Source organism: Pedobacter sp. TM02, assembly GCF_059705275.1.
This window is the reverse complement of record NZ_AP046530.1, coordinates 3169137-4091882: the sequence shown is the minus strand read 5'-3', so window position 1 is coordinate 4091882 and position 922746 is coordinate 3169137. Positions and strand designations below refer to the sequence as shown.

Genomic DNA, 922746 nt, shown 5'->3' with positions numbered 1-922746 from the left:
TGATCAAGGCAATGGAAGCTTTTAGGCAAACCCCAAGCCATAGCGCACAGTTGCTTAAAGAGGCGGCTGCGGTTTATACGGTCGAGCAACAGCTGCCCAAATTCGAACAGCTTTTGGCCAATATTTAAGCCAACAACTGTTTGAGTTTATAGCCCCAGGCATATTTGAGCAAGAAATTAAACTTGCTCAGCTTCGATTTCTTTTGGATAAACAGGAGCTTGTCTTGATGCCTGTACATGAAAAAGAATAATGCAAAGGAAAAATAGGCATTCATTCGCCGTTCGGTTAGCTTGAGCAGCCTGCTTTTAAATGATTGGAAATTATTGTGCGCATAGGCTTCAAAAACCTGTATGCGCTTATATTCTTTCTCGATCTGCAACAAGGCGTTCCGCTTTTTAGCCTGTCCCCTGTCTAGCCTTAATATATTGGTGTTGGCTTGGGTGTGTTGGCGGTATTTGACCAAGCAATCGTTTACAAAGCCAACGTTGCCGTTGCAGGCCGCCATATAAACAATCCACCAGTCGTGGAAGCTGTTGGTATCGAAAGCGCTGAAAAAGGCGACTAGTTCTTTCTTAAACAACATGGCGTGTCCCGAAACGCAATTTTCCATCAAGAATACCCGCGAATCGTTGCCGGCATAAAAATTCCTGATATCGCTCATTTTGCGACCCATGCTTTCGCCAGCTTCGGTAATAAATTCGGAGTTGTGGTATAGCAGCAAATTGTCTTTGATTTCGGCGGCCATGAGGCTGATTTTGTGCAGCTCCCAAATATCGTCTTGGTCGGCCAGGGCAATCAATTCTCCTTGGCAAAGCGAAATAGCCTTTTCAAAATTCCTGATGTAGCCTAGGTTTTGTTCGTTTTGGTAAACCTTAAAAAATGGATAGCGAGCCTCGTAAGCCCTTAAAATATCCATGGTGTTGTCTTTAGAGCCATCATCAAGCACCACAACCTCCAGGTTTGGATAGTCTTGTCCAACCAGCGTGTCGAGCTGTTCGGCCAGGTATTTTTCGCCGTTATAGGTGCACAAGGCAATAGAGACCAGCTGCATCGGCCGTTAATCGTTAAAGGTTTGCATATCGATCAATCGCTTGTACAAGCCGTTGTGGGCCATCAGTTCCTGGTGGGTGCCGCTTTCGGCAATCTGCCCCTTGTCTATCACCACAATTTTATCTGCCTGTTGGATGGTGCTTAAACGGTGCGCAATAACAATCGAGGTTCTATTCTGCATCAGGTTGTTCAAGGCCTCCTGAACCAGCTTTTCCGATTCGGTATCCAGTGCAGAGGTAGCTTCATCTAACAACATGATCGGCGGATTGGCCAATACAGCCCTGGCAATGCAAATACGCTGACGTTGTCCGCCCGAAAGCCTGTTGCCCCTGTCGCCCACGGTCGACTGATAACCTTGTTCTGTTTGGAGGATAAACTCATGTGCGTTGGCAATCTTGGCGGCCGCCATCACTTCCTCTTCGGTAGCGTTGGGTTTGCCAAAGGCGATGTTGTTGAATATGGTGTCGTTAAACAAAAACGATTCTTGGTTAACCGTACCCATTTGCGCCCTGATGCTTTCTACGGTCAGGTCTTGGTAGGGGTGGCCGTCTATTTTGATTACCCCCGATTTAGGATCGTGAAAACGAGGGATCAAATCCATCAGCGTGCTTTTCCCCCCACCCGAAGGACCCACCAAGGCCAAGGTTTTTCCTTTGTCGATGCTCAGGTTGATGTGGTTGAGCACCTGTTTTTCGCCGTAGCTGAACGATACGTTTTCCAGCACAATGGCATCGCTAAATTGCCCCAGGGTTTTGGCATCGGGCTTATTGGTAAGCTCGGGTTTGGTATCGATGAGGTCGAGTACCCTCTCGCCGGCAGATATACCCGAATGAATGCCGCTGAACGAATCGGTCAATGCCTTAATCGGTTGCATAATCTGTGAAAAAGTGGCAATGTAAACCACAAACTTATCCGGGCTCAATTCGCCTTGTCCGCTCAATATCATGGTGCCGCCATACAACAAAATGAACACGACTACCAAAACGCCCAAGGTTTGCGAAACCGGTGAAGCCAATTGCTGCCTGCGCACCATTTTACGGTTCAGGAAAGAATAGAACTTGTTTTCTTCGTTAAACTTGTCTTTTGTTCTTTCGGTAGCATTAAAGGCCTTGATAATTTTGATGCCGCTCAAAGCCTCGTCTAAAAAGCCGATCATTTTGGCGAAAGATTCGTGCGCCTGTGTAGCCTGCTGCTTTAGGCGTTTTACAATTTTGCTGATGATAAAACCCGAAACCGGAATTACCAACAAAGAAAAAAGCGTGAGCTTAACCGAGATAGAAAGCAATACCCCCACCCAAAATATCAATTGCAAGGGCTCCTTAAAAACAACCTGTAGCGTGTTGGTTACCGTAAATTGCACCACTTGCACATCTGAAGCTACCTTAGAAATCACATCGCCTTTGCGTTCGTTGTTAAAATAGCCGACATGCAGGTTCATCACGTTGTCAAAAACCGCTTTTCTGAAGTTTAATAAAGTGTGTACCCTCAGGTCTTCCATATAACGCTGCGAAAAATAGCGGAAGAAGTTGGACAGGAACACCGTAACCGCAATAGCCAGGCTGATCAGTTTCAAGGCGTACACACCATCGTGCTGTGTAATTATTTGGTGGATATAGTCGCTGAACTTTCCTACAATGTCGATTGCCGACCTGTCGCTTACCACTTTGATGAGGCCGCTTTTGCCTTTTGGCAAGAATAAGGCGGTCATCAATGGACCCAGCAAAGTAAACAACAAGGTATTGAAAATAGTGGCAAACAAGGTTGCGATGATATAGGGAATCGCAAATTTTTCGATTGGCTTTGCGAAGGATAATAATCTGAAATAGGTTTTCATCTAAATATATAAAGGATACAAAGTTACATTTTTTGTTCTTTGTTTAAGATGGCTGGTTTTTTAAGCCCGTAATATTACATGGTACAAACGGAAGGCATCAACCTAAAGTATAGCGAGGCAGAATTGATAAAAATATGTTTCTTTGTAAAGAATAGTTAGCCCATGAATTCGTATTTGAAGCTTAAGGAAGGTATAGAAAAAGGAGATTTCAGGATATTGGCCAGGGCCTTAACCCTGGTAGAGAACAATATTGAGCCATCTTTAGCCTTGCTCAAGGCCATTCGGGTTAAAAACGAAGTTCCGGTTTTGGGCATTACCGGCCCTCCGGGCGCGGGCAAGAGCACATTGGTTAATGCCATAACGGCACATTTTGCAGGTCAAGGCAAAAAGGTAGCCATTTTGGCCGTAGATCCTACCTCGCCATTTAATTTTGGCTCGTTGCTGGGCGATCGGATCAGGATGGTGCAGCAGTTCAATAACCCCAATGTGTTTATCCGCTCTATCGCCACCCGTGGCGCCTTGGGTGGCATCTCTGTCAAAACGCTGGAGATGGTAGATGTGATGCGGTCGGCTAACTTCGACCTGATTTTGGTGGAAACCGTAGGCGTTGGCCAATCGGAAGTGGAAATTGCTGGCCTTGCCGATAAAACGCTGGTGGTGCTCGTACCCGAATCGGGCGACGAAATACAACACATCAAATCTGGATTGATGGAAATTGCGCAGGGCTTTGTGGTTAATAAGGCCGATAGAGAGGGAGCCGATATGTTTGCCAACAAATTGAAGAAGCTCGTAAGCCAGCAGCACCAGGATATTCCGGTTTTTAAAACGGTGGCCGACAAAAACGAAGGCCTGGCCAGTTTGTGCAAGTGGATTGCCAAAACGGACAAAATCAATAATGAGCGCCGTAATTTTCTAATGGCCGAAAAAGCTTTTCAGCTGATCCAACATCGCCGGATGCTGGATATCGATAAAACAAAGCTCCGTCAGGCAGTTGACGAAGCTTTGCTAAGATCAGATTTTAATATTTACCAATTTGCCGAAGCTTGGCCTAAGCATTCATAAGCGCCTCGATTTCTTCGACCGCAATCGGAATATTGGCCATCAGGTCGATGTTGCCGCCTTCGGTAATCAGGATATCGTTTTCTAGCCTTACGCCAAAACCTTCTTCCGGAATGTAGATGCCCGGTTCGCAAGTGAGGATATTGCCCACGGCAAAGGGCGTATACCTGCCCGCAAAGTCGTGCACATCAATGCCCAGGTGATGGGAAGTGCCGTGCATGAAATATTTTTTGTAGGCCGGATAAGCCGGGTTTTGGTTTTTAACCTCTGCGGCAGTAATGAGTTTGAGTTTCAGCAGCTGTTCGGTCATGATTTCGCCAACCTGTTCGTGATAGGTATTCCATACTGCGCCGGCAATCATCAGTTTTTTGGCTTCGTGCATCACATGCAATACGGCATTATATACCTCTTTCTGGCGGGTGGTGAAACGGCCGTTTACCGGAATGGTACGGGTAAGGTCGGCATTGTAGTTGCCGTATTCGGCGCCAAAATCCATTAAAATCAGTTCGCCGTCTTTACAGGTTTGGTTATTGTCGGTATAATGCAGGATGTTGGCGTTTTGTCCGGCTGCAATGATGGGCGAATAGGCATGTCCAGTGGCGCGTTGCCTGATAAACTCATGGATAATTTCGGCTTCAATTTCATATTCCGTTACGCCTGGCTTTACAAATTGGAGCACCCTTAAAAAGGCATCGCGGGTAATATCGCAGGCTTTTTGGGTCAACTCTACTTCTATGGGCGATTTGATGGCCCGAAGTTGGCGCAACAAAGGCGCGGCGCGTTCAAACTGATGCAGCGGGTAGTTTTGGCGAAGCTGTTCGATAAACCTGATGTCGCGGTAGCTCACGGTGTGCAGGTAACGGTCGTTTTCGTTAAGGTTCAGGTAAACATGGTCTGCATAGTTGATAATGCTGTGCAGGATGTTTTCGAAATCGGCCAACCAGTAAATGGCGGTGATGCCAGAAGTCTGACTTGCTTGGTCTTTGGTATATTTATGGCCTTCCCAAACCTTAATGTGGTCATTTGTCTGTCTTAAAAACAGGACTTCTCTGTATTGAGGATTAGGACAGTCGGGATAAATCAATAAAATGGATTGTTCCTGATCAATGCCAGAAAGGTAAAAAAGATCGGCGTTTTGCTTAAATTGAAAATTTTGGTCGCCGCTTCTGGGAAATTCGTCATTCGACTGAAATATAGCTATTGAATTGTTTTTCAGTAGTTTACAGAAATTTTTTCTGTTTTCGACGAACAATGAGTTGTTTATTTGGTGATACTTCATACAATTGCTGATTTGAATTGGGGTACTTCGTCCAAATGTAATAAAATACAAACATTTTAAGAAGTTTGGAACGGAGTTTGCGTGGTGTTTTGAGATTATAAAAATTTGTTTAATTTTGTATTGCAAAAAATTATACAATTAATATTTGTTTAACCTTAAAAAAGAAAAATTATGAATTATTCTACTTTAAAGAAAGGTGTTGCGGCCTCTTTAGTAGCATTATTGGGAGTAACAACTCTTGCTAGTGCTCAGGATGCTCCTGCATCATCTTCTGCCAAAGTGTTTGGTGGAAGAGGACAGTACAGAACGTGGTCTTTCGGTATCAACGGTGGTGTTTTGGCACCAGTTGCTGTTATCGGTGGTACTAACGACTTTACTAACTGGGATGTGAACTTGGGTTACGGAATCTCATTGCGTAAACAACTAGGTCATGCTTTTGGCTTAGAAGGTAACATCTTCCGTGGCAAACTATCAGGCACTAACAAAGATGCTGTAGGTGGTATTAAAAACGGAACTAAAGAATTCGAAACTGACATTCAGTATGCTGCTGACTTGAGAGGTGTTGTGAATGTTGCTACTGTAGATTTCCTACGTCGCGAAAATTCAGTTAACTTCTTCGTTACTGCTGGTTACGGTTTAATGGCTTACAATCCAAAAGTAACCTTAGCTAACGGTACAGTTGTTAACAACAAAGGTAAATTTGGCGAAAATGGCGATAAAGACTTCATCAAAGAAGCTTATATCCCTGTAGGTGCTGGTATCAAATTCAAAGTATCAGACCGCGTATCTTTCAACTTGGCTTATACCATGAACTTTGTTGATGGCGATAACGTTGATGGAGTTTATGCTGGTGGTACTTCAAAAGATAAATTCTCTTACGGTTCTGCTGGTTTAGAATTCTCTCTAGGTTCTAAAGCTAAACCTAACTTGGATTGGGTTAACCCAGTAGCTATGATGTATGATGAATTGAAAGATCCTTCATTACGTCAAGAAGTTGAAGCATTGAAAAACCGTGTTTCTAACGTTGAGAAATCAGTTGAAGATTTGAAAAAAGACTCTGATGGCGACGGCGTAGCTGATCAATTCGATAAATGTGCTGGTACTCCAGCTGGAACTAAAGTTGACGGTTCAGGATGTCCACTTCCTGCTCCAACTGTAATCAATAACACTCCAGTTGCTCCAGTTGACAACAGAACTGGTTTTGAGCCAATCCAATTCGAATTCAACTCTTCAGTTTTGAAAACCGAATCTTATCCAATCTTAGATAAATTATCTTCAGTATTGCGTGAAAACGGTGGTAAAGTAACTTCTAAAGGTTATGCTTCTAGCGAAGGTACTGCTGCATACAATTTGAAATTATCTAAAGACAGAGCTAACTCTGTTAAAACTTACTTAGTAAATTCTGGCGTTAACGCTAGTCAAGTAACTGTTAAAGGTTACGGCGAAGCTAACCCAGTTGCTTCTAACGACACTGAAGAAGGTCGTATCCAAAACCGTCGCGTTGAGACTTCAAGAAACTAATCTTGCTTAACTCGATAAGAAAAGAGCCCCGAAATTTCGGGGCTCTTTTTTTTTATCCTTACATTTGTATCATGTACTTCTTCAGAAAGAATAACCCAGACCGGCCAAAAAATACCAATATCAAGATTATGCATGCCATTAATGCCATAGCCATTACCTTGTTTTTGGGTGGTATTATCTGGAAACTCGTACAGTGGTTTATCCTCAAAAAATAAGCAGCCGACTAGACACCCGATCCATAAAAAACAATAGATGAAAACAATAATCAATACCAGTAATGCTCCGGCCCCAATTGGCCCTTACAGCCAGGCCGTAATTGCCAATGGATTTCTGTTTGCTTCGGGCCAAGTGGCCATCAATCCCGAAAACGGAGCACTTAACCAAACTTCTATTGCCGAAGAAACACACCAAGTGATGCGCAATATCAAGGCCGTGTTGTTAGAGGCCGAGTATGATTTTGAACACGTGATCAAAACCACCATCTTTCTGTCGGATATGAGCCTGTTTGCCGAGGTAAACGAAGTGTACGGTTCTTACTTCCAGGCTGAGTACCCTGCCCGCGAAACCGTTGCCGTAAAAGGCTTGCCTAAAGGCGTAAACGTAGAAATCTCGGTAACCGCCTATAAGGCTTAAGCATTGCAACGGGCTAAAACCAAATATCTGCTGGCCGGATTTCTTTCCGTAGCCATTTGGGGCTTCTTTGCCATTCCGCTAAGGAATATCAAGGCATTCCCTTCGCAGGAAATCCTTTATTACCGCATATTTACTTCTTTGGCGGTGATATGGATGGTTATTCTCTTGTTCAGAAGGAAATCGCTGGCGCAGGATATTCAATATTTCAAGTTGGCTTTGCCCAAAGAAAAACGGATCATCGTATATCAAATCTTAGGGGCCACGGTGTTGCTTACGCTCAATTGGTATACCTATATCTATGCAGTCAATAATGTGAGCCTCAAATCGGCGGCATTTGCTTATATGGTATGCCCGCTGATTACCGCTTTCGGAGGCTTCCTGATTTTGAAGGAAGAACTTTCGAGGCTTAAGCTGATTGCTTTGGGCGTTGCCTTGCTCAGCATTGTAATGTTGGCCACTGGCTCGTTGATAGAAGTAACTTGGTCTGTAATTATTGCAGCGCTGTATGCGTTTTACCTGATTATCCAGCGCAAAATGCAACACCTGGATAAGCTCAATGTATTGGCTGTACAGATTGCCATTGCCGTACTGCTGATGCTGCCATTTTATTTGAGCAGCCATCAAGACTTTCCTGCCAGCGTTTGGTTTTGGGGAAACATCGTGGTCATTGCCGTGCTGTTTACCATCATTCCGTTGTTTCTGAGCCTTTATGCCTTAATCGGCATTCCTTCTTCTACTTTAGGTATTATCATTTATATCAATCCCATTATTGCCTTTACAGTGGCCATTGTTTATTTTGGAGAGCAGATAGACCTGCACCAGCTGTTGGCCTATCTCTTGCTGCTGTTTGCCGTTTTGCTATTTAATTGGAACTTGATGAAAGATATTTTTACTTTTAAGAGAAAATAAATTCGTTTTGCAGGCTTCAAATTTAGATACACCTCTTGTTTACCTTAAGGGCGTAGGCCCTAAGCGTGCAGAGCTTTTGCAAAAGGAATTGGACATGTCCAGTTATAAAGACCTGCTTTACCATTACCCATTCAGGTATATTGACCGCACCCGTTTTTACCAGATCGGAGAGCTCGATCCCGAAATGCCCTTGGTGCAGGTGGTTGGTAAAGTACTGAGCAAGGAAGTAATCGGAGAAAAGCACAAAAAACGCTTGGTAGCCAAATTTGCCGACGAAACGGGCGCCATCATGGAACTGGTCTGGTTTCAGGGTATTAAATGGGTAGAAGACCATGTAATGCGTGGCAGTACCTACATCGCCTTTGGCAAGCCTACTTTTTTTAATGGCCGCTTTAGTATTTCGCATCCCGAGCTTGAAAACTATCCCCGTCAGCCAGGCTTAACGGGTAACCTTACCCTACAGCCGATCTATAACTCTACCGAAAAACTTAAAAAGAACTTTTTAGATAGCAAAGGCCTGCAGAAACTGATCCAACAGGTGATTGAACTGCATATTAATGAGGTTCGGGAGACGATGCCGGCCTATGTGCTCGAAAAATATAAGCTCATCAGTCGGAAAGAGGCTTTGGTACATATCCATTTTCCTGCCAGCCAAGCCAAGCTGCAACAAGCCGAACGGCGACTGAAATTTGAGGAACTGTTTTTTATCCAGTTGCAGCTGCTGTACAATAAGCAGGTGCGCAGCCTTAAGTTTAAGGGGCTCTTATTTGATATGGTTGGCGAGCGCGTAAATACTTTTTATAAGGAAATGCTGCCTTTTGACCTGACCAATGCCCAAAAGCGGGTAATTAAGGAAATCAGGATCGATACCCAAAAGGGCAGCCAGATGAACCGCTTGGTACAGGGCGATGTGGGCAGTGGCAAAACCGTAGTGGCCCTGATCAGCATGTTGTTGGCCAATGATAATGGCTATCAGGCCTGTATGATGGCCCCTACCGAGATTTTGGCCCGGCAACATTACGAATCGCTGGTTTCGCTGTTAAGAGGCGAACTGGTTAATGTTTCTATCCTAACGGGGACTACCACCAAGAAGCAACGCACGGTTTTGCACCAACAATTAGAAAATGGCGAAATCGATATCTTGGTGGGCACTCACGCACTGATTGAAGACAAGGTTAAATTCAAAAACCTAGGCTTGGTGGTTATTGATGAGCAGCATCGATTTGGTGTAGAGCAAAGGGCCAAGCTGTGGAGGAAGAACACTATTCCGCCTCATATTTTGGTCATGACGGCTACGCCCATTCCGCGCACTTTGGCCATGACCCTGTATGGCGATTTAGACGTTTCGGTAATAGACGAACTTCCGGCAGGTAGAAAACCCATAGAAACGAAACATTTGTACGAAGGGCAGCGTTTGAGGATGTTTGGCTTTATGAAGCAGGAAATTGCCAAAGGCCGACAGGTGTATGTGGTTTATCCGCTGATTAAGGAAAGCGAAAAACTTGATTTGATGCACTTAGAGGCGGGAATAGAACAGCTGCGATTTGAATTTCCATTGCCCAATTACCAAATTAGTATTGTACACGGGCAGATGCCCAATGCCGACAAGGAATTTGAGATGCGCCAGTTTATTGAAGGCAAGACACAGGTCATGGTGGCCACAACCGTAATCGAGGTGGGGGTTAACGTACCCAATGCCTCGGTGATGATTATCGAAAATGCCGAGCGATTTGGACTTTCGCAGCTGCATCAGCTGCGTGGGCGTGTAGGCCGTGGGGCCGAGCAATCTTATTGTATCTTGATGTCGAGCAGTAAGCTGAGCCAAAACTCAAAACTGCGACTACAAACCATGGTGAAAACCAATAATGGATTTGAGATTTCGGAGATAGACCTGCAGCTGAGAGGGCCTGGCGATATTACCGGGACCCAGCAAAGTGGCGTGCTCGAACTGAAGGTAGCCAACTTGGCTAAAGACCAAATCATTCTGCAGGAAGCCCGAAATACGGTAATCGAAATATTTGAGCGCGACCCGATGGTGAGCCTGCCAGAAAATAGCCTGCTCAAAACCTATCTCGACAGAAAAAACCAAGGAATTGCTTTTGACAAGATTTCTTAGGGAATAGGCCATTAACCATGGGCTATCAACCACCGACTTCCGGGCGCTAGTCTTCGTCGCTTCCTGGCAACGAACCAGCGCCGGTATAGGCTCCTTTGCGAATAATCGGCATCTTCAGGTATTTATACAAATCGTCGAGGTGCATCAAGCTGCCATTGGTTAGGTTGCCCAAAAATATGACCACGATATCCTTGTCCAAATCGCGTACATAGATGTGGCGGAAACCATGCCACCAGCCGGTGTGGTAAACCACTTTGTCCATGCCTTTGCCATCGAACATGCGCCAGCCGTAGCCGTAGTTAAAGTGGCCGTTTACAGGTTTGTTACGACCAACATAAGCCGAATCAAGGCTCTTTTGGCTTAACAGCCGGCCGTTTTTAAGGTATTTGTCGTACAGTACCAAATCGTGCAAAGTGCTGTAGATGCCTTTGTCGCCCACAGGACCGTCCAAAAAATTCTGAACCACTGAATAGCGCCAGGTACGGTCGTGACCGACTACATCAACCGGAATTTTCTCATATTCAGTGGTCGAATAAACATGGGTATGCTTCATGCCTGCTGGCTTGAAGATATGCTCCATCATGTATTGCGAATACCTTTGCTTGGTCACTTTTTCTATAATGGCGCCCAACACCATAAAGTTGGAGTTGTTGTAATGGAAAACCTTGTTGGGTTTGGTGTACGGATTAGGTTTTTTATCGGCTATGATGTCCATTACCTCTTGGTTGGTAACGCCTTTTTTCATGTTGAGTTTTTCCTTGCGGTAAATATCGTCAATGAAATAAACGTAGTTCATCATGCCGCTGCGGTGCGATAATAAAAGTTCTATCGTAATTCCGTCGTAAGGAAAATTAGGAAAGAACTTTTTCACGTCGTCGGTTAGTTTGAGCTTGCCCGCCTCAACCAGTTGCATAATGGCCACGCCGGTAAAGGTTTTGGTAATGGAGGCCAACTCAAATTCCGAATTGATCTTTAGGCTGTCGCGATGCAGGTAATCGGCCCAGCCAATGGCTTTTTCGTAAAGGATTTTTCCTTTGCGGGCCACAAGCATGTTGCCGTTAAATCCGTATTTTTTGTGCAGGTTTTGTACAAAGTCAGCAATCCAGGGATCGCCTTTTTTAGGGTCGTAGGCAATGAGCAGGCTGTCGGCCTTATCGTCCTCCTTGGTTCTTATTTTCTGCTGCGCAGCCGCTTTTTTGGCTTTTTCTTCTTTGTTGGTACAGGCCGAAACCGTAATTAGGGAGAGCGCAACGGCGGTTAGGAATAGACGAAACTTCATGTAATAAAATATACGGGTTTAAAAGCCAGCAAAATAACGATAATTGGGTTTTTAAACCTAAAAGAGTTTTAAACATTAGCTTAATCTAATCAAGCCGATGCTTTTAGCCTTCCTTTTTGAGCAGCACGATACCGTTCGAATTGTTGTCGACATCGCCTCTAACCATGGCTTTGATCGTAAACGCGGCGCCGGTTTCGTATTCCTTGATATTGAACTTGTAAACATGGTCTTTTTGCGTCGAACCCGTACTTCCTTCATGAAGGTCTTCGGCTATTTTTAAGCCGTTTTTCCATACGGTAATTGATTGGATTTCTAGTTTGGTGCGGCCTCCGGTATACATAAAGGCAAGGGCATAGTTGCCGTTTGCATTGATTTTTCCAGTTGCATTGATTTCAAAAGGGCTGTATGCTTTTCCTGTGATCTTGCTGGGATTCCACTCGGCCACTACTTCGCCATATTTTTTAAACTGTTCATATTTTTCTGGAAAATAAAGCGGCAGCGAAAACTGTTCCCTGTTCAGTACGGTTATAGCCATCAGGTCTTTGAGTTCGCCAACGGTTACACTTTGACTATACACCGGAGCGTAGGGATTGGGATAAGTTCCGTCGGTAGTATAACGGATTTGGGCACCATCAACCACGTTTTTGAGCTTAACCACATAGCCTTTATCGGTTTTTTCGGCACTGATCAATTGGGGTTGAGGCAAACGGAAGCCATAGCCTGCCTGTTGGTAGCGCAGGTAATGGCTAGCCAGTCTTTTTTCAAAACTCTCCCAGTTTTGTTGGGCCAGTGGCGTCCAAACCACCTCGGCCAATGCCGATAGGCGTGGAAAAGTAAGGTAATCGAAATATTTTTCGGAACGGTTTTCATTCAGTGGGCCTATTTCCTGCAAAAGCGTGCCATGTATAAACTGATCGGCCCAAAGGGTAGCCGAAGCCCCCAATACCTGTTGGCGGTATTTTTCGTCAAGACCCGGAACCAGCGGATTGAGCTGGTAAACTTTTTCCAAGGGAACAAGGCCAACCCAGGTAGCCGCTTTTACCTCGCCCGGAATATTGCTTTCGGCCATGTCAAAATAGCAAAATTTGGTTAGCGACATCACCACATCGTGGCCGTTTTCTACGGCCTTGAATGTTTTTTTAGGGTCGTGCCAAACCATGCCTACCACTTTTTCTTTCAAGCCATCCTCAATAATTTCGTCCCAGCCTACCATGGTTTTTCCATAAGGCTTCACCATGTTTTGTACGCGCTGGTTAAAATAAACCTGTAAAGCGGCTTCGGTTTTCAGTCCCAAGTCGGCTTTGCGCTTTTGGCAATCAGGACAGGCCGCCCATCTGGTATAAACAGCTTCATCGCCGCCAATGTGTACGTATTTAGAGGGAAACAAGTCGAATACTTCCTTAAAAACGTCGGCCAAAAAATCAAAGGTGCTTTCCTTGCCCACGCAATACAATTCCTTGCTGATGGAGTGTTGGGTAGGCATTTCGAACTGCTGGCCCGTACAGCCCAGGTAAGGATAGGCCACCACTGCTGCCAAAGTATGGGCCGGAAGCTCTATTTCTGGTATAATTTCTACGTTTCGTGCCGTAGCGTAGGCTATCATTTCCTTAATGTCTTCTTGGGTATAGTAGCCGCCGGTACGTTCGGCGCCTTGGCCTCGCCACGCGCCAATCGAAGTTAGTTTGGGGTATTTCTTGATTTCCAGTCGCCAGCCCGCATCATCGATCAGGTGGAAGTGCAGCTTATTCATTTTGTACATGGCCATCATGTCGATAAACCTCAATACATAAGCCTTGCTAAAAAAATACCTCGATACGTCGAGCATCATGCCTCGCCATGGATAAAGCGGCGCATCTTCAATATCGGCTCCCTTAACCGTCCAGGTTTTGCCTTTTTGGCGTTGCTGGTTATAGATTTCGGCAGGTAACAATTGCAGCAGCGTTTGTATGCCGTAAAACACGCCTTTGCTGGTATTGCCCACAATGTTAACCTGCTTAGTCCCAACGGTTAGGCGGTAGGCTTCTGGGTTTGCCACAGCTGTTTTGCCCAAAGTCAGACAGATACCGTCCTTGGCCGATTGGGCTTCCCGCAGCTTAAAATCAAAACCGGTGGCCGGCGATAAAGCCGAGGCCAGTAATTCGGCCTGCGTTTTAAGTCCTTTCTGGTAGTAGATGTTGGTTTGGGGCCTAATGCTAAAAACAGTTCCGTTTGCTTTGACCTTTTGTGGCAAAGGAATGATGTTGAGTTGCGAAAATGAATGAAACGCCCCGGCAAACAGGCATAAAAATAAAAGACAGGCGGCTTTGGTACGCATAAAAATAGTTTTGGTTGGCTACAGTTTCCGATTTTACCCTTAAAGTAAGGATAGAAGACCGGCTTTTAAGGCCTTAACAGTGCGCAAACGTTTGTTCATGTGGCAGTAATGTTGCAAATTATCTAGGCTAAAAGAGGGCTCGTTTAATCAAAAAACTTAAATTTGCCAAAAAAACAGCAAACATCATGAGTTTCAGAATAGAACACGATACCATGGGCGAGGTACAAGTGCCCGCCGATAAATATTGGGGCGCTCAAACCGAACGTTCGCGTAATAATTTTAAGATCGGACCGGAGGCTTCGATGCCAAAGGAAATTATACATGCTTTCGGCTATTTGAAAAAGGCTGCCGCTTTGGCCAATACCGAGCTGGGTGTTTTGCCACAGGATAAAGCCACTTTAATTGCCAAGGCCTGCGACGAGGTGATTGCCGGCAAGTTGGATGCCGAGTTTCCTTTGGTGATTTGGCAAACCGGATCGGGTACCCAAAGCAACATGAACGCCAACGAGGTAATTGCCAACCGTGGCCATGTGCTTAACGGCGGCCATTTGGGCGACGACAAAAAGGTGCTGCACCCGAACGATGATGTCAATAAATCGCAATCTTCTAACGATACTTATCCAACCGCAATGCACATTGCGGCCTACCAACAAGCGGTAACCGTAACCATCCCGGGATTGGAGAAGTTGAGAAATACCCTGGCACAAAAAGCCGTTTCGTGGACCGACATTGTAAAAACCGGCCGTACGCACTTTATGGATGCCACACCGTTAACCTTGGGCCAAGAATTTTCTGGCTATGTACAACAGATAGACAACGGCATCAGGGCGATTAAAAATGCGTTGGAAATGATCAAGGAGTTGGCTTTGGGTGGTACTGCAGTAGGCACCGGCCTAAATACGCCAAAAGGCTATGATGTGTTGGTAGCCCAAAAAATTGCCGAACTAACCGGCCTGCCTTTTGTAACGGCTCCAAACAAATTCGAAGCTTTGGCCGCACACGATGCGATGGTTGAACTGTCGGGCGCCTACAAGCGTGTTGCCGTTTCATTGATGAAGGTGGCTAACGATATCAGGATGCTGAGCTCGGGCCCGCGTTGTGGCATCGGCGAAATCATTATCCCTGATAACGAACCTGGATCATCGATTATGCCAGGCAAGGTAAATCCAACCCAGCCAGAGGCCTTAACCATGGTTTGCGCACAGGTAATGGGCAACGATGTGGCGGTAAGCGTTGGCGCCAGCAACGGCCATTTCGAACTGAATGTATTTAAACCGGTTATTGCGGCCAATGTATTGCAGTCGGGCCGTTTAATTGGCGATGCCTGCGTTTCGTTTAACGACAAATGTGCCGAGGGCATCGAGCCAAACAGACCAGTCATTAAACAGCACATGGAAAATTCGTTGATGCTGGTTACGGCTTTAAATCCGCATATCGGTTACGAAAATGCCGCTAAGATTGCCAAAAAGGCACATAAAGAAAATAAAACCCTGCGCGAAGCTGCTGTTGAACTGGGCTTGCTCACCAGCGAGCAGTTTGACGAGTGGGTTCGTCCGGAAGATATGGTAGGCAGCTTGAAATAAGTTTGAGCATGAAAGTAAAAAGTTTAAATAGCATATTTTAATTAGATGAATACTAGCCATAAGATTCTCGGTAGAAAATCCTATTTTTTACTTTTTACTTTTCACTTGCTGCTTTGTTTAATTGCCTGTACCCGTTTGCCTAACGTACAGGGCAGAGGCGAAACCATGCTGCAAGGTGTATGGAACCAAGACAGCGTAGCCAATGCCAAAGACCTGCTTTCGTATACGCAGCACCATTTCAAAATTAGCTGCGATTCGTTTTATGTAGACCTGACTACGCATTCGAAAGTAAACTACTATTCCGATTCCTGCTTTAACAACGGCGTTTGGAAAGAATATGCAAAAGGTACCTATGCCGTTAAAGGCGATACCTTGATTTTGAATGGAACTTTTACCAAAGCCAATTACAAGCAAAAGGTTTCGGGCTGTTACCGCAGCGGGCGCTACCTGAACAATTTTAAAATCAAATCATCCAGTGGAAGCAGGTTGGTGCTTGAAAACCTGGCCGACCAACGCGAGTGCGTATTGGTCCTAAAGGAGCCAATTATCTGCGTCCCTAAAGAATTGTAATCCTAAACAGATGAAAAAATTAAACCTGTTAAAAAAATTAGCCATTGCTTTTGTCTTGGCTTATATTCCTTTCACCGCTGGTGCATGGGGCGTTTTGGGTCACCGTATTGTTGGCGAAGTGGCCGACTATTACCTCAGCCCGAAGGCCCGCAAAGCCGTACAGCAGATTTTGGGTGCCGAAAGCATGGCCATCACCGCCAACTGGGCCGATTTTATTAAATCAGACACGGCCTATAACTACCTGAGCAATTGGCATTATGTGAACCTGCCCGAAGGATTGTCGCAAAACGATGTATTCAGTTTCTTAGACCATCAGCCTGGGCCAAACATCTATAACAAAACCAATGAGATGATTGCCGTGCTCAAGAACCCGAAAAGCACAGCCGAACAAAAGAAACTGGCTTTAAGAATGGTGATCCACCTGATAGGCGATATGCACCAGCCGATGCACACCGCCAGAAAAGACGATTTGGGCGGCAACAAGATTTTGCTGACCTGGTTTGGCGAAAAGTCTAACCTGCATCGTGTATGGGACGAAGGATTGGTTGATTTTCAGCAACTGAGCTATACCGAATACACCAAAGCCATTAATCACCCAACAGCCTTGCAATTGGGCGCCTGGCAAAAAGCCAGTTTAAAAGACTGCGTTTATGAGTCGTACCAAATCTGCAACAAGATTTATGCTACAGGCGTTAAAAACGATGATAAATTAAGTTATAAATACAATTTTGATTGGATCGACACCGTAAACGAACAATTGCTGAAAGGCGGTATTCGTTTAGCCAAGGTGCTGAATGATATTTATAAATAGTTCGAAAAGCTAATCGCAAATACGTGAGAATTTTAATGGTTTGCCTGGGCAACATTTGCCGTTCGCCTTTGGCCGAGGGCATTATGCGCCATTTGGTAAACGAGCAGCACCTGGACTGGCAAATTGCCTCGGCAGGCACAGGCAGTTGGCATGTGGGACAAGCGCCCGATAGCAGGAGCATAGCCATTGCCCAAAACTTTGGCTATGATATTTCGGCTCAACGTGCCCGTCATTTTACCAAAGCGATGTTCGAGCAATTTGACTATATTTTGGTGATGGACAGGAATAACCTGAAAGACGTACTTGCCTTGGCCAGTACGCCGGCACAACGCCAAAAGTTGAAGCTGTTCCTAGACGATGAGGAAGTAGCCGATCCTTATTACGACAATGCCCTTTTCGAGCCGGTTTGCGCACAGGTCGAAAAACGTTGCAAAGAACTGATCGAAGAGTTTAGGGGTAGCTTTTAGTCGGAAGCCGGAAGGCTCATTAGCCACTAGTCAACGGCTAAATCGGATGACATGCTGCCAACTGAAAACTTCCATTTGACCTCTTCGCTTTAGCCTTTCAGCTTTAGTTTTTCGCCTTCCACCTCTCTAGCGTTGGTCAAGTAAATATAGTTGAACATGCAGAATGAGGCCATGGCGCCAAAGGTGTGCCACAGAAAATGCGTGCCTGTGCTTAGCCATTCCCATTGATCGGCAATGCGAAAAGTAAGCGCAATGATAAAAGCGAACAAAGCCATGCCCACCCATTTGCCGTTTTTCCATCGGGTGCTGATCAGGTAGCCCAATACCGGTAGGAGCACCAAGGCCGCCATCATGGCGTAGTTGATGTTGATGAACAATTGCATGTTGTTGTGGGTAACCATGCTCCTGAAAAAGAACTGCAAAGCCACATAAGCCAATACCAGCAGTACCGCATAATACCATTTGAAAAGCTGCGCCAAAAAATAAACCCCAGCCGATATACACAGCAGCATAATCGGCATCCAGTCCATCATGATAAACATTCGCCACTGCCTAAAAGCATGATAGGTAGTACCCCCAATGCCTCCGATATAAAGCAGCACCAAACAGTAGGTTAAAAACACATGCGATTTATAGTCTTTCCATAGCCTTATGGTCCAGTAAAAGGCAATAGCCAGAAAAAAGCAGGAAGTAATGGCATTGAGCGGCTCCGGAAAAAAGTGCTGCAGATTGGTTTCCGTGTAAAGCGTTCCACCGTCTGGCGGGCGTTGAAGTGCTAGCATAACAATGATGGATTTCTTTTAGAAACGCAGCGCGATTCCAAATGTTTTGATTTATTTTGATGAACCCGTACAATTGACGAAATTGTGCCTTTAAAATACTCAATAGCTCAAGCAAATGCAAAATCCACAGTTGTTTATGGTTCTTTTGGGTTGTCGGCCAGCCAGGAGGCATACCGAACAGCACGATGTTTTTTTCGGCATTGCCAACTCCCTAAAAGAGCTGGTTCCGGAAATGGTAGAATTTTGGCCCGAAGCCAAAGGCAAGATCCATATCGATGCCTGGCGCGTAGTGAGTAAGGTAGGTAACTATAGGATAGAAGTGGTTGAAAAAGGCCATTCCAAAACTGACCCGAACAGCTTGTTCTTTCTCAACCTGGGGGGCTATCGCAAAAACGAATTCGACGAACTGCACTACAAAATGTTGGTGGTAGCCGACCAAAAGGCGGTAGCCATTGCAGCCGCCAAAGAAACGGCTTTTTATAAACACACCTGGTTTGACGGGGCCTCCTCGCACATCGACGACAAGTATGGCGTAGACGTAGACGATATTTTCGAAATAGAAGACATCCTAAGTTCGGCTACCAAAAAAAAGTATGCCTTGAAATTTACGCCAGGCAATATCGAGGCCGAAGACGAGATTACCCTGGGCTATTTTCCTTTGGCCAAAATTGTAAAGGGAGAACTCTAGCATAAACACTTGCGAAGCCTTCAAGCTTCGCAAGTGTTATTGATGCATTTATTGTGCAGGCTGCAAATGGGTACTGATGGCAATTCTGTTCCAGGCATTGATGGTTACAGCAACCATCATCAGTTGGGCAATGTAATTATCATCGAACAGTGCTTTTGCTTTTTGATAGGTTTCTTCCGAAAGCCCGCCATTGGCAATCAGTGCCATTTCTTCGGCCAAAGCCAAAACAACTCTTTCTTCCTCATTAAACAGGTTGGTTTCGCGCCAGGCGTTTAACAGGTAGATGCGCTGCTCGGTTTCGCCATATTTGCGGGCGTCTTTGGTATGCATATCAATACAAAAGGCACAGCCGTTGATTTGCGAAGTCCTGATCTTGATCAGTTCCTTGTGCATTTTGTCTAATTTGGTGGTAGCCAGGTAATTTTCTAGGCCCAGCATGGCTTTATAGCCAGCCGGCTCTAGTTCGGCGATATTAAATCTTGGGTTCATAACTTTATTTTAAATGATGAACCAAAATTAGGCTACATGCACCGGTAAAAACTTAAACCAGTTTAAGAAATAAAAACAGAGTGGCCAATAGCCTATTTTTTGCGCAGCTCGCTCAGGTATTCGGGTGTGATGCCCAGATAGGAAGCCAGCATATACAGCGGAATGCGCTGTACAAAATCGGGGAATAGCGTAACAAAATGCTGGTAGCTTTCTTCCTTGGTAAAATCGTGGAAGTACTTGACCCGCATTTGCGCTGCCGCATAAGCCCTTTGCATCATGATCCTGAAATAGCGCTCCAGCTGTGGCAGTTGCCTAAAAAGCTCGTCTTGCCGACTGCTGGCAATGCCAACAATCTGGGAGGCTTCTACCGCCTGGATGGAAAAGTTGGATGGATGCTGTGTGCTGAAACTCATGTAGTCGGCTATCCACCAGTTTTCGAGTGCGAATTGTACAATCTGCTCGGTGCCTTTGTCGTTCACAAAAAACATGCGCAGGCAACCCTGTTCTACAAAATAATGATACCTGCAAATCTGGCCTTCCTGTAACAGCAATTCCTTCTTTTTGGGGGTTAAAGGTTTGATTTGCTGCAGCAATAAGGAAGTTTCATCGTCGGTTAACGATACGTAACGTTTAATATGCTGGATAAAATTAGGATACATGGCCTAAATATATCAAAGCTTTTGCAATTTGAACACATTCCCAAATGCGCTAAGCTTCTTTAAACTTTTGGCTCAAGGTCTCTGTTGTTTAACTACACTAAAAGCAGTAGAATTATGGAAACGAAAACAATAAGCGCAGAGGTACTGAACGACCTTATCCAAATTAACAACGACAGAGTGGCGGGCTATGAACGGGCTATAAAAGAGTTAAAAGAGGGCGATGCCGATTTAAAGGCTTTGTTTGTAAAGATGATTGGCGAGAGCCATCAACATAAGATGGCTTTGGCTACCGAAGTACAGGCATTGGGCGAAGAGGCCGAAGAAGGAACCACCACATCGGGCAAAATATACAGGGCCTGGATGGATGTAAAAGCCGTGTTTACGGGCAACGACAGAAAAACAGTGCTCAATAACTGCGAATTTGGCGAAGATGCAGCTCAAAAAGCCTACAAAATGGCTTTGGAAGAAGAGCTGCCGGCCAACATCAGGAGCCTGATCACTGATCAAAAAGCAGCTTTGAGGCAATCGCACGACGAAATTAAAAGACTGAGAGACTCCCAAGCGTAGTTTTGAAAACTCCCTAGAATCACAAAGTCCCGATGTTGCATCGGGACTTTGTTTTTTTTATTTCTGTTCCAGTTCCTGGTCTAGGTAATGGGTTACTTTTTTAATCGCGTTATCTATGGTATCGCTTAAAATGGTAATGAAAGAGCCCGGCTTGGCTGTATGGATCAGGTTTTTCAGGCAGTCGTCGCCATGGTTGTTAATGTCGATCTGGATGTCTGGTTTTACCTCTTTTAAGCCGGTAAGCAATAAATCGATCAGCTCCTGCTGTTTGCGTCCGCGCAGGTATTTCTCTTGGCAAATGATTACCCGATCAAACATTTGCGCGGCAATGCGGGCGGTTTCGATAATGTCTTCGTCCCTTCTGTCGCCGGTACCCGAAATTACGCCCACATGCTCGCTGGCCTCAACGGTTTGCAGGTAGGTTTTTACGCCGTTAAAACCATCGGGATTATGCGCAAAATCGACCAACACCTTAAAGTCCTTGAACTTGAAGATGTTCATCCTGCCCGGCGTAAGCGCGGCCGACGGAATGAAGGTTTCTAATGAAGTGCGGATATCTTCGGTTTTATAGCCCCACAAAAAAGTGGTGAGCGTAGCGGCCAATACATTTTGGATCATGAAATCGACTGTACCGTTAAACGTAAGTGGAATATGCGTGGCTTTTTCCACGCGGATTTTCCAATCGCCTTTTTTAATGGTCACGAAACCGTTTTCGTAAATGGCGGCAATGCCTCCTTTTTTGCAATGCTCCTTAATGACCGGATTTTTCTCGTCCATGCTAAAATAGGCCACATTGCAATCGGCGCTGGCCGCAATCTTCAGGCAGTAGGCATTGTCGGCATTGAGCACGGCCCAGCCGTTTCTTTTGACGGCACCAATAATTACGGCTTTCACGCGGGTCAGATCGTCGAGGTTATGGATGTCTGAAATGCCCAAGTGGTCTTCCTGGATATTGGTAACCACACCAATATCACATTTGTTAAAGCCCAGCCCTGAACGCAAAATGCCACCACGGGCAGTTTCAAGTACGGCTACTTCAACTGTTGGATCCTTTAAAATAAACTCGGCGCTGAAAGGGCCGGTGGTATCGCCCTTCATCAACATGGTATTCTGCACGTAGATGCCATCGGAGGTGGTAAAGCCTACGCGGCTGCCATTGTTTTTTACAATGTGCGCAATGAGGCGGGTGGTGGTGGTTTTACCGTTGGTGCCGGTTACCGCAATAATCGGAATGCGGGCATCTTTGCCTGGCGGATAAAGCATGTCTATTACCGGAGCGGCCACATTGCGGGGCAGGCCTTCGCTTGGCGCGAGGTGCATCCTAAAGCCTGGCGCGGCATTTACTTCTAAAATCACGCCTCCGTTTTCGGTGAGGGGCTCGGTAAGGTTCTGCGCCATAATGTCGATGCCACAAATATCCAGGCCTATAATTCTCGAAATGCGTTCGCAGTTGAATACGTTTTGCGGATGTACCTGATCGGTCACGTCGATAGAAGTACCGCCGGTGCTCAGGTTGGCCGTCGATTTGAGATAAACCACTTCGCCTTTCGGAGGCACGGTTTCCAGCGTGTAGCCTTTCTTTTCGAGCAGGTCTAGCGTATCGCGGTCTACATTGATCTCGGTGAGCACGTTTTCATGGCCATAGCCACGGCGCGGATCGGCGTTTTCTTCATCAATAAGCGCCTGGATGGTCTGTTTGCCATCGCCTTTTACATGGGCGGGCACACGCAGCGCGGCGGCTACCATTTTATGGTCGATCACCAATACCCTAAAGTCGTGGCCGGTAATGAAACGTTCTACAATAATCCTTCTGGAATGTTCTTTGGCATAGTGGAAAGCGGCAATCGCTGCTTCTTCGGTTTTGACGTTAATGGTAGCGCCACGGCCATGGTTGCCATCCAGGGGTTTAAACACCAAGGGGAAGCCTACTTTTTTAATGGCTTCGTGCACGTCATCGAGGGTGGTTACCGTTACGCCTTTGGCTACCGGAATGGCGGCATCTTCCAGCAAACGCTTGGTTTCGTCCTTATTGCCGGCAATATCAACTGCAATGCTGCTGGTACGCTCGGTCATGGTAGCGCGAAAACGCACCTGGTTTTTGCCATAACCTAATTGTACCAAAGAACCTTTGTTAAGCCTGATCCATGGAATATCGCGCGCAATCGCCTCATCCACAATAGAGCCGGTACTTGGGCCCAAGCGTTCCGATTCGCGCAGTTCGCGCATGCGGTGAATGTCGTGTTCCAAATCGTATTCTTTGTTGTCGATCAATGCTTCGGCGATGCGCACCGAGGCTTCGGCGGCATAAACCCCAGCCTTTTCTTCCAGGTAGCTGAACACCACGTTGTAAATGCCTTCGGTTTTGGTTTGTCTGGTACGGCCAAAGCCCGTATCCATGCCCGCCAAGGTCTGTATCTCGAGCGCAATATGCTCAATCACATGACCCATCCAGGTTCCCTCTTCTACCCGCGCTAAAAAACCACCTGGGGCACCCTTAGAGCACCTGTGGCTGTGCAGGGTGGGAATCAGCTTTTCTATACGTTCCCTAAATCCTTCGATGAGGTTGGTGGGCTTTTGCTCCATATCTTCGAGGTCCAGGCGCATCTGGATTAATTTTTTTCTATTCACCGACCAAATATTTGGTCCCCGTAAAACCTGTATGCCTAATATCTTCATTTATGGTATAAAATTGTTTTTTTTGAATGCGTTGTTGGGGTGGGGAGATTATCGGTTTCGGGCGAGCCCGACAAACCTCAGCTTAAAGTATAAAAAAAATTTCAAATTAACTGTGGCCCCCTGCAATTAAACTTGTTCATCGGGCTTCCAAATTCTGCTTTGATTGTTAATTAAAAGTGTAATATTGATAAAAATACTGTTAAATATTAGGCTAATGCGCATATATTTGGCATTTTAGCAACATTTACACAGGTACGATGGCTCCAAAAGGAAAATTAATCATCATAGGCGGCGCAATAGATACGGGAAGCTTTGCCGAAACGCAATTCGGATTGCCACAGAACATGAACTTTTTTGAGCGTGGAATCTTAAAGCGGATTACCACCGAATCAATTAAAGGCCACGATTCGCGTTTCGAAATCATGACCACCGCATCGCTTATTCCTGAAAAAGTTGGCGAAGAATACATCAAGGCATTTGCGCAGCTCGATGTGCATAATATCGGAGTGCTGAATATTGGTAGCCGCGAGGAGGCCAACAATCCCGAAAATGCTGCGCGCATTAAACAGGCCGACGTCATTATTTTTACCGGTGGCGACCAATTGCGCCTATCGTCTATTTTTGGAGGCACCGAGATCCACCGTATTTTGTTAGACAAATACGAAAACACTGATTTTGTCATTGCCGGAACTTCGGCAGGTGCAGCCGCCAGTTCTAAGAACATGATTTACCAGGGCAGCAGCAAAGATGCTTTGCTAAAGGGCGAAGTAAAAATTACTGGTGGCCTCGGCTTTATAGATGATGTGATTGTAGATACCCATTTTGTACAGCGTGGCCGTATTGGCCGTTTGTTGTACGCTACAGCCAGTAATCCAGGTATTTTGGGCATTGGCTTGGGCGAAGATACCGGGCTGTACATCCACAACAATACCATGGAAGCCATTGGCTCGGGTATGGTCATTTTGGTAGATGGCCGTTTTATGGCCGATACCAACCTAACCGATGTAGAAATGGGACAGCCGGTTTCGATCAAGAACATGGTGGTACATGTGATGTGCGACGGCGATATTTACGACTTGGTTAGCCATCAATTGGTTATCCATCATCCAAAAGTTATACCTACAGCCTAGCCATAAGCGTTAAGCATGTGGCGGGAAGCTGTCAGCGTATAGCATTATGCGTTTTGAACGCCAAGCCTAAGACCCGCAAACCCCTAACGCAATACCCAATACTCACTACGCAATACGCAGATGAAACTAATCATACACGGCGGCTTTTTCAGCGAATCAGCCACCAACCAGGAAACCAAAAAAGCCAAGCAAGATGCCTTGGCCCAGATTGTAACCCAAGCGCACCAGTTTCTGACCAAGCATACGGCTTTAGAAACCGTAGTATATGCCGTTGGCCTGTTAGAAGACAATGAGCTGTTTAATGCGGGCATTGGTTCACAGATCCAAAGCGACGGCAAAGTGAGGCTCAGTGCGGCTTTGATGGATGGCCAGACCCAAAAATTTAGTGGCGTTATCAATTTAGAAGATGTAAAAAACCCGATTGAGGTAGCCGAAAAGCTATTGGCCTATGATGATCGGGTACTGAGTGGCGAGGGCGCACAAGCCTTTGCAAGAGCCAACAACTTCGACTATTTTAATCCAATTACCCCGCAACGTCAGGCCGAATATGAGGCTAAATTAAACCAGCAAGACCGGAAAGGAACGGTAGGCTGCGTAGCCTTGGATGCCAACGGAAACCTGGCGGCGGCAACTTCAACAGGAGGCAAAGGCTTCGAAATTCCTTGTCGGGTAAGCGACTCGGCCACGGTAGCGGGTAATTTTGCTAACAATTTTGCCGGAATTTCGTGTACCGGCGTGGGCGAAGACATTGTAAGCGGCGCCTTGGCTGCCAAAATCGTGACCCGCGTTACCGACGGCTTTAGCCTGAAAGAAGCCTGCGACAAATCTTTTGCCGAATTGCGGGCATTCGACGGCTTTGCCGGCGCGATCGGAATCTCGGCTAAGGGCGAAATTTACCATTGCGACTCTCATCCGTATATGGTTTGGGCAGCTTTTGATGGTAGTTTACAGGTGTTTAACTAAAAATAGCTATCTTTATCAGATGAACAAGATTCACCTGGCTCTCGCATCCCTATTTTTTGCTTCTGCTGCCTTTGCCCAAAATGTAAATTCTGGGCCTCAGGAAACACAAAATGCGGTAGGGAATGCTATTAATATCGCGGTTTCGCTTAAAGACGAAACAAATGGAGATGAATTTTTTGCCGATGCCGAACGCAACGAAAGGCAAGGCGACCTGAACGAAGCGCTTACGCTGTTTGGCAAAGCGGCCTTCGAATACAACAACGACCGTAAATTTAGCCGTTATGGCGCGGCGCTGCTGCGCATGAGCAACATCCACCTCTTGCTTTCGCATTATACCGAAGCCGAACAGGTGGTGCTCAATGCCGCCCTTAAAACCTACGCCAAAATAGGCAGCAAGGCAGGCCAGATGGCAGCTTATAATCAGCTGGGCAAGATTTATTATGCGGCCAATAAGTTAACCCAATCACTCTGGTTCTATACCCAGCAGGGGATTCTGGCACAACAGCTTCGCAACAATACTTCCTATATCGATTCGGTATTGGGCATTGCCCAGGTCAAGATCAAAAAGAAAGAATACGGATTGGCTACCAAAGATGTGAACCGTGCCGAACTGCTAGCCAAAAATGCTAAAATTACGCAGTTCAGTCAGCAGATAAAAAACAGCAGGCTGCTGATTACCGAAAAAACAGGGCTAAAAAAATAAACAAGCTAACTAGCTGAATAATAAAGTTTACAAAAAAGATACAGATAATTGCTGTATCTTTTTTGTTTATTTAAGAAATTGGTATCATATTGGATGATGATTTTATAAGAATGGATTTTAAAACTGTTAAAGAGATGTTGAGAAGAGTATTGATGATTACGTTTACAGCCGCGGCCTTGGCCTGTAGCGCGTCGCCAAAACCGCAGAAAATGGTTGATGGCGTACAAAATATTAAGCCAGATGAGCAGCAAAGCCTGGTGCTAAGGCAAGTGGTTAACCTGATCGAAAGCTATAACTATAAGAAATTGGAAATCAACGATTCGATTTCTTCTATCATTTTAGACAGGTATATCAAGGCATTAGACCCTTCTAAATATTATTTCCTGGCCAGCGATATCAAAGACTTTGATAAATTCAGGACCGAGCTCGACGATGATTTCAGGATCGGCGACCTGAGTGCCCCTTTCTACATCTTTAACGTTTACCTGAAAAGATACAACGAACGTATCAATTATTCGATAGCACAGATTAAGGGCAAATACGATTTTAACCAAAACGATACCTACGTATACGATCGCGAAAAAATGCCGTGGATTACCACAACTGCTGGTTTGGACGATGTGTGGAAGAAAAGGGTAAAATACGAATTGGTAAACCTTAAAATTGCAGGTACGCCTGATGCCAAGAACGTAGAAACGCTGACCAAAAGATACGAAAACCTAAAATCGCAGGCAGCCAAGTTCAACAACCAGGATGTTTTTCAGCTCATCATGGATGCCTTTACCGAAGCCATCGACCCGCATACCAATTATTTTAACCCTAGAAATGCCGAGGTGTTTAACCAAGAAATGTCTCGCTCTATCGAAGGCATCGGTGCTACCCTGCAGCTAGAAAACGAAGTGACCAAAATCGTTTCCATCGTACCTGGAGGTCCGGCTTTTAAAAGCAAACAGTTGAATGCCGGCGATAGGATTGTGGCAGTAGCCCAAGGTGCCAACGGCGAATTTGAAGATGTAATTGGCTGGAGGATAGATAATACCGTGTCGAGAATCAAAGGCCCTAAAGGCACTACCGTCAAATTGAAAGTAATTCCGGTTGGACAAGAACTTTCTTCTAAACCGGTAATCATTACCCTGGTGCGCGAAAAAGTGATCTTGGCCGACCAATCAGCCAAAAAATCGGTAAAAACGATCCAATCTGATGGTAAACCTTATAAGATCGGTATTATCCAAGTGCCAGCTTTCTATGCCGACTTCAAAGCAGCCAATGCTGGCGATCCAAATTATAAAAGTACCACCCGCGACGTGCGTTTGTTGATCGACACCCTTAAAAATACCGACAAGGTTGATGCCATCATCATGGATTTGAGATCTAACGGAGGCGGTTCGTTGGTAGAAGCCATCGACCTCACCGGTTTGTTTATAGACAAAGGGCCAGTTGTGCAGGTCAAAGACTTGAGAGGCAGCGTTGAAGTTGACGAAGACAAAAATGCGGGCGCCGCTTGGACCGGCCCAATGGGCGTAATGGTTGACCGTTTGAGCGCATCGGCTTCGGAGATTTTTGCTGGTGCCATACAAGACTACGGCAGGGGCATTATCATGGGTACCCAAACCTATGGCAAAGGAACCGTGCAGTCGTCAATCGATCTTAACCGCTTGGTTAATCCGTCTATCCTGCAAAAAATGGCATCCCTCTTTAAAAGAGACAGCAAAGGCGTGATCGTATCGCCACAAGGCAGCAATGCGGTGCTCGATAAGGATGGTATTCCGCAGTTAGGCCAAATCAACCTGACCATGGCTAAATTCTATCGTGTAAATGGCAATAGCACCCAGCATAAAGGCGTAATTCCTGATATCAATTTTCCATCGGTTTATCCACTGGATAAGATTGGCGAAGATACAGAGCCATCTGCCTTGCCATTTGATATGATTAAGCCATCTAACTATAAAGCAGTGGCCGACTTAACAGACATCAAAGCCAACTTGCTGAGGCTGCACGAACAAAGGATGAAGAGCTCTTTAGACTATAAAGTGCTGAACGAAGATATTGCCGATTCGAAAAAACGCGATGGCGAAACTTCGATTACCCTCAACGAAAGCAAGCTCAAAGCGGAAAGAGATGCCTTGGAAGCCAAAAATCTAACCCGCTTAAACGAATTGAGAGCATCGAGAGGTTTGGCGCCAGTTAAAAAAGGCGATAAAATTGCGAAAGACGAAAACTACGATCTGGTGGAAGACGAAAGCATCAAGGTAATGATCGATTTGATGAAGATGACCGAGGGCAATAGACTCACCAATGTGCCAAAGACATTCGAAAAATAACTTTATCAAAAAGCCCCGAAAGTTCGGGGCTTTTTTGCAACAGATCCAATGACAAAAGCGCAAATATTTGAAGAGATGGTTTCTGTTTTTCAGCTCAGCCCTGATCAGATAGACAGTTACCTTTCCGAGTCGTTTGATGAAGTAAATTTGGAAGAGAACGAACAAATCATTGATGGGAAGTGCTTAAAATCAAGTACGTATTTTGTCAATAGTAAAAGCTGGCAGGAAAAAGGTACGTTAATCCTATCTGTATTTAACGGCGAGTTGTTCAGTTGCCAGTTTAGTACAACGGCCGATTTTGACTTTAACGAAATATTGGACTATGCCATTTCAAACCATGGCTTTGTTTTTCAAAAAGAAGAGATTTTACCCCTATGGAGTATGACAATCTTTAGAAAGGAAGGTTATTTGCTGAGCTGTTCTACCGGGGCCTTAAATAAGCTGCAACTTTCCAAAGTTGAACTATTCGGTGAGAAAATTGTAGAAATGACTATAATGCCACCATCCCCTAGCTAATCATCAAAACAAAAAAAGCCTTCCAGAATTAATTGGAAGGCTTTTTTGATTGGTGTGGTCATCGCGAAGAAACTGACGATTTTCCATATTGATTTTCGCCAACGGCTTACTTTTTGCCTTTGTTCGGGTCTATTTGCATGGCCATCATTTCTTTCATGGTTTTGTTCATGCCTTCGGTACTGCCATCCAAGAAAATGACGTTGCCTTCGCTGTACTCGGCAAATTGTTTAATGGCTTCGGTCCACATGGTAAACAAAATAACCGAAGTATCCAGGTTGGCCTGCTGCATTTCGTGGGCGGCATTGGTCATACCTTTGGCCACCTCTTCCCTAAATAGGGCAATACCTTGTCCACGCAATTGGGCCGCTTCGCGCTCGGCGGTGGCGGCAATTTTAATGGCATTGCCATCCGCTTCTGCGGCCTTGGTTTTGGTAATCAATAAAGCCTGGCCTTCGTTTTCGGCGGCGGCTTTCAGGTTGTTCGAAGCCACTACACGGCTCATGGAACGCATAATCTCTTCGTCGAAGGTAATATCGTTTAGCTGTAAATCCTGCAGGTGGTAGCCCCAGCTTTCCAATACCTGGTCTATCTGGTGTTTTACATGCTCTACAATTTCGTTTCTTTGCGCCAATACATTGGCTTGTTTTTGAGTGGCCACATAAGCCCTGATCGAACCTTCGATGGTACGGATCAAGGCCTGCATCAGGTTGCTGGCGTCAACAAACTTAAAGGCTACGTTTTTGATGGTCTCTTCGTCGTGGTTCAGTACCGAATAAAGCAGCATGGCCTTGAAATATACATTGGCCTGATCCTGGGTAACCGCCTGGAAAGAAAGTTCTACCGAGCGGTTCTGTATCGAAATCCTGGAATGGATCTGTTCAATCAACGGGATTTTTAAGCTCAAGCCTGGGCGCAGCTGCCTGCGGTATTTTCCAAAAACGGTAATCACGGCAATGGTGCCTTGCCTTACGGTAACAAAAGAGCTTAAAAGGATAATTAATCCGAAAAAAAGCAGTCCATAAAAAAAATAGTCCATAGAATTTGATTTAAATTATAGCCAATATTACTAATAAATTGATTTTCTGTGTAGCTTTATTTTAGATATTTTATAATCAATCATTTATGAAACTGAAATTAGGTTTACCATTAATTGGTTTGGCGCTTCTGGCGGCCTGCCAAAGTAAAAATACCGAAACCGACACCCGGACGGTATTTTTAGACAAAGCCGGAATGGATACAACGGTTAATCCGGGAGACAATTTTTTCGAATATGCCAACGGTAAATGGATGAAGGCTACAGTTATTCCAGACGATCAGAGCGGCTGGGGCAGCTTTTATACTTTGTACGAAGATAACCTCAAAAAACTAAAAGGGATTGTAGAAGATGCCGAAAAGGCAAATGCACCGAAAGGAAGCATCAAGCAAAAGGTTGGCGATTACTATGCCAGTGGCATGGACACGGTAACCATCGAAAAATTGGGAGCCGAACCTTTGAAGCCGGTACTGGCCAAAATTGACGGTACCAAAAGCTATAAAGAATTGGTGAGCTTATTGGCCGAACTGGCAAAGACCAACGAAGCCGGCCTATTGGGCATGGGCGTAGGTGCCGATGAAAAAAACAGCGTAAAAAACATCGTTTCTTTTTATCAATCGGGATTGTCGCTGCCAGAAAAAGACTATTATTTTAAAACAGACAGTACCTCTAAAGTAGCCCGCGAAGGCTTTGTTGCCTACGCCACCAAACTATTTAGCCTAACCGGCTCCGATGCCGCTACGGCAGCTAAAAACGCGAACGCCATTTTGGCTTTGGAAACAGAAATTGCCAAATCTCATCGCAGCCCTGAAGAGCTGAGAGATCCGCAAAAGAACTACAACAAAATGAGCGTAGCCCAGCTGTCGCAGTTGGCCCCAAATTTAGACGTGCCTTCGCTTTTTGCGGCCATGCAGATTAAAACCGATAGCGTTAACGTTGGTCAGCCGGCTTATTTTAAAGCATTGAGCACTTTGCTGGCCAGCCAACCTATTGAAGTTTGGAAAACGAAGTTCAAATACGATTACATGGCCAGAAATGCAGGCTTGCTGAGCAAGGCTTTTGTTGATGCCTCGTTTAACTACAATAAAATCTTCAATGGCCAAAAGAAACAATCAGAAAGGTGGAAAAAACTGGTTAATGGAATCGACGCCAACATGGGCGACCTGTTAGGCCAGCTTTATGTAGAGAAATACTTTACGCAAGAAGCCAAGCAAAGGATGGACGAGCTGGTGAACAACTTGCAAAAAGTATTCGCCACCAGGATTTCGAAACTGGATTGGATGAGTGCCGAAACCAAAGCAAAAGCGACCGAGAAACTGAATGTCTTTTTAAAGAAAATCGGCTACACTACCAAATGGAAAAACTTTGACGACGTGACCATCAGCAAAGGCGATTACCTGGGCAATGCGCGCAGCGCCAGGATGCATGCCTACAACGAAGAAATCAGTAAAATAGGCAAACCGGTTGATAAAACAGAATGGGGCATGACACCGCCAACAGTAAACGCTTATTACAACCCGACATTTAACGAGATTGTGTTCCCGGCTGGTATTTTACAATTTCCATTTTTCGATGCCAAAGCCGACGATGCCATCAACTATGGCGCCATTGGTGCGGTAATTGGCCACGAAATGACCCATGGTTTCGACGATCAGGGCCGTCAGTACGATGCGGCAGGCAATATGAAAGATTGGTGGACCAAGGCTGATGCCGACCAGTTTAAAACCAGGGCCGATAAGGTAGCTAAATTGTACAGTGGCTTTACCTTGTTGGGTAACGAGCATGTAAACGGCAACTTAACGCTGGGCGAAAACCTGGCCGATATTGGGGGCTTGGCTATTGCCTACGATGCTTTTAAACTTACCAAGCAAGGCCAGGACAACAGCCAAAAAATTGATGGCTTTACGCCAGATCAGCGTTTCTTTTTGAGCTTTGCGCAGGTGTGGCGTATCAAAGACAGGGATGAGAACATGCGTGTTCGTATCAAAACAGATCCGCACTCTCCAGAAATGTTCAGGGTAAATGGCCCGGTTTATAACATGGAAGCTTTTTACAAGGCTTTTAATATTCCAAAAACCGCCAAAATGTACGTAGCCCCAGAAAACAGACTGGGTGTTTGGTAGGCATTATTGCAATTGACCTCGCTAAAGGCGGCATCATTAAATTGGTGCCGCTTTTTTTTGAAACAAAATGGCCGTTGCCCTGTTTTTATGCTACAACATTGCTTTATGAACGTAAAAAGGATTTTTGGTACCCTGTTAACCCTTTTGGGGGTTGTTGGTCTGGTTTATGCGGGAATAGGTTTTGTAAACCATAGCCAGAACTCGCGCGGGCTAATTGTTTATGGAATTATCGGATTGGTTTTCTTTGTTTCGGGCATCGGACTGATCAAAAACACCAAAGACGAATCGTAACGAGGCTATTTGAGCTTGCGTTTATGTTTGATAATCATAAATTGGCTAATGCCTACAAAAGCTCCGGCAAAAACGACAATCAGTTTAGAATTCAGGTTTTCGTCGGGATCTGTGGTGATCATATAGGCCGCAACAGCGCTCAGCGCAAGTCCGGCAATAAATAAAATATAATGAACCGTTAAGCCTTTCTTCATTGGATTAGTTTTTTAACCTGATTTGATTGTTTTCAAAGATAAGGTGATGTCCGGCAAAATCGATGTCGGTCAAAGTCTTCATTTTGTCAAATGCCGTATGGTTTTCGTCTAAAGTTAGGCGATTAATCTTATCTTGTTTAACTGAAACGACATCGGCGTACAGAAAATCACCTCTGCGGTTAATTTTGAGTTGCAGCAACGGCGCAAAGCCATTCGGGCCCTTCAGGCTAAACATGCCATAGGTACAGAAATTGCCCAGGCTATACGCGATAAACTTATTGCGGTACACTTCAACCGCACGGGTTACATGTGGTCCGTGCCCCAATACCACATCGGCACCGGCATCTATTACCGCATGGGCAAAAGCATAAACATTGCCCCTGTTTTCCTTAAAAAAGATCTCGGTTTTGCGTGTTACATGCTCAAATCGTGCCCCTTCGCCGCCGCCATGAAAAGATACGATCACAATGTCGGCCTGTTTTTTAAGTTCGGCCACCAGGGCCTTGGCGCTGTCGATGTTTTTAATGGACACCGTATTCTCGTTGGGCGCAAAGGCACAAAAAGCATATTTCACACTGTCTATTTCAAACAGGTCGAAAGGTTTGTTCAATTGTCCGGCATAATGTATTTGAAGCGAATCTAGCAATCTGGCCGTGTTTTTTCGGCCCTTGGCATCAAAATCGCCTACGTGGTTGTTGGCAATGCTCAGCACGTTAAAACCCGCCTTTTTGTAAATGTTGGCATAACGATCGGGCATTCTGAAGGCGTAGCAGTTATTAGGGTTAATGCCTTTGCACTTATTGGAGTTGCCCGAATTGAGAAAGCAGCCTTCTAGGTTGCCGAATACAATATCGCCCTTTAAAAAGGTATCAACAGCCACAAAACTGTTTACCGCATCATCGGGAGGCAGGTTGAGCTTGCTCGGAAAGGCGGAGCCCAGCATCATATCGCCCACGGCTACCAGGCTTAAGGTATCTTTTAACCGCTTAACCTTTGGCGTATCGGTTTGTGCCTGTTTTACCTCTGCCTGGGTTTTGCTTTGGCAGCTCATCAGGGTATAAGCAACCAAGCCAGTTAAAAAAGCAATGCCGAGGAGTTTCTTCATGGGTAGTTACAAAAAATCCCTCCCGGTTTTATGGGGAAGGATTGGAATATTTTTAATGGGATGCCAAAGGCTATTCTTCGATAAATTCTTTGTTTGCCGGATCTAAAATCCGTCCGCCCTTATAAAAATAGCGGCTGTAGTAAGGTTCGTTCAGGTTACTGATGCGTACGCCTTTTACCGAGGCATGTGCAAAGCGGTTATCGCCCAAGTATACGCCAACGTGCGAAATGCTGCGGCTTTTGATTTTGAAGAAAACCAAATCGCCTTCTTTCAGCTCGTCTCTCGATAAAGGATCAACCATGCTGAAGATATCGCGCGAGTTGCGCAAAATGTTGGTGTTAAAAACCTTGTCGTAAATGGCTTTGGTAAAGGCCGAACAGTCAATCCCTTTCTTGGTGTTGCCACCGTAACGATAGGGAGTTCCGATCCACTCGTAAATAAACTTGTATAGTTTCAGGTTCGATGTCGCATCAACGGCTACACCCATTACCTGCGAGAAATATTGCGACGCTAAGTTGTCAGGATCTTCTAGTTTGGCTTCTTTGGTCTTATTGCTTTGTGCGAATGTAGCTGTGTAGCTACTGAGAACGATAAGAATAGAAAACAAAATCTTTTTAATCATGTTATGCTTTTAAGTTTGGGTAAACGGGCACTTACACTTAAACGTACACCACGGGGGCTTATTGTTAGGGTAGCAAAAATATGTCTTTTGCAAATGTTATCCAAATGAATCTCAGTTAAATGTAAAAGTTATTAACATTTTGCGCGTTCTAAGGCGCTGGAGCCACTTTCGTGAAGCCACATTTGTTGATAAATCATTTAAACCGATGTGATTATTGAACATGGACGCAGTTTTGATTGGAAGTGTGGATAAAAGCTCTGGCGGAATAAAGCGTGCGATCATAAGATTGCCTTATGTGCATCAGCTGGGACGGGGCACTGTAAAAAATGCAAAGCAGAAATTTAGGCCACAGCAACACCGCGTATCCAGCTTGCGCTATGGCAAAGTCGGTACAGCTAGCGCAGCGAAGATGCAACGGCCTTGAATTTTTGGTCACTTTTGTCTTCATTTACTTTTTGCACGGTAGATGTTGCTGTAGGTGTAAAATCTAGCTCCGCTGGCTGTTGCCCAAAGAAACGAAGCAAGGAAAGAGACGACAAATGTTGATGGCTTCTTTCTGCCAATCGGTCTGTTGCAGGCAGGCTTCCGGTGAAGTAGCAGGGTTTTGTAAAAATCTTTTAAAAAACTTTTTTTCAAAATCCTTTAAGCCTTTGTTGCCAACAAAATAAAATTTTTTTGTTTTTGCCAATCGAGCATCAAAAAATGGGGCTAAGTTCCCGGCAGAAAAATATTAATGCCCGCTTAGACCAGCTTACAGTCTATGTGAGTGTAATTCAGACACTAAAATGGTGCTAAATCCCTTGTGTTTAGTGCTCGGCACGGATAATTTTACATACGATGATGTGAGAAAATATAATAAAAAAATTAAATTTGTTCCCGTAAATAAAAATCAATACCCAAACATGAGTGCAGTAGAAATAAATAAGGATACCTATTTGAAGTGGTTTGAGTCGATGTTGCTGATGCGCAAGTTCGAAGAGAAGACCGGACAACTTTACGGACAGCAAAAGATACGCGGATTTTGTCACCTTTATATTGGTCAGGAAGCAGTAGTTGCCGGTGCCATTTCAGCAATGGAAAAAGGCGACTCGATGGTTACCGCTTATCGCGACCACGCCCATGCCTTGGCTTTAGGCGTTAGTGCCGACAGTATTATGGCCGAAATGTACGGCAAAGCTACAGGCTGTTCAAAAGGTAAAGGCGGTTCTATGCACATGTTCAGTAAAGAACATCATTTTTATGGCGGCCACGGTATCGTAGGCGGTCAGATTCCGTTGGGTGCTGGTATCGCTTTTGCCGAAAAATACAAAGGCACCAAGCATGTAAATATTTGCTACATGGGTGATGGAGCCGTTCGTCAAGGCGCTTTGAACGAAGCTTTCAACATGGCTATGCTTTGGAAGCTGCCGGTAATTTTTGTTTGTGAGAACAATGGTTATGCCATGGGTACTTCAGTAGAACGTACCACCAACATGACCGATATCTATAAAATTGGTTTAGGTTTCGATATGCCATGTGCACCGGTTGATGGAATGGATCCGGTTGCGGTTCATAATGCCATGGACGAAGCCATCCAGCGTGCGCGCGCTGGCGAAGGCCCGACTTTCTTGGAAATGAGAACTTACCGCTACCGCGGACACTCCATGTCTGACCCGGCAAAATACCGTACCAAAGACGAGTTGGAAGAATACAAAGCTAAAGATCCGATCGAAAGCGTAAGAGAAACCATTTTGAAAGAGAAATATGCTGATGAAAACTGGATTGCCGAAATTGAAGAGAAAGTGAAAGGCATTGTAGAAGATTCGGTGAAATTTGCAGAAGAGTCGCCATGGCCAGACGCATCCGAACTTTACACAGACGTGTACGTGCAAACCGACTATCCTTACGTAAAAGATTAATTTTTAGAACGCATTTCATTAGATTTATATAGATGGCTGATATAGTAAGAATGCCTAAGATGAGCGACACCATGACCGAAGGGGTAATGGCGAAGTGGCATAAAAAAGTAGGCGATAAAGTAAAAAGCGGCGATGTTTTGGCCGAAGTGGAAACCGACAAGGCAACCATGGACCTAGAATCCTATTGGGATGGAACATTATTGTACATCGGTGTGGAAGAAGGCAAAGCCGTTCCAATCGATGCGTTAATTGCCGTTATTGGCAAAGAAGGCGAAGATTACAAAGCTGCGCTGGAAGCCGAAGGAGGCAATGCCGCTGCAGAGGCGCCTAAAGCCGAGGCACCAAAAGAAGCAACCCAAGCCGAAGCTCCAGCCCAAGGCGGTGGCTTGAGCGAAGAAGAATTGAGCAAAAAAGGTGTTACGGTAATCCGCATGCCTTTGCTGAGCGATACCATGACCGAAGGCGTAATTGCCGAATGGCATAAAAAAGTAGGCGATAAAGTAAAAGACGACGATATCCTTGCCGACGTAGAAACCGATAAGGCTACGATGGAGGTAATGGGCTACGCCACGGGTACTTTGTTGCATATTGGTGTAAATAAAGGCGAAGCGGCCAAGGTAAATGGCATTATTGCCATTGTTGGTCCAGAGGGAACAGATATTTCTGGAATTTTGGCCCAAGGTGATGCCCCTGCAAAAGCAGCCAGCGCTCCAGCCGATGCGCCGAAAGCCCCAGAGGCACCAAAAGAAGAAGAAAAAGTACAAACCATTTCAAACGCCAACGGTGGCCGTATCATTGCCTCGCCTTTGGCTAAGAAAATTGCAAAAGATAAAGGTATCGACCTCAGCCAGGTAGCAGGTAGCGCAGAAGGCGGTCGTATCATTAAAAAAGACGTAGAGAACTTTAAGCCTTCGGCAGCACCGGCAGCTACAGCACCGGCAGAGGGCGCCAAAGCCGAAACGAAAGCCGCTCCGGCAATCCCTACCTTTGTGGGCGAAGAGAAATTTAGCGAAAGACCAGTTACACAAATGCGCAAGGCCATCAGCAGACGTTTGTCTGAAAGCTTGTTTACCGCGCCGCATTTCTATGTAACCATGAGCATCGACATGGATCAGGCTATTGCAGCCCGAGCCAAAATGAACGATTTTGCTCCGGTTAAGATTTCTTTCAACGATTTAGTGGTCAAAGCAGTGGCAATTGCTTTGAAACAGCACCCGGCCATCAACTCGTCGTTCCAGGGCGATACCATCCGTACCAACGAACATGTACACATTGGCGTAGCCGTTGCAGTTGACGAAGGTTTGTTGGTTCCGGTAATCCGCTTCGCCGATGGCAAATCGTTGAGCCATATCTCTGCCGAAGTAAAAGACTTTGCCGGAAAAGCCAAAGCCAAAAAACTGCAGCCTGCAGAAATGGAAGGCTCTACCTTTACCATCTCTAACTTGGGTATGTTTGGCGTTGACGAGTTTACGGCCATCATCAATACACCAAATGCTTGTATCCTGGCCGTAAGTGGCATTTCGCAAGTGCCGGTTGTTAAAAACGGCGCAGTGGTTCCAGGCAACATCATGAAGGTAACCCTAAGCTGCGATCACCGCGTGGTTGATGGCGCTACTGGTGCCGCTTTCTTGCAAACCCTAAAATCGTTGCTGGAAGAACCCGTAAGATTGCTGGTTTAAAAATAACAGTAGAGTGCCCCGAGCCAAATTTGGGGTACTAACCAAATAATAAAGGGCTACCTGAAAAGGTGGCCTTTTTTGTTGGCCTGATTGGTTATAAGCTCAAGCATAAATTTATATCTTTAACGGCACTCCCTACAGATTAAATGGAGAGTGGCCCCTTGAAAACATGATCCTGGCGTTCGATACTTATTATTTTGGCAACAAGGGCAAAACCGTGTGCTTGGCTTTTGATGATTGGGCTACCAGCGAAAAATTCGAGGTGTATGCAGAAACGCTCGAAGGGGTGGAAGAATATGAATCGGGGGCGTTTTACAAAAGAGAATTACCTTGTATTTTAAGCCTGCTCCAAAAAATAGATTGTCAACTGGTTGAAGCTATTATTGTTGATGGCTTTGTCTATCTCGACGATGAAAACAAGTTTGGCCTGGGTGCCTATTTGTTTGAAAGCCTCCACAAAAGCATTCCCGTTATCGGCGTGGCCAAATCTAATTTCGCAACCCTCCAAAAAAACAAGCGAGCCTTGTTAAGAGGCGAAAGCCAAAAGCCGATTTTTGTAACGGCTGTCGGGATGGAGCTGGATAAAGCGGCCGATCATATTGGGCAGCTTTCGGGCCCCTATAGAATGCCAACTGTTTTAAAGGCACTCGATCGGTTGACTAAAGAGAAATAGAAAGGGCTAAACAATTGCCTGCAAAAACATTATCTTTAGATAAGCCAATCTACTGATATGAAAGACTTTTCTAGCCAACCCCTCCAGCTTAACCAGCGCACTGTCATTGTTGATATCTTAAGAGGCTGGGCGCTCTTGGGCGTAGTGCTCATGAACTACTACGACTTTTTCACTATTGGCAGAAACTGGGAAACCTTCAAGCCCGACCTGCTAACCAATATCCTCATGTACACGACAAGTTTTGTATTCGCCGCCAAATCGTGGACCCTGCTCAGTATGCTTTTTGGCTATGGCTTTGCCGTGCTCATGAACAACATAAGTAACAAGGGACACAATCCTTATGGCTTTTTTGCAGGGCGCATGTTTTGGTTGCTGGTATTGGCCCTGATCAATAGTGCCGTCTTTTTTGGCGATATTTTAAAGGATTATGCGCTCTTGGGTTTGTTGCTTTTGCTGTTTTACCGGAGTTCGGCCAAAACCAGTTTCACCGTAAGCATCATTTTATTGTTGCTTATTCCCGCCTTAAGTTCCTTTATCCATTCGCTGGGCGATAGTGGCTGGAAGCAGATGACGGCCATACTTCCGCTCTACCAAAGCCATAACCTGTTCGACGTGCTTTATTTTGGACTAAAGGGCACTTATCTGGCGCAGATGATCAGCAAACCCTACCTGTACACGGTACACGTGGTGATGTTTTGCTGTTTCCTATGGGGCTTTAGCCTCTACCGCATCAATTTTTTCGACCAGTTGCCCAGCAAGATAAAATATATCAAAAGAGCTTTTTGGATTTCGTTGGGGACAGCTTTATTGCTCACAGCTTTTTTTATTGTTGACGAGCACTTGAAATGGAATGCCATTGGCAAACATTATAACTTGGCCTACTGGGTAATTCTCAGTACCATGCTGTTTATTGCCTCGGCTATTTGCTGGCTGTATGTGGCAGGCAAGTGCAAGCGCTTTTTCGCCAGCCTGGCCATCATGGGCAAAATGACCTTGACCAATTACATGGTGCAGAACCTCATTGGAATGCTTGTTTTTTCTGGTTTCGGCCTGGGCATATTTAACTCAAAGCCTATTTGGTTTTACCTGTTGCTGGCCATTGTTGTGTATACGGCGCAGGTATATCTGAGCCACTGGTGGCTGTCTCGTTACAACTATGGCCCTATTGAATGGGTCTGGCGCCAGCTCAGCTACCGAAAACGGTTGCCGTTGAGCAAGTAAAGCCATATCGGCGAAAAACACCTACAACAACGTTACTTGGATAATGTAAACCGAAAACGGTAAATTAGTTTTAAATAATCAATCCTACACCAAATGAAAAGATTAGCTATGGCCCTTGTGGCTATTGTGGCGCTCCACGCTTGTAAGCCATCGGGCCAAACGTCAGGCAACGCCGAAAACAAAAACTTTGCTGCGCTTTGCGAACAGTATTACCAAGAGGGCCTCAAACTGTCGCCTTTGGATGCCACCTTTGCCGGCGACGACCGTTACAACGACTTGTTGCCAAACACCGGTTCGCAGGCTTTTATTGCCGAATCGAAAAAGTTCAACGAACGGTTTTTGGATAGCCTTGGCCACTACGACCGCGAAAAACTGAATGATAACGACAAGCTGTCTTACGATTTTTTGAAAGACCAGCTCCACATGAATATAGAAGGCTTTAAATACCATCAAGAGTATTTGCCTTTTAATCAGATGTTTGCCTTGCCGTTAACCATCGGCCAGTTTGGTTCGGGTACGGGTGCACAGCCATTTAAAACGGTAAAGGATTATGCCGATTGGCTCAAAAGGGTTTCGGCCTTTTCGGTATGGGCCGATACGGCCATTGGCAACTTCAAAAAAGGCATGCAGGCCGGTATCGTGTTGCCTAAAGCCTTGGTGGTTAAAATGATTCCACAGATGCAAAGCATGGTTGTAGCCAATCCCGAGCAGAGCTTGTTTTACGGGCCTGTAAAACTGATGCCAAAAGATTTTAGCGAAGCCGACAAAAAGAAAATTACCGAAGAATACAAGCAGGCCATTGCCCATGTCATTGTGCCTACCTATAAAAAACTGGGTGATTTCCTGCAAAACGAATACCTGCCAAAGGCAAGAACCACTTCTGGACTTTCGGCCTTGCCGGGAGGAAAAGCCTGGTACGAATACTTGGTTAAACAGCAAACCACTACCAATAAAACGCCCGAAGAGATTTATCAGACTGGTTTAAAAGAAGTAGCCAGGATCAAAGGCCAAATGGACAGCATCAAGAATTTGGTAGGCTTTAAAGGCGATTTGAAGGCCTTTTTCGAATACATGAAAACCGACCCCAAATTTATGCCTTACAAAACGCCAAAAGAAGTATTGGATGCTTTCGAGAACATTCACGAGCGCATGAAGCCGAATCTAAAAAAAATGTTCGACCATGAGCCCAAAACCCCATTCGAAATCAGGCAGACCGAAGCTTTTAGGGCGGCTTCGGCCAGTGCCGAATACAATCAAGGTTCGGCCGACGGCAAACGTCCGGGTATATTTTATGTGCCTATTTTGGATGCCAAGAAATTCAATACCACTTCGGGCATGGAATCATTGTTTTTGCACGAAGCCATTCCGGGCCATCATTATCAGATTTCGCTTACCCAAGAAAATACGTCTTTGCCAAAATTCCGCAGATTCGGTTTCCATAATGCCTATGTAGAAGGCTGGGCGCTGTACTGCGAATCGCTAGGTAAGGAATTGGGGCTCTACCAAGACCCTTATCAGCACATGGGCGCCTTAGGCGACGAAATACACCGTGCCATCCGTTTGGTGGTTGACGTGGCCATCCATACCAAAAACATGACCCGTGAGCAGGCCATTCAATACATGATGGACAACGAAGCCATCAGCGAGGAAGGGGCCACTGCCGAAATAGAACGCTACATGGGCATCCCGGCACAAGCCTTGGGCTATAAAATCGGGGCGATGAAAATCAGGGAACTGAGAAACAAATATGAAAAGGAATTGGGCGCGAAATTCAAGCTATCGGCTTTCCATACCGAAGTGCTTAAAGACGGTTCGTTGCCGTTGAGCGTTTTCGAGGCTAAGATGGATGCCTGGGCTGCAAAGCAGTAGTTTAGTTGGCAGTTTTCGGAAACACTTGCGAAGTCTTTAAGACTCCGCAAGTGTTCATTGATTGAGCCGTAATTGCCAACGAACTGTCAACTGAAAACCGGTTTTGGGTTTTAGTCTTTAAGCTTAATGGCTATGGACTATTGACTCCGTTTTCGTACTTTTGCGCCATGTCTATTACCAAGCCAAGCCTACCCAAAGGAACCAGGGATTTTTCGCCACAAGAAATGGTGAAACGCAACTATATTTTCGATACCATTAAAACCGTATTCAAAAAATATGGCTATGCCGAAATACAGACCCCGAGCATGGAAAACCTGGCTACCCTTACCGGTAAGTATGGCGACGAAGGTGATAAGCTCATTTTTAAAATCTTAAACAGTGGCGATTTTTTGGGCAAGGTAGACGAACAGTTACTAGCCACCAAAAACTCGCAGCTGGCCACTTCAAAAATTTCTGAAAAAGCCCTCCGCTATGATTTGACCGTGCCCTTTGCCCGTTATGTGGTAATGCACCAAAACGATATTGCCTTTCCTTTCAAGCGTTTTCAGGTACAGCCGGTTTGGCGTGCCGACAGGCCCCAAAAAGGGCGTTACCGCGAATTTTACCAATGCGATGCCGATGTAGTAGGCTCGCCGTCGCTGTTGAACGAGGCCGAGTTTGTGCTCATCTACCATGAAGCGTTAAGCAACTTGGGACTGAAAGACTTTAGCATCAAAATCAACAACCGCAAGATCCTGTCGGGTATTGCCGAAATGATTGGCAAGCCTGAACTGATCGTCGATATGACCGTAGCGATTGACAAGCTCGATAAAATTGGGTTGGATGGCGTGAGCAAAGAATTGTTGGAGCGTGGCTTTACCGAATCCGATATCGAGCAATTGAAGCCGGTGATTTTATTAGATGGTTCGAACGTGGAGAAGATAGAGAGCCTGAAAAAGGTATTGGCCAATTCGGCTATCGGCTTAAAAGGCATTGAAGAAATCGAAACCGTTTTCAACTATGTGAGCAAGCTCGCAACCCACAACCCGCAACCCACAACCCAACTCGAACTCGATATCACGCTCGCACGTGGTCTTAATTACTATACCGGCTGTATCTTCGAAGTTAAAACCAATGAAGTAGCTATGGGTAGCATTGGTGGTGGTGGCCGTTACGACGATTTAACAGGCATGTTTGGCTTAAAAGACCTCACAGGTGTAGGGATTTCGTTTGGTGCCGACCGTATTTACGATGTGCTCGAAGAACTGAATCTTTTCCCCGAAACCGCAGCGCAAGGCACTCAAGTGTTGATCAGCAATTTTGATGAGGCTGCCGAGTTATATGCCTTGCCGGTTTTGCAGCAATTGAGAACCGCCGGCATTGCCACCGAGCTTTATCCATCTGCCACCAAGCTCAAAAAACAATTGGGTTACGCCGATTCGAAAAATATTCCTTTTGTGGTTTTAATTGGTGCCGACGAAATGCAAAATGGCTTGCTTACGCTCAAAGACATGAAAAGTGGCGAGCAGCAACAATTGGATGTGGCATCGATTATTGAGAAACTGACCTAAGAATGCGTCATGCTGGATATCGATCCCGGCATCTATCCCGAACACTTTGCTTCCGCCTCCTAGCCGGCGGGGCCAGTCCTTTTGTCTTGAAACAAAAGTGAGCAAAAATTCAAGGCTTCAAACCTTTGTCGCAAATCCTAAACCTCCGCTTTGATGGTGCAAGGTCAAGTCGTGTGAAAGTCATTGGTTAGCTTGTGTTACTACAGCACTTCTGCGTCCTTGCTTATTTTTAGCAAAGTGTGAGGTAGTGCAATGCTTCGGTTTGCCTTTTCTTCCAAAGCTTTGCATGCCACATAGCGAAGTGACAATGATTGTGCGATAACATAAAAGCCCGTTCATAGTAGCATAGATAGCCCTCTTCCAAACCCGATTGACAGCGGTAGTTTTGAGCGAAGCGAAAAAACTTTAGCAAAAAGCAGGACTTTCGATCAAATGAAATGCTTCCTTTGCTTTTCCATAACAGTTCAACTCATATGGACGGGATCTAAAATTACCACCTTAGACGTTTAAGAATAGTTAAGGACTAAGGTGTCTTAGGTGGTGAAAAACGTCTATGCCTTATTTATTCGCCATAAACCTGTTCAGGTTGTCCATGGCCTGCTCCCTTACTTTTTGGTGCAAATAACCCGTCCAGCCCAACAGCCAGCCACTAAAGCCCAGTGCCTGTCGGGCCCAGACATAAAAGTTGAATTTATCAGTATGCTTAACGATTTTGCCATCGGCTAATTCAAAACTGGCCTCAATGCGGTTTACCACGTGGCGTCCAGTGGAAGAAAAAACGTAGTATGCATCCCAATGGGCCTTTCCATGGCCATCATCGGCACTTACCTCGCTAAATTCGATGTTAAAATCCTTCGCTCTCGACAGCAGCATTTCCCACATGGCCCTTACCTGTTCGGCATTGAGGTTTTGAAATACGGGATCGCTAAAAACAGCATTGTCGGCATAGCAAGCTTGCATGCCTTTGTAATCCTTGTGCTTAAAACAAGTATAAAAATGCTCAATCAGTTGTTGGTTGGGATGATTCATTGACCTAAGTTACGGAAAATGAGCCGGCGAAAAAACTAATAGGTTTTACCCGCCAATATGCCTTCTATCCTGTCGAGGAGTTCGTCGATATCAAAAGGCTTGGCCAGAAATCCATTGGGTTTATAAGCGCCGTGCTGAATGGTTTTGTCGGTATATTTAGCCGAAATCATCAACACCGGAATGTGTGCCGTTGCTTCGTTGGTGCGCAACTGTTCCAAGAGCTCGCGGCCATCGGCATCGGGCAGCATGATATCCAAGATCATCATATCGGGCTGAAAAGCATTAATGTGCTCCATCATGTTGACACCTTTGCTCAAACCCGACACTTTATAGGCCTCGCTTTGCAAAATTAGGGTAATTACATCTAAAATGGCGTGGTTATCCTCTATAACCAGTACTTTTTTGTATCGCTTATTACTTGTTGTCAATGTTTGATCAGAAATATGGATGATTAAACAAAGATATTAATGTACTGCATATTTCCAGCATAAATAGTTGCAGAAAATATGGTAAATTTATTGTCAGATCAGTGACAGGAGCAAACATTTGAGCGCGAAATCATCTTTATTTAAAAAAACAATCAATATGAAAAGAAATGCAACAGCCGTTTGGAATGGCACCGGAAAAGACGGAAAAGGTACCTTGACCACACAAAGTGGTACCTTGAACCAAACCCAATACTCTTTTAAAAGCCGCTTTGAAGAAGGGATAGGAACCAACCCCGAAGAATTGGTTGCGGCCGCGCATTCAGGCTGCTTTACCATGAAGCTGAGCTTCAACATCTCGGCCGAAAACATTACGCCCGACGAAATTACGACCAAAGCTACGGTTGACCTTAACCCGGAAAAAGGCGAGATCGTGAACATCCATTTAGAGGTAAAGGTAAAAGCCGATGGCCTGTCGCAAGAGAAATTCGACGAACTGGTTGCCGATGCCAAGGCCAACTGCCCGATTTCTAAATTGCTGAACGCCAACATCACCATCGAAGCCACCTTGCTTTAATATAAGTGGCTAAAAACCTAAAGGCCATTTCTCTAATTGGGAAGTGGCTTTTTTGTTAAAGAATGTTAAATTCTGTCAGGCACAACTCCATACATGGTTGCCCGGATTAGGATGCGAAGCAAATATTGCTAACTTTGGTTCTATACCAAATCATTATGAAGAAAATCTTTACCCTCTCGCTGTTTTTATTGTTCAGTACAGTTGCCTTTTCGCAAAATGTAATCAGCCTTTTTGGCAAGGCCGGTCAGTTTTTCGAATTGCTCGAGACAGCGAAATATACTGAAGCGCACCAGTTTTTTTCTGAAACAGAGCAGGCCAAAATTACAGCCGATAACCTGAAGGAGCTTTGGGCAAATATTAAGGTTAAATTGGGTGCCGTAAAATCAATTGATCCGATACGCAGCAAGGTGCAGGGCGATTATTATACCGTAACCTGCGATGGCCAGTTTGAAAAAGACGAACAAGAGTTTTTGTTGGTGTTTGATAAAGCCGAGAAGCTGGTAGGTATTTTCATGCCGCCAAAAGCAGCGGCTTACGCTTTGCCAACTTACGCCAGCGATACCACTTTATACCACGAAAAACAAGTTTATCTTACTTCTGGCAAACACCAATTGGCGGCCGTGATTACCGTGCCTAAAAAAGCCGTTAATTTTCCAGTTGTGGTATTGGTACATGGTTCTGGCCCAAGCGATATGGACGAAACCGTTGGCCCAAACAAGCCATTGAAAGATATTGCACTTGGTTTGGCCGCCAAAGGTATTGCTTCGGTGCGCTACGTAAAGCGTACTTTGGTTTATCCGGGCGAGTTTAATGGTGCTTTTACGGTAAAAGAAGAAGTAACCGACGATGCCTTGGCTGCCGTTGCATTGGCCAAAACAGTTAAGGGTGCCGACCTGAAGAACATCTACCTGCTGGGCCATAGCCTTGGTGGCATGTTGGCCCCACGTTTAGGTGCCCAGTTGCCAGAGCTGAAAGGCCTGATCATGCTATCGGCACCATCGAGAAAGCTAACCGATGTTATTGTAGAACAAAACAACTACATGTTTTCGCTAGCCAAAGATACCACGGCCGCCAGCAAGAAAAGCCTTGACGAAGTGCTTAAAGCAGTAGGTCAGACCAGGATAACCAAGCTGGATAAAATGAAGCCTGATTCGCTTATTTTGGGCTTGCCGGCATCTTATTGGATAGACCTGAATAACTACAACCAGGTGGAAACCGCCAAGAAAATAACCAAGCGTATGTTTATAGCGCAGGGTGGAAACGATTTTCAGATTACCCAAAACGACTACAACTTGTGGAATACCGCTTTGAATAAAAAGCCGAACGTACGCTTAAAGCTTTATCCCGAATTGAACCACTTGCTAAGCTCGCAAACGGCCAAGGGAGATATGTCGCAGTACCAGGTTCCAGTTAATGTATCCGAACAGCTGGTTACCGATCTCGCCACATGGATTAAAGGGGAGTAGTGTTAGGTAAGGGTTGGATGGAAGCGTATTAAATCTCACATCTCACATCTCGTGTCTTAAATCTTATTCTGTACGCAAGGCTAATCGGTCATTTTTGCGACCCATTGCCCCCAATTGGCAACCTTAAAAACGTAGTTTAATTGAGTGGGCAGGTTCATGCTTATGATTTCTTTCCAGGCCGTTTTTTCTGGCAGAAATTCGGGGCTTTCCAGGCCATTAACCAAACAGGCTTTGGTATAAAATTCGGCCCTACTTGGATGGAAGGGCGACACCCCATGGTAAATATGCCCAAATGCTTTTTGTTTGAGCAGTTCGAGGCTGATTTGAATGCAATCGTCCAGGTGGATAAGGTTGATGGGCGCCAGGCCATTGGCGATAGCCTGACGGCCTGCAAAATGCTTCGCCAGGTTTCTGTTTGGGCCAAATAACCCGCCAAAGCGGATAATGGTCGTGGTAAAGACCGGGCTGTTTTTTAAAAGTTTTTCCGCGCCCAGCAAGGCATTTCCCGCAGGGCTATCAGGCTGCGGATTAACGGTTTCGTCTACCACAAAATTACCATCCTCGAATATCCCTGTCGAGCTAATGAAAACCACCTGTTGCACCTGCGATTTTTCAACGGCCAGTTTAATGGCTTTCATCTTGCGAAGGTAATCTTCGGGTTGGGGCAAATTGCGTTTTGGCGGAATACTGATGAACAAAATATCGCTCGCAAAGAAAACCTGGTTGTGGGGCAAGGCCGTCTCCCCAAAATTAACCAGATAGGGCTCAATGCCCGCTTCTTCCAAAAGCTTCAGCTTGTTTTCGCTGGTGGTAGATCCTTTTACACGGTAGCCTTCGGCAAGCAGGGCTTTGCCCAAAGCCAAGCCATACCAGCCACAGCCCAAAATGCTGATGGTTTCTTGCCGGCTATCCAATGGTTTTAGTTTGGTCATGATAACCAAAGGTAAGGCATTCGCCTTGCGGTGCCATAGCCGCTGGTGTTGAATTGATTTTTGGCTGACAAAGATTCGGGTGGCAGGCATCGCTTTGTGTAGGGATATGTTTAATTTTATCCAGAAAACTTAAAACAAAAAAGAGATGAAATTTACAATCAAATCGGCATTGCTGCTTGTGTTGGCCATTGGGCTGTATGTGCAGGCCAACGCGCAAGGCATTAAATTGCCTCAGGCCAGTAGCGGTCAAACCATTGTGCAAGACTTTGGCTTGGGCAAGATTACCTTAACCTATTCGCGGCCAAATACCAAAGGACGCAAGATTTTTGGTGCATTAGAACCTTACAACGTGGTTTGGCGTACCGGTGCAAACAGCGCCACCACCATTAAATTTACCGACGCGGTAAAAATTGAAGGCCAGGATGTTCCGGCGGGAGAGTATGGTTTGTTTACCATCCCAGGTAAAAAGGAGTGGACATTTATCCTAAACAAAACGGCCAAACAATGGGGTGCCTACGATTACAAACAATCTGACGACGTTTTGCGCGTAAAAGTTAAACCAATGGCCACCAAAGGCAAGGTAGAAACCTTTACCATGCAATTTGCCGATGTAACCCCTACGGCGGCTCAATTGCACATCATGTGGGAAAATACGGCAATAGCCATTAACATCACCACGGCAATCGACGCCCAGGTAATGGCCAATATTGCCGAAGCGATGAAAGGCGACAAAAAACCTTATATGGCTGCTGCCCAATATTACTATGAAAATGGCAAAGACCTGGCCACCGCATTGAGCTGGATGAACGAAGCCGAAAAAGCCGATCCGAAAGCGCCTTGGGTTAAACTATGGAAAGGTCGCGTGCAATTGAAAATGGGCGATAAGGCCGGAGCGCAGGCTACTGCCAAAGCAGGAATTGCCATTGCCACCGAAATCAAAAACGACGAGTATGTTCGTTTAAACACAGAACTTTTGGCGCAAGCCTCGAAATAATGCTTTAGTCAACACTTGCGGAGCTTCAAAACTTCGCAGGTGTTTAACCGATTGTGCTTTTCTCCTTCATCGCAATTTGGATCAGGTAAGCCATTACCACGACCAGCAGGCAGCCAATTACATTCAGCCATAAATAGGCTACCACCTCATTAAAGCCTAAAATACAAACCATCGCTTCGGCTAAAATCGCCGCGATAAAGACAGCCCTTCCGCCTACTTTTTTCAGGTAAAAAGCCACCAAAAAAACACCGAGAATGGTGCCGTAAATGTACGAGCCCAAAATATTTACCGCTTCAATCAGGTTGCCGATCTTGCTCGTATACAAAGCCATCAGGATGCAGACGCTGCCCCAGCCAATGGTGGCCCAGCGCGAAGCCTTTACATATTGTTGGTCGTTGGCATTTTTGTTGAGGAGCCTTTTGTAAATGTCGACCACGCTGGTTGAGGCCAAAGAATTCAAGGCACTGGCTGTAGAACCCATCGAAGCCAGGAAAATGATGGCAATGAGCAAGCCAATCAATCCCTTGGGCAGGTATTGGGTTACAAAACTCAAAAAGATATAATTGTTGTCGTTTGTGCTGGCTTTTTTATCGTTCTTCAGCATTAGCTCCTTTAAATCCTCACGGATTTTCTTACTCTCGTTGTCTGCTTTTGTTACGGCTATGCGTTGCTGATCGATTGTCGGCTGGTCGTGGTTGGCCAATGCACGGTCCAATTTCTCTACCTCTAATTTCTTGCTTTCGAAACTTTGGTCGTAAGCCGATTGGATTTGTTGCAGTTCGGCTTTATAAGGGCTTTCCTGCAGTTTGTTCAGTTCGTAGCTGTTGAAAAATAAGGGTGCTTTATGGTATTGGTAAAAGGTGAAAACCAATATGCCAATCAATAAAATCAAAAACTGCATCGGGATTTTAACCAGGCCATTCATCAGCAAGCCTAAGCGGCTTTGTCCTACCGACGCGCCCGTAAGGTAACGCCCCACCTGGCTTTGATCGGTGCCGAAATAAGAGAGCTGCAAAAAGAAGCCTCCAATCAGGCCGCTCCATACGTTGTATTGGTTGTTCCAGTCGAAATGGAAATCAATGGCATTGGTACGGCCCATTTTGCCTGCTATGGCAATCGCCTTGCCGAAGCCAACACCGTTGGGCAACAGGTGCACCACCATAATGCCTGCGGCAAACAAGCCACAAAAAATAATGCTCATTTGTAGCAACTGGGTATAAGAAACGGCTTTGGTACCCCCGTAAACGGTATAAAAAATCACCAAGCCACCAATAAACAATGTGGTATAAGTGGTGTCGATGTTCAAGATGGTTGATAAGATGATGGAAGGCGCATAAATGGTAATCCCGGTGGACAGACCCCGTTGTACCAAAAACAGAAAGGCAGTGAGTGCCCTTGTTTTGAGATCGAAACGTTGTTCCAGATATTCGTAGGCCGTGTATACTTTAAGCCGGTGAAAAATAGGCACGAAAGTAATACAGAGCACAATCATGGCCAGGGGCAAGCCAAAATAAAACTGTACAAAGCTCATGCCCGATGAGTAGGCCAGCCCTGGTGCCGAAAGAAAAGTAATGGCACTAGCCTGTGTAGCCATTACCGAAAGGCAAACCGTATACCAAGGCAGGCTTTGGTTGCCCAACAGGTAAGCCTGCATACTCTGTGCGCCACGGCTTTTGTAAACGCCGTAACCCACAATTAGCAACAAAGTGCCCAGCAATACCATCCAATCTATCGCGCTCATTTAAAATGCAGGGTAAAAGCGTAAAACAAAGCAATAAGCACCACCAGCCAAACCGCCAGCAACACATAAAACTGTTTCCAGGTTTTTACAAAAGGAGGCAGGTCGTTTTGTTTTTCTTTCATGCTAAGGCTGTTTGGGGGCTAATAAATTGGCAAACAGGCGATAGGCACCCGGCACACCCGCCGGCAGTTCTCTAAAGAAAACCAGCGAAGTGTAAACGAATTTGCCTTTGCCATAATCGGCCACCAGCAAAGCGCCGTCGCTGGCGCTTTCGCCGGGATCGTTCATGCTTAAAATGGTGGCATATTGAGGGTCTATATCGGTAGCGAAGTAAATGCCTCTTTCCTGTACCCAGCCTTCAAAATCCTTTCCGGTAATTTTATTGGGATAGTTGAGTGCCTGATGGTTTGGCGCAATAAACTTAACCACAGCATTTTCGTCGGTTACGCGCTTGTTGGCCAGCTTAAACGGATATGGTCCTAAATTGTTGAGCTTTAAATTGGTATTTACATTGTATTGGGCCACCAAAGTGCCACCATTTTGTACGTAGGCCATTAATTTAGGCTGCAAGGTTTTAACCTCGTCGTTGATATTGTAAAGACGGACACCGGTTACAATGGCATCGAAGCCCGAAAGGTCGCTGTTCAAAACCTGTGTAGTGCTGAGGTGGGTTACCTCGTAGCCAATCTGTTTCAGGGCATCAGCCACCAAATCGCCGGCACCATCAATATAGGCAATGCGTTTGCCTACCATTTTAAGGTCTACTTTTTCTACGCGTGCGCTGGCTTCGGGAAAAAGGGTAATGCTTGGAATGTGTTCGTAGCTGATGGTTTTAAGCCCTTGGGCCTTCTTGTTGTTTACCTCCATTACGATTTGGCCGCTAGTGGTGGCGCCGGCTGGCGTAATTGTAAAACTGATCAGCTGTTCGTCGCCCTTTTTGTCGAGCTTAAAGTTAATCGCTGCCGGACTGCTTTTCCAGCCAGCCGGCAGTTGGGGCTTAATGCTGCCCGTACTATTGCTGCGGAAGCTTTTGAGTTGCACCGTAATGGTTTTGGGCGTATTGCCATTAAAAATGTAGGCTTTTTCGCCCAGCGTAGCCGTCATAGCCGGAGCAATCACCAGATTTTGGTACACCTCTCCACGTATAGGGTCGGTCGATTTATAAGTTACCGGCGTATTGAGACTGAATTTTTCGCCACCTAGTTCAATTACCGTATTTATCGAAAGTTTTTTAGGATTCTCGGGATAACCCACCTCCTCCTGCGAAGCAATGTGGTATTGTCCTATCGGATGATTTTCGGCCAGCCAATAAGGTTGCGTAAGGTCGTTGTTTGTTGTGGCTAGTTTGAAGACGAGATTGGTGGCTTTGTTCGGCTCAAGCTGACGCGATTGGCCGCCCACCGTAACCTTAATGGGTATGGCGGCATTGGCGCGATAAATGACCGTATAATTTACGGCAACGCTGTCGCCGGCAGCATAAACGTTCTCGGCCGCATTGGCATCAACCCACAATCCGGCGCAAGCAAAAATCAATTCGTCGAGCAACTGGTGGTTAAAAGATTTATCCTGGGTTAGTTTTTTAAGCTTCAGCAATTCGGGCAGCGACTTAAAAGGCGCATCCACCTGATAGTTTTTCTGGATTTGCGCAAGCAGTGCTAAAATGGCCTGGTCTAGCACTTGAATGTCAATGCCGTCAAACAGGCCTGCTTTGGCAGGTTCGCCGGCGGTTGGACTAAAATATTCAAGGGCCTCGCCACGTTGCAACGTAGAGCCGAAGCCCTGGCTTTTGTGGTTGGTGCGACTAATGGCCGCAATTTCGCCATAGCTTTTGCCCAACAGCGGGTTAAAAAGGCCTACATCTATTTTAAGCTGGTCGGGGGCAGTGGTATTGGTGCTTCCAAAGTTAAAGGTATTCCAAAGAATACGCTTGGCTTGCCATACTTTGACGTATTTAAGCTGCTCTGGAAAGCGATTCGGATCAGCAGCGGCACTAAAAGCCTCGCGCGCCAAAATAGCCGAACCCGAGTGGTGCCCATGCCCGGCCCTCGAATCTTCGGGAAAACGGGTAATGATGACGTCGGGCCTGAATTTTCTGATGGTCCAAACCACATCGGCCAGGATTTGTTCCTTGCCCCAGATCTGGAAGCTTTCTTCGGGCGTTTTAGAAAAGCCAAAGTCGTTGGCGCGGGTAAAAAACTGTTCGGCGCCATCAATCCGACGAGCAGCCAACAGCTCCTGGGTTCTAATGAGGCCCAACAATTCGGCCTGTTCATTGCCAATCAGGTTTTGTCCGCCGTCGCCCCGGGTTAGCGACAAATAGCCGGTTCGTACTTTTACTTCCTTGGCCAGGTAAGCCAACAGGCGGGTGTTTTCATCATCGGGATGCGCCGCAATGTACAATACGCTTCCTTTTACATTCAATTTGCCCATGCCAAGGGCAATTTCGGCTGCATTGGGCTGGTGCATTTGTGCTAGGCCCATAAAAGGCCATGCCAAGAGTAAAAATAGAGATGCTCTTAGGTTCATAAGGGTTTGGTTGTCGGTCTAAATTAGTGAAATTTTCTAGATGTGGGGCGCAAGTGTCGAGATGTGAGATTGAGCTGATGGTTTTTATGGCCGGATGTTTACAAATTGATGCCAAGCCCGCATACATTGACTCAAGTTTATACCTTTGGCATCAAATATGCGTTAAATCAATCATGAATAAAATAAGTTTCTTCTTGCTTTTGCTGCTGGGCCTTTCTTCTTGCAGCATCAATAAACAGGCGCAGCAAATCAAGGCGCTCGAAAAATGCGACTACCGCTTGGTCAATGCTACGCAGGTGAGTTTGGCGGGTACCGATATCAGGAAGCTCATGAACGAGCAATCGATAAACTTGGTTAACCTGCCGGGCCTGGCTTTAGGCTACCTCAGAAAAGATATTCCGTTGAGGGCCACCCTCAACCTCGAAATCAGCAATCCATCGTCTACCCTGGCGGCCATTAACAACTTCGAGTACAAAATACTGGTCAATCAGCAAGAGGTGGCCACCGGAACAGTCGATCAACGGGTAAGCATCGATGCCGGACAGCGTATCCAAGTACCGGTACAGGTCAATGCCAATGTGTATCAATTTGTTTCGAACAGCAAGGTACTGAGCGATATTGGCGATTTTTTGTCGAGTGCTCGGAAAGGCGAAGAGAAGAAAGGCATGGTTACCCTAAAAATCAAGCCTTCTATCCTGGTAGGAGGCAATTTGGTTAAATATCCGGGTTTCATTACCATCGACAAGGAAGTGAGCAGCAAAATTTTGTTGTAACAAAAAAATCTTGACTTTGGGAGCAGCAGCTTAACCGTTGGTTAAACTATGGGAATTGATTATCTTTAATTCACTAAAAACTAGTTGTATGAAAATAGTCAAAACCATTATCTGCGTGCTTTTTGGACTGATGTTCATTAACGCAGGACTTAACAAGTTCTTCAATTACATGCCTACGCCTAAACTTAGCCAGGAACAGCTGGATGTTTTTGGCGCCTTTATGAAAATCACTTGGTTGATGCCTTTGGTGGGTATCGTGGAGGTGTTGGGCGGTTTATTGTTCGCCATACCGAAAACCCGTGCCTTGGGTGCCATTGTCATTTTGCCGGTAATGGTTGGCATTTTGGTTCACAGCATGACGATGGACCACTCGGCTTTGGCCATGGTGTCTGTTTTGGCACTTATCAACCTCTGGATGATTGCCGATAATTGGAGCAAATATAAGCCGATGGTGGCTTAGCGCACTGCGGCCTCCGTTTTTAATGCTCCTGCTGCGGTTAAAGTTTTTTTGGGCCCTGCATTGTTGTAGGGTCTAAAACTGTTTTGCCAAAATTTTTTATCTTGTGGACAAATCTGATCCCGATGAAAACAATCCAAAAATTGATGTTAGGTGTGGCATTGTGCCTTTTGGTAACCAAGTTACAGGCACAAACCAATACTTGGGTTACGCTAAAAGGCCAGCTGAAGGGCTTTAACAACCAGGTAGAAGTTCAAGACATGTCCGAATTCCAGTACCTGTTGCCGCCCAGTACCACGCGCATGATCTTGGCCGATTCTACAGGCCATTTCAGCATCAGGTTCAAAGTGGCAAGCCCTAATTATTTCCGCTTGGGCCGTAACCAGCTCTACCTTTCGCCGGGCGACGACCTCGAAGTTTTCATCGATTACAGCGATCCCAAAAAAGCAAGTTTCAAAGGCAAAGGGGCCGAAGCCAATACGTATCTGAAGGCAACTCCCTTTCCAAAAGGCGGTTCGTTTATAGAAGCCGGCAGTCAGGTAAAACCTGTGATGGAAGAAACATTTGCCACCATTGAAGCCATGGCCGCACAACGCGAACAAGAATTGGCTAAGCTAAGCAAGGCTTCGCCTGAATTTTTTCGTTTGGAAAAGGCACGGATCAAAGCCGACCTCATCAACAGCTACCAAAGCGGCAAGTTTTACAGTACCTATAAGCTTAAACTGAAAGACGAGCAGGCCAAAGCGTTTGAAGCGCAATATGCAAAAGCCATTGAGCCCAAAGTAAAAGCGCTCAGCCAAAATTTTACCGATGCCTCATTGATGAAGCTGGTAGTTTACCGCGATGTGGCCGAAGAGGTGGTGAAAGAAGGAGGCAGTCCAGCCGATATCCAAACCATAACCGACTGGTACAAGGCGAGCGATTTGGTGAACGCCATGCAAAAGGTAAAAGACAAACAACAGCTCGCAGTGTACAAAACCCAGATAGCAGCCCTGAAAACACCGGCTTTTAAAGTAGCGGCCCTTGCCTCGCTTAAACAACTGATGGCTTTTGGCAAAGGCGATTTGGCCGTAGATTTTATAGCTACCGACATCAATGGCAAACCTGTAAGCTTAAGCAGCCTGAAAGGCAAAGTCATTTATGTTGACCTTTGGGCAACCTGGTGCGGACCCTGCATGCAGGAAATGCCTCATTTCGAAAAACTCAAGGCGCTGTATAAAGATAATCCCCATGTAGTGTTGCTTTCCCTGTCTATTGATGATGATGCGGCTTTATGGAAAAACAGTATTACCGGGCGCAAAGCCGATGGCTACCAATGGATGATTAACCGGGCCAAGTTGCAAGCCTATAACATTGTGGGCATTCCGAGAAGCCTTTTAATCGACAAGAACTTTAAAATGGTAGAAATGTCGGCACCCCTGCCATCTGAAGCCTATGCGGCCAAAGCGATCAACGCATTGCTCGAGTAACGCAGATTTCTAAAACCAACTGTCTATATCGTATCCGTCACATTTAAACGGGTGTTCGTCACATTTTCAAAAATCCTGTTTCACGATTGATCATTTTTGGATAAATGTTAAAAAATTTGGAAGTATCAGTATTTACGAATACTTTCGTAATACGAATTGTTTCGTAGAATAAATCAACAATTTTGCTACACTCCTATTTTTTTAGTTTTTATTGCAACTTTTAACCAAACAGCTTGTCTTATCCGTACTTAGAACTTTTATGAAGAAAACCCTACTTATTGCCGTTTTTACCTGTCTTGCTACACTTGCTTTTGCCCAAAAGGGGAGCATAAGTGGTATATTGGTTGACAGTGTGAACCAAAAAACAACCTTAAACTACGCCACGGTATCGGTGTATAAGGCCAATGATACCGTATTGCACACCTACCGCTTGTCTGATGATAAAGGGATATTCAAAATCCCTGGCCTCGAAACGGGTATCAAATACCGTTTGGTGGTGAATGCCTGGATGTACAATATCTTGCGCAAGGAAGTGATGCTTACTGCCGAAACACCCAATTTAAACCTGGGCAGCCTCCTGCTGAGCGAAAAGCGCAACAATTTGAACGAGGTAGTAATTCTGTCGGAACGCCCGCCCATTATGGTGCGCAAAGACACCATCGAGTTCAATGCCGAATCGTTTAAAACCCTGCCTACGGCCGTGGTTGAAGATTTGCTGAAGAAACTGCCTGGGGTTTCCATTGCATCTGATGGCTCCATACAGGTGAATGGCAAAACCGTAAGCAAGATTTTGGTGGATGGCAAAGAGTTTTTTGGCGGCGACCAGCAAATAGCCACCAAGAACCTGCCAGCCAATATTATTGATAAGATCCAGGTAAACGACGATCCCGAAGCCAAACGCCGCGATCCGGATTTGCTGGCATCCAATACGCCCCAGATCATCAACCTCAAACTGAAAAGAGCCATTAAAAAAGGAGCCTTTGGCAAGCTCTATGCTGGCGGAGGCCCCAAAGAAATGTACGAAGCTGGGGGCATTATGAATTTTTTTAGGGATACCACGCAGGTAAGCGTTTTGGCCTATGGCAACAACATCAACAAACCCGGCTTCAGCATTGGCGATGTATCGAGGATTGGTGGCTTTTCGAGGTCGGGCATTAATTCGGTGATGATCAATACCGATGGGGGTTTTGCATTGAACAACATCTCTTTCGGGGGTACTTCTAATGGCGTACAGACTTCGGCAGGTGCCGGTGCCAACTTCAATACGCTGACCAAAAACGGCATAAAAATAAACGGAAAGTATTTCTTTGGCCAAAGCAATACCTTAACAGAACAGCTGGTTAACGTAGACCAGAATCTGGGCAACAACAAACTGTTTACCAACAATAACCTGAACCAGCGCAACAAAGCCTATAACCACAACATCGGCGCCAGGCTCGAATGGAAGATAGACACGTTAACCACGCTGACCATCGAACCTACGGTTACGCTTAACCTGTTGCGCAACAGGGGGCTGCAATTGACCCAAAGCAGAGATGCCAATGGAAACCTGCTTAACGATGGGGTAAACAACACACGCTTAAAAGGCGACAACACAGAGTATAACTTGAACTCGTATTTGTGGAAGGATTTTAAAAAACGCGGCCGTTCGCTCAATACCAGCATCAATTTGACCAAGCGCCAAAACCTGAACGATAATTTCAATACCACGGTCAATAATTTTTATTCGCCTTCGGCCAGTACCACTAACCTCGACCAATTGCGCGATAACAACATCAAGAACCTTAATTTGTACGCCAGTTCCAATTATAACGAACCGATCAGCAAAAAGCTCAACCTTAATGTCAGCGTAAACGCCAATTATCTCGATAATGAAAATGCCTTGGTTACCTTTTATAAAAATCCTTTAAACCAGGCCTACGATGTTGAAGATGCAACCTTGTCTGAAACGGTTAACCAAAGTGGCTTTAAAACCAATACGCGTGCCAGCCTACGCTGGAAAATTAGCGACAGTTGGGGCATACAGCCGGGGCTTGTGTTTAACACCATCGATTTAAAAAACAACTTCCGCAACTATCCTTCGTTTGAACAGCATTACCAGTTTATCGCACCTTCATTAATGGTTAAGTACAAAGACCTGACCATTACCTACAGCCCGTCGTTTAGGGAGCCTGACGTGAAATACATCCAACCGGTTGCCAACAATACCGATCCTTTGTTTGTGCAAAAGGGCAATGCCAACCTGTTGCCGGCCAAATCGTACCAGGTAAATGCCAATTTGTATAAATATGATACCAAACGATCGCTGAATTACAACTTTAACGCCAGTGGCAGTGTGCAAGACAATGCGGTGATCATGTCGCGTACCATTTCTGCCAGCGGCGTGCAAACCAATACGCCGATCAATGCCAACGGGATTTGGCAGTTTTATGCCGGAGCCAACATCAACAAGGATTTCAAGAATGGCAAGAACCAGTATTCGGTTGGCGTAGGCTTCTGGTCTAACTATACCCGTAGCTTGGTGATGGTGGATAACATCAAGAGCGATTACAACAATATTTCCATCTCGCCATCATTGAGGGGCAGGATTAACCTGAACGACAAATTCGAACTGGGGCAAACCTATTACCTGTCTATCAACAAAAGCACCTATCAAAATAATTTCTACAATAACCTGAATACGCTAACACACAATAGCGAAACCGAACTGATTTTACGCTTGCCGAAGAAAATGGTTTGGGAAAGCACCTATCGCATTCAGCACAACAACCAAACGGTAGGTGGCTACAGCAACAACATCCAGATTTGGAATGCAGCGCTTACCTTCCTTTTCATGAAAAACGACAGAGCGCAGCTGAAATTTGCGGTGAACGATATTTTGAACACCAATACCAGAAGATACATCAGCATTAGCGAGAACTTTATCCGCGATACGCAAACCAATAACTTGGGTCGCCATGGCCTGGTTACCTTGACCTACAATATCCAAAATTTTGGGGGCAAAGTAGGAGGCAAAGATACTTTCTTTAGGTTTTAGGAGATGCACTTGCGAAGTTAAAACCTCGCAAGCGTTTGTTGGAAGCATACTTCACAAGTATATATCCCTAAACCAAGAAGCCTGATGAATTTCATCAGGCTTCTTGGTTATTCTATTTTTTCTCCCTTTTGCAGCTTTTCCCTGCGATGCTCCTGCCATAAATAATGGAGCAAGGTATTAAGCACTACGGCATTCCAGTTATCGTGCAGGCTTAGGGTGGCAATTTTGTTGTAAGAGCCAATGCCTTCTATATGCAGGTTGCCTTTTTTCTGGAAGTACCTCACGTCGGACCAAGGAATGACGGCGGTTTTGGTTTTGCCAAAGAACCAGGCCTTGTAGTTAACGGTAAAACCTTCGAAGTTGAATTTGGCTGTGCCCAATTCTATGGTCTGGTGCTCGTTCAGCGCATCGATGTAATCGTTTACCAAACGTTTTTTCACATATTGCCATAAACCCGACATGATGTAATAATACGTATGGTCTTCGGCCAACAACTCGCCAACCTGGTTACTGTTAAACTGGATGCTCAGTGTGCGTCCGTCTTTGGCTTTGACATCGATGGTGTATTTTTTGTATTTCGGATTCTTCACCGAACCAATCAACGAAACGCCGTATTTAATGGCAACTACATCTACACATGCAATTTTGGTTTGGTTTACTTCAATAAAATCTGCATTAATCTTCACCTTTTGGCCAGAAGAAGGCACGGTAATATCTACGTCGAAATTATGGTTTTGCATGGAGCCGAATATATGACTTTTAATTAAAAACTAACAAGCTGTACAAGACAGAATCTTAAAATAATAGCAAGGTTTGCTTAGCCACTTGCTTTTAGCTTGATGTGGGGCTTAAACGTATCGGTCCTTACGGTGGCATTGAGCTCGTGCAGGATGTTATAAAGCCCAAAATTGGTCCGGTTGATATAGATGAAATGCTTCACGCCCCTTGCTTGCTTAAATTCTGGCATTTTAGCAATTTTTTCTCCATATTGATAAAGGGCTGTGAAAAATTCTGCCCTGCTAAAATCAAATGTTGGCGTGGTGTAAGGCTTGGCAAATAAACCGATCATCTCTTTGTAGGCTTTGTAATAAAATTCAACCTGTGCCGGGCTATCATTAGGCAAGATCATCTCCAGTTGGCGGAAAGCCTGTATAGTGGCTTCTTTATCTTCGAGCAGGTCGGTAGAAGTTAAAGAGAAAAAAGGTTCGTAAAAATCGTCGGGCATTTCTTTGATGCAACCAAAGTCTATTACACCCAGCTTCTCGTTTGGGGTAATCAAAAAGTTGCCGGGATGTGGATCGGCGTGGACGGCCCGCAGTTCGTGTTGCTGAAAATTATAGAAATCCCAAAGTGCCTGGCCAATTTTATTTTTGAGTTCTTGCGAAGGCTTGGTTTGGAGAAACTCTTTCAGGTGCATGCCTTCGATCCAGTCCATCGTAATGATGCGGCTACCCGATAGTTCGGGGTAATAGGTTGGAAAAACCACGTTGCTCAGCTGGCTGCAAGCTTTAGCGAATTGAATGGAACGGCGCACTTCCAATTCGTAATCGGTTTCTTCGAGCAAACGTTCTTCAACTTCTTTGATATAGATGTTCAGCTCTTTTTCGCTCATGCCCAACAAACGAAAGGCAAAGGGCTTCACCAGTTTCAGGTCTGAGGATATGCTGTCGCCTACACCCGGATACTGGATTTTAACGGCTAGCTTTTTGCCATTGAGCATGGCTTCGTGCACTTGCCCTATAGAAGCGGCGTGGGTAGACTTGATGTTGAATTTGTCGTAAATGCGCTCAGGTGTTTTGCCAAAGTTTTTGGTAAATGTTCTGACAATGAGCGGACCAGATAGCGGAGGGGCATTGTACTGCGATTGCGTGAATTTATCGACATAGGCCTTTGGCAGGATATTTTTGTCCATGCTGAGCATTTGGGCAATTTTTAAGGCAGAGCCTTTCAGCTCGCTCAACGAATTATAAATATCCGAGGCATTGTCTGCATTAAGTTCTTCGCGGCTCAATGCCGGATTAAAAAGCTTTTTGGAATAGTGCTTAAGGTAGTTGCCACCAATCTGAAATCCGGTTTTAACAAATTTTGCCGAACGCTCTACCTTGGTGGTCGGCATGCTTTCTTGTGCTTTCATCGGTATTAAAACCTCATCCTTTCTTTAAACTTACTGTTTTGGGAAAGGAACTTTCCATATTCAAACAAATTGTCTATTGGCGAGCGTTGAAACAAGTCGAACGTAACCTGAATGCCCTTTTCAATGGCTTCGTCTGTTTTTTCAAAATCATGGCTGTCATCGTCAATCCAAAAGTTAACGATAAAGGCAAATTGTATCCATAGGGCATCTTTGTATCTTTTGCTCAAGAATTTGCGCTCCGCCAATTCGCCACTTTCCAATCCCTCATTAATCGTTTCTTCGGCAAAGTTCTCGAAAATTGCCTTGGCACCGAGCAGAGCCTCTGGTGTTCCCAACCGGTGGCCGTGTTTTTTGAGGCTGTAAATTACAAAGCTGCGCTGGCTTTTAAGCAACTCTACATAGCTGTAAAAGAAAGACAGTACTTTTTCTCTGGCGGTATATTGCGCCCAATGCTCCTGTTGTGCTATTTCATGGATAGCTTCCGAGGTCAGTTCAAACCAGATGTTTTTTTCGATGCTGTTAAATGAAGCATAAAAAGAATAGAAATCGGCCTCGGTTATTTTAAGTTTTTTAGCAAAACTGTAAACCGATTTGGGTTGCTCGTTATGCGTTAATACATAGTCGATATAACCTTTTTGAATTTGCGCTGCAGTTGCCATGGTTTTTAGTTAAATAAACGTAAAATATAGCCCTATGGTTTAAGCTACCTTCAAATTTAAGGCTTTATTTATCATGTATTTGCAATAAAAACAAGTGATAAGCAAATAGCCGCTTAGGCATTGCGGGCGGCTTGCTGCTGCCACCACCAGCTATTCCAAACCAAGCCGATGCGCTCTCAAGGTATCTTTGGCAATATCGTAACCCGCATCGGCATGCCTGATTACGCCCATGGCAGGGTCGTTGTGCAATACCCTTTTGATGCGTTTGGCGGCGTCGTCGGTTCCGTCGGCCACAATGACCATTCCAGCGTGGATAGAATAGCCTATGCCTACGCCTCCACCGTGATGCAGCGATACCCAGCTGGCGCCGCCTGCGGTATTGATGAGGGCATTGAGGATCGGCCAATCGGCTACGGCATCAGAGCCATCGAGCATGGCTTCGGTTTCGCGGTTAGGCGAAGCCACAGAGCCTGTGTCGAGGTGATCGCGACCAATTACAATCGGTGCTTTTACTTTTCCTTCGGCCACCAACTGGTTAAAAGCCAAACCGGCTTTTTCTCTTTCGCCTTGGCCCAGCCAGCAGATGCGGGCAGGTAATCCCTGAAAAGCAATACGTTCTTGCGCCATGGTAATCCACTGGCGGAGGCTTTCGTTTGCTGGAAAAAGCGAAAGGATCAGTTTGTCGGTTTCATAGATGTCCTGCGGATCGCCACTTAAGGCGGCCCAACGGAAAGGTCCTTTGCCTTCGCAAAATAGCGGACGGATATAAGCTGGAACAAAGCCCGGAAAATCGAAAGCATTTTGTACGCCAACTTCTAGGGCACGGCCCCTGAGGTTGTTGCCATAATCGAAAGTAATGGCGCCACGTTTTTGCAGTTCGAGCATTTGTTTTACATGCTTGGCCATGGTGGCGTATGAACGTTTTACATACTCGTCGGGATTGTTGGTGCGCAGGTCGGCCGCCTCGGCCACACTCAGCCCTTCGGGAAAATAGCCGATTAAAGGGTCGTGCGCCGACGTTTGGTCGGTTAGCGTATCTGGGGTAATGTTGCGGTCTATCAATCTTTGCAGCAATTCAACGGCATTACAAACTACGCCGATGGATAAAGCCTTGTTCTCTTTTTGGTATTGCAATGCGCGGTCTATTGCCTCGTCTATGTCATAGGCAATCTCGTCGATATAACGTGTTTCCAAACGCTTCTGGATGCGCCACTCTTCAACATCGGCCGCCAGGCAAACGCCCTGGTTCATGGTAATGGCCAAAGGCTGTGCGCCTCCCATGCCACCTAAACCTGCAGTAACATTCAGTTTGCCTTTCAAGTTGCCGTTAAAATGCTTTTTGGCTAAGGCCGCATAAGTTTCGTAGGTGCCCTGCACAATGCCCTGCGAACCGATATAAATCCAGGAACCGGCGGTCATCTGGCCATACATCATCAGGCCTTTGTCTTCCAGCTCGTCAAAATGCTGTTGGGTTGCCCATTTCGGTACCAGCTGCGAATTGGAAATCAGCACACGAGGCGCATCTTTATGGGTTGGCAATACGCCTACTGGCTTGCCCGATTGGATGAGCAGGGTTTCGTCTTCTTCTAAATGCTGGAGCGCCTTCACAATGAGAGCAAGGGCTTCCTTGTTACGTGCGGCTTTGCCACGGCCGCCATAAACGATAAGGTCTTCGGGGCGTTCGGCAACTGCGGGGTCAAGGTTGTTCAACAACATGCGCAAGGCGGCTTCCTGCACCCAGCCTTTGCAGTTCAGTTGGCTTCCGGTTGGTGTTTGGCTTACTTTAAGGTTTAAACCTTCTATTTGGTTTGTGGTCATATCAAGGCAATGTTACAATTTCAAATGTAGGAATTTTATGTTATTTGCTTAGGTTTGTCACGAAATTGAAAAAGAGGCGTCAACATATCCATCAAATTCTGTCCTTGGCAATGCTTTGGGTATTCTCCCTGGCTATTACACCTTGGAGCGCCTTGCATCACCATGAACAAGCACCCGAAGTTGCCGTTGAAAAACACTGTACGCACAAGGTCCATGTTAAAACACAGCAGGAAACCTGTTTGATCTGTGCGGCCCATTTCGAAAAAAACTACACCACTACAGAAAATGCTTACATCACTTACCTGAGCAGTAAGCTGATGAGCAAAAATATTTCTTCAGTCAGCAGTTCTTATGCCGAACTGATTGCCACATCGCTTCGCGGGCCCCCGGCTTTTTCATAAACATCTACCTGTTGCATCAGCTCCAACTGATGCCGTTTACATTCAATTTAATGATTCATCAATGGCTGATTGGCTTTGCCTATTGCCGTTTGTAAAAAAGAGATATTATGAAAAAGATACACCTTTTACTGGTTGTACTATTAGCTTGTTTTACGGCTCCTGCCTTGGCCGCAAATTGGGTAGATTTTAAGGGAAAGGTGCTTGATGCCAGCACCAAAGAACCGCTTTCTGGCGCCACGGTCTATATTTCCGACCTCAAAGCCACTACAACCACCAACGCCAATGGCGAATTCAGTTTTAGCAATATCCCATCGCGGGGCAAGTTTTTGGTAGAAGTACGTTATGTGGGCTATAAAACCGCATCGCAGCAAGTAGACCTGGCCGCTGGAGCGCAAATTGTTTTCGCTTTAGAAGCCTCGGTTATCGAAAGTGCCGAGGTGGTGATTACCGGTACGCCTTATAGTGCCAACAACAAAACCAATAGTTTGGCGGTGGTTTCCATTAGTCGCGAAAAACTGGCGCAGGCAGCAGGTACCAACATTGTTGATGCGATTGCCAAAGTTCCTGGGGTTTCGCAGGTAACTACTGGTGGTGCCATTTCAAAGCCTTCTATCCGTGGTTTGGGCTATAACCGGGTATTGACCATTGTTGATGGTGCAAGAGAAGAAGCACAGCAATGGGGAGATGAACACGGCGTGGAAGTAGACCAGTTTTCTGCCGCCCGTATCGAGGTGCTGAAAGGCCCGGCCAGTTTGCTTTATGGTTCTGACGCTTTAGGCGGTGTAATCAACATTATAGACGACCTGGTGCCTGCTGCTGGCGATTTTAACGGTAACTTTACGACCAACTACAATACCAACAATGGCTTGACAGCTTCTTCGTTGATGTTGCAGGGCAATAGCGATGGCTTGGTTTACCGAGGCCGTGTTTCCTATAAAAATGCCTATGGCTTTGGCTATAAAGATCATACCGTGCCTAATTCGGGCTTTAATGAAACCAATGTAAGCGGAATGATCGGCCTGAACAAAACCTGGGGCTATGCACACCTCAATTTGTCTAGATTTAATACCAATATTGGTTTGGTGGAAGAAGGACCAAACGACAATGGTGATTACCTGGATGAAGAGGGCAACGTGATTTCGAACAGCGAAGCCCAAAAGCGGAAACTGAACCTTCCGTTTCAGAATATCAACCATTATCGTGCGGCGCTAAACAGCAATATTCTTTTGGGCGGTGGCCAGTTGAAAACCACCCTGGCTTTTCAGCGTAACGTACGTAAAGAGTTTGAAGAAAGTGCCACCGAACCAGGTTTGTACCTCAACCTTAATTCTTACACCTACGATGTAAAATATTCTTTTGCCAACAATGGCGTTTGGGAGCCAACCATAGGCCTACAGGGCATGCACCAAACCAATGCCAACAATGGCGATGAGTTTTTAATTCCGGATTACACCAGTGATAACATCGGTGCTTTTGCCTACCTGAAACGCAACTTTGCCAAAGGCGCCATTAACGCAGGTATCCGCTACGATCATAAAAACATAGATGGCCGCGATTTGATTGATGCCGACGGTAATCAGGTGTTTACGGCTTTCAACAATAAGTTTTCTAATGTTTCTGGATCGGTCGGCTTTGCCTTCGAAATCGCCAAAAACTTGAATCTGAAAGGAAATGCAGGCTCTGGCTTCAGGGCGCCCAACATTGCCGAGCTGGGAGCCAACGGCCGTCACGAAGGTACATTCAGGTACGAAAAGGGTAACAGTAACCTGAAACAGGAAACCAGTTTGCAGTTTGATTTGGGCTTAGAATATAATGCCGAAAAGGTAACATTGGGCCTAAACGCCTACAGTAACAAGATCTATAATTATATCTACCCCGGCAATTTCAATAACGAAACCATCAATTTTCAGGAAGAGGATGGAAGCACTACCGTATTGCCATTGTACCGTTATGTACAAACCAATGCAACCTTGATGGGTGGAGAGGCTTCGGTAGATTTCCACTTGATTAAGGCTTTGCACTTCGAAAATACCTTTGCCTATGTAAAAGGAACGAATAATGCCACTAAAGCGCCACTTCCGTTTATTCCGGCAGCCAGCCTGAACAACGAGCTTCGCTTTGAGCCCCAAATTAAGGGCCTAAGCGATAGCTATATCAAAATAGGCTTAACAAATGTATTTAAACAAGACCGTTTCGACAGTTTCGAAACCGAAACCAACGGTTATACATTAATAGATGCAGGCATTGGTACCGCTGTAAAAGTGAAGAAAGGAAAGATCAATTTATGGGTTACCGGACAGAACCTGACCGACAAGTTGTATTTCAATCATTTAAGCAGATACAAGCCGGCAGGTATTTACAATCCGGGACGCAATTTGAGTTTTGGAATCAGCGTACCGCTATTATAGAGGAATAGGTTTAGGTTAATCACCCACCCCAGTTGAGCGAAAGCAGGCTGGGGTTTTTTATTGCCGGCTACAATGCTCAGTTGCCCATTACAGTTTTCAATACTTGTTGACTGATGTTTTTTCGCCATTTAAGGCCCGTAGGTTCATCTAAGTTGTTTGCCACCTTGATTGGTTTAGTGCCTACGATTGTTAGCCGCAATAGGCCTAGGTGCTCTTAGCTGTGTAAGGTGGTTAACACGTTTTTACTGATCACACTAATGCTTAACAATTCGGCAATAAAAATCGCTTCCACCCAAAACCGCCTTCACAGGTACTAAATCCACTTTTTGAAAAATAATTGAAAATAAATTTGGAGTCGATTATCCGTATTAATAATTTAGTGTATTATTTAACTAATACAGTAGAGTATGATAAAGATAAACAACCTGAATTTTGGCTATAGCAAGAACCGACCATTGTTCAGCGATATGAGCATGCAACTCAGCTTTGGCCACATCTATGGCCTCTTGGGCAAGAATGGTGCAGGCAAATCGAGCTTGCTAAAAAATTTGGCCGGATTGGTCTATGCGCAAAGCGGACAGCTGGATGTACTGGGCTTTGATCCTGCCAAAAGACAACCTGCCCTGTTGCAACAAATCTGCTTCATCCCGGAAGAGTTTTACCTGCCGGCGGTAAAAGTAGATGCTTATGTAAAGGCAAATGCCGCTTTCTATCCAAACTTCGACCACAACTATTTCGCCTCACTATTGGCCGAGTTTGATATCCCGGTTGGACAGAAGCTCATCAACATGTCTTACGGACAAAAGAAAAAAGTAATCATTTCTTTCGGTTTGGCAACCCAGGCCAAATTGGTGATCATGGACGAACCCACCAACGGCTTAGACATCCCATCGAAAGCGCAGTTCCGTAAAATTATGGCATCGGTACTTACCGACGAACGTTGCATCATCATCTCTACCCACCAGGTGAGGGATTTGGACAACCTCATCGATACGGTAATCATGCTCGACGAGAACAAAGTGGCCTTAAAGGCATCGGTTGACGAGATTACCGAGAAACTTTGCTTTAAGCGCGTAAAAGAGATTGACGAAACAGTAATCTACGCAGAGCCTTCATTGGCGGGCTACAATGCGGTAGTGCCAAACTATCACCAAGAAGACAGCAGGCTTGATATCGAGCTATTGTTTAACGCGGTGTTGGCAGAGAAAAATAAATTGAAACCCATTTTTAACTAAAAGCTAAGCAACATGAACAATACTTTTAACTTACAGCGTTTTGGGCTATTGCTTAAGAGACAATGGCTAGAGTTTGGCAAGATCTTTCTGATTACGCTTTTGGTGGTGCTGGGTGTTTTTATTGCCTTTTACGGCTACAACTTGTTGCCACTGGGCAATAACCTAGGCTACAACGTGCTCAATTTCAGGGAGCCGCTATTCATGGTATTTGGCTTCTTGTTTATCAGCATTATTGCCAGTACCTATTTTGCGCACCTGGGTCAAAAATCGAGAGCGGTAATCGACTTGATGATTCCTGCTTCCATTTTCGAGAAGTTTCTGGCAGGAGTGTGCTTTACCGGAATCTTAGCGTCAGCCAGCTTCATCATCCTGTTTTATTTAACAGATTTGGCCTTTGTGTCGTATGTAAAAGGCCATCTCCACGACGTGGGCGCCGCAACCGATAGTGCAACCTACTTTTTTGCCAAAAATAACCCTAATCAGTTTAAGCCGCTTTACCTTGCACCGCTTTTTATCACCAGTGTGTTCTTATTGGGTTCTGTTTATTTTAACCGGTTCCATTATATCAAAACGGCTATTTCGGTTATGGTTTTCTCGGGCATCTGGACCTACATTATCGTTAAGGCTACTAAAGCGCTGCTATCGGGCAAGGTGCCTATCCACGAAAACGCAAACAATGGCAAAGAAACGGCAGAGCTCTGGGTATTTATAGGGCTGTCGGTACTTACGCTCATTATCTGGAGCATCACCTATGTGCGCCTGAAAGAAAAAGAGGTTTAATTTTAATCGGTATAGACATGGAATTTAGAGACAACAAGGCAATATACCTTCAGATTGCAGAATACGTTTGCGAACATATCCTGTTGGGCAAATGGCAAGCCGATCAAAAAATACCTTCGGTAAGGGAAATGGCCGTAGCGCTCGAGGTAAATCCTAATACGGTAATGCGTACTTACGAGCTGCTGCAAAACAAAAATATAATCAACAACAAAAGAGGCATTGGTTTTTTTATAGCCGATGATGCCATAGCCAATGTAAAAGCCTACAGAAAAGGCCAGTTTATGGACGATGAACTGCCATCGGTTTTCAGGAACATTTATTTGCTGGGCATAGGCTTCGACGAATTGCAAACCCGCTACAACACTTTTGTTAAAGAAACTTTTAATGCTTAAAACAGATGAAAACAAGTAATAAATTATTAATCGCATTTGCGGCCTCGCTCATCCTTTTGCCAATTTTAGGCATGGTGTACAGCTCCCGGGTATTGTATACCGATGTTCAAAACCGCAAGGTAGAAGACAGAAAAGACGACAGCTTTAGCCAGGTTTCGGCCAATATGGAGAGCAAGGCAACGCCGGCCTTCCAATCGGTAAATATTGCCAATGGAAAAGGCATGTATTTCAATATCCGTTTGATTAAGGATGACAAATACGGGGTAAAAGTTCCGGATAATTATAAAGACATGATAAAGCTGGAGGTTGATGCACAAGGCAGGCTGCAGCTAACGTTTGAAGATAAAGGCCACGACAACAAGTACATTACCTTGCTTATTTATGCACCCGATACGAAAAGCATCAGTTTGGCAGAAGCCGATGGTGTAGACCTTAACGCCAAAGCCGATTCGCTGGCAGTTAGCCTTAAAAAAGTAAACCGATTGGTTTTCGACGGCGAAACGGCCATCAACAAATTGAGCGTGGCTACCGAAGACGTTAGCGAAGTGAACATCGAAAAAGAAATCGCCAAATCTTTGTACCTCAATCTTAAAAATACGGCGTTTACCAGCGAGTGGGCTTCTTATCAAGACCTGGACATTACAACCTCCGGAAATTCGACCATTACCGTAAAAGGCGACGATCGCGAGGCAAAGGGATACCGCATCCAAAACCTGACCTTAAATACATCAGAAACGGCTCATATAAGCCTAGAAAATATGACCATTGGCAATTGCAAAGGCTCGCTTTCCGACCAAACCTTGGTAAGTATGCCTGCCGTAAACCTTAAGCAGTTGTTTAACAAGTAATAAGCACCAAATAAACTAATCATAAAGCCAGGCCTGCCTGTGGCAGCCTGGCTTTATTTAAAACTAAACCAAATGATTTTGTTGCTACTCATCATTATTATCATCTGCCAGTTTTGGTAACTACAAGGCTGTTTGGCGCATGAAAAGGATAGAGGCCTGGATGTCTTTGGCCAACAACCTGTCGGCATCGTTAAAGGCAACGGTATGTCGATAGGCACTTACCAGTTGTTCCACTTTAGGCGATGACTGTTCAGGGCGCCTCAAATCGAGCGCTTGACTTGCGGTAAGCAGTTCTATTGCTAAAATTCTTTCCAGATTATCGCAAACGCGCAAGCACTTGGTAGCCGCATTGGCACCCATGCTCACATGGTCTTCCTGTCCATTGCTGCTGACAATGCTGTCAACAGAAGCTGGCGTACACAGCTGTTTGTTTTCGCTGGCAATAGAAGCCGCAGTATATTGCGTAATCATCAATCCCGAATTTAATCCGGCATTTTTAACCAGAAAAGGAGGCAAGCCTCGCGTACCCGAAATCAGCTGGAAGGTTCTTCTTTCCGATATCGAGCCTATCTCGGCCAGGGCAATGCACAGAAAATCGAGAGCCAAGGCCAAAGGCTGTCCGTGAAAGTTTCCGGCAGAAATGATCATGTCCTCGTCTGGAAAAACATTGGGATTATCGGTAACCGAATTAATCTCGGTTTCGAAAACGGCGCTCACATAATTGATGCTGTCTTTGCTGGCGCCATGTACTTGGGGTACACAACGGAAAGAGTAAGGATCTTGGGTTTGTTTGCCTTCTCTAGCCATCAACTGACTTCCTGCCAGCCAATTTTGAATGTTTTTGGCGGTGTCTAGCTGACCCTGGTGTGGCCTGATCTGATGGCTCAGGTTTAAGAAAGGGTCAAGCCGACAATCGAAGGCATCTAAGGCAATAGCCGTAATGGCATCGGCCCAGGCCGTCATTTTTTGAGCTTTCAACAGGCAATAGCAACCATAGGCGCTCATAAACTGTGTACCATTAATCAGGGCCAAGCCCTCTTTGCTCTGCAAGGTAAGGCTGGTCCAGCCCAATTCCCGATAAAGTGCCGTCGTGCTTATTTTCTGGTTCTGGTACCAAACTTCTCCCTCGCCAATTAAAGGCAGGGCCAGATGGGCCAAAGGCGCCAAATCGCCAGAAGCGCCCAAAGAACCCTGGGTGTAAATAACCGGCAGTATATCGTGGTTGTAAAAATCGACTAAACGCTGCACGGTTGGCAAGGCTACTGCCGAATGGCCATAGCTGAGCGATTGGATTTTGAGCAGCAACATCAGTTTAACGATCGGCTGCGGTACTTCGGCGCCGGTTCCGCAGGCATGCGAAAGCAACAGGTTATGTTGCAGCTGGGTTAAATGCGCTGAATCTACCTTTACGTTTTGCAGGTAGCCAAATCCGGTATTGATTCCATAAATCGGGTCTTCGTTATCATTCAGTTTATCATCCAGGTATTTGCGGCATTTTTCAATGCGTTCAATCGCCAATTGGGATAAACTGATTTTTTTTTGCTCGTTAACCAGTTGTTGGATAACGGCCAATGATAGCGGTTGTACACCGATTTCGTAATTTGCCATGGGTCTTATATTTGGTGCCCAAAAGTATAAATAATGCTTAATTTAACCCAATCCGAGCTTATGATTTGTTTGTGAATTGGTTAGGATTCTAAAATCTCCAGTTGGGTAATAATGTCGCTTTCGGTTATTGGGTAAGGCACATTGTTTACGATGTTCTGGTAAACCGCCTCAAACAAGCCCGTGTAATCTCCTTTTTGCGAAGGGATTAAGGAAGTTTCACGGCCTCCATCGGCGGTAACTACCGTTAGTTTGCCCTCGTTGTTCGGATATTCCCAGCCATATTGCGTTTCGGTAGGCTTCATGCCTTTTAAAAGCTGTTCTTCCTGTACGTCGGCATGGTTCTTTAAAAACGAGCCTTGTACGCCGTTGAGTACAAATGCCGGTTGGATATCGGCTACCAACATGCTGGCCGTTAAAAAAACATTGAGCTCATTGGGATAGCTGAGCTGGATGGCAAAATAATCGTCAACCTTGGTGTTTTCCCGATTGTGGCTCAAAACTTTGTGAAAACTTTTAGGTTGGCCAAACAAACTGATGGCTTGGTCAAGTAGGTGTGGCCCCAGGTCATATTGCAAGCCGCTGGCGGCTATGGGTTCTTCCTTAAAGGTTTTGGGACCAATTTCGTTGCGGTAACGGTCAAAACGGAAATGTACTTCGACCAACTTGCCCAGCACACCACTTGCTATGATTCTTTTTACCGAATTGAAGCCACTGTCGTACCTTCTGTTTTGGTAAACCAAAGCTTTTTTGCCCTGGTTTTTGGCCAGTTCGAACAGCTCTTTGGCCTGGGCACTGGTTGCGGTAAAGGGCTTCTCTACCAAAATATGCTTGCCGGCCAATAAAGCCTGCTTGGCATAGTCGTAATGCGTGTAGTTGGGCGTATTGATGATAACCAGTTCAATCGAATCGTCGGCAATGAGCTCGGCAACGCTATCATAGCTTTTTACGGCCGGATAATCGAGTATCGCCTGCTTTTTGTTTCGTTCGGTAACGGCCGATAGCTGAAAGCCGGGGTGCGTACTTACAAAAGGGGCATGAAAAACCTTGCCCGACATGCCATAGGCCAAAAGGCCGGTGTTGATTTTACGGTTCATAACACAAAGCTAAAAAATTGACGTAGATGTGCGTTAACGATGGCGAGGTAAACGCCTATAAATGTATATTTGTGACATGAAACCAGCAGAAACACATGCCAAATGGAAAGTTTTGCAGGAGAGGATCGCTAAAGAGTTTGATTCTGAATTGCCAGATCTGAAAGTCGTACTCTTTTTAATCGGTGTTCAGGAGCTGGGACAGGGGCCAAGGAAATACAGCAAGAGGCAAAAAGAAGAGCTGATGCATATTGCCACCTGTAGGCTGCTGAGCGAGATGGGCTTTTACGAGCTCGAGGGCCTTGATCAGGACGGTTGGCCACATTGGAAACTAATAAAGCCGGTTCCGTCTTATGCCATGATGGAACAGGAACTCTTGCTCAAATCGTTGGCGATCGGCTATTTTGCAGACATCTATGAGTAAAACTCAAGAAGGCAACAAATAAAAAGTCCCGATTTAATCGGGACTTTAATGTTATATAGGTAAATAGAACTAGCTATGATTAACCTGCTTTTTGGGCCTCTTTTTTCAATTGGTCGTTAGCTACGATAACAATCTCTACCCTACGGTTGGCTGCTCTACCGGCATCGGTTGCGTTATCGGCAATCGGCTCAGAGAAACCTTTACCTACCGTAATTAAACGAGCAGGAGGAACACCTTGCGAAACGGCATAGGCTTTAACGGCCGCGGCTCTTTTTTCTGAAAGGTTCATGTTATATTGCTCGGTACCACGGCTATCGGTATGGCCGATGACCTTGATGTCGGTACCTGGATATTGATTGATAGAAGAAGCCAAGCTTTGGATGTTTTGTTTAGCGGCATCTTTAAGGTCAAATTTGTCGAAGTCGAAAAGAATACCGCTGTCAAATTTCACAATAATACCTTCGCCTTCACGGATTACTTCTGCATTTGGAATAGCATTTTGGATTTCGGCCGCTTGTTTATCCATACGCTTGCCAATAAAACCACCGGCAGTACCGCCAACAGCTGCACCAATAATGGCACCTACCGCAGTATTACCTGCTTTTTTACCAATAATACCACCAATTACACCACCTGCTGCTGCACCAATACCTGCACCTTTTTGCGTATTGGTTAAACTGTCGCAACCTTGAAAAGTCATTGCGCCTATAGCAAAGGCCACACTTAATGTTGCTATTTTGAATCTTGAAGTCATCATTTTATTACAATTTTGATTTAATGTTTGTGAATTATTCAAAGGTAATGCCAATTCTGCAATCTTGCTTAAAATAAAAGCCAATTTGTGGCTTATCGACTGTAATTCCGTATTTTACAGGTATTGCGGGCGTATAGCCTTAAAGAAAACAGGGGCAATCCATACCCTGCACAAGGTACAGATTGACCATATTTGTATACAAGTTTGTTACATGCCACCGATTTATTCTGAGAAGTAAGCTTCCAGTTCTTTCAGCGTATTTTCGTCGGTTTTAAAGTCTTTGATTACCACCCCTTTTTCCAGCAGGATAATCCTGTCGCATACATCGGTTACGTGGTTCAGGTCGTGGCTGGAGATTAAAGTAGTAAGACGATGCGTAGCCTTTAACGATTTGATCAATGTTTTGAGCCTGATCTGGGTTGTAGGATCGAGGTTGGCAAAAGGCTCGTCGAGCACCAACAGCTCGGGTTTTTGCATCAAAGCGGCGGCAATACCTACCTTGTTCTGATTTCCTTTCGAAAAATCGCGGATATATTTGCCGCGGTTCAGGATTTCGCCGTTAAAAAACTCTTCGTATTGCTTAAGGTAATCGGCTACATGCGCAGCACTCAAGTTGTGCAGGCTGCCAATAAACATAAAATACTCTTCAGGTGTCAGGTAGTCGATCAAAAAGCCTTCGTCCAGGTAAGAAGCGGTATAGTCTTTCCATTGGTCTGTAGCAGCTACGTTTTCGTTTTTGGAAAGCACTTCGCCACCATCGGGTCTGATGAGATCGAGCAGCATCCTGAAAAGCGTGGTTTTACCCGCGCCATTATTGCCTACCAGGCCAATGGTTTCACCATCGCGAATGGTCAGGTTCGGAATATTAACTACGGTGCGGCCACCATAATGTTTCTGTAAATTTCTAATTTCTAGCATATGTCTTATTCTCTAAAGCCTTCGGCTATTTTGTAACGTTGTTTTTCAAATCTTTTAACAATATAATTAACCCAAAATCCACGCATCAGCAACATGATGAGGCTGAACAAAGAAACGACGATCAATCCCAGGTAGGGCTTATTCATGATGCCGAATGGAAGGTAAAGTAAAGTTGGGGTCAACACATAAGGGAACATCAGCAGCCATTGGGTAGCGCCTGTGCCCTGATAATTGAAGCTGGCGGCCTTGGTAATGTCCAGTCGCTTATAATTTAAGGTGGCCAGGTAAAGCACGATTACCGTGCCGAAACCAATATTGTACAAATAGGCCGTCAGGTGCAGCAACAACAGCTTTGGGCTGATAAAACCATAAAAACTGGCCAGTAAGGTAATAATGGTGCAAGAAATGGTAAAAAGCAGGAATTTGGCTTTGATGAAATCCTTGAAGTTGATTTTGTTGCTCAAAATGCCATCAAAATGGGCACTTTGCCAGGCAAACATGAACTGTCCATAAATAATGATAGAAATACCGGTCATGAAAATGGCGGCAAACATCATTTGTCCGAACGCATTTTTGGCGATTACGGATTCTTTGTAAAAGATGAAGCCGTAGCACAAAAACAAAAAGCTCATGAAAACCGCCGAACGCGGGCGTTTATGGCGTAAAATCAGTTTCAGCTCCAAAGCTGCCAATTCGCCAACACGGCCAAAACGATTCAAGAAAGCATAATCAGTGCTTACCTTTTTCTCTTGTCCGGCGCTCAGCTCCTCGGCATACAGGTTGTTGCGCAGGTAGGTAGAGTTGATTTTGAAGATGATCAAAGCCAGAAGCGTAAAAACAAAACCGATGTACGGATACTGAGCCAATTTGGAGAAAACAAAGTTGCTGGCAGCCATTACCGAAATCACCTTGTAGTATTCCAAAGCTGCAAATCCGGCAAAAATGGCTAGGCCTATTACCGTAAACGAGATATTGGCAATCGATTTTCTTTTAATATACAGCACCAGGTAGTTATTGAATACCGCCAGCGATAGCACCGAAACAATATACATCAGCAAGGTAAGCACACCGTAGGCCGGTGCGATCTTGATGAAAAAGAACGGAAAAAAGATAAAGAACGGCCAAAGGTTAAAGGCCGAAAAGAGCGCCTTGATGTTGAGGAACTGGATGATTTTGCGCTTCGGAATCTTGAGATGCAGATAGGGAATAATACTTAGCGTAGGCAATTCTTGCAACTGCAGGCGCATGATGAAATCGAAGGCAAAATAATAAAGGATCAGCCCGTTAAAACTTACAATGGCATCCTGACCGGGAAAGAATTTGGGCAGAAACTTGGTCATGCCAAAGCCAACGCCAATGGCCACAGCCAAAAAGTAAAGCATAAAAAAGACCAGTACAATTTGTGCCGCAATGCTGCCAGCCTTGTTTCGGCTGCGCCAGAAGGCCTTCCTTTGATGGTCTAAAAAAGTAGTTAGCATAGATTAGTAGTTATATTTGTTTTTCCAATTTTGTTTTAGTTTCTCGCGCAGCTTTTCTTCTGCCGGATTTTTGCCCGGATCGTAAAGCTTGGTGCCACTCAGTTCTTCGGGCAAATATTCCTGTTCGGAGAAATTGCCTTCGTAGCTGTGCGAATATTGGTAATCCTTACCATAACCGATGTTTTTCATGAGCTTGGTTGGCGCATTGCGGATATGCAGGGGTACGGGCAGGTTGCCGGTTTGTTTAACCAAGGCCTGCGCTTTGTTGATGGCTTCGTAAGATGCATTGCTTTTGGCAGAAGAAGCCAAATACGTTACGCATTGCGCTAAAATGATCCTGGCTTCGGGATAGCCAATCACATTGACCGCGGCAAAGCAGTTGTTGGCCAATAGCAAGGCATTGGGGTTGGCGTTGCCAATATCTTCTGAGGAAAGAATAACAAGCCTGCGGGCGATAAACAGCGGATCTTCGCCACCCTCTATCATCCTGGCCAGCCAATAAACCGCGGCATTGGGATCGCTGCCCCTGATGGACTTGATAAAGGCCGAAATAATATCGTAATGCTGTTCACCGGCCTTGTCGTACAGGGCCAGGTTCTGTTGGGCATGCGCCAGTACGTTTTCGTTGGTGAGCGTAATTTGATCGCCGCCAATGCCATTGATGGCTATTTCGAGTACGTTGAGTAGCTTGCGTGCATCGCCGCCCGATAGGCGGATAAGGGCCTCGTGCTCCTTGATTTTAATCTGCTTTTTTTGAAGGATTTCGTCCTTTTTGATGGCGGTTTGCAACAAGGAAACCAATTCCTCTTCGGTTAGTGCCTTTAAAATATAAACCTGGCATCGCGAAAGCAAAGCCGAGATGACTTCGAAAGAGGGGTTTTCGGTAGTGGCGCCAATCAGCGTAACCAAGCCCCGCTCAACCGCACCCAGCAAGCTGTCTTGTTGCGATTTGCTGAAACGGTGGATCTCGTCTATAAACAAGATGGGCAGGCCCATGAAACTGTCTTTCAGTGCGGCGGCACGGTCAATGACATCTCGGATGTCTTTAACCCCCGAATTGATGGCGCTGAGGTTAAAAAATGGGCGGTCTAGATTTTGTGAAATGATGGAGGCCAAAGTGGTTTTGCCTACGCCCGGAGGCCCCCAAAAAATCATGGAAGGCAATTGCCCGCTTTCAATGGCTTTGCGCAAAACCGCATCTGGACCAACCAAATGCTTTTGTCCCACATACTCATCCAAATTTTGTGGACGCATCCGTTCTGCTAAAGGTGGGAGGTTCTGCATAGCCTAAAGGTATAGAATTTGAACCAAAAATTAGAAAGCAATTGGCATATTGCAAGTGTTTTTCTGATTTTTTAGCCGGCAGCTGGCTTCGGCTTTTTCTTGAAGAACTTCTTTTTCTTTTTATAGGGTTTTTGCTCGGCCATGGCTTCTTCCTTTGGTGCTTCGCCCAGGTGCTCGGGTAAGGGCATGCGGTCTATCTGGCGTTCAATCAGTTTTTCGATGTTGGCCAGTTTACGTTTGTCTTTGCCGTTAACCAGGGTAATGGCTGTGCCGGTGGTGGCTGCCCTTGCAGTTCGGCCAATCCTGTGAATGTAGTCTTCGGCATCGTGGGGGGCATCGTAATTGATCACCAGGTCTATGCCCGTTACGTCAATGCCGCGGCTCAGTACATCGGTGCCGATCAGTACGTTCAGTTTGCTGTTCTTGAAATCGAGCATAATGGCTTCGCGCTCTTTCTGCTCCAAATCGCTATGGAACGAGGCCGCTTTGAGGCCCAGTCGCTTAAATACCTTGCCCAGCTCCTTTACTTTTTCCTTGCGGCCCGCAAAAACAATAATGCGGTTGTAGGTGGCCGATTTCAATATTTCGGTCAGCAAAGGCACTTTTTGTTCGTCGTGCATAAGGTAAACCTGCTGGTTAATGCCTTCGGCTGGTTTAGATATCGAGATGTTGATCTGCTCAGGTTCTGTTAATAAATTGCTGGCCAATTTCCTGATTTTAGGGGGCATGGTGGCCGAAAACATGACGGTTTGACGAGCTTTGGGCAGATAGCCTACAATTTTCATGATGTCTTCGTAAAAGCCCATGTCGAGCATCCTGTCGGCTTCGTCGAGTACCAGGTACTGTAACTGGTCCATTTTGAGCAAGCCTGAAGAAAGGTGCGCAATTAAGCGGCCGGGGGTGGCAATAATAATGTCTACGCCTTCGCGCATCGATCGTTTTTGCTGTTCGTAGGCGATGCCATCGCCGCCGCCATAAACGGTTAGCGAACTGATATTGGTAAAATAAGAAAGCGCTTCTACCTGAAGGTCTATCTGCTGCGCCAATTCGCGGGTTGGGGCCAATATCAAAGTGGTATTGTGCCGCTCGTGCTTTTCGGTCAGCATGTGCATAATCGGCAAAAGATAGGCGCCGGTTTTTCCGGTGCCGGTTTGGGCACAGGCAATCAGGTCTTTTTTTGCTAAAATTAGTGGAATGGCCTGTTGCTGTATGGGCGTTGCACTGCGGAAGCCCATGGCCAATAAACCCTCTAAAAGCTCGGGGTTGAAGTTAAAATCCTTAAAATCCAAATGTTTATCTGTAAAATACTCGATAAAAGTACCTCAAATAAAAGCCAAAAACAAATTAAACGCCTGTTCAAATTGTTGTTTTTATGTTAATAATGCCTTTATATGGTTTCGGTTCTTTTGTAAAAACAAACATATTTTTATGAAAAAACAAGCATTGAGCTTCCTTTCGGCCGGCCTGATCTTATTCGCAGCCTGCAAAAAACATTCATCCTCTCCAGAAACCCCAGCTTTTGTATACCCTGATATGGCCGAAGTAAGCGAGCCTGCAATTCTTTTCACCACGGCCGATGGCGTAAAGGTTTATAATGGCGGCTTTGGCTCGGCGGTAGCAGCCGATCCCAAATCGCCAGATGTATTTTACATGCTAACTGATCGGGGCTCTAACGTAGCCGGACAGGTCGCCAATTCGATCATCATCGGCAAGCCTGATTTTGCACCCCAAATTGGCAAATTCAGACTAAAGGATGGGAAGCTGGTGCTAGAGCAGGTGATCGAACTTAAAAATGCCCAAAATGGCAAACTGAACGGATTGCCCAATCCAGTGGGCATGGGGGCTTCGGGCGAGACGGCTTACGACTTGAACGGACAAGTGTTAACGCCAAGTGCAGATGGAATCGATTCGGAAGGATTGGTTTTGGCAGCCGATGGTACTTTCTGGATCAGCGATGAATACGGCCCACATATCTTACACGTAGATGCGAATGGAAAAACCTTAGAACGTATCAATCCTTTTGGTAGTGGCACCAGAGGCCGTAAATTGCCGGCAGTGTTTGCAACCCGCAGGGCCAACCGGGGCATGGAGGGGCTGACGATAACCCCTGATGGCAAGACCTTGGTGGGCATGATGCAATCGCCGATGTACAACCCCTCTAAAACAGCTGTAGCCAATTCTACGGTTTTACGTATCCTTACTTTCGATATTGCTACCGGGGCTACCAAACAATATGCCTATCTGATGGATAATACCAGCCTCACTGGTGTAAGCGATATCGTAGCGGTAAGTAGCACAACTTTTCTTACCATAGAGCGCGATGGCAACTTTGGTGGCGCAGCAACCAATCCGGCTGCATTTAAGCGTGTATTCAAGATCGATATCAGCAATGCTACTGATATTTCTGATGCCAATAATGGTGCTAATGGGAAGCTGTACGGTGGCAAAACGGTAGAAGAACTGAACAATTTGGCGGGCCTGCAAGGGGCTGGCATCGCTCCGGTTAGCAAAACCTTGGTGCTCGACCTATTGAAAGACCTGCCCATGGTTTATCCGCATGATAAAGCCGAAGGCCTGACTTTGTTGCCGGGCAATATATTGGCCATTGCTAACGATGATGATTTTGGAGTAGTGGACAACGGTGCCAGTGGCTTTGCCGCTAAGATACTGCCATTGACAAATAAGGTTGACCGTAACCGACTTTACTTTGTTAAGCTGAAATAGTAAGGGTAACAGATTAATAGATCGAAGCCGTGCCGAAAGGCATGGCTTTTTTGTTGGATGGAGGTTCTTCCTTTTACCAAAAAAGCGTCCCGGTTTTGTCGAGACGCTTTTCTTTAACTGCTGGTTAGCTATGCTTTGCCTGCCCTACACGGATCGCCCGTTCACAGGACTTTTTTTCGCTGGTTGTTTTTGTTTTGCCATAGATGGCTTCTTCTTTTTTTGGATAGAACAAGCTAGCAAGAATTTGGTTTTAATTGGTGAAATTTTTATTAACAAATCAACAATTTATGCGTAGCGGAAAGCATAGGCCCATCAGTTGCACTTTATTTCTTTTTGTTGTCGGCATAGCCGAATACTTTTTGCAGCAAAGTGGTAGAGCGGGCATTGATGTTGTCCCTGATTTTAAGCTCTTCCTGTGCCACTTGGATAAACATGCCGTCGATGGCTTTTTGTGCCACATAGCTCGATAAATCGGTGTTTACTGGCTTTACCAAAGGCAGCTTGTTGTAGGCCGTAGCGGCATCGCCCCAATATTTGGTAGCACCTACCTTGCCCAGGCTGTTGGTAATTACCGGCTTGAATTTTTCCATCAGCTGTGCAGTGGTTACGCGTTTAAAATACTGTGTAGCCGCATCCTTGTCGCCCAGCAGGATGTTGGTGGCATCGGCAATGGTCATTTGCTTGATAGCCGAAAGGAAAATAGGCTTGGCTTCCTTGGCGGCATCTTCGGCGGCGCGGTTAATGCTCAGGATTACATTGTCGGCCAAAGCATTTAAGCCCACGCTTCTCAGTGTTTTTTCAACCTTTTGTGCTTCTGGCGGAAAAAGGATCTTTACAGCCAGGTTGCCAAAAAAGCCGTCTTTTGCCGAAAGTTTGTCGGCCCCCTCCGAAGTTCCGATTTCGAGGGCCTGTTTAATGCCCTGTCCAATTTCTAAGGTGGTAGGGTTGCCGCTGGTCGGAATTTGCTTTAAAATGTTGCCGATTTTCGATTGGCTCTGCACATCGCAGCTGCTGAGGCATAATAGAGCGCCAGCGGTAAAAAATAAACCTAGTTTTTTTATCATCATCTTTTCAATTGTTAAAAGAGCGGAAAAGATGGTGGCTAGCGTTTATTGCGCTCCTCCCCATCACCGTTTCTATCGGCAATATTAAGCAAATCTTTTGCCATTAATTTGGCCGACTGCACTAATTTTAGAAACGCTGTGCGATAGCCTTCTTTGTCTTTGCCTTTTGCCCCATTGGCAAGGTCTATGACTTGTTCGAAGCTGCTGGTTTGCTTAAACTCGGACTGGCGCAATAACATGCCAAATTCGGCCACAGCCGCCGCAAACCTGAAATTGTCGCTAGTGTTGGTAGACATCGCTTCGTATCGAACTATTTTTTGCAAGCGCTTACTTTTGTTGGCGCTAGGTTCTTTGTAGCGGAGCTTAATGGTCAGCATTTCATCGTTATGGCTGGCCAAGGCTTTTGTCTTTTGGTATTTAAGCTCGTCAACGTTAGCAATGAACTCGCTTTTTTCGCCAATAGGTATGATTTCGTAAAGTGCAGTAACCGTATGTCCCGATCCCATATCGCCAGCGTCTTTCTGGTCGTCGTTAAAATCCTCGTCGTTAAGCAGGCGGTTTTCATAACCGATTAACCGATAAGCCTGAACCTTGGATGGATTGAATTCCAACTGAAGTTTCACGTCTTTGGCTACCGTAAACAAGGTGCCTCCAAATTCGTTCACCAACACTTTTTTCGCCTCCATAATATTGTCGATATAGGCATAGTTGCCATTACCTTTATCGGCTAAGGTTTCCATTTTGCTATCTTTATAATTGCCCATTCCGTAGCCCAGTACCGTCAGGAATACGCCGCTTTTGCGTTTCTCCTCAATAAGGCGTTCCATAGCGGCATCGCTGCTGGCGCCCACGTTAAAATCGCCGTCTGTGGCCAAAATAATGCGGTTGTTTCCCTCCTTAATAAAGTTTTCGGTTGCCACTCTATAGGCCAATGCCAATCCGGCGCCACCAGCTGTAGAACCACCTGCGCTCAGTCTGCTCAAAGCGTCTTTGATGGTCGTTTTGTTGGCCCCAGAAGTAGAAGGCAATACCAAGCCAGAACTGCCGGCATATACTACGATAGCAACCTTATCTTGTTCCCTCAGCTGATCGGTAAGGAGCTTTAACGAGGAAACCAGTAACGGCAGTTTGTTTTCATCGTTCATTGATCCAGAAACATCGATCAAGAATACTAAATTCGATGCTGGCAGGTGCGGGGTAGCGATTTTTTTGGCCTTCAAGCCAATATGTAACAACAGATGTTTGCTGTTCCAAGGGGCTGGTGCTAGCTCTGTTACAATATTTACCGGATCATTTCCGGTTGGGTCCGCATAGTCGTAATCAAAATAATTGATCATTTCTTCGATACGTACGGCGTCTTTTGGAGGCAAACTGCCATTGTTGATAAAACGGCGCATGTTGCTATACGAAGCCGCATCTACATCAATAGAAAAGGTAGATAAAGGATTTTTGTTGGCCTTCAAAAAACCGTTTTCCTTAATGGCACTATAGCTTTCGGTATCATGAACGGGTTTGTCTTTTTGAAAGGAATTATGGCCTCGAATTACAACTCCTGCCGCCTTGCCTTGTTGACTTCGCATTTCCTTCGCGCTAATTAGGGAACTGGAGGATGATGCGACCTCTCTTCTTTTCAATTGTGCCGTATAACCAACCACAACCACTTCGTTTAGCGAATGAGAATCTTCTTCGAGCCGGATCTCGTAATGGTTTGCCTTGGTAATCGTAATGGTTTGTGTTTTATAGCCGAGATAGGAAACTTCAAAGGTTTTGTCGTTTTTGTTGATCTCTAGCTTGAACTGGCCATTATTGTCGGTGGTTACTTTGTTCTTGCTGGGCATTGCTCTGACGCTTGCCAATTGGATTCCTTTCCCATCTGTTTTATCAACGATTGTTCCAGTAATGGTCCTGGTGGTTATGCCCTTAAATCCAAACAAAATGAACAAGGCCAAAAAAGGTAGTATTAATCTTTTCATGAGCTGTAGGTTTTGTTTGATGATGGCAGCTTTCTCAGATTTCCATAGCCACAACGGAAAATATTTTTTATACTTGGATAAGATTTAGCAGCGGCCCACATTGAAGTTTATCAAAAATACCACCAAGATTAACCAGCACGACGATTCTGAACTGATTGCAACCTATCAGAAAAGCGGTGATTTGGAGGCATTGGGTACGCTCTACAACAAATACATGCACCTGGTTTTTGGGGTCTGCTTCAATTATTTTAAAGACGAAGAGCAGAGCAAGGATGCCGTGATGCAGATTTTTGAAGAACTGGTGTTGAAACTGAAGCTGCACCAGGTACAGAACTTCAAAAGCTGGCTCCATGTACTTACCCGGAACCACTGTTTAATGGCCTTGCGCAAGTCTACAAAAAATCCTACCGTAACTTTGGAAGATAATTTTGTGGAAAACGAGGACTTTGTGCATCTGGATATTGACGATGCAAAAGAAACGCAGCTTACCTTGATGGAAAAGTGCATGGAAACCCTGTCTGAAGAGCAAAGAAAGAGTGTGGAACTCTTCTACTTGCAGGAGAAATGCTATAAGGAAGTTGCCGATATAACCGGCTACGATATGCTCAAAGTGAAGAGCTATATCCAAAATGGGAAGAGAAATTTGAAAATTTGCATAGAAAAGAACAGTGAGCTATAACGAGTGGATAGATATTGAAGTATTGGAAGATTACCTTGATGGTAAGCTCGATGCCCAAACGATGCATCAGGTGGAAAAACTTTCGCTTGAGGATCCCTTCGTGGCCGAAGCCCTAGCTGGCTTGAGCCAATCGCCCAAGCGTGCCCAGTCTTTATCCCTGCTTCAAAAACAATTGCAGGAACGCATTGCCCAAAAGCCGATTGAACAAAAAAGATGGCGCCTAACTTCGCAACGCCTAAGCATTGCGGCCGCCGCCGCCGTACTTTTTGTGGTGGCCAGCCTCTTGTTTTGGATGAGGGAAAGCAACAACCGCGAACAATTGGCCAAGCAGCAGCCTAAGCAGGTAGAAGTAAATACGGCACCTCAAGTTGCCACTAAAAAAACCGAAGCGCCTGTTGCCGATGCCACCGTAGCCAGTGAAGTTGATAAAGCCCTGGCCAGTGCCAAAACCAGCAGCCTCGCCAAACTCAACCCTAAAGGGAAGGCTGTTGCCAAAACTGCTCCAGAAGATATATTGGCCAACAAAACGGTCGCAGAAGTAAGCGACAAGAACGAAGTGAGCGTAGCCGCCGCCCCACCAGCGCCAATGGCAATGCAGGCCCGCGCGCTTAAAGTAGATAGCCTGAGCAACGTAGCCGTGGCCAAAAGAGAAGCCAGGCCTTTAAATCAAACCCTTAGTGGCCGGGCACCAGGCGTTACCTTTTCTCCCGATATTTTTAGTGGCAAAGTCATTTCCAAAATAGATGGTTTGCCTATTCCGGGTGCCGATGTGAAGGTGCTGAACACCAACATCAGAACCATGACCAACAGCAAAGGCGAATTTAGCCTGCGCCTTGACAGCAGCAACAGCCAAAGCCTAACCGTTAATTATTTGGGCTTTAATGCCAAAGAGGTAAGTACTAAAGCCAATAAAGCCATCATCGAATTGGAACCTGCCGATCAAACCCTGAAAGAGGTAACGGTAAATGTAAGCAAGGCTAAAATAGCCCCCCCAACGCCAGCCGAAAGCTGGGCCAAGTACAGGGAATACCTAAACAGCAACAATAAGCTTTACAAAGGCGCTGTGGCCAACAGAACGGTGTTGCTTAGCTTTGAGGTTGATGCCAAAGGCAGGCCAAGCCATATCAAGGTGGTAAAGAGCTTAACCAAGGCCGAAGACGATGAAGCCATCCGCTTGGTTAAGGAAGGGCCAAATTGGGTCCGGCACCATCCTTCAGATTCTAAAGTAGAATTGAGCATCGAGTTTTAGTTGCTGCAGTTCCCGGTCTGTTTGTTGGTCCTAATTCCCCTTTAAAATGTACAAAAATTCTAAGTTTGAAGAAAAAGATGCCCAAAAAGTATGGGCTTTTATGCAGGCACATCCTTTTATCACCTTAATTGGTTTTGATGGAATGTACCCGGTAGCTACCCAAGTGCCTGTTCAGGTTTATCAAAACGAACAGGGCTTGCGTATTGTTGGTCATGTGATGAAAAAAACCGATCATCACGAAGCTTATGCTCGAAACGAAAACGTGCTGGCCTTATTTACGGGTGCCCATGCCTATGTCAGCGCTTCGGTTTACGAAAATCCGGCAGGAGCCTCTACCTGGAACTATAGCTCGGTGCAGGCCAAAGGTAAAATCAGGCTGATGGATGAAGCTGGAACCCGAGAGGTAATCAAACAGTTAACCAACAGCTACGAAGATCCGGCAACGAGCCAGGCGGCGTTTCATCGCATGACTGACGATTACATCGAGAAGAACCTCAAAGCCATCAGTGGTTTCGAAATCAGGGTAGAGGGCTTGGCCAATGTTTTCAAGCTGAGCCAAAACCATACAGAAGCCAACCGCAAGCAAATCATCGAAAACCTGGAACAGCATGGCGATGCCGATGCGCAGCAGGTAGCCCGTGACATGAAAAAAAGGCTTTAAGTTAAATCTTAAAGCCTTTTTTTATTAATGGATAAATAAGCTTAACAGGTAATAGACCAGCGCAGCCAGTACCGCCGAAACAGGTATGGTGAGTATCCAGGCCCAAATCAGTTTTACGGTTACGCCCCATTTTACCGCCGATACGCCTTTGGTTAAGCCAGAGCCGATAATAGAACCGGTAATGGTGTGCGTAGTACTTACCGGAATTTTAAGATGCTCGGTAAAATATAAGGTTAAGGCACCTGCAGTTTCAGAAGTTACACCTTCGAACGGGGTTACCTTGGTAATTTTAGAGCCCATGGTTTTTACAATTTTCCAGCCGCCGCTTAAGGTACCCGCTGCAATGGCGCTGTAACAGGCCAACGGAATCCAATCAGGCATTTGTCCGGCAATTTCTTCGCCGTTGGCTCCTTTTGAGGGGAGGATTACGTGTAGCCAAGAGGGCAGGCTATCCATAGACACACCGCTGGTATGGATGTAAACTACTACTGCAGCTGCGATAATACCCATTACTTTTTGCGAGTCGTTGCCACCATGGCCCAAGCTAAACGAGGCCGACGACAAGAGTTGCATCTTGCGCAACCAGGCGGTAGACTGGGTTTGGTTCAAACTGCTAAAAATAAGGCAGAAAAAGCTGACCGACATGACGATGAAGGCCACGAGCAGCCATTTGATGTTATGGGCTTCAAGTACTACGCTCCAAAAATGCGATTCGAAGCGTGGGTGTTTGATTTCGTGGTAAAATTTAATCTGGGTATAAATGTAGATGCCAACCACCAGCATTAAGGTTAGGGTAAATATTTTTGGCCAGATGCTCTTTTTGGAAGAGTGCAGAAACCAGATGGAAATAAAGTAGGAAATAACCGCCCCGATAACCGGAGCCAGTACAATAAAGCCCAAAATTACCAATACACCGGTAGGCATTTCGCCCGCCTTGCCTTCTTTATACCAAAGTACTACGTTAAAGCCTGCATGGGCAATGGCGGCGCCTGCAAAACCTCCAATCAAGGTATGCGACGAACTGGAAGGAATGCCCAGCCACCAGGTTAACAGGTTCCAGATAATGGCCGCTATAACGCCGGCCAAAATCACCACCAGGTTAATTTCCATGGTGTTGGCGGTCTTGGCTACCGTATCGGCAACGCCAAAACCAAATACCCAATAAGCCAAAAAATTAAAAAAAGCTGCCCAAAGCACAGCCTGAAAAGGCGTTAACACCTTGGTGGCAACAATGGTAGCTATGGCATTGGCGGCATCATGAAAGCCATTGATGTAGTCGAAAATCAGGGCTAATACAATGATGACGAAAAGTAGGGTTAAACTCATATTTTTGTTAGGCGTTTTTAACCAAAATAGATTCAAGCACGTTCGCGGCATCTTCGCATTTGTCGGTTGCGATTTCCAGCGTTTGCAAAATCTCCTTCTGTTTAATCAATTCTATCGCGTTGGTTTCAAACTCAAATAAACGGGCAATGGCCAAATTGCAGGCGTAATCGGCCTGGTTTTCGGCACTGTTGATCCTTACGCAGGCATCGGCAATTACCCTGATGTTTTTAAAGCTTCTCAATTCCTTGATGGCTTTTTCCAAGTCGGCACACATTTCTACCAAGAGTTCGGCCAGTTTGACCATGGCATCACCAATGTTTACCATGTTGTACAGCTCGATGTTTCCGGCCGAAGCGTGGATGTAATCGGCGATATCGTCGATGGCGCTGGCCAAAGAGTGGATGTCTTCGCGGTCGAAAGGCGTAATGAAGTTCTTGCTCAGTTCGATAAAGATGGTGTGGGTAATATCGTCGCCCACGTGCTCAAGGCGTTCTACTTCCTTGATGGCTTCTTTTCTTTTATCTAAGTCGGTGGTGGTTACCACGACCAATAATGCTTCTGCAATCTTTAAAACGTTGCTGCCGGCTTGTTCAAATAGAGGTTGGAATTTTTTATCCTTAGGGGTAAAGAAGCTAAAAATGCTATTCATACTCATTAAATATGATACAAAACTAAGCTTGCTATGTTAAGTTAATGTTAACTCCAACAACTATTTTAATAAATCGTTCTGATTGGCCTTTTCCAAGGTAAATGCAAAAGTAGTTCCGATGTTGGGCGTGCTGCGTACAGAAATGGTCTGTTGGTGCGCTTCCAAAATATGCTTAACAATAGCCAAGCCCAAGCCGGTGCCGCCTTCTTTGCGCGAGCGGTGCGAATCGATGCGGTAGAAACGTTCAAACAGCCTGTTCAGGTGCTTCTCTTCAATGCCAATGCCATTGTCGGTTACCTCGATCAGAAACTGGTCGTGCAGTTCGAATATCTTGATGGCTGTAGCGCCGTTTTCATTGCCGTATTTGATGGAATTCTGGATCAGGTTGATCATTACTTGCCTTATTTTTTCCTTGTCGGCAAACACTATGGTGGGACCAGTGTATTTGTCCTTGAACGATAGTTTGATTTTGTTGGCCATGGCCCTGTCTTCCAGGCTGTCCATTACTTCTTTGGCCAATACCACAAAATCGAATTTCTGGAAATTGATGGGTATTTCGCCGGTTTCGAGCTTGGAAATCGAATCGAGGTCGTTGATGAGATAGCTTAAGCGTTCTACATTGTTTTCGGCCTTTTTCAGAAACTTGATAGCCGTTTCCGGGTCGTCGGCAATACAATCCTGCAAGGTTTCTATATAGCCCTGTATGGCAAACAAAGGCGTTTTAAATTCGTGCGATACGTTAGAAAGAAATTCGCGCCTAAACTGTTCCTGTTTTTTAAGGAGTTCGATTTCGCGTTTTTTGGCGCCGGCCCATTCTTTTACCTCTTGCTCTACATCGTTAATCGGGTCTGAACTTACATATTCGCCCAAGGCCTCCTTCAAGTCTTTGCCTAGTTTCAGGTTGTGGATGAGTTTATAAATCAGCTTGATCTTGCCATAAATATATTTCTCTAACAGGTAGTAAAAAACCAGAAAACTGGTTACAAACGAAATCCCAAAAGAAATCAGTAAATAATACCAGCTGCCCTGAAAATGGAAGTTGACCAAGCCAATGGAAAGGCCAACTGCGAGTGCCGTGATGAGTACAAGTACGCTTAACTTCATAAGGCTAATTTACAACTAATAAGTTAAGTCTATGTTAAGTAAAGTGTTAAAAGCAACCGTAGCTTTATTCTGGTTGCTTTTCGGTAAGGTATTTCCAATAGCGCTTGGGTACATGCCTCACGTGCAGCTTGGTGTTCTTGCGGGATTGGATATTGGTGCTTTTAAAGTAGTCTTTCCAGAGGTTGGCATAGAGCTTCTCCTTTTCGTCTTGTTGGACTTTTTCCTTTTGTTGAAGCAGTTGCAGGCCGTTTTCGAGAAAGATTTCTGTGGTTTGCCGCAGGTCGTAATAAATACCGTAGTTCCTTTTGATGTCGTAGATCACCCAACGCTGGTCTGCATAACGCTGGGTAAAGTGCCCTGCAATTAAGGGAATAACATTGAAATCGGGATCGATGCCACAATAAAACAGGCCGTCTTCTGCCTTTTCGAACCTGATGAAGGCTTCCATACGGTGCTTTTCACGTTCTACGCTCCGGGCCAGCTTTGCCACGGTTAAAACAAAGGGGTCGCCATAGTTTTGCTCTGCGCCTTGCTGCTTGAATAAGATGCAACAACAGTTAAAAAAAGCCACAAAAGCTTCTTCTTGTTCGGAAAGAAAGCAACAATAAAGCTTGCGCAGCCATTCTTTGGATAGGCGTTGCTGCAGGCCTTTCCACACGCGGCCTGCCTTTTCGCTATCGGTGTGGATGAACAGGGTTTCACTAAAGGCGTCAGGCTGGTAGTGTAAAGTGCTGCAAAGCTTTACTGCGCCGGGCTTGCGCTCAAACCATTCGAAAATGGCCGTCAAAAGGCCTTCAAGGCTTTGGTCAAAAACATAAATCATATCAGAAAAGCGCAAGTTGCTGCCGGTCGGTTTTGAGGTATTTGCTTTGGCTTTCGGCCAAGATAAAGGCTTTGAGTTGCGTAGCTTGGTAATCCCGAAGTTGAAAAGGCGTATCGGCACAAGTAATAAAATATTTGGCGCGACTATAGGCCACGCCAATTTTTTGCAACTGATAAATATGCAGCCTGCCAAACTGCCTGGCCTTGACGATTTTTTGGGCCGATGCAATGCCTATTCCAGGTATGCGCATAATCATTTGGTAGGTAGCTGTATTGATATCGACAGGAAAATACTGGAGGTTGCGCAAAGCCCAGCTCAATTTAGGGTCAATGTCGGTATCGAGGTGTGGGTGGCTATCGTTCAATATTTCTCTAACGTTGAACCCATAAAAACGCATCAGCCAATCGGTTTGGTAAAGCCGGTTTTCCCTAAGCAAAGGGGGCTGGCTGCCGATAAGTGGCATACGGCTGTCGTTGCTAATGGGAATGTAGCCAGAATAATAGACCCTTTTGAGCGAGAAGTTTCGATAAAAGGCCTCAGCGGTATACATAATGTCCTTATCTGTTTCGGGGGTGGCACCAATTACCATTTGGGTGCTTTGGCCTGCCGGCACGAATTGGGGTACGTGCTTGATCAATTTTTTTTCTTCGGTAAACTGCACGATTTGTTGTTGTACAAATCCCAGGGGTTTCATCACATCCTGGTGGCTTTTTTCTGGAGCGAGTAATTTCAATCCGCTTTCGGTAGGCATTTCCAGGTTGATGCTCATGCGGTCGGCATAAAGGCCTGCCTCTTTGATCAGCTCGTCGCTAGCTCCTGGAATGGTTTTGAGGTGGATATAGCCGTTGTATTTTTCTTCAAGCCTCAGTTTCTTGACCACGCGCAATAGCCTTTCCATGGTAAAGTCGGCATTTTTAAAGATCCCGGAGCTAAGAAATAGGCCTTCTATGTAGTTGCGCCGATAAAAGTTCATGGTTAGTTCTACTACCTCTTCTACCGTAAAGGCTGCGCGTTCAATGTCGTTGCTTTTTCTGCTTACGCAATACGCACAATCAAAGATGCAGTGGTTGGTAAGCAGGATTTTGAGCAATGATACGCAGCGCCCGTCCTCGGTATAGGTATGGCAAATGCCCGATATGTGGCCGTTGCCAACTCCCTTGTTGTGGTTTTTCCGATTGCTGCCACTTGATGAGCAGGAAACGTCATATTTGGCGGCATCGGCAAGGATGTTCAGTTTTTCTCTTAGGCGCTCAGACATTTTAACATGATTTGGAATTCAAAAATAACAAATCATGCTAAAAAAATTAGTAAAAATACCAGCGCTTTTTGGGGTAAGGTTCGGTTAATCACTAATTAACTAAACTGTCAGCTCCCCAACTTATCCTTATGCACGGCCTTCCCATTCGGCATCAAACTGCTCCAGATAGTCGAGCATAAACTGATGGCGTTTTTCGGCCATGGCTTTGCCGGTTTGGGTTTTCATCAGGTCTTTAAGTCGCAGCAGCTTTTCGTAAAAGTGGTTAATGGTAGGTGCCGTGGTGTTCTTATATTCTTCCTTGCTCATATTCAGCTTAGGTGCAATGGCCGGATCGTACAATATGCGGTTTTTGTAGCCACCGTAGGTAAACGCCCGGGCAATCCCAATGGCGCCAATGGCATCCAGGCGGTCGGCATCCTGTACAATGTCCAACTCTTTCGACGCAAAGGTAAGCGTGCCCAAACTGGCTTTAAAAGAAAGGTTTTTGATGATCTGCTGTACCTGTACGATAATAGGTTCGGCTACATCGATGCTTTTCAGGAAGTCACCTGCTTTTTGAGGGCCGATTTCTTCGTCGCCATCGTTAAACTTGCTGTCGGCAATATCGTGCAGCAAAGCCGCCAAGGCCACAAGCAGCTCATCGCCTTTTTCGATGGCATTAATGGTTTGGGCGGTTTTGTAAACGCGTTCAATATGAAACCAATCATGGCCCGCTTCGGCGCCTGCCAAGGTTGCCTTCACAAATTCGATGGTTTTTGAAATGATAGCCTGCATGGGTATAGATATGAGGCCGCAAGTTATCGCGAATTTTGTTGACAAGCGTCTTTTGTTGAAAAATGTTTAGGCGAAGGGCCCTAGGTTGCCTGTCTTTTCGGGGTAGAGCAATTGCATGACCTCAACTTCTAAAATCACGGCAATCTGGAAAAGCCTGTCGAGGGTAATTTTGCTGTAGCCCAGCTCTATTTTGCTGTATGCATTTTGCGAGATATCGAGCTTGGCGGCCAGGTAATCTTGGGTGTAGTTTTTCTGTTCCCTTATTTTCCTGATTGTGGAAGCTACTTCCTGCATCTGCTGTTTTGCCTTATCTTTCATGTGGTTGTATAGGGTTGATCTGAAAGCATAAACAAAAAAAAAGCACCCGTGGTTTTGAAATAACTTCGGATATTGAAATTTTCTGTGGTGGCGACCTGCCAAATCCGGAGGTGTATGTTGTTAGGCTCTCTTTGGTCTTTCCTCGTCGGGCCTTCTCGAGCCGTCGTAGAGTTCGTATTCGAGAAGACGGCAATCTAGCTTACCATTGTAAAATTCGATCTTTTTGTCGGCCTTTAAGCCAATTTTCTTGGCCAGATCGGGGTTTCCGGTAAAGATGTAGCCAAAATAGCCCTTGCACTGTTTTTTCATGAAATCCCCCATTCTTTTGTAGGTGAGCTCCAGCTGGCTGTGTACGCCCAGGCGTTCGCCGTATTCAGGATTGAACACCACTACGCCTTTGCCAGTTTGGGGCACTTGGGTGCGTTCGAAATCGCAAACTTCGAAGGTAATGAGGGTATCAACGCCAGCGGTTTTGGCATTTCTGCGGCTCACTTCAACGGCATCTTCAGAAAGATCGGAAGCCACGATTTGCAGGTCGATGTTTTTGATCACCTGTTCTTTCAGTATTCTTCTTTCGGCAAAAAACACCTCCTCGTCGTAGCCCAAAATGTGCATAAAGCCATAATTCATGCGGTACAGGCCTGGCCTGCGGTTGGTCGCCAGCAAGGCAGCTTCTATGGCCAGGGTTCCCGAACCGCACATGGGATTGACAAAAGGTGATTTTTGATCCCATTGGGTAGCCAAAATTACACTGGTAGCCAAGGCTTCGAGCATAGGGGCCTTGCCTGGAATTTTGCGGTAGCTATGCTTGGCCAGGGTTTCGCCGCTGGTGTCTAAAAAAACGTCAGCTTCGTTGTCTTTCCAATAAAGGTGAACCACGGTTTTATTGGCATCGGAGCCAGAATTTGGCCTAATGCCTTTTTTATCCTTGATTCGGTCTACAATGGCATCTTTTACTTTGAGGTTGGCAAAAAGTGGCGTGGTAATGGTGGGGTTGTCTACGTTTGAAGTTACCGAAAAATAGCCCGAAAAATCGATCAGTTCTTCCCATTCCATGGCTGCCAGTTCTTTATAGAGCTCATCGGGGTTGCTGGCTTTAAAGCTATTGATGCAATAGAGGATCTGGCTGGCGCACCTCAGGTTAAGGTTAAGCTTGATACATTCGGTTAGGGTAATGTTGAGCTCAACGCCGGTAGCAAATGCACGTACAATGGTATAGCCCAGCGCTGCAACTTCTTCTTGCAGGTAGGGCGAAAGTCTTTTGTTGCAGGTTACAATAACCTTGCTCTTGTTGTGGAAAACTTGCATCATATAGATTGCGAAGTTATCAATAAAAATATAGAGATTTGGTTTGCGAGGATAATAATATAGAATTGAAATGGAAATTAAAGGAAAAGTGCACGAAATCGGTGCGTTACAACAAGTGAGCGAAACGTTTAAAAAACGTGATTTGATTATAGAATATGCAGAAAATCCTACTTACCCTGAATACATCAGGTTTGAGGCTTTACAAGATAAGACAGCTTTGTTCGATAGTTTGAAACCGGGCGACGAAGTAGAAGTTTCGTTCAATTTGCGTGGCCGTCCTTGGACCAACAAAGAGGGCGTAACCTCTTATTTTAACAGTTTAGTGGTTTGGCGCCTAACCGCCCTCACCAATACGGCAGGAGCCGCTCCGGCAGCGCCACAATATGCCGCCCCTGCCGACCTTAACGCATCGGCGGGTGAGGAAGACGATCTTCCTTTCTAAAAGATCTTTTTTTAAGCAAACAAATTTAAATGCCGGGCCGTCTTGATTTTCGAGACGGCTTTTTTGTTTAACCAATTGGCAATCACACTTGTTAAAAAGTGTTAAAACCTAGGCTTATGGGCTAATACTTCGCTATTTTTGAATAACTAAAGATGAAAAAAAGAAGTCTCTGGATAATTACGGCGCTCATGACCCTGGCCCTGCTGGGTGTTTTTGTGATGCAGGTGTATTACATCAGGGAATCGTACAAGCTGAACTCGAGGCTTTTCGAAGAGAATGTAAACCAAGCACTCAATGCGGTGGTCAACAAAATTCAGAAGAAGAACGTCGTAACCAGCATCAATAGAAAAGACGACGAAGCCAGAAGGCAGCGCGAAGAAGACCTGAAAAGCAAAACGGATACCATCGTGGCCTTCAAGGTTCGCTTTAAGGACAGCGAGAGCCAAAGAAAATACCGGCAACAGCAGCAAATGCTCGATTATATCCTTTTTCAGGACAGTTCAATCAAGGCCAGCTTTTTGTCGCCTTTCATGATTACCGAAGAAGAATATCAAATCTATTCTAATCCAAACTCGAGCGCAAACAATAAACTGGGCTTGGATATTGAGGATATCAAAGATGTAAACGGCAACCTCATCAGCAGAAGGGTGAGGCCTAGGTTTTTGCACCTGAGAACCAACCTGCAGCAGGGAAAGCTGCCCGACACCATCAGGTATATTGCCTTTAGTCCGCAGAACTGGTTGCCCCATGTGGTTTCTTTTCCAAGCAAAGATCCCGATATGATGGCCAAGTTCAAGGTAGAAGATGCAAAGGCCAGCAAAAAGTACCAAATGGAGCTGGATAGGCTGTATGCCGATACGGCAAACCTGTTTAGCAACAACAGCTTTAACCTGGTACAGGATGTGGCCAAAGAGCTCGATAACAAAAATGTACCTTTAGAGAACCGTATTCCGTCAAAAAAAATACTCGATACGCTGCTTCGGCGGGAATTGCTGAGCAAAAACATCAAGCTCGCCTACAATTACTGGCTTACCCCCGCCAAAGACAAGAATCGCATCATCTACCAGAATGTATCACATAACCTTACTGAGCCTCTGCCTAAAAACACGTTCGAACATGTGGTTTTCAGCAATGATGTGGTGATCAACGACCCAGGAATGCTTTACGTAAGCTTTCCCAATGTAAGTTCGTTGATATTCAGCAACATGTTTGCTACGTTAGCCTCCTCGGTAGCCCTGCTTTTGGTATTGATCTTTATCTTTACCTATACCATTTTGGCCATCATCAGACAAAAGAAGCTATCGGAAATGAAAACGGATTTCATCAACAACATGACGCACGAATTTAAAACGCCGGTAGCCACCATTATGATTGCCAGCGAAGCGTTGAAGGATCCGGAAGTGGTTGAAGACAAGACGCGCATCAGCCGCTTGGCCAACATCATTTATGATGAAAATGTTCGCCTGGGCAACCACATCGAGCGCGTGCTGAGCGTAGCGCGACTTGAAAAGAAGGAAATCAAGCTGGAATATGCACCAGTCAATGTAAACGACCTGATTATGGCTGTAGTAGACAGCATGGGCCTGCAGCTGCAAAAGCGCAATGCCCAGGTTACGCTCAATCTCAATTCGGCCGACGACTTGGTTATGGGCGACGAACTGCACCTTTCTAATGTAATTTACAACTTGATAGACAACGCCAACAAGTACAGCTTAAACGAGCCGAAAATTACCATCAGTACGCGAAGCAGTCTCAAAAACTTGTATATACAGGTTTCCGACGAGGGTATTGGCATGACCAAAGACCAAACCAAGCGCATATTTGACCAGTTTTACAGGGTGCATACCGGAAACCTGCACGATGTAAAAGGCTTTGGCTTGGGGCTGAACTATGTACAAGATATCCTCATGCAAATGGGCGGCAGCATCAAGGTGCAGAGCGAAAAAGACAGAGGTACCACTTTCGAAGTTATTATACCATTTAAACATAGCAATTAATCATGATGAAGAAGATCCTATTGGTAGAAGATGACCCTAACTTGGGCCTGTTGCTGCAAGACTATTTGCAGCTGAAAGGCAAATTCGATGTGGTGCTGTGTACTGATGGTGAAGAAGGTCTGAAGGCTTTTTCTAAGCAGCAGTTCGACCTTTGTATCTTAGACGTGATGATGCCTAAAAAAGATGGCTTTACCTTGGGCAAGGAAATCAGGAAAACCAATCAGCAGGTGCCCATTATCTTTGCTACCGCCAAAGCCATGATGGAAGACAAGGCTTCGGCCTACGATCTGGGGGGCGACGATTACATCACCAAGCCTTTTCGAATCGAAGAATTGCTGCTGCGCATCAACGCCCTGCTTAAACGTGTGGCGGCCAAAGAAGGCGTGAGCAACGAACCGGTACAAACCCAATTCCTGATTGGCAAATATACCTTCGATTATACCACGCAACTGATCCACTTTAACGGCCAGCAGCAAAAGCTATCGACCAAGGAAGCCGAACTCTTGCAACTGCTCTGCCTCAAGAAAAATACTGTTTTAACCCGGGAAGAAGCCCTGTTAAGCATTTGGCACGACGATAATTATTTTAATGGCCGCAGCATGGACGTTTTTTTGAGCAAGCTGCGCAAGTACCTGAAGGAAGATCCCAAGGTAGAAATCCTGAACGTTCATGGCAAGGGCTACAAGCTATTGGTGAACTAGTCGCGTGCCAAGAAATAGCAGGTTTTTCATATCTTCCGCCCTTTAACCTAATCACATGACTTTAGAGGAGGCCAAGCGCATTGGCTACAAGCAGGCTCTACAAAAAACGGCAATACTCGTTGTACTTTGTCTGCTGTTTTTTATGTATCAGGAAACACGTGGCGATTTTGCCAACGGTTTTATTTTCTTTATGGATGCCGTTTTAAGCGTTCGGGTAATCGGAATTTTGATCGTGCTTTTTGGGCTTACCTATATTTATGGCAAGCGCGCGGGCCGTTCTGTTATTTTGGAACGAAAGCATTTTGTGTGGGTTGCCCTTAAATACACCGTTGTCATTGTATTGTTCGTCACCATACCGGCCTTTGCCGTAACTATTTTAAGTGGCTTGGCCACCCAAAACCTACAGGAATTTGTACTTGCATTTGTGCTGGGCTCTTTGTTTTGGATGTTGCCTATGTTGTTGGTATGGTTATGGGCCTGCTACCGTATGCACGTGGTTGCCAAACAAAATCATTCCGCTCAGTCGGCAGGCTCGGCAACAGTTCAGCCGTAAAAGATTTAAATACTAACAGCCCTTAAGATATCGAGCGCATAATCGCCCCAATCTTTTAAGGCGTCTTTTAAAATAATCGAAAGTTTTTTGTTGTCGGTAGGCTTGCCCTTTGTAGGTTCCTTTAGCTGGGCTTCGGTAACGGGCTGATCGCTTACCGAGGTAGCAAACCAGGTAATGTGCTCTTTAGGCAGGGCGAGGCCTAAAATCATGCCAGGCAATCCGGTAAAAGATTCTGGTCCGCCCGAAACCGGGATTTCGTCGGTATAGAATGCCACCACATAAATCGAATCCATAATCACGGCATTGGCCCTTCTGCAGTCGTAGCCTGCAATGTTCCTGATTTCGTCGGTTAGCTTCCAGTTGATTTTGCGGGTGCTGTCTTTTACCAGATAGGTTTCTTCGAATATTTTCTTCTGTACGGTGCTGGTGCCATTTAGCGTGTTGGTGTAGAGTACGTTGTTTTGCTTGGCCTGTTCAAAATCGAACCAGCTGTTTTCCATGACCTCTTCGGCTACTGGCGTAAACAAAGTTTTGCCGTTTGAGAAAGTCAGGCTGCTTTTTAGGATCTTGAATTGCGGCTTGTTCTTTTTATAGTCTTCCAGTATTTTTTGACCCCACGTGTCGTCTTTGCTCTTTTTGATGCGCTCTGTAATGAGGGCCAGCATGTTTACCTTTTTTTCGTATTCAATTACCCCTTGTGTAACGAAACGGGCGTTTTGGGCATATAAAGTACGGCTCGTTAAAGCCAAAATAACAATCGTTAGAATATGTTTGATTTTCATGGTCTTAATTTTTTTGAGGTGCGCCACCCATTTTGCTGAAATCCCAAACCAGCGAGAACATAAAATACCTGCTGATGTTGTTGTAACTGGTTTGAACAATAGAGTTGGCCGATGCATTGCGGCTAAAGCCCCTGTTCTGGTTGAGTAAGTCGTTGCCTCTTAACATCAGTTTCAGGTCTTCTTTCTTGAAGAAGCTTTTTGAAATCGAAGCGTTAATGATGGTTTGTTCAAAGCTGCTGTTAAATGATTTAGAGCTCGGCGTATAGGTATAATCGGCATCAGCCTGCAAAGCGATCTTTTTAGGCAAAATAACCTTTACGTAGGCATTGCCTGCCGTGCCCCAGCCTTTGTTGCTGCGTTCTGGCTGTAACGATGCCTCTTGGGCATTGTAGCTGGGACCAAAGCCTAAGCTGATTTCAAATTTGTCGTTATACCTGCTCAGGCTTGCCCTTGGGCCAAACCTTTTGCTGGTGGTTTCGTTAAACTGGCCATTGATATAGCTGTATCCGGTATTGCCGCCAGCATTGATGTTTAGGCCGGCATCCATGCCAATGAACTTTAGCTTTCTGCTAAAGCCAGCATAAAAATTATAAGATACCGGCGTCTTTCCGTTGAGGTTAACCGATTGGTAGACCGATTTTCCATCCCCATCGGTAGTCGTGTTGTTTACAATAGCGTTGTTGGTGAAAGAAAAATAGCCGTTTAAGTAAAAAGACTGGTTGCTGATAACCTTGTAAGAACTATAGTTGAGGGAGAAACTGCTGCTGAAAGACGGCTTAAGGTCGGGATTGCCCAATTGCTGGTTTAAGGGATCGGTATTTACCTTAACTGGCTGCAACTGGTCAACCATAGGCTGCTGCATATAACCATTGTAGCCAAACCTGATCGCTCTTTGCGACGAAAACTTGTATTGATAATTTAACTGTGGCAGCCAATTGAAGAAGCTTCTTTTGTACCTTGTATTGGAAAGCGCTTCGTACTGGTCAAAGTTAACCGCGTTTACCTTGGTTCCAAATCCAAGTACGGTTTTGCCTTTCTTGTAGTTGAAAATAGCACCACCCTGATTAGTGTATTGGGTAGCCTCAAAGTCGTTGCTAAACTCCGGGTCTAGCAAGTTGTAGTTGCCGGGGGCCGATTGGTTAAATGATTTCCGGTCTGAAGTACTGTTGTTAACACTAAAGCCATAATTTAATACCAGCGAGAAGAACTTGCTGATGGGTTCGTTGTAGGTAAAGTTTGAGGTAAACGCAGCTATATTGGTCTTATTGGTTTTAAACTGATCTACAAGCTCGCTGCTTTTGGGCAGGCCATTCTCATCAAAGAACTCATTATCTGATTTGATATAACCTTCGTTGTCTTTTTTGTTGATCCTTTGGCTTAAGCTGATAGAAAAGTTACGGCCAAGTTTTTTGAGCTTTTTGTTGTAGAAGGCAGAGATGTTGAAGAGTTGTTCATTGCCATCAACATCATTGCTTCTCTCACTGGTATTCAGTTTCGAACCGTTTTCTCTCGTGGTGATGCTCGAAAAATCACTCTCGTTGCTGCTCTTTTTCAGCGTTCCGTCTATCGATACTTTCAGGTTAGAGGTAGTATCCAGTTTGATGGTATAGGTTGCGTCAAGCTTTTGGCGAAAAATGCTCTTGTCCGAAGCCTCGTCGCTGTTGCTAAAGTTAATGTCGGTAGGCAAGTTTCTTTGGTTTAAGGTGTTCTTTTTGAGTTTCACATCCATCTCCCCAATTTTGTAATTGGTGTTGAGGCTTTCTTTGTCGCCACGCCATTTGGTATCGTAGTGCACCCCGCCATTATTGGCTCTTGGGATACCTTCGCCATAGTATTGGCCTTCCCAGCCATCAATTTCGTCGTCGTCGCCACTAAAGAAAATCATATCGCCAGATATTTCCATGTTGTTGCTGCCGCCACCATATTTATTGGAATCGTCCCAGCCGAGACCGGTTTTGCCATTGTTGCCCGAAGTGCCATACACAGCCAATTTCTGCTTGGCTTTAAACAGGTTAAACATGGCTTGGGCTTCGTAAAAATCCTTGGTGCCATAGCCTGCATCAATTTTGCCAAAATAACCCTTTTTCATGTCCTCCTTCAGCTTGATGTTGATGGTCGTGGTTTTCTGCCCATCGTCAACACCGGTAAAAGCGGCCTGGTCGCTTGATTTTTCATAAAGCTGCACCTTGTCTACCATATCTGCTCTTAGGTTTTTAGTGACCAGGGTAGGATCGTCGCCAAAAAACTCCTCGCCATCAACCAATACCTTGGGTACGGCTTTGCCCTGGGCAGTGATCTTGCCGTCTTTGTCAATCTGTATGCCCGGCATTTTTTTGAGCAGGTCTTCTACCTTGTCGTTGGGCTGTATCGAATAGCTGGCCGCATTAAACTCGGTGGTATCGCCTTTGATTTTAATGGCTGCGGCTTGGCCTCTGATGATAACCTCGTTCAGCAATTTGGCCTTCGATTTCATGTTGATGCTTTTGAAATCGATGCTTGTTTTGGCCGAATCCAAGGTGAACGGATTTACATAATCCGCATATTCGGGATAGGTGAGCAAGAGAATGAAATTTCCCTTTTTCATGTTTTCGATAGCAAAAGAGCCCGTAGTGGTTGCCCGGGTAAATTTATAGAGCGTTGAGTCTTTTGCATGGAGAATGCTGATGGTTGCATAGTGGAGTTTGCTGTTGCCGGCACTGTCGATTACGGTTCCCTTAATAGCAAATGGATTTTGCGCGTGCGCAACACTGGTGTAGCACATTGTTAATAAAATGGCTAGACGGATAAATTTCATCGGGGTTTGTTTTGTTTGGCTGATGCTAAAATATAACTAAAAAATTAATACTAAAAATTTAGTTATGGTTTTTTAACATTTGATAACATTTTTTAACATTTGTTACGGGGCCGAAAACATGATGAATATTTAATTACATTTATCGTTATGAAACTACCTTCGATACAAACGCTCTGGCGAGGGGCTGCTGGCGTATTTGTGCGCTTCCCTTTGCAATTTCTGCTTGCAGTTTCATCAACCATCATTTGGTGCTGGCTTAGCGAACTCAATTACAGCGAAAATACCCCTTTGGCCAATATTTTGATTAAGCTGCTTTTGCTGGCTAACTTGGCGCTTACGCTTTTGCTGTCTGCCGATCTTTTTGCCGAATCGCATGGTTATGCAAAGGGCAGGAAATGGGGGCTGAGGCTTTTGGCCTTGGCAATTTGTGTGGCTTTGTACTTTTTGCTCCATCCCTGGAAAAATGCCAATGATATTTACCGTATCCTGCAGCTAGCTTTTGCCTTTCATTTGCTGGTCGCTTTTGCGCCTTTTATTGGCCGCGCAAACCTGAATGGCTTCTGGCAGTACAACAAGACCCTCCTTTTGCGCTTCTTAACTTCGGCTTTTTATGCCGGAGTGCTCTATGCAGGCCTGGCCATTGCCTTGTTTGCCATCAATGGGCTGTTTAATGTCGACATCAATTACAAATGGTACATGAAGCTACTGGCCTTTGTGAGCGCCGGCTTTACTACCGTTTTCTTTTTGGCAGGCGTGCCTTCTGATTTCGATAGCCTCGAAAAAGAGCAAGATTATCCAAAGGCGCTCAAGATATTTACGCAATATGTGCTCATCCCCTTGGTAACGATTTACCTGGCTATTTTATTGGTTTACGAAATCAAAATTGCCATTGCCTGGCAACTGCCCAAAGGCCTTGTTTCTACCCTGGTATTGGGCTATTCGGTTTTTGGCATTTTGTCGCTGCTGCTGGTTTACCCGATCAGGGAACGTGAAGGCAATGGCTGGATTAGGCTGTTTTCGCGTTTCTTTTACCTCATGATTATCCCTTTGTTGGTACTGCTCGTGCTGGCCATTGTAAAAAGGGTAGGCAATTATGGCATCACCGAGTCGCGTTACGTTCTGATTGTACTGGCACTTTGGCTAACTGCAATTACGGCTTATTTTCTGCTCAGCAAAAAGCAGAACATCAAGGTTATTCCCATCAGTCTTTGTGTATTGGCCTTGCTAACGGTTTACGGACCGCAGAGTGCTTTTTCGGTAGCCAGGTATTCGCAGTTGGCCAGGCTTAAGCGACTGATGCACCAGCAAAGCAAGCAGGCGATGAAAGAACGGCCGAAAGTGGTTCGCTACCTGATAGAACAGCATGGATTAACTTCGTTGCAAAGCTTTACCAAGGCCGATTTAAAGCAAATTGAACAGAAGATAGACAAGAAGCTTGCCAATGGTACGGTCATATACAAGTACGAAATCAAACAAGAAAAAACCGATACCGCTTTAGCCTTGCTCAAAATCAAGGATATTAATTTCGACGATGAAAGTGTACAATTTAACTTTGACAGCGAAAGCAACGTCGGGATTGTGGTGAAAGACTACGATATTTACTTCCCTTCGGCATTTTATAGCGATGACCAACAGCGCAGTTTTGCAGGTGCCAAGTTCAAGTTCGAGTACCTGTCTCGAAATAATACCGGCAAGGCAAGAGGTGAGTACCAGTTGAAACTTACCATCAACGAGCAGGAACCCTTGGTGTTTGACCTGCGTGCCCTGGCCCAAAAGCTCTACTTCAAATACAAGAACGATTACACTGCCGATATGAATAAAAAAGACATTCCGTGGCAAGAAATGCAATTGACGCAGCAAACGAGGGATTTTACGGTTACTTTGGTACTCGGCAACGTGAATGGCACCTTCAAAAAATCAGACAAAGATTTCTCCTGGATGGAATTTCAGGGTGGCGTACTCGTTAAAAAGCGTTAGGTTTGCAACAAAAAAGGGTAAAAGATAAGTGATGATGATACAGGTACCGGAAGCGCTCCAGCCGGCAGAGTTGGCCGCCAAATTTATCAATTTAACGTCGAGGCATATTTTCCTTACCGGCAAGGCTGGTACCGGAAAAACCACCTTTCTGCGTAATTTGGTATCGCTAACCCACAAAAAAACAGTTATTGTAGCGCCAACGGGCATTGCGGCCATTAATGCGGCCGGGGTAACCATCCATTCCCTGTTCCAGCTGCCTTTCGGAACTTTTCTGCCTAAAGTAGTGCCCGATCAGCAGTTGGGCGCCTATCAGCATTACCATACCCCCAAATCAATTATCAAGCACCTGCACATGAACGCCACCAAACGACGCATCTTGTTGGATTTGGAGCTTTTGATTATCGATGAAGTGAGCATGCTGCGGGCCGACCTGCTCGACGCCATCGATATGGTGCTGCGCTATGTGCGCAAAAACAATTCGGGCTTTGGCGGGGTCCAGGTATTGTTTATTGGCGATCTGCACCAGTTGCCACCGGTAGTAAAAAATACCGAATGGGAGCTTTTGGCCCAATTTTACAAAAGCGCTTTCTTTTTTGATGCCTTGGTGCTCGAGCAATCGCCACCTATTTACATCGAGCTTGAAAAAATCTACCGGCAGGCCGACGAGGTTTTCATCCAATTGCTCAATAACCTGCGCAACAACCAGGTCACTGCCGCCGATGTAGCCCTGCTTAAATCGTATTACCGGCAAAACTACCAGCCCGACCTCAAAGACAACTACATTACCCTAACCACCCACAACAACAAGGCCGATGCGCTGAACAAAAACAGCCTGGCCGAATTGGAAGGGAAATCGTCTTTTTATAAGGCAACGATTACCGACGAATTTAGCGAAAGTTCGTATCCGGCCGAACGGATATTGGAGCTGAAGGTTGGCGCACAGGTGATGTTTATCAAAAATGATCCAACCGGCGAACAGCGCTTCTTTAATGGCAAGATAGCCGTGATAACCAAACTGGAAAGCGATTTGGTAGAAGTCAAGTTCGAAGATTCGAGACAACGGCTGAGTGTGGAAAGGTATACCTGGAAAAATGTACGTTATACGGTAAATAAAACCACCAATGAGATTGAAGAAGAAATTGCAGGTACTTTTACCCAGTTTCCGCTCAAGCTGGCCTGGGCCATTACCGTACACAAGAGTCAGGGGCTTACTTTTGATAAAGCCATTATCGATATTGGCGATGCCTTTGCCCCCGGGCAGATTTATGTAGCGCTGTCGAGGCTCCGCTCGCTGGACGGGCTGGTGCTCACGTCGCTCATTTCCGACCGTGGCATCCGTCAAGATCAAAATGTAACTTATTTTGCCAAGACCAAGCAGCAACAGGAAGACCTGGCCGTACAGATCAAAAGAGAAAGCTTTGCGTTTATGCGCCATTCGCTGTTGCAGGCTTTCAACTTTGCCACGTTGGATAATTATGTGTTTGAGCATGTGTTTAGCTATACCAAAGACGAAAAGCGATCGGCCAAACAAACCCATTTGAGCTGGGCCGTGAAGCTGCAACAAACGCTCATTGCGCTAAGGGCTCATGCCGATAAGTTTTTAAAGCAGCTAGAGCGTTTATGCGCCGGCGCCGGTACGGCCGAAGGTTTTGGGCTTTTGCTCGAACGTACTGAAGCCGCAACGCAATATTTTACGCCACAATTGATGGCGATGAGCGATTCGATTTTTGAACTGATCGAAAAAGTAAAAACCGAAAAACAAACCAAGGAATATCTGGCCGAATTGCTCGAAATGGAACTGATGTTTGACGAGCAATCTAAAAAAATCAACAAAGCAAAGGCTATGTTGGTGGCTGCAGGCGAAAACAGGGAGCTGACCAAAGAAGACATTGTAGCCTTGCACCGCAACCCTAAACGCAACGAACAAATCAGACAAGCCTATTCGGGTGGCAAAGAAGATTTTAACAGCGACGATGGCTACACCAAGCTCAAAAGCAAAAAGAAAAGTAAAGCGCCGGCCTTGCCTAAGCCCGATACCAAAGAACTGACCTTGGGTTTGTTTAAGGAAGGCAAAACTGCCGAAGAAATTGCCAAAGAGCGAAAAATGAGCTTAGGAACTATTGAAGGCCATCTGGCTCATTTTGTAGCCAAGCACGAAATCAAGGGGAGCGATTTGGTGCCTCAAAAAAGGCTCGACCGGATGTTGGAGGCCATCACCACGCTCAAAACCATCAGACTCAACGATCTGCGCGAGCATTTGGGCAAATCCTACAGTTTCAGTGAAATCAAGATTGCGGTAGCCGTGTACCTGGCCGACAGCTAAAGAAGGTAGTTTGTTTGGTATGACAACATATTTTATATTTTGCGCCGTACCCAAGAGGCGGTAAAATTAGCTATTAATCCTGTGTCAATACGCTATACGCCCTTCGCTATATATCCAGTTCTCCGTCAAAAACCTTTTCGGCAGGGCCACATAAAAATACATCGGTAAATTTTTGGCCATCGTAATTGAAGTTAACCTGCAGTTTGCCACCCAAAACCTCAATAGGTGTTTCTACTTTGCCAATTTGTTGCTGGTGCTTGGCCATGGCCATGGCAACTGCCGTTACGCCGGTGCCACAGGCATAGGTTTCGTCTTCAACGCCACGCTCAAAAGTACGGACAAACAAACGGTCGGGTTTAGGTTCTACAAAGTTTACGTTGATGCCATTGGCTTGGTAGGTTTCGTTGTTGCGGATGGCTTTGCCTTGGTTAAAAACATCTAAGGAAGCCAGGTTTTTTACCTGCGCTACATAATGTGGCGAACCGGTATTCAGTACAAAGGCATCTCCGTCTTTTTCTACCTGTTCAACATCAATCATCTGCAGCTCTACCCAATCGCCTTCGGCTGTAATTTTGGCATAATGTGGGCCGTCTACTGCCAAAAAATTGGTTTCGCTGTCAAAAATGCCCAAGTGTTTGGCAAAAGCCACGATGCAACGACCGCCATTGCCGCACATGCTGCCAGGTTTGCCATCGGCGTTATAGTACACCATTTCAAAATCGTAATCCTCATGGTCCAGCAAAAACATCAAGCCATCGGCACCAATGCCAAATCTGCGGTGGCAAAGCTGGGCTACGAGCTCGTTATCAATGTTTTCGAGCGGGCTCATGCGGTGGTCGATCAGGATAAAATCGTTGCCGGCGCCTTGGTATTTGGAGAATTTGATGTTCATGCTTTCTTCATTTAAAAATAAAATATTTGTTAGTGGAAAACGGAAAATCCAAATCTAAATTTGATTTAACATTTTTTAACAAAAATTAGGATGTTCGAATGATACAAATATCGTTTATATGGTATTAATTTTGAGTAACACATCAGTAAAAAAGTAAATAATACATTTTCGGCAAAAGCAAGCTGAGCCAACCGCCCGGGTGAGAGGCCAAGAAAGCTGTTGCCGGCTTGTTAAAATAAAAGTAAATAATTAGCAAATGAAAAAAATAGGATTAATAGTGTTGGCTGCTTTCTTAGGTGGGGCAGTTGCAATAGGCGCTTATAAACTATTGGAGCGCAAAAACGATAGCTACTCATTAGCAGAGAAACAAAACATGATGTTTGCCAACAACCCGATCAAGGTGGCTTCATCAGGTTCGGTTGATTTTGTACAAGCGGCAGCAGCAGTATCTCCGGCGGTAGTACATATCAGGACTACTTACAGCAATAACAACAGCGATGCCGAGCAAGGCGGTGGCAGCATGGACGATATGTTTGAACAGTTTTTTGGTGGCGGCGGCCGAAGAATGCAACGCGTGCCAAGAGCCGCATCGGGTTCGGGTGTAATCTTAACCCCTGATGGCTATATCGTAACCAATAACCACGTGGTTGACAATGCCGATAAAATCGAAGTGGTTTTGTCGAACAGGAAAAAAGTAATGGCCAAAGTAATTGGCAAGGATGCCAATACAGATTTGGCATTGATTAAGGTGGATGCAAAAGATCTTCCTTTTGTAAAAATGGGCAACTCTGATAATGTGCAGGTGGGCGAATGGGTGCTTGCTGTTGGTTTTCCATTGGATTTGCAGACCACAGTTACTGCGGGTATCGTGAGCGCAAAAGCACGAAACATCGGTATCTTGAATAGAGAACAGCGACAACCAACCCGCGAACAATACGAAGAGTATCAAAGAACCGGCAAGATGCCAGACCTTCCGGCTAATAATGCCATCGAATCGTATATCCAAACCGATGCGGCCATCAACCCAGGCAACAGTGGCGGCGCTTTGGTGAATGCCAACGGCGAGCTGATCGGTATCAATGCCGCTATCGCTTCAGAAACCGGCAGAAGCGAAGGATATGGTTTCGCTATTCCAATCAACCTGGCCAAAAAAATCTTAGAAGACTTTAAAGAATTCGGTACTGTAAAACGTGGCTATATCGGTGTAACCTTCCAAGCTTTGGATGCCGACGTTGCCGAACGTTTAAAAGTGAAAGATATTAATGGCCTTTATGTTAGTGGCGTTGTGCCTAATGGTGGCGCAGCTGCCGCAGGCATTAAAGAAGGCGATATCATTAAAAAAGTAAACGGAACCGAAATTTACGACTCGCCAGATCTGCAAGAAAAAGTGGGCCGTATGCGTCCAGGCGATAAAGTAGCTTTATCTGTTTTGAAAGCCGATGGCTCAATGAAAAACGTAACCGTAACCTTAAAGCCTGAAAGTAATGTAAGCCTGGCTTCTACCAAAGCACCGGCCGAAAAACCAACAGGTGCCACCGTAAGCAAATTGGGTGCATCTTTTGCGCCTGCATCAGCAGCGGCCAAAGCCAAATTTAACCTTAAAAACGGCGTGGTGGTTACCGATGTAAAAGCCGGTCAGCTTTTTGATTACTACGACGTGCCAAAAGGCGCCATCATTACCAAGGTAAACGGCGTGTCTGTAAATAGCGTAGCCGATATCGAAAAAGCCCTGCCAACTTCTCGCGATGGTCAAATTACCATTTCGGGCGTTAGCGATAACCGCATGTTTACCATTTCGTTTGGGAACTAAGTTTCCAAATTCATAGTTGAGAAAAAGGACAGCCCAAAAGCTGTCCTTTTTTTATGGGCTTTAGTGGGCTAACTGCTTCAGCGAATGTCAATTTCTGCCAAAATCAATTTCTTTTTTTAGAATGTTTCTAAATTGTTTATTTGTCACGATTTTATCATCTGCAATCTTATTTTAAATCATATTTTAAATACTTTTGCAGTCTAGAATATAAATTAAAAGCTAATGGGTAGTATCGCAAATGCTTTTTCCTCTTCTATAGGAAAAAAACTAATAATGGGCATCACAGGCCTGTTTTTAATCTCTTTTTTAGTGGTTCACTGTTTCTTAAACGCTTTTGTGTTTTTTGACAATACCGGTGTACTGTTTAACGAAGGCGCACATTTTATGGCCACTAACTGGATCATCAGGGCTATGGAAGTTGTTTTGATGGCAGGCTTGCTTTTGCATATTGTACAGGGCGCCAGATTAACCTTTCAAAACCAGGCCGCCCGTCCTGAAAAATATGCCTACAACAATGGCAATGCCAACAGCAAATGGTATTCGCGGTCCATGGGTTTGTTGGGCACCTTGTTGCTCATGTTCCTGATTGTGCACTTGTCTGATTTCTGGGTGGTTTCGCGCTTTACCGGTATCGAGCAATTTAATGGCGGTACGCCACTAGATGCCGCTGGCCACGAAGATTTATATGCGGTGATGCATGCCAAATTTAGTCAGCCATGGCGCGTGGTGCTTTACGTATTGGCCATGATCTCATTGGCTTATCACCTGTTGCATGGTTTTGCTTCGGCCTTTCAAACCTTGGGCTGGAACCATAAAAAATATACGCCGATCATCAAAACCCTTGGTGTTTGGTTCTCGATCATCGTTCCGTTGCTTTTTGCACTGATGCCAATTGCAATCTACTTTGGATGGAGTTTTTAAAATAATTTTGGACGAATAAAGCTAAATATAATGTCAGCATTAAATTCAAATATACCTGAGGGAGAATTGACCAGCAAATGGACGAAATACAAATCGTCTGTAGCCTTGGTTAACCCTTCTAACAAAAGAAGCTTAGAAGTAATTGTAGTAGGTTCGGGCTTGGCAGGTGCTTCGGCCGCCGCCACTTTGGCCGAAATGGGCTACAAAGTAAAATGCTTCTGTTTTCAGGACTCGCCTCGTAGGGCGCACTCTATTGCGGCTCAAGGTGGTATCAACGCCGCCAAGAACTATCAGAACGACGGCGATAGCACTTACCGCTTGTTTTATGACACCATTAAAGGTGGCGATTACCGTGCCCGCGAAGCCAACGTGCACCGTTTGGCAGAGGTAAGTGCCAACATTATCGACCAATGCGTGGCTCAAGGCGTGCCTTTGGCCAGAGAATATGGTGGCTTGTTAGATAACCGTTCTTTTGGCGGTACACAGGTACAAAGAACTTTTTATGCCGCTGGCCAAACTGGACAGCAATTGCTTTTGGGCGCCTACAGTGCTTTAGAGCGCCAAATTGGGATGGGTAAAGTAGAAATGTTTACCCGCCACGAAATGTTGGAAGTGGTTAAGATTGACGGCAAGGCACGTGGAATTATCGCTCGTAACCTGATTACCGGCGAATTGGAGCGCCACTTCGGCCATGCGGTTGTTTTAGGAACTGGAGGTTACGGAAACGTGTTCTTCCTTTCTACCAACGCCATGGGCAGCAATGTAACCGCGGCCTGGAAAGCCAACAAACAAGGTGCTTTCTTTGCCAATCCATGCTACACGCAAATTCACCCAACCTGTATCCCGGTTTCTGGCGATCACCAGTCGAAACTGACTTTGATGTCCGAATCGTTGCGTAACGACGGCAGGATCTGGGTGCCTAAAAAGAAAGACGATACCCGTAAAGCTTCTGAAATTCCTGAAGACGAAAGAGATTATTACCTGGAGCGTCGTTACCCTGCTTTTGGTAACTTGGTGCCACGCGATGTGGCTTCGAGAGCTGCCAAAGAGCGTTGCGATGCCGGTTATGGCGTAGGGGCTTCTAAACTGGCGGTTTACCTCGATTTCAAAGCCAATACAGAACGCTATGGCCGTATTGAAGCCGCTAAAGCTGGTAACCATAATCCTGATCAGGAAACCTGCATGCGTTTAGGTACAGAAGTAATCAAAGAGAAATATGGTAACCTGTTCGATATGTACAAGCAGATTACTGGCGAAGATCCATATGAAACGCCGATGCGTATCTATCCGGCCGTTCACTATACCATGGGTGGCCTTTGGGTTGATTATAACCTGATGACTACCGTTCCGGGTTTGTACTGTACCGGAGAGGCCAACTTCTCAGACCACGGCGCCAACCGTTTGGGTGCCTCGGCATTGATGCAAGGTTTGGCAGACGGCTATTTCGTGCTTCCTTACACCATTGGCGCTTACCTGTCGAAAGAGATTTCTGTAAAAGCAATTCCAACAGATCATCCTGCATTTGTAGAGGCTGAGCAAAGCGTAAGAGATACGCTCAACAAGCTGATCAACATCAAAGGAACCAAATCGGTAGACCATTTCCACAAGAAACTAGGCCTGATTATGTGGGAAAAATGTGGCATGGCCCGTAATGCAACAGGATTAAAATCGGCGATTGCAGAAATCCAACAATTGAAAAAAGACTTCTGGGCCGATGTACGCGTACCAGGAGACGTAAACGAATATAACCCAGAGCTGGAAAAAGCCGGTCGTGTGGCCGATTTTATTGAACTAGGTGAGTTGATGTGTATCGATGCCCTTAACCGTAACGAAAGTTGTGGCGGACACTTCAGAGAGGAGTACCAAACCGAAGACGGAGAAGCCCTGCGCGACGACGAGAACTACGCTTATGTAGCTGCCTGGGAAAATAAAGGCGACGGAACCTTCGAATTGCACAAAGAAGAACTGAAATTCGAAAATATTAAAATAGCACAAAGAAGTTATAAATAGATGTGAGTAAAGAGACGTGAGATATGAGAACGGATAATCCAGTCTCACATCTCATATCTCAAATCTCCACTCTCAAATCTCAAGAAAATGAGTACAGGAAATATGAACTTAACGCTAAAGGTTTGGCGTCAGAAAAACAACAAAACCAAAGGACAATTGGTCGATTATAAAGTGGCCGATATCTCTCCAGACATGTCGTTTTTGGAGATGTTCGATGTTTTGAACGAGAATCTGATCAATAAGGGCGAAGAGCCTATCGTGTTTGATCACGACTGTCGCGAAGGTATTTGTGGTATGTGTTCGATGTTTATCAACGGCAGGCCGCACGGACCAAAAGAGGGCATTACCACTTGCCAGCTCCACATGCGTTCTTTTAAAGATGGCGACACCATTGTGGTAGAACCATGGAGAGCGAAGGCGTTTCCGGTGATCAAGGATTTAACCGTAGACAGATCCGCTTTCGACCGCGTTATTGCCGCTGGAGGCTTTATTTCGGTCAATACAGGCAATGCACAAGATGCCAATAACCTGCCTATTCCGAAAGCGCAGGCTGATGCCGCTTTCGAAGCGGCGGCCTGTATCGGCTGCGGGGCCTGTGTAGCGACCTGTAAAAATGCATCGGCTATGCTTTTTGTGTCGGCTAAGATTTCGCAGTTGGCTTTATTGCCGCAAGGCCAGCCAGAGCGTTACAAACGCGTACAAGGCATGGTGGCGCAAATGGATGCCGAAGGCTTTGGCAACTGTACCAATACCGGTGCCTGCGAGGCTGAATGCCCTAAAGGAATTTCTTTAGAGAACATTGCGCGCATGAACAGAGATTTTTACGCCGCTAAGTTCATTAGCGAGGAAGAAGGATAGTTCGGCGGCCAGTTTGCAGTCGAAAGCCGACGGCTTATCGGTTTACAGAGAACTGGAAACTGATTTGCTTTTTTGCAAAAAAATGATTAGATTTAGTTATCCGAGACAAAGGAGAACAAATATGAAACGAGAAACCCCAACCATTAGGCCGGGGTTTTTTGTTTGGTTTATGATAGCCGGGTAATTGACATGGCTTTAGCTCTTGCCTCAGTCTTGATTTATTTGGCGGCTAAAGTAAACTTAATCGGCAGGCTATAAGCAGATCTTACAGGCTCTCCATCTTTCTCGGCGGGGTTCCATTTCTTCATCAGCTTTACTACCCTAACGGCTTCCTCGTCGGCGCCACCACCAATTCCTTTCATCACCTTAATATCTTTAATGCTGCCATCGGCTTCTACCATAAATGATACAAATACATTGCCCTGTATATTCTTGGCAACTGCTTCTTTAGGATATTTGATGTTTTGGCCCAAAAACTTATAAAGTGCTTGTATACCATCGGGATAGCTTGGCAGGTTTTTCGTTTTTGGCTCGTTACCCGCTACCTTGTCTTGGTTATTGCCTAGCGCTGGTTTGCCATTTGTGCCTTTATCCAAAGTAAATTTAACCGGCATTTTATAGGCTACTTTTACGGCTTTTCCGTTTTCGGTGCCCGGGGTCCATTTCTTCATCATTTTTAATACCCTGACGGCCTCTTCGTCTGCGCCACCGCCAATTTTCCTGTCCACCTTGATGTCTGAAACCGAGCCATCCTTATTAACCATAAAAGACACCAATACATTGCCTTGTATGTTTTTGGCAGCTGCTTCTTTAGGGTATTGGATGTTTTGGCCTAAGAATTTGTAGAGCGCGGCTATGCCTCCCGGATAGGTTGGCGGATGCTGCATGCTGACAAAGTTGTATATCTTTTCGTCTTGCGCTTTCGTTTCGTTGAGGCATAAGATGAGCAGCAACACCGCAAATAGCGATGAGAAAATCGGTTTTTTCATATGTTTTTGGGTTTAGTTTGCTGTTTTTTTGGTCTTTTCTGAAGCGTATTTTTTGGTGGTAATCACAATGACGCCATTCTCGGCAGCTTTGCCATATAAGGCTACGGCAGACAAGCTTTTGAGGATCTGTACGCTGTCTATGCTTTCTGGAGAAAGCGTTGCCATTTCAAAATCTTCGACTGTCTTGCCATCAATTACATACAAAGGTTGGCCGGCACTTTGGCCATTCGAGTTTCTCAAAACAATGCGGGTGCCATTTTCGCCTCTAAATTCGATGTTTTTGCCGTTTTTTGGCGCATTGGCGATTGTGGGAGCCATGGCACTGATATTGATGGTGCTGAGCGCCTTAAAGCCGGTAGGCATTTGGGCATCCTGGTTAATGATTGTGCTGTTGGAGCCTTGCAACCTAAACGAAGTACGAATGGCATAGCTTCCGTTTTGAGACGGTTTAAATGCCGGGTAGGCCAAGATGAGGTTCACCACTTCCAAGTCTGTTTTGGTACTCAACTGGTTCTGTACATTTATTTTTTTTACTATTCCCTTGTCCAGGTTAAAGGTAATGATGTTGTCGCCCTGTAGCAGCTCGGTTCTGGCTTCGGCAGGGTAGCTTATTTTGGTGGACAGATAGCGGTAAAAGGCATCCCAATTGGTCACGCTTTGTGCCCAGTTTTGAAAAGAACAGATCATGAGCATCGCAAATAGCGATGAGGCCACAAGTTTTTTCATATCCTAGTTTTAATTTCTGTTAATCAGGGTAGCAGTTACTTTTGGTATTTTTTGTTGTTTCGAAGTAATCAGGAGCGCGCCGTTTTCAGCCACTTTTCCGTACAGGGCCACGCCACTTGCCGAATTGAGTACATCTACGCTTTTGATGGTGCTGGCGTCGATGTCTTTCAATGCAGCATATTCTTTGATTTCGCCATCAAGTACAACCAATGGCGCATCTTTTTCGGGAAGCCCCTTTAAGCGGATGGCCATGCTTTTCGGCGAAATTTTTTCTCTTTTGCCGGCATCCAAGGCAAATTTGATCGGAATGTTGTACTTAACCCTTACCGCTTTGCCGTTCTGCGTGCCAGGGTTCCAATTTTTGCTGAGCTTGAGTACGCGGATGGCTTCTTCGTCGGTACCAAAGCCCAGTCGGCGGTCTAATCTAATATCACTTAAAGAACCGTCTTTTTCTACCGTAAAGGAAACAAATACATTGCCTTGGATATCGTTTTCGATGGCCTGGGTTGGATATTTGATGTTTTTGGCCAAGAACTCATAAAATTTGTTCACGCCACCCGGATAGCTTGGCGGGTTCTCCAAGGTCACGAAATTGTAGATGGTCTTGTCTTCGGGCTTAGCTTCTTCAGGTTCTTTTTCTTTAGGAGCGGCAGCTTGGATAAACAAATTGATTGGCGTATAGTCTGCTGGATTGTTGGCTTCTTCGTTAAGCATTTTGCTGGTCGCACCATCAAGTTTAAAGGTTACTTTGAGGCTGTATTTTCCATCTTTTTGCAGCAAATCGTCGTAGTTTAACAAAGTTTGCATCACCTCTTCTTCGCAGCCTTCGCCGATTTCGTTCTGTACCAAAACATTTTGCAGCTTACCATTGATTACACTAAAATTAACCACCACATTACCTTGGATCTTTTTTTGGACGGCGGTGGCCGGATATTTTACCCGTTCTGACAAATACCTGAAAAACGAGTTTAGCGAGGCGCCGCTATTATCGGTATTTTCGACTGGCGCAGTAGCCGGCTCCATAAACTGGTTTACAATTACGGCTGTTGTTTTAACGGTAGAATCTGGCGGGGGTGGCGGGGCAAGGTTGACAACGCTTAAGGGAGCTTGGATCAGCTGGCCAACCACAGCCTTGGCATCGTTCAGCGGAATTTGCTGGGCCACGGCTAAAATCTTGTTGTTTTTACGGATGGTAGCCGAAGACAAGACCAAAGTGAGCGAAAAAAGTGGCACAAACAGGCCATATTTAAGAATGGCTGTTTTTTTAGACCGCTCCTTGTGCAACATAAAGATGCGTTTTTTGATCAGCGATTTGGTTAAAAAGCCATTGGTAAGCGTATTGGGCCTTACGCCGAAGGCCTGGCTCAGCAAAAGCAACGAATAGGTTTCCTTGTCGCCCTGAAATTTGGCTGCGGCTTCGTCGGCCAAAAATTCATGTATGTTTTTTACCGTGTATTTGTAAGCATAAATAATGGGGTTGAACCAAGTAAAAATGCCTAACAGCTCAAAGAAAAGCACATCAACGGTATGGAGTTGCTTAATGTGGATGTCTTCGTGCAGGCTTACCGTGGCTATTTCGGGTAGGTCGGTCGAAACCACTTTTTTTCTGAAGAAAGAAAAAGCGGTGCCCTTGCTGATGCTGCTAAAGAGCTTGCGGACGGCCAATAGCTGAAATACAAATCGGCCTAGAAAGAACAAAATCCCCAACAAATAAACAGATACGATAAAAGTACCCCAGTTAAATTTTGCAGCCTGGTCATCCAGTATGGTTACCTGGGCTACCAAGCTGTTCAGCTGGTCTACACCCACGTAAATATGACGGCTTACTTCTTGTTGGCTGAACCATTCGAAGCGCATAAACGGAATGCCCAGCGAAAGCAGGCCAGAACCGATCAGGTAGATGCGGTTCAATACAAAATAAGTTTCCTTATCGAGCAACAGCCTGTAGAAGCAGTAAAAAATAACCAGGTAAATGTTTACCTGCAAGAGATAATGCGCCCAACTCATTTTGGCCTATTTTTAAATTTGTTGATCATTTTTAGGATCTCGTCAACATCGCTCAGGTCGAGTTTTTCTTCTTTGACGAAGAAAGAGAACATACTTTCTACCGAGTTCTCGAAATAGTTGCCCAGTAGTTTTTCGGTGGCGTGGCGCTTGTATTCCTCCCTGCTGATTAAAGGGTAGTATTTGTGCGCCTTGCCAAAGGCTTCGTGGCCAATAAAGCCCTTTACCTCAAGAATACGAATAATGGTAGAGACCGTGTTGTAGGCCGGTTTCGGCTCTGGCAAATAATCCATCACCTCTTTTACAAATGCCTTGTCTAATTGCCATACAATTTGCATGATCTGTTCCTCTGCCTTCGTTAAATCTTTTATTTCCATGATAATTGTTGTGTTTTGTTGTTTGTTTACAATAGGAGCTAAGTCATTTTAAACAACATCTATACTAATTTTAACTAAACTTAAAACTAATATATTAGTTTACAAAACTTTTCGTCTATTATTTTCTAATATTGGAAAAATAATTTACAATTTTTATGAAAATAGCTTTTCATGGCGCGGCCCGTAACGTAACCGGCAGCAAACACCTGGTTACCCTTAACAATGGGATAAAGATATTGTTAGATTGTGGCATGTTTCAGGGCATGGGGCAGGAGACGGAAGAACTGAACGAAAATTTTGGCTTTGACGCCGCTTCGGTCGATTTCCTGGTCCTTTCTCATGCGCATATCGATCATAGCGGACTTATCCCGCGCTTGATTGCCCAAGGTTTTAAGGGCGTGATTTTTGGTACGCAAGCCACCAAAGAGCTGAGCAAGATCTTGTTGCTCGATTCGGCCAAGATACAAGCCGGCGATTTGAAGTATAAGAACAAAAAACTGCAACAAAGGGGCTTGCCTTTAGAACAGCCGCTTTATGAAGAAGAAGACGTGCTTAAAGCCATGGATTATTTTGTGGCGGTTGATTACCACACCGAAACCCGCCTTACCGACGACGTAAGCGTGCAGTTTATTGACGCAGGCCATATCATAGGCAGTGCTTCGGTGCACCTCACCATCCGGGAAAACGGAAAAACAACCAAGCTCAGCTTTAGTGGCGATGTGGGCCAGTATGGCGACTTGTTGCTGAGGGCACCACAGGAATTTCCACAGGCCGATTACATCTTGCTGGAATCTACCTATGGCGACCGTTTGCATAAAGACGCACAGCCCACCAAAGAGGCCCTGCTTAAGGTGATACTCGAAACCTGTGTGCAGAAAAGAGGAAAGGTAATCATTCCGGCATTTAGCGTGGGCCGTACGCAAGAATTGCTTTATATTTTAAACAACCTCGATCTGGAAGGCAAATTGCCGGATGTAAAGGTTTATGTAGATAGCCCGTTGTCGGCTAAGGCTACTCAAATTGTAGAAGAACACGCCGAAGGCTATAATCAGGAGGTGCTCAATGTGCTGAAAGTAGACGACGAACCCTTCGATTTTAAAAACCTGCATTATGTAGAAGATGTAGAAGAATCGAAGGCACTTAATAGCAATCCGGATCCTTGCATCATTATTTCGGCATCAGGCATGGCCGAGGCGGGGAGGGTAAAGCACCATATCAAAAACAATATCGGCAACCAGAAAAATACCATTTTGATGGTGGGATATTGCGAGCCTAATTCGTTGGGCGGACGCCTAAAGAGTGGGGCTAAAGAGGTCAGTATTTTTGGCGAGCGGTTTAAGGTAGTAGCTGATGTAAGCAGCATCCAGTCGATGAGCGCGCACGGCGATTACGAAGACCTGTTGCGCTTTATAGCCAAGCAAGACCCGCAAAAAGTGAAAAAAATATTCCTGGTGCACGGCGATTATGATGTACAACAGATCTTTAGGGAGAAGATATTGGCCAAAGGTTACCAAAGCGTAGAAATTCCAGACAGGCACCAGGAATTTGATTTGGGGTAGTAAAGGCGCCGGAAGGCAGAAGAGCGGAGGAGGCAAGGAGGCTTGCGAAGTTTAAAAAAGGCCCTCAACCTTGACACCGATTCAGGTTCTATTTCGAGCGGGATTCCTGCCTGTTGCAGACAAACCAGCTTGCGTTGGAGATCACGATTTCCTGTAAATTAAATCGTGATCAGCCCATGCTTGATGCCATAAACCACCAGGCCCGTCCTCGATTTGATGTTGAGCTTGGCGAAAAGAGCTTCGCGGTAATTGTCGACGGTGCGCGGACTTACATTCATTAAACTTGCAATTTCCTTATAGGTAAGTTCTGTGCTGCAAAATTGCAGAAAGCTGAGCTCGCGATCGGTAAAAGCAGGTTTGGGTACATCTTGCTTTAGCGAAACCAACAGCCGGCCAGAAACCAGGTCGTTGATAAAGAAGCCTTTTTCGATCATGGTTTTAATGGCCAGCAGCAAATCGCTGGGCTTCGATTCCTTCACCATATAGCCCCCAGCACCCGCTTTAAGCATGCCAATGATTTCTTTTTCCTCGTCGAACATGCTCAGTGCCAGCACGTGGATGCCGGGAAAGTTTTGTTTGAGCCATTTGGTGCTTGCATAGCCATCCATGTGGGGCATGTTAATATCCATCAATACCAGTTGAACCTCGGAATGGCTTTTGATTTTCTCCTGTAGCTCGAGGCCATTGTTGGCTTCAAAAACAACTTCGATTTCGTCGAACTCGGCCAATAGACTGGCTAGTCCTGAGCGGAAGAGCGTGTGGTCGTCAACAATGGCAATACGTGTTTGCATAAATTAGGGATAAGGGATTTCGATGGTAATGGAAGTGCCCATTTTGGGTCCCGAATAGATGTTTATGGTACCGTTGATGAGGGCTATCCTTTTTTGTAGTGAGGCTAATCCCATACCTGGACTGGCTTTTTTCATGCTTTCGTAGTCGAAGCCAATGCCGTCTTCTTTTACGCTAAGCTGCAGCATTCCGTTGTTTAGATTGGCTTCAACGTCAATATGTTTGGCCTGGGCGTGTTTGATGATGTTGTTGAAGATTTCCTGCAAAAGACGCAGTACGATGAGGTCTTTATTTGGCGAATTGAGGTTAAGGCCCGTCAGCTGGTTGTTGAAGTGGAGTTGGTAAGTCCTTGTTCTTTGCAGCCAATCGCATTCCTGCTGCAGGGCATGGCCCAGGCCTAAGGCAACAATTTGCTCGCCATGTAATAGCTTGGCCAGCTCGCGCAGTTCCTGAATGGATTTGTTGACCAATGCAAGCGAATCGTTGACTTTTTTCTCCGCTTTTTGTTGGTTTGCCAGGTTGATAGAGCTGAGCGTAAGCGTGGTGAGGCTTAGCAATTGGCCGATATTGTCGTGCAGGTCGGCGGCAATGGTTTGCATGGTTTGTTCCTGTACCTCGATTTGGGTTTTGAGGAGCTCGGATTCGAATTTTTGGTTCATCGAAAGCTTTTCCTTTGCATGGAGCTTTTTTCGCTGGTTATGGATGATAACCAAGAAAATCAGTCCAACCGCAACAAGAAAGAAAACAAGGGATATTAATATAATTGCCTTGAAAAAGCCCGATCCCTGTAGAGGCATAGAAATGATTTGATCCAACATCCGTACATAATAATATTCAAAAAATTCATGATAACGTACCTTAAAGGAAAATTATTTTTCTTGCTATAGGCAACTATTTCATCGAAAAACGCACTTACGCATGTGCTAGTGGCATAAAAAACAAGACAGCCGGTAACAAACCAAAAAGCAGGTTCTTTTAGAATATCTCGTGGTTCTTCTTCTTGAAATAAACTATAAAAATACAAGATCGACAATACGATCATCACTCCGTTAAATAAGGTGTTTGCTGTAGAAAAAGAAACATTAAAGCCCTTGCTGTTCCAATCCCAAATATAACAGCCGATTAAAAGTAGTAAACATACCCTGCCTACATTTTTAATAAAAGGCAGAGCTATTATTTGATAGAAAATATAAATATGGAATACCATATAGATCAAAAAAAACAGGTTGTACAACCATTGGGTATACAGTCCGAAGTGCAAAACCCTGTTTACAAAGAAACTAAAACTCTCAATGGCTACGGTTATTGCGAGATAAGGGATAAACCACTTCCAAAATTTGGGAGATGCCTGTCTAATCAACAAAATGGATGCGATGAAACACATCCATTCTGCGATTATAGAAAAGGGTATTTTAGCTAGCCACATCTTATGGTTTAGGCTTGTTGTCTATATCATAAATCTCTTCATCTGCGGCATTAAAAGGAGGTGCAATTTCAGCTTGGTCTAGTCCATCTCCGGGGTCTGTTGTTGTAGCTCTTTCGGCACCTACCAATAAAAATTTGCTATCTTTTAGCATATCTTTGAAACCCTTAAACGGTCCAGATAAAACGGTGCTTTCTTTGAGGTCGGTGTTGCAGAGTATGGTCGTAACTTTGTTTAAATAATCTTCTGGTTTTGCTTGTCCGTCAGTTGGGCATGTTCTTTGTATTTTATGTTTGCCCAGATAAATTTTTAGCCCATATTTCTTAATGTGAGATTTGACTTCAGCATCATTATTGATGAGGTCAATGATTTTTTTGGGCAAGACTTCATTCTTTACAAATAATTCGAGCACATCTTCTAATCTAAAATGAGCGTATTTCATTTTTTTCTTTAAGACATTGGCGCCTCTATAGTGCCTCACCATTTGTTTGATGTCATCTTTTTTGATTCCGCCATGAATCGGGTTTTCGAATACTTGTACTAACATAGTTTTAAGGGTTAAATAGCTGGTTTGAGTTTTTTCTAAAATTCATTAATTATCAGCGGATTAGCAACCGTAAAATGTTCTTTCTTTTTACCGTAAAAATACCCTGTTGATTAGGGTGTTTGCGTCTAGCTATGGGTTTGCTGTTCAAGCTAGCTTTGGGTAAACCATAACGTCTTAATCATGGAGCATAGCCTGTTAAGTCGAATTTAATCAAACAGCGATGAACAATATTCAACACACCTTTAACCAATTGGCCGAAGCTAGCCCAATTGCCGAAAATCTATTCATTCCAGAAGGACAAGTGCCCATTTCAATTTCTCAGCCCATCGATGTTGGCGCCGACAGGCTGCTGAGAGACTATCGGAATGCCTGGTTAACTTATCCGCCCTTGGAGCTTGAATACCTCATCCAAACCTTGAACGAACACTTGAACAATTGCGTAGAAATAAGATTAAAAGCCCAAGAACTTGAAATAAAAGCATTTGCCGATGCAAGTGACCAGCTGTTGCAACGAAAGCTCTTAGAAACGCTGCAAAACCAGATTCAGCTTTTTGCCGAAAACGAGCCTAAGTTGCTGGGCAATACCATTAATACAAGATATCTGGCCACACCAACCTCAGGCAGTGTTACCGGCGACCAAACCTCAACCTATTGGAAAGATGTGCTTAAGGAACAGGAATCACAGCTGAAATACAAATTTGAGGATGCCAATAGCAGACTTGCGAGGATGAACGAACAAGGTAGCGGCAACAATTACATTGCTCGGTTCGAATTTTTAAAAAAACTCTTCGAAGTGGATCTGATCGAGGCCTACTGCAGGGCAAGAGCGGCAGCCTTGGGCCTTAAAGCTATTTATCAGGTTGATGTTCCGGTGCCGGATATTACAGACATTGGTTATTTAGATCAGCTGATACTTTGGGCAAGAAAAGCAACCTACGAACTGGAAAAGAAAATGTTTTTTGTGAGGGAAGCTACGGTTTTCTTCGCTTTAAACGATGGTTCTACGGGTGCTCCCGCTGGTGCGCCACCGGTTTACGATAGTCCGCGTATCATGACTTTAGATGCCTTTAGGGTAGCCAGAAGCGGTGGTACCTTTACTTTTAACTTGTCAGATGATTTCTTTAAACGCCTTAACCTCAAATTAAACAATCCACGTCTAAAAGGCATAGATGTAAGCGTGGTGCCAAATGATACCAAGCAACCGTTGCAGTTTTGGCGTGTCTTTGTTAAGCCCCCAGTTAAAAAAATAATAGTTGCCACAGGGGTGCAGCCCTATGCCTATGAGGCCAATGTATTTGTGCCGGCAGCTACCTATATCGCCCACGCAGCCGAACTGGGTGTAGTGCCTAACCAACGCGAGGTAAATAATGTGAGTCCTATTGGCGAGTGGACAATCAGAATAGAACCTAAGAGCATATTCGGCAATATTGACACCAACAACGACTATGTAGATAATTTATTGGTGCGCATGCGTATCGCTTACGATAAAGAATAAAGAGATGAAAACAACAGACGAATATAGTGGACAATTTGCCATTAGAGCCAGTGACAATACCGTACTGGCTTTGGTAAGTGCGAGCCCTGAACCACTGATCTCTTCGGAAACCTGGCATGCCTGGGGCGAAAAATTCGAAGCCGGAGAAAAAGCGTTTACCGTGGTGGCGGGCCTCGCCGCTGTAACCGGGGCCGAACCTATGGCGCTTGCTGCCGGTGCAACTGCTGCGGTGGCCACCGTTGCTGCCGAAATAGCCAAACAACAAGAAGCGGCGGCAAAAGCCCAAGAGAAAGCAAACGCTGATAAGAAGGCGTTCGAGAAGCAGCTGCGCGATAGCATGGATAGAGCAATGAGAGATCATAGCGACAGAATGAGCAGAGGAGATTATAGAGATCCGCCAAGTAGGGAGCGAATGGCAGAAATAGGCAGAATGGCATAAACTTTTAAAACTAATTTATATTACAAATGGCAACAACTGGAATAGTACCTCATACAAAGCCTCAAATGTCTAAAGAAGAGCTATTGAGTTTTATTCGCGAAAGCGGCTCTTCTATTGATACTCAAACACACCCTTTATGGATTATCGGAATAAGAGGCTATTACTTGAATACCATGGGCGAAGCAGGTAAAGATGATCGAGGAATTTATGATGATGCCCTATTTATTTATTCCGAACCCGTATTTCGATCATTCAACGCAAATACTAACCCTGCTAACTATGCAAACGCTTCTTTTAGGAGAGAGGGCTCAGGTTTTGGTGGCAATAAAGGTTTCGCTACATTAAACACTGGCTTGTGGATCGTATATAAATTCGATAACCATGTGCCACAGAGTGGCGGAGAACCTTATTTGGCCCTTTGCCAAAGAGGCAGGCCCGTTAAGGTTACTAGAGATGGATACAATGGAAACGATTATCCAGACGAAGGACAATTTGGTATTAACATTCACAGAGGGGGCTATACCAAAGTTTCGAGTGTCGGCTGCCAAACCATCCACCCCGATCAGTGGGATGGAAGCAGCGGTTTCATCACTGTAGCCAAAACCTTAGCCGTTGATTTTTTTGAAGATCAGTGGAGGCACACTTATATCCCTTATTTATTGATAGACATGCCAAATACCAATCGTTAAACCTTCGAGTGAACGGGTTGGTAAACAAGAATATTAATCATTAAACACCAAACAATCATGAACAGCTATTTGGAAACGGGCATCGCTATTATCTTAATCTTTTTTATTTTTAGTGTTGTAACCTACGTTATTCAAGAATTAATTGCGGTTAATTTAAAATATCGCTCAAAAATGCTCCAGTATGCACTTGAGCAATTAATGGATGGTGATACAAATAGGAGCTTAGCGGCTAGTTTATTCGATCATCCGCAGCTCAAGAGACTAAAAGAAAATTCCCAAAAATTACCTTCCTATATTCCAGCTACAAATTTCGCACTGGCAATTATTGATATTGTTGCAGAAAAGGGGGGCAAAAGAACTACAGATGCGTTGGCAGATTTTAAGAACGGTCTCCTCATCCTGCAGAGTTCGAATAACGATTTGTGTAAGTTGTTAAGCAGTTTATCAGGAACTTCAAAAGATATCCAACAACTACAAGCTGCTGTTGAAAAATGGTTTAATGAATACATGGAAAGAGTAAGTGGCTGGTATAAGAATAAATATAGGTGGATTACAAGAATAATAGCCATTTGTATAACCCTGATATTTAATTTGAACATGGTGAAGATTGCCCAAACCATACATAATGATCCGATATTGAAGGAAACTTTAGTCTCAACTGCCGAAAAAATGATAGACCAACCAGCAGTAGTTAAAAATTATTATGCAAGTAAAGTAGACTCTGCTTTTAAAGGTATCGATCAAAAATACAATACGATCTTAAAAGATACAGCCACAAAAAAGATGAATGTCGATTCTCTAAAAAAAGCAATGGATTCCGAAAAATATATCGCGTTTAAAAAATACAACACAGAACAATATCGATTTGCGAGTTCGTTGATTAAGAATATATCAAGTGATAAGTTGATCTTCGGCTGGGAAGGAAACCCTTTGAAGATAGTAGATGAAAAAAGTAACAAATGGAGATTTGTTACTTTTTTAGAGGGTTCGGTCATGATTTTAGGCTTGTTTATTGGAGCCGTTGGGATTTCGATGGGGGGTCCGTTTTGGTTCGAAATCATGACAAAGTTGGTTAATGTGAGAAGAGCTGGTCCAAAACCCAAAGAAAATAGCTAATCTGTTATGACCATTAACTTTTCATCTCGAGCCCAGCAAGGAATCAGCCAGCGTGAACTCGAAATCCTGCATTTGCTCTGCATGGGCTATAACAGCAGGCAGATTGGCGACAGGCTTTTTATCAGCGAGTTTACGGTGCAAACCCACCGGCGCAACATGGTCAAGAAGCTAGGCCTGAAAAACTCGCACCAAATGATTGTGTGGGCATTTAAAGAAAGGATATTCTCCGTATAACAAAAAAGCTCCGAATTAACTTCGGAGCTTTTTTGTTATAATTATTGACGCGGAGGCTGTGGTTTAGGCATTTCCTTGCGTGGCAATTTCTCGGCACGCTCAGAAGTATGGTAAACGAACGAAGCCACAATGGTAGCCGATTTTTTCAAATCATCTTCTACCAAACGGTCAAAAACATCTTGATTAGAGTGGTGGGTACGGGTGTTGTAGTCCATCGGGTCTTGAATAAACTGGAAGCCCGGTAAACCTACGCCATCAAAGGCCTGGTGGTCGGTACCGCCAGTATTGTTAATGGTAATGGTTTTGGCGCCTAAATCTTCGAAAGGTGTTAGCCAGCTTTGGAAAATGTCTTTCACGGCTGCATTGCCTTGCAAATAAACGCCGCGGATGGTTCCGGTACCATTGTCTAAGTTGTAGTAGGCACTTAGTTTGGCATGTTCAGGTTTTGGAGCCATGTCGGTAGGATCGGCAAAATGCTCTTTTACATAGCCTCTTGAACCAAATAAGCCCTGCTCTTCAGAGCTCCACAAAGCAATACGGATGGTACGTTTAGGTTTAAAATCGATGGCTTTCAAGATACGCATGGCTTCGATCATCACGGTAGAACCGGCGGCGTTGTCTGTAGCGCCAGTGCCCGAGTGCCATGAATCATAATGGCCGCCAATCATCACCACTTCGTCTTTCAATTTAGGGTCTGTACCCGGAATTTCGCCAATTACGTTGTAGCCTTTAGGATCTTTGTCGTAGAACGAAGTTTTTACTTCTGCTTCTATCTCAACCTTTTCGCCGCCACGCAACAAACGCAAAATGTGCAGGTAGTCTTCGCTGCTTACTTCTAGTTCAGGCGATACCGGTTTCGCATCCAGTTTGTAAGAAGCGCCGTTGCTGGTAAAGAAGGTTCCATAGCTGCCACGGGCATAAGTTAATTTTAGCCCGATTTTTTCGGCCAAAAGCATGCTGTCAATCGCTGCTCTGGTAGCTGCCATTTTCATCATCATGGCCCTTTGGTTATTGCCTCCAGCTTGGCCAGGGCGGCCACCTTGACGGGCGCCACCGTCTTGTGGAGTAGCTGCAGCCATTTTATTTAACACTTCGTCGGTAAAACGAACCACGTCTAGCGTGTAAGAGTTTTTCAACGGTTGTACCAAGGCAGATTCAACCATCACGATTTTGCCTTTCAGTTTGCCTTTGTATTTGGCTAGATCGGTAACGGTATCGGCCTTGATCAAAATTACTTCAGATTTGATCGGGCCATTGGTTCCCGGGGTCCATGCTTTTGGCGAAGCAATAATCGGACGGTAAAAAGGCAAGGTTGTAGCGGCATAGTATTTGTCTACCTGCCAGCCTTTGCCAAATTCGCCCCAAGCTTCCAGGTGCACGTTTTTAAGGCCAATTTCATTGAAATATTTAACCGCCCAATCTTGTGCTCTTTTCAGGCCCGGAGAATTTGACAAACGAGGTCCAGCTACATCGGTAATATGGTAGGCAATATCCATAGCCTTAGATTTATCTAAGCCTTCGGCTCTGATTTTTTGCACGGCAGCCGAGTTTACAGGCTCTTGCGCAAAAGCAGAAAAGCAAAGGCCTAGGGCCAATGCGCTCATCGTAAAATTTTTCATCATAATGTTAGTTTAAGTTAACAAAGGTGAATTTACAGTTAAAGCGAAATACATGGGGCTACCTATTCAGATTTTTACATGAGGTGACGCTTGCATAGTTTTTAGAGCTTTGCAGGTTTAGTCGTTAACATATCAACTGATAGATTGCTTCAAACTAAGTATCATTATTATTGATAGAGGATAACAAAATCGGAAATAATTGTAACTTCCAGTTAAGATATTAATTACGCTTATCATGATTAAAAAATATTGTAGCTCCTTGCTCTTTATCGCTTTGCTTTTCTCAGGCAAGTTGCAGGCACAAAAAACAGAAAATCGCGACCCAAACATCAGCGCTATGCTAACCGAGGTTTCTGCGGCTAACCTAGAGCAGCTGGTCAAAAAACTGGTGTCCTTTCAAACCAGACACACCCTAAGCGATACCACGAGCAAAACCACAGGTATCGGGGCGGCAAGGGCTTGGATCAAAAGCGAATTCGAAAAATATGGCGTTGCCAGTGGCGGAAGATTACAAGTCTCGTATGATAGTTTTGTGCAAGCCGCCGATGGCCGAAGGATTAAAGAGCCTACCGTACTTAAAAATGTAGTGGCTATTTTGCCGGGAACAGACCTGAACGATAAACGTATGCTTATGGTTTCAGGGCATTACGATTCGCGGGTAACTGATGTGATGAACATCAAGGATTTTGCCCCTGGCGCCAACGACGATGCTTCGGGTACGGCCGCGGTAATGGAAATGTGCCGGGTAATGAGTAAGCAAAAATTTAGTGCCACTTTGGTTTTTGTAGCCATGGTGGGCGAAGAACAAGGCTTGTATGGCGCCACCAATCTGGCCAAAAGGGCAAAGGAAGAGGGCTGGAATGTACACCTGTTGATGAACAACGATATCGTAGGCAATTCTTATGGCATGGAAACCGATATTAAAGACAACACAAGCGTAAGGGTATTTAGCGAAGGTGTTTCTCCGATAGAAACCAAGGAGCAAGCTGCTGCGCGCCAATCGGCAGGCACAGAAAACGATGGGAAGGCCCGCCAGGCCGCCAGGTACATTAAAGAAGTAGCCGAAAGGTATGTAGACCAGCTAAACGTGAAACTGATTTACCGCAGAGATCGGTTTTTACGTGGTGGCGATCATACGCCTTTCTCGCAACAGGGTTTTACGGCTGTGCGCATTACAGAAATGAACGAAGATTTTAACCGCCAGCACCAGGACGTAAGAACCGAAAACGGTTTTAAATATGGCGATCTGCCCGAATATGTAGATTATAACTATCTGCAAAAAGTAACTCGGATGAACCTGTCGGTAATGGCCAATTTGGCTTTGGCTACACAAGATCCAGAAAACGTGGTGGTTCTAACTTCCGGCCTAACCAATAAAACAGCCCTGAAATGGGAGGCGCCTAAGGGCAAGGCTCCTGCAGGTTATTATGTGCTGATGCGCGAAACCACCAGTCCGTTTTGGGAGCGCAAGTTTTTTGTAAAGGAAACTTCGGCCACTTTACCTTATTCTAAAGACAACTACTTTTTTGGCGTACAATCGGTAGACGAAGCGGGGCACGAGAGCTTGGTGGTTACGCCGAGGCCAGGCAGATAAAATATGCTCTAGTTGGTGTCTGCGCCAACATAAGAATATAGGTTTGGCCACAGATTAATAGATTTTTGATTCATCAATCAGTTGAGCTGTGGCTTTAATTATTGCTGGTATTCTTCAGCAATAATACCAATTGCTATAAACAGTTGATGAAGAACACCAGCTGTAGCGATGGTTTACCAGCCTTTTTCCAAAAGAGAAACTGCTTTTTCCAGCAGCTCGTCCCTACCTTCGGTTATGCCTTTTACCGTTGGCTTAATCGGGTAATCTATTTTAACGCCCACTCTTTGTGTAGGTTTGCCATCTGGATAGAAAACGCCTATTCCAGAAATCCACGAAGAAATTCCGCCAGGCAAAATAATGGTAGAAACATTACCGTCTGCCCCAGCAGTTTGGCTGCCAACTACCTTAACATTGGGCGAACTTTGAAAAGCCATGGTCGTATATTCGGCTTGGCTTTGGCTTTCTGCATTTACAATTACAATGATTTTGCCTTTGTAGGCATCTTTATTTCCGCCGTTCATCAGGTTTTCGCCCATAACAAAAGTGCCCGGATGAGCAACACTTCCAGTAGTAAACTTTACAAAAGGTGTTTTGTCTTGCTTGATATATTCGCCAAAGGTGAAAGGCATAAATTCTGATGGGTAGCAGCGCATATCAACAACTATTCCCTTCGTGTTTTCGAAAAGCTTTTTGATGGCCGGCAAATCGGCATTTTTATATTTCCCAGGATAAACGTAGCCAATTTTATCATTTAACAAATGATAGCCCGTTGCTTTGGTATAATCTATGTTTTTATAAGAAAAACGAACACTTATCATGGGTACATCGAAATTAAAGGTGCCTTTTTCATTTTTGAATCCCAGGGTCATAGACGCACTATTTGTTCGCAGCAAGAAAGTATTTGGCAAATCCCTCAATTGGGTATCGTAATTAGAAGCAGCAGTAATTGGCAAAAACTGTTTAACAAGATCTTCCACTTTTTTGCCATTGATGGTCAAAATTTCATCTCCAACCTTTACCTTGTTTTTAACATCCAAAGTATCCACATAAAAGCCACTCACAATTAATTTGTTTTCTATAAATTTGGCTTTAAAAGGAGCGGTATTCATGCCTTTATATTTATCCAAAACTCCATTGCTGTTCCACAGATTGGCGTGTGTGTCACTTATTTTTGCAATTAATTTTAATGCAGCCAGGTTGTAGGCCAGTTCATTTTCTGCTGCGATAAACTGGGGAACAAAATCATAGAGTACTTTATTCCAATCTTCATCAATCTGGTTTTTATAAGGGAAAAAATAATTGATCATGTTCCAGTACCTGTATAAACTTAAAATGCGGTAGCCGGCATCAGGATATTTCATGGAGGCATAAGCCATTTCGTTCTGGAACTTTGGATGGCCAACGCCTTCGTTCATGGCAATGTAATAGCTCTCCTTGATATTGGCATTTTTTAGGATAAAACCGATCTTCTTGGTTAGCGATGGGCTCAATATCTTGCCGGTTAACAGCTCGCCATAATTTGGTTTGGAAGTGCTTGCCTGATTATTGTTGTTGCAAGATGTACAAGCCTCAACTTGAGGTAATTTGTCCAGTTGCTTTTCTAGCGCAGTGCTCAGCGCCGCATTGTTATTGGCTGCAATCACCGAGGGCAGAAACCTGAACAGTTCGGCATCCCAATTGTAATCGCCCTTGGCTATAGCAGGATGATGGTATTTTAGAAAACCCCAAAACTGTGCGGCAACTGCAATATTTGAGACTTGTTGTTTGGTTGGAACAAATGGCTGGATGGCTGAACCTTTGCTAAATTCATTGTCTTTTTCTGCAAGGGTAAGGGTTTTGGGCGATAAGGTTTCAATCTTTTTTTCGTCAATATATACCTGCAGGTCATCAAACCAGACCTTGCCATCTCCAGCCAATAGGCCACCGATTGCAATGCTTTTCACTTCGTCGCCATACGCCAGCCTGATATGGTATTGCTTCCAGTCGTTGGTTCCCCTTATGCCCTGCTTCTCCATGTTGTCTATTTTGATGATCGACCCGTCTTCGCCATCTAATCTCATCCATAAGCCTGCATAGCCATTGGCCACGTTTTCGGTTTTCATGGAACCGACCAGGTCAATTGTACTGCCCTTGAATTTTTTGGCAATCGTATAGCCAATTACGCCATATTCAGAGCCAGCTTCCTTTTTTTCGAGCAAAACACTATATTTTCCTTTCTTTTTAATAACGCTGTCCAACTTGGGAGGGTAGGCCTTCTCCATTGCCTGACTGAACCCAAAAGTCCATCCAACAGGCCTATTTGTTTTTAGATCGATTTTCTCAAAACCTCCATTAAACTCAGTCTGCGCATTACAGCTATAAATCAACGTTAAAAGGAATCCTGTTAAAAGTAGGAATTGTCTGTGCATCTATAGTTAGGTTTGTTGCTACGAAACTAATTGTTTTCTTTAAAAGAAGTTGTTAAATATTGTTAACCAGGATTTTGGACTGCTTGGCTGGGTAGATTCCAAAAAAGCAAGAAGGCAACATCCATTGCCTTCTTGCTAAACTAAAAACTAAACTAAACTAAAGTCTTGATGTGGCCGATGCACGCATCAGCCTATCTTATTTGATGGTTTTTCGGGCCACCATGAAATATCCTATAATAAATACCGCTACCCCGCAAATCAAACTGTTGTAAATAGCCTGGTCAAAAATGGCGATCTTATCTATCCCGCCTTTGGATTGCATGATGTTCTGCACGGTTAGATTTGGGTAGGCATAAGGAAAGAAATTCACGTAATCCCATTTCAGTTGAGAAGTAATGATCCCTAAAATGGTGAGTACAAAGCCGATGCCAAAAGGCTTCAGGAAGTCGTTCCACATCAGGTTCATTAAAAACTGGATAGAAATGATGCCGATGGAAGACAAGAACAGTTTGGTGAAAAACTTAAAGATAAGCTCGTTCGGATTGTAGGCGCTAAATTTTAACTGGGGTTTCAAGAACTCGATGCCGTGTCCGGTTGCTATGATGAGCAAGCTGAACAGTGCCATGGTCAAGAAAGTAAGAAAAACAATATAAAGGTACTTGCTGGCATAAATCGATAGCTTCGGTAATGGCAAAGAAAAGAGGCTTTTCCAAGTATCGCCTTTATATTCCATGTTGGTAATGGAATAGGTATTGTAAATAACCAATACCGGCAAAAGCAATACGCCCATTACGCCAATGATGGCCGATATATACCTGAACCAAAGCAAAGGAGCGGGGTCGTTAACCAATTTGTCGGCCTTGGCAACAAAACCCCAGCTGATCAGTACGCAGATGAGCACAGGCAATAAAACCGCACTCCAAAAAGCCAATGTCTTTCTCGACTTATAAAATTCTGAGGATAAGGATACAAAAAATGAGCGCATGATATTAATTTTTTGAAGTGATGTCTAAGAATAAATGTTCGAGGTCTTTACGCTCTTTGGCCAAGCTGTAAACGGTTAAGCCATGCTGTACCAGCAAAGTGTTGATGTGGCCCATGTCTTCCCTGTTTTTAAAAGCTATGGCAATGCTGTGTTCGTCGTGCTGTACAATTTCAACTCCGGTGCTGGCTAACAGTTGAACAGCTTTGGCCTGGTCGTTGGTTTCGATCTTAACAGATACCTTGCTCAGGTCTTGAAGTTCGCTGATGGTACCCTGAAAAAGGAGCTCACCCTTATTGATAATGCCCACGTGAGTGGCAGTTCTTTCTATCTCGGCCAATAAATGGCTCGATACCAAGATGGTTTTGTTGTGCTTGGCGGTTAATTCGATCATCAGGTTTCTGATTTCGATAATGCCGTTCGGGTCTAAACCGTTAGTAGGCTCGTCGAGCAACAAAAGCTCAGGGTCTGAAACCAAGGCCAAGGCAATACCCAAGCGCTGTTTCATGCCTAACGAATATTTGCCCGCTTTTTTGTTGGCCGCATCTTTAAGTCCAACCAATTCCAACATTTCGTCGCATTTGCTTTTCCTGATACCCAGCAACAGGCAACGGTTAACCAGGTTTTCTTTGCCGGTTAAGTGGCCGTAAATGGCAGGCTGTTCTACCAGGGCACCCATGCGCTTAAGGCTGGCTATGCGGTTGCTGTTGATTTCCTTGCCAAAAATAAATACCTGATCGGCAGGAGATTTGAGCAGGTTGAGCAGGATTTTTATGGTTGTGGTCTTTCCTGCGCCATTTGGGCCCAAGAAACCATAAATGCTTCCTTTCGGAACTTGTAGCGACAAATCCTTAACCACGGTTTGTGCACCGAAGTTATAGGTAAGGCCAACTGTTTCTATAGCGTAGCTGTTCTCCATCTTATTTTACGATTGCAGTTGCCGCTTTGATGAGGTTACCTGTAGTGCCTGTAGTTTTAGCCGCAAGCTCTTCGTCTTGGCTGTTGCCCATGTTGTTGGTTGCAAAAGCCAATACCATCATCAAGAAAACTGGTACTAATAAAAGTAAGAATGGCGATACGTTTGATAACTTTTTCATGTTCGTTTTGTTTTGTTGAAACAAATAGAATAATTAAAAAAATGCTGCTAAAATGTTTTAGACCAAGCGCAAAATATTCTCGATAAACGCCTAAAAAGGATAGTTTTGCCGGTAATTGATTATTTTAGCCTATTGGTAGAAAAAAAATGCCAGTTCGTCGAAAGTAAGGGCCCAAAACAAATGAAATAGTTACTTTGGATAGATATAAAAGCATCAAATGGCATGAAAAATAAAAGTGCAATTATTATTAATTCCATATTCTGGTCTGGTATCATAGGCCTTACTGTGCTTGGATTATACGGAAATAGGGATAAGCTTACACTTCATGAATTTCTGGTCAACCATCTGGCCTTCCTGATCATCAACATCTCGCTCTATTTTATCAACTACCTGATTTTGATACCCAGCTTTACCAAACGCAAACAAAGGGCATGGCTTTATGTATTTGCGGTTTTAGGACTTTTGCTGGTTACGGTAGCCATCAAATTTGGCCTTGCCGTTATGTATAGGGAAGAGGTGCTGAGGTTTGCCGAACGGGGTGCCAAAGAGATGGAATACCAGTCTTACGACCATTTTATTGTTCAGGCCCTATTCACCAGCGGCTTTTATTTGGTAATGAGTTCGCTGCTTAAATTTGCTGCCGACTGGTTTTCGAGCCAGCGCATCCAGTCGAACTTGGAGAGCGAAAAGAAAAACATGGAATTGCAGTTTCTCAAATCGCAGCTTAACCCGCACTTCTTGTTCAATTCATTAAATAATATCTATTCGCTGGCCTACCAGAAATCAGACAAAACCGCCGATGCCATTTTAAAGCTCTCGGAAATCATGCGTTATATGATTTACGAAAGCAACGACAGCTGGGTGAGTCTCAACAAGGAGGTCGAATACGTACAGAGCTTTGTTGAATTGCAGAAACTGCGCTTTAAAGATGGCGCGGCTGTAGAAATCAGCATTAACGGAGAGATTGATGGACAAAAAATAGTGCCACTGATTTTGATTTCCTTTGTCGAAAATGCCTTTAAACACGGCGTGGCCAACGATCCCGAAGATCCAATCAAGATCAATATCATCGCCAACCAAAAAATACTGCACTTTAGCGTAACCAACAAAAAGAGCAAAACCAATAAAGATGCCATGGGTGGCGTAGGCCTGAACAACGTAGAGCGAAGATTGCAACTGCTCTATCCCGAAAGGTATAAATTAAATATTGTAAATTCGGCTACCCATTACACAACCGAACTGATGCTAGACTTATGATTTTAAAATGTATTGCTGTTGACGATGAGCCTTTAGCGCTCGATATTATTGAAGATTACGTTTCGAAGGTGCCCTTTTTGCAACTGGTTAAACGTACCGAAAATGCCATCGAAGCTTTGCAACTGGTACAGGCTGGAGGCATTGATTTGGTGTTTTTGGATATCCAGATGCCTGATTTAACGGGTATTCAGTTTTTGAAGATAGCGGGCGAGAAATCTAATTTTATCCTCACCACGGCTTATTCGCAATATGCTCTGGAAAGCTACGACCTTAACGTGTCTGATTACCTGCTTAAGCCTATTGCTTTCGACCGTTTTTACAAAGCGGTAGAAAAAGTACACAAAAGTCTGCAACGGTCTGAAACAGTACCTGCTCCAGTGCCCGAACCCGTACCCGCGCCAAGCGCCGCCAGCAACGGTAATGGGCCTGTACAAGATTTTATCTTTGTGAAAACAGAACATAAAATCCAAAAAATCCAACTCGACGATATCCTGTACATTGAAGGGCTAAAAGACTACATTTCTATTTTTACCAGAACCGAACGTGTGATTACCTTGCAGAACATGAAAAAAATGGAAGAAACCCTGCCCAAGGGCGAATTTATCCGTGTGCATAAATCATATATCATTTCGCTCGACAAGATCGAAAGCATTGAACGAAGCCGGATTTCGATCGCTTCTAAAATCATCCCGATTGGCGATACCTACCGCGACGAATTTTTTAAATTGATTGACGGCAGGAATATCTAACTAGCGCAGAGTTGGGTTTAAAGCTGATTGCCTCGATTCAGAAAACCGCCAGCCGGTTACTCAGTGGTAGCCAGGGGCGTAACCGTGTAGCCCAGCGCTTTCAAGCCTTGGATTAAGCCATCTTTGCCAATCAGATGCCCGGCACCAACGGCAATAAACAGGCTTTGGCCTTGCATGAGCGCCGGAAGCTGCGTTAGCCACTTTTGGTTTCTATTTTTAAGAAGCTTGTCCATTTCCTCCGAGGTATAATCTTCGTTTTGGCTAAATAGCTTTTCAAATTTTCCGAGGTCTTGCGTAATGTAATAATCGTAGATTTTTTGGGTTTCGGCTTTTGTTTTTTCTGCTTTGCTAATGCTTTTGAGCAACAATTCTTTTTGGCGTTCCAAAGTTCCTCCCAATAGCACATCGGCTTGGTCTTCTACGGTTTCGAGGCCATATACTTTTTTGTTCCTGCTTTTGGCGTCATCCTGAAAATATTGGTCGATGGCAGGGTTGTCTTTGCTGAAAGTAACGGGTGAGGTAAAGGCCAGCAACATGACCTGAATGGCAGCGGGTTTCATCGAATTGAACATTTTAAGGTCGTAACCCGATACTTTTTTCAAGTAATCGGCCACCATTTGATACTCGTCGGGTTTCAGGAGCTTGTCTAAAAAATTATTCTTCATTAGCATATAGGGAGCCAGTTTGATGGCCATGTTATTGTCCATCACCAGCTCGCCAACTACCGCATCGGCGTTGTTCAGCTTTTGGTTCAATATTTTCATGGTATCGATAAAGCTTTTGCCGGCAAAATGGTAGGTTCCAAATAAATAAGAAGGCTTTTCTAGGCCTTTGCCCGAAATTTCCCACAACAAGGTGTTTGTTGTTTTTTTGTTTTGGGCGTTTGCGCTTAAACTGATGCTTAAGAAGCAAAGGAGAAAATATTTTAGGATCTTCATGAAGCTCATTGATGGAGTTTGGCTTTAATGGCTACTTCGGCGGCCAAGGTAATATCCTCTGCCGGTTTTTCTGCCGGTTCGATAGGTGCCAACACGGTCCACCTGATGGCTTCGGCTACGCTTAATGGAAATAGGCCGTAACGCACAATTTTCCACGAATTCTCTATGGCTACCGGTACCAGCAAGGCATTGGGTGCTCTTTTAAGGAGGGTTGCAATGCCTCCTACGTGAAAAGTCTTCACTTTGCCGTCTTTGGCACGGGTGCCTTCGGCAAAAATTACGGCCGACCAATTGTTTTCTTTCATCCGCTTGCCCAGCTTCCCGATTTCGAGTACCGATTGCTTGCCGTCTTTACGGTCGATATTGGCGCCGCCACCGTATTTGAGGTTGTAGGAAATAGACGGAATGCCCCTAGTCAGTTCTATTTTTGAGATGAATTTGGGATGGTACTTGCGCAAGAACCAGATCAATCCCGGAATATCGTACATGCTCTGGTGGTTGGCCACAAAAATAATGGGTCTGTCGGTTGGCAGGTTTTGCTGGTTCACGAAAGTAACCGAGTTGAGCAGAAACCAGTTGCAATAAGTCAGGAAAAAATTCAGGCAGTCGACTGATCTTTTGTGGGCTTTGTAGCCAAATAGTTTATAGCATATCCATTGGATGGGGTGGAAAATGCCAAGCATCAGTCCGAAAAAGATGTAGAATATTGGCGATAGGATATAGCCGAACAGTTTTCTCATAAAAATTAAATTTTACCCTCCTGTATCAATAGCTTGGTTTTTAAAATGCCTGCCACGCTCATGCTGTCGGTAATGGTTCCGTCTAAAACCAGCTGAAAAGCTTCTTCGAACGGCAGTTTGCGGATAACCAGTTCCTCGGTTTCTTCGGGCGATGCCATGCCCATTTGGAGGTCTTGGGCTACATAAATGATTGCCAATTCGTCGCTTACAGAATTGGAAAGGTGCATCCGTTGGATTTCTGTCAAACGGCCGGCACTTAATCCGGTTTCTTCAGCCAGCTCCCGCCGGGCGCCTTCTTCGGGATGGATGCCCAATAAACCTCCACCTTCTGGAATCTCCCAGCTGTAGGCCTTGATCGGAAATCGGTATTGCCCAACGAGCCAGGTGTTGTAATCGGTATCCAAAGGAATGATGCCAATGGCCGTATTTTTAAAGTGCACCTCGCCATAAATACCTTTACCGCCAGCAGGGTTAATTACCTGATGTTCGGTAAGCGAAATCCAATTGTTATCGTAGATTTTTTGACTTTCCAGTATTTTCCAGGGATTATCCTTGTCCATGGCTGCAAGATACGATTTTAGTCGGTTAGTCGATAGTCGGGAAGTCCATAGTCTTTAGTTAGGGCGCAGAGGTAAGCTGGAACACGGAAGATGGAAAATGTAATTTGAGGTTGGGCACTGAGTTTACAATTGTCAGTTAGCAATAAACCTATGACTAATGAACCCGTGAACTTCTTCTACTGCTTTACGGGTACAGGTGGAGGTGGGATGGTTACCTTGTTTACTTTCACTTTGGTAAAGCGATAGTTTAAGCTGAAGCTCACATTGCTCGAGTTGTTAGTAGAATAGCTCTGCGAGGTGAAATTGGTGCCTTGGTTAAACGAATTGTTGTTGCGGCGGCCAAAAGGGTCGCTTGTGCTGATGCGTGCACTCAGGGTGTTTTTAAAAAAGGTTTTCCTGGCGCCGAAGCTGCTGTTGATCGATCCTTTGTTACGGCCTTGCGCATTGATGTTGTTGGCGTAGTTTACGTACGACTCGAAAGCGGTTTTGAACGGCAATTGCATCGAAAAGCCCAAGGAAGCCCTTAAGCTCAATCCGTCGCGGTTTAACGAAGAATTTAATTTAGAGTTGTACCGGCTCTGGATTATACTGAAATTGCCATTGGTAGAAATTTTGCTGGTAGGCCTAAAGTTACCGATCAGCATCAAGGCAATAGCATGGTTGGTTCCTACATTGTCGAAAGTGCTTTCTGACACGCCGTTTGGTTTAACCATACGGTACCGTTCGATTACGCCCCTGGCGGTTGAGTAGGAAATACGTGGCGTAAACGACCATTTTTGTCCGAAGGCACCAAAACTGAAATCCATTTGGTGTGTGTAGGCCGGCGAAAGATCGGGATTGCCGTAAGAAATATTCAGCGTATCGGCATTGTTAACCTGTGGGTTCAACGTGTTTTCTCGGGGTCTGTTGATGCGTACGCTGTAGGTCGCTCCGAAATTATAGCGTTTTTTGAAGTAATGGTTGATTGATACGTTGGGGAACAAGCTCAGGTAAGGATCTACATGGTAATTGGCGCCTGTAGAAAGGTCGAAGTTTACATCGGTGTATTCAGCTCTCAATCCACCTTTAAAACCCCAGCCATTGAGCCTCAAATTATAGGAAGCATAACCCGACAGGATGTGTTCATTATAAAAAAACTTATTGGTGAGGGCTTTATTGGTGAGGTACTGTTCGGTTTGGTAATTGAAGTTCTGCACCAGCAGGTCGTTGTCGTTTTTGCGGTAGTTAAAGGCCATGCCCAGTTCCAACTGGTCGCGCTTTTTAAAAACCGGCTTGTCATAATCGAGGTTAAAGTTCAGTCCCTGGTTACTGATTTCGTTGTCGTTCTGCTGCAGGCTTGGGTTTAAGTTGGCCGGAAAGGCATAGGTGCGGTTGTAAGAACGCAGGTCGTTGTTGGCATTGGTATTGGCGGTAATGCCCATGGTCAGCTTGCCTCCAACGGTATCGGTTTGCAGGTTGTAATCGGCATTAAAAACAAAGTTATGGCTGTTGCCGTCGCCCAGGTTCTGCTGGTTGCGCAGGCGGGTGGCTATCTGGTCTTCATTGAGGTAATAAAAATCGTTGCCCGAACGGCTATTGCTGTTGTTGATGTTGTAGTTGGTAGAGATGCGGAGGCTTTGCTTGGGCGTAATGTCCCAATCGAACCCCAACCTAAAATTACCCCCGTCGCTTTTGTTGCGGTTGTTGTTAAACTGGTTGTAATAGAAAGTAGTATCGGGAAAGAAATTGGTGCGGTAGCTTTCGCTATTGCCTTTGCCGATGTTCTGCCGATAGGCCGCGCTGCCATTCAGGTTATAGTTTTTGCCCCTGTAGGAGGCATTGGCATTGGTGTTGGTATTGCCCTGCAGGCCGGCGGTTATGCCTATATTGCCGTTAAAACCGACTTTGAAGCCCTTTTTCATTACGATGTTGAGGATGCCCTCGCCATCGCCCGAGTATTTGGAAGGCGGATTGGTCATGACCTCTATTTTTTCGATGGCATCAGAAGGCAATACGTTGAGCAGGTCTGTAATGTTGGAGGTCATGTAATCGGAAGGCTTGCCGTCAATAAAAACACGGGTACTCCTTTTGCCTGCAATGGTTGCGTTGCCGTCGATGTCGACCTGCACCATTGGTACGTTTTTGAGGATGTCTGTTGCGGTGCTCCCCTCGGCCAGTATCGACGAGCCTACGTTATAGGTAATCACATCGGCGCCAAATTCTACCAGCGGTTTGGGGGCGGTAATTACCACTTCGTTCAGGTTGCTCTGTTCGTTGCTGAGCTTCAGGTTGCCCAGGTTTTTGTCGAAATCTTTTTCGGTAATGATGATGTCGTTGACCACCAAACTGGCAAAGCCCACGTAGCTTACCCTTAGCCTGTAAGTGGCGGGTTTGAGGTTCACGAATTTAAATATACCGTTTTCATCGCTTTGGATGGTAGACAAGGGCTGTTCTGCGGTGCCCTCAAAAACAGCTACTACAGCAAAGGGAATAGGCAAAGCGCCTACCTCCTCAATTACCTTACCCCGAATAATGCCCTTTTCTGCCGCTTTGGCGCCAAAAGCAGCCATGCAACAAGCAACAAGCAACAAAAAGGATGTCAGGATTTTCAAGGTAGGTGCTAAGCTAATCAATTAAAAGGTTTCTTCGTTTGGTCTGCCACCCTCATCATCGCTTTTTTTCGTTTTCTTAAAGCCAAAACTGGTTTTTCCAAAACGGTAAGAAAAAGTGAGGTTGCCCATGGTGCCTTGCATGTAGCGGCTAAAATCAATCAATGAAGTATTGCCGTTTTGGGTCATCTGCCATTTTCTGGTCGAAAATACGTCCCTGATGTTTAGGCTCAAACTGGCTTTCTTGTTTTTGAAGTCGTATTTGGCGCCTGCATCCATGCCGTACATCGCTTTTCTGATGCCTTGGGCCATCACCTCGCGCGAGCGGTAGTCGCCTTTGATTTGCAGGGTGATGCTGTATGGCAATACAAAGTTGTTGGTTAAGTTGGCGTTGTAGCTAAATCCCGAGTTTTCTACGATGCCAAATGCCGGAACGCCCACGATCTTGCTCTGGTAAAGGTTAACGTTGGCGGTAAAGTTCCAAGCTTTGAGCAGGTCGAATTTACCAATCAGCTCTATGCCGCTGGCGATGCTGCGGGTTAAGTTTTGTGGGGTGCTGATGGTAATTCCGTTGGCATCAGGTTCAGTTCTGATCCTTTGGATCACATCGTTGGTTTGGCGCATGTAGGCCGACGAAACCAAAGAGAATTTTTTCCAGAATTTGCTATAGCTCAACTCAAAAGCATGTACGTCTTCAGGTTTAAGGTTTACATTGCCTTGGCGGTAGTTTAAAGGGTCTGAAACATCAAGAAAAGGGTTGGTGTCCCAGCCACGTGGCCTGTTTACCCTGCGGCTATAGCTCAACTGTACCTGTTGGTCGCCCTTAAACTTTTGGGTAAGGAAAACACTTGGGTATAAACGGGTATAAGCTACTTTGCCTGGAGTATAAGCCAAGTTAGAGTTGATGTCGTAAGCGCCTAAATGGGTATCTAAACGCGCATCTTCGCCCCTTAAACCAAATTGATAGCCAAAATTGTTGATTTGGTTTTGGTAGTTTACATAAATGGCATGTACCTGGTCTTTGCTATTGAACTCGTTGCTTAACGAATAGTTAAAATTGTAATTGCCATCAACAGGGCTTAATACATCGGCATAGGTAGAGCTTTCGGCAATACGGATTTGGCTGCGGTAGCCGGCTTCAACTTTGCCAGACTTGCCAACAGGCAAGGTATAGTCTACCTGCGCGTTGTAGTTGCGGTTCAGTCCGTCCCTGTCGTTGCGCTGGATGTCGGGCGTGCCGCTAACCGGGTTGCCGTTAATGTTGTAAATGTTGGTGTTGTAGGTCTGGAAATTATCGTTCGTGCCTTCCGAAAAACTGATGTTGGCCGTAAGCTCTTCGCGAGGCTTTTTAAATTTCTGAGAAAAATCCAAGTTCAAATCGTAGCTGTTGCCTTTGCCATTGTTATCGTTAGAGCGGTGGCTGAGTGCCAATGGATTAAGGTTAGCGCCTAACTGGTCTATAGACAAAAACTCGTTTTGGTTGTTGTTTCTGATGTTGAGCCCTGTAGAGAAACTCAATACGCTTTTTTCGGCCAGGTAATAATCCAGTCCGGCCTTCAGGTTATGTCCTTTTTCCAAACCTTTCGAATCGGTATTCTGGTTGGCATAGCCGGTTGGACCGGTGCCATTAAAATAAGCGATGTTGTTGTAGCCACCACCCACACGGTTGCCATAGCGGTAGCTGTAATTGCCGTAAAGGTTTATTTGTTTGTTTTGAAAACTCATGCTGGTGTTGGCGTTGTAATTATCGCGGTTTCCGGCAGTTAAAGCCAAAGAACCATTAAAACCCAGCTTCTTGTTTCTTTTCAATACAATGTTGATGATACCCGATTGTCCTTCGGCATCGTACTTGGCCGATGGATTGGTAATCAACTCCACGCTTTCGATTGAACTGGCGGGGATGGATTTGAGGATCTGGGCCACGTCGCCGCCGGCAATTAACGAAGGCTTGCCATCAATCAGCACTTTTACGCCCGACGAACCGCGCAGGCTTACATTGCCGTCGATATCGGTTTGCACCGAAGGTACGTTTTGCAAAAGATCGGATGCAGAACCACCCTCGCTTACCAAACTTTGGTCAACAGAGAATACCTTTTTGTCGATGCCCAATTGCATGGTTGTTTTGGGTGCGGTAACGGTTACCTCGTTCAAAACATTGCTTTTGGCGGTTTTCATCCTGATGCTGCCCAGGCTGATTTCCTTAACCGCATCTGAAATGGTAACCGAATCGCGTACCATGGTTTGGTAGCCCACATAACTGGCCTTGAAAGTAAAGGTGCCTTTGGGGATATTGGTAATGGCAAAAAGACCATCAACATCGGTTTGCACCAGCTTGATGGTGTTTTTCGTTTTTTTATCGATCAGCATGGCCGAAGCAAACGGAATGGTTTCGTTGGTTTGTGCATCAATGATTTTTCCGGTTATTTTGCCGATATTATTGGTTTGTGCAGAAAGTTTTACAGTTACAATACAAATAGCTAAAGTCAATAACAGAACTTTGCGGATACTATTTTTCATCTAAATCTTGCTCTTTTTTAGTTTTTCCTAAATTGGAAGACAAAGGTCGGATGAGAAAGTTTAAAAAAACGAGGCGTAACTATTTTATTACAGCTAAAACATGATAAATTACGGTAATATTTTTGATAACGAAGGTTTAAGTTATACTGCTTATCGCGAATTGGTAAACCAACTCCTGGCCGAAGGCAAAACTACGGGCCCCGATCATTCGGAAGCCATGTTGCATTATACCAAGATGAACGTGCAACGCATGAACCGGGTCGACAAAACCACGGTGCTGGGTAACGATCTTCTGGAGGCCATGGGCAAAGTAAAAGGCAAGTACCACTTTTTGGTAATCAGCGAAGGCTGGTGTGGCGATGCCGCTCAAATTGTACCTGTAATTAACAAATTGGTTGAACATGCGCCCGATCAATTCGACCTTAAGCTGGTCCTGCGCGATCAACATCTCGAACTGATTGATGCCCACCTCACCAATAACGGCAGGGCTATTCCGGTACTTTTGGTACTTAACGAACAAAAAGAACTCGTTTTGCCCAAATGGGGACCAAGGCCTCAAGTGCTTCAGGATTTATTGATGCAGTGGAAGAAAGAAAACTCCGATATGATGCTGGTTGCCGAACAACTACATGGTTGGTATGCTAAGGATAAAACCCAAAGTACGCAAGCAGAGCTGGCCAAATTGTTGGCTAATTTGAAATAGACGAATGTGTTAGCCACTTTGTTTGGGCGTGTTTTTAACCAATAAGAACATTTCAATCTTTTTTCTAAAGATTTTGTAATGAATTTCTTAGATGCCTAGGGCGGTTAGATGCCTAGGGCGGTTAGAGGTTAGGCTAACCATTAAGGCATTAAGGTTATTCGGGCTTTTCTTTTGTCGCATGCTTTGGGGTTTAGCCTGAGGCGTCTAAGGTGGTTAAAAATTAGGCCAACCATTAAGGCTTTTCTTATTTGTGTGCTTCGCCGTTAGTTGTAAAGGAATAACGTTAATCGACAGTAACCGTTAAGCCTTCTTGTTGCAGAATTTTGCGGTAAACTTCCATTTCGGTAAACGAACCTTCTAAAATGGCGCATTTTCCTTTGTTGTGTACTTCCCAGGCAATTTTTTCGCCCTGTGCCTCCGTGTAGTCAAGGTATTTCATCATACACCAGATTACATGCTCAAAAGTATTCACATCATCGTTCCAGAGAATAAGGCGATGAATGGTTTTCAGCGAAGTGAGAATTTCGTCTAGCGTAAATGTTTCTTCCTTGGTTTCTGTTGCCATGCTACAAAAATAATAAATAGTATCTAGATATAGATATAGATGTAAGTTGTATGATATGAAATTAATGACCGATGCCGGAGCATTAGGCAGGAAGCTATACGTCTCAAAAAATAACTACATTTGTTTGTCAAACCACTCAGCATGCAACACTCAAAAATTGCCGGAATAGGCTATTACGTGCCTAAAAATGTTTATACCAATACCGATTTATCGCGCTTTATGGAAACCAGCGACGAATGGATCCAGGAACGTACCGGCATCAAGGAACGCCGTTTTGCCGACAGACTGGGAGAAACCACCACCACCATGGGTATCGAAGCGGCCAAAGTGGCCATTGCCAGAGCCGGAATTACTGCCCAGGATGTCGATTTTATCATTTTTGCGACCTTGAGCCCTGATTATTATTTCCCGGGGTGTGGCGTGTTGCTGCAACGCGAAATGAAAATGAAGGAAATTGGTGCCCTCGATATCCGCAACCAATGCTCGGGCTTTGTGTATGCGCTTTCGGTAGCCGATCAGTTCATTAAAACCGGCATGTATAAGAATATTCTAGTGGTAGGGAGCGAAAAACATTCTTTTGCCATGGATTTCGAGACCCGTAGCCGCAATGTATCCGTTATTTTTGGCGATGGTGCCGGCGCAGTGGTATTGCAGCCCACACAAAAAGAGGGACAAGGCATTTTGAGTACACATTTGCATAGCGATGGCGCCGATGCCGAGATTTTGGCCATGTTTTATCCCGGGTCGCATGCCAATAAATGGATGCCCGAAAAGCCGGGTTATCCAGCTCAGGAGCTGGGCGGTTTGTTCATGACGACCGAGCAGCTGGAAAGTGGCGCCGCCCTGCCTTATATGGATGGACCAGCCGTATTCAAGAAAGCAGTAGTCAAATTTCCAGAGGTGATTAAAGAGGCTTTGGCCAAAAATAACCTCGAAGCTAAGGATATTGACCTGTTGGTGCCTCATCAGGCCAATTTGCGTATCAGCCAATATGTACAGCAACTGTTGGGCTTGCGCGACGATCAGGTGTTCAACAATATTCAGAAATACGGCAACACCACGGCCGCCTCGGTGCCCATTGCACTTTGCGAAGCCTGGGAAGCCGGTAAAATTAAGGAAGGCGATTTGGTTTGCCTAGCCGCCTTTGGCTCGGGCTTTACCTGGGCCAGTGCCTTGTTGAGGTGGTAGTTTGATGCAACCTGAAGTAATTGGCCTGAAGCCAAATGAACCCATTTACAATTGAACTAAAACAATGAGCTTTAAATTAGGAGATTTCGTCCGTTTTGTAGACGAAAAGCGTGAGGGCTATATTACTCGGGTGATTGATGCACAAACTTTTGGCGTAACCGATACCGATGGTTTCGAAATTCCGGTTGTTGGCGCTAACCTTACGCATGTGCACGGCCATGGAGCCACACAGGCGAATGAGCCTCAGCAAACTGCGCAAGCAGCAGCCGATTTTAAGGAAGATGGCGTTTTTCTGGCAGTGGCCGAAGATTCTAAAGCCAGTTCAGTGGCTCATTTTACCTTGGTTAACCGCAGTTCCTATCAATTGCTGCTTGCCCTAAAAACAGATATGAAGGGCCAGTATAGGGGAGAGTTTGCAGGCGTAGTGCCACCTCAGGCACAAACGCAGCTCTTTAGTGCCAATTTGGGCGATTTAGACAATTGGCCCCAATATATTTTCCAGGTCTTGTATTTTACAACAGGCAACCTTAAACCCAAAGCGCCACTGAGCCTGACCAAAAAATTCAGGAGCAAAGACTTCAATTCGGCCAAGCAACAAATCGCCGAAATCAATAAATATGGCTGGTTGGTACAACTGGATGAGCCTGCTCCCCTCATCGATCCACAAAAACTAAAAGAGAGCTTTTTTAGGGGCGAAACGCCAAAACCCATTGTGCCCGTCCCGCCACAAGAGGTAGATCTGCATATCGAAAAGCTGCGCGACGACCATCAGTTTCTCTCCCAATCGGAAATCATCGATATCCAGTTGGCACATTTCCGCCAATTGCTCGATGCGGCCATTGTGCACCAGCTGCCTTCCATCGTTTTTATACACGGCGTGGGCAATGGCACTTTAAGGCACCACATTCATCAAGCCATTAGCAAGCACCCACAGGTAAGAACTTTTATGGATGCCCGCAAGGAAAAGTTTGGTTATGGCGCTACTGAAGTGTTTTTTAAGGTATAGCTTTTACTTTGATTCGGTTGGCTTCACAATGTTGATCCGACTTTGTTTAAACCCAAACCTGCCCAATAAATCGGTGCCTTCTGCTTTAATGGTATAGCTGGTTGGCTTATCGGCCGCATAAAATGAAACGCTGGCCTTGCCATTTTCGTCGGTTATTACGTTGGCGTTCCAATAAATGGTAGAACGAAGGTCGGGTAGGGCATTGGTTTGGTCGGCAGTATATTTTGGACTGTAAAATTCTTTGCCCAAACTTAATGGCAATGGCCTGTATACGTAAACGCCTGGTGCCGTAGCTACCCACGGACCGTTGCCGCTGCGCGTGGTAATTTCGAGGTAATAAAAGACACAACCCTTATACAGCTGGATGTTTTTAATGTCGGCGGCATTGAGGTAATTGAAGATTTGTTTGTTGGCTTCAAACCACTCTCTAGGGCCGGCGCCTTGTACAACTTTATAGGTGCTTATTTTGTCTATCCTGATGGATAAAATAAGGTTTGCTCCGATCACATATTCGTCAAAACTATAATGGCCCATTCTTGAATAACAAGATGGATACCAGGAGTTGCCTGCTTTAAAGCCCTTGAACCTTTCTGTTAAAAGGTCGAGCAGAGTTTTGCGTGGAACCTTTTTCAGCTCCTCTTCTGTAATGAACTGATTGATCCTAGCGTCCCAGGCAACTTCGTAGGTGATATTTGGGTTAGCGCCTTTAATTTCGACTTCCTTCAAAGTGGTGCCGGTTAAGGGTGCCATTAGGCGTTCATTTTGCTTTACTTTCTCTTTGGCATTGAACAGGGATTTGAGTGCCGTACTGTCGCTGTTTATGTACCAAGGATTTACTTTCGGGGCAAGCCCAAAGGGCAGAGCCGGAACAAATTCGTTTACGGTAATGTTTGCGGAAGATACTTTGCCCTTTGCATTTTTGATTTTAATGGTGTAGGCCGCACTGTCAAGCAAAGGCAGGTTGTCGAAAGTGAAATCGCCATTCTTATTGCTAACGGTATCGGTAAGCAGTACGTCCTTGCCTAAAGAGAGCAGGGTAAGTCTGATATCGGGCACGGGCTTATTGAAAAGGCCCGTTAGCCTGCCGGTAATCTTGTTGCCATTTTCGGCGATGAATTTAGGGCTTTCCTGTTTTTTTAAAATCTCATTCCAATCATAGCCTACCCAGCCTTGGGTAAGCATCAACTGGTCTAATGCGGCTTGGCTGTGTGCGTCAAAGGTCTTAAAATACCAGCTGGCATCTTCTACCAAGCCTTTAAGGTTGCTCTGCAAAAGGTAGTAAGAATTGATGTTGCCCGCTTTGGCCGGTTGTCGCACTTGCGCATCGTCGGTTACGGCCAATGCAAAAGTGCCCTTTACCGGCTTTCCGTTTTCGTCGGTTGCGGTTATATCGATGGCAATGCTGTCTTTGGTTTTATAGCTTGTCCTGGTTTCGAAGTCCAGCTTTATATGCTGCTTGAAATTGATAAAGGCATTGCGTTCGTTTAAGGGTTGCTTTTCTGGAGAGAAAAGGGTAAAATGTACGATGCCATCAGGAAAAATATCCTTTGGCAGTTTGAGGTTGCTGAAACCGCTTTGGAGATTGAGCTTGGTAGCCAAAATAATGCTGTCGCCTACCTGTGCCAGCAGTTCGTAAGCTTGGTCTGTTCTTTTGGCTGGGCTGGCTTTTACAAATACATACAAAGAATCGGGCTTATTCAAATGGTCTATCCTTAAGGTGGTGCCTTCTGGCTTTGCCAAAGGCAACGGCACTTGCTTTTCTTTTCCGTTGAGGTTAAAAACGGCAAAATAAGTCTCGTCTTTTTTGGGCAGCAAGAAAAAATTGCCCATGCCGAGGTGTGTACTTGCAAAGGTGCCCAATTGTTCTTTTCTGTTGTTCACAATTTTACCACTGATTTCCTGGCCCAAGCCATCGGTACCAATGGCCTTAAACGCAATTTTGTTATAGATGTCGTTAACCAGATAGCCGCCTTCGGGCATAAATTGAAGGTCGAGGTTGTCGGGGTCTTTTAAAACCAAAGGTAAAATTGCTTTTTTCAATTTGTCTTTTTTATCGAGGATAAGCAGGCTATAGCCAGGGTTTAGGTTGCCGGCAGGCAGTTTTATATCGAAAAAGCCATCTTGGGTGGTTTGCAGTTCGGTGCGCATCAGCCGCTTTTGGCCGTTCATCAAATAAAGTTCCAAATCGCGGTAGCCCGCCGCTTCGTTTTTCACGTTGCTTAGCCGGGCTTTAATGTCGAGGCTGCGTTTGCCGTCTTGGCCAACAAGTTGCTGGTTGGAAGTTAAAAGCCAGGTTTTGTCGGTTGCGTTGCCAATGTAAAAGCTTTTCGAGAAATAAAAATCGGCGCCAAGGTTCTGTTGCCAGTTGGTGTAGGCCCTAATGCTGTAGCTCCCATCGGCAAGCTTCGGATCGAGTGCAAACTGTCCAAAACCGAGCCCGTTGTTTAAGGGAAGCACCAGCCGTTCAACCAGCTGGCTGCTGTCGTTAAAAAGCTCAACGTACAGCCTATCGCTTCGGGTATTGATGTTGTGGTCTGCATTGAGCAGCAAAGATTTAAACCAAAGCGTATCGCCGGCGCTGTAGTAGGGTTTGTCAAAAGTGAGGTAGGCTTTTTCTGTCGGAAACAGGCTGTAATGCGCTTGCACCAAGTTGCTTACGGAAGCCCTTGTTTCTTGTGCCCACATTTTTGTTGCGGCACAGCAACCCAGTAGGGCAAACAGGATGAAAGATTTAAGTTTCATAAGCGGTGTTTTAGCTTTCTTTGATTACTCTATTCATTTGTTCTAAAAGACCCTATACTCGGTAGGGGTATTTTCTACTTCACTTGCCTAAACCTTTGCAAAATCTCTATTTTGATTTTGGTTTGTCTGCCACTTGGATGATGGTCTTCTGATAGCCAAACCTGCCCATTAAATCCGTTCCTTCTGCTTTTACGGTGTAAGTGCTAGGCTTATCGGCCGCATAGAACGAAACGCTGGCCTTTCCGTTTTCATCGGTTATGACATGGGCATTCCAATAAATGGTCGACCGCAAATCGGGCAGGTCGTTTTTACTTTCAGTGGTATATTTTGGACTGTAAAACTCTTTTGCCGGACTTAAGGGCAAAGGCCTGTACACATAGTTGCCTTGGCTTGTGGCCACCCAAGGTCCATTTCCGCTCCGCGTAGTAATTTCAAGATAATAAAATGCACAGCCCTTATAAAGTTGGATACTTTTGATATCTTCTGCACTCAAATCATTGAAAAGCTGTTTGTTAACTTCGAACCAAGCTTGTGGGCCTGCTATTGACGATACTTTAGTTGTACTGATTTTGTCTATCCGAATAGAATTAATAATATTCAAGCCGATTACATATTCCTCAAATAAGAAGCGTTCTACACCAGTGCTGCAGTTGGGATACCAGCGGTCGCTTATCTTAAACCCGCTAAATCTTTCGGTCAAAAGATTGAGTAGTGTTTTGCGTGGCGTTTTTTTCAACTCCTCTTCTGTAATGGACTTGTAAATATTGGCATCCCAGGCTACTTCGTAGGCTATATTTGGATTAACGCCTTTAATTTCTACTTCTTTTAAGGTGGTTCCGCTTAGGGGGAACATTATTGTTTCGTTCTGTTTCACCTTTTCTTTTCCGTTAAGAAAATGCTTCAGCGCAGTACTGTCGCTGTTAACGTACCAAGGATTTGTTTTTTCGGCGAGACCAATTGGAAGCGGGGGAACAAATTCATTTACACTTATCTTGGCCGCAGAGGCTTTTCCTGCTGCATTTTTAATTTTGATGGCATAGGAGGCGCTATCTAAGCGTGGCAGGTTGCTAAAGGTAAAACCGCCATCCAAGTTGCTGATGGTATCTGTAACGAGTATATCCTTACCCAAAGAAAGCAGCGTAAGCCTCATCGCGGCCACTGGTTTGTTGAGCAGGTTGGTTAACCTTCCTGTAATCTTGTTGCCATTTTCTGCGATAAATTTGGGGCTTGCTTGTTTCTTGAGAACCTCATTCCAATTGTACCCGATCCATCCTTGGGTAAGCAATAGATTATCCAAAGCAACCCGAGCGTCGCCACCCTGGTTTCTAAAATACCAGTCGGCATCTTCGATGTTTCCTTTCAAATTGCTTTGCAATAAGAAATAAGTGACAATATTATCGCCATTAACAGGCAGTTTTACCTGCGCATTGTCGGTTATGGCTATAGAAAATGTACCTTTGATTGGGTTGTTGTTCTCGTCTGTAGCATGAATGGATAGCGAAATACTGTCTTTTGGTTTGGAGGAAATACCTTGGGTTATCGATAACTTGATTTGCTGTTTGAAGTTGATGAATGTATTTCGTTCGTTAAGCGGTTGCTGATCGGGAGAGAAGAGCGTAAAATGAACAATGCCATCAGGAAAGCCATTTTTTGCTAGTTTTAGATTGCTGAAGCCATTTTTGAGATTAATTTTGCCCGCGAAAATGAGGCTGTCAGCTGCTTGTGCCACAAGCTCGTATTCCTGGTCAATTCTTTTCCCTTCGCTTGCCCTGATAAACACATATAAAGAATCTGATTTAGAGGTGTGGTCTATCCGCAAAGTAGTACCTTCTGCTTGAGCCGATGGCAACGGTACTTTTTGTTCCTTGCCATTTACATTAAACACAGCCGTATAGGTTTCGCCTTTTTGCGGCAATAAAAAAAAGTTGCCCATTCCTTGATGTTGGCTGGCAAACGTAGTTAACTGCTCATTTTTGGCATTAATGATCTTGCCGCTTATGTTTCGGCTCAACCCATCTGCACCAATGGCCTTAAAAGCCACTTTGTTATAAATGCCCGCTACCAAGTAACCCCCTTCGGGCATAAACTGCAGATCTATTTCGGCAAGGTCATTTAGGGTTAAAGGCAAAATTGCCCTTCTCAGCTTGTCTTTTTTATCGGTTATCAAAAAGCTGTAATTGCTGTTCAGGTTGTTGGTTGGTAAGGGTAATTTTGCATCAAAAAAACCTCCCTGATCTGTTTGCAACTCGGTGCGCATCACTTTTTTGTTGCCATTCATTAGGTAGATTTCCAAATCTAAATAGCCGGAAGGCTCATTGCGCAGATTGGTAAGGCTCGCCTTGATGTCGAGGCTTCTTTTGCCGTTTTCGGTCGTAATCTTCTGGTTTGAAGTGATGAGCCAGGTTTTGTTGCTGGCATTGCCAATGTAAAAGTTCTTTAGAAAATAAGCATCCACACCAAAATTCTGTTGCCAATTGGTGTAGGCCCGTATGCTGTAGCTTCCATCGGTTAGCTTTTGGCTTAAGGGAAACTGGCCAAATCCAAGCCCATTGTCCAGTGCCACCACTCTTCTTTCAACCAGCTGGCTGCTGTCGTTAAAAAGTTCTACATAGAGCTTGTCGCTTCTGGTATTCACACTGTGGTCTGAATTGAGCAAAATCGATTTGAACCACAGCGTATCTCCAATCGTATAATAGGGCTTGTCAAATGATAAGTAGATTTTCTCTGAAGGAAAAAGCGCATAGTATTTTTCGATCTTGTTGGTTATTGACGTGGGTGGCTTCGTATCTTGGGCAAGTGAGCCCATCGAAATCAAGAGCAGATAGGGGATGAGAAGATATAGGCGTACATTTTTCATGGATTGAAGATTTTAAGAAGGCTAACTCCCCTTTGCCGATCGGGTCATTTGTTCTAGCATATCCCACATTTCGGTCGGAATGGCTTCGAGCCCGTTCATCTGTCCTGCGCCTTGCAGCCATTCGCCACCATCAATTGAAATGACCTCGCCATTGATGTAGCCCGAAAAATCGCTCATTAAAAAGGCAGCCAAATTGGCCAATTCCTGATTTTCGCCCACGCGTTTAAGGGGTACACGGTTTTTGAAATCGAATTTTTTGGCCAAATCGCCAGGCAATAGCCTGTCCCAGGCACCTTTGGTAGGAAATGGACCAGGCGCAATGGCGTTGGTGCGGATGCCATATTTGCCCCATTCTACGGCCAGCGAGCGGGTAAGGGCCAGTACGCCACCTTTGGCACAAGCCGAAGGCACCACATAGGCCGAGCCTGTAAAGGCGTAAGTGGTTACGATGTTGAGAACCGTAGCGGGTTGTTTTTGCGCAATCCAATGCTTGCCAAAAGCCAAGGTACAATTTACGGTACCTTTAAGCACAATGTCGATAATGCTCGAAAAAGCGTTGGCCGATAGCCGCTCGGTTGGCGAAATGAAATTGCCGGCCGCATTGTTCAACAAGCCTTCTACGCTGCCAAATTTCTGCAGGGTTTGTGCCAACACTTCTTCTACCTGGGCATAGTCGCGCACATCGCATTGTACGGCTAACACTTTGCCCCCGGTTTCAGCTTCCATTTCATTGGCTGTTTTTTGGAGCACTTCTAGTTTGCGGCTAGTAATAACCAAATTGGCACCCAGCTTTAAGAAATAGGTGCCCATGGCACGACCCAAGCCGGTGCCTCCGCCGGTTACTACAATGGTTTTTCCTTTGAGGGCATCATCTTTTAACATCGGTTCGTTGTACATGGCTTTATGACTGAATTAGTGGATTGCTTTAATTGTTCAATTGTTAAGTTGCCGTATTGTTGGCCCACGGGGCCTTACAAAGGCTATGCTTTCTTTTGCAGGCCGTCTATAATGGTTTTGAGAATGCTTCTGGTTGTCGGTGCCCACCATTGTTTCAGCATTACTTCAAGGTCGGCACTTTGGTCGGCACTGGTGCTGGCAATCAATTCCTTGCGGATGTTGGTTTTGCTCTGTTGCCAGGTATTGCGTTCAAAAGCCATGTATTTTCTCGCTTTGCGTTCGGCTGCGGTTAAAATGCTTTCGGGTTTGACCAATTCGTCTACCAAACCCACATTTAGGGCTTCATCCGGACTAAACAGCTTTCCTTCTAAAAGATGCCTTGTTGCCGAGGCTTTGCCCAGCCAAAAGGCGTACAGATTAAAAATACTGTTGGGTACGATGATGCCTACCGGAACTTCATTTAATCCAATAATGTATTTGCCTTCGGCCATTACTCGCGCATCGCAAGCCAAGGCTATAACGCAGCCGCCCGCAGGGCTATGGCCATTTATGGCCGCTACCAAAGGTTTTTTAAAAGCCGTGATCTTGGCTACAAAATCCAGGAATAAATGCCAAAAGCTTTTGGCTTCTTCCTCGTTGTAATTATAAAGCTCGATTAAATCTAATCCGGCCGAGAAAAAATGCTCCTTTCCTGTAATCACGACGCCGCCGATATGGCTGTCGTTTTCGATATGGTGCAGCATGTCGGTCAGTTCGGTTACCATTTCGCGGTTCATGGAGTTTGATTTGCCCCTGTTCAGGGTAATGATGGCCAAACCGTCTTTTATGCTTGTTTCAATTGTGTTCATGAGTTCTTATTTTACTTCATAAGTATATACTTTTCTGCCCAAATTACCAAAAGCATCCATGCCTTCTACGATAACCCTGTAAGTACCAGGGCTTCCGGCATTAAAATAGCTGAGCTTGGCTTTGCCCTTGATGTCGCTGTTGAGGTTTGGCTGCCAAAAAACAGTAGTTCTCAGGTCTTCCATTTCCTTATTGACTTTTGGGTCGTCGTAGTTGGGCATGTAAAATTCCTTTACGGTAGCAAAGCCCCTGTTAGATAGCCTGATTTTATTGAAAGTAGTTACGGTTTCTAATTCGTCCAGCTGTTTGGTGGTAATCAAAACTACGCCCCAATAGCCGTCTTGGCCGTAAAGAACGGTATTGTAGTTCGAGCTGAGCACCTCTATGCCTTCTACCGTGCCTGGCGGGATATCCTTGATCTTATCCTGGCTAATCCGAACGCCATCCAACAAGACCATTACTGGTTTTGGAAGGGCCGAGGTAATAGAAACCGTGCGGAAGCTGGAGCGTACATAGTTGCCTCCATAAAGCATGATGCCCGGAATACTCAAAAAAGCCTGTTCCAAGCTAGTTTGGTACTTTAGTTTTTCTTTGGTAATGACATAGTCTGCCTGGCCTGCCAAATTTTTGGAACCTCTGATGGGGTTGACCGGGATAGGCGATTTCTTGGCCTTGATATTTACCTCGTTAAGCTGTATGGCGCCATCGAGCAGATTGTATTTTTTGAGGTCGGCATAGCGTTTTCTGGTTTCCTCGAGGTATTGTGTCAGGTTAAATGATTGGCCATCAAAACTGCTTGAAACGTTAGGCGAGCCATTAAGCCTAATCAATACATTATCGCTTTCGTTTTTGCTTTTGGCCTGCATAATAAAGGTTACGCTGTCTGGAAGGTCGAGCCTGTCGAAAATAAACCTGCCATTGGCATCGGCCACGGTATCTAAAATCATGGTGAAGTTTTTGGTGGTCGAGAGGAGAGTTACCTTGGCGTTAGGCACTGGCTTTTTGTTTGCATCGTAAACAATGGTGCCTCCAATTTCGAGGCTTTTTTCTATCCGATAGTTAAGCACAGGCATTTTGTCTTCCTGAATATCTTTCCAAACAAACCTTCGCCAGCCTTGGGTAAGCATGAGGTTGTCTAGTTGCCTCGCTTTCTCGTCGGTTACGTTATTGAAGTAGTAGTTGGGTTTTTCTACGTAACCTTTCAGGTCGGAGGTCAGCAAGAGGTTAGACAGGATCGTAGTTTCCTGATCCTCGTCGAAAGGCACTTTGCCCATATCGGTTATGGCTACCGAAAAATTACCGTCTGTCGGATTTTCGTTGGCATCGCTCACCGTGAAATCGAGTTCTGTTTTAGATTTGGTATGGGCAGATTTGATGTCGTTGATGTTTATTTTCAGGGCATCTTGATGGTTAACAAAAACCAGGCGTTCGGCTATGGGTTTACTATCCGAATCGAAAAGCGTAAACTGGACAATACCTGTAGGAAACGTGCTTTTGCGCGTGGTAACCGATACATTCGCGCTTTCTGCCTTGATGGGAAAAGAGGCATAAACCACTCCATTTGCTTGGGCAATTACATATAAATCTTTTCCGGTAGCCAAATCTGGTGTACTGGCCACGCGTATGCTGATGTTGTCGCCGGTCATGTTAATGGCCAGTGCATGGCCACTATTGTAGGCTTGTGGCAACTCGAATGTTTTGGTTTGTCCGGTGCTGTTCACCACCACTGCGGTATATTGCTCTCCGGCTTGTGGCATCAGGGCAAATATGCCCATTCCAGCATGCTCGGTAGCAAACTGAGCCACTTTTTCCTTTTTGGAGTTTTCAATATAACCCGATAGGTTAAGGCCAAAGCCATTGGCCGCTACTGCTTTAACACCAACTTTTGTCCTTACGTTATTGAGCATCGTACCTCCTTCAGGGAAAAACTGCAGGTCGAATGCCTGTGCCTTTTCATTGGTTTTGGCGGTGCCGGTTTCGTTTACGTTACCGATGTTGAACGATTTCTGAAAAAAGAAATGGTCATCGTAATTGCGCATGTAATTGGTGTAGGCACGTATCCTGTAGGTGCCCGAGGCCAGCGAGTCGGCTAGGTTCAAGTTTCCGAAGGCCGTGCCGTTGTCAACAGGCAAGGTGATCTTTTTCTTGATGTTGTTTTTGGCATCGATCAGTTCTACATACAGCACAGCGCTTAAAAAAGAGGGTTCGTTCTTTTCGGCAGTAACCAAATAGGCCTTCATAAAAATGGTTTCGCCAGCTGCATAGTAAGGTTTGTCTGTTTGCAGGTGTATTTTTTCTTGCGGGTAAGTGGCTGTTAGCTTGGCCAACTGTTTGAGTATTTTTTCTAGGGGATCGTCGGGATAATTAAAGCTCAGGCAGGCAATGGCCAAAACGCTAAGCAGTGAAAGCTTTAACTTGAGATTGGATAACATGTTAGATTTAGGTTAGTTAACGGTATAGGTGTATACTTTTCGCGCAAGATTTCCGAGGTTGTCGATCCCTTCTATCACAATTCTGAAAGTTCCCGACTGGTCGGTATTGAAATAGTTGATGTTGGCCTTTCCGGTGGCATCTGAAACTACCTGCGGGTTCCAATAAACCGTTGTTCGCAAATCGGGCTTGCTGTCTTGGGTGGCATTGTATTTAGGCGAATAGAACGTTCTTACGGTATAAAATCCTTTTGGCGCATAGGTTACAATGCCTGGCGCATACCTGTTGTAGCTGCTGCTAGCGCCTCCGCGTTTTGAGGTGATCACCAATACGCCGCTACCTCCGTTCATGCCGTAAATAGCGGTATTGGCAATGCTTTTCAATACTTCTACACTTTCTACATCTTGCACCACAATATTGTCGAGGTCAAAATCATCGCCCATGTTCATGCCGTCTAAAACAATAGCCATTGGCGTGCGGCCATTAAGCCCGCCCGAACGCATCATGTAGGCCTTGCCGTTGCTCACGGTTACGCCAGCAATGCGACCCGAAAGAAATTGCGATAGCGAAAATGCGGTTTCTAGGTCTTTTTCGGTAAACACCTGGTCGGCATGGCCGGCGCCGTTAAGGTTTGACGAGTTGGGTGCCGGATTTTTCTTCTCTACAATTTTAACCTCGTCGAGCATAATGGTACGGTCTAAAAGCCCTCTTTTGCTCTGCTCGTCAAAATAACGGCCGCTTTCGGCCAAATAAGGCATCAGGCTTTCGTTAACGTTTACCTCAATGTCGCCGGTGTTTTTGTTGGGGGTCACGATTTGTTCGGGAACAATGTCTAGGTCGATCTGTACGTTTTTGTTGTTCTTGTCTGTACGTGCCTGGACCACAAATTTGGTGCTGTCGCCAAAAGAGATCTGATCAAAATTGAACCTGCCTTTGGCATCGCTTAGGGTATCAATGGCAAACAAGCCTCCCGACGAAGAAAATAGCGATACCTTGCCATTTGGTACAGGCTTGCCGCCTTTGGTAATGATGCCGCTAATTTTCATGTTTTTTTCGGGCTGGTAGGTAATCGTCGGCTCTTGGTTGTTCGCCAGGCTTTTCCAGCTTATTTTTCTCCAGCCTTGGGTAAGCAACAGGTTGTCTAATTCGGTGCGGGTTTTGGTGTCGTTGCTGAGGAAATAATGGTTTGGTTTTTCTACATAACCGATAAGGTCGGCCGTAAGGAGCAAGCGGGTCAGGATATTGCTTTCGTTGTCTAAATCGGGTGTTACGGCAGAAGCATTGGTTACCGAAACCGAAAAGCTGCCTTGTACGGGCTTAGCCTCGTGAGTAACGTTAAAGTTGAAGTCGACATTACCCCGCTTGTCATAGCTTGGTTTCAGGTTTTGTGCGTTTACTTCAATTTTGTCGCTCGGGTTGTTTACAAAAGCCAAGCGTTCGCAAACAGGCTGGTTATCGGGAGTAAAAAGGGTCAATTGCACAATGCCCGATGGAAATTCGGCCTTTGGAGCGCTAACGGAAACCAATTGCCTAGCGGTTGGTAGCTTGGTGGTAAAATATACATTGCCGTTGTGCTGGGCTACCAATTTGAGCTCGCCTTTGTTGACCAAGTCTTCTGTCATCATAACTTTAATGGCCATTTTGCCGGTGTCAATATTGTTGACAGCCATGACATAACCACTGCTGGCCGCTTTAGGGAGCACCGTGCTTTTTTCTGTTCCATCGGCCAGTTTGATTTTGGCGGTGTAGGTTTTGCCGGCAATCGGACTTAAGATGAAAGAACCCATACCCAGGTAGGTGGTTTCAAACTTGAGCAGCTCTGTGCCATCATTATCTACTACAGAGCCCTGAACGTTTTCGCCAAGGCCATTTGAGCTGACCGCCTTGATGGCTACTTTGCTAGGCAAACCTTCTACCAAGCCACCGCCTTCTGGAAAAAACTGTACATCTGTGCCTTTAGCCGTGGTTTTGATGGGGATGTTTTTAACTATTTTTTGTTTGTTGGGCAGGGTAATGGTGGCTGTAATCCTACCCGATTTGTAAAGACTGGGCTGCGTGTTGGTGTAGCCAATTACAATTTCGCCATTGCCATTGGTGGTGGCTTTGCCTTTTGCAATGCTTCTTGCGCTTAGCTGGACTTCGTAGGCCACCTCGCAGGTGGCGTAAGGCTTATTGTCTTTGTCGGTAAACTGAATGGTGCTGCTTACTTTCTCGGCACTGTTTTCGGTGCTCAGTACGTCTTTGGTTTTGGTAAATACCTTGTTGGCCCAAGAGTTCCCGATTTTGATGGTTTTGTCGAAAAAGAAATCGGGGCCGGCGTTGCGCATCCATTGGGTGTAGGCCCTGATGCGGTAATTGCCTTCGCTCAGCGAATCGGTCAGCTTGAAGTCGCCCCAGGTAATGCCGCTCTGCATGGGTAATTTGAGCTGCTTTTTGATGGAGTCGCGCTCGTTGATCAACTCTACATATAAAATGTTGCTGATGGTAGAGGGTTCCGATGTTTTGGTATCTACTACATAGGCCTTAAACCAGATATTGTCGCCAATGGCATAATAAGGTTTGTCCAAATGCAGGTATATTTTTTCTTGCGGATATTTTTTAGTGTACTCTTCGAGCTTCTTGAGCAGTGCGGCAAACGGATCGTCGTCTGTAGTGAAAGCAGAAAGGCCAAACAAGGCCAGCAAGGCAATGGATAAGATAAGCAGATTCCTTTTCATCGAAAATAAAGTAATAAAGCCTTAAGTTACAAAAACCTAAGGCTTTATTAAAATATAAAGAATTAAAAAGTTAGTTGATTGCTAAAAAGTGTTCTTCCACATCATGCTTTCTACGGGCTTGGTGGTTTTGTTGTTGTATTTGGCGTTGTTTTTGGTGTTGTATAGGTTGCCGATGCGGCCTTCTACCACAAAGTAAATCAATTGGCCAATAGGCATGCCGGCATAAACCCTAACGGGTTGTGCACAAGAAATTTCCAAAGTCCAGGTATTGCAAAAGCCTACATCGCCCTTGCCGGCGGTGGCATGAATGTCGATGCCCAAACGGCCGGTGCTGCTTTTGCCCTCTAAAAAAGGGACGTGAGCATGGGTTTCGGTGTATTCGAGGGTTACGCCCAGGTAAAGCGTACCGGGTTGCAGTACAAATCCCTCTTTCGGGATTTCGAAATGGTCTATCTGGTTGTGGGCCTTGGCATCGAGTACGCGGTCTTTGTAGGTGGCCAAATATTTGCCCAAATGTACGTCGTAGGAGTTGGTGCCCAAACAATCGATATGGAATGGCTCTATAATAATGGTGCCCTTATCTATTTCCTCAAGTATCAGTTTGTCTGAGAGTATCATTTTATGAAGTTTTGGACTAAATTATGATTAATTTAAGATACTTTTGTATTGATTTTCTAAATAAGAGATGCCAATAGTTTTTAATAGAAAAATTGATGACCAAACCATACTGGCTGTATGGAAAATCGAAGAAACCGAAGAAGAGCTTCTGGCCAGCCTGCAGCTTAAGCAGCACGAACTGGATGTAATCGCTTCGCTAAGCAACGGAAAAAGAGCCCTGCATTGGCTGGGTACGAGGGTATTGTTGCGCACCATGCTCAACACGGCCGACTATATCGACTGCCGCATGGACGAACATGGCAAACCTTACCTGGTTAATTCGGACACTCATATTTCGCTGAGCCATTCTTACGACTACGCTGCCGTAATTGTGGGCAAAGACAGGAAGGTAGGGGTTGATATCGAGCTCATCAAGCATAAGATCAAAAGCATCAAGCATAAGTTTCTTTCGGATGTAGAGCTGGCCCAAAAGCAGATTGGCGATAATACCGATGGCCTTTATGTAAGTTGGTGTGCCAAAGAAGCCATTTACAAGTGGCACGGCAAAAAAGGCCTGGAATTTAAGCAACATATCCATATCAAGCCGTTCAAACTAAAAAAAGAAGGTTCGCTACAAGCTTTGGTCGATTTGCCCGAAGGTACCCAAGAGCTGACCGTGAGCTATTTTAAAACCAAAGATGGCTATATGTTGGGCTATGTGGTGGCCTGAGGAACAAGTTTATGGAAAACAAAAGCACGGCACATGAGCTGGCCAACAAGGTAAGGGTTAAGTTTTTGGATTGGGGCCTGATCGATTATCAGGAGGCTTGGGACAAACAGGAAGAGCTTTTTGGCCAAACCGTTGCCCTTAAAACCCAAAACAGAACCGAAGCTACGGCTATTCCAACCCCCGATTATCTGGTGTTTTGCGAACACAAGCATGTTTATACCCTAGGCAAAAGTGGGCATCCCGAAAACCTGTTGCTCGACGAGGAAGGCCTCCGGGCCAAAGAAGCGGCCTATTACAAGATTAACCGGGGCGGCGATATTACCTACCATGGCCCTGGCCAGCTTGTGGGTTACCCGATACTCGATCTCGACCATTTTTTTACCGATATCCACCTGTACCTGAGAACACTCGAAGAAGCAGTAATCCTCACTTTGGCCGATTATGGCATTAAAGCTGGGCGCTACCCGGGCTATACCGGGGTTTGGCTGGATGCCGACAACGAAAAAGCCCGTAAAATATGTGCCCTGGGCGTTCGGTGCAGCCGTTGGGTAACCATGCATGGCTTTGCCTTCAACGTGAATGCCAACCTCGATTACTTTAAAAATATTGTGCCTTGTGGCATCGACGATAAGGATGTAACCTCGCTGCAACGCGAATTGGGCAGGGAAGTGGACATCGCCGAAGTAAAGGAAAAATTAAAGGGCCATATTGCCACCTTGTTTAAAATGGAATTGGTTTGATATGAAAAAGTGGTGGCTTGGTTGCCTATTTTTGTTGGCAGGTTTAACTGCCCGGGCCCAAAACCTGGACGAATTGGTTAGCTTCATCCAGCAGAATCCACAAAAGGCATCGATTTATTTGATAGAAGGTGGCCAAACTACCGTTAGCTGGAACAGCAATCAGGTAATGCCCTTGGCCAGCGCTGCCAAAACCATTATTGCCATTACCTTTGCCAAACAGGTAGCCACAAAAAAAATATCGCCAGCAACAAAAGTTGCCGTGCAAGACTTGGCAAAATACTATATTCCCAACACCGATGGGCAGGCACATCCCAGTTGGCTCAAATCGATAGGCAAATCGGTGGGCGATAGCGTAACTTTGCTTCAGGTGGCCCAAGGAATGATCAAATTCAGTTCTAATGCCAATACCGAATACCTGCAGGATTTGTTAGGCCTGGCCCTTATCAATAAAAACTTGGCAGCATTGCAGCTGAAATCGCACCAGCCTTTGTATTATTTTACGGCCGGCGCTACTATGGCCACGCTTCGGCCCGAAGGCAAAAGCAATGAAGCATGGATCACGGAATTGAGCACTATGCCTTTGGCAGCCTATGCCAAAAAATGCGAGGAAGCCCACCGCAAACTTAAGGCAGATCCCAACTATGTGAAACAGTTTAGCTTTGCGCGCCTTCCTTTATCGGTGCAAAAGGTTTGGTCGGACAGGCTAGTAGGCGCTACTACTTACGATTATGCCCAGCTGATGCAAAAAATCCTGAATGGCAAGTTTTTTGAACCAAAAGTGCAAAGCGTGCTCGAAAGCATCATGGAATGGCCCATGGCTTATCCGGGCAACCAGGCCATGTTTAACCACTTGGGCCAAAAAGGCGGCTCAACGGCTTTTGTGCTTACCGATGCCTTTTACGCCAGTGCCAAAAACGGGGCCAAAATAGCTTGTGCCTTTTTCTTCAATAACCTCGATGCGAAAGAAAATGCCATGGTCAATAAACATTTTGCCGACTTTGAAGCCAGTATACTTACCGATGCCAATTTCAGGAAAAAACTGGCCGTAGCTTTGCATTAAGACCGTTTTTTGATTGAGGGGTTGGTGTAATTTGCTTATAGTCAGTGGTTAGTGTTAAGAAAAATAACCTTGATTAATTTTGTTGTTTGAATAGAACCCCTAATTTTAAGTTAAACTAAAAACTAAAAAACTATGGATTATTCATCAGATTACTCAGGCGCAGGTGCGAGCATATTTGCGGGCATTTTTTTAACATTTTGGCTAATTTCCCTTGCCTTGGGCATTATTTCGATTGCCGGCATGTGGAAAACCTTTGAAAAAGCCGGTAAACCAGGCTGGGCAGCCCTCATTCCCATTTACAATATTTATGTAATGATTGAAATTGTAGGCAAACCTTCTATTTGGTTGTTGTGGTGCATAATACCTTGTGTAAACTTTGTGTTTTGTATCTGGGTGCTTAATTTAATGAGCAAAAGCTATGGCAAAAGCGAAGGCTTTACTGTTGGCCTGTTCTTTTTGGGTTTTATTTTCTGGCCTATCCTGGGTTTCGGCGATGCCAAATATTTGGGCCCTTCGGCAGCAGAGGCACAAAATCCTTTCGGAAACAATCCGTTCAACAATCCTAACGGACCATTTAACCAGCCACCTTCGCCACCAAGCCAGCCACAAGCCTAGTGCAATTGAAGTTATTGGTAAGATATGACCCATCTGTCTTGTTAGTTATTTTTAGCAAGGCCGATGGTTTTTTGTTGCCCTGCCCGTTTAAGCGGCTTACCGGCCTCGACTGTCCGGGTTGTGGCTTTCAGCGTTCGCTGTTGGCCCTTGTGCGCGGCGATTGGCAGGCCAGTTTACATTTTTATCCGCCTACGCTGTTGTTTTTGGTCAGCGCTTTGGCCGCCTTGCTGAGTTATAGCCTTAAATGGGATACCAATGCCAAATGGCTCAAGGCGTTGTATCTGGCAACGGGTTTGGCCGTGCTGGTCAGCTATGGCTATAAGATAGTTACGCATCAATTGCACTAGGTAAAACCGGTTGGTGCAAAATTTCGTAAATGAAGTTGATGAAATTTAGCGGTATTTTTCTGTCATTTTGTTTATTATTGAGCTGCGATAAAAACACGGCTTCTGATATGAATACTGCTTCAACGGTACCTTCGGGTACCCCTTTAACCTACCTGGCCTTAGGCGATTCGTACACGATTGGCGAGGCGGTTAGCGCCAGCGAATCATTCCCTTATCAATTGGCAGCACGGCTCAAAACGGCGAACCTGAATGTGCAGACTCCAAAAATCATTGCCAAAACCGGCTGGACAACCGACGAGCTGCAGGCCGCCATTAACGAGGCCCAAATCAAGACTTCTTTTGATCTGGTTACCTTGCTTATTGGGGTCAACAACCAGTATCGAGGCTATTCGCCAGATACCTATCGCAAGGAATTCAAAGCCCTGCTACAAACCGCTATAAGCTTTGCAGGAAATCGGAAAAAACATGTTTTTGTTGTATCTATTCCCGATTGGGGCGTAACGCCTTTTGGCAAGAACAGTGGCCGAGATGTACAGGCCATTGCGCAGGAAATAGATGCTTTTAATGCCATTAACAAAGCAGAAACCCTGGCTTTGGGCATAAGCTATACAGATATTACCCCAGGCTCTAGAAATGCGCTTACCGATGCTGGGCTGGTTGCGGCCGACGGTTTGCATCCTTCGGCTAAAATGTATGGCGAATGGGCACTAAAAGTGGCTAGTGCAGTCGAGGCTAACTTTAAATGATCAGACTGCCCTTGAGGTAACCTGGTTGTAATCCATGACAATGGTTTTCAGAAAATCGAGCTCGTTCATGCCTTCGGGTATAGCTGTGCCTAAATGCGACGATATTTTGCCGGCCATTTGGTAAACAAGGTTTGGATTAAAGGTTTTGTAATAGGTATTCAGCACTTCGTGCACCAGTTCTACATCCCGGTCGGTGAGCAGGTGAACACTATCGAAAACAGGCGTATAGCTTTCGGCTGCAGGATGAAAGGCAATGTGGTGCAGCTTGGTGCGCGGTACGGTTTTGATGACAGTTGTTCCGGCCACAATATCGCCAATGCGTTGCTTGTTGTCTGAAAGCACCACGCAGAGAAAGCCCCCAGCCCAGGCGGTTAATGGAAAATCTACGATCCTGAAAACCCAGCGGATAAAGTACTGGCCCAAGCTCGGCTGGCCGCCGTCGAGGCTAACCACCTTGGTTTTAAGGATGTGCTTGCCCAAGGTTTGCCCATTCATAAAAACTTCGCAAAGCAGGTCGTAGAACAAAAAGAGAAAGGCATAGATTACGAGCATCACCTTTCCAAAAATGGCTGATTTTAGCAGGTCGGTGGCGCTGAAAACAAACAGAAAGATCAGAAAGGTGAGGCCAAGGGCCGCGATGTCGATAAGCCATGATGCCATGCGCTCGCCCACACCCGCAACCGGATAATCGATGTCTACGTGCTGACTGGTATTTACCCTAACTGTTTCCATAGCTCCAAATATAATATCGTTTTTTAATTTTTGTTGACTAATAAAATTTTTGTTTTATTTTAACGGAAAAATTCTAGAACCGGGAAATCTATCTATGAGAGAAGCGCTGTTTGTAAAGCAGAATGCCGAAAAGTGGAAGAACTATGAACAGCTACAGACCAATAATCCAGACGAGTTGGCCGAGCGGTTTATAGAAATCACCAACGATTTGGCCTACGCCAAAACTTTTTATCCCAAATCTAAAACTACGAGCTACCTCAATGGCATTGCTTCTCTGTTGCACCAGGCCATTTACAAAAACAAAAAGGAAGATGCAAATCGCTTTACCCGTTTTTGGAAGCTCGATTTGCCTTTGCTGTTCTTTAAATATCGCCGGCAGCTGCTGTATTCTTTGATCTTTTTTACGCTGTCAATGGCCATCGGTATCCTTTCGGCCAAATACGATGATACTTTCCTACGCCTCATTTTGGGCGATAGCTATGTAAACATGACCAACGAAAATATTGCCAAGGGCGATCCCTTTGGCGTATATAAAGAATACAACGAGTTTGGCATGTTCCTCATGATTGCCAGCAACAATATTTGGGTTACACTGGTTACCATTGTCAGTGGCATATTCTTGTCAATAGGCCCCGTTTTCGCCATGATGAGGAACGGTATTATGCTGGGTGCCTTCGAATATTATTTTTTTAGCAAAGGTTTGGGCGCCCAATCGATTTTGGTGATTTGGATACACGGAACGCTCGAAATCCTTTCCATTATTGTAGCTGGTGGCGCCGGACTGGTTTTGGGCCACGGCCTGCTTTTCCCTAAAACCTATACCCGGATGGCAGCCTTTAGGCACGGCGCCAAGGATGCGGCAAAAATAGCGCTGGGCATTAGCCCGATTATCTTGCTGGCCGCCTTTTTTGAAAGTTTTATTACCCGACATACCGAAATGCCTGTTTGGCTGAGCATTAGCATATTGGCCAGCTCGCTCGGTTTTATGGTTTGGTACGTGATTATCTATCCTATGCAATTAGCAAAACGCACTCAGTACAATTAAACATGAAAGAACCTGTTGAATTTAGAAAAGTTAGGGAGTTTGGTGACATCATCAGCGATACCGTTCTTTTTATCAAGCAAAATATCAAGCCCCTTTTAAAAGCCTACCTGTTTTTGTGCGGCTTTTTTGTTTTGGCCAGCATGATCAACTCCGTGTTGATGCAGGTGCAAGTGGGCAACCTGGTCAAAAGCGCCAATGCAGTTGATTACAGCAGGGGCACAAGATCGCTTTACATGTTCTCTAACTTTACGCTGAACTATGTATTGATGTTTGTTTTTATCATCCTCAACTATACTGCCATTTACCTAACAGTGTTGTCGTACATATCGCTTTACGTGAGAAAGGGAAATATTGCGCCTACGGTGGCCGAGGTTTGGTCGTACTTTAAATATTATTTTTGGCGCATGCTGGGCAGCGGCATCTTGATGTCTATGTTTTTGGGCCTGTCCTTTGTGCTCTGTCTCGTACCGGGCATCTATGTTTTTCCGGCCGCTACCATATTTTATCCCATCCTGATTCTGGAAAATGCCGGCTTCTCTTTCTCTTTTAACCGTGCGTTTAAACTGTTGAAAGGCGAATGGTGGGTTACTTTTGCCACGCTGCTGGTCATTTTCTTTATTTACTATGCTTGTGCGATGGTGATCCAAGTGCCTGCTGTGGCTATTTCTATGGCTGGGGCCTTTATGCGCGACAACAGTGCATTTTTTGGTACCTATGGCGTAATTATGGCCATTGCCCAGCAGTTTTCGCAGGTATTTATGGTTATTCCAATTGTGGGTGCCGCAGTGATTTATTTTAACCTGGTTGAGCGCAAGGAAAGTACCGGCCTTATGGAAAGAATTGACAGCCTGGGCCAGAATAATGCCAAAGACGACCATCCTTTTGTTCAAGAAGAATATTAACATGCGCTTAAGGCTGGTTTTTGTACTGTTGTTGGGGGTGCTGTTAAGCGCCTATGGCCACGCCTTGCAAACACCGGCCAAACCAGCGCCTGACAAAGTAGCAAAAACCATTAAGATAGACAGCAGCCGGGTAGAGCAACGCCAAATAGACCGGCAAGCCGTGGATGCCTATAGCAAGCAAAAGGAGTTTGTTTACGAAGAAACGGCGCCGCAAAATGCAAGCTGGTGGCAAAGGCTCATCGCCTGGCTTTGGGATCTGATCGGCAGGATTTTTAGGGGTGGCAATGCCGGCGATGGCGCCTTGCTCAAGTATTTTTTCGTCTTTCTTAAGTACTTCCTGATCGCGGTTTTGGTAGTAGGCGTAGCCTATGGCGTCTTAAAGCTGCTGGGGCTCGATTTGCGCGTATTGGCCAAAAAACCGAAAAGCATCGAAGTTCCCTACGAAGAAAGCCTGGAAAATATCCACGAAATCGATTTTGATGAACAGCTGGATAAAGCCGTGCAAGACGGCAACTACCGTTTGGCGGTGCGTTTGCTGTACCTCAAAACCCTTAAGCGCCTTAGCGATAGGGATATGATCAACTGGCAGCCCGATAAAACCAACCAGACCTATGTGCTCGAACTGCAGAACGAAAACTACCGCAAAGAATTTGCCGAATTAACCTACCGCTTCGAATATGTATGGTATGGCGAATTTTTTATCGACAAGCAGCATTTCGAACCGATCGCTCAATCCTTTCAACAATTTAACCAGCAGAACAGATGAACGGATTGAGAAAATACATGGTGATTGCCGGCTTGTTGCTCGCCGTTTACTTGGGCATGCAGTATTTCAAGCCAAAACCGATCGATTGGAGACCTACTTATTTAAAGGAAGATAAAATCCCCTATGGCACCTATATCTTGTATCAGCGCATACACGATCTTTTTCCAAATGCCAAAGTGGAGGTGCAAAAAAAAGCAGTTTACAATACGCTCAAAGAAAATGCCGGGGCCCTAGGTTCAAGCTATCTGATGATTGCACCAGAGATTAGCATCGATAAGCTCGACTACGAACAGCTGGTGAAGTATATGCAAAAAGGCAATCAGGTTTTTATTGCGGCATCCCGTATTAAAGGCGTATTGCTCGATACCTTGCGGACCTCGCTTTCTAACAGTGTGTATTTCAGGAATGGCAAAAAATACGCCGTCAATTTTTTAAACCCGGTCTTGAAACGCGATATCGACTATTATTTCGATAAAGGTATTTGCGAGCAGTATTTTAACAAGATAGACACGGCCAGGGCAACGGTGCTGAGTACCAGACAGGGCAAAGAAGCCAATTTTATCCGCTATGATTTTGGCAAGGGCGCGCTGTACCTGCTGCCTAACCCAGAGCTGTTTTCGAACTATAACCTGTTGCGCGAAGATGGCTCAGAATATGCTTCCAAAGCACTGTCTTATTTGCCTAAAACAAATCGCGTGATTTGGGACGAATATTTTACGCGCCCTGATGCGGCGGCCAAATCGCCCTTGCGCGTACTGTTTAAATACGACCAGTTGCGCTGGGCCTATTACATTGCCCTTTTTAGCCTGATTGCTTTTGTACTTTTCGAGATCAAAAGGCGCCAGCGTATCATTCCGGTTATTTCGCAACCTAAAAATACATCGGTCGAGTTTGCTGAAACCATAGGGCGCGTTTACTACCAGCAACGCAACAACAAGGATATAGCCGAGAAAAAAATCAATTATTGGCTCGAATACCTGCGCAGCAAATACCGTTTGCGTACGGTAAATATTAACGAAGAATTTAAAGAAACACTGGTCAGTCGTACAGGTGCCACCGCCGAAACCATCGAAGCACTTTTTGTAGAGCTACAATACCTTAACGGCGGTTATTTGATCAGCGACCAGGATCTGATTAGATTAAATAAACTGATAGAACAATTTTATAAACAAGACCAATAGCTATGGAACAGGAAATGTTTGACCAAAGAACGGATTTGAGCCAATTGAGCGCTGCCGTAGCCCAAATCAGAGAAACGTTGGGCAATATCATTGTGGGTCAAAAAGATACCATAGACCTGCTGATTGCAGGTTTGCTGGCCGATGGGCACATCTTGCTCGAAGGCGTACCCGGCGTGGCCAAAACCCTCAGCGCAAAACTGATGGCCAAATGTATTTCGGCTTCTTTTTCGAGGATACAGTTTACGCCCGACCTCATGCCTTCGGATGTGCTGGGTACGGCGGTCTTCAGTCCGAAAACAGCCGAGTTCCAATTCAGGCAGGGGCCTATTTTTGGCAATATCGTGCTGGTAGACGAGATTAACCGCGCACCAGCCAAAACACAATCGGCCCTTTTCGAAGCCATGGAAGAACGCCAGATTACCGTTGATGGACATACTTACAAGCTGGAAGAACCTTTTATGGTATTGGCTACGCAAAACCCGATTGAGCAGGAAGGTACTTATCGCTTGCCAGAGGCCCAACTAGACCGCTTTTTGTTCAAGATAGAAGTTAAATACCCTTCGCTCGAAGAGGAAATCGAAATTCTCTCTAAACAACACCAGCACAAGCCCGAAGAGCAACTGCAGGAAATCAATGCTGTTTTATCGGTAGCACAGATCAAAGCCCTGCGTGCTACCATCAAAGCCTTGGTGGTTGAGCCGAAATTACTGGCTTTCGTAGCGCAAATTACGCACGAAACGCGCCACAACAAGTCGCTGTACCTGGGTGCTTCGCCAAGGGCCTCGTTGGCCATGGTAAACGGCGCCAAGGCATTGGCGGCCATGGGCGGTCGCGATTTTGTAACACCCGACGATATTGTGAGGGTGGCTGTTCCGGTTTTGGCACATCGTGTGATGCTGAGCCCAGAAAAAGAAATGGAAGGGCTAACCCCAGCCGATATCATCACCCAAATTATCAAGAAAATAGAAGTGCCAAGATAGAATCATCGCTGCTACCCAAGGTTGTTTCTTGATCGTGGCGAAAGCTAAGGAAATGAAAAAGTTTTTCAGAAAATATTATACAGACCTCTTTTTGGGCAAGCGCCTGTTCATTGCGCTGGGCGTATGCGTGGCCCTGTTTCTGTTTTCCTTTTTCCTTCCTGTATTGGGCGATTTGCCCTACCTCTTTTTTGGCGTATTGCTGTTGTTGGTGCTGTTGGATATGGTCTTGCTCTATCGCACCAAAAAGGGCGTATTCCTACGTAGGGAAGTGCCCGAGCGCCTCAGCAATGGCGACGATAACGAACTGAAGATCTACCTCGAAAATTTTTATAGCTTTCCGGTAAGCTTAGGCATCATCGACGAAATTCCGTTCCAGTTCCAAAAGCGCGATATCTGGTTCAAAGCCCATTTGGCACCGCGCGAGCAAAAGCTCATTACCTACCTGTTGCGTCCTACCAAAAGAGGAGAATACGATTTTGGTCTTACCAGGCTGTATGTACAATCGCCACTGGCGTTGCTGAGTCGCCGGTTTAACATCGGTAGCCCCAAAACGGTTCCGGTTTATCCATCGTTTTTAAAGCTCAGGCAATATGAATTGATGGCGGTTTCTAACCGCTTAACCGATATTGGCATCAAAAAAATCAGGCGGTTGGGCCATAGCATGGAATTTGACCAGGTGAAAAGCTATGTGGCTGGCGACGATTACCGTACCGTAAACTGGAAAGCCACCGCCCGCAAAGGCGATTTGATGGTGAATTCGTACACCGACGAGAAAGCACAGCATGTGTATTGCGTAATCGATAAATCGAGGGCCATGCGCATGCCTTTTGAAGGCTTGACCCTGCTCGATTATGCCATTAATGCCAGCCTGATTTTGAGCAGCGTTGCCTTGGTCAAAGAAGACAAGGCCGGATTGATTACCATTGCCGAAAAAACCAAGAATGTGGTGCCTGCCGACCGCAGGCCCGTACAGTTGAACAAGATCATGGAGGTGCTTTACAAGGAGAAAACCCGCTACCTCGAAACCGATATGGAAGCGTTGTATAGCACGGTGAGGGCCACTTTAAAGCAGCGAAGCCTCGTCGTATTCTTCACCAATTTCGAGAGCATGTCGGCCCTGGAAAGACAGTTGCCGTTTTTGAAAAGAATAGCCAAGTTCCATTTGTTGCTGATTGTCTTTTTTGAAAATACCAGCCTGAAGGCATTGAGTGAAGAACCGGCTAAGGATGTGCAGGGCATTTACATTAAAACCATTGCCGAGAAATTTGCCTACGAAAAGAAACTGATGGTGAAAGAACTGGCCAAACACGGTATCCTAAGTCTGCTTACCCCGCCTCAAAACCTGACGGTAAACGTTGTGAACCGCTATTTGGCAATCAAGGCCAATCAACAGATTTAAGGATTGTGTGGTTATTGCCTTCAACCTTTCAACCTAACATTAAGGCATTAAGTTGAATTAAGGGTTAGATGGTTCTTTTGCTATTCGCTGTACTCTTTTGTTTTTCAGTTTTTTAGCACTCCGGTAAACTCAACGGAATATTGGTAGCCAAGCCGCCATCAGAAGTTTCCTTGTATTTCGAGTTCATGTCCAGAGCCGTTTCCCACATGGTATTGACCACGGCATCCAAACTTACTTTGGCCTTATCGGGATTGGTTTGCAGGGCCAGCTGGCTAGCGGTAATGGCTTTGATGGCACCCATGGTATTGCGTTCGATGCAAGGGATTTGTACCAGTCCGCCAATAGGGTCGCAGGTAAGGCCGAGGTGGTGTTCCATGGCAATTTCGGCGGCCATTAAAACCTGGCGTTGCGAACCGCCCAGGCATTCGGTTAAGGCGGCGGCAGCCATAGCCGACGATACGCCGATTTCTGCCTGGCAACCACCCATTGCGGCCGATATGGTCGCCCCCTTTTTGAAGATGCTGCCTATTTCTGAAGCACAGCAGATAAACTGGATGATTTTGTCTTCCGTATAGCCATCGCAAAAAGCAATGAAATATTGTAAAACAGCTGGAATAACACCAGCGGCGCCGTTGGTTGGTGCGGTAACCACACGGCCAAATGCTGCGTTTTCTTCATTTACAGCCAAAGCAAAGCAGCTTACCCAATCTAAAGTATAGTTGAAGCCATTGCCGCCTTTCCTAATTACCTGTACCCAGCTGTCGTAATCGGTGTAGGCTTCGCCAGCCGTAAGCTTGCTGTTCACTTTCGAAGCCCGGCGTGCTACGTCTAATCCGCCAGGCAAAAAGCCACTGGTATGGCAACCCCGATAAATACAATCTCTAATTACGTTGAAATGCTGCATTACGCCCTTGCGGGTTTCGGCCTCCGGACGCCAGGCCGCTTCGTTCTCCATGACTACTTCGCTTACTTTTAATCCGGTTGATAGGCACCAGTGGAGCAATTCGCTGGCTTTTTCTACCGGAAACGGCAAGTCTACCTGTTCTTTTTCAGAACCGTTTTCGCCCTCTTTTACCACAAAGCCGCCACCAATAGAATAATAGGTTTCGGAAAAGGCCTTGCCATTGTTCAGGAAAGCCTGAAAAGTAACTGCGTTGGGGTGAAAAGGCAAGCTCTCTGCAAAAAGGAAAATCAGGTCTTCGGTGTAGGAGAAAGGAATTTCATATTCGCCTCCTAAATTTAAGCGCTGTTCTTGTTTAATGGCTTCGATGGTACTGTCGATGGCATTGACATCAAAGGTAACCGGGTCGCCACCAGCCAGGCCCAATAATACGGCAATATCAGTGCCGTGCCCCTTGCCCGTTTTGGCCAATGAGCCGTACAGCAGGATTTTCACCTGAACCACGTCGGCCAAATCAGCCTGTTTTTTTAAGGAGGCAGTAAATTGCTGCGCAGCACGCCAAGGCCCCAGCGTATGTGAGCTCGATGGGCCAATGCCAATCTTAAATATATCGAAAACTGAAATCTGTTCTTTTTGCATGGATAACAAAGCTATATACTTTTACTGATATTTACGTAAATTGGGCTAACCAATTCGGGCCAACCTATGAAAAAAATCTATCTAACCATCCTTGTTTTTTGCCTGTTTTTTGCGACCCACGCCCAACAAGCACATTACCAGTCGCAACATTACCAAGCACCCAGCGATACCAAAGTACAGGCCAAGCTGAGCCAATGGGGCGATAAAAAGTTTGGCTTGTTTATGCATTGGGGTATTTACAGTATTCCGGGCATTGTTGAATCGTGGAGCATCTGCTCCGAAGATGCCTCTTGGATACCGCGCGACAGCACCAAAAACTACGAAGATTACAAGCGTTGGTATTTTAACCTGAGCAAGCAGTTTAATCCGGTAAACTTCAATCCGTCTATTTGGGCCGAATACGCCAAGAAAGCAGGCATGCAATATGTGGTTTTCACCACTAAGCACCACGATGGTTTTGCCCTGTTCGATACCAAGCAGTCGAACTATAAGGTAACGGCCAGCGATGTGCCTTTTGCCACCAATCCGAAAGCCAATATTGCCAAAGAGGTTTTTGAGGCTTTCAGGAAGGAAGGATTTATGATTGGCGCCTATTTTTCAAAGCCCGATTGGCACAGCGAATATTACTGGTGGCCACGCTATGCCACGCCCGACCGCAACAACAACTACGATATCCGCCTGCATCCGCAACGCTGGCAACAGTTTAAGCAATACACCTATAATCAAATCCAAGAGCTGATGAGCGATTATGGCAGCATCGATATTTTATGGCTCGATGGGGGCTGGGTGAGGCCAAAATCGACCATTAACGAAGAGGTGCTTTCGTGGGGTGCGCCAATTCCGGCTTGGGATCAGGATATCAACATGCCTGCCATTGCCCAGATGGCCAGGGCGAAACAACCGGGATTGATTATGGTTGACCGTACCGTGCACGGCGAATACGAGAACTACCAAACGCCCGAACAAAAAATACCCGAAAAGCCGTTGGATTATCCTTGGGAAACCTGCATGACCATGGGCGATGCCTGGGGCTATGTACCCCATGATCGATACAAAAGCACGAATACATTGGTGCACCTGCTGGTCGATATTGTGGCCAAAGGAGGCAATTTCTTGCTCGATGTAGGTCCAAAGCCCGATGGTACTTTTCCGGAGCCTGCCCTGCAACGCCTTACCGAAATGGGGCAATGGATGGACGTGAACAAAGAAGCTATTTATGCCAGTAAGCCCATTGCGCCGTATAAAACCAATAATGTTTGTTTTACGCAAGGCAAAAACGGCAGTGTGTATGCTTTATATCTTTTAGACGAAGGCAAGGCTGCCGATGCCACGATAAGCATTCAGTCGCCACCCAAAATGCCTAAAAAGCTAACTTTGCTGGGGATGAAGCAGGCATTGAAGTGGAAGCAGCGAGGCGATGTTTTGGAAATAACCTTGCCCGGTGGTGCGAAAGTGATGAAGCATGCGCTGGTGTTGAGGATGGATTAGCTATTGCCACCTAAGAGTGGCTAAGGTAAAAGAACCAGGTTGCTTTAAAATTTGCCGTATCGAAATCAACGTTTCTTTTTCAGCGATAAAGCTTCGATGGTTTGCTCTTGGGCTTTGATCGTCTGTTCTTGGATGGTAATGATTTTGACCAGGATTTCGATGTCTTTTTGGTAGTCGCCTTCGCCGATGCGGGCGTTTACGTATTTCTCGGCAATATCGTTTACTACCGAAAAATTGCCGTCGGGCTGTTCCTTATATTTTCTAATAGGTAACCCAATGCCTTTGAGCAACCAATCAGCATTCAGTTCTTCACATTTGGTGAGTATAAGGTCGAGGTTTACCGTATTTCTTTTATGCCAATTGGCTAGCGTATTGGAGGCTATTCCAAGAAATCTTGCCAGTTCAGCGTCTGATTTAAAGCCATAATGAGATTTTATTCGGCTTATAATCAGTTCTTTATCTATTTTTATTCCCATTTCGTGAGTTTTTCTTGATTAGGCTATTGATTTACTCACATCGAGTGAGTAAATTGGTGATGTAATCATAAATGTAATAAAAATGCCGAAACACTAGTAAAAATAGGCATTTGAAAAATACGCTTATTGATACATACCTCTCATCTAAACCTTTTGAAAACATGAAAGACTTGATCGAAATCTCGCCAATGGCTGAACCTTTTTCTGCTGAAGAAAACAATTTTGCCACCACAGCACCCATTGCCGCACCTATTTTAGAAAGCCTGCAAACTTTTTTGGAAACCGTACCGGCCTATCGGCTTAACAAAGGATTGCGAAAAATGCTGATTGATTACCTTTTCTACAACATCGAAGCTTTACCTGTAGATTTTGAAGAGCTTTTGGGCGATTTTTACTGGCTGACCAACTTTCTCGATAAGATACACGAAGAAGGATTGAATAAGGCCGACTAAAAATCGAAGGCTATGATCTTGGTGTCTTGCAGCATCTTGTCTACAAATTTTTTGTGGTTTTTTGGGCTGCCCACGGCTATCCACGTACCGCTAATGATGCCGTTGGAGAGTTCCTGTTTGCCACGGTGCATCTTGAGCTTAGAGCTGCGCAGGTATTCTTCGTAGGCTTCTAAGCTCTCGTTTTCGTATTTTTTAACAATGCGGTACACCCTTTTGGTAAAGCGCCTATCCACAAAATTCTCCAAAAACGGGAAAACAAGTAAAGCGGCCAGCACAATCAACGTAACCCCAATGGCCTGTTCATAATAGCCGCTACCAACGGCCATGCCTATGGCGGCAACGATCCAGATGACGCAGGCCGTGGTCAGGCCTTTCACTTGGTTGTCTTCCTTAAAAATAACACCGGCACCCAAAAAACCGATGCCCGTTACAATATTAGAGGCAATGCGGTCGGCGCTGTTGAGGCCAATCTTTACCGAAAGAATGGTAAACAGGGTTGAGCCCAAGCCAATCATGATCATGGTTTTAAGGCCTGCCTGCTTGCTTCTAAATTCGCGTTCTATGCCAATAAGGCCGCAGAGCAAAATGGCCAATAAGAATTTGTTGACCTCGCTTTGGGTAATAAAATGCTGATTGTTAAACAATTCCTGGAACATAAAGCTTCGATTGAATAAGCCGTAATTTCGAAATTATTATTCAAATAACGCCAGCTAGCCGCAAAAGTTTTATGGATTCGAACCTTAAAAGAAGCTAGAACAGCGCAAACCGTTGTATTTTTTGATGCGCGTACTGTTGGGCCAGTATTTTTCGTAGCCCAAACTGGCCTCGGTAGTGCCACTGGTATTGGTATAGTTGAGCCTGGAGGTCGTGGCATCGTGGCTAATGCCAATACGCATTTTCTCGCTGTCGTTACGCTTCAAAAAGATGTCGAAGATGAGCGAAACCACAATGGCATCGGAGCCGTTCAGGGCATTGGTGCGGTACCAAATTCCAGAGTTGAAGCTTCGGTACTTGAACTGTGCGCCGGCGCTGAGCGAAGAGGTGTTGCCTTGTTTGTAATAAACTACAGAAGGAATTAAAAAAGCGCCTTCGTCTTCCAGGTAATCATAGCGATAGCTCAAAGGCATCTTAAAGCTGGCGTTGAGGGTCCAGCGCATGGGCAGGCGCGCCTGCGCCGAGCTGAACGATTCGTCGGGTTTGTTGATGTGGTACAGGCCTGCACCCAGCATAAAGTTGCGGTAAACAAAATTGGCGCCGGCTGCGGGGTCGAAAAAGAACTTATTGGACATGTCTGGCAACTGTGCCGATGATACGCTGCCCGGTATGTAACCAATGCGGCGATCAATCTGGTCTAAAAACACCAGCTTGCTCCAGTCGATGCTGCGGTTGGTAAATCCTGCCTGCAAGCCAAAAGAGGCCAAAAAATCATCGTCGCCCACACTATACGAATAGGTGAGGGCCACATTGTTCTTCACCAGGTAGGCGGTTCCTTCGCTGCTGCGGTTAAACGACAAGCCAACGCCTCCCGAAAGCTTGGGTACATTAACATCAATAGAGGCGTTGATATAGGAGAGGTCGCCGCTTAACGAAGACCACTGGTTACGGTAAATCATGTTGAGCCTCAGATCGCCGTCAAACTGTCCCGTTAACGAAGGATTGAGGTAAATAGGGGCGTTAAAAAACTGGGAAAACAGGTGGTCCTGCGCCTTGATGTTCAAAGCCATCAGGCAAAAACACAGTCCTAAAAATCCAACAATCCTGCTTTTCATCATCATCGTATTAAATATATTTCGCCCGTTCGTTTCGGTGCCGATTTATCGTAGGTTACGCCTTTCCATTCGGTACCATTGATGAGCTGTACCTCTATTTTCCAGAAGTAGATTCCCTGTGGCTGGGCCACGTTGTTGTAGGTGCCATCCCATCCTTCAACAGGCTTGCCATCTTCGAGTTTGGTGGTTTCCCAAAGTACCTGTCCCCATTTATTGAAGACCGACATTTTCCAAGATTTGATGCCTGCGCCCACAGCTATGAATTTTTGCAGCGGAACATTGGTGCCACCCGGCATAAACGAGTTTGGTACATATACATAGCCGGGTATGCCCATAATGTGCACGTATTTTTGGATGCTGTCTACACAACCCTGTTCGTTGTAGGTTCTTAGGGTAACCAAGAAACGGCCCGTATCCAAGTAGGTATGTGCTGGATCTTTGAGGGTAGAGGCATCGCCATCGCCAAAAGTCCATTTATAGGTTTGGGCGCCATTGCTGCTTTCGTTGGTAAATTTGAATGTGTAGTTCGGTATACTGATTACCGCGGCCGGAGAGATCGAGAAATCTGCCTTTGGCGGACCAACGATACGGATGTAATCAACTTTTTCTTCGGTAGTTGGACAACCCAGGCTATTGATGGCGGTAAGCTTAACCGTGTAGTTTCGGGCGCTGCCCTTGTACACGTGAGTAGGGGCTACTTCGGTAGAAGTTGGCGACCCGTCGCCGAAATCCCATACATAACCGATGGCATCCTTGCTGGTATTGGTAAACTTAACGGCCAAGCCGTCGCAACCAATGGTTAGGTTGGCGCTGAACGCCGCTACGGGCTGCGGATCGACGGTAATAGTAACGGTTTGTACCGGTGCAGTAGAACAATCGTTGGTGGCCAGCATCGTTACCACATAGGTTCCTGGTTTGTCAAATCGATGATGCTTAATTTCTGGACGGTTATTGACAGAAATCTCAGCCGATTGGCCAGGTTCAAAATTGTACACATACTGACTGGCACCTACCGTACTGTTGGTGAAGTCGACGTCGAAAGGTGCGCATCCCCTGAGCTTGTTGCCATCAACGGTAAAACCTGGTTTGATGGTATTTGGCGAAACCACGATTACATATTCCCTCGTATCGGTACCACATGCGTTGGTGGCTGTTACTTTTACTTTGTATGTTCTAACTACATCGGTGGTGAAGGTATAAGGGAAATCGGTCTTGCTGGTACTTGGGCCGTTGACAATCACCCCGTCAATTTCGTAGGTATAGGTGTTGGTAGAGCCTGGCGACGTATTTCTGAAATTAACGGTAAACGGCGAGCATCCACGCGTTTTGTCTGGTGTGCCGGTGGCAATTGGCGTACCATAAACGGTTATTTTTTGTGGCGCCGAAAGCGATTTGCCACAAGGGCCAATGATGGTAAGGGTTACGGTATATTCCTTGTCTTCGCCAAAAGGATCCGCATCAAACCGATAGCGGAAATCGGCCGATGTACCGGCAATTACATTGTTAACCCGCCATTCGAAGGTTACGCCGGTTAAAGCGTTGGAAGTATTGGTAAAATCGACATCCAACGGCCCACAACCATTTACCGCCGATGGCGTGAACGTGGCCAGGATATTTGGTCGGGTGCGGAAAGTGTGGCTCATTTCGTCCTGGCTGCAGCCCAAACTGCTGGTGGCTACCAATTTAATCACAACTGCCGTATTTTCGGTAGCAATGGTGTAGCCCGGGAAGTTGATCCCAGTACCAATAACTACATTGTCGGCATACCAGGTATAGGTGGCATTGCGGTCGGGGTAGGCTGTTGCTTTTACGTTGCTGGCATTGATTGCAAAAGGAAAGCAGTCCAAATCGCGGGTAAAGCTAAACTCGGCCTTGGCATTTGGATTAACGGTAACCTTAACCACATTGCTGATATGCTGTAAAGCACCTGCGCAAGCGCTGCTGCTTACCAATCGGCGATAAGAAGTAGTTTGGGTAATCGCTCCTGGTGCGTAGTCTTTGGCGTTGGCGCCGATAATGGCTGTCCAGGTAGCCCCATTGTCTGTGCTTTGTTCCCAGCCATAGGTATAGTTGTTGCCGTCACCGCCTGTTGGCTGCGAACCGCTTATTGGCGTAGCGTTGGTACCCACACAAATGGCATGATCAGCCGAAATGCTATTGTTGGCAATGGCCGGCAGTGCAGTAAGCTGCAATACATTGCTGATGGCGCTGCAATTGCCACTGTTTACGGTTCGGCGATACGATAAGCTGGCATTTACCGTAATGGTTAAACTTGGACTGGTTTGACCATTGATTGTAGTCCATGTGGCTCCGCCATCGTTGCTGCTTTCCCAAACATAGGTATAAGTGCCATTGCCTCCGCTTGGCACGTTACCGGCCAAGGTAATTACTTGGCCGTTGCAGGCTGTAGAAAAAGGTGTTGTGATATTGGTATTGGTGAGCGGTGCCAAATTGGTGATGACTACTTCGTCGTTAGTAGGCGGACATGGTGCCGAGCCAGAAATGGTCCATCGGAAAGTATAGGTTTGGCCACCTACCAGGCCGTTTACCTGCGTATTGTATTGCGAAGCATCGGCAAAAGTAACGCCAGCCTGTCCTGAGGTAAGCGTCCATTGGCCGGTATTGGTTAATGGCGAATTGCCTTGCAATGTAATAGACGAGCTATTGCACAAGGTTTGATCTGGGCCTGCATTGGCCTGTGCCACCGCCTGGTTTACTGTAATGGTGGCCACCGTTGAGTAAGCCGGTGCACAATTGCCATTTTTAACGATGGCGCGGTATTGTGTGGTGACGGTCAGGTTGCTGTAGGCCACGCTGCCGGTTGTGTTAGTGATTGGGGCCCAAGTGGTGCCGCCGTCGGTCGACTGCTCCCAGCCCTGGATCGTTCCCACCTGCCCGCTCAAGGTTATGCTGCCGTTGCCATTCCCTGAGCAAACGGCGGTGCTTCCCGCCGTAACGCCACCATCGGAAGGCAGGTTGACTTTAATGGTTACGCTTGCCGAACTTGGCGGACAAGGCGCCAGGCCAGAAATGGTCCACGTAAAGGTATAGGTGTTGCCAGGAATAAGGCCTGATACCTGCGTATTGTACAGGTTAGCATCGGCAAAGGAAGCGCCTGCAGGTCCGCCAGTTTGTGTCCACAAGCCACTTTGAGTTTGTGGCGAGTTGCCTGCCAAGGTGGTCGAGGTTTGGTTACAAAGTTCTTGGTTTGGACCGGCATTGGCCGAAATAGAACCTGGATTTACTGTAATGATAGCTACAGTTGAATAAGCCGGGGCGCAATTGCCATTTTTAACGATGGCGCGGTATTGCGTGGTGATGGTCAGGTTGCTGTAGGCCACGCTGCCGGTGGTGTTATTGATTGGGGCCCACGTGGTGCCACCGTCGGTCGACTGCTCCCAGCCCTGGATCGTTCCCACCTGTCCGCTCAAGGTTATGCTGCCGTTGCCACTCCCCGAGCAAACGGCGGTGCTTCCTGCAGTAGCGCCGCCATCGGAAGGCAGGTTGACTTTAACCTGCATATCGTCCATGCTAGGTGGACAAGGAGCCAAACCGTTTATGGTCCATCTGAATACATAGGTTTGGCCAGGAATAAGGCCTGATACCTGGGTGTTGTAAAGCGAAGCATCGGCAAAGGTTACCGCCGAACCAGAAACCTGGGTCCACAATCCGGTTTGAGTTTGTGGCGAGTTACCTGCCAAGGTAGTCGAGGTCTGGTTGCAAAGCTCTTGGTCTGGACCGGCATTAGCCGAAATAGAACCCGGATTTACGGTGATGGTACTGATGGTTGAATTGGCCGTTGCGCAATTGCCGTTGCGCACCACGGCGCGGTATTGGGTTGTAGCGGTGAGGTTGCTATAGTTGATGCTGGTTGCAGTGCTATTGATAATTTGCCAAGTGGCACCGCCATCGGTTGAGCTTTCCCATCTGACCACGCTGCCTACTTGTCCGCTCACCGTAATTTGTCCAGAACCGCTACCCGAGCAAACCGATGTGCTTCCGGTGGTAACGCCGCCATCGGAAGGCAGGTTAACTTGTACTTGTACATCGCTCGAACTTGGCGGACATGGTGCCTGGCCCGAAATGGTCCAGGTGAAAACGTAGGTTTGTCCGGGGATCAATCCGATTACTTGGGTGTTAGGCAAGGTAGCATCTGCAAAAACAGCGCCTGCCGGCCCTGATTTCTGTGTCCACAAACCTGTATTTGGCAAAGGCGAGTTACCTGCCAAGGTGGTCGTGGTTTGGTTGCAAAGTTCTTGCGAAGTGCCTGCGTTGGCTGTCGCTACAGCTGGATTTACCGTGATGGTACTTATGGCCGAATTGGCTTCGGCGCAGGTTCCGTTTTTCACCACAGCGCGGTATTGGGTCGTAGTGGTAAGGTTGCTATAATTGATGGCAGTGGTGGTATTGTTAACGGTTTGCCAAGTAGTACCTCCGTTGGTAGAAATTTCCCATCTCACTACATTGCCAAGCTGTCCGCTTAAAGTAATTTGGCCTGAGCTGCTACCCGAGCAAACTGAAGCGCTTCCGGCAGTAGTGCCCCCATCAGAAGGGAGGTTGATTTTGATTTGTACCTCGTCGGTACTTGGCGGACAAGGGGCCTGGCCCGAAATGGTCCAGGTAAAGACGTAAATCTGCCCCGGAATAAGTCCGTTTACTTGAGTGGTTGCCGAGGTAGCGTCAACAAAAGTTGCGCCTGCAGGGCCTCCAGCCTGTGTCCATAAACCGGTGTTTGGCAAAGGAGAATTAGCCGTTAGCGTAGCTGAGGTTTGGTTACAAAGCTCCTGGTCTGCACCCGCATTAGCGGCCACAACAGCCGGACTTACTGTAATGGTGGCAGCAACTGCTGGGTCTGGTGCACAAACGCCACTTTGAACAATTGCCCGATACTGTGTTGTTGTATTTAAATTGGTATAATTGAGTGTGGTGGTGGTATTGGCAATGGCTACCCAGGTGGTGCCTCCATTGATAGAGCTTTCCCACCTGATGACATTGCCTGTTTGACCGCTTAAGGTAAGCGTACCGCCGTTGGTTCCCGAACATACCGCGGTGCTACCAGCAACGGTGCCACCCACAGAGGCCGGGTTTACCGTAATGGAAACATCGTCTGATTTTGGAGCACAGCTTGCCGCGCTGCTAATGGTCCACCTGAATACATAAACCTGTCCGGCTGCCAAGCCATTTACAGGGGTGTTGTATTGGGTATCGTCAACAAAGCTTACGCCGCTTTGGCCCGAAACCAAGGTCCATTTTCCGTTTCCTACGGCTGGCTGATTTCCCTGTAATACAAAAGATCCCGTGTTACAAATGCTTGCATCTGCTCCGGCATTTGGTGTGCTAGGCTGCGGTTCGACCGTAATGGTTACGGTAACAGGTGTTCCTGGACAGTTATTTGCAGAAATAGGGGTGATGATATAATCAACTGTTTTTGGAACAAGCGTGCTGTTTACCAAGGTATTGGTAATGCTGGTGGCAGTGCTTGGCGTGGCATTGTTGGTATTGCCCGTAACACCTGCTTGGGCGGTGCTTGTCCAGGTATATTTGGTGTTGGCCAGGTTAGCACTGAGGTTGATTACTGCGTTTTGCTGGCTACAGATATTCGCATTAACGGGTGTAGCCGTAAGTACGGGATTAGGGGTAACCGTAACCGTAAAAGTAAAAGGATCGCCGGCACAACCATTCGCATTTGGCGTAATGGTATAGGTAACCGTGGCGTTGGTGGTAGGATTGCTGTTGGTTAATACATCGTTAATAGTGGCGCCATTACCCGATGCGCTAAAACCACCTGCGCCAGGTCCTCCGGTGGCTGTCCAACTGAAAGTGGCGCCAGCAATATTGCTGCTTGGCGAATAAGCCACCGCCGTGCCGGTACATATGGTTTTGCTTGGCAAGCTATTGACAAAAGTCCTTGGCTTTATCGTTAATACCACCTGATCAGATACCAAGTTACATGGAGCTGGCAAGGTAGTGGTAGCCGTTAAGGTTAATGTTACGGTTCCGGCATTCTTATCGGCAACACTTGGCGTGTAGGTCGCGTTTAAAGCATTGGCATTGGGCGAAAAAGTGCCCGTACCCGTAGTTGTCCAGGTTTGGCTCGAAGTGGTTCCAGTAACTGATCCTGCCAAGATAAAGCTCGCATCGTTATAGCAAATGGCCTGATCCGGACCCGCATTGACAACCGGTGCGGTATTAAAAGTGAGTTTTTGGCTGGCGCTTACTGTGCCGCAATTGTTGGTATGGGTAACCGTAACCGTATAAGTATCGAAATTGTCGAACCTGATTTGTGGGTATTTTGTATTGGCATTGGTGCCATTAACGAAAGCCCAGGTTCCACTGTTGCCCGAGGTAACCGTCCAGGTATAAGTGCCAATTGGCTCTGGAGTCATGGTGCCTGTAAGAATGGTTCTGGTGGTACTGCCAACGGTATTGTCGAAGGTAAATGTCTTTAAGCCACAAAGCTGGGCATCAGCCGATAAGACAGCCGTAGGCGCCTCGTTTACAGTAACGGTTTGCACAGCCGAAGTAACGGCTGTACAGGTTGCCGTGTTGATGCGGAGGGTAATGGTGTAGGTACCCGGATTGGCAAAGTTGATTTCAGGGTTTTTGCTGCTGCTCGAGGTACTATTGACATAGGTTACGCCAGTAGCCGGAGAAACGGTCCAACTGTAAACGGTATTGTTGTTGCAACTTTCGTCAACCACCGAAGTATTAACAGGCTTTAAGGTTGTACCGACACAAATGGTGGTTGGGGTAAGCGTAAACGATGGTTGTGGCGGATTTTGTATACAAATGGTACGGCTGGCAATAGGTGCTGTACAGTTGCCATTGCTAATCGATTCGAGGGTAACCACATGCTGGCCATTGGTGGTAAAAATGTAGTTGAGGTTAGTCGATTTGGGTACGCTGGCCTCTACCAAAATACCATCTACGTACCAGTTGAACAAACTGTTGTAATCGGCACAGCCAGGCGAATTGGTGTTGGGGTCTTGTCCTAAAATAGAGGTGTTGCTAAAAGTAACGTTGTTGTTGGTACAGCCTAATATTGGTCCACTGATAAAATTCTGGGTAATGGTAATCACCTTGGCGGTAGTGGATATCGGGGTTCCGATATTGCCACAGTTGGCAAATGGACTAACAACCTGAATGTTGATGCCAAAAGCATTGTAAATAGTGGTACTGCCCGAATTGAAGCTCTGTCCGCAAGAAGATTGCGAATAGTAGTGCTGTACCGTACCGCCTTTTAAATCGCAATAAGTGTAAACCGATTCTGTACCATCGCCCCAATTGATGCGGTAAGTGTTGCCCGGAAAGTTACGGCCAATACCGTTAACCGACGACGCGTTGATCAGGTAGGTGAGGGCGCCTCCCGGCAAGCAAACCGTATTGTTTCCGGTAGTAGAAAAAGCCGTAATTACTTCGTTGTTAATGATGAAATAGGCGCGGGTAGCCACATTGCCATCGGCGGTTATTACCCTTGTAACAGCCGTATAATGGGTTCGGTCTGCATTAAAAGTAGTTTGGGTGGTAACAGGAATAGTGGTGGTGGTATGGTTGAGTTCGTGCGTGAGGCTGATGGTGGTTGTTCCGGCGGTTGATTGGTTGCTCAGGAGCACATCGGCGGCCGAACCGCTTTGGGCCGAGCAAAAACCGAAAGCATCTTTGGAGCTATCGAGTATTTTATTGGAAATGAGCTTGGCCGCAACCGGTGTGCCGGCCCTCACTTCAAAAGGAGCCGAGGGAGCCGAAACAAGTGCAGCGTTTGAACTGGCCTTTATTCTTACCCGGTAGCCTGTTCCAGCTGCCAAGGGGCTGGGCAAAACGCCATTGACAAAGGTGCTGTAAAAGCTGCTGTAGGTTCCGATGAGAGTCTCTGCCGTAAAATCGCCAGAAGCATCCGATAGGTAGAGCTGAAAAACATTCGTCTGCGCAATACAAGCTGTGCTGGGGTCGATGGTAAATGTAGCAGCTAGGGTACTGCCCGGTGTGTATGGGCCAGGGTCTACGGCGTTAATGGTCAGCTGCGCAAAGGCAGAGCTGGCTACCACGCACAAGAGGCCAATGAGCAGTAAACGTATTCTCTTCACAGTAAATAACAACAATAGGTATGGTAAATATAAAGAGAAAAAGAGATTACTCGCTTTATTTTATTGCTGAATCTATTGCAAAAAAAATCCCTCACAACCATTGGTTGTGAGGGATTCTAAGCTATTGAGCTATGTGTTTATGGCGCAGTTGATTACATCATGCCGCCCATGCCGCCACCGCCCATTGGAGGCATACCTGCACCAGCAGGAGCTTCTTCCGGATCGTCGGCTAAAACAACCTCTGTTGTCAACAACATGGCTGCGATAGAAGCGGCGTTTTCTAAAGCCACACGACTTACCTTAGTTGGGTCGATTACACCGGCACCAATCAGGTTTTCGTAAACATCGGTACGGGCATTGTAACCGAAGTCGTCTTTGCCCTCTTTTACTTTTTGTACCACGATAGAACCTTCGATACCTGCATTTTCGCAGATTTGACGCAATGGCTCTTCGATGGCACGCTTCACGATGGCAATACCGGTGGTTTCGTCTTCGTTGGCACCTTTTAGGTCAGTTAACGAAGCTACCGCACGGATGAAGGCTACGCCACCACCTGCAACAATACCTTCTTCAACTGCGGCGCGTGTGGCGTGCAAAGCATCGTCAACACGGTCTTTTTTCTCTTTCATTTCTACTTCAGAAGCCGCGCCTACATACAATACGGCAACACCGCCCGAAAGCTTAGCTAAACGTTCTTGCAGTTTTTCTTTGTCGTAATCAGAAGTAGTAGTCTCGATTTGAGCTTTGATCTGGCCTACACGGGCTTTGATATCTTCTGACTGTCCAGCACCGTTGATGATGGTGGTGTTGTCTTTGTCAACAACTACTTTCTCGGCCGAACCCAAGTAGGTCAAGTCTGCATTTTCCAATTTGTAGCCTCTTTCTTCCGAGATTACGATACCGCCGGTTAAGATAGCGATGTCTTCCAACATAGCTTTTCTTCTGTCGCCGAAACCAGGTGCTTTAACTGCAACCACTTTCAACGAACCACGGATTTTGTTAACAACCAAGGTAGCCAAAGCTTCGCCATCCAAGTCTTCAGAAATGATCACTAATGGTTTGCCGGTTTGTACGGTTTTTTCCAACACAGGCAACAATTCTTTCATGTTGCTGATTTTTTTGTCGTAGATCAAAATGAAAGGATTATCCAATTCGGCTTCCATTTTGTCGGCATTGGTTACGAAATATGGAGAAAGGTAGCCTCTGTCAAACTGCATACCTTCTACGGTTTTCACTTCGGTTTCGGTACCTTTTGCTTCTTCAACAGTGATAACACCATCCTTGCCTACTTTTTTCATCGCTTCTGCAATCAGTGCACCGATTACTTCGTCGTTGTTGGCAGAGATAGAGCCTACTTGTTTGATTTTGTTGTTGTCGTCGCCAACCGATTGAGATTGTTTTTTCAAGTTCTCTACTACAGCCGCAACAGCTTTGTCGATACCGCGTTTCAAATCCATTGGATTAGCGCCGGCCGCTACGTTTTTAATACCTGCAGTTACGATAGCCTGCGCCAAAACGGTAGCGGTAGTGGTTCCGTCACCGGCAATATCAGCGGTTTTAGAAGCTACTTCTTTGACCATTTGCGCACCCATGTTTTCGATGGGATCTTTCAATTCGATTTCCTTGGCTACGGTTACACCGTCTTTAGTGATTGCCGGAGAACCGAATTTTTTGTCGATGATTACGTTACGGCCTTTAGGACCTAAGGTTACTTTTACTGCGTTTGCCAAAATATCGACGCCTCTTTTCAGCGAGTCGCGTGCTTCAACGTTATATTTTACTTGTTTTGCCATTATTACTAGATTTGAGATAGGAGTATGGAGATTTGAGACGGGATGTCTCACTCAAAACATACTTAATTAATGATTTGGTTTTTTGATTTAATACTTAGCCTTCTATTGCGTAAATGTCGCTTTCACGCATAATTAGATAATCTTTTCCGTTATAAGGAAACTCAGTACCACCATATTTACCATAGATAACTACATCTCCGGCTTTTACAGTAGGTTTTTTGCCTTCCGAATCTTCTTCAGAAACTGAAATCACAGTACCTTTTGATGGTTTTTCTTTTGCCGTATCCGGAATATAGATTCCCGATGCTGTTTTTTCTTCGGCTGCAGCAGGTTCAACAATCACTCTGTTTGCTGTGCCGGCAACTGGTTTAAGATTTAATGACATAAATACGCTTTATTTTTAGTTTTGATAATTAATTTAACTCGTATGCAATAATACGATAAAATAAAACGAACAGTTTTTGTGCCAAGCTGTTTGCGCTTGACAAATTTGCACGCACTGGCAGAGAATGGTTTGCCGGAGCGATTTAAGGGGTGTCAGACTGGCAGAAAAACCGAGGTAGGAAGTGTCAAGCTTGAATCAATGCCCGCTAGTGGTGGTCGGCTTTCAGTTCCTGCCCTTGGCTTTTGGGATTCTGTTTTTTCTCCTGAGATACCTCACGAGAAAAACGATAGGCAATACTAAAACCGCTGCCATAAATAGCTGATAGACGGTTAGTCCGATTTCGGGTGAAAAAAGATCCATAGTTGATGTGGTTTGTTGGGGTTGCCCACAAAAGTGCCGAATAAATTTTGAATAGTGTAGGCTATAGACAAAAAAACTCCTGAGGTTTGCTCAGGAGTTTTTTTATTTCAATGGAGTGAAATTATTTCTTGGTACTGTCGCCAGCTTTAGGCGTAGTCGCTGGAGTAGTTGAAGATTTTGCAGGTGCATTGCCACCAATAATTGGAGGAGTTGCGGCTTTGTTGATCTGCTCATCGATTTTAGAGCCAGTGCCTGCAACGCCGCTTCCAGACTTACTGATACTGGTAATGGCCAATGAAGCTACTACGATCAGGGTCAACAAAATCCAGGTGCCTTTTTCTAAAACGTCGCCCGTACGTTGTACGCCAAACATGTTGCTGCCTGCGCCTCCGGTAGCCAAACCACCGCCTTTTGGATTTTGGATCAATACAAAAAGTCCTAAAGCAACACAAAAAATAACTAATAAAATGATTAAAAAGGTTACCATATATAAATAAGTTGTTAAATTTTCTTTTCTAAAGATTGGATAAGGTCGGCAAAGTAACGGCTTTTTTCTGGAAACTTCAAACTTAATTTTTCATAAGTGTCTATCGCCTTGTGATAAAGCATTTGTTCGATGTAAATAGAGGCCAGGGTTTCCGAAACCAGATCATAGTTGTCTTCGGCGCTTTTCTTGGCCTTGTTCTCGTTGTTGATCTGTTCTGGCTTTGGCGGACCGATCTGAGGTTCGCTTTTGATGAATGCCTCGATAATTTCGTCACCCTTGTTGGCGGGTCTTTCTGCCATTTCGCCGTCGCCGGCCTCATTGGCATTGAACGGTGTTTGGATATGGAAAATGTGCTCTACATACTGGTGCTGCAAATCGCCGGTAAGTGGTGCCGGATCAGTTTTTTTAGGCGTTACATAAGGCTGAAAAATCTGTTCGTGTTCTTTGCGCGTTTTGGCCAGCCACCATAAAAAGGTGTAAGGCAACTTGTCGTCGTTATACTTGCTTACCGTTTGCGCTTCGGCTTCTTGGTCGTATTCTTCGGGTTGTACAATCGGGGTGGCTGTTGTTGCGGTGTCGCCCTGCTCGGTTTTAAAGTTTTTTTCAAAGGCGAAAAAATCTGTAGCCACAATGCTGCCAATGGCCATGTCGTTGGCAATAGGGGCTGTTTGGGATGCAGTAGCTAGGTTGTTAGCTACGGCTTCGGCTTCGGTTTCTTCCTGCTCTGGTGCAAACTCCCTGGCATCAAGTTCGGCTATTTCGTCGAAAGTTTCCTGTTCGTCGGCAGGTTGCCCCGCCAAGTTTTCGGTACTTTCCTCTTCGCTTGGGGTTGCCTGCGCCGGTAAAGTCTCCAGCTCTGCAATTTCGTTGAAGGTTTCTTGTTCGTCGCTTGGCATTTCGGCTGGTGCCATTGCTACTTCGGCTATTTCATCAAAGGTTTCCTGTTCATCGGTTAAGCTGGCTGGCTGTTCTTCTTTCAGGGGGTGAACCACCTCAATGGCCGTAGTGGTTAGGCTATCGGGTCTGTAAATAATTTGATGCAATAAGCTGCCGTTGTTGTAAAGCGCCGCGGTAGCCAAATGGTGCTCATGCCTCGTGCTGCCCAAACTGGCTTTAGCCAAGAGCAGGTGAAGGGGCTGATAATAGGGATAGGCCTTGGTTAAATCGGCCAACATAGCGACATGTGCCTGCGTTACCAAAGTTGGTTTTGCAAGTAATTCGGCTAATTGTTGTTTAATTTCTAAGTCCAACTCCATGCAGCTAAGTTAACAATTGAAAGTTCAATTCCTTTACCATTGTGCAAAAGCACGGTTAAAAATGTTCTCGGTAAGCTTTACATTTACCTCTTTAATCAGCTTTTGCTGTTGCGAAGCAAGGGTTTGTCCCGACAAAGAAAAATCGGTAAAAGCAGTGAAAACCTCATCAAAACTTTGTTTTCTTTTGCCGGTATCTACGTTGTTGATATATTTCATGCTCACCGTAATGGTTAAACGGTTGGCACCTGCCACGGGACGGGTATTGTCTTGTATGGCAATAGGCTTGATTTCGTAACCTGTAATACGGCCTTCAAATACCGCGTCGGCATCGGTGTTTTGGGTTATAACCAGCCTGCTTTGGTTACGGATGCGCTCTTTGAGGTCTTCGGTAAGGGTTTGGCTGAGCGTAGGCTCTACCAAAGGCGCATTGTTTTCGATATATTTCACATATACCGTTTTTAATCCCTCGGTTGATGCGCCGTTAAACTTGTAGCCACAGCCTGCCACCAGCAGTACCACCAAAAAGAAAATGAGTTTTTTCATAGCCTAGAGATTTAATTCTTTGATTTTTCTGTATAAAGTACGCTCCGAAATGCCCAGTTCCTGTGCCGCAAACTTGCGTTTGCCCTTGTGTTTCTTTAGCGCTTTTTTGATCAGGTCTGATTCCTTGTCAACCAGCGATAGCGACTCTTCCACTTCCTCCGCATCGTGCGCGTAGTTGAAATCGGAAGGAATACTATTAGTTGGATGTTTAATGGTTAGGGTAGGTTCGCTGCTCAGCGGTTGCAGGTCTACATCCTGGTACAATTGGTTGATGTACTGTGGGTTATCGGCTACGATGTGTGCCGTGTTGCCACCATTCTGGATGATTTCGGCAACCAGTTTTTTCAGCTCAACCATGTCTTTCTTCATGTCGAACAGCACTTTGTATAAGATATCCCTTTCCGAAAAATCTTCTTTGCTGCTGCCATTAATGGCCATAGGCAGGTTGTTGGCCTGTTCGTTGGGTATGTATTTGAGCAATGCCTGGGCGGTTACGTTTCTGTCTTTCTCTAAAACGCAGATCTGCTCCGCAATATTTTTCAGCTGCCTCACATTTCCCGGCCAGCTGTAGTTGCTCAGCATTTGGACGGCATCTGGTTCCAGCTGTATGCCCGGACTGCGGTATTTGTCGCTAAAATCGGCTGCAAACTTGCGGAAAAGCAGGTAAACATCCTCTTTGCGTTCGTGGAGCGCCGGAATGCGTAAAGGCACGGTGTTTAAGCGGTAATACAAATCTTCGCGAAACTTGCCCGATTTTACCTGATTGTACACGTCGACGTTGGTGGCCGCGATAATGCGCACATCGGTTTTTTGCACCTTAGAGGAGCCTACGCGCAGGTACTCGCCGCTTTCGAGCACGCGTAGCAAACGCGCCTGGGTGCCCAAGGGCAATTCGGCTACTTCATCTAAAAAAATGGTACCGCCGTTGGCTACTTCAAAATAGCCTTTGCGGGCTTCATGTGCGCCGGTAAAAGAGCCTTTTTCATGGCCAAATAATTCAGAGTCAATGGTTCCTTCGGGTATGGCACCGCAGTTTACCGCAATAAAAGCACCATGTTTGCGGGTGCTCATCTGGTGAATAATGTGCGAGAAAACTTCCTTGCCGCTGCCGCTTTCGCCGGTAATCAATACCGACATGTCGGTTGGGGCAACTTGCCTGGCAATATCTATGGCCCGGTTAAGCAAAGGCGAATTGCCGATGATACCGAACCTGTTTTTAATGTCTTGTATATCCATTCTTTAGTATTGAGATGTGAGATATGAGATTTGAGACCTGTCTTTTGTCCATCGCTCTACCTTTAATCTAATTTTTTACAGCCTCATACTGCCAACTGTATCTAAGCAATTCGACCTATTAAAGTGGCCGAGGTACAGCTTTCGATGTAAACGTTGGCGTATTCGCCTGGTTTTACCGAATCGCTAACCGGGAAAACGACCATGGCGTTCTCGTCGTTGCGGCCGCGATATTCCTTATCCGATTTTTTAGAGAAGCCTTCAATCAGCACCTTAACGGTTTTGCCAACAAATTCCTCTAAACAAGCCAATGAATCTTCCTGCTGTTTTTTGAAGATCTCGGCCAGGCGACGGGCTTTCACGTCTTCAGGTACATCGTCGGTGTATTTACGTGCCGCCAAGGTTCCCGGGCGCTCCGAATAGGAGAAGGTATAGGCAAAATTATATCGGGCATAATGCATGATGCTCAAAGTATCCTGATGCTCTTCTTCGGTTTCGGTGCAGAAGCCCGCAATGATATCTGAGGAGATGGCGCAACCCGGAATAATCCTGCGGATGGCATCGATACGTTCCATGTACCATTCGCGGGTATAGGTGCGGTTCATCAGCGCCAAAATCCTCGAATTGCCCGATTGTACCGGCAAATGGATGTAGTTGCAGATGTTATCGTGCTTGGCAATGGTATAGAGAACCTCGTCGGTAATGTCTTTAGGATGCGACGTAGAGAAGCGAACCCTTAAATCGGGGCTGATGGCGGCCACCATGGTCAGCAGCTGCGCAAAGTTAACGGCATCTACCTCATCGCCACTGGCTTTGGCCATGGTTGCCGGTAAATCTGTTTTGTTGATCAAGGCCTCCAACAAAGCGTCGCCGGTTAGGGTGTTCATTTCGTCGGCTAGGTCGGTAGCGGTGGCTTTGGCCGGTTGGGCCTTGCTCCAGCGGTACGAATCGACGTTTTGGCCCAAAAGGGTTACTTCGCGATAGCCTCTGTCAAACAAATCTTGGGCTTCGGCTACAATAGAAAAAGGATCGCGGCTCCGTTCGCGGCCACGGGTAAAAGGTACTACGCAGAACGAACACATGTTGTCGCAACCCCGCATAATCGAAATAAAGGCCGTAATGCCATTGCCGGTTAAACGAACCGGACTAATATCAGCATAGGTTTCTTCGCGGGAGAGGATGACGTTTACCGCTTTGCGGCCATCTTCTACCTGATTGATCAATTGTGGCAAGTCGCGGTAGGCATCGGGGCCTACTACCACGTCAACCAGCTTTTCTTCTTCCAGAAACTTGGCTTTCAACCGTTCGGCCATGCAGCCTAAAACGCCCACAATCAGCTTGGGGTTTCTTCTTTTTTCGACACCAAACTGCGACAGGCGGTTGCGTACGCGCTGTTCGGCATTTTCGCGGATGGAGCAGGTATTGATAAAAATCACATCCGCCTGATGGTAGTCGCCGGTGGTTTCGAAGCCGGTATCGGCCAAAATCGAAGCCACAATTTCGCTGTCGGCAAAATTCATCTGGCAGCCGTAGCTTTCAATATACAGTTTCCTGCCGTCGCCCTTTTGCTGGCTTTCCAGTAGCAAGGCTTCTCCCTGGCGTTCTTCGTCGTGTTTCTTGTCGCTAAGCTGTAAATCTATCATCAGTAATTATTAAAATTAAGGGCATCAAAAATACAAAATATAATTTATAAATGACAAATTGTCAGCCTAAAAATCGGCTCTCCTTACAATTGGCAAACAATATGGTGCTGTTTGTTGTATTAGAAAGGATAAAAACAGATTATGCCGACTAAAAAACGCAACTTCAAAAAAATAGCCTGGTGGGCGGGCGGCGTATTGCTTGTGCTCATTGTATTGTTGGGCGGCGCCGCCATTTACCTCGGACAAAAATGGAAGCCCCTGCTCAGCACCAAGCTCAAAGCAGGCGTGGCCGAAGCCTCCAATCAATTATACCACATCGATTTTAAGGATGTCCACCTCAACCTGATCAGTGGCAATGCGGTGCTCGACAGCATTACGCTCAGCCCCGATACCAATGTATACAACCAGCTCAAACTGCAAAAGAAGGCGCCTACGCATTTGTTCAGGATCAAGCTGGCGCACCTGAAACTGAGCAGGGTAGGTATTTTGGGTGCCTATTTTAACAAAAAAATCAAAATGAATGCGATTGTGCTCGATCATCCTTCTATCGACATGATTTACCATAAAGTGGCCAAGCGTGAAGCGAAAAAGGACGACCGGACTCTTTATCAGCAGCTTTCGAAAAGCATCAGGTCTATCAGGATTGGCAGCATTAGGATTGTTGATGCCGATTTCGATTATTACAACGGCACCAAAAAGCTTAATGCCATTGAGCACCTGACCGTTCATGTGCGCGATGTACTGATTGATTCGCTGGCCGACCAAGATAGCACCCGCGTTTTTTATGCCAAGGATATGGGTTTTGCGCTGAATGGCTATCAATCTGTTACCAAAGACAAAATGTATACGCTCAAACTCGATACTTTGGAAGGTTCCATCAGCAAAAAGACTTTAAAGATAAGAGGCCTCAAAGTAATACCCAGGTACCCCGATTTGGCCTTTAGCCGGATGTACAAGGAACAGAAAGACCGCTACGATTTAAATTTTAAAGCAATAAACCTAAGCGGAATCGATTTTGTTGGGCTGAATAACGATGGCGAACTGCATGTTAAAAAACTGGAGCTTGGTCCGGCAAAAGTGGGCGTGTTTATGAACCGCGAACTGCCTCCACCTAATTTTGACAAGGGCCGCAACTATCCGCATGTGGCCATCAAGCGCTTACCCATCCAAACTTTGGTCGATACCCTGCAAATAAACCAAGTTGATGTTGCTTATACCGAATACAATCCGCAGGCCCAAGAACGGGGTACGGTAAGGCTCGAAAACCTCGGGGGACGTATCCTAAACGTCACCAACGACTCGACCAGGTTGCTTACCCATGGCCATGCGCTGGCCAATTTAACCACTTATGTGATGGGCAAGGGCAAAATGAACGTGAAGATAGATTTCGACCTGAATGCTGCCGATGCTGCTTTTGACTATACCGGAACTGTGGGGCCATTCAACCTGCAAGTGCTTAACCCGCTGTCTAAATCACTAGGGTTGATCGAAATTGAAAGCGGTCAGGTGCAAAAGGTGGATTTCGCTGTCCATGCCAATGTGAGGCGATCGAGCGGCAACATGCACTTTTATTATACCGATTTGAAGGTCAAACTTTTGAAAAAGGATGATGAAGGGCAGAAAAAAGAAAAGGGCTTGCTTTCTTTTCTGGCCAATACCTTGCTCATTAAGAACGACAATCCGAGTAAAGGCGAAGCAGGAAGAACGGCAAAAATTGCTTATGAAAGGGTACCCCAGGCATCTTTTTTTAACCTGATGTGGAAAAGCATTTTTACGGGTATGCGCGAAACCGCGGGCATTGGAATTGTGCCAATGAAGAAAATGGCAAACCCTAAATCGGGACCACCCAAAGCGCAAGGCAAAAAAGAACGCGAAACACCCAAGAAAAAGGCCAAATCTTAGTTTTTGTGGCTACCGGTGGTTTTTTTGCCCTTGTTGGTGTTCTTCGCCAACAAACGATACCATAGCGTTGCCTAATTCAAATCGATCACGAAGCATGCCATTGATAGCATAAAATCAATCGGTTTCTTGTATATTGGGATGCACAAAAATGGAAACCAATAACATGGCCGAAAGACCAAAGCGTAAATTCAGGTTCTTCAAATGGATAGTGGCGATACTGCTTTTTGTAGTGTTGGGGCTGGCCGGTGCATCATGGTATCTTAGCATAAAGCTGAAGCCCATCATTGGCAAAGAGCTTAGAGCGTTGGTTCGCACCTCTACCCATGGGCTATACAGCCTTGATTTTGCCAACATTCATACCAATTTTATAACTGGCACGGCTACCATTGGCGAGGTCAGGATTACGCCCGATACCACTGTTTTTAAACAATTGATTGCCGCGCAAAAAGCGCCTAACAACCTTTACTATATCCGACTGAAAAAGTTGTCGGTCAAAAGATTTAAGCCGTGGTCTATTTATTTCGACAAGGTGGTAGACGTAAAATTGTTGCTGTTCGATAAGCCGGAAGTGACCATGGTAAACAGGCATTTCGATTTTAACGATAACCTGCCGCCAAGGCCGCGCAAATCGCCATACGAATACATTGCCAAGCTCTTTAAGTCGTTGAGGGTAGAAGTAGTCGATTTTAAGAACATGAAGCTGAAATATGTGGACAATAATGGGCCGGTACCCGAAATCGATTCGTTAGCCAACATGAATGTGACCCTCAAAGATTGGCTCATCGATCCAACATCGGCACAAGACACCAGCCGTTTGTACCTGCTCAAAGATATCGACATCAACATCAGCGATTATACCTATGCCACGCCCGACAGCATGTACCACCTCAACGTGCACCAGCTCGATTTCAATGCCAAGAGTGGCAAGCTCAGCCTCAAGCATTTTGGGGCAGTGCCCAGGTATAGCGAAGGAGCCTTTGCCCGCGTGGCGGGCTATGCCAAATCGCGTTACCATATCCAACTGGATAATCTGGTTTTAAATGGCATCGATTTGCCTGCCTTTATCCAAAAAAAAGCGCTTTATGCCAATGACATGCATATTGCCGAAGGCAACGTTTCGGTGTTCAGGAACAGCACTTTTCCCAAATTGGAAAAAGTAAGAACCGGGCGATTTCCGCAACAGTTGCTGCAAAAACTCGATCTGCCGATCAGCATTAAAAAAGTAAGCCTGGGCAATATCAACATCAGCTATGCCGAGTTTAGCAGAAGAAGCCTGCAAAAGGGCAAGATTACTTTCGAGAAGACTTCGGGAACCCTTAGCAATGTGACCAATATGCCTAAAGTAAAAGAGGTGCTGCCCATCATGCAGGCCGATTTGCAGAGCTACATCATGGGGCAAGGCAAATTGGAGATCAGCTTTAAATTCGATTTGAACTCGCCCATTGGTGCTTTTAGCTACAAAGGCAACATTAGCGATATGGATGGCCGTAAGCTCAATCAGGTTTCCAAAGCATTGGGTTTGATGCAGATCAACAAGGGAACAATCAAGCAATTTGCCTTTGATATAGCTGCCAACGAGCAAGAAGCCAAAGGCCAGGTTAAGTTCAGATTCAGTGATTTGTCACTTACCCTGCTTAAAAAAGAAGAAGGCGAGGAATGGCTGAAACGCAAGGCGCTGCTTTCTATTTTGGCCAATGCCTTGGTTATCCGCTCAGATAATCCCGATTCGACTGGAAAATTCATCATTGCACCCGTTCAGTTTGAGCGCAAACCCACCAGTTCTTTCTTTAATTTTATATGGAAAACCCTTTTTCAGGGTGTCAAATACAGTATCGGCGTTACGCCACAAAAAGAAGCCGAAATCAGGGCTAAGATTGCATCTTTCGAACAAATGAAAGGCGATAGGGAAGAGCGCCGCAAGCGCAGGCAGGAACGTCGCGAACAACGTGAAAGGGAAGAAGCCAATCGGTAATAGAAGCGCTATACCTCATGGATTTAACCGATGAGGTATAGCGAATATCATTAAACTACCCAGTTCCAGCCAAATTGGTCTGGTACCAGGCCGTAGCGAATATCGTTTAGTTTTTTGGCAATGGCAGGCGAAATGGTGCGTGTACTTACATCAGCTAAGGTGTAAAGCTCGCCATCGTAGCCGATGCTGCCAATTTGGGTAACCGTTGCGGCAGTACCTACGGCAAAGGCCTCGGTTAAGCTGCCGTTTTTGGCGCCTTCCAAAATCTCGGCAATCGACACTTTTCTTTGTTCTACTTCAATACCCATTTCTTTGGCCAGTACAATAATCGTATCGCGGGTTACGCCATTTAAAATGGTTTCGCCAACGGCAGGCGTTACCAGTTTGTTGTTCAAAATGAACATCACATTGGCCGCGCCTGATTCTTCTACGTATTGGTGCGTTGCCGAATCTGTCCAGATCAGCTGGTCGAAGCCTTCTTTTTGGGCTTCGGCAAAAGGATGCAACGAACGCGCATAGTTGCCGGCGGTTTTGGCATAGCCTACGCCACCTTCGTTGGCACGTGTATAGTGGGTTTCGATTTTTACTTTCAGGGCCTTGTTGTAGTAAGGGCCGCTTGGGTTGGCTAATACCACAAATTTATAGGTGGCGCTTGCCCTTACGCCCAATTCGGCATCGGTGGCAAACATAACCGGCCTCAGGTACAAAGAGTAGTTTTCTTCGCTGGGTACCCAAGCCTTGTCGATATTGATGAGGCTGGCAATACCTTGCATAAACACTTCTTCAGGGATGGTAGGCATAGCCATGCGCGCGGCCGAAATGTTGAAACGCTCAAAATTTTTGTCGGCCCTAAATACGCTTACCTCGCCGTTTGGCAACCGGTAGGCCTTCATTCCCTCAAAAATGGCTTGTCCATAATGCAAAGCAGAAATGGCCGGGCTCATGGCAATTGGGCCATAAGGCAGGATTTCAAAATTCTTCCATTCGCCATCTTCAAAATCTGCAACAAACATGTGGTCGGTGAAGACCTTTCCGAAAGGCAGCACATTGAAGTCTGTTTCCCCCAGCCTCGAGTGGCTGGTTTGTGTAGTCTTGATTTGTAAGGTATCTATCACGGTTTTAAAGATTTATTGTTGCAAAAGTAGGGAAAAAACGTGTTTTAACGTAATTTATTTGTCATTTCGAAGTGTTTTGAGCACACTAAGCACCCACGATTTTCCCCATTCCTCTATTTGTTCTTCGGTCCACAAAAAAGGATAAAAAATGCGTTTTTGGAAACGTGGCGGCAGGTATTTTTGCCAATTGGTACCGCCGGTAGCCGCAATGTCGACCGGATCCTTCTCCAGGTAGCGTACGGCCGACTTGTAGTGCGACAACGGCCATTCTACGTTTACATACAAATCCAGTTTGCGCAACTCCTCGGCCAGTTCGCTAACGTCGGCGCCTTGGCTTTCCAGCCGCTGGTACAGCGCGGCAAAATTGCTGTGCTCGCGCGCTTTGGCCAGCTGCAGAAACTGGGTGGCATATTTTTGGATAAACTGTTTAAGGGTAAGTGTTTGTTTGCCGGTGGCCAGTTCGGTAGCGCCAAATTTCCAATAAATATACTCGAACTGCTCGTCGATGCTGGCGTTTTTCAAGGCCTCGCGCTGGCTCTTGTCAACCAGCTGGGTAAAGTTGGTGGCGCTGATTTCTATCATGCGGTACTGGGCCGACTGGAAACCGCTGGCTGGCAACAACGACATACGGAATTTGAGGAACTGCTCTTTTTCCATGCCGTTTACCATCACTTCGAAAGACGTAGTGAGTGCATTGAAATAGGCGTTAATGCGCTTGATCCGCTCGGTAAAAAACTGTGCCGTAAGTTGCGGATGCTCTGCAATTTGCCTGCACTCATGTAACGAAAGCTTGAAATAGAGCTCCGTAATCTGGTGATACATGATGAAAATCTCCTCGTCGGGGAAAGGTGTTTTGGGGCTTTGCAGGCTCAGGAGCGTGTCCAGGTGGATGTAGTCCCAATAGGTGAGGAAATCGGCATACAAAAGGCCGTCGAGGTAAGAGGCCATGTCCTGGCCCATAGCCTCGTATTTTTCTTGAAGCTTGTCTAGCTTGTGCTTGATTTCTGGCGTAAAATCCATGGTGATATATTGAAGAAGGCCATTTGCCGTGCAGCAGGGCCAATAAGGTCATTAAATCTATTGTTGGGGTGGGCACAATGCCCTAAATTTAAGAAATAATCGGCTTAGCTTGGCCGAGCAATAACCAAACTGATCAGGCGCACCCATTTCCAGGCCTTAAAGGCTTCTGAAAAGCTCAAAACGGTAAGCGATGCGTTGATCATGGTTGCAATTTAGGGAAAATTTAATGGGCAGGCAATTGGCCAAGCGCTGAAAGGCATTAATACAATACCCTAAACTTAATGGTATGGTCTATTTTTTTAAGCGATTTAAACAACTGCTTGTCGTACTCGGCATTAATATCGGTAATGGCATAGCCCAAGGTCGCATTGGTCATTAAAAACTGCCCTACAATATTGATGTTGTGTTTGGCAAAGATGGTGTTGATCTGCGCCATAATGCCTGGTACATTTTTATGGATGTGGATCAAACGGTGCGACTTGTCGATAGCCGGCAACTGCAGGTTCGGGAAATTGCAGCTCAGGTACGTGGTGCCCTTGTTCATGAAATCGATCATCCTTTTAGGCAGAAAGGAAACATTGCGCGGATTGGCTTTAGGATCGTCGAATACCACAATGCCCATTTCGTTGCAGGTTTGCAGCGAGAACTTGTTTTTAACGTTGCCCAAATAGCCAATGGTTTTGAGCTTAACGGCGCGTTTGAGCTTGTCGTCCTCAATTTTTTCGCCATCGGCCAAAAGCATCATGCCTACATCGCCCACATATTTCTCTTCAAAAGAAGTTTTATGCCTGATTGAAAGCCCATCTTTTTTGAGCACGGCGATACTCTCGGCAGGTACATCGCCAATCACGAGGCATAAAATCCTGTTTTTTGGATAGGAAATCGCCCTGGGCAAATTGTTTACATACAAAAACTCGTCGAAACTCGGCGTAACGTGGTCTGCTTTCGAAACAATGCTTTCGCGGGCAATATTTTCGGTAAAGGCAAAGAACTTTTTAATCAGGCCGCTTTCGCGCAGCTGAAAATCAGAATAGCCATCGCCTATGCCGTATAGGTCGCCCTGCAAGTCTAGCTGGCGCATCAGCTTCACCTTGCCGCCTTCTTCGCTTAACGGGTTGGCATGATCGTAGTCTATAATCTGGCCATCGCCGGTGGTCACGAAGGTATTGGCATAAATGTTTTCCTTTTTGATGTGGTATTGGCTCACTACCGGCGTAATAAATTCCTTAAATCCGCCAGAAACGATCAGCACCTCATCGGCGTGTTTCTTAAAAAAGGCTTTGTTGCGCGAGAAGGAGCTCGATACCTTTTTCTTTAAACGGGTAACCAGTTGTTTCAGGTGGGCTTCATTGGCCTCGAGCAGCTTTACGCGTTGGGCCAGGCTTTCCGAAAAAGAAAGCTTGCCTTCCATGGCCAGGTTGGTATAATCTTCTATTTGCTGAAAAATAGCCTCTTTGTTAGGGTGCTTGTTCAGAGAGATACGGGCTAGCTCATCCAAGGCCTCAACCTGGGTAAATGTGCTATCAAAATCGATAATGTAAAAGGCTTTCTTCAACATTGTTGCGGAATAAATAAAGGTTTGCTCAATCAAAAACAAATAGGCCTGCTTCTGTTAGGCGCAAAGATAGCAATACTTGTTGTTCTTGACTAAAAGCCCGTTACTTATTTCAGGGCCTGGCAAACTTCCATGATGCTGGTTTGAAGCGGCTTGAATTGGATGGGAACGGCTTTGCTGATTTTGGCATTGCTGTAGTAGCTGTGGTTAAAGCTGCTGCGGGCCGCATCTTTGGTTAGTGCCGGCGCTTTCCGGGTAAACCAAGAGGCCAGCTTGGCTGCGCGCCAGGCTATGCCCAACATCCAGGGCTTGGCTTCGGTTGATGGTGCTTTGATGCCAAAGCCTTTGGCAATGGAGGCGAAAAAATCCTTGTAATTGAGGTTGTCGGCCGAAAGGGTGTAGCGTTCGGCGGTAATTGGGCTGTCCATCAGTAAAATCATGCATTTGGCTACGTCTTCTACATCCACAATACCTGTGGCACCGTCGGTATAAAACTTCAGGCCATCTTTTACCAGTTTAAAAATAGCGCCGCTGCCTGTAAAACCTGCATTTTTGCCAATAATAACGGCCGGATTGACGATAATGGCATCCAGGCCTTCGGCTATGCCGCGCCATACCTCCATTTCGCCCTCGTATTTAGAAATGGCGTAAGAATGCACATGCGGATCGTACTCCCAAAAATCCTTTTCGGTAATCTGTTCGCCTTTTTTAGCGTTGCCCAAGGCTGCCACCGAACTTACGTGCACCAATCTTGCCCCATGTTCTAGGCACAGGTTAACCACGTTGGCTGTGCCTTCAATGTTAACCTTAAGCAGCTTGGCCTTGTCTTTAGGGTCGAAAGAAATGAAAGCTGCACAATGATAAACCTGGGTAACACCTTCAAAAGCATCGGCCAAGGTTTCAGGCTCGTTAATGTCGGCTATGCGCCATTCGACCAAGGAATTGTCTTTAATCAAATCGGGAACATTGGCCGTACTTCTTTTGATGGCCCTTACCTTTAATTGCTGTGCCGTAAGCTGCCTGATCAGTTCTGCTCCTAAAAAGCCCGTTGCGCCGGTTACCAGTATCATATCATTTTTTTTAGGGAGTTCATTAAAATATGCGCCCAAAAATAGATATTTGATGCCAACATTCATACCGCCTTATGTCCTTATCAGATTTTTTTTCGCCCATCAATCCCGAAAAATTTAGTCCCAAACAAGGGTTTATTACCAGTCAGCTAGGGTTGAAGGCCGGGTTTTATACCGATCAGTTCCCTGATTTGGAAGAGAAACCATATGATATAGCCATTTTTGGAGTAAACGACGACCGTGGCGCCGTGAACAACAACGGCTGTGCCTTGGCTGCCGATTATTTTAGGGAGCAGTTTTATGCGCTTAACGAAGGGGCTTTTACTTCTAGGATCATCGATTTAGGCAATATCATAGCTGGAAAGGAAGTATCTGATACTTATTTTGCCGTGAAAACCGCCGTGGCCGAATTGGTGAAAATGAATATCCTGCCTGTTATTATTGGTGGCGGACAAGACATTACCTATGCCCAGTACATGGCTTATGAGAGCCTGGAGCAAAAAGTAGACCTGGTGGTGGTCGATTCGAAGTTCGATTTGAACGAAGATGAGCACGAAGGGGTAGAAACCACTTCTGTTTCTTACCTGAGCAAGATTTTTCTGCATCAGCCCAATTACCTGTTCAATTTCAGCAATATCGGCTACCAGACTTATTTTGTAAACCAGGATAGCCTGAAGGTAATGGACAAGCTCTATTTTGACGTGCACCGGCTGGGTGAGTTCTTGCCCGACATGACTTTGACCGAACCCATTTTGCGCAATGCGAACATGATCAGCTTCGATTTGGGGGCCATCCGCTCGTCTGATGCCTGCGCCAATAGCAATGCCGGGCCCAATGGCTTTTATGGCGAAGATGCCTGCCGCATTGCCCGTTATGCCGGGATGAACGACAAATTGACCTCCATCGGCTTTTACGAGTTTAATCCGGCCTACGACAGAAACGGCCAAACAGCCCTATTGCTGGCGCAGATGGTGTGGTATTTTTTAGAGGGTTTTTACAACCGCAAGCAGGATTTTCCGCTGACGCCAAAATCGCAGTACATCATTTACCGAACCAGTTTAAAAGACGGGTCGGGCGAAATGAATTTTGTAAAGAGCAAGCGTTCAGACCGTTGGTGGATGCAGGTACCCTATCCGTCGGGCATCTCCAAAAACGAGCGTTACCACCTGGTTCCGTGCAGGTACGAAGACTACAACACGGCCGTAAACGGAGAGATGCCCAACCTGTGGTGGCGTACCTACCAGAAGCTCAGCTAATTTTACAAAAGAATTAGTCGCAAAATTTTGTACGTTTTACTATATTTGATAGCTAAAGCACCTAAACCTTATATTTATAAAACAATGAAAAAATTAATCTTATCTGCCGTTTGCCTTTTACCTATGGGCGTAATGGCACAACAAGCCTATACTATTAAGGGCAAAGTTGGAAACCTTAACGAGCCCGCTATGGCCTATTTAACGTATCGTGTGGGCGCTACCAGTGTTATCGATTCGGCTACGCTTAAAAATGGCAAGTTCGAATTCAAGGGCAATGTTGACGGACCACTCAGTGCCACAATAAAAGTAAAACATGATGCAGTGCCTGTTGATCCTAAAAAGAAAGTGCCATTAGATCAGTTGAACATTTACCTTGAGGCAGCTACAATTAATATTGCCTCAGCAGATTCTGTTAAAAAAGCAAAAGTTACCGGCTCAAAAATCAATGAAGATAATGCGAGATTTAAAGCATTGTTTAAAGAAATGGATGACAAGGTGGCGGCATTGATGGTAGAATATAATGGCTACTCCAAAGAGCAAAAGAAAGATACTACTTTTATGAAGCCCTTTATGGCTAGGTATGAAGAGGCAAATAAAAACAGGGAGCCATTAACCAAAAAATTTGCCCAAGAGAACTATGATTCCTATATCGGTTTGATCGCTTATAGAAGTTCGATGGGTTATGATATTGATCCAAAAGTAGCCGAACCAGAATTTATGAAATATACCGCTGCGGTAAGGGCGACTAAATTGGGCAAAGATATACAGACAGTTATAGACGGTGCCAAGAAAACCCAAATTGGGTTAACTACAGATTTTACCCAAAATGATCCCAATGGCAAGCCTGTAAAACTATCTGATTTCAAAGGCAAATATGTACTGGTTGATTTTTGGGCTTCATGGTGCGGACCTTGCAGAGGAGAAAATCCTAATGTTGTAATGGCTTACAACAAATATAAGGATAAGAATTTTACGGTATTGGGCGTTTCTTTAGATGGGATGACTGATAAAACTAGAACGACTAAGGAAGATTGGTTGAAAGCTATTGAAGATGATAAATTGACTTGGACCCACGTTTCGGATTTAAAAGGTTGGGGAAATGAAGTTTCTAAAATGTATGGCGTACAAGGTATTCCATTTAACTTTTTGGTTGATCCTACTGGCAAAATTATTGCTAAAAACCTGAGAGAAGAAGGGTTGCAGAAAAAATTGGCTGAACTCTTAGATGGAAAAGCCAAGTAGCCAGATAAAAATAGTCAAATAAAAAAGGGCCGTATCCGATTAAGATACGGCCCTTTTTGTTATGTTAAAAGGCTTACGCCGCGCCACATGCTGCGCCGTCTGTATTGCCAAAAGGACAAGCGCTTTGAGCTTCATCGCAAGTCATCGTGCCCAAGTGTATGGATTGGTCATGGTTATTGCATGTCCAGTCACACACGATAAATCCCATTCCATTACACCAATCAACACTGTCAACGCCGCCTAATACTTTTTTCATTTCTGCTTTGCTAAGTGCATTCATTTTTTTCATAACTTTTTTGATTTAAGTAAGGTTTAAAAATTGAGATAACTAAGTAGTATAAAACTATGTAATTTTATCAACCTTTTAGGTACAAGTTAAAATATTGAACATTTCAAGAAATAAAAAGCCCCGAGAGATTTCCCAGGGCTTTCGGTTTTATAAACTTTGAAAGTATTCTTCTTTTACATCAAATCAAACCCAATGTCTTCCCTAAAGTATTTGCCGTCAAAATAAATACGGGCTGCATCGGCGGTGGCACATTGCAGGGCATTAAATTGGCTGTTTTGCACGCTGGTAATGGCCAATACCCGGCCACCATTGGTTTTGACCTGGCCGCCTTCTAACAAGGTTCCGGCATGGAAAGCAAACGAATCGCGCAGGTTTTCTAAGCCGGCAATTACCTTTCCTTTCTCATAAGGACCGGGATAGCCACCGGCTACAATCATAACGGTAGCTGCGTTTTTATCGCTAATGGCTAACTGATAGTTGCCTAACTGCTTATTGGCGGCAGCCATGAATAGTTCTACCAAGTCGTTTTCAATGCGCGGGATCACACTTTCGGTCTCCGGATCGCCCATGCGGCAATTGTATTCGATTACATAAGGCTTGTCGCCTACTTTGATCAGACCGAAAAAGATAAAACCGGTATAATCGATTTGGTCTTTGAGCAGTCCGTCGATAGTGGGCTGGATAATGCTGTTCTTGATCTCGGCCAAAAAAGCCTCGTTGGCAAAAGGAACCGGCGAAACCGAGCCCATGCCGCCTGTATTGAGGCCGGTATCGCCTTGTCCAATGCGTTTGTAGTCTTTCGCCTCTGGCAGCACCACGTAATTTTTGCCATCGGTTAATACAAATACAGAAAGCTCAATTCCCGTTAAAAATTCTTCAACTACAACGGTAGTTCCGGCAGTGCCGAATTTACCACCCAGCATCAATTTAAGTTCTTCTTGAGCTTCGGCTACATTATCAATAATCAACACGCCTTTTCCGGCGGCTAAGCCATCGGCTTTTAAAACGATAGGCAAGGCATGGTTTTGCAGGTAGGCCAGGCCTTCGGCAAGGTTTTCGTTGGTAAACGACCTTGATTTGGCCGTAGGAATGCCATGGCGTTCCATAAACTGTTTCGAAAAATCCTTGCTCCCCTCTAAAATGGCGCCTTCTTTTTTAGGGCCGATTACCGGAATGTGCGCCAAGGCTTCGTCGTTGCTAAAAAAATCGTGTACTCCGTTTACCAGTGGCTCTTCTGGACCAACCACCAGCAAGCCGATGTTTTCTTTTAGGGCAAAGGCCTTCAGGGCTTCGAAATCGTTGGGGTTAAGGTTTACGTTTTTGCCATAGGCGCTGGTTCCGGCATTGCCAGGTGCTATAAACAAGGTGTCGCATTGGGCCGATTGGCTGATTTTCCAGGCAAAAGCACATTCTCTTCCGCCCGAACCAAGGAGTAAAATATTCATCAATAGTGGTTTTTCTATGCGAACAAAGATATTGCTTTCTGTGCAGAAGCGCGGATAAAATCTAAATAAACGTATTCAGCCGCCGATTTGGCAGTAAATGAAAAGTGGAATTGTATTTGCTGTAAATCAGATTTCTGTATGTAAAAGATTAAAATTAGATTTGCCGCTAGAATGAGACACCTCGTTACCATATCTCTTGTATTTTTTAGCCTTACGCACTTGGCCAAAGCCGAGCGTGTAGAGGATTTGAGGTATTTGAGCGATAGGTACTGCAACAAGCAGCAGATCGGCACGGAAATCGTTTCGTTGGGCACGGCCCAGCAAGACCACGACCGCAACCCTTTCTTTTTGTCGTACAACGATTTAAGCAGCATCGGCACGCTTCCCGAAACAGAAGCGGCCAAATACCGTGCACCCAACCATTTCAGGGCCAGCCCGGCCACCAGGGAGCAGCCCCGAAACAACAGTCCCTAAATCCTGTTCCATCTCGCATTTAGCCTCATTAAAAGGCAACTGGAGCCTCAAGCTCCCCTGCAACTGCCAAGTTGACCTGTTAAGGCCAATGGTTTGGTTGTTGTTAATTGAACATTTTTGAATATACACAAAACACCACCATACACATGTTAGGATTTTTAGCCAAGATATTTGGAAGCAAATCAGAAAGAGATATCAAGGCATTGCAGCCCTTGGTGCAGCAGATTAACGAAGCTTACGCCAAGCTCTCGTCGTTGAGTAATGACGAACTGAGACACAAAACGATAGAATTTAAGGCAACCATTGCCGAAGCCTTAAGCAAAATAGATGCACAGATTGCCGATGTAAAGCAGCAGGCTGAACAGCAGGATTTGCCTTTGCACGAAAAAACAGCTCTTTACGACCAGGTTGATGCCTTGGGCAAGGAGCGCGATACCGAATTGGAGAAAGTGTTATTGCAGATTATGCCCGATGCTTTTGCCGTAGTAAAGGAAACTTCTCGCCGCTTAAGCGAAAATGAACAACTGGAAGTTACCGCTACCCAATTTGACAGAGATTATGCCGCCCGCAAAAGCAATGTGAAAATTGTTGGCGATAAAGCCTATTGGGCAAACCGTTGGGACGCCTCTGGTACCGAAGTGGTATGGAACATGGTTCACTACGATGTACAGTTGATTGGCGGTATGGTATTAAACAGTGGCAAAATTGCCGAGATGGCTACGGGTGAGGGTAAAACCTTGGTAAGTACTTTGCCTGCCTACTTAAATGCCTTGGCCGGCCAAGGTGTACACATTGTAACGGTGAACGACTATCTGGCCCGACGCGACTCGGAATGGAACGGGCCATTGTTCGAGTTCCACGGCATTAGTGTTGATTGTATCGACAAGCACGAACCAAACTCGCAAGAGCGCAGAAACGCCTACCTGGCTGATATCACTTACGGTACCAACAACGAATTTGGTTTCGACTACCTGCGCGACAACATGTCGCAAACGCCAGACCAATTGGTACAGCGCAAGCTGCACTTTGCCATGGTAGATGAGGTCGATTCAGTATTGATTGATGATGCCCGTACGCCCTTGATTATTTCTGGTCCGGTACCATTTGGCGACCAGCACGAGTTTTATGAATTGAAGCCACGCATCGAGCGTTTGGTAAATGCCCAAAAAGCTTACGTTACCCAAGCCTTAAACCAGGCTAAAAGCTTAATCAACAGTGGCAATACCGGCACCGAAGAAGGCGAAGGCGGTTTGGCCCTATTGCGTGCGCACCGTGGTTTGCCAAAAAACAAAGCCCTGATCAAGTTTTTGAGCGAAGGTAGCGTAAGGCAAACCTTGCTTAAAACAGAAAACCATTACATGGCCGATCAGTCTAAGAATATGCCTAAGGTAGATTCTGAACTGTTCTTCTATATCGACGAGAAAAACAACCAGGTAGAATTGACCGAAAAGGGAATCGAACTGATTACCCAATCGGGCGAGGATGCTCATTTCTTCGTCTTGCCCGATGTTGGTACCGAAATTGCCGAAATCGAGAAATCGAACCTGAGCAGCGAAGAAAAAATTGCCAAAAAGGATAACCTGATGCGCGATTATGCTGTAAAAGCAGAACGCATCCACTCGGTAAACCAATTGTTAAAAGCCTACACCTTGTTCGAAAAGGATGTAGAATATATCATAGACGAAGGCAAGATCAAAATCGTTGATGAGCAAACCGGCCGTATTATGGATGGCCGTCGTTACTCAGACGGCTTGCACCAAGCCATCGAGGCCAAGGAAAACGTGAAGGTAGAAGATGCCTCGCAAACCTATGCCACCATTACCTTGCAAAACTTTTTCCGGATGTACCACAAGCTTTGCGGTATGACGGGTACGGCAACCACCGAAGCCGGCGAGTTCTGGTCTATCTATAAATTGGATGTGGTAGAAATTCCGACCAACAGAAGCTTGGCCAGAAAAGACCAACAAGATTATGTGTACAGAACCGTAAGGGAAAAATACAATGCAGTGGCCGAAGAAATCGTGAAACTGACAGAAGCAGGCCGTCCGGTATTGGTAGGTACTACTTCGGTAGAGATTTCTGAATTGTTGAGCCGTATGCTCAAGCTGCGTGGCATCAAGCACAATGTGTTGAATGCCAAATTGCACCAGAAAGAGGCCGATATCGTGGCCGAAGCAGGTCAGGCAGGCACGGTAACTATTGCCACCAACATGGCTGGTCGTGGTACCGACATCAAGTTGGGCCCAGGCGTAAAAGAAGCCGGAGGTTTGGCCATTATTGGTACCGAGCGTCACGAGTCTCGTCGTGTAGACAGACAGCTGCGCGGTCGTTCAGGCCGTCAGGGAGATCCGGGAACTTCGCAATTCTTCGTATCGCTAGAAGACAACTTGATGCGTTTGTTTGGTTCGGAGCGTATTTCTAACATCATGGTGAAAATGGGTATCGAAGACGGCGAGGTAATTCAGCATTCGATGATTACCAGCTCTATCGAACGTGCACAGAAAAAAGTGGAAGAAAACAACTTCGGCATCCGTAAGCGTTTATTGGAGTACGACGATGTAATGAACTCGCAACGTACCGTAATCTATGCCAAACGCAGAAACGCCTTGTTCGGCGACCGTTTAGACGTTGACATGAACAACATGGTGTTCGATGTGGCAGAAGATATCGTAACCGAATACAAAGAAAGCACCAACTATGAAGGCTTCAGGTTGGAGGTCATCAAGAACTTCTCAGTTGATACCAGCATCGACGAAAACGAGTTCAACTCGAAGAACATCCATGCCTTAACCGATAAATTGTTCGAAGAAGTTACGGCTTTCTATGCCCGTAAATCAGAAAACGTCATTAACCAGGCCATGTCGGTGTTGACTGATATCTATAAACAAAGAGGACATGAAATTGGCCAGGTGGTCGTACCTTTTACCGATGGTATCCGTCAGATACAGGTGCCGGTTGATTTGAAAAAAGCAATCGACAACAATGGCAGGGAAGTAACTAAGGCCTTCGAAAAGACCATTATCTTGGCTTTGATAGACGACAGCTGGAAAGAGCACCTGCGCGAAATGGACGAATTGAAACAATCGGTTCAGAATGCGGTTTACGAGCAAAAAGATCCGTTGATCATTTACAAAATGGAGGCTTTCAACCTGTTTAAAGGCATGTTGAGCGTGGTAAACAAAGAGGTGGTTAGCTTCTTGTTTAAAGGAGGCATTCCGGTACAACAAGATGCTGGCGAGGTAAGAGAGGCTAGGGCACCACAGCCGCAGCCGAGCAAATTGCGCATGTCTAAGCCCGAATTCAATGAATCGAGCAGCAGCGGCATGCCAATGGAAGATACCCGAGAAATGGCACCACCGCAGCCTATACGCAAAGAAGCAACCGTTGGCCGTAACGAGCCTTGCCCTTGTGGCAGCGGCAAAAAGTACAAAAACTGCCACGGCGCTAACGCATAATTTGTAATACCAGATAAGAATGCCGAATTTTGCAAAAAGTTCGGCATTTTTTTATGCTTGTAAAAAGGCTTAGGCCCATGGATGTTATGATCAGATTTAGTCTTTTTTTTATCGTGCTCTTCTCTTTTCAGTCTGCTTTGGCCCAAAGCAAGGGCAAGCTCATCATCGTTAAAGATCCGCTCATCGACAGTCTCATTGCCAGAAGGCTCGAACTTAACAAAAAGAAACCTACCGCTGCTAATCCGGGCAGTACGGCCATAGTTACCGATATGGGCTACAGGGTACAGGTGTTTTATGGCTCCGACCGGCGTGAAGCCTTTAGCGAACAGACCCGTTTCAAAAACAACTACCCCAAATTGGGGGCTTATATTACCTACAAAGAACCTAATTATTACCTGCGCGTTGGCGATTTCAGAACGAGGATGGAAGCTCAACGTTTTCTCAACGAACTGAAAGCCAGCTATCCAACCCTGTTTATTTTTAGGGAGAAGATCAATGCGCCAGAACTGGAAGAAGCTAACAAATAGCTTCTCCATGATTAAAACCAATACAGATGAAAGATAAGATACAAGAACTAGCAGCCCAAATATACAACGATGTAGTAGGCTATCGCCACCACATCCATGCCAACCCAGAGCTTTCTTTTAAAGAGTTCGAAACCTCGATGTTTATCAAAGACAAGCTCAACAAATGGGGTATCGAATATACCGATATGGCCAATACAGGAGTGGTGGCTTTAATTAAAGGCGCTATTCCTTCAGACCAGGTAGTGGCCTTGCGTGCCGATATGGATGCGCTGCCTATTCACGAGGCCAACGACAAGCCTTACCGCTCTAAGAACCATGGGGTTATGCACGCCTGCGGACACGACGTGCACAGCTCGTCGCTTTTGGGTACGGCTTATATCCTTAACCAATTGAAAAACGACTTTGCCGGAACCATTAAACTGGTATTCCAGCCAGCCGAAGAACTGCTGCCTGGTGGTGCCAGCATCATGATCAAAGAAGGCGTGCTCGAAAACCCAAAGCCGCAAGCCATGATAGGTCAGCACGTTATGCCCCTGATCGAAACCGGCAAAGTGGGTTTCCGTTCCGGAATTTACATGGCCTCTACCGATGAGCTGTATGTAACCGTACACGGCAAGGGCGGCCATGGCGCGCAGCCGCATCAGAATATCGACCCGGTTTTAATTACGGCGCACATTATTGTGGCCTTGCAGCAGATCGTAAGCCGCAATGCCGATCCACGCCTGCCATCGGTGCTTTCTTTTGGCAAGGTCAATGCCAATGGCGCAACCAATATCATTCCGAACGAAGTCAAATTGGAAGGCACTTTCAGAACGCTGAACGAAGAATGGCGAAGCGAAGCCCATAAGCTGATGAAGAAAATGGCCGAAGGCATTGCCGAGAGCATGGGTGGCAGCTGTACCTTCGACATCATGCGTGGCTATCCGTTCCTCATTAACGAAGAAGAATTAACCGATAGGGCCAGAACCTATGCCGAAGATTACTTGGGCAAGGAAAACGTAATCGACCTGGATATTTGGATGGCTGCCGAAGATTTTGCCTACTACTCGCAAGTAACAAATGCCTGCTTTTATCGTTTAGGTACAGGTAACGAAGCCAAGGGAACCCAATACTCGGTTCATACGCCAAATTTCGACATCGACGAAGATGCGCTCAAAACCTCAACGGGTTTAATGGCCTATATCGCCTTGAAACAATTGGGCAACTAAAGGCAAAAAGGCAGACGGTGGAAGGGGAATTCGTCCTGCCTCTTCCGTTTTACATTTAAGGCAGGATATTTGTATTGAAAGAACTGATGAAAAAAATATTGTTATTGCTGGTGTTAACCCTTGTTGCATTTGGCGCAGGTGCGCAACAGATCCAACGTTTTAATCCAGATACCATCCCTACCATACAGCTCGATTCGGTCGTAAACATCAAGGCTAAGCGTCTCAATGTCGAAACCTTTATCGATGCCATTATCAACGATACCAGTTTTTATCAGGCTTTTCGCAACATGAAAAAGTATACTTTCATTGCCGAAAACAGGGTATACACCTACGATAAAAAAAACAAGGTTGATGGCCGTATCTACAGAAAGATCAAGCACAACAACGATGGGCCCTATAAAATGGAGTACCTGGTGAAGGAAGACAACGGCAAGATTTATAAGAAAAATGGCAAATACCAGTTGTACACCGTAGAAATGTTCGATTACATTTTTATGAATGCCTACAATACCGATTTTGTGCCCAACTCGGCGCCAAGTACCGACGGAGGTAAGAACGAAAGCTATAAAGACAAGCTCAAAACCTTGATTTTTAATCCGGGACGCCCGATTAAGGGCCTGCCGTTCATCGGCAACAAAACGCAGATCTTTACGGCCAATATGCGCCAGTATTATGACTATACTTTTTACAGCGGTACCTATTTGGATTCTATCCCGGTTTACCGCTTCAAGGTTTCGGTGAAACCCGATTTGAGCAACTGGACCAAAGACGGCTTGATGATCAAGGAGCTGGTTACCATTTTCGACAAGCGCAACTTCGAAATCTTGGGCCGTTATGTAGATATGAAGTACAGCAACATGCTCTTCGATTTCGACGTGCAGATGAACATCGAAATGAGCTATTTTGACGAGGTGAAGCTGCCCACCAAAATTACCTATCAGGGCAACTGGGATTACCCCTTCAAAAAGGAAGAGCGGGCCAGTTTTCTGATCCTGCACAAAGATTATAAGCTGGGCAAGGGCAAATAGTTGCCATGGTCTGTGTCGCACAGACCATGGGCAAATTATTAGATAATTTTAAACAGGCTCTAAAAGATCGTTATCTTTAGCATTCAAATCTTTAAACTATGCATTTATCATACCGCTTAACTATCGGGCTTGGCCTGGTTGCCCTATGCGCTTTCGCCACCAGTTTGCAGGCGCAGGTACTCACCTCCAAACAGATAGATAGCGTTGCCGAAAAAACATTGGCCACTTTCGATGTGCCGGGCATCGCTGTAGCCGTTATCAAAGACGGAAAGCTCATCCATGCCAAAGGCTATGGCGTACGCTCCATCAAAACCAATCAGAAAGTTGATGAGAACACGCTGTTTGGCGTAGCCTCCAATACCAAGGCCTTTACCGCCGCCGCATTGGGCATGTTGGTTGATGAAAAGAAAATTACCTGGGATACCAAAGTGACCGATGTTATTCCAGAATTTAAAATGTACGATGCCTATGTAACCAGTGAATTTACCGTAAGGGATTTGCTGACCCACCGCAGTGGCTTGGGGCTAGGGGCTGGCGATTTGATGATTTGGCCAGATTCGTCGACCGTTGATAAAAAGCAGCTGATCCATAACCTGCGCTTCCTGAAACCAGTTTCGTCTTTCCGCACCAAATACGATTACGATAACCTGATGTACATTGTAGCTGGCGAAGTGGTAGCCAGGGTATCGGGGCTTACCTACGAAGATTTTATAGAAAGCAGAATCATCAAGCCCTTGGGCATGAATAAAACTGCGGCTTCCTGGTACCGTTTAAAAGACAAATCGAACGTTATTGATGGCCATGCCCCCTATGAAGGCAAGCTGTTGCCAGTAGGCCTCAGCTTTGGCGAAATTGCCAATGCAGCCGGAGGCATCTACTCGAGCGTAACCGACATGAGCAAATGGGTAACGGCCATGATCAATGGAGGCAAATACGGCGACAACCTCGACAAGAAACTGTTCAGTCCGGCGGTAGCCAGAGAGCTGTGGACCCCGCAAACCATCATCGCTGGTGGCAACCCAGCCAGCTTCAGCAGTTATGGCTTGGGCTGGTTCCTGAGCTCGGTAAATGGTAATTTCCAGGCTACGCATACGGGAGGCCTATCGGGTATTGTAACGCAGGTAACCATTTTGCCAGAATTGAAACTGGGCATTATCGTGCTCACCAACCAGCAATCGGGCGCCGCTTTTAATTCCATTACCAATTCCATTAAAGATGGCTACCTGGGCATTAAGGGCCAAGACCGTATCAAGGCCTATAACGATAACCGTTTAAGAAACGAGAAACAGGCCAAGGAAATCGTAGACAAGGTTTGGGCCGATATTGCGGCTGCCCAAAAGGCAACGACGGCAAAGCCCGACGTGAAAAATTATTTGGGCACGTTTAAGGACGATTGGTTTGGCGAAGTAACCATTAGCGAAGTGAACGGGAAAATGCACTTCCAGGCTAAAAACGCACCCAAACTCAAAGGCGACATGACTTATTATAAAGGCAATACCTTTATTGTAAGGTGGTACGACAGGAGCTTGGATGCCGATGCCTTTGTTAACTTTGGACTGAGCAACGAAGGCAAGGCCGACGGCTTTAAAATGGAAGCCATTTCACCTTTGACAGACTTCAGTTTCGATTTTCAGGATTTAGATTTTAAACTAACCACTAAAAAATAACCAACATGAAGAACCACATGAAGCACATGGGATTAATTGCAGCAACACTAATTTTAACCTTAAGCATAGCCATGAAAGCAAAGCCCAAAAAAGTAATTTTCTTTGGCGATTCGATTACCCAGGCCGGCGTGCAAGGCAATGGCTACATTAACCAATTGAAAAAAAACTTGGATCCGGCTAAATACGAACTGATTGGGGCAGGCGTTGGCGGTAATAAAGTGTACGACCTCTACCTGCGCATGGAAGAAGATGTATTGGCCAAAAAACCAGATTTGGTAATCATTTATGTGGGCATTAACGATGTATGGCACAAACTGGGCGCCAGAACCGGTACAGACTACGATAAATACCTTAAGTTTTATCAAGCATTGATTAATAAAATCCAAGCCAATGGTGCCAAGGTGGTGGTATGTACACCATCGGTTATTGGCGAGAAGAAAGACGGTACCAACGAAGCCGATGCCGACCTGAACAAATATGCACAAGGTGTGAGGGAACTGGCTGCCAAAAACAACCTGCCACTTTGCGATTTGAGAAAGGCCTTTGCCGAATACGAAGCCAAAAACAATACTGAAGATAAAGAAAAAGGCGTGCTAACTACAGACCGCGTACATTTGAACGATACCGGCAACCAGTTGGTAGCCGATCAAATGCTGCCTTTTATTAAATAAGATAGTGTTGAGACAATAGAAGTGAGATTGGAGAATCGGCAGGGATTGTTATTCGTTGTATCGGTTATTTCAAGTCTCACCTCTCATATCTTACATCTCAATACCTACAAATAATGATCAACCGCGAAACCATAGACAAAATAATGGATACTGCCCGCATAGAGGAGGTAGTAGGCGATTTTGTGCACCTTAAAAAACGCGGAACCAGCCTCATTGGCAATTGTCCGTTCCACGGCGAAAAGACCCCTTCCTTTCACGTTTCGGTAAGCAAGGGCATTTACAAGTGCTTTGGCTGTGGCAAGGGCGGCGATTCGGTGCGCTTTATCATGGACCACGAAAAATATTCGTATCCCGAAGCGCTCAAGTTTTTGGCCAACAAATACAATATCGAGGTTGAAGAAACGGTTGATAGCCATCAGGATGTTGAAGCCCAAAATGCCCGCGAAAGCCTGTATATCGTGTCGCAGTTTGCCGCGAACTTTTTCGAAGACCACCTGTGGAACAACGACGAAGGCCGTGCCATTGGCCTAAGCTATTTTAAGGAGCGGGGTTTTAGGGAAGACATCATCAAGAAATTCAATCTCGGCTACTCGCCCGATGTTTGGGATGCCTTGACTTTAGAGGCCATCAAAAACAAGCATACCGAAGAGTACCTCGAAAAAACGGGCTTGGCTATCAGAAACGATAAAGGCAAGCTGTACGACCGTTTTCGCGGCCGGGTGATGTTCCCCATCCACAACTTTACTGGACGGGTAATCGGTTTTGGCGGGCGTACCTTAAAAACCGATAAAAACGTACCTAAATACGTAAACTCGCCTGAAAGCGATATTTACCATAAATCGAATGTGCTTTATGGGTTATTTCATGCCAAAAAAGCCATTCGCGATCAGGATAACTGTTACCTGGTAGAAGGTTATGCCGATGTGCTTTCGGTGCACCAGGCCAATATCGAAAACGTAGTGGCTTCCTCGGGTACTTCGCTCACCATCGAACAGATCCGCCTTATTGGTCGTTTTACGCAGAACATTACCATTTTGTACGATGGCGATGCGGCTGGTATCAAAGCTTCGCTAAGAGGCTTGGATATGATTTTGGAAGAAGGATTGAACGTAAAAGTGGTTTCTTTTCCAAATGGCGACGACCCCGATTCGTATATGCATAAGGTGGGGGCCGGCGAGTTTAAGACTTATGTAGAAACCAAGCGTCAGGATTTTATCCTGTACAAGGCCAATATCCTGTTGGCCGAAGCCGGAACAGATCCGATTAAAAGGGCAGGCATCATCCGCGATATTGTTGAAAGCATTGCCAAAATACCCGATAACATCAAAGCCTCGGTTTTTGTGCGCGAGTGTAGCGGCTTATTGGGTATAGAAGAACGAATTCTGTTGACCGAGCTGAACACCATGCGTGCAGCCAAGCTGAAAAAAAATGCCGCTGCTTCGGCTTCTTCGCGCCAGCCCGCGCACTCCGACATGCCACCCGACGATCTTTTTGCCGAAGACGGGCCGAGCAATCAAGCCACGGTACAGCTTTCGGCCGACGACGAACGCCAGGAAAAAGAAATTGTACGGTTATTGTTGGCTTTTGGACATGAACTGGTGAGCTGGGATAAAATCGATAACATGTACATCGGATCGTTCATTATGCAGAATCTTACCGATGTAACGTTCGAAAATCCGCTCTGCAAAAAGATCATCGACCATTACCGTACCGAAATAGAAAATGGCCAGTTGCCAACCGCCAACCAGTTTATCAAAAGCGAAGACCGCGAAATTGCCGATTTGGCCATCACCTTGTCTACCTCGCCCTATACGCTGAGCGAAAACTGGTACAACAAGCATACCATTTACGTGCGCGATGAAACCGTTAACCTTAAAGCTACCATTTTGGGTGGCCTGTACCATCTCAAAAAACGGAAAGTAGACAAAATCCTGCTAGACCTGCTGCAGGAAATCAAACACGAAAAAGACGTAACCAATCAGGAAATCCTGATGCAACGCTATGCCTTTATCAAAAACGTTGAAAAGGAGATTTCCAAGTACCTGGGCTCGGTGATTGTCAAATAGTTTTCAGTTTGCAATTAGCAGTTGCCAGTTTAAGCCCGAAGTTTTCAGTTTCAGTTCAACAGTTGTCAACCATCCAATCACCCAATGAACTAAAGAACTAATAAACCAAGCAAATGGCTACACACAACGATTTAGGCAAGCAGGGCGAGGCCATAGCCGCCAACTATTTAACCGGTTTGGGCTACGAGTTGCTCGAAGAAAATTGGATTCATGGAAAAGCAGAGTTAGATTTGGTAGCCTATTTTAATGGCCAGCTGATTTTTGTAGAAGTAAAGACAAGGAGTTCGACTGCTTTTGGGCAACCCGAAGATTTTGTGGGCCAAGCTAAACAAAAACAGCTTATCCGGGCGGCAACGGCTTACGTAGAACTGATGGGCCATCCGGGCGAAGTGAGGTTTGATATTGTTGCTGTTTTATTTGATACACCAAACCATTATACAATAAACCATATTCAAGATGCATTTTGGCCTTTTTAAAACCGATAACCTCATTCCTGTCCGGCTTGGCGTTTTGCTTGCTGTACTGTTTGGCCTGGCTTCCTGCAAGCACGGTAGCACAAGTAGCTATACTACTTTTAGTGCACCCCAGCAAGGCCAGCAGTTTGTGCTTGGCCAACCCATTACCCTAAGTTTAGACCTGGATAAAAGCGAGAAAACCGAAGAAATCAGCTATTACCTAGATGGTAAGCTCAAAGCTTACTTACATGATAATGTTGGCCCTGTCAGTATCAAAAGCGACAGCCTATCGCTTGGCTATAAGAACTTAACGGCAATCGTTACAAAAGATGGCAAGAACGATACCATCACAACCAACATCGTGTTAACGAGTGGCGTAACGCCTAAACCACTCCGTTATCAAGTGGTCAATACCTTTCCGCACGATACCAGCGCCTACACCGAAGGCCTGGCCTATGTGGAGGGCAAACTATTGGAAAGCACCGGCGAGTATGGAAGTTCTAAACTCAAGTATGTCGATTTAAAAACCGGCAAGACCTTGCAACAGATCCAATTGCCGGCACAGTATTTTGGCGAAGGCTCGCTTAAACTGGGCAATAAGATCATCATGCTAACCTGGAAGGAAAACACGGGTTTTGTATTCGATGCCCAAACTTTTAAGCAATTGGCTACCTTTCCTTTCAGTCGAGAGGGCTGGGGCCTGGCTTTTGATGGCCAAAAGATTTTGCGTACCGACGGCTCTAACCGCATCTGGTTCATGAATGCCGATACCTATCAGGAAGAAGGCTATATAGAGGTGTACGACAATAAAGGTCAGGTAGAACAGCTTAACGAACTCGAGTTTATTGACGGCAAGATTTATGCAAACGTATACCAAACCAATAAGATTGTTCGTATTGATCCCAAAACAGGGGTAATTGAAGCCGAAATAGACCTCACAGCACTAGTGCCCAAGAATTTCTTTAAAACACAGGACGAAGTGAACGGCAATGTGCTCAATGGAATCGCTTGGGATGCCAAAGGCAAACGGCTATTTGTGGTAGGCAAAAAATGGCCCAAGCTTTACGAAATCAAACTGCTCAACGAGTAACGCTAGTCTTTTTTGCTGTTTTCGCTCAGGTAGCCGTTATAGGTAATAGCCTGCCTGTTGTTGCTTACCATGCTGAGCGTAGCATAACCGCTTTCGCTGATGCTGAACGTGAGTTGTGGGCTGTCTTTAACGTCTTTTGCGTAGATTCTAATGTCCCAGCCACCTCTTTTGCGCTTGGTGGTGTCGTAAACAAAGTTTTTGCTGGTAAACTTGAAGCCGCTTTCTTCGTTGGTGATTGGAGCAGTATAAGACCTGCCGTAAAAAGGCAGATAGGCAATCAGGCTGTCTTTGGTAATGCGTACGTCGTAATTATTGCCTATGAGGTTAATATTGCCTCCACTGGCTCCTCCAGGCATTTTCGACAAAATACTGTTGATGTCAGACCCATTGAGCGGTGTAGCGCTTGTAGCCACAAAAGTGTAGTTCTTGTCTTCCACAATTTTGCGGGTAGTGGCTTTATCGGTTTGGGCGGCAGCGGCAGTGGACAAAAGTGCCAAACCTGCCATAGCTACTAAGGTTTTAAATGATTTCATGGTCGTGAAGTATATTTAATGCTTAAATCAGTTCTGAATAACAAATTCAAAATCAGCTATATGATTAATAATATACCGGTTTTCCATAAAGAAAACGAAAAAAGGGCGGAAAATATTTCTCCCGTCCTTCTTTCAACCTTAAAAACTAAACAATAGTAGCGGTTAATATATTGCCCGAAATGCTCGTGTTGTAAACCTTCAGGGCATTGGTTGTGCCTCCATCGTTAGGCTGTCTTAAAATAGCGCCACCTGAGGTATACTGCGAAGCATGTAGGCTGCATTGGATCAGGTTGCTGGCCTGGATCCAGTTTAATGCGCCGCCCTGATGTGGACAAGCGGCCTGAGTGGCTACAAACGAAGAAGTGCTATTTCCAGCCGCTAGGCGGATAAACAAAACACCTCCCGTGGCTACAAAAGAACCAACTGTGGTGAGTTGCGTGGCAAGATCTATGCTTGCAGTAGCGCCGGTCGTGCCTCCGCCTCCGCCACCTCCGGGCGGACTTGGCGCAGGGTCGTTAGATTTGCTTCCACAGGCCGAAAGGCAACTTCCGGCGCATACCAGGGCCATACCCAGCCCTAGGGATTTGATAAATTCATTCCGTTCCATAAAATTATAGTTTTAGTAAATTGTCGATTTCGTATCGGGGTTTTTAGATTTAAAAAGGCTGAAGTTGCGCGAAATGGTAAAGCCAAAACGGACGCCACCATCGGTCCACGATTTTTTGGTATTGGCTATAAAACTGTTTTCGTTAATGTATTCCGAATTCATGAAGTTGAGCGAGAAGATGTGCCCGCCGGTTTCGATCTCTAGGCCTATACCCAAGGGGTTATATAGGGGGACGGCGAGTTTATTTGGTCGCGATAGGCCGTTAACCAAGGTATAATCGGCTACAAACGACAGTCGCTTGGTGAGCTTAACCCGCCCGGCAAAGCCCAAGGCAAACAGGTTTTTAGGGTCGTTAGGATCGGCGCTTACCGAGCGGATCAGGAAGGCCGGCATTACTTCCAGTGAAATGCGTTGCGAGAACTTCCTCGAAAATATAGGTTGAATCAAATAGCTCAGCCTGTTTCCATAGTTGGCAAATTCGGTGTCGGTAAATGGTTTTCGAGCCACCAGGCCTGCCTGGGCCAAAAACGTGAGGTTAATGGGCATACTCCCATCAGTTGTTTGTTGCAGCAGCTTTTGTTTTACATAAAGGTTAAAAAGCTCATCGTGCTTGCTGCGACCAAAGCCCACGGTCAGGTTGTCGGTTAAGCCATAATCCAGCCCGATAAAAAGGTCGGTGGCCACATCGAGTCCATACAGGGTGTGTGCGCTTCCGAATTCGCCACCAATATCCCCAAAATGATGCCTGATCCTCAAATCGAGATCGTGTTTCTTTTGGGTTTCGGTAGAATGCGAAAGTACCACATGCGTTGCCTTAAAGGTAGCTTCTACCTTGTTGAATTTCTTGGTGCTGTCTAGCTGGCTCAACAGCGCCTCGGCGGTTTGCGCGCTAGCCCTCATGGCCAACAGGGCTAAAACCAAAAAGAGGTAAATAAAAAATTTAGACTTTTTCATAACGTTTATTTGAGTGGCTCTAGGGTGCCTTGTAGAGTTACCTTGATAACTTCGGCTATTTTGGCAAATACGAGGCGAGGAATTTTGATCTGATGGTCTTTGCAGGCTACTTCAAAGCTCGAACTGATGCTTATGGTATTGCCCTTGATCGTTATTTTGCCGGCTATTGTCCGGTTTTGGTCAATGCCGTGTACATTGAGCACGCCTTTTACGGTAACGGGATACTCGCCGTCTTTGCTCCAATCCAACTGGGGGGTGATGGTGCCTTTAAATTTGGCCATCGGGTATTTGTCGCTCTCGATGTAGTTTTCGTTAAAATGTTGCTGCATCAGCTTTTTGTCGAACTCGAGGCTTTTAACGGGCAGTTGCACTGCCAGCTCCTGTTTGTCGGCTACCAGCACGGCACTTGCCGAAGTGCTTGCGGCTTTGATGTCTTCAACCGGGGTAGAAGAAAAGATCGTCATCTTCAGGCTTTTGCCCACATAATTTTGAGCTTCGGCTTTTCCAATCAAGCCAAGGCAGAGCAAAGTCACCCAGACCAGTTTATTTCTTGTTGAGTTCATAACGCAGTTTTAAGGATACACCACTCGATTTTAAAGGCACGCTTCCTTCGCCAATGCCTCCCAAAGGGATTTTAACGTAAGGCTCTATGCCGAAACCGAATTTATTGTTCAGTTTGATGTTGTAAGTGGCCGAAAGATCGAGCACGCTCAGAAAATGCTGATTGGCGTTGGTTTTTTGCGTAAGCCTATCGGCTTTGCCACTGGCGGCCGTGTACTTAAACACGTAATCTTCTTTTAGCATCAGGTAGCTCGATAGCCCAGCGTTCAGTTCAAGGCTGCGGCTTTTGTTGTCGCTAAGCAAATAGGAAGCCCTTAACGGAATTTCAAGCACTTTACAAGCGGCGTTGATCTGCGCAATGCTGTTCTTTATATTCGGGTTGCTGAATTGATAATCATAATTGCTGGCCGTGTAGTTTTTGGCACCATAAATAACACCGGTTTGGATGGTTATTTTTTTGCTGATTCCCACACCAACGGTCAATCCGAAGGCCGCGGTTCCCTTGCCACCTATCAGGGCACTGGTAGAATTAAAATCAGGTCCTGCACTAATGGCCAGGCTAATCGGGATTTTACGTTTCGCTTTTGGCTTTTGGACAAGGTTGTCTGCTGTATCAATGGTGTTGATGCTTGGCGAAGTCAGCTGTGCAATAACCTGCTGATCGGTCAATTCGGTATTTTGTACAGGTTTTACTGGTTGCGCTGCCATTGGTGCGGAATTGGCAGGCGCCTGAATAACATGGGCTATGGCATGGTCTGAAACAGGCTTATCGCTATTGCCTTTTGTGGTTACGGTTGTGGTAGTCTGCTGCACTGTTGACAATTGCTTACTCAAAGTAGGCGCATCGGTTTTTGGGCCAATCGGTTGAGCTTGGGCTAGTTCGGTTATAGGTTTAGGAGCTTCAACCAAAGGCTTTTGCGTTTGTTCGGGTTTGTTGTTGCGGGCAGTTTGTTGCTTAGGCTGTTCTTGCCTGTTGAACAGGAAGAAGCCCAAACCAAACGAAAGAAACAGCAAAATAATGCTGGCATTTCTCAGCCAGATCATGCGGTCTCTTTTTTGGAGCTTTTTCTCCATCTTTAACCAAGATTCCTCTTCAAACTGCAGGTACTCTTCGGTTACCCGTGTTTTAAAAGCCTGGTCAAAATCTTTATCGTTCAGTTCTTTCATTTTTGATAGCTCATTTGTTGCTGATCGGTTGCCAAAGTTTCGGCCAGCATCTTTTTTAAATTCTCCCTTGCCTTAAACAGATTCGATTTGGAGGTGCCCACCGAGATGGAAAGCATTTCGGCAATTTCCTCGTGCGAGTAGCCGTCTATGGCAAAAAGGTTAAAGACCGTTCGGTAGGCATAAGAAAGTTTTTGAACCAATCTGATCAGGTCTTCATAGTGTAAATGGGAAAGAATATTCTCTCTATCTTCCAATTCGTGCTTAGCGTTAAGTTCTTCCATTTCCATTTGTTTTATCCGGTTTCTGTAATGGTCTATTGAGGTATTGATCATAATGGTGCTGATCCAGGCGTTAAACGAGCGTTCCTTGTCGTAGCGCTGCAGGTGTGTAAATACCTTCATAAAACCATCGTTTACCAACTCAACCGCTTCGTCTTTGTTTTTGGCGTAGCGCAAACAGATCCTCATGGCATAGCCATAGTAGAGGCGGTAAAGTTCCTTCTGACTTTTCCGGTCCTTCTTGATACAGCCATTGATGAGTTCGGGTGTAAGCAAAGTAATTTTGTTTAGTTATATGCAGTTACGGCAGCCAGGAGCTTAAGGTTGCCTTGCTATTAGAAATTTAAGCAATAAAAATTTGCTTTAAATGAAAAATCGCTATTCATTGATCAATGAATGGCGATTTTAGGTTGCCGGGTTGCTTTGGCGATTTTCAATAAGGAATGCAATTCAATTATTGCGGGTTCTTTTTGAAAAGGCCCGCCTTTAGGTTCGAACCCATCGAGCCTTCGGCTAATTGCAGGTAATTACGTTTGCTCTGGTCTTTTTCAATCTTTACGCTTCCGGTGGTTTGTACGTTTTTCATTTCCAGGAAGTCTGTCGAAGTTGCATCGTTGCCGCTTAAGGGGCCACTTCCATAACCTGCCAGATTGGTGTAATCGGTAAAAAGGCAATCAGCAGCTTTGTAGCGACGCGTGCTTCCTTTTTCTCTGATCCATACCGTACTGCTGTTTGCTATGATGTTATGATGAAATTCGAAATCGTCTCCATTGGTACTTTGCGTAGTCCAAACGCCACTAAAATAACAGCCATATACCAGTGAGTAACGCATGGCATTAGGGCTGCCAGTACCTCCGTCGGTTTGCCAAAAAACAACAGGGTTTTTGCAGTTGAAGAAAACGCAATGATCAATAACGAGGCCATAACCATTAGCGATAACTCCCACATGTAAAGGCAACACATCAACGTTGCCGGCAAATAGGCATTGTGTAACGAGCAGGTCGTCCAGTTTTTTGCCATCACGCCATATTGGATAGGAGCGACGCAGGTTTTTGCCGTCCACATAAGCGTAATCTGGGCTGCCGGTAAATCGCAGGCCTTCAATGGTTACGTGGCTAACCTCTGGCTGTATGCCTTTTGCTTCTTCTCCGCCTAAACCCGATACAAGTGGCACTGCTGTCACTACAATTGGCATTTTTTGTGGAGTCCAATCCGCATCGTCGGGCATAACACACGCACGAATAACCAAGCGGTTTTTAAGGGTATACTTGTCATTGGTAAATACAACGGTTTGGGTTAACAGGTGTATGCCTTCAGCGAGGAAGATGGTGGTTGATGTCCGCTCTTGATTGAGGTTTACGCGCCTTGCGGCCTCCATCAGTGTCTTTAACGGGCTTGTTTTTATGCCGGAATTTGCGTCGTTACCCGCTTGAGGATTAACGTATAATTGTTCTGCCTGTGCCAGCAGTACGCTCATGGCAAACAATAAGAGGCTAAGTGTGTATTTGATCATGTTTTTTTTTTGCTGTAAAATTAAAACATGCTTGCCTTCCTAAAATGGTCGTTTTAGCTTTAAAATGGTCAATTATATCTCCTTGCGGTATTGTTGGGGGGTAATGCCGGTCAGCTTTTTAAAGAAACGGTTAAAATTGGAGGGATCCGAAAAGCCAAACTCGTAGGCAATCTCTTTTGCCGATTTGTTTTGATACAGTTGTTTCTTGATGGCTGAAATCAGTTTGTAATGGATCATTTGTTGGGCAGATAATCCAGTAAATTGCCTACAGATTTTATTCAGAAAGCCGGGGCTTACATTTAGCATTTTGGTATAGGCCTCCACATTGCGGTGGTGCACAAATTTCTTTTCCAGCAAAGCTCTAAATCTATAAAAATCAGCGTGCACATAGGTATCTCTCTGAACATGGTAAACGGAGGCATAATATCGGTTGAGCACAACGAGTAATTGATAGAGCAAGGCCCTGATCAAATGGTTGCTGTCGTTTTGGAGCTGCCCAAACTCCCGCTCTATGCCATAGAGCAGCTGCAGGCATTGCTCAAATGGCAACTCGGCTAGCTGCATATCGGTTGGACGCGAATATTGATGAAAATATTGAAATCGATAGAGGAATAGCTCGTCCGAAAAAAAGAGATGAAGAAAGTCTTTTTCGAAGAATAAGGTATAGCCGCTTACCGGTTCTTCAATATCCCAGCGGCGCACTTGCCCGGGACTGGTGAAAATAATGGTCCGTGGACTTATTGGCGTCGTGTTTTCGTCTAATGTAAAAGTGCCCGTTCCCTTTTCGATGAAAAGAATTTCGTAAAAACTGAGTTGATGTAAGGTGCTATCTAATACATAATTATTCAATGTTTCGATACGACCAATATCCAATAGCAATTCTGAGCCATACTTATAGGGTAGAAAATGATAAGTCTTAACTTTGGTGCCCGATGCCATTTTTTACAGCTGCTTGTGCAACAGTTGGGTTAAAAATACAAATTTCTGTCGCCTGTTCATATGGCCAACAGCGGATGCCGTTGGCCATAATTTTTGTTATCTCCAGCTCTTATACTGGTTAATCAAGCCGTTGGTTGAAGAATCGTGGGTGCTTACAGGGCTGTTGTCTGCAAGTTCGGGCTGTATTTTTTGAGCCAGTTGCTTGCCCAGCTCAACACCCCATTGGTCGAAGCTAAAGATGTTCCAGATGATGCCTTGTACAAAAATCTTATGTTCGTACATGGCAATAAGGCTACCCAAGCTGTAAGGCGTTACTTTTTTTAGCAGGATAGAATTGGTTGGCCTATTGCCGTCGAAAACCTTGAATGGAGCCAATTTGGCAATGGCTGCTTCAGATTTGCCTGCTTTTTGAAGTTCTGCGATTACTTCTTCTTCGCTTTTGCCATTCATTAAGGCCTCGGTTTGGGCAAAAAAGTTAGACAATAAAATAGGGTGGTGGTTGCCCAGCGGATTGAGGCTTTGCGCCGGGGCTATAAAATCGCAGGGAATAAGACGGGTGCCTTGGTGGATCAGCTGGTAAAAAGCATGTTGGCCGTTGGTACCCGGCTCGCCCCAAATTACCGGACCGGTTTCGTAATCAACAGGGTTTCCGTTTCTGTCTACGTGTTTGCCGTTGCTCTCCATATCGCCTTGCTGAAAATAGGCCGCAAAACGGTGCAGGTATTGGTCGTAAGGCAAAATAGCCTGGGTTTCGGCATTAAAGAAATTGATGTACCATACGCCCAGCAGACCTAAAATTACCGGAATGTTCTGCTCAAATGGCGTGTTTTTGAAATGTTGGTCGGTTGCATGTGCACCAGCCAACAGTTGTTTAAAATTATCGTAGCCAATGCCCAAGCAAATAGACAGGCCAATAGCGCTCCACAACGAGTAACGGCCACCTACCCAATCCCAAAACTCGAACATGTTTTCGGTATCGATGCCAAATGCCGCTACATCTTTGGCATTGGTTGATAAAGCAGCGAAGTGCTTGGCAATATCTTCTTTTTGGGCACCACTGTTCAAAAACCAATCTCTGGCACTGTTGGCGTTCGTCATCGTTTCTTGTGTGGTAAATGTTTTAGAAGCCACCAAAAACAAAGTCGTTTCCGGGTTTATCGCTTTTAAGGTTTCGGCCAGGTGAGTGCCGTCAACGTTAGAAACAAAATGCAGGTTTAAACGTGTTTTGTAGGCTTTTAAGGCTTCGGTAACCATTACAGGCCCCAAATCTGAACCGCCAATGCCGATATTTACAATGTCTGTAATGGCTTTGCCGGTATAGCCCTTCCATTGGCCGGAGATGATCGAATTGCTGAATTTCTCCATTTTGGCCAAAACCGCATTCACTTCGGGCATCACATCTTGGCCATCAACCCAAATGGACTCGTTGCTTTGGTTGCGCAAGGCAATGTGCAGCACGGGGCGATCTTCGGTTTGGTTGATCTTTTCGCCGCTGTACATGGCTTTAATGGCTTCATCCAGCTTGCATTCGCGGGCCAACTGCACCAACAGGGCCATGGTGGTGTCGTTGATCCTGTTCTTGGAGAAATCGAACAAGATATCTTCGAACAAAATCGAAAATTTGGCAAAACGCTCGGCATCTTCGGTAAAAAGATCCTTGATGCTTTGTTGGTTGATCGCTATAAAATGGTCAGCCAAATATTTATAGGCCTCTGTTTGGGTAAAGTTTATTGTGGGAAGCATAGCATATATGTTTTTTGTAAAAGTAAGAAAGCAAACAATTTAAATTGTCTTTTAATGTTCAAAAACCATGAAATTTTTCTATATTCAATAACCAATCAGCCCGCCTATTGTTCGATCGTTTTACTATAATCCATCAACTTAAAAAAATTAAACCATGTTAGAAAACCTGAATGAACTGGTGCGCGAAAATGCGCAGGATGCTGTTGTAAACAATAGCGAAATACCTAATGAACACAACGAAGCCGTCATTGAAGCCGCATCGGGTTCTATTTTCGAAAGTTTGAAGGCACAGGTTACGTCTGGAAACCTCAGTGGCCTGGCCGATATTTTTAACGGAGGCAATGCCGAAGATTCTGCAGTTGCCGCGCAGGCTTCGGGTAGCTTTGTCGATAAACTGAGCGGCTTGGGCATTAATGCCGAAACCGCCAAAAACGTAGCCTCGAGCATCATTCCTTCTATTATTGGCAAGCTTACGCAAAAAACCAACGACCCGAACGACAGCTCTTTCAACCTGCAGGATATTTTGGGCAAATTGGCGGGTGGCAGCGATGGGAAATTTGACCTGAGCGACGTGATGGGCATGTTTAATGGAGGCAATCAAGCCCCAAGTGCCGACGGGCAAGCCGAAGGCGGTGGCTTGGTAGATAAGCTCAAAGGACTGTTTAATTAGTGCCGATACCTATATTTTAAATTCAAGATGAAGAAAATATTGCTCTCCGGGCTTTTGATTGCCCCATTATGGCTATTTGCTCAAAATACGGCCCGCCAAGTGGCTATTTCCAAACAGGCAGATGCCTTGGCCCAAAAGGTAATCAGCTGGCGCCGCGATTTTCACGAACATCCCGAACTGGGCAACAACGAAGTGCGTACCGCAGGTATTATTGCCAAGCATTTGCAGTCGTTGGGCATGGAAGTAAAAACCGGTGTAGCCAAAACCGGAGTGGTTGGTATTTTGGTTGGAGGCAAGCCGGGGCCCGTGGTGGCTTTAAGAGCCGATATGGATGCCTTGCCGGTTACCGAAAGAGGTGCCTTGCCCTTTGCTTCGAAAGTAAAAACAATCTATAATGACCAGGAAGTAGGGGTGATGCATGCCTGTGGCCACGATTCGCATATGGCTATTTTAATGGGAGTGGCCGAAATTTTGGCCGGTATGAAGAAAGATATTCCCGGCACCGTTAAATTCATCTTTCAGCCGGCAGAGGAAGGCGTGCCCGCGGGAGAAGAAGGTGGTGCACAGCTCATGGTTAAAGAAGGCGTGCTGCAAAACCCGAAGGTCGACGCTATTTTTGGCTTACACATCAATTCGCAAACACCGGTTGGCCAATTGACCTATCGCCCCGGAGGTACCATGGCGGCCGTTAACGACATGAAGATTACCATTACAGGCAGGCAGGCCCATGGCGCTTACCCTTGGAGCAGCATCGACCCGATTGTGGTGGCCGCACAAATTGTAAACAACCTGCAAACCATTGTAAGCAGAAACCTCAACATTACCGAAAATCCGGGTGTGGTTACCATTGGCGCTATTCATGGCGGCGTGCGGTCTAACATCATCCCCGAAAAGGTTGAAATGCTGGGTACAGTTAGGAATTTTACGGCGGCCGATGAGGCGATGTTCATCGATCGGATTAAAACCATTGCCATTAAAACCGGCGAGGCTGCTGGTGCCAAAGTCGAAGTGCAAATTCCCTACAGCAACCATTATCCGGTAACTTTTAACGATTTGGCGCTGACCGAAAAGATGCTGCCAAGCCTGCAGGCTACAGCCGGTGCCGACAATGTAAAACTGAAAGCGCCCGTAACCGGCGCCGAAGATTTCTCGTTCTATCAGGAAAAAGTACCCGGACTGTTTTTCTTTTTAGGGGGTATGCCCAAAGGCGAAGACCCCTTAAAAGCACCGTCGCACCATACGCCCGATTTCTTTATCGATGAGAGCGGCTTTGCATTGGGCGTAAAAGCATTGTGCAACCTGACGTTGGATTATCTATCGATGAAAAAGTAATACTCCCACAATCATTTCTATATTTGTGCATGACTAAAGACCAGTTACAGGATTTAAGAGATAGATTAGCTTCTCTGAGGAGGCATCTTTGACGTTGATGAATTGTTATATCAGATAAGCGAAGAAGAAAAAAGAACGTTGGCTCCCGATTTCTGGGACAACCCCAAAAAGGCCGAAAGCATTCTGGCCGAAATCAGCACCAAGAAAAAATGGACGGAAGGCTTTACCAAAGCTAATGCCGCGGTAGAAGATACTGCCGTATTGTACGATTTCTTGCAAAGCGGTGATGCCAGCGAGGAGGAAATGGACGAGCAATATGCCTTGGCCCTGCAGGTAATCGAAGACCTGGAGCTGAAAAACATGCTGAACAGCAAGGAAGACCAACTGCCGGCCGTTATGCAGATTACCGCAGGGGCGGGAGGTACCGAAAGCTGCGACTGGGCCAGCATGCTCTTGCGCATGTACCTGATGTGGGCCGAGAAGAACGGCTACAAGGTTACAGAACAGGACTATGCCGAGGGCGAGGTAGCCGGTATCAAATCGGTAACGATAGAAATTATGGGCGAATTTGCCTATGGCTACCTGAAAGGAGAAAACGGGGTGCATCGCTTGGTGCGTATTTCGCCCTTCGATAGCAATAACCGCAGGCACACTTCTTTTGCCTCGGTTTATGTTTATCCCCTGGTTGACGATACGATCCAAATCGACGTGAATCCGGCCGATATCGAATTTGAAACCTTTAGGGCTGGCGGTGCTGGCGGACAAAACGTAAACAAGGTGGAAACCGCCGTGCGGTTATACCACAAACCATCGGGCATTATCATCAAAAACCAGGAATCGAGGTCGCAGCTGCAAAATAAAGAGAACGCCATCCGCTTGCTCAAATCGCAGTTGTACGAAATCGAAATGCGCAAGCGCATGGAAGCCACGGCACTGATTGAAGGCAGCAAGAAAAAAATTGAATGGGGTTCGCAGATCCGAAGCTATGTATTAGATGATAGACGGGTAAAAGACCATCGGACCAATTTCCAGACCTCCAATCCGGATGCCGTACTCAACGGCGACATCAACGATTTTTTAAAAGCTTATTTAATGGAGTTTTAACAAAAAAAGCGATCATTTGATCGCTTTTTTTGGCTTAGGCACAGAAATCCGATACCGCCGCATCAACACAATCTCCCGATACGATAAAAAGGAAAACAGAGCTTGAGCAATGCTTGCGTTCGCAACAGGCTTGTCCGCTTACGTCTTGAACCGAATCGCAACAAGTGTCATAAGTTCCTTGGCCACGCGTACATTTTACGGTTTTGTGGTACACGTCGTCATTGCCGTTGCCCCCTTTAAATTTCTTGAGTTCGCTTTTGCTTAAAATAGTTTTCATGTCTGATGGATTAAGTTATTTAAATAGTTAATTAAGGTGTTAACTAATTTATTCATAATCGTTTAAAGTGCCATGCTTTTGTTCGGGATGTAAAAATATTGGTTCATTTAGTTTAAAGATGTAAGTTTAGGGTCTATAATTGAATTGGATGAAAAAGATATTCATACTAGCCTACTTTATCTTGACAGCTTTTACACAAACCAAGGCCCAGCAGGTTATTCCGCTTTACAACGCCGCCATTCCAGGCTCGAAAACAGCACCTGCCGATTTTAAGGAAACCACCGAAACAGGTGCCGATGGCGTGTTGCGCATCAGCAGGGTAACCACCCCTACGCTTACCGTTTTTGCGCCGGCAAAGGCCAACGGAACGGCCGTAATCATCTGTCCGGGTGGAGGCTACAGCATTTTGGCTTTTGAAAAAGAAGGTACTTTGGTAGCCAAAAAGTTTGCCGAACTGGGGGTTACTGCATTTGTGCTTAAATATCGTCTACCCAACGATGCCATTATGGTCGATAAATCGTTGGCACCTTTGCAAGATGCCTTGCAGGCCATTTACCTGGTCAGGAAAAATGCGGGGGTGTGGGGCATTTCGCCCAACAAGATCGGCGTAATGGGCTTTTCGGCCGGTGGCCACCTGGCCTCTAGCTTGAGTGTGCATTACAACGATATGAAAATAGACAACCAGGAAAACATCAGCTTAAGACCCGATTTTTCGGTGCTTATCTATCCGGTGATCAGTTTCGGACCATATGCCCATACAGGTTCGGTTAAAAATCTTTTGGGCGATCAACCTACGCCACAGCAACGCCGTTACTTTTCGTCAGAACTGCAGGTAAACGGCGCTACGCCACCTACTTTTTTGGTGCATGCCAACAATGACGGTACGGTGCCCGTAAAAAACAGCCTGCTTTACGATGAAGCCCTGGCCAGAAACAAAGTGCCTGCCGAAATGCACATTTACCAAGAAGGCGGACACGGTTTTGGCCTGTACAACAGAACCACCAAGGAAGACTGGTTCGAAAGCCTGAAAAGCTGGATGCAACAAAACAAGTGGCTTTAACCGGAATGTGGCAGTAATCCGGCTGCTGGTTATTCAGACAGGATTTCCTGCAGCTCTTTCAATTCTTCCACCTTTTCGGTAGCGCCCAGGTTTTCGTAGGCCGAAATGAGGTTGCGGATAATGCGCCTGATGATTTCTGTATTGCTGCAGGGCGAATAAAAGCCAGGCTGAGGCTCTAAATTAAGCTGACGTAAAAACTGGTCTACATCGTGCTTGCCAAAAATGGCGCCCTTGTTAAAAGCATTGATGTAAAAAAGAACGCCATATTCCTTGTCGGCATTGCTTTCGTCGATATAGCCCAATATGAAATGCTGCGGCAGATTAACTCCATAAACCGGAATATCGAGCTTTTGGGCCAGCGTGGCATAAATAATGGCCAACGAAATCTGATTGCCTTTTTTGCTTTCCAAAACCTGGCTGAGGTAAGAGTTTTGCGGATCGTGGTGGTTTTTGGTATTGCCGCTAAAGCCATATTGGTTGTAGAAAACATGGTTGATCAACTTGATCTTTTCAATCGAGCTCATCTCGTATTGTAAACCCACCCAAATATCGCGTTTAATTTCTTCGATTTGATTGATGATGCCTTGTTCGTCAAGGTCAGGATATTGGTAGCGGTTAATGACAATGGCTCCCTGCAACAGGTCGAAAGCCCCGCTTTGGTACCAAAGGTTCAGGTCTTCTTTAACGCTGTTGAACTGTATGGCATGCACAAGGTTTTCTATACGTTCCTGCAGTACGGTGTTGAGCGATTGCTCCCAGGCACTTTCCAAATAGGTGATAACCTCGTTGCCGTATTCGAGCAGCCGCTGCTGCACATGCTGGTACACCTCCTCATCCGGATCGTCTAATAATTTGACCAATGCGCTGATTTCTGCAAGATTTTCCATTAAAGTACAATTACAAGTTCTGTTTGCTTACTTTTGCCGCTATGGTTTTAAAATTTGCTGCCGATTACCTCAAGCATCGATTAACTGCCAAAAGCAGGCATGGTACCCATTCGCCTTTTGTATATAAGCTCGCTGATGAGGTAATTTACGATTTTTCTGCAAAAGAAGCGTACAAGCGCATAGAAGCGCTGCGAAAAAAACTTTTGCATGACGATAGATCGATTACCGTAACCGATCTGGGGGCAGGCTCGTACCTGAATAAGAACCGCACCAAAAAGATAAGCCAAATTGCCAAAAATGCGCTGAAAAGCCCGAGCTTGGCCCAGCTTATTTACCGCTTGGCAGCCAATCAGCAGGCCCAAAGCCTGATCGAATTGGGAACTTGTTTAGGCGTTACCACAGCCTATCTGTCAAAAGCAAAACCCAACGCCCAAGTATTAACCATAGAAGGTTGCCCCCAAACGGCATTGATTGCCGAGCAGAATTTCAATGAACTCGGTCTCGATAATGTAGAGCTGCAGGTTGGCAATTTTAACGATTTGCTACCCGAAGCCATTGCCAAGGCCGACCGTCTGGATTTTGTATATATAGACGGTAATCATACCGAAGAAGCTACGCTGAACTATTTCAACTGGTGCCTGCCTAAGCTGCACGAAAATTCGCTGTTGATTTTCGACGATATTTATTGGAGCCAAGGCATGAAAAATGCCTGGGCCACCATTCAAAACCATCCCGATGTAACCGTAACCGTCGATCTGTTCTGGATCGGACTGGTTTATTTCAGGAAAGGACAGGCCAAAGAGCATTTTAAGTTGAAGTATTAGCCTATAGTTGATGTTTATTAGCCCATTGGCTGTAGTTTGCGTCCGATGCCAAATTGCCAAAGGTTTGGGCTTTTGGCGTTAACTCTTCGCCTTCTATCGCTAACCTTCCGCTTCTTTTATCCTCTAGTTTTTTAGTTTTAATCTCCTTAGGTTAAAAATATTTAACTGATTTTCAGTGTTTTGTGTTTATAAACTTATTTTTTAGTTGTATAACTGAAAAATCAGTTGTAAGTTTAGGTTATGGAAGAATTAACCAAAACAGAAGAACGCATCATGCAGGTGCTATGGAAGTTGGAAAAGGCGTTTGTTAAAGACATCATCGAAGAGCTCGACGAAGAGCCGAAGCCTCCTTACAATACCATTTCGTCTATCGTAAGGCTGTTGGAGAAAAAGGGCTATGTCAACTACAAAGCCTATGGCAAAACCTACGAATATTTTCCGGCCATTAGCAAGGAAGACTATACCAAAACTACTTTCTCGAAATTGTTTTCGGGCTATTTCGATAACTCGCCGGCCAGCCTGCTTTCTTTTATGGTAAAGGAAGAAAAACTGAGCGAAGCTGATGTCGAAGAATTAAAAGCGTTGATCAATAAAAAATCCTGATTATGGAATGGCTCCTTTATCTCTTGAAAGTAAGCGCCTGCGCGGCTCTGTTTTTTGCCTTTTATGTAGTGGCGCTCAGGAAGCTTACTTTCTTTAGGGCAAACAGGTTTTACCTGTTGTTTAGCTTGCTGCTGAGCTTTGTGGTCCCTGCCTTAAATGTAGAGATAGAAAAAGCATTGCCACCCATTATCTTGCAAGTCAGTACACAAGAAGTGCGGCCAAGTGTGCCGCTACAGCCTATTGCAACTACACCGATAACAACGGCCTCGAACATAAACTGGACGCTATGGCTTAGCATGCTGTACACCGCTGTTGTCGTCGCCCTTTTGGCCCTAACCTTATGGCGATTATTGCAATTGCTTAAGCATACCCATGTTTATAACCGTGTTGGGGGCTTAAAACTGATCTGCAAAAACGATGGCTTTACCAATTGTTCTTTCTTCAACTATGTGTTTATCGGCGGCGAGCAATTAACAGCAGCAGAATTTGACCTGCTGCTTAAGCATGAAGAAGTACATGCCAAACAATACCATTCGATTGATAAATTATTGTTGCTTGTTGCAAAAGCGGTGCTGTGGTTTAATCCAATCATCTATCTCTACAATAAAGAACTGGAGCAAATCCATGAATATGAGGCAGACGCTTCAGCCTCTTCCAACTTTGGAACACGGTCTTATGCCAACCTGCTTCTAAGGCTGGCCATTCAGGAATACAGCGGCCCATTAGTGCACAACTTTGTAAAAAGTCCGATTAAGGAAAGAATAAAAATGTTATACCAATCAAAATCAAAAAACATGAAAAAGTTAAGTTATGTATTGGCCTTGCCAATAGCAAGTGGGCTGGTTTGGGGCTTTGCCGTAAACGTAGTCTACGCACAGGAGAAAGTAATCGAAACCAAAAACGTACCTGCAAAAGAGGTCCGTGTAAACAGCGTTGATGAAGTAAAAGCGGAGAAAGTTGCTTCAAAAAACAATGTAACCCTCAAGGCTCGAAATAAGGCAGGTGTAGCTGGGACTGGTGTAGTGGCTGTAAACGATGTGGTGATCGTGGGCGGTGCAACAGGACGTGGTGTAGAACAAGTTTCAGCAGTTAGAGATGTAGTAGTTAGAGGTACCGTAGACAGGGTAATAGATTCGAGAAACGATGTTGTTGTAGTTGCAAAAGCGGGTAACGTAAACGATGTAAGGCGGACCAATGTAAAAAGAGTTGTAGATGATGTGGTAGTGGAAAACTTGCAGGCCGAAACAAGAACGGTGGGTGTAGGCAGGATAAATGATGTAGTGGTTGCCGGTCGTACAGATAATGTAATTGGATCCCAAGTCAGAACTACAGTTAGCCGAAATGGCACAGTAATTGGCAATCTGAGCAGTAGGACAGCCAGCATTGGTGTAGGCAGGACCTACAACGGAAACGTTGCTGATTTTGATGAAAATGGCCCTTTCTATAAACGCTACACCCAAGCCGGAAACGATGGCAAAGAACATGACGTGGCGCTGCTCAGGACTGCAGCAGGCAACTGGGCCTCGGCTGATATTCCGAAAGGAGGCAAAGTGATGATTTATGTAGATGGTATGCCCTATTCTGAAAGCCAAGCCGGCAACCTGACAAAGGCTATGGTACAAAAATACAATACCGTGGCTGCCTGCGAGAAGGATTCGGACGAGTTCGCTAAAAAATATCCAAATCTAGTAGGCAAGTATGACGCGGTACTCGAATTAAAAAACACCAAATAACCAAATTTAGCTCCGATGATCTACCTGCTTAAAGTTTGCATTTGCTCGGCCGTATTTTTTGGGCTTTACGTATTGTTTCTCAAAAAACTGACTTTCTTTAAGGGAAACCGCTTTTACCTGCTGTTTACCTTGGCATTGAGTTTCATAATACCTGCACTGCAGCTGACGATTGAAAAGGAAGTAGATCAGATTGCCCTTGTAGACCAGGGCTTTATATTGAAAGATGCCCCGGATGGGACATCAGGCACCCAGGCATTGCTGCCAGTTGAAACCCAAAACCAATTGGATTGGAAAAGTCTGGTGCCTTTTCTTTATGGTACGGTTGTAGCTGGCCTCTTGCTGCTGCTATGTTGGCGTATCATCAATCTTTTAAGGCATGTGGGCGGCGCAGCAGAACGGCTCAATGGCCTAAAACTGGTGCCCAAGCATACCGGCTTTACCAATTGCTCTTTTTTCAACTATGTTTTTATCGACAAAAATAGCCTGAGCGATGAAGAAATGGCCATTTTGTTGCAACACGAGCAAGTACATGCACACCAGTTGCATTCGGTAGACAAGCTATTGCTGATGCTGGCCAAGGCTGTATTGTGGTTCAACCCCATTGTTTACCTCTACGATAAAGAACTGGAGCAGGTACACGAGTATGAGGCCGATGAGACTATTTCCAGCAGTATCGGAACCCCGTCTTATGCCCACTTGTTGCTCAAGCTGGCCATGGTTAAAAGCAATGACCCCTTGATCCATCATTTTGTGAAAAGCCCGGTAAAAGAAAGAATTAAGATGTTGTTTAATGCCAAATCGAACCACATGAAAAAACTGCTGTACTTGCTAGCCTTGCCCGTTGTACTGACGCTGGTTTGGGGCTTTACGGTTGATGTGGTTAAGGTTTTTCCAAAGATTACGCCTTATGTAGGCGCAGCGGTTTGGCCAAACCTGCCTGAAAAAGGCGTCGACAGTTCGATAAGCAATCAAGAACACAAAACTGTCGTCCGATTAGTCCAGCCTTTAAAAACGATGGATACGGCAAAGCGAAGGCTGCCTAGGCTGATTTCATCTTCGTTAGCACGAGTTGACACCCATTTAAACATTACCTATATCAAAAAAGGGGTAATGGAAATATTTGGGAGCATTTTGGAAGCAGAGGATATTACTTGGGATGCTGAAAATGGCATCATAACTGCAGAACAAGCCAGTTTAAAATCAAAAGATGGTACTATGCTTATGGGCAAATCCATCGTGTTCGATTTGAATAAGGGAACGTATTATGCTGGTGCTTCAGGAGCTATCAAGCCAGTAGCTGTCGAGAATTCCAAATTGATGGATAGATTTCAATATTTTGCTACAGATTCGATCAGAACGTCTAAAGCTACTGGCATAATTACGCTGTTTGGGAAAGCAAGAGTAGAAATAGATGGACGTACCATTGAGGCCGAGAAGATAGATATAGATAAAAAAAGCAATCAAATCAAAGCTTACCAAGCGGTTTTAATGGGGCCAAAAGAAGGTGTAATCACCGCAAACGATATTACTTTTAACATACTGACTAAGCAGATGACCGTTGGTTTTAAAGTTGGGCGTAAAGAGGATTAGTCTATGGTGTTTTACCCAATAATGTTGGCCATTCATTCTTTAAAGGGAATGTTGGCAATTAATTTTTAAGATTAAAGCCAATTGCGCTATTCGCCTGGTTTATAGGTGCGCTCCGCATTTTTCACCACGTCTTCCTTGTAGAACAGCACGTCCTTAAATTGGCCTTTGCTGTACAGCAGTGCCTGGTCGCTAAAATGCTTCGAATGAGGGTCGCCGCTGTTGCCACCAGCCAATACCGATTTGGCCCTGATTTTTTTTCCAAATTCTACCACGCAAACAAAGCTGTTGCCGCTGTTGCCATAGCGCTTGTTGGTTTTGAACAAACTGCTCCGGTACGAAGGCAGTTGCCCCCACATGGCCGATCCGAAACCCACTGGCAGGCTCGGTGCGTTGTCATCGTACTTTTCGTTAATGGCCCCAGTTAGGCGTTGAAAGCGGTTAACTTCGCCCCATGCGATTTGCCATTTGCCAAAACGCTTGTTCAGGTCAGCCAAGGTAGCTTTTAACGGATCTAGCAGGTCGTTCGGTCTGGCACTGGCGGCAAAAGCCTTGGTGTTTTCTACCTGATCTCTTTCGCCGGGATTGATGTACACTTTTTGGATGTTCATGTTAAGCCGTGGCGCCCATTCCATCGCCAAAGTAGCGGCTTCCGAAGTTTCGCCCGAACGGTAATCCCAGTTTTTGAGTAAGGCCATAGGGGCTTTGAGTTCTTCCAGCATCGGGTCGCTTTGCGGCAGCTGCGCATAAGCTTTGAGCAGGGCCGGAATCAAAATATCGAAGGCAGGCATGTAGGTGTCGTAACCTGTGGCAATTACCTTTTCCAAGGTATATTTTTGGGGCTGGCTTAACAGGCGAACGGCCGCTACGCCTCTAAAGTTTTCGCCATCTGGAGCCATGTAGCTCGGGTAATTGGCCTTAATCGGACTGTTTTGGCCGGCCACCGTAAAAGGCGTAGAATTGCAGTTTTGCAACCAGCCGTTGGGTGGATTGTACAGGTGCACGGTTTCGCTTACCGGATGCAGGCCCTTCCATGCTGTGGCAGAGGTAGAACCATCAACTACGCCAGCCCAATTGTAGCTCGGATTTCTAATCGGAATAAAATTGCCATGCCAATAGGCGATATTGCCTGCCGCATCGGCGTAAACGGTATTGTTAGAAGCATTGGCTTTTAAATCCATGGCTTTTTGGTAATCGGCAAAACTCTTTGACTTGGTGCGTACCCAGCTTTGTATCAGGCTTTGCGTATTCCTGTTTTTCGATTTCAGGCTAATCCATTTGCCCGCTCTAATGGCCATTACCGGTCCGTTGTTGGTAAAGTAAGTGGTAAAGCTCCTGGTTTTCAATGCCTCGCCATCTTTATAGCGGATATCTATCTTTTTAATGCCTACCGGATATTTTTTATTGTCGTATTCGTAAAATAAACCCTTGTTGGTTTTGGTGATCTTTTCGGCATACATGTCGGCAATGTCAACGTTGTTCGAAGTATGCATCCAGCCACAATGCTCGTTAAAGCCTTGATAAACAAAAAACTGCCCCCAGGTTACTGCGCCATAGGCATTAAGCCCCTCTTCGCTTTGTACCTGCACCTCGGGCCTGAAATAAAAGGTAGTATGCGGATTGATATACAAAATGGCGTGGCCCGATTCGGTAATGGAAGGCGCAAAAGCAAAGCCGTTAGAGCCGCTCTGCTGATCTTTAATTACAGGGACATAGGCGGTAGGCGTAAAGTCGTTGGTGTAGAATTTCCTGAGCTCGCCAAGGGTGAGGTCGGCGGTGTTGATGGCGCCAATGCTGCCGTCTGTCCAAAGCAGGGCATACCAAGGTTTAAAGCGGTGCAGCAAGGCCGGTTTCACCTGCGGATTTTTGTAAAGGTAGTAGTTGATGCCGGCCGCATACGCCTCTAAGAGCTTTTTGAGCCAGGGCTGTGCTTTTTGGTAATCGGCTATGGCTTCGGTACTGTCAATCAGCAGGCGGATCTGCAAATCGTTAAAAATATCCTGCTCGCCGTTAACTTCAGCCAGTCTGCCTAGCTTCTCGATATAATTGAGTTCAACGCGTTTAAAGTCGTCTTCGCATTGCGCGTAAAGCAGTCCAAAAACGGCATCGGCATCGGTTTTCCCGTAAACATGCGGTATGCCCCAATGGTCTCTGATGATTTGTACGCGGTTGGCTTGTGCCTGAAAGGCGCTAATTTCGGCAGGCGTAAATTTTTGGGCCAAGAGTTGCAAGGGCAACAACAACAAAAGAAACAACAGGTTACGCATCGTAGTTTGGTTAGTGAAGTTTAAAGTTAAAGGTTAAAAGTTTAAAGTAAATGCTTCGCAAGAAACAAATTTGATATAGAAGGGGTCTTTAGTCGGGAGTCTGAGGTCGGGTGACTGGAGTTGTAAGTTATGAGTTACGAGTTGTGGGTTGCCAGTCTTGTTTAGATTGCTTTGTCATGCTTCCTCGCTACGAAGTAGCCCCTTTGGGGCAATGACGATCGGAGTTTTGGGCTAAGAGTTTGGAGTAGACAGTGGGGTTGGCAACATTTCAACCTTCAAACTTTCCAACAATTAGCAAATTAGCCAATGAACTAATAAGCCAATGAACCAATTGTCTAGTGAGCCAATGAACTCTCCTTAAAACGCTTCTGCTAAGCTGATATAGAAACCGCTTTGGCGTTTTTCGTTGGCTTTTTTCTCACCTACGCCGTAATCCAGGCGTACGCTGAGTCCCTTGGCCGTATCGAAAAAGTAACGACCGCCTACGCCATAGTTAGGCTTGAGGTCTTGCAACGAGAAGTTGCCGTTGGCAAACACCTTGCCACCGCCAACAAAGGCCACAATGCCAAAACGGTTCATGAAACGGTAGCGCAGTTCGGCCTGTGCAGCCAAAAGGTTTTCGTCGCGGTAACGGCCAGTATAGTAACCACGCATCATTTCGTCGTTGCCTAGTTGTGGCAATAAATAGAATGGCGTTTTTGAACCCTGAACGGTATGGTAAAGCCCCTGTACGCCCAACACCACTTTGGGAGCCAGCGACCAGAAGTTACGTACGTTGACCTTGATCTGGCTGCCTGTAAAATCGCCATGGCCAAACAAATCGGGGGCATATTGGTAGGTAATGCGCCCAAAAAAGCCCTTGGTAGGGTAGTTGTTAGAGTTGCGCGTGTCGTAGCTTTGCGAAACGCCTATCCACACTACCGATCCGCCATTCCGGTCGTATAGGTTTGGTGCGGTGCTGTAAATGCCACCCGTTTCCTTATCGGTAAAAGTATAGTTTTCGAAACCCAGCGAAACACCGGTATAGGCATTTTTGAAAAAGGTTTTTTCGGCATCCAGGTTAATCCTGATCTGTTGCTGCACCAATTTGTCTTCGTCGCTTTTTTGGGTATTGTTGCCGATCCCAAAAAAGTTGAAAGGCATTTTCTTGAAGCGCACATCGCCGATAAAATGATATTGGTTGCCTTTGGTCCAGGCATCGCCTTTGAGGGTAAGGTTATAGGTTTTTTTGGTAGAATAGGATGCTGTTCCCGAAAAATTGGAGCTGCGGTTCGTGGTGTCTTTGCGGTCTACATAAAATGAATAAATAGCACCTAAACCGAACTCAAAGCCCGTTTCCTGGGCGTATCCCAATACCGGTACCGGCATAAAGCTGGCTTTGCGGGTGGTGTCTTTCTCGTCAGACAACATTCTCTTGATCAATTTCATTTGTGCCGAAGCACCAGTTCCGATAGCGGCAAGCAGCAGGAGCAACAGAGTTTTTTTCATCGGGGCCAAAGGTAAGGAAATCAGTCAATAGTCCATAGTCTGCAATCTGTAGCGCGTGAGGTTAATCTTGGATAAGATTCCAGCTGGGAGCTTGGACAATGATTTTACTGATGAACCAATGAACCAATAAACCAATGAACCAATGAACTTTCTTATAAAAACCGTACTTTTGCGGGCAAACAATTAAAACAAAAAAATGAGTACGACTAGAGGACCGATATCAAAGTTCATGGAGACCAACTATCTCCATTTTAATTCGGCAGCGATGATGGATGCCGCCAAAGGTTACGAAACCCACTTAGAAGAGGGCGGAAAAATGATGATTACCCTTGCCGGTGCCATGAGTACTGCCGAGTTGGGCATCTCTTTGGCCGAAATGATCAGACAAGACAAAGTGGCCATTATTTCTTGTACCGGAGCCAATTTAGAAGAAGATATCATGAACCTGGTGGCGCACTCGCACTACAAACGCGTGCCCAACTACCGCGATTTGAGTCCGCAAGACGAGTGGGACCTGTTAGAAAACCACTACAACCGCGTAACCGATACCTGTATTCCGGAAGAAGAAGCTTTCCGCAGGTTGCAAAAACATATCTACCAAATCTGGAAAGGCGCAAACGATAAAGGCGAGCGTTATTTTCCGCACGAGTTCATGTACAAGATTTTGTTGAGCGGCGAATTGGAGCAGTATTACGAAATCGAGCCTAAAAACTCATGGATGTTGGCCGCGGCCGAAAAGAACTTGCCAATCGTGGTGCCGGGATGGGAAGATTCGACCATGGGCAATATCTTCGCTTCTTATGTAATCAAAGGCGAATTTAACCCAACCACCATGAAGAGCGGTATCGAATATATGGCTTGGCTGGCCGATTGGTACGTAAAAAACAGCGAAGGCAAAGGCGTAGGCTTTTTCCAAATTGGTGGCGGTATTGCCGGCGATTTTCCGATTTGCGTGGTGCCGATGCTTTATCAGGATATGGAGATGGAAAACATTCCTTTCTGGAGCTATTTCTGTCAGATCTCTGATTCGACCACCTCTTATGGCTCTTACTCTGGCGCCGTGCCGAACGAGAAGATTACCTGGGGAAAATTAGATATCAATACGCCTAAATTCATTGTAGAATCGGATGCAACGATTGTAGCGCCATTGATTTTTGCATGGATATTAAAAATGTAATCATAAAAGCAAAATTTTTTCAAAAAAGATAAGCTTTAAAGAATCAGCAGTTTTTCAAAAATTGCTGATTTTTTCATTCCTAGGGCGGAAAATACGATAATTTAGAATGATTATAAATTGTATTTCACTGTCATTAATATGTCATTGGTATCTTAATAAGTTTTACTTTTGTCGAAATCTTTTTGATTGGCTAAGTGGCCAAAATCCAAAGGGATTTAAAATTTATTTCAATAAATAGCATAAAATACTCATTATGAGGAATATCTCATTTGTTTTTAGGAAAGTTTGGAAGTCGGCACTTGTTGTGGCTGCCCTTTCTTTTTTAAATGTTGCGGTAACGCAAGCACAAGATGTGGTGGAGGGTAAGACATTATTTAATGCAAAATGTAAATCTTGTCATGCTTTAGACCATGATCTTACCGGACCTGCTTTGACTCCTAAAGTTAACGAGCTAGACGAATCGTTCTTGATTCCTTGGATCAAAAACAACGTTGCGCTAATTGCTTCGGGCAACAAACAGGCCATCGAAGCCTCTAAGTTCTCTGCTTCGGAAATGAAAACTTTCCCTGAGCTGAGCGACGATCAGATCAAAAGCATCATTGCTTATGCCAAAGTAGGCGAGCCAAAGAAAGAAGCTGTTGCGGGTGCTGTGGCTAAAGACGAAGGTGCTTCGGGCCTTTCAATTGCCGGTGTAATCGGTATCATCATCTTGGCTATTGTTGTTTTGGTGGTATTGGGTCGCTCGGTAAAAGTATTGGAGCGCTTGATCTTAGAAAAACAAGGCATCGATATCACAGAAGAAGAAACCGTTCCTTTGTCGGTTGGCGTACGCAAGCTATTCAAAAACAAGAAATTTGTGTTCTTCTTTATCCTTTGCTTGGTGATTACCTTGGGTTCATTCGGTTGGATGGGTATGTGGGATACAGGTGTTCATACAGGCTATCAACCGGTTCAGCCGATTAAATTCTCTCACGAATTGCACGCGGGTATCAACCAGATCGATTGCCAATACTGTCACACTGGTGCCTTCAAATCTAAAAACTCTACCATTCCTTCGCTCAACGTTTGTATGAACTGCCACAAGAACGTACAAGCCAGAACAGAAGATGGCCAGATTTCGCCAGAGATCCAAAAAATCTACAATGCTTTGGGCTACGATCCTGATAAGCAAACCTATGATAAAACCAAAGAGAAGCCAATTGAGTGGGTACGTGTACACAACTTGCCAGATTTCGCTTACTTCAACCACTCGCAACACGTAGTCGTTGGCGAAGCGGCCATCCGCAAAGAAAAAGGACTTAAACCTACAGATCCTGTATGTTTTGCCTGTCACGGTCCGGTTAATACCATGGAAGAAATCTACCAGTATTCGCCACTTACCATGAAATGGTGTATCAACTGCCACAAGGATGCTGATATCTCAGGCAAGAAAAACGACGCCTTCTATGCCAACATCATTGCTGCGCACGAGAAAATCAAAAAAGGCGAGAAAATTACCCCTGCTATGCTAGGTGGTTTAGAGTGTGGTAAGTGCCACTATTAATAAATAGAATTTAGTAAGAACGTTCGATAAACAGTAATATAGCTTAAATGGAAAGCAATAAAAAATACTGGAAAGGCTTAGAGGAGTTGAAAAATACCCCCGATTTTGTTGAAAACAACAAAAACGAATTTGCAGAGCCACTTCCAATAGAAGATGTTTTAAGTGAAGCAGGTTTAAGTACAGTTACCCCGCGCCGCGACTTTTTAAAGGCCTTAGGCTTTGGTTTGGGTGCGGTAACCTTGGCGGCTTGTCAGAAAACGCCGGTACACAAATCAATTCCTTATCTAGTGAGACCGGAAGAGGTGGTGCCAGGTATCCCTAACTATTACGTATCTACCTTTAAAGGCAACAGCGTATTGGTTAAAACGGTAGTAGGCCGTCCGATTAAAATCGAGGCTAATCCAAATGCCGGACAATTTAACAACGGTACCGATGCACAGGCGCAAGCTTCAGTATTAGACTTGTACGATGTTTCTAAATTAAAAACACCTTTGCTTAAAAAGCAGGAAACTACCTGGTCTGAGCTAGACGCTTTCGTAAAAGGCGAACTGAACAAGGCCCAGGCTTCTGGCAAAAAAATCCGCATCGTTTCATCAAGCCTGAACAGCCCATCGGCTAAGGCGGTGATTGCAGATTTTACAGCCAAATACCCAACTACTAAAAACGTACAATACGACGCGGTATCTTATACAGGTATCATCAAAGCCAACGAAAACAGCTTTGGTAAAGCCGTATTGCCAAAATACAACTTCGATAAGGCTGATCTTATCGTAAGTTTTGCAGCCGACTTCCTGGGAACTTGGATCAGTGGCGAAGAGTTTACTGCTCAATACACCGCCAACAGAAACTACAAGTCGCTTGAAAAAGGCAAAATGTCTCGCCACTTCCAGTTCGAAACTGGCATGAGCTTGACTGGTACCAACGCTGATACCCGTGTGCCGATTAAATTATCGGAAGAAGGCCCGGCTTTGATTACCTTATACAATGCCATTACCGGCGGTAATTTAGCTGGTGGCGCATTGCCAAACAACGCCACTGCCGATAAAGCCCTGAAACTGGTAGCCAAAGAATTGCTGCAAAACAAAGGCAAAGCCGTTGTAGTTGCTGGTTCTAACGATGTATCAACCCAAATTTTGGTGAATGCCATCAACGTAGCCATCGGCAGCTATGGTACGACCATCGATTTGGATAACCCTTGCAAACGTTATGAAGGTAACGATGCAGAATTTGCAGAATTGATCAACGAAATGAACAGAGGCGAAGTAGCTGCTGTTTTCTTCTTGAATTCGAACCCTGCCTACGATGCCGTAAATCCAAAAGCATTTACCGATGCCTTGGCCAAAGTTCCTTTCAAAGTATCATTTGCCGATAGGGTAGACGAAACTTCTGACCTTTGTGAAGTGGTGGCCATTACACCAAACTACTTAGAGGCTTGGGGCGATGCCAACAGCTACGAAGGTTACTATTCCATTGTACAGCCAACGATCAATCCGGTATTCAACTCACGTCAGGCAGAGCAAAGCTTATTGATCTGGTCTGATGCAGCTGTTCAGGATTACTATCAATATGTACGCAACAACTGGGAGAAAAGCATTTTGCCTGCTGCAGGTAAAACTTGGAACGAATTGTTGCAAACAGGTGTGGTTACTACCGCCCCTAAAACTGCAGGCGCTTATGGTTTCAGCTTAGCTTTAGATGCAGTTGTAGCCTCGATTATGGCCAGCAGCAAAGCTTTAGACAACAACGATATCCAGTTGCACATTTACGAAAACATCCCAATGCGCGATGGTAAGAGTGCCAACAATGCTTTCTTGCAAGAGTTGCCTGATCCGGTTTCTAAAGTAACTTGGGACAACTTTATTGCGGTTGCACCTAAACAAGCAGAAAAATTAGGCTATAAAGAGTTTGATTTGGTAAGCGTAAAAGGCGCGAACGGTTACGAAGTAATCCTTCCATTGTTGATCCAACCAGGCCAGGCCATGGGTACGGCTTCAATTGCCTTAGGCTACGGACGTACCAAGGTTGGTAAAGCCGGCGACAACGTGGGTAAAAACGCTTTCCCTTTTGTAAGCTTCGCCAATGGTACTTTAAAATATGCAACTACAGCTAAATTATCGGCTGCAGGCGGCAGGGAAGAATTGGCACAAACCCAAACCCACTATTCTTTCGAAGGCAGGAACATCATTCGCGAAACTACCTTGAAAGATTACCTGAAAGATCCGGCATCGGGTTCAGGCAACCACCATAAACACAAAGTATACGATTTATGGACTACAGATAAATATGAGAAGCTAGGCAACGACTGGGTAATGGCAATCGATTTGAATGCTTGTACCGGTTGCGGTTCTTGTATCGTGGCTTGTAACGTAGAAAACAATATTCCGGTTGTAGGTAAAGACGAAGTACGCAGACGCAGAGAAATGCACTGGTTGCGTATTGACCGTTACTACAGCTTTAACGACGAGAAAACCGGCGAAGATGTAACCGAAGAGAAAGAAATTGCCCACATGAGCAATTTAGATAATGTTTCGGTAGTACACCAGCCGATGCTTTGTCAGCACTGTGACCACGCGCCATGCGAAACGGTATGTCCGGTATTGGCCACGGTACACTCATCAGACGGTTTGAACCACATGGCTTACAACCGTTGCGTAGGTACCCGTTATTGCGCCAACAACTGTCCGTACAAAGTACGTCGCTTCAACTGGTTCAACTACTGGAACGATTCGCGTTTCGACAACTACCTGAACAACGAGTTTACGCAATTGGTATTGAACCCTGACGTAACGACCCGTTCGAGAGGTGTAATGGAGAAATGTTCAATGTGTATCCAACGTATCCAAGCTGGTAAATTAACCGCCAAAATGGAGAAACGTGCACTGAAAGATGGTGATATCAAAATGGCTTGTCAGCAAGCTTGTTCTGCCGGAGCGATTATTTTTGGCGACAAAAACGATCCGAATTCAGAGGTTTCGAAAGCATTGCGCAGCGAACGTATCTACTATGTATTAGAGGAGATCAATGTACAACCAGGTGTTGGTTACATGACAAAAGTTAGAAATATAGATTCAGAAACTAAAAAAGCACACGCGTAAGCTGTACTTAGAGCAATATAAATTATGTCAGGACATAACGAATCAATTTTAAGAGAGCCATTAATTACCGGAAAAGACATCACGTATGCCCAAATTACGGATGACATTCTACTTCCGGTAGAAAACAAGCCCAACAAAGCTTGGTGGATAGGGTTTATTCTTTCACTTTGCGGCGCCACGCTTTGGGTAGTTGCGGTAAGCTATACCTTCTGGTTCGGTATCGGATCATGGGGATTGAACAAAACCGTAGGTTGGGCATGGGACATCACCGGCTTCGTATGGTGGGTAGGTATCGGTCACGCAGGAACGCTGATTTCTGCGGTATTGCTACTCTTCCGTCAGAACTGGCGTAACTCCATCAACCGCTCGGCAGAGGCGATGACGATTTTCGCCGTAATCTGTGCCGCTACCTACGTTGTATCCCACATGGGTAGGCCTTGGTTGGCTTATTGGGTATTGCCATTGCCAAACCAGTTCGGTTCGCTTTGGGTAAACTTTAACTCGCCGTTGGTATGGGATATGTTTGCGATCTCTACTTATTTCTCTGTATCCTTATTATTCTGGTACACTGGTTTATTGCCAGATATCGCCACCATCAGAGACCGTGCGGTAGGCATGCGCAAAAAAGTATATACCATCCTTTCATTCGGTTGGACTGGCAGCGTGAAAACCTGGCAGCGTTTTGAGGCCGTGTCATTGATTTTGGCGGGTATCTCAACTCCCCTGGTACTTTCGGTACACACCATCGTATCGATGGACTTTGCAACCTCGGTAATTCCAGGATGGCACACCACGATTTTCCCTCCGTACTTCGTTGCGGGTGCGATTTTCTCGGGCTTCGCCATGGTATTAACCTTGTTATTGGTAGCACGCAAGGTATTGGGCCTTGAAAACTATATCACCATGTTCCACATCGAATCGATGAACAAGATCATCATCTTGACCGGTTCTATCGTGGGTGTGGCTTACTTAACCGAGTTCTTCATTGCCTGGTATTCAGGTTCTGAGTACGAACAATATGCCTTCATCAACCGTTCAACCGGTCCTTACTGGTGGGCATACTGGATGATGATGACCTGTAACGTAATCTCGCCACAGTTGCTTTGGTTCAAAAAGATTCGTACCAGCATTGCCGCGACCTGGATTTTGTCTATCGTGGTAAACATCGGGATGTGGTTCGAGCGTTTCGTAATTATCGTAACCTCTTTGCACCGCGATTTCTTGCCGTCGAGCTGGGCCATGTTCTATCCAACCTGGGTTGACGTGAGCGTATTCGTAGGTTCGATAGGCTTGTTCTTTACCCTGTTCTTGCTGTTCTTGAGGGTGTTGCCTTCAATTGCTATCGCAGAGGTGAAACTATTGTTGAAGAGCGCCAGCGAGCAGGCTAAGTTAGAGTTGATTAAAGAAGGTCATTTAGATAAAGAGCAAGTACAAGAGTACATCGAGTCTTTAGAAAAATTTGATAGTGTTAAACAAGAAGAATACGCAAAAATATAACAATGAGTAATATCAAATATATTTTAGGCAGTTTCGGCGACCCTGATGAAATGATGCACGGCATCGAGAAGTTGCAGGAAAACAACATCAAGATACATGATGTGTATACGCCAATGCCTATCCACGGCATCGAAGCCAAGTTGGGAGTTAAAAGATCTAGGTTAGATATCGCAGCGTTCTTTTTCGGGATTACCGGAACGTTGACCATGTTAACCGGCGTTTATTTGGCTACCGTGGTAGACTGGCCAATCAATATTGGTGGCAAGACCCACTTTGCGTTGCCGGATTTTATTCCGATTACTTTCGAGCTGACCATCCTTTTCTGTGCCTTTGGCCTGGTAGGATCATACTATGCCTCCACCCACCTTTTTCCGGGAAGAGCGCCTCGAGTAATGGATCTGCGCGCAACAAACGATCGTTTTATCATTGCCATTGATGCCAAGGCAAACGCCGAGCACGAAAAAATAGACGAACTATTGAAAGGTGCGGGCGCATTGGAAGTAAAGTATAATGAAAGGAAGTATGTTAGCTATGAATAAGAAGAATATAGTTTACGCCACGTTTATAGTGCTTGCTTCTGTGGCAATGCTTTCGGCCTGTAGAGACAAGAGAAGTACAGGTTTGGAGTATGCAAGAAATATGTACGATCCGATTGCCTACAACCAGGATCAGCCCAACAAGAATTTTGCCAACGGCGCTACGGCACAAACGCCTCCGCCAAATACAGATCCTATCGGTTTTGTAAAGTATGAATATCCGAATACCAAAGAAGGATATGAAGCTTCGGCAGCCTTGGTAAACCCATTGCCTGTAACCGAGAAAAACCTGTTGGAAGGCAAGCATTTCTTTACTGTGTTCTGCGCGCCATGCCATGGCGAAAAAGGAGATGGTCAGGGCCATATCGTAAAACTGGACAAAGGTATCTCTGGTGTTCCGGCTTACCACGGCAAAGATGCGGTATCGTCTCGTGGCGGCTTGATGAAGGATATGCCTGCTGGTAAAATCTACCACACCATTATGTATGGTTTAAATGCAATGGGATCTCATGCTTCGCAACTTAGCCCAACCGAAAGGTGGAAAGTGGTGATGTATGTTCAACAATTACAAAAAATACAATAAGAAAACAGATATAAATGGGAACTCATCATTATAATTTAAGTGAACAATTTGAGTTTACAGGAAAAGTAAAAACCCTGAGCATTATTGGTATCGTCATTGGCTTGGCTACCATAGGCTACTACGGTTTTGTAAGCAGCGAACATTGGGCTCATGAGCGCATTTTTGCTAACCTGTTACTAATGGCATATTATTTTGCCTGTGTATGTATGTCTGGCGCTTTCTTTTTGGCCGTACAATATGTAGCACAAGCAGGTTGGTCAGCATCGATTTTGCGCGTACCTCAGGCCATGGCCAAGGTTTTGCCTATCGCGGTAGTCATCTTGCTGGTTGTAATCGGTTTAGGTTTGTATACCCACAACCTTTACCACCACTGGCATGCCGATGGTTTAACCGATCCTAATTCAGACAATTTTGATAAGCTGATTGCCGGCAAATCGGCTTTCTTGAACGTACCTTTCTTCATGTCGAGACAAGTGATTTTCTTGGGTACCTATAGCATCTTCGCTACCTTATTGGCCAAATGGTCGGCAAACGAAGATTTGGAAGGTGGCTTGAACTCTTACCGCAAAAGCTTTAAATACTCTTGTATCTTCTTGGTTATTTATGGCTTTACCACTCCGGTATTCGCTTTCGATACCATCATGTCGTTAGAAGCACACTGGTTCTCTACCATGTTCGGCTGGTACAACTTTGCCGCTATGTGGGTAAGCAGCTTGGCTACCATTGCGGTGATCATCATCCTGTTGAGAAGAGCCGGCTACATGAGCTGGGTGAACAACAGCCACTTGCACAATTTGGGCCAATTTATCTTTGGTTTCTCTATCTTCTGGACTTACGTATGGTTTGCGCAATTCTTATTGATCTACTATGCCAACATGTCTGAAGAGACCGTATATTTTTACAACCGTTTTAACAACTACGAAGCTTGGTTCTATATCAACCTGATCATGAACTTCTTAAGTCCGTTGTTGTTATTGATGGACCGCGACAACAAGCGTAGCGAAACTACCTTGCTTATTGTATCCATCATTGTGCTTTGCGGCCATTGGGTAGATTACTACCAAATGATTATGCCGGGCGTATTTACCAATGGCACTAAAGACGGCAGCGGTTTCGGCTTGCCTGAAATTGGAACGGCCTTGGGTTTCTTAGGTTTGTTTACCTTTACCGTAATGGGATCTTTAAGCAAAAAGCCTTTGATTGCCAAGAACCATCCGTTTTTACAAGAAAGTTTAAATCACCACCTATAACGGTAACGGTTTAAGAATATATAGATTAAAATAATAAAAGTACAGCGTACTACTTTTAAGAAAATGAGTTTAAAAAAATTAATAAGTAATAAAACAATGGCGGTGTTAGCAGCAATGCTTACTGTATTTGCAAATACCAGTGCGTTTGCCCAAGAAGCTGCCGCTGCCGCTACGGCCAAACCTGTAGATATGGAACCGGTTTATAAATCGACACTGTTCTACGTATTGCTGTTCTTGCTATTGTGCTTATTCATTGCGATAGTAGGCAAGGCCCTAAGAGTATATGAATTGACCCGCGAAACCCAAGGCAAGCCCGAAGGAATCAACTGGAACAAGATCAATGGTATTCTATTCGCCTTGTTCCTGATTGTTGGTTTGTATGGCGTTTATTGGGAGTACACGGTGCATGGCAACATGATTTTGCCAGAGGCGGCTTCAGAGCACGGTAAAAAAATCGACCAGATGTTTAACATTACGTTGATCATTACCACCATCGTGTTTATCCTCACCCACATTATCTTATTTACTTTTACTTATTTCTACAAAAGTACAGGCAAGAGAAAGGCTTACTACTATCCACACAACAATGCATTAGAGCGTATCTGGACAATCATTCCGGCTTTGGTGCTTACCGTGTTGGTATTGATGGGCTTCTTGACCTGGAGATCGATCTTCTACAAAATCGAAGACCCTAAAAACAAGCCTTTGAGCATTGAAGTAACCTCGTCTCAGTTTCAATGGGATGTACGTTATCCGGGTGCCGATGGCGTGGTAGGCAAGAAAAGCTACAAGCTGATTACAGCTATCAATGCCTTGGGTATCGATTTTACGGATAAAAACAGCTTGGATGATCAATTGGCTGACGAGATTGTATTGCCGGTTAACAAACCAGTAAGGTTCATCCTAACCAGTAAAGACGTTATCCACAGTTTTTATATGCCACACTTCAGGGTTCAATTGAACACTGTACCGGGTATGACTTCTTATTTCGAGTTTACGCCTACGTTAACGACCGAGCAAATGAAGGCCAAAACCAACGATCCTACTTTTAAGTACTTATTGCTTTGTGCCAAGATCTGTGGTGCCAACCACTTTAACATGCAGAAACCAGTTAGGGTTGTAACTCAGGAAGAATATGATGCATGGGTGGTGAAACAAAACCCTTATCTAACTAACGATTTGAGGAAAGCCTTTAAATTACCTGTAATTGCAGCGCCTACCAAAGAAGCGCCAGCAGTAGCAGATACTACTGCAAAAGATACTGCAGCGACCAAAACAAATCAATTAGCTATCAAAAAATAAATAATACTGGAGAACCCTTATTATGTCAACTATATCACTACAAGATAAACACCACCACGATAGCCACGACGATCACGGTCATGGCCATCACCAAGAAACCTTCCTGACTAAATACGTATTTAGCCAGGATCACAAAATGATTGCCAAGCAGTTCCTGATTACAGGTATCGTGATGGCAGTTATTGCAATGGGTTTATCTATCCTTTTCAGGATCCAATTGGCTTGGCCAGATAAATCATTCCCACTATTGGAAACATTTTTGGGCAAATGGGCTGCTGGTGGCAGGATCAAACCAGATTTTTATTTGGCTTTGGTTACCATCCACGGTACCATCATGGTATTCTTTGTATTAACCGCTGGTTTGAGTGGTACTTTCAGTAACTTGTTAATTCCGTTGCAGGTAGGTGCAAGAGATATGGCTTCGCCGTTCTTGAACATGCTTTCGTACTGGTTCTTCTTTACGGCCTGCGTAATCATGATGGGCTCATTCTTTATCCAAACAGGTCCTGCCAGTGCCGGATGGACGGTTTATCCGCCATTGTCGGCCGTGCCAAAGGCTATGCCGGGTTCTGCATTGGGTATGACCATGTGGCTAATCAGTATGGTGCTTTTCGTAGCTTCGTCATTAATGGGCGGTATCAACTATGTAAGTACCGTATTAAATATGCGTACCAAAGGGATGGATCTTTGGAAAATGCCTTTAACCATTTGGGCATTCTTCTTAACCGCTATCTTGGGTATTCTTTCTTTCCCGGTATTGGTAGCCGGTGTTGTACTTTTGATTTTCGACCGTAGCTTCGGTACAAGTTTCTATTTATCGGATATCGTAATCGGTACCCAGATTTTGCCGAACGAAGGCGGTTCGCCAATCTTGTGGCAACACTTGTTCTGGTTCTTGGGTCACCCGGAGGTATATATCGTAATTATGCCGGCATTGGGTATTTCTTCAGAGATTATTTCTGTAAACTCAAGAAAACCAATTTTCGGTTACCACGCCATGGTGTATTCATTGATCGGTATTACCACATTATCGTTCATCGTTTGGGGTCACCACATGTTCGTAACGGGTATGAACCCATTATTGGGCGGTGTGTTTATGATCACTACCTTGATCATTGCGGTGCCATCGGCAGTAAAAACCTTTAACTATTTGGCCACCCTGTGGAGAGGTAACATCAGGTTTACACCTGCCATGTTGTTCGCCATCGGTTTGGTTTCATTCTTTATCTCGGGCGGTTTAACCGGTATTTTCTTGGGTAACGCCTCTTTGGATATCAACCTGCACGATACTTACTTCGTAGTAGCCCACTTCCACTTGGTAATGGGTTCGGCAGCCATCTTTGGTATGTTGGCCGGTGTTTACCACTGGTTCCCTAGAATGTTCGGCAAAATGATGAATGCCAAATTGGGCTACCTGCACTTTTGGGTAACCTTTATCTGTGCCTACTTGGTCTTCTTCCCATTGCACTTCTTAGGCTTGGATGGTGTACCTCGTCGTTACTATGCATTTACCGAGTTTGAGTTTATGCAAAAATGGCTAACCGTAAACGTATTTGTAACTTGGGCTGCTATTATTGCCGCCTTGGCTCAGGTAGCTTTCTTATTCAATTTCTTCTACTCTATATTTAAAGGTAAAAAAGCACCTCAAAATCCTTGGGAAGCTAATACTTTAGAGTGGACAGCTCCAGTTGAACACCTGCATGGCAACTGGCCAGGAGAAATCCCAACCGTATACCGTTGGCCTTACGATTATAGTAAGCCAGGCGCAGAGCATGATTTCATTCCGCAAACCGTGCCTTTCTCTCAAACCATGAGCTCTAACTTGCCTCATGACTTTGAAGGAAACGCCGAGGCAGAGCGCATCCAGAAAGAATGGGAAGCCGCCAACAAAAAAGAAGAAAAGACGGACTTAGACTAGTGAGTTTACTTGTTTAAGCATTTGATATAAGGTATCTGCTGGAGTAAACTATATGCCACAGATACCTTATTTTTTTATAACCTAGCATTAACCCATGGTGGCTAAATCTGAGCAAAGATTTATTCGATTAAATTTCATTACCATTATTGTAACGCTTCTGGTTGTTTTGGCCGGTGGTATCGTTCGCAGTACAGGATCTGGAATGGGGTGTCCTGATTGGCCCAAGTGTTTCGGACAGGTAGTACCACCAACTTCGGCCAAGCAATTGCCTGCAGATTATAAAGAAAAATATGTAGCCCAGCGCTTGGCTAAAAATGAACGTTTTGCCAAGACTTTAGAGAAACTGGGCAAAGCCGATTTGGCCGACAGTATCAGAAACGATGCCTCTATTGCACAGCCCGAAGCTTTTAACGTAGCCAAAACCTGGACCGAATATGGCAACAGGCTGGTAGGTGTAGTAACGGGTTTCTTGATGATTTTCTTGGTGGTTTATGCTTTCGCCTTTAAGCAGTCGGCCAAACGTATTATCGTATTGAGCATCATTAATCTATTGGTAGTGGTCTTTCAAGCCTGGTTAGGCTCTATCGTGGTTTCCACCAATTTGCTGCAGTGGATTGTTACCCTGCACATGCTGTTGGCCCTCGTTATTTTGGCCATACAGATTTATACTTACAACTATGCCAAGCAGCTGCACAAGGAGCGTAGTGTGATCATGTACCGCATTGCCTGGCTAAAGGGCTTTTTGTTCTTTACCATTTTGGTATCGATTGTACAGGTTATTTTGGGCACCGAGGTGCGCGAAAGCATTGATTCGATATCGAAGTCTTTGCAGTTTAACGGGCGCAATACCTGGGTATCAAAAGTGGGCTCGCTTTTTAATTACCACAGAGACTTGGCCATTTTAGTGGCTATCTGTAATTTTGTAGTCTATAAAATGGTAACCGACCGTTTTAGCGGCAAGGCTTGGCCTTTGCAAACGGCCAACTACATTATGATTACGCTAGCGGTACAGGTAGCTTCGGGCTTCTTGCTGTCGTATTTGGCTTTGCCACCTTATGCGCAGGCCATACATGTTTTATTTGCCACCGTTTTATTTAGCTTGCAGTATTACCTGTATTTGTTGGTGTACCGTACGGCTACTTATAAACCCAATTAACCGATTTGAAATTGAAACAGTTTTTTTCAGATTTTTCTAAATTGATCAAGTTCAGGCTCACCTTTTTGGTGGTGTTCTCGGCATCTGTTACTTTTTTGATCGGATCTAAAATTCAGGTGGATAGGGCCATCTTGCCACAAATAGACTGGAATAACTGGCTAATCTTGATTGTTGGTGGATTTTTGGTAACCGGAGCCGCCAACTGCTTTAACGAAATTATTGAGAAAGACCTTGATAAGCTGATGAGCCGTACCAAAGACAGGCCCATGCCAGCCGGCAGAATGACCACCGGACAGGGATTGGTGCTGGGCCTCATTATGGGCATGGCCGGTACCTGGCTGTTGGGCAAGCTCAATTTAGAAACGGGTCTCATTTCGGTATTCTCTATTTTATTGTATGCCTTTGCCTATACACCCCTGAAACGCAAATCGCCAATTGCAGTATTTGTGGGCGCTATACCGGGTGCATTGCCACCGCTGATCGGTTATTTGGCTGCCTTGGGCAAAACCACTGTTTTTTCTGTAGTCGATTACCAGATTGCAGGCATCTTATTCCTGGTACAGTTTGTATGGCAGTTTCCGCACTTTTGGTCTATTGCCTGGGTGTTGGATGATGATTATAAAAAGGCAGGCTTCCGATTGCTACCTACCAAAAAAAGAGATAAAACAAGCGCGATATTTACCTTTGTAAGTACTTTGGTACTGATACCGGTAAGCTTATTGCCAACCTTCTATGGTTTCGGTGGCTACTATATTGCAGGAGTTTCGGTGCTTGCCGGATTGTTGTTCAGCTGGTATGGCTATCAGCTGGTGGTGAAGATGGATTTGCCAAGTGCCCGCAAGGTGATGTTCTGTTCTTTCTTTTACATCCCTTTGGTACAATTGGTTTTATTGTTTGATTTAATAGTTTAGAATTTTAAATGGATTTAGCATTGCAACAGCAGGAGATAAAATTCGACGCCAAGCCCAAAAAGTTTGTGCTTTGGCTTTTTGTAGTCTCTTCTACCATTATGTTTGGCGGATGGACCAGTTATTACATTGTATTTTCGGCCTCTAAGGGAAAAGGCCATGGTTTGGTACTGCCTGATGCTTTTATATATAGCACTGCCGTATTGGTAGCCAGCAGCGTATTCCTTTTCTTGGCTTCGAGAGCTTTGAGGAATGGAGAGCGGGGTTTCCAACAATTGTTTTTGTGGATCACTTTGGCTTTGGGCCTTGTATTCGGCGTATTGCAGTTTCAGGCCTGGTCTGGTTTGTACCACAGCGGCGCGGTGCTGATCAACAACAATGCGGCCATTTCGATGATTTATATCGTATCGGGATTTCACTTGCTGCATATTTTTGCCGGCCTTTGCCTGATCGTAAACAGTCTGGTAGGCTCTTATAGGGAAATACCACACGAAAGGGCAGTTTATAAGCAGGAGATTGCGGCTATTTTTTGGCATTTTATAGATATATTATGGATATATCTGTATGTTTTTTTACTTTTGAACAGTTAGATTTTTTAACAAACTATTATACGATTACTCAATGGATTCATTATCAAAATTAGACCAAGTTAAAACCACTCCATGGGCCGGCGGACGTTCGCCATGGTCTGTAGAATATGGTAAAATAATGATGTGGTTTTTCTTATTATCAGATGCCTTCACTTTTTCGTCATTATTGATATACTATGGAGCGCAACGCTTTTCAAAGTTCACTTGGCCAGATCCAGACCACGTTTTTCAATCTATTCCAGGTATTGCCGATAGCGGTTATCCATTGGTGTTTGTAGGTATCATGACCTTTATCTTGATCATGAGTTCTGTAACGATGGTATTGGCGGTAGAAGCAGGACACAGAAGAGCTAAAAAAGAAGTAATCGGGTGGATGGTCGCAACCATTATCGGTGGTTTCATGTTCTTGGGCTGTCAAGCCATTGAGTGGACCCACTTGCACCACGAAGGTTTCTGGTGGGGATCTATCCCTGGTCCGGAAGAGTTGACGCATTTCTTCAACGGTCCGGTATCAACTGTAGCGGCGCAACAATTTGCCAACTTGTTCTTTACCATTACCGGTTTCCACGGTTTCCACGTATTCAGTGGCGTGGTAATCAATATCATCATCTTATGCATGACCATTAACGGCACCTTCGAAAGACGTGGCCATTACCTGATGGTAGAAAAAGTAGGCCTTTACTGGCACTTTGTAGATTTGGTTTGGGTATTCGTATTTACTTTCTTCTATCTAGTTTAATTATCTTTTAAAATAAAATATTATGTCAGAGCACAACATACATACAGAAGAACATGCGCATGGCGAGCATGAAAGCATGACTAAAGGCAAGATCTGGAAAGTTTTCGGTATCCTGTTGATGATTACCGTTATCGAGTTCATCATCGCCTTATGGGCCATCCCTGGCGGACACATGTCGCAACACGTAGGTAACTTTGTGTATATCGCTTTAACCCTGCTTAAAGCCTTTTACATTGTTGCTTACTTTATGCACTTGAAATTCGAAAAACTAGGTTTGCAGCTGTGTTTAACCGTATCGTTCATTTTTATCATCTACTTTATTGTTTTGATGCTGATTGAAGGCGGTTATTTGCATAACCACATGCCACAGCTTTAAGGGCAGCGGTAAGGCACCAAGCACCATTCGGCTTTCTTAGGGCTGAAAAGCAAACTTTAAAAGGATGAAATACAATCCAATAAAAAAAATATTAATCCTGGTCACCATTTTAGCGGTACCGGGATTTTTATATTATTTACTACAGGAAAAGGGCAAGAACCGCTACAAGCCATTGGCCATTTATGGGCCTAAAAAAGTAGCCAGCACCTTCCATTCGGTAAGAGGCAAACAAATACCCGATACCATTTACCACGTTATCCCAGATTTTAACCTGCTTAACCAGGATGGCCAAGCCGTAACCTGGAAAAACTACCAGGGCAAAGTGGTATTGCTGAACCTGTTTTATACCCGGGGAACCGACGGAATAGATTTTGCCAACAGAGCTGTAGCAGCCTTTGATAAAACCTACGAAAAAAACACCATGGTGCACTTCGTGAGCTTGAGTATGGACAGCGAGTACGACAAACCGGCGATACTTGCGGCTTATGCAACAAAGATGGGCGCCAAAGCGGGCAAATGGGATCTGCTGACAGGCGATGGCTGCCAGGTAGAGCAACTGATCAAAGACGGCCTTAAGCTCGATGCCTTGAAGACGATGGAGAACGGCGTGCCCAAGTTTACCTTTGGTAACATGTTCGTGCTGATCGATTCGCAGCATCGCATCAGGGGCTATTACGAAGCAACCAACCAGGAAGCACTCTCTAAACTAGACGACGAAATTAAAGTATTGATTGCCGAAGAACTCAGAAACATAAAAGACGGGCGTTAAAATCGCGATGGCGAAAAAGATTGAAATTGAATAATGGAAAATAATCAAGTAGAACAAAAATATAACAAATGGATTATCCTGCTGTCGGTGGCCATACCTGTAGTGGTGGCCCTGCTGTTTGGCGTTAACCTCCGAAAACTAGGCTACGATGTAAAGCCTTTGTCATTTTTGCCCCCAATTTATGCAACGATCAACGGCATTACTGCCGTGGTGTTGATCAGTGCGGTATGGGCCATTAAAAACGGCAAGCGGAAGCTACACGAAAACCTGATGAAGTTCGCCATTTTCCTGTCGGTATTGTTTTTGGCCATGTATGTAGCCTATCACATGACTTCCGATTCGACCAAATTTGGTGGCGAGGGTGCCATCAGGTACATTTATTTCTTCATCCTGATTACCCACATCTGTCTGTCGGTTATTATTATTCCGTTCGTGCTGGTTACCTATGTGAGGGCCTTGGCACAACGGTTTGATGCCCATAGGAAGCTCGCCAGGATTACTTTTCCGCTTTGGCTATACGTAGCTATAACAGGCGTAATCGTATACCTGATGATATCGCCATACTACATAAATTAACTTTATGTAAAAATAGCGTTGCAGTTTATTAACCAGATGTTTATCTTAGAAACTGAGAATAAGCATAGTTAAGTGGTTAATATAATTACGGGGCAGGATTTAATTGATATCATACAGGAAAGCCAGGTCAAGGCCTTTACCCATTTTTATACGCTTTTTTTTCAGAAACTGCTCCTCGAAAGCGACAAGTACGTCAAGGATGTTTCGGTAGCAGAGGAGCTGGTGCAAGACGTTTTTTTGAAGGTATGGGAAAATCCTGAAAGCCTGGAAGACGTAAGGTCAGTTAAATCGTACCTGTACCGATCGGTGATCAATGCCTCGATCAACTACATCAATCGGCAAAAAAACATTGAACAGCACCATCAGAAAATCGCAGCCGATTATAGCGAAGAATACCTGATGGAGCTTGACGAAGAGAACAGGTTGGTGGTACTGCTGCGCATCGAGATCGAAAAACTGCCTCCGCAATGCAAAAAGGTTTTCAAGTTGAACCGGTTTGAAAAACTCAAATACCGGGAAATAGCCGATTTGTTGGGTATTTCGGAGCGCACCGTCGAAAACCACATCGCTAATGCCTTAAAAATACTGAGGGAAGCCCTGCTCGACAAGAAAAACGTCGATAAGGAATCGAAGCCCTTTCAAAAAATCATTACGCTATATCTTTATTAGAAAGTTTTTTAGAAAAAATAAAAAAATCTAAAAAGACTAGGGGTTTTTTGTCAATCGTTTGTCATAGCTTAAACCTACTAGACAAACTGTATGCCTAATCATCCTGAATCTCTGGTGCTAATTACCAGATATTTAAATAATCCTATGGACCCTGCATTGCAGCAGGAAGTGGAACAATTCCGCGCTCAATCGCCAGAAAACGAAATTTATTTTCTCGAAACGCAAAAACTTTGGGAACTTTCTTCTAAAGCAGCCAGGCTGGCCAATGTTGATGAAAAGAAAGCCGTCGGCGAGTTGAGGGATTACCTGAAAAGCAGCAGGCCTAGCCGCAACCTCAAGCTGGTTTGGTTCAGGAACATTGCCGCCGCCGTTTTGGTGCTGGCTATGGGTTATTGGATCTATCAGCAAAACACCAAAATTGTTTACTTAACCAAGCTTACCGGAAACAGCCAGGTTGATACGGTAAAACTAGCCGATGGTTCTGTGATTGTCATGGCCGAGAACAGCGAGCTGAAATATCCGGAGAAATTTGACGGTGAAAGGGAAATTGCCTTTGCCAGGGGGCAGGCTTTTTTCAAGATTGCACCAAACCCTGCGCATCCATTTAAAGTAGTGATGAACAAGTCTGATGTCACCGTACTCGGTACTTCCTTTAACATCAAGGTGTCGTCCGTACAGATCGATTTGAGCGTAAAAACGGGAAGGGTAATGTTTTCGCCTTTTCAAAATGGTTCCAAATCAATCCTCAGCGAAGGCCAAGCCATTACCTACGATTCGGAAAAGGGAGAAATCGTGGCCAAAACCGCACAGAATGCAGATGCTTGGCTAACCAAGGAACTCACTTTCGTAGATACGCCATTAGAAGAAGTTTGCAAGCAGCTGAGCGCATATTACCATGCCGATATCAAGCTGCAGAACAACAAGCGCAACAAAAAACTCAACGCCACCTTCAAGAACCAAACATTGGCGCAGGTTTTAGAAGTGCTGAATGAGACCTACAACATCAAAATCAAAAAAGAAAAAGATCAAATCACGCTCATAACTCCTTAAACAACCTTTAACCCCTAAACAACCAATTTATTTAACTAACAAACTATGAAGAGAAATTTTTACAAAAGAAAAGTTGGAATGAGTTTCTGCCACATGGCATTGCTTGTTTGCGCAATCTTTTGGACTTCATTGGCCAAGGCCGATGCGCAACAAGGCAAGTGGAAGCCCGAAAGATTAGACAGCTACCTGAAAAAGGTAGAGCAGGCCTACAAAGTAAGCTTTGTATACGATGCGGCAGAAATCAGCAAATCGTTGGTACTTGATGTACCTGAAAAGACCTACACCATTCAAGAATCGCTAGAGCCATTAAAACAAAAAAACATTGGCTATAGGCTGGTGGGCACACAAGTGATTTTAAAAGTGCAAGAGCCCATCGTGGCACAGCGAAAAGACGTTACGGTAAAAGGCGTTGTCAAGGACAAAAAAGACAACAAGCCTATTCCTGGTGTAAGCGTATTCGTAAAGGGCACTGGCCAAGTGGTGTCTACCAACGAGCAGGGCGAATACCAGATGACGATAAAGGACGAAAAAGCGATTCTCGTATTCAGGTACCTGGGCTACAAAACGGTTGAAATGGCCATTAACGGCAAAACCAAGATCGATGTAGAGCTTGAAGAAGACGCCGGCCAGCTGAAAGAGGTGAACATCGTATCTACCGGTTACCAAACGCTTGAGAAAAAAACATTTACTGGAGCCGCCACCTTGGTAAAGGCAAGCGATGCCGAAAGGGCAGGTGTAACCGATGTGAGCAGGATGCTTGAAGGACAGGTTGCCGGGGTAACCATTCAAAACGTGTCTGGTACCTTTGGTGCAGCACCTAAAATACGCGTGCGTGGCGCCACCTCATTTTCTGGAGATAACAAACCATTGTGGGTTGTTGATGGGATTATCTTAGAAGATGTGGTTAACATTTCGAACGAAGCCCTTACTTCTGGCGATGCCAGTACGCTGATTGGTTCGTCGGTAGCAGGCTTAAACCCCGACGATATCGAGAGCTTTAACATCTTGAAAGATGCGGCCGCAACCGGTATGTACGGTGCCCGTGCCATGAATGGGGTAATTGTAGTTACGACCAAAAAAGGAAAGCTTACCGAAGGAGCCGCTCGAATCAGTTACCGTGGCAACTTCACTACTTATGCCAAACCTAGCTATTCGGATTTCGACATCCTGAACTCGGCCGACCAGATGGCGGTGCTGATCGAGATGCAGAACAAAGGCTATGTGCAGATTCCTGGCGAATCAAGAGGTGTAAGTGGCGGACCTTTCTATAAAATGTACAACATGCTGTACAACTATGATCCGGTAACCAAAACCTATGCCTTAAAAAATACCAGCGCCGATAAAATTGCTTTCCTTTCGAGGTATGCCAATGCCAATACCGATTGGTTCGACGTGCTATTTAAAAATTCATTGCAACAAGAGCATTCATTGAGCATCAATTCGGGTACGGAGAAATTTAAAAGCTATGCATCAACTTCGTTTACCAAAGACAATGGTGTTACCATTGGAAACAGCGTAAGCAGGTTTACCGGTAACTACCGAGCTAATTTTAATTTGACCGATAAGTTAAGTGCCGAATTATTGAGTACAGGATCGGTGCGTAACCAACAGGCTCCTGGAGCTACTGCGCTTCAATCCGATCCGGTTTATGGCAACTACTTCCGTAATTTCGACATCAATCCTTATTCTTACGCCGTGAATACCAGCCGTATGCTTACCGCCTACGATGAAAATGGCAACTATGAATACTTTAGACAGAACAGTGCGCCTTTTAGCATCTTGAACGAGCTAAACTCCAACTATCTTAAGCTGGGCGTATTGGATTTCAAGGTTCAGGGAAACATCAGCTACAAAATCATTCCAAGCTTAAGCTATTCAGTAGATGGAGCTTACAGGTTCGTGAAGTCTGAAACCCAGATCTCTATTTTGGAAAGCTCTAACATGGCTACATCATTCAGAACAGTTGATGATGCGACTTCTTCGCAAAGCAACAATAATTTGTATACCGACCCAGATATTCCGGGAAGCTTGCCAATTAGCGTATTGCCTAGTGGTGGTTTTTATAAAACATCAACAGATAACCTGAAGAGCTATTACTTCAGACAAAACTTGGCTTTCAATAAAACTTTTAACACCAAGCATAACATTACCGCTTTTGGCGCGATGGAAGTGCGTTACATCGACCGTCAAAGAGAGTCTTTCGATGGCGTGGGCTATCAGTTTGACAATGGCGGCTTGGTTACTCCATATTACAAGTATTTTAAAGAAGCCTCTGAAGAGGGCAAGCCTTATTTTAGCATGGGCAACAATTACGAAAGATATACCGCCTTCTTCGCCAATGCCTCTTACACCTATAATGAAAAATATACCTTGAGGTTGTCAGGCCGTTATGACGGCTCTAACTTGTTAGGTAAAACGGCTACTGCCAGGTGGCTGCCAACCTGGAACGTAGCGGCCAGCTGGAACATCAGCGATGAAGATTTCTGGCCAAAAAGCGATATCTTAACTGGAGCCAAATTACGCGGTTCTTATGGATTGGTAGCCAGTATTGGCAATGCCACCAACTCGGCTGCCGTGTTCTACAATCAAGTGTCGAGAAGACCCAACTTAGGCGATCAAGAAGCACAGATTTTTATTTCGAACCTCGAGAACTCTGAACTGACTTGGGAAAAAACCAAGGATTTAAATATCGGCTTGGATTTGTCCTTGATCAAAAACAGGATCAACTTTACCGTTGATTTGTACAAAAGGAACATTTTTGATTTGATTGGTGCCATTCAAACTTCTGGTATTGGTGGCGAGTATACCAAGATTGCCAATTATGGCGCCATGTCTGGCAAAGGTATTGAGTTGGCTATTACAGGCAAGGCCATAGACAATCCTAACTTTAAATGGACTACCAATTTCAACTTTGGCTACAATACCAATAAAGTAAAAGATTTGCAGGTTGATCCGAATATCTTCAGGTCTACTTCAAACAATGGCTCGGCAGTACTTAATTATCCGCAACGCAGCTTGTTCTCGGTGCAGTTTGCTGGCTTGAACCACGATTATGGCTATCCGATGTTTGTAGGCGTAGATGGCAGAACAACTACCTACATCAATTTGCAAGACGACAACCTGCTTCGTTTGAAATACGAAGGACCAATAGACCCTACATTTGCCGGTGGTTTTTATAACCAGTTTAGCTATAAAAACTTTACGCTTTCTGCATTGCTTGGTTTCTCTGCCGGTAACATGATCAGGCTTAATCCAAATATCAGCAGCAACTTTAACGACATCAGTTCAATGAGCCGCGACTTGTTAAACAGGTGGGTAATGCCTGGCGACGAGAAGTTTACTACAGTACCAGCTATCCTCGATCCGCTTTCGGCATCGAAAATTGTTGATGCCAACGGTTCGGCAGTAGATATCAGGTATGCCTATAACTTGTATAACTTTTCTACCGAAAGGGTAGCAAAAGGCGATTACATCAAGTTGAGGCAAGTAGCGTTGAGCTACAACCTGCCTAAGAGCTTCTACAGCAAATTGGGTATGTCTGGAGCTTCAATATCTTTGGTAGGCAACAACCTGTTGCTGCTGTATTCTGATAAGAGGTTAAATGGCCAGGATCCAGAATTCTACAATTCTGGTGGTGTGGCCTTGCCGGTATCTAGACAGTATACCTTATCGTTAAAAATTGGATTTTAATTGAAAGAAATTATGAAATTGAATAAAATATTATGGACCACTCTTGGCGTGACGTTGCTGTTTGCAATGCCATCGTGCAAGAAGTTTTTAGAACAATCGCCAGATAACCGTGCGGAGATCAATACGGTTGAGAAGCTGTCGCAATTGGTGTCAACAGCCTATCCTTCTCGCGATTATTTAACCTTTACCGAAGCCTCTTCAGATAATGCCGAAGACAAAGGCGTGGGTGTTGGTTCTTTGTTTGATGTAATCGACCTGCCTTACAACTGGCAAGACAGGATTGGCGATGGCACGAACACCGCTACCGCCTACTGGAACGCCTGTTATGAAGCCATTGCAGCCGCCAACCAAGCTTTGGAATCGATAGAAACCAATAATCTGGGTAGCGGAGCCCTTCCATACAAAGGAGAAGCATTGGTGTGTAGGGCTTATGCGCATTTTATGTTGGCTACTTTATTTGCCACGCCTTATAAAATCGGTGGGGCCAATACTGCACCTGGCGTGCCTTATGTAGATAAGCCAGAAACCAAAGTGATCCAGCCTTACAGCAGGGGTACAGTGGCCAGCACTTACGAAAGGATCAGGAAAGACCTGGAAGATGGTTTGCCTTTGTTGCAGGCATCAGCCTACAAAATTCCAAAATATCATTTTACGCCAGCCGCAGCACATGCATTTGCTTCGCGTTTTTACCTATTTACAGGCGAGTGGCAGAAAGTAGTAGACCATGCTACGCTAGCCGTGCCTGGCAATGATTTTGTGAACAACATGCGCCCGATTTCAACCACGTTGAGGTTAATGACTTTCCCTGATTTCTTGACCAATTTCATGAGCAGCGGACAAAAGTATAACCTGTTGTTGTTGGGTACTTATTCTACCTACGCCCGTTTCATCAGTACAGGTACTACGCCTCGCCATGGCTACGGTTCTAAAATGGCCAAAATGTTTTCGGCTGGACAAAACGTTACCGGAAAAGCCTTGGCCAACAACGTGCTTTCGTACGGCGTACCAAACTATACCACCTACAAATTCAAGGAGAACTTTTTTAACATCTCCCCAGATATAGGGTATCCTTACCTTACTTTCGCGGGTTTAACGGTTGATGAAACCTTGATGAACAGGGCAGAAGCCTATGCAGAGTTAGGTATGAACGATTTGGCGCTGAAGGATATCAATGATTTTTACAGCGTAAGAATCGTAAATTATAATCCTAATAACGATGCGGTTACTTTGGCAAAGATCACTAGTTTTTATCCGGCAATTACCGACGTCAAGCAAGGCCTGATCAGAACCATATTGGATGCCAAAAAAGCAGAGTTCCTACAAGAAGGCCTCAGGTGGTTCGATATCATCCGTCGTGATCTAACGGTTGTCCATAACGACTTGGCCGCCGATGGAGCCGAAACCTTCAGGGAGCTAAAACCAGGAGATCCGCGTCGACTTTTCCAATTGCCAGTAGAAGTTAAAACCTCAGGTGTTGAACTAAATCCTAGATAAGCAGAGATGAAAAATATAATTAAAACAACAGCAGTTTTTTTGCTAGCCGTAGGGTTGTTTGCCTGTCGCAAAACAGAAAAGCTAAACGTGGATTACAGTACCTTTAATCCAGACGACCCTCGCACAAACACGCCATTAGACCAATGGCTGAAAACCAATTTCCTTGACGAATACAATATCGACGTCATTTACAGGTACAACAGGTATTACCATGGCAATACGGCCAACGTGGTACCTAGCAAGCTGGAGAACATACAGCCCACCATGCAAATGGTGCTCGATGGTTTCATTTCGCCCTACCGTAAAATTGCCGGCGAAACCTTTACCAAAACCTATATGCCTAAAGAATGGGTGTTGTTCGGTTCGTATGCCTATGCAAATACCTCCGATCCTGGCGTAGCCGGTACGGCCGCCGCCGGAAGAAGGATTACCTTGTATGGTGTAAACGATTACCAGCCATTGCCTGCAGGCCAGTTCTATGCCTGGGATAGGCAACGCATCATGCACCACGAGTTTGGCCACATCCTGAACCAGATCATCCCTATCCCGACCGATTGGGAGGCTATTTCGAAAGGGTTTTACAAGCAGCCATACAACGATACGCCAACAGATACTGCCCGCAGAAATGGTTTTGTAACCAGCTATGCCAGTGGCGTATCAACCGAAGATTATGCCGAAACCATCAGCTGGCTATTGATTAACGGACAGGTTTGGTATGACGATTGGGCCAGTTTTGCCAATACCGCAGGTAAGGCCAGGTTTGTCCAAAAAGAAAACAACGTCATCAACTACTACAACAACTTGGGCATCAACTTTAAAAAGTTGCAAATGGAAGTGCAGCAGTACATGATTGGTATTGGTCTCAAAGAAAGCAAATTCGCCTATTGGCTTGGCAAAAACCGTACGCCATTGGTTACACCTTTGCCGAGCCCGGCACCTGCGCCAATCCCCACTTTTAAATCATTGATGTTAAATCCTAGCGCCGATTATTATGTAAAGTATGGTGGCTCTACAGAATTTAAGCAACTTTATGACCAAGTGGTGGCCAATGTGTTCGCAATTGCTCCAGGTGGTCGCAAAGTCAATTTTATAAGGTTTGATTTCCCTTCTACCACTTCGGTAACGATGAACATCAACTATACCAACTCTGCTGGTACAGTGTTCGATGCCAAGTATGCCTTCAACATGGCGATTACTTTAGCAACCAGCCAAGTGAAGTTTACAACAGGAACGCCTGGCGGAACCGATGCACCATGGGTAGCAAATGCAAATACCCTTGCTGCAGCCGTAAAACCATTGAGCGATTACCTAGTTAACAACACATTTGTAGCAAACTGGTTACCGGTGAACGTAGTACCCGAAGACTACATGAAACTGGCCGGTTTTAGCGTGTTGAATGCGCCAACCAATTATTTTTACGGACCATTGGCTTATTAAATTGATGAAAATGAAAAAAATATTATATGCATTTGTATTCCTGTCGGTGATGATGGGGTGCAAAAAGACATCATACGTGCCTAAGTTTGACAAAACGCCGCAAGAACGTGCGGCCGATCAAATCAAGCTGGTTTCTACCACACTTACAAGCGCCACCAACGGATGGATTGCGACCATGCCAACCCAAGCGGGTGGCGGTTATGGGTTTTTTATCACTTTTGATACTGAACAAGGCGTAACCATGCTTGGAGATATGACCAACGAATCGGCCACAACATTGGGCAAGTCATACTACAGGGTGAAACAGGATATGGGCACAGAACTGGTGTTCGATACCTATAATTACATCTCGATGCTTGACGATCCCAACGGGGCTGTTTTGGGCGGTGCATCGAAAGTAGGCTATAGCAGCGACATCGAGTTTACTTACGACAGAATGAATGGCGACAGTATTTTCTTTGTAGGCAAAAAATATAGACAACCACTTAAAATGGTAAAAGCCACGGCGGCTCAAAAAACTGCCTATACGAATGGAGATTACCTCACGGCTATTAATAAGCTGAAGAACTTTTTCACTACAGTTAAGTATCCGTATGTAGAAGTGGCAAGCGGTTCGGCTACTTTAAAAGCTGGAATCAGCATGAATGCCACCAATAATTTAGCAGCTGGTAAAAGAGTAACTTTTACAGGTGTTTTAGCTGATGGAATGACCGTAGGTAGTGCTTCAGCTAAATTTGCCTTCACTTTAGATGGGGCCGACATTCTAGGTGGCGGTTTAGTTTATCAGGGTATTAAGTTTGTCAGGTTTTTCTGGAAAGATGCTGCAACTTTGGTCATGTACGATTCAACAGGCAAAGAATATGTAGTGAAAAGCAATCCAACACCTATTACGCCGCTATGGCTACTGATTGGAACTGGTTATACATCTGTTACCGTAGCCAATGCCACCACTGCACCAGGCTGGGGCGCCGATTACGTAACAAGAAGGGCAGACGCCGCCAACAAAATGTTAACGGGTGGTTATGCCTTACGCTTAGAGCAAATGTCTTACGCCTTTAATAATGCATCAAAAAAGATGACCTTAAAGGTTAACATGCCACAAAACTCTACACAATATGTAGGAACCATCAACTATACCTATACCAGATCGGATAATGGCGTGTTTAAGTTCACCTATGTGGATGCCGATGGAAACGGCGGTATTATTGTGCCATTTATGGCGTCGCTTTTGGCCCAGCGCCTCAATGTAGATACCTTTAATATCGATTATTTTAGTGATCCATCTGGTACTATACTTGCCCAGTTCAAGAGTATAGAAAACCCAACCTTTACTTTTACAGGTACCCTGCAATAGTTAATAGTTAAATTAATACTTAAGCCTCCTGAGGATTCAGGAGGCTTTTTTATGACATTATTTTTATCCCCCTCAACCACAATAATGCCTATATTTGCATCATCATGAAAAAAGCGGTTGTTTTCTTGTTTCTTTTTGCGCTTAGCTTTGCTTTTACGCCTAGTGTCAAGGCACAGTGTTCGATGTGTACCATCAATGCAGAGCAGGGCACCAAAAACGGCAACAGCCAAACCAAGGGCATTAACGATGGCGTAGTCTACTTGTTGGCCATCCCATACCTGCTAATTGCAGGCATTGGATTCATGTGGTATAAAAACTACCGCAAAAAGGCATCTTCGCCTACCTTAAATACCGAAAACTAACCTCCGTTTGAACACATGCAGCCATGAAGAAAACCGCTAAGCTGTATGCCGTTTTCAAGGCTAGGTGCCCACAGTGCAGGCGCGGGCCGATATTTGCCGGAAGCCTATATGGCTTCAATATCCAAAAAACTTTGCACCATTGCCCCGTTTGCGAACTTCGCTATGAAGTTGAGCCCGGCTATTTCTATGCGGCCATGTACGTAAGCTATGCCATGAACATGGCCGAAATGATTGTCATGGGACTGGCTACCTATCATTTTTCTGGCGGTCGATTGGATTTCGATTCGCTGTGGCTGTATGTTGGTGTCATATTTTTAGGATCGCTTTTGTTATCGCCCTTCAATTACCGATATTCAAGGGTGTTTTTGTTACATTATTTATCGCCCAAGATCAGGTATAAGCCTGAATATGATAAGTAATTGCCGGTTATCAGTTGACAGTTACCAGTTGTCATTTGACAGGTTTCAGTTAACGGTTTCCAGTTGGCAGTAAACAATTTAACAATATGACAATTAACTATTCAACCATCGAATAATCACCAATAGGACCACAAAAGTTATCCACCAATGTTAGATCAAAAAACGTTCGATTTTATCAAAGACCTGGCCCAAAACAACAACCGCGAGTGGTTTGCGGCCAACAAGCACCGCTACGAAGAGGCCAAGGCAGTTCTTTTTCCTTTTATTGCCACATTGATCAAAGAACTGGCCACTATCGATCCCGAGTTTTCGGGTGCTACAGAACCGAAAAAGGCCTTATTGCGCATTTATCGCGATATCCGGTTCAGCCCCAACAAAGACCCATACAAAAAACATTATGGCATTGCCTTCGACATTAAAGGCTACAACGAAACCACACAGAGCTATTACCTGCACATCGAACCTGGAAACTGCTTCTTTGGAGCCGGGTTTTGGCAACCCGAACCCCACATCTTGAAAATGGTGCGGGAAGAAATCGATTACAATGGCGCTGAGTTTTTGGAAATAATCAATCATCCCGACTTTAAAGCCATGTTTCGCCTCAGCGAGGAGGGCAAACTGAAAAAGGCGCCCAAGGGTTACGAGCCCAGCCACCCACAGATCGAATGGCTTAAGCTCAAAAGCTTTGCGGCCATGTGCCCAATTGCCGATTCGGAGTTTTTAAAGCCTGCTATCGTTGATAAGTTGATAACTGCTTTTGCGACTATCCAGCCATTTATGCTATTTTTGAGAAAAGCCACAGCCTCGTAGTTGTAGCGCACACACAATTGTTAACCTAAACTTTTAAATTCTGATGAAGAAAATCGGCCTTTTGGCAGCATTTGCCTTATTTATTACCGCTTTCAGTTCCTGTGTTATCCTGTCGCCGAAAAAATACAAGGCTCTATTGGCCAAACAAGATTCGCTCAATACCGGGTGGACCGAATCGCAGCTTAAAAACGAAAGCCTCGAACAAAGAATAGCGCGCTTAAAGGCAGATACCGCTTCTTTAAATGGTCAACTGGCCGATTTAAGATCCAAATACACCGAAATGGACGGCAACTATGCCAAGCTGAGAAGCAACAGCTCATCCGAAATCAATAAATTATCGGCCGACTTAAAAAAACGCGAACAGCGTTTAAAAGAGGTGGAAGAAATTCTGCGCAAACGCGACGAAGCGACCAACCAATTGAAGGCCAAGCTACAGGAAGCATTGTTAGGCTTTACCAAAAACGGCCTTACCGTCGAAATCAAGAACGGCAAGGTTTATGTTTCGCTAACCGATAAATTGCTGTTCCCTTCGGGCAGTATTATTATTGACGAGAAGGGCAAACAGGCCTTAACGCAACTGGCAACCGTATTAAAGCAACAGCCGGAAATCAATATCGCTGTTGAGGGCCATACCGACTCGCAAAAGATCAACAATTTGGGCCAGATCAAAGACAACTGGGATTTGAGCGTACTGCGTGCCACTTCGGTAGTTCGTTTCTTAACAGAAGAGCAAAAGGTAGAAAGCGTAAGGATGACCGCAACCGGAAAGGGAGAGTATCAGCCTTTGGCACCCAATACCTCGGCCGAAAATCGCAGCAAGAACCGCAGGATAGAAATTGTGCTTTCGCCTAAACTAGACGAGCTGTACGATTTGATCAAGCAATAAATCATGACTTATTGGGTCCTCGCCCAATAAACGGAATAGCCCTATCTGCAAATCGTAGATAGGGCTGTTCATTTAAAACGGACTTTCCAGCGACTTAAAATCGCTAAGGAGCAAGTCTTTGTCTGAAAGAAGTATTTCGCTGCGCTCAATATTGCCCCAATTAACGTTGAGGGTGGGATCATTCCACATGATGCCGATCTCTGAATGCTTGTCGTAGTAATTGGTTACCTTATAAGTGAAAATCGTATTGTTTTCGAGCGTTAAAAAGCCATGCAGAAAACCAGGGGGCATCCAAAGCTGCTTATGGTTTTCGCCAGAAAGCTCAATGCTGAAATGCTGGCCATAAGTAGCCGAATCTTTCCTGATGTCTACGGCCACATCGAGTACGCTTCCTTGGATTACCCTTACCAGCTTGCCTTGTGCAAATGGAGGCGCTTGTGCATGCAGGCCGCGCAGGGTTCCCTTTTGAGAAAAAGATTGGTTGTCTTGTACAAAAACGGCATGAATGCCAGCCGCTTCAAAGGCCTTGGCATTATAGCTTTCGTAAAAATAGCCTCTGGCATCTTTCCATACTTTTGGCTCGATCACCAAAAGGTCTTTAATAGGTGTTTGTATAATGTTCATCTAGTCTACGTATTGCATGAGGGTGCGAAAGGCTACAAACCGGTTTTCAAACCTGGCTTGCATTGCGGCCTGTAGGGCGGGCGAATGCATGGTTCTATAGGCCTCATAGCTTTCGAGGTCTTCAACCACATATTGTGCGCAAAAAGTTTGCCCCTCATTGGGCGAATCCAATACCTTGAGCAGGCGGTTAGACACAAATTTGCCGGTAGCCATTACCTCGGGTATATGGGTTTCCTGCATCCACTGCATCCATTCGTCGGCAGCAGAATCTTCAAGAATTACAGTTACATTGTATAAAAGCATGCGCAAAGATAGGATTATGTGCCTACATTATCACCTCGTATGTTTCTAAAGCGTTTTCTGGCTTCGGCATTGAACATACTTCCGGGGTAGTCGTTCATCAATTGCTGATACAATTTTTTGGCTTCGTCGGGCTTGTCCAGTTTTTTGTCGTACAGATCGGCCAGGGTAAAAAGTGCATCATCAATCCAAATGCTGTCGTGGTGAGCATCAATCAGTTCTTTCAGCATGTTCACCGCTTTCTCCAGGTCGTTGGTTTTGATGTAGATTTTGGCTTTGGCCATTAAAATATCATCGGTAAGGCTGTTGTTCGGAAAAGCAACATCGATGCTGTCCAATTTCACCAACGCTTCGCTGCTGCGGTTCATAAACTGCAGCATATCGGCATCGGCATACATCTTAAGCGCCAAGCTGTCGTTTTTGCTTTGCAGGTTGTCTGAAATCAACAGGCTAAGGTTAAGGGCGTCGTTGGCAATCAGTTGCGAAGTAGAGGCCTTCAGTACATCGGCCTGCGATTTGGCATACTGGAAATCGCCCACGTAGAAAAACAATTTGGCCGATCGGTATTTGGCTTCGTTGCCCATGGGCTGATTTTCGAACTGCTTGGCCACCTGCTCATAAACCAAAATGGCTTCCCAGGGCTGTTTAGTCAGGATGTAGATATCGCCCAAATCCATTTTAAGCTGGGCCATGTCAGTCGGCTGTATGCGTTGTATCTTGAGACCTTCTTCGAGGGTAGCCTCTGCCTTTTTCAGGTCGTTGAGGTAATAGGCCTGTAGGTAGGCTAATCTTTGCAAGGCGTAAAGGCTCTGCGGCGTTTTGCCATACTGGGCCAAAATGGCTTCGTATTCATTGGCCAAGGCCTGGATGGCAGGTTTTTCGAATTTGCCACTAATGGCCAACTGGTATTTGGCATTAACCAGTTCAATTTTGGCGGGCAGGTAAAAATCGCTTTCCGTACCCTTGGCCAATAGGTATTCGTAGGCCTTAATGGCTGTGGTATAGGCTTTATTGGCCACAAAGGTGTTGGCTGTATTGTAGAGCAGCGTGCCATCGCCCTTGGTGCGCTTGTCTTGCGCAATAAGCTGGCGCAGGGCCATTTCGTATTCCTGTTGCTGTATGTATTGCCAGATCAGCATTTCGATATAAACCTCTGCCTGCGGGTCTTTTTGTATTTTTTTGAGCAGGGCTGCCTGCAACAGCTGGTAATCTGCATTGCTTTCGAAAACGGAGGCCAGTACATTTTGCGCCTGCAGCTGCAACTGCGGGGTGAGTGCCAGGGCATTAACATACTCTTGGATAAGGGCCAATTTGTCTTTTTTGAAACGGTAGATACTCAGCAGTTCGTATAAAAAGAGCTGGTCGTCGGCCAAGAGCTTGCGGCCCTGCAAAAATGTGGCGGCCGCCATATCGTAGGACTCAAAACGGTAAAAGCTGTTGGCCAGGTCCCTAAATTTATTTTCGTCTTTGGGTGTGTTGGCTATGGCTTCCTGAAAAATCTTGTTGGCTTCGGCAGTTCGTCCGTTTTCCTGATAAACGCGGCCAAGCGCTACAGCATATTGGCTTTTTTGGGGATATTGCTTAATCAATCCTTTCAGCAGGCTTTCGGCTTCGCTGTATTTCTTGATTTTGATTAGCGCATTGAAATAGAGTTCAAAATAGCCGTCGTTCTTGGTTTTATTAAACAGTTTTTCCAGCAGCACCGCGGCTTTTTCGTAGTCGGCCTGTTGGTAATACTGATAGGCCAAAGCCTCGTCTATGTCATTTTGCGCCAGTAGCGTAAAAAACGAACAGGAAAGAAAAATGAGCAAAATGAATCTTTTCATCGAAGACGTTTTGGCGTTGGTACCTAAAATTAATTATTTTGAACGCAATTTAAGCCTGTTTGTTCAAATAACGAAAATTGTGCGCGCGTATTCTAAATGTTACTCGCAATTTATTTGAATAAATTTCAATGTTGGCTACATTGAAATCTTAAATACGGCTGCGGAGTAAGTAACAATATTAACGGCAAATGCCCTTGCCTGCAAGGTGTTCCGTATTTTTGTGTGATTTTTTAAGTATGACGTTAGCGAAAAGATATATTTTATTGGTACTCGGAACATTGCTGTTGGCCTGTAGCAGGGGCAATAAGGTGCCCGAAATTCCGGTCAACGATTTTTTCAAATCGCAAGACAGGGCCACGTACCGTATATCTCCGGATGGCAAAAGTCTTTCGTACCTGAAGTTGCAAGACAAAAAGCAAAATCTCTTTGTCGAAGATATCGCCACGGGCAAAGTGGTGCAGCTAACCCACCTGCGCGAAAAAAACATCAGCTTTTATTCCTGGGTTAGCAACAACGAACTGATCTATTACAAGGAAAAACATGGCGATCGGTTTCAGTCTGATTTGTTCATCATCAACAAAGGGGGCAAAGACGAACGCCAGCTGAGCAGCAACGAAAAAACGAGAATGCGTGTGCTCGACGACCAGTTGATGGACGATAAATACCTGCTCATTCTGTCTAACCAACGCGATTCGACGGTTTCTGACGTGTATCGGCTCAACGTACGCGACGGCAAGATGGAAATGGCGGCACAGAACCCCGGCAACATTACCAAATGGATAACCGATTCGAAAGGACGGCTCCGCATGGCGACTTCGAGCGACGGGGTAAATGAAAAATTGCTGTACCGCGAAAACGAAGGGCAGGAATTTAAAACCATACTCACCAATAATTTTAAAACTACTTTGTTTCCGGTGGCTTTTGCCGAAGAGAAACCCAATACGGTGTACGCCATTTCTGACGTGAACCGGAACAACAGCGCTTTGGTTGAGCTCGACTGCCTAACGGGAAAAGAAAAAAGCGTATTGTTTTCTAACGATACCCTGAACGTGGTAGATGCCCAATACTCGAAAAGGAAGGGCAAAATGGCTTATGTGGTTTGCGAAACTTGGAAAAAAGAAAAGCATTACCTCGACAACGATGCCAAAGTGCTTTACCAAAAGCTGGATAAATTATTGGCGAAGGCAGAAGTAAGGGTCATCGATCGCGATAAGAGCGAAGATGTATTTGTGTTGCGCACATTTACCGACCGTAACCCAGGTTCGTACTATCTGTACATTGCCAGCAGCGGTACGCTGAAGAAGCTCAGCGATATCAATTCTTCGATCAAGGAAGAAGAAATGTGTGAAATGAAGCCCATCAGTTTTACCTCGCGCGATGGACTGAAACTGAACGGTTACCTCACCCTGCCTTTAAATTCGACGGCTAAAAACCTACCTGTCGTGGTGGTCCCGCATAACGGACCAGGCCAACGAAATACCTGGGGCTTTAATGCCGAAGTCCAGTTTTTTGCCAACAGAGGCTATGCCGTGCTGCAAATCAATTACCGGGGCTCGTCGGGCTATGGCAAGAATTTTTATGCCGCCGGTTTTAAGCAATGGGGTGGCAAGATCCAAGACGATATTGATGATGGCGTACAGTGGCTCGTACAGAAGAAAATTGCCAATCCGCAGCGCATTGGCATTTACGGTAGTGGATTTGGAGGCTACATCGCCCTCAATGCGGCTATTAAAAGTCCTAAGCTCTACAAATGTGCAGCCTCTAATACGGGTGTATTAAACCTGTTCAGCTACTTGAGCACCATTCCGCCTTTCTTTAGGTCGAATCTGCAGATGTATTACGAAATTATAGGCAACCCCGATACCGACGTAGACTACATGCGCCAGGCATCGCCTATTTTTCACGCCGAGAAAGTAAATATCCCTATCTTTATTACACAGAACACCAAAGATCCGCGCATCAGCGCCAGCGATGCCATCCGCTTTGTTAAAGAACTTAAAAAGCGCAACGTGCCGGTAACTTATTTTGAAAGGGAAGACCTGCCTTTCGGAATGGGGCGCGAAGAAAGCCGACAAAAGACCTACGCCGCGCTCGAAAGTTTTTTGGAGAACAATTTGAAAAAGAAATAGACTGAAATGATTTCAGAAAAAGATACTGGATATCGCAAGAATTTTTCGCTGATCGTCACTTTTATTGTCCTGATTTCGGTTGTATTCGTCCTTTCCCTGTTTTTGGCCTTCAATTACAGCAAAAAGAACATCGAAAACGAATTTGTTTCGGCCAAGGCCAATGTGCTGGAAGAAAGCATCAAGCCTTATAACGATTTCTTTTTTAATAAGCTGCCGGAAATTTCTTACTACAACGGCTTTCTCGATTCAGCAACGGCTTCCAAGTTTGTCGATACCATCCTGCTTCAATACCCCTTTGTATCGAAGGTAGTTTTTTACGATACGGAGGTAAAAAACATCAAATACGAGGAGAATGGCCTTAACCAGGGCCATTTCGCCATCGGGATGAAGAGTGTTTACCAGTTTGGCAGCTTGGTGCCTAAAGATTCGATCAAATTGTTTAGTGCCAGCGAAGGCAGGAATTATGCCGAAACGGAAGATTTTAATGCTTCGGCGCTAAAAATCATCAATTTTTTGCAGAAGCTCGATACGGCTAAGGTGCCCAACCAGGATAAGCTGTTCAGCAGCTTTGCCACGATTCGCTCCAATAAAATCGATTATTTTAATATTCCGAGCCCCGAACTGCTCAAAACCTATAAAAGGATGGTGTCAGAAAAGCTCGATTCGGATCCTATTTACCAGCAAGACCTGCTTTCTTTTGAGCTCGACCCCAGCAAGATCAAGATTAAGAACACCCGGCCACTTTTATATCAGCATATCAAAATAGAACCGATTACCTACGACCCTTTGGATGCTTCTGAATATATAACCGGCGAGATTTCCCTGCCTGGGGCATTTTCGGAGTTTAAGCTTTATTTCATCTCGTCGAGGTCTTTCGTCAAGAAGGAAATATTCAGCTACTTTTTGCCTATAGCCGCGCTTTTGCTGCTGTTTTATGGCGTATTGGTGCTGGTGGCCTTTCTCATTTACCGTAACCTGAACATCAACCATAAAATGTTCAAGCTGCAGTACGATTTCCTGACCAACCTGACGCACGAGTTCAAGACCCCGGTAAGCGTTATCAAGATTGCGGGCAACAACATCAAGAGCGCACCAAGCATCAGTGAGCGCGAACAGAAGCTGTACGGAAAAATATTAGACGAAGAAGCCGATAAGCTTAATGGACTGATGAACAAATTGCTGGCTTTTACCCAAATCGAAAACAAGGCCATTACCCTTAACCGCGATGAAATTAACGTGGCCGAGTTTATCGAAAGTACCATCGATGTACATTGCCTCAAGCATCCCGATTTCGATTTTACCTACGAACTGGATGGCTTTAAAACCCTTGTAACCGATCCGGTACTGCTGGGCAGCCTTTTCGACAACCTGGCCGAAAATGCCTATAAATATTCGCCGGTTAACCACAAAAAGCTGCATATTTCGGCCCGCTTGGTTAAAGATCGTGTGGTATTCAGGTTTAAAGATGCAGGCATCGGTATTCCATCGTCGGAAATAAATAATATCTTTAAAAAGTTTTACCGCATTCAGAACCGCTACAACCAGAATGGAAGCGTAGGACTGGGCTTGGCTTTTTGCAAAGAACTGGTTAACTTTATGGGTGGCGAAATCACCGTAAAAAGCGTGGTAGACAAAGGAACCGAATTTAAAATTGTATTACCCTATAATAACGAGTTGTAGTGCTGGGTTTGGCCTGTAGCATGCTGTAGGCAGTAACGTTCCAATTTAAGCACTGCACTTTAAAACTAAAAAAAATGTCTAAAGGAATTAAAATACTGATTGTTGAAGACGACGAAAATCTTCGTTTCTTGGTGGTACACCGTTTACAGGCAGAAGGATACGAGGTGTTGGAGAACAGTGATGGACTAATAGCCGTGGAGACCATTGTAAACGAAAAGCCCGATATTGTGCTGCTCGATTGGATGCTGCCTGGCAAAGAGGGCTCTGAAGTATGCGAAGAAGTACGTAAGCAGGGCTATGAAGGCCTGGTGATTATGATGACAGCCAAAGCGCAGGATGTAGATAAGATCGATGCCTATAATTTTGGAGCTTCTGATTATGTAACCAAGCCCTTTAACATGGACGTACTGGTAGCCATGCTCGATAGCAAGGTGAAGTTCCTGCTTAACAACGACCGTTCAGAAATACATCGTTTTGGCAACATGGAGCACCACCCGAATATCCATACCCTGTTTCGCGATGGCAAGAAAATAGAACTGACCATTTTAGAAAACAGGATTTTGCTGTATTTCTTGCGCAATCCGAACAAGGTAATCAACCGCGACGAGCTGATGCTGGTGGTTTGGGGCTACAATTCGGATGTAAACACCCGTACCCTCGACATGCACATTGTAAGGCTACGCAAAAAGATAGAACTCAATCCCGATAATCCGCAATTGCTGCAAACCGTTCGCGGGATCGGCTACCGCTTTAATGCCGGATAAAATATCCTGAAAACGCTTGCGGAGCTTTAACAACTTCGCAAGTCTTTCTAACAAAAAACTATCTCCGGTTTAAAAAAGCTTGTCCAGCAGATTGGTGGCAAACAACATGGCGCACTGCAGAATCATCATGCCGTCGAGCCACAAGAAATAATAGTATTCGCTTCTTTTCGGGCTCGATTTAAAAATGAGCCAGCCTGTTAAAAAAATGGTTAGGGCTAAAGCGGCCACATCAAGGTTGATGGTTTTGGTAAACAGCACCAGCAAGATCAGGTACAACCCTAATATTACCAAACAAAAAAACCAGGCCTTTTTCTCCCACGAAGTTACCGTAATGGTTTTAAGCTCGTAGATTTTGTCTTGGAAAAGGTCCCTGCTATCGAAAGGAATGGTTAAGGCGCAGATGAACAGCAAACGCTGGGCAAGCAAAAGAATTGTTTCGCCTAGCGGAATGACAATGCCATAATTGTTTTCAAGCTCTACAATAGGCAGCAATACGCAGCTAACCGACCATATAAAGGCAATCAGAAACAATTTGATAACCGGCAGGTTGCGCAGGCTTATCTTTTTTTGGTCTAGCGTAAGAAAAGGGAAATTATAAGCCACGGCAATAATACCTACAAAGCCCATCAGCAATTTGGCCTGCATGCTTAAGTACAGCAAAGCTAGTGGTATGATGCACAGGATGGCAATCATCGTTATCGATATCATTAAGCGATGATGCGCAAAGAACCAGTCTATTCTCTTGAACTGCGATTTTTGCAGGTAGGCCGGCTTGGTTAAGAGTACGCTGAGGTTATAGCTAATGAGTGTGGCAAAGAACAAAAACGCCAATACATATCGATCTGCCGGAAGCCCCAGTAAATAATAGGTAACCAAGCCTTGTGCAACGGCACAAACAGCAATAAAAATATTGCTGAAAAGCAGAAAGTCCAGAACAGAAAAAAGTATTTTTTTAAACATTTCTCGTTAATTGGCTCATTTGGTCTATTGGCCAATAATTAGCTCGGCATGAATGTAAATATCGCAATTTCCGGCAAAATATCAACCCCGTTGCTTCAGCCTCAAAAATCATAGCTACAAGCTGCTTGATAATTGTTTATTTTTGAATGAATGGTAGGCAAGCTCATCAGGTCGATTTTTTTTGGCAACTATTTCGTTGGTATGCTGGCCGTTGCCCTTACCATAGAAGCTTGTTTGCAATTGGGGCTGCCTTTCCCTTCGGCCACTTATTTTGTACTGCTTTTCATATCGCCTACGGTTTATTACACCTATGCATACAGAGGCGCCATGAAGCTGCAAAAACCAGCCAATTTGCGGGCAAAATGGTATGCCGAGAACCGGACCTTCGTGAAGTATAGCCAATGGATCTTGTTTGCCGTTTCGATGTTGCTGGCTACTTATTTGTTAGTGAAGAATATAGCCGGCGTTTTAAGCCTGCCCAGGGATTATTGGGCCAGTATAGTGGTAATTCTGTGTGCCGGCGCATTTTATTACGGTTTGTTGCCCCGCTCTTTTTTAAGCCTCAACCTACGCAACAAGGGCTGGCTCAAAGCTTTTGTAATTGGATTTGTATGGGCCTGTTGCGCGAATGTGCTGTTGCTGATCATCTTAAAAATAGAGCTCGATATCAACGATAAGGATTGGCCTTTATGGATTTGGCTTTTTGTTAAAAATTGGATGTTCTGCACCGTAAACGCCATCATGTTCGACATTAAGGATTATCCCACCGATGCCAATAAGGATTTGCGGACTTTTGTGGTCCGTTATGGCTTGCGCGCTACCATTTTCTATATTTTAATCCCCTTGCTGGTTATTGGGCTGGCTTCGCTGTTGATTTTTGCACATTACCGGCATTTTCATGCGTTGCAACTGCTGTTTAATACCTTGCCCTTTATGGCTACCATTGTTGTTGCCTATTCCATGCGCAAGCGCCATAAAATCCTCTACTATTTAATGGTGATAGATGGGCTGATTTTATTTAAATCGATTTGTGGGATTTTAGGTGTGCTTACTTATGGCTAAGCGAGAACCCTCATACGATAAAATAGCCAAGCAATACGATTTTTTAAGCCGACTGGTGTTTTTTAAATCGCAGGTAAAGGCGCAAACCGAACAGTTGGGCTATATCAAACACTGCAAAAAGCTGCTTATTGTTGGTGGGGGCACAGGGTGGATTTTGAAAGACCTGAATGCCATAACCCAGCCCATTGCCATCGTTTTTGTAGAAGCGTCCATTGAGATGATTGCATTGGCTAAAAAAGTCGATACACATCACGCCGTCGAATTTGTTCATCAGGATATTGAAACCTACCAAACCGACCAGTTTTTTGATGCCGTACTCACGCCCTTCTTGTTCGATAATTTTGATTGGGCAAAGGCCGAAAAAGTATTCGCCCATATTGATGCTTTATTGGCCACAAAAGGGATTTGGATTGATGTTGATTTCTACCTGAACAGACAATCGGCGCTATGGAAAAGAACAATACTCAAGACCATGCATTTGTTTTTCAGGCTCATCAATGTTGTTCGCGTAAACGATCTGATAGACACTTCTCCGTTTTTTAAACCTCAATACATCCCAATAACCGAAAAGCATTATTATGGCCATTTGATTAAGGCGGTGGTTTATCAAAAACAGCTACTTTAAAGCGATGGGCTATTTTTAAGCTGATTTATGCCCTTTGCAAGGTGAAGATCGTGATTTCGGGCAAAATCCCTACGCGGCCAGGATAGCCCAAAAAACCATAGCCCACGTTTACATAAAGCTGTTGTTGCTTTTCGCGGTAAAGTCCGGCCCACTCCTTGTAAATGTACTGCACCGGGCTCCATTGAAACTCTTTAAGCCTTACGCCAAACTGCATGCCATGTGTGTGGCCACTAAACATGGCATCGATTTGCGGGTATTTTTCCAATACCTCGCCACGCCAGTGCGAAGGATCGTGCGAAAGCAGCAGCTTAACCGGCAAATCGTCGGTGTTTTGTGTAGCCAGTTCCATTTTGCCGTATTTCGGAAAACGGCCCATGCCCCAATTCTCGATGCCCAAAATGCCGATTTCTTCGCCACCAACTTTGAGCCGGCGATGTTCATTCATCAGTAAGTCGTAACCCATAATCTTATGGGTAGCAACCATATCCTGCAGGTTTTTGACCTTGGCTGGCGAAGTTCCCCTGCCAAAATAATAATCGCCGTAATCGTGGTTGCCCAAGGTAGAATAAACACCTAATGGGGCTTTGACCTTGGCAAAAATATCCTGATAATCTTTGACCTCGCTGGTGAGGTTGTTCACCAAATCGCCGGTGAAGAACACAAAATCGGGTTTTTCGGCCATCAGCATTTCTACGCCACCTCTTACCGCTGTTTTATTGTAAAAGCTGCCCGAATGGATATCTGAAATCTGCGCCATGGTAATGCCGTCAAACGCTTTGGGCAGGTTGGGCAATACCAAACGCACCCTTCTGATTTGGTAATCGTAGGCGCCCGAAATAATGCCCCAGCTCAACGAACTAAGCGGAACGGCGGCCGCCACCAATCCGGCTTTAACCAAAAATGCCGAACGGCTAATGGGTTCGCCGGCTATGGGCTCGGTTGCTTTAGCAGGTTCTCGTTTGCGCTTAAAAAGCTTGATGGCCAACCGCCTCAAATCGTCGATGAGCAAGAAAGGCAGCATAAATACTTTGGCGGTTGAAAGCAGGAAGAAGGCCACCAGTATAATGGCTCTGATGGTCAGGAACAAGTTGAGGTAAATGGCACAAAATACCCCAACAATCAGTACCAGGCTAAGGGCCCACCAAATGTAGGCGAAAATGCGCCTGGTTTTGGCCGACCATTTTTTAAAAACGTTTAGGATGGCATAATAACAATAGAAATCAAGTGCCAAAACAACCAAACACAGGATAGAAAGAAAGAGGCTACGACCCATATATAAAGCTTGAAGCGCTAAAATTACCTAAAATCTTCTTCATCTTCATCGCTGAGGTCGGCATTGAACAAACTATCGAACATATCGGCAAAGCCAAAACCACTATTCAGGTAGTTTTTGTTCAGCTGAGAAAATGCAGCCAGGCCATGCAACACAAATTCCATGAGCAGCAAGGTTTGGGTTTCGCTCAGTTTGGGATGGAACTGTTGCACCAGTTCGTGCAGTCCATCTACCTCCATCAAGGTTTTTTGATATTGTGCAAACGTAAGGTCGTCGGCTATGTCAATGGTGTTGCCTTCGGTAAACCATTCGGTAATTTTGGTATACGGATTGGCTGTTCTGCTCTTTTTGGCTCTTTCGGGATCAGGGAAATAACGTGCAAACAAGTGCTTAATGGCTTTGCCGATCAGGGTATGGGCTACCTTGGCAGGGCCTTCGAGCTCGCCCTCGTAAACCAGTTCTATTTTTCCGGTTATTGCCGGAATGATACCACTTAAATCAGACAGTCGGACAAAAGTGCTTGTTTCGCGGTTGATGAGCATCCTGCGTTCGGCATTGCTGATCAGGTTCTCGTAGGCCGATATGGTTAAACGAGCCGATACGCCCGATTTTTGGTCAATATATTCGCTTTTGCGCGCTTCGAAAGCAATTTGCTCTACCAAGTCTTTCACCAATCCATCAGCTTCGATCAGGTTGCGTTGCTCGTCGGTAAGCCTGGCTTCCTGGAAGGTAATCTTTCTCGAAATCTCGATACTTTTTGGATAATGGGTCAGAATTTGGCTTTCGATTCGGTCTTTTAACGGGGTAACAATACTGCCACGGTTGGTATAATCCTCCGGATTGGCTGTAAACACAAACTGTACATCTAAAGGTAAACGGAGTTTAAAACCCCTGATCTGGATGTCTTTTTCCTGTAGCATGTTAAACAGCGCCACTTGGATCCTGGCCTGGAGGTCGGGCAGTTCGTTGATGACGAAAATGCTTCGGTGCGCCCTCGGAATTAGGCCAAAGTGGATTACCCTTTCGTCGTTGTAGGTTAATTTAAGTGTGGCGGCTTTGATGGGGTCAACATCGCCAATCAGATCGGCAACGGTTACATCGGGTGTAGCTAGCTTTTCGGTATAGCGCTCGCTGCGGTGCTGCCATAAAATAGGGGTATCGTCGCCTTTTAGGGCAATTTCGTTTTTGGCATGCCAGGAAATAGGATTCAATGGGTCGTCGAAAATCTCGCTTCCGGCTACATAGGGAATATACTCGTCGAGCAGGTTCACCATCAAACGCGCAATACGGGTTTTGGCCTGGCCGCGCAAACCCAGCAGCAAAATGTTGTGCCTAGAAAGAATGGCGGTCTGCAGTTCTGGAATTACGGTTTCGTCATAGCCCAAAATGCCTTCAAATCCAGCTTCTTTAAGCTGTAATTGTTTAATGAGGTTTTTCCTGAGCTCGTCTTTAACGCTGAGCGATTTATAGTTGGAGGCTTTGAGTTCGCCTAGGGTTTTTGCTTGCATGTTTAAGTGGGGTGCCCGAAGCCGCAAGTTGGAAGTCTGGTCTATCTCCGGACTTCCAGCTCAAACTTCCGACTATTTTACGGTTTTTCTTCTGTTCTTTATGTAGTCTTCAAAAATGTATTCGCCAAGGCCCGTTAACGAGCTGTAAAAAGCCCGGCCACCGTTAATTTGCGTAAACTGCCTTACAAACTGTTGGAGGTAAGGGTCTTGGGCAATCATGAAGGTGGTAATCGGGATGTTGAGCCGTTTGCATTGCGCGGCCATGTTCAGTGTTTTGCCGATTACTTTCCGGTCAAGGCCCATGCTGTTCTTGTAATAGCGGCCATTTTCCTTGAGGCAGGTTGGTTTGCCATCGGTAATCATAAATATCTGCTTGTTGTGCGTTTTACGTCTGCGCAACAGGTCTGTAGCCAATTCGAGGCCAGCCAGGGTATTGGTGTGGTAGGGGCCAACTTGCAGGTAAGGCAGGTCTTTGATGGTGATAGGCCAGGCATCGTTGCCAAAAACCACAATATCGAGCGTATCTTTTGGGTATTTGGTTTTGATGAGCTCGGCCAGGGCCATGGCGGTTTTTTTGGCTGGCGTAATGCGGTCTTCGCCATACAAAATCATCGAGTGCGAAATATCGATCATGAGTACGGTAGAGGTGAGGGTTTTGTAGTCTTTTTCCTCTACTTCCAAGTCGCGCTCGGTTAAGGTAAAGTTGCCAATGCCGTGGTTAACCTGTGCATTTTGGATAGAAGCGGTCATGTCTATCTGGTCGAGGCTGTCGCCGAAGGCATATTCTCGCCTGTCGGCATTTTTCTCTTCGCCAACCCCCGAAATGTTGCTGTTATGATTTCCTTTGCCCGCTTTTTTCAGTTTGCCAAAAATTTCTTCTAAGGCCGATTTACGGATGGTCTGCTCGGTTTTGGCAGTAATCCTTACTTCGCCGTTTTCTTCCTTCAGGTAGCCCTTTTCCTTCAAGTCATCAATAAAATCGCCCATGGCGTAATCGTTATTGGTAAACTTGTATTTCTTGTCGAGCTCGTTCATCCAAGCCAATGCTTCGCCCGCATCGCCAGCCGTATAATTGAGCAATTCGGTAAAAAGCTTTAGCATTTCATCGAAACCGCCTTTGGGCAGGTCGTTAGGCCTGAATTTGGAAAACTGAAAACCTCTCATTCGAATTATATTAACGAAATATCGAAGTTAAAGGTTTGACCCAAGATTATTTTAAGCCTGATGTCATTTTTAGGGTCGCGTGGCAACCTACTTACGTACTTCTTTTAAATGTAGGTTCTTTTTCGAAAAGCAGCACGAGCACAATGCCAATGGTGTAGGCCATCAGGTCGGTCCACGCAAAAGAATTGCCCATCACTACGTTGGCCAGATGCGAATTTTGTAGGCCCAGCCATTTTACGTATTGAAAATACTGCAGTATCTCGATCAGGTAGGCGAAAATCAATACGGCTATGGCCGTTGGAAGTACAGGAACGTGGAGAAAGCTTTTGACCGCATAGTACAGCAAAATAACGACGAGTACATCGCCAATGTAGGGCCTGATGATGGCATCGTGGATGTAAAGTGCAATGAATACTTCGATCAAAAAGATTAAAATGGCCAGTAGAAAGTACTTGAGGTTAAAGCGGAACATCAGAGTTGAGATTGATAATTTAGCAGTCCGGCGATGTTTGTCACGTTAGACTTCAAAATGATGCACAAATGTTGAACCAGTTTTTGGCCAAGCGAAAATAATCTTATCTTCAAAACAAATTAGACCTAAAAAATGATGAAGAAAATAGCTATGTTTTGCTTAGGGTGTATGTTGGCCACGGGCGTGTTTGCCCAAAGCAAAGCCGATAGGCAAGCCATTTTGGATGTGCTCGAAAAACAGCGCGGTGCCTGGAACAAAGGCGATGTGGAAGCCTACATGCAGGGCTATTGGAAAAACGACAGCCTGCTTTTTGTAGGCAAAAGCGGACCAACTTATGGCTGGCAACAAACGTTGGACAATTATAAAAGGGGCTATCCCGATAAATCGGCCATGGGCTTTTTGACTTTCGGTATCAAAAAAGTAGATTTTTTGGCGAAGGATAGGGCTTTTGTACTGGGAAGCTGGAACCTAAAGCGCGAAAAGGACGAACCCAAAGGTTATTTTACGCTGTTGCTACGTAAAATAAACGGCCAGTGGAAAGTGGTAGTTGATCATAGCAGCTAATTGAAAACATAGCGGAAGTTGAGCTACAAAAATTGCAAGATTCTGCACGGAACAGTTTGTAGTTTGCAATAGGCCATTGTGCTAAATTTTTAAAATTTACTCGTCAAGTTTAAACTGTTTGTAATAATAGTCCTTGTCGGCGTCGGTGATTTGGCGGATAACTTTGCAGGGATTGCCGGCGGCCAATACATTGTCAGGAATATCCTTGGTAACCACGCTGCCCGAACCAATTACGGTATTGCTGCCAATTTTTACCCCGGCATTGATCACTACATTGCCTCCAATCCAAACGCTGTCGCCTATGCTAATTGGCTGAGCCCATTCAAACTCCTGGTTGCGCAAATGTGGATGGATGGGATGGCCAGCGGTATACATGGCAACGTTGGGTGCAATAAAAACATTATTGCCGATGCTTACCTTGGCGCAATCGAGGATAACGAGATTGAAATTGGCATAAAAGTTATCGCCTATTTCGATGTTGTAGCCATAGTCGCACCTGAATGGCGGTTCTACATAAAACATCTTTTCTGTTTTGCCAAAAAGTCTTCGTAAAAGCTCCTTGCGTTGCTTGATGAATTTTGGGGCTAGGTTATTGAATTCGAAAACGATTTCGCGGGCCTTTAATCTTTCTTTGGCCAGGGTAGCATCCCCGGCTTGGTAGGCTTTGCCTGCTAGCATTTTTTCTTTTTCGCTTAATGGAGTTTGTTGCATGTATTGTTTGGTTTAACTACCTGAGGCTTTCTAAGGTTTTTAATGAACTGTTTTTGCCGCCTGAGGCACCTAAGGTAGGCTAAGTGCTTTGGTGATTTTGCTAGGGTTGTCTAAGGTTTCTAAGGCGGTATAAATTAACCGTTTTTGTCGTGTGAGGCACCTGAGAAAGGCTAAGTAAGAAAGTTAGGTTTTGCTGCCATTATTGCCAAGGCTAAAAATAGTTTCATAAAAAACGGGACTTCATTGCTGAGAGTCCCGTTTGATATTTTTGAGAAGCCACAGGTTAGCGCTTTTTAAGCTCTTTCTGTTGGCATAATTCATTAAGGCCTGTTTTTGGCCAAAGCTCTTTCGGCTACTTTAACGGCTCTTTTTTCTCTCCAGTTGGCGTACTTTTCTTTAAATGCCATCTTGATCAGGCTGTCTACTGCGCCATGTCTGAACAAGCTCCAAACGCTGGCTACTTTTCTGCTGATCGATTGATCCCATGCCCTTAAGCTTAAGGAGAACGAACCGTCAACATATTTCATCCAATGCCACATGCCGGTAGGCATAAACAAGGTATCGCCGTGCTCTAAAAATACCTCGTAGCCTTCAACGCCATTCAGCGCAGGGAATTTTTCGAAATCAGGGTTGTCTACCTTGTAGTCTTCTAGGGCATAGGTTGCATTAGGCAGGCAATACAAGCGGTCTTTCCATTTGTAATCAAATAAAATAATGTGCTTGCGACCTCCAAAGTGCGTATGGAAAATATGAGGCAAATCGATATCGTAATGCAGGAAGGTTACCGAGTTAGAGCCACCAAAAAACATGGCTGGCATGCTTTCGATAAATCCGCCCATCAGCTCTTTTGGAATTTTTACATCGTTGATCAGGCTGGGCACTTTTTTAAAGAGGTTGAAAAAGAAAATCCTCAACTCTGTAGGCTCGCGCTTGATCAGGTCTAGGTAGTCGCCAAATTTCATGTGCGCCGTTGCGGCATTGATCGGTTTTGCCGGGTCTGCCTTCGAGTTGTCGTAAAGAGGCACCTCTAGGTCTCCAGCAATTTCCTTTAAATATTCTGTTGTCCACTTTTCGCGGGCAGGCCAGTCTTTGGTTAATCCTTTGATGACCAATGGGCGTTTGGCATCAAGGTAGTTTTTCTTGAAGTCTTCTCTGCTGATGGTTTCAACGGTATCAACCGGTTTTAAGATAAAGCTCATAATGTGGCAAAATTAGTGCAGAAGAGGGCGTTGCCACTCTTCCAAACACAAAAATGTGAATTAAAATCGAAAAGTATATGCTTTGTACATAAAATGTTAACACTATGATAATATAATGATTTTTGCTCAAGCCTGTGCCACAAAAAAAGCGCTACGAATTTTCGTAGCGCTTTGGTTTTTGCATTAAGATTTTACCTATTTAGGCATTAAAACGGTATCGATTACATGGATTACCCCGTTTTTCTGAAATACATCCTTGATCGTAACTTTGGCCATGCCGCCTTTTTCGTCTTTAAGCATCAGATTTTTGCCTTCCATCCATGCCCATAGTTTGCCACCCTCTACGGTAGTAAGTTCGGCTTTGCCTCCGCCTGCTTTAATGGCTGCAGCAATTTCTTTGCTACCCATTTTTCCGGCAACTACGTGGTAGGTTAGGATTTTGGTTAAAGTGGCTTTGTTTTCTGGTTTTACTAAGTTGCCTACAGTGCCTTTAGGCAATTTGTCAAAGGCCTCGTTGGTTGGTGCAAATACGGTAAACGGACCAGCACTTTTTAGGGTTTCTACCAAGCCGGCTGCTTTAACGGCTGCCACCAAGGTAGTATGGTCTTTAGAGTTCACTGCGTTATCTACAATGTCTTTGGTTGGATACATGGCCGCACCGCCAACCATCGGATTTTTTTGGGCCTGAGCCTGAGTAGAGAATGCCATAGCTACTACGACAACTGCAAATAGGAATATTCTTTTCATGTTTTTATGTTGATTTTGAAAAGAGATACGCAACACGGGAATGCCTGGATTTTTACGAGTTGAAAATAATTTTCAAATAACTGTAAATCAGCTGATTGAATTTTAAATCTGTCAAGTGACTTTGGCTTTGCGAATGATTTTGGAGAAGAGCCTTGGCAAAAAACGTTTAAGCAGCACCCCTTTCGTTTCCTTGCCACCTATATAAACTTCTTCCTTTTTTTGCGTGATGGCCTTAATGATGGCTTGGGCACAAACCTCGGGCGCCATGCCGTTTTCTTGCGCACTGTCCATGGTGCCTTGGGCCGAGCCGTTGGCTGTAAGCGCGTTGATGGTTACTCGGGTTCTGATAAATCCGGGACAGGCCAAAAGCACCTGAATATTCGGGTTGTCTATTTCAATGCGCAAGGAATCGAAATAGCCGTGCAAGGCGTGCTTTGAAGCCGAATAGGCCGATCGGAAACGGGTGCCGAACTTGCCCACCAAGCTGCTCACGCATACAAGGCTGCCGCTGCCATGGGTCAACATTTGTGGCAATACGGCCTTGCTTAAAATTACGGTTCCCCAAAAATTAATATTCATGAGGCGCTGTTCGGTGGCGAGGTCTGTTTCGAGCGCCAATGCCCGCTGACTAATGCCTCCGCTGTTGATGAGGATGTCTATTTTTCCGAAAACGCGCAGGGCGTCGGTGGCTTTTTGAGGTAACGAGGCACTATCTTCGAGGTCGAGGGGCAAAACATGTACATCTATCGGGCTCTTGCAGTTCGATTTTACCCGATACAGTTCATCCCGGTTTCTCGATGAAATGATGAGCTTGGCGCCCAAAGCGTTAAAGGCGTAAACCAGCGCTTCGCCAATGCCTGATGAGGCGCCCGTAATCCAGACTATTTTATTTTTCATTTAACGCTTGTACTGTTTTTGCCGCCTTATCGGCTTTAGAGGCTGTGACTTTTTCATATTTCTCGTCGTATTCTGGCCTTAATGTACCCATCCACCTATCCCAAAATAAGAAATATAAACCATAGTTGCCCTTAAAATATTGGTGGTGCATGTTGTGCGCCACAGAGGTGCTCACCCACCTGCCGATCCAGGTTTTATGGAAGCGTTTCGGAAAAAGCTCATAGCCCAGGTGTCCGTATACGTTGTACACGAACATGATGAAAAAGAAAACTGCCAGGTGCAGTTCGTGAACCGGCATGATGAAAATGATGAGCACGAAGATCCCGGTTTCAACAACCGCTTCCAAAGGGTGGAAAGAGTAGGCCGTCCATGGCGTCGGGCTGGTTGATTTATGGTGCACCAAATGGAAGAGCTTAAACAGTTTGGGATGGTGCATCATCCGGTGCGTCCAGTAAAAATAAGTATCATGGATGATGAACATCAGCGGAAAGGCCAAGAAGAAATAGACCCAACCATAATCGCTGATGTTTTGATAGAGACGCGTGTAAGGCCTAACGGCATCGTTGGTGAGGAAAATAACCGGCAATGCGCCAAAAATCAAAATGGTAATGACCGAATAGAAAATATCGCGCCGATGGTCGGCCATTTTCGGCATCTTGGTTTGGATGCGCCTGCCGCTGAACCGCTCCTTAAATAGAATGTAGAAGATCAGGAAAGCAAGTCCGGCAATAAAAAAATAACGAGTACCTACCTGAAAAGAAAATTTGAAAAGATTTTCCCAAGTCATAATTGTAAAAAATAATAGAGATGATTGCAAAAATACGCAAAATGCATCAAACTATTCGTCTTCGTCGCCAGCAAACAGCGAGGCGGCAATGCCGTCGGCAAATAATTTGCCTTGGGTGGTCAGTTTTGCTTTTTCGCCGTCGAGCAGCACCTGTCCGTTTGTTATAAAGGGCTGCAGCTGCCGATGGGTTTCGCGGGCTAGGGATGCGCCAAACTCCTGTGCTATTTTTTGCAGGTCTGTGCCCCACATGGTGCGTAGCGAGGTCATGATATATTCGTTAAAGCGATCGGTCAGCGTAAGCTCTTCGCGGGTTTCGGCCAGTTGCCCTGCACCAAGTTGCGCCAGGTATTTGGCATTGTTGGCTATGTTGAGCTGGCGCGTATGGCCGTCAAATCCATGCGCCGAGGGGCCGATGCCCAAATAAGGTATGCCCCGCCAGTAATTGGTATTGTGCACCGCATATTGGCCAGGCAGGGCATAGTTGGAAATCTCATAATGCTCAAAACCAGCCTTTTGCAGCTCTTCAGTCAGCCTTAAAAACTGCTGCGCGCTTTGCTCGTCGCTCAAGCCTTTTTGCTGGCCTTTTTGGATAGCGTTGGCCAAGGCGGTGCGTTCTTCTACTGTAAGCGAATAGGCCGAAATATGAGGTGTTTGCAGTTCGATGGCCTTGTTGATGTTGGCCTGCCATTTGGAATCGCTGAGCAGGGGATAGCCATAAATGAGGTCGATGCTGAGGTTTTCAAAACCAGCATCCTGGCTTCTTTTGATGCAACTTTCGGCTTCCTCGGCGTGGTGGGCACGGTTCATCCAAAGCAAATCCTCCTCAAAAAACGATTGGATGCCGATGCTGAAACGGTTGATGGGCAATTGCCTCAATTCCTTGAGCTTTGGTGCATTCAGGTCGTCAGGGTTGGCCTCTAGGGTAATTTCGGCATGGCTGGCTATGGCAAAATTGCGGGTCAGTTTTTCGAAGATCTGTTGCAGCGAAGCGATGGGTAAAACCGAAGGCGTGCCCCCGCCAAAGTAAATGCTGTGCACTTGTTCGGTCATCCGGTCTTTCTTCAGGTCGAGTTCCGTACAAATGGCATTGGTCATTTCGTCTACCTGTTTCAAGGATGTGGTAAAATGAAAATCGCAATAGGTGCATGCCTTTTTGCAAAAAGGGATATGGATATAAATGCCGGCCATGGTGCAAAGATAGCTTAAATTAAACATGGTACTTCAATTAGGAAAACAAAGGAATAAAGCCGTAATTTGCAGCGAGAAAGACCTTGTTAGCTTGGAGTTTAGCATGTACGGAAAGATTTTAGGAATAATTGGCCTGGTGTGCCTTTGCGCTTTGCGGCCTGTTAAGGCCCAGCAGGTTCCTGTGCCTGCCGATAGCCTGCAGCAAATATTCCAAACCGACATTCTCGATACGGCTGGGGTACAGGCCCTGGCGCCCGATACCATTACGCCCAAAAGGCTCATGCCACTCGATTCGCTGACCAAAGCATTGCTGGCCGACAGTCTGAGTAAGGGTTTTGGCTACCCGACCCTCGATTTCGAAGTGTTGAAAAGAGATTTTTTATTGAAATCGGCAAGCAGCGATCCGCGCCAGCAGGGAGAATTGCTTCAAAAAGGAGAAGTATGGATTTTGGGGGTCATTGCATTGTTGGTGGCGCTTTTTGCCGGGTTAAAATACAGCTTCTCCAAGCAGCTGGCTACCATTGTACAGTCGTTTTTTAGCAACCGGGTGTTGGGCAACCTCAACAAGGAAGACAATCTTTTTACGTCTTGGCCGTTCTTGCTGCTTTTTGTACAGTTTGGTTTTACCATTGGCATGTTCTTTTATTTGGCGGCCCAATACCAGCAGCTCAACTATGTGGCCAATGGCTTCCAGTTCTTCGTAACCATTTCTGTTGTGGTTATTGTACTGTACGTGCTCAAAATTTTATTGCTGCGCTTGTTGGGCTATGTATTCAATATCCAGAAACCGGTTAACGAGTACGTATCGATATTATATTTAAGTTATTTTAATGCTTCTTTATTGTTTATCCCGCTGGTGATTGCTTTTGCACTTTCGCCCTTAAAATATGGCGCTTACTATATTGCGATAGCCATAATTTTGCTGGTGGTTGTGTTTGTATTTCAGTTTATAAGAGCAGGCATAAACATTTTATCTCACTATAGGTTTTCTAAAATGTATTTATTTTTGTACTTTTGCACCCTCGAAATTTGCCCTATACTAATATTAATCAAGGCAATAGGATTTTAAGAGGTAAAAAGTTAAAATGCAGGAAAAGAAAGACGAAAGATTACGCAAGGTAAAAAGTATTCTGATCACTTTGCCGAAGCCCGAAACAGAAAAATCACCCTATTTTGATCTGGCCAAGAAATACAACCTGAAAATCGATTTCAGGTCGTTCATCCATGTAGAAGGCGTTCCGGCAAGGGATTTTAGGAAAGACAAAATCAACCTGGCCGATTTTACAGCTGTGGTATTTACCAGTCGCAATGCGGTTGACCATTTCTTCAGGATTTGCGAAGAGATGAGGTACGAAGTGCCAGCAGATCTCAAGTATTTCTGTATTTCAGAATCAACGGCATTATATCTTCAAAAGTATATCCAGTATAGGAAACGCAAGATTTTCTTTGGCAAGCAAACCGCTGCCGATTTGGCCGAGGTGCTGAAAAAACATGCCGGAGAGCAATTCCTTTACCCTTGTTCAGACGTAGCTACCGAAGACACCATGAACTTTTTGCAAAAGAACGGCTACAACTTTACGCCTGCGGTTCTGTTTAAGACCGTGGTTAGCGACTTGTCTGACCTGGCTGATGTTTTTTATGATGTAATCGCCTTTTTTAGTCCATCTAGCATCCAATCGCTCTACATTAATTTCCCAGATTTTAAGCAGAACAATACCCGTATTGCGGCCTTTGGCTCGAACACCAACAAGGCGGCTACCGAAGCGGGACAGATTGTAGATATTGCAGCGCCTTCTCCAGAAGCGCCGTCAATGATTATGGCTATCGAAAACTACATCAAAAAATCTAACAAGTAATAAAACGGTTTTTTTGTCGTTAAGTACTCTGAATTAAGATTTTTTGCGGTTTAAAGCACCTGTTTGCAGAATCTAGTAAACAATTTGCTTTCAATAACTTAATGTTAAAAATTTTACTTGGACGAAACTGTTTTGAGTTGCTGGCTGATGTCAAGCAATGGTTTGATGCGGATTTAATTTTAAATTATTCCTGATTTATTTGCGTTAAATATTGTTTATATCAAGGATATTCGATAAAATTGCTATTAAAATTATTACAATCGCTTAACTGATTTTATGAGGAAAATATACCTTTTTAGTTTTTTCATCATTTGTGCCTTTCTGGCCAGTTGCTCAGGTGGCAACAAGGGAGAGCTGGTAGGTGCATACAATAAAAAGTTCAGCAATAGAACTATTCCGCTCGGAATGGTATTTATTCCGCCCGGAAGGACTTTAATAGGTATGACTGATGAGGACATGAGTTTTTATCAGGGAACCCCAAGCCGAATGACCTCATTTACGGCTTTTTATATGGACCAAACCGAGATCACCAATGCCGAATACAGACAGTTTGTAAACTGGGTGCGCGATTCGGTGGCGATTGCTTCTATGGGCGATTCGGGTGCGCCAAACCTTTACAGGCCGGCTCCAGCCAATGCGGCGGGCGGTACGGTAGTAGGGCCAAGAAACATCGACTGGAACAGGGTAGGTAACGGAAGCGTGCTTTGGGGCAGAAATAGCCAGTATAAATCTAAATTGCAGAACATGTACTATGCCGGCAACGACGCTTTGCCAGGCAAAAACGAAATAGATGTCAGGAAATTGAAGTATGCCTACAGCTACCTGGATCACGATCTGGAAGCTGCCGGAAGAAACGACCCTACCAAGAGCAGAAGAGACTTTATCCAAACCTATACCGATAACCCAACGCCAGGCAAAGCCAACGAGCATCCTTCGGTAAGCGTTTATCCTGATACCTTGGTTTGGAAGTTGGATTTTTCTTATTCGCAGAACGACCCTATGGTTGAGGCCTATTTCAGCCATCCTTCTTATGACCGCTATCCGGTAGTAGGTGTAACCTGGGAACAGGCCAATGCCTTCTGTAATTGGAGAACTGTGTTGTACTCTAACGTGGCTTCGGCCCGAAAACTGCCAGCCAACGTCAGGTTGAGGTACAGGCTGCCAACAGACCAGGAGTTTGAATATGCGGCAAGAGGCGGCAGAACACAAACCAAATATCCTTGGGGCGGACCATACATCAAAAATACCAAAGGTTGCTTGCAAGCCAACTTTAAAGTGGGTAGGGGTAACTATACCGACGATGGCGGCTTATACACCGTTGACGCCAGGGCTTACTTGCCAAACGATTATGGCTTGTACAACATGGCTGGTAACGTAGCAGAGTGGACCATCACAGCCTACAACAGGTCGGCTACCAGTTTATTGTTAGATTTTAATCCTAATTATACCAATACCGCTAAAGGCGCCAAAGTGGTAAGGGGCGGTTCATGGAAAGACATGGGCTTCTTCTTGCAGAATTCGGTAGGTACCTATGAGTACCAAGACAAGGCGAGGTCTTATATCGGCTTCCGCTGCGTATCTGATTTCCCTGGAAACGCATTAAACTAATTTATCTCTAAAAACTAAAACGAAACTTATTTAAAGATTATGGCAGCTAAGAAACAACCAGGTTGGTTACACATTGCAATTTCCTGGGGCGCGAGTATAGTAATCCTTGGTGCATTGGCTAAAATCCTTCACATTGGAGGGGTATGGGCAAATTATTTAATTGGAGCTGGCTTAGGAGTTGAGGCCCTATTGTTTTTCTTAACCGGATTTTTTCCGCCAGAACCAGAATTGCCTTGGGAGCGTGTATACCCAGAATTGGCGCCTAACTATAACGGCGAATTGCCAAAGGCAACCATTAGGCCAGCCGCAAGTTCAGGCGTTTCTTCAAGCGCTGCTTTAGACAAAATGTTGGAAGATGCCAAGGTTGGCCCTGAATTGATTGAAAGCCTGGGCAACGGCCTACGCACTTTTGGCGACAAGGTATCAACCATTTCAAATATGGCCGATACCGTAGTGGCCACCAACGAATTTACAGGTAAAGTAAAAACGGCTTCAGCCAGTTTCGATAACCTTAGCAACGCTTTTGACAGGGCTACCGAGCAATTGGTAGAAATGGGCAACAGCAATGCCGATACCAAAGCCTACCACGAGCAGGTAAACAATCTGGCTAAAAACCTTTCGGCCCTCAATGCCGTTTACGAATTGGAATTGCAGGGCTCGAGCGCGCACCTGAAATCGATGAACAAGTTTTACGAAAACCTTTCGCTGACGATGGGCAACTTTAACGATTCGATGGAAGATTCGAAACAGTTCAAGGATGAGGTAGGAAAATTGGCTAAAAACTTGGCTTCACTGAATGCGATTTACGGTAACATGCTTACCGCAATGAACCAACCACGTGTTTAATCATTCATTCATTTTAATCGATCACTAAATCTAATTAAACATGGCTGGAGGAAAAGAAACGACAAGGCAGAAGATGATCAATATCATGTATTTGGTATTGTTGGCTATGCTGGCCTTAAACGTTTCAGACACAATCTTAAATGCTTTTAAGAATATCAATGATAGTTTGGACGCCTCTAAAACCAATGTAAGCACCAGCTTAGATCAGCTTTTTACGGCATTTGAAAATACTGAACTTAAAAATAAGCCAGAGCGTGCAAAACCGCTTTGGGAGGATGCCAACAAGGCAAAAGCCCTGGCAGACGACCTGAACAAGGACCTGCAAAGGCTCAAGGACGAATTTAAAACCAAAGGAGAGGGTATTAACCCCGAAACCGGCGACTTAACCCTGCGTGATAACTTGGACATTGCCCAAGGGATCATGATCAACAAAAAAGAAGGCGAAAAGCTGAAAGCCAAGATCAACGATACCAGGGCCAAACTGATTGCCTTATTGCCTCAAGGCTCTACCATTGCCGCTACTTTAGAAGCAAAAGATGCGGCTAAGCCCGTTAACGGCAAAACCAAGTGGGAAGACATCAACTTTGGCGAGGGTACTCCTTTAACTGCAGCCAATACCATTTTAACCAAAATTCAGGCCGATTTAAAAAACGCTGAAATTGAAGTGGTGAAGAAGATCTTTGGCAAAATGAGTGAAACCCAAATGACTTTCGACAACTTTAAGGCAGTAGCCGTGCCATCAAGCAGCTACGTAATCCAAGGACAGCCTTACAAAGCCGACGTATTCTTAACCGCCAGCGATTCGAAGTCTAATCCAGTGATTACTGTAAATGGAAGTCCGTTAACTGTAAAAGATGGTGTGGGTGTTTATACTGGAGGTACCGGAAGTGTGGGTGTATTCAAGTGGAGAGGTACCATCAGGGTTAAACAAACCAATGGAGACTTTAAAGATTATCCTACTCCAGAAATGACTTACCAAGTGGCCAAGCCATCGGCTACGGTTTCTTCTACCAACCTGAATGTAATTTATGCTGGTATTCCGAATCCATTTTCAATTTCGGCACCTGGTTTCCCGCTAGAAAGCGTAAAAGCCAGTATTTCGGAAGGTTCGCTTTCTGGTGGCGCTGGTAAATTTATGATCAATGTACCAGGAAGCTTGGTAGGCAAAGATGTAACCATCAGCGTATCAGCAGCCAACGAAGGCAAGACCATCAGCTTGGGCAATAGTGTATTCAGGGTAAAACCAGTGCCTAATCCGGTAGCCAAATTTGCAGGCAAAATGGGTGGTATCATCTCTGGCAACAAAATGGCCAGCGAGAACGAAGTAACCGCATCTATCGAGAATTTCGAGTTTGATGTGAAAGTTAGGGTAACCAAGTTCAACATCACCATCGTTAAACCAAGACAAGAAGCACAGATTATTTATTGCCAAGGCGATAACCTGAATGCGCAAGCCAAGGCCGCATTGGCCAACCTGCCATTCAAATCGGTGGTTTATATAGACAATGTTCAGGTGCAATTGCCTGATGGACGTACGCCTACAGTAAATTCGATGGTATTTACCGTAAACTAAAAAATTATGAGAAAAGTATTTTTTCTATCGCTGCTTTTGTTGACAACGGCTTTTGCCTTTGCCCAAACTACAGCTACGCCGCCGCCAACTACTACTACAGATAAGCCTGCAACCCCGAAGAAAAAGTTGCCTAAAAAAGATGGCTATGTGTACAGGGAAGAAAGCGTTGCCGATACGGTAGTGCCCTACTCGGTGGTAAACAAAGAAGATGTAGCCTATACCAAAAGGGTATGGCGCGAAATCGACTTGCGCGATCATGGCAATCAGATTTTGGCTTCCCCTAAAATCAACCTGATCGGCGTCATTTACGAGGCGCTTAAAAATGGCGAATTGGATATGTATGCCAATGACGACGAAGATTTTCAAAAAGACCCCATCAACAACAAAAAAGCAAATAACGCCGCCGGAACTTATTCTGCAGCCGACACAGCCTTTTTAGGGGTTAATCCGGGAACGAACGAAGTTAACAGGGCCAACAATGAATTTTTTGCAGCCAGCTACCCAATCGTAAGATTGAAGGAAGATTGGATCTTGGATATCAAACGCGGTATTTTCGAACCACGCATTATCGGCTTGGCCTTGGTGCGTATCGATGTGAAAACACAGGTAGATAATAACGGTAATCCGGTTGTAGACCCAACCACCAATACCGCCAGGGCAGATACCTTGAAAAGTGCGACCGGCTGGTTTTATTTCGACGACCTGCGTGAGATTTTGGTGAAAAAGAAAATCGCCAATAACTTTAACGATAATTCGGGAATTAACTTTGATGATGTTTTTACCCGCCGTCTGTTTTTTAGCAATATTGTCAAACAGTCTAACGCAGCCGACAACCGTATTGAAGATTACATCAGCAATTCGAAGGATCGCCTGTTGGAATCAGAAAGAATCAAGAAAGCCATGGCCGACTTTGAACAGGGCCTCTGGGAATATTAAAGCGAAAAGCCTCGATGAAAATCGGGGCTTTTGTTTTTGCGGACTGGGGCGAAGGCTTAAAAATCTCGCAAAAGTGATACCAGGCCGATGCTCCATCAACCATCGGCTACCATTAACTATTGACCAGAAAAATAGGCCTTCAGTGCCTCCACTTGTTTTAAGTTAAGCACTTCTTCCAGTTCTTTTGGCGTAGCCTGTTTGATCTTTTTTACAGATTTAAACTTGACCAGTAATTTGTCAGCTGTGGTTTTGCCGATACCCGGAATAAGTTCCAGTTCAGTTTTAAGCGTGCCTTGGTCGCGTTTTTTGCGGTGAAAGGTAATGCCGAAACGGTGCGCCTCGTCGCGTAGCTGCTGAATGATTTTGAGCGTTTCCGATTTTTTGTCGAGATACAGTGGCAGGCTGTCGCCGGGATAGTACAATTCTTCCAAACGTTTGGCAATGCCGATGACGGTTACTTTCTTTTCGATGTCCAGCTTTTTTAAACTGGTTAAGGCTGCCGATAGCTGTCCTTTGCCACCGTCGATGATAATGAGCTGAGGCAAGGTCTGTCCTTCTTCCAGCATGCGCTTATACCGCCTGTAAACGGCCTCCTCCATGGTGGCAAAATCATTGGGCCCTTCTACGGTTTTAACGTTAAAATGGCGGTAGTCTTTTTTGCTGGGTTTGGCATCCTTAAAAACCACAATGGCCGAAACCGGGTATTTGCCCTGAAAATTGGAGTTGTCAAAACATTCGATATGCTGGGGCAATTGGGTCAGCCTCAAATCGTGCTGCATTTGGCTCAAGATCCGGTCGGTACGCAGATCGGGGTTCAGCTTCTCGTATTGGTTCAGCTTTTCGCGTTTAAAGAAAAGCACGTTCTTTTCGGAAAGCTCGAGCAGCTTTTTCTTCTCGCCCAATTTGGGTACGGTAAACTTGAGGTTTTGATCGACCAGCTGAATGGCAAACGGAACAATAATTTCTTTGGAGGTGCTTTTAAACTTGGTGCGAAATTCGGTAATGGCAATGGTGAGCAACTCTTCGTCGGTCTCGTCCAGGCGCTTTTTGATTTCGATGGTTTGGGTTTGGATAATGCTGCCGTTCATTACCTTCAGGTAGTTTACAAAAGCATAGCGCTCGTCTGAAGCAATGCTCACTACATCGATATTGGTAATGGCGCTGCTTACCACGGTAGATTTGCTCTGGTATTTTTCCAGTACCCCGAGTTTTTTCTGATAGGCGTGCGCAAGTTCAAAATTCAGTTCTTCTGATGCGGTTTTGATTACCTGTTTCACGTCGCGAATCACGTTGCCGATTTTGCCGTTCAGAATGTCTTTGATTTCTTCGATGTTATGGTCGTAATCGGCTTCGGTTTGGTAATTCTGGCAAGGTCCTTTGCAGTTGCCGATCTGGTATTCGAGACAAACCTTAAACTTGCCCTCATTAATGTTTTGGGGGGTAAGCGGCAGGTTGCAGGTGCGAAGGGTATAGGTTTCTTTGATGAGGTCTAAAATGGTATGCATCATGCCTACCGAAGCATAGGGGCCAAAATAGGTAGACCCATCCTTGATGTATTTGCGGGTCCAGTAAATACGCGGAAATGCCTCTTTTTTGATAATGATCCAAGGATAGGTCTTATCGTCTTTGAGCATGATGTTGTAGCGAGGCTGATGCTTTTTGATCAGGCTGTTTTCCAATAGCCAGGCATCGATTTCGGTATCTACAATGGTAAAGGTAATTTTCCTGATCTTCGAAACCAAGACCCTTGTTTTGCCATTGATCTGGCTTTTGTCGAGGTTAAAATAAGAGCCTACCCGGTTGCGCAGGTCTTTGGCCTTGCCGATGTAAATCAGCGTTCCCTCTGCGTCAAAATACTGATAAACGCCAGGCTTATGCGGAATATCGGCCAATGCCTTTTTATGATCGAAAACACTCATGCTGCTTAAATTAAAGCAAAGATATTGTTTTTACCCATTGGGTTTTTTGAAAAAACTCGTGTGTGGCCTAGCATTATCGACATCTTATTTGCTCTTGGAACGAAAATTGCGTGCCCTGCCGCAAAAGCTATGAATTAAATTCGGCGACCATAAGAATGTCAATTTATATTTTAACTTTATTAGCCTGTTGAGGCAGGTAGAAGATAAGGGACCTATAACACGAGGAACTGAAAGAATAAAACAGTCTGACCATGAAAAAAGAAGTTTCAAAAAGAAAGGTATTTGCAGGTGCTGCAATGCTAAACAGGGCCCAAATGAGCGAAATTAGGGGAGGCGAAAGTGCTGATGTACCCGTAACAACAAGGTGCGCCAATACCGGTGCGGTATGCTGGTTCGATGGAGCGAGCGGCGATAGCGTAGTAGGGAGGTGCGAGGAGATGGCCAGCGGGCAATGCCGCTGCGTAGTACGCGATAAGGGTGGCGCAGCCACCGAAAGCGTGCCTTTTCAGGAATGTTTAGGTTAACATAAAAAAGCTCTTCTTAATTGGTTTAAGAAGAGCTTTTTTATAATGCTTAGTTAGAAGCCTAGTTTTTTGTCGAGTTCTGTAGTGCCCTGTTCTTGTTGTTGCTGGTATTGGTTGCAGTCGAACACAATAGACACCCCATTTTTAGGTGGCTCAAAGTCGGCTTTGCTAATTTTGATGTTCGGGTTGGCATATACCTTTTTGATAAAGCCAGCATAAATCGGCAAGGCCGAATTGGCTCCCTCGCCGTCTCTGGTGCTGGTAAAATGGAAGGCACGGTCTTCGCAACCCGTCCATACGCCAGTAACCAAATCAGGTGTGATTGACATGAACCAGCCATCGGAGTTATTTTGCGTAGTTCCTGTCTTGCCACCGGTTGGCACGTTTACGCCATATCGGCCAATCAACCTGTATCCTGTTCCTCCGGTAACTACGCCTCTCAGCATCCGTGTCATTACATAGGCCACCTCTTCGTTCATGGCTACTTTAATGATGGGTTTACTGTCGTAAAGCACCACGCCGTTTTTGTCTTCTATCTTTAAAATATAAGTTGGCTGTGTCCACACCCCTTTATTGGCAAAAACCCCGTAAGCGCCTACCATATCATAAATAGAGGCATCGAATGAGCCCAAGCAGATAGATGGTACCACGGGCACATCAGAAGTAATGCCCATTTTTTTGATTTCCGTAGCTACTGCCGTTGGTCCCACCTGCTTCATCAAATAGGCGGTTACATAGTTTTGAGAATAGGCCAACGCCTTTTGCAGGGTTATAGAGCCCGGCAAGGTTCCAGACGAACGGGGTGTCCAATCGGGACTGCCTGGCGTAGAAATCGTAACTGGTTCGTTGGGTACGGTAAGGCAAGGCGAATAGCCATTTTCGATAGCCACGGCATAAGTAAAGGGCTTGGCGGTAGAGCCTACTTGGCGGGTACCCATTTTAACCTGGTCGTATTTGAAATGCTCAAAATTGATGCCGCCTACCCAAGCTTTGATATAGCCCGTTTTCGGATCCATCGACATCATGGCATTGCGCAGCAGCAGTTTATAGTATTTTACCGAATCGATGGGTTTCATCAGCGTATCAAGGTTGCCTTTCCAGGTAAAAATGGTAAGCTTGCTGGGCGTATTGAAATCCTGCATAATCTCTTCGTCTGATTTGCCCTCTAGTTTTAAGGCCTTGTAGCGATCAGAGCGTTTCACGCCCTGGTCTATCTGCATTTCCATTCCTTTAAAAGGATTTCGGCCTTTCCAGCTGGCTATAAATTGGGCCTGCAGCTGTTTCATGTATTCTTTTTGCGCCTGCTCGGCGTATACCTGCATGTCGTAGTTGATGGTTGTGGTAATCTTTAAGCCATCCCTATCCAAATCGTAAGGCACGCCGTTCTTGGTAATCGAACGCTCGTCTAGCAACTTTTTAACCTCGGCTTTAAGCACAGCCCTGAAATAGGGAGCCACGCCATCATTGGTGGTAGCCGCCGTAAACTGTAGGTTAAGGGCTTTGTCTTTTTCCTGATCAAACTGCTCTTGGGTAAGAAAATCGGCTTTTACCATCAAAGCCATTACCGTATTTCTCCTGGCCAATGCTCTTTCGGGGTTTTTGGTAGGCGAGTACCGGGTAATGCCTCTTTGTATACCCACCAGCACAGCCGCCTGCGGTACGGTAAGCTTATCAGGGGTAGTGTTGAAGTACACCCTTGCGGCTGATTTGATGCCATAGGCCTGGTTGCCAAAATCGACGGTATTCAGGTACATGGTAATGATTTCTTCCTTGGTATAATTGCGCTCGAGCTTAACGGCAATTACCCATTCCTGAAATTTCTGGATAATCCTTTTCAGGTAGTTCTTTTGTCGGCCTTCTTCCGAAAATAAATTGAGGGCCAATTGTTGCGTAATGGTACTTCCACCTTGTTTTTTGCCAATCATGGCATATAAGAAAATGGTAAATGTTCTTTTGAAATCGATGCCCGAATGCGAACGGAAACGGACGTCTTCGGTAGCAATCAACGCATTGATTACATTGGGCGAAATCTGGTTGTAGTTAACGTTAGAGCGATTTTTTACAAAATAGGTGCCCAAAACCTTGCCGTCTTCAGATAGGATTTCGGTGGCTTCGTTGCTTTTGGGGTGCTCAATGGCCCTGAAAGATGGAATATCGCCAAAAACGCCAAAGCTAATGGCTACGATGAAGAGCGCAAAGAGCACCAGTCCGCCAATCAGCACTTTCCAAATCCTTCTGTTGTATTTCCTGATCTCTTCTTGGGTAAGGGGCTTATTCATTCGTTTATGTTGTGTTGTTCTTGTAAGGTGTGGGGTAAAGGGTTTAGGATATGCGGAGATAATACCGCCTTCAGCCTTTTAGCCCTCTGCCTTGATTAATAGTTATTCTTAAAAAATTCCAGGTATCTGTTTAACGTATCTCTGTTCTTTATCTTATCAAAGTTTTCCTTGCTGATGTAAAAACCTTTGTACGTATTGGCCGGAACCTTCATGATTCTCGGCAACAATGGGGTAATGCCTTTCGCATAATCCTGCACATCTTCCAGGCTTTCGAAATTGCCTACATAAATCAGCTGGTCTTCTTCCAGCTCTAACAATTGATGCTTGAGGCCGTCGCCTACATAATTGGCCCGGTTAAACTGGCCTACGCCAAAGCGCGACGAGCTTACGCTTACCGTCATATCGGCCACATCAATTACATAATAGTAGGTTTTCGATTCGGCTTTGCTAAACAGGTTGTCTACTACTGGCGGCGCCACTACAGGTTTGTTTTCCGGCTCGGCCTTAACTGGCGGCAAATCGGCCGATTTAGGTTGTACGGCTGGTGGCGAAACGGCAGGTTTCTCTACCGGGGGCGCTACTGGATTGTTTTTGGCCGGTTCGTTGATGGCCTGCTGAGGGGCCGCAACGCTTTCTTGCTGGGCAATAAAACGCGGTTCGGTCGGATCGAAATCGATGAGAGCAATTTTTCGAGCTTTAAATGCAGCCAAGTGGGCATTGATGTAGGCAATATGATCCTTTACCAATGGCGTAATCAATACATCGTTAGGATACTTGGAAATAATGCCGTTGAAGGCATTAAGCAGGCTATCTACATGTTGGGTACGGCCAATGGCAATGGCTTTCAGGTAATCGTACTGCGACTGCAGGCTATTGCCCGGAAAGCGCTGGCTGGTTTCGTCAACCCCAGTAATTACCTTGGGGAAGTCCTTTTTTTCGTAATTGGCAAATACAATATTGTATGATTTGTTTACTTCGGCATCCAGCGCATTTTGCTTGGCCGAGAAATTAGGATCTAAAATGGTTTTGGCATAAACGGAATTAGGGAATTCGCTCAATACCCTGTTCCTGTAGTTTTCTGACTTGGCCTGGTCTGTATTGGCGTAGGCGAGGTACAAACTGTAGTAAATGGCATCGCGATGGTTGTTTTGCGGATAGCGCGCCAATAGCTGCTCGTAAACCTTGATGGCTTCGGCCTGGTCTTCGATGACCTGCTGGTAAAAACCGGCAATCTCAAAATAAGCATCGATAATTTGCTGGTCAGACTTGCGCAACTGTGCTGGCGTAAGTGGCAACAAAGCCGTATATTCTTTAATGCGGGCTGTTTTATCCTGCGCCTGTGTTTTTTGCACACTGTCTGTTGGTGCCGTATTGTTGCCTATGGCGGCCAGCTGGTTCTGTTGCGTTACCTGTTGCGACGATTTAACGCTTTGGCGCCAGTTGTCTTCTAAGATACGGTTGCCCCAGCGTCGCCTAAAATCGCTAAAACCCTTGCTAATGGTGTTGGGGTTGTTGAAATAAAAAGTGCCTCCGCTTTGCTGGCGTGAAGACAGGCCCGGCTGGAAAGAGCCCATGTTGTCTGCGGCTGCAAGAGGATTTGCGGTTTCTTTTTTGGCTTCAAACATCTCATTGAGTCTTTTTTCCCGGGCTTCTTGAGGCATACGCGCCAAGGCTTGCAGGGTATCTTGCTCCGAAATAAGCTGGTAGCGTTCGGTAAGGTATTCAAGGTTTTGCCCTTTTTTAAGGATCGATTCGTAATTGGGGTAGTTTTTAGGCAAAACGATCAAAGCACTATCGTAATAAAGTTTGGCATTGACGTAGTTGCCCAGGTTCTTAAAGTTGAGGTCGGCCAGCTTTAAATAGGCCAAGCCCTTTTGGTAATTGTTACGGATGCTTTTTTGGGCCGATAGTTTGTAATACTCGGCGGCCTTGTCGTAGTTTTTGTCGCCAAGGTAATCTTCGGCCACTTCGTAATAGATCTGGTCGGTATAGTCGAGGTTTTTGTCGTCTTTCAGCAACTTCAGCAATGCTGTTTTACGATCTGCCGTTTGATCGTTCAAAATATCGTTGATGCGGATTTTGCTTAGCTTGGCATTGAAATACATCTCAAACGGAGAATTGCTGTTTTCTACCTTGGTGTAGTTGCGCAGGCTCAGCTCGTACTGCTTGTCGTGTTCGTACAGTTGCGCCAAAATGTATGGCCAGCGGGTACGCGACTGCATTTGGCCGCTTTCTTTGATGGCCTGTGTTAGATAGTCAATTGCTTTTTTATAATCTTGCTGGCTGATGCTCATCTGGGCCAGTGTAGCCAAAGGTTCGGCTTTGTTATGCTTTACCGAATCGAGGTCGAGCAAAACCGTATCGAGTGTTTCGCGCGCCTGGATGTTGCTGTGCAGCTGCATCAGGCTTCGAGCCTTCCAGTTGAGGGCGGTAAGATGGGTGTTCTTGTCTTTTTTGTAGGCTTTGGCTGTATAATCAAAGTATTCTTTAGCGATAAAGAAGTTGCCTTTGTAGAAATTGGCTTTGCCCAAGAGCATGTAGGCTTCGTCGATATAGTTGCTGAGGCTTTTTTCGCTGATGATGGTCTGTGCTTTCCGAATAATTTCATCCAAAGCCTTGGTATCGCCGGTGGCACTTGATGCGCCGCTGAGGTAGTCAATAGGTTCGGGGGCAATGTAAACGCTCAAAAAATCGTCGTAGTTATCTTTGTAAGTCTGCGCAAGTTCTTCCTGGTAAGTGCCCAACAATACATTAGAGTTATAGATGTAATTATACCTGGCCGAAAGATTTTGCAGGCTCCTGTTGGCGGCATTGTCCTTTTGCGTTGAGCAGGCATAAAGCAAAATCATGCTCAAGCCAAGCAGGATGGTCTTTATACTCGGTTTTGCGTAGTTGTTCAAGGATGTATGGTTGTGAGTGTTAATGGCAATATAATAATATGTTATGCAAAAATATTTTATTCGGCAATATATTCTTCATATTTAGTATAAATTTATTGTGTCGAAACATGGAAGAACCAAAAAACAATATTCGCGGAAAAAGAGCCCGCAATTTTGCCAAATATACCGGTATTGCCTTTCAGATGTTGGCCACTATTGGCGTATTTGCATTGATAGGCTACCAGATAGATAAATATCGAGATGGCAAAAAGCCCATCTTTATGGCGTTGCTGGGGCTTATGGGGGTTGTTTTTTCATTGTATCAAGTGGTGCGTTCGGTTACGAAGGATGAGTAGTTCAATGGTTTATTAGTTCACTGGTTCATTAGTTTGTTGGTTGTTGGGTGGCTAGCCGAAAGCCAGTTGCCGTTTTATTGCTGGATAGTCAACTGAAATAGCAAATGGCTAACTGCGAATTGCTGTCCGAGAGCCGCAAGCTGAAAAATCTACCAATCGTCTTGCGCTAAGCCATGGACTCGCGACTTCAAACTTTCTTTTATACCTTTGTAAAAAATTACAGGTTTGGGCATACAACGTTTTACTTTATATTATATTATCTATACAGCGGTGCTGGCCGGCATTGCCGTGGTGCTGCCCCATGCTTTTCCGGGGGTTCAGGTTTTGATTCATAAGTTCTGGCTCGTATTTGGCTTTTTGGCAGGGCTTACTTTCATTGCCTATATCGTTGCTTTTTTGGGCATTAAACGCAACCCCGAAAGTGGCATTATGGCCATTATGGGTTCTATTGCGCTAAAGATGCTCTTTTCTATGGCTTTCGTGCTGATTTACAGCCTAAACAACAAGGAAAAAAGTATCGTATTTGCCCTCAATTTTTTTTCTTTATATTTATTGTTTACCTTCTTTGAAATATACTGTTTGTTGCGTAACTTGCGCCACCAAAATAAATAGTAAAAATCTGCGAGTAAATGGATTGTAGCCACGTTTTTGAATTCAAGTTTAAGAGGTTAATTGTTGTTTTTACGCTTTTTTCGGCGTTTTTGTTGTCGTCTGTTGGGGTAAAAGCTCAGGCGGATACAACGCATGCAACAGAAAAATCACATGAAGCGCCAGCCGAAAAAGAAAAATTTAATATAGGTAAATTTGCTTTGCACCACGTAGCCGACTCGCATAGCTGGCACGTAATCGGCGATACTTATATCGGTCTTCCGGTAATTTTGTATGACAAGGGCAAGGTATTTATGTTTAACAACAGCGAATTTGGCCACGACGATGAGGCCAAGGTGGTAGTTGAAAAAGACGGACAGCGCTTTGTGAAAATGCACGACAAAATCTATTTCGCTTCTGAGGTAGCTAATGAGCATGGCCAATATGTAGAGCTGAACGCCGAGCACCACGCCGAAAATAAACGTCCTTTAGATTTCTCGATCACCAAAAATACCTGCACTTTGTTCCTTTCGGTCATCATCATGCTGTTGGTATTTTTAAGTGTAGCCAGAAACTATAAAAAACGTCAGGGCAAATCGCCTAAAGGCTTGGCTTCATGGCTAGAGCCGGTTATTCTTTTCGTAAGAGACGATATTGCCAAACCAAACCTGGGCCATAAGTATGAGCGCTTCATGCCGTATTTGTTGACCGTGTTTTTCTTCATCTGGTTCAACAACATGCTGGGCTTGGTTCCTTTCTTGCCAGGTGGAGCCAACTTAACCGGTAATATCGCTGTAACGATGGTGTTGGCTATATTTACCTTGTTGCTTACCGTGTTTAATGGCAACAAACATTACTGGCAACATATTTTCTGGATGCCGAATGTACCAGTTCCCATTAAGATCTTTTTAATTCCGTTAGAGCTGATCGGCGTGTTAACCAAGCCAATCGCTTTGATGATCCGTTTGTTTGCGAACATTACCGCAGGTCACATTTTGGTCTTGTCGCTGATCTGTTTGATTTTCGTATTCAACAGCCTGTTCGTTTCTGCTGCCTCGATTCCTTTCGCCATGTTTATTGGCGCTATCGAGCTGATGGTAGCCTTTATCCAGGCCTTTATATTTACCATCCTATCGGCCCTGTTTATTGGCATGGCGGTAGAAGAACACCATTAATTAGCATAATTTTAAAAACAATTAATATATAAAATCATGATTACAGGAAGTATTGCTGCAGTAGGTGCAGGATTAGCTGCGATTGGCGCTGGTCTAGGTATCGGTCGTATTGGTGGTTCTGCTATGGACGGTATTGCTCGTCAACCAGAAGCTGCCTCAAAAATTCAAACTGCGATGTTGATCGCTGCTGCCTTCGTTGAGGCGGTTGCTTTGTTCGCGGTAGTAGTTGCATTAGTGTAACTCACCTTAAATGTTTTGCAGAAGATTGTTCTGCAAAACATTTATTGATAAAAACGAAATAAGAAAGATAGAATAAAATATATACCGAAATGGATTTATTAATACCTGAAGTTGGTTTAGTTGTTTTTCAGACAATCGCATTTTTGCTTTTGCTTCTTATCTTGGCCAAGTTTGCCTGGAAACCAGTATTGGGCGCTATTAAAGAGCGTGAGCAGTCGATAGACGATGCCTTGAACAAGGCCGAATTGGCCAAACAAGAAATGGCCCGTTTAACTTCTCAAAACGAAGAGTTGATGAAACAGGCACGTGCAGAGCGCGACCAGATTTTGAAAGAGGCCAAAACCTTGAAAGACAGCATCGTGAACGAAGCCAAAACCCAAGCTCAAAGCGAAGGTGCCAAACTGATTGAAAAAGCTCGTATCGAAATCGAAAACCAGAAAAAGGCAGCTTTGGCAGAATTGAAAGGCCAAGTATCGACTTTGTCTTTGGATATTGCCGAGCGCGTATTGCGCAATCAGCTGGATGATAAAGCTAAACAACAGGACTTGGTAAACAGCCTGTTAAAAGATGTTGAATTAAACTAAAATGAGACACTAGATATGAGACATGGGATATGAGAAGGAGGTTGGTTTGAGGAAAAAATTCTCAAATCTCAAATCTCAGATCTCAAATCTCGATTTCACATCTCAATACTAAATATATGTCAAGTAAAGCAGCAGCCAGATATGCCAAATCATTAATCGACCTTTCTATGGAGCAAAATGCCTTAGAAGCGTTGAAGAATGACATGGTGTTATTTGAGGAAGTTGTAGATAACAATAGCGAACTGGAAGCCATTCTGAAAAACCCGATTATCCCCTTGGATAAAAAAGCCGGGATTTTGAATGCGCTTTTTGCAGGCAAAGTAAATCCAATTACCGAGCACTTTTTCAAGTTGGTGGTTAGTAAGGGCCGTTCTGCAATCTTGTTCGATGCCGCCAAGCAGTTTGTTAGCCAATATCAGGCACTGAAAGGAATTGTAACTGCAGAAGTAACTACAGCTACAGCCCTAACCGATGCCAACAAAGCCGAAATCGTGAGCTTGGTGAAAAAAGAACTGGGTGCCAACGAGGTGGTGATCAAAGAAAAAGTAGACGAGAAATTGATCGGTGGCTTTATCTTAAAGGTTGGCGACAAGCAATTTGATGCCAGTATTGCCAGCGGTTTGAAAAAACTGAAAAAGGAATTTGCACAAGGTATAGCATAAGCGAACCTTGGAAATATATCCGATGAGAGATCGGGAAACAAAATAAACACAGTACAAGATTTACATTAGAAAAAGAAATCAAAAATAAAATTATGGTAGAGGTAAGACCAGACGAAGTTTCGGCAATTATCAGACAACAATTGTCAGGCTTCAAATCAGAAGCTGAGCTTGAAGAAGTGGGTACCGTATTGCAAGTGGGTGATGGTATTGCCCGTGTTTACGGACTAACCAAAGTTCAAAGTGGCGAGTTAGTTGAGTTTGCCAACGGTTTGCAAGGTATTGTATTGAACCTTGAAGAAGATAACGTAGGTGTGGTATTGTTAGGCCCATCAGACGAGATCAAAGAAGGCGATACCATTAAACGTACCAAAAAAATTGCCTCTATCAAAGTTGGTGAAGGTATGTTGGGCCGTGTAGTAAACACGCTTGGCGAGCCTATCGACGGTAAAGGACCAATCTTGGGCGAAACCTACGAAATGCCTTTAGAGCGTAAAGCACCAGGTGTAATCTACCGTCAGCCGGTAAACGAGCCTTTGCAAACAGGTATCAAAGCTATCGACGGCATGATCCCAATCGGTCGTGGCCAGCGTGAGTTGGTTATCGGCGACCGTCAGATTGGTAAAACTGCCGTTTGTATCGATACCATCATCAACCAAAAGGAATTTTACGAAGCAGGTAATCCTGTATTCTGTATCTACGTAGCTTGTGGTCAGAAAGCAAGTACCGTAGCCAATATTGTTCGTACTTTAGAAGAAAATGGTGCAATGCCATATACCGTAGTCGTTTCGGCTTCTGCGGCCGAGCCTGCGCCATTGCAGTTCTACTCTCCATTTGCTGGTGCCGCCATCGGCGAGTTCTTCCGCGATACAGGTCGCCCAGCTTTGATCGTTTATGACGATTTGTCTAAACAAGCGGTAGCTTACCGTGAGGTATCGTTGTTGTTGCGCCGTCCACCAGGCCGTGAGGCTTATCCAGGCGATGTGTTCTATCTGCACAGCCGTTTGTTGGAAAGAGCAGCCAAAATCAACGCCAACGACGAGATCGCTAAAAACATGAACGATTTGCCAGAGTCGTTAAAAGGTATCGTTAAAGGTGGTGGTTCGTTAACTGCTTTGCCAATTATCGAAACCCAAGCTGGCGACGTTTCGGCCTATATCCCAACCAACGTAATTTCGATTACCGATGGCCAGATCTTCTTGGAGTCGAACTTGTTCAACTCTGGTATCCGTCCGGCTATCAACGTAGGTATCTCGGTATCACGCGTGGGTGGTAACGCTCAAATCAAGTCGATGAAAAAAGTAGCTGGTACCTTAAAGTTAGACCAGGCTCAATACCGCGAGCTAGAGGCTTTCTCTAAATTCGGTTCAGACTTAGATGCGGCTACCAAATCGGTACTCGATAAAGGTGCACGTAACGTAGAGATGTTGAAACAAGCACAGTTCTCGCCACTAACCGTTGAGAAACAAGTTGCCATCATCTATGCAGGTACCAAAAACCTAATGCGTAGTGTACCGGTAGATAAGGTAAAAGAATTTGAAACTGAATTCCTGCAATCATTAGAATTGCGTCATCTTGATACATTGAAAGCTTTGAAAGCCGGTAAATTTGATGACGAAATTACAGGTGTGTTAGATACAGTTGCAAAAGAGATTTCAAGTAAATACTAAATAGTTATGAGTTGCCAGTTGAGTGTTGTGGGTAATGCCTGTAACACTTAACACACAACTCGAAACTCAATAAAGAATGGCCAATTTAAAAGAAGTAAGAAATCGTATATCGTCGGTACAGTCAACCCAACAGATTACCAAAGCCATGAAAATGGTGTCTGCGGCAAAGTTGAAACGTGCTACCAATGCCATTATACAATTACGTCCGTATGCAACCAAGTTGAAAGAGATTTTAGGAAATCTTTCGGCTAGTTTAGAAGGGACTTCCTCACCTTTTATCCAAGAGCGCGAGCCTAATAAAGTGCTGATAGTAGCCGTATCGTCAAACCGTGGTTTGGCAGGTGCTTTTAACATGAACGTGATTAAAACGACCAATAATTTAATTGCCCAAAAATACAGCGAGCAATTTAAAAAAGGTAATGTAAGCATTGTTGCTATCGGTAAAAAAACACAAGATTTCTACGAAAAGCGCAACTACAACGTGATTGGTAACAACAATGACGTGTATGCAGACCTGTCTTTCGAAAATGTAACCAAGATTACCGAAGCTATTATGGCCGGTTTCGAAAAAGGCGAGTTTGACAGGGTAGAAGTAGTGTACAATCGCTTCAGAAATGCAGCGGTACAGATTTTAACTACCGAACAATTGTTGCCATTAACCAAAACAGAAGATGCAACGCCACAAGCCACAAAGGGTGTTGCCACCAATGTAGATTATATCCTTGAGCCTAGCCAAGACGAGATTGTAGCGCAATTGATCCCTAAATCGATCAAGATCCAACTGTACAAGGCAGTACTTGATTCGCATGCTTCAGAACATGGTGCACGTATGACCTCGATGGACAAGGCTACCGAAAATGCAGGCGATTTGTTGAAGAGCTTAAAACTGGCCTACAACCAGGCCCGTCAGGCTGCTATTACAACCGAGTTAACCGAAATTGTAAGTGGTGCGGCCGCGTTGAATGGCTAAGCCAGTTTTCAGTTGTCAGTTTTGAGTTTTCAGTGCCGGACGCTTATAAAATATAGAACCCTCTCCAATTTGGCGAGGGTTTTTTGTTGGTATTGCTAACGAAAGTTTAAAATTATCATAAGTTTGTTGGATTGTAAACCGCATGATTATGTTTTCGCTGAATCGTAAATAAAAATAACATGAAAAAGTCTATATTCTGGCTATTGAGCCTCATGCCCTTTTTAACCTTAGCCCAAACCCCGGCAAGGGATTATACCAACGCTATTTTGTGGCAACAGTACAGTGGCGAGTACAGAGCCTTATCTTTTCAGGCCTATAATTTTGCCCGGCTGTCTTTAAAGGAAGCGCTATGGAACCAAGCCAATGGCAAACCCAACTGTGTAATTGTCGATGCCGATGAAACGATTTTAGACAATTCGGCTTTTCAGGGCCACGAAGTTAAAAATGGCGTAAGTTATGTACAGGCCGATTGGACCAAATGGACCAGCTTGGCCGCCGCCGATACGGTGCCTGGAGCCTTGGCCTTTTTAAAGTTCGCGGCCAGTAAAAAAGTAGAAACCTTTTACGTGACCAATCGCTACGAAGCCGATCGTGCCGGAACCTTAAAAAACCTGCAGAAATTCGGATTTCCCTATGCCGATGAAACACACTTGATTTTAAAGACAACAACCTCGGATAAAGAGCCCCGTCGACAAAAAATTGCAGAAAAATACAACATCTTGTTGCTGTGCGGCGATAATTTGAGCGATTTTTCGAATGTTTTCTACCGCGAAGGTAAAGACACCAAGGCACAGGTAAACGCCATGCAACAAGAATTTGGCACCCGTTTCATCGTACTGCCCAATCCTATGTATGGCGACTGGGAAAAACTGCTGTATCAGGGCGACAAGCTTAAAGAGGAAGATCGCGCTAAGCAAAGATTCGACAAGCTAAAAAGTTATTAATTGGTTGTTTTGTAAGCAATAAATATTATTTTTGTCGTATCATTTTTTAACCCAAAAAATCATGGATCAAAAACAAGCGCAAGAAAGAGAACAAAGCATGGAAACCGCTAACCAACCGGGTATTTATAAAACTATTCTAGTTGGCGTTTTAGTAAGCATTTTAGGTGTTTACCTTCGTTTTGCCTTTGATGCAATCTGGCTTTCTATTTTATCTTGGGTAATCCTATTTGTGGGTGCTTTTATCTGCTGCAAAGCGGTTTTCAAGATCTTAGACGCAAAATAAGTCAACATAACTTTATTGAGAAGTCTACATTGGTGCTGCCGGTGTAGACTTTTTTGTTTGGTAGCATTGCTGCTGCTCGCCAAACAGACTGGGGTTACCTTTTGCCTATTTGGGCATTAAGAGATACCTAATCAGCTGAACCAAGGTAAACAAAATGGCAGGGCCAATAGCGCGCTAGGCTTGTGCCTGAACATAACCATTTAAAACCACAGGTTCTATGAACAAATATTTAGTATGTATAGCCATCATCGGATTGATGTTTGGCTGTAATTCGGAGCGAAAAAACAGCTTGTCTACCGAAAGCGTTGCCACCCTCGATTCGACCGCAGTTGCTTCCGATATTGCCGCAACGGCCAAGATCATCAAAACAGCCGATATGCGCTTCAGGGTAAAAGACGTACAGCAAACCAAAGAACAGCTGAGTACAGCCATTAAGGGAGCAGGTGGCGCGGTTGCCGAGTTCTCTATCCAAAGCCAGATCCAGGAAAGGGATAAAGTAAAATACAGCAGCGATTCGCTCAAAGAAATTACCTCTTATCGCAAAGAGGGATTGATGGTGGCCAAAGTGCCTTCTGAAAAACTCGACGATTTTACCAATACCGTAGCCAAAATGGCTGTGTTTGTAGACCAGCAATCGATGAAAATGGACGACCAAAGCATTGCTTACCTGGCCAATAGACTGAAAGCCCAAAATAGGCAAAAGGTAATCAAGCAACTCGATCAAAGCAAGAAAAGGAGTGATGCTGAAACTTCGTTTTACATCAGCGATGATTATATCGACAAACGGATAGAAAACATCAGTATCGATAATCGGGTGAAATTCAGTACCATTACCCTTAGTTTTTATCAGGATAATACCGTAAGCACCTGGATTGTGGGCAATGATAATTTGTATAGCTATCGTCCGGGATTCTTTCAGCGTCTGGGCTTAAACATAGCTGATGGGTGGACTTTCTTTAAGGAGTTTTTGTTAGGCCTTGCTAAACTGTGGGCATTGATCGTTTTCGGATTATTGATTTTCTTTGGTATCAGGGCTTACCTGCGAAGAACTAAAAAAGCATAGTTTATAGATCCCGGATGGCCAGGCTGTTCGGGATTTATTTCACCCTTTTTTTGTTGTCGCTCACAAAAGCCTCCCAGCCGGAATACGATTTGCCGGCGGCTACAGCACCGACCCGCTGAAATGAATGGCAAACGGCCACGGCCAAGCCATCGGTAGCATCTAAAAATTCGGGCGTTTCCTTAAAATTCAGCAGCCGCTGCAACATGGAAGCTACCTGTTCTTTGCTGGCGGTACCTTTGCCCGTTATCGATTGCTTGATTTTTCGTGGTGCATATTCGGTTACCGAAATATCCCTCGATAAAGCCGCCGCCATGGCAATGCCTTGTGCACGGCCCAATTTGAGCATCACCTGTACATTTTTGCCATAAAATGGAGCTTCTATGGCCAGTGTATCTGGTTTAAATTCTTCAATTAGGGCAATGGTTTTGGCGAAAATGCGTTGCAGTTTCAGAAAGTGGTCGTCTAAATGGCCCATCTTTACCACGCCCATGCTCAGCAGCTCGATTTTGTTTCCTTTTTCCAAAATCACACCATAGCCCATGATTGCCGTTCCGGGGTCGATGCCCATAATGATCCGTTCCTTTTTTTCAATTAGCATACAGTAATATTAAACATGTTTTAATGTAAATGTATAAGCGTAATTAATGGAAAGATGGTTTACTAATTTTTACGGGCCACTAATACATAATGGTTAAACAAAATTTCACGTTTTATCAATACCGTTTTAAGCATGGTACAATTGAGCTTGGTCAGCATTTGTTCATATTCCTTTAAATCGTACTGATGGGGGTGCAGAATGTCGGCAGGCTGCAACCGAAATAGGTGTTTTAATAAGGTGTGGTTATGCGCATCGATCGAAACGACAAGTATGCCGCCTTTTTTTGTGCTCTTATGCAGGCGTTCAAAAGCTAGCCCCAGATCTGAAACGTGATTAATGGCATTGAGGCAGAACACCAGGTCAAAACTATCCGGTTGCTCGAAATCTTCAAGTGAAACGTTATGGAACTTGGTTAATGGATATGATTGCTGGTCAAAATGATCCAGTTCTTTATCGTAACGATTTAATAAGGGGTCTATTGCGGTTACGTCATGGTTCTGCAGCGCAATAAATATACCAGCAGGACCGCAACCTGCATCTAGGATTTTGGATGTGGCTACTGGCTTTGCGTAATCGTCGATTTTTGCTAGGAAATCAATCCAATAATTTTTTTTCCAAGTAAGGTAAGAATCTATGTCCTTATGCTTTAGGTAGTTTTTCCACCACCTAATTTCAAAATACTGGGCAAGTCGCCACCGTTTAGATGTTCTCATAAAGTGCCGAAGTTAAGCTTTTTTTCGTTTCCTTAATTCTTTTGCATGGCAGGAATTTAAATATTGTCGAATAGCTATTTTTGCGATTTTGATTTCGCTGTGGTTTTTCAGGGCTGACCTCGAAAAACAAATATTATGGCCTGTTTTTTGAAGCAAAGCTTGCGTTCGATCTAATTTTATAGGCCAAGTGTTATGGAACTCAAAACCTAAGGGCCTTATCAGGTGGATGCTTTTTTGCTTGATGTTATTATTATCGGCATATTTGCAAAAAAATATAATATTGACCAGTCAGATAAAAAAAATACTTTCCATTGCCCTTAAGGTTACTATTGTGGTTCTTGCTTTTTGGTTGATTTACAATAAATTAATAACTAATGGCAATTTAAAGAACTTTCTGGTACTGATTAAGGAGCTTCCGGCAACCGAGATATTTTATGTGATGGGTGTCGTTTTGTTGATGATGCTGATAAACTGGGGGCTGGAAGCGATAAAATGGCGGCTATTGATCAAAAGAGTAGAAGCGTTAACGTTATGGAGGGCTGTAGAATCGGTTTTTTGCGGATTGACTTGGGCTATATTTACGCCAAATAGACTTGGGGAGTACGGCGGACGTGTATTTTTTCTATCGCCCAAAAGGCGCATAGTGGGCATAGTAGCCATGGTGGTAGGCACTACAGGCCAGCTGTTGCTTACCCATGTATTCGGGATTATTGCTGTTTGCGTATTCGTATATCGCTTTACGCCCATAGACCATCGTTTATTTTTGGTCTTATGTGCCATAAGCACGGCCTTCTGCCTGTTTTACCTGATCTTCTATTTCAATATCAAGTGGCTGAACGGCATTTTGCTGTCTATGCGCATTACCCGTAAGTACAAGAGATTTTATGCTATTTTGGCCAGGTATAAAAAAGCAGAGCTCCTCAGGATATTGCTGTTGTGCTTGGCGCGCTATATTGTATTCAGCACGCAGTACTTTATCATGTTTTTGTGGCTGATACCAGACCTGCACCTTACCGATGTCTTGATGCTGGTCTGCATCTCCTTCTTTGTACAATCTTCGTTGCCGTCCTTAGATCTGCTGGATATTGGTGTAAGAAGCGTAACGGCCTTGTTTTTCTTTAAGTATGTAACTGACCAACACGCCGCGGTTGTGGCCTGTGTTGCCAGTATTTGGCTCATTAATATCATAATTCCTGCTATATTAGGCTCCTTTTTCGTTTTTAAACTCAATTTTTTTGGAAGTACTCAACGCAATTAATTATTTGTCTATTTTTCTCATGCTCATCTACATGGGCGTGGTCGGAATTTTTATTCGGGGCTGGGCCAAGATTAAGCCTTTTAGGCGCCATGCCGCACAGGGCAAAACGATGGTGTCGATATTGATTGCCGCCCGTAATGAGGAAGAAAAGATCGGAAATACCTTAGATGATATTTTGGCACAGGATTATGACAAAAGCCTCATGGAGGTAATCGTTATCGACGATCATTCGACCGATCAAACGGCATCGATTATACGAGGTTATGCAGATCGTGGTGTTAAACTGATCCAGCTCAACGAATCGAATGCGCTGAATTCGTATAAGAAAAAAGCGATCCAAACGGCTATTGACCAATCGACAGGCAAATTGATGATTACCACAGATGCCGATTGCAGGATGGGGCCTCGATGGCTCAGTACCGTAGTTGATTATTATGAGACCATGGGCTACAAGATGATTTCTTCGCCTGTAGCTTATTTTGAGGAGAAAAACCTGTTTGAAAAACTGCAGGCCTTGGAGTTCTCCTATTTGATTGGACTAGGTGCTTCTACCATTGGCAACAATAATCCGAGTACCTGCAATGGAGCCAACCTAGCTTACGAAAAAGAGGCTTTCTTTAAGGTGGGGGGCTTTACTGGTATTGACGATTTGGCCTCGGGTGATGATGAATTGCTGCTGCACAAGATGGCTGCGATCTACGAGGGCAAGATCGGTTTCCTCAAAAATAGGGATGCTATCGTGTATACACATGCCAAACCTACGCTACGCGAATTTATGGAGCAACGCAAGCGCTGGGCTTCTAAAAGTACACGTTATAAGGATAAAGTGGTGATTAGTATAGGGCTAAGTATTTGGTTGTTCAACTGCAGCATCGTCATTAACTTGTTGTTGGCAATCATTTTTCCGCAGAGCGATAGCCTTTGGTACTTGGCCGTTCAGTTACTGGGTAAATTCCTTATAGAAGTTGTGTTCCTCGCCGGTGTAACCAGTTTCTTTAAAAGAAAACAATTGTTAGTTTTACTACCTGTCATTAATCCTTTTCATATTCTGTATTTCATTTATATCGGCATTGCCGGAAATAGTGGAAAATACAATTGGAAGGATCGTATGGTTAAATAGCAATGAGCAACAACAGCCCTTCAAAAAAAATATGGAACCGGTTTAGGCGCAATAAAATGGCCTTTGGCGGACTTATATTTATTGCTTTGTTGCTGATCATGGGTATTTTGGGTTATTTGATTACACCAGACCAGACCCCCTACGCCAATGATATGCATTTGCAACTGAACAATAAAAAACCTGGACGTACTTTCGAGTTTTTGGTCATCAGCCATAAAAAGAATATCAAAAAAGTTAACCTGTTGGAGCGGATGCTGTATGGACAGGAAGCGGATTCGAAAAGCATTCCGATTACTGCTTACCGCAAAGTTGGCAACAAGGTTTATGTGCGTGAATACATTGGCGACGATGAACGGGCAGAAGAAACTGCCTATCCATTTGTTGCCGAGAAAGACCACTACAAGCAAACATTTTACCTGGGTACAGATATGTATGGCCGTGATTTGCTGAGCCGGTTGATTTTGGGCATCCGCGTTTCGCTTTCTGTGGGCCTGATGGCGGTATTGATTTCTTTATTCATTGGAGTTGGGTTGGGCGCCATTGCCGGTTATTTTGGAGGCAGGGTCGATGCGCTCATCAGCTGGTTTATGAATGTAATCTGGTCGTTGCCATCACTGTTGTTGGTTATTGCCATTTCATTCGCCTTGGGCAAAGGCTTTTGGCAGATTTTTATTGCCGTAGGGCTTTCTACCTGGGTAGATGTGGCGCGGTTGGTGCGCGGACAGGTGATGGCGCTCAAGGAAGTAGAGTTTGTGGAGGCTTCAAAGGCCTTGGGTTTTTCTACCACAAGAACCATTGTCAAACATATTTTGCCTAACATTGCCGGCCCTATTTTGGTCGTAGCATCGGCCAATTTTGCTTCGGCTATTCTGCTCGAAACCGGATTAAGCTTCTTGGGTTTTGGCGCACAGCCACCTATGCCGAGCTGGGGCACCATGATTAAAGAACATTATGGCTATATCATCATGGATGCCGCCTATTTGGCTGTATTGCCCGGATTGGCCATTATGTTTACGGTTTATGCCTTTAACCTGTTGGCCATTGGCTTGCGCGATGCCTTTGATGTTAAGGGGCAGAACGTTAGTGTGTAGCCTAAACGGAAAAATCCCCCATTAATTAAGATGGAGGATTTTCGAACATTAACCAACCAATCAATTGTCTCTGATTACATGGGCTGTTCCAGTTATGGTATGGTTTACATTATAGCCCATCATATTGCCCGTCATTACCATTTCAACATAGGTGCCACTAAAGCTGATGTCGATATATTGGCCAACAGCTCCTACATTGTTTAGGTTGTATGAAATGGCAAATTGCGTCAGCGCCTGATTGGGTTGGCTGTTTAAGCCATTGCCGTATAGTTGAAAGCCCGAAGCCGTAGTATAATTTCCAGGACTTATGCTGTTGCCACTGATGGTAATTCCATCTAACTGGGCTGGTGTTGAACCCGAAATATTGAACGAATTGCCATTAACAGCAGCGGTTATGTTAGCCGAAATGGTCTTTAAGGCACCATTGTCTACACTATAGGTAATAGATTCGAGATTCGTATTGCAGGTTGTTAAATTTCCTACATTGGTTACACCTGGGCTAAAGCTAAAGCCTAGCATACCAGAATTGGAGTTGTTGTCCAGGTCCTGCCCAATCATCGTAAAAGTTGGCGAACACATCAAAGCCTGGAAACTAAAAGTGCCATTGCTTATCAAAGAGAAATAGTTATTGCCGGCATAGCTGTAATAAACATAACCATTGGTTACGTTGTTGTTGTTGCATTTTTTTAGGGTGCCGCTAACAGTAGTGAGCTGTATGGTAGGCGAGTTGATAACGATAGTTGGGAGTGTAGTGTTGGTTGATAAAGGGCCTACAGATTGGGTATGGATGATGCTTCCACAAGCATTCAGCACATTTAGGGTTAAGGTTTCGTTTTGTGGAACGAGCCCGCTAGCCTGTCCGTTGTTATCTGTGCTGTTCGGGTAAGATGAAGAATTGCCCTGCCTTACCATTATGGTTGTCATATTTGGCAACGGCTGGTTGTTCGCATCTACAAGTTTGAGCGATAGGTAAACGCTTGACAATTGGGTGTCAAAATTCCACCAAGAAAAATGCTTAACCGTACCTACATATTTATTGCCGATTTTTGTTGCCGTTCCTTCTTCTTTCCAATAGCCCGCCGTTTCATCAAAATGCCAGAGTGGGATGGTGCTAGGGGCATTCGCTTGTTGCGCGGTGGCAACCGGAAACTCTATTTGGGCGGTATTTGCCAACTGTAGATTTTCGTTTGCACTGCCTCTGAGTTCGATGTTTAGCATGCCATAGGTTTCCAGTAATTTAGGGTCGCCGTTGGTGTTTTTGGCAAACAGCATGCCTGGCATTTTGTAGGTGAGCTTAGTGTCTGATGGATCTAGGTAATTGGCAATAACGCTAACTACGCCATTATAAGTGCTGCCTGTTTCGGTTTTGAAAGCACCATCGAAGACTATTTTTGCGCCATTGGCCAAGCTTACAGTGCTTGTTGTACCAGTATTTACAGTTGCACCAGCTGCTGCTGGCAAGAGCATAATTTTTACCTGGTTGGTTCCTGTGGTAGGTACCAGTGTTCTTGAACCGATTAAATAGCCAGCTTTAGTAGCAGTTATAAAAGCAAATCGGTCATAAACACTGGCATTTTTAACTACAAAAATGCCATTTGCATCAGTTTGTGTGGTAGAAGCGCCGATTTTAATGGTTGCTCCCGGAATAGGGTTATTGGTTACGTCAACGATTTGGCCAATAAAATCTCTATGGGCAACATTGCCGAAATTTTTTGCAAAATCAGCATCAGTTACTACAGGAGGGTCAATATCTGGGACCCCGGTATTGTTCTTTTTGCAACTGATAATCGATAAGCAGATGAGAACTGTTATCAAGCAAAAGGTAAATTTTTTCATGATTTAAAAGGGTTTTTATTGATATCAACAAAACGGTATTTATGTTACCCCCTTTTTGAAAAGATTCTTTGGCAGCGCCATCAATTATTGATTTCCCTTATAGTTTGGGTTAAAGTTTTCGAAGCGATAAGATCGGTACAAGGCGCTATTCCTTTCTGCATCGGTAGGCGCACTGATGATCAGTTTGTAGTCGCCAGCTTCGAGGTTGTTCAATATTACATGGCCATTGGCATCGCTAATCATGGCCAGCATCAACTTGGCAGGCATTTTGCCAATCCTTAAAATCACACCGGCAATGGGCCAGCCGGCAAACTCTGATTTTGGATTGGCGAAAGGCAACTGTAGTTTTAATTTGTAACTGCCCTGCTGAAGGTTGCTAAGCATTGCTTCTCCCTGTTCATTGCTTGTTAAGCTGAGGCTATCTACTGTATTCTTCTCTATCTTGATCAATACCCCGGCAATGGGTTGGCCAGTGGCAAACTGTACCATACCGGTTCTAGAATTTATTTTAGCTTTGGTCATTTTTAGAAGGCATGGAAAATGCGAATCCGGGAAGTCTGCCTGGCAATAATCGCAATACTGATTTTTAAAGGCCTGGGTCAGATTTTGAGGGTAAGTCTCCGTACGGTTTTGAACGCCCATAGCCGCCAACCCAAATGCTATTGCAAGGAACATATTTTTCATCATCCTAAATTAAGTAGCCACAAGATAAGAAATTATGGTTGCCTCCGGCTTTAGTTTTTGCGTCCCTTGGTGCTCGAAACTCCTTTTTGACTGATGCTTTTGCCCTGTGGGTTTTCAGGTGCATAAATGGTAAACTTGTAAGTTCCGGGGTTTAGGTTTTCAAATTCGAACTCTCCTTTATCATTGCTGGTTATGGTCATTAAACTTCCTCCTGGATTTTTGCCACCCTTAACCACGATACCGCCAATAGGGCTTCCAGCAACCATAGCTAAACCATTAGCTACTTTTTCGCCGAAGGTTTTACCCTGTGTTTGTTTGGCTTCGGATGTTACAGTTTCGTTTTTGCGGCCGCCTGTATAAGTTCGCTCAATGTCGGTTGTAGTTGCTTCGCTTCTTTTCACGCCTTTCTCGCTGATGCTTCTGCCTTGGGGCTCGTTGGGCTCACTGATGGCGAATTTATAGTTGCCAGCCTCGCTTACCGTAAATTCGAATTCACCATTCTCATTGGTTATGGCCTGCATTAGGTTGCCGCCAGGGTTTTTACCGCCCTTTACAATTAGGCCTTTAATAGGCTGGCCTGCCACAAAAGCGTTCACTTCGTTTTTACGACCTCCTGTGTAGGTTCTTGGAGGTAACTTGTCTGATGCCCGTGCCGCCGATCTTTTCACGCCTTTCTCGCTGATACTTCTTCCGAGTGGTATGCTCACACCGACGTTTAACCCGAAGCCATTGTATTTGGTGCTTTGGCCCACGCGCTGCATGCTGCCCATGGCTAATTGGTCTTGGCTATAAAAACCATCGGCATTGGCACTGCCCTGAGGCTTAAATAACCTAGTTTCGCTATTAACAGCGGGTCCGCTAGTGTAGTTGCCTTCTACGTAAATACCGAACTTGCCAGGGAAGTAAGCTACACGCAACCTGGGAACGAATGCAAACCCTGTTGTTTTCGTGGCATCTTGACGGTATGTTTCCTTGCTATAGTTAGTTCCGTTAACCGAGCCGCTTTGCGTTACCGCAAGTGCTTCTTGCTGTAAGCTGAAATACCCCGCGTTTACGCTGGGCGAAAGCGTAAGTCGGCCAAACGAAAGACTGGCTTGTACGCCTGCTTCGGCCCTAAAACCGTTTTGTTTGTTTTTGTTGTTGCTCAGCGCGATACTTGGTGTGCCACTTTGACCCATCACCTGATAGGATGGGATCGCATTTAAATCATAGTCCTTGCTGCCGGTAAAATACTCGCCACCAGCGTTAAGGCCTAAGGTGAAAAAATGAGAAGTTACGCCGGCCAAATCACTATGGCCCTCTTTGGCAAAAAGTGGCACATACACATTGCCGTTTACGGCATAGCTGTTGATTAGGTTTGCATCAGTTTTGCCGGTACTGCTCGGGCTGTTCCATCCACCACCGAGCGATAGGATCATGTTGCCACCTGGATTTTTGCCGCCTTTTACAATAATGCCTCCAATTGGATTGCCAGGTCTGTTTTCTTGTGCATGGGTATAAACCGGCAATAAGGATATTAAAATAATGAATAACTTTTTCATGTTGATGATTGTTTGATTTAATGTTATATCAACATCATGGAAAAAATGTTACCCCAGTAACATAGGTTTCGCGCATTTTTTTAATTTTAAGTAAATTAATTTAAGATGAGAAAGCTGATTTATGGCATCAACCTCAGCTTGGACGGGTGTTGCGACCATACCAAGTTTGGTGGTGGCAACGATATCCATGATTATTTTAGGGAATTACTCGAAAGTGCCGACTTGCTGATTTATGGGCGCAAAACCTATGAACTGATGGTGCCTTTCTGGCCTGAGGTGGCTCAAGCACAATCGATGGACGAAACCGTAAATGCCTTTGCCCAAACTTTTGCCAAACTTAGGCGTGTGCTGGTGTCGCGAACCATTGGTAGCGTCAATGACGAGCAGACGACCATTATTAGAGATAACCTGAAAGAGGAAATCATCAAGCTAAAACAACAGCCAGGCAAAGCCATTTCTACCGGTGGCGTGGAGCTGCCTGCCCAACTGATCGCATGGGGTTTGGTAGACGAGTTCCATATTGTGGTTCACCCGGTGCTGGTGGGCGAGGGCAGACGCCTGTTTGCCGAAATGCAGCTGCCAGAAAACGTGGGCTTAAAATTAACGGCATCGCAAACACTGCCCAGCGGTTGTGTAGCATTGCGGTATGAAAAGGTTTGAGGCAAGAGCGATAGCCTCCCAATAAAATTGACAATTAAAACTGCCAACTGCCAATTGAAAACTGTTAACTTTGCATCGTGTTGCTCAATAGTTATCAAGTAGATTTAATAGAAGCAGGTTGCGATGAAGCAGGCAGAGGCTGTTTGGCCGGGCCGGTTTTTGCGGCTGCGGTTATTTTGCCGCGCGATTTCTATTTGGAAGGGTTGAACGATTCCAAGCAGCTTAACCACCAGCAACGTGACGAATTGCGCCCGATTATTGAAAAGGAAGCCTTGGCTTGGGCAGTTGCCGCGGTAGACCACGAAGAAATTGACCGCATCAACATCTTAAACGCGTCTTTTTTGGCCATGCACCGAGCCATTGAGCAGTTGCACGTGCAACCGGAATACCTGGTGATAGATGGCAACCGGTTTAAGGCCTACCCTAAAATTCCGCACAGCTGCATAGTAAAAGGCGACGGCAAATACCTGAATATTGCGGCCGCTTCCATCTTGGCCAAAACGCATCGCGATGAGTTTATGGCTAAAATAGCGATTGATTATCCAGCCTATAAATGGGATCAGAACAAAGGCTATCCCACCATTGCCCATCGCAAGGCCGTGATAGAAATCGGCCTATCGCCATTTCACCGTAAAACTTTTAATGTAAGCAATCCACAACTCAGCCTTCCTTTCGAAGAAGAAGGATAATTCGTAATTTCATTGCGTGAAAGTCCTTATTCTAACTTATCGGGTTCCTTTTCCGCCCAACAGCGGCTATCCTATTGTGGTGTACAATACCATCAAAGGACTGTTAAAATTGGATGCCGAAATTACTTTGTTCAGCATCAATGGTTCTAAGAACAAGGTCGATATCGACGATATCTACGATCCGGTTTTCGAACAGATCGGTTTTCACTCCTATAATATCGATACCGAGGTTAATATTTGGGGCGCTTTTTTTAACATCTTCTCCAATCAATCTTACAATGTTTCGCGTTTTTACGATGATGATGCGGCCAGGCTTTTAGAAAACATCCTGCGCGAACAGGAGTTTGACATTATCCAGTTTGAAGGACTTTATGTAGTGCCTTATTTAGATACGGTAAAGGAAAACAGCAAAGCCAAACTCGTTTATCGGGCTCATAATATAGAGTACGATGTATGGGAACGCTTGGCGGCCCGCGAGCAGTTCAGGCCAAGGCGAAAATACCTCGAATTTTTGTCGAGGAGGCTCAAGGTTTACGAAACCGAACAGCTCAACCGCTTTCACCAGGTTTTTGCCATCAGCCATCCCGATAGGCAACAGATTTTGTTGATGGGCTGCCAAACCCGACTGGACGTTTTTCCGGTAGCCATCGATTTTGAAAAGTATCATGTCGATTTAAAGAAGACCAGCTTTCCCACCTTGTTTCATTTGGGTGCCATGGATTGGCGGCCCAACAAGGAGGGCCTCGAATGGTTTTTGGACGAAATTTGGCCCGACATTGAAACGCTGAGTGGCGAACTGCGTTTTTACATTGCAGGTAAAAATATGCAGAAGCAGTTTTTTGAATACGATTCGGAAAACCTGATTGTAGAGAGCGAAGTATTTGATGCCATCGAGTTTATGAATTCAAAAGCCATTATGATCGTGCCATTGTTGTCGGGCAGTGGCATGCGGGTTAAGATTATTGAAGGCATGGCCATGCAGAAATGCATCATTGCCACTACCATGGCTGCCGAAGGCATCAATTGTGAACCTGGAAAAGACATCCTGATTGCCGATACGCCCGACGAATTTTACCGCTCCATCCTGCAATGCATTACCCAACCCAACCGATGGCGCGAAATCGGCAAGAATGCCCGCAAAACCGTAGAGCGGGATCATGAAATCTATTCGAACGCCAAGCGGATGTTCGAAATCTATGAAGCTCTGTCGGTGCTTTAAAGGCAATTGATGTAGCTTAAAAACCAGTTTTTGGGAACCATGGCGCAAATTGGTTCCAATCTCGGAAAGAAGAATGCTCTTATTATCATTTCGCCTCAAAACATTGCACTTTTCTTAGTATTTTTGGCCACCAAATATCAAAAATCATAACAGTTTAGATGAAAAATACCGCGTTAACCGAAAAACATATCTCATTAGGTGCCAAAATGGTACCGTTTGCAGGCTACAATATGCCCGTGCAATACGAAGGAATAAATGCCGAACACGCTACCGTTAGAAGCGCCGTTGGCGTTTTCGACGTGAGCCATATGGGCGAGTTTATCCTCAAAGGCGAAAATGCTTTAGACCTGATCCAACGGGTAACCAGCAACGATGCCTCTAAATTGTACGATGGCAAAGTGCAGTATTCTTGCCTGCCTAATACAGAAGGTGGCATTGTTGACGATTTGTTGGTTTACCGTATCGATGAGAAAACCTATATGTTGGTTGTTAACGCGTCTAATATTGAGAAAGATTGGAACTGGATCCAAAAATACAATACGGCCGATGTAGAGATGCACAATATTTCTGACCAAACATCGCTTTTGGCTATCCAAGGCCCTAAAGCCGCCGATGCTTTGCAAAGCCTAACCGACATTGATTTGGCTTCGATGGAATATTACAGCTTTAAAAAAGGCACTTTTGCCGGTGTGGATAATGTACTGGTTTCGGCTACTGGTTATACTGGTGCTGGCGGCTTTGAGATTTATTTCGAAAACCAATATGCCGACAAGATCTGGAACGCCATTTTTGAGGCGGGTGCAGCTTACGGTATGAAGCCGATTGGTTTGGGCGCGCGCGATACTTTGCGTTTAGAAATGGGTTTCTGTTTGTATGGCAATGACATTGACGATACCACTTCGCCAATTGAGGCAGGTTTGGGCTGGATTACCAAGTTTACCAAACCATTTACCAATTCGGAAGCCTTGCTGGCCCAAAAGGAAGCCGGTGTGCAACGTAAACTGATTGGTTTCGAAATGATAGACCGTGGTATTCCGCGCCACGACTACCCGATTGTTGATGCTTTAGGCAACGTAATTGGCAAGGTTACTTCCGGAACGCAGTCGCCATCATTGCAAAAAGCCATTGGCATGGGCTACGTGAATAAAGAGCTGGCCAAAGAAGGCACTGAAATCTTTATCGATATCAGAAACAGCAAAATCAAAGCTAAAGTTGTTAAGTTCCCATTTTATAAATAAGATTTGAACCCTAGATGTGAGATTTGACGGTGCCTTGGCAAATTGTCTCAAATCTCACATCTCAATACCCACGTCTCACTCAATGTCAAGAACCATAGAAGTTTGCCTTACGCCTGCCTTGCTCCATCTTTACGATATTGAAAAGAGCATTGTGGTCGTCATTGATATTTTAAGGGCAACCTCATCTATTACCTATGGCATTGACAACGGGGCCGAAGCCATTATTCCGGTTGCGCAGGTTGAAGATTGCTTGGCCTACGCCAATAAAGGCTACCTGCTGGCCGCCGAAAGGAATGGAGAAGTGGTAACTGGCTATGATTTCGGCAATTCGCCGTTTTCTTACACCGCCGCCAAAGTGGCGGGCAAAACCATAGTGCTCACCACGACGAATGGCACCAAGGCCATGCACCTAGCCCATGCGCGCGCGCATCAGGTGGTGGTAGGTTCATTTCTTAACCTAACAGCATTAACAACCTGGTTAAAAGCACAAGACAAAGATGTATTGTTGCTTTGTGCCGGCTGGAAAGATAAATTTAACCTCGAAGACACCCTGTTTGCCGGAGCGGTTGTGAACAAACTGCGTCAGGATTTTGTACATTTTGACGATGCCTGCGTAGTAGCCGAAGACATGTACCTGATGGCCAAGGACGATTTGCGTACCTACCTGCATAAATCATCGCACAGCCACCGTTTGGCCCAGCTCAATATAGAGGAAGATGTGCAGTTTTGCCTGAAGACCGATCTTTGCAAGGCCATTCCAGTACTGGTGGGCGAGAAGCTGGTTAAGCTTGACCATTAACCTAGCGGTTAATAGCAATAAAAATGCAACCGAGTAGGTTGGCTCCTATAATTCCGGCAATAGCTAAAAGCATGCCCCCCAATATTTCTTTTCTATAGCTTGCTAGGCTTTCCCAATGAGGCTCCAATATCACGGTGTGGCGATTAAAATTTAAGCTGGAACTGATTAAGCGGTAAATATCCCGGTTGTTAAACTCGGCTTTATAGAAAACGGGGTTTTCATTAAAGATGGCCATAAATTGTTTTTCCGTCTCCTGATGAAACTCGTGGATCAGTGTTTGCTGAGCGTCGTAGGAATTAGACTTCTCAATTTTTTGCCTATACTTTTTAACAAGCCATAAATCATATACACCATTTCTTCTGATGGGCTCGCCATTGCCCAACGGCGTAACAAAGTAATGGTTTACCGGAAAAATTCGGCTTTTGCTGCTGCTGTTTCCAATTTCGTAATCATCAATCAAAACACTGTCTGGGCCAAAGCTGGTCTGGTCAAAGGTGTAGAATATGCTTGGTGCCTTGGCAAATAGCTGCGATGGTTGCGCTAAATGAACAGGCTTGGAGAAATAGCTAGTGGCTTCATTTTTTATCGGAATAAGCAACAGTACCGACAGGTAAATAAAAAGATTGCTCAGCCAAAAAAAAGCCCCATGTCTAAAATAGTGGCGCTTAACCGGCTGACGTACGATAAACCACCAGATTGGTATTGATAAGGCTATCGTTCCAAAGAACAAATAACCATCCGATAAAGCATGGTCGATGGCATATTTATAAATTGGCAAGGCTATGGTCAAGTAAAGCAATACAAAAATGCCAGTCCTCTTCAAGGCAAACACATAAGCCGAACCAAAGGTTGGAAAAAGCGGGTTTGAACTGCTGTGGATTTCCTTTGCCAACTTTCTTAGAAAGGTTGCTAGTCCCATTTCTTCGTCGAAACTGACCAACGGAAATTTGTGGTAATCAAAATCGTTAAGGTAAATGAACAAGGCTCGGCTTCCCCTAGTCACTTCGTTAATGGCAAAGCCCCTGATATTGCTTAGCGGAATTTCAAATTGATGGGTGATGTTTAATGATCTGCAATACTGATGGATATGGAGAAAACCGTCAGCTGTGCTCAAGGTGGTGTCGGCTCTGGTTATAAAAGTGGCTATAAAAAAACTCACGATTAATGTCGCCAATAGCAAAAGAGCTGGTATTTTGTCCAATGAAAATACCACGGATGCCAGTCCAAAAACAATCAAAAAAAGACTGAAGATCATGGCTAAATGCCAACTTTTGAGTCTGCTCTTAAAGGTTTTAGTGCCAATGTCATTGACCATTTTTCTGTTGTGCTATCAGTTCTTGGATCAGTTCACTCTGTTTAATGGCCTTTAGGGCTTCTTCGTGGGCAACCCAATAAATGCTTTCCGCCTTTTTCATGTCGAAAGTATTGATTTCGCCCATGCCTTTGGGTTCGATCAAAAGGTCGCAGTACTTCGCTTTCACTTCCATGTCGTGATTGATCGACATGATGCCTGCCCTTTGCATCAGTTGCGTAATTTTGGTGATCTTTTCTACCGGCTTTAAGTGGTTGCACGATGAGCCAATGATGTAATCGCAGTGGTTGAGCAAGGGTTCTACCGGAAAATTATTGAGAATGCCCCCATCTACATACATCTGGTTGTCTATCATAATCGGCCTGAAAATCCCTGGGATGCAACTTGAGGCCTGTATCGCTTTAATCAGCGGGCCCTCGGTAAAATAAGTGGCTACGCCTTCGCTAAAATTAGTGGCACAAATGGTGAGCGGGATTTTAAGTTCCTCTATCCTGTCGTGCGGGAAATACTCTTTCAGCATTTCGGCCGTGTTTTCAATGTTGATGAGGCCCAGAGAACCAATAGCCGGACGTATAAAACGCAATAGCTTGGTCTTGATAAAGATGTTCAATCCTTCTTCGGGATCTATTCCGGCGGCATAAAAAGCACCTGCAATAGAGCCTGCACTGGTGCCGCTAACCATGCTAAAGTGGATGCCGACATTCATAAAAGCTTTAAGAATGCCCAAATGTGCGATGCCTCTAATGCCTCCGCCAGATAAAACTATGCCTATTTTCATGTTTAATTGTTCAAATGTTTGAAAGTTGTAAAGTTTGGCCTTACCTCTTCCATGTTGCCTCTTTGTTGAGAACCGAAAACCATTGGTTTACTGGTTCTCCTTCGGTTTGTATTTCGATTTCGACAGGATTTTTTGCGGGTCGGGTTCGGCCATAAGCTGCTGCAGGGTAACTTCCGGATTTTCGGCCATATATTTCTTTACGATCTGCCAGCCAATCCATACGCCCAATTTAGGTGCAGCCGATCTTTTTTCGCCCAAGCCCGGTGTAAAAGGTCCATCGCTTATATAAACCTGTATCTTTTGATAGTCGCTTTCAAAAAGCAGGTTGTTTTGGAGCAAATAGCCCCAAACATTGCCTTCGTACTGCTGGCTCCAGTTCATTTGCTGGGTACTGTAGCCTATTTTCACCGAATCAGGCGTAGTTTCTGGCAATACCTGATCCATAAAATAAAGGATTTTGCCATTGTAAATCATTTTGGCCAATAGGTTCTGGTCGTTGTCGCGTTCCTTAAAAAGTTCTTCGTGGGCAAAAACCTCGGTCACCCGGGGCACAATGTAGGCGGGTTCAAAACGCCTCGATTGGTACAGCGGAATGCTTTCGATCAGTGCGCCATAAAATTTGCTGTTTTTGCCCAGAAACATATCTAGGCCAATGCCCATATAATCGTCGCCCAGCGGAATTTGATAAGAAAAACCCGATAAAAAGCCTATAAAGCGAGGCACTTTAGTTTTTGGATAATAATATTTGATGTATTTGAAGGTTTGGGTCAGCTCTTTTTCGGTAGCCTTTAAATTGGGGAAAACGCTGTCTACTTCTTTGTTCAGGTCGGTATAGGCCTGGTCTTTGTACAGAATGTTTAGTACTTCTGTACCCTTCATGTCTGGATTGCCCACCATCCGGCGCACAAAATCGTCATAAAAGTAACCGTATTTTTTTTGGAGCATAGTATCTGTCTGCTGAACGTCTTTATTTTTGCCTTGGTAAAGATCTTGGTCAAAACGTTGTATTTTTATAGCCAGCTTCATGTGGCTTACATCGGGCCTATTGCTCGTTTTGCATGAAAAAAATGCAATCGTACACAGAAAAAATAGATAGATTTGAAGGTATTTTACGTTATAGCTCATTAAAACAAATATAACTCCCAAATTACAGGAAACCTCATCATTTTTCAAATCGCCGTGCAAAAACGGCAAAAATGGGAAGGGCTTCCATTTGATCAAAGTAAATTAAGCACAAATGAAAAAAATCGTACTCGCAATTCTATTCGCACTTTTTGCACTTAACTTGAACGCACAGCAATATGCCTCGCCTTATTATGGCTTCAGGCTGGGTTTAACCGCACATCCTACTTTTGGCTTTATGAAAGCCGAGAACGGCAAGGGAAATGGCTTAAGCCTAGGCTTTTCTTATGGCCTGATGGGCGATTTTAACTTTGCCGAGAACTACAGCTTTGCTACAGGCATCACTATTACCACCATCAATGGCAAAACCACAGAAATCAATGCCATGCCTTACCATCAGTCGGTAAGCACCAGCAATCCGGTAGCGTACGATTTGAAATATAAAATGCAATACATCGAAGTACCTTTAACCGTAAAACTGAAGACTGCCAAAATTGGCGATTTGCGCTGGTATGGGCAGTTCGGCCTGTCAAACGACTTTAGGATCGGCGCCAAACAAAATGCAGAAACGAGCGGAACAGGGATAGCAAATGATAAAAACATTAAAGACTGGACCCATTTTTACCGTGCGGGATTGATTATTGGCGGTGGCGCAGAGTTTGACCTTGATGGTAAAACCAGCCTGATGATGGGCCTGACCCTGAACAACGGCTTTACCAATGTAATTTCTTATGGCGATAATTCGGTAAGGAACCATTATGTTGGCGTTAACCTAGGCGTGTTCTTCTAGTATTCAGTCTGTCTCACATCTCACATCTCAATACGCACATCCATACTAAACCCAAGAAATGAAAATAGCACTGGCACAACTGAATTATCATATTGGCAATTTTGAACAGAATACCCGAAAAATTATCGAACATATTGCCTTGGCCAAAAGTAAGGGAGCTGATCTGGTGGTATTTGCCGAGCTGGCCATTTGTGGCTATCCTCCCCGCGATTTTTTGGAATTTGAAGATTTTGTAGCCCTGTGCGAAAAGGCTGCGCAAGAAATTGCTGTTCATTGCACAGCTATTGCCTGCGTGGTAGGCTTGCCGATTAAAAACGAAGTGTTGGCCGGAAAAGACCTGTACAACGCGGCTTATTTTATCGAAAATGGAAAGGTTAAAGCTGTGGTGAGGAAAGCTTTGTTGCCTACTTATGATGTGTTTGACGAGTACCGCTACTTTGAACCGAATACCAAGTTTGAATGTATCGAATTTAAAGGCAAGAAAATAGCGCTGACCATTTGCGAAGATCTTTGGAACATTAACGACAATCCCTTGTACGTTTCTTGTCCAATGGACGAACTGATTAAGGAATCGCCTGACTTGATGCTGAATATCGCGGCTTCGCCCTTCAATTACCGTCACGACGAAGACCGCATCCAAATATTGGCCGATAATGCCAAAAAATACCAGTTGCCTTTGTTTTATGTAAACCAGGTTGGTGCGCAAACCGAAATTATTTTTGATGGAGGCTCGCTGGTTTTCGACGAAACGGGAACCGTAAAGGCCGAAATGAAATATTTTGAGCAAGACCTGCAGGTTTTCGACCTCGAAGAAATCCAACAGGTAAAAAACAAGTATCCACAGCCAGAACGGGCAAGCGATATCATGCAGATACACGATGCACTGGTGATGGGCATTCAGGATTATTTCTGGAAGTCGGGCTTTAAAAAAGCGGTTTTAGGCCTTTCAGGTGGAATTGACTCGGCGGTAGTGTGCGCCCTGGCCTGTCGCGCCTTGGGGCCAGAAAACGTAATGGCGGTTTTAATGCCGTCTAAATATTCGTCAGACCATTCGGTTAAGGATGCGCTCGACCTGGTGAACAATATAGGTTGCAAACACGAGCTTATTGAAATTAAGCAAGCTGCTGATGCTTTCGACAGCATGTTGGCCAAGCCGTTTGCAGGCATGCCTTTTAACCTTACCGAAGAGAATATCCAGGCGCGTTGCAGGGGCATTGTGCTGATGGCCATGTCGAACAAGTTTGGTTACGTATTGCTCAATACTTCCAACAAAAGCGAGTGTGCCGTAGGTTATGGCACTTTGTACGGCGATATGTGTGGAGCAATTGGCGTGATTGGCGATGTTTACAAAACGCAGATTTTCGAACTGGCCCGCTATATCAACAAGGATGGCGAAATTATTCCGGAAAATACCATTGTTAAGCCGCCATCGGCAGAATTGAGACCCGACCAAAAAGATTCCGACTCGCTGCCTGATTATGGAATCTTAGATCAAATTTTATTTCAGCATATCGAAATGCAAAAGGGATCGCAGGCCATTATTGCACAAGGTTTTGATGAAACTTTGGTTAGGCGCATACTCAAAATGGTAAACCTGGCCGAGTTTAAACGCTACCAAACACCCCCTATTCTAAGGGTATCGCCGAAGGCTTTTGGCATGGGGCGCCGCATGCCGATTGTAGGCAAGTATATGGATTAGTAGTAATCGGGCAGGTCTAAGGCGTGATGGCCAACAGCCTTTGTTTGGCCAACTGAACAATCGCTTCATTATCATCCAAAGCCATGATGTGGCGTAGGTTGTCTTTGTTGATTATTTTTCCAACGGCTATTTTTCTGGCTAAGGTATCGCTATCAAAACTGGCTACACGGAAAAGATCTTTCTGGCTCATGAGTTTTGCCGTGGCAATTCTTCTTACAAGCGCATCTTCGTCAAAAAAGGCAATTTGCGCCAAGTCCTTCTGCAGGGTCAACTTAGCAGTTGCAATGCGTCGCACCAAAGAGTCTTCGTCTAAATGGGCAATATGTGCAATGTCTTTTTGTTGGCTAAGCTTGGCTGTAGCGGCTCTGCGTGCTAGTACGTCTTCATCAAAATGGGCAATTTGAGCCAGTTCTCGTTGCTCGCTGGCGCTTGCCTCTCCAATTTTGGTGGTTAGAGTGCCTTGACTGGTTTTGATTTCAAAGGTAGCTCCCGAATCGGCAATCTTGATGTTGATTGAAGAGTCTCCCGATTTTATGGCTTGGGTTTTAGAGGGCAAAACAGCTTTTTGCTCGTGTTTGCCAATAGAAAATTCGATGCAGCCCGATAAGCACAGCAACAGTACAAGGAGCGGGGATAAGTTTTTCATCAATAGGTAGGTTTACGCTAAAGTATAAAAAATATGCTAATGTTGGAGCTTGCTGCCCCAAAGTCAAATCCTGCCTAAAAAGCTTGATAAACTTCAAACTATGCATTTGCTGAACTGTTCTAGTTAAACCTTGAGGCAGGCCGATAGGTCTTAGTTAAGGATTTAAACAATGCAGAAGATGAAAAGAATATTGGTTTTCTTGGGCATGATGGTCGGTTTGGCCTCGTGCTCGAGCTACGATTATTATTCGGTAAGCAATAAACCTGTCAATTCGGCCAAATACCGAACCTATGCCTGGTTGCCCGAATCGAGGTCTAAAGCTTCGTCAACTTACGATAATGATATCGCAACGGATAAAATTGTAGATGCAGCGAGCGAGGAGCTCAACAAAAGAGGATTGACGCTCAATAACAACAACCCTGATTTGTTAATTAAATATACGGCAGTGGTGAATAAAGAAACCAAGGTTTACGAGGAGCCTATGTATTACAATCCGCCGCCACGACTTTCGCCAAGGGTAGGCTATTACCGAGGCAGAGCTGTTTATTATTATGCCTATACCGATCCTTTTCCGGTTTATGTAGGCAGCAGGGCGAGAAAAATGCAGGTGAAGGCCGGCAGCATCATGATAGACATTATCGAACGCAAAAGCTCTAAACTCATTTGGAGAGGCTGGGCCGAAGGCGAGGTGAACGATCCTCAAAAAGCCATCAACGATATTCCTACGGTAGTTGCCAATATCTTTAAGAAACTGCCTTAAGCTAGATACACTTGCGAAGTTTTAGAAACTTCGCAAGTCTTGTGATCCAATTGATATAGCCTGTTGATCAATGGCTAACTAAAGATTAATGAGAAGAAGTATTGGCAGGCTTTGCCACTTTATGCTTGAGCGAGTGGATCAAAAGAATGGCTATGCCGGTCATGATCGATAGGTCGGCCACATTAAATACGCCTGTCCTGAAAATCACGAAATCCATGTGCATAAAATCGGTTACCGAACCATGCAATATACGGTCGTATACATTGCCGATGCCGCCACCAATCAGAAAAGACAGCCCGATTTGCATCATTTTGGGCAAATCTTTCTTGGCTGTCAAATAATAAAGTCCGTAACCCAAAACGGCCAAGGGCAAAAGCGTAAGCAAGGCAAAACGGATGGGGGTTGGCAGTTCGTTGCCGGCACTTAAAAATGCACCCGTATTCTCTACTTTGGTTAAAATAAAATAGTTTTTAACCAAACTGATGGTTTCGCCATATTCGATGCGCTGCCTTACGATGTTTTTCGAAACCTGATCGCAACCCACATTGAGGGCAACTAGCAACAGGAGCAGTATCCATTTCAAGTTTTTTCTTTGTGGCATTGTTTTACTTATAGGTAACTTTTGCTTCTGGAATAACGATTTTTTTATCTATTTCGGGCAGAAATTTTTGTACGCTGGCCGTATTGTTGGCATTAAAAAAATACCATTTCTTGCCACTGTCGTAAGAAATACAAAATAAATGGCCAGCCGTATGAACGGCTTGTGTTCCAAAGCTTACGTCTACCTCTTGTGGCACTACACACTGAATGCTGTTTTTGGTGGTAATGCATTGGGCCGCTTTGCCGGTAGTCATGTTTTTAAACTTCAAATTGCCATTTTTCATTTTTTGCATGCCTTCTTTTAAGGTGGCTGCGGCCTTTTGCTCGCCACCCATGGCTTTCACCACGCTAGGATGTGTATACTTCATCAGGCTTAGGTAATCTTCTTTTAAGGTGGCCTTTGCCATCTCATTAGCCTGTTTGTAGAGGCTGTTTAAATAAGCTTGCGCATGGCCGGCTAGTTGGGCGCAAACCAAGAGCGCCAATAAGACTATTTTTTTACCCATTTTTTGAAAGGAATTAGAAGTGCAAGGATGAAGCCCATAACCGCTGCTATTTGTGCAATCAGGTCTCCGCTTTTAACATAGGGCGTTAAGGTATCGTTAAGGTTGATGTCGGCTTTGATGGCGGTTCTGGTCCACCAGGTTGATTTTTTAACCACATCGCCTCTTTGGTTAATAAAACCCGAAATGCCGGTATTAGCCGATCTGACTACCCAGCGACGGGTTTCGATGGCCCTTAATTTGGCGTAGAGCATGTGCTGGTCTTTGCCCGAGGTGTTGCCCCACCAGCCATCGTTGGTAATTACGGCAATAAACTGGGCGCCGTTTTTAACCGATTTGCCCACCCAGCTGCCCCAGATCGATTCGTAGCAGATAACCGGCGCAACGCCGATACCACTGTACGAGTAAAAGACTTCGGGCTCGTCTTGCCATCCCCAGCTCGATACGCTGCCACCCAGCCCGGCAAAAACCGGAGTGAGGAAGGAAAATACTTTAGGGAAAGGCATTTTTTCGGCGCCGGGAACCAGTTTCGATTTATGGTAAAACGCTACCTCAGCCGAGTTTTCTACCTGCATGGCCGAGTTGAAATGATCATAATACATGCCATTTGAGCTTTCTTGGGCCGAAATGGTTTTTTTAGTGTCGTACCATTTTACGCTTTCGATACCGGTAATGAGCGTGCCGTTTTTGTATTTGTTTAAAAATTGTTGGGTAGCCAAAAAATCGGGATTGGCACGAACCCGATCTTCGTCTGTATAGTTGGGAATGGCCGTTTCGGGCCAGATGAAATATTCGGTATTTACTTGCGCCACCGAATCTGATAAACGGGTCAGGATGCGAAGTTGTTCATTGGCCGAAATGCTCTCGTATTTTTGGTAGGGATCAATATTAGGCTGTACCGTTACTACATTTACTGGTAATTTTTTTTCTTGGTAGCTGTTGTAGGTGTACCATGAAAAGCCAATGGGCAGCACCACTACAGCCAGCCAAATCAAAGCGGGCTTTAAGGCTTTCTCTTCGGTCGATTTCCAGCTTCTGTAAGCCTCGAAAGCCAAAATGTTGCTCAATAAAATCCACAGCGAACCGCCGTAAACGCCGGTGTACTCGTACCATTGGGCCAATTGGTGCATGCCGGCAAAGCCGTTGCCCAGGGTCATCCACGGAAAGGCAAGGTCCCAACTTTCGTGGAGGTATTCCATGGCGATGTAAAAGCAAATCAGTCCGAGGTAGCCAACCCAGGCATTTACCCTTAGCCTTAAACGGTAATAGAGCCAAAAGGCAAAGGTCATGAGCAGGGCGCCCAAGCCGTAGGGGATGAGCGAAACCAAGAAAGAGACTATGGTTCCCGTAAATCCGGTATTGAATGCGCTAATGGCGTTAAAAACCCAGTAAATGCAGGCCGTGTTCCAAGTTAGAAAGGCCAGCCCTGCAGTTAAAAAGATGCGCCGGCCGGTTTTGGGAGCCTGTTGCAGCCTCATGCGGTCTATGGCAACCATTAAAGGCACCAAGCCGATGAGCAGCAAAGGCGCAAACCAGGTATGCGGAGGCCAAGCCAGCCACAGGAGAAACGAGCTGCACAAAGCCAGCAGATAGTTTTTGTTTAATTTCATGAGTTGTTGGTTTCGTTATGGCCAATAGCACGGCAACGCAACGGTTTTTGTTGGGCGATTGCTTCTTCCGAAACGGGTTCGGGGTCGCCATAACGCATACTATAAACTATCTAAAATAGCCGATTTCTTGCTTTCGTATTCTTCTTGGGTAATCAACTGTTTGTCGTAAAGCGTTTTCAGCTTTCTCAGTTTCAAGGTTGTTTCGTCTTCCGGCTCCTCGATTTGCGGAGGCGGAATAACTACTGCTTCTTCGATAGGCAATTCAATTGTTTGGGCTTGAGGTGTCGACGGAATAGTTACCGTTGAAGCCGATGCCCTGTTTTCTTCCAACAGTTGTTGCCTCAACATTTCCTTATACTGCTCTAGCTGCTCGTTGGCAGCCTGGTGCAGCTTTCGGGCCTGTACCTTTGGAATAAACTCTGTTACAATGTTTTCGCCATGCTGCGGTACGCAGATAAATTTCGAGCCAAAAAACTCTTCCTTAAACGAAACTTCCTTTACGTTTTTCCAGGAAATATCCTTAAAGTTCATGGTCAGGCCCAAATTGCCGGGCTCGCAGTAAAAAATGCGTTTGTTGCTAATGGCAATGCTATCGGGCAGCAAGTTTACAGCCGGTTTTTTCTGTACGGCCAGGTATAAAATCTCTTCGCCGCTGGTAAGCAGGTCATTGAGCTTGCCAATTACCTTTTCTACTGCCTTTGGATCTTGTTCGTCGCTTAAAAATCTATCTATTGCAATCATTATTATGCTGTTGATTATTTGTTGTTTTAGATATTTGGTAGCCCTTAAAGTTATGGGGTCCTTATTATTTCCGCCACACAAATTACGGATTCTACTTTTAAAATATGATGTTTGAAATGTGAATTTATTTGGGTGGTTTTCTTTAGCTGTCGCTATTTTGAAACGGCTAATCGTCCGGGTTGTTGTCTTCGTATTTGTTTTTGGCTTTTATGCTGGGCTTGCCCGCAACACACACCACAAATTCGCCTTTAAGTACATTGTGCTCAAAATGCGATTTGATTTCGCTTAAAGCGCCGCGAACAGTTTCCTCATACATTTTGGTCAGCTCGCGACTTACCGATGCCTGCCTGTCGTCGCCCAGGTACTCGGCAAATTCGGCGAGGGTTTTGAGTAGGCGGTGCGGACTTTCATAAAAAATCATGGTACGTTCTTCTTGTGCCAGCAGCTTTAACCGGGTTTGGCGCCCCTTTTTTACGGGTAAAAAGCCTTCAAATACAAATTGGTCGCTGGGCAGGCCCGAATTAACCAAGGCCGGCACAAAAGCCGTAGCGCCCGGCAAACAATTTACCTCTATCTCGTTTTTGAGGGCTTCTCTTACCAGGAAAAATCCCGGATCGGAAATGGCCGGCGTTCCTGCGTCAGAAATGAGGGCCACATTTTGCCCCTGGCTCAGAAACTTGATAATTTCGGAGGTAGCCTTGTGTTCGTTATGCTGATGGTGCGAATATACTTTTTTATCAATGCCGAAATGCTTGAGCATAGGAGCACTGGTCCGGGTATCTTCGGCCAAAATTAAGTCTACTTCCTTTAAAACCCGGATGGCCCTGAAAGTCATGTCTTCTAAATTGCCAATGGGCGTGGGTACGAGGAATAGTTTGCCACTCATGATTTACGATTTTAGATGGAAGGATTTACGCCTGGCCATTAAAAATCTTAAATCGGCAGTCGTAATTCGTAATTCAATCTTATCTTTGTAAAAAAATTAAATAATGCTGCAAGTTAACTATATCCGCGAAAATAGAGAGAAAGTTTTAGAGCGACTTAGCGTTCGCAATTTTAAACAACCCGAATTGGTAGACCAAATCATCTCCATTGATGAAGAGCGTCGCCAAACTCAAACTTCGTTGGATAGCATTGCGGCAGAGGCAAACGCTGCGGCCAAGCAGATTGGCGAGTTGATGCGTGCCGGCAAGAAAGATGAAGCCGAAGCTGTTAAAACGCAAACGGCTTCGCATAAGGAAACCATCAAAAACCTTGGCGATAAGCTGGCCGAGCTAGAAGCCCATCAGTTTAATTTATTGGTGCAGTTGCCCAACCTGCCTTACCATTTGGTAAAAACTGGATCAACAGCCGAAGATAACGAGGTGGTTTTGGTTCATGGCGAACCGGCTCAACTGCCTGTCAAAGCCCTGCCACATTGGGAACTGGCTGCCAAATACGATATCATAGATTTTGAATTGGGCGTGAAAATAACGGGTGCCGGTTTTCCGGTATACAAGGGCAAAGGTGCCAGGTTGCAACGTGCCTTGATCAATTTCTTTTTAGACCACGCTACAGCCGCAGGCTACAGGGAAATGCAGGTGCCTCATTTGGTAAACGAAGCTTCTGGCTTTGGTACCGGACAGTTGCCTGATAAGGAGGGCCAGATGTACCATGTAGGAGTAGACAACCTTTTCTTGATCCCGACCGCTGAGGTGCCAGTTACCAATTTGTACCGCGATGTGATCCTGAAGGAAGAAGACCTTCCGATCAAAAATACAGGTTATACCCCTTGCTTTAGAAGAGAGGCGGGTTCTTATGGTGCACACGTGCGTGGACTGAACAGGTTGCACCAATTTGATAAGGTTGAGGTGGTACAGATTACGCATCCCGACAAATCTTACGAAACGCTTGAAGATATGAGCAAATACGTACAGTCGCTTTTGCAGGAATTGGGATTGCACTACCGCGTATTGCGCCTCTGTGGCGGCGATATGGGCTTTACCTCGGCCATGACCTATGATATGGAAGTATGGAGTGCAGCCCAGCAACGCTGGTTGGAGGTATCTTCGGTTTCTAACTTTGAAACTTATCAAAGCAATCGTTTAAAATTGCGTTTTAAAGGCAAAGAAGGCAAAACACAGTTGGCGCATACCCTTAACGGAAGCGCGCTTGCCTTGCCACGCATTGTAGCTTCTATTTTGGAGAATTATCAAACCGAAGACGGGATTGTTATTCCGGAAGTTTTGAGAAAATATACCGGTTTCGATAAGATCGATTAATAGACAAAAACCAACAAAAAAAGCCTCCAGCAAATCTGGAGGCTTTTTTTGTTGCTAGTAAGTGCTTATAGAATAATAATCAATAGCAAAATAATGATGATAATGGCACCTACCGAAAGATAAACCCCACGATCAAGCACTCGGGCTTGCTCTTTCATTTCCCTCAGCTCTTTTCTCAGTGCTTTTTTCTCCGCCCTGGTTAGGTTGGATTTGTCCATTTTACGGATCTCTTCTACACGGTTTACAATTTTGTCCAACTGTGCTTTTTGTTCAGCAGTCAGTTCTGTTTTCGGCTTGTTGTTTTCGCTGGCCGAAACCGTATTTGCACTAACTCCCAAAACAAAGACAAGCATTAGTGCGTAAATGATCTTTTTCATATGCGATTAAAATTAAAGGTTAAATTGTATCTGCTATATAACAAAAAACCTACCATATTGATTGGTAGGTTTTTCTTTTTTTTAAAATATGCCTATTCTAGGTTAAAAAGCCTGTTTTTTTAATTGAATAACGACTGCTCTCCTAAAAGTTGTATACTTAAACAGGCATTATTTGATTTCGAATACGGTATTTACCTGGTAGTTGAGCTTGATTTTTTTGAAATCGAGGTCAACAGGTGCGCCACCCATGGCATCGGCACTTTCGGCTTTCATCATCATTGCATTGGCTCTGTACATAGGTTGCGGATAGGCTTCGTTGTTGATTTCCTGGATATCGATTACGCCACCCAGTTTTTCGCCCAAGGCCTCAACCATATAGGCTGCTTTGGCTTTGGCAGCTTGAAGGGCTTTGATTTTCAGTTCTTTTTTCAAACTCTCGATTTTAGAGTAGTCGTAGCTTTCAATATTGGTATAAGCCACGCCTTTAGGATCAACCGCGCCAATAATTTCGTTCCATTTGTTCAAATCGCTTACTTTTAAACGGTATTGTTTGCTGGCCAAAAAATCAGGGTTTTTCTTTTTCTCGGTAGCGTAGTTAAAGCTTGAGATGTTGTTGATCATCAAATCTTCTTTCGAAATTCCGGCTTTGAGTACGGCATTGTAAAGCTGGTTTTCCAACTCGGTAATGTCTACTCTTTTTTTGCTGTTGTTGTCTTTAAGATATTCTTTCAGCGAAATGCCGATATAGATGATATCTGGCGTTACTTCGGCTTCGGCCGATCCGCTTACATTGATTTTTCTTCTCAGGTCTACTTGCTGCGCCATGGCACTCATACTGAATAAGGCAACAAAGGCTAGGGCTACTAATTTTTTCATGTGGTGTATCATTTATAATTTTCGTGTGTTTGTAAGTAAGATGTCAACGGGGCCACAATTCCACAGCCAAAAATTAAATTTTATTCAACTTTTGTTGTAATTGTTAGACTGTCAGTGTATTATATTTTAAATAAATTTCAATTCTTCCTTAGAAGTAAATTGAAATTAGGTCGTTTTTGATGCGGAATTGGTGTAGGTAAACCTGCTATAACTTGTTAAATAGCCCAGTCTTTTTGGGCAACCTGATAGACAAAATTCAGCTTGACAGGTTCGCCATAATAGGCCACTTCAATTTCGTCTATTTTCTCCGCACCCAATTTTTCGATGGCTTTTTGCGAACGGAAATTGGTGGCGCCAATGTGCAGGATAATATGATCTACAAATTGAAAGGCATAGTTGAACATGAGCTTTTTTAAGGCTTTGTTATGGCCTTTGCCCCAATACTCGCGACCAATAAAGGTGTAGCCAACGGTAATACAGCTATTGGCCTCGTCATAGTCGTAAAACCTCGAACTGCCTACCACCTTGCCGCTTGCCTGCTCGTAAACGATAAAGGCTCCTTCCGACTGTAGGGAGCCTTGAAAAAAGTTCTGGAAAACCTCGCGTTTGTAGCGGTCTTTGTTGGGGTGCTGTTCCCAAATCAGCGGATCTGAGGCTACTTCGTAGAGCGCTTCAAAGTCTTCTTCCTTTAGTGGAACGAGTCTGATCAGGTCGCTTGCTAACGAAGTAGGCTGCAGGTTAAAACTCATTATGATGTTTTAAAATATTAATAGATACTGTTACCGAATGCCTTGTGGCAATATGCCCTTCGCAATACGGAATTATTTGCTCAATTTTTTGATGGGCGTAAGTTCCAGTTTCCTGAATTCTACTTCCGAGCCCTCGGCTTGCAGGGCAATTTGGCCCTTATCGGCCGTGCAATTGGTGCCTTCGTTTACCAAGTCGCCATTTACCCAAACCTTTACCGAGTTTTTGTAGCACTCGATTACCATTTTGTTCCATTCGCCAACCGGTTTCTCGCTGCCATCGGTCAGGTTTTTAATGCGGCGCAGCTTATTGCCGTTAACGCCCCAGTTTTCTTTGGGCCCGCGGCGGGTTTCCATATCGGGTACGGTAATGTCTTCTTCTATACACCAAAAATCGCCGGCATCAAGGTGCTGCATCTGCACTTCCAGCGATTTGGGAAACATGCCGTACAAGGCACGCGGGGTAGAGGCGTGAACCAATACGCCACAATTGCCGGGTTTGCCCGCAAAACGGTATTCTACTTCTAAGCGATAGTTTTGGTAAACCTTATCGGTAATCAAATGTCCGCCAGGTGTGCCAAGGCTAACCAGGTTGCCGTCTCTTACTATGAAGGGATTTCTGGCATTGGGATTTTTGTCCATTTCGGGAACGTCGGCATGCCAGCCGGCAAGCGATTTTCCGTCGAATAGGCTTTTTTGCGCGAATGCAGGGATTGAAAGTGCCAAGGTGGCGCAGCATAGCATAAGGCGTAAGGCGGTTTTTTTCATAAGGCTGATGTTGGTTTTCTTTCAAATATAATTAACTAAAACTAAAAAAGCCACCTGGTTTTCCAGATGGCTTTAATGCTTTTTTAAACAGCTATCGATTAATCTTCAACACTTTCGTTGTTAATGCCAATCTCATCCCTGATTTCTTCCTTGAAATATCTTTTCTGGAACAGCAGGATGGCAATTACTCCGATCGAAATAGAAGCATCGGCCAGGTTAAATACCGGACGGAAGAACTCGAAAGGCTCGCCTCCCCAAACGGGTAGCCATGATGGGAATGTGCCCCTTAATATCGGGAAATAAAGCATATCTACCACACGGCCATGAAAAAGGCTTTCGTATTTGTAGATCACGCCATAAAACACCGAATCGATGATGTTGCCCAGCGCTCCGGCAAAAATCAGGGCTACGTTCATGATCAGGCCACGATGATACTTGCGTTTAATAAGGTAATGCAGGCCATAGCCAATTCCGGCAACGGCAATAATCCTGAAAATAGAAAGCGCCAGTTTGCCAAATTCGCCACCAAACTCGAGGCCAAAGGCCATGCCGTTGTTTTCGGTAAAGTGGATAATGAACCAGTTGCCAATGATCTTATATTCTTGTTGCAGGTACATGTGGGTTTTAATCCACGTTTTAAGCGCCTGGTCGGCAATTAATACCAACAAGATGACAATTAATGGTTTTGTGTAGCCTTTCATTAACCCTGCTTCAATTTAGCTTCCATGCTTAGCGTAGCATGCGGCACCGCACGCAGACGTTCTTTTTGGATCAGTTTCCCGGTTTCGCGGCAAATGCCATAGGTTTTGTTTTCTATGCGCACCAATGCGGCCTCCAGGTTGTCAATAAATTTTTTCTGGCGGGCTGCCAATTGGTTAATCTGCTCTTTTTCTAAAGTCGCAGAACCATCTTCTAGCGTTTTGTAAGCGCCAGAAGTATCTTCAGTACCATTTGAATTCGGATTGCTCAACGAGGAAGTCAACGAAAGCAACTCCTCCCTTGAACTTTTTAGTTTCTCAAGGATCAGCTCTTTAAACTCTTGTAGTTCGCTATCTGAATAGCGTGTTTTCTCAGTTTTTTCCATTTGGTCTAACTTAATTTTAATGGTAGTGGAACCATCATTAACCGTGGGTTGCCATTTTTAAAGGCCGGTTGAGGATGGTTCCATATTCTATTATTGTTTAGTAATCAAAATTTGTAACTCAACATCTTCGATTACGATTTTGTTTCCTTCGTCTACGTTTTCTAGCCATTTAATTTCATCCGCGAGGATTTCTGCGCAAATATAGGCCTTGTTCTGCTGTACGGCTTCGGCAATGATCGGCGCATTTTGTAAACTTACGTTAATTCGGTCGGTAACTTCAAAATTTAGTTCTTTTCTTAAATTCTGGATGCGATTAATTAACTCACGCGATAATCCTTCTTGTTTCAGTTCATTGGTGATGCTGACATCCAAGGCCACCGTCAGGTTGCCCATATTGGTTACCTGCCATCCCGGAATGTCTTCGGCAATGATTTCAACATCTGAAAGGAGAATAACGTATGGGGTATTGCTGATGGCAATTGAGCCTTCTTTTTCAAATTGGGCCAGTTCTTCCTGCGAGAGGCTGGTAATCGCTTCGGTTACCAGTTTCATGTCTTTGCCTACTTTGGCCCCTAAGGCCTTGAAGTTAGGCTTAACTTTTTTCTTGATGAAGCCGGCAGTGTCTTTGATGAAGTCTACTTCCTTGATGTTGGTTTCCGAAAGGATGAGGTCTTTCACCAATTCTACTTTCACCTGGAAATTGTCGTCCAATACCGGAATCAATACCTTGGCCAGTGGCTGGCGTACGTTGATGCCCATTTTCTTGCGCAACGACAAGACCATTGACGAGATGTTTTGCGCCAGTTCCATGCGCTCGTTCAGATCGTAGTCGATCAAAGTGCTGTCAACTTCGTTCCAGATGGTTAAGTGCACCGATTTGGCAACGTGCTGACTTGGGTTGGCCGCAGTAAGGTTACCATACAGCCAATCGGCAAAGAAAGGCGCAATAGGCGACATCATTTGCGATACGCTCATCAAGCAGGTATACAAGGTTTCATAAGCTGCTTTTTTATCTTCGGTCATTTCGCCTTTCCAGAAACGGCGACGCGACAAGCGGATATACCAGTTGCTCAGGTGCTCGTCAACAAAAGTTTGGATGGCACGCGCGGCTTTGGTAGGCTCGTAGCTGTTGTAGCTTTCGTCAACTTCGGCAATCAAGGTTTGCAATAGCGACAAGATCCAACGGTCAAGCTCGCTGCGCTGCGCGATAGGCGTTTGTTGGTCGAGGTTGATTTCGAATTTGTCGATATTGGCATATAAGGCAAAGAAAGAATAGGTGTTGTACAGGGTGCCGAAAAATTTGCGGCGTACTTCATCCAATCCTTCGATGTTAAATTTCAGGTTGTCCCAAGGCGAGGCATTGCTGATCATGTACCAGCGGGTAGCATCGGCGCTGTAGGTATCGATGGTGCTGAAAGGATCGACGGCATTGCCCAAACGTTTAGACATTTTGTTGCCGTTTTTGTCCAATACCAATCCGTTGGATACTACGTTTTTGAACGCGATACCCGGATTGTTCACCATTTTGTTGATGGCTTTGATTTCGTCGCTGCTTTCGCTTAGCATAACCGCAATGGCGTGCAGGGTAAAGAACCAGCCACGGGTTTGGTCAACGCCCTCGGCAATGAAATCGGCAGGGTATGCGTTTTCGAATTCTTCCTTGTTTTCGAATGGGAAGTGCCACTGCGCATAAGGCATGGCGCCACTGTCGAACCACACATCGATCAGGTCAAGTTCGCGTACCATTTTTTCGCCTTTGGCCGATACCAGGATGACATCGTCGACATACGGGCGGTGCATGTCTTTCAATTCAAATCCCGCAGGCATCAATCCTGCTTCAACTGCTTTTGCAATTTCGGCGTTCAGTTCTGCGATCGAGCCGATGCATTTTTCTTCCGTACCATCGGCTGTGCGCCAGATTGGTAGCGGCGTACCCCAGTAGCGCGAACGCGAAAGATTCCAGTCGACCAAATTTTCCAGCCAGTTGCCAAAACGGCCAGTGCCGGTGGCTTCAGGTTTCCAGTTGATGGTTTTGTTCAGCTCGGCCATCTTTTCTTTGAGGTCGGTAGTTTTGATAAACCAGCTGTCTAAAGGATAATAGAGCACGGGTTTGTCGGTACGCCAGCAATGCGGATAGCTGTGTACATATTTCTCCACCTTAAAGGCTTTGTTTTCTTCTTTAAGCAAGATGGCGATTTCTACGTCAACAGATTTCTCTGGCGCTTCGCCATCGTTGTAGTATTCGTTTTTCACGTATTTGCCGCCTAAGCCACCTTTGAGGCTGGCAATAAACTGGCCGTGCAGGTCTACCAACGGAACAGGGTTGCCCTTTTCGTCTAACACCAACATCGGTGGTACTTCTGGGGTAGCCAATTTGGCCACGCGCGCATCGTCGGCGCCAAAAGTAGGGGCGGTGTGTACAATACCGGTACCATCTTCGGTGGTTACGAAATCGCCACTGATTACCCTAAAGGCATTTTCTGGGTTTTGGTAAGGCGTAGCCCAAGGTAACAATTGTTCGTATTTGATGCCCACTAAATCGGCACCTACAAACTCGGCCAGAACCGTATAAGGTATTTTCTTGTCTTCGGCCTTGTAATTGGCAAAGTCGGCATCGCTTTCGGCCAAGAAATATTTGCCTGCAAACTGTTTGCCCACCAAGGCCTTGGCCAAGATCACCTGAACGGGTTCGAAGGTGTATTGGTTAAAGGTCTTCACCAAAACATAGTCGATTTTCGGGCCTACGGTTAGCGCAGTATTACTAGGCAAGGTCCAAGGCGTGGTGGTCCAGGCCAGGAAACTTACTTCGCCGTAGCTGTTCAAGAAAGCAGGCAGGGAAGAAGCAATAGCCTTGAATTGGGCTACAATGGTAGTGTCGCTTACATCGCGGTAGGTGCCCGGCTGGTTCAGTTCGTGCGAACTTAAGCCGGTGCCGGCAGCAGGCGAGTAGGGCTGGATGGTATAGCCTTTGTAAAGCAGGCCTTTGTTGTAAAACTGCTTTAAGATCCACCAAAGCGTTTCGATATATTCGTTGTGGTAAGTAACGTACGGGTTTTGAAGGTCGACCCAATAGCCCATTTTTTCGGTTAGGTCATTCCAAACGTCGGTATAGCGCATCACCTCTTCCTTACAGGCCGAGTTGTAGGCTTCGACAGAGATTTTTTTGCCGATATCGTCTTTGGTAATGCCGAGTTTTTTCTCAACGGCCAGCTCGATAGGCAGGCCATGGGTATCCCATCCGCCTTTGCGTTTTACCTGATATCCTTTTAGGGTTTTGTAGCGGCAAAAGATATCCTTTATGGCACGGGCCATCACATGGTGAATGCCGGGCATGCCATTGGCCGAAGGCGGGCCTTCGTAGAAGGTGAATGGTTTGGCTTTTGAACGGGTGCTTATGCTTTTTTCAAAGATGTTTTCCGCTTTCCAAAATTCGAGTATCTCTTTACCTATTTTCGCTAGTTCTAATTGTTTAAATTCCCTATACATCAATCAAGTATCTCCAAAAATTAAGGATGCAAAGCTACAGTTTTAGAATGAATTATGGTAGTTTTGTGCAAAGAGTTTTATGGATAAATTGTTAAAAATCGGATTGGTTTGCATGTTGGCTGCGGTTGTGCTGATGCCGGTTGCCGTTTTGTTGGGTACTGGCCATAGGGCGCTGCTGATGACTTTTGCAATGCTTTTAGAACTTATTGGGTTGATTTTTGTTATTATAAGCATCATTAAACAACGAAAGTCTAAAACGCCAGGTCATGATTAAGGTTTTAAAACTACAAAAAGCGGTATATGCCATTTTGCTTGGCATTGTGGCATTAATTGCAGCACAGGTAATGAGCAGCAACAAGATAGCAGGTAGCGGTATTGTACTGGGTGCATCGGGTTTGCTTTTGATTTTGGGTGCCTTCCTGTTTCTTTATCCGATAATTTTTGCAAAAAAAGCCGATAAGGATGGCAAAAGCGTAGAGTTAAAACCCGTGAGTGCCGAGCCTCTTGAAAGCGAAGAAGTACATTGATTTTAACGCGATTTTAATTACGGCATGGCTGCTTGGCCTTTGAAGCCGCTTTGCTAAGCCCCTCAGTTTCTCTTTTTCCAGTCTGTTAGATTCATTTCGAATCTGATTTCCTTTCCCTGCATGCCGGTGGCTTTCCAGCCTGCTTTTTGGTAAAATGCTTCGGCTCTTGTGCCTGGCGCAGTACTCAGCCAAATATGGAGGTGCCCTTGCGCAAAATACCAGTCGAGCATGAGTTGGTGAAGCCGTTGGCCAATACCCTGTTGCTCGAATTGAGGGAGGACAAATAAGGCCCAGATGTTTTGCGCTTGAAGGTCGGCAATGGCAAAGCCGACAATTTGCTGGTCTATTTCGCATACCCAGCCCCTGCCTCTGTGGTTGATGAACTCCTCGCAATCGGCATCACTTACCAAATTGGGGTCAGAAAGCCTGTTTTCGTTGACCGAATTGCGTACAATTTGCATGGACTTGATATCGGCGCTGGTGGCTTGGCGAAAAATTTTATACGCCAGCAAGGCTTCATACGGGTTGCCTTCGAGCCTTAGCAATTGGGCAAAAGCGGGTTCGGTTTTGTAGCCCTGGTTCTTTAATGCCACGATTTGTTGCCTAAAGTGTTCGCCCTTGTCCGTCAAGATTTGATGCTCGATGAGCATATGCTGATAGGCATGTTGCTGCTGTACAGGGAGGGCCTGTCCGAAGATTTCGAGTGCAAGGTCTTCGATCTTAAAATTGGCCATGATTGTTTGCTGGCCGTTTACTGTGGCTTCGCGTAGCTCGAAATCCTTCTTTTCGTTGAAATGGCTGATCAATGCTTGCCGGAAGTCTTGGGGAGTCGTCCACTGGCAAATCACATCTAAATCACTGCCTGCAATGGCAATGTTGATGGGGATGGTGCCCGTTAACACCGGCTGAAAGGCAGCTAGTTTCTCGAAAACCCGATGTGCTGTTAATAGCCGATAGGCCTTTTGCTGCAGTTCGTTTCCGTTGTTCAGGTAATCGAGCTGTTCAAAATCGATCATATCGTCTCATGGTCGAACTGTGCTTCGTTTTGGGCAGCTTGGTCTTCGGGAATAGGCTTGCGGGTCTTTTTCTTGTCGAGCCAAAGCATTAGGGCAGGCAGCAAAGTAAGGTTAAACACCAGTGCTACGATTAAGGTGATGGACAGCAATAAGCCCAGAACAACCGTGCCACCAAAGGTAGAAGCCGTAAAAATTCCGAAGCCAAAGAAAAGGATCAAGGCAATGTGGGTCATGCTTACTCCGGTTTCGCGGATGGTGTCGGAAATTACTTTGCTTACGCTGTAATTGGTCAAGGTGAGCTCCTGTTGGTAGCGGGTCAGGAAATAAATGGTCTGGTCGGATGCCAAGCCAAAGGCAATGGTAAAGATCAGGATGGTTGAAGGTTTTAGCGGGATATGGAAAAAGCCCATCAGGCCGGCTGTTATGATAAGCGGCACCACATTAGGCAGCAGCGAGATAAACATGATGCCCAGGCTCCTGAACTGGGCCAATCGCAATAGCGAAATCAAAACAATAGCCAGTGCGATGCTTTCAACCAAGTGTCTGAGCAGGTAATCGGTTCCTTTCGAGAAAATAATACTCGAGCCCGTGAGTTCTACGTTAAAGCGTTTCGGGCTTAAAATCGAATCGATGCGTGGTTTGAGTTCCTCCAGCAGCGCATCCAAACGTTTAGAACCTACATCGGCCATTTGAAAGCTAATGCGGGCCGTTTGCTTGTTTTTGTCGACGAAATTGGTGAGCATATCCATGTTGCCCTTGTTTTTGCCGTTGCCCGAGTTGGCGGCATAAATGAGGATAAAGTTCTTTTCGATGTCGCTGGGCAGGCGGTAAAAAGCCGAATCGCCATTGTAGAAAGCCTGCGAGGCGTATTTAAGTCCGGTGTTGAGCGAAATGGAACGTGAAAACTCGGGGTAGGCGGCCACCATGCGCTCCATCTTGTCTATTTTCTCCAAAGTTGAAATGCTGAGCACGCCATTTTTGCGCTTGGTGTCTACACTAATCTCCAAAGGCAAAATCCCTTCGAAATTCTTTTCGAAAAACTTCAGGTCGGTTAAAATCTGCGAGTTTTTGGGCAGATCGTCAACTACATAGCCGTTGACATTGATTTTGTAGACCCCAATTAAAGAGATGATGCTCAGTACAATAGTCAGCAGGTAGATCAAGCTGCTTTTTTGTTGCACCAAGCCGTCTGTTTTGGCCAGCAAACTATCGAGGAAATTGGGGACGTGTGCGACGTTTATTTTTCCTTTTGGTGCTGGCAGGTAGCTGAATATGATCGGGATAAGGCAAAGGCAGATGAGCCAGGTAAACATGACGTTGAGTGCGGCCACGCTGCCAAACTGCATCAAAAGCTCGCTGCCGGTAAAGTACAAAACCCCGAAGCCAATGGCTGCGGTTACGTTGGCAATGAGGGTGGTTACGGCAATCCGCTCGATGGTAACGGCCCAGGCCTGTTGTTTGTCGCCGTGTTTTTTAAGTTCGTTGTGGTATTTGTTAAGGAGCAGAATGCTGTTCGGAATGCCGATGATTACGATCAACGGCGGAATCAGTCCGGTGAGGATGGTGATTTCATAACCAAACAGCACCAAAGTGCCGATGCTCCAGATTACGCCCATGATGACCACTAAAATCGGGAAAAAGACTGCATAAAAACTCCTGAAGAAAATCAGTAGAATCAATGCCGACACCAAAATAGAAAGGCCCAAAAAAAGCACAAACTCGTTCGAAACCAATTTGCTGGTAGCCGTTCTGATGTAGGGCAATCCTGATAGATGAACCTGTATGCCTGTACTTTTGCTAAACGCTTCGGCTTTCGCTTCGATTTCTTTCAGCACCGGATTTCTGGCAGCCGAATTCAGTATTTTTTGGTCGAAGGTAATGGCCATCAGGGTGGCATTGGTTTTTTTGTTTAGCAACAGGCCATCGTAAAAAGGCATAGCCTGTAAGCGAGCCTTGAGCGAATCCATTTCGGCATCGCTCTTGACCAGTCCGTTGGGAATCGGCTTTGCCACAAACTTCTGGTTTACCGTATCTTTTTGCAGTTCGAACAGTTTGCCTATAGATAGAACCCCTTTGATGCCTTGCAGGTGCTGGATGTCTTGCGAAAGCTGCGCCCATTGGTTGTAATTCTCTTTTTTGTAGATATCAGCATTTTGAATGCCCAACACCATGATGCTGCCATCTTCTCCAAACTGCTTTTTAAAAGCGTTATACTTAATGAAAACCGAATCGGTAAGGGGTAAAATCTTGCTTCCGGCATAAGAAAGTTTAAGATTGCGGGCGTGCCAGGCCATGAAAACCGTTGCAACAAGGAAGAAAAGAATAAGGACGATCCTGTTTTGAAGTATAGCTCTTGAGAGTTTAGCCCACATAATCAAACTGCTTTTTAAAAAAGTAAAGAAACTAATAAAAATGGCGTATTGCAAAAACAGCCCTATTTTTTATGCTACATTAACATCAGAATGCCACAATTGTTTGTTTGCAAAAGGCGGGAGGCTTCCGATGTCGCGATTTTGGTGTATTTTAGTAGCAGATGAATAAATTGCTGCAGAGTTTTGGTTATGCCTTTAAGGGATTGGCCTATGCCTTTCGGAGCCAGCTGAATTTTAAGCTTCACTGTGTGGCCACGGCATTGGTGGTTGCCCTTGGCTTATATGTGCAATTGTCGGTTGCCGAGTGGTTGTGGATTTCGCTGGCTATTGCCTTGGTTTTGGCCGCCGAGCTGTTTAATACGGCTATCGAAGTGCTGGTCGATTTGGTGTCGCCTACCTGGAACGACAAGGCGGGCAAGGTTAAGGATGTGGCCGCCGGGGCCGTCCTGTTAATCGCTTTGTTGGCCTTAGCTATTGGCTTGTTTATCTTTGTGCCCAAGTTGAGCTGAAATGTTGCATAAAATTAGAGGAATAGTGCTGAAAACCACGCTGTACAGCGAAAGTAGCGTGATTGCGCAGGTGTTTACCGATAAGTTCGGCATCCAGTCTTATTTGATCAATGGCGTAAAAAAGCCGAAGGCCAAAATTCCGATGAACGTGCTCCAGCCCCTGCACCTGCTCGACATGGTGGTGTATTACAAAGCCAATACGCAGCTGCAAAGGGTGGCCGAAGCCAGGCCTTCACCTGTATTCAGGACCATTCCTTATGAGGTCATCAAGAATACGGTGATCCAGTTTCTGAACGAGGTACTGTACAAAAGCATCCGTCAGCAGCAGGCCGACGAAAACCTGTTCGATTTTATTTACAGTGCCGTGAGCTGGTTCGACGAGCATGAGGAGCCAAGCGCCAATTTCCATTTGGCATTTTTGCTCAAGCTCTCCAAATTTTTGGGTTTTGCGCCCCATGGCCAGACCCGAAACGACCAAAAATATTTCGATTTGCAGGAGGGAGAGTTCACTTCTTTGATCCCGGTGCATCCCAATTTTATCGCAAAAACGGAAGCCGATTATTTTTTGGCGCTTTTTGCTACGCCATTCGAAAAAATAAATGAAATAAAACTGAATAATGCCACGAGGAGGTTTCTGTTGGATAAAATATTGATTTTCTATGCGTTGCATACGGCTTCTTTTGGGCAAATCAAGTCGCATCAGGTATTAGAAGAAGTACTTTCTTAATTTTTTTTAATTTTTTTTTGGAAAACTATAATAACGCGCTATATTTGCAATCCCAAAACGAAGCAACGCAGGTTGCCAAGTTGAAAGGAAAAACCCAAAAGGGAGATTAGCTCAGCTGGTTCAGAGCACCTGCCTTACAAGCAGGGGGTCACTGGTTCGAACCCAGTATCTCCCACCAAAAGCCTCGAAGCAATTCGGGGCTTTTTTGTTTTGTTGTCTTTCCCAAACCGAAGATTTGTATAATTAAAGAAGAAACAAAAATGGAGATTGGTTTCCTGTGTTCCGTCCTCACGCCTGGCAAGTTTAATTATAGTCTCCGCCCTTCTGTGAATGTAGCAATACTGGTGCCTGATTTTTATGTGCTGAAATCGTTGGAGCGCAAGAGAATATTTTATATAGGTTTATGGAATTCTTCGACTATGCATCATTTTCCAAATGTTATCTGATGGGCTATGAAACCAAAATAATCCTGTTCAAGCAAGTTTAAAATAAACTTGTAAATCCAAATTCAAATTATCAAATTTATTGCGTTCCAGCGCTTTTGGGAATGTTAATGTTGTGGGTGAAAGGAGGTGCGAGAACACTTATTATTAAATCCATCCAATGAAAACACTTCTCCCAAAAGGGGGCGGGGGCCAGTTTCTCCGCCACGAGCTTCCGTGTGGAAGCAAATCAGAAAAGCTCCAGGTTTGCCGTTTTTTTGCATGCGCTCTTTTCGTCCTCTTTTTCGTCATCCAGGCGGCCAAGGCCCAAAAAATCGCAGACAACCCGGTTGGCTACCTGCGCACGGACCTTGTGGCACCTTCGGCTACGGCCGGAAGCCTCGGCCGCTATGGCGATGCCTCGGTGAACCAGTCGAGCGGGGCGCCGAATTTTTCCATTCCGATCTACACGGTGTCCGGGCACGAGCTGAGCGTTCCCATCACGCTGAGCTACAGCTATGACGGCTTTAGGCCCTCGCAGCCCATCGGCTGGACCGGACTGGGCTGGAACCTCCAGGCCGGCGGGGTTATTTCCAGGCAGATCAAGGGCCGGGTTGACGAGAGCAGCACCGGTGATCAGAACTTTGGGAGCAGCTATGTACAGAGCAGGATCATAGCTCTTGGCGGCTACGAAAGCAACAGCATGCAGACCTTCCTAAAAAGCGTGACCGAAGGGGTTTATGATGGAGAACCTGATGTATTCAGCTTCAACTTTGGAGGCTATTCGGGCAAATTTACGCTCGTGAACGGCACCTATACCATATATCCATACCAGAAGCTGAAGATCAGTGGCGGTGTGGGCAACTTTACCATCACTACGGAAGATGGCACCAAGTATTATTTCAGCGATGCAGAGTATACAAGTCCAAAAGCTACTTACAGCGAAAGCTATAATATACCTGTCCATGCATCTTCTTGGTACCTGACCTCGGTTACCAACGCTTCCAATACTGAAACCATCAGGTTCCTTTATACCACAGATACACAATATGCACAGGTGGGTACTAATACGCAGACCTACAAAAAAGTAGAAGACCCTTCGAGCGGGGGATCTTCCCAGCTCTATTCTCCCTACTACAGCTTTTCATCCTATATTGCTCCGCTTCGACTCACAAGCATCGTCTCTGAGAAACATACGGTTACCTTTTCGGGAACAAGCTCTGGGCGTCAGGACATGTCAACGGCCTCTCCGGCCCTGGGGGGCATCAGCATTACCGACAATAATTCTGGCGACCAGCTGAAGAGCTTTAAGCTCAATTATGAATATTTCGGTGCAAGCGGTAGCAATTTCCTGTACAAATATCTCAAGCTGAAGAGTATTGAAGAATACCCTGTCGGATTAGGGGGCAACATGGCCAACAAGCAGGTCCATACTTTCGATTACGAGAATGAAAACGATAGCTATCCCGATAAGTCCAATGCCTTTGTAGACCATTATGGATATTATGCGGGAGGAATCTTCAACAGCGTGATGATCCCGGACTATGTTTATCCGGGCGGACCAAATAGGGATCCGAATCCCTTTATAGCCAAATTCGGCGCACTAAAAAAGATAACCTATCCCACCGGAGGCAGCACCAGCTTCGAATACGAAGGTAACATGGGCTACAACGGTATCGACTATGTGAAGACCTCCCAAAGCAAGAACGTTTATGTCGCTCGGTCTGGCGGAGATCCCCTTGCCGTGCTCGAGACCAGCCCTTCAAGCGGAACCTTTACCACCAACGTTGCGCAGACACTTTTGATCAATGTAGTAAGAACACCCAAATCTTTAGCATATGATGGCATCATCAAACCCGATCCGGGGACTTCCGATGCCATACTTTTCAGGTTGGATGATGATGCCTATACTTTTGTAAAACTGATGGCCCTGGAAACGGATAGTCAAAATTCTGGACTAACATTTAGCGTGCCTATTACCCCTGGCACCTATTATGTTCAGGTTTTTGCCGACAGCAAGGAAAATGGCATGTCGGCTACCTGGAGCTATGCAAACAACACCAGTGTTCCGATAGAAGGGGCTACGGCTGGTGGTCTGCGAATCAGGCGGATCACCAACAATCCGGGTATTGGCCTGCCTACGGTAAAAAGCTACCGCTATACCGATGCCAACGGCTTTTCGAGTGGCTCTCCCGTTTCTAGAGTGTACGATCAAAAGCCGCTTACGGAAGTGACGTTGAGCGCACAGAACCAAATGACTATTGTGAACAGCTTAAACTTCAGTTCCTTCGTTTCCGAAGGCTCGAACGGAGGCCAGCCCAACTACTACCGGACGGTTTTCGAAGACTTGGTTGGCGGCACCGATACGCTAACCACGCGCAGCGACTATGTCTCGTTTGCAGGCAGCTTCAACGGCGTGCAGCCGTTGAAGGCCGTGCAGTACAAAAAGACATCTGGTGGATTGGTTCCCGTGAAAAAGACCGAGTACGAATACGGCGAATACGGAATGGGAGGGGCAACGGGACTGAAGGCATACAAGGATACAACAGTAACTATAATCCCAGGTGGACAGTATGGCGGACGCCTTTACCATTTTCAGGCCGAGCTTTCGATGATGAGTTCCTACTGGCTCTACACAAAGAAAACACGCGAAGTAAGCTATGAGGGCACCGACTCGCTGGTTACGGTAACGAACAACAGCTACGACCTGGCCGACACCAAGAACCTGACAATGACCCGGACAACGGCCTCGAACGGCGACCAGCTGATCAGCAAGTTCAAATATCCCGACAGCTATACCACCGGCGTAAGCGGCGCATTTACCACGGCACATATCCTAAGGCCGGCCTGGGAGCAGCAGGTGTGGCGGAAGACAGGAACGGATTCGGTGCTGGTGAGCGCCGGCATCACGGAATACAGCGCTTCCAGCTTCAAGCCGGTCAGGCAGTATGCGTTGGCCGTAAAAGGCCTGAATGCCCTGAACGGCGAAGGCATGAGCGGGACCAAATACAGCAGCCTGCTCAGCGACAGCCGCTACGAGGAACGCGTGGCCTACGGCTACGACGGTGCGGGTCGCCTTGTCAGCCAGCAATTGACCGGAGGAATTCCTGTTTCCTATCAATGGGCCTATCCGGCCAACACCAGCTATTCGACGGCGCTGGGCCAGAAGAACTATGTGATAGCCGAGGCGAAGAACGCACTGCCAAGCGAGTTCTACCACGAGAACTTCGAGGAATACAGCGGCGCGAGTTCGGGAACGGCGCATACCGGCAATAAATTCTACAGCGGCGACTTCTACGTTTCGTGGAGCATCCCGAATGCGCGCGCCTACGTGCTGAGCTACTGGTACCGCGACGGGGGCACTTGGAAATACCAGGAGCAGGCCTACACCGGGGCTGTTACGCTTGCGCTGGGCGATGCCATAGACGACGTGCGCATCCATCCCAAAGATGCCCAGCTGGGCACCTATGTGTACAAGAGCGGGGTAGGCATTTCGGCCTCTACCGATGCCAAGGGGCTGACCACGTACAGCGAATTCGACGAGTTCAACCGGCTGAAGAACGTGAAGGACCAGGACGGCAATATCGTCAAGAGCTACGAGTACAACCTGGCGCATGAAACCTTCTACAACGACGCCGTGAGTGGCAGCTTTACCAAGAATAACTGTTCTTCCGGCACAGGTACCTCGGTTACCTATACCATACCGGCCAATACCTATTCGGCCTCTTCCAAGGCTGCGGCCAATGCCTTGGCCAATGCGGCCCTGGCCAACGGGGGACAGGCCTATGCCAATGCCAACGGCACCTGTTCGGGCGTGGCCACCACTGCCATCAGCTATGTCAACTATACCACGCCATATACACCGACAGGCCCAAACTCTGCCGATGTCTCATCATTGGTGATCAAGGATGGCAGCGGCACAACGCTTTACACCTACAACACGGCGCAGCTGCAAGCTGGCATTAGTGTTCCACAAGGTACCTATACCTTCGTTATTACTGTTTCGGGCATGACTTGGGACTGGTATACGGATCTCGGCTGGGCAAGCTGCTACCTCAATACGGGGTCGTACTGGAACGGTTTCGACAATGCCACATCCAGCTATACCCTTACCGGTGTAACACTTACAGCTCCAACGGCCACACTTTACCTAGATAAGTATATATTCTAGCACGTACCCATGAAAACAAGAAATATCCTCTTCCTTATATTGGCACTGGCCTCGCTTGAAGGTTTTGCCCAGAGCCCGAGCGGCGACAGGAACTATACGATGGAAACCATCGTGAAGGTGGCCGGCAAGACCGACGCCTCCATGCTCATAGGCCTGCCCGTGGGGCAGGCGAACCGCACCGTGCAGTACCTCGACGGGCTGGGAAGGCCCATCCAGACGGTGCAGTGGAAGGCCAGCTCCCTGCAGCGGGACGTGGTGCAGGTGACCGAGTACGACGCCTTTGGGCGCGAGACCAAAAAATACCTGCCCTATGCAGAGCAGACGGCAAGCGATGGAGCCTATAAAACGGGCGCCGCAACCAACCAGGCGAGCTTCTACGGTGTTTCGACGGGATGGGACGCCAATGTGGCCAAGACGCCCTATCCGTACGGCATTTCGGTGATGGAGCCCTCGCCTTTGGGCAGAGTGCTGGAGCAGGGCGCACCGGGCGCGGCCTGGCAGCCCTACAGCGCCGGCATAGCGGGCTCGGGCCATACCGCAAGGCCCGGCTATGCCATTAATGCGGCGTCCGACGCCGTAAAGCTTTGGCGGACGAACCCTTCCGGGGCTTCCGCCTCGGCTAACTACCCTGCGGGCACGCTGTACAAGAGCATCTCCAGGGACGAGAACTGGAGCAACGGGAAGGCCGGTACCAGCGAAGAGTACAAGGATACCGAAGGCCGGGTGGTGCTGAAGCGCATCTGGGAAACCGAAGGCACGGCGCTGGACACCTACTACGTCTACGACGCCTACGGCAGCTTGGCCTACGTGGTGCCTCCGGCTGTAGCGGCCGCCAGCTTTACCGAGGCCGATGCAACGTTCAAAAACTACGCCTACGGCTACCATTACGACGGCCGGAAGAGGCTGGTCGAGAAGAAGATTCCGGGCAGGGGCTGGGAGCACATCGTGTACAACAGACTAGACCAGGTGGTGCTCACGCAGGACAGCGTGCAAAGGAACAGTGGCCAGTGGTCGTTTACCAAGTACGATGCGCTGGGCAGGACGATCGCCACGGGACTTTATGTCAATGCGGACGGAAGGGCTTCCTTACAATCCCTGGCCGACGGGCAGACCTATCTTTGGGAAACAAGGGACCCTTCTGGCGCCAATGGCACTGGCTATACCTATGTGGCCCTTCCCCAGAGCGTGCACTACTACCACAGCCTCAGCTACTACGACGACTATGATTTCTACGGCAACTCCTTCGGGGGCGCAACGGGGGTACAGGCCCCTGGCGGACGCACTAGGGGACTGGCAACGGGCGGAAGGGTGACCATGTTGGGCACCGGAACGATGCTTTTGACCACAAGCTACTATGACCTCGAGGGCCGTATGGTGCAGTCAAAAAGCCAAAATCATTTGAGCGGAACAGACGTAACGGACAACACCTACAACTTTGCCGGCGAACTGACCGCCAGCACCCGCACCAATACAGCCAACGGCGTGTCGACCATCATCGCCAACAGCTACGAATACGACCATATGGGCAGGAAGACCAAGGCCTGGCAGAACACCAATACCCAGGGCCTGCCCGCGGTTGCGAATACGCTGCTCAGCGAGATGCTGTACAACGAGATCGGCCAATTGAAGGAGAAAAAACTGGCTAACGGCCTGCAGACCACCACCTATGCCTACAACGAGCGCGGCTGGCTGAAGAATAGTACCTCGCCCCAGTTCGGCATGCAGCTGAAATACGAGGACGGCACTACGCCGCAGTACAACGGCAACATCTCGAACCAGCTTTGGGGCTCTTCAGGCTCTTTTCCCAATACTTTTACTTATGGCTACGACAAACTGAACAGGCTGACAAGCGGGAGCAACTCGAGCATCGGCATGAGCGAAAGCCTCACGTACGACGCGATGGGCAACATCATGACGCTGACCCGCGACGGCAGCACGGGCACCTACAGCTATACGGGCAACCAACTGGCCCAGGTATCTGGCGGGACGATGGCCACGGGCACCTATGCCTACGACGGCAACGGCAACGCCTCCACGGCCACGGTGGGGCTTTCGAGGACAAGCGTAAGTCTTTCGTACAACCAGCTGAACCTGCCGTCAACGGTATCGGGCGGGGGCATCGGCCTGGCCTACCTGTACGACGCCACGGGGGCCAAGCTGAGGAAGGTCAACAGCGGCACGGGCACCACGACGGACTATATAGACGGCATCCAGTACCTGAACGGCACGATCGACTTCATCCAGACCGAGGTGGGCAAGGCCCAGAACAACGGGGGCACCTATACCTACCATTACAACCTGACCGACCACCTTGGAAATGTGCGCTACACCTTCGACATCTACGGCGGTGCAGTTCGCAAATTGCAGGAGGACAACTACTATCCGTTCGGCCTGCGCAGGGTTGCGAGTGCAGGAAATAATAAATACCTTTATAACAGCAAGGAATTGCAGGAAGAGCTGGAGGCTTACGACTACGGGGCCAGGTTCTATGACCCGGTGATTGGCAGGTGGAATTCTGTGGATCCGCTAGCTGAGAAGATGAGGAGGTTTAGCCCGTATAATTACGTATTCAACAATCCGATCAGGTTAATCGATCCTGATGGGATGGAAGGTGTTGATCCAGGGTTGTGGGAAATGTTAAAGCAATTATTTGGAATCGGAAAAGGTAGCCAACCAAAAAACCAAGAAGAAGCTTCTCTGCAAGCTGATAATAGAGCCAGTTTGAGTGCATTGAACAAGAAAACCGAGAAGCTCGAGAAAGGATTAAAGAAAGTGCCTGTTTTGAAGTCTGCCATAAAGGTGATGGAAAACAGTAAGCCAGGTCTAGGAAAAGAGGCAAATTTATTTGGTGTTGTGACTGCTGTTGGAGAGGGATTTGCTGATGCAAGTCTTATTGGAGGGGCAGGAAAAAATGCATCTGGACAATTATTGGAAACAATACAAACCTTTAATGGTATAGTACAACTAAGCGATCTTTTAGGCGAAAGAATGAAATTATCATCTTCCGAGCCCGAAGGTAAGGTGAGTAGAGTTTCAGCAGGAGAAATTAAAGAAATGCAATCAAATGGGTTTGACCCTCATGATCATAAGCCAAAACAAGGTAATACAGGAGGGAAAATAGATTTATGGAAGGATTCTAATGGGAACCTCTTTTTTAGAGCAGAAAAAAGTAAAAGCTACGAGCCTCTATACGAAAATATCAAAAACTATATTAATCAACAATAAATATGGCAGACAAGCAAAATGAATTTGGGTGTACTTTGTTTATTGATACACAAGATGAGGTTCCGGAAATAGTAACCGAACTTACAAATATTCAAGGATCAGCATACATGATCAAAGGCCAAAACAAAGTAAAACCTAGTACAAATGAGGTTATTGATGGTCAATTTAACAAGTATAATTTATGGATGCTTAAAATTGAACTTCGCGAGTGGCCAGACGGCTACCTGAATTCTGCAATAGAACTAATGCTAGACCTGTTAGACCGAGAGAAGGATAAAGTTTTAAGCGTATTAAAAAGATTTCCAAAGAACCATTTATTGTGCTTCGGTTACTTTTATGAAGTAAATCCTTATTTCGTATTCAACAAAGAACTCGTTAAGAGACTAAACGAATACAATATTGATATAGAATTTGATCTGTATTGCTTAAACGAATAAATATTCGGATGATTGCTTTATTGAGAGTAGTTATTAATACGGGCATCGTATTGGACTACGCTATACCTTCGACATCTATGGTGGTGCGGTGCGCAAGCTGCAGGAGGACAACTATTATCCTTTTGGCTTGCGTAAGCCTGCGGGAAGTCCGGTATCGTTGGACAACAAATATCTGTACAACGGCAAGGAGCTGCAGGAGGAATTGGAGCAATACGACTATGGAGCCAGATTTTACGATCCACTGATTGCGAGGTGGAATGGGGTGGATCCATTGGCAGAGCTTGATAGGAGATTATCTCCATATAACTATGGTTCTAATAATCCAATAAGGTTTGTTGATCCGGATGGGATGAAGCCAGATGATGGCTTTTGGAAATCAATGCGTTCAGCAATAATAAAAACAAAAACTGATTTAGCCACACAAATAGCTAGTGTGTATCTCTCTAATGCGGAGGCTCAATTTGTAGGGAGGCATGTTTATAAATCTTTTGGTGTTGCTCTTCTTGCAAAATCTGCTCAAAATACCTCTAAAGATGCTAAATTAGGAGATAACAGGCCTGGAGGTAATCAAAATGCTTTTAGGCATGTACTTGGTCAAGCTTTAGTAACTTCTGTTTTTGGATCTGATATCGCAAAAGAAGCAGGAGATGCACATGAAGGCAGGTATGGATTGCAAAATGTTTTAGAAAATAATAAAGAGCTGGTAAAAGATCTCAAAGGAAAAGGTTCCATTGAAATTGATGAGAAAATAGCGGACTCCTTTGTAGATCAATTAAATAATAAAGTAGGTAGGGACATTGGAATTGCAAACCCAGATTTATCAAATGATGAATTAGCCATAAAATCTCTTGAAGCGGTTAGAGATGGAAAAACTTATATATTTGAAAAAGGTAAAGATGGGAAAGCTATAGTCAAGTCTTCTCATATGTCAAAGGATCAATTCAAAAAAGCACTAGAGTCGTTAGAATAATGGATACATTTCAAAAATATTTTTTAGTAATAATATTATTTTCTTTGTCTTGCTCTAGTCAAAATGATGAGTTTTTGTATAAACTGCAAGACAAGGTCAAAAGAAGTATTGAAATAGCAAAAAAGAATAAACAAAAATATTCAACATTCAAATTAAGCTCTATTACAAGCTTTAAATGGGATAAATTCTATATTTTTGATGAGTTTACAACAGAAGAAAATATAAATGAGATTACCGGATTAAAGTGGGCAGGACCTGATGTCCCTTCAGGATGTAAAAGAATATTGTTTATTTCTAATAATGAAGTCGTAAGCTATTCCGACTTTGATCCCAGTGTTTTTCCAGTATTCTTTTATACTTGTGAAGCAACAGAGCAATATGTTTTTGATAAAAAGGATGACAGAATCGCAACCTTTGAAGCTTGTGATAAAAACGGTTGTGTACTAGCAATTATACCAGAAAGGTGCATTGATAATTTTAAGAGATTGTATCAATAATTTGGAAGTCGTGTAATTTGGTGTAAGTCTTTATCCCGTTTACAAGCTAACGGCGTATTAATCGAGATTTATAATCTTAATCCTTAAATATATACTGTACAGCATAAGATTTCAAAATACCACCGCTCTGGCCCGAGGAAATCAGCGGGGAGCCCCGTATCGCTGGACAACAAATATCTGTACAACGGCAAGGAGCTGCAGTACGAGCTGGAACAGTACGACTATGGGGCAAGGTTCTACGATCCGGTGATTGGCAGGTGGAACGTGGTGGATCCTTTGGCAGAGCAGATGAGGAGGTTTAGTCCATATAGCTATGCATTGAACAATCCAATAATATTTGTTGATGTTGATGGAATGTATGCCGATTATTATGATACAGATGGCAAACATCTTGGAAATAATGGGGTCGATGATAATAAAGCTTATGTTGTTAATAAGGGAGATTATAAAACACTAAAAAACGGGGATAATGTAATATATAAGAGAACGGAATTAAGTGTGAGCAATAGCGACCTATTATTGTTAGCATCAACTTCATATGGGGAATCTAGTACATCAAATGTTAAAAAAGAGGTGTTTGGTATTGCTAGTGCCATAATTAATAATAAAGAAACCAGAAGAGGTAATGCTACTATCTCTTCAACAATTGATGGGTTTGCGTTTGCCGCAACGGATGGCAATTCAAGAACCGGCCAATTCAATAGTGCAACTGAAGGAGAAAGAAATGGAACATTTATGCAAACGGCCATAGCTGGAGCAATAAATGCTGTAAATGGAGGGGTTGATTATTCAAATGGAGCTACGCATTGGGCAGGATCGGATATAGGTTCTAACGCGGAAAAGAGAGCCACAGGAGGGCTGATATTTACCGAGCCAAGTCATGATATGCAATCCTTAGGGAATAAAATGGTAAAAGGGGCACCGGTTATAACATACTATTACAATAAAAGTGGCAAAGCCACAGGTGTTAGAGGGAATTACTCCTATACTTGGGAAACCACAGCGGCCCAAGGAGGGACAACATTTATGAAAAAGACACAGGCATTTATCAAAGCTACTGGGGCACCGAAATATTAAAACTGATTATGAAAAAGATGATTATATGCAAAATGTTTATTCTCTTTTTTATTCTTTCTTCTTGTGTTAGAAAGCTGGAGCAAAAGGAAAGTAAAGAAAGCATTATTATAAAAGGGCAACAAACAAAAAGTATTGATGAGATTTATAGTGCTTTTGCTAGTCCTAGCTTGAACCATAGGAAAGTACAAGGAGATTTTGCTTACATAGAGCAGGATGAAGTAACAGGAAAATACTTAGCCAAGTTTATTACTAAAGAAGCATTGCTTTCAATTGAATATACAAGTTATGGGGATAGCAAGAAAGACGTTGTAACCTTAGGTAAACAGACGTTCATCCTACAAAACAAAATAGATCCTTATTCAATAGCTGTATACTGGGTATATAATTATGGTAAGAAGTATCTATGCTTTATAGGAAAAAGTCAGTCAGCATCGGGTTCGGGAGTGCAGGTGTCTTATTTTATGCTGTTTGAGCTAGAAAATTCTGGAAAAATCAGTTATTTCAAAGAAGTTACAAGTAGATTCGGCAATATCAACAGTCTTATTAGCAACAATGAAAATAAGGATATAGGTTATCTTCGGATTGTTAATGGAAAGGAGGAAAGCCAATATATTTTGACCGTAAACGACATCAAAACCAACCAAAAATTAAATAAGAGGTTAATTTTGCTTAAATATTGCCTTAATGATAAATTTATTATACTTCAGGATACGTCAAACTGAAATACACCTCTCATTGGTATGGATTTATAACCCCGACTTCTAAGTTAGACAATCCAATTTGATTGACCCTTTCCGGCCAATTTCGGGAGGTCACAGAATAGCTTGGTTGCCACCTGACTAGCTGTTGGAACATTTTTGGTGAAGAGGGGTCAACAGCTTGTAGTTTTTCCATCTATGGCAAGATTTGAATTTTACATCAGCGACGAGGAAAGAGCAACTGTGATTAATCATATCCTTTCAAAAGGAACAAAGATAATCCCAGACCTTTTGTATGAAACAGAAGAATACGAGGTATTAAGAGATACAATAGGATTCTTCAAATATTTGAAAGATAAAAATATAGGTTTTTTTTTAATAGATGACAGCTTTATAATGGAGCCTTTGGTCGTATCGAAAAACAGGTTCTTTGAAGAACCCAAATATTCTGTATACCAAAGGAAAGGAGGGCCTTATATCGATGCCTCGTTCTATTTGGGTTATGCGGAAGATGCTACAATACCCTACAAAGTTAGCATAATCGACTATTATGAAAAATTCATACATTATGATAGCTATGAAGAGTTTAAAGCTCCAAATGAACTTAAGGACTATTACGGTGAGCTTGTCCGGTTTATAAAGAAAATGTGCCAAAAGGTAGAAGTTGGTAAAAGGAAATTCTGGGTTAGCAAAGAAGTACTAAAGACCATTGAACTATAAATTATGACATGAGGTTTTGCTATTAATGTACAGCAATGCAAAAGACCAAAATGGAGTGCCAAGAAGTCAACACCCGAGAAAATATTAAAGTTCAACAAAAAGGCGCTAATAAGTCATTAAAGGTATTTCAATATACCAATAGTAAGGGCAAAAAAGTCCAAATCAGAAAAGATAATGCTAGATTATATAAAGATGGTGGAAGCCAAGGAGAACATTTTAATGCAGGTGAAGCGGGAAAGAAACTAGACCAACATCATAATGTTATAAAAAATTAGAAATTTTTAAAATGACTATAAACGTTAAAATAAAAAAATACTCAAATATTTTAAATCATGCTAGAGAAATCAATGCTTGGAATATAGTTGATTGCTATGATCCAAGTAGAATCAAAGAACAGACAAAATTTGAATCGATAGAGGTAGCAGAGTTCATATTTCCTGGATCTCAGGGAAGTTTGGAAAAAAGAGAGGCTATTGGAAAGGGTTTTGAACGCTTTGTTCTAAATTATTTAGAAGAGATGGGTTTGGCCTCCTATATTTTGGTTATTGAACAAGGGCCTTCTCCTAAAAGTAAGCTGAAAAGCTACAAAGGAATTTTTTCAAAACAAGCTTTTGGTGGAGAGTATATTTCATTTGAAAGAGACATTAGTCAAACGGAATCATTAATTATAGCAATAGCCAAAGTAAAGCCACCGTATGCAAAAGAAATTTTTGAGACTCTTTATAATAGCGCAAATAGTATTATGATATTGAGCAATAAAGATTTACTAGAAAATCAGGTTCAAGCCCAAGTATATGATAGATATCTTACCGGTAGATTAGATTGTTTGGATCACTTAGCTATAATTAGAGACTATGCAATTGATGGAATATTCTTAAAAATCGGAGGAGATGGAGGAGATGTGGAAACAAGCTTACAGCTTTTTGCAAATAAACTAGCTATAAATGATATTATTGAAAAAGCAAAGAAAGTACTAAACAGAGAAAAAATAGACTACTCTTTTGATGATTAAATATTCTATCTAAGTAATAGATGTTAAAGTATTTAATCCGATCTCGCAAAAGAGATTAATCTTGTTATTATTAAATAAAAATCATATGCATTACAGAAGATTGACCCATGGCAAGATTTGAATTTTACATCAGCGACGAGGAAAGAGCAACCGTGATTAATCATATCCTTTCAAAAGGAACAAAGATAATCCCAGACCTTTTGTATGAAACAGAAGAATACGAGGTATTAAGTGGGGGTTATTCCAAAAGTGGCCGCATATTTTTTTACAAGGTGGCCACATCTTTCGCTCCAAAGTGTTCACTCCATTTCGCTTAAAAGTGTGCAGTCGGCTGATTTTAAGGCGTTTTAAGACTCTGATGAGGTCTTCTGAACCCATCATCATTCTGCATACTGAAGATAAATCCTAGTCTTTCTAAGCGCCAAAAACGACAGGTCTTTTCTACTGTCAGCTTACCATTGATGTGTTCCTGGCCTTTTGCGGAGCAAAAGGGGCATGATGGGAACTGTCCGATTTGGACCTAGGCAGCAAGATCCTGTTTCAGATGGAAAGGTGCTAAAAAGAAAAAGCCCTGATTGGGCTGGACAGTTTGGAACGAAACAGGGTGGATACTTTCACTGAAATACACACCAATGGGCGAATAATTGAAGTTATGACAGCTTGGATTAAAAACAATGATAATGTTGTTAGATTAATCACTGCATTTCCAATTAAATAGATAAACCCACATTAAAATACCATGATAAAAAAATATGATATAGTGAAGGCCATAAAAACTTTAAATGATAAAGTTTTTGAAGGATGTAAAGGAACCGTCCTAATAATTTATCCAGACTTTCCGTTGGCTTTTGAAGTAGAGTTTGTTGATGAAATGAATGAAACCTTAGACGTCTTAACAGTAAAAGCAGATGACATTGTAAAAATGGAGTGACCTCAAAGGTGTACGAATAGAATTGGTTGACCAAAGCCTTTCCTATAACCAACCGAACCTGCCGGCAAGGGTATCGGGCGGGGGAATCGGCCTGGCCTACCTGTACGACGCCACGGGGGCCAAGCTGAGGAAGGCGAACACGGTGAGCGGGACCATTGTCGACTACGTGGACGGCATCCAGTACACGAACAGCACGATCGACTTCATCCAGACCGAGGTGGGCAAGGCACAGAACAACGGGGGCACCTACACCTATATCTACAACCTGACCGACCACCTTAGAAATGTGCGCTACGTTTTCGATATTTAAGGAGGCGTTGTACGCCGATTGCAGGAGGACAACTACTATCCGTTCGGCCTGCGCAGGGTTGCAAGTGCCGGCAATAATAAATACCTTTATAACGGCAAGGAGCTGCAGTACGAGCTGGAACAGTACGACTACGGGGCCAGGTTCTATGACCCGGTGGTTGGACGTTTTATCGTTATTGACCCAGTTGCTGAGCATTTTCCATGGATGACTAGCTATCAATATGCATCTAATGATCCTGTTAGAAATATTGATCTCGATGGTTTAGAAGGTATTCCCTTTACTACCTTTTTTGGGAATAATTCAGTTGTTCCTAGATTGGCGCCTTTGGCAGAAACAAGTAAATATACAGTAGAAAATGTTGCAAAAGCCGGAGAGGAATTCGCTGGGAAAAGCATGGAAGCATTCAAAAGAGGAAATGCGGCAGAGGCTGAGCAGTTGATGAAGAATGGTCTTGAAAAGAATACTAAACCATTTAAAGGCACTGATCCAAAAACTGGTGAAGAAGTGACAACTATTCCCGATGCTCTCAAAAATGATGGATTATCAACTTCTGAAGTAAAGAATGTTATAAGACAATCATATACTAAACAGCTTAAGGTTCAGGAAAAGATATCAAATGACAATGGATTTTCACCTGAATTGTTAATCAACAAGGGTGCTAAAATATCCAAGCCACTTAAAAATTCGTCATTTGAGATTAAAACCTATCAAGAAATTATCACTGTCAAAAGCGACAACACCAGGGTCAAATCACCATCATTAGTTCCCATTGGCAAGCCGTCTCCTAGCCCATCTAAAACAATTTGGAATGCTATATCGAGAGAAATAGACCTGCTATAGACCAGCATATAAAATTTTAATAGTTCAACTAATAAAGAGACAACATGAAAGACACTTTTGAAGAAATGATGGTAAACAATATATTGTATCAAGCAGAGCAATATTTAAAAGAATTAGGGGCATTCTATCCTTTTGGTTGTGCTATTGACAAAAACAATAGAATTGTACCCTTAAGTGCATATTCAGAAAATGATAATCCTCCCGCCCAAGAACTGATCGAAGTGTTAGAAGCAGGTATTATTAAGAACTTTAAGGAAGGAAACTATTTCATTGCCGGTATCGCTGTTGATGTTTTGCTCAAAGAAGCTGATAGGAGCTATGACGCCATTGAGATAAGAATTGTTGAAAAAGGCAACGAGCAATATAAAAAGCAAATCAAGTACACCTTAAAAGACGGCAAGGTCGAGTTTGGCAACATACAATCCTGATTTTGTTTCCTGGACTATGATTTTGTTTTTTGCCGATCTTTACAAGAAATAGTATGCCTGACTGGAAAACCAATTTGATTGACCGCTTCCGGCCAATTTCAGGCGGCGCAGAGTAATTTGGTTGTAACCAAGTTAGTTATTAGATTATTTTTGGCGAAGAGGGGGTCAATAGCTTGTAGTTTTTCCAGCCAGACACTGTATACCTTAAAATTCCCTAAGCTAAAGATTCCGCCATGAGGAGAATTATGCTTATGAACGCAACAGCAATGCCACCACTGCACAAACCAATGTAGTTGACTCCAAGTCGCTAATTTGAAATATGCTATTAGTTTTCTCATAAACAGGTATTATAAATGATGCTGCCTTGGTCGGCCAGAATCGATCAGTTGTGATTTTTCCAAAAGGGGAAAACAGGCCAGCTAAACCTTGGTGGAAAATTTGGCAGGTATGGCAGCTGTGCAACAACATTGGTGATCTTTTTTTAGCTTTGTTCTATTATGGCCCTCATCAATCCCACAATCGATTCGTTTTACAACCAAAGTTCGGAAGAGACCCGTTTACAGCTCGGCCTTGGTCCGCTGGAATTTGCGCGCAACAAAGAACTGATCTCGCGCTACCTTCAAAAAGACAAGCTGGCCATTGCCGATGTAGGTGGCGGTCCGGGTCATTATGCCGCGTGGCTAAGTAGCTTAGGGCATGAAGTAACGCTGATCGATCCGGTACAAAAGCACATCCAACAGGCGGAAAAAAGAGCCAAAAAAACCAAAAACCCATTTAAGTCGTTGCTTGGTGAAGCCAAAAAGCTGCCCTTTGCCGATCATAGCATCGATGTGGTTATTTTGCACGGGCCATTGTACCATATCCAAGACCGGCAGGAACGCCTGATGGCTATTACCGAAGCCAAAAGGGTACTGAAAAACGGAGGCGTAGTGCTGGGCTTTGCCATTACTTTTGCGGCATCAACCCTGGCGGCCTTTCAGAGTGGCATGTTCCATCATCCGGAGGTTTTTAAAATGTGCACAACAGAGTTGTCTACGAGCTTGCATCATCCGCCAAAGGCTTTTCCAGGCATGTTGGCCGAGGCCTATTTTCATCGCCCTTCGGCATTAATCAACGAATTTGAGGCCTGTAATTTGCAAGTGCTTAATTTGGTGGCGGTAGAGGGGGTGATTTGGATGGACAAATCTTTTTTCGAAAGCTGGGCCACCGAAGCAAAGCGAGCAAGATTATTGCAGTTGCTAGCCCAAACCGAAACAGATCAGGAATTGCTTTGCCTGAGTCCGCACATGATGCTGGCGGCTCAAAAAGTCGAAAAAAATGCTTAACTTAAACTCATGGAAAGGCCCAGACTACAGCTCGCATTATCGCCTTTAGATAAGGTGGTAGTTGTACTGGGCTGCATTGCACTTATGATTTTATGGTGGTTTACCATAAGCCATTACCAGGGTTTGCCCGATATCATTCCTACCCATTACAATGCCATGGGCAAAGTAGATGCTTATGGTAGCAAACGTACTGTTTTTATCTTGCCGGCCATCGGAACGGTTCTTTTTATGGCTATTGCCATTTTAAATCGTTTTCCACAAGTGTTTAATTATCCGACCGAAATTACGGCCGAAAATGCCCTAAGGCAGTATACCAATGCCACGCGTTTGCTCAGGCTACTCCAGTTGATGTTGATGCTGGTTTTTCTGTTTATCCAGTTTAAAACCATGAAAGCAACTGCCGGTGGAACGTTGGGTTTGGGCGTTTGGTTTTTGCCAACGGTACTGGTCTTTGTTTTTGTTCCCGTAGCCTATTTTGTGGTCAGGTCTTTCAAAATCAAATAAGGTTTGTTGGCTATTGTTTTGGCCTGGGTGAAAGAAAATTGCCCGTAAATAGGCCTTCTTTTCCTAAAAGTTAAAATTTCTTTCTATTTTTAGTCTCATGAAAAACAGACTATTAACCCTGCTTTGCCTTACATCTATGGGCATGCAGGCGCTGGCACAAGAGCCTCATGCGGCTTATCGACAGCAAATTGATGGCACCAGGCTTTCTTTTGAAATGCAGGCCATCCCGGGGGGGAGTTTTGCCATGGGCAGCAAAAATGGCAATAAAGACGAAGCCCCAATTCATCAGGTAAAAATAGACCCGTTTTGGATGAGCAAGTTCGAAGTGATTTGGGATATTTACGAGCCGTTTCTCTATAAAGATTACGAAACCAACAATAGCGTGGGTGCTATTCCGCCACAAGTTGATGCGGTAACCAGGCCCACTAAGCCTTACCTCGATATGACTTTTGGCATGGGCAAGGCTGGAAAACCGGCTTTGGCCATGACCCAATACAATGCCATCCAGTTTTGTAAATGGCTATATGCACGAACCGGCGTGTTTTATCGGCTGCCTACCGAAGCCGAGTGGGAATATGCCTGCAGGGCTGGCAGCGCAACCGATTATGCGTTTGGCAACGACCCGAAAAAACTAGGCGAATATGCTTGGTTTAAAGGCAACAGTGATAAAAAAACACATGAGGTAGGCCAGAAAAAACCTAATGCTTGGGGGCTGTATGACATGCATGGCAACGTAGCCGAGTGGACCTACGACCAATACGAGCCTGATTTTTATGCCAGCCTGGGCAAGGCCGAAACTAATAATCCAGTGGCTGTTCCTACTAAATTGTATCCTTTGGTAATTAGGGGCGGCTCTTACGATGATGATGCCAAGTCCCTCAGATCGGCGGCCAGAAGTGCATCAGAACCGGCTTGGAAGCAAATCGATCCCCAAATTCCCAAAAGTAACTGGTGGTTTCCGGAAGCGCCTTTTATCGGCATAAGATTGGTGAGGCCGGTAAATCCACCCAGCAAGGCCGACATCGATGCCTATTATAACAAAGCACCTATAAAAGATTATTAACCTTTAACCTTAGTAACCAAATAAAACCTATGACAGATAACAGTAAAACACAAAACGAACGGAGAGAGTTTTTAAAGGCTTCGGCACTGGTGGCGGGCGGCGTGATGCTGAGCGGCTATACCTGGGCGACGCCATCGTCAGTAGACGATACCATTAAAATTGCCCTTATCGGTTGTGGCGACCGTGGCACTGGTGCGGCTTTTCAGGCTTTAAGCACCAAATTCAATCTTAAATTGGTAGCTATGGCCGATGCCTTTCAAGACCGGTTAGACAATAGCTACAAAGTGCTTTCCGAAAAATTCAAAGAAAAGGTGGATGTTCCCAAAGAGCGTCAGTTTGTAGGTTTCGACGCCTATAAAAAAGCCATTGCCTTGGCCGATGTGGTTTTGTTGGTTACCCCGCCGGGATTTAGGCCGATCCACTTTGAAGAAGCCATTAACCAAAACAAACATGTGTTTATGGAAAAACCGGTAGCGGTCGATTCGCCAGGCATCAGAAAAGTATTGGCGGCGGCCGAGTTGGCCAAAAAGAAAAAGCTGAACGTAGTGGTAGGTTTACAGCGCAGGTACCAGGCGAATTACCGCGAAACCTTAAAAAGAATCCAAGACGGCGCCATCGGCGATATCGTTTCGGGACAAGTATATTGGAACAGCGGCGGCGTGTGGGTAAAGCAGCGCCAGCCCAACCAAACCGAAATGGAGTACCAAATGCGCAACTGGTATTACTTTAACTGGCTGTGCGGCGATCATATCGTTGAGCAACACGTACACAACATCGACATCGCCAACTGGGTAAAAAATGCCTATCCGGTTTCGGTTCAGGGCACAGGCAGCAGAGCCTGGCGTACGGGCAAAAACTATGGCGAAATTTATGATAACCATGCCGTAGAGTTAACTTATGCCGATGGTTCGGTGATTTACAGCCAATGCCGCCATTTCGAAGGCATCAGTAACCGTGTCGACGAGACTTTCCAAGGCACCAAAGGCCGTGTGTACCTTTCGGCCGGCAACAACGGCATCTTATGGGACCACAAAGGCAAGGAGCTTTTTAGCCATCCCACCAAAGGCAATGCCAACCCTTACCAAACCGAACACGACGAACTGTTTGAAGCCATTGCTAAAAACGAATATAAGTTCTGGGATGCCGAAAGAGCCGCGAAAAGCTGCTTTACCGCCATTATTGGTCGCTATGCCACTTATTCGGGCGAGGTAATCAAATGGGATGATGCCTTAAAGGCCGAAAATAGCTTGTTGCCAAGCCAATTTGCCTGGGATGCACAGCCAAAGGTTCTGCCCGATGCTGATGGGCTTTATCCCGTTGCCCGGCCAGGGAAAACAAAAGTACTGTCTTAATGAAACTATACCTATTGCCCCTAGCTTGTTTAGGGGCATTTTTTCTTTTTTCCTTCCATCGTCCTGCGCTGCACGAATTTAAAATCAACGGAGAGGCACAAGGTACCACTTATGCGTTAAGCTATTATGCGGCCGACAGCATAGTCGGCAAACGGCAGGTAGACAGCATCTTGAACGTAATCGATTTGTCGATGTCCTTGTATCGGCCAAATTCAACCATCAGTCGGTTTAACCAGTCAGGTAAAGGCTTAAAACTGGATGCACATTTTTTAAAAGTGGTAAAGCGCTCATTTGAAATCTATCGCGACACTAAAGGTATATTCGACATCACGGTAGAACCACTGGTTAACTATTGGATCCGCGCCAAACATGATCCCAATAACGTTGATTCGGCAAAAGTTAGACAATTGCTTCCTCTGGTGGGCATGGATAAGCTCCAGCTCAAGGGCAATCATTTGGCCAAGCAAAAACCGGCCATGCATGTCGATGTAAACGGTATTGCACAAGGCTATTCGGTTGATGTTTTGGCCGATTTTCTTGACAAACTCCATGTTGTTGCTTATGTGGTCGAAATAGGTGGCGAAATCAGGCTGAAAGGCCCCAAGCCCGATGGCAAGCCCATCCGTATTGGCATAGAGGGGCCGGATAGCGAAAGAGGGGGCGCGCCAACTATCAAACATGTTTTAGCCACAAACCAGGGCGCCATTACCACATCGGGCAATTACCGTGGCTATTTAGAAACCAAAAGAATGTCGTACCTGATCAATCCCCAAACAGGATTTCCCTTAAACGGCGAAATCATCAGTGCAACGGTATACGCCAAAGATGGCATCACCGCCGATGGCTATGATAATGTGTTGATGGCCATGAAAGTAGGCGAGGCCCTGCAATTTGTCGACCGGCATAAAGATTTAGAAGCCTATTTGATTTATAAACGTGCAGATGGCAAATTAGCCGATACAGCAAGTACGGGCTTCAAAAAAATGTTAGCCAATTAAAATCGCTGCAGGAAAATAAAAAAGCCCGACATTCGCCGGGCCTATTTTATCATTCGTTTTTTTGCTTAAAGTGCTGCGGTTTGGGCTTTCCAATCGCCAAAGGCTTTGTTGGCCATGGCCTTAGCGGTAGACACATCAATATCGCCGGCAATGGTAATAAAGGTTTGAGCCGGAGCAAAGTGGTTGGCGTAAAAAGCTTTCACATCTGCCAGACTAACATTGGCCAAATCGTCTCTGTCTTTTAATTGGGCTTTAAGATGCTCGAATGCCTGCTCGCTCAAGGTGGTGTTGGTCAAGTGATCAGAAACAAACTGCAAAGCTTGTTGAAAATCGGCTACATTGGTAGCGGTATTGGCTTCGTCAACGCTCAGGCTTACTTTAGGAGCAATGCCTTCGCTGTTGGTGCTGCCTTGAAAAGCATTGGCTCTTTTGTTCAAAAAGCTTTCGAAAACCTGAGCCACATTTTTTTGCTCGGTGGCGTTTTGGTTTTCGATGGTTAAACGAGAATAAATTTTTCCCATTCCTGCATTTTGGGCCACAATTACAGTTACGCCATTCTTGAGTTTGAAAGAAACAGGCGCTTTTGGGTTTTGTGCAAACGCCGCATTAAAGAAGAAGAGACTTAGGATGATGAAGGTGATTTTAGTGGTGAATTTCATAATTTTAATTAAATACATTTACTTGATCAGATTTTAAAAGCGTTTCTTCATGACAAAGGTATGTCGGTTGGTTAAGTCTCTAAACAGAGGATAGTTAGAAAGGCAGTAAGGTTCGACGAATGGGCCGAATCTGTCTTTTAATTGCGAAGTTGGTTATTGCCAGCGTGCATGAACGATTTCAAACCACAAAAAAAGGCCTGCAGTTTAATGCAGGCCTTTTTTGTAAAACAAAATTAGGTTATAATGTTGTTCCAAACATCATGACTAATTTATTGTTTTGGTAAAGGTTTAAGGTCTGGTCTGCCACATCGTAGGTAAAAGCCTGGTTGCCTATGGCCGTTAGAAACTGATGCTCCAATTTGTTCAGCTCGTCGCTACAAGCCATCATAGTACTGCCCATTTGCTTAAAGCTAAGGCTGTTTCCGTTACGCTCGAAGCCGCCAAAAAAGTTGTTGCAACCCGATTTTCCGGCAATGCGTTTGTTGGTGGCATCAAATGAAAAATAAACCGGCGAGTTGGATTGGGCAACGCCGTTCATTTGGATCAGCTTCCATTTGTGCTTCACCACAAAATCCCAAGGGCTGGTTTGGGTTTGCATTTTTTGCTTTTTCACTACCTTTTTCAAAGTATAAATATAGGCCGAAGCGTCGGCAGGAACGTTTTTTCTTTTGGTGCGGTTAACCAGCAACACGTAGCGATAGCCCGCTTCGTATTTAAAGCCGTTAATCTGGCTATAAAATAGCTCCCAGCTTTTGCTGTTTTTGTATTTTACCTGCATACAGGTCATTGGCGCTACGCCAGTGCAGCTGGCCAGGTCTTCTTTAACGGTAAGCCTAATGACAGTTGCACGGCTAACCATAGATAGGCCTAAAATCAAGGCGAAGGTTAAAAACAGTTTAGGGGCGATTTTTTTGATCAAGTAATTTTTCATTATGTGTTATTTTAATAAAGGATGCCCAAGTTGTGGGCTTTCCATAAGAAATTGTTCAAAGCTGTTAACAAGAATCAGGCCATTGCCCGTAATCGTGGCCAAGGTAAGGGCTAGAATAAGGGGTGTAAATCCGAAAAATCAAGGGTTTATTCCATAAAAAAAAGTCGGAACAAGCCTAAAACCTGCTCCGACTTTCAGTCGGTATTTGCTTTGAGCAATTGCTATTTGGCCAATATGGCTTCTGTTTTCCAGTTGCCAAATGCCCTGTTGGCAATGGTTTTGGCTGTGGCTACATCAATATCGCCGGCAATGGTAATAAAGGCATCGCTTGCTTTAAAATGGTTGGCATAGAAAGACTTTATGTCGGCCAGGCTAACATTTTCCAAATCTGTTTTGTTGCTTTTCGGCTGGCTTCTCATTTCCTCAAAAGCTTGTTGGCTTAACTCCGGATTTACAAAGTTATCGGCTACAAACTGCAGTGCATGTTCGAAGTCGGCAATGCTGGTGGAGGTATTGGCCTCGTCAACCGTTAGGCTTACCTGTGGCGTTATGGTATTGCTTTTGCTTACGTTTTGGTTAAAGGTGTTGGCTTTGCCGTTGAGGTAGCTTTCAAAGACCTGTGCGGCATTTTTTTGTCCTTCGGCACCTTTATTTTCGATGGTTAGGCGCGAATACACTTTGCCCAAACCATCATGCTGTGCTACAATAACGGTAAGGCCGTTTTTAAGCTTGAAACTTACAGGCTCTTTCATGCGTTGTGCTAAGGCTGCATGCGAAGCAAATAAGCTTAGGATGAGGATAGAGATTTTTGTGGTGAATTTCATGATTTATAAATTGTGCTAAGTAATTTTAAATTTTACCGGAGCAAAGGTAGCCGATATCCCTATATCTCTGAACAAAAAGTAGTTAAATGACCAAGAATGTTCGACGAGTAAGGCTAAAATGTCTTTAAACAGCGCCCATTCGCAGTTTTTAAAATGAACAGATTGAACAAAATGAAGTGATTAGGCGTTGAAACATATTAATTATTTTAGTATAGGGCTAAAATATTGATAGATGAACTGCTTAATTATAGACGATAATGAAATTGCCCGCCTTACCCTGCGCCAATTAACCATGCTCGACCCTTCGTTAAACGTAGTAGGCGAATGCAGCGATGCGGCCATAGCCTATGCGGCAATTGTGGCCAGTCAGATCGACCTCTTGTTGCTCGATATTGAAATGCCCGGCATGAGCGGCATAGAACTGGCCAAGAGTTTTGTGCAGCGCCAGCCCATGATCATTTTTACCACCTCCAAAAAAGACTATGCGGTAGAGGCCTTCGAACTGAACGTGGTTGATTTTATCACCAAGCCCATCGCGCCAGCAAGGTTTTTGCAGGCTATAGCAAAAGCCAAGGAAACCCTAAAAAACAAAAATGACAAAAGTTTCGGACCGGCAGACGAGTTTATGTTTATCAGGGATTCGAATGTGGTTAGGCGGCTTAGAATTAACGATATCCTGTACCTTGAGGCCAAGGGCGATTATGTAAGGATTGCCACCAAAGACAATTTGTATACCATTCACTCCTCGCTAAAGGCCATGCAGGATAAGCTGCCGGCCCATATCTTTTTGAAGGTACACCGATCTTATATCATCAATGTAGGCAAAATAGATACCCTTGAGGGCGGTACGTTGGTTATCGGCCAAAACTTGGTACCCGTATCAGATGCCTACAAAAACCTGTTGAACAAAAGAATGCAAATTATATAATGGAATTAGAAGAACAAACCTATCGGCTGTTAGACCTTAGTTATGTGAGGGAAATTGCAAAAGGCGATGTAGCATACGAACGCAATGTAGCCAGGCTTTTTGTAGATATTATTCCCGAAAACCTTGCCAGTTTGGAACGTGATATGGCCATGGGCCATTATGCCAAGGTTAAAACTACCTTGCACCACATGCAGTCGAGCATATCCATTATGGGTTTTTACCCCAAACTCGAAAAATACATGGAGCCAACGGTATACACCGATTTGCCCATCGCCCTGTTTCGCACCCATGTACATATCATCATTGCCATTTGCCGCGAAGCCTTGGTAGAAGCCCAACACTACCTGCACTCGCTCGACTAATCGTTAATAAATGTTATTTTTCTAGGTGTTGATTGTGCAAACAGTTATTTTTATTGAATGTTAATTGCGATAGAAAATGAGCATATCAAAGCCACGTTTGCAACAAAAGGTGCAGAGCTGCAAAGCGTGAGCGGTGTCCACAGTTCGACAGAGTATTTATGGAGTGGCGACCCAAAGTTTTGGGGCAAATTTAGTCCCGTGCTTTTCCCCATCGTGGGCGCTCTCAAAGACAACACCTATTTTTACCAAGGCCAAACTTATACTTTGCCTAGGCACGGCTTTGCCCGCGACATGGAATTCGATTGCCGGCAGGTAGGCGAACACGAAATCCTTTTTACGCTGAGGCATAGCGAAGAGACGCTCAAAATATATCCTTTCGAGTTTCGATTGAACCTGCGCTATAGGATTTTTGGCGCCAGCCTTTGCTGCACCTACGAAGTGCACAATCCGGCCAGCCAAGAGCTGTTGTTTTCGATAGGCGCACATCCGGCTTTTGCCGCGCCTTTAAACCAGCAGGGCAGCTATACAGATTATTCCTTGCAGTTTAACCAAGATCAGGAGCTGGTATACCATCATATCGTAGCCAATCTTATTTCAGACCAAACTTCTGTACTGGCGCTGCCTGATGGCAAACTTGATTTGAAGCACGAGCTGTTTTATGATGATGCCCTGGTACTGAAGCAGCTGCAGAGCAACGAGATTACCCTCATGAATTCCAAGAACTACAATGGGCTTACCTTTAAGTTCGAAGGCTTTCCCTACTTTGGCATTTGGGCAGCCAAAGATGCCGACTTTGTGTGTTTGGAGCCTTGGTGTGGCATAGCCGACGCCACGGATAGCGACCAGCAACTGGCCACCAAGGAAGGTATACAGCAACTAGCCCCACAGGGCAATTGGGAGCGTACCTGGAAAGTTACTTTCTTTTAAAAGATCCTTGTTGTAAAATTAATCTTAATCTTTTCAGATTGAAGTGGGTAGCGCGTACATTTGGCTATCTATTCCTAATTACTTAATCTACTCTATGGATTCAAGAAGAGACTTTATTAAAAAGGCAACGTTGTTGTCTGGGGCCTTGGGCCTTTCCAACGTTGTTCCGATGTCTATCCAAAAGGCCATGGCTATCAATGCCGATCCCGGAACTACTTTTTACGATGCCGAACACATTGTTTTCCTGATGCAGGAAAACCGTTCTTTCGACCACATGTTTGGCAAGATGCGCGGCGTTCGCGGGTTTAACGATCCAAGGGCCAAAACCCTGCCTAACCAAAATAAGGTATGGTTGCAAAACGATGAAAAGGGCAATACCTATGCGCCTTTCCATGTTGATATCAACAAAACCAAGATTACTTGGCAAGGCGGCTTGCCCCACTCGTGGTCTGACCAAGTGGCGGCCCGCAACAAGGGTAAATACGATAAGTGGGTGCCTGTAAAATCGCTCATGGCCCTGGGCTATTACCAAAGGGAAGACATTCCTTTTTACTATGCCATGGCCGATGCCTTTACCGTTTGCGACCATAATTTCTGTTCGTCGCTAACCGGTACTACACCAAATCGCCTGTTCTTCTGGACGGGTACCATTCGGCCCGAACAAAAGGCCGAAGCCGTTCCGGTAGTGAATAACTCGCAGGCCGAATCGCAGAACAATGTGTTTGTAGATTGGGAAACTTTTCCGGAGCTACTGGAAGAGCATAACGTATCCTGGAAAGTTTACCAAAATGAGTTGTGGACGCCTAAGTTGCCAGGTGAAGATATTGACGATTGGTTGGGCAACTATGGCGATAATCCGCTGGAGTACGTAAAGCGCCACCGTGTAAAACTATCGGCCTATTTCCGTAAAAACGGCGACCATACCAGCAAGCCTCCATTGAGCGTGGAACAGGTGCTTGAACAATACAACAAGCTTTCGCCGAAGGAAAAAAACATGATCGACAAGGCCTTTGCCACCAATATTGCCAATCCCGATTACCTCAAGCTCGCCCCCTTAACTTTTACCAACGACCAAGGCCAGCAAGAAACCTTGAATGTGCCCAAGGAAGACATTTTTGAGCAGTTTAGAAAAGATGTGGACAATGGCAAATTGCCAACCGTATCGTGGCTGGTGGCGCCGCAGCGTTTTTCAGACCACACCAGTTCGCCTTTGTATGGCGTATGGTATGTTTCGGAGGCGATCGATATCCTGACCAAAAACCCCGAAGTCTGGAAAAAGACCATCTTTATTTTAACCTACGACGAAAACGATGGTTATTTTGACCATTTGGCGCCTTTTGTAGCCCCTAAACCAAACGACCCTTCAACGGGCAAAGTGAGCGAGGGCATTGATACCTCGGTTGATTATGAGTATAAAAAAGACAGTCCGATTGGCCTGGGCTACCGCGTGCCTATGATCGTGGCCTCGCCATGGAGCAAGGGTGGCTATGTCAATTCGCAGGTGTTTGACCATACCTCGTCGCTGATGTTTTTGGAGAATTTCCTGACCCATAAAACCGGAAAGAAAATCAAAAGCAGCACCATTAGCCCTTGGCGCAGGGCCGTTTGTGGAGATTTGAGCTCTGTTTTTAGACCTTATAATGGAGAAAAGCTGAATGTGCCAAACCGCTTGAAAAAGGAGAAGGTAATTGCCGATATCCAAAATGCCCGCTCAAAGCCGGCACAGGTAACGCCGAATGCGCTTTCTAAAGCCGAAATAGCGCAGATTAATCAGCATTTGCCTTTTGAAAAAGAATCGGCAGCCGCTATGCCCGTACAAGAACAAGGTACGCGTTTGGCCTGTGCCTTGCCTTACCAGCTGTTTGCAGACGGCCAGTTAAATGCCGATAAAAAAGAATTTGTCGTTGATTTGGAGGTTGGCAAAGCACCGGTAGGGGGCCAACTGCAAAACATCGGCGCTCCATTTAACGTGTACGCCAAAAGCACTTATCAAAACGAAGCCGGCAAAACCTGGGCTTATGGCGTAAAAGCCGAAGCCAAATTAAGCGACTCGTGGAAGGTAGAGGATTTTGAAGGAGGGGTTTATAATTTGGCGCTCAATGGCCCGAATGGATTTTACCGCCAGTTTAAAGGCAGTGCACAAGATCCGGCATTGAACCTGGAATGTAAGCATGAACAAAGTGGCCTGCTCAACAAAACAACAGGCAATTTGCAGCTTTGGTTGGAGAATAAAGGCACCGAAGCCTTAGAAATCCGCATTACAGATGACGCCTATAAAGCCAATGCCAAAACACTGACCATAGCGGCCAAGCAACGCAAACAGCTCAGCTTAAACCTGCAAAAAAGCAAGGGTTGGTACGATTTTGTGTTGTTGGTTAAAGGCTCGCCTACTTTTTTAAGGCATTATGCCGGACACGTAGAAACCGGAAAAGAATCAATTAGCGACCCTCTGATGGGTGGCGTACTTTAAGACACCAATTACAAAGGGCCTACAAAAATGTTAGGCCCTTTGTATTTTTATTCTCCGTGGCAAAACTGTGCGATTAATTCTCGATTTTGTAGTTTTGGCTATGCAAACTGTGTTAAGACCCATTCGGCCAAGTGACGATGTCCAGTTGGCCAAGCTGATCAAAAGCGTGCTGGCCGAATTTAAGGCGAATAAGCCAGGTACGGCCTATTTTGACGAAAGCACCAACCATTTGTCTGTTTTGTTCGAAAACCCAAAATCGGCTTATTGGGTGTGCGAAGCTGAGGGGAAAATCATTGGGGCGGGAGGCATTTATCCCACCGAAGGCTTGCCCGAAGGTGTATGCGAACTGGTTAAGCTGTACCTCTACCCCGAAGGCAGGGGCAAGGGCCTGGGTAAGCTCTTGATGCAGAAATGTTTTGAGCAGGCCAGGCAGTTGGGCTATCAACAAATCTACCTCGAAACCATGCCCGAATTAAATCAGGCGGTTAACCTGTACCATGCCTTGGGCTTTAAAAGCTTGGATAAAGCCATGGGCAATTCTGGCCATTTTGGTTGCAATATTTGGATGGTGAAAGATGTATAATGCAACTAAGCAACTAATCCAACAACAAATCGTCTTCCTCGTCGGTTAGGCTCAATTGGATATTATCGGTGCCCGAAATGCCCTCGATTGAACCGCGGATATGAGCGGCATTGAGCAGTACTTTTTCCAATTGCTTTTCGCGGGCCTTCCAGAGTTTTTCCATGGCATCGCGTTCGCGCTGTATGGAAAGTTTCATGCTCATAAAACCCTCGCGTATGGCTTTCCATTGCTCCGAAAATTCGTTGCTGGTCAGGTAGTCGTACAACATGTGCATCTTATCGCCTTTGTTTTCCTGCGATTTGGCGGCGCTGAACAGTTTGATGATGCCATCGCGCAAAATATAGGCAACCGCCTTTACTTCGTCGAAAGAGCAGATCCACACGCCGTCTTTTTCGCCAAAGCAGTCCATGCCTTTCGGATAGGTTTGCGTAACAATAACTGCCACGTCAATGCCCATGCTGCGCATGTCTTTTTTCAGCTTTTCGATCCATTCTATCGAAAAGTCCTTGGTGCGTTTGCTTTCATAAATGATGCGCCCGCAATCTTGGCCAAACTGGTTGCGCACGTTATGTACGCAATCGGCCCCGCGAACGCCTTTGCCTACTTCTTCAATAGTATCGAAAGGGAATGTGCTGCGCAGCAGTTCTTCCAGGATGAGTTCCTGTACCTCGCCCTGCAGCTGCATAGAGCCCTGCTCGGCCTTGCGTTTCATTTCTTCGGCCAGTTTCTTCTGGTCGTCGAGCTGTTTTTCAAGTTCCTTTACCCTCAATTGGTGTTCGGTTTCCTTCAGGCTGTTTTTTTCCAATTCCTGTTTGCGCACCTGCGCTACCAATTCTTCGCGTTGTTCTTGCAGCTTGCGCTGGATGTTCAGCTCTATTTCGGCCTCGCGGGTTTTGATTTCCTGCTCTTTTTTCAGGAACTCTAGCTCTTTATGGCGGGCCAGTTTCAGTTTTTCTTCGTTTTCTTTGTTGGTTTCGTCTAGCAGTTTGAGCCTGCTTTCAAAATCGGCACTGATGGTTTTGCGCAGATTTTCGGCTACTGATGCCTGCAACGCAGCTTTTTCCTGGGCTAATTTTTGCTCAAAAGCCTGTTCCTGCTGTTTCTTTTGCTGTTCAAAAACTTCGAGCTTTTTTTGGTACTCTTCGTCTTTTTGTTTGGTAAAAGAAATCATCTTCTCTCTCAGATCCTGTTTATATTCTTCGGCCATGACCTCTTCTATAGGAAAAGTATGGTTACAATTCGGGCATTTTATTTCTGTTGACATGGTTCGTGTTTTGGACGTGCCTGGATTTTGGACGAATTCAAAAATACGGAAATTATACATAGGATTTAACTGGCTATTGTCTAATTTTGGGAACAAGACCCCTCCTTATGTTCCGCCAAATTTTTAATGCCTACAAAACTTCCTTTTCGGGTTTAAGTCGTGAAACCTGGCTACTGAGCATCGTGATTTTAATTAATCGCTGTGGCTACATGGCCGTTCCGTTTATGGGGTTGTACGTTACCCAGGCGCTGCACCGGCCGGGCTCCGATGCGGGTATTATCATTTCTATTTTTGGCGTGGGCTCTATTTTTGGAGCTTCGGCAGGAGGCAAGCTTACCGATGTTTTTGGCTTTAGGCCAGTGCAGATTTTGGCGTCGCTGATCGGCGGTTCCTTTTTCCTGCTGTTTTCGCAGATCAGGCACTTCGAAACCCTGTGCTTATTGGCTTTTGTGATCAGTTTTTTCTCCGAAGCCTTTCGTCCGGCCAATTTTACCGCCATCGCCGCTTACGCCGCGCCAGGCAAGGAAACCCGTTCATACTCGCTAAACCGATTGGCGACCAACATGGGCTGGGCTTTTGGGGTAAGCATGGGTGGCATTATCGCTTCTTTCGATTACCCCTTGCTGTTTATAGTTGATGGCGTAGTAAGCATCTTGGTGGGCATCAGCATTTTGGTTTTTCTGCCAGCGGTAAAGGGTTTTAGAAAAGCCGTACAAGAAAAAATGAAAGGCATCGTGGTGCGGAAGCCTTGGCGGGATGCGCTGTTTATCAAGTTTATTTTGCTGACCACTGTGTTTGCGACTTGCTTTTTTCTGATGTTCAGGGTGGTGCCCGTATTTTATAAAGAAGTATGGCATTTGAACGAAGCACTTATCGGCCTGATTTTGGGGCTCAACGGGGTAATCATTGCCTTATTCGAAATGGTCATGATCAGTAAGATCGAAAACAAGCGTTCGCCTATCTTTTACATTGTAACCGGTGTGCTGGTTGTAAGCAGTTCGTTTGCGGTGTTGCTGCTGCCCAAATTTATGCCAGTAGTGCTGGCCCTGCTCAGTATTGTATGTTTTACCTTTGGCGAGATGTTTTCTATGCCTTTCATCAATACTTTTGTCATTAAGCGAAGCAACGAATTTAACCGAGGCCTCTATGCGGCCGGATATACCATCAGCTGGTCGGTTGCCCAGGTGATAGGGCCTACCAGCGGTTTTTACTTGGCCGAAAAATTTGGCTATAATCCGCTTTGGATAGGCATTACTGTTTTGCTGTTGCTTTGTGCCCTTGGCTATAGCCGATTGAAGATCAAAACGATAGAGGCCGAACAGCCATCGATTTAAAAAATATGCCGAAAATCTGATTGCAGGCCCAAACAATCTGCCAGTCGATTTGTTTTTTATACATGAAAAAACGGATACACATTTTAGAAGATGATAAAGATATAGGTTACATCATCGAATTTTTGCTCAAAGACGAAGGCTACGACCTCCAACTTTCTTCTACTTTTAAGGAAATGAAGAAAAAACTGAAGGATTCTATCCCCGATCTTTTCATTTTAGATGTGATGCTGCCCGATGGCAATGGCATTGAAATCTGCCACGATTTGAAGAACGATGCCTTTACCAAACATATTCCGGTAATTGTAATGTCGGCCAATGTAAGAAGCAAGCAGATGAGCGAAATGGCCACCCCCGACGATTACATCAGCAAGCCGTTCGATTTGGACGATATCGAAAGCAGAATTAAGCGGTTGATTGCCTAATTTAGGGTTGACAGCATTCGGCTAGCGGTTTTTAGTTGGCAGTTTATCGAAAGCGATTAACAATCTGGCAACAGAATTAATGGCTATACAATTTAAATATTAAGCAATAGGTTTAACGCTTGTTTCGATTGCCTGCTTCAACAATTTGGCAATTGAATAATAAACCAACGAACGTATTTCGCCTATGCTAAGCTCGAGATAATTTGCTAATTTGCATGCCTATTCTTAATTCATGGCAGAAGAAAGCATTTATTACGTAGACCAGCTATTTGAAAAAGTTCCCTTTCCGGCCACTGGCACCAGAGATACGCAATTTGACGGTTGCACTTTCAAAAACTGCGATTTTACCGATAATGATTTCAGAGGCTGTAATTTTAGCCAATGCACCTTCGAAGGGTGCAACCTGAGCATGGCTAAATTTGGATCCATTGGTTTCGATCAGGTGCGCTTTAGCCACTGCAAGATGGTGGGTGCCGATTTTTCGAATGCAAAGGATTTTTTGTTCAGTATCGATTTCGACAATTGTATTTTGGACTATGCGGCCTTTATGAAAAAGAAAAACCGTAAAAGCCGTTTTGAACGCTGTTCGTTAAAGGGAACCGATTTTTCTGAAAGCGATCTCACCTTGGCCAGGTTCGACTATTGCGATTTAAGCGGGGCCGTGTTTATGCATACCATACTTAACGAGGCCAATTTTGTAACTTCCCACAGTTTTATCATTGATCCCGAAAGGAACCAATTACGCAAGACCAAATTTGCCACCGATGGCTTGGCCGGGCTATTGGTCAATTACGGCATTATTGTTGAATGAAGCGGACCTAATCAAATAATAAATCAAGACATCAAACCGTTTTCCACTTTTAATACAGATTAATTTTATGAACAAAAATTTTTTAAGAAAAGTCTTTTCGCTGTCGCTGGTGGCATCGATCTCTTTTATAGCCAATGCCCAGCAAAAGGAAAATTGGCAGAACCTCGACCTTAAAACCGACAGTGTTTTTGGCATCAGTACCGAAAAGGCCTATAAAGAACTGCTAAAAGGAAAAAAATCAGTTCCGGTAATTGTGGCTGTATTGGATGGTGGTGTTGATTTGAACCACGAAGACCTGAAAAGAGTAATCTGGACCAACAAAAAAGAAATTGCAGGCAATGGCATTGATGATGATAAAAATGGTTATGCAGACGATGTACATGGGTGGAATTTCTTGGGCGGACCCAAAGGCTCTGTAGAGTTTGAAGCGCTTGAACTGACCCGCTTGGTACGCAGGGATGCCGCTCGCTTTGCCAATGTAACGGCCAGTACAGTGGCGCCCAAAGATAAAGATGCCTATGATACCTTTATCAAAAACAGAACCGAATTGGAAAAAGAACTCGGTACTGCAAAAAGTAACTTGGCGGGTATTACCGGCTTTAAAAATGCCTTGGATGCAGTAGTGAAGAAAATCGGCAAAGAGAATCCTACGCTCGACGATTTCAAGAATTTCAAGCCCCAAACACAGCTGGATGGCCGTATCAAGGAGGCTATTATCGACAATTTGAAAGGCGACGACTTTAAGACTTTTTACGAAAGCCAGATTGCCGAAGGCTATAAGTATTATTACAATCAGGTTAACTATAACTATAATTTGGAGTATGATCCGAGGTCGATTGTTGGCGATGATCCGAACAACAGCAAGGAGCGTTTTTATGGCAATAACGATATCAAGGGCCCCGACGCTCTGCATGGTTCGCACGTATCTGGTATTATTGCGGCCGATCGGACCAATAATATCGGCATTAAAGGTGTGGCCGATAATGTGCTGATCATGGGGGTGCGCAATACGCCAAATGGCGACGAGCGCGATAAGGATGTAGCCAATGCCATCCGTTACGCCGCTGATAATGGTGCCAAGGTGATTAACATGAGCTTTGGAAAAGCTTATTCTTGGGATAAGGCCGCGGTTGATGAGGCCGTAAAATATGCCGTGAGCAAAGACGTGCTATTGGTACATGCCGCGGGCAACGAAAACCAGAACATAGATGTAGAGAAAAATTTCCCGACTAACAAATATTTGGATGGTGGCGTAGCTAGCTCTTGGATTACCGTAGGTGCTTCGGGTCCATTGGATGGCGACCAGCTCAAGGCGCCTTTTTCTAACTATGGCAAAACCAGCGTCGATGTTTTTGCCCCTGGAGTGAGCATTAGGTCAACCGTTCCAGACAACAACCAGTACAAGGAGGAAGACGGAACCAGTATGGCCGCTCCAGTGGTAAGCGGTTTGGCCGCGCTCATCCGTTCTTACTATCCTAAGCTAACCGCAGTTCAGGTAAAAGAAATCATCATGAAATCGGTAACCAAGGTAAACCACAATGTAAACAACATGAACGGTGCCGATACGGTAAGCATTCCGTTCGCCGACTTGTGCGTTACAGGAGGCATCGTAAATGCCTACAATGCATTAAAATTGGCCGCTACCTACAAATAGGCAATGGCTAAGGCATAAGAAAGCCCTCCGACTAAATCGGGGGGCTTTTTTGTGGAGTGCCGTCATTCAGCTAATAAAACCAGGATAATTTAACAAAGCATTATGGAAAAAAGCCTTTAATTCCATCCTCTCTAAAAATATGGTTAGGAGATGTTAAATTTTTTTGTTCAGATTTTTTATCTATTTATATTAGGTTAATACAAATCAAATGATCCATGTATGAAACACTTAGTCCAGCACCGATCTCCACGCGATAACCAACTTTACAAGTTTTGTTTCGCCAATTAAATTTAAACCGTCCCTTGGTTTTCTGCTAAATACATTTATCTATGATTAATTGCTACATCATTGGGCAGCTTTGCACGAATAAGATGATAAGGGAACTTGTTGAGCATTCGTCGCTCTTATTGCTAAAAGGGGCAACAAGTGACTTGTCGGCTAGCTCGATAACCGTTGGAGCCATCAAACCCGACATTATATTTATAGACGCGGGCTTGATTGAAAAAAACAAAGCAACCCTTGTTTCTATGAGTCGATCTTCGGCCATTATTTTTGTCTCATCAAAGGTAGAAGAAGCCTATGATGCCTTTGAAGCTTTCGCTTTCGATTATCTTTTGCTACCCTTAACACAAGAAAGGTTTGAAAAGAGCATCAATAAATTCATCAATTTTTCTCAATTCCAAAAAAGGGCTGGTCGCATTACCGAATCTTTTTTTATCCGTGCAGATGCGAAGGGACAAAAGGAACTTTTGGTAAAATGCAATGAAATATGCTACATCGAGGCCTTTAAAAATTATGTGATTTTGCACATGACGGATGGTCGCGAACTGCCTTGCCATAACACCATGAAGGAAGTGGAAGACAGCCTGTTGTCGAGCCACTTCATAAGGGTGCATAAATCTTTCATGATCAATTACGAAAAAGTAAGCGCTATTGAAGGCAATACCATTTTTCTGAACGGAAACGACAAGAACAAAATATTGGTAGGCAGTACCTATCGCAAGGCTTTCTTTGATTTCAAAAGCCAAAAGCTCATCAAAAAACAGAAAAATTATTTTCAATCGCTAGATTATTCTACTTTAGTAAGCCTATTAGTGTTTTATACCGGATTGCTTAACGACTTCGATTTCAAAGACTTCTGGTCAGTCTTGTTTTAAATTTGTAGCTAAATGAAAAAAATGCTTTCGCTTTTGTTTGTAGTCGTACTCTTTGGTGCGGCCTGCAAAGAATTTATAGAGCCTTCGCTCAGCAAAAAAAGTATTGCCTTGCTGGCGCCATCAGATCATATTGAAACCACCAGTTATCAGCAAACTTTTTGGTGGCAAACCCATGAAGATGCCTTGCAATATCGGTTACAGATTGTATCGCCAAGTTTTGACCGCATTGAAAAATTGTTGCTCGATACGGTAGTAAAAACAGATAAGTTTACCCATACCCTAGATCCAGGCCAATACCAATGGCGCGTAAGAGCCGAAAACGGCAGCAGTCAAACACCTTACGCCACCCAAAGCTTTACCATATTTCCGGCTTCTTTGAAAGACCAATCGGTGCAATTGGTTGCACCAGCTAATGCGCTATATGTTGTGAATGCAGATGTAAAATACGATTGGCTCCAACTATTCGGTACTACACAATATCGGTTGCAAGTAGACAAAAACAATTTTGCCGACGAAAACAACCTTACCCTTAATGTGTTGACCGAAAACCCGACATTTACAAGTACCTTGCCGGCAGAGGCTAATTACCAATGGCGTGTAAGGGCCGAAAATGCGACTGAAACCTCTAAATGGTCGGCCGTAAGAGCCCTAACTTTCGATGCCACACCACCTACAAAAGTGGTTTTAACTGCTCCAGCCAATAAACAAGTAGTAAACAAACCGGTCAGTTTAGCATGGAATGCCATAACTGATGCCCAAAAATACGAGCTGATCATTTACAAAAGCGATGGCACGGTTTATAACTCCTCTTATCCGCAAATGGTAAATACCAATGCCCAGACCTTCAATTTGGGCAATAGTGGTGAAACCTTGACCTGGAAAGTACGCGCCATAGATAAAGCCGGCAATAAGGGCGACTTTAGCGATACTTTTACTTTTACCCTGCAGTAAGCCCATGAAAAGCAAGAAGTTTACTTATGTGCTCATGGCCTGTGTTGCTGCGGTTTGGGGAATTATATTTTACCGAATTTTTGTGGCTGTTTCTGAGGAGGATGTGCCCATCATGGCCGGGCCAGTAGCCAAAACTCCCTATTTTAAAATGGTCAACCACGAAGAAGATCCGGTAAGTCTAGATCTGAATTACCGCAATCCTTTTTCAAGCTCGACTTCCGGATTTGTAGAAGAAAAAACAGTCCCGGCTGTACGGGTCAATGTAGCTTCGCCACAGCCTCCCTTCATGCCCAAACCACAAGTAAACTGGAGCGGAGTTTCATATAGCGGCTACATCAACAATCCGTCTACCAAACAAAAGCTGGCCATCTTATCGGTAAATGGCAAAGAAGTGATGCTTTCTGAAGGACAGGGCGCCAACGGAATAAAACTGCTCAAACATACCGGCGATTCGGTAAAGGTACAGTACCAAGGCGAGACCAAATACATTAGAATAAAATAACATGCAACGCTACCTACTTTTATTGCTGTTTTTGGGTTTCGGTACCCAATTAAAAGCGCAACGCTATAAAGATTTATTTGATCCGTCAACCTATCGGCATACCATTAGCTACGACGACCACAAAGTAGTTTTTCAGGCCCAGCCCGATAACGAGGAACTCAGGTTTACTGAGGCAGACAAAAAATATTATTGGTTTAGCCATAACCAGATCAAAGCTACCCAAGGTGGTTTTAGTGGCAAGCTTTTGCATGGACTGTACAGCGATTTCTACCTCAACAGCAACCTGAAAGAGCAAGGCTATTTTCGGTTAGGCTTAAAAACAGGCGAATGGAAAAGCTGGACCGAAGAAGGCGTGTTGGTAGAAAGAACCAGCTACAACAATGGAGAAGCTAATGGTCGTTTTTATAAATACGATAAGCAGGGCAACCTATTGGAAGAAGGAACCTACAAGCAAGGGAAGGTTAATGGCCGACTTAGGCGGTATATCAGTGCGGATAGTGTAAGCATAACCAATTATAGAAATGGAGTGCTACAGCCCGCAAAACCAAAGCCTAGTTGGTTAAGTAGGCTTTTCAAAAAGAAAGCAACCATTCAAAAGCAACCAGTTGCACCAGTAATGAAGAAGCCTTAAATTATTTAACCGTAATCCGAATACAAAAAAATCTAAATATGAAAAAAATTAACCTCTTGTTGCCTTTGATGGCAATTTCATTGGCTGGCTTTGCTCAGGTACATACCGATGCCAATGGCAACGTAGGCATCGGAACCACAACTCCTCAAGCTAAACTGGATGTGAACGGTTCGGCAATTATCAATGGGCCAGGAAATACACTAACCTTAAAGAAAACAAATAATATACCTGCTCTTGCTTTTCAAGGAATAAATCAGATGGCTATTATAGAAGGTGGAGATGATTACTTAACAGCTTATTTGGGTGGGTCGAGGCGATTATCAATCTTATCAAATGGCTATGTAGGTATCGGCACTGCAAGCCCATCAGAAAAATTGGGGATTTATGGCGCAGTCAACTCGGCACCTGGAGTATTGGCTTTGGAAACCTCCAGAAATGACGCCGCATTTGTTGAAATAGGCTCGATTAGAGCGAAAAACTCAGATGGGGAGGTATCTAGAATTGGTTTGCTGAGAGGTAGTGGCACTTATACCGGAGCAATGAATTTTTTGGTGAGGCCTACTAATGATGCAGAACTTCAGGAAGCCATGAGGATCAACGAGAACGGAAATATAGGGATGGGTGGCCTTACTCCTCTTGCAAAATTAGACGTTAGAAGTAATTATGTTAAGAATGAATATGGAATTAATACGCCTACGGCACTGTTTCTTTCCACAAATGCACCGCAAGCAGGAAATGGAGGAGCTATTGGGTTAGGTGGCAAAACGGGATTGGCCACAGCAGATTACGCTTACGCCTATATGCTTGGGGCTAAAGAGAATAATAGTAATTATGCAGGATATTTTGCCATTCATACGGTAGCTGGCGACGGAAATCCAAGAGAGGCAAGCAGTGGAAACTATGAAAGGTTGCGGGTGACCTCAACCGGAAACGTAGGCATAGGTACCGCAACGCCCAACGAAAAGCTGGCCGTAAACGGAAAGATTCGCGCCAGAGAAATCAAAGTGGAAACGGCCAATTGGCCCGACTATGTTTTTGAGGAAGGCTATAAGGTTGGAAAGCTGGAAGAGTTGGAAAGTTATGTTAAAGCCAATAGGCATTTGCCCGATATGCCTAGCGCCAAAGAAGTGGAAGCCAACGGGGTAGAACTAGGCGAGATGAACAAATTGTTGTTGAAGAAAGTGGAAGAACTCACTTTGCACTTAATTGAAAAGGATAAGGAAATTAAGAAAATGCAAGCCCTTCAAGAACGAATAGAAAAACTGGAGAAATTATTACTCGACAAAAGATAAAATATCACAATAACTTATTCATATATCACGTGAAAAAAACTTTGCTTTTCTCTCTATTTAATTTATTCCTTTTCTGCCAATGTATGGCACAAGATGCATATTATAACAACTTAACTATTGAACGCTTGGTAAAGGGAGGCGGCATAACGGATTATAATGGTTGGGGCCTAAATACCAACCCCCTGTTAGACGTACGGCCAAATCAGCAAAATGGGGCCGCCTATGTGATTAGCCATCATACTGGGCTTACGCTTTCTGCGCATTCCGTATATGGGGGTATTCGCTTTTATAATCAAGGGTATCCAATTGGGCCTTTAGAACCGTCGACGGGAGCCAAAATGGTGATGAGTATAAACAATGGTGGTGTAGGTGTTGGCACAACAAACCCCAGAGCACCATTGGATTTGGGCGAATATCTTAATAATGATCAGTTGAGTGCTGTACTTGGCAGGTTACAAGAAGGTGACAACACCAAAACAGGGACATTTTTAGGTGTAAAGGGTTATAGTACCGATATCATAGGGGGCAGAAGCTTTTCAATAACACATAATTTCTATGGAGAAATAAATAGTTCGATAAATTTTCATAGGGGAGGTAGTGTAACCGGGGGCTTCATCAGTTTCAATACAAATGCTGATCTTGAAAGGATGCGAATAGCCGATAATGGTAATGTGTTGATCGGCAAAACCGCACAAACTAACACCGCCTACAAACTCGATGTCAACGGCAAGGCCCGCGCCAACGAAATCGTAGTGAATACCACCGGTGCCGATTTTGTATTCGAAAACAACTACAGGTTGCGCCCATTGGCCGAGGTCGAAAAATTCATCAAAGAGAACAAGCACCTGCCCGAAATCCCGACGGCCAAAGCCATGCAGCAGGAGGGGGTTGGCGTAAGCGAACTGCAGACCAGACTGTTGCAAAAAGTAGAAGAGTTAACGCTTTACCTGATCGAGCAAAATAAGCGCATCGAAAATTATCAAGCTACCCAAGAAAAGCAGCAAAAAGAAATCGAACAATTGAAAGCACTTCTAAACAAAAAACAATGAAAAAATTAATACTCTTCACCGCCATTTTTGCCTTGGCATTTATAGCTAATGCACAAGATCCCAATATCCTGATAGGCTTAAATGATGCTTATGGAATAAAAATAAAGGCCAATTTTCCTGGTCAGACAACGCCATGGGCTAGGGGTTATTATATTGTTAATCAGGATAACACCAGCAATCTTCTAGGTTTAGGTGTAATGGGGAGCGCTAATAACGGAATTTCTACAATGGATTTTGGCTGGATTGGCAAAGACTATAACAGTGTGTATATGTCATTTCGGCCAAATGGTAATGTAGGAATAGGAACTGATAACCCAAAAGCAAAATTTGTAGTTTCAAATGAAAGTTTGCAAGGCATAGAGATGGGTTATAGTACCAGTTTGTTAGCCAATTATTTAGAAAGTTATGATAGGGGATTAAATAGTGGCATGGATATGGCCTATTATATTTCAAATAATAAAAGTCATAGATTTTACAACAACGGAGTAGAAAAAGTTCGAATTACTGGAGATGGCAATGTTTTGATCGGTAAAACCACCCAACCCAACACCGCCTACAAGCTCGATGTCAACGGCAAAGCTCGCGCCAACGAGATTATAGTGAACACGACCGGGGCCGATTTTGTATTCGAAAACAACTATAGGTTGCGCCCATTGGCCGAGGTCGAAAAATTCATCAAAGAGAACAAGCACCTGCCCGAAATCCCGACGGCCAAAGCCATGCAGCAGGAAGGGGTTGGCGTAAGCGAACTGCAGACCAAGTTGTTGCAAAAAGTAGAAGAGTTAACTTTGTATATCATCCAACAACAGAAAGAGATTGACGAGTTAAAGAAGAAATTGAACAAGTAGTCCAGTTTACGGTTCTCAGTTTTTAGTTAACAGGATGTAAGATGTAAAATGTACGATGGAAATAGCGAATGGAAGTGGAGGATGTCCTGGGTCTTCAGTAAGCAATTAGCCAATGACTAATCAGCTAATCTTCTAGTTGGCTAATGAATAACGCTAATAAACCAATAAACCAATAAAATGCTTAAAGCCGGCGCCCTTTATTTTGCTATTGTGATCGCATTTTTTATTGCGATTGTTTCGGCTTCGCTGATCATGCTGGCCGCACATTACCGCAATAGCTATTTAAAGGAAATCCGCTACAACCGCTTGTTGAATAACCTCAACTCCGGTATCGAATACACCTTGGCTAACAAAGATGCTATGGAGGGTAAACAAACCCTCGATCTTTTTGGCGATGAGTTAGATAGTTTGGAACTGGATAAAAAAGACTGGGGTATTTTTGATTTGGCCATCTTGAAAAGTTTTGTGAAGCAGGATACCTTGAAACGCGCATTTTTAATCGGAAATCTTACCGATTCTACGGCTATCTATTTAAGCGATGAAGACCGGCCTTTGTCTATTAGTGGCCATACCCGAATTACCGGCAATGTAGAACTGCCTAAATCCGGTATCCGTCAGTCGTATGCCGAAGGCAAGCCCTACGATGGAGGCAAAGAGCTCATTTTTGGTGGCAAAACCAGCAACAGCACACGTATGCTGAAGCCCTTAAACGAAAAGCTTCTCGAACGGCTGAAAGCAGTATTTGCCAATCAGGCACAAAAGTTTCCCGCCTTGCAACAAAACGAGCTCAGGGTTTCTTTTTTGGATTCTACCCAAAAATTTCAATTGCCACAAATCGCCAATTTGGCCGATGTTAATTTGGAAGGAAACATCATATTGATTTCCGATTCGTTGGTTACCATTTCGGCAGCCGCGCAATTAAATGGTATTCAGGTTTATGCTCCGTTAATCAAGGTAGAGCAGGGCTTTAAAGGAAGCTGCCAGCTTTTTGCCGTCGATTCGATTTTGGTAGCCGATAACGTCGAATTTAAATATCCATCCGTATTGGGCGTAATGCGTACCAAAAGATCGGTAGTGCAACCTCAAATTGTATTGGGCGATCATGTTAATTTTGATGGCATCATTTTTAGTCACGAAAATGAGCGCACCGCCTTACAAACCTTAATTGGGTTGGGCAAAGATACACGCGTACAAGGAGAAATTTACAGTACGGGCTTGCTGCAGGTTGAAAAGGGAAGCAAGATCAATGGCAAGGTTTCCTGTAACAGGTTTTTAATGAAAACACCGCTTACCTTGTATGAGAATTTCCTGATAGATGTTGCTTTTAACAGCAAAGCGAGGAGCCGTTACTACCTTAGCTCTAAGTTGTTTAAGGAGCAACGAACAAACCGGATTTTAAAATGGCTAAACTGAACAACAAAAAACTACAGGCCTCTACACTTATCGAGGTGCTGATCGCCATGGTCATCATTATGGTGGTGTTTGCCATTGCCATGCAGGTTTTTGGTAATGTGCTGCGTACCGGAGTTTCCTACAAAAAACTGCAAGCGCAGAACCAGCTGCAATTGCTTAGTGAGCAGGTAAAGAAAAATGGTTATTTAGAAGCAACAGAAGTGACGATAGACAGCATAAACTACCAGTTGAGCATTGGCCCCAGCGAGGTTGCAGGAATTGCCAAGCTAGAAATCAAGGCAAAGCTGAACGGAACCAGTTTGGGCAGCATCAAATGTTTATTTAAAGAGCAGGTCAAGCATGAAGATTAAAGCCTACACGTTATTCGAAGTAACTATAGCCATGCTGCTATCGGCTATCTGCATAGCCATCTGCTATTCGGCCTATGGCATTATTGCAAAATATTATGCCGGCTTTCAGCAGAAAAACCAAACGGCAGATGTGGTGCTTACACTGAGGCATGTTTTGGAAAGGGATTTTCTGAAAAGCAATATGGTACTCAAAAATGAAGAAGGAGTGGAGCTGCAACAAGATAGTTCAAAAATCTATTATATCTTTAGTCCCGATGCCGTGCTCAGAAAATCAGGCGAACTGCATACCGATACCTTTAAGCTAAAACCAAGCGAAGTTGGCTTCTTTTTTGAAGGCCGGGAAGTTTTAGAACCAGATACTATCGACGAGCTGCGGTTCAAAATGAATTTAGATCAACGCATTCAAGTGCCCATACAATTAAGTAAAACCTACAGCGCCCAAAATCTTTTTAACTAACATGCCATCTATCAATATCTCCAATTACCAGCAACCCAAAAAAGCGCCCCAAAAAGATTCGGGTTCGGCGTTTTTCGAGTTGTTGAACAAGGATATTTCATTTGGCAACGGCCAATTAGCCGACAAGAAAAAAGAAGCTTTTTACAATGAATTGGGTACGCTGATCCAGTCTGGTATCGACATTAAAACGGCTTTGGAGCTTACCGCAAGTTCTTACACCAATGCCAAAGATGTGGCCTTGTTTGAAACCATCCAAAAAGAAGTGGTGGCTGGAAATTCTTTATCGGAAACCCTAAAAAACAATGAGAAGTTCAGCAGTTACGAATACTATAGCGTTCGCATCGGCGAAGAGACTGGCCGTTTGGCAGAAGTACTGACCGAATTAGGCAAGTATTTCAAGAGCAAAATCAGTCAGCGACGAAAAATCGTGGGCGCTATCACCTATCCCCTGCTGGTTTTGAGCACTTCCTTTGCGGCCATCTTTTTCATGATCAAGTTTGTGGTGCCTATGTTTGCCGATGTATTTAAGCGCTTTGGTGGCAAGTTGCCTTACATTACTTCGCTCATTGTAAGCTTTTCCGATTGGTTCGATCGTTACATTTACCTGATTTTATTGCTGATCGTAGCCGTCATAGCCTTTTATTTATTTAGCAAAAAAACAGCCTGGTTCAAGAAATGGTCGTCCTTAACCTTGTTGCGAGTTCCCATTGTTGGCGATATCCTCAAAAAAATATACCTAGCTCGTTTTGCCAATACCATGCGCCTGCTTACCGGAACCAATACGCCTTTGCTGCAGGCCTTGGGCATGGTGAAACAGATGATCACTTTTTATCCCATAGAACAATCGCTTACACTGGCCGAAAAGGATATTTTGATGGGGAGCAGTTTATCGGCTACTTTGGCCAAGCACGAATTCTATCCCGTTAAGTTTATCCAGATGATCAAAATTGCCGAAGAGGTAAATAAGCTTGAGTACTTTTTCGAACAGCTATCTAATCAATATACCGAAGAAGTAGAATATAAGACCAATGCCATCAGTGGCCTATTGGAACCTTTGATTATTATCTTTTTGGGATTGGCCGTAGGCGTAATCCTAATCGCGATGTACTTGCCAATGTTCCAGATGAGCAATAGCTTTTAAAGATGATTCTTTGGCTAATGAGAAGATTGGCTTATGCTGTAGGGTGGCAATCCGACATCCATCTGGAGTGGATTTTATCTGTTGTTAATGGAAGTCCAATCTAAAATCAATTTCCACGCGGAATTACTTTGGAAAGCGCTTGAAAAACAGACGTAAAAGTCCTGGTTTCGGAATCGTAATATCCTGCCCAAACGCACGTTCATCCAGCGATTCGATGCGTTCGTCCTGCGAAAACCACTGTTGGGGAAAAAGTTTTTTTTATTCGATTTTTGTTTACATCTTGGGGGCAGATAAGTAACACGTTTCTTTAAGCCCAAACTTATAGGAATCCAGAACGCAATCGAATAAATGAAACAACTACTCTTGTTTTTGCTGCTTTGCAGCCTAGGCGCTTACGCCCAAACCTCGACATCCTCAACCGTTCCAAAGCTAAACGTAATACCTGCTTCGGCAGAGGCGGCCAGCTTTGCCAAATATGGTGAAACACCGGTTTCGCTCTATACAGGAGTACCCAGTATTGGTATTCCAATTTATACCATCGACCTTAAAGGCATCAAGGTGCCTATTTCTTTGAGCTACCATGCGGGAGGTATCAAAGTAGATGAGATAGCTAGTAACGTAGGGCTCGGCTGGTCGCTGAATTTTGGCGGATCGATCACCGCTAATGTGAACGGAATTCCTGATCAAGAAGCGGGGGGATGGCTTAATGTACCCAATATTTACCGTTTGCCGCAAACCGGCAGCTTGCAAACGCAGTGGGGCGCATTGGATCCTTATCTTTCCGATCCAAAATACGACTTCATGACCGAAATTGCGGAAGATCATTATGACACACAGCCTGATTTATACTACGTAAACATCAATGGCAAATCGTTCAAGTATTTTTATGGCCAAGATGGAACCATCTATACCATGCCTTATCAAAATGTAAGGATTTGGGAGGGTAACGAAATCACAGACGAGAACGATAATGTATTCCAGTTTGTGGGTGCTGATCTGACCACCACAAATTATCAATATTTTGGCGGCCTTTCTGCCAATGGAGCGCCCCCGAGCTATCAGAGCAATGCCATGTATCCGGGTAAAATAAGTACGCCTTTTAATGAAGAAATCAATTATACCTACGAAACCTATTCTTACAGCTTTAAAAACCAGGCTTCAGAAACGCGTTATAGCAGATATCCAGACCAGTACGGCTGTGCCGGGATTATGCCAACCAATACCCTTACCGAAAGTACCAGCCATGTAGCAGCTTCGAGGATAAAGAAAATAACGGCGAGCAACGGCGTAGAGATCAACTTTTACTATGCGCAAAGCAGAACGGATTTGCCTGGCTCGTCGGCACTAACCTCTATTGTGGTAAAAAATGCCAATACCAATACGGTGATTGCTACTTTTACCTTTACCTATGGCTATTACGTTTCTACAACAGGGTCTACTGATCCTGATGATTACCGCTTGCGATTGGAAAGTGTACAAAAAGCAGGAGAAAACCCTTACTATTTCCAGTATAATGAAAGCCTGTTGCCAAAACGCCTCAGCAAATCACAGGATCACTGGGGCTTTTATAATGGCTCTGGCAACTCAACCCTGTTGCCAGCCAATGCCTACTTTGGTTTTCCATCTGGAGGCAACCGAGAACCGTCTGCCTACACGGCGCAAAATGGTATCTTGACAAAAATTACTTATCCTACAGGAGGCAGTTCAGAATTTGAATATGAATCCAATACGGTTCCTGCCTATACATTGCCCACAAGTGAATACGTGCTTCAAGGAGCCTATGCTTACGAATCGATAGATTCTACCGTCGTTGTTCCATTTACCGTTGGTCCTACAGCAAATAAGTTTTCTGTTAGATATAAAGGGCCTTATGGAGGAGATCCTGAAACTGGACTCGTTTGCGATAACTGCGATGTACAGATACGGAATGCAAATCATCAGTTGGTATATAGGTTTGTTGGACAATCTGCAGGCGGACTAGGCAATTTTATGGCGCCATTAGAGCCTGGAAATTATTTTCTAGAGATACCTTATGTTGGCTTAACCAATACCGGATATATTGAAGTTTATTGGTACGAATATAAACAGGTACCGCCAACCACCACCAATAAGACTGTTGGCGGACTGAGAGTTAAGCGAATAACCGATAATCCTGTTGTGGGTGCCAGCAAAAAGACCTATTATAACTATGATCTTTCAAATTCGCCAGATGTTTCTAGTGGCTTAAGTGGCTACGCTCCGAAATATGAATATATCCATAATAGAGAGGGTCTTAATGAAGATACGCAGACCTATTACGATTGTCTGTTCTATGCCCAATCTACATCGAGCTTAACGCCTATCGGGCGCGCGCAAGGAGGGCCGGTGGCTTATACCGAAGTGAGTGTATATGTTGAAGACCAGCACAAAGGCTATACGCTTAACCGCTTTTCGCATTTTGGAGACATTTCGGGCAGCCCTGAGTATCCGTTTGGGGCCATGATCAGCAACGATTGGGTTGACGGCCTGCCCTTAGAAACAAAAGAGTTTGCATGGAACGAAACATTGGCGAAATACCTGCCGGTTAAAAAAACAGTCAATACCTATAAAACAACTTATGGATCAAGTTCTACCTATCCACACGAATATGTAGTGAGAGGCGCAAAGGTGGCTTTGTATAAACCGGCAATTCCGCAACGCTTTCCGCAGAATGGTCCTGCTCCAAGAGGGCCCGAATTTGTGGTGAATTATTTTAATCTTTATTCGTCGTGGAGTTTTCCAATGGGTAGAACAGAAACCCTATACGATCAGGCCGATACTACAAAGACCATTACCACAAGTTATCAATATTTTTATGATAACCCGGCCCATATCCAGCTAACTAGGCAACTGTCTAACAAAAGCAATGGGGAACAAACCCTGGTTTCGCTCCGTTATCCAAAAGATATCAATCCGCTATCGAGCTATTATTCCAATCCGGTAGTAGAAAAAAGAATCTATACCAAAAATAGCACTTCAACCAAACTCATAGGTGGTGAGCTGACTACCTATAAAAATCAGCCGGGAACTTTTCCCGAAAATTATTACGGCCTAGAGTTGGCACAGCCTATAGATTCGGTGTCTTTCCCTGCCTACACGGGAAGTACGATTGCAAATGCTTATAAAAATAGGTTGAGCTATGGCTATGATGCCAATTATAACCTGGTATCCCTGGTTAACGACCAGCAAAAGAAGCAGGGTTTTAAATGGGGCTACAACGGCACCTTGGTGCTGGCGGCTGCAACTAATGCGCTCGATACGGAGTTTTATTTTGAAGGCTTTGAAGAAACGGGAACTGCAGGTAATGCCCATACAGGTAAAAAGTCGAGCGGAGGAGCTTATACTGTGAGCTGGACCAGGCCCAATAGCCGCAATTATGTGATTAGTTATTGGTATTTCGATGGTAGTTGGAAGCAAAAGGTAGAACCCTATACTGGAAATAGCATGACATTGTCTTCAGGCACGGCTTATGACGATGTAAGCATTTATCCTGCCGATGCCCAGCTCACAAGCTATACGCACGATCCACAGGTGGGCATTACCAGCCAGACGGATGCCAAGGGCCTGACCACTTATTTCGAATACGACCCCTATGGCCGGCTGCTCTACGTAAAAGACCAGGACAAAAACATCATCAAAAGCTACGAGTACCACTACAAGAACTAACGCCCCATGAAGAACACCAGACTTTTCCTTTTGGCTTCGTTGCTCCTGTCGGGAACGGCCATGGCCCAGCAGCATATCACCCTGTCAGGCTATACCGGCCAGACGCAGATCAAGGCAACGGGAAGCATTACCCTTGCCGACGGGTTCCAGATCCCTTACGGCAGCAGCGTGCGCATCTTTACCGGTGCCAGCTTCCAGCTCTGCAACCCCTTGGCGTCTTCGCCGAGCGCGAACCAGAACTACGTGCTTTCGAGGGTATTCAAGATCGCCGGCGTAAACAGCACGAATATCAACGCCTCGCGCAGCGTATGCGAGGAGAACCAGGCCATCCAGTACCTCGACGGGCTGGGCAGGCCCCTGCAGACGGTAACCGTACAGGGGAGCCCAACCTTTGCCGACCTGGTGCAGCCCATGGCCTACGACGCCCTGGGGCGCGAAGCGGTCAAGTACCAGCCATACACGGTAGCCGGCAACGGCGGCGCCTACAGGCCGAGCGCCATAGCCGAGCAGCTGGGCTTCTATACAGGCCAGCCAAGCGGCTCAAGCATCAGAGCTACTGCGCAGCCCTTCTCGCAGGCCGTATTCGAGGCCAGCCCGCTGAACAGGGTGCTGGAGCAGGGCGCTCCGGGGGCGCCGTGGCAGCCCTACAATGCTTCCATAGCAGGTTCGGGCCATACGGCAAGGCCGGGCTACGCCATCAACGATGCTGCGGATGCGGTGAAGCTCTGGACGGTCAACGCCTCGGGCGCTGCTACAACAGCCAACTACCAGCCGGGCACGCTCTACAAGACCGTTTCCAAAGACGAGAACTGGACCAGCGGCAAGGCAGGCACTACCGAAGAGTTCAGGGACCTGGAGGGCAGGGTGGTGCTCAAAAAGGTCTGGGAAACGGAGAGCGCCGCGCTTTCCACCCAATACCTCTACGATGACATGGGCAGCCTGCGCTACGTGCTGCCACCAGCGGTAACAGCTAACAGCTTCACGGAGGCCGACGCCGTATTCAGGAACTACATCTACGGCTACCATTACGACGGCCGGAAGAGGATCATCGAAAAGAAGATCCCTGGAAAGGGCTGGGAGCACCTGGTCTACAACAAACTCGACCAGGTGGTGCTCACACAGGACAGCGTGCAGCGTGCCGGCAACAAATGGCTATTTACCAAATACGATGCCTTGGGCAGGGTAGTGATAACCGGAGTAGTGAGTAGTGCCTCCAGCCGGGCAGCCTGGCAGGGCATTGCAGATGCACAGGCCCAGCTCTGGGAACATCGGATCAGCGATGGAGCAACAGACTACAGCAACGATGCCATTCCCGTAGAAGGAGTGGATAGGTTTCTGGTTATTAATTACTACGACGATTATACCTTTCGGGACATGGGCGCGATCTTTCCCCCAAGCGGAACGGTAAGTCCGATGACCAGGGGGCTTCTTACTGGCACCAGGACCTGGCGTGGCGATGATGGGATAAACTCGGAATGGTCGCTGACCTACTATGACGGGGAGGGAAGGGTCAAGGAAACCGCAGCCCAGAATCATCTGGGCGGAACGGACAGGATCGTCAACAGCTACAGCTTTGCGGGCGAACTGGTTGCCAGTACCAGGACGCATACGTCCAGCCCGACCGGAACGCCGACAACGATCGCCACCCGCTACGAGTACGACCACATGGGCAGGAAGCTGGCCACGATGGAGGAGATCGACGGGCAGGGCGAGGTAACACTGGCCAAGCTCGACTACAACGAACTGGGCCAGCTGCGGCAGAAGAACCTGCACAGCACCGACGGCACCACGTTTCTGCAGCATACAAAATTCGCCTACAACGAGCGCGGCTGGCTGAAGAGCTCGGCTTCCAGCCAGTTCGGCATGGAGCTGCAGTACGAGGACGGCACGGCGCCGCAGTTCAACGGCAACATCTCGGGCCAGCTGTGGGGAGCGGGCTGCACGCTGCCGAATGTCTTTGCCTACGGCTACGACAGGCTGAACAGGCTGATAGAAGGGAAGACGACGGCGGGCGTGGCCATGGGCGAAACGCTGTCCTACGATGCGATGGGCAACATCGCTTCGCTGAGCAGGTTTGACGGCACCACGACCAAGACCGGAACCTACAGCTATGCCGGCAACCAGTTGACTGGTATTACGGGCGGGGCATTGGCTACGGGTAGCTATGCCTACGACGGCAACGGCAACGCCACCACAGACGGCAGGAACGGCGTAACGCTGGCCTACAACTACCTGAACCTGCCGGTAAGCGCGTCAAAAAGCGGACTGAGCCTGAGCTATGTCTACGACGCCACCGGAGCCAAGCTGAAGAAGGTGAACGGTACCACGGGCACGGCCACGGACTACGTAGACGGCATCCAGTACACAAACGGCACGATCGACTTCATCCAGACCGAGGAGGGGATTGCCCGCAGGGGCGGGGGCAGTTACAGCTACGAGTACAACCTGACGGACCACTTGGGCAACGTGCGGTATACCTTCAACAGGCACCCGGTTACGGGCCAGCTGCAGCCACTGCAGGCCGACGACTACTATGCCTTCGGAATGAGAAAGGTTGCAAGTCCAGGCAATAATAAATATCTTTACAATGGCAAGGAATTGCAGGAGGAACTGGAACACTACGACTACGGCGCGAGGTTCTATGATCCTGTAATTGCAAGGTGGAACGTGGTGGATAAGAAAGCAGAGCTATATTTTCAAATAACTCCCTTTGCATATGCCGCAAATACACCCGTAAACGCAATTGATCCAGACGGGCATTTAGTAATTTTTATTAACGGTCAACATGGAGGAAGTGGCGGTTCACCAGAATATTGGAGAAATGGAGGTAAAAATAAAAACATACATTTTGATATTGCTTTCAAAAAACATTTTTCAGAAGATAAAGCAATGTACCTCGATGGAGCGATAGGTGGATGGGAAAATACCTTAGCTACTAAAGGCAAATTGTTCCCATCAAATCTAAATGCAGAAGATAGGATAGCTATGGGACAAGCTGCGGGAATGAATGCCGTAGGAGATATAATTAGAAGTCTTGAAAGAACTAATGGAGTTATTACTGAAAGTATAAAAATTGTTGCACATAGTATGGGAGCCGCTTATGCAAAAGGATTTATAGCTGAGATTGTTCAATATGCTAAGGATCATCCGGAAGAGTGTCGAGGTTTAAGTATCACAGAATATGATTTTGCTGCATTTCAACAAAATAAGCTTTCAGCTGTCCCTAATGTGCCATTATTTCAATTTGATAATATGGGTGATATGGTGGTAAATAGTCTTTTTTCGTTTAAACTTGATAGTTGGTTTGCTACAGAAAAAGGAGCAGTAAAACACGAAAAAGATACCAACAGAAAGGGCGGGCACTCAATATTTGATTTTATTAATGTAATAGATAAACTATCTGAGGGAACTTATAAGTTTGTCGATGGTCAATTTATAAAGCAATAATCGATGAAGAAGATTAACTTTAGGAATCCATTTACAATATATTTGCTATGGCTAATAGCATTATTGTTGTATGCGATTATAGGTATTCCAGTGCTTAGTATAGGTTATTCCGATGGAGAACAAAGACCCTTGACATTGTTGTTTGGCTTGCCATATATAGCAATCTATGGGTTTTTCGCACTAAGCATTGTGACAATTTTTTTAAATTTTCAGTGGTTCAAAAAATATTGGTATTTAAACGCCTTAATATTTCTTTTCACATCAACCTTAATTGTAATAGATATAATCGAGCAAAAAGAAGTTGTATATGATTTTGGAGAGGAAAAGTTAGTTATTGGTGATAAAGAATTCATACAAGAAACAGAATATTTTTTAAATACTGATAAGATAAGAAGTCGGAAGTTCTTTTTGAATAATAAAAGAGATAGTACATGGTCTGTATATGATATAAACGGAAAATTGATTAGTAGAGAAGTCTATAAAAATGGGAAGCTTTTAAAAAAAGAAAAATTTGATGACTAAATAAATATCCAATATTTTGCTCCGTAGCTAAAGGGATGCCTCAGTCAATGATTTAACTATGCGTATTTAAAAGCAAAAGATTTGATGTAGTCTTAAGGTGTACTAACGATACAATTCATTTCGACATTAATTAAACATGATGCCATTCGATTTTATAGACGCTATAAATAGTCTACCAGAAGGAAATTATAAATTTATTAATGGAGAATTTGTAAAACAGTAAATTATGACAGAGTCTAAATGTTTAAATCCATACATTGTTTGGGTTAGTATCATCTTTGCTTTTTGTTTGCTTATTCCAATTATAAGTTCTAACTATGATGTTAGCGCACAGATTCCATTTGTTTTGGGAACCTATGCGTTCATCGCTTTAATTTCTGGTTTTTTTATAATTTCTTTTACTAAGATTTTTTTAATTAGAAAATCAAATCAGTCAGACAAGGTCATTGCATTTTTTACTGGGGCTATTGTTTTATTTTTTTTGATAAAAATATTTCCTCATTTAATATAGACTTTTCAATTCCATGATCTGTGGCGCACAAACTAGTGCAATTCTTGGTAGGTTCGAAAATACGCTTTGATAACTCACATCTTTAACCAGTCATTATTTTATCACTGTATTTTTCCCTACTTTAGCTTGAAATAATATTTTGAAATGAACGCACTGCTTCGCAAAAAAGTTAAGGCCTATACGCTCACCGAAATTTTGGTGGTATTGGTGATTATTGGAATCCTGGTTTTATTGGCTTTGCCCAATCTCATGCCCCTAATTACCAAGGCCAAAACTACTGAGGCCAAGCTGCAGTTAGAGCATTTGGCCAAATTGGAACAGAGCTATTTTTACGAACATTCGAGGTATACCACCGATTTGGCTGAACTGGGTTTTATCCAAGAGAAACTCTCTACCGACGGCAAAGATGGCAAGGCCAATTATAAAATCGAAATCGTATCGGCTAATAACAACAGCTTTGTAGCCAAGGCAACGGCTGTAGCCGATTTTGATGGCGATGGCACCTTTAACGTGTGGCAAATCGACCAGGATAAAAACCTGAAGGAAGTTACGCCGGATTAATGGAGATTTGAGACATTAGATCTGAGACATGAGGTCGATTATTCAGTCATTCAAAATTCAATCCTTCAAAATTACCTAGCCATGTTTATCCTGAAATTTGCGATTTGGATAGTTTTGTTGGCCATTGCCTGGCAGGATTTCAAGTTCAGGGCGGTATATTGGTGGCTGTTTGTATTGTTGATGGCTGGATTGTCGGCTTTAACGATTTTAGGAAGTTCCGCTAGTGCAATTGGAACTAATTTATTGCACAATGGCAGTTTTTTAGGGGTACAGTTGCTGTTTTTGACGCTCTACTTTTCAGTCAAGCAAAAAAGGCTGGTCAATATATTTGCTGATTATTTCGGATTGGGCGATTTGTTGTTTTTGCTAAGCATTACGGTTTACCTGCCTTTCCTCAATTACCTGTTCTTTTACCTGTTCAGTTTGCTGGCGGTGATTTTGGTGAGTATAGGAAGCAAGGCTTTGCGCAAAAATTCAAATCCAAAAATCCCTTTGGCTGGCGAACAGGCGGTGATGCTATTGGTGTTGATGCTAATTGATACGTTGAACAATAAAATAGATTTGACTAATGATTTATGGCTGACGGCTTATTTGATGTAGTCTGAACTATACCGGGCTACCTATTCTATGCGCCATATCAAGCCCTAGTAAGGACCATCAGATTGCTAAAATCCGACCTTGGCCTTTGCGATAGCACTATATTAACCCTAGCAAGAGCTTTAAAGCAAAGGGCGCAGTCGTGGCTTTTTTGGTTACTTTTTTCAGCTACAGGAAAAAAGTGACATTACGTGTCAAAAAAGATTAATTTTAGGAAATTTTCATCTATCATGAAACCGTCTGCCGATACTTTACACCTCATAAGCAAATCCATCGCTTTGCAATACCACGTGGTACCCAAAGGAATGGAGAACCAATCCCTGGAGCTGTTTTGTGATGAGGAAGATAGCCAATCTGCTTTGCTGGACGAACTGCAGATCATCCTCGATAAGCCCATTAAGCTTTACCCCATCACCAAGGCAGCAATCAGCCGTTTGTTGTCTACCCATTACCTGAGTGATACCGGTGCGCCCGAAAAAGAACTATCGAATATTTCGGCCAACGACGACTTCCTGACCACCTTGATTGAAGAAGCCCGAAAGCTCAAAAGCAGCGATATCCACATTGAAACCTTCGAGAAAAAGTCGCGGGTAAGGGTGCGTATCGATGGTATGATGATCGAACGTTATCAAATCAGCCGCGAAGATTATCCGGCGCTGGTCAACAAAATCAAGATCATGGCCAACTTGGATATTGCCGAAAAGCGCTTGCCCCAAGATGGACGTATCCATTACAAATCGGCCAAACAAAGTGCTTTTGATATCAGGGTTTCGGTATTGCCAACCCTGCACGGAGAAAAAATCGTATTGCGTTTGCTCAATAACTCGAGTACCGATATCGATTTGAATACTTTAGGCTTGAGCGATTTTGATATGGAAAATTACCTGCAAGGTATTCAAAGGCCCAACGGAATTATTTTAATTAGCGGCCCAACCGGTTCTGGTAAAACCACTACGCTATATGCCACGCTCAAATTGTTGAACAAAACCACGCGTAACGTGCTCACCATCGAAGATCCGATCGAGTATACGCTGGAAGGAATTAATCAGGTACAGCTGAAAGAAAGTATAGGCTTGGGCTTTGCTTCGGCATTGCGCACTTTTTTAAGACAGGATCCCGATGTCATCATGGTAGGCGAAATCCGCGATCCCGAAACCGCCAATATGGCCATCCGTGCGGCATTAACGGGCCATTTGGTGTTGTCTACCATCCACACCAATTCGGCTTGGGGTACCGTATCACGTTTGATGGATATGGGCATTCCTAGCTTTTTAGTGGCTAATACGCTCAATACTACGGTTGCGCAACGTTTGGTACGTTTGCTTTGCCCGCATTGCAAAGAGGAAACTGATTTTGATGCCAAAGCCTATCCAAAGCAGTTCAACGCTCCCTTTAGCTTAGAAAAGCAGTTTGTAGCCAAAGGCTGTGGGGAATGTTATTATACAGGCTACAAAGGCCGTAAGGCCGTTTATGAAGTTATTCCCGTTGATGCAGCATTAGCTTTTGAAATCAAACAAGGGAATATGTATATTGAACCACTTTTAAAAACCAAACAGATCAAAACACTTTCAGAAAATGCTTTCGAGTTGTTTGCCGAAGGGCAGACCTCGCTCGAAGAAATTTTCCCTTTATTGCTATCCATCTAAATGAAATACATCTACCATGTCCTCTTTCGCCTCTTCATCCTGCTTGCGCTTGTTGGTGCAGGCCTAAAAGGTTACGGACAAGACAACAAAGCCGAACGCCTGGCTCAGATCGAGAATCGCTTAAAGTCGCTTGCGGTAATGGTACCGGGACTTAACCAAAAAGTACAGCTTTCGATGTCGGGTGCTAATGCCCCAGAGTTTTTACGCGCCTTGGCCCAGGCCAATAACCTCAACATCAATGTAGATCCGCAGGTAAATTTTAAGGTTTATTACAATTTTGCCAATGAAACGGCCTTAAATGTACTGCTTTTTGTGGCTAAGGAATACGATCTTGATATCAACCTGGTCGGTTCCATCATGTCGATTACAAAAGTAGCCCCGACAAGAACCGTAGTGCCACCCAAAGAAATCAAGGTTACCTACAATTCAATAACCGACAATTTGGGCTTCGACCTGAACAATGATACCTTAAGTTTAGTGGCCAAAAAGATCGGTCAGCTTTCGCAGAAAAACGTAGTGGTGCCGGTTAACCTCTTGAGCAAAAAAGTTACCGCTTTTATTGCGGCCGCTCCATTTGAAACGGCGCTCGAAAAAATGGCTTATGCCAACGACCTGAAGCTGAACAAGACCAATGATAATGTTTATATCCTGCAACCTTTGGCCGAAGGAGAAGAACTTTATATCAATGAGGATAAATCCACAGCCGTAAAACGAAACAATAAACCTAATACGCCAGGAGGAGCGCAAGCCAATTACAACGTATCCGGCAGAAGGGATGCCAATGGAAGCAAACTCATTAATATTGATGCGGTAAACACGCCTATCCTCGACCTGATCAAATCGGCCTCTACTGAAGTAGGTGTCAATTATTTTATTTATTCCGATATTAAAGGGAGCATTACCACGCGTTTGAATAATATCAGCTTCGATAACTTTCTAACCGCTTTGTTGCAGGGAACAGAATATACCTATAAAAAAGAAGATGGCATTTACCTTATTGGCGATAGAAAACTGGAAGGCCTGCGTACCAGTCTGCGTGTCAAACTGGAACATCGTTCTTTAGATACTATCCAGATGATGATTCCATCAGAATGGAAGAAAGGTGTTGAGATCAAGGAGTTCAGGGAACAAAATACCATATTGCTTTCTGGCTCTGCCCCGCAAGTAAGGGAAATTGAGAATTTCATCAAACAGATAGACCGTACAGTACCTATGGTACTGATTGAAGTTACCTTGGTTGATGTGCGCAAAGGAAAAAGTGTAAAAACTGGTATTACGGCAGGCGTATCAGACAGTGTAAAAACCGGAGGGACGATTTTGCCAGGCATAGACTATACTTTTGGGTCCAATTCCATCAACAGTTTCTTGTCTAAGCTGGGCAATAACAATTCTGTCAATCTGGGCCGGGTAACGCCTAATTTTTATGTGAAGTTGAGCGCATTGGAGAACAACTCGAATGTTGAGGTAAGATCCGTGCCTAAACTGTCTACCTTAAACGGCCACGTAGCTAACCTGAGTATCGGTAGCAAAAGGTATTACAGGCTGCAAACACAAAATGTAGTCCCGTCGTTAAACGCACAAACCTTGATTACAGAACAGTATAAAGATGTGGATGCAAACTTGGAAATCGGCATCAAGCCCATAGTTTCTGGCGATGATCAGGTAACCTTGAACATTACGGTCAATATCTCAGATTTTATTGGCAATCCGCCTCAAAATCAGCCCCCGCCGCAATCAATCAGCAAGTTTACCTCGATCATCAGGGCCAAAAATGAAGACATGATTGTATTGGGTGGCTTAGAAAGGACAGAAAATAGTGAAAGCGGATCGGGCGTGCCTTTGTTGTCACGTATTCCGATTTTAAAGTGGTTGTTTAGCAGTCGTGAGAAATCAAATGCCAAAGTGGTTACGTTAGTCTTTATTAAACCTACCATTCTTTATTAAGATGTTGTTTGATGGTTTAAATACGGTTTTGGGTGTAGAGCTGCATAGCCTTGGCGACAATAGCTATAGTTGCCGGTTTTGCCAGCTTGCCAAAAAAGATAACGAACTGCATATCGAAAGCAACAAGGTGATAGAAGGCCCATTACATAAGGTATTAGAGAGCCTGCCTAAAAATTTCCCTGTGGCGCTGACACTGACAGGGCGAGGCATTATCCACAAGAATATGCAGGTGGCTACAGATACTTTGCCCGAGCAGGTGATCCAACAAGCTTTCCCGTCAATTGAGGTAAAGGATTTTTACGTACAGTCTTATGTTCAGGGTAACAATGCGCTAGGCAGCATTATCAGAAGGCAAGGCGTAGACGAATTGCTGGATAAGCTGGACAGGGCAGGACTGAAAGTGTTGATGTTGAGCCTTGGCGGTATCGTAACAGCACCCATTTGGCCACAGCTGAATATTTACAGTACAGAAATGCGCTTTGCCGGACATGGATTTGTGCTGACGGCCGAACGTCATTTTATGAGCTATAGTGCCGAAGCGGGTTTGAAGCACGATTTTCAGGTCAAAATAGAACAAGAGCTCATTCCCGAAGAAAATATATTAGCTTATGCCTCTGCTTTTCAACTGGTTTTGCACGAGAAGTTAACCCCGATTTTAGCCAATGTAGAAAGAGTAAATAGTGCTTTCTCCGATTTTTTGGGCAATGCCAGCCTGAAAAAGAAAGCGCTTATTTTCCTGTTCGGGCTTTTTGGGTTATTGCTCATCAGCTTTGGACTGTTTTCTTATTACAACCAGGAAAATGCCAAACTTGCCCAACAAGTAGGTGCGCAGACCGCAAGTGCGGACCAAACCGATTTGCTGCAAAAGAATATCGCGAGCAACGAATACTTGCTTAAACAGTTGCATTGGAACGGAGGCTACAATTATGGTTTCCTGCTCAATGAAATAGGCAAAAGTATGCCTAGGCAACTCAGCCTTCACGAAGTAGCGGTCAATGATTTTAAGACGGATGCAGAAAAAGCCGAAAGGCAGCCAAGCATTAAAATTCTTGGCTCAACAGATAACCTTACAGCGGTAAATAATTGGATTTTTGTACTCAAGGAAATGCCTTGGGTCAAATCGGCCAAACTGCTCAAATATCAGGAAGATCAAGAAACAACAGCTTATCAATTTAGCTTAATCATTACCTATTAGCCATGTGGAAGAACTTAAGCCATCAGAAAAAAAATGGGGTGCTCATGGCCGGCATGGTCGTATCGCTTTACATTGCCTATGTGTTTTCGTTGAAGCATACTTTCGAGGCAATGCGATTAAACAGCCAGCTTAAAAAAGAGCAAAATGCGGCTCAATCAGAAGACAGTGCTTTTCCGCAGGTGAGCCGAAAAAATGCATTCTACATCAATGCGCTAAAGTCGTATGCGGTTAAAAAAGAAGACCGCGAAAACCGCTTATGGCAAAGCGTTTCGGGCATGGCTTCCGCACAAAACGTGCAGGTTAATTTCAGCAGCAACACGCAGAGCGTAACCGATACTATCGCATTGAAGCAAGGAATGGTAGCCCAGCAATTTACCTTTAAAGGCAACTACTTTAATCTGGTTAAATTGCTGGATACTTTGAGCAAGAGTGCTGGAATTGGCAAAATTGCTGAATTGAAGCTGAGCGACAAGAAAGAACTCGGCGCAAAAGAAAAGACCGGGCAATTAACCCTCCTGCTGACCCTCAATGCCTTGGAGAAATAAACGGCGGAGTAAACGAGAGCCACATTCTTGTTTTTCGACTTATGATTAGTTTACGCATTTTTTTGCTAAAATGTCTCTAAAATCGACCTTAAAAATCCAGTTTTCTGAAACGTAATATCCTTTCAAAACGCACGTTCGTCCAGCATTTCGATGCGTTCGTCCTGCGAAAACCACTGTTGGGGAAAATATTTTTTTATGTCTCAAATTTATTTTAGCTTAACCGCAGATAACGGACTCAAAATTTAACCAGATTAACGTTCTACTTATGAAGACAAATCGTTTGCGCAGGGCATGCTGCTGCGCCTTAAGCTTTGCTTTTTTTAACCTGAATGCAAGTGCACAAAACCTGCTCGACATGCCAAACTGGACAGTAGGAACTGGTGGTTCGGGAGCTTTCATTGCCAATGGACAGGTCAGTGAAAATACCCGTTTTTGGGGCACAGGTCCGCAAGGGCAGCGTGCTATATTATGGGAAGGAAAGCCACAGGGAGATGGTTTTGCAGATGGTGGATTTGACCATACTTATTTTGCTATTGATCATACCAAGATGTATCGTTTTTCCATTTGGCTCAAGAAAACGAATTCAACAAACGGCACAAGTTATCTTGGAACGCAAGATGTAAATGACTTGAACGGTGTTCCCAACACCAATCCTTATTTCTGGTATGGCGATTTACCTGAATTGAACAAATGGTATTTGGTGGTTGGCTATGTGCACGGCAGTGGTGATGCATCTACAACAAGCTACGGTGCTATTTACGATGGTACTACAGGGATCAGAGCGGTAGATATCACCGATTTCAAATTTGCGGTAGGTACCACCACCACCAACATAAGGTCTTATCTTTATTATGATACCGATGTCAATGACCGTCAATACTTTTACGCCCCTCGCGTAGAAGTGGTAGATGGTAACGAACCCACAATTGCTGCCTTGTTGGGGCTTTCAGGCGTAACACCAAACCAAGGCTATTTTTCTGGAAATGTAGGTGTTAAAACACAAACGCCTGGTAGTTACGAACTGGCTGTAAACGGCAAGATCCGCGCCAAGGAAATCAAGGTGGAAACTGCCAAATGGCCAGATTATGTTTTTGAAGAAGGTTACAAGGTTGGAACGTTGGAAGAGTTGGAAAGTTACATCAAGGCCAACAAACATCTGCCTGAGATGCCAAACGCTAAAGAGCTTGAAAGCAATGGCCTCAAAGTGGGCGAAATGCTCAAACTTCAACAGCAAAAAATAGAGGAGTTAACGCTTCAGCTGATTGAAATGAACAAGAGGCTTAATAATCAGCAAAAAGAAATTAAACGATTAAAAACCACAAAACTTACGAGCAAGAGATGAAAAAAATCTACATGTTTTTACTAGGCTGTTTATTATGGACAGTAAGTAGTGCGCAAAATACGCCAGTCTTTGACGGCAAACAAATGATCAATGTGGCAAAGGTTGCGCCATGGAATTTCGCGTCCCGTCCAGCTGGCTGGTATAGAATAGCCAAGTGCAGTAGTCCACTAAGAGGAAATGCAACATTTGAACTTCGTGAAGATGCTGATCATTCGACGCTAAGATTCCAGGTTGGTGTAAGTTATAATAGTAATGGTGCATCGTCTTTAACAATTACAAGTCACAGCTATTATTATGCACCAACTTTTACCAAATTAAGATTGCTTACTGGTTCTACCTATTATGAAACCTATTTAGAAGTATATGTAGACCCACATAATAATGATGGGAGTGCCTTTAATGCTTACCTCATCAATTCAATGGCTAATGGCGATTGGGCATTACTAAATTGGGAAAATGGTGTAATACCTTCCGGATATAATAGCTCAGAATTCGATGCTAATCAGTTGTTTACGGTTGCTAATATTACGCAGGGAAATATCATGTCAGTGGGAAGAAACGGCAACGTTGGCATCGGTACCACCACACCCAACGAAAAACTGGCTGTAAACGGTAAAATCCGTGCCAAGGAAATCAAGGTGGAAACTGCCAACTGGCCAGACTATGTTTTTGAAGAAGGCTATAAGGTTGGAACGTTGGAAGAATTGGAAAGTTATATCAAGGCCAACAAACATCTGCCTGAGATGCCGAGTGCCAAAGAAGTGGAGGCGAACGGGGTGGCATTAGGTGAAATGGTTAAGCTGCAGCAAAAGAAGATTGAGGAATTGACATTGTTGCTCATCGAACAAAATAAACAATTACAAGACCTGGCAGAAAAGAATAAAGAGCTTGTCGTAGAAAAGACCAAAAATCTACAGCAAGAAGAAAGAATTGCTAAGTTGGAGGCATTTATGAAAATAAAAAAATAAGATGAAAAAATATATAATCACCATGCTGGTTTTCTTATCGGCTAAAACTTTGATGGCGCAAACCAATATATTAACTGTTCAGGATACAAGAGCCGTTGCAACGGTTCCCAATTCTTATTCTCAATCTGTTGAGTCGCATTTTAAATCGGGCGCTATCTTAGGTTTGCCCAATACCTATTATACGGTCCTTGGTATAAGGGGTTGGGCTGACGATTCTGGTGGCAAAGCCAATGAATTGACTTTTTCTGACGAGGGAGACGTGTACATCCGGTCGGGTTATACGGGTACAGGATGGGGGAGTTGGAGGTCGTTATTGGTAAGCAATGATAATGGGAATTTTGGAATTGGTCTAAGCACACCCAGCGAAAAACTTACGATTAATGGCAATGTTAAACTCTCGAATCCACTAACTGGTTACCTGATCAATTATGCTTCCTTGTCTGAGAGTTACGGTGGTGCCTCAACCATTTTGGGCAACAACGTGATGTCTGGCTCGGGAACGAATACAGTAAAGAAAACGGCCAATCCCTATGATGCAGGTTCTTTTGTATCTCTAAACTATTATTATGGCATCACATTTCATACGGGTATAAATGGAGCCTTAAATGTGGATCAGCCCGTAGTCGACAGCGAGAAAATGCGGATTACCCAAAGTGGCAATGTAGGTATCGGTACCACCGCTCCAAACGAAAAACTATCCGTCAACGGCAAGATCCGGGCCAAGGAAATCAAGGTGGAAACCGCCAACTGGCCGGACTACGTTTTTGAAGAAGATTATAAAGTTGGAACGCTGCAAGCGTTGGAAAGTTACATCAAGGCTAACAAGCGCCTGCCCGAAATGCCGAGTGCCAAACAAGTTGAGGCCAATGGTGTTGAACTTGGCGAGATGATGAAATTGCAACAAAAAAAGATTGAAGAACTGACCCTTTATCTTATAGCGCAAAACAAGCAACACCAAGATTTGCTGAAACAAGTCAAACTTCAACAGCTGGAAATCGAAAAATTAAAAACTTCTAAAGGAAAATAGGATGAAAAGGATAACTGCGATTATGATGATGCTTGTTGGTACTTTTTGTGTTCCAAAAGCAAGTGGCCAAGATTATTCTTTTAAATGGAATGGATCAACAGAAATTTTTGCCAATGGGGTATCTAATCTCGTGTCTTACATCGATTTTGGGGATGCGCGACTTTGGGGCTATGTAGAAATTACATTGACGCATGGATATAATTTTCAGAATACCACTGGGATGTATGGAAAACGCTTTAATATAGGAAGAAACTCCGATGCTCCTATGTATTCAAATACTTCTGAGGTGTTTGCCGCTTTGGGCCCAGTTGCCAATCAATGGAAATTAGGGGAGTTTGAAGTAAACTCGGCTAATCATCTGGTTCTACCGATTTATCATTTGGCTAATACCGGGAATCTAATCAATGTGAATATTACTGGAATTTCGGTTGTAGCCTATGATGTTGCTAATATACAATTGACAACGCCTCAAGTATTGGCAAATACGCAATCGAGAGATTATCAGTTTTCAATAGGACCGGTGGCCATAGGCACAAATAAAATCGATTCGGATACGAAATTAACAGTGGGTGGTAAGGTTACAGCTCGAGAGATAAAAGTAAGCGTAGGTGCTGGTGCCGACTTTGTTTTCGAACCCGATTATAAGAATATGAGCATAACTGAATTGGAAGTGTATCTGAAACAACACAAGCACCTTCCTGAAATTCCTGCTGCGGCAGAGATGCAGAAATCCGGATTGGAAATGGGTGCCTTTCAAATCAAACTGCTCCAAAAGATAGAAGAATTGACCCTGCACCTCATCGAAAAAGATAAGGAATTGCAGCAGCAAAGGTCGCGGATAACGAAACTGGAAGAAATGGTTAAACAGATCTTAGAAAAAACAACAAAATGATAAATAGAAAGATATTAGGGCTTTGTTTAGCTCTATTGCAATTAAAGCAACAGAAAACGGCAACATAGGCATTGGCCACTGCTACTCCAAACGAAAAATTGGCTGTAAACGGCAAAGTCAGCGCGAAAGAGATCAGGGTGGAAACTGCCAACTGGCCGGACTACGTTTTTGATGAAGGTTATAAGGTTGGAACGTTGGAAGAATTGGAAAGTTTCATCAAGGCTAACAAGCATTTGCCTGAGATGCCGAGTGCCAAAGAAGTAGAGACGAACGGTGTGGCATTAGGTGAAATGGTCAAGCTGCAGCAAAAGAAGATCGAGGAACTGACACTATATCTGATTGAAAAAGATAAAGAGCTATTTAACGAAAGAGAGAAAAATAAGGCTCAGGACAAAGAAATTGAAGAGCTGATCAAATTAGTCAATGCAATCAACCACAAAATAAAATCGAAAAAATAGCATATGAAATACCTGTATTTAATCATCGCATTATTTTTTATAAATACGGTGCATGCTCAAAATTACCCTAATCTTGTAAACTATAATTTTAATGATACACCAACTCACGGAATAAAAATTATTACCAATTTGCCTTTTTTAACAAGTAGTCAAATGCCAACGATTAGCATTAAAGGCTATGATTATGCAAATTCTCAGGTAATAGACCTAACCTTGGCCTACTATATCTATTTTTCAGGCGCCTCTAATGATCCAAATAATTTCTACTTTCATTCGGCTACTATTGCCTCTTCTGGAAGTTACACGCCTAGGGTTTTATTGTCAAATGAAAGTGGCAGGGTTGTGATTTTCATCGATGATAAATCATATTATAATCGCTTCACCGTAAGTGCATATGCGCAAGGGATTCTAGAAACTAGCGCTTGGTTTCAAGGTTGGGTTGCTATTGACGAAGCTTTGGCGACAAGTAATAAAACCATAGAGATCCCATATAAAAATAAGTTTAAAGGAACCGTGATGATGCCAGAAAATGGTATCTGGAATGCACAGGGCAATGTTGGTATCGGTACCACCACGCCAAACGAAAGGCTTGCCGTAAACGGCAAGATCCGCGCCAAGGAGATCAAGGTGGAAACCGCCAACTGGCCGGATTATGTGTTTGAGGAAGGCTATAATGTTGGAACGTTGCAAGAGTTGGAAAGTTACATAAAGGCTAACAAGCATTTGCCTGAGATGCCGAGTGCGAAGGAAGTAGAAGCCAATGGCGTAGAATTGGGTGAAATGGTGAAACTGCAACAAAAGAAGATCGAAGAACTAACACTTCATTTGATCGAAAAGGATAAAGAGCTTCGAAAGGAAAAAGAAAAAAATGGCGCTTTAGATGACCGGGTTACGAACCTGGAGTTTCTTATGAAAAAATTACTTAAACAAAACTAATTTCAAATGAAAAGGATAATGGTTCTGGGCGTATTGTTTTCAATGGCCTACGTCTCAAAAGCACAGGAAACATTGCAAACAGTGACAGAAAGAGGCTATACAACAACAAAAAATGTAGAAAATGCAATAGTGGTTCAAGAAGGTACTTCAGGGAACCACTTGCAATTATATCAGCAGGCTGGTCCCAGTTATTTGGTAGCAGGAAATGCAAACGGAGTGGCAACCCAAAGATTGGCTATCTACGCGGGGGGTGGAGAAAGACTGAGTGTTTTAGCCAATGGAAATATAGGTGTCGGTATCGCTAATCCTTTAGATAAATTGCATATCAATGGGATTTTACGTTGGGGCAATGAAACTTCTAAATCAATTTATTCTGGAATCGACGCCATTGGTGCATTCATAGAGCAGGTTGGGCAAAATGTTGCGGAAAGCAAAATTCGCTTCCAGACCTCGCGGTCAGGAGATATGGCAAATTATACGCGCTTAATGATAAACCCAGAAAAAGGGTTTCTATTTGAAAACATTGGTAATGGAAATGGCAATGTGGGGATTGGTGTGGCCTCGCCTAGCGAAAAGCTTACTGTAAACGGAAATATTAATATTTTCGACCCAACCGGTGGGGCCTACCTAGGTTTCGGCACCGCAAATAATAACGAGTATAATACAATCGGGAGCATGTATGCTTCTGCCGGATTAGTTTTGGCTCACGGATTAAAACCACATTCTGCATCGGAGCAATTGGTTTATTCTCATGGCAATATGGCCAGAAGCGCCATTGTGTTGGGAAGGGGCTTTAGTGAAGGAGGGATTAAATTCTATACAAAAAATGCAAGTTCGGAAACCATCGGAGCAACATTTTTAGGTGAGCCAACCATGCAGATTACTGATAATGGAAATGTAGGTATCGGCACCACTACGCCAAACGAAAAGCTGTCCGTAAACGGCAAGATCCGCGCCAAGGAAATCAAGGTGGAAACTGCCAATTGGCCAGACTATGTCTTTGAAGAAGGTTATAAAGTTGGAACGTTGCAAGAGTTGGAAAGTTACATCAAGACGAATAAACGTTTGCCCGAAATGCCGAGTGCCAAGGAAGTGGAAGCCAACGGTGTTGAGCTGGGTGAGATGATGAAATTGCAACAAAAAAAGATTGAAGAACTGACTTTGTACCTCATCGAAAAAGATAAAGAATTGACTAAAAACAAAGAACTTGTCAAATGCCAAAATGAAAAGCTTCAAAACTTGGAAGAAAGGCAAGAAAGGCTGGAAGCGCTATTGAGAAAACTGACTAAAAAAAACAATTGATATGAAAAGAATATTTGGACTACTTTTAGCGACGGCTCCTTTGTTTAGCCTCGCCCAAGATTTACAGACCGTCACGCAGAATGGAAATACGACCACGCTGGGCATTAACGTGGGCGGCAATGTAGGCATCGGTACCACTATCCCTACACAAAAATTAACTTTAAACGGCAACCTTGGTTTTTCTGGTGATAACGTCAATAGATATATCATTACAGACGCAACGTATACTGGCACGGGGAAAGTGACCATGCAGGCCGGAGCGGGTTCTGCCGGTTTTGGTGGTGGAATCAATTTATATGGTCACGCCAATACTGCAAAGCCAGGTTGGGTGGTAGCTGGTATATCAGCCAGTGCAGGTGCCACAGGAACCAATACGGAAGGACGATTTACAGTAAACGATCAAGGGCTTGGTGACGGAGTTGATTTATTTACCGTGCTCAGGTCAGGAAATGTGGGTATTGGTACAACTAGCCCAAGAGCTAAATTGGACATTTCAGGAAATATGCTGTTGCAATCGGCTTTACATAATTCATCACCCAGGCCCCCTCTTTCCAATCAACCTATTGGTGGGGAAATAAGGTCATACAGTCAACTTGGATACGGCGCTGATGACGGGTTGTTAAGATTAAGTGCGGGAGCAGGAACAACATCAGGTATAATGTCATACATTGATATTAGTTCATATTCGACTATTCCAGATATGAATCAAAATATAGTCTTTGGTACTGCTGGAGAGGAAAAAATGCGGATTACCCAAAGTGGCAATGTTGGTATCGGTACCACCACACCCAACGAAAAACTAGCCGTAAACGGCAAGATCCGTGCCAAAGAAATCAAGGTTGAATCCGCCAATTGGCCAGACTACGTTTTTGAAGAAGGTTACAAGGTTGGAACGTTGGAAGCATTGGAAGGCTACATCAAAGCGAATAAGCGCCTGCCCGAAATGCCAAGTGCCAAGGAAGTTGAGACGAACGGGGTGGAATTAGGAGAAATGAATAAACTGTTGCTTAAAAAAGTTGAAGAGCTTACCTTATTGCTCATCGAGCAAAACAAAAAGAACGAAAAACAAGAACAGGCTATCGATGAATTGAGGAAAGAATTAGAAAAAGTAAAAAGTAAAAAGTAAAAAGTAAACTTTCCTTAACTACTTTCAATATAGATAGGCAATGGTCAAGAGGCTGTTGCCTATTTTCTATTCTTTTTCTTACATCATCAAAAAGCAATAAAATTATTCTGCATGCATAATAATTTTCGAAATGGGTTGATACGAAAAGTATAATTTGTTAGATTTGAGAAACAACGAGTTCAAACAAGTAATTCGTTGCTGCAGTTCCTGGCCAAATTAAATTGCTATTTCATGTCTACAAGCATCACACGGGTATTCGACCTCCTTCCATACAACCTCGAAAACTTTCCGAAAGAAGAATTTATCAGCGGCAAGATCAAGGGCAAATGGGAAAAGTACAGCACCAAACATTTTTGTGAAGTAACCGACAACCTGAGCCGCGGCCTCACTACTTTGGGCATCAAAAAAGGCTCCAGGGTAGCGGTCATGTCGCATAACCGGCCTGAATGGAATATTTGCGATTACGGTATCATGCAACTCGGTGCTTATCAAATTCCGCTTTACCCAACCCTGGCCGAACACGATGTAAAATTCATTATCGAAGATGCCGAAATTACCATCGTATTTGTAAGCGACGAAACGCTTTATCAAAAAGTGACCATGGTTTGCCGGGAAATCAAACATGAAGTAAAGGTTTTCACTTTCGATCAGGTGCAAGGCGCAAGCCATTGGCAGGAAGTGGTCGAGGTTGGAAAATCAACCGATGTTGATTTAGAAAGCTACAGGCAAGCGGTGAGTTCCGAAGATATCCTCACGCTGATCTATACTTCGGGCACCACTGGAACACCCAAAGGCGTAATGCTTACCCATGATAATTTGGTGAAGAACTTCGTGAAATCGGCCATTATCTTTCCAACAGAAATTAAGGTGTCGCTCAGCTTTTTACCTTTGTCGCACATTTTTGAGCGCATGATTTCCTACCTCTATGCCTATTTTGGCGTATCGGTTTATTATGCCGAAAGCATGGACACCATCGTAGCCGATATCCAGGAAGTAAAACCCAATGCCTTTTCTACCGTACCCCGACTGTTGGAAAAGGTGTACGATAAAATATTGGAAAAGGGAAAAGACCTCAAAGGCATCAAACGAGGCATTTTCTTTTGGTCGCTGGCCCTAGCCGAAAAATTCGACGGCAACAACGGCTGGTGGTACAACTTCAAGTTGGGCATTGCCCGTAAGTTGGTGTTCAAAAAATGGCAAGAGGCACTTGGCGGACGCATCGTGGTGCTCGTTTCGGGTGGTGCAGCCCTCAACCCGCGCTTGTGCCGTATTTTTTGGGCCGCCGGCATGCCCGTTTTCGAAGGTTATGGCCTCACCGAAACCTCGCCGGTAATTACCGTTAACCATTTTGGTGCCACCATGTTCGGCACCGTAGGTACAGTGATCGAAGGGGTTGAAATCAAGATTGCCGAAGATGGCGAAATTTTGGTGCGTGGGCACAACGTGATGAAAGGCTATTACAAACGCGACGACCTGACGGCCGAGACCATCGATGCCGAAGGCTGGTTCCATACCGGTGATATCGGCGAGATACTGGAAGGCAAATTCCTCAAAATCACCGACCGCAAAAAAGAAATCTTCAAAACTGCGGGTGGCAAATACGTAGCGCCCCAAATGCTCGAAAACCGCTATAAAGAATCGCCTCTAATCGAACAGATCATGGTGTTGGGCGAGAACAGGAAATTCCCTTCGGCCTTGATCGTGCCTGCATTTCCGGCGCTGAAAGCCTGGTGCGCCAAAAAAGGCATCGATTACAGCACCAATGAGGAAATGATCAAAAACGAGCAGGTGTTGGAAAAATATAATCAGATTATTGTAGCTTTAGGATCAGAATTCGGCAAATGGGAGCAGGTCAAACGCTTTGCGCTCTTGCCCAAAGAATTCAGCATTGATGGAGGCGAGCTTACCCCTAAACTGAGCTTTAAGCGGAAGGTAGTCCTCGAAAAATATGCGGCCATCATCGAAAAGATCTATAAAGATGCAGAAAACTATAAAGCGTAAGTTAGGTGCAATTACCTTAGGTTTAGTTTCCATAAGCCTGTTTTTCGGCTGCGTAGGCGGTCAGCTAGGCAGGCACAACAGCGATGAATACCGTAATGGCATGGTAGTTTCGGCCAATAGCATTGCCTCGCAGGTTGGGGTTGACATCCTCAAAAAAGGGGGCAATGCGGTTGATGCGGCAGTAGCCGTTCAATTTGCTTTAGCCGTAGTTTACCCAAATGCAGGCAACATCGGTGGCGGTGGCTTTATGGTATACCGCTCGGCCAAGGGCGAAGCCAATACACTCGATTTTAGGGAAAAAGCAGCAGGCAGCGCCACAAGAGATATGTACTTGGATGCGGCTGGCAATCCGATTGTTGATAAAAGCCTGTACGGACAACTGGCCGCGGGCGTTCCAGGTTCGGTGGCTGGCATGGTAGAAGCCCATCAGAAATATGGCAAGCTCAAATGGGAAGACTTGGTCAAGCCCGCAGTTAGGCTAGCCGACGAAGGCTTCAAAATTACCGCCCGCCAAGCCAACGAACTCAACGGACTTAAAAAAAGATTAAAAGCCCTCAATCCCTTGGGCACAGCACTGCTTAAAGATAGCAAATGGACTGAAGGCGATGTATTGGTGCAGCAAGAATTGGCCAATACGCTAAAACTGATTGCTGAAAAGGGAAGAAAAGGCTTTTACGAAGGTCCGGTAGCCGATTCGATCGTTGCCGAAATGCAGCGCGGAGGTGGTATCATGACCAGGCAAGACCTCCAAAACTACCAGGCAGTGTGGCGCAAACCCATTGTGGGCAACTATAGAGGTTACGAAATTGTAACCATGCCGCCCCCGTCAAGCGGAGGCATAGCCTTGGTACAGTTGCTCAAATCGGTTGAGCCTTATCCGCTTGCCAAATGGGGCTTTAATGCCGATTCTACGGTTCAGTTAATGGTCGAAGCCGAGCGGAGAGTATACGCCGATCGCGCTTCTTACCTGGGCGATCCCGATTTTTATCCCGTGCCGCAAAAGAAATTAATGGAAGATGCCTACATCAGGCAACGCATGGGCACCTTCAATTGGCAACAAGCCGGCAACAGTGCCAGTATCGGCGCAGGCGAAATTGCCCCTGCCGAGCACGAAGAAACTACCCATTTTTCTATTGTAGACAAAGAAGGTAATGCCGTTTCCATTACCACCACACTGAATGGTTCTTATGGGGCTGCGGTAGTGGTAAAAGGCGCAGGTTTTTTGCTGAACAACGAAATGGACGATTTTTCGGTAAAACCTGGTGCCCCGAATATGTACGGATTGGTTGGTGGCGAAGCCAATGCCATTGCACCGAACAAGCGCATGCTCAGCTCCATGACCCCTGCGATTCTGTCTAAAGATGGACAATTGTTCATGGTGGTAGGTACGCCAGGTGGTTCAACCATCATTACCTCGGTTTTCCAAACCATTTTAAACGTGGTCGACTTTAACAAATCGATGCAGGCTGCGGTAAGTGCCAAAAAATTTCATCACCAATGGTTGCCAGATGATATTTCGGTAGAAGAAAATGCCCTGGATAGCCTTACGATGGTTAAACTGCAGGCTAAAGGTTATAAGATTGTATATCGTGGGCCAATAGGGCGGGTGGATGCCATTCTGAGAACCAAATGGGGATTTTATCAAGGCGGCGCCGATCCGCGTGGCGACGACAAAGCCATCGGCTGGTAGGTTTTGCGCAACAACCATTTTTCCTTAAAGAAGTTACAAATCAAAGCCTTGGGCTATGGCAACTAATTTTGTTGCATTTATTATATTGCAGCCCATCAAACAATCTTGCCTCATGCGAAAACTAACTTCTTTATTGCTGTTTTTAGGATTAGCGTTACAACTGGCTCATGCCCAAAGCAACGAAGCCAGCCTCATCAGTCCGTTGATTAACCAATACCAGGCCGACGAAACCATGCTCAACCGCAAATACACGCTCAAGCGGTCGGTGGAGTATTTTAAACGCATGGAGCGCTTTTATGCTGCTTGGCGCCAAAAACTGAAATCCCTGCCTTTTAATAAGCTTACCGTAAACGAACGGGTAGATTATATCTTGCTTAAACGAGATATCAGGACTGATTCGGCTAGTTTGCAACAGAATTTTGCCGAATTTAACAGTACCATTTTTACTTTGCCTTTTGCCCAGACCCTTATCGATTTTGAGGCCAAGCGTCGTATAGGGCAGCAGCAAGACGGTAAAACCGTGCAACAACAATTTATCCGGCTCAAAGAAGCCATCCTGCAAACCACAAAGGCGGTAGAGCAAAAAGAACTGGCCGTTACGCCAGTACAGGCCGCCTGGGCCAAACAAACCGTTGAGCAATATTTGGCCGTATTTACGGAGGCCTACAAGTTTTATGATGGCTACGACCCCCAGTTTACCACCGCTACCAAAGGCGTTTATCCTGAAGTAACCGATGCCCTGAAAGCCTATGCCAATGTATTGGGCAAAATGGCCAAGCCTTCGGCGGTAAAAGACGATGGCAGCGGCATTATCGGCAATCCCATTGGTCGGGCGGCCTTGCTCAGCAATTTGAAGGACGAAATGATTGCCTACACGCCAGAGCAGATCGAAGCCATTGCCATGCGTGAGTTTGCCTGGTGTGATGCCGAAATGCTAAAGGCTTCGCAACAAATGGGCTTTGGCAACGATTGGAAAAAAGCGTTGGAAAAGGTAAAAACCGATTACCCCGAGTTAGGCAAGCAACCCGAACTGGTTTACGAATTGGCCAACGAAGCCATTGATTTTGTAGAGAAAAATAAACTGATTGCTATTCCGGCTATGGCCAAAGAAGGCTGGCGCATGCGCATGTTGAGTCCGCAGGAACAATTATTCGCACCGTTTTTCTTGGGAGGCGAGTCGGTGTTGATTGCCTATCCTACTGAAGACATGAGCGAAGATGCCAAAATGATGACCCTGCGTGGCAATAACCGGCATTTTTCGAGGGCGGTTGTGTTTCACGAACTCATCCCGGGCCACAACCTGCAATATTACATGCAGAGCCGCTACAAACCTTACCGCAGGGTTTTTAGTACACCGTTCTGGACCGAAGGATGGTCGCTGTATTGGGAAATGCTGCTTTGGGACCAAAACTTTCCGAAATCTCCAGAAGACAAAATCGGGATGCTCTTCTGGCGCATGCATCGTTGCGCCCGCATTATTTTCTCTATGAATTACCACCTGGGCAAATGGACGCCAAAACAATGTATCGACTTTTTGGTAGACCGTGTAGGTTTTGAGCGCGCCAATGCTGAGGCCGAGGTAAGACGCTCGTTTACGGGTGGCTATGGGCCGTTGTACCAAATTGGCTATATGCTAGGCGGCCTGCAATTTAGGGCATTGCACAAAGAATTGGTGGCCAGTGGGAAGATGACCAATATCCAATTCCACGAACGTATTTTGCACGAAAACAACATGCCGGTTGAAATGGTGAGGGCCTTACTAACCAACCAGCAACTTCCCGAAAATTTCAGTACCCAGTGGAAGTTTGCGGGCAGCATCAAATAAGGCGTGCCAAATTGATAAAATTTGAGGCATAAATTCCGCTAATTATTAATTTTGTATAGCAAAGTGCACAGTTTATTTAACATTATTTAACAAATTTAAAACAGGAGAAATAACGGCTAACTATCTGTTTAAAAGTATTTTAATTTGTTTTGTTGTTGGTTTTCGATCTTTGGTACAGCTATTGAACAAGAGCAGTAAACAAAAGAACGCTTATTAAAATCACAACTATGAATTCGAAACTTTTAAAATGTCTACCAGTTGCATTAGCTGGTTTATTTATCGCAACTGCAGCACAAGCCCAAGAACCTGCCAGCACCCCGTTGAGGAGCTGGTCTATTGGTGTAAATGCCGGTGTGCTTACTCCATTGTCTCCGCTTGGTGGCAAAAACGATTTCAGCAACAATAAATCAAGCTTCGGTTATGGCTTGTATATCAAAAAACAATTTACACCTTATTTCTCGTTACGTTTAGATGGAGTAAGAGGTAAGTTGAAAGGCGATAACTCGGAAGCTTATGACAGTGGCGTAATCAACAACAGCCCGGTAAAAGCATTCGAAACACAATTGGAATATTCTGGTAGCTTAAATGCGGTAGTGAATATGTTCAATATCGACATGTTCAAAAAAGAAGATGTTTTGCAGCTTTATGCTTCGGCAGGTGCAGGTTTGGCTGGTTATAAGCCAACCATCACTACTGCTTCGGGCACTTCGGCTTATGCGGGTGGCAAAACCATTAGCGAGCTGATTATTCCGGTAGGTTTAGGCGCCAAGTTCAGGCTTTCTGATGGGGTTAACCTTGATTTGGGCTGGACAATTAACTTTGTTGACGGTGATAACCTTGACGGCTATTACAGAAATGGCAACGACAAATACAACTATGGTTATGCCGGTTTAGAGTTTGCCTTGGGTAAAGGAAAACAATTGGCTTTCCACAACCCGGTTGCGGCTACTTACGACCAAGCTGTGGCTGCTAAAAATACAGCCAACGCCTTGAAGGCAGATTTGGATGCTCAAAAAGCTGAAAATGCCAAATTGCGTTCAGAAATGAACGACTTGTTGAAAGACAGCGATGGTGACGGTGTAGCCGATAAATTGGATAAATGTCCAGGTACACCTGCAGGAACGGTAGTTGATGGCTCAGGCTGTCCGATCAAAATCCCTGCACCTCAGGTAACCGAGAAAGTAATCGTTACTGAAGCTGACCGTAAAGTAGTAGCTGAGGCGATTAAAAACCTTGAATTCGATTTGGGCAAAGCTACTATCCGTGCTAAATCTTACGCTACCTTAAATAGAGTAGCTGCGCTATTGGTAGAGAAAAACTTTAGCCTGAAATTAGCCGGCCATACCGATATTACAGGTTCAAGAGAATTGAACATGCGTTTATCAAAAGATAGAGCTGAATCAGTAAAAGCCTATTTGGTATCGCAAGGTGCCAATGCCAGCAGAATTGAAGCTACTGGCTACGGTCCTGATCAGCCAATCGCAACCAACAAAACTGCAGCTGGTCGTCAGCAAAACAGAAGGGTAGAATTTACCTTGTATTAGGCCATTCATTCTTTGAAATACAAAAGCCTCCGATTTTATCGGAGGCTTTTTTTTACTCTTTTTTATGGTTGACTGCAAACTAAAAATTAGTAACCGAAACCCGAATTTCAGGTCAAAGTCATTTCCAAAAATTATTTTAATATTCTACTTGCATCCTAAACTTTAATAGCTTAGATTTGTTATGCAAGCATAGTAATTAATGAAGCAGCAGGAAACAGTAGATTATTTTTTAAAGATCGTTTGGCAAAACGTTTCGAACACCTATAACCAAATCGCCTCTGGTTTTGGGATTACCCAGGCCATTGGCTATGTGCTGATCAACATCCACGCGGAAGGTACTACCGTATCGGCATTGGCGGGCTTGCTTGGCGTAAAAGCCACCAGCTTGTCGCGCATGCTCAACAACATGGAAGAGCTGGGCCTAATATACAGAGAAATTGCGGCAGGCGACAAGCGTTCTGTCAAAGTTTTTCTAACCCCCTTTGGTGTAGAAAAAAGAAAGTTGGCCAGAAACGTAGTGGTGTCTTTTAACGAGTACTTGAACGAAAAGCTCAGCGCCAAAGAAAAAGAACAACTGATTGCCACGCTCTCCAAAGTTAACCAATTAACCCTGGCTTATTCGCCCGTAAAAGATCATGATGAACAAAAAGATAAATAAGGTAGCCGTATTAGGCTCTGGCATTATGGGATCGCGCATTGCCTGTCATTTCGCCAATATTGGCGTAGAGGTATTGCTGCTGGATATTGCTCCGAAAGAACTGAATGCCGAAGAGCAGGCCAAAGGTCTGTCCCTGACCCATCCGGCAGTGAAGAACCGCATGGTAAACACGGCCTTGCAAACCGCGGTAAAAACCAACCCTTCGCCAATTTATTCGCAAAGTGTGTTGCAGAAAATAGCTACAGGCAACTTTGACGACGATATGCCGAAAATTGCCAACTGCGATTGGGTGATCGAAGTGGTTGTAGAAAACCTGGACATCAAGAAAAAAGTATTCGAGCAGGTAGAGCAATTCCGCAAACCAGGTACTTTGATAACCTCCAATACTTCGGGCATCCCTATTCATTTAATGGCCGAAGGCAGGAGCGACGATTTCAAGGCAAACTTCTGCGGTACGCACTTTTTTAATCCACCACGTTATTTGAGGCTGCTCGAAATCATTCCTACACCTTATACCAAGCCAGAACTGGTTGATTTCTTGTTGCATTACGGCGATAAGTTTCTGGGCAAAACCACGGTGCTCTGTAAAGATACGCCGGCATTTATTGCCAACAGGGTTGGAGTTTACTCGATCATGGCCTTGTTGCACTTGGTGGAGAAGATGGGGCTGACCGTTGAGGAAGTGGATAAATTTACTGGTCCGGCTTTGGGCAGACCGAAATCGGCTACTTTCCGTACCACCGACGTTGTAGGGCTTGACACCATGATCAAGGTGGCCAAAGGCCTGTACGATAATTGCCCTGAGGATAAGGCTCATGATTTATTCCAGTTGCCGGCTTATGTGAAAAAGATGGAGGAAAACAACTGGCTGGGCGATAAAACCAAGCAGGGCTTCTACAAAAAGACTAAAAATGCCGAAGGCAAAACCGAAATATTGGCGCTCGACCTGAAAACGCTCGAGTATCGGCCACAGGAGAAAGTAAAATCGGCCACCTTAGACCTTACCAAGAGTATCGAAAACGTGAAAGACCGCATGAAGGTTTTCGCAGCTGGCAAAGATAAGGCTGGCGAATTGTTCAGGGCTTCTTTTTTCGGACTGTTCGAATATGTGTCGGATCGTATTCCTGAAATTTCTGACGAATTATACCGCATAGATGATGCCATGCGTGCCGGTTTTGGTTGGGATTTAGGCCCATTCGAAGTTTGGGACGCCGTTGGTGTTACCGAAGCCATTGAAGGCATGAAAAAATACGGCCATCAACCTGCTGCGTGGGTAGGCGAAATGCTGGAAGCTGGTCATACTTCGTTTTATAAAGTAGAAGACGGAATTAAGAAATATTACGACATCCCTTCAAAAAGCTATCAAGAAATTCCGGGTACGGCCGATTTTATCATTTTGGATAACCTCAGGGCCAACAAGGTGCTCTGGAAAAACGCCGGTGCCTCTATCATTGATTTGGGAGATGGCATTTTAAATGTAGAATTTCATTCGAAAATGAATACCATTGGAGGCGACACGCTGTCGGCTATTAACAAGGCCATAGATATGGCCGAAAAGGATTACCGCGGGGTAGTGATAGGCAACGATGGGGCTAATTTCTCGGCAGGTGCCAACGTAGGCATGATCTTCATGATGGCTGTAGAGCAGGAATGGGAAGAATTGAATATGGCCATCAGGATGTTCCAAAATACATCAATGCGCATCCGTTATTCGTCAATTCCTGTAGTGGTGGCGCCACATAACCTGACTTTGGGCGGTGGCTGCGAGTTTAGTCTCCATGCCGACTTTGTGCAGCTCAATGCCGAAACTTACATGGGCTTGGTAGAGTTTGGGGTAGGCGTAATTCCGGGTGGTGGCGGTACCAAAGAGTTTGCACTGCGGGCCTCTGACGAATATCATGCCGATCAGATTGTGCAAAACACGCTCAAAGACCGCTTCCTGACCATTGGTATGGCCAAAGTGTCGACCTCTGCGGTAGAAGCGGCAGAATTGGGCTACCTGCAAAAAGGCAAATACGGCATCAGCATGAACAGAAGCCGCTTAATCGCCGATGCCAAAGCCAAGGCAATAGAATTGGCCGATGCAGGATACACCAAGCCGGTGCAGCGCAAAGACATCAAGGTATTAGGCAAGCAAGGCCTGGGCATTGTGTATGCCGGAGCCAACAGCATGTATGCCGGCCATTATATCTCGGAACACGATAAAAAGATTTCGGAGAAACTGGGCTGGGTCATGTGCGGTGGAGACCTTTCATCGCCAACTGAAGTAAGCGAGCAATACTTGCTGGATTTGGAACGCGAAGCCTTCTTGTCGCTCTGTGGCGAAAGAAAAACTTTGGAAAGAATACAGTCTATCGTAACCAAAGGGAAGCCGTTGAGGAATTAGGAAGGAGTAGTGCGTATTGAGACAAGCGTATTGAGACAAAATAGAAAATCAATCCCCAAATAATCGAATTAAATACTTATGGCATGCATAATATAAAAGATTTAAAAATTTGGAATAAGTCAATTGATTTGGCGGTGAGGATTTATCAAATTACTTCGGATTATCCCATTGATGAACGCTATGGTCTAATATCTCAATCAAGACGCAGTGCTGTTTCTATTCCTTCAAATATTTCCGAAGGAGCCGGGCGAAACACGAAAGGTGAGTTCAAACAGTTTTTAGGAGTTGCTAACGGCTCGTCATACGAGTTACAAACACAATTGGTAATTGCAGAAAAGCTTGGATTTGTAAATGAACAAATAGCGGGCGAGCTTTTGGACAACATCGATGAATTACAGAAAATGAATTATAAACTTCAAGGTGCTTTAAAATAATAAATTGTGTTAGGCGCGTATATCTCAATACCCGCTACGCAATACGCACTACTAGATACTATAAAAATGGAAGCATACATAATAGCAGGACTAAGAACAGCCGTGGGCAAGGCCCCGAGGGGTGTATTCCGCTTTACAAGAGCTGATGATTTGGCAGCAGATGTGATCAGGGCATTGGTGGCCTCGGTTCCTAATTTGGATAAGGCAGAAATAGACGATGTAATCGTTGGCAATGCTACACCAGAAGCCGAGCAGGGCTTAAACGTTGCCCGTATGATTAGCCTAATGGGGCTCGATACCGATAAGGTGCCTGGCGTTACCGTTAACCGCTACTGTGCATCTGGTTTAGAAACCATTGCTACGGCCGTGGCAAAAATCAAAACTGGTATGGCCGATTGCATTGTGGCCGGTGGTGTAGAAATCATGTCGGGTATGCCATTTGGAGGCTGGAAACTGGTACCCAATGCAGCGGTTGCCAAAAATAATCCAGACTGGTACTGGGGCATGGGCTTAACGGCCGAAGCCGTGGCTAAAGAATATAATGTAAGCCGCGAAGACCAGGATGAGTTTTCCTATCGTTCGCATCTTAAAGCTGTAGAAGCCATCAAGAACGGCCACCTCAAAGACGGCATCTTGCCCATTACGGTAAACGAAACCTATTTGGATGGCAACCTGAAAAAACAGACCCGTTCTTATGTGGTGGATACCGATGAAGGGCCGCGCGCTGATACCACGCTTGAGCGTTTGGCCAAGCTGAAACCTGTTTTTGCGGCCGATGGCTGCATTACTGCGGGTAATTCTTCGCAAACTTCTGATGGAGCAGCTTTTGTGCTGGTGGTTTCGGAAAAGAAAATGAAGGAATTGGGTGCAACGCCGATTGCCCGTTTGGTAAGTTATGGCATTGCTGGCGTACCGCCGCGAATTATGGGCATTGGTCCCATCGAAGCTATTCCGAAAGCTTTAAAACAGGCGGGAATGAAGCAAGATGATATCGACCTGATTGAGTTGAATGAAGCCTTTGCTTCGCAGTCGTTGGCGGTGATCAGAACCTTGGGCTTGGATCCGCAAAAAATAAACGTAAATGGAGGCGCTATAGCTTTGGGCCATCCATTGGGTTGTACGGGAGCTAAACTTTCGGTGCAGCTCTTCAACGAACTCAAAAGGCAAAACAAAAGATACGGCATGGTAACCATGTGCGTAGGTACGGGCCAAGGCGCGGCAGGTATTTTTGAACTGTTGTAAGAAAATAGAATTGCGTAGTGCGTATTGAGATACTTCTCTCGTACTATTGGACAATAAAATAAAATAATTGTAAACATGGGCATACCGTCTCGGTACGCTATACTCAATACACAATACTAACATGGAAAAAACAATAAAAGGCGGTGAATTCCTAATTGCAACAACCCAATACCAGGATGTATTCATTCCTGAAGAATTTGATGAAGAGCAACAGATGATTGCGCAAACCTGCCGCGATTTTCTGGCGGCCGAAGTTAACCCCATATTAGACAGGATCGACAGCCAGGAAGAAGGCCTCATGCCGTCGCTGATGGACAAGGCTGGCGAACTCGGTATTTTGGGTGTGTCCATTCCGGAAGAATACGGCGGTTTCGGAAAAAATTTCAACACTTCAATGCTGGTGGCCGATGTTTGCGGCGCAGGCCATTCGTTTGCCGTGGCTTTGTCAGCCCATACGGGTATCGGCACCTTGCCTATTCTTTACTATGGCAATGAAGCCCAAAAAGCCAAATACATTCCCAAATTGGGAACAGGCGAGTGGAAGGCCTCTTACTGCTTAACCGAACCCAATTCGGGCTCTGATGCCAACTCGGGCAAAACCAAAGCCAAATTATCGGCCGATGGCAAGCATTACATCATCAACGGACAAAAAATGTGGATCACCAATGGTGGTTTTGCAGACATCTTCATCGTTTTTGCCAAAATAGATGACGATAAGAACCTAACTGCATTTATTGTAGAGAAGGAATTTGGCGGCATAACCATGAACCCCGAAGAACACAAGATGGGAATTAAAGGTTCGTCGACCCGCCAGGTATTCTTTAACGATTGTCCGGTACCGGTAGAGAATATGCTGTCGGAAAGGGAAAATGGTTTTAAGATTGCTGTAAACATCCTGAACATTGGCCGGATCAAGTTGGCCGCTGCCGCGATTGGTGGCTCTAAAGAAGTGGTGAACCAGGCCGTTAACTATGCAAACGAACGTGTGCAATTCGACAGGCCTATCTCCAAATATGGAGCAATCCGTTATAAACTGGCCGAAATGGCCACCAAAATCTATGCGGTAGAATCGGCAAACTACAGGGCCGGACAAAACATAGACGATGCTTACGATGCCTTGGTTGCGGGTGGCATGGAGGCAGGAAAAGCCAAACTCAAATCAACAGAACAGTTTGCAGTAGAGTGTGCCATTTTGAAAGTATGGGGCTCTGAAGTACTGGATTATGTAACCGACGAAGGTGTACAGATTTATGGCGGCATGGGCTTCTCGGCCGATGCACCGATGGACAGGTCGTATCGCGATGCACGTATCAACCGTATTTTTGAAGGTACCAACGAAATTAATCGTTTGCTCACCGTTGACATGATGCTGAAAAGGGCGATGAAGGGCGAACTGGACCTGATGACACCGGCAACTGCCGTGGCCAACGAGCTGCTGTCGATCCCCGATTTTGGAGAAGAAGACACCACCTTGTTCGCTGCAGAAAAGAAAATTATCCAGAATCTGAAAAAAGCAACTTTGATGGTGGCTGGCGCTGCGGTGCAAAAGTTGATGATGAGCCTTTCAAAAGAGCAGGAAATTTTAATGAATATCGCCGACATGGCCAGCTATGTGTACGTAGCGGAATCGGCTATGCTCAGGACGGAGAAATTAGTTAGCCTACGTGGCGAAGAAGCCTGCAAGGGTCAGTTAGATATGATGCGCATCTATTTTGTAGAAGCGGTTGACGGCGTGCAGAAAGCAGGCAAGGAAGCGCTTTGGGCTTTTGCCGAAGGCGACGAACTGCGCATGATGTTGGTTGGTTTGCGCAGGTTTACCAAAATGGAGCCGTTTAATGTAAAACAAGCCCGTCAAAACGTAGCATTGCAACTGATCGAAGCCAATAAATACTGTTTTTAAGGTTGAAGGTAAAAAAGTAGAAGGTTTAGGGTTATTTCATCCTAAACCTTTTTATTTTGAACAAGCCCTGCGCTTTCCATCTTTCAGCCTTCTGCCTTTAACCCTCCACTGCTGGCAAGTGTTAAAATTGGTTAAAAATTGCGCCATAGGCAATAAAAGCTTATTTTTGTGCAATTATGTTTAAAACCAGGTTATTTTTAGGTTTCTTTTTAATCGTAGCAACCTTTGCATCTTGTAAAAAAGACAGTTACAATGCAGAGAAACAAGCAAAGATAGACGACGGCCTCATTGCAGATTTCATAGCTAAAAACGGTATTGCCGCCATCAAACACAGTTCGGGAATCTATTACCAGATTATTACCCCGGGAAGCGGAGACGTAAGTTTTAACTCTTCAACCGCAGTAGTGGTTAACTACGAAGGAAGATTGCTGAACGGAAATATTTTCGACAAATCCTCAAGCGCAGTAACTTTTGTTTTGGGCAGACTGATCCAAGGTTGGCAAATCGGCATTCCACTGATCCAAAAGGGAGGCAGAATCAGGTTGATCGTGCCTTCTACCTTGGCCTATAAAAACCAATCGCCAGGTCCGGGTATTCCCGAAAATGCGGTTTTAGACTTTACCATAGACTTAATCAGCGCACAATAAATATGCTCATGCGTAAAAAACTTATCTTTCCGGCAATCGCTTTATTAGGCCTCTTGCTGCTGTTCAATTCTTGTAAAAAAGAATATGAAACCATCCAAAGTATTGACGAGGCCAAAATTCAGGCTTATATCAAACAGAATAACCTTACCATGACCAAAGATCCGGCTGGATTTTATTATCAGGTACTTAATCAGGGAACTGGTGCGCCTTTGTTGAACAAGGATTCGGTTTTTTACAGCTTGGCGGTCAAGTCGCTGAGCGGAACAAGCTATTACAACACCGCAACTTATAGCACTGAGGGCACTTATTTGGGCTATCTTAGTCCGGAAGCCTACCGCATTGCCCTAACCGGTGTTAACCGAGGTGGCAAGGTAAGGGTGATATTGCCTTCTTATTTGGCCTATGGCAAAAATGGCACTGAAACGGTTCCGTCTAATGAAGTCATCTTGTCTGAGATTACAGTATCGCCTTATGGCAAAATATGGGAAATCGATGATCAAAACATCAATAACTTCCTGACGGCGAAAGGCCTGACGGCTGTTAAAAATCCATCAAGGGTTTACACCATCATGAATTTTGTAGGTACTGGCGATGCCATTTCGAGCACGGCTTCAACCATTACCGTTAATTATACAGGTAGGTTGCTCAATGGAACCATCTTCGACCAGAATAATGGTTTAACATCGCAACTCAACCTCCTTATCCCTGGTTGGCAAAAAACCTTGGTTGGCTTAAAGCAAGGCACCAAGATCAGATTTTTTGTGCCTTCTGATTTGGCTTACGGGGCGACAGGAAGCAGAAACCAAACTACGGGAAGTTATATTGTACCGCCAAACTCCGCCCTCGATTTCGATATCGAGATTACGGGGGTAACAAATTAATAGAAAGCCAGTTTTTAACTGGCTTTTTCGTTGAGGGCCAATTTGTAGGCTTTTAAGGCACGATCTCTGGCAAGCTCGTGTGTAACAACAGGCACAGGTGCCAACGCCGATCGGTATTCGGGTGCCCATCGGTACACATATTCTAGTTTTGGGTCGAATTTTTTGAGCTGCAACTCGGGATTAAAAACCCTGAAATAAGGGGCGGCATCATTGCCAGAACCACAGGCCCATTGCCAGCCACCTACATTGCTGGCCTGGTCGTAGTCTAACAGCTTTTCGGCAAAATAGGCTTCGCCCCAACGCCAGTCTATCAATAAGTGCTTGCACAGGAAGCTGGCCACCACCATCCGTACGCGGTTGTGCATAAATCCGGTTTCGTTGAGCTGGCGCATACCTGCATCTACCAAGGGATAGCCCGTTTTGCCTGCGCACCAAGCCTTGAATTCGGTTTCGTTGTTGCGCCATTTGATATGGTCGTAGGCCGGTTTAAAAGAATGGTTCGCCGTATGTGGGAAATGCCACAAAATCATCATGTAAAATTCGCGCCAGGCCAGTTCAGAGAGCCATTTGTGTGCTTGCTGTGCCAATGCTTCCTGTGCAACGGCCCTAATACTCAATGTGCCAAAACGTAGGTGCAGGCCAATGTGGGTAGTGGCGTTTAAGGCTGGAAAATCGCGCGATTGATCGTAACCGGCCAGCTTGTTTTCGAAGTGGACGGAAGGAAATGCTTGGCCACTTGCTTCAAATCCGAGTTCGGATAAGGCCGGAAAAAGCAAAGGTTCGGTTTTGGCTAGCTTATCGAAATATTTTGCAGTGGGATAGGGCTTCAGGTAAAACCGATCCAGTTTCTGCAACCATTGCTTGTAGTAAGGCGTAAAAACGGTATAAGGCTTCCCATCGGCCTTAACCACTTCCGATTTCTCAAAAATAACCTGATCCTTATAGCTAAAAAAGCCAATTCCTTCGCTACGCAGGTATTCGGCCAGACCGTTATCGCGTTGCGTGGCATAAGGCTCGTAGTCGGTATTGGTATAAACAGCCTTTACGTTGAATTTTTTTATGATTTCGGGCCAAACCTGTTCTACTTTTCCGTGTTTAACCAATAGGGCAGAGCCTTGTTGCTCCAATTTGGCTTTGAGTTTCGCCAAAGTCTGGTAAATGAAATCGACCCTTGCATCGGCTTTGTTGGAGAGTTGCGAAAGGATATGCTGATCGAATATAAAAAGGCAAAGTACCGGATGGCCGCTTTTGAGCGCATGATAGAGCGCAGCCTGATCTTCTAGGCGCAGGTCTCTTCTGAGCCAGCAGATGCTAATTGCTGTTGTCATGATTATGGTTTTTGGAGCTATTTGGTTGCATAGATTTCATTCAGGGCACTATCTAGGTTAAGGTAAGCAAATTTATAGCCGGCATCGAGCAGTTTTTGGGCAGAGGTATTGCTGCTCATCAGGGGCATGATGCTCATTTCGCCGAGCACTGCCTTGAGCACAAAGGCAGGTACACGAATAGGCCAAACGGGTCGGCCCAATTGCTGGGCAATGCTTTTGGTAAATAGCTTATTGGTAACCGGAACGGGCGAACAGCCGTTGTAGGCACCCGCCATTTCATTGTCGTTTACAGCTTTGGCAAAGATATTGGCCATGTCGTCCAGGTGTATCCAGGGCATCCATTGCTTGCCGCTACCCAAAGGCGCGCCTACAAAATACCTGATGGGTTTTTCCATGGTGGCCAGTGCGCCATCTTCCCTGCTTAACACGAGGCCAACCCTTATTTTAACTACCCTAAGTCCCATGGCTATACCCTCGTTTACGGCTTCTTCCCAAAGTACACAACAGTTGGCCAAAAAGCCGGTACCCGGCTCGCTGTTTTCAGTCAGGATTTCTTCGCCCCTGTCGCCGTAATAGCCAATGGCTGATGCCGAAATGAAGCTGCTTACAGGTGCATTGGTTGCTTTGATGCTTTGGTAAAGCAACTGTGTTGATTGTACCCGGCTGTCTATCACTTCCTGCTTGTATTCGGCAGTCCATTTTTTGTCGGCAATTCCTGCTCCGGCCAGGTGTACAACTGTGTCGATGCCTTCAAAAGCTGCAAGATCAATGGTTTGCTGTTTCACGTCCCAAAGAAAAACCTGGGCACCCTTTATGTCGTGCAGCTTTCTCGAAAGTATAGAAACCCGGTGGCCCTGTTGCAACAAAAGCGGCACCAGTTTGCGCCCCACCAGTCCAGTAGCGCCGGTAATCAAAATGTTCTTTGCCATATCCTTTAAACCTTGCTTTTCGGAGATTTGTTTTTTCGGAAGCCAAGATAGCAATATTTGGTTCATGAGCTGGTTAGTTATTATGGATTGTCCCATTGCGTTGGCCAAGATGAATTGAAAAGAGCAAACCTAAAACCACGGATTCCAAGCCCCAGGCCGACGGCTATGGGCTAGCGACTTACGACTTGCCCAAGGAGTGTTATCGGTATGTAAAAAATAGGATGTTTGACCATCTAATTGCGATAAATTGTGCAATTTGCAACTCGATATAAAATGGCTACGGATATGAGCAAAAAGATTTTGGTTTGGTTTAGGAATGATCTACGCATGCACGACAACGAAATGCTTGTAGAAGCCATTGCCAAATCAGAAGAAATCCTGCCCGTTTACTGTTTCGACCCCCGCCATTTCGAGCCTACTCGCTACCATAGCATCAAAACTGGCGCCGTTCGTGCCCGCTTTTTGCTGGAAAGCGTACAAGCCTTACGTCAATCATTTCAACAATTTGGTGGCGATATCCTCATTTTGCAGGGAAAACCCGAAGAATTGTTGCCTCAACTGGTTGCCGAACATCATATTACCGAAGTTTACCACCACAGGGAAGTAGCCAGCGAAGAGACTGCTGTTTCGGTTGCCGTAGAAGACCTGTTGTGGAAGCTCAGGGTCAACCTGAAGCATTTTATCGGTCATACGCTTTACAACAAGGAAGATTTGCCTTTCCCGATCAAGGATATTCCCGACGTTTTTACCCAATTTAAGAAGAAAACGGAGCGCGATGCCTTGGTAAAGCCCTGTTTTCCAACGCCAGCGCATATTGTTTTTGCCCAGCTCGACGATTGGGGCAGCATGCCCGTGTTAAGCGATCTGGTTTTGCATGAGGACCTGCAGGATTTGTCGGCGGTTGCAGAGTTTAAGGGCGGAGAAGCTGCCGCATTTAAACACCTGTACGATTTTTTGCATGCCGGCGAAGATATGGCGTTGGCTAATGCTTCGCTCAAAAAGAACGAAGTGGTTTCCAGGCTTTCGCCCTGGTTGGCGTTAGGCTGCCTTTCGCCAAGGGAAGTGTATTGGAAAATGAAGGAAGCAGAAGCCAATTATGGTTTGAAACCTTACTTCAATCAGGTGGTATTGGGTTTGTTGTGGCGCGATTACTACCGTTTCATGTTCAAGAAATATGGCAATACCTTTTTTAAGCCAGAGGGATTTAAAAAAGATGCCCAGGTGATTTCGCTTTCGGATAGCGAGTTGCTGCACTCCTGGAAAACCGCCAGTACCGGCCATCCCTTGGTTGATGCCATCATGCACGAACTGAACCAAACTGGCTACATCAATAATGCCTCGCGCTTGCTGGTGGCTACCTACCTGGTTTATGAACTGAAGGTGAATTGGGTAATGGGCGCCGCTTACCTCGAAGAAAAGCTGATCGATTATTGCCCAGCCAGCAATTGGGGCAATTGGGCAAATCTGGCAGGTGTGGGCAACGACCAGCGCCTTACCGGCAGTTTCGACTTCGAAAAGCAGCTAAAGGCTTTTGATCCTAAAAGTACTTATGTACAGGCAGTTAGGGCCTAGCCCGGCGAGTGCCTCAAAAAAGCGTTTTTATTTGATTTTATTGTTAAGTTTATTGTCATTATTAGCAGGTAAAATCCTAATTTTGCAATACTTATCGTAACAAATACACAATGGATAATCTATCTTATCTTAATGGCGCCAATGCCGAATATGTCGAGTCGTTATACCAGAGCTATATAGCAGACCCGAATTCGGTAGAATTTGGCTGGCAGAAATTTTTTGAAGGCTTTGATTTTGGAAGAGGCTCAGGTGCCACCCATGTAAGTGCCGAAACCCCCGAACATTTTTTAAAGGAAATCAACGTTTTAAACCTCATTAACGGCTACCGTCAGCGTGGACACTTGTTTACCAAGACCAATCCGGTAAGGGAAAGACGTAAGCACCTGCCAACTTTGGCCATAGAGAATTTTGGCTTAACTCCGGCAGATTTAGACACGGTTTTTAACTCAAGCATCGAGTTGGGCATCGGCCCAGCCAAGTTGAGCGATATCGTGGCCTTTTTAGAGCAGACTTATTGCCGTTCTATTGGTGCCGAATACAAATATGTTCGTACGCCAGAAATACTGAAGTGGATAGAGACCAAAATGGAAACCGAGCGCAATACGCCAAAGCTTTCTATCGACGAGAAAAAACGTGTACTTAAAAAACTAAACGAAGCCGTTATTTTCGAGAACTTTTTAGGTACCAAATTCCTGGGCCAAAAGCGCTTCTCGCTAGAAGGTGCAGAGGCACTTATTCCGGCTTTGGATTCTGTAATTGAAAAAGGCGCCGATTTAGGCATCGAGGAGTTTGTAATTGGTATGGCGCACCGCGGTCGTTTGAACGTGTTGGCCAATATCATGCAAAAAACCTACAAAGATATTTTTGCCGAGTTTGAAGGCAAAGGCTATAGCGCCGATTCGCCATTCGGTGGCGACGTGAAATACCACTTGGGCTATTCGACCGACGTGAGTACCAACAGTGGCAAAAGCGTTCACTTGAGTTTGTGTCCAAATCCTTCGCACCTGGAAACCGTAAATGGTGTGGTAGAAGGGATGTCGCGTTCCAAAATCGATTTCAAATATGCCGGCGATAACAGCCGCCTGGCTCCGATATTGATCCATGGCGATGCTTCTGTTGCGGGCCAGGGCATTGTGTACGAAGTGATCCAGATGGCAGGTTTAGAAGGCTACAAAACCGGAGGAACCATCCACCTGGTGATCAATAACCAAATCGGTTTTACCACCAACTATAAAGATGCCCGTTCAAGTACTTATTGTACCGATATTGCCAAAGTAACGCTGTCGCCGGTATTCCACGTGAATGGCGACGATGTAGAAGCGTTGGTTTATGCCATCAATTTGGCCATGGAGTATCGTCAGAAATACAGAAACGACGTATTCATCGATATTTTATGCTACCGCAGGTTTGGTCACAACGAAGCCGATGAGCCTAAATTCACCCAGCCGTTGCTGTACAAAGCCATCGAGAACCACGCCAACCCACGCGATATCTATGTGGCCCAACTAATTAAGGAAGGTAGCTTAGAAGCTGGAGCGGCCAAAGAATTAGAAAAAGAGTTTAAAGGCCTGTTGCAAGAACGCCTAAACGAAGCCAAAGAAATTACTTCTACTTATCATGATGTGAAATTTGGTGGGGCTTGGGCCGACATGCGTTTGGCTACGGCAAAGGATTTCGATGTTTCGCCAGATACTTCGGTTAAGAAAAACACTTTGCTGGAAGTAGCGAAGCGGATTTCTACCTTGCCGAAAGATAAAAAGTTCTTCAAAAAAATCGAGAAATTGTTTGAAGAGCGTTTAAAAATGGCGACCACTACCCATGTGTTCGACTGGGCAATGGGCGAGCAATTGGCTTATGGTACTTTGTTAACCGAAGGCAAAAGAGTTCGTTTAAGTGGTCAGGATGTGAAAAGAGGAACCTTCTCTCATCGTCATGCCGTATTAACCCTAGAAGATTCGGAAGAGGAATATACACCGCTTTCAAACATTTCGGATCAACAAGCCGAATTTGATATCTACAACTCGCACTTGTCTGAGTATGGCGTATTGGGTTTTGAATATGGTTATGCCATGGCCAACCCTAATGCCTTAACCATTTGGGAAGCCCAGTTTGGCGATTTCTTTAATGGTGCGCAGATTGTGGTTGATCAATATGTGGCCAGTGCCGAAACCAAATGGCAACGTGAGAATGGTTTGGTCATGTTGTTGCCACATGGCTACGAAGGCCAAGGCCCAGAGCACTCATCAGCACGTATCGAGCGTTTTATGGAGCTTTGTGCCGATTACAACATGCAGGTAACCAACTGTACTACCCCAGCCAACTTCTTCCACGCCTTGCGCCGTCAGTTTAAGCGCGATTTCCGTAAGCCGTTGGTGGTATTCAGCCCTAAGAGCTTGTTGCGCCACCCGCTTTGTGTAAGTCCGTTGGCCGATTTTACCAATGGCAAGTTCAGAGAGGTGATTGACGATGAAAACGTAAAACCAGCAGGGGTAAAACGTGTGGTTTTTTGCAGTGGCAAAATCTACTACGACTTGTTGGAGGCTCAAAAAGCCAATGGCAAAGGCGATGTAGCCTTGGTGCGCGTAGAGCAGCTTTACCCAACGCCGGTTGAGCAAATGGAAGCCGTTTACAAACGCTACAAAAATGCCAAAGAAGTATTCTGGGTGCAAGAAGAACCAGAAAACATGGGCGCTTGGCCATATTTGCTGCGCAGGTTACGTAAAACAGCCTTGAACCATATTGATGTAATTTCGAGAAAAGAAAGCAGCAGTACGGCTACAGGTTATGCCAAACAGCACACCAACCAACAGGCCTATATCGTTTCTACCACCTTCGATGTTCCGGTAACCGAGAAAGTAAAAGAAATCGTAGCGAAGGCTTCTAAAAAATTAGTAAACATAGACTAGTGTTTAGCGTTAAGCGTTGCGCATTTTCAAACGCACGACGCCTATCGCCAAACGCCAAACAAAAATAGTAAACATAGACAAGCGCTTAGCGACAAGCGTAAAGCGTTCACCAGACGCTTAAACACCAATCGCCAATCGCCAATCGCCAAACAAAAAAATATCATGGGTTTAGAAATCAAAGTTCCGCCGGTAGGCGAGTCGATCACAGAAGTAGTTTTATCACGCTGGGTTAAAAATGATGGCGATTTTGTTGAAATGGACGAAATCATTGCCGAATTAGAATCGGATAAGGCCACGTTTGAACTTACTGCCGAAAAAGCAGGAACTTTAAAAATCATAGCTAGCGAAGGCGATACCTTGCCAATTGGTGCGATAGTTTGTTCAATTGAAGAAGGCGGTGCCCCTGCAGCAAAGCCAGCGGCAGCAAGCGAGCAACCAAAAGCCGAGGCTCCGGTTGCAGATAAAGCAAGTGCGCCTGTTGCCGAAAAATCAGGCGAGAGCTATGCTACAGGAACACCATCTCCGGCTGCGGGTAAAATCCTGGCCGAAAAAGGCATCGATCCGGCATCGGTTAAAGGTACTGGCGTTGATGGCCGTATCACTAAAGACGATGCGAATAAAGCGGAAGCTGGCAAAGCTCCTGTTAAGCAGGCAACAGTTACGGTAACCGCACCTGCCCCTCAGGTTGCAGGTTCAAGAAACGAGCGCAGGGAAAAAATGTCGCCGTTGCGCAAAACCGTAGCCAAGCGCCTGGTTGCTGTGAAAAACGAAACGGCCATGTTAACCACTTTTAACGAGGTGAACATGAAACCGATTATGGATTTGAGAGCCAAATACAAAGACCAGTTTAAAGAAAAACACGGTGTTGGCCTAGGCTTTATGAGCTTCTTTACCAAAGCGGTTTGCGAGGCTGCGAAAGACTTCCCGGCAGTAAATGCACGTATCGAGGGTGAAGAAATCGTTTACAATGATTTTGTTGACGTATCTATCGCCGTATCAGCTCCAAAAGGCTTGGTTGTACCGGTAATCAGAAATGCAGAAAGCATGAGCCTGGCGCAAATCGAAAAAACCGTAATCGAATTGGCTACCAAAGCCAGGGATAGCAAATTGAGCATCGAAGAAATGACCGGCGGTACCTTTACCATTACCAACGGCGGTGTTTTCGGCTCGATGATGTCTACACCCATCATCAACGCGCCACAATCGGCCATTTTAGGTATGCACAACATCATTGAGCGTCCTATTGCCGAAAACAAGGAGGTGGTTATCCGTCCGATGATGTACCTAGCGCTTTCTTACGACCACCGTATTATCGATGGCCGCGAATCGGTAGGCTTCTTGGTACGCGTTAAGCAGCTGTTAGAAGATCCAGCAAGATTGTTATTAGGCGTATAGCCGATCTATAAATTTTAGAAAGCCTTAATGCCTTGCATTAGGGCTTTTTTATGAAGATACACCACGATTGCAATACTCAATAAGGGGAGCGGAGCAATCGTTTTTTACACCGGAAAACAAATACACAGATGAAAAAACTATTATTCGTTGCGCTGTTCGGCGCTTTAGGCTTTAGCCAGTTATCAGCACAAACCGTACAGCAAAATACGGGCTGGTTTGCCTTGTTCAATGCTACCAAATTCAACAGCAAATGGGGCTTGGCACTCGATATCCAGGTTCGTTCGGCCGACGATTGGGCTTATGTAAGAAACACTTTGTTCAGGCCTGGGTTGACTTATTACATCAACGACAGAAACAACGTAACTGCTGGCTATGCCCTGATTACGACCGATAATAAAGTGAATACTTTGCTAGAGCATCGCATTTGGCAACAATATATCCTGACGCATAAAATCAGCTCGGTTTTTGCGATGCACCGTTTCAGGCTAGAGCAACGTTTTATCGAAACCAATGGCCCTGACGATACCTTTTCACAACGCTTCCGCTATTTCTTCAGGTTCATCCAGCCTTTACAAAAGCAGGAAGGCGGCTTTAGCAAAGGTGCTTTTGTAGCTTTGCAGAACGAAATTTTCTTTAACCTGCAAAACAAAGACAAGCTGAATGGAAGCTTTTTTGATCAGAACCGTGCCTATTTGGCGGCTGGCTACCGTTTCTCGAAAAAATTTGATGCCGAGATAGGCTATTTGAACCAAACACAAAAAGCCGCGAGTAATACCGTTATGAATAATGTGATACAATTGGCTTTGTATACGAGATTTTAGCCTCATAACAGGCATGGCCTAATCCTTTTGTGCAAACAAAAGGACCAAAAATTGCCGACTGCGCCCAGCGCTACAAGGTTAGTGCTTAGTCAAATTAATGCTACAGCACTGGCCAAGGTCGGTTGTTTTGTTGAACGATGGGTAGTGGGGCTATCGCGTATTTAAGAAGAACTAATTCCAAATCTCGTTCATCGCTGTTAAGATGATGGGTTTCGAATCGGTTACGATAATGGTATGTTCGTGTTGGGCCACGTAGCCTCCTTTGTTGCCTACCAAGGTCCAGCCATCGGCTAGGGTGTTAGCGATGGTTGATTGGGTAGAAATAAAGGTTTCGACAGCTACTACGCTGTTCTTCTTGAAGCGGTTCAAGTTATAGCGATCCCTAAAATTGGCAATCTCGCTGGGCGATTCGTGCAGGCTTCGGCCAATGCCGTGGCCCGTCAGGTTTTTGATAACGGTATAGCCTGATTTTCGGGCTTCGGTCTCGATCAGAAAACCCAGATCAGCTATTTTTAACCCCCCTTTAATATTGGCGATGGCCTTGCTTAAAATCTGTTTGGACGCATTGACCAAATGTTGGTGGCCATGAATATCCTGGCCAAGCACGAAAGAACCGCCATTGTCTGACCAAAAGCCATTTAATTCTGCCGAAACATCAATGTTCACCAAATCCCCCTCCTGCAAAATCTTTTTGGCACTTGGAATGCCGTGGGCCACTTCATTATTCACGCTGATGCAGGTAAAACCCGGAAAGCCGTAGGTAAGGAAAGGCGCAGAATTGGCACCCATCTTTTGCAAGATTTGGCCACCGAATTGGTCTAAATGCAAGGTACTCATGCCTGGTTTGGCATAATTGCGCATTTCTTTGAGGGTAAGTGCCACAGCTTCACTTACTTTTTTCATTCCTGATAGTTCGTCTTCGGTGGTAATCGACATGGCTTAGTACATTTTGATGTGATACAAATTTAGCGGATTAGACAAATTTAAAAGCGCAAAAAAATGCAAGACCCAAAAGATGACGGTAATTCGACACCAACAGGCCTGTTTTAACATCTTAATGTAAAAACATGTTTTTAGCATTTTATGGGGGTTTTTGGAGAATTTCATTGCGTATTTTTGGCCGTCTTAAAAAACAAATTAGTGCTACTATAGCACTGCACACCATGAAAAGATTACCCATTTTATTAATAACCTTGTTTTTCGGAAGAAAAATAAGTGCACAAGAGATTATGCCGCAACCTGCTCCGGTAGCCAAAATTGGCAAAAGCATTTTCGCTAACGAAATTAAAAGAAACTTTTCCCGCAAAGGCAACTGGTTTTTCCATTGGGGCTATAACTTCTCCTGGTATGATGAAAGCGATATCCATTTTAAAGGCCCGGGTTATGATTTTACGCTGAAAGACGTGAAGGCGCACGACCGCCCCAAACGCTTGTCGCTAGAGTATTTGGATCCAACTTTGATTACCACGCCACAATTCAACTTCCGTGTTGGCTATTTTATCAAGGATAACTACAGTATTTCTATCGGTTGGGACCACATGAAATATGTAATGGATATTCCGCAAACGGTAAATGTTGAGGGCTATATCAATTCGACCATTTCTAATCCGGCTATTCCTACAGGCGCCTATGCAGGTACCTACAACAACACACCGCTGCAGGTAAAAGATAATATGCTGACTTTTGAGCATACCGACGGGTTTAATTATATCAGTACCGAGATTGAGCGTTATGACGACCTTTGGGTAGCGCCGTCGCGAGAAACTTCGCTGACCTTTGAAACCGGTTTAGGCGTAGGCATGATGATACCAAGAAGTGATGTGCATTTATTTGGCGTAGGCAAAAACAACTTTTGGAACATTGCCGGTTATGGCATTTCGGCCAAGGCGGGTATCAAGTTTTATATCACCAAGGGATTTTACGTGCAAAATACAACCAAAGTGGGTTTTACCGACCTTTCACGTATTCACACTACCGGCAGGAATGATATAGACCGAGCCAGCCAAACCATTAGGTATGCCGAGAATTTAACGGTGTTGGGCTATCAATTTTAAGGCACAACCCCTTAATCTATTTAACGATAGGTCATAAAAAAGCTCCTTTGGTATTTTCCAAAGGAGCTTTGCTTTTGTTGTGTGTTAAAAGCGCCTTATATTTTTCTTACGCGGCCGGAGCCCGATACTCTTTTTTGTACCGAAGGATCGCCCGAATAGTTTACACTGCCCGAACCGCTGATTACGGCATTGATTTCTTTTTCGGCATTGACGTTTACATTGCCCGATCCGCTAACCGTTGTAGACAATGTGCCTACCGAAAAGCCTTTTCTGCTGAACGAACCTGAACCGCTTACTACGATACTGGCATCATCGGCGCTACCGGTAAAGTTGAGCGAGCCCGAACCGCTGATTACGCCGTTGAACTTGTTGACCTGGGCGCTGGCGCTGATGCTGCCCGACCCGCTTAAAACCGACGAGAGAGAAGCGCCTTTGATGGTGCCGTTCACGCTCATTTTGCCCGAACCAGACATGGTTAAGCTTTTTAAGCTTTTGGCTTTTATGTAGGCCGTTACTTTTCTGTTATCGTACTTTCGCGACCAGTTGTTCCAGCTGTTTTCTGGCCTGATGGTTAATACGTTGTTTTTAACTTCAACAATCAAAGACGCAATGGCATCGGCATCGCCTTCAAATCTGATGCCTTCGCTGTCGCCTAATTGGATGATCACATCGATAGGGCCACCGGCGGCAACGCCATTATAGTTTTTTACTTCTTCCTGTTTTTTGGTTTTGTAACCAATAACAATAGGGTAAATATGCGCCAAAACCGGCTGCAGGTTCAAGCAGGCCACAGCTGCCATGAAACTTAACGAAACGAATAATTTTTTCATGTGTGAATAGGTTGTTTTATGATAAGACGTGGAACTTTTTTGAAAAGTTGCATGGCCTGAGGAAAAAATTAGCTCAACCTATAATATGATTGGCTGATTAGAGCGTTAGCCTGTTGAAGATGTGGACAACTCAAAATCGTAAAAAAGCCAACCTGAATTAACAGATTGGCTCTTTAACTTTAGCAGGCTAAATTATTCGCCCTTTTTCACTTTTACATAAAAGTTGGGCTCGGCTTTAAAGGTGTCCATGTTTACCGAACTGTCTATTTTGGTGGTTTTCCAATCGTTGGTTGGGTAGATAAAGGTATAATCGTCGGCTTTGAGCGAAACCTTTACCGGCATATCAAATCCTTTCACGTCGGTAATCCAGCGGTAAGACAATACGCCATTGTTGATTTTGTATTCCAATACCGGAATGTTGGTATACCTCAGGTATTGGTCAAAAACCTTTTGCAGTTTTAAGCCGCTCTGCTTGCTGATGTAGTTTTCTACGTCGGTCGTGGTTACGGTTTTGTGGTAAAAAGTCGAGTTCAAGCCTCTTAAAATCGACCTGAATTTCTCGTCGTCGTTGATCAATTGGCGAATGGTATGGATCAAGTTGGCACCTTTGGGATACATGTCGCCATCGCCTTCCTTGTTTACGTTGTAAGGCCCAATAATTGGGGTACGGTTGCCAATGCTTCTGCGCAAGCCGATGGCATAAGCGTCGCCGGCTTTTTTGCCTTGGGTCGATTCGGTAAATAAGGCTTCCGAGTAGCTGGTAAAGCCCTCATGCACCCACATATCGGCAATATCTTTGGTGGTAATGTTGTTGGCAAACCATTCATGGCCGCTTTCATGTACCGTAATGTAATCCCATTTCAAGCCTAAGCCTGTGCCTGACAAATCCCTGCCCAAATAGCCTTTTTTAAACTGATTGCCATAAGCCACAGCGCTTTGGTGCTCCATGCCCAGGTGTGGCGCCTGCACCAGCTTGTAGCCGTCTTTATACCATGGATAAGGACCAAACCAGTGCTCGAACGATTCAAGCATTGGCTTTACGTCGGCATCCCAGTGCGGGCGCGCCACGGCACTGTCTTCTTTAAGCGACCAATAATCGATGGTTAACGGGCCTTTTTCGCCATTGTAGGTATCTGTCCAGTGGGCATATTTGCCAATGTAAAAAGTTACGGTGTAGTTGTTGATGGGATTGGCCACGAACCAGTTGTGCTGCCTATAGCCATCGGGCTGATCAACAACGCTGCGCAAGCGGCCGTTCGAAATTTCGTCTAGATCCTTTGGCACGGAAATGCTGATCAACATGCTGTCTACCTCGTCGCTTTGATGGTCTTTGTTAGGCCACCAAACGCTGGCACCCAAACCTTGACAGGCTACCGAAACAAAAGGATTGCCGGCTTTGTCTTTCTTAAAGATGAACCCGCCATCCCAAGGCGGATTGCGCGCAACCTTTGGATTGCCATTATAGAATACTGTGAAACGGTCTTTTGCGCCTTTTTTTATGGTTTTGGGGAAAGTTACAAATACGGCTCCAAATTCGCGGGTATAGGGAAGTTCGGCACCTTTGTAAACAATTTTGTCAATTTTAAGGTTTTCGAACAGATCGAACTGCAATTTGTTAAAATCCTGCGTAGCAGTAAAAGCAAATTCATTGCTGCCGCTTACCGATTTTTCCTCAAGATTGATTTTCACATCCAGGTGATAGTAATTGATGTCGTAACAAGTACGCAGGGGTGTAAGCATACCCCTTAGCGTATCGGCCCGGGTATAGTCTTTCTTATTAGCCATTAACTGGGCATTCGCTGTAATGCTGAACAGCAGCAAGGAAAGGGCCGCTAAAAGTATTCGTTTCATTATATGGAGATTATGGTTTTAAAACATTTAGGGTAATAAAAGAACTGTTAAAAGTATCGTGGTAAATTTTGTGTGTTGCTTTTTGGAAATCCTTCGGTTCTGCCTGATAGATATCCATAAATCGCTGTGGATTTCTATCGGCCAATGGGAACCAGGAGTTTTGGATCTGGATCATGATGCGATGGCCTTTTTTAAAGGTATGGGCTACATCGGGCAAGGGATAGTTAACCTTGGTAATGGCTCCAGGTACAAAAGGTTCGGGCTTTTCGAAGCTGTTGCGGTATTTGCCACGCATAATTTCGCCCCTAACCAGCATTTCGTAGCCACCCATGATGATGTTTTGGGGATTTGGACTTGGATTAGGCGCATCTTCCGGGTAAACGTCAATCAATTTAACTACATAATCGGCATCGGTTCCGGTGGTAGAAACCACCAAATTGGCCAGCACAGGCCCTGTAACGGTTAGGTCTTCTGTTAAAACATCGGTTTGATAGGTTTTTACGTCTGGCCTGCGTGCGGCAAAGCGCTGGTCGTCTATCATGTATTCGCGGGTGCGCTTGGCCTGTATGCCGTCTTGGTAAGGCACCGGATTATTCGGATCGCTCACGTATTCGTCCCAGCTGTCAGTACGGCCAACTTTCTCGAAAGCCAATTTGCCGTTGGGATGCAGGTACAAATTTTTACTTTCGGTAGCAACTGGTGGCCAGGTATCGAATTTTTTCCATTGGTTGCTGCCCGTTACAAAAATATTGGCTTCACCGGCTTTAAAGCTGCCTTCGTTTTTGAGGTAGTATTTAAAAAAGGGCAATTCAAAGTTTTCTTGATAATAAGTGCTGGTAGGCTGGCCAAACTGGATGTCGCCAAAGCTGCTGCCTGTGCTGCGTACCCAGCCACCGTGAAACCATGGGCCTGCCACCAGGATGTTGTTGGCGCCCGGATTTTGTTTTTCGATGGCTTTGTAGGTCGCAAAAGTGCCATAGGCATCTTCTGCATCAAAAAAGCCACCCACCACCATTACTGCAGGTTTTACGTTGGTTAAATGCGGTAAAATCAACTTTGCTTTCCAAAAGGTATCAAGGTTGGGGTGCTTGAACAGGTTGTTCCAAAATCTGATGCTGTCGGCAAAGTATTTTTCTTTCAGGTTTTTAACGCTTCCGGCTTCCAGGTAAAAACGGTAATTATCCTGGATAGGAAATTTAAAGCCTTTAGGGCCTTTGTCTGGGGTAATGGGTTTCGGGCGAGGCACGCCAAAATTGCTCATAAAGCTAAAGGCATCCATTAAAAACAGCACGCCACGATGGTGGAAATCATCGCCCATAAACCAATCGGTTACCGGTGCCTGTGGCGAAACCGCCTTTAGGGCCGGATGGGCGTTGGGCAACGAGGTGGTAGAGTAGAAGCCCGGGTATGAGATGCCATAAATACCAGCATTGCCGTTGTTGTTGGCAATGTTTTTAACTAACCAGTCGATGGTATCGTAAGTGTCGGTACTTTCGTCGATATCGTTTTTGCCTTTTTTGTTGGTTTGTGGCCTGATGTCTTCAAAATTGCCTTCGCTCATCCAACGGCCACGCACATCCTGATAAACAAAGATAAAGCCTTCGCGCATCATGCCTGGAAAATTGCCGAGGCTGGTTTTGTACTTGTCTTGGCCATAAGGGGCAACGGTATAGGGCGTGCGGTTGAGCAAAAAGGGATATTTTTGGCTTTGGTCTTTCGGAATGTAGATGGCCGTAAACAGTTTCACGCCATCGCGCATCGGAATTTGGCGTTCTATTTTGGTATAGTGGCTGCGTACGTAGGCCGAATCGCTTTCTTGCGCCCAAGTGGTTGTCGTAAAACAGGTTAGGACCAGTAATAAGAGTGATTTAAGGTTTCTCATGGTTTATTTGATCACGTCAACTTCGATAAAACTATCGTTAAATACGGTTTGGGTAGCCTTGATGTAGTCGGCTTGTGTGGCTTTGTACGGGTTGGCTACAAATTTTTGAGGATTGCGCGCAAACAGCGGGAAAGCTGTGCTTTGTACCTGGATCATAATGCGGTGGCCTTTTTTAAAGGTGTGCAATACGTCTTGCAAACGGAAATTGACATCGGTTTTTTTGCCCGATATCAAGGGTTCTGGTTTCTCGAAACTGTTGCGGAAACGTGCCGGCATGATTTCAGAGCGGACCATTTGCCAATAATTGCTCAGGGTGATGTTCTTGTTCGGCATGTAAGGATTGTTGGGCTCGTCGGCTGGATATACATCGATCAGTTTGACAAAGAAATCGGCATCGCTGCCCGTGGTTGCAATTTTAAGGTGCGACATGATTTCGCCACCCAAGGTAATGTCTTCGGTCAGCACATCGGTTTGGAAAACCAGTACATCGGTACGGCGACCTGCAAAACGCTGGTCTTCGCTCATGTAATTGTGTGGCGTAAAGCCGGTAGAGGTAGTTATGTCTTCGGTATACGGAACCGGTTTCATGGGGTCGCTCACATAAGAAACAGAACCGGCAGTTTTGGCCTGCGAGAAAGTCAATTTGCCATCAGCACCCAAAAACAGCTTTTGCTTAGTGGCTTTGGCAGCTGGCCATTGATCAAATTTGTTCCATTGTTTGAGGCCGGTATCGAACATGTAAGCTTCAGGCAGGTTCGAGTTTTTATCGCCATTGCCTTTCAAAAAGTGGCTGAAGAATTTCGATTCGATTTCCTTTTGGTAAAATGTAGCAATGCTATCGCCAAAATAAACATTGCTGTGCATGGTGTGGCCGGTTTCGCTCGACCAGCGTCCGTGGCCAAATGGTCCCATGACGATGGTATTATAGGCATTTGGGTTTTTCTTTTCGATGGTTTTGTAGATGTTCAACGGTCCGGAAAGATCCTCGGCGTCGAACCAGCCACCTACGGTCATTACTGCGGTTTTAAGGTTGGGCTGGTAGTGTTTCAACAAGCCTCTTTTTTGCCAGAACTCGTCGTAGCTAGGGTGGTTAACCGTTTCTTGCCAGAAAAAATTGTCTTTGTAATACTTGTCGGCATTGCTTAGTGGGCCCAAGTCGAGGCCAAATTGGTAGCCGTCTCTGGTACCCGTCCTGATCATTTGGTTGTTGTACCAAGCGGTAGTTGTGGTATCTTTTTTCTGAACGCCAAACACTGGGAAGGTAAAGAAATAGCTTTGCAGGAAAGCGCCGTTGTGGTGAAAGTCGTCGAAAAAGAAATCGGAAATTGGTGCTTGCGGCGAAGAGGCCTTAAGGGCCGGATGGTTGCTCAAAATACCGGCCGCGGTATAAAACCCAGGATAGGAAATACCCCATTGGCCTACGTTGCCATTGTTGTTGGCTACATTTTTGATCAGCCAATCGATGGTGTCGTAGGTGTCTGAGCCTTCATCAACATCGGTTTTGGTTTTTTTGTTGTCGATAACCGGGGTCATATTGGTAAAAGTACCTTCGCTTTTGTAGCGGCCCCGCACGTCTTGGTATACGAAAATGTAGCCTTCTTTCATCATGGTAGTCGAAGGCCCCAAACGGTTCGGATATTTATCGGCACCATAAGGCGCAACGCTATAGCAGGTGCGTTGCATCATGATGGGGTATTTTTGCTGCGCCGAGGCATTTTTAGGGACATAAATAGATGTAAAAAGCTTGACCCCATCGCGCATGGTAATGTAAGTGTCGGTTTTGGTATAATTGTCTTTAACGTAGGTGTTTTGGGCTACGGCTTGAGCAGATGCCAGGGCAAAACTCAGCAGGGCTACAATCAGTTTTAGGCGGTTCATGATGAAGAAATTAGTTATGAACCATAAATATAAAAAAAGCCACTTTCAAAAACCTAAGTATTTAAAGAAGTTACACTTTTAAGCTATGATTGATAGCTCATGGATAGGTGCAAATGTACCTATTGGCTGTTCTCGTCTTTGATTCCCTTGAGCAGGGCATAGATGGCCATGGCGTGGCCGTGTCCCAGGCCGAAATCTGCCTTGAGCCAGTTGGTAATTTCGGTTGCTTTGACCTGGAGTTCGCCTTTAACAGTAAAGCCTTTGGTTTCGGCCATTTGCCTGAAATCGGCAGGGGTTTTGCCCGTTTGTACCTTAATGGTGTTTAAATAAGCTTGGAATGACATAATGCTGGTTTTTGGTTAAACAAAGTTGAACAGAATTGTTGGGTTTGATGTGGGGGAGAAATGACAAAACTGGGGTGTGATTGCCAGTTTGTAGTTACCAGTTTTCAGTTTCAAGTTTACAGTTAACAATCCCAGCAATTAAACCAAGTAGCAATCGAACAATCCCACTATGGACTATGGACTATGGACTATGGACTATGGACTATGGACTATCAACCACAATAGTGTAACATTCGAAAAATCAAGCCCCAAACATTCAAACCTATTCCTTAACTTTGTTTCACAAAAAAAGATCTTTACTATGCAATACGATGTAGTTGTTATTGGCTCGGGACCGGGCGGTTATGTAGGTGCCATCCGTTGTGCACAATTAGGCTTAAAAACGGCCGTAGTTGAAAAATATAAAACTTATGGCGGCACCTGCCTCAATGTGGGCTGTATTCCATCAAAAGCCTTATTGGATTCTTCTGAGCATTACCACAATGCAGCACATACGTTCACTACGCATGGCATTAACCTTAAAGATTTAAAGGTAGACATGAAGCAGATGATTGCCCGCAAAGACGATGTGGTTTTGCAGAACACTGCGGGTATTACCTACCTTTTCAAAAAGAACAAAATCGATGCCTTTGAAGGCGTAGGTTCTTTTGTAGATAAAAACACCATTTTGGTAACCAAAGCTGATGGTACTACCGAAACCCTGAACGCCAAAAATGTAATTATTGCTACTGGCTCTAAGCCAACAGCCTTGCCGTTTTTACCTATCGACAAAAAACGCATCATTACTTCAACCGAAGCCTTGAACATTAAAGAAGTGCCCAAAAGCATGGTGGTTATTGGCGGCGGCGTAATTGGTTTGGAATTGGGTTCGGTGTATGCGCGCCTGGGAACAAAAGTTTCTGTGGTTGAGTTTATGCCATCTATCATCAGCACCATGGACGCCGGTTTAGGCAAAGAATTGCAACGTGTACTGAAGAAAACCCTGGGCATGGAGTTTTACATGGGCCACAAAGTAACCGGTGCCACTACCAAAGGCAAAACCGTTACCGTTACTGCCGATAACCCGAAAGGCGAAGCCATTAAACTGGAAGCAGACTACTGTATCGTTGCCGTTGGCCGTACGGCTTATAGCGAAGGTTTAGGCTTGGATAAGATCGGTATTACTGTTGAAGAAAGAGGCAAAAAAATTCCAGTAAATGAGCATTTGGAGACTTCGGTGCCAGGCGTTTATGCCATTGGCGACGTGATTAAAGGTGCCATGTTGGCCCACAAAGCCGAAGACGAAGGCATTTACGTAGCCGAAACCATTGCCGGACAAAAACCGCACATCAACTATAACTTAATTCCAGGTGTGGTTTATACCTGGCCAGAGGTGGCTTCTGTAGGTTATACCGAAGAGCAGTTGAAAGAGCAGGGCGTAAAATACAAAACCGGTTCCTTCCCTTTCAAAGCAAGTGGCAGGGCCAAGGCCAGCATGGATACCGATGGCTTTATCAAAGTACTGGCCGATGAGGCAACCGACGAAGTTTTGGGCGTACACATGATTGGTCCGCGTGCGGCCGACATGATTGCCGAAGCCGTAGTAGCGATGGAGTTCCGTGCCTCGGCCGAAGATATTGCCAGGATCTGCCATGCACACCCAACCTATACCGAAGCCTTAAAAGAAGCCGCTTTGGCCGCAACTGCTAACAGAGCGATCCATATTTAGTCTGGGGTAGGAAGCCCTGAACTTGAAGATATTTTTTCAAAGTCCCGTAGTATTTTGCTACGGGACTTTTTGTTTTAAACTCGGTAGTTTGTGGCTCACAGCCTACCCATGTTTTTTGTTTTTGATGAGTTTATGATTTGTTAACACAATGATAATGAGTGTTGAACATTTCTGTGCAGCCGGCTAAATATTTTTGCCGTAAAACAGATAAGACATGAACTCAAGAAAATTATTTAACGCATTGTTAATTGTGGCCATGGCATTGGCGTCTTGTAAAAAAGACAAAAAAACCGATGAACCTATTCCGGAGCCCATTGTTGCAGAAAATCCGGCAAGCTTTAAGGAGATTGCCTCTGTTGATTTGGGCGGAGCCACTGCAGCCGAAATCTCGGCCTACGACCCAAGTACCAAAAAACTATTCGTGGTGAGCAACGATGGTGGCACCAAAGTAGAAGTGGTCGATTTAAGTGCCTATCCTGCGGTAAGTAAAGTCAAAACCATTACCTTTCCCAATAATGCAGGCATCAACAGCGTAGCAGTTTCCAATGGTTTGTTGGCTGTAGCTTTAGATGGGGCCGACAAGCAGGGCAATGGCGATGTGGTCATCATTAAAACATCAACCCTAGAAGAACTGAAAAAGATCACCGTTGGTGCCATGCCCGACATGGTAACTTTTAGTCCTGATGGCAATTACATTTTAACGGCCAACGAAGGCGAGCCGAACGATACTTATACTGTTGATCCGGTAGGTTCGATTTCCATTATTAACGTCAAAGATAACTATTCGGTTAAGACCATGGATTTTTCAGGCTTCGAAAGCCAAAAGGCAACTTTGGTGGCCAACGGATTCAGGATTTACGGCCTGAATGCTTCTTTTGCCAAAGATATTGAACCAGAATACATTGCAGTAGCAGCCGATAGCAAAAAAGCCTACGTAACCCTACAGGAGAACAATGGCGTAGCCGAAATCGACATAATTGCAGGAGCGATTACCAAAATTATGCCTTTGGGTACAAGAGACATCAGCTTGGCCGAAAATCCTTTTGACGTAAGCGATAAGGATGGCAAAAAAGAATTAAAAAACTGGCCAATCAAAGCATTTTACCTGCCAGATGCCATTGCGCATTTCACCGTCAACAATACCAGCTATCTGGCCTTGGCCAACGAAGGCGATACCCGTGCCTACAGTGCTTTTAATGAAGAAGCCAGGGTGAAAGACCTGACACTGGATCCAACCAAGTTTCCAACGGCATCAGTACTGAAGCAAGATGCTAATTTGGGTCGCCTAACCGTAACCAAGCTCTTTGGCGACACCGATGGCGATGGTGATTACGACGAATTATATGCTACCGGCGGCAGAAGCCTGAGTATTATCAATGCCTCAACCGGACAATTGGTAGCCAATATTGGCAAGGATTTAGAGCAACGCGTAATTGATGCCGGCAAATACGACGACGACCGCTCGGACAATAAAGGCGTAGAGGTTGAAGGTGTTGTTGTGGCACAGGTAAACGGGCAGACTTTGGCCTTTATCGGTATGGAGAGGGTAGACCAGATTGCCATTTACGATATCGGCAATCCAGCCGCGCCTAAATTTGTGCAGTTGTTCTCAACCGGCGATGCTCCAGAAGGCATTTTGTTTGTGAAAGCCAAAGACAGCCCTAACGGCAGGAGCTTGTTAATTGTATCGAATGAAGATGACGGAACGGTTAAATTCTTTCAGCCAGATAAATTATAGCTCAAAGGCTAAAGTCATTTCAAAATCAAAAGCCGGTAGATTTGCCGGCTTTTTTTATGCTTTTCTCGGCTAATTTGAAGAAATTTGCGAGCTCTATTTCCACCCAAAAAAAATCAAGCATGTCAGCAAGTGCCGAGCCCATCCTCGCCTCCGATGCAATAGTTCATCCTTATAGCAGGAAAAAAGTGCGATTGGCGGTTTCGCTTTTCTATTTTGGCCAAGGCCTTTGCTTTGCTTCCTGGGCCAGCCGTATTCCCGACCTCAAATCGGCCCTGCAGCTTTCTGATGCGCAACTGGGCAGTATTTTGTTGGCCTTGCCCTTGGGCCAGTTGCTTACCATGCCGGTATCTGGTCGTTTAACCACCGTTTTTGGCAGCAAGCGCATGCTTACCATTGGTGCGCCTTTGTACGCCTTGGCGCTAACCAACTTGGCTTTGGCCAATACAGGTTGGCAATTGGCACTGATGCTGTTTATGTTCGGCATTACCGGAAATCTTTGCAATATAGCTTTGAATACGCAGGGTGTAGCCGGAGAGAGCTATTATGGCAAGCCTATCATGACCTCTTTTCATGGCGCTTGGAGTGTTGGTGGCTTTTCGGGAGCTTTGGTAGGTCTGCTCATGACGAGCCTGCATGCTTCACCCTATTTGCATTTCTGCATGATCGCTGTTTTGGCCTTTGTGCACATCGGCGTTAACTATAGGTATCTGCTGGAAGCCAAGAAACCTGTGCAACAGGAAAAACCGAAATTATTTACCCGGCCACAAGGCGTATTGATACAATTGGGCATTATAGGCTTTTGCAGCATGGCTACAGAGGGAGCCATGTTCGATTGGAGCGGTGTTTATTTTAAGGAGATTGTAAAGGCACCGCACGCCTTGGTTATTTTGGGCTATACCTCTTTCATGATCATGATGGCTACCGGCCGTTTTTTGGGCGATAAGGTTATTGCTGCCTATGGCCGGAAAAGGTTGCTGCAGGTAAGTGGCGTTGTTATTTCGAGTGGGATGTTGCTATCGGTTGTTTTTCCCTATCTTATTCCGGCCACCATTGGTTTTATGATGGTAGGTGTTGGCGTGTCGGGCATTGTACCCATGGTTTACAGTATTGCCGGTAACAATACCAAAGTCGCGCCTGGCATTGCCTTGGCCATGGTTTCGGGCGTAAGTTATTTTGGCTTCCTCATGGGGCCTCCGCTAATCGGCTATATTTCGGCACTTTCGAGTTTGAGGTATTCTTATGCGGTAATCGGGTGCTTCGGTATCTGCATCAGCCTGATTGTGGCCAAGGTAAAGGCCATTCGATAACATACATTGACGAAGCATGAATCCTCTCACCATGGCAAAGTGGAGGGCCATGCCGTTTAAAAACTTCGCAAGTATAGGTCCTTTTAGAAAAGAAACGGTTAGGTGATGGTTAAGCTGATGTAGGTACGCTATGCAAGCCAATTCTATTGCCTTCGGTATCAATAATCACCGCCATAAAACCATATTCCGGACTAATTTCTGTTTTCGGAACGACAATCTTGCCACCGGCCGCTTCTACTTTGCCTAAGGCCTGTTGTACATCTGGATTTCCGTTAAGATAGATCAGTACGCCGTCTGTTGACGAGATGCTGTAAAAATCGCCACGGTCAACAATAGCTCCGCCAATGTCGTTCATCATGTCTGCTACCGGAAATAGACGCATTTTCATGCCTTCCATATCCATTGGTATCAATTCGACGCCCATAATGGTTTCGTAAAATTTGGTCGCCCTGTCTAAATCCGAAGCTGGTATTTCGAACCAACTAATTGCACTTTTATAGTTCATTTTTGTGGTTTTTGGTTATACGAATATACTAAAGTTCTTGTTTAGCCAACTTGATGAAAAGGTTAAATTTAATTGAAAAGCCCTTTAATCTTTTCAGACTAAAGGGCTTATTGTTATTGAATGGGGAGTTTTAGTGTGCGGCTAAATCGCTTGCCTCATCAGTTGCCTCATGGTTGGCCTCTGTCACCGGTTTTTTCTTGAACCAGCCTTTAATGGCCCTCGAGTTTTTATCCATCACGATATACATGCAAGGAACCAAAATGAGGGTGAGGAAAGTAGCGAAGCTCAGCCCGAAAATCATGGTCCACGACAATGGCCCCCAGAAAGCTACGTTATCGCCGCCGAAATAAATGTGCGGGTTCAGCTCGGTAAACAACTTCACAAAGTCGATATTTAAGCCAACCGCCAGCGGAATTAGGCCCAGCATGGTAGCTGTTGCCGTTAACAATACCGGGGTCATACGCGTACGACCGGCCTCTATGACGGCGTCTTTTACGCTCATGCCCTGGCTCACCATCAACTCGGTAAATTCTACCAGCAAAATACCGTTCCTTACAACGATGCCAATTAAAGCCACAATACCCAGCATCGACATCATCACTGAGAACGGCATGTTGAAGAGGATGCAACCTCCCAGTACGCCGATCAAGCTGAACAATACCTCGACCAAGATAATGATGGGCTTACTGATGGAGTTGAATTGGGTTACCAAAATGATCAAAATCGTGCCTATGGCAATTAAAAATGCTTTTAACAAGAAGCCCATCGTTTCGGCCTGTTCCTCCTGGTCGCCGGCCATTCTGATTTCAACGCCCCTTGGTGCCTTAAACTGGGCCACTTCTTGGGCTACGTTGGCTACCACCTGGTTAGGGTTGGCATCGCTCAATACGTTTGACGATAGGATGATGATCCTTTTTTGTTGCTTGCGCTTAATGCCGCCGTAAGTATTCACATAGTCGATATTGGTGAAAGAAGAAATCGGCACCTGCCTAATCTGTCCACCCATCGCCATGTCGCGATAGGTCATTTTCATGTTTCGGAGCACCTCAAGGTTGTTTTTCTGGTCGTCTTTGGCACGCACGTTGATTTCATAATCCTCTTTTTCATCTCTGAATTTGGAAATTTCACGTCCATATAGAGCCGCACGCAAGTCAAGTGCAATTTGGCCCGTATAAATGCCTTCACGATTAGCCCTTTCCCTGTCGATGTCGAAAATGACTTCAGGCTTGTTGTTCTGGAAATCCGATCTCAACTCCTCTACACCGGCAATCTGTTTGTTCACCAGGTATTTTTTCAGTCTTTCTGAAGTGTTTACAATCGAATCCAGGTTGTCGCCGGTAATTTCGATACTGATTGGCTTAGCTGTTGGCGGACCGCCCTGCTCTTGGGCAACCGATATTTGGGCACCAGGAATACCCTTAACGGCTTCCCTTATTTTGTCGAGGTAGGTAGCCGTATTGACGCCGTTACGCTTGCCAAATTCGACAAAAGCCACGGTTACTTTTCCTTTGTTCGGGTATTCGCCCTGGTCTTCGTCCTGCGGATCGGTTACGCCTACGGTTACGTTCGAAATGATAGAAGTTACTACGGGATCTATCTTGCCATTTTTGCTCAGTACCTTGGTTACTTTTTGTTCTACGTTTCGCACCACTTCATTGGTATAAGCTTGGTCGGTACCTACAGGCATGCCTACGTATACATACACAAAGTTCGGGTCGGCCGAAGGGAAGAAGATGATTTTTTGCCGGCCGGTGCCTACCAGGGTAACAAAAACAAACAGGGTTAAAAAGAACAAGCCGAAAGTACCCCAGATTAATTTTTTAGGATGCTCCACTGCCCAATGCAATACTTTAACATATCGGTTTTGGAAGCCAGGCCAAATCTTGTTCTGAAATGTTTTAACCGCATTGGTTAAGAAGAAATGGTTAAGCAGGTACAGCAAGGCGAGGAAAACCACAAAATTGCCCAAGCCGATATTGATCAAATAACCTGCTATGGCAATAATGCCCATGATCAAGAGGTTTTTCCTGGTTTTTTGATCAAAATGTGGTTTTTTATTGGCCGAATGGTCATCATGCGCCATAAAATCGACCGCGAATACCGGGTTGATGATATAAGCTACAATCAGCGAGGCAAATAGGGTAACAATGAGTGTAACCGGTAAAAAGAACATAAACTTGCCGATAATTCCTGGCCAGAACAGCAAGGGAAAAAACGGAGCCAATGTGGTTAGGGTACCCGAAAATACAGGCACGAAAACCTCGCCAGCTGCGGTTTTGGCCGCCTTAACGATTGGTACCTTGCCATTGTCGAAAATACGGTGGGTGTTCTCGATTACCACAATGGCATCATCTACCACAATGCCCAATCCCAGTAGGAAAGAGAAGAGTACGATCATGTTCATGGTAAAGCTGAAACCAAACAAGCCACCCAAAAACGGCATCGACAAGAAGGCGATGAACATGGAAAGCGGAACCGATAAAGCCACGAACAAGGCATTGGTTACCCCCATAAAGAACATGAGGATGATGGTTACCAGGATAAAGCCGATGATAATCGTGTTGATCAAGTCGTGCAAGGTTACACGAGTTTGGTCGGATTGGTCGCCGGTAATTTTGATTTCCAGGCTTTTGGGTAAGGAGTTGGCCTTCATATCGGCAATAATCTGATTGATTTTGTCAGAAGCCTCAATGAGGTTTTGTCCCGAACGTTTCTTCACGTTCAGCGTAATTACGTTTTTGCCATATAGGCGCGCATAACTGTTTTGCTCCTTAAAGGCATCTTTTACTTCGGCGATGTCTCTGAGGTAAACAGCAGCCCCGGTAGGGGTTTTAATGACCAGATTGGCAATCTGCTCTGCGTTTTTAAACTCTTTTTTGATGTTCAGCGTACGGCGCAGGCCATCCATTTTTACGGTACCTCCAGAGGCGTTCACGTTTTCGCCACCTACCGCATTGGCGATGTCTGTAAAGGTAATTTGCGCGGCTGCCATTTTGTTCATGTCAACCGTAATCTGGATTTCCGGATCCAAAGCCCCAACAATATCAACACCCGAAATTTCTGGCAAGGCCTCGATACGGTCTTGGATGTCGTCGGCATATTCCTTCAGTTTCTTCAAGTCAAAATTGCCCGAAATGTTCAGGTACATGATCGGCAAATCAGACAGGTTGATGTCTTGCACCACTGGATCGTCGGGCAAGTCGTTGGGCAAGTCTGTTTTGGCCTTGTCAACCGCATCTTTTACGCGTTGCTTGGCATCTTTGATATCCACATCCGTACCAAATTCGGCCGTGATGATCGAGAAATCCTGGTAAGAGTTGGAGGTGATTTTCTTCAGTCCCTGCGTACCCTTGATTTCTTTTTCCAATTGCTTGGTTACTAAGGTTTCCATGTTCTCTGGCGAAGTACCAGGGTAGGTGGTTTGTATAAAGATTTTCGGGATGATTACTTCCGGAAAATTTTCTTTTGGCGTAGAGTTATAGGCAAACAAGCCCGCAATCGAAATCATGATGGTGATGATATAAATTGCCGTTTTATTGTCGATGGCCCAACTCGAAGGTTTAAACTCTTTGTTAACGTCTTTCATTTGTTTAGGGTTTAATTTTGAATGATTGAGTTTTGAATGATTGAATGCCCGCGGATCAGTCGCCACATTCCAATGCACTCATTGAATCACTCATTCATTTTCTAATTAATATTTAACCGGATCGCCCTCGTTCAGGTCTTCCACCCCAGTTACCACGATTTTGTCGCCAGCCTTGAGGCCCGAAAGCACTTCGGTTTTGCCGTCTATGGTCCTGCCGATGCTGATGTTGGTACGTTGGGCTTTTCCGTTAACCACAGCCATTACATATTTTCCGTTTTCGGCATTTTGGATGGCATTTACCGGAACGATGATGGCATTAGGATTTGAGTAGTCGACCACCTTTAACACCGAAATCATATTGGCGCGGTATTTTTTGTTCGATGGGAGGTTAACCTCGATGTTGAAGCTGCGCGAAGCCTGGTCAACTACCTTAGAGGCGAATGATACCTTGGTGGTTAAACTGTCTTGCAAATCAGGGAAGATTACCCTTACATTATCGCCCTGGCCAATTTTGCCCAAATAGGCTTCGGCAACCTGTGCCTTGGCTTTTAAGGTGTTGGCATTGACAATCCTGATGGCTTGCATGCCCGGCGCGGCCGCCTGGCCTACTTTCAGGTCCATCTGCTCTACGCTGCCCGAAATGGGCGACTTGATTTTAAATTGCCCCTGTTGGGTACGCAACACGTTCATTTGGCGTTCTAAGCCTTCTTTTTGGCTTTTCGCATTGAGGTATTGTACTTCGGTGCCAATTTTTTGGTCCCAAAGATTTTTTTGGCGATTGTACAAATTGTTGGCCAAATCTAACTGTGTTTGCAGTTGGGCAATGTTTTGGCGCAACACATTGTCGTCTATCTGAGCCAATACCTGGCCTTTGCTTACGGTTTGGCCAATCTTAACATAAACGGCAGTTACAATGCCCTGCATTTCGGGATTGACCTCTACGTTTTGCTCGGCATCAACTTTGCCCTGTATTTCTATGTAGTTGTAAAAAGGGGCCGATTTCACGTCGTAAACCGTTACGTCTTTGGTGGCCAACGAATCTTTGCCACCTACTTCTTTTTCCAATTTGGCAATTTGGCCATCAAGCTCTGCGCGTTTTTGCTTGAGCTCGGCTAGTTCTGCTTTTTTGTCTTTTGGCTTGGAGCAGGCGGCCAAAATGGCAATTACTGAAATGAATAATACTCTTTTCATTATGTGATGGTTTTGTAAGGTTTAATAATTGATGTTTCCTAGGGCCTTATCCAGATTTACCTTGTTGATGAGCATATCGTATAAAGCATTGATATAGTTGTTTTGGGCTTCTTTAAGCGAGGTTTCGGCGGTGGTTACCTCCAGGTTGGAGCCTACGCCTTGTTCATACTTGATTTTGGTTACACGCAATACCTCTTGGGCTAGGGCCATATTCCTTTTTTGGTTTTGAAGCGATTTTTGGCCGTTCACGAAGTTGGTCTGCGCTTGCGAAACTTCCAGATTGATCGAATTCGCCAGGTTGTTGATGTTGTTCTGGGTTTTAAGTACCTCCAGTTTTGCATTTCTAACGTCGTAAAGTTTTTGGCCACCAGAAATGATCGGAATAGAAAGCTTCAGGCCGATTACCGATGTAGGGAAGTTCTTGTCGTACAAATCAGCAAACCTGTCGTTTTGGAAACTTAGCGAATAGCTGCCGAATGCCGATAAACTAGGCAAAAATGCGCTTTTGTATCTTTTTACATCCAACTCGTTCAGTTTGAGCTGCGTTTGCAGGATCGAATATTCAATCCTTTTGTGATAGGCACTGCTATCGCTTAAAACAGGTACTTGATCTACATTGATCTCACCAATTTTATCCTTGAGCGTTAGGTTGCTGTTTACGGTTAATCCCATCTGAAATTTCAGCAGGTTAAGGTTTAAGGCCAGCATCCTCACTACATTTTCCCTTTCGGTTTGCGCATTATTGTAAAGTACGCTCAGCCTGTCGGCATCGATCTTTTCGGCAAAACCATTTTTGAACATGGCCTCGGTATCGTTGAGCGATTTTTTTAAGCTGGCTATGTTGGCATCTAGCAATGTTAGCTGCTCGCCGCTTACCAAAACAGAATAATAGGCTTTGGTAACCGCAACGGCGATTTCAATTCGGGTCCGCGCACTGTTTTTGGTGCTGAGCTCTTTATAGGTTTTCGATGCCCTTAACCCTACCAGGTAGGTGCCGTCAAAAAGCAGCTGACTGGCATTAATGCCTGCTGTTGAGTTGTACTTTACGCCAAATTGCACTGGAATAAAAGTTCCGGGAGCCGCATCCTTGTCAAAAAAGATGGCGGGTACTAAACTGGTGGCCACTTTGAGGAAGTCGTTAAAATCGGCGCTTGCGCTTACCTGGGGCAGGCCAATGCCAAAGGTTTTTTTAACGGTATTTGCCGCGATTTGCTCGTCTATTTTGGCATTTTTTACATCAGCCTGATGGGTTAATGCAAAGGAGATGGCCTCCTGCAAACTGAAACTTGCCGTGGTATCTTTTTGCTGGGCTTGGGCTGGGATGATCCAACTCAGACAAAAAAGTAAAATGTAAAGTTGTGGTTTCATATCATTTACGCTTGTATAGGTTTTTTCTGTTGGTAAAAATGAATAAGTTCTACGCCTTTTGGGTTGCATACACCAAAAAGGTAGTGTTCGGTTATGGCAATCATCACTTGGGCAAGGCTGTATTTGTTCATGGTGTAATTGTCGTGCTGGTTAAAAAGCAGGTCTATTTGTGTGAGGCGCATCTGCGTAAGGATGTCTACGTTGATTTCGCTCCGGTACAAACCTTCTTTTCTGCCACGTTCTAAATTATGGGCTATGGCCATTGTCAATGTTTTTTCCTTAAACTGCCTAAAGATCAGCCAGGCTTTGGGGTGATATTTTTGCAGGTCGTAAAAGAGCTTGGGGTTCATGTTCGACAAGAGTTCGTTTATGTTGCTCATGGCGAAAAATATTTCGTGAACTGCATTTTCCGAATTTTTGGCTCCGTCTTTAACCACGCAATCCTGAGTGCCTATTTTTTCGCTGATCAGAATGTTCACCAGCTCGTCTTTGTCGCTAAAATGTTGATAAATGGTTTTTTTGGACATGCCCAAATGCTTGGCGATATCGTCCATGGTTACGCTTTTAAAGCCAAATTGGCAAAAAAGTTTATCCGATTCCTTAATTATGTATTCTTTGATTTCCAATCTGTACCCTTTCTTGAAAATTACATAATCAAAACTATGGAAACTTTTTTTAAACTAAAAGTTTCCATTAAAAAACATTTTATCTCCAGTATAGTTCCCTGTCTTCGGCTGCTCTTCCTTTACGGCACAAAAGAAGTTATTAGTCAATAATTAAATATGGCCTAGTCGGCAAATGGCGGTTTTGGGTAGGTGAATGGAGGTAAGGGATGGGGTGTGGGAAGGAGGGGGTATCTTTTGGCGTGATAACCAATGCGCAAATTCGTTGGTGGGGAACACCAGTATGGGCTACGATATTAACCAGCACCAGCCACATCAGAAATGAAGAGTGGCTTTTGTTGGTATGCTTTGCCCACAAGCTAAGTGCATTGAAACCGTTGGCGAAGCACACCAATCTGAATGATGAAGAATATCAGGCGAAGCTTAGCCACATAAAAAAAGGAGCCGAATTCTCGGCTCCTTTCAAAACTAAAAGTATATAATTTGGGGAGTGTATTAATGATCCAAGTCGTACTCGTGTACGTCTTTATGGTCGTAAGGCTCTACCATCAGCTCCTCAATAGATTTGCCTTTTTTGTTGAAACCCAGTTTATCTAGCATCATATCGAAAATCAGGTAAACTACCGGTACAACAATCAGGGTCAAGAAGAGCGAACTGGTCAAGCCGCCTACAATAACCCAAGCCAAACCATTTTTCCATTCTGCACCGGCACCACTGGCCAATGCAATTGGAAGCATACCGAAAATCATGGCGATGGTCGTCATCAAAATCGGCCTTAAACGGGCGTGGTTGGCTAGCACCAAGGCCTCGATGGTCGATTTGCCTTCGGCTTTCATGTGGTTGGTAAAATCGACCAGGATAATCGCGTTTTTCGCCACCAAACCCATGAGCATGATCAAACCTAAAATGGTGAAGATACCGATCGAGTTGTTGGTCAAGGCTAGGGCCAAGAAGGCACCGATAAAGGCCAACGGCAACGAGAACATCACTACCAACGGATAGATAAAGCTATCGTAAAGCGCCACCATAATCAGGTATACCAAAATAACCGAGGCCAATAAGGCAATACCTAGGGTACCAAATCCTTCCGACTGGTTTTCTTGGTCGCCGGCCCAGGTATAGCTCACGCCAACTGGCGCTTTCAGCTTGCCGTTTTTCTGTAATTCTTCCAGTTTCTTTTGGAAATCGGCTACTACAGTTCCGGTAGGCCTACCAATAGATTGCGCTTTTACCGATACCGAAGTCGATTTGTTTAAACGCTCCAGCTGACTTGGTCCGGATCCTTCGGTAATGGTGGCAAACTGCGAAAGCTTAATCTGCTGTCCGGCGCCGTTTACAAAAATCAGGTTGCGCACGTCGTCTACGCTTTTGCGGTTGAAATCCTGGTATTGGATGTTGATGTCGTACTCGTACTCGCCTTTTCTGAACTTGCCATCGGTGTTACCGCTAAATGCAGTCTGCATGGTTCCACCTACGGTTTGCAGGGTTAGGCCCAAGGCCGACATTTTATCGCGGTCTACTTTGACGTTGATTTCTGGTGTTCCTTTTTCTACCGATAATTTAATCTCGGTCGCACCCGGAATGCCCGCCAGTACTTTTTGGGCACCTTCGGCATATTTCAAGGCACTATCCAAATCAGAGCCCATAACCACCAGCTGGATAGGTGCATTTTCGGCGATACCCAAAATACTGATCGGAACGGTTTTTACTTTGGCGCCCACCAGTTCTTTGGCTAAGGCACGGCTCATTTTGGTGGCAAAAATATCAGATGATACCCCTTTGCGCTGGTCGCGTTCAACTAATTTTACGTTAATCTCCGATTTATAGGCCGTTGCCTGCGTGCCACCGAAATCGCCACTTGATTGGCCAACCGTTGTAATAAGTTGGGTAATTTCAGGCTGTTTCTGCAAGAAGGCTTCGGCTCTTTGGGTGTAAAAGTTGGTTTGCTCTAACGAAGCATCTTTGGGCAATTCGATCTGTACCAGGAATTCGCCCTTGTCTGATTTAGGGAAGAACTCGCTTCCGATAAATCCGGCTCCGGCTAAATACATGGCGCCAACAAATAGGATAACTACCGCAAAAATAGTGCGTCTTTTATGGTTTAGCGACCAGGTTAGGATAGAAGTAACCCAATGCGTGAATTTTTTGAGCTGTTTTTCGAACCATAAAATGAAACGGCCGAACATATTTTTGCCTTCGATACGCTCCAATTTACCGAACCTCGAGAAAAGCAAAGGCACAATGGTAAACGAAGCCACCAACGATAGCAAGGTGGCAATAATTACCACGATACAGAACTGGCGCAAAATGTTAGATACCAAACCGGTACTTACCGCAATAGGGAAGAATACCACTACGATTACGAAGGTAATGGAAACTACCGTAAAGCCGATTTCCCTCGTGGCATCTGAGGCTGCCCTCACTTTGTTTTTGCCCATTTCCATGTGGCGTTGGATGTTTTCCAGTACCACAATGGCATCATCCACCAAGATACCTACCACCAGAGACAGGCCCAAAAGCGACATCAGGTTGAGGGTAAAGCCAAAGAGGCTGATACCAATAAACGTAGCAATTAGGGAAGCCGGAATAGACACCATAACAATAACCGCGTTTCTGATGCTGTGCAAGAAGAAAAGCATCACGAAAGCCACTAGCACTACCGCCAGCATCAAATCGTGAATTACCGCATCTGCCGATTCGAGGGTAAAGATCGAACTGTCGTTTACGATCTTAATATCCAGATTATCGGCTTTGTATTCGGTTTTCAGCTTTTCGATAATGGCATGTACGCCTTTACTTACTTCTACCGCGTTGGCATCACTTTGTTTGATGATTTGGATCGCGATAGCCCCTTTACGGTTGATACGGGCCAGTTTCTCGGTTTCCTTTTGGGCATCCTGCACGTCGGCAACATCGCCAAGGCGGATTTGCGTACCGCTTTTGGTGGTGGTTAGCACCAAGTTGCGCATTTCGTCAATGCTTTGGTATTTTCCCGATAAACGGATCAATACATCTTGGTTCTGTGTTTTTACGCTTCCGGTAGGGAAATCGAGGTTCGACGATAAAATCATCTGTTGCACCTGAGGCACCGAAAGGCCATAGCCTTGGAGCTTGTTGGCATCTAAAGCTACTTGTATTTCGCGCTCAGAGCCACCAATCAGGTTTACCTGGGCAATACCATTTACCCTCGAAATTACGGGGGCAATCCGTTTGTCGATCAGGTCGTAAAAGGTAATATCGTCCATGTTGGCAGAGGCAGACATGGTGATTACCGGTAGATCGTCGAGCGAGAACTTGCTTAGCGAAGGCGTTTTTACGTCTTCGGGCAAATTGGCCAGAATGGCATTTACCTTACGTTGCGCATCGTTCAGGGCCACGTCTATATTAGCCTTGTCGGTTAGGGTAATGGTTACCGTAGACAAGCTTTCGAACGATACTGCGTTTATTTTTTTGATGTTCTCCATCGATGATACCGCATCCTCGATTTTCTTGGTTACGGTATTTTCTACTTCGTTTGGCGAAGCGCCGGGGTAGATGGTAGAAATGGATACTACGTTGTTGGAGAATTTTGGCAATAGCTCATAGCCCAACGAAAAGTAGCTCAATAGCCCCAGGAGGGTAAGTGCGGTAAAAACCACAATCACCAGCGAGGGCCTTTTTATGGATATGTCTGTAATCTTCATTTTGTTTTAATAATGCATACGTTTAGTGGCGCAAGCGATTTGTAAATGCAATTTTTAGCTTATTTAACAATGCTTACCGCAGTGCCGTCGGCCAAGTTGATCTGTCCGCTGGTAATTACGGTTTCGCCTGCAACCAAGCCATCCAAAATCTCCACGTTATCTCCCAAAATCCGGCCGCTTACCACATTGCGTACCTTGGCGGTATTGCTGGCTTTGTCTAACACAAAAACCTGATTGCTGCTTACGCTGCCCACGAACGAGGTACGTGGAATAAGGATGCTAGGCGCTTGTTGCGGGAAGTTGAAAACAGCTGTGCCGTACATGCCGGCCTTTAAGCTGTTTTTGGTGTTGTTGGCCACTTCGATTTCGATCGGGAAGTTCAAGGTTGCATCGGCTTTAGGCGCGATGAAAGTAATCTTGCCGCTGAATTTCTCAGTTGGGAAAATATTTGATTTGATATCGATGCGGTCGCCTAATTTAAGGTTGGCTACTTGTGCTTCGTTTACGTTTACTTTCAGTTTGAGTTTTGAAACGTCAACCAATTCGAACAACTGGGTACCTTGAGCGGTTACAAAAGCACCTACTTCAATATATTTTTTGTTAACGATACCGTTGATTGGCGATTTGATGCTGGCATCGTTCAGTCTTCTTTTCGAAGCCTGCAAGCGCAACTGTGCATTCCTGGTAGCCAATTTGGCTTGGTCAAGCTGTTGTTGGGTTACACCACCGGTTTGATACGAACTTTGATACCTGGCTTCGTCTTTCAACGCGTTTTGGTAGGCCGCTTCGGCTGTTTCCCTGTCGGTATTGATAATTTCGGCATCAATGCGGGCCAAAACCTGTCCTTTGCTTACGCGATCGCCTTCTTTGACGTAAATGGCGCTTACGCGACCAGCATTTTCAGAAAGGAAGTTCAATTCTTGGTTGGCGGCAAAGTTTCCGTTTGCATTAAAATCAAGGTCTACCACCTTTTTTTCTACAGTTGCCACGCGAACAGCTACCGCGCCGCCACCTTCGGCAATGAAGGCAGTTTTGGCGTCGTTCTTCTTTTTGTTGTTCTTAAGAACCAGGGCTATTGCCGCAAGGGCAGCAGCAATGACAACGATTATGATTATTACTCTTTTCATTTCTGTTATTGGACTAGCGATTTAATATTTCCGTTTGATTTGATTAATTGTATTTCGGCAATTTTATAATTTAATAATGCCTGTGTATAGCTGTTTTGGGCCTGGGTTAACGAGTTTTCTGTTTCCAGCAAATCGGTTAGCGAAGCCAGTCCGTTGTTATAGTTGTTCTGTGTGCTTTTGTAGATTTCCTGGGCCAGCTCGGCATTTTTGCGTTGCGCATTGATGGTAGCCAGGTTGTCGCGCAATTGGATTTTGGCATTTTCGTAGGCCAGGTTTAACGCGTTGGTGGTGTTAGTTCTGTCCTCCTTGGCCTTTTTGATGGCTACATCGGCCTGACGGACCTTAGAACGGGTTAGGAAGCCGTTAAAAATAGGTACCCTTAGTGTTAGTCCCACAGCCGAAGAGCCAAAACCAATAGCCGAACTGCTCGAGTTTAAAAAGTCGAAACTTTTGCTCTGGCTAGAATAGGTATAGTTGCCTGTTAAAGCCAATGTAGGGTAATATTCTGATACATAAGCTTTCCTTTGCAAAGACAAAAGCTTATCCTGATTGTCCAAAAGCTTAATTTCTGTACGGTTAGACAAGTCTACGGCATCTGCTAGCTGTGGCAAGGTACTTACCTGCGTAAGCTCGGTTGCCGGTAGGATGATTGGGGTAGCAACCGGCATGCCCATCGCGTATTTCAACTGGTTTTCCAATTGGGTAATCCCGTTAATCACCTGCTCTCTTTGGGTATTGAGGTTGGTGAGGTTTACCTTGATGCGGTCTACATCGATTTTTTTGGCCAAGCCGTTTTTATACTGAACGTTAACGATGTTTTCGACTACCTTCACATTTTTGATGTTGTTGTCAATTACTTCCAGTTGTTGCCTGGTTACCAATACCTGATAGTAGTTGTTGGCTACCAGTTCGATCAGCTGTTCTTCGGTTAATTGAGCGGTTAAGTTGTAGTATTCCTCGCTCGATTTCGCCGCCTGCAAGCCTGTGAAAACCTGTTGGTTAAACAGTTGTTGCGAGAGCTGAACGCCTGCCGACGAATTCCATTTCTGTCCGAACTTAAGCGTTTGCAACTGGCCACCAAAATCGACAACTTGTTGCCCGATAATGGGGTTGTAGGTTAAGCCGGCGGTGCCTGTAAGCTGAGGCAGGGCTTGTGCCCTTACTTCTTCCACCTTGTAGCGTCCGCCTTCAATATCCAATCGTGCCTTGCGCATGTTGCTGTTGTGCTGCAAAGCAAAGGTTAAGGCATCCTTTAGGGTAAGCTGCTGCTGCGCGTTTACCAATTGTGGCAAAACTGCGCCTGCGAGCAGGAGTAGGATGAGTTTTGCCTTTTTTATTCTAAGCATGTTATAATTGTTTTATTTTGGGTTTAATGAATTTAAATTTTAGTGGTGGCTGCCGGAGCCTCCGTCTTGAGTTTGAGCTTGCTGGCATAAATGTGCCCTAAGCCAGTTAAAGAGCATACGCCATATAAAAAATGTTCGGTAAGCTCTACCATAATCTGGGCAAGGTTGTATTTGTTCATGGTATATTGGTCATGCTGACTAAAAATAAGGTCAACCTGGTCAAGGCGCAGCTGCGTGAGGATATCGGTATTGATATCGTCGCGGTAAAGCCCTTCCTTGATGCCACGCTCCAGGTTTCTGTAAATCGTTTCGCGCAGAGTCTTTTCCTTGAACTCCCTAAATATCATCCAGGCTTTGGGATGGTATTTTTGCAGGTCGTAGAAAAGCTTGGGGTTCATATTGGCCAGCATCTCATTGGTACTGTTAATGGCGAAAAAAATCTCGTCAATAGCATTTTCCGAATTTTCGGCAGTGTCTTTTGCCATGCAATCCTGCGTACTGATCTTCTCGCTGATCAGAATAGTTACCAGTTCGTCCTTGTCGCTAAAATGGCGATAGATCGTTTTTTTAGACATGCCCAAATGTTTGGCAATATCGTCCATGGTTACACTTTTAAAGCCAAATTGGCAAAAAAGCTTGTCTGCTTCTGCAATGATGTATTCTCTAACTTCCAACTTTCACCTTTCAAATAATGGCGCAAAACTATGGAAACTTTTTTTAATTCCAAAGTTTCCTTATTAAAATTTTTATTTCCTCGATGAGGGTCAAGTCTGTATTTAATTCCATGAAGCAAAAAAAGGCAATTGCCAAACACTGGTCTAGCTTTTTTCGGTGAACGGAGGATTTGAACAGGTGAAAAGAGGAGTTCGTTAGGTTCGGTGCTAGCGGGTTCGGCCTTGACGGCTTCTCCCTAAGTGTTGACGGCCGCAATTCAGGCTCGCCTTCCTGTTAAAAAAACAACCGAACCGCAAGCCGAACCGGTTTTTTGCTTTAAGCTTTTTCTTATCTTCGAAACTATAAAAAAAGCAAGATGAAAAAAGGAAGAACAGAAGCGTTTAGCGATGGCGTAATTGCCATTATCATTACCATTATGGTGTTGGAACTCAAGGTGCCCCATGAGAAAAGCGAACTGAAAGACTTGGTACCCTTGTTGCCTGTTTTTTTAAGTTACGTACTCAGTTTTATTTATGTGGGTATTTATTGGAACAACCACCATCATATGTTTACGGCCGTAAACCGGGTAAACGGAGCGGTGCTTTGGGCCAACCTGCATCTGCTTTTTTGGCTGAGCATGATTCCCTTTGCCACTGCATGGATGGGCGAAAACCATTTCGCTGCCGCGCCGGTTGCCGTTTACGGAGGCGTTTTGTTGATGAATTCTATCGCTTATTTTATACTGATGTCGGTACTGGTGAAGCACCATGGTAACGAATCGTTGTTGGCCAAAGCCGTAGGCAGCGATTTGAAAGGCAAGCTCTCTACGGCCTGTTATATTTTAGCGATCCCGTTGGCGTATGTTTCGACCTGGATTTCAGGTGGCCTTTTTGTACTCGTAGCCCTGATTTGGCTTATTCCAGATCGCAGGATCGAAAATGTGGTACGCGAAGTGGAAGACGAAGTTTAACGCGTCGGCCTTTTTGTATACCTTTGCTGTCTAATCTAAAACCATGTCCATTTTTCAAGAAAACGTATCCTTAAAGTCGTACAATACTTTTGGCATCGAGGTAAAGGCCCGCTACTTTGTGGCCGTTGCCAGCGAAGACGAGCTGCAGGCTGTATTTGCCGATCCTCTGGCTAAAACACAAAGGCTTCTGGTGATGGGTGGCGGCAGCAACATGCTGTTTACGCACGATTTTGATGGATTAGTAGTTAAAATGGATATTCAGGGCATTAGCCATGAAATAGCAGGTGGCCAAGTAAGCGTAAGTGCCGGCGGAGGCGTAGTATGGAATGATTTGGTTAACTATTGCGTAAGCCATGGTTTTGCCGGATTGGAGAATCTCAGCCTGATTCCGGGCACGGTAGGGGCGTCGCCTATCCAGAATATCGGGGCTTATGGGGTAGAGCTGAAAGATGTTTTTGCGTGGTGCACCGCCTTCGAAATCGCAACCGGCCAAATCAAAACCTTTGGTTATGCCGATTGTGCGTTTGGCTATCGCGATAGCATCTTCAAAAATGCACTTAAAGGCCAGTTCATCATTACTAAAGTAGGCTTTAACCTGAGCCAAACTGCACAGTTGCACACACATTATGGCGCCATTAATGCCGAATTGGAAAAAAGAAATATCGTTGATCCGAGCATCGCCGATGTTTCGGCGGTGGTTTCTCACATCAGGGTAAGCAAGCTCCCCGATCCCAAAACGATTGGCAACGCGGGTAGTTTCTTTAAAAACCCGGTAATTGAACCCGAGCAATTTAAGCAACTTGTCCAAAAATTCCCCGAAGTGGTGCATTATCCGGTAGCCGAGGGCAAAATCAAGTTGGCTGCGGGCTGGCTCATCGAGCAATGCGGCTTTAAAGGTATGGTAGTGGGGCGTACCGGTACCTGGAAAAACCAGGCCTTGGTTTTGGTAAACCATGGCGGGGCCAGCGGACAGGAAGTGTATGATTTTTCAGAACAAATCATTCAGGCTGTACAGGCCAAGTTTGGCGTGGCGCTGGAGCGCGAGGTAAATATTTTGTGACAAGGCTGTTTCTGTTTCATTAGGTAAGTTTTTTTAAAAAATTAGATCGAGGTCATTTTTTTGGTATCATAGTTGTACGACAAAGGTCGATATAAACAGTTGGCGAACCACTCTCCAAAGCTTCTGTTTCTTTTTAAAACTTAAAACCTAAAAACTATGACACAGCTTCAATTTAACCACCAATTGCATGATTATTCTGGCTCATTACAGTCATTTGCTTTAAATTTTACAAAAGATATCGAAGATGCTAATGATTTGGTGCAGGATACGCTGCTTAAAGCGGTTACTTATTACAGCAAATTTAAAGAGGGAACTAATTTAAAAGGGTGGTTGTTTACCATTATGCGCAATACGTTTATCAACAACTACAGGCGCATGGTAAAAACGAATACCCTGATTACGCAAAGCGAAGACATTTCTTCGGCTAACCTGCATTACAGCGCAACCCGAAATGCCGTGGAGAGCAAATTTGTGTTGGGCGATATCCACAAGGCCTTGGCCACCTTGCAACCCGAGTACTACGTGCCTTTCATCAAATACTTCGAAGGCTATAAATACCATGAAATTGCCGAAGAGCTGGACATTCCTATTGGTACGGTAAAAACCCGTATCCATGTGGCCAGGGGCATTTTAAAGAAATACCTGAAAACATATGCCAAAGACATGGCTGCAACAGAGGTCTAAATACCTATCAAAACACGAAAAGGCTCCAATATTTGGGGCCTTTTTTTGTTAAACCTGTTGCCACAGAAAAAAGATATGTGTTAAACGCGGGCAAAATCCTACTTTTGGCTATCGGAAATTAAACCCATTTGCATGAAGAACCTGTTTCTATGTCTTGATATTTTTCTTTTTCTAGCTCCTTGGACGTTCTGTCTGGATAGCAAGGCATTTAGGCTCAAAAAACTGAACAACGCTGCTGTTCCGGCAGTGGTGGCCGGTATTGTTTTTTCGGCAATCGGAGTTATTTTCAATATTTTTGGCATCTGGCAATTTAACGCTGAGTTTGTGGTCGGTGTCTACTATCGGGGCGTTCCGCTAGAGTTTTTTCTTTTCTGTTTCGGCTTTAGTTTTTTGGGCATCAATGTTTACCAATACCTCAATGCCCGGTTCCCTAAAAACAACCTGCAGCAGTTTAGCCTAACCGTAAGCAACCTGGTACTGGGGCTTTGTATAGCCTTTGGCTTTTTTGGCCACAGCCATTGGTATACAATCGTGGTTTTTGCGCTCTTGTTTGTCTTGTTGCTTTATATCGAATACCTCAACAAAATCAGGTTTATGTATCGTTTTTACCGGGCCTATCTGGTTTGTTTGCTACCTTTTTATATCTGCTTTGGCATTATGGGCAAATTGCCCATCCTGTTCTATAATAGCAAGGAAACCTTGGGTATCAATATGGTTGATATTCCGCTGGAAAGCCATTTTTATATCATGGCCATGCTTTTGCTGGGCGTATATTTATTGGAGTTTTTTGGCAAAAGGGTCGCCAAATAATGGAGCTGCCAACTTATACCAGATCGCAGCTTGCCTTACGCAATGGACAGGATAAGCCCCAGATTTGGGTTGCCTATAAGGGTTTGATTTACGATGTGGGCGAAAGTCGGCTGTGGAAAAACGGCAAGCACTATGAACATTGGGCTGGGCAGGACCTGACCGCCGAATTGGCCGACGCACCACATACAGAAACTGTTTTTGAGAAATTTACTGTGGTGGGCGTGTTGAAGTGAAAAAAGTTGAAAGTGCAAAGTGAAAAGTTGAAAGCTAATCATTAGACCAACTTTCAACTCTTAACTTCATTACTCCTGAATAATCTCGAAACTGCTTAGGTTGACAAACTGTTGCAGGCGTTCGGCAATGGCTTTTTTGTCGAGCTCCAATAAGCGTTCGATGCCGAATTTTTCTACGCAGAAAGAAGCAAGGGCCGAACCGTAAATCAAGGCATTTTTCATATTGTTGAAGTTTACGGTGCCTACTTGGGCCAGGTAGCCGATAAAGCCTCCGGCAAAAGTGTCGCCGGCACCGGTTGGATCAAATACATCGGCCAGTGGCAGGGCAGGAGCCGAGAAGATCTTGTCTTCGTGGAACAATAATGCGCCGTGCTCACCTTTTTTGATGATGAGGTATTTTGGGCCCATGGTCAGGATTTTATTGGCGGCTTTTACCAAAGAGTATTCACCTGATAATTGGCGGGCTTCAGAATCGTTAATGGTCAATACGTCGATCATTTTAATGGTCTCCAAAAGATCATCCATCATAATGTCCATCCAAAAGTTCATGGTATCTAATACAATTAGTTTCGGGCGGTTTTTTAAGCGCTTGATTACAGTTTGTTGGATTTGCGGCGTTAAGTTGCCCAGCATCAAATACTCACAGTCCTGATAACTGTCGGGGATGATCGGGTCGAAATTTTCCAGCACGTTCAGTTCGGTAACCAAAGTGTCGCGGCTGTTCATGTCGTTGTGGTATTTGCCGCTCCAAAAGAAGGATTTTTCGCCTTCCTTAACCTGTAGGCCTTCGGTATCAACACCATGCTGGTTCAGGATATTGATATTGTCTTGTCCGAAATCATCACCAACAACGGCTACAATTTTGGTCTTGTTATAGAAGTAAGAAGCAGCTAAACTGGCATAAGTAGCGGCGCCACCTACAATTTTATCTGTTTTTCCGAAAGGGGTCTCCAGGGCATCGAAAGCCACAGTACCTATGATTATCAGGCTCATATCTGTTAAGTTGTAATTTTTTTTAAAATTTTTTCACTGCAAATATTGCATAAATAATTTAAAAGCCCTAATATTGCATTCCCAAAACGAACAGGGGTATATGTTCAAAGCATATGCAACAAGGCGTTTTTGGATAACCGGTACTCCCGAATAGCTCAGCCGGTTAGAGCATCTGACTGTTAATCAGAGGGTCGCTGGTTCGAGCCCAGCTTCGGGAGCAAAGCCTCTAGCGAAATCGTTAGAGGCTTTTCTGTTTTTTGATGTTTTTTTTAAACCATGTTGATCAGCTCTTCACGCAGATTTATGGTTCTAGCCAATGTCCGCACATCATACGGTGTAAAGCCTCAAAAATTTCAAAGCCGCTTTAGTTTAAATACCTGCTCTAAAAAGAAATAAATGAAATCAATATACTTTTCTACTTACTCTTCAGGAATAATTATGCCTTTGGCTTGGTTTGGGTGAACGATGGCATAATAGTTTGTTGCAGCTAGATCATTAGAGAAATATGTAATCTCCCTTGCATTATAAATTCCTACATTTACTACATATGGAAAATCTTGAACAAATTGAAGAGTTTAAGTCGTCGCCTGAACTAATTGCTAAATTGTATCAGAACAGCATCCTGAAAAAATATAAGGCTGGCGGTATTATTCTGAACGAAAATGCCTACATCCGAGCCATTCCTATTGTGATCAAAGGAAGTATGAAAGTCATACGAACGGAAGAAGACGGCAGAGAGATTTTATTGTATTATATCAAAGCTGGCGAAAGTTGCATCATGTCGTTTTTAGGCGGTATGCACAACGAAACCAGCAAAGTAAAAGCCGAAGTAGAAGAAGATGCCGAGATTTTGTTTCTTCCGATAGATAAGGTTTCTCTTTTTATCAAAGAATATCCACAATGGCTAGACTATATTTTCCGCTTGTACCATAAACGTTTTGAAGAACTCTTGGAAATTGTAAATGCCATTGCCTTTAAGAAAGTGGATGAAAGGTTGCTAAACCTGCTGCATAAGAAAGCTGAATTAACCCATAACAAGACCATTATCATTACACACGAACAGTTGGCAAACGAATTGGGTACCGCACGAGTGGTCATTTCTCGCCTATTGAAACAATTGGAAGACCATGGTGTAGTGCAGTTAGGCAGAAATAAAATTATCCTTGTGTAACTAAAGTAACCGTAGCCGGGTTTGATTTGAGCTAGCTTTGAAATTATCAAATCAGGGCAATGGAAATTACAGGCTATTTGGCTTCAATACTTATCGGCATTTCACTCGGACTAATTGGCGGCGGTGGCAGTATTTTAACGGTGCCCGTATTGGTTTACCTGTTTAGCGTCGATACCGTTTTGGCAACTACCTACTCGCTTTTTGTAGTGGGCTCTACCAGTTTAGTGGGCTCTGCATCCTATTTTAAAAAAGGATTTATAGCTGGTAAAACCGCGCTGTTTTTTGGTGTCCCCTCAATAATCGCTGTTTTTTTAACCCGTCACTACATTCTTCCTGCCATTCCTGAACATGTAATGAATGTTGGAGATCTTGAAATTAGCAGATCTGTTTTGCTCATGGTATTTTTCGCGTTGCTCATGGTTTTCGCCTCCTACAGCATGATCAGGAAGGGCAGGGAAAAGAGCGATGCAATGACTAAACCTGCCAACACGGCCTGGATAATTGGGCAAGGTGTGATTGTTGGTATGGTTACCGGACTTATTGGTGCAGGTGGCGGTTTTCTAATCATTCCTGCATTGGTTAACCTTTTAAAATTGCCCATAAAAACGGCAATTGGCACTTCCTTGATTATCATTGCCGTAAACTCATTAATAGGCTTTAGTTTTTCATTGGGCCATTATCCAATAGATTGGCAATTTCTGCTTGCCGTAACCCTGTTTGCGACGGTAGGGATTTTTATTGGGGCGTATTTATCAACTAAGATAGATGGCAAAAAATTAAAGCCTGCATTCGGCTGGTTTGTGCTGGTAATGGGTATTTATATCCTAATTAAAGAAACGATATTGAAATAATCCCGCTTATGTAACCAAAGTAGCTGTACAGAAAAATTGAGCGTAGCACCTTTGTAAATAAAATCTAACATTATGTTTTTTCAACACGTATATGATAAGAGCTTAGCCCAAGCAAGCTTTCTAATTGGTTGCCAAGCTAAAGGCGAGGCCATTGTAATTGATGCACAACGTGATATGGATGTGTATCTTGAAATTGCGGCACAAAACAATCTTAAAATTACGCACATTACCGAAACCCATATCCATGCCGATTTCCTGACAGGATCAAGAGAGTTGGCCGCGGTAACTGGTGCCCAACTCTACTTATCGGACGAAGGCGGTTCAGATTGGCAATATCAATTCGATCACATCGGATTAAAACATGGCGATCAAATTCAGGTGGGCAACCTCACATTCGAGGTGTTGCATACACCTGGGCATACGCCAGAAAGTATCAGTTTTTTATTGACCGATCATCCAGCGACTACCGAACCTGTAATGATTTTTACCGGAGATTTTGTTTTTGTTGGAGATATTGGTCGCCCTGATTTATTGGAAAAAGCAGCGGGGTTAATTGGCACGCAGGAAAAGGGTGCAAAGCAAATGTACGAATCTATTCGGCGTTTTGCCGAACTGCCCGCATTTGTGCAGGTTTGGCCCGGCCACGGTGCAGGTTCTGCTTGTGGTAAGGCTTTGGGCGCTGTGCCAAGCTCAACCGTAGGATATGAAAAACTAAGAAATTGGGCCTTCCAATACCTAAATGACGAGAAGGGATTTGTAGACTATTTATTGGCTGGACAACCTGAGCCTCCAAAATACTTTGCCATGATGAAGTACTTGAACAAGGTAAGCCGTCCGCTTTTGGTCGAAATACCGAAGCACCCCGAACTAAGTTCAGCACAATTTTTACAGGCGTATAAGGATGGGATCAAAGTCATCGACACACGTAACAAAGTAGATTTTGCCAAAGGTTTTATTCCTGGCAGTATCAACATCCAGCATAATAACAGCCTATCCACCTGGGCAGGGTGGTTCTTAAATTACCAAGAGCAATTTATCTTGGTTGCCAAAGCTGATGAAATGGAGGAAATTACCAGAAAACTCATGAGAATTGGCCTAGACAATAGCTATGGCTTCGTCAATGGTGTTGGAGGTTTAGGCCTTGAGCTACAAACTGCCGATGTAATTGACCTGGAAACATTTAAAGCCTATGTAGGCCTGGATAATGTACAAATTGTGGATGTACGTGGTTTAACCGAATATAATGAGGGGCATATTGAGGGCGCAGTACATGTATTTGTGGGTACGCTACAAGATAATTTGGATAAAATTAGCAGGGATAAACAAGTAATTATCCATTGCCAAAGTGGCGACAGGTCTGCAATTGCCTACTCTATTTTGAAGAGAAACGGCTTTGGTATGGTCAAGAACTATTCGGGCGGTATGAAGGAATGGGTTGCTAACGAAGGTAAAACAATATAAAATGGGACTTTTTTCATTGCTGTTTGGTACTCCAGACAACACCATATTAGCTGAAACAATTAATAACGGAGCATTTTTGGTAGATGTTCGTAGTCCTGAAGAGTTTGCTTCGGGCAGTGTAAAAGGTGCGGTGAACATCCCTTTGGATAGTTTGCAAAAGCAATTGGCCAAATTGAAGGGCAAACAAAATATTGTGGTGTTTTGCAGAAGCGGAAACAGGAGTAATATGGCGAAGCGCATATTGGCACAAAATGGATATCCACAAGTGGTAGATGGCGGGGCCCTGCAAAATGTAAACAAGGCACTAGCAAACAGGTAAAATCAAACGTTCAAGCATTATTAACCTTATTTAAAAGTAAAACGATGAAAAAAAACATGGGGAACGCCGACAAAACATTACGCATCATGAGTGCTATTGTTATTGCAGCTTTGTACTTCACAAATGTGATTTCGGGAACTGCAGCTATTATTTTGGGCATAATTGCCTTGGCATTTGTCCTCACTTCGTTGATGGGCTTTTGCCCACTTTATTTTCCGTTTAACATCAGTACAACCAAGAATAAAAATTAAACAATGAAAGCGGTCGTTTTGAAAAACTGGAATATGATGCGTATGCTGCGCTTAGTAATAGGTATATTTATCATATCGCAAGGTATATTAGCCCAAGAATGGGCACTAATTGCAATGGGCAGTGTTTTTTCGGTATTAGCAGTCCTTAACATAGGTTGCTGTGATAGGTGTTTGCCTAACACACCAAAAGCCAGGAACCATAAGTCTGTTGCAGCAAAAGAAATTACCTTCGAGGAGGTAAAGTGAAAGACAAAAAACAAATGATATGACTTTTCAAGAAATCATCAATCAAGATAAACCGGTTTTAGTAGATTTTTTTGCGGAATGGTGTGGCCCATGCAAAATGATGGCCCCTATGTTGGAAGATCTAAAAAAACGGGTAAGCGATAAAGCTAGCATCATTAAAATTGATGTAGACAAAAATCAAAATGCCGCAGCCGCCTACCGCGTAAGTGGCGTTCCAACACTCATTTTATTCAAAAAAGGAGAAATACGATGGCGACAATCGGGGGTGGTACCGGTTTCTGATTTAGAGAAATTAATCAACGAAAACCTATAATATGACGGAATTTTTAAAACAGCCCTGGCCTTGGTACATCGCTGGGCCGTTAATAGGATTAACTGTGCCTGCGCTTTTGATATTAGGTAATAAATCTTTTGGGATTAGTTCGTCATTAAGACATATATGTGCCTCGTGCTTTCCTGCTAACATCCCGTTTTTTACCTACGATTGGAAAAAAGAAGTTTGGAATTTGGTTTTTGTGTTCGGTATATTTTTGGGTGGCGCAATTGCCATTAATTTTTTACCGAACCCCAATCCTATTGACATCAATCCGAAACTGGCTAGTGAATTAGCAGGTTATGGAATTACTAATTATGATCATCTGGTGCCAACCGATGTAATGAGCTGGGCATCATTGCTTACCCTTCGAGGCTTCCTACTCATGATTATAGGTGGTTTTTTGGTGGGTTTTGGTACTCGTTACGCTGGTGGTTGTACCAGTGGACATGCCATTATGGGCCTTTCTAATCTGCAATGGCCTTCATTAATCGCAACAATGAGCTTTATGGTAGGTGGACTGATCATGGCCAACCTAATTCTACCCCATATTTTATCTCTTTAAAAAATTATTATGCAGCAAAGTACAAATACAGATTTTGAAGTACGTTCTTTGGACGCCATGTGCGTTAACGAAAGTCATTTGGCACATCGGTGGTATCATAATATAAAATACTTGGTTGTAGGGGTGTTGTTTGGTGTGGTTTTCGTTAAGTCGGAGGTGGTTAGTTGGTTTCGCATCCAAGAAATGTTCCGCTTGCAATCGTTTCACATGTACGGCATTATTGGTAGTGCTATAGCGGTAGGTATGATTTCAGTTTGGCTCATCAAGAAATTCAACATCAAAACCATATATGGCGAGACCATCGAACTTCACCCCAAAACCTTCAATAAGGGCCAGATATATGGTGGGTTGCTATTCGGCTTAGGCTGGGCAACTACAGGCGCCTGTCCAGGTCCGTTATTTGCACAAATTGGCACTGGGGCAACCGTAATTGTAGTTACGCTTTTAAGTGCCATTGCGGGCACTTGGGTATACGGTTGGCTAAGGGATAAATTGCCACATTAAGTTTATGCTTTTTTGCAGCCTTTCATGTGGCATGTTAATCCATATTAAATCAAGTTGAAGCTTGCTGGATTTTTTACTGCTGCCTGCCTAACTCACATTGTTAGCAAATAACAGCAACGAATCAATTTGCGGAAGCGCCTGAAAAATTCATTATTGCTGATGATACCAAGATAACTAAGAATCTCAATTTTATTCAAATTGCTCTATATACTCCTCACAAGCAGATCTATTATCACTGATCTGAAAATTTATATATACCTTTTAAAACTCAAAAGTGGAATTTTCGAAAGAATAGATAAGGATTGGACCTTAGGTGGATAAAATATAGAATCGAAGTAAGTTGTAGATTGATTTATAAAAAAAACAATCAATGAAGGTTTAACTTTTTTGATGGCGAGATTAATATCTTCATCCAATGTATTATTAACGCTTTTTAAGACATATTTTACTTTAATTTCAGCTTTCGTTCTTTTAAGTAGCCTGGTTTCTATTGTAGTAATTTTAGGCAAGGTTTCTGTTGGTAAAACAATATGCAGCATCTTTATTGCAATTTTAAGAGGACTGGCAAATTCCAATATCTTTTTAATCTCTTTTTGATAATTGATCATATCGGTAGCATAACAAAGACTATGGAGGGCCTTTGCTTTATAAGAGCTAGGTATGCTAATTATGGGAATTCTTGTTTTTACAATTAACTTACTGGCGATCGTGCCAATTACTTTTTTGGAGTTTCCTGCGCCTCGGATACTGGTGCATATATAAATGCAGCGATGTTTTGTAGCACAATCTAAAATAGAGGTGATTGTATTTGGGCTCATCTGAAGGTCTATTTCATAGTTTGTTGCCGGGTCGTTGATATGGCTAAAGATACGGCCTAAAAATTTGATCAGCTTGTTGAGTATAAATTCCCTTCTGGAGTTACAATAGCTTTCATACCTGTGCTCACGCCAATTTGATGGCCGTAAAACATGGTAAACGTGCACGATTACCAAAGTAGCTCCTCTTAGCTGCGAGATTTTATACGCAAGACGAACTGCTGATGCAGAATTAGCAGATAGGTCGGTAGTAACCAGAATTTTTTCCATTTAGGATATTTTGTGTACTGGCTATAAAATTACCCTTGCCTGTTAAAGGCGGCAATGATAATTGTCACTAAGAATATTGATGTTAACTGTGTAATATGCTTTACATCGAGGCCGTATCACCCAAATATAAAATCCACTAAGCACTTAAAATGTAAAATTAGAAAGCCCGATTTTTAGGATACTGCTTAGCGGAAGACATCAATTTGACATGGAGGGAGCAAACACGCGCTAATGGTGCATGGTAATTTGTGAATTGAACAATGGAAACTAGAAATCAAAAAAGCTGTTTATTGTATTTAACTTTTCATGCTGATGAGATTATTAAGGTCAATAATCTGAATCTGGCTTCCAGTTTTCTTTATTAATCCTTTTTCCTTAAAATCACTTAATATACGGCTAACGGTTTCTGTTGCTATACCGGCAAGGCCTGCAAGCTCCTCTCTCGAAATATCTATTTTGTTTAAGGGGATTACATCTTTAATGAGCCTGATCAATACCTGGGCAAGTCTCTTTCTTACAGATTCGTAAGCCAGCTCAACCAACTGGTCTTCTTTTTCGTGAAGGTTGATGGATAGAATCTTAATAAAGTGCTGGTTTAATTCGGCATGCTCGTTCAATAGGTCCACTACTGTTTTTTTTGAGATGAAATAAACCGAAGAATTTTCGGTTGTCTCTGCGCTTTCGGTAAAAGGGCCATCAAGCAGCAAGGTGTCAAGCCCTATAAAATCGTTGGGCTTATATAACCCCGTTATCAATTGCCGGCCATCATTGGTTAACTTAAGCGTTTTGATGCAGCCTGAGGCCAAAAGATAAAGCCCTTGCGGATAATCGCCTTCATAGTACAGGGTCTGTTTTTTCTTGAGGTGCCTGATCTTGCTTTGGGCAATTAATTCGAGAAGCTTTTCGAGGCCCCGGCTGTTTCCCGGAAGATGTGCTTTGGCTTCATGATAAGACAATAAGGTCAAATTCTGATTGTTGATTTTATTGATTTTGCTGATCCTTGCCTCAATAGACCTCATAAGCTGGTTGTCTTGGAATGGCTTGGTCACAAAGTCATCAGCACCCATGTCCATTCCCTTTCTTACATCATTGAGCTGTGATGTTGAGCTTAAGAAAATAAATGGAATTTTGGCTGTTAATGCATTGGTTGATAAAACCGACAATACGCCGTACCCGTCTATATTGGGTAGTTGCGTGTTGCATAAAATCAAGTCAGGAGTTTTGTTGATGGCATTATTAATCCCTGTGTCGCCGTTACAAGCAGTAATTACATCATATCCTGAGCGTTTAATGACTTCCGAATAGCTATCCAGCAAACCGGTGTCATTTTCAATAATTAGAATGGTTTTCATTTCACTATTGCTTTAAGGATGAAATAGTATTTTATAAATCTACTCTTAATTTGCTACAAATTCTAATTGTAAAATGTTTTCAAAGTCAAGATATTTAGTGACTTTCGTCAATTACTTACAATTTTAGTGCAGATGACCGCCGTCATGGTTGGCATTGACGGTTATCATTTTAATACTTGGTACTTTAATTGAAATTGAACTGATTTTTATAACCATCCCTATTGGTCATTAATTGAGCTTTCACTATAAAAATGAAAAAATTATGAACATTACTAAAAAAGGGGACAGCCTTTTAAAAATTGCCTTAGCGAACGAAACAGAAGACAAGCCCCCATTAAAGTATTTCCTTAACAAGCATGCAGGGAATACCGTAGAATCGATCATTAGAAAACAGGGGCATAACATTAGTAAGTTGGCCAGGTATATGAAAATTAGCAGATGTACCTTGTATAATTGGTTTGAACAGGGTACCCTGCCTTTCGATGTGCTGATTAAGATCGGGTCTTACATTAATTATGATTTCTCGGCTGATTTTCCAGAAATCTTTTGCCTCAATTCTAGTGCAAAGCCAGATAAGTATGTTGCACAAAGCCAGCTCATAGAAAATGAAGATATAGACCATTGGATGAGGAAATACATCCTCTTATTGGAAAAATATAATGAATGTCTGTTGCATAGAAATGATTTTCAAGAGCCTAAATAAACCTTTTAATCTAAACACTCCTATTTTGATCAAACACCTGTTCTAACAACTATTTCTTGAAAACAATTTATGGCGGTTCATTGTCTATACGTTTGTCATCATTAGAGAATGTATACCGTTTAATATCAATATAGGCACAACTTGGTTTCATGCTTTAATAATTTGCTAAGTGAAGTTATTTAATTTGAAACGTATTCTTGGTCTCTTGAAGTAAACTGTATTGTACTTTACAACCTAGGTTTACATCCTTAGAACTGCCCATTAGATTTCAATCTAGTGGGCAGTTTTTTTGCCGGTCCAACCGGTCGGCACTTGTAAAGCCAGGCATGTGGCTCCATTTGTTTAAACTTGGAACCATATCGCTTGGCAATCCGTACCCTTAGAAAAAGCTTAGCAGAATACCGAAGCCTTGCAGGCAAAACTTTGGTTTTTTTAACCAGTGAGAAAAAATCTGACGTTTTGCGCGGTTTTGTATAAGCGAACTCCTAAAAACAGCGGTTATTTCTTGAAAAATGCAGACAAAAATTACACAGTTTTTAGTTCATTTTTTTTACATTTTTTGTCTGATCTGTTTATAAAAAGCGTAAACAATTGTAAAATTTGTTTGCCATTTATACACTTTAAATACAAACTGTTTTTTGGTATAAATTATTGATAATTAAGTATATAAATTAGTGTTCGGTAAGCAATTCTAATTTTAAACTTATAAAAGTCATGAAAAAAACATACCTGTTATTGCTGATCTATACATTCGCTCTTTGTTCATGTGCAGAGCGGAGAAACCTGGTTTACTTTAGCAACTTGGCTAAGCTTAGCGGCGACAGCAAACTGGAAGACCAATCGATAAAGATTCAGCAAAACGACTTGTTGCGCATTAACGTGAACAGCCTGAGCCAGGAGTCTAATCTTTTGTTTGCAGTTAATTCGCAAAATGCAACCACCAAAAGCAATGAAGAGCCCACAGGCTATCGGGTAAGCAAGGAAGGTAATATCAACTTTCCGGTAATCGGCAGTGTTAAAGTAGAAGGGTTAACCTTGGCACAGGCACAAGAGGCGCTAGCAAAAGAACTCGACAAATATGTGAAAAAACCAATGGTCGAGGTCCAGCTCCTGAACTTTAAAGTTACCGTTATTGGAGAGGTAAACAAACCTTCGAGTTTTACCATCCCCGGCGATCACATTAACCTTTTAGAGGCTTTGGGAATGGCTGGCGATATGACGGTTTATGGCAAACGAGACAATGTGCTCATTATTAGGGAGCAAAATGGTCAAAGAATTATGAAAAGGCTCAACCTCAATCAGCAAGATGTACTTAATTCTCCATTTTTTATCCTTAAGCAAAATGATATCGTTTATGTAGAGCCTGATAAATCGAAAGCGATAGAATATAGTCCGAATACCCGAATTATGCCTGTAGTTATTGCTTCTATATCGGCAGTTGCGGTATTGATTACTGCAGTTTTAAGAAAATAACCCATTCAACACAAAGATCATGTCTTCAGAAAATCATTTAAACGGGGCAACAGACTTTGCAACATCCATCAAAGGGTTTGTTAAAAACTGGCCTTACTTTTTAATCAGTATCGCGGTTTGCCTGATTTTGGTTTATGGCTTCTTATACATTACCCCGCCACAATACAAAGTAAGCAGCACGCTATTGATCCAAGATGATAAAAATGGGGCAGCCATGTCTAACAGCACTGCGTTTAGCGACCTTAACATGTTCCAAACCGTAAAAACGGTTGATAACGAAATCGAAATCCTTCGTTCTAGAGACCTCATCTACAAAGTGCTCCAAGAACTTCACCTAGAAACCGCCTACTTTAGAAAAGACGGCTTTAAAACCACCGAACTCTACGGTTATACTCTACCCGTTAAAATTGCGTTTGCCGAACTTAAAAAAGGAGCTTATTCCAGAAAGATCAGCATTTCTTCTATCAACGATAAGCTGTTTCGGTTAACAGACAGCAGCCTCAATCTGGTGGCGGCCTACGGTACGCTCATCAGCACTAAAAACTACGCCATCCGAATAGAGAAAGGGCCGGCTTATGCCAAAGCTTATGGCGAAATCAAGGTTCAGTTTAAAGATTTGTATAAACTTACAGAAGCCTATAGTTTGATGAAGCTAAAAATTGTTCCGGTGGTTAAAGATGCCAATACCGTTGTAATTAGCTTGAACGACAATGTGCCACAAAGAGGGGTAGACCTCTTAACCAGTCTGATCAGGATCTATAACCTCGACAATGTGAACAACAAGAACAGCATTGCCCAAAATACAATCAGGTTTATAGACAATAGGCTAAAGTACCTGGTAAGCGACTTATCGGGTAGCGAACAAGATGTAGAAAGCTTTAAACAACAAAACCAGGTTACAGATATCAATATTGATGCACAACTCAATGCCACAAGATCTGTAGAATACAACCAGTTGCTGACCGAAGCATCTACCCAGCTCAGCCTCGTACAATCTATAGAAAACTATTTTAAAAGCAAACAGGCGCAAGGCAGCTTGGCGCCAAGTGCCATGGGCATTAAAGATCCCATACTTAATGGGCTGATTGCTAAATTTAACGACCTGCAATTGGAAAGGAACAGGATGCTGCGAACTGCCAGTGCGGAAAACCCGCTTGTTTTAAACCTGAACGACCAGTTGTCCGCCTTGAAAACCAATATCCTGGAAAATTTAAAATCAATTCAAAACGGCTTCAGCATTGAAAAAAATAACCTGCAGGCCAACTATTCGCAGTACAACAGCAAAAGCAAATCTGTGCCCAGCATAGAGAGGGGGCTTTTGGAAAGAGGCCGCGAACAAAGCGTAAAATCTGGATTATACAAGTACTTGTTGCAGAAACGTGAAGAAACAGCCCTGTCTTTATCTACTACGGTGCCTACCTCGCAGGTTATAGACAGACCAGCCTATAATACCAATCCGGATTCTCCCAAAGCGCCTATTTTTTATCTATGTGGTTTCTTTTTGGGATGCTTTTTGCCAGCTGGCGTTATCTATGCGAGAGGATTTTTTAACAATAAGGTGAAAGATGCCAGAACCATAGTATTAACCGGTGCCAAAATGCTAGGCGAACTTTCTCATAACCTGGATAAAAATACCAATGTTTTTCAGAAAGACAACCGTTCAACCATTTCAGAGCTTTTCAGGTATATAAGGATGAACTTGGGTATGATGGGCAATCAGGCCAGCAACAAGGTGATATTGGTTACTTCTAGCATGAAAGGCGAAGGCAAGACCTTCTTTAGCATTAATTTGGCCACCACACTAGGCATGCTCAATAAGAAAGTGGTGGTGGTAGAATTCGATTTGAGAAGGCCCGCACTGCTAAAAAAATTGAACCTATCGGCAGAACTTGGCATTACCGACTACCTGAACGATGATTCGCTTAGCATTGATGCTATTATTCAGCCTGCCCAAATGGCTAACCATATCAGTGTAATTGGCTGTGGTACTGCTCCTGAACATCCAGCCGAAGTTATGATGAATCCTAAGGTCGCTGTGTTGTTGCAAGAACTGAAGCAGCGCTTTGATTACATCATTATCGATACATCGCCGGTTGGCCAGGTAGCCGATGCATTTAGCCTGGCCCCTTATGTAGACGTCAGCATTTACCTGGTGCGGTACAACTATACCAACCAATATCAGTTGGCCATACTCAAAGATATTAGCGACGAAAATAAACTTAAGAATCTGATGGTCGTATTTAACGACGCCAAAAGAGAAAAAAACCAAAAATACAGTTACGGTGGCTATGGTTATGCCATGGCCGAATAGGATTATATTGATAAAACGCATTTTAAATGTACAAAGTGCCCTATTGGTGCTTGTTGCCGCCAGCCTTGCCATGTAAGCTGGCAGAAAATATAGAAGTTAGCCTGCTGCTCTCCATCATTACTCAATAACCCACACCTACCCCTGTGTCACAAAATCCTGATCACTTGTCGCTGTAAGCGATATGGCGAAGCCTTGTTGCGGATCGGGATAACCTTTCATCTATCCTAAGTACGAATTCTTGTATCAGATCATTCCCTTTTCACCTGTAAAGTACGGTTGGGGTTGGCCTGTTTTGTTGCTCATTATTTAAAAATTAGTTATAAAACCTGAAATCATGTACAAAAAAATGCTTGAAAAGAATTGGCTGGTGGTATATGTACGTCCGCGTTGGGAAAAAAAAGTAGACCGCTTGCTGCAAGAACAAGGAATAGAATCCTTTTGCCCTACAAAAACCACTGAGAACCAATGGGCCGACAGAAAGAAAATGGTTACCCTGCCACTTTTTACGGGCTACCTTTTTGTTAAGATAGACGACAGGGAACTTACCAAAGTGAGGTATACGCTGGGCGTACTCAATTTCATCTATTTCATGGGCCATCCGGCCGTAGTAAGAGAAGCAGAGATGGATCGGCTTAAAGAAATGGTAAAAATGTATAATAGTTTGGAAGTAGTTGGCTTAAACGAACTTTCTGCAGGAGATAGGGTAAGGATCAGAAGCGGTGTTTTCTATAACCAAGAAGGAAAGATCATCCAAATTCAGGGCAAAACCGTATTGCTCTCTTTTGAGCATTTAGACTGTGCTTTGGTAACACGGATTGCCATTAACCAATTGATGCAAATCACCCCCCAAAAAACAACTGTATGCACCGCCCAATAAATCCAATCAGAATGGCCGTAATTGGCTTAGGCTATGTAGGCCTGCCACTGGCAGTAGAATTTGCCAAAAGCCACAAGGTAATTGGCTTCGATATTTTTGGCCAGCGAATAGCCGAGCTAAATGCGGGTAAAGACACAACCCTCGAGGTTGACAAGGAAGAACTAGACAAGGTGCTTACTTTCGATTGCACCACGCTTAAAGGTTTGTATTGCACTACCGAAATAGAAAAGCTCAATGCCTGTACGGTTTACATTATTACCGTACCAACTCCTGTCGACAAAAACAACCGCCCCGATTTAAGTCCGCTGATCAAAGCAAGTGCATTGGTGGCCAGCGTATTGAAGAAAGGAGATATGGTGGTTTATGAATCAACCGTATATCCAGGAGTTACAGAAGACGAATGCGTGCCTGTGCTGGCTAAAAAATCTGGACTTGTTTATAACCGCGACTTTTTTGTGGGCTATTCGCCCGAGCGTATCAATCCCGGAGATAAGTTGCATACTGTGGCCAACATCCTGAAGATCACTTCGGGTTCAACACCTGCGGCAGCAACCCAGGTTGATGACCTTTATGCTTCGGTAATCAAGGCAGGAACCTACAAAGCTTCATCTATCAAAGTTGCCGAGGCTGCCAAGGTGATCGAAAATGCACAACGAGATATCAATATTGCTTTTGTAAACGAATTGGCTATGATCTTTAACCAACTGGGTATAGATACCTCTGAGGTATTGGCGGCGGCCGGTACCAAATGGAATTTCCTGAATTTTAAACCGGGTTTGGTTGGCGGGCACTGTATTGGGGTTGATCCTTATTACTTAGCCCAAAAGGCTCAGGAAGCCGGCTATCATCCCGAAATTATACTTGCAGGCCGAAGGGTAAACGACGGTATGGGCAAATATGTTGCCGATCAGCTCATTAAGCAAATGATTTCGAAAAACATTGCCATCGTGGGGGCCAAGGTGCTGGTATTGGGTTTTACGTTTAAGGAAAATTGCCCAGATGTTCGCAATACCAAAGTAATCGATATAGTAAGAAGGCTTCAAGAATACCAATTAAAGGTTACGGTGCACGATCCCTGGGCAAATGCCGACCATGCACAAAAACATTATGGTATATGGTGCGAAAACGGCACTTCAAAAACCAGAAAATATGATGCTGTGATGCTGGCCGTTGCACACCAACAGTTTAAAGAGATAGACATTCGTGCCCTGCGCAAAACAAAATCGGTTTTGTACGACATCAAATCCATGCTTCCTGCATCAATGGAAGCAGTTCGCCTGTAAGAGCCATGGGCTTTATCATCAAGGCCAGATTGGCTATTATCTGGTCAATTGTACAACAATTCAGTATCAAGTTTATCGGCCTTGCCATTACCGTTTTTTTGGCCCGCATTTTAAGCCCTGCAGAATTTGGGCTCATTGCCATGCTCTCTGTTTTTATTGCCTTGGGCAATTCGCTCATGGACAGTGGGCTTACTTCATCACTCATCAGGAGCAGGTTAACGGGTCAAAAGGATTATTCGACCATCTTTTTCTTTAACCTGATTGGTGGAATTTTGGCCTATGTCATTTTGTTTTTTGCGGCGCCTTTCATTGCGGCGTTTTACAGACAGCCCTTGTTGGCGCAAATTATCAAAGTATATGGACTAACCTTTATCATCAATGCTTTTTTTAGCATTCAGAGTACGCTTCTTATTAAAGAGATGCGTTTTCGCTTGCAAACGCTCATTCAAATTCCGGCAGTGATTATAGGAGGTGCTTTGGGCATTTTGCTGGCTAACAACGGTTACGGTACCTGGAGCCTGGTATGGATGAACCTCTTAACCGCTCTCATTTCAACGCTGCTGCATTGGTACTGCTCTTCTTGGCGCCCAAAATTTATCTTCAACAAGAAAAGCTTTAGGAAACATTTTCACTTCGGCTATAAAATGACTGTTTCTGGGTTGCTCGATACCTTTTACCAGAATTTATATACCATTATTATTGGCCGCTTTTATGCAGCCGCACAATTAGGATACTATGCCAGGGCAGACAGCCTGAGCCAATTACCAATCGGAATAATTTCAACAGCCATTAACAAGGTAGCCTATCCCATGTTCTCGGCCATTGCCAACGACGATGGGAAACTTAAAAAAGTATATCAAAAACTGATGCAGCAGGTGTTGTTTTGGAATGCGCCCAGTTTAATTTACTTGGCCGTTGTTGCAAAACCCTTTATAGGCTTGTTGTTAACAGATAAATGGCTACCTGCTGTGCCTTATTTTCAGCTGTTGTGCATAGCCGGCATACTCTATCCCCTGCATTCTTACAACCTTAATATTTTAAAGGTAAAGGGGCAAAGCGGCCAATTCCTAAGGCTCGAAATCATTAAAAAAGTGATCAGTGTGATCGGCATCTGTTGCGTAATTCCATTTGGCATTATGGGTTTGCTCTACTTTCAGCTTTTCTTTACGGTTTTCGCCTACTACATCAATTCGATGTACAGTGGCAACCTTATTAAATACCCATTAAAAGAGCAATTGCTCGACATTTGGCCGATACTGCTGGTTGCGGGGCTTTTGGGGCTCGCTGTTTTTTATCTCGACCAGTTGGTGCTCAGCCACAGCCTGAATAGGTTTTTAAGAATTCTGGTTGCCGGCATCAGCTATGGTAGCCTATACCTGGGCATAAGCCGTCTGTTCAACCTAGCTCCACTAACTGATTTTAAACAAATAATCTTAAAAAGATGATACCTGTAACTAAACCCTTCTTGCCATCGTTAGCAACTTTCCAAAGCTATATAGATTGTATTTGGACCAGGCAATGGCTAACCAATAACGGCCCTTTGGTAAATGAGCTTGAGCTAAAGCTTAGAACATACCTTAATTTGCCTTATGCGTTATATGTAACCAATGGTACCATCGCATTGCAGTTGGCCATAAAGGCTTTGGCACTCAAGGGCGAAATTATTACCACGCCATTTTCCTTTGTGGCTACTACCAGTGCCATTGTTTGGCAGGGTTGCAAACCGGTTTTTGTTGACATAGATGAGCAGACCTTAAATATAGATCCCTCAAAAATAGAAGCAGCCATTACGCCCCGTACAACCGCAATTTTAGCAACACATGTGTTTGGAAACCCTTGTCATATCGAAGCCATAGACGCTATTGCCAAACGGTATAAGTTAAAGGTAATTTACGATGCGGCACATTGCTTTGGCGTAAAATATAAAGGCAAGTCTATTTTTGCCTATGGCGATGTCAGCACCACGAGTTTTCATGCCACAAAGCTATTTCACACCATAGAAGGAGGAGGCGTTTTTACGCAAGACGAAGCACTGCTAAAGAAAATGGCTTACATGCGAAATTTCGGATACAGTGGCGTTGATACCTTTTCTGAGATCGGTACCAATGCCAAAAATTCTGAGTTCCATGCGGCAATGGGCTTATGCAACCTCAAATACATTGAAGAAATCTTGTGCAAAAGGAAAGAGCTTTTCGAATTTTACAGATCTAGTTTGGAAACATCCAATCTTCAGTTTCAGCAGATCCAGTCGCAGACCCAATTTAACCATGCCTATTTTCCGGTAATATTTAAATCAGAAAGCGCCATGCTCAATTGCATGAAGCAACTGGAAAAGGTTCAGGTCTGCTGCAGACGTTATTTTTATCCTTCGCTATCGGCCTTGCCTTACCTTGAACAAATAGCCATGCCCATTTGCGATTCTATTGCAAAAAGGATCATGTGCCTTCCCATGTTCCATACCTTGGATAATTTGGAAAGAAGCTTGGTCGTTAAAATTATTACCAAAGCACAAAACCCGGGCAGAAAGCGGATTGCTGCCAAACCAGCATACAGTACAGCCATCGCTGGTACTGAAATGATTGCAAACATCAATTAGTGGCACAATATGAAAAATCAAGACGAACCCGTAATGGTCAGTGTTTTCTGCATCACTTATAACCACAGTAGGTTTATTGCCAAGGCAATTGAAGGCTTCCTGATGCAGCAATGCAATTTTAAGGTGGAAATTATTATTGGCGACGACTGCTCCACAGATGGTACCACAGCGATAATAGACCGTTATGCCGCAAAGAATCCGCAGATTAAACGCTTGGTTGCTGCACAGAATATCGGGCCTACACAAAACATGATTAGGGTAGCCATGGCCGCCAAGGGAAAATATGTAGCCACTTGCGATGGGGATGACTTTTGGACTGATCCCTTTAAGCTGCAGAAACAGGTTGATTTTTTAGAAAGCCATCCAGAATATGTGATTTGCTGCCACTATACCAAGGAGATTAATGCCGACGATACAGAGCTCACTTATATGAACTTTAATCCCAAGCCTCTAAGCTATTCGTTTAGCGACCTGATGGTGAATAAACAAGAGGAAACCAGCACCGTAACCCTGTTGTATAGAAATACCGAAGAAATAAGACAGCTTTATGCGCAACAATGGTTTTTAAGCTGCAAAGCCTGCGATAAATTCTTAAAGCTTTACTCTACCTGGTCTACAGGCAAAAAAATATATGTACTGCCCGAAACCATGAGCTGTTACCGGCGCCATGAAGGTGGTATTTGGAGCCCAGTATTGCCAATACCGCTTAAAAAAATGCAATTGAGCGATTTTAACCTCATTATTAGGGTATTTACCTATACGCCGTTGCAAAAAATGAAACTCTTGTATTTCTATCTCAAAAAATATTTTGTATTCGAAATGAAGTATGCCAACCTGTCAAAAGCCCTAGGCACAATTAAAACCATTGTCAACTAACGGAGATGCAAAAAAAACTATGTTTTGTAATCAGAAGCTTGTCTGGCGGTGGGGCAGAGCGGGTCTTAAGCAATTTGGCCAACTATTTTAGCCTGAACGGCTACAAGGTAATACTCATTTGTTTAGACCATGAAGAAGTTAAATATAATGTAGAACCCAATATTATTGTAAAAACATTGGTTAACCGCGGTAGCAAAGAGAACAAGTTCAGCCGAATTTACTATGCGTTGGTAACTTTTGCCAAATTAATGCGGGTAATTAGCAAAGAGCAACCCTTGTGCAGTATCTCTTTTATGACCTCTGTAAACCTGTGGACGGGCTTGTGCTGCTGGTTGCTCAATAAGCCTTTCATTGTTTCTGAAAGAACATCGCCATATTACACCTTGGCCAAATTCAATGGGATGACCAAATGGATTGCCTTCAAGATATACAGTAAAGCAAAGAATGTGGTTTTGCCTTCTAAGTCAATGTCGAGCTCGCTCCGGTCAATTCCGCAGTTTGAGCACCTCAACAATCTGGTTTCTATCTATAACCCTGTCAATGTTTTTAATGCGCCGTTAAAAAATGCCGTGCACCATAGGCCCTTTGTTTTAAGTGTAGGCAGGTTAGACCATGATAAGGGCTTCGACCTTCTGATAGATGCTTTCTATTTATTAAATGATCCAAATATCGATTTGCTGATATCTGGTGTTGGCCCAAGTAAATACCTGTTGAAGAAAAAAGTGGCCAAGTTGGGCTTAAAATCAAAGGTCAAGTTTATCGGCTTTAAAAGGAACCTTCAAGATTATTATGTGCGTGCAGAAATATTCGTGCTGGCATCGAGGGTAGAGGGTTATCCGAATGTATTGGTAGAGGCCATGAGCCTAGGCTGCCCGGTAGTGGCAACCGATTGTGATTTTGGACCGGCCGAAATTATTAAACATGGCGTAAACGGTTTGTTAGTCCAGCTCGAAGATGCAAGCGGATTGGCCAATGCCATGGAGAACTTGCTGCATAACCCAACCCTGAGGTCGAAATTTGCTGCAAATGGCAAGTTGATCAATCAAACCAATTCCATAGAGCATATTGCCGAAGAATGGGAAAAACTAATCTTGTTATGATCAGAAAATCTGCTTTTTACGTGCTGTTGCTGCTGTTTATATACGTAACAACATTTAATATTTTTATAACCGGCATATTCAAGGTACCAGCACCACTGATTTTTTTGGCGCCCTTGTTGTTGTTTGATAAAATTAAGGGTACACCATTTGTATATGGTTATCAGCTACTGGTATTCTTTATGGCAGCGGTGCTTTACAAGCTGATAGGAGAGGCCGATATACCAGGGTTCTTTGCCGTTTTGATTACAGTGCTTTGTTTTGCAGTCTTCTTTAATTACGTTATTGCCAACAGCTTCCAAAGAATAACAATTGCCATAGCAATCTTTTATAGCCTGCTGATGCTTTCGGGACTATTGATGTTTATCGATCATCAATATAGCATCGCAAGGCTAAGGTCTTTGCTGGTTGCCGACGATGTTTTGCAAGGCCCCTCCGGAATTGCGACCACCATATTTGCATTTGGCTACCAGATGGCCGCGTTAACCGCATTTTTGTTCAGCGCTGTAATCCTGTTTAAGAAAAATTGGTTGTTTAGCCTCTTGGTAATAGTATTGGCTTTGAGCTTTATTTTTTTTGGTATGCAACGGTCGGTATTCATTGCATTTGGTTTCGTTGCCGTGATGCTGATTGTGTTTTACTACAGAGCCAAATCAATTGTTGTTTTTTGTGCATTGCTAGCCATATTTCTGGTTGGACAAAATTACATCGGTCAATTTTCTGCCGATAAAAAACAACAGAATATTTTCAATAAAAACGAAACCCAATCTGGTCGCAACGAAATGCGTGGCGATTTAATGAGCGAGAACATCGCGGTAATAACTGATTATCCCTTCGGCCTTTTGTTTTATGGCAAAAACTGGAACGATGTGGTTCAGCACAATTTTGTATATAAAAGCGGTACATCGGTAATTACCTCCCACAATGCCTATTTGATGTTTATTACCTACCTGGGGCCATTGCTAGGCATGGTGTTGTTGCTTTTGCTCTATTTAAAAGTCGGTAACATTATAGGGAGGGCATTTCGGCAAATCCACCGAAAGGAAAATGCACTGCTCATTAGCCTAAGCTGTTCTTTTATAGCCATCTCTATTAACTCTTTCTTCCATAACGAATGGTTGCTTGACGGTAGCGGTCCAACACTCTTCCTTTATTTTTCTATTCTTCAACTGGCCAAAATCAGCACTCAAAAAACACTCGTTGTCCATAAGTAGTGCACATAGCAAACCCCAATCTGCTGCCGCTAAAAGTCTAATTAAATGGTATAAACCTTTTAACCTTATGCACATGAATATTCCATTTTCACCGCCCTACATTGATCAGGCTGTAATTGATCAAGTTCTCGATGCACTAAAAAACAAGTGGATTACCACGGGCCCCAAAGTAAAAGCTTTGGAGCAGGAAATTTTGGAGCTGACAGAAACAGATGCCACGATTTGCGTAAACTCTTGGACTTCTGGAGCTATTTTAATGCTCAAATGGTTTGGTGTAAAGCCCGGCGACGAAGTAATTGTACCGGCATATACCTATTGCGCTACGGCGCTGAGTGTATTGCACTGCGGCGCTAAGCCAATAATGGTTGATGTGCTGGACGATTTTACGATAGACCCCGAAAAGGTGCGCGAAGCCATTACGCCAAAAACAAAGGCAATTATTGCCGTAGACTTTGCCGGATGGCCCTGCAATTACGATTTGCTGAAATCGGTAATCGAAAGTCCAAAAGTGAGGAAGCTGTTTAAACCTCAAACTGACAAGCAGGCCACATTGGGAAGGGTTCTGTTGATTGCAGACGCGGCCCATTCTATTGGAAGTACTTATCAAGGTAAGCCAGCGGCAAAGAAATGCGACATTACCATATTCTCATTCCATGCTGTAAAAAACATTACTACGGCAGAAGGTGGTTGTATCTGTTTGAACCTGCCTGCAGCGTTTAATGCCCAAGAAGAGTATAACTACCTTAAGATCTATACCTTAAACGGGCAGAATAAAGATGCCTTAACCAGGGCCAAAAGCGGGGGTTGGCGCTATGATATTTTGTTTGAAGGCCTAAAAATAAATATGCCCGATATCTGCGCTGCCATTGGTTTGGCCCAGATTAAAAAGTATGTGCAAACCCTGTTGCCAGCCAGAAAGCTAATTGCCAACGAATACCTGAATGGATTTAAGGACCAGGAATGGTTCATGGCGCCCAGCTTGGTTGATAGCGAACGCGAATCTTGTTACCACCTTTTTCCACTACGGATTAAGGGTTTAACTGAATTCCATAGAGATCGGGTTATCGACGATCTTACAGCACTTGGCATAGCGGTAAATGTTCATTTTATTCCCATGCCTATGCTTACCTGCTTTAAAAAACTAGGCTATGAGATGAAAGATTATCCGATGGCCTATCGAAATTATTCGAACGAAATATCACTTCCCATTTATCCCCAATTAACCAAAACAGAAATCCGGTTTATCATCGCTTCGTTGATCAAGGTGGTCAATATCCAGGTTAATTCGATGCAAAACGGAATGGTTGAATCAGAAATGTTAATACCTGTAAGGCTATGAAAATAGATATGAAAAGATTAATTGACGTAACAGGAGCCGGAATTGGCTTGCTTTTACTGCTGCCGGTTTTTGTACTGATTGCGGTGGCTGTGGCCATTGATACAAAGGGCCCAGTTTTTTTCAAACAACAAAGGGTAGGGCTAAACATGAGAGATTTTCACTTGCTGAAGTTCCGAACCATGTGTGTGCACCAGGCCACCAGCTGTTTGTTAACCATTGGCAATAAAGACCAAAGAGTTACCAGGGTTGGCTATTGGCTTAGAAAATATAAGCTCGACGAACTGCCCCAGCTTTTCAATGTACTAAGAGGAGAGATGAGCCTTGTTGGCCCCAGGCCAGAAGTAAGGAAGTATGTTAACCTGTACGATGAACAGCAGCGTTATGTATTATCCATTAAACCTGGTATTACCGATTGGGCATCGGTCGAATTTTACAATGAAAGCGAACTGTTGGCGCATGCCGAAGATCCAGAGAACTATTACATCCGCCGGATTATACCGGTAAAGATTAGCCAGAATTTGAAATATATAGCCAAACATAATCTCTCTACAGATTTCAAGATCATTTGGCTAACGCTAAGCAAGATGATGCTGAGCTAATATGGAAGCCTTATTTAAGCCTGATGGCATTAACGGAGAACACCGAACGAAGAAAAAGGTTTTTTTCATACTCAGTTCTTTAACTTCTGGTGGTTCTGAACGCGTTTTCTGGAATATGGCCCAAGCCTTAGACAAACGCAAGTTCGAAGTCGCGATCGTACTTTTAAGTTCAAAGGCAAATTGCTACTCCTCGCAATTAGACCAAGTGAGGTTTATCGACCTCAATACCCTAAAAGCTTCGAGGTCTTTCTTTAAACTATATGCGCTCTTAAACAGAGAAAAACCTTATGCCGTTTTTTCAACAACAGACCATATCAATATTTTGGTGGCTTTTGTGGCTAAATTTTTAGCAATCCCCCGACTGATAGCCAGGGCCTCGAATATTCCTGAAGAACAGATTTTGCACGAAAACCTGAAATCGAAATTCTACATGCGCTTTACCAGGCTCAGCTATGGGGTTTATCAGCAAATTATTTGTCAAACTGAAGAAATGAAGCAGTCGCTGGTTAGTTATTATGGCATAGACAGCCGAAAAATGCTTGTCATTCCCAACCCTGTTGTAAAAACGGCCGAACAGCGACAAACTCTTTCTGCAAAAAATAAATATCATTTAATTGTTGTTGCCCGCTTCTCGCCCGAAAAAGGTTTAGATCGGCTTGTTGATATATTGTCGGCATTGCCAGCCCATTACCATTTAAGTTTTGTAGGAATTGGCCTGCTTCGGAAACAAATTGAAAGAAAGGTGAAGTCTTTAAGATTAGTGGATCGGGTTACTTTTTACGGCGAGATCAAAAATGTGCTGCAAGTGCTGACAAAGCATGAGCTCATGGTGCTCAGTTCCCATACCGAAGGATTTCCGAACGTAATTTTAGAAGCCTTATCTGTAGGCTTGCCCGTGGTTACCTTTAAAGTAAGTGGCGTAACCGGCCTCATTAAAAACGGCTTTAATGGCTATGTACTGCCACAGAATGATATAGAAGGTTTCAAAGAAAAAATTATACAGGCCTGTACCCAAACCGAATGGGATCCCGCAAAGATAAAGCAAGATGTTTATCAGAAATATGCCCTTCAAGAAATAAGCAAAGCCTACGAAAAACTGCTCGATTAACCCATCAAAAAAACAAAATATATGTGTGGTATATACGGTTCTACAATACCTTACTCTAACTTAATTGTGCAGAGCAAGATGGACAAGATCAAATTTCGTGGTCCAGAATACACTGGCATACAACGTTTGGGCGAAGTTGTGCTGGCCCATAACAGGTTAGCGATTATAGACCTTGACCCGCGTGCAAACCAGCCTTTAGCCTATCTGCACCTGCATATTGTGTTTAACGGAGAGATTTATAACTACAAAGAGCTCAGGAAAAAATTAGAACAGAAAAAGTACCATTTTCATACCAACTCAGATACCGAAGTGATCTGTGCCGCCTATTTAGAATATGGCTATGAATGTGTAAACAAATTCAACGGCATGTTTGCCTTTGTCATTTATGACACCAAAAACAACGATTTTTTCGGTGCAAGAGACCGCTTCGGAAAGAAGCCTTTTTATTACCTGCTCGATGGGCAAAATTTTGAATTTGCCAGTCAGCCGTCGCAAATAAGCACCTATAAAGTGCTTGAGGTCGACGAGCAAGCTATAGAGCAGTACTTGGTTTGGGGATACATCCCAGAGCCACAATCCATTTGGAAAGAAGTAAAACAGCTTCCTGCCGCACATTGCTTCAAATATAACCTAAACACCAGAACGCTTAAAATGATAGCGTACTGGTCATTGGATTACCATTGGAAGAACAAATTTACAGGCAGTTATGAAGAAGCCAAACAAGGGCTTACCCACCTCGTTTCAGATGCTGTAAAGATCAGGATGAATGCTGATGTGCCACTTGGTGTTTTTTTATCGGGTGGGGTAGACTCCTCGCTCATTGCGGCTATGGCGGTTAAAGAAGTAGCCAATGTTAAAACCTTCTCCATCAAGTTTAACGAAAAAGGTTTTGATGAAAGCGCTTATGCCGCAAAGGTAGCCGCACATCTCGGAACCGACCACCATACCATTGAGTGTAATTATACTGACGGAATTAAGTTGATCGAGAATTTCAGCACCTACTACGACGAGCCATTTGCCGATTCGAGTGCCATACCTACCATGTTATTGAGCAAGCACACCAGAAAATATGTTACCGTTGCCCTAAGTGGCGATGCGGGCGATGAGGCTTTCCTTGGGTATCACAGGTATAGATGGATCAAATTGATCAGCATGCTGTTCCAGGCTCCAATTGGTTTAAGAAAAAGCCTTGCTCATTTAATCAGCCTTTCGCCAATTTACAGACATAAGCTTATTGCCATGGGCATAGCAATGAAAAATGTAGAAGAGCTGTACGTTAAAATGTTCGGCAATATGGAAAATTCATGGGTGAAAAATCCAGACTTGGCAAAGTATAGCTCTTTCATGCCCGTTCTCCATAATCCCAACAAGCCCTTGTTAGAGCGTATTTCAGATTTCGATATCAAAACCTATCTCAATGGCGACATCAATACAAAAGTAGACCGTGCATCTATGGCTTTTTCACTAGAAGTAAGGGCACCACTAATGGATTACAGGGTAATAGAGTTTGCCCGCAGCTTGCCCACTGCCTTTAAATACCAGAACGGACACCAAAAACTGATCTTAAAAGATATCCTGTTCGAAAAAGTTCCGGCCACATTTTTTAACCGGCCCAAAGCAGGCTTTACCATGCCCTTTCAGCACTGGTTCAGGAACGAACTTAAAGAATATGTAAGAGACAATTTAACCAGAGAAAGACTCAAAAATATTCCCGGTATCCATGTTAAGAGAACAGAGGAGATCATTCATGAGCACATGACTGGCAAATGGAACCGCTATCCACAAATTTGGAAACTGCTGGTCCTTTCGCAATGGTTATCGAAAAACCAGCGCACAGCTCAGCCTGAATTGCTTAATGCCTACTGAAATGCTAAAGTTTTTGTTAAACAAGCTGTTCTTGGCCGACAAGTGGAATATCGGGGTGGTTGATCAATCAGTCGGTAATCTGATCGAAAAAAAGGAACTGAATGCTATTGAATGGCTAAAAGAAGATAGGGCAGATTATGCAGCGGATCCCTTTATCGTTAATGTTGGCGACCAGATTAAAATCTATTACGAAGAACTTAATTTTTGGCATGGAAGGGGTGAAATCATGGTGATGGAGAACCTTGATTTTAAAACCAAGAACAAAGTAGGCGGCATTAGGCCTTCTTCAATCCACCTATCTTACCCATACCTCATTGTAAAAGAACAGTATTTATATTGTATTCCAGAAACATCGAAAGCCAAGGAAGTTGTGCTTTACCAGGTAGATGCACTAAACCCTGCGCAATTGATACAGCGTAAGGTACTGCTCTCCGGAATGCCGTTTGTAGACAGCTCGATAGTTTTTTATGCCGCTAAATATTGGCTTTTTACCAGCATATCGGGCAATAGTAAACAGCTTTATATTTTTTCTTCAACAACTTTAGACGGCCATTACAAGGCGCATCCGCTTAATCCCATCGCCGTAGAAAAACAAGCATGCAGAAGTGCTGGAAGCATATTTGTATGGCAAGGGTCTATTTACAGGCCCACCCAAAACCCGGTTAATTGCTATGGAGGTTCTATCCAGATCAATAAAATCACGGTGCTTACCGAGAGCGAATACAAAGCAGAATCCGTTTTCGAGATCTTTCCAGATAAGAACTATCCTCGCGGTATCCATCATATCAGTTTTGCCCACAACAAAATAGTTGTAGATGGCAAGCGTAAAGTGTTCGATCTCTTAATGCCGCTTAAAAAATTAGTTAAAATCATCAGAATAACCTTGCAAGCCTAGCTAATTAATCCATTTACAAAAATGAAAACCAATAACAACCGCATATGGGTCATTTCTTTAACTGATGTGCCGAATGGAGCAGAAAATGTGCTGTTAAAAGTAGCAGTGTCCATTAAAGCAGATTTGATTTTTGTGAAAAAAAATACAGGGCCTGCACTGGCTGTTCCTGCACAGCTCTCTAAAAGGTTCCTTTCTCAATCAACTATCGTCTTTGGATTATTAAAGCTGATACCGTTGATGAGGCAATTTAAAAGAGGGGAGATTATAATGAGTTCGCATCCTTATCTCAATGCTTTTTTGGGATTTTTCAAGAAACTAGGATTCATCAAATCGAAACTTATTGCGCGCGAATGTACTTCCGTTTTTACCAGATATACAGGATTGAAAAAGCTTGTTTATCAGCTCATTTATCGGCTCGGATATCCGGCAGTAGACCTGGTGGTTTGCCAAACCGAATTGATGAAAGCCGATTTACTGCAGCACAATCAATTCATTGCCGAAAATAAAATTTGGGTACAGGCCAACCCAGTCGATATCAAAGAACTGCGCCTGCAAGCCATACGGCCCTTGACCAAAGAAGAAAAACAGACCAGCTTTATTTGCGCCGCAGGTAGGCTGATTGCCGAAAAAGGCTTTGATGTATTGATCAAGGCTTTTGAAATGATCCATAGCCAAAATCCTGGTCTTCGGCTTTTTATTTTGGGCGAAGGAAAGCAAAAATCGGCACTGCAGCAATTGGCCATGAGCTATAAACTAGCCGAACACATTGTATTTAAAGGACATGTGGCATTCCCGGCCCCTTATTTTAAACAGGCGAGGCTTTGCGTGGTTTCTTCTATAAAAGAAGGCTTCCCTAATGTTTTATTAGAAATGATGGCTTTGAACCAATCCATTGTTTCTACGCTCTGTGCAGGTGGCATTAACGCCATTCCCTACATCGAAAAAGTTGAAGTAAACAATGTAGCGGCATTGGCCACGGCCATGCAGAATATGTTAAATAAATCGGTAATGCCTAATTATAATCCTTGCACTGCGTATTTGAAGCAAAGAAGTCCACAGGTTTTTACCCACGCCATTCTTAACAAGCTTGCCGCACAAAATTGAGCAGCAATTACCCAAAAATAAGCAGCAATACGCACAGCTCCCAAGCTTTTTTATTGATGCTACAAGCTAAATACTGGGTATTCAAGATAACTCTTAAAACCTATTCATATGAAAATTTTAATTACCGGTACAGCCGGTTTTATTGGCTTCCATTTGGCCAAACGTTTGTTGGAAAGAGGAGATACCGTAGTGGGCATCGATAATATAAATGATTACTATGATGTTGGCCTAAAGTACGACAGGCTAAAAGAGACGGGAATCGCGGCCAAAACTATACGATATGGCCAGTCGGCAACAAGTACCGTCTATCCAAATTATACCTTTATCAAATTAGACATTTGCGACCAAAAGAGCTTAAATGCGTGTTTCAGCACCTATAAGTTCGATGCCGTATGCAACCTGGCTGCACAGGCTGGGGTTAGGTATAGCTTAACCAATCCAGAAGTGTACATCGATACCAATATTAAAGGCTTTTTAAATGTGTTGGAGTGTTGCAGGAATTTCGAAATCAAGCATTTGATTTATGCAAGTTCGTCAAGCGTATATGGCCTCAACCAGAACATGCCCTTTGATGCGCACGATAGTGTAAACCATCCGGTTTCTTTGTATGCCGCTTCCAAAAAAAGCAACGAACTCATGGCCCATGCTTACAGTTCGCTATTTGATTTGCCTACCACTGGGCTGAGGTTTTTTACCGTTTACGGACCCTGGGGAAGACCAGATATGGCTTTGTACTTATTTGCCAAAGGCATATTGGAAGGCAAGCCGATAGCAGTTTTCAACAACGGAAAGATGATGCGCGATTTTACCTACATAGACGATATTGTAGAAGGAATTGTAAGGGTGGTTGATTGTCCGGCAAAGGCAAACCCCGATTGGGATGCCAAAAATCCAGATCCCGCAACCTCTAGCGCCCCCTATGCCATTTTCAATATAGGAAGGGGAGAACCAGTATGTCTGCTCGATTTTATAAATGAAATAGAATTGCATACTGGCGTGAAGGCCACCAAGGTGTTAGTACCTATGCAAGACGGCGACGTGGCCTCTACTTCGGCTAACATAAACGACCTCCAAAACAAATTGAATTACCAGCCCAAGGTTTCGGTAGATACCGGCGTATACAACTTTGTAAAATGGTTTAACAACTATTATACACCATTTGTACATCCGGCACCAAAAAGTATACATGTCACCACCGTTTTGTCATGAAAATGTAAATTATCTGGTAATCAAAACTTTATAAATTTTTTCAAAAAACAGCGAATCCAAAAAGCACAAATAATTGGAAGGCAAGCTGTACTCAAATATTTTTTTTTCAAACAAATGGGCTAACCGCTTCATTCTCTGCATGGTTTTCAATATACATTCTTTTACGTTTGCGTTTAAGGTGTAAAATTAAAAAGCAAAACTTATGCAGAGAAACACAAGATCAATTACAAAATTGAGTTTATCAACTTTATTACTTTCAGCAATTATTAGCTTCAGTAGTTGCAAGAAAAACGACACGGGTACGGCAGCCTTGCCAGCCGATTCGGCCATTAACCTGAATGTTACCGAAGCGCTTGCCTCAAGCAATGGCAGCAGTGGAACTTTAAGCACAAAAGGTTTCAGATCGGATGGAGGATATGCCTACAAAATCTCGCAGAGTATTGCCAATGGCGACGACTCGGCAACGCCAACAAAATCTATTTTAAAACTGTACGAAAACGGTGTAGAATTGGGACCCGCACATGCTGTACACGACGACATCAGGAATTTGGGAAAAGGCAGGTTCAGCCACTGGGGAACAACGCTGCTGTTCTCGGCATCAGATAATACCGATCCGAGAACCAACGGCAGAACCTACACCTATGTAATGGGCACAGCCACTACCGATCCAACTGCGCCCACATCTCCGCCTACCTCAACCAATCCGAATGTAACAGAGGGAATTATGGGGTATGCCATGGTCAATGGTTCAACCACAGGTGGAAAAGGAGGGGCCGAGGTTACGGTTACTACGCTTGCGGCATTGAAAACAGCCTTAAGCGATAATGTAGCCAGAACGATCTACATTAGCGGAACCATTAAAGGCGCTGGCGAGGACCCGATTTATGTAAAGTCTAACAAATCGATTATCGGCAAGTCTGGTGCGGTTTTAGAAGGATTGGAATTTTTTGTATTTGGGGTAAGCAACATCATTTTTCAAAACCTCACTTTCAAAAACTATGTAACCTATGCCGCCATTCAGATCAAGGAATCGGCGCATCACATTTGGATAGACCATTGTGATTTTTCTACAGACAGGACCCACGGTTGGGAGTACTGGGGCAAAGACATTACCATTACCAGGGAATCAGATTATGTAACGGTTTCTTGGAACAAGTTTCATGACACCAATTTGTCTGTACTGATTAGTGGTGGCATAGTTGGTCATGAGGCCGATGCAGGCAAACTGCACGTTACCCTGCACCATAACTTCTGGTACAATGTAACCGAACGCGAACCTTCTATGAATTATGGTCGGGTGCACATGTTCAATAACTACCACTTGAATAACTCTGGTTATTCTATTGGCACCAGGGCAGGTGGCATTGTGCGTACAGATAACGAATACTTTGCCAATTGTACCAAGCCGCTCACCACAAAAGTAGCGAGCGATCCTGAAGGTTATTTTAGTGGCATAAATACCAATATTTACGATAAGTGCGGACCAAACAACATTACAACTGCCCTATCTACTTGGGTACCTGAGTACGATTATAAGGCGTTTTTGAATGATGCGGCCAGTGTGCCAAGCATCGTATCGAACGGGGCTGGACCAAAATAAGCACTTCTTGTTACCTAATTTTTAAACAAAGCCATCTGGATAGATGGCTTTGTAGTTTAACCTAAAACTAATTTGACATGGCAACTGCGATCAGGAAAAAGATTCTCATTGTTTGCGACTCATCAAAATCATTGCTCGATTTTAGGGGCAAACTGATGGAAAAAATGCAAATAAATCATCAGGTATACGTCTTTACGCCTAAAATTACCCAAAAATCCATTAGCGATCGTTTGCATCAAATGGGCGTAGAGATTTACGAGAGTAGTTTAAACGGCAGCAATGTAGCCATCCTGTCGGACCTGGTTTTTATGGTGTCCCTGTTCAAATTGCTTAAGGCCATCAAACCCGATGTTTTTTTTCCTTACACGCTCAAACCGGTTATTTATGGGACCGTTTTGGCCAAAATATGCAAAGTAAAGCTAATTGTGCCCATGCTAACGGGTTTGGGCTACAATTTTACCGATGGCAACGACGGCAACAAAATAGTGATTGGCCTTACCAAATTGCTCCTAAAGCTTAGTCTTAAGCCCCGATCGCAGCTCAACATTGTCTTTCAAAATAAAGACGATGCACAAAAACTAATTACATTGGGCATTCTTGGTCCAAAACACCATATCCATGTGGTTAACGGATCGGGGGTAGACCTTAACCATTATACCTATACCAAACCAAGCCTGAGGAAAATCACTTTTTTAATGATTTCGAGGCTCATCAATGCCAAAGGCCTAAACGAATATTACGAAGCCGCAAAAGCCATGCATTTGAAATATCCTTTGATAAGGTTTAAGCTGATCGGAGCTCATGACAAAAACATAGATGGGCTGAAGAAAGGGCTCTACCAACAATTGCTGTCGGGCAACCCCATTCAATATTTGGGACAGTTAGACGATGTCCGTCCAGCCATAAAAGAAGCTTCCGTTGTAGTGTTGCCTTCCTATTATGGCGAAGGGGTGCCACGGTCTATCTTAGAGAGCATGGCCATGGGCAGAGCCGTTATTACCTGTGATTCTGTAGGCTGCAGAGAAACGGTAAACCAACAGGCAGGTAAAGAGAATGGCTTTCTGGTTCCGATAAAAGATTCGGTAGCCTTGGCTTCAAAAATGGAATATTTCATCTTGAACAAAAATAAAATCATCAACTACGGGTATAAAGGGCTCGCTTTTGCCAAAGAAAAATTTGATGTAAACCTGATCAATAACGATTTGTTCAGGATCATGCAGCTTGAGGCTTAACTCTCAAGCATTCAACCCAATTTGTTAACATTTAAATGATGAGCTGTGAGAAATACATTTATCTACAATAAGGCTACTTTGGTGGATTTTAGAGAAACCATGGATAATTACGGATGGGTCATTTATGAAAAAGCCATCCCCCAAAAACTCATTTCCCAAATTACCTCAGAATTTGAGGAAGCTTATAAAGTGAGAAGGAAAATCCAGGTTTTAAATGGAATTGAAGAAAATATGGATGGTACTTTGCATCATTTGCTGGAACGTGAAAATTTTTCTTTAGCCTTTCTCGAAAACATGTACTGTAATAGAGAATTAAGGGATTTTTTGGGTGGCAATTACATTTTAAATGGTATAAATGGCGTAATCAATGCCAAAAAAAGCAATTCTTACATCAATCAGGTTCACCGAGATATCCGTACTTTTTCGACCGACTTGAATTTCATGATCCAAATGATCATTCCTTTAGACGATTTTACCATATTTAACGGAGCTACCCATTTTCTTTCAGGCTCCCATAAAGTAGATCAGAAACCAGACGAAAAGTATTTCAAGATTTATGCTAAACAAGCTGTAGCCAAGAAAGGGAGCATCATTCTCTTCAATTCTAACATTTGGCATAGCGCTGGCACCAATTTTACTTCGAAACAGCGCAGGGCACTTACCTTGGGCTTTACTAGGCCCTATATTAAGCAACAGTTTGATTATCCAAGGTTTTTGGGCTACGATTTTGGTGAAACCTTAACCGATAATTTAAGGCAGGTTATCGGTTATAATGCCCGGGTTCCGGCAAGTTTGGAAGAATACTACCTGCCAAAGCAAAAAAGGATGTACAAAGCAGATCAAGGCTAGTGTTATGATAGACCGAAAATTTCCAGTAAGGCCCATTGGAGGCTATATGGAGCTTCAACTTGAGCATAGACAGGCATATTACCAGGACCTTATTCCATTAAATACCGGAAGAAATGCCTTGGAATATATTTTGAGGATAAGAAGGTATACGCTTATTTACCTGCCATATTTTACCTGCGAGGTATTGCTCGAACCTCTGCAAAAGCTCGGCATTGAATATAAATTCTATAAAATAGACGAAGACCTTAATCCCATTATCGATTTTGAACTCGAAGAGCATGGTTGTATGCTGTATACGAATTACTTTGGCGTTAAAACCGGGACGGTAAAATGGCTGTCGAAAACGATTAAGCATTTAATTATAGACAATGCGCAGGCTTTTTATACCCTTCCCATCCATCAGGTAGATACCTTTTATTCCTGTCGCAAGTTTTTTGGAGTTCCAGATGGCGCTTACCTCTACGCTTCTACCGAAATAGGCCTCCATCTCAAGGTAGACCATTCGGTACTCAGGTTTTCTCACCTCATCAGGTCGATAGATTTTAACATTGAAGATGGGTATGCAGATTACTTGAAGAACAATCAGCAGTTGAGCAATAATGAAATCAAGACGATGTCTGTTTTAACCTCAAACTTATTGGCTGCAATAGATTACGAACATTGTGCCAAAGCCAGGAAAGACAACTTTAACTACCTCCATAAATATTTGCGCAACATCAATATGCTTAGGCTCAATTTTGTGGATGAAGAAGTACCTATGGTGTATCCATTGTTGCTAGAATCCCCTAAGCTCAAAGAAAAGCTTATTGCCCATAAAATCTTTGTGGCAACCTACTGGCCAAATGTTTTTGATTGGGCAAATGCAAACAGCTATGAATATTTTTTGAGCGAAAATTTAATTGCGCTTCCCATAGACCATCGTTATACCTTAAATGATATGCGTTGCATTCTAACCATTTTAAATTCACTGCTATGAGCGCACTTATTTACCTCAGGCCCTTAAAAATCGGTGATGCGGCAATCTCCTATAAATGGAGGAACGACCCCAAAGTTTGGCTTTATACCAACTTTGTGCCTAGCGAACAAATTACGCCAGAAATCGAGCGAAAATGGTTGGCAACCGTACTTAAAAAAAAGGACCAAAAACGTTTTGCGATATGTATGGTTGGAACAGAAGAATACATTGGAAATATTCAATTGCTACAAATTGGCAACAGTGAAGCAGAGTTTCATGTCTTTATCGGAGAAAAAAAATACTGGGGCAAGGGAATAGGTTTCGAAGCTACCAGACGGTTGCTCCAAATTGCTTTTTCCGACCTCAAACTCGAACATGTTTTTTTACACGTCCATCCAGAAAATATCGTAGCTATTCGTTGCTACCACCGAGCCGGATTTGAAGCCGTTGCGCTTGAAAATGAAATGCTCAAAATGGTTGTTAAAGCGAGTTCGTTTATCGGCGCTCCGTCCAATTGACCAAAGCAACTTTGCACGCAATCGAGCAATTTAATTTTAAAGGTTCCTAAGGCCGATCTGAAAGTAAAAGAACCGAAGGCTTTTGGCATGGCCTAGCTATGAAATCCCAAATCAGATTAATGTAGATCATCATGAAAAATACAGCCACTCGTGCCTTTGTTATTCCTTTGGCGCAAAAAACTGCTTGGAACAGATATGTTTCGGCCGCTTTAAAATATGATTTTTACCATACCTGGGATTATCAGAATTTAACCAAAAATGGCGAAGCAATGCTTTTCGTTTTCGAAGACCAGGCTAATTTTATTGCTTTTCCATTGCTAAAAAGGGCGGTTTCCGGTACGCCTTATTTCGATCTGCATTCAGTTTATGGTTTTGCGGGACCAATTTCAAATTTGAGGTTCAGCGATATCGGAGAACATTTTATCTTACAATTTCAGCAATGTTTTGTCGAATTTCTCAACAACGGAAATTATGTTGCAGTTTTTGCCAAGTTCCACCCCTTTTTTGATCAGACCATTGTGCTCGAAAAACTGGGGGGCGTATTTGACAATGGCAAAACAGTAGCGATTGATTTAAGGCAGCCACTTGAAGAACAGCGTAAAAAATATAGGAAATCTACTTTAGAAGCGATTAAAAAAGCCCGTAAAATGGGATTTCAACTACGTGAAATGGAGCAATACGACGATATTGTCCAATTTACAAAGTTGTATATCCAAAACATGGAAAGGGTTGGGGCAGGCGATTTTTATAAGTTTGACGAAGCTTATTTTACATCGCTTTTAGGTTCTGCTCAATGCAATGCCAAGTTGGTACTGGTTTTTTTTGAAGATAAACTGATTTGTGGCAGCATTGTCACTTTAACAAACGGCATCCTGCAAGCTCATTTAATTGCATCAAACCCAAACTACCTAAAGTATTCGCCCTCAAAGTTCCTGGTTGATGAAATTAGCTTGATCGGCCGAAAAAACGGCATGGAATATTATCATTTAGGCGGCGGGCTCGGCTTTAAAGAAAATTCGCTGCTCGATTGGAAGTTGGGTTTTTCAGATCTCGTGTTGCCTCACAAAAGCTGGCGCTTTATTGCCAACAGGCCTGTTTATGAAATGCTGGTTGAACAAAGTGGCAATAGACTAGACAGTACGGCAGATTTTTTTCCGCTTTACAGAATGATGCCAAATGAAATCCAAGCTCAACAGTTTAAAAAATAAATAGCCATGGAAAAACTAATTCTACGCGATAAGATCCATTCCAAATGGCTTATACTTTTTATCGATCAGGTTATTGTTGTTTGTACGCTTTTTTTGGCAATTGTGCTGACTTATGGAAATAAGTACGCGGAATCATTCAATGCAGAAAATTATCTCTTTGTTTGGCTTTATGGCATGATAGCCGTTGGCGTATTTATCTTTTTGAAAGTAAATACAGGCATTATAAGGTACTCGAATACAGAAGACATGCTCAGGATTTTCTTAGCGGTCTTTTCGGTAAGCCTGATCTTTACCTGTGTTAACCAGGTCATTTCTCCCTGGTTTCCGAGGCATTTGGCCGGGCTGGGCAAGATATTGCTTCTCAATTTTTTCATTTCATCGTCGTTGCTGGTGCTCTTAAGAATAACTGTTAGGGTACTTTATAATTCGATTAAAAATTTTGATAAGGTTAAAAAAGAAAACGTGCTGATTTATGGTTCGGACCATAATGCCATTTTGATCAAAAGAGCCATGGATCCGAACGAAAGTTCTGAATTGAACGTCATTGGCTTTATTGATGATGATATTCATAAAACCGATAAATACATTGAACAAAAAAGGGTTTTTCCCTTTTGCTCGCTGGCAAAACTAAAAGACAAGTATCAGGTACAGAAGATCCTGGTTGCAGAAAATGCGCTCAATACTTCAAACAAAATCAAGATCATAGAGGTTTGCTGCAATGCCGAAATGCACCTAATCAAGGTTCCTTCGTCAGACAAGTGGCTGTACGGAAAGCTTGACAGCAATCAGCTTAAAGACTTAAAAATAGACGATTTGTTAGAACGCGAGCCCATTAAGCTCGATAAAAAGAATATCCTGAAGGAACTAAAGGGCAAGCGGATCCTGATTACGGGTGCTGCAGGTTCTATCGGTTCTGAAATTGTAAGGCAGGCCCTAAACTATGATCCTAAACTGTTGGTGCTTTGCGATCAGGCCGAAACGCCGTTGCATGACCTGAGGTTAGACCTTGAAGATAGCCACCAATCGGATAAGATAAAGATTTTTATGGCTAATATCCAGAATTCCGACCGCCTCAGGACCATGTTCGAATGTTACAAGCCAGAAATTGTTTTCCATGCGGCGGCTTATAAACATGTGCCGATGATGGAAGAGAACCCATCAGAAGCCATTCTGACCAATGTGCTGGGCACCAAAAACTTGGCTGATATTTGTATGGAATTCGGAGTAGAAAAATTTGTAATGATTTCTACAGATAAGGCGGTAAAGCCCACTAATGTAATGGGGGCTTCTAAACGACTAGCCGAAATCTATATCCAGTCGCTAAGCAATGCCGAAAGTGTTGCGGGGAGCCATCAAACACGTTTCGTTACCACTAGGTTTGGCAATGTTTTGGGCTCAAATGGTTCGGTTATACCCAGGTTTAAAAACCAGATCGACAAACGTATTCCAATCACCGTTACGCATCCCAATATTACCAGGTATTTCATGACCATTCCTGAGGCCGTAGACCTGGTAATGGAGGCCGGCTCGATGGGTAAAGGCGGAGAGATTTTTCTGTTTGATATGGGCAAACCCATTAAAATAATCGATTTGGCCCTGAACATGATCAAATTAGCCGGATTAAAGCCTTATGTAGATATCGATATTGTTTTTACTGGTCTCCGTCCGGGCGAAAAAATCTTTGAAGAGCTACTGCTTTTAGAAGAAAAAACCATGCTTACCCATCATCCTAAAATCAAAATCTCTCAAAATGTAACCTTTAATTACTTGTATGTCAATCAGCTCATTAAAGACCTGATTGCCATTAACCAAAAGGGAGATGATTACCGCATGGTCAAAAAAATGAAAGAAATTCTGCCAGAGTTTATCAGCAATAACTCTTGTTACGAAGAGCTAGATCTGCTCGAGGCCAATTAATCTATAAGTTTTTCACTCAAACGCATCAACATGAATATCAATGTAGGGCACGTTCTTGAACAGGCTGTTCGAATGGAGCGGATAGGAATTAGCGAGCTGTCTCGTAAGCTTAAAGTAAGCAGAAGAACAATTTACAACTGGTTTAATCAGGAAAATCTCAATCCGCACATCATTTTAAAGGTTGGCGATGTCATTGGGCACGATTTTACTGGCGAGTTGCCAGAAAAATTCATCAAGAACCATCAGCATTTACTCGATGCCGAAGAACCTGCCTTGCTTAATGCAAATGGGCTGAATGCAGATCATAACTCGGTTTATTTTTGGATGAATAAATATGTCGGTCTTTTAGAAAAGTATAATGAACTTCTCAATCTGATCTCTGAAAATGCTTCCGTAAATGCCGATAAGCACACCTCAAAAAGCCTAATGAACAGATAATAGGCAATGTAGGCAATTGCTCAATATAGCCTAAGGAAAACTTTCTCATTTCACCATTCTTATAAAATTATTGCTCATGAAAGCGCTTGTTATTTTTATCATTCTTATTTTCTTTCAGACCATCATAGCTAGGCCACAGGTTTATAGTGGTACCGGTATCAGGTATAGTGTGGGTATTGAAACAGGTTTGGCCGTAGGCTATTTGGCTACTAAGTATGAAGCACCCCTCGGACTTTCGCTCCAAGCCGATTTTCCGGTAATTGACGGCGTTTTGTTTGGCACGGCCAATGCCGGCTTCAATAATGTTTTTGTAAGGCCTAGCTATAGGCATTTGGTAGAAGACCTTCGGTTGGTTCCATTCAAAGCCGGGCTAAAATATTTCTACAGGAGCAATCTTTATGTCCAATCGGAAATCGGATTTTCATTTCTGTTAAACAAAGCCCCGTGTGTAGAAGGCAAAAACGCCGCCTTTGTTTATACGCCACAAATTGGGATTATATTTTACCTGCATCAAAACAACTATATAGATGCGGGCTTAAGGTTCGAAAGCAATAGCAAGTTCTATGAATGCGACCACCAAAATAATTTTATAGGCTTTAGGGTGGCATGGGGCTTTACACTATAATCAGCTGTTATGAAAACCAGAATGCAATACAATTTACTGAACGATCTTTGGGTCTTATTTGTGGATTGCAAATATGAGGAATGCCCGATCTACATAAGGATGTTCAATAAAATATTGGGAAATATGTTATTGGGTGCCGCCGTCCAAAACAAAGATAAAAGGGTGTTGAGCGGTAAACATTACCTGATTAATGACGAAGTGGTAGAATTGCATACCGACGAATGGTTTCCATTGTTGCTAGCCAGTAAAAGCAAGGAATTGTTGGAAGGAATAAATGCAATTTTTATGGATATGAGCAATACGAATTCAAGAATTAAATGATCAATAGCAGACCTAAACTTGCTTAATGCCCCGTTTTTGTACTGAACAACAGTCATAAAAAATGAATTAATATTTAATGGAACTTCTTGGGAGGTCTGTAATCGACTTATTAAGAGGTGTTTAAAACTTGTAGCCTCCGTCTGTGAATCAGGGGGCTGGTTCGAGCCCGGTTTTGGGAGCAAAGCCTTTCAGTTTTTACTGAGAGGCTTTTTTCTTTTACAGCCAGGCTGATTAAACAACCTACAGGCTTTATTAAATCAGGTAGGTAATACATCTAAAAATTAGCTACATTCGCCACCATGAGGCGAGAATAACAAAAACATAATGTAGGCTCGTATCCAAAAGTTAAAAGACGATTTTCTCCAAAACAATAAAAAGGATTGATAGATTAAAATGAGTTTATTAGATACAATCGCCGTTATAACCGTATTGATTTCCATTTTTCTATCATTGTTTTTGGCCACCCTTAAAACAGAGCACAGGTTGAGCAATCGGCTTTTTGCATTTTTTCTCATTTTAACGGCAATTGATATCGGTGGCAACCTGGGCTATTTGTTTGGGGCTTCTCTGGGCACAAGAGTTTTTATAAGCTCTATTATTTTCTTGCAGCTTCCAACTTTTTATCTGTATGTTTTAGCTGTATGCTATACCGATTTTAAGCTAAAAACCAGGCATTTAATTCATGCTGTCCCGTTTTTAATCGCGAATCTGATTTTGTTGCCCCGTTTTTATGGGGTTGATGAGGCTGCTCAAATCCAGTTTCTCGAAAAGGGCAGCAACATGCTGGAAATACAGTTCAATCATATTGTGATCCATGTTCAAATGCTAGCATACCTCCTTGCTGCTTTGTTGATATTGAGGAGAGCAAAAAAAATATACTTCGAAAATTATGCTGGCGCAAGTATCGAATCGTTACGATGGCTGTTTCAGTTTACCGTGGCGCTATCGGTTTTTTACTTTATTGCCTTGCTAAGAAACATCTTTAAGTTTACCGATTATCCCAACATTGCCGAATGGTTAAAGATTGGGCTTTTCTTGTTTGAACTGGCCATCATTTTTTGGTATCTGTATAAAGCGTTAAATAACCCAGGGCTTTTTAGAAATATCGATTCAAGGTTAAAGCTGGTGCAGCATATCGTTTCGGAAGAAAAAGATAATGGGCAATTGGTGGCTGAAAAAGAATATAACGAGGAACTGCTGAAATTAAGGAAATATATGCTGGACGCAAAGCCGTTCCTCAACCCAGCCTTAACCATCCAAGATGTTGCCGACGAAGTGCATATTCCCGTTCGTGATTTGTCGGTTTTGATCAACCATAAACTAGGACAGCATTTCTACGATTTTGTGAATGCCTATCGTATAGAAGCGGCCATGGATAAGTTAAAAGATGTTTCAAAAAGCAAGGTAACTATTTTGGAGATCCTCTATGAAGTAGGCTTTAATTCAAAATCCTCTTTCAATACCGCCTTTAAAAAACACACGGGGCTTACCCCTACGGTTTATCGTAAAAGCCTGTAAAACAATAGCTTGTAATTATTTGTACTGACTTTTTGAAATACTCGTACGGGTGTTTGCAAACCAATGCGTACGAGTATTTTTATTCGGTCGACTGGCATTGGCTTCTTCTTCATATTTGTATCGAAGTAATTTTTTAACCCAAACACGATACGATGAAAACTCCATTCAAATTTTTAGCAGCACTCTTATTAGTCAGCAATTTTTCTTTTGGACAAAACATTTCCAAAAAGATCGATTCGATTATTAAAAATAATTATCAAAAAAATCCTGACGTTGGCATTAGCGTTGGTTTGATCAAGGATAACGAAGAATTCTATACGGCCTATAGCAAGTTGAATGAAAAAAGCCAAGTTGAGATCAATAAAAACTCGATATTCGAAATTGCCTCCATTACTAAAATCCTAACTTCGAATTTAATTGCACAGGCCATTCTCGAACATAAATTGAATGCTGACGATTATATCGACAACTTTTTGCCTAAGGCCTATGTGCTGCAGAAGAACCTCCAAAACAAAATAAAAATCTCAGACCTGGCATCTCATCAATCTGGTTTGCCCGATATCGATTTTGCAAAACTCATTGCACTGGATCCACAACAGCCTGTAAGCAGCATAACCGAAGATACGCTGGTGGCTATGGTCAATAATTGTAGTGAATTAACGGATTATGGCCGTTATCGTTATTCTACAATCGGCTATACTTTGCTCGGACAGCTATTGGAAAAAGTATACGGAAAAAGCTATGATGAGATTATCAGGAGCAAAATAATCAAGCCATTGCGGTTAAGCAATACGCTGACCAAAGAATTTGAGGTCAAAAACAGAACTACGGGCCATAACCCCAACGGTGGTATACAAGAGTTCTTCAAGTGGAATGTTACGGCACCTGCCGGATTGGTAAAATCTAGTGCTGCCGATATGGTTGCTTTTTTAAAGGCCGTTTTAAATCAAGAAACCACAATAGGCAAAGCCGCTATGATTACAGAAAGAACCTTTTACAAAGATGAAAAGAGGACAATGGGCCTGGGCACGAATATTATAACGGATGATCAAAATACGATTTACCTGAAATCGGGAGATTCTATGGGCCAATCTTCGATCATCTGCTACAACAGGGCTAAAAATTGGGGCATTATCATCCTGTTAGACCAAAGGAACTCCAAAATGAGGCAGAATTTGCTAGATGAGATTACCGAAACAGTTTTGAAATAAGCTAGTCGGTTGATTTAGGCCAAGATTAGCAGATAAAGCCTTTCTGTGCAAACTGGGAGGCTTTTGTATAACGACAACAACTGTTATATTTGTGCATGCCCACCTCTCCATTAGCTGCTTTTCGACGTCGAAAAGGAATGAGCCAAGAACAGTTGGCTGCCCTTTCGGGTGTAAGTGCCAGAACTATCCAACGCATTGAAAAAGGTACGGTAGTTGCGCATCCGGCTACGCTTAAATTGCTGGCCGATTGTTTGGAAGTGGAACCCGAATTGCTTTTGGGAAAAGGGCCTGATATGGCAGCAACTGCCAGTACAAATAAGCTAGTGCCCTTGTTTCACGGCTTGGCCTTGGTCGGTTTGTTTTTTCCCATTCTCAACATCATCCTGCCTGGATTTTTGTGGTTGCTTAAAAAGGACGAACAGCCCGAATATGATCGCCAGGGCAAGCAGGTACTTAATTTTCAGCTCACGATGTCTTTTGCTTTCGTGCCTTCGGTTTTGCTGCTCATTTTCTTCTTTCCGGTAGGGTTTCCCTTAACGCTATTGATTTATTTTTACACCGTAGTGATGTGCCTGCTCAATCTCTTCAGGTCCATTAACCAACTGCCCGTGCGCTATCCTTTGTCTTTTGCTTTTTTAAGGTAAAAACGCCGTTTATGCCATTAACAAGCTTAAGTGTCGTGAAGGTGTCGGTAAGCTGTCGTTGAAAGGAATGGCCAAAGCCCCTAATTTTGGCCTAAACACTTTTCATGATGAAACAACAACTTCTGGCACTTGCCTTTATGCTTTACCTGCTTCCTGCTGTTGCCCAAGAAGCCAAGCAAATTCAACACCTCAACGGCCAATCGGTTAGTACGGTAGCCTTGCAAAAAAGACTGGCGCATTTGGTCGATAGTGCCAAACTTGCCGGTTTGCAGGTGGCCATTGTTAACCACAACAAAATAGTATTTGCCTCCAGCTTTGGCTATAAGGACGTGGAAAATCAAAAGAGACTTGATGATAGCACGGTAATGTATGCTGCTTCTCTGACCAAGCCTGTAAGCGCCTATGTTTTTTTGCGTTTGGTTGATCGGGGGATATTTAATCTGGACAAACCCATACATTTTTACCTGAAAAAACCGATTGGCCAATATGAAAAATGGAAAGACCTGGCCGAAGATACCCCTGCGTTTAACCGCATTACGCCAAGGATGTTACTGGCCCACAGCGCTGGCTTGCCGGTGTTGCGCCAATTATATGGCAACAAAACCAGCTTGATTGCCAGACCGGGCGAGAGGTTCTACTACTCGAACGAAGGTCTTAACCTATTGGGCTTTATGATAGAGGAATATACCGGAAAGCCACTCGAAATAATTACCCGCGAAGAAGTTTTTGGCCCTTTGCAAATGTCGCGCACCAGCATGGTCTGGGAAAAGCCGTTCGAGAGCAATTTTTCGTACGCCTATTTTAAGGATGGCAAAAAATATGGTTCGGAAAGAAGGCAAAGCAGCAGGGCTGCAGGCTCAATGTCGACAACGGCTACCGATTATGCCCATTTTGTGCTAAACCTGATGACGCAAACAGGTCTAAGGAAAACTAGTTTTCGGCAAATGCTGTCACCCCAGATTTCGGTAACCAGCAAACGCGGGTTTGGTGTCTTAAAAGATAGCCTAACCCACGAAAACGATGCCATTAAACTGGCTTGGGGCTTGGGAATTGGTTTGTTTCAATCGCCTTATGGCAAAGCTTTTTTCCATACCGGACATGGCGAGGCCAACCAGAATTATGCGGTGGCTTTCCCTGAAAAAGGAATAGCGCTTATCCTGCTCAGCAATAGCGAAAATTTTGAAAGTGTTGGACCGGAAATTGTAAGGGCCTGCATCGGCGATAGCTATTCGCCATTTAGGTGGCTGGGCTATGGGGAAGATCACTAGACTGCCGGCCAAAAGCCACTGATTGGACTTATACATGTCGGTGGCTTCGATGATGAATCGAAATAAGCCCTAGCCGGGTAGTTGGTTATATGGGACCTCTCGCGGGCGACTGGCAATTTCGTGCCCTTCTTTTACCACGGTGATGTGCTGTCGAATTGTTGCAGAGGCTGTCAATCCCAGGCCTGCCAATGGCTGGCCTGGGAAAAATGCAGATTTACAGGCTGTTGAGGTGCTGCGATGCCAAGTTGCGGTATTACGGGGAAATATAGTGGCATGTGCTTTGGCTTCGTGTTTTTTACAGCCAATAGCAACCGACGCTAAAGTCTTTGTTTCGAGGTGATAAATGCATTTTTTACGATAAAATCTGTTTTTTTGCCCAGTTTGGTGCCTATCGGTATGGGCTTTGAAAATGCTTATGGATGATAAAGCATTTAAAATCTATTGTATTGGGGTTCGTACTGATTGCGCTGACTAAGCCCGTATTGGCCGATATCCGCGTTTGCTATCATGGGGGCGAAAACATTTCTAGCACCAACGAAAATGGAACCGTTAGCTCGCGTCCCTTTTTTGATTCGCCTTACACCACGGGGTTTCCTTACGCTTGCAGTCCCGTGATCAGCTTGGTGTCTCAGGGTTGCGTGATGGATTTGCCGAGAGCCAGGGTTAGGGGAGATCTTTATACCTTTTCATCCTATGTGCCCTGCCCATTGGATGACTTTCATGGCTTAGGGCTGATGGCCATGCTGTCGATACTGGCTTTTTTTCGTATCAGGAAAGCCTGTTGCTGAGCGAGTCTGAAAGGTTAAGCTACAGGCTTTGGGCGCCACCTCGGATGGAAAAGATTTCGGGTTTGTTAAATTTTGTCGCCGTGTGAAATTTTTGTTAACAAAATGATAATTTAAGGTTATCTTCATGTTTACTAATTTTGTGGCATGCAAATAGCAACCTATGTGATTTATGAACTATTGATCAGAATCAAGGAGCTCAACCCCGATGTGGGCGATTTCGTCTCCTGTAGGAAAACCGAGCATGGCGTTTACGTACAGACAACTTCAGGCCATGTAACCATACCCGATAACCTATACCACAAACAATTCGAAGAACCAACCGAAATTTCTACCGCCGAACTGCTTTCTTTGCTTTAAGCGCTTCACAAGCTCATTGAATTGCGGTTTGAAGCTCAGGCCACCGCTTGACAACGGGTTGCTGGCATTAAAATGTGCTCGGAATTATCTATTTTTATGAGGCTGGCAAGCATGGGCTTTGTTCATCTTTAGAGACCCGAAATGCCGAAGCGTAACGATAAACCAAAATTTTAATGCATACAGTTTTACCTTTTTTATTGGCCATGGTAGCAGGCATTGTACTGTTGGAAATATGGGCCACCAAATTGCGGATTGCCTATCCTATATTGCTGGTCGTAGCTGGCTTGCTCGTGAGCCTATTACCTGGCCTGCCTCACGTAAAAATCAATCCCGACCTTATTTTCTTTATATTTTTGCCACCCCTGTTGTTTGAAGCGGCCTGGTCTATTTCTTTTAAGGAAATGAAAAAGTGGTGGCGCATTATCGGAAGCTTTGCCTTTTTGGTGGTGTTTTTTACAGCTTTGTCGGTCGCGTTGGTTACCAATTACCTTATTCCAGGCTTTACCATTGCATTGGGCTTTTTGCTGGGTGGCATTGTTTCGCCACCGGATGCGGTAAGCACTGGCGCGATTATGAAATTCGTCAAAATTCCCAAATCAGCTTCGGCTATTTTGGAAGGAGAAAGCCTGCTTAACGATGCTTCTTCGCTCATTATTTTTCGCTTTGCACTGGTAGCGGTAGGTACCGGACAGTTTGTTTGGCAGGAGGCGTCGCTCGATTTTTTGTGGATGGTGCTTGGTGGCGCAGGCATTGGCTTGTTGTTAGGCTGGATATTTGTAATGGCTCATAAAAAACTGCCAACCGATGCGCCTTCCGATATTGCGCTTACCCTGATCGAACCCTATTTTATGTATTGGATAGCAGAACAACTGCACAGTTCGGGCGTATTGGCGGTAGTTTGTGGCGGCTTGTTTATGGCCAACCGGCGTCTGCTCTTTTTAAACAGTACCAGTCGCATTAGGGGCTACAGTGTGTGGGAAAGCTTTGTTTTTATTCTCAATGGCATTGTTTTTTTGTTGATCGGCTTGGGGCTTCCCGAAATTGTAGATGGTATCCGCGCTACGGGAATGCCATTGTCTACTGCCATCCGCTATGGTGTGATCGTAACCGGAGTGCTGATTGGCGCCCGAATGGTGAGTTCGTATGCGGCCATGGTGGCAACCCTTATTTTCAGGCCCAGTGTAGCGCCTCGGGCAAGCTCCAGGCGCCGACAGTTGCTGATGCCGCTGATGTTAGGCTGGACAGGCATGCGGGGTGTAGTATCGCTGGCGGCGGCCTTGTCTATACCCGTTAAATTAGATCATGGCGGATTTTTTCCTCATCGCGATCTTATCCTGTTCATTACTTTTGTGGTGATATTGCTTACCTTGGTGGTACAAGGCCTTACCTTGCCTTATCTCATTAAGTATGGCCGCATATTCGACGGTATGCGCGAAGAACCGGAAGAAGAGGCTGTTAAAAAGCTCAAAAGAGGCCTAAAAGTACATGTGCATCAATTCCTCAAAAACAAATACGACCATGAACTGCAAGGCCATGTAGGCCTGCAACGTCTTTTGGCACATTGGGAAGAAAAACTGAAAGCCGCTGACGACGACTGGATGAACGACAAAACAAAAACCATCTATCTCGAAATGCTCGAATGCCAGCGCCAGTATCTGGTAGAACTTAACAAAGATGTAAACGTTAGCGAAGAAATCATCCGTAGCCAACTGTACCAAATCGATTTGGAGGAAGAACGCCTGAGGGTTATTTAAGCGGATATTTTTTTAATTAAGCAGTATGGCTGGTAGAAGCCAATTTCAAATCAGCAGATTCGGTTGGCTTTTATGCTACACAATTTTAGAGGTGGTACGCCTTCGAGTTGGGTTTTGAAGACGTATCCTGTTTTTCCAATTTTTTAAGAAAAATGTGGGTCTGACACTTCCGGTTTCAGGAATTAGTCTGCTTTAAACCGCTGATTTTAAATCAATCAAAACTTTTAGGGCCAATTGTTGCTTATTGAATAGGGAAATCGGAATAAGGCCGTAACTATAAATGGCAATTTTTCGAATCCTTTATGGTAAAACTAAATACAGGCATTATGAACAATCAAAATGAGCAACAAAGCAAGGGTAAAAATGCTTTAGAAGAACAGAAAAGGGAAAGAAACCAGGCCGATATAGATAGCACGACCCATCTGGAAGACGAGCGCACCAATGGAACCACCACTGCGCCTACGCCCAAAGCGGTAGAAGGTTCGCAACCAGAAACTGCCAAGCCTAGTGAAGGACATGGTAAAACCGTTGCGCCAAATGATGAAAACGGCTAAGCCTGGCATGTTCTTGTTCCAGCTTTAAATAAATAGGTACCTCGTGATTGCCCAAGTATAAGCTAAAAACCACTTCCCCTGAGGAGGTGGTTTTTAATTTATAGTTAAATATGTGTTGAAATCTCCGCAAATGCTTAAATTAGTCTGTAGCCAAAAGTCAATGACAACCGAGCATATAGACTGGATGAACGTGCTTTAGTAAGCTTCTGTTGCCAATTTATTTTAAAGCAAATATTAATCATATGAAAAAGAGGCTCTTGTTTTCCTGTTTGTTGCTGCTTGCCTCGAATTTTTGTCTTGCGCAAGCTACCGAGCTCAGAAATATCCAGGCTTCCTTGCCTAACATCCGCGATAGCCTCCGGTATGTAGATGCCTTAAACAGGATGGCCATGCTGCTGTATGAGAAAAATGTAGATAGTACCTTTTATTATACCAAAAAGGCCCGCGAAATTGCCGACCGCCATCATTACGCCAAGGGCAAAGCCGATGCCATGAACAACCTCGGCGTTTTCTTTGATATCAAAGGCAACTTTCAACTGGCCTTGCGCTATTATAATGAAGGCTATACGGTATACAAAAAACTGGCCGATTCGAGCAACTGCATACAGGCCATGATGAATATCGCCATGGTATACCAAGAAATGGGCAAAGACGATAAAGCCATTCAGCGGTTTAGCCAGACTTTTGAACAGGCCAAAAAACTGCAGCGCGACTCGATCAGGTCCCTGGTTATTTACAATTATTTATTGTCCTATCCTACACATTTCGACCGCTCAACTACCCTTAATTACATCAAGGTTGCCAAAAACATTGCCACCAAGTACAACGACAAGCGGTCGTTGTTGGCCATTGATCAATTAATTGCCGATGACCTGATTAGCCATGGCAAGCGCAGCGAAGGACTGGCCTTGCTGAACCAAACCATTACGGCCGCCATCGATAAAAAGCTCTATTACGTATCAATGGATATGCTCTTGGACATAGCCCAGCAATTGGAAGCCACTAGTCCCGATCAAACCGTAGCCTACTACAAACAGGCCATGGCTATTGCCGATCAAAACGAATACCAATACTATAGCGAGTTGCTGGCCAGAAAACTATTCGATTTTTACGACACGCGTGGCGATCAGGCCACAGCCGCTATTTACAGTAAAAAGCTGATCAATATCCACGACATTGAGGCCAAGCGAAACAGCGAATCGGGGATAGACTACATCGATTATGCCCTTAAAGACGAGCAGGTAAAGTCGCTAGAAAGCCGTTATGCCTATCAGGTAGCTTTATCGATATTGGCTGGTGTGGCTTTTTTGTTGGCTATTGCTACGGTAGTTTCGGTACGCAGGCATTTACGGCGCACCAGGCAGCAGAACAGCCAGATGAAAGAAGCATTGAGTGCATTGGAGCAAAGTCAGGCAGACAATACCCGAATGATGCGGATTGTAGCCCACGACTTGCGCAACCCGATAGGAGGGATGTATTCTATTGCCACATTGATGTTAGATGAGCCAGACCGCTCTGAAGAAGATCGGGTAATGCTCGATTTGATGAAAACATCGGGGCAGCACTCGCTTGAATTGGTTGATAACCTGTTGCAGCTGCAGTTTAGCAGCGAAGAGCTTAAGAAAGAACCTGTTGATATTGCAGAGATGTTGCAGTATTGCGTTTCCCTGTTGCACAGCAAAGCCGAGGCCAAAAAGCAGCAGCTGAGCTTAGAAACCGTGCCCGCAACCTTGTCGGCCAGCAGGGAAAAGCTTTGGAGGGTAATCAGCAATCTCATTGCCAATGCCATTAAATTCAGTCCAAATGATGCCAAAATCAAGGTCAAGATGATTAAAAACGAACTGGGTATCCGCATTTTGGTAAAAGACGAAGGTATTGGCATCCCAGCCGAAATGGGTGAAAAGATATTCGATTTGTTTACCGAAGCCAAAAGGCCGGGCACTGCTGGCGAACAGCCTTTTGGTATGGGCCTGGCCATTTCAAAGCAGATTGTGGAGGCGCACAACGGCAAGATATGGTTCGAAAACAACGAGGCAAGCGGTACAACTTTCTTTGTAGAACTACCCACTAAGTTAGCTGAGGCTAAAGCTTAGCGAAACCCTAGGCTTAAAGCAACTGGAAACTCGTCGGCTTCAATTGGTTTCGGCAAGCCTAACCATCCGCGCAACGTAGGCCAAGCCAATTATTGTAAAATAAAATTGTAAACTTTGTAAAATCAAACAATCAGTTTATGGGTACCTTTCAAACCTTGGCAACTACCAGCAACAAATACATTTTAGGCTTGTTGGCGTTGTTGCTCACTACGGTAATCTGTACGGCTTTTAGCCTCGGCAAAAACGATGGCTTCGACCTGGACAAACAAGAAATCCTGCTGCGCAAAATTGGGCATGAAGTATTGCTGCATGCTGGCGATGATACCTCGAGGGTATTGCCGGTAAAGAAAATAGGCTACAACGAATATGAGCTCAGGTTTGAGAACGAGTTTGCTTTTCAGCCTGATTCACTGATCAAAATTATTAGTCGAACATTGGCTAAAGACGAATTGGCAACTAATTATATGGTCAACGTACGCAGCTGCGTAGCTAGGGAGGTGATATTTGGATATATGGTTTTTAAGAACCAATCTAATAACATTGTGCCTTGCACAGGCCGGGTACAGCCCAAAGGTTGTTACCTTATTGATATTAAGTTTGAAAGCCCAATGATTTCTGTGGCGCAAAAGAGCTACCTGATTGGGGGTTTGCCCATGTTGGCTTTCATCGGGTTGCTGCTGTTTCGCGCCGCAAACACGAGGGGCAGGCAAAAGAATGCAAAAATTACAGGCGAAAATCATTTTAAAATAGGCGCTACCTTATTCGATGCGCAAAAACGGCAACTGGTTTTAGGCGAAACGCTAACCGAACTTACCTTTAAAGAAAGCAAGCTGCTTGCCATCTTTGCGTCTTCTCCAAATACCATTGTAGCAAGAAGCAGGCTGCAAAAGGAAATATGGGAAGATGAAGGAGTTATTGTTGGCCGTAGTTTAGACGTCTTCATTTCCAAGCTGAGGAGAAAACTGGAAGACGATCCGGCTGTGAGTTTGGTGAACATCCATGGCAAGGGCTATAAGCTGGAAATTATCGATCCAGATTAATCAATTCTAGAGCTAAAAGTGCTACAGCGTCATTGTAATGGCTTTTTTACAAAAATAGGAAAGCAGAAATTCACGATCTTATAAATTAGCAGAATTGTAAAAACTGGTGATAATTTACGACTCGATTTGAGGCAAACTGAAGAAAAAGGTTTCACCAAATTGTACGTGAAAGCAAATAAACAAACGACTAATTATTTCAGATGAAGAAATTACATATTTTAACCGCTCTGGCACTCATTTGCGCTGCTTTAACCAGCAAGGCGCAATTAGATCCCCTCTCATCGCAGTATTATTATAACCGTTATCAAACCAATTCGGCTTTTGCAGGGTTTGAGCACGGCATAAACCTGAATGTAGGCTTCAGAAGCATGTGGAACAATATTCCAGGTGCTCCCGTAACGCAGGCTGTTACCTTCGATTATGGCTTTCAGCGTTCGGGCGTGGGCCTCAACGTTTACAACGACAAAGCCGGTTTGCAGCGTCAAACCAAGGTGTTGGCCAGTTACGCCTATCATTTGCCACTTAATGAAAAAAGCAAGCTGAATTTTGGCGTTTCGCTGGGCTTTACCAATCAGCGTTTGAGTACTTCCGATATTAACGGTAATCCGAACGATGTATTGGTGGGCCAGTACAACGACCGCGAAACCTATATCGATGGCGATTTTGGCGTGGCCTATACCAACGATCGTTTAACGGTAAGTGCCTCCTTGCCTAACCTGAACAAGCTGTTTAACCGTGATGGTTCGAAAGTGGCTGATATTTCGCGCTTCTACTCGGCGGTAAGCTATAAAATTCCATTGGCAGGTACAGGACTGGAGGGAGAACTGCTTGAACCTTTGGTAGCCTACCGAATGGTTGAGGGCTATAAGGACATTTGGGATGCGGGTGCACAGCTATCGGTTTTTGAGCAACAGGTTTTGCTTTCGGCTATTTACCACAGTACCGAAAATGCAACTTTTGGCCTGGGTATGGACTACAAAAGAAAATACCTGATCAGTGGCTTGTACACCACCAATACTTCGCAATTGAGCAATTATACCAATGGCAATTTTGAACTTTATCTCAGGATAAAATTTGGTAAATAAGCCTAGTTTAATTCAAGGCAGAAAGGCAAATCGTTTAACGCGGTTTGCCTTTTTTAATGACCTGAGTTTGGCTGATAGCGGTGTGTTTGGTATATTTAGTCATGCTAAGCATAGCGAAAGACATAGACGAATACATTGCCGGTTTCCCTCAAGATGTGCAGGCCATATTGCAACAAGTACGCACAACCATCGCACAAGCCGCCCCAGAAGCCACCGAAGCTATTAAATATGCTATTCCAACTTTTGTGTTCCACGGCAACCTGGTGCATTTTGCAGGCTACAAAAATCACGTCGGCTTTTATGCCACACCGGGTGCGCATGAGGATTTTGCCCAAGAACTGGCGCCCTATAAACAGGGCAAAGGTTCGGTACAATTTCCGATAGACCAACCCATGCCTTTGAGCCTCATCGCGCGGATGGTCAAATACCGGATGCAGAAAAACCTGGACAAGCTGGCGGGCAAAAAGAAATAGCTATTTTTTTCTGAAAAGGGCAATTAATCCCAAAATTGGTCCAATGGCCAACACCATATAAATGTATTGTGCATTTTGATTGGTTAGCAGGGCATTGATCAGTTGCACACTGGCAATAGTGGTGGCAAAGCCCATGCAGTTAACCATGGTCAAGGCTGTTCCTTTCCATTCTTCGTCGGCATTTTGAGCTACCAGTGTAGAAAACAAAGGCGAATCGGCAATTACAGCGATTCCCCAAACCAATAAAAAGAACAGCAGTAAGGGTAACGACGAATTTAACAATACCAAAGGCGAAAGCAAGGCGCAGGTGCAGGAAATGCCCAAGGCCATGATGGCTGTTTTTTTCGTTCCCAGGCGCAAGGAGAGCAGGCCGCTGCCTACGCAGGCCAAGCTGCCAATACCGATAATGCAAAAGGAAAGCCACGAAATAGGCAAGCGCAGTTGCGGATAATGTTGTTGGTAGTTAGCCAACATCAGCGGTACAAATACCCAAAAGGCATACAGTTCCCACATGTGTCCCAAATACCCCAAAACAGCCGACCTAAAATTTTGGTTTTTAAAGCCCCTTAAAAATGCCAGCCAGTTTAATTGTTGCGCTGGTTTGCGGTATGGGCCATCGGCAACGCAAAACCGGATGGACAAGCCACCGATAACAGCAAGCAGCGAAGTGGCATAAACCACATATTGCCATTTCAAGGCAGGCAAGCTTTTGAGCAGGTGCGGAAAAGCAGTGCCCAAAACCAGGGCGCCTACCAAAAAACCTAAAGATTTGCCCAAGCTTTGCTGATAATAATCGGAAGCAATTTTCATCCCCACCGGATAAATCCCCGCTAAAAAGAAACCTATAAGAGCTCTTGATAAAATCAGGCCACTGGCACCTAATCCAGGCAGTACCATCACCAGGTTAGCCATCGCCGCAATAAGCGCACAAATAAAAAAGACTTTCGAGGGCGAAAAGCGGTCGGCAATACCGAGCAGGGCAAATACCAGCGTGCCTACAATGAAGCCTAGCTGCACCGCGCTGGCCAAATGACCCAAATAGCTGGTCTTAACTTCGTAGGCCTGGGCAATATCTGCTATAATTGCATTGCCTGCAAACCACAAAGAAGTACAAAAGAACTGCGCCGTTACAATCGTGGGCAAAATCCATTTGGGTACAGGTGGCTTGGCAAGAGGCATGATCGGGTGCTTGATTTGAACGCAATTTAGGGAAATCATGAAGTAAATACACTTTCCAGGTTTTAAAACTTCGCAAGTGCTTTTCCTAAAAAGTCCGCAGCTTGATCAGGGCCATAAAATGATCTCTGAACTTGTCGCTAATCGGAATTTGCTTGTTGCCCAGGTAAAGGTGGTTATCCTGTATTTTATCAACCTGCCTGATGTTCACGATGTACGAGTTGTGTACCCTTACAAAAGGAAGCTTTAACAGGCTTTCTACTTCTTTTAGCCGTTTGTAAACCAGCAATTGCTCGTTGGCTGTGGCCAGGCGCACATACTCTTTTTCGCCTTCAAAATAAAGGATGTTTTCGAGGTGGATTTTGTTTAGGGTTTTACCCGATTTGACAAAGAAATATTCGTCCTGCAACATTCCGTTTTCGGATGCCTTTGCAGGTTCTGGCTTGTCAAAATAGAATTCTATTTTCTGAATGGCAGATAGAAAGCGTTTCAGCGTAATGGGTTTAAGGAGGTAATCGATGGTTTGGTAGCTGTAGCTTTCGGCGGCGTGTTCAGAATAGGCGGTGGTGAATACAATTTTTACGCCAGGAGGCAATAAACCGGCCAATTCCATCCCGTTTAACATGGGCATGTTGATGTCGAGAAAGACAAAATCGACCCGATTTTCCTTCAAATAAGCCAAGGCCTCGAGCGCATTGTAGCAGATGGTAGCCAAGTTCCAGTCGGTGGTTTGCTTCACCAGCACTTCGAGCAGGTTCACTGCATTCGGCTCGTCGTCAATGATCATGCAGGTTAAACTCATTGTATCGGAATTTTAAAGTAAGCCATAAAATAGCCTTCGGCTTCGCCGGTACGTAACTCAAAATCGTCGTTGTATAAAATAGCCAAGCGCTTGCGCAGGTTTTCGATACCCGAACCCACGGTACGCTCGGGTTTTGCCGCTACCGTGTTGATGGTTTTGAAAATGAGGGTGTCGCCTTCTTGCAGCAACGAAATATCAACCTGATTGTTGGCGCTGGTTTTGTCTATGCCATGTTTAAAAATATTCTCTACAAAGGTCATCATCAACATGGGTGGTATTTGATAATCGTCAGCGTAGTCTTTTGTAAAATTCAGGGCAATCTGATGCCTGATCCTGATTTTTTCCAGCTCGATGTAATTCTCCAGAAAATTCAGTTCGGTGGAAATGAAGACTTTTGTTTTTGGGCTATCGTCAACAAAGTAACGCATCATATCGGCCAAACGCTCAATCAATCCTGCGGTTCTCGGCGCCTCAATGTAAGCTTCGTAATAGATGTTGTTGAGGGTATTGAACAAAAAGTGGGGCTGCACCTGCGATTTGAGCAGGTTGAGTTCGGCCTGTGTTTTTTGCAACAGGATTTCTTCCGTCTGTTTTTTCAATCCGAAATAGGCCAGGGCAATCCTGAAGATGAAGCTGAGCAGAAAAATAAGCAAGCCACTGATGCTGATGTAGAGCAAGCGAAGAAAAGTGGTTTTCTCGGGCATGTCGTGGCCAAAAAAGGTATTGTACACATAATTGACCAAATAGCCCTTCGAAATGCCATAAGCCAGTAAAAAAACGATTACCAAAATTACATAGAGTGTTTTTTGGTTGCGTTCGTAAAAACGTGGAAAGAGCCAGTTGATGTTACCGTAAATAATGAGGGCATAAAATAGGGTATTGATGAGGTTGAATACAAAAGACTGGCCAATGGTGCTCAGCGGCAAAGTAGAGAAGAATGAGATCAGAAAGATGGCGGTCCACACCAACCATTGAAACTGTGTCGTATTTACCTTCTTGGGGTCTAGGAAATGCATTGCTAAATATACAAAGTTGCTACTTAAGCTGCACTGCGGCTTCAACCATTTGCCCCTAATTTTAAACCGATGTACCAATACAACAAAACCGGGCTGTGGTTAAAAATATCTACCATATGGTTGAATGCATGCCATTAAAAACACTTCAATTCCAACATTTGGTATTCAATTAAACGCAAAATGATGAAAAAGTTGATTTCCCTGGGTATGGCCCTTGCAATGGGCAGCCTGTGGTCTGTTGCCCATGCACAAAAAGTAGATACCATCCGCTTAAAAGACCAGCGCCTGCTTACCTCGGCCTTGAAACCTGGCCTCAAACAATATCTTGTTTATTTTCAGATGCCGAAAAGTCCAAAAGACCTGAAATATTGGCTTTGGCTGCGCGACATTAAACGCGAAAACAAACATGGAGAAGACGTATTTGCCATTAGTCAGCATTGGTATGGCAGCGACAGTACGACTTACCGCGAAGTATATTCGCTAAACCGGGCCAAAGATTTTCTGCCGATTTACCATGCCGAAACCGTTGCAGGCAAGCGCAAAGCCTTTAACTGGAGCGCTGCCGGCATTACAGGAGCCGATACCGTTGCCCAAAATACCCAAAAAGCCTTCAAGCTCGATTTTAACCAACCGTGTTTCAATTGGAACCTGGATATCGAAACTTTCGAAATGTTGCCTTTGGCCGCGGGCAAAGTCTTCGCCATTAATTTTTACGATGCTGGTTTTGATGTGCCTAAATATGTAAACTATACCGTAACCGGCAGCGAACTGCTGCATACTTTAGATGGCCAAAAAGTAGATTGCTGGCTGTTGCGCACCGAAAGCGAAAATAGGGGAGCCAAATACGTGCAGACTTTCTGGATCAGCAAAAAAGGGCACGAATTATTGAAAGAAGAAGATGCTTTTCCAAATGGCTATCGCTACAAAGTGAAATTGCCAGCACTGGCCCCTGATGTTTATGCACGTTTTCTCAAAAAATAGACAGCTATGAAATTAAATCCTTTTAAATATGCATTGTTGGTCCTGCTTTTTCCGTTTTTGGCCAACGCACAGCAAACGCCACAGGCTATTTTGCAAAAAGTGAAATCGGTTATGGGCCTTGATCGCTTAAAAAAACCAGTATTTCATTTTTACTATAATGAAGTCAGTTTGGGACGAGAACAATCCGACCGTACTTATGCGCCTTTCTTCACAACCGCTACCCAGGCCGAAGTTTGGTACAGTGCCCAGCATAATGTGCAGCGCATGGAGCAAAATACCATTCGCGTGGGTACGGGCCCGGGCAAAAACCCGGTTGTGGTGTACAATGGCGTCGGCAAAAATTATTTTGTGAGAGATACGGTTTATAAGCCCTTCCATTTTGAGTACGATAAGCTGAATGTTTGGATGGTGCTGCTCGATTGGTTGGCCGATCCGGAGGTAAAACAGGTCAAAAATGAGCGGTATCGTGATTTTGACCGTTTGGTACTGGCGCGCAAGGCTGCCGTTGGCGAAGAGCGTTTGTTTATAGATCCTAAAACTTATTTTCCAATCAAACTCGACTATTACGAACTGCATAGTCTTTGGGGCCAGCAACACATTGAAGTGGTTTACAGCAACTGGAAGCTAACCGATAACAGTTTTTATCCCAATTCGGCCTTTAGGCTGGAAGACGGCGAGCCAATGTTTTATCGTACGCTAGGCAAAAGTGAAATGTCTGATTCGCTTAGCCTGTTCAGCAAAATCGGTAGCCTGCCGGCAACAGGGCCTAAGCATGTGAACCTGGAGTGGTATAGTTCTGAACAGCCAATGCTGATTAAAGTGAGCGAAAACACTTATTTGAGCAAAAACAGGATGTATACCGAAACATTTACCCGCATTGGCGATACCATTTACCTGTTGGATGCCACCCTGAACGAAGAAAGAGCCAAACAAGACGAACAACTGATTAAAAAAATATTTCCGGGCATCAATAAGTTTGTACTGGTGGTTACCGATTTGGCCTGGCCTCATATTGGGGGCATGCGCTATTGGGTGAGCAAGGGAGCAACCGTAATCTCGCATCCGGCATCGAAGCAGTTTATAGCAAAGGTGGTTGCTCGCAAATGGATTTTTCAGCCAGACGAACTACAAAAGCATCCGGTAAAACTGAAATTCGTAGCCGTAGAGCAGCTTAGGGCGCTGGCCAACAACCAACTGCAAATATTTCCGATAAACGGCATTGGCAGCGAAGGCGCCTTGGCCTGTTACCTGCCGGCCGATCAGTTGCTCTGGGCCAGCGATTACATCCAAACGATAACTTCATCATCGGCTTATGCCAAAGAGGTGATTGATGCGGTAAACCGTGAAAAACTCAAACCGTTAAAAATGGTGGCCCAACATGTGCCACTAACCGATTGGCAACAGGTATTGAAGGTAAACCAATAACTGTTTTATTATCAGGTATGCGCTAATCGTTGGTGAAGAGCACCAACGAGCGCTAAAGTTGCGCACCGAAAGCGAGCATAGAGGTGCCAAATACGTGCAGACTTTCTGGATCAGCAAAAAGGACACGAATGATTGAAAGAGGAACGGCTATCGCTACAGTGAAATTGCCAACACTGGCCCCCGATGTTTATGCACGTTTCCAGAAAAAATAGGATTTTAACCCTCATCGGGCGGTGTAGTTGCTGAAGACTTGGACTTTTGCGATGGGGATCTCTCACTATAATAAATAAGCACCCGAAAAATAATGTTTCGGCCGTGTGTGAATACGCAGAGTAAAAGAAGCTTTTAAGCATAAGTCTATCGCCATTTGCGCATAGCGTCTTTTCTCTGCGGTTGGCTCATGAGCTGACTATAACATAGGCAGTTTAAAATCTTTAGTGTATGAAATGGCAATCTTTAAAACTCACGCTCTTGATATTCTTTTTTACAAATGCCCAGCCATTGCCACGGGCCACCTTTGGCCATGGCAAAATCTACCCGGAAAGCTTAATGAAGGAGGGAGGCAACAATTTCGGCCCATTGTGCGGACTCGAAAAGTTAGCCGGCCGCTCTTGATACATATGAGTAGTGCTTCTTTGCAGGTTAACCGAACTACTGCTGCAACCAGTGCCAGGTGCCATATTTTGCCGGATCAAAAAAAGCTTCGGGCAAGGGTACATTGGTCTTAAAATCGTGGTACGCCTCGGTTTGGATCAACTGGTTGTTGGCAAAGATCTTGATTTCGGTTTCATGCCATATCTTGTTGATGAGCTGATGCTTAGCAAAATGGCACTCCAGCCGGCTTTTTTCCTTTTGTTGGATCATCCTAACCAAATAATGGTCCTTGGCGTCGAACCATAACTGGCTTTTGCTGCTGTCGGCACTGGCGGTGCCAAAAACAACGGCAACGCGTCCGTTCCAGGTGGTTTTGTAGCTTTTGCTAAGGTCAAAGCCATCGGCACCCAATTTTTTGAATACTTCATCGGCTTTATCGTAGTACATGCCTCCCAACAAATAAATCAGGATGTTGGGGTTAACCACTGGCTGACTGGCCTTGGCTTGCCTAAAGTTGTAGGCTGTGTCGCCTCGGTAGATAACGGCATTTCCCGCTTTCGGATCTCCAAAATCAATGCGGAACAAGCGTGGAAAAATACCTGCTTCGTACCAGGTTTGCGTACGATTTAACGTATCGGCCTTGTAAAACCCTGTTTGTTGCGTAAATGTGATGGTCTTTGGCCATTTCCCGTAAAATTTTTGATGGATTTCCCTAAAATCCTTGCTCAAAGTTTGGGCACCTGCATTTAATGCCCCAAAAATTAGTGCCGTAATTACACAGAACAAACGTGTGCGTTGAAGTTTTGACATGTTGAGTGCTTGTTTAGCTTTAAATTACGAAATAAACTGAACGGTTGTGTATTTATTGAAGAATGATGAACTTGACCCCTCTAGCTATCAAAAACCTACATCATGAAAAACAGTCGGCCCGCTTGGGTTTTATTCGCCTGTGGCCATGCGCTGGGCATGCCTCCAAATCGAGAACAACACAAATAACCTAAATATATCATCAAAATTTATGAAAAAAAGTCTCCTTATTTTTTGTTTATCCCTGCTTTTTGTACACTTGGCCAAAGCACAGGAACTGCCTTCCGAACTGCAAACGCCAGAAGTGGTGTCGCTTAACCGCATGCCCATGCGCGCTTCGGCATTTGCCTACGAAAACAAGGAATTGGCCAGCAAAAGAAACAAAGAAAAATCAGCTTATTTTATCTCCTTAAACGGTACCTGGAAATTCAATTGGGTACAAGATCCACGCAAACGCCCCTTGGATTTCTACAAACCCGATTTCAACGATTCGAAATGGGATAATTTTAAAGTGCCTGCCAACTGGGAGGTAAACGGATATGGCTTACCTATTTATGTGAACCAGCCTTACGAGTTTGCCGGTCGCAAGCTAACTGGCAACAGGATGAATCCTCCTTTCGATATTCCTGAAGACAACAATCCGGTGGGTTCGTACCGCAGGAAAATCACCATCCCTGAAAACTGGAAAAACAGACAGGTATTTATCAGTCTGGGTGCCGTAAAATCGGCCTTCTTTATTTGGGTAAACGGCAAAAAAGTGGGCTACAGCGAAGACAGCAAGCTGGCTGCCGAATTTGATATTACCAACTACGTAAAACCAGGCGAAAACACCATCGCCTTACAGGTTTACCGTTGGAGCGACGGCAGCTACCTCGAGTGCCAGGATATGTGGCGCATTTCGGGTATCGAACGCGATGTTTACCTCTACTCGACCCCAAAAATAGACGTACGTGATTTCAAGGTCATCGGCAATTTAGACCCAACCTACACCAACGGCTTGTTGGATGTAAACCTGACCGTAGAAAACTACAAAATAGATCAACGCACCAACCACAGCAGACCCGACAGCTTTTATGTAGCCCTCGATTTGCAGGATGCCAAAGGCAATACGGTTTGGAAAGATGCTACAGGCGCCAAAGCGGTTTTGGGCAATTACAAGAGCAATGTGGCTTTTAAAACCCAAATCAGCAACATCAAAACCTGGTCGGCCGAAATCCCTTACCTCTATACTTTATACATTACCTTGAAAGACAAAAATGGCGAAGTGCTCGAAGTAATTCCGCAGCGCGTGGGCTTCCGTTCGGTAGAAATTAAAGGCAGCGATTTGCTGGTAAATGGTAAGCGTATTTTTCTAAAAGGCGTAAACCGGCACGAGCACAATGCTACGCAGGGCCATACGCTAACCCACGACGATATGCGCAAAGACATGGAAATGATGAAAAAGCTCAACGTCAATGCCGTTCGCCACTCGCATTATCCGCCAGATCCTTATTGGATGGAACTTTGCGACGAGTATGGTTTATACGTAATTGACGAAGCCAACATCGAATCGCATGGCCGTTACTATAGCTTGGAAACCACTTTCGCCAACGATAAAAAATGGCGCATACCGCATTTGGAGCGCATTACCAGGATGTACGAGCGCGACAAGAACCACGCTTCGGTAATTACCTGGTCGCTGGGCAACGAAGCAGGCAATGGCGTCAACTTTTACGAAGGCTACGAATGGCTGAAACAAAAAGACGGCAGACCGGTACAGTATGAGCGTGCCGAAAACGACTTCAATACGGATATGATCGTACCGCAATACCCTGACCCGAATTGGTTAGTCAGGTACTCGAACGGCAAGAGCGAGCGCCCAATGATCATGAGCGAGTACGCACACATCATGGGCAACAGCTTGGGTAATTTTAAAGAATACTGGGATGCTATTGAGAGCCACCCGAAACTACAAGGCGGTTTTATCTGGGAGTGGATAGACCAAGGCATTGATACCGTTAAAAACGGCAAACGCATTTTGGCCTATGGTGGCGATTTCCCGTTGCAGGGCCCGGTTAACGAAGATTTTAGCGACAACAACTTCTGCGTAAAAGGCGTGGTAACCGCTTACCGTGGCTTAACTCCGATGGCTATCGAAGCCAAAAAGGTTTATCAGTTTATCAAGACCAGCTATTTGGGCAACAACCAAATCAGCGTAAATAACAGCTATTTCTTCCGCGATATTGCCAACATGCAATTGGATTGGCAGTTGTTGGAAGATGGCAAGCTCATTGAAACAGGCACCTTGCCAACGCTCAATATCGGTCCGCGTCAATCTACAACCTTTACCTTACCTATTAAAGCTAAAACCAAAACAGGCAAGGAATATTTCCTCACCGTACGCTATCGCTTAAAAACCGAGGAACCATTTTTAGAAAAAGGCTACGAAATAGCTACCGACCAATTTGTTTGGGCGGGTGCGCCAAAAACGGCCACTTATGCCGAAGTGAAGAATGCACTTAAAGTGGAGCAAACCGCCGATCAGGCCATCGTCAAAGGCAGCGATTTTACGCTCACCTTCGACCTGAAAAAAGGCACGTTGAGTAGCTATGTCTCCAAAGGAAAAGAATTGTTGGTACAAGGTCCGCAACCAGGGTTTTACCGTGCCCCAACCGATAACGACATCGGTGCCGGCCTAAACAAATCGTTGCGCATGTGGCGCAATGTGTACCAAACCACCGATCCAGCGCAGAAAAAAGCGACGGTAAATGCTACCGCAGATAAATTTGTCTTGACCGTTCAATCCACCTTGTTAAACGGCGACGCGGTAACCACACAGGTTTTTGAAGTATTGGCTGATGGCAGCATTTTGGTTAAAAACAAGTTCGATGCGGTTAAAGGAAAATATAGAACCATGATGCGTATCGGCAACGATTTGCAACTGAACAAGGCTTACAGCAATATCGAATGGTATGGCCGCGGACCGGGAGAAAACTATTGGGACAGAAAAACCGCTTCGCTGATTGGCACCTACAAACAAACCGTTGACGAGCAGTATTTCCCTTATGCCCGTCCGCAGGAAAGCGGCAACAAAACCGATGTGCGCTGGGTAAGCTTTACCGATAAACAAGGCAAAGGCCTTCGTTTTGAAGTGGCCGATAGCCTGTTGAGTTTTGGTGCTTTGCCTTATGCCGTAGAAGATTTGGATCCGGAAGCCGAAAAGAAACAATACCACTCTGGCGAATTGGTTAAACGCAACCAGATTTATGTACACATGGACATGAAACAGCTGGGTGTTCAGGGAATTGACAGTTGGGGTTCGTTGCCCTTGAAAGAATATCAAATTCCTTATCAAAATCAGGAGTATAGCTATTGGATTAAACCTATTAAATAAAATGAAAGCCAAATTATTTCTTATCATGGCATTATTTGTTGGTGTTCAGGCTTTTGCTCAAGAAGCAAAACTGGCACCAACGCCACCCATGGGCTGGATGAGCTGGAACCTTTTGGCCGATAAGGTTAACGAAAAAGACCTGCGCGAAATGGCTGATGCGATGGTGGCCAATGGCCTGGTCAAAGCGGGGTATCAGTATATCTTTATCGACGATTGTTGGCAGGGCGGACGCGATTACAAAAACAACATCATTGCCGACCCTAAAAAGTTTCCCTCGGGCATTAAAGCCCTGGCCGATTACCTGCATGCCAAAGGCATGAAATTGGGCATTTATTCGGATGCCGCGCCTCTAACCTGCGCAGGCTATACCGGCAGCCTGAATTTTGAAGAACAAGATGCCAAAACCTTCGCTTCTTGGGGCGTTGATTATTTAAAATACGATTATTGCGGGGCGCCAGAGGATGTAGAAACCGCCAAAAAGCGTTACGCTAAAATGGCCAATGCCCTGCGCAAATCGGGCAGGGACATTGTATTGGGCGTTTGCGAATGGGGCCCGCGCAAACCCTGGGAATGGGCCGCACAAGCCGGCGGACAAAGCTGGCGTGCTACTTTTGATCTGCGCGACAAATGGAAAGATAAAGGCAACGGCATTGATGCGGTTGGCGTAATGGACGTAGTTGATCGTATTGCCGAGCTTGGCCAATATTCGGGGCCGGGCCATTGGAACGACGGAGATATGCTCATTATCGGGCTCAAAGGCCATAAAGGGCCTTCGGGCGATTTGGGAGGCAAAGGCTGTACCGATACCGAGTACCAGAGCCAAATGAGCTTGTGGTGCATGCTCAACTCGCCCTTGTATATGAGCAACGATTTGCGCAACATGAGCAGTGCTACTCAAAAAATCCTATCCAATGAAGAAGTGCTGGCCCTCAACCAAGATGTATTGGGCAAGCAGGCCGAACGCAAAATCAAGAATGAAACCTGGAATATTTTCGTAAAACCCCTAGCCAACGGCGATGTTGCTGTGGCGATTTTGAACCGGTCGGAAACTGCCCAAAATGCACAGGTTAGCTTTGCCGATTTGGGCCTGATGGGCAAATACGAAATCAGGGATTTGTGGCAGCACCAGGTATTGGGCAAAGACAAACAATGGAAAGGAAAAGTTGATACGCACGAAACCAAAGTGTTCAGACTGAAGAAAATTTAAGCATGCTCGATTGATCGTTTGCAGTTCCTTTTCGGCAAAGGGTGCCCAAAGGAAGGGTTAGTTCAAAAGTAACCTTTAATCGCGATCAGCTAAACCCATAAGCCAACAAACAAATGAACCAAAAATAAACAAGCTACATCCACATGAAAAAACAACTCACCTTAACCTTTTTTGCTTGTGCGCTCGCCTGGGGGGCAAGTGCGCAAACTACAACCAAAGATCCGGCTACTGTGCTTATTTCGCCACAGCATACCTTGTCTAAAGACGATGTCGAGTTTAGAAAAGCCATTAGCGAATGGAGCGACAATACGTTAAAAAGCACCGACTATAAAAATATCAAAGCCCATCCATCGGCCGCCATATTTCCTGGCGCACCTAAAGCGGGCTATAAATTTATCGACCGCGAAGTGGCCATCAGCCATCAAAAAATAGCCGATAGCCTGGTCGATATTGTTTCCACCCTGGGCTACTCGAGCCCTTGGGCCAATAACCTGTACAGTACTGGCCTGTATGCCGTTGCCGGCGAATACATCGAAGTGGTTTTGCCAAAAGACATTGATGCCAAGGAAGTGAGCGTGCAGATTGGTTCGCAGTCAGACCGCCTCAACACTTGGGTAGCCGGTAAAGAAGACTGGCGCCGCATGCCGATTATTACCAAAAGACAGGAACTCAAAAACGGCAGCAATAAATTGGCTTCGCCTTTTGGTGGCTTGATTTACATTTCCATTTCGCCAAAGAGCGCGAACAAAAGTTTTAAGGTAACCATCAAGCATGCCATCACTTCGCCTTTGTTTGTATTGGGCAAAACCAGCGACCAGGAGTGGGCCGAGCAGCTTAAAAACAACAAGGCTCCATGGGGCGAAATGGCAACCGAAAGCGTGATTTTAACTTTGCCCGATTCGGTATTGCAAACTGTTAAAAATCCTTCAGAAGTGATGAAGCTCTGGAATTTGATCGTAGCCGGCGAAATGGAACTGGCACAGATCAATCAGCCTTTTTACAGGGCACAGCGACTGGTGGTCGACGAGCACATCGGTGGCGGCTATATGCACAGTGGCTATCCGATTATGATTCACCATTCGCCAAGCAAACGAATGCTGTCTAACGAAATCATGGCCAATCCGGCATTGTTGATGAAACCGAGCAAAGGTGGTGCAAACTGGGGCTTTTTTCACGAAATCGGCCATAACATGCAAAACCTCAACTGGGTATTTGGTGGCACTACCGAAGTGAGCAACAATTTCTTTTCGCTGTACATGTTCGATCGGTTGATGGGCGGACACGACGATTCGCACTCGGGTGTTTCGAGCGAGAACACACAGAAGCAGATGAAAAAGTACTTTGCCGATGCGCCTAGCTACGAAAAGTGGAAGAAAGATCCATTCCTGGGCCTCATCATGTTCCGCCAGATGCAGGAAGGATTTGGATGGGAAAGCTTTAAATCCTTTTTCAGGGAATACCAAAAACTGGGACCAACCATTGGCCGCATGAACGACCAGCAGAAAATAGACCTTTGGGTAAAAACCTATTCCAATATTGTGAAAAGAAACCTGGTGCCATTCTGGAAAACCTGGGGTATTCCGGTAAGCGATTCGGTAGACAAGGAATTGTCGGTTTATCCAAAATGGATGCCTTTTAACTTCCCGCCACAGAATTAAATCCTTATGAAAGCACTATTGATCAAGAAGATTGCATGCCTGGGCTTGTTGTGTTGCCTGTTGCAGGTTGTGTGGGCGCAAAACGAAACCAAGCACAACCTTGTTTTTAACAACTTGGCCAATAAGTGGGATGAGGCCATGCCTTTGGGCAATGGCATGCTGGGCGCCTTGGTTTGGCAAAAGGGCGACAAACTACGACTTTCTTTAGACCGCGCCGACTTGTGGGACGAACGCAAAGCACTCGACATGAGCAAGCTCAACTTCAAGTGGGTAAAAGAGCAAGTGCTCAAAAAAGATTACCGTCCGGTGCAAAAAATCGGCGATGAGCCTTACGATAATGTGCCTTACCCGACCAAGCTCCCTGCGGCGGCTATCGAGTTCGACATCAGTGCCTTAGGTAAGGTGAAATCTAACGTGCTCAGCATCAAAGAGGCACTCAATACCATCAAATTTGAAAACGGAACGGTATTTAACTGTTATATCCATGCCACTAAACCAGAAGGCTATTTTAGTTTCGAAAACCTCAAATCAGCCGCTATTTTGCCTCAGCTTATGGTACACAACTATAACACCAGCGCAAATGGTACCAATGATAATAGCCATGCGGGCCAGGGATTGGGCAAACTGGGCTATGCCAAAGGCACGGTAAAGCAAACCGCCAACAGCATTGTCTACCATCAGCCAACTGCCGATGGCCATTATTTTGAAGTGCTCATCAAATGGCAGCAGCAGCCAGGCCATAAAATCATTGGTTCATGGACCATCAGCAGCAATAAGCCTGCGGTAATGGCCAACCTGTCTACCCAAGTAAAAGAACCAACCGGCTGGGATACTCACCTGGCGTGGTGGAAAAACTACTGGAAGCAATCGTCGGTTAGCTTGCCAGATACCTTGCTCGAAAAACAGTATTACCTCGAGCTGTATAAATTAGGTTGCGTATCGAGAAAAGGAGCGCCAGCCATTACCCTGCAAGCCATTTGGACGGCCGATAACGGAAGCTTGCCTCCTTGGAAGGGCGATTTTCACAACGACCTGAATACCCAACTCAGCTATTGGCCGGCCTATACCGGCAACCGCTTGGCCGAAGCCGCCACCTTTACCGATTGGCTATGGAAAATCAGGGATAAGAATTTGGCCTACACCAAACAGTATTTTGGGGTAGAAGGCCTAAATGTACCCGGTGTGGTTACCTTAAATGGCGATCCCATGGGTGGTTGGATCCAATATTCGATGTCGCCAACGGTAAGTGCCTGGGCATCGCAGCATTTTTATTGGCAATGGAAGTACTCGATGGACAAAGCCTTCCTGAAAACAAGGGCCTATCCTTACATCCACGATGCCGCTACTTATTTGGAAAACATTACTTACGTTGAAAACGGCGTACGCAAACTGCCGTTAAGCTCAAGTCCAGAGTATAACGACAATAGCATCAATGCCTGGTTTCTAAACTGGAGCAATTTTGATTTGGGCCTGAGCAAATTCCTGTTCAAGGCGGCCGCCGAGGTGAGCCAGGCCAACGGGCAAGCGGCCGAAAGCCAACATTGGCTGTCGGTATTAAAGCAACTGCCTGATTTCGAAGTGAACGAAACGGGCTTTACCATTGCCCCAGGCCAAAACCTGAACAGCTCACATCGCCATTTTTCGCAATACATGGCTATTTATCCGCTGGCCTTGCTTGATGTAAACCGCGGGGAAGACAAGTTGCGCATCAGCAATTCGCTAAAACGCATTGAAGAAAAGGGCACCCGTGGCTGGTGTGGCTATTCGTTCAGCTGGATGGCTTCATTGTATGCCCGTGCCTACGAAGCCGATAAAGCCGTAAAACAGTTACAGATTTTTGCCAACAACTTCTGTTCGCCTAACAGCTTTCACCTAAACGGCGACCAAAAAGGCGGCCAATATTCGGGCTTTACCTACCGGCCCTTTACCCTGGAAGGCAATTTTGCCTTTGCGCAGGGTGTAAACGAACTCTTGCTGCAAAGTAGGGAAGGCTATATTGAGGTTTTTCCTGCCGTGCCACGCGATTGGAAAAACGCTTCGTTCGAAAACCTGAGGGCAGAAGGCGCCTTTTTGGTTAGTGCCCAAAAGCAGAACGGCGTTCCGGCAAAAGTTAGTATTAAGGCAGAACAGGGTGGTTTATTGGCCATCAAACTGCCTTTTAAAACAGCTGTCGTAAAGAAAATAGACGCCAAAAGAGTAAAATTTGGACAAGACGGTTTGGCGCGGATAAACCTAAACAAAGGCGAAAGCATTAGCTTCGAAAATGGTTATGAATAAGAAACAGCGATGAAAAAAAACATGCCTATCCTGCTTGGTCTTTTTGTGCTTCTGGCATGGCCAACCTATGCACAGCAAAAAACGAAAAAACCAAATATCATCTTTATTTTAACCGACGATTTGGGCTATGGCGACGTGGGGGTTTTCTTTCAAAACCAGCGGGCCCAGCAAAACAATAAGGCCCTGCCTTTTGCCCTAACGCCAAGTTTGGACCAAATGGCAGCCAACGGAGCCATTTTAACGCAGAGCTATTGCGCCGCACCGGTTTGTGCGCCGTCTAGGGCATCGATCCTTTTGGGCCAAAGCCAAGGGCATGCCAACGTACGCGACAACCAGTTCGACAAGGCCTTGGCCAACAACCATACGCTGGGTACCGTGCTGCAAAAAGCAGGTTATAAAACGGTAGCCATTGGCAAATGGGGTTTGCAGGGAACGGGCAAAGACTGGCCGGCACATCCGCTAAATCGAGGCTTCGATTACTTTTATGGCTACATGCGCCATTCGGATGGACACGAGCATTATCCCAAAGAGGGCATTTACAGAGGCAAAAAAGAAGTTTGGGAAAACCGAACCGAAGTCTCGGCCGCACTCGACAAATGCTATACCGGCGATTTATGGACGGCAAAGGCCAAAGATTGGATCATCCAGCAGGCCAAAAGAAATGCCGATCAGCCCTTTTTTATGTATTTGGCTTATGATACGCCACATGCAGTTTTGGAACAGCCAACGGGTTCCTATCCGCAAGGCGGGGGCTTAAACGGTGGATTGCAATGGTTGGGCAAACCTGGCGAAATGATCAATACCGCGCATGGAACACCCGATAGCTGGACCGACCCGCTGTATGCCCATGCCACTTATGATGACGATAAAAATGCGGCCACACCCGAAAAACCATGGCCCGACACCTATAAACGTTTTGCCACCACCACCAAACGCCTCGACGATGAAATTGGCGATTTGCTAAAACTGCTGAGCGACCTAAAGATAGACGATCATACTTTGGTGATTTTCAGCTCAGACAACGGCCCTTCTATCGAAGCCTACTTGCCTAAGCCCAACGTACCTTACGAAGCCAATTTCTTCGACAGTTTTGGCCCTTTTGATGGCATTAAAAGAGATGTGCTGGAAGGTGGCATGCGCATGCCGGTCATTGCCCAATGGACCAAACACATTGCACCGAATACCGTAGTGGCTTCGCCCAATATTTCGTACGATTGGATGCCGACCTTTGTGGAGGCGGCGGGTTTAAGCGCACCGGCGGTTACCGATGGCGTTTCGCTGTTACCTTCGTTGTTGCAAAAAGGCAAGCAAGCCCCTAGTTTAATCTATTCAGAGTATTTTGAAAGTGGCAAAACCCCCAATTACAGCGAGTATGCACCCAACAACAGAGGCAAGTTGCGTAACCAAATGCAAATGATCCGCTTTGGCGATATTGTAGGGTTGCGGTATAACGTCAAATCGGCCAATGATGATTTTCAATTGTTCAACGTGGTTAGCGATACCCATCAAGCTACCGATTTGGCCAAGGACAATGCCCAGTTGCAAGCACAAATGAAAGCCAAGGTATTGCAGCTGAGAAGAAGCGATGCAGAGGCCAAACGTCCCTACGACGAGGAGCTTGTACCTGCCACAACGCTGGCTGCACCCCAAGCAGGAACAGTACTGAAGGCCTTTAACGACAAAGCTGCTTGGGTGCCCAAAACCGGAGGCCTATCGGTCCTGCGTACAGTTACAACCAACGAAATTACCATTAAGCCGGTAGCCAAAGCTAATGTTTATGAGTTTTCGGGCTATATCAAAGTTGCCAGTGATGGTTTATACACTTTTGCTTTAAGCACCAATGGCAAAGCCTTTTTGCGATTGCACGAAGCGGTAATCATAGATGCCGATTATGGCTATGTGGCCAATAAACAATTGCAGAGCAGCATCAGGCTCAAGGCAGGCTACCATCCGTTTACCCTTACCGTTAAGGATGCCAAAACCATCAAGCTTTTATGGGCCGAAGATGGTGCAAGTGCCAAGGCAATCGGTGTTGGTAGTTTATACCATTGATCCATTGAAAAAGAAATTAATTAAAATAGGTTAAAACAGTTAACCGAGCTTTGTTTAATCAGATCAGAACAATAGCTTTACCATACAGAATAAGGACCATCTAACCAAATGAAAACTAAATTAATCGCTGTTGCAGGGCTATGGTGCTGTGCATTGTTTGGCCATTACGCTCTGGCCCAAACTGCCAAGGTCGACAGCTCGCACGTACAAACATTGCGCATCGACCCGAACGCCGCCATGGGTGCGCCAGTCTCCGAAATTTTCGACGAAGTAAGCTTTACGCCCCTAGAAACCACTAAAGAAAGCCTGTTCGGCGCCATTGCCCAACTCGAAATCTTAAACGACCATTACGTCATATTCGATTACGACACCAAGGCTGTTTTAATCTTTGCCAAGTCCGGCAAGTACAAAACCAAAATCGATGCGTCCAAATTGCCATTCGATGCCGATTCGAAGGAACAAGGCATTTGGGGCTTCAACCTGCAGGAAGAGAATGGGGTAGGCTATATCCAGATTAATTCGAACAAGTTCTTTTTTTACTATGATATCAATGGGAAATTGGTTAAAAAGGTCAAGCCCGAAGATATGCCCGATAACAGGAAATATTTTAATGATAAGGTCAATTATGTTCGGGTTAACTATATCGCCAAAAAAGACGATTCGATATCGTATGATGTAGGCATCTACAATAAAAACAAAGGAATTTTAACCTATTTCCCTTTCAAGACCAACCGCTACAACGATGACGATTTTATCGGGGCAGGCGAAAATTTTTGGCTCAGCGAGCAAAGAGACCGGTTTTGGTTTACCCGCTTTTACGATTATTCTATCTTTGAGGGCAACGCCAATGGCCTTTCGCTCGCTTACAGGCTGATCTTTCCGATGAACATGTCGTTGCCCAATGATTTTGTTACCAATCCCATCTACAAGAAAAAACGCACGAAGTACTTCCAAGACAACAGTGGCAAGGTTTACAGTCTTGGCAATGTGATGTTTATTGGCGATAACCTGCTCTTTAGGTTAGGCGTTTGGAATGGTGCAAAAAAGAATATGCTGGCCTACAATGTTAAATCCGGGGCTTTGCTGTCTATGAATGATATCGAACCCGACGAAAAGAGCTTCTATTTGCCTATCAATGATTCTGGAGTGGGCTATGATTTTCTAAATAGGGGCTTTCTCTTGTACAAAGACAGCTATTTGTACACCAGTTATTCCTCACTCGCCATGTTTGCCTTTAAGGAACAAAGTGCCGGCAAAAACCCGAAGTATAATGCGGTTTTAACCGATTATTTTAAAACGCAGAATAGAAAGAGCAATCCCGTAATCATCCAGTTAAAACCTAAGAAAAACTAAGGTCTATATGCGTTTGTATAACGTTATCCTCATGGCCATGCTATTGGCCTTTACCTCTCATTTTTGCGTCGCCCAACAAGCCAAGCCAGTGGCGCCGGGAAGCGTAAAGGGCATTTTAAGAGACACGGTGCATAAATATGTGGTTAAAACAGCCACCATTTCTGTTTACCGCGAAAAAGACAGCACTTTGCTCAATTACCAGTTGAGCAATAATTATGGCGAATTTAATGTAAAAAACCTGCCCGTTGGCATTCCGCTAAGGCTGGAAGTAAGCCATTTGGGCTATGCAACCCTCGACCAAAAGTTTACCGTTGGGGCCAGCACCAATGTGCACGATTTTGGCACCCTGATTTTGAAGGTACGCGATATTACCCTCAAGGAAGTTGTGGTGAAAGTGCCACCCATCAGCATGAACGGCGATACTCTCGAAATCAATCCGGCTGCCTTTAAGCTTGATTCGAACGCCGTTATAGAGGATGTACTCAGGCGCACGCCAGGCATTACCCTTTGGGGCGATGGTGCCATTACCGTTAATGGCAGGGCGGTTACGAGTGTTTTTGTAGATGGCAAGGAATTTTTTGGAAACGATCCTAAAATCGCCCTGCAGAACATCAGCAAGCAGGCAATCCAAAAAGTACAGGTATATAATCAAAAGAACGAGCAAAATCCGCTCGATTCGAACCTCATCATGAACCTCAAGCTCAAGACCAGCAAGAAATTCGGCATGTTTGGCAAAATAGGGGCGGGTTTAGGCACCAACAAACGATATGAAGCCGATGGCAACCTGAACATCTATACCTCAAAAATGCAGGTGGGCATAGTGGGCGCCAGCAACAATGTAAACAAGACTGCCAGTAGTGCATCTACATTATTGTCTAACAGCACTTTTAAGGGTATAGGGGCGAATATCAGCTACCAACCCGATTTTAGGGCTACAGGCATTGCCAAGCCCAGTACCGGTGGCTTGATATTCAAATATGATTTTAAGGAAAACCCCGACTACAACAAAAGAAGTAGCTTGTCTGTGAATTACTTTGGCCAAAACCGCGATTTCCAGAATGAGTCGCAGAATGAAAGCATCACCACCATTGCCAATGCCGACCAGCTATACGGCAGCTCCAGCAGCAAGAGCCATTCCGATTATAACATCCAAAACTTGGATGCCATGTACCAATATGCCAATAAAAACCACACGGTAGACTTTACACAGCGCTTAACCAAAAACAATTCGCAAAGCAACAGCCAGTCGCTAAGCAGTTCGTTTGATAACCAGCGGGTATTGGTGAGCCAGAACGCGGCGGTAAACACCAGCGAAAGCCAAACGACCAATTTTCATTTTGCCGCTAATTATCGAAAAAGCAAATTCGATTTTACGCCGAAGGCATTTAGGCTGTTCAACTATATCAACGTTAACTATGCCTTTGATGCCAATTCGAACCAGAACCAGAGCAACAGCCAGTCCGATTTCAGGTCTTTCGTCAATACATCGACCAGCAGAAAACTAGAAAGGCGCTATGATAACCAAGTCGATAATACCCAGCAGAGCCTGGTCTTGGAGCTCCCTCAAATGACCAACATTTTTAAACTGAGCCGGTTTACGAGCCGTCTGGGCATGAGTTTGAAAAATTCGCTTAAACTGGGCAATACCAAGAGCATTAACCTGGCCGAAGACTTGGATGCCCTTACGGGTACCTATAAAAACAACAATTACCTGAGCAGCCGTTTAACCACCAATCAGCTGGAAGAACAACCCGAACTGAATATACAACGGAGCTTTGGAAAAAGCTTGACTAACCGCTTTTCTAAGAACCTGAGGTTTTCCGTTGGGTTGAGCCAAAGTATTATTGTGCAGGACAATAAATCGACGAAGAGTTTCCAGAACATCCGCAAAACCTATAGCCGGTTTTTGCCTAATGCCAATATCAGCTACTCTAACTTCCAATATGGCGATTTTTTTGAATCGATCAACATCACTTACCAGCAGAATATGCGTATTCCCAACATCAACCAATTGGCGCCGCTAACCGACAGCATTAACCTTTATAGTATTCGCCTTGGCAACCTTGGCCTGCGCGAGGCTCAAGTACATGGTTTTAGGTTTTCTTATAGCCATACCGACCAAAAAAAGAAGAACACCTTTAATTATAATGCCAGTGTCAATGCCGAAATGGTCAACAACGGCTTTGCCGACAGCCTTTTTGTGGATGCGCAGAACCGGCAGGCCAGCTATACCGTAAACGTTAATGGAACACGCACACTCAATGGGTCTATCAGTGTTAATAAGGCCTATAAGCTTAAAAAAGGCGAAATACAGCTGAGGCTGAATTCGAATATCGACTTTTCGAAAAATCCAGGCTACGTTAACGGCGTGCTCAATTTTTCCAACTTGCTGCGAAGCAATAATGCGCTCAATGTTTTTTATACGCTCAACGATAAGCTGGCTGTAGAAGCCAGTACCAGCTTTAGCCCTTCGCGTTCAAAGCAACGCAACTTTAATACCGAATATAGAGGAGCCAATTATATGAACAGTTTGAGTGCCAGCTACAATATCACCAAAAAGCTGACGCTGAGCAGCAACATCAATTTCAACAAGACTACGTCTAACAATACCGACGCCATCAATTTTACCATCTGGAATGCCAATGTTACTTACCGCTTCTTCAAAAATAACAGTGCAGAGTTTAAATTGGCCGCGTTAGACCTGTTGCACCAGAATACCAGCGCGATCATTTTTGCCAGGGCCAATGGGTTAACCACGGGCACGCAAACTGTTTTGCAACAATATTTTATGACTACTTTGTCTTATTACCCACGTATTTTCGGTACGCCTGATAAGAAAAAATAATAGAATGGCAGGCCGGAGGAGCCAGTTTTGTTTTTTTGAAAAGCCAAGACCGCATTTCATGGCAAAGCTCGCCCTGCTGTCCGCTTTACTTCGTGCCCGCTGCCATCAGGTTTAAGCAACAATGGCTGTGCTGCCCACAAAAAAATCCCCGATCGAATTAACGGTCGGGGATTTTTTTTGCGAATAAACTTGGCTTACCAGTAAATGGTATAAAGTGCGGTTAGCAAGGCAATGATCACTAATGCGCCGATGGTAAAGCTTTTCGAAGTCTTGAACATGCTCGTGTCAACCTCGAGGCCTTTAGGAGTAACGCCCTTTCTGTTTTCGATATTGGTAATAATGCTCATGCCTATGATACAGAGGATAAACACAATGCCCATTCTGTCGATAAAAGGAATTTCGTAAATGCCTTTGTTGTCATAATTAGGCTGGAACAAGCCATAAGGAGTTAAGAAGCTGAGGTTTGCCCAGTTTGGCAGGAATTTCAAGACGATAGAGAAAATAAAACCTCCAATGGTCGCGAATAAGGCGGCGTTTGAAGTCGTTCTCTTCCAGAAGAAACCCAAAATAAACATGGCAAAAATACCTGGAGAAACGAAACCGGTGTATTCTTGGATATAGTTAAAGCCCTGTTTGCCTTCACCCATGAGCTGTTCGCCTATAATGACAGAAAGCACAACTGCAATTAAAATGGACACAATTACCGTAATCTTTCCAATGCCAACCAGGTTCTTTTCGGTTGCCTCTTTGTTGATGGCTTTTTTATAAATGTCTAAGGTGAAAATAGTGGCAATACTGTTGGCCTTGCCGGCCAACGAAGCTACTATGGCTGCGATAAGAGCAGCAAAGGCCAAGCCTTTAATGCCTATTGGAAGCAGGTTCAGCAAGTTTGGATAGGCTTTGTTTACGTCTACAACGCCTTTCGAATCCAGCATTTCGGTATGGAACATGCCGTATTTGGTGTAAAGCACATAGGCCGCGATGCCTGGCAATACTACAATTACGGGCATGAGCAGCTTTAAAAAGGCCGCAAATAGAATGCCTCCACGGGCTGTTTTCAAATCGGCGCCCAAGGCACGTTGCGTGATATATTGGTTACAGCCCCAATAGTTGAGGTTTACGATCCACATACCGCCAATTAATACCGAAAGGCCCGGCAGGCTCACATAGTTTTTGTTATCCTTGCTAAAAATCATATGAAAATGGTCGTTGGCCTCGCTTTTCAGTATGTTTAAGCCATTTAATAGGCCGCTTGTGCCAGATTTGGTGGCAAGTAGCTCAAGCGCAATATAAGTGGCCACCAAGCCGCCCAAAATAAGGAAGAAGACTTGGATAACGTCGGTATAGCCAATTACCTTCATGCCTCCAAGGGTGATGATGATGGCAAATACGGCCAATAGGATAATACACAAAAAGATATGCAGACCAGAAATATTGCTGATGGCTAAGGCACCAAGGTATAAAATCGACATGAGGTTAACCACAATATACAACATCAGCCAAAACACCGCCATAATCATAGCCACCGTGCCGTTGTAGCGCTGGTGCAGGAATTGGGGCATGGTAAAGATCTTGTTTTTGAGGTAAACCGGGATAAAGAATACTGCGACCACAATGAGGGTAGCGGCAGCCATCCACTCGTAGGTGGCAATGGCCAGGCCCATTTTAAAGCCCGAACCGCTCATGCCGATAAACTGCTCGGCCGAGATGTTGGAGGCAATTAACGAGGCGCCAATAGCCCACCAGGTTAATGAGCCTTCTGCCAGAAAATAGTCTTTCGAGTCGCCGGTTTTTGATTTCTTTTTGTAGTAGATGTAAAAGCCGTAAGCTGCTACAACGATGAAATAGATTAAGATTACAATATAATCCTTAAAGTCCAACAGGTTGTTTTTCATTAAAAAATATTTGGTTTAAAGTTTAGGTTTTCTAAATGTACAAAATCAGCATTTATCATTTTTAATTCTAACAAGATTATTAACGAACAAACGTTTGCGTTTGAGCGGATTGTCTTTTTCAACCGCAACTTTGCTACCCATATCCATCCTATGGATCAGATATATCGGTTAATCAGGTTTTCTAAATACTCCTGCCTGCCGCTGCGCTTTTCTGGTTCGCCGTGGGTTGCGGCATGGTTCCTTAAATCTTCCAAACTCAATTTGCCTTGTTCAAAAGCTGCGCCATGGCCGCCATCAAAAGAGGCATAACGTTCTTCCTTTATTTTGGGGTAATCCGATTTTTGCAAAATGGCATCGGCAGTAAGCAGCGCCCGGGCAAAAATATCCATGCCTCCAATGTGCGCATAAAACAGATCGGCAGGATCGGTAGAATTGCGGCGGATTTTGGCATCGAAATTTACGCCTCCGCCCTGCAAGCCTCCACCTTCCAAAATGATCAACATGGCTTCGGTCAGTTCGTTAATATCATTCGGAAACTGGTCGGTATCCCAGCCGTTTTGGTAATCGCCACGATTGGCATCTATCGAGCCCAGTAAGCCACTATCCACAGCTACCTGCAATTCGTGCTGAAAACTGTGTCCAGCCAAGGTAGCATGGTTTACTTCGAGGTTAAGCTTAAAGTCTTTTAACAGGTCGTATTGTTGCAAAAAGCCTTTTACGGTAGCCGCGTCATAATCATACTGGTGTTTAGACGGTTCGCAGGGTTTAGGCTCGATCAAGAAAGTGCCTTTAAAGCCTTGCTTTCGAGCGTAGTCTTTGGCTACATGTAAAAATTGGGCTAAGTGTTCCTGTTCGCGCTTCATGTTGGTGTTGAGCAGGCTCATGTAGCCCTCGCGGCCACCCCAAAAAACATAGTTTTCGCCACCCAAAGCAATGGTGGCATCTAAAGCGGCTTTTACTTGCGCGCCGGCATGGGCCAACACATTGAAATCGGGGTTGGTGGCTGCGCCATTCATATAGCGTTCGTGGCTAAACAGATTGGCCGTGCCCCAAAGCAGCTTTACGCCACTTTCGGCCTGCTTTTGTTGGGCATAGGCCACAAGTTCCTGCAGGCGGCTTTCGTTGAGCGCTACATCGTTGGTGTAATCTACCACATCTACGTCGTGAAAACAGTAATAGGGCAGCTGCATCTTGGTCATGAACTCAAAAGCCGCGTCCATTTTGTTTTTGGCGCGTGCAATGACATCTTTTTGCTCGTCCCAGGGAAAAATATGCGTTGGGCCTCCAAAGGGATCTGCCCCGCTGCCGTTAAAAGAATGCCAATAGGCACAGGCAAACTTGAAATGCTGGGCCATGGTTTTGCCGGCCACAACACGGTTGGCGTCGTACCATCTAAATGCCAGCGGATTATCGCTTTGCAGGCCTTCGAATTGGATCTGGCCAATCCCCTTAAAAAATTCCTTTGCTCCTTTTGTTACTTTAATCATGTTTAAGTGTTTTGTGCTGGTTATGATGACAAGGTTTTATTGAGCAGCACTTTCCAGTCTTGGTAAATGCTTTCGTAGGCTTGCGCATTTTGAGGTTCAATGTATTGAAGCGGTTGGTGGTGTGTAAAGGCATCGGCTGGGCTGGCAAAAATTCCGGCGCCAATTCCGGCACCTAAAGCCGCACCTACGCTGCCGTTGCTATCGTAAAGCGCTACTGGAATTCCGGTAACGTCGACAAAGGTTTGGGTAAATACTTCGCTCAAAAACAAGTTGGCCATGCCGGCCCTGATGACTTGGGGCTGCATGCCATTTTCGCGCAAAATATCCAGTCCGTACCTAAAGGCAAAGGCAATGCCTTCTTGTACGGCCCTAAAAATACAGGCCTGGTTGTGCAGGTTCAGGTCTATGTCCAATAACTGTACGCCGGTATATTGGTTGTTCAGCATGCGCTCTGCACCATTGCCAAAAGGTAATACCCTTAAGCCCCGGCTGCCGATGGGAGCCTGCGCGGCCAGTTCATTCAGTTGCGCATAGCTAAGCTGGGGCGCAAAGTTGTGTTTGGCCCAGCGGTATAGGCTGCCCGTTCCATTAATGCAAAGCAACACACCGATATGCTTTTGGGCAGGTGTGTAGGTTACATGGGCAAAACTGTTTACCCGCGATTGCAGGTCGTAGGTAAGCCGATCGCTAATGCCATAAATAACACCAGAGGTGCCTGCTGTTGCGGCTACTTCGCCGGGTTGAAGTACATGGAGCGAAAGGGCGTTGTTGGGCTGGTCGCCCGATTTATAGGCTACCGGAATATGCGGACTTAGGCCCAAAAGTTGTGCAATGTCTTCCTTCACATAGCCGTGTATGCCAAATAAGGGCTTAACAGGAGGGATGAGCTCGGTTGAAAAGCCGTAATAATCCATTACTTCGCTGGAGATTTCGTCTCGTTCAAAATCCCAAAAAACACCTTCCGACAGAGCGGCTATGCTGGTGGTGCTTTCGCCAGTGAGCTGTAGGGCAATGAAATCGCCGGGAAGCATGATTTTGTCGATTTGCCTATAGATTTCGGGTTCGTGTTGTTTTACCCAGGCCAGTTTAGCCGCAGTAAAATTGCCGGGCGAATTGAGCAGGTGTTGCAGGCAATATGCCTGGCCGATGCTATTGAAGGCCTGTTCGCCCAGTTCAACGGCACGGCTGTCGCACCAAATGATGCTGCTGCGCAAAGGCTGCTGCTGTTGGTCAACCACCACCAAGCCATGCATTTGATAGGCAATGCCGATAGCTTTAATGGCTTTCGGGTCGAATAAGCCCGAAGCGTTGAGCCTAAGGATGGCCTGTTGCGTATGTTGCCACCAATCCCAAGGCGATTGTTCGGCCCAGCCCGGTTCGCGCGATTGGATAGGCATTTCTTCATCGGGATATTGGGCCATGGCCACGGTTTTTTGGCTGCCTATCTCCACAACTGCTACTTTAATAGACGAAGTGCCTATGTCAATCCCTAATAAATACATGAAAGCTGAGTTTTTATATTTGGTTATGCAAACGGTTGCATAAATATAGGGGCGCTATTCTTTATTGTCAAGTATTTTTAAAGAAAGTTTTGATAATAAGGGTTTTCTGGTGCAGAAAGCGGGTCGGGATTAGTTCCTGATTTCGGTCGATTGCCTTTCTATAAGCGCAGGTTCCAATATAATATGGTCAATCTGTTTGTAAGGATTTTCCTGTTGGATCATTTTCAGGAAAAGCTGGGCACACTCGTGGCCCATTTGGTTGGCATGTTGGTCTATGGTTGATAGCGTAGGCGTGATGTAGGCCGAAAAAGCCTCGTTGGCAAAACCAATCACCCCGATTTTCGGTGGGGTTTCGTCAATTTCGATCAGCTTCTTGATGACCCCGAGGGCGGTAAAATCGTCGCCAGCAATAATGGCATCGGGTTTTTGATGGTTACGCATCAACTTGCCCGCTCCAAATCTGCCGTCTTTGATGGATAAGCCTCCCAAAATGATATGCTCTTCGATCAGTGGCAACTGGTTGTCTTTTAAAGCCGCTTTGTAGCCGTTTAAACGATCATTGAATATTTTTACCCGATGGCTGGTCGTTACAAAGGCGATGGTTTTGTAGCCCCGGTCTATCAGGTGCTGGGTAGCCAGGTAGCCTGCCCTAAAGTCGTTGAGCGTTACGGTGGGTACTTTCAACTCGTCGTGCACCCGGTCGAACAGAATAAGGGGCTTGTGCTGGGCAATGACTTCGGCGAAATGCGACACATCTTCGGTTTCGAGCGACATAGAGGCGATAATGCCATCAACCTGTGCCTCCAATAAGGTTTTAACGCCATTGATTTCGTTTTCAACCGACTCGTTCGATTGATAGAGGATTACCCGATAGCCCATACCTTTCAAGCCTTCTTCAATGCTGTGGATAACAGAGGCGAAAAAATGGGCCTGCACGCTGGGTACAATGACCCCAATGATGTGGGTTTTGCCCGACTTTAAAGCAGAAGCTAGCCGGTTGGGACTATAATTGAGGCGTTTGGCAGTGGCAATCACTGCATTGCGGGTAGTCTCGCTAATTGCCGGAAAACCACTAAGCGCCCTCGATACGGTAGATACCGTAATGTTAAGCGCTTTGGCAATGTCGTATATGGTGGTTTTCTTTTTCAACAAGTTAAAGTAAAGTAAAATCCACGAAACTTTTTAGCAATCCAGTTAAAAAAATAAAGACCCCTTTCGTCTTCTTGTACACGTTGCGCCGGGTTTATGCAATCGATTGTATTTTTCTGTTTGTGCAAGATCTTGTGCGAAAACAAGTGATGTTCGTCAATTTGTGCTAAATTGGATGAAAATCTATCTCTATGAATACCAAACTTAATCTAAAAGGCATCAGCTGTATGCTGGCCTGCTTTCTATTCGGCTTTTTTGCCAATCCGCTTTGGGCGCAAAAACAAAACAGGCCCAATATTGTGATCATTATTTCAGACGACCATGCCTTGTCTACCATTGGCGCTTATGGCGCAAAATATGGGGCAAGTCCTCATATCGATCAATTGGCTAAACAAGGGGTAACTTTCACCAATGCCTTTGTCAACAATTCGCTGTGTGCACCAAGCCGAGCCACCTTGCTTACCGGTAAATACAGCCATGTAAATGGGTTGCGCGATAACCGCGACCAGTTTGACGCGGCACAAGATGTTTTTCCGAGACGCTTGCAGCAAGCGGGTTTTCAAACGGCATGGATAGGCAAGTGGCATCTGAAGAACTATCCGCAAGGTTTTGATTATTGGAGCATTTTGCCTGATCAAGGTCAATATTATAACCCAGATTTGATCGGCATGCAGGGAGATACGGTTAGGAAAGAAGGTTATTGTACGGACATCATTACCAACCTAACGGTTGATTGGCTCGACAAGCGCGATAAGACCAAACCTTTTTGCGTCATCATTGGCCAAAAGGCGCCACACCGGCCGTGGATGCCTGATGCGAGGGATTTGAGGCGTTTTGAGCAGGTTAAATTTGCCTTGCCTCCAAATTTCTACGACGATTATCAAGACCGCATCGCCGCGCAAACCCAAGATATGAGCATAGCCAAAACCATGCAGCTGGGTTATGACCTGAAGATGAAAAATGATCCCGCAGATCCTAAAAGCGCCGTGAATGCTACCAAACGGATGAACGCCGTGCAACAAAGAGCGTGGAATGCATATTATGACTCGGTGCAAAACGACATGGTTAAACAACAGCTGAGCGGAAAGGCCCTGATCGAATGGAAGTACCAGCGCTACATGAAAGACTATTTGGCCACTACGGTTTCGCTGGATCGAAATATTGGCGAGATTATGGACTACCTGGACAAAAACAAACTGTCTGAAAATACCATTGTGGTGTATACTTCCGATCAAGGCTTTTACATGGGCGAGCACGGCTGGTTCGACAAGCGCTTTATGTATGAAGAATCGATGCATGCCCCTTTTATCATGCGTTACCCGAAAGTGGTGAAACCCAATTCGAAAGTATCGCAATTGGTGTCGAATGTAGATTTTGCGCCTACTTTTCTAGATTTGGCGGGGGTGTCTGTTCCGAAGGAAATCCAGGGCAAATCATTTGTGCAGGTATTGAAAAACGGCAAAGAGAAAATCAGGGAGTCGGTGTATTACCATTACTACGAATTTCCGGCCGAGCATAGCGTGCGTAAACATTTCGGAATCCGTACCGATCGTTATAAGCTGATCAGGTTTTATGGACAACAGGATTTTTGGGAGTTTTACGACCTGAAAACAGATCCGCACGAAATGAAGAACCTGTACAATGACAAGTCGAAACAAGCATTGATCGCCACCTTAAAAGCAAAACTGCTGGCTTTGACCATCGAAAACAAAGACCAATTGGCCGAGGGGATCTTGAAAAAAGAAAATTAGTCTCCCAAGCTGTCAATTCTTTTGATCAGTTCCATGCAGGCGCGTCCGTTGTGGTAGGGACACTTCCAAAAACCGGCCTTGTCTTCGCCCAGCATCACGCTGTAATCGTTGCGAAGGCCCCAAAACCATTCGCCGTTTTTTTGGTCTTTCAGGTGTTTTTTTACAAAATCCCATATTTGCAGGGTGTGGCGTAAAAAGTGCTCGTGCCCGCTGATTTGCCAGGCATTAAAAAAACCGACCATGGCTTCGGCTTGTGGCCACCAATGTAGCTCTTTGACCCAGTGTTTATGGGCGGGATCGTATTCGTACCAGAGGGCTCCATTTTCATCAAGTCCTTTTAAACTGGCGTTGGCCATTTGCAAGGCCAGTTGTCTGTAATGAACGATGGTCGTTTCGTTTTTTAAGGCATGCGCGGCTTCTTCGAGCAGCCAGGAGGCTTCAATGTCATGCCCGAAAGAAATCGGGGTCGATTTTACTTTCCAGTCGTTGTCAAAAAACAGCTGGAGATGAAAGGTATGAGGATGAATAATGTGTTCGCTAAAATTCTGCAGCAGCAACTCGATGGCTTTTTTCAGGATTTCGTTGGGCCAAATGCCATACAGGTTGGCGTAAGCCTCGATGATGTGCAAATGGGTATTCATGGTCTTCTTTTCGTTCTGGTCTTTGGCGCTTAGCCTTTGGTCGGCGATGTTGGTCCATGCTCTTGTAAATGCCTCAAAATAGCCCAATTGGGTGGGGTCAAAACTGTAGAGCTCGATGAGCCTGAACGTGGCTTTGGCCAAGTCCAGGGCTTTTGGATTTGCCGTGGCCTTGTAATATTCGGCGAGCGCATAAATGGCAAAGGCCTGTCCATAGATTTGCTTTTTGCCGTCGAGTAGCTGGCCTTTGGCATCGACCGACCAATAAAAACCGCCATCAACCTCATCTGTAAAATGCTGTACCAGGTAATCAAATGCACGATGGGCGAGTTCCAAGTGGACCGCTTTTTTTTGGAGCAGATAGGCTGAAGAAAAGGTGTAAAGTATTCTGGCATTAAGCACAAGGCCTTTGGGCGCCTCCGCATTGACTTGGTTCTGATTATCGATTTGCCCATAAAAACCACCATTTTCTTGGTCTACCGTATACTTGGCCCACCAGGTGAGCAAATCTTCCAGTTCGGCATTCATTTCCGATTTAAACTGATGCAATGTGGCGGTATTCATGTATTAATAGGTGGCTTTTCCGTTTAAATTGGCTATAGTTTGAGTGCCGTGCAGGCTTTGATTTGCTTCAATGATGTCGATAATTGTGCGTACAGAAGTGGCCGAACGCAAGCCATCGGCAGGGTTGTTCATCACGTAATCGGTAAGCTGTTGTATCGTGCTGGTGGCTACATGCATGCGGGTATCTGAAGAAGCGTAGTAAATATACACCGTTCCGTCTTCATCGGCAATCCAGCCATTGCTAAAGGCTACGTTCGATACATCGCCCACGCGCTCATCGCCTTCCGGAGCCAAAAAGTAGCCGGCAGGCTTGTGCGTAACCTTGGTCAAATTGTTCAGGTCGGTCATGAACATATAAAGTACATAACGTAGTCCAGCGGCGGTATTTCTTACGCCATGCGCCAAATGTAACCAACCTTGCGGCGTTTTGATCGGTGCTGGTCCCAAGCCGTTTTTGGCTTCGTAAACCGTGTGGTAAATTTTTCTGTCGATTACGGTTTCTTCCTCAATGATGGCGTTTTCGATATTGGCCGCCAAACCAAAGCCAATGCCGCCACCGTTGCCGGCCTCTACAAAGCCATCCTGTGGCCGGGTGTAAAAAGCATATTTGCCATTTACAAATTCTGGATGCAGCACGACGTTTCTTTGCTGTGGCGACGGCGTTTTCAAATCGGCCAGTCTTTCCCACTTTACCAGATCCTTGCTCCGGGCGATGCCACATTGGGCAATAGCCGCCGATTGATCGCCTGCTGGAGCCGACTGATCTCTGCGCTCGGTGCAAAAAAGGCCGTAAATCCAACCGTCTTCGTGTTCAACCAGCCTGATGTCGTACACATTGGTGTCGGGCTCGTCGGTTTCCGGCATTATTACCGGGTAATCCCAAAAGCGAAAATGGTCTATTCCGTTAGGGCTTTCGGCAATGGCGAAAAACGATTTGCGGTCGGTTCCCTCCACACGGGCCATCAAGATATATCTGCCTTGCCATTTCATGGCGCCGGCATTGAGCACGGCGTTGATGCCAAATCTTTCGATCAGGTAGGGATTGCTTAGCGGATTGAGGTCGTATTTCCAGTTGAAAGGAACGTGCGCGGCAGTAAGTACCGGATGCTGATAGCGGTTAAAAATGCCATTTGCCGTTTCCAGTTTAACATTAGGAGTATTGATCAGTACTTCTTGATCGTGGGCTAATTTTGCAATGCGTTGTTCGAAATTTGTATTCATGGTATGTGTTAGTCTTCTAGTTTGTTCCACCAGGTTCTTTTTAAAATGAAAATAATAACCACCAGCACGGCAATGGTGAAGCCCAGGGGCTGGTACATGCCGGTAATGAGATACATCGGAAATATGGTAAGGCATAATTGGGCAACAATGCCCAGCGCTACGTTAAACATATCAAGTCCGAAATTTTTGTTGGCCTTGAAATTGGGGTCTTGAGCAGCTACCAACTGGTATATGGGTTGCCAAAAGCCCCAGGGCCTTACGGTTTTGTAAAATGATTGGAGTACTTGCGTGTCTGTTGCAGGGGCGGTGTAGGTACCAATTAGGCAACCGATCAGCGAAAGTACAAACAGCAACGGCCACCAGTATAACGGCAATCCGGTGGTTACATAAGGCATCAGCAAGGCGGCGCCAACGCCAACGGCCATACCCCAGAAAAAACCATTGGCATTAAAACGCCACCAGTACCATTTGAGGCAGTTGGCGGCTACGTAGCCACCGTACAGGCCGCCTACAATCCATTGCAGAATATCATTGACGTTATGAGCCAAAAAGCCAAAAAATACGCCTACTACCACCACCGCAATGCCAACCATATAGTTCATCGACATGATTTTTTTGGTGCTGGCCTGCGGGTTAAGGTATTTCAGGTAAATATCGTTTACAATGTAGGCCTGTGCAGCATTGAGTGTGCCACTAAAGGTACCCATAAAAGCACCGAGCAAGCCGGTAAGCACCAGGCCCAAAACGCCAACCGGCAAGAAGTTGTTGATGGTAGCTGGCAAGATGCGTTCAAAATCGGTAACGCCATCGGGGCCTTTCAGGTAAAGCTGGTTGTAGTAAAGCAGGGCCAGCACGGTTAAGCCGGTAATCATAGAGTAGCGAATGGGCAAAAGTACAATGCTCACAAAACCGGTCATTTTGCTAGCTTCTTTCGGACTACGGGTGCTCAGTACTTTTTGCATGTCGTAGTTGGGAGCCGGGCCAGCCAGCGAGGCGAAGATACCTTTCATAAGCATCATCATGAAGAAAACACCGAACAGACTGAAGCCATCGTCGGCTATTTTTTTGTTGGCCTCAGCGGCGATCTTGCTCCAGTCGAGGTTTAAATGCCAGCCAAAGAAGGGGTTGTTCCAGCCTTTGGGTACGTTGAGCGATTGATGCTGCAAATGCTGTACGGCAATAACGCCAATAGCAATGCAGGCCAAGGTCATGATCAAATATTTAATGGCATCGCCCAGCACAATGCTATGCATGCCTCCCAAAATTGAATAGAACATGGCAAAGAGCGTAAAAACGATACCATAGAAATGGGGTACATATTTGTCGGCTACCTGAAAAGGCACATAGTCCTTAATCAAATCCCAAGGCACAAAAACCTGTACAAACTTGCCCAAGCCCACAAATCCATAGGCCAAAAAGCCCAGACAGCTGATCAGCGCAAAGGCGATAACCACGATATGCGAACTTTTGACGCCCCTGCCTTGCAGGCCGAAGCGGGTTTTGAGCCATTCGGCACCGGTTGTTGCGTTCGATCTCCGGAGCCATTTTGACAGGAACATCATCATAAACACCTGGTTAAAAACCGGCCATAACCAAGGGATCCAGATGCTTTTGAAGCCGTAAACGAAACAGAGGGCTACCATCCACATGGTGCCGCTAATGTCGAACATGTCGCTGGCATCGCTGAGACCCAACATGTACCAAGGTAGTTTTTTGCCACCCATTAAATAGCTTTCCTTGTCTTGCTTGGCTTTGTTTTTCATGTAAAAGCCAATGAGGATCATGGTAGCCAGATAGGCGAGGAGAATAAGAATGTCGAGGAGATGGAGTTTCATTTTTTGGCTTGGTATATTTTTAGGGTGCTCAATTTTTTCTCGAACAAAATTTTAGGGTTCTGGTAAAATCTTTGAAAGTCGTTGGCCGATGCCTGGCCAGGGTAAGGTGCATAGTAGTGCATTTTTTTCATGCTGGGCGAATAGCCGGCGTTGCGCCAAACCAATACATAAGCCACCGGAAAATCTTTGATAACGGGCCATAAAGTTTGGGTCCACCAGTTGGTGTCGGGTATGGCCTCGTAACCCGTTTCGGCAAAGGCCATGGGTTTGTGCTTGGCCTTTGCTATTTGGGTGAGCAGCGTCATTTCGTGCCGAACGGCCTTGATGAAGTCTTTTTGAGGCTGGGTGTCGAATTGATAATGGTCAAAGCTGAGCAGGTCTACCACGTCGTCGCCAGGATAACGTTCCAGGTAAGCCGTCTCGGTAGTAAAATCGTTGGTGTTGTAAACCACGATAAGGTTATGCAATTGCTTTTCGGTTCTTAAATAGTTGATGGTAAAGCGCCAGGCTGCCTTGAGTTGTGCAGGGGTTGACGTTTTGCTGCCCCACCAAAACCAATCGCCGGTGAGTTCGTGGAATGGCCTGAACAGGATAGGGATGGCTTCGCCTTTGGGACCTTGGAGACTGTGCATGAAGCGGGCTGCTTTATCGAGCCACGATTTGTAAAGCTCGTGTTTGGCGCCTCCCGGCAAGATAGAGGCCACTGCATTTTGGGTAGTATCCCAAGATGAACCACCGCTTAACGGATTGTTGAAATGCCAGCTTAGGGTAATGATGCCCCCACGTTGATAGCCTTCTTTAATGTATTTCCGCATCTTTTCGAATGGCACACCATCAATGTTATTGGCCGAATCGAGTTCAATGCGGGCCATGTCCCAGCCGTATACTGCAGGATAATCGTTTACAACGGCTTTGATATCGCTTTTGCCGTTAACGTATTTCCAGTTTACGCCGTAGGCCAAGTCATCCTGATGGCCAAACAAGGTATGTTTTTGGCTGAGCCGATAGAGGTTTTTATACAGTATTTGGGTAGTTGCCGTGGCTCGCGCATCGCTCAGTTGCTGGGCTTTTGCCCACCACGAAAGCAGGCAAAGGGCAAGGGTAGCTAAATAGGATCGGTGTATCTTCATGTAAGGGGCATTTATTTGGGGGAGAGTACTTCTTTGATGGGTTTTCCTATTTCGTGGCCATTCTCGAATTTGACTCCTAAAAACGAAGCAATGGTTTGGGCAAGTTGGTTTTGGTACAGTTGGCCTTTTTGCTTCACTTCGCCCAGGGCCTTGGTATCAGGGCCCATCACGGCCAAAAATATTTCGTTAGAGTGGGGTACGCTATAATAATGGTGTTGCCAGTTGTCTTCGTAGCCTCGGCCATGGTCTTCGGTAATGATAAAGGTGGTTTGGTCTTTGTAAAACGGATCGCTCTGCATGTAGTTCCATAAATCGGCAATCATGGCATCGTTGTAATTGGTGGCATCTAAATAATAATCGTATTTGCCACTGTGGGCCAAAGCATCGGTTTCGATAAAGCTCAGCTGCAAAACCCTCGGATGGTTCAATTTTACGTATTCCTTGGCCAAAGCATAGGTAATGCCGTCGTGTCGCTCGCCACCTCCATAATCTTTGGGCAACCAATGCTGCAGGTCGTTCAGTGCCTTTTGTACCTCGCTTAACTTGTCGCCTTTTACATTGTTGAAACCCGAGTTGATGGGGAAGCCCGAACGTTCAGCGTTCAGGATTTTATAAAAAGCATCCCACGAGGTAAAAGTAGCCACTTTGCCTTTAAACTCGGGTAATTTGTTCAGAAACTCCAGCACATTGATGTTGTGGTTGGCCGGATGCGAATTGGAATTGATCAGCGTATCGGGATAGCCCGTAAATATTTCGTTGTAGCCCGGATACGAAAACCAATAGCGGTTGGTTACATTAACCATGTTACCGTAGTTGCGGTTACCATAAATCTGTCCATGCTTGGCCAGGTAATTCCAAAAGAAGGGCATGAGTTTTGCCCTTCTTTGGTTGAGGTCTGTGCTCCAGTACTTGCGTACGCGCCAGGCTGAGTCCTGCGAGGTGAATTTCTTGCCAAACAGGTTGCTAGAATCGGCACCATTAAACAAATCCTTCCAGCGGTAGCCATCAAAAGTAATGACCACCACGTTTCGGGTTCGTTGTGCAAAGCTGGTTTGCAAGCCCAGCAATAGGCAAATGGTAACTAAAACTAAACGCATCTGTTTCTTAATAAAAGCCTACGTCGTCGATATAAATCTGCGAGGCTAGACCACTGAATTCCTGAAAAGTAATATAATCTATGGCAGTAGGGCTGCCGATGTTGATCAAGGGAATTTGGTAGTCTGTCCAGGCGCCTTCGGTTAATACCAGATCGTAAGTGCTCTTTGCCGGGGTTACCGAAATCCTTACTTTTTTGCCGGCAGTGCCCGGACCTCCGTAAATGGAGATTTTCAAAGTGGTATAGCCAGTAGTGCTGAAAGTTGGGATGCACCTGAACCTGGCCGCGCCGAAGCCCACGGTAAATTTATGCCCGATGGCGATGGTGCCACGTCTTACGATAACATTTTGGGTCATGTCGTAAGTGCTGCTGTACGAGGTATTACTCCAGCCGCCACGCAAGGCATCATCAAAAATGATATGCTTAAGGCCAAAGGTTTTGCTGGCGGTAACCGATCCGACAGGCGTGGTTACCACTACTTGTCCGTAAGAAACACCAGTTGGTACTTTGATCTTGATTTCGGTTTGCGTGCTCGAAACTACGGTAGCAGCAACGCCATTGATGGTTACCCCGGTTAAGCCTTTAAAGTAATTGCCTTTAATGGTGACCTGGTCGTCGGGATTGCCAGCCGGCGGATCAAAGCTGGAAATAACCGGTGCGGGTTGCATGATCTTGAAGTTGAGCGTGGCCGAGCCGTATTTGGTGGTTACCGTTATCGGGTTGTTGATCGGGTCGGTTAGGTTAGCCGGAATTTTGACCGTAATGCTGGTTTCGTCGGCATAGGTGAGCGAATCGGCAGCCAAGGTACCATTGAAATCTACCTTTGAGGTGGTGCTCAGGTTGGTGCCTTTAATGATAATCCACTCGCCATAGCCTACTGAAGCCAGTGGCGTAGTGCGGGCGCTCAGGTTGGTTACCTCACTTAAAGTGGGAGGCGCCGTATTTTCAGACTTGTCTTTTTTGCATGAGCCCGCCAATAGCATTAGCACGGCTGTTAACATGCCAAAACCAAGTGTTAATCGAGTTCTTTTCATCATGTTTTGATTTAAATTTATGACTAAAAACTATTTTTACCAGCCGGGATTGTTACCCTTGATGGCTGTATTGGAGTTCAATTCGTTTAATGGCAAAGGCAACAGGAGGTTTTTCAGCGAACGCACTTTGGAAATGTTGTTCTGCCCCGAACTGATTTTGTTCATCACCTGCAGGTAGATGCCCCAGCGCATCAGGTCGAAACGTCTGATGCCTTCGAGGTTGAACTCGCGGGCGCGCTCGGCCAGCACAAAGCTGCGGAACTGCTCTGGGGTCATGTTGGCCGGTGCATTAGTGGCATTGGCCCTGCCTCTTACGGCATTTAAGGCGTTATAGGCTGCCAGGGTAGCGCCGTTTACCTCGTTTTCGGCTTCGGCATACATCAGCAATACTTCCGAATAACGCAGGAGCGGATAAAACGCATCGCTATTGGCTACGTTAGGGTCGGCAACGCTGCTGTATTTGATCACATAAGCTCTTTCGGCGGTAGTACTGCCGGTGTTGTTGTAGGTAATGCCGTTTACTACTTTGTACTGGGCGGCCTGCCACGATGGGTAGAAAATATAAGTGCCCTGCAAGGTTTGATAGTTGTGGAATACGCCCTCTAACACACGTTTGTCGGCATCTTCATAATCGTTATAGTGGTTGTTGGTGGTCCAAACCGCACCTTGGCCAAAGGTAGATCTGGCCGAAAAATAGGCGCTAAGGTTGTTTACAAAGGCAGTTCCAGCCAGCGACTGCAGTTCCCACATCTGCTCTTTCGAGTTGCGGCCTGCAATGCTCCATAGGTCTTTCCAGCTGGTAGTTAGCGAGTAAAGCCCACTGGTAATCACCTCATTGGCTTTGTCTCTGGCCAAGGTGTAATAAGCTTTGGCATCTAATCCTTCCAATCCCTTCACTACATCTTTGGCATAAGTGTAATAGCCATTGTCGGTGCCACCACGTACGGTTACATTGCCCGTTGAGGCGCCCGAGGCCATGGTGAGGTAGGTTTTGGCTAAAAAGGCCTTGGCTACGCCTTGGTTTACGCGACCAGCTTCGCCGGCTTTGGCATGGCCCAGAGGTAACAGCATGCTTTCGGCGGCTTTAAAGTCGCTGATTACAACATCGTAGGTTGCTTTAACCGTGGCACGTGGCACACTGGTTTCCGGGTTTTCGGCCGACAGCGATTTTAAGCGCAAGGGAACGCCTCCATACAGCTGTACCAGTTGAAAATAGGCCCAGCCCCTTAAAAAGTAAGCTTCGCCCAAAATCCTGTTTTTAATATCCGGATCGATGTTGGTAATGTTAACCACATTTTCTAAAACGGTATTGGCACGGGCAATAATGGCGTAGCATCCTACCCAAGGCCTGTCCCAGCCAAAATAAGCCTGCGGATTGCCGGCTCCGGTAGTGCCCAGAAACCAATCGGCCCCCGATACATGGTCGTCGTCTAAAATGGTCATGTTCCAAAAAGGCTGCAGGTACAAATCGTAGGTATATAGCTCGTTGTATACCCCGTTGATGGCCGCCTTGGCATCGCTCTCGTTGCGGTAAAAATTTTCCGGCGAGTAGAAGGAATAGGGCTTTTCTTCGAGTGCCTTTTTGCAAGAGCTCATGCTGGCTACCCCCATGAGGCCGGCCAGTGCAATTATATAAGTTGAAATCGCTTTCATAATGCTAGGTTGAATAGGTTAAAAACTGCAGCGTAGCGACAGGTTATAGGTTCTTGAATTAGGGTAGCCGCCGAGGTCGACGCCAAACAGCGCAGGATTATCGCCATAGCTGTTGATTTCAGGATCATAGCCAGAATAGTTGGTGAAAGTAAACAGGTTGTTTACGCCAAAGGCCACCCTTAGCGACTTCACCGTTTTTGAAGTAATGGGCACATTGTAGCCCAGTGTGACGTTTTTGATACGTACAAAGCTGCCATCCTCAATAAATCTTCTGCTAAACAACTGGTTCCTGAAAAACTGGCGCATGATTTTAGGGCCGGTAGCTTGGCTGTTGTCTTTGCCTTGTGCCCAGGCACCATCAAACATATCCTGGGTGATGTTTTTGTTGGTGCCCAGGTTGCCGTTAAAACGGGTGTTCATGTTGATGATGTCGTTGCCCTGCACCCCATTGATAAAGATGCTCAGGTCAAAGCGCTTGTAGCGGAAATTGTTCGTAAAGCCAAAGGTGTAATCCGGATTGACGTCGCCAATAAAGGTGCGATCGGTTTGCGAAATGCTGGTTGGATCGTTGTCCAGATTCTTATACTTGATTTCGCCAATGGTTCGCAAAATAATGGCGTCGCTTTGGTTGGCATAAGCCGGATCGTTTCTTACCTCGGCTTCGTTGTCGTAATAGCCATCTTCTACATAGCCATAAAGTGCGCCGATGGGTTTGCCTACGGTTTGGATAAATGGTGCATCGCCGGTAGAAATGTTGCGGCCATACTGTTCGGTTACATCTTTGCTCAGGCTCAGGATCTTGTTGCGGTTAAACGAGATGTTAAAGTTCGAGCTCCATTCGAAATCTTTTTTCTTGATGATAGCGCCCTCTAAAATTACTTCCAGACCCCTGTTTTGGATCGAGCCCGAGTTAACCAGCTTGGTTTGAAAACCTGTTGAAGAAGGGATGATCAGGTTCTGCAACAGGTCGTTGGTAATTTTTTTATACAAGTCTACATGCAGGTTCAGCCTGCTTTTGAACATGCTTAAATCCAAGCCGAGGTTGTAGGCTGTGGTGGTTTCCCATTTCAGTTTTTCATTGGCCGGTCCGGCATACAGATCATTGGCCAAGCCTGTTTGTACGGCGCCGCCAAAAGGATAGTTGTATACGCTCAGCTTAGCCAGCGAGGCATAAGAGCCAATGCCTTGGTTGCCGGTTTGCCCGTAGCTGAAGCGTGCCTTAAGCTCGTTGATGACCTTGAGGTTTTTCATGAAATCTTCGTTAGAGACTTTCCAGGCCACACCAGCCGATGGAAAACCCGCCCATTTGTTGTCTTTGCCAAACTTGCTCGAACCATCCTGGCGATAAGAAACGGTTAGGAGGTAACGGTCGTCATAGCTGTAGTTGGCACGGCCCAAAAACGAAATCAGCGTAGATTGATACCTGTTGGTGATAACCGGCAACACGGTTTCGCCCGCGGCCAGGTTTTCGTTTTCCAAGGCGTCGTTAGGGAACGTTTTAGCTTCGGCCCTTTTGCTTTGGCCGTTGGTGCGCTCGAAGGTGCCGGCACCCATTACATTAAGGCTATGCTTGTTGAGCTGTTTGTTGTAGGTCAAAATACTTTCGGCAACGCCACTGTTCCATAAATTGTCTGATTTGAGACCCCAGCCTTTTACAGCAAAGCCTTCGTAAACGCTTCGTGGGTAATATTGGTCCCTATTGCTCGAAGCATAGTTGAAGCCAATGTTCTGCCTAAACTTGAAGTCTTTGAGGAAAGTAGCTTCCAGGTAGTTGGAAGAAAAGATATTTAATCCCTTGACGCGGTTCAGCACATCGTTTACATAGATTTGCGGATTGGTAATAAAGGCATCACCTACACCATCGTAAGCCAAGGCATCGGTTAGCGTAGAAGGAAAAGTGATGGCCGCACGGATTACACCCGCACTGGCGGCATCAGATTTGTCGGTGCCTGTTTTAACGCCGTTGGTTGTAGAACTGGCAATAGACGTGCTGGTGCCTATTTTAATCGTTTTACTGATGTTCCGGGTTAGGTTCATGCTCAAGCCGAAACGGTTGTAGTCTGAGTTGGAAATGGTGCCTTCCTGGTTCAGGTAGCTGAAAGTTAGGCTGTGGCTGCCTGCATCGGTGCCTCCCGAAACGTTGATCGAGTAGTTTTGGTAAAGGCCTTTGCGAAAAATACGGTCCTGCCAAGAATTGTTGTCGCCAACAAAATCCTGTGGACCTCTGGCATAATAAGTATGGCCAGGATTTAAAGGATCGGGCAGTTGCGTGCCTGGATAGGGCAAGGTATAATTGGTGCCGGTGTATTTGTTGGAGTTGGCATAGGCCAGGTTTTGGTAAGTGGCATATTCAGCAGGATTCAAAACATCGAGGGTTTTTGAAACTTCGGCCTGTCCCACCGTAAAATTGGCTTCGATCCTGTCTTTGCCGCTTTTGCCTTTTCTGGTGGTAATGAGCACTACGCCATTGGCGCCGCGCGATCCGTAAATGGCCGTGGCCGAAGCATCTTTCAGGATGTCGATGGTTTCGATGTCGTTGGGGTTGAGGAAAGACATGGCATTCAAGGTCTGTTTTTCATCATCGCCGATTGAAGCCGGCGTAGAACCGCTGCTCGAATTGTTGAAAGGTACGCCATCGATTACATAAAGTGGCTCTGTTCCTCCTAAAAAGGAGTTAGAGCCCCTGATGCGAAGGCTTAATCCAGCGCCAGGTGCCCCGTCGTTTTGGGTTACGTTAACACCCGCTACTTTTCCTTGAAGCGCCTGCAACACATTGGTTGGCGCATCGGTAAGCAGCTGATCTCTCCCGATCCGGGTAACCGAACCGGTAAGATCGGTTTTTTTCACGGTGCCATAGCCTACAATCACCACATCGGAAAGCATGGTGCTTTTGGTTTTTAATACCATGTTGAATGTGGTTCTGGTGCCGATGGTGGCTTCTTGCTCTTCCATTCCTAAAAAGGTGAAAACAAGCGTTTGGGCATTGGCGGGCACATTGATCGCAAAGTTTCCTTCTGCATCGGTGCTTACCGAAGTTTTGCTTCCCTTTACGCTTACCGAAACGCCCGGAAGCGTTAGCCCGTTTTCGTCGCTTACCTTTCCGCTAAGCCTTCTGTCTTGTGCGAAACAGGTGGCGAAAGCTAGGAAACATACAAGTGCAGCCAATAAATGTTTGGTTACTTTATTCAGCATAAGTCGTTTTATTTGGTTTACTCAAAAGTAGGGCGCAATATAACGCAATGAATAATACTATTTTATCCATTTATAGTATTTTTATCGCTATGTTATACCACGGTTTAAAATTTGAATTACTTTAGTGGTTGTAATCAGGTTTTTATTGATGATTTACGGCAGGTTTCCTTATATTTAATTGTGATATTATTTTATCCATATAGTTGATGTTATTTATTCATTTATCGTGCAGAACAATATAATCAAAGAAATAACCCCGCTAACCAATAGCGATTGTTTCACCATTTTCGAGCGGACAAAAAAGGATTTCGATTTCCCTTTGCATTACCACGAAGAAATGGAATTGAACTTTATTTCGAATGCCGGCGGCGCCCGTAGGGTAGTTGGCGACCATATTGAAGAAATAACCGATATCGAACTCGTGCTCATTGGCTCAAACCTGCCCCATGTTTGGGAAACCCATAAACTGGCCGGCAAGGAAATACATGAGGTAACCATCCAGTTTCATAAGGATCTTTTTGACGAAAAGCTGTTGCGCCGAAACCAATTGAGGGTGATTAGGGAAATGTTCGAAAAATCGAAATGTGGTATTTTGTTTTCGGCCGCCACAGCACAGCAGATCGGTCCGCGTTTAGTCCAGTTGAATAAAAAACATGGTTTTGACTCGGTACTCGAGCTCATGTCTATCCTGCACGACCTTTCTACTTCTCGAAACATGCGCACCCTGTCTGACTCGACCTTTAGCCAGGCCGAATTTTCGTACAGCAGCCGCAGGGTAGAAAAGGTAATGGAATACATCAATTTCAATTTCGATAAACAGGTAACCTTAGGAGAGGTGGCACGCATTGCCAACATGACCGAGGTATCGTTCAGCCGGTTTTTCAAAAGTAGAACGGGCGTAAGCTTCATCGATAGCCTCATCGAAATCAGGCTGGGCCATGCTTCCCGCAAGCTGATCGATACCACCGAGGCAGTTGCCGAAGTGGCTTATAACTGCGGTTTTAACAACATCTCTAACTTTAACCGCATTTTTAAAAAGAAAAAAGGCTGTACGCCAAAAGAATTTAGAGAAAACCTGTCTGGCAACCGAATTTTTGTATAAGATGAAAAACTTTTTTTTGATACTGGCTTTAGGGGTGATGGCCTTGGCTGGTCGGGCCAATCCTGCCGGAAACAAATTTTATACGGCCAATCACCAATATATCCAATACACGGGCCGGTTCGACTTTTCCAATCAGCTGCGGCCAAAGGTTTGGGCCTCGGGCGCCTACGTGGTGATCCGGTTCAAAGGACCCTCGTGTATGGTGCAGCTCAACGACGAAATGCTATGGGGCACGGTGCATAATTACATCGAAGTAATTATTGATGGTCAGCCGGCCCGTAGGTTACAGCTCAAAGGGAGAGAAAATACATTGGAATTGGCCAAAAATCTTTCGCCTGGCGTGCATACGCTACTCATTTGCAAAGATACGGAGGCCGAAAATGGTTATATCGAACTCCTGGGCTTTTCTTGCCGCGAATTGTTGCCTCCGCCAACCAAAGCCAAGCGCAAGCTCGAATTTATCGGCGATTCGATTACCTGTGGCTTTGGTGCCGACGAAAGCGCAATCAAATGTGGTGCACCTCATGCGCAGTGGTACGACCAGCACAATGCCTGGATGGCCTACGGGCCTACCACCGCACGCAGCCTTAATGCACAATGGCACTTGTCGTCGGTTTCGGGCATAGGTTTGATCCATAGTTGCTGCGATAAGCAAATACTGATGCCCCAGGTGTTTGACAAGGTCAGCATGGCTAAAGATAGCCTGAAATGGAACTTTGCCAATTACCAACCCGATGTGGTAACGGTGTGTTTGGGCCAAAACGATGGCATACAAGATTCGGCCAAGTTCTGCAATGCCTATGTCGGTTTTGCCAAAACCCTGCGCAGCTATTACCCTCAAGCCAAATTGGTGTTTTTAACTAGCCCAATGGCCGACCAGGCACTCAAAACGGCATTAATAAAGTACATTACGGCTGTTCGGGCCACTTTAAACAGCCAAGGCGAACGCAATACAGGGTCTTATTTTTTTGTAAAGCGATCTATAAAAGGCTGTAGCAGCCACCCTTCGATGGCCGAACAACAAGAAATAGCCCAAGAACTCACCACTTACCTTAAAAAGGAGATGAAATGGTAAGGTTTATGCTATTGCTTTGTTTGGCTTGCTGTGCAAATTCCCTGCAGGGGCAGGAATTGTTCAGGATGAAAAGTGGCGTAAATTCTCGCTTAATCAGCTTCGAAAATATGAGCGGAGCCAAAGGCAGTGGGGGCAAGGAAAATAATGGCGCTAAAGGCCATGCTACCGAGACAATTTTTCCTGGAAAGAGCAGGACTATTGTCGACTACCTGGGGACGGGAATTGTGCAACGTATTTGGTGCACCATTAGCGAGCGTAGTCCAGAAGTGTTGCGTTCTATCCGTATCCAAATGTATTGGGATGGAGATGCCAAACCAGCAGTGGATGTGCCTATTGGCGACTTTTTTGGATTGGGTTTGGGGCAGAAGCGGCCTTTCGAATCGGTTTTTTTTAGCGATGCAGAGGGTAAATCCTTCAATTGCTTTATTCCGATGCCTTTTCGCAAGCAGGCCAAAATCATTTTTGTAAACGAGAGTCGGCTTCAAGTGAACCTTTTTTATGATGTTGCCATTTTAGAAACGGCACCACATCAGGATGATGTTCTTTATTTTCATGCTTATTGGAGTAGAAAAATCAAAGCCGATCTGGGTGAAGATTTTGAGATATTGCCAAAAATTACGGGGAAGGGACGCTTTTTAGGGACTAATATTGGCGTTATTGCCGATTCGCTATATCAAGGTACTTGGTGGGGCGAGGGCGAAGTAAAAATGTATATCGACGAAGATGGTCCCTACCCAACTATCAATGGAACAGGTACTGAAGATTATGTAGGCGCAGCCTGGGGCTTAGGAACATTTAACCATCAATATCAAGGCTGTTTAATTGCCGATAATAAAATGGGCTATTTTGCATTTTATAGGTATCATGTACCAGACGAGATCTACTTTACCCAGAGCATGCGGGTCACCATTCAAGAATTAGGCGGTTCGAGTTTAGAAACCGCGAGGGCTTTGCTGAGCAAAGGGGTAAAAATGAAACCGGTAATCGCCAATTCTAAAATTGGTTATTTGAAACTGAATGCCATGAATCCCGCTCCGCATTTAAGTGATGAACAATTTCGTCCAGGTGGCGTTTTATTCTATCGCATTGACGATTATTCGGCCACGAGTTATTTTTATCTTAACCAAACCAGTAACAATTTACCGGCTCTACAGCCATTAGCTATACGTACACAACAATTAAAAACCATAAAATAATCCCGATGAAAAGATTTCTTTTATTCTTCTTGCTGATCAGTTCGTTTGTAACGGTAAATGCTCAAAACGATCCTTTCTTAAACGAAATTAAGTACTTTAAAAAACAGGATAGCCTGCATTTTCCGCCTAAAAAAGCCATTTTGTTTATTGGCAGCTCTACTTTTACCAAATGGAAAGATGTACAGGATTATTTTCCGGGCCATACCATCATTAACCGAGGTTTTGGAGGCTCTTCCTTGCCCAATGTGATCCAACATGCCAACGATATCATTTTTCCTTACCAGCCTAAGCAGATTGTAATTTATTGTGGCGAGAACGATTTTACAGGTGGCGACCATATCACGGCCGACACCGTAACAGCGCGTGTCCAACAACTCATTGAACTGATCAGAACCAAATATCCGAGGGTGCCAATCGCTTATATTTCGATTAAGCCAAGTCCTTCAAGGCTCAAATACCAGGCTAAAATGGTTGAAGCCAATGGCATGATAGCCCAAATGGCTAAAAAAATGAGAAGGGTAACCTTTATCAATACCTACAATTCGATGTTCAATGCTGATGGAAGTATAATGCAGGACATCTTCTTGTCGGATAACCTGCACATGAACGCCAAAGGTTATGCCATCTGGCAAAAAATTATAGAACCTTATTTGAAATAAACACCTTCGAGCGTTTGTTTTAAAATTCTTAATGCCTTAATGGTTGGTCTTAGTCTTTCACCGCCTTGGACACCTCAGAATCATTTGCTTGGCTACCTGCTTTCTCTTTTAACATGAAGGGATTAAGGGTAATAAGCTGTTGGTGTTTTCGGTAGGGGAAACTCTTAACTTCTTAATGGTTGGCACCTAGGCTACCTGCTTTCTCTTTTAACAGGAAGGAATTAAGGGCGATAAGTTCATGGTGTTTTGCATCTGGCTGAAATCCTAGCTTCTTAATGGTTAAGCTATAAGCTGCAGGTTTTTATGCTCATTTTGTCTTGGTCATTATTTGCTCAAGCCGTCCATCTTAGCCTAACTGGGGTGTCTTCGGTGGTGAATAAAAAACTGTTGGTTTGTCTTCTAAAAATCACAAATCGCAACAATGCTTTGTAGATTATACCAAACGGTATATATTTGTTTAGTCAATCGAAAATAAACATGTCGAAAGCAGAACGCACAAAAGCTTACATCATCGAAAAAACTGCGCCAATCTTTAACAAAAAAGGATTTGCCGGTACTTCTTTGGCCGACATGACGACTGCCACCGGACTAACCAAAGGAAGCATCTATGGCAACTTTGCCAATAAAGACGAAGTGGCTCTTGCCGTTTTCGACTATAATTTCAAACGTGTAAGCTCGGCTATTGGTAAAGAAATGGCCAAAAGAACCAAGGCAAAAGACAAGCTCCTGGTATTTGCCGAGTTTTATTCGCAGGTTTTTGAGCCACCCCTAGATGCTGGAGGCTGTGCCGTGCTCAATACCGCTGTTGAGGCCGACGACACGCATGACGCCCTGAAAAAGAGAGCCGCACAGGCGGTTTTATCCTGGAAAGCAAATATTATCCAAGTTGTAGAACAGGGCATCGCCCATAAGGAACTAAACGAAACAATCATACCCGAGCAGGTGGCGCTAACCATAATTGCCTTGTTTGAGGGAGGCATTATGATTGCCAAACTGTTGGAAAGCAAAAGAGCGATGCAAATGATCATGGATTCGATGCAAAAAATGATCGAAGGATGGAGCTGATTTTTTTTAACCAGAAATATACCGATTGGTATAAAATAGAAAACATACCCAACTCTTCAGTACTATACAATTAATTATAAATTTTTAATCTAAATCACATGAAAACAACAAACAATACCATACTAATTACCGGCGGTAGCGCCGGTATTGGTTTCGAAACTGCAAAACTGCTCATTGAAAGTGGCAACCGCGTTATCATCATTGGTAGAGACCAAAAGCGATTAGATGAAGCGGCGAAACAATTGGGCAAGGCAACCGCCATCAAGGCGGATGTAAGCAAGGCGGCAGATGTTGAACAGCTGGTAGCTACGCTGAAGCAGGATTTTCCGCAGCTTAACATGGTCATCAACAATGCAGGTAGTGCCTTTTACTACAGCCTGAACGATGATTCGCAACCTGCATTCGAAAACGCATCGGCCGAAATCCTGACCAATTATTTGGCTATTGTGAGGCTAAATCAACTAGTGTTGCCATTACTCAGAACGCAAGAGGAGGCGGCTATCGTCAATGTATCGTCTATTGTGGCTTATGTACCTGGTGCCAGCCTCCCAACCTACGCAGCCAGCAAAGCAGCCCTGCATTCTTACACAACCTCGTTACGCCTTACTTTAGCAGGTACTTCGGTTAAGGTGTTCGAATTGTTGCCACCGTTGGTCAACACGACTTTTTCGACAGAAATTGGTGGCGAGCACGGCATCCATCCCGCAGTAGTTGCGACCGATTTGTTGGCGGCGCTGGCCAACGACGATTTTGAGATCAGGGTAGGCGATACCGCTAAAATTTATGAGCTTTTCCTATCTTCGCCCTCCGAAGCACTGAACGCAATGAACGGAAGGCGAAACGAAGCCAGCCATTCGGCTGTCTAGTTTGTTGATTAGCAGGTTGTTTGCAGATGGGCTTTGTCAATAAAACACATTTTATGAAAAGAGTAGTTGTAACCGGGCTTGGAGCCATTACGCCTTTAGGCAACACGGTAAACGAATTTTGGGAAAATATCCTGGCTGGGAAAAGTGCTGCCGGTCCCATTACGAAATTCGACAGTTCGAAATTTAAAACACAATTTGCCTGCGAGGTAAAGGATTTTAACATCGAAGACTATCTTGATAAAAAAGAAGTCAAGAAGTACGACATGTTTACCCAGTACGCCATTGCGGCCAGCGATCAGGCTATTCGTGATGCCGGATTGGATTTTGGCCAGATGAGCGAAGAAGAGCGCTATGATGTTGGCGTAATCTGGGCTACCGGAAACGGAGGTATTAGCACCTTCGAAAGCCAGCTGAAAGAATTTAACGGAGGCGACGGTACGCCGAGGTTCAATCCTTATTTTATTCCGAAAATGATTGTGGATATTGCTGCGGGTGTAATTTCTATCCGTCACCAGCTTTATGGACCAAACTATTGTACGGTTTCGGCCTGTGCATCGTCTAACACAGCCATTATCAGTGCCTTTGATACCATTAAAATGGGCAAGGCCAAAATTATGGTAGCCGGAGGTTCTGAAGCAGCGGTTACCGAAGCTTCGGTAGGTGGCTTCAATGCCGCGCAGGCCTTGTCTAAAAACAACGAAAATCCGCAGGGCGCTTCACGTCCTTTTGATAAGCAGCGCGATGGTTTTGTAATGGGCGAGGGGGCAGGTGCCCTGATTTTGGAAGACCTGGAACATGCCTTGGCCCGCGGTGCTAAAATCTATGCCGAATTGGTAGGAACGGGTATGGCCGCAGATGCCTATCACCTCACCGGTACTCATCCCGAAGGCCTAGGTGCCGTTTTAGGCATGAGCAAAGCCATTAAGGAAGCCGGAATTGAGCCACAGGATATCGATTATATCAATGCCCATGCCACTTCAACAGGTATTGGCGATATTAGCGAGCTGATGGGTATTAAACGCGTATTTGGCGATCATGAAGTTGCCGTAACCGGTACCAAATCAATGACGGGCCACTTGTTGGGCGCAGCCGGGGCCATAGAGAGCATTATTTCGGTGCTGTCTGTGCAACACGATGTTATTCCGCCAACCATCAATACCACCGAGCTCGACGAGGCTGTTCCGGCCGGATTGAAAATTGTATTGGGCAAACCGCTTTATCAAGAAGTAAACTATGTGCTTAACAATACCTTTGGCTTTGGAGGGCACACGGCAACCAGTTTATTTAAAAAATACCAAGCAGACTAATCGGCAAGGCCAATTTATTTAATAAAAAACTGCCTTCAATTAGTTTTGGAGGCAGTTTTCTATTTTAGACAAGAGGTTGTCTATTTCGAAGGGCTTGGCCAGAAAATCGTCGGCGCCGGCACTTTCTGCCGATTTTTGCAGGTCGTTGCTGGCCGAAATCAAAATTACCGGGATATTCTTCGTTTTTTCGTCGGTTTTAAGCTTCTTGCACAATTCCCGTCCATCAGATCCCGACATCCAGATGTCGAGTACATAGATGTCAGGTAGTAGGCTTTCGGTGTTCAGAATGGTATTTCCGTTTAAGGTGGTGCTCACCTCGTAGCCCTCCATCTCCAACATCATGCCCACCGCATCCAAAATTCCGGGATCGTCGTCGGCAAGTGTTACCCTTTTGTTCCTGCTGTTCATTACATTTATATTTATTTGGTTGGCTAAGTATTCAATAATCGTTGGCACGTGCTCTTGGTATAGAGAAACAGAATTTGGATCCTTTGCCTTCTTTGCTGCTGACCCAGATTTTGCCTCCTTCGCGCTTAATGATTTCTGATGAAATAAAAAGTCCGAGTCCCAAACCCGGGAAAGTATGCTGCATGTTGCCGCTTACCCGATAAAATTGTTCAAATACCTTGTTCAAATCATTTTCAGCAATACCGATGCCAAAATCCTCTACGCAAACCAGGATATTTTCGCCCTCTATGCGGCTATGTACAATAATCTGTTCTGCTTCTGGGGAATATTTGATGGCATTGGTGATGAGGTTGGTCACCACTTGGCTTAAACGCTCCTTGTCGGCGAAAACCAGCCCTATTTCTTGCAGGTCTTCCTTTATTTGATGTTTCTCTGAGGTGCGTTGCAGCTCTTCGATGGCAAAACGCATCATTTCGTTAAAATCGAAATAGGTATGGTTGTATTGCAGTTTGCCAGAGTTTACCTTGGTTACATCCAATAAATCGCCGATGAGGCTGGTGAGGCGGTTAAGCTGGGCATCCATCTTTTTCATCAGCCCCGCTTCTACAATATCTCCTTTTTTAAGCAGCATTCTTTCCAATACCTGCGTATACGCCTTGATGCTGGTTACCGGCGTTTTGAGCTCGTGACTGGCAATGCCGATAAAATCGTCCTTTTGCTGTTGGAGCTGCTTGGTCTCGGTTATATCAAAGGATACGCCAATAAAGCTGATCGGGTTGCCATGGTCGTCGTATTGGGCCTTACCCGATTCTTTGATCCAATGCAACGATTGGTCGGGCCAGCTGATCTGATACTCGCCTTCGTATACATATCCATTGGCGATGGCTTGGTTAAGCGCTTCGATAACGGCTTCTTTTTGCTGGGGTACTATAAAATTGAGCAGCTGCTCGTAGCTGAGCACAGTTTCCGATTTTAGCCCATAATTTTTGTAAAACTGCTCAGAAAGCTTTAGCGTTTGGGTACGCAAGTCTAATTCGTAAGAACCTAGCTTGCCCGTTTCAAGTGCAATTTCAAGCCTTTGGTTAATCTGTAGCAGTTCTTCTTTGGCTTGGCGCTGTTGCGTAATATCCATGGCGGTGCCCAGCATGCGTAAAGGCTTATGGTCGGCATCGTAGTAGATTTTTCCTTCAACCCTCACCCAATGGATGGAATGGTCTTTCCAGATAACCCGGGCTTCGTAATAAATCTGTCCAATATCCAGCGCCCGTCTGTGGGCATTGATGCGGATTTCACGATCGTCGGGATGGATTACACTAGTGTATGCCGAACGGGCCACATGCCTGTCGAAGCCGAAAATCTCGTCGAAACGTTCTGAAGTTGCCATTTGACCGTTGCGCAAATCCAAATCAAAAGTACCGAGACCAGCTGCGGCTGTGGCCAGTCTGGCACGTTCTTCGGCATCTTGTATCTTGCGTTTGCTTTCGAGCATGTCGGTAATGTCTATGGCCACTACCATAATGCGGTTAATGCTGCCGTCAATATCCTTTAAGGGCTCATAAACATAGTTGATGTAGGTTGTTTCTTTTTTGCCGTTCCTAACCGTGGTAATATTCTGTTCGTTGCCGTAGTGCGCAATGCCGGTCTTCATCACTTTTTTAAGTACATGCTCAAAACCCAGCGATTTGGCCTCAGGCAAGGCTTCCCATAACGGTTTTTCGACAAAGGTTTTTCTTTCCTTGTTGGCCAACTTGAGATAGGTGTCGTTAACCTCTTCTACAAAAAATGCTTCGCCTTTCAGGATAATCATGCCTACAGGTGCCTGCAGGATTAGCTTCCTGAAATTTTCTTCGCTTTCTTTGAAGGCATTTTGGGCCATAATCTCGTCGGTAATGTCTTGCAAGGTTCCGTTCAGGCGGTAGGCTACATTGTTAGCGTCGAACAATGCCTTGCCCCGGGCTTTTACGATGCGCTCTTTGCCGGTTTTGGCATTCTTAATGGTGTATTGAATGGTATAATGGCCCCCGGTTTCGTGATCGAGCGATTTTTGGAGGGCTTCTTTTACCCTTTCCCGGTCTTTGGGTATAATCGCTTCAATGGCTATGTTTAAATCGATATTTGATTCAGTATCTAAGCCAAACCACCTTTTGAGGCGGTTATTGCAGGTAAATTTATTGGTAAGCGGGTTCAGGTCCCAGGTACCCAGTTCTGCCGCATTCAGTGCAAATTCGAGTTCTTTTTTATTTTCGTTCAGCTCGTTGAGCATGCGTATATTGTCTGTGGTTTCTACAACGGCCACAAACACGCCTCCTACTTTTCCGCTTTCGTCTTTAACTGGGCTGTAGCTGAATGTCCAATACACATCTTCAATATGGCCATTGCGGTAAATGGGCAATAAAATATCTTCGTTCCAAGTAGCCTCGCCCCGGTACAGTACGCCATCGAGCATACTGCCAACCTCATCCCATATCTCTGCCCAGCATTCCTTGCCTCGCTGGCCCATGGCTTTGGGATGCTTTCCGTTATTGCCCAAGCTTTTCCGGTAAGAATCGTTGTAAAAGCAAATGTATTCAGGACCCCAAAGCAAAAACATCGGGAATTTGGAATTGATCAGGATGCTAAGGGTTGTCCGCAAACTTTGCGGCCATTCATTCATGGGGCCAAGTGGGTTTTCGTCCCAGTTGATCGAGCGTATGAGGGCACCACATTCGCCACCCCCACTAATGAAGCCATCGGTCATGCTGCTGCAGTAATTATCTGTTAATTGCTAAAAGAAACGATTAATTGTTCAATTAACAAATAAATATTTTTTTTGTTGTGGTTAAAAAAATTATTGTATCGATATTTTAAAAAGGCAAGCCACGGCTTTTAGGCGCCACACAAGGGGTAACCTTGATTAACGACCAAAAATTTGCAAAGCCTCGAAAATTCCGGGGCTTTATAGCTTTAAATAGCTAATATTAAGTATTTTTGAAACCTAGCAATCTTTCGCCATGAGAAAAATAGTTTACCTTTTGCTGTTGGTGGCAGTAGCCTTAACGGCTTGCAAAAAGGCCAAAACCAGTACAGAACCAACGCCGGTAACTCCGGTTACGCCTACGCCAAGCAACGAATTGCCTGCCGGTGCCAAAGATGGGGTGGCTTTTATCAATGGAGGTACTTCGGCCATTGTAACGCTGTATGCGCCCGGTAAAACTTCGGTAGCGCTGATTGGCGACTTCAACAATTGGCAGGTATCGGCATCTTACCAGATGAAGAATACTGCCGACGGCAATACCTGGTGGGTGCAAATTGATGGCCTGAACCCCAATACCGAATACGCTTATCAGTTTTTGGTAAACGGCACCTTAAAAGTGGCCGATCCTTATTGCGAAAAGGTACTCGATCCAGATAACGACCCTTACATTACGGCCAGTGTTTATCCAAACCTGCGGGCCTATCCTACGGGCAAAACTACGGGTATCGTAAGCGTAATGCAGGCCAATCAGCCTACCTATACCTGGAAAAACAGTTTTACGCGGCCCGACAAAAACAACCTGGTGATTTACGAATTGCTGGTGCGCGATTTTACTACGGAACATACCTATGCTTCTACTTTGCAAAAACTCGATTATTTGGTTAGCCTTGGCATCAATGCCATCGAGCTGATGCCCGTAACCGAATTTGAGGGCAACCTGAGCTGGGGCTACAACGTGTCTTATTACTTTGCACCCGATAAATACTATGGTACCAAAACCGCACTCCAAAATTTTATTGACGAGTGCCATGGCCGGGGCATTGCCGTGATTATGGACATGGTGCTGAACCATTCTTTTGGCCAATCGCCAATGGTGCAACTGTATTTTGATGGCAACAAGCCTACCAGTAACAGCCCTTGGTTTAATGTTGATGCCAAGCATCCCTACAATGTGGGCTACGATTTTAACCACGAAAGTCCGGCTACCAAATATTTTGTTAAAAATGTAGTGAAGTTCTGGATGCAACAATATAAAATTGATGGGTTCAGGTTCGATTTGTCAAAAGGCTTTACCCAAAACTATACCACTAATGATGCAGGCTTTGCGGCCTATGATGCCAGCAGGATTGCCATTTGGAAAGAATACAACAATTATATCAAAAGCTTAGATGCCAATAATTTCTATGTGATTTTAGAACATTTTGCCGATGCAACCGAAGAAAAGGTATTGGCCGATGAAGGCATGATGTTGTGGAGCAATCTGAACCACGACATGAACGAGGCTACGATGGGCTGGTTAGGGCAATCTGATTTTTCGTGGGGATTTTTTGCCAAGCACGGGTTCGCCAAATCAGAAAACCTGGTCGATTACATAGAAAGCCACGACGAAGAACGCCTGAACTTTAAAAACATCAATTATGGCAATGCATCAGGCAGCTATTCGGTTAAAGATCTAGCTACTGCCCTAAAACGCCAAGAAATGGCAGCTGCTTTTCTGTTGGCCATGCCTGGGCCAAAAATGGTTTGGCAGTTTGGCGAATTGGGCTACGATATCAGCATCGACTACAACGGCCGGACCGGCGAGAAGCCTATTAAATGGGACTATTATGATCATACACAAAGAAGAGCGCTGTTCAATGCCTATGCTAAATTGATTAGGCTTAAAAAAAACAACACTATTTTTGCCGGTCAAAATCCTGCCTACAATTTAACGGGAGGCATAAAATACATCAAATTAACCAATGGCAGCAATACGGTAGTAGTGGTTGGCAATTTTGATGTGGTCAGCCAAACGGCCAATATCGACTTTGGGGCCAACGGTACCTGGACCGATGCCGCTGGTGGCACTAGCCTGAACATGCCCCTCAGTATTTATTCGGCAACTTTGGCTCCCGGAGAATATCACATTTACAGCAAACAAACATTAAATTAAAAGATGTTCAAAAGATTAGTTGCCGTACTGGTATGGTTGGGTTGCGCCATGGTGCTACACGCACAAGATACCGTGCAAAAGATAGTTCCAAATAGGTTCAATAGTATTGAACAGCAGCAAAAGCCTTATGTAATCTTAATTTCCATTGATGCTTTCAGGTGGGATCTGGCCGATAAATACCAGGCCAAAAACCTGATAAGCCTGAGAGCAGGCGGGGTACAGGCCGAGTATTTGAAACCTTCTTTCCCCTCGCTTACTTTTCCGAACCATTATGGCATTGCCACCGGACTTTATCCATCGCACCATGGCATCGTAGACAATATCTTTTACGATAAGCAACGGAACATTGTTTACAAGAAATCGGATAAACTGCTGGCGGTTGACAGCTCTTGGTATTTTGGCAAGCCGCTTTGGGTATTGGCCGAGCAACAAAAAATGCTGAGCGCCATATTTTATTGGCCAGGGTCAGAAATCTCGATGAATGGCATTAGGCCGACCTATCTTTTTAATTATAACGAAAGTATTCCGGTTGAGCGACGGGTAGCCATTGTGAAGAACTGGTTGCAATTGCCTGCCGCGCAAAGACCCCATTTCATAGCACTGTATTTTCCGCAGGTAGACCAGGCAGCCCACAAACACACCGCCGATTCTGAAGAAACCAGAAAGGCCGTACAGCTGGTAGACGATGCCGTTGGCCAGCTGGTGGCAGCGGTAAAAGCCACTGGCATTGAAGCCAATTTTATCCTGCTGTCTGACCACGGCATGGCAACTATCGATAACCAAAATACCATTCCATTGCCTAAAGCGGTTAGTTTAACTCAATTTACAGTAACTCCGGGCAATGCCCTGTTGCATTTGTATGCCAAAGATCCATCCTTTGTAAAACCCACTTATCGGGCCTTAAAGGCCGAAGCCAAAGACTATGATGTGTATTTGAGCAAGAAGGTGCCCAAAGTTTGGCATTACAACAAAAAAGAAGACAAATACAACCGAATTGGCGATATTTTACTGGTGCCACACTTGCCCAAGGTATTTAATGTGAATGGGGTACAGCCCGATAGGGGACAACATGGCTTTGATCCGGCCATACCCGACATGCATGCCATTTTTTATGCCTGGGGGCCAGCCTTTAAATCGGGACTGCAAATTCCGGCTTTCGAAAACGTGAATGTCTATCCTTTAATTGCGCATATCTTAGGCTTAAACTATACTGAAAAAATTGACGGCAAGCTCAAGGTGCTGCAACCGATATTGAAAGAAAAACAATGAGTTTTGAGTTGAAGGCTTTCAATGCTTGGTAAACATTACGTTTTGGCAACCTCTTAATTCCCTCCTGTTAAATTGGCCGCGCTGCTGCTAGATGGTCCATGGCCTGTTGTGCCAATCGCTAAGATGGTAACAATTTCAGTGCTTTTGTAAAATGTGCATTCAATTTTTGATATTTACTGATCAAGCAAACCAAAACGATATGAAGAAAATATTTACGACAACTTTAATTGCTTTAACCCTAGCCGGATTTGCCCAGGCCCAACAACGCGGACAAGGGCAGAACCCACAGCGCCAGGCCGGAGCACCCGCATCAACTGCGCCAGTGGTAAAGGAAGACGCACCCACACGCGTTGCGCCAGCATCGGGTTCGTCGAGAACAATTAACCCAGAAAGCTCGGTGGTTACCAACCATACCGTAACCATTAAAGGCAAAACCATTCCTTACAAAGCCACAACGGGTACTTTGCCGGTTTGGGACGAAGATGGCAAGCCGATTGCCGGTTTGTTTTATACTTACTATGAGCGTTCCGATATCCAAAACAGAGACAGCAGGCCGTTGGTGATTTCGTTTAACGGCGGACCAGGTTCGGCTTCGGTATGGATGCACATTGCCTATACCGGCCCAGTGGTCTTAAATATCGACGACGAAGGCTACCCAATTCAGCCTTATGGCTATAAAGACAATAGTTCTTCAATTCTCGACATTGCCGATATCGTTTACATCGACCCCGTGAATACTGGCTATTCTCGTACCACGAGCAAAGACGTGCCGGGCAGTAAATTTTTTGGCGTTAGGGCCGATATCCGTTATTTGGCCGAGTGGATCAATACATTTGTAACCCGCAACAACCGTTGGGCATCGCCTAAGTTCTTGATTGGCGAAAGCTATGGCACAACCCGCGTTTCGGGTTTGGCCCTAGAACTGCAAAGCAACCAATGGATGTACCTGAACGGGGTTATTTTGGTATCGCCAACAGAATTGGGCATTGAAAGAGGAACCGTAATGGATGCGGCCTTGCGCCTGCCTTACTTTGCGGCCACAGCATGGTACCACAAAATGCTGCCTGCCGACCTGCAAGGCAAAAAACTACAGGCCATGTTGCCAGAAGTAGAGAAGTTTACGGTGGATGAGCTGATTCCAGCCATTACCAAAGGCGGTTTCCTACCCATGGACGAAAAGAAAAAGATCGCAGCCAAAATGGCGAGATATTCTGGCATCTCTGAAAAGGTGATTTTACAGAACAACCTTGATGTATCGACCAACTTGTTTTGGAAAGAGCTTTTACGCGATAAAGGCTATACCGTTGGCCGATTGGATTCGAGATACAGGGGTATCGACAGGGCTGATGCCGGCGATGGACCAGACTACAATGCCGAGCTTACTTCTTGGCTGCATTCGTTTACACCGGCCATCAACATGTACCTGCGCAACGAACTGAACTACAAAACCGACTTGAAATACAATATGTTCGGTCCGGTAAACCCTTGGGATAATACGGGCAACCGAACCGGAGAGAACCTGCGTGCGGCCATGGCACAAAACCCGTACCTGCACCTGCTTGTACAGTCAGGCTATTACGATGGGGCCTGTGACTATTTCAATGCCAAATACAACATGTGGCAAATGGATCCAAGCGGCAAGCTCAAAGACAGGATGACTTGGGAAGGCTACGAAAGCGGCCACATGATGTACCTGCGCAAGCCGGATTTGGCCATGGGCAACGACCACATCAGGGAGTTTATCCAAAAGGCTTTGCCTAAGCCTGGCGTGCCTGCCAAATTCTAAACGATTAACTAACTACAATAAATCTAAAGGCCTGCGGTAACGTAGGCCTTTTTTATTTGTCTAATTCCTGATTATCAATTGAACTAAATATTTGATAATTTTTGTTCAATTATTTATCATTACTGAAAATAAGGGTACATCTATGAAACAAATTTTGCTGCTTTTGAGGGTAGTCGTGGCCATTGTGCTGCTTACCATTGGCTTGGATAACATCAGCAAGCCTTCCAATTTTGAAGTTGGGCTTGGTTTATTCGAGGTGGTGCTGGGCATTGGTATTATATACAGACCTTTAGTAGTATTCATCAAAAAAATCTGACGCTCATGCAATTTCAAGCCCAAACCAGTGGAACATTTATTAAAAGACTAGTAAGATACGTGCTGATCTTCGTTGTACTTTTTATCATTTATCTTGTCCAGCCTTTTACCTACGAGAATATCGATGCCGGAAACGTGGGGATCAAAATCAATTTGTATGGCTCTGACCGAGGAGTGGATAACATTACCATTGTTACCGGTAGGGTATGGTACAACAGCTGGACCACCAAGATTGTTGAATTTCCTACCTACACCCAATCGGTAGATTATGAGCCCTTTGTGGTAACTACAAAAGATGCGGCCGAGTTTAAGGTAGATCCCAAGCTCAACTATCATGTCAATGCTTCGATGGTGCCACAAATCTACAGGCAATATCGCAAGCCTTTGAGCGAGATAGAACAGCAATTTATGCGCAATACCATTTATGATGCCTATCGGATCGTAGCCAACTCTTTTAGTTCTGATTCGGTAATGTCTAACCGCGAAAGGTTCGAAGACCGAATCCAGACCATCTTGACCAAGAACCTGAGCAAAGACGGTTTTGTGTACGACCAACTAACTTCGGCCATTACGCCGCCAGAAAGCTTGAGGCAAATGATCGATGAAAAGAATGCCTCTATCCAAGCCAGGCTCAAAGCCGAAAACCAGGCCAAGCAGGCAGATGCCGAAGCCAAGGTAAAGGTGGCTACTGCGCAAGGCGAGGCCCAAGCGCTTTTGGTAAGGGCAAAGGCCGAAGCCGAAGCCAATCGGTTAAGGCAACAATCGTTAACGCCCCTGTTGATCCAGCAGCAATGGATCCAAAAATGGAACGGCACGCTGCCCACCACGCAAGCCGGAGGCAATTCGAGTTTGATGCTGCCAATCAAGTAGAAAAAGCCGCTGTTTGAGCATAAACAAAGCCATGATCAACATCGTGGCTTTGCCGTTTTATAACTTTTTGGAGTAAAAAGAAAATCATCGGAAAATTTTATTGTACTATGTTTCGGGATTATTCCTTACTTTTACAGCCCGCTTATGGAACAGATTAAAACATCATTTGATTTCGAAAAGCCTTTAGCTGATTTAGTGCAGCAGATAGAAAAGGTAAAACAAGTTGCCGAAAAAACCAAAGTAGACATGTCTGCAACTTTGGCCGAACTTGACGAGAAATTGGCCGAAACCCGTGCAAATCTTTATACAAACCTAACAGGTTGGCAAAAAGTGCAGATGTCGCGTCACGCCGAACGTCCACAAACTTTAGATTACATCAACCTGATCTGCGATGATTTCATCGAGTTGCATGGCGACAGAACCGTAAAGGACGACAAGGCGATTATTGGCGGTTTTGCCAGTATTGACGGACAAACGGTGATGATTATCGGCCACCAAAAAGGAAAGAATACCAAAGAGCGTCAATACCGCAATTTTGGTATGGCTAATCCTGAAGGCTACAGAAAAGCCTTGCGCTTGATGCGTTTGGCCGAAAAATTCAACAAGCCGGTTATTTCTTTCATCGATACCATGGGTGCTTATCCAGGTCTGGAGGCAGAAGAGCGCGGACAAGGCGAGGCCATTGCACGCAACTTGTTGGAAATGTCGGTATTGCGGGTGCCTATCATCTGCTTTGTGGTAGGCGAGGGTGCTTCTGGTGGCGCCTTGGGCATTGGTATTGGAGATAAGGTTTATATGCTGGAGCATACCTGGTATTCGGTAATCTCGCCAGAATCCTGTTCTTCGATTTTATGGAGAAGCTGGGATTTCAAAGAGAAAGCCGCCGAATGCCTTAAACTCACCTCGGAAGATATGTATGCCAACAAACTGATTGATGGCGTGGTTAAAGAGCCCCTTGGCGGCGCACATCAAGATCCATTGCTGATGGCGCAGACCTTAAAAGAGCAGATTTTAAAAGACCTGAAAACCTTAAAGAAACAAAGCCCGGATAAACTGATCGACACCAGAATTGAGAAATTCTGCTCGATGGGCGTAGTGAACGAAGGATAATTAAAAAACATATGATTTTCAGCAGGCCATTTTGCATCAGCAGAATGGCCTTTTTGTTGGCTGGCTTTGTTAAGGGCCTACATCAGGCGGAATTATTCGTGGCCGAAAACCATACTCCAGCAAAAAGCCCCATCTAACTGAATTTAGATGGGGCTTTTTTGAGAGGGCACAAGGCCCCTTTTTATCGTGCGCCAGGTGCAGGCCCGAAGAACTGTGCAAACCTGCCATACAATTCGTTGTATTGCCTGTTCACCTCTTCGGCAAGCTTGGTCTGTTTGTACTCGTTCGCCACTTCGACCATTGGTTTTAAGCCATACATCAATCCAATTTGGATATTTTGGCCGCCAATTAACTGGTCTTTGCTTTTCGATACATCGGCCAGGTAGCCTACTTCTTTGCCAATGTAGTCGGCCGATTTTTTGATGAGGCTGTTTGCCTTTTCGGTTTCGCCCAAGATATAAAGGTTTTGGGCCATGGTTGGCACGCCCATCATGGTACGCATGCCATAGATCTTGGTCGGCATTACCTCGTCGTACCTGCGCATTACTTTTTTGGCGTCTTCAATTCTGCCCGCTTTGATCAGGCCGGTTGTCAAGCTGTTGAAAACGTTGTTGAAGATCGAAATATCGTCGGTAGACTGAGAATCCAAGTAGCGGGCATTTTTCACATTGCCCCACTTGAATTTATTCATGACGTGGTTATACATCGGATCCAAGTTGATGGCCTGTTCGCCATTGTTGGCCGTATCGGGTTGCAAAGGCAGTAATCTTAGGGCCAAGCCTTCGCTGTACAGGTAGTTGTCTAAGCCGTTAAATTGCTCTGATGGCACGGTGCTGCAAAAATAAACCGGTCTTTTCCAGTTGTTGTGCGCCAAGATATCAAGCATGGCCAAGGTGCCTTTGGTTACGTAGCCTTTGTTAAACTTCCACACCATTTCTGGGGTAATTCTCGATATCTCCGAAGCCGGTACGGTTCCTGTGCTTACCACTTCCTGCGGATTTATGGTCAGCTTGAAGTTCTTGGTCGGAATAAAGTTGGTAGTTGAGCCATCAGACAAAGGCATTTTATCGTCTTTATCATCCGACAGCAACAAGTCTACAATCTGTTTCAGCTCTACCGGATCCTTAATTTGGTAGTCTTTGTAATACATCACATCCCTTTCGCCGGCCACATATTGCGATTCTTTCATGGTAATCGGCAAAGGCTCCGATTGATGAACCTTTTTGCGCATGCCGTTGATGTACCAGTCGGTGTCGAACAAGCTCAGGTTAACCAAGCGGATATCTGGACGGATGTTTTCTACTTCTTGCGCATACCACAGCGGATAGGTATCGTTATCGCCATAAGTAAACAAAATAGCATTAGGCGCACACGACTCCAGGTAACTTACGGCAATATCGTGGGCAACCATTTTGGTCGAGCGGTCGTGGCCACGCCAGCCTTGGGCGCCCATCAGTACGGGAGCGCAAGCAATGGCAACTACCGTAGCGCCAATAGCACCGGCTTGTGGCGTTAGTTTTTTAAACACCCATTCTTTTAGGGCCAACACGCCCAGGCCTATCCAAATGGCAAAGGCATAGAAAGAGCCCACATAGGCATAATCCCTTTCCCTTGGCTCCATAGGCTTTTGGTTGAGGTAAAGTACAATGGCAATGCCCGTAAAGAAGAATAGCAAGGCAATGATGCCGCCATCTTCTGGCTTGCGTTTGAAATGCCAGATCATGCCCAATAAGCCCAATATCAATGGCAGGAAGAAGAAACGGTTATAGGAAGTACTGTCCTTAATTGACGGTGGCAAATTGGTTTGGTCGCCTAATGTCATCGCATCTATGGCCTTGATGCCACTTAACGAACGACCTTCGTACAAGCTTCCCTGGCCCTGGTCTTCGTTTTGTCGACCGGCGAAATTCCACATAAAGTAGCGGAAGTACATGAAAGCGGATTGGTAGCGCAAAAAGAAAGCCACATTGTCTATGGTACTTGGAAAGTGCTGGTCGTCAAAGCCCATAAAGTCTTTATAGTAGTTGATGTGGCGTTGCTCGTCGCTGTACATTCTCGGGAACAATACTTCGTGCTGCAGACGGCGGATGCTGTCCGGAAAAGTTTCGTTCTCTCCATAAATATGCTTGCTCTTTACGCCGGCAATCTCATATTTGGTGGCGCCTTTTCTGTAGATGTTTCCTTGGTCAACGCTAATAGGCATCGAACCATCTTCCTTGTATTTAGGAATAGAGTTATAGTTAGGTCCAACCAACAAAGGCCTATCGCCATATTGTTCGCGGTTCAGGTAGCTCAAGAAAGAGAAAGCATTGTCGGGATCGCTGTTGTTGAGGTTTGGTTTGGCTTGCGCCCTGATCAAAATCATGGCGAATGAACCATAGCCAAAAATAATCAGTGTGGTTGACAGCAAGGCCAGGTTCAGGATTTTCTTTTGATGCTTAATCGAGTACCTGATGCCGAAAACCAATCCGCCTACCAGTAGTAAGATAAAGAAAAGTACGCCGCTTCCGAAGCCCAATCCCAACGTATTCACAAAGAAAAGATCAAAATAGGCGCCAAAAGAAACCAGGTATTGGATAATGCCGTATTGAACCACAGCCAATATCAGGATGCCGATGATAAAGGTCTTGATAATGCCGCTTGCAGTAGGATTGCTGGTCCTTCTGAAATAATAAACAAAGGCAATAGCCGGAATGGTAAGCAAGTTGAGGATGTGGATGCCGATAGACAAGCCCATGATATAGGCAATAAAAAGCAACCAACGGTCTGCACGGGGCTCGTCGGCAATGCTTTCCCATTTTAGAATCGCCCAGAAAACAATGGCAGTACAAAGTGATGACAAGGCATATACCTCAGATTCAACTGCCGAGAACCAAAAACTGTCGGAAAAAGTATAGGCCAATGCGCCTACTGCACCTGCGCCCATGATGCTGATCAAGGTAGCCTTGCTGATGGCTTCCTGGCCTTTAACCAACACTTTTTTGGCGAGTGCGGTAATGGTCCAAAACAGGAACAAAATGGTGGCGCCGCTGGCAATGGCCGAGCCTACGTTCATGAAATAGGCAACTTTGGTATTGTCGCCCATAGCGAAAATAGAAAAGAAGCGTTGGATCATGAGGAACAGTGGGGCACCTGGCTGATGTACGACCTGCATTTTCAATGCCGAGGCAATGAACTCGCCACAGTCCCAAAAACTCACAGAAGGCTCAAGGGTTAAAATATAGGTTAGCGTTGCAATGAAGAAGCAGATCCAGCCAACGATGTTGTTTGTTTTCGAATAGTTCATTTTATAAATGGATAAAATAAGTGCCTAATGCACACGATAAGGCTGCCGAAAATAAAGAAATAGATTGAAATAAGCATAAACATTTGAGCTCTTTTAACAAAAATTAACCCGCAGAAATCGTTTGCAGCAGGCATGGAGCTTGCCCAAAAAAATATTTTCATTTTTTTTTAATTCTGATTTGCAGAAATAAAAAATGTGCGTACATTTGCATTCCATTTCGGAACGAAAGTATGTTGAGATGGAAGATTGTCCGATAGTATAAGGGTAGTACAACGGTTTTTGGTACCGTTTGTCTTGGTTCGAATCCAGGTCGGACAACAAATTTTTTTCGGATTGTGAATATTCGCAATCCGATTTTTTTTAACCCGCATTGATACCCGCAAATCATGCCATTGCAATTTAACCCAGTTAAAATTTTTGCCGGAACTGGCACTAAAGATTTAGCTAAACAAATTGCCGACGCTTACGGCAAACCACTAGGAGACGTAACTTTAAGTCGGTTCAGCGATGGCGAGTTTCAACCTTCTTTTGACGAATCGATCAGGGGTTGCGATGTGTTTCTGGTACAGTCTACCTATCAGCCTACCGACAATTTAATGGAGCTTTTGCTCATGGTTGATGCCGCCAGAAGAGCTTCTGCGCATTACATCACGGCAGTGGTTCCTTATTACGGATTGGCCCGTCAGGATCGTAAAGACAAGCCTCGTGTAGCCATTGGCGCCAAATTGGTTGCCAACCTGTTGAAAGCGGCGGGTATACACCGTATCATGACCATGGATTTGCATGCGGCTCAAATTCAGGGTTTTTTTGATATTCCGGTTGATCACTTGGATGGTTCGGTCATTTTTGTGCCTTACATCAAAAGCCTCGGCCTTGAAAACCTGACTATTGCTTCGCCAGATATGGGCGGTTCATACCGTGCCCGTACCTTTGCCAAGTTTTTTAATGCAGAGGTGGTGATTTGCGATAAACGCCGTAAACGTGCCAACGAAATCGAATCCATGTCGATTATTGGTGATGTAACCGGGCAAGACATTGTGCTGATAGACGATATTTGCGATACGGCCGGAACATTGGCCAAAGCAGCGGCCCTGATTATGGACAATGGTGCCAAAAGCGTAAGAGCCGTTTGTACGCATCCGGTGCTTTCGGGCAAAGCCTACGAAACCATCGAAAACTCTGTGTTGGAAGAACTGATCGTAACCGATACCATTCCGTTGAAACAACAGAGCGATAAAATAAGAGTGCTGAGCACTGCCAAATTGTTTGCAAAGGCCATTGCCAATGTAAACGAACATGGTTCAATCAGCGATTTGTTTAGGGTATAACGATCAGGACAGCGCGCACAGAGACCGGTTGCCCCCAAGCGAAACTAAAAAAGCATTTATTACAATTAAATATATCAAAAATGAAAACAATCGCAATTAGCGGTTCTCTTAGAGAGAACGTAGGGAAACGCGATGCCAAAGAACTTCGCTACGAAGGTAAAGTTCCTGCGGTATTGTATGGTGGTAAAGAGCAAGTGCACTTTTCAATTACCAGAACCGACTTGAACGAAGCTATCTATTCGCCAGAAGCTAACTTTGTTGAAATCGAAGTAAATGGCAAAAAAGTAAAAGCTATCGTAAAAGATACACAGTTTCACCCACTAACCGACTTGTTATTGCACGTAGATTTCTTGCAGTTATTTGACGACAAAGAAATCATGATGGAAATTCCAGTTAAATTGACCGGAACTTCTCCAGGTGTTAAAATGGGGGGTAAATTGGTTCAAAAGCTACGTAAGCTACGCGTAAAAGCATTGCCTAAAAACATGCCGCAAGTAGTTGAGGTAAGCATTGCCAAAATGGAAGTTGGTAACTTGTTCCGCGTACGCGATTTGCAAGCTGCTGATTACTTTGTAACCAACACGCCAGAAGATACTATCGTTTCTGTAGGTATGTCAAGAGCATTGAAACAGGCAGAAAACGAAGCTAAAGGAAAATAATTTCCAATAGCAGTATGCTACAGAGCGGTACAGAAGAAATTTTGTGCCGCTTTTTTGTTGGCCACCCCTGCGAAATTTTAAACTTCGCAAACGTTTAAAAAACTGCCCCCCAAAAAACTGTCAACTGATTCTTATCTTTGCGCCATGAAGTACCTGATTGTAGGCCTCGGAAATATTGGGCCGGAATATGTAGATACACGCCATAACATTGGCTTTAACATTGCCGATAAGCTGGTAGAGGAGCTGGAGGGCCGCTTTGAGCTGCTCAAGCTGGCTTATTATGCCGAAGTAAGCTTTAAAGGTAAAAAACTACATGTAATTAAGCCTACTACCTATATGAACCTGAGCGGCAAGGCCGTAAACTATTGGATGAAGGAATTGAAGGTAGCGCCCGAAAATGTGTTGGTGCTGGTTGACGACCTGGCCCTGCCTTTGGGTAAACTCAGGATGAAACTACAGGGCAGCAGCGCTGGCCACAACGGCCTCAAAAGCATAGAAGAGCTTTGTGGCGGACAAAACTATGCCCGCTTGCGCTTTGGCATTAGCGATAATTTTAGAAAAGGCCAGCAAGCCGAATACGTATTGGGCCGATTTGATAAAGACGAGCAAAAAGAATTGCCCATCTTAATCAATAAAGCCGTAACCATGATCAAAAGCTTTGCTACCATTGGCGCGGCACAAACCATGACCCTCTACAATAAATAAGGCCGATTGCTTTATTTCAAATTTATCGGGTAAAACGGCTTATTTTCTGGTGCAGCACATTGGGCTTAAAGGGTTTGCCTACAATATCGTTGGCCCCTGCTTCAATGGCAATTTCACGGTCCATATCCAACACGCCGGCCGAAAAGGCAATAACCGGGATGTATTGTTTACCTGGTATATAGCCGGCTCTTATTTTCTTGGTGGCTTCCAAGCCATCCATTACAGGCATGTAGGTGTCCATTAAAATCAGGTCGTAGTTGTTTTCTTTAAGTGCATCCAAAGCTTCCTGTCCGTTGTTTACTACGTGCGTAGCTACTTTCCAGCTTTCCAAAATCTTCACGACCAAAAACTTGTTGATCGGATTGTCTTCGGCAATCAGGATGCGTACGCCTTCCAAGCTTGGCAGTTCGGTAGCTACATCACTTTCTTTTGCATTTTTTTTGCCTTCAACAAACTCGTACCATTTGGTAAAGCTAAAGGTGCTGCCTTTGCCTTCTTCGCTTTCAACTTCGAGTACGCCGCCTTTAAGCTCCGCCAATTTCTTGACAATAGAAAGCCCTAAGCCGGTACCGCCGTATCTCGAAATGCGGTGGTCTTCTACCTGCTCAAACGATTCGAAAATCTTGTCCTTGAAATTGGCGGCAATGCCAATCCCGGTATCTGATATCGAGAAACGGATGTGAGCGTTGTTGCTTTTTTTATTCAGTACTTCGGCTCTGAACCTTACCTCGCCCTCGTTGGTAAACTTGATGGCATTGCTCAGCAGGTTCATAAAGATCTGGTTCAGCCTGAGCGAGTCGGCAATAATTACGTCTGGCAGATTCTCGTCAAGATCTAATATCAGGGCAATGTTTTTTTCCTTGGCCCTGATGTTGAGCAGGTTGGTGGCTTGAGTGGTGAGCAGCCTGATGTCGGTTTCGGCAAAGTTCATCCTGAACTTGCCCGCTTCGATTTTGGAAATATCCAAAATATCGTTGATGACACCCAACAGCGATTCGGAAGAAACCTCCAGCAATTCAAGCATTTCTTTTTGCTGCTCGTCGAGCTTGCTTTTTTTGAGCAGGTGAGTTAGGCCGATAATTCCATTGATGGGGGTGCGGATTTCATGGCTCATGTGCGCCATGAAATTTTCCTTGGCTCTTTTGCCTTGTTCGGCTTCTTCCTTGGCCTTGATCAGGTCGGCCTGAAAATGTTCCAGCTGCAGGTTCTTCTGCTTGATTTCGCGCTGGTTGCGCACCACCTGGATAAAAGAATCGACCTTGGCCGAAGTAATATAAGGATCGAGCGGTTTGTAAAGGTAATCGATGGCACCTACGTTAAGGCCTTTAATGGCATACTTGGTTTCGATAGAAATGGCGGTTACAAAAATGACCATGATTTCCTGGGTACGCGGGTTGTCCTTTAAAATCTCGACCAGCTCAAAACCGTCCATGCCTGGCATCTGCACATCAACCAAGGCTATGGCGATGTCTTTTTCCCAACAAATGCGCAGGGCCTCGTTGGGCAAGGTAGTAGTAATGATATTGATATCTTCCTGATGCAGCAGCGCTTCTAGCGCAACAATATTTTCAGCCTTATCATCCACAATAAGAAGGTTAATTTTATTCATGGCGCTATGTTATTTTTTGATAGATGTTGTTTTTTTGATCAATGACCTTAAAATGTTTGAGGAGGTCTGTATTTCTGATGGTTTCCTTGCTGCCCAGACAAAGGAAGCCGAAAGTGGCCAAGCTGTTGTAAAAGAGCTCGATAACCTTGGTTTGGAGCAGGGTGTTGAAATAAATAAGCACATTGCGGCAAACAATGACCTGAAATTCGTTGAAAGGGCCATCGGTTACCAGGTTGTGTACAGAAAACAGGGTATTTTTTTTCAATCCGCGTATCATCGAAGCGGCATCGTACTTGGCTGTGTAGTAGGTGCCAAGCGAATGGATGCTACCCGTTGCGCGGTAGTTTTCCGAATAGAGTTTCATTTGGCGCAGGTCATAAATCCCCTCTTTGGCCTGTTCAAGGGCATTTGGATTGATGTCTGTACCATAGAAAAAGCTGCGTTGATATAGATGGTGCTCTTTAAACAAAATGGCAAATGAATATAATTCCTCACCGGTTGAGCAACCAGCGTGCCACACTTTAATATGCTGGTAAGAACTGAGGTAAGGAATGGCGTGTGCAGCAAAAGATTTATAGAAAGCAGGATCCCTGAACATTTCGGTAACGTTCACGGTAATTTCGGTTAAAAAATGGTCGAAATAATGCTGGTCATTGGTCAATATGTTAACCAAATCGGCATAATCTAACCTTTCGAGCTCCATAATCCGGCTTACCCGTCTTTTTAAAGAAGCCGTGCTGTAGTTCTCAAAGTCGAAGCCATGCACCTTTTTGATCAAGTGGATCAACGAATGCAGCTCTTTTTCGGAGATGGTTTCTTTAGCAGGATCAGAAAAGTTTCTCATGGTTCTAGTTAGCTAAGCCAAACGCGCATCATCGACAAGAGCTTGTCAACGTCAACGGGTTTGGAAATATAGTCGTTCGCCCCGGCCTCAATGCATTTTTCACGGTCGTTTTTCATCGCCTTTGCGGTAAGTGCGATGATGGGCAGCTTTTCAAACTGTTTATCTTGCCTGATGCGGCGCATAGCTTCATAGCCGTCCATTTCTGGCATCATGATATCCATGAGCACCAAATCAATTTGTGGATGTTCTTCCAGCCGTTTAAGTGCTTCTACTCCCGTATTGGCAATCACGATATTAATCTCGTAAAATTGTAGCGCACTTGAAAGGGCAAAAATATTGCGCATATCATCGTCGGTAATTAAAATCGTTTTGTCTTTGAGTGCTTTCTCCAGCGTGGTGGCTCTTTTTTTACCGGACACCGGAGGCGCTAAGCTTGCCGGGAGTTGCCTGCCCTGTTTTTGTAACCTGTTCATAAAGAGGCTAACCTCGTCGAGCAAGCGGTCGTTGGACTTGTGGCTTTTAAGTACCATGGCCTCGGTATAACGCATAATCTGCGCCATTTTTTCCTTGTCTAATTCCATGGCGGTGTTAATAATGACCGGAATGTGTGTCCATGCCGGATTGGCCTTGATCTGGTCTAAAAGGGCGAAGCCAGAAATATCGGGCAGTTTCAAATCAAGAATAATGCAATCGAAGGTCTGCTCTTCCAAAATGGCCATGGCTTCTTTGCCGGTATAGGCCTGCGATACCTTGACGCCTTTTTGGATCAGCTGTTCTTTGAGCGTGTTGCTTTGCAGCACCTGGTCTTCTACCAGCAGCACGTTGCTGAAGGTATAGGCATGCTGCTGGCCCAACAGTTCGAAGGCATGGTCTAGCTTTTCTTTTTCTACGGGTTTCTTTAAAAAGCCAATGGCGCCTTCTTTTTCGGCCTTGGCCACTTTTTCGTCGCCCGCCGACATCATATGTACCGGAATATGCTGCGTTGCCGGGTTTTCCTTTAGTTTTTTGAGGATGGTCCAGCCATCCATTACCGGTAGCATCACATCGAGCACAATGGCATCGGGTAGCAGTTCGGTTGCCATTTGCAAGCCCCGGTCTCCGCTATGCGCCACCATGGGGGTAAAGCCTTTTTCGATGGCATAGGCTTTTAATATTTCGGCAAAATTCTCGTCGTCTTCTACAATGAGCAAACTGTGCTTGCCTTCTATCGGGTTGCTGCCTGTTTCTAAGGATGGCATTGGCAGGCTTTCGCGGCTTGGCTGTACAGAAGCTGGAGGCGCAATGGGCTCGTTTTTGGTTTCCTTGTTTGATGTGGCTGCCAAGTCTTGCGGAAGGTACAGGGTAAACGTACTTCCCATGCCCGGCTCGCTGTCTACCTGTATTTCGCCACCTAACAAACTGGCCAGTTCCCGGCTAATGGATAGTCCTAGGCCGGTACCGCCGTATTTTCTGCTGGTAGAGCCGTCTTCCTGCTGAAAAGCTTCAAAAATAACGCGCTGTTTGTCTTTGGAAATGCCAATGCCTGTATCGCTAACCGCAAAATACAAGGGTATGCTGGCGCTGCTTTTGAGCTTGCTGTTTGCTCCAAACTGTGCATTTTGGGCCAAGCCAATGTCGAGTTTGATCTTGCCCTTTTCTGGAGTAAATTTAAAGGCGTTGGAAAGCAGGTTTTTGATGATTTGCTCCAACCGGCCCTGGTCGGTAGTAAGTTCTTTGGGCAGATTGGCCGCAAGCTGGATGTTGAAATCGATTTTCTTGTTGTTGGCCACTTCGCTAAACAACGATTCGATGTTGTGCTTCACATCAGCCAGGTCGACATGCTGAAGGTTGATGTCAATATTGCCCGATTCGATTTTAGAAAGGTCGAGGATATCGTTGATGAGCGTTAGCAAATCCGATCCGGCATTGTGGATAACGCCCGCATATTTGATCTGCTCTTCCTGCAGGTTGTTCGGCCTGTTTTCCTTTAAGATACGTGCCAAAATGAGGATGCTATTTAGGGGCGTTCTCAATTCGTGGCTCATATTGGCCAAAAACTCCGATTTGTATTTGCTGCTCAGTTCCAGCTCCTGCGCCTTGAGGCTAATGGCTTCTTTGGCCTGGTTAATGGAAGCGTTGCGTTCTTCGAGTTGCTGCGCCTTTTCTTCGAGTTCGGCATTGGCATGCTGCAGCTCCTCTTGCTGTACGCGCAGCTCTTCTTCCGAAGCCTGTAACGCTTCGGTTTTGTAAATCAGTTCTTCGTTGGTGGTACGCAGTTCTTCCTGTTGGCTGGCTAGCTCTTCGGCCTGCTGCTGGGTTTGCTCAAAAAGCTGTTTCAGTTGCAAATGGGCCAAAGCACTGTTCAGTGCAATGCCTATATTTTCGGCAATGTTGGCAATCAGTTCGAGCTTGTTGGCCTGTGGCGCTAGTAAAAAGCCCATTTCAGCCACGGCTATGGTTTTGCCTTCAAAAACAATCGGCACCAAAAAAAGATAGTTGGGCACGGTTTCGCCCAGTGCAGAACTGATCTTGACATAGCCCGGCGGCACATCCTTGATGTACTTGGTCTTTTTTTCTACGGCCGCTTGACCCACCAGGCCCTCGCCAAAGTGGATGTTCTTTTTGAGTCGGCCTTCGTAGGCATAGGTGCCACTCAGGTAAAGCGATTGCTTTTTATCGTCAACTAAGAACAGGGCGCCAATGCGGGCATCGATGTAATTGCAAATGGCAGAAATGATATTGGTGGCCAGCTCGTCAACTTCCTGCTCGCCGCGCATGGCTTCGTTGATTTGGGCGGCGCCACTCAAAAGCCAGTTATTGTGCTCGTTTTGCGCCGATATTTCGGCCAGCTCTTTATTGGTTTCCAAGATTTCTTTTTCGGTTTCCTTTTGCTGGTCGAAGGTGCGCCTAATGTAGCGCAGCAAAAACAGAATAAGGCCAAAAATAATTACCGCGCTTAAAATAACCACAATAATGGTGGTGCGACTTTTGCTTTCGTTATTGCTTTTGCGCTCATCGAGCAAGGCCTGCTCGTTTTTAACAAAGGCATTGTTGATCCGGAGGAAGTTTTCTTTGGAAACCTGGCCAATGCTATCAACCGCTTTGGCCTGTGCTGCGGCAAAGCCTTGGCTGTTTACCTTTTGGACGATCGTTTTCATGTCCTCGATCTTTTGCAGGGCATAAAACTCCAGGCTGTCGGCTAATTTGGCTTGCTGCGGATTGTCGAGAGCCAGTTTTTTTAACTGGTCTATATTTGGGATAATCCTGTTGATGCTTTTGTTGTAGGGATTTTTATAGGTCTCTTTTTCGGTAAGGAGATAGCCCCTGAGGCCTGTTTCTGCATTGAGCAACTCAATTTCTGTTTTCTCGGCAATGCTGATTACGGCATGCGAATGGCTTACCCATTGCGAACTTTCGGAAAAGGCTTTGAGGCTAAAATAAGAAGTCAGGGCCGAGATAAAAACAAAGAGCAACGAAACAACAAAACCCGTAAGTACCTGTTGTTTAAAAGAAAGCTTAACCATCGATTAATAAAAATTATAAAGCTAAGATAGGATTAAAACATGCATAATCCCAAGTGGTGCGTTAAGTGGCTCAAAAGATAGTTGTTATGGGTTTTGGCTAAGGCTTTAGGCAGTCGTAATAGGTAGTTCCTATCGGGATGGTTTTTTCGCCGATCCAAACCTGGGTACGGTCGTATTTGCTGATTTTGTCTTTGGCCACAATGAATGCCCGATGGGTGCGCACAAACTGGGCCGTGGGCAGGATTTCGGCCAGCTCGTTAATGGTAATCCGCGAACTGATGAGCTTATCGTTGGTCAAATGGAACTGGGTATAGTTGCCTGAAGCTTCTACATAATTGATATCCTTAAGCCATACCTTAACCTGTTCGTAGCCATCTTTTACAAAAATAAAATCGCTCTGTGGCCTTGGCGCCTGTGTACGCAGGTCGAACAGTTCCTTGGCTTTGTTGCAGGCCTTTAAAAACCTCGAAAGCGAAAAGGGCTTGAGCAAATAATCCACGGCATCGAGCTCGAAGCTTTGTACAGCATGTTCGCTGTAGGCCGTTGTAAAAATAACCATGGGCGGCTTGCTCAGAGCCTTTAAAAAATCAATGCCACTGATGTCGGGCATTTTGATGTCGAGGAAAATAAGGTCTACTTTGTTTTGCTGCAGATAGGAGATGGCCTCAAAGGCGTTGCTAAAGCTGGCCCTTAATGCTAAAAAGGGCACTTTGGATGCGTGGCTGGCCACAATATCCAAGGCAATGGGTTCATCGTCTATAGCAATGGCAATCATTTAAATTTTTTGGTTGGCTTTTATTTTGTTAAACAAAGGTGCAAAAAATCCTAGTTTGTCAAATTATTCCTGGTTTAAAATGCTGTCTATTTGTTGATAAAGTTCCTCCCTGTCGCTTGGCCGTTTTGCCTTTGCTGCTACCAGCTTGCCCGCCTTGTCGAAGATGAAGTATTGCGGATAGTATTCGCTCTTGTCTTGGGCTCCAGCTAAGAGTTCTTTCCAAAATGGAGCGATGTTTTGCCGGCTTTTGCGCAGGTGTAGGCCTTCCATTCCATTTACTTTAATAAACTGTTTCCAGAAGTCATCTTGGCTATCTTCATCCATGTCTAAATAAACAAAGGCTACGTTTTTACCTTTAAATCTAGCTTTAAGTTCAGGTACATATTGCAGCTCTTCTTTACATGGACCGCACCAAGTGCCCCAAACGTCTAAATAAACTACCTTGCCTCTAAGTGTTTTGATCACATCAGCTATACGGCTAATGTTTTCGTAGCCATTAATAATTACAATATTTTTATTGTTTTGGTTCTCTTCCAGTCTTTGTTTTAAGCTGGTGGTTTTTGTCTTTACATCCTTTAAGTAAATGCTGCTGGGAAACTGCTTTTCAAATGCTTCGGCTAAATACTGTAAGTGGGTTAGATTTTTTTCGGTGTAAAGGGAGGCAATTTTTTGATAAAAGTAAGATTCAATATTTTTGGCAGGAATGTTTTTTATGGCCCCTATCCATTCCACGTACCATTTTCCTTTTTGTTTAGCCAGTGTTTTGCCGCTATCCAAACTAATGCCATAGTACAGTAGGGGTTGGTTGTCAGGAGTTTTATCCTGTTTGGCTCTTAAGAAAGCTTTCGTCGCCAAATATTTGAAGTAGCTATCTAAGTAATTGTAATAATTAGATCCGGAAGGGGCTGCCTGACCTGGCAACTTGGAGTTTTCAAATATCTTGAGAATGAGGCTGTCCATTGTGTTTTTTTCCAAATTTGCTGTTCGGGCAAACATATCCAACAAGTAAATCGAGCGGTAATTGATGTCATCAATAATAATTTGTTTAGCAATGTTATTGATTTTTGAAATTTGAACGGATTTGACTTTTTGTTCTTGCTGTTTGAGATAAGGATGCATCACGCTATCCAGCAATTTTTGATAAGTAAATTGGGCATAATATTTATCATTGTCAGAATGGTCGTTTAAGAAGAAGGCAGAAGCTCTAAAGTTGATTTGCTGCATCAAAGCGTTCTCTCGAAGCGCAGTGCCACTTAAATATTCGATCACCTGAGCTGTTTGATTTAGAGTTATCGAAAGATTTTTATGGGGATGCAGTAAAAGGTCATATTTGTAATTGCTTAAAATGAGGCTTGCAAATTTTGTTTCCTTAAGCGGTAGTTCGATGTTGAAACTCCCATCATTTTTAACAGGGATCTTAATCGAGTTTTCTTCGTAAAAACCATAAACCAACGGGATGTTGAGTTGCAGTTTTTCGCTTCCCTTATAGTCTTTGATCTTTCCGCTGAGCTTAAACTGTGCAAAAGAATAGATTGGAAAAGCCAAGGCCAATAAGAGGAGGGTAGTTTTTTTGAGGTTCATGGTTTATGCAATAAGATTAAGTTTTGGGCATAGCTATGCCCTTGCTGAGACGTAATTGAAGTACCGTAGCCGATTAGGTTTTAAAGCTGTATGGTGAGGTGGATAAAGAACTCCTTGGCGCTTTCCCTGATAATCAGTTCGTGCCTGTTGGGGTAGAGCAAAGCCAAGCGTTGCTTTACATTGACCAGGCCTATGCCGCTTTTTAGTTTTTCGGGGTCGTTGTCGGCCTTGAGATGGATACTGTTGTGCACATCGAAATAAAGTGTGCTGCCTTTGGTTTGCAAAGTAATTTTGATGTGTGAGGGATACTGCAGGCTGATGCCATGCTTAAAGGCATTCTCTACAAAAGGAATAAGCAGCATGGGGGTAATCTGGAAATTGTTCAACTGTTCTTCGATTTGGGTTTCGATCACAATATTGGCCGATCTGGAAGTGCGCAGCTTTTGCAGGGCGATATAGTTTTCGAGGTAATCCACATCCCTGGTCAGCGAAATCTTGTCCTGCACGTTTTCATGCAGCATAAAACGCATCATATCGCCCAGTTTTTGGATGCCTTCACCGGTTCTCTCGGCATTTTCCTGCAGGGCGGTACCATAAAGCGTATTGAGGGCATTGAATAAAAAATGCGGATTGATCTGCGATTTCAGGAAGCTGAGGTTGGCATCTGATTTGCCTAGTTCGGTTTTTAGCGAAGTAAGCTCGGCCGAGTTGGCCACCCGTCTTTTGTAGAGGAACCAGGCCAGTGGGGCGCTTAAAAGCAGTTGCACCGGAAAATGGAACAGCAATGTAATGGCAATTACTTCGCCTCTCGGCCTGAGCAGAAAGGCAATCAGCGAAATAGGTACGGCCATCAAAATGGCGGCCACGAACAACTGGCCGAAAAAGGCGCTGAACTTACGGTTTTTGGGGTAGATTTCGGGCAAAAGATAATATAAGGCGTAGATAACCATGGCAATAGACGATAAAATGATCAAAGTCCATAGCACAACGATGTCTATCCCGGCATGGCTGGCAACCCACAGCATCAGTCCGATAAACCAAAAGGCAATGCCAAAGCCGGCATCGATCTTCATCTGGTTTTTATAGGCCTTGTCGTGTTTATTGGCCATAAAGTAATTGATAAATTCTTTTAAAAGCACGTAGGCCGTAACAATCACCATAACCCATAGCTCGTAGGTAAACCCGTCGAAGAACAGGCGGTTGTAGGCGTCTTGGACGTCGTTGTATTGCACCAGCGTATAAGCCTCGGTATAGGTTTTGCAGATGCTGATGGTAAAGCCGGAGCCTACCAGTATCACGAAGGTGAGCAAAGCGTTGAGTACGATGTTTTCCTTTTTGAGGAACGACGGAACGATATAGAAATTGAGGAACAAGAAATTGAAATAAAGAATAGAATACCTGAACAATTCGGGTGCCAGATAATTCGAAAAAAGCGAGTAGCTGAGGTGTTCGCCTCTAAAGTTGTAATAGTTTTCGTTATAGAAACGGCCGCCTGCAGCGGTAATCAGCATCAGAACAGCGAATACATAGAGGATGGTCGAGATCCAGAATTCCGTTTTTTGCAGCTCTTTTAGTTTCATGTGTTGGGTTTGTTGCAGTTAGTTAATGGTACAATGTTAAGCTGCGGTTGGCAATCTATTTTGAAAATGTGACCAATATCCGGATAAATGTGACGAATGGACAAAGATCGGTTTTTTAGCTTGTTTTGGAGGAGCTCGAATCGCTCATTATTGAAAACTGTCAACTGAAAACTCCTCAACCAACTCCAAACTTCTTTTCCTAACTTTGCTTTGCATCAAAATTTATCAACACATGACCTTATACGGCATACCTAATTGCAATACGGTAAAAAAGGCCCAGGATTGGCTGAAGGCAAACCATATCGATTTCGAGTTCCACGATTTCAAGAAGAAAGGCGTTACCGCCGAAAAACTGACCGAATGGTTCAACCAGTTTGGCTGGGAAAAAGTAATCAACAAAAATGGCCTTACTTTTAAAAAACTCGACAAAGAACAGCAGGCAGCTATCAATAGCGCCGATAAGGCCGTTGTTTACTTGCTAAATAATACCAGCGCCATTAAACGCCCTGTGGTTGAGCAAAACGGCAAAGCCATTTTAATTGGTTTTAGCGAAGAAGCCTACCAGGCGCTGCTGAAATAACGAGCCAGGCCTGAACAAAATGAAGATTTGATGAATTTTTTGTTCATTGACCACAAGTTTTTTGGATTATAACCTACTTTGTTCGTAGGTTTATGGCAAAGAAATTTTTAAATCATCCTAACCGTCAGCAGTTATCGGGTAACATAAGGGTAGCCCATGGCTTTTTGACTAGGCAACTATCATTAAAATCAATATTATGAAAAAATTAATCGTTCTATTTGCTGCTGTAGCAAGTTTCGTCGGAGTAACCGCCATGAAAGACGTACAGCCCGAATTCAAATTTGAAAAAGAAACCCACGATTTCGGCAAAATCCCACAAGGAAAACCGGTTAACGTAACCTTAAAGTTTAAAAATGTTGGCGATCAGCCTTTGATCATTTCGGCGGTAGAGCCAGCTTGTGGCTGTACGGTGGCCAAATACACCCAAACGCCGGTTAAAAAAGGCGAAAGCGGTTTTGTAGAGTTAACCTACAATGCGGCTGCAGTTGGCGTGTTTACCAAAGCAACCACGATTAAATCGAACTCGAAAGAGCCTGTAAAAACAATCATCATCAAGGGCGAAGTCGTAGCTGCGGCTACTTCAAAATAATTGATGTGCACCAATACAAAGAGGGGATAAGTAATTATTCCCTTTTTTTGTTTTCTTTGTGCACAATTGTCGGCCCAGGTGTTTTCAAAAACTAAAATCAGTTTTCTGTTAAATTTTGTTAAATACAAGAGCTTACCTAAAAAGAGCTTTAAATTTGAGTATGCTTAAAAAGTTAACCTTAATGCTGTTGCTGGCCTTTCCACTGCAATTATTGGCGCAGAATAATACCCTTACCGGTAATATTTTCGATAACGACAACCGGACTACGCCCATGGAAAATGCCACGATCAGAAACCTGAGCACCAAAGCATTGACCTTAACCGATAAGGATGGCCATTTTGCGATTGCAGCCAAAATTGGCGACCTTATTTCTTTTGGCATGGCCGGCTTCCAAACCGATACGGTATACCTCACTAATCTTTTTCCCAAAAACATTTATTTGAGGCAGGTGGTCAACAACCTTAAGCCTGTTGACATTACCACAGCCAAGATATCGCCTTTTTTGGATGCGCGCGATCCCGATGCCAAACCTGCCCGACAGGTTGATATGAGCAAGGAAAGAGGAGGCGTAAGGCTAAACCTCGGCTTTGGTAAATACCGCAGGCAACAGGCCAAGATTGCCGAACTTGAAGAAAACGACCGCTACAATGAAGAAATATCGAAAAATTTTAACCCTGCCTATATCAGAAGCGTAGTTAAATTTGAGGGCAACGACGAAGATATGAAGAACTTTATGGGTTTGTACAGGCCTACGGTTGATCAAATCAAGGCCGAACGCCCCTTTAACTATGCCTATTACACGGTAAGGGCTTATCATACCTGGAGCAAACTGCCTCCAGAGCAACGCAAACTTCCTTCTCTCCCTAAATTAAAGGCCAATAATCCCTAAAACGGCGTAACAATATTGAGTATCTGTTTGAATTTATTCAATTAGCTTTTACCTTTAACAAAAAACAAGAACTGGCTAAAAAAACCGCTCTTGTTGGCAAAAAATATAACAAACCAATAACCACTATGCTTAAATTTCTAACCAAACATGCTGCACTTGCAGCGGTGGTTTGCTTGTTTGGCCTCACTAGCTATGCACAACAAACCACGCCGCCGGCAACCAATTATGTCCCGGCCGATGCCTTTGGCCCACTGTTCTATACCCAAAACGGAAACGAATTCCGTTCGGCCAATGGAGCTCCAGGTGCCAAATATTGGCAAAACCGCGTTGATTACAACATTTCGGTAAGCCTTGACGAAACCAAGAACATGGTAAGCGGCACCGTAACGCTTACCTACAAAAACAACAGTCCGGATAAGCTGCCTTATTTATGGCTGCAGCTAGACCAGAATACTTTTAAAGAAACTTCGCGTGGTTATGCCGTAACACCTGCACGTAGCCGTTATGGTGCGCAAGGCGAGAAGTTTGAGGGCGGCTATACCATCCGCAACATCAAGGTAACGCAAAAGGCGGCCCCTGTAAAGTTTACCTCTATGGTTGAAGATACCCGTATGCAGATCCGTTTAGACCAACCGATGGCACCTAACGGCGACCTGATAACCATCAGTATGGATTATTCTTACATCGTGCCTAAAGAAGGATCTGACAGAACCGGTCACCTGACTACCAAAAACGGCGAAATTTATGCCATTGCACAATGGTTTCCACGCATGTGCGTTTACGACGACGTGATTGGCTGGAATACTTTGCCTTATTGGGGCGGTGGCGAGTTCTATTGCGAATACGGCGATATTACTTTTTCGGTTAATGCGCCTGCAAGCCACATCGTAATGGGCTCTGGCGAGTTGCTGAACCCGCAGGAAGTATTTACTGCCGAACAACTGAAAAGATGGAATGCGGCTAAGCTGAGCGATGCAACCGTACATATCCGTTCTGAGGCTGAAGTAACCGACCCAAAATCGCGCCCGGCAAAAGACAGACTGACCTGGAAATTCAAAATTACCAATGCCCGCGATGCGGCTTGGGCCTCGTCAAAATCGTTTGTGCTCGATGCCGCGCGCATCAACCTGCCAAGTGGCAAAAAATCGTTGGCTGTATCTGCACAACCGGTAGAAAGCAATGGCATGGATGCTTATGGCCGTGGCGTTGAATACGTAAAAAGCACTATTGAGCATTACTCGAAAATGTGGTACGAATATCCTTATCCAATGGCAGTAAACGTAGCAACCAATATTGGTGGTATGGAATATCCAGGTATCGTTTTTTGTGGCTGGAATGCCAAAAAAGGCAGTGCCTGGGGCGTAATCGACCACGAGTTTGGTCACACTTGGTTCCCGATGATTGTAGGTTCGAACGAGCGTAAATACGGTTGGATGGACGAAGGTTTCAATACTTTTATCAATGGTATTTCTTCGCAAAACTTCAACAACGGCGAGTACAAACAACGTCAGCCAAACATGAATGCCATTGGCAAATCGAGCATTGGCAATCCGCGTTACGAAAACATTATGCAAATGCCTGATGGCATGGCCGAAGCCAATATCGGTATCAACCTTTACAGCAAACCAGGATGGGGACTTAACATTTTGAGAGATCAGATTTTGGGCAAAGACCGCTTCGATTATGCATTCAGGCAATACATCAAAAACTGGGCTTACAAACATCCAACGCCTTTCGATTTCTTCCGTTCGATGGAAAATGGCAGTGGCGAAGACCTGGCCTGGTTCTGGAGAAGCTGGTTCTTGAACAGCTGGAAAATGGATCAAGGCTTAGGCGAGGTGAAAGAGGTAATGAAAGATGGCAAGCTAACCGGTTACACCATCCGCGTAAACAACCTCGAAAAGATGCCGATGCCGATTATCCTCCAAATCAAAACCAAGAGCGGCAAAACAGATGTCGTAAAAGTACCGGTTGATGTTTGGATGAAAAACACCACCTGGTTGGTGCGCTATCCAACCACCGAAGAAATTACCGAAGTACAACTAGATCCAGAAAGAGTGTTGCCAGATAGCAATCCAGACAACAATAAATGGACGGCTAGCGGTACATCAACTGCTTCGGTTGCACCAGCAAATTTAGACGCGTATTTGGGCACCTATGCCGCCCAGGGCGTAGGCATTAAAATCATCATCAGCAAAGTGGATGGCAAATTAATGGCACAGGCAGGTACGCAACCAGCTTTTGGGTTGATGTTTGTAAGCGGCAATAAGTTTACGAATGAAGAGGGAGGCTTAGAGGTAGAATTTAACCCTGCCAAAAACGAAATGAAAGTTAGCGAAAATGGTAACGACTATACGTTTACCAAAGAAAAATAAGCTTAAAGCTTAAAGCGATCAGAAAGCCCGGCAACTTTGGTTGGCCGGGCTTTTTGATTCGCAAAAATCTTGATGTCGAAGACCAGTTCTGGTCAGCCAGTTTGCTCTTGGCCTTTTGGCCGGCTGCGACTTTATGCAAAAACCACTTTTTCAATTTTTTTTGCCAAAAACTGTCACACTTGGTTTTTTATGGTGTCTTATGGATGACAAGCTTGAAAATAAAAGCCTGCATTTTCCAAACAAACAACATGAAAACGACTTTAAAAACCATCCTGATGCTCTTGCTGTGCAGTTTATGTACGAAAGTCTTCGCACAAGAAATGGCCACGGTAACCGGCAAATTGTTTAGTGCCAAAAGTGGCGAGGCTATTCCTTACGCGGCGGCAGTGCTTACCGAAACCGCCGATTCGGCCAAACGAACTGGCGTAATTACCAATTTTTCGGGCGAGTTCAGTTTTAAAGACCTGAAAAGGACCGAGTACCTGCTCAAGCTATCGGCCTTAGGCTATAAAACCATTCGCATGAAAGTAGCTGCCCATAGCGGTATAGTTAACCTGGGCACCTTAAAAATGGAAGAAGATGCCATTAGCCTCAAAGAAGTAAATGTAACCGGGCAGCAGGCCAATATGAAGGTGAAAAAAGATACGCTCGAATTTAATGCGGGCGCCTTTAAAACCAAGCCCAATGCCGCGGTAGAAGAGCTGCTTAAAAAATTGCCCGGTGTCGAAATCGATAAAGATGGCAATATCTTGGTGCAAGGGCAGAAAGTATCGAGGCTAACCGTTGACGGGAAGGACTTTTTCGGAACCGATCCTAAAACGGCTACCAAAAACCTTCCGGCCGATGCCATTGCCAAAGTCCAAATCGTAGACAGCAAGACCCAAGAAGCCAAAGCTACGGGTATTGACGACGGCCAGCGCGAAAAAGTGCTGAACCTGACTATTAAAGAGGATAAAAAGAACGGTTGGTTTGGCAATGCCAATGTAGCAGGCGGTACCACTGATAAATACAATGGCTATTTGAGCGCCAATCATTTTAACAAAAACCTGCAGTTTGCCGTGTTGGGCATGAGCAATAACGTAAACAATGCCAGTTTCAATTTTGAAGACCTCAATAGCTTTACCGGAGGCAACATCGGCAATATTTTTGCACCACCTGCGGGAGGTAGCTTTTCTATTAACGTAAACAACGGCAAAACCACCATTGGCGGTTCTGGCGTTTTCGATAACAATGCCATCGGCGACGTATCAACACACAGTGGCGGGGTAAACTATAGCAATACCTGGGGCAAAAAAAATACCTTGGCGCTAAGCACCAGCTATTTTACCTATTTCTCGTCGGGTTTGGGCAACCGCCTGTCCAACATACAGGATTTGGGCCAGGGCGATATCTTAAGAACGGCAGAACAGGCCGTGCGCAACAGCGACAACCAGGCGCATCGCTTTAACCTTAGGGCCGAATACCATCCCGATTCGCTTACCGATATCATTTTCAGGCCAAACGTGATCCTGAATTATACCACCAACATCAATAACCGCAAATTCAGTTCGGCTTTCGATGCCAGCGGCCAAAGCAATGAGGGCACGCAGTACCTGAACCAAAAGAATGTAACGCCATCGCTTTTTGGCGAATTTTCAATACTTCGCCGCATGCCCAACAACAAAGGTTCGGTATCGCTAAGGCTTAATGGCACGCAGAATACCTTTAATTCAGATTGGACCAATCGTTCGTACATCAACAACTACACCAATGGCGCGCCGATAGCCACCAATACCGACCAACAGGCCAGTCAGGAAAATATTTCCAAAACCTATACCATCAACGCCAACTATGTACGGCCGGTTTTTAACAAGAGATGGAATGCCAGCTTGGGCTATATCTACAACAGAAGCATGGTAGATGCCGAACAGCTTACCTACGATTACAATCCGCTGACCAGCAAGTACGAAATTATTGTGCCAGCCTACAGCAACACGCTCGATAACCACAACTGGCTACAGGCGGCCCGTGTTGGTTTTATTTATGCACGTACCGAATGGACCTACAATTTTGGTTTTGGCTTGCAACAAACAGGTTTAGACGCGACCTTGCTAAGCAGCGCCGGTGTTAACGTGGGTAATATTTCGAAAACCTATTACAATGTATTGCCACGCTTAAATATCAGCTTCAAAAACAAGAACAACCAAACCATACAGCTCAATTACAACGCGAATGTAAACCTGCCATCGGTAAACGATTTGCAACCCGTGCAGAACAACAACAACCCGCTTTACCAACGCATCGGCAATCCTGATCTCAACGCGAGGAAAAACCACAGGGTGTCTGTCAACTTCAACACCTTTAGTCCAGATAACAACAGGTATTGGAATGGCTATTTCCTGTACAATCTCTCGTTCGACGATATTGGTAACGACGTGAACTACGTCAACGGCGTACAATTGGTCAAGCCGGTTAATGTGGATGGCAATTATTACATTAACACGGGCAGCTATTTTGGGATGCCGCTGAAGCTAAAGGGCCTGCGTATGGGTTATGGCATCAATTTCAATCTTTCGCATGCCACAAGTTTCATCAATGCCGAGAAAAACATCACCAATCGATATGGTTTTGGTCCCAATGCCAGCCTCAGCTACGATATCGACGAAAAACTGAACACGGGTCTTTATGTAAATGTGAGCTACAACAAGGTGAACAACTCTATTCCGGTGGCGGTAAACAATAAATACTTCAATTTTTATAATTCGGCCAATATCAGTTACGAGCTGTTCAAGAATTTCAGGGTTGATGCCCAGTTAGAGCACAACGGAACCGCTGGTCGCACCGGAGGATTTAACAACAATGTCTTTTTGCTCAATGCCGGCCTCGAAAAATATTTCATGGAACGCAGGTTTACGCTGGCCCTCAAGGGATTTGATATTTTGAAGCAGAATACGAATATTGATCGTTTGGTAAACAATAGCAGGATAGAAGACGTACGCTACAACAACATTACCCGCTACTTTTACCTTTCTGTTAATTACAAAATTGCCAAAGTAGGCGCCAGCAATGGAAGAAGCAACCCTAGGAACACGGTGAATTAGAAAAGGAGGATTAGGGTTTAGCACAGTGCCGGATCAAACCAGTGCTGTGCTTTTTTGTTTATAACCTTGCGGTTCAATGGTTCATCAGCCGGTTGCGAACTAAAAACCGAAGACTGCCAATTGAAAACAGGCCGTCTTACTTTCGGTTTTTTTGATGATATTCACGCAATGAAAGAAGAGTTTGACTATACCACTTACGCCAGAAGGTTCGCCATAAGCTACCCGATAGCCAGCCAATTGCTGATCCAGGTGTATTTTTGGGTTATTGCCAACATCTTTATTGCCAGTATTGTACATCTGGTAGAGCTTTCGGTACGCAAAACCTACCATTTAACCATTTATAGAGGGTACTTTCCGGTATTGCTGATTGCCGTAGTATTAGGAGTGCTGTATGGTATGATCTCTGGCCTCATCAATATTCTTTTTGATCGGAAACCGTTTAAAGACCGTCCGGTAGGGGTGGTCATTATCCTGAAGGGATTGTTCTTCTTGGTAATCTTCAGTGTGTTTTTTTACCTGACCAGAAACCTGTTGTACGAACCCGTTGTGCAGTCGTTTGTGTCCTTCAATAAAAATACCTGGATTTATATCTATTACCCTTTGCTTGTTTTTTATGCGTTCATGACCCTGTTGATCAATTTTATCAACCAAGTAAACAAAAAATATGGGCCCGGTGTACTGGTGCCTTTGCTGTTGGGCAAGTACAGAACGCCCAAAGAAGAAGAGCGTATTTTCATGTTCATGGACCTGAATTCGTCTACCACCATTGCCGAGCAGCTGGGCCACATCAAGTACAGCGAGTTTATCCGCGACAGCTTTATGGACATCAACCATGTGCTGTTGCGCTTTGGTGCCGAAATTTATCAGTATGTTGGCGATGAGGTTGTAGTAACCTGGCTTTTGGGCGAAGGTTTGCAAAAGCTGTCGTGCATACAGTTCTTTTTTGCCTGCGAACGCGAATTTAAAAAGCGCAACGATTATTACCTACAAAAATATGGCGTGGTGCCCCAGTTTAAGGCCGGTCTGCATTTGGGCAAAGTTACGGCTGTAGAAATTGGCGAGGTTAAACGCGATATTGCCTACCATGGCGATACGCTCAACACCGCGGCCCGCATACAGGGCATGTGTAAGGAGCTGGGCAAGACTTTTTTGGTGTCAGACTATGTGGTAAAGATCAGTCGTTTAGACAAGCGCTTTGTGATTGAAGACATGGGCTCGATTTTGTTAAAGGGCAAATCAGAGCCCACCACCATTTTTAGCATCGACAATGTAAAGCTAGATTAGGCCTTGGTTTGCAATCGTAGCTTTGGTTCGTTACTTTTGGACTATGGTTAAACAACAGAACAACCCCTTACATGGATTAACGCTCGAATTCATCATCAACCAATTGTTTTTGCGCTATGGTTGGGAAGAATTGGGCAGGATGATCAATATCGGTTGTTTTAAAAAAGATCCTTCTGTAAAGTCGAGCCTCAAATTTCTGCGTAAAACCGAGTGGGCAAGAAAAAAGGTGGAGCAGCTGTACATCGATAGTTTTTGCTAAACCAATTTCATTTGGCAGCTTCCAATAACAAGCTAACAATAAGTCAACTCGTCTTGCAACCAAATCCGCCAAGCCATCGTCTTGTTTATAGAAGGGTATACCTTTGGTTATCTTAATCCCAATTTATGAAAAAATACATTGTCCTGCTTTTATCTCTGCTTGTATTGAGCAGCTGCTCAATCTATTCCATTAACAAAGGAACACTCAAGTCTGTTCGAAAAGATAGCTATCAGGTTACATACCAAGTCGATTTAGGCGAAGGCCTAACTGCCAGGGTAAGTTATGTCGATGCCGACAATCAAACCGCAAAACTAAAAAACGTAAGCGGAAACTGGGAACAGACGGTAAGGCTGAGCTCAGGAACGGCAGTCAAACTCAAAGTAGTTGCCAAAGGAAAGGATTTATCGGCTACGCCTAAAATTAAAGGCCAATATGCCCCAGCAACATTTAAGATTTTGGTAGATGGGGAAGTGGCTTCGGAATATGTGCTCAAAAACAAAAAGGTAAAATACAATGTAGGCTTTGTGTTGCCTTAGCCAAATGCTAAAAAGTGTTAAAGAAAGTCCGGTGTTAGGGTCAATCATTATATTTGATCATGAGCAAAAGGGTTTTTATGATATTGATGCTGTGCCTTTTAAGTATTGCTTGGGCAAGTGCGCAAAGCCAGGTGAAAGGCGAAGTATTTGCGCAGGCTTCGCGAAAACCTATTAACCAAGCCGACATCATCAACCTCAATACCAAGGAACAAGCCGTCAGCAATGCCAAAGGCGAATTTGTAATCCAAGCATCCTTAAACGACCTGTTGGTTTTTAAATCGCCAGGCTACAGGCCGGATACGTTGCTGCTTATCCACCTCAAACCGCTGAGAAGATACTTGGCTTTGGAAATCAATACCCTAAATACGGTTTCGGTAAAAGGCATGAGTCTCAGCGAGCAATATGCGCGAGAGCTCAACAAGGGTGAGGCCATACATCTCAAACAGGGCAGGGGCTTGCTATTCTATCCATCTGCTTTTTTTAGTAGAGAAGGACGCAATGCCCGCAGGTTTAAGCGCATGCTGAAGCGCGAAGAACTGGAGCTCCCAATAGACCGGCGTTTTAATGTGCAAACCATTACGGCTGTTTTGCCCATCAAGCAGCCCGAGTTGGATGCTTTTATCATGATGTACAGGCCTAGCCTGAAATTTGTGCGTAAGGCCGATGTAGAGGATTTTAAGTTCTACCTGCTTGATTCTTACCGTAAGTTTAAATGGCTGCCCCCAGAGAAAAGAGTATTGCCATCCTTAAAATTGCAAACAGATTCCTTAAATTAGTTTTTTATTGCCAAACCAAAATTTTTTATGATGAAGATGCGCCCCTCCCTAGCCCTGGTATTGTTAAGCATTATGTTGTCTTTTGGCTTTACCACCAAACCTGTAAAATCTAAAAAGCCAGCCGTATTGGTTTTTTCGCTAACCAAAGGCTATAGGCATGCTTCCATCGCCGATGGTATTGTGGCCATTAAAAAGCTGGGCGAAGAAAATAATTTTGATGTCGATACAACCGAAAACGTAAAGGCCTTTAATTTGGAAAACCTGCGCAGGTACAAAACGCTTGTTTTTTTAAGCCCTACCGGCACCAATGTGTTTAACGACGAGCAGAAAAAGGCCTTAAAAAAATACATCAACAAGGGCGGCGGTTTCGTGGGCATCCATGCCGCTACCGATTTTAGCTTTGAGTGGGAATGGTACGGCCAAATGGTGGGCGGTTTTTTTGAGAGCCATCCCAAAGTGCAGCAAGCCAAGCTCCTGTTGGTCGATCCGCAAAACAAGGTGGTAGAAGGCCTTCCCGAAGTTTGGAGGCATACCGACGAATGGTATAACTTCAAATCGTTCAACAACTCGGTTAAGGTTATTGTAAAGGTAGATGAGGCTTCCTACGAAGGGGGAACCATGAAAAACGATCATCCCATTACCTGGTACCATCGCTTTGATGGAGGCAGGGTTTTCTATACCGCTTTGGGTCATACCAAAGAATCATACAAAGACCCCTTGTTTTTAAAACAGGTATTGGCCGGTATCGAATGGACCATGAAGTAGGCTACTTTGCTCGGTATTGCTTGGCCACTTTGTGGTGTTCAAATTTCTTTTGCAGGCTCTTGCAAGTTCATTAAATCTTCATATTGTATGCTGACATTAGTATTGTTAAACGATTTTAATAATCACTAAATCATAAAAAAATGAAAGCACTTAAAGTATTAATGATCGCCCTAGTAGCCGCTTTTACCGTAAACACCGTAAGCGCACAAACTGCACCAGCCAAACCAGCTGCCAAAACTGAAAAGCCAGCTGCCAAATCAGAGAAAAAAGTAAAAAAAGGCCATAAAAAACACCATGGCAAAAAAGCAGTAAAAAAATCTTAATCCACTAGATTTTTCGGGAGGTTCTTTGGCCATGTTGCCAGAGAACTTTCTGCTTATCCATAAAGAGGCATGTTGAGCCTCCAGAAACAATTAATTTTAGACTGTTAAATATTCATCAAATCTTCATGTTTGGTAAGGACATTAGCAGTATTAATCAAAATCTAAAACAAGTAAAACACATGAAAGCAATTAAAGTATTAATGATCGCGCTAGTAGCCGCCTTTACCGTAAACACTGTTAGTGCACAAACTGCACCTGCTAAAACTGCCAAACCAGCAGCCAAAGTAGAGAAACCAGCTAAAGAAGCTAAAAAAGCTGCCGATACCACTGCAAAAAAAGCCAAAAAAGAAGCCAAAGCTGCTAAAAAAGCTGCTAAAAAAGCAGGAAACTAAATAATTAAAGTTTGTTAGTTTGTGAAGCGTCCCGATTGTACAGCAGTCGGGGCGCTTTTTTATGCCTTTTTCATCATGTTGGCATAAGCCGTTTGCAGGGCATCGGCAAAGAGGTCTGTTCGCAGGTGCGCCAAGCAGAAAGTGGTCATGCCTGCCTGGCCCCACTTGTTGGGCACTGGGAATATGTGTACAGGGTCGAATTGATGAAACACATCCTGGTCAATAAGCGTAAGTTTTAAATTGGCCTGGTTTGTCTTGGGGTCGTATGTGGCGAATATTCTTTTGCCCGCGTAAAAAGCCATACGGTCGAAGTGGGGTTTTTCGAAGGTTTCGGGATAGGCGAGCGCCATTTGTCTCAAATTTTCAAAACTGACCATAGAACAAGCATGAAGTTCGACTAAAGAATTGTGGCTTCAATTGCCAACAATGCCAGCTAAAATAAGCATTTTTGGGGAGCAATTCCTCAGCCATGATCAGGATCAACGACGAAACCCCAGAAGAAACGCTTCAAGACATCAAAATCGGCGATATGGTTACCGATGGGTTTAGCAAAACCAGTTTGGTAGAAAGCATCAATATCAGCGACGACGGCCTGTACAAAATCTACGAATTTAACCTGGTTACAGGCAGGGTGATTACTACCAAGCGCTAATTAGCCTGATAAACCCCTTTGGCTACCCTGTCTTTGTTGTAAAAGTAATAGCCGGAGATAATCAGGATGGCTAAGATACCTTCTACAAAAACAATGGTTTGGGCGCTGTACAGGTGCGCAAAATAACCAACCAGCAAGGTGCCCAAAGGCAATACACCTTGATAGGCCATTAAGTAATAGCTGATGGCGCGTCCCCTCAATTCGTTAACAGAATGTGTTTGGATATAAGTGTTGATGGCTGCGGTTTGCATCATCATGCCTACGCAGGCCAATCCGGTACTGATCAGGGCCAGCCAAACACTTGGTGCAACGGCCAGCAAAATCAATCCTGCGCCAAATACAAAGGCCGACGAAATGACAATCTGTTGCATATTCTTGGCAGTTTTACGTGAAGCCATGTAAATGGCTCCCGTCAAGGCGCCAAGTCCGCCCGCACTTTCAAACCAGCTAAAAGTAGTGGCATTGCCGTTAAAAACATCTTTGGCAAAAACGGGCAATAAGGTAGAAAAAGGGATCACCATCAAGCTTGAGAAGGCCAGCACAATAATCAGCGAAGAAATATCGGGCGAATCTTCCAGGTAATGATAACCTTTTTTCAGGCCTGTCCAAACGTCTTCGAGTGCCGTTTCGGTTTTTTTAAGATCCAGTTTCATCAGCAACAGACAGATGATAACCGGTATAAAGCTCAAGAAATTGATAATGAAACAGGCATCTTCGCCATAGGTGCTTAAAATAATGCCTGCCATGGCCGGACCGATCAAACGGGCAGCGTTAAAGGCGGAAGAGTTGAGGGCTACCGCATTGGGCAGGTCCTCTTTGTCGTCAACAAATTCTACCACCAGCGATTGCCTTGCCGTGGTTTCGAATGTGGCCACGATGCCTTGAATCAAACTCAAAACCGCGATCATGGTAATATTGTAGTATTTGAGCCAGATGAGCAGTGCCAGTAAGCCCGCCTGTACCATAAAAATAACCTGACACGTTAAAACTGTCTTGAATTTGTTCCGTTTGTCTACAAAGTTGCCTGCAATGGGGGCCAAGATGAGTGCTGGGATTAGGCTCAAAAAGCTGATAAAGCCCAGCATAAAGGCAGAGCCCGTAACCCTGTAAATGAGCCAGCTTACGGCCACACGCTGCATCCATGTGCCCACTAGGGAAATAGATTGTCCGGTAAAATGCAAGCGATAATTGTAGTATTTAAAGGAGCGGAACATGGTCATGGCAACACGGATTTGGTTTCTGGGGCGGTTATTTTTTCTAACAAGGGAATCAGTTGGGAGAGGGCGTCGATTTCCTGGGCGTCCAATCTTTCGTCGATCGCTTTCTTGAGCCATCCGTCTCTTAAGCTTTTAATTTCCGAAAGCTTGGTTTTGCCATAGGTCGAGAGCGTAATAAGGGTTTTGCGCTTGTCGTTTTGGTCGGTAATGCGGTTAATGAAATTGGCTTGGGCCAAGTTGTTAAGGCACTGGGAAATGGCCTGTGCAGAGATATGTTCCATTTCGGCAATGGCCGATGGCAACAGTTCGGTGTTTCGGTCCAGGTGGCCAATAATGTTCATTTCGGTAGCCGAAAAAGGGAATTCATGCGGCTGTTTTTTGGCTACTCGCGTGAGCTTGAAAATCAGGCCCCTTAATTTCGAAACTTCTTGAATTGGAATTGGCATGTACAAAAGTACTAAAGTAAATTAATAAAGTAACTTTAGTATTGTAATTATTTTGTAATAGATATAGGGTGTTTTTCTTTTCTGAATCTCTAAGAGAAAACAAGCTTTATAAGTATAATTTGCTTAAAGGTTAAATTATATTTTTTTCTTAAAAAAAACCAAATTGCATTTATATTAGTAAAATCGATAAGGAAAATCTGATAACAGATTTGATAAACTAAAAAATGAACAAATTAATATTAACGCTCGCTGCTTGCCTTTTCTTGCAAAAGGCAATGGCTCAGAGTCAGAATGTCGTAAAATTCAACTCTCCTATTGCTCCCTCTCCTACGGCGGCAAGCTTAGGGAAATATGGAGATATTCCAGTTTCCACCTACACTGGGATCCCGAGTATCCAAATTCCTTTATACGAGATTAAAGTTGGTGCGAATATATTGCCAATAGGATTGTCCTATTATGCTGGGGGATTAAAGGTTTCTGACGAAGCTTCAAATGTAGGCTTGGGTTGGTCTTTAAATGCAGGAGGTGTAATTACAAGGACCAAAAAAATGAAAGATGATTTTTCACCTGACGGCTATTACAAAAATAGTATTCATACTAATGATGATGGAAAAGATAAAGAGCCTGACTTATTTTATTTCAACTTTGCCAACTTTTCTGGAAAGTTTCTGATAGATTATTCTTCAAATCCATCTCAGCCTTATGAAATCAAACGCATAGGAATTTATAACGACGATGACTTGAAAATAGTTCTAAATTCAAATCAAACATGGACTATTATCGATAAGTATGGCACTAGATACGATTTTAATACTACAGAAACGCAACACGAAGAAAGTTTTCTTAATGATGACACTACTCCTCATGAAGTATCCGATTATGTATCATCTTGGTTTTTAAGTAAGGTTATTTATACAAATGGGGAAGAAATGATTTTTAATTATGCTAATGGTGCAATAGTTGAAAATACACCTATTATTGATCTGGTCTTTGGGCAAGGGAATGGATATATTACTGGTGCAATTCCCTTTAGTTGTTATCAGCCCCCTGTTCCACGAAACACTTTGACTAAAACTACTTATAAGGTCAAAATAAACACAGTAGATTTAACGGAGATTGTATTCCCTAGCGGAAAAGTTGTTTTTAGTAATGTTTCTTCAAGGCTTGATCTAAGAACATCTGGTGGACCTGCCAGGAAATTATATGAGGTTCAAATTTATAACTTATTGTCTAATGGCTATAATTTGTTAAAGACGTTCCGCTTTAAATACGATTATTTCAGCTCTTCTGGTCGAGAGACTTACTTATCTAAACGATTAAGATTAGACAGGGTTTCAGAGATTGGGGCAACTGGTGAACAATCAAAAAATCATGATTTTTTTTACAATAATATTAATTTGCCAGATAAAGATTCTAAAAATATTGATCATTGGGGCTATTATTGTGGCCCTAGGGGTAATATTGATTTATTTCCTAGAGATGAGGCGGGTAATCTTAATGCTAATGCAAGGTCAAGAAACCCGGATGCAAATTATGTAAAATCAAGTATCCTTTCAGGAATTAGGTATCCAACCCAACTATATACTTGGTTCGATTTTGAACCCAATGATTTTGTAAATTTAGGAACCAATTTATCTTGGTCATCATTAAATAATGCAGGTAATGGGATGTTAGGTGCTGGTGTTAGAATAAAGTCTATAAGAAGCAAAGACGAGTTAAACTCTAACTTACCAATCTTAACCAAGAGCTTTGATTATGTTTCTGATAATGGAACACAATCTAGTGGAAAAATAATGTCTAAAATAAATTATTCTAACCCTTACGATGTAGCTTTCTTAATTAACTTTCCCGCAGGTACAGCATGTAGTCAATATAATGCAAGTCCTATTAGAGAATTAGGGTGGACATTTTATACCAGCTCTTCAATACCTATTTCTGGTGATGCTCAGGGGAGTATCATTGGCTATGACCGTATAGTTGTCAAAAATGTAGGGAGCACAGAAACAACCAAATCGGTCGAAGAATATCATAACTATTCATCTGCCTCCTTAGAGACATATCCACGTGTTCCTCAAGTTAATAACAATAGCAACGGACTTTTAAAAAAACGTACGGAATATGTAAATATTCAAGGTGTTGAAAGCCCCTTGAGGGAAACAGAACTAACTTATGTTACAAAGAGTGCTAATATTGTTAAGGGATATATTTATTTGGCGGGATGGAGAGCCAATTCCTTAGATCTAACAAGTTACGATATTTTAAACGAGTGGATAGTTAATAGCAAAATTATTGAGAAGATATACGAGCCAAGACAAAACAGTTCAAATATATCGAAGACTATTAATTTTTCATATGATAATACTAATCGGCAAAAAATACAAGAAGATTTTATTGATAGCAAAGAAGATAGTTATGTTCTAAAATATCTTTATCCTAAAGATATGGTGGCATTGGGCCATATAGAACCGTATCAGGAGATGGAAAATCGTCACATGACTGGTTATATTGTCCAGGTTGAAAAATATAAAAATTCAATTTTATTGGAGAAAAATTATAACGATTACCAAAGATACTGGCCTAGTAATAGTACGTTAATTTTGCCAAGTGGCGTTAGGACGCAATATATGTCTAGACCGTCAGAAAATAGGTTGAGTTATAATGCTTACGACAAGAAAGGAAATATATTAACTGTCTCTTATCAAAACGGGATAAAAACTAGCTATTTGTGGAGCTATAATTACCAGAACCCAATTGCGGAAATAAAAAATGCAGATTATACAGCTATCGAAAACATACTTGGTGCAGGAGCAATCGATAATTTTGCTGCATTAACTAATCCTGATAAGGCAGCTATCGATAATTTTATAGCGCCCTTAGTTACGGGTCTTCCGAACGCCTTGATTTCTTCTTATGTATACAGTCCTTTAATTGGCTTGCTGAGTAGTACTGATACCAAAGGACAAACAACCTACTACGAATATGATGATTATCAAAGGCTTCAGGCGATAAAAGACCAAAACGGCCATATCGTGAAAGTTTATAAATATAACTACGGTCCTACTTTTTATTATAGCGTAAAAAAAGAACAGAGCTTTACAAGAAATAATTGCGACTACGGAAGCTCAGCTGCACCTATTCTGTTTACTGTGCCTGCTGGACAATTTATTTCTACTATTAGTCAAGAAGATGCCGATCTTCAGGCAGAAAACTATTTATTGGCTAACGGACAAGATTATGCGAATACCAATGGAGTTTGTAAAATTTCAGCTCAATATACAGTAACCTTTACCACAGATCCGTATTTCGGAGGGGTGAGCTATACCCTTACAAAGTCTTTTGACGATGAAAAACGTGCGCTTTGCAAAGTAAGGATAAGATATGACCCGATAAGTGGCGGTGGAGCCATAACGGAAGTAATAGAAGAAATACAGATGGAAAACGGAGTGCTTGAGTATCATGGCTATAGGCAAGTGAATGCCGCGACGACAATTGAAGTAGACCTCGTAGAAGTCATTGAAAACTAATTTTAAGAAACTATCAATTATGTTCGATAAAAATAATTTAATAAACAAGGAACGGATGAGCAAAATAATAGATAGAGTAGAGAAAAATGTTAAACTATTTTCTCTAAGTGTCTTTTTCGTTTTTTCGTATGGCTTGGTTAGTGCGCAAACTTTATCTTCAACTAAAAATTTTATTGCTGAAACCAATGTTAAGGTAAGCGGAAAAACAAATCTGAGTCAGTTAGAAGGACTTCCTAAAAATGAAGTAAACACCAATGTGAAATATATAGACGGGTTTGGAAGACCTCTGCAAACTATCAGCATACAAGCAAGCCCATTAGGGAATGACTTTGTCCAGCCATTTGTGTTTGATGATCTCGGAAGGGAGAAGTTTAGCTATCTTCCTTATGCATCACAAAACAATCCTGGTCAATTTAAAGAGAATGCGATAGCAAATGGCGTATATACCTTCTATAACCCAGGGGCTGGTTTGCCACTAAGCGATGGGGTTACGCGAATTGCCAATCCATACCACGAAAATATATTTGAAGCTTCGCCCTTAAATAGGGTGATAGAACAGGGCGCGCCGGGTAATAATTGGATAATAAGCAATGGCCATACTTTAAAGTCTGATTATACATTTAACAATAATGGAACTAATTTTACTGTAGATGGGCTGGCATGTAGAAAATATACTTCTGTTTCAGTTACCACTCAAGGTTTAGAGCACAAGCGAACATTAAATACATCTGGCTTTTATAATGCCAATGAACTTTATATTACTATTAAAAAAGACGAAAATTGGACGGCCTCTGATGGTAAAGCTGGAACTGTAGAAGAATATAAAGATAAAAATGGTGCTGTTGTGCTTAAGAGGACTTTTAATAAGAAACCAGATAATACACTTGAAGCATTAAGTACCTACTATGTATATGATGATTTTGGTCTTTTAAGTTTTGTATTGCCTCCAGGTGCAAATCCAGATAATGGAGGGCTAACCCAAGAGATACTTGATAATTACTGCTATCAATATTATTATGATTTTAGAAATCGTCTAATAGAAAAGAAAATTCCGGGAAGAGGTTGGGAATTTGCCGTTTATAACAACCTTGATCAATTGGTGTTTTCTCAAGACGCTAACCAGCGTGCCAAAAGTCAAAAGGAATGGAATTTTGTAAAATACGATGCTTTTGGTCGCACAATAATTACTGGATTAGTTCAAGATAATAGAAGTAGGGCCGAGCTTCAGGATGAATTAAATAATTTGGCTTTAAGTAATCAGCCTTTATGGGAACAACGAGATAATGGGAATAGCAATGGTACATATACAGGTTATTCTAATGTTGTTTTCCCAATTTCAAATATCATATCATATTATACTATAAGTTATTACGACGATTATAGCTTTTATGGGAATAACTTTGGCCCTCCTGTCAATGGACAAGCTAGTGGTAATAGAGTAAAATCTCTCCCTGTTGCTTCAAAAATAAATGTAATTGGCCCAAGTGGGGCGCAAAAGACTGCTCAAAACATGTTGCTTCAAGTCAATTATTATGACAATGAAGGTCGCATAGTGCAAAGCAAGACCCAAAACCATTTGGGAGGGGATGATGTTGTTGATAACAACTACAATTTTGCCGGCGAGCTACTAGGTAGTATTAGGACACACAAAGGCTCATCTACATCTTTAATTACTACTGTTGCCAGCGAGTATTTATATGATCATACAGGAAGGAAAACTAAAACCTTTCAGCAAATCAATACAAACTCTAACGTTGGCCCGAAGATTTTAGTTGCTGAAAACATTTACAATGAAGCAGGTCAATTAAAGGAAAAGAAGCTTCACACTACGGGCCAGCCTTCTGCGACTGATATTGTTGTTTCAGATATAGTTCAATCGGGTCAAACTAAAGTAATAACAGCAGGAAATAGTATTGTGCTTAGCCCTGGTTTTGAGGCTAAAGAAGGTTCTGTATTTTCTGCAAGCATTTCTGATGGAAAGTCTTTAGCAACCGTTAAATATGTATACAATGAACGCGGTTGGTTGAAAAAAAGCACAAGCGATTTGTTCAGCTTTCAACTTAACTACGATGAGGCAACTGGGACCGCTACACCACAATATAATGGAAATGTAGCTAATCAGCTTTGGGCTTATGGCAATGATCCAGGTCTAAATACATTTAGCTATGCATATGATAAGCTCAATAGACTTGTTCAAGCTAGTTCGCCAAATCTCGGCGAGGCAATCGTTTATGATGGAATGGGTAACATTCAAAGCCTATATCGCGAAGGAAAAGGAACTAATAATTATATCGCTTATACTGGACATCAGCTAACTCAGGTACAAGGATTTACAAATGCTGTATATAGCTATGACCAGAATGGAAATCTAATTGGCGATAGTCAGAAAAACATAGCTATAACTTACAACTCCTTAGGTTTTCCAGCCCAAATAAGCGGAAGCCAAAGCATTGTTTATCTTTATGATGCCTTAGGAAACAAACTTCAAAAACAAAGTGCCTCTGGCGTAACTGATTATGTTAGTGGCATCCAATACAAAAATAACGGGGCATCAATAGATATTATTCTTACCGAGGAAGGTTTTGCTAGAAATCAGGGAAGTGGAAACTATAGCTATGAGTATAATTTATCTGATCAGCTAGGTAATAATAGGCTAACTTTTCATCAAAATCCCAATACCCAACAGTTGGAGGTCTTGCAGAAAGACGATTACTATGCTTTTGGATACCGGAAGCCGGTACAACTGAGCTCTACTGATAATAAATACTTATACAACGGTAAAGAGATTCAAGACGAGTTGGAGGAGTACGACTATGGGGCAAGGTTCTATAATCCAGTTTTGGCTAGATGGAGCGCAATAGATCCAATGGCTGAAAAAATGCGTAGTTTTTCTCCGTATAACTATGCGCTCAATAATCCAATAAGCCTCAATGATCCTGATGGAATGATGCCAGTTCCGGTTGGTGGCATTCCTGGTATGACTATTTCTGTGCCTACTTCAAAAGCAGAAGCAGCGAGTATGATAGCTTCTCTGTATTCGATGCAAATACAGCTTTTTAAGGATATTACCATGATGACCACCATGAAGAGCACTATGGATAACCTGCAAGAATATGCTTTGAATGAATTGAATTATGGTATGCATAGGGGCAGAGGGTATGAGGCAATGTTAAGATCTGGTCAAGATCCTGGATTAATAGATTTAGAATACAAATTAAATAAGGCCATAGCTACTGCTAAACTGGTAGGCAATGCAATAGAATGGCTGGCTTTCGGTGCCGGCGGTGGAGAAATGATGCTGGCCGCAGCTGCTATAAAAGCACCTGCAATGCAGATTGTGAAAGAAGGCGTAAAAGAATTATCCGAGGAGTTTGTTAAGACAAGCGAAAAAGAAATAATAAAAATTGCAGAAGATAGAGTGCCTATTGGAAGGCTAGCAAGTATAGAAAAAAGTGCAACGGAAAATGGGGCTAAGCTTTCTACAAATGGAGTGAAGCTTAATGAACACCTTAGACAGTTAGAAAAATACGGGCAAGCAGGATTTAACGAGTTACAAAATGGTAGATTTAGGTATTACGGGAATGTCACTCCAGCTAATAATCCAGGTGAAATGATTGGTAGGAGGGTAGTTAGAGAATGGAACCCTGCTAATGGAGGAACTCGAACTTGGATGGAAACACTTGATGGAGCAGGAACAATAAGAATTGTTCGGCCTGAAACAGGTGGGGTTAAAGTTCATTATATGTTTAATCAATTAGGGAATTATACAGGAAGATGGTGACAATACGCATAAATGACCTCGAAAGGGTTTTGGATAGGCTTTTGAACAAAGGAATTTCAAGAGAAGAGGCTGCTGAATGGGCTTTTAAATTAAGGGAGGCCGATGATGCTAAAGCTATTGAATACCATCCTAGAAGTGATGAAAGCTTGATATGGGATGGAATATTATTTATTGAAGGAATCGATCTAAAGGACTCCCCCGAAAGCTATCTTCATAGTGAGGGGGATATCCAATCGTTTAGAGATAAGCTCAAAACCGAAAAACAATGATTTATATCTATAGTTGATTTAAGGGTTTGAATTTATTTAAGTTTGGAGATCCAACTACAATTCAAGTATGGAAAACAGATAATTATTATGCTTAAGATATATGACCAAAATACACTTAAACTTAACTGGAAATAAAATTTCGGCTATTTAATATAGATTTATGAATTTTAATGCCCTTGTAAAATTATAATCTAGCTAATATTTAATCTTTTCGGGTTTAAGTTATGATGGGAGATAGAAGGTATACTAGAATATGAGAGTGAGGATTTAGTCATTTCAATCCATATGATTGCATTTCGTCAAATGAAGAAGGTATGTTATTAATGTTCAAGAAGAATAAGATATTCTATAGTTATTTTGAATTGGAAAAGTACTTTTATGGACAAGATTCTAGTCTAGTTGTTGTCTAGGTAAAGGATGAGGATGTCCTAATTAAATGGTTAATTTCAGTGAAGTATTTCTTAGAGGAAAATCTGAAAAAAATAGTGGGCAATTTGGGGTATTTTTACGAGGAGTTGGAGAAAATGAGACAATCAGAAGCTGAAAATTATGAAAAAGATAGAGTAAATAGGTGTTTAAGGGAGGATGTCGAAAACTATTAGTCGAGTAAAGATTACTTGGTGGAGTTGCTAAGAAACTATAATAGCAAGCTTGAAGAAGATATAAGGAGAAAATATAATTATGCTTTAAAAATGATTGGTAAAGATAATGGCAAATAGCCCATTTTTTAGAGCTTTAAATAAGTAGTGTATATGTCTTATCATAATTTTCTGCCGTGTAGCGCTTCGTTTTTATTTTGCGTATAGGTAATGAACCTAATCCACATCGAATCATTATGAAAATCCGCTTAACCTTTCTTTCCCTGGTTGTTGCATTGTTTTTATCCTCTTTTTCTTCCTGTAAAAAGAAGGAGCTCAATAGTGACAATGCCATCAGCTACGGCACCTCGTTTGGCATGTGCGCCGGTTATTGCCACAACGAACTTTCGATCAATGGCAACAAGACCACGATGACCCGTCAAAAAAACGGAGATCCTACAGCCGCCAAAACATGCAACAGCTCGGTTAGCGAAAGCGAGGTAAATGAAATCAGAAAGCTCTTGAATGCCGACGCAGTTTACAAATTGCCAAAAGTAATTGGTTGTCCCGATTGTGCCGATGGGGGTGCCGAGTGGGTGGCTTTCAAATCGAATGGGAAGGAATACAAAATTACTTTCGAATATGGCCATGCGCCAGAGGCGTTAAAAGCTGCAGTTGAAAAGTTGAAGGCAGTTGCTGATACTTTTAAAGACTGTAAATAATCATAGTTCATTAACGTTTACCTTGGGTAGAAATGAACTTTAATCAACAATGTTAAATTAGCGAGGAGTAGGAGCTAAGCTTTTGCTCTTCTTTTTTAATAAGTGCGGCTTGGTGGTTAATTACATGTTAGGTCTACAAAAGAATTTACGGTCTGTTAATTGCTATTTTGTGTCGTTTCTTGCTGTTTGACATTCAGTCCAGCCCTATACCTGTAAGCGTCAAACCAATTATCTACAAGTTCTATTCTGGCGTCGCCTCCAAATCTATCACTTGCCCTAAAATGCCTATAGTCTATCTGGCCAACCAATAGATGATATCTCCCGTCGATTACCTCCCATTTACATCTTCCCATAAATAGGATGTCATTGTCTATTAGGATTCCATGCCAATGTGGTATATTGTCGTATTGATAAATCGTCAAACTTAGTTTTTCTTCCGTAAAGAGTCTCTTAAATCTTTTTTTGAAATTCTGTTCTCCTTCCAATGTGTTTTGGGCGTCGTTTTTTAACTTTTTTTGGCCCCATCCGTGAAGGATTGATGGTTTTACGATAGCGATTTCTATACTTATTTTTGGGTTTTTGGTGCCAATTGTTAATAATTTAGGAATATTCGATTCTATGAGTACTTTCCATGAAAATTGTGCTGAAACTGCAAGTATCCTTATTTTTACATCTTTATTCTGATTTAGCCTGTCTGTTAAAATCTGTTTAATATCAGGCAGGGCAGCGTTGAAGTCTTCGTAGGATGGTGGCTGAGGCTCGTTGAGGTTGTTGTCTATTTTATCAAGCCTTGCTTTGAGGCCGTTTGTTAAATCAAAAATCAAAAAAATAATATTGCTGGCGAGTGCGGTTAAAATACCTACTTTGGAAATAGTACTGTCAATTATTGCGGATAGCAATAGTGCGCCAATCAGAATAACGGCAATATAGGGCCTTATTTTTGGATAAGTTTCTTTCCATATTTCAATAAGACTCTTGTTAGGGAGATTTTTTGGTTTGTTTTCTTGGGATCCTTCATTCATAAAATTCTTCTTAAATTAATAGCTTTTGGCTCAAATAAACTACTTGGCTGGTCCATGTATACGGTTAAGAAAATGACTAATTATTTCTGAAGCTCTATTTAGGCTTGAAAAGTCTAGACTTGGAAACAATGTTAGGACGGTGCCTAATAAAATAGACGTCCGTGTCAAAACGCATATGGAGAGCATATAATTTGGTTTGAAGTACTGATACTAAGCTATATAATTTTTTTCAGATTATATATTTGCCTATCGATATATATCTGATATATCTGTGATGGAGCGGGCTCGCTGGGCATTGATAATATGAGAGGATGTCAAGCAAGGCAGCTGTTTTTGTTCTATTAATTTGCTTTATTGGTTGATCTTAAATCATCGACCAAGGATTGCCGATTTCTCGTCGGAACTTCCCACTAGGTTAACCAAAAATTAAGAAATCGGGCATAAATTAAAAAACTCGTGCAAAGCCTTGATTATCACAAAATAAGTTCCTACTTTTGCAATCCCTTAATGTAGCCTAGTTATCAACTGGCCATGAGGTATTTAAAATAAAAAACAAAAACACAAAAAGCAGAAAATGCCAACCATTCAACAATTAGTTAGAAAAGGTAGAGTAGCACTGGAGTTCAAGAGTAAGTCTCCAGCGTTGGACAGCTGTCCACAGCGAAGAGGTGTATGTACACGTGTATATACTACTACCCCTAAAAAACCAAACTCAGCAATGCGTAAAGTTGCCCGTGTACGTTTAACCAATGGTAAAGAGGTGAATGCCTACATTCCAGGAGAAGGCCACAACTTGCAGGAGCACTCGATCGTTTTGATCCGTGGTGGTCGTGTTAAGGATTTACCAGGTGTACGTTACCACATCATCCGCGGTGCATTAGATACCTCAGGTGTAGCTGGCCGTAACCAACGTCGTAGTAAATATGGTACTAAGCGCCCTAAACCAGGACAAGCCGCTGCAGCACCAACAAAAGGTAAAAAGAAATAATTAGGAGGAAACAGCAATGAGAAAATCGAAACCAAAAAAGAGAATTATTCTTCCTGATCCTAAATTCAACGATGTTCAGGTAACAAGATTCGTAAACAACATGATGTTCGACGGTAAGAAATCTATCGCTTACTCTATTTTTTACGATGCCGTAGAATTAGCTGAGAAAAAAGCCGGCGAAAATGGTTTAGAAGTATGGAAACGTGCTTTGAGCAATGTAATGCCTTCGGTAGAGGTTAAATCTCGCCGTGTAGGTGGTGCAAACTTCCAGGTGCCAACCGAAGTAAGACCAGACCGCAAAATTGCCTTGGGCATGAAATGGTTGATCTCTTACGCTCGCAAACGTGGCGAAAAAACCATGAAAGAAAAATTAGCAGGCGAAATCGTTTCGGCCGCTAAAGGCGAAGGCGCAGCCGTTAAAAAGAAAGAAGATACGCACAAAATGGCTGAGGCTAACAAAGCGTTCTCACACTTTAGATTTTAATTATAAAATGATTGAATGATAGAATTCTGGATGATTGAGTGGTTTTTACTGCATTCAATCATTCACTTACTTCTATCATTCTTTAATTAAAAAATATGTCAAGAGATTTAAAATTCACAAGAAATATCGGGATTGCTGCTCACATTGATGCGGGTAAAACCACTACAACAGAGCGTATCCTTTATTATGCAGGTGTAAACCACAAAATTGGCGAGGTACACGAAGGTGCTTCTACAATGGACTGGATGGTGCAAGAGGCCGAGCGCGGAATCACCATCACTTCTGCGGCTACTACCGTAAACTGGAATTACAGAGGCCACAAATACCACATCAACATTATCGATACCCCAGGACACGTGGATTTTACCGTAGAGGTAAACCGTTCTTTGCGCGTATTGGATGGTTTGGTGTTCTTGTTTTCTGCCGTTGACGGTGTTGAGCCTCAATCAGAAACCAACTGGCGCTTGGCCAATAACTATAACGTAGCCCGTATCGGTTTCGTTAACAAAATGGACCGTTCTGGTGCCGACTTCCTTAAAGTGGTAAAACAAGTGAAGGATATGTTGGGTTCTAACGCCGTTCCTTTGCAGTTGCCAATCGGTGCCGAAGACCAATTTAAAGGTGTAGTTGATTTGATCAACAACCGTGGTATCGTTTGGAACGAGCACGATAAAGGCATGACCTTTACCGAAGTTCCAATTCCTGACGATATGGTGGAAGAAGTAGCCGAGTGGAGAGAGAAATTGTTGGAATCGGTAGCGGAGTACGATGAGACTTTGATGGAGAAATTCTTCGAAGCCCCAGAAACCATCACCGAGCGCGAAGTATTGGATGCCTTGCGTCAAGCGGTATTGGATGCTAAAATCGTTCCTATGGTTTGCGGTTCGTCTTTCAAAAACAAAGGTGTACAAACCATGTTGGACTATGTAATGGAGCTATTGCCTTCACCTCTTGATTCAGAAGGTGTTCAAGGTACTAACCCTGATACAGGTGCAGAAGTATTGTTGAAACCAGATGTAAAAGAGCCTTTCTCTGCATTGGCTTTCAAAATCGCAACCGACCCATTCGTAGGCCGTTTGTGCTTTATCCGTGTTTACTCAGGTAACCTGGAAGCTGGTTCTTACGTGTACAATACCCGTTCAGAAAGCAAAGAACGTATTTCTCGTATCTTCCAAATGCACGCCAACAAGCAAAACCCTATTCCTAACGTAGGTGCGGGTGATATTGCGGCGGTAGTAGGCTTTAAAGATATCAAAACTGGCGATACCCTTTGCGATGAGAAAAACCCTATCGTTTTGGAATCGATGAACTTCCCTGACCCGGTTATCGGTTTGGCTATCGAGCCTAAAACTCAGGCCGACGTGGATAAATTGGGTATGGCTTTGGGCAAATTGGCCGAAGAAGATCCAACTTTCAAAGTTCAAACAGACGAAGAGACTGGCCAAACCGTAATTTCAGGTATGGGCGAGCTTCACTTGGATATCTTGATCGACCGTTTAAAACGCGAGTTCAAGGTAGAAGTAAACCAAGGTGCACCACAAGTAGCTTACAAAGAGGCTATCACTGGTACTACCCAACACCGCGAAACCTACAAAAAACAAACTGGTGGTCGTGGTAAGTTTGCCGATATCCAAGTAGTAATCTCTCCAATTGATGCCGATTACGAAAAAGGCGGCTTGCAATTCGTAAACGAAATCGTAGGTGGTTCAATTCCTCGTGAGTTTATCCCTTCGGTAGAGAAAGGTTTTGCAGCAGCCATGTCGAACGGTGTTTTGGCAGGTTTCCCATTGCCAGATATGAAAGTTCGTTTGATTGATGGTTCATTCCACGCGGTCGATTCAGATGCCTTGTCATTTGAGATCGCTGCACGTCAAGCCTTCCGCGAAGCATTGCCAAAATGTAAGCCGGTATTGATGGAGCCAATCATGAAAATCGAGGTGTTAACTCCAGAAGAAAACATGGGTGATGTAATGGGCGATTTGAACCGTCGTCGTGGCCAACTGCAAGGTATGGACACCCGTAACGGTGCCCAGGTGATCAAAGCCTTGGTTCCACTTTCTGAAATGTTTGGTTATGTAACCCAATTGCGTACCATTACTTCGGGCCGTGCAACTTCAACCATGGAGTTTGACCATTATGAAGCTGCGCCTCGTAACGTACAAGATGAGGTAATTGCCAAATCAAAAGGTAAAGTAAAGTCTAACGACTAATTAAGTATAGAGATAGGCGTATAGCGTATAGCGACGAAATTCGCACTGCGCTATACGTACTACACTTTACAAAAGATAAACCCGGCCTTTGTTATAAATAGCTCTAACACTGGCCTTAATTTAATAAAAACATGAGCCAAAGAATCAGAATCAAATTAAAATCTTACGATTACAACTTGGTAGACAAGTCTGCCGAGAAAATCGTAAAAACTGTAAAGCCTACAGGAGCAGTAGTTAGCGGACCTATTCCGTTGCCAACAGAGAAAAAAGTGTTTACTGTTTTGCGTTCACCACACGTGAACAAAAAAGCACGTGAGCAGTTCCAGTTGTGCGCCTATAAACGTCTTTTGGATATTTATAGCTCTAACTCTAAAACCGTAGATGCTTTAATGAAACTTGAATTGCCTAGCGGTGTTGAAGTAGAAATCAAAGTTTAACGATTTTATAGATCAAGAAAAAGCCCCGAAATTTTCGGGGCTTTTTGATGAGCAATGGTTTGGGTTTTCTTAAGGTTGTATAGGCCCCGGATCATCGCCATTGTCTAAATGGTCTATTTTGCTGCATTCGCGTGAGCAGCGGGCGGTGGCATCCATTCCATACTTTTGCTTGCAATAATCGTCAATAAACATCGAGCCGCAGGCCTCGTACCAAGTCGATTCCTTTACTACGCCCCACACGATGCACTCGAGGCATCCTGGGCCTGCAGGGCCACCCGGTCCACCACCCAATACATTTTTCAGTTGCTTCCGGTTTAGCTGTTCGCCTTTCCTGAGGCTTAAGCCATTTTCGTTTGTTTTTTCCATTGTTTGTTGTTGAGTTTGATAAATGGTTAGTTAAGCTTTTGGTTATAGCCAATTGCTTCATAGTGAATTTATTAAACTAAATTTTAATTACGAAAATTTCGTAATAAATGTAAAAAAAATAGAGCTTTTTTCTTCGCGAGCAAAAAAATAGCGACTATTGCTGCTTTAAACAGCAACTTATCGTCATCTTGTTATGAAACATTTCTTCACTTGCCTGCTCATGCTGGTCTGCTGTACCAATTTGTTTGCCAGCGGAATAGATACGGCTAAATCCGAGAAACGTTTGAGCAAACAGCAGTTGCTCAGCGATATAGACTATCTTGTGGCTACCACCAATGAGGTGCATCCCAATATGTACCACAGCATCAGTAAGGAAAAGTATCGGAAGCTTAGGGATAGCTTGTCCAATTTGTTGCACGATGGGATGACCCCTTTGCAGGCTTGGCCGCTGATAGCGCCATTAGTGGGCTCGCTGAACGAAGGCCATAGTAGCCTTAACCTCCCGGAAGAGCTGCTTGCCGAAATCAAGGCGAATGGCAATATTTTGTTCCCGGTAGCTTTTAGTGAATTTGATGGCAGGTACCTGGTTGTGCGGGCCGATGCTTCGGCCGAGAGCAAGCTTGTTGTAGGCGATAAGGTTGAAAGCATCAATGGTATACCGGCACCTAAACTGATCGACATCCTAAGCCGGCACATGGGTGGCCTTCAATCGTGGCGCGCAGTTGACGTATGCCGAGACATGCTTGCCTACCTGGATATTTATGGCATTAAGGGGCCTTACCGGCTTGTGTATTTGCACGAAGGCAAGACCATGGAGGCTATCTTGAACCCGATATCCTTGCTTAGCCTGCGCGAAAAGCTGGGCCGTTTGCCAAAAGCACCCAAAAAAACAGAATATGCCTATGATCTATTGGCCGATGGCGATGTATATCTAAAAATCAATTCGCTTAACGCCAAGCCAGAGCTATTTAAGTCCTTCCTGGATTCTGCTTTCAGGCAAATCAAGCAGCAAACACCTAAACGATTGATCATTGACCTTCGCTTAAATGGTGGCGGCAACTCGGCCTTGGGCGAAATGTTGCTGGGCTATATCACCGAAAAGCCTTTCAGGATGACTGGCGGTGTAAGATGGAAAGTGAGCCAAACCTATAAAGAGCAACTTAACGAACGAATGAAAGGAGAAGGGGCGAAAGAAATGCCTTACTATTTTGAAGCAAGAAACGGCTCAGTTTTGAAAAGCAGGGCGGCAAAGCCTCAACCGCCAATGCACAATGATTTGCTTTACAAGGGTGCGGTATTGGTGCTGATAGGTCCAAAAACCTTTTCGAGCGCCAACATGCTGGCCAATGCCATCCAGGATTATCATTTGGCTACCCTGGTTGGCGAGGCAACGGGAGAACCTGCCAATGATTATGGCGAACTGATTTACCTGAAGCTACCTTATACGGGTTTTACTTTTTCTACTTCGACCAAGCAGTTTGTCAGGGCCAATGGCAATGCCAAGGATGCTGGTCCGGTATGGCCAAGCTATACGGTTAAGGATAATCCTGCCACCACGACAGACGAGGTGTTGGAATTTGTGTCGAAATTAAAGTAAGGTGGATTAAATGTACAGCCTATAATTTGCCTCTCGATTTGAGCTCTTCCATCGCGTTGCGCTCATCCTGTAACTCGCGCGCTAATTTGCGCTCCTTTTCGCTTGCCTTGGCCTTGTAGGCCTGGTACTCGGCCGAAACCTCGTCGTAAAGCTGGGTGCGGTGCTTGGCTTCCAAAATGTTTTTCATAGATCGGGCAATCACCACAAACAGCGCAATGGCCAAGATTGCGATAATAGACCATACGATAATATTATAGGTGCTTTTAGTAAAGGAAATGCCAAGGAAATTGATTTCGTTTACTTTGGCATCTGCATTGTTTAGCGAAGTTTCCTTGCCGTTGATGTCGGTTTGGAGGCTGTTGATGGTTTTGGCCTGCTCGGCAATTTTGCTCTTGGCTTTATTCAGTTCCACGCGCTCCTTGCGGAGGGTATCGCTTACACTTTGCCATAGGGTACTTAAACGATAAGGATTGATCAGTTTATAGCCGTTCAGCGATTTTGATCTCGATAGCATGAACTGGTATTGGCCATGTAAACTGGGGTCTGTATTTTTTGCCGTATCTATCCGGGTATAGCTAGGTGCCGGTTTGGTCGTTTGCAGAGGCGTTTTGGCGGCAGTAGCCTGCGTTTTTGCAGGTGCTTGTTGGGCCGTTGCAGGTGCCTGCGCCCACAGGTTTGGGATAGTTGAGCTTAAAATGAAGACGGCAGCAAGAGAAAGTAACCTGTGTTTCATGTCGATAATGTCGTTTTAAGTTTAACAATTATAAACAAAAATTATTGTATTTCCGTTCGTTTATTGGTGGACAAGCCAAGAAGAATAGCACTGAAATCATGGTCAATGGCTGTAAAATACACCTTTTTTTAGTCTACTAAATGCAAATATTTTGGAGTTTAACCATTCAAGAAAAGCATCTTTATTTGTCCGCATCACAGTGTTATTGTTTATCCTGATTGTTGTAGCCGGCGCTTTCTTGACAGGTTTGTTGTACGTTTGCCTATAAGGAAGTTTTTAATCGTTTTCAATTATTGTAAATTCGTCAACTATGCAATAAATCGCTAACTTTAGCTCATGTAAGCATCGTGCTTCTTTTATTAAAAAGTTGAATTTCAATTGATTAAATATATGAAATAACATTTTGAGTACATGATTTTATTCAAAATGTTATAGGCCTCAGGTTAAAAGCATTACCTTTGGTTAAAAAGTTAACGTTTCAATGCTGCTGAAGAAAATATTAATAACTGGTGCGAGTCGTGGAATTGGTTTGGCAATAGCCGAAAAGCTGGCTGGCGATTACTACTTGATTTTGCATGCCACCAGCGAAAATAGTTTTACAAAAACAATGCCCAACAGTGAGATTTTATGTGCCGATTTTTCTGATCCGGTACAAGTCTCAACATTCTGCAAGCAACTGAAAAAAGAACACGGAAATGAGCTTGTTGCTGTAATTAACAATGCGGGCATCGCGAAAGACAATTCCATACTTTTCCAAAGTGAGAAGGATATTGATAGCATTTTAAATATCAACTTAAGGGCCCCCATCCTCATTAGCAAAACTGCCATGAAGATTTTTAGTGCGAACAAAAAAGGAACGATCATTAATATGAGTTCGATTTCTGCACATACAGGAAATGCATTTCAATCTGTTTATGCGTCTACAAAAGCCGCCCTGGTGGCTTTTTCCAAATCTTTGGCTAAAGAGGCAGGCGTATTAAATGATGCACATGAAATTAGGGTCTTGAGCATCTCTCCCGGATATATTGAAACTGAAATGACAGCCCATGTACCACAGGCTGATCAAGAAAAATTCTTAGCAATAACGCCCTCTAGAAAATTTGGGAAAGCAGAAGAAGTTGCGTCGTTAGTTTCATTTCTATTGTCAGATCAATCAACATTCATTAACGGTTCAGATATTCCCATCAACGGAGGACTGGCTTAAACTTAGGATATGGATAATTTAATTGGTGTTTCGCCAACTTCTTTGCTTGTTCATGGTCCGAGTAAGCTCCTAGTTGATGCGTATCATTGGCATTCGCCTGATGAAGGAATAATTGCAAGCTACACACCTACCGGATTTGATGTAAATGATCATTTTGGGCTTTTTAGAGGTGTAGATATGGTAGAATCATTTGCTCAAGGCATTAATGCTTCTTGTGGACTTTTTTTGGAAAGCAAAAAGCTGAATTGTAGCTTTGATGTGTTGAAGGATGAATTTACTCCACTTTTTTTGTCCATTGGCCAGGTAAATTTTATGGGATTTCTGGAAGAAGGAGAAGTGATGATTTGTATTGGACAGATTAAACAATATAAATTTAGACAGATGATCTGTGATGGGCGGATTTATAAAGTACCCAGTGGTTTAAACCTAGATACTTATTTCAAAAATTATAGATTGGAGCAATTTTTAGCTTTTGATCTTCCTAAAGATTTTATACAAATCGCTGAATTGACAGGGATTACTGGCAAAGTGATTAAAAAAGAAAAAATGTTAAAATAAAATGGAAAGAAAAGAAATATTTGATGAGCTGTTAGAGATTTTCAAAAACGTAAGACAAATTGATCCTGAAAAACTCAAAAATGCTACTGAAAGCACCGATTTGGTAGCTGATTTAAATGTGCCATCAACCGAAAGAATCAATGTCGTAATAAAGGCCGAACAAGTTTTTGATATCCAATTTGACGATGATGATGTGGATGAATTGGGCTCAACGATGAAAGACTTGGTAGACCTTATTATTGAAACAAAAAAAAGAGGATAACATGGTAAGTCCCAACAGAAAGGTGGCAATTGTGGGTATGGGAGGAGCTTTTCCCAATTGTAAAGACCTGCCAGATTTCAAGCAGCGTCTTTTTGCAGGAGAAAGCTTTATTCGAGAATGGGACGAAACAATGTTATATGGAAATAGCATTCGATCGAAGGTCTCCGGTTTTATCGATCCTCATGACTTGAGCATCGAAACGATATACTGTTCTGTTGTAGAAGGATATCCAAGAGAATACGTCGATACCTTAGGTCGGATACCAGCTGCCAATAGTGTTACGGCTGATATGAGTGCTATGGGATCGATGTTGGGTGCTTTGGAGGCAATAGAAATGGCAGGATGGAATAGAAGCGAAATCCAGTCAGAACAAACTGCCGTGGCAATTGGAACCAATAGCGGTGGATATCAAATAGGACGACCTGGATGGGTAAGTGTTTTTCAAAAACACCAGAAAACCAAATTATTAGGGCCATATTTTGGTATTCGAGGGATGATTTATAGAGAGGCCGCACATGTTTCGGGCCTGATCAAAAACCAGGGAATTAGCGAATCGCTTGGCTCGGCCTGTGCAACAGGTTTAGGCAACGTAGGCTATGCTTATCGCCTCATCAAATTTGGGTTGCAAGATAGAGCACTTGCAGGCGGCTCTGAAGGAAATTCGATAGAAACCTTTGCAGGACTTGATGCTATGGGCGTGCTAAGCAGGGGTTTTAGTCCGGCAGAAAGTTCGCGTCCGTTTGATGTCAACCGAAAAGGGCTTGTTTGTTCTTTTGGGAGTGGTGTTGTAGCGCTTGAAGAATATGAAATGGCAAAAGCAAGAGGGGCAAACATTCTTGCGGTTATAGATAGTTATTTTAATAATGTTGATGGAGATGGAGATTTGTTTTTTCCATCCTATTATGCACAAAAACGGCTGTGGAAAGGGCTAATGGATCAACATCCTATCAAGCCCGATGTTGTAAAAGTTCATGGAACTTCTACCAGAGCAGGAGATCCTGTCGAATTGTTCAGCGTGGTAGATGTACTAGGAGAAGATGGTTATCAAATTTCTGCGCCGAAATCTCAATTGGGGCATACCCTAGGTGGTGCAGGTGCCATCGAACTAATAGCTGCTGTAATGATGCTGCAAGAGCAAAAAGTACTTCCTTGCTTAAACGCAAATGATTTTAATGAGGAATTAGAACCATTGCAAAGAACTGAAGGATGGGACGGTCCAAGCCATCCGATAGCCTATTACAAACACCTTATTTCTAATAAGGTAGTTGAAAAGGAAATCAATCAGATTGTATGTTTGAACTATGGTTTTGGAGGTACAAACAGTGCGATGAGTATTTCAAGACCTAATTTATAGTTTTACAGACGGGTTAATATACGCTAAACGCTAATGACTGAAGAACAATTACAAGTAGATACGATGAAATCTGCCGCAAGAAAATTTGCGATCGGCAATGATTTGGTTTTACTTGAGGAGTTTGAAAAGTCGTTTAATCCATTATTTGAAGCAAAAATCTATACCGAGGGTGAAATCAGCTATTGTAACCAATTTGCAGATCCAATGTTGAGGTTTGCCGCGACCTGGGCAGCTAAGGAAGCGGTGTATAAAGCGGTTAAACAAATCAATCAACAACCGCTCAGCTTAAAAAGAATAGAAATCAAGCGGGATAAAATTGGAGGTATTCCAACAGCCATCCTGCATAACCATATCGAAAGAAGCTTTCAAATCAGCTTATCCATTACGCATGATGGAGCGTACGCATGGGCAGTAGCTATTATAGAAATTGAGGAAGAAAAAGTTAGAAATGCAATAGTGATATGATTATTAAGGGTAAACCGCTGGGAGGTTGGTTATTTAAACTTACTACAAGCCTGGTTGGTGTGGTATTAAGATCTCGCTTCAATAAAATAGTTATTGATTCGGTCAAAATCAAAGAAGGTCATTCTTACCTCTTGATGTGCAACCATTTTAGCTTTCTGGATGGACTAATGGCGCTTTACCTCTGCAGAAAGGTATTTGCAGCTAACGATAAATTAAAGACCTTTCAAGTAATGGTGTTGAAAGGACAATTGAAAAAACGAAAATGGCTAAAACGACTTGGTGGATTTTCGGTTGCACCCGGCAGTCGTTCCATTAACGAAAGCTTAGGGCATGCCAAAGAAGTGCTTTCAACACCCGGAAATTTGTTGCTTTTATATCCCCAAGGCAATTTAGAAAGCATGTACGTAAGGAAAATCATTTTTCAAGATGGGATTAATCAGATCTTGCCGCAGGTAGATGGTAAATGTCAAATTGTATGGGCAAGTGTTTTAATGGAATATTTTGAAAGTATTAAACCCACACTTTATTTCAGTATGCTCGATTGTGGTACAAACGAAGATTTCGACTTTGATACAGTCGCCAATAAGGTGAACGAGCATCATCTTCATTGCATCAAGAAAAATATCAGGTTTACGAACGAAGAATTTTAATAACTGAATATTTCTCGACTAAAACCATCAAATTCCACCTTTCCTATAGACTTTATTTAATTGTTTTTTGTTTACAGCAAACAATTTATGTATGCTATATTTGCCGGCATGACAGTGTTGTTGTTTACCCTGATTGTTCTAGTGGGTGCCTTCTTGGCGGGCCTATTGGGTTCTTTAACCGGCTTGGGCGGCGGCGTCATTATCATACCCTTGCTTAACCTGGGGCTAGGCGTTGATATCCACTATGCCATTGGTGCTTCCATCATTTCGGTTATTGCCACCTCTTCGGGTTCGGCGGCAGCTTATGTGAAAGAAGGCATCACCAATGTGCGCATCGGCATGTTTTTGGAAATTGCCACCACGGCCAGTGCCATTGTAGGGGTAATCATTGCTACATATATCAAGGCAGACTATATCATTGTCATTTTCGGACTGATCCTGTTGTTTTCGGCAGTTATGATGCTGCGTAAAAAGGTAGACCATTCCAATAACGAACAAACCAGTATTTTGGCCAATTACTTTAAGCTCAACGGCAGCTATCCTACCGAAGACGGTGTCAAGCAATATGCGGTTCATCGCGTGGTGGGTGGCTTTGCCATGATGTTTGTGGCGGGTACCTTATCGGGCTTGTTGGGCATAGGTTCGGGGGCTTTAAAGGTAATCGGCATGGACAATATCATGCGTATTCCTTTCAAGGTTTCTACTACCACCAGTAATTTCATGATCGGTGTTACCGCGGCGGCCAGTGCATTGGTGTATCTGCACAAAGGCCAGATAGACCCGATGATCGCCATGCCGGTAACCATCGGCGTCATTACGGGGGCAACACTGGGCGCCAAGATACTCATCAAGACCAAAACCGACAAGCTGAAGGTCGTATTTGCTATCGTGGTTACGTTTTTGGCCCTGCAAATGATTTATAACGGATTAAGCGGCAAGGCATGAGCAAGGAAGTTAAACACTATTTGGGCGATAAGGATGTACAGGTAATTCTGGGCACCTTGCTGCGCGTTGGCGTGCTGGTTTCTACTGCCGTGGTTATTTTGGGCGGTATCATCTTTCTTTTTTCGCATAAGGGCCAGACCGTGTCGTTCGAAACCTTCAAGCCAGAAGAGGCGCGCTTTTCGTCGATTGCCGAAATCTTAAAGGGTTTAAAGACTTTTGATGGCCTGGCTATTGTCCAATTTGGCGTGCTTTTGCTTATTTTTACGCCGATTGCACGCATCGTGTTCTCTATTTTCAGCTTTCTGATGGAGAAAGACTATATGTATGTGCTCATTGGTACGCTGGTTTTGGTGATTATTATTGCCAGCTTGTACTTGGATATAGCCCATTAAACTGTTGTTTCTGAGCCTACGAACAGCGGCAGCCTCTATGTAGCAATTATTTTCAAAAATAATTAGCTAACTATTTGAAAATTAAGAATTCTTTCCTATTTTTGCCGTCCCTTAGCGGGGATGTATCCCACCTTGAACGAAGCCCTACTGCTTCGATGGGTGTTAAACTTAAAATAGAAAATGTCAGGTATTATTGGAAAAAAAGTAGGAATGACCAGTATTTTTGACGCCGACGGAAAGAATATTCCTTGTACGGTGATCGAAGCTGGTCCTTGTGTAGTAACACAGGTGAAAACCGAAGAAAAAGATGGCTATGCGTCAGTTCAGTTAGGATTTGATGAAGCCAAAGAAAAAAACACTACCCAACCTTTAAAAGGTCACTTTGCGAAAGCAAGCACTACCCCAAAACGTAAATTGGTTGAGTTCGGCGAGTTTGAAGGAACTGTGAGCCTGGGCGATACCGTTACGGTAAGCATCTTTAACGAAGGTGATTATGTGGATGTAGTTGGTACTTCAAAAGGTAAAGGTTTTCAAGGCGTAGTTAAACGTCATGGTTTTGGTGGTGTTGGAGGTCAAACTCACGGTCAGCACAACCGTTTGAGAGCGCCAGGTTCATTAGGTGCTTCATCATGGCCTTCACGTGTATTCAAAGGAATGCGCATGGCCGGAAGAACTGGTGGCGACAGAGTAAAAATTCAAAACTTGCAAGTGTTGAAAGTTTATGCTGAGCAAAACCTTGTAGTAGTTAGTGGTTCCGTTCCTGGAGCTAAAGGTTCTTACGTAATCTTAGACAAGTAAGCAGATGGAAGTGAAAGTATTAAACATTTCAGGAAAAGAGACAGGTGCCAAGGTGCAGCTTCCTGAAGCGGTGTTCGGTGTAACTCCGAACGATCACGCGATTTATTTAGATGTGAAACAGTATTTGGCTAACCAACGTCAAGGAACGCACAAATCTAAACAACGTAACGAGATTGCAGGTTCTACCCGTAAACTATACAAGCAAAAAGGTACTGGCGGTGCTCGTGCCGGAAGTATCAAATCTCCATTGTTCAATGGTGGTGGCCGTATCTTCGGTCCTCAGCCAAGAGACTACAGCTTCAAATTGAACAAGAAATTGAAATCATTGGCCCGTAAATCGGCCCTTTCTTACAAAGCGCAAGACAACAGCGTGGTGGTATTGGAAGACTTCAATTTCGACAACATCAAAACCAAAAACTATTTGAATTTGGTGAATGCGTTGAATTTGGCTGGAGAGAAAACCTTGTTGGTACTACCTGCGCAAAATAACAATATCTATTTATCAAGCAGAAATATCCAGAAGGCAAAAGTAATTACTGCAGATCAGTTGAATACTTACGATGTATTGAACGCCAGCAAACTTTTGTTAACTGCTAACTCGCTTAAAACATTGGAGGAGGCATTTGCCAAGTAATATGGAAATCTTACAAAAACCAATCTTAACCGAAAAAGCTTCTGCGTTAACTGAAAAAGCTAACCGTTTTACTTTCAGAGTAGACCACAGAGCTAACAAACTGCAGATTAAATCGGCTATCGAGAAAATGTACGGCGTAACGATTGTTGCCCTTAACACCATGATAGTAGATGGCAAAGCCAAATCAAGAAACACCAAAGGTGGTATTGTAACAGGCCGTAGCCCTAAATATAAAAAAGCTATTGTAACCTTGAAAGATGGAGAAACAATAGATTATTACGCGAATATTTAATCAGAATTGAATAATTTATAACTATGGGCTTAAGAAAATTTAAACCAGTTACTCCGGGTACCCGCTTTAGAGTTGGTGCTAGTTTTACGGAGATTACCGCAACCAAGCCCGAAAAATCATTGGTTGTATCTTCTAAGAAATCGGGAGGTCGTAACAATACAGGTAAAATGACGATGCGCTATATCGGTGGCGGTCATAAAAAATCTTTCCGTTTAATCGACTTTAAACGCGATAAATTTGACATTCCTGCTGTTGTAGCTACGATCGAATACGATCCGAACCGTACCGCACGTATCGCCTTGTTGCACTATGTTGATGGAGAGAAGCGCTACATTATTGCACCAGAAGGATTGCAAGTAGGACAAACCGTGCTTTCGGGCGACAAAGCTACTCCAGAAGTAGGCAATACCTTAAAATTGGCCAACATTCCTTTGGGTTCTATTATCCATAACTTGGAAATCCACCCAGGAAAAGGTGCACAATTGGCTCGTAGCGCCGGTGCTTATGCACAATTGGCCGCTAGAGATGGCAAATATGCTACCATTAAAATGCCATCGGGCGAAACCAGGTTGATCTTGGTGACCTGTTTGGCAACCATTGGTACAGTTTCTAACTCAGACCATGCAAACGAAGTACTAGGTAAAGCAGGCCGTAGCCGTTGGATCGGTCGTCGTCCTCGTACACGTCCGGTAGCGATGAACCCTGTAGATCACCCAATGGGTGGTGGTGAGGGCCGCTCATCAGGAGGTCAGCCACGGTCAAGGAATGGTGTTTATTCGAAAGGATACAAAACACGTTCGCTTAAAAAATACTCAAATCGTTTCATCATAGAGAAAAGGAAAAAATAATGGCTCGTTCAATTAAAAAAGGACCTTATATTGACCATAACGTAGAGAAGAAAGTAGTCTCTATGAATGATTCAGGCAAAAAGTCTGTGATCAAAACTTGGTCTCGCAGATCAATGATATCACCAGATTTCGTAGGTCATACATTTGCAGTACATAACGGAAACAAATTTATTCCGGTATACGTAACAGAAAACATGGTTGGTCACAAGCTGGGAGAGTTTGCTCCAACCAGAACATTTAGGGGTCACTCTGAAAAGAAAAAATAATTAAGAGATGGAAGCAGTAGCGAAATTAAACAATTGCCCAACCTCACCGCGTAAGATGCGTTTGGTTGTAGATCTGATCAGAGGTGAGCGTGTAGAGAAAGCTTTACATATTTTGAAATTCACCAACAAAGATGCCGCAGTAAGAGTTGAAAAACTTTTATTATCAGCTATCAAAAATTGGGAGTCAAAAAATGAAGGTTCTCGCCCTGAAGAAAACCAGTTATACGTGAAAACGATAATGGTAGGCGGTGGTCGTCAGTTAAAAAGACTAAGACCAGCCCCACAAGGCCGTGGTTATAGAATCCGTAAACGTTCGAACCACGTTACCTTAATAGTAGATAGTAAAAACGTTGAAACTCAAACTAATTAACAGAAATGGGACAAAAAGCACATCCAATAGGTAACAGGTTAGGAATCATCAGAGGCTGGGATTCTAACTGGTTCGGAGGCAACAACTATGCTGATAAATTAGTTGAGGACGAAAAAATAAGAAAATACCTTTCTGCACGTATCGCTAAAGGCGGTGTAGCCAAAGTAGTAATCGAGCGTACCCTAAAACGTATCACCGTTACTATCCACACTGCCCGTCCGGGTATCGTAATTGGTAAAGCAGGCCAAGAGGTTGACAAGATCAAGGAAGAGTTGAAAAAATTGACCAAAAAGGAAATTCAGATCAACATTTTCGAGATCAAGCGCCCTGAGCTTGACGCACAATTGGTGGCAGAAGGCGTAGCTAAGCAATTAGAAGCCAGGATTTCTTTCCGTAGAGCCATGAAATCAACCATCGCATCAACCATGCGTATGGGTGCCGAAGGGATCAAAATCATGACTTCTGGCCGTTTGGGCGGTGCCGAGATGGCCCGTACCGAGCAGTACAAAGAAGGAAGAATTCCTTTGCATACTTTCCGTGCCGATATTGACTATGCATTAGCAGAAGCTTTGACCACTTATGGTAAAATCGGTGTTAAAGTATGGATCTGCAAAGGCGAAGTTTATGGCAAACGCGATCTTTCTCCAAACATCGGCGCTACGAGCAATGCTCCAGGCAAAGGTGGCGAAAGACCACAAGGCAACTTCGGCGGCAGAGACGGCGGCAGAGATAATAGAGGCGGCGACAGAAGGAACGACAAACGCGGTGGCGGTCGTCCGGGTCAAGGCGGAAGAGATAATAAAGGCGGCGGCAACAGAGGCCCACGCAAATAGTTAACCAATCGTTTAACGATAATATTTAAAATAAAATGTTACAGCCAAAAAGAACGAAGTTCAGAAAGATGCAAAAAGGCAGAATGAAAGGTTTAGCAACTCGTGGTGCTGAATTGTCATTCGGATCTTTCGGGATCAAGTCTTTAGAAGCCACTTGGATCACAAGTCGCCAGATAGAGGCAGCCCGTATTGCGGTAACTCGTTTCATGAAACGTGAAGGCCAAGTTTGGATCAGAATTTTCCCGGATAAACCGGTAACAAAGAAACCAGCTGAGGTACGTATGGGTAAAGGTAAAGGTGCACCTGAATATTGGGTAGCCGTTGTTAGACCCGGACGCATTATTTTTGAGGCAGAAGGCGTGCCTTTGGAAGTTGCCAAAGAAGCCTTGAGACTAGCCGCTCAGAAATTGCCAGTTCAAACCAAGTTTGTCGTACGTAGAGATTACGTAGAAGCATAAAAAAGTTTTGGATCAATGTTGCAAGTGCACTTGTTATTGCAACCGCTAGACCATCACATAAAAATTTAATAAAATGAAAAACTCAGAAATCACAGGGCTTTCAAAAGAAGAATTAGTAGCAAAGATTGCAGAAGAAAAAGAAAACTTAACCAAGTTAAAATTCGCTCACGCAATTTCGGCTATCGAAAACCCTTCTCGTATTAAGAAGGTGAGAAGAGACATAGCCCGATTAAATACTGAATTGGCTAAGCAAAATGCTCAGTCAGCTACTGAAACTAAATAACTTTTAGAGTCGAAATGGAAAGACAATTAAGAAAAACAAGGACCGGGTTGGTGGTAAGCAATAAGATGGATAAATCTGTTGTTGTAGCAGTTGAGCGTAAAGTGAAACACCCGATTTATGGTAAATTCGTAAAGAAAACTACGAAATTTATGGCTCATGACGAGAAAAACGAATGTGGTATCGGTGATACGGTATTGATCATGGAGACTCGTCCGCTGAGTAAAAACAAGAACTGGAGATTGGTACAAATTTTAGAAAGAGCTAAATAAGATGGTACAGCAGGAGTCAAGATTAAACGTAGCCGACAATAGCGGCGCAAAACAAGTATTGGTTATCCGCGTACTTGGTGGTACTGGCAAAAGATATGCTTCTATCGGTGACAAAATTGTAGTAACCGTAAAAAGCGCTTTGCCTTCAGGTAACATTAAAAAAGGAACAGTTTCTAAAGCAGTTGTAGTAAGAACTAAAAAAGAAATCCGTCGTAAAGATGGTTCTTATATTCGTTTTGACGACAATGCAGCCGTATTGTTGAATGCACAAGATGAGCCACGTGGTACACGTATTTTTGGCCCGGTAGCAAGAGAGCTGCGTGAGAAACAATTCATGAAGATTGTATCATTAGCACCGGAGGTATTATAATATGAAAAATAAAGTAACACAAGCCAAGGTAAAGATCCGTAAAGGAGATTTAGTAAAGGTTATAGCTGGCGATTCAAAAGGCCAACAAGGTAAAGTACAAGAAGTGCTTGTTGCCAAAAACAGAGTTGTAGTAGAAGGTGTAAACCTTGTATCAAAACATACAAAACCAAATGCCGCTACGCCAAATGGTGGTATCATTAAAAAAGAGGCTGCTCTTCATATTTCTAACGTACAGTTAATTGATCCAAAATCAGGCAAAACTACCCGTGTGGGCAGAAAGCTGAACGCTGACGGAAAATTAGTAAGGGTTGCTAAAATATCAGGGGAGGAAATCAAATAATGGCTTACGTACCAAGATTAAAAAGTAAATATAAAGAGGAAATTGTATCGGCTCTGAAAGAGAAGTTCAATTACAAAAGCGTAATGCAAGTTCCTAAATTAGAGAAAATTGCCATTAACCAAGGTGTTGGCCGTTATGCTGTAACTGATAAGAAAATCATGGACAGCTCTATCTTAGAAATGTCTACCATTGCTGGTCAGCAAGCAGTAGGCGCCAAGTCTAAGAAAGACATCTCTAACTTTAAGTTGCGTAAGGGCATGCCAGTTGGTGTAAGAGTAACTTTACGTGATAATAACATGTATGAGTTCTTAGATCGATTAATTTCCGTAGCTTTGCCGCGTATCCGCGATTTCAAAGGTATCAATGACAAAGGATTTGATGGAAAAGGTAACTACACATTGGGTATTACCGAGCAGATCATCTTCCCTGAGATCAATATCGATAAAATCAACAGGATTTTGGGTATGGACATTACCTTTGTAACGTCTGCTACCAACGATGTTGAGGCATTGGAACTTTTAAAACAATTTGGATTACCGTTTAAAAATCAAAAAACAGAGCAATAATGGCAAAAGAAGGTGTAAAAGCTCGCGAACTGAAGCGCCAAAGATTGGTTGCTAAATATGCAGAGAAGCGTGCGGCTTTAAAAGCGGCAGGCGACTATGAGGCGTTAGACAAATTACCTAAAAATTCGTCGGCAGTACGTTTGCACAACCGTTGCAAATTAACTGGTCGTCCTCGTGGATACATGCGTACCTTTGGCATTTCAAGGGTGTTGTTCCGCGATATGGCTTTGGCAGGAAAAATTCCTGGCGTAAGAAAAGCCAGCTGGTAATAAGAGTTTTAAGTAGTGAGTTATAAGTTGTAGGTACATACTTACGACTTATAACTTATTACGTATAACAGAACTGAATATTAACCGATAGCAGGTCCAAAGGCCGGGTGGCCAAGGGAAACCACTATCACAAATCAACAATAATGAATACAGATCCAATTGCAGATTATCTTACAAGGGTAAGAAATGCCATCAAGGCAAATCACAGAATTGTAGAGATCCCTGCATCAAACCTTAAAAAGGAAATTACAAAAGTACTTTTCGACAAAGGTTACATCGCAAACTACAAGTTTGAAGACACCACTGCTCAAGGCATCATCAAAATCGCTTTGAAGTACAATGCAATTACTAAAATTTCGGCTATCCGTACCTTAACCCGTATCAGCAAGCCAGGTTTAAGACAATATGCAGGTGTTGAAAACATGCCAAGAGTATTAAATGGTTTAGGTATCGCAATCTTATCTACTTCTAAAGGTGTAATGACCGATAAAGAAGCAGCCAAATTGAACATTGGCGGTGAGGTATTGTGTCACGTTTATTAATAGGAGATAGCAGAATGTCAAGAATAGGAAAAAACCCAATTAATGTGCCTGCTGGAGTAACTATTACTGTATCTAACGATAACGTAGTTACTGTTAAAGGTCCTAAAGGTGAACTAAGCCAAGCCTTAGATCAAGATATTACCGTTAGCCAAGAAGACGGCGTGTTAACCGTAAACCGTCCATCAGATCAAAAAAGACACAAAGCCTTGCACGGCTTGTATCGTTCATTGATCAACAACATGGTTATCGGCGTAACAGAAGGTTATAAATTAGAGCAAGAACTAGTAGGTGTGGGTTACCGCGCCACTAACCAAGGTAATACTTTGGACTTGGTGCTAGGTTATTCTCACCACTATGTATTCCAATTGCCACAAGAGATCAAAGTAACCACCACATCAGAAAAAGGTCAAACTCCTAAAATCATTTTAGAGAGCATCGACAAACAATTGATTGGCCAGGTTGCGGCAAAGATCCGCTCGTTACGTGCACCAGAGCCTTACAAAGGTAAAGGTATCAAGTTTGTTGGCGAAGAGTTAAGAAGAAAAGCAGGTAAATCAGCTTCTAAAAAATAATTAAAATGGCAAAGAAAATATCGCGTAGAGAGCGTATCAAAAAAGGCATCAGAAAAAGACTTACTGGTTCTGAGAGCCGTCCACGTTTATCAGTTTATAGAAGCAATAAAGGTATTTATGCTCAAATCATTAACGATGAAACTGGTAATACAATAGTTTCAGCATCATCTTTATCTAAAGATTTTACTGGTAAAGGAACAAAATCTGACCAATCAATCGCTGTGGGCAAGCTTATTGCCGAGAAAGCAATTGCAGCTGGAGTAAAAGAGGTTGTTTTCGACAGGAATGGTTATTTGTACCATGGTCGTGTGAAGTCGTTGGCAGATGGTGCCCGCGAAGCTGGTTTAGTATTTTAATCTGAAAAAAAGGTAAGATGTCAACTATCAATATAAAAAGAGTAAAGACTAGCGAAATCGAATTGAAAGATCGTTTAGTTAGCATACAACGTGTTGCCAAAGTAACCAAAGGCGGCCGTACCTTCAGCTTCTCAGCCATCGTGGTTGTAGGAGATGAACAAGGCGTTGTTGGTTATGGTTTAGGCAAAGCGAAAGAGGTTACAGAAGCCATTGCAAAAGGTGTAGACGATGCCAAAAAGAACTTGGTTAAAGTTCCGGTTTTGAACGGTACCGTGCCTCATGAGCAAATCGGCAAGTTTTCTGGCGGTTTCGTTTTGATCAAGCCTGCAGCAGTAGGTACCGGTGTAATTGCCGGTGGTGCCATGCGTGCCGTATTAGAGAGTGCCGGTATCCACAACGTATTGGCTAAGTCAAAAGGTTCATCAAACCCACACAACGTGGTAAAGGCAACTGTTGATGCCCTAACCAAAATGCGTGATGCGTATACCGTAGCTCAGCACCGTGGTGTGGATTTAAACAAAGTTTTTAACGGATAATATCATGGCTAAAATTAAAATAACCCAAGTAAAAAGCATTATCGATAGAAGCGAAAGCCAAAAAAGAACCATGAAAGCCTTAGGTTTAACAAAAATGAACCAAAGCGTAGAGGTTGAAGCTAACGCTGCCATTATTGGGATGGTAAGAAAAGTTAATCACTTAGTAGCTATAGAGACTATTTAATTGTTAAGAAATCTGCTTGGAGGCCTTCAAATGCCCTAAGCAGATTTTCTATTTATTTATCGTTGACCCTGATTAGTGAAAGCGAAGGGCAACACAACAAGTTTTAAAAATGAACTTAAGTAATCTAAAACCTGCAAAAGGTTCTGTAAAAAGCAGCAAAAGAATTGGTCGTGGACAAGGCTCAGGCCGTGGTGGTACTTCAACCCGTGGTCACAAAGGTGCTGGTTCACGTTCTGGATACTCAAGCAAAGTTGGTTTCGAAGGTGGTCAAATGCCTTTGCAACGCCGTGTACCTAAAGTAGGTTTCAAACCGATCAACCGTACAGAATATGTAGGCGTAAACTTAGACGTGCTACAAGGCTTGGCAGAGAAACACAACTTGTCGAGCATCGATTTCGCTGCTTTGCAACAGCATGGTTTGGCTTCTAAAAACGACTTGGTAAAAATCTTAGGTCGTGGCGAAGTTAAAGCGAAATTAGAAGTTACAGCTCATGCTTTTTCTGCAAGTGCACAAAAAGCCATCGAAGCTGCTGGAGGCTCAATCGTAAAATTGTAATTATTAATGAAGAAGCTATTTACTACTTTAAGTAATATTTGGAAAATACAGGAATTGAAGGAGCGTATTCTTTTTACGCTCATGATTCTTGTAATTTACAGGTTCGTTTGTCAAGTTGTTCTACCGGGTGTAGATCCAACTCAGTTAGCCAATACCCAAAAAACTGGTCTTCTAGGCTTGTTGGATATGTTTGCCGGTGGTGCCTTTTCTAAGGTATCAATTGTGGCATTGGGCGTTATGCCTTATATCTCTGCGTCTATCGTAGTTCAGTTGTTGGGCATTGCAGTACCTTCTTTCCAAAAAATGCAAAAAGAAGGAGAGAGCGGCAGAAAAAAATTAACGCAAATCACCCGCTACCTTACCGTAGCAATCACTGCTGTGCAGGCTGTAGGCTATGTGAAAACACAGGTGCCTACCAATGCCATCATGATCGACCACTTTACTTTCTATGTACTTTCGGGCTTTGTTTTGACCGCTGGTACCTTGTTTGTGATGTGGCTTGGTGAAAAGATAACAGATAAAGGTATAGGAAATGGTACATCATTGATCATCATGGTGGGTATCATTGCCCGTTTGCCAGTGGCTATGCAACAAGAAATCAGCTCGGCCTTTGCCGGTAGCGATGGTGGTGCAATCAGGCTGGTATTGGAAATCGTAGCTTTATTTGCAGTGGTAATGTTTACCATCCTTATTGTTCAAGGGGTACGTAAAGTGCCTGTACAATATGCCAAAAGAATTGTTGGCAACAGACAAGTAGGAGGCGTAAGGCAATACATTCCTTTAAAGGTTAATGCAGCCGGTGTAATGCCGATTATCTTTGCCCAGGCATTGATGTTCATCCCGAACGCATTGATCGGAATTTTCCCTAAGCTAACCGATAGCTGGTTACATTCGTATACCGATATTACCTCGCTAACGTATAGCTTAACATTTGCGTTTTTAATCATTGCCTTCACTTTCTTTTATACGGCCATTACGGTTAACCCAACCCAAATGTCTGACGACATGAAAAAGAACGGCGGTTTCATTCCGGGCATCAAGCCGGGTTTGGCAACTTCAAGTTTCATTGACGATGTCATCTCTAAGATCACTTTCCCAGGATCGTTGTTCTTGGCTATCATCGCCATCCTGCCGTCGTTTGCCGTAAGAGTGGGTATTCAACAAGAATTCGCCCATTTCTTTGGAGGTACTTCATTATTGATCTTGGTAGGTGTAGTATTGGATACTTTGCAACAAATTGAAAGTTATCTGTTGATGCGCCACTACGATGGTTTAATGAAAACAGGCAGGGTTACTGGCCGTACCGGTATTCCGGCTGCTGGTAGCAGTGCATTATAAGAATGAATGGATGATAGAAGGATTGAGTATCCGAATAACTATTCGATCTTTCAACAGCTCCCTCATTCAAAATTAAAAACATGTCAAAAATTTTCTACAAATCTCCGGAGGAGATCGAATTAATAAGAGAAAGTTCTTTACTGGTTTCCAAAACTTTGGCCGAAGTGGCCAAAGTTATTGGACCGGGTATTACAACACTGGCCCTAGACAAGCTGGCTTATGAGTTTATTAAAGACCATGGAGCAATCCCTGCCTTTTTGAACTATGGCGGTTTTCCCAACTCTTTGTGCATTTCGCCCAATGAACAGGTGGTACACGGTTTTCCGGGCGAGTACGTAATTCAGGAAGGAGACCTGATCTCTGTTGATTGCGGTGTAATCAAAAATAATTTCTTTGGAGATTCTGCTTATACTTTTTCTATTGGAGAAGTAGATGCGGAAAAACAAAAACTAACCAAGGTAACTCAAGAGTGCCTCAACCTGGCCATCGAAAAAGCGGTTGTGGGTATGCGCATCGGCGATATAGCCTTTGCCGTACAAAACCACGCCGAGACCAATGGCTTTGGGGTAGTTAGGGAACTTGTGGGGCATGGTGTTGGCGTACAGCTGCACGAGAAGCCTGAAGTGCCTAACTATGGTAAGCGAGGAAGCGGCATTAAGCTGGAAGAGGGAATGGTAATTGCCATCGAACCGATGATCAACGCTGGCACTGCCGGAGTTAAGTTCTGGGCCGATGGTTGGACCGTAACCACGAAAGACAATAAACCTTCCGCGCATTTTGAACATACGGTTGCTGTTAAAAAGGGGAAAGCGGATGTTTTATCAACCTTTTCGTTGATTGAAGAAGTTTTAAAAGAAAAAAAATAAAAAATTCAAAATTTTTATTTAATTTTGCAACCCTGTTTAACAACAGCTAATTAAGTAAAAATCAATATTATATGGCTAAACAAGCCTCAATTGAACAAGACGGAGTAATAAGGGAAGCATTATCGAATGCGATGTTCAGGGTTGAACTCGAGAACGGGCATGAGATTATCGCCCATATTTCAGGAAAAATGAGGATGCACTACATCAAAATTTTGCCTGGAGACAAAGTTAAATTAGAGATGTCGCCTTACGACTTAACGAAAGGCAGAATTACTTATAGATACAAATAAAATGAAAGTTAGATCTTCAATCAAAAAACGTAGCGCTGATTGCAAAGTGATTCGTCGCAAAGGCAAGCTTTACGTAATTAACAAGAAAAACCCTAAGTTCAAGCAACGTCAGGGGTAATTAAAAATACTGGAACGAAGTCCGCACAACGGTGGCCCGCCGTTCGGTCGTTCATTAAAAACAATTTATAAATATGGCAAGGATATCAGGTATTGATTTACCAAGAAACAAAAGAGGCGAAATCGGTCTAACCTACATCTACGGAATAGGTAGATCAACTGCTCAAAGCATTTTGACCCAGGCAGGAATCGATCTTAGCAAAAAAGTACAGGACTGGTCAGACGACGAATTGTCGGCTATCCGTACCATCATCAACGACACCATCAAGGTAGAAGGTGCATTGCGTTCGGAAGTTCAGTTGAACATCAAACGTTTAATGGATATCGGTTGCTACCGTGGTCTTCGTCACAGAAAAGGCTTACCTGTTCGTGGCCAACGTACCAAAAACAACTCTCGTACCCGTAAAGGAAAGAGAAAAACAGTTGCTAACAAGAAAAAAGCTACTAAATAGTAATTGATAGATGGGAGGTGAGATTGGAGATGCGAGACATTTCCGAAATCAGCTCAAGTCTGGAATAAAAAGATAAAAAATAGGATGCCGAGTGCCGAGAGAGGCAAATGCTTGATCTCAAGTCTCCCATCTAAAATCTAAAAGAAAAAATGGCTAAAAGTAAAAAAGTTACCAAAAAACGTATCGTTGTGATCGAGCCTGTTGGTCAGGCCCACATCAATGCTACGTTCAACAACATCATTGTTACCCTAACCAACAACAACGGTCAAACCATTTCTTGGTCGTCTGCAGGAAAAATGGGCTTCAAAGGTTCTAAAAAGAACACTCCATATGCAGCAGGTCAAGCGGCTTCAGACTGTGGCAAAGTAGCATTTGATTTAGGCTTGCGTAAAGTTGAGGTATTTGTAAAAGGTCCAGGTTCAGGCCGTGAGTCTGCCATCAGAACTTTGCAAGTAGCTGGTTTGGAAGTAATGTCTATCAAAGACATCACCCCGCTTCCGCACAACGGCTGTCGCCCACCTAAGAAAAGAAGAGTTTAATCAATTAATTTTTAAAGCTAAGAGTCTGCAGCTACAGGTTGCATGATACTTTAAAATCACAAACAAATGGCAAGATATACCGGACCAAAGTCCAAAATCGCCCGTAAGTTCAGAGAGCCAATTTTCGGTCCTGACAAAGTATTAGACAGAAAAAATTATCCTCCAGGCCAACACGGCGCTTCAAAAAGAAGAGGAAAACAATCTGAGTACGCCATCCAGTTAATGGAGAAGCAAAAAGTGAAATACACTTATGGTGTATTGGAAAAACAATTCCGCAACTTGTTCACTAAAGCATCGTCACGTCAAGGTATTACCGGTGATAACTTATTGCAATTGCTAGAGGCACGCTTGGACAATACCGTATACAGATTAGGCATTGCGCCAACCCGTTCAGGTGCACGCCAATTGGTTAGCCACAAGCACATCACCGTAAACGGCGAGGTGGTTAATATTCCATCATATCAATTAAGAGCTGGCGACGTAGTAGCAGTTCGTGAGAAATCTAAAACCTTAGAGGCCATCACCAACTCAGTTGCAGGCAGGGCAATCAACAAGTTCAACTGGTTAGATTGGAACGCCGGCGAGTTGACAGGTAAGTTCTTGGCTTATCCTAACCGCGACGAGATCCCAGAAAACATTAAGGAAAACCTTATTGTAGAGTTGTACTCTAAGTAATAGATTTGGTTAAAGCCCTCGTGGCTTTAACTTTTTTACGTTACACAACATTAATAAAAATCTAAAAACATTATAAATGGCAATTTTAGCATTTCAGAAACCAGACAAGGTAATCATGCAGAAATCAACCGATTTCGATGGTCAATTTGAATTTCGTCCTTTAGAGCCCGGTTTCGGTGTAACAATAGGTAATGCCTTGAGAAGAATCCTACTTTCTTCATTAGAAGGTTTTGCCATTACAAGTATTCGTTTTTCAGGCGTTTCTCACGAATTTTCGACCATGAAAGGTGTGGTTGAAGATTTGACCGAGATCATCTTAAATTTGAAACAAGTTCGTTTCAAGAAAGTTGGCGAGTCTGGCGATTCAGAAAAAGTATTCATCATTGTAAATGGTCAAGAGCAATTCTTGGCTGGTGATATCACCAAGTTCTCTAACAACTTTGAGGTATTGAACCCTGAGTTGGTTATCTGCAACATGGAGAAATCGGTAACCTTAGAGGTAGAACTAACGATCAATAAAGGCCGTGGTTATGTTCCTGCAGAAGAGAACAAAATCACTGATACCGTAGTGGGTGTGATCGCGATCGACTCTATCTTCACCCCAATGAAGAATGTAAAATACACGATTGAAAACTATCGTGTTGAGCAAAAAACCGATTATGAGAAATTGATTTTGGATATCTCTACCGATGGTTCGATCCATCCGGAAGAAGCTTTGAAAGAAGCCGCCAAAATCTTGATCCAACACTTCATGCTATTCTCTGACGAGAACCTGGTATTAGAATCACAAGCTAAAGAAGAAACCAAAGAAGTTGACGAGGAAATCCTGCACATGCGCAAAATCCTTAAAACCGAATTGGTTGACCTTGATCTATCTGTACGTGCCTTGAACTGCCTGAAAGCTGCCGATATTCGCACTTTAGCTGATTTGGTGTCTTATGATGTAGCAGATATGTTGAAGTTCAGAAACTTCGGTAAAAAATCGTTAACCGAAATCCAAGAGCTGGTAAAATCTAAACAATTGTCGTTTGGAATGAACTTGGCCAAATTCAAGTTAGACGAAGAATAAGCAAGTTCTCAGTTTTGAGTTAACAGTTGTGAAACTGTAGATTAAAGCTAGCACTAGATAAGAATAATTAATATTCACAGTGTATAATTCCCTCAGATTAAGTTCAAAGAGACGGTATACACTTTACAAAACAAAAAATGAGACACGGTAAAAAATTTAACCATTTAGGCAGAACCACATCGCACAGAAAAGCGATGTTGGCAAACATGGCCTCATCGTTAATTAAACACAAGAGAATTTCAACTACCTTGGCTAAAGCAAAAGCTTTGCGCGTTTATGTTGAGCCTCTGATCACAAAATCTAAAAACGACACTACGCACTCTCGCCGTATCGTTTTCTCTTATCTTCAAGATAAAGACAGCGTTACCGAGTTGTTCCGCGACGTGGCAACCAAAGTAGCTAACCGTCCGGGTGGTTACACTCGTATCATCAAATTGAACAATCGTTTAGGTGATAACGCTGAAATGGCTTTGATCGAACTAGTAGATTACAACGAAGTTTACGGTAAAGATGCCGCCGCAGCCGAGAAGAAAACAACACGTAGAAGCAGAAGCAAATCTTCAGCTAAAAAAGCTGATGCTCCTGCAGCTGAAGCAAAAGAAGAAAAAGCACCTAAAGCTGAGCAAGTAGAAGAAGCAGCACCTGCTGTTGAAGAAACTCCAGCAACAGAAGAAGCAACTCCAGAAGCTACAGCAACTGAAGAAGAGCCAAAAGCTTAATCACTGAGCCTCCTGAAAGGGAATAGGCTTCAAAAATATAAACCCTTTAGGAAATCCCTAAAGGGTTTTTTGTTGGACAAAGAAACCATTTGATTTATTTGCCTTAATTTTGCCTTATGACCAGCACTCCTGCCTTATCCAGATTTGAAGCCCTTTTGAGCGAAAGCCTCAGTACGGGTCAATTTGTAAAACTTTCTTTGGGTAATTACCAAGGCCAGGAAGAAGCGATGAGGAACATCTATGTGAAGCAGGTGCTCATTAAAAGAGAGCATCGGCTGTCTTTTAACTACCGCTATAAAACCAGGGATATCTTTAAGAACCATTCGCTGGCCGAAGGTATTTCGCTTATCGTTGCCTTAATTGAGCACGATTTTAAAATAGCTACGCTTTTTACCGTACAGCACGAGTATATTTTGGAGCATCGAAAAAATACGGTTGATATCCGCGAGAAGGCGCTGGAGGTGAAGTTGGAGACCAGCCAAGCGCACAATAAAGAAAAGAAACGTCTGATTAATTCCAATGGCTCTTATTTGCACGACCTTAAGATTACCGATGCCGAAGGCAAGGTGTACAAAAATGCGCAAGACAAGTACAAGCAGATTAACCAATACATTGAGATATTAAGCTCGCTGATTAAGGAACTGCCCAAAGGCACCATCAAAAACGTAGTGGATATGGGCGCCGGAAAAGGCTACCTTACCTTTGCCTTATACGATTACTTGCACACGCAACTACAGCTTCAGGCCAATGTAGTGGGCGTAGAATATAGGGAGGACCTGGTGGCGCTCTGCAACACTATAGCTCAACAGGCGGGCTTTGAAAAGCTCCAGTTTGTGCAAGGCACCATAGAGGATTATCACGCAGATCAGCTCAATTTGCTGATTGCCTTGCACGCTTGCGATACCGCTACCGACGATGCGATTTTTAAAGGTATAAAAGCCAATGCCGAACTGATTGTGGTGGCGCCTTGTTGCCATAAGCAGATCAGACGGGAGATAGAAAGAAACAAGGTACAGAATAACGTTTCTTTTTTAACCCAATATGGCATTTTTTTAGAACGACAGGCCGAAATGGTAACCGATGGTATCAGGGCATTGATTTTAGAGTATTTTGGCTATAAAACCAAAGTGCTTGAATTTATTTCTGATGCACATACGCCTAAGAATGTACTGGTAGTTGGTGTTAAGAGAGCAGAGAGCCCAAAGACCAAGACAGAGAACGAACGCAAAGCCGTAATACTCCAAAAGATCAAAGATACCAAAGCCTATTTTGGCATTGGCTATCACCATTTGGAAAGACTTTTGGCAATTAACTAGTATGAAGGTGTCGCAATTTGCGACACCTTCCGTGGAATAGTTAGTCGCAGATAGACAGATTTTGTTTTCTAGCAGGGGCTACCTTGCCTTTTGCCTTCAATCTTCATCCCTCATCCCTCATCCCTCATCATTCTGTCCTCAACCTCTATTCCTGCCAAGCTGTCAGCAAAAGAATGGCCGTTTTTTTACATTTTAGCAGGGTTTTAGGCGCTATTTCTGCCAAAACCTAATTGGCACATTGCTTGTTATTAGGGTATATAAAACATTAAAACTTTAAGAAATATATAATAAAATGGGAAAAATAATTGGTATAGACTTAGGAACAACAAACTCTTGCGTTGCTGTAATGGAGGGTAACGAACCTGTAGTTATAGCAAACAGCGAGGGCAAACGTACTACGCCATCTATTGTTGCTTTTGCAGAGAACGGCGAGCGTAAGGTGGGCGAGCCTGCAAAACGTCAGGCAATAACAAACCCAACCAAAACAATTTATTCGATTAAGCGCTTTATGGGCAGCAGCTATGCTGAAGTGGCAAAGGAAATTGCCAGGGTGCCTTATAAAGTGGTTAAAGGCGACAACAATACGCCACGTGTAGAAATTGACGACCGCAAATATACTCCACAAGAGATTTCTGCTATGATTTTGCAAAAAATGAAAAAAACTGCAGAAGATTTCTTGGGCCAAGAAGTAACCGAAGCTGTAATTACCGTTCCGGCTTACTTTAACGATGCACAACGTCAGGCTACTAAAGAAGCTGGCGAAATTGCCGGTCTTTCTGTAAAACGTATCATTAACGAGCCTACTGCAGCTGCTTTGGCCTATGGCTTAGACAAAGCGCACAAAGACATGAAAATTGTGGTGTTTGACTGTGGAGGTGGTACGCACGACGTGTCTGTATTGGAATTGGGCGATGGCGTTTTCGAAGTAAAATCAACCGATGGCGATACGCACTTGGGCGGTGACGACTTTGACCACGTGATTATCGAGTGGTTGGCCGACGAGTTCAAAAACGAAAACGGCATGGACTTGCACAAAGATCCAATGGCTTTGCAACGTTTAAAAGAAGCTGCCGAGAAAGCTAAAATCGAGCTTTCTAGCACCACTTCAACCGAAATCAACCTGCCGTACATCACTGCCGATGCCAGCGGTCCTAAACACTTGGTTAGAACCTTAAGCCGTGCAAAATTTGAGCAATTGGCTAGCGATTTGATCAAACGTACGATCGATCCTTGTAAATCGGCTTTGAAAAATGCTGGTTTGAGCGTGAGCGATATCGACGAGATTATCTTGGTAGGTGGTTCAACCCGTATTCCTGCTATTCAGGATGCGGTTAAAGCCTTCTTCGGCAAAGAGCCAAGCAAAGGTGTAAACCCTGACGAAGTAGTGGCCATCGGTGCAGCTATTCAGGGTGGTGTATTAACCGGTGAGGTTAAAGATGTATTATTGCTTGACGTAACTCCGCTTTCGTTAGGTATCGAAACCATGGGTGGCGTAATGACCAAATTGATTGAGGCGAATACAACCATTCCTTCTAAGAAATCAGAAACCTTTTCTACAGCCGCTGATAATCAACCATCGGTAGAGATCCACATTTTGCAAGGCGAGCGCCCAATGGCTGCTCAAAACCGCACTATTGGCCGTTTCATCTTGGATGGAATTCCGCCAGCACCACGTGGCGTGCCTCAGGTAGAAGTTGCTTTTGATATCGATGCCAACGGTATCTTGCATGTAAGTGCTAAAGATAAAGCCACTGGCAAAGAGCAAAAAATCCGCATCGAAGCTTCATCAGGTTTAACTGATGCCGAAATTCAAAAAATGAAGCAAGAAGCCGAAGCTAATGCCGAAGCTGATGCCAAAGCAAAAGAAGAAGCTGATAAAATCAACAGCGCTGATGCTTTGATCTTCTCAACCGAGAAACAATTGAAAGAGTTTGGCGAAAAATTATCAGCCGATAAAAAAGCTCCAATTGAAGAAGGCTTGAAAAAATTGAAAGAGGCACATGCTTCGCGTAATTTTGCTGCTATCGATGCTGCACAAACCGAATTGCAAAATGCATGGAACGCTGCATCTGAAGAAATGTACAAAGCAGGTCAGGAAGGCCAACCTCAAGGCGAAGCGCCACAAGCTGATGCCCAACAAGGTGGCGATACCGTAACCGATGTTGACTTTGAAGAAGTAAAAGACGACGAAAAGAAATAAGCTTTAGTTGGAAATACAAAATCATCAATAAAAAAGGCCCCGAAATTTTTCGGGGCCTTTTTTATGTTAATGCTTTGAGGTTTTTTGTTTTGGCTTTTGACGGGTCGTTGTGAATTCGAGTTCCTTCTTTTTGCCGAAGTACTTGTTCAGGATCATGATGGCTGGCCAGATTAGCATAGGACTAAATCTGCTCAGCATATTGATTTGATTGGTGCTAGGCAGGCATAGGTCCATCATAACGCCCAACAAAAAGATGCCAGGAACAACCAAGGTGCGCCAACGGGCCAATTGCCTGGCCCTCACGTCGTCAAAACCCTCCGAAATTCGGCCGCGATGTTTGATTATATAAGCCAATAAGGCATAGTTTAAAAGGCCTGTTGCGGCCACATTGGCACAATAAAAATAATAGGGCAACGCGTAGGCGGTATGCTCACTATAATAAGCCGAGCTAAAGGGCATCAAAATAATAGTGAATAGGAAAAGGAAATTGAGCCAGATTAACTTGTCATCGTAATCCTTAATGAATGAAAATAGGCGGTGGTGCGAACGCCAATAGATAGCGATTACAAAGAAACTGATAATGAAGCCAATAAACAAGGGGCTGAGGCTAAGCAGCTGGTCTGCCATTTGGCTTGGCGTAGCGCCATGCGGAATATGTGGAGGCTTGATTTCGATAACGAGCAAAGTAATGGCAATGGCAAATACGGCATCAGTAAAAAGAATCATCCTTTCGATCTGGAATTCTTTTTTAATTTCGTTGTGAAGCTGAGACATCTGAGTAAGGATTAATTAGAACTTGAAATATGGGTTATGGTAAACAGTCTTCAATGATATCCTGCAATACCTTTTCGTTGGCGAAGAATTCTTTCAAAAGCTTGAACTGGTTTTGGGCCCTATCCAAATTTTGATTGGGATAAGCTACCGGATAATAAATGTTGCTGTTGAGGTAGTCGGTTAAAAAGCGGAGCGCCTGCATGTACACCATGTATTTTCCCGAAAATAAAATCAGTTCCTTTTCGGTAGGGGTAAGGATAGTTCCCATGGCCGAAAGATAGCCCTGTATGGTTGCTTTAAAATAAGGCAGACGGATTTTGATGAGCTCCAAATTAGTTTCGTTTTCGGAGAAGGCACAGGTATAAGACCGTAGCATGTCGCCGAGGTCTGAAATAAATTTTCCAGGCATCAGCGTGTCGAGATCGATTACACAAACGCCTTCGTAGCTTGTTTCGTTTAACAGCACATTACTGATTTTGGTATCGTGATGGATCACACGGTCTGGAAAATCATGGCGGTGCTCGTAAGAGTGGTAATAAGCTAAAATGAAATGGTATTGCAAAGCCATGGCAATGGCTTGTTCGGCTTCTTTTTTTAATGGCTCGCTACATTGGCTTAAGGCAAAGGTAAACTGCTCATATCGCAGGGCCAGGTTATGGAAGCTGGGAATGGTTGGGCTTAGCTGGGCCGTATCGAAACCGTTGAGCAAGAAGCTCAATTTGCCGAATTGTTGGGCCGCCTCGTAGGCCTGCCTGGGCTCGTTTAACGTATCAAAGGCAACGCTATCGCTTACAAAGGGCAGCAGGCGCCAATATTCGCCGTGGTGGGTTGCCATTAAACTACCGTTGATGGTGAGCATAGGGGCCGGAAATAAATAACCTGGATAATTTGTCTTTAGGTAGTTGGCTATGGTGCTAACGTTGCGTGCAATTGCCGAAGGATTGTGAAATACCCGGACATTGATGTTTTGGAGGATATATTTTTGCTGGTTTGGCGCCAAAAGCAAATAGGTTCGGTTAATGAGCCCCGAACCTATTTGTTGTAACGTTACGGTGTTTTTGCTAAAACCGTAAGCCTTTAAAATCGCTTCATCAAGAATTAGCTCCATAAATTTGCAGGATACGCGCCATCTTTGATCAGCTGGTCGATACTGGCTTGTACAATGGGCTTGTCTTCTTTATAAGTAACCCCAAACCATTGGTTGGCTGTTGGGATGTTCCTGAAATTGGCAATGTTATTTTTTACCAGGTATTCGCCAATTAGCGGGATAAAGAATTCGGCTTTAGGCTTGTCTTTATTCGCCTCGGCAAACTTAACAAACTGCTCTTCGGTTACCTTGAATACGGCTGGCGTAAAGCCCCAGAAGTTCATAGACACTGGTGTTTCGAAGGCCAATGGATATTCTTTGTCGTCTTCTTCGTAAACGATGACATCGTCTTTTTTATAGATTTTGGTGCGTTCGTTGATTTCGGTAATATTGCCGGCATCATCTACCTGGCAAACGCCACGCGAAACCGAACCAAAGTCGGACAGGGTTTTGCCAATCTGATAGCCTACAATGGCATACTGGCTGTCGGTAACCTCGTTGGTCAAGAAGTCAACCATTTTCTTAAAGGCGTCATAACCATAAAAATCGTCGGCATTGATAATGCAGAAAGGTTCTTTGATTACTTTGCGGCCCGAAAGCATGGCATGTGCAGTGCCCCAAGGTTTTTCCCTGTAAATTTCTTCGGCTATGCCAAACTGTTTCAAATCGAAGTTCTGGAAAACATATTCGGTTTCGATTTTACCTTGGAGCTTAGGTTCGAAAATAGCCTTAAAATTGTCCAAGAATTCTTCTTTGATGATAAACACCACTTTGCCAAATCCGGCTTTAATGGCATCATAAATTGAATAATCGATAATGGTTTCGCCATTTGGTCCAAAACCATCAATTTGTTTCATGCTTCCGTAGCGGCTAGCCATTCCGGCAGCCAGTATAAGTAAGGTTGGTTTCATTAAAAATCAATAATAAAATTTAGGTAAGTAGATGAGCCCCAAAGGTAAGTTTTATAAGCCAAAAATACCACCACTTCTTGATCTTGGTTTTTTGCCTGTAAGCATGCCAAAAAGGCCACGTACAATTTCCTTCCCGATTTGGCGCGTAATGGTAGCGCCCATTACCTGTTCAACAATGCTTTTTTCGCCGGGCTTAGGCTTGCTGGCTTCTTCCTGCCTTTTTTGTTCCTCGGCCGTCGCCTTGGCTTCGTTTTCTTCGGCCAGTTTGAGGTTGATGCGATCGGTCAGCATTTCGAAAGCACTTATCGGGTCGACGCTTTGCTGGTATTTGGTAAACAAGGGGCTGGCCTGCATCAGTTTTTCGCAATCGATGGCGGCCATCGGACCCATAACGGCCCGTGGCGGGGTAAGCATGGTTGCTGCCACTTCTGTTGGGATTCCTTTTTCGTTCAGTACGGTAATCAGGGCCTGACCAGTTCCTAGAAAGGTTAAAACTTTGTCTATTTCGTAAAAATCCGATTTGGGATAGGTGTTTACGGTTTTCTTCAACGCATCCACATCGTTTGGCGTAAAAGCCCTGAGCGCATGCTGTACCCGATTGCCCAGCTGTGCCAATACGCTTTCTGGGACATCCATGGGCGATTGGGTACAAAAGAATACGCCAATTCCCTTAGAACGGATGAGCCTGATGATGGTATTGACCTGGTCTAAAAATGCTTTCGGTGCGTCGTTAAACAGCAAATGCGCCTCGTCGAAAAAGAAAACCAGTTTAGGCTTATCCAAATCGCCTGCTTCGGGCATGGCCTGATAGATTTCGGCTAATAAGCTGAGCAGGAAAGTAGAATAGAGTACCGGCTGGTTTTGCACATCGGAAATGTTGAGCAGGCTGATGACGCCCTTGCCGTCGACCCTGCTAAAAAGATCTTCGATATCGTAAGAGGTTTCGCCGAACATCCCGCCCAAACCTTGTTGCTCTATGGCAACTATCTTTCTTAAAATGGTACTCGAGGTAGCCGTAGAAATAGAGCCGTAGCTGCTTTTGATTTCGGCTGCGCCCGGGCCTTCGGCCAAATAGCCTAATAATTTCTTCAGGTCGTTCAGGTCAACCACAGGCATTTTGTTGTCGTCGGCATATTTAAAAATAACCGAGAGCACGCCCGTTTGCGTTTCGTTGAGTTCGAGTATCTTGGAGAGCAGCACTGGACCAAATTCGCTTACCGTGGCCCGCATTTGTGCGCCCAATTTGCCGCTTAGCGAGTAAAGCTCTATCGGAAATCCGCTTGGCGTAAAGGTTTTGTTGAGCTGTTGTGCCCTTTCTTCTATTTTCGGGTTGCTGGTTCCGGCTTGGTATAATCCTGATAAATCGCCTTTTACATCGAGCATAAAAACAGGCACACCTGCATCAGAAAGCTGCTCGGCCAGCAGTTGCAAGGTCCTGGTTTTTCCCGTTCCGGTTGCACCGGCAATCAGACCGTGGCGGTTCATCATCCGCAAGGGCAGGTTAACTTCGGCTTCGGCCAGTACTTCGCCGTCTAAAATTCCGGCGCCCAGGTAAATGGATGCACCGCTTGGGGCATAAGAGGCTTTGATTTTTTCAATGAATAGTGCTTTTTTGTCGCTCATGGTATAGCTGTTTTAGGACTTGAATTTAAGAAAGAAATCTGCAAAAGGGAAATGATTAATTTTTGGCCGGCCTACGGGGTTTGTCGAGCTTTAAGGCAAGTGCCAAGTGGACAAGCAAGGTTAGCGAAAGCATAATTTCGCCAGTTAGGAGCATCCACATGGTTTTTTGTTGCCCGAGGGCCACAAAGGTTTGCAGGATACCAACTATTGAAAAAACGGCATAAACCGAGGTTAGGATGGCTGTTAAATCGTGCCAAAAACCCAATTTGAACTGCCTGATTTTGAGGTTCTGCAAGACGCGCCAGTTAAAAACAAGCGGAAACAAAAGCAACAAAAAGCCAAGCCAATCGCCTTTGAGTTTGGCCAATGCCAAATAAGCCAGGCACAGGGCAAGATTAAAATAACTTAGCTTTCTTAAAAATACTTCCATCAATTAAATCAGTTGTACTTTTCTTTGATTTTATCCACTACGCGCTGTCCAATTTTCATGCCCCATTCTTTGCCGGCTTCCATCGAGCCATTGAGGATGAGCGGTGTTTTTTCTGCGAATTTTTTGCCTGCGGGCGATTCGTAGAAAGCTGTAATTTGCTTCAAATCGTCAATGCTGAGGTGCTTTTGGTAAACAGGCAGTAAGAGGTCTAAAAGTTCGGTCATCGAAGTCTTTTTCAGTTCGGTTTCCATTTCGGTCCAAAACTCAGCCGGGATATCAGATTGCTGTTGCTTGAGTGTGCCAATCATCTGGTCGATGGCTACCTTAAAGCTGGCTTCGGAGCCGGAAAGCGTCAATAATTTCTGCAGTTCTGTTTTGTAGGGTGTTGTGGTGCTTGTGCCTTGAGCAAAACAAGTTGGACCAGCCAAGCTTAAAAAGGCGATAATCAAGAATTTTTTCATTTGTTTTTTAGGGTTATCCGGTAGCCAATATAGCAATAAAGCAACCATTAGTAAGATGCGGTTTGAAATTTATCGGCCCCAGGGTTTCGATAATGTTAAGCGGATATTAAATTAATGTTAAGCATTGTTAACAATATCATAATTTGCCCTTTTAAGAAGTGGTCCGTAGCTTTATACCATGAATTACCCTGTATTTATATTTCACGAATTGGTATTTAGATTTGCGGAAGTTAATAAGAAAATTGGTAGGTATCTATCTAATTCTATTCAAGATAACGAATGCTTGATCAGGACTTCTGCGGGACAAATCAAGATTTCTTTGGGCCTGCTCGAAAAGCAATACCTCAATCCAAAATCGATTTCGCAAGAAGAGGTGTTGAGCCTGGCGGATGGTTTTGAATTGGATTATCAAACTGCCTAACCAAATCTGTTGCCTTGTTAATGTCAGCTATTTTTAATGGCATGGGCCTGTTGTGCCTTTATGGAGCTGGTTTAGGATAAGTGCTTACCGTTTATTGCGCATCCATTAAGGCCTGAAACTCGTCTACGAACAGGCTTACATGATAGCCATCAACTAGCGCATGGTTTACATGGATGGACACGGGCATAGTTTTCTTGCCCTTGTTTTCGGTCATTTTTCCGAAAGAAATCTTCGGACAGCTATCTTTGAAAGAAAAACTACGGGCATGTGACAATGAGGTAAAGTTGAGCCAAGGCATGGCCGAAATGTGGATTACATTATCTCCGGAACCCGCAGGTACCAAACCTGTTGAGTTTTGAACTCTGGTAATTTCTTTTTTTGCTCCTGCTTGAAAAACTTCGAAATCAGGGGCGTAATCGATATAAGAAAAGCCAAAAGTGCCGTCGGGGCGATTGATAACTGCTGAAGCATTCACCTGATCATAAATGTAAATCTGGCCATCTTCAATCCTTAGCCTAAAATTTTCTACAGCATGAGCCGCTACCAGCGCTTGGTGTAAATAATAAAGGAAGAATCCCATCCCTTCTTTTTTGCATTTATCGTATGCAATGGTACAGTCGATTTCCACTACTACTCCAAAAAAAGGTTCTTCAAAACGGTTAAAAAAATTGAAATGATCTTTTCTTGGCCAATTTTCTAGATCTAGAAGTTGTTTCATTTTTTCAAGAGGCTTAATACATCGGTAATGGTTTCGGCTGAAGTAAAATTGTCGTGCGCTATCATATTTTCAACTTTCTCATGCTCCCAAGTTATGTGATAAGGCACATGTACGGCATAACCGCCAAGTTGTAGCACGGGTAAAATATCAGATTTAAGTGAATTACCGATCATTAGGAAATCGCTCGGCTGGCAGTCGAGGTGTTTCAGGAGCTTGAGGTAGTCTTTTTCCTTTTTATCGCTCATGATTTCGATATGATGGAAATATTTTTCCAAACCTGATTTTTGTAACTTTCTCTCCTGATCCAACAAATCGCCTTTGGTAGCCACTACCAAGCGGTATTCGCCTTTTAAACTTTGCAAAACCTCTTCAACCCCCTCTAACAGCTCAACAGGCTTGTTCAGCAGTTCTTTGCCCAATTCGATGGCTTTGTTGACCACGGCTATGCTGGCGGTATTTTCGGTTACCACGGCAATGGTTTCAATCATCGAGAGCATAAAGCCCTTAATGCCATAGCCGTATAACGACAGGTTTCTGATTTCTACCTGAAATAGTGCTGAAGCCGTGCTGTGCATGGGCAGGTAATCTTGCAGCAGGGCACAAAATTTGTCTTCGGCTTCTCTAAAATAAGGCTCGTTAACCCAAAGGGTATCGTCGGCATCAAATGCGATGACTTGGATGTTTTTCATGGTTATTGGTGCTTTTTAGCGCGGTAAATTTAGAGATTTCTGTTTGCAATTAACAATTAACAGTTTGCAGTTAACAGTTGGCAGGTTTCAGTTGAAGGTGCAAAAAGAGGCGTCCTTGCGCGTCATGCATGGCAGAAAATCTGCTGCTCAGCTTGGCTCATCAAAAAATTATTTCGAAAGCTTTAATTTTTCCAATAAACGGTCCTTGTACGTATCGCTTACCGGAATAAGCTGGTTGTTGATGGCTACACGGCCACGTTCGATGAAGCTGATCTTATCGAGCGAAATGACATAGGATTTATGGATGCGCATAAACTGCTCGGCTGGCAATTGCTCTTCCAGCGATTTCATACTCTGCAAGGTAAGCAGTTGCTCGGTAAGGGTATGGATAACCACATAATCACGGGCACCTTCGAGATAGTAGATGTCGTTGAGCCCTACCTTAACCAATCGATAATCGGTTTTGACAAAAATAAACTGGTTGACCGGTGGTGCAGCATTTGTGGCCAAACTTGGATTAGCCAAGGCGTTGAACCGTTCCTGCGCTTTTTCTATGGCCAGCCAAAAACGCTCGAAAGTAATGGGTTTTAAGAGGTAGTCGACCACGTGATGGTCGTAACTTTCGAGGGCATATTCGCCATAGGCCGTAGTAACGATAACCATACTCTTTTTTTGGAGGATTTTCATAAACTGCATGCCCGACAGCTCCGGCAGCTGCATATCTAAAAAAACGAGGTCTACGGTTCCGTTTTTAGCCAATGCGAGTGCGGTTAAGGGATCGGAAGTTGCGCTAACCAAGTTTAAGCCGGGCGTTTTGTCAATGTAGTCGCTCAGCAGGGCCAAGGCCAAGGGTTCATCGTCAACTACCAGACAGTTAATCGTTTTATCCAAATTATTCATGTAGTTTCATCTGTAGCACTATGGTATACTGGGTGTCCGAATCGGCAATGTGCAAAGTTTGGTGGTTTGCATAGGTCAGTTCCAGGCGTTTTTTTACATTGGCTAGGCCAATGCCTCCGGTTTCGTCTTTGTTAAAGTTACCTTTTTTGTTGCTGACTTTAAAATTAAGCATCTGGCCCACCAGTTCCAACTCGATTTGCAAAGGCATAGCCACATCCTTCAGGTCGCCGTGTTTAAAGGCATTTTCAACAAAAGGGATGAGCGTTAAAGGGGCTATTTTAAAGGCACAGTTAAAAGGGACATTTATTTTTAACTCATAGGCAGGCTTAAAGTCATAGCGCATCAGCTGCAGGTCGATGAAATTACGCAGGTACTGCACTTCCTTAAGCAGGGGCACCCACTCTTCTTTTTCGTAAAGCATGTAACGCAGGAGTTCGGAAAGCTTGCTGATGGAATCCAAGGCTTTGTCAGAGCCCTGATAAACGAGCGTATAAACATTGTTGAGGCTGTTGAACAGAAAATGGGGATTGATCTGCGAACGCAGAAAAGAAAGTTCTGCCTGCCGGTTCTGCAGCAACAGTTCACCCTGTTTTTTCTGGTTGTAGGCCGAAAACTGGATAAAGAAAAATACGATGCCGAAGGCGCTGTAATAAATGGTGAAAAAGATGTTGTCTAAAAAATAACGAATAGGGGTACGCATATTGGCGCTGTAGTTATGCTTGCCGGTAAGTTCGAAATAGATGACTTCCTGCATCAGGTAGCGAAAACAGATCATCAGCGGAATAGCCACCGCCAAAAACACGATGACAGCGCGTACTTTCTGTTGCTTTTGATAAAAGAAAAAGAAAAAAACAGCATAGGCAAAGGTGGTACAAGCCAGCCAGGTGAGAAAGTAAAAGGGATAGGAAATGGCTCTTGCACCAAAAATAAATTTGAAAATAGGCATGCCGCTGCCAACATAATTGCCAATGGCCCAGGCGATTTCCTGAAAGTTATAGAAAAGGAAAAAGCCCAAAAAGAGCCATAGCCATTTGAATTTCATAGCTAAAGGTAAGCGCTTTGCTTCGATGTTTGATACCCAAATCTGTGATTGTCGTGTTTTCGTCTGCGAAAGTGTCCTTTGCCTCTGCAAAAGCTTTGCGGTTGAAATGCTGGCTTTTGCAGAACAAAACTACCCAATGGAGGATTTGATACTTTTTTCCAGATACTGCCTACTACTTTAGGGCAACCAATCAAATCAACAAATGAAACAATTTTTATTAGCCTTATGGCTTTTTCCCGGCATGCTATGGGCACAGCAGGGCATTTTAACTGGAAAAATAACCGGAAAAGACAGCCTCGTTTTAGTAGGGGCAACAGTTAACCTTTACGAAGAAAGCAGCAACAGGCAGTTGCAGCGCCTCCTGACCAACAGCAATGGCGAATTTTCGCTTAGCCTGCCCAAGCAACCTGCCTATGTGGTGGTTTCGTATTTGGGCTATATGGCCTACACAACCAAGGCCGTATCGGGCACCCATCTGCTTATCAACCTGAAAGAACAAGCCCAGCAGCTGCAAGCAGTGGCCGTTAACGGCAATAGGCCTTTTGTAGAACAGCAGTTTGACCGTACGGTTATTCATGTTGACGGCAACTTGAAAGCCGGAAGCAATGCGATGGAGATCCTGAAAAAGTTGCCTGGTGTGGCCCTCCTCAACGAAACGGAACTCAAACTCGAGGGCAAGAGCGTAGAGGTAATGCTCGATGGAAGATTAACAAGGCTTGGCGGACAGGAGCTCATCCAGTTGTTGTTGGCTACCAGCCCGGCCAACATCGGCAAAATAGAACTTATTCCTATGCCCTCGGCAAAATATGATGCGCAAGGTGGCGGACCAATCATCAATATCAAAACACTCAAGCGGACCAAGCCTGGCTACGATTTGAATTTGGGTTTGGCAACCGGCCATGGCTGGAAATATTGGAATGGCAATAGCGCGTTGTTTGGCTTTAATGTGAGGCAAAAAAACGATTTCCTCTATGGCAGCTACAGCTATTCGTTTGGTCGGCAATCGCAACAGATAGACCGCAATACTTATCTAAACGAAATTGGTACCGAGTTGCGCGATAAGGAAGTGTATCGGACACCATGGTTTGGCCATAATTTGAGATTGGGTTGGGATCATTTCTTGAATAAAAACGATGTAGTCGGCATATTGGTTACGGCCAATAGCGGTGCATATAATCCTGAACTGACAACCGAAACGCGCATACAGCAATTGCATGGCAATAGGGTTGATTCGTTGCGGCTGAACCATGCCGATAACAGCCGGCTGAACAAGGGCATTAACTTTAACCTAAACTACAAAAAGCTGTTGGATTCGGCCAAAAGACAGGAGCTAAGCATGGACTTGGATGTAGGTTTGTTTAAACTGAACACCGATAATCATTTAGACCTTTTGCTGCAGTTGCCCAGCGGACAGGCCCTGGCACCCGATCAGCTCTTTTTGCAGGATGGCCAAACTTGGTCGGGCATCTATAGCTATAAGGCCGATTACAGTCAGCAACTCTACAAAGGTAGTTTAGAATTGGGCGCTAAAGCCAGTTATGTAGACTTAGACAATGAATTCAGCTCACGGTATCGTACGGGCAACGGCTCTTTTGCCGATTTGGGCAGCAATGATTTCCGCTACCGCGAAACTTTGCTGGCCGCTTATGCCAGTACGCGGCAAACCTGGGGCAAGTTTACCGCGCAGGTGGGCTTGCGTGCCGAACAGACTTTTACCAACGGCCACTCGCTTACTTTGGATAGTTTGGTGAAACGGAGTTACCTTAACCTATTTCCCAATGTGATTTTGGGCTATAAGCTTGGCCAACAAAGCTTTTCATTGTCGTATGCACGCCGTATCGGCAGACCAAGCTACAGCTACCTCAACCCATTTGCCATTTACCGGAATGCTTATTCGGTATCGCGGGGCAATCCTTACCTCAATCCTTCTTTTTCGGATCAATGGCGGCTTGGGCTTAACCTTAAAAACGGACTTTCGTTTGCTTTGTCGTACAGCTTTGTAAACAATGTCATCAAAGACTTGCAGGTGGTTGATAACCAAACCAAAATTACCACCAACCTGAAAGCTAACCTGCATACCAATAACAATACCGCGCTGTATGTTACCTATGCCCGTCAGTTTTTCAAGGTTTGGGACTTTAACGTAAGCATGGGTTCTTCTTTAAATAGCTACCGGTTCGACTATCAAAATCAAAGGGTAGAAGTTAAGCAATGGGCTGCTACAGCCAACATGAACAGCCATTTTAAGCTGTCAAGCCAGTGGTATGCCGATTTGAATTTTTATGGAAGTACCAAAGTTACTTATGGCAACCAGGTTAACCTGCCTTTTTATACGGTAGGCGCTGGAATTGGCAAGAGCTTATGGAAAGACAAAGCTACCTTGGCGTTGAGCGCGAACGATATCTTTTTTAGTTCGATCCAAAAAGGCATAGCCGATTATGGAAACTACCAAAGCGATTATGCGAGCCGTTACGATAGCCGAAGTTTTAGGCTGAGCTTTAATTATCGTTTTGGCAATTCGAAAGTGGAGGTGCGTAAACGGAATTCGGGTTCGGCTGAAGAACAGGGGAGGAATCAGTAGATATTCGGCAGTTCTTTCCTGTAGTCCATCATTCTTGTTTAGGCAAATCTAGCTACCTCAGGCGATGAGAAATATAAACTTTTCTTTGTTTATGTTGCACCTAAAATTAAAAAACCCATCCGAAATGTTTCGAGATGGGTTTTAACCAGATAGCTACTAACCTATTTACTATTTGGCATATTTGTAAACAACTGTCCTGTTGTCGCTGGTAATGCTAGCTACAAGGTAAACAGTTCCATCGCCTGCAACCTGCATGTCGAATTCGTTTACTTTTTCGCTGATTACCTTTCTTTCGGTATTCCAGTTGTTGGTGTTCTTGTTGAAGGTTTTGACCAGAAGCGAAGAAGCATTGGCATAGGCAAAATACAAGGTGCCATCTGCATCTACGCATAAGGCAAATTTGTCTTTTTCGCCACCGCTAGAAACTGCATTGCCCAGTTCTTGCCATGCATTGGCCTCTTTGTTGTACTTCATTACGTGGTTTAATCGGCCTGATGACGGTGCAACCTGATAAGCGAGGTAGGCATTACTGTTCTTGTCAACTGCGATGCTGACGCCTTGGAAGCCCACTAATCCATCGGGCGCCGTGAATGAGGTTGGCCCAACTGGTGCCCAGGCATTGTTCTCGTATTTGAAAAGCGATGGCTTGTTCGAACCTGTTGTCCTGTCCATAACGCCCACATAGATGTTGCCATCTAAGCCCTTGATAATTTGGTCATAGAAAACAACTATTCCGCCTGGTGGGGTCATAGCATTCCAGCTTGAGCCATTGAAGCCAGCTACATACAAGCCCCTTGCCGGAATGCCACTGTTGTCTGTTCCGTTTTTGGCCATCGAAACCATTGGCATATCGTTTTTGGCAATAGCCAGCGATAGGTAATCGACCTTTACGGGCGAGAATCGGCTTGTGCCCACTACAGACCACGCCGTACCATTATATTTAAGTACGGTTGCTTTGTTATCGCTGTTGAGATAATCCTTGTAGCCAACATAGAGCGTTCCCTCACTGTTAAAGGCGATGCCCGGTACATCGGCCCTGAAGTCTGAAATACCGGTAGTGTTGCCCAAATTACTCCAAGCAGTGCCATTGTAGCCAATTACGGCAACTTTCCTGTTGTCGGTTGGAATGGCTATTCCGCTCTCGTCTTTACCGGTACGTTGGTAAATAAAGTAAGGGTTGTTGCTGAATGGATGAATGGCCATCCTGATGCCCGATGCGGTTACCAAGCCCGTGAGGTTATCGCCAACCAGGCTCCACTGGCGACCAAGAAAATACGTAGAAACGGTAAAGTTGATCGGCGTAGGAAAATTGGCATCGCTAAACTGATAAATTACCGGAGTGGCAAAATCGTTGACTGTTTTTTTGCTTTCCTGTACCACGGCACCAACTTTTAAAGTGGCGCCTGTTGTCGTTTCGAAACGGGCTACAAGCGTAGTGAGGTTTACGGTTTCTGGCAACCCCACTTCAATAGCCATGCCCCTGATTACACCCACATAGTTTTGAATTAAGCCTGGGTTGTCGTCCATGTAAAAGCCAAAAGACTTAATGGCCGATTTTTTGGTTACGCGAACACTGTAGCTGCGGGTGCTTTTGTCTTCCGCTTTTACGGTATAGGTAATTGGTTGGGTAAAATCGTTGGCACTTACGCCATTTTCCTGTACCATTTTGCCTACCTGTACAATGGTACGGGCATTATCTAAGGTAAAGCTTGCCTTGAGGTTAGTTACATCAACTTCTGTAGGCAGTTCTACCACAATTTCGGCATCAGCAATGGCGCCTACATATTGCTTTTCGACACCCAATGCATCCTTAACCAAGAACTTAAAAGAGGTAAATCCCTTGTTGTACATCACAGGGTCTTTTTTGCAGGCCCCTGCCAGGCCAACGATTGCCAACAAGAGCAACCAGGTGATTTGCTTTATATTTTTCATGTCTGTTAATTTAGTTTCTTAAAGTTTTCCGGCATCAATACGGCCTTGATACCTGGGGTTTCTATCAAATATTTTTTGGCATAGGCCGATATCATGGCCGGTGTAATGCTGTTGATCATTTTTTCATAATCGTTAAAGAAGCTGTAGTCTTTAAAGCCGAAATAGAACTGGTTTCTTAGCGACGAGCTCCAGAACAGGTTTTTGCCTGCCTGTTTTTTATAGCTGTCAAGCTGTTGTACTTTGATGTTGACCAAATCGCTCAGGAAGTAATTCGGATCATCGGCCACCTTTTTAACCTCCAGCTGTGCCTGCTTAATCAGGAAATCGGCCATTTCTGGTGCACAGCTAAACGAAATGCGCGACCTGATCAGCGGCGAAGGGATACTTGTTGAGGAAATGGAAACGCCAACGCCATAAACGCCAGAATTTTCTTCGCGCAGGTTAAGGCGCAATTTCACTTTAAGCACTTCCTGCAGCAGCGTTTGCACCAAAATTTCCGGGTAATCGTAATTAACTTTGTTGCTTTGGTAAAACAGGTTAACGGTGCTTTTGGGAGCTTTACCTGCATACACCAGGATGTCTTTGGCCGTATCGCCGCCAACAGGACCTTTGTACTCGAATTTTTTGTTGTAACTGCCCGCCGGAAGACCACCAATGTACTGCTCGATCAAAGGTTTGATGCTATCGAGGCTAAAGCCGCCTACAATGACAAACTGAAAATCTTTGGCCGAACCGAAACGGCTCTTGAAAATCGGCAGGATATCTTTAAATCGGAGCTCTTTGTTGATACGTTCTGCAGAAACGTCCGAAGCATAATCATCATCGCCCTTCAACAACTCGGCAATGGCTTTGTTGTAGTCGTAAGTGGGCGAGAGCTTGTTGTTGTCGAGCCTTTCGATAGTTTGGCGCTTGGCCTGCTCAAAAGTCAGCGAATCAGCATTTGGATATACCCATTTCAGGTACATGAGCTGAAACATGGTTTTGGCATCTTTCCAGTCGGCACTGCTTACTACGCCTTCGCGGGTGGTCGATAAGATCAAGGTTGAAGAAGCCGAATTGCCCGCCAAGAACTCCGTCAGCGCTCTTCTGCTAAACTCGCCCGCACCACTGAGGCCGGTAACTGCTTTTACAAATTGCGAAGTTACAAATTGTGTCGAATCCAAAGCATAGATTCCACCTGCCCTGAAGCCCGAAAGCGAAATGTAGTTTTTCTTTTCGTCGGTGGTTTTAAGGTATACCGTAGTTCCGTTTGATAAGGTCCATTTGGTTACGCCAATGGCATCTATTTTTTCTTCCTTAACCACTTTTCCTGGCTTTGGCTCTTGTGCCAACAAGGTTTTGGGTATGGTAATGCTGTCTTTCCAAGGTGCTACCTTTTGACTGGCAGCTTTGGCCAACATGGTTTTTAGCTGGGCTACGGTTGGCAGGTTTTTGGCATCTTTTTCTGGTGCGGTCAACAAAACTACCGTATTTCCCTTTTGGCTAACGCTTTTCAAAAAGCTGATGATAGCCAAGGAGTCGATTTGTGGTGCATATTTCAGGGCCAAACGGTTTCTTTCGGCTTTGGCCAGCATGGTAGTACCGTTGTAAAAAACATCGTGGATTTCGTTTACATAAGTCTCTGATTCCGTTTTGTCTTCGGTGGCCATGGCTCGTTTAATGGTGGCGATGTATTCGTCCCTCATCTTTTTCACTTCGTCGGCGGTAAAACCGTAGCGCGTAATTCTTTGGACTTCGGTTAGGTATTTGGCAATTCCCTCGTTAATCTGGTCGTGGAATAGCGAAACCCCACCAGATACGATACCGTTTTTCAGAACCAGGTTGCTTACCGAAAAACTGCCTTCCTTAAAGTCGTTTTGCAACTGAGAGATCCTGCTGAAGCGGTTTTTGACCAAGGCATTGAAGAAGGAACGGATCAATTGGTTCTTGTAGTCGGCTTCGGTTTGGATGCCTTTAAACGAGCTGATCTTATTGAAAAAGCTCAAATCAATGGATGAGGCTTCCTTATCCGTAAGGATAGAAAACAAGGTGTCTTGGTGTGCCGGAAGCTCATAGTACAGCCTCGGGGCCTTGCTTTTGGCCTTGTACTGGCTAAACTCGGTTTTGATATAGTGCTCTACCTTTTTAGGGTCTATATCGGTTACCACGGCAATAGACATCAAATCGGGCCGGTACCATTTTTCATAAAAGTCGACAATACGCTGGCGCGGGAAGGTTTTCAAGATGTCGACCTTGCCAATAGGCAGGCGCTCGGCATAGCGCGATTTGTTGAAGAGCACGGGCAGGTATTGTTCACGTAAACGGTTGTCGGCACCTTGCTTGCTGCGCCATTCTTCAATCACCACGCCCCGTTCCTTGTCAATTTCATTCTTGTCGAAAGTAACGCCAAAGGCCCAATCGCCCATAATGTCTATGGATTTTTCCAGGTTCTTTTCGTCGTCGGTATTGATGCTGATTTTGTACACGGTTTCGTCGAAACTGGTATGGGCATTCAAATCGGCGCCAAATTTTACACCTTTTGATTCCAAAAATTCGATCACATCATTTTTCGAGTAGTGCTTGGTGCCGTTAAAGGCCATGTGCTCTATAAAATGGGCCAATCCCTGCTGGTCGTTTTCCTCTTGCAGCGAACCGGCATTTACAAAGAGCCTGAGCACCGAATTGCCTTTTGCCTTGTCGTTTTTGTAGATGTAATAGGTGAAGCCATTGGGCAGTTTTCCGGTCACGAGGTTCGGATTCTGCTTCAAGGGCTGTGCATAGGCAATACCCGTTGCAAATAGCAGCAATAGGCTTAGTAATCCTTTAAAATTCATTTGCTTCGTCATCTGTTCTTTCTTATTTTTTAGTGATTACCAATTGTCTTTGTAACTGGTCTGGACCGGGTAGGCCCATGGTATAGTTTTTAGTATTGCTGATTAACTTAATGATGATACGGTTGTCTTTGGTGGCATCAACCGGCGAATCTTTCCATTGAATGGTAATCGGACGCTCAAAAATCCCCTGTGGAAAAGTGAGCTTGTTGCCTTTGGTCACGAATTCGAAATCGCGGCCTTCCTGCAAGCCATTGCCTACCGTAATTTCGTAGGTTACATCGATGGGTTCGAATTGGAGTTCGGCGCTGAGGTAAACATTATAGTTAACCACGTCTTTACGGTTCGAAAGTACATCTACGGCACTTTGGTTATCGACCATGATGTGAAAAAATGGATGGTTATATGGCGTGGTTTCTTTTTTGCAAGCCGAACTCAGCATTAAAAAAACCAAGCAGAGCATTGTGGCAAAGGATGTTGTTTTTCTTTTCATGACTAATTGGTATAGGCAGGGTTTTGAATAATCGATTTGTTGGCGTCTATTTCCTTGGCAGGGATAGGTAAAACATACCTGCTGTTAGGATAGTTGAAGCTGCAGGTATTGGCATTGCAGTCGGCACCGCGTTGCAGGTTCTCCTTGCGGCGGGCCAGGTCAAAGAAGCGGTGGTTTTCAAAACAAAGCTCCCGGTTGCGTTCGTTGGCAATCTGTTTGTACAAGTCGTCGTTAGAGCTGTAGGTAATGGTAATGGTACGGCTTGGGTGCGCCCTTTGCGAAATGATACGCAGGTCTTCGGCGGCCTCGGCATAGCGTTGCAATTGCCATTTGGCCTCGGCACGGTTCAAATAAACTTCCGATAGCCTGATGACTTGGATTACCTGTGGAGTGATAGAAGTTACGGTGCCATCGCCATATTTTTTGGTCAGCGATTTGCCGGCATTATCGCCCGAAATCGGAATGGTAAACATTTTGGTCAACCTGATGTCGTCGCCGTCGAAGAAATTGGTCAGCTTGGCTGCCGTATTGTATTGGGCGCCAACAGCATCCGAGTAAACGGTGTAAATGCTCGAACCATTAGAGGTAAGGCCTTTGTTGCTGAGCAGAAAAATGCTTTCGAGCTTGGTAGCGGCATTATCGGCTGGGTAGGTGTTAAATACCGATAAATATTCGCTGTTGCTGGCCAGTTTGTAGTTGGTGTCGTTAATCACCAGGTTGGCATAGGCAATGCTTTGTTCCCAATCGCCCTTGTACAGGTATACTCTCGATAATAGGGCCAGTGCAGCCTGGTAACTCATCGCCGCCTGTGTGGTATGGTTGGTATGTTGCTGCAGCAGCGGCAGGGCATTGCTCAGGTCAGTAATAATCTGCGCATAGGTTTCCTTCATGGTTTTGCGTGCCACGGCCTCGCCAGGATTTGGGGTTTTAAGTACTACCGGAATGCCTAAATGAGAGGCATCTGAAGTATAGTTGTAAGGCTGCGCATAAACCAGGCTCAGGTTCAGATGGCACAAGGCTCTTAAAGCCAAACTTTGGCCATAAATCGAATCGAGTGTTTTGGTTTGTGACGGAAATTTAGACTTCAGTTCGGGAATGGCATTGATGATGTTGTTGATGTTGTTGATGGCTCCGTAGCCATTGAGCCAAAGATCGCCAACAGCCAAGGCATCGTCGCTGGCTACGCTCTGAAAATTGAACTGAGGGAGCAGTACATTCGCCTTGGTACCGCGAATAACATTGTCTGAAGCGATATCGGCATACAGGCCAAACGAGGTTTTGTAATAGGAAAGCATCAAATTGTAGACCCCGCTCATGGCTTTGTTGGCCCCTTCCACGGTTTCGAACAAGGTGATTTTTCCGGTTTTTCCGATAGGCTCTTTCTCCAGAAACTTTTTGCAGGAAGCCAAAGCGATACAGGCTATGGCCAATAAGGTTAAAATATAGGTGTTTCTTTTCATTTCAGTATCTTAAAATCTTATAAGCCAACAGTTAAACCAAATGACAGGGTTAAAGGCTGCGGGTAGGCATTAAATGAATTTTTGTAATCGTTTCTGTTCGATGGCGTTGCATAAGGTGTCCAAAAACCTACGTTGTCTGCCTGGAAATAAACATTGGCCCTTTGCAACTTGATCTTGCTGAGCCATTTTTTGGGAAGGCCATAATTCAAGCTGATGTTTTGCAGGCGCAAGCTTGTTTTTTTGTGCAGGAAACGGGTAGAGTTACGGCCGTTATTCGCATTCTCGTACAGCACGGATTTTGGAATGTTGCTCAGGTCGCCAGGTTCTCTCCAGCGGTCGAGCAGGTTGGTCGACTGGTTGTCGTCGGCCAGATTTCTGCCATCCGATTCGGCATCGCGTTGCAAGTCGCTAAAAGCGTAGCCGCCCACATTGTAAATAAGCAGTGCCGACAGCGTAAAATCCTTGTACTGGAAATGGTTAGTCATACCACCATAAAAATCAGGCGTACTAGAACCTACAATTACACGGTTGTTCAGGTCGAAAACCTTGGTAATGTTGCCGTTTCTGTCGTACCAAAGCGGGCCACCATCGCGGGGGTCTACACCCGCCCAACGGATCAGGTAAAATGCATTGGCATCCTCGCCTTCACGCCTCATGGTCAGGTCAAGCACCTTGTCATTGCCGTTGTAGAGTTTTAAGATCTTATTGTTGTTGTGAGCAATGTTGAAAGAAGTGGTCCATTGAAAGTTGTCCTTAATGATGTTTTGTGTATTCAAGGTCAATTCAACACCACTGTTTCTCACCGAGCCTACGTTTTGCAAAATCCGGGTAAAGCCGGTTGTGCGGGTTACGTCAACCGCATCCAAGATACCTTTGGTGGTATTGCGGTAAAACTCGATTTCCATCGAGATGCGCTTGAACAAGCCCAAACTCAAGCCCCCATTAATGAGGTAGGTAGTTTCCCACGAAAGCACTGGATTTTCGCCCGAAGTCATAATGGCACCTTCCTGGCCATTATAAGCAGTGGTATTGGTAAAGCTGTAAATTCCTTTCGATTTGTAGGCCCCGATCCTCGAGTTGCCGTTGGTGCCGTAACTGATTTTAAGCTTGGCAAAATCGATAGGCTTAATGTGCCAGAATTTTTCGTTGCTGATGGTATACGAAGCACCTACCGAGTTAAAGGTTGCCCATTTCACGTCAGAACCAAAGTCGGAGTTGGCATCTCTACGGAAACTGCCCAAAACACTATACCTGTTGTCAAAGGTATATCTTGCTTGTCCGTAATAAGATACCCCAGTTTTTTCGGCTCCGGATGGAAGCGAAGTGGTTCGGGTAGCGTAATCTACGTTTCTCACCTGGTCATCAGGGAAGCCATAGCCTGTAACAGAGAACGAGTTGCGGTCTTCGCTCCTGGCTTCGGCACCCAATAGGGCAGAGATGGCATGGCGGTTAAATCGTTTATCGAAGTTGAGGCGTTGCTGGCTGTCCCAGTTAAAGTTTTTGCTGTTGCCCTTGTAGGCCATGCCTTCGCCACGCTCGCTAAAAGTATACATCGAGCCATAGATGTTTTCTCTGGTTTTGCCATAATCAATACCATTGGTACTGGTAAAAGTAAGCCAAGGCAAAATCCTGGCCGTGCCACCAATGCTGCCGGTTACTGCTACGGTACGTTGCCTGTCGTCATTCAGTTTGGCTTCTGCATAGGTGTTGTAAGGCTTTAGTACAAAAGAACCGTCAGGATTATAAATGCCGTCAATCGGCCTGTTTACAAAATAGGTGTCGCCCGGCGAAAATAGGTTGTTGACGTTGTAAGAAGCGCCTACTCTCAAGAAAAGGTCGATTGATTTATTCACTTTCTGGTCGATATTGGCCCTGGTTGAGAACCTTTGCGTTTCGTTGGCAATCATGATCGGCTTTTCGTTGAAATAGCCTGCCGAAACATAATACCTGGTTTTTTCGGTGCCTCCAGCAATCGAAAGATCGTGTTGCATGTTAACGCCGTTGCGAAAAAAAGTATTGTACCAATCGATACCTCCGGTGCCTAAATCAGGCATTTTGCTTGGATCTAAGGCCGTATTGTTTAAATAAGATTCGCGGTATAGCTCACGGTATTGGTCGGCATTCAATACATGGAAGCGGTTGTTGGTCAATACATTGATGCCGGTTCTGAAGCTATAGTCGACTGCCAATTTACCCGATTTTCCTTTCTTGGTGGTGATGAGGATTACCCCATTAGAGCCGTTTGCGCCATAAATTGAAGTGGCGGTAGCATCTTTAAGTACCGTGATCGACTCGATGTCGTTGGGATTGAGAAATGTCAGTGGACTGATGCTGGTCTGCGTACCCGGAATCATGTTGGTTTCATCGCCCGTATTGTAAGGGATGCCGTCAATAACCCAAAGTGGGTCGTTAGAGGCGCTGAACGAAGCCTCGCCACGGATGCGGCTTTGGAACCTTGGGCGCGCACTGCTAAGCGATGCGCCTTGTTGCTCGTATTGAAAACCAGCTACCAAACCCTCCAATAAAGCGTCTACCCGGTTTGATGGCTTGCGAACCAGGTCTTTGCTGGTTACCTGCGCAGCACTACCAATCTGGTTCTCCTTTTTCTCGGAAGTGCCGTAAGCAGTAATGATTACCTCTTGCAATTCGCTGGCCGTTTGTAGTAACACTACATCAATTGAGGTTTGGCCGTTTACGGGAATTTCCTTGGTGCCATAGCCGATCAGGGTGAACACCAAAATGGCATCGGCTGGTGTCTTGATGGTGTAATTGCCATCGGCATCGGCAACCACGGCCTTTTTGGTGCCTTTAATGACAATTACGGCGCCAGGCAATGGCATATTGGGCGTTCCTGGCGCTTCTTTTGATCGCACCACGCCCTTAACGGTGATATCGTCGCGCTGCACTAAGGGCTTAGCCTCGGTAATGATCACCGTTTTATCGATAATGCGATAATCGAGCGCCTTACCGGCGGTCATCTGTTTCAGGGCATTTTCAAGCGTTGCTTCTTTGAGCTCGAGGCTTACCGTACCAGATTTTTTTAATACGGTTGCATCATACAAAAAGGAAAAACCACTTTGCTTTTTAATATCGGTGCATACGCTTTCTATGCCTGCATTGCGTACAGACAAGGTTATTTTTTGGGCAAAGCTCGATGCATGTACACCCAAACAACCAGCGATCAACAAGAAAATAGTTAACTTCATAACTAATAGTGTGGTTCTATTCAATAGTTTATACTTTCTCGGATACTTGCCGAGAAGGAAATGTTTCATATTTTTGTTTGTGTAGTTTTTAAATCGGTTTATTTCAATAATTTGTCGAAAGAACAAACACAAGTTGGGCTGGGAACATGGCGGTGTTCCCGGCTTTTTTGTGCCTCTTCTGTAATAGTTTGTTGTTTGTGTTTATGGCATAGTGTTGTTTAAGGGTTTGTTGGTTAAAAATTTACAGTTACAGTTCGGTCTTTAAGGTCAAATTGGGCACCGCTCACCGCGTTCAGCATTTGCAGTACCTGGTTGAGGCTTGCTTCCCTGCGGATATCGCCGCTATATTTTTTGGTGCCTGGGGTACCCTTGTATTCTATTTTAACATCGTACCAGCGGGCAATCTGGTCTAATATTTCGGTAATGCCGTCTTCATGGAAATAGAACATGCCTTCTTTCCAGGCTATCGACTTATAAGTATCTGCTTTTTGTACGTTCAGCACGCCATTGGCCACATTGGCTTCGTCGCCAGGCTTAAGGATGCCCTGGTCTTTTTCCGTCCTGATTTTGATGGCTCCTTCCAACAAGGTTGTTTTGGTGGTTTCTTCGCTGTAGGCCGAAATGTTGAAGTGCGTTCCGAGCACCTCCACTTCGGTTTTGTTGAATTTGACCACAAAGGGCAGGTCTTGGTTGTGGGCTACCTCAAAGTAGGCTTCTCCATCAAGTTCTACACGCCTGTCGCCTTTGTTAAAATTGTTCGAAAACCTGAGGCTAGAGGCCGAATTGAGAAATACTTTGGTGCCATCGGGCAGTATCATCTTGTATTCGCCGGCCTTTGGGGTTTTTAATTGGTTATAGCCGTTTTTTTGTCGGCCGGTATTTTTTACCCATAAAAAACCTTCTTTGGTGCCGAGGTTGGCATCTGTTTCCTGAGCTGTTTTGCCATTGAGAACCGTTGATGAGCCATCGGCTGCAATGAACTGGGCTTTCAGGCCTCCGGGTTTAATATCGTAGGTGTCGGTTTGTAAAGCGAGCACAGGCGTTTTTGCGCTTTGACTAGCCGTATATCGGTAAAGACCAATTCCTGCCACCAGGAGAAGCATAGCCGCGGCGCCGTAACTTACGATTTTAATCCAGCTTAGCTTCGGCGATGGCTTCAAGTTCAGTTTATTGGAAAGCATGGCCCAATCTTTATCCGTATCTATCGCGTTGAAATAGTTGAGTTCTTCTTGTACGCTGGGCGTATCGCGGAAAGATTCTAAAAGCGTTATATTTTTAGGGTCGCTGGCTAGCCAAAGCTCAAAATCCTTGCTTTCTTGTTCAGAAAGTTCGTTTTTGAGGAACTTGGTCATCAGTTTGCCAATGAGTTCGGGGTCTTTTTGCGTTTTCATATTCTTAGGTAAGAAACCTGAAAAGCAAAAGCGGGTGAAAAGAAAATGAACTTTTTTTGAAAATTATTTTTGATGGGCCAATAAAATCAGCGCTAAAGCCAAGAAATCGGGGTTTACACGCATTTTAATCAGCTCGAGGCCACGTTTTTTCTGGGTTTTTACCGTGTTGATGCTGATTCCGAGTTCGGCAGCAATCTGCGGATTTTTCAATCCTTCTAAATAGCCCATACGGAAAATGAGCTGGCAGTTTTTGGGGAGGGTCGTAATGGCTTTGTGCAATTCGGCAATCACTTCAGACCGGATCATCGAATTGAGGCCAATGGCTTCTTCAAACGGATCGGCTTCCTGATTGTTCAAGTAGCCGTTTTCTAGCTTTAGCCTGCGCAGTTTGTTTAAACATGCATTTCTAACCGAAGCATACAGAAAGGAGCTGATGGCACTCGGCTCTACCTGCAGGCTTTGCTGGCTGTCCCAAAAAGTGGTAAAGGTTTCTTGTACAATGTCTTTAGCCACATCCTCGTCTTTCAGAAACTGGAAGGCAAAGTGGCATAGCTTTGCATAGTTGTTTCTAAACAATTCTTCGAACGAGTTGATATGTATACGACTTGACAAGTTTGGTTTAATGGTGTTGAACTTCAAAAATAAGCTTTGCTGCGGAGCAAAGCAAGTGTTAAGCAGTTGATTTACTGATTAAAACGATTTTGTTGCGCAAAATAATGTAAAATATATGAACTTTTTAGAGCCTGCCGATTAATTAAGCGCAAAACATTGGCTATTAAAAAACCCGAGGAATTATTCCTCGGGCTTTATTGAGTTTGAGCTTGGCAGTTTTCAGGTTGCACTAATCAGCTAACCTTAAACCTCCCGTCTTCCAGCCTTCTACCTTACTTAAATTCCCTAAAATCCTGATCGGCTTTGATGTTCAATAAACTTTCGTAAATCAAACTGATTACATTGTCAACATCTTCTTTGTGCACCATTTCTACGGTGGTGTGCATGTAGCGCAAAGGCAACGAAATCAAGGCCGAAGGTACGCCGCCGTTAGAATAGGCGAAGGCATCGGTATCGGTTCCGGTTGAGCGCGATGAAGCCTGACGCTGGAATGGAATTTCGTTCTTCTCGGCAGTTTTAATTAACAATTTGTTCAGGTTGGTTTGTACGGCAGGGGCATAAGAAACCACCGGACCTTTGCCACAGGCCAAATCGCCTTGGGTAATCTTGCTGATCATTGGGGTAGTGGTATCGTGGGTTACATCGGTTACGATAGCCACATTTGGCTTAATGCGTTGGGCAATCATTTCGGCGCCACGCAGGCCAATCTCTTCTTGTACCGAGTTGACGATGTACAAACCAAAAGGCAGTTTTTTCTTGTTTTCTTTGAGCAAACGGGCTACTTCGGCAATCATAAAGCCACCGGCACGGTTATCCAGCGCGCGACCCACATAATAACGGTCGTTCAATACCATGAACTCGTCTTCGTAGGTAATTACGCAGCCTACATGCACACCCAAGGCTTCAACTTCTTCTTTGCTGGTACAGCCACAATCTAAAAAGATGTTTTTCAGTTCAGGTGCTTGTTCTTTTTCGCCATGGCGGGTGTGGATGGCTGGCCAGCCGAATACCGCTTTTACATAGCCTTTTTCGGTGTGGATGTTCACACGTTTGGAAGGAGCAATCTGATGGTCAGAACCTCCGTTGCGGATCACATAAATCAAACCATCGCTGGTGATATAGTTTACGTACCACGAAATTTCGTCGGCATGGGCCTCGATAACCACTTTATAGCTGGCCTTAGGATTGATAACGCCTACGGCAGTGCCATAATTGTCGATGAAATGCTCGTCGATATATGGTTTCAGATATTCCAGCCAGAGCTTCTGTCCATTCCACTCATAACCGGTGGGCGCGGCATTATTGATATATTTTTCAAAAAACTGCAACGATTTTTTAGTCACTACAGGCACATGTTTTTTCTTTTTTTCCTGCGCTTTCGGCAGGCTAGCTTCGTCTTTTTTCTTTGCCATAATCTTGTTTTTGAGTTTAGATTTACGAATTACGATTGGCGTAGATCGTTAAAATCTAATTAATCTATTTTTCTGAGCGGTTAAATCTAAATCTATAATGTCTTTTCCATCACCACAAAGTCGTAGCCGGCTGCGGTATAGGTTTTGTTGGTTGCTACAAAGCCAAATTTAAGATAAAATTCTTTGGCATTTACCCGTGCGTTGCACCATAATTTGGTCAGTTTTTGCACCTTGCAGTAATCGATCAGGTATTCCATCAGCTGTTTGCCTAGGCCCTGGCCTTGTGCTTCGGGCAAAATAGCCAATTTTCGAAACTGGCCAATGTGGCCATCTACAAATAGAGAAACCACTCCGGTAAGTTCGTGGTTCAAGTAAAGGCCAAAATGGGTGCCCTCAAAATCGTTTTCCAGCTTTACGAAATCGTAAGGCTGGTCTGGATACATGGCGATATGCCTGATGCGCCAGGTTAACGAGGGAAATAGCTGTTCTACTACTGCTTCCATCAATTATAATAAAAGACTAAAGGCAATTTTGCCGGTAGCACCATAATAAGTGTTGCCTTGAGCGAAGGCCATTGCCGGACCTATACCAAATTCGAAAGTTCCTTTGTTGCCTAACCTGCGTTGAAAACCCCATCGCGGAGCGATGTTCAGTTGCGAAGAAAGCAGGGTATCATCTTCAAAAAGGGTAGGGAATACGCCCATCACATCCAGTCCTACATAATTTGCGCCATTGTTCGAAGTCTTTTTCCCTTTCTTGATGCGTTGCTTAAAATTATAGTAGTGCTTAATACCACCATATACTACCGGATAAAATTTAAAATCGTTGTATTTTTTGAAGGTAATCTGGTTGGTTACACTATTGTAATGGATGGCCGTGCCATACACATAGGTGCCAAAAACACCAAGGCCACCATTAACAGTAGTTATGCGACCCACTTTTTGCTCCCTTTCGGCGGTTATGCCAAACAGATTTAAACTGATTTTGTTCATCGATTTTACTTCCGTTGGCTGATCTGTTCTAACCGTGTCCTGAGCCTTGGCCATGTTAAAGCCAATGATTGTTAAAAGGATGATTAAGCTTTTGAATATGTACCTAGATGGCATAAATGGTTGTTGAGGTTAAGGATTGAACTTTTTGCGGCTATAAAACTGATAAATCAGGATATTAACCACTACGATGGCCGTCATTCCATAACAGAACAAATTCCAGCCCCCATGTTCCCAAAATAGCAAACCTAAAGCAGAACCGCAACTGGCGCCTACAAAACTTACCGACATGAAGATGGTATTGAGCCGGTTTCGGGCCTCCGGAATGAGGGTGTAAATACGGGTTTGATTGGTTACATGGATAGCCTGCTGACCAATATCGATCAAAATAATGCCAATAATAAAAGGAATAACGGCTGTGCCGATGAAATAGAACAGCGCTATGCTTACCAATTGCAGGATAAAGCCTTTCATCAGGTTCTGGCGTGGATTACCACCATCACTCAATTTGCCCACCAAAGGGGCGGCCAAGGCACCTGCTGCGCCTGCAATGCCAAACAGGCCGATTTGCAAAGTTTGGTAATTATAGGGCGGATTGGCCAGAAAAAGTACCATTACGGTCCAAAAACCACTGATAATGGCAAAGGCCAAAAAGTTAATGATCGAAGTTTCGCGCAACACGGGTTGCGATTTGATGTAGCTGAACATCGAGCCCATCAGCTGTGCATAATTGCCTTTAAATGAGGGGAAGCTTTTGGGAAACCGCTTAGCCATGAGGGCAATCAACAAAAGGCAAATTCCGGCTGCCATGTAATAAACAGCACGCCAGCCCAGCCAAAAGCCAATGCTGCCACTTACCGCCCGCGAGGCGAGAATACCGACCAGCAAGCCACTCATTACAATGCCAATATTGTACCCACGGTTGCTGTCGTCGCTTAAGTTGGCAGTTAAAGGCAAGATCAGTTGGGGTACGATAGAGCAGGCGCCAATCAGAAAGCTGGCTACTTCCAATATAAAGAAGCTTTTGGAAGCAGCGGCCAGCAAAAGTGCCAAAATAGCCAATCCGGTAATAACCAGGATCTGCTTTTTGCGTTCGAACATATCGCCCAATGGCACCAGCAAGAAAAGGCCGAGGGCATAGCCTGCCTGGGTAAGGTAGGTGGTTTTGCCTGCCATGGTTTCACTAACGCCAAAATCTTGTGCAATTAAGATCACCAATGGTTGGCAATAATAAATGTTGGCTACAATGAGGCCTGTGCAAAAGGCCATCAATAAAATATCGGCTCGCTTCAACATGGGTAGAGAGATTTAAGGTTGAGGGTAGCAGGCGGAGACTAAGGAGATCAAAGTTGGGGGATGGAAGGCAACAGATTCAAAAATCGTTGCTGGTACTGCCTTCCACCCCTTTACTCCTGCCTTTTTACCTTACAAAGGTATATTGCCGTGTTTTTTTCTTGGATTATTTACCACTTTGTTTTCGAGCATTTTAAAAGCCTTGATCAGCTTGATGCGGGTTTGCGAAGGTTCGATAACCTCGTCTACAAAGCCACGTTCGGCCGCGCGGTAAGGGTTGGCAAAGATTTCCGAATACAGTTTTTCTTTTTCCAGCCATTTTTCCTGCGGATTTTCGGCATTGCTGATTTCTCTTTTGAAAATGATCTCGGCCGCGCCTTTGGCACCCATTACCGCAATTTCGGCACTTGGCCAAGCGTAGTTCATGTCGGCGCCGATGTGTTTCGAGTTCATTACATCGTAGGCGCCACCATAGGCCTTGCGGGTAATTACCGTAATTCTAGGTACGGTAGCTTCGCTAAAGGCATACAATAATTTGGCGCCATTGCTGATAATGCCGTTCCATTCTTGGTCTGTTCCTGGCAAAAACCCAGGTACGTCTTCAAAAACAAGCAATGGAATGTTAAAGCAATCGCAGAAGCGTACAAAACGGGCCGCCTTTACCGAAGCATGGTTGTCTAAAACCCCAGCCAAATAAGCGGGCTGGTTGGCCACAATGCCAATGCTGCGCCCTGCCAGGCGGGCAAAGCCCACCACAATGTTTTCGGCATAAGCGGCGTGTACTTCCAAAAAGCTATCGGTGTCTATTACTTCGGCTACCACATCCCTGATATCATAAGGTTGCGAAGCATTTTGTGGCAATAATTCGTTTAATGCAGGCCTGTTTTCGTTACCTGTTTCGTAAGCCAGACTGGTAGGCCTTTCTTCACAGTTTTGAGGCATGTAGCTCAACAGTTTTTTGACATGGCTAATGGCGTCGAGCTCGTTGGCGCAGGCAAAATGCGTCACACCCGATTTGGTGGCATGCGTAGTAGCGCCGCCCAATTCTTCAGCGCTTACTTCTTCGTGCGTAACGGTTTTAACCACATTCGGGCCGGTTACAAACATGTAGGAAGTATTTTCGACCATTAAAATAAAATCGGTAATGGCTGGCGAGTATACCGCGCCACCGGCACAGGGGCCCATAATGGCCGAAAGCTGCGGAATAACTCCGGAAGCCTGTACGTTACGGTAAAAGATATCGGCATAACCGCCCAAAGAAACCACGCCTTCTTGTATACGGGCACCGCCACTGTCGTTTAAGCCAATGATAGGTGCGCCGTTTTTCATGGCCATTTCCATGATTTTGCAGATCTTTTCTGCATGAGTTTCGGAAAGCGAGCCTCCAAAAACGGTAAAATCTTGCGAAAAAACATACGTTAATCGGCCATTAACCGTGCCATAGCCGGTAATTACGCCATCGCCCAGGTATTTTTCCTGTTCCATGCCAAAATCGGTGCTACGGTGGGTTACCAGCATGCCTATTTCTTCAAAGCTGCCTTCGTCTAACAGAAAATGGATGCGCTCGCGGGCAGTGAGCTTGCCTTTTTGATGCTGACTGTCAATGCGCGCCTGGCCTCCGCCCAAATGGGCGCTTTTTATTTTATGCTGTAAGCTTTCGATTTTATTCTTCATTCTTTCAAAATGGATTTTTTTAAAATTAGAAATTACCAGCGGTATTGCAAACGCGTGGTCAATACATTGTCCTTTAAATCGCTCTGGTAGCCCGATAGGGTAGTGCCGTCGTTTGTCACATGTTCGTTGTAAACGGTAAGCTTTAATCGCGAGCTTAAGGCACAGGTTAGCCCATAGCCCAAAGTTCCATACTTAATATCGCCTGCAGTAGTGTTGTTGCCGGCCAATCCGATTTCTTTTTCGTCGATATCGGTATTGGGGTCGTATACGTCGTAAGCCATGATTACGCTAAACCTGGTTTTGGCAATTTGTTGTGTCAACCAAATATAGTAGCCGTTAAAATGGCGTAGGTAAAGGTTGGTGGCAGGCTGCGTGGCAAAGCTTTGGCTGGCATAGGGGCCTGCCAAACTGGCGCTGCTGGCTACGCCGGGCTGGGTGCCTGCTATATACTCGGTTTTGAGGCTGGTGGTGCCAAAAGCATTGTCGTATTGCACCTGCAGGTTGGCGCCATAATAGTTGCGCTTTAGGTTGCTGCCTATATTGCTGGCGCTGGTATTGCTGGCAAAGCCATGGCCGTTGTTGGTATAATAAGTGTCGGTATTGCTGCGCACAGAGCCCTTGTAAAACGAGCCCCCAAAGCCGATGTGCAGTTTTTTATTGGCCAAACTGTCGAATTTGAAGTTAAGACCACCTACCATGTCTTTTTTTGAGTCATAATCCCGCGCCGAAAGCCCGCTGCCATTGATTACGGCAAAATCGGCTGTTAAAAACTTGGCTATTTTTTGGGGATGGAAAGAAACCATTGCGCCTAAATCCCTTTCCCTGGGCATCAAGGTTTGAAACACGCGTGCTCTTTCCGGAAAATCGCGATAGCCCGAAGAGTAGATGATCGAGTAGCCGAAAGGTCGGTTAAACAAGCCGGCGGTAAACAGCAATTCGGGTACGGAAGGTGCGTGGAGCTGAATAAAGGCATCCATCAGGTTTACGCCGTTCTGGGTGGCGTCTATTTGGAAAACAATGCTTGAATATTTGTCTACCCGGTCTATTTTAAGTCGGCCGCGCCTGATGATGAAGCGGCTGTCGCTGTTTGCCGAAAAATCTCCGCCAGAAAAGGAAGTAATTCCTGCCGACTGTGCTTTCTGGAATTGGGTTTGCAGATAGCCCGTAATTTTAATGTCGTGTATATCATACGAAGACGGAGCATTGTTGTTTTGCGCCATGGCCAAAAGCGGACATAAACAAACGAACAAAAAGAGACCTTTTTTCATTTTTTACAAATGGTTTTGCAGCGATATAAAGTAGCATGCGCTTTGGGCCGTGAAATTACGGTTAATCCATAGCTTTTCGAACAGAAATTATTTTTTAGCCCGGCCTTGGGCACCGGTTTTGCGAAAGACGATTATTTAATTACATTTTTTTTACCATTTTATTTGTCACTTTGATGCTTTTGGAACTATTTTTGGAGAAATCGAAAAAACAAAAGATTTATGTGGTTTAGAAAATACCGTTTATTTATCGTGATTGCCTTTATGGGCATCTTTACGGCAAAGATGGTAATTTCTGGCGCGCCAGTATTTTTTGCCCACTTAGACAAAAGTCTGATGAATGCAGTGATTATGCAGCTTGAGGCAGAGAACCATGGCGACGATACGGCCAAAGGAAGCGTAAAGTTTGCCGACCATAAACTGATGTTCTATCGCTATGATCTGACTTATGTGCCCCTCGAAATCGATTACGGGGTAACAAACAGTTTTATTGAGCATTCTCGGCGATATGTAGACCCTTATCATCCTTCGGTACCCACACCGCCTCCTAACTTTTCATAGGCTTTTACTTTTATCGTCAAAATGTGAACTGCAGCAGTGGCTGTGGGACGATTTCTTATGAAAAAAATAAAATTTAACGCGAGTTTATTATGGAAAATGTGGGTTCGACCTCAGGGTCGGGTATTAATAAATATTTCTTAAAAAAGAATTTAAAACGCGATATACCATCGAGTATAGTTGTGTTTTTAGTGGCCTTGCCTTTATGTTTGGGCATTGCCTTGGCCTCTGGCGCTCCATTGTTTGCCGGTTTAATTGCCGGTATCGTGGGAGGCGTTGTGGTAGGCGCTATGAGTGGTTCGCAATTAAGTGTTAGCGGACCGGCTGCGGGTTTAACTGCTATTGTTCTGGGTGCAATTGCCTCGCTAGGCAGCTACCAGGTCTTCTTACTTGCTGTGGTTTTGGCAGGTGCTATCCAAATGGTGCTCGGCCTTATCAAGGCCGGCACCATTGGTAATTACTTTCCATCGAGCGTAATTGAAGGTATGCTGGCCGGTATCGGCGTATTGCTTATCTTAAAGCAGCTGCCTCATGCCATAGGTGTAGACAAGGATTATTTTGGCGACGAAGGCTTTCTTCAAAAGGATGGCGACAATACCTTTTCGGCTATTTTGCATGCCGTAAATGGATTGAGCCTGGCCGCTATTGTAATCAGTTTGCTGTCTATAGCCATCCTGGTTTTTTGGCCAAAAATCAAAAAGCTCAACACAGTACCTGCCCCTTTTTTGGTGGTGATACTGGGCGTTGGACTGGCTTTGGCTTTCCAGGGCACCAGCTATCAGCTGAGGGCCGATCAAATGGTGAATATTCCTTTGTTTAACGGCTGGGAAGAATTTAAGGGCCTGTTCAGCACGCCCGACTTTTCGGCCATTGGCAACAAACAGGTTTGGATAGTTGGCTTAACTATTGCCGTGGTGGCTAGTTTAGAAACCTTGCTGGGTATCGAGGCGGTTGATAAAATCGATCCGATTAAAAGGGTAACGCCAACCAACCGCGAATTGGTGGCCCAAGGTTTTGGCAACATGGCCAGCGGCATGTTGGGCGGTTTGCCTATGACTTCGGTAATTGTACGCAGCTCGGCCAACGTAAATGCAGGTGGCCGCACCAAAATGTCGACCATTATACACGGTACCTTGTTGCTGCTGTCGCTGCTGTTCATTCCGAAGCTGATCAATATGATCCCTTTGGCCTGTTTGGCCGCTGTACTTTTGGTAACCGGTTACAAATTGACACGCATTTCGCTGTTTAAGCACATGTACCATAAAGGATGGGACCAGTTTGTTCCTTTTGTGGTTACCGTGCTGGCCGTAGTACTTACCGATTTGTTGAAAGGGGTTGCTATTGGTATGGCTTTCTCTATTTTTTACTTGTTGCGTACCAACATGCGCAACCCTTTCTTTTATAAAGTACAAGAGGAGGGAAACAAGAAAAACATCAGGATTAAGCTGGCCGAAGAGGTATCTTTTTTAAACAAGGCCTCTATTCAGGTATTGTTAACCAATATCCCGAAAGAAACCAATGTCATTATCGATGGTTCAAATGCCAGGTATATCGATCCAGATGTATTGGAGACCATTTTTAATTACAAACATAATGCTTATACTAAAGGCATTATCGTAACTTTAGAGCACATTAAAAGTCATTACACTGTGCCTAAATTAAATAACAAGATTGTAGAAGAAATTAAATCATAAAATTATGTGCGCAAAAAATGTAGAAAAAGATAACCGTCAAGAAGCTATTACTTATGAGAGCTTATTGCAAGGCAATAAAGAATGGGTTGCTGCAACCTTAAATGAAGATCCCACTTTTTTCGACCGCTTGGCTGCTGGACAGACTCCTCCGGTACTATGGATCGGCTGTTCCGACAGTCGTGTACCCGCCAACCAGATTACCAATACCTTGCCTGGCGATATCTTTGTACACCGCAATATTGCCAATGTGGTTACGCATACCGACATGAACCTGCTGAGCGTATTGGATTATTCGGTAAACGTGCTTAAAGTAAAACATGTAATCGTTTGTGGCCATTATGGCTGCGGTGGCGTAAATGCGGCGCTTGGCGATAAGCAGGTTGGTCTGATTGACAACTGGTTGAGAAATATCAAGGATGTTTACCGCATTCACGACAGGGAACTGGATACCATTAAAGACCAAACCCGTAAATTTGATCGTTTGGTAGAGTTGAATGCCATTGAGGGTGCAGCCAATATCATGAGCACCTCGATTGTGCAAAATGCCTGGGCCGCAGGCCAGGAGCTATCAGTACACGCTTGGGTTTACAGCCTTAAAACAGGTTTGATCAGCGATATGAAGGTAAGTGCTTCTAGCGCAGCTGATATTTCGCCGGTGTATAAAATGAAGGCCAATAAATAAGCAAAACAATTGTCAATTGAATAGAAGCCGTCTCTTAGGAGATGGCTTTTTTATTGGAATAAACGCCGCTAATTGGCATGAAGCCTTGCTTAGGGTAGGGCTTGATGGTTCATTTGAGAAACTCGAGGTTCCAGATTTTTTCGGCCTTACGGCCAATGAGCCAAAAAGAAGCCGCAAGCACCAAAAAGAAAAGAGCCTTGTGCCAACTGTCCCAAAAGTATTCGAAATAGCGGGTATACAGGTTCAGGAACAAGAAGGTGATGCCAAATTCGCGCGCCACTTCGTCTCTGTATTTTAGGCCAGCCCAAATGCTGAGGAGGCAAGCTCCTGCCGAAACAATGGCGTAATAGAACAGGCTCAGTTGCTTGATGCCATACCAGGCTTCCAATGTTCCATAATTGCCAAAAACCGATAAAAACCACAGCGATACAAATAGATAAACCATGCCACAAACATAGCTCGCCTCAAAAAAATAGCCCCATTTTTTATGGTTGCGCAACAAAAAGGCCAATGCAGTTACCGCCAGTCCGAAAAATACAAAGCGCAAGGGGTAGTTCATGCCCAGGAAATAATAATTGCTTCTACTCAGGTAACCGGTTTCTGTGCCAAACCAAGCTGCCAACGAAATCAGGGCAAAAATCCAAGTCAGTTTAGAACGGTATAGGTAGCCAATGGTGCCATAAACAAATACCGAAATGAGAATGAGAACAGAAAAATGTCTGCTGCCGTTATCGATGGTTTTGCCGAAGTAGGCAAGGGCGTTGGCGGTGAGCAGAATGGCACTAAACAGGATGGCCTCGTTGCTAAACCTGCGTTCGCTATGGTGTTTTTTGCGCTTAAAGCCAACATAGTACAGCCAGCCGGCACCAGCAGCTGATAAAATGCTGATGATGATGTTGGGCGTTTGGTATATTCTTTTCAGGTAGTTGAGTACCGAATCGTCTATCAAAAATGCGCCAAGCGAGATAAAACCACAGGCCATGGCAATCCAAAAAGAATATTGAGCCAACCTTAGCCAGTCGAAGGCCTTGGTTTCGTAACTTTTTTTCAGCTTGGTTTCGGTATCAGCATCTATCAGCCCGTCGGTTTTCCACTGCTCGATTACCTCGTCTAAAAACTCGCTTTTGTCCTTGTCGATTTTCATCTGTACCTAAAGATAGCATGGACATTTAAAAGAAACAAATAAAACTATGCCCTGCCTGAGGTCATCAGCTTTTGTTGTAACTATCTTTTGCTATCTTTCGGCAAAGAAAACCAAATATAACCTCGTTTGCTCGTCTTTGTCAAGGCCAGGAGGTTTATGCTGCCATGAAAAAACATCAATCCCTGGTAAGAATCAAAAAAAGAGAGGGCTTTGAGGGCCAAAGGCATATTGTGTTGCCCAAAAAGGTTGAAAGCACTTTTTTAAAGAAAGATCCCATTACCAAACAGATTTATATTACCGATATTGGTTATTTTCCGAAAGCCAAAAACCATTTTGTAGTACGCGAGGAAGGCGCCGAACAGCACATCTTAATTTATTGCGTTGATGGCACGGGCTGGATAGAAGTGGAAGGGCAGCCGGTGGCAATCTCGCCGTCTACTTTTTTTATCATTCCCCTCGGTACCAAACATAGCTATGGCGCCGACGAGCAAAATCCCTGGAGTATTTATTGGGTTCATTTTAAAGGCAAGTTATCAGGACAGATTATCGAGCTCATTTCCGAGCAGGTGAGTGGCCTGGAACCCAAAATCATCTTTAACGAAAACCGGATCAGGATTTTTGAGGAAATCTACCTTACCCTCGAAAATGGCTACAGCGACGACAACCTGCGTTTCATCACCATGGCCTTTTACCATTTCCTTTCTTCTATTTTGTATGAAGACAAATTTGGTCGCGTAGAACTGAAAAACAGCAACCAGGTGGTAAGCGAAGTAATTAAGTTTATGCAACATAACCTAGGCGCCAGCATTGCCCTTAAAGATTTTGCCGATAGGGCTAATCTCTCTGTTTCGCATTTTTCTTTGGTGTTCAGGTCGGCTACCGGGTATTCGCCTACCGACTATTTTAACCACCTCAAAATACAAAAAGCCTGTCAGCAGCTGCAGTTTACCGATTTTTCTATCAAGCAGATTTCGAATACGGTTGGCTTTAAAGATCCTTATTATTTTTCGCGTCTGTTTAGCAAATGGATGCATGTATCGCCTTCGGCTTACAGGAAAATGAAAAAATAAAAAGGCCGGATTAACCGGCCTTTTCTGGATATATTTGCGAAGCTTTATTTTTAATTGCTTGGTTTTCAATGGTGAATTTGTAGGTCAAGCCGTTTTAAAACTTCGTAAGCGTTGTTAGTTTTCTGCTAAAAACGGATAGCGATAATCTTTCGGCGGATCGAAGGTTTCTTTGATGGTACGTGGAGAAACCCAGCGCAGCAAATTGATCATCGAGCCTGCCTTATCGTTGGTGCCGCTGCCTCTTGCGCCACCAAATGGCTGTTGACCAACTACTGCACCCGTACATTTGTCGTTGATGTAGAAGTTGCCGGCCGCATTGCGCAGGCGTTGGGTCGCTTTTTCTAAAGCATAACGGTCTTGGCCAATTACGGCACCCGTTAAAGCATAGATGGAAGTGCTGTCAATGATAGCTAAAGTTTTATCGAAATCTTTGTCGTCGTATACAAAAATGGTTAATACCGGGCCAAATAGCTCTTCGCACATGGTGGTGTATTTCGGGTCGTCGACCACTAAGACCGTAGGCTCGATGAAATAGCCTTTAGACTTGTCGTAGTTGCCACCGGCAATAATTTCAACGCCTTTGTCGTTTTTGGCGGCGTCGATATATTTGGCCAAGCTGTTGAACGATTTCTCGTCGATAACCGCATTGATGAAGTTGCTGAAATCTTCGGTTGGGCCCATTTTAAAGGTAGCCAAATCCCTCAACATCAGTTCTTTGATTTTTGGCCACAGGCTTTTGGCAATATATACCCTCGAAGCCGCAGAACATTTTTGTCCCTGGTATTCGAAAGCGCCACGGATGATGGCTGTGCTCGATACCTCGGCATCAGCAGAGCCGTGCACCAAGATGAAGTCTTTGCCACCAGTTTCGCCTACAATGCGCGGATAAGTTTTGTATTTGTGGATATTGGTGCCGATGGTTTTCCAGATGTCTTGGAAAACGCCGGTAGATCCGGTAAAGTGGATGCCTGCAAAATCAGGGTGAGAGAAAATCACGTCGCCTGCATCAGGACCAGAAACATAAACCAGGTTGATGACACCGTCTGGCAAACCCGCTTCGCGGAAAATCTGCATCAATACATTGGCGGCATAGATTTGGGTATTGGCTGGTTTCCATACCACCACATTGCCCATCATGGCCACCGAAGTAGGCAGGTTACCGGCAATGGCGGTAAAGTTAAACGGAGTTAAGGCAAACACAAAGCCCTCTAACGGACGTTGTTCTACGCGGTTCCAGCTGCCACGAGGCGATACCGGAGGTTGTTGCTTATAGATTTCGGTCATGTAGCTCACGTTGAAACGCAAAAAGTCGATCAGCTCGCAAGCCGAGTCGATTTCGGCCTGGAAAGCATTTTTGCTCTGCCCCAACATGGTGGCTGCATTTAATTTATAACGGTACGGACCTGCGATCAGGTCGGCAGCTTTTAAGAAGATGGCTGCACGGTGCTCCCATGCCAGGTTTTCCCAATCGGCCTTGGCGGCTAAAGCGGCATCAATGGCTTGGCTTACGTGGTTTTTGTTGCCCTTGCTATAGTTGGCCAACAAATGCTGGTGGTCGTGCGGAGGGGTAATTTTTCCCTGGTCTTCGGTATAGACTTCTTCGCTGCCGATATACATCGGGATATCGATCACTTTTGAGCGGCTTTCGGCTAGCGCCGCTTTTAACAATTCGCGTTCTTTACTTCCTGGTGCGTAACCCAAAATGGGTTCGTTAACAGGAGCAGGTACGTTAAAAAATCCTTTAAGCATAAATTAAATTCTTGTTTGTACAAAGATAGGTTTTATAGTTTAATGCCATTGTAAAATAGCGGCATAAAGGTGCGGTTTATTTCTCTGCTTTCCATGGCATTTTCACAATTAAAGGCCTTTGTACACGATGCATAAGGTAGTACGGTTAATAATAGCTATTTTTGAACCTTGAACATGCTTAAATACCTGCGCCTCTTACTTTTTCCGTTTGCCTTGCTCTACGGCATGGTGGTTATGCTTAGGAACAAGCTGTACGATTGGGGCATTTTTAAATCAGTGCGTTTTGATTTGCCTGTTATTTGTATCGGCAACGTGGTCGTTGGCGGTACGGGCAAAACGCCTACCACCGAATATTTGGTAAGGCTGCTGGCCGATTATCAGGTGGCCATCCTGAGCCGTGGCTACGGACGGAAAACCAAGGGCTTTGTGTTGGCCGATGCCCATACTACAGCCGAAACGATTGGCGACGAGCCTTTGCAGTACCATCAGAAATTTCCGCAGGTAACGGTAGCTGTTTGTGAAGATCGTGTCAAAGGCATTAATGAGCTCAAGGCCAACCATGAGGTGATCCTGCTCGACGATGCCTTCCAGCACCGGGCCGTAAAAGCCGGCTTCAATATCCTGTTGTTCGATTTTGCTTCTTTCATGCACTGGCAGTTTTTGTTGCCGATGGGCAATTTGCGCGAACCTTTTAATGCCTACAGGCGTGCCGATGCCCTGTTGATAACCAAGGTACCTGTGGCGATAAGCCAAGAGGTGAAGGAGGAGATAGGCAAGGGTTTTTTGCTACATGATCAACAGACCCTTTCGTTTGCCTCGATCAAATACGGAGAACTGGTGCCTTTGTTTGGTGGCGAAAACCAGTCTGTTCGGGCAACAACCACGGTATTTTTGCTCACCGGTATTGCCAACCCCGTTCCCCTGGCCAATTATTTGAAAAGCCAGACCCCAAACCTCGTGGCTTTCGAATTTCCAGACCATTACCATTTTAGCCAAGACGATATCAGGCAACTGGTTAAGGCCTTTGGCGAGCATTCTTCAAAAGAAAAGATTATAATTACAACAGAAAAGGATAGTAAGCGTTTATTAGGAGATAATTTAAAAGATTTACTCTTAAATTTGCCGATATTCTACCTGCCGATCCAGATAGATTTGGCTGTTACAGATAAGCAAACCTTTGACCAAAATATATTAGACTATGTTGCAAGAACTAAAAGAGTCAGTAACCTACCTCAAGCATAAAATAGAAGATTTTAAACCCGAAGTCGGCATCGTACTGGGCACAGGCCTTGGCGGTTTGGTCAAAGAAATTGAAGTTAGCCACAGCGTACTGTATGCCAGTATTCCCAATTTCCCGATTTCTACGCTCGAGTTCCATTCTGGCCGTTTGATTTTTGGTACTTTGCAGGGCAAAAAAGTAGTGGCCATGCAGGGCAGGCTGCATTATTACGAAGGCTACAGCATGCAGCAGATTACTTTTCCCATTAGGGTGTTAAAGGCCTTGGGCATTCAGTACCTTTTCGTATCGAATGCGGCCGGCTCGCTGAATCCGGATTTTAAGAAAGGCGATCTGATGATCATCAACGATCATATCAACCTGCAGCACGAAAGCCCTTTGCGTGGTATCAATAATGATGATTTGGGTCCACGTTTCCCCGATATGAGCCAGCCTTACAATCGCGAGCTGATTGCCAAAGGCTTGAAAATTGCCCAAGAAGCCAAGATTACCTGTCATCAAGGCGTGTATGTGGCCGTAACCGGTCCGAATTTAGAAACCAAGGCCGAGTACAAATACCTGCGTATTATTGGTGGCGATGCCGTGGGCATGAGCACCGTGCCTGAAGTGATTGTGGCCAACCATGCCGGTTTGCCGGTTTTTGCCATTTCTGTACTAACCGACGAGGGGTTTCCGGAAGACCTGCAGCCTTTTAGCCTGGAAGATATTCTAGCAACCGCGGCGCATGCAGAACCCAAAATGACACAAATTCTTAGCCAGCTTATTTCTTCCCTATAATGCAGAAACTCATTGCCTTTCTTCTGTGCTGCAACCTGGCTTTTTGTGCTTCGCAACTGTTTGCGCAAGACCTGAAAACCAGTGTAACCAATAATAAGGAACTCGATTCTTTGCGGAAGAAGGAAGAAGACGCAAAAGATTCGGTAATATTCGATTCGAAATACATCAGGTATACCACCCTGCGCTTAACCAAAGACAGCATCCACACGTTGCCTATTGATACCGGCCTTACCGGCATCCAGAATTTTAGCGTGTTGTTGCAGCCGCGTAGGCCTACTGTAGGGACAGGGGTAATGGGCCTCTCGGCTACTTCATTGCTGTTCGATCCGAGAAAAAACATCGGTTTTGATGCGGGTTTTCACGCCATGGATTACTATGCGCTTAATTACGATGACGTGAAATTTTATCGCGCTCGAACGCCCTTTACAAGTTTATATTATGTAAATGGTTCTGATAAAGAGCAGGTGCTTAAAATCGTCCATTCGCAAAACGTAAACAAGAACTTCAATTTTGGGGCTAATTTTGATCGTATCGGAGCCAATGGCGCTTATACCCATCAGCGTGGCGATGTGCTCAATGCAGCCTTGTTTATTTGGTTCCAATCGCCAAACAAGCGCTATAACCTCTGGGCCGATGCCGTTTTTAATACTTTTAAGGCCCAAGAAAACGGGTCTATTCTCAAAGATACCATCTTTACGCAAACCAGTGGTTCGTTGGTTGACAAGCAGGCAGAGCCCGTTAGGCTCGGTACAGCCAAGCAGCTGTGGCGAAAAAATTCTTTCATGATACGCCAAAGCTATTTTGTAGGGCGCATAGACAGTACGCTGAATGCCAGTAACCAAAGCATCTTGCCTACCAATAAGATTACACATACCCTCGTTTACACCAAAAGCGCTTATTCGTTTAAAAAAGATGAGATAGATGCTTACAAGGCCATTGTTGTGGGAACGCCGTTTCCTGATAAGATCCATCCGGTCGACTCTGTTTTTACCAACGATTCGACCAGCGTAAAACATTTGCAGAACGATTTTGTGTATACTTTTTTCCTGCGGGGCAGGGGAAGCGGTTTCTTAGGCAAGAACGAGCTGAAAATCGATGCGGGGATCAGGCACGATTTCTACAGCTATGCGCAACAAGGCCTGCTGCGCGATCGCAGCTTGTATTACAGTCATGATGCTTCTTTTCAGAACATCAGCTTGTTGGGGGCTTTAGGCTATCGCTTTAGCAACAAGGTTGATATCAACCTGAACCTGCAACAGATATTTCAGGGCGAAAATACCGGCGATTTCCTTTACGAGGCCAAGAGCAATGTACTTTTGGGCAACAAGGCCGGGCAAATTGTACTCGGAGCCTATATGCAGAATAAATCGCCCGAAGAGATCTATTCGCGCTATTTTGGCAACTATTATGATTGGGTAAACAACTTCGACAGAACGAAAACGGTCAATTTTACCTTTAACTATCTTAACCCAAGATATGGTTTTGATGCTTCAGCCGCTTATTATTTAATTGATAACTACCTGTATTTTGCCGCCGATGCCAAAAATGGCATTGCACCGCAACAAGCCACCGGAAGCATCAATTTGCTGCAGGTGAGTGTAGGCAAAAAGTTTACTTATAGAAGTTTCCATTTGGATGCCTATGTGGTTTATCAAAAAACAGACAGCAAAGACATCTTACGAACACCCGAAGTGTATACTTTCAATAGCATTTATAAAGAGCAAACTTTGTTTAAGGCTTTAAAAACACAAATCGGTTTCGATATCAGGTACAATACAGCCTATTCGGCGCTTTCTTATTCGCCGGCAACCAGCCAGTTCTACAATGGCGACCCTGTTAAACTAGGCACCAAGCCCGTAGTTGATGTTTGGATCAAGGCGGGTTTGCGCAGAGCCAACCTCTTCCTGAAATACGACTACGTGAACCAAGGCTTGTTTAGCAATGGCTTTTATACGGTTAACAGGTACCCAATGCCCGATCGTTTATTGAAATTCGGCGTAAGCTGGAATTTTTATGATTAACCATATTAGTTGTTTGGAGGAACAGGGAATAGAAAATTGGGAGTAGGAAATAGTGTAATCTGCTTTTCAACTCGCAACTCGCAACTCGCAACCCACAACCCATAAGCCCTAACCGAAAGCTAGGTTTTCTGTGGCTTCTTTTTAGCAGCCGGAAAAAGCACGTTGTTCAAAATCAGGCGGTAGCCCGGCGAGTTGGGGTGCAGGCTCAGGTCGGTAGGCGGATCGTTTACCTGGTGCTGGTAATCTTCGGGGTCATGGCCTCCATAAAAGGTAAATTGCCCCTTTCCAATTTCGCCATGCAGGTAACGCACTTCTGCACCGCCTTTGTTTTCGCCCAAAATGGTAACGCTGGGTTTGATCAGGCTTTTCCTAAAGGCGGTCGTTTGGCCCATAAAACCTTTAATTACCTTATCGTGGTCTTGGGTAAGCATGGTTGGCACCAAATCCCATTTGGCCGAAAAATCGAATAGGGTAAAATAGTCGTTGCTTTCTGTAAAGGTGCGGGTTTGGGTGACGTCTATATCCGAAAATTCATAGCGTTCGGGGTTCAGGTCAATTTTAAAGTCCTTAAAGGCTACACAGTTGTTGTAATTGAGCTTTGACTGGGCATTGGCGTCGGTTCCATCGCCATCAAACATGCTTTCGGCAATATCAACGCCTTCGGCAGCCAGGGCAATATCAAAACTATCGGTGCCCGAGCACATGGCAAACAGAAAGCCTCCGCCTGCACAAAACTCCTTGATGCGCTTGGCCACGGCCAGTTTCATTTCCGATACCTTTTTAAAACCGTTTCTCTTGGCCGCGGCCTCTTGGTATTTCACGTCTTCCTGGTACCAGGTGGCATTTCTAAAAGCATTCCAGAAACGGCCATACTGACCGGTAAAATCTTCGTGGTGCAAGTGCAGCCAATCGTAGCTACTCAGCTTGTCTTTTAGGATTTCGTCGTCGTAGATTACATCGTAGGGGATTTCTGCATAGGTGAGTACCAGTGTTACGGCATCATCCCAAGGGAGTTTGCTTTTGGGCGAATAAACGGCGATTTTTGGCGCTTTTTCCAGCTTCACCATTTCCATGTTCACATCCGGATTGTTGATTTCGTTCAAAATGGCGGTCGCCTTTCCATCGGCAATTACCTCGTAAGAAACGCCACGTATCTTGCATTCGTCTTCTATGGGCTTGGCATACTTCACCAAAAAACTTCCCCCGCGGTAGTTAAGCAACCAATCGACCTCTGCCTGTTGCTTAATGCTCCAATAGGCAATGCCATAGGCCTTGAGGTGGTTTTTTTGCCCTTCGTCCATATAAATGAGAATAGAAGAAGCCCGGCTTGCTACCGAAAACAGCAAAAGGCAAACGATCAGACGGAATTTATTTATAGCCATAAAGGATACTTGCTATGCGAATGTATATTTTTTGGAGGCTAATCTGAAATTATTACGTTGATAAAAACGTTAAAACAGCAGGTTTCATATCAATTTGGAATTTCTTTGGTACGATTTGTGGCTCAGGTATTAGGCTAATCGTTTCAATTTGTTAAATTTGTCTCTTCACAATAAATTATAAAATGAGCAAAGCAATAATAAAGACTGAAAAAGGTGATATGACCGTGGAGTTCTATGACAAAGATGCACCGAATACTGTTGCCAACTTTAAGAAATTAGCCAGCGAAGGCTTTTATAATGGCGTTACCTTTCACCGTGTAATCCCGAATTTTGTTATCCAAGGTGGTTGCCCTAATTCTAAAGAAGGCGCAACCGGTATGCCAGGTACAGGCGGTCCGGGCTACAAAATCGATTGCGAGCTAAGCGGAGATAACCAATACCACGACCGTGGCGTATTGTCTATGGCACATGCCGGAAGAAATACTGGCGGATCGCAATTTTTTGTTTGCCACAGCAGAGACAATACTGCGCATTTAGACCGCAACCACACTTGTTTTGGCAAGGTGATTGAAAATGTAGACCTTGTTGACGACATTAGACAAGGCGATAGAATTTTATCAATTGAAGTTATAGAAGACTAGTACATAGTATAGCGTATTGAGTATAGAGAAAACGCTATACGCTATACGCTATACGCAATACAAAATATATGAACTTAAGAGGAATTGTAGCCGTATCTGGCAGACCGGGCTTGTTTAAGCTGGTTGGACAAAACAAAGTAGGCTACGTTTTAGAAAGCCTAGACGAACAAAAGTTAAAGATTGTAGCCAACATCTCTACGACCAAATTGGCTTCGTTAGAAGATATCACCATTTATGGCGAAGACGAAGAACTAAAATTGGTTGATGTATTGGCCAACATCGCGGCCAGCAAAAATGCAGTGCCTGATAGCAAGGCAGATGGCAAGGCTTTACGTAGCTTCTTTTTAGAGGTAGCTCCGGGCCACGACCAAGAAAAGGTTTATGCTTCAGACATGAAGAAAATCCTAACCTGGTACCAGTTGCTTAAAGATTTGCCTTTGTTTACCGAAACCCCGGAAGGTGCGGAAGCAGATGTGCCAAAGGTGGAAGAAAAAGTAGAGAAAAAAGCCAAAGCGGCGCCTAAGGCCAAGCCAAGCAATGCCAAGGCACCAACTACCAAAACATCGGCGCCAGCCAAAAAGGCCAACATGACAAGCAAAAAAGGCGTTTAATTAACGTTTTTGAAAATAAAAAGCACCATTCGAAAACGATGGTGCTTTTTTTATGGGAATTTTGGCTGGTTATTTTTGTAATCAAAATAATGGCCATCAAAACTTGGCAGGATCGAATCTGGCCTTGATGAAAGGCGGGTTAAGGTTTCCAGGTTAAATGGCAAACAGTGGTATTGGTAAGTTGCTGGGCCGTCGAAAAATTCGAAGCCAAAAGCAGTAGAACCGAGAGTTTGAGCTTTTGCATTTGCCCGATGGCATTCATCCTTAATTAAAGAAATAATTATAGGCATACCAAGCTACCACCAATAGTATCAGAATGGTGATGGTAATGTTCATTATTTTTTTCTCTCTCGAATGATCGGTTCTAAACTTGTATTTTCTTTTATAATCGCTCGGTAACATAATGCCTCCTTTTTAATTAAACGATGAAATCAGCAAAAGATTTCCATAAATTATTTGCAATAAGCAGCCAGCATTTGCTTGGCATTGGCATGGCCTAGCGTAATGGCTTTTTTAAAATCGGCACAAGCCTCTTCTTTTTGCTTGTTGTTCAGCCTGGCCAGCCCCCGGTTTACATAGCTGTTGGCATTTTCGGGATTGAGAGCAATGGCCTTCGAAAAATCGGCAGTGGCGCCTGCAAAATCTTTTTGGTAACCACGCAAAACCCCGCGTTGAAAATAAGCTTCCTCTTCCTTCGGGTTGGCCTTTATGGCATTCTCGTAATCGGCAATGGCCAGTTTGTTGTTTTTGAGTTCTCTGTAGGCATTTCCTCTCACCAAATAAGCCGATGGGTAATCGTTATCGAGCTCGATTAATTGATGGAGATCAGCTACAGCGCCGGTAAAATCCCTAAGCATATATTTGGTGATGCCACGGCTGTAATATAGGATTTCGTTTTCGGGCGCAAACCTGATGGCCACTGTAAAATCGGCAAGTGCCAACTTGTAGTTGTTAAGGTCTTTATAGGCTAATCCGCGGTTAAAATAGTTTTTCCAGTCGGCAGAATCTAATTCAATGGCCTTGTTGTACGCTTCGATGGCACCCTTATAATCTTTTTGCCTTGATTTTTCCATGCCGGCATTAAAATGATCTAAACCCGATTCTTGCGCATGGACGCTTGCCAAGGCAAAAAGAGCAGCAAAAGCTAATAATAGGCTACGCATGATGGTATGGTTCGTTTTTGAGGATGGTAAAGGCACGGTACAATTGTTCTACAAAGAAGAGGCGTACCATTTGATGCGAAAAAGTCATGTCGGAAAGCGATAGGCTCCCGTTGGCGCGCTTGTAGATGCTCTCGTCGAAACCATAGGGGCCGCCGATAATGAACACCAAGTGCTGTACGCTGCCGATCAGCTGTTTGTTCAAGTACTCGGCAAAAGAAACCGAGCTGTGTTTTTTGCCCTTTTCATCAAGCAGCATTACTACGTCGCCGGGGTTCAGCTGTTTGGCAATCAGTTCGGCCTCTTTGGTTTTCTGTTGGGCTTCGGTAAGATTTTTGGTGTTTTTGATGTCGGGAATAATGACAAAGCTAAAATTGATGTAGTGCTTTAAGCGGTTAAGGTATTTTTCTATGCCTTCGATCAGGTATTTGTCTTCTGTTTTGCCAACAGCTACTAGCGTTATTTTCATGGGTAAATAATTTTGAATGATTGAATGATCGGATTTTGAATGGGGCATCCCGTTTCCTTCAATTTTTCAGCCTTCAGTTTCTTTAAGCTTTGGGTTTTGGTCTTTCTTTATTCCATTCGTTCTTTTATTTCTTCTCTCCGGGTTTCGTAGTATCTTAGCGCACAATCAAAAAACAAATATAATGTTAAAAAGCCAGCAAGAAATCGAAAATAAATATAAGTTGCGTGCCACCGCGCTTGTCGGAACCATCGATGGCCTCAAAAAGAGCATCGACAAATTGTCTATGGTGCGCATTGCATTATTGTTCGTAGAAATCGCATTTTTTGTTTTCTTTCTGCAATCGGCCAACGATACCGAGATGTTTTGGAGAGGGGCCTTGCTGGCGTTGCCGATAGCCGTTTTTATACTTGCCGTGAAGAAGCAAAGTGCCCTCAGCAAAAACAAAGAGTATCTGAGCAATCTTTTATGGGTTTATGAAAACGAATTGACTTTATTAAGGGGCAATGAAAACAAATATGCACACGGCGAAAACTTTAAAGACGAGAACCATGCCTACACTGCCGATTTGGATATTTTTGGAAGGTCGTCGCTTTTTGCCCTCCTTAACAGGTGCGTTACCAAAGTGGGTACTGAACGTTTGGCCCAAAGCCTAGCCTTCACCGATACCAAAGATGGCATCGTGGCCAGGCAGGAGGCTATTAGGGAAATGGCAAGCCATATCGACCGCACATTCGAGTTGAGGGCTAATTTAAAGGGGCACGACGTAAGTCAGATCGAACAGATTAAACAGAAGCTGAAAGGCCCGCTGGCCGAGCAGCTCAAATTTACCAGGAATAAACCTTTGCGCTTGTATGTAAAGCTATTGCCTTATGTGGCTTCGATTTTAACTCTGGCTGCCATTGTCGTTGGCGGAAAGCTGTGGACCCTTTTAATGCTGATAGCCTTTATCAATGCCGCGCTTACTTTCGGCCAGGGCAAAAAAATCAATAAGGTATATTACGGCTTTAGCGGAGGCTCGGCATTGCTGAACGATTATGCCACTGCCATTAAATGGACAGAGGAAATCAATTGGCAAAGCAGCTATATCCGGTCTCTCTTCTCTTCTACAAAGCAGGTAAGCGTACAAATCAAAAAGCTGGCTCAAATTATTCAGGCCTTTGACGCCCGCTTGAACATTTTGCTTAGCGCTATCCTCAATTTTTTCTTTTTGTGGGATTTGGATTGTTGCATCAAGCTTGACCAGTGGAATACAACAGCCGAAGTAGAAAACGGATTGGATAGGATAGGCTATTTTGAAGAGCTTATTTCGATGGCTACTTTGGTACACAACGAACCGGCTTGGACTTTTCCGCTCATCGATGAAGGCTTTTCGCTATCGGCAACCGGGCTGGGCCATCCGCTGATTAAGCAGCAGGGCAGGGTGTATAACGATTACCAGCTTGAAGCACAAGCTACTGTCGACATTGTAACCGGCTCTAACATGGCCGGAAAAAGTACTTTTTTGCGAACAGTGGGTATCAATATGATCTTGGCCTATGCCGGTGCGCCGGTTTGTGCCAGCCAAATGCGCTTGTCTATCTTCAAGTTGGTTACCTATATGCGTATCGTAGATTCGCTAAAGGAAAGCACTTCTACTTTTAAGGCCGAGCTAAACCGGCTGAAAATGATTTTAAGCACTGTAAAAACTACCGAGAATGCCATGGTGTTGATTGATGAAATGCTGCGCGGCACCAATAGCAGGGACAAGTACCTGGGCTCGAAGGTTTTTATTGAAAAGATGATTGAACTTCGGGTGCCGACGCTGTTTGCGACACACGATCTGCAGTTGTCTGAACTCCAGGTTATCTACGCGCAAACCGTAAGAAATTTCCATTTTGATATCCAGCTGGCGCATGGCGAAATGAGTTTCGACTATCAGCTTAAGCATGGTCCTTGCAGCACGTTTAATGCAGCTATTTTATTGAAAGAGATCGGCTTGGCGCTCGATGAGCAGCATTAGCGGATCAAGGTGAGCGAGCCTGTATATTTTACATCCTGATTGGCGATGTTCTTGCCCATGATTACATAATAATAAACCCCAACTGGCACTGGTTTATCGTTGTAGGTGCCCTTCCAGTTTTCGAAAATGCTGGTGGTTTGGAAAAGGTTTTCGCCCAGCCTCGAATAAATAAAGAGGTGATACTTTTTAAGGTTGGTAATGCTCACCACAAATTCGTCGTTAGTGCCGTCGCCGTTGGGCGAAAAAGCATTGGGCACAAATAGGGAAGCATTTTTCAGGATCACCAAATCGCCCTTGGTTACCGAATTAGAGCAGCCTTCGTCGGCATAAGCCGTTAAGGTAATTTTAAACGTACCACTTTGGGTATAGGTATGGGTGGGATTGGCCAAGGTAGATTGGCTGCCATCGCCAAAATCCCAAAGGTAAGAGTCGGCATCTTTAGAGCTGTTGGTAAAAACGATAGGTAAGGGTGCCGAAAATTTGGCAGTGAATTGAGGCTCGGTGTTAAAAATGGCTTGAGGTATTTTGGCAATGGGCGGTACAACAAATTGGACGGCATCGCTTAGGCAGTCGCCGGCTTTAAGCACAATTTGGTAAACACCTGCTTGTTTAAAATCAGTTAATGGAACTTCCAGTTTGGCCGTGTTAGCCGTCAATCCATTGGGGCCTGTCCATTGATAGGTTACGCCATCTACTTCGTCAATTTCCAGCTTCATGACATCACCGATGCAAAATTTAGTTTGATTGGCACGAATTACCGGCGTAGCAGGCTTCAGTTGCACCTCTAATTGTTGCGAAATGCTTACCGAACAGCCATTGGCGTTTTGTACGGTTAAAGTAATGGTCTTGGTGCCTGTAGTGTTGTAGGTCAGCACGCCGTCGCCATTGCTAGTCGTAGTTAAGTTCTTTACGCCTGTGCCGACATCCCAAATAGCCGTGGTAAAATTAGTTGACTGATTAACCAGCGTAAAGTTCTGATTGGCTTGACAGGCGTTATTGACAACAATTTTAAACTGTGCTTCAGGTTTAAGGTAGATGGGGGGGATGCTGAGTGTCGTTGTTTGGCTAACGCAATCGCCAACCTGTACGTAGAGCTGATAATCGCCAGCGTTTTCTGGACCGGTAATTAAAATTTCAGGATTTTGTTGGTCTGAGGCAAAGCCATTTGGTCCTGTCCAATGATAGCTGGCCAAATCGAGGTCAGGTGTGCGCAGTATTAAGGTTTCGCCAACACAGAGCTTGAGGGCAGAAGGAATAATGACAGGTGGTGAGGGCGTATTGGCCACCATAAACTTGACGGTACTAAACACGGTACAGCCGTTGGCCCCTTGCGCCTCAAGTACAACCGCTTTTTCGCCTGGCGTAGTGTAGGTGATGTTAAAAGGACCTTCAGTATTGGCAGTGGCAATATTGGCACCCTCGCCAAAAGTCCATTTTAAGGTATTATAATTAGACGAAAGACTGGAGAAGGTATAGCTTTGCTGAAATGTACAAGGGTTGATCTTGTCCATTTTAATCTCCGCTGTTGGCCCAACAAACTCGGTGGTGCCATCAAATTGGATATGGAAGCCATTGTTGCCTCCAGAGAAGTTGTCGATAATAAGCGCATAGTTATGCCCGGCTACCATATCTACGAACTTGACAAAGCCATTTTGGCCAGGCACACAGCCGGATTCTTCGCGCAGATCGGTTTCCGTTAAGCTCAACCCGGTTTGGTTATAGAAAGGCGTACAGGTAACGCCACTTCCAGAGGCACAACGAATGGCATTGGCGGCAGTAGCTTGGCTGCAATCGCCACCCGGTCCCAAATCATACAATACCCAATCAATATCATTGTTGCGGACAGTAGGTGTTATGGTAAAAGTAAAAGTGCCGTCTTTGCCTGCGGTCCACATGTACCAGGCCGAATTCGATTCGGTGCCTAAACAGGTTCCGGCGGTTTCCCTGTTGTTTAAACCTGCTCCGGTAACGTTGGTCTGGGTAAATTCTTCCATTTTGCAAAGGATAGAAACCGTACCACAATCCTGCCCGGGCTTAAGTGGCGCAAAGTAATTGTTAACGCAAAGCTTAAAAGTGCCCTCGGCATTCATGGCAGCGCTTACCCTGATGTAATAAACCGTTCCGGGAATTAGCCCACCTTTGGTAATGCTGGTTACATTGCTCGAAGTGAGCATATTGGTAGGGAGCTCGGCTGATGAATTGGTGGCCGGATCAAAAGTGTAAAGCGCTACTAGCGGATTAACCAGTGTATTTGTACTAGTGGCATTGTCTTTGCCGTTTACGGTAATGTTGACATCGAATTTGGTGGCCGTGAATTTGAACCATACATCCTTTCCAATGGCGCCGCTCCAATTCATCGGGACGCCTCTTGCAGTTGCGGTAGCCTCTATATTGCTGTATTTGGCATCCTCGCTGCAAAAAGCATCGGTATTGGCGATGTTGACGGCTTTGTCTATTTCATCGTTCGGAGGCGCTGAGCGATAGGCATGCGCGCCCAAAGTGAGCAAACATAAACAGATGATTATCAAGCGCGTCATTTCATAAAAATAGAAAAAAAAGCTTTGTTTAGCCAATTCACAATTGTTAATATTAACTTAACAGGAATAATTGACCTTAGCAAAAATTAGCCAGTATAGAAATGTTTAAAGCCAGTGATTTTGGTCCTGATTTTTTATGGGGAGTTGCTACTGCGGCCGCGCAGATAGAGGGCGCCTCGAATACGTATGGCAAGGGTGCCTCTATTTGGGATACGTTTGCCAAGCGAACAGGCAAAATTAAAAAAGGCCACCAGCTTGATGTAGCCTGCGATTTTTACCATCGCTATCAGGAAGATATCGCCTTGGTAAAGACCCTGGGCTTTAAGGTTTTTCGCTTTTCTATCTCCTGGTCGCGGGTGTTGCCATTAGGCAAAGGGCTGGTTAATGAAGAAGGCATCCGTTTTTACCATAACGTGATCGACGAATGCCTAAGCCAAGGACTTATTCCTTATGTTACGCTGTACCATTGGGACTTGCCCGAGACCTTGTCTCAACTAGGTGGCTGGACCGTATTTAGTATCAATGCCGATTTCAATGAATTTGTGATGCTTTGTGGCAAGACCTATGGCGACAAGGTTAAAAACTGGATTGTGATTAACGAGCCATTTGGCTTTACTTCGCTCGGCTATATGCTTGGCGTTCATGCCCCTGGCGAAACCGGACTAACCAATTTTTTGGCAGCGGCGCAGCATACGGCCATTGCGCAGGCAGATGGTGGCCATATTTTACGCGCCGAAGTGCCAAACGCGCGCATCGGAACCACCTTTTCCTGCTCAGAAATCATTCCTTACACAACGAGTGCCAACGATTTGCTAGCCGCCAAACGGGTTGATTGCCTAATGAACCGTTTGTTTATTGAACCGACTTTGGGCATGGGTTTTCCAACGGCCGATTGGGATGTGTTGGAGAAATTTGCCGTGAGCCACTCTACCTGGCGCCATGTTAAGCGCATGACATTCGATTTTGATTTTATCGGCCTGCAAAATTATTTCCCTTTGGTGATCCGGTACAATGCGTTTATTCCGGTTGTACAAGCCTGGGAGGTCAAAGCCAAGAACCGCAACAAACCCCATACGGCCATGGGCTGGGAAATTAATGCCGACAGCTTTTATAACATCATCAAACAATTTGCCGGCTACCCGAAAGTGAAGGAAATTATGATTACCGAAAACGGAGCTGCCTTTAACGATAAATTGACGGATGTCCATGTCCACGACGAAGACCGTATCGCTTTTTTTAAACTGTATTTAGAAGCTTTGCTCAAGGCCAAAAATGATGGCATTAACATTACAGGTTATATGGTATGGACTCTGATGGATAATTTTGAATGGGCCGAAGGCTACCAGGCCAGGTTCGGCATTGTGCACAACGATTTCAAAACCCAGCAAAGAAGCATCAAAGACTCGGGCTATTGGTGGCAGAAATTCTTGGGTAATTAACTGCGGTTCCCAATAGTTAGGCTTACTTCGGCTTAGTCATCGTAAGATAGTCCATTTTTAGCGTAAGATATTATATTGTTGTAGTCTAAATTTCTCAGGATATTTAGGTATCTTCCTATACTGTTTTGTTTTTTACTTCGGTATAGCACTTTAACAACACGAAATTGTTTATGCTATCACAAAAAAAAATGCTTTTGGCCGCAGTTTTTGTAACGGCCACAGCCTTGGTTGCCTTCTCCTTGTTTTCTGCCGAAAAGCAGATTGATTTCAATGCGGATGTAAAGCCTATCCTCAACAAAAAATGCATCAGTTGCCATGGTGGCGTAAAGCAGCAGGGTGGCTTTAGCGTATTGTTTCGCGAAGAAGCCCTAGCAGCTACCAAAAGTGGCAAGCCTGCCATTGTCCCAGGTCATCCAGAGGAAAGCGAATTTATTAAACGCCTACAAACAGACGATCCTGAACAGCGGATGCCCTATAAACACGAGGCGCTGAGCAAAAACGAAATAGATATTTTAAGTGCCTGGGTTAAACAAGGTGCCAAATGGGGCAATCATTGGGCTTATGTGCCTGTAAAGCCGACACCTTTGCCTGATGTAGATAACAACTGGGTACGTAACGGCATCGATAAATTCATTTATGCCAAACTCGAAGAAAACAAACTCAAACCCTCGCCACAGGCCGATCGGGCTACCCTGTTGCGAAGGGTTAGCTTAGACCTGATCGGTACCTTGCCTTCAGAAAAACTAGCCAATTTGTACCTAAATGGCAAAGACGAAACAAAAGACTATCAGTTGCTGGTTGATTCGCTGCTGGCTTCGCCGCGCTTTGGCGAGCGCTGGGCTTCCATGTGGCTCGATATCGCCCGGTACGCCGACACCAAAGGCTACGAATCAGATCCCAACCGTAACATTTGGGCCTACCGAGATTGGGTAATCAAGGCTTTTAACAGCGATATGCCCTATAATCAGTTTGTGACCGAACAAGTAGCCGGCGATTTGTTGCCTAATCCTACTGATGCGCAATATATCGCAACTGCTTTTAGCCGCAATACGCCAACCAACGACGAGGGCGGTACCAATAACGAAGAATTTCGCACCGCGGCGGTACTCGATAGGGTAAACGCAACTTGGGAAGGGCTCATGAGCACCACTTTTGCTTGTGTGCAGTGCCACAGCCATCCTTATGATCCTTTTAAGCACGACGAATACTACCAGTTCATGTCGTATTTTAACAATACCAGAGACGAAGACGTACCCGCAGAATATCCTTTGCTCAAACAATTTAACGATTCACTGAGCCGCGAGCTGAAGCAACTCGAAAACTGGGTGGCCCAGGTAGCCACACTGCAAAGAGCCAAAGCCATCAGTCTTTTTCTAAAAACCGGACAGCCAGCTATTAACTCTACTACGGCCGATGAGCTGAAAAATGCGGTGATCGGCAATAACAACATCGCTTTGTTTTTTAAGAACAATGCCGTAGCCCGTTTAAAAGCGGTTGATTTGAACCAAGCAGATCAGCTGATTTTCAGGTACAATACCAATAAACCAGGTGGAAAGATGAGCCTCCATATCGATTCGCCAAACGGCCCCTTACTGGTTTCGTGGCCATTGGCTACTGGCCCAAGCTATCAAAATGTAGCTGTCGATTTTAAGATGCAACACGGTATTCACGATGTGTACCTGAGCTACAGCAATCCTGCAATCAAAAATCCCGACGAGTTTACGGTCTTTTTCGATTGGTTTCATTTTGCCCCACAATTTCCAGGAAAAGGCCAGCCTGGCTACGTGGCTTATCAAAAAACTTTCAACAATTTGCTGAATGCCAACGTGCCTACTACACCGATTATGGTGGAAAACCCTATGGCTATGCGCCGCAAAAACTACGTGTTCGAACGTGGCGCCTGGACTTCAAAAGGCAAGGAAGTAAAGGCAGGTGTACCGCATTCGCTCGCTTTTGCCATGCCTAAAAATGCACCTAACAACAGAATGGGTTTGGCCATGTGGTTAACCGACAAGCGCAATCCCTTGGTATCGCGAACCATGGTTAACAGGCTTTGGGAACAGCTGTTTGGCACAGGCTTGGTCGAAACGCTCGAAGATATGGGCACGCAGGGCATGCCGCCAACACATCAGGAACTGCTTGACTATATGGCCTATCAATTTATGAACTCCTACAACTGGAGCGTAAAAAAAATGCTCAGGGAAATGGTAATGACGGCTACTTACCGGCAGGATTCGAAAGTTTCGGAAGAGCTCAAGGAAAAAGACCTCTTCAATAAATTTTATGCAAGAGGAGCAAGGGTTAGGCTCAGTGCCGAACAGGTCCGCGATCAAGGCCTGGCCATTAGCGGGGTACTCAGTACCAAAATGTATGGTCCGCCAGTTATGCCCTGGCAACCTGAAGGCATTTGGTTTTCGCCCTACAATGGCGCCAAATGGATCAAAAGCAATGGCGAAGACCAGTATAGAAGGGGCATTTATACCTATTGGAAACGCACGGCTCCTTACCCATCGGCTATCGCTTTTGACGGGGCATCGCGCGTAGTGTGCAGTCCGAGGCGCATACGAACCAACACGCCTTTGCAAGCCCTGGTTACCCTCAACGATTCGGTTTATGTAGACATGGCCAGGCATTTCGCCTCGCGCATGCAACAGTCGGGAGGTCGCAACATAGCCCATCAGATTGCACAAGGCTACTCGGTGATTTTGTACAAGCCTATTCCTGCCAACAGGTTAAAGGTATTTGAAGATTTATATGCCAAGGCGTTGGCAACCTTTAAAAAAGATACGAAGGCGGCTTCGGCATTAATGGGCGATAAACAACAAGCCGCGAAACCCGAATCCGCCGCCCTGGTATTGGTGGCCAATGCCATGCTCAATTTAGACGAAGTGGTAACCAAAAACTAAAGAAACATGACCAGAGACGAACTGAATGCCCATAGATTGGTTAAAGAAGCCCAAGAAGCTATGTTGAGCGGCTTAAGCCGAAGACATTTTTTAAAGGAAAGCGCCTTTGGACTAGGTGCATTGGCCATGGGTTCCTTATTGGGAAGTTGCGGTGGCCTGTTTAGCAAGCCACAAACCCAAATCAGCTATGATCCAGCCCATCCGCTATTGCCCAAGTCGCCGCCTTTTGTGGGCAAGGCCAAAAGCGTAATCTACCTGCACATGGCTGGTGCGCCTTCACAATTGGAATTATTCGATTACAAGCCCGAACTGATGAAAATGGATGGCCAGGATTGTCCGCCTTCGCTATTGGCCGGAAAGAAATTTGCTTTTATTACCGGTGTGCCCAAAATGCTGGGGCCACAGGCACAATTTGCCCAACATGGCCAAAGTGGCGCAACCATTAGCGAAAACCTGCCCCATTTTGCGACCATGGCCGATGAGGTTAGTTTCTTAAAAGCCGTTAAAACAGACCAGTTTAACCATGCGCCGGCTCAGTTGCTGGTGCACACGGGCAGTCCACGTTTGGGCAGGCCAAGCATTGGCAGCTGGGTAACTTACGGTTTGGGAACCGAAAATCAGAATTTGCCGGGTTATGTGGTGCTGACCAGCGGTGGCAGTTTTCCTGATGCAGGTAAAAGTGTTTGGGGCAGCGGGTTTTTGCCGTCTGTTTACCAAGGCGTACAGTGCAGAAGCGAAGGCGATCCGGTATTGTTTATCAAAGATCCCGACGGAATGAACCGCGATTTGAGAAAAGCCTCTATCGAAGCCATCAACAAGGCCAACGAACAGCAATACCAAGAGTACAACGACCCGGAAATCCTATCGCGCATTGCACAATATGAAATGGCTTACCGCATGCAAATTGCCGCTCCGGAAGTCATGAACATTAACGACGAGCCGGCCTACATCCACGAAATGTACGGCACGCAACCGGGTAAGGCCTGCTTTGCCAATAATGTGTTGCTGGCGCGCAAACTGGTAGAAAAAGGCGTGCGCTACATTCAGCTGTTCGATTGGGGTTGGGATGCCCATGGCGATAACCCGACCAATTCGCTCAATATCGGCCTAAAAAATAAATGCAGGAGCATTGATAAGCCTATTACCGCCTTGCTGCTCGATTTGAAGCAAAGGGGCCTGTTGGAAGAAACCCTAGTGGTATGGGGCGGCGAATTTGGCCGTACACCGATGATGGAAAACCGCAATGGCGTACAGAACCCATTCAAAGGGAGAGACCACCATACCGAAGCTTTTACCATTTGGATGGCAGGCGGAGGCATCAAAAAAGGCTTTACCCATGGCGAAACCGACGAAATAGGTTATAGTGCCATCAGTGGCAAAGTTGATGCCTTCGATGTACAGGCCACCATCTTAAACCAACTTGGATTTAACCACGAAGAATTTACCTATCCGTTTCAGGGCAGGCCATTTAGGCTTACCGATGTGAGCGGCAAAGTAATCAATGAAATTATTGCTTAACCCAAAAATTATTCTTTCACTTACCTATTCAATCATTTTAACATCCAAACATGGCGCAAACCAGAAGAAACTTTTTGAAGCATACCACCGCATTAACGGCCGTAAGCCTGTTAAATCCGCTGGCCGAACTAGCTGCCCGTGAAATGCCTCGCATCGAGGCCAAAGCTGGCTATGAATTGCTGTTTATGCAAACCGATTGGGGTTTTGCCGGTAGTCGGGACGAATTTTGCGCTGCGGCTAAAAAAGAAGGCTACGAAGGTATAGAAGTCTGGTGGCCAGATAAAGCCGATGATCAAAAAGCATTGTTTGATGCCGTAAAAAAGCATAAGTTGCAAATAGGTTTCCTCTGTGCGGGCTATCAAGCCAATTTAACTGAGCATTTGGCGCTTTTCAAGAAAAACTTAGATGCCATTTGTGCCAATCCCTATCAGCAACCGGTGTATATCAATTGCCACTCGGGCAGGGATTATTTCACCTACGAGCAGAACAAACAATTTATCGATTATACCACGGCCAAAACAAAAGCCACGGGTATTCCCATTTATCACGAAACACACCGGAGCCGTATGCTATTTGCGGCCCACATCAGCAAGGATTTTGCCGAAAGAAATCCCGATTTGCGTTTAACACTCGATATTTCGCATTGGTGCAATGTGCACGAGAGCTTGCTGGCCGACCAGAAAGAAACGGTAGATTTCCTGTTGTCGCGTGCCGAACACATCCATTCGAGAGTTGGCCATGCCGAAGGCCCCCAGGTAAACGATCCGAGGGCACCCGAATGGGAGAACGTGGTGAAGGCACACCTGGCTTGGTGGGACAAAATCATCGAACGTAAAAAGCGACAAGGCGAACGCATGACCATTCTTACCGAATTTGGACCTGTTGATTACATGCCCGCCTTGCCCTATACCCGCCAACCCTTGGCCGATCAATGGGCTATTAATGTGTACATGATGAATTTGTTAAGGAAAAGATACCAGTAGCATGCTCGAATTATTAGGTCGTTTTCACCCCGTATTGGTGCATTTGCCCATCGGAATTTTATTAATCGCGTGTCTTTTCCTGTTGCTGAGCCTAAGTCCGAAATTCGAAACGTTAAAGCCTGCCATCGGCATAACGTTGTTTTTGGGCATGCTAGGTGCAGTGTTTTCTTGCATTACCGGTTATTTGTTGGCCCAAAGTGGCGATTATGATGGCAAATTGGTTGGCAATCATCAATGGATGGGTATCGCTACGGCGGTGATTTCGCTGCTGTTGCTGCTCGTTCACAAATATGCCAAATCCAACAAGATTTCGGGCATTACGGCTTTGGCGCTTATCGTGTTGATTTCTATTACCGGGCACTTGGGAGGCTCATTAACCCACGGTTCCGATTACTTAACGGCTCCGTTAAAAGAAGGCGGATCAAAAAACACGGCCGCCATTCCGCCGATTCCAAATATCCAAGAAGCATTGATTTACGAAGCCGCCGTTCAGCCCTTGCTTAAAAATAGATGCTACAGCTGCCATGGCAGCGAAAAACAAAAAGGCAAGTTAAGGCTCGATGCACAAGAGTTTATTTTAAAAGGAGGAGAAGGTGGTCATACAGTTGTACCGGGCAAAGCCGATGAAAGTGAATTGATCAAACGCCTACTGTTGCCTATCAGCAATGAAGACCACATGGCGCCTAAAGAAAAACCGCAATTAACAGCCCATGAAATAGAGCTTTTAAAATGGTGGATCAATAATGGAGCCCCGTTTAACAAGAAAGTTAAAGAGTTGAGCCAACCCGAAAACATCAAACCAATTTTGCTCGCCCTCCAAAAAGGGACAGCAACCGCTTCCGAAAATAAGCTGAGCCTTATTCCGGAGAAAGAAGTAGGTGCTGCAGAGGAGAGAGCATTGCAAACTTTGAAAAATGCCGGTATAATGGTTGTTCCGGTAGCCCAAAACAGTAATTATTTAAGTGCCAATTTTATCAATGCGGTTTCGCTGGCCGATACGGTAATGGACAAGATCAAGGCCATTAAAGAGCAACTGATCTGGGTAAAGCTTGATCATCCTTTAGCCAACGATGCCACTTTAAAAGGTTTGAAAGATTGCAAAAACATTAGCCGATTAAGTCTGAACAATAGCAAAATTACCGACGCTGGTTTGGCCAATCTAAAATCGTTAGATCAGCTACAATCTTTAAGTCTGGTAGGTACAAAAGTAACGGCAAAAGGCGTGGCACAACTCAGCGGACTTAAAAAACTACAGTATATCTATCTTTACCAAACACAGGTACAGCGAACCGATTGGAACAGCCTCAAAAAAACATTTCCCAAGGTAAAGATTGATTCGGGTAATTACCAGGTGCCAACCTTGCCAAAAGATACTACTGAAGTTAAAGTGGCGGTTAAGAATTAAACAGTTTTCATCATGTCCATTGGGTTATCGATAGAAATCGAAAAACTGTCGGGGCAAAGCAATTGCGATGCTGCTACAGAGTGGGCATTACGGCTATTGGCGAAAAGGCTTGTGGCGGTCCGGCAGAATACATTGCCTACAACAAGGAAATTAGATATAGAATTGTTCCCTAAAAAAGTAGCGCTCTATAACCAAAAGCCTTTAATGTGAAATGGCATGTAATGTCTGATGGTAGCTTGCCCATGCAGCCAAATGGGGCAACCTGCATTGAGGGCAAAGCGAAGCTGATTTACAACAATTAAAATATATTAGCCGATAACGGCAATCTGAATTACTTTACATAACTTGAGGTTTATGTTTTTAATGGTGTAATTATGAAATATCCTTTGTTAAAAAACTTCTATTTTGTAGCCTTTTTGATGTTTTTGCTTGCTTTGGCCAGTTGCGAAGAAAAAGATTTTCAGGGATCAAGGAGCAATGACGAAGCCGATTTGGACAGGCTAAAAATAGAAGTCGAAAAATTTTCGGGCCAAAGGGATTGCGATGGCAATACCGAATGGGGGATTTTAGCAATGACATCAAGTTCTTGTAATGGACCGATTGGATATATCGCCTACGATAAGAAGGTGGATGTACAGGAGTTAATTAAAAAGATCGCCGGTTATGTGAGAAAAAAAGAAGCTTTTGATGTGAAATGGAATAAAGGGCCAATGTGCCCCATGATTGTTTTGCCCAAAAGTGTGGCCTGTGTTGACGGCAAAGCGAAGTTAGTTTATTAACTTTGTAGTATGGACGATAAAATTGTAGTTTATAAAACTTTCGAAAGCCCAATGGAGGCCAACATTGTAGCCGCTAAATTAAAGGATGCCGGATTTAACTGTTTCCTTACCGGCGAAAACGCAGCTTTGGTTTATCCCGTTTTTGATACTTCTATTAGCGGCATCCAATTGCACGTATTTGAAAACGAAGTACAAGCCATAACCGAATTTTTGAACAATACCGATACATTAACAGAAGAAGAGTAATGGCTAGTCCATGATAAATAGATACAGTACAAACATCCTATAAAAAAATCCCGTTTCGATTTCGAAACGGGATTTTTTATGAATATCAGCTATCCAGATGGAGGTTTTCAAGCTTATGCCCTTAACCTTCCGCCTTCAACCTTTAGTATCAGGCTTGCGCCGCTTTAGCGGCCGCTTCTCTACGGATAATGTTCAAGGCGCCACCAGCTTTAAACCAATCAATTTGTTGGGCATTATAGCTGTGGTTAACCGTAATGGTTTCTTGTGTGCCATCTGCATGGTGCAATACCATTTGTAAAGGAACATTAGGCGCAAACGTAGTCAAGCCAATAATATCTAAGGTATCGTCTTCTTTAATTTTATCGTAATCTTCTTTATTGGCGAAGGTTAAAGCCAACATACCTTGTTTTTTCAAATTGGTTTCGTGGATACGGGCAAAAGATTTTACCAATACGGCACGAACACCCAAGTGGCGTGGCTCCATGGCCGCGTGCTCACGTGACGAACCTTCGCCATAGTTTTCATCGCCTACCACTACCGAGCCCAGTCCAGCAGCTTTGTAAGCACGTTGGGTAGCTGGTACAGGACCATATTCGCCGGTCAATTCGTTTTTAACGCTGTCTGTTTTGTCGTTAAAATAGTTTACCGCACCGATCAACATATTGTTCGAAATGTTGTCTAAGTGGCCTCTAAATTTCAACCACGGACCAGCCATGGAAATATGGTCGGTTGTACATTTGCCTTTGGCTTTGATCAGCAATTTCAGGCCTTTCAGGTCGGTACCTTCCCAAGCCGCAAAAGGATCTAACAATTGCAAACGGTGCGAAGTTGGCGAAACCAAAACCTGAACGCCGGAACCATCTTCGGCAGGTGCCTGATAACCGGCATCATCAACTGCGAAGCCTTTGGTTGGCAATTCCCAACCAGTAGGTTCATCTAGTTTTACTTGTTCGCCTTTATCGTTGGTGAGGGTATCGGTTAATGGGTTGAAGCCCAAGTCGCCGGCAATAGCCAAAGCGGCTACGATTTCTGGCGAGGTTACAAAAGCAAAAGTATTCGGGTTGCCATCGGCACGTTTAGCAAAGTTTCTGTTAAACGAGTGTACAATGGTGTTTTTTTCTTGTTTTTCGGCACCTACACGATCCCACATCCCGATGCACGGGCCACAGGCGTTGGTGAAAATGGTGGCGTCAAGATTCTCGAAAGTAGCCAATAGGCCATCGCGGTTAGCAGTGTAGCGTACTTGTTCAGAACCTGGATTGATCCCAAATTCAGCTTTTTTGGCCAAGCCTTTGTCAATTGCCTGTTGGGCAATAGAAGCTGCGCGCGACAAATCTTCGTACGAAGAGTTGGTGCAAGAACCGATCAAGCCCCATTCAACCTTGGTTGGCCAGCCATTGGCGGCGGCCACTTCTTTCATCTGCGAAATAGGGGTAGCCAAATCTGGTGTAAAGGGGCCGTTCAAATAAGGCTCCAATTCAGATAGGTTGATTTCGATCAATTGATCAAAGTATTTCTCCGGATCGGCGTAAACTTCTGGGTCGCCGGTTAAGTAAGAGGCAATGCCATTGGCCAAGTCGGCCACTTCTGCACGGTTGGTTGCGCGTAAATAACGCTCCATGCTGGCATCGTAGCCAAAGGTAGAGGTGGTAGCGCCAATTTCGGCACCCATGTTACAAATGGTGCCTTTGCCGGTACAGCTCAGGTTTTCTGCGCCGTCGCCAAAATATTCAACAATAGCTCCGGTACCACCTTTTACGGTTAAGATACCCGCTACTTTTAAAATCACATCTTTGGCCGAAGTCCAGCCACTTAATTTGCCGGTTAGTTTTACACCGATCAATTTAGGGAATTTAAGCTCCCAAGGCAATCCGGCCATCACATCGCAGGCATCGGCACCGCCAACACCAATGGCCACCATTCCCAAACCACCGGCGTTTACCGTATGGCTATCGGTACCGATCATCATACCGCCCGGGAAGGCGTAGTTTTCTAAAACCACTTGGTGGATGATCCCAGCACCTGGTTTCCAGAAACCAATGCCGTATTTGTTAGATACTGATGACAAGAAATCGAAAACTTCGGCACTTTCAGTTTTTGCGTGAGGCAAATCGATCTCGGCACCCGATTTTGCGGTAATCAAGTGGTCGCAGTGTACCGTAGAAGGAACAGCAACTTTTGGCCTGCCGGCTTGCATAAACTGCAAAAGCGCCATTTGCGCCGTCGCATCCTGCATCGCTACCCTGTCTGGAGCAAAATCTACATAATCGGTACCGCGAACAAATGCCGTATTGGCATTGCCGTCCCAAAGGTGTGCGTATAATATTTTTTCTGAAAGTGTTAAAGGCCTGCCAACTACTTTACGGGCCGCCTCTACACGACTGCCAAAGTTTGCATACACCTTTTTAATCATTTCTATATCAAAAGCCATTGATAATTGGTGTTAAAAGGTAATCTATTCGTCTAATTGGTAGCGAATTTACAAAAAAAATAGGCTTAAAGATATCATCTGTATCTCCTAATATTATTTGGAAATGTTCTAAATAATGTAGGGGCTGAAGGTGTAGGGCTGAAGTTGGAAAATCGAAGGCTGGGCCACTGCCATCTCGATGCCTGATGCGCCTTACTGGCGTATTTCTCCAAAGTCAATGACGAATGGTGCGGTTCTCAATAGAGTTACTGTCCATTATCGAACGTTTTTGTGCATTTATGAACAGTAGATTAAAGTGTTTATGGGTTAATCTATTGTAATTCAGTTTGTTGAACACGTGTTTTTGCTTTGGCATAAACTTGGCTCTGGGCTGTATGCTTCACAGCGTACCAAATTGGTAACCTTTATCGCTCAAATACTGGATAGTTTTGGGTAAAGCGTATTGTAAACGGTCAAAGGCTTTTAAACTGTCGTGAAAAACAATGATGGCCCCGTTTTTTGTATGGCGGATTACATTTTGATAGCATTTGTCCGGGCTTAGCGTCACATCGAAATCGCCACTCAGCACATCCCACATTACAATTTGCAATTGGCGGCTGGTGGTTTGAGATTCTCCAGCTGAAGACTGCGAACCAGAAACTGTAAACCGGGAACTCTTAGCCAAAGCTTGTATCTTGCCGATCTGGCTCTTTTTGATCCTGCCGTAAGGCGGCCTGAAAAGATAGGTCTGGGTAAGTTGCTGGCACTGCAGCCAATTGTCAATGTAGGTTTCGTCGTCGGTTTCCCAACCTTTTAAATGGTTAAAGGTATGGTTTCCTATGGCGTGGCCTTCGTTTTTAAGACGCTCAAAAATAGCGGGATGTTTTATAATATTGTCGCCAATACAAAAGAAAGTGGCCTTTATGCCGTAGCTTTTTAAAGTATTTAATACAAAGTCTGTAACATTGGGTATGGGTCCGTCGTCAAAGGTTAAATAAACAGTTTTTTCCGAGCGGGACTTGTTCCATGTTAAAGATGGGTAATACCATTTGAGTAGGAGTGGAGATTTAACCAGGTACATGTCCAAAAGTAAACATTTAGGCTGTACTTAAAAATTTACAAAATTCGATTAATTGTTTATTTATTATTGTGAAACAAATTTTTATGAAACAAGTTGCCAATTACAGCTCTTTAGCAAAGCTTACTTTTATTTTCTCCTTCGCCGCTATGCTTGGACTGGGCCAAAAAGCCGCTTCTCAAGAAGTGATTACGATTAAGCAGGCGGTAGAAAATACCCTAAAGAACAACCTTCAGGTTAAACAGTCGCAATTTACCGAGAGCTTATCCGACGTAACTTTAAAGCAATCTAAATTGGCATTATATCCAACTTTAAATGCTGGCGTTAATCAAAACATGGGTTGGGGACGTAACCAGGTGGCATCGGGTTTGTACCTGAATACCCAAAACTACAACTTGGGCGCAAGTGTAAGCACTGGCGTAGACCTGTTTAGCGGTTTTGCTAAGCTGAACCAAATCAAACAGAACAAATTGTTGCTGGATGCCGATAAAACCAATACCGAAAAAATAAAGAACGATTTGATTTTGCAGGTTATTACAGCCTACCTGCAGATTTTGTATAATAAAGATTTCCTAAAAACTGCCGAAGACCAACTCACGGTTGCCAAGCAACAGCTTAACCAGCAACAGCAATTGTTGGATGTAGGCAACAAAACCCTAGCCGATTTGTCGCAAGCCAAATCGCAGGTGGCAACGGCAGAGCTAAATGTAACCAGTGCACTCAATACCTTGTCTATTTCGTACCTGACCTTGGCACAGCTGATGGATATTCCTTCATCAACCAAATATGATGTACAGGCACCTGCCATCGAAAGCTTTACCCAGCCAGGTACCGATTTCGATGCGGAAGGCATTTACCAAAAAGCATTGAATAACTTTCCTGATGTTAAATTAGGTCAGCAAAGAACAGCGGCTGCCAAAATCGGCGTCGATGTAGCCAAAGGCAATTTATATCCGCGTTTATCACTCAGTGGCAGTTACGGCACAAGCTATTTCTACAACTACAATTCGACCTTGCCAAACGATACTTTTAAAGAACAGCTGAAAAACAACATTTCTAAAGGCGTAGGCTTAAACCTGTCTATTCCCATCTTTAATGGCCTGCAAGCCAAATACAGCGTAAAAAGAGCCCGTATCAACTTGATGCAGACCGAAACGCAGGAACAATTGACTAAAAATAACCTCAATAAGGTAATTTATCAGGCGGTTGCCGATTTAAAAGCTGCGCAAAGCCGTTACGAATCGACTACCAATGCTTTCCAGGCCCAAAAAGATGCCTATTATGTCATTGAGCAACGCTACAATGTAGGTTTGGTGAACTCGCTTGACTACAGCACCGCTTTAACCAATAAAAACAAAGCCGAAATAGATATGATCCAGGCTAAATACGACTTGTTGTTCAGGTCGAAGGTGATCGACTACTATTTGGGCAAACAGATTATATTTTAACCCGAAAACAAACATTACTTATCCATAATTATGAAACTTAAGCACATTTTAATTGGCGTCGGTATATTAATTGTACTCATTGCAGTAGCAAAAATGACCGGCCTTATTGGTGGAAAACAAATCGAAAAGGTAACCGTAGAGAAAGCAGGCGACAAAAAAGTTGTTGAAACCGTAACCGCTAGTGGCAAAATACAGCCCGAAGTAGAAGTTAAATTGAGCTCTGAAGTTTCTGGAGAGGTAACCGAACTTTTGGTAAAAGAAGGCGACGTCGTTAAAAAAGGCCAGTTGCTTTGTAAAGTAAGGCCAGACGTATTGCAATCTGGCTACGAGCGTGCCGTTGCTTCGTACAACTCCCAAAAAGCAGCCGTGGCCGCTTCTGAGCAGGCTTTGGCCCAAAACCAGGCTAATTTTGTCAATGCCGAAGCTACCTACAAACGTAACGTTGAGCTGTACAACAAAAAAGTAATCTCAGCCTCTGAGTTTGATGCGGCTAAAGCAGCCTACTTAAGCGCCAAAGCAAATTTGGCTAGTGCCAAAGAAAACGTAACTGGTGCCAAATTCGGTTTAGAGCAATCGGGCGCCAATGTAAAAGAGGCAGGTGCCAATTTGGCCAAAACAACCATTTATTCGCCGGTTGATGGGGTTGTGTCTAAACTTTCTATCGAGTTGGGCGACCGTATCTTGGGTACTTCGCAAATGGCAGGTACCGAAATCATGCGTATTTCAAACCTTAACACCATGGAAGTTAACGTTGATGTAAACGAAAACGACATCAATCGCGTTAACGTTGGCGATAGCGCCGTTGTTGAAGTGGATGCCTTTGCCGATAAAAAATTCAGGGGTATTGTAACCGAAATCGCCAGTTCGTCAACCAGTGTAGGTACCACAACTTCTTCATCGGTAGACCAGGTGACCAACTTTTCTGTTAAAGTGCGTTTGCTGCCCGATTCGTACAGCCAAGTAAAAGGCGGTGCCAAAGATTTGCCTTCGCCATTCAGACCAGGACTTTCGGCTACGGTTGATATCGAAAGCGAATCGGTAACCGGTTTGGCCGTTCCAATCCAAGCGGTATTTACTGCCGATAAAGATAAATCGGCAGATCCGATGACCAGTGGCAACGACCAGAACGCAGATAAGCAAAAAGCCAAGCTCAACGATAAAAAGGTAAAACAATATGTATACCTTTTTGATAGCAAAACCAGCACGGTTAAAAAGACCGAGGTTACAACGGGGATCCAAAACGATCAGTATATCATCGTCAAAACGGGCCTTAAAGCCAACCAGGAAATTGTTTCAGGTCCTTACTCGGCCATTCAAAACAAGTTGTCTGACGGATTGAAGGTAGAGAAAACCACTAAGGATAAGCTATTTAGCGCCGACGGAAAAAAGTAAGTTCCCAAACTCGCAATAATTAGGTATTTTTGAAAAAGATAAGGTTTAAAGTAAGTGCATGAGGCATTTACTTTAAGCCTTTTGTCTTTAGCACAGTTTTGCTTAAGTTCGTTAGATAACTTTTAATCGCTTATGATACCTAAAATTGCAATGATTGGTGGCGGAAGCTGGGCAACAGCTATCATTAAGATGCTGTCTGATAACTTCTCGGAAAAGGAAATTTTCTGGTGGATGCGCAATGAAGAAGCCATCGCCCATATCAAGGCGTTTAAACATAACCCCAACTACCTCAGTTCTGTCGAGATCAAGGTGCCGGCCAATAATATTTCGGCCGATATCCATGCCATTATCAAACAGGCAGACTACCTGGTGCTCAATGTGCCTGCAGCTTTTTTAAAGGAAAGCCTACAAGGCGTAAGTCCGGCCGATTTGAAAGGCAAGAAAATCGTATCGGCCATCAAGGGAATCGTACCCGATGAAAACCTCATCATCGGCGAATTTATGCACCAGAAGTTCGAAGTGCCGTTAAACGATATTTTAGTGATCAGTGGGCCTTGCCATGCCGAAGAGGTGGCGCTCGAAAAGCTATCGTACTTGACCATTGCCAGCACCGATGTGGCACAAGCCGATTATTTTGCCAAGCTGTTGGGTACCAGGTATATCAAAACCAATGTGTCTGACGATATTTTCGGAACAGAATATGCGGCGGTTTTGAAGAATATTTATGCGGTGGCCAGCGGCATTTGCCATGGCGTAGGTTATGGCGATAATTTTCAGGCCGTGCTCATCTCCAATGCCATTCGAGAAATCAAGGATTTTGTAGATGCCGTGCATCCCATTGACCGCGATATCAAAGAATCGGCCTATCTGGGCGATTTATTGGTAACGGCCTACTCGCAGTTTAGCCGCAACCGTACTTTTGGCAACATGATTGGCAAGGGCTATACCGTAAAATCGGCCCAACTCGAAATGAATATGGTGGCCGAGGGCTATTATGCATCGAGTTGCATGCACCACATCAACAAAAAATACAAGGTAGACATGCCTATTGCCAGGGCAGTATATGCGGTTTTGTACGAAAAGCACTCGCCAAATATCGAAATGCGCCTGCTTACCGAGAAACTGAACTAAAGTATGCCTTTTTTTAACACCGGATCAAGCCGTCTGTATTACCACGAGTATGGAAACGGTCAGGAAGTCTTGCTGGCCTTTCATGGTTTTGGCATGCGTGGCACCCAATTTAAGGTGCTTGAAGAAGCTTTCGGCCAAAAATATCGCATCATTAGTTTCGATCTGTTTTTTCATGGTCAAACGTGCCTTAACGATAATTCGGTTCATCAAATCCGAAAAGGGGTGAATGCCAAGGAATTTGCCTCCCATATCGATCAGTTTATCGATTCCGAATTTCCCCAGACTGAAAAAGTAGCTTTGTTATCTTATAGCCTCGGTACTAGGATGGCCCTTTGTTTAATCGACAACCTGCCACATCGGATTTCGGCTGCCTATCTGATAGCACCTGATGGCATAGAACCCAATAGGCTGTTGAGGCTTGGCGGGACCAATTTTATGGTGAACAGGATTTTTCACCAATTGGTGTACAGTCCCAAAATAGTTGCCTTTTGCTTAAGTCTGCTATTGAGGCTTAATTACGTTGACGAAGCCCTCCATCGGATATTGAAGGCAGAATTTGGCACAACCGAAACAAGGCTTACCTGTTACAATACCATTACCTATTACGCACAGCTCAAGTTTAGTCGCAAACGCATTGCCCAAGCAATCAATACGCACAACATCGATTGCCATTTTTATTTTGGCAAAAAAGACAAGCTTTTCCCGAGCAAAATTGGCGAACGGTTCAGTACTTTGCTTGCCGTTCCGAACATTCATGTTTTTGATGACGGACATGAATTGGTAAACGCAGAAATGAACAAGTATTTGGCTAAACAGCTTAATGATTAATGATAAACCCATCCGATTGGTTCATGAGCTGATGGTAGAAAAGTGCTTGCTGTCTAAGTTTTCGAAAATCATTTTTCTGGATGCGCCCATCAAAACCGAAGTGGCCACCTTGTTGGTGATGAACCACTTCAGCTTTAATGATGGCCCAATGATGCACTTTCTTTGCCGAAGAGTACTGAAAAGAGTTTAACATTCAGGTGATTTGGGCAGTGGTGCTCCTCGAGTTTTGGCAGATTTTAAGCCTAAAGCCAATGTTTACCTCATAGATTATACAGGACAGCAGGATTCTGCTGTCCTGGAAGAAGCCTACAATGATTTTTATCAATCGAGCAGGCAAACTCAGCGTAAGCAATATGATCAGCCACCGCACACCTGCGAAGCCACTAAATTTAGTAAACATATCGCAAAGACGGAGCCTAGCTTATTGCTTAAGCACGGTAGGGATAAACTGCCCGATAGTGTGGTTGGCGGTAAACGTAAGACCTAGCAATTTGGCCATGGTTTGCGCAATTTGATCTTGGTAAATTTGTCCATCGCTTTTCATTTCTCCGCCAGCTGGTGTATCTGTACCAATTACGGCAAGCCAGGTTTCGTTAGAGCCAGGTGCCGAGGTGCCATGCGATACCCATTTGCCATTGGTGCCACGGCCGTGGTCTGGGCAGATTACAAAAGTGGTATTGTCTCTGTAGAAAGGATCGGCCTGCATGGCTTTCCATAAATTGCCAATCATGGCATCAATGTAATTGGCGCAATCGAGGTAAAAATCATATTGCCCGGCGTGTCCAAAATCGTCTGGGTCTGCAAAATCGATATACACCATTTTCGGGTGGTTGGCGGCAATATAAGTTTTGGCAATGGCATAGGTATTGGCATCCCAACGTACTTCCTTTCCAAAATAAGTTGGCAGGTAATCCTGCAGTTCGTTGGCTAGCTGTTGGGCTTCGGTAAGTTTGGTTCCGCTTACTTTTTCGTAGGGATTGATCAAGGGCATCTTGTTCCGGTCGCGGTTAACGATTTGGGCCACCGGTGCCCAGCCAGCAAAAGTAACCACTTTGCCTTGGTAGCCTTTTTGCTGGTTTACAAACTCCAAAATGTTCTCATTAGGATTATTCGGATAGCTGTTGCTGTTTACTTTCGGATCGGCATAACCGGTTATGGTTTCGCTGCGACCGGGATAGCTGAACCAATAAGGATTCCTTACGTTTACCTTGTTGCCCAAGGCGCGGTTGCCATAAAGTTGACCTTGTTTGGCTAAGGTGCCCCAAAAAAACGGCATCAGTAAATTTCTTCTTTCGGCAGCAGTATTGGCCCAATATTTTTTGAAAACAGCGCTTGAATCTTGTTGACGATACTTTTTCAGCTGCATGAGCGAAGAATCTGCACCGTTGAACAATTCCTGCCAGCGATAGCCATCAACAGAAATGAAGACAATGTTTTTTGTTTTGGTAGTTTGGGCAAATGCGCCGAGTGCCATACAGGCGAATAGCAAGGTTAATTTCAGTTTCATATGTGTAAATGTTTTGTTTAGTAAAATTAAACTTTTATTATAAATTTTAAATTAATTTTTAGGTTCAGGGAGGTTAAGTCGCCTGATTTTCAAAACAAAGCCGCCCTTGTCTTGTTTCTAGTTAAAATAACGTATCATGAAAAGAAAGTATTTAATTGGCCTAGCAGCCATGGCAATGATTGCTTCGGTTACTTTTACCGCCGTAGCGCAAGAAAAGCAGGAAAAGAAAACCAAAGTAGGCAAAGCGTTGAGTAAAACCGGTAATGCCGTTGAGAAAGGCGCAAAAAGTGTAGGCAACAAAACGGCCGAGGTAGCGGTTAAAGGCGCTTCTAAGGTGGCTGACGAGACTTACAAAGGCAAAATGGCACCCGATGGTTCTAACGTTTACATCGATGGGAAGAACAAGAAATATTATGTAAACAAAAAGGGTGCAAAGGTTTACTTAAAGGCTAGCCAAATTAAAGACAGGCCAAAAGAAAATTAAGCATAAAAAAACCCGGTCAACTGAATGATCGGGTTTTTGTTTTTTATGGACTTGGGTTTACGATCTGCGTTTGCTTCCGCCTCTATCGCCACGGCTATCGCGACGATCGCCACGGTTTGCACCGTAACCACCCCTGTCTTCACGGCTGCGGCCAGAGAAATCCCTAAAGCCACCGCCACCATTGGAGCTTCCGCCTTCGCGACGGCCTGAACCGCCTCTTCTGTCGCCACCACCATAGCCACCACGATCGCGACGGCCACTGCCACCGCCAAAGCTGCGTTTTTCGCTACGGGCTTCTTCCGAAGTTTTTTCCAACCTTACTTCACGGCCATTGTATTGAACATCTTTAAAGTTGTTGAACAATGACTCAACCGAATCGTTTTCTACCTCAATAAAAGAGAAAACACCTTTCAAGTCGATTTTGCCAACTGCTTTGCCACTGATTTTGCCATTGTTACATACAAAACCCAACAAATCGCCCCTGGTAAAATCGTCAACCGAACCTACGTTGATGAACAAACGGGTGTAATCGCTGTTGCCGAAGTTTCTTGGGCCACGATCGCCTCTGTCGCCACGCTCTTCGGTACTTGCGTTCAAGTCTGGCGCGTTTTTGTAGTATTCTAAGAAACGGTTAAATTCTAGCGATGCAAAACGTTTGATCACTTCTTCTTTGCTCAATTCGGCAAATTCGTCCATGATGCGTGGAATGTACTGGTCGATCTGGTCGGTGTTTACTTCTACGTTGTGCACCTTGTGTACCAAGGCAAACAATTGTTTTTCGCATACGTCGAAACCTGTTGGCAATTCGGCTTTGGTAAACTGCTTGCCAATGATTCTTTCGATCTGACGGATTTTGCCAATCTCTTTCGAGTTGACGATACAGATAGAAACACCGGTTTTGCCTGCACGACCGGTACGGCCGCTGCGGTGGGTGTAGCTTTCAATTTCGTCAGGTAAGGCGTAGTTGATTACGTGGGTAACGTTGTTGACGTCGATACCACGAGCGGCTACATCTGTAGCAATCAACAATTGCATGTGTCTTTCGCGGAAACGCTGCATCACCTTGTCGCGTTGTTGCTGCGAAAGGTCGCCATGCAAAGAATCAGCGTTATAGCCATCTTTGATCAAGTGATCTGCCACTTCCTGCGTATCCATTTTGGTTTTGCAGAAAACCACGGCGAAAATTTCCGGGTTAAAATCTACAATGCGCTTCAAGGCGGCATATTTGTCTCTGGCACGCACCACATAATATTCGTGGTCGATGTTAACGTTGCCAGTATTTTTGGTGCCCATGGTCAATTCTACAGGGTTTTCCATATAGTTTTTGGCTATACGGCGAACTTCTGCAGGCATGGTAGCAGAAAATAACCATGTTTTTTTGTCGTCTGGAGTAGTAGACAAGATATCGTTGATGTCTTCTTGGAAGCCCATGTTCAACATTTCGTCGGCTTCATCTAATACTACATATTTCACGTTAGAGAAATCGATGGCTTTACGGCCAATGATGTCTAACATACGGCCGGGCGTGGCCACTACGATTTGTACGCCATTGCGTATCTCGCGTAGTTGTTGCATAATGTTCGCGCCACCGTAAACGGCAACTACGTGTGCATTAGGCGTGTTTTTTGAGAAATTCTTGATGTCGTTTGCAATCTGCAGACAAAGCTCACGGGTAGGGCACAAAATGAGTGCCTGTGGCTTATTGCTCTTAAAGTCTATCAATTCTAACAGCGGCAATCCGAATGCGGCTGTTTTTCCTGTTCCTGTTTGGGCCAAACCAACAAAGTCGTTACTACCTTCTAACAGTACAGGAATGGATTGCTCCTGAATAGGCGTAGGATTTTCGAAACCTAGCTCTTTTACGGCATTAACAACGTCATCACTTATCCCCAATTTACTAAATGGGTTTATCATTATAACATTTTTTAATTAAGCGGCAAAGGTACGGTTAATATTTCGTATTTCACAGATTTTCAGGGAAATAGTTTTTGAAAGTGCCCCTGTGGCAAATGGGTTGACTTTGAGTAGGTTAGTAGATGCTATTAACTGATCCAGTTGCAGTAGGTTTTACGGGTTTTCATTCGTTGCCTTCTTTTTTTATAAACCCAGTCGGCCGGCACCGCATAGCCAGCCACAACTGTTGGCAAGAGAAAAAAGACTATTGATGTTTACCAAACAGCCATTGGGGTATTTGCGCCGATAAGAGGAAGGGGATATGGATGTTGTTATGGTCAAGTTCAGTAAAGGTGATGAATGTTGCTTTTTGGTTGCCTTTGAGTTTGTTAAACAGTTCAACACTTCCCTGATAAGGGTTTTCGTTGTCTTTTTGGCCGTGAATCAATAAGATGTCTTTACGGCTCATGGCCTTAAGGTTAGAAAAATCGGGCACAGCCGCGATTGAAACCAGGGCCGCAAACTTTTCAGGAGCCAAACTCAGCAGGTTTTGCGCAGTTGAAGCACCCATCGAATAGCCAACCAAATAGATCCTGCTTTGATCAATCGTGCCGAACTCCCGCTCAAGTTGCTTCAGGAGGTTCAAGACGAGTCTGATATCGTCAGAAGGTTTGGACTCTAAAACGCCACCTTGATTTGGAACGTAGCTTGATGAGCGCGCATTGAACTGTGGCGCTAAAACAAAGCATGGATATTTTTCCTGAATCTCATCCCTAAGCCAAATCCTCGCCAATGGCTCTAGCTGCTTTTCATTGTCGTTGCCAATTCGTGTAGAGTTATGGAAAGAGATGACCAAAGGATATTTCTTGTTTTTGTTGTAATTTTTAGGCAAAAGCAATCGATAGGGCAGTGCCTTCGCCTTTTGTTGATCAACTCGCTTCTGAAATTGACCGGTTGGAAGTTGGTTCAATATGGCTTTGGCCTGTGCGGCGGTTAGGCTATCGATTTTTACAGCATTGAAGGTTTGGGTCTGCGCAAACGAAAAACGGACAGCGAACGATAGGCATAAAAACGGGATAACAACAACAAATTTGTATGGCATATTGAAGAGATGCATGGCTAAGTTTAAAAGATACAGGGTTATGGAGCGAAAAGATTTATTGCGGAAACTGCGATGCAGAAACCTTGGGTATAACTATCAGGAAATCATATCCTTTTATTATTCGGGCCAATTTGGTGCTGGCGATGCCCAGTTTGCCATTTTCGAGCGCTTCTTGCAAAGGATGCATATCAAAACAATGCCATTGCTCGCCCTCGGTTGCTTTAAAAAAGGGCTGAAGCAGTTTAAGGGTGCCACTGTTTTCGTCTATAGCCTCGGCCGGAAAGCCTTTGAAAGGAGACGCCTGCGTGCCGCTTTTGCCAATAATCATGAGGTGCAGCGACTTGCCGAATTGGCTGTCGGCAATGTTGTTAACCAAGTTGCCCGTATCGAATATTTCGAGCAAACTTTCGCCTTTGGCTACATGGTTGGCACCATACTTGAAAAGATTTTTTTTATTGTACCATTTGCCGTAAGTGGCCATCAGTTGGTTCTTCATCAATTGAACCCGTAAATGGTGACTGCCCGATTTATAGATTTTTGCCGTGAGTTTGAGCATTTCTATCATTTGCTTTTCTTGCTTGCTTAATGGCAAGGAAGTGAGCTCGTTCATGTTTTTGTCGAAATCGGGCATATACAAATAAAAAGGCTTGCTTTGGTCTTTTAAAAAGGCATCGAAATGATTTTTTGAATTGATCTCGATGGTGCGATAAATTTCTTTAGCCCTTTTATTTGAAGTGGTTTTTTTCAATTCGCTGCAAACCAATCGGTCTCCAACCAACAAAATCTGATCGGTGCCATTCAGCTGTACGCCTTGCTTAACCAGCTTTTGCAATAAGGCCAACTCGGGTTCAAATGCATAAAAAGAAAAGGTATTGCCATAGTCGGCCACGTAGCTTTTAAATGCCGGAGCAGCAAGGGTCTTGATTTTTTGTTGCAGAATTTTAGCCGAATAGGGATCTATTTCGCCAAAGAAATTATCGAATTTGACCTGCGAAACCAATGCCGAAGTAAAATAGGGGATTTCATTGGTAAAGTGGTCTTCGCCAATAAGTACGGCAGCGCTTTTTTGTGCGGCGTCCAGTATTTTATTCCAGCCTTCGCCGTTAAAGCTGGTCTGCTTCGGCCCAAAAGTATAGCTGTTCTTTTTGGCCATGGCCGTAATGAGGCTATCCTGTGCCATTAATGGTCCAAAGGCCAAGAAAAGTGCCAGCAACACGATAAATCTTGATTTCATGGAAAAGGTTTTGAAGGTTATTGTTGGGCCAGCCACTCCTCATAGGAAACAACGCCCAATTCGGGCTTGGGCTCGCCTTCCAAGATCGCAATAAATTCTAACGAATTGCCATCGGGGTCGTTAAAATAAATGGCTATAGCTGGCATCCAGGCAAAAACCATGGGTTCGTCGCTGCCGTTTTTTAGAAAGTTGTAGGGTTTCAGGTTCCTGTCTTTCAGGAACTGGACTGAATGTTGCAGGATGTCGTCTGGCGTGCACCTGAAGGCGAAATGCCTTTTGGCTACTTGTCCTACAGGTTTTTCCCAGATGCCCAACATGGCACTTTGGGCTTCGCCAATCCAGAAAAAGGCAATCCGGCGCGCCTCTTCGTAATGGCATTGGGTTAAGCCTAGTGTGTTTTTATAGAAATCGATAGACCGCTCCAGGTTTTCGACCTCGATATGGGTTTCGTAAAGTCCTTTGATCATGGGTCAAATCTATCGCAAACGATCGGCAGACTTGATCAGTTTTTCGTCATTATTGATGCCGCGGATGGCCAACAGGATAAAGAAAATGGCAATGACTGGCAAAAATAGTCCAACGTTATAATTGGCATTTTCCAATCCGCCAGGTATTTTTTTTGCATATTGGCTGCACCAAAAAGAAAGGCCGATAATCAGTACGATGGTAACGAGGGCAATTCTCTTTTGCAAGGCTCTTTTGCGGAAATTGAAGATGTTGAAAAGGGCCAGTAGCGCGATGGCAATGGTGCTGATCAGCACAGGCAACGAGGCCTCTATCTGTTTGCTTTGTTCGCCTACCTTTTCGTAAATTCCCTGTGCGGTTAAAAGGTATTGTACGCTGCCAATGGAAGTGTTGACAATAGGAACAAAAATTAAGCAACTGATCGTTACGCAGGCCAGCAACAGCCAAATAGATTGTATTCTTTGTATCATATAATTCCAGATAATTTTAACAAACTTAGCTAAAAAATGCATTTAAAAGCAATAAATACAGACGCTCTTTAGCGGAAAAAAGATTTTGTGAAAATAGCCATGGCAAATGCAGGCTGCGCAAGGGATTAATGCGCAGAAAAAAGTATTTTTGCAGCAAGTGAACAAGAAAAGGTACTTTATCGAATTGAGCTACGATGGCACCAACTATCATGGCTGGCAAACGCAACCGAACGGAATTACGGTTCAGGAATGTTTGGATAAGGCATTGGGCATTTTCTTTAGGCAGGAAGTAGCTAGCCTGGGTTGCGGGCGTACCGATGCAGGTGTACATGCCACGCAGTTTTTTGCGCATTTTGATGTGGTCGAGCTGCCCGAAGTAACGGTGCTGAATGCCGTTGGCGGAATCAACTCGCTTTTGCCTTACAGCATTGCGGTGAAACGGATTTTTGCAGTTGATGAGGATGCCCACGCACGTTTTGATGCCACTTCGCGTTCCTATAAATACCATCTTCATTTTGAGAAAGACCCCTTTAAAATAGATCGTTCTTGGCTGTATAAAGGCTCGCTCAACGTGGATGCGATGAACCAGGCCGCGCAGTTGTTGTTGGGTTTTACGGATTTTTCTTGTTTCAGCAAGTCGAAAACCCAAACCTTTACCAATAATTGCAAAATTACCGAAGCCAGGTTTGAAGAAAAGGCAGACGGTTTGGTCTTCCACATCAGTGCTGATCGTTTTTTAAGAAACATGGTGAGGGCTATTGTCGGTACCTTGGTGCTGGTGGGCAAAGGCGATTTGGCTCCTCAGGGCGTAGCCGATATTGTGGCCAGCAAAAATCGCAGTAAAGCCGGACAGTCGGTGCCTGCTTGTGGACTGTATTTGGTTAAGGTCGAGTATCCATTTGTGAATTAGAGAATGATAGAATTAGAGAATGATAGAATGTGTTATGAATTAAAAACATTCATTTGTAATGGAAAGCATTCACTCATTAAGACATTCAATCATCCAAAATTAAAATAACTATGTCTAAAATAACTGGAGATGCCATTAATGTGAACCTGCTCAAACGTGTTTTTGAGTATGTAAAGCCTTATCGTGCGGTTTTCCGGTGGTCGGTAGTGCTTACTTTGCTCTTGGCCGTTATTACGCCGGTTAGGCCTTACCTGATTGGTTATACTTTAGACCAGTTTATTTTAAAAGGCAATTACCAAGGCCTGGTCAGCATGACGATCTTGATGATTGCCCTGTTGGTGCTCCAAACCCTTGTGCAGTATAGCCAAACCCTGTCAACCAATACGCTGGGCCAATCGGCTATCAGAGATCTGCGTATCAATGTATTCAACCACATCAGCAAACTCAGGCTCAAGTATTTCGACCAAACGCCTATTGGGCAACTGATTACACGTACCGTTTCCGATTTGGAAACTATTGCTGATATCTTTTCAGAAGGCTTGATTGCCATGGTTGGCGATTTGTTGCAGGTGGTGGTTATTGTCGGCTGGATGCTCAGTATGGATTGGGAGCTCACCCTGGTGGTGCTGCTGCCTATACCTTTTCTTATTATCGCAACCCGTATTTTTCAAAAGGCCATTAAAGTGGCTTTTCAGGAAATCAGAACCGAGGTGTCTAACCTCAATACGTATTTGCAGGAACACATCAGCGGGATTTCCATTATCCAATATTTTGCCCGGGAAGAGCAGGAGTACAAGAAATTTAAAAAAATCAATTCGCGCTACCGAGATGCCAATATCCGTTCTAACTGGTATTATTCTATCTTTTTTCCAGTGGTAGAGCTTATTTCTGCACTTTCGTTGGGCTTGTTGATCTGGTATGGTGCTAAAATGATTTTAGATAAGCCATTAAGTGTAAAGCCCGGAACCATTACCACCTTCATCATGTTCATCAACATGCTGTTTAGGCCCATCAGGGAGCTTGCCGATAAGTTCAATACCCTGCAAATGGGCATGGTAGGGGCCGAACGCGTTTTTAAAGTGCTCGATACCGATGAGACCACCGAAAACAAAGGCACCTATGCGCCAGCCAAAATGGAGGGAGAAATCAGTTTTGAACAGGTGTGGTTCAGCTATAATCAAGACGGCGAAGTGCCCGAAGATGGCTATGTGCTTAAAAATATTTCGTTCGAGGTAAAGCCGGGGCAAACCGTTGCCTTAGTAGGAGCTACGGGGGCGGGCAAGTCTTCTACCATCAATATTCTTAACCGTTTTTACGAAATACAGCAAGGTACCATCAAGGTTGATGGCGTAAACATCAAAGATTATGAATTGGGTTACCTGCGTAGCCATATTGCTACGGTATTACAGGATGTATTTCTGTTTTCGGACACGATTTTTAATAACGTTACCCTTAATAATCCCGCGATTACTATTGATGAAGTAGTGGCGGCGGCCAAAAAAGTGGGCGCGCACGACTTTATCGAACGTTTGCCGGGAGGCTACCATTACAATGTGATGGAACGCGGCGCTACGCTTTCGGCCGGACAGGCCCAGCTGCTTTCGTTTATCCGCGCCCTGGTTTACAAGCCTGCCATACTTGTGCTCGACGAAGCTACCTCATCGGTTGATACCGAAACCGAAATGCTGATTCAAAATGCCATCGACAAATTGATGCATGGCCGGACTTCCATCGTGATTGCGCATCGCTTGTCGACCATCCAAAAGGCCGACCTGATTATTGTGCTCGACAAAGGCGAAATCAAGGAAAAAGGTACCCATCAGCAGCTGCTTAAAATAGACGGCTACTACAAGCGTTTGTACGAATTGCAGTTTTCTTCGGCCGGAATTGCCAAAGAAGAATAGCAGTTAACTATATATAGGCTTATTTTTCGTTTAAAGGTACCATGCAGACATAGATACTCGCTTCTACCCTTATACAATCGCCACATTCATCTACGCACCTGATTTCTGGATTTGAAGTAAACGGAGGGCAAATTTCGCCACAACGTGGATTGTTGGGCCCAACGCCACCTACAATGTTTTTCATTTCGTTCCTTGAAAGGACTGTAGCTCCGCTATAGTCAAATTTCATCTTGTTGGTTTTGTTCATCATGCTGTTTTGAGGTTAATTCTAGGATGCTTGAAAAGTCATGGCGAGGTAGCCTATAAGGCTGTCGCAATAAAATTTCTCCTTAAGATACGCGAAACTTCGGATTTCAAAGAAGGTTCGCGTTTTTTTACTAAGAAAACAGATGTCTTATCGATTGAAAGACAATTAAATAGGGATATTGGGAACTTACCTGAAATACTGGTCTTCGATTATGGTTGTGGTGGTGCTCGATCCGTTTTTAACAATGGTTTCGGTGGCAATGCCCAGGCTTTTGTAGCGTACAAAGCTTAGTTTTTTTGGAGAGCCGGTGCCGAAGGTAATGTGCATTCCTTGGGCATCGATACTATAGGTCGTGCTGTCTATGGCTACGCCAGCCCTGCGGGTAATCACCTTGCCATCGGTTCTGAAAACGAGCGTATCAACCGGGTTGTAAATGTTGGTGGTATCTGGCCACATCCGGATATTGTCTACAGCTACGTTCTTGATAGTATACCTTAAAGGCCATCTGCCCAAAATCTGCTTTTGCACCAGGGGTTGCGGCTCAACAACCTCTTTTTTACAGGAGTAAACACACAGTAAGGTGGCGATAAAAAAAAGGGAAAGGCAAAAATTTTTCATTTTGATGGCATTCTTATGGGTAAAGATAGGCATTAATCCAGTAAAACAGGATTATAGCGCTTATAACGTATAAATTGTCTTTATTTATCTAATGCCGATGCTTTTTTTTCCATTTGCTAAAAAATAGCCGTCTCGCCAGAAAATAGTTTTATATTTCAACCTTAATTTCTGTTGCAGATGAAGTCTATACTTTCTAATCTAACCTTTCAGGTGTTGGTGGCCATTACCCTCGGCGTAATTGTGGGGGTGCAGTTTCCGGGGTTTGCGCCAAGTGCCGAGCTCATCAGCAAATGCTTCATCAACCTCATCAGCATGTTGATTGCGCCCATCATATTTTTTACCATCGTTTTGGGCATTGCCCATATGGGCGATATGAAACGGGTTGGCCGTGTAGGAGGTAAGGCCCTGCTGTATTTTGAGATCGTAACCACCGCGGCTATTGCCATTGGCCTTTTGGTAGCCAATATTTTAAAGCCAGGAGTTGGGGTTAAGGTGCCGGAAGGCGACGTGACCAAAATTGCCAAATATGCCGAGCAGGCGGGCGAAATCAAATGGCTCGAGTTTATTACGCACATCATCCCGAAAAATATATTCGAGGCTTTTAGCAAGGGCGAAATATTGCAGATTTTGTTCTTCGCTATTTTGTTTGGCTACGGACTGAGCAAGCTCGGCGCTCCGGGCCAATCGTTGCTGGGCACTTTCGACAAGATTTCAAAAGTGCTGTTCAACATGATGAAGGTAGTGATGCGCGTGGCACCCATTGGGGCTTTTGGGGGCATGGCTTTTAGCATCGGTACCTATGGAATTGGTACGCTTAAGCCGATGGCCAGCCTGATGGGCTCGGTTTACCTCACCTGTTTTCTCTTTATTTTTGTGGTGCTTAACCTGATTTGCCGTTTTTATAAGTTTAGCTTGTGGGCTTATCTTAAATACATCAGGCAGGAAATCCTGATCGTTTTGGGTACTTCGTCGTCAGAGTCGGTGTTGCCCAGCATGATGCGTAAAATGGAGGATATTGGTTGCGATAAGTCAGTGGTGGGTTTGGTGATCCCAACGGGCTATTCCTTCAACCTCGATGGCACTTCTATTTACCTGGCCATGGCGGTTATCTTTTTAACGCAGGTATTCAACATCGACTTGAGCCTGGGCGAGCAGATTTCGATCATGGCGGTACTGATGGTCACTTCGAAAGGGGCAGCCGGCGTAACGGGTAGCGGCTTTATTGTGCTGGCCAGTACGCTTACGGCGCTCAAGATCATGCCGGTTGAGCATATTGCCATTTTATTGGGCGTAGACAGGTTTATGAGCGAGGCCCGCGCCATTACCAACATGATTGGCAACGGCATTGCCACCATCGTAATTGCCAAAAGCGAAAACGAATTTGACGAAGAAAAATACCGGAACGCCATTAAGCCCCTGGCTATTGAAAAAGCAGAAGGAGATCATTTTTAGCCTTGATGAAAAACAATTTATTCTTTGTTTTGGCCATCGTGCTTTTTTGCGCCTGCAGATCGGCCGAAAAGGAAGTCGACGCAAAACCATCAGAGATTATTTCGGTGGTGTTTATGCCCGGCGATACCATTAAATTTGAAAAGGATAGGCTGCTGATGGCAAAAAAAATAATCCCGCAGTTTAGCGAAGAATTTTTTCAGCGGCCTGACGAAGCTTATGCCACTCGAGGTATGGGCTACGAACCCCAAAATAAGGAAGAAAAAGAATTCAATCAGTTTTCCTGCGAGGTTTGCAAAGACGATTATTACCTGATGTACGCCTATTTTCTAAAGCAGCGAAACAGCAAGCCAAATTTTGACAAGGAAAGGCAAACCCTGATTGCTGTGTTTAGACTGATTAATGAACTGAATGGTAGGCTCCAAACAGGCGGTACTTATTTTGCCCATCAACATCAACGCATCTACGCTTATGCAGCCTACGCGGTTTATGTATATGATAAAAGTTATTACGACGAGAAAAGCTACCCCATCACTAAGGAAAAAAGCTTTTTTATTGGCGGATTGAAGCAAAAGGTGCTGGATGATGAACTTTACAACTTTGAGGAGGCTATAGAAACAGTGGCCAAAAAACAACGGCGGGAAGAACTGCTGAAGATAATCGGTCAGCTAGATAAGCTGATTACCGATGATTTCTACTTGGCCGAAGCCCAAAAATTTCAATATTCGAATTGTTAAAGGATAATGCCTGTCGGGTTAATAGGTGGCATGCATCTTATTCCAGACCAGTGTGCCTAAAATAAAGATGTGACAAATTATCTGCCTTTTGCAGTTGACATTGCATTTCAATTACCTTAGATTTGCATGCAAAAAAATAGATATAATGAGTGTTTTAGTAAATAAAGATTCAAAAGTAATTGTTCAGGGTTTTACCGGAAACGAAGGTACCTACCATGCTGAGCAAATGATAGCTTACGGTACGAACGTTGTTGGTGGTGTAACCCCAGGCAAAGGTGGCCAAACACACTTGGATAGACCTGTATTTAACACTGTAAAAGATGCAGTTGATAAAGCTGGCGCCAATGTATCTATTATTTTTGTACCTCCTCCGTTTGCCGCCGATGCCATTATGGAAGCGGCCGAGGCTGGCATTAAAGTAATCGTTTGTATTACAGAAGGTATCCCAACCAAGGATATGATCGCTGTAAAATCTTATATCACCGGCAGGGATTGCCGTTTAATCGGTCCTAACTGTCCAGGTATCATCACTGCCGACGAAGCTAAGATCGGTATCATGCCAGGCTTTATCTTCAAAAGAGGTACGGTAGGTGTGGTTTCAAAATCTGGAACTTTAACTTACGAAGCGGTTGATCAGGTTGTAAAAGCAGGCATGGGTATCACTACGGCTATCGGCATCGGTGGCGACCCGATTATCGGTACAACCACCAAACAAGCTGTTGAGTTGTTGATGAACGATCCAGAAACCGAAGGTATCATCATGATTGGCGAGATTGGCGGCGGCATGGAGGCAGAAGCAGCCCTTTGGATCAAAGAAAACGGTACCAAGCCGGTTGTAGGTTTCATTGCTGGCCAAACAGCGCCTCCGGGACGCAGAATGGGCCACGCTGGCGCCATTGTTGGCGGTGCCGACGATACAGCGGCGGCCAAAATGAAGATCATGGCCGAGTGCGGTATTACCGTGGTAGAAAGCCCTGCCGAAATCGGAGCTGCCATGGCTAACCTATTGAAAAAATAAGCAAACCTTTTTTGGATTTACGATAGTAAAAGCATTCTACTTGGTAGGATGCTTTTTGCGTTGATGGGGTTCGTATCAGCAATACTTGCGAAGTTTTAAAACTCCGCAAGTGTTTTGCCAATTATGACTTTCACCTAACGAGCCCAAGTCGCTAAAAACCCCTTCGATTGATTATATTTGTATAAGGCTGTAAGCAAAAACCAAAATGCGCGACAAAGCGTATATAGTTTGTAAACAGTACATCAAATGAAAACAATGATCAATAAAACAGTTATGGTGCTCGGCTTGTTGCTGTTGACAGGTTTGGCCGCCTGTGCGCAACAAGACAAGAAAGCGCCTTCAAAAACCACTAAGCACATGGAATACAATAAATTAACCAAGGAAGAAGAAGACGTAATCGTACGTAAAGGAACCGAATATCCGGGTACCGGCAAATACGACAAGTTTTTTGAAAAAGGAACCTATACCTGCAAGCGCTGCAATGCGCCTTTGTACCGGTCTGATTCTAAATTCGATGCCCATTGTGGCTGGCCGGCTTTCGACGATGAAATTAAAGGTGCTGTGAAGCGTGTACCCGATGCCGACGGACAGCGTACCGAAATCATCTGCGCCAATTGTGGTGCCCACTTGGGCCACGTGTTTGTAGGCGAAGGCCTGACTGCCAAAAATACCCGCCATTGCGTAAATTCTATCTCCATGAATTTTGTGCCTGATAAAAAGCAATAAGAAATATCCCGTAACAACCACAAATGCCCGGCAAAAGCTGGGCATTCGTTTTATGTAGCCCTTGATCTTTCGTTGCAACATGCTACAGGTTGCCTTAATAGCATAAGCTGTTAAGGTGTGTGCGCTTTTTGAGGCCTAGGCCAACAGGTAGGTCGAATCTGATAAGCTGTGGCCAGGTTATTGCACACCAGCGCATACTCCTGCAGGGAGAATAAACAAACTGGTTGTAGCCAAACAGTCCAGTTTTTGTATATTTGCCATCCGCTTAACAAATAGATGATGCAGATTGTCTTTAATTTGTAGCGTAACGGAATGTATATTTTGATCATGGCAAGCTTCGGCTGGCCAGCAAAAAACCATGAATAGATGAAATATCATTTACAGCTGTTAGCGATTCTCTGCTTTGCCTCTTTTGCCGTAAAGGCGCAAGAAATAGTGGCCAAAGCTACCGATACCACCAAGCAAATCATATTGGCCACCTATTACGCCAAAAAATTCGAAGGACGCAAAACCACCAGCGGCGAAAGATACCGCGCCAAGAAATTTACGGCGGCCCATCGCACCTTGCCTTTTGGTACCATCATCAAGGTGAAAAACCTGGTAACCGGCAAAACCGTTGAGGTGAAAGTGAACGACCGTGGGCCCTTTAGCAAGAAGTTTTCTTTAGACATTTCGCAGGGAGCTGCCAAGGCTTTGGGCATTTACAAACTGGGTTATGCCCGTGTGGAAATTGCCTATGTAAAGCCCGACTAACGTACTCCAAAAAAGAGTGTCGCAACACGGTTTTTAAAATTATTAACACTCGTTTTAATTTACTAAGTCCTTAAAAAGAAATAATTAGCTTTTTTCTATGTCGTTTCTGACAAAAAACTGATGAAAAATCAGGTCGAATCAAACAGGATGTTAACAACTTTGTGGCCTAAAACAGGGGTCAACATTTATATTTGTTAAACAAAGTTCTTTAAAAAGAATCCACTCCGATATATTATTAAGTACTTCATATTTAGTTGGTTAAAAAGCATTGAAAATCGAATGTTTTTTAAGTTTTCAGCTGGATGCGGTTTGTCGGCGGTGGATATTTGATAAAGGCTTCCGAGATAAGGAGGGCTAGCAAAGGAATCGGGTGCCCAAGGCACCATTCCAGAAATGATGCCCGAAATAGAATTTGCTAAACGTTAAAAATTGAGCTAATGGAGAAGGAACAAGAATTACTATTAAAGGAAAACAAAGACCGCTTTGTGCTCCTCCCAATTAAATACCCCGCTATTTGGGAAATGTACAAGAAGAGCGAAGCCAGTTTTTGGACGGCCGAAGAAATCGATTTATCCGACGACCAAAAGCATTGGGATAACCTGAACAGTGGCGAGCGCCATTTCATTTCCCATATTTTGGCCTTCTTTGCCGCCAGCGATGGTATTGTTAACGAAAACCTGGCCGTAAATTTTATGAGCGAGGTACAAATTCCAGAAGCACGGTGCTTTTATGGTTTCCAGATCATGATGGAGAACATCCATTCGGAAACTTATGCCTTGCTGATCGATACCTACGTGAAAGATCCTGAAGAAAAAGACCGCTTATTCCATGCCATAGAAACTGTTCCTGCCGTGAAGAAGAAAGCAGAATGGGCCTTGCGCTGGATAGAAAACGGCAATTTTGCCGAGCGTTTGGTGGCTTTTGCTGCGGTAGAAGGCATTTTCTTCAGCGGTAGCTTCTGCTCTATTTTCTGGCTCAAAAAACGTGGCCTGATGCCAGGATTAACGTTCAGCAACGAGCTGATTTCAAGAGACGAAGGCATGCACTGCGAGTTTGCCTGCCTGTTATACAGCATGCTGAAAAACAAACTAAGCGAAGAACAGGTGCATACCATCATCAAAGATGCCGTTGAAATCGAAAAGGACTTCATCACCGATGCCCTGCCGGTAAAACTGATCGGCATGAATGCCGATTTGATGAAACAGTACATCGAATTTGTGGCCGACAGGTGGGTATCTGAATTGGGCTACAAAAAAATATACGGCTCAACCAACCCATTCGATTTTATGGAGATGATTTCGCTGCAAGGCAAAACCAACTTCTTCGAAAAACGTGTAGGCGATTACCAAAAAAGCGGCGTATTGACCGCATCAGACAACAAGGCTTCGGCATTTTCGTTGGACGACGATTTTTAAAGCAAGGCTTAGAGATGGAAGGTTTAAGGTTGAGGATAAAGTCTCAGGCCTCAAATCTCACATCTAACTGCTAGTAATAATAAAATATTTTAAAACCTGGTGCCGCTATCGTAAGGTACGCACCATTAAATAATTGATAGGATGTTTGTAATAAAAAGAGATGGCCGCCAGGAAGCGGTAAAGTTTGATAAGATAACCGCTCGCATTGAGAAGTTATGTTATGGTTTTAATGCAGAATTAGTAGACCCGATTGATGTGGCCAAGAAGGTAATCGAAGGGCTTTATGATGGTGTTACTACATCAGAACTGGATAACCTTGCGGCAGAAACGGCAGCGTCTTTAACTACAAAGCATCCAGACTACGCTTTGTTGGCATCGCGTATTGCGGTTTCCAACCTGCACAAAAACACCATCAAATCGTTTTCTAAAACGATGGAGCTGCTGTACAACTATATCGATCCCAAAACCGACAAATCGGCCTCTTTAATTGCCGACGATGTTTGGGAAGTAATCAAAAACAACGCCGATATCCTGGATAGTACCATCATCTACGACAGAGATTTCGGCTTCGACTATTTTGGCTTCAAAACCTTGGAAAAATCCTATCTTCTAAAGGTAAACGGCCAAATTGTTGAGCGCCCGCAACACCTGTTCATGCGTGTAGCCGTAGGTATCCACAAAGAAGATATCGATAGCGCCATCAAAACCTATAACCTGATGAGTGAGCGCTGGTTTACCCACGCTACGCCAACCCTGTTCAACGCGGCTACGCCAAAACCCCAAATGTCGTCGTGCTTCTTGCTCACCATGCAAGACGACAGCATCGAAGGCATTTATGATACTTTGAAACAAACGGCCAAAATTTCGCAGAGCGCTGGCGGTATTGGTCTAAGCATCCACAATATTCGTGCAACTGGCGCATACATTGGCGGTACCAATGGTACCAGCAACGGTATCGTACCGATGTTGAGGGTATTTAACGATACAGCCCGCTATGTAGACCAAGGTGGTGGCAAGCGTAAAGGTGCCTTCGCTATTTATTTGGAGCCTTGGCATGCCGATGTTTTCGAATTCCTGGATTTGCGCAAAAACCACGGTAAAGAGGAAATGCGTGCCCGCGATTTGTTCTATGCCCTTTGGATCTGCGATTTGTTCATGCAACGCGTAGAAGAAAACGGCGATTGGAGTTTGTTCTCACCAGATGAAGCACCAGGCCTGGCCGATTGCCACAGCGAAGAATTCAACAAATTATACACTAAATACGAATCAGAAGGAAGAGCCCGCAAAGTAGTAAAAGCACAAGAATTATGGTTTGCCATTTTAGATTCGCAAATCGAAACCGGTACACCTTACTTGTTGTACAAAGATGCGGCCAACAGCAAGTCGAACCAGCAAAACCTGGGCACCATTAAAAGTTCTAACTTGTGTACCGAAATCATTGAATACACTTCTAAAGACGAGGTAGCCGTATGTAACTTGGCTTCGTTGGCTTTGCCTAGATACGTGATCAATGGCGAGTTCGACCACCAAAAACTATACGACGTAACTTATCAAACTACTTTAAACTTAAACAAGATTATAGATCACAACTACTATCCTGTTAAAGAGGCCGAAAACTCTAATTTGCGCCACCGTCCGGTTGGTTTGGGTGTGCAAGGTTTGGCCGATGCCTTTATCTTGATGCGTTATCCTTTTGAAAGCGATGCCGCCAAAGAATTGAACAAAGATATTTTCGAAACCATTTACTTCGCCGCCATGACAGCCTCTGCTGATCTGGCCGAGAAACATGGCCCGTACGAAACCTTCAAAGGATCGCCATTGTCTAAAGGCAAATTCCAGTTCGATTTGTGGGGCGTAAAGCCAAGCAGCAACCGTTGGGATTGGGATAAATTGCGCAAACGCGTGATGAAAACCGGTGTGTACAACTCTTTATTGGTAGCACCAATGCCAACTGCTTCTACTTCGCAAATCTTGGGCAATAACGAATGTTTCGAACCTTATACTTCGAACATTTATACCAGAAGGGTATTGAGCGGCGAGTTTATCGTGGTAAACAAACACTTGCTGAAAGACTTGGTTGCTTTAGGCTTATGGAGCCCGGCCATGAAAGACAGGATCATTTTGGCCAACGGTTCGATCCAAGACATCCCTGAAATCCCAGATTACATCAAAGAACTGTACAAAACAGTTTGGGAAATCAAGATGCGTAACATCATTGATATGGCGGCCGATAGGGGTGCTTATATCTGCCAATCGCAATCGTTGAACTTGTTCATCAATGCGCCAAATACTTCGAAATTAACATCGATGCACTTCTATGCTTGGAAAAAAGGCTTGAAAACTGGTATGTACTACCTACGTACGCAAGCAGCCTCGCAAGCGGTGAAGTTTACGGTAGAGAATCAAGCTGGCAAAGCCATGGAGGCGGTTATCCCAGAGGTAATCGAAAATCCGGCAGAAGAAATCATTTCAGGCCCGGTTTGTACCATGGAAGAAGGTTGCATCAGCTGTTCAGGCTAGTAGCCAGCAAGCTAGATATAATTATAAAGTAAGGTTTTGGGCGAAAGTTCAAAACCTTTTTTGATTAAAATGGCTAAATAGTTGCAACAATAAAACTAAGTACTTAGTTTTATTGTTGCCTAAATATACATCTATGAGAAGACTTTTTTTAGCAGTTTTGTTAACGTCAATTCACTTTACAATTTCTGGTCAGACCATAACAATTAAAGGTATTGTTAAAAACTCAAAGGATAGTCTGGTTATCTTTCAGAAAATCGATTATGATCCTATTACACTAGATTATGATAATAAGATATATAAATCAGATATAAGCAAAAAAGGTAATTTTATAATAACCTTGCCCGTTAACAACGTTTCTCAATGGATATTAAATGATTCGAAGATATTTAACCTTGTTCCAAACGAGGATCTTGAATTAATTATTGAGTGCAATGGAGTTGGAAATATTGAAGAGGTGAAAGCAATCGGTAATCATGCAGAAAACTTCAATTATTATTTCTATGCAAAAAAAGCTAAGGAAACTAAATACCCATCAGCCGATTTTTCCAAGAGCTTGCAATCATTGGCCACACAAGACCAGCTAAAACTATTAAAAGAACAATCGGCCTATCAACTAGGCAAATTAGACGAGTATTTAGCTAAAAATCAAATGTCGAAAAGTTATTATAAATGGAACCAAACATTCTATAAGTATTATCCATATAAATACTTTTATGAAAAATCATATGGAAAATGGGATAGCGTTACGTTAAATTTATTGATGGATATTCCCCATGATGACGATTATGCCGCACTAAATTCTAACCTATACAATAAGTTAGTAGACTTTTACCTACATCAGAAATTTAACCAGGGAAAACTGCCCATAGATAACAAGCAATTTTTTGACTTTCTTAAAGAAAATGACTTGTTGAAAAATCTAACAAAACAAGTTTTTTTGACCAGAAAGATGTCGTTATTATTTAAATCAAGTGACAGCTTGTATAATTTAATGTACTCGAAATATAGAGCCAGTGTTGATAATAAACAGTTGATTGATCTTATAAATAAGGGAAGGCAACGCCATAAGGACGAATTGATTCAAAGTAGTTTATCACGTGAAAATGTGAGCCAAAGCGCTTCTTTAAATGAAATTTTCAGCAAATATAAAGGCAAGGTAATCTACCTCGATTTTTGGGCCAGTTGGTGCGGTCCTTGTAAGCTCGAGATGCCAAATTCGGCGAATCTTAAGAAAAGACTTCAGGGAAAAGATATTGTATTTCTATACTTTGGATATCAGGACAAAAAAGAAAATTGGTTAGCGGCCAGAAACGATTTGGAAATAGGGGGAGAACATTATTTGTTGAATGAAAAGTTAATAAGAGAAGCAAATGAACTTTTCCAAATTTTAGGAATTCCACATTATGTTATCATTGATAGGGATGGAACAATTATTAATAAAAAGGCTCCATTGCCTAATGATGCTTATAATGAACTCTTGAAATTAGCAACTAAAAAATAGCTAAAGCAATATTATGGTAAGGTTTTGGGCGAAAGTTCAGAACCTTATTTTTTGTTCCTACTTTTGCAATGTGAGGATAGCTCACAACCCATAACTCGCAACTCATAACCCATAACCCATAACTCATAACCTTGAACCCTATCAAACATAGCAAACACGAAATCATTCCCTGCGAAAGATGTGGCACTGCTATAGAGTGCAAGGCCAATGCGTACACCAAATGCCAATGCAGTGCCGTACAGCTTACCATAAATGAAGTGCAGCACATCAGCGAGCTTTACGATGGCTGTTTATGCGCCAAATGTTTATTCGAATTGCAGGAAGAATACAGGGCTTCCATCTAAGCGCCTGCTTGCAAATGTTAAAATTTCCTAAATAGTTGCAATTGGTAAACTATATTTATAGTTTGGTCTGAACCAATCAAAAGCAACCATGAAAAATCATCTCTTATTAGCTGGCCTGTGGCTAGTTGCCGCTACGGCCTTTGCCCAAAACGTTAAGGTAAAGGGCGTCGTTAAAAACAGTGCCGATAGTGTTATCGCGTTTCGCAAAAACGGCTTTAATGCCGTGACGAGAGCCAGAGATGGCCAGCGTTACAAAGCCAAACTCAACAGCAAGGGCGAATTTGAAATCACCTTACCCGAAAAGGCTATTCAGGAATGGCTTATTGAACAGGGCGATCAGTTTGCCTTGTTAGACCTCTGCACCGGTCGTGACCTTAACCTGGTGATCGATTTTACACAAACGATGAGGAACAGGGTATCGGCTACAGGCCCAAACGCCGCAGAGGTTAATTTTTTAAGCTACCTCGACAAAAAACAAAACGAAAAATATGGCGACTTTTACGAAAAGCTTAAAGGCCTTAATCCCGCCGAAGTGCTAAAACTGCGCAAGGAACGCGCCGAATTTCAGTTGGCTACGCTAGAAGACTACCATCGGCAAAATAAGTTGGGCGATGATTACTATAAATGGCTCAAAACCCTTTACAAATACGAACCTTACGAACGGACTTTGGTCGAACAGCTGAGCGCCGAACAAAGAGCGGATCCTAATTACGTAGCCTTGCTTACCGCCAATGGTTTTAACGACGATTATGCAGCCATGCACTCCAGCGAATACAACGACTTGGCCAATTACTACATGCATTTTAAGATCAACGGGTCTAAGTTCCCCTTAAAAATTGCAGATTTCTTTGAGTTTGGCACAAAAGACAACCTGGGCGGCTTAACCAAGCAGGTGTTCCTAACCAGGCAGATGATGTTTTTTGCCGCCAACAGCAAGGATAGTTTATACAATGCCATGTTGCAAAAATTCAAGACATCGGTAAACCACAAAGAACTGTTGCAGGTTATTGCCGATGAGCGCAACGCCTATTTGGCAAAATTGGCCAAGAGCAACCGCTCTACCGAAAACGTAAGCCAAAGTGCTTCGCTCAACGAAATCTTTAAAAAATATAAAGGCAAGGTCATCTATCTCGATTTTTGGGCTAGCTGGTGCTCGCCATGCCGTAGCGAAATGCCCAATGCCAGGCAACTCAAAAATAAGCTAAAAGGCAAAGATGTTGTATTTCTGTACTTTGGCTATAACGACAAAAAAGAAAACTGGCTAGCCGCCCGTAAAGAACTGGAAATTGAGGGCGAACATTATTTGTTAAGTCCGCAATTGATTAGTGAAGCCAACCAGCTCTTTCAGCTAACCGGCATCCCACATTATGTTATCATTGGCAAAGACGGTACGATTATCGAAAAAAAAGCGCCCCGGCCACTCGATGCTTTTGCGCAGCTGTCTAAACTTGCCGAAGAGAAATAATTAGGCCTAACGCCCATGCAAATTTTTAAAAACGCGTATGGGCGTTTTGCAAGTTTTTCTGTAGGCACCGGCACAAACCAAGAAATCGATTTTCAGGCCCTTTTCAGCCCTTTTAAATCACGATTCCGGCAAATGTCAACTGTACTTGGTATTTTGGCGAAAATCGTCCCTGAAAGCTATTTGAAGCCTTAAATGCACCGAAAATATTTGTTGAAAATAATTCCGAAAAGTGGTAACAAACCCTCGGCTTACACATCTATATCACGCTAGATAAATGGTTTATCTGCTGTAAAAAAAATGAAAAACAAATATTATGGAAACGCTGATTTTAAATTATTGGTGGGTTTTATTGGCATTGATTTGCCTGGTGTTATACAAGTATATTTTGAGGTTCCTATTTGGGATGGTGATCGTGCCCGAAGACAGGATCGGGCTAATTACTAAAAAATTCGTGCTCTTTGGTTCGGAAAGGGAATTGCCCGACGGGCGTATTATCGCCCTGAAAGGCGAAGCCGGTTTTCAGGGCAAAACCTTGGCCCCCGGACTTTACTTTGGCATGTGGTTTTGGCAGTACAGTGTTACCATGGAACAGTTTACGGTTATTCCGGAAGGGAAAATCGGATTGATCATGGCCAAAGACGGTGCCGAAATTCCAACCGGAAACATTTTGGGCCAGCGCGTAGACAGCGATAACTTTCAGGATGCGGTTAAATTCTTGGAAAATGGAGGACAGCGAGGCAGACAGGCCACCTACATTACCTCGGGTTCCTATCGTATCAACACCTTGCTGTTTCAGGTGTCTATTACCGATATGGTCCGCATACAGGAAAGTATGGTGGGCATTGTAACAACCTTGGATGGCTTACCTATCGAGGCTAACCAAATTGCGGGCAAATGGGCAGAAGGACATAATAATTTCCAAGACTTTGATGCCTTTATTAAAAACAATGGCAACAGGGGCTTGCAACCTCAGGTAATCTTGGCCGGTTCGTACAACCTCAATCCGTGGGCCATTCAATTGGAAGAAACTCCCATGACGGAAATCCCCATTGGTTATGTTGGCGTGGTCATTTCTTACGTCGGACAGGAAGGCAACGACCTTACTGGTGCCGATTTTAAACATGGCAATATTGTAGCCAAGGGCTCTAAAGGTGTTTGGTTAGAACCGCTTGGCCCGGGCAAATACCCGATCAACAAATACACCATGAAGGTGGAGCTGGTGCCTACCACCAATTTGGTGCTGAATTGGGCAAGCGCACGCAGCGAGGCGCACAACCTCGATAAAAACCTGTCGACCATTACGGTGCGTTCTAAAGATGGTTTCCCATTCAATTTGGATGTGGCGCAGATCATTCATGTGCCTACCACGGAAGCGCCAAAAGTGATTGCCCGTTTCGGTAACATGGTGAACCTGGTGTCGCAGGTTTTGGAGCCAACCATTGGCAACTATTTCCGTAACTCGGCCCAAGATAGTGATGTAATCGCTTTCTTAAGCACCCGTAAAGAACGCCAGGAATCGGCTAAAGACCATATCCGTAAAGTATTGGACGAATATAACGTAAATGCGGTTGATACCTTGATCGGCGATATTGTGCCACCAGAGTCGCTGATGAAAACGCTAACCGACCGTAAAATAGCCGAAGAACAAAAAATAACCTACAATACCCAAAAACAGGCACAGGAAACCCGTCAGGGCATGGAAAAAGAAACGGCCATCGCCGATATGCAAAAGGATATCGTAAAAGCGCAACAAAGCGTAGAAATTGCCGAGCGTACCGCAAGTGCAACGGTTAAAAAATCAGAAGGTGATGCTGCTGGCGTAAAACTGGCCGTTGGCGCCGAGGCCGAAGCCACCAAAATGCGTGCACATGCCGAGGCCGAAGCTACGAAAGCCAGGGCGCAGGCTGATTCTGAAGCCATTAAGTTAAGGGCATCGGCCGAAGCCGAGAAGATCTCGTTGACCGGTAGTGCCGAAGCCGGAAAAATCCTGGCCGTGGGTAAATCAACCGCCGAAGCTTATGAACTGGCCGTTAAAGCCTTGGGTGGTGAGAATTTTACCCGCTACAAAATTACCGAAGAGCTCTCAAAAGGCCACATCAAACTAATCCCCGATGTGCTGATTGGTGGCGGGGCCAATGCGGGCGGTACAGCCATAGACGGACTTCTGGGCTTGAAACTGATGGAAATGATGGATCCCGAAAAAGGCAAGGAGCAACTGATTGCAACAGCAGCAACAACCGAAGTGCTAGAGGTTAAAACCAAACCACAAAAAGATTAGCCAAGTAGACTTGCGAAGTTTTGAAACTTTGCAAGTCTTATCTTCTTCTTTCCAGCCTCCAAGCTTTTTTGTACCTTTGCCCCGTAATTTTGAATTTTGAATGTTGAATGATTGAATGTTAGCTTATTCATTCATTTTATCATTCACTCATTCTCTAATTTAAAAAAGATGAGCAAAGTAAAAGTAGGTTTGGTGCAGATGAGCTGTACCAAGAATAAACAGGAAAACCTCGACAAGGCGATTGTTAAGGTGAGGGAAGCCGCAGCTAAAGGCGCGCAAATCGTTTGTTTGCAAGAGCTTTTTACCTCGCTTTATTTTTGCGATGTAGAAGACTACGACAATTTTGATTTGGCAGAAGCCATCCCAGGCCCGTCAACCGATGCTTTATCGGCAGTAGCCAAAGAGCTCAACGTGGTTATCATTGCCTCGTTGTTCGAAAAACGTGCCGAAGGCCTTTATCACAATACCACTGCAGTGTTGGATGCTGATGGCAGCTATTTGGGCAAATACCGCAAAATGCACATCCCCGACGATCCGGCTTATTACGAAAAGTTCTACTTCACGCCTGGCGATTTGGGCTACAAGGTTTTTCAAACCAAATATGCCAAAATCGGTATTTTGATCTGCTGGGATCAATGGTATCCTGAAGCTTCGCGAATTACTGCCTTAATGGGCGCCGATATCATGTTCTATCCAACGGCAATTGGCTGGGCTACCGACCAAGACGAAGAAACCAACAAAGACCAATACAATGCTTGGCAAACCATTCAGCGTTCGCATGCAGTAGCCAATGGCGTACCTGTAGTGAGCGTTAACCGTGTAGGTTTTGAGCAGGATGGCGCCATGAAATTCTGGGGCGGCAGCTTCGCTACCAACGCCCAAGGCCGTATTCTTTACCTGGCTTCGCACGATCAGGAAGAAACCGAAGTGGTTGAACTCGATACCAAGGAAACCGACTTCTTCCGCAAGCACTGGCCTTTCTTGAGAGACAGAAGGATAGATTCGTACCAACCGATTACCAAAAGGTATTTGGACGGAGATTAGGATAAGGTCGGGAGACCGAAGTCCGTAAGTTGCTTTCAAAAAATCTAATGACAAGTTTTTGAAAAACACATAGATGCTGTATATTTCAGTCTACCTAAAAACATACACCTATGTCATTTAAATTTGAACAACTGAAAGTTTGGCAAAAAGCATTGGACTTAGCTGATGAAATTGACCAACTTACAAGGACTTTTCCAAGGGAGGAAGTTTATGTGTTAAGCTCGCAGATGAAGAGAGCAGCAGATTCTGTAGTGTTGAATATAGCTGAAGGCAGTACAGGACAGAATAACGCAGAGTTTTGTAGATTTTTAAGATACTCGTTGCGTTCAGATATTGAAGTCGTAGCTTGCTTATACTTAACTAAGAGAAGAAAATATATAAATGAAGAACGTTTTTCGACACTGTATCATTCCTGTGAAGAGGTGCTGGTCATGATTAACGCTTTGATCAAATCATTGAAATAATGTCTAACAAAGAGACTAATAACGATAATATCAAAAGACTTTCGGAATCTTCGCTTTCCGAACTGTCAACGCCCAAAAAACAAGGCTACACTTTCCCTGCCGAATGGGCCAAACACGAGGCAACCTGGCTAAGCTGGCCCCATAAAGAGGCTTCGTGGCCGGGCAAGATCGAAACCATTTACGCTCCTTATTGCCAGTTTATCAAAGCCGTTGCCAAAGGCGAAAAAGTACGCATCAACGTCAGGGATGAAGCAATGAAGGCTTTCGCTATTGCCGAATTGCAAAAAGTGGAGGCCGATTTGAGCCAAATCGAATTTTATTTTAACGAGAGCAACGATGCCTGGTGCCGCGACCATGGTCCGGCGTTTGTGGTAAAAGGCAAAGAAAAAGCGGTGGTCGACTGGGGCTATAATGCCTGGGGTGGTAAATATCCGCCTTACGATTTGGATGATGTGATCCCGACCAAAATAGCCAGGCACTTTAACCTGCCTTTGTTTACACCGGATATCGTGATGGAAGGCGGTTCGGTAGAATTTAATGGTGCAGGAACCATTTTAACCAGTACGGCCTGCCTCCTCAACGAAAACAGAAATCTGCACCTGAACAAAGAACAGATTGAAACCTACTTGAAAGAGTTCTATGGCGCCGAACAGGTGCTTTGGGTAGGCGATGGCATTGTAGGCGATGATACCGATGGCCATATCGACGATATAACGCGCTTTGTAAACGAAGATACCGTGCTTACGGTGGTAGAAAGCAATCCGCTGGATGAAAACTATTTGTTGCTGCAAGAAAACCTGGAAGCACTTAAAGGCATGAAGTTGCTTGATGGAAGACCGTTGAACATCATCAAATTGCCGATGCCATCGCCGGTCATTTACGAAGACACCCGTTTGCCGGCTTCTTATGCCAATTTTTACATCGCCAATGCGGCCGTTATTGTACCAACCTTTAGGGATGTGAACGACAAGCCGGCGCTCGAAATCATCCAAAAAGCCTTTCCAGACAGGGAGGTTATCGGTATCGATTCGACAGATATTATTTGGGGCTTGGGCAGCTTCCATTGTTTGAGCCAGCAAGAACCAGCCGTTTAGTTTTAATTTTCGGTTGCCAGGGGCTATTGTTATACATTCTGAGCTTGTCGAAGGATAGCTAGGGATGAAATAATTAAACGGTCTAATTTTAAAAACAAAAATAGAGCTATATCTTTGGTTTGAGTTAAACAAAATCAGCCATCAAGGGTTTTCGACAGGCTCAGACTGACATAAACTAAATTAAATGAAATTACTAGAAGGAAAAACAGCCCTGGTTACAGGTGCATCAAAAGGAATAGGGCGTAAAATAGCCGAAAAATTTGCCGAACAAGGGGCCAATGTTGCATTTACCTACCTGTCGTCTGTAGAAAAAGGCGAAGCTTTGGAAAAAGAGCTGCAAAGCTTTGGCACCAAGGTGAAAGGCTACAGGTCAGACGCTTCAAAGTTTGAGGAAGCCGAAAAACTGATCAATGATATTGTGGCCGAATTTGGCACCATCGATATTGTGGTGAACAATGCGGGCATTACCAAAGACGGCCTGTTGATGCGCATGAGCGAAGAAAACTGGGACGATGTTATGAATGTAAACCTGAAATCGATTTTCAATGTCACCAAGGCTGCCTCTAAAGTAATGATGAAAGCCCGTAAAGGCGTATTCATCAACATGAGTTCGGTAGTTGGCGTTACGGGCAATGCTGGTCAGGCTAACTATGCGGCTTCTAAGGCCGGTATCATCGGTTTTACCAAATCTATTGCCAAAGAGCTGGGCTCACGTAACATCCGTGCCAATGTCATCGCTCCAGGATTTATCCGCACCGAAATGACCGATGTATTGGATCCGAAAGTGGTTGAAGGTTGGGAAGCTGGTATTCCGCTGAAACGCGCTGGCGAAACCGAAGATATTGCCAATGCTTGCGTATTCTTGGCATCAGATATGAGCGCTTATATCACCGGGCAAACCCTATCGGTTTGTGGCGGTATGCTTTAAGCACTGAAGAAATTGGAAAAAGAAAGGCGGAGGGTTTGTGCTCTCCGCTTTTTTTTGGCATTGAGCAAATTAATTGTTTAGTTAAACTATTTTATGTTTATTTATGCTATACATTTAATGGTGCTGTAACATTCGCTTAATGTTAGTGTTCGATTTTTGAACCAATCGATTTACCAGTCGGGTTCATTATGAAAAACATTGCTGAACAAAACAGGTTTGCTACCATTTGGATCATGATAGCGGTCTTTTTATCTTATACTGGAATGTATGCCGTCAGGAAATCATTTCTCGCCGGACAGTACGCTCAGGTTGATATTGGCTTTGGCTTGGATGCCAAGACTACTTTTGTCATTAGTCAGGTTCTGGGTTATATGGTTTCCAAATTTCTGGGCATCAAGATTATTTCGGAGATGCCAAAAAGCAGAAGGATAAGCTGGCTGTTGGGACTTATTCTTTTTGGCTTGGCCATGCTCGGTCTTTTTGCTCTACTGCCGGCCAGGTTTAAGGTAATTGCGCTCTTCCTCAACGGTTTGCCCTTAGGCATTGTTTTTGGCGTGGTTTTTTCGTTTATCGAAGGCAGAAGGAATACCGAACTGCTGGCTGCCGCCCTGAGTGCCACGTTTATTTTCTCTACCGGCCTGGTTAAAACCGTGGGGCTGCTGGTAATCCAGAATTTGGGCATAAGCGAATTTGCCATGCCCTTTGTTACCGGGCTGTTGTTTTTGCCTGTATTTCTGCTCTCGCTTTGGATGCTGAAAAAAGCAAAAATGCCCAATGAAAAAGACATCGAGGAGCGAACAGTGCGTGTGCCCATGTACAAGGCCGACCGCAAGGCGTTTTTAAGGTCGAACGGGATCGGTTATTTTGCTTTGGTAGCCATTTATGTGCTCCTTACCATCGTAAGAGACTTTAGGGATAATTTCATCGTAGATTTCTGGGCCGAAAAAGGATTGGCCAAAGCGCCACAGCTTATTACGCTTACAGAAATTCCGATTGCCATTGTCGTACTTGTTATTGCAGCGGCGGGTGTACTGATCAGGAAAAACAAGCTTGCCTTTAATTTTGGCATAGGATTGGCCATAGCCAGTGCCTTGCTCATCCTGTTGTCTACCATGCTTTACCAGCACGAAAGAATGAACGCCGTGGCCTGGATCATTACAAGTGGTATCGGCATTTACCTTCCTTATATCTTATTCCATTGCCTATTGTTCGAAAGGCTGATTGCCTTGCTCAGCTACAAGGGCAATGTGGGCTTTTTATTTTACCTGGCCGATGCTTTGGGCTATTTGGGTAGTGTAGCCGTGCTGATACTTAAAGAAATTGTAGGTTTTAAGCAAAGCTGGGGTAGCTTTTTCATCTCGCTCAATCATATTTCGGCAGTGTGCATGCTGGCCATATTGATTTTGGTACTGCTTTATTTCAACAATAAAATACAACAAAAAAACAAGCAATTGGCCATAGTTGCCTAGTGCTTTTTGCCATTGATATTTAAACAAACTAAGAAATGACAAATATAAAATTAGCGGTTTTTGACATGGCCGGAACTACGGTTGATGAAGATAATATGGTTTACAAAACCGTTCAAAAAGTGATTAACCAGGAAGGTTTCGACCTGAGTTTGGCGCAGGTCTTGGCGCAGGGAGCGGGCAAGGAAAAATACCAAGCCATTATCGATATCCTGACGGCCTATACCCAGGCAAATCCTGTCGAAGAAATTGCAGACAGGGCATTCGGTCGCTTCAAGCCAACCCTGGAGGCTGTTTACAACGAAGCCGAAATCAAAGGCTTTGATGGAGTAGAGGCACTCTTTGCCCAACTTAAGGCCAATGGCATCAAGGTGGTGCTCAATACCGGATATGATCTTAAAACAGCTACCAAGCTGCTTCAGAAACTTAACTGGAAAATAGGCGAACAGGTAGATGCATTGATTACCGCCGACGATGTAACACAGGGTAGGCCACATCCCGAAATGATTCAAAAAGCCATGCAATTGTTTGGCATTGTTGATCCTCGTCAAGTGCTCAAAGCAGGAGATTCTGAAATCGATATCCTTGAAGGCAAAAATGCCCGCTGTGGGCTCACTATTGGCGTATTAAGTGGTGCACAAACCAAGGCACAGTTACAAACCGTACAACCCGATTATATCTTAGAGCGCCTGACCGACTTGCCTGCCATTTTGCAGCTTGGCTAAAAGCATGGCTAGTAAGAGTTTTACCGTTAGCCATTGCGCTTGATATAGGTGGCGTATAGGCTTTCCCAGAAAGCCTTTTGCGAAGGATAAGCCTTGAGGTAACGCTCAAGGTTGGCCTTGGTCATCCTAAACGGCATAATGCTTACCGGAATGTCTTGCTGGCCTGCATTGCGAGCTTCTACGGCCAATACGTAGACCTCTTTTATTTTTTCGTCGGTGAGCGGAATGCAACCTACCGTTACACAATTGCCGTGGATGTAGATATCGCCACCCGGTTTGCGGTCTTTGCCGGTTCTGGCCAAATCGGTCGCATTGGGGTAATCAACACCCAGCGATAAATGGAAACTGCTCATCGGGTTAAACACGTTGATTTTGTAAAAACCTTCAGGGGTTTGTCCGTCGCCTTCAATTACCTTAGGCCCCAATGTGCCGGAATGCGCACAAAAATCGTAGGTTCTGAACAACTTATATCCTGTTTGCGATGCGGTTTTGAGCCAGAGCTCCAATTTGCCCTCGGCTTTGTAGGCCATGATCTTTAATTTGAAATCGCCTTTAAAACCTGCTTTCAGCAAGTCTTGTTGCAGGCTAGCCCATTTTTGGTCGTAAGCTTCTTTTACCCTTTCAAATTTGAGTTGGCTTTCCTTAAAGCCGCTCTGGGCCATTGCCGTAGTTGTCATTGCCAATAAGCATAAAAGTTTGATCAATCTTTTCATTTACTTGCGCTATTTCGCAAACAAATTACGTTGATTTTTTTAGAAATTTAGCATCTTTACGTTTAAAGCTATGGGCAATTTCTTTACTGCATCCTCTATTTTTACTTTTTTGGCCTGCCTTGTGTTGGGTTGCCTCTATGCCTGGCTGCTTTACGGAGCCAACAAAAACCTTCCGGCCAAACTAAACTATGCCTTGGCTGTTTTCAGGGTGTTGGCCATTGCCATTTTGGCCTGGTTGCTTTTTGCGCCTTTGGTTAAACGAATTTCGTACACACCCGAAAAGCCCATCATTGTATTGGCTAATGACAATTCCATCTCTGTTGACCAGGTAGAGCCTGCTGGCTTCAACAAGCAGCAATATCAAAAAGACCTGAAAAAGCTGGCCGATCAGCTCTCTGGCAAATATGAAGTCAAAACGTATAGCTTTAGCGACAGCGTTAAAAGCGGGCTTGATTTTTCCGGACAAGGCAAGCTCAGTAATGCTTCGGCTTTGATTAATCAGCTGAACGACGAGTTGCTGAACCGTAACGTAGGTGCTATTATTATAGCCAGTGATGGAATTTTTAACCGTGGCGGCAATCCTTTGTACGAATTGAACAAGATCAAGGCCCCGGTGTATACCATTGCCATGGGCGATACCATTCCGAAGCGCGATGTGCTGATTGCCAACGTCAACTACAACAACCTGGTTTATCTCGATAACGAATTTACGCTCGATGTAGAAGTGCAGGCTTATGCCGGCAAAGGCGAAAGTACGCAGTTGAGCATGGCCGAAAATGGTAAAAAAATACTGGAGCAAAGTATCGCGATTGATGGCAACAGTTTTGTGAAAAATGTACAGGTAAAGCTTAAAGCCAATAAAATAGGCATACAGCGTTATACTTTGAACGTTTCGCCGGTAAAGAACGAGGCCACCGAAAAGAACAACAGCCAAACCATTTTTATTGAAGTAATTGATGCCCGCCAAAAAGTTTTGTTGGCCGCTGCCGCTCCACATCCAGATATTACCGTGCTGAAGCAGGCCATAGAACGGAACAAGCATTATGAAGTAAGCGTAAGCCTAGGCGATGACTTGAACAGCGTTGACGTTCATCAATACAGCTTGGCCATCTTGTACCAATTGCCGGGTAATAGCCAATTGGCTGCGGGCTTAATTGCCAAGCTACAGGAACTGCGTTTGCCTACGTGGTATATTGTAGGCGCCCAAAGCCATATCGGAGCCTTTAACCAGGCGCAGCATGTTCTGAATTTGAGCAGGTCTACAGGTTCCCTGCAGGAAATCTTCCCTTATCCCGATCCTAATTTTACAGCCTTTAACCTCGATGCCCCGGCATTGAAACAGTTGAACGATTATGATCCCCTGCTCATGCCTTTTGCCAATATAACCGTCAATGGCAACTATACAGCCGTTCTCAATCAGCGGATTGGTAGGGTAAATACGCAAAATCCGTTGTTGTTCTTTGTAGATGATAATGGCAGAAAAACAGGCTTTTTAATTGGCGAAGGCATTTGGAAATGGAAATTGGAAGAAGCCAAGAACGAACAAAGCCTGCCTTTGGTAAACGAATTGGTGGCCAAAACCGTTCAATACCTTTCGGTAAAAGACGATAAGCGCAAGTTTAAGGTGTATGCCAGCAAAAATACCTTCGAAGAAAACGAGAATGTAGTGCTCAATGCCACTTTATACAACGAAGCCTATGAACCTGTCAATACGCCCGAGGTAAAAGTACAGCTCAAAAATGCCGAAGGCAAGGTATTCAACTATACCTTTTCTAAATTCGGGTCAGGGTATAGCCTCAATGCGGGCACCTTGCCGCAGGGCAATTATACCTTTGTGGCATCTACTGCCTTGGGCGACAAAAAATATACTGCTTCGGGCGCTTTTTATGTCAATGCCCTTATTGCCGAATACCAGCAAACCACGGCCAATCACCAGTTGCTGTACACCATGGCGCAACAGAGCAACGGCAAGCTGTACCAGCCAGCCGATCTGTTGCAAATAGCTGATGAATTGGAGAAAAACGGACAGGTTAAAACCATCAGTTACGAAGACCGGAAATACGAAGAACTGATTAGCCTGAAATGGATATTTATTTTGATTATCTTGCTGCTGGCCACCGAGTGGTTTTTAAGAAAACGTAACGGCGAAGCATAATGGAACTCAGCAGCACTTATATCATCGAAACCCTAGGCACCATTTCCTTTGCCATTTCGGGTACCTTTGCCGCCATGCAAAAACGCCTTGATCCATTTGGCGTGCTCATCATTGCCTTTGTAACCTCTATTGGTGGCGGTACCGTCCGCGATTTGTTGCTGGGCGATACGCCGGTAGCTTGGATGCGCAACGTCAACTATTGCCTCCTCATCCTGGTTACTTCGCTAGCCACTATTTTTTTCAAAACGCACATTAAAAAGTTTAAGGTTACACTTTTCCTCTTCGACTCGCTTGGGCTGGGACTGTTTACCATGGTAGGCGTGCAAAAAGGAATAGTTTTTGGCTTGAGCCCGGGTATTTGTGTGGCTTTGGGTACCATTACGGGTTGTTTCGGGGGCATCATCAGAGATACCCTGCTCAATACCATTCCGCTCATTTTCAGGAAAGAGATTTATGCCACGGCTTGTATACTGGGAGGCGTTCTTTATTTTGCCCTGTTGTATTTTAACCTCAAGGCTGATGTAGCGAAAATTATTGTCATTGCCTTTATTTTTGCCTTAAGGGTAGTGGTGGTGCGCTACAAATTGGCGTTGCCTAAATTTGGCTATTAAGGATAGAGATATTGTTCGAGCTTGCCCTTTTGGTTGGCATCGTTAAGCTCCCAGAGTTCTTTTGGCCAGTTTTTTTTATCTTCCTGCTGGTTCAGGTAAGGCAGCAACAAGCGCATGCTGCCCAGTACAATGGTTTTTTGGTCTTTAATGTTTTTGTTTTCGAGCATGAATTTGGTCATGCTGGCCATGTACATCAGGGTGAGGTCTGAATCGGTGTTGAAGAAATTGGTTTCCTTCTCTTCCAGGTAGAACGTATATTCGGGCGTGCCGTTCATCCAGTCGATCAGAAAGTGGCCTGCTTCCATACGCGATTTGTTTTTCTTGTCGATAGGGGTTTGAAACAGATAGTCGATAACTTTGAGCGCCAAAGGTTCCGTATTGGCAAAATGAGCCTTTTTGTTAAGTTTGATGTGTTTAAGGTTAGGCAAGTCCTGCGCATGCGAATACCCCATGCAAACCAGCAGCAATCCTAAAAAGAGGGCTACTTTTTTCATCTGTCTACATTTTTAATCGGCGATGAAGCCATCATGAGCTTAGGGTTATTTTAGGCAAGGCTTCGGCAGTATTGACAACGTTGCAAATCCTCCCTTAAGCGAAGATAAGGCATTGGATCGAAAATATTAAATCTAATTGGTTTTGTGGAGTGGCTAAACCGCTTGCGGGCAAGCAATCGGCCTATTTCTTTTTGTCGTTGGTATGGACAATCACGAAAACATCTTCATTGTCTTTTTTCATGAAATATTTTTCGCGCGCAAATTTTTCGGCAGTGCCCAAATTGCTGTCCAGCTCTTTCAGGTCTTTTTTTACGATAGCTGTTTCCTTGAGATAGAAGTCTTTTTCTTGCTGCAGCTTGTTTACTTCGGTACGGTACTCGTATTGCGAAAGGACATCGTTTTTATCAAAAAACAACATCCAAGCTACAAAAGCAACGATAGCCAGGAAATATTTATTGCGCAAAAGCTCTACTAACTTCTTCATATCCAAAAATCCGTTGTAAATATAGGATTAAATAAAAACATCCGAAGATTTAAAAACATTAACTGTTTTACAAATGCATTTATCCACTTGTTAACAGCTTTGGGTTGGCCTGGCCTTAAACCTTCCAGCATTTCGATTTTCCGACCTTTAACAATGCCTATAAATTAGTAGCTTGCAGGATCATTTATCCATCCTCTATTTATGAAATTGATAAGCAGACCTTTTTTTATGGCCGTATTGCTGTGCCTTGGCATGGCACCAGGCTACGAGCAGGATTTTAGCCCAGTTAAGGCCATTGCCCAAAGACGCGTGCCTTGGTTGGCAACCCATCTTAAATTTTCGAGTATTAAAGCCAGCGATGGCCGCGATGTTTTTGAGCTGCGTACCGATAAACAAACGGTAAGCATTGCCGCATCGAGCGCAAGCGCCGCCGCTCAAGGCCTGGGTTGGTACCTCAAATACTATTGCTACAGGAGTCTGAGCCACATGGGCGATAACCTATCGGCGGTAAAAAAAATGCCTGAGATGAAGGAAAAAGTAAGGATCAGTTCGCCTTACCAATTCCGCTACGCCTTGAACTATTGCACCATTAATTATTCCATGAGTTTTTATACTTGGGCCGACTGGGAAAAAGAGCTCGATTGGATGGCCTTAAACGGCGTTAATCTAATGCTTGCTCCGGTTGGTATGGAGGCCGTTTGGCAAAATACGCTCAAAAAAGTGGGCTATAGCCAGGCTGAAACCCTCCAGTTTATACCCGGCCCGGCATTTTCGGCATGGTGGCTGATGGGCAACCTCGAAGGTTGGGGTGGACCTGTAAGTCAGCAGCATATTGATCGGCAAGCCAAGTTGCAGCAGCAGATCTTAAAGCGCATGGCCCAATTGGGTATCGAACCAGTTATGCATGGCTTTTATGGCATGGTACCTACTACCTTAAAAGATAAACTAAAGGCTTCAACTGTTCCACAAAACAAATGGGTTGGCGGATTTGTACGTCCTGATTTTTTAAACCCTGCCGATCCTTGGTTCGATAAGCTGGCCAAGATCTATTATGATGAGATGAAAAAACTTTACGGAAAGGATTTGCACTTTTTCGGGGGTGATCCTTTTCATGAAGGTGGTTCGAGCGCAGGGCTCGACGTGCGCTTCGCCGCTCAAAAAATACAGCAGGATATGCAGGCCGGTTTTCCGCAAAGTACCTGGGTATTGCAAGGCTGGGGCAATAATCCTTCGGCCAAGTTGCTCGAAGGTGTTGACAAGCAACATGCGCTGATTATTGAGCTTTTTGGCGAAAATACCAACAATTACGAAAAGACAAAAGCCTATCAGGGCACGCCTTTTATTTGGAGCAACGTGAGCAATTTTGGCGAAAAAAATGGTATTTATGGACGTTTGGAGCGTTTTGCAACAGAGGTTTACAAAGCCAAAACCGGCGAATACGGCCAATATTTAAGTGGCGTAGGCATTATTCCCGAAGGAATCTACAATAACCCGGTGGCTTATGATTTAATGTTGGAACTAGGCTGGCACCAAGAGAAATTAAATGTAGCCAATTGGCTAAGGGCCTATCAAAAATACCGTTATGGTAAAAGTGATGCTCACCTGGAAAAGGCTTGGCAACAGTTATTGGCAACAGCCTACAACAGTCCGACGGTTTATCAGGAAGGGCCTTCAGAATCTTTGCTGTGTGCCAGACCGGCGCTTGGCATCAAAACCGTATCTTCTTGGGGAACGGTAACACGCAATTACGATACCTTGGCATTTAAGGATGCTGCACGCTCATTTAATGCGGCAAAGGCAAATTTTAAAGGGAGCGAAACCTATCAGGTAGACCGGATCGATTTGGTAAGACAGGTTTTGTCTAACCGTTCGTTGGCGGTTTATCAGCAGTTGAGCCAAGCCATTGAGCAAAAAGATAAAGCCAGGTTCGAGCAAAGCAACCGACAATTCCTGCACTTAATTTTGCAGCAGGATTCGCTATTGGCCAACAACCGGTTTTTTACGCTAAATCGTTGGTTGAACCAAGCTATCGCCATGGCCGGCAAAGAGCCGTTGGAAAGAAAAAATGCCCTCAAAAATGCAAAAAGCCAACTTACCTATTGGGGTGGCGATTACCCAAAAACAGACCTGCGCGATTATGCCCACAAAGAATGGAACGGTTTGTTGGGCTCATTGTATTTGGCCCGTTGGAAAGCATTTGTAGATTACCAACGCAGTTTGCTGAATGGCAAGGAAGTCGGTTTGCCGGATTATTTTGCCATGGAAAAACAATGGTCGGAAACAGCCGAATTGTATGTTCCCAAACCGCTTCCGGCGCAAAAGCTGAACGAGCTGATTGATCGGATTTTAAAATAAACCCAACAAAAAAACGCCCGATAAAACTTATCGGGCGTTTTTGATGCCTTTAACGAGGCTATAGATTTGCTTATTTTTTCAAGAATTTAAAATCTTTGCCGATGAAACGGGCAGCAGCACCCAATTCTTCTTCAATACGCAACAATTGGTTGTATTTGGCGATCCTGTCTGAGCGAGAAGCTGAACCGGTTTTGATTTGGCCACAGTTTAAGGCTACCGCCAAGTCGGCAATGGTAACGTCCTCTGTTTCGCCGCTGCGGTGGCTCATCACCGAGGTGTAGCCATTGGTTTGGGCCAGGCTTACCGCATTGATGGTTTCGGTTAGAGAACCGATCTGGTTTACCTTCACCAAAATAGAATTTGCCGTGTGAGTATCAATACCTTTTTGCAAACGTTTAACATTGGTTACAAACAAATCGTCGCCTACCAACTGAACCCTGTCGCCAATTTTTTCAGTCAATAATTTCCAGCCGTCCCAATCGTTTTCGTCCATGCCGTCTTCGATAGAAATAATCGGATATTTGGCAGCCAATTGGGCCAGGTATTCGGCTTGTTCGGCACTTGTGCGGATGGCACCTTTATTGCCTTCAAATTTGGTGTAATCGTATTTTCCGTCTTTGTAAAACTCTGAAGAGGCGCAGTCTAAGGCCAAGAAAATATCGACACCTGGTTTGTAGCCTGCTTTTTCGATGGCTTTCAATACGGTTTCTACGGCATCTTCGGTGCCTTCGAAAGTAGGAGCGAAACCACCTTCGTCACCTACTGCAGTAGATAGGCCCCTGTCGTGCAAGATGGCTTTCAGGTTATGGAAAACTTCGGTTCCCCAACGCAAAGCTTCGGAGAATGATGGCGCGCCAGCAGGCATGATCATAAATTCCTGAAAAGCGATAGGGGCATCAGAGTGCGAACCACCGTTAATGATGTTCATCATCGGGATAGGCAAGGTATTGGCATTAACCCCACCAATGTAACGGTATAAAGGCTGTCTGCTTTCTTGTGCGGCAGCTTTGGCCACAGCCAAAGAAACCCCAAGAATGGCATTTGCGCCTAAATTACCTTTGTTTTCGGTGCCATCCAGGTCGATCATCAGCTGATCGATCAGGTTTTGCTCAAAAACATCAACGCCTTGCAAAGCTTTGGCAATCTTCGTATTTACATTCTCAACGGCTTTCAATACCCCTTTGCCCATGTAAGTCTTTTTGTCGCCGTCGCGAAGCTCAACAGCCTCGTATTGGCCAGTGCTGGCTCCAGATGGAACCGCCGCACGACCCATTTGGCCATTCTCTGTAATTACTTCAACTTCTATTGTCGGATTGCCTCTCGAATCGAGGATCTGCCTTGCATGGACATCAATTATTAAACTCATTTTATTTTTGATTTGATTAAAAAATACCCTTAGTGTAAAACATACAATTAGGTAGGGCGTATCCAAAGTTAAAATAATTTTTAAACTATCAGAATGTATACTTTTATTTTTTGTGTTTTTGAGGTTTATTGGTTTGAAAATGAGTTTTTTGCTTGACGAATAAGGGTCAATAAAAAAGCCGGCAATTGTTTTTGCAATGGCCGGCAGGTATGGGTAATGGTTTAAAAATTATGGTTGAAAAGAGGAGGTAGGCTAGCCCATTTTGGCCTTGGCATCCATCCAGTAAAGCAGTTCGCTCACAAAGGCGTTTGCACGTTTGTCGGTTCCTTCCTTATCGGCGGGTTCGCCATGCTCGTTAAAGGTTTTGTCTATCGTGGGCACAGGGAACATGGCAGGAACAACCAATGCACCTATTTTCCAGAGGCTGAACTGCAGGGAGGTAATCACCTGCGATCCGGCAAAGGCGCCGGCCGAAACCGTGGCAATGGCCAGAGGCTTGCGTTTCCATTCGGCATACAATAAGTCGATGACGTTTTTAAGGCTGGCCGGATAGCCACCGTTGTATTCTGGCGTAACGATAATAATCCCTTCCGCTTCGGTAATTTGGCTGGCAAAGCGGAGCATGGCCTCAGAAGGATCAGGAATAAACCTTAACCGTTCTTCGAAAATAGGAAAGTCGTATTCGTTCAGGTCGATCAGGCTAACTTCGGCTAGCTGGTGCGCTTGCAGGTAATTCTTGAAATATAAGGCTACGCGGTGACTGTTTCGGCCGTTTCTCACGCTCGCCGAAAGGATGGCTATCTTCTTCATGCCCTAAGATAAGGATTTACGTTAAAACGCAAGATGGTTACAGCTAATAATTAATGGTTGGCAGTTTTGTTGCATGATCATCGAAACTTGTTGGTGAAGAATACCAACAAGGACCCTATGACAGTTCGAAGCTGATCGGGAGGTGTCTTCCCGATTTACAGCAATCGATTAATTAGCTAGTGATTTCAATGGTCTCCCAATGAACCAATGATACTATTGAGCCAATGAATCAATTCACTTCGTCTTTACTCCCATTTAAATGTTTTCACGGCCACGGCATAGATGCCGATACCCCAAATTAGCATGATCAGCATCTGGTGTTTAACATCCCATAGATTGGCGCCCTCAAAGGCTACTTTGCGCATGGCATCGTTTAAGTAAGTTAACGGCAAAGCCCTGCTGATGGGTTGCAACCAATTTGGAAAGGCATCAATAGAAAAGAAGGTGCCCGATAACAGGAATTGCGACAAGGTAATGATGTTCGAAATCGGCGGAATGGTGCTCTCGCTCTTGGCCAAACCCGAAACCACAAAACCAAAGCCCATAAACACAATGACTCCCAGCGTAGCCAGCACCAACATGTTGATAACCGTGGCTGCCCCGTTGATGAGCGTAAAGTGGAAGGCGAAATGGCCAATTAGGATAATGAACAAAGCGCCCAGTAAAGCAAAGCCAATGCGGGCAATGCCTTCGCCCAATACAATGCTCGAACGCCTAACCGGTGTGGCAAAAAAGCGTTTGATCACCAGGTTCTGGCGTAAGCTGAAGAAAACGAAAGCCGTACCAAATACACCGGTGCTGAGCAGCGAGAAGCCCAATTGGCCCGGCAAAATAAAATCGATGGTGCGGTACAAACGACCCTCAACGGTGGTAGCCCTGATTTCGGTTACGGTAGGCTTCATGTTTTGGGTATTCAGCTTGTAGGAAAGTTCATTGAGCACCGAACGCAAAATGTTGCCTTTGTCCATAGAGGCCGAAGTATATTTAACGGTGGTAATGAAAGCAGGAAGTCCCGAAGGGTTTTTCTCTACTTTGATCAAGGCGTCGTAATTGCCTTTTTCGAGGTTTTTGTTGATGTTGTCGAGGTTGTCGCCTTTTTTCAGCCGCACTACGCTCACTTTTTCCAAGGCGCTAATAATAGGGTTCTGCAGGTCAGAATCAGGAGCTACGGCTACATCCAGCTTGGTGCCGCCACCGCCCAGAAATCCGAATACGAGGATAAAGATCAGGGGGAAGGCCAAGGTAAAAACCACTGCCGACGGACTGCGCATAATTGACCTGAAACTGGCCTTGGCTAGCGCCAATGTAGCTTTAGTATGATTGTATGTTTTTGCCATTTTACGTTTATTGTTGAGTTAAAATGTTGTAAAGTTTTAAGGTTGTTGGTGTAGCGGTTATTGTTGCTGTATGCTTTGTCGACTGACGATCAGCTTCCCGACCGTAAACTATCGGCCATGGACTACTGCCTTTTGGCCGAAATCTAATCCTCTCGCCATTCTTTGCCCGTCAGGTTGATAAATACATCTTCCAGGTTGGCTTTTTTTACTTCTTTTTTGCGCTCAAAACCACTTGCAATCAAATTGTCTATCAATTGGTCTGGGGTGTCGAGGGCAATGATCTGTCCGTTTTCTACAAAGGCAACGCGGTCGCAAAGCTGTTCGGCTTCGTCCATGTAGTGGGTGGTAATGACTACCGTAGTGCCATTGTTCCTGATTTCGGTAATCAAATCCCAGAGGTTTCTGCGGGCTTGCGGATCGAGGCCAGTGGTCGGCTCGTCTAAGAAGATGATTTTCGGCGAATTGATGAGCGTAGTGGCAATAGAAAAGCGTTGTTTTTGTCCGCCAGACAAGGCTTTGTATTTGGCCTTGGCTTTATCTTGCAGGTTTACTTTTTCCAGCATTTCCATCGGCTTGATGTCGGCGCCATAGAGGCCGCCAAAAAGCTCGAGGAGCTCTACCAGGTTCAGGTTGGGGTAATAACCGGCAGCCTGTAGCTGTACGCCGATGATTGCCTTGATGGCGCTAGGGTCGCTGTCGACCGAAAAGCCATCTACAATTACTTCTCCGGCTGTTTTTTTGCGTAAGGTTTCGATGATTTCGAGGGTGGTGGTTTTGCCGGCGCCATTGGGGCCAAGCAAACCGAAGATTTCGTTTTCGTAAACTTCAAAGCTCAATCCTTTAACGGCCTTGAAATCATCATAGTTCTTTACCAGGTCTTTTACGCTGATAATGGCGTTTTTATTTTCCACTGCTAATTGGTTTTGTTATAGTTTAGAGAGGCAAGGCCTTATGGGCTTGCTTTCTATTCGATAAATGTAAGAAGCTTTAGGTGAATAGAAAATGAATTTTGTACGAATGGTAGCAAAATGCCGATAAAGCGATGTTTTTAACGGGTAAAGCCTCCTATACTTCCGACGAATGGAAGATAAGAGGCTTTAAGTATGGGTTAAAGACTTTGTAAAAATATATTACCAAGAAAGCTGGCCTTTTACCATGCTTACAAAATCGTCGAACAAGTAGCGAGAGTCGTGCGGGCCTGGCGAAGATTCAGGGTGGTATTGTACCGAGAAGGCTTTTTTGCCTTTGACGCGGATGCCTTCTATCGAATCGTCGTTAAGGTTGATGTGGGTTACTTCAACCTTGTCCGAATTTCTGACTTCGTCTGGAATAACACCAAAACCATGGTTCTGCGAAGTTACCTCGCAATGGTTTTTGATGATGTTTTTAACCGGGTGGTTCAAGCCACGGTGGCCATTAAACATTTTCATGGTGCCAATGCCGTTGGCTTCGGCCAATAATTGGTGGCCCAGGCAAATGCCGAACATCGGTTTGTCGGCATCTAAAATAGCTTTAACGGTTTCGATGGCATAAGGCATAGCGGCCGGATCGCCGGGGCCATTTGAAATGAAATAACCGTTGGCGCCCCATTTGTCCATTTCTTCGAAAGTAGTTTTGGCAGGATAAACTTTAACGTAAATGTCTCTGTCGTCGAAATTGCGAAGGATATTCTTTTTGATGCCCAAATCCAAGGCGGCAACTTTATAGCTTGCCTCAGGATTGCCATAATAGTAAGGCTCTTTGGTTGATACCTGCGACGAAAGTTCCAATCCATCCATCGGAGGTACAGCTTCCAATCTTTTTTTCAGCTCCTGCAAATCGGTAATCTCCGACGAAATAATGGCGTTCATTGCACCCTTGTTGCGGATGTGGCGAACCAGTGCGCGGGTGTCAACTTCCGAGATGCCCACAATATTTTCGTTCTGGAAGTTGTCTTGGATAGATTCGGAAGCTTCTTTTCTGCTGTATAAAATGTTGTAGTTCTTGCAAACCAAACCTGCTATTTTGATAGAATCTGATTCTATCTCGTCTTTGTGCATGCCATAATTTCCAATATGGGCATTGGTGGTTACCATAATCTGACCAAAGTAAGAAGGATCTGTAAATACTTCCTGATAGCCGGTCATGCCTGTGTTAAAGCAGATTTCGCCAGTGGTGGTCCCGATTTTACCTGCTGCCTTGCCATAAAAAACGGTGCCATCGGCCAATAACAAAATTGCAGGTAACTTGGTGTAGTTAGTCATTTTGAATTACAATAAGAATTAGTGGTGAAAAAAGATAAAAAAGAATGGATTTCCGTAACGGTTATGCCGTTTTTGAGGGAAGGCAAGGAAGTCTGACTGAATTCATTCATTTCAGGATACAAAGGTACGTTTTTAGTCAGCTTTTTTCAAGATATTTTATCAGTTTTTTGAGATATTTTATTCTTGGCCTTGTTGGGCTTTTGCGGCCTGGTTACGGTTTCTGTAAGGATAGTGTGATATAACGCACAAAAAGCAATAAAAAAGAGATATCTCGGCTATAAAACCTAATTTTGTTTAACAAAACAAAAAACATGTCTGTAAACAAAGAAATTAAGCGTGTTACTACGCACATCTTGCAAGAGATGAAGCAACGTGGCGAGAAGATCGCGATGTTGACCGCTTACGATTATTCGATGGCCACCATTTTAGACGATGCGGGCCTGGATGTTTTATTGGTTGGAGATTCGGCCTCGAATGTAATGGCTGGGCACGAAACGACTTTGCCCATTACGCTCGACCAAATGATTTACCATGCGCAGAGCGTAGTGCGTGGTGCCAGCCGTTCTTTTGTGGTAGTAGACCTGCCTTTTGGTTCTTACCAGGGCAATTCTAAAGAGGCCCTCAACTCGGCCATCAGGATCATGAAAGAGTCTGGTGCCCATGGCGTAAAGCTGGAAGGCGGTGCCGAAATTGCAGAATCGGTGCAGCGTATCATCACGGCGGGCATTCCGGTTATGGGCCATTTGGGTCTTACCCCGCAATCGATTTACAAATTTGGAACTTACACGGTAAGGGCCAAAGACGAGGCGGAAGCGGAAAAGCTGAAAACAGATATTCTAGCCCTGCAAGATGCGGGCTGTTTTGCGGTTGTGCTCGAAAAAATACCGGCCAAACTGGCCAAAGAGGTTACCGAAAGCCTTCAAATTCCGACCATTGGCATTGGTGCCGGTCCGCATTGCGATGGCCAGGTGCTGGTGATTAACGATATGATCGGATTGACCAAAGGCTTTAAGCCAAGGTTTTTGCGCCAGTACATGAATTTGTACGAGGGCGTTAAAGACGCTGCCCAAGCTTATATCAAAGATGTGAAAGCAGTTGATTTCCCGAACGAAAAAGAACAGTATTAGTTCCTTGGATAAGCAAGTGCTAATCAACTATTAATCGTCGTGCCTCTTCGCAGTGACGAAAAGAAAAGAAAAATGCCCATTACCGAATCAGATATTTTATACGAAGACAACCATTTGATTGCCGTTAACAAACGTGCCGGCGATATTGTGCAGGTTGACGAGACCGGCGATGAGCCATTGGACGAGCAGGTTAAAAAATACATTGCCAAAAAATACAACAAGCCTAATGGTGCTTTTTTGGGGGTGGTGCACCGTTTAGACAGGCCGGTAAGCGGCGTTATCCTGTTTGCCAAAACTAGCAAGGCGTTAGAAAGGATGAATGCCGTTTTTAAGAACCGTGAAGTGCGCAAGACCTATTTTGCCGTGGTGCGCAACAAGCCGGCCAAGCCCGAAGGCAACCTGGTACACTGGCTGATTAAAAATCCGCAGAAAAACCTGGTTACGGCTTATAACAAGGAAGTGCCCAACAGTCAGCGGTCTGAGTTGGATTATAAGTTGCTGGCCGAAGTGGGGGGCTATTATTTGCTGCAGGTTAATCCTTTAACCGGCCGTTCGCACCAAATCAGGGTACAGCTGTCAACCCTAAACTGCCCCATTGTAGGCGATAACAAATACGGCTATCCGCGCGGCAGCCGTAAAGGCAGCATTTGTTTGCATGCCCGTAAGCTCGAGTTTATCCACCCTGTACAAAAAGAACCAGTTTCTATTTTTGCCAAATTGCCGGTTGACGGTTTTTGGGAAAAGTTTGAACAGTTCTAGGCTCCGTCTTTTAACTTCAGGTTTTTCCAGGTTTCGATGGCCCAAGCCAGATCGGCAGGTTCGTCAAAATAGAAAACCGCTGCAAGCACTTCGCCGGCGATGAGGTTGAAGGTGTAGATGACGTCGTAGGTTTTATCGGCGTCTGCTTCTTTGATTTGGTAGCCTACCCGGGCCACCTGTTCGTCAGAAAAATCGAAAGTTTGGATGGTTTTGGCTTGCGATTGGTCTCGGTTTAATCCAGTCTGTTCAAAATGCGTCTTCAGTTGCGCTTGCGATTGCCCTTCCTCTAGCCAAATGGAAAGCCTTACCGATTTATCGCCAGTGGTATAAAGCAAAGATGCATTATCTTCCACACGACGTTCAAAAAGATTATTGATGTCGATGGTCCAATTTTCGGTGAGCTTGTGTTTCACCATAAAATCGTCATTGAGCGGATAGTCGCTCACCCTGTACCAATCCGAATGCTCGTTTTCGCGCTCGTAAACCGAACCTACACCTTTGAGCAACAACGGAGCTACCGTAGGATCGACTTTTAAAAGGGTGGAAGGATTGCAAATGATAATATTTCGAGGATCGTCGGTATAGGCTTCGCTCTCAAATCCGCTAAATATTTTCCAGCCGCTGTCTTCTGGACGGGTTGATTTGTTTCGGTACATAAAAAGCGGCTTGCGGTTTTCATCGAAGATCATTTTAGAAACCAATAATCCTCCAATGGGCGGGAAGTTTTCGAAGTTGTTATCCATAGTTAAAATCTGCTGGCCTAAAATACAATTTTAATGTGATTTTAAGCCTCATGGCCGGTTGGGGTAGCTCTTTTTAACCTAATTGATATTCGGAAAAGGAAATCTATAACTCAGCGCATATTTTTTGCCATTGATTAACACCGCTTGCTTTTGCCTGAGGCTTTTTAGGAATTTGATGAAATCCTTGAAGTGTTTTAAATAGCAATATTAATGGCACTCGGTTTTATCGAAAATAATCGGCTGACCAAACTTTAGCGTATGCAGGTCTTTGAAAATCATTTTGCCGTCTTTTTCCAACACGTCGCCAAAGCCTTCCAGCATCTGATCGCCTTTTTTCAGAAAAGCAACCTGCCGTACCGATTCTTTGCCTTCCGAGCTAAAGGTATAATCGGCAATAAGCGTATCGCCACGCATTTCGCCCTTGATAATGCCTTTGTTGCTATCTTTTTCAGCAAAGTGGTAGCTCAGTTCGCCTGTGGTGATGGTGCCACTGGTCATGAAAGAGAGTTTGGCCGTATCTCTGTTTTTGATATACTGGTAACAGTGCTGAGGGGTTGTGCTTACAATATTGGTATCTAAAGCCGAGGTATCTGTGGTCGCCTGTTCCGATTTGTTGCCTTGGCATGCCATAAATAAGGTTGCAAAGGCCGCTAGTGCAAAAAAGTATCTTTTCATAGCTTAAAGTTGAATGATCAAACTGATTAACAAGCAAAACGAAGAAATGTTTGGCAATAGAAAGCCCCGCTTGTGGCGAGGCTAACTAAATCAATCATATCACAAATATGAAAATCGTTACCAAATATAGGTGCCTACCGCACCTGCGGGCAAGGTAGTAGTTACCATTTTGCCATTGTATTTGATGTTAAAGCTTTGTTCGGTGTTGGCATTATTGCAAACAACCAGTACTTTTTTGCCATCGATATTTTTAAAGGCTACATTGGCCAAAGTATTGTTCTGGGTAGAACCGATGCGGTATGAACCCGGACGTACAAATTTAGAAGCATGACCAATGATGTAATAAGCTACGTTTCTGCTTACACTCGAACCGATGGTGAGGGCGCCCAAGCAACTGGTGCAGCCTCCATCTGGCGTATGCGGGTTATAATTGGGGTCGGCAGCCAAATTCCATTCCAGTACGTTGCGGCTCCAGTTGCGCGTAGCGCCAACAATAAGGGTAGAAACATGCCATTTAAGGTCGTTGCCAAAATTGCCTGGGCCGCCAACCCATTGCTCGGTAAAATATACATGCTTGTCTGGATAGGCATTGTGCACATCGCTCAAGGCCGAAATATTGCCACCGTACAAATGGAAAGCAGAGCCATCTACATAAGGATTGGCTGCAGCGTCGGCCAAAATAGTTAAGGGATAATCCGGTCGGTCGGCATTGTGGTCGTATACGATGATTTTAGTCGTAATCCCTGCATTTTTAAAGGCTGGACCCAAAGCCGATTTGATGAAAATGGCCTGGTCTTTTGCTTCCATATACATGCTTGGCGTATTGCCCGGGTGCAGCGGTTCGTTTTGGATGGTAATGGCGTCGATGGTAATGCCCTGAGCCTTCATGGCTTGGATGTACTTGATAAAATAGGTGGCGTACGACTGGTAATATTCGGGCTTTAGGCTGCCTCCTTTAAAGGCATTGTTGGTTTTCATCCAAGTGGGCGCTGTCCATGGCGAACCCAATATTTTGATGTTTGGATTGATAGCCAAGATTTTCTTCAAAACGGGTATCAAATCGGTCATTTCGGTTGCGATAGAGAAATTGTCCTGGTTTACATCGGTTTGTCCGGCAGGCCTTTCGTTGTAGGTAAACACCTGTGCACTCAAATCTGATGCGCCAATGCTTACGCGCAGGTAGCTTACGCCTATGGCGCCGTCTTCGGTAGAGAAAAGTTCTTTAAGCAGGGCATCTTTAGTAGCCGCAGGCAAGTTATTGATCAAAGTGGCACTGCCACCGGTTAAGGTATAGCCAAAACCATCAATGCTTTGGTAAACCTGCGCATCGTCTACTTCGATGGTGGTATTGCCGTTAAGGGCTGCACTAAAATTGAGCGCTACATTCTGTTTTTCGAGCAAGGCGGTTTGGTCGCCTTTGGTTAGCCAAAAAGCCACATCGCTGGCCACTGGAGTAGTTATTGGCGGTACAACGGGATCGGGTGCTTTGGGGGTTTTGTTGCTCTTTTTGCAGGCGCACGAAATCAGTATAACGGTTACAATGGCAATGGATAAAAGGCTTTTGAGGTTCATGGTTAGGGTTGAATTTGATTTTTGTTAGGCAAGGGCAGCGATGCCAAGGTCTTAAGGGCTGACTGCCATTACTTGGAACCCTAAAAATAACATGAATATCGATTTAAACCAGACCTTTGGCAAGGCCTATTCGAGTTGAAAAATTGATTGGGAAGGTCAAAAAAATGGGATAATACGCTTGATGCGCATGCTGTTTTTAGCCTTTGGCACATTCTAAACGCCGTAAAATGTGATTTTTCGACAACGGACCAAATCTATTTTGATACGGCTTGACAGCAAGGCTTTGTTGTGTTAAAATGCAGGTAAAAAAGTAATTTTTTTTACCTGTATTTTGATTTTTGACTCAAATTTAGACCCTTTGCATAGGGAATGGTGGTTTAATTGCACAGCTAAAACCTTGCTTCAATTGGTCAGTCGGCTTCCTCATCATAGCCACGCCGGTCTAGAAATTCGTCGGTAAAATGCTGCCTGTGTTTGGGCTGCGCAAACTTCTCGGCATTAAAAGCAACCGAACTACCCTTGGGGATAGAAAGCGATTGCCAATGCTGGTTGCAAAGCATCTTTCCCAAAAATACAATTTGTCCTACGTGGTAGGGGTAGTGCGCCAGTTGCCTGTTGATAGCTTCCATTACGGTGTGGCCCTGGTTGCGAATGAAGATTTCCCTGCTCAAATCGGCTTCGGTTAAGGGATTAATGGCATCGAAAAGACATTGCCAACCTTCATTCCACTTGGTCAGTAATTCCTGCCTGTTTTTGATGTCGTTTACAAATTCGGCCTCACGGTCTCTACTGGGCTTTTCCCCATCGGTGGTCAGAAAATCAGTCCATCTCGACAGCATGTTGCCCCATAAATGTTTAACAATCATGGCAATGCTGTTGCTGTCGTCGTTGTACTGCCAAAACAATTGATTTTCGGTTAATTGGTCGAACGTTTTATCGCCCAGCTGCTTATAATAGGCCAACTGTTTTCTGACGCTTTCTAAATAACTTTCCATGAGCGGTTATTGAATTTTTTGGTGCCCTGTTGCCGGGGCCAATTAAAGTTAGCAGCATTATTGTTCGCAAGCAAATGCTGGTTATGCCAGGATTTTTTATGGTCTTTAAAAATTGTCGTAATAGGTAAAGTCTTTGGTGATCAGTCCTTTTTCGATAGTGAAAATGGTGCAAATCGGCATGTCGAAACTCGATTTGTCTGATGCGGTGCCGGTTGATATAAATTCTACTACGATATGTTTATCTCCGGCTGGATAAATATTCACAAGGCTGTCTTTTACATTCGGAAACAGCTGCTGCAGTTCGCTGTATTTTTTAATGGTTTGTGCACGGGTTTGCTTTACGATGCCCTTGCCCAGTGACGGGTCTTTAAAATCGGCGGTATCGGCATACATCGCAGCCATTTTGGTCCAATTGTGTTGATTAAAGTAATCGAAATACTGTTTGATCAATGCTTCGTTGCTGTTCGTTATTTTGGTGTTTTCGGTACTTTGCGACTCGTTTTTGCCGCTACATGCAAATAAGAACGAACCGAGTAGAAGCATCAAGGCGAATGATTTCATGGTTTTGTTGTTTAGGTTAAAGGGATGATTGAGGTATTTATTGGCTTTTATTTAGAAAGGCTGTTGAGCAACAAGGCTTTCCATTTTTTAAATATTGTATAGTTTCCGATAGCTGATCGTGGGTTTGAGGACGAGATTTTTGATGGCATCCATGGTCATGCCAATCTTGGTCTTGTTCATCATAACAGCCATTTCCGATCGCTTTGCTCCACTGGGGTGCCTGAATTGGGCTGCGATTTCCCTGAATTCTTTGTTTTCCATCAAGGTAAATATAAAAAGTATTTACATGGTATCGGAAAATGGGTTGCCGAAAAATGGACTACTCACGTTTAACCAGTAGGAGTTCGCTGTTTTCTAAAACCAGATAGCCGTATTCGTAACAAAAGAAATAGGTGCCTCCATTGGTGGTAACGAGGGTGTGGGTGTGGTATTTGAAGTCGAAGCCTTTTTTAACGAGGTCGTTTTTATGCAGTTTTACTGTGCCATCGGCATTTTGGGCTTTGAGGAGGTCTCGGTTCTTTTTTAAGATCTGGTTAACCTGTTTCATCAAGCTGCAGTTGTCAGCTTTTAGGCAATTGTTGTAATGGCTGCGGCATTGGTCGTCGCAGAATTTTTTGTCGGCACGCCCTTTAATGGGCGCATTGCAGTCCAGGCAGCAGCGTTCCATAGTGGTAGTTTTTGCATGGGATGACGGTTCAATTTACAAAAAGAAACGGATATCGCCACCACTTTATCCGATTACTGTTTTATATCCGGTTATATACGGATATACGCGGTTAACTTCCGATTATTTTCCCTCAACAATTCAATTTTGTATAGTCGGCAAGAGGTTGCTGTTCGTTAATTATTTAGTCACTTAAAATTGAAGCACATGGAAAATGTAACAAACAAAGTAGTATTGAGCGGTTTCGCCGGTGGCGATGCGGAAGTTAAGGCCCTATCGGGCAATCAGAAGTTGGCACGGGTAAATTTAGCCGTGAACGAGCGCTACAAAAGTGCAACAGGGGAAGAGGTTAGGAAAACCCAATGGTTTACGCTGACTTTTTGGAATGCGAAGGCAGACTTTGCCGAAGCGCATATCAAGAAAGGCACGCCATTGCAGATTGAAGGGAGGTTGCAGAGCGGTACTTATGATGCAAAAGACGGAAGCAAGCGCTATACTACAGACATAGTGGTAACGGAGGTTAACATTAGGGAAACAGATGTCGCAAATTAAGTTTGTTGCAATGGGCGCCAGCAATGGCGCCCATCTTTCTTCTATAGCTTTAACGAAAGGCCGGCATAATAGTTAATGCCTGGAGCAGGGTTGTAAAACCTGTTGCCGGCCGCATTTAAGTCGTTGCCTAAACTGTAGCTTCGGTTAAAGAGGTTGTTGATGCCAATATTTATACTTGCCAGCTTGCTGCCCAAGCGCAAATTTCTGCCCCCAACTTTAAGGTCTGTTAAGAAGTAGTTTTTGGCATAGAAGGTATTAGCATCGTTAAGCGGTATGGATGTACTATAGCTTTGTTGTACAAAAAAGAAAAAGCGCTGTTTCAGTTCAAGTGCTAGGCTATTGTACCAAACATGGCTAGGAATTCCGGTTAAACGATTTCCAGAGTAATCCTGGTTTGCATTTTTGAAGTCAACAAAACGATAATGGGCATAAGTATAAGCGCTGTTTAATTGCAGATTGCTGATCAGGTTTGTGGCATGGTTGCGGATAATAGACCAGGAAGCCATTAATTCGATTCCGCGTTGTTGGGTACCACCGGCATTGATAAAATATTCTATGTCATTGGCGTTGAGGCGCCTTACAATTGCATCTTTTAAACGAAATTCATAAATACTGCCATCTACATAAAAGCGCTGACCGTTAGTTTTCCACCTTAAGCCCGCCTCATAGTTCCATCCCGCTTCAGCTTGCAGGTTGTTATTGATGATGTTGTCTGACGACCTTACTTCAGCCAATGTAGGAGGCGAATAGCCTTTGCTTACCGACGCCCGGAGCGATAGGTTAGCATTTACCAAAAAAGAACTGCCAATTTTGGGCATCCATTGTGCATCAAAACTTCGCTTGCGCTTGGCAATGTTGAGGGGAAAGTAGCTCTGATAGCTGTACCTGAAAAAATTGAGGCTCGAGCCAAGCTCAATTAGCCAACGTTGACTAATATCGAAGTTCATTCTTAAAAAGGCAAAACGCAGACTCGCATTCAAGGCGTCGGCAGCTTGTAATGCCGCAGTTGTTCCCCGGTCATTATTGAAATTGCGAATGTCGCTATGGGTATTGGCCATTTCTACGCCAGCCTGTACATAATAACCGAAATTGGTACTGGCAGTTTCAAATTGTACCAAGGTGCGTAGGCCAAACGTGCTTTCTTTACGTTTTTCGAAATTGGTGATGAAAGGGTTTTTAAAATCGGTATAGCTCCCGAAAACAGCAATTATATGTTTAAAGTGCGGATTTATTTGGTATTGATTGGCCAAGCCACCAAAAATGCTTTGATTGTAGATGCCTGCCTGCTGACTAACTGCGCCAGGCAGGGTTGGTGTAGCAGGCCTGGCCAGTCTAGGGTTCGATGCCAGTTGCTGTGCGGTTAATCCACCAGGGGTTTCATAGCTGAGGTCGCTAAAAAATACGAAAGCCTTTAGTTGCCCCCTTAAATTGTAGTTCCATTGTTGCGTAGTTTGTACATACTTTCTTTGCAAGGCACTATTTTGCCGGTAGCCATCACTTCTTTGATAGCCCTCGGTTATATTGAAACGATAATGGGGATAAACCCGATCAACACTAGCCATTTGGTGGAAAAGACCGTAAGATCCGGCATCTACTCCAAGCTCGATTTCGTTTTTTGCTTTTAAAAGCGGATTGATCAACAGGGCACCACCTGTGTTTGCACCAAATGTGCTGGCTTCCGGGCCCTTATAAATTTCGAGGTTGCCGATGCCAGCCAAGTCGATGAGATTGAGGTAAGTATTGCCACCGGCATCTGTAAGTGGAAAATCGGCGAAGTATATTTTTACATTTCGAATGCCAAAGGGCGAACGCAATAAGCTGCCCCGCAACGAAAGCCGATAGCTGCCGGGCGACCTTTCCTCCATTCTCACGCCCGGAACGGTATTCGCAAGGCTTATTAAGGAGGCCCTGGGCTGGTTTTGAAATTGGTTGCTGTCTAGCAGGTTAACTGCGGCCGGTGTGCGTAGCAAAGTTTGTGGATTAAAGTATCCCTTAACGATTACCTCGCTCAGCTTTTGGGTACTATCAGCATTTGAGGTTTGGGCGTGGACAACATGCACGGCAAACACAAGCAGGAAGGTGGCAATTAATTTCACTTTGAAAAAATTGAGTACAGATGATGGGACACTAATAAGCTAACGACAAGGCTTGCCCGCCTTTAGCAGCATGGCGATCAAATATAAACCAGTTTTTTCAATTTTATAAGCCGAATATAAACAACAAAGGCTACCCCTTAAGGCAGCCCTTGAACTCACTAAGCTGTTTACTTTAAAAACAATCTTAAATTAGTTTACCTTAAGGCCGATTTCGCCTTCATCTATTCCGGTAATATTTTTATCGCCAAAAGCTGTTGATTTGGTCTGCAATAGTTTTAATAAATCTTCGGTAGTGCCGGCATGCTTAACCGTGATTTTTGAGCCGGTTGAGCTAAACTTCATGGCGCTTTCGGTAACGCCTTTACAGGCTTCAATATCGGTCTTGATTTGTTTGATGGTAGCCAACGTGCCGCCATTGATCGAAATAACGGTAGTGCTCTCGGCCTCGGTTTTTTTCTTTTTGCCAAACAGGCCCAGCAGTTTGTCGGCTGTGTTTTTGGCATTATCAACGGTATTTCCTACCTCTTTGGCTTTCCCCAGCCCACGGTCTACGGCATTCTGCGCTAAAGATTGGTTGGCACTCAATAAGAGAGCGACCGCAAACACGAATAAAAAGATGTTTTTCATAACCTGTTATTTTTGAATTCTAACGACTTGTAATTTTTTTCTCCAGAGCCAGTGTTTTTTACTGGCTAACCATACCCAAACTTAGTAGGTGGAAGCATGATTTTAAATACCCGTATGCCATGAAATTTGTCTACTGGTTTTCATGGATTTTTCTGATTTTTTTGAGAAAAACTATTCAAATGCCTAGTTTAACCCTCTCGTTGGAAGAGCGCTGAAAAAGTGGAACTTTATTCCGCGAATTGGTAAAAACAGCCTAAATATTGAAGTGCATGCTGCCCGAAAAAATAACTTTAGCCATAGTGGATGATCATCCGATTGTTGTAGAAGGCCTTAAGCTTTTGCTTTTGGATAAACCACATATCGACATGGTAGGGTCGTTTCATACCGGCGAATCGTTTTTGAAGTTCTTGAACGGTGTAATTGTGGATATTGTGCTGCTCGACATTACCTTGCCCGATAAGAACGGTTTGGATTTATGCAAGGAAATCAAGCAAAAGCATCCCGAAACCAACATTATCATCCTGAGCAACCATAGCGAAAGAAGCATTGTCATGCAGGCTTTGCAACATGGAGCAAGTGGTTATCTACTGAAAAACGCATCGGCCACCGAACTCATGGATTGTTTGAATACGGCTATTCGTGGTCAAGTAGCCCTGAGCGAAGAGGTAAAGGGAATTATGGCCAGGCCATCAACCATTATGCCCCAAGGATTTCCGACATTAACGGCGAGGGAAAAAGAAATCCTGCCATTGATTGCCACAGGCCTTACCACCGCTGATATCGGCCATAAGCTTTTCATCAGTCCGCTCACCATCGAAACCCACCGCCGAAACCTCATGCAGAAATTCGGGGCTAAAAATGTAGCCGAACTGATTAAGCTGGCTACTTTGCATGGGTTGACTTAAATTCAAGTTGCACAGTAATCCTGAAATGCAAAATGCTAGAAGTTGAAAAAGGTATAAGACAAGCCAAACCTCCAAATTCTTGAAGTAGCATCGCTGGTGCTGCCGCCAATCACCCCAGCCATATAGTTGCTCAATCCATACGAATAACCGACATATGCACCGTATTTTTTGAATTTGGCCGCCACCTGCGCCCTTGGTCTTACATCTGTGCTTATATTTTTCCGGCCTACCGTACCGTTAAATTTAGTTCCGTTAGAGGCCGTAATGGTACCGTTTTCTTCGGCTTTGACGATAAAGCCAAAATCTATTCCGGCAGTTAAATCAATGTCGACCGGATTAGCATGGATTCGATAGCCGAAAGATGGATAGAGGTTGATGAAATCGAGATTTAGCTTTCTGTAGCCACTGGCATTGTAGGCCACATTGGTGGTACCGTTGTAAACGGCTACCTGCTCGATGGCTACTTTGCCGTTCATTTTTTCGTAGCCTACATCCAAACCTACCAGGAAATCGTCTTTCAATATTCTTTTTGCGTTCAAAGACAAACCGTAGCCTAATCCGCTTTTATTGCCATAGGCATCGTTAGCATAAACCTTGTTCACCGTGCCGGTGCTGGCGTTTAAAAAACTTACAGCGGCTACTGACTGCCCTTTAAATGAAAATGATCCGGAGTTAAAAGAGATCCCTAATTCTGTTTGGGCAAAAGCACAATGCCCGGCTAGCAACAGCAGCATTAATATTCTGATTGGTTTCATCCTGATGTTCATTTATTTTACAAAGTTCGCAAATACGATTAACTTATCACTAATCTCCAATAAAAAAGGCCATCCGCTTCGCCCACTTGTTTGAAGTTGTTTTTGGTAAATACGGCGAAAGAAGCCGGATTGTCTTTGGCCGTTTCGGCAAATATCGATTTTACATCTTCTTGGGTTTTTGTCCATTGGATGATGGCCGCTACGGCTTCGGTCATATAGCCCTTGTTCCTGAAATCTTCATAAGTAGCATAGCCGATCTCAACCTCGCCTTCCTCGTCGGGTTCGCCAACAAAGCACAAGTCGCCGATAATGCCATTAGCCGACTTGAGGATGAGTACCCATAAAGTAGTGAAATAATGGTTCCTGCCGGTATCAACGGCTTCGGGTAAGAGATTTTCCTGCAAAGCCCGTTTCATGGCCGAAGAAATGCGCTCGGGGCGAAGGCTTAAGCCCAACTCGGCTTCCAAAGAGCCGTTGTTGGCAATGTATTTGGCTAATTGGTTGTGGCTTAAGGGCAGTAATTTGAGGCGTTGAGTGTTGATCATTGCCCGTAAAGCTAAGCTTTCTTCCGTAAAAGCACTAATGGAAAATAGGTTCAGGCAGGTGGTCGTATTCGCTTTTGTTTTGGTTCAAGGTGTTGGTGAGGAGCCTGAAATTGGCCGGATTGGCTGCTAGTTCCACAAACTTTGAGCTGCGTATAAAGGTAAGGTTTTTAGACAAGTTAAATCACAAGGCCTTTATGGCTCGGGCGGTGGCCTTGCCCCACAAATTAACAGTTCGATGGCTATAAATTCATCTGTTTATTTTATCTTTAGCCGATTTAAAGGCCAATGATGCAGCAATGCCGGCCAAATAACCTAATTAGTAAAATCAGTTTATATGTCAAATACATCAAAGATCATCTATACCAAAACAGATGAAGCGCCAATGTTGGCCACTTATTCATTTTTGCCCATTGTACAAGCTTTTACCGCTTCAGCTGGTATTGATGTAGAAACAAGAGATATTTCGTTGGCCGGAAGGATTTTGGCCAATTTCCCAGAATTTTTAAAAGACGACCAAAAAATCGGCGATGCCTTGGCTGAACTTGGCCAATTGGCTACCACACCAGAAGCCAATATCATTAAATTGCCGAATATTTCAGCTTCTATTCCACAATTGAAAGGCGCTATTGCCGAATTGCAGTCGCAAGGCTTTGCCATTCCGAATTATCCTGAAGATGCACAAACCGAAGCAGAAAAAAGCATCAAAGCCAAATACGGCAAGGTGTTGGGCTCAGCTGTAAACCCAGTGTTGCGCGAAGGTAATTCAGACCGCAGGGCGCCAAAGGCCGTAAAAAATTACGCCAAAGCCAACCCACATTCTATGGGTGCCTGGTCTGCCGATTCTAAGACGCAGGTAGTGAGCATGACCGAAGGCGATTTCTACAGTTCAGAAAAATCGGTGACTGTGCCTGAAGCTACCCAGTTTAAAATCGAGTTTGTTGACCATAACGGTGCAGTTACCGAAATGAAGGGACTTTCGCCGTTAAAAGCAGGAGAGGTAATCGATAGCTCGACCATGAGCCTTAAAGCCTTGAAAGCATTCGTGGCCAAAGAAATTGCGGCTGCTAAAGCCGCTGGCGTATTGTTGTCGGCACACTTGAAGGCAACCATGATGAAGGTTTCGGATCCGATTATTTTTGGGGCAATTGTTGAAGTGTATTTTGCCGATGTATTTGCCAAATACGCAAGCTTGTTTAAGGAGCTGAATGTAGATACCCGCAACGGCTTGGGCGATGTTTATGCCAAAATTGCCGGCAGACCTGAACAAGCGGAAGTAGAAGCCGCACTGGCCGCTACAATTGCAAATGGCCCTGCCTTGGCGATGGTTAATTCAGACAAAGGTATTACCAACCTGCATGTGCCCTCTGATGTAATTGTAGATGCCTCAATGCCAGCCATGATCCGTACTTCTGGCCAGATGTGGGACAAAGATGGCAAGCAGCAAGATACTTTTGCCTTGATTCCAGACCGCTGCTATGCCGGCGTTTATACCGCTACCATCAACGATTGCAAGGCCCACGGCGCATTCGATCCTACTACCATGGGTTCAGTACCAAACGTAGGCCTTATGGCGCAAAAAGCAGAAGAATATGGTTCGCACGATAAAACTTTCCAGGCAACTGCCGATGGTGCCTTCCGCGTAAGCGATGCCAATGGCAAGGTTTTCTTCGAACAAAAAGTAGAAGCCGGAGACATCTTCCGCATGTGCCAAACCAAAGATGCCCCAATCCAGGATTGGATCAAATTGGCGGTTAACAGAGCGCGTTTGTCGGCTACGCCAGCAGTTTTCTGGTTAGACGAAAACCGTGCACACGATAGAGAAATCATTGCCAAAGTAAATAAATACCTTCCTGATTACGATACTACTGGTTTGGATATCCGTATCCTTTCGCCAATCGAAGCCACCAAGTTCTCGTTAGAGAGGATCCGCAAAGGATTAGATACCATTTCGGTTACCGGAAACGTATTGCGCGATTACCTCACCGATTTGTTCCCGATCTTAGAACTGGGTACTTCGGCCAAGATGCTGTCTATCGTTCCGTTAATGAATGGTGGTGGCCTATTCGAAACCGGTGCTGGTGGTTCGGCCCCTAAACACATCGAGCAGTTTATCCAAGAAGGCTATTTGCGCTGGGATTCATTGGGCGAGTTTTTGGCGCTTCAGGCTTCGCTAGAACATTTGTCGCAAACCCAAAATAATGCAAAAGCACAGGTTTTGGCCGATGCGCTTGACGAGGCTAATGCCAAGTTTTTGGCTACAGATAAATCGCCGGGCAGAAAGCTGGGGACGATAGACAACCGTGGATCACATTTCTATTTGGCTTTGTATTGGGCCGAGGCTTTGGCCACACAAAGCAAAGATGCCGAGTTGCAAGCCAGGTTTGCACCATTAGCCAAGATTTTGGCTGCTAACGAAGCCCAGATTTCGAAAGAGCTGATTGATGCGCAAGGCAAACCGCAAAACATTGGAGGTTACTATAACCCAAGTGACGATTTGGCTTCTAAAGCCATGCGTCCGAGCGAAACATTGAACGTTGCTTTGGCTAGCCTTTAATCATCAGATGTAACTTGGTAATCAAAGCCCTCTTGCTCATGCAGGAGGGCTTTTTTATTCAGTTCAGATGTAGTTGGGCCTTCTTTGCAACAATCTCCAGTTTCTGGCTGCCGAAGCTTTGGGCAGATAGTAAGTGGTGGCAAAAGCAAGGGCCAACAAAGCCAGCATCATGAACAAAAAAGCATTATTGCCCGGCCGATAGGGCAGTTCAAAAACCGATAAACCATCTGACTCTACTTTGTAAACTTTGGGCCTTACCTTGTAACGATCCGATTTTTTGATCCAAACAACTATTTCACTAGCCTTGCCCAACGATAGGTCAACACCCTTTAATACCCTAAAGCCTTCGGCAAGGCCATCAACATCCAATCTGAGCACATACAGTCTTTTGTCTCTTTGCAACATAAAGCTCAGGCACGCATAATTGACAGGATGGTTCTGTTGGTTATGATCCAGTTGCATAAAATTGTCCTTCTTCAGCAGTTTGCCCTTGAGCTGTACCAAGTTGTCGTCGGCAAAAAGCAGTTGTGTAAAAAGCAGGTAAAACAGGTAAAAGATGATAGACAGGGAAATGATGCGGAGCTTTTTCATAATCCTTATAACTAAAATTTTAGTTAATTTAAATAATTACCTTTGATAAAACAAAATTTACTTTCCTAAAGTTATACCATCAACAAAATTCAATGCCATGAGCAATTCAACCAACGAACCAAAAAAAGCCACCGATAAGCTTCATGCCGATAATTTGGGCGAAACAAAAGACCTTAATGAGCTTTCTTACGACAAGAACAAGAAAAGCTTTGAATACGATGTAAAGCCTACCGATAGCGATTACGACCATCCGTTAAATTATGATACGGTTTCGGCGGGTGCGGTAAACGATGATTCGACCTATGATGAGGCCAACCCCTATGTAGGCGATGAGTATGCCGGAAAAGAAGAAATAGCCGACGATGAGCTAGAAGAGTTGGGCATGCACGTAGACAATGAAGGCGAAAGCGTTTTGTTGAGTCCGGAAGATGAAATTTTGGGTAGAACCGAAGAAGACTACCGTGACGATCTGGATGAAGAAGGCTACCCGAAAAATGATGGGTATTAAAACCCTATTTCCTAATCGATAGCCAGACCTTCTGAGCTGATGGAACGGGCTGGTAATTCAGCTGTCGTATCCGTTTTTAATGGCATAAACGGCTAAGCCTACGCGCGTTTTGAGTTCCAGTTTTTCAAATAGGCTATCTCTGTATCCCTCAACAGTTCTGGTACTGCAGTTCATTTGATTGGCAATTTCCTTATAACTCATTTCGGTTACGGTAAAGCGCAAGAACATTTTTTCCCTGTTGCTAAAAAGATCTTTTTTATCGGATTCCTTGCTTTCGTTGCAGAGGCTGGAAAATACTTTATTGGCGGCCCATTCGGGATAGTAATACCCATTTTTGACCAGGTAGTTCAAGGCTTCGGCCAGTGCGGTTGGATGTACGTTTTTGAGCAGGTAGCCTTTAGCGCCGCTTTTGATCATTTTGATTAGGCTTTGTTCGTCATTTTGCATACTTAGCGCCATGATGAGTACTTCGGGATGGGTTGCCTTAAGCCAAGCAGCGGTTTCAAAGCCATCCATTATCGGCATGCTGATATCCAGCAAGACCACATTGGGAACATTTTTGGGATGTTGGCACCTGTCCTGCAGTTCTTTGCCGTTTTCACATTCGTATAGCACCTCGAATTGGTCAAAGTTTGCCAGAATGCTGCTTAAAGCTTTAGCGATTAAGATATGATCATCAACAATTACAATGCTAGTTTTCATGTTATATCGAAATTTGGATGGTTAATGTTGTTCCGCTCCCTGCTATGCTTTCCATTGCATAATTGCCCCCAATCAAGGCAATTCTTTTTTTCATATTGCTTAAGCCAATGCCTTTGCCACTTGGTTTTTCGGGGTCAAAGCCTTTGCCATCGTCACTTAAAGTTAGAATTAATTGCTTATCATTCTTCCTCAAAGCAGCCGAAATGGTCAGACAGGCCGCATGTTTAATGCTATTTTGGATAAACTCTTGCACTACCCTTAACAATAGGCTTTTGGTTTGATAATTTAAGGGTATAGGTTCGGCTTCGGTGGTTAAATTGAGCTTATATTTTTTTAGCACCTCAATTTTGGCAAATTCTTCCTGTAGCAAAACGGCAATGTCGTTGGCGTCTATATGGTTATCTGTCAGTGATTTAGATAGGTGTCTCAATTCCGACAGGGCATCATTGATCAATTCGCCGATCCCTGTAATTTTATCGTTAATGGGTAAGGCCTCGTTTTCAAAAGCCAATTGCTGGGTGTAAAGACTCGCCAAAGTAAGTTTTTGCCCAACGTTATCGTGTATTTCGCGTCCAATGTGTTGCATGGTTTGGGTTTGGATCTCTATCTGCGCGGCCAACAATTCCTTTTGGTGCAGCACCTGTTGTTGCTGCAGCTGCATGAGGTTCTCCTTCTTTTTGTTTTTATATTGAACTACAAACGCAATGATGGCCACAATAAATGCCAATAAAAAAACATTAAATAGAATAATAACTAATAAGTATTCGGTTTGCCCCATATAAAAGCCGCAGTAAATAACAGGTACATCAAATTGTTAGCAATCAAGAAAAAAGTATAATAAATGCTCCACAAATCAGGTTCGCCTAAAAGTAGATTATAAAACGAGAAAAAAGGCAAGGTGCCTACATAAAATAAGATGATGCCTATGTTGATGTAGAACATGTAATTGGTATGAAACAGGAGTATTTTCTCGGATTTGATCTGCTTTAAGATTTCTAAAATAACCAGCAACATCAATAGCACGGTGCCTACCGTATAACTTAGAGACAGCATCATGCCAGGTTTGGGGATGATGGTAAAATAGGGTAAAAACGAAATGCAGCATATGCCTACAATAACCCAAAACAGCTTTGGCCTGTTTAGCGATTTGATGGCGTATACCCAATAGAAAAATATAAATTCAATCGGAATAACAAAAAAATCATAGTACTTGCTGATGGAGGATGGATGGTTCTTCAATCCCCACTTGGCAAAAGCTTCCATCAAAAAAACGGCGCAGCAATAATAGCTCAGCCACTTCCAATGACTGTTTTTGAGCTGAGGTAAATAAAATAAGGCTACTAGCGCTGTTAAAAGCTGTACCCAAATCAGCACCTCGCTCAATATTTTTTGCGTATTGCTAAATACTACCATGGTTATTGAAAAGCTTGTCCATCAACAGTTGCTGGCGGTATGATCTGCCCATGGTTTAGGGCCATCACATTCATCTCGTCCGATCTTTCGTCCTTCACCATGATGAAACTCATTTGTTTGAGGCTTCTCTTTTTAAATCCTTCATAAGTGCTGAGGTCTAGTGGATTAAAATCGGCGTAAACACCCCTTTTGTTTCTGATGGCAGGCAATAGAATTAAGGTGTGTTTTTTTTCATAAAGCCGGGTAATGTCATTGCCTAAGAGTTTTCCCAAGTCTTCGTACCCTGGATAAGCCCATTTGGTGTTTGATGGATAGGCCGCATAATACATTCGGATGGCGAGCTTTTTACCGCCGTCGGGTTGCTTAGCTGCAACAATGCTCTCTATATCATTAATGAATTTTTTGAGCGTGTCGAGGTCAAATAAAATGGAATTGGCATCATTGGGTACGGCACCTGCTCCTGCGTTTTCGATGGCTTTGAGCTGTGTCTGCCTGTAGTTGTCAACCATCTCCTCTATCAGTTTGAAGCGTAATGTGCTCGGTCTGGAGCGTGGAGACCTGGAATCTGTTCGGGTAGGCGGATAATAGTAAACATAGGCGCCAAATGCAATAACGAGTACTGCGATGATGAGGGTTAAGTGTTTCTTTTCCATTTGGTTGGGTTGAGGGGTTATTAGAATAAATATACTTTTTAATTATGCAAAATAGCGCAGGTTATGCCGAAAAAAACAGGGCTGTTAAACCGTTTTTACCACCGTTAAACAACGGTAAAAATTCCCGTTGAACAAACAGCAAGATTCAGTTTGATGCACATTGATTGCGACTGTCTGGTGAGGCAACTTTGTGATGTACAAGTCGGTTGGCCAATTGGGGTAAATCGGTAATGTGTTAGAAAATAACAGCAATGATAAAAAAACGCCTAAAGCAAGTTGCACGGTTCATCAGCTTGGTGCAAAAGGAAATAGAGTTCTTCAAAACAATATTTTACAAACTATGAGATGCCCATAGCTAACGCAAGCCCGTCTCTGGTTACTGGACGAATGAAGAGGCTTGTTTCAAAAGATATTCAAACGAATAGGAGTATTCCGAAAATCCTTTAAAGAGTAGGAACAAAAATCTAAATCTAAACAAAATGAAAAAATCAATTCTACTACTAATCGCATTGGCTTTTAGTACTGTCGCGTTTTCGCAGGTTAAATTTACCAAGGCCGAACAGCAACAGGTGCAAAAAATCCTGGGTAAAGACTTTACTGCTGTTTTAGGCGAGCAGGGCCAGTTGGCTGTGGTTACGCCAGACAAAGTGGGCGAACTAAAATCTACACCAAGGGGCAGTTTTAACGGCATGCCTGGCTTGGCCGCCAATGCGGTTTTGGCCGCCAACGAAAAATGGTGGGTTTACAAACAAAGCGGCGCACTGTTGAAGTCTAAGCTGGGCGAAGAACGCTTTAATCAATTAAACCAGATCCTCACCAAAAAAGGGTTGGACATCAAAGCGGTTGAAAAACCAGTACAATTTACCAGGGCCGAACAGCAGCAAATGCAGCGTATTTTGGGCAAAGACTTTACTGCTGTTTTAGGCGAGCAGGGCCAGTTGGCCGTGGTTACGCCAGACAAAGTAGGCCAGTTGAAATCTACCGTAAGGGGTGGTTTTAGCGGCATGCCTGGCTTGGCCGCCAATGCGGTTTTGGCCGCCAACGAAAAATGGTGGGTTTACAAACAAAGCGGCGCGCTGTTGAAGTCTAAACTGGGCGAAGAACGCTTTAACCAATTGAATCAGATCCTTGCCAAAAAAGGACTGAACTAAAGTTGCCTAAACTAATGCTGCGCTAGCACACCAGGAGCTGTTTAAATTTCGATCGGTCTTTTACAGGTATGGCAATTTTTATAAAAGACTTTCGCAGGTAAAATAACCGAACAAATTTAAACGGCTTCTTCAGGTTGTTTAATCCAATGAAGATTTAAAATAGACGAAAATGGATACATATAAAATTAAAAGCGTGCTGAAGGACAATGTTTTTTACAACATTTCCTATTGCTATAACACGAACCAACTTGAGGTATTTAGAATTTTGGTAGCCCTTTTTGCCATCATTTCGATGTTTACGCTGGTTTTGGATTACGATGTTTTTTTTGCGCCAAACGGTATCGTTAATTGGGAGGTTTCTAATGCCAATGCACTGTGGTTCGAAGGCCATCCGCAAAAGATAGCCGATTTGCTGAGCGTATCTCCTCAAGCTGTCATGATTACAATTCTTACGGTCTACTTTCTGGCGCTTACTACTTTGTTGCTGGGAATTTGGACAAGGCTATCGGCCATTGTTTGCTTAATTACTTTTACGCTGATTACCAATGTCATGTCTTCTTTCGCTTTTGGGGTAGACATCTATCAATCGGTATGTTTTTTCTTCCTAACCCTATTTCCAACGGGCTATGGCTTGTCGCTGATCAAAAAAGAGAACTATCCCAAACTTAACGAGCTCAAGCAGATTTGCATCAGGGTATTGCAGCTTTATCTGATTGTTACCTATATCTCGGCTGGTTTTGAAAAAGCATTGATGCCGAACTGGTGGAATGGGCGTTTCATCTATTTCCTGAGCAACGACCCAACCATCATGACAACCAGTTTTTTCCCGAAAGACCAAAGCATTATTTTTTATGCCTTTTTTGGGATCATGGTAGTGTTTATAGAGTCATTATATTTTATGTTGGTATGGTTTAAGAAAACCAGGTTATATATCGTGCTCGTCATTATAGCCATGCATTTGTTCATCGCAATTTTTATGGACTTGTTGTTTTTTGGGGTGTTGCTCATCATCTTAAATGTAGTGTGCTGGTACCCGGTAATTTTTGAGGATCTTAAAATAAAAGAAAATGATAAAAGCATATAAAATCACGTTTCGAATCATCCTGCTGATTATTTTTTTGTCGGTAATGAAAGTCAGTGTTTGGGTTGACAAACATATCAACTGTTATGCGCTTTCGGTAACGCAGTCCTTTATCTTTAGGGTAACGCGATTAAATTGGCAGTACGGATTTTTTACAAGTAAATCCAAAAACTATCAATATATCAAAAGCGACATCAGTTTGGTAGATCCTGACGATGCTTCGAGGAATATCGTCATTGCAAAGGATGCAGGCCTGGATAAGCTGGTCTTGCCGATCAATGCGGTTCGGGTTAACTCTTCCATCCAGCAAATGATCAGAGATACGCTCTATTTAGAAGCGGGGTCAAGGTCTATCGCTTTGTACTTGTTTAAAAGGCATCCATCTTATAGAAATATAGATTTTTCTATACAGACCTATAACAGAAAAATTAAGGTCGACCAAAGCAAGTTTGCGCTGACCACCAAGCTCGATACCTTATTTAACCGCAGAATTAGCTATTGAGTTGACAAGCTATGGAAAATCCAATCATTTTGTTCGACGGAGTTTGCAATTTATGTAATGGTGCCGTGCAGTTTATGATCAGAATGGACAAAAAAGAGAAATTCAGGTTTGCTTCGCTGCAATCCAACACCGGGCAGGAATGGCTGGGACACTATGGCTTGCCCACGGATCGTTTCGACTCCCTGGTCTTAATTACAGGCGATGGATATTTTGTCAAGTCTTCGGCCGTACTCCATATCTCCAAAGAACTGGGTGGATTTTTCCGCATGTTTTATGCATTAATCGTACTGCCGAAACCATGGAGGGATTTTGTATACGATTTAGTCGCCAAATCGCGCTATAAAATGTTCGGAAAGAAAGAGACTTGCATGTTGCCAACACCTGCACTTCGGCAAAGATTTTTGCCCTGACTGTAAGGATAACTTAGGCTTAATCGTATGGTTAAGGGCTCACGTCGAGGTTGAAGCGCCTGCGCATTTCTTCGAGTTGCGGATTTTTATCAACCAGGTAGGTATACTTGTCTTTGTTGGTATAAATTCGTTTTTTGATGGTATTGGTTGCTTTTTGGGCCGTAATTTGGATGTCGAAGTTTTTCAGTGCCGAGCGCAGGAAGTTGAGCAGTTCAACCTTTTCGTCCTGTAGCGTGCTTTCCAATGCCAGGTTTTCAACCAGAACCGTAATCTCTGTGCCGTTAATGATAGGGTCGTTGCTCATTAAGGTATAGAGGTGTATCTTGTCGTTGTCTTTTGCCTTTTGTGTGTAAACACGCCAAAGCTCTAAAAACTGTTCGGGCGTAAAATCCTGTCGCTCGCTTCCGGTAATGTATTTGGGCCCTTTGTCTTCGTCGCCGTTGGCTACGCGCTCCAAATCTGTCAACGATGGAATTAAAGAACCTACATTGGCTTTAATCGGCTGGATTTTAATGGAGCCTGCCGAAGACGGCGCACTTAGAGGCTGCGGTTTATTGGCGGGTGGCGGAACGGTAGGCAAGGCCACATCCAACCGGTCGGGCAGGTCGGGCAGTTCTTCCCTTTCAATAAAATCCTGTAGGTCTTGTATAGAAGCTTCGGCTATATTGCGCTTGGCTACCGGGGTTTCGGTTGTTGCTGGTGAGGCTTCTGGTTGGGGTTTTATGGATGCGGTTACAGCCTTAGGCCGCTCCGTTTCCGTTAAAGTTTTTTTTTTATCCTGATCTGCGTCAGTTGCTGTGTTGTTGCCGGATGAAGGTTGCTGTGCCAGTTGTATAACCGAAGGGATGTGGCACATTTTAATGAGCGAAAGCTCTACCTGCAAGCGTTGGTTTTTACTGTTTTTATATACTAAATCGCATTGGTTGGCCAAGTTAAGCGCTGTAAGGATAAAGCCCAGGTCAGCTTGTTTGCTTTGGACCAGGTACTTCTGCTTAATGGTTTCGCTCACTTCCAGCAATTGGATGGTTTGTGCATCCTTGCCCACCAGCAGGTTCCTGAAGTGGCTGGCCAAGCCATTGATGAAGTTGTTGCCGTCGAAGCCATTGTTCAGGATCTCGTTAAAGAGGAGCAGCGCTTGGCTTACATCTCCGGCAGTTAAAAAATCGGTCAGCTTGAAGTAGTAATCGTAATCTAAGATATTCAGGTTATCGATTACCGCCTTGTAGGTCAGATTCCTGTTGGTATAGCTTACAATCTGGTCAAACATCGATAGCGCATCACGCAGGCCTCCATCAGCCTTCTGGGCAATAATGTGCAGGCCGTCGTTGTCAACGGCTATGTTTTCCCTAGCTGCGATCTTATTCAAATGTCCGGCAATATCTTCTACCTGTATGCGGTTAAAATCGAAGATTTGGCATCGCGATAAAATCGTAGGCAGGATTTTGTGCTTCTCGGTAGTCGCCAAAATAAAAATGGCATACGACGGCGGTTCTTCCAGTGTTTTCAAAAACGCATTGAAGGCACTGGCCGAGAGCATGTGCACCTCGTCTATGATATAGGTTTTGAACTTTCCGGCCTGTGGCGGAATGCGCACCTGCTCAATCAAGCTTCTGATGTCGTCAACCGAGTTGTTGGAAGCTGCATCGAGCTCATGAAAGTTGAAGGAATGTCCGGTTTGGAAAGAAACGCACGATTCGCAAGTGCCACAAGCTTCCTGGTCGGCCGTTAGCTGCGTACAGTTAATCGTTTTGGCCAAGATACGGGCACAAGTGGTTTTGCCCACGCCTCGCGGACCGCAGAACAAAAAAGCCTGGGCCAGCTGGTTGTTTTTGATGGCATTTTTTAGCGTACCCGTAATATGCTGCTGACCAACCACGGTTTCGAAGGTGGCTGGACGATATTTACGGGCTGAAACGATAAAATTTTCCATCGCACGAAAATAGGAATTTTTGTCGAGCTTGAAACGCCGAATTTTGGAATGTGGAAAAGTTGGCTACGGCGTTTTGTACTTGTCCATTCTATCCTTTTCGTCAGTTTGCAGGGCCAGGAGGCCGAGGAGCCTTTGGCAAGAGCTTTCGGCGCATCTGAAAAAAGAAGAAGCCACCAGTAAACATACAAAAGCCTAGGGTATATCCATCCAATGGCAACTGGCAACCATTGCCACTATAACCTGTAAAAACACCGGCATTGCCAGTAGTTAAGGTAGAAGAACTTGACGAGAATTTAATGTAGCAGCCATTGGCCACCGTTTGGGTCCAGGTGTAGCAAGGGTAATCGGTAATGTCATATTGCACTGTCCATTCCGAATATTGAGTAGCCCAACCTTGGTATACAGGTAGTCCCCAGCTATAGCCAATCAGGGTTTGATACACCCTGTTGGGATTGGTTTTGGTCATGCAGCCATTGCCTGGCATAGGTTGAGCCATCGCATGGAAGCCGCAGAGGCAGATGATACAGGTTATAACTATTCTGATAATTCTCATGGTTGGAAAAATGAACTGCCCAATTAGTCCAAACCAGGTGCCATGCCATACCGATGAGGATGTTAACCACGAAAAACCGCTTTTCTACTAGATTAAAACCTTAACTATTTGTAAAACAGTTTTATTGATTAGAAAATTATGGTCTTCATATAGGGTGTTTTTGGGGAATTTTTTCCCGATTGCAGTTTGAAATTCTACAATTAACGTTTTTTAAGATGCCGGCTTACCCGGTCGTGGCCGAACCTTATTGCTTGGTGCAGTTGCCTGTTTCAGGTAAAAGTAACAGGCAATGGCCATGAAAACGCAAAAAAGCGGTATATAATCGTCTATCGGAAGCAAGCAGGCATTGCCCGCATAGCCGGTAAAGTTGCCGTAATTGCCCTGAGTGAGCGTCGAGGAACTTTCAGAGAATTTGATGTAGCAACCGTTGGCCGCTGTTTGCGTCCAAGTGAAACAGGGATACTGCGTAATGTCATACTGTACTGTCCATTCCGAGTATTGCGTGTTGTAGCCTTGGTAAACAGGCAGTCCGCCACTGGTCGAGATCTGAGTTTGGTATACCCTGTTCGGATTCGTTTTGGTCATGCAGCCATTGCCCGCAATAGGTTGGGCACTTGCAACAAAAAAACAAAAACAACACAGGCCCATTAAAGCTATGCTTGTAAATTTCATCATGAAGTAAAAAGGATGGTCCATAAGGCGGCTCCAAACGGGATGCCATACCAATACTGCGAATACTTTTTTTGGGTGTGTTGGATTTAAATGTCAACAAATCAGTTGTTTGTGTGGCTTTTTTGGTTTTGATACAGAAGTTTGTGTTGTGGAGAAGTTGCACAAATTGTGGGGTAGGTCGCCAGTTTTGAGGCCTTGCTTCAAACGCGTAAGGATGTTTTGCACAAAGCTCTATTGGATTACCGCTTTCAGTTCGTTGCGGTATTGCGAAGCGCTTTTGCCGGTAAACTCCTTAAACAGCTTGTTAAAATGGCTAAAGTTGTTGAAGCCGCTGTCGTAGCTGATGTTGGCAATGCTCATGTGCTTTTCGGCCAAAAGCTTGCAGGCATGTACAATGCGGTATTCGTTCACGAATTGTGTAAAGGTTTTTTTGGTGATTTTTTTAAAATACCGACAGAAGGAAGGGACCGTCATATGGGCCATTTGGGCTACGGCTTCAAGACTGATCTGCTCGGCGAAATGATCTTTTACATAATTGAATACCATGTTGATCCTGTCGTTATCCTGAAGCTGCATCTCCATGGCAAAACCCGAGGCGTTCAGGATCTTGTAGTCGCTGGTATGTTCCAGTTCCCTCAAAACGCCGAGCAGGGTCAAAAGACGCTCGAAAGGGGCTTGGTTTTCCATCATTTCTAGCTGCTTGCCAATGGCTTCCTTAACGCTCGTTCCGAACGCAATGCCGCCTTTGGCTTTGTCGAACAATGTGGCCAGCCATTGGGTTTCCTGCAAGGCCAAAAAATCGCTGCCCAAAAAATCGGGCCTCAACTGTATCACCGTTTCGTTTTTGTTGCCCGTATTGGTGTCTGTAAAGCCGCAATGAGGCAAATTGCTGCCAATTAAAATCAGGTCGCCATGGGTGTAATAGGAAATGTGGCTGCCGATTTGTCGCTTTCCGGCACCGCCATTCACAAAAACCATCTCAATTTCTGGATGGTAGTGCCAAACGTGCGCCTTGTTGTTCTCGTTCTCCGTGTATTTGGAGTAGTAGAACGAACTGCCAAACGAGGGCTCTACAATTTCGAAGCTGGGTTTGATATTTTTCATGTGCAGCTTCAAAGATAGCTTAAAAAATATGTTTTATTGCTATTTTATGTTTGATATTCGTTGTATAAGGTTAATATAGCATAGAAATTGGAAAATATGCAATCTAAATCGGGTAGTTTTCCACAGTAACTTTGTTGTGTTCAGTTCGTTAAACGCTAAACTCCTTTTGATATGAAAAATCTCCTGAAAATAAGCCTGGTGGCTTCCCTGTTGTTCATCGCCTATGGCGCGCATGCAACCGACGATTTGTTGGTCAGGGTAAAAAACAGCAATGAAAAATCGGTCAGCTTCTTTTTAAACGAGGCCAAAGTGATGAATGTGGCTTTCTACACTGTCAACGACGACCTAATCTATCAGCAAAACGTACGTACTACGGGCGCGGCCATCAAAACCTACGACCTGAATGCTTTTCCCGATGGCGACTATAAGCTTAAGGTTGAAGCCGATCTTAAATTGACAGAGTATCAGTTGCACATTGAAGACGGCAAAGCGGTACTGTCTAAGCCAAGCGTTGTCAATCTGCTGAGTGCGGCTTTGACCAAAGAGAAGTCAATCGTAACCTTAGACCTTAAAAACATAGCCAAAGAAGTGGTCGATGTGCAGGTGCTAAACGAGTACAACGACCAGTTGTATAGCGAAAAGATCAGCGAAAAAACCAGTTTGGTTAAGAAATTCGATATTGCCCAGGTCAATGCCAAGGAACTCACCTTTGTTGTAAAGACAAAAAACAAGGAGTTTGTGGAAACCGTTAAGGTTCAGTAAGCTTGATAATCGTATTATATTTGGTGAAGGGAGGCTGGTAACGGTCTCCTTTTTTTATAGAGGCCATCCAAATCGGGAGGTCTGTTTGGAGAGGCCTTTTCTGTTTTTGCATTAAGGCTTTGATTTTAAGAAATATATTGCTACATTTGCATCCCGTTTTAAAGCGGAAAGAGATTAAATCACAAATCAATTAAAAACAACAATGAATCAGTACGAAACTGTTATCGTTCTTACCCCGTTGCTGTCTGAAGAGGTTGCGAAAGAGGCTATTGCCAAATTCACCAACATCATCAAAGATGGCGGAGCCGAAATTATCGCTGAAGATAATTGGGGTTTGAGAAAATTAGCGTATCCGATTGAGAAAAAAGCAAACGGATTCTTCCACCTTACAGAGTACAAAACTGGAGGGGAATTAGTAAGTAAGTTAGAGCTAGAATTAAAACGCGACGAACGTGTTTTACGTTTCTTAACTGTAAGATTAGACCGTCATGCGGTTGCCTACAACGAGAAAAAACGCAGTGGCGCTTTTAACAAAAAACCTAAGAAAGAGGAGGCTGCAGCATAATGGCAAAAGATCAAATTCAATATGTTACCGCTCCAAAAGTGGACGATAACAGAAAAAAATACTGCCGTTTCAAGAAGAATGGCATCAAATACATCGATTACAAAGACGCAAACTTCTTGTTGAAATTTGTTAACGAACAAGGTAAGATCCTACCTCGCCGTTTAACCGGTACTTCGTTAAAATTCCAACGTAAAGTGGCTCAAGCCGTTAAACGTGCCCGCCACATTGGTTTATTGCCTTTTGTTACTGACCAATTAAAATAAGCGCAGAGAAATGGAAGTTATTTTAAAGCAAGATATCAAATCACTAGGTGAGAAAGATGATATCGTAACGGTAAAACCTGGTTACGGACGTAACTATTTAATTCCGCAAGGCTTTGCTCAATTGGCTACGCCATCTGCTAAAAAAGTATTGGCAGAAAACTTGAAGCAAGCGGCTTTTAAACAAGATAAAATTAAGAAAGATGCAGAAGGCATTGCCGAGCGTTTAACAGACGTTAAGCTAAGCATCGGTGCTAAAGCTGGCGAAACCGGTAAAATCTTTGGTGCAGTAAATACCATTATGATTGCCGATGCATTGAAAGCCAAAGGCTTTGATGTTGACCGTCGCAGAATTACTTTCGAAACCGAACCTAAAATGGTTGGCGAATATATCGCAAACTTGAACTTGCACAAAGAAGTGAAAGTTAAAGTTCCTTTCGAAGTAGTAGCTGAGTAAGCATGACAACTATTTTAAAAAGGCCTTTCCGATTATCGGAAAGGCCTTTTTGTTTTTTAGGCTTTTCGCCAAGGCTTCTGGCGAGGCAAATTCCAACGAGGTCATCCGCGAAGTTTGAGGAATCCTGATCAAGAACCCCAACATGGCCATAAGGAACTTGAAAAGCGATAAATGCCTTTAATTGCTTTCGCCGGTGTTCTTCACCAGCATTTTTGATGATTTATTTCAGCGTTTCTTGAGCCTTGCAAGCGAAGCATACCACTTTTTATTGTTCTACTAAACTGAGCCAGGTTTTAACAATCGATCTCAGCTCGTCGAGGCTGGCTCTTGCCGCGGTTAAATCTTCGAAAATCAGGAGGCGTCTTCCATCTGTATAATCGCCAGTTAACAAAGGGCTGCTTACTTTGGCGCCGCTCGGAAATACCAGCATAATGCGCCCTTTGTGCAGGTTAAAAACCGCAATTTCGCGCTTGTATTCCTTCGGGTCAGAATCTTTCATTGCGCCTTGGTAATAAAAACTGGGGTGGTTCCATTTGATGCGTTCGCCGATATCGGGGCTGACGGCTAAAATGGTTGTTCTGATGATGCCGATGCAACTGCCTAGTTCTGGTGCCAAATTGGCAATAAAGGCATCAACTTGGGCTTGGTCGCTAGGTTTGGTTTTGGCCATGGTTTGAGGGTTTGAATTTTAGATGGGCAACGGCCAAAGCCTGGCGCAACTTGGGCAACGAACCGGGTCCAAAGCCGTGCAACTTTAAAAGCTCGGCTTCGGTAAACTCGGCCAATCGCTCCAGGCTATCGATGTTTCTTGATGCCAATGCTCTCCTGGCTGGTGCGCTCAGTAAGGCTAGAAAGCCATTTTGTGGTTTATTCTCGCGCTCGCAAACGGGACAGGAAAGGCAGTCGCTCGATTTGTAAAACTGGTGCCCCTTGCTGCAGGTTTTGAGTTGAGGAGTTTTCATTGGATTAAGCCTTTGTAGAATTAAATCGATTTCATCGTTTTTAGCGAAGATAATGTATATTTAGCAAACCTAACCCTTTTAGCTAAAGGCATGAGCCTGTAATGGTTGTGCCTGTAAGATCATGAAGCGTATCTGTTTCCTTTTTGTTTTGTTGGCTGGTGCAATGCAATCGGTTGCGCAGCCTTTGCCTTACCGGGATAAAAATCTTCCTGTCGAAAAACGCGTGCAGGACCTGTTGGGCCGAATGACCCTCGAAGAAATGTTCTGGCAATTGTTTATGATCCCCGGCGATTTAGATCAGGCCAAACCCGATCAATACAAGAACGGGATTTTCGGTTTTCAGGTAAGTGCGGGTGCCAAAGGCGATGCGGGTGGCCAAATGCTCAGCTACCGTACCAATGAAAGTGCGATTAACGTAGCCAAAAAGATCAACAGTATCCAAAAATATTTTGTTGAACAAACCCGGTTGGGTATTCCCATCATCGCTTTTGATGAGGCCCTGCATGGTTTGGTAAGAGATGGCGCAACAGCTTTTCCGCAAGCTATTGGTTTGGCTGCCACCTGGGATACTACGCTGATGCACCGGGTAGCGACTCAAATTGCCAAAGAAACCAGGCAAAGAGGCATCAGGCAAATCCTGTCGCCGGTGGTTAATATTGCAAGCGATGTACGCTGGGGCCGGACCGAAGAAACCTATGGCGAAGATCCGTTCCTGACCTCGGCCATGGGCGTGGCCTTTATGCGCCAGTTCGAACAAATGGGCATCATCACAACACCCAAGCATTTTATAGCTAACGTAGGCGATGGCGGACGAGACAGCTATCCCATTCATGCCAACGAACGTTTGTTAGACGAAGTTTATTTGCCACCATTCAAGGCGGCTATCCAAAAAGCCGGAGCACGTTCTATCATGACGGCCTACAACTCTTTAGACGGTACGGCCGCCTCGGCCAACCATTGGCTTTTGATGGATAAGCTGAAAAAGGAGTGGGGCTTTAACGGCTTTGTCATTTCGGATGCCAATGCCGTTGGTGGCGAAGTGGTATTGCACTATACGGCCAAAGATTACGCCGAAAGTGGTGAACATGCCATTAACAACGGCCTGGACGTTATTTTTCAGACAGAATTTAACCATTATAAGCTGTTCATTCCTGCTTTCTTGGCCAATAAAATCGATTCGGCAAGACTTAACGATGCCGTGGCTAGGGTATTGCGTGCCAAGTTTGAATTGGGTCTTTTCGAGAATCCTTACGTCAGCGAGGATTTTCAAGACACGGAGTTGCGCAAAACAAGCAAAGCAATAGCGCTCGAGGCTGCAAAGGCATCCTTTGTATTGCTTAAAAATGATAATCAGGTGTTGCCTATTTCGCCGAAGGTAAAAACCATTGCTGTTTTTGGGGCCGATGCCCAGGAAGCCCGTTTGGGTGGCTACAGTGGTCCGGGTACGGCAAAAGTAAGTATTTTGGAAGGCATCAGGCAACGTGCTGGCAAGCAGGCTAAAGTGCTGTATGCGCTGGGAGCCGATCGCAATGCGGTAAATTACGTGGCTATCCCATCGCGATACCTACATACCGGAAGCCAGCAGGGTCTAAAAGGCGACTATTTTGCCAACAGGGAAATGCAGGGCCAACCTGCCATGAGCAGGATTGATCAACAGCTCGACTTTCATTGGACGCTTTTTTCGCCTTCGCCCGAACTGGCGTCTGATTTTTATGCCGTACGGTGGACAGGCACTTTAACCGCTCCCGAAACCGGTCGCTTTAAGATTGGCTTGGAAGGCAACGACGGCTATCGCTTATACATCAATAACCATTTGGTGGTTAACCGTTGGAACAAGCAATCTTATCATAGCGAACTGGTCGATTACAGCTTTGAGAAAGGAAAAAAATACGAAGTCAGGGTAGAATTTTTTGAAGCCAATGGCGATGCGACTATCAAATTGGTTTGGAACGTAGGACTTCAAAACGATTGGAAAGCAAAAATACAGGAGGCTGTTGCGCTAGCCAAAACTGCTGATTTGGCCCTTGCTGTGGTGGGCATCAACGAAGGCGAATTTAGCGATCGTGCCTTGCTTTCACTACCAGGTCATCAGGAAGAATTGATCCGGGCCTTAACAGCAACCGGCAAACCTGTAGTAGTTGTTTTGGTAGGGGGCAGTGCCGTTACCATGAATGCTTGGATGGATAAGGTAGCAGCCATTGGTGCGGCCTGGTACCCTGGCGAGGAAGGCGGACATGCCGTGGCATCGGTACTCTTTGGCGATTATAATCCTGCAGGCCGATTGCCGATCACTTTTCCACAACACGAAGCCCAACTGCCTTTGGTATACAACCACAAGCCCACAGGGCGTGGCAACGATTACAATAACCTTTCGGGCGAGCCGCTTTTCCCGTTCGGCTACGGCCTCAGCTATACCCGCTTTGAGTATAGCAATTTTTCGCTGCATAAAACCCAGGTGAGCAAGACCGATAGCACTACGCTTTCGTTTACTTTAAAAAATACCGGCAGTCGCGCAGGCGATGAAGTCGTGCAACTTTATATTCGCGATTTATTATCTTCGGTGGCCAGGCCGGTAATGGAGCTGAAGGGCTTTCAGCGTATCCACCTGAAGGCAGGCGAAAGCAAGCAGGTTGCCTTTAACATTACACCCGAACTGTTGAGCATGCTGAACAAGGAAATGCAGTCCATTGTAGAGCCAGGCGATTTCAGGATCATGGTGGGAAGCTCCTCGCGGGATTTGAGGCTGAAAGGAAACCTGCAGGTGCAATAAATGAGAAACAACAAATACCTATACCTATGAAAAAACTAATTTTTCTCCTCTTTTTGGCGCCCTTAGCCAGTTTGGCGCAACCTAAAATTAAACCGGCCGAAATTGAAAAAAAAATGCAATGGTTTGCCGATGCCAAATTAGGGATCTTTATCCATTGGGGAATTTACTCGGTTGGCGGCGTTGACGAAAGCTGGAGCTTTCATAACAAGAAAATCAGCTACGCCGATTACATGAAACAGCTCAGCGGCTTTACGGCAAAAAACTATGATCCGCAGGCCTGGGCCGATCTGATTAAAGAGAGTGGTGCCAAATACAGCGTAATTACCACTAAGCACCACGATGGTGTAGCCTTATGGAACACCAAGGAAAAGCATTATGATGTGGTTGACAATACGCCCGCCAGAAGAGACTTGATCAAACCTTTTTTTGAAGCCTTGCGCAAAGACGGCATTAAATGTGGCGCTTATTTTTCTATTTTGGATTGGAGCCATCCCGATTATCCGGGCTTTTTAAAAGATAGCAGCCGTTACCAGATACAGAACGACTACACCCGTTGGAACCGCTACCGTGCTTTCTTCCAAAACCAATTGAGAGAACTTTCGCAAAATTATAAACCCGATTTATGGTGGTTTGATGGCGACTGGGAACACAGTGCCGAGGAATGGGAAGCACAAAAAGTAAGGCAGATTTTGTTGAAAGACAATCCGAATACCATTATCAATGGCCGCTTGCAGGGTTATGGCGATTATGAAACGCCCGAGCAGAATTTTCCGGTAAGCAGGCCCGCCTTCAATTGGTGGGAGCTTTGCATGACCACCAACGATAACTGGGGCTATCACCTGAACGATAATAATTTTAAAACGCCTTACGAGGTCATCAGTATTTTTGCCGATGTGATATCGAATGGAGGTAATATGCTGTTGGATATTGGCCCCAAAGCCGACGGAACCATGCAGGAAGAACAGGTGCATATTTTAAAGGAGCTGGGCAAATGGAACAAGAAACACGGCGAAGCGGTATTTGGTACCGTGGCAGGCTTGCCCCAAGGACATTTCTATGGCCCTTCAACCTTGTCGAAGGATTCTACTACGGTATACTTGTTTTTGCCTGGCAAAGTAACTGGTCAAGTGGTGGTTCGTGGCTTGCAGAATAAGATAGAAAAGATAACGGTAGTTGGTAACGGAGCTACGCTAAACCCTAAAATCGTGGGCAAGATTTCGTGGAGTGCCGTACCTGGCCTGCTTTATATTCCGGTGCCGGCAAATGTGCAGGACGAATATGTTACAGTGCTTAAGTTGAAGCTGGATGGCCCATTAAAGCTTTACCGTGGCCACGGGGGATTGTAATGAAGACAAATGGGTTGGGATTGCTACATCCCAACCTTGATAATTAATGCCGTTATGTTTATTGCCGATGGATTGAAACAGGTAAAGTCAATGGGCAAAATACTTTGGGCAATTTCTTTACCTTTGTACTCATGGCAAAAAGCAAAACGAAATCTACTAAGCAGGGCAAACCAAAACTGATCAAGCGTATCGGCATCATCGTGGGCAAGATTGCGCTTTGGTTCTTTCTGTTTTCGGTAATTTGGGTTTTGGCCTATCGTTTTATCAATCCGCCAATCACGCTGCTGATGGTACAGCGCAATATAGAGCGCAAGGCTGATGGCAAGCCCGCCAAGATCGAAATGAAATGGGTAAAGTTTGAAGACATTTCCGACAACATGAAAAGGGCTGCGGTATCTGCCGAAGACCAGCTTTTCTTAAAACACATGGGCTTTGACATCAATGCCATAGAAAAAGCCTATGCCAGCAATGCCAAGGGCAAAAAAATAAAAGGGGGAAGTACCATTTCGCAGCAAACAGCCAAAAATGTATTTCTATGGCCGGGCAGATCTTATGTACGCAAGGCATTTGAAGCCTATTTTACGTTGCTGATCGAATTGTTGTGGAGCAAGGAACGCATTTTAGAGGTTTACCTCAACGTTATAGAAATGGGCGATGGCATTTATGGAGCCGAAGCGGCCTCGCAGGCCTATTACCATAAATCGTGCAAGAACCTGAGCAGGAGCGAAGCTGCGCTAATTGCGGCCTGCTTTCCAAATCCGTTGCGTTGGACACCCGCAAAGCCAACCGGCTACATCAGGCATCGCCAATACCTCATTATGCGTAACATGCGCAGGCTCGGGCCATTGGATTTTTAGGCCTGTATTTTTTAGTATAGCCTATTGAATAAAGCGTATTGGGAATCCCTTTCCACTTTTTAACCTTCCACCTTCCACCTTCAACCCTCCACCCCTTAATCATGGTTCTTGTTCCACTTGATCTTGAGCTTGCCTTCTTCGTCAACTGCTTTCAGGTGTAGCACAATACCTTTCATCCGGTTTTGTTTTTTCAGGTCGGGATCGGTAATGGTTTCGTCTTTTTTGGGATTCCTCAGCGGAATATCCATTGCAATGTCGGTGCCCGAATTGAGACCGTAAGTGCCTTTCACATTGAAATTAAGCACGCTCGAATTGACCTGCATCGGACTGATGTTGATTTTATCGCCATTTAAGGTTAGCGTGCCATCTAAGTTGGCAATTTCGATATTAGACACGTTCCGGTTCGGAAAGGCGAATTTTCCTACTTTTTGTATCGGTTCGAAGCCTACAAGCGCCGCGTTATTCAAATTAAATACAACCTGGCCATACATCGATCTCGAAACGATATTGCCCTTTTCGGTAATGCCCCCGGAGGCATTTACCTTGGCCGATAAATAGCCTTTCAGGTTTTGGCTGGTGATCGAGTTCTGGCCAAAATTCTCAAAGGCATAAAAGAAATCCTTTACGCTTACCCGGCTGATTTTAGAATTGATGGTAAACTTATTGATCGAGCCCATCTGCTTGATATTGCCCGTAAGATTGATCTGGCCACCAGCATGGCTCACGCTGATTTGGTTGAAGAAAACACCATTGCCTTGCAAGGCGATATTAGCCGTCAGGTTTTTAGCCAAAAAGCGATTGTAAATGGCCTTGTCTACCTGAAGTTGCAACTGGATGCGCGAGGCTTCCAGCACTGCGCTCAATTGGTCGGAAACTTCTTTGATAGAGTTTTTCGTAACCGGCTTTCGTTTCACTGCTTTTCTCGGTCCCAAAAAAGGAATAAACTCGCTCAAATACAATTGCGGACTGTTCAATTTCAGGTTAACCAGGATTTTTTCGGGGTCGGAATAGTAAAAGTTGAGAAAGTTCTGTATCGAACAATTCATGGTGATGATGCTTTTGCCCAACTGAAAGCGGCTATTGGTAATGTTCAAATCCTTTTGGTTAAAATTGAGCGTCAGCGAACTGTTGATCAGTTTCATGTTGCGGGGGATATAGGTAATGTCGGCATTCTTAATGGCCACGCTGCCTGTAATAACCGGCTTGGTAAACCTAAAATTATCGATGTCGGTTTGGCAGTAGAGTTTTACGTCGGCCGTGCCGTTCTTAAAGCTAAAGGTTTCGCCACCAATAGAACTGTTCAGGTTTTCGAGCGGAAATTGGGAGGTTACAAAGCCGGTAGCCAAAGGCCTCGACAAATTGGCCACCGTAAAGGTATCTACCTTGATGGGCGCGTTGTAGTAATCGGCACTCAGGGCAAAAAACTTGATGGTCGAGTTTTCGTCGCCAATAGGTCGGCCAACGGTATCCTTATTGGTAAAGGTGCCAATAAAATTGCAGTTGGTCAGTTGTCCAGAAGGAATGGTAACCGTATTGTTTTTCACGGTCATACGGACGTTAATGAGCGGATCTTTGTTGGCCTTGTTGCCGTCGTCTATAATATGCCCCACAACTGCAATAGGCTGGTCTATGGCAAACTTGAGCAGCTTCGAAGATATATTGGGTGCCAGGAGCAGCGAAATGTTGCGGTACAGGATCTTATCGGCTCGGATATCGATGGCAAAAGCCGATTCATTCTTGGCCAAATCGATTTTAGCGCCAATGTAAAAGTCGTCATCGCCTATTTTAAGCCTTTCGGGATCAATGGTTACGGCTTTGGTATCGTTGTTGTAGTGCGCAATCAAGGTGCCTTCAAGCGACTTGTCTTTCAAAAAGCTGCCTTTGCGGGTGTTAAAGGCAAAGCTTTTGATCATTGTTTTGAGTTTCAGTTTGCCATTCCAGCCTGAATCCGGGTAATCGATCCGTCCTTTTAGCTCATCAACCAAAAAGTGGAAAAGCTTATAACGGCGCTGGTTGTCTATCACCAAATTCACGTTGTTAAAATCAACCTTCTTGATCTGGAAAGCCTTTTGGTCTTTTTTATTACCGTTTTTGGGTTGCGCCTTCGATTTGAACATGCTGGTATTGCTATAGCCTGTGCTATCGGTGTAGAGGTAGATGCTCGAATTATTGATGCCGATTTTGTTGATTTTGATGCTGCCGGCAATCAGCGAAAAGATGTTGAGCGATACGTCGATATCGTTGGCGTTGAGCAGGTCGTGCTTGTGCTGGCTCCATAAACTATCGCGCAACTGTACTTTTTTGAGCGAAACCGATACGCCCGGAAAGCCTTTGAGCAGGGTGGTTTCCATGCTGCCTACATTGATTTTGCCATTCACGTTCGAGTTGAGCTGCTTGAGAATGGTAGCCAGGATGCTTTTGTTGTTGTGGTTGATGTAATAAGCCGCCCCCAACCATACCAAAATGATCAGGACAAAAAATACAGCCAATACCCTAAGTGAAATTTTGAGCCAGCGCGACATAGATAGATTTGTTGATTCAGTTGAATATAACAAAAATATCTACAAAATGTTTAAGCGGCGGATGGAATTGAAGCGGCCTTAGGCGCTCAGCTGTTCGGCAAAGATGGATTTGTGCCAGCTGTTTTCTAGAGGCACTTCCCATTTTTCTTCCAGTTCGGCAAGACTTTGAACCAGGTTGTTGAATACGATGGTTTGAGGGCCTATTTTTTTAATGCTCACCAAGGTTTCGAAATCTTCCTTGGTGTTTACATAAACCTGTTCGCCGAGTTTATAGGCCATGTTAAAGCGATCAAAAAGATCTACGCCATATTTATTTTCGATTTCTTTGAGGATGCGTACCGACGAATCGATTGAACAGCCGGTTGTCGAAGCACTCTCCTGGTCGACGATCAAAACAATAAAAAATCCATAACGAATTTCTGCCTTCGCCTTAAGCTGATGTCCATGGGCAGTCCATTGCGCAGTAAACGCGTCCAGTTGCTGCTGGATTTCCTGGGTTTCCTTTTCGGTAAACTGGCGGTTGCTTTGGTAGATCCAAACTCTAGATTGTGGAGAAAAAGTCATAGTCCAAATTTATCATTTTATTTAATTTACTGACGTTAAAACATAACGACGATGAAAAAGTTTACATTGAGCTTAAAAAAGAGTGTTTTCTTTTCTTCCTGCCTGGTGCTGTGCGTTTTTTCTGGCTTCGACAGTGCAGAAGAACATACGGTAACCATTCAGCAGCTACTTACCAAATATCATGACAACGATGCTTTGGGCAGGGAGGTGAAGCGCTTTGAAATCAATGTTACCAACACTGGTTTTTGTCGTTACCGCAAGGTTTTTAACAACGGCAAGCAAGAATATTTTGCCTTTAACTTGTCTCGTTTAAAAAGCATGGATTATTATGGCAACGTAGAGCGAGGCGAGCTTTACCTGCGCACCAAAAACGACGACGTGATTGTGCAGACTCGCAACGACAAAAAGGGCGATATCGATTCGATGGGTACCTACCTGGTTATTCCGCTCAAAAACATCAACGTAGAACAATTGAACGAGCTTTCGGTCAACCTTAGACAGGTGAACGAAAGTTTGCTGGCGAGTAATAAATAAGTGAAAAGTAGAAAGTAGAAAGTAACTTTTTCTAATTGCTTGATGCTGAGCTGTTTTTAGTGTCTATTCGCCATATCGACGAGCGTAGCGAGGAGATATCTATTTAAGAACCTTCTCAAGATAGATTGCTCACTCCACTTCGTTCCGTTCGAAATGACGGAACCGTTTACAGGCCGTTTGCCCTTGCGGTAATCTCTGCAATATCAAGCACTTTCACTTCCTGCTCCTTATCTTTCAGTTTTACGCCATCATTCAGCATCGTCATGCAAAACGGACAGCCGGCGGCAATAAACTGCGGCTCGGTGCTCAATGCTTCCTCAATTCTTTCGATGTTGATGTCTTTGTTGCCTTTTTCAGGTTCCTTAAACATTTGGGCGCCACCGGCGCCACAACATAAACCGTTGGCTTTGCAACGCTTCATCTCTACCAGTTGCGCATCCAATACTTCCAGGGCTTTGCGTGGCGCTTCGTAAACGCCGTTGGCCCTGCCCAGGTAGCAGGGGTCGTGGTAGGTAATTTTTTTGCCTTTGAAGCTCTCGCCGTTTTCGGCCTTGAGTTTACCTTCGGCAATCAAATCCTGGATCAGTTGGGTGTGATGGATCACTTCGTAAGTGCCACCCAGGCCTGGATATTCGTTTTTAATGGTATTAAAGCAATGCGGACAGCCCGTTACAATCTTTTTGATGTTGTAGGCATTCAGCACTTCGATATTGGTCATGGCTTGCATCTGGAACAGGAACTCGTTGCCCGCGCGTTTGGCCGGATCGCCGGTGCAGCTTTCTTCGGTGCCCAATACCGCGTATTTGATGCCCACATGGTGCAAGATCTTGCAGATGTCGCGGGTAATTTTTTGCGCGCGCTCGTCATAGCTTCCGGCACAGCCCACCCAGAACAAAATTTCAGGCTCTTCGCCCATGGCCATCAGTTCGGCCATTGTAGGTACTTTAAATTCCATATCTCGTATTGCGTTGGGCGATCTGCGTAAAGCGCCCTTGTCATTAAATCTTTAATTTTACTCTTTCAGTACTAATCTTTCAACTCTGAGCTTTAGACTTTGAACTTTCAACTTTTTTTAGCTTCCCTCAGCCCAGTTAAACCTATCTGCCGGCGAATATTTCCAAGGCGCACCGTTGTTTTCTACGTTGCCCAGCATCGCGTTGATACTGGCCGGCGCTACCGATTCTTCCATCACGGCAAACCTGCGCAGCTCTACGATAATTGCCAATGGGTCGATGTTGATTGGGCAAGCTTCGGTACAGGCATTGCAACTGGTGCAGGCCCAAATTTCTTCGCGCGTGATATAATCGTCCAATAAGGCTTTTCCATCCTGATGTTCAGGACCGTTCTTCTCGATGTTTTTGCCCACTTCTTCCAAACGGTCGCGGGTGTCCATCATAATTTTGCGCGGCGATAAAAGCTTGCCGGTGATATTGGCCGGACAAACCGACGTGCAGCGGCCACATTCGGTGCAGGTGTAGGCGTTCATCAGGTTTACCCAGCTCAAATCGGTTACGTCTTTGGCACCAAAACGGCCGGGCGCTACATCTGCTGGAACAAACGAGGGGTCGAGCATGGCTTTTACCTCGTTGGTTACGCTGGCCATATTGGTAAATTCGCCCTTAGGCTCCAAATTAGAAAAATAGGTGTTTGGAAAGGCGAAAAGAATATGAAAATGCTTGGAATAGGGCAGATAGTTCAAGAAGGCGAAAATGCCTACAATGTGGAACCACCAACAAATGCGTTCGATCAAAATCAAGCTATTGACGCTGTTGGGCAATAAGCCCTGCAGGTAGACGCTCACCGGAAATGTGCCCGCTACTTTGTAATGCTCGGCGTTTAATGCCTGAAGCTTGGCATCGGCCGCATTCATCAACAAGAAAGCCGTCATCAGTAGGATTTCGGTAATGAGGATATAGTTGGCATCCGATTTGGGCCAAGCTTTCATTTCCACGCCGCTAAAGCGCTTCAGTTTTAAGATGTTTCTGCGGATGAGAAAGATGGCACATGATACCCAAACGCCTAAGGCTAGGAACTCGAAAGAGCCAATCAGGAAGTTGTACAGGCCACCAAGCCCAGCAAATATGCGGTGGCTGCCAAAAATGCCGTCGATCATGATTTCCAGTACTTCGAGGTTGATGATCACAAACCCTACATAAACCAAAAGGTGGAGGATAAAAGGCACAGGCCTAACGGCCATCTTGGTTTGCCCGAAAGCTACTTTAAGCATGGTAGCCCATCTTTTGGCCGGTTGGTCGCTGCGGTTGGCCGGCTTGCCTAGTTTAATATTGCGGATCACCTTGCGTGCGTTGAGGCTAAAGAGCGCTATGCCTGCAATAGTAAGGATAACGAAGACGATTTGTGCTATCATTTTTTATGTTGCTACTTGGTTAGGCTAAGTTAAAAGTTTTAGGCCTAAAAAATATTATTATGCAAGCATAAAATTTAAAATTTAGAATCGATATGAATAGAATTGCTTTCGAGTTGAAATTTAAGTGGCTGATTTTGAGTATAAATGCTGTTTTTGTGCGAGAAACGTAAAAGAAATGTGAAAAAATGTTTTGTCTTTCAAAAAAAGAAACTACATTTGCAATCCCAAACGGGCTGGTGCCTTAGCTCAGTCGGTAGAGCAAAGGACTGAAAATCCTTGTGTCGCTGGTTCGATTCCAGCAGGCACCACACCAGCAAGCCTCAACGAAAGTTGGGGCTTTTTCTTTTTAGGGCCTTTCCGTCGGAGGCAACATCAGACAGCCTGACCCCAGAATCGCCTCACAAGGACATCAGATTGCAGTAATATATAGGTAAGCAGACAGCAGAAAAGACCTGTCGATTTTCGTCCTTAGAAAAGCCAGGATTTTATTTTTAGTGCACGTAATGAACGATGGTACAGAGCCTTACCAAAGTCTTAAAAACGCCTTAAAATCACCCGACTGCACACTTTGGAGCGTAAGGAGTGGCCACTTTTGGAATAAACCCACTTGTAAGCAACCAAAATGAGAGAGGCAGGGATTTAGGATGCCGAAATACTTTTATAAACAACAAGCACTTCTTTTATCCTCATTATGTCAATCTAATGGCTAGTTCTTTTGTTAGACACATTTTAAGGCCTATTATAGGTTCTTTAACTCTTACTTCATCTAAATTGAAATTGTTTAATGAGGCCATCGATTTTACGTGTTTCCTTTTTGCATTGGTCTTCAAAGAAGTAAACTTCAAGACCAACAATCTCCCATTTACTCGTTGCTTTAAATCATAGTAATTATCAGAAATCTAAATGGCACCCGGTAATATCCTTTACATTCTCAATTTTTCTTGTTTTTTCAATTTCTTCCCAATTTTTATAGGGCAGTTTATATCTTTCGTCAAAGAAATAAAGTCTCCAACGCCAAAAAGCAAAAGGGTTCTTCGAAAATATTCGATAGATTTTTTTATCTTTCAGATCAGGCCTATGTAGTGCACATTGTTGATGACTGTATTTCATCATTTCGAAATTTCGATCCATAAATTCATAAAAGGTAAAACTACCGTTATAATTGCTATACCTATAATGCCTTTCGTCTACGAAATTTTTGAACACCCATATAAACGGCCAGGTGTTTGCCAAGATGATGATGGCCAAAATGCCGATTATGATTTTTTTTCTGGTCTTTTTCGTCATGGTTAATTGCATTTTGTGCTTACTGTACCTTTTCCAAAACCTACATTGGCTCCGCTTATGCTGTTGGCCTGCATGTTGCTAATTACCTCATAAAGTCCATTGGGCGTCTTGCCATAATTCCTGCCGGTTAAACTGCCCATAGTATCGGGCACGTAAAGCGCAGTTGCCCTGCCCTGGTTAAATACACTCAGTGCATAGGTGGTGCAGTTGTAGCCGGTCATATCGTATTTGTTTTTGGCTTGTGTTACGGCCATATTCATCATTGCGGTAAACTGGTTAGCGTTAACATTCATACTTAGGCTAGCATGGTAATCATGGTTTTGATTGTCTACTACCATGCTTTTAACAGGAAATTGAGACGAAGCTTTTACGGCACTTTCTGGATAAAAACCAAAGGTTTCGCTTACGGTGGTAGTCCCATTTGTTTTAGTTAATGTAATAAAGCTATGACCTGGCTGTAATTGGGAGTTAAGCAATGCCTCTGGCCTATCTTTATCGGGCAATTCCGCATATAGTTTGGCGCTATAAACTGTAGCGGAATTGTCAGGAACACTATTGAAACAGTCAAGCCTCTGTACAAGCCTGATAGAATCTGCATTAACTAAGAGCTCGTATTTGTCTCCTGGATCTTCCACGTTAACCGCACATTCTGTAATCCCCGTTGTGCCCCCCATACAGGTTTTGCAGTCTGTATTCCAGTAGGCTGAGCCGTTTTCGACACCTGCACAGTCAACATAAATCGGAGGAAAGTAATCTCCCGAAGTTCCACCGTCCTCCTCCGTGTTCGGAACATCGCTTGCCTCCCTTGTGGTGCAGACGGTCACATACTCGTAGCCTGCCGAAATCCATCCGCAATTCTCATATCCGGCAACGCCAACACAAGACCACCTGAACTTTTCTGCATAGCCTGAACTGCACGTGGTTACCAGGGACATCAGTTTTCCCTTCGGCCCCGACTGACTCAGGAGGTCAAAGTCGCTTTTGGAAATGGCCGTTATCTGCCTTGTGATCTTTCCGTTTTCGTAAGACCAGCCATTGGAAAGCATTCCACTGAAATGATAGAAGAGCACCGTTCCGCTGAAAGCCCCAACATCTTTGTAATGGAAGTCTTTGGAAACGGTTCCAGCTCCGCTTTCGGCCGACATATAGCTTGCATACAGGATTTTGCCTGTTAACCTGTTCTCGAATATCAGGAGGCGGATCATATGTCTTTTTTCCTCTCGACCGAGCGTCGCGCGGTCAGGACGACCAAGTTTGGCAAGCACCCTTTCAGGGTTGTCCAGTTCAACCTCGTAGACTCTTTGGCTGGAGTTTTCATTGACATACAGACTGCTCCAGCGGGGCTTCATCTTGCCGAACGGATTCTCGCCGGAAACGATCAGTTTTGACTGGTACCATTCGAAAAGCTTTTTCGTTTTCGGGTCGTCAGGTTCTTTGCTGGGCAAGATGCTATCTCTTTTGCAAGAAAGCACTATGGACAGAAAGAAAAGACCGAGCACCCAATAGGGCTTTAGCCGATGCCGGAAAGCATTGTTTTTCATTTTCATAGTTTGTTTTACGGTTTATGAATATAGTATTAAACTTGTCATGTTTCAAAGAATTAGATGTTCAATATTGTTGCTTTTCATAGCAGTAAAGAAGATTTAATCCACAGTTAAAGAATTAAATTTTGATAAAATCTAATTCCATACTAAAAAAGCCATATTGCTTGGCTCTAAAGCTGTTTGCCTTTTACAACATCCGTTGAACTGATATACCTTGCTGTTGATCGGAATGTTGAATATCCCTGTTCATTGTACGTGAGAAATTCGTCTCCACCTTGACTTGTCTGTATCGTGTTTATTGGCATTGCTGCGTCTACAATCATTTTTAAAAATGATTGCTGTCATTATTTAAGTTGTTCATAACCAATAGCTTTATGTCGTAAAAACAAAGGTTGTTAGTACATTGGCCAGCTTATTTTAACCCTTTACCCTGTCGGTATAATAAGAGGTGTTGGCCAGAAAATTAATTATTCATCCAAATCAATAGTCATGATTCCCAAAACAATGAAAGCCGCCGTACTCTATGAGTTTGGCCAACCCTTAAAGATAGAACAGATAGCGGTAAAGGAACCCAAAGAAAATCAGGTGCTGGTTAAGGTAATTACCAGTGGGGTTTGCCATACCGATTTGCATGCTTGCATGGGCGATTGGCCTGTAAAACCTAAACTTCCTTTGGTGCCTGGGCATGAGGCTATTGGCTATGTTGTTGCCCTTGGCAAAGGAGTTGCCAATGTTAAAGAAGGCGATATTGTAGGTGCACCGTGGTTGTTTAGTGCCTGTGGTTGCTGCGAGTATTGCATAACGGGCTGGGAAACACTCTGCGAAACGCAACAGAACGGGGGTTATAGCGTAGACGGTGGCTACGCCGAATATGTAGTTGCCGATGCCCGCTATATGGCCCGGTTTCCAGCCGGTATAAACTTCGCCGAAATGGCACCCATTACCTGTGCAGGAGTAACGGTATACAAAGGCTTAAAAGAAACAGATACCAAGCCTGGCGAATGGGTAGCCATTTCGGGCATAGGCGGATTGGGCCATTTGGCTGTTCAATATGCAAAGGCAATGGGGCTGCATGTGGCTGCCATTGATGTTGCAGACGATAAACTGGCTTTGGCCAAAGAGCTGGGGGCCGACCTAACTGTTAATGCACGGACTACAGCGCCTGGAGAATTTCTCAAGCAACAAACCGGCGGTATGCATGGCGTTTTGGTTACCGCTGTTTCTCCAATTGCATTTAGCCAATCCCTGGCTGCACTCCGAAGAAAAGGAACCATTTCCTTAAATGGCCTGCCTCCGGGAAATTTTGACCTGCCTATTTTCGATACGGTGCTTAACAGATATACCATACGAGGATCTATTGTAGGCACCAGAAAAGATATGCAGGAAGCCATTGCTTTTGCCGTTGAAGGGAAAGTTAAGGCCACGGTCCATGTAGCTAAGCTCGAAGACATTAACCTTGTTTTTGATAAACTCAAAAAAGGAGAAATAGAAGGAAGAATTGTACTTGAAATAGCCAATCCATAACATGATGAAAAAGATATTGATACCCACCGATTTTTCAGTGCCTGCAGAAAATGCGGCGCATTACGGTATTGCATTGGCAAAGATGGCCAAAGCTGAGGTTATACTTTGCCATGCTTTTAAAGTTCCGGCAGAGGCGCCGATGGCGGCACAGGTAGCTTGGCCATTGCTAGATTATACCGATATGCAACAGTATGCGGCCAGCGAGTTGGATAAACAGGTAGAAAAACTTACTGCCTCGTCGTGTGAGCGTGATACCGATATATACTGCCCAGCACTAAGCTGTGAAAGTGACCTAGGCACCGTTTGCGATGTGGTTGACCGCTTGGTTGAAGAAAAGCAAATAGATCTGGTCGTGATGGGTATGGCGGGAGCTGGCGGACTAGTCCAATTTGTATTGGGAAGCAATAGCAGAGCCATGATCGAAAGATTGAGCTACCCCGTGCTTTTGGTGCCTTATGAGGCTTCTTTTAAAAAAATCAGGAAAATAGTTTTTGCTACCGATCTTAACGTTGACGATTTAAAACCCCTTAAGTTTTTAATAGGCATTGCCGCTTGTTGCAATGCGGTAATTGTAGTGATGCACATTACCGATTATGAAACCCAAAAGAATGAGGAAGACCAGCATAGGTTAGAAGATTTTTTTGAAGCGGTAAGCACCAAAATAAGCTATCCAAAGGTGAAGTACGAATACGTTTGGAATACCAACCTCGATAATGGCCTTGCATGGATGGCCGAACAAAAAGATGTTGACCTGATTGCCGTAGTTCATCAGCAGCACCGGTTGCTGGATCGTGTTTTTAACGGCAGCCATACGCAAAAGCTGGCCAGGCGTACGCAAATACCGCTCTTGGTGTTTCCTGAAAAATAGTGGACGTTTTTTTAAGTCGATAGACAGATGAAAAGTAAAAGTTATAATGTAATAGGCTACGATATGAGGTATTGGTGGAATACTTTTTTATCTGGTGTTCTTTTTATAGGATTGGGTTTGTGGATCTGCTTGTCGACCGAAAAATCGTACCTGTTTTTGAGCTTGTTGCTGGCCATAGGCCTGTTTATCACCGGCGTGTTCGAAACGCTGTTTTCATTGTTTAACCGCAAAGCCATTAAAGATTGGGGCTGGATATTTATGAGCGGATTTATAGACCTCATATTGGGTATTTACTTATTCTCGTTCCCCTTGCTTGCCATGGTTTTGATGCCTATGGTAATAGGCTTATGGATGTTGTTCAAATCTTTTATGACGGTTAGCAGTCCGGTAAATTTAAAGGCCGCCGGCCTATGGGATTGGATTTGGTTATTGGTAACCAGTATGGTGCTTATCTTGCCTTCGCTGGTTATTTTAATCAATCCCTTTTTCAGGTTGGTAAACATTGTGCTTTGTGCCGGTATTGCCTTTATAATCGCCGGTATATTCAGGATTTACTTTGCTCAGCAACTCAGAAGGCTCAATCAGGCAAAAATATCTTGAGGTTTTGCTGATCCGGCTGGATCGCAGGTAACTGTCTTATTAATAAAATTTAATCTCAGATCATGAATGTCATTTTACAATCGCTTGGCGCCGCCGCAACGGTAACCGGCTCAAAACATTTGCTCAAAACGCCAGAGTTGAACATACTGGTTGATTGCGGACTTTTTCAAGGCATTAAATCGCTGCGGGAACAGAATTGGCAATCTTTGCCTTTCGATGCTTCAAAAATAGACCTGATCATCCTTACCCATGCCCATTTAGATCACTGTGGCTATATCCCTTTAATTGTAAAGAATGGTTTTAAAGGTAAAATTTATATGTCAAGTCCTACAGCAGCTTTAACCAAGCTGATTTTGCTCGATAGTGCCAAACTTCAGGAAGAAGATGCGGCAAGTGCCAACAGGCATCACTATACCAAGCATCATCCGGCAAAGCCGCTTTATACCGTCGCTGATGCCCAGGCCTGTTTTAAATATTTTGTAGAAGTAGAGGAAGATAGATCCCTTAAATTGAGCGAGCATATCAGTTTTGTTTTTAGGCGTTGTGGACATATTTTAGGCGCCTGTTCGGCCCTGATTGCCTGCTATGGAAAAAAGATACTCTTTTCGGGCGATATTGGTAGAACCCATAGTGAAATCCTGCCACCACCCAATTTTTTTACAGAGGCCGATTATGTGGTTATGGAATCTACCTATGGCGATCGTTTGCATGGGAATGACGATCCTTACCTTGAATTGGAATACTGGATAAACCATACGTTAAAAAAGGGCGGTAATGTGCTTATTCCGAGTTTTGCGGTGGGCAGGGCGCAGGAATTGATGTACATGCTAAGCTCGCTGAAAAAGCAACACAGAATTCCGACAGCACTCCCCATCATAATAGATAGTCCAATGGCGGCAGCTGCAACCGAAATAGCAGTTAATTTTTCTGACAACTACCTCACGGTGCCCAAAATCAATTGGCTCGAAATGATGCATCACCTAAAAATTAACAAGGAATTTAGCAATACGCAGCGTTTGGCCAACGACAAACAGTGTAAAATAGTGATTGCCGCAAGTGGCATGCTTACAGGTGGGCGCGTACTCGAATACCTCAAGCACTATTTGGGCAATGAAAACAACACGATTATAATGATTGGCTTTCAGGCTGAGGGTACCCGTGGCCGGGCTTTGCTAAACGGCGCCCATGAGCTGAAGATACATGGCAAATTTTATCCTGTTAAGGCCAAAGCCATCGAAATATTGGGCTTGTCTGCCCATGCTGATCAAGCAGAACTTATTGCCTGGGTTAAAAAGCTAAACCCTGTGCCCAAACAGCTAATGCTCGTGCATGGTGAGCCCTGTGCCCAAGAAATGCTTAGGGTTAAGCTACAGGACGAATTGCATGTGCCGGTTAAGGTGATGAAGCAAAACCAGGACGTCATTCTGTTTGCGTGCCATGACGAAGGCGATGAATCCCATCCGGTAGCAACACTGGTCCCTAACGATCAAAACCCATTCGGCAAATACTAAAATAACTGATGCGTATCATAATTATTGGTGACGGGGTTCACGTTGCAATAACAAATTAAGTTCGAAATTAGAGAGGTAAAAACAATGGTGTTTTTGCTTTTAAATCAATAAGTTATGAAAAGCGATGCTGAAATTCAAAAAGATGTGCTAGCTGAACTGAAATGGCAACCAAGTTTAAGCTCAGCTGAAATTGGAGTGGCTGTAAAAAACGGGGTGGTTACCCTTTCAGGCCAGGTAGAGAGCTTTATTAAAAAAGCTACAGCAGAGCGTGCGGCCAAAAATATCGCTGGCGTAAAGGCCGTAGCAGAAGATATTGAGGTTAGAATGCCCGCTAAATCTGCGAAATCTGATACTGAAATTGCCATGGCTATACTTAGGGCGCTCGAATGGAATTCGGCCGTGCAGCACGAACGCATTAAAATTAAAGTAGAAAATGGCGTGGTCAGACTTGACGGAGAGGCGGAATGGGATTTTCAGCGTACTCAAGCCAAAAAAGCCATCGAAAAATTGGCGGGCGTAAAAACGGTGCTTAATTTCATCACCTTAAAACCACATGCCGAACCTGTCGATATTCAGCAGAAAATTGAAGCTGCCTTTAAAAGGAGCGCTACTGTCGACAGTAAAAAGGTTAGTGTTGATGTAATTGGAAGTAAGGTGGTATTGCACGGAAAAGTTCGTTCGTTTGCCGAAAAACAAGATGCGGAGAATGCTGCCTGGGCGGCTCCAGGAGTACTTACCATTGATAATCAGTTGGAGATTGAAGTGCCGGAAATGATCTTCTGATCAAGTCGTATTTGAGCTTGAAACTGCGCCAAAGGTTTTGACGCGGTTTTTTATGTTTAAGCCACAATTAAAGCGCTCCTTATTAGACCCATAACAGCTACGGCCATTTTCGTTTTTAATTGATGTGAAGAATTTAGGCATTGACGTGTGGTGCTATGAGTTTGTAAAGCTGAACCGCTATCTGACCCAGGGAGGTAAGCATAATGAGCCATAAAACCAAGCGTTTAAAGAGCTGTTGAGAAATTTTATTGAGCAAAAGCTTGCCAATCCATGTCCCCACAAAACTAATGGCGAGCAAGAAAGGAATAGTAAGCAGCATTTCTTGGTGGACATAGCCATTGAGGGTGTATACAATTGCCCGGCTCGAATCGACACCCAAATCGATTAAAGCCGAGGTAGCAATGAAAATATCCTTCTCTAGGCCAAAGGCGGTTAAAGTTAGGCCCCTAATCGCACCGCCTGTACCAACCAAACCAGCTAAGAACCCTGATATTACGCCACCCTTGATCAAATTACCGTTGGTTTGTGCGATGGTGCTTTTCTGGTGAAGCAAGAGGTAAATGGCCAGTAAGAAAACCAGTAGCCCCATCATAAGCTCCAGTTCTCTTTGCGGAAACAAATTGGTGAGCAGAGCGCCTATAATTACAAAAACAATGGCTGGCAAGCCCATTTTAAAGGCAATTTGTTTGTCAATTCCTTTACGGAACAGGTAAATCTTGGAAAGATTGCTAAACACATGGAAGATGGCCGTAATGCCCAGCACAACCTTAAAATCGAAGAATAGGGAGGCAATGGGCACAAATAGGATAGATGAACCGAAACCGCTGATGGTACCAATGATTTCAGCCACTAAGGCCAAGGCATAAAACAGATAATATCTTTCCATGCTATTCTCCTAAAATCCGGAATCGGTGGAAGCTTTGCCTGCGTTTTTCCGAATACTTTTTCAAAGCAGTGGTTTTGATATAGGTCAATGTTTCGTCGATAGAATCTGTAAAAAGAATCAAATTTAGGTCTTCTGGCGCAATTGTTCCTGCTTTGATCATCGAGTTGAACAAGGGGCGTAGGGGTTCCCAAAATTCTTTGCCAAAGAGTATGATCGGGAAATCGAGTATTTTTCGGGTCTGGATCAGGGTTAAGGCTTCAAAAAACTCGTCTAAAGTGCCAATCCCTCCGGGCATAATAATGAAGGCATCAGAGTATTTGAACATCAACACCTTGCGTACAAAAAAATAGTTGCAGCTAAACCACTTATCCAGATATGGATTGGGGCGCTGCTCTTTGGGCAACAAAATATTGCAGCCCACAGATGCACCATTATTTTCCTTTGCGCCTCTATTGGCGGCTTCCATCAGTCCAGGTCCGCCTCCCGTAATGGTCGTAAAGCCTAATTTGGCCAGCCCGGCCCCAATTTTTCTGGCGCTTTCGTAATAGGGCGAATCTTCTTTGATGCGGGCCGATCCAAAAACGGCAACGCAGGGGTTCAAGAAGTGCAGTACTCTAAAGCCCGCAATAAACTCGAACAGCACTTTTAATGAAAAAACAAATTCTCTAAACCTAGACCTCGGCCCTTCCAAAAACACTTTTTCATTGTCTTTGTTGGTACTTGCCAAGGCTGATTCTGCTAAGAGGTGATCAGAGGGCGTTGAAGCAGCGGGAGCGGTCATATTCATTTTAAGTTAGGGAGGGATTGATACTAATGGATCTGATGTCGCCTTTGAAATAGTCGAAATCGCCTTCGTGTTTATTCCAGGTAGCTTTAAAGGAAGTGGGTAGCGAAAGGCCGTCTTTGGCGGCGTAATTGCGGGCCTCGGCAGTCCATTGTATTTGATGGTACATTCCCTTTCTATCAGTGTAGTACCTATCATAAGTTTCGAACTTTACCATTTCAAAGTTATGGTTGAGGTAAAAAATTCCCGATGCTTTGACCCCGTGGAAGCTGATGGTGGCTTTTAAGGTCTTATCGCCTATTTCTTCCCAATGGATATAACTTTGAAGGGCATAGGCTGGAATGATCATGGTTTCTGCCAAAATGGTTACCAGCGCGGCCTTATCTATTTCGTATCCTTTGGCATTGGCAAGGGTAATCAAGCCAAATGCCTTAACCAGCATTTGGCCATACCCATGCTGAAAACTGTCCATCGCTTCCAGGCTCAGTAAGCCAAATCTTCTGGCTTTCATGTAAACTAGCCTGATGGGATCTGGTAAGAAATTATATTGAATGCAGGAAACGGCAGTCCAGGTTGATTTTTCTGAAAATCTGAGCCCTGCATTTATCCATTCGATATTTACATCTACGATCGGCTGTAGAGGCATGCCTGATCGAAGAATAGAGCGTTGCAGTGCCATTGGCAGCGTTTCGAGCTTATGGCGACTCGCGCTTATTTTTTTGGCAAAGTCCTTGGCCTGAGCCAGGTCTGTTAAAAATTTCGATTTTAAACTGCCCAATGTCATCGTCATGCTTCGGTTATTGATTTGTTTTGCGCTACCATCCTATGGGTTGGTTATTTTCGGGCAATACCAGCAAGGGAAGCGTAGCTAGTTTGGCCATTTTTTGAGTACGGCTTCCGGTAATTAGTCTCGAGAAAAAACCGGTTTGACGATGGATCATGGCTAGCATATCTATTCGTCCATGCGTAACGATCCATTTTAGGCCTTTGTCAACATCCGCTTCAGTGAGGTGCCTGTAGTAAATTTTAGTATAGTTGATGTTACAGGTTACCCTATTTAAGAATTTATTGGCTTCGGTGGTTGGGTCGTGAAAATCGGAAGGTTCGTTACTGACATGGGTAAGCAGGATTTCTGGATCAAAGAGGCAGAAAAGTCTGGCTAAAGCCTGAATGGAATTAAGATCGCTTTCGCTCAGGTCTGTGGCAAAGGCAATTTTGCTGATCGCTGTAAAATTAGCCTCTTTGGGGATGAGGAGTACCGGAATAGTGGGTTTCTCTATCACATCTCTACTGTTGCTGCCTAAAAAGAAGCGCTCCATATTGCCGGCTCCGGCGGTTCCCATTACGACAAGGTCTATTTTTTCTGAAGCGGCAATCGTAGCTACCGTATCTTTTACCGAGCCCATATCGCTGCTGTAGGTAATGATGGGCAGATCGGCTTTGTTTAGCCCTTCGTTCTTGCGTATTTTCTCTGCATATTTTTTTAGCGCCTCATCAGCATCTTTTTTGATATGGCCATAGTCTTCTACCGGCCAAACTACAAGTCCTGCCATTGGAATAAGTTCTGGAACCATTATGCTATGGCACAAATGAACCGATGCGTCAATTCTTTTAGCCATTTGAATGGCATAGCGTACAGCATTATCAGCACAGGGCGAATAATCTATTGGAACAAGAATCTTTTTCATTGCGATATATTTTAGGGTTGATTTTTAGTGAGTTGATTTGTATTGCCGTACATTTTTAGGCTTAGGCTACTGTCTAATTGGTAAACGTCATCATAGTATTGAAGCAGGCCGTCTTTTACCGCACAGGTTAAATAGGTAATTATAATAGGTACAGGTTTTTTGAGCAAAAAAGTCTTTTTGGTGTACGCTTTCATGGCGGTTTGCAACGTGGCTATTTTTGTTGGTTGTTGGTCGGCTTTCAAGAGCAGTTCGGCCAACAGCTCGGCATTTGCCACCCTAATGCAGCCATGGCTGTAGGCTCTGCTTGTACTTTTAAAAAGCTGTTGTTCGGGGCTGTCATGTAAATAAATGTCGTAGGCATTTGGGAAACGGAATACCACTTTGCCCAATGCATTATCGCAACCGGCAGTTTGTCTGGCATGATAGTTTTCAGGATGTAGCTTGATTTTTTCCAATGTGCTTTTGCCTATTTTTACAAAATTCTCTTGGCTATCGTAAACCGCCATATGGTTTTGATCAAAATAAGTGCTGTCTTTGAATGCTTTGGGAATAAATTCTTTGACAAAAATGCTTTGCGGTACTTTCCAATCAGGAGCCGTTTCTAAGTATTTGATTTGGCTTTCCAATGTTGGGGTTGGCGTTTTGCCTTTTCCCACTACCACTTTAAACTCGTAGGTCATATCCGCTTGTTGGTAGCTTAAGCTAAACGATGGGATATTGATGTGCAGAAACGAACCGCTGTTCCAATTTACCCAGCGCAGTCTTTCCATATTAATGGCAATGTTTTGTACCTCCGTTTGTGGAACTTCGTAGGAGTCGCAGATATACTGGCCGGTAATCAGGCGCATATAATTTTGCAGTTCGATATAGTCTTTAACCTGAGGCTGTACCGTAAGAATGGCTACCATTAAATCCTTTTGCTCTAAAGCTCCGCTTAAAAAGCTTGCAGCCTGTAAATCGCCCAAACTTCCAGTGTCTAATATTTTGTCGGTTAGCACAGGGTTAAATGCACCATAATGTAAATGATATATCATGCTTACCATGGCATCGGTTAGCAGAATATCGAATACTGCTTTTTGTTCATTGCTGGCTAAATTCTCTTTGCTTAAAACATCATGCAACAAACCATAGGTCAATTCTTTTGGGTGATAATTTTCTTTGTTGAGCCCATATTGCCTTACACAATCCAATAAGAGCATGGCATCTGTAGCCGGTTTAATATTTTCATCGTCTTTAACCCATGCTTCATCAAACGAACGTTGAGCGTAGAATCTTTTTACCGTACTGGGAAACTTTAAATTGGCTAGGGTTTGGCTATCGTTCAAAAGCCTTTCTATAGCCGCGTCCAACGTATCCTTTTGCAAATTGCTTTTTTGAGCTATAGGCAAGGCATCAGCGGCTAAATGAAAAATGAGCTGTAAAATGAGAATAAGCAGGCCGAGATAGATATAGCGCCTATGATTTGCCGCACTAACAGGTTGAGGTTTGATTTGAGCTTTCATGCCGTTTGATTTATGAAGTAAAGTTCTGTAAATCTGGTTTTTAAAATGCTGATTACCATCACTTTCAATAATGATTATAAGCCATGTTGCTTTTGGCGTTAAAATGCGTTTATTGCCCGTTTTAGGGGTAATTGGCCGAATCGTGAAATTTGTTGCAGGTCAAAAAGTGATATTGATCATTTTTTGAGACAAATTGGTGCTGCCTTGGAAGCGCATATAACTTGGTAAACTTCGAACGCGGCGGCATTCAGGATTTTTCGCAATCCACAAAAGATAAAGACGCAAGGTTATTCGAAATACCGGTATATCTTTGGTAGGCAGTTTGAAGGAAGCATGAGCTTTACCGAAGAGAAGATAAGAAGATGATTTCTAATTGGCGGAGATGAGAGCAATAAGAAAAACTTCAGGAAAGCGGCTGCCCTTTGATGATGAGATAGTTTTTAAAGGAGTGGTGATGGGTTTTGGCATAGTTCTGAACAACACAACTGACGGGATGAGCATAGGGCGACGTTTAGCGTGTTCAAACCCGGAACTGCCAGTGCAGCTAAACTGGACTGAGCAGAAGGAAATAGCCTCATTCCATAGGACAATTCTTGCACCTCTTGCCCCGGAGGTACTTTTCGCAGCACTCTTTTTTCTTCTTGTCTTTTGATTTGTGCTTGTCTTTTTTCTTCTTTTTGTCTTTTTTAGACATGGCTTTTCATTTCTTCATCAATATAAAACAAAAAAGGCACATATTGTTTCAATACGTGCCTTTTATTGGTTCAATCAACGTAGCCTAGGCTTCGCTGTCGTAGCTGATTTGGCCTACATGTTTATCTATCTGCCATCTGCCGGTGCCTTCTTCGCCGATTACATCAAATAGTTCGAGGGCACGACGCGCTTTATATTCTTCTTCTCGCTGCTCTCTGAAGAACCAGTTCAAGAACTCTAAGGTTACATAGTCCTGCTCCTTGTGGCATCGGGCCGCAATGTTTTTGATGGATTGGGTAATCGCGATCTCTTGGTCCAAAGCTTCTTCAAAAACCTCGCGGAACGAGTTGTATTCGCCTTTTACATTGGTAATTTCCGGCGAAACCGCATTGCCGCCCATATCCAGTACATATTTAAAAAATTTCAACTGGTGCTGTCTTTCTTCTTCGGCTTGTTTAAAGAAATAATCCGATGAAAAATCATAGCCGTTTTGGTTGCACCATGAAGCCATTGAAAGGTAAATGGCCGAAGAGTGGGCTTCTTTTTTGATCTGTTGGTTAATGAGCATTTCTATATCGGCAGAAAGCAAACATTTTACACGCATAATGTCTTTCATGATCTTTGTCTTTGGGTAAAACTATACAACAAAAATAGCGCTAATATGTTGGCGCAAAGAATTTAAAGGCAATATGGAAAGATTCTAAGTCCAATCATCAACAGGCCAATCGGTGCAGCCGGTCGTAAATGATATGGTTCAGTTCGAGCATGGTAAAGGTGCCTTGCAGCAGTTCTTTCAGTTTGATGATCTGCAGGAGCGAGAGCACATAGCAATGATCGCAGGCACAGATAAAGAGGATTTCCACGTCGGCAGTTTTATCACTGTTGAGCAAAAGACCTTCAATATCGATTTGGTAAACTGCTTTTTTGAGCTTCAAGAGGTTGCGGTAGTCGAAACGGGCCATTTTGCCTGCAAAATCAATGTACCAGCAATTTTCGCTGTCGGATTGATAGATAGCACCTTCGGCAGTACTAAATACTTCGGCAAATTTGATGGAAGGGATTGACAATGTTTCCTGCATTTGTTGGCCTGCTCAATTAACAGCTACAAAAATGACGTTTATTTGGATTTATTCCAAATAAAAATACAAAATAAATTCAGCACTGAATTTTCTCTGGTCGGCTATTCGATTTTTGAAATAAAATCGGTTTCTTTAGCTTATCAACCAAATATTTATGGAAAATACCACGCAAAAATGGTCCACCTCGGAAAAGCTGGTTTTTAGATTCGCTTTCCTGTTGCTGGGCCTGTTCATGGTTTTCTTTAACAATGGAACCTTGCCCATGTTCTATGCAATCATGAAATATCCCTTATCGCTATTGCATGTTTTTATTCCCTGGCTGGGCAAGGCCTGGCTCAAACTTCCTTATCCGATTACAGAATTTACTAATGGCAGTGGCGATACCACGTATGATTATGTGGTTTTGCTCTGCGTGGCTGTTATGGCCGCTGTTGGAACGATTGTTTGGAGTATACTGGATTGGAACCGCACAAACTACAACCGCTTGTTCTATTGGCTCAGCGTAACCGTTCGGTTTTATGTGGGCATCATGCTCATTAATTACGGCATGGTAAAGATTGTCCAGCTGCAGTTCCCGGCACCAAACCTGTTTCGTTTGGTTACTACGTATGGCGAATCTTCGCCTATGGGCCTGGCCTGGACTTTCCTTGGTTTTTCTAAAGGTTATAATCTTTTTATGGGAGTAGCCGAAGTCTCGGCAGGTTTGCTGTTTTTTAGGAAGACGGTTACCTTAGGTGCCATTATTTCGCTCATGACTACGGCCAACGTGATGGCTGTAAACTATTTTTATGATGTACCGGTTAAGATCATTTCGACCGCTTTGGTGGTGATGTGTCTTTTTTTGTTGGCGCCGAATTTTGTGCGTTTGTTTAATTTTTTTGTGAGGGGGCATGGCACTACGCTGAGAACCCTAGCTTCGCCGGTGGTTGCAAAAAAATGGAAAAACATAGCAAAATATACCCTGAAATACCTTTTGATTGCTTTCGTAGTGTTCGGTAGCGTTTGGGAAGTGGTATCGTTAAGACCGGTGTACGGAAGGGATGCACCTAAATCTTTGCTGTATGGTGCCTATGAAGTGGAAACTTTTGTAAAAAACGGACAAACCATTCCAAAAGAAACAGAAAGGGCAGACCGTTGGAAGATGTTGCTGTTGGAGCGCCCTGGTGAGGCTGCCATTAAAATGCCCAATGGCGAATACAGCTATCCCTTCGCGCGCATCGATACGGCTAAAAGGAAAATGATATTCAGCACTTCGAAGGAGATGACTTCTCCGAGTACGCTGGATTATCGTTTGCCCGATTCTAACAAACTATGGCTAAAAGGTGTTTTGTTTGGCGATTCCGTAGAAATTACGCTGAAGAAAATGAGATTCGAGCTTACCGAACGCAAATTGAACTGGATTAACGAAAGGCCCTATAACCGATAAGAGTTTAAGCTGGCAGTTTATTGCTCTGCCAGCTGTTTTACTTTTTGAAGGGCTTTTGGCCAGGTGTTTTCAAAATATTCGATCATTTTTGCGTCAACACCGCTTAAATCCATTTCAATGAGCAGGTTTGTGGCACCATTGGTTTCTTTAAGCGTATAGTTTTCTTGCGCACCGGCCCATTGTTTGATCTGCTCGCTTTCATAGTCTTCAACACCGTTGTCATAACCGCCCAGGTGTTCGATAGATAGGAATTGGTTGGGTATATTGTCCACAATGCGCGAAACCATGCCACGGTTGCTGTTGTCAACAAACAAGACTTTGCTGCCTTTTTGCCAATCGGTTTCGGCGCGTGAGCCTTCGGCAAAGACAGCGGTCCAAAGCGGATAGCTGGCTGAGTCCCAAAGTACGTTCCAGACTTTTGAGGCGGGAGCATTAATTTCGACATTAAATTTCATCTTTTCCATGATTGTAGGTTTTGGTGAGGCTTGAGATATGAGATTTGAGACGTGAGATATGAGATTTGAGATGTGAGATTGGGAAGTTAGCTGTGGTGAATCGTAAAGGATCGCCGAGTTGGGTTACAAGTAAACCTGTTTTGCTCGTCCAAAGCGCCCCCTTAACTTCTTAAGGAATTAAACGTTGCACGGCGAGCTATCTTGGCAGTTTGCTAAAATCCATGTACAATACGCTCCAGCGGTGCCCATCGGGATCAATAAATCCGCCACCGTACATCCAGCCGTCTTTTTCGCCACCTTTGGCATAAATGCTTCCCCCGGCATCTTCGGCTTTTTGCAAGAGCGAATCAACTTCATCACGGCTTTCGGCATCGATAGAAAAAAGTACCTCGGTTCCGTTTTTAGGATCGGCGGTACGATCGTTGCAAAAACCTTCGAACAGCTCTTTGGTAAACAGCATGATAACGAATTTCTTGTCGCCAACAAGCAGAGAAGCCATGTTTTCGGTAACTGGCTGGTTCTGGTTAAGCGTAAATCCAATTTGGGTAAAAAAAGCCACCGAACGTTTAATGTTGTTAACGGGCAGGTTCAGCCATATTTCTTTGGTCATGATTTTTCTGTTTTAAGTTTCAATGCCTAAAGTTCAAAAAATCTTGGATAAGAAAGGCAGGCAGTATGAGACAAATTTAAGGTGCAAAGACGACAGCTTGATTGACAATTACGAATTACGATTGATAATTTGATTCAAGATCATTTAAATCTAAAATCGTCAATCTAAAATCGTCAATCTAAAATGGTACATCTCTTAGCCTAAAGCATGGTAGCAGGCCCGGCAACGGGGCTCGTAGCTTTCTTTTTCGCCCAACAGCACTTTGGCTTCGCTGGCCACGGTACGGTAAGAATATACCGCCGGACTGCCACATTGCATGCACACGGCGTTTACTTTGGTAACATGTTCGGCAATGGCCATGAGCGCTGGCATGGGGCCAAAAGGCTTGCCCAAAAAATCCATATCTAAACCTGCAATGACCACCCTGATACCTTTTAGCGCGAGTTTGTTGCAAACTTCGGGCAATTCGTCGTCAAAAAACTGCGCCTCGTCAATCCCAACCACTTGCGTGTTGGTACCCAAGAGCAGAATAGCCGAAGAGCTGTCGACAGGAGTAGAAGGAATCGAATTCAAATCGTGCGAAACCACGGCAGTTTCATCGTATCGGGTATCGGTTTTGGGTTTAAATATCTCTACGTTCAGCTTGGCAATTTGTGCGCGTTTCAATCTCCTGATCAATTCTTCCGTCTTTCCCGAAAACATGGAACCGCAAATTACTTCGATGCTCCCGCTAAATTCGCCTCTTCTAAAATTCTGCTCGCTGAATAACATTTGTAAAGGTATTTTAGCCAAATATAAAAGAATTTTATAGTACTTTTGATTGTCATTTACTAACATAAAACCTTCAATTTTTCGTTAAAAAGCTATGATGAAGCAGGAAGATCTTTTCAAGAAATTAGGACTGATACTAAACGAGCTAAACGATCAGTATCAGTTTTTGGCTCAAAACCCGCAACAGCTCAATGAGTTAGAGCTCGAGCTTTTCCATGCCAATGCCAATTTCTTAGCCGATCATGTGCAGATCATCAAAAAAATAAACCAGGCGCCGCAAACACCTTTGGCTATCCCACCGGCCAACGAAACAGTTGTTGAAACACCTCAAAGCGAAGAACTGGCCATTGGTAACGATGTGCAGGAAGCGCAGCAAATAGAGACCGTAGCTTTTGCCGAGGAAATCGCCGAAGCCCCTGTGGCCGAGCCGGAAGAAGAAGAAGTTGAGCCAGCCCCTGAGCCTAAGCTCGAAACCATAGAAAAAGAAATTTTTAAACTGGACAACGAGCCCTCAACTTTTGAGTTTATCCTTAACGACCACGCCGAGCATGAGCAGTTCGATTTTGAAGAGAAAAGCGTAGACGAGATTTTCGACCGACCATTAAGCGAGGAAGAAGAACGCATCCTGGCCCAAAAGAAAAAGCTGAGCCAGCAGGCAGCTGCAGAGGCACAAGCAATAGAATTGACGGAAACTGAAGAAGAGCCGGCCAACGAGGAGGAAGACGAAATTGGGCCAGAGCCATTTTTGGTGCACAAGGAGGAAGCAAAAGAAGAGTTTCCGATTGTTGCCGCCGATCTCGACCTTCAAGAAGCACCGGTTGCCGAAACCAAGGTCAATACTGCTGAACCAGTTGAAGACCCAAGCTATAAACCTACTTTAAACGATATCTTGGCCGGTAAGACAGCGTCAAGCAACATCAATACCAGCGCCAATACAACCGCCATTAAAGATTTGAAGCAAGCCATTAGCCTTAACGATAAATTGCTTTATATTAAAGATTTGTTTAATGGCTATAACCTGGCCTATGCCGAAGCCATTGATCTGGCCAATAAAATGCAGAGTTTCGAGGCTGCAGATGCATTTTTCCAAAAAAACTATGCCGTCAAAAACAACTGGGCCGAAAAACAAGCTACGGTTGATAAGTTTTACGCCCTGCTAAACCAGCGGTTTAAGGCTTAAGGTCATTGGTTATTCGTGGATTGGTTTATTGCAAGTCGTTGTGCCAGGCTGATTCAAAATCTCGCCTGTGGAAGATTCTGGCTTGACGCCATGAAAAATCTAATGTCTTAACCATCCAACCCTCGACCTTCCAACCTTCAACCCTAATCGCTTCAAGCTAGATGAAGCCCATCCGATTTGAATCGAGTTTGAGGAAGATGAACAAAAGAATGGTAAAGCTCCATAAAGAAGAGCCACCATAACTAATAAAAGGCAAGGGAATGCCAATTACGGGCATAATGCCGATGGCCATGCCGATATTGATAAACACGTGGAAGAAAATAATACAGGCCACGCAATAGCCGTACACCCTCGAAAAAGCAGAGCGTTGTCGTTCGGCAATATTGATAATGCGCAGCAAAAGAAAAACATAAAGCCCAATAACTACGAAGCAGCCAATAAAACCCCATTCTTCGCCAATGGTAGAGAAAATAAAATCGGTGCTTTTGGCAGGTACGTAGCCAAACTTGGTTTGGGTGCCCTCTAAATAGCCCCGGCCTTTAAACTGGCCAGCGCCGATGGCAATTTTAGATTGGATTACATTGTAGCCTACACCTTTATTATCGGTTTTAAGACCTAGAATAAGTTCTATACGCGCACGTTGGTGTGGCTGCAGTACATTGTTGAACAAGAATTTGGCTACAAACAAGTAACCCACAGCTATCAAGGTGATAACGGCAATGCTGATGATTTTTTGCTGGCGCTTTCTGTTGTAGTAGATAAATAGGCCACCCAAGGCCAGGATGCCGCCAATTAACAAAGCCGGACTTAAAAACAGATTCAGGATAAAAAGCAACACCATTCCCCAAAAAATGATCAACAAATAGCCCGGCAGGCCTTCGCGGTACAACGGGAACATAAACGACAGGAAAACCAGGGTAGAGCCCGCATCGGGTTGCAGCATGATGAGGGCCATAGGCAATACAATAATGGCCGCGCAGATCATAATCGGCCTAAGCGAATTGAGCTTGACGTTAAAAGTGCTGATATACCGTGCCAGGAGCAAAGCCGTACCAAATTTGGCAAATTCGGAAGGTTGCAAACGAAACGAACCGATTGGAATCCAGGCTTGATTGCCGCCAACGTTACGGCCAACACCCAATACCACGAGCAACAAAATCATGGTTACCCCGTAAATAATGGGTGCAAATACACTGAAAAACTTGGCATCAAATAACAGGATGGAGAAGCCTACCACCAAACCGGCAATCACAAAATACAATTGCTTGCCATAAATGGTGGCAAAGCTAAAATCCATTGGTCTGGCCGGGTCATAAACGCTGGCATAGATGCTTACGCAGCCAATGATGCACAAAGCCATATAAATGAGGATGGTTACCCAGTCTACATTAAAAAAGAAGCGGTTACTTTGTTGCTGCATTGTTCTTCGGCTTAATGGCTGTTTTGTTAAATGGGCTGTTATGGAGTATGGCTTGTTTTGGTGCCGCTTTTTTCAGGCTATCTGCCTGGTGCAGGCTATCGGTTTTATTGATTACTTTAGTGGCAGGTTTTGCGGCCTTGAGTTCTGGCAACAAATTAGTAGCCTTGTACATGTCGATGGTGCTGCCGTTAATCCTTCGCCCTGTTAACGTATCGGTTAGGTATTTTTCGGTAATGTAACTGGCAATTGGTGCGGCATAGGCGCCGCCGTAACCTCCATTTTCAACAATAACAGCAATGGCAATTTTCGGATTGTCGCGCGGGGCAAAGCCAATAAATACAGAGTGGTTTTTGCCACGGTTGTTTTGAACGGTACCCGTTTTGCCACACATGATGATATTCTGCAGGCGCGATTCGGTGGCAGTTCCCCATGAGCTGTTTACCGCGTCTTGCATGCCATCGATTACCGGATCAAAATACCTCGCATCAATGTCAACATAGTGTTTTTCCTTGTATTTAGGGTCGATGTGTCTATCGCTGCCGATGCCTTTGACCACATGTGGCTTGATGTAATAGCCCCGGTTGGCAATAATAGCCATGATGTTGGCCATTTGTAGGGGGGTAGTGGTAATTTCGCCCTGGCCAATAGCCACCGATAAAATAGTGGTATTGCCCCAGTATTTGCCGTGCATTTTGGTATAATCCTCTCTTCTGAAAAGCTTGTAGGCTTTTTCTGCCGGAAGATCGATGCCTAAAGTATCTCCAATGCCAAATTTGCGTACCATGTTCTGCCATTTTTCGTAGGTAGCTTGCTGACTGGCGCTCGAAGACCCGTTTTTGGTCATGAGTTTGGCAAAAATACTGTAGAAATAGGTGTTGCAAGAACGGGCAATTCCCCTTTTGAGGCTAATGTTGCCATCCACGTGTTCGCATTTGAATTTACGGTTACCTGCCCAGTAATAACCCGGACAATTGAAAGTGGTATTAATATCTACTACGCCTTGGCTCAAGGCAATCAGGGCGTCTAGGGGCTTAAAGGCCGAACCAGGAGAATACTTGCCCTGAAGCGGCCTGATGATAAAAGGCCGGTAAGGGTTTGCATAGAGCTCAAGGTAATTAGGACTAAAATTACCTCCCACAAGCTTGTTCGGATCGTAGCCTGGACTGCTGACAAAAGCCAGCACTTCGCCTGTGCTAGGCTCGATGGCTACTACGCTGCCTACCTTATTGGCCAATAGCTGCTCGCCCAGTTTTTGTATCCGGCTATCGATGGTCGATATCAGTTGGTCGCCAGATACTGCCATTGAATCAAGCTTGCCATTGGCATAGCTGCCTTGGGGTATATTTTTGGCATTATAAAGGATATTCTTTACGCCTTTAGTACCTCTTAGTACGGGTTCGTACTCACGTTCAATGCCGCTCTTGCCGATGTAATCGCCCGAACGATAGTAGCCACCATAACGTTCGATGTCTTTTGGGTTTACCTCTCGCAAATAACCCAAAAACTGTGCGGCTATGCTATCAGGATAGTACCTGATGGTGCGTTGTTGCACATAAAATCCTGGATAATTATAAATCTTTTCCTGTAGCGAAGCATAGGTTTCTACAGATAGCAATTTCTGGAAAATGGAAGCTTGGTACCTGGATTGGACTACTGCTTTGTGGAATTTCTTCCTGAAATCCTCCATGCTGATGCCAATTACATTGCAAAGCGAGAGTGTATCGAAGTCTTTGACTTCATTGGGCGTCACCAAAAGATCGTAGGTGGGTTGGTTTTGCGCCAATACCTTATTGTTGCGGTCCATAATCACTCCTCTTGCCGGATACACATAAAACCTGCGCAAGGCATTGTTATTGGCGCTTGTAAAATATTTGTCGGTTCCTACCTGGATATAGAACAGGTTGCCAAGCAAGATCAAGGCCAAGACGATAAAAAGGCCTTGGATAGTATATTTTCGGTTAAACAGCTGCTCCATTAGTTTGCCTTTCTGTTATGGAAAATAAATTCGACCAACAACACCAAAAAGAGCGTAAAAGCCACACTGATCAGGCAACGCACCAGGGTGTATGAAATTTCGTTCAGCTTAAAAGCCTCTAGGAAAAATACAACCAGGTGATGTGCTAAAATACATAGGATGGCGTAAATGCTGAACCATTTGAAGCCCATATTGCCTAAAGAAGGCTCGGGCTCGTCAAAGGCATCACGGGTAACACTGACCGATATAAAGAGGATGCGCACAAAAGCCAAGGCCACACAGGCCGAAGTGTGTACGCCAAGCGTATCATAAAAAGCATCGAGGGTTAATCCGGTGCCAAAAGCGATCAAAAACAGCAGGAAGTTGGGGATGCCAAATGGCAATACCAATAAAAACAAGACATAAACGAATGGGGTAGAAAGGTTGTAAAAACCCATGTTGCGCAACAGGAAAATCTGTACGAACAAAAGTACAAACCATCTGAAAATGTTAATGAATATGGTTCTACTGTTCATTGGGCAAATTGCTTTCTAAGGTTTTTTGTTCTTTGGCCAAGCGGTCTTTCACAACGTAAACATATTGCAACGTACTGAAATCATTAAAGAGTACGATCTCTAACGGCATAAAGCTGTCGCCACTGGCCACGCGTGTTTTGCTGATGCGGCCTACTTCTATGCCCCTGGGGAAATCGCCGGCACCCGAAGTAATAATGGTGTCGCGCAGGTTTACCTTGATGTGGTTAGGGATTTCCTTCACATAGGCCTTTCTAAAATCAAAATTGCCATCTCCCCATACCAAAGAACCAAATACGTTGTTTTTCTTTAAGGTTACGCTAATCGAAGTGCCTTTGTGCAATAAGGAACGGATAGTGGCAAAGTTTGGCGAAACATCCTGTACAAAACCAACCACACCCTTATTGGGCGAAATAACAGCCATATCCTTTTCAATGCCGCTTAAGCTGCCCCGGTTAATGGTAATGATGTTATTGCGGCTGGTAATGGAATTTTTGATCACTTTGGCCGCTACTAAAGTATATTGCTCGTTGTTGGCACTGTCTTTAACCTTGGTGGTTTGGCTGCTGTCGATGTTTTTGAGGGCAATCAGCTCGGTTCTGAGCTTGGCGTTTTCCTGCGCCAGACTATCGTTTACCTGTCCAAGGTTCAGGTATCTTTTCAGTACGTTTAAACGCTCGTAGGCGCTGCCAACCACTTCGTTTGTAGAATTAAGCGCAATACTTCGTTGGTAGGCATTGTTTTTTAGGGTTAATACGATGCCCGCCGCAAAGAAAATAATGAAAAAGAAGAATGCGTTGTATTTACTGATAAAAAGCCAAAGGTTACGCATTGCTAGTAAGATATTAGATGTGAGATATCAGATACGAGTTTGGTGTTGTCTCAAATCTCACATCTAATATCTCACATCTTTGATTATTGCATTAAGAATTTAAAGTTGCCAATGTTTTTCAGGGCAATGCCGGTGCCGCGTACTACGGCACGAAGCGGATCTTCGGCTACGTGTACCGGCAGTTTGGTTTTGGCCGCCACACGTTTGTCCAGGCCGCGCAATAGCGCACCACCACCGGTTAAATAGATACCGGTTTGGTAAATGTCGGCCGAAAGCTCAGGTGGTGTAATCTCCAGGGCCTTTAAAATCGCTTCTTCTATTTTCGAAATCGATTTATCCAAACAGTGCGCAATTTCGGTATACGAAACGGTAATCTGTTTAGGTACGCCGGTCATCAAATCTCTGCCCTGAACGGCAAAATCTGCCGGCGGGTCGGAAAGCTCTGGCAAGGCCGCGCCAACTTCGATCTTGATTTTTTCCGCGGTACGATCGCCGATCATGATGTTGTGCTGGCGACGGATGTAATTCACAATGTCAGAGTCGAAGTTGTCTCCCGCAACGCGGATAGACTGGTCGCAAACAATACCCGAAAGCGCAATAACCGCAATTTCGGTTGTTCCGCCACCGATATCGATGATCATGTTGCCCATGGGTTCTTCTACGTCGATGCCGATACCCACCGCGGCAGCCATTGGTTCGTGAATCAGGTAAACTTCTTTGGCGCCTGCAATTTCGGCACTGTCTCTAACCGCCCGTTTTTCTACCTCGGTAATACCCGACGGAATACAGATCACCATTCTTAGCGAAGGGAACATCCAGCCTTTGCCGCCGTTCAACATGCGGATCATGCCTTTGATCATGGCTTCTGCTGCATTAAAGTCGGCAATTACACCGTCCTTTAAAGGTCTTACCGTTCTGATGTTGTCGTGGGTTTTGCCTTCCATCTGCATGGCTTGTCTGCCAATGGCGATGATTTTGTTAGTCTGCCTGTCGAAGGCAACGATAGAAGGTTCGTCAACTACTACTTTGTCGTTATGTATGATGAGGGTGTTTGCGGTGCCTAAATCTATAGCTACCTCTTGTGTAAACCAATTAAATAAACCCATTTATGTCGTATATTATCTTATGCTTGTTAATGTATACTATTTCAAATGTAAAAATAGTCTTTTTATTATATTTTAATCTAAAAAATCCTTGACACCAGGTATTTATTTTGTTCAAAATCGTTTGAAAATCAATATCCTGTGTTCAGGGATTAAAAAGGCGCTTGCGAAGCGTAGAAGACTTCGCAAGTGTTGTATTGGTTAATGTTTAAAGTGCCTTACGCCCGTTGTTACCATGGCAATGCCTTTTTGGTTGGCCATCTCCACCGAATCCTTGTCTTTGATCGAACCGCCTGGTTGCAATACGGCAACAATTCCGGCTTCGGCTGCTAATTCTACGCAGTCTGGGAAAGGGAAGAAGGCATCCGAGGCCATTACGGCACCATTCAAATCGAAGCCAAATGAATTGGCTTTTACAACGGCCTGCTTCAAGGCATCCACCCTCGAGGTCTGTCCAACGCCACTCGCCAAAAGCACATTGTTTTTAACGAAAACGATGGTGTTCGATTTGGTATGCTTTACAATTTTGTTGGCAAAGATCAAATCCTGGATCGATTCGGCGCTAGGCGCTTTTTCGGTAACGGTAGTCATTTGCTCGGCACCTTCCAAGCTCAGGTCTTTGTCTTGCTCAATAACGCCGTTCAATAAGGTTTTGAATTGCTTGTTGCTCAATTCAACCTCGTTTCTTTGCAAAATCACCCTGTTTTTCTTTTCCCTGAACAGTTCTACAGCTTCGGGCTGGTAAGAAGGGGCAATCAGCACTTCGAAGAACAGGTTGTTGATGGCCGTAGCGGTAGCCAGGTCTATTTCGCGGTTGGCAATCAGTACGCCGCCAAAGGCCGAAACCGGATCGCAGGCCAGTGCATCGATCCAGGCCTGTAAAATGGTTGGTCGCGAAGCCACGCCACAGGCATTGGTGTGTTTTAAAATGGCGAAAGTAGGCTCGGTAAATTCGTCGATTAAGCTTACTGCGGCATCCACGTCAACCAGGTTGTTGTAGCTCAGTTCCTTGCCGTTCAGCTTGGTAAACATTTCTTCCAGATTGCCGTAAAAAGTACCTTGCTGATGTGGGTTTTCGCCGTAGCGCAAAGTTTGGGCCTGTGCAATGCTTTGTTTAAACACGTTTAAAGGCTCCTCGTTGTTGAAATAGTTGAAGATGGCTGTATCGTAATGCGAAGAAGTATGGAAAGCCTTTTTGGCATAAGCCTTACGCTGCGCCAAGGTAGTGCTGTTGTTTTGTTCCTGTAATTGCTGCAATAAGGTGCCGTAATCTGCTTTCGAGGCAATGATTACCACATCGTTGAAGTTTTTGGCCGCCGCGCGGATCAGCGAAATGCCACCGATATCGATTTTCTCGATAATTTCTTCGTCGGTTCCGCCAGCTTTTACGGTTTCCTCAAAAGGGTAAAGGTCAACAATGACCAAATCTATTTCCGGAATTTCGTATTGGGTAATTTGTTCTTGGTCGGCAGTTAGGCCCCTGCGGTTTAAGATGCCCCCAAATACCTTCGGGTGCAGGGTTTTTACGCGGCCACCCAAAATAGAAGGGTAGCTGGTCAGGTCTTCTACCGCCGTTACCGGCAATCCCAGATCCTTGATAAATTGCTCGGTGCCACCTGTAGAAAATAAGGTAACGCCCTGCTCGGCTAAATGTTGGACTAATGGCGCTAAACCATCTTTATAATATACTGAAATTAAAGCGTTTTTGATCTTTACTGGCTGGCTCATTGAAGGGTATTGTTTTAAGCCGCAAAGTTAAGAAAACTTGGGTGTTTTTTGAAGGTGTTTTTGAATAAAATTGAGAAGCCGTAAAAAGACGTTTTTAGCGCTATTGAGTCAGTTGGCTTACATAGCCAAACCATTCCAGATCGGCATGGCTTTGGCAGAGGTGGGTTTGACCTTCCCTCAGCAGGTAAAGCTGGTCGCCGAGTTCCACAATGTGCTGGTAATAATGGTCGGTAATGATAAAGCCCTTGCGTGGTTTCGCGGCTAGGATCAGTTCCTTTATCTTTTCGATGTGCAAAGGCATGACGTTCGAAAAAGGCTCGTCGAGCATAGAGAACTGCGATTCGGATTGTACAATGAGGTACACTTCCAGCAGGCGCCGCTGGCCTCCGGAAAGCTGGCCTACTTTGGCGCCATTCCTGCCAACAAATTCGGGGAAAGCCGCTTCGAAATCGGCAAATGCCAGTCCAAAGTCGTTAAATACCCTTTTTAAAGCGAGGGAAGCGGGCACAAAGTTGAATTGGGGCAAATAGGTGAGGAGGTCGGGTCTTTTAAAAGCTTGCGGCATGCTCTTGCCGTTAAATCTTACCGAACGGATATCGGCTTTGAGCGATCCGTAGATGATGTTCATCAGGCAGGATTTGCCCTCGCCGTTACGGCCCAGCAGGCCGGTAACCCTATTGGTTTCGCAGTTAAGGTAAACGCCCCGCAGTATTTTTCGGGTGCCAAAAGAGAGTTCTATGCCATCGGCTTCCAGTTTGTGCATCATTTGGCTAATGTCATTAGGGCTACAAACCACAAGAAATCGAAGCCCAAGGTAACGCTCCAGAGCAGTTTTTTTGAAATGCCCAAATTTTGGTAATAAACAAATTCCTTTCTTTTGCGGATATTAACGGCGTAGAAGAAAATGGCCATGGTAAGGACCTTGTACCAGCAAATGGCCGGAATGGCCCGGTTGCCTAAGGCATGGTAAAGGTACATGCAACTCAGGCTGATGAGCAGCCCCGCAAAGAAATGGCTGAGGTAAAAAGTATAGAGCGACCTGATGGTTTTGAACATAGGTCAAGATAATGATGATTTGCCTGGTTGGCAAATCATTTTTTGATCTTTTTGATGATGCTTTCTACAATGCGCGGATAATGCAGGTGTTCCAGTTGCTGACCTTTGAACTTGATCATTTCAAGGTTGTCGTCCTTATCGATGCGGTATTTGGCCTGGTAAATATATTCGCCTTCGTCGTAGTGCTCGTTCACGTAGTGGATGGTGATGCCTCCTTCGGTTTCCTTGGCTTCCATTACGGCTTGGTGTACGTGGTCGCCATACATGCCTTTTCCGCCAAACTTTGGCAAAATGGCGGGATGGATATTGATGATCCTGCCCGGATATTCCTGCAATAGGTTTTTGGGGATGAGCCATAAAAAGCCAGCCAGCACAATCAGGTCGATATCGAGGTTTTTGAGCAGGTCGAGGATATTGTCGGTTTTGTAAAACTCTTGCTTGTCGAAAATATGCGAAGGTATTTCAAAGCTGTCGGCGCGCTGCAATACATAGGCATCCGGATTGTTGGTCAATACCAAGGCAACTTCCACTTCCGTATTGCGCTTAAAGTGCTCCATTATCTTTTGCGCATTCGATCCTGAACCCGAAGCAAAAATTGCGATCCTTTTTTTCATTTAATGTTTGAAGTCGTTTAATAAACGGCAGGGTTTTGGGGATATGCCCTAGCCGGTTCCTTAGTTTTTTAACATTCGCCGAACAAAAACTAAACCAAACCTGGTCGGTTTGCTGATTTTTGCCCCGAAATCCCGATGTTTTTCCAAAAATAGCATTTTACCCCTTTAAAGAAATAGTTTTGTCGTTTTTTTTAAATGGCTTAACTTTAGGGTAATATAAATGCGTTCCCAGGCTTGTTTTTGGCAAGTGATTAAAAAGTAGGAGTTTAAATAAAAAATATTTTCAAAACCATTTTGGAATTTTAAAACAATAACTCTATATTTGCAGTCCGAAATAATAAAAATAGCAAAAAGGCTGAAAAAGAATGGCAAATCATAAATCGTCTTTAAAGAGAATTAGAGCAAACGCAGCAAAACGTCTACGTAACAGATATCAAGCAAAAACTACACGTACTTTCATCAAAAGATTGCGTGCTGCTGAAGATAAAAAAACTGGTTTAGAGTTATTACCTAAGGTAGTATCTATGCTAGATCGTTTGGCCAAGAAAAATGTAATCCACAAAAACAAGGCTTCTAACAATAAATCCAAATTAACGAAATTCGTTAACGGTTTAAAATAGTCGCTTTTTTTTAACTATATTAGAGCGGTGTAGCCTATGCTATACCGCTTTTTTTATGAAAAAAATCTTCGCTTTCGTTTTTTTTCTATCCCTATTTAGCCAACTCAATGCCCAGCACCGTTTTTCCGTTCGGGGCAAAATCAACAACTACGCCGGTAAGGTTTACCTCTACTACGGCAAAAAAGATTCGGTATATACCACAAACGGAAGCTTCCTGTTTAAGGGAAAGGTAAGCATTCCTACCTATGCCTATATTGCTGTTCCCTTTGCTAAACCGGTAGGTCTTACGCCTTTTTGGATCGATGCTGGCCAAACTATCCTCCAATTGGATACGGCCTCTTTTAAAAACAACAGGTTTAGCGGATTGGATGTAAAAGGAAAAATCATTCAGGCTGGGCATGCCCACCAAGTGATCGATTCGGTTACGAAGCAGTTTTCTAAAATCATCCAGTCGCCAATTGCCGACGACGAAAAGAAAAAGAACATCCGACAGGGCGTAGCCGAACTGTTGAGTCAATACCCTAATTCTATGATTTCGCTTTATATTTTGAGCGGATATCAGCAATATTTTGATAACGACGAACTGCAGCAGGTCTATGCTTCGTTAAGTCCAACACTAAAAACAACCAGTTATGCCTTGGCGATCAAGAACAATAACATCAAGCCCGTTGATGTGGTTGTGGGCCAGAAAATAGCCGATTTCGAACAGCGCAACCAGTTTGGACATCCGGTTTCGGTTAGCGATTTTAAGGGCAAGTACCTGCTGGTTGATTTTTGGGCATCGTGGTGCGTGCCTTGCAGACAAGAAAACCCAACGGTAGTGAAGGCCTACCAGCAATATAAAAATCGTGGATTTGAAATTTTAAGTGTTTCTTTGGACGACAACAAAAAGGCATGGCTTAAGGCTATCAAAGCCGATGGTTTAAAATGGACACATGTTTCTGATTTGGGGGGCTGGGAAAATACGGTTTCGAGGATGTTCAACATACGGAGCGTTCCGAGCAACATCTTGATAGACGGTAACGGGATAGTTTTGGCCACCAACCTCCGCGGAGAAGAACTCGACAAAAAACTGGCGGAAGTTTTTGGCGGAACGAAATAGGTGTCATGAAAAAGAATGAGCAAAAACTAGGCATCAAAGCCTGGGCAGAAGCCGATCGCCCCAGAGAGAAGCTCGCGGCCAAAGGCCGTAAGCAATTAACAGATGCCGAATTGATTGCCATCCTGGTTGGATCGGGCAACAAAACCGAAACGGCTGTCGACCTGAGCAAGCGCATTCTCAGGTTTTACCACAACGACCTGGCCCGATTGGCAAAAGTTGAAATCAAAGAACTGTCCAGGTTTAATGGCATTGGCGAGGCCAAAGCTATTGCCATTATTGCAGCGCTCGAATTGGGCAGGCGGCGCAAGGAAGCCGTAGCCGATAGGCCAAGAAAGGTTGTTTCTTCCCAAGATGCCTTTGCCGTAATGCAGGGCGAACTGTCGGATCTGCCACACGAAGAATTTTGGATTTTGCTGCTTAACCGTGCCCATTTTGTCATTGGCACTCAATTAGTGAGCAAAGGAGGTTTTTCGGGTACGGTGGTCGATCCGAAAGTGGTTTTCAAGATTGCTTTTGAACATAAGGCTTCTTCCATAATTCTGGCCCATAACCATCCTTCGGGCAATCTCAAGCCGAGTACATCAGATATTGAAATTACCCAGAAGCTAGTTGCCGCAGGCTTGGTGCTTGAACTGCCGGTTATTGATCACCTGATCATCGCCGATAATTCTTTCATGAGCTTAGCCGACGAAGGTTATATGTAGTTCGTTGGCTGAATTAGGCGGTTAGTCGTTAGGTTATTGGGTTATGAGTAGCTTATGGGTTTCTTTTCCTAATCGACAGCTTGTTTTTATGTTGCTCGAAAAAGCTTCAACTCAACCTGTAGTTTATCAACTATCAACCATTGACTATCGCCGCGCAACACTAATTTAACATAGTATTCGTAATTTAGGGGCATGATGAGAAAAACCTTAGCCGTGTTGTTTGTTGGCCTGTGTGTGGCTACGGCAACTTTTGCCCAGAAAAATCAGCCGATCAATATCATTACCTATAACATCAGGCTCAATTTAGCTTCTGATGGCATTAACGCATGGCCCAACCGAAAAGACAATGTAAAAGCCCTGGTTCGTTTTTACGATACCGATATTCTTTGCGTACAAGAGGCGCTACCCGAGCAGTTCGACGATTTGTTGGCCAATTCCAATTTTGATGCGGTAGGTGTAGGTCGCGACGATGGCAAGCGCAAAGGCGAGTTTTCGGCAGTATATTTTAACAAAAACCGTTTCGTGAAAAAAGACGGCGGTACTTTTTGGCTGTCAACCACGCCCGATGTGCCAAGCAAAGGCTGGGATGCCGCCCTGAACCGAATCTGTTCGTGGGTAAAACTGTACGATAAGGCCAATAAAAAAGAATTTCTGGTTTTCAACACGCATTACGACCATGTGGGCGTGCAGGCGAGGATCGAATCGGCTAAGTTGCTCAAGAAGAAAATACAGGAAATTGCGCCAACGCTGCCTGTGGTTTTTACCGGCGACTTGAACGTAACGCCCGAAACAGAAGCCATCGCTACCATCAAATCGTTTTTAACAGATACCAAAGACATTTCCGTTGAGCCACCTTATGGGCCAACCGGTACCTTCAACGCGTTTAAATGGGATAGCCCTCTAAAAGACAAAATAGATTACGTATTTGTAAACAAGGCTTTCAAGGTGCAAAAGTTTGCGGTATTATCCGACAGCAAAGACCAACGTTATTACTCAGATCACTTGCCTGTTTTTGTAAGGCTTTATTTTTAGGTGCTGGTTTTGGGCAGATTCTTATGGCTTGGCTTTCCGGTCCAGTTCGCATTAGGCGGTAGGCTCTATCACTGGCATTACCTGCTCGAAACGCTGGCTTTTATAGTCGGTATTCGGGTTTATTATTACCTGCGGAAAGGCGTAAAAGACCCGATTTCGGATGAGAACCGCCTGTGGATTATGCTGGGCGCAATGCTTGGGGCGCTAGTGGGCTCAAGGCTGATTGCCATTTTGGAAACCCCAGACCAACTGCCTCACCTTACCTTTAGCATTTTGTATGCCAGCAAAACCATTGCGGGTGGCTTGTTGGGTGGACTTTTGGGCGTAGAGCTCATCAAAAAGTTTATCGGGGTACGAGTTGCCTCTGGCGATTTATATGTAATCCCGATTTTAACAGCCCTGTTTATTGGTCGCATTGGCTGTTTTTTAATGGGCGTAGCCGAACCTACCTATGGCATAGAGACCCGGTTTTGGATGGGAATGGATTTGGGCGACGGAATCAAAAGACATCCGGTGGCACTTTATGAAATGATCTATTTGGTGCTGTTGTTCGCTTTGTTCCTAAGTATACGTCATAAAGAAATGCGCAATGGCGATAGATTTAAACTCTTCATGGTGCTTTATTTCCTGTATCGATTTCTGGTCGAGTTTTTAAAACCCTATCAGCCCTTGTTTTTAGAATTGAGCAGCATTCATTGGTCGGCTCTATTTATATTCCTATATTACTATAAGTTTTTGATCCGAATGTGCAAGGCAGCTTTTGCCGAGAACCCAATTAGCCCATGAAAACAAGAGATTACATCTATTACGACTATACGAAAAGCCTTTGCCCCGAATGCCTGATGCTTTGCGATGCCAAGATCATTTTTCAGGATGCTAAAGTATTTATGCTTAAAAACTGTCGCACGCATGGCGAAAGCAAGGTCATGATTGCCGATGATGTGGAATATTACAAGCAGATCAGGAACTATAACAAGCAGTCGGAAATGCCTTTGAAGTTTAACACCAAAGTGCATTATGGCTGCCCCTACGATTGTGGGTTGTGTACCGACCACGAACAGCATTCGTGCCTGACCGTTGTTGAGGTAACCGACCGTTGCAACCTGAGCTGTCCAACCTGTTATGCCATGTCGTCGCCACATTACGGCAGGCACCGTACTTTGGCAGAAATCGATAAGATGCTCGATGTGGTGGTGACCAATGAAGGCGAGCCCGATGTGGTGCAGCTTTCGGGCGGCGAGCCCACCGTGCATCCCGATTTTTTTGCCATCCTCGATCTGGCCAAAACCAAGCCCATCAAACACCTGATGGTCAACACCAACGGAATCCGCCTAGCCAAAGACATTGGTTTTGTAGAGAAGCTGGCCAGCTATATGCCCGATTTCGAAATCTATCTGCAGTTTGATAGTTTCAGTCCCGAAGTGCTTACGCAATTAAGGGGCGAAGACCTGACCGAGGTGAGAAGAAAGGCCATCGACCACCTCAACCAATTCAATGTGTCTACTACCTTGGTGGTTACTTTGCAAAAAGGCCTTAACGATCACGAAATTGGTGATATTCTGGCGTATGCCCTCAAACAAAAATGCGTAAGGGGCGTCACTTTTCAGCCTACCCAGGTTGCCGGTCGTAACGACAATTACAACGATCAGGCCGGTCGGATTACCTTAACCGAAGTACGCCGCAAAATTTACGAACAGTCTATTTTTACCCCTCAAGACCTGATTCCGGTACCTTGTAACCCTGATGCGCTGTGTATGGCCTATGCCTTAAAAATAGATGATGATGTTATCCCGATGACCAACCTGATCAACCCGGAAGACTTGCTCAACAATTCGAAAAATACAATCGTGTTTGAGCATGATGAGAAACTGAAAGAACACATGATCAATTTGTTCAGTACCGGTGTTTCGGTCGATTGTGCCGAAGGTACGTTTGGCGAACTGATGTGCTGTTTGCCAAGGGTGCAGGCCGATGGCTTAAAGTACGACAACCTGTTTCGAATCATCATTATGAATTTTATGGATCCATTGGATTTTGATGTGCGCGCCGTAAAGAAATCCTGTGTCCACATTGTGAGCGATAAATACAAGATGGTGCCTTTCGAAACCATGAATATTTTTTACCGCGATCATAAAATTGATGCGATCAGGCAAAAATTGACACCAATTGATTAACTTTAAGCTATGGACGGAATAATTGTATTATCCTTACTGTATTGGGCCTTCACAGGGATACTTTTCTTGGTTGGTTTGATCATGGTCATTGCAAAATCTTCCAGCAGTCAGCCCGTTAAGCCGGGTTTGAGGCTCATCATCATTTCCGTAATTATGGTAGTGGTTGGCGCCGGTGCCTGTGCAGCCATTCTCAGTGGCATTGGTGGCGGCATGCATTGATTTTTTCTTTGTCAAACTATTCGCCTGCCTTTCTGCTTTCGGCATTAAATAATATCTTTGCGTTTTAATAGCAAAGTATTGCATAGCGAGAATTGAGAGGTGCGAAAAACCTCACGCTACATGCAATGCGCCATACTCGATACTGAAACATGAAAATATCATACAACTGGCTCAAGCAATTTATACAAACCGATAAAACGCCACAGGAAATCTCGCTTATTTTAACCAATATTGGTTTAGAGGTAGAGAGCCTTGAAAAAGTGCAGCCTGTTTTGGGCGGCTTAGAGGGTTTGGCCATTGGCCAGGTAGTTGAATGCGTCCAGCATCCCAACGCCGATCGTTTGCGCGTAACCAAGGTTGACGTCGGTACCGGCGAATGGCTGCAAATTGTATGTGGTGCGCCAAATGTGGCAGCCGGACAAAAGGTAGTAGTAGCTACGGTGGGCACAACCGTTTATCCCAACGAAGGCGAGCCTTTTAAAATCAACAAATCTAAAATCAGGGGCGAAGAGTCGGCCGGTATGATTTGTGCCGAAGACGAGATCGGTTTGGGCGCTTCACATGCCGGTATCATGGTATTGCCAGAAGATACTGCAATTGGGATCGCTGCCAAGTCGTATTTCAAGATGGAAGATGATTTCATGTTCGAAATCGGATTAACACCAAACCGCGCCGATGCCGCTTCGCATTTGGGCGTGGCCAGGGATTTGGCGGCTTACTTGCGTACTTCTTACCAAATGCCTGATGTTTCGGCCTTTAAAACCGACAACGAATCGTTAAAGATCGAGGTAACGGTAGAGGATACCGAAGCTTGTCCGCGTTACAGCAGCGTTACCATTAGCGGCGTAACCGTTAAGGCATCGCCCGATTGGCTAAAAGACAAATTAAAAGTAATCGGTATCCGACCGATCAATAATATCGTAGACGTTACCAATTATGTGCTGCACGAGTTGGGCCAGCCTTTGCACGCCTTTGATGCCGACCAAATTGACGGCAAGCAAGTCATCGTAAAACAATGCCCTGAAGGCACGCCGTTTGTAACGCTTGATGATGTGGAGCGCAAGCTTTCGGCCGAAGACCTGATGATTTGCAGTGCCACCAAGCCGATGTGCATTGCCGGCGTATTTGGCGGCAAGAATTCTGGCGTAAGCGAGCAAACCACCAATATCTTCTTAGAAAGTGCCTATTTCAATTCGGTATCGGTTCGTAAAACTTCAAAAAGACATGGCTTAAAAACCGATGCTTCTTTCCGTTTCGAGCGCGGTACAGATCCAGAAATTACGGTAACGGCGCTTAAGCGTGCGGCTTTGCTGATCAAGGAAGTAGCTGGTGGAGAGATTTCTTCGGCCATTGCTGATATTTATCCCGCTCCTGCACAGCCATTCGATGTAGAGGTGACTTATGAAGGCATCATTGCTTTGATCGGACAGGACATTCCGACCACCGAAATCAAAGCCATCATTGTGGCCCTGGGCATTACCGTTGCGGCAGAAACCGAAAAAGGCCTGAGCCTAAAAGTGCCGGCCTACAAGGTAGACGTAACCCGCGAATGCGACATTACCGAAGAGGTATTGCGTATTTATGGCTACGACAATATTGTTATTCCTACCAAGGTAAATGCTTCATTAGCCTATACCGCCAAGCCAAATAAAGAAAATATCCAGAACCTGATTGCCGATATGCTTACTGCAAACGGCTTTTTAGAAATCTGGTGCAATTCGCTTACCCGTTCGGCCTTTTCTAAAAAGCCAGAAGAAGCCGTACAGATTTTAAATCCGTTGAGCTCCGACTTGAACGTCATGCGTCAAAGTTTGTTGCAGCCGGCTTTGGAAAGCGTGGTGTACAATCAGAACCGCAGAAATGCCGATCTGAAATGCTACGAGTTTGGCAAAACCTATCATTTAATTCATGGCGAGTATATAGAGCGTCCGCGTTTGCTGGTATTGGTTACTGGCAGCAAGCAAAGCGAACAATGGAACCAAAACGATGGTCCTTCTACTTTTTACAACTTGAAGGCAGCCGTAGATGCCATTATTGGCCGTTTGGGCATTGCCAATTTCCAATCGGAAGAAATTAGAGACGAAAATTTTGCTTACGGACTGAAATATTTCAGAGGCGCACAAACCCTGGTTTCGTTTGGCGCAGCCACGCTGGCCGATAGAAAACAAGCCGGAACCGACAAGGAAGTGTTTTATGCCGATTTTGATTGGGCTGGATTGTTGGATGCGGTTCGCAAAAACAAGATCATCAACAAAGAAGTTCCGAAATACCCATCGGTAAGAAGGGATTTGTCGATGCTGGTCGACAAAAAGGTTACTTTCGACGAGTTAAAGACAATTGCCTTTAAAACAGAGAAGAAATTGATCAAGCAGGTGCAGGTATTTGACGTGTACGAAGGCGACAAGCTTCCGGAAGGCAAAAAGTCGTACGCCCTGAACTTTACGCTGCAAGACGAGGAGCAAACCTTAACCGATAAGCAAATCGATGCGGTGATGCAAAAGATTATAGCTAACTTAGTCCAAAACGCAAAAGCAGAAATTAGATAATAAAGAAATGATGGAATGATCGCATGAAGGAATGAAAGAATGGAGAGCTAAGTTTTTTAATCGGAACGTCCACATTCAATCACTCGAAATTCTTTCATTCAATAATTAAAACTTAAAAGCATGTCTTCAGTTGCCGACCAATTAAATAACGTATTGCTCAAAACAGCTCGCCTTATCGAGCTCTGCAATGCCCTGCAAGAAGAAAATGAACTTTTAAAGTTAGAAAACAAGCACGTAAAGGCCACGTTAGACCGAGCTAAAATTAACGAAGCCGACCTTACCGAAAAGCTGCGCGTGCTCAAATTAGCGAAGAGTATTGAAGGCACAAGTGAAAAGACACTTGATATAAAGCAAAAAATTAACGAATTTGTGCGTGAAATTGATAAGTGTGTGGTGTTGCTAAAAAAATAGCGGCGCAAAAAATTGAAACAAAGCTTAAAAAATGGGAGAAATCTCGATTAAAATAACTATTTCCGACCGTATTTACCCCCTAAAGGTAAACATGGAAGAAGAAGAGATCGTGAGGCGGGCTGCTAAGATTATCAACGAGCGCATAAAAGACTATCAAGAAAATTATGCGGTTAGAGATAAACAAGATCTGCTTTCGATGGCGGTGTTGCATTATGCAACGGCGGTGTTGAGAACAGAACATAAAGTCCAGAATCAAGATACTGCCGTTGCCGAGAAGGTGGAGGAGTTGGATAGTTTGCTAAACGGATTTTTCGCTAAATAAAAACGTTCTTATAACGGCCTTAATTGAAGCTGCAACTTCAAGCGGGAGCCGTATAAGCTAATAGAATTTGGCCGTAGCTAAATTTTTATGTTTCAATGTTTCCTGGCTATCTTTTTTCGGCTTTTGCCGGTAGATGAAAGCAGGCATGCACGGACATAATAATTAAGTTACGGTTTTTTTATAAACAAAAAACGATGGAATCATGAAGCTTAAAGGATGGCTCCATCACCAATTAAAAACTAAACATAAACAATGGAAATACTAGGGATAACAGGATGCGTGCTGGCCAGCTTGATTGTTGGTATAGCAATTGGCAGATACCTGTTGCGGAACCTGCTTAAACAACAAGAGGTAGCCGCGCAAAGCAAAGCGAAGAAAATACTGAAAGATGCAGAGAGCCAAGCCGAAATCATGAAGAAAGACCGACTGCTGGAGGCCAAGGAAAAATTCCTGCAGCTGAAGGCAGAACACGAACAACAGGTAAATGCACGCAATAACGAGGTAAACCAACGCGAAAACGGCATCAAGCAAAAAGAACAATCGTTAAACCAAAAGCTCGAAAACGCCAACCGCAAAGAGCAGGAGCTTGATAACCAACGTAACAACCTGGAAAAACAAACGGCCTTGGCTCTTAAAAAACAGGAAGAAGTAGATGTGTTGAAGCAACAACACGTAAAGCAACTAGAAACCATTGCCGGTTTAAGCGCCGAAGAAGCCAAGAACCAGCTGGTAGAAAATATGAAATCAGAAGCCCGTTCGCAGGCCCTGATGCAGGTAAAAGACATTGTTGACGAAGCCAAGCTCACTGCCAGCAAAGAGGCTAAGAAAGTGGTTATCCAAACCATTCAGCGTACGGCAGCCGAAGCAGCCATCGAGAACTCGGTATCTATTTTCCATATTGATAACGACGAAATCAAAGGCCGTGTAATTGGCAGGGAAGGCAGAAACATCCGTGCATTGGAAGCGGCAACAGGGATCGAAATTATTGTTGATGATACCCCAGAGGCCATTATCCTATCTGGATTTGATCCGGTAAGAAGAGAGATTGCCCGATTGGCGCTACACCGCTTGGTAACCGACGGCCGTATACATCCGGCCCGTATTGAAGAGGTCGTAGCCAAAACCAAGAAACAAATCGAAGACGAAATCGTAGAAATCGGCGAGCGTACGGTAATTGATTTGGGCATCCATGGTTTGCACCCTGAGCTGATCAGGATGGTAGGCCGCATGCGTTACCGTTCTTCGTACGGACAAAACCTGTTGCACCACTCGCGCGAAGTGGCTAATTTCTGTGCCACCATGGCGGCAGAGTTGGGCTTGAATGCCAAGTTGGCCAAACGTGCCGGCTTATTGCACGATATAGGTAAAGTGCCTGATGATAATCCGGAATTGCCACACGCTATTTTGGGTATGCAACTGGCCGAAAAATATAAGGAACACCCAGAGGTGTGCAACGCCATTGGCGCCCACCACGACGAGATCGAGATGACTTCTATGATTTCGCCGATCATCCAGGCCTGCGACTCGATTTCGGGTGCACGTCCGGGCGCACGTCGCGAAGTAGTGGAAAGCTATATCAAACGTTTAAAAGAACTGGAAGAACTGGCGCTTTCTTACCCAGGCGTAGAAAAAACCTTTGCCATCCAGGCAGGTAGAGAGCTAAGGGTAGTGGTAGAAAGCGAAAGGGTAACCGATCAGCAAGCTGAACTGTTGGCAGCCGATATCTCTAACCGCATCCAAACCGAAATGACCTATCCGGGCCAGATCAAGGTTACGGTAATCAGGGAAACCCGCTCGGTAGCCTTTGCCAAATAACAGTGCATTGGTAGCTGAGCAAGCTAAATTATTTAAAAAGCGGTAGATTGTCTACCGCTTTTTTTATTTTTATAGACTAAAACCATCGAAAAATTGAGCTGGCTAGGTCTTATGGCTGTAGCAGAGCTTAATCTAAGCCTTGGTTGAAAAAATAAGCAACATGGAAAAACTAGCTAAACGTCCGGTCGACATCTATTTTGATAAATATGGCGAGAGCCATCAAAACCATACCAACGAACTAATCCACTGGATCTGTGTTCCCTTAATTGTATTCAGCCTATTGGGCTTGGTATGGCAAATCCCCTTTCCGCATCTGGATTTTCTGGGCCAGTATAACGGCTATTTCAATTGGGCCTCTTTTCTGATTGCCTTTGCCATGTATTATTACTTCACCTTGTCGCCGGTGCTGTTCTTTTTAATGATCTGGATTATCGGACTGATGAGCTATGGCATTGTAAAGCTGGAGCATTGGCAAACGGCGGGCGGACCGGCAGCCTGGCTGGTATTCGCCATCATTTTCGTGGTAGCCTGGATTGGGCAGTTTATTGGCCATAAAATAGAAGGCAAAAAGCCCTCGTTTTTAGATGATGTTAAGTTTTTGTTAATCGGCCCGATTTGGTTGTTGCATTTTGTTTGTAAAAAAGTAGGGCTAAAATATTGATATGGCGGCCATTTAACAATTAGTTAACCTTTGCATAAACGAATGGTAATTTGGCGCTAACATAGAGCTAACATTGTGGTAATAGTTTTGCCTAAACAAATAATCAGGCAAATTGAACTCACAATTAACTCTTAAAAAAGCGCTTTTTACATTGCTATTCTTGGTGATGGGAGCGGCTGTTTTCGCACAGGGGACAGGCAAAATTTCAGGAACCGTATCAGACAAGAAAACAGGCGAAACACTGATCGGCGTTTCCGTTAAATTGGCAGGTACCACCAAAGGTGTAGGTACCGATGTTGACGGCAAATATGTGCTTCCGGGACTTACCGAAGGCAAGCATATCATCGAGATTTCTTACGTAGGCTATGCCACCAAAAGGATTACCGATGTGGAAGTTAAAAGCGGCGTTACCACTTCCTTAAACGTGGTAATGGAAGAAGCCAGCTCGCAAACCCTAAAACAGGTGGTGATTACCGCCAACTTTAAACAGGAATCGGTTAACTCGCTTTATGCACAGCAAAAAAACAGTTCTGTAATTTCTGATGGTATTTCGAGCGATCAGATCAAGAAATCGCCAGATAAGAATACTTCAGAAGCCTTGAGGCGTGTAAGCGGCGCTACCATCCAAGACAATAAGTTTGTTGTGGTAAGGGGCTTGAGCGATCGTTACAATACAGCTACCTTAGACAATTCTACCTTGCCGAGCACCGAGCCTAACCGGAAGGCCTTCTCGTTCGATATTGTGCCGGCCAACTTGGTAGACAAAATTACCATCAGCAAAACCGCCACTCCAGACCTTCCTGCCGATTTTGCTGGCGGAGCCGTTCAGATTACCACCAAAGATATTCCAGACGATAACTTTATCTCTTTTGGCGTAGGCTATGGCTACAACAGCCAATCAACTTTCAAAGACTTTTTGGCCACCAGCAAAAATGCCCTGAACTATTTGGGCTTTGACGATGGTTCTAAACAACTGGCCGATAATTTTCCTTCGAGAAACAAAATCCTGAGCGGGTTGACACCGGCCAGAAACGTAGGCGCCTTAAAGTCATTGCCAAACGATTTCACCATCAACAACAATTCGGCTTTGCCTAGCCAGAACTACCAGTTTAGCATGGGCAGGGTAAAACACTTTAAAGACGATAGCCGTTTTGGTGCCTTGGTTTCTTTAACCTACCGCAACTCACAAAATATTGGCGAAGATGTGAAACGTGCATTTTATGTGTATGATTATAACGATAACCAATATAAGTTCTCGACCAACTTGGGCGCCTTGGCCAACTTTGCCTACAGCTTTGGCAAAAACAAGATCAGCTTCAAGAACATCTACAATAAAAACTACGACGACAACTATACCGAGCGTACCGGTATCAACCAAGGGTCGACAACCATCAACAGGTTTTATGCCTACGATGTTATGCAAAAGTCGCTGTTCAAGTCTACCTTGGAAGGCGAGCACCAGATTGGTGGTAAAAGCAGCAAGTTAAAATGGTCGGCCTCGTTCAGTAACGTAACCAACGATCAGCCTAACCAGTTGAAAATAAACTATGCAAAGGCCTTGGCTTCGCAAAACGATCCAAGTGTGCCTTATCAAGCCAATATTACTTCATTAGGTAAAGAAAACACCCGCTTGTTTTCTAACCTGAACGAAAATATTTATGCAGGTGATGTAAACTACAGCACCCCGGTTAAATTGTTCAACGCCTCAAGCACCTTTAAGGCAGGCTTGGGTTCGCAATACCGCGAGCGTACGTTTAACGCCAGGTTTATTGGTGCAGAACTGCACTCTAACGATGCCGACGAAATGCAACGCATCAGGGCGCTGCCAGTTAACCAGATTTTCTCGCCTTCGCTTATTCAATCGGGCGTTTACAAGCTCAACGAAATCGGAAGCGATGTTGACAGCTACGATGCCAATTCGTTTACCAATTATGGTTATGCCATGTTAGACCAGAAATTCGGCGAGAAATTCCGTGCGGTGTATGGCGTGCGGGTAGAAAACTATAATGTTCAATTATCGAATGTGAAAAAAACCTATGTTGACGATACCCAACTCGACGTTTTGCCCTCGGTTAACTTAACCTACAGCCTAACGGCAAAAAGCAATTTAAGGGCTTCTTACTACCGTACCTTGGCCAGGCCAGAATTCAGGGAGCTGACTTTGTCTTCATACTATGATTACGAATTGCTGGCCAACCAATCGGGTAACCCCAACCTGAAGAGGACCTTGATCGATAATGCCGATTTAAGATACGAAATCTATCCGGGTGCAGGCGAGATCCTATCGGTATCGGCTTTCTACAAGAACTTTAACAATGCGATCGAATCGTACCGCTACGATGTGTTGTCAACACCAGACATCTCTTATTTCAATACCGCAAAAGCCTACAGCTATGGTTTGGAATTTGAAGTGAGGAAAAACCTCGGTTTTATCGGTGGGGGACAGTTTCTTAAAAACACTACGGCCTATGCCAACGTTTCTTTGGTGAAGTCGAAAATCAAAAACCCTGAAGACCAGAACTACATCGATAAAACCCGCCCGATGGTTGGCCAATCGCCTTATGTAGTGAATGCAGGTTTGCAGCATACGGCACTGAACAACAAATTGAGCCTCAACGTACTTTACAACAGAATTGGCAGAAGGATTATCCAAGCCAGCGGCATTACTTTCCCAAGCACTTGGGAGGCCCCTCGCGACGTGATCGATTTCCAGGCAGGCTATAAAGTAATCAAGTCGAGAGGCGAAATCAAACTGAACGTAGGCGATATCCTAAACCAGCGCAATACCATTTACTTCGATTACAACAAGAACAAAAAATACGATACCAATACCGGTGGCGACGAGACGATTATGTCGTACAAGCCAGGTACAAATGTCTCATTGTCATTTAGTTATTCGTTTTAATACTTAACATATTGTTAATGTGAGGTTAACGGTAAAGCAAACTTAAATCAATCTATTTGCACTATTCAAAAAGAAAACAAGAAAAATGAAAATCAAAATTTTATTATTAGCATTATCGGTTGTTTTGTTCGCAACCTCATGCAAGAAGAACAGCGTTGTTGATGACGAGCCAACTCCTGCTGCAGGAAATGTAGTAGAGGTTAGCGGAGAGATTTCTGCCAACACAACTTGGTCTGCAAGCAAGATCTATTTGTTAAAAGGCTTTGTTTATGTAAGCAATGGTGCTACCTTAACTATCGAGCCTGGAACAATCGTTAAAGGCGATAAAGCAACTAAAGGTACTTTGATCATCACCCGCGGCGCCAAGATCAATGCTACTGGTACTGTTGATAAACCAATTGTATTTACTTCTGCTTTGGCAGCTGGCGCACGTAGCCAAGGCGACTGGGGCGGTGTAATCCTTTTGGGTAAAGCCCCAGTAAACCAAGGTACCGATGTTAAAATAGAAGGTGGTTTGGTACAGCCTACTGGTAAAGACGAAAAAGCCTATATTTTTTACGGTGGTACAGATCCAGCAGACAACTCTGGTACAATGAAATATGTACGTATCGAGTTTGCCGGTATCGCTTATTCAGTTGATAACGAAATCAACGGATTGACCATGGGCGGTGTTGGTAATGGTACTACTTTGGATTATATCCAAGTTTATCGTTCTGGCGACGATGCTTTCGAGTGGTTCGGCGGTACAGTAAATGCAAAACACTTATTGGCTATCGGTACTTGGGATGATGATTTCGATACAGATTTCGGTTATTCAGGCAATGTTCAGTTTGCTTTGGCTCAACGTGTATCTACTGTGGCCGACCAATCAGGTTCAAACGGTTTCGAATCAGATAACAATGCAACAGGTACAGACCAAACACCTAAAACTTCGGCTGTTTTCTCAAACGTAACCATCATTGGTCCATGCAAAGCCGCTACAGGTTCTTTCAATGCCAATTTCCAAAATGGTGCACAAATCCGTCGTAACTCTTCGATCAGCATCCTGAACTCGGTTATCGCTGGTTATCCAATTGGTTTGTACATTGACGATACGACCGTTCAAACGGCAAATTCTACTACCGCAAACTTCAACTCAGGTTCGATGGTTATTGCCAACAACTTGATTTATGGTACAAGGACACAAGAAGTTAAAATGAGCAACACTGGTGCCTTGGCAACTGTTGAAGCTAAGCTTCGTACCGATAACGTTTTTGCCAACGGTCTTTTTGCAGCTAACTTGTTTGTAAATCCTTATTTATATGCAACTGATTTCGGATCGGGTGCAACCCTAGGCACAGCTAACTTTACTTTGGCTGCGGGTTCGGTTGCGGCAACTGGTGCTTCATTCACCAACGCAAAAGTATCGGGTTCGTTCTTCACGCCTGTTGCTTACAAAGGCGCTTTTGGTACGGATAACTGGGCAGCTGGTTGGGCAGAAGTTGATGCACAATCATTGGCTTACACCACACCGGGTGCTGTAAAATAATAAGATATTAAATTGTTTATTTCAAACCGTTCCGATTAGCTTCGGGACGGTTTTTTTATGCCCTCAAATATGGGAGGGTTATTTGTTGAGCGGGTCGTAATGGTATACCACCTCGTAAGGCTTGTTTTTCAGGCTGGCCGATAGTTCGCCCAGTTTGAGGTTCTGCTGCTGTGGCGTAGGTTCGCAAACGGTGTACGATTTGCCGTTGTAGATAATGGCATTGCCAATGGGCTTATCGAACTGTACGGCCATGGTAATATGCGTAGGGTAGAGCATGGCAATCATCGGCAGGTTGTAGATTTCCTTTACCAAAAAGAAAAACAAGGCCGCGCGGTCGTCGCAGTCGCTGTATTTATTCAATAGGGTTTGTTCTGGCGATAGGCGCTTTTCCTTGCCAAAATTATCTTCGTCGTTTTCGTAAAGAAAAGCATAGCGGGTAAAGCGCATGAGGTAATCCACGCCGTTTTTGGTGCTCATGCCTTTAAGGTTCTCCTTTAATATCGGAATAAGCGATTGATAGGTTTCCCTGCTCAGCGGAATATTAAAATAAGTCCCGAAATCTACGCCCGGATAGTTGGCAAAAATCTTATCTACCTCATTGTTCAGCTTTACCTTAAAGTGGTAGGCTTTGTGCTTGTAGTTAAAAGCCAGCTGCTTCTCGGTATAATCTTCAGGCTTGAACTCGGGCATGCGGGTTACCTTATAACTGAAAGCGTTCTTGGCTTCTGCAATCGCAATATTTACCGGCTTGTAGGTGTCTTCGCGCTTAAATAACTTGCCGTAGTCGTGGTAGTTGAGACAGGTATATTTTTTGTCGTCGACCATAAAGAACGGGATATCGGCAATGTCTTCATTGTTGCGGATGTAGAAAATAATCTGGTCGTTGCCCACCGCCACCTTGGCATCGTAGCCCGATTTGGTCATTAAAAACCATTTATACAAGGTATAACGGCCATAGTTTTCGGCCTTCGGACTAATTTCCTGCGCTGTTTTTCTAACCAGTTGGTAATAGAGCCAGTCGTTCAGCTTGTAATTATCGCGGTAATCGAGCAAGGCCTGTACAAGCGCCTGGTAATGCCCAGAATTTACCTTGTTGTAAAAATCTTTAACCGACTGATTGGTAAGTGGCACTTGAAAAGCAATATCGACGGTAGAATCAGCTTCAAAATTGAAAGTGCCCTCATAAAATTCGAAGCTATGACGCTGGGCTCTTGCACTTGCAAAAGAAAACGCTAACCCGATGATGATGAGAAGCTTATAGGCGATATGTTGGACTCTGCTTTTCAATGCCTTAACATAGTGATAATATTAAATATATATAAATTTAACCTACCAGCCTAGCATTTATTGTCCAAAAAATGTTAAATCTGACAAAAAATCATTTTTTGCCGATTCCTATATTAAATAATCTTAAGATAATCCCGATTTCATAAGTTCTTAACATGGCAAACCTACTTTTGTGGTGTTAAATATTTGGTTAGTATTTATCATTACAGTTTAGGTTAGTTGATAGCAAAAAGCCCCGATGGATGTCAGGGCTTTTGCTTTTATAAATGAGTTTGGGAACTGTAGGTTGGCTAAAAATTCTTGCCGATCTTCTCCAGCATCTCTGCAGGGATCTTGTGTACGTCGACCACTAAAAACCCATCTAGGCAATCAGAGAATTTAGGGTCGATGTTGAAGCAGATGATTTTTGCGTTCAGGGTCATGTACTGGCGCAGCAACACCGGAATTTTGATATGCGAATTTTCGATATCGCCAATCAGGCTGTCCAGGTCTTTCAGCGAGTCGCTGTTTTCTATCAACAAATCGGTATCGATAGGGGTAAGATCGGCCTTGAATTTGTTTCTTGGCTTTACATAGTGCGCCAGTTCGTAGTTGAAATGGTTTTTGGTAATGTAATCTACAATCAGCGATTTGGAAAACTTCGAGAAGTTGTTGCTGATGCTTACCGGCCCGAACATGTAACGGTATTTCGGGTTTTCGATCAGGTATTTCAATATCCCTTTCCAAAGCAGGAACAGGGGCAAGGGTTTTTGTTGGTACTCTTTTCTGATCCACGAACGGCCCAGTTCAATGCCCTGACGCAAAACCGGGTAAAAAGGCTCCTTGATCTTAAATAGCTCCGATAGGTAAAAGCCCCTACGGCCCATGGTGTTTAAAATCTCGTCGCCTTTGCCTATGCGGTAGGCGCCTACAATGGTCTGCGCATCCTTGTCCCAAATAAACAAGTGGTTGTAGTAGATGTCGTAATTGTCGAGGTCGATTTTCTTGTTTGTCCCTTCGCCAACTTCCCTAAAAGTGATCTCGCGCAAACGGCCAATTTCCCTCAATATATTCGGAATGTTGGAGGTAGGCGTAATGTAAACCTCATAGTTCTTCTCTTCCCAAACCCTAAAATCTTCCAGCTTGGCTACTTCGTTTACAATCAGGTTGCGGTCGGTTTCTTCTACAATCTGCGCCGGTTTTTTCTTCCGCTTGAACAGGTTGATCGGGTTGAACAACTTTTTCTCTTCTTCCAAGCTGGTACCTAAGGCATAGGTTCTCGCCCTCAAAAAGTCGAGCAGCTTGTTGGTGTTGTTTTTGTAGGAAATATCTTCGATCTTGATCGGCTTGCCAATACGCACCTTGATTTTTAGGCCCTGCTTGTTGAGGAACTCCGATGGCAGTTTGGCTGTTCTTAAAGTAGGATGTATAAAACTTAGGATATTGAACAGGATGCCGTTGTTGCCATGAAAATAGATAGGCACCACGGGCATTTTGGCCCTGGCAATAAGCTTGCCCACCACTGGATGCCATAGCCTATCGGTAATTTCCTGGGTTTCGAGGTTAAAGGTCGATACCTCGCCGGCAGGGAAGATGCCAATTGGCGTACCGCTCTGCAGCAGATCGAAAGTAGCTTTAAGGCCACTGATGCTCGAAGAATGCTGTACGTTTTCGAAAGGATTAACTGCTACGAAAAACTCGCTGAGGTTAGGTATTTTCTTCAAGATAAAATTTACCATGACCTTGGCTTCGGGCCTTACGGTACACAATAATTTAACCAGGGCAAGGCCTTCTACGCCACCATAAGGGTGGTTGGCAATGGCAATAAAGCCGCCCGTTTTGGGGATATTCTTCAAGTCGTCTTCGTCGAAATCTATCGAAACGCCAATGGTTTCCAAAATCTTATCAACAAACTCGAGGCCTTCAAAGTGTTCGTTCTTAGAGAAAACTTTATTGATGTCGTTGAGCTTCATTACTTCCATCAACAAAGCGGCCAGACCCGGTACTCCTAACTTATCTATCTTGGTTGCTTTTGCAAACTCTTTTGTGGTAATAATCTTCATCTGTAAGGAGGAATTAATTCATAAAGCAATTTCAAAAATAAGATTTATATTTATAGTACCTATCTTATCTATGAAAAATTGGTTAAATAAGTACTTTGGCTTTACAAAGCGCGAGTACAATGGCTTGCTGTTTCTAATGGCCGTTTTGCTGTTGCTGGCGGTATTTCCGTATGGGTATGATTTGTTGAAGCATGAACAGGAGCCGGCAACGGTTGCCGATGCTGTGGCCATTAAGCGGCTGGAGCTGGTCAACATGGAGCCTGGCCATCCTGATGGTGACGCATACCCCGGTCGTGCCGAGGCCACACGCAGCGCAGCCGAATTGTTCCGTTTTGATCCCAATCAAATCGATGCCTCTCAATGGCGGCGTCTGGGGTTTTCGGCCAAGCAGGCCCAATCCATTATCAATTACCGCAACAAGGGAGGCAAGTTCTATAAGGTGGCCGACCTGCAGAAAATGTATGTAATTTCGACCGAAACCTACGAGCGCCTCAAGCCTTATGTAATTATTGATGGTGGCTTGAAGGGCAAATCGGATGATAAGCAGCCATTTAATAAAGACGCCAGCCTGAGGCCTAAAAAAGAGCTGGTAGTGATCGAAATCAATGGAGCCGATACTGTCCAGCTTCAGGAAATCAAGGGTATTGGTCCGGCATTTGCCCGGCGCATTGCCAGCTACAGGGAGAGACTGGGCGGTTTTTGCCGGAAAGAACAATTGTTGGAAGTTTTCGGATTAGACAGTGCAAAATTTGAAGGCATCAAAGACCAGGTGCGTGTCGACGCCGGCCAGCTCAAAAAAATCAATATCAACACCGCTGTTTTCGACGAGCTCAAAAACCATCCTTATCTGAAATACAAGCAAATCAATGCCATTATCCAGTATAGAAAACAGCATGGGCCTTATAAAGATGTAGAAGATTTGAGGAAAGTAGCTATCTTAACGCCTCAAAATATACAGAACTTAGCACCTTATCTTACATTTTAACATGCTTGAAGCCCAAATTAAACAAACCCTGCGCGATGTAGCCGATTTTCCAAAGCCTGGAATAATTTTTAAAGACATCACACCCGTGTTGCAAAACCCGCAGTTGTGCACCGAAATTACCAAGGCATTGGCCGAGCAGGTCAAGGATTTGCACATCGATGCGGTTGCGGGCATCGAAAGCCGTGGTTTTTTGTTTGGCCTGGCTTTGGCGCAGGCCCTCCAGGTTCCCTTTGTGCCTATCCGCAAGGTTGGCAAGCTGCCTTATAAAACCGTTCAGCAGTCTTACGATCTGGAATATGGAAGCGCTACGCTCGAAGTGCACGAAGACGCTTTTAAGGCTGGCCAAAACGTACTTATCCACGACGATTTGCTGGCCACCGGTGGAACGGTGGTGGCCGCCTCTAAACTGGTAGAGTTGCTGGGCGCAAAAGTGGCAGGCTATTCCTTTCTCATCAGCCTCGATTTTTTGAACGGTCGCGAACGCTTGAAGGCCTTCTGCCCACAGGTGTTTTCTTTGGCCAGGTTCTAGGTATGGCCCCATTTCTTAAACCTAAATTGTAATCCTATTGTCTTATTCGGCCTTGACTGAAAAATTTTTTAAAATTTTTTTTAGGCAAACGTTTGCCCTTTTTTATAAACCTGTATCTAGCAGGTTAACTAATTGAACCAAATACTAAATCATTCTACTATTTTAGGGCTAAAAATCAAGTTGTGGCGTATGTTTTATTTGTTTAATATTGTCCTCAACCAAATATAAATCTTAAGAAACTGTTTAAATCAAAACGCCCATTTGCAGCGCAAAATTTAAGCAGTTTCTTTTTTTAATCGAACTTAAATATATGCATACTGGCTTTAGCTTTGAAATAGCAGAAAACCAAGATATGATCAGAAAAATGGTCAGCGATTTTGCCGAAAAGAACATTCGTCAAAATGTAATGGAATGGGATGAGGCACAACATTTTCCTGTAGAAATTTTTAAACAACTGGGCGAACTGGGCCTGATGGGCGTTTTGGTTCCTGAAGAATACGGAGGTTCGGGCTTTGGCTACCAAGAGTATGTAGATGTTATTGTTGAAGTGGCCAAGGTTTGCGGTTCGATAGGCTTATCGGTGGCCGCGCATAATTCTTTGTGTACAGGCCATATCCTGGCTTTTGCCAACGAGACCCAAAAACAGCAGTGGCTGCCTAAACTGGCTTCAGCCGAGTGGATTGGTGCTTGGGGCCTAACCGAAGCCAATACCGGTTCTGATGCCTTGCGTATGCGTACCACAGCCGTGCTCGATGGCGACGAATACGTAATTAACGGAGCCAAAAACTGGATTACACATGGTAAGTCTGGCGATGTAGCCGTAGTGATGGTGCGTACCGGAGAAGCAGGAAGCGCTAAAGGCATTTCGGCCATTGTGGTTGAACGTGGCACACCGGGTTTTACCGCTGGCAAAAAGGAGAACAAATTGGGCATGCGCGCTTCAGAAACCACCGAAATGATTTTCGATAATTGTCGCGTACCTAAAGAAAACCTCTTGGGCAACGAAGGCGACGGCTTTAAACAAGCCATGAAAGTTTTGGATGGTGGCCGTATTTCTATTGCAGCGCTATCTTTAGGTATTGCAAAAGGAGCCTACCAGGCCGCCTTGGCCTATGCGCAAGAACGCCATCAGTTTGGTGTGCCTATCTCTAGTTTTCAAGGCATCAGCTTTAAGTTGGCCGATATGGCTACCGAAATCGAGGCAGCAGAATTGTTGATCCGTCAGGCAGCAGATCTGAAGAACCGTCACCAGCCCATGACCAAAGAATCGGCCATGGCCAAATACTATGCCTCTGAAGTGGCCGTAAGGTGCGCTACAGAAGCGGTGCAGATTTTCGGAGGCTACGGTTATACCAAAGATTTCCCGGTAGAGAAATATTACCGTGACAGTAAGCTGTGTACCATAGGCGAAGGAACTTCCGAAATACAGAAGATTGTTATCGCCCGCGAAATCATGAAATAGCAACTATTAACTAACCATAATTACTAACTGGGGGCCATCTGAAATTTCGGATGGCCTTTTTGTTTTTATGCATAGTCTGTAGCCCACAGACCATGGATAGAGATAGGACCATGGAAGTTTGTTGCTAGGCCACAGGTTAACAGACTTCTAGCCAATACCATTATAAATCTGTCAGTCCGGAGGCTTATCTAAGTGAAAATGCTTTCGCTTTTCATGGGCTGTGGCGCACAGACCATGGAAAGTTAACGGTTCGGCGAAGTTGGCCAGTGGTTGACGAATTTTTAACCCATACTATTTAGTCTGCCAATTCGTGGCTTTTTAACCAAATGGGCATGCCATCATCTCCAATCCAAGGAGCTGGAATAAATGGAGCTGGTAGCCATTCGTTTATTGCATATTTACAATGCTGTCTACTACATAAATACTAAAGCCACGCCAAGGCAAAGCACCCTTATACTCGCGGTAATGCACTTCGAAATTCTTGCCGCTGTTGGCCATCATCTTTTGGGCAACTTCTTCGTTGGCTACAGAAAACTCGAACTCGTTCGATTGTATGCTGCCCGCCTGTCTCGATTTAATGCCACTTTGGATGATCTTGCCTTCGTAGGTCTTAAAAAGATAGCCTTTCTTCACTATATAGTTAAGGTCGCCTGATTTTACGCCTTCGCCAAAAACAAAGAAATAACGGTAGTAAACCATAATGGCCAGTACCAAAACCACAAGGCTTGCGGTAATGAGTATGAATTTTCTTTTGGTTGTCATGATTGGGGTTTGAGGTAAATTTAGCAATTGCCCTGCATAATTCGTACCAAATTGAGACACAGGTTCTTTAATTATTGGGCCGATGGAGGAGCTCGATGCTTCCGGCAGAAAAAATAAGGCAAAAACTTTCTCTTTTTCAATATTTTACTTACATTTGCATCCCCTACATAAACAGGGCATTAAAAATCGACTGAGAGGAGGTATTTCACGTTATGATCATTATCAATATTAAAGACGGCGAATCGTTAGACAAAGCGTTAAAACGTTTCAAGAAGAAGTTTGAAAAAACTGGTGTGTTAAGGGAATTGCGTAGCCGTCAGGCATACGAGAAAAAATCCGTAACCCGTCGTACTGAAATTAAACACGCTGTTTACATCCAAGGATTGAACCAAGAAGGTACGCTATAAGTCCTGTCTTGTTGAAGATAATAGACGCCCCCGAAATTCGGGGGCGTTTTTTTTTGGAAAAAAAATACTTGGAAAGCTATTTTTTGTATATTCACCAACAACGAACCCTAAGCCTATGCTGGTGAGCAATTTTCTGACCTATTTGCAGCACGAGAAGCGCTACTCTCCGCATACTGTACAAGCCTATCAAAAGGACCTGCTGCAGTTTGAGGCCTTTATGCAAAAAGAATTTGAGCTTAGCCTTGTTGCCGTACAGCCAACCCATGTCAGGAGTTTCATGGTCAATCTTTTAGACCATCAAATGGCCGAAAGCACCGTTAAGGCCAAACTGTCTACGCTAAGGAGTTTTTACAAGCACCTGCTCAGGGAAAAGGCCATCAAGACCAGCCCAATGACGCTGGTCAAATCGCCCAAGGTTCCCAAACGGCTACCCGTATTTATCGAAGAAAGCAAGATGGATAGGCTTTTGGACGGATACGAAACCGAAGACGGTAAAAAGATCGAGTTTTTTGACGATAGCTTTGGCAGCCAGCGCGATAAGCTGGTGGTAGAACTGCTTTTCGGAACTGGAATGCGTTTGGCCGAATTGCTGGCACTCAAAGAAAGCGACGTCGATTTTTACGAAGGCACCATCAAAGTGTTGGGCAAGCGCAACAAGGAACGGATCATTCCTTTGCACAGTGCGTTGGCAAAGCAAGTCAAATTGTACATAGAGCTGAAATTATTACAGAATTTTGATAACAAAAGCGAGGCCTTAATCGTTACTGAATCAGGCGCAGGCGCCTACCCAAAATTGATCTACAGGATCGTTGCCCGTTATTTGACATACATATCAACGCAAGACAAGAAAAGCCCCCACGTGCTGCGGCATTCGTTTGCCAGCAGCCTGTTAAACAAGGGAGCCGATCTTAATGCAATAAAAGAACTGTTGGGGCATGCAAGCCTGGCCGCTACCCAGGTGTATACGCACAACTCAATAGAACGTTTAAAATCTATATATAAACAAGCCCATCCAAAGGCATAAAAAAGGAGGAAAAATGAAAATCAGAGTTCAGTCCATTCATTTCAATGCAGACAAAAAGTTATTAGACTTTATCCAAAAGAAAGTTGACAAGTTAGATCAGTTTTTTGATCAGATTATAGGTGGCGAAGTTTATTTGAAGCTAGAAAATGTTGAAGATGAGGAGAATAAGATTTCCGAAATTAAATTAATGGTTCCAGGAATGACGCTTTTTGCCAAAGAACAGTGCAAGTCTTTTGAAGAGGCTACCGATTTGGCAATCGAATCGCTGAAAAAACAAATTACTAAACATAAAGACAAAACCCGCGCAAAATTAAGCGAGCATAAGGCCTTGCTCAATGCAGATGAAGTATCTGATTACTAGGAGGATATTTCCATATCGAATTTCAAAAGGATTTGGCGGACGATGTTCCGCCAAATTTTTTTTTAAAATATATTTTTTTCGGAAATTAATTTTTGTAGATTTGCATTCCATTTCGGAAAGGGCATGAGAAAAAGCCGAGAGATGGAAGTTCTGTGAAAAATTAAAAAGATACAAAAACATCGATTTTTATTGAATTGATGTACCGTATAAGCCTCCTTAGCTCAGCTGGTAGAGCAACTGACTTGTAATCAGTAGGTCATTGGTTCGATTCCGATAGGAGGCTCTTTTTATTGTAGATGGACGATTTTAGATTTTAGATTGAGGCTTTCAATCGTAAATCACAAATCATGAAGTCGTAAATAAAAAGGGGGAGATACCAGAGTGGCCAAATGGGACAGACTGTAACTCTGTTGTCGCAAGACTTCGAAGGTTCGAATCCTTCTCTCCCCACCAAATGGTTTTGGATTATAGAATGAGGATTTTAGATTGAGGCATTCAATCGTAATTCGTCAGTCTAAAATCTTCAATCGAAAAGCGGAAGTAGCTCAGTTGGTAGAGCGATAGCCTTCCAAGCTATAGGTCGCGAGTTCGAACCTCGTCTTCCGCTCTTTAAGAAGAGTTGGGCAGTTGGCGGTTAGTGGTTGGCAGTTTAAGCTGTAAACTGAAGACTGGGAACTGAAAACTAAAAAAGCCGAAGTAGCTCAGCGGTAGAGCACTTCCTTGGTAAGGAAGAGGTCGTGGGTTCAAGTCCCATCTTTGGCTCAAAAGATATAAATGCTTTGTTAAAGCTGCTCAAAAGAGCAGTATTAAACAAGGTTTTTTGTGTTGAAAATTGTATCAAAGCAATAAATAAATAAAAAAAGTTAACCTACTAATAAGTATAAAAAAATGGCAAAAGAAAAGTTTGACCGCAGTAAGCCGCACTTAAACATCGGTACTATCGGTCACGTTGACCACGGTAAAACAACCTTAACAGCAGCTATCACTAAAGTGCTATCTGATGCTGGTTTATCTGAGGCACGTTCATTTGATTCGATTGACTCTGCTCCAGAGGAAAAAGAAAGAGGTATCACTATCAACACTGCTCACGTTGAGTATTCAACAGCTAACCGTCACTATGCACACGTTGACTGTCCAGGTCACGCGGATTATGTGAAAAACATGGTTACTGGTGCTGCTCAGATGGACGGTGCGATTATCGTGGTTGCTGCTACAGATGGTCCGATGCCACAAACTCGCGAGCACATCCTATTGGCTCGTCAGGTAGGTGTACCTTCATTGGTAGTATTCATGAACAAAGTGGATATGGTTGACGATCCAGAATTGTTGGAGCTTGTTGAGATGGAAGTTCGTGAACTATTATCTTTCTATGAGTTCCCAGGTGATGACATTCCAGTTATCCAAGGTTCAGCACTAGGCGGTTTGAACGGCGATCCTAAATGGGTTGGCAAAATCATGGAATTAATGGCAGCTGTAGATAGCTACATTCCAATTCCTCCACGTTTGACAGACCTTCCATTCTTGATGCCAGTTGAGGACGTATTCTCAATCACTGGTCGTGGTACAGTAGCAACTGGCCGTATCGAGCGTGGTCAAATCAACTCTGGTGATCCAGTAGAGATTTTGGGTATGGGTGCTGAGAACTTGAAATCAACCGTAACAGGTGTGGAAATGTTCCGTAAGATCCTTGATTATGGTGAAGCAGGTGATAACGTAGGTCTATTGTTGCGTGGTATTGAGAAAACCGATATCCGTCGTGGTATGGTAATCTGCAAACCAGGTTCAGTAACTCCTCACACCGATTTCAAAGCTGAGATCTATGTATTGTCTAAAGCTGAAGGTGGTCGTCACACTCCATTCTTCAACAAATACCGTCCTCAGTTCTATTTCCGTACCACAGACGTAACTGGTGAGATTTCGCTAGCTGAAGGTACTGAGATGGTAATGCCAGGTGATAACGTAACGATCACTGTAAAATTGATCAACGCTATCGCAATGGAAAAAGGTCTACGTTTCGCTATCCGTGAAGGTGGTAGAACAGTAGGTGCTGGTCAGGTAACCGAAATCCTTAAATAAGGATAAGCATAACAAAACAACAATTAGCTAGTTAGCAAATTCGCTGATTAGCTAATTGTGTCTACGGGAATAGTTCAATGGTAGAATAGAGGTCTCCAAAACCTTTGATCAGGGTTCGAATCCTTGTTCCCGTGCAAAATAATGATTGAATAAGGAATGGTAAAATGAATGTAATGCCATTCATCCTTCAAAATTCAGTCATCCAAAATGATATAATATGGCTGGTGTAGTTCAATTTATTAAAGAATCATACGAAGAAATGACCCAGAAGGTAACTTGGCCTACATGGGGAGAATTGCAAAATTCTGCAGTATTGGTTTTGGTAGCATCGCTTATTATTGCCGTGGTTATCTTCGGCATGGATAAAGGTGCCAACTATATATTAGAAACTTTTTATAATTCATTAAACTAAGAGGACACTAGATGAACGATCAGCTAAAGTGGTATGTAGTTAGGGCGGTAAGTGGCAAGGAAAAGAAGGTTAAACAATATATCGACTCTGAAATCAGCCGTTTAGGTTTTTCTCATTTGGTACCTCAGGTATTGATCCCTATGGAGAAATACTACCAGATGAAAGAAGGAAAGAAAATTGCCAAAGAACGTAACTTTTACCCAGGCTATGTATTGATCGAGGCAGTTTTGGATGGAGAGTTGGAGCATATTATAAAAGGCATCAATAGCGTAATCGGATTTTTGGGCGACAAGGCCGGAAATCCTATTCCTATGCGCCAGGCAGAAGTGAACCGTATCTTGGGTAAGGTTGACGAAATGAGCCAGCAAGGCGAAACCATGAACATCGCTTATTATGTGGGCGAGAACGTTAAAGTAATGGATGGCCCTTTCAACGGTTTTACCGGGGTTATCGAAGAGGTTAACGAAGAGAAGAAAAAACTAAAAGTAATGGTTAAGATCTTCGGTCGTAAAACGCCGTTGGAGCTTAACTATATGCAAGTAGAAAAAGAATAACAGTTGCGCGTTTCCTGTTACAGGTTATGGGAGTTCATCTCGTAACCCATAACTATTAACCCGTAACCCATTATAAAAATCTTAAATGTTACATGCTTCCAATATTTAACATTGAGTATTACAATTAACAAATCAGAAAATGGCAAAAGAAGTCGGTGCACTTGTTAAATTACAAATCAAAGGCGGAGCGGCAAATCCATCGCCACCGGTAGGACCTGCATTGGGTGCTAAAGGTGTCAACATCATGGAATTTTGCAAGCAATTCAACGCTCGTACCCAAGATAAGCCAGGTAAAGTATTACCAGTTGTAATTACTGTATATGCTGACAAGTCGTTCGAGTTCATCATCAAAACCCCTCCGGTTGCAATCCAATTATTGGAAGCTACCAAATTACAGAGTGGTTCTGCTGAGCCCAACCGTAAAAAAGTTGGTTCGGTGACTTGGGATCAAGTTAAGACAATTGCTGAAGATAAGATGAGCGATTTAAACGCTTTCACTATCGAATCTGCTATGAAGATGGTAGCGGGTACAGCACGCAGTATGGGAATCACCGTTAGCGGTGACGCACCCTGGTCTAATTAATTAACCAAAAACAGTTTACAACAGTGGCTAAGTTAACAAAAAATCAAAAAAAGGCACACGCTAAACTAGAAGCCGGCAAAGTGTATTCTTTACAGGATGCAGCTGCTTTGGTAAAGGAGATCACAATGACTAAATTCGATGCATCGGTTGATATCGATGTAAGTTTAGGCGTTGATCCACGTAAAGCCAATCAAATGGTACGTGGTATTGCTACTTTACCTCACGGTACAGGTAAAACTGTACGTGTTTTGGTGCTTTGTACTCCTGACAAGGAAGAAGAGGCTAAAGCAGCAGGCGCGGATTTCGTAGGATTAGACGAATATGTGGCCAAGATTGAAGGTGGTTGGACAGATGTTGACATTATTATCACTACTCCTGCTTGTATGGCAAAAGTAGGTAAACTGGGCCGTGTTTTAGGTCCACGTAACCTGATGCCAAACCCTAAGTCGGGTACAGTAACCAACGAAGTTGGTAAAGCTGTTACTGATGTAAAAGGCGGTAAGATTGATTTTAAAGTTGACAAAACTGGTATCATCCATGCTTCGATAGGAAAAGTATCATTCTCAGCAGAGAAAATATATGAAAATGCGTTAGAAGTACTTCAAACCATTTCAAAATTAAAGCCTTCTGCTGCAAAAGGAACTTATTTTAAAAGCATTCACGTGTCTTCTACAATGAGTCCTGGAATTGCAATCGAAACTAAATCAGTAGCGGGGATCTAATTATGAACAGAGAAGAAAAACAAGAAGTAGTTTTAGCTCTTCAAGAGAAAATGCAGGAGTTTGGCAATTTTTACATTGCTGATACCTCAAGCTTATCTGTTGAAAATGTAAATAACATCCGTCGCAAATGTTTCGAGAACGGTATCGAAATGAAAGTTGCCAAGAATACTTTGATCAAAATTGCGATCGAAGGATTGGAAGGCGATGCATCTGAGATATTCCCGGCATTAAAAGGCCAGTCGGCCTTGTTGTTCTCAAAAGTAGGTAATGGTCCAGCTAAGCTGATCAAAGCCTTGAGAAAAACATCTGACAAGCCAGTGCTTAAAGCAGCTTACATCGAGTCGGCGATTTATGTTGGCGATAACCAATTGGATTCACTAATCACCATCAAGTCGAGAGAAGAATTGATCGGAGATATCGTTGGTCTATTGCAATCACCAGCTAAAAACGTAATCTCGGCATTGAAATCGAGCGGAGGCAAACTTGCAGGTATAGTTAAAACACTACAAGAAAGAGAAGGTTAACGAAGTCCTTTAGAAAATCGTTATAAATTAAAATCATTAAGTAAAATTTTTAAAAATCTATAAAATGGCAGATTTAAAAGCGTTTGCTGAGCAATTAGTAAACTTAACAGTTAAAGAAGTTAATGAGTTAGCTCAAATCTTAAAAGACGAGTATGGTATTGAGCCTGCAGCAGCAGCTGTAGCTATTGCTGGTCCTGCAGCTGGTGGTTCTGATGCTCCTGCAGCTGAAGAGAAAACATCATTTGATGTAATCTTGAAAGATGCTGGTGGTCAAAAATTAGCAGTTGTTAAATTGGTAAAAGACCTAACTGGCCTAGGCTTGAAAGAAGCTAAAGACCTAGTTGACGGTGCACCTAAAGAATTGAAAGCTGGTGTTGCTAAAGACGAGGCTGAAGCTTTGAAAAAACAATTAGAAGAAGCTGGAGCTACAGTTGAGATTAAGTAATCACTTAATTTCAATAAACCTTTAAGAAAAGACTCCGACTATTAAGTCGGAGTCTATTCCTGTTTATGAACATTGCATCTTGTTTGGTTGGTGCAGGTGTTCCCGAAAGCAAACCAAACTAATAGTTTATTCTTAAACTAAATTAAATTTAGTCCCTTGGCAAATAAAGTCGACCAAAGAGTAAATTTTGCACGTAGTAAGCATATCATAGATTATCCAGATTTTCTGGATGTGCAGTTGCAATCATTTAAAGAATTTTTTCAGATCGAAACTACTTCAGACAACCGTCACACCGAAGGTTTGTTTAAGGTATTCGCTGAGAATTTCCCGATTACAGATTCAAGGAACATCTTTGTTCTTGAATTCTTAGATTATTTTATTGACCCGCCTCGTTATGACATTCCAGAATGTATTGATCGTGGGTTAACTTACAGTGTTCCGTTGAAGGCAAAGCTGAAGCTTTCTTGTAACGATGCAGAACACGAGGATTTTGAAACCATCATTCAGGACGTATACCTGGGAACCATTCCTTATATGACTCCCAAAGGTACCTTCGTGATCAATGGTGCCGAGCGCGTTATCGTATCTCAGCTCCACAGGTCGCCAGGTGTGTTCTTCGGCCAAAGCCGCCACACCAACGGTACCAAGTTGTACTCTGCCCGTGTGATTCCTTTCAAAGGTTCTTGGATCGAGTTCGCTACAGACGTTAACAACGTGATGTACGCCTATATCGACCGTAAGAAAAAGTTCCCGGTAACCACCTTGTTGCGTGCCATCGGTTACGATTCTGATAAAGACATCTTGGAGCTTTTCGATTTAGCTGACGAAGTAAAAGTGAGCAAATCTGGCTTGAAGAAATTTATCGGGCGTAAATTGGCAGCAAGGGTTTTAAGAAAATGGGTTGAAGATTTCGTAGACGAGGATACAGGTGAGGTGGTTTCGATTGACCGTAACGAAGTGATCTTAGACAGGGATACCGTTTTAGAAGACGACCATATCGATATGATCATTGATGCAGGCGTAAAAACCATTATCTTGTCAAAAGACGATGGTGCCTCTCAAGCCGATTATACCATTATATATAATACCTTACAAAAAGATACTTCAAACTCTGAAAAAGAGGCTGTGGAGAACATCTATCGTGCTTTGCGTAACGCAGAACCACCTGATGAGGAAACAGCAAGAGGTATCATCGAACGTTTGTTCTTCTCGGATAAACGTTATGATTTGGGCGATGTAGGCAGATACCGCATCAACCGCAAGCTGAAAATGGATACGCCTGATGACGTTAAGGTTTTAACCAAAGACGACATCATTGCGATTGTTAAGTATTTGATTAAATTAATCAACTCTAAAGAAGAGGTGGATGATATCGATCACTTGTCTAACCGTCGTGTACGTACCGTAGGTGAGCAATTGTACGCACAGTTTGGTGTAGGTTTGGCCCGTATGGCCAGAACGATCCGCGAGCGTATGAACATCCGCGACAACGAGGTGTTTACACCAACAGACTTGATCAATGCCCGTACTTTATCGTCGGTGATCAACTCGTTCTTTGGTACCAACCAGCTTTCGCAGTTCATGGACCAAACCAATCCTTTGGCAGAGATTACGCACAAACGTCGTCTGTCGGCTTTAGGTCCAGGCGGTCTATCCCGCGAACGTGCAGGTTTCGAGGTTCGTGACGTTCACTATACGCACTACGGTCGTTTGTGTACTATCGAAACACCAGAGGGACCAAACATCGGTTTGATTTCGTCTTTGTGTGTTCACGCCAAAATCAACAACCTGGGTTTCATCGAAACGCCTTACAAAAAAGTAGTTGAAGGTGTAGTAGCAGTTGACGAAGACGTAATTTACCTGTCGGCAGAAGACGAAGACGGTAAAACCATTGCACAGGCCAACGCCGAGTATGATGATAAAGGTAACTTTACTACCCCTCGCGTTAAAGCCCGTTACGAAGGTGACTTCCCGATTATCGAGCCTGAGAAATTAGACTTGATGGACATTGCACCAAACCAGATTACCTCGATTGCGGCATCGTTGATTCCTTTCTTGGAGCACGATGATGCGAACAGGGCTTTGATGGGATCGAACATGCAGCGTCAAGCGGTGCCATTGTTGCGCCCTGAAGCGCCAATTGTAGGTACAGGATTGGAAGGCCGCGTAGCACGCGACTCGAGAACCCTGATCAATGCAGAGGGCGAGGGTGTGGTTGAATATGTAGATGCCAACGAAATCACCATCAAATATGTAAGAAACGAGTCAGATCGTTTGGTTTCATTTGAAGGCGATAGCAAAACATATAGACTAACCAAGTTCAAAAAAACCAACCAAAATACTTGTATCAACTTGAAGCCGATTGTTAAAAAAGGCCAGAAAGTAACCAAAGGTCAAGTGCTTTGCGAAGGTTATGCCACCGAAAACGGCGAATTGGCTTTGGGAAGAAACTTGAAAGTAGCTTTCATGCCTTGGCAAGGATATAACTTTGAGGATGCGATCGTAATCAACGAGCGTATTGTGAGAGACGATATCTTTACCTCATTGCATATCGAAGAGTTTGAATTGGAGGTACGCGATACCAAACGTGGAGAAGAGGAATTGACACCAGATATCCCTAACGTATCGGAAGAAGCGACCAAAGATCTAGACGAAAACGGTATCATCCGTATCGGTGCCGAAGTGAAAGAAGGCGATATCCTAATTGGTAAAATTACGCCAAAAGGAGAGTCTGATCCTTCGCCAGAAGAGAAATTGCTTCGCGCCATTTTCGGCGATAAAGCCGGCGACGTGAAAGATGCTTCGTTAAAAACACCACCTTCGATCAAAGGTGTGGTAATTGATACCAAATTGTTCTCAAGAGCTAAGAAAACCACTAAAGCAGAGGAAAAATCAGCCATTGAGAAACTAGATAAGAAATACAATTTAGCTGTAGAGAACCTTAAAAACGAGTTAGTTGACAAGTTGTTCCAAATTGTAAACGGCAAAACATCGCAAGGTGTATTTAACGTATACAAAGAACTATTGGTAGCTAAAGGTGCTAAGTTTACCCAAAAGATTTTGGCCGACCTAGAGTATGCGCACATCAATCCATACAAATGGACTACTGATGACGACAAAAATGACCAGATCAAAATGTTGTTGCATAACTACGGCATCCGCGTAAACGAAGAATTAGGTGCTTATAAACGCGACAAATTTGCAGTAAGCGTGGGCGATGAGCTGCCTTCGGGAATTGTTCAGATGGCGAAAGTTTATGTAGCTAAAAAACGTAAATTAAAAGTAGGTGATAAGATGGCAGGCCGTCACGGTAACAAGGGTATTGTGGCCCGTATCGTACGCGACGAGGATATGCCATTCTTAGACGACGGAACACCGGTTGATATCGTGTTGAACCCACTGGGCGTACCTTCACGTATGAACTTGGGCCAGATCTACGAAACCGTATTGGCCTGGGCCGGTAAAGAATTGGGCGTTAAATTTGCAACCCCAATCTTCGATGGTGCCAAGCACGATGAGGTAGAAGAGTGGATTGCCAAAGCAGGCATTCCGGCTTCGGGTAGAACTTACTTGAACAATGGTTTAACAGGCGAGAAATTCGATCAGCCGACTACAGTAGGTATCATCTATATGCTGAAACTGGGTCACATGGTTGATGATAAGATGCACGCACGTTCTATCGGACCATACTCATTGATTACGCAACAGCCATTGGGTGGTAAAGCCCAGTTCGGTGGTCAGCGTTTTGGTGAGATGGAGGTTTGGGCACTAGAGGCATTTGGTGCCGCTAATATCCTTCAAGAAATCCTGACTGTGAAGTCTGATGATGTAATTGGAAGGGCCAAAACTTACGAAGCCATTGTTAAAGGCGAAAACCTGCCAACGCCTGGCGTACCAGAATCGTTCAACGTATTGGTACACGAGCTTCGCGGCTTAGGTTTGGATATTACGTTAGACTAATAGAATGAAAGAATGAGTGAATGAGTGAATGGCGTCTGTTATTTACTCATTCAATCACTCAATCCTTCAATCATTAAAGAAAGAAATATGTCTTACAAAAAGGATAATAAATTAAAAAGCAATTTCACCTCGATTACCATTAGCTTGGCATCGCCTGAGAATATCTTGGAGCGCTCAAGTGGTGAGGTGTTAAAACCTGAGACCATTAACTACCGTACCTACAAGCCTGAACGCGATGGTTTGTTTTGCGAGCGTATTTTTGGTCCGGTAAAAGATTACGAATGCCACTGTGGTAAGTACAAACGTATCCGTTATAAAGGTATTGTTTGCGACCGTTGCGGCGTTGAGGTAACCGAGAAAAAAGTGCGTAGAGAGCGTATGGGCCACATCAATTTGGTGGTTCCTGTAGCGCATATCTGGTATTTCCGCTCATTGCCTAACAAAATCGGATACCTTTTAGGTTTGCCAACCAAAAGACTGGACTTGATCATTTACTACGAGCGTTATGTAGTAATCCAAGCAGGTTTAATGGCTGAGCAAGGCATCCAGTACATGGATTTCCTAACCGAAGAAGAGTATTTGGACATCTTGGACAAGCTGCCTAAAGAAAACCAATACCTTGACGATAAAGACCCTAATAAATTCGTTGCCAAAATGGGTGCCGAAGCCTTAGAAGACTTATTGAAACGTATTGACTTAGATACTTTGTCTTACGATTTGCGTCACCAGGCGGCTAATGAAACTTCGCAGCAACGTAAAAATGAGGCTTTAAAACGTCTTCAAGTTGTAGAAGCTTTCCGTGGTTCGCAAACCCGTATCGAGAACAACCCAGAGTGGATGATCATCAAGATCGTTCCGGTTATTCCGCCAGAGTTGCGTCCGTTGGTGCCATTAGAAGGTGGCCGTTTCGCTACTTCAGATTTGAACGATTTGTATCGTCGTGTAATTATCCGTAACAACCGTTTAAAACGTTTGATCGAGATCAAAGCACCTGAAGTAATCTTGCGTAACGAAAAACGTATGTTGCAGGAAGCTGTAGATTCGTTGTTCGATAACTCGCGTAAGGTTAATGCGGTTAAAACCGAAGGTAACCGTGCCTTGAAATCGCTTTCAGACATCTTGAAAGGTAAACAAGGTCGTTTCCGTCAGAACTTATTAGGTAAACGTGTAGATTACTCTGCCCGTTCGGTAATTGTTGTAGGTCCAAACCTTAAATTACACGAATGCGGTTTGCCAAAAGATATGGCTGCTGAATTATTCAAACCGTTCATTATTCGCAAGATGATTGAAAGAGGTGTGGTTAAAACAGTAAAATCAGCCAAGAAAATCGTAGATAGAAAAGATCCATTGGTATGGGATATCCTCGAAAACGTATTGAAAGGACACCCGGTATTGCTTAACCGTGCACCTACGTTGCACAGATTGGGTATCCAGTCTTTCCAGCCTAAATTGGTTGAAGGTAAAGCGATCCAATTGCACCCGTTAGTATGTACCGCCTTCAACGCGGATTTTGACGGTGACCAGATGGCAGTTCACTTACCGTTGGGTAATGCTGCAATTTTGGAAGCCCAAGTACTCATGTTAGCGGCGCACAACATCTTGAACCCTGCAAACGGTACACCGATTACAGTACCTTCGCAAGATATGGTTTTGGGTCTTTATTACATTACTAAAGGCCGTAGAACCGATGCTTCACGTGTAGTGAAGGGCCAAGATTCGTCATTCTATTCTCCAGAAGAGGTAATTATTGCCTACAACGAGAAAAAAGTTGATTTGCACGCTTTTATCAAGGTAAAAGTGAACGTAAAACAAGAGGATGGCACAATCGTTAACAAATTAACAGAAACTACGGTTGGTAGGGTATTGTTTAACCAATTGGTACCAGAAGAAGTAGGTTATATCAACGAACTATTAACCAAGAAATCTTTAAGGGATATTATTGGTGAAGTAGTAAAAATGACTGGTATGGCCCGTTCGGCCAGGTTCTTGGATGACATCAAAGAACTAGGTTTCCAAATGGCATTTAGAGGCGGTTTATCGTTCAACTTACAAGACGTAAACATTCCTGTAGAGAAACATGCGCTATTGGAACAAGCCGCTGCCGAAGTTGAAGAGGTAAGAAACAACTATAACATGGGTTTCATTACCAACAACGAACGCTACAACCAAATTATCGATATCTGGACCCGTATCAACAACCGTTTAACTACGTTTGTAATGACCCAGCTGGCCAACGATAACCAAGGTTTCAACTCTGTTTATATGATGCTTGACTCTGGAGCCCGTGGTTCTAAAGAGCAGATCCGTCAGTTGGCAGGGATGAGGGGCTTGATGGCGAAACCACAAAAATCAGGTTCTGGTGGCGAGATTATCGAAAACCCAATCCTTTCAAACTTTAAAGAAGGTTTATCTGTATTAGAGTATTTTATCTCTACCCACGGTGCCCGTAAAGGTTTGGCGGATACGGCCTTGAAAACAGCTGATGCGGGTTACCTGACCCGTCGTTTGCACGATGTTGCCCAAGATATGATCGTTAACGCAGTTGACTGCGGTACGTTGAGAGGGATGTATACTACAGCCTTGAAAGACAACGAGGATATTGTGGAGCCATTATATGAAAGAATTTTGGGCCGTACTTCGCTGCACGATGTATTTAACCCGCTAAACGGCGAGTTATTGGTTGGTGCTGGCGAAGATATCAATGAAGACGTTGCGAAAGCAATCGAAGAGTCTCCGTTAGAAGGCATCGAAATCCGTTCGGTATTAACCTGCGAAAACAAACGCGGTGTTTGTGCTCTTTGCTATGGCCGTAACTTGGCTTCTGGCAAACGTGTTCAAACCGGCGAGGCTGTAGGTGTAATTGCCGCACAGTCGATCGGTGAGCCGGGTACACAGTTAACACTTCGTACTTTCCACGTGGGTGGTACCGCATCTAACATTGCGGCCGAATCTCAACTCAATGCCAAATTTGATGGCGTAATCGAGTTCGAGAACCTACGTACGGTAGAAACGGTAACAGAAGATGGTAAAATCGATATCGTGTTGGGCCGTTCAGGTGAGTTCAAAATCGTAGAACCAGGTACCAATAAAGTAATTGTGAGCAATAACATTCCTTACGGTGCATTCTTGTACGTAAAAGAAGGCGATACCATTGCCAAAGGCGACAAGATCTGCTCATGGGATCCATATAACGCGGTAATTATCTCTGAATTTGCAGGTAAGATCGAGTTCGAAGCCATCGTTGAGGGGGTAACCTTCCGCGAAGAGTCTGACGAGCAAACCGGTCACCGCGAGAAAGTAATTATCGATACCCGCGATAAAACCAAAAACCCTTCCATCCGTGTGGTTGATAAAAAAGGCGATTTGGTAAGAGCTTACAACATTCCGGTAGGTGCACACATTTCGGTTGACGAAGGCGAAGGAATCCAACCAGGTCAAATCTTGGCAAAAATCCCTCGTGCTACTGGTAAAACCCGAGATATTACGGGTGGTTTGCCACGTGTAACTGAGTTGTTCGAAGCACGTAACCCATCTAACCCTGCGGTAGTAACCGAGATTGATGGTGTGGTAACCTTAGGTGGCGTGAAACGTGGTAACCGCGAGATTACCATCGAATCAAAAGATGGAGAAGTTAAAAAATATCTTGTGCCACTATCAAAACACATTTTGGTACAGGATAACGACTTCGTGAAAGCAGGTATGCCATTATCTGACGGATCGATTTCTCCAGCTGATATTCTAGCCATCAAAGGACCGGCAGCGGTACAGGAATACCTGGTAAATGGTATCCAAGAGGTTTACCGTTTGCAAGGGGTGAAAATCAACGATAAGCACTTTGAGGTTATCGTACACCAAATGATGCAGAAAGTACACATTGAAGATCCAGGAGATACCCGTTTCTTAGAGAACGACTCGGTAGACCGTTGGGACTTCATGGAAGAAAACGACGAAATCTACGACAAAAAAGTAGTGGTAGAAGCCGGCGACTCGACTGCAGTAAAACCAGGCCAGATCATTTCATTACGTAAGCTAAGAGACGAAAACTCTCAATTGAAACGTAAAGACATGAAACAAGTTGAAGTGCGCGATGCCAAACCGGCAACCGCAAGTTCAATCCTGCAAGGTATTACCCGTGCATCGTTGGGAACCAAATCGTTTATCTCTGCGGCATCGTTCCAGGAAACTACTAAAGTACTGAATGAAGCGGCTATCGCAGGTAAACGCGATAACATGCTAGGCTTGAAAGAAAACGTAATTGTTGGTCACTTGATCCCTTCAGGTACCGGCGTACGTGGCTACGAGCGTATCATTGTAGGTTCGCAAGAAGAATACGATAAATTGTTGGCTTCGAAACAAGAAGAAGTAGAAGCTTAATCAATTCGCATATTTCTAATCAAAGTCCCTCCCCAACCGGAGGGACTTTTTTGTTTGGCGCTCGGTTAAACAGCAAGTTTTTTGGCTATATTTGGCTCAAAATCTAACCAATTATGCGCCTCTTATACCCGAAGCTTCTGCCTTTTCTTTTGTTGTTGACCTTGGTTTCCTGTAACAAAAAAGATCCGAAACCAGAAGAACAGGCTAATAAAAAACTAGCTAAAATCGTAAACGTAGATCTGACAACCGGAGCAGAAACAACGCTATGGGAGTTTACCTACAACCCAAACAACCAAATAAGTACTGCGGTAGGTGGCGATGGCCGATTTGTATTGACCTACGATGCAGGTGGTAGGTTATCGGGGATAGCAAAAACTTACAACTTTGACAATATTACATCAACGTTCAGTTTTGAATATGATGGGCAGGGAAGAAGAACCAGGCAGACCGAAGTTATGAAATACGGCAATGCGCCAAATGTGGTGACCAATGTAAATACTTTTGAGTACGACAACAATAACAGGAGAACCAAGTGGGTCCGCAATTCTACAACATTTGAGTATGTATGGAGCGGAGAAAATGTAACAGAGTTAAAAATGAATGAAAGTGGTGTGCGAACTTACGTCTACCAGAATCCTCTATACGATAATAAACACAATCAATTTTACGACCGTGCCGATGAATTGGAAACGATTGGATTTTTATTTGCAAGGTGCAAGAACAATTCTTTGGGAGAAACGACCATAAATCCAGATGGCTCAACAAGCACGTCCACGATTGCCAGAAACTATAATTCTTTAGGCTATCCTACAGAAGCAACTTTTTCAAGTGCTGGAAAGGTAACTTCAAAAATCAAATACTACTACGCACCCTAACTGAAATTCGAGTATTGAATGAGATAGGCTTGTTAATGAAAAGTTGAGAAGGGTTTTGATCTAATAAATCGTTTATTCAATTGTTAAAATAATTGCTTGTAAGCTCGTGCAAACTATTAGCTTTGTTTTATGGAAGAGCAACAAAACGAAAATCAACTGAACATAGAGCTTTCTGAAGAAATTGCAGAAGGTATTTTTTCTAACCTGGCCATCATTACCCACTCTAACACCGAGTTTGTATTGGATTTTATCCGTGTAATGCCAGGCGTGCCAAAGGCAAAAGTAAAATCGAGGATTATCCTTACCCCAGAGCATACCAAAAGGCTGCTGCAGGCCATGCAGGATAACGTTGAGAAATTCGAAGCCATTAATGGCCGTATCAAGACCCAAGAAGAGCCTCCGGGCTTTCCGATGAACTTTGGCGGGCCTACGGCGCAGGCTTAATCAGGTTGGCTAATTGGTGTATTTGCCAATTAGCTGATTTGTCCTTCTAAAAAAGAAATTATTCTTTCTAGTTCATCAGGCTCAAACCAGGTCGTGTCTTCGTCGCGCCTGAACCAGGTCAATTGACGTTTGGCAAACCTGCGTGTGTTTTGCTTGATCATGGCTACAGCCTGCTCCAAATCTGTTTTGCCATCTAGGTAGTCGAACAGTTCTGAATAGCCTACCGTGTTGAGGGCGTTGTACTGGCGATAGGGAACTAGGCTTTTGACTTCTTCCAACAAGCCGGCCTGCATCATCAAATCAACCCGATGGTTGATGCGCTCATACAATAAGGCCCGGTCAGTGTTTAAGCCTATTTTGATAATGTTAAATGATCTTTGCTTTTTAGTGGCTGTGAGCATCGAACTGAGTTTCTTTCCAGTAGAAAGCACCACTTCCAGGCCTCTGATCATGCGTTGCGGATTCGATTGGTCTACTTTTTCATAATATTCGGGATCAAGCTCCTGCAATTGCTTTCTGATGGGCTCGATACCTTCGTTGGCAAATTGCTGGTTCAGTTGTGTGCGGATAGCCAAATCGATTTCCGGCATTTCGTCTAGGCCCTTGCAAATGGCATCGATGTATAGTCCTGAACCCCCAACCATAATCAGCTGGTCGTGTTTTTGGAAAAGCGTTTCCATTAAGCGGAGCGCTTCTGTTTCAAAATCGCCGGTGCTGAAAAGCGTGCTTACCGAATGCGAATCGATAAAATGATGGGGTGCTTCGGCCAGTTCCTCTATGGAAGGCTTGGCCGTGCCTATATGCATTTCCCTAAAAAACTGCCGCGAATCAGCCGAAATGATTTCGGTTTGGTAATGCTTGGCCAATTGAATGGCCAAGGCGGTTTTACCTATGGCAGTTGGCCCTACTACAACAATTAAGGTCTTTTGTGGCATGGGCTTGTTCATTTTGGGTTTTAGGATTACGATCTTCGATTGGCATGAAGATGCCCCAAATCAAAGAATTAACCAAATTTGGTTAATAATCGTCTTTATCGCTGTGGCCGTAGTCGTCTTCGTAATCGTCGCCACTAGAGAACTCGTCGTTTTCATCTTCGCTCTCCTCTTCTTCTTCGTCAACTTCCTCGGCGTTGATGCCTCTGCCCCCCATGGCTTCCAGTTCTTCGGCATCTTCGGGTACAAAATCCATTTCGTTCAAAAAGTCGAAGTCGCCAGAAGATGTACTGCTGGCCGCAAAGCTTCCAACATTGGTCTTATCAATAATTTTAGGCGCTTCTCCGATGCTCTTAACCAAGAAGGGATATTCGATGTTTGGATCGTTTTCCAAAATGATCTTGATCAGCTCCACATGGAAATCGTAAGGGCGCTCGAAATTGTAAATGTAATAGAACTTTTGGTGCGGATCATCGATAAAGCTGCTCAGTTTAGAGTTTTCCATCAATTTAACGCCATTGTCTATTTTGCGCTGGTTAGGCAGGATGGCAATTTCCTCTCCCTTAATCCAGTTGTCGGTACTTACGTAAAAAGAAGATGATTTATCGGCGTTATAACCTGTAGAGCGGTGGATTGCCCTATGCAAATCTTCAAAAGTTTGAGTGGTTTTAATGTCGATTTCTCTTACGATGTCGTCAAAATCCTCAAAAGAAATTCTAAATCTATAAATTGCCATTGCGCTGTTCTGTTTCTGGCTGTAAAATTAAGAAATAAAAAATAATTTTAAGAGCGTACTTCTACCTAGGTTTGGCCAAATAGATTAAAATCGAACTTTTTCTTACAACTATTTTAATTTTTGGCACAACTGTACTTGCTTTCTTCGGTAAGAATATTTATACTTGGTTACACACAAATACACACAAATGAAAAATCTACAATTCAAAAAAAGGCATTTACTGATGCCTTATGCAAGGACCCTCATGGCCTTGCTGCTGATGGGCTGGCTTTTGCCGGCGAGTGCGCAGGTTTCGGTCGACAGGAACGAAATAGACTACTACAATAACGTTTTCGCTATCCTGAATGGAAGGTTTAAGACGGTTGGCCATACCGATATCACCTATTACACCGGCGATTTTTACCCTGAAATCAAAGGCAAGATCAAATCTATCGGCGATACCGAGATCACTTACTATACCGGCGACTTCTATCCCGAAATAAAGGGAAAGGTTAAATCTGTTGGTCCTACCGAGATTACTTATTATACCGGCGATTTTTATCCTGAAATTAAAGGCAGGCTCAAATCAATCGGCAAAACAGCTATTGTTTATTACACCGGCGATTTTTATCCGGAGCTGAAGGGCCGCCTCAAATCGATCGGCAAAACCGAAGTAACTTATTATACCGGCGATTTCTATCCGGAAATCAAAGGCAGATTGAAATCTGTGGGCAATATTGCCATCAGCTATTATACAGGCGATTTTTATCCCGAGATCAAGGGCAAGCTGAAATCCGTTGGCCAAGCCGAAATTACCTACTATACCGGCGATTTTTATCCAGAACTGAAAGGAAAGGTAAAATCGGTTAGCGGCAATTTTCCAGAAGGCATTTTATTCCTTTTCCCCGACCTGGGCCTGATGAATTAAAGACGCTGAAAAGGCCTGGACTTAGATCCGGGTCTTTTTGTTTGCAGGTAGTTTATGGTTTGACCACTTGGACCAAGCCTAATTCCTTGGCTTTTTCGAGCATAAAATGAAATGCTTCTTCGTAGCTGTTTTTGATTTCGCCTTCTAGAATGGCTTCCCTGATGGCATTTTTGAGCAGGCCCACTTCGCGACCGGCAGCCAAACCAAAGGTTTCCATAATGTCGTTGCCCGAAATTGGCGGCTGCCAATTGCGCAGTTGGTCGCGCTCTTCAACATCTTTTAGCTTTTGCTTAACCAGCTCGAAGTTGTTGCGGTATTTCTTGATTTTGTATTCGTTCTTGGTGGTGACATCGGCATTGCACAACAACATGAGGCTTTCTATTTCTTCGCCGGCTTCGAAAAGCAGACGCCTAACGGCCGAATCGGTTACTTTTTCCTGTGCCAGTACAATCGGGCGCAGGTGCAGCTGTACCAGTTTCTGCACAAACTTCATCTTTTCGTTGAGTGGCAGTTTAAGTTGTGCAAATATTTGGGGTACCATACGGGCACCTTTGTCTTCGTGGCCATGAAAAGTCCAGCCGTGGCCTTCTTCGAAGCGCTTGGTGGCTGGTTTGGCAATGTCGTGCAAAATGGCGGCCCAGCGTAGCCATAAATCGTCGGAAGTTTCGCAAATATTGTCGAGTACCTGCAAAGTGTGGTAAAAATTGTCTTTATGGCCTTTGCCTCTAATGATTTCTACGCCATATAGATTGGCCATTTGCGGAAAAATAAGATGCAAGAGACCGGTATCGAACAAATAATTAAAGCCTATAGAAGGTTGTTTGGCCAAGATGATCTTATTCAGTTCGTCGGTTATCCTTTCTTTAGAAACAATGCTGATTCTTTCTTTTTGGCTTTTGATGGCCTGTATGGCGGTTTCGTCTATGCTAAAACCTAATTGGGTAGCAAAACGGATGGCCCGCATCATGCGCAATGGATCGTCTGAAAAAGTAATTTCGGGATCGAGAGGGGTGCGAATCAGCTTGTGCTCCAGATCGGCCAGGCCAGCAAAAGGATCAACCAAGCTGCCATAAGTTGCTGGATTGAGGGAAATGGCCAAAGCGTTGATGGTAAAATCCCTGCGCAATTGGTCGTCTTCCAAAGTGCCGTTCTCTACGATGGGCTTGCGCGAATTGGCCCGATAGGATTCTTTCCTGGCGCCTACAAATTCGATTTCCAAATCGTTGTATTTGAGCATGGCGGTACCGAAGTTCTTAAAAACGGCTACTTTGGTACCCAGGTGCAGCCCCACTTTTTCGGCAAACTCGATGCCATTGCCGAGCACCACAATGTCGATGTCTTTGGATGGACGGTTTAAGAACAAGTCGCGAACAAAACCGCCAATAACATAAGCTTCTGTTTGGGTTTGCGCCACGGTTTGCGCCAATACCTTGAATATGGGATTTTGTAGGTGCTCTTGCATATCAAAACGAATTCGTCGGCTAGACTGATAAACAGCTTGAGAAAACCCAATATTGGTTAGGCGACGTAATCCGGCTACAAAAGTAATAAAATTACTTTCTTATCAATTCATATTGGCCCGATGGACCTAATTTTATAATGGTTGAAGGTTTTTTAACGGTGCGGTCGTCCTGGTCAATGTCTACAATCAGGTCTACTGCCGCTTTCACTTCTTCGCTGATCTGGTCGAAGAACTGTGGCGAGGGCTGGCCGCTGATATTGGCAGAAGTAGAAACAATCGGTTTGCGGAAACGCTGGAGCAGCTGTTCGCAGAATTCGTTCTTCACCACCCTAATGCCTACAGAACCATCGGCGTTGATTACATTCTTGGCTAAGTTCTTGGCACCTGAAAAGATGATGGTCAGCGGTTTTTCGGCATACTCAATGAGCTGGTAAGCCACGTCTGGAATTTCATTTACATAGCTCGGCAGCTTGTTGTCGGTATCTAAAAGCACAATAAGGCTTTTGTCGGCCGACCGGCCTTTGATGTCGTATATTTTGGCTACGGCGGCTTCGTTGGTAGCATCGCAGCCCAAACCCCAAATGGTATCTGTTGGGTAAAGGATTACGCCGCCTTCTTTGAGCACGGCCAAAGCCTTGTTGATTTCTTCTTTAAGCATGTGCATTCATTTCTGGTATAAATTTACGCCAAAATTCTGGATTATGCTTGAGTGGCGCATGGCAACCGAAAGGCAGGGTTTGCCCAAGCTGTCGATAGGCTATTTCGGGATGGAACTCTACCGCAAAATGCATGGCTTCCTGCCAGTCGGGAATACGGAAGCCGGTTTTGATTTTCGGCGCTTCCAGCGACCAGAATATATCTTCGTTAAAAGCGTCGCCTTCGGTGTGGGTGTAAGGTTTGAGCACAGCCGCATCAACTTGGTCTAATACCTGCAAAGCGGCCTGCACCTTACGCAGCGACAAGCCTCCGTTGCCTACCTTATTGTAGCGTTGGCCATAAAGCTTATTCTTTTTAAACACCAGTTTAAGTTGCTGCCAAAAGTTAAACAAGCCGTTTCTGTTCAATTTGTCGGGCCTGAACCAGGGTGCGCCTATATAATCGTAGTTTTTTTCGCACCATAGCTTGAGTTCGTCCTTAAAAAGATAGACATCTGCCTGGTGGATCAGGATATAATCGAACAAAGCAAAGGCCTTGTAAAAAGCCTTGGAAAGTAACAGCTGATTGTAGCCGCTAATGCCTTCAAAGAAATGTTTGGCAAAACGCTTCACTTCCAGTTGTTGCAGTTGCCCGTAAGCCTCGTCTATCTGCAGGCCCTCTGGGGCGACAATAACCTGTTTATGGCCTTGGGTTAGCCTCAAGCCGTTTTCCAAAAAAGCCAATTCTAACGAACTGGGCACTTGATACAGCGGAAAAACAACTACACAGCTCATGGGGCAAGGGTTTTAAGGTAACAGTTCATCAATTGTTCGTTTACGATATCGTTGTTAAAACGCTGTACGTACTGCAGGCCTTTGGTTTTCATGTCGGCTTGTAGTTTTTCATCGGCCAGCACTTGATTAATGGCTTTGGCCAAGGCATTTACATCGTCTGGCGATACATATTTGCTGAACGGGCCACCGGCTTCTTCCAGGCAAGAGCCTGTAGCGGCTACGACGGGTACCTGACTGTAAAGCGCTTCGATAATCGGGATGCCAAAGCCCTCGTAATAAGAAGGCAATACAAACAGGCTCGCCAAGCGATAAATAGCTGGTAGATGGCTAAAAGGCACTTTTTTTAAGAAAATTACCCGCTCGGTTAATCCAAGCTTGCTTATTTCCTGTTCTACCAATTTGGCGTAAGCCGTTGGCCGGCCAATGACAACGAGCTTGTAAATTGGGTTAACTGTTGGCAGGGCGCGAACCAATTGCAACAGGTTTTTGCGGCCTTCGATGGTTCCTACGTTCAAGATGTACTTTTCGGGTAGCTGATAGGTTTGCGTAACCTCCGCTTTAAGGTCGTCATTTACCGCTACCTTAAAACTATCGTCGCAGCTTTGGTAAACTACGTCTATCCGGTTAGGGCTGATCTGGTAAAGCTCAACAATGTCCTGTTTGGTTTTCTCGCTGATGGCAATAATACGGTTGGCATGTTTACAGGCATATTGGCTTTTAAACCTGTAAAGTTGCCGGTCTATAAACTTGTAGTATTGGGGCAGGCGCAAAAAAATCAGGTCGTGCATGGTTACAATGCTTTTGATGCCTGTTTTTGGTAGGCCAAAGGGGATTTCGTGGCTGAGGCCATGAAAAAGATCAAGCTGGTCTTTTACCAATTGTTTTTTGATGCCCGAACTGCGCCAAAATAACTTGGAACTCCCTTTTTGGGGTAATTCCAAATGGACGTTGCTGCTCGAAAACAAAGGCAGCTTGTGCAGTTTCTCCTTGATTTTTGGCGTATAGACAAAATATTGGTTTTCAGGAAACTGCTGCGCCAAATGTTCAATTAGCGAACGGCTATAATTGCCGAGGCCGGTTTGGTTATTGGCTGCCCGTTTGCCATCGTATCCAATTCTCATTCGATTGTTGTAGCGTTTAAAGGCTGAAAAGTTGGAACGTTACCCTGCTCAACCTTTCAACCTTCCAACAATTTTATACGGCTACATTATTTTCCCTTAATGCGTCATTAAGCGAAGTCTTTTTATCGGTTGATTCCTTGCGTTTGCCAATGATCAAGGCGCATGGAACCTGAAATTCGCCAGCTGGGAATTTTTTGGTGTAAGAGCCTGGAATTACAACCGAACGTGCCGGAACTACGCCTTTGTGTTCAACCGGTTTTTCGCCGGTTACGTCAATAATTTTGGTCGATGCAGTTAAGACTACGTTAGCTCCCAATACGGCTTCTTTCTCTACGCGAACGCCTTCAACCACAATGGCTCTCGAACCGATAAAGCAATCGTCTTCAATAATAACAGGTGCGGCCTGTACCGGCTCTAAAACACCGCCAATCCCAACGCCACCGCTTAAGTGTACGCGTTTGCCAATTTGGGCACATGAGCCTACGGTTGCCCAGGTATCAACCATGGTACCCTCGTCTACATAAGCGCCAATGTTTACGTAAGAAGGCATCATGATCACGCCTTTGGCCAAGTAGGCGCCATAACGGGCAATGCCATGAGGGACTACGCGTACGCCGCTTTCTTTATAGTTGGTTTTCAGCTCCATTTTGTCGTGGAAAACAAAAGGGCCAACCTTAATTTCTTTCATTTCCTTGATTGGGAAATACAGGATCACGGCTTTCTTGATCCATTCGTTAATTCCCCAGCTATTTAAAACAGGCTCTGCAACGCGCAATTCGCCTTTGTCTAATCTTAAAATTACTTCTTCTATCGCTTCGCAATAGTTATTATAGGCTAATAAAGATCTATCTTCCCAAGCGGCTTCTACTAACTTTTTTAATTCTCCAATCATGGCTGTTTTTAAATTTTTTACAAAATAAATCAATTTTATGTATTGAACATTGTTTTCGTTGGTTTAATTTTGATTTTCGCCCAATACAACCGTCGCTTAAATGCAAGGAGCTAACAACGGATTTATATTTTTTGTTCTGGGCAATTGTTCGTTGCGCGGTTTGCGTATTTTTGAACGTTTATGGAAGAGAAACTAAGAATAGACAAATATTTGTGGGCCATTAGGCTGTTCAAAACACGTAGCCTGGCTACCGATGCCTGCAAGGCAGGGCGTATCAAGCTCAACGGACAGAATATCAAACCCTCGGCCATTGTAAAGGTGGGCGATGTTTACCAGGTATCTAAAGGCATAGAAAAGAAAATCATCGAAGTGCTGGAGCTTTCATATAACCGTACCGATGCCAAAATTGCCGTAACCAAATATAAGGACCTCACGCCGGTTGAAGAAACCCATGCCTTTAAATCGGTATTTCATGCGCCAAGCCTCAAACGCGATAGGGGAACGGGCCGCCCAACTAAAAAAGACAGACGGGAAACTGACGAATTGCTCGACAATTTTTTTGAGGAAGAGGACTAGTCGGGACTTTAGATACGGAAGTCAGGAGTTGGGAGATTGCAGGTTCATGGCTAATGGTCTAGAGTTGATCGTTCATGGGCAATAATCTATGGTTCATCCTTGGTGGCCATTGATCATCCACTTAACACTTAGAACTCACTACCTTCAACTTTTAACCTTCCACTTCCCACCTTCAACTCCTTTATCCAACACCCTCATCCGATAAGCCATCATGGCTGTTTTGCCTAGCTTTTGAAGCAACTGGTAATTGGCTACCGCACCAACCGCGGCTCCAACTACAGGAAGCAATTGTGCCATTTTGGCCAAATCAATATAGTCGCGGTATTCTTGCTGAAAGGTCTGCCAGTTGAACTGGTCGGCGCTTTCGGGCAGGATAATCAATTTGTTTTCCCAGTGCTGCATCTGCTTGAAGATATGCTGGGCACCTCTTTTACTCGAAAAAGCCAATTGAAAAATATGCAGGATGTAGAGCCGCTCGCGATAATCTTTTACATCGAAACCGTACAGCGAAGCAATTTCGAAGAGCAATTTGATTTTAATGCCGATCAGGATGGGGAAATCGGCCATGCTCATTAAAAAGCCTCCTGCGCCGGTAATGCCGCCTTCCGCCGCGCCGGTTTTGCTATACGAATCTATTTTCGCTTTGACCAGGGCCTCTCGGTGCAACAAGCTTATTTCGGGCACAGGCATTTTGGTGGTAGTGTAGGTAGAACCGAAAAGTACAGCCTTCACCATTTGCTTAATGGTAACGGTAATCGCTTTGTGTACTTTGGCTGGAATATAGTTGTTGATCTTGGTCTGTGCTTTTGTCGCCAAATTGCCCCATAGAGAGGGCTTTTTCATGAGCTCTAGCTCCCAAAATTGCAGTTCGTACCTGATCTGTTTCTCGTAGTTTTCCATGGTTAGCAGTCGATCTTCAAAAATCGTTCCCCAATTGATTAGACTACGGTTTAACAAATTATTACAACGAATATTTGGAAATGCAAAACAATAACTATAGTTTTAGTTTTTAACTAATTTTTTAGTTTTGTTAATTAGATTTATGATGAAAAAAACAGTAGCCTTATTTTTTATGATTTTTGCTTTGCTCGCGAAGGTACAGGCGCAAACCTTGAAATTTTCCAGTCTAAACCCCGAAATAGGGAAGCCGATAAGCTTCGAATACCATCCCAAGGGTGGCACGCTGGGGCAGTACTCCGACATTAAATGTGTAGCCAAGGCGTTTACGGATATCGACAACCCCAAACGCATAGCCGTTAATCTGGAGAAGATCGGTGACAGCTACAAAGGCACTTTCACGCCTACAGACTCTACGCATTTGGCACTGCTTGTTTTTTATGTTGGCGAAACGATTGACGAAAATCCGGCAGGCTACTTCACCAAATTTTACCGAAACGGGACAGCAACGCCCATGTCACTTTTGATAGAGGGCTACTTGTACGCCGGACTTGGCAACAGGTTGGTTAAGCTTAAAACAGACAATGCCAAGGCTTTTGATCGCTATGAGAAGGCTTTCCAAGCCGATCGCACGCTCAAGGAGAAATACCTAAACGAATACTTGGTTTCGCAGGGTTTGCTCAACAATGCCAAGGCGAACGAAATGGCCAGACAATACATCGGCATTTATGCCAAACGCGGCAATTCTGAAAAGAATCTCAACCAAATGGTTTCCCTTTATGCTTTTTTGAAGGATAAGAAAGCTCAAGATTCGGTAAATAAATTGGTCAGAACCAAATATCCGCTAAGTACGGTAGCACTAAAATTTACGCTCGACAGTGTTTTCAGGCTACAGGCAGATGCCTATCAGAAGGAAGCGGCTTTTAAAAAGGCCATTGCCGATTTCAAGCTCGACCTGAACAAGAGCGCCGACTTGGCTAAGATTGGCGGTGCCATTAACCGGATGGGCATAGCGTTTATCAGTACAAAAAACAGTCAAAAAGTGGAAGAATTTATCGATATGAATCCATTAAAGGATACCCGGGCCATGTTTTATAACTCTTTTGCTGCGCAGAGCATCAGCACCAAAAAAGACCTCGATTTTGCCCTGAGGCTTTCTAAAAAATCATTGGATTTGATGGAAATGGTTATGCAGGAGGAAATGCCCGAGTACTTCAAGGATTATTACTATACTCAAGCAGGTTATTTAAAAGTTAGGCGTGGCTTTTATGAATCCTACAAAAATACCTACGCGGCTTTGTTGGCTGCTGCGGGCAGGGATGCGGAAGCGCTTGCCATGGTAACGGTTGCCGTAAAAGAAAATAATTATGAAAGCGTAGAACTCAATGAAAGGTATATCGACCTGTTGATCAAAAACGGAAAATCAGATCAAGTTAAGGCTTATGTTGAGCAATTTGTTAAGGCTGGAGTTTCTTCTGCAAAGCTCAAAGAAAACCTGAAAAGCGTTTACCAAGGCACTACGCCATTCGAAGCTTATTATTCGGGGTTGGAAAAAGAAGCTAGTACCCTAGAAGAAGCCAAGCTAACCAAAGAAATGATCAACATGCCGGCACCGGTTTTTACCTTAACCAACCTAAAAGGTGAAAAGGTAAGCTTAGCCAGTTTGAAAGGCAAAACCGTAATCGTTGATTTTTGGGCTACTTGGTGCGGACCTTGTCTCAATTCGTTTCCAGGTATGCAACTGGCCATCAATAAATATAAGGATGATCCCAATGTGGTGTTTTTATTTGTCAATACCTGGGAACGAGACGACGAAAGGGAAAAGCTGGTCAAAGACTGGTTTGCCACCAAAAAGTACACCTTTAACATCTTGTTTGATTCTAAAAACAAAAATAATCCCAACGAATTTGAGGTGGTTGAAGCCTACAAAGTACCTGGCATTCCTACTAAGTTTGTCATTGACGGCAAAGGCAATATCCGCTTCAAGAAAGTTGGCGCTCCCGAAACCGACGAAGGAATTGTGAGAGAATTAGATACCATGATTTCGCTGGTTAAAAACAGCCAGTAAGCTCATTATTAATTTCTTAATTACCGCATAAAAAAGCAATAGTTTCTATTGCTTTTTTTGTTATCGGCCAAACTTAATGCAATAATCCCAAACTTAGTGTAAAACATACACTTTTTGCCTTGTGTTGTTTGTCATAAAATTGCCATGTGGCATCAGGGTGGCCTAATAATATGAATTTCAACTTCATTATAACTTCATAAATCTGTAGTTATTTCGTCCCCATATTAACCAGATAGGGAATTCTAATTTATTGAAACGGAAAGGTAGCATCTGATTACAGCCTACCGGTCTCGAAAATAGATTGACCTACAGAATGAGGAAAGAAAACAAATCAGATTAACTAATAAAACAATGAAAAGAAACGTCATATGCCTCGGTTTGAGTGCTTTGATTTACGTAACAGGTTGTACGTCAAAAAAAGAAGAGAAAGAAGAAGTTGTTACTTACGCAGTTACCTCTCCCTTACAAATCGACACTTCGTTTACTAAAGAGTATGTTTCGCAGATCAAATCTGTTCGCAACATTGAGGTGAGGGCCCAAGAGAAAGGCTATTTGCAAAACATTTATGTAGATGAAGGCCAGCATGTGCGTGCCGGACAGTTGCTGTTCAGGATTATGCCTAAGCTGTTCCAGGCGGAAGTTTTAAAGGCACAGGCCGAAAAACAGGCTGCCGAAATCGAGCTTCAAAATACCAAACTCCTGACCGACAAAAATGTAGTTTCGCAAAACGAATTGGCGATGGCCAAGGCCAAACTGCAATCGGCCAATGCCGAAACCTCGTTGGCCAAGCTTCATTTGTCGTTTACCGAAATCAGGGCCCCATTTGATGGCACGATCGATCGTATTCCTTTAAAACTGGGCAGTTTGGTGGATGAGGGCGCTTTGTTGACCAGTCTTTCTGATAACAGCCAGGTTTTTGCATATTTCAACGTTTCCGAACCTGAATACCTGAGCTATCAATCGTCGGCAAAGGCAAAAAACACACAAGATGTTGGGCTGCTTTTGGCCAACAACCAATTGCTCAAATCAAAAGGCAAGGTTGAGGTGATTGAAAGCGAATTTGACAACGAAACCGGAAACATCGCCTTCAGGGCAAGGTTTAACAATACCGATAATCTGCTGAGAAATGGCGAAACCGGCAAGATACAGATGGTAGTGCCTATCAAAAATGCCTTGGTAATTCCTCAAAAAGCAACTTACGACATCCAAGATAAAACCTATGTTTTTGTGGTGGATAACCGTAACGTCGTACACTCAAGGGCGATTACTGTAACTGGCGAGCTGCCCGACCTGTACATCGTAGCCGATGGGATTAAAGCAGGAGACAAGATCTTGCTAGAAGGCGTTCAAAAGGCAAAAGACGACGATAAAATCACTTATAAGTTCCAAAATCCGCAAGAGGTGCTGAAACAGTTAAGATTAAAAGCAGAATAATTTAACCCCTTAAACTTAATCTTATGTTTGGCAAATTCATACAAAGGCCAGTCCTTTCTATAGTGATATCCCTTATTATTGTGTTTTTGGGTGCACTGGCGATTTCATACCTGCCCGTAACACAATTCCCTTCTATTTCGCCGCCAAAGGTGAACATTACCGCCGAATACCCTGGCGCCAATAACGAGTTGTTGATCAAATCGGTGGTTATTCCGCTCGAGCGTGCACTTAATGGTGTACCCGGCATGAAATACATCGCTTCTGATGCCGGTAATGATGGAGAGGCTAGTGTTCAGGTGGTGTTTAACCTAGGTACCGATCCTAACCAGGCCTCGCTTAACGTTCAGAACCGGGTAGCTGCGGTTACCAACAAGTTGCCGCCGCTGGTAGTGCGCGAGGGCGTAAAAATCAGTCGCGAAGAATCCAACATGTTGATGTACATTAACTTGTATAGCAAAGACCCAAAAATGGACGAAAACTTCCTTTACAACTATGCAGATATCAATTTGCTTTCTGAATTGAAAAGGGTTGATGGCGTAGGTTTCGCCGATATTTTGGGTAACCGCGAGTATGCCATGCGTATTTGGCTGAAGCCAGACCGTATGCAGGCCTACAAGATTTCGGCCGATGAGGTAATGAAATCCCTCGACGAGCAAAGTTTGGAAGCATCGCCAGGCAAAACCGGCGAAAGTTCGGGCAAGCGCTCACAGGCTTTTGAATATGTATTGAAATATTCGGGCAGGTTCAGCACCAAGCAAGATTATGAAAACATCGTGCTAAGAGCCAATCCCAATGGCGAATTGTTGCGCTTAAAAGATGTAGCCGATATCGAATTCGGCAGTTCGATGTACGATTTGTATTCGCACATTAACGGAAGGCCTTCGGCCGCTATCGTGCTGAAACAGTCTTATGGCAGCAATGCGAGCCAGGTAATTAAGGACGTGAAAGCGAAAATGGCCGAAATCAAAGACAGCTCCTTTCCCAAAGGCTTGGATTATGAAATCAGCTACGATGTTTCCAAGTTCCTCGATGCTTCGATAGAAAAAGTAATCCACACCTTGATTGAAGCCTTTATTTTGGTGGGCCTGGTGGTTTTCTTATTCCTTGGCGACTGGCGTTCAACGCTAATCCCGGCCATTGCAGTACCAGTATCGCTGATCGGAACCTTTGTGTTTATGCAGTTCTTCGGCATTACGCTTAACTTGATCACTTTGTTTGCCCTGGTATTGGCTATTGGGGTGGTGGTAGACGACGCGATTGTGGTAATTGAAGCGGTACACGCCAAGATGGAGCATAATCCAAAGCTTTCGCCATTGAGAGCTACACAACAGGCCCTCAGGGAAATTAGCGGAGCCATTATTGCCATTACCTTTTTAATGGCCTCGGTATTTATTCCGGTAGCCTTTATGTCGGGTCCCGTAGGTATTTTCTACAGGCAGTTCTCCATTACCATGGCTACCGCCATTATCTTGTCGGGTATTGTGGCCTTAACGCTTACGCCGGCCTTGTGTGCCATTATGTTGAAAAACACGCACGGCAAAGCCAAAAAGAAAAGCATTGTTGATAAGGCCATCGATGGTTTCAACAACTGGTTTGGCCGATTGACCGGCAGCTATGAAAAGGTATTGAACAAAGTAGTGAGCCGTCGTATATTTACTTTTGGCGCATTGGGGATATTTTGTTTGGGTATTTGGTTTTTGAATGGAAGCGTACCTACAGGATTTATCCCTAACGAGGATCAAGGCATGGTTTATGCCATTATCCAAACGCCGCCGGGCTCGACGCTCGAACGTACCAACGAGATTTCGGAGCAGCTCCAAAAAATGTCTGAAGGCATTGAAGGCGTAAAATCGGTATCATCATTGGCTGGTTACGAAATCCTGACCGAAGGTACTGGCGCAAACTCTGGAACCTGTTTGATTAACCTGAAAGACTGGCACGAACGCAAAAACTCGGCTCAGGACATTATCAACGAATTAGAGCAAAAGGCGAAGTCGATCCCAGGTGCTACCATCGAATTTTTTCAGCCACCAGCAGTACCTGGTTATGGTGCGGCAGGCGGTTTCGAACTCCGCTTGCTGGATAAAGCGGGTAGTGGCGACTATAAAAAAATGGAAACCGTAGCCAACGATTTTGTGCGCGAGCTGAACAAGCAAAAGGAACTTTCATCTGTATTTACCTTCTACAGCTCAAGTTTTCCGCAATACATGCTTAAAATAGACAATGATGTGGCGCAGCAAAAAGGCGTTACCATTGACAATGCCATGAATACCCTTTCTACTTTTGTGGGCAGTAATTACGAAACCAGTTTCATTAAATACGACCGTCAATATAAGGTAATGGTACAGGCCTTGCCACAATACAGGGCCTTGCCAGAAGATATTCTTAAGCTTTCGGTGAAGAACAGCCGCGATGAAATGGTGCCTTTCTCTGCCTTTATGCACATGGAAAGGGTGTACGGTTTGTCGGAGATTACCCGGCACAACATGTACAATGCCGCCGAAATTAGCGGACAGGCGGCGCCAGGCTACAGTTCGGGCGAAGCCATTAAAGTAATTAGCGAAGTAGCCAAGAAAACACTGCCTAGGGGCTTTGGTATCGATTGGGCTGGTATTTCTAAGGACGAGGTATCGCGTGGCAACGAAGCCATCTATATCTTCCTCATTTGTTTAGGTTTCGTTTACCTGGTGCTTGCCGCCCAATATGAGAGCTTTATCTTGCCACTTTCGGTCATCCTGTCTTTGCCTGCCGGTTTGTTTGGCGCCTTTTTGTTCCTCAAGGTATTTGGATTAGAAAACAACATCTATGCGCAGGTGGCCATGGTGATGCTCATTGGTTTGCTGGGTAAGAATGCGGTGCTGATCGTAGAATTTGCGGCGCAACGCCATAGCCAGGGAGCTTCCATCCTCAAATCGGCCCTTGAAGGTGCCAAGGTGCGTTTCCGTCCGATTTTAATGACCTCTTTCGCTTTCATTGCAGGTTTAATTCCGTTGATGATTGCCACAGGGCCCGGAAAAATCGGCAACAGGACCATCGGAACCGCGGCTGCCGGAGGCATGCTTTTCGGAACGCTTTTCGGCGTGGTTATTATTCCAGGCTTGTATTTGGTTTTTGGAAAAATAGCGGCCAGGCGCAAGCTGATCAAGATTGAAGAAGAACATCCGTTAACCGAAGAAATTGAAGACAATGTTAAGAGAAAATAGCCTAAAAGGCCTTGGCCTGGCTCTGATTTGTGTTGCTTATTCGGCCTGTAAAGTGCCAGAGTTTACGCAACGTGCCGAAAATAAAAATGTGCCAACAAGTTTTGGTACCTCAACAGATACCTTAAACAGTGCAAACATCCAATGGCGCAAGTTTTTTACCGATCCCGATTTGGTGAACCTGATTGATACGGCCTTGAAAAACAATCAGGAGCTAAATATGACCCTGCAGGAAATCGAAATTGCCAAAAACGAGGTGAGGGCCAAAAAAGGCGAGCTTTTGCCTAGCGTAAGCTATGGCGCCGGTGCCGGATTAGAAAAGGTTGGCCGTTATACCAGTTCTGGTGCGGGCGATGCTTCTACCGATATCACACCGGGCAAAGGCGTACCAGATGTATTGCCCGATTATAAATTTGGCTTACAGGCCGAATGGGAAGCCGATATCTGGCATAAATTGCGCAATTCGAAGAAAGCCGCAGTTGCCCGATACCTATCAACCGTTGAAGGCAAAAACTTTGTGGTAACCAATCTGGTGGCCGAAGTAGCCAATTCCTACTATGAGTTGTTGGCTTTGGATAACCAGTTGGATATTGTGAAAAAGAATATCGCCCTGCAAAGCAATGCTTTGGAGCTGATGAAAATCCAGAAACAAGCCACCCGCGTTACGGAGCTTGCCGTTAGGAAATTCGAAGCCGAGGTGCTGAATTCGAAAAGCATGGAATTCGATATCCAAAAAGACATTGTCAACACCGAAAATAAGATCAATTTCTTGCTGGGTCGCTTTCCGCAACCAATTCCAAGAAGCAAGGCCAACTTTACCGATTTGGTGCCACCAAGCATTCAAGAAGGGCTTCCGTCGCAATTGTTGGCCAATCGCCCCGATATTAAACAGGCGGAGCTCGACCTGGCGGCAGCGAAACTGGATGTTAAAGTGGCCAAAGCTAAGTTCTATCCTTCGCTGGGCATTTCTGCATCAATCGGTTACCAGGCTTTTAACCCTTCATATTTGCTCAGAACGCCCGAATCGATATTCTATTCGCTGGCTGCCGATCTGGCAGGGCCGCTGATCAACAAAAATGCCATCAAAGCCGATTATTTAACGGCCAATGCCAAGCAATTGCAGGCAGTTTATAATTATGAACGCAGTATTTTAAATGGCTATATCGAAGTAGCCAATCAGTTGTCTAACCTCAGCAACCTGCAAAAAAGCTACGATTTAAAAGCCAAGCAGGCCAAGGCACTCACTGAATCGATCGAGATTTCGAATGATTTGTTCAAATCGGCCAGGGCCGATTATTTCGAAGTGCTGATGACCCAGCGCGATGCCTTGGAATCGAAACTGGAACTGATCGAAACCAAAAAACAGCAACTTAATGCCGTGGTTAATATTTACCAGGCTTTGGGAGGAGGCTGGAATTAAAATACGCTGATCTCGTTTGGTCATCATCTTCGCGGCGTTGTAGTACACACACAGAGGTTTTGCTGGTGTTTATTACAGCGCCGTTTGTTTTGTTGTAACGGTTAACTTGTAGTTAATCAGCAAGAAATCGCTCAAAAATTTGGAAGTTTAAAATGCAAACTATATATTTAGTTAACCTTAAACCCTAAACCAAATTAATCATGAGAAAATTAGTTTTATCGGCGGTATTGGCCTTGACCCTGGCTGGAGCCCAGGCGCAGCACATTAAGTTTTCGCCGGCCATGCCTGTAGCCGGTCAACCTTTATCGTTCGAATATGATGCAAAAGGTGGCAACCTCGATGGTTTGGCCAATGTAAAATGCGTGGCACAGACTTTCGTAAACAAAAAACAGAAAGTAGTAAATGTAGACCTCACCAAGGAGGGTTCTGTTTACAAAGGCGATTTTACACCAGTGGATAGTACGGCCATCGTTGTGCTTACTTTTGCTGCCGATGGTACCAAAGACGATAACCCTAATGGCTATTACACGCTTTTTTACAAAGACGGTAAACCTACGGCCATGGCTTATTATTGGGAGGCGCTTTATTACAACGGTATGGGCGCTGCCTTGGCGGGCATCAAATCAGACAAAACCAAAGCCATTGCAGCCTATGAGAAAGCGTTTGACGCCGATCCGAACATGAGGGGCCCAAATATAATCAGCTATTTGGCGCTCCAGTACGGCGCAGATAAAGCCAAAGGCGAGCAAATGATCCAGCATGAACTCTTATCGCTAAATAAAGCGGCCAAAATGAGCGAAGACGACATGATTAAGACCGCTAATTTGTACACCGTGCTAAAGCGCAAATCAGCAGCAGATTCGGTTTATAATCTGATTAAAATCCAATACCCGAAGGGCAGCTATGCCTATAATAAAAGTGCCAATGCCATCTATAACGAAAAAGATGCCGTAAAAATGGAGGCCCTCCTCAAAAAGCTGACAGCCGATTTTGGCCTTGATCCCAATAAAAAGGCAGATGCAGATAAATTGGAAGGCTTTTATGCCCAAGTGGCCAGTGCGTATGGCTTGGCCAAAAACAATGAAAAATTTGAATTTTATAGCAACAAGATAAGCAACAAGATTACTTTGGCCTCCCTTTATAATACCTATGCATGGGCTGGTGCTGAAAAAAAGGAAAATATGCCTTTCAGTGCGAAAATCTCGAAAAAATCGCTCGAGCTTTTAGAGGCGGCTAAAAACGATCCCATGCCAGCTTATTATGCTTCAAAAGAAAGCTACCTCAAAGGCATAGAAGGCAATTACGCCTCTTACGCAGATACTTATGCCTTATTGCTTGATCATTTGGGCAAAAGTGAGGAAGCGTTGAAGTATCAGGAAAAAGCGGTGAATATGAACAACTTTAGCAGCCCCGATATGAATGTCCGCTTTGTTTCTTTCCTTAAAAAGAACAACAGAAATGAAGATGTGGTTAAGTACGCCGAGAGGTTTGTCAGAGAGGGCCAAGGTACCGAACAATTGAAAGCCGATCTTAAAGCGGCCTATAAAGGTGCGCAACCATTTGACGCCTATTATGGTTCCTTAGAAAAAGAAGCTATGGCCAAAGAAAGAGCCAAGTTTGAAAAAGAAATGATCAACAGGCCAGCGCCGGCATTCGCCCTGATGAATTTAAAGGGAGAAAAAGTTTCGCTGGCCAGTCTTAAAGGCAAGGTAGTTATTGTCGATTACTGGGCAACCTGGTGCGGCCCTTGCGTGGCCTCTTTCCCAGGCATGCAAAAAGCCGTTGATAAGTACAAAAACAATCCTAACGTGGTATTCTTGTTTGTCAATACTTGGCAAAACGAAGATAACAGGGAAAAGGTAGTGAAAGACTTTATGGCCGGCACAACTTATACCTTTAATGTGTTGTTCGATACCAAAAACAAGCAGGATCCCAGCAGGTTCGATGTTATAGATAGCTACAATTTAAACGGCGACGGAATCCCGCAGAAATATATCATTGATGGCAACGGAAACATCCGGTTTAAAAAAGTTGGTTTTTCGGGCAGCGCCGATGGAACAGTCAAAGAACTCGACATGATGATAGAATTGGCCAAAGGAGCCTCGCAGAACAGCAAATAAGTGTAAAAAAGCCCCAGAATCCTGGGGCTTTTTTTTTGGCCAATATCCCCTTTTCCAATTGCAGGTTTAGCCGGGGCTTGAAAAATCCACGAAAACCAGTATTTTAATTTCCTTATCAATTATTCAAATTTGTAGTAATGAGGAATCTTTTTATTGTACTGGCCCTGGTATTGGTGTCGTTTTTGCCGGCAACGGCACAATTTCCTTTTACCAGAAAATATAATGCCGATACGCTCGAAAATGCACTTAAAAAGGCAGGATCTGACGAGGAAAAGGCCCGTCTCAACTGCTTGCTGTCTCTGTACTGGTCGCTTAGCGATACGGCAAAGGCCAAGCCTTACCTACAGCAGGCCATGAAGCTCGGCCGGGTTTCTCCTTTTCTCCGGTCGGTTTATCCTTATTGCCAAGCCTATATCTGCTGGGATACCGATCAGGCGCGCAGCGAAACGCTTTTTATGCAGGTAAGCCAAAACCTGGCGCGCTTCAAAAGCCCGGAAGCCTTCTTTTTAAGGGCCAAAAGCCTGCGTAATTATGCCTTGCACCAACAGGCCAAAGACAATGCCAAGGGCTACGTAAACGCTTTGCTTAAGGCTATCCCGCTGGCAAAACAGAGTAACGACAGTACCCTAATCGGTATGTTGCACCAAGATGTAGCCATGACTTTCATGAACGGTGGGCAGTTTGAAAAATCGGCCGAGTATTATCAAACGGCCATTGCCTATTACAACAACACGAAAACACCTTACACCGATTTGGTCAAGGCTTATGCATTGCTGGTAGAGAACTATGCCTATGCCGGCAAGAACCTGGAAGAGGCCAAGCCCATCTTGGCCAAAATCGGTAAAATTTTAAAAGGGAAGCCCATCACTGTAGCCAGTGCCGAATATGACCTGGCCGCGGGCATGTATTATAGGGCGGTTAAAGACTATGCCAACAGCTTGAAAAAATTCGATGAAGGCATACAGGCGGCCAAAAGCCTTCAGGATGCCTACATGCTCAAGCAAATGTCTTATCAGAAATATTTCATTTACCAAGAACAGCGCAACTACAAGGCCGCCTTGGCGGTGCTCTTCGATTTCATGAAGGCTGAACCCAAGCTGTCAATCCACAACCGGCAACGGGTTTATTTCGATCTTGCTGAAACCTATGCCGGAATGGGGCAAATGCCCGAGGCCTATCAATGGCTCAAGCAATATTCGACCATTAGAGACAGTGTTTTCGATGCCAGCCTTAAACAGGAAATAGGGGCCATGGAAGTGAAGTTCAAAAATGTAGAGAACAAGAAAAAAATAGCCGAGCTCGAAGCCGAGAAAAAAGAAGCAGGTCTCAAAGCCAAGAACAATCGTCTGTTTAGTTGGCTGTTGGGCATGGGTTGCCTGGCCTTGGCTTGTGTAGCGCTGTTTGCCTATCAGCTTTACCGGAAGAACAAAAAGCTGGCAGCCCAACAGTTGAAGGAAATAGAGCAGCAGCAAGCCTTAAAACTAACACAAGCCATGCTGCAGGGCGAAGAACGTGAAAGGGGGAGGGTGGCCCGCGACCTGCACGATGGCATAGGGGGTCTTTTGGCCGGGATTAAAATCAATCTTTCAAGACAATCGAAAATGGAAAAACAGCAAAGCCTTGACGGAATAATCTTGCAGATAGATCACTCTGTAACAGAACTGCGCAGGATTGCCCGCAACATGATGCCTGAGAGCCTGCTGAAGGTAGGCCTGGAAGCGGCCTTGCGCGATCTTTGCGAATCGTTGGCCACTACCGAAGCGCCAATCGAGTTTCAGGCTTATGGGATCAGCAAACAACTGCCGGCAGTAACACAAGCCAATATCTACAGAATTGTACAGGAAATTTTGTCGAATGCCGTACGCCATGCCGAGGCTTCGAAAATCATGCTGCAATGCAGCCAGCACGAAAGCGTTTTCCTGATCGATGTAGAAGACAATGGCAAAGGCTTTGATACATCGGTAAGTTCAACCGGAGGCATGGGTTTCGATAACATCAACAATCGTGTGGCTTATCTTAAAGGCAGTTTAGCCATTACATCGAATATTGGCCAAGGTACGGCAGTTCACATCGAGCTCCATACCGGCGAATCGCGTGGTTAAATAAGCCAGCAACAGCAACCGTATGGCGTGTTTTGACTTGTACAATGTTCCAATAAAAAAGCCCCGAACAACCGGGGCTTTTTAAGATTTATAGCTTTTTTGCTTATTTTTTGTCTTTGGTGTAAGCTTCGTTCAGTCCTTTTAAAACTTCGCTGGTTACATCAAGGCTTTCGTCGGCAAACAAGATGGCGCTGTTGCCTTTGGCATAAGTCAACACCATTTTATAGCCTTTGGTTTTGGCATAGCCTTTCAAGAAATCGGCTACCTTGTTGTAAAGGGCTTCTTGCTCTTTAGCCTGCTCGTTTTGCAAAGCGGCACCGGCATTTTGTTGGTAGGCTTGCAGTTCTTGTTGCTTGCGGCCCAAACGTTGCTCGGTGGCTGCTCTTTGGTCGGCCGACAATGTGCCTTGCTGTTGCTGGTATTGTTGTACTTCGCGTTGGAAAGCCTGTTGCTTAGCTGTTAAATCGGTTTCAGCCGCTTTGCCTTTGGTTTCCATTTTGGTTTTAAGGTCTTTAAAGTATTCGTATTTGGTCAGCAACGAATCAGAATTCACATAAACGATTTTGTCTTCAGCGGTTACCGAAGCGGTGCTGGTTTTTGCTGGAGTGGTTTCGGTTTTGTTTTCTTTATTTCCGCAAGCGGCCATTACAGAAACAAGTGCCGTTGCCGTAAGTAGGCTGCCTAGTTTTAAAGTTGTTATTTTCATCTATAATTAATTTGTTTTTCAATGCTTGCGAAGCTTGCCCAAACCGGTGCAGGTTTCGTGTTGTTTTTTAGTTTTTAAGGGTATCTTTAGGTTTGAACGCGGTTGATTTACACTTTATTACCTCTCTTTTTCTTTTCCTTGCCCGAGGTTCAAATCTGCTAAATTTTAGCAAATATAAAAATCAAAACCGACTATCCTAAAAACAAGCTTTTTTTAATCGTTTTTATGTGATTTTAACACGCAAATAGTTATCCACATCTGCCTTAATTCGGCAAAAAATCGTTATTTTTGATTCTTTAAGTATTAAACAAAATTATGAGCGAAGAAAAAGATCCAAAGTCAAATTATTCGGCAGATAATATACAGGTTTTAGAAGGTTTAGAAGCTGTTCGAAAGCGTCCTTCCATGTATATTGGTGATACTGGGGTTAAGGGTTTGCACCACTTGGTTTACGAGGTGGTAGACAACTCTATTGACGAGGCGTTGGCAGGCTACTGTACAGACATTTTTGTCACCATTCATAAAGGCAACTCAATTACCGTAGAAGATAATGGCCGTGGTATTCCAACCGGCATCAATACCAAAGAAGGCAAATCGGCCTTGGAAATCGTAATGACGGTTTTGCATGCCGGTGGTAAATTCGATAAGGACACCTACAAAGTATCGGGTGGTTTGCACGGTGTGGGGGTAAGCTGCGTTAACGCGCTGTCTGTCCACGTCAAAACCGTGGTGCACCGCGAAGGCAAAATCTTTACCCAAGAGTACGAAAGGGGTAAGCCTTTGTTTGACGTCAAAGAAATCGGGGTTTCTGACAAAACCGGTACGATTCAAACGTTCCAGCCAGATGCCGAAATATTTACCCAAACTACCGAATACCGTTACGATACCTTGGCTAGCCGTTTGCGCGAGTTGGCCTTTCTCAACAAGGGCATCAGCCTTACGCTAACCGACGAGCGCGAAACCAACGAAGATGGTTCTTACCTGTCGGAGGTTTTCAAATCTGAAGGCGGTTTAAAAGAGTTTGTCCAGTTTTTGGATGGCACCCGCCCGTCGCTAATTCCCGAGCCAATTTATGTAGAAGGTATTAAAAGCGGCATTCCGGTTGAGTTGGCCATGCAATACAACGACAGCTACTCGGAAAACGTACACTCTTATGTAAACAACATCAATACCCACGAAGGTGGTACCCATATCGCAGGTTTTAGGCGCGGCTTAACCCGTACCTTAAAAGCTTATGCCGAGAAATCGGGATTGCTGAAAAACGTAAAATTCGAAATCACCGGCGACGACTTTAGGGAAGGCTTAACCGCTGTAGTTTCGGTAAAGGTACAAGAGCCTCAATTTGAAGGGCAGACCAAAACCAAATTAGGTAACTCTGAGGTAATGGGTGCGGTTGATGTGGCCGTTGGCGAAGCATTGGGCAATTATTTGGAAGAAAATCCGAAAGAAGCCAAAATGATCGTTAACAAGGTTATTTTAGCGGCTACAGCCCGCGCGGCAGCCCGTAAGGCTCGCGAAATGGTACAGCGCAAAAGCGTCATGGGTGGTTCTGGTTTGCCAGGCAAACTGGCCGACTGTTCTGATTCTGATCCGGAAAGATGCGAATTATACCTGGTAGAGGGCGACTCGGCGGGTGGTACCGCCAAGCAAGGCCGCGACCGTAATTTCCAGGCTATTCTGCCCTTAAAAGGAAAGATCCTGAACGTAGAAAAAGCCATGGAGCACAAAATCTACGAAAACGACGAGATCAAGAACATGTTTACCGCCTTGGGCGTAAGCATCGGTACCGAAGACGACGACAAGGCCCTGAACCTGACCAAGCTTCGCTACCACAAAATTATCATCATGACGGATGCTGATATCGACGGATCGCACATTACTACGCTGATCCTCACTTTCTTCTTCCGCTACATGAAGAGCTTGATCGAAGCCGGTTATGTATATATCGCTGCGCCGCCGCTTTACCAGGTTAAAAAAGGTAAGGATTTTGAATATTGCTGGAACGATCAGCAACGCGATGCTGCGGTGCAACGTTTAAAAGGTGCCGGTAAGGAAGAAAGCGTTCATATCCAACGTTACAAAGGTTTGGGAGAGATGAACGCCGAACAGCTGTGGGAAACTACGCTGAACCCGGCAACCCGTACGCTGTTAAAAGCGACCATCGAAAATGCAGCCGAGTGCGACCATACTTTCTCTATGCTGATGGGCGACGAAGTTGCACCACGTAGGGAATTTATCGAACGCAATGCGAAATATGCGAAGATTGATGCCTAGGAATTAATCAATAGCCCATAGGCTACAGCCATAAAAATTGAACCCTCCTTGCCAAAGCTTGGAGGGTTCGTTGTTTATTAGGAGTAAAGAATGTGGCGTTGTTGGTTGTGCTACAAGATATAGTAAGAGCCAATCGGAGCCATTTCGGCATGTGGCTTGTCTTCGTACAGCTTGTGGTCGTCGAGCATTTGGCAGAGGTCTTTTTCAATGTTTCTGCAAATGGTGGTGGTTGGCGTATCGGTAGGCTTGTTCTCGAATGGGTCTTGCAGGTGAACGGCCATCTTTTCTACCAAGAGGAAGAAAGTAGCAATGGCAATAACCACCGGAACCTCCATGTAGCCAAAATACTCGATCAGGCCAAAGGGCAACAATACAATGAACAAATGGATAGACATGTTGATGTACTTGCTGTAGGTGACCGGAAAAATGGTATTCTTGATCCTTTCCGATCCGCCCATGTGGTTACACAATGCCGTTAGGGTTTTGTCTATCTCAATCTGTTGGTACTGATTGATCCAGCCTTCTATCAGTGCCTTTTTCAAATCCATGGCATGCAGTTCGAGCAGGGCCACCGTTACGTTGCGCTGCTTTTTAATAAACTGCAGCTCTTCCTTGTCCAAGTATCTTTCCAGCCCCTTGGCAGCGCTTTGCCCCCTCAAACCTTGGCTTAAGGCAAAACACCAGGCAATTTGGCGCTTGATGAAACGGTTCTTGAAACGTTCAATCTCATCAAGCCCATAGGGATTGTCTACGAAAGAAAGGATCTGACGGGCCAGCGACCTCGAATCGTTTACAATGGCACCCCAAAGAATGCGGGCTTCCCACCACCTGTCGTAAGCCTGGTTTGACCTGAAGGCCAACAAAAGGGATATGATGGTACCCAAAAGTGCTGGAACAGCCACAGGAATGGAGATGCGCGTAACATGGAAGTTTTCGTAAAGCACCACGATGCCAATCGAATAACTGATGACAAAAATGAGCTCTTTTTTAATCTTTCCAAAAATGTAGGTAAAGGGAATATTGTTTCGTAACAGCATAAAAATTAAGTTTAATTAGATACTACTTACCGCTTTAACGGTTTCTTGAGGCATCCTGGTTTCAAATAAATTGTCGCCAATGGCGATATCGGTAATGTTCAGTTCAAATACCCTGCATCCAGCACGCATGATCAGGTAGTTGGGATCGATGCTGTATTTGTTGATGGGGCAAAAATCGTAGTCCTGCGGATAGGCAATGGCATCAACCTGCAAAGCCTCCAGCAAATTCTTAAAGGCTACCAAGGTGCTGCCATAAAAATACTCGATGCCGATTCGGCCAATCTTCGAACCGTACTTTTGCTTGTAATGGTCCATTTTTTGATAAAAGGCATCGCTTACATGCTCATAGTCTCGGCTTCTTCTGCTCAGCATCAGCATGTCGGTAATCGAATCAGACAGTTTAAAGGCATGCAGGAAAATAATGTTGAGCTCGTTACAGTTCTGCGTCAACAGAAAGGCATCAATAATTTTGGTGCTTTCTGGATTGAAATCGGTTGGGACCAATAAAGTTTTCATGGTTTTTATCTTGTTTAAGTGATCGAATGCTTAATTGATACAAGATTAGCCCTCAAAAATTATAGCCGTATAAGAGCGAGATTAGAATGAGATTAGAATTTAAGCTAAAAGGAGAAAGAAGGAGAATTGGAGTAGAAAAAAATCGCTTTGTAGCATAATCTCTAGCCAGTTAACAGTTTCCAATTTCCAGTCCAGTTTCCGGTTCGCCGTTGACAATCAATCATCTAATCAACCAACCATCTAATCAACTAATGAACCAATGCACTAAGTAATCGGTAAAATGACCTTGATGGTGGTGCCGATGCCTACTTGCGATTGGATGGCGATGCTGCCTCTGTGCAGGCGGATGATATTGAGCGAAAGGGGCAAGCCTACGCCATAGCCCTTAAAATTGGAAGTATTGGAAGCCCTGTAAAATGGTTCGAAAATATGCTGGATGTCGTCTTGAGGTATGCCAATGCCCTGATCGGCAATGGAAATTGACAGCAAGTGGCCATTGCTTTCGAGGCTAACCAGCACTGGCTTGTTGTCTGAATATTTACAGGCATTGCTCACAATATTGGTAATGGCCAATTTAATGAGGTTTTTGTTAGCTTTTAAGGTAAGCGCCTCCTCATTGGCCGGCAGTTTGCTAAAATCGATTTCTATCTTGCTTTCAGGATGTACCTGTTGCACTGCATCCTTGGCCTCCCAAACCAGTTCGTCCATCCTTACTTCTTCGCGTGGCTGTACCTTGCCGTTAAAGCCCGATTGCGCCAATCCCAACAAACTGGTTAAGATATGCTCAAGCCTTTCGGCCTCGTCTTTAATTTTGTTGAGGGCCAGCTCCTGTGGAGGGGAGTTGTTGAAGGTTTTCAAGGCCAGCTCCACTTCGCCACTGATGATGGTTAACGGCGTACGCAGTTCGTGCGAAGCATTGCTGATGAAGTTGTTTTGGGTCTCAAAAGCCGTTTCGAGCCTGTTGAGCATGTTGTTAAAAGTTTGGGCCAATTGCGACATCTCGTCGGTTCCCTGTTTCACGTCGAGCCTTAAATGTAGGTTTTCGGCCTTGATTTTCTTGACGCTTTTAATCACTTTACGCAAAGGATCGAGCATATAGTTGGAAAACTTCCAGCCCACCACAAACGAAAGCACAATAGAAAGAAAGAAGCCTGCGAAAAGGATTTTTTGCAGGTCTTTCAGTTCCCTAAAACCAAAAGGATCGGTGGCCGAAATAATAACGATATAATCCTTGCCATTGCTTTTAAAGCGCTTGCCGGCATAAAAATAGTTTTCTTCACGGTAGCGCGCCATTTTGCCCGCATTGAGTTTGTCGTAAAAGCTTTGGGGCAGCTTAAGCTGGGCATTAATTAGCTCCTTTTGGCTTTCCTCAATCACCAATTCCCGCTCCGATGGCAAGCGTTCCAGGTATTGGTTACGCATCTTGGCATAGGCACTATTGTTTTCGTCGTGGAATAATTTGATTTGAGCGGCAATATTTACCCGGGCTTCCAGGCGTTTGTAGAAATCTTCGAAGGCAAATTCGTTCGAAAAATACCAAACAAAACCACTCAGCAAAGAAATGATAATGGCCGATAGGATTGCAAAAAGCAAGGTGATTTTTTTGGCAATGCTCATGTGCTCTCCTTTAAAACATAGCCCAGGCCTACTGCCGTATGGATTAATTTTTGCGAAGCATCTTTGTCTATCTTCTTGCGCAGGTAGTTCACGTAAACATCAACTACGTTGGTGCCCAGGTTAAAATCGATGTCCCATACGTTTTCGAGGATATCGATACGCGACAGGATTTTCGATTTGTTTTTGGCCATGTACTCCAACAAACGGTATTCGGTAGCGGTAAGGTTGATTTCGTTTTGGTTGCGCTTCACGGTTTTGGCGCTCAGGTTCAATTGCAGATCGGCAATGTTGATGATTTGGTCTTGGTTGGCCTGGCCACCGTAGCGCCTCAGCAAGGTGCGGATCCTGGCAAAAAGCTCGGCAAACTTAAAAGGCTTTACCAAGTAGTCGTCGGCACCATTGTCAAGACCTTTGACTACGTTTTCGGTACTGCCCAAAGCCGTAAGCATGATAATCGGAACGTTGGGTTTGGCTTTTTTAATGAGTTTACAGAGCTCCAGTCCGTTAATGCCAGGTAGCATAATATCCAGTATAACCAGGTCGAAATGGTGATTTACCGCCATATCCAGCCCAATTTGTCCATCTGGTGCCACACTAACCGCAAAGCCTTCGTCTGCTAATCCCCTCGAAACTACAGATACTACGTTAGGCTCGTCTTCAACAAGTAGTAAATTCATCAGGGGGCAAATAATCTAAAAATCGGTAAATAACAAAATCTATGCGCCATTGTTTATGCAATTAAGTGTCTTTTTAACGCAAATCAGACATTTTTGTTTGGCTGGTGCATAAAAAAAGGCCCTTGGGTTGTTTACCAAAGGACCTTTATGGCTTGAAGCATCAAAAAATGCTATTCTCCTTTTTCAGATTTTTCTTTCAAAGACTGAAGGCCGCTTTCAAAGTCTTTGCCAATCATTTTGTCCATGCTTACAAATACGCACATCCATTTGCTGATCAGGTTGTTTTCGCCACTCATGGTCCAGGTTACTTTTTGGCCTGTTCCTTCGGGCTGGATTTCGAATTTGGTATCGGCCACGCTTTCAAAAGGCTTGATGAATTTCAACTCGATATCAACCAGTTTAGCAGGCTCGGCTTTGACGATTTTCATTTGGCCGGTTCCGGTTTCCTTGCCCTCCCAGGCATAAAGCTGTCCGGGTTGTGCCACGGGGCCGCTTACGGTAACTTTGGCGCTGGGTTCCATTTTTGACCATGGGTTCCATTTGGTAAACTGGTTAAAATCGGCAATATTCTTATAAATTACACTGTCAGGTGCGTTAATTACCGTAGTTCGGCTTACGCTGTAGGTTTTTGGCAAGAATAGGCCGCCAACAAGAAAGATAATGATCAGGATGGCTATAATGGCCACTAAGACTTTTAAAAATTTCATATTCAAAATTTGTTTGGTTTACTTAAAGTTAAGGATAATGCTTTTTAATATGCAAGCTTTTCAAACCTTATTTTAGGCCAGTTTGTTAATGTGCCGGCGCACCCTTTAAATGCAGGTCATGCAGGGCAATCCTGATGTTTTTCATGAAAATACGGCCCGGATCGGTCTTGTCAGAGTGATAATAGGGGTCGGTTTCGCGCCATAGTGGCGTATTTTTGAACCAGGTATGCTCGTAATGCCCGATCAGGTATTGGATAGGGTACCTTTGGCAAAGGTAGCGCACCAACTGCTCGTTTGCTTTCAACTGGGCGGTGGTAAGCGGATATTTATTGCTGCCTACGTTCTCTATGCCAATGGCGCAATAATTAAGGCCGATAACGTGGCGGGCAAAAACGGTATCGGGCAAAAGCTGGTAGATGCTGCCATTGCGGTCAACCAGGTAATGCGCCGAAACGTTCAGCTTGCTGGCGCCTGCTATTGCCCTGCGCGAACTTGGCAAAACGGAAGGATTGAAAGCGTTGAAAGCGCCCATTAAGCTCCTGGAAGCCGTCCAGTGCAACACAATCATTTTGGGTTTGATGGCTGGCGTTTTTTGAACCAGGTTGTGCCTTTTTTTGAGGTAGGCCAACGAAAGTTCGGTTCGCAACTGATCGAATACAACGGGTTTTTGAATAATCTTGGGTTGCTGGCCGAAAGTTAAAAGCGGACAGAGGCTACAAAAAAGTAAGAATCTTCTCATCAAATGCATGTCAAACCCGGGCGTGGCTTATTTGTAAAATCTCAATAGCTTCTTTTGGTAATCTATTTTGGCATGGTAGGCCATTAGAATATCGCCGCCAATAATAGCAGCAATGGCAGGATGGCCCAATTGCAGGTAGGTATCGTTTACGCCTTGCAGGTCGAGGGCAACACCTGCATACGATTTGAGGGTGAGCGCTCCGATTTTAAGTTGGGGAATAACACCAAGCAGCGTGGTTGAAGTACTGAAAATAGTAGCCGCTTGGGTTTCTTCGTTTACCGTAAGGTCGATAATGTTTTTTTCCATCAGGCCCTTGTCGAATACGCTTCGAGAGGCACCGGTATCTACCACGGCAAATTGCTTTTCGCCAAAAACAACAATTTCCACCAAAAGGTGGAAACCGTCGTCTTGTAAATTGATTAAGGTTAAAGGAACTGTTAGGGTTCTCATGTAGCTTGTTTATCATCCGGGTCAAGAAACTTGTGAGGATAAATTCCTCCTTCCGCCAGAACGACAAATGTTTATAAAATTTAAATCAAATTCATTTCGGCCAATACGTTGTTCATGTTGCGAACGGCATCGGCGCTTTTGTTAAACGCGGCTTGTTCGGCATCGTTTAGCTGATAATCGATAATTTTTTCCCAACCATTGCGACCTACAATTACCGGAACGCCCAGGCAGATGTCTTTTTGGCCGTACTCGCCATCTAAGGCTACGCAGCAGGTGAATAATTTTTTCTCGTCGCGTACAATGGCTTCTACCAAAGCTGCGCCAGCCGCACCCGGGGCATACCAAGCCGAAGTGCCCAACAAACCGGTTAAGGTTGCGCCGCCTACCATGGTATCGGCCGCTACCTTGGCCAAGGTGGCCTCATCCAGCAAATCGCTAACCGGCAAACTTTGGTAGGTTGCATAACGGGTTAATGGAATCATGGTGGTGTCGCCATGGCCGCCAATTACAAAGCCTTGCAAATCGTTCGAGTTGCAGCCCAAAGCTACGCTTAAATAATATTTGAAACGTGAGCTGTCTAAAGTGCCTCCCATGCCAATGATACGGTTTTTAGGCAATCCCAACGATTTTAGCGCCAGGTAGGTCATGGTATCCATCGGGTTGCTGATCACCACGATAATGGCGTCAGGAGAATATTTAAGGATGTTTTCGGCTACGCCTTTTACAATGCCCGCATTAATGCCGATCAGCTCTTCGCGGGTCATCCCCGGTTTGCGAGGCAGGCCCGAGGTAATTACGGCTACTGCCGAACCAGCCGTTTGGCTATAGTCGTTGGTTACGCCTTTGATTTTGGTGTCGAAACCCAATAAAGTGGCTGTTTGCATCATGTCAATAGCTTTGCCCTCGGCAAATCCTTCCTTGATGTCTAACAATACCAGTTCTTCGGCTAATTCTTTTCTTGCAATGTTATCTGCACAGGTGGCCCCAACGGCGCCAGCACCTACTACCGTTATCTTCATTTTAATTTATATTTTGGATAGAAAATGTTTATATGCCGAAGTTATAGAATTGTGGCAGTTTAAAAAAGGCTTTCGCGAATTTTAGTTTTCAGCTGACAGTTGCCATCTCATTCTGCCCTTGGTCTTTTACACAGGCTAGGTTAAAGAAACCTCAGGTCTGATTTGACCAAACATTTTTCAGGGTCAAACGGTTAAATGGATATGGAAAATGCAGCAACACATCAGCCAATTAACCGGATCGACTATTCGGCCTATGCCGGAAAATGGTATTCGTTATATTCTATTCCAACCTTGCTAGACAAGCATTGGAAGCAGACTATCGAAAATTATACTTTGGTAGATGATGAGCATTTTGATGTGCTTACTACCTATCATAAGGACGGAAAGCCGGAAGAGAAATCAATCCGGTCGAAGCTGTTTTTCAGTGTTCATAAGCCAGATGGCGATATGAAGGCGCAGTTTTGGTGGCCCTTTAAAATTGGTTATTGGGTAATCGAACTGGCCGACGACTACAGTTACGTCGTGGTTGGGCATCCAGACCAAAAATACCTTTTCATTATGGGGCGCGAACCTCGCATAGACGAAGACCTGCTAGCCGACATCATAGCACGTTGCCAGGAAATGGGTTACGATACCGATAAATTGGTGAGCCAGGAGCATGCCTAAGCCTGTTGTTTGGCTCAACAAGAATTACTTTTGCGTAATTTTTTTGATTTCTTCTGGGGTATATTCCTTGTAAACAAAGCCAAACCTTTGGGCGTTTTCTTCGACAGTTAATTTAAAGCCGGCTTCCTTTCTTCTTTTGTTCACGTTTTTGGCATCTTCAATGGGCATTACATAGCTGAAAAATTCTTTTTGGCCGGTTTTAGGATTGGTTATTTGTACGGAATAGATCTGTGTGCCGTAGATTTGAAGTTTTCCTTCGCTGGTCAGTTTTCTATCCAGCATCATGGCTACATATTCAAAAGGCAATTCGCCTTCTTTTCCTGCTTTTTCAATCAATGGATAGAATTTGGGTATTTGGCTGGGGCTGTGTTGTATCACATAAAAAACCGCTGTATTGGCAGGTTCGCCTACAAGGCTCTTGCCTGGGTAGCCATATTTTGAAATAATGCTTTCTACTTTCTTGAAGTTGGCCGAATCGATTTTGCTCATGATGCGCCAAGCGCTCTTCTTGAGCTCATCTTTGGGGTAGCCGAGCTCTTTTGCAAGCTGGTCTTTTCTTTGTTCAGATGTTTCCGTATCTATAAATTCCCGGATGCCCTGGTCTTGTTGCAAGATGGTATCGAGTTGCTTTTTCAGTTCAACATTAAGCCGTTTTTGGGCTACAACCGCAAAATTAACGGCTAGCGCAAATAGCGCAGTTAGAAAGATTTTCATGCGAAGGTTGTGATTGGTTGCTTAAATCTACTAATTTTTCGTAGTCCAGTCACTTCTTTAACACTTTTTAACCATTGATTCAGTTAGTTATAGGTTGCGGGTTGTGAGTTGACAGTTTAGCAATCAAACAATCGTATGGCTATGGGCTATCAGTCCTTTTTCGATTTCGCTTTAGGTGTAGTCTTATCCACTTTTAATTTATCGATCGGTAAATTCAAAACCGAATCGCTGGTGTAGGGTACCCTGGCCGAAGGCACATGCAAAGAAGCTTCTTTCAAATGCGCATCCTGATCGTCGAAAAAGATATGGGCGCCAAAAGCTTTGAGGATTTTGTCTTTAGAAATGCCACCCAAAAAATAAGCCTCGTCTACATAAACGCCCCATTTGCGCAGAGTTTTGATCACCCGCATGTGCGATGGCGCATTACGTGCGGTTACAATGGCAATGCGTAACGGAGAAAGCTCGATGCGCGTAGGCAATTCCTCCTGTATTTTCGAAAGCTTGATCAATAACTTGGCAAAAGGCCCTTCTTTTAGCGGGTCGTCTTCATGTTCGGCCTCATATTTATGAAAAGCATCCATGCCTTCGGTTTTGTAGCGATGTTCAGATTCTTCCGAAAACAGCACGGCATCGGCATCAAAGGCAATTTTTACGCGGTTATCGGTCGAGTTAAACGAATGGGGTGGTGCATAAATGTAAGCAGCAGCGCATTCTTTCGAATCGATCACATATTGTACGTCTTTAATATCCTTGCTCAGAAACAGGTCGATGTCGAAACCATCGATATACGGCGACAAAGGCTCGCCGCCACTAAAGGCCATGCGCGTAATATCGAGCTGATGGGCTTTTACCGAATTCATGACCCTTACACCGGTTTCCGGACTGTTCCTCGACATCACCACCACTTCAACGATGCGTTTTTTGGCACTTTCGTTCAGGTGTAGCAGCCTTTGCACCAAATGAAAGGCCGTGCCCGGCTCCAACAGGTCGTTTTCGTGTTCCAATTGGTATTGGCGATAGCCTACAATGCCTTCCTTCTCGAATATTTCGTTTTCTTCTTCAAGGTTGAACAACGAACGGCTCGAAACACCAATTACTAAAACTTCTGATAAATCTACTGGCATGGAAATGTGGTGGATTAAGGTAAAGGCAATCTTTGCCTAGCCCAAAGATAAGGTTTTGTCTAATGTAATGGTTGCCGGTTTGCAGTTTTTGGTTCGCAGTTCGATGATTGAAACAATGCCATGCGGTATCAGGGTAACTCCTAATTTAACAATGCAATTTTAAAAAAAAACTTGCGCAAGTGTTGATAATTAGCTGACACGTTTGCCCGTTAAAATTTCTTATTTTTGATGTCCACCATTTCCCCAGCTATGTACCTTATTTTTGATACCGAAACCACGGGTTTGCCACGTAATTACAATGCTCCGATTACCGATACGGATAATTGGCCGCGCTGTATCCAAATTGCCTGGCAATTGCACGATGAAATGGGGCGTTTGATAGAACATCAGGATTATTTGGTGAAGCCAGAAGGCTTTAACATTCCCTACGATGCCGAACGGATCCACGGTATTTCTACCGAGCTGGCAACCGAACAGGGTATCGCTCTGACCGAAGTGTTAGAGAAATTCAACATCGCGCTAAGCAAGGCCAAATTTGTGGTTGGCCAGAATATCGGCTTCGATATCAACATCATGGGTTGCGAGTTTTACCGCTTTGGCGTAGACAGTCCGATGGCTTCTTTGCCGGTACTCGATACCTGTACGGAAGTTACCGCCGAATTGCTGAAAATTCCAGGCGGAAGAGGCGGCAAGTTCAAGTTGCCAACCCTAACAGAGCTGCACCAATACCTTTTCGGAGTGCCGTTTGCCGAAGCGCACAATGCGACTGCCGACGTGGAGGCCACTACCCGATGCTTTTTGGAGCTGATCAGGAAAGGCGTTTTTACCAAAGAAGAACTGCTGGTTGATACCGATTATTACCTTCGTTTTCAGGAGATTAATCCGGGGATGGTAGAAACGGCTGGGTTAAAGCATATCAACCTCAAGGCGGCTTCGGACGAGATCAGGAAAAAGCAACAGACCGGTGGCGGTACCACCAAGGTTTCTGAAGAAGCCAAAGAAAAACTGACCAATGCCACTTTTGTGCACCTGCATAACCATACGCAGTTTTCGGTGTTGCAAAGTACCATCAGCATTCCCGATTTGGTGAAAACAACGGCCGCGCAAAATATGCCAGCCGTAGCCTTAACCGATCATGCCAACATGATGGGCGCCTTTCACTTTGTAAGCCAGGTGCTAAACCATAACAAAGGTGCCGAAGCCAAAATTGCCGAAGCTTTAGAAAAAGGCGAAACTCCAACGGTCAGTATCATTAAGCCCATTGTGGGGGTCGAATTTTTTGTGTGCGATAACCACACCGATAAAACCCGCAAAGACGATGGTTACCAGGTGGTTTTGCTGGCCAAGAACAAAAAAGGCTACCATAACCTGGCCAAAATGTCGTCTATAGCCTATACCAAAGGCTTTTATTATGTCCCGAGAATCGATAGACAGGTGATACAGCAGTATAAAGACGATATTATAGTCCTGTCGGGAAACCTGTACGGCGAAATTCCGAGCAAGCTCCTCAACTTGGGCGAAAAACAGGCCGAAGAAGCATTGATCTGGTGGAAAGAACAGTTCGGCGACGATTTTTATATCGAGCTGATGCGCCACAACCAGGAAAATGAAGACCGCGTAAACGTCAACCTGATCGAGCTGGCCAGAAAACACGATGTTAAGCTCATTGCCACCAACAATACCTATTACATCAGTAAAAAAGATGCCAATGCCCACGATATTTTACTTTGTGTAAAAGACGGCGAAAAACAGGCTACGCCAATTGGCCGTGGCCGTGGCTTTAGGTACGGCATGCCTAACCAAGAATACTATTTTAAATCGGCCGACGAAATGAAGGCCCTTTTTGCCGACCTGCCCGAAGCGATCATCAACATCCAGGAAATTGTAGACAAGATAGAAATCTATAAGCTGGCCCGCGAGGTGCTTTTGCCTAAGTTCGACATTCCGGAAGAGTTTATGGTGGCCGAAGACGAGCAGGACGGAGGCAAGCGCGGCGAGAACAAATACCTGAGGTACCTGACTTACCGCGGGGCCGAACGGCGCTACGAAGAAATAACGGATTCGATCCGCGAACGCTTGGATTTTGAGCTGCAAACCATCGAAAAAACCGGTTATCCGGGTTATTTCCTCATTGTACAGGATTTTATTGCCGAAGCTCGGAACCGTGATGTATCGGTAGGGCCCGGCCGTGGTTCGGCTGCGGGTTCGGCGGTAGCCTATTGCTTGGGCATTACCAATATCGATCCCATCAAATACGACTTGCTTTTTGAGCGTTTCCTAAATCCTGACCGTGTTTCCATGCCCGATATTGACATCGATTTCGACGACGAGGGCCGTGGCCGTGTAATGGATTACGTCATCAACAAATACGGATCGAGCCAGGTAGCTCAAATCATTACCTATGGTACCATGGCGGCCAAATCATCAATCCGCGATACCGCTAGGGTACTCGATTTGCCGTTGTTTGAAGCCGACAAGATTGCCAAGCTCATTCCCAACATGAAGCTGGCCAAAATATTCAACCTCGAAGAAAAAGCCTTAAAATCGGCCCTTAGACCCGACGAGTTCGAGAAGGTAAACGAACTGAAAACCATGGCTACGGCCAAAAATCTGAGCGCCGAAACCATCGAACAGGCTATCGTTTTAGAAGGCTCGCTGCGTAACACGGGTATCCATGCCTGCGGGGTAATCATTACGCCCGACGATATTACCAATTTCGTTCCCGTAGCTACGGCCAAAGATTCAGACCTCTACGTTACGCAGTTCGACAACTCGGTTGTAGAGAGTGCCGGGTTGCTAAAAATGGACTTTTTGGGGTTGAAAACCTTAACTCTAATTAAAGATACCGTTAAACTGGTTAAGAAAAGACATGGCATTACCCTCGATCCGGATTCTTTCCCGATAGATGATGTAAAGACCTATGAGCTCTTCCAGCGTGGCGAAACGGTCGGCATTTTCCAGTACGAGAGTCCGGGTATGCAGAAGTACATGAAAGAGCTGAAACCAACCGTTTTTGGCGACTTGATTGCGATGAACGCCCTGTACCGTCCGGGCCCGATTGCCTACATTCCTAGTTTTGTACGCCGTAAAAATGGCGACGAGGAAATCAAATACGATTTAGAGGCCTGCGAAGACCTGCTGAAAGAAACCTACGGTATTACCGTTTACCAGGAGCAGGTAATGCTTTTGTCGCAGAAACTGGCCGATTTTACCAAAGGCGAGGCCGATGTACTGCGTAAGGCCATGGGTAAGAAACAGCGCGACGTTTTGGATAAGATGAAGCCCAAGTTTATCAGTCAGGCGGCCGCCAAAGGTCATGATGCCCAGGTTTTGGAAAAAATATGGAAAGACTGGGAGGCTTTTGCCGAGTACGCCTTCAATAAATCGCACTCTACCTGTTACGCCTGGATTGCCTATCAAACTGCTTATTTAAAGGCCAATTACCCAGCCGAATACATGGCGGCGGTACTTTCCAACAACATGAGCGATATTAAACAGGTGGCTTTCTTTATGGAAGAATGTAGGCAGATGGGCGTTACCGTTTTGGGCCCCGATGTCAACGAATCAGAGCTTAAGTTTTCGGTAAATGCCAAGGGCGAAATCCGTTTCGGAATGAACGCCGTAAAAGGAGTGGGCGAGAAGGCCGTAGAAAGCATCATTGAAGAAAGAGAAGCCAACGGCCCTTTCGTGAGCATTTACGATTTTGCCAAACGCTCCAACACGCGTATCGTTAATAAAAAAGCCTACGAGAGTTTTGCCTATAGTGGTGCCTTCGATGCTTTTGGCCATCACAGGGCCCAATACTTCTATGTGGGTGCCAACGATAAGCTGAACGGCATTGAGAAGCTGATTAAGTATGCCAACGATTTTCAGAATAACCAAAACTCCTCGCAATCGTCGTTGTTTGGTGGTTCAAAAGCCGATTTGATTCTCGAACCTACCTTTCCGGTTTCGCCAGAATGGGGACTGATCGATAGGCTCAAATATGAAAAAGATGCCATCGGCATTTTCCTGTCGGGACATCCTTTAGACGATTACCGCTTCGAGTTGAAAAACTTCTGCCAACATGCCGTGAAACACCTGAGTATAGTGAACAAAATACGTAGTGGCGACAGTAATGAGGAACTTTTGGCAGAGTTTGAAACCATTAAAAACCGAGATCTGGTGGTAGGAGGTTTGGTGGTGAGTGCCGCGCAACGGATTACCAAAACCGGAAAGCCTTTTGGAGTTTTCGTTTTTGAGGATTACGACGACAGTTGCGAGATTGCTTTGTTTGGCGACGATTTTATGAAGTTTAAGCAATACTTAACCGAAGGCTACTTCCTACAGATCAGAGGACGGGTAGGCGAGCGATTCAAAAAAGAAGGCGATTGGGAATTTAAGGTAACTGCTATTGATTTATTGGCCGAATTGCGCGATAAACTGACCAAAAGCATCACCATCCAAGTGCCGATTGAAGAAATAAGCGAGGATTTTATGCAGAAGATCAATATGATTTTACAGGAAAACCAGGAGAATAGCGATCGTCATAACTGCAAGCTCAATTTCGAGGTTTATGACCGGGAGGAAAACCTCAAACTCGATTTGCCTTCCAAATCCTTGCGGATAAATCCCAATAATGTGTTTTTAGAACAATTAAATAGTTTAAATGTTGTAAATTACAGGCTCAATTAAGTGCAACTGATAAGGTTCAAACCTTTATAAAGAAAATGTCAAATTGACAGCACGCTATTGATGGCATTACAATTGATATTATATTTGTATATAAATTAAATTTTAAGTTATGGCTTTAGAAATAACAGATGCAAACTTCGAGGAAGTTGTATTAAAATCAGATAAACCAGTTTTGGTAGATTTTTGGGCTGAATGGTGCGGTCCATGTCGTATGGTAGGTCCAGTTGTAGACGAGATCTCTAAAGAATACGAAGGAAAAGCGCTAGTGGGCAAAGTTAACGTAGATAACAACCCTCAAATTTCAACCCAATTTGGTATCCGCAACATCCCGGCTTTGTTGTATTTCAAAAATGGTGAAGTGGTTGATAAACAAGTTGGTGCAGTTCCAAAATCAATTTTGGCTGGCAAACTAGATAAACAATTGTAAAATTGAGGCCATTGCATAATGGCCTTTTCATATAGACAAAGCCCCGAAACCATCAAGGTTTCGGGGCTTTGCGTTTAGCAGCTTGTTTCATGTCATCCGTGGGTAGGTTTATCAACGTCTTTGCTTTTCTTGGTTTGAACGCCTGCTGCAAAATCCTCTGCAGTTTGAAAAAACCGGAGCTGATAAACGCTACCTTAAACGAATGGCATGCTGTTAACAGTTGGTTTGATTAATCAGTTAACAAGACAATGAAGCTTCGGTAAAGTTGCATGCTATAGGCAACGAACGGGTATTTGTTAAGATATTTTTTTTAAATTATTGATAAACAAATAGATGTGTTTGCTGGGCAAATGGCGGTAACACCTTTGTGATAAAGCTTTTCAAAACTTATTATCGCACTATTGTGTTTTTGATTACAGATATTTTTTCGTTTTTTTAAGCAAACAAAACAAATCTCATGAACCATCCCAATCGTAAAATGCGCTACCTGTTGTTGGCAGGTGTTTTAATCAATTGTGTGGGAAGCACCTCGCTTTGGGCACAAAATTCGGTAGAAACGCAAAAACCTTCGGCAGATTATAAGCCCGCTTTTGTTGGACAGACGCGGATCAAGGCTGTTAAAACCGCTACGCCATTAAGTATTGCCGTAATCAATAATAAGCTCGAAAACCCTTGGGGTATTTCTGTAATGCCTGATGGCCGATTTTTAATTTCGCAGAAATATGGCAACATGGTTATTTTACAGGCCAACGGAACGCTTTCAAAAACCATTACAGGCTTGCCTAAGGTAGATGCATCTGGCCAAGGTGGCTTGTTGGATGTAACTTTGGCTCCAGATTTTGCAAAAAGCAGAATGATTTACTGGGCCTACGCAGAGCCGCAGGAAAAAGGTGTTTTATTAGCCATAGCCAAAGGCAAGCTTTCGGCCAGCGAAACAGCTATTGAAAACCAGACGATCATTTACAGAGCCACACCAGCTTATGGTGGCAAACTGCAATACGGTTCGAGGATTGTATTTGATAAGAACGGAAACCTCTTTGTAAGTACAGGCGAGCGCTCTGGAAACGACATCAGGATCCAGGCCCAATACCTTAATTCTTCGCTGGGCAAGATCCTGCACCTTACCCCAGCCGGAAAACCCGTACCCAACGGGCCTTTTGCCAAACAGGCCGATGCCCGCCCCGAGATTTATGCCTATGGTTTGCGCAATCCGGATGGTTTGGCCATTAATCCGCAAACTGGTGAGCTTTGGGAAGCAGAATTCGGCCCCAAAGGTGGCGACGAAGTCAATATTATCAAGCCTGGTAAAAACTATGGCTGGCCCATCATTACCTATGGCACCGAGTACAGTGGCAAAAAGGTAGGCGACGGCATTCAGCAGAAAGAAGGAATGGAACAACCAATTTATTATTGGAATCCAAGCATTTCGCCAGGCAGCATTGCTTTTTACAACAGCAGCAAAATTGCCGAGTGGAAAGGCAATTTGTTTGTGGGCGCTTTAAGTGGCTCGCACATCATCCGTTTGGTAATTAAGAACAACAAAATTGTAGGCGAAGAAAGACTGTTGGCCGATAAGGGCGAACGCTTTAGAGACTTGGCAGAGGGTAAAGACGGCGCCTTGTATGCCGTTACCGATGGAGGCAATTTATACAGGATTGCCAAAAAATAAAACCCAATTTCAAAATATAAAGCCCTAGCTCCGTTTGAGCCAGGGCTTTTTTATTTATTTTTTGAGCAATTCTCTTTTGATAAAAACATCAAAATCAGGCAGTGCCTTGTCTTCATATATTTCTACAAATTGAGAAAATTGGATGTAGCCGTATTTGTAGGGATCGGCAGCAAGCTTATTGTAGTTGGAGGTAATATAGGTTTTGTAGTTTTCGTTTTTGGGTACCGGATTTTTTAAGGTCGATAGCATCTTTTTGGCATAACGATAACAGTTTTCCAGTTCCTTGGTTTTCCCTGCTTTTCTCCAATAAAGGATGCTGAGGGTATTGGCATCGTATTCGCTTGCATAGGCATCGTTGTATTTTTTGCCCATGGCATTGTAAACGATATGCCCCATTTCGTGCGCGAGATAAAATCCGTTAAAAAATAGCCCGAATACTTCTTCTCCTTCTTTTTCGCCTCCGGCTACCTCTGCAAAAAATGCTTTTTGTGGTGGGATTACCTTTTTCCAAAATGGAAGGTTAACGATATTGTCTTTGTTGAAAATCAGATAGGGGCTTGTGTTCTCCACCACTTTTATGTCGATTAAGAAGCTCGGATCCAGCTTTTTTACCTGTTTAGAAAATTGATTGGCAATTTCGGAGGCATCGCTAACCATTTTGGCCGAGTCGGTATAGCGCGAAAACCATTGGTTTTGTGCAAGGGCGGCATGGCTAGCCACAACGAGTAGCCAAAATACGAGAATCTTTTTCATGGTCTATTTAATTTAAGTGAGTAATGCGTGGTGCTTAGGTTAATATTTGCCAAACTTATAAGTCAACCCCACACCCAGGGTTTCTTTGAGCTGCAATTTGCCAATCTGGTTGTCGTCGTAAAACAGATCGGCAGTAATTTGGGTAGAGATGAACTTGTTTACTTTCATGTCTAAAATGGCGCTGTAGGCCAAAACCATGTTCTGCGGTTTTTCTAAGTAATTGCTAAAGATGCCAAAACGATTGTCGAGCAAGATATTTTCCATCAATTTTGTTTTATACCTGCCACCTACGTAAGCGCCGAATTGGTAAACAAAGTTTTCGCCAGGTTTGGCGCCAAAAGCATCGGTTAAAATGCCATCGTGGTCGGGATTAAAAACGGCTTTGTCGCCAATAAAGGTTAAGCGCGAAGTTAAGGGATGGATGCTGAGCTGAAAATTATCATTCGGAATATAGTCGACCCCCAAACCAATGGTAACGTAGCCTGGTGCCATGAAATTAGAAATATAGCCCTGTGCCGGCTTGCTGTAATCGTAACCCTTGCTAAACTGGGTTTTCAAGTTCAGCGCGGCGGCAGCGTACCAGTTGCTTTGCTTGATCTGATGGCCATATTTAGAAGTAAGGTCAATGACGTCTTCTACCTTCGTTACGTCGCTTCCCTGTTCAGATCTGAGCCCATAACCCATTAAAATGCGGTTTTCCCAAAGCGTACTGCCTCTTTTCAGGTTAAATTCGTAATCGCCTCGTGCGGTTAAGGCAACCGAATTGATGCCGCCTGCAACCCAATTGGAAAAGGCAGCCTGGTTTAACAAGAGTACATTGGTGCCGCGAACCGTCCAGCCTTCCTTTTTCTTCGCGGTATCGAGCTTGTTCAGGATTTTGTTGCTTTCGGTGTTTACCTTGCCGCCCTGTACGGTTTGTGCATGGCCACAAAGCCCCGCAAAGGCTAGTGTTGCCAATAAAAAGTAGAATTTTTTCATAACGGAGATTTAGTGATAGACTAAAAATAATAAAAAATCTTTTGTTAGCTTTACCTGATGGCAACAATTAATCCGTACGAAAACCTGCAGCTGCAGACCAACTTGGAGCTCTTGGCCCGCCAGGTGGTAGAAGGTTTTATTACCGGGCTGCACAAAAGTCCCTTTCACGGATTTTCGGTCGAGTTTGCCGAACACCGCTTGTACAATAACGGCGATACGGTAAAAAACATCGACTGGAAGCTGTTTGCCAAAACCGATAAGCTGTTTAGCAAGCGTTACGAAGAAGAGACCAACCTGCGTTGCCAGTTTGTAATCGATACTTCGTCGTCGATGTATTATCCCGACGAAAGCTACAACAAGCTCACTTTTGCCGTACAAAGCACAGCCGTATTGATCCAATTGCTGAAACAGCAGCGCGATGCTTTTGGCTTGAGCTTGTTTACCGACCAGCTCGGCTTAAATACACAGGCCAAATCGACTAATACACATCAAAAATACTTGTTTGCCCAGCTGGAGCAGGTGCTTAAAGCACCGAAAATGAATATCACTACCAATTTGGCAACTGCCTTACACCAGGTGGCCGACCTGATCCATAAGCGTTCTTTGGTTATTGTTTTTAGCGATATGCTGCAAACCGTGTACGACGAAGAAAAAGTCGCGGCCTTATTTTCGGCGCTGCAACACCTCAAGTTTAATAAGCATGAAGTTGTACTTTTTAACGTAACCGATAAAGGCAAAGAGGTGGCTTTTGATTTTGCCAATAGGCCTTACGAGTTTGTGGATATGGAAACGGGCGCTACCCTAAAGGCTCATGCTTCGCACGTAAGAGAGGCCTATTTGGAGCAGATGGGCAATTATCGGCAACAACTGGCCCTGAAATGTGCCCAGTATAAGATTGATATGGTTGATGCAGACATCAAAGCTGGGTTTGACCAGGTGCTGGAAGCTTACTTGATCAAGCGCCAAAAAATGGGGTAAACAATTATGGCTTGCCTCCTTTTCGCCTCTTGATTGCACTAATTAAAACAAAAAAACCTTCATGTATTTTGCAATACATAAAGGTTCAGATAAGGGTAACCGGAAAACTAAAAAACTATTGATGAGTTTTTAGATAACAAAACGGAAATCGCTTCTGGTGTTTTGTTATTCAAAGATGCTTTTCGATTATGAAGATTTTATGAAGAATACTTCAGCTTTCGCAAAACTGCGATTAGAAGTTAGGGAATCGGAAACTCGATGGTAAAAATCGCTCCTTTGCCCTTTTCTGATTGGATATTGATGTCGAGCTGATGAAATTTGGCAATACTGTTTACAATGGCCAATCCGAGGCCAAAACCTTCTTCATTATCGTCGTTTTCCCTTTCAAAGCGCTTAAAGGCATTGTCTATTATTTTTTTGTCCATGCCTATTCCGGTATCGGCAATGCTCAGCAGGTAGCGGTGGGCCTCTAAACGGTCTTTAATGATAATGCTGCCTCCGGTTACATTGTACTTGATGGCATTGTTGATGATGTTGACCAACAGGGTATGAAACAAAGCCTGGTTGCCTACCAGCTTAAAATCTTCGTTTACCTCATTGGTGTAGCTCAGCTTTTTGTCTTGTATACGGTCTTCCAGGGTTTCGTAAATCTCTTCCAGCTCGTCTTTAACATGGATCTGATCGGTTTTAAGGTATTGGTCGTTTTCTACCTTTGAAATGAGCAGTAGGCTGTTGATGATGACTTTTAGGCGGTTGAGGGTTTTGAGGGAAGCCAACAACTTGTTTTCGTGCTCTTCTGGCAGATTTTCGGCTGCCAGGATGTTTTCCAGTCTACCCGAGAGGATAGAAATAGGGGTTAGCAGTTCGTGCGACACATTGGCGATAAACTGTTTCTCGAGCGAAAACAGGGTCGATATTTTGCGCATCAGCGAATTGATGCTGTTGTCTAAAATCTTAAAATCGGTGGTATGTGTCGGAATGTTCTGGTAATTGTAGGAAGTGGGGTCGTTTACCTTATTCAGCTTTTGGTCTATGATTTGATAAAAGGGTTTTAAAATGAATTTGGTAAAGGCAAAATCGGTAATCAGGGTTACCAGCAAGGCAATAACCAGTACAATGAGCATGTAAAACCTGATGGTTGTTTTGACGGCCTGCATGGCTGTCATGGTTTCGCCAAGCTCTAGCTTGTAGCGCTTGTTGTCGTATTCGAACTGTTCGTTTAAAATCCGGTAAATTTCTGTGTCGCCTTCAATTTCGCGACGCTCGGTAGTAAATGAAATGGTGGTGTCGAGCTTTGCGGTTTTGGGAACGATGTTGAGTACTACGAACTCGTCTTTCAAGATGTTGTAGTCGGTAAACGAATGCTGGATGTTTAACAAGCTGTCGATTTCGCTGCTGCTGAGGTTGGCAATTACCTTGAGCCTTTTTTTGGTTAAACGGCCATCCAAATGGTGCGAAGAAATGGTTTCGAGCGAAAGCAAAATAATCAAGCCCAATACTAAAATTATGGCAATCTTGGTGATGGCATTGTAAAGGGCAAATTTTGCTTGCAGGTTCATGATTTCTCGAGTGTATGGATTAGGCTTTTAATGAAAGGCCTTTTAACAGTTAATCCTGTAGCCGATGCTCCTTACGGTTTCGAACCAATCGGCTTTGGTACATTGGCTCAGTTTTTTGCGCAGGTTTTTAACGTGTACATCTACAAAGTTCGAGTCGGAGTTCACTTCCAAAATATCGCCCCAAACATGTTCGGTTAGGCTCATACGCGATACCACACGGTTTTTGTTCAGTACCAGGTAGTTGAAGATCTCAAATTCCTTTTTGGTTAAAGGCACTCTTTCGTTTTGATAGGAAACGGTACGGTTCTGGATATCGAGCACAAAATCGTGGATATTGAATTCGTTTTTTTCGAGCTTGTGCTTTCTGCGGATGATGGCATGCATCCTGGCCAAAAGCTCGTTCAGCGAAAATGGCTTGGCCAAGTAATCGTCGGCACCGCCATCCAGGCCTTTGATGCGGTCGTCAACAGCACTCCTGGCAGTTAAAATAATAACGGCATCGTCGCGGTCTTTGAGGTTTTTGAGCTGTTTAAGCACTTCGAAACCGTCTCCATCGGGCAGACCCAAATCCAATAGGATAAAATCATATTGGTTGACAAATATTTTTTCTTCGGCAGACGATTTTTTCCAGGCATGTTCCACAATGTATCCTTCCCTACTGAGGAACTCGTCCATTTCGAGGGCCAAGCCTTTTTCGTCTTCTACAATCAATACGTTCATTTTGCAGTTGTTTTTTCGCGAATGAATTCTCCGGTCTGGTGGTCTATTTTTAGTTCTGATGTTTGAGCATTTGGCATCGATGCAATTAAGCCACCAATAAGACCAAAGAAAAGGGAAGCCGACATCACACTTGCATTATCTGCAGTAACTTTTATCTTTCCATTAAAGTAAAAGTTGTTATCTCGTTTAGTTAACGGATAATAGCCATATTCGGTCGCAATGTACGCTTTTCCCTCCTTTACAAAAGCATATATTTCTTTTGGTTTGAGCTGTTGTTTCTTTCCTTCTTTTTCTATAAAAACCTTAGGCTCCTGGTGTTTGCTTACCGTAAAATCATTGCTGTTTGGCTGTTGTAGCTTGAAGTCTGAATAGGTTTGATAAACGCCATCTACCAGATTGTCGGTGGTATATAACTTGATCTTGCTTTTTTCTATGTCATCAATTTTCATGATGTCGGCAAAAGTATAGCTTTCCCCATCTACTGGTTTTTGGGATGCACTTATTGCAATAAAATCGGTAATTAGTTTGCTTGATTGGCGCATGAGTAACTTGGTTACATCCATGGCACTTACAATGGCTACCGTATCTATACGCGCCAACCTTTTATAATTACCGTTATTATTGGTATATAAATCTGCTTTCAGGTAACAGTAGCCTTTTTCGCTAAAGGCACTTGTAATTTCTGCAAAATAGAACTGCCTGATTTGGAATAGAAGCTTTCCATTTTGTGCAGCGCTGTCAAGCTGATGGTGAAATACCTTTTGGAGCTGGGCTTCAATAGGCGTACTTATTTTAACTTCGGTTTTCCGATTAAAGGCACCGAGTTGAACAATCCCAAAATGTGTAGTGTCCAGCCTAGAATCGAGTACATTTAAAGTATGATATAAGCTATTTTTGATTTTTACTTCTGGTAAGGCAATTTCGAAAACGTTATTTGTGTTTTGAGCAAAAATGTTTAATGAGGTAAGTAATGCAAAACAAGAGATGATGAATTGTTTTTTCATGTCAAAATAGAATGGTATGCTTTTGTGAAAAAAGACTTTAATGGGCAATAAGGCATTAACCACAAACTGAAACTACGTTTTTTAATATAATTGCACAAGAGTTTTCAATTTCTTTTTCTGTGATGGTTAAAGGAGGAGCTATGCGCATGGAATTGCTACAGTGCAAAAACCAATCGGTAATCACGCCATTGGCAATACAGCCGTCGATAATGGCTTTGTTGGTTTCATAGCTGTCAAACTCAACGGCCAGCATCAGGCCTTTGCCCCTGATTTCCTTGATGGCCGGGTGTTGCAGCAGCTTTTTGAAAAGCTGGCCCTTGGCTTCAACAGCTGCCACCAGGTTTTCTTCTACGATGGTGTTTAGGGTAGCCAGGCCCGCTGCGCAGCTTACCGGATGGCCGCCAAAAGTGGTAATATGGCCCAAGATCGGATTGTTGGTAAAAACTGACATGATGGCCTCAGAGGCCACAAAAGCACCAATTGGCATACCGCCTCCAATACCCTTGGCCAATAATAAGATATCAGGCATGACGTCAAAATGCTCAAAACCAAATAACCTGCCTGTACGGCCAAAACCGCATTGTATTTCGTCGAACACCAACAAGGTGCCCATTTGCGTACATTTTTCGCGAAGCGCTTTTAAATAGCTTGCCTCAGGCACCCTGATGCCGGCTTCGCCTTGTATGGTCTCTATAAAAACCGCGGCGGTTTGCTGGTCTATTTTTTCGAGATCGGGTAGCGAGTTGAACCCGATAAACTCGATGGCGGGAAGCAAGGGGCGGTAAGCCTGTTTAAATTCTTCATTGCCCATTAAGCTCAACGCACCCTGGGTGCTGCCGTGATAGCTGTTTTTGCAGGCGATGAGCTTGTGGCGTCCGGTAAATCTTTTGGCCAGCTTCATGGCGCCTTCAACCGCTTCGGCGCCCGAGTTCACAAAATAGGTGCAGCTCAGGTGGGCTGGAAGTACCTTGGCCAGTGCCTCGGCAAAATTTACCTGCGGACTTTGCACGTATTCTCCATAAACCATCAGGTGCATATAGGTTTCGGCCTGCTGTTGGATGGCCTTTACCACATTGGGATGGCAGTGGCCTACATTGCTAACGCCAATGCCAGCAATAAGATCCATGTATTTTTTGCCTGCGGCATCGTACATGTAAAGCCCATTGGCTTTTACGAACTCGAGCAACAGGGGAGTGGGCGAAGTTTGGGCATTATGCTTTAAAAAAAGCTCGCGTTGTGTTAACATGGAGCAAAAATACACAAAAAAGCTTTGCTAGTTTTCAGCTAATTTTTACTAAAAATTTAGTTACAAATACAATTTTGTTACGAGTAAATAGTATTTTTACGGAAACTTAGTAGAGTAGCCGAAGTAGAGACCGGCGTTCTGAGTTCATTTAAGTTAAAAAAGAAATCCCATGGACCGGTGACCCATGGGATTCTTTTTTAATCGTTCATTTTTTATTGTCTGGGATGCTGCCCCCTGTAATTGTTCAGCAGCTCCTTTTTAAAGGCTTCCTGTGCCCTGTAAAACTTGCCAACGAGTTTAATCGGCAAATTCGACTTGAACTTGTTGTAGTACTTGCGTTCGATGTTGAGGTCTTTTTGCCTAAAATCGAAATCGTTTAAAATCAAGCTTTGTATTTCGGTGTCAGATAAATCGTCAATCTCCTTGATTTTTCTGAAACTGATCATTTGTTGCATACGCTCTTTTCTCAGCGTACTTTGCTCTCTGGTATAATCGTTGTAGATCGGCCAGAAAATCTTGGCCTCATCGGCCGAAAGATCGAGCTTGGTTGTTAGCCAGGTTACTTTGTAGGCTTCCATTTTCTCGTCCATTCTCAGACCCTGTGCCAGGGCCAGTGTTGGAAAGAGCAATAAAGCGATAATTAAATTCCTCATCATTAATTTTTATAAGTTATTCGACAAATCACTCGATGAAAAATGATTTAGGATATAGTTTTC

The 922746-nt window shown here is 44.5% G+C and carries 817 protein-coding genes, 8 tRNA genes and 4 pseudogenes (2 of these 829 running past the window's edge); 510 read left to right on the top strand and 319 right to left on the bottom strand.

The features are described 5' to 3' along the window. On the top strand, window positions 1-128 hold the 3' end of the coding sequence (locus tag AC6H1S_RS17605) for a glycosyltransferase family 4 protein (protein WP_497564456.1). It extends 982 nt beyond the left edge of the window; only the last 128 of its 1110 coding nucleotides appear in the window; its start codon lies off the left edge, out of view; its stop codon occupies window positions 126-128. Here the strand turns inward: AC6H1S_RS17605 and AC6H1S_RS17600 are convergent. Together AC6H1S_RS17600 and AC6H1S_RS17595 are read right to left on the bottom strand one after the other, a co-directional pair. Further along, the gene (locus tag AC6H1S_RS17600; RefSeq protein ID WP_497564455.1) at window positions 125-1051 is read right to left on the bottom strand and encodes a glycosyltransferase family 2 protein; all 927 of its coding nucleotides are present in this window, start codon (window positions 1049-1051) and stop codon (window positions 125-127) included. The genes AC6H1S_RS17605 and AC6H1S_RS17600 overlap by 4 nt on opposite strands. A 6-nt stretch (window positions 1052-1057) precedes the next feature. Further along, window positions 1058-2884 carry an ABC transporter ATP-binding protein gene (locus tag AC6H1S_RS17595; RefSeq protein ID WP_497564454.1) on the bottom strand — a complete coding sequence of 609 codons (1827 nt, stop codon included), beginning with the start codon at window positions 2882-2884 and terminating at the stop codon, window positions 1058-1060. A gap of 162 nt (window positions 2885-3046) precedes the next feature. Here AC6H1S_RS17595 and meaB point away from each other — a divergent pair, with 162 nt between their 5' ends. Then, entirely contained in the window at window positions 3047-3946 is a 900-nt protein-coding gene (gene meaB, locus AC6H1S_RS17590) for a methylmalonyl Co-A mutase-associated GTPase MeaB (RefSeq protein ID WP_199139985.1), read from the top strand. Here the strand turns inward: meaB and AC6H1S_RS17585 are convergent. Continuing rightward, the gene (locus AC6H1S_RS17585) at window positions 3933-5222 is read right to left on the bottom strand and encodes an aminopeptidase P family protein (RefSeq protein ID WP_497564453.1); all 1290 of its coding nucleotides are present in this window, start codon (window positions 5220-5222) and stop codon (window positions 3933-3935) included. The two genes, meaB and AC6H1S_RS17585, sit on opposite strands and share 14 nt — an antisense overlap. A 171-nt stretch (window positions 5223-5393) precedes the next feature. On the opposite strand from AC6H1S_RS17585, the gene AC6H1S_RS17580 reads away from it, so the two are divergent. The 5 genes from AC6H1S_RS17580 (at window position 5394) to recG (ending at window position 10401) form a co-directional block, all read left to right on the top strand. Then, the gene (locus tag AC6H1S_RS17580; RefSeq protein WP_497564452.1) at window positions 5394-6743 is read left to right on the top strand and encodes an OmpA family protein; all 1350 of its coding nucleotides are present in this window, start codon (window positions 5394-5396) and stop codon (window positions 6741-6743) included. Window positions 6744-6814: 71 nt separating this feature from the next. Beyond that, a complete protein-coding gene (locus tag AC6H1S_RS17575) occupies window positions 6815-6958 on the top strand; it encodes a DUF6728 family protein (protein ID WP_199136364.1) in 144 nt (47 codons plus the stop codon). 37 nt (window positions 6959-6995) lie between these two features. After that, window positions 6996-7376, top strand: a complete 381-nt coding sequence (locus AC6H1S_RS17570; protein ID WP_199136362.1) for a RidA family protein — start codon at window positions 6996-6998, stop codon at window positions 7374-7376. A gap of 3 nt (window positions 7377-7379) precedes the next feature. After that, window positions 7380-8285 (top strand): EamA family transporter, encoded by a 906-nt coding sequence (locus AC6H1S_RS17565; protein WP_199136360.1) that lies wholly within the window; start codon window positions 7380-7382, stop codon window positions 8283-8285. A 7-nt stretch (window positions 8286-8292) separates the two neighbouring features. After that, window positions 8293-10401, top strand: a complete 2109-nt coding sequence (recG, locus tag AC6H1S_RS17560) for an ATP-dependent DNA helicase RecG (RefSeq protein ID WP_497564451.1) — start codon at window positions 8293-8295, stop codon at window positions 10399-10401. 46 nt (window positions 10402-10447) lie between these two features. Here the strand turns inward: recG and AC6H1S_RS17555 are convergent, their stop codons facing one another. Together AC6H1S_RS17555 and AC6H1S_RS17550 are read right to left on the bottom strand one after the other, a co-directional pair. After that, window positions 10448-11680, bottom strand: coding sequence for a serine hydrolase domain-containing protein (locus tag AC6H1S_RS17555; protein WP_497564450.1), 1233 nt, complete (start codon window positions 11678-11680; stop codon window positions 10448-10450). 103 nt (window positions 11681-11783) lie between these two features. After that, window positions 11784-13994: a beta-N-acetylhexosaminidase gene (locus tag AC6H1S_RS17550; RefSeq protein WP_497564449.1), complete on the bottom strand. Its 2211-nt coding sequence runs from the start codon at window positions 13992-13994 to the stop codon at window positions 11784-11786. Between the two features lie 185 nt (window positions 13995-14179). Here AC6H1S_RS17550 and fumC point away from each other — a divergent pair, with 185 nt between their 5' ends. The 4 genes from fumC to AC6H1S_RS17530 are packed head-to-tail and all read left to right on the top strand — an operon-like array spanning window position 14180 to window position 17425. Continuing rightward, entirely contained in the window at window positions 14180-15577 is a 1398-nt protein-coding gene (fumC, locus tag AC6H1S_RS17545) for a class II fumarate hydratase (RefSeq protein WP_497564448.1), read from the top strand. Between the two features lie 45 nt (window positions 15578-15622). Next, entirely contained in the window at window positions 15623-16147 is a 525-nt protein-coding gene (locus AC6H1S_RS17540) for a fumarate hydratase (RefSeq protein WP_497564447.1), read from the top strand. A 10-nt stretch (window positions 16148-16157) separates the two neighbouring features. Then, window positions 16158-16958, top strand: coding sequence for a S1/P1 nuclease (locus AC6H1S_RS17535; protein WP_199136348.1), 801 nt, complete (start codon window positions 16158-16160; stop codon window positions 16956-16958). A 23-nt stretch (window positions 16959-16981) separates the two neighbouring features. After that, window positions 16982-17425 carry a low molecular weight protein-tyrosine-phosphatase gene (locus tag AC6H1S_RS17530; protein ID WP_497564446.1) on the top strand — a complete coding sequence of 148 codons (444 nt, stop codon included), beginning with the start codon at window positions 16982-16984 and terminating at the stop codon, window positions 17423-17425. Window positions 17426-17514: 89 nt separating this feature from the next. On the opposite strand, the gene AC6H1S_RS17525 is transcribed toward AC6H1S_RS17530, so the two are convergent. Next, entirely contained in the window at window positions 17515-18207 is a 693-nt protein-coding gene (locus tag AC6H1S_RS17525) for a hypothetical protein (RefSeq protein WP_497564445.1), read from the bottom strand. A 115-nt stretch (window positions 18208-18322) separates the two neighbouring features. Here AC6H1S_RS17525 and AC6H1S_RS17520 point away from each other — a divergent pair, with 115 nt between their 5' ends. Beyond that, on the top strand, window positions 18323-18895 hold the full coding sequence (locus tag AC6H1S_RS17520; protein WP_497564444.1) for a DUF1543 domain-containing protein: 573 nt from the start codon (window positions 18323-18325) through the stop codon (window positions 18893-18895). A gap of 48 nt (window positions 18896-18943) precedes the next feature. On the opposite strand, the gene AC6H1S_RS17515 is transcribed toward AC6H1S_RS17520, so the two are convergent. After that, on the bottom strand, window positions 18944-19384 hold the full coding sequence (locus AC6H1S_RS17515) for a carboxymuconolactone decarboxylase family protein (RefSeq protein WP_497564443.1): 441 nt from the start codon (window positions 19382-19384) through the stop codon (window positions 18944-18946). A 92-nt stretch (window positions 19385-19476) separates the two neighbouring features. Continuing rightward, the gene (locus tag AC6H1S_RS17510; RefSeq protein ID WP_497564442.1) at window positions 19477-20043 is read right to left on the bottom strand and encodes a Crp/Fnr family transcriptional regulator; all 567 of its coding nucleotides are present in this window, start codon (window positions 20041-20043) and stop codon (window positions 19477-19479) included. A gap of 114 nt (window positions 20044-20157) precedes the next feature. Here AC6H1S_RS17510 and AC6H1S_RS17505 point away from each other — a divergent pair, with 114 nt between their 5' ends. Next, complete coding sequence (locus tag AC6H1S_RS17505; RefSeq protein ID WP_497564441.1) at window positions 20158-20610, top strand: ferritin-like domain-containing protein; 453 nt, start codon at window positions 20158-20160, stop codon at window positions 20608-20610. Window positions 20611-20667: 57 nt separating this feature from the next. Here AC6H1S_RS17505 and cphA read toward each other — a convergent pair whose 3' ends face one another. After that, window positions 20668-23238 (bottom strand): cyanophycin synthetase, encoded by a 2571-nt coding sequence (gene cphA, locus AC6H1S_RS17500; protein WP_497564440.1) that lies wholly within the window; start codon window positions 23236-23238, stop codon window positions 20668-20670. Window positions 23239-23543: 305 nt separating this feature from the next. Between cphA and AC6H1S_RS17495 the strand changes: the two genes are divergently transcribed. The 5 genes from AC6H1S_RS17495 (at window position 23544) to AC6H1S_RS17475 (ending at window position 28919) form a co-directional block, all read left to right on the top strand. After that, entirely contained in the window at window positions 23544-24416 is an 873-nt protein-coding gene (locus tag AC6H1S_RS17495) for a cyanophycinase (protein WP_199136332.1), read from the top strand. Between the two features lie 120 nt (window positions 24417-24536). Next, window positions 24537-25379, top strand: a complete 843-nt coding sequence (locus AC6H1S_RS17490) for an isoaspartyl peptidase/L-asparaginase (RefSeq protein ID WP_497564439.1) — start codon at window positions 24537-24539, stop codon at window positions 25377-25379. A 19-nt stretch (window positions 25380-25398) separates the two neighbouring features. Further along, complete coding sequence (locus AC6H1S_RS17485) at window positions 25399-26082, top strand: hypothetical protein (RefSeq protein ID WP_199136328.1); 684 nt, start codon at window positions 25399-25401, stop codon at window positions 26080-26082. 134 nt (window positions 26083-26216) lie between these two features. Beyond that, window positions 26217-28403, top strand: coding sequence for a carboxy terminal-processing peptidase (locus tag AC6H1S_RS17480; protein ID WP_497564438.1), 2187 nt, complete (start codon window positions 26217-26219; stop codon window positions 28401-28403). Between the two features lie 48 nt (window positions 28404-28451). Next, window positions 28452-28919 carry a hypothetical protein gene (locus AC6H1S_RS17475; protein WP_497564437.1) on the top strand — a complete coding sequence of 156 codons (468 nt, stop codon included), beginning with the start codon at window positions 28452-28454 and terminating at the stop codon, window positions 28917-28919. Between the two features lie 106 nt (window positions 28920-29025). Here AC6H1S_RS17475 and AC6H1S_RS17470 read toward each other — a convergent pair whose 3' ends face one another. Then, the gene (locus AC6H1S_RS17470; RefSeq protein WP_199136322.1) at window positions 29026-29955 is read right to left on the bottom strand and encodes an SPFH domain-containing protein; all 930 of its coding nucleotides are present in this window, start codon (window positions 29953-29955) and stop codon (window positions 29026-29028) included. A gap of 86 nt (window positions 29956-30041) precedes the next feature. Here AC6H1S_RS17470 and AC6H1S_RS17465 point away from each other — a divergent pair, with 86 nt between their 5' ends. Further along, window positions 30042-32075 carry a M13 family metallopeptidase gene (locus AC6H1S_RS17465; RefSeq protein ID WP_199136320.1) on the top strand — a complete coding sequence of 678 codons (2034 nt, stop codon included), beginning with the start codon at window positions 30042-30044 and terminating at the stop codon, window positions 32073-32075. A gap of 105 nt (window positions 32076-32180) precedes the next feature. Then, window positions 32181-32366, top strand: a complete 186-nt coding sequence (locus AC6H1S_RS17460; protein ID WP_497564436.1) for a hypothetical protein — start codon at window positions 32181-32183, stop codon at window positions 32364-32366. Between the two features lie 5 nt (window positions 32367-32371). Here AC6H1S_RS17460 and AC6H1S_RS17455 read toward each other — a convergent pair whose 3' ends face one another. From AC6H1S_RS17455 to AC6H1S_RS17445, 3 genes are all read right to left on the bottom strand, one after another. Continuing rightward, a complete protein-coding gene (locus tag AC6H1S_RS17455; protein WP_199136316.1) occupies window positions 32372-32560 on the bottom strand; it encodes a hypothetical protein in 189 nt (62 codons plus the stop codon). 4 nt (window positions 32561-32564) lie between these two features. After that, on the bottom strand, window positions 32565-33665 hold the full coding sequence (locus AC6H1S_RS17450; protein WP_199136314.1) for a CapA family protein: 1101 nt from the start codon (window positions 33663-33665) through the stop codon (window positions 32565-32567). Window positions 33666-33735: 70 nt separating this feature from the next. Further along, window positions 33736-34287, bottom strand: coding sequence for a C40 family peptidase (locus tag AC6H1S_RS17445; RefSeq protein WP_199136312.1), 552 nt, complete (start codon window positions 34285-34287; stop codon window positions 33736-33738). Window positions 34288-35189: 902 nt separating this feature from the next. Here AC6H1S_RS17445 and pdhA point away from each other — a divergent pair. The 6 genes from pdhA (at window position 35190) to hisS (ending at window position 43177) form a co-directional block, all read left to right on the top strand. Next, window positions 35190-36185 (top strand): pyruvate dehydrogenase (acetyl-transferring) E1 component subunit alpha, encoded by a 996-nt coding sequence (gene pdhA / locus AC6H1S_RS17440; protein WP_330108530.1) that lies wholly within the window; start codon window positions 35190-35192, stop codon window positions 36183-36185. A gap of 32 nt (window positions 36186-36217) precedes the next feature. After that, the gene (locus AC6H1S_RS17435) at window positions 36218-37864 is read left to right on the top strand and encodes a dihydrolipoyl dehydrogenase family protein (protein ID WP_497564435.1); all 1647 of its coding nucleotides are present in this window, start codon (window positions 36218-36220) and stop codon (window positions 37862-37864) included. A 169-nt stretch (window positions 37865-38033) separates the two neighbouring features. Next, window positions 38034-38537: an endonuclease V gene (locus AC6H1S_RS17430; RefSeq protein ID WP_497564434.1), complete on the top strand. Its 504-nt coding sequence runs from the start codon at window positions 38034-38036 to the stop codon at window positions 38535-38537. A 57-nt stretch (window positions 38538-38594) separates the two neighbouring features. Next, on the top strand, window positions 38595-39758 hold the full coding sequence (locus AC6H1S_RS17425; protein ID WP_497564433.1) for a DUF418 domain-containing protein: 1164 nt from the start codon (window positions 38595-38597) through the stop codon (window positions 39756-39758). A 93-nt stretch (window positions 39759-39851) separates the two neighbouring features. Then, window positions 39852-41627, top strand: a complete 1776-nt coding sequence (locus tag AC6H1S_RS17420) for a DUF885 domain-containing protein (RefSeq protein ID WP_497564432.1) — start codon at window positions 39852-39854, stop codon at window positions 41625-41627. A 167-nt stretch (window positions 41628-41794) separates the two neighbouring features. Continuing rightward, a complete protein-coding gene (hisS, locus tag AC6H1S_RS17415) occupies window positions 41795-43177 on the top strand; it encodes a histidine--tRNA ligase (RefSeq protein WP_497564431.1) in 1383 nt (460 codons plus the stop codon). Between the two features lie 558 nt (window positions 43178-43735). Here hisS and AC6H1S_RS17410 read toward each other — a convergent pair. Then, window positions 43736-44206 carry a nuclear transport factor 2 family protein gene (locus AC6H1S_RS17410; protein ID WP_199136298.1) on the bottom strand — a complete coding sequence of 157 codons (471 nt, stop codon included), beginning with the start codon at window positions 44204-44206 and terminating at the stop codon, window positions 43736-43738. A gap of 35 nt (window positions 44207-44241) precedes the next feature. After that, complete coding sequence (locus AC6H1S_RS17405; protein ID WP_497564430.1) at window positions 44242-44634, bottom strand: response regulator transcription factor; 393 nt, start codon at window positions 44632-44634, stop codon at window positions 44242-44244. Between the two features lie 157 nt (window positions 44635-44791). Between AC6H1S_RS17405 and AC6H1S_RS17400 the strand changes: the two genes are divergently transcribed. Together AC6H1S_RS17400 and AC6H1S_RS17395 are read left to right on the top strand one after the other, a co-directional pair. Continuing rightward, window positions 44792-45208: an OsmC family protein gene (locus AC6H1S_RS17400; RefSeq protein WP_497564429.1), complete on the top strand. Its 417-nt coding sequence runs from the start codon at window positions 44792-44794 to the stop codon at window positions 45206-45208. A gap of 155 nt (window positions 45209-45363) precedes the next feature. Further along, window positions 45364-46674, top strand: a complete 1311-nt coding sequence (locus tag AC6H1S_RS17395; RefSeq protein ID WP_497564428.1) for a DUF3887 domain-containing protein — start codon at window positions 45364-45366, stop codon at window positions 46672-46674. An 80-nt stretch (window positions 46675-46754) separates the two neighbouring features. Here AC6H1S_RS17395 and AC6H1S_RS17390 read toward each other — a convergent pair whose 3' ends face one another. Next, window positions 46755-47606, bottom strand: a complete 852-nt coding sequence (locus AC6H1S_RS17390; protein ID WP_497564427.1) for a Rossmann-fold NAD(P)-binding domain-containing protein — start codon at window positions 47604-47606, stop codon at window positions 46755-46757. Between the two features lie 145 nt (window positions 47607-47751). Between AC6H1S_RS17390 and AC6H1S_RS17385 the strand changes: the two genes are divergently transcribed. Then, window positions 47752-48600 carry a DUF2911 domain-containing protein gene (locus AC6H1S_RS17385; protein ID WP_497564426.1) on the top strand — a complete coding sequence of 283 codons (849 nt, stop codon included), beginning with the start codon at window positions 47752-47754 and terminating at the stop codon, window positions 48598-48600. Between the two features lie 43 nt (window positions 48601-48643). On the opposite strand, the gene AC6H1S_RS17380 is transcribed toward AC6H1S_RS17385, so the two are convergent. From AC6H1S_RS17380 to AC6H1S_RS17370, 3 genes are read right to left on the bottom strand one after another with little or no spacing between them, the layout of a single operon-like run. Beyond that, on the bottom strand, window positions 48644-50341 hold the full coding sequence (locus AC6H1S_RS17380; RefSeq protein WP_497564425.1) for a sodium:solute symporter family protein: 1698 nt from the start codon (window positions 50339-50341) through the stop codon (window positions 48644-48646). Beyond that, window positions 50338-50463 (bottom strand): hypothetical protein, encoded by a 126-nt coding sequence (locus tag AC6H1S_RS17375; protein WP_497564424.1) that lies wholly within the window; start codon window positions 50461-50463, stop codon window positions 50338-50340. The genes AC6H1S_RS17380 and AC6H1S_RS17375 overlap by 4 nt, the downstream gene beginning before the upstream one ends. Before the next feature lies 1 nt (window position 50464). After that, window positions 50465-52867, bottom strand: coding sequence for a PIG-L family deacetylase (locus AC6H1S_RS17370; protein WP_497564423.1), 2403 nt, complete (start codon window positions 52865-52867; stop codon window positions 50465-50467). Window positions 52868-53040: 173 nt separating this feature from the next. Here AC6H1S_RS17370 and AC6H1S_RS17365 point away from each other — a divergent pair, with 173 nt between their 5' ends. The 4 genes from AC6H1S_RS17365 to AC6H1S_RS17350 all read left to right on the top strand — a co-directional run bounded on the left by AC6H1S_RS17365 (window position 53041) and on the right by AC6H1S_RS17350 (window position 58603). Beyond that, window positions 53041-53640: an LEA/WHy family protein gene (locus AC6H1S_RS17365; RefSeq protein ID WP_199136282.1), complete on the top strand. Its 600-nt coding sequence runs from the start codon at window positions 53041-53043 to the stop codon at window positions 53638-53640. Between the two features lie 88 nt (window positions 53641-53728). Continuing rightward, complete coding sequence (locus AC6H1S_RS17360; protein ID WP_199136280.1) at window positions 53729-54100, top strand: MauE/DoxX family redox-associated membrane protein; 372 nt, start codon at window positions 53729-53731, stop codon at window positions 54098-54100. 122 nt (window positions 54101-54222) lie between these two features. Further along, on the top strand, window positions 54223-55566 hold the full coding sequence (locus AC6H1S_RS17355; RefSeq protein ID WP_497564422.1) for a TlpA family protein disulfide reductase: 1344 nt from the start codon (window positions 54223-54225) through the stop codon (window positions 55564-55566). Window positions 55567-55825: 259 nt separating this feature from the next. After that, the gene (locus tag AC6H1S_RS17350; RefSeq protein WP_497564421.1) at window positions 55826-58603 is read left to right on the top strand and encodes an outer membrane beta-barrel protein; all 2778 of its coding nucleotides are present in this window, start codon (window positions 55826-55828) and stop codon (window positions 58601-58603) included. A 107-nt stretch (window positions 58604-58710) separates the two neighbouring features. Here the strand turns inward: AC6H1S_RS17350 and AC6H1S_RS17345 are convergent, their stop codons facing one another. The 4 genes from AC6H1S_RS17345 to hutU form a co-directional block, all read right to left on the bottom strand. Then, entirely contained in the window at window positions 58711-59343 is a 633-nt protein-coding gene (locus AC6H1S_RS17345; protein ID WP_199136274.1) for a hypothetical protein, read from the bottom strand. A gap of 77 nt (window positions 59344-59420) precedes the next feature. Continuing rightward, window positions 59421-60737, bottom strand: a complete 1317-nt coding sequence (locus AC6H1S_RS17340) for an ABC1 kinase family protein (protein WP_199136272.1) — start codon at window positions 60735-60737, stop codon at window positions 59421-59423. 5 nt (window positions 60738-60742) lie between these two features. Continuing rightward, window positions 60743-61396, bottom strand: a complete 654-nt coding sequence (locus tag AC6H1S_RS17335) for a TetR family transcriptional regulator C-terminal domain-containing protein (protein ID WP_497564420.1) — start codon at window positions 61394-61396, stop codon at window positions 60743-60745. A 150-nt stretch (window positions 61397-61546) separates the two neighbouring features. Continuing rightward, the gene (hutU, locus tag AC6H1S_RS17330; RefSeq protein ID WP_199136268.1) at window positions 61547-63214 is read right to left on the bottom strand and encodes a urocanate hydratase; all 1668 of its coding nucleotides are present in this window, start codon (window positions 63212-63214) and stop codon (window positions 61547-61549) included. Window positions 63215-63324: 110 nt separating this feature from the next. On the opposite strand from hutU, the gene AC6H1S_RS17325 reads away from it, so the two are divergent. The 6 genes from AC6H1S_RS17325 (at window position 63325) to AC6H1S_RS17300 (ending at window position 69278) form a co-directional block, all read left to right on the top strand. After that, window positions 63325-63615: a hypothetical protein gene (locus tag AC6H1S_RS17325; protein WP_199136266.1), complete on the top strand. Its 291-nt coding sequence runs from the start codon at window positions 63325-63327 to the stop codon at window positions 63613-63615. Between the two features lie 107 nt (window positions 63616-63722). Next, entirely contained in the window at window positions 63723-66023 is a 2301-nt protein-coding gene (locus AC6H1S_RS17320; protein WP_497564419.1) for a TonB-dependent receptor, read from the top strand. Window positions 66024-66430: 407 nt separating this feature from the next. Next, window positions 66431-67258 carry an ABC transporter ATP-binding protein gene (locus AC6H1S_RS17315; RefSeq protein WP_199136261.1) on the top strand — a complete coding sequence of 276 codons (828 nt, stop codon included), beginning with the start codon at window positions 66431-66433 and terminating at the stop codon, window positions 67256-67258. A 12-nt stretch (window positions 67259-67270) separates the two neighbouring features. After that, window positions 67271-68038, top strand: a complete 768-nt coding sequence (locus AC6H1S_RS17310) for a hypothetical protein (protein ID WP_199136258.1) — start codon at window positions 67271-67273, stop codon at window positions 68036-68038. A 17-nt stretch (window positions 68039-68055) separates the two neighbouring features. After that, complete coding sequence (locus tag AC6H1S_RS17305; protein WP_199136256.1) at window positions 68056-68430, top strand: GntR family transcriptional regulator; 375 nt, start codon at window positions 68056-68058, stop codon at window positions 68428-68430. Window positions 68431-68435: 5 nt separating this feature from the next. Then, the gene (locus tag AC6H1S_RS17300; RefSeq protein ID WP_497564418.1) at window positions 68436-69278 is read left to right on the top strand and encodes a head GIN domain-containing protein; all 843 of its coding nucleotides are present in this window, start codon (window positions 68436-68438) and stop codon (window positions 69276-69278) included. Window positions 69279-69398: 120 nt separating this feature from the next. Here AC6H1S_RS17300 and hutH read toward each other — a convergent pair whose 3' ends face one another. Both hutH and AC6H1S_RS17290 read right to left on the bottom strand, forming a co-directional pair. Beyond that, complete coding sequence (hutH, locus tag AC6H1S_RS17295; protein WP_199136252.1) at window positions 69399-70886, bottom strand: histidine ammonia-lyase; 1488 nt, start codon at window positions 70884-70886, stop codon at window positions 69399-69401. An 80-nt stretch (window positions 70887-70966) separates the two neighbouring features. Then, window positions 70967-71980 carry a Gfo/Idh/MocA family oxidoreductase gene (locus AC6H1S_RS17290; RefSeq protein WP_199136250.1) on the bottom strand — a complete coding sequence of 338 codons (1014 nt, stop codon included), beginning with the start codon at window positions 71978-71980 and terminating at the stop codon, window positions 70967-70969. Window positions 71981-72056: 76 nt separating this feature from the next. On the opposite strand from AC6H1S_RS17290, the gene AC6H1S_RS17285 reads away from it, so the two are divergent. Continuing rightward, on the top strand, window positions 72057-72401 hold the full coding sequence (locus tag AC6H1S_RS17285; RefSeq protein ID WP_199136248.1) for a hypothetical protein: 345 nt from the start codon (window positions 72057-72059) through the stop codon (window positions 72399-72401). Window positions 72402-72480: 79 nt separating this feature from the next. On the opposite strand, the gene AC6H1S_RS17280 is transcribed toward AC6H1S_RS17285, so the two are convergent. From AC6H1S_RS17280 to AC6H1S_RS17260, 5 genes are all read right to left on the bottom strand, one after another. Then, window positions 72481-73158 (bottom strand): YiaD family glycine zipper/OmpA-like lipoprotein, encoded by a 678-nt coding sequence (locus AC6H1S_RS17280; protein WP_199136246.1) that lies wholly within the window; start codon window positions 73156-73158, stop codon window positions 72481-72483. A gap of 219 nt (window positions 73159-73377) precedes the next feature. Continuing rightward, complete coding sequence (locus tag AC6H1S_RS17275) at window positions 73378-74073, bottom strand: ABC transporter ATP-binding protein (protein ID WP_199136243.1); 696 nt, start codon at window positions 74071-74073, stop codon at window positions 73378-73380. Window positions 74074-74078: 5 nt separating this feature from the next. After that, window positions 74079-75551 carry a DUF5687 family protein gene (locus AC6H1S_RS17270; RefSeq protein WP_497564417.1) on the bottom strand — a complete coding sequence of 491 codons (1473 nt, stop codon included), beginning with the start codon at window positions 75549-75551 and terminating at the stop codon, window positions 74079-74081. Between the two features lie 3 nt (window positions 75552-75554). Beyond that, entirely contained in the window at window positions 75555-76835 is a 1281-nt protein-coding gene (locus tag AC6H1S_RS17265; protein ID WP_497564416.1) for a replication-associated recombination protein A, read from the bottom strand. A 71-nt stretch (window positions 76836-76906) separates the two neighbouring features. Beyond that, a complete protein-coding gene (locus tag AC6H1S_RS17260; protein WP_199136237.1) occupies window positions 76907-78124 on the bottom strand; it encodes a DEAD/DEAH box helicase in 1218 nt (405 codons plus the stop codon). 139 nt (window positions 78125-78263) lie between these two features. On the opposite strand from AC6H1S_RS17260, the gene AC6H1S_RS17255 reads away from it, so the two are divergent. Further along, the gene (locus AC6H1S_RS17255; RefSeq protein ID WP_497564415.1) at window positions 78264-79559 is read left to right on the top strand and encodes an esterase-like activity of phytase family protein; all 1296 of its coding nucleotides are present in this window, start codon (window positions 78264-78266) and stop codon (window positions 79557-79559) included. 323 nt (window positions 79560-79882) lie between these two features. Here the strand turns inward: AC6H1S_RS17255 and AC6H1S_RS17250 are convergent, their stop codons facing one another. Then, on the bottom strand, window positions 79883-80626 hold the full coding sequence (locus AC6H1S_RS17250; protein ID WP_497564414.1) for a DUF4197 domain-containing protein: 744 nt from the start codon (window positions 80624-80626) through the stop codon (window positions 79883-79885). A gap of 35 nt (window positions 80627-80661) precedes the next feature. Then, a complete protein-coding gene (locus AC6H1S_RS17245; protein WP_497564413.1) occupies window positions 80662-82596 on the bottom strand; it encodes a vWA domain-containing protein in 1935 nt (644 codons plus the stop codon). 100 nt (window positions 82597-82696) lie between these two features. Between AC6H1S_RS17245 and AC6H1S_RS17240 the strand changes: the two genes are divergently transcribed. From AC6H1S_RS17240 to AC6H1S_RS17230, 3 genes are read left to right on the top strand one after another with little or no spacing between them, the layout of a single operon-like run. After that, window positions 82697-83275, top strand: coding sequence for an RNA polymerase sigma factor (locus AC6H1S_RS17240; protein WP_497564412.1), 579 nt, complete (start codon window positions 82697-82699; stop codon window positions 83273-83275). Next, complete coding sequence (locus AC6H1S_RS17235; RefSeq protein WP_497564411.1) at window positions 83265-84524, top strand: carboxypeptidase-like regulatory domain-containing protein; 1260 nt, start codon at window positions 83265-83267, stop codon at window positions 84522-84524. The genes AC6H1S_RS17240 and AC6H1S_RS17235 overlap by 11 nt, the downstream gene beginning before the upstream one ends. Window positions 84525-84570: 46 nt before the next feature. Then, window positions 84571-85185 carry an FMN-binding negative transcriptional regulator gene (locus AC6H1S_RS17230; RefSeq protein ID WP_497564410.1) on the top strand — a complete coding sequence of 205 codons (615 nt, stop codon included), beginning with the start codon at window positions 84571-84573 and terminating at the stop codon, window positions 85183-85185. A gap of 24 nt (window positions 85186-85209) precedes the next feature. On the opposite strand, the gene AC6H1S_RS17225 is transcribed toward AC6H1S_RS17230, so the two are convergent. The 8 genes from AC6H1S_RS17225 to AC6H1S_RS17190 all read right to left on the bottom strand — a co-directional run bounded on the left by AC6H1S_RS17225 (window position 85210) and on the right by AC6H1S_RS17190 (window position 92745). Continuing rightward, a complete protein-coding gene (locus tag AC6H1S_RS17225) occupies window positions 85210-86511 on the bottom strand; it encodes an inorganic phosphate transporter (RefSeq protein ID WP_199136225.1) in 1302 nt (433 codons plus the stop codon). Window positions 86512-86518: 7 nt separating this feature from the next. Continuing rightward, on the bottom strand, window positions 86519-87160 hold the full coding sequence (locus AC6H1S_RS17220; RefSeq protein WP_199136223.1) for a DUF47 domain-containing protein: 642 nt from the start codon (window positions 87158-87160) through the stop codon (window positions 86519-86521). A 60-nt stretch (window positions 87161-87220) separates the two neighbouring features. Next, entirely contained in the window at window positions 87221-88264 is a 1044-nt protein-coding gene (locus AC6H1S_RS17215; RefSeq protein ID WP_199136221.1) for a sensor histidine kinase, read from the bottom strand. Window positions 88265-88328: 64 nt separating this feature from the next. Then, on the bottom strand, window positions 88329-89087 hold the full coding sequence (locus tag AC6H1S_RS17210; RefSeq protein ID WP_497564409.1) for a TIGR03915 family putative DNA repair protein: 759 nt from the start codon (window positions 89085-89087) through the stop codon (window positions 88329-88331). Between the two features lies 1 nt (window position 89088). Next, window positions 89089-90345 (bottom strand): putative DNA modification/repair radical SAM protein, encoded by a 1257-nt coding sequence (locus tag AC6H1S_RS17205; protein ID WP_497564408.1) that lies wholly within the window; start codon window positions 90343-90345, stop codon window positions 89089-89091. 126 nt (window positions 90346-90471) lie between these two features. Beyond that, window positions 90472-91119 carry an HD domain-containing protein gene (locus AC6H1S_RS17200; RefSeq protein ID WP_497564407.1) on the bottom strand — a complete coding sequence of 216 codons (648 nt, stop codon included), beginning with the start codon at window positions 91117-91119 and terminating at the stop codon, window positions 90472-90474. A 66-nt stretch (window positions 91120-91185) separates the two neighbouring features. Then, complete coding sequence (locus tag AC6H1S_RS17195; RefSeq protein WP_199136212.1) at window positions 91186-91437, bottom strand: helix-turn-helix domain-containing protein; 252 nt, start codon at window positions 91435-91437, stop codon at window positions 91186-91188. A 120-nt stretch (window positions 91438-91557) separates the two neighbouring features. After that, entirely contained in the window at window positions 91558-92745 is a 1188-nt protein-coding gene (locus AC6H1S_RS17190; protein ID WP_199136380.1) for a THUMP domain-containing class I SAM-dependent RNA methyltransferase, read from the bottom strand. A 70-nt stretch (window positions 92746-92815) separates the two neighbouring features. Between AC6H1S_RS17190 and AC6H1S_RS17185 the strand changes: the two genes are divergently transcribed. From AC6H1S_RS17185 to AC6H1S_RS17170, 4 genes are all read left to right on the top strand, one after another. After that, complete coding sequence (locus AC6H1S_RS17185) at window positions 92816-93187, top strand: DUF3127 domain-containing protein (protein WP_199136210.1); 372 nt, start codon at window positions 92816-92818, stop codon at window positions 93185-93187. Window positions 93188-93339: 152 nt separating this feature from the next. After that, on the top strand, window positions 93340-95184 hold the full coding sequence (locus AC6H1S_RS17180; RefSeq protein ID WP_497564406.1) for a sensor histidine kinase: 1845 nt from the start codon (window positions 93340-93342) through the stop codon (window positions 95182-95184). A 5-nt stretch (window positions 95185-95189) separates the two neighbouring features. Beyond that, window positions 95190-95885: a response regulator transcription factor gene (locus AC6H1S_RS17175; RefSeq protein WP_199136378.1), complete on the top strand. Its 696-nt coding sequence runs from the start codon at window positions 95190-95192 to the stop codon at window positions 95883-95885. 55 nt (window positions 95886-95940) lie between these two features. Then, window positions 95941-96438, top strand: coding sequence for a hypothetical protein (locus tag AC6H1S_RS17170; protein WP_497564405.1), 498 nt, complete (start codon window positions 95941-95943; stop codon window positions 96436-96438). A gap of 5 nt (window positions 96439-96443) precedes the next feature. On the opposite strand, the gene AC6H1S_RS17165 is transcribed toward AC6H1S_RS17170, so the two are convergent. After that, the gene (locus tag AC6H1S_RS17165; RefSeq protein ID WP_497564404.1) at window positions 96444-97220 is read right to left on the bottom strand and encodes a GLPGLI family protein; all 777 of its coding nucleotides are present in this window, start codon (window positions 97218-97220) and stop codon (window positions 96444-96446) included. A gap of 4 nt (window positions 97221-97224) precedes the next feature. After that, on the bottom strand, window positions 97225-100014 hold the full coding sequence (locus AC6H1S_RS17160) for an outer membrane beta-barrel protein (RefSeq protein ID WP_497564403.1): 2790 nt from the start codon (window positions 100012-100014) through the stop codon (window positions 97225-97227). Between the two features lie 147 nt (window positions 100015-100161). On the opposite strand from AC6H1S_RS17160, the gene AC6H1S_RS17155 reads away from it, so the two are divergent. Together AC6H1S_RS17155 and AC6H1S_RS17150 are read left to right on the top strand one after the other, a co-directional pair. Continuing rightward, entirely contained in the window at window positions 100162-101991 is a 1830-nt protein-coding gene (locus AC6H1S_RS17155; RefSeq protein WP_497564402.1) for a DUF4153 domain-containing protein, read from the top strand. 31 nt (window positions 101992-102022) lie between these two features. Then, window positions 102023-104314 carry a helix-turn-helix domain-containing protein gene (locus tag AC6H1S_RS17150; RefSeq protein WP_497564401.1) on the top strand — a complete coding sequence of 764 codons (2292 nt, stop codon included), beginning with the start codon at window positions 102023-102025 and terminating at the stop codon, window positions 104312-104314. Window positions 104315-104420: 106 nt separating this feature from the next. Here the strand turns inward: AC6H1S_RS17150 and dapF are convergent, their stop codons facing one another. Then, a complete protein-coding gene (gene dapF, locus AC6H1S_RS17145) occupies window positions 104421-105206 on the bottom strand; it encodes a diaminopimelate epimerase (RefSeq protein WP_199136197.1) in 786 nt (261 codons plus the stop codon). Window positions 105207-105462: 256 nt separating this feature from the next. On the opposite strand from dapF, the gene AC6H1S_RS17140 reads away from it, so the two are divergent. From AC6H1S_RS17140 to AC6H1S_RS17125, 4 genes are all read left to right on the top strand, one after another. Further along, window positions 105463-107016, top strand: coding sequence for a trypsin-like peptidase domain-containing protein (locus AC6H1S_RS17140; RefSeq protein WP_497564400.1), 1554 nt, complete (start codon window positions 105463-105465; stop codon window positions 107014-107016). Window positions 107017-107238: 222 nt separating this feature from the next. Continuing rightward, window positions 107239-107937, top strand: a complete 699-nt coding sequence (locus AC6H1S_RS17135) for a succinate dehydrogenase cytochrome b subunit (protein WP_199136193.1) — start codon at window positions 107239-107241, stop codon at window positions 107935-107937. Between the two features lie 30 nt (window positions 107938-107967). Then, window positions 107968-109947 carry a fumarate reductase/succinate dehydrogenase flavoprotein subunit gene (locus AC6H1S_RS17130; RefSeq protein ID WP_199136191.1) on the top strand — a complete coding sequence of 660 codons (1980 nt, stop codon included), beginning with the start codon at window positions 107968-107970 and terminating at the stop codon, window positions 109945-109947. Window positions 109948-110034: 87 nt separating this feature from the next. Beyond that, the gene (locus AC6H1S_RS17125; RefSeq protein WP_199136374.1) at window positions 110035-110805 is read left to right on the top strand and encodes a succinate dehydrogenase/fumarate reductase iron-sulfur subunit; all 771 of its coding nucleotides are present in this window, start codon (window positions 110035-110037) and stop codon (window positions 110803-110805) included. Between the two features lie 218 nt (window positions 110806-111023). Here the strand turns inward: AC6H1S_RS17125 and AC6H1S_RS17120 are convergent, their stop codons facing one another. Genes AC6H1S_RS17120 through AC6H1S_RS17105 form a run of 4 tightly spaced genes read right to left on the bottom strand, consistent with a single transcriptional unit; the run spans window position 111024 to window position 114901 of the window. Then, complete coding sequence (locus AC6H1S_RS17120) at window positions 111024-111794, bottom strand: energy transducer TonB (RefSeq protein WP_497564399.1); 771 nt, start codon at window positions 111792-111794, stop codon at window positions 111024-111026. 12 nt (window positions 111795-111806) lie between these two features. Next, window positions 111807-112520 (bottom strand): TonB-dependent receptor plug domain-containing protein, encoded by a 714-nt coding sequence (locus AC6H1S_RS17115; protein WP_497564398.1) that lies wholly within the window; start codon window positions 112518-112520, stop codon window positions 111807-111809. Window positions 112521-112529: 9 nt separating this feature from the next. Beyond that, window positions 112530-114527 (bottom strand): TonB family protein, encoded by a 1998-nt coding sequence (locus AC6H1S_RS17110; RefSeq protein ID WP_497564397.1) that lies wholly within the window; start codon window positions 114525-114527, stop codon window positions 112530-112532. Next, the gene (locus AC6H1S_RS17105) at window positions 114524-114901 is read right to left on the bottom strand and encodes a BlaI/MecI/CopY family transcriptional regulator (RefSeq protein ID WP_199136183.1); all 378 of its coding nucleotides are present in this window, start codon (window positions 114899-114901) and stop codon (window positions 114524-114526) included. The genes AC6H1S_RS17110 and AC6H1S_RS17105 overlap by 4 nt, the downstream gene beginning before the upstream one ends. A gap of 155 nt (window positions 114902-115056) precedes the next feature. On the opposite strand from AC6H1S_RS17105, the gene AC6H1S_RS17100 reads away from it, so the two are divergent. Further along, window positions 115057-116460, top strand: a complete 1404-nt coding sequence (locus tag AC6H1S_RS17100; protein ID WP_199136181.1) for an MBL fold metallo-hydrolase RNA specificity domain-containing protein — start codon at window positions 115057-115059, stop codon at window positions 116458-116460. Between the two features lie 158 nt (window positions 116461-116618). Here the strand turns inward: AC6H1S_RS17100 and AC6H1S_RS17095 are convergent, their stop codons facing one another. From AC6H1S_RS17095 to AC6H1S_RS17085, 3 genes are all read right to left on the bottom strand, one after another. Next, entirely contained in the window at window positions 116619-117251 is a 633-nt protein-coding gene (locus AC6H1S_RS17095) for a response regulator transcription factor (RefSeq protein ID WP_199136179.1), read from the bottom strand. A 3-nt stretch (window positions 117252-117254) separates the two neighbouring features. After that, complete coding sequence (locus AC6H1S_RS17090; RefSeq protein ID WP_497564396.1) at window positions 117255-118046, bottom strand: sensor histidine kinase; 792 nt, start codon at window positions 118044-118046, stop codon at window positions 117255-117257. A gap of 630 nt (window positions 118047-118676) precedes the next feature. Further along, window positions 118677-119219, bottom strand: a complete 543-nt coding sequence (locus AC6H1S_RS17085) for a hypothetical protein (protein WP_497564395.1) — start codon at window positions 119217-119219, stop codon at window positions 118677-118679. 220 nt (window positions 119220-119439) lie between these two features. On the opposite strand from AC6H1S_RS17085, the gene AC6H1S_RS17080 reads away from it, so the two are divergent. The 5 genes from AC6H1S_RS17080 (at window position 119440) to AC6H1S_RS17060 (ending at window position 123192) form a co-directional block, all read left to right on the top strand. After that, on the top strand, window positions 119440-120714 hold the full coding sequence (locus AC6H1S_RS17080) for a hypothetical protein (RefSeq protein WP_199136173.1): 1275 nt from the start codon (window positions 119440-119442) through the stop codon (window positions 120712-120714). Window positions 120715-120718: 4 nt separating this feature from the next. After that, window positions 120719-121153, top strand: coding sequence for a hypothetical protein (locus tag AC6H1S_RS17075; RefSeq protein WP_199136171.1), 435 nt, complete (start codon window positions 120719-120721; stop codon window positions 121151-121153). 65 nt (window positions 121154-121218) lie between these two features. Then, complete coding sequence (locus AC6H1S_RS17070) at window positions 121219-121842, top strand: hypothetical protein (RefSeq protein WP_199136169.1); 624 nt, start codon at window positions 121219-121221, stop codon at window positions 121840-121842. A gap of 57 nt (window positions 121843-121899) precedes the next feature. After that, a complete protein-coding gene (locus AC6H1S_RS17065; RefSeq protein ID WP_497564394.1) occupies window positions 121900-122958 on the top strand; it encodes a hypothetical protein in 1059 nt (352 codons plus the stop codon). 6 nt (window positions 122959-122964) lie between these two features. Further along, window positions 122965-123192 carry a response regulator transcription factor gene (locus AC6H1S_RS17060; protein WP_199136165.1) on the top strand — a complete coding sequence of 76 codons (228 nt, stop codon included), beginning with the start codon at window positions 122965-122967 and terminating at the stop codon, window positions 123190-123192. Window positions 123193-123233: 41 nt separating this feature from the next. On the opposite strand, the gene AC6H1S_RS17055 is transcribed toward AC6H1S_RS17060, so the two are convergent. Further along, window positions 123234-124814 carry a M28 family metallopeptidase gene (locus tag AC6H1S_RS17055; protein ID WP_497564393.1) on the bottom strand — a complete coding sequence of 527 codons (1581 nt, stop codon included), beginning with the start codon at window positions 124812-124814 and terminating at the stop codon, window positions 123234-123236. A gap of 232 nt (window positions 124815-125046) precedes the next feature. Here AC6H1S_RS17055 and AC6H1S_RS17050 point away from each other — a divergent pair, with 232 nt between their 5' ends. Next, window positions 125047-126405 (top strand): M28 family peptidase, encoded by a 1359-nt coding sequence (locus AC6H1S_RS17050; RefSeq protein ID WP_497564392.1) that lies wholly within the window; start codon window positions 125047-125049, stop codon window positions 126403-126405. 173 nt (window positions 126406-126578) lie between these two features. On the opposite strand, the gene AC6H1S_RS17045 is transcribed toward AC6H1S_RS17050, so the two are convergent. From AC6H1S_RS17045 to AC6H1S_RS17030, 4 genes are all read right to left on the bottom strand, one after another. After that, window positions 126579-128642, bottom strand: a complete 2064-nt coding sequence (locus tag AC6H1S_RS17045) for a S41 family peptidase (protein WP_497564391.1) — start codon at window positions 128640-128642, stop codon at window positions 126579-126581. Window positions 128643-129009: 367 nt separating this feature from the next. Continuing rightward, on the bottom strand, window positions 129010-129798 hold the full coding sequence (locus AC6H1S_RS17040; RefSeq protein WP_497564390.1) for an ABC transporter permease: 789 nt from the start codon (window positions 129796-129798) through the stop codon (window positions 129010-129012). Between the two features lie 4 nt (window positions 129799-129802). After that, window positions 129803-130714, bottom strand: a complete 912-nt coding sequence (locus tag AC6H1S_RS17035) for an ABC transporter ATP-binding protein (protein WP_199136155.1) — start codon at window positions 130712-130714, stop codon at window positions 129803-129805. A 1-nt stretch (window position 130715) separates the two neighbouring features. Further along, window positions 130716-130892 carry a hypothetical protein gene (locus AC6H1S_RS17030; protein ID WP_199136153.1) on the bottom strand — a complete coding sequence of 59 codons (177 nt, stop codon included), beginning with the start codon at window positions 130890-130892 and terminating at the stop codon, window positions 130716-130718. A 222-nt stretch (window positions 130893-131114) separates the two neighbouring features. On the opposite strand from AC6H1S_RS17030, the gene AC6H1S_RS17025 reads away from it, so the two are divergent. Together AC6H1S_RS17025 and AC6H1S_RS17020 are read left to right on the top strand one after the other, a co-directional pair. Further along, a complete protein-coding gene (locus AC6H1S_RS17025; RefSeq protein ID WP_199136151.1) occupies window positions 131115-132149 on the top strand; it encodes a sensor histidine kinase in 1035 nt (344 codons plus the stop codon). Next, on the top strand, window positions 132146-132898 hold the full coding sequence (locus AC6H1S_RS17020; protein WP_497564389.1) for a LytR/AlgR family response regulator transcription factor: 753 nt from the start codon (window positions 132146-132148) through the stop codon (window positions 132896-132898). Before AC6H1S_RS17025 ends, AC6H1S_RS17020 begins: the two co-directional genes overlap by 4 nt. A 56-nt stretch (window positions 132899-132954) precedes the next feature. Here AC6H1S_RS17020 and AC6H1S_RS17015 read toward each other — a convergent pair whose 3' ends face one another. From AC6H1S_RS17015 to AC6H1S_RS16995, 5 genes are all read right to left on the bottom strand, one after another. After that, entirely contained in the window at window positions 132955-133836 is an 882-nt protein-coding gene (locus AC6H1S_RS17015; RefSeq protein WP_497564388.1) for a TraB/GumN family protein, read from the bottom strand. Window positions 133837-133841: 5 nt separating this feature from the next. After that, window positions 133842-134576 carry a lysophospholipid acyltransferase family protein gene (locus AC6H1S_RS17010; RefSeq protein ID WP_497564387.1) on the bottom strand — a complete coding sequence of 245 codons (735 nt, stop codon included), beginning with the start codon at window positions 134574-134576 and terminating at the stop codon, window positions 133842-133844. Window positions 134577-134581: 5 nt separating this feature from the next. Further along, window positions 134582-135136, bottom strand: coding sequence for an NUDIX domain-containing protein (locus tag AC6H1S_RS17005; RefSeq protein WP_497564386.1), 555 nt, complete (start codon window positions 135134-135136; stop codon window positions 134582-134584). Window positions 135137-135312: 176 nt separating this feature from the next. Further along, window positions 135313-137727, bottom strand: coding sequence for a TonB-dependent receptor (locus tag AC6H1S_RS17000; protein WP_497564385.1), 2415 nt, complete (start codon window positions 137725-137727; stop codon window positions 135313-135315). 21 nt (window positions 137728-137748) lie between these two features. After that, window positions 137749-140241 (bottom strand): TonB-dependent receptor, encoded by a 2493-nt coding sequence (locus AC6H1S_RS16995; RefSeq protein WP_497564384.1) that lies wholly within the window; start codon window positions 140239-140241, stop codon window positions 137749-137751. A gap of 100 nt (window positions 140242-140341) precedes the next feature. Here AC6H1S_RS16995 and AC6H1S_RS16990 point away from each other — a divergent pair, with 100 nt between their 5' ends. Then, window positions 140342-140944: a thioredoxin family protein gene (locus tag AC6H1S_RS16990; protein WP_497564383.1), complete on the top strand. Its 603-nt coding sequence runs from the start codon at window positions 140342-140344 to the stop codon at window positions 140942-140944. Window positions 140945-141227: 283 nt separating this feature from the next. Here the strand turns inward: AC6H1S_RS16990 and AC6H1S_RS16985 are convergent, their stop codons facing one another. Continuing rightward, on the bottom strand, window positions 141228-141509 hold the full coding sequence (locus AC6H1S_RS16985) for an ATP-dependent Clp protease adaptor ClpS (protein ID WP_199136137.1): 282 nt from the start codon (window positions 141507-141509) through the stop codon (window positions 141228-141230). Window positions 141510-141650: 141 nt separating this feature from the next. Between AC6H1S_RS16985 and AC6H1S_RS16980 the strand changes: the two genes are divergently transcribed. Then, window positions 141651-142697, top strand: a complete 1047-nt coding sequence (locus tag AC6H1S_RS16980) for a 3-oxoacyl-ACP synthase III family protein (RefSeq protein ID WP_199136135.1) — start codon at window positions 141651-141653, stop codon at window positions 142695-142697. Window positions 142698-142761: 64 nt separating this feature from the next. Further along, window positions 142762-143703 (top strand): Smr/MutS family protein, encoded by a 942-nt coding sequence (locus AC6H1S_RS16975; RefSeq protein WP_497564382.1) that lies wholly within the window; start codon window positions 142762-142764, stop codon window positions 143701-143703. A 3-nt stretch (window positions 143704-143706) separates the two neighbouring features. Here the strand turns inward: AC6H1S_RS16975 and AC6H1S_RS16970 are convergent, their stop codons facing one another. The 7 genes from AC6H1S_RS16970 to dcd all read right to left on the bottom strand — a co-directional run bounded on the left by AC6H1S_RS16970 (window position 143707) and on the right by dcd (window position 156810). Further along, a complete protein-coding gene (locus tag AC6H1S_RS16970) occupies window positions 143707-146445 on the bottom strand; it encodes a hypothetical protein (protein WP_497564381.1) in 2739 nt (912 codons plus the stop codon). A gap of 106 nt (window positions 146446-146551) precedes the next feature. Next, window positions 146552-149302 (bottom strand): hypothetical protein, encoded by a 2751-nt coding sequence (locus tag AC6H1S_RS16965; RefSeq protein WP_497564380.1) that lies wholly within the window; start codon window positions 149300-149302, stop codon window positions 146552-146554. 21 nt (window positions 149303-149323) lie between these two features. Continuing rightward, window positions 149324-150199: an SDR family oxidoreductase gene (locus AC6H1S_RS16960; protein ID WP_497564379.1), complete on the bottom strand. Its 876-nt coding sequence runs from the start codon at window positions 150197-150199 to the stop codon at window positions 149324-149326. Window positions 150200-150282: 83 nt separating this feature from the next. Beyond that, entirely contained in the window at window positions 150283-151047 is a 765-nt protein-coding gene (locus AC6H1S_RS16955; protein ID WP_497564378.1) for an enoyl-CoA hydratase/isomerase family protein, read from the bottom strand. 6 nt (window positions 151048-151053) lie between these two features. Then, on the bottom strand, window positions 151054-153477 hold the full coding sequence (locus AC6H1S_RS16950) for a TonB-dependent receptor plug domain-containing protein (protein ID WP_497564377.1): 2424 nt from the start codon (window positions 153475-153477) through the stop codon (window positions 151054-151056). 12 nt (window positions 153478-153489) lie between these two features. Next, the gene (locus AC6H1S_RS16945; protein ID WP_497564376.1) at window positions 153490-156192 is read right to left on the bottom strand and encodes a TonB-dependent receptor; all 2703 of its coding nucleotides are present in this window, start codon (window positions 156190-156192) and stop codon (window positions 153490-153492) included. 81 nt (window positions 156193-156273) lie between these two features. Continuing rightward, window positions 156274-156810: a dCTP deaminase gene (gene dcd / locus AC6H1S_RS16940; RefSeq protein ID WP_199136119.1), complete on the bottom strand. Its 537-nt coding sequence runs from the start codon at window positions 156808-156810 to the stop codon at window positions 156274-156276. Window positions 156811-156877: 67 nt separating this feature from the next. Here dcd and AC6H1S_RS16935 point away from each other — a divergent pair, with 67 nt between their 5' ends. From AC6H1S_RS16935 to AC6H1S_RS16910, 6 genes are all read left to right on the top strand, one after another. Beyond that, window positions 156878-157519, top strand: a complete 642-nt coding sequence (locus AC6H1S_RS16935; RefSeq protein ID WP_199136117.1) for a 4'-phosphopantetheinyl transferase family protein — start codon at window positions 156878-156880, stop codon at window positions 157517-157519. 11 nt (window positions 157520-157530) lie between these two features. Continuing rightward, complete coding sequence (gene lipB, locus AC6H1S_RS16930; RefSeq protein ID WP_497564375.1) at window positions 157531-158259, top strand: lipoyl(octanoyl) transferase LipB; 729 nt, start codon at window positions 157531-157533, stop codon at window positions 158257-158259. A gap of 1 nt (window position 158260) precedes the next feature. Further along, window positions 158261-159319, top strand: a complete 1059-nt coding sequence (locus tag AC6H1S_RS16925) for a serine hydrolase (RefSeq protein WP_497564374.1) — start codon at window positions 158261-158263, stop codon at window positions 159317-159319. A gap of 132 nt (window positions 159320-159451) precedes the next feature. Next, window positions 159452-159934, top strand: a complete 483-nt coding sequence (locus AC6H1S_RS16920; protein WP_199136111.1) for a DUF5684 domain-containing protein — start codon at window positions 159452-159454, stop codon at window positions 159932-159934. Between the two features lie 38 nt (window positions 159935-159972). Beyond that, the gene (locus AC6H1S_RS16915; protein WP_497564373.1) at window positions 159973-160281 is read left to right on the top strand and encodes a DUF2752 domain-containing protein; all 309 of its coding nucleotides are present in this window, start codon (window positions 159973-159975) and stop codon (window positions 160279-160281) included. A 29-nt stretch (window positions 160282-160310) separates the two neighbouring features. Beyond that, window positions 160311-161027, top strand: a complete 717-nt coding sequence (locus AC6H1S_RS16910) for an SGNH/GDSL hydrolase family protein (RefSeq protein ID WP_497564372.1) — start codon at window positions 160311-160313, stop codon at window positions 161025-161027. On the opposite strand, the gene AC6H1S_RS16905 is transcribed toward AC6H1S_RS16910, so the two are convergent. Beyond that, window positions 161028-161759, bottom strand: a complete 732-nt coding sequence (locus AC6H1S_RS16905; protein WP_199136105.1) for an RDD family protein — start codon at window positions 161757-161759, stop codon at window positions 161028-161030. It abuts the gene before it with no gap. Window positions 161760-161853: 94 nt separating this feature from the next. On the opposite strand from AC6H1S_RS16905, the gene AC6H1S_RS16900 reads away from it, so the two are divergent. The 6 genes from AC6H1S_RS16900 to AC6H1S_RS16875 are packed head-to-tail and all read left to right on the top strand — an operon-like array spanning window position 161854 to window position 168032. Further along, the gene (locus AC6H1S_RS16900; protein ID WP_199136103.1) at window positions 161854-162804 is read left to right on the top strand and encodes a stage II sporulation protein M; all 951 of its coding nucleotides are present in this window, start codon (window positions 161854-161856) and stop codon (window positions 162802-162804) included. 2 nt (window positions 162805-162806) lie between these two features. Continuing rightward, window positions 162807-163706 carry a hypothetical protein gene (locus AC6H1S_RS16895; protein WP_497564371.1) on the top strand — a complete coding sequence of 300 codons (900 nt, stop codon included), beginning with the start codon at window positions 162807-162809 and terminating at the stop codon, window positions 163704-163706. Then, the gene (locus AC6H1S_RS16890; RefSeq protein WP_497564370.1) at window positions 163687-164472 is read left to right on the top strand and encodes a DUF4129 domain-containing protein; all 786 of its coding nucleotides are present in this window, start codon (window positions 163687-163689) and stop codon (window positions 164470-164472) included. The genes AC6H1S_RS16895 and AC6H1S_RS16890 overlap by 20 nt, the downstream gene beginning before the upstream one ends. Beyond that, the gene (locus AC6H1S_RS16885; protein WP_497564369.1) at window positions 164469-165653 is read left to right on the top strand and encodes a DUF4350 domain-containing protein; all 1185 of its coding nucleotides are present in this window, start codon (window positions 164469-164471) and stop codon (window positions 165651-165653) included. The genes AC6H1S_RS16890 and AC6H1S_RS16885 overlap by 4 nt, the downstream gene beginning before the upstream one ends. A gap of 2 nt (window positions 165654-165655) precedes the next feature. Beyond that, window positions 165656-166633 (top strand): AAA family ATPase, encoded by a 978-nt coding sequence (locus tag AC6H1S_RS16880; RefSeq protein ID WP_497564368.1) that lies wholly within the window; start codon window positions 165656-165658, stop codon window positions 166631-166633. 52 nt (window positions 166634-166685) lie between these two features. After that, window positions 166686-168032: a DUF58 domain-containing protein gene (locus tag AC6H1S_RS16875; protein WP_497564367.1), complete on the top strand. Its 1347-nt coding sequence runs from the start codon at window positions 166686-166688 to the stop codon at window positions 168030-168032. A 112-nt stretch (window positions 168033-168144) separates the two neighbouring features. Here the strand turns inward: AC6H1S_RS16875 and AC6H1S_RS16870 are convergent, their stop codons facing one another. After that, a complete protein-coding gene (locus AC6H1S_RS16870) occupies window positions 168145-169572 on the bottom strand; it encodes an L-serine ammonia-lyase (protein ID WP_497564366.1) in 1428 nt (475 codons plus the stop codon). A 66-nt stretch (window positions 169573-169638) separates the two neighbouring features. On the opposite strand from AC6H1S_RS16870, the gene AC6H1S_RS16865 reads away from it, so the two are divergent. Then, window positions 169639-171060 (top strand): alpha-L-fucosidase, encoded by a 1422-nt coding sequence (locus tag AC6H1S_RS16865; RefSeq protein ID WP_497564365.1) that lies wholly within the window; start codon window positions 169639-169641, stop codon window positions 171058-171060. Between the two features lie 65 nt (window positions 171061-171125). On the opposite strand, the gene AC6H1S_RS16860 is transcribed toward AC6H1S_RS16865, so the two are convergent. Next, window positions 171126-171536 carry a helix-turn-helix domain-containing protein gene (locus tag AC6H1S_RS16860; RefSeq protein WP_199136087.1) on the bottom strand — a complete coding sequence of 137 codons (411 nt, stop codon included), beginning with the start codon at window positions 171534-171536 and terminating at the stop codon, window positions 171126-171128. 161 nt (window positions 171537-171697) lie between these two features. On the opposite strand from AC6H1S_RS16860, the gene AC6H1S_RS16855 reads away from it, so the two are divergent. Then, the gene (locus AC6H1S_RS16855; RefSeq protein WP_497564364.1) at window positions 171698-171988 is read left to right on the top strand and encodes a hypothetical protein; all 291 of its coding nucleotides are present in this window, start codon (window positions 171698-171700) and stop codon (window positions 171986-171988) included. Here the strand turns inward: AC6H1S_RS16855 and AC6H1S_RS16850 are convergent. The 10 genes from AC6H1S_RS16850 to AC6H1S_RS16805 form a co-directional block, all read right to left on the bottom strand. Beyond that, window positions 171985-172644 carry an MgtC/SapB family protein gene (locus AC6H1S_RS16850; RefSeq protein ID WP_199136083.1) on the bottom strand — a complete coding sequence of 220 codons (660 nt, stop codon included), beginning with the start codon at window positions 172642-172644 and terminating at the stop codon, window positions 171985-171987. The genes AC6H1S_RS16855 and AC6H1S_RS16850 overlap by 4 nt on opposite strands. Before the next feature lie 84 nt (window positions 172645-172728). Further along, on the bottom strand, window positions 172729-173757 hold the full coding sequence (locus AC6H1S_RS16845) for a PorP/SprF family type IX secretion system membrane protein (protein ID WP_199136081.1): 1029 nt from the start codon (window positions 173755-173757) through the stop codon (window positions 172729-172731). A gap of 2 nt (window positions 173758-173759) precedes the next feature. Continuing rightward, window positions 173760-181841, bottom strand: coding sequence for a DUF8696 domain-containing protein (locus AC6H1S_RS16840; RefSeq protein ID WP_497564363.1), 8082 nt, complete (start codon window positions 181839-181841; stop codon window positions 173760-173762). Window positions 181842-181993: 152 nt separating this feature from the next. Beyond that, window positions 181994-183634: a chaperonin GroEL gene (gene groL / locus AC6H1S_RS16835; RefSeq protein WP_199136077.1), complete on the bottom strand. Its 1641-nt coding sequence runs from the start codon at window positions 183632-183634 to the stop codon at window positions 181994-181996. Between the two features lie 94 nt (window positions 183635-183728). Beyond that, on the bottom strand, window positions 183729-184019 hold the full coding sequence (locus AC6H1S_RS16830; RefSeq protein ID WP_199136075.1) for a co-chaperone GroES: 291 nt from the start codon (window positions 184017-184019) through the stop codon (window positions 183729-183731). 481 nt (window positions 184020-184500) lie between these two features. Next, the gene (gene secG / locus AC6H1S_RS16825) at window positions 184501-184866 is read right to left on the bottom strand and encodes a preprotein translocase subunit SecG (protein ID WP_497564362.1); all 366 of its coding nucleotides are present in this window, start codon (window positions 184864-184866) and stop codon (window positions 184501-184503) included. A 14-nt stretch (window positions 184867-184880) separates the two neighbouring features. Continuing rightward, a complete protein-coding gene (locus AC6H1S_RS16820; protein ID WP_497564361.1) occupies window positions 184881-186122 on the bottom strand; it encodes a DUF8458 domain-containing protein in 1242 nt (413 codons plus the stop codon). A gap of 33 nt (window positions 186123-186155) precedes the next feature. Further along, window positions 186156-186665, bottom strand: coding sequence for an LptE family protein (locus tag AC6H1S_RS16815; RefSeq protein WP_199136062.1), 510 nt, complete (start codon window positions 186663-186665; stop codon window positions 186156-186158). A gap of 3 nt (window positions 186666-186668) precedes the next feature. Further along, the gene (locus tag AC6H1S_RS16810; protein WP_199136060.1) at window positions 186669-187901 is read right to left on the bottom strand and encodes a sigma-54 interaction domain-containing protein; all 1233 of its coding nucleotides are present in this window, start codon (window positions 187899-187901) and stop codon (window positions 186669-186671) included. Between the two features lie 101 nt (window positions 187902-188002). Then, a complete protein-coding gene (locus AC6H1S_RS16805) occupies window positions 188003-189541 on the bottom strand; it encodes a MiaB/RimO family radical SAM methylthiotransferase (RefSeq protein WP_199136058.1) in 1539 nt (512 codons plus the stop codon). A 141-nt stretch (window positions 189542-189682) separates the two neighbouring features. Here AC6H1S_RS16805 and AC6H1S_RS16800 point away from each other — a divergent pair, with 141 nt between their 5' ends. Then, window positions 189683-191443, top strand: a complete 1761-nt coding sequence (locus AC6H1S_RS16800; protein ID WP_497564360.1) for a hypothetical protein — start codon at window positions 189683-189685, stop codon at window positions 191441-191443. Between the two features lie 148 nt (window positions 191444-191591). Continuing rightward, on the top strand, window positions 191592-193415 hold the full coding sequence (locus tag AC6H1S_RS16795; protein WP_497564359.1) for a hypothetical protein: 1824 nt from the start codon (window positions 191592-191594) through the stop codon (window positions 193413-193415). A gap of 50 nt (window positions 193416-193465) precedes the next feature. Here AC6H1S_RS16795 and AC6H1S_RS16790 read toward each other — a convergent pair whose 3' ends face one another. The 4 genes from AC6H1S_RS16790 to AC6H1S_RS16775 form a co-directional block, all read right to left on the bottom strand. Next, entirely contained in the window at window positions 193466-194530 is a 1065-nt protein-coding gene (locus AC6H1S_RS16790) for a branched-chain amino acid aminotransferase (RefSeq protein WP_497564358.1), read from the bottom strand. A gap of 54 nt (window positions 194531-194584) precedes the next feature. Next, complete coding sequence (locus tag AC6H1S_RS16785; protein ID WP_497564357.1) at window positions 194585-195550, bottom strand: tryptophan 2,3-dioxygenase family protein; 966 nt, start codon at window positions 195548-195550, stop codon at window positions 194585-194587. 259 nt (window positions 195551-195809) lie between these two features. Beyond that, a complete protein-coding gene (locus AC6H1S_RS16780; RefSeq protein WP_497564356.1) occupies window positions 195810-197108 on the bottom strand; it encodes an HAD family hydrolase in 1299 nt (432 codons plus the stop codon). Between the two features lie 104 nt (window positions 197109-197212). Further along, entirely contained in the window at window positions 197213-198175 is a 963-nt protein-coding gene (locus AC6H1S_RS16775; protein WP_497564355.1) for an NAD-dependent epimerase/dehydratase family protein, read from the bottom strand. 74 nt (window positions 198176-198249) lie between these two features. On the opposite strand from AC6H1S_RS16775, the gene AC6H1S_RS16770 reads away from it, so the two are divergent. Continuing rightward, the gene (locus tag AC6H1S_RS16770; RefSeq protein ID WP_497564354.1) at window positions 198250-199431 is read left to right on the top strand and encodes a formimidoylglutamase; all 1182 of its coding nucleotides are present in this window, start codon (window positions 198250-198252) and stop codon (window positions 199429-199431) included. Window positions 199432-199515: 84 nt separating this feature from the next. Further along, window positions 199516-200673, top strand: a complete 1158-nt coding sequence (locus AC6H1S_RS16765; protein ID WP_497564353.1) for a redoxin domain-containing protein — start codon at window positions 199516-199518, stop codon at window positions 200671-200673. 73 nt (window positions 200674-200746) lie between these two features. Here the strand turns inward: AC6H1S_RS16765 and AC6H1S_RS16760 are convergent, their stop codons facing one another. Both AC6H1S_RS16760 and purD read right to left on the bottom strand, forming a co-directional pair. Further along, window positions 200747-200962, bottom strand: coding sequence for a hypothetical protein (locus AC6H1S_RS16760; protein WP_497564352.1), 216 nt, complete (start codon window positions 200960-200962; stop codon window positions 200747-200749). Window positions 200963-201135: 173 nt separating this feature from the next. Continuing rightward, a complete protein-coding gene (gene purD / locus AC6H1S_RS16755; protein WP_497564351.1) occupies window positions 201136-202407 on the bottom strand; it encodes a phosphoribosylamine--glycine ligase in 1272 nt (423 codons plus the stop codon). A gap of 171 nt (window positions 202408-202578) precedes the next feature. On the opposite strand from purD, the gene AC6H1S_RS16750 reads away from it, so the two are divergent. The 10 genes from AC6H1S_RS16750 to AC6H1S_RS16705 all read left to right on the top strand — a co-directional run bounded on the left by AC6H1S_RS16750 (window position 202579) and on the right by AC6H1S_RS16705 (window position 215048). Continuing rightward, window positions 202579-202881 carry a hypothetical protein gene (locus AC6H1S_RS16750; protein WP_497564350.1) on the top strand — a complete coding sequence of 101 codons (303 nt, stop codon included), beginning with the start codon at window positions 202579-202581 and terminating at the stop codon, window positions 202879-202881. 146 nt (window positions 202882-203027) lie between these two features. Beyond that, window positions 203028-206336 carry a preprotein translocase subunit SecA gene (gene secA, locus AC6H1S_RS16745; protein ID WP_497564349.1) on the top strand — a complete coding sequence of 1103 codons (3309 nt, stop codon included), beginning with the start codon at window positions 203028-203030 and terminating at the stop codon, window positions 206334-206336. Window positions 206337-206422: 86 nt separating this feature from the next. Beyond that, the gene (locus tag AC6H1S_RS16740; RefSeq protein WP_497564348.1) at window positions 206423-206863 is read left to right on the top strand and encodes an SPOR domain-containing protein; all 441 of its coding nucleotides are present in this window, start codon (window positions 206423-206425) and stop codon (window positions 206861-206863) included. A gap of 26 nt (window positions 206864-206889) precedes the next feature. After that, window positions 206890-208071, top strand: coding sequence for a M20 metallopeptidase family protein (locus tag AC6H1S_RS16735; RefSeq protein ID WP_199136033.1), 1182 nt, complete (start codon window positions 206890-206892; stop codon window positions 208069-208071). Window positions 208072-208157: 86 nt separating this feature from the next. After that, a complete protein-coding gene (locus AC6H1S_RS16730; protein WP_497564347.1) occupies window positions 208158-209099 on the top strand; it encodes a hypothetical protein in 942 nt (313 codons plus the stop codon). 98 nt (window positions 209100-209197) lie between these two features. Then, complete coding sequence (locus AC6H1S_RS16725; RefSeq protein WP_497564346.1) at window positions 209198-210766, top strand: serine hydrolase; 1569 nt, start codon at window positions 209198-209200, stop codon at window positions 210764-210766. Window positions 210767-210771: 5 nt separating this feature from the next. After that, on the top strand, window positions 210772-211437 hold the full coding sequence (locus AC6H1S_RS16720) for an SGNH/GDSL hydrolase family protein (RefSeq protein ID WP_199136027.1): 666 nt from the start codon (window positions 210772-210774) through the stop codon (window positions 211435-211437). A 113-nt stretch (window positions 211438-211550) separates the two neighbouring features. Next, window positions 211551-213503, top strand: a complete 1953-nt coding sequence (dnaG, locus tag AC6H1S_RS16715; RefSeq protein WP_497564345.1) for a DNA primase — start codon at window positions 211551-211553, stop codon at window positions 213501-213503. A gap of 113 nt (window positions 213504-213616) precedes the next feature. Beyond that, window positions 213617-213979, top strand: a complete 363-nt coding sequence (locus AC6H1S_RS16710) for a YraN family protein (protein WP_497564344.1) — start codon at window positions 213617-213619, stop codon at window positions 213977-213979. After that, entirely contained in the window at window positions 213960-215048 is a 1089-nt protein-coding gene (locus AC6H1S_RS16705; protein ID WP_497564343.1) for a glutaminyl-peptide cyclotransferase, read from the top strand. Before AC6H1S_RS16710 ends, AC6H1S_RS16705 begins: the two co-directional genes overlap by 20 nt. Before the next feature lie 2 nt (window positions 215049-215050). Here the strand turns inward: AC6H1S_RS16705 and AC6H1S_RS16700 are convergent, their stop codons facing one another. From AC6H1S_RS16700 to pgi, 9 genes are all read right to left on the bottom strand, one after another. After that, window positions 215051-215581, bottom strand: coding sequence for a DUF4251 domain-containing protein (locus tag AC6H1S_RS16700; protein WP_497564342.1), 531 nt, complete (start codon window positions 215579-215581; stop codon window positions 215051-215053). A 145-nt stretch (window positions 215582-215726) separates the two neighbouring features. Next, on the bottom strand, window positions 215727-216188 hold the full coding sequence (locus AC6H1S_RS16695; RefSeq protein ID WP_199136016.1) for a QcrA and Rieske domain-containing protein: 462 nt from the start codon (window positions 216186-216188) through the stop codon (window positions 215727-215729). Window positions 216189-216200: 12 nt separating this feature from the next. Further along, on the bottom strand, window positions 216201-217142 hold the full coding sequence (locus tag AC6H1S_RS16690) for a DUF5777 family beta-barrel protein (protein ID WP_497564341.1): 942 nt from the start codon (window positions 217140-217142) through the stop codon (window positions 216201-216203). Between the two features lie 5 nt (window positions 217143-217147). Continuing rightward, window positions 217148-217705, bottom strand: coding sequence for a YceI family protein (locus AC6H1S_RS16685; protein WP_497564340.1), 558 nt, complete (start codon window positions 217703-217705; stop codon window positions 217148-217150). After that, window positions 217686-218870 carry a porin family protein gene (locus AC6H1S_RS16680; RefSeq protein ID WP_497564339.1) on the bottom strand — a complete coding sequence of 395 codons (1185 nt, stop codon included), beginning with the start codon at window positions 218868-218870 and terminating at the stop codon, window positions 217686-217688. The genes AC6H1S_RS16685 and AC6H1S_RS16680 overlap by 20 nt, the downstream gene beginning before the upstream one ends. After that, on the bottom strand, window positions 218867-219424 hold the full coding sequence (locus AC6H1S_RS16675) for an RNA polymerase sigma factor (RefSeq protein ID WP_497564338.1): 558 nt from the start codon (window positions 219422-219424) through the stop codon (window positions 218867-218869). The genes AC6H1S_RS16680 and AC6H1S_RS16675 overlap by 4 nt, the downstream gene beginning before the upstream one ends. 178 nt (window positions 219425-219602) lie before the next feature. Continuing rightward, a complete protein-coding gene (locus AC6H1S_RS16670) occupies window positions 219603-220661 on the bottom strand; it encodes a hypothetical protein (protein ID WP_497564337.1) in 1059 nt (352 codons plus the stop codon). Window positions 220662-220733: 72 nt separating this feature from the next. Further along, window positions 220734-221600: an AraC family transcriptional regulator gene (locus AC6H1S_RS16665; RefSeq protein ID WP_497564336.1), complete on the bottom strand. Its 867-nt coding sequence runs from the start codon at window positions 221598-221600 to the stop codon at window positions 220734-220736. Window positions 221601-221696: 96 nt separating this feature from the next. Next, window positions 221697-223343, bottom strand: coding sequence for a glucose-6-phosphate isomerase (gene pgi / locus AC6H1S_RS16660; RefSeq protein WP_497564335.1), 1647 nt, complete (start codon window positions 223341-223343; stop codon window positions 221697-221699). A gap of 154 nt (window positions 223344-223497) precedes the next feature. On the opposite strand from pgi, the gene AC6H1S_RS16655 reads away from it, so the two are divergent. The 3 genes from AC6H1S_RS16655 to prfB all read left to right on the top strand — a co-directional run bounded on the left by AC6H1S_RS16655 (window position 223498) and on the right by prfB (window position 226449). Further along, window positions 223498-224013 carry a hypothetical protein gene (locus AC6H1S_RS16655; RefSeq protein WP_497564334.1) on the top strand — a complete coding sequence of 172 codons (516 nt, stop codon included), beginning with the start codon at window positions 223498-223500 and terminating at the stop codon, window positions 224011-224013. A 27-nt stretch (window positions 224014-224040) separates the two neighbouring features. Further along, entirely contained in the window at window positions 224041-225345 is a 1305-nt protein-coding gene (locus AC6H1S_RS16650) for an amidohydrolase (protein WP_497564333.1), read from the top strand. Between the two features lie 29 nt (window positions 225346-225374). Then, window positions 225375-226449, top strand: a protein-coding gene (prfB, locus tag AC6H1S_RS16645) for a peptide chain release factor 2 (RefSeq protein WP_199135990.1) whose coding sequence is annotated in 2 segments (ribosomal slippage) — window positions 225375-225434 and window positions 225436-226449 — 1074 coding nt in all. Because the reading frame shifts where the segments join, the coding sequence is not laid out codon by codon here. A gap of 34 nt (window positions 226450-226483) precedes the next feature. On the opposite strand, the gene AC6H1S_RS16640 is transcribed toward prfB, so the two are convergent. Then, window positions 226484-226726 (bottom strand): hypothetical protein, encoded by a 243-nt coding sequence (locus tag AC6H1S_RS16640; protein ID WP_199135988.1) that lies wholly within the window; start codon window positions 226724-226726, stop codon window positions 226484-226486. A gap of 148 nt (window positions 226727-226874) precedes the next feature. Between AC6H1S_RS16640 and AC6H1S_RS16635 the strand changes: the two genes are divergently transcribed. Next, window positions 226875-227786, top strand: coding sequence for an alpha/beta hydrolase (locus AC6H1S_RS16635; protein ID WP_497564332.1), 912 nt, complete (start codon window positions 226875-226877; stop codon window positions 227784-227786). 29 nt (window positions 227787-227815) lie between these two features. On the opposite strand, the gene AC6H1S_RS16630 is transcribed toward AC6H1S_RS16635, so the two are convergent. Then, complete coding sequence (locus AC6H1S_RS16630) at window positions 227816-228673, bottom strand: transglutaminase-like domain-containing protein (protein ID WP_199135984.1); 858 nt, start codon at window positions 228671-228673, stop codon at window positions 227816-227818. A 41-nt stretch (window positions 228674-228714) separates the two neighbouring features. Here AC6H1S_RS16630 and AC6H1S_RS16625 point away from each other — a divergent pair, with 41 nt between their 5' ends. From AC6H1S_RS16625 to AC6H1S_RS16610, 4 genes are all read left to right on the top strand, one after another. After that, window positions 228715-229497, top strand: coding sequence for an O-methyltransferase (locus AC6H1S_RS16625; RefSeq protein ID WP_199135982.1), 783 nt, complete (start codon window positions 228715-228717; stop codon window positions 229495-229497). Window positions 229498-229737: 240 nt separating this feature from the next. Next, a complete protein-coding gene (locus AC6H1S_RS16620; RefSeq protein WP_497564331.1) occupies window positions 229738-230100 on the top strand; it encodes a BlaI/MecI/CopY family transcriptional regulator in 363 nt (120 codons plus the stop codon). A gap of 2 nt (window positions 230101-230102) precedes the next feature. Continuing rightward, a complete protein-coding gene (locus tag AC6H1S_RS16615) occupies window positions 230103-231833 on the top strand; it encodes a M56 family metallopeptidase (protein ID WP_497564330.1) in 1731 nt (576 codons plus the stop codon). Between the two features lie 15 nt (window positions 231834-231848). Then, window positions 231849-233423 carry a M56 family metallopeptidase gene (locus AC6H1S_RS16610; RefSeq protein WP_497564329.1) on the top strand — a complete coding sequence of 525 codons (1575 nt, stop codon included), beginning with the start codon at window positions 231849-231851 and terminating at the stop codon, window positions 233421-233423. Between the two features lie 86 nt (window positions 233424-233509). Here the strand turns inward: AC6H1S_RS16610 and AC6H1S_RS16605 are convergent, their stop codons facing one another. Further along, window positions 233510-235687, bottom strand: coding sequence for a penicillin acylase family protein (locus tag AC6H1S_RS16605; RefSeq protein ID WP_497564328.1), 2178 nt, complete (start codon window positions 235685-235687; stop codon window positions 233510-233512). Window positions 235688-236044: 357 nt separating this feature from the next. After that, entirely contained in the window at window positions 236045-237175 is a 1131-nt protein-coding gene (locus tag AC6H1S_RS16600; RefSeq protein WP_497564327.1) for a BamA/TamA family outer membrane protein, read from the bottom strand. 196 nt (window positions 237176-237371) lie between these two features. Here AC6H1S_RS16600 and AC6H1S_RS16595 point away from each other — a divergent pair, with 196 nt between their 5' ends. From AC6H1S_RS16595 to AC6H1S_RS16470, 26 genes are all read left to right on the top strand, one after another. Then, complete coding sequence (locus AC6H1S_RS16595; protein WP_497564326.1) at window positions 237372-238352, top strand: deoxyhypusine synthase family protein; 981 nt, start codon at window positions 237372-237374, stop codon at window positions 238350-238352. Between the two features lie 253 nt (window positions 238353-238605). Continuing rightward, on the top strand, window positions 238606-239895 hold the full coding sequence (locus AC6H1S_RS16590; protein ID WP_497564325.1) for a c-type cytochrome: 1290 nt from the start codon (window positions 238606-238608) through the stop codon (window positions 239893-239895). A gap of 47 nt (window positions 239896-239942) precedes the next feature. Then, a complete protein-coding gene (locus AC6H1S_RS16585) occupies window positions 239943-242990 on the top strand; it encodes a TAT-variant-translocated molybdopterin oxidoreductase (protein ID WP_199136990.1) in 3048 nt (1015 codons plus the stop codon). Window positions 242991-243014: 24 nt separating this feature from the next. Then, window positions 243015-244487, top strand: a complete 1473-nt coding sequence (gene nrfD, locus AC6H1S_RS16580; protein WP_199136992.1) for an NrfD/PsrC family molybdoenzyme membrane anchor subunit — start codon at window positions 243015-243017, stop codon at window positions 244485-244487. 2 nt (window positions 244488-244489) lie between these two features. Beyond that, window positions 244490-245026 carry a DUF3341 domain-containing protein gene (locus AC6H1S_RS16575; RefSeq protein ID WP_199136994.1) on the top strand — a complete coding sequence of 179 codons (537 nt, stop codon included), beginning with the start codon at window positions 244490-244492 and terminating at the stop codon, window positions 245024-245026. Next, a complete protein-coding gene (locus tag AC6H1S_RS16570; RefSeq protein ID WP_233165635.1) occupies window positions 245010-245606 on the top strand; it encodes a c-type cytochrome in 597 nt (198 codons plus the stop codon). Before AC6H1S_RS16575 ends, AC6H1S_RS16570 begins: the two co-directional genes overlap by 17 nt. A gap of 14 nt (window positions 245607-245620) precedes the next feature. Beyond that, complete coding sequence (locus tag AC6H1S_RS16565) at window positions 245621-246856, top strand: quinol:cytochrome C oxidoreductase (protein ID WP_199136998.1); 1236 nt, start codon at window positions 245621-245623, stop codon at window positions 246854-246856. Window positions 246857-246970: 114 nt separating this feature from the next. Then, window positions 246971-248158, top strand: a complete 1188-nt coding sequence (locus AC6H1S_RS16560) for a cytochrome c oxidase subunit II (RefSeq protein WP_497564324.1) — start codon at window positions 246971-246973, stop codon at window positions 248156-248158. Between the two features lie 22 nt (window positions 248159-248180). Then, window positions 248181-250076 carry a cytochrome c oxidase subunit I gene (locus AC6H1S_RS16555; RefSeq protein WP_199137002.1) on the top strand — a complete coding sequence of 632 codons (1896 nt, stop codon included), beginning with the start codon at window positions 248181-248183 and terminating at the stop codon, window positions 250074-250076. 94 nt (window positions 250077-250170) lie between these two features. Further along, complete coding sequence (locus tag AC6H1S_RS16550) at window positions 250171-251232, top strand: COX15/CtaA family protein (protein ID WP_199137004.1); 1062 nt, start codon at window positions 250171-250173, stop codon at window positions 251230-251232. Window positions 251233-251243: 11 nt separating this feature from the next. Next, window positions 251244-252143 carry a heme o synthase gene (gene cyoE, locus AC6H1S_RS16545; protein WP_199137006.1) on the top strand — a complete coding sequence of 300 codons (900 nt, stop codon included), beginning with the start codon at window positions 251244-251246 and terminating at the stop codon, window positions 252141-252143. A gap of 8 nt (window positions 252144-252151) precedes the next feature. After that, window positions 252152-252730 (top strand): cytochrome c oxidase subunit 3, encoded by a 579-nt coding sequence (locus tag AC6H1S_RS16540; RefSeq protein WP_199137008.1) that lies wholly within the window; start codon window positions 252152-252154, stop codon window positions 252728-252730. 31 nt (window positions 252731-252761) lie between these two features. Beyond that, a complete protein-coding gene (locus AC6H1S_RS16535; protein WP_497564323.1) occupies window positions 252762-253469 on the top strand; it encodes a cytochrome c oxidase subunit 3 in 708 nt (235 codons plus the stop codon). Between the two features lie 22 nt (window positions 253470-253491). Next, window positions 253492-253845 (top strand): cytochrome C oxidase subunit IV family protein, encoded by a 354-nt coding sequence (locus AC6H1S_RS16530; protein WP_497564322.1) that lies wholly within the window; start codon window positions 253492-253494, stop codon window positions 253843-253845. A gap of 64 nt (window positions 253846-253909) precedes the next feature. Beyond that, window positions 253910-254614 (top strand): SCO family protein, encoded by a 705-nt coding sequence (locus AC6H1S_RS16525; RefSeq protein ID WP_497564321.1) that lies wholly within the window; start codon window positions 253910-253912, stop codon window positions 254612-254614. A gap of 33 nt (window positions 254615-254647) precedes the next feature. Next, window positions 254648-255190 carry a DUF420 domain-containing protein gene (locus AC6H1S_RS16520; RefSeq protein ID WP_199137016.1) on the top strand — a complete coding sequence of 181 codons (543 nt, stop codon included), beginning with the start codon at window positions 254648-254650 and terminating at the stop codon, window positions 255188-255190. Between the two features lie 72 nt (window positions 255191-255262). Continuing rightward, entirely contained in the window at window positions 255263-255859 is a 597-nt protein-coding gene (locus AC6H1S_RS16515) for an RNA polymerase sigma-70 factor (RefSeq protein WP_199137018.1), read from the top strand. A 144-nt stretch (window positions 255860-256003) separates the two neighbouring features. Next, window positions 256004-256909, top strand: coding sequence for a FecR family protein (locus tag AC6H1S_RS16510; protein ID WP_497564320.1), 906 nt, complete (start codon window positions 256004-256006; stop codon window positions 256907-256909). A 45-nt stretch (window positions 256910-256954) separates the two neighbouring features. Beyond that, window positions 256955-260599, top strand: coding sequence for a SusC/RagA family TonB-linked outer membrane protein (locus AC6H1S_RS16505; RefSeq protein ID WP_199137022.1), 3645 nt, complete (start codon window positions 256955-256957; stop codon window positions 260597-260599). A gap of 12 nt (window positions 260600-260611) precedes the next feature. Beyond that, window positions 260612-262093: a RagB/SusD family nutrient uptake outer membrane protein gene (locus AC6H1S_RS16500; RefSeq protein WP_497564319.1), complete on the top strand. Its 1482-nt coding sequence runs from the start codon at window positions 260612-260614 to the stop codon at window positions 262091-262093. A gap of 6 nt (window positions 262094-262099) precedes the next feature. Further along, window positions 262100-263530, top strand: a complete 1431-nt coding sequence (locus AC6H1S_RS16495) for a substrate import-associated zinc metallohydrolase lipoprotein (RefSeq protein ID WP_497564318.1) — start codon at window positions 262100-262102, stop codon at window positions 263528-263530. 10 nt (window positions 263531-263540) lie between these two features. Further along, complete coding sequence (locus AC6H1S_RS16490) at window positions 263541-264884, top strand: DUF4302 domain-containing protein (RefSeq protein WP_497564317.1); 1344 nt, start codon at window positions 263541-263543, stop codon at window positions 264882-264884. 104 nt (window positions 264885-264988) lie between these two features. Next, a complete protein-coding gene (locus tag AC6H1S_RS16485) occupies window positions 264989-265246 on the top strand; it encodes a hypothetical protein (RefSeq protein WP_497564316.1) in 258 nt (85 codons plus the stop codon). A gap of 23 nt (window positions 265247-265269) precedes the next feature. After that, window positions 265270-265665 (top strand): DUF983 domain-containing protein, encoded by a 396-nt coding sequence (locus AC6H1S_RS16480; protein ID WP_199137034.1) that lies wholly within the window; start codon window positions 265270-265272, stop codon window positions 265663-265665. Between the two features lie 147 nt (window positions 265666-265812). Then, complete coding sequence (locus tag AC6H1S_RS16475) at window positions 265813-266475, top strand: DUF2461 domain-containing protein (protein ID WP_199137036.1); 663 nt, start codon at window positions 265813-265815, stop codon at window positions 266473-266475. A 43-nt stretch (window positions 266476-266518) separates the two neighbouring features. Beyond that, complete coding sequence (locus tag AC6H1S_RS16470; RefSeq protein WP_199137038.1) at window positions 266519-267361, top strand: OmpA/MotB family protein; 843 nt, start codon at window positions 266519-266521, stop codon at window positions 267359-267361. Window positions 267362-267433: 72 nt separating this feature from the next. Here the strand turns inward: AC6H1S_RS16470 and rfbC are convergent, their stop codons facing one another. Genes rfbC through AC6H1S_RS16455 form a run of 3 tightly spaced genes read right to left on the bottom strand, consistent with a single transcriptional unit; the run spans window position 267434 to window position 270111 of the window. Then, window positions 267434-267985, bottom strand: a complete 552-nt coding sequence (rfbC, locus tag AC6H1S_RS16465; protein WP_497564315.1) for a dTDP-4-dehydrorhamnose 3,5-epimerase — start codon at window positions 267983-267985, stop codon at window positions 267434-267436. After that, window positions 267986-268288 carry a DUF4286 family protein gene (locus AC6H1S_RS16460; RefSeq protein WP_199137042.1) on the bottom strand — a complete coding sequence of 101 codons (303 nt, stop codon included), beginning with the start codon at window positions 268286-268288 and terminating at the stop codon, window positions 267986-267988. It abuts the gene before it with no gap. Window positions 268289-268302: 14 nt separating this feature from the next. Then, the gene (locus tag AC6H1S_RS16455) at window positions 268303-270111 is read right to left on the bottom strand and encodes a tetratricopeptide repeat protein (protein ID WP_497564314.1); all 1809 of its coding nucleotides are present in this window, start codon (window positions 270109-270111) and stop codon (window positions 268303-268305) included. Window positions 270112-270347: 236 nt separating this feature from the next. Here AC6H1S_RS16455 and AC6H1S_RS16450 point away from each other — a divergent pair, with 236 nt between their 5' ends. The 3 genes from AC6H1S_RS16450 to AC6H1S_RS16440 all read left to right on the top strand — a co-directional run bounded on the left by AC6H1S_RS16450 (window position 270348) and on the right by AC6H1S_RS16440 (window position 274684). Then, entirely contained in the window at window positions 270348-272240 is a 1893-nt protein-coding gene (locus AC6H1S_RS16450) for a S9 family peptidase (protein WP_497564313.1), read from the top strand. 6 nt (window positions 272241-272246) lie between these two features. Beyond that, window positions 272247-273920 carry a sensor histidine kinase gene (locus AC6H1S_RS16445; protein WP_199137048.1) on the top strand — a complete coding sequence of 558 codons (1674 nt, stop codon included), beginning with the start codon at window positions 272247-272249 and terminating at the stop codon, window positions 273918-273920. A gap of 74 nt (window positions 273921-273994) precedes the next feature. Then, complete coding sequence (locus AC6H1S_RS16440; RefSeq protein WP_199137050.1) at window positions 273995-274684, top strand: response regulator transcription factor; 690 nt, start codon at window positions 273995-273997, stop codon at window positions 274682-274684. 69 nt (window positions 274685-274753) lie between these two features. Here the strand turns inward: AC6H1S_RS16440 and AC6H1S_RS16435 are convergent, their stop codons facing one another. Beyond that, window positions 274754-275644 (bottom strand): UbiA prenyltransferase family protein, encoded by an 891-nt coding sequence (locus tag AC6H1S_RS16435; protein ID WP_497564312.1) that lies wholly within the window; start codon window positions 275642-275644, stop codon window positions 274754-274756. A gap of 150 nt (window positions 275645-275794) precedes the next feature. Between AC6H1S_RS16435 and AC6H1S_RS16430 the strand changes: the two genes are divergently transcribed. Both AC6H1S_RS16430 and AC6H1S_RS16425 read left to right on the top strand, forming a co-directional pair. Continuing rightward, entirely contained in the window at window positions 275795-276706 is a 912-nt protein-coding gene (locus tag AC6H1S_RS16430; RefSeq protein WP_199137054.1) for a UbiA prenyltransferase family protein, read from the top strand. Beyond that, complete coding sequence (locus tag AC6H1S_RS16425; protein WP_497564311.1) at window positions 276699-277331, top strand: class I SAM-dependent methyltransferase; 633 nt, start codon at window positions 276699-276701, stop codon at window positions 277329-277331. The genes AC6H1S_RS16430 and AC6H1S_RS16425 overlap by 8 nt, the downstream gene beginning before the upstream one ends. A 25-nt stretch (window positions 277332-277356) precedes the next feature. Here AC6H1S_RS16425 and AC6H1S_RS16420 read toward each other — a convergent pair whose 3' ends face one another. From AC6H1S_RS16420 to AC6H1S_RS16405, 4 genes are all read right to left on the bottom strand, one after another. Further along, window positions 277357-278604 (bottom strand): metallophosphoesterase, encoded by a 1248-nt coding sequence (locus tag AC6H1S_RS16420; RefSeq protein WP_497564310.1) that lies wholly within the window; start codon window positions 278602-278604, stop codon window positions 277357-277359. A gap of 23 nt (window positions 278605-278627) precedes the next feature. Next, window positions 278628-280112, bottom strand: coding sequence for a sigma 54-interacting transcriptional regulator (locus AC6H1S_RS16415; protein ID WP_497564309.1), 1485 nt, complete (start codon window positions 280110-280112; stop codon window positions 278628-278630). Between the two features lie 72 nt (window positions 280113-280184). Beyond that, window positions 280185-281276, bottom strand: a complete 1092-nt coding sequence (locus AC6H1S_RS16410; protein WP_497564308.1) for a vWA domain-containing protein — start codon at window positions 281274-281276, stop codon at window positions 280185-280187. Between the two features lie 91 nt (window positions 281277-281367). After that, window positions 281368-281748, bottom strand: coding sequence for a ribosomal maturation YjgA family protein (locus tag AC6H1S_RS16405; RefSeq protein ID WP_497564307.1), 381 nt, complete (start codon window positions 281746-281748; stop codon window positions 281368-281370). Between the two features lie 132 nt (window positions 281749-281880). Here AC6H1S_RS16405 and AC6H1S_RS16400 point away from each other — a divergent pair, with 132 nt between their 5' ends. Then, window positions 281881-282312 (top strand): YybH family protein, encoded by a 432-nt coding sequence (locus tag AC6H1S_RS16400; RefSeq protein WP_497564306.1) that lies wholly within the window; start codon window positions 281881-281883, stop codon window positions 282310-282312. A gap of 96 nt (window positions 282313-282408) precedes the next feature. Here the strand turns inward: AC6H1S_RS16400 and AC6H1S_RS16395 are convergent, their stop codons facing one another. The 6 genes from AC6H1S_RS16395 to hemW form a co-directional block, all read right to left on the bottom strand. Then, the gene (locus AC6H1S_RS16395) at window positions 282409-283023 is read right to left on the bottom strand and encodes a sugar O-acetyltransferase (RefSeq protein WP_199137069.1); all 615 of its coding nucleotides are present in this window, start codon (window positions 283021-283023) and stop codon (window positions 282409-282411) included. Window positions 283024-283343: 320 nt separating this feature from the next. Next, window positions 283344-284222: a cupin-like domain-containing protein gene (locus tag AC6H1S_RS16390; RefSeq protein ID WP_199137071.1), complete on the bottom strand. Its 879-nt coding sequence runs from the start codon at window positions 284220-284222 to the stop codon at window positions 283344-283346. A 195-nt stretch (window positions 284223-284417) separates the two neighbouring features. Beyond that, window positions 284418-284969 (bottom strand): fasciclin domain-containing protein, encoded by a 552-nt coding sequence (locus tag AC6H1S_RS16385; protein ID WP_199137072.1) that lies wholly within the window; start codon window positions 284967-284969, stop codon window positions 284418-284420. Between the two features lie 111 nt (window positions 284970-285080). Continuing rightward, window positions 285081-285866 carry an SDR family oxidoreductase gene (locus tag AC6H1S_RS16380; RefSeq protein WP_497564305.1) on the bottom strand — a complete coding sequence of 262 codons (786 nt, stop codon included), beginning with the start codon at window positions 285864-285866 and terminating at the stop codon, window positions 285081-285083. Beyond that, window positions 285856-286653 (bottom strand): sterol desaturase family protein, encoded by a 798-nt coding sequence (locus tag AC6H1S_RS16375; RefSeq protein WP_497564304.1) that lies wholly within the window; start codon window positions 286651-286653, stop codon window positions 285856-285858. The genes AC6H1S_RS16380 and AC6H1S_RS16375 overlap by 11 nt, the downstream gene beginning before the upstream one ends. A gap of 51 nt (window positions 286654-286704) precedes the next feature. Next, window positions 286705-287868 carry a radical SAM family heme chaperone HemW gene (hemW, locus tag AC6H1S_RS16370; protein WP_497564303.1) on the bottom strand — a complete coding sequence of 388 codons (1164 nt, stop codon included), beginning with the start codon at window positions 287866-287868 and terminating at the stop codon, window positions 286705-286707. On the opposite strand from hemW, the gene AC6H1S_RS16365 reads away from it, so the two are divergent. The 6 genes from AC6H1S_RS16365 to porN all read left to right on the top strand — a co-directional run bounded on the left by AC6H1S_RS16365 (window position 287867) and on the right by porN (window position 294660). Next, on the top strand, window positions 287867-288910 hold the full coding sequence (locus AC6H1S_RS16365) for a DUF4271 domain-containing protein (protein WP_497564302.1): 1044 nt from the start codon (window positions 287867-287869) through the stop codon (window positions 288908-288910). The genes hemW and AC6H1S_RS16365 overlap by 2 nt on opposite strands. 16 nt (window positions 288911-288926) lie before the next feature. Next, on the top strand, window positions 288927-289697 hold the full coding sequence (locus tag AC6H1S_RS16360; protein WP_199137076.1) for a uroporphyrinogen-III synthase: 771 nt from the start codon (window positions 288927-288929) through the stop codon (window positions 289695-289697). 276 nt (window positions 289698-289973) lie between these two features. Continuing rightward, a complete protein-coding gene (porK, locus tag AC6H1S_RS16355) occupies window positions 289974-291305 on the top strand; it encodes a T9SS ring complex lipoprotein PorK/GldK (RefSeq protein WP_497564301.1) in 1332 nt (443 codons plus the stop codon). 39 nt (window positions 291306-291344) lie between these two features. Then, on the top strand, window positions 291345-292151 hold the full coding sequence (porL, locus tag AC6H1S_RS16350) for a type IX secretion system motor protein PorL/GldL (RefSeq protein WP_497564300.1): 807 nt from the start codon (window positions 291345-291347) through the stop codon (window positions 292149-292151). Between the two features lie 40 nt (window positions 292152-292191). Continuing rightward, window positions 292192-293724, top strand: a complete 1533-nt coding sequence (gene porM / locus AC6H1S_RS16345; protein ID WP_497564299.1) for a type IX secretion system motor protein PorM/GldM — start codon at window positions 292192-292194, stop codon at window positions 293722-293724. A gap of 6 nt (window positions 293725-293730) precedes the next feature. Next, window positions 293731-294660: a type IX secretion system ring subunit PorN/GldN gene (porN, locus tag AC6H1S_RS16340; RefSeq protein ID WP_199137089.1), complete on the top strand. Its 930-nt coding sequence runs from the start codon at window positions 293731-293733 to the stop codon at window positions 294658-294660. Window positions 294661-294776: 116 nt separating this feature from the next. On the opposite strand, the gene uvrC is transcribed toward porN, so the two are convergent. After that, window positions 294777-296579 (bottom strand): excinuclease ABC subunit UvrC, encoded by a 1803-nt coding sequence (gene uvrC, locus AC6H1S_RS16335; RefSeq protein WP_497564298.1) that lies wholly within the window; start codon window positions 296577-296579, stop codon window positions 294777-294779. A 251-nt stretch (window positions 296580-296830) separates the two neighbouring features. Here uvrC and AC6H1S_RS16330 point away from each other — a divergent pair, with 251 nt between their 5' ends. Further along, on the top strand, window positions 296831-297103 hold the full coding sequence (locus tag AC6H1S_RS16330; protein WP_199137093.1) for a hypothetical protein: 273 nt from the start codon (window positions 296831-296833) through the stop codon (window positions 297101-297103). 53 nt (window positions 297104-297156) lie between these two features. Here AC6H1S_RS16330 and AC6H1S_RS16325 read toward each other — a convergent pair whose 3' ends face one another. Both AC6H1S_RS16325 and porW read right to left on the bottom strand, forming a co-directional pair. After that, window positions 297157-299382 (bottom strand): transglycosylase domain-containing protein, encoded by a 2226-nt coding sequence (locus AC6H1S_RS16325; protein WP_199137101.1) that lies wholly within the window; start codon window positions 299380-299382, stop codon window positions 297157-297159. Between the two features lie 95 nt (window positions 299383-299477). After that, the gene (gene porW, locus AC6H1S_RS16320; protein ID WP_497564297.1) at window positions 299478-302282 is read right to left on the bottom strand and encodes a type IX secretion system periplasmic lipoprotein PorW/SprE; all 2805 of its coding nucleotides are present in this window, start codon (window positions 302280-302282) and stop codon (window positions 299478-299480) included. Between the two features lie 107 nt (window positions 302283-302389). On the opposite strand from porW, the gene AC6H1S_RS16315 reads away from it, so the two are divergent. From AC6H1S_RS16315 to AC6H1S_RS16265, 11 genes are all read left to right on the top strand, one after another. After that, window positions 302390-302617: an AtpZ/AtpI family protein gene (locus AC6H1S_RS16315; RefSeq protein WP_497564296.1), complete on the top strand. Its 228-nt coding sequence runs from the start codon at window positions 302390-302392 to the stop codon at window positions 302615-302617. A 225-nt stretch (window positions 302618-302842) separates the two neighbouring features. Continuing rightward, the gene (locus tag AC6H1S_RS16310) at window positions 302843-303229 is read left to right on the top strand and encodes a hypothetical protein (RefSeq protein WP_497564295.1); all 387 of its coding nucleotides are present in this window, start codon (window positions 302843-302845) and stop codon (window positions 303227-303229) included. Between the two features lie 17 nt (window positions 303230-303246). Further along, window positions 303247-304380 carry a F0F1 ATP synthase subunit A gene (atpB, locus tag AC6H1S_RS16305; RefSeq protein WP_199137107.1) on the top strand — a complete coding sequence of 378 codons (1134 nt, stop codon included), beginning with the start codon at window positions 303247-303249 and terminating at the stop codon, window positions 304378-304380. 39 nt (window positions 304381-304419) lie between these two features. Further along, on the top strand, window positions 304420-304620 hold the full coding sequence (gene atpE / locus AC6H1S_RS16300; RefSeq protein WP_136876209.1) for an ATP synthase F0 subunit C: 201 nt from the start codon (window positions 304420-304422) through the stop codon (window positions 304618-304620). 89 nt (window positions 304621-304709) lie between these two features. Continuing rightward, window positions 304710-305204, top strand: a complete 495-nt coding sequence (locus AC6H1S_RS16295) for a F0F1 ATP synthase subunit B (RefSeq protein WP_199137109.1) — start codon at window positions 304710-304712, stop codon at window positions 305202-305204. 116 nt (window positions 305205-305320) lie between these two features. Then, window positions 305321-305866, top strand: coding sequence for an ATP synthase F1 subunit delta (atpH, locus tag AC6H1S_RS16290; protein ID WP_497564294.1), 546 nt, complete (start codon window positions 305321-305323; stop codon window positions 305864-305866). Window positions 305867-305958: 92 nt separating this feature from the next. Next, window positions 305959-307533: a F0F1 ATP synthase subunit alpha gene (gene atpA / locus AC6H1S_RS16285; protein WP_497564293.1), complete on the top strand. Its 1575-nt coding sequence runs from the start codon at window positions 305959-305961 to the stop codon at window positions 307531-307533. Window positions 307534-307609: 76 nt separating this feature from the next. Further along, entirely contained in the window at window positions 307610-308503 is an 894-nt protein-coding gene (gene atpG / locus AC6H1S_RS16280) for an ATP synthase F1 subunit gamma (protein WP_199137115.1), read from the top strand. Window positions 308504-308682: 179 nt separating this feature from the next. Then, on the top strand, window positions 308683-309447 hold the full coding sequence (locus AC6H1S_RS16275; protein WP_497564292.1) for a 5'-nucleotidase, lipoprotein e(P4) family: 765 nt from the start codon (window positions 308683-308685) through the stop codon (window positions 309445-309447). Window positions 309448-309508: 61 nt separating this feature from the next. After that, the gene (locus AC6H1S_RS16270; protein ID WP_199137119.1) at window positions 309509-309730 is read left to right on the top strand and encodes a hypothetical protein; all 222 of its coding nucleotides are present in this window, start codon (window positions 309509-309511) and stop codon (window positions 309728-309730) included. 217 nt (window positions 309731-309947) lie between these two features. Further along, a complete protein-coding gene (locus AC6H1S_RS16265) occupies window positions 309948-310793 on the top strand; it encodes a DUF4349 domain-containing protein (RefSeq protein WP_497564291.1) in 846 nt (281 codons plus the stop codon). Between the two features lie 34 nt (window positions 310794-310827). Here AC6H1S_RS16265 and ruvC read toward each other — a convergent pair whose 3' ends face one another. Together ruvC and AC6H1S_RS16255 are read right to left on the bottom strand one after the other, a co-directional pair. After that, complete coding sequence (gene ruvC / locus AC6H1S_RS16260; protein ID WP_199137121.1) at window positions 310828-311391, bottom strand: crossover junction endodeoxyribonuclease RuvC; 564 nt, start codon at window positions 311389-311391, stop codon at window positions 310828-310830. 62 nt (window positions 311392-311453) lie between these two features. Next, window positions 311454-312104: a class I SAM-dependent methyltransferase gene (locus tag AC6H1S_RS16255; protein WP_199137123.1), complete on the bottom strand. Its 651-nt coding sequence runs from the start codon at window positions 312102-312104 to the stop codon at window positions 311454-311456. A 280-nt stretch (window positions 312105-312384) separates the two neighbouring features. Between AC6H1S_RS16255 and AC6H1S_RS16250 the strand changes: the two genes are divergently transcribed. From AC6H1S_RS16250 to AC6H1S_RS16240, 3 genes are read left to right on the top strand one after another with little or no spacing between them, the layout of a single operon-like run. Continuing rightward, a complete protein-coding gene (locus AC6H1S_RS16250; RefSeq protein WP_497564290.1) occupies window positions 312385-313362 on the top strand; it encodes a hypothetical protein in 978 nt (325 codons plus the stop codon). Next, window positions 313340-314482 (top strand): glycosyltransferase family 2 protein, encoded by a 1143-nt coding sequence (locus tag AC6H1S_RS16245; RefSeq protein WP_497564289.1) that lies wholly within the window; start codon window positions 313340-313342, stop codon window positions 314480-314482. Before AC6H1S_RS16250 ends, AC6H1S_RS16245 begins: the two co-directional genes overlap by 23 nt. 2 nt (window positions 314483-314484) lie before the next feature. Then, window positions 314485-315573, top strand: coding sequence for an ABC transporter permease (locus AC6H1S_RS16240; protein ID WP_497564288.1), 1089 nt, complete (start codon window positions 314485-314487; stop codon window positions 315571-315573). 60 nt (window positions 315574-315633) lie between these two features. On the opposite strand, the gene AC6H1S_RS16235 is transcribed toward AC6H1S_RS16240, so the two are convergent. The 3 genes from AC6H1S_RS16235 to AC6H1S_RS16225 form a co-directional block, all read right to left on the bottom strand. Then, complete coding sequence (locus tag AC6H1S_RS16235; RefSeq protein ID WP_497564287.1) at window positions 315634-317409, bottom strand: carboxypeptidase-like regulatory domain-containing protein; 1776 nt, start codon at window positions 317407-317409, stop codon at window positions 315634-315636. Window positions 317410-317493: 84 nt separating this feature from the next. Further along, window positions 317494-318084 carry a carboxypeptidase-like regulatory domain-containing protein gene (locus AC6H1S_RS16230; RefSeq protein ID WP_497564286.1) on the bottom strand — a complete coding sequence of 197 codons (591 nt, stop codon included), beginning with the start codon at window positions 318082-318084 and terminating at the stop codon, window positions 317494-317496. 59 nt (window positions 318085-318143) lie between these two features. Further along, the gene (locus AC6H1S_RS16225; RefSeq protein WP_497564285.1) at window positions 318144-319634 is read right to left on the bottom strand and encodes a carboxypeptidase-like regulatory domain-containing protein; all 1491 of its coding nucleotides are present in this window, start codon (window positions 319632-319634) and stop codon (window positions 318144-318146) included. 105 nt (window positions 319635-319739) lie between these two features. On the opposite strand from AC6H1S_RS16225, the gene AC6H1S_RS16220 reads away from it, so the two are divergent. The 5 genes from AC6H1S_RS16220 to AC6H1S_RS16200 all read left to right on the top strand — a co-directional run bounded on the left by AC6H1S_RS16220 (window position 319740) and on the right by AC6H1S_RS16200 (window position 324239). Then, complete coding sequence (locus AC6H1S_RS16220) at window positions 319740-320294, top strand: dihydrofolate reductase family protein (RefSeq protein WP_497564284.1); 555 nt, start codon at window positions 319740-319742, stop codon at window positions 320292-320294. A 77-nt stretch (window positions 320295-320371) separates the two neighbouring features. Next, on the top strand, window positions 320372-320983 hold the full coding sequence (rnhB, locus tag AC6H1S_RS16215) for a ribonuclease HII (RefSeq protein WP_199137144.1): 612 nt from the start codon (window positions 320372-320374) through the stop codon (window positions 320981-320983). A 16-nt stretch (window positions 320984-320999) separates the two neighbouring features. Then, window positions 321000-322202 (top strand): glycosyltransferase family 4 protein, encoded by a 1203-nt coding sequence (locus AC6H1S_RS16210; protein WP_497564283.1) that lies wholly within the window; start codon window positions 321000-321002, stop codon window positions 322200-322202. A 158-nt stretch (window positions 322203-322360) separates the two neighbouring features. Continuing rightward, the gene (gene gcvT / locus AC6H1S_RS16205; RefSeq protein WP_199137148.1) at window positions 322361-323440 is read left to right on the top strand and encodes a glycine cleavage system aminomethyltransferase GcvT; all 1080 of its coding nucleotides are present in this window, start codon (window positions 322361-322363) and stop codon (window positions 323438-323440) included. 82 nt (window positions 323441-323522) lie between these two features. Next, on the top strand, window positions 323523-324239 hold the full coding sequence (locus tag AC6H1S_RS16200) for a 2-phosphosulfolactate phosphatase (RefSeq protein ID WP_497564282.1): 717 nt from the start codon (window positions 323523-323525) through the stop codon (window positions 324237-324239). A 1-nt stretch (window position 324240) separates the two neighbouring features. Here AC6H1S_RS16200 and AC6H1S_RS16195 read toward each other — a convergent pair whose 3' ends face one another. From AC6H1S_RS16195 to gldB, 3 genes are all read right to left on the bottom strand, one after another. After that, complete coding sequence (locus AC6H1S_RS16195; protein WP_497564281.1) at window positions 324241-325398, bottom strand: hypothetical protein; 1158 nt, start codon at window positions 325396-325398, stop codon at window positions 324241-324243. A 145-nt stretch (window positions 325399-325543) separates the two neighbouring features. After that, a complete protein-coding gene (locus AC6H1S_RS16190; RefSeq protein WP_199140167.1) occupies window positions 325544-326329 on the bottom strand; it encodes a patatin-like phospholipase family protein in 786 nt (261 codons plus the stop codon). 87 nt (window positions 326330-326416) lie between these two features. Beyond that, the gene (gene gldB / locus AC6H1S_RS16185; protein WP_497564280.1) at window positions 326417-327454 is read right to left on the bottom strand and encodes a gliding motility lipoprotein GldB; all 1038 of its coding nucleotides are present in this window, start codon (window positions 327452-327454) and stop codon (window positions 326417-326419) included. Window positions 327455-327566: 112 nt separating this feature from the next. On the opposite strand from gldB, the gene AC6H1S_RS16180 reads away from it, so the two are divergent. Beyond that, a complete protein-coding gene (locus AC6H1S_RS16180) occupies window positions 327567-328241 on the top strand; it encodes a porin family protein (RefSeq protein ID WP_199140163.1) in 675 nt (224 codons plus the stop codon). 58 nt (window positions 328242-328299) lie between these two features. Then, window positions 328300-329940, top strand: coding sequence for an NAD+ synthase (locus tag AC6H1S_RS16175; protein WP_497564279.1), 1641 nt, complete (start codon window positions 328300-328302; stop codon window positions 329938-329940). A gap of 16 nt (window positions 329941-329956) precedes the next feature. On the opposite strand, the gene AC6H1S_RS16170 is transcribed toward AC6H1S_RS16175, so the two are convergent. Beyond that, the gene (locus AC6H1S_RS16170) at window positions 329957-330586 is read right to left on the bottom strand and encodes a hypothetical protein (protein ID WP_497564278.1); all 630 of its coding nucleotides are present in this window, start codon (window positions 330584-330586) and stop codon (window positions 329957-329959) included. A 178-nt stretch (window positions 330587-330764) separates the two neighbouring features. Here AC6H1S_RS16170 and AC6H1S_RS16165 point away from each other — a divergent pair, with 178 nt between their 5' ends. Then, window positions 330765-331346 (top strand): DUF4136 domain-containing protein, encoded by a 582-nt coding sequence (locus tag AC6H1S_RS16165; protein ID WP_199140157.1) that lies wholly within the window; start codon window positions 330765-330767, stop codon window positions 331344-331346. Window positions 331347-331431: 85 nt separating this feature from the next. Here the strand turns inward: AC6H1S_RS16165 and lspA are convergent, their stop codons facing one another. From lspA to rsmI, 5 genes are all read right to left on the bottom strand, one after another. Next, a complete protein-coding gene (gene lspA, locus AC6H1S_RS16160; RefSeq protein ID WP_497564277.1) occupies window positions 331432-331947 on the bottom strand; it encodes a signal peptidase II in 516 nt (171 codons plus the stop codon). Window positions 331948-331951: 4 nt separating this feature from the next. Then, the gene (locus AC6H1S_RS16155; protein ID WP_497564276.1) at window positions 331952-332452 is read right to left on the bottom strand and encodes a hypothetical protein; all 501 of its coding nucleotides are present in this window, start codon (window positions 332450-332452) and stop codon (window positions 331952-331954) included. After that, the gene (gene lnt, locus AC6H1S_RS16150; protein ID WP_497564275.1) at window positions 332437-334059 is read right to left on the bottom strand and encodes an apolipoprotein N-acyltransferase; all 1623 of its coding nucleotides are present in this window, start codon (window positions 334057-334059) and stop codon (window positions 332437-332439) included. The genes AC6H1S_RS16155 and lnt overlap by 16 nt, the downstream gene beginning before the upstream one ends. A 99-nt stretch (window positions 334060-334158) precedes the next feature. After that, complete coding sequence (locus AC6H1S_RS16145) at window positions 334159-334800, bottom strand: PH domain-containing protein (RefSeq protein ID WP_199140150.1); 642 nt, start codon at window positions 334798-334800, stop codon at window positions 334159-334161. 166 nt (window positions 334801-334966) lie between these two features. Next, window positions 334967-335686: a 16S rRNA (cytidine(1402)-2'-O)-methyltransferase gene (gene rsmI, locus AC6H1S_RS16140; RefSeq protein ID WP_497564274.1), complete on the bottom strand. Its 720-nt coding sequence runs from the start codon at window positions 335684-335686 to the stop codon at window positions 334967-334969. A 103-nt stretch (window positions 335687-335789) separates the two neighbouring features. On the opposite strand from rsmI, the gene serS reads away from it, so the two are divergent. Continuing rightward, window positions 335790-337061, top strand: coding sequence for a serine--tRNA ligase (gene serS / locus AC6H1S_RS16135; protein ID WP_497564273.1), 1272 nt, complete (start codon window positions 335790-335792; stop codon window positions 337059-337061). Window positions 337062-337126: 65 nt separating this feature from the next. On the opposite strand, the gene AC6H1S_RS16130 is transcribed toward serS, so the two are convergent. From AC6H1S_RS16130 to ileS, 7 genes are all read right to left on the bottom strand, one after another. Next, a complete protein-coding gene (locus tag AC6H1S_RS16130) occupies window positions 337127-337438 on the bottom strand; it encodes a hypothetical protein (RefSeq protein ID WP_199140144.1) in 312 nt (103 codons plus the stop codon). A 168-nt stretch (window positions 337439-337606) separates the two neighbouring features. Continuing rightward, window positions 337607-338314: an SIMPL domain-containing protein gene (locus AC6H1S_RS16125; protein ID WP_199140142.1), complete on the bottom strand. Its 708-nt coding sequence runs from the start codon at window positions 338312-338314 to the stop codon at window positions 337607-337609. A gap of 215 nt (window positions 338315-338529) precedes the next feature. Next, window positions 338530-339063 (bottom strand): GNAT family N-acetyltransferase, encoded by a 534-nt coding sequence (locus AC6H1S_RS16120; protein WP_497564272.1) that lies wholly within the window; start codon window positions 339061-339063, stop codon window positions 338530-338532. 72 nt (window positions 339064-339135) lie between these two features. Beyond that, entirely contained in the window at window positions 339136-339828 is a 693-nt protein-coding gene (locus AC6H1S_RS16115) for a 3-keto-disaccharide hydrolase (RefSeq protein WP_497564271.1), read from the bottom strand. A gap of 98 nt (window positions 339829-339926) precedes the next feature. Continuing rightward, window positions 339927-340529: a lipoprotein signal peptidase gene (locus AC6H1S_RS16110; protein ID WP_199140136.1), complete on the bottom strand. Its 603-nt coding sequence runs from the start codon at window positions 340527-340529 to the stop codon at window positions 339927-339929. Beyond that, window positions 340529-340912: a TraR/DksA family transcriptional regulator gene (locus AC6H1S_RS16105; protein WP_199140134.1), complete on the bottom strand. Its 384-nt coding sequence runs from the start codon at window positions 340910-340912 to the stop codon at window positions 340529-340531. Before AC6H1S_RS16105 ends, AC6H1S_RS16110 begins: the two co-directional genes overlap by 1 nt. A 90-nt stretch (window positions 340913-341002) precedes the next feature. Beyond that, window positions 341003-344398, bottom strand: a complete 3396-nt coding sequence (gene ileS / locus AC6H1S_RS16100; RefSeq protein ID WP_199140132.1) for an isoleucine--tRNA ligase — start codon at window positions 344396-344398, stop codon at window positions 341003-341005. Window positions 344399-344477: 79 nt separating this feature from the next. Here ileS and AC6H1S_RS16095 point away from each other — a divergent pair, with 79 nt between their 5' ends. After that, window positions 344478-344672 carry a hypothetical protein gene (locus AC6H1S_RS16095; protein WP_497564270.1) on the top strand — a complete coding sequence of 65 codons (195 nt, stop codon included), beginning with the start codon at window positions 344478-344480 and terminating at the stop codon, window positions 344670-344672. Beyond that, complete coding sequence (locus tag AC6H1S_RS16090; protein ID WP_199140130.1) at window positions 344665-344925, top strand: isoleucyl-tRNA synthetase; 261 nt, start codon at window positions 344665-344667, stop codon at window positions 344923-344925. Before AC6H1S_RS16095 ends, AC6H1S_RS16090 begins: the two co-directional genes overlap by 8 nt. A gap of 62 nt (window positions 344926-344987) precedes the next feature. Here the strand turns inward: AC6H1S_RS16090 and AC6H1S_RS16085 are convergent, their stop codons facing one another. Together AC6H1S_RS16085 and AC6H1S_RS16080 are read right to left on the bottom strand one after the other, a co-directional pair. Then, entirely contained in the window at window positions 344988-345941 is a 954-nt protein-coding gene (locus AC6H1S_RS16085) for a GNAT family N-acetyltransferase (RefSeq protein WP_497564269.1), read from the bottom strand. Continuing rightward, entirely contained in the window at window positions 345938-348313 is a 2376-nt protein-coding gene (locus AC6H1S_RS16080; protein ID WP_497564268.1) for an efflux RND transporter permease subunit, read from the bottom strand. The genes AC6H1S_RS16085 and AC6H1S_RS16080 overlap by 4 nt, the downstream gene beginning before the upstream one ends. A gap of 161 nt (window positions 348314-348474) precedes the next feature. On the opposite strand from AC6H1S_RS16080, the gene AC6H1S_RS16075 reads away from it, so the two are divergent. The 24 genes and pseudogenes from AC6H1S_RS16075 (at window position 348475) to AC6H1S_RS15960 (ending at window position 370529) form a co-directional block, all read left to right on the top strand. After that, window positions 348475-348822: a diacylglycerol kinase family protein gene (locus tag AC6H1S_RS16075; RefSeq protein WP_497564267.1), complete on the top strand. Its 348-nt coding sequence runs from the start codon at window positions 348475-348477 to the stop codon at window positions 348820-348822. Window position 348823: 1 nt separating this feature from the next. Next, window positions 348824-349549, top strand: coding sequence for a DNA repair protein RecO (gene recO / locus AC6H1S_RS16070; RefSeq protein ID WP_199140124.1), 726 nt, complete (start codon window positions 348824-348826; stop codon window positions 349547-349549). Window positions 349550-349649: 100 nt separating this feature from the next. Continuing rightward, window positions 349650-349727: transfer RNA gene (locus AC6H1S_RS16065), tRNA-Val, on the top strand. Between the two features lie 425 nt (window positions 349728-350152). Continuing rightward, on the top strand, window positions 350153-354142 hold the full coding sequence (locus AC6H1S_RS16060; RefSeq protein ID WP_497564266.1) for a DUF5977 domain-containing protein: 3990 nt from the start codon (window positions 350153-350155) through the stop codon (window positions 354140-354142). Between the two features lie 9 nt (window positions 354143-354151). Continuing rightward, window positions 354152-357367, top strand: coding sequence for a DUF6443 domain-containing protein (locus tag AC6H1S_RS16055; protein WP_497564265.1), 3216 nt, complete (start codon window positions 354152-354154; stop codon window positions 357365-357367). A gap of 2 nt (window positions 357368-357369) precedes the next feature. Further along, window positions 357370-357804: a DUF4279 domain-containing protein gene (locus AC6H1S_RS16050; RefSeq protein ID WP_497564264.1), complete on the top strand. Its 435-nt coding sequence runs from the start codon at window positions 357370-357372 to the stop codon at window positions 357802-357804. 82 nt (window positions 357805-357886) lie between these two features. Continuing rightward, window positions 357887-358168, top strand: a pseudogene (locus tag AC6H1S_RS16045) (RHS repeat-associated core domain-containing protein); the annotation flags it as partial. Further along, window positions 358154-358774 (top strand): DUF6973 domain-containing protein, encoded by a 621-nt coding sequence (locus tag AC6H1S_RS16040; protein ID WP_497566031.1) that lies wholly within the window; start codon window positions 358154-358156, stop codon window positions 358772-358774. The pseudogene AC6H1S_RS16045 and the gene AC6H1S_RS16040, both read left to right, overlap by 15 nt. Next, window positions 358774-359271 (top strand): hypothetical protein, encoded by a 498-nt coding sequence (locus AC6H1S_RS16035; protein ID WP_199141902.1) that lies wholly within the window; start codon window positions 358774-358776, stop codon window positions 359269-359271. Before AC6H1S_RS16040 ends, AC6H1S_RS16035 begins: the two co-directional genes overlap by 1 nt. An 87-nt stretch (window positions 359272-359358) precedes the next feature. Further along, window positions 359359-359568, top strand: a pseudogene (locus tag AC6H1S_RS16030) (RHS repeat-associated core domain-containing protein); the annotation flags it as partial. A 21-nt stretch (window positions 359569-359589) separates the two neighbouring features. Further along, window positions 359590-360348 (top strand): hypothetical protein, encoded by a 759-nt coding sequence (locus AC6H1S_RS16025; protein WP_497564263.1) that lies wholly within the window; start codon window positions 359590-359592, stop codon window positions 360346-360348. Between the two features lie 8 nt (window positions 360349-360356). Continuing rightward, the gene (locus AC6H1S_RS16020; RefSeq protein WP_497564262.1) at window positions 360357-361070 is read left to right on the top strand and encodes a hypothetical protein; all 714 of its coding nucleotides are present in this window, start codon (window positions 360357-360359) and stop codon (window positions 361068-361070) included. Window positions 361071-361244: 174 nt separating this feature from the next. Further along, window positions 361245-361766 carry a hypothetical protein gene (locus AC6H1S_RS16015; RefSeq protein WP_497564261.1) on the top strand — a complete coding sequence of 174 codons (522 nt, stop codon included), beginning with the start codon at window positions 361245-361247 and terminating at the stop codon, window positions 361764-361766. A 35-nt stretch (window positions 361767-361801) separates the two neighbouring features. Further along, window positions 361802-362041: a hypothetical protein gene (locus tag AC6H1S_RS16010; protein WP_497564260.1), complete on the top strand. Its 240-nt coding sequence runs from the start codon at window positions 361802-361804 to the stop codon at window positions 362039-362041. 11 nt (window positions 362042-362052) lie between these two features. Further along, complete coding sequence (locus AC6H1S_RS16005; protein ID WP_199141457.1) at window positions 362053-362778, top strand: hypothetical protein; 726 nt, start codon at window positions 362053-362055, stop codon at window positions 362776-362778. 739 nt (window positions 362779-363517) lie between these two features. Beyond that, complete coding sequence (locus AC6H1S_RS16000; protein ID WP_199141896.1) at window positions 363518-363709, top strand: DUF4926 domain-containing protein; 192 nt, start codon at window positions 363518-363520, stop codon at window positions 363707-363709. Window positions 363710-363731: 22 nt separating this feature from the next. Beyond that, window positions 363732-364019, top strand: a complete 288-nt coding sequence (locus AC6H1S_RS15995) for a hypothetical protein (protein WP_497564259.1) — start codon at window positions 363732-363734, stop codon at window positions 364017-364019. 18 nt (window positions 364020-364037) lie between these two features. Then, entirely contained in the window at window positions 364038-364859 is an 822-nt protein-coding gene (locus AC6H1S_RS15990) for an RHS repeat-associated core domain-containing protein (RefSeq protein WP_497564258.1), read from the top strand. 44 nt (window positions 364860-364903) lie between these two features. After that, window positions 364904-365287 (top strand): hypothetical protein, encoded by a 384-nt coding sequence (locus tag AC6H1S_RS15985; RefSeq protein WP_199140408.1) that lies wholly within the window; start codon window positions 364904-364906, stop codon window positions 365285-365287. A gap of 497 nt (window positions 365288-365784) precedes the next feature. Then, window positions 365785-366612: a class I SAM-dependent methyltransferase gene (locus AC6H1S_RS15980; RefSeq protein ID WP_497564257.1), complete on the top strand. Its 828-nt coding sequence runs from the start codon at window positions 365785-365787 to the stop codon at window positions 366610-366612. 9 nt (window positions 366613-366621) lie between these two features. Next, the gene (locus tag AC6H1S_RS15975) at window positions 366622-367116 is read left to right on the top strand and encodes a DUF1648 domain-containing protein (protein ID WP_497564256.1); all 495 of its coding nucleotides are present in this window, start codon (window positions 366622-366624) and stop codon (window positions 367114-367116) included. Between the two features lie 97 nt (window positions 367117-367213). Continuing rightward, the gene (locus tag AC6H1S_RS15970) at window positions 367214-368179 is read left to right on the top strand and encodes a formylglycine-generating enzyme family protein (protein WP_199140402.1); all 966 of its coding nucleotides are present in this window, start codon (window positions 367214-367216) and stop codon (window positions 368177-368179) included. 29 nt (window positions 368180-368208) lie between these two features. Then, window positions 368209-369531 carry a Gfo/Idh/MocA family protein gene (locus AC6H1S_RS15965; RefSeq protein ID WP_199140394.1) on the top strand — a complete coding sequence of 441 codons (1323 nt, stop codon included), beginning with the start codon at window positions 368209-368211 and terminating at the stop codon, window positions 369529-369531. Continuing rightward, complete coding sequence (locus tag AC6H1S_RS15960) at window positions 369531-370529, top strand: FAD:protein FMN transferase (protein WP_199140392.1); 999 nt, start codon at window positions 369531-369533, stop codon at window positions 370527-370529. Before AC6H1S_RS15965 ends, AC6H1S_RS15960 begins: the two co-directional genes overlap by 1 nt. 65 nt (window positions 370530-370594) lie before the next feature. Here AC6H1S_RS15960 and AC6H1S_RS15955 read toward each other — a convergent pair whose 3' ends face one another. The 3 genes from AC6H1S_RS15955 to AC6H1S_RS15945 form a co-directional block, all read right to left on the bottom strand. Further along, on the bottom strand, window positions 370595-371188 hold the full coding sequence (locus AC6H1S_RS15955) for an insulinase family protein (protein ID WP_199140390.1): 594 nt from the start codon (window positions 371186-371188) through the stop codon (window positions 370595-370597). A gap of 238 nt (window positions 371189-371426) precedes the next feature. Continuing rightward, on the bottom strand, window positions 371427-372119 hold the full coding sequence (locus AC6H1S_RS15950) for a DUF4377 domain-containing protein (protein ID WP_497564255.1): 693 nt from the start codon (window positions 372117-372119) through the stop codon (window positions 371427-371429). 221 nt (window positions 372120-372340) lie between these two features. Continuing rightward, window positions 372341-372943 carry an insulinase family protein gene (locus AC6H1S_RS15945; protein ID WP_199140386.1) on the bottom strand — a complete coding sequence of 201 codons (603 nt, stop codon included), beginning with the start codon at window positions 372941-372943 and terminating at the stop codon, window positions 372341-372343. 232 nt (window positions 372944-373175) lie between these two features. Between AC6H1S_RS15945 and AC6H1S_RS15940 the strand changes: the two genes are divergently transcribed. The 5 genes from AC6H1S_RS15940 to AC6H1S_RS15920 all read left to right on the top strand — a co-directional run bounded on the left by AC6H1S_RS15940 (window position 373176) and on the right by AC6H1S_RS15920 (window position 378213). Further along, on the top strand, window positions 373176-373871 hold the full coding sequence (locus AC6H1S_RS15940; RefSeq protein ID WP_199140384.1) for a LytR/AlgR family response regulator transcription factor: 696 nt from the start codon (window positions 373176-373178) through the stop codon (window positions 373869-373871). Next, window positions 373871-374233 carry a hypothetical protein gene (locus tag AC6H1S_RS15935; protein ID WP_199140381.1) on the top strand — a complete coding sequence of 121 codons (363 nt, stop codon included), beginning with the start codon at window positions 373871-373873 and terminating at the stop codon, window positions 374231-374233. Before AC6H1S_RS15940 ends, AC6H1S_RS15935 begins: the two co-directional genes overlap by 1 nt. 57 nt (window positions 374234-374290) lie before the next feature. Next, window positions 374291-375160 (top strand): aldose 1-epimerase family protein, encoded by an 870-nt coding sequence (locus AC6H1S_RS15930; protein WP_199140379.1) that lies wholly within the window; start codon window positions 374291-374293, stop codon window positions 375158-375160. 94 nt (window positions 375161-375254) lie between these two features. Continuing rightward, window positions 375255-377630 carry a phosphocholine-specific phospholipase C gene (locus AC6H1S_RS15925; protein WP_199140377.1) on the top strand — a complete coding sequence of 792 codons (2376 nt, stop codon included), beginning with the start codon at window positions 375255-375257 and terminating at the stop codon, window positions 377628-377630. 67 nt (window positions 377631-377697) lie between these two features. Next, on the top strand, window positions 377698-378213 hold the full coding sequence (locus AC6H1S_RS15920) for a GNAT family N-acetyltransferase (RefSeq protein WP_497564254.1): 516 nt from the start codon (window positions 377698-377700) through the stop codon (window positions 378211-378213). Window positions 378214-378226: 13 nt separating this feature from the next. Here the strand turns inward: AC6H1S_RS15920 and AC6H1S_RS15915 are convergent, their stop codons facing one another. Further along, window positions 378227-379477: a DUF2130 domain-containing protein gene (locus AC6H1S_RS15915; RefSeq protein WP_233165870.1), complete on the bottom strand. Its 1251-nt coding sequence runs from the start codon at window positions 379475-379477 to the stop codon at window positions 378227-378229. A 107-nt stretch (window positions 379478-379584) separates the two neighbouring features. On the opposite strand from AC6H1S_RS15915, the gene AC6H1S_RS15910 reads away from it, so the two are divergent. The 43 genes from AC6H1S_RS15910 to AC6H1S_RS15700 all read left to right on the top strand — a co-directional run bounded on the left by AC6H1S_RS15910 (window position 379585) and on the right by AC6H1S_RS15700 (window position 431400). Then, the gene (locus tag AC6H1S_RS15910) at window positions 379585-380811 is read left to right on the top strand and encodes an MFS transporter (protein ID WP_497564253.1); all 1227 of its coding nucleotides are present in this window, start codon (window positions 379585-379587) and stop codon (window positions 380809-380811) included. Between the two features lie 62 nt (window positions 380812-380873). Next, window positions 380874-381233, top strand: coding sequence for a response regulator transcription factor (locus AC6H1S_RS15905; protein WP_199140371.1), 360 nt, complete (start codon window positions 380874-380876; stop codon window positions 381231-381233). A gap of 232 nt (window positions 381234-381465) precedes the next feature. Beyond that, on the top strand, window positions 381466-382044 hold the full coding sequence (locus AC6H1S_RS15900) for a pentapeptide repeat-containing protein (RefSeq protein WP_497564252.1): 579 nt from the start codon (window positions 381466-381468) through the stop codon (window positions 382042-382044). A gap of 67 nt (window positions 382045-382111) precedes the next feature. Continuing rightward, complete coding sequence (locus tag AC6H1S_RS15895; protein WP_497564251.1) at window positions 382112-383698, top strand: S8 family peptidase; 1587 nt, start codon at window positions 382112-382114, stop codon at window positions 383696-383698. Window positions 383699-384069: 371 nt separating this feature from the next. Next, entirely contained in the window at window positions 384070-384855 is a 786-nt protein-coding gene (locus tag AC6H1S_RS15890; protein ID WP_497564250.1) for a LytR/AlgR family response regulator transcription factor, read from the top strand. A gap of 12 nt (window positions 384856-384867) precedes the next feature. After that, window positions 384868-385806, top strand: a complete 939-nt coding sequence (locus AC6H1S_RS15885) for a hypothetical protein (RefSeq protein WP_497564249.1) — start codon at window positions 384868-384870, stop codon at window positions 385804-385806. Window positions 385807-385810: 4 nt separating this feature from the next. Beyond that, window positions 385811-386308, top strand: a complete 498-nt coding sequence (locus tag AC6H1S_RS15880) for a hypothetical protein (protein ID WP_497564248.1) — start codon at window positions 385811-385813, stop codon at window positions 386306-386308. Between the two features lies 1 nt (window position 386309). Then, window positions 386310-386939, top strand: a complete 630-nt coding sequence (locus tag AC6H1S_RS15875) for a toxin-antitoxin system YwqK family antitoxin (protein ID WP_497564247.1) — start codon at window positions 386310-386312, stop codon at window positions 386937-386939. Window positions 386940-386977: 38 nt separating this feature from the next. After that, a complete protein-coding gene (locus tag AC6H1S_RS15870; RefSeq protein WP_497564246.1) occupies window positions 386978-388231 on the top strand; it encodes a hypothetical protein in 1254 nt (417 codons plus the stop codon). A gap of 83 nt (window positions 388232-388314) precedes the next feature. Further along, entirely contained in the window at window positions 388315-389280 is a 966-nt protein-coding gene (locus AC6H1S_RS15865) for a hypothetical protein (protein ID WP_497564245.1), read from the top strand. Further along, window positions 389277-390128, top strand: coding sequence for a coiled-coil domain-containing protein (locus AC6H1S_RS15860; protein ID WP_497564244.1), 852 nt, complete (start codon window positions 389277-389279; stop codon window positions 390126-390128). The genes AC6H1S_RS15865 and AC6H1S_RS15860 overlap by 4 nt, the downstream gene beginning before the upstream one ends. 177 nt (window positions 390129-390305) lie before the next feature. Next, entirely contained in the window at window positions 390306-391541 is a 1236-nt protein-coding gene (locus AC6H1S_RS15855) for a hypothetical protein (RefSeq protein ID WP_497564243.1), read from the top strand. Then, window positions 391529-391891 (top strand): PilW family protein, encoded by a 363-nt coding sequence (locus AC6H1S_RS15850; RefSeq protein ID WP_497564242.1) that lies wholly within the window; start codon window positions 391529-391531, stop codon window positions 391889-391891. Before AC6H1S_RS15855 ends, AC6H1S_RS15850 begins: the two co-directional genes overlap by 13 nt. After that, complete coding sequence (locus tag AC6H1S_RS15845; RefSeq protein WP_199140352.1) at window positions 391881-392348, top strand: hypothetical protein; 468 nt, start codon at window positions 391881-391883, stop codon at window positions 392346-392348. Before AC6H1S_RS15850 ends, AC6H1S_RS15845 begins: the two co-directional genes overlap by 11 nt. Window position 392349: 1 nt before the next feature. Continuing rightward, window positions 392350-393489: a type II secretion system F family protein gene (locus AC6H1S_RS15840; RefSeq protein WP_497564241.1), complete on the top strand. Its 1140-nt coding sequence runs from the start codon at window positions 392350-392352 to the stop codon at window positions 393487-393489. 348 nt (window positions 393490-393837) lie between these two features. After that, window positions 393838-397173 (top strand): RHS repeat domain-containing protein, encoded by a 3336-nt coding sequence (locus AC6H1S_RS15835; RefSeq protein WP_497564240.1) that lies wholly within the window; start codon window positions 393838-393840, stop codon window positions 397171-397173. Between the two features lie 6 nt (window positions 397174-397179). Beyond that, on the top strand, window positions 397180-400620 hold the full coding sequence (locus tag AC6H1S_RS15830; protein WP_497564239.1) for a DUF6443 domain-containing protein: 3441 nt from the start codon (window positions 397180-397182) through the stop codon (window positions 400618-400620). Window positions 400621-400623: 3 nt separating this feature from the next. Beyond that, window positions 400624-401142 (top strand): hypothetical protein, encoded by a 519-nt coding sequence (locus AC6H1S_RS15825; protein WP_497564238.1) that lies wholly within the window; start codon window positions 400624-400626, stop codon window positions 401140-401142. 655 nt (window positions 401143-401797) lie between these two features. Then, entirely contained in the window at window positions 401798-402214 is a 417-nt protein-coding gene (locus tag AC6H1S_RS15820) for a type IV pilin protein (RefSeq protein ID WP_330108220.1), read from the top strand. Window positions 402215-402295: 81 nt separating this feature from the next. After that, the gene (locus tag AC6H1S_RS15815) at window positions 402296-402814 is read left to right on the top strand and encodes a hypothetical protein (protein ID WP_497564237.1); all 519 of its coding nucleotides are present in this window, start codon (window positions 402296-402298) and stop codon (window positions 402812-402814) included. A 227-nt stretch (window positions 402815-403041) separates the two neighbouring features. Further along, window positions 403042-404457 carry a GspE/PulE family protein gene (locus AC6H1S_RS15810; protein ID WP_497564236.1) on the top strand — a complete coding sequence of 472 codons (1416 nt, stop codon included), beginning with the start codon at window positions 403042-403044 and terminating at the stop codon, window positions 404455-404457. Next, a complete protein-coding gene (locus AC6H1S_RS15805; protein ID WP_497564235.1) occupies window positions 404458-406401 on the top strand; it encodes a secretin GspD/PilQ domain-containing protein in 1944 nt (647 codons plus the stop codon). It begins immediately after the preceding gene. 1 nt (window position 406402) lies between these two features. Continuing rightward, window positions 406403-407596, top strand: coding sequence for a hypothetical protein (locus AC6H1S_RS15800; protein ID WP_497564234.1), 1194 nt, complete (start codon window positions 406403-406405; stop codon window positions 407594-407596). Window positions 407597-407598: 2 nt separating this feature from the next. Next, window positions 407599-408141 (top strand): hypothetical protein, encoded by a 543-nt coding sequence (locus AC6H1S_RS15795; protein ID WP_497564233.1) that lies wholly within the window; start codon window positions 407599-407601, stop codon window positions 408139-408141. A 265-nt stretch (window positions 408142-408406) separates the two neighbouring features. Continuing rightward, window positions 408407-409483: a hypothetical protein gene (locus AC6H1S_RS15790; RefSeq protein ID WP_497564232.1), complete on the top strand. Its 1077-nt coding sequence runs from the start codon at window positions 408407-408409 to the stop codon at window positions 409481-409483. Continuing rightward, a complete protein-coding gene (locus AC6H1S_RS15785) occupies window positions 409480-410451 on the top strand; it encodes a hypothetical protein (protein ID WP_497564231.1) in 972 nt (323 codons plus the stop codon). Before AC6H1S_RS15790 ends, AC6H1S_RS15785 begins: the two co-directional genes overlap by 4 nt. Before the next feature lies 1 nt (window position 410452). After that, window positions 410453-411478 carry a hypothetical protein gene (locus AC6H1S_RS15780; protein WP_497564230.1) on the top strand — a complete coding sequence of 342 codons (1026 nt, stop codon included), beginning with the start codon at window positions 410453-410455 and terminating at the stop codon, window positions 411476-411478. Between the two features lies 1 nt (window position 411479). Further along, window positions 411480-412370 (top strand): hypothetical protein, encoded by an 891-nt coding sequence (locus AC6H1S_RS15775; protein ID WP_497564229.1) that lies wholly within the window; start codon window positions 411480-411482, stop codon window positions 412368-412370. A 71-nt stretch (window positions 412371-412441) separates the two neighbouring features. Further along, window positions 412442-412828: a hypothetical protein gene (locus AC6H1S_RS15770; RefSeq protein ID WP_497564228.1), complete on the top strand. Its 387-nt coding sequence runs from the start codon at window positions 412442-412444 to the stop codon at window positions 412826-412828. A gap of 3 nt (window positions 412829-412831) precedes the next feature. After that, a complete protein-coding gene (locus AC6H1S_RS15765) occupies window positions 412832-413764 on the top strand; it encodes a hypothetical protein (protein ID WP_497564227.1) in 933 nt (310 codons plus the stop codon). Window positions 413765-413770: 6 nt separating this feature from the next. Continuing rightward, window positions 413771-415066 carry a hypothetical protein gene (locus tag AC6H1S_RS15760; protein WP_497564226.1) on the top strand — a complete coding sequence of 432 codons (1296 nt, stop codon included), beginning with the start codon at window positions 413771-413773 and terminating at the stop codon, window positions 415064-415066. Between the two features lies 1 nt (window position 415067). Then, window positions 415068-416192: a hypothetical protein gene (locus AC6H1S_RS15755; RefSeq protein ID WP_497564225.1), complete on the top strand. Its 1125-nt coding sequence runs from the start codon at window positions 415068-415070 to the stop codon at window positions 416190-416192. Between the two features lie 231 nt (window positions 416193-416423). Further along, on the top strand, window positions 416424-418193 hold the full coding sequence (locus AC6H1S_RS15750) for an AMP-dependent synthetase/ligase (protein ID WP_497564224.1): 1770 nt from the start codon (window positions 416424-416426) through the stop codon (window positions 418191-418193). Further along, window positions 418171-419883: a gamma-glutamyltransferase gene (gene ggt, locus AC6H1S_RS15745; protein WP_497564223.1), complete on the top strand. Its 1713-nt coding sequence runs from the start codon at window positions 418171-418173 to the stop codon at window positions 419881-419883. Before AC6H1S_RS15750 ends, ggt begins: the two co-directional genes overlap by 23 nt. Window positions 419884-419995: 112 nt before the next feature. After that, entirely contained in the window at window positions 419996-421708 is a 1713-nt protein-coding gene (locus tag AC6H1S_RS15740; RefSeq protein ID WP_199137819.1) for a DUF885 family protein, read from the top strand. 227 nt (window positions 421709-421935) lie between these two features. After that, window positions 421936-423252: a DUF6089 family protein gene (locus AC6H1S_RS15735; RefSeq protein ID WP_497564222.1), complete on the top strand. Its 1317-nt coding sequence runs from the start codon at window positions 421936-421938 to the stop codon at window positions 423250-423252. Window positions 423253-423451: 199 nt separating this feature from the next. Further along, the gene (locus tag AC6H1S_RS15730; RefSeq protein ID WP_199137816.1) at window positions 423452-423910 is read left to right on the top strand and encodes a MarR family winged helix-turn-helix transcriptional regulator; all 459 of its coding nucleotides are present in this window, start codon (window positions 423452-423454) and stop codon (window positions 423908-423910) included. Next, a complete protein-coding gene (locus AC6H1S_RS15725; RefSeq protein WP_497564221.1) occupies window positions 423891-426296 on the top strand; it encodes a 3-hydroxyacyl-CoA dehydrogenase/enoyl-CoA hydratase family protein in 2406 nt (801 codons plus the stop codon). Before AC6H1S_RS15730 ends, AC6H1S_RS15725 begins: the two co-directional genes overlap by 20 nt. An 83-nt stretch (window positions 426297-426379) precedes the next feature. Then, complete coding sequence (locus tag AC6H1S_RS15720; RefSeq protein ID WP_199137814.1) at window positions 426380-426730, top strand: four helix bundle protein; 351 nt, start codon at window positions 426380-426382, stop codon at window positions 426728-426730. A 66-nt stretch (window positions 426731-426796) separates the two neighbouring features. Continuing rightward, on the top strand, window positions 426797-427972 hold the full coding sequence (locus AC6H1S_RS15715; RefSeq protein ID WP_497564220.1) for an acetyl-CoA C-acyltransferase: 1176 nt from the start codon (window positions 426797-426799) through the stop codon (window positions 427970-427972). A gap of 121 nt (window positions 427973-428093) precedes the next feature. Next, window positions 428094-429872 carry an acyl-CoA dehydrogenase FadE gene (locus AC6H1S_RS15710; RefSeq protein ID WP_199137812.1) on the top strand — a complete coding sequence of 593 codons (1779 nt, stop codon included), beginning with the start codon at window positions 428094-428096 and terminating at the stop codon, window positions 429870-429872. Window positions 429873-430048: 176 nt separating this feature from the next. Next, window positions 430049-430519, top strand: a complete 471-nt coding sequence (locus tag AC6H1S_RS15705) for an FKBP-type peptidyl-prolyl cis-trans isomerase (RefSeq protein ID WP_497564219.1) — start codon at window positions 430049-430051, stop codon at window positions 430517-430519. 8 nt (window positions 430520-430527) lie between these two features. Beyond that, complete coding sequence (locus AC6H1S_RS15700; RefSeq protein ID WP_497564218.1) at window positions 430528-431400, top strand: FKBP-type peptidyl-prolyl cis-trans isomerase; 873 nt, start codon at window positions 430528-430530, stop codon at window positions 431398-431400. Between the two features lie 14 nt (window positions 431401-431414). Here the strand turns inward: AC6H1S_RS15700 and AC6H1S_RS15695 are convergent, their stop codons facing one another. Together AC6H1S_RS15695 and AC6H1S_RS15690 are read right to left on the bottom strand one after the other, a co-directional pair. Continuing rightward, window positions 431415-432728 carry a cryptochrome/photolyase family protein gene (locus tag AC6H1S_RS15695; RefSeq protein ID WP_497564217.1) on the bottom strand — a complete coding sequence of 438 codons (1314 nt, stop codon included), beginning with the start codon at window positions 432726-432728 and terminating at the stop codon, window positions 431415-431417. Between the two features lie 17 nt (window positions 432729-432745). Beyond that, window positions 432746-433657: a TIGR01777 family oxidoreductase gene (locus AC6H1S_RS15690; protein WP_497564216.1), complete on the bottom strand. Its 912-nt coding sequence runs from the start codon at window positions 433655-433657 to the stop codon at window positions 432746-432748. 285 nt (window positions 433658-433942) lie between these two features. Here AC6H1S_RS15690 and AC6H1S_RS15685 point away from each other — a divergent pair, with 285 nt between their 5' ends. The 4 genes from AC6H1S_RS15685 to AC6H1S_RS15670 all read left to right on the top strand — a co-directional run bounded on the left by AC6H1S_RS15685 (window position 433943) and on the right by AC6H1S_RS15670 (window position 440351). Next, complete coding sequence (locus AC6H1S_RS15685) at window positions 433943-435229, top strand: DASH family cryptochrome (RefSeq protein ID WP_497564215.1); 1287 nt, start codon at window positions 433943-433945, stop codon at window positions 435227-435229. Between the two features lie 110 nt (window positions 435230-435339). Continuing rightward, window positions 435340-438135 carry a 2-oxoglutarate dehydrogenase E1 component gene (locus AC6H1S_RS15680; RefSeq protein ID WP_497564214.1) on the top strand — a complete coding sequence of 932 codons (2796 nt, stop codon included), beginning with the start codon at window positions 435340-435342 and terminating at the stop codon, window positions 438133-438135. Between the two features lie 162 nt (window positions 438136-438297). After that, the gene (gene odhB / locus AC6H1S_RS15675) at window positions 438298-439530 is read left to right on the top strand and encodes a 2-oxoglutarate dehydrogenase complex dihydrolipoyllysine-residue succinyltransferase (RefSeq protein WP_497564213.1); all 1233 of its coding nucleotides are present in this window, start codon (window positions 438298-438300) and stop codon (window positions 439528-439530) included. 128 nt (window positions 439531-439658) lie between these two features. Continuing rightward, window positions 439659-440351, top strand: a complete 693-nt coding sequence (locus AC6H1S_RS15670; protein ID WP_497564212.1) for a DUF2490 domain-containing protein — start codon at window positions 439659-439661, stop codon at window positions 440349-440351. 171 nt (window positions 440352-440522) lie between these two features. Here the strand turns inward: AC6H1S_RS15670 and map (AC6H1S_RS15665) are convergent, their stop codons facing one another. Further along, window positions 440523-441287: a type I methionyl aminopeptidase gene (gene map, locus AC6H1S_RS15665; protein WP_199137801.1), complete on the bottom strand. Its 765-nt coding sequence runs from the start codon at window positions 441285-441287 to the stop codon at window positions 440523-440525. A gap of 227 nt (window positions 441288-441514) precedes the next feature. Here map (AC6H1S_RS15665) and AC6H1S_RS15660 point away from each other — a divergent pair, with 227 nt between their 5' ends. Further along, window positions 441515-442405: a hypothetical protein gene (locus tag AC6H1S_RS15660; protein ID WP_497564211.1), complete on the top strand. Its 891-nt coding sequence runs from the start codon at window positions 441515-441517 to the stop codon at window positions 442403-442405. 95 nt (window positions 442406-442500) lie between these two features. Here the strand turns inward: AC6H1S_RS15660 and AC6H1S_RS15655 are convergent, their stop codons facing one another. The 5 genes from AC6H1S_RS15655 to AC6H1S_RS15635 all read right to left on the bottom strand — a co-directional run bounded on the left by AC6H1S_RS15655 (window position 442501) and on the right by AC6H1S_RS15635 (window position 449190). Next, window positions 442501-443235 carry a head GIN domain-containing protein gene (locus AC6H1S_RS15655; RefSeq protein ID WP_199137797.1) on the bottom strand — a complete coding sequence of 245 codons (735 nt, stop codon included), beginning with the start codon at window positions 443233-443235 and terminating at the stop codon, window positions 442501-442503. 192 nt (window positions 443236-443427) lie between these two features. Continuing rightward, window positions 443428-445086: a M1 family metallopeptidase gene (locus tag AC6H1S_RS15650; protein WP_497564210.1), complete on the bottom strand. Its 1659-nt coding sequence runs from the start codon at window positions 445084-445086 to the stop codon at window positions 443428-443430. A gap of 10 nt (window positions 445087-445096) precedes the next feature. Continuing rightward, window positions 445097-446968 (bottom strand): CocE/NonD family hydrolase, encoded by a 1872-nt coding sequence (locus tag AC6H1S_RS15645; RefSeq protein ID WP_497564209.1) that lies wholly within the window; start codon window positions 446966-446968, stop codon window positions 445097-445099. 3 nt (window positions 446969-446971) lie between these two features. Beyond that, on the bottom strand, window positions 446972-448846 hold the full coding sequence (locus AC6H1S_RS15640) for a CocE/NonD family hydrolase (protein WP_497564208.1): 1875 nt from the start codon (window positions 448844-448846) through the stop codon (window positions 446972-446974). A gap of 119 nt (window positions 448847-448965) precedes the next feature. Next, window positions 448966-449190, bottom strand: a complete 225-nt coding sequence (locus tag AC6H1S_RS15635; protein WP_199137789.1) for a DUF4287 domain-containing protein — start codon at window positions 449188-449190, stop codon at window positions 448966-448968. A 301-nt stretch (window positions 449191-449491) separates the two neighbouring features. On the opposite strand from AC6H1S_RS15635, the gene lpdA reads away from it, so the two are divergent. From lpdA to AC6H1S_RS15620, 3 genes are all read left to right on the top strand, one after another. Then, window positions 449492-450898 carry a dihydrolipoyl dehydrogenase gene (gene lpdA, locus AC6H1S_RS15630; protein WP_199137787.1) on the top strand — a complete coding sequence of 469 codons (1407 nt, stop codon included), beginning with the start codon at window positions 449492-449494 and terminating at the stop codon, window positions 450896-450898. Window positions 450899-451112: 214 nt separating this feature from the next. Further along, window positions 451113-452636 (top strand): choice-of-anchor I family protein, encoded by a 1524-nt coding sequence (locus AC6H1S_RS15625; RefSeq protein WP_497564207.1) that lies wholly within the window; start codon window positions 451113-451115, stop codon window positions 452634-452636. Between the two features lie 119 nt (window positions 452637-452755). Then, window positions 452756-453943, top strand: a complete 1188-nt coding sequence (locus AC6H1S_RS15620; RefSeq protein WP_497564206.1) for an MFS transporter — start codon at window positions 452756-452758, stop codon at window positions 453941-453943. Between the two features lie 109 nt (window positions 453944-454052). Here AC6H1S_RS15620 and AC6H1S_RS15615 read toward each other — a convergent pair whose 3' ends face one another. The 9 genes from AC6H1S_RS15615 to AC6H1S_RS15575 all read right to left on the bottom strand — a co-directional run bounded on the left by AC6H1S_RS15615 (window position 454053) and on the right by AC6H1S_RS15575 (window position 468047). Further along, a complete protein-coding gene (locus AC6H1S_RS15615; RefSeq protein ID WP_497564205.1) occupies window positions 454053-454448 on the bottom strand; it encodes a VOC family protein in 396 nt (131 codons plus the stop codon). A gap of 130 nt (window positions 454449-454578) precedes the next feature. Then, complete coding sequence (locus tag AC6H1S_RS15610) at window positions 454579-458034, bottom strand: efflux RND transporter permease subunit (protein ID WP_497564204.1); 3456 nt, start codon at window positions 458032-458034, stop codon at window positions 454579-454581. A gap of 105 nt (window positions 458035-458139) precedes the next feature. Continuing rightward, window positions 458140-459225 (bottom strand): efflux RND transporter periplasmic adaptor subunit, encoded by a 1086-nt coding sequence (locus tag AC6H1S_RS15605; RefSeq protein WP_199137777.1) that lies wholly within the window; start codon window positions 459223-459225, stop codon window positions 458140-458142. A 21-nt stretch (window positions 459226-459246) separates the two neighbouring features. Next, window positions 459247-460593: a TolC family protein gene (locus AC6H1S_RS15600; protein WP_497564203.1), complete on the bottom strand. Its 1347-nt coding sequence runs from the start codon at window positions 460591-460593 to the stop codon at window positions 459247-459249. A gap of 5 nt (window positions 460594-460598) precedes the next feature. Beyond that, window positions 460599-461219: a TetR/AcrR family transcriptional regulator gene (locus tag AC6H1S_RS15595; RefSeq protein ID WP_199137775.1), complete on the bottom strand. Its 621-nt coding sequence runs from the start codon at window positions 461217-461219 to the stop codon at window positions 460599-460601. A gap of 492 nt (window positions 461220-461711) precedes the next feature. Then, window positions 461712-464900 carry an efflux RND transporter permease subunit gene (locus AC6H1S_RS15590; protein ID WP_199137774.1) on the bottom strand — a complete coding sequence of 1063 codons (3189 nt, stop codon included), beginning with the start codon at window positions 464898-464900 and terminating at the stop codon, window positions 461712-461714. A gap of 59 nt (window positions 464901-464959) precedes the next feature. Then, on the bottom strand, window positions 464960-466027 hold the full coding sequence (locus tag AC6H1S_RS15585) for an efflux RND transporter periplasmic adaptor subunit (protein ID WP_497564202.1): 1068 nt from the start codon (window positions 466025-466027) through the stop codon (window positions 464960-464962). Window positions 466028-466032: 5 nt separating this feature from the next. Next, window positions 466033-467373 carry a TolC family protein gene (locus AC6H1S_RS15580; RefSeq protein WP_497564201.1) on the bottom strand — a complete coding sequence of 447 codons (1341 nt, stop codon included), beginning with the start codon at window positions 467371-467373 and terminating at the stop codon, window positions 466033-466035. Between the two features lie 32 nt (window positions 467374-467405). Then, on the bottom strand, window positions 467406-468047 hold the full coding sequence (locus tag AC6H1S_RS15575) for a TetR/AcrR family transcriptional regulator (protein ID WP_497564200.1): 642 nt from the start codon (window positions 468045-468047) through the stop codon (window positions 467406-467408). A 356-nt stretch (window positions 468048-468403) separates the two neighbouring features. Between AC6H1S_RS15575 and AC6H1S_RS15570 the strand changes: the two genes are divergently transcribed. From AC6H1S_RS15570 to AC6H1S_RS15550, 5 genes are all read left to right on the top strand, one after another. Beyond that, complete coding sequence (locus AC6H1S_RS15570) at window positions 468404-468997, top strand: TMEM175 family protein (RefSeq protein WP_199137770.1); 594 nt, start codon at window positions 468404-468406, stop codon at window positions 468995-468997. A gap of 43 nt (window positions 468998-469040) precedes the next feature. Next, complete coding sequence (gene murB, locus AC6H1S_RS15565) at window positions 469041-470057, top strand: UDP-N-acetylmuramate dehydrogenase (protein WP_497564199.1); 1017 nt, start codon at window positions 469041-469043, stop codon at window positions 470055-470057. A 156-nt stretch (window positions 470058-470213) separates the two neighbouring features. Further along, window positions 470214-470741: an RNA polymerase sigma factor gene (locus tag AC6H1S_RS15560; protein ID WP_199137766.1), complete on the top strand. Its 528-nt coding sequence runs from the start codon at window positions 470214-470216 to the stop codon at window positions 470739-470741. Between the two features lie 132 nt (window positions 470742-470873). Beyond that, window positions 470874-471551 carry a lycopene cyclase domain-containing protein gene (locus AC6H1S_RS15555; protein WP_497564198.1) on the top strand — a complete coding sequence of 226 codons (678 nt, stop codon included), beginning with the start codon at window positions 470874-470876 and terminating at the stop codon, window positions 471549-471551. Next, entirely contained in the window at window positions 471551-471784 is a 234-nt protein-coding gene (locus tag AC6H1S_RS15550) for a cytochrome b5 domain-containing protein (RefSeq protein ID WP_497564197.1), read from the top strand. The genes AC6H1S_RS15555 and AC6H1S_RS15550 overlap by 1 nt, the downstream gene beginning before the upstream one ends. Before the next feature lie 69 nt (window positions 471785-471853). Here AC6H1S_RS15550 and AC6H1S_RS15545 read toward each other — a convergent pair whose 3' ends face one another. Next, on the bottom strand, window positions 471854-472777 hold the full coding sequence (locus AC6H1S_RS15545) for a PfkB family carbohydrate kinase (RefSeq protein WP_199137759.1): 924 nt from the start codon (window positions 472775-472777) through the stop codon (window positions 471854-471856). Between the two features lie 144 nt (window positions 472778-472921). On the opposite strand from AC6H1S_RS15545, the gene AC6H1S_RS15540 reads away from it, so the two are divergent. From AC6H1S_RS15540 to AC6H1S_RS15500, 9 genes and pseudogenes are all read left to right on the top strand, one after another. Continuing rightward, window positions 472922-472995, top strand: a tRNA-Asn gene (locus tag AC6H1S_RS15540). A gap of 329 nt (window positions 472996-473324) precedes the next feature. Beyond that, window positions 473325-473948 (top strand): Crp/Fnr family transcriptional regulator, encoded by a 624-nt coding sequence (locus AC6H1S_RS15535; RefSeq protein WP_497564196.1) that lies wholly within the window; start codon window positions 473325-473327, stop codon window positions 473946-473948. Between the two features lie 59 nt (window positions 473949-474007). Next, the gene (locus AC6H1S_RS15530) at window positions 474008-474799 is read left to right on the top strand and encodes a sulfite exporter TauE/SafE family protein (RefSeq protein WP_497564195.1); all 792 of its coding nucleotides are present in this window, start codon (window positions 474008-474010) and stop codon (window positions 474797-474799) included. A gap of 72 nt (window positions 474800-474871) precedes the next feature. Beyond that, the gene (locus AC6H1S_RS15525) at window positions 474872-476260 is read left to right on the top strand and encodes an MBL fold metallo-hydrolase (protein ID WP_497564194.1); all 1389 of its coding nucleotides are present in this window, start codon (window positions 474872-474874) and stop codon (window positions 476258-476260) included. A gap of 1 nt (window position 476261) precedes the next feature. Continuing rightward, entirely contained in the window at window positions 476262-476579 is a 318-nt protein-coding gene (locus AC6H1S_RS15520) for a rhodanese-like domain-containing protein (protein ID WP_497564193.1), read from the top strand. Between the two features lie 44 nt (window positions 476580-476623). After that, on the top strand, window positions 476624-476830 hold the full coding sequence (locus AC6H1S_RS15515) for a YgaP family membrane protein (protein ID WP_199141984.1): 207 nt from the start codon (window positions 476624-476626) through the stop codon (window positions 476828-476830). A 262-nt stretch (window positions 476831-477092) separates the two neighbouring features. Then, window positions 477093-477389: pseudogene (trxA, locus tag AC6H1S_RS15510) on the top strand (thioredoxin); the annotation flags it as partial. Window position 477390: 1 nt separating this feature from the next. Beyond that, window positions 477391-477954 carry a YeeE/YedE family protein gene (locus AC6H1S_RS15505; protein ID WP_497564192.1) on the top strand — a complete coding sequence of 188 codons (564 nt, stop codon included), beginning with the start codon at window positions 477391-477393 and terminating at the stop codon, window positions 477952-477954. A 9-nt stretch (window positions 477955-477963) separates the two neighbouring features. Continuing rightward, entirely contained in the window at window positions 477964-478458 is a 495-nt protein-coding gene (locus AC6H1S_RS15500; RefSeq protein ID WP_497564191.1) for a DUF6691 family protein, read from the top strand. A 248-nt stretch (window positions 478459-478706) separates the two neighbouring features. On the opposite strand, the gene AC6H1S_RS15495 is transcribed toward AC6H1S_RS15500, so the two are convergent. Together AC6H1S_RS15495 and AC6H1S_RS15490 are read right to left on the bottom strand one after the other, a co-directional pair. Next, window positions 478707-479543 (bottom strand): universal stress protein, encoded by an 837-nt coding sequence (locus AC6H1S_RS15495; protein ID WP_497564190.1) that lies wholly within the window; start codon window positions 479541-479543, stop codon window positions 478707-478709. A 296-nt stretch (window positions 479544-479839) separates the two neighbouring features. Continuing rightward, the gene (locus AC6H1S_RS15490; RefSeq protein ID WP_497564189.1) at window positions 479840-480895 is read right to left on the bottom strand and encodes a response regulator; all 1056 of its coding nucleotides are present in this window, start codon (window positions 480893-480895) and stop codon (window positions 479840-479842) included. A gap of 262 nt (window positions 480896-481157) precedes the next feature. Here AC6H1S_RS15490 and AC6H1S_RS15485 point away from each other — a divergent pair, with 262 nt between their 5' ends. The 39 genes from AC6H1S_RS15485 to AC6H1S_RS15295 all read left to right on the top strand — a co-directional run bounded on the left by AC6H1S_RS15485 (window position 481158) and on the right by AC6H1S_RS15295 (window position 523893). Next, window positions 481158-481598 carry a hypothetical protein gene (locus AC6H1S_RS15485; RefSeq protein ID WP_497564188.1) on the top strand — a complete coding sequence of 147 codons (441 nt, stop codon included), beginning with the start codon at window positions 481158-481160 and terminating at the stop codon, window positions 481596-481598. 714 nt (window positions 481599-482312) lie between these two features. Then, window positions 482313-483071: a polysaccharide biosynthesis/export family protein gene (locus tag AC6H1S_RS15480; RefSeq protein WP_497564187.1), complete on the top strand. Its 759-nt coding sequence runs from the start codon at window positions 482313-482315 to the stop codon at window positions 483069-483071. A 19-nt stretch (window positions 483072-483090) separates the two neighbouring features. Further along, a complete protein-coding gene (locus AC6H1S_RS15475) occupies window positions 483091-485382 on the top strand; it encodes a GumC family protein (protein WP_497564186.1) in 2292 nt (763 codons plus the stop codon). Window positions 485383-485716: 334 nt separating this feature from the next. Beyond that, the gene (locus AC6H1S_RS15470; RefSeq protein WP_497564185.1) at window positions 485717-486259 is read left to right on the top strand and encodes a UpxY family transcription antiterminator; all 543 of its coding nucleotides are present in this window, start codon (window positions 485717-485719) and stop codon (window positions 486257-486259) included. Continuing rightward, a complete protein-coding gene (gene tviB / locus AC6H1S_RS15465; protein ID WP_497564184.1) occupies window positions 486244-487542 on the top strand; it encodes a Vi polysaccharide biosynthesis UDP-N-acetylglucosamine C-6 dehydrogenase TviB in 1299 nt (432 codons plus the stop codon). The genes AC6H1S_RS15470 and tviB overlap by 16 nt, the downstream gene beginning before the upstream one ends. Before the next feature lie 5 nt (window positions 487543-487547). Beyond that, window positions 487548-488987, top strand: coding sequence for a lipopolysaccharide biosynthesis protein (locus AC6H1S_RS15460; protein ID WP_497564183.1), 1440 nt, complete (start codon window positions 487548-487550; stop codon window positions 488985-488987). Further along, window positions 488984-490138 carry a DegT/DnrJ/EryC1/StrS family aminotransferase gene (locus AC6H1S_RS15455; RefSeq protein ID WP_497564182.1) on the top strand — a complete coding sequence of 385 codons (1155 nt, stop codon included), beginning with the start codon at window positions 488984-488986 and terminating at the stop codon, window positions 490136-490138. Before AC6H1S_RS15460 ends, AC6H1S_RS15455 begins: the two co-directional genes overlap by 4 nt. Window positions 490139-490147: 9 nt before the next feature. Further along, on the top strand, window positions 490148-491014 hold the full coding sequence (locus AC6H1S_RS15450) for a glycosyltransferase family 2 protein (protein WP_497564181.1): 867 nt from the start codon (window positions 490148-490150) through the stop codon (window positions 491012-491014). 5 nt (window positions 491015-491019) lie between these two features. Further along, entirely contained in the window at window positions 491020-492114 is a 1095-nt protein-coding gene (locus AC6H1S_RS15445; RefSeq protein WP_497564180.1) for a glycosyltransferase family 4 protein, read from the top strand. After that, window positions 492111-493325, top strand: coding sequence for a hypothetical protein (locus AC6H1S_RS15440; RefSeq protein ID WP_497564179.1), 1215 nt, complete (start codon window positions 492111-492113; stop codon window positions 493323-493325). Before AC6H1S_RS15445 ends, AC6H1S_RS15440 begins: the two co-directional genes overlap by 4 nt. 73 nt (window positions 493326-493398) lie before the next feature. Then, window positions 493399-494664: a DegT/DnrJ/EryC1/StrS family aminotransferase gene (locus AC6H1S_RS15435; protein ID WP_199141943.1), complete on the top strand. Its 1266-nt coding sequence runs from the start codon at window positions 493399-493401 to the stop codon at window positions 494662-494664. Window positions 494665-494672: 8 nt separating this feature from the next. Next, window positions 494673-495263 (top strand): sugar transferase, encoded by a 591-nt coding sequence (locus AC6H1S_RS15430; protein ID WP_497564178.1) that lies wholly within the window; start codon window positions 494673-494675, stop codon window positions 495261-495263. 1 nt (window position 495264) lies between these two features. Beyond that, window positions 495265-496371, top strand: coding sequence for a glycosyltransferase (locus tag AC6H1S_RS15425; RefSeq protein WP_497564177.1), 1107 nt, complete (start codon window positions 495265-495267; stop codon window positions 496369-496371). Between the two features lie 21 nt (window positions 496372-496392). Next, on the top strand, window positions 496393-498237 hold the full coding sequence (gene asnB / locus AC6H1S_RS15420; RefSeq protein WP_497564176.1) for an asparagine synthase (glutamine-hydrolyzing): 1845 nt from the start codon (window positions 496393-496395) through the stop codon (window positions 498235-498237). A 1-nt stretch (window position 498238) separates the two neighbouring features. Beyond that, window positions 498239-499132 (top strand): glucosamine inositolphosphorylceramide transferase family protein, encoded by an 894-nt coding sequence (locus tag AC6H1S_RS15415; RefSeq protein ID WP_497564175.1) that lies wholly within the window; start codon window positions 498239-498241, stop codon window positions 499130-499132. A 21-nt stretch (window positions 499133-499153) separates the two neighbouring features. Further along, complete coding sequence (locus tag AC6H1S_RS15410; RefSeq protein WP_497564174.1) at window positions 499154-500236, top strand: glycosyltransferase; 1083 nt, start codon at window positions 499154-499156, stop codon at window positions 500234-500236. Window positions 500237-500344: 108 nt separating this feature from the next. Further along, window positions 500345-501445: an NAD-dependent epimerase gene (locus AC6H1S_RS15405; RefSeq protein WP_497564173.1), complete on the top strand. Its 1101-nt coding sequence runs from the start codon at window positions 500345-500347 to the stop codon at window positions 501443-501445. 202 nt (window positions 501446-501647) lie between these two features. Next, entirely contained in the window at window positions 501648-503045 is a 1398-nt protein-coding gene (locus AC6H1S_RS15400; RefSeq protein ID WP_497564172.1) for a pectate lyase family protein, read from the top strand. Window positions 503046-503122: 77 nt separating this feature from the next. Continuing rightward, complete coding sequence (locus AC6H1S_RS15395; protein ID WP_497564171.1) at window positions 503123-504277, top strand: glycosyltransferase family 4 protein; 1155 nt, start codon at window positions 503123-503125, stop codon at window positions 504275-504277. Window positions 504278-504322: 45 nt separating this feature from the next. Then, on the top strand, window positions 504323-505126 hold the full coding sequence (locus tag AC6H1S_RS15390) for a phytanoyl-CoA dioxygenase family protein (RefSeq protein WP_497564170.1): 804 nt from the start codon (window positions 504323-504325) through the stop codon (window positions 505124-505126). A gap of 4 nt (window positions 505127-505130) precedes the next feature. Further along, the gene (locus AC6H1S_RS15385) at window positions 505131-506102 is read left to right on the top strand and encodes a hypothetical protein (RefSeq protein ID WP_497564169.1); all 972 of its coding nucleotides are present in this window, start codon (window positions 505131-505133) and stop codon (window positions 506100-506102) included. Further along, window positions 506069-506599 (top strand): GNAT family N-acetyltransferase, encoded by a 531-nt coding sequence (locus AC6H1S_RS15380; protein WP_497564168.1) that lies wholly within the window; start codon window positions 506069-506071, stop codon window positions 506597-506599. The genes AC6H1S_RS15385 and AC6H1S_RS15380 overlap by 34 nt, the downstream gene beginning before the upstream one ends. A gap of 131 nt (window positions 506600-506730) precedes the next feature. Further along, the gene (locus AC6H1S_RS15375; RefSeq protein ID WP_497564167.1) at window positions 506731-507807 is read left to right on the top strand and encodes a GNAT family N-acetyltransferase; all 1077 of its coding nucleotides are present in this window, start codon (window positions 506731-506733) and stop codon (window positions 507805-507807) included. 6 nt (window positions 507808-507813) lie between these two features. Next, on the top strand, window positions 507814-509724 hold the full coding sequence (locus tag AC6H1S_RS15370) for a polysaccharide biosynthesis protein (protein WP_497564166.1): 1911 nt from the start codon (window positions 507814-507816) through the stop codon (window positions 509722-509724). A gap of 30 nt (window positions 509725-509754) precedes the next feature. Beyond that, window positions 509755-510162 (top strand): hypothetical protein, encoded by a 408-nt coding sequence (locus AC6H1S_RS15365; protein WP_497564165.1) that lies wholly within the window; start codon window positions 509755-509757, stop codon window positions 510160-510162. Window positions 510163-510238: 76 nt separating this feature from the next. Then, window positions 510239-510787 carry a hypothetical protein gene (locus AC6H1S_RS15360; RefSeq protein WP_497564164.1) on the top strand — a complete coding sequence of 183 codons (549 nt, stop codon included), beginning with the start codon at window positions 510239-510241 and terminating at the stop codon, window positions 510785-510787. A gap of 9 nt (window positions 510788-510796) precedes the next feature. Continuing rightward, window positions 510797-511108, top strand: a complete 312-nt coding sequence (locus tag AC6H1S_RS15355; protein WP_497564163.1) for a hypothetical protein — start codon at window positions 510797-510799, stop codon at window positions 511106-511108. A 393-nt stretch (window positions 511109-511501) separates the two neighbouring features. Continuing rightward, window positions 511502-512626 (top strand): helix-turn-helix domain-containing protein, encoded by a 1125-nt coding sequence (locus AC6H1S_RS15350; protein ID WP_497564162.1) that lies wholly within the window; start codon window positions 511502-511504, stop codon window positions 512624-512626. A gap of 152 nt (window positions 512627-512778) precedes the next feature. Further along, entirely contained in the window at window positions 512779-513837 is a 1059-nt protein-coding gene (locus AC6H1S_RS15345; protein ID WP_497564161.1) for a serine hydrolase domain-containing protein, read from the top strand. A gap of 95 nt (window positions 513838-513932) precedes the next feature. After that, window positions 513933-514481, top strand: coding sequence for a magnetosome magnetite crystal formation protein family (locus AC6H1S_RS15340; protein ID WP_497564160.1), 549 nt, complete (start codon window positions 513933-513935; stop codon window positions 514479-514481). A 104-nt stretch (window positions 514482-514585) separates the two neighbouring features. Further along, on the top strand, window positions 514586-515749 hold the full coding sequence (locus AC6H1S_RS15335) for a serine hydrolase domain-containing protein (protein WP_497564159.1): 1164 nt from the start codon (window positions 514586-514588) through the stop codon (window positions 515747-515749). A 419-nt stretch (window positions 515750-516168) separates the two neighbouring features. After that, the gene (locus tag AC6H1S_RS15330) at window positions 516169-516537 is read left to right on the top strand and encodes a hypothetical protein (RefSeq protein WP_497564158.1); all 369 of its coding nucleotides are present in this window, start codon (window positions 516169-516171) and stop codon (window positions 516535-516537) included. Window positions 516538-516681: 144 nt separating this feature from the next. Then, window positions 516682-516894, top strand: a complete 213-nt coding sequence (locus AC6H1S_RS15325; protein WP_497564157.1) for a hypothetical protein — start codon at window positions 516682-516684, stop codon at window positions 516892-516894. A gap of 173 nt (window positions 516895-517067) precedes the next feature. Further along, window positions 517068-518648 (top strand): Na+/H+ antiporter, encoded by a 1581-nt coding sequence (locus AC6H1S_RS15320; protein WP_497564156.1) that lies wholly within the window; start codon window positions 517068-517070, stop codon window positions 518646-518648. Between the two features lie 326 nt (window positions 518649-518974). After that, window positions 518975-519202 carry a hypothetical protein gene (locus AC6H1S_RS15315; protein WP_199137520.1) on the top strand — a complete coding sequence of 76 codons (228 nt, stop codon included), beginning with the start codon at window positions 518975-518977 and terminating at the stop codon, window positions 519200-519202. A gap of 242 nt (window positions 519203-519444) precedes the next feature. Continuing rightward, the gene (locus tag AC6H1S_RS15310) at window positions 519445-521295 is read left to right on the top strand and encodes an ATP-binding protein (protein ID WP_497564155.1); all 1851 of its coding nucleotides are present in this window, start codon (window positions 519445-519447) and stop codon (window positions 521293-521295) included. A gap of 137 nt (window positions 521296-521432) precedes the next feature. Next, window positions 521433-522335, top strand: coding sequence for a winged helix-turn-helix domain-containing protein (locus tag AC6H1S_RS15305; protein WP_497564154.1), 903 nt, complete (start codon window positions 521433-521435; stop codon window positions 522333-522335). Window positions 522336-522535: 200 nt separating this feature from the next. After that, entirely contained in the window at window positions 522536-523420 is an 885-nt protein-coding gene (locus AC6H1S_RS15300; RefSeq protein ID WP_199137526.1) for a PorP/SprF family type IX secretion system membrane protein, read from the top strand. Between the two features lie 101 nt (window positions 523421-523521). Next, window positions 523522-523893 (top strand): iron chaperone, encoded by a 372-nt coding sequence (locus tag AC6H1S_RS15295; RefSeq protein ID WP_497564153.1) that lies wholly within the window; start codon window positions 523522-523524, stop codon window positions 523891-523893. On the opposite strand, the gene AC6H1S_RS15290 is transcribed toward AC6H1S_RS15295, so the two are convergent. The 3 genes from AC6H1S_RS15290 to AC6H1S_RS15280 form a co-directional block, all read right to left on the bottom strand. Then, complete coding sequence (locus tag AC6H1S_RS15290; protein WP_497564152.1) at window positions 523894-525072, bottom strand: MFS transporter; 1179 nt, start codon at window positions 525070-525072, stop codon at window positions 523894-523896. Window positions 525073-525157: 85 nt separating this feature from the next. Further along, entirely contained in the window at window positions 525158-525871 is a 714-nt protein-coding gene (locus tag AC6H1S_RS15285; RefSeq protein ID WP_199137528.1) for a LytR/AlgR family response regulator transcription factor, read from the bottom strand. Beyond that, window positions 525868-526887 (bottom strand): sensor histidine kinase, encoded by a 1020-nt coding sequence (locus AC6H1S_RS15280; protein ID WP_199137529.1) that lies wholly within the window; start codon window positions 526885-526887, stop codon window positions 525868-525870. Before AC6H1S_RS15280 ends, AC6H1S_RS15285 begins: the two co-directional genes overlap by 4 nt. A 180-nt stretch (window positions 526888-527067) precedes the next feature. Here AC6H1S_RS15280 and AC6H1S_RS15275 point away from each other — a divergent pair, with 180 nt between their 5' ends. Both AC6H1S_RS15275 and AC6H1S_RS15270 read left to right on the top strand, forming a co-directional pair. Further along, complete coding sequence (locus AC6H1S_RS15275) at window positions 527068-527868, top strand: DUF3108 domain-containing protein (RefSeq protein ID WP_497564151.1); 801 nt, start codon at window positions 527068-527070, stop codon at window positions 527866-527868. A 6-nt stretch (window positions 527869-527874) separates the two neighbouring features. After that, on the top strand, window positions 527875-529293 hold the full coding sequence (locus tag AC6H1S_RS15270; RefSeq protein WP_497564149.1) for an MBL fold metallo-hydrolase: 1419 nt from the start codon (window positions 527875-527877) through the stop codon (window positions 529291-529293). Between the two features lie 651 nt (window positions 529294-529944). On the opposite strand, the gene AC6H1S_RS15265 is transcribed toward AC6H1S_RS15270, so the two are convergent. Continuing rightward, entirely contained in the window at window positions 529945-530697 is a 753-nt protein-coding gene (locus AC6H1S_RS15265; RefSeq protein ID WP_497564148.1) for a LolA family protein, read from the bottom strand. A 208-nt stretch (window positions 530698-530905) separates the two neighbouring features. Here AC6H1S_RS15265 and lacZ point away from each other — a divergent pair, with 208 nt between their 5' ends. From lacZ to AC6H1S_RS15230, 7 genes are all read left to right on the top strand, one after another. Continuing rightward, the gene (gene lacZ, locus AC6H1S_RS15260; protein WP_497564147.1) at window positions 530906-534067 is read left to right on the top strand and encodes a beta-galactosidase, LacZ type; all 3162 of its coding nucleotides are present in this window, start codon (window positions 530906-530908) and stop codon (window positions 534065-534067) included. Between the two features lie 25 nt (window positions 534068-534092). Beyond that, window positions 534093-535274, top strand: coding sequence for a glycoside hydrolase family 27 protein (locus tag AC6H1S_RS15255; RefSeq protein ID WP_497564146.1), 1182 nt, complete (start codon window positions 534093-534095; stop codon window positions 535272-535274). A 143-nt stretch (window positions 535275-535417) separates the two neighbouring features. After that, entirely contained in the window at window positions 535418-536932 is a 1515-nt protein-coding gene (locus tag AC6H1S_RS15250; RefSeq protein WP_199137536.1) for a M60 family metallopeptidase, read from the top strand. 6 nt (window positions 536933-536938) lie between these two features. Beyond that, on the top strand, window positions 536939-539209 hold the full coding sequence (locus AC6H1S_RS15245) for a glycosyl hydrolase family 95 catalytic domain-containing protein (protein ID WP_497564145.1): 2271 nt from the start codon (window positions 536939-536941) through the stop codon (window positions 539207-539209). Window positions 539210-539218: 9 nt separating this feature from the next. Then, on the top strand, window positions 539219-541261 hold the full coding sequence (locus AC6H1S_RS15240) for a sulfatase-like hydrolase/transferase (protein ID WP_497564144.1): 2043 nt from the start codon (window positions 539219-539221) through the stop codon (window positions 541259-541261). Window positions 541262-541369: 108 nt separating this feature from the next. Further along, window positions 541370-542614, top strand: a complete 1245-nt coding sequence (locus tag AC6H1S_RS15235; protein WP_497564143.1) for a DUF4934 domain-containing protein — start codon at window positions 541370-541372, stop codon at window positions 542612-542614. 7 nt (window positions 542615-542621) lie between these two features. After that, window positions 542622-545459 (top strand): peptidase associated domain and porin domain-containing protein, encoded by a 2838-nt coding sequence (locus AC6H1S_RS15230; protein WP_497564142.1) that lies wholly within the window; start codon window positions 542622-542624, stop codon window positions 545457-545459. A 194-nt stretch (window positions 545460-545653) separates the two neighbouring features. Here AC6H1S_RS15230 and AC6H1S_RS15225 read toward each other — a convergent pair whose 3' ends face one another. The 4 genes from AC6H1S_RS15225 to AC6H1S_RS15210 all read right to left on the bottom strand — a co-directional run bounded on the left by AC6H1S_RS15225 (window position 545654) and on the right by AC6H1S_RS15210 (window position 551492). Beyond that, complete coding sequence (locus tag AC6H1S_RS15225; RefSeq protein WP_199137543.1) at window positions 545654-547354, bottom strand: sodium:solute symporter family transporter; 1701 nt, start codon at window positions 547352-547354, stop codon at window positions 545654-545656. Window positions 547355-547509: 155 nt separating this feature from the next. Next, entirely contained in the window at window positions 547510-548841 is a 1332-nt protein-coding gene (xylA, locus tag AC6H1S_RS15220; RefSeq protein ID WP_497564141.1) for a xylose isomerase, read from the bottom strand. 20 nt (window positions 548842-548861) lie between these two features. Next, on the bottom strand, window positions 548862-550343 hold the full coding sequence (locus AC6H1S_RS15215; RefSeq protein WP_497564140.1) for a xylulokinase: 1482 nt from the start codon (window positions 550341-550343) through the stop codon (window positions 548862-548864). Window positions 550344-550472: 129 nt separating this feature from the next. Next, window positions 550473-551492 (bottom strand): LacI family DNA-binding transcriptional regulator, encoded by a 1020-nt coding sequence (locus AC6H1S_RS15210; RefSeq protein WP_497564139.1) that lies wholly within the window; start codon window positions 551490-551492, stop codon window positions 550473-550475. Window positions 551493-551683: 191 nt separating this feature from the next. Here AC6H1S_RS15210 and AC6H1S_RS15205 point away from each other — a divergent pair, with 191 nt between their 5' ends. Further along, entirely contained in the window at window positions 551684-553243 is a 1560-nt protein-coding gene (locus AC6H1S_RS15205) for a sulfatase family protein (RefSeq protein ID WP_497564138.1), read from the top strand. Here AC6H1S_RS15205 and AC6H1S_RS15200 read toward each other — a convergent pair. Genes AC6H1S_RS15200 through AC6H1S_RS15165 form a run of 8 tightly spaced genes read right to left on the bottom strand, consistent with a single transcriptional unit; the run spans window position 553240 to window position 565606 of the window. Next, window positions 553240-554445 carry an AGE family epimerase/isomerase gene (locus AC6H1S_RS15200; protein WP_497564137.1) on the bottom strand — a complete coding sequence of 402 codons (1206 nt, stop codon included), beginning with the start codon at window positions 554443-554445 and terminating at the stop codon, window positions 553240-553242. The genes AC6H1S_RS15205 and AC6H1S_RS15200 overlap by 4 nt on opposite strands. A 3-nt stretch (window positions 554446-554448) precedes the next feature. Continuing rightward, window positions 554449-555666, bottom strand: coding sequence for a glycoside hydrolase family 130 protein (locus tag AC6H1S_RS15195; protein ID WP_497564136.1), 1218 nt, complete (start codon window positions 555664-555666; stop codon window positions 554449-554451). An 8-nt stretch (window positions 555667-555674) separates the two neighbouring features. Further along, complete coding sequence (locus AC6H1S_RS15190) at window positions 555675-557501, bottom strand: sodium:solute symporter family protein (RefSeq protein WP_497564135.1); 1827 nt, start codon at window positions 557499-557501, stop codon at window positions 555675-555677. Then, the gene (locus tag AC6H1S_RS15185) at window positions 557498-558631 is read right to left on the bottom strand and encodes a glycoside hydrolase family 26 protein (protein ID WP_497564134.1); all 1134 of its coding nucleotides are present in this window, start codon (window positions 558629-558631) and stop codon (window positions 557498-557500) included. Before AC6H1S_RS15185 ends, AC6H1S_RS15190 begins: the two co-directional genes overlap by 4 nt. An 11-nt stretch (window positions 558632-558642) precedes the next feature. Then, the gene (locus AC6H1S_RS15180; protein WP_497564133.1) at window positions 558643-559728 is read right to left on the bottom strand and encodes a phosphoglyceromutase; all 1086 of its coding nucleotides are present in this window, start codon (window positions 559726-559728) and stop codon (window positions 558643-558645) included. 7 nt (window positions 559729-559735) lie between these two features. Then, on the bottom strand, window positions 559736-560764 hold the full coding sequence (locus AC6H1S_RS15175; RefSeq protein WP_497564132.1) for an IPT/TIG domain-containing protein: 1029 nt from the start codon (window positions 560762-560764) through the stop codon (window positions 559736-559738). Window positions 560765-560797: 33 nt separating this feature from the next. Then, window positions 560798-562414 carry a RagB/SusD family nutrient uptake outer membrane protein gene (locus AC6H1S_RS15170; RefSeq protein ID WP_497564131.1) on the bottom strand — a complete coding sequence of 539 codons (1617 nt, stop codon included), beginning with the start codon at window positions 562412-562414 and terminating at the stop codon, window positions 560798-560800. An 18-nt stretch (window positions 562415-562432) separates the two neighbouring features. Further along, window positions 562433-565606 (bottom strand): SusC/RagA family TonB-linked outer membrane protein, encoded by a 3174-nt coding sequence (locus AC6H1S_RS15165; RefSeq protein ID WP_497564130.1) that lies wholly within the window; start codon window positions 565604-565606, stop codon window positions 562433-562435. Window positions 565607-565832: 226 nt separating this feature from the next. Between AC6H1S_RS15165 and AC6H1S_RS15160 the strand changes: the two genes are divergently transcribed. The 7 genes from AC6H1S_RS15160 to fabF all read left to right on the top strand — a co-directional run bounded on the left by AC6H1S_RS15160 (window position 565833) and on the right by fabF (window position 572876). Then, window positions 565833-566708 carry an AraC family transcriptional regulator gene (locus AC6H1S_RS15160; RefSeq protein ID WP_370583449.1) on the top strand — a complete coding sequence of 292 codons (876 nt, stop codon included), beginning with the start codon at window positions 565833-565835 and terminating at the stop codon, window positions 566706-566708. A gap of 1 nt (window position 566709) precedes the next feature. Further along, entirely contained in the window at window positions 566710-567783 is a 1074-nt protein-coding gene (locus AC6H1S_RS15155) for an SGNH/GDSL hydrolase family protein (RefSeq protein WP_497564129.1), read from the top strand. Beyond that, window positions 567777-568979 (top strand): glycoside hydrolase family 172 protein, encoded by a 1203-nt coding sequence (locus AC6H1S_RS15150; RefSeq protein ID WP_199137568.1) that lies wholly within the window; start codon window positions 567777-567779, stop codon window positions 568977-568979. Before AC6H1S_RS15155 ends, AC6H1S_RS15150 begins: the two co-directional genes overlap by 7 nt. Before the next feature lie 5 nt (window positions 568980-568984). After that, the gene (locus AC6H1S_RS15145; protein WP_497564128.1) at window positions 568985-569638 is read left to right on the top strand and encodes a GDSL-type esterase/lipase family protein; all 654 of its coding nucleotides are present in this window, start codon (window positions 568985-568987) and stop codon (window positions 569636-569638) included. A gap of 477 nt (window positions 569639-570115) precedes the next feature. Then, window positions 570116-570703, top strand: coding sequence for a TetR/AcrR family transcriptional regulator (locus AC6H1S_RS15140; RefSeq protein WP_497564127.1), 588 nt, complete (start codon window positions 570116-570118; stop codon window positions 570701-570703). 98 nt (window positions 570704-570801) lie between these two features. Then, window positions 570802-571569 carry an SDR family oxidoreductase gene (locus tag AC6H1S_RS15135; protein WP_497564126.1) on the top strand — a complete coding sequence of 256 codons (768 nt, stop codon included), beginning with the start codon at window positions 570802-570804 and terminating at the stop codon, window positions 571567-571569. A 53-nt stretch (window positions 571570-571622) separates the two neighbouring features. After that, window positions 571623-572876, top strand: coding sequence for a beta-ketoacyl-ACP synthase II (gene fabF / locus AC6H1S_RS15130; protein ID WP_497564125.1), 1254 nt, complete (start codon window positions 571623-571625; stop codon window positions 572874-572876). Window positions 572877-572915: 39 nt separating this feature from the next. Here fabF and AC6H1S_RS15125 read toward each other — a convergent pair whose 3' ends face one another. After that, window positions 572916-573284: a response regulator gene (locus tag AC6H1S_RS15125; RefSeq protein WP_497564124.1), complete on the bottom strand. Its 369-nt coding sequence runs from the start codon at window positions 573282-573284 to the stop codon at window positions 572916-572918. A gap of 31 nt (window positions 573285-573315) precedes the next feature. Next, on the bottom strand, window positions 573316-576021 hold the full coding sequence (locus AC6H1S_RS15120) for a PAS domain-containing sensor histidine kinase (protein ID WP_497564123.1): 2706 nt from the start codon (window positions 576019-576021) through the stop codon (window positions 573316-573318). A 253-nt stretch (window positions 576022-576274) separates the two neighbouring features. Between AC6H1S_RS15120 and AC6H1S_RS15115 the strand changes: the two genes are divergently transcribed. The 6 genes from AC6H1S_RS15115 to AC6H1S_RS15090 all read left to right on the top strand — a co-directional run bounded on the left by AC6H1S_RS15115 (window position 576275) and on the right by AC6H1S_RS15090 (window position 583520). After that, window positions 576275-578170, top strand: a complete 1896-nt coding sequence (locus AC6H1S_RS15115) for an alpha-amylase family glycosyl hydrolase (RefSeq protein ID WP_497564122.1) — start codon at window positions 576275-576277, stop codon at window positions 578168-578170. A 3-nt stretch (window positions 578171-578173) separates the two neighbouring features. Further along, window positions 578174-579439 (top strand): alkaline phosphatase family protein, encoded by a 1266-nt coding sequence (locus AC6H1S_RS15110; protein ID WP_497564121.1) that lies wholly within the window; start codon window positions 578174-578176, stop codon window positions 579437-579439. A 199-nt stretch (window positions 579440-579638) separates the two neighbouring features. Next, the gene (locus AC6H1S_RS15105) at window positions 579639-581225 is read left to right on the top strand and encodes a S10 family peptidase (protein ID WP_497564120.1); all 1587 of its coding nucleotides are present in this window, start codon (window positions 579639-579641) and stop codon (window positions 581223-581225) included. Window positions 581226-581367: 142 nt separating this feature from the next. Continuing rightward, window positions 581368-581541: a hypothetical protein gene (locus AC6H1S_RS15100; RefSeq protein WP_497564119.1), complete on the top strand. Its 174-nt coding sequence runs from the start codon at window positions 581368-581370 to the stop codon at window positions 581539-581541. 5 nt (window positions 581542-581546) lie between these two features. After that, window positions 581547-582410 carry an SPFH domain-containing protein gene (locus AC6H1S_RS15095; RefSeq protein WP_199137589.1) on the top strand — a complete coding sequence of 288 codons (864 nt, stop codon included), beginning with the start codon at window positions 581547-581549 and terminating at the stop codon, window positions 582408-582410. Between the two features lie 144 nt (window positions 582411-582554). Beyond that, window positions 582555-583520 carry an acetyl-CoA carboxylase carboxyltransferase subunit alpha gene (locus AC6H1S_RS15090; RefSeq protein WP_199137591.1) on the top strand — a complete coding sequence of 322 codons (966 nt, stop codon included), beginning with the start codon at window positions 582555-582557 and terminating at the stop codon, window positions 583518-583520. 181 nt (window positions 583521-583701) lie between these two features. On the opposite strand, the gene AC6H1S_RS15085 is transcribed toward AC6H1S_RS15090, so the two are convergent. After that, on the bottom strand, window positions 583702-586806 hold the full coding sequence (locus AC6H1S_RS15085; RefSeq protein ID WP_497564118.1) for a glycosyltransferase family 117 protein: 3105 nt from the start codon (window positions 586804-586806) through the stop codon (window positions 583702-583704). Window positions 586807-587192: 386 nt separating this feature from the next. Between AC6H1S_RS15085 and AC6H1S_RS15080 the strand changes: the two genes are divergently transcribed. The 3 genes from AC6H1S_RS15080 (at window position 587193) to pth (ending at window position 589498) form a co-directional block, all read left to right on the top strand. Next, a complete protein-coding gene (locus tag AC6H1S_RS15080; RefSeq protein WP_199137595.1) occupies window positions 587193-588134 on the top strand; it encodes a ribose-phosphate pyrophosphokinase in 942 nt (313 codons plus the stop codon). Between the two features lie 80 nt (window positions 588135-588214). Further along, entirely contained in the window at window positions 588215-588793 is a 579-nt protein-coding gene (locus AC6H1S_RS15075) for a 50S ribosomal protein L25/general stress protein Ctc (RefSeq protein ID WP_199137597.1), read from the top strand. A gap of 144 nt (window positions 588794-588937) precedes the next feature. Beyond that, window positions 588938-589498, top strand: coding sequence for an aminoacyl-tRNA hydrolase (pth, locus tag AC6H1S_RS15070; protein ID WP_497564117.1), 561 nt, complete (start codon window positions 588938-588940; stop codon window positions 589496-589498). Window positions 589499-589520: 22 nt separating this feature from the next. Here the strand turns inward: pth and AC6H1S_RS15065 are convergent, their stop codons facing one another. The 6 genes from AC6H1S_RS15065 to AC6H1S_RS15040 form a co-directional block, all read right to left on the bottom strand. After that, complete coding sequence (locus tag AC6H1S_RS15065) at window positions 589521-591107, bottom strand: hybrid sensor histidine kinase/response regulator (protein WP_199137600.1); 1587 nt, start codon at window positions 591105-591107, stop codon at window positions 589521-589523. Between the two features lie 4 nt (window positions 591108-591111). Further along, window positions 591112-591951 (bottom strand): CheR family methyltransferase, encoded by an 840-nt coding sequence (locus AC6H1S_RS15060; RefSeq protein ID WP_497564116.1) that lies wholly within the window; start codon window positions 591949-591951, stop codon window positions 591112-591114. Between the two features lie 8 nt (window positions 591952-591959). Continuing rightward, a complete protein-coding gene (locus AC6H1S_RS15055; RefSeq protein ID WP_497564115.1) occupies window positions 591960-595454 on the bottom strand; it encodes a response regulator in 3495 nt (1164 codons plus the stop codon). A 97-nt stretch (window positions 595455-595551) separates the two neighbouring features. After that, a complete protein-coding gene (locus AC6H1S_RS15050; RefSeq protein WP_199137603.1) occupies window positions 595552-596229 on the bottom strand; it encodes a LytR/AlgR family response regulator transcription factor in 678 nt (225 codons plus the stop codon). A 63-nt stretch (window positions 596230-596292) separates the two neighbouring features. After that, window positions 596293-597810 carry a TlpA family protein disulfide reductase gene (locus AC6H1S_RS15045; RefSeq protein ID WP_497564114.1) on the bottom strand — a complete coding sequence of 506 codons (1518 nt, stop codon included), beginning with the start codon at window positions 597808-597810 and terminating at the stop codon, window positions 596293-596295. Between the two features lie 80 nt (window positions 597811-597890). After that, window positions 597891-599390, bottom strand: a complete 1500-nt coding sequence (locus tag AC6H1S_RS15040; protein WP_497564113.1) for a sensor histidine kinase — start codon at window positions 599388-599390, stop codon at window positions 597891-597893. A 232-nt stretch (window positions 599391-599622) separates the two neighbouring features. On the opposite strand from AC6H1S_RS15040, the gene AC6H1S_RS15035 reads away from it, so the two are divergent. From AC6H1S_RS15035 to AC6H1S_RS14980, 12 genes are all read left to right on the top strand, one after another. Then, complete coding sequence (locus AC6H1S_RS15035; protein WP_199141993.1) at window positions 599623-599970, top strand: ArsC family reductase; 348 nt, start codon at window positions 599623-599625, stop codon at window positions 599968-599970. 196 nt (window positions 599971-600166) lie between these two features. After that, entirely contained in the window at window positions 600167-600559 is a 393-nt protein-coding gene (locus AC6H1S_RS15030) for a DUF1573 domain-containing protein (RefSeq protein ID WP_199141147.1), read from the top strand. Between the two features lie 160 nt (window positions 600560-600719). Further along, window positions 600720-601448: a peptidase associated/transthyretin-like domain-containing protein gene (locus AC6H1S_RS15025; RefSeq protein WP_199141146.1), complete on the top strand. Its 729-nt coding sequence runs from the start codon at window positions 600720-600722 to the stop codon at window positions 601446-601448. A gap of 125 nt (window positions 601449-601573) precedes the next feature. Beyond that, window positions 601574-603823: a M1 family metallopeptidase gene (locus tag AC6H1S_RS15020; protein ID WP_199141145.1), complete on the top strand. Its 2250-nt coding sequence runs from the start codon at window positions 601574-601576 to the stop codon at window positions 603821-603823. 248 nt (window positions 603824-604071) lie between these two features. Then, window positions 604072-606903 (top strand): TonB-dependent receptor, encoded by a 2832-nt coding sequence (locus AC6H1S_RS15015; RefSeq protein WP_497564112.1) that lies wholly within the window; start codon window positions 604072-604074, stop codon window positions 606901-606903. 168 nt (window positions 606904-607071) lie between these two features. Beyond that, window positions 607072-608187 carry an adenylate/guanylate cyclase domain-containing protein gene (locus tag AC6H1S_RS15010; protein WP_497564111.1) on the top strand — a complete coding sequence of 372 codons (1116 nt, stop codon included), beginning with the start codon at window positions 607072-607074 and terminating at the stop codon, window positions 608185-608187. A 43-nt stretch (window positions 608188-608230) separates the two neighbouring features. Then, on the top strand, window positions 608231-608446 hold the full coding sequence (locus AC6H1S_RS15005) for a VF530 family protein (protein WP_199141142.1): 216 nt from the start codon (window positions 608231-608233) through the stop codon (window positions 608444-608446). 125 nt (window positions 608447-608571) lie between these two features. Continuing rightward, a complete protein-coding gene (locus tag AC6H1S_RS15000; protein WP_497564110.1) occupies window positions 608572-608982 on the top strand; it encodes an MmpS family transport accessory protein in 411 nt (136 codons plus the stop codon). Window positions 608983-609041: 59 nt separating this feature from the next. Next, window positions 609042-609758, top strand: coding sequence for a hypothetical protein (locus tag AC6H1S_RS14995; protein WP_497564109.1), 717 nt, complete (start codon window positions 609042-609044; stop codon window positions 609756-609758). A 27-nt stretch (window positions 609759-609785) separates the two neighbouring features. After that, window positions 609786-610523: a ThuA domain-containing protein gene (locus AC6H1S_RS14990; RefSeq protein WP_497564108.1), complete on the top strand. Its 738-nt coding sequence runs from the start codon at window positions 609786-609788 to the stop codon at window positions 610521-610523. Window positions 610524-610663: 140 nt separating this feature from the next. Next, on the top strand, window positions 610664-610846 hold the full coding sequence (locus tag AC6H1S_RS14985; protein WP_199141139.1) for a hypothetical protein: 183 nt from the start codon (window positions 610664-610666) through the stop codon (window positions 610844-610846). Between the two features lie 179 nt (window positions 610847-611025). Beyond that, complete coding sequence (locus AC6H1S_RS14980; protein WP_497564107.1) at window positions 611026-611238, top strand: hypothetical protein; 213 nt, start codon at window positions 611026-611028, stop codon at window positions 611236-611238. Window positions 611239-611297: 59 nt separating this feature from the next. Here AC6H1S_RS14980 and AC6H1S_RS14975 read toward each other — a convergent pair whose 3' ends face one another. Further along, the gene (locus AC6H1S_RS14975) at window positions 611298-611615 is read right to left on the bottom strand and encodes an MmcQ/YjbR family DNA-binding protein (RefSeq protein WP_497564106.1); all 318 of its coding nucleotides are present in this window, start codon (window positions 611613-611615) and stop codon (window positions 611298-611300) included. Window positions 611616-611707: 92 nt separating this feature from the next. Between AC6H1S_RS14975 and AC6H1S_RS14970 the strand changes: the two genes are divergently transcribed. Continuing rightward, on the top strand, window positions 611708-611890 hold the full coding sequence (locus AC6H1S_RS14970; RefSeq protein WP_199141148.1) for a hypothetical protein: 183 nt from the start codon (window positions 611708-611710) through the stop codon (window positions 611888-611890). Here AC6H1S_RS14970 and AC6H1S_RS14965 read toward each other — a convergent pair. Further along, window positions 611887-613110 (bottom strand): MFS transporter, encoded by a 1224-nt coding sequence (locus tag AC6H1S_RS14965; protein WP_233165941.1) that lies wholly within the window; start codon window positions 613108-613110, stop codon window positions 611887-611889. The two genes, AC6H1S_RS14970 and AC6H1S_RS14965, sit on opposite strands and share 4 nt — an antisense overlap. Further along, entirely contained in the window at window positions 613107-613553 is a 447-nt protein-coding gene (locus AC6H1S_RS14960) for a MarR family winged helix-turn-helix transcriptional regulator (protein WP_497564105.1), read from the bottom strand. The genes AC6H1S_RS14965 and AC6H1S_RS14960 overlap by 4 nt, the downstream gene beginning before the upstream one ends. Before the next feature lie 224 nt (window positions 613554-613777). Here AC6H1S_RS14960 and AC6H1S_RS14955 point away from each other — a divergent pair, with 224 nt between their 5' ends. From AC6H1S_RS14955 to AC6H1S_RS14940, 4 genes are all read left to right on the top strand, one after another. Next, the gene (locus AC6H1S_RS14955) at window positions 613778-617077 is read left to right on the top strand and encodes a DUF5977 domain-containing protein (RefSeq protein ID WP_497564104.1); all 3300 of its coding nucleotides are present in this window, start codon (window positions 613778-613780) and stop codon (window positions 617075-617077) included. Between the two features lie 55 nt (window positions 617078-617132). Continuing rightward, window positions 617133-620858 carry a DUF6443 domain-containing protein gene (locus tag AC6H1S_RS14950; protein WP_497564103.1) on the top strand — a complete coding sequence of 1242 codons (3726 nt, stop codon included), beginning with the start codon at window positions 617133-617135 and terminating at the stop codon, window positions 620856-620858. Next, window positions 620852-621127: a YxzC family protein gene (locus AC6H1S_RS14945; RefSeq protein ID WP_497564102.1), complete on the top strand. Its 276-nt coding sequence runs from the start codon at window positions 620852-620854 to the stop codon at window positions 621125-621127. Before AC6H1S_RS14950 ends, AC6H1S_RS14945 begins: the two co-directional genes overlap by 7 nt. Window positions 621128-621962: 835 nt before the next feature. Further along, window positions 621963-622427 carry a hypothetical protein gene (locus AC6H1S_RS14940; protein WP_497564101.1) on the top strand — a complete coding sequence of 155 codons (465 nt, stop codon included), beginning with the start codon at window positions 621963-621965 and terminating at the stop codon, window positions 622425-622427. 155 nt (window positions 622428-622582) lie between these two features. On the opposite strand, the gene AC6H1S_RS14935 is transcribed toward AC6H1S_RS14940, so the two are convergent. Then, window positions 622583-623449 carry a hypothetical protein gene (locus tag AC6H1S_RS14935; protein ID WP_497564100.1) on the bottom strand — a complete coding sequence of 289 codons (867 nt, stop codon included), beginning with the start codon at window positions 623447-623449 and terminating at the stop codon, window positions 622583-622585. Between the two features lie 574 nt (window positions 623450-624023). Here AC6H1S_RS14935 and rpsL point away from each other — a divergent pair. The 4 genes from rpsL (at window position 624024) to rpsJ (ending at window position 627568) form a co-directional block, all read left to right on the top strand. Continuing rightward, window positions 624024-624437: a 30S ribosomal protein S12 gene (gene rpsL / locus AC6H1S_RS14930; RefSeq protein WP_109926363.1), complete on the top strand. Its 414-nt coding sequence runs from the start codon at window positions 624024-624026 to the stop codon at window positions 624435-624437. Window positions 624438-624453: 16 nt separating this feature from the next. Then, a complete protein-coding gene (gene rpsG / locus AC6H1S_RS14925) occupies window positions 624454-624921 on the top strand; it encodes a 30S ribosomal protein S7 (RefSeq protein WP_199141130.1) in 468 nt (155 codons plus the stop codon). 95 nt (window positions 624922-625016) lie between these two features. After that, window positions 625017-627131, top strand: a complete 2115-nt coding sequence (gene fusA / locus AC6H1S_RS14920) for an elongation factor G (RefSeq protein ID WP_199141129.1) — start codon at window positions 625017-625019, stop codon at window positions 627129-627131. A gap of 131 nt (window positions 627132-627262) precedes the next feature. Then, window positions 627263-627568, top strand: coding sequence for a 30S ribosomal protein S10 (gene rpsJ / locus AC6H1S_RS14915; protein WP_084237698.1), 306 nt, complete (start codon window positions 627263-627265; stop codon window positions 627566-627568). 69 nt (window positions 627569-627637) lie between these two features. Here rpsJ and AC6H1S_RS14910 read toward each other — a convergent pair whose 3' ends face one another. Continuing rightward, the gene (locus AC6H1S_RS14910) at window positions 627638-627934 is read right to left on the bottom strand and encodes a hypothetical protein (protein ID WP_497564099.1); all 297 of its coding nucleotides are present in this window, start codon (window positions 627932-627934) and stop codon (window positions 627638-627640) included. A 193-nt stretch (window positions 627935-628127) separates the two neighbouring features. Between AC6H1S_RS14910 and AC6H1S_RS14905 the strand changes: the two genes are divergently transcribed. Beyond that, the gene (locus AC6H1S_RS14905) at window positions 628128-629531 is read left to right on the top strand and encodes a S41 family peptidase (RefSeq protein ID WP_497564098.1); all 1404 of its coding nucleotides are present in this window, start codon (window positions 628128-628130) and stop codon (window positions 629529-629531) included. Window positions 629532-629550: 19 nt separating this feature from the next. Here AC6H1S_RS14905 and AC6H1S_RS14900 read toward each other — a convergent pair whose 3' ends face one another. Further along, a complete protein-coding gene (locus tag AC6H1S_RS14900) occupies window positions 629551-630264 on the bottom strand; it encodes a hypothetical protein (protein ID WP_497564097.1) in 714 nt (237 codons plus the stop codon). Window positions 630265-630745: 481 nt separating this feature from the next. On the opposite strand from AC6H1S_RS14900, the gene AC6H1S_RS14895 reads away from it, so the two are divergent. The 39 genes from AC6H1S_RS14895 (at window position 630746) to dnaK (ending at window position 655017) form a co-directional block, all read left to right on the top strand. After that, window positions 630746-631468: an SDR family NAD(P)-dependent oxidoreductase gene (locus AC6H1S_RS14895; protein WP_497564096.1), complete on the top strand. Its 723-nt coding sequence runs from the start codon at window positions 630746-630748 to the stop codon at window positions 631466-631468. A 9-nt stretch (window positions 631469-631477) separates the two neighbouring features. Next, on the top strand, window positions 631478-632026 hold the full coding sequence (locus AC6H1S_RS14890; RefSeq protein ID WP_497564095.1) for a hypothetical protein: 549 nt from the start codon (window positions 631478-631480) through the stop codon (window positions 632024-632026). A gap of 1 nt (window position 632027) precedes the next feature. Further along, window positions 632028-632288 (top strand): acyl carrier protein, encoded by a 261-nt coding sequence (locus AC6H1S_RS14885; RefSeq protein WP_497564094.1) that lies wholly within the window; start codon window positions 632028-632030, stop codon window positions 632286-632288. Window position 632289: 1 nt separating this feature from the next. Beyond that, window positions 632290-633642 carry a beta-ketoacyl-[acyl-carrier-protein] synthase family protein gene (locus AC6H1S_RS14880; protein WP_497564093.1) on the top strand — a complete coding sequence of 451 codons (1353 nt, stop codon included), beginning with the start codon at window positions 632290-632292 and terminating at the stop codon, window positions 633640-633642. A 33-nt stretch (window positions 633643-633675) separates the two neighbouring features. Beyond that, on the top strand, window positions 633676-634107 hold the full coding sequence (locus AC6H1S_RS14875; RefSeq protein ID WP_497564092.1) for a holo-ACP synthase: 432 nt from the start codon (window positions 633676-633678) through the stop codon (window positions 634105-634107). Further along, window positions 634104-634757: a lysophospholipid acyltransferase family protein gene (locus AC6H1S_RS14870; protein ID WP_497564091.1), complete on the top strand. Its 654-nt coding sequence runs from the start codon at window positions 634104-634106 to the stop codon at window positions 634755-634757. Before AC6H1S_RS14875 ends, AC6H1S_RS14870 begins: the two co-directional genes overlap by 4 nt. Window positions 634758-634865: 108 nt before the next feature. Continuing rightward, the gene (locus tag AC6H1S_RS14865) at window positions 634866-635702 is read left to right on the top strand and encodes a sulfite exporter TauE/SafE family protein (protein WP_199141829.1); all 837 of its coding nucleotides are present in this window, start codon (window positions 634866-634868) and stop codon (window positions 635700-635702) included. Beyond that, window positions 635699-636094, top strand: coding sequence for a DUF1634 domain-containing protein (locus AC6H1S_RS14860; RefSeq protein WP_497564090.1), 396 nt, complete (start codon window positions 635699-635701; stop codon window positions 636092-636094). The genes AC6H1S_RS14865 and AC6H1S_RS14860 overlap by 4 nt, the downstream gene beginning before the upstream one ends. 180 nt (window positions 636095-636274) lie before the next feature. Beyond that, the gene (gene rplC, locus AC6H1S_RS14855) at window positions 636275-636892 is read left to right on the top strand and encodes a 50S ribosomal protein L3 (protein WP_199141826.1); all 618 of its coding nucleotides are present in this window, start codon (window positions 636275-636277) and stop codon (window positions 636890-636892) included. A gap of 4 nt (window positions 636893-636896) precedes the next feature. Next, on the top strand, window positions 636897-637526 hold the full coding sequence (gene rplD, locus AC6H1S_RS14850) for a 50S ribosomal protein L4 (RefSeq protein WP_199141825.1): 630 nt from the start codon (window positions 636897-636899) through the stop codon (window positions 637524-637526). A gap of 1 nt (window position 637527) precedes the next feature. After that, window positions 637528-637818, top strand: coding sequence for a 50S ribosomal protein L23 (rplW, locus tag AC6H1S_RS14845; RefSeq protein WP_199141824.1), 291 nt, complete (start codon window positions 637528-637530; stop codon window positions 637816-637818). Between the two features lie 23 nt (window positions 637819-637841). Beyond that, window positions 637842-638666 (top strand): 50S ribosomal protein L2, encoded by an 825-nt coding sequence (rplB, locus tag AC6H1S_RS14840; RefSeq protein WP_199141823.1) that lies wholly within the window; start codon window positions 637842-637844, stop codon window positions 638664-638666. Then, the gene (gene rpsS, locus AC6H1S_RS14835; protein WP_008244581.1) at window positions 638666-638932 is read left to right on the top strand and encodes a 30S ribosomal protein S19; all 267 of its coding nucleotides are present in this window, start codon (window positions 638666-638668) and stop codon (window positions 638930-638932) included. The genes rplB and rpsS overlap by 1 nt, the downstream gene beginning before the upstream one ends. A 7-nt stretch (window positions 638933-638939) precedes the next feature. Further along, entirely contained in the window at window positions 638940-639302 is a 363-nt protein-coding gene (rplV, locus tag AC6H1S_RS14830; protein WP_199141821.1) for a 50S ribosomal protein L22, read from the top strand. A gap of 5 nt (window positions 639303-639307) precedes the next feature. Then, window positions 639308-640135 carry a 30S ribosomal protein S3 gene (gene rpsC / locus AC6H1S_RS14825; protein ID WP_199141820.1) on the top strand — a complete coding sequence of 276 codons (828 nt, stop codon included), beginning with the start codon at window positions 639308-639310 and terminating at the stop codon, window positions 640133-640135. A 35-nt stretch (window positions 640136-640170) separates the two neighbouring features. Further along, window positions 640171-640593, top strand: coding sequence for a 50S ribosomal protein L16 (rplP, locus tag AC6H1S_RS14820; protein ID WP_199141819.1), 423 nt, complete (start codon window positions 640171-640173; stop codon window positions 640591-640593). Between the two features lie 73 nt (window positions 640594-640666). Continuing rightward, the gene (rpmC, locus tag AC6H1S_RS14815) at window positions 640667-640876 is read left to right on the top strand and encodes a 50S ribosomal protein L29 (protein ID WP_199141818.1); all 210 of its coding nucleotides are present in this window, start codon (window positions 640667-640669) and stop codon (window positions 640874-640876) included. Between the two features lie 14 nt (window positions 640877-640890). Then, window positions 640891-641145 carry a 30S ribosomal protein S17 gene (gene rpsQ / locus AC6H1S_RS14810; protein WP_113638059.1) on the top strand — a complete coding sequence of 85 codons (255 nt, stop codon included), beginning with the start codon at window positions 640891-640893 and terminating at the stop codon, window positions 641143-641145. 1 nt (window position 641146) lies between these two features. After that, window positions 641147-641515 carry a 50S ribosomal protein L14 gene (gene rplN, locus AC6H1S_RS14805; protein WP_041878524.1) on the top strand — a complete coding sequence of 123 codons (369 nt, stop codon included), beginning with the start codon at window positions 641147-641149 and terminating at the stop codon, window positions 641513-641515. Between the two features lies 1 nt (window position 641516). Continuing rightward, window positions 641517-641855 (top strand): 50S ribosomal protein L24, encoded by a 339-nt coding sequence (rplX, locus tag AC6H1S_RS14800; RefSeq protein WP_330108061.1) that lies wholly within the window; start codon window positions 641517-641519, stop codon window positions 641853-641855. Then, on the top strand, window positions 641855-642421 hold the full coding sequence (gene rplE / locus AC6H1S_RS14795; protein WP_330108060.1) for a 50S ribosomal protein L5: 567 nt from the start codon (window positions 641855-641857) through the stop codon (window positions 642419-642421). The genes rplX and rplE overlap by 1 nt, the downstream gene beginning before the upstream one ends. After that, on the top strand, window positions 642421-642690 hold the full coding sequence (gene rpsN, locus AC6H1S_RS14790; protein WP_199141336.1) for a 30S ribosomal protein S14: 270 nt from the start codon (window positions 642421-642423) through the stop codon (window positions 642688-642690). The genes rplE and rpsN overlap by 1 nt, the downstream gene beginning before the upstream one ends. 143 nt (window positions 642691-642833) lie before the next feature. Continuing rightward, window positions 642834-643232 (top strand): 30S ribosomal protein S8, encoded by a 399-nt coding sequence (gene rpsH, locus AC6H1S_RS14785; RefSeq protein ID WP_199141335.1) that lies wholly within the window; start codon window positions 642834-642836, stop codon window positions 643230-643232. 14 nt (window positions 643233-643246) lie between these two features. Further along, complete coding sequence (gene rplF / locus AC6H1S_RS14780) at window positions 643247-643804, top strand: 50S ribosomal protein L6 (protein ID WP_199141334.1); 558 nt, start codon at window positions 643247-643249, stop codon at window positions 643802-643804. Between the two features lie 5 nt (window positions 643805-643809). Continuing rightward, window positions 643810-644160, top strand: coding sequence for a 50S ribosomal protein L18 (gene rplR / locus AC6H1S_RS14775; protein WP_199141333.1), 351 nt, complete (start codon window positions 643810-643812; stop codon window positions 644158-644160). A gap of 17 nt (window positions 644161-644177) precedes the next feature. Next, complete coding sequence (gene rpsE / locus AC6H1S_RS14770; protein WP_199141332.1) at window positions 644178-644696, top strand: 30S ribosomal protein S5; 519 nt, start codon at window positions 644178-644180, stop codon at window positions 644694-644696. A 4-nt stretch (window positions 644697-644700) separates the two neighbouring features. Then, window positions 644701-644880 (top strand): 50S ribosomal protein L30, encoded by a 180-nt coding sequence (rpmD, locus tag AC6H1S_RS14765; protein WP_199141331.1) that lies wholly within the window; start codon window positions 644701-644703, stop codon window positions 644878-644880. Window positions 644881-644989: 109 nt separating this feature from the next. Beyond that, entirely contained in the window at window positions 644990-645436 is a 447-nt protein-coding gene (rplO, locus tag AC6H1S_RS14760) for a 50S ribosomal protein L15 (protein WP_199141330.1), read from the top strand. A 6-nt stretch (window positions 645437-645442) separates the two neighbouring features. Continuing rightward, window positions 645443-646774: a preprotein translocase subunit SecY gene (gene secY / locus AC6H1S_RS14755; RefSeq protein ID WP_199141329.1), complete on the top strand. Its 1332-nt coding sequence runs from the start codon at window positions 645443-645445 to the stop codon at window positions 646772-646774. 80 nt (window positions 646775-646854) lie between these two features. Continuing rightward, window positions 646855-647640: a type I methionyl aminopeptidase gene (map, locus tag AC6H1S_RS14750; RefSeq protein ID WP_497564089.1), complete on the top strand. Its 786-nt coding sequence runs from the start codon at window positions 646855-646857 to the stop codon at window positions 647638-647640. Window positions 647641-647711: 71 nt separating this feature from the next. Next, window positions 647712-647930 carry a translation initiation factor IF-1 gene (infA, locus tag AC6H1S_RS14745; RefSeq protein WP_010599888.1) on the top strand — a complete coding sequence of 73 codons (219 nt, stop codon included), beginning with the start codon at window positions 647712-647714 and terminating at the stop codon, window positions 647928-647930. Between the two features lies 1 nt (window position 647931). Continuing rightward, the gene (ykgO, locus tag AC6H1S_RS14740) at window positions 647932-648048 is read left to right on the top strand and encodes a type B 50S ribosomal protein L36 (protein WP_008244551.1); all 117 of its coding nucleotides are present in this window, start codon (window positions 647932-647934) and stop codon (window positions 648046-648048) included. A gap of 73 nt (window positions 648049-648121) precedes the next feature. Continuing rightward, the gene (gene rpsM, locus AC6H1S_RS14735) at window positions 648122-648499 is read left to right on the top strand and encodes a 30S ribosomal protein S13 (RefSeq protein ID WP_199141327.1); all 378 of its coding nucleotides are present in this window, start codon (window positions 648122-648124) and stop codon (window positions 648497-648499) included. Between the two features lie 149 nt (window positions 648500-648648). After that, on the top strand, window positions 648649-649038 hold the full coding sequence (rpsK, locus tag AC6H1S_RS14730) for a 30S ribosomal protein S11 (protein WP_199141326.1): 390 nt from the start codon (window positions 648649-648651) through the stop codon (window positions 649036-649038). 66 nt (window positions 649039-649104) lie between these two features. Further along, a complete protein-coding gene (gene rpsD / locus AC6H1S_RS14725; RefSeq protein WP_199141325.1) occupies window positions 649105-649713 on the top strand; it encodes a 30S ribosomal protein S4 in 609 nt (202 codons plus the stop codon). Between the two features lie 76 nt (window positions 649714-649789). Further along, entirely contained in the window at window positions 649790-650782 is a 993-nt protein-coding gene (locus AC6H1S_RS14720) for a DNA-directed RNA polymerase subunit alpha (protein WP_199141324.1), read from the top strand. A 137-nt stretch (window positions 650783-650919) separates the two neighbouring features. After that, entirely contained in the window at window positions 650920-651501 is a 582-nt protein-coding gene (gene rplQ, locus AC6H1S_RS14715; RefSeq protein WP_497564088.1) for a 50S ribosomal protein L17, read from the top strand. A gap of 116 nt (window positions 651502-651617) precedes the next feature. Then, window positions 651618-652817, top strand: a complete 1200-nt coding sequence (locus tag AC6H1S_RS14710; protein WP_497564087.1) for a class I SAM-dependent methyltransferase — start codon at window positions 651618-651620, stop codon at window positions 652815-652817. Between the two features lie 292 nt (window positions 652818-653109). Continuing rightward, complete coding sequence (gene dnaK / locus AC6H1S_RS14705; RefSeq protein ID WP_199141321.1) at window positions 653110-655017, top strand: molecular chaperone DnaK; 1908 nt, start codon at window positions 653110-653112, stop codon at window positions 655015-655017. 66 nt (window positions 655018-655083) lie between these two features. Here the strand turns inward: dnaK and AC6H1S_RS14700 are convergent, their stop codons facing one another. Genes AC6H1S_RS14700 through AC6H1S_RS14675 form a run of 6 tightly spaced genes read right to left on the bottom strand, consistent with a single transcriptional unit; the run spans window position 655084 to window position 660303 of the window. Continuing rightward, window positions 655084-655791, bottom strand: a complete 708-nt coding sequence (locus AC6H1S_RS14700) for a TMEM175 family protein (RefSeq protein WP_497564086.1) — start codon at window positions 655789-655791, stop codon at window positions 655084-655086. Window positions 655792-655825: 34 nt separating this feature from the next. Next, window positions 655826-656899, bottom strand: a complete 1074-nt coding sequence (locus AC6H1S_RS14695) for a phosphotransferase enzyme family protein (protein ID WP_497564085.1) — start codon at window positions 656897-656899, stop codon at window positions 655826-655828. Further along, window positions 656890-657789, bottom strand: a complete 900-nt coding sequence (locus AC6H1S_RS14690; RefSeq protein WP_497564084.1) for a nucleotidyltransferase family protein — start codon at window positions 657787-657789, stop codon at window positions 656890-656892. Before AC6H1S_RS14690 ends, AC6H1S_RS14695 begins: the two co-directional genes overlap by 10 nt. Window positions 657790-657840: 51 nt before the next feature. Beyond that, a complete protein-coding gene (locus AC6H1S_RS14685; protein ID WP_497564083.1) occupies window positions 657841-659412 on the bottom strand; it encodes a helicase HerA-like domain-containing protein in 1572 nt (523 codons plus the stop codon). 55 nt (window positions 659413-659467) lie between these two features. Then, window positions 659468-659842 (bottom strand): hypothetical protein, encoded by a 375-nt coding sequence (locus AC6H1S_RS14680; protein WP_497564082.1) that lies wholly within the window; start codon window positions 659840-659842, stop codon window positions 659468-659470. Window positions 659843-659850: 8 nt separating this feature from the next. Continuing rightward, complete coding sequence (locus tag AC6H1S_RS14675) at window positions 659851-660303, bottom strand: DUF2059 domain-containing protein (protein ID WP_199141315.1); 453 nt, start codon at window positions 660301-660303, stop codon at window positions 659851-659853. Between the two features lie 283 nt (window positions 660304-660586). Between AC6H1S_RS14675 and AC6H1S_RS14670 the strand changes: the two genes are divergently transcribed. Further along, a complete protein-coding gene (locus tag AC6H1S_RS14670; protein ID WP_497564081.1) occupies window positions 660587-660724 on the top strand; it encodes a hypothetical protein in 138 nt (45 codons plus the stop codon). Window positions 660725-660815: 91 nt separating this feature from the next. On the opposite strand, the gene AC6H1S_RS14665 is transcribed toward AC6H1S_RS14670, so the two are convergent. From AC6H1S_RS14665 to AC6H1S_RS14650, 4 genes are all read right to left on the bottom strand, one after another. After that, window positions 660816-661442 carry a CatA-like O-acetyltransferase gene (locus AC6H1S_RS14665; RefSeq protein WP_497564080.1) on the bottom strand — a complete coding sequence of 209 codons (627 nt, stop codon included), beginning with the start codon at window positions 661440-661442 and terminating at the stop codon, window positions 660816-660818. After that, complete coding sequence (locus AC6H1S_RS14660; protein WP_497564079.1) at window positions 661439-662131, bottom strand: HAD family hydrolase; 693 nt, start codon at window positions 662129-662131, stop codon at window positions 661439-661441. Before AC6H1S_RS14660 ends, AC6H1S_RS14665 begins: the two co-directional genes overlap by 4 nt. Before the next feature lie 168 nt (window positions 662132-662299). Then, the gene (locus AC6H1S_RS14655) at window positions 662300-663031 is read right to left on the bottom strand and encodes a LytR/AlgR family response regulator transcription factor (protein ID WP_199138321.1); all 732 of its coding nucleotides are present in this window, start codon (window positions 663029-663031) and stop codon (window positions 662300-662302) included. Then, the gene (locus AC6H1S_RS14650) at window positions 663024-664073 is read right to left on the bottom strand and encodes a sensor histidine kinase (RefSeq protein ID WP_497564078.1); all 1050 of its coding nucleotides are present in this window, start codon (window positions 664071-664073) and stop codon (window positions 663024-663026) included. Before AC6H1S_RS14650 ends, AC6H1S_RS14655 begins: the two co-directional genes overlap by 8 nt. Window positions 664074-664275: 202 nt before the next feature. On the opposite strand from AC6H1S_RS14650, the gene AC6H1S_RS14645 reads away from it, so the two are divergent. Beyond that, window positions 664276-666654, top strand: coding sequence for an outer membrane beta-barrel family protein (locus tag AC6H1S_RS14645; protein ID WP_497564077.1), 2379 nt, complete (start codon window positions 664276-664278; stop codon window positions 666652-666654). Between the two features lie 168 nt (window positions 666655-666822). Here AC6H1S_RS14645 and AC6H1S_RS14640 read toward each other — a convergent pair whose 3' ends face one another. The 13 genes from AC6H1S_RS14640 to AC6H1S_RS14580 form a co-directional block, all read right to left on the bottom strand. Then, entirely contained in the window at window positions 666823-668586 is a 1764-nt protein-coding gene (locus tag AC6H1S_RS14640; protein ID WP_497564076.1) for an SGBP N-terminal domain-containing protein, read from the bottom strand. A 5-nt stretch (window positions 668587-668591) separates the two neighbouring features. Continuing rightward, complete coding sequence (locus tag AC6H1S_RS14635) at window positions 668592-671411, bottom strand: M16 family metallopeptidase (protein ID WP_497564075.1); 2820 nt, start codon at window positions 671409-671411, stop codon at window positions 668592-668594. 10 nt (window positions 671412-671421) lie between these two features. Then, window positions 671422-671889, bottom strand: coding sequence for a hypothetical protein (locus AC6H1S_RS14630; RefSeq protein ID WP_497564074.1), 468 nt, complete (start codon window positions 671887-671889; stop codon window positions 671422-671424). Between the two features lie 2 nt (window positions 671890-671891). After that, window positions 671892-673349 carry a RagB/SusD family nutrient uptake outer membrane protein gene (locus AC6H1S_RS14625; protein ID WP_497564073.1) on the bottom strand — a complete coding sequence of 486 codons (1458 nt, stop codon included), beginning with the start codon at window positions 673347-673349 and terminating at the stop codon, window positions 671892-671894. 17 nt (window positions 673350-673366) lie between these two features. Continuing rightward, window positions 673367-676555 (bottom strand): SusC/RagA family TonB-linked outer membrane protein, encoded by a 3189-nt coding sequence (locus AC6H1S_RS14620; RefSeq protein WP_497564072.1) that lies wholly within the window; start codon window positions 676553-676555, stop codon window positions 673367-673369. A 233-nt stretch (window positions 676556-676788) separates the two neighbouring features. Beyond that, window positions 676789-677946 (bottom strand): FecR family protein, encoded by a 1158-nt coding sequence (locus AC6H1S_RS14615; RefSeq protein ID WP_199138311.1) that lies wholly within the window; start codon window positions 677944-677946, stop codon window positions 676789-676791. A 63-nt stretch (window positions 677947-678009) separates the two neighbouring features. Further along, the gene (locus AC6H1S_RS14610) at window positions 678010-678558 is read right to left on the bottom strand and encodes an RNA polymerase sigma-70 factor (RefSeq protein WP_497564071.1); all 549 of its coding nucleotides are present in this window, start codon (window positions 678556-678558) and stop codon (window positions 678010-678012) included. Between the two features lie 272 nt (window positions 678559-678830). Next, window positions 678831-679970, bottom strand: a complete 1140-nt coding sequence (locus AC6H1S_RS14605; protein ID WP_199138309.1) for a M42 family metallopeptidase — start codon at window positions 679968-679970, stop codon at window positions 678831-678833. 92 nt (window positions 679971-680062) lie between these two features. Next, window positions 680063-680473, bottom strand: coding sequence for a GNAT family N-acetyltransferase (locus tag AC6H1S_RS14600; RefSeq protein ID WP_497564070.1), 411 nt, complete (start codon window positions 680471-680473; stop codon window positions 680063-680065). Window positions 680474-680476: 3 nt separating this feature from the next. Continuing rightward, window positions 680477-681016 (bottom strand): hypothetical protein, encoded by a 540-nt coding sequence (locus AC6H1S_RS14595; protein ID WP_199138305.1) that lies wholly within the window; start codon window positions 681014-681016, stop codon window positions 680477-680479. A 75-nt stretch (window positions 681017-681091) separates the two neighbouring features. Next, the gene (locus AC6H1S_RS14590) at window positions 681092-682255 is read right to left on the bottom strand and encodes an MFS transporter (protein ID WP_497564069.1); all 1164 of its coding nucleotides are present in this window, start codon (window positions 682253-682255) and stop codon (window positions 681092-681094) included. A gap of 129 nt (window positions 682256-682384) precedes the next feature. Then, the gene (locus tag AC6H1S_RS14585; RefSeq protein WP_497564068.1) at window positions 682385-683926 is read right to left on the bottom strand and encodes an acyl-CoA carboxylase subunit beta; all 1542 of its coding nucleotides are present in this window, start codon (window positions 683924-683926) and stop codon (window positions 682385-682387) included. Window positions 683927-683958: 32 nt separating this feature from the next. Beyond that, a complete protein-coding gene (locus AC6H1S_RS14580) occupies window positions 683959-685194 on the bottom strand; it encodes a putative porin (RefSeq protein WP_199138301.1) in 1236 nt (411 codons plus the stop codon). A gap of 219 nt (window positions 685195-685413) precedes the next feature. Here AC6H1S_RS14580 and AC6H1S_RS14575 point away from each other — a divergent pair, with 219 nt between their 5' ends. From AC6H1S_RS14575 to AC6H1S_RS14565, 3 genes are all read left to right on the top strand, one after another. Then, entirely contained in the window at window positions 685414-685752 is a 339-nt protein-coding gene (locus tag AC6H1S_RS14575) for a hypothetical protein (RefSeq protein ID WP_199138300.1), read from the top strand. An 89-nt stretch (window positions 685753-685841) separates the two neighbouring features. Next, window positions 685842-687443 carry a SulP family inorganic anion transporter gene (locus AC6H1S_RS14570; protein WP_199138298.1) on the top strand — a complete coding sequence of 534 codons (1602 nt, stop codon included), beginning with the start codon at window positions 685842-685844 and terminating at the stop codon, window positions 687441-687443. Window positions 687444-687447: 4 nt separating this feature from the next. Beyond that, entirely contained in the window at window positions 687448-688125 is a 678-nt protein-coding gene (locus AC6H1S_RS14565) for a carbonic anhydrase (RefSeq protein WP_199138296.1), read from the top strand. Window positions 688126-688234: 109 nt separating this feature from the next. Here the strand turns inward: AC6H1S_RS14565 and AC6H1S_RS14560 are convergent, their stop codons facing one another. Next, complete coding sequence (locus AC6H1S_RS14560) at window positions 688235-689269, bottom strand: DUF2157 domain-containing protein (protein WP_199138294.1); 1035 nt, start codon at window positions 689267-689269, stop codon at window positions 688235-688237. 164 nt (window positions 689270-689433) lie between these two features. Between AC6H1S_RS14560 and AC6H1S_RS14555 the strand changes: the two genes are divergently transcribed. Beyond that, window positions 689434-690339 carry an AraC family transcriptional regulator gene (locus AC6H1S_RS14555; protein WP_199138292.1) on the top strand — a complete coding sequence of 302 codons (906 nt, stop codon included), beginning with the start codon at window positions 689434-689436 and terminating at the stop codon, window positions 690337-690339. A gap of 114 nt (window positions 690340-690453) precedes the next feature. On the opposite strand, the gene pruA is transcribed toward AC6H1S_RS14555, so the two are convergent. Next, the gene (gene pruA / locus AC6H1S_RS14550) at window positions 690454-692088 is read right to left on the bottom strand and encodes an L-glutamate gamma-semialdehyde dehydrogenase (protein ID WP_199138290.1); all 1635 of its coding nucleotides are present in this window, start codon (window positions 692086-692088) and stop codon (window positions 690454-690456) included. 174 nt (window positions 692089-692262) lie between these two features. Between pruA and lpxK the strand changes: the two genes are divergently transcribed. The 3 genes from lpxK to AC6H1S_RS14535 are packed head-to-tail and all read left to right on the top strand — an operon-like array spanning window position 692263 to window position 696123. Beyond that, complete coding sequence (gene lpxK, locus AC6H1S_RS14545) at window positions 692263-693330, top strand: tetraacyldisaccharide 4'-kinase (RefSeq protein WP_497564067.1); 1068 nt, start codon at window positions 692263-692265, stop codon at window positions 693328-693330. Next, window positions 693287-694102, top strand: coding sequence for a purine-nucleoside phosphorylase (locus tag AC6H1S_RS14540; protein WP_199138286.1), 816 nt, complete (start codon window positions 693287-693289; stop codon window positions 694100-694102). Before lpxK ends, AC6H1S_RS14540 begins: the two co-directional genes overlap by 44 nt. Then, a complete protein-coding gene (locus AC6H1S_RS14535) occupies window positions 694102-696123 on the top strand; it encodes a putative porin (protein WP_497564066.1) in 2022 nt (673 codons plus the stop codon). The genes AC6H1S_RS14540 and AC6H1S_RS14535 overlap by 1 nt, the downstream gene beginning before the upstream one ends. Before the next feature lie 119 nt (window positions 696124-696242). Here AC6H1S_RS14535 and AC6H1S_RS14530 read toward each other — a convergent pair whose 3' ends face one another. After that, window positions 696243-697424: an asparagine synthetase B gene (locus AC6H1S_RS14530; RefSeq protein WP_199138327.1), complete on the bottom strand. Its 1182-nt coding sequence runs from the start codon at window positions 697422-697424 to the stop codon at window positions 696243-696245. 263 nt (window positions 697425-697687) lie between these two features. On the opposite strand from AC6H1S_RS14530, the gene AC6H1S_RS14525 reads away from it, so the two are divergent. Both AC6H1S_RS14525 and AC6H1S_RS14520 read left to right on the top strand, forming a co-directional pair. Continuing rightward, window positions 697688-698146, top strand: coding sequence for a peptidylprolyl isomerase (locus AC6H1S_RS14525; RefSeq protein WP_199138282.1), 459 nt, complete (start codon window positions 697688-697690; stop codon window positions 698144-698146). 68 nt (window positions 698147-698214) lie between these two features. Next, window positions 698215-698757: a DUF5606 family protein gene (locus tag AC6H1S_RS14520; RefSeq protein ID WP_497564065.1), complete on the top strand. Its 543-nt coding sequence runs from the start codon at window positions 698215-698217 to the stop codon at window positions 698755-698757. A 264-nt stretch (window positions 698758-699021) separates the two neighbouring features. On the opposite strand, the gene AC6H1S_RS14515 is transcribed toward AC6H1S_RS14520, so the two are convergent. From AC6H1S_RS14515 to rlmH, 3 genes are read right to left on the bottom strand one after another with little or no spacing between them, the layout of a single operon-like run. Next, window positions 699022-699159, bottom strand: a complete 138-nt coding sequence (locus AC6H1S_RS14515) for a hypothetical protein (RefSeq protein WP_497564064.1) — start codon at window positions 699157-699159, stop codon at window positions 699022-699024. 50 nt (window positions 699160-699209) lie between these two features. Continuing rightward, window positions 699210-699920, bottom strand: a complete 711-nt coding sequence (locus tag AC6H1S_RS14510; RefSeq protein WP_497564063.1) for a tetratricopeptide repeat protein — start codon at window positions 699918-699920, stop codon at window positions 699210-699212. After that, window positions 699913-700386 carry a 23S rRNA (pseudouridine(1915)-N(3))-methyltransferase RlmH gene (gene rlmH, locus AC6H1S_RS14505; protein WP_497564062.1) on the bottom strand — a complete coding sequence of 158 codons (474 nt, stop codon included), beginning with the start codon at window positions 700384-700386 and terminating at the stop codon, window positions 699913-699915. The genes AC6H1S_RS14510 and rlmH overlap by 8 nt, the downstream gene beginning before the upstream one ends. Before the next feature lie 181 nt (window positions 700387-700567). Between rlmH and AC6H1S_RS14500 the strand changes: the two genes are divergently transcribed. Beyond that, complete coding sequence (locus AC6H1S_RS14500; protein WP_497564061.1) at window positions 700568-702385, top strand: MutS-related protein; 1818 nt, start codon at window positions 700568-700570, stop codon at window positions 702383-702385. On the opposite strand, the gene AC6H1S_RS14495 is transcribed toward AC6H1S_RS14500, so the two are convergent. Then, window positions 702382-704922 carry a PKD domain-containing protein gene (locus tag AC6H1S_RS14495; RefSeq protein ID WP_497564060.1) on the bottom strand — a complete coding sequence of 847 codons (2541 nt, stop codon included), beginning with the start codon at window positions 704920-704922 and terminating at the stop codon, window positions 702382-702384. The two genes, AC6H1S_RS14500 and AC6H1S_RS14495, sit on opposite strands and share 4 nt — an antisense overlap. Window positions 704923-705023: 101 nt before the next feature. Between AC6H1S_RS14495 and AC6H1S_RS14490 the strand changes: the two genes are divergently transcribed. The 7 genes from AC6H1S_RS14490 (at window position 705024) to AC6H1S_RS14460 (ending at window position 714198) form a co-directional block, all read left to right on the top strand. Then, window positions 705024-706361, top strand: coding sequence for a GH1 family beta-glucosidase (locus tag AC6H1S_RS14490; RefSeq protein ID WP_497564059.1), 1338 nt, complete (start codon window positions 705024-705026; stop codon window positions 706359-706361). A 170-nt stretch (window positions 706362-706531) separates the two neighbouring features. After that, window positions 706532-709267: a DUF1553 domain-containing protein gene (locus AC6H1S_RS14485; protein WP_497564058.1), complete on the top strand. Its 2736-nt coding sequence runs from the start codon at window positions 706532-706534 to the stop codon at window positions 709265-709267. Between the two features lie 6 nt (window positions 709268-709273). Continuing rightward, window positions 709274-710785: a DUF1501 domain-containing protein gene (locus AC6H1S_RS14480; RefSeq protein ID WP_497564057.1), complete on the top strand. Its 1512-nt coding sequence runs from the start codon at window positions 709274-709276 to the stop codon at window positions 710783-710785. Window positions 710786-710835: 50 nt separating this feature from the next. After that, entirely contained in the window at window positions 710836-711768 is a 933-nt protein-coding gene (locus AC6H1S_RS14475) for a sugar phosphate isomerase/epimerase family protein (RefSeq protein WP_497564056.1), read from the top strand. Between the two features lies 1 nt (window position 711769). Beyond that, window positions 711770-713173 (top strand): c-type cytochrome domain-containing protein, encoded by a 1404-nt coding sequence (locus tag AC6H1S_RS14470; protein WP_497564055.1) that lies wholly within the window; start codon window positions 711770-711772, stop codon window positions 713171-713173. A gap of 419 nt (window positions 713174-713592) precedes the next feature. Then, complete coding sequence (locus tag AC6H1S_RS14465; protein WP_497564054.1) at window positions 713593-713952, top strand: hypothetical protein; 360 nt, start codon at window positions 713593-713595, stop codon at window positions 713950-713952. Between the two features lie 9 nt (window positions 713953-713961). Then, window positions 713962-714198 carry a hypothetical protein gene (locus AC6H1S_RS14460; RefSeq protein ID WP_199138255.1) on the top strand — a complete coding sequence of 79 codons (237 nt, stop codon included), beginning with the start codon at window positions 713962-713964 and terminating at the stop codon, window positions 714196-714198. Between the two features lie 148 nt (window positions 714199-714346). On the opposite strand, the gene AC6H1S_RS14455 is transcribed toward AC6H1S_RS14460, so the two are convergent. Beyond that, window positions 714347-716629 (bottom strand): aconitate hydratase, encoded by a 2283-nt coding sequence (locus tag AC6H1S_RS14455; RefSeq protein ID WP_497564053.1) that lies wholly within the window; start codon window positions 716627-716629, stop codon window positions 714347-714349. A 379-nt stretch (window positions 716630-717008) separates the two neighbouring features. After that, entirely contained in the window at window positions 717009-717689 is a 681-nt protein-coding gene (locus tag AC6H1S_RS14450) for a polysaccharide deacetylase family protein (protein ID WP_497564052.1), read from the bottom strand. Window positions 717690-717772: 83 nt separating this feature from the next. Between AC6H1S_RS14450 and AC6H1S_RS14445 the strand changes: the two genes are divergently transcribed. From AC6H1S_RS14445 to AC6H1S_RS14425, 5 genes are all read left to right on the top strand, one after another. Beyond that, window positions 717773-719134: a TolC family protein gene (locus AC6H1S_RS14445; RefSeq protein ID WP_199138249.1), complete on the top strand. Its 1362-nt coding sequence runs from the start codon at window positions 717773-717775 to the stop codon at window positions 719132-719134. A gap of 30 nt (window positions 719135-719164) precedes the next feature. After that, window positions 719165-720526, top strand: coding sequence for an efflux RND transporter periplasmic adaptor subunit (locus AC6H1S_RS14440; RefSeq protein WP_497564051.1), 1362 nt, complete (start codon window positions 719165-719167; stop codon window positions 720524-720526). 132 nt (window positions 720527-720658) lie between these two features. Further along, a complete protein-coding gene (locus tag AC6H1S_RS14435; protein ID WP_497564050.1) occupies window positions 720659-721657 on the top strand; it encodes an NAD(P)H-dependent glycerol-3-phosphate dehydrogenase in 999 nt (332 codons plus the stop codon). Between the two features lie 3 nt (window positions 721658-721660). Beyond that, window positions 721661-722485: an alpha/beta fold hydrolase gene (locus AC6H1S_RS14430; protein ID WP_497564049.1), complete on the top strand. Its 825-nt coding sequence runs from the start codon at window positions 721661-721663 to the stop codon at window positions 722483-722485. Then, window positions 722478-722675, top strand: coding sequence for a hypothetical protein (locus AC6H1S_RS14425; protein ID WP_497564048.1), 198 nt, complete (start codon window positions 722478-722480; stop codon window positions 722673-722675). The genes AC6H1S_RS14430 and AC6H1S_RS14425 overlap by 8 nt, the downstream gene beginning before the upstream one ends. A 231-nt stretch (window positions 722676-722906) precedes the next feature. Here AC6H1S_RS14425 and AC6H1S_RS14420 read toward each other — a convergent pair whose 3' ends face one another. Beyond that, window positions 722907-723992, bottom strand: coding sequence for an alkaline phosphatase family protein (locus AC6H1S_RS14420; RefSeq protein ID WP_497564047.1), 1086 nt, complete (start codon window positions 723990-723992; stop codon window positions 722907-722909). A 136-nt stretch (window positions 723993-724128) separates the two neighbouring features. Here AC6H1S_RS14420 and AC6H1S_RS14415 point away from each other — a divergent pair, with 136 nt between their 5' ends. Next, a complete protein-coding gene (locus AC6H1S_RS14415) occupies window positions 724129-724476 on the top strand; it encodes a hypothetical protein (protein ID WP_199139245.1) in 348 nt (115 codons plus the stop codon). A 57-nt stretch (window positions 724477-724533) separates the two neighbouring features. On the opposite strand, the gene AC6H1S_RS14410 is transcribed toward AC6H1S_RS14415, so the two are convergent. The 5 genes from AC6H1S_RS14410 to AC6H1S_RS14390 all read right to left on the bottom strand — a co-directional run bounded on the left by AC6H1S_RS14410 (window position 724534) and on the right by AC6H1S_RS14390 (window position 729640). After that, entirely contained in the window at window positions 724534-726390 is a 1857-nt protein-coding gene (locus AC6H1S_RS14410) for a DEAD/DEAH box helicase (RefSeq protein ID WP_497564046.1), read from the bottom strand. Between the two features lie 244 nt (window positions 726391-726634). After that, entirely contained in the window at window positions 726635-727486 is an 852-nt protein-coding gene (locus tag AC6H1S_RS14405; protein WP_497564045.1) for a carboxylesterase family protein, read from the bottom strand. 40 nt (window positions 727487-727526) lie between these two features. Then, on the bottom strand, window positions 727527-728705 hold the full coding sequence (locus AC6H1S_RS14400; protein ID WP_497564044.1) for a hypothetical protein: 1179 nt from the start codon (window positions 728703-728705) through the stop codon (window positions 727527-727529). A 17-nt stretch (window positions 728706-728722) separates the two neighbouring features. Next, window positions 728723-729172, bottom strand: a complete 450-nt coding sequence (locus AC6H1S_RS14395) for a VOC family protein (RefSeq protein WP_497564043.1) — start codon at window positions 729170-729172, stop codon at window positions 728723-728725. Between the two features lie 9 nt (window positions 729173-729181). Beyond that, a complete protein-coding gene (locus AC6H1S_RS14390; RefSeq protein ID WP_497564042.1) occupies window positions 729182-729640 on the bottom strand; it encodes a DUF4293 domain-containing protein in 459 nt (152 codons plus the stop codon). A gap of 106 nt (window positions 729641-729746) precedes the next feature. On the opposite strand from AC6H1S_RS14390, the gene truA reads away from it, so the two are divergent. Both truA and AC6H1S_RS14380 read left to right on the top strand, forming a co-directional pair. After that, window positions 729747-730550: a tRNA pseudouridine(38-40) synthase TruA gene (gene truA, locus AC6H1S_RS14385; protein ID WP_497564041.1), complete on the top strand. Its 804-nt coding sequence runs from the start codon at window positions 729747-729749 to the stop codon at window positions 730548-730550. Between the two features lie 110 nt (window positions 730551-730660). After that, a complete protein-coding gene (locus AC6H1S_RS14380) occupies window positions 730661-732454 on the top strand; it encodes an ABC transporter ATP-binding protein (RefSeq protein ID WP_497564040.1) in 1794 nt (597 codons plus the stop codon). 19 nt (window positions 732455-732473) lie between these two features. On the opposite strand, the gene AC6H1S_RS14375 is transcribed toward AC6H1S_RS14380, so the two are convergent. Together AC6H1S_RS14375 and AC6H1S_RS14370 are read right to left on the bottom strand one after the other, a co-directional pair. After that, window positions 732474-732704 carry a hypothetical protein gene (locus tag AC6H1S_RS14375; RefSeq protein ID WP_497564039.1) on the bottom strand — a complete coding sequence of 77 codons (231 nt, stop codon included), beginning with the start codon at window positions 732702-732704 and terminating at the stop codon, window positions 732474-732476. Between the two features lie 183 nt (window positions 732705-732887). Next, window positions 732888-733319: a hypothetical protein gene (locus tag AC6H1S_RS14370; protein ID WP_497564038.1), complete on the bottom strand. Its 432-nt coding sequence runs from the start codon at window positions 733317-733319 to the stop codon at window positions 732888-732890. Between the two features lie 177 nt (window positions 733320-733496). Between AC6H1S_RS14370 and dctA the strand changes: the two genes are divergently transcribed. The 17 genes and pseudogenes from dctA to AC6H1S_RS14285 all read left to right on the top strand — a co-directional run bounded on the left by dctA (window position 733497) and on the right by AC6H1S_RS14285 (window position 753246). Further along, window positions 733497-734771 carry a C4-dicarboxylate transporter DctA gene (gene dctA, locus AC6H1S_RS14365; RefSeq protein WP_497564037.1) on the top strand — a complete coding sequence of 425 codons (1275 nt, stop codon included), beginning with the start codon at window positions 733497-733499 and terminating at the stop codon, window positions 734769-734771. A 5-nt stretch (window positions 734772-734776) separates the two neighbouring features. Then, window positions 734777-735505: a hypothetical protein gene (locus tag AC6H1S_RS14360; protein ID WP_497564036.1), complete on the top strand. Its 729-nt coding sequence runs from the start codon at window positions 734777-734779 to the stop codon at window positions 735503-735505. Between the two features lie 145 nt (window positions 735506-735650). After that, window positions 735651-736523, top strand: coding sequence for a succinate--CoA ligase subunit alpha (gene sucD, locus AC6H1S_RS14355; RefSeq protein WP_199139227.1), 873 nt, complete (start codon window positions 735651-735653; stop codon window positions 736521-736523). Between the two features lie 246 nt (window positions 736524-736769). Next, window positions 736770-737249, top strand: a complete 480-nt coding sequence (locus AC6H1S_RS14350; RefSeq protein WP_199139226.1) for a methionine-R-sulfoxide reductase — start codon at window positions 736770-736772, stop codon at window positions 737247-737249. 366 nt (window positions 737250-737615) lie between these two features. Further along, window positions 737616-738002, top strand: coding sequence for a septal ring lytic transglycosylase RlpA family protein (locus AC6H1S_RS14345; RefSeq protein WP_497564035.1), 387 nt, complete (start codon window positions 737616-737618; stop codon window positions 738000-738002). Between the two features lie 437 nt (window positions 738003-738439). Continuing rightward, window positions 738440-739417 (top strand): ribonucleoside-diphosphate reductase small subunit, encoded by a 978-nt coding sequence (locus AC6H1S_RS14340; RefSeq protein ID WP_199139224.1) that lies wholly within the window; start codon window positions 738440-738442, stop codon window positions 739415-739417. Between the two features lie 141 nt (window positions 739418-739558). Then, window positions 739559-741937 carry a ribonucleoside-diphosphate reductase subunit alpha gene (locus AC6H1S_RS14335; protein ID WP_199139222.1) on the top strand — a complete coding sequence of 793 codons (2379 nt, stop codon included), beginning with the start codon at window positions 739559-739561 and terminating at the stop codon, window positions 741935-741937. A gap of 133 nt (window positions 741938-742070) precedes the next feature. Beyond that, window positions 742071-743438 carry a TlpA family protein disulfide reductase gene (locus AC6H1S_RS14330; RefSeq protein ID WP_497564034.1) on the top strand — a complete coding sequence of 456 codons (1368 nt, stop codon included), beginning with the start codon at window positions 742071-742073 and terminating at the stop codon, window positions 743436-743438. Window positions 743439-743668: 230 nt separating this feature from the next. Then, window positions 743669-743782, top strand: a pseudogene (locus AC6H1S_RS14325) (cysteine-rich CWC family protein); the annotation flags it as partial. A gap of 88 nt (window positions 743783-743870) precedes the next feature. Next, window positions 743871-745247 carry a TlpA family protein disulfide reductase gene (locus tag AC6H1S_RS14320; protein WP_497564033.1) on the top strand — a complete coding sequence of 459 codons (1377 nt, stop codon included), beginning with the start codon at window positions 743871-743873 and terminating at the stop codon, window positions 745245-745247. A gap of 313 nt (window positions 745248-745560) precedes the next feature. Beyond that, complete coding sequence (locus AC6H1S_RS14315; protein WP_199139216.1) at window positions 745561-747525, top strand: SPFH domain-containing protein; 1965 nt, start codon at window positions 745561-745563, stop codon at window positions 747523-747525. A 168-nt stretch (window positions 747526-747693) separates the two neighbouring features. Next, window positions 747694-748569 (top strand): carbon-nitrogen hydrolase, encoded by an 876-nt coding sequence (locus AC6H1S_RS14310; protein ID WP_199139214.1) that lies wholly within the window; start codon window positions 747694-747696, stop codon window positions 748567-748569. A gap of 110 nt (window positions 748570-748679) precedes the next feature. After that, entirely contained in the window at window positions 748680-749033 is a 354-nt protein-coding gene (locus AC6H1S_RS14305) for a four helix bundle protein (protein WP_497564032.1), read from the top strand. Then, window positions 749033-750127 (top strand): agmatine deiminase family protein, encoded by a 1095-nt coding sequence (locus AC6H1S_RS14300; protein ID WP_497564031.1) that lies wholly within the window; start codon window positions 749033-749035, stop codon window positions 750125-750127. Before AC6H1S_RS14305 ends, AC6H1S_RS14300 begins: the two co-directional genes overlap by 1 nt. 184 nt (window positions 750128-750311) lie before the next feature. After that, window positions 750312-751055, top strand: a complete 744-nt coding sequence (gene fabG, locus AC6H1S_RS14295) for a 3-oxoacyl-[acyl-carrier-protein] reductase (RefSeq protein WP_199139208.1) — start codon at window positions 750312-750314, stop codon at window positions 751053-751055. 188 nt (window positions 751056-751243) lie between these two features. Beyond that, entirely contained in the window at window positions 751244-752524 is a 1281-nt protein-coding gene (locus AC6H1S_RS14290; protein WP_497564030.1) for a DUF5690 family protein, read from the top strand. 35 nt (window positions 752525-752559) lie between these two features. Beyond that, entirely contained in the window at window positions 752560-753246 is a 687-nt protein-coding gene (locus tag AC6H1S_RS14285) for a phosphonatase-like hydrolase (RefSeq protein ID WP_497564029.1), read from the top strand. A gap of 26 nt (window positions 753247-753272) precedes the next feature. Here the strand turns inward: AC6H1S_RS14285 and AC6H1S_RS14280 are convergent, their stop codons facing one another. Continuing rightward, the gene (locus AC6H1S_RS14280) at window positions 753273-753959 is read right to left on the bottom strand and encodes a L,D-transpeptidase family protein (protein ID WP_497564028.1); all 687 of its coding nucleotides are present in this window, start codon (window positions 753957-753959) and stop codon (window positions 753273-753275) included. 70 nt (window positions 753960-754029) lie between these two features. Between AC6H1S_RS14280 and AC6H1S_RS14275 the strand changes: the two genes are divergently transcribed. Next, a complete protein-coding gene (locus tag AC6H1S_RS14275; protein ID WP_497564027.1) occupies window positions 754030-756114 on the top strand; it encodes a hypothetical protein in 2085 nt (694 codons plus the stop codon). Next, the gene (locus AC6H1S_RS14270) at window positions 756114-756725 is read left to right on the top strand and encodes a trimeric intracellular cation channel family protein (RefSeq protein WP_497564026.1); all 612 of its coding nucleotides are present in this window, start codon (window positions 756114-756116) and stop codon (window positions 756723-756725) included. The genes AC6H1S_RS14275 and AC6H1S_RS14270 overlap by 1 nt, the downstream gene beginning before the upstream one ends. Here the strand turns inward: AC6H1S_RS14270 and AC6H1S_RS14265 are convergent. Continuing rightward, the gene (locus tag AC6H1S_RS14265) at window positions 756722-757219 is read right to left on the bottom strand and encodes a hypothetical protein (RefSeq protein WP_497564025.1); all 498 of its coding nucleotides are present in this window, start codon (window positions 757217-757219) and stop codon (window positions 756722-756724) included. The two genes, AC6H1S_RS14270 and AC6H1S_RS14265, sit on opposite strands and share 4 nt — an antisense overlap. Window positions 757220-757400: 181 nt before the next feature. Beyond that, window positions 757401-757703: an FtsB family cell division protein gene (locus AC6H1S_RS14260; RefSeq protein ID WP_199139193.1), complete on the bottom strand. Its 303-nt coding sequence runs from the start codon at window positions 757701-757703 to the stop codon at window positions 757401-757403. Window positions 757704-757904: 201 nt separating this feature from the next. On the opposite strand from AC6H1S_RS14260, the gene AC6H1S_RS14255 reads away from it, so the two are divergent. Continuing rightward, a complete protein-coding gene (locus AC6H1S_RS14255) occupies window positions 757905-760058 on the top strand; it encodes an alpha-N-acetylglucosaminidase (protein ID WP_497564024.1) in 2154 nt (717 codons plus the stop codon). Window positions 760059-760128: 70 nt separating this feature from the next. Here AC6H1S_RS14255 and eno read toward each other — a convergent pair whose 3' ends face one another. The 5 genes from eno to carA form a co-directional block, all read right to left on the bottom strand. Then, complete coding sequence (eno, locus tag AC6H1S_RS14250) at window positions 760129-761424, bottom strand: phosphopyruvate hydratase (protein ID WP_199139189.1); 1296 nt, start codon at window positions 761422-761424, stop codon at window positions 760129-760131. A gap of 252 nt (window positions 761425-761676) precedes the next feature. Continuing rightward, entirely contained in the window at window positions 761677-762234 is a 558-nt protein-coding gene (locus tag AC6H1S_RS14245) for an NADPH-dependent FMN reductase (protein ID WP_497564023.1), read from the bottom strand. 245 nt (window positions 762235-762479) lie between these two features. Further along, window positions 762480-763571: an ABC transporter permease gene (locus tag AC6H1S_RS14240; RefSeq protein ID WP_497564022.1), complete on the bottom strand. Its 1092-nt coding sequence runs from the start codon at window positions 763569-763571 to the stop codon at window positions 762480-762482. Between the two features lie 143 nt (window positions 763572-763714). After that, the gene (locus AC6H1S_RS14235; RefSeq protein ID WP_199139185.1) at window positions 763715-764482 is read right to left on the bottom strand and encodes an ABC transporter ATP-binding protein; all 768 of its coding nucleotides are present in this window, start codon (window positions 764480-764482) and stop codon (window positions 763715-763717) included. Between the two features lie 219 nt (window positions 764483-764701). Further along, window positions 764702-765814: a glutamine-hydrolyzing carbamoyl-phosphate synthase small subunit gene (carA, locus tag AC6H1S_RS14230; RefSeq protein WP_199139184.1), complete on the bottom strand. Its 1113-nt coding sequence runs from the start codon at window positions 765812-765814 to the stop codon at window positions 764702-764704. 311 nt (window positions 765815-766125) lie between these two features. Here carA and panB point away from each other — a divergent pair, with 311 nt between their 5' ends. Beyond that, window positions 766126-766941 (top strand): 3-methyl-2-oxobutanoate hydroxymethyltransferase, encoded by an 816-nt coding sequence (panB, locus tag AC6H1S_RS14225; protein ID WP_199139180.1) that lies wholly within the window; start codon window positions 766126-766128, stop codon window positions 766939-766941. Window positions 766942-767013: 72 nt separating this feature from the next. Further along, window positions 767014-767700 carry an RluA family pseudouridine synthase gene (locus tag AC6H1S_RS14220; protein WP_497566030.1) on the top strand — a complete coding sequence of 229 codons (687 nt, stop codon included), beginning with the start codon at window positions 767014-767016 and terminating at the stop codon, window positions 767698-767700. Here AC6H1S_RS14220 and AC6H1S_RS14215 read toward each other — a convergent pair. The 7 genes from AC6H1S_RS14215 to AC6H1S_RS14185 form a co-directional block, all read right to left on the bottom strand. After that, on the bottom strand, window positions 767697-768443 hold the full coding sequence (locus AC6H1S_RS14215; RefSeq protein WP_497564021.1) for a DUF2185 domain-containing protein: 747 nt from the start codon (window positions 768441-768443) through the stop codon (window positions 767697-767699). The two genes, AC6H1S_RS14220 and AC6H1S_RS14215, sit on opposite strands and share 4 nt — an antisense overlap. Window positions 768444-768650: 207 nt before the next feature. Beyond that, complete coding sequence (locus tag AC6H1S_RS14210) at window positions 768651-769118, bottom strand: hypothetical protein (protein ID WP_497564020.1); 468 nt, start codon at window positions 769116-769118, stop codon at window positions 768651-768653. Window positions 769119-769235: 117 nt separating this feature from the next. Further along, window positions 769236-770690: a glycoside hydrolase family 30 protein gene (locus tag AC6H1S_RS14205; protein WP_497564019.1), complete on the bottom strand. Its 1455-nt coding sequence runs from the start codon at window positions 770688-770690 to the stop codon at window positions 769236-769238. Window positions 770691-771100: 410 nt separating this feature from the next. After that, on the bottom strand, window positions 771101-771685 hold the full coding sequence (locus tag AC6H1S_RS14200; RefSeq protein WP_497564018.1) for a DUF1572 domain-containing protein: 585 nt from the start codon (window positions 771683-771685) through the stop codon (window positions 771101-771103). 105 nt (window positions 771686-771790) lie between these two features. Next, on the bottom strand, window positions 771791-772246 hold the full coding sequence (locus AC6H1S_RS14195; RefSeq protein WP_497564017.1) for a nuclear transport factor 2 family protein: 456 nt from the start codon (window positions 772244-772246) through the stop codon (window positions 771791-771793). Between the two features lie 87 nt (window positions 772247-772333). Then, a complete protein-coding gene (locus AC6H1S_RS14190) occupies window positions 772334-772507 on the bottom strand; it encodes a hypothetical protein (RefSeq protein WP_497564016.1) in 174 nt (57 codons plus the stop codon). Between the two features lie 58 nt (window positions 772508-772565). After that, the gene (locus tag AC6H1S_RS14185; protein ID WP_199139166.1) at window positions 772566-772913 is read right to left on the bottom strand and encodes a hypothetical protein; all 348 of its coding nucleotides are present in this window, start codon (window positions 772911-772913) and stop codon (window positions 772566-772568) included. Between the two features lie 204 nt (window positions 772914-773117). Between AC6H1S_RS14185 and AC6H1S_RS14180 the strand changes: the two genes are divergently transcribed. After that, window positions 773118-773462: a single-stranded DNA-binding protein gene (locus AC6H1S_RS14180; protein WP_199139164.1), complete on the top strand. Its 345-nt coding sequence runs from the start codon at window positions 773118-773120 to the stop codon at window positions 773460-773462. Window positions 773463-773503: 41 nt separating this feature from the next. Here the strand turns inward: AC6H1S_RS14180 and AC6H1S_RS14175 are convergent, their stop codons facing one another. Further along, window positions 773504-775558, bottom strand: coding sequence for a TonB-dependent receptor (locus AC6H1S_RS14175; protein ID WP_497564015.1), 2055 nt, complete (start codon window positions 775556-775558; stop codon window positions 773504-773506). A 189-nt stretch (window positions 775559-775747) separates the two neighbouring features. Further along, window positions 775748-776185 (bottom strand): hypothetical protein, encoded by a 438-nt coding sequence (locus AC6H1S_RS14170; RefSeq protein ID WP_497564014.1) that lies wholly within the window; start codon window positions 776183-776185, stop codon window positions 775748-775750. Between the two features lie 269 nt (window positions 776186-776454). Between AC6H1S_RS14170 and AC6H1S_RS14165 the strand changes: the two genes are divergently transcribed. Beyond that, entirely contained in the window at window positions 776455-777090 is a 636-nt protein-coding gene (locus AC6H1S_RS14165) for a response regulator transcription factor (protein WP_497564013.1), read from the top strand. Between the two features lie 35 nt (window positions 777091-777125). On the opposite strand, the gene AC6H1S_RS14160 is transcribed toward AC6H1S_RS14165, so the two are convergent. Next, window positions 777126-777845 carry a hypothetical protein gene (locus AC6H1S_RS14160; protein ID WP_497564012.1) on the bottom strand — a complete coding sequence of 240 codons (720 nt, stop codon included), beginning with the start codon at window positions 777843-777845 and terminating at the stop codon, window positions 777126-777128. Window positions 777846-777883: 38 nt separating this feature from the next. Next, a complete protein-coding gene (locus tag AC6H1S_RS14155; protein ID WP_497564011.1) occupies window positions 777884-778390 on the bottom strand; it encodes a GNAT family N-acetyltransferase in 507 nt (168 codons plus the stop codon). 334 nt (window positions 778391-778724) lie between these two features. Here AC6H1S_RS14155 and AC6H1S_RS14150 point away from each other — a divergent pair, with 334 nt between their 5' ends. Further along, a complete protein-coding gene (locus tag AC6H1S_RS14150) occupies window positions 778725-780944 on the top strand; it encodes an NADP-dependent isocitrate dehydrogenase (protein WP_199140666.1) in 2220 nt (739 codons plus the stop codon). Between the two features lie 63 nt (window positions 780945-781007). Here the strand turns inward: AC6H1S_RS14150 and AC6H1S_RS14145 are convergent, their stop codons facing one another. Beyond that, complete coding sequence (locus AC6H1S_RS14145) at window positions 781008-781535, bottom strand: hypothetical protein (protein WP_497564010.1); 528 nt, start codon at window positions 781533-781535, stop codon at window positions 781008-781010. Window positions 781536-781632: 97 nt separating this feature from the next. On the opposite strand from AC6H1S_RS14145, the gene AC6H1S_RS14140 reads away from it, so the two are divergent. Then, complete coding sequence (locus AC6H1S_RS14140) at window positions 781633-782043, top strand: hypothetical protein (RefSeq protein ID WP_199140664.1); 411 nt, start codon at window positions 781633-781635, stop codon at window positions 782041-782043. Between the two features lie 57 nt (window positions 782044-782100). Here the strand turns inward: AC6H1S_RS14140 and AC6H1S_RS14135 are convergent, their stop codons facing one another. From AC6H1S_RS14135 to AC6H1S_RS14120, 4 genes are read right to left on the bottom strand one after another with little or no spacing between them, the layout of a single operon-like run. Next, window positions 782101-782745: a response regulator transcription factor gene (locus AC6H1S_RS14135; RefSeq protein ID WP_199140663.1), complete on the bottom strand. Its 645-nt coding sequence runs from the start codon at window positions 782743-782745 to the stop codon at window positions 782101-782103. Between the two features lies 1 nt (window position 782746). Next, a complete protein-coding gene (locus tag AC6H1S_RS14130; RefSeq protein ID WP_199140662.1) occupies window positions 782747-783472 on the bottom strand; it encodes a sensor histidine kinase in 726 nt (241 codons plus the stop codon). 26 nt (window positions 783473-783498) lie between these two features. After that, a complete protein-coding gene (locus AC6H1S_RS14125) occupies window positions 783499-784158 on the bottom strand; it encodes a hypothetical protein (RefSeq protein ID WP_199140661.1) in 660 nt (219 codons plus the stop codon). A 2-nt stretch (window positions 784159-784160) separates the two neighbouring features. Then, window positions 784161-784811 carry a hypothetical protein gene (locus tag AC6H1S_RS14120; protein ID WP_497564009.1) on the bottom strand — a complete coding sequence of 217 codons (651 nt, stop codon included), beginning with the start codon at window positions 784809-784811 and terminating at the stop codon, window positions 784161-784163. 479 nt (window positions 784812-785290) lie between these two features. On the opposite strand from AC6H1S_RS14120, the gene AC6H1S_RS14115 reads away from it, so the two are divergent. From AC6H1S_RS14115 to AC6H1S_RS14100, 4 genes are all read left to right on the top strand, one after another. Then, window positions 785291-785962 carry a hypothetical protein gene (locus AC6H1S_RS14115; RefSeq protein WP_199140659.1) on the top strand — a complete coding sequence of 224 codons (672 nt, stop codon included), beginning with the start codon at window positions 785291-785293 and terminating at the stop codon, window positions 785960-785962. 169 nt (window positions 785963-786131) lie between these two features. Beyond that, the gene (locus AC6H1S_RS14110) at window positions 786132-787046 is read left to right on the top strand and encodes an HTTM domain-containing protein (RefSeq protein WP_199140658.1); all 915 of its coding nucleotides are present in this window, start codon (window positions 786132-786134) and stop codon (window positions 787044-787046) included. After that, entirely contained in the window at window positions 787030-787545 is a 516-nt protein-coding gene (locus tag AC6H1S_RS14105; RefSeq protein WP_199140657.1) for a hypothetical protein, read from the top strand. The genes AC6H1S_RS14110 and AC6H1S_RS14105 overlap by 17 nt, the downstream gene beginning before the upstream one ends. An 11-nt stretch (window positions 787546-787556) precedes the next feature. Beyond that, window positions 787557-787955 carry a thiol-disulfide oxidoreductase DCC family protein gene (locus AC6H1S_RS14100; protein ID WP_497564008.1) on the top strand — a complete coding sequence of 133 codons (399 nt, stop codon included), beginning with the start codon at window positions 787557-787559 and terminating at the stop codon, window positions 787953-787955. 31 nt (window positions 787956-787986) lie between these two features. Here AC6H1S_RS14100 and AC6H1S_RS14095 read toward each other — a convergent pair whose 3' ends face one another. From AC6H1S_RS14095 to AC6H1S_RS14080, 4 genes are all read right to left on the bottom strand, one after another. After that, window positions 787987-789885 (bottom strand): DNA polymerase III subunit gamma/tau, encoded by a 1899-nt coding sequence (locus AC6H1S_RS14095; RefSeq protein ID WP_199140655.1) that lies wholly within the window; start codon window positions 789883-789885, stop codon window positions 787987-787989. A 100-nt stretch (window positions 789886-789985) separates the two neighbouring features. Next, the gene (locus AC6H1S_RS14090) at window positions 789986-790438 is read right to left on the bottom strand and encodes a hypothetical protein (protein WP_199140654.1); all 453 of its coding nucleotides are present in this window, start codon (window positions 790436-790438) and stop codon (window positions 789986-789988) included. A 210-nt stretch (window positions 790439-790648) separates the two neighbouring features. Next, the gene (locus AC6H1S_RS14085) at window positions 790649-791113 is read right to left on the bottom strand and encodes a hypothetical protein (RefSeq protein ID WP_497564007.1); all 465 of its coding nucleotides are present in this window, start codon (window positions 791111-791113) and stop codon (window positions 790649-790651) included. Between the two features lie 228 nt (window positions 791114-791341). Further along, complete coding sequence (locus AC6H1S_RS14080; protein WP_497564006.1) at window positions 791342-792214, bottom strand: AraC family transcriptional regulator; 873 nt, start codon at window positions 792212-792214, stop codon at window positions 791342-791344. Between the two features lie 171 nt (window positions 792215-792385). On the opposite strand from AC6H1S_RS14080, the gene AC6H1S_RS14075 reads away from it, so the two are divergent. The 4 genes from AC6H1S_RS14075 to rplI all read left to right on the top strand — a co-directional run bounded on the left by AC6H1S_RS14075 (window position 792386) and on the right by rplI (window position 794258). Next, a complete protein-coding gene (locus tag AC6H1S_RS14075) occupies window positions 792386-792976 on the top strand; it encodes a hypothetical protein (protein ID WP_199140651.1) in 591 nt (196 codons plus the stop codon). Between the two features lie 202 nt (window positions 792977-793178). Continuing rightward, window positions 793179-793541 carry a 30S ribosomal protein S6 gene (gene rpsF / locus AC6H1S_RS14070; RefSeq protein ID WP_199140650.1) on the top strand — a complete coding sequence of 121 codons (363 nt, stop codon included), beginning with the start codon at window positions 793179-793181 and terminating at the stop codon, window positions 793539-793541. Continuing rightward, complete coding sequence (rpsR, locus tag AC6H1S_RS14065; RefSeq protein WP_199140649.1) at window positions 793541-793804, top strand: 30S ribosomal protein S18; 264 nt, start codon at window positions 793541-793543, stop codon at window positions 793802-793804. The genes rpsF and rpsR overlap by 1 nt, the downstream gene beginning before the upstream one ends. Window positions 793805-793814: 10 nt before the next feature. Further along, window positions 793815-794258, top strand: coding sequence for a 50S ribosomal protein L9 (gene rplI / locus AC6H1S_RS14060; RefSeq protein WP_199140648.1), 444 nt, complete (start codon window positions 793815-793817; stop codon window positions 794256-794258). 265 nt (window positions 794259-794523) lie between these two features. Here the strand turns inward: rplI and AC6H1S_RS14055 are convergent, their stop codons facing one another. Together AC6H1S_RS14055 and AC6H1S_RS14050 are read right to left on the bottom strand one after the other, a co-directional pair. Then, the gene (locus AC6H1S_RS14055) at window positions 794524-794928 is read right to left on the bottom strand and encodes a DUF1801 domain-containing protein (RefSeq protein ID WP_497564005.1); all 405 of its coding nucleotides are present in this window, start codon (window positions 794926-794928) and stop codon (window positions 794524-794526) included. Then, window positions 794909-795220, bottom strand: coding sequence for an RNA polymerase alpha subunit C-terminal domain-containing protein (locus tag AC6H1S_RS14050; RefSeq protein ID WP_497564004.1), 312 nt, complete (start codon window positions 795218-795220; stop codon window positions 794909-794911). Before AC6H1S_RS14050 ends, AC6H1S_RS14055 begins: the two co-directional genes overlap by 20 nt. 121 nt (window positions 795221-795341) lie before the next feature. On the opposite strand from AC6H1S_RS14050, the gene AC6H1S_RS14045 reads away from it, so the two are divergent. From AC6H1S_RS14045 to mtgA, 3 genes are all read left to right on the top strand, one after another. Then, window positions 795342-797990 (top strand): beta-glucosidase, encoded by a 2649-nt coding sequence (locus AC6H1S_RS14045; protein ID WP_497564003.1) that lies wholly within the window; start codon window positions 795342-795344, stop codon window positions 797988-797990. Window positions 797991-798016: 26 nt separating this feature from the next. Continuing rightward, window positions 798017-799336, top strand: coding sequence for an alpha-L-fucosidase (locus tag AC6H1S_RS14040; RefSeq protein ID WP_497564002.1), 1320 nt, complete (start codon window positions 798017-798019; stop codon window positions 799334-799336). Window positions 799337-799467: 131 nt separating this feature from the next. Continuing rightward, window positions 799468-800193: a monofunctional biosynthetic peptidoglycan transglycosylase gene (gene mtgA / locus AC6H1S_RS14035; protein ID WP_497564001.1), complete on the top strand. Its 726-nt coding sequence runs from the start codon at window positions 799468-799470 to the stop codon at window positions 800191-800193. Window positions 800194-800288: 95 nt separating this feature from the next. Here the strand turns inward: mtgA and AC6H1S_RS14030 are convergent, their stop codons facing one another. Both AC6H1S_RS14030 and AC6H1S_RS14025 read right to left on the bottom strand, forming a co-directional pair. After that, window positions 800289-802715: an AsmA family protein gene (locus tag AC6H1S_RS14030; RefSeq protein ID WP_497564000.1), complete on the bottom strand. Its 2427-nt coding sequence runs from the start codon at window positions 802713-802715 to the stop codon at window positions 800289-800291. A gap of 78 nt (window positions 802716-802793) precedes the next feature. Then, window positions 802794-803279, bottom strand: a complete 486-nt coding sequence (locus AC6H1S_RS14025) for an ABC transporter ATPase (protein WP_497563999.1) — start codon at window positions 803277-803279, stop codon at window positions 802794-802796. A 51-nt stretch (window positions 803280-803330) separates the two neighbouring features. On the opposite strand from AC6H1S_RS14025, the gene AC6H1S_RS14020 reads away from it, so the two are divergent. Continuing rightward, entirely contained in the window at window positions 803331-803813 is a 483-nt protein-coding gene (locus AC6H1S_RS14020) for a hypothetical protein (RefSeq protein WP_497563998.1), read from the top strand. A 166-nt stretch (window positions 803814-803979) separates the two neighbouring features. Here AC6H1S_RS14020 and AC6H1S_RS14015 read toward each other — a convergent pair whose 3' ends face one another. Together AC6H1S_RS14015 and AC6H1S_RS14010 are read right to left on the bottom strand one after the other, a co-directional pair. After that, on the bottom strand, window positions 803980-804768 hold the full coding sequence (locus AC6H1S_RS14015) for a (Fe-S)-binding protein (RefSeq protein ID WP_199140640.1): 789 nt from the start codon (window positions 804766-804768) through the stop codon (window positions 803980-803982). Between the two features lie 117 nt (window positions 804769-804885). Continuing rightward, window positions 804886-806181, bottom strand: a complete 1296-nt coding sequence (locus AC6H1S_RS14010; protein WP_497563997.1) for a 4Fe-4S dicluster domain-containing protein — start codon at window positions 806179-806181, stop codon at window positions 804886-804888. A gap of 235 nt (window positions 806182-806416) precedes the next feature. Here AC6H1S_RS14010 and AC6H1S_RS14005 point away from each other — a divergent pair. Then, window positions 806417-806489 (top strand) — tRNA-Phe (locus AC6H1S_RS14005). Window positions 806490-807470: 981 nt separating this feature from the next. Here AC6H1S_RS14005 and AC6H1S_RS14000 read toward each other — a convergent pair. Beyond that, window positions 807471-808673: a hypothetical protein gene (locus tag AC6H1S_RS14000; protein WP_497563996.1), complete on the bottom strand. Its 1203-nt coding sequence runs from the start codon at window positions 808671-808673 to the stop codon at window positions 807471-807473. 828 nt (window positions 808674-809501) lie between these two features. Here AC6H1S_RS14000 and adhP point away from each other — a divergent pair. The 5 genes from adhP to AC6H1S_RS13975 all read left to right on the top strand — a co-directional run bounded on the left by adhP (window position 809502) and on the right by AC6H1S_RS13975 (window position 814298). Next, window positions 809502-810536, top strand: a complete 1035-nt coding sequence (adhP, locus tag AC6H1S_RS13995) for an alcohol dehydrogenase AdhP (RefSeq protein WP_497563995.1) — start codon at window positions 809502-809504, stop codon at window positions 810534-810536. A 4-nt stretch (window positions 810537-810540) separates the two neighbouring features. Then, entirely contained in the window at window positions 810541-811404 is an 864-nt protein-coding gene (locus AC6H1S_RS13990; RefSeq protein WP_497563994.1) for a universal stress protein, read from the top strand. A 27-nt stretch (window positions 811405-811431) separates the two neighbouring features. Next, complete coding sequence (locus tag AC6H1S_RS13985) at window positions 811432-812004, top strand: HdeD family acid-resistance protein (RefSeq protein ID WP_199139800.1); 573 nt, start codon at window positions 811432-811434, stop codon at window positions 812002-812004. A gap of 62 nt (window positions 812005-812066) precedes the next feature. Continuing rightward, window positions 812067-813515: an MBL fold metallo-hydrolase RNA specificity domain-containing protein gene (locus tag AC6H1S_RS13980; RefSeq protein WP_497563993.1), complete on the top strand. Its 1449-nt coding sequence runs from the start codon at window positions 812067-812069 to the stop codon at window positions 813513-813515. A gap of 114 nt (window positions 813516-813629) precedes the next feature. Beyond that, complete coding sequence (locus AC6H1S_RS13975) at window positions 813630-814298, top strand: BON domain-containing protein (RefSeq protein WP_497563992.1); 669 nt, start codon at window positions 813630-813632, stop codon at window positions 814296-814298. A gap of 133 nt (window positions 814299-814431) precedes the next feature. Here the strand turns inward: AC6H1S_RS13975 and AC6H1S_RS13970 are convergent, their stop codons facing one another. From AC6H1S_RS13970 to AC6H1S_RS13950, 5 genes are read right to left on the bottom strand one after another with little or no spacing between them, the layout of a single operon-like run. Further along, complete coding sequence (locus tag AC6H1S_RS13970) at window positions 814432-815184, bottom strand: sulfite exporter TauE/SafE family protein (RefSeq protein ID WP_497563991.1); 753 nt, start codon at window positions 815182-815184, stop codon at window positions 814432-814434. Between the two features lies 1 nt (window position 815185). Continuing rightward, on the bottom strand, window positions 815186-815965 hold the full coding sequence (locus tag AC6H1S_RS13965) for an LOG family protein (RefSeq protein ID WP_497563990.1): 780 nt from the start codon (window positions 815963-815965) through the stop codon (window positions 815186-815188). 7 nt (window positions 815966-815972) lie between these two features. Further along, window positions 815973-816758 (bottom strand): DUF6920 family protein, encoded by a 786-nt coding sequence (locus AC6H1S_RS13960; RefSeq protein WP_497563989.1) that lies wholly within the window; start codon window positions 816756-816758, stop codon window positions 815973-815975. Between the two features lie 25 nt (window positions 816759-816783). Beyond that, window positions 816784-817656 (bottom strand): universal stress protein, encoded by an 873-nt coding sequence (locus AC6H1S_RS13955; protein ID WP_497563988.1) that lies wholly within the window; start codon window positions 817654-817656, stop codon window positions 816784-816786. Between the two features lie 11 nt (window positions 817657-817667). Further along, on the bottom strand, window positions 817668-819158 hold the full coding sequence (locus AC6H1S_RS13950; protein ID WP_497563987.1) for a L,D-transpeptidase scaffold domain-containing protein: 1491 nt from the start codon (window positions 819156-819158) through the stop codon (window positions 817668-817670). Window positions 819159-819540: 382 nt separating this feature from the next. Between AC6H1S_RS13950 and AC6H1S_RS13945 the strand changes: the two genes are divergently transcribed. Next, window positions 819541-819810: a hypothetical protein gene (locus AC6H1S_RS13945; RefSeq protein ID WP_497563986.1), complete on the top strand. Its 270-nt coding sequence runs from the start codon at window positions 819541-819543 to the stop codon at window positions 819808-819810. Between the two features lie 126 nt (window positions 819811-819936). Here the strand turns inward: AC6H1S_RS13945 and AC6H1S_RS13940 are convergent, their stop codons facing one another. Together AC6H1S_RS13940 and AC6H1S_RS13935 are read right to left on the bottom strand one after the other, a co-directional pair. Continuing rightward, on the bottom strand, window positions 819937-820467 hold the full coding sequence (locus AC6H1S_RS13940; RefSeq protein ID WP_199139782.1) for a ferritin: 531 nt from the start codon (window positions 820465-820467) through the stop codon (window positions 819937-819939). Window positions 820468-820564: 97 nt separating this feature from the next. Further along, entirely contained in the window at window positions 820565-820930 is a 366-nt protein-coding gene (locus AC6H1S_RS13935; RefSeq protein ID WP_199139780.1) for a hypothetical protein, read from the bottom strand. Window positions 820931-821084: 154 nt separating this feature from the next. Between AC6H1S_RS13935 and AC6H1S_RS13930 the strand changes: the two genes are divergently transcribed. Then, complete coding sequence (locus tag AC6H1S_RS13930; protein ID WP_497563985.1) at window positions 821085-822356, top strand: hypothetical protein; 1272 nt, start codon at window positions 821085-821087, stop codon at window positions 822354-822356. 17 nt (window positions 822357-822373) lie between these two features. On the opposite strand, the gene AC6H1S_RS13925 is transcribed toward AC6H1S_RS13930, so the two are convergent. The 3 genes from AC6H1S_RS13925 to AC6H1S_RS13915 form a co-directional block, all read right to left on the bottom strand. Then, window positions 822374-822820, bottom strand: coding sequence for an SRPBCC family protein (locus AC6H1S_RS13925; RefSeq protein WP_199139776.1), 447 nt, complete (start codon window positions 822818-822820; stop codon window positions 822374-822376). 187 nt (window positions 822821-823007) lie between these two features. Further along, window positions 823008-823421, bottom strand: a complete 414-nt coding sequence (locus tag AC6H1S_RS13920) for a VOC family protein (protein ID WP_199139774.1) — start codon at window positions 823419-823421, stop codon at window positions 823008-823010. 195 nt (window positions 823422-823616) lie between these two features. After that, on the bottom strand, window positions 823617-824192 hold the full coding sequence (locus tag AC6H1S_RS13915; protein ID WP_199139772.1) for a thymidine kinase: 576 nt from the start codon (window positions 824190-824192) through the stop codon (window positions 823617-823619). Between the two features lie 94 nt (window positions 824193-824286). Here AC6H1S_RS13915 and AC6H1S_RS13910 point away from each other — a divergent pair, with 94 nt between their 5' ends. Continuing rightward, entirely contained in the window at window positions 824287-825372 is a 1086-nt protein-coding gene (locus AC6H1S_RS13910; protein ID WP_497563984.1) for a DUF8457 domain-containing protein, read from the top strand. A gap of 157 nt (window positions 825373-825529) precedes the next feature. Here the strand turns inward: AC6H1S_RS13910 and rodA are convergent, their stop codons facing one another. From rodA to purN, 9 genes are all read right to left on the bottom strand, one after another. Then, entirely contained in the window at window positions 825530-826792 is a 1263-nt protein-coding gene (gene rodA, locus AC6H1S_RS13905; RefSeq protein ID WP_497563983.1) for a rod shape-determining protein RodA, read from the bottom strand. Then, window positions 826776-828767, bottom strand: a complete 1992-nt coding sequence (mrdA, locus tag AC6H1S_RS13900; protein WP_497563982.1) for a penicillin-binding protein 2 — start codon at window positions 828765-828767, stop codon at window positions 826776-826778. Before mrdA ends, rodA begins: the two co-directional genes overlap by 17 nt. Then, window positions 828767-829282, bottom strand: a complete 516-nt coding sequence (locus AC6H1S_RS13895; protein WP_199139764.1) for a rod shape-determining protein MreD — start codon at window positions 829280-829282, stop codon at window positions 828767-828769. Before AC6H1S_RS13895 ends, mrdA begins: the two co-directional genes overlap by 1 nt. After that, window positions 829272-830111: a rod shape-determining protein MreC gene (gene mreC, locus AC6H1S_RS13890; protein WP_199139762.1), complete on the bottom strand. Its 840-nt coding sequence runs from the start codon at window positions 830109-830111 to the stop codon at window positions 829272-829274. The genes AC6H1S_RS13895 and mreC overlap by 11 nt, the downstream gene beginning before the upstream one ends. 83 nt (window positions 830112-830194) lie before the next feature. Continuing rightward, window positions 830195-831217: a rod shape-determining protein gene (locus AC6H1S_RS13885; protein ID WP_055132282.1), complete on the bottom strand. Its 1023-nt coding sequence runs from the start codon at window positions 831215-831217 to the stop codon at window positions 830195-830197. Window positions 831218-831415: 198 nt separating this feature from the next. Continuing rightward, on the bottom strand, window positions 831416-832942 hold the full coding sequence (gene purH / locus AC6H1S_RS13880) for a bifunctional phosphoribosylaminoimidazolecarboxamide formyltransferase/IMP cyclohydrolase (protein ID WP_497563981.1): 1527 nt from the start codon (window positions 832940-832942) through the stop codon (window positions 831416-831418). A gap of 100 nt (window positions 832943-833042) precedes the next feature. Continuing rightward, window positions 833043-833708 carry an ATP-binding cassette domain-containing protein gene (locus AC6H1S_RS13875; RefSeq protein WP_497563980.1) on the bottom strand — a complete coding sequence of 222 codons (666 nt, stop codon included), beginning with the start codon at window positions 833706-833708 and terminating at the stop codon, window positions 833043-833045. Next, a complete protein-coding gene (locus tag AC6H1S_RS13870; RefSeq protein ID WP_199139748.1) occupies window positions 833705-833998 on the bottom strand; it encodes a hypothetical protein in 294 nt (97 codons plus the stop codon). The genes AC6H1S_RS13875 and AC6H1S_RS13870 overlap by 4 nt, the downstream gene beginning before the upstream one ends. Window positions 833999-834033: 35 nt before the next feature. Further along, entirely contained in the window at window positions 834034-834612 is a 579-nt protein-coding gene (gene purN, locus AC6H1S_RS13865; protein WP_497563979.1) for a phosphoribosylglycinamide formyltransferase, read from the bottom strand. A 365-nt stretch (window positions 834613-834977) separates the two neighbouring features. Here purN and rpsT point away from each other — a divergent pair, with 365 nt between their 5' ends. From rpsT to AC6H1S_RS13795, 14 genes are all read left to right on the top strand, one after another. Then, entirely contained in the window at window positions 834978-835232 is a 255-nt protein-coding gene (gene rpsT, locus AC6H1S_RS13860; protein WP_199139746.1) for a 30S ribosomal protein S20, read from the top strand. 55 nt (window positions 835233-835287) lie between these two features. Beyond that, window positions 835288-836334 (top strand): redoxin domain-containing protein, encoded by a 1047-nt coding sequence (locus AC6H1S_RS13855; protein ID WP_497563978.1) that lies wholly within the window; start codon window positions 835288-835290, stop codon window positions 836332-836334. 5 nt (window positions 836335-836339) lie between these two features. Beyond that, entirely contained in the window at window positions 836340-837038 is a 699-nt protein-coding gene (radC, locus tag AC6H1S_RS13850; protein ID WP_497563977.1) for a RadC family protein, read from the top strand. A gap of 192 nt (window positions 837039-837230) precedes the next feature. Next, a complete protein-coding gene (locus tag AC6H1S_RS13845; RefSeq protein WP_497563976.1) occupies window positions 837231-838070 on the top strand; it encodes an endonuclease/exonuclease/phosphatase family protein in 840 nt (279 codons plus the stop codon). Window positions 838071-838079: 9 nt separating this feature from the next. Then, window positions 838080-838856 (top strand): prolipoprotein diacylglyceryl transferase, encoded by a 777-nt coding sequence (locus AC6H1S_RS13840; RefSeq protein WP_497563975.1) that lies wholly within the window; start codon window positions 838080-838082, stop codon window positions 838854-838856. After that, window positions 838853-840244: a radical SAM protein gene (locus AC6H1S_RS13835; RefSeq protein ID WP_497563974.1), complete on the top strand. Its 1392-nt coding sequence runs from the start codon at window positions 838853-838855 to the stop codon at window positions 840242-840244. The genes AC6H1S_RS13840 and AC6H1S_RS13835 overlap by 4 nt, the downstream gene beginning before the upstream one ends. Window positions 840245-840253: 9 nt before the next feature. Continuing rightward, a complete protein-coding gene (locus AC6H1S_RS13830) occupies window positions 840254-840463 on the top strand; it encodes a hypothetical protein (protein ID WP_199139738.1) in 210 nt (69 codons plus the stop codon). Window positions 840464-840612: 149 nt separating this feature from the next. Continuing rightward, on the top strand, window positions 840613-843009 hold the full coding sequence (gene pheT, locus AC6H1S_RS13825; protein ID WP_497563973.1) for a phenylalanine--tRNA ligase subunit beta: 2397 nt from the start codon (window positions 840613-840615) through the stop codon (window positions 843007-843009). Window positions 843010-843129: 120 nt separating this feature from the next. Further along, complete coding sequence (locus AC6H1S_RS13820; protein ID WP_199139734.1) at window positions 843130-843420, top strand: hypothetical protein; 291 nt, start codon at window positions 843130-843132, stop codon at window positions 843418-843420. Window positions 843421-843451: 31 nt separating this feature from the next. Next, entirely contained in the window at window positions 843452-843742 is a 291-nt protein-coding gene (locus tag AC6H1S_RS13815) for a cell division protein ZapA (protein ID WP_173272232.1), read from the top strand. Window positions 843743-843994: 252 nt separating this feature from the next. Then, window positions 843995-845557 carry a ribonuclease Y gene (gene rny / locus AC6H1S_RS13810; protein ID WP_199139732.1) on the top strand — a complete coding sequence of 521 codons (1563 nt, stop codon included), beginning with the start codon at window positions 843995-843997 and terminating at the stop codon, window positions 845555-845557. A 160-nt stretch (window positions 845558-845717) separates the two neighbouring features. Then, on the top strand, window positions 845718-846218 hold the full coding sequence (locus tag AC6H1S_RS13805) for an Mpo1 family 2-hydroxy fatty acid dioxygenase (protein WP_199139730.1): 501 nt from the start codon (window positions 845718-845720) through the stop codon (window positions 846216-846218). Between the two features lie 112 nt (window positions 846219-846330). Further along, complete coding sequence (locus tag AC6H1S_RS13800) at window positions 846331-849123, top strand: TonB-dependent receptor (RefSeq protein ID WP_233165831.1); 2793 nt, start codon at window positions 846331-846333, stop codon at window positions 849121-849123. A gap of 85 nt (window positions 849124-849208) precedes the next feature. Continuing rightward, entirely contained in the window at window positions 849209-850651 is a 1443-nt protein-coding gene (locus tag AC6H1S_RS13795; protein WP_199139728.1) for a beta-helix domain-containing protein, read from the top strand. A gap of 78 nt (window positions 850652-850729) precedes the next feature. Here the strand turns inward: AC6H1S_RS13795 and AC6H1S_RS13790 are convergent, their stop codons facing one another. Both AC6H1S_RS13790 and AC6H1S_RS13785 read right to left on the bottom strand, forming a co-directional pair. Further along, the gene (locus AC6H1S_RS13790; RefSeq protein WP_497563972.1) at window positions 850730-851938 is read right to left on the bottom strand and encodes a hypothetical protein; all 1209 of its coding nucleotides are present in this window, start codon (window positions 851936-851938) and stop codon (window positions 850730-850732) included. Window positions 851939-852228: 290 nt separating this feature from the next. Next, window positions 852229-853980: a bifunctional lysophospholipid acyltransferase family protein/GNAT family N-acetyltransferase gene (locus AC6H1S_RS13785; RefSeq protein WP_497563971.1), complete on the bottom strand. Its 1752-nt coding sequence runs from the start codon at window positions 853978-853980 to the stop codon at window positions 852229-852231. Between the two features lie 70 nt (window positions 853981-854050). Here AC6H1S_RS13785 and AC6H1S_RS13780 point away from each other — a divergent pair, with 70 nt between their 5' ends. The 3 genes from AC6H1S_RS13780 (at window position 854051) to AC6H1S_RS13770 (ending at window position 856956) form a co-directional block, all read left to right on the top strand. After that, window positions 854051-854965 carry a ComEA family DNA-binding protein gene (locus tag AC6H1S_RS13780; protein WP_497563970.1) on the top strand — a complete coding sequence of 305 codons (915 nt, stop codon included), beginning with the start codon at window positions 854051-854053 and terminating at the stop codon, window positions 854963-854965. 1 nt (window position 854966) lies between these two features. Further along, window positions 854967-855494: an adenine phosphoribosyltransferase gene (locus tag AC6H1S_RS13775; RefSeq protein ID WP_497563969.1), complete on the top strand. Its 528-nt coding sequence runs from the start codon at window positions 854967-854969 to the stop codon at window positions 855492-855494. A gap of 310 nt (window positions 855495-855804) precedes the next feature. Next, window positions 855805-856956, top strand: coding sequence for an acyl-CoA dehydrogenase family protein (locus tag AC6H1S_RS13770; protein WP_199141704.1), 1152 nt, complete (start codon window positions 855805-855807; stop codon window positions 856954-856956). Between the two features lie 387 nt (window positions 856957-857343). On the opposite strand, the gene AC6H1S_RS13765 is transcribed toward AC6H1S_RS13770, so the two are convergent. After that, window positions 857344-857718: a DUF8785 domain-containing protein gene (locus tag AC6H1S_RS13765; RefSeq protein WP_497563968.1), complete on the bottom strand. Its 375-nt coding sequence runs from the start codon at window positions 857716-857718 to the stop codon at window positions 857344-857346. 212 nt (window positions 857719-857930) lie between these two features. On the opposite strand from AC6H1S_RS13765, the gene rpsU reads away from it, so the two are divergent. The 19 genes from rpsU to AC6H1S_RS13670 all read left to right on the top strand — a co-directional run bounded on the left by rpsU (window position 857931) and on the right by AC6H1S_RS13670 (window position 874479). Continuing rightward, window positions 857931-858125 (top strand): 30S ribosomal protein S21, encoded by a 195-nt coding sequence (gene rpsU / locus AC6H1S_RS13760; protein ID WP_199141706.1) that lies wholly within the window; start codon window positions 857931-857933, stop codon window positions 858123-858125. Between the two features lie 115 nt (window positions 858126-858240). Beyond that, entirely contained in the window at window positions 858241-859149 is a 909-nt protein-coding gene (locus AC6H1S_RS13755; protein WP_497563967.1) for a tyrosine-type recombinase/integrase, read from the top strand. A gap of 13 nt (window positions 859150-859162) precedes the next feature. Further along, window positions 859163-859510, top strand: a complete 348-nt coding sequence (gene hpf / locus AC6H1S_RS13750) for a ribosome hibernation-promoting factor, HPF/YfiA family (protein WP_199141708.1) — start codon at window positions 859163-859165, stop codon at window positions 859508-859510. A 210-nt stretch (window positions 859511-859720) separates the two neighbouring features. Further along, a tRNA-Thr gene (locus AC6H1S_RS13745) sits at window positions 859721-859793 on the top strand. Between the two features lie 84 nt (window positions 859794-859877). Beyond that, window positions 859878-859963, top strand: a tRNA-Tyr gene (locus AC6H1S_RS13740). Window positions 859964-860044: 81 nt separating this feature from the next. Next, window positions 860045-860117 (top strand) — tRNA-Gly (locus AC6H1S_RS13735). Between the two features lie 83 nt (window positions 860118-860200). Then, window positions 860201-860272, top strand: a tRNA-Thr gene (locus tag AC6H1S_RS13730). 126 nt (window positions 860273-860398) lie between these two features. Beyond that, a complete protein-coding gene (tuf, locus tag AC6H1S_RS13725) occupies window positions 860399-861586 on the top strand; it encodes an elongation factor Tu (protein WP_199141709.1) in 1188 nt (395 codons plus the stop codon). Window positions 861587-861649: 63 nt separating this feature from the next. Further along, window positions 861650-861720, top strand: a tRNA-Trp gene (locus AC6H1S_RS13720). An 83-nt stretch (window positions 861721-861803) separates the two neighbouring features. Continuing rightward, the gene (gene secE / locus AC6H1S_RS13715; protein WP_199141710.1) at window positions 861804-861998 is read left to right on the top strand and encodes a preprotein translocase subunit SecE; all 195 of its coding nucleotides are present in this window, start codon (window positions 861804-861806) and stop codon (window positions 861996-861998) included. Between the two features lie 11 nt (window positions 861999-862009). Next, window positions 862010-862552, top strand: a complete 543-nt coding sequence (nusG, locus tag AC6H1S_RS13710) for a transcription termination/antitermination protein NusG (RefSeq protein ID WP_330107880.1) — start codon at window positions 862010-862012, stop codon at window positions 862550-862552. Window positions 862553-862691: 139 nt separating this feature from the next. Next, on the top strand, window positions 862692-863135 hold the full coding sequence (rplK, locus tag AC6H1S_RS13705; RefSeq protein ID WP_199142045.1) for a 50S ribosomal protein L11: 444 nt from the start codon (window positions 862692-862694) through the stop codon (window positions 863133-863135). 23 nt (window positions 863136-863158) lie between these two features. Continuing rightward, window positions 863159-863857, top strand: coding sequence for a 50S ribosomal protein L1 (gene rplA / locus AC6H1S_RS13700; RefSeq protein ID WP_330107878.1), 699 nt, complete (start codon window positions 863159-863161; stop codon window positions 863855-863857). A 2-nt stretch (window positions 863858-863859) separates the two neighbouring features. Next, window positions 863860-864381, top strand: a complete 522-nt coding sequence (gene rplJ / locus AC6H1S_RS13695; RefSeq protein WP_199139407.1) for a 50S ribosomal protein L10 — start codon at window positions 863860-863862, stop codon at window positions 864379-864381. Window positions 864382-864445: 64 nt separating this feature from the next. After that, a complete protein-coding gene (gene rplL, locus AC6H1S_RS13690; RefSeq protein WP_199139409.1) occupies window positions 864446-864826 on the top strand; it encodes a 50S ribosomal protein L7/L12 in 381 nt (126 codons plus the stop codon). Window positions 864827-864982: 156 nt separating this feature from the next. Next, entirely contained in the window at window positions 864983-868786 is a 3804-nt protein-coding gene (gene rpoB, locus AC6H1S_RS13685; protein WP_199139411.1) for a DNA-directed RNA polymerase subunit beta, read from the top strand. An 87-nt stretch (window positions 868787-868873) separates the two neighbouring features. Continuing rightward, window positions 868874-873160: a DNA-directed RNA polymerase subunit beta' gene (rpoC, locus tag AC6H1S_RS13680; RefSeq protein ID WP_199139413.1), complete on the top strand. Its 4287-nt coding sequence runs from the start codon at window positions 868874-868876 to the stop codon at window positions 873158-873160. Window positions 873161-873273: 113 nt separating this feature from the next. Continuing rightward, entirely contained in the window at window positions 873274-874035 is a 762-nt protein-coding gene (locus tag AC6H1S_RS13675; RefSeq protein WP_497563966.1) for a hypothetical protein, read from the top strand. A 129-nt stretch (window positions 874036-874164) separates the two neighbouring features. Next, the gene (locus tag AC6H1S_RS13670) at window positions 874165-874479 is read left to right on the top strand and encodes a DUF3467 domain-containing protein (protein ID WP_199139417.1); all 315 of its coding nucleotides are present in this window, start codon (window positions 874165-874167) and stop codon (window positions 874477-874479) included. A gap of 29 nt (window positions 874480-874508) precedes the next feature. On the opposite strand, the gene miaA is transcribed toward AC6H1S_RS13670, so the two are convergent. Together miaA and AC6H1S_RS13660 are read right to left on the bottom strand one after the other, a co-directional pair. Next, window positions 874509-875426: a tRNA (adenosine(37)-N6)-dimethylallyltransferase MiaA gene (gene miaA, locus AC6H1S_RS13665; RefSeq protein WP_497563965.1), complete on the bottom strand. Its 918-nt coding sequence runs from the start codon at window positions 875424-875426 to the stop codon at window positions 874509-874511. Window positions 875427-875496: 70 nt separating this feature from the next. Next, entirely contained in the window at window positions 875497-876147 is a 651-nt protein-coding gene (locus AC6H1S_RS13660) for an IS1096 element passenger TnpR family protein (RefSeq protein ID WP_199139419.1), read from the bottom strand. A 187-nt stretch (window positions 876148-876334) separates the two neighbouring features. Here AC6H1S_RS13660 and AC6H1S_RS13655 point away from each other — a divergent pair, with 187 nt between their 5' ends. Continuing rightward, the gene (locus AC6H1S_RS13655; RefSeq protein WP_199139421.1) at window positions 876335-877054 is read left to right on the top strand and encodes a hypothetical protein; all 720 of its coding nucleotides are present in this window, start codon (window positions 876335-876337) and stop codon (window positions 877052-877054) included. Between the two features lie 52 nt (window positions 877055-877106). On the opposite strand, the gene AC6H1S_RS13650 is transcribed toward AC6H1S_RS13655, so the two are convergent. From AC6H1S_RS13650 to AC6H1S_RS13630, 5 genes are all read right to left on the bottom strand, one after another. Beyond that, entirely contained in the window at window positions 877107-878516 is a 1410-nt protein-coding gene (locus AC6H1S_RS13650) for a CCA tRNA nucleotidyltransferase (protein ID WP_199139423.1), read from the bottom strand. A gap of 91 nt (window positions 878517-878607) precedes the next feature. Further along, the gene (locus AC6H1S_RS13645) at window positions 878608-879174 is read right to left on the bottom strand and encodes an L-threonylcarbamoyladenylate synthase (RefSeq protein ID WP_497563964.1); all 567 of its coding nucleotides are present in this window, start codon (window positions 879172-879174) and stop codon (window positions 878608-878610) included. After that, complete coding sequence (locus AC6H1S_RS13640; RefSeq protein ID WP_199139427.1) at window positions 879167-879946, bottom strand: DUF5672 family protein; 780 nt, start codon at window positions 879944-879946, stop codon at window positions 879167-879169. The genes AC6H1S_RS13645 and AC6H1S_RS13640 overlap by 8 nt, the downstream gene beginning before the upstream one ends. After that, window positions 879943-881067, bottom strand: coding sequence for a glycosyltransferase family 4 protein (locus tag AC6H1S_RS13635; RefSeq protein WP_497563963.1), 1125 nt, complete (start codon window positions 881065-881067; stop codon window positions 879943-879945). The genes AC6H1S_RS13640 and AC6H1S_RS13635 overlap by 4 nt, the downstream gene beginning before the upstream one ends. 73 nt (window positions 881068-881140) lie before the next feature. Then, window positions 881141-881959, bottom strand: a complete 819-nt coding sequence (locus AC6H1S_RS13630; protein ID WP_199139431.1) for a 2,3,4,5-tetrahydropyridine-2,6-dicarboxylate N-succinyltransferase — start codon at window positions 881957-881959, stop codon at window positions 881141-881143. 180 nt (window positions 881960-882139) lie between these two features. On the opposite strand from AC6H1S_RS13630, the gene AC6H1S_RS13625 reads away from it, so the two are divergent. Further along, window positions 882140-882535 carry an RNA-binding S4 domain-containing protein gene (locus AC6H1S_RS13625; RefSeq protein ID WP_497563962.1) on the top strand — a complete coding sequence of 132 codons (396 nt, stop codon included), beginning with the start codon at window positions 882140-882142 and terminating at the stop codon, window positions 882533-882535. Window positions 882536-882679: 144 nt separating this feature from the next. Here the strand turns inward: AC6H1S_RS13625 and AC6H1S_RS13620 are convergent, their stop codons facing one another. After that, the gene (locus AC6H1S_RS13620; protein ID WP_497563961.1) at window positions 882680-883435 is read right to left on the bottom strand and encodes an EcsC family protein; all 756 of its coding nucleotides are present in this window, start codon (window positions 883433-883435) and stop codon (window positions 882680-882682) included. Window positions 883436-883577: 142 nt separating this feature from the next. On the opposite strand from AC6H1S_RS13620, the gene AC6H1S_RS13615 reads away from it, so the two are divergent. From AC6H1S_RS13615 to AC6H1S_RS13590, 6 genes are all read left to right on the top strand, one after another. Next, window positions 883578-885500 carry a TlpA family protein disulfide reductase gene (locus AC6H1S_RS13615; protein WP_497563960.1) on the top strand — a complete coding sequence of 641 codons (1923 nt, stop codon included), beginning with the start codon at window positions 883578-883580 and terminating at the stop codon, window positions 885498-885500. 351 nt (window positions 885501-885851) lie between these two features. Further along, window positions 885852-886934: an efflux RND transporter periplasmic adaptor subunit gene (locus AC6H1S_RS13610; protein ID WP_199139439.1), complete on the top strand. Its 1083-nt coding sequence runs from the start codon at window positions 885852-885854 to the stop codon at window positions 886932-886934. A gap of 23 nt (window positions 886935-886957) precedes the next feature. Next, on the top strand, window positions 886958-890137 hold the full coding sequence (locus AC6H1S_RS13605; RefSeq protein ID WP_497563959.1) for an efflux RND transporter permease subunit: 3180 nt from the start codon (window positions 886958-886960) through the stop codon (window positions 890135-890137). Beyond that, window positions 890121-891554, top strand: coding sequence for a TolC family protein (locus tag AC6H1S_RS13600; protein WP_497563958.1), 1434 nt, complete (start codon window positions 890121-890123; stop codon window positions 891552-891554). Before AC6H1S_RS13605 ends, AC6H1S_RS13600 begins: the two co-directional genes overlap by 17 nt. Before the next feature lie 200 nt (window positions 891555-891754). Next, window positions 891755-893674, top strand: a complete 1920-nt coding sequence (locus tag AC6H1S_RS13595; protein WP_497563957.1) for a TlpA family protein disulfide reductase — start codon at window positions 891755-891757, stop codon at window positions 893672-893674. 137 nt (window positions 893675-893811) lie between these two features. Beyond that, complete coding sequence (locus tag AC6H1S_RS13590) at window positions 893812-895776, top strand: tetratricopeptide repeat-containing sensor histidine kinase (RefSeq protein ID WP_497563956.1); 1965 nt, start codon at window positions 893812-893814, stop codon at window positions 895774-895776. Window positions 895777-895879: 103 nt separating this feature from the next. Here the strand turns inward: AC6H1S_RS13590 and AC6H1S_RS13585 are convergent, their stop codons facing one another. Then, window positions 895880-896482, bottom strand: a complete 603-nt coding sequence (locus AC6H1S_RS13585) for an OmpH/Skp family outer membrane protein (protein WP_199139449.1) — start codon at window positions 896480-896482, stop codon at window positions 895880-895882. Between the two features lie 315 nt (window positions 896483-896797). Between AC6H1S_RS13585 and gyrB the strand changes: the two genes are divergently transcribed. Continuing rightward, window positions 896798-898756: a DNA topoisomerase (ATP-hydrolyzing) subunit B gene (gyrB, locus tag AC6H1S_RS13580; protein WP_199139451.1), complete on the top strand. Its 1959-nt coding sequence runs from the start codon at window positions 896798-896800 to the stop codon at window positions 898754-898756. 110 nt (window positions 898757-898866) lie between these two features. Here gyrB and AC6H1S_RS13575 read toward each other — a convergent pair whose 3' ends face one another. From AC6H1S_RS13575 to mdh, 8 genes are all read right to left on the bottom strand, one after another. Beyond that, the gene (locus AC6H1S_RS13575) at window positions 898867-899793 is read right to left on the bottom strand and encodes a bestrophin family protein (RefSeq protein WP_199139453.1); all 927 of its coding nucleotides are present in this window, start codon (window positions 899791-899793) and stop codon (window positions 898867-898869) included. 15 nt (window positions 899794-899808) lie between these two features. Continuing rightward, on the bottom strand, window positions 899809-900309 hold the full coding sequence (locus AC6H1S_RS13570; protein WP_199139454.1) for a hypothetical protein: 501 nt from the start codon (window positions 900307-900309) through the stop codon (window positions 899809-899811). A 264-nt stretch (window positions 900310-900573) separates the two neighbouring features. Further along, on the bottom strand, window positions 900574-901926 hold the full coding sequence (locus AC6H1S_RS13565) for a sensor histidine kinase (protein WP_497563955.1): 1353 nt from the start codon (window positions 901924-901926) through the stop codon (window positions 900574-900576). Beyond that, complete coding sequence (locus AC6H1S_RS13560; protein ID WP_497563954.1) at window positions 901923-902603, bottom strand: response regulator transcription factor; 681 nt, start codon at window positions 902601-902603, stop codon at window positions 901923-901925. Before AC6H1S_RS13560 ends, AC6H1S_RS13565 begins: the two co-directional genes overlap by 4 nt. A 170-nt stretch (window positions 902604-902773) precedes the next feature. Next, complete coding sequence (locus tag AC6H1S_RS13555; protein ID WP_497563953.1) at window positions 902774-903310, bottom strand: SRPBCC family protein; 537 nt, start codon at window positions 903308-903310, stop codon at window positions 902774-902776. 85 nt (window positions 903311-903395) lie between these two features. Beyond that, window positions 903396-904049: a peptidoglycan recognition protein family protein gene (locus AC6H1S_RS13550; protein ID WP_233165800.1), complete on the bottom strand. Its 654-nt coding sequence runs from the start codon at window positions 904047-904049 to the stop codon at window positions 903396-903398. Between the two features lie 27 nt (window positions 904050-904076). After that, the gene (locus tag AC6H1S_RS13545) at window positions 904077-904499 is read right to left on the bottom strand and encodes an aspartyl protease family protein (RefSeq protein ID WP_199139464.1); all 423 of its coding nucleotides are present in this window, start codon (window positions 904497-904499) and stop codon (window positions 904077-904079) included. 80 nt (window positions 904500-904579) lie between these two features. Next, entirely contained in the window at window positions 904580-905518 is a 939-nt protein-coding gene (mdh, locus tag AC6H1S_RS13540; RefSeq protein WP_497563952.1) for a malate dehydrogenase, read from the bottom strand. 201 nt (window positions 905519-905719) lie between these two features. Between mdh and AC6H1S_RS13535 the strand changes: the two genes are divergently transcribed. Continuing rightward, window positions 905720-906184 carry a lipocalin family protein gene (locus tag AC6H1S_RS13535; RefSeq protein WP_497563951.1) on the top strand — a complete coding sequence of 155 codons (465 nt, stop codon included), beginning with the start codon at window positions 905720-905722 and terminating at the stop codon, window positions 906182-906184. Between the two features lie 24 nt (window positions 906185-906208). On the opposite strand, the gene AC6H1S_RS13530 is transcribed toward AC6H1S_RS13535, so the two are convergent. After that, window positions 906209-906898: a DUF6624 domain-containing protein gene (locus AC6H1S_RS13530; protein WP_497563950.1), complete on the bottom strand. Its 690-nt coding sequence runs from the start codon at window positions 906896-906898 to the stop codon at window positions 906209-906211. A 149-nt stretch (window positions 906899-907047) separates the two neighbouring features. Further along, entirely contained in the window at window positions 907048-908022 is a 975-nt protein-coding gene (locus tag AC6H1S_RS13525) for a 5'-nucleotidase (RefSeq protein WP_497563949.1), read from the bottom strand. Window positions 908023-908271: 249 nt separating this feature from the next. Between AC6H1S_RS13525 and dnaE the strand changes: the two genes are divergently transcribed. From dnaE to AC6H1S_RS13510, 3 genes are all read left to right on the top strand, one after another. After that, the gene (gene dnaE / locus AC6H1S_RS13520; protein WP_199139478.1) at window positions 908272-912696 is read left to right on the top strand and encodes a DNA polymerase III subunit alpha; all 4425 of its coding nucleotides are present in this window, start codon (window positions 908272-908274) and stop codon (window positions 912694-912696) included. Window positions 912697-912805: 109 nt separating this feature from the next. Further along, on the top strand, window positions 912806-913123 hold the full coding sequence (gene trxA / locus AC6H1S_RS13515) for a thioredoxin (protein ID WP_330107847.1): 318 nt from the start codon (window positions 912806-912808) through the stop codon (window positions 913121-913123). 457 nt (window positions 913124-913580) lie between these two features. Continuing rightward, window positions 913581-914792 carry a PQQ-dependent sugar dehydrogenase gene (locus AC6H1S_RS13510; protein WP_497563948.1) on the top strand — a complete coding sequence of 404 codons (1212 nt, stop codon included), beginning with the start codon at window positions 913581-913583 and terminating at the stop codon, window positions 914790-914792. 54 nt (window positions 914793-914846) lie between these two features. On the opposite strand, the gene AC6H1S_RS13505 is transcribed toward AC6H1S_RS13510, so the two are convergent. Next, window positions 914847-915545, bottom strand: coding sequence for a hypothetical protein (locus tag AC6H1S_RS13505; protein WP_497563947.1), 699 nt, complete (start codon window positions 915543-915545; stop codon window positions 914847-914849). Window positions 915546-915584: 39 nt separating this feature from the next. Beyond that, on the bottom strand, window positions 915585-916523 hold the full coding sequence (locus tag AC6H1S_RS13500; protein WP_497563946.1) for a DUF3078 domain-containing protein: 939 nt from the start codon (window positions 916521-916523) through the stop codon (window positions 915585-915587). A gap of 57 nt (window positions 916524-916580) precedes the next feature. Here AC6H1S_RS13500 and AC6H1S_RS13495 point away from each other — a divergent pair, with 57 nt between their 5' ends. Continuing rightward, complete coding sequence (locus AC6H1S_RS13495) at window positions 916581-917501, top strand: DUF58 domain-containing protein (protein WP_497563945.1); 921 nt, start codon at window positions 916581-916583, stop codon at window positions 917499-917501. A gap of 239 nt (window positions 917502-917740) precedes the next feature. Here AC6H1S_RS13495 and AC6H1S_RS13490 read toward each other — a convergent pair whose 3' ends face one another. The 6 genes from AC6H1S_RS13490 to AC6H1S_RS13465 all read right to left on the bottom strand — a co-directional run. Beyond that, window positions 917741-919060, bottom strand: coding sequence for a sensor histidine kinase (locus AC6H1S_RS13490; RefSeq protein WP_497563944.1), 1320 nt, complete (start codon window positions 919058-919060; stop codon window positions 917741-917743). 42 nt (window positions 919061-919102) lie between these two features. Continuing rightward, window positions 919103-919780, bottom strand: coding sequence for a response regulator transcription factor (locus tag AC6H1S_RS13485; protein WP_497563943.1), 678 nt, complete (start codon window positions 919778-919780; stop codon window positions 919103-919105). Next, window positions 919777-920784 carry a DUF6563 family protein gene (locus AC6H1S_RS13480; RefSeq protein ID WP_497563942.1) on the bottom strand — a complete coding sequence of 336 codons (1008 nt, stop codon included), beginning with the start codon at window positions 920782-920784 and terminating at the stop codon, window positions 919777-919779. Before AC6H1S_RS13480 ends, AC6H1S_RS13485 begins: the two co-directional genes overlap by 4 nt. A 55-nt stretch (window positions 920785-920839) precedes the next feature. Further along, window positions 920840-922030 (bottom strand): aspartate aminotransferase family protein, encoded by a 1191-nt coding sequence (locus tag AC6H1S_RS13475; RefSeq protein WP_497563941.1) that lies wholly within the window; start codon window positions 922028-922030, stop codon window positions 920840-920842. Between the two features lie 212 nt (window positions 922031-922242). Beyond that, the gene (locus AC6H1S_RS13470; protein WP_233165970.1) at window positions 922243-922686 is read right to left on the bottom strand and encodes a hypothetical protein; all 444 of its coding nucleotides are present in this window, start codon (window positions 922684-922686) and stop codon (window positions 922243-922245) included. Between the two features lie 6 nt (window positions 922687-922692). Then, window positions 922693-922746: the final stretch of a hypothetical protein gene (locus tag AC6H1S_RS13465; protein ID WP_199141346.1), read on the bottom strand. 567 nt of this gene lie beyond the right edge of the window; only the last 54 of its 621 coding nucleotides appear in the window; the start codon falls outside the window, past its right edge — the gene reads right to left on this strand; the stop codon is at window positions 922693-922695.

Coding starts and splice junctions, on each gene's coding strand:
- AC6H1S_RS16610 (WP_497564329.1), top strand. CDS start 231,849: ATGATCTACCTGCTTAAAGTTTGCATTTGCTCGGCCGTATTTTTTGGG.
- radC (WP_497563977.1), top strand. CDS start 836,340: ATGAAAAAGAATGAGCAAAAACTAGGCATCAAAGCCTGGGCAGAAGCC.
- AC6H1S_RS13805 (WP_199139730.1), top strand. CDS start 845,718: ATGGAAAAACTAGCTAAACGTCCGGTCGACATCTATTTTGATAAATAT.
- AC6H1S_RS15315 (WP_199137520.1), top strand. CDS start 518,975: ATGAACAATCAAAATGAGCAACAAAGCAAGGGTAAAAATGCTTTAGAA.
- AC6H1S_RS13645 (WP_497563964.1), bottom strand. CDS start 879,174: ATGCTTAAAGAAGAAATCAACAAGGCTTTGGCCGTGCTCAAAGAAGGC.
- AC6H1S_RS13555 (WP_497563953.1), bottom strand. CDS start 903,310: ATGAAATTTTTAAAAGTCTTAGTGGCCATTATAGCCATCCTGATCATT.
- AC6H1S_RS16455 (WP_497564314.1), bottom strand. CDS start 270,111: ATGAAAAGATTCATTTTGCTCATTTTTCTTTCCTGTTCGTTTTTTACG.
- AC6H1S_RS14040 (WP_497564002.1), top strand. CDS start 798,017: ATGAAAAAACTAATTTTTCTCCTCTTTTTGGCGCCCTTAGCCAGTTTG.
- AC6H1S_RS15795 (WP_497564233.1), top strand. CDS start 407,599: ATGTGGAAGAACTTAAGCCATCAGAAAAAAAATGGGGTGCTCATGGCC.
- AC6H1S_RS14890 (WP_497564095.1), top strand. CDS start 631,478: ATGGATAATTTAATTGGTGTTTCGCCAACTTCTTTGCTTGTTCATGGT.
- AC6H1S_RS13960 (WP_497563989.1), bottom strand. CDS start 816,758: ATGACGATGACATTGGGCAGTTTAAAATCGAAATTTTTAACAGACCTG.
- AC6H1S_RS15865 (WP_497564245.1), top strand. CDS start 388,315: ATGGCACAAGATGCATATTATAACAACTTAACTATTGAACGCTTGGTA.
- AC6H1S_RS14560 (WP_199138294.1), bottom strand. CDS start 689,269: ATGAAAATCGACAAGGACAAAAGCGAGTTTTTAGACGAGGTAATCGAG.
- AC6H1S_RS16020 (WP_497564262.1), top strand. CDS start 360,357: ATGAAAAAGATGATTATATGCAAAATGTTTATTCTCTTTTTTATTCTT.
- AC6H1S_RS14120 (WP_497564009.1), bottom strand. CDS start 784,811: ATGGAAAAGAAACACTTAACCCTCATCATCGCAGTACTCGTTATTGCA.
- AC6H1S_RS13550 (WP_233165800.1), bottom strand. CDS start 904,049: ATGAGAAGATTCTTACTTTTTTGTAGCCTCTGTCCGCTTTTAACTTTC.
- AC6H1S_RS14160 (WP_497564012.1), bottom strand. CDS start 777,845: ATGAAACCAATCAGAATATTAATGCTGCTGTTGCTAGCCGGGCATTGT.
- AC6H1S_RS15820 (WP_330108220.1), top strand. CDS start 401,798: ATGAACGCACTGCTTCGCAAAAAAGTTAAGGCCTATACGCTCACCGAA.
- AC6H1S_RS14140 (WP_199140664.1), top strand. CDS start 781,633: ATGAGCAATTCAACCAACGAACCAAAAAAAGCCACCGATAAGCTTCAT.
- rpsK (WP_199141326.1), top strand. CDS start 648,649: ATGGCTAAAAGTAAAAAAGTTACCAAAAAACGTATCGTTGTGATCGAG.
- AC6H1S_RS15950 (WP_497564255.1), bottom strand. CDS start 372,119: ATGAAAAATTACTTGATCAAAAAAATCGCCCCTAAACTGTTTTTAACC.
- AC6H1S_RS15765 (WP_497564227.1), top strand. CDS start 412,832: ATGAAATACCTGTATTTAATCATCGCATTATTTTTTATAAATACGGTG.
- AC6H1S_RS15080 (WP_199137595.1), top strand. CDS start 587,193: ATGCCATTGCAATTTAACCCAGTTAAAATTTTTGCCGGAACTGGCACT.
- AC6H1S_RS15405 (WP_497564173.1), top strand. CDS start 500,345: ATGAAAATTTTAATTACCGGTACAGCCGGTTTTATTGGCTTCCATTTG.
- AC6H1S_RS14145 (WP_497564010.1), bottom strand. CDS start 781,535: ATGAAAAAGCTCCGCATCATTTCCCTGTCTATCATCTTTTACCTGTTT.
- rpsQ (WP_113638059.1), top strand. CDS start 640,891: ATGGAAAGACAATTAAGAAAAACAAGGACCGGGTTGGTGGTAAGCAAT.
- AC6H1S_RS16875 (WP_497564367.1), top strand. CDS start 166,686: ATGAAAAAGTTTTTCAGAAAATATTATACAGACCTCTTTTTGGGCAAG.
- AC6H1S_RS16270 (WP_199137119.1), top strand. CDS start 309,509: ATGGATCAAAAACAAGCGCAAGAAAGAGAACAAAGCATGGAAACCGCT.
- AC6H1S_RS13560 (WP_497563954.1), bottom strand. CDS start 902,603: ATGAATTTACTACTTGTTGAAGACGAGCCTAACGTAGTATCTGTAGTT.
- AC6H1S_RS16460 (WP_199137042.1), bottom strand. CDS start 268,288: ATGCTTTTATACAATGTAACTGTAATTCTTGAAGATTCTGCTGCCGAC.
- AC6H1S_RS13485 (WP_497563943.1), bottom strand. CDS start 919,780: ATGAACGTATTGATTGTAGAAGACGAAAAAGGCTTGGCCCTCGAAATG.
- AC6H1S_RS15340 (WP_497564160.1), top strand. CDS start 513,933: ATGCCCACCTCTCCATTAGCTGCTTTTCGACGTCGAAAAGGAATGAGC.
- AC6H1S_RS16175 (WP_497564279.1), top strand. CDS start 328,300: ATGAAAATAGCACTGGCACAACTGAATTATCATATTGGCAATTTTGAA.
- AC6H1S_RS17355 (WP_497564422.1), top strand. CDS start 54,223: ATGAAAACAATCCAAAAATTGATGTTAGGTGTGGCATTGTGCCTTTTG.
- AC6H1S_RS16685 (WP_497564340.1), bottom strand. CDS start 217,705: ATGAACTCAACAAGAAATAAACTGGTCTGGGTGACTTTGCTCTGCCTT.
- AC6H1S_RS15720 (WP_199137814.1), top strand. CDS start 426,380: ATGCATAATATAAAAGATTTAAAAATTTGGAATAAGTCAATTGATTTG.
- AC6H1S_RS14665 (WP_497564080.1), bottom strand. CDS start 661,442: ATGAAACAACTTCTAGATCTAGAAAATTGGCCAAGAAAAGATCATTTC.
- AC6H1S_RS14975 (WP_497564106.1), bottom strand. CDS start 611,615: ATGGTCAGTTTTGAAAATTTGAGACAAATGGCGCTCGCCTATCCCGAA.
- pheT (WP_497563973.1), top strand. CDS start 840,613: ATGAAAATATCATACAACTGGCTCAAGCAATTTATACAAACCGATAAA.
- AC6H1S_RS15750 (WP_497564224.1), top strand. CDS start 416,424: ATGTCTACAAGCATCACACGGGTATTCGACCTCCTTCCATACAACCTC.
- AC6H1S_RS16490 (WP_497564317.1), top strand. CDS start 263,541: ATGAAAAAAATATTATATGCATTTGTATTCCTGTCGGTGATGATGGGG.
- dapF (WP_199136197.1), bottom strand. CDS start 105,206: ATGAACATCAAATTCTCCAAATACCAAGGCGCCGGCAACGATTTTATC.
- AC6H1S_RS17370 (WP_497564423.1), bottom strand. CDS start 52,867: ATGAACCTAAGAGCATCTCTATTTTTACTCTTGGCATGGCCTTTTATG.
- AC6H1S_RS15105 (WP_497564120.1), top strand. CDS start 579,639: ATGAAGAAAATATTTACGACAACTTTAATTGCTTTAACCCTAGCCGGA.
- mtgA (WP_497564001.1), top strand. CDS start 799,468: ATGGCAAAAAGCAAAACGAAATCTACTAAGCAGGGCAAACCAAAACTG.
- AC6H1S_RS17495 (WP_199136332.1), top strand. CDS start 23,544: ATGGCTCCAAAAGGAAAATTAATCATCATAGGCGGCGCAATAGATACG.
- hpf (WP_199141708.1), top strand. CDS start 859,163: ATGAAAATCAGAGTTCAGTCCATTCATTTCAATGCAGACAAAAAGTTA.
- AC6H1S_RS16190 (WP_199140167.1), bottom strand. CDS start 326,329: ATGAAAATAGGCATAGTTTTATCTGGCGGAGGCATTAGAGGCATCGCA.
- AC6H1S_RS14020 (WP_497563998.1), top strand. CDS start 803,331: ATGAAAAAGTTTACATTGAGCTTAAAAAAGAGTGTTTTCTTTTCTTCC.
- AC6H1S_RS16945 (WP_497564376.1), bottom strand. CDS start 156,192: ATGAAAAGGAATCTGCTTATCTTATCCATTGCCTTGCTGGCCTTGTTT.
- AC6H1S_RS14955 (WP_497564104.1), top strand. CDS start 613,778: ATGAACAAATTAATATTAACGCTCGCTGCTTGCCTTTTCTTGCAAAAG.
- AC6H1S_RS13970 (WP_497563991.1), bottom strand. CDS start 815,184: ATGGAAAGATATTATCTGTTTTATGCCTTGGCCTTAGTGGCTGAAATC.
- AC6H1S_RS15660 (WP_497564211.1), top strand. CDS start 441,515: ATGAAAAGATTACCCATTTTATTAATAACCTTGTTTTTCGGAAGAAAA.
- AC6H1S_RS13975 (WP_497563992.1), top strand. CDS start 813,630: ATGAAAAGCGATGCTGAAATTCAAAAAGATGTGCTAGCTGAACTGAAA.
- AC6H1S_RS15895 (WP_497564251.1), top strand. CDS start 382,112: ATGAACAAAAATTTTTTAAGAAAAGTCTTTTCGCTGTCGCTGGTGGCA.
- AC6H1S_RS15965 (WP_199140394.1), top strand. CDS start 368,209: ATGACAGATAACAGTAAAACACAAAACGAACGGAGAGAGTTTTTAAAG.
- secY (WP_199141329.1), top strand. CDS start 645,443: ATGAAGAAGCTATTTACTACTTTAAGTAATATTTGGAAAATACAGGAA.
- AC6H1S_RS17150 (WP_497564401.1), top strand. CDS start 102,023: ATGATGATACAGGTACCGGAAGCGCTCCAGCCGGCAGAGTTGGCCGCC.
- AC6H1S_RS15690 (WP_497564216.1), bottom strand. CDS start 433,657: ATGGCAAAGAACATTTTGATTACCGGCGCTACTGGACTGGTGGGGCGC.
- porL (WP_497564300.1), top strand. CDS start 291,345: ATGGCAGCTAAGAAACAACCAGGTTGGTTACACATTGCAATTTCCTGG.
- AC6H1S_RS17425 (WP_497564433.1), top strand. CDS start 38,595: ATGAAAGACTTTTCTAGCCAACCCCTCCAGCTTAACCAGCGCACTGTC.
- AC6H1S_RS13615 (WP_497563960.1), top strand. CDS start 883,578: ATGATGAAAAAAACAGTAGCCTTATTTTTTATGATTTTTGCTTTGCTC.
- AC6H1S_RS14600 (WP_497564070.1), bottom strand. CDS start 680,473: ATGGAAGCAGTAGTAGAACAGCTATTTCCCTCGTTAACCTGGCGCATC.
- AC6H1S_RS14305 (WP_497564032.1), top strand. CDS start 748,680: ATGTCATTTAAATTTGAACAACTGAAAGTTTGGCAAAAAGCATTGGAC.
- AC6H1S_RS15870 (WP_497564246.1), top strand. CDS start 386,978: ATGAAAAAAATTAACCTCTTGTTGCCTTTGATGGCAATTTCATTGGCT.
- AC6H1S_RS15415 (WP_497564175.1), top strand. CDS start 498,239: ATGCTAAAGTTTTTGTTAAACAAGCTGTTCTTGGCCGACAAGTGGAAT.
- AC6H1S_RS13625 (WP_497563962.1), top strand. CDS start 882,140: ATGGAAGAGAAACTAAGAATAGACAAATATTTGTGGGCCATTAGGCTG.
- AC6H1S_RS14050 (WP_497564004.1), bottom strand. CDS start 795,220: ATGAAAACTCCTCAACTCAAAACCTGCAGCAAGGGGCACCAGTTTTAC.
- AC6H1S_RS16510 (WP_497564320.1), top strand. CDS start 256,004: ATGGACCCTGCATTGCAGCAGGAAGTGGAACAATTCCGCGCTCAATCG.
- AC6H1S_RS14690 (WP_497564084.1), bottom strand. CDS start 657,789: ATGAAACCAACCTTACTTATACTGGCTGCCGGAATGGCTAGCCGCTAC.
- AC6H1S_RS14315 (WP_199139216.1), top strand. CDS start 745,561: ATGGAAACGCTGATTTTAAATTATTGGTGGGTTTTATTGGCATTGATT.
- AC6H1S_RS16760 (WP_497564352.1), bottom strand. CDS start 200,962: ATGAAAAAAATGAATGCACTTAGCAAAGCAGAAATGAAAAAAGTATTA.
- AC6H1S_RS15345 (WP_497564161.1), top strand. CDS start 512,779: ATGAAAACTCCATTCAAATTTTTAGCAGCACTCTTATTAGTCAGCAAT.
- AC6H1S_RS15285 (WP_199137528.1), bottom strand. CDS start 525,871: ATGAGTTTAACCTGCATGATCATTGACGACGAGCCGAATGCAGTGAAC.
- AC6H1S_RS15875 (WP_497564247.1), top strand. CDS start 386,310: ATGCAACGCTACCTACTTTTATTGCTGTTTTTGGGTTTCGGTACCCAA.
- AC6H1S_RS17200 (WP_497564407.1), bottom strand. CDS start 91,119: ATGCAGGCTATCATTTCAAAAACCATCGAATTTGTGAAGGCAACCTTG.
- pth (WP_497564117.1), top strand. CDS start 588,938: ATGAAGTACCTGATTGTAGGCCTCGGAAATATTGGGCCGGAATATGTA.
- AC6H1S_RS15645 (WP_497564209.1), bottom strand. CDS start 446,968: ATGAGAAACCTTAAATCACTCTTATTACTGGTCCTAACCTGTTTTACG.
- ileS (WP_199140132.1), bottom strand. CDS start 344,398: ATGTATAGGGAATTTAAACAATTAGAACTAGCGAAAATAGGTAAAGAG.
- rplI (WP_199140648.1), top strand. CDS start 793,815: ATGGAAGTTATTTTAAAGCAAGATATCAAATCACTAGGTGAGAAAGAT.
- AC6H1S_RS17375 (WP_497564424.1), bottom strand. CDS start 50,463: ATGAAAGAAAAACAAAACGACCTGCCTCCTTTTGTAAAAACCTGGAAA.
- AC6H1S_RS16785 (WP_497564357.1), bottom strand. CDS start 195,550: ATGGATTTTACGCCAGAAATCAAGCACAAGCTAGACAAGCTTCAAGAA.
- AC6H1S_RS16365 (WP_497564302.1), top strand. CDS start 287,867: ATGGTACTTCAATTAGGAAAACAAAGGAATAAAGCCGTAATTTGCAGC.
- AC6H1S_RS17185 (WP_199136210.1), top strand. CDS start 92,816: ATGGAAATTAAAGGAAAAGTGCACGAAATCGGTGCGTTACAACAAGTG.
- xylA (WP_497564141.1), bottom strand. CDS start 548,841: ATGATTAAAGTAACAAAAGGAGCAAAGGAATTTTTTAAGGGGATTGGC.
- AC6H1S_RS16130 (WP_199140144.1), bottom strand. CDS start 337,438: ATGAAAAAGATCATTTACGCACTAATGCTTGTCTTTGTTTTGGGAGTT.
- AC6H1S_RS14280 (WP_497564028.1), bottom strand. CDS start 753,959: ATGAAAAGATTGATCAAACTTTTATGCTTATTGGCAATGACAACTACG.
- AC6H1S_RS16110 (WP_199140136.1), bottom strand. CDS start 340,529: ATGAAAGGCTACACAAAACCATTAATTGTCATCTTGTTGGTATTAATT.
- AC6H1S_RS16295 (WP_199137109.1), top strand. CDS start 304,710: ATGGATTTATTAATACCTGAAGTTGGTTTAGTTGTTTTTCAGACAATC.
- AC6H1S_RS16170 (WP_497564278.1), bottom strand. CDS start 330,586: ATGAAAAACTTATCCCCGCTCCTTGTACTGTTGCTGTGCTTATCGGGC.
- rplL (WP_199139409.1), top strand. CDS start 864,446: ATGGCAGATTTAAAAGCGTTTGCTGAGCAATTAGTAAACTTAACAGTT.
- AC6H1S_RS14450 (WP_497564052.1), bottom strand. CDS start 717,689: ATGTACCTGGTTAAATCTCCACTCCTACTCAAATGGTATTACCCATCT.
- AC6H1S_RS16415 (WP_497564309.1), bottom strand. CDS start 280,112: ATGCAAGCAAAAACCCTAGGCGAACTCAAAGCCTCCAACTATAAATCG.
- AC6H1S_RS14720 (WP_199141324.1), top strand. CDS start 649,790: ATGGCAATTTTAGCATTTCAGAAACCAGACAAGGTAATCATGCAGAAA.
- AC6H1S_RS13935 (WP_199139780.1), bottom strand. CDS start 820,930: ATGCAGGAAACATTGTCAATCCCTTCCATCAAATTTGCCGAAGTATTT.
- AC6H1S_RS17050 (WP_497564392.1), top strand. CDS start 125,047: ATGATTAAAAAATATTGTAGCTCCTTGCTCTTTATCGCTTTGCTTTTC.
- AC6H1S_RS17215 (WP_199136221.1), bottom strand. CDS start 88,264: ATGAAGTTAAGCGTACTTGTACTCATCACGGCACTCGCAGTTGGCCTT.
- AC6H1S_RS15150 (WP_199137568.1), top strand. CDS start 567,777: ATGGTAAGGTTTATGCTATTGCTTTGTTTGGCTTGCTGTGCAAATTCC.
- fusA (WP_199141129.1), top strand. CDS start 625,017: ATGTCAAGAGATTTAAAATTCACAAGAAATATCGGGATTGCTGCTCAC.
- AC6H1S_RS14405 (WP_497564045.1), bottom strand. CDS start 727,486: ATGCATCTCTTCAATATGCCATACAAATTTGTTGTTGTTATCCCGTTT.
- AC6H1S_RS17470 (WP_199136322.1), bottom strand. CDS start 29,955: ATGGACTATTTTTTTTATGGACTGCTTTTTTTCGGATTAATTATCCTT.
- AC6H1S_RS15490 (WP_497564189.1), bottom strand. CDS start 480,895: ATGAAAACCATTCTAATTATTGAAAATGACACCGGTTTGCTGGATAGC.
- AC6H1S_RS13795 (WP_199139728.1), top strand. CDS start 849,209: ATGAAAATCAAAATTTTATTATTAGCATTATCGGTTGTTTTGTTCGCA.
- AC6H1S_RS15930 (WP_199140379.1), top strand. CDS start 374,291: ATGTTAATTGCGATAGAAAATGAGCATATCAAAGCCACGTTTGCAACA.
- AC6H1S_RS14605 (WP_199138309.1), bottom strand. CDS start 679,970: ATGGCAAAGAAAAAAGACGAAGCTAGCCTGCCGAAAGCGCAGGAAAAA.
- AC6H1S_RS16850 (WP_199136083.1), bottom strand. CDS start 172,644: ATGTTCCAGGAATTGTTTAACAATCAGCATTTTATTACCCAAAGCGAG.
- AC6H1S_RS14700 (WP_497564086.1), bottom strand. CDS start 655,791: ATGTCTCAGCTTCACAACGAAATTAAAAAAGAATTCCAGATCGAAAGG.
- AC6H1S_RS14190 (WP_497564016.1), bottom strand. CDS start 772,507: ATGGAAAACAAAGAATTCAGGGAAATCGCAGCCCAATTCAGGCACCCC.
- AC6H1S_RS13640 (WP_199139427.1), bottom strand. CDS start 879,946: ATGAGCTGTGTAGTTGTTTTTCCGCTGTATCAAGTGCCCAGTTCGTTA.
- hisS (WP_497564431.1), top strand. CDS start 41,795: ATGTCTATTACCAAGCCAAGCCTACCCAAAGGAACCAGGGATTTTTCG.
- AC6H1S_RS13765 (WP_497563968.1), bottom strand. CDS start 857,718: ATGACAACCAAAAGAAAATTCATACTCATTACCGCAAGCCTTGTGGTT.
- porM (WP_497564299.1), top strand. CDS start 292,192: ATGGCTGGAGGAAAAGAAACGACAAGGCAGAAGATGATCAATATCATG.
- AC6H1S_RS16440 (WP_199137050.1), top strand. CDS start 273,995: ATGTCTAAAGGAATTAAAATACTGATTGTTGAAGACGACGAAAATCTT.
- atpA (WP_497564293.1), top strand. CDS start 305,959: ATGGTAGAGGTAAGACCAGACGAAGTTTCGGCAATTATCAGACAACAA.
- AC6H1S_RS15835 (WP_497564240.1), top strand. CDS start 393,838: ATGAAACAACTACTCTTGTTTTTGCTGCTTTGCAGCCTAGGCGCTTAC.
- AC6H1S_RS14625 (WP_497564073.1), bottom strand. CDS start 673,349: ATGAAAAGAAACACCTATATTTTAACCTTATTGGCCATAGCCTGTATC.
- AC6H1S_RS16450 (WP_497564313.1), top strand. CDS start 270,348: ATGACGTTAGCGAAAAGATATATTTTATTGGTACTCGGAACATTGCTG.
- AC6H1S_RS17135 (WP_199136193.1), top strand. CDS start 107,239: ATGGGTAGTATCGCAAATGCTTTTTCCTCTTCTATAGGAAAAAAACTA.
- rplQ (WP_497564088.1), top strand. CDS start 650,920: ATGAGACACGGTAAAAAATTTAACCATTTAGGCAGAACCACATCGCAC.
- AC6H1S_RS13675 (WP_497563966.1), top strand. CDS start 873,274: ATGCGCCTCTTATACCCGAAGCTTCTGCCTTTTCTTTTGTTGTTGACC.
- AC6H1S_RS14535 (WP_497564066.1), top strand. CDS start 694,102: ATGCAGAAACTCATTGCCTTTCTTCTGTGCTGCAACCTGGCTTTTTGT.
- AC6H1S_RS14500 (WP_497564061.1), top strand. CDS start 700,568: ATGTTAAAAAGCCAGCAAGAAATCGAAAATAAATATAAGTTGCGTGCC.
- AC6H1S_RS15730 (WP_199137816.1), top strand. CDS start 423,452: ATGAAGCAGCAGGAAACAGTAGATTATTTTTTAAAGATCGTTTGGCAA.
- AC6H1S_RS14215 (WP_497564021.1), bottom strand. CDS start 768,443: ATGGATAACAACTTCGAAAACTTCCCGCCCATTGGAGGATTATTGGTT.
- AC6H1S_RS15155 (WP_497564129.1), top strand. CDS start 566,710: ATGAAAAACTTTTTTTTGATACTGGCTTTAGGGGTGATGGCCTTGGCT.
- AC6H1S_RS15400 (WP_497564172.1), top strand. CDS start 501,648: ATGCAGAGAAACACAAGATCAATTACAAAATTGAGTTTATCAACTTTA.
- AC6H1S_RS16705 (WP_497564343.1), top strand. CDS start 213,960: ATGCATTTTGGCCTTTTTAAAACCGATAACCTCATTCCTGTCCGGCTT.
- AC6H1S_RS14950 (WP_497564103.1), top strand. CDS start 617,133: ATGAGCAAAATAATAGATAGAGTAGAGAAAAATGTTAAACTATTTTCT.
- AC6H1S_RS17350 (WP_497564421.1), top strand. CDS start 55,826: ATGAAGAAAACCCTACTTATTGCCGTTTTTACCTGTCTTGCTACACTT.
- AC6H1S_RS17550 (WP_497564449.1), bottom strand. CDS start 13,994: ATGCGTACCAAAGCCGCCTGTCTTTTATTTTTATGCCTGTTTGCCGGG.
- AC6H1S_RS15265 (WP_497564148.1), bottom strand. CDS start 530,697: ATGTCAAAACTTCAACGCACACGTTTGTTCTGTGTAATTACGGCACTA.
- AC6H1S_RS17445 (WP_199136312.1), bottom strand. CDS start 34,287: ATGATTAAAAAGATTTTGTTTTCTATTCTTATCGTTCTCAGTAGCTAC.
- AC6H1S_RS16475 (WP_199137036.1), top strand. CDS start 265,813: ATGTTAGATCAAAAAACGTTCGATTTTATCAAAGACCTGGCCCAAAAC.
- AC6H1S_RS13575 (WP_199139453.1), bottom strand. CDS start 899,793: ATGCTGTTACGAAACAATATTCCCTTTACCTACATTTTTGGAAAGATT.
- AC6H1S_RS16375 (WP_497564304.1), bottom strand. CDS start 286,653: ATGACTTGGGAAAATCTTTTCAAATTTTCTTTTCAGGTAGGTACTCGT.
- AC6H1S_RS16970 (WP_497564381.1), bottom strand. CDS start 146,445: ATGAAACTTAAATCTTTCATCCTGTTTGCCCTACTGGGTTGCTGTGCC.
- AC6H1S_RS17115 (WP_497564398.1), bottom strand. CDS start 112,520: ATGAAAAAACTTGTGGCCTCATCGCTATTTGCGATGCTCATGATCTGT.
- AC6H1S_RS16115 (WP_497564271.1), bottom strand. CDS start 339,828: ATGAAAAAAACCGCCTTACGCCTTATGCTATGCTGCGCCACCTTGGCA.
- AC6H1S_RS14025 (WP_497563999.1), bottom strand. CDS start 803,279: ATGACTTTTTCTCCACAATCTAGAGTTTGGATCTACCAAAGCAACCGC.
- AC6H1S_RS14945 (WP_497564102.1), top strand. CDS start 620,852: ATGGTGACAATACGCATAAATGACCTCGAAAGGGTTTTGGATAGGCTT.
- groL (WP_199136077.1), bottom strand. CDS start 183,634: ATGGCAAAACAAGTAAAATATAACGTTGAAGCACGCGACTCGCTGAAA.
- AC6H1S_RS16425 (WP_497564311.1), top strand. CDS start 276,699: ATGGCTAAGCGAGAACCCTCATACGATAAAATAGCCAAGCAATACGAT.
- AC6H1S_RS16265 (WP_497564291.1), top strand. CDS start 309,948: ATGAACAAATATTTAGTATGTATAGCCATCATCGGATTGATGTTTGGC.
- AC6H1S_RS15725 (WP_497564221.1), top strand. CDS start 423,891: ATGAACAAAAAGATAAATAAGGTAGCCGTATTAGGCTCTGGCATTATG.
- ggt (WP_497564223.1), top strand. CDS start 418,171: ATGCAGAAAACTATAAAGCGTAAGTTAGGTGCAATTACCTTAGGTTTA.
- AC6H1S_RS16015 (WP_497564261.1), top strand. CDS start 361,245: ATGGCAAGATTTGAATTTTACATCAGCGACGAGGAAAGAGCAACTGTG.
- rplP (WP_199141819.1), top strand. CDS start 640,171: ATGTTACAGCCAAAAAGAACGAAGTTCAGAAAGATGCAAAAAGGCAGA.
- AC6H1S_RS16770 (WP_497564354.1), top strand. CDS start 198,250: ATGTCCTTATCAGATTTTTTTTCGCCCATCAATCCCGAAAAATTTAGT.
- lpdA (WP_199137787.1), top strand. CDS start 449,492: ATGCAATACGATGTAGTTGTTATTGGCTCGGGACCGGGCGGTTATGTA.
- AC6H1S_RS16445 (WP_199137048.1), top strand. CDS start 272,247: ATGATTTCAGAAAAAGATACTGGATATCGCAAGAATTTTTCGCTGATC.
- AC6H1S_RS15860 (WP_497564244.1), top strand. CDS start 389,277: ATGAAAAAATTAATACTCTTCACCGCCATTTTTGCCTTGGCATTTATA.
- AC6H1S_RS16630 (WP_199135984.1), bottom strand. CDS start 228,673: ATGGAAAATCTTGCAGAAATCAGCGCATTGGTCAAATTATTAGACGAT.
- AC6H1S_RS17270 (WP_497564417.1), bottom strand. CDS start 75,551: ATGCTAACTACTTTTTTAGACCATCAAAGGAAGGCCTTCTGGCGCAGC.
- AC6H1S_RS17465 (WP_199136320.1), top strand. CDS start 30,042: ATGAAACTGAAATTAGGTTTACCATTAATTGGTTTGGCGCTTCTGGCG.
- AC6H1S_RS15350 (WP_497564162.1), top strand. CDS start 511,502: ATGAGTTTATTAGATACAATCGCCGTTATAACCGTATTGATTTCCATT.
- AC6H1S_RS17305 (WP_199136256.1), top strand. CDS start 68,056: ATGGAATTTAGAGACAACAAGGCAATATACCTTCAGATTGCAGAATAC.
- AC6H1S_RS14515 (WP_497564064.1), bottom strand. CDS start 699,159: ATGTTACCGAGCGATTATAAAAGAAAATACAAGTTTAGAACCGATCAT.
- AC6H1S_RS13775 (WP_497563969.1), top strand. CDS start 854,967: ATGCTTGAAGCCCAAATTAAACAAACCCTGCGCGATGTAGCCGATTTT.
- eno (WP_199139189.1), bottom strand. CDS start 761,424: ATGAGTTTAATAATTGATGTCCATGCAAGGCAGATCCTCGATTCGAGA.
- AC6H1S_RS15840 (WP_497564241.1), top strand. CDS start 392,350: ATGCCATCTATCAATATCTCCAATTACCAGCAACCCAAAAAAGCGCCC.
- AC6H1S_RS14435 (WP_497564050.1), top strand. CDS start 720,659: ATGATACCTAAAATTGCAATGATTGGTGGCGGAAGCTGGGCAACAGCT.
- rplX (WP_330108061.1), top strand. CDS start 641,517: ATGAAAAATAAAGTAACACAAGCCAAGGTAAAGATCCGTAAAGGAGAT.
- AC6H1S_RS13475 (WP_497563941.1), bottom strand. CDS start 922,030: ATGTTAACACAACGCGAGCTTTTTTTAAAGCATAATGCCCAAACTTCG.
- nusG (WP_330107880.1), top strand. CDS start 862,010: ATGAACGATCAGCTAAAGTGGTATGTAGTTAGGGCGGTAAGTGGCAAG.
- AC6H1S_RS17385 (WP_497564426.1), top strand. CDS start 47,752: ATGAAATTTACAATCAAATCGGCATTGCTGCTTGTGTTGGCCATTGGG.
- AC6H1S_RS13530 (WP_497563950.1), bottom strand. CDS start 906,898: ATGAAAATCTTTCTAACTGCGCTATTTGCGCTAGCCGTTAATTTTGCG.
- AC6H1S_RS15100 (WP_497564119.1), top strand. CDS start 581,368: ATGAAACAAATTTTGCTGCTTTTGAGGGTAGTCGTGGCCATTGTGCTG.
- lnt (WP_497564275.1), bottom strand. CDS start 334,059: ATGAAATTAAACAAAAACTATCTGCTGGCTTTGTGCAGCTCGTTTCTC.
- AC6H1S_RS16590 (WP_497564325.1), top strand. CDS start 238,606: ATGAGGAATATCTCATTTGTTTTTAGGAAAGTTTGGAAGTCGGCACTT.
- gyrB (WP_199139451.1), top strand. CDS start 896,798: ATGAGCGAAGAAAAAGATCCAAAGTCAAATTATTCGGCAGATAATATA.
- AC6H1S_RS17450 (WP_199136314.1), bottom strand. CDS start 33,665: ATGAAGAAACTCCTCGGCATTGCTTTTTTAACTGGCTTGGTTGCTTAT.
- AC6H1S_RS15715 (WP_497564220.1), top strand. CDS start 426,797: ATGGAAGCATACATAATAGCAGGACTAAGAACAGCCGTGGGCAAGGCC.
- AC6H1S_RS16665 (WP_497564336.1), bottom strand. CDS start 221,600: ATGGCATCGGGCACCAAAGTTAAGACTTATCATTTTCTACCCTATAAG.
- AC6H1S_RS14685 (WP_497564083.1), bottom strand. CDS start 659,412: ATGAGCGACAAAAAAGCACTATTCATTGAAAAAATCAAAGCCTCTTAT.
- pgi (WP_497564335.1), bottom strand. CDS start 223,343: ATGCTTCCCACAATAAACTTTACCCAAACAGAGGCCTATAAATATTTG.
- AC6H1S_RS14595 (WP_199138305.1), bottom strand. CDS start 681,016: ATGGCCAAGGCTCAGGACACGGTTAGAACAGATCAGCCAACGGAAGTA.
- AC6H1S_RS16710 (WP_497564344.1), top strand. CDS start 213,617: ATGGCTACACACAACGATTTAGGCAAGCAGGGCGAGGCCATAGCCGCC.
- AC6H1S_RS16500 (WP_497564319.1), top strand. CDS start 260,612: ATGAAATTGAATAAAATATTATGGACCACTCTTGGCGTGACGTTGCTG.
- AC6H1S_RS14080 (WP_497564006.1), bottom strand. CDS start 792,214: ATGAAAAATATCAAACCCAGCTTCGAAATTGTAGAGCCCTCGTTTGGC.
- AC6H1S_RS14860 (WP_497564090.1), top strand. CDS start 635,699: ATGAGCAAGGAAGTTAAACACTATTTGGGCGATAAGGATGTACAGGTA.
- AC6H1S_RS14995 (WP_497564109.1), top strand. CDS start 609,042: ATGAGCAAAAGGGTTTTTATGATATTGATGCTGTGCCTTTTAAGTATT.
- AC6H1S_RS16560 (WP_497564324.1), top strand. CDS start 246,971: ATGCTTACTGTATTTGCAAATACCAGTGCGTTTGCCCAAGAAGCTGCC.
- AC6H1S_RS17060 (WP_199136165.1), top strand. CDS start 122,965: ATGACCATTAACTTTTCATCTCGAGCCCAGCAAGGAATCAGCCAGCGT.
- porK (WP_497564301.1), top strand. CDS start 289,974: ATGAGGAAAATATACCTTTTTAGTTTTTTCATCATTTGTGCCTTTCTG.
- AC6H1S_RS17325 (WP_199136266.1), top strand. CDS start 63,325: ATGCTTTGGGTATTCTCCCTGGCTATTACACCTTGGAGCGCCTTGCAT.
- AC6H1S_RS14675 (WP_199141315.1), bottom strand. CDS start 660,303: ATGAAAAAATTCTTGATTATCGCCTTTTTAAGCTTGGCTGGTCCAACT.
- AC6H1S_RS14485 (WP_497564058.1), top strand. CDS start 706,532: ATGCTATCACAAAAAAAAATGCTTTTGGCCGCAGTTTTTGTAACGGCC.
- AC6H1S_RS14455 (WP_497564053.1), bottom strand. CDS start 716,629: ATGGCTTTTGATATAGAAATGATTAAAAAGGTGTATGCAAACTTTGGC.
- AC6H1S_RS15335 (WP_497564159.1), top strand. CDS start 514,586: ATGATGAAACAACAACTTCTGGCACTTGCCTTTATGCTTTACCTGCTT.
- AC6H1S_RS14210 (WP_497564020.1), bottom strand. CDS start 769,118: ATGAAAAGATACTTTTTTGCACTAGCGGCCTTTGCAACCTTATTTATG.
- rpsM (WP_199141327.1), top strand. CDS start 648,122: ATGGCAAGGATATCAGGTATTGATTTACCAAGAAACAAAAGAGGCGAA.
- AC6H1S_RS17435 (WP_497564435.1), top strand. CDS start 36,218: ATGGCTGATATAGTAAGAATGCCTAAGATGAGCGACACCATGACCGAA.
- AC6H1S_RS14105 (WP_199140657.1), top strand. CDS start 787,030: ATGATAAAAGCATATAAAATCACGTTTCGAATCATCCTGCTGATTATT.
- gldB (WP_497564280.1), bottom strand. CDS start 327,454: ATGAGCTATAACGTAAAATACCTTCAAATCTATCTATTTTTTCTGTGT.
- AC6H1S_RS15760 (WP_497564226.1), top strand. CDS start 413,771: ATGAAAAGGATAATGGTTCTGGGCGTATTGTTTTCAATGGCCTACGTC.
- secA (WP_497564349.1), top strand. CDS start 203,028: ATGTTAGGATTTTTAGCCAAGATATTTGGAAGCAAATCAGAAAGAGAT.
- AC6H1S_RS13990 (WP_497563994.1), top strand. CDS start 810,541: ATGAAAAAGATATTGATACCCACCGATTTTTCAGTGCCTGCAGAAAAT.
- AC6H1S_RS15135 (WP_497564126.1), top strand. CDS start 570,802: ATGAAAACAACAAACAATACCATACTAATTACCGGCGGTAGCGCCGGT.
- AC6H1S_RS17520 (WP_497564444.1), top strand. CDS start 18,323: ATGCAAAATCCACAGTTGTTTATGGTTCTTTTGGGTTGTCGGCCAGCC.
- dcd (WP_199136119.1), bottom strand. CDS start 156,810: ATGATACTCTCAGACAAACTGATACTTGAGGAAATAGATAAGGGCACC.
- rfbC (WP_497564315.1), bottom strand. CDS start 267,985: ATGAACATTATACAAACACCTATTAAAGACCTTTTGGTGATCGAGCCA.
- AC6H1S_RS15170 (WP_497564131.1), bottom strand. CDS start 562,414: ATGAAAGCGATTTCAACTTATATAATTGCACTGGCCGGCCTCATGGGG.
- rpsF (WP_199140650.1), top strand. CDS start 793,179: ATGAATCAGTACGAAACTGTTATCGTTCTTACCCCGTTGCTGTCTGAA.
- AC6H1S_RS16050 (WP_497564264.1), top strand. CDS start 357,370: ATGGCAGACAAGCAAAATGAATTTGGGTGTACTTTGTTTATTGATACA.
- AC6H1S_RS16380 (WP_497564305.1), bottom strand. CDS start 285,866: ATGAAAAATAAAATAGTCTGGATTACGGGCGCCTCATCAGGCATTGGC.
- AC6H1S_RS16990 (WP_497564383.1), top strand. CDS start 140,342: ATGATAAATTACGGTAATATTTTTGATAACGAAGGTTTAAGTTATACT.
- AC6H1S_RS16005 (WP_199141457.1), top strand. CDS start 362,053: ATGACTATAAACGTTAAAATAAAAAAATACTCAAATATTTTAAATCAT.
- AC6H1S_RS17250 (WP_497564414.1), bottom strand. CDS start 80,626: ATGATGATAAAAAAACTAGGTTTATTTTTTACCGCTGGCGCTCTATTA.
- AC6H1S_RS14255 (WP_497564024.1), top strand. CDS start 757,905: ATGAAATTGATAAGCAGACCTTTTTTTATGGCCGTATTGCTGTGCCTT.
- AC6H1S_RS15450 (WP_497564181.1), top strand. CDS start 490,148: ATGAAAAATCAAGACGAACCCGTAATGGTCAGTGTTTTCTGCATCACT.
- AC6H1S_RS16905 (WP_199136105.1), bottom strand. CDS start 161,759: ATGGAAACAGTTAGGGTAAATACCAGTCAGCACGTAGACATCGATTAT.
- AC6H1S_RS16820 (WP_497564361.1), bottom strand. CDS start 186,122: ATGGAGTTGGACTTAGAAATTAAACAACAATTAGCCGAATTACTTGCA.
- AC6H1S_RS14900 (WP_497564097.1), bottom strand. CDS start 630,264: ATGAAACACAGGTTACTTTCTCTTGCTGCCGTCTTCATTTTAAGCTCA.
- AC6H1S_RS16410 (WP_497564308.1), bottom strand. CDS start 281,276: ATGAGAGGTTTTCAGTTTTCCAAATTCAGGCCTAACGACCTGCCCAAA.
- recO (WP_199140124.1), top strand. CDS start 348,824: ATGTTGCATAAAATTAGAGGAATAGTGCTGAAAACCACGCTGTACAGC.
- AC6H1S_RS15780 (WP_497564230.1), top strand. CDS start 410,453: ATGAAAAAATATATAATCACCATGCTGGTTTTCTTATCGGCTAAAACT.
- dnaG (WP_497564345.1), top strand. CDS start 211,551: ATGATCAACCGCGAAACCATAGACAAAATAATGGATACTGCCCGCATA.
- AC6H1S_RS15020 (WP_199141145.1), top strand. CDS start 601,574: ATGCTTAAATTTCTAACCAAACATGCTGCACTTGCAGCGGTGGTTTGC.
- AC6H1S_RS17475 (WP_497564437.1), top strand. CDS start 28,452: ATGACAAAAGCGCAAATATTTGAAGAGATGGTTTCTGTTTTTCAGCTC.
- AC6H1S_RS16625 (WP_199135982.1), top strand. CDS start 228,715: ATGGTTTTAAAATTTGCTGCCGATTACCTCAAGCATCGATTAACTGCC.
- AC6H1S_RS17010 (WP_497564387.1), bottom strand. CDS start 134,576: ATGAGAAAACTGTTCGGCTATATCCTATCGCCAATATTCTACATCTTT.
- AC6H1S_RS14425 (WP_497564048.1), top strand. CDS start 722,478: ATGATTAATGATAAACCCATCCGATTGGTTCATGAGCTGATGGTAGAA.
- AC6H1S_RS14245 (WP_497564023.1), bottom strand. CDS start 762,234: ATGAAGAAGATAGCCATCCTTTCGGCGAGCGTGAGAAACGGCCGAAAC.
- AC6H1S_RS16040 (WP_497566031.1), top strand. CDS start 358,154: ATGAAGCCAGATGATGGCTTTTGGAAATCAATGCGTTCAGCAATAATA.
- AC6H1S_RS16200 (WP_497564282.1), top strand. CDS start 323,523: ATGTCAAGAACCATAGAAGTTTGCCTTACGCCTGCCTTGCTCCATCTT.
- AC6H1S_RS16535 (WP_497564323.1), top strand. CDS start 252,762: ATGGATTCATTATCAAAATTAGACCAAGTTAAAACCACTCCATGGGCC.
- AC6H1S_RS17585 (WP_497564453.1), bottom strand. CDS start 5,222: ATGAAGTATCACCAAATAAACAACTCATTGTTCGTCGAAAACAGAAAA.
- AC6H1S_RS17400 (WP_497564429.1), top strand. CDS start 44,792: ATGAAAAGAAATGCAACAGCCGTTTGGAATGGCACCGGAAAAGACGGA.
- AC6H1S_RS15010 (WP_497564111.1), top strand. CDS start 607,072: ATGAAAGAAGAGTTTGACTATACCACTTACGCCAGAAGGTTCGCCATA.
- AC6H1S_RS14865 (WP_199141829.1), top strand. CDS start 634,866: ATGACAGTGTTGTTGTTTACCCTGATTGTTCTAGTGGGTGCCTTCTTG.
- AC6H1S_RS15295 (WP_497564153.1), top strand. CDS start 523,522: ATGCTAAGCATAGCGAAAGACATAGACGAATACATTGCCGGTTTCCCT.
- AC6H1S_RS15460 (WP_497564183.1), top strand. CDS start 487,548: ATGGGCTTTATCATCAAGGCCAGATTGGCTATTATCTGGTCAATTGTA.
- AC6H1S_RS15125 (WP_497564124.1), bottom strand. CDS start 573,284: ATGAACAGCAGGAACAAAAGGGTAACACTTGCCGACGACGATCCCGGA.
- AC6H1S_RS15625 (WP_497564207.1), top strand. CDS start 451,113: ATGAACTCAAGAAAATTATTTAACGCATTGTTAATTGTGGCCATGGCA.
- AC6H1S_RS15255 (WP_497564146.1), top strand. CDS start 534,093: ATGGCATTATTTGTTGGTGTTCAGGCTTTTGCTCAAGAAGCAAAACTG.
- asnB (WP_497564176.1), top strand. CDS start 496,393: ATGTGTGGTATATACGGTTCTACAATACCTTACTCTAACTTAATTGTG.
- AC6H1S_RS16855 (WP_497564364.1), top strand. CDS start 171,698: ATGAAAGACTTGATCGAAATCTCGCCAATGGCTGAACCTTTTTCTGCT.
- AC6H1S_RS15580 (WP_497564201.1), bottom strand. CDS start 467,373: ATGCTTAGAATAAAAAAGGCAAAACTCATCCTACTCCTGCTCGCAGGC.
- AC6H1S_RS16315 (WP_497564296.1), top strand. CDS start 302,390: ATGGAAGAACCAAAAAACAATATTCGCGGAAAAAGAGCCCGCAATTTT.
- AC6H1S_RS17120 (WP_497564399.1), bottom strand. CDS start 111,794: ATGAAAAAACCGATTTTCTCATCGCTATTTGCGGTGTTGCTGCTCATC.
- AC6H1S_RS17025 (WP_199136151.1), top strand. CDS start 131,115: ATGAAAAATAAAAGTGCAATTATTATTAATTCCATATTCTGGTCTGGT.
- AC6H1S_RS14490 (WP_497564059.1), top strand. CDS start 705,024: ATGTTTAAAGCCAGTGATTTTGGTCCTGATTTTTTATGGGGAGTTGCT.
- AC6H1S_RS15775 (WP_497564229.1), top strand. CDS start 411,480: ATGAAAAGGATAACTGCGATTATGATGATGCTTGTTGGTACTTTTTGT.
- AC6H1S_RS13495 (WP_497563945.1), top strand. CDS start 916,581: ATGGCAACAATTAATCCGTACGAAAACCTGCAGCTGCAGACCAACTTG.
- AC6H1S_RS16895 (WP_497564371.1), top strand. CDS start 162,807: ATGAAAGAACCTGTTGAATTTAGAAAAGTTAGGGAGTTTGGTGACATC.
- AC6H1S_RS15610 (WP_497564204.1), bottom strand. CDS start 458,034: ATGAAAGACGTTAACAAAGAGTTTAAACCTTCGAGTTGGGCCATCGAC.
- AC6H1S_RS14935 (WP_497564100.1), bottom strand. CDS start 623,449: ATGAATGAAGGATCCCAAGAAAACAAACCAAAAAATCTCCCTAACAAG.
- AC6H1S_RS15025 (WP_199141146.1), top strand. CDS start 600,720: ATGCTTAAAAAGTTAACCTTAATGCTGTTGCTGGCCTTTCCACTGCAA.
- AC6H1S_RS15005 (WP_199141142.1), top strand. CDS start 608,231: ATGGTTAAACAACAGAACAACCCCTTACATGGATTAACGCTCGAATTC.
- tuf (WP_199141709.1), top strand. CDS start 860,399: ATGGCAAAAGAAAAGTTTGACCGCAGTAAGCCGCACTTAAACATCGGT.
- AC6H1S_RS15075 (WP_199137597.1), top strand. CDS start 588,215: ATGAAAACAATCGCAATTAGCGGTTCTCTTAGAGAGAACGTAGGGAAA.
- AC6H1S_RS14445 (WP_199138249.1), top strand. CDS start 717,773: ATGAAACAAGTTGCCAATTACAGCTCTTTAGCAAAGCTTACTTTTATT.
- AC6H1S_RS15185 (WP_497564134.1), bottom strand. CDS start 558,631: ATGAAGATACACCGATCCTATTTAGCTACCCTTGCCCTTTGCCTGCTT.
- AC6H1S_RS16570 (WP_233165635.1), top strand. CDS start 245,010: ATGTTAGCTATGAATAAGAAGAATATAGTTTACGCCACGTTTATAGTG.
- panB (WP_199139180.1), top strand. CDS start 766,126: ATGTCTGTAAACAAAGAAATTAAGCGTGTTACTACGCACATCTTGCAA.
- AC6H1S_RS15825 (WP_497564238.1), top strand. CDS start 400,624: ATGAAGAAGATTAACTTTAGGAATCCATTTACAATATATTTGCTATGG.
- AC6H1S_RS15015 (WP_497564112.1), top strand. CDS start 604,072: ATGAAAACGACTTTAAAAACCATCCTGATGCTCTTGCTGTGCAGTTTA.
- AC6H1S_RS16230 (WP_497564286.1), bottom strand. CDS start 318,084: ATGTTCCTTGCAATAGCATTTGGGTTGGCGGCTATGGGCGTTCAAAAC.
- AC6H1S_RS17110 (WP_497564397.1), bottom strand. CDS start 114,527: ATGAGTTGGGCGCATTATCTCTTGCAGGTAAACATTTACCTGGTTATT.
- AC6H1S_RS16090 (WP_199140130.1), top strand. CDS start 344,665: ATGATTAAGGTTTTAAAACTACAAAAAGCGGTATATGCCATTTTGCTT.
- AC6H1S_RS14310 (WP_199139214.1), top strand. CDS start 747,694: ATGAGCAAAGTAAAAGTAGGTTTGGTGCAGATGAGCTGTACCAAGAAT.
- AC6H1S_RS16740 (WP_497564348.1), top strand. CDS start 206,423: ATGATCAGATTTAGTCTTTTTTTTATCGTGCTCTTCTCTTTTCAGTCT.
- AC6H1S_RS13920 (WP_199139774.1), bottom strand. CDS start 823,421: ATGACCAAAGAAATATGGCTGAACCTGCCCGTTAACAACATTAAACGT.
- AC6H1S_RS17085 (WP_497564395.1), bottom strand. CDS start 119,219: ATGTTAGTACAAGTATTCGAAAACCCGATTCATGGCGGAATCAAAAAA.
- AC6H1S_RS15050 (WP_199137603.1), bottom strand. CDS start 596,229: ATGATTGCCATTGCTATAGACGATGAACCCATTGCCTTGGATATTGTG.
- AC6H1S_RS15230 (WP_497564142.1), top strand. CDS start 542,622: ATGCGTTTGTATAACGTTATCCTCATGGCCATGCTATTGGCCTTTACC.
- infA (WP_010599888.1), top strand. CDS start 647,712: ATGGCTAAACAAGCCTCAATTGAACAAGACGGAGTAATAAGGGAAGCA.
- secE (WP_199141710.1), top strand. CDS start 861,804: ATGGCTGGTGTAGTTCAATTTATTAAAGAATCATACGAAGAAATGACC.
- AC6H1S_RS17125 (WP_199136374.1), top strand. CDS start 110,035: ATGAGTACAGGAAATATGAACTTAACGCTAAAGGTTTGGCGTCAGAAA.
- AC6H1S_RS17345 (WP_199136274.1), bottom strand. CDS start 59,343: ATGCAAAACCATAATTTCGACGTAGATATTACCGTGCCTTCTTCTGGC.
- mreC (WP_199139762.1), bottom strand. CDS start 830,111: ATGCGTAACCTTTGGCTTTTTATCAGTAAATACAACGCATTCTTCTTT.
- adhP (WP_497563995.1), top strand. CDS start 809,502: ATGATTCCCAAAACAATGAAAGCCGCCGTACTCTATGAGTTTGGCCAA.
- AC6H1S_RS14290 (WP_497564030.1), top strand. CDS start 751,244: ATGAAAAACATTGCTGAACAAAACAGGTTTGCTACCATTTGGATCATG.
- AC6H1S_RS16145 (WP_199140150.1), bottom strand. CDS start 334,800: ATGATTGCAATAGATAGATTTTTAAGCGACGAACAAGATCCAAAGGCA.
- AC6H1S_RS14615 (WP_199138311.1), bottom strand. CDS start 677,946: ATGAAAACGCAAAAAGACCCCGAACTCATTGGCAAACTGATGACCAAG.
- AC6H1S_RS14185 (WP_199139166.1), bottom strand. CDS start 772,913: ATGGAACGCTGCTGCCTGGACTGCAATGCGCCCATTAAAGGGCGTGCC.
- AC6H1S_RS17310 (WP_199136258.1), top strand. CDS start 67,271: ATGAACAATACTTTTAACTTACAGCGTTTTGGGCTATTGCTTAAGAGA.
- AC6H1S_RS15175 (WP_497564132.1), bottom strand. CDS start 560,764: ATGATGAAAAGAACTCGATTAACACTTGGTTTTGGCATGTTAACAGCC.
- AC6H1S_RS16615 (WP_497564330.1), top strand. CDS start 230,103: ATGGAATGGCTCCTTTATCTCTTGAAAGTAAGCGCCTGCGCGGCTCTG.
- AC6H1S_RS15585 (WP_497564202.1), bottom strand. CDS start 466,027: ATGAAAAGAGTAATAATCATAATCGTTGTCATTGCTGCTGCCCTTGCG.
- AC6H1S_RS17365 (WP_199136282.1), top strand. CDS start 53,041: ATGAATAAAATAAGTTTCTTCTTGCTTTTGCTGCTGGGCCTTTCTTCT.
- AC6H1S_RS16695 (WP_199136016.1), bottom strand. CDS start 216,188: ATGGAACGGAATGAATTTATCAAATCCCTAGGGCTGGGTATGGCCCTG.
- map (WP_199137801.1), bottom strand. CDS start 441,287: ATGTCGATTACCACCGAAGACGAACTATCAGGAATGAAAAAAGTAAGT.
- AC6H1S_RS13915 (WP_199139772.1), bottom strand. CDS start 824,192: ATGTTATTCAGCGAGCAGAATTTTAGAAGAGGCGAATTTAGCGGGAGC.
- AC6H1S_RS15235 (WP_497564143.1), top strand. CDS start 541,370: ATGAAAACTAAATTAATCGCTGTTGCAGGGCTATGGTGCTGTGCATTG.
- AC6H1S_RS15755 (WP_497564225.1), top strand. CDS start 415,068: ATGAAAAGAATATTTGGACTACTTTTAGCGACGGCTCCTTTGTTTAGC.
- AC6H1S_RS14655 (WP_199138321.1), bottom strand. CDS start 663,031: ATGAATAATTTGGATAAAACGATTAACTGTCTGGTAGTTGACGATGAA.
- AC6H1S_RS15475 (WP_497564186.1), top strand. CDS start 483,091: ATGTCTTCAGAAAATCATTTAAACGGGGCAACAGACTTTGCAACATCC.
- AC6H1S_RS17080 (WP_199136173.1), top strand. CDS start 119,440: ATGAACAATATTCAACACACCTTTAACCAATTGGCCGAAGCTAGCCCA.
- AC6H1S_RS17130 (WP_199136191.1), top strand. CDS start 107,968: ATGTCAGCATTAAATTCAAATATACCTGAGGGAGAATTGACCAGCAAA.
- serS (WP_497564273.1), top strand. CDS start 335,790: ATGCTGCAAGTTAACTATATCCGCGAAAATAGAGAGAAAGTTTTAGAG.
- AC6H1S_RS13870 (WP_199139748.1), bottom strand. CDS start 833,998: ATGTTCAAAACCATCAGGTCGCTCTATACTTTTTACCTCAGCCATTTC.
- AC6H1S_RS14195 (WP_497564017.1), bottom strand. CDS start 772,246: ATGAAATCATTCGCCTTGATGCTTCTACTCGGTTCGTTCTTATTTGCA.
- AC6H1S_RS14100 (WP_497564008.1), top strand. CDS start 787,557: ATGGAAAATCCAATCATTTTGTTCGACGGAGTTTGCAATTTATGTAAT.
- AC6H1S_RS16860 (WP_199136087.1), bottom strand. CDS start 171,536: ATGGGAATAAAAATAGATAAAGAACTGATTATAAGCCGAATAAAATCT.
- AC6H1S_RS15275 (WP_497564151.1), top strand. CDS start 527,068: ATGATGAAAAAGTTGATTTCCCTGGGTATGGCCCTTGCAATGGGCAGC.
- AC6H1S_RS16670 (WP_497564337.1), bottom strand. CDS start 220,661: ATGATCAAATACACACTTAGCCTCTTATTGTTTGCCATGAGCGTACTG.
- AC6H1S_RS15880 (WP_497564248.1), top strand. CDS start 385,811: ATGAAAAGCAAGAAGTTTACTTATGTGCTCATGGCCTGTGTTGCTGCG.
- AC6H1S_RS15850 (WP_497564242.1), top strand. CDS start 391,529: ATGGCTAAACTGAACAACAAAAAACTACAGGCCTCTACACTTATCGAG.
- AC6H1S_RS17480 (WP_497564438.1), top strand. CDS start 26,217: ATGTTGAGAAGAGTATTGATGATTACGTTTACAGCCGCGGCCTTGGCC.
- AC6H1S_RS16055 (WP_497564265.1), top strand. CDS start 354,152: ATGAAAACAAGAAATATCCTCTTCCTTATATTGGCACTGGCCTCGCTT.
- AC6H1S_RS14000 (WP_497563996.1), bottom strand. CDS start 808,673: ATGATCCGCCTCCTGATATTCGAGAACAGGTTAACAGGCAAAATCCTG.
- AC6H1S_RS17535 (WP_199136348.1), top strand. CDS start 16,158: ATGAAAAAATTAAACCTGTTAAAAAAATTAGCCATTGCTTTTGTCTTG.
- AC6H1S_RS15410 (WP_497564174.1), top strand. CDS start 499,154: ATGAAAACCAATAACAACCGCATATGGGTCATTTCTTTAACTGATGTG.
- AC6H1S_RS16165 (WP_199140157.1), top strand. CDS start 330,765: ATGAAAAGAATATTGGTTTTCTTGGGCATGATGGTCGGTTTGGCCTCG.
- AC6H1S_RS17055 (WP_497564393.1), bottom strand. CDS start 124,814: ATGATGAAAAATTTTACGATGAGCGCATTGGCCCTAGGCCTTTGCTTT.
- AC6H1S_RS16640 (WP_199135988.1), bottom strand. CDS start 226,726: ATGAAAACTATTTTAAGCAAAAGCGAACTCAAGAAATTTAAAGGGGGC.
- AC6H1S_RS16595 (WP_497564326.1), top strand. CDS start 237,372: ATGAGTACGACTAGAGGACCGATATCAAAGTTCATGGAGACCAACTAT.
- AC6H1S_RS16035 (WP_199141902.1), top strand. CDS start 358,774: ATGGATACATTTCAAAAATATTTTTTAGTAATAATATTATTTTCTTTG.
- AC6H1S_RS17090 (WP_497564396.1), bottom strand. CDS start 118,046: ATGCCTCTACAGGGATCGGGCTTTTTCAAGGCAATTATATTAATATCC.
- AC6H1S_RS14240 (WP_497564022.1), bottom strand. CDS start 763,571: ATGGCAAAAACATACAATCATACTAAAGCTACATTGGCGCTAGCCAAG.
- lipB (WP_497564375.1), top strand. CDS start 157,531: ATGGAAAACAAAAGCACGGCACATGAGCTGGCCAACAAGGTAAGGGTT.
- AC6H1S_RS13490 (WP_497563944.1), bottom strand. CDS start 919,060: ATGAACCTGCAAGCAAAATTTGCCCTTTACAATGCCATCACCAAGATT.
- AC6H1S_RS15495 (WP_497564190.1), bottom strand. CDS start 479,543: ATGGAAAAAATTCTGGTTACTACCGACCTATCTGCTAATTCTGCATCA.
- AC6H1S_RS17030 (WP_199136153.1), bottom strand. CDS start 130,892: ATGAAAAAGTTATCAAACGTATCGCCATTCTTACTTTTATTAGTACCA.
- AC6H1S_RS16010 (WP_497564260.1), top strand. CDS start 361,802: ATGCAAAAGACCAAAATGGAGTGCCAAGAAGTCAACACCCGAGAAAAT.
- AC6H1S_RS14575 (WP_199138300.1), top strand. CDS start 685,414: ATGTGGTTTAGAAAATACCGTTTATTTATCGTGATTGCCTTTATGGGC.
- fabF (WP_497564125.1), top strand. CDS start 571,623: ATGAAAAGAGTAGTTGTAACCGGGCTTGGAGCCATTACGCCTTTAGGC.
- AC6H1S_RS16750 (WP_497564350.1), top strand. CDS start 202,579: ATGAGACACCTCGTTACCATATCTCTTGTATTTTTTAGCCTTACGCAC.
- AC6H1S_RS17360 (WP_199136280.1), top strand. CDS start 53,729: ATGAAAATAGTCAAAACCATTATCTGCGTGCTTTTTGGACTGATGTTC.
- AC6H1S_RS15195 (WP_497564136.1), bottom strand. CDS start 555,666: ATGAATACAAATTTCGAACAACGCATTGCAAAATTAGCCCACGATCAA.
- nrfD (WP_199136992.1), top strand. CDS start 243,015: ATGTCAGGACATAACGAATCAATTTTAAGAGAGCCATTAATTACCGGA.
- rplJ (WP_199139407.1), top strand. CDS start 863,860: ATGAACAGAGAAGAAAAACAAGAAGTAGTTTTAGCTCTTCAAGAGAAA.
- pruA (WP_199138290.1), bottom strand. CDS start 692,088: ATGCTTAAAGGATTTTTTAACGTACCTGCTCCTGTTAACGAACCCATT.
- AC6H1S_RS14460 (WP_199138255.1), top strand. CDS start 713,962: ATGGACGATAAAATTGTAGTTTATAAAACTTTCGAAAGCCCAATGGAG.
- AC6H1S_RS15280 (WP_199137529.1), bottom strand. CDS start 526,887: ATGCATTTCCTAGACCCCAAGAAGGTAAATACGACACAGTTTCAATGG.
- AC6H1S_RS14965 (WP_233165941.1), bottom strand. CDS start 613,110: ATGACCATGTTCCGCTCCTTTAAATACTACAATTATCGCTTGCATTTT.
- AC6H1S_RS16180 (WP_199140163.1), top strand. CDS start 327,567: ATGAAAAAAATCGTACTCGCAATTCTATTCGCACTTTTTGCACTTAAC.
- AC6H1S_RS15940 (WP_199140384.1), top strand. CDS start 373,176: ATGAACTGCTTAATTATAGACGATAATGAAATTGCCCGCCTTACCCTG.
- AC6H1S_RS16360 (WP_199137076.1), top strand. CDS start 288,927: ATGCAGGAAAAGAAAGACGAAAGATTACGCAAGGTAAAAAGTATTCTG.
- purD (WP_497564351.1), bottom strand. CDS start 202,407: ATGAATATTTTACTCCTTGGTTCGGGCGGAAGAGAATGTGCTTTTGCC.
- AC6H1S_RS17290 (WP_199136250.1), bottom strand. CDS start 71,980: ATGAACCGTAAAATCAACACCGGCCTTTTGGCCTATGGCATGTCGGGC.
- AC6H1S_RS14585 (WP_497564068.1), bottom strand. CDS start 683,926: ATGAAGAATAAAATCGAAAGCTTACAGCATAAAATAAAAAGCGCCCAT.
- AC6H1S_RS15270 (WP_497564149.1), top strand. CDS start 527,875: ATGAAATTAAATCCTTTTAAATATGCATTGTTGGTCCTGCTTTTTCCG.
- AC6H1S_RS14285 (WP_497564029.1), top strand. CDS start 752,560: ATGACAAATATAAAATTAGCGGTTTTTGACATGGCCGGAACTACGGTT.
- atpB (WP_199137107.1), top strand. CDS start 303,247: ATGGATTGTAGCCACGTTTTTGAATTCAAGTTTAAGAGGTTAATTGTT.
- AC6H1S_RS16805 (WP_199136058.1), bottom strand. CDS start 189,541: ATGATAGATTTACAGCTTAGCGACAAGAAACACGACGAAGAACGCCAG.
- AC6H1S_RS14480 (WP_497564057.1), top strand. CDS start 709,274: ATGACCAGAGACGAACTGAATGCCCATAGATTGGTTAAAGAAGCCCAA.
- AC6H1S_RS15480 (WP_497564187.1), top strand. CDS start 482,313: ATGAAAAAAACATACCTGTTATTGCTGATCTATACATTCGCTCTTTGT.
- AC6H1S_RS14410 (WP_497564046.1), bottom strand. CDS start 726,390: ATGATAAACCCATTTAGTAAATTGGGGATAAGTGATGACGTTGTTAAT.
- AC6H1S_RS15615 (WP_497564205.1), bottom strand. CDS start 454,448: ATGAACTATAAAAGTGCAATTAGTTGGTTCGAAATACCAGCTTCGGAT.
- AC6H1S_RS15525 (WP_497564194.1), top strand. CDS start 474,872: ATGTTTTTTCAACACGTATATGATAAGAGCTTAGCCCAAGCAAGCTTT.
- AC6H1S_RS16810 (WP_199136060.1), bottom strand. CDS start 187,901: ATGGATATACAAGACATTAAAAACAGGTTCGGTATCATCGGCAATTCG.
- AC6H1S_RS16735 (WP_199136033.1), top strand. CDS start 206,890: ATGAAAGATAAGATACAAGAACTAGCAGCCCAAATATACAACGATGTA.
- AC6H1S_RS16720 (WP_199136027.1), top strand. CDS start 210,772: ATGAAGAACCACATGAAGCACATGGGATTAATTGCAGCAACACTAATT.
- AC6H1S_RS14360 (WP_497564036.1), top strand. CDS start 734,777: ATGAAAAACAATTTATTCTTTGTTTTGGCCATCGTGCTTTTTTGCGCC.
- AC6H1S_RS14335 (WP_199139222.1), top strand. CDS start 739,559: ATGTTTGTAATAAAAAGAGATGGCCGCCAGGAAGCGGTAAAGTTTGAT.
- AC6H1S_RS16620 (WP_497564331.1), top strand. CDS start 229,738: ATGGAAGAATTAACCAAAACAGAAGAACGCATCATGCAGGTGCTATGG.
- AC6H1S_RS16555 (WP_199137002.1), top strand. CDS start 248,181: ATGTCAACTATATCACTACAAGATAAACACCACCACGATAGCCACGAC.
- AC6H1S_RS15845 (WP_199140352.1), top strand. CDS start 391,881: ATGAAGATTAAAGCCTACACGTTATTCGAAGTAACTATAGCCATGCTG.
- AC6H1S_RS16955 (WP_497564378.1), bottom strand. CDS start 151,047: ATGAACACAATTGAAACAAGCATAAAAGACGGTTTGGCCATCATTACC.
- AC6H1S_RS16075 (WP_497564267.1), top strand. CDS start 348,475: ATGAATAAATTGCTGCAGAGTTTTGGTTATGCCTTTAAGGGATTGGCC.
- AC6H1S_RS15560 (WP_199137766.1), top strand. CDS start 470,214: ATGACACAGCTTCAATTTAACCACCAATTGCATGATTATTCTGGCTCA.
- odhB (WP_497564213.1), top strand. CDS start 438,298: ATGGGTTTAGAAATCAAAGTTCCGCCGGTAGGCGAGTCGATCACAGAA.
- AC6H1S_RS14090 (WP_199140654.1), bottom strand. CDS start 790,438: ATGAGAATTATCAGAATAGTTATAACCTGTATCATCTGCCTCTGCGGC.
- AC6H1S_RS15600 (WP_497564203.1), bottom strand. CDS start 460,593: ATGAAACCACAACTTTACATTTTACTTTTTTGTCTGAGTTGGATCATC.
- AC6H1S_RS14380 (WP_497564040.1), top strand. CDS start 730,661: ATGTCTAAAATAACTGGAGATGCCATTAATGTGAACCTGCTCAAACGT.
- lspA (WP_497564277.1), bottom strand. CDS start 331,947: ATGCCACAAAGAAAAAACTTGAAATGGATACTGCTCCTGTTGCTAGTT.
- AC6H1S_RS15905 (WP_199140371.1), top strand. CDS start 380,874: ATGAAAAAACGGATACACATTTTAGAAGATGATAAAGATATAGGTTAC.
- AC6H1S_RS14570 (WP_199138298.1), top strand. CDS start 685,842: ATGGAAAATGTGGGTTCGACCTCAGGGTCGGGTATTAATAAATATTTC.
- AC6H1S_RS15090 (WP_199137591.1), top strand. CDS start 582,555: ATGGAACAGATTAAAACATCATTTGATTTCGAAAAGCCTTTAGCTGAT.
- AC6H1S_RS14620 (WP_497564072.1), bottom strand. CDS start 676,555: ATGAAGTTAACTATTTTCTTGTTGATCGCTGGTTGTTTGGGTGTACAT.
- AC6H1S_RS17390 (WP_497564427.1), bottom strand. CDS start 47,606: ATGACCAAACTAAAACCATTGGATAGCCGGCAAGAAACCATCAGCATT.
- AC6H1S_RS15430 (WP_497564178.1), top strand. CDS start 494,673: ATGAAAAGATTAATTGACGTAACAGGAGCCGGAATTGGCTTGCTTTTA.
- AC6H1S_RS17065 (WP_497564394.1), top strand. CDS start 121,900: ATGAACAGCTATTTGGAAACGGGCATCGCTATTATCTTAATCTTTTTT.
- AC6H1S_RS14010 (WP_497563997.1), bottom strand. CDS start 806,181: ATGATAGCACAAATCGTCTTCGTTATCCTTACTATTGCAGGCATAGCG.
- meaB (WP_199139985.1), top strand. CDS start 3,047: ATGAATTCGTATTTGAAGCTTAAGGAAGGTATAGAAAAAGGAGATTTC.
- AC6H1S_RS14155 (WP_497564011.1), bottom strand. CDS start 778,390: ATGATCAACACTCAACGCCTCAAATTACTGCCCTTAAGCCACAACCAA.
- rsmI (WP_497564274.1), bottom strand. CDS start 335,686: ATGAGTGGCAAACTATTCCTCGTACCCACGCCCATTGGCAATTTAGAA.
- AC6H1S_RS15300 (WP_199137526.1), top strand. CDS start 522,536: ATGAAGAAATTACATATTTTAACCGCTCTGGCACTCATTTGCGCTGCT.
- AC6H1S_RS17575 (WP_199136364.1), top strand. CDS start 6,815: ATGTACTTCTTCAGAAAGAATAACCCAGACCGGCCAAAAAATACCAAT.
- AC6H1S_RS17165 (WP_497564404.1), bottom strand. CDS start 97,220: ATGAAAATCAAACATATTCTAACGATTGTTATTTTGGCTTTAACGAGC.
- AC6H1S_RS14520 (WP_497564065.1), top strand. CDS start 698,215: ATGAACTTAAGAGGAATTGTAGCCGTATCTGGCAGACCGGGCTTGTTT.
- AC6H1S_RS15815 (WP_497564237.1), top strand. CDS start 402,296: ATGTTTATCCTGAAATTTGCGATTTGGATAGTTTTGTTGGCCATTGCC.
- AC6H1S_RS17455 (WP_199136316.1), bottom strand. CDS start 32,560: ATGAAGAAAGGCTTAACGGTTCATTATATTTTATTTATTGCCGGACTT.
- AC6H1S_RS17265 (WP_497564416.1), bottom strand. CDS start 76,835: ATGCAGAACCTCCCACCTTTAGCAGAACGGATGCGTCCACAAAATTTG.
- AC6H1S_RS17600 (WP_497564455.1), bottom strand. CDS start 1,051: ATGCAGCTGGTCTCTATTGCCTTGTGCACCTATAACGGCGAAAAATAC.
- AC6H1S_RS14015 (WP_199140640.1), bottom strand. CDS start 804,768: ATGGAATTTAAAGTACCTACAATGGCCGAACTGATGGCCATGGGCGAA.
- AC6H1S_RS17230 (WP_497564410.1), top strand. CDS start 84,571: ATGTACAAAAATTCTAAGTTTGAAGAAAAAGATGCCCAAAAAGTATGG.
- rplC (WP_199141826.1), top strand. CDS start 636,275: ATGTCAGGTATTATTGGAAAAAAAGTAGGAATGACCAGTATTTTTGAC.
- AC6H1S_RS15885 (WP_497564249.1), top strand. CDS start 384,868: ATGAAAAAAATGCTTTCGCTTTTGTTTGTAGTCGTACTCTTTGGTGCG.
- AC6H1S_RS16985 (WP_199136137.1), bottom strand. CDS start 141,509: ATGGCAACAGAAACCAAGGAAGAAACATTTACGCTAGACGAAATTCTC.
- AC6H1S_RS15215 (WP_497564140.1), bottom strand. CDS start 550,343: ATGTATTTATTAGGGATTGACATAGGCACTTCGTCTATTAAAGTAGCA.
- dnaK (WP_199141321.1), top strand. CDS start 653,110: ATGGGAAAAATAATTGGTATAGACTTAGGAACAACAAACTCTTGCGTT.
- AC6H1S_RS16220 (WP_497564284.1), top strand. CDS start 319,740: ATGAGAAAGCTGATTTATGGCATCAACCTCAGCTTGGACGGGTGTTGC.
- AC6H1S_RS14085 (WP_497564007.1), bottom strand. CDS start 791,113: ATGATGAAATTTACAAGCATAGCTTTAATGGGCCTGTGTTGTTTTTGT.
- AC6H1S_RS15360 (WP_497564164.1), top strand. CDS start 510,239: ATGAAAGCGCTTGTTATTTTTATCATTCTTATTTTCTTTCAGACCATC.
- AC6H1S_RS14375 (WP_497564039.1), bottom strand. CDS start 732,704: ATGATGAACAAAACCAACAAGATGAAATTTGACTATAGCGGAGCTACA.
- rplD (WP_199141825.1), top strand. CDS start 636,897: ATGGAAGTGAAAGTATTAAACATTTCAGGAAAAGAGACAGGTGCCAAG.
- AC6H1S_RS15900 (WP_497564252.1), top strand. CDS start 381,466: ATGGCAGAAGAAAGCATTTATTACGTAGACCAGCTATTTGAAAAAGTT.
- rpoC (WP_199139413.1), top strand. CDS start 868,874: ATGTCTTACAAAAAGGATAATAAATTAAAAAGCAATTTCACCTCGATT.
- AC6H1S_RS15910 (WP_497564253.1), top strand. CDS start 379,585: ATGTTCCGCCAAATTTTTAATGCCTACAAAACTTCCTTTTCGGGTTTA.
- AC6H1S_RS14540 (WP_199138286.1), top strand. CDS start 693,287: ATGTTGCAAGAACTAAAAGAGTCAGTAACCTACCTCAAGCATAAAATA.
- AC6H1S_RS14260 (WP_199139193.1), bottom strand. CDS start 757,703: ATGAAGAAGTTAGTAGAGCTTTTGCGCAATAAATATTTCCTGGCTATC.
- AC6H1S_RS14985 (WP_199141139.1), top strand. CDS start 610,664: ATGAAAGCACTTAAAGTATTAATGATCGCCCTAGTAGCCGCTTTTACC.
- AC6H1S_RS16635 (WP_497564332.1), top strand. CDS start 226,875: ATGAAAAAGATATTCATACTAGCCTACTTTATCTTGACAGCTTTTACA.
- AC6H1S_RS14110 (WP_199140658.1), top strand. CDS start 786,132: ATGGATACATATAAAATTAAAAGCGTGCTGAAGGACAATGTTTTTTAC.
- AC6H1S_RS14075 (WP_199140651.1), top strand. CDS start 792,386: ATGAAAAATCTCCTGAAAATAAGCCTGGTGGCTTCCCTGTTGTTCATC.
- rpsL (WP_109926363.1), top strand. CDS start 624,024: ATGCCAACCATTCAACAATTAGTTAGAAAAGGTAGAGTAGCACTGGAG.
- AC6H1S_RS17180 (WP_497564406.1), top strand. CDS start 93,340: ATGAAAAAAAGAAGTCTCTGGATAATTACGGCGCTCATGACCCTGGCC.
- AC6H1S_RS15190 (WP_497564135.1), bottom strand. CDS start 557,501: ATGAAACTCCATCTCCTCGACATTCTTATTCTCCTCGCCTATCTGGCT.
- rpmD (WP_199141331.1), top strand. CDS start 644,701: ATGGCTAAAATTAAAATAACCCAAGTAAAAAGCATTATCGATAGAAGC.
- AC6H1S_RS13855 (WP_497563978.1), top strand. CDS start 835,288: ATGAAAAAAATCTTCGCTTTCGTTTTTTTTCTATCCCTATTTAGCCAA.
- AC6H1S_RS15515 (WP_199141984.1), top strand. CDS start 476,624: ATGAAAAAAAACATGGGGAACGCCGACAAAACATTACGCATCATGAGT.
- AC6H1S_RS17095 (WP_199136179.1), bottom strand. CDS start 117,251: ATGCAAACACGTATTGCCATTGTTGACGACCACACGCTCTTCCGCTCA.
- AC6H1S_RS15530 (WP_497564195.1), top strand. CDS start 474,008: ATGGAAATTACAGGCTATTTGGCTTCAATACTTATCGGCATTTCACTC.
- AC6H1S_RS16995 (WP_497564384.1), bottom strand. CDS start 140,241: ATGAAAAATAGTATCCGCAAAGTTCTGTTATTGACTTTAGCTATTTGT.
- AC6H1S_RS15115 (WP_497564122.1), top strand. CDS start 576,275: ATGAGAAAAATAGTTTACCTTTTGCTGTTGGTGGCAGTAGCCTTAACG.
- AC6H1S_RS15305 (WP_497564154.1), top strand. CDS start 521,433: ATGGGTACCTTTCAAACCTTGGCAACTACCAGCAACAAATACATTTTA.
- AC6H1S_RS17225 (WP_199136225.1), bottom strand. CDS start 86,511: ATGAGTTTAACCCTACTTTTCGTCATCATTGTATTAGCCCTGATTTTC.
- purH (WP_497563981.1), bottom strand. CDS start 832,942: ATGAGCCAGCCAGTAAAGATCAAAAACGCTTTAATTTCAGTATATTAT.
- AC6H1S_RS17210 (WP_497564409.1), bottom strand. CDS start 89,087: ATGATTTATGTTTTTGACCAAAGCCTTGAAGGCCTTTTGACGGCCATT.
- AC6H1S_RS16495 (WP_497564318.1), top strand. CDS start 262,100: ATGAAAAATATAATTAAAACAACAGCAGTTTTTTTGCTAGCCGTAGGG.
- AC6H1S_RS14220 (WP_497566030.1), top strand. CDS start 767,014: ATGCCCATTACCGAATCAGATATTTTATACGAAGACAACCATTTGATT.
- AC6H1S_RS13955 (WP_497563988.1), bottom strand. CDS start 817,656: ATGAAAAAGATTCTTGTTCCAATAGATTATTCGCCCTGTGCTGATAAT.
- AC6H1S_RS16125 (WP_199140142.1), bottom strand. CDS start 338,314: ATGAAAAAATTAGTAGCCCTAGCCTTTGTTGCCTTATTCAGTATGAGT.
- AC6H1S_RS16400 (WP_497564306.1), top strand. CDS start 281,881: ATGATGAAGAAAATAGCTATGTTTTGCTTAGGGTGTATGTTGGCCACG.
- murB (WP_497564199.1), top strand. CDS start 469,041: ATGTCCATTTTTCAAGAAAACGTATCCTTAAAGTCGTACAATACTTTT.
- AC6H1S_RS14180 (WP_199139164.1), top strand. CDS start 773,118: ATGGAAAATGTAACAAACAAAGTAGTATTGAGCGGTTTCGCCGGTGGC.
- AC6H1S_RS15290 (WP_497564152.1), bottom strand. CDS start 525,072: ATGCCTCTTGCCAAGCCACCTGTACCCAAATGGATTTTGCCCACGATT.
- AC6H1S_RS14905 (WP_497564098.1), top strand. CDS start 628,128: ATGAAACATTTCTTCACTTGCCTGCTCATGCTGGTCTGCTGTACCAAT.
- AC6H1S_RS16155 (WP_497564276.1), bottom strand. CDS start 332,452: ATGGGTAAAAAAATAGTCTTATTGGCGCTCTTGGTTTGCGCCCAACTA.
- AC6H1S_RS14205 (WP_497564019.1), bottom strand. CDS start 770,690: ATGAACCTCAAAAGCCTTTTATCCATTGCCATTGTAACCGTTATACTG.
- AC6H1S_RS15085 (WP_497564118.1), bottom strand. CDS start 586,806: ATGAACTATTCGAAAACAAACAACATCGTTGGCTGGATCTGCTTCTTC.
- AC6H1S_RS15045 (WP_497564114.1), bottom strand. CDS start 597,810: ATGAACCTCAAAAAAACTACCCTCCTCTTATTGGCCTTGGCTTTTCCA.
- AC6H1S_RS17105 (WP_199136183.1), bottom strand. CDS start 114,901: ATGGAAATAAAAGATTTAACGAAGGCAGAGGAACAGATCATGCAAATT.
- AC6H1S_RS15245 (WP_497564145.1), top strand. CDS start 536,939: ATGAAAGCACTATTGATCAAGAAGATTGCATGCCTGGGCTTGTTGTGT.
- rpsS (WP_008244581.1), top strand. CDS start 638,666: ATGGCTCGTTCAATTAAAAAAGGACCTTATATTGACCATAACGTAGAG.
- AC6H1S_RS15785 (WP_497564231.1), top strand. CDS start 409,480: ATGAAAAAAATCTACATGTTTTTACTAGGCTGTTTATTATGGACAGTA.
- AC6H1S_RS16650 (WP_497564333.1), top strand. CDS start 224,041: ATGAAGAAAATATTGCTCTCCGGGCTTTTGATTGCCCCATTATGGCTA.
- AC6H1S_RS14390 (WP_497564042.1), bottom strand. CDS start 729,640: ATGATACAAAGAATACAATCTATTTGGCTGTTGCTGGCCTGCGTAACG.
- rpsD (WP_199141325.1), top strand. CDS start 649,105: ATGGCAAGATATACCGGACCAAAGTCCAAAATCGCCCGTAAGTTCAGA.
- AC6H1S_RS14370 (WP_497564038.1), bottom strand. CDS start 733,319: ATGAAAAATTTTTGCCTTTCCCTTTTTTTTATCGCCACCTTACTGTGT.
- rlmH (WP_497564062.1), bottom strand. CDS start 700,386: ATGAAAATAACGCTAGTAGCTGTTGGCAAAACAGAAGACAAATACCTG.
- AC6H1S_RS16910 (WP_497564372.1), top strand. CDS start 160,311: ATGAAGTTGATGAAATTTAGCGGTATTTTTCTGTCATTTTGTTTATTA.
- AC6H1S_RS17020 (WP_497564389.1), top strand. CDS start 132,146: ATGATTTTAAAATGTATTGCTGTTGACGATGAGCCTTTAGCGCTCGAT.
- AC6H1S_RS14475 (WP_497564056.1), top strand. CDS start 710,836: ATGGCGCAAACCAGAAGAAACTTTTTGAAGCATACCACCGCATTAACG.
- AC6H1S_RS13985 (WP_199139800.1), top strand. CDS start 811,432: ATGAAAAGTAAAAGTTATAATGTAATAGGCTACGATATGAGGTATTGG.
- AC6H1S_RS16530 (WP_497564322.1), top strand. CDS start 253,492: ATGTCAGAGCACAACATACATACAGAAGAACATGCGCATGGCGAGCAT.
- AC6H1S_RS13505 (WP_497563947.1), bottom strand. CDS start 915,545: ATGAAAAAGATTCTCGTATTTTGGCTACTCGTTGTGGCTAGCCATGCC.
- AC6H1S_RS15375 (WP_497564167.1), top strand. CDS start 506,731: ATGAAAAATACAGCCACTCGTGCCTTTGTTATTCCTTTGGCGCAAAAA.
- rplV (WP_199141821.1), top strand. CDS start 638,940: ATGGAAGCAGTAGCGAAATTAAACAATTGCCCAACCTCACCGCGTAAG.
- AC6H1S_RS16925 (WP_497564374.1), top strand. CDS start 158,261: ATGAAAAAGTGGTGGCTTGGTTGCCTATTTTTGTTGGCAGGTTTAACT.
- AC6H1S_RS13830 (WP_199139738.1), top strand. CDS start 840,254: ATGGACGGAATAATTGTATTATCCTTACTGTATTGGGCCTTCACAGGG.
- trxA (WP_330107847.1), top strand. CDS start 912,806: ATGGCTTTAGAAATAACAGATGCAAACTTCGAGGAAGTTGTATTAAAA.
- AC6H1S_RS17540 (WP_497564447.1), top strand. CDS start 15,623: ATGAATACTAGCCATAAGATTCTCGGTAGAAAATCCTATTTTTTACTT.
- AC6H1S_RS15670 (WP_497564212.1), top strand. CDS start 439,659: ATGAAAAAACTATTATTCGTTGCGCTGTTCGGCGCTTTAGGCTTTAGC.
- AC6H1S_RS17380 (WP_497564425.1), bottom strand. CDS start 50,341: ATGAGCGCGATAGATTGGATGGTATTGCTGGGCACTTTGTTGCTAATT.
- AC6H1S_RS17340 (WP_199136272.1), bottom strand. CDS start 60,737: ATGAAAGCACAAGAAAGCATGCCGACCACCAAGGTAGAGCGTTCGGCA.
- AC6H1S_RS17205 (WP_497564408.1), bottom strand. CDS start 90,345: ATGTCTGAGCGCCTAAGAGAAAAACTGAACATCCTTGCCGATGCCGCC.
- AC6H1S_RS15605 (WP_199137777.1), bottom strand. CDS start 459,225: ATGAAAAGAGTATTATTCATTTCAGTAATTGCCATTTTGGCCGCCTGC.
- AC6H1S_RS17220 (WP_199136223.1), bottom strand. CDS start 87,160: ATGAATAGCATTTTTAGCTTCTTTACCCCTAAGGATAAAAAATTCCAA.
- AC6H1S_RS14300 (WP_497564031.1), top strand. CDS start 749,033: ATGTCTAACAAAGAGACTAATAACGATAATATCAAAAGACTTTCGGAA.
- AC6H1S_RS17410 (WP_199136298.1), bottom strand. CDS start 44,206: ATGAATCATCCCAACCAACAACTGATTGAGCATTTTTATACTTGTTTT.
- AC6H1S_RS15445 (WP_497564180.1), top strand. CDS start 491,020: ATGCAAAAAAAACTATGTTTTGTAATCAGAAGCTTGTCTGGCGGTGGG.
- AC6H1S_RS13785 (WP_497563971.1), bottom strand. CDS start 853,980: ATGAAGATTATTACCACAAAAGAGTTTGCAAAAGCAACCAAGATAGAT.
- AC6H1S_RS14125 (WP_199140661.1), bottom strand. CDS start 784,158: ATGGTAGTATTTAGCAATACGCAAAAAATATTGAGCGAGGTGCTGATT.
- AC6H1S_RS15570 (WP_199137770.1), top strand. CDS start 468,404: ATGAAAAAAGGAAGAACAGAAGCGTTTAGCGATGGCGTAATTGCCATT.
- AC6H1S_RS15955 (WP_199140390.1), bottom strand. CDS start 371,188: ATGAAATTCACCACTAAAATCACCTTCATCATCCTAAGTCTCTTCTTC.
- AC6H1S_RS14170 (WP_497564014.1), bottom strand. CDS start 776,185: ATGAAAAACATCTTTTTATTCGTGTTTGCGGTCGCTCTCTTATTGAGT.
- AC6H1S_RS15710 (WP_199137812.1), top strand. CDS start 428,094: ATGGAAAAAACAATAAAAGGCGGTGAATTCCTAATTGCAACAACCCAA.
- AC6H1S_RS15970 (WP_199140402.1), top strand. CDS start 367,214: ATGAAAAACAGACTATTAACCCTGCTTTGCCTTACATCTATGGGCATG.
- purN (WP_497563979.1), bottom strand. CDS start 834,612: ATGAAAAAAAGGATCGCAATTTTTGCTTCGGGTTCAGGATCGAATGCG.
- AC6H1S_RS17275 (WP_199136243.1), bottom strand. CDS start 74,073: ATGCTAGAAATTAGAAATTTACAGAAACATTATGGTGGCCGCACCGTA.
- AC6H1S_RS13525 (WP_497563949.1), bottom strand. CDS start 908,022: ATGCCAGTAGATTTATCAGAAGTTTTAGTAATTGGTGTTTCGAGCCGT.
- AC6H1S_RS15240 (WP_497564144.1), top strand. CDS start 539,219: ATGAAAAAAAACATGCCTATCCTGCTTGGTCTTTTTGTGCTTCTGGCA.
- AC6H1S_RS16680 (WP_497564339.1), bottom strand. CDS start 218,870: ATGAAAGAACTGAACGATAAAGATTTTGACCAGGCTTTTAAAACACGG.
- rpmC (WP_199141818.1), top strand. CDS start 640,667: ATGAAAAACTCAGAAATCACAGGGCTTTCAAAAGAAGAATTAGTAGCA.
- AC6H1S_RS16780 (WP_497564356.1), bottom strand. CDS start 197,108: ATGTTGAAGAAAGCCTTTTACATTATCGATTTTGATAGCACATTTACC.
- AC6H1S_RS15250 (WP_199137536.1), top strand. CDS start 535,418: ATGAAAAAACAACTCACCTTAACCTTTTTTGCTTGTGCGCTCGCCTGG.
- AC6H1S_RS15810 (WP_497564236.1), top strand. CDS start 403,042: ATGAAACCGTCTGCCGATACTTTACACCTCATAAGCAAATCCATCGCT.
- fumC (WP_497564448.1), top strand. CDS start 14,180: ATGAGTTTCAGAATAGAACACGATACCATGGGCGAGGTACAAGTGCCC.
- AC6H1S_RS15425 (WP_497564177.1), top strand. CDS start 495,265: ATGGAAGCCTTATTTAAGCCTGATGGCATTAACGGAGAACACCGAACG.
- AC6H1S_RS16485 (WP_497564316.1), top strand. CDS start 264,989: ATGAAAAAAGCGGTTGTTTTCTTGTTTCTTTTTGCGCTTAGCTTTGCT.
- miaA (WP_497563965.1), bottom strand. CDS start 875,426: ATGAACAAGCCCATGCCACAAAAGACCTTAATTGTTGTAGTAGGGCCA.
- AC6H1S_RS16900 (WP_199136103.1), top strand. CDS start 161,854: ATGAGAGAAGCGCTGTTTGTAAAGCAGAATGCCGAAAAGTGGAAGAAC.
- AC6H1S_RS16700 (WP_497564342.1), bottom strand. CDS start 215,581: ATGAAATCATTTAAAACCTTAGTAGCTATGGCAGGTTTGGCACTTTTG.
- AC6H1S_RS14645 (WP_497564077.1), top strand. CDS start 664,276: ATGAAACAATTTTTATTAGCCTTATGGCTTTTTCCCGGCATGCTATGG.
- AC6H1S_RS13510 (WP_497563948.1), top strand. CDS start 913,581: ATGAACCATCCCAATCGTAAAATGCGCTACCTGTTGTTGGCAGGTGTT.
- AC6H1S_RS15705 (WP_497564219.1), top strand. CDS start 430,049: ATGTTTAAAACCAGGTTATTTTTAGGTTTCTTTTTAATCGTAGCAACC.
- AC6H1S_RS15550 (WP_497564197.1), top strand. CDS start 471,551: ATGGAGCTGCCAACTTATACCAGATCGCAGCTTGCCTTACGCAATGGA.
- porN (WP_199137089.1), top strand. CDS start 293,731: ATGAGAAAAGTATTTTTTCTATCGCTGCTTTTGTTGACAACGGCTTTT.
- AC6H1S_RS13590 (WP_497563956.1), top strand. CDS start 893,812: ATGAGGAATCTTTTTATTGTACTGGCCCTGGTATTGGTGTCGTTTTTG.
- AC6H1S_RS13660 (WP_199139419.1), bottom strand. CDS start 876,147: ATGGCAATTTATAGATTTAGAATTTCTTTTGAGGATTTTGACGACATC.
- AC6H1S_RS13945 (WP_497563986.1), top strand. CDS start 819,541: ATGAGAGCAATAAGAAAAACTTCAGGAAAGCGGCTGCCCTTTGATGAT.
- AC6H1S_RS14960 (WP_497564105.1), bottom strand. CDS start 613,553: ATGCCAATTCCAATTCAAGAAGTTTCGAAATTAAGGGGCCTGATTTTC.
- AC6H1S_RS16885 (WP_497564369.1), top strand. CDS start 164,469: ATGAACGGATTGAGAAAATACATGGTGATTGCCGGCTTGTTGCTCGCC.
- AC6H1S_RS16080 (WP_497564268.1), bottom strand. CDS start 348,313: ATGTGGGCTAAACTCTCAAGAGCTATACTTCAAAACAGGATCGTCCTT.
- AC6H1S_RS17035 (WP_199136155.1), bottom strand. CDS start 130,714: ATGGAGAACAGCTACGCTATAGAAACAGTTGGCCTTACCTATAACTTC.
- AC6H1S_RS15065 (WP_199137600.1), bottom strand. CDS start 591,107: ATGAATAAAATTAACCTTCTTATTGTGGATGATAAGGCTGAAAATATT.
- AC6H1S_RS13670 (WP_199139417.1), top strand. CDS start 874,165: ATGGAAGAGCAACAAAACGAAAATCAACTGAACATAGAGCTTTCTGAA.
- AC6H1S_RS17515 (WP_497564443.1), bottom strand. CDS start 19,384: ATGAACCCAAGATTTAATATCGCCGAACTAGAGCCGGCTGGCTATAAA.
- AC6H1S_RS14630 (WP_497564074.1), bottom strand. CDS start 671,889: ATGAAAAGAAAAACAACATCCTTTGCCACAATGCTCTGCTTGGTTTTT.
- AC6H1S_RS16255 (WP_199137123.1), bottom strand. CDS start 312,104: ATGAGAACATCTAAACGGTGGCGACTTGCCCAGTATTTTGAAATTAGG.
- AC6H1S_RS15030 (WP_199141147.1), top strand. CDS start 600,167: ATGAAAAAATTAATCGTTCTATTTGCTGCTGTAGCAAGTTTCGTCGGA.
- AC6H1S_RS17300 (WP_497564418.1), top strand. CDS start 68,436: ATGAAAACAAGTAATAAATTATTAATCGCATTTGCGGCCTCGCTCATC.
- AC6H1S_RS15635 (WP_199137789.1), bottom strand. CDS start 449,190: ATGTCATTCCAAGCTTATTTAAACACCATTAAGGTACAAACGGGCAAA.
- AC6H1S_RS16095 (WP_497564270.1), top strand. CDS start 344,478: ATGGATAAATTGTTAAAAATCGGATTGGTTTGCATGTTGGCTGCGGTT.
- AC6H1S_RS14635 (WP_497564075.1), bottom strand. CDS start 671,411: ATGACGAAGCAAATGAATTTTAAAGGATTACTAAGCCTATTGCTGCTA.
- rplB (WP_199141823.1), top strand. CDS start 637,842: ATGGGCTTAAGAAAATTTAAACCAGTTACTCCGGGTACCCGCTTTAGA.
- AC6H1S_RS15925 (WP_199140377.1), top strand. CDS start 375,255: ATGGATTCAAGAAGAGACTTTATTAAAAAGGCAACGTTGTTGTCTGGG.
- AC6H1S_RS15395 (WP_497564171.1), top strand. CDS start 503,123: ATGGCAACTGCGATCAGGAAAAAGATTCTCATTGTTTGCGACTCATCA.
- AC6H1S_RS17510 (WP_497564442.1), bottom strand. CDS start 20,043: ATGTATCCTAATTTTATCCAGCATATTAAACGTTACGTATCGTTAACC.
- AC6H1S_RS13595 (WP_497563957.1), top strand. CDS start 891,755: ATGAGAAAATTAGTTTTATCGGCGGTATTGGCCTTGACCCTGGCTGGA.
- AC6H1S_RS17040 (WP_497564390.1), bottom strand. CDS start 129,798: ATGCGCTCATTTTTTGTATCCTTATCCTCAGAATTTTATAAGTCGAGA.
- AC6H1S_RS16980 (WP_199136135.1), top strand. CDS start 141,651: ATGCAACACTCAAAAATTGCCGGAATAGGCTATTACGTGCCTAAAAAT.
- AC6H1S_RS15735 (WP_497564222.1), top strand. CDS start 421,936: ATGAATTCGAAACTTTTAAAATGTCTACCAGTTGCATTAGCTGGTTTA.
- AC6H1S_RS15790 (WP_497564232.1), top strand. CDS start 408,407: ATGAAGACAAATCGTTTGCGCAGGGCATGCTGCTGCGCCTTAAGCTTT.
- AC6H1S_RS15700 (WP_497564218.1), top strand. CDS start 430,528: ATGCGTAAAAAACTTATCTTTCCGGCAATCGCTTTATTAGGCCTCTTG.
- AC6H1S_RS16435 (WP_497564312.1), bottom strand. CDS start 275,644: ATGTTTAAAAAAATACTTTTTTCTGTTCTGGACTTTCTGCTTTTCAGC.
- AC6H1S_RS13565 (WP_497563955.1), bottom strand. CDS start 901,926: ATGAGCATTGCCAAAAAAATCACCTTGCTTTTTGCAATCCTATCGGCC.
- AC6H1S_RS17175 (WP_199136378.1), top strand. CDS start 95,190: ATGAAGAAGATCCTATTGGTAGAAGATGACCCTAACTTGGGCCTGTTG.
- AC6H1S_RS15620 (WP_497564206.1), top strand. CDS start 452,756: ATGTCAGCAAGTGCCGAGCCCATCCTCGCCTCCGATGCAATAGTTCAT.
- AC6H1S_RS16275 (WP_497564292.1), top strand. CDS start 308,683: ATGAAAAAGTCTATATTCTGGCTATTGAGCCTCATGCCCTTTTTAACC.
- AC6H1S_RS16950 (WP_497564377.1), bottom strand. CDS start 153,477: ATGTTATCCAATCTCAAGTTAAAGCTTTCACTGCTTAGCGTTTTGGCC.
- pdhA (WP_330108530.1), top strand. CDS start 35,190: ATGAGTGCAGTAGAAATAAATAAGGATACCTATTTGAAGTGGTTTGAG.
- AC6H1S_RS15960 (WP_199140392.1), top strand. CDS start 369,531: ATGAAACTATACCTATTGCCCCTAGCTTGTTTAGGGGCATTTTTTCTT.
- AC6H1S_RS16960 (WP_497564379.1), bottom strand. CDS start 150,199: ATGTACAACGAACCGATGTTAAAAGATGATGCCCTCAAAGGAAAAACC.
- AC6H1S_RS17005 (WP_497564386.1), bottom strand. CDS start 135,136: ATGGACAAGGATAATCCCTGGAAAATACTGGAAAGTCAAAAAATCTAC.
- AC6H1S_RS13780 (WP_497563970.1), top strand. CDS start 854,051: ATGAAAAATTGGTTAAATAAGTACTTTGGCTTTACAAAGCGCGAGTAC.
- AC6H1S_RS14420 (WP_497564047.1), bottom strand. CDS start 723,992: ATGAAACTGAAATTAACCTTGCTATTCGCCTGTATGGCACTCGGCGCA.
- AC6H1S_RS15165 (WP_497564130.1), bottom strand. CDS start 565,606: ATGCTGAATAAAGTAACCAAACATTTATTGGCTGCACTTGTATGTTTC.
- AC6H1S_RS14660 (WP_497564079.1), bottom strand. CDS start 662,131: ATGAAAAACATCCAAGTCATCGCATTTGATGCCGACGATACCCTTTGG.
- AC6H1S_RS14430 (WP_497564049.1), top strand. CDS start 721,661: ATGCCTTTTTTTAACACCGGATCAAGCCGTCTGTATTACCACGAGTAT.
- AC6H1S_RS15110 (WP_497564121.1), top strand. CDS start 578,174: ATGTTCAAAAGATTAGTTGCCGTACTGGTATGGTTGGGTTGCGCCATG.
- rpsC (WP_199141820.1), top strand. CDS start 639,308: ATGGGACAAAAAGCACATCCAATAGGTAACAGGTTAGGAATCATCAGA.
- AC6H1S_RS14885 (WP_497564094.1), top strand. CDS start 632,028: ATGGAAAGAAAAGAAATATTTGATGAGCTGTTAGAGATTTTCAAAAAC.
- AC6H1S_RS13770 (WP_199141704.1), top strand. CDS start 855,805: ATGCATACTGGCTTTAGCTTTGAAATAGCAGAAAACCAAGATATGATC.
- AC6H1S_RS17190 (WP_199136380.1), bottom strand. CDS start 92,745: ATGCAAGTTTTCCACAACAAGAGCAAGGTTATTGTAACCTGCAACAAA.
- AC6H1S_RS17490 (WP_497564439.1), top strand. CDS start 24,537: ATGAAACTAATCATACACGGCGGCTTTTTCAGCGAATCAGCCACCAAC.
- AC6H1S_RS15095 (WP_199137589.1), top strand. CDS start 581,547: ATGCAATTTCAAGCCCAAACCAGTGGAACATTTATTAAAAGACTAGTA.
- AC6H1S_RS14870 (WP_497564091.1), top strand. CDS start 634,104: ATGATTATTAAGGGTAAACCGCTGGGAGGTTGGTTATTTAAACTTACT.
- AC6H1S_RS13755 (WP_497563967.1), top strand. CDS start 858,241: ATGCTGGTGAGCAATTTTCTGACCTATTTGCAGCACGAGAAGCGCTAC.
- AC6H1S_RS16520 (WP_199137016.1), top strand. CDS start 254,648: ATGGAAAATAATCAAGTAGAACAAAAATATAACAAATGGATTATCCTG.
- AC6H1S_RS16420 (WP_497564310.1), bottom strand. CDS start 278,604: ATGGGTCGTAGCCTCTTTCTTTCTATCCTGTGTTTGGTTGTTTTGGCA.
- AC6H1S_RS15320 (WP_497564156.1), top strand. CDS start 517,068: ATGCATACAGTTTTACCTTTTTTATTGGCCATGGTAGCAGGCATTGTA.
- AC6H1S_RS16690 (WP_497564341.1), bottom strand. CDS start 217,142: ATGAAAAAGTCTAAATTTTTTATTTACCTCTTTTTGGTTTTAGCCCTG.
- rpsT (WP_199139746.1), top strand. CDS start 834,978: ATGGCAAATCATAAATCGTCTTTAAAGAGAATTAGAGCAAACGCAGCA.
- atpG (WP_199137115.1), top strand. CDS start 307,610: ATGGCCAATTTAAAAGAAGTAAGAAATCGTATATCGTCGGTACAGTCA.
- AC6H1S_RS17280 (WP_199136246.1), bottom strand. CDS start 73,158: ATGATGACTTCAAGATTCAAAATAGCAACATTAAGTGTGGCCTTTGCT.
- AC6H1S_RS16880 (WP_497564368.1), top strand. CDS start 165,656: ATGGAACAGGAAATGTTTGACCAAAGAACGGATTTGAGCCAATTGAGC.
- AC6H1S_RS17195 (WP_199136212.1), bottom strand. CDS start 91,437: ATGAAAGATAAGGCAAAACAGCAGATGCAGGAAGTAGCTTCCACAATC.
- AC6H1S_RS15590 (WP_199137774.1), bottom strand. CDS start 464,900: ATGAAGATTACAGACATATCCATAAAAAGGCCCTCGCTGGTGATTGTG.
- AC6H1S_RS16405 (WP_497564307.1), bottom strand. CDS start 281,748: ATGTTCCGCTTTAACCTCAAGTACTTTCTACTGGCCATTTTAATCTTT.
- AC6H1S_RS13965 (WP_497563990.1), bottom strand. CDS start 815,965: ATGACCGCTCCCGCTGCTTCAACGCCCTCTGATCACCTCTTAGCAGAA.
- AC6H1S_RS17100 (WP_199136181.1), top strand. CDS start 115,057: ATGAAAATAGCTTTTCATGGCGCGGCCCGTAACGTAACCGGCAGCAAA.
- AC6H1S_RS16585 (WP_199136990.1), top strand. CDS start 239,943: ATGGAAAGCAATAAAAAATACTGGAAAGGCTTAGAGGAGTTGAAAAAT.
- AC6H1S_RS15945 (WP_199140386.1), bottom strand. CDS start 372,943: ATGAAATTCACCACAAAAATCTCTATCCTCATCCTAAGCTTATTTGCT.
- AC6H1S_RS14440 (WP_497564051.1), top strand. CDS start 719,165: ATGAAACTTAAGCACATTTTAATTGGCGTCGGTATATTAATTGTACTC.
- AC6H1S_RS17335 (WP_497564420.1), bottom strand. CDS start 61,396: ATGGCAACTGCAGCGCAAATTCAAAAAGGTTATATCGACTATGTATTA.
- AC6H1S_RS15310 (WP_497564155.1), top strand. CDS start 519,445: ATGAAAAAGAGGCTCTTGTTTTCCTGTTTGTTGCTGCTTGCCTCGAAT.
- AC6H1S_RS16605 (WP_497564328.1), bottom strand. CDS start 235,687: ATGCGTAACCTGTTGTTTCTTTTGTTGTTGTTGCCCTTGCAACTCTTG.
- AC6H1S_RS13630 (WP_199139431.1), bottom strand. CDS start 881,959: ATGATTGGAGAATTAAAAAAGTTAGTAGAAGCCGCTTGGGAAGATAGA.
- rpsR (WP_199140649.1), top strand. CDS start 793,541: ATGGCAAAAGATCAAATTCAATATGTTACCGCTCCAAAAGTGGACGAT.
- AC6H1S_RS17070 (WP_199136169.1), top strand. CDS start 121,219: ATGTCTAAAGAAGAGCTATTGAGTTTTATTCGCGAAAGCGGCTCTTCT.
- AC6H1S_RS17555 (WP_497564450.1), bottom strand. CDS start 11,680: ATGAAGTTTCGTCTATTCCTAACCGCCGTTGCGCTCTCCCTAATTACG.
- AC6H1S_RS15180 (WP_497564133.1), bottom strand. CDS start 559,728: ATGCGTTTAGTTTTAGTTACCATTTGCCTATTGCTGGGCTTGCAAACC.
- AC6H1S_RS14415 (WP_199139245.1), top strand. CDS start 724,129: ATGAAAAGAAAGTATTTAATTGGCCTAGCAGCCATGGCAATGATTGCT.
- AC6H1S_RS16225 (WP_497564285.1), bottom strand. CDS start 319,634: ATGAAAAAGTTATTCATTATTTTAATATCCTTATTGCCGGTTTATACC.
- AC6H1S_RS16765 (WP_497564353.1), top strand. CDS start 199,516: ATGAAAAAATTAATCTTATCTGCCGTTTGCCTTTTACCTATGGGCGTA.
- AC6H1S_RS15740 (WP_199137819.1), top strand. CDS start 419,996: ATGCGAAAACTAACTTCTTTATTGCTGTTTTTAGGATTAGCGTTACAA.
- rny (WP_199139732.1), top strand. CDS start 843,995: ATGGAAATACTAGGGATAACAGGATGCGTGCTGGCCAGCTTGATTGTT.
- AC6H1S_RS16865 (WP_497564365.1), top strand. CDS start 169,639: ATGAAAAAAATCTATCTAACCATCCTTGTTTTTTGCCTGTTTTTTGCG.
- AC6H1S_RS13910 (WP_497563984.1), top strand. CDS start 824,287: ATGATGAAGCAGGAAGATCTTTTCAAGAAATTAGGACTGATACTAAAC.
- dctA (WP_497564037.1), top strand. CDS start 733,497: ATGAAGTCTATACTTTCTAATCTAACCTTTCAGGTGTTGGTGGCCATT.
- AC6H1S_RS14990 (WP_497564108.1), top strand. CDS start 609,786: ATGATGAAGATGCGCCCCTCCCTAGCCCTGGTATTGTTAAGCATTATG.
- AC6H1S_RS14880 (WP_497564093.1), top strand. CDS start 632,290: ATGGTAAGTCCCAACAGAAAGGTGGCAATTGTGGGTATGGGAGGAGCT.
- AC6H1S_RS15205 (WP_497564138.1), top strand. CDS start 551,684: ATGAATACCAAACTTAATCTAAAAGGCATCAGCTGTATGCTGGCCTGC.
- rplN (WP_041878524.1), top strand. CDS start 641,147: ATGGTACAGCAGGAGTCAAGATTAAACGTAGCCGACAATAGCGGCGCA.
- AC6H1S_RS13875 (WP_497563980.1), bottom strand. CDS start 833,708: ATGATGCACAAACTGGAAGCCGATGGCATAGAACTCTCTTTTGGCACC.
- AC6H1S_RS17315 (WP_199136261.1), top strand. CDS start 66,431: ATGATAAAGATAAACAACCTGAATTTTGGCTATAGCAAGAACCGACCA.
- AC6H1S_RS15120 (WP_497564123.1), bottom strand. CDS start 576,021: ATGACCGATGGCTTCATTAGTGGGGGTGGCGAATGTGGTGCCCTCATA.
- AC6H1S_RS16795 (WP_497564359.1), top strand. CDS start 191,592: ATGGAAACCAATAACATGGCCGAAAGACCAAAGCGTAAATTCAGGTTC.
- AC6H1S_RS14910 (WP_497564099.1), bottom strand. CDS start 627,934: ATGGAAAAAACAAACGAAAATGGCTTAAGCCTCAGGAAAGGCGAACAG.
- AC6H1S_RS13845 (WP_497563976.1), top strand. CDS start 837,231: ATGATGAGAAAAACCTTAGCCGTGTTGTTTGTTGGCCTGTGTGTGGCT.
- AC6H1S_RS14465 (WP_497564054.1), top strand. CDS start 713,593: ATGTTTTTGCTTGCTTTGGCCAGTTGCGAAGAAAAAGATTTTCAGGGA.
- AC6H1S_RS15505 (WP_497564192.1), top strand. CDS start 477,391: ATGACGGAATTTTTAAAACAGCCCTGGCCTTGGTACATCGCTGGGCCG.
- AC6H1S_RS17075 (WP_199136171.1), top strand. CDS start 120,719: ATGAAAACAACAGACGAATATAGTGGACAATTTGCCATTAGAGCCAGT.
- AC6H1S_RS16975 (WP_497564382.1), top strand. CDS start 142,762: ATGAGCTTTAAATTAGGAGATTTCGTCCGTTTTGTAGACGAAAAGCGT.
- ykgO (WP_008244551.1), top strand. CDS start 647,932: ATGAAAGTTAGATCTTCAATCAAAAAACGTAGCGCTGATTGCAAAGTG.
- hutH (WP_199136252.1), bottom strand. CDS start 70,886: ATGGCAAATTACGAAATCGGTGTACAACCGCTATCATTGGCCGTTATC.
- AC6H1S_RS16330 (WP_199137093.1), top strand. CDS start 296,831: ATGAAAAAAGAAGTTTCAAAAAGAAAGGTATTTGCAGGTGCTGCAATG.
- AC6H1S_RS13950 (WP_497563987.1), bottom strand. CDS start 819,158: ATGAAAGCTCAAATCAAACCTCAACCTGTTAGTGCGGCAAATCATAGG.
- AC6H1S_RS16325 (WP_199137101.1), bottom strand. CDS start 299,382: ATGAATAAGCCCCTTACCCAAGAAGAGATCAGGAAATACAACAGAAGG.
- AC6H1S_RS16965 (WP_497564380.1), bottom strand. CDS start 149,302: ATGAAAAATGTACGCCTATATCTTCTCATCCCCTATCTGCTCTTGATT.
- AC6H1S_RS15355 (WP_497564163.1), top strand. CDS start 510,797: ATGAAAACCAGAATGCAATACAATTTACTGAACGATCTTTGGGTCTTA.
- AC6H1S_RS13980 (WP_497563993.1), top strand. CDS start 812,067: ATGAATGTCATTTTACAATCGCTTGGCGCCGCCGCAACGGTAACCGGC.
- AC6H1S_RS17160 (WP_497564403.1), bottom strand. CDS start 100,014: ATGAAATTTATCCGTCTAGCCATTTTATTAACAATGTGCTACACCAGT.
- AC6H1S_RS14055 (WP_497564005.1), bottom strand. CDS start 794,928: ATGGCCAAAACCAAACCTAGCGACCAAGCCCAAGTTGATGCCTTTATT.
- rpsN (WP_199141336.1), top strand. CDS start 642,421: ATGGCAAAAGAAGGTGTAAAAGCTCGCGAACTGAAGCGCCAAAGATTG.
- AC6H1S_RS15325 (WP_497564157.1), top strand. CDS start 516,682: ATGCAAATAGCAACCTATGTGATTTATGAACTATTGATCAGAATCAAG.
- AC6H1S_RS13655 (WP_199139421.1), top strand. CDS start 876,335: ATGAAAAATCTACAATTCAAAAAAAGGCATTTACTGATGCCTTATGCA.
- AC6H1S_RS14895 (WP_497564096.1), top strand. CDS start 630,746: ATGCTGCTGAAGAAAATATTAATAACTGGTGCGAGTCGTGGAATTGGT.
- AC6H1S_RS17570 (WP_199136362.1), top strand. CDS start 6,996: ATGAAAACAATAATCAATACCAGTAATGCTCCGGCCCCAATTGGCCCT.
- AC6H1S_RS16105 (WP_199140134.1), bottom strand. CDS start 340,912: ATGGAAAAAACTGAGAAAACACGCTATTCAGATAGCGAACTACAAGAG.
- AC6H1S_RS15000 (WP_497564110.1), top strand. CDS start 608,572: ATGAAAAAATACATTGTCCTGCTTTTATCTCTGCTTGTATTGAGCAGC.
- AC6H1S_RS15980 (WP_497564257.1), top strand. CDS start 365,785: ATGGCCCTCATCAATCCCACAATCGATTCGTTTTACAACCAAAGTTCG.
- AC6H1S_RS16725 (WP_497564346.1), top strand. CDS start 209,198: ATGCATTTATCATACCGCTTAACTATCGGGCTTGGCCTGGTTGCCCTA.
- AC6H1S_RS14270 (WP_497564026.1), top strand. CDS start 756,114: ATGGAACTCAGCAGCACTTATATCATCGAAACCCTAGGCACCATTTCC.
- AC6H1S_RS13585 (WP_199139449.1), bottom strand. CDS start 896,482: ATGAAAATAACAACTTTAAAACTAGGCAGCCTACTTACGGCAACGGCA.
- AC6H1S_RS15055 (WP_497564115.1), bottom strand. CDS start 595,454: ATGGTTAAGCTTTCTTTTAAACAACAGGTACTTACGGGTTTTGTTGTT.
- AC6H1S_RS16830 (WP_199136075.1), bottom strand. CDS start 184,019: ATGTCATTAAATCTTAAACCAGTTGCCGGCACAGCAAACAGAGTGATT.
- AC6H1S_RS17285 (WP_199136248.1), top strand. CDS start 72,057: ATGAAACCAGCAGAAACACATGCCAAATGGAAAGTTTTGCAGGAGAGG.
- AC6H1S_RS13940 (WP_199139782.1), bottom strand. CDS start 820,467: ATGAAAGACATTATGCGTGTAAAATGTTTGCTTTCTGCCGATATAGAA.
- AC6H1S_RS15440 (WP_497564179.1), top strand. CDS start 492,111: ATGATCAGAAAATCTGCTTTTTACGTGCTGTTGCTGCTGTTTATATAC.
- AC6H1S_RS15040 (WP_497564113.1), bottom strand. CDS start 599,390: ATGAAACTAAAAGAGCTGCAAAAAACGGAATTCTGGATCTCGACCATC.
- rpsE (WP_199141332.1), top strand. CDS start 644,178: ATGTCAACTATCAATATAAAAAGAGTAAAGACTAGCGAAATCGAATTG.
- mrdA (WP_497563982.1), bottom strand. CDS start 828,767: ATGGAGCAGCTGTTTAACCGAAAATATACTATCCAAGGCCTTTTTATC.
- lacZ (WP_497564147.1), top strand. CDS start 530,906: ATGAAAAAAAGTCTCCTTATTTTTTGTTTATCCCTGCTTTTTGTACAC.
- AC6H1S_RS14200 (WP_497564018.1), bottom strand. CDS start 771,685: ATGGAAAGTTATTTAGAAAGCGTCAGAAAACAGTTGGCCTATTATAAG.
- rpsH (WP_199141335.1), top strand. CDS start 642,834: ATGAATACAGATCCAATTGCAGATTATCTTACAAGGGTAAGAAATGCC.
- AC6H1S_RS17015 (WP_497564388.1), bottom strand. CDS start 133,836: ATGAAGATCCTAAAATATTTTCTCCTTTGCTTCTTAAGCATCAGTTTA.
- AC6H1S_RS15225 (WP_199137543.1), bottom strand. CDS start 547,354: ATGAAAAACAACCTGTTGGACTTTAAGGATTATATTGTAATCTTAATC.
- AC6H1S_RS14115 (WP_199140659.1), top strand. CDS start 785,291: ATGAAAAAATCAATTCTACTACTAATCGCATTGGCTTTTAGTACTGTC.
- rplK (WP_199142045.1), top strand. CDS start 862,692: ATGGCAAAAGAAGTCGGTGCACTTGTTAAATTACAAATCAAAGGCGGA.
- AC6H1S_RS14555 (WP_199138292.1), top strand. CDS start 689,434: ATGAAAAAACATCAATCCCTGGTAAGAATCAAAAAAAGAGAGGGCTTT.
- AC6H1S_RS14650 (WP_497564078.1), bottom strand. CDS start 664,073: ATGAAATTCAAATGGCTATGGCTCTTTTTGGGCTTTTTCCTTTTCTAT.
- AC6H1S_RS13545 (WP_199139464.1), bottom strand. CDS start 904,499: ATGAGAACCCTAACAGTTCCTTTAACCTTAATCAATTTACAAGACGAC.
- AC6H1S_RS17580 (WP_497564452.1), top strand. CDS start 5,394: ATGAATTATTCTACTTTAAAGAAAGGTGTTGCGGCCTCTTTAGTAGCA.
- AC6H1S_RS13925 (WP_199139776.1), bottom strand. CDS start 822,820: ATGGAAAAGATGAAATTTAATGTCGAAATTAATGCTCCCGCCTCAAAA.
- AC6H1S_RS13600 (WP_497563958.1), top strand. CDS start 890,121: ATGTTAAGAGAAAATAGCCTAAAAGGCCTTGGCCTGGCTCTGATTTGT.
- AC6H1S_RS15520 (WP_497564193.1), top strand. CDS start 476,262: ATGGGACTTTTTTCATTGCTGTTTGGTACTCCAGACAACACCATATTA.
- AC6H1S_RS14030 (WP_497564000.1), bottom strand. CDS start 802,715: ATGTCGCGCTGGCTCAAAATTTCACTTAGGGTATTGGCTGTATTTTTT.
- AC6H1S_RS15060 (WP_497564116.1), bottom strand. CDS start 591,951: ATGAGAAACTTTTCTGATCCTGCTAAAGAAACCATCTCCGAAAAAGAG.
- AC6H1S_RS17255 (WP_497564415.1), top strand. CDS start 78,264: ATGAAAAAACAAGCATTGAGCTTCCTTTCGGCCGGCCTGATCTTATTC.
- AC6H1S_RS13610 (WP_199139439.1), top strand. CDS start 885,852: ATGAAAAGAAACGTCATATGCCTCGGTTTGAGTGCTTTGATTTACGTA.
- AC6H1S_RS15535 (WP_497564196.1), top strand. CDS start 473,325: ATGGAAAATCTTGAACAAATTGAAGAGTTTAAGTCGTCGCCTGAACTA.
- AC6H1S_RS14400 (WP_497564044.1), bottom strand. CDS start 728,705: ATGAAATCAAGATTTATCGTGTTGCTGGCACTTTTCTTGGCCTTTGGA.
- AC6H1S_RS16935 (WP_199136117.1), top strand. CDS start 156,878: ATGCCAATAGTTTTTAATAGAAAAATTGATGACCAAACCATACTGGCT.
- AC6H1S_RS14940 (WP_497564101.1), top strand. CDS start 621,963: ATGAAAATCCGCTTAACCTTTCTTTCCCTGGTTGTTGCATTGTTTTTA.
- AC6H1S_RS14095 (WP_199140655.1), bottom strand. CDS start 789,885: ATGGAAAATTTTATCGTTTCAGCCCGTAAATATCGTCCAGCCACCTTC.
- AC6H1S_RS15035 (WP_199141993.1), top strand. CDS start 599,623: ATGACCTTATACGGCATACCTAATTGCAATACGGTAAAAAAGGCCCAG.
- fabG (WP_199139208.1), top strand. CDS start 750,312: ATGAAATTACTAGAAGGAAAAACAGCCCTGGTTACAGGTGCATCAAAA.
- dnaE (WP_199139478.1), top strand. CDS start 908,272: ATGTACCTTATTTTTGATACCGAAACCACGGGTTTGCCACGTAATTAC.
- AC6H1S_RS16385 (WP_199137072.1), bottom strand. CDS start 284,969: ATGAAAAGAATATTCCTATTTGCAGTTGTCGTAGTAGCTATGGCATTC.
- AC6H1S_RS17460 (WP_497564436.1), top strand. CDS start 32,181: ATGAACGTAAAAAGGATTTTTGGTACCCTGTTAACCCTTTTGGGGGTT.
- AC6H1S_RS16870 (WP_497564366.1), bottom strand. CDS start 169,572: ATGCAAAAAGAACAGATTTCAGTTTTCGATATATTTAAGATTGGCATT.
- AC6H1S_RS14275 (WP_497564027.1), top strand. CDS start 754,030: ATGGGCAATTTCTTTACTGCATCCTCTATTTTTACTTTTTTGGCCTGC.
- AC6H1S_RS13470 (WP_233165970.1), bottom strand. CDS start 922,686: ATGATGAGGAATTTAATTATCGCTTTATTGCTCTTTCCAACACTGGCC.
- AC6H1S_RS13500 (WP_497563946.1), bottom strand. CDS start 916,523: ATGAAAAAATTCTACTTTTTATTGGCAACACTAGCCTTTGCGGGGCTT.
- AC6H1S_RS13620 (WP_497563961.1), bottom strand. CDS start 883,435: ATGGAAAACTACGAGAAACAGATCAGGTACGAACTGCAATTTTGGGAG.
- AC6H1S_RS15650 (WP_497564210.1), bottom strand. CDS start 445,086: ATGAAACGAATACTTTTAGCGGCCCTTTCCTTGCTGCTGTTCAGCATT.
- AC6H1S_RS14710 (WP_497564087.1), top strand. CDS start 651,618: ATGACCAGCACTCCTGCCTTATCCAGATTTGAAGCCCTTTTGAGCGAA.
- AC6H1S_RS14265 (WP_497564025.1), bottom strand. CDS start 757,219: ATGAAAAAAGTAGCCCTCTTTTTAGGATTGCTGCTGGTTTGCATGGGG.
- AC6H1S_RS17595 (WP_497564454.1), bottom strand. CDS start 2,884: ATGAAAACCTATTTCAGATTATTATCCTTCGCAAAGCCAATCGAAAAA.
- AC6H1S_RS16430 (WP_199137054.1), top strand. CDS start 275,795: ATGGTAGGCAAGCTCATCAGGTCGATTTTTTTTGGCAACTATTTCGTT.
- AC6H1S_RS16540 (WP_199137008.1), top strand. CDS start 252,152: ATGGATTTAGCATTGCAACAGCAGGAGATAAAATTCGACGCCAAGCCC.
- AC6H1S_RS16815 (WP_199136062.1), bottom strand. CDS start 186,665: ATGAAAAAACTCATTTTCTTTTTGGTGGTACTGCTGGTGGCAGGCTGT.
- AC6H1S_RS14350 (WP_199139226.1), top strand. CDS start 736,770: ATGAAAACAATGATCAATAAAACAGTTATGGTGCTCGGCTTGTTGCTG.
- AC6H1S_RS16120 (WP_497564272.1), bottom strand. CDS start 339,063: ATGAGTTTTAACCTGCAGCCTACTTCGTTAGCAAGCGACCTGATCAGA.
- AC6H1S_RS16085 (WP_497564269.1), bottom strand. CDS start 345,941: ATGATCGATTTTGAACAGCTCGATTACCTGAACAACGGAAACGAACTG.
- AC6H1S_RS15485 (WP_497564188.1), top strand. CDS start 481,158: ATGAACATTACTAAAAAAGGGGACAGCCTTTTAAAAATTGCCTTAGCG.
- AC6H1S_RS17155 (WP_497564402.1), top strand. CDS start 100,162: ATGAAACTACCTTCGATACAAACGCTCTGGCGAGGGGCTGCTGGCGTA.
- AC6H1S_RS13835 (WP_497563974.1), top strand. CDS start 838,853: ATGAAAACAAGAGATTACATCTATTACGACTATACGAAAAGCCTTTGC.
- AC6H1S_RS17395 (WP_497564428.1), top strand. CDS start 45,364: ATGAAGAAAATCTTTACCCTCTCGCTGTTTTTATTGTTCAGTACAGTT.
- AC6H1S_RS16390 (WP_199137071.1), bottom strand. CDS start 284,222: ATGAGCTTTATCTTAAAACCGGTTGATACCGTTGAAACCATCAGCAGA.
- AC6H1S_RS17320 (WP_497564419.1), top strand. CDS start 63,723: ATGAAAAAGATACACCTTTTACTGGTTGTACTATTAGCTTGTTTTACG.
- AC6H1S_RS17485 (WP_199136328.1), top strand. CDS start 25,399: ATGAACAAGATTCACCTGGCTCTCGCATCCCTATTTTTTGCTTCTGCT.
- AC6H1S_RS15455 (WP_497564182.1), top strand. CDS start 488,984: ATGATACCTGTAACTAAACCCTTCTTGCCATCGTTAGCAACTTTCCAA.
- AC6H1S_RS14580 (WP_199138301.1), bottom strand. CDS start 685,194: ATGAAAAAAGGTCTCTTTTTGTTCGTTTGTTTATGTCCGCTTTTGGCC.
- sucD (WP_199139227.1), top strand. CDS start 735,651: ATGAGTGTTTTAGTAAATAAAGATTCAAAAGTAATTGTTCAGGGTTTT.
- ruvC (WP_199137121.1), bottom strand. CDS start 311,391: ATGCTAATTGAAAAAAAGGAACGGATCATTATGGGCATCGACCCCGGA.
- AC6H1S_RS14565 (WP_199138296.1), top strand. CDS start 687,448: ATGTGCGCAAAAAATGTAGAAAAAGATAACCGTCAAGAAGCTATTACT.
- AC6H1S_RS15855 (WP_497564243.1), top strand. CDS start 390,306: ATGCTTAAAGCCGGCGCCCTTTATTTTGCTATTGTGATCGCATTTTTT.
- AC6H1S_RS15695 (WP_497564217.1), bottom strand. CDS start 432,728: ATGACAACAGCAATTAGCATCTGCTGGCTCAGAAGAGACCTGCGCCTA.
- AC6H1S_RS15975 (WP_497564256.1), top strand. CDS start 366,622: ATGGAAAGGCCCAGACTACAGCTCGCATTATCGCCTTTAGATAAGGTG.
- rpsG (WP_199141130.1), top strand. CDS start 624,454: ATGAGAAAATCGAAACCAAAAAAGAGAATTATTCTTCCTGATCCTAAA.
- AC6H1S_RS13535 (WP_497563951.1), top strand. CDS start 905,720: ATGGAAAATGCAGCAACACATCAGCCAATTAACCGGATCGACTATTCG.
- AC6H1S_RS14495 (WP_497564060.1), bottom strand. CDS start 704,922: ATGACGCGCTTGATAATCATCTGTTTATGTTTGCTCACTTTGGGCGCG.
- AC6H1S_RS14165 (WP_497564013.1), top strand. CDS start 776,455: ATGCTGCCCGAAAAAATAACTTTAGCCATAGTGGATGATCATCCGATT.
- AC6H1S_RS15435 (WP_199141943.1), top strand. CDS start 493,399: ATGAATATTCCATTTTCACCGCCCTACATTGATCAGGCTGTAATTGAT.
- AC6H1S_RS14875 (WP_497564092.1), top strand. CDS start 633,676: ATGACTGAAGAACAATTACAAGTAGATACGATGAAATCTGCCGCAAGA.
- hemW (WP_497564303.1), bottom strand. CDS start 287,868: ATGTTTAATTTAAGCTATCTTTGCACCATGGCCGGCATTTATATCCAT.
- AC6H1S_RS15830 (WP_497564239.1), top strand. CDS start 397,180: ATGAAGAACACCAGACTTTTCCTTTTGGCTTCGTTGCTCCTGTCGGGA.
- AC6H1S_RS14525 (WP_199138282.1), top strand. CDS start 697,688: ATGAGCAAAGCAATAATAAAGACTGAAAAAGGTGATATGACCGTGGAG.
- AC6H1S_RS14695 (WP_497564085.1), bottom strand. CDS start 656,899: ATGGAGCTAATTCTTGATGAAGCGATTTTAAAGGCTTACGGTTTTAGC.
- AC6H1S_RS15555 (WP_497564198.1), top strand. CDS start 470,874: ATGAAGAACCTGTTTCTATGTCTTGATATTTTTCTTTTTCTAGCTCCT.
- AC6H1S_RS16550 (WP_199137004.1), top strand. CDS start 250,171: ATGGTGGCTAAATCTGAGCAAAGATTTATTCGATTAAATTTCATTACC.
- tviB (WP_497564184.1), top strand. CDS start 486,244: ATGCACCGCCCAATAAATCCAATCAGAATGGCCGTAATTGGCTTAGGC.
- AC6H1S_RS16240 (WP_497564288.1), top strand. CDS start 314,485: ATGAGCAACAACAGCCCTTCAAAAAAAATATGGAACCGGTTTAGGCGC.
- AC6H1S_RS14340 (WP_199139224.1), top strand. CDS start 738,440: ATGGAGAAGGAACAAGAATTACTATTAAAGGAAAACAAAGACCGCTTT.
- AC6H1S_RS15470 (WP_497564185.1), top strand. CDS start 485,717: ATGTACAAAAAAATGCTTGAAAAGAATTGGCTGGTGGTATATGTACGT.
- AC6H1S_RS16730 (WP_497564347.1), top strand. CDS start 208,158: ATGAAAAAAATATTGTTATTGCTGGTGTTAACCCTTGTTGCATTTGGC.
- rplF (WP_199141334.1), top strand. CDS start 643,247: ATGTCAAGAATAGGAAAAAACCCAATTAATGTGCCTGCTGGAGTAACT.
- rplW (WP_199141824.1), top strand. CDS start 637,528: ATGGAAATCTTACAAAAACCAATCTTAACCGAAAAAGCTTCTGCGTTA.
- AC6H1S_RS13885 (WP_055132282.1), bottom strand. CDS start 831,217: ATGGGTTTATTTAATTGGTTTACACAAGAGGTAGCTATAGATTTAGGC.
- AC6H1S_RS16505 (WP_199137022.1), top strand. CDS start 256,955: ATGAAGAGAAATTTTTACAAAAGAAAAGTTGGAATGAGTTTCTGCCAC.
- AC6H1S_RS17140 (WP_497564400.1), top strand. CDS start 105,463: ATGAAAAAAATAGGATTAATAGTGTTGGCTGCTTTCTTAGGTGGGGCA.
- AC6H1S_RS15935 (WP_199140381.1), top strand. CDS start 373,871: ATGGAATTAGAAGAACAAACCTATCGGCTGTTAGACCTTAGTTATGTG.
- rpsJ (WP_084237698.1), top strand. CDS start 627,263: ATGAGCCAAAGAATCAGAATCAAATTAAAATCTTACGATTACAACTTG.
- AC6H1S_RS13480 (WP_497563942.1), bottom strand. CDS start 920,784: ATGAAAAAACAATTCATCATCTCTTGTTTTGCATTACTTACCTCATTA.
- AC6H1S_RS17420 (WP_497564432.1), top strand. CDS start 39,852: ATGAAAAGATTAGCTATGGCCCTTGTGGCTATTGTGGCGCTCCACGCT.
- AC6H1S_RS16920 (WP_199136111.1), top strand. CDS start 159,452: ATGGATTATTCATCAGATTACTCAGGCGCAGGTGCGAGCATATTTGCG.
- AC6H1S_RS16575 (WP_199136994.1), top strand. CDS start 244,490: ATGAGTAATATCAAATATATTTTAGGCAGTTTCGGCGACCCTGATGAA.
- AC6H1S_RS17505 (WP_497564441.1), top strand. CDS start 20,158: ATGGAAACGAAAACAATAAGCGCAGAGGTACTGAACGACCTTATCCAA.
- AC6H1S_RS17525 (WP_497564445.1), bottom strand. CDS start 18,207: ATGCTAGCACTTCAACGCCCGCCAGACGGTGGAACGCTTTACACGGAA.
- rodA (WP_497563983.1), bottom strand. CDS start 826,792: ATGCAGCAACAAAGTAACCGCTTCTTTTTTAATGTAGACTGGGTAACC.
- uvrC (WP_497564298.1), bottom strand. CDS start 296,579: ATGAGTGTTTTCGATCATAAAAAGGCATTGGCCGATATTCCGCATAAG.
- gcvT (WP_199137148.1), top strand. CDS start 322,361: ATGAAAAATACCGCGTTAACCGAAAAACATATCTCATTAGGTGCCAAA.
- AC6H1S_RS15330 (WP_497564158.1), top strand. CDS start 516,169: ATGATAAAGCATTTAAAATCTATTGTATTGGGGTTCGTACTGATTGCG.
- AC6H1S_RS14510 (WP_497564063.1), bottom strand. CDS start 699,920: ATGCGTAGCCTATTATTAGCTTTTGCTGCTCTTTTTGCCTTGGCAAGC.
- rpsU (WP_199141706.1), top strand. CDS start 857,931: ATGATCATTATCAATATTAAAGACGGCGAATCGTTAGACAAAGCGTTA.
- AC6H1S_RS16600 (WP_497564327.1), bottom strand. CDS start 237,175: ATGAAAAAAACTCTGTTGCTCCTGCTGCTTGCCGCTATCGGAACTGGT.
- AC6H1S_RS16565 (WP_199136998.1), top strand. CDS start 245,621: ATGGGAACTCATCATTATAATTTAAGTGAACAATTTGAGTTTACAGGA.
- AC6H1S_RS14640 (WP_497564076.1), bottom strand. CDS start 668,586: ATGAAAAATATAAAGCAAATCACCTGGTTGCTCTTGTTGGCAATCGTT.
- AC6H1S_RS13605 (WP_497563959.1), top strand. CDS start 886,958: ATGTTTGGCAAATTCATACAAAGGCCAGTCCTTTCTATAGTGATATCC.
- AC6H1S_RS14470 (WP_497564055.1), top strand. CDS start 711,770: ATGCTCGAATTATTAGGTCGTTTTCACCCCGTATTGGTGCATTTGCCC.
- AC6H1S_RS16395 (WP_199137069.1), bottom strand. CDS start 283,023: ATGCAACAAACTCCATTAAGCGAAAAAGAAAAAATGCTAGCAGGCAAA.
- AC6H1S_RS16845 (WP_199136081.1), bottom strand. CDS start 173,757: ATGAAAAGCAGGATTGTTGGATTTTTAGGACTGTGTTTTTGCCTGATG.
- AC6H1S_RS15365 (WP_497564165.1), top strand. CDS start 509,755: ATGAATATCAATGTAGGGCACGTTCTTGAACAGGCTGTTCGAATGGAG.
- AC6H1S_RS13820 (WP_199139734.1), top strand. CDS start 843,130: ATGTCTTCAGTTGCCGACCAATTAAATAACGTATTGCTCAAAACAGCT.
- AC6H1S_RS16525 (WP_497564321.1), top strand. CDS start 253,910: ATGAAATACAATCCAATAAAAAAAATATTAATCCTGGTCACCATTTTA.
- rplO (WP_199141330.1), top strand. CDS start 644,990: ATGAACTTAAGTAATCTAAAACCTGCAAAAGGTTCTGTAAAAAGCAGC.
- rplE (WP_330108060.1), top strand. CDS start 641,855: ATGGCTTACGTACCAAGATTAAAAAGTAAATATAAAGAGGAAATTGTA.
- AC6H1S_RS14590 (WP_497564069.1), bottom strand. CDS start 682,255: ATGTTGAAGCGAGCCGATATTTTATTGATGGCCTTTTGCACAGGCCTC.
- AC6H1S_RS14150 (WP_199140666.1), top strand. CDS start 778,725: ATGTCAAATACATCAAAGATCATCTATACCAAAACAGATGAAGCGCCA.
- carA (WP_199139184.1), bottom strand. CDS start 765,814: ATGACTAACTACACCAAGTTACCTGCAATTTTGTTATTGGCCGATGGC.
- AC6H1S_RS15140 (WP_497564127.1), top strand. CDS start 570,116: ATGTCGAAAGCAGAACGCACAAAAGCTTACATCATCGAAAAAACTGCG.
- AC6H1S_RS14330 (WP_497564034.1), top strand. CDS start 742,071: ATGAGAAGACTTTTTTTAGCAGTTTTGTTAACGTCAATTCACTTTACA.
- secG (WP_497564362.1), bottom strand. CDS start 184,866: ATGGTAACCTTTTTAATCATTTTATTAGTTATTTTTTGTGTTGCTTTA.
- AC6H1S_RS16235 (WP_497564287.1), bottom strand. CDS start 317,409: ATGAAAAAATTTACCTTTTGCTTGATAACAGTTCTCATCTGCTTATCG.
- AC6H1S_RS16060 (WP_497564266.1), top strand. CDS start 350,153: ATGAAAACACTTCTCCCAAAAGGGGGCGGGGGCCAGTTTCTCCGCCAC.
- AC6H1S_RS15985 (WP_199140408.1), top strand. CDS start 364,904: ATGAAAGACACTTTTGAAGAAATGATGGTAAACAATATATTGTATCAA.
- AC6H1S_RS14970 (WP_199141148.1), top strand. CDS start 611,708: ATGATCAGGATCAACGACGAAACCCCAGAAGAAACGCTTCAAGACATC.
- AC6H1S_RS15800 (WP_497564234.1), top strand. CDS start 406,403: ATGTTGTTTGATGGTTTAAATACGGTTTTGGGTGTAGAGCTGCATAGC.
- hutU (WP_199136268.1), bottom strand. CDS start 63,214: ATGACCACAAACCAAATAGAAGGTTTAAACCTTAAAGTAAGCCAAACA.
- AC6H1S_RS17245 (WP_497564413.1), bottom strand. CDS start 82,596: ATGAAAAGATTAATACTACCTTTTTTGGCCTTGTTCATTTTGTTTGGA.
- mdh (WP_497563952.1), bottom strand. CDS start 905,518: ATGAAGATAACGGTAGTAGGTGCTGGCGCCGTTGGGGCCACCTGTGCA.
- AC6H1S_RS16480 (WP_199137034.1), top strand. CDS start 265,270: ATGAAGAAAACCGCTAAGCTGTATGCCGTTTTCAAGGCTAGGTGCCCA.
- AC6H1S_RS14045 (WP_497564003.1), top strand. CDS start 795,342: ATGAAGCGTATCTGTTTCCTTTTTGTTTTGTTGGCTGGTGCAATGCAA.
- AC6H1S_RS15145 (WP_497564128.1), top strand. CDS start 568,985: ATGAAAAGATTTCTTTTATTCTTCTTGCTGATCAGTTCGTTTGTAACG.
- AC6H1S_RS13650 (WP_199139423.1), bottom strand. CDS start 878,516: ATGCAAGAGCACCTACAAAATCCCATATTCAAGGTATTGGCGCAAACC.
- AC6H1S_RS14680 (WP_497564082.1), bottom strand. CDS start 659,842: ATGGAAGTATTTTTAAGAAAGCTAAGTTATTTTAATCTTGCCCTGTGC.
- AC6H1S_RS15545 (WP_199137759.1), bottom strand. CDS start 472,777: ATGAGCCTGATAATCATAGGTACTGTGGCTTTCGATGCCCTGGAGACC.
- AC6H1S_RS15200 (WP_497564137.1), bottom strand. CDS start 554,445: ATGAATACCGCCACATTGCATCAGTTTAAATCGGAAATGAATGCCGAA.
- AC6H1S_RS17170 (WP_497564405.1), top strand. CDS start 95,941: ATGACTTTAGAGGAGGCCAAGCGCATTGGCTACAAGCAGGCTCTACAA.
- AC6H1S_RS14135 (WP_199140663.1), bottom strand. CDS start 782,745: ATGAAAACTAGCATTGTAATTGTTGATGATCATATCTTAATCGCTAAA.
- rplR (WP_199141333.1), top strand. CDS start 643,810: ATGGCAAAGAAAATATCGCGTAGAGAGCGTATCAAAAAAGGCATCAGA.
- AC6H1S_RS16470 (WP_199137038.1), top strand. CDS start 266,519: ATGAAGAAAATCGGCCTTTTGGCAGCATTTGCCTTATTTATTACCGCT.
- AC6H1S_RS13930 (WP_497563985.1), top strand. CDS start 821,085: ATGGAAAATACCACGCAAAAATGGTCCACCTCGGAAAAGCTGGTTTTT.
- truA (WP_497564041.1), top strand. CDS start 729,747: ATGCAGGCTGCGCAAGGGATTAATGCGCAGAAAAAAGTATTTTTGCAG.
- AC6H1S_RS15915 (WP_233165870.1), bottom strand. CDS start 379,477: ATGTCAACAGAAATAAAATGCCCGAATTGTAACCATACTTTTCCTATA.
- AC6H1S_RS15370 (WP_497564166.1), top strand. CDS start 507,814: ATGGAAAAACTAATTCTACGCGATAAGATCCATTCCAAATGGCTTATA.
- AC6H1S_RS13895 (WP_199139764.1), bottom strand. CDS start 829,282: ATGAACAGTAGAACCATATTCATTAACATTTTCAGATGGTTTGTACTT.
- AC6H1S_RS15500 (WP_497564191.1), top strand. CDS start 477,964: ATGCAGCAAAGTACAAATACAGATTTTGAAGTACGTTCTTTGGACGCC.
- AC6H1S_RS15890 (WP_497564250.1), top strand. CDS start 384,070: ATGATAAGGGAACTTGTTGAGCATTCGTCGCTCTTATTGCTAAAAGGG.
- AC6H1S_RS16775 (WP_497564355.1), bottom strand. CDS start 198,175: ATGATACTGGTAACCGGCGCAACGGGCTTTTTAGGAGCAGAACTGATC.
- AC6H1S_RS15805 (WP_497564235.1), top strand. CDS start 404,458: ATGAAATACATCTACCATGTCCTCTTTCGCCTCTTCATCCTGCTTGCG.
- lpxK (WP_497564067.1), top strand. CDS start 692,263: ATGCTTAAATACCTGCGCCTCTTACTTTTTCCGTTTGCCTTGCTCTAC.
- AC6H1S_RS13635 (WP_497563963.1), bottom strand. CDS start 881,067: ATGAGAATTGGATACGATGGCAAACGGGCAGCCAATAACCAAACCGGC.
- atpH (WP_497564294.1), top strand. CDS start 305,321: ATGTCAAGTAAAGCAGCAGCCAGATATGCCAAATCATTAATCGACCTT.
- AC6H1S_RS15640 (WP_497564208.1), bottom strand. CDS start 448,846: ATGAACCGCCTAAAACTGATTGTAGCCCTGCTGAGTTTTGCCCTGGCA.
- AC6H1S_RS16655 (WP_497564334.1), top strand. CDS start 223,498: ATGTTAGAAAACCTGAATGAACTGGTGCGCGAAAATGCGCAGGATGCT.
- AC6H1S_RS13815 (WP_173272232.1), top strand. CDS start 843,452: ATGGGAGAAATCTCGATTAAAATAACTATTTCCGACCGTATTTACCCC.
- AC6H1S_RS14530 (WP_199138327.1), bottom strand. CDS start 697,424: ATGGACGAAGGGCAAAAAAACCACCTCAAGGCCTATGGCATTGCCTAT.
- AC6H1S_RS13570 (WP_199139454.1), bottom strand. CDS start 900,309: ATGAAAACTTTATTGGTCCCAACCGATTTCAATCCAGAAAGCACCAAA.
- AC6H1S_RS15685 (WP_497564215.1), top strand. CDS start 433,943: ATGAGCAAAAAGATTTTGGTTTGGTTTAGGAATGATCTACGCATGCAC.
- AC6H1S_RS15680 (WP_497564214.1), top strand. CDS start 435,340: ATGGATAATCTATCTTATCTTAATGGCGCCAATGCCGAATATGTCGAG.
- AC6H1S_RS16000 (WP_199141896.1), top strand. CDS start 363,518: ATGATAAAAAAATATGATATAGTGAAGGCCATAAAAACTTTAAATGAT.
- AC6H1S_RS15655 (WP_199137797.1), bottom strand. CDS start 443,235: ATGAAAAAATTATTCGTTTCGTTAAGTTTCATGGCAGCTGTGGCCTGC.
- AC6H1S_RS17430 (WP_497564434.1), top strand. CDS start 38,034: ATGATCCTGGCGTTCGATACTTATTATTTTGGCAACAAGGGCAAAACC.
- AC6H1S_RS14980 (WP_497564107.1), top strand. CDS start 611,026: ATGAAAGCAATTAAAGTATTAATGATCGCGCTAGTAGCCGCCTTTACC.
- AC6H1S_RS14395 (WP_497564043.1), bottom strand. CDS start 729,172: ATGATCAAAGGACTTTACGAAACCCATATCGAGGTCGAAAACCTGGAG.
- AC6H1S_RS15385 (WP_497564169.1), top strand. CDS start 505,131: ATGATAGACCGAAAATTTCCAGTAAGGCCCATTGGAGGCTATATGGAG.
- AC6H1S_RS14345 (WP_497564035.1), top strand. CDS start 737,616: ATGAAATATCATTTACAGCTGTTAGCGATTCTCTGCTTTGCCTCTTTT.
- AC6H1S_RS14320 (WP_497564033.1), top strand. CDS start 743,871: ATGAAAAATCATCTCTTATTAGCTGGCCTGTGGCTAGTTGCCGCTACG.
- AC6H1S_RS16800 (WP_497564360.1), top strand. CDS start 189,683: ATGCCGACTAAAAAACGCAACTTCAAAAAAATAGCCTGGTGGGCGGGC.
- map (WP_497564089.1), top strand. CDS start 646,855: ATGTCAAAAATTTTCTACAAATCTCCGGAGGAGATCGAATTAATAAGA.